This window comes from Bacteroides sp. L008 (assembly GCF_040812255.1).
Classification (GTDB): Bacteria; Bacteroidota; Bacteroidia; order Bacteroidales; family Bacteroidaceae; genus Bacteroides; species Bacteroides vicugnae.
In genome coordinates this window covers 3745687-4668432 of sequence record NZ_JBFNXO010000001.1, presented here as the reverse complement: position 1 = coordinate 4668432, position 922746 = coordinate 3745687, and the positions used below count along the sequence as shown (strand labels likewise).

The 922746-nt window shown below is 43.7% G+C and carries 622 protein-coding genes, 3 tRNA genes and 6 pseudogenes (2 of these 631 cut by a window edge); 294 read left to right on the top strand and 337 right to left on the bottom strand.

Going from position 1 to position 922746, the window contains the following annotated elements; translation table 11 throughout:
• The 15 genes from AB3G73_RS18150 to AB3G73_RS18080 all read right to left on the bottom strand — a co-directional run.
• On the bottom strand, positions 1-927 hold the 5' end (the start) of the coding sequence (locus AB3G73_RS18150; protein WP_367745309.1) for a glycoside hydrolase family 3 C-terminal domain-containing protein. It extends 1326 nt beyond the left edge of the window; the window shows 927 of its 2253 coding nt (coding positions 1-927); its start codon is at positions 925-927; its stop codon lies beyond the left edge, outside the window.
• A 185-nt stretch (positions 928-1112) separates the two neighbouring features.
• Positions 1113-3110: a DUF5125 domain-containing protein gene (locus tag AB3G73_RS18145; protein ID WP_367745308.1), complete on the bottom strand. Its 1998-nt coding sequence runs from the start codon at positions 3108-3110 to the stop codon at positions 1113-1115.
• A 22-nt stretch (positions 3111-3132) separates the two neighbouring features.
• Entirely contained in the window at positions 3133-4623 is a 1491-nt protein-coding gene (locus AB3G73_RS18140) for a glycoside hydrolase family 30 beta sandwich domain-containing protein (RefSeq protein WP_342989170.1), read from the bottom strand.
• Between the two features lie 30 nt (positions 4624-4653).
• Positions 4654-6189 (bottom strand): RagB/SusD family nutrient uptake outer membrane protein, encoded by a 1536-nt coding sequence (locus AB3G73_RS18135; RefSeq protein ID WP_195649814.1) that lies wholly within the window; start codon positions 6187-6189, stop codon positions 4654-4656.
• Positions 6189-9194: a SusC/RagA family TonB-linked outer membrane protein gene (locus AB3G73_RS18130; protein ID WP_367745307.1), complete on the bottom strand. Its 3006-nt coding sequence runs from the start codon at positions 9192-9194 to the stop codon at positions 6189-6191. The genes AB3G73_RS18135 and AB3G73_RS18130 overlap by 1 nt, the downstream gene beginning before the upstream one ends.
• A gap of 210 nt (positions 9195-9404) precedes the next feature.
• Positions 9405-11048 (bottom strand): DUF6377 domain-containing protein, encoded by a 1644-nt coding sequence (locus AB3G73_RS18125; protein WP_195649816.1) that lies wholly within the window; start codon positions 11046-11048, stop codon positions 9405-9407.
• Between the two features lie 123 nt (positions 11049-11171).
• Complete coding sequence (locus tag AB3G73_RS18120) at positions 11172-13679, bottom strand: family 20 glycosylhydrolase (protein ID WP_367745306.1); 2508 nt, start codon at positions 13677-13679, stop codon at positions 11172-11174.
• A 17-nt stretch (positions 13680-13696) separates the two neighbouring features.
• A complete protein-coding gene (locus AB3G73_RS18115; protein WP_167511791.1) occupies positions 13697-14599 on the bottom strand; it encodes a glycerophosphodiester phosphodiesterase family protein in 903 nt (300 codons plus the stop codon).
• A gap of 61 nt (positions 14600-14660) precedes the next feature.
• The gene (locus AB3G73_RS18110) at positions 14661-16811 is read right to left on the bottom strand and encodes a fimbrillin family protein (RefSeq protein WP_367745305.1); all 2151 of its coding nucleotides are present in this window, start codon (positions 16809-16811) and stop codon (positions 14661-14663) included.
• An 18-nt stretch (positions 16812-16829) separates the two neighbouring features.
• Positions 16830-17723, bottom strand: coding sequence for a fimbrillin family protein (locus AB3G73_RS18105; protein ID WP_367745304.1), 894 nt, complete (start codon positions 17721-17723; stop codon positions 16830-16832).
• 19 nt (positions 17724-17742) lie between these two features.
• Entirely contained in the window at positions 17743-19194 is a 1452-nt protein-coding gene (locus AB3G73_RS18100) for a right-handed parallel beta-helix repeat-containing protein (RefSeq protein WP_367745303.1), read from the bottom strand.
• A 54-nt stretch (positions 19195-19248) separates the two neighbouring features.
• Entirely contained in the window at positions 19249-21024 is a 1776-nt protein-coding gene (locus AB3G73_RS18095) for a RagB/SusD family nutrient uptake outer membrane protein (protein WP_367745302.1), read from the bottom strand.
• A gap of 13 nt (positions 21025-21037) precedes the next feature.
• Entirely contained in the window at positions 21038-24034 is a 2997-nt protein-coding gene (locus AB3G73_RS18090) for a SusC/RagA family TonB-linked outer membrane protein (protein WP_367745301.1), read from the bottom strand.
• Between the two features lie 31 nt (positions 24035-24065).
• Entirely contained in the window at positions 24066-25235 is a 1170-nt protein-coding gene (locus tag AB3G73_RS18085; RefSeq protein WP_195649823.1) for a glycerophosphodiester phosphodiesterase family protein, read from the bottom strand.
• Between the two features lie 218 nt (positions 25236-25453).
• The gene (locus tag AB3G73_RS18080; RefSeq protein WP_367745300.1) at positions 25454-27103 is read right to left on the bottom strand and encodes a DUF6377 domain-containing protein; all 1650 of its coding nucleotides are present in this window, start codon (positions 27101-27103) and stop codon (positions 25454-25456) included.
• Between the two features lie 255 nt (positions 27104-27358).
• Here AB3G73_RS18080 and AB3G73_RS18075 point away from each other — a divergent pair, with 255 nt between their 5' ends.
• The 6 genes from AB3G73_RS18075 to AB3G73_RS18050 all read left to right on the top strand — a co-directional run bounded on the left by AB3G73_RS18075 (position 27359) and on the right by AB3G73_RS18050 (position 31366).
• Positions 27359-27973, top strand: coding sequence for a TetR/AcrR family transcriptional regulator (locus tag AB3G73_RS18075; RefSeq protein ID WP_217721734.1), 615 nt, complete (start codon positions 27359-27361; stop codon positions 27971-27973).
• A 158-nt stretch (positions 27974-28131) separates the two neighbouring features.
• The gene (locus AB3G73_RS18070) at positions 28132-28623 is read left to right on the top strand and encodes a hypothetical protein (RefSeq protein ID WP_148365434.1); all 492 of its coding nucleotides are present in this window, start codon (positions 28132-28134) and stop codon (positions 28621-28623) included.
• A gap of 88 nt (positions 28624-28711) precedes the next feature.
• A complete protein-coding gene (locus AB3G73_RS18065; RefSeq protein WP_217721735.1) occupies positions 28712-29182 on the top strand; it encodes a hypothetical protein in 471 nt (156 codons plus the stop codon).
• Positions 29183-29206: 24 nt separating this feature from the next.
• Positions 29207-29911, top strand: coding sequence for a hypothetical protein (locus AB3G73_RS18060; RefSeq protein ID WP_148365433.1), 705 nt, complete (start codon positions 29207-29209; stop codon positions 29909-29911).
• 66 nt (positions 29912-29977) lie between these two features.
• Positions 29978-30544, top strand: a complete 567-nt coding sequence (locus tag AB3G73_RS18055) for a hypothetical protein (RefSeq protein WP_217721736.1) — start codon at positions 29978-29980, stop codon at positions 30542-30544.
• A gap of 33 nt (positions 30545-30577) precedes the next feature.
• Complete coding sequence (locus AB3G73_RS18050) at positions 30578-31366, top strand: aspartate dehydrogenase domain-containing protein (protein WP_367745299.1); 789 nt, start codon at positions 30578-30580, stop codon at positions 31364-31366.
• On the opposite strand, the gene AB3G73_RS18045 is transcribed toward AB3G73_RS18050, so the two are convergent.
• Together AB3G73_RS18045 and AB3G73_RS18040 are read right to left on the bottom strand one after the other, a co-directional pair.
• The gene (locus tag AB3G73_RS18045) at positions 31349-32233 is read right to left on the bottom strand and encodes a D-isomer specific 2-hydroxyacid dehydrogenase family protein (protein WP_320978108.1); all 885 of its coding nucleotides are present in this window, start codon (positions 32231-32233) and stop codon (positions 31349-31351) included. The genes AB3G73_RS18050 and AB3G73_RS18045 overlap by 18 nt on opposite strands.
• A gap of 321 nt (positions 32234-32554) precedes the next feature.
• The gene (locus AB3G73_RS18040; protein WP_234131703.1) at positions 32555-36496 is read right to left on the bottom strand and encodes a hybrid sensor histidine kinase/response regulator transcription factor; all 3942 of its coding nucleotides are present in this window, start codon (positions 36494-36496) and stop codon (positions 32555-32557) included.
• 447 nt (positions 36497-36943) lie between these two features.
• Here AB3G73_RS18040 and AB3G73_RS18035 point away from each other — a divergent pair, with 447 nt between their 5' ends.
• The 9 genes from AB3G73_RS18035 to AB3G73_RS17995 all read left to right on the top strand — a co-directional run bounded on the left by AB3G73_RS18035 (position 36944) and on the right by AB3G73_RS17995 (position 53667).
• The gene (locus AB3G73_RS18035) at positions 36944-40135 is read left to right on the top strand and encodes a TonB-dependent receptor (RefSeq protein WP_148365423.1); all 3192 of its coding nucleotides are present in this window, start codon (positions 36944-36946) and stop codon (positions 40133-40135) included.
• 2 nt (positions 40136-40137) lie between these two features.
• Positions 40138-41925, top strand: a complete 1788-nt coding sequence (locus AB3G73_RS18030) for a RagB/SusD family nutrient uptake outer membrane protein (protein WP_367745298.1) — start codon at positions 40138-40140, stop codon at positions 41923-41925.
• A 26-nt stretch (positions 41926-41951) separates the two neighbouring features.
• On the top strand, positions 41952-44756 hold the full coding sequence (locus AB3G73_RS18025) for a SusC/RagA family TonB-linked outer membrane protein (RefSeq protein ID WP_297284860.1): 2805 nt from the start codon (positions 41952-41954) through the stop codon (positions 44754-44756).
• Between the two features lie 21 nt (positions 44757-44777).
• The gene (locus AB3G73_RS18020) at positions 44778-46460 is read left to right on the top strand and encodes a RagB/SusD family nutrient uptake outer membrane protein (RefSeq protein WP_148365418.1); all 1683 of its coding nucleotides are present in this window, start codon (positions 44778-44780) and stop codon (positions 46458-46460) included.
• A gap of 58 nt (positions 46461-46518) precedes the next feature.
• Positions 46519-48000, top strand: coding sequence for a BACON domain-containing protein (locus AB3G73_RS18015; RefSeq protein WP_320978116.1), 1482 nt, complete (start codon positions 46519-46521; stop codon positions 47998-48000).
• A gap of 41 nt (positions 48001-48041) precedes the next feature.
• Positions 48042-49505, top strand: a complete 1464-nt coding sequence (locus AB3G73_RS18010; protein ID WP_367745297.1) for a BACON domain-containing carbohydrate-binding protein — start codon at positions 48042-48044, stop codon at positions 49503-49505.
• Between the two features lie 35 nt (positions 49506-49540).
• Positions 49541-50893, top strand: coding sequence for a glycosyl hydrolase family 18 protein (locus tag AB3G73_RS18005; protein WP_167511789.1), 1353 nt, complete (start codon positions 49541-49543; stop codon positions 50891-50893).
• Positions 50894-50921: 28 nt separating this feature from the next.
• Positions 50922-52466 (top strand): arylsulfatase, encoded by a 1545-nt coding sequence (locus AB3G73_RS18000; protein WP_148365410.1) that lies wholly within the window; start codon positions 50922-50924, stop codon positions 52464-52466.
• A gap of 85 nt (positions 52467-52551) precedes the next feature.
• Positions 52552-53667, top strand: coding sequence for a glycoside hydrolase family 18 protein (locus AB3G73_RS17995; protein ID WP_148365408.1), 1116 nt, complete (start codon positions 52552-52554; stop codon positions 53665-53667).
• A 58-nt stretch (positions 53668-53725) separates the two neighbouring features.
• Here the strand turns inward: AB3G73_RS17995 and AB3G73_RS17990 are convergent, their stop codons facing one another.
• Positions 53726-54337: an HU family DNA-binding protein gene (locus AB3G73_RS17990; RefSeq protein WP_367745296.1), complete on the bottom strand. Its 612-nt coding sequence runs from the start codon at positions 54335-54337 to the stop codon at positions 53726-53728.
• 291 nt (positions 54338-54628) lie between these two features.
• Between AB3G73_RS17990 and AB3G73_RS17985 the strand changes: the two genes are divergently transcribed.
• A complete protein-coding gene (locus AB3G73_RS17985) occupies positions 54629-55780 on the top strand; it encodes an ISAs1 family transposase (RefSeq protein WP_367744371.1) in 1152 nt (383 codons plus the stop codon).
• A 145-nt stretch (positions 55781-55925) separates the two neighbouring features.
• Here the strand turns inward: AB3G73_RS17985 and AB3G73_RS17980 are convergent, their stop codons facing one another.
• Both AB3G73_RS17980 and AB3G73_RS17975 read right to left on the bottom strand, forming a co-directional pair.
• Positions 55926-57020, bottom strand: a complete 1095-nt coding sequence (locus tag AB3G73_RS17980; protein ID WP_367745295.1) for an SGNH/GDSL hydrolase family protein — start codon at positions 57018-57020, stop codon at positions 55926-55928.
• A 47-nt stretch (positions 57021-57067) separates the two neighbouring features.
• Positions 57068-58288, bottom strand: a complete 1221-nt coding sequence (locus AB3G73_RS17975) for a M16 family metallopeptidase (protein ID WP_367745294.1) — start codon at positions 58286-58288, stop codon at positions 57068-57070.
• A 105-nt stretch (positions 58289-58393) separates the two neighbouring features.
• On the opposite strand from AB3G73_RS17975, the gene AB3G73_RS17970 reads away from it, so the two are divergent.
• The 8 genes from AB3G73_RS17970 to AB3G73_RS17935 all read left to right on the top strand — a co-directional run bounded on the left by AB3G73_RS17970 (position 58394) and on the right by AB3G73_RS17935 (position 68377).
• Positions 58394-58927, top strand: coding sequence for a TIGR00730 family Rossman fold protein (locus tag AB3G73_RS17970; protein WP_148367866.1), 534 nt, complete (start codon positions 58394-58396; stop codon positions 58925-58927).
• A gap of 6 nt (positions 58928-58933) precedes the next feature.
• Complete coding sequence (locus tag AB3G73_RS17965) at positions 58934-59539, top strand: SIS domain-containing protein (RefSeq protein WP_117610937.1); 606 nt, start codon at positions 58934-58936, stop codon at positions 59537-59539.
• The gene (locus tag AB3G73_RS17960) at positions 59527-60447 is read left to right on the top strand and encodes a carbohydrate kinase (protein ID WP_148367865.1); all 921 of its coding nucleotides are present in this window, start codon (positions 59527-59529) and stop codon (positions 60445-60447) included. The genes AB3G73_RS17965 and AB3G73_RS17960 overlap by 13 nt, the downstream gene beginning before the upstream one ends.
• 152 nt (positions 60448-60599) lie before the next feature.
• Entirely contained in the window at positions 60600-62204 is a 1605-nt protein-coding gene (locus AB3G73_RS17955) for a DUF6377 domain-containing protein (RefSeq protein ID WP_195649693.1), read from the top strand.
• A gap of 268 nt (positions 62205-62472) precedes the next feature.
• Positions 62473-63636, top strand: a complete 1164-nt coding sequence (locus AB3G73_RS17950; RefSeq protein WP_148367863.1) for a glycoside hydrolase family 76 protein — start codon at positions 62473-62475, stop codon at positions 63634-63636.
• A 34-nt stretch (positions 63637-63670) separates the two neighbouring features.
• Complete coding sequence (locus AB3G73_RS17945) at positions 63671-65140, top strand: glycoside hydrolase family 125 protein (RefSeq protein ID WP_148367862.1); 1470 nt, start codon at positions 63671-63673, stop codon at positions 65138-65140.
• A 163-nt stretch (positions 65141-65303) separates the two neighbouring features.
• Positions 65304-66365 (top strand): tyrosine-protein phosphatase, encoded by a 1062-nt coding sequence (locus AB3G73_RS17940; protein ID WP_148367861.1) that lies wholly within the window; start codon positions 65304-65306, stop codon positions 66363-66365.
• A gap of 74 nt (positions 66366-66439) precedes the next feature.
• Complete coding sequence (locus AB3G73_RS17935) at positions 66440-68377, top strand: DEAD/DEAH box helicase (RefSeq protein ID WP_320975028.1); 1938 nt, start codon at positions 66440-66442, stop codon at positions 68375-68377.
• 162 nt (positions 68378-68539) lie between these two features.
• Here the strand turns inward: AB3G73_RS17935 and AB3G73_RS17930 are convergent, their stop codons facing one another.
• The 10 genes from AB3G73_RS17930 to AB3G73_RS17885 all read right to left on the bottom strand — a co-directional run bounded on the left by AB3G73_RS17930 (position 68540) and on the right by AB3G73_RS17885 (position 84715).
• Positions 68540-69532, bottom strand: coding sequence for a DUF4973 domain-containing protein (locus AB3G73_RS17930; RefSeq protein ID WP_234131722.1), 993 nt, complete (start codon positions 69530-69532; stop codon positions 68540-68542).
• A 14-nt stretch (positions 69533-69546) separates the two neighbouring features.
• Complete coding sequence (locus tag AB3G73_RS17925) at positions 69547-71616, bottom strand: RagB/SusD family nutrient uptake outer membrane protein (protein ID WP_195649691.1); 2070 nt, start codon at positions 71614-71616, stop codon at positions 69547-69549.
• A gap of 10 nt (positions 71617-71626) precedes the next feature.
• Complete coding sequence (locus AB3G73_RS17920) at positions 71627-74719, bottom strand: TonB-dependent receptor (protein WP_195649690.1); 3093 nt, start codon at positions 74717-74719, stop codon at positions 71627-71629.
• 24 nt (positions 74720-74743) lie between these two features.
• Entirely contained in the window at positions 74744-76084 is a 1341-nt protein-coding gene (locus AB3G73_RS17915; RefSeq protein WP_195649689.1) for an IPT/TIG domain-containing protein, read from the bottom strand.
• A gap of 298 nt (positions 76085-76382) precedes the next feature.
• Complete coding sequence (locus AB3G73_RS17910) at positions 76383-77177, bottom strand: glycoside hydrolase family 76 protein (protein WP_367745443.1); 795 nt, start codon at positions 77175-77177, stop codon at positions 76383-76385.
• 30 nt (positions 77178-77207) lie between these two features.
• Entirely contained in the window at positions 77208-77603 is a 396-nt protein-coding gene (locus AB3G73_RS17905) for a hypothetical protein (protein ID WP_367745293.1), read from the bottom strand.
• Between the two features lie 38 nt (positions 77604-77641).
• Positions 77642-79654 carry a glycoside hydrolase family 97 protein gene (locus AB3G73_RS17900; protein WP_234131726.1) on the bottom strand — a complete coding sequence of 671 codons (2013 nt, stop codon included), beginning with the start codon at positions 79652-79654 and terminating at the stop codon, positions 77642-77644.
• Between the two features lie 52 nt (positions 79655-79706).
• On the bottom strand, positions 79707-81248 hold the full coding sequence (locus tag AB3G73_RS17895) for a sulfatase (protein WP_367745442.1): 1542 nt from the start codon (positions 81246-81248) through the stop codon (positions 79707-79709).
• Between the two features lie 45 nt (positions 81249-81293).
• Positions 81294-83546 (bottom strand): hypothetical protein, encoded by a 2253-nt coding sequence (locus AB3G73_RS17890; protein ID WP_258978944.1) that lies wholly within the window; start codon positions 83544-83546, stop codon positions 81294-81296.
• 23 nt (positions 83547-83569) lie between these two features.
• The gene (locus AB3G73_RS17885) at positions 83570-84715 is read right to left on the bottom strand and encodes a glycoside hydrolase family 76 protein (RefSeq protein ID WP_229128636.1); all 1146 of its coding nucleotides are present in this window, start codon (positions 84713-84715) and stop codon (positions 83570-83572) included.
• Between the two features lie 331 nt (positions 84716-85046).
• Between AB3G73_RS17885 and AB3G73_RS17880 the strand changes: the two genes are divergently transcribed.
• Positions 85047-89105 carry a hybrid sensor histidine kinase/response regulator transcription factor gene (locus tag AB3G73_RS17880; protein WP_234131728.1) on the top strand — a complete coding sequence of 1353 codons (4059 nt, stop codon included), beginning with the start codon at positions 85047-85049 and terminating at the stop codon, positions 89103-89105.
• Positions 89106-89813: 708 nt separating this feature from the next.
• On the opposite strand, the gene AB3G73_RS17875 is transcribed toward AB3G73_RS17880, so the two are convergent.
• Positions 89814-92468 (bottom strand): glycoside hydrolase family 78 protein, encoded by a 2655-nt coding sequence (locus AB3G73_RS17875; protein ID WP_195649682.1) that lies wholly within the window; start codon positions 92466-92468, stop codon positions 89814-89816.
• A gap of 193 nt (positions 92469-92661) precedes the next feature.
• Between AB3G73_RS17875 and AB3G73_RS17870 the strand changes: the two genes are divergently transcribed.
• Positions 92662-93528, top strand: a complete 867-nt coding sequence (locus tag AB3G73_RS17870; RefSeq protein ID WP_367745292.1) for a DMT family transporter — start codon at positions 92662-92664, stop codon at positions 93526-93528.
• A gap of 38 nt (positions 93529-93566) precedes the next feature.
• Here AB3G73_RS17870 and AB3G73_RS17865 read toward each other — a convergent pair whose 3' ends face one another.
• Genes AB3G73_RS17865 through ruvB form a run of 5 tightly spaced genes read right to left on the bottom strand, consistent with a single transcriptional unit; the run spans position 93567 to position 100459 of the window.
• Complete coding sequence (locus AB3G73_RS17865; protein WP_367745291.1) at positions 93567-95708, bottom strand: S46 family peptidase; 2142 nt, start codon at positions 95706-95708, stop codon at positions 93567-93569.
• A 19-nt stretch (positions 95709-95727) separates the two neighbouring features.
• Positions 95728-97083: a TIGR00341 family protein gene (locus AB3G73_RS17860; protein ID WP_234131731.1), complete on the bottom strand. Its 1356-nt coding sequence runs from the start codon at positions 97081-97083 to the stop codon at positions 95728-95730.
• A gap of 2 nt (positions 97084-97085) precedes the next feature.
• A complete protein-coding gene (locus AB3G73_RS17855; protein WP_004298043.1) occupies positions 97086-98582 on the bottom strand; it encodes an oligosaccharide flippase family protein in 1497 nt (498 codons plus the stop codon).
• Positions 98583-98612: 30 nt separating this feature from the next.
• Positions 98613-99389 (bottom strand): dienelactone hydrolase family protein, encoded by a 777-nt coding sequence (locus AB3G73_RS17850; protein ID WP_195649677.1) that lies wholly within the window; start codon positions 99387-99389, stop codon positions 98613-98615.
• 38 nt (positions 99390-99427) lie between these two features.
• Positions 99428-100459, bottom strand: a complete 1032-nt coding sequence (gene ruvB, locus AB3G73_RS17845; protein ID WP_148367853.1) for a Holliday junction branch migration DNA helicase RuvB — start codon at positions 100457-100459, stop codon at positions 99428-99430.
• Positions 100460-100585: 126 nt separating this feature from the next.
• On the opposite strand from ruvB, the gene AB3G73_RS17840 reads away from it, so the two are divergent.
• Positions 100586-101818: a nucleoside recognition domain-containing protein gene (locus AB3G73_RS17840; RefSeq protein WP_217721762.1), complete on the top strand. Its 1233-nt coding sequence runs from the start codon at positions 100586-100588 to the stop codon at positions 101816-101818.
• A gap of 16 nt (positions 101819-101834) precedes the next feature.
• On the top strand, positions 101835-102254 hold the full coding sequence (ybeY, locus tag AB3G73_RS17835) for an rRNA maturation RNase YbeY (protein ID WP_007762844.1): 420 nt from the start codon (positions 101835-101837) through the stop codon (positions 102252-102254).
• A gap of 159 nt (positions 102255-102413) precedes the next feature.
• On the opposite strand, the gene AB3G73_RS17830 is transcribed toward ybeY, so the two are convergent.
• From AB3G73_RS17830 to AB3G73_RS17745, 18 genes are all read right to left on the bottom strand, one after another.
• Positions 102414-105020: a zinc-dependent metalloprotease gene (locus AB3G73_RS17830; RefSeq protein ID WP_367745290.1), complete on the bottom strand. Its 2607-nt coding sequence runs from the start codon at positions 105018-105020 to the stop codon at positions 102414-102416.
• Positions 105021-105028: 8 nt separating this feature from the next.
• Entirely contained in the window at positions 105029-107614 is a 2586-nt protein-coding gene (locus AB3G73_RS17825; protein ID WP_367745441.1) for a zinc-dependent metalloprotease, read from the bottom strand.
• Between the two features lie 95 nt (positions 107615-107709).
• On the bottom strand, positions 107710-109344 hold the full coding sequence (locus tag AB3G73_RS17820; RefSeq protein ID WP_234131734.1) for a PKD-like family lipoprotein: 1635 nt from the start codon (positions 109342-109344) through the stop codon (positions 107710-107712).
• Between the two features lie 21 nt (positions 109345-109365).
• Positions 109366-110055, bottom strand: coding sequence for a DUF4843 domain-containing protein (locus AB3G73_RS17815; RefSeq protein WP_195649674.1), 690 nt, complete (start codon positions 110053-110055; stop codon positions 109366-109368).
• A 26-nt stretch (positions 110056-110081) separates the two neighbouring features.
• Complete coding sequence (locus tag AB3G73_RS17810; RefSeq protein ID WP_195649673.1) at positions 110082-111503, bottom strand: RagB/SusD family nutrient uptake outer membrane protein; 1422 nt, start codon at positions 111501-111503, stop codon at positions 110082-110084.
• Between the two features lie 24 nt (positions 111504-111527).
• The gene (locus AB3G73_RS17805; protein WP_195649672.1) at positions 111528-114896 is read right to left on the bottom strand and encodes a SusC/RagA family TonB-linked outer membrane protein; all 3369 of its coding nucleotides are present in this window, start codon (positions 114894-114896) and stop codon (positions 111528-111530) included.
• A gap of 40 nt (positions 114897-114936) precedes the next feature.
• Positions 114937-116121 carry a FecR family protein gene (locus tag AB3G73_RS17800; RefSeq protein ID WP_229128633.1) on the bottom strand — a complete coding sequence of 395 codons (1185 nt, stop codon included), beginning with the start codon at positions 116119-116121 and terminating at the stop codon, positions 114937-114939.
• 90 nt (positions 116122-116211) lie between these two features.
• Positions 116212-116781 (bottom strand): RNA polymerase sigma-70 factor, encoded by a 570-nt coding sequence (locus tag AB3G73_RS17795; RefSeq protein WP_234131736.1) that lies wholly within the window; start codon positions 116779-116781, stop codon positions 116212-116214.
• 226 nt (positions 116782-117007) lie between these two features.
• A complete protein-coding gene (locus AB3G73_RS17790; protein WP_148367845.1) occupies positions 117008-117430 on the bottom strand; it encodes a lipocalin family protein in 423 nt (140 codons plus the stop codon).
• Positions 117431-117434: 4 nt separating this feature from the next.
• Positions 117435-120152 (bottom strand): prolyl oligopeptidase family serine peptidase, encoded by a 2718-nt coding sequence (locus AB3G73_RS17785; RefSeq protein ID WP_195649671.1) that lies wholly within the window; start codon positions 120150-120152, stop codon positions 117435-117437.
• Positions 120136-122493 (bottom strand): DPP IV N-terminal domain-containing protein, encoded by a 2358-nt coding sequence (locus AB3G73_RS17780; RefSeq protein WP_258978938.1) that lies wholly within the window; start codon positions 122491-122493, stop codon positions 120136-120138. Before AB3G73_RS17780 ends, AB3G73_RS17785 begins: the two co-directional genes overlap by 17 nt.
• An 18-nt stretch (positions 122494-122511) precedes the next feature.
• Positions 122512-124866: a DPP IV N-terminal domain-containing protein gene (locus tag AB3G73_RS17775; RefSeq protein ID WP_367745289.1), complete on the bottom strand. Its 2355-nt coding sequence runs from the start codon at positions 124864-124866 to the stop codon at positions 122512-122514.
• Between the two features lie 39 nt (positions 124867-124905).
• Entirely contained in the window at positions 124906-126612 is a 1707-nt protein-coding gene (locus AB3G73_RS17770) for a PKD-like family lipoprotein (protein WP_148367841.1), read from the bottom strand.
• A gap of 18 nt (positions 126613-126630) precedes the next feature.
• Entirely contained in the window at positions 126631-127389 is a 759-nt protein-coding gene (locus AB3G73_RS17765) for a DUF4843 domain-containing protein (RefSeq protein WP_148367840.1), read from the bottom strand.
• Positions 127390-127430: 41 nt separating this feature from the next.
• Positions 127431-128945, bottom strand: a complete 1515-nt coding sequence (locus tag AB3G73_RS17760) for a RagB/SusD family nutrient uptake outer membrane protein (RefSeq protein ID WP_195649667.1) — start codon at positions 128943-128945, stop codon at positions 127431-127433.
• A 10-nt stretch (positions 128946-128955) separates the two neighbouring features.
• Entirely contained in the window at positions 128956-132297 is a 3342-nt protein-coding gene (locus tag AB3G73_RS17755) for a SusC/RagA family TonB-linked outer membrane protein (RefSeq protein ID WP_367745288.1), read from the bottom strand.
• A 39-nt stretch (positions 132298-132336) separates the two neighbouring features.
• Positions 132337-133539, bottom strand: coding sequence for a FecR domain-containing protein (locus tag AB3G73_RS17750; protein ID WP_367745287.1), 1203 nt, complete (start codon positions 133537-133539; stop codon positions 132337-132339).
• A 246-nt stretch (positions 133540-133785) separates the two neighbouring features.
• A complete protein-coding gene (locus AB3G73_RS17745; protein ID WP_195649665.1) occupies positions 133786-134355 on the bottom strand; it encodes an RNA polymerase sigma-70 factor in 570 nt (189 codons plus the stop codon).
• Between the two features lie 1314 nt (positions 134356-135669).
• Between AB3G73_RS17745 and mnmG the strand changes: the two genes are divergently transcribed.
• The 7 genes from mnmG to AB3G73_RS17710 all read left to right on the top strand — a co-directional run bounded on the left by mnmG (position 135670) and on the right by AB3G73_RS17710 (position 143181).
• A complete protein-coding gene (gene mnmG, locus AB3G73_RS17740; protein ID WP_367745286.1) occupies positions 135670-137556 on the top strand; it encodes a tRNA uridine-5-carboxymethylaminomethyl(34) synthesis enzyme MnmG in 1887 nt (628 codons plus the stop codon).
• Between the two features lie 50 nt (positions 137557-137606).
• Positions 137607-138137, top strand: a complete 531-nt coding sequence (locus AB3G73_RS17735; protein ID WP_148367834.1) for an adenine phosphoribosyltransferase — start codon at positions 137607-137609, stop codon at positions 138135-138137.
• Positions 138138-138334: 197 nt separating this feature from the next.
• The gene (gene uvrC / locus AB3G73_RS17730) at positions 138335-140176 is read left to right on the top strand and encodes an excinuclease ABC subunit UvrC (RefSeq protein ID WP_148367833.1); all 1842 of its coding nucleotides are present in this window, start codon (positions 138335-138337) and stop codon (positions 140174-140176) included.
• A 229-nt stretch (positions 140177-140405) separates the two neighbouring features.
• Positions 140406-140858, top strand: coding sequence for a D-aminoacyl-tRNA deacylase (gene dtd / locus AB3G73_RS17725; RefSeq protein ID WP_148367832.1), 453 nt, complete (start codon positions 140406-140408; stop codon positions 140856-140858).
• A gap of 16 nt (positions 140859-140874) precedes the next feature.
• Positions 140875-141216 (top strand): nucleotide pyrophosphohydrolase, encoded by a 342-nt coding sequence (locus AB3G73_RS17720; RefSeq protein WP_333527229.1) that lies wholly within the window; start codon positions 140875-140877, stop codon positions 141214-141216.
• The gene (gene deoC / locus AB3G73_RS17715; RefSeq protein ID WP_004296713.1) at positions 141203-142105 is read left to right on the top strand and encodes a deoxyribose-phosphate aldolase; all 903 of its coding nucleotides are present in this window, start codon (positions 141203-141205) and stop codon (positions 142103-142105) included. The genes AB3G73_RS17720 and deoC overlap by 14 nt, the downstream gene beginning before the upstream one ends.
• A 395-nt stretch (positions 142106-142500) precedes the next feature.
• Entirely contained in the window at positions 142501-143181 is a 681-nt protein-coding gene (locus AB3G73_RS17710) for a DUF1266 domain-containing protein (RefSeq protein WP_148367831.1), read from the top strand.
• Here AB3G73_RS17710 and AB3G73_RS17705 read toward each other — a convergent pair whose 3' ends face one another.
• Complete coding sequence (locus AB3G73_RS17705) at positions 143182-144156, bottom strand: polyprenyl synthetase family protein (RefSeq protein WP_148367830.1); 975 nt, start codon at positions 144154-144156, stop codon at positions 143182-143184.
• 88 nt (positions 144157-144244) lie between these two features.
• Between AB3G73_RS17705 and polA the strand changes: the two genes are divergently transcribed.
• Together polA and AB3G73_RS17695 are read left to right on the top strand one after the other, a co-directional pair.
• Positions 144245-147094 carry a DNA polymerase I gene (gene polA / locus AB3G73_RS17700; protein WP_367745285.1) on the top strand — a complete coding sequence of 950 codons (2850 nt, stop codon included), beginning with the start codon at positions 144245-144247 and terminating at the stop codon, positions 147092-147094.
• Between the two features lie 390 nt (positions 147095-147484).
• Positions 147485-147880: a DUF3836 domain-containing protein gene (locus AB3G73_RS17695; protein WP_004296707.1), complete on the top strand. Its 396-nt coding sequence runs from the start codon at positions 147485-147487 to the stop codon at positions 147878-147880.
• A gap of 88 nt (positions 147881-147968) precedes the next feature.
• Here the strand turns inward: AB3G73_RS17695 and AB3G73_RS17690 are convergent, their stop codons facing one another.
• Positions 147969-148748 (bottom strand): LytTR family DNA-binding domain-containing protein, encoded by a 780-nt coding sequence (locus AB3G73_RS17690; protein ID WP_148367827.1) that lies wholly within the window; start codon positions 148746-148748, stop codon positions 147969-147971.
• Positions 148745-150796, bottom strand: a complete 2052-nt coding sequence (locus tag AB3G73_RS17685) for a histidine kinase (protein WP_148367826.1) — start codon at positions 150794-150796, stop codon at positions 148745-148747. The genes AB3G73_RS17690 and AB3G73_RS17685 overlap by 4 nt, the downstream gene beginning before the upstream one ends.
• A gap of 124 nt (positions 150797-150920) precedes the next feature.
• Between AB3G73_RS17685 and AB3G73_RS17680 the strand changes: the two genes are divergently transcribed.
• The 17 genes from AB3G73_RS17680 (at position 150921) to AB3G73_RS17600 (ending at position 169766) form a co-directional block, all read left to right on the top strand.
• Complete coding sequence (locus AB3G73_RS17680) at positions 150921-151826, top strand: serine O-acetyltransferase (RefSeq protein ID WP_004296704.1); 906 nt, start codon at positions 150921-150923, stop codon at positions 151824-151826.
• 16 nt (positions 151827-151842) lie between these two features.
• Positions 151843-153282, top strand: coding sequence for a class I SAM-dependent RNA methyltransferase (locus tag AB3G73_RS17675; protein WP_234131742.1), 1440 nt, complete (start codon positions 151843-151845; stop codon positions 153280-153282).
• Positions 153283-153431: 149 nt separating this feature from the next.
• Positions 153432-153995 carry an ORF6N domain-containing protein gene (locus AB3G73_RS17670; RefSeq protein WP_148367824.1) on the top strand — a complete coding sequence of 188 codons (564 nt, stop codon included), beginning with the start codon at positions 153432-153434 and terminating at the stop codon, positions 153993-153995.
• Positions 153996-154009: 14 nt separating this feature from the next.
• Complete coding sequence (locus AB3G73_RS17665; RefSeq protein ID WP_367745284.1) at positions 154010-156208, top strand: DPP IV N-terminal domain-containing protein; 2199 nt, start codon at positions 154010-154012, stop codon at positions 156206-156208.
• Positions 156209-156273: 65 nt separating this feature from the next.
• Positions 156274-157548 (top strand): phosphoribosylamine--glycine ligase, encoded by a 1275-nt coding sequence (gene purD, locus AB3G73_RS17660; protein WP_298047872.1) that lies wholly within the window; start codon positions 156274-156276, stop codon positions 157546-157548.
• A 236-nt stretch (positions 157549-157784) separates the two neighbouring features.
• Positions 157785-158795: a hypothetical protein gene (locus AB3G73_RS17655; protein ID WP_234131745.1), complete on the top strand. Its 1011-nt coding sequence runs from the start codon at positions 157785-157787 to the stop codon at positions 158793-158795.
• Positions 158780-159259, top strand: coding sequence for a YqaA family protein (locus AB3G73_RS17650; protein WP_004296698.1), 480 nt, complete (start codon positions 158780-158782; stop codon positions 159257-159259). Before AB3G73_RS17655 ends, AB3G73_RS17650 begins: the two co-directional genes overlap by 16 nt.
• Positions 159260-159325: 66 nt before the next feature.
• Positions 159326-160072, top strand: coding sequence for a tRNA (5-methylaminomethyl-2-thiouridine)(34)-methyltransferase MnmD (gene mnmD / locus AB3G73_RS17645; protein ID WP_367745440.1), 747 nt, complete (start codon positions 159326-159328; stop codon positions 160070-160072).
• A gap of 44 nt (positions 160073-160116) precedes the next feature.
• Positions 160117-161046, top strand: coding sequence for a metal ABC transporter solute-binding protein, Zn/Mn family (locus AB3G73_RS17640; RefSeq protein ID WP_074559799.1), 930 nt, complete (start codon positions 160117-160119; stop codon positions 161044-161046).
• 37 nt (positions 161047-161083) lie between these two features.
• The gene (locus tag AB3G73_RS17635) at positions 161084-161905 is read left to right on the top strand and encodes a metal ABC transporter ATP-binding protein (RefSeq protein ID WP_195649658.1); all 822 of its coding nucleotides are present in this window, start codon (positions 161084-161086) and stop codon (positions 161903-161905) included.
• A gap of 199 nt (positions 161906-162104) precedes the next feature.
• A complete protein-coding gene (locus tag AB3G73_RS17630; RefSeq protein ID WP_148367819.1) occupies positions 162105-165518 on the top strand; it encodes a DUF2723 domain-containing protein in 3414 nt (1137 codons plus the stop codon).
• A 126-nt stretch (positions 165519-165644) separates the two neighbouring features.
• Positions 165645-166259, top strand: a complete 615-nt coding sequence (locus AB3G73_RS17625) for a polysaccharide deacetylase family protein (protein ID WP_148367818.1) — start codon at positions 165645-165647, stop codon at positions 166257-166259.
• Positions 166260-166944: 685 nt separating this feature from the next.
• On the top strand, positions 166945-167175 hold the full coding sequence (locus AB3G73_RS17620; protein WP_148367870.1) for a hypothetical protein: 231 nt from the start codon (positions 166945-166947) through the stop codon (positions 167173-167175).
• Between the two features lie 99 nt (positions 167176-167274).
• Positions 167275-167766: a hypothetical protein gene (locus AB3G73_RS17615; protein ID WP_032842839.1), complete on the top strand. Its 492-nt coding sequence runs from the start codon at positions 167275-167277 to the stop codon at positions 167764-167766.
• A gap of 20 nt (positions 167767-167786) precedes the next feature.
• Complete coding sequence (locus AB3G73_RS17610; RefSeq protein WP_148367817.1) at positions 167787-168422, top strand: outer membrane beta-barrel protein; 636 nt, start codon at positions 167787-167789, stop codon at positions 168420-168422.
• A 102-nt stretch (positions 168423-168524) separates the two neighbouring features.
• Complete coding sequence (locus tag AB3G73_RS17605; protein WP_195649655.1) at positions 168525-169247, top strand: hypothetical protein; 723 nt, start codon at positions 168525-168527, stop codon at positions 169245-169247.
• A 48-nt stretch (positions 169248-169295) separates the two neighbouring features.
• Positions 169296-169766 carry a lipocalin family protein gene (locus tag AB3G73_RS17600; RefSeq protein ID WP_074559731.1) on the top strand — a complete coding sequence of 157 codons (471 nt, stop codon included), beginning with the start codon at positions 169296-169298 and terminating at the stop codon, positions 169764-169766.
• 218 nt (positions 169767-169984) lie between these two features.
• On the opposite strand, the gene AB3G73_RS17595 is transcribed toward AB3G73_RS17600, so the two are convergent.
• The 14 genes from AB3G73_RS17595 to metK form a co-directional block, all read right to left on the bottom strand.
• On the bottom strand, positions 169985-171226 hold the full coding sequence (locus AB3G73_RS17595; RefSeq protein WP_074559733.1) for a DUF4861 domain-containing protein: 1242 nt from the start codon (positions 171224-171226) through the stop codon (positions 169985-169987).
• A 148-nt stretch (positions 171227-171374) separates the two neighbouring features.
• Positions 171375-172178, bottom strand: a complete 804-nt coding sequence (locus AB3G73_RS17590; protein ID WP_195649652.1) for a gluconate 5-dehydrogenase — start codon at positions 172176-172178, stop codon at positions 171375-171377.
• A gap of 40 nt (positions 172179-172218) precedes the next feature.
• Entirely contained in the window at positions 172219-173061 is an 843-nt protein-coding gene (kduI, locus tag AB3G73_RS17585; protein ID WP_074559737.1) for a 5-dehydro-4-deoxy-D-glucuronate isomerase, read from the bottom strand.
• Between the two features lie 795 nt (positions 173062-173856).
• Positions 173857-173927 (bottom strand) — tRNA-Gln (locus tag AB3G73_RS17580).
• Positions 173928-174034: 107 nt separating this feature from the next.
• Positions 174035-175327 carry a tyrosine--tRNA ligase gene (tyrS, locus tag AB3G73_RS17575; RefSeq protein WP_148367813.1) on the bottom strand — a complete coding sequence of 431 codons (1293 nt, stop codon included), beginning with the start codon at positions 175325-175327 and terminating at the stop codon, positions 174035-174037.
• A gap of 86 nt (positions 175328-175413) precedes the next feature.
• Complete coding sequence (locus AB3G73_RS17570) at positions 175414-176106, bottom strand: TatD family hydrolase (RefSeq protein WP_367745283.1); 693 nt, start codon at positions 176104-176106, stop codon at positions 175414-175416.
• A gap of 24 nt (positions 176107-176130) precedes the next feature.
• A complete protein-coding gene (yidD, locus tag AB3G73_RS17565) occupies positions 176131-176352 on the bottom strand; it encodes a membrane protein insertion efficiency factor YidD (RefSeq protein ID WP_032846610.1) in 222 nt (73 codons plus the stop codon).
• A 50-nt stretch (positions 176353-176402) separates the two neighbouring features.
• The gene (gene rnpA / locus AB3G73_RS17560) at positions 176403-176792 is read right to left on the bottom strand and encodes a ribonuclease P protein component (RefSeq protein WP_081352769.1); all 390 of its coding nucleotides are present in this window, start codon (positions 176790-176792) and stop codon (positions 176403-176405) included.
• A 5-nt stretch (positions 176793-176797) separates the two neighbouring features.
• Entirely contained in the window at positions 176798-177544 is a 747-nt protein-coding gene (locus tag AB3G73_RS17555; protein WP_074559743.1) for a uroporphyrinogen-III synthase, read from the bottom strand.
• A 4-nt stretch (positions 177545-177548) separates the two neighbouring features.
• Entirely contained in the window at positions 177549-178382 is an 834-nt protein-coding gene (locus tag AB3G73_RS17550) for a DUF4271 domain-containing protein (protein WP_367745282.1), read from the bottom strand.
• Positions 178379-178966, bottom strand: a complete 588-nt coding sequence (locus AB3G73_RS17545) for a TIGR00730 family Rossman fold protein (RefSeq protein ID WP_074559771.1) — start codon at positions 178964-178966, stop codon at positions 178379-178381. Before AB3G73_RS17545 ends, AB3G73_RS17550 begins: the two co-directional genes overlap by 4 nt.
• A 499-nt stretch (positions 178967-179465) precedes the next feature.
• The gene (locus tag AB3G73_RS17540; protein ID WP_234131751.1) at positions 179466-179837 is read right to left on the bottom strand and encodes a DUF3244 domain-containing protein; all 372 of its coding nucleotides are present in this window, start codon (positions 179835-179837) and stop codon (positions 179466-179468) included.
• Positions 179838-179966: 129 nt separating this feature from the next.
• Positions 179967-181628 carry a lipopolysaccharide assembly protein LapB gene (locus AB3G73_RS17535; protein WP_234131752.1) on the bottom strand — a complete coding sequence of 554 codons (1662 nt, stop codon included), beginning with the start codon at positions 181626-181628 and terminating at the stop codon, positions 179967-179969.
• A gap of 180 nt (positions 181629-181808) precedes the next feature.
• A complete protein-coding gene (gene metK / locus AB3G73_RS17530) occupies positions 181809-183101 on the bottom strand; it encodes a methionine adenosyltransferase (protein WP_148367809.1) in 1293 nt (430 codons plus the stop codon).
• Positions 183102-183331: 230 nt separating this feature from the next.
• On the opposite strand from metK, the gene AB3G73_RS17525 reads away from it, so the two are divergent.
• Positions 183332-183520, top strand: a complete 189-nt coding sequence (locus AB3G73_RS17525) for a hypothetical protein (protein ID WP_009001370.1) — start codon at positions 183332-183334, stop codon at positions 183518-183520.
• Here the strand turns inward: AB3G73_RS17525 and folK are convergent.
• From folK to AB3G73_RS17420, 21 genes are all read right to left on the bottom strand, one after another.
• Positions 183495-183980 (bottom strand): 2-amino-4-hydroxy-6-hydroxymethyldihydropteridine diphosphokinase, encoded by a 486-nt coding sequence (gene folK, locus AB3G73_RS17520; protein WP_217723698.1) that lies wholly within the window; start codon positions 183978-183980, stop codon positions 183495-183497. The genes AB3G73_RS17525 and folK overlap by 26 nt on opposite strands.
• Positions 183980-185038, bottom strand: a complete 1059-nt coding sequence (gene queA / locus AB3G73_RS17515) for a tRNA preQ1(34) S-adenosylmethionine ribosyltransferase-isomerase QueA (protein WP_004298889.1) — start codon at positions 185036-185038, stop codon at positions 183980-183982. Before queA ends, folK begins: the two co-directional genes overlap by 1 nt.
• A 17-nt stretch (positions 185039-185055) precedes the next feature.
• Positions 185056-185778 (bottom strand): tRNA pseudouridine(55) synthase TruB, encoded by a 723-nt coding sequence (gene truB / locus AB3G73_RS17510; RefSeq protein WP_004298886.1) that lies wholly within the window; start codon positions 185776-185778, stop codon positions 185056-185058.
• Positions 185778-186632, bottom strand: a complete 855-nt coding sequence (locus AB3G73_RS17505; RefSeq protein WP_148367806.1) for an undecaprenyl-diphosphate phosphatase — start codon at positions 186630-186632, stop codon at positions 185778-185780. The genes truB and AB3G73_RS17505 overlap by 1 nt, the downstream gene beginning before the upstream one ends.
• Before the next feature lie 2 nt (positions 186633-186634).
• Positions 186635-186877, bottom strand: a complete 243-nt coding sequence (locus AB3G73_RS17500) for a DUF3098 domain-containing protein (RefSeq protein ID WP_009001366.1) — start codon at positions 186875-186877, stop codon at positions 186635-186637.
• Between the two features lie 12 nt (positions 186878-186889).
• Entirely contained in the window at positions 186890-187771 is an 882-nt protein-coding gene (locus tag AB3G73_RS17495) for an ABC transporter permease (protein WP_117513332.1), read from the bottom strand.
• Positions 187772-187774: 3 nt separating this feature from the next.
• Complete coding sequence (locus AB3G73_RS17490; protein ID WP_367745281.1) at positions 187775-188674, bottom strand: methyltransferase domain-containing protein; 900 nt, start codon at positions 188672-188674, stop codon at positions 187775-187777.
• 193 nt (positions 188675-188867) lie between these two features.
• Entirely contained in the window at positions 188868-191687 is a 2820-nt protein-coding gene (locus AB3G73_RS17485; RefSeq protein ID WP_367745280.1) for a TonB-dependent receptor plug domain-containing protein, read from the bottom strand.
• A 673-nt stretch (positions 191688-192360) separates the two neighbouring features.
• A complete protein-coding gene (locus tag AB3G73_RS17480; RefSeq protein WP_195650718.1) occupies positions 192361-193386 on the bottom strand; it encodes an Imm65 family immunity protein in 1026 nt (341 codons plus the stop codon).
• Positions 193387-193396: 10 nt separating this feature from the next.
• Positions 193397-194425: a JAB-like toxin 1 domain-containing protein gene (locus AB3G73_RS17475; protein ID WP_367745279.1), complete on the bottom strand. Its 1029-nt coding sequence runs from the start codon at positions 194423-194425 to the stop codon at positions 193397-193399.
• Between the two features lie 176 nt (positions 194426-194601).
• Positions 194602-195336, bottom strand: coding sequence for a hypothetical protein (locus AB3G73_RS17470; RefSeq protein WP_148367803.1), 735 nt, complete (start codon positions 195334-195336; stop codon positions 194602-194604).
• Between the two features lie 67 nt (positions 195337-195403).
• Positions 195404-196792 carry an RHS repeat domain-containing protein gene (locus AB3G73_RS17465; RefSeq protein ID WP_367745278.1) on the bottom strand — a complete coding sequence of 463 codons (1389 nt, stop codon included), beginning with the start codon at positions 196790-196792 and terminating at the stop codon, positions 195404-195406.
• Complete coding sequence (locus tag AB3G73_RS17460; protein WP_367745277.1) at positions 196681-197034, bottom strand: hypothetical protein; 354 nt, start codon at positions 197032-197034, stop codon at positions 196681-196683. Before AB3G73_RS17460 ends, AB3G73_RS17465 begins: the two co-directional genes overlap by 112 nt.
• Positions 197035-197358: 324 nt before the next feature.
• The gene (locus AB3G73_RS17455; RefSeq protein WP_320983226.1) at positions 197359-198045 is read right to left on the bottom strand and encodes a DUF1629 domain-containing protein; all 687 of its coding nucleotides are present in this window, start codon (positions 198043-198045) and stop codon (positions 197359-197361) included.
• A 17-nt stretch (positions 198046-198062) separates the two neighbouring features.
• Positions 198063-202904 carry an RHS repeat-associated core domain-containing protein gene (locus AB3G73_RS17450; RefSeq protein WP_367745276.1) on the bottom strand — a complete coding sequence of 1614 codons (4842 nt, stop codon included), beginning with the start codon at positions 202902-202904 and terminating at the stop codon, positions 198063-198065.
• A gap of 47 nt (positions 202905-202951) precedes the next feature.
• Positions 202952-206080, bottom strand: coding sequence for a hypothetical protein (locus AB3G73_RS17445; RefSeq protein WP_367745275.1), 3129 nt, complete (start codon positions 206078-206080; stop codon positions 202952-202954).
• A gap of 150 nt (positions 206081-206230) precedes the next feature.
• Positions 206231-206326 (bottom strand): smalltalk protein, encoded by a 96-nt coding sequence (locus AB3G73_RS17440; protein WP_005681936.1) that lies wholly within the window; start codon positions 206324-206326, stop codon positions 206231-206233.
• A 5-nt stretch (positions 206327-206331) separates the two neighbouring features.
• Positions 206332-206859: an N-acetylmuramoyl-L-alanine amidase gene (locus tag AB3G73_RS17435; RefSeq protein WP_367745274.1), complete on the bottom strand. Its 528-nt coding sequence runs from the start codon at positions 206857-206859 to the stop codon at positions 206332-206334.
• 101 nt (positions 206860-206960) lie between these two features.
• Positions 206961-207479, bottom strand: a complete 519-nt coding sequence (locus AB3G73_RS17430) for an HU family DNA-binding protein (RefSeq protein WP_120079432.1) — start codon at positions 207477-207479, stop codon at positions 206961-206963.
• A gap of 204 nt (positions 207480-207683) precedes the next feature.
• Positions 207684-208553 carry a DUF4373 domain-containing protein gene (locus AB3G73_RS17425; RefSeq protein ID WP_195650722.1) on the bottom strand — a complete coding sequence of 290 codons (870 nt, stop codon included), beginning with the start codon at positions 208551-208553 and terminating at the stop codon, positions 207684-207686.
• Between the two features lie 36 nt (positions 208554-208589).
• A complete protein-coding gene (locus AB3G73_RS17420) occupies positions 208590-208976 on the bottom strand; it encodes a hypothetical protein (protein WP_367745273.1) in 387 nt (128 codons plus the stop codon).
• A gap of 482 nt (positions 208977-209458) precedes the next feature.
• Between AB3G73_RS17420 and AB3G73_RS17415 the strand changes: the two genes are divergently transcribed.
• The gene (locus AB3G73_RS17415; protein ID WP_320978151.1) at positions 209459-210172 is read left to right on the top strand and encodes a S24 family peptidase; all 714 of its coding nucleotides are present in this window, start codon (positions 209459-209461) and stop codon (positions 210170-210172) included.
• 73 nt (positions 210173-210245) lie between these two features.
• Here the strand turns inward: AB3G73_RS17415 and miaB are convergent, their stop codons facing one another.
• The gene (gene miaB, locus AB3G73_RS17410) at positions 210246-211619 is read right to left on the bottom strand and encodes a tRNA (N6-isopentenyl adenosine(37)-C2)-methylthiotransferase MiaB (protein ID WP_148367735.1); all 1374 of its coding nucleotides are present in this window, start codon (positions 211617-211619) and stop codon (positions 210246-210248) included.
• Between the two features lie 336 nt (positions 211620-211955).
• On the opposite strand from miaB, the gene AB3G73_RS17405 reads away from it, so the two are divergent.
• The 3 genes from AB3G73_RS17405 (at position 211956) to AB3G73_RS17395 (ending at position 215437) form a co-directional block, all read left to right on the top strand.
• Entirely contained in the window at positions 211956-212429 is a 474-nt protein-coding gene (locus tag AB3G73_RS17405) for a ferrichrome ABC transporter substrate-binding protein (RefSeq protein ID WP_367745272.1), read from the top strand.
• Positions 212430-212609: 180 nt separating this feature from the next.
• Positions 212610-214109 carry an acetyl-CoA hydrolase/transferase family protein gene (locus AB3G73_RS17400; protein WP_148367733.1) on the top strand — a complete coding sequence of 500 codons (1500 nt, stop codon included), beginning with the start codon at positions 212610-212612 and terminating at the stop codon, positions 214107-214109.
• A 131-nt stretch (positions 214110-214240) separates the two neighbouring features.
• Complete coding sequence (locus tag AB3G73_RS17395) at positions 214241-215437, top strand: ATP-binding protein (protein ID WP_148367732.1); 1197 nt, start codon at positions 214241-214243, stop codon at positions 215435-215437.
• A 6-nt stretch (positions 215438-215443) separates the two neighbouring features.
• Here AB3G73_RS17395 and dacB read toward each other — a convergent pair whose 3' ends face one another.
• The 4 genes from dacB to AB3G73_RS17375 form a co-directional block, all read right to left on the bottom strand.
• Complete coding sequence (gene dacB, locus AB3G73_RS17390; protein WP_259021814.1) at positions 215444-216850, bottom strand: D-alanyl-D-alanine carboxypeptidase/D-alanyl-D-alanine-endopeptidase; 1407 nt, start codon at positions 216848-216850, stop codon at positions 215444-215446.
• A 46-nt stretch (positions 216851-216896) separates the two neighbouring features.
• Complete coding sequence (locus AB3G73_RS17385) at positions 216897-218099, bottom strand: TlpA disulfide reductase family protein (RefSeq protein ID WP_148367744.1); 1203 nt, start codon at positions 218097-218099, stop codon at positions 216897-216899.
• An 89-nt stretch (positions 218100-218188) separates the two neighbouring features.
• Positions 218189-219532: a dihydrolipoyl dehydrogenase gene (gene lpdA, locus AB3G73_RS17380; protein WP_195648672.1), complete on the bottom strand. Its 1344-nt coding sequence runs from the start codon at positions 219530-219532 to the stop codon at positions 218189-218191.
• Between the two features lie 41 nt (positions 219533-219573).
• Positions 219574-220026, bottom strand: a complete 453-nt coding sequence (locus AB3G73_RS17375) for a PH domain-containing protein (protein WP_148367729.1) — start codon at positions 220024-220026, stop codon at positions 219574-219576.
• Between the two features lie 106 nt (positions 220027-220132).
• On the opposite strand from AB3G73_RS17375, the gene nadB reads away from it, so the two are divergent.
• From nadB to AB3G73_RS17340, 7 genes are all read left to right on the top strand, one after another.
• Positions 220133-221704: an L-aspartate oxidase gene (nadB, locus tag AB3G73_RS17370; protein WP_148367728.1), complete on the top strand. Its 1572-nt coding sequence runs from the start codon at positions 220133-220135 to the stop codon at positions 221702-221704.
• A 365-nt stretch (positions 221705-222069) separates the two neighbouring features.
• A complete protein-coding gene (locus AB3G73_RS17365; RefSeq protein WP_148367727.1) occupies positions 222070-223128 on the top strand; it encodes a glycoside hydrolase family 130 protein in 1059 nt (352 codons plus the stop codon).
• Positions 223128-224390 (top strand): MFS transporter, encoded by a 1263-nt coding sequence (locus AB3G73_RS17360; RefSeq protein ID WP_367745271.1) that lies wholly within the window; start codon positions 223128-223130, stop codon positions 224388-224390. The genes AB3G73_RS17365 and AB3G73_RS17360 overlap by 1 nt, the downstream gene beginning before the upstream one ends.
• Complete coding sequence (locus AB3G73_RS17355; protein ID WP_258978905.1) at positions 224374-226107, top strand: hypothetical protein; 1734 nt, start codon at positions 224374-224376, stop codon at positions 226105-226107. The genes AB3G73_RS17360 and AB3G73_RS17355 overlap by 17 nt, the downstream gene beginning before the upstream one ends.
• Positions 226108-226124: 17 nt before the next feature.
• Positions 226125-229193 carry a TonB-dependent receptor gene (locus AB3G73_RS17350; RefSeq protein WP_148367724.1) on the top strand — a complete coding sequence of 1023 codons (3069 nt, stop codon included), beginning with the start codon at positions 226125-226127 and terminating at the stop codon, positions 229191-229193.
• Positions 229194-229217: 24 nt separating this feature from the next.
• On the top strand, positions 229218-230771 hold the full coding sequence (locus AB3G73_RS17345; RefSeq protein ID WP_298043993.1) for a RagB/SusD family nutrient uptake outer membrane protein: 1554 nt from the start codon (positions 229218-229220) through the stop codon (positions 230769-230771).
• 238 nt (positions 230772-231009) lie between these two features.
• A complete protein-coding gene (locus tag AB3G73_RS17340; protein ID WP_298043995.1) occupies positions 231010-234963 on the top strand; it encodes a hybrid sensor histidine kinase/response regulator transcription factor in 3954 nt (1317 codons plus the stop codon).
• A gap of 199 nt (positions 234964-235162) precedes the next feature.
• Here AB3G73_RS17340 and rbr read toward each other — a convergent pair whose 3' ends face one another.
• Positions 235163-235741, bottom strand: coding sequence for a rubrerythrin (gene rbr, locus AB3G73_RS17335; RefSeq protein WP_148367721.1), 579 nt, complete (start codon positions 235739-235741; stop codon positions 235163-235165).
• A 247-nt stretch (positions 235742-235988) separates the two neighbouring features.
• Between rbr and AB3G73_RS17330 the strand changes: the two genes are divergently transcribed.
• The gene (locus tag AB3G73_RS17330; RefSeq protein ID WP_148367720.1) at positions 235989-237668 is read left to right on the top strand and encodes a SulP family inorganic anion transporter; all 1680 of its coding nucleotides are present in this window, start codon (positions 235989-235991) and stop codon (positions 237666-237668) included.
• Between the two features lie 781 nt (positions 237669-238449).
• Here the strand turns inward: AB3G73_RS17330 and AB3G73_RS17325 are convergent.
• Genes AB3G73_RS17325 through AB3G73_RS17295 form a run of 7 tightly spaced genes read right to left on the bottom strand, consistent with a single transcriptional unit; the run spans position 238450 to position 251103 of the window.
• Positions 238450-240489, bottom strand: a complete 2040-nt coding sequence (locus AB3G73_RS17325) for a fimbrillin family protein (protein WP_367745270.1) — start codon at positions 240487-240489, stop codon at positions 238450-238452.
• A 30-nt stretch (positions 240490-240519) separates the two neighbouring features.
• Positions 240520-240993, bottom strand: a complete 474-nt coding sequence (locus AB3G73_RS17320) for a hypothetical protein (RefSeq protein ID WP_004324161.1) — start codon at positions 240991-240993, stop codon at positions 240520-240522.
• A gap of 12 nt (positions 240994-241005) precedes the next feature.
• Positions 241006-242187: a glycoside hydrolase family 88 protein gene (locus tag AB3G73_RS17315; RefSeq protein ID WP_148367718.1), complete on the bottom strand. Its 1182-nt coding sequence runs from the start codon at positions 242185-242187 to the stop codon at positions 241006-241008.
• 14 nt (positions 242188-242201) lie between these two features.
• Positions 242202-244133 carry a heparinase II/III family protein gene (locus tag AB3G73_RS17310; RefSeq protein WP_298043996.1) on the bottom strand — a complete coding sequence of 644 codons (1932 nt, stop codon included), beginning with the start codon at positions 244131-244133 and terminating at the stop codon, positions 242202-242204.
• Positions 244134-244154: 21 nt separating this feature from the next.
• Positions 244155-245969, bottom strand: coding sequence for a heparinase II/III family protein (locus AB3G73_RS17305; protein ID WP_148367716.1), 1815 nt, complete (start codon positions 245967-245969; stop codon positions 244155-244157).
• A 20-nt stretch (positions 245970-245989) separates the two neighbouring features.
• Positions 245990-247801 (bottom strand): RagB/SusD family nutrient uptake outer membrane protein, encoded by a 1812-nt coding sequence (locus tag AB3G73_RS17300; RefSeq protein WP_148367715.1) that lies wholly within the window; start codon positions 247799-247801, stop codon positions 245990-245992.
• 29 nt (positions 247802-247830) lie between these two features.
• The gene (locus AB3G73_RS17295; protein WP_148367714.1) at positions 247831-251103 is read right to left on the bottom strand and encodes a TonB-dependent receptor; all 3273 of its coding nucleotides are present in this window, start codon (positions 251101-251103) and stop codon (positions 247831-247833) included.
• Positions 251104-251370: 267 nt separating this feature from the next.
• Between AB3G73_RS17295 and AB3G73_RS17290 the strand changes: the two genes are divergently transcribed.
• On the top strand, positions 251371-252804 hold the full coding sequence (locus AB3G73_RS17290; protein ID WP_148367713.1) for a sialate O-acetylesterase: 1434 nt from the start codon (positions 251371-251373) through the stop codon (positions 252802-252804).
• A gap of 98 nt (positions 252805-252902) precedes the next feature.
• A complete protein-coding gene (locus AB3G73_RS17285; protein WP_322019369.1) occupies positions 252903-256874 on the top strand; it encodes a two-component regulator propeller domain-containing protein in 3972 nt (1323 codons plus the stop codon).
• Positions 256875-256946: 72 nt separating this feature from the next.
• On the opposite strand, the gene AB3G73_RS17280 is transcribed toward AB3G73_RS17285, so the two are convergent.
• From AB3G73_RS17280 to AB3G73_RS17235, 10 genes are all read right to left on the bottom strand, one after another.
• Positions 256947-257720, bottom strand: a complete 774-nt coding sequence (locus tag AB3G73_RS17280; RefSeq protein ID WP_148367711.1) for a radical SAM protein — start codon at positions 257718-257720, stop codon at positions 256947-256949.
• 117 nt (positions 257721-257837) lie between these two features.
• Entirely contained in the window at positions 257838-259952 is a 2115-nt protein-coding gene (locus AB3G73_RS17275; RefSeq protein WP_148367710.1) for a DUF5117 domain-containing protein, read from the bottom strand.
• 31 nt (positions 259953-259983) lie between these two features.
• Entirely contained in the window at positions 259984-262326 is a 2343-nt protein-coding gene (locus AB3G73_RS17270) for a zinc-dependent metalloprotease (protein ID WP_298043998.1), read from the bottom strand.
• Positions 262327-262341: 15 nt separating this feature from the next.
• Positions 262342-264009, bottom strand: a complete 1668-nt coding sequence (locus AB3G73_RS17265; RefSeq protein ID WP_298043999.1) for a PKD-like family lipoprotein — start codon at positions 264007-264009, stop codon at positions 262342-262344.
• Between the two features lie 16 nt (positions 264010-264025).
• The gene (locus tag AB3G73_RS17260) at positions 264026-264706 is read right to left on the bottom strand and encodes a DUF4843 domain-containing protein (RefSeq protein WP_148367707.1); all 681 of its coding nucleotides are present in this window, start codon (positions 264704-264706) and stop codon (positions 264026-264028) included.
• Positions 264707-264715: 9 nt separating this feature from the next.
• Complete coding sequence (locus AB3G73_RS17255) at positions 264716-266239, bottom strand: RagB/SusD family nutrient uptake outer membrane protein (RefSeq protein ID WP_217723018.1); 1524 nt, start codon at positions 266237-266239, stop codon at positions 264716-264718.
• 16 nt (positions 266240-266255) lie between these two features.
• Entirely contained in the window at positions 266256-269606 is a 3351-nt protein-coding gene (locus AB3G73_RS17250; protein WP_217723016.1) for a SusC/RagA family TonB-linked outer membrane protein, read from the bottom strand.
• Positions 269607-269738: 132 nt separating this feature from the next.
• A complete protein-coding gene (locus AB3G73_RS17245; protein WP_148367704.1) occupies positions 269739-270872 on the bottom strand; it encodes a FecR family protein in 1134 nt (377 codons plus the stop codon).
• Positions 270873-270904: 32 nt separating this feature from the next.
• Positions 270905-271414 (bottom strand): sigma-70 family RNA polymerase sigma factor, encoded by a 510-nt coding sequence (locus tag AB3G73_RS17240; RefSeq protein ID WP_148367703.1) that lies wholly within the window; start codon positions 271412-271414, stop codon positions 270905-270907.
• Between the two features lie 44 nt (positions 271415-271458).
• On the bottom strand, positions 271459-273507 hold the full coding sequence (locus AB3G73_RS17235) for a helix-hairpin-helix domain-containing protein (RefSeq protein ID WP_298044000.1): 2049 nt from the start codon (positions 273505-273507) through the stop codon (positions 271459-271461).
• Between the two features lie 145 nt (positions 273508-273652).
• On the opposite strand from AB3G73_RS17235, the gene AB3G73_RS17230 reads away from it, so the two are divergent.
• The gene (locus AB3G73_RS17230) at positions 273653-274231 is read left to right on the top strand and encodes a DUF4294 domain-containing protein (protein WP_148367701.1); all 579 of its coding nucleotides are present in this window, start codon (positions 273653-273655) and stop codon (positions 274229-274231) included.
• 33 nt (positions 274232-274264) lie between these two features.
• On the opposite strand, the gene AB3G73_RS17225 is transcribed toward AB3G73_RS17230, so the two are convergent.
• Together AB3G73_RS17225 and AB3G73_RS17220 are read right to left on the bottom strand one after the other, a co-directional pair.
• Positions 274265-275179: a DUF4380 domain-containing protein gene (locus tag AB3G73_RS17225; protein WP_298044001.1), complete on the bottom strand. Its 915-nt coding sequence runs from the start codon at positions 275177-275179 to the stop codon at positions 274265-274267.
• Positions 275179-277458: a GH92 family glycosyl hydrolase gene (locus AB3G73_RS17220; RefSeq protein WP_298044002.1), complete on the bottom strand. Its 2280-nt coding sequence runs from the start codon at positions 277456-277458 to the stop codon at positions 275179-275181. The genes AB3G73_RS17225 and AB3G73_RS17220 overlap by 1 nt, the downstream gene beginning before the upstream one ends.
• A 413-nt stretch (positions 277459-277871) precedes the next feature.
• Here AB3G73_RS17220 and AB3G73_RS17215 point away from each other — a divergent pair, with 413 nt between their 5' ends.
• Genes AB3G73_RS17215 through AB3G73_RS17200 form a run of 4 tightly spaced genes read left to right on the top strand, consistent with a single transcriptional unit; the run spans position 277872 to position 285974 of the window.
• Positions 277872-280934, top strand: a complete 3063-nt coding sequence (locus AB3G73_RS17215; protein WP_195648688.1) for a TonB-dependent receptor — start codon at positions 277872-277874, stop codon at positions 280932-280934.
• A gap of 18 nt (positions 280935-280952) precedes the next feature.
• On the top strand, positions 280953-282563 hold the full coding sequence (locus AB3G73_RS17210) for a RagB/SusD family nutrient uptake outer membrane protein (protein ID WP_148367697.1): 1611 nt from the start codon (positions 280953-280955) through the stop codon (positions 282561-282563).
• A 2-nt stretch (positions 282564-282565) separates the two neighbouring features.
• Positions 282566-284332, top strand: a complete 1767-nt coding sequence (locus AB3G73_RS17205; RefSeq protein ID WP_298044003.1) for a hypothetical protein — start codon at positions 282566-282568, stop codon at positions 284330-284332.
• Between the two features lie 4 nt (positions 284333-284336).
• Positions 284337-285974, top strand: a complete 1638-nt coding sequence (locus tag AB3G73_RS17200) for a glycoside hydrolase (RefSeq protein ID WP_259021798.1) — start codon at positions 284337-284339, stop codon at positions 285972-285974.
• Between the two features lie 669 nt (positions 285975-286643).
• Here the strand turns inward: AB3G73_RS17200 and AB3G73_RS17195 are convergent.
• From AB3G73_RS17195 to AB3G73_RS17180, 4 genes are all read right to left on the bottom strand, one after another.
• The gene (locus AB3G73_RS17195) at positions 286644-289886 is read right to left on the bottom strand and encodes a glycoside hydrolase family 2 TIM barrel-domain containing protein (protein WP_367745269.1); all 3243 of its coding nucleotides are present in this window, start codon (positions 289884-289886) and stop codon (positions 286644-286646) included.
• A gap of 41 nt (positions 289887-289927) precedes the next feature.
• Entirely contained in the window at positions 289928-293560 is a 3633-nt protein-coding gene (locus AB3G73_RS17190; RefSeq protein ID WP_259021796.1) for a hypothetical protein, read from the bottom strand.
• Between the two features lie 35 nt (positions 293561-293595).
• Entirely contained in the window at positions 293596-295407 is a 1812-nt protein-coding gene (locus tag AB3G73_RS17185) for a glycoside hydrolase family 105 protein (protein WP_367745268.1), read from the bottom strand.
• A gap of 200 nt (positions 295408-295607) precedes the next feature.
• Positions 295608-296888 carry a hypothetical protein gene (locus AB3G73_RS17180; protein ID WP_259021794.1) on the bottom strand — a complete coding sequence of 427 codons (1281 nt, stop codon included), beginning with the start codon at positions 296886-296888 and terminating at the stop codon, positions 295608-295610.
• A 333-nt stretch (positions 296889-297221) separates the two neighbouring features.
• Here AB3G73_RS17180 and AB3G73_RS17175 point away from each other — a divergent pair, with 333 nt between their 5' ends.
• Complete coding sequence (locus AB3G73_RS17175; RefSeq protein WP_298044009.1) at positions 297222-299174, top strand: NPCBM/NEW2 domain-containing protein; 1953 nt, start codon at positions 297222-297224, stop codon at positions 299172-299174.
• A gap of 404 nt (positions 299175-299578) precedes the next feature.
• On the opposite strand, the gene AB3G73_RS17170 is transcribed toward AB3G73_RS17175, so the two are convergent.
• Complete coding sequence (locus AB3G73_RS17170; RefSeq protein ID WP_148367689.1) at positions 299579-300106, bottom strand: RNA methyltransferase; 528 nt, start codon at positions 300104-300106, stop codon at positions 299579-299581.
• 490 nt (positions 300107-300596) lie between these two features.
• Here AB3G73_RS17170 and nadA point away from each other — a divergent pair, with 490 nt between their 5' ends.
• Both nadA and AB3G73_RS17160 read left to right on the top strand, forming a co-directional pair.
• Positions 300597-301535 (top strand): quinolinate synthase NadA, encoded by a 939-nt coding sequence (gene nadA, locus AB3G73_RS17165; protein ID WP_342990840.1) that lies wholly within the window; start codon positions 300597-300599, stop codon positions 301533-301535.
• 195 nt (positions 301536-301730) lie between these two features.
• On the top strand, positions 301731-304049 hold the full coding sequence (locus AB3G73_RS17160) for a GH92 family glycosyl hydrolase (protein WP_367745267.1): 2319 nt from the start codon (positions 301731-301733) through the stop codon (positions 304047-304049).
• A 175-nt stretch (positions 304050-304224) separates the two neighbouring features.
• On the opposite strand, the gene AB3G73_RS17155 is transcribed toward AB3G73_RS17160, so the two are convergent.
• On the bottom strand, positions 304225-305901 hold the full coding sequence (locus tag AB3G73_RS17155) for a right-handed parallel beta-helix repeat-containing protein (RefSeq protein WP_367745266.1): 1677 nt from the start codon (positions 305899-305901) through the stop codon (positions 304225-304227).
• Between the two features lie 8 nt (positions 305902-305909).
• Positions 305910-308312: a glycoside hydrolase N-terminal domain-containing protein gene (locus AB3G73_RS17150; RefSeq protein WP_367745265.1), complete on the bottom strand. Its 2403-nt coding sequence runs from the start codon at positions 308310-308312 to the stop codon at positions 305910-305912.
• A gap of 300 nt (positions 308313-308612) precedes the next feature.
• On the opposite strand from AB3G73_RS17150, the gene AB3G73_RS17145 reads away from it, so the two are divergent.
• From AB3G73_RS17145 to AB3G73_RS17115, 7 genes are all read left to right on the top strand, one after another.
• Positions 308613-311606: a TonB-dependent receptor gene (locus AB3G73_RS17145; protein WP_342990844.1), complete on the top strand. Its 2994-nt coding sequence runs from the start codon at positions 308613-308615 to the stop codon at positions 311604-311606.
• A gap of 19 nt (positions 311607-311625) precedes the next feature.
• Positions 311626-313293 carry a RagB/SusD family nutrient uptake outer membrane protein gene (locus tag AB3G73_RS17140; protein WP_342990845.1) on the top strand — a complete coding sequence of 556 codons (1668 nt, stop codon included), beginning with the start codon at positions 311626-311628 and terminating at the stop codon, positions 313291-313293.
• 133 nt (positions 313294-313426) lie between these two features.
• Complete coding sequence (locus AB3G73_RS17135; RefSeq protein WP_367745264.1) at positions 313427-317482, top strand: two-component regulator propeller domain-containing protein; 4056 nt, start codon at positions 313427-313429, stop codon at positions 317480-317482.
• A gap of 144 nt (positions 317483-317626) precedes the next feature.
• The gene (locus AB3G73_RS17130; protein WP_367745263.1) at positions 317627-319642 is read left to right on the top strand and encodes an alpha-galactosidase; all 2016 of its coding nucleotides are present in this window, start codon (positions 317627-317629) and stop codon (positions 319640-319642) included.
• 28 nt (positions 319643-319670) lie between these two features.
• Positions 319671-321605 carry a sialate O-acetylesterase gene (locus AB3G73_RS17125; RefSeq protein ID WP_367745262.1) on the top strand — a complete coding sequence of 645 codons (1935 nt, stop codon included), beginning with the start codon at positions 319671-319673 and terminating at the stop codon, positions 321603-321605.
• A 33-nt stretch (positions 321606-321638) separates the two neighbouring features.
• Positions 321639-323795 carry an alpha-galactosidase gene (locus AB3G73_RS17120; RefSeq protein WP_342990852.1) on the top strand — a complete coding sequence of 719 codons (2157 nt, stop codon included), beginning with the start codon at positions 321639-321641 and terminating at the stop codon, positions 323793-323795.
• Between the two features lie 10 nt (positions 323796-323805).
• Entirely contained in the window at positions 323806-326013 is a 2208-nt protein-coding gene (locus tag AB3G73_RS17115; protein WP_195648705.1) for a GH92 family glycosyl hydrolase, read from the top strand.
• A 68-nt stretch (positions 326014-326081) separates the two neighbouring features.
• Here AB3G73_RS17115 and AB3G73_RS17110 read toward each other — a convergent pair whose 3' ends face one another.
• The 4 genes from AB3G73_RS17110 to leuS all read right to left on the bottom strand — a co-directional run bounded on the left by AB3G73_RS17110 (position 326082) and on the right by leuS (position 331431).
• A complete protein-coding gene (locus AB3G73_RS17110; RefSeq protein WP_320980840.1) occupies positions 326082-326924 on the bottom strand; it encodes an OmpA family protein in 843 nt (280 codons plus the stop codon).
• Between the two features lie 31 nt (positions 326925-326955).
• Positions 326956-327537 (bottom strand): non-canonical purine NTP diphosphatase, encoded by a 582-nt coding sequence (locus tag AB3G73_RS17105; RefSeq protein ID WP_195648809.1) that lies wholly within the window; start codon positions 327535-327537, stop codon positions 326956-326958.
• 47 nt (positions 327538-327584) lie between these two features.
• Positions 327585-328502 carry a YitT family protein gene (locus tag AB3G73_RS17100; protein ID WP_148367686.1) on the bottom strand — a complete coding sequence of 306 codons (918 nt, stop codon included), beginning with the start codon at positions 328500-328502 and terminating at the stop codon, positions 327585-327587.
• Positions 328503-328596: 94 nt separating this feature from the next.
• Complete coding sequence (gene leuS, locus AB3G73_RS17095) at positions 328597-331431, bottom strand: leucine--tRNA ligase (protein WP_367745261.1); 2835 nt, start codon at positions 331429-331431, stop codon at positions 328597-328599.
• A 689-nt stretch (positions 331432-332120) separates the two neighbouring features.
• Between leuS and AB3G73_RS17090 the strand changes: the two genes are divergently transcribed.
• A complete protein-coding gene (locus AB3G73_RS17090) occupies positions 332121-334691 on the top strand; it encodes a family 78 glycoside hydrolase catalytic domain (protein WP_367745260.1) in 2571 nt (856 codons plus the stop codon).
• 334 nt (positions 334692-335025) lie between these two features.
• On the opposite strand, the gene AB3G73_RS17085 is transcribed toward AB3G73_RS17090, so the two are convergent.
• A complete protein-coding gene (locus tag AB3G73_RS17085; RefSeq protein ID WP_367745259.1) occupies positions 335026-335943 on the bottom strand; it encodes a HEPN domain-containing protein in 918 nt (305 codons plus the stop codon).
• Between the two features lie 58 nt (positions 335944-336001).
• Positions 336002-337753, bottom strand: a complete 1752-nt coding sequence (locus AB3G73_RS17080; RefSeq protein WP_320996140.1) for an AAA family ATPase — start codon at positions 337751-337753, stop codon at positions 336002-336004.
• A gap of 129 nt (positions 337754-337882) precedes the next feature.
• On the opposite strand from AB3G73_RS17080, the gene AB3G73_RS17075 reads away from it, so the two are divergent.
• Together AB3G73_RS17075 and mutS are read left to right on the top strand one after the other, a co-directional pair.
• Positions 337883-338764 carry a DMT family transporter gene (locus tag AB3G73_RS17075; protein ID WP_148367681.1) on the top strand — a complete coding sequence of 294 codons (882 nt, stop codon included), beginning with the start codon at positions 337883-337885 and terminating at the stop codon, positions 338762-338764.
• A 385-nt stretch (positions 338765-339149) separates the two neighbouring features.
• Complete coding sequence (gene mutS / locus AB3G73_RS17070; protein WP_195648810.1) at positions 339150-341738, top strand: DNA mismatch repair protein MutS; 2589 nt, start codon at positions 339150-339152, stop codon at positions 341736-341738.
• Between the two features lie 68 nt (positions 341739-341806).
• Here the strand turns inward: mutS and AB3G73_RS17065 are convergent.
• From AB3G73_RS17065 to AB3G73_RS17005, 13 genes and pseudogenes are all read right to left on the bottom strand, one after another.
• Positions 341807-341929: pseudogene (locus AB3G73_RS17065) on the bottom strand (CatA-like O-acetyltransferase); the annotation flags it as partial.
• Positions 341930-341965: 36 nt separating this feature from the next.
• Positions 341966-342799: a prolipoprotein diacylglyceryl transferase gene (gene lgt, locus AB3G73_RS17060; protein ID WP_148367680.1), complete on the bottom strand. Its 834-nt coding sequence runs from the start codon at positions 342797-342799 to the stop codon at positions 341966-341968.
• 49 nt (positions 342800-342848) lie between these two features.
• On the bottom strand, positions 342849-343757 hold the full coding sequence (locus AB3G73_RS17055; RefSeq protein WP_367745258.1) for a ketopantoate reductase family protein: 909 nt from the start codon (positions 343755-343757) through the stop codon (positions 342849-342851).
• Positions 343758-343804: 47 nt separating this feature from the next.
• Positions 343805-344908: a redox-regulated ATPase YchF gene (gene ychF / locus AB3G73_RS17050; RefSeq protein WP_195648712.1), complete on the bottom strand. Its 1104-nt coding sequence runs from the start codon at positions 344906-344908 to the stop codon at positions 343805-343807.
• Positions 344909-344973: 65 nt separating this feature from the next.
• Positions 344974-346116, bottom strand: a complete 1143-nt coding sequence (araJ, locus tag AB3G73_RS17045; RefSeq protein ID WP_148367677.1) for an MFS transporter AraJ — start codon at positions 346114-346116, stop codon at positions 344974-344976.
• 186 nt (positions 346117-346302) lie between these two features.
• A complete protein-coding gene (locus AB3G73_RS17040) occupies positions 346303-347718 on the bottom strand; it encodes an alpha/beta fold hydrolase (RefSeq protein ID WP_367745257.1) in 1416 nt (471 codons plus the stop codon).
• A 174-nt stretch (positions 347719-347892) separates the two neighbouring features.
• Positions 347893-349104 carry an alginate lyase family protein gene (locus AB3G73_RS17035; protein WP_148367675.1) on the bottom strand — a complete coding sequence of 404 codons (1212 nt, stop codon included), beginning with the start codon at positions 349102-349104 and terminating at the stop codon, positions 347893-347895.
• Positions 349105-349164: 60 nt separating this feature from the next.
• Positions 349165-350415, bottom strand: a complete 1251-nt coding sequence (locus AB3G73_RS17030) for a glycoside hydrolase family 88 protein (protein ID WP_367745256.1) — start codon at positions 350413-350415, stop codon at positions 349165-349167.
• 8 nt (positions 350416-350423) lie between these two features.
• Entirely contained in the window at positions 350424-352805 is a 2382-nt protein-coding gene (locus tag AB3G73_RS17025) for a glycoside hydrolase N-terminal domain-containing protein (RefSeq protein WP_195648715.1), read from the bottom strand.
• Positions 352806-352810: 5 nt separating this feature from the next.
• A complete protein-coding gene (locus tag AB3G73_RS17020; protein ID WP_367745255.1) occupies positions 352811-355651 on the bottom strand; it encodes a glycoside hydrolase family 3 N-terminal domain-containing protein in 2841 nt (946 codons plus the stop codon).
• A 47-nt stretch (positions 355652-355698) separates the two neighbouring features.
• Positions 355699-357309, bottom strand: a complete 1611-nt coding sequence (locus tag AB3G73_RS17015; protein WP_367745254.1) for a RagB/SusD family nutrient uptake outer membrane protein — start codon at positions 357307-357309, stop codon at positions 355699-355701.
• Positions 357310-357321: 12 nt separating this feature from the next.
• Entirely contained in the window at positions 357322-360471 is a 3150-nt protein-coding gene (locus tag AB3G73_RS17010; protein WP_367745253.1) for a SusC/RagA family TonB-linked outer membrane protein, read from the bottom strand.
• A gap of 565 nt (positions 360472-361036) precedes the next feature.
• Positions 361037-365113, bottom strand: a complete 4077-nt coding sequence (locus tag AB3G73_RS17005; RefSeq protein WP_367745252.1) for a two-component regulator propeller domain-containing protein — start codon at positions 365111-365113, stop codon at positions 361037-361039.
• Positions 365114-365543: 430 nt separating this feature from the next.
• Between AB3G73_RS17005 and AB3G73_RS17000 the strand changes: the two genes are divergently transcribed.
• Genes AB3G73_RS17000 through AB3G73_RS16990 form a run of 3 tightly spaced genes read left to right on the top strand, consistent with a single transcriptional unit; the run spans position 365544 to position 368481 of the window.
• Positions 365544-366767, top strand: coding sequence for a site-specific integrase (locus AB3G73_RS17000; RefSeq protein ID WP_007568640.1), 1224 nt, complete (start codon positions 365544-365546; stop codon positions 366765-366767).
• A gap of 31 nt (positions 366768-366798) precedes the next feature.
• Complete coding sequence (locus AB3G73_RS16995) at positions 366799-368088, top strand: site-specific integrase (RefSeq protein WP_118422411.1); 1290 nt, start codon at positions 366799-366801, stop codon at positions 368086-368088.
• A gap of 27 nt (positions 368089-368115) precedes the next feature.
• Positions 368116-368481, top strand: coding sequence for a hypothetical protein (locus tag AB3G73_RS16990; protein WP_009123631.1), 366 nt, complete (start codon positions 368116-368118; stop codon positions 368479-368481).
• Between the two features lie 36 nt (positions 368482-368517).
• Here AB3G73_RS16990 and AB3G73_RS16985 read toward each other — a convergent pair whose 3' ends face one another.
• On the bottom strand, positions 368518-368829 hold the full coding sequence (locus AB3G73_RS16985; protein ID WP_004295430.1) for a helix-turn-helix domain-containing protein: 312 nt from the start codon (positions 368827-368829) through the stop codon (positions 368518-368520).
• Positions 368826-369119 carry a helix-turn-helix domain-containing protein gene (locus tag AB3G73_RS16980; protein ID WP_004319131.1) on the bottom strand — a complete coding sequence of 98 codons (294 nt, stop codon included), beginning with the start codon at positions 369117-369119 and terminating at the stop codon, positions 368826-368828. Before AB3G73_RS16980 ends, AB3G73_RS16985 begins: the two co-directional genes overlap by 4 nt.
• A gap of 542 nt (positions 369120-369661) precedes the next feature.
• Here AB3G73_RS16980 and AB3G73_RS16975 point away from each other — a divergent pair.
• The 8 genes from AB3G73_RS16975 to AB3G73_RS16940 are packed head-to-tail and all read left to right on the top strand — an operon-like array spanning position 369662 to position 373704.
• Positions 369662-369913 (top strand): hypothetical protein, encoded by a 252-nt coding sequence (locus AB3G73_RS16975; RefSeq protein ID WP_004319132.1) that lies wholly within the window; start codon positions 369662-369664, stop codon positions 369911-369913.
• 12 nt (positions 369914-369925) lie between these two features.
• Entirely contained in the window at positions 369926-370918 is a 993-nt protein-coding gene (locus AB3G73_RS16970; protein ID WP_004295433.1) for a hypothetical protein, read from the top strand.
• 45 nt (positions 370919-370963) lie between these two features.
• Entirely contained in the window at positions 370964-371374 is a 411-nt protein-coding gene (locus AB3G73_RS16965) for a PcfK-like family protein (RefSeq protein WP_009132163.1), read from the top strand.
• Positions 371375-371376: 2 nt separating this feature from the next.
• Positions 371377-372660, top strand: a complete 1284-nt coding sequence (locus AB3G73_RS16960; RefSeq protein ID WP_227226058.1) for a PcfJ domain-containing protein — start codon at positions 371377-371379, stop codon at positions 372658-372660.
• 42 nt (positions 372661-372702) lie between these two features.
• A complete protein-coding gene (locus AB3G73_RS16955; protein ID WP_032597184.1) occupies positions 372703-373020 on the top strand; it encodes a hypothetical protein in 318 nt (105 codons plus the stop codon).
• Positions 373021-373066: 46 nt separating this feature from the next.
• On the top strand, positions 373067-373333 hold the full coding sequence (locus tag AB3G73_RS16950) for a hypothetical protein (RefSeq protein WP_004303780.1): 267 nt from the start codon (positions 373067-373069) through the stop codon (positions 373331-373333).
• Between the two features lie 4 nt (positions 373334-373337).
• Entirely contained in the window at positions 373338-373517 is a 180-nt protein-coding gene (locus AB3G73_RS16945; RefSeq protein ID WP_004295439.1) for a hypothetical protein, read from the top strand.
• A complete protein-coding gene (locus AB3G73_RS16940) occupies positions 373501-373704 on the top strand; it encodes a hypothetical protein (protein ID WP_032597185.1) in 204 nt (67 codons plus the stop codon). Before AB3G73_RS16945 ends, AB3G73_RS16940 begins: the two co-directional genes overlap by 17 nt.
• A gap of 56 nt (positions 373705-373760) precedes the next feature.
• Here AB3G73_RS16940 and AB3G73_RS16935 read toward each other — a convergent pair whose 3' ends face one another.
• Positions 373761-374147, bottom strand: coding sequence for a hypothetical protein (locus tag AB3G73_RS16935; protein WP_032597186.1), 387 nt, complete (start codon positions 374145-374147; stop codon positions 373761-373763).
• Positions 374148-374505: 358 nt separating this feature from the next.
• Here AB3G73_RS16935 and AB3G73_RS16930 point away from each other — a divergent pair, with 358 nt between their 5' ends.
• Both AB3G73_RS16930 and AB3G73_RS16925 read left to right on the top strand, forming a co-directional pair.
• The gene (locus tag AB3G73_RS16930) at positions 374506-375375 is read left to right on the top strand and encodes a hypothetical protein (protein WP_230590652.1); all 870 of its coding nucleotides are present in this window, start codon (positions 374506-374508) and stop codon (positions 375373-375375) included.
• 11 nt (positions 375376-375386) lie between these two features.
• Entirely contained in the window at positions 375387-376064 is a 678-nt protein-coding gene (locus tag AB3G73_RS16925) for a hypothetical protein (RefSeq protein WP_007851767.1), read from the top strand.
• A 33-nt stretch (positions 376065-376097) separates the two neighbouring features.
• On the opposite strand, the gene AB3G73_RS16920 is transcribed toward AB3G73_RS16925, so the two are convergent.
• The 19 genes and pseudogenes from AB3G73_RS16920 to AB3G73_RS16830 form a co-directional block, all read right to left on the bottom strand.
• On the bottom strand, positions 376098-378059 hold the full coding sequence (locus AB3G73_RS16920) for a DUF4116 domain-containing protein (protein WP_367745251.1): 1962 nt from the start codon (positions 378057-378059) through the stop codon (positions 376098-376100).
• A 63-nt stretch (positions 378060-378122) separates the two neighbouring features.
• A complete protein-coding gene (locus tag AB3G73_RS16915; RefSeq protein WP_004295445.1) occupies positions 378123-378566 on the bottom strand; it encodes a DUF3872 domain-containing protein in 444 nt (147 codons plus the stop codon).
• 13 nt (positions 378567-378579) lie between these two features.
• Positions 378580-379164, bottom strand: coding sequence for a conjugal transfer protein TraO (locus AB3G73_RS16910; RefSeq protein ID WP_367745250.1), 585 nt, complete (start codon positions 379162-379164; stop codon positions 378580-378582).
• 1 nt (position 379165) lies between these two features.
• Complete coding sequence (traN, locus tag AB3G73_RS16905; RefSeq protein ID WP_004303795.1) at positions 379166-380086, bottom strand: conjugative transposon protein TraN; 921 nt, start codon at positions 380084-380086, stop codon at positions 379166-379168.
• A 72-nt stretch (positions 380087-380158) separates the two neighbouring features.
• A complete protein-coding gene (gene traM / locus AB3G73_RS16900) occupies positions 380159-381439 on the bottom strand; it encodes a conjugative transposon protein TraM (protein ID WP_367745249.1) in 1281 nt (426 codons plus the stop codon).
• A complete protein-coding gene (locus AB3G73_RS16895; RefSeq protein ID WP_004319143.1) occupies positions 381414-381713 on the bottom strand; it encodes a TraL conjugative transposon family protein in 300 nt (99 codons plus the stop codon). The genes traM (AB3G73_RS16900) and AB3G73_RS16895 overlap by 26 nt, the downstream gene beginning before the upstream one ends.
• Positions 381714-381717: 4 nt before the next feature.
• Complete coding sequence (traK, locus tag AB3G73_RS16890; protein ID WP_004295450.1) at positions 381718-382341, bottom strand: conjugative transposon protein TraK; 624 nt, start codon at positions 382339-382341, stop codon at positions 381718-381720.
• An 11-nt stretch (positions 382342-382352) separates the two neighbouring features.
• A complete protein-coding gene (gene traJ, locus AB3G73_RS16885; protein WP_005681344.1) occupies positions 382353-383432 on the bottom strand; it encodes a conjugative transposon protein TraJ in 1080 nt (359 codons plus the stop codon).
• Between the two features lie 19 nt (positions 383433-383451).
• On the bottom strand, positions 383452-384072 hold the full coding sequence (locus tag AB3G73_RS16880; protein WP_196245474.1) for a DUF4141 domain-containing protein: 621 nt from the start codon (positions 384070-384072) through the stop codon (positions 383452-383454).
• A 35-nt stretch (positions 384073-384107) separates the two neighbouring features.
• Positions 384108-384422, bottom strand: a complete 315-nt coding sequence (locus AB3G73_RS16875) for a DUF3876 domain-containing protein (RefSeq protein ID WP_004303798.1) — start codon at positions 384420-384422, stop codon at positions 384108-384110.
• 14 nt (positions 384423-384436) lie between these two features.
• A pseudogene (locus AB3G73_RS16870) lies at positions 384437-386014 on the bottom strand (TraG family conjugative transposon ATPase); the annotation flags it as partial.
• Between the two features lie 113 nt (positions 386015-386127).
• Positions 386128-387789, bottom strand: a complete 1662-nt coding sequence (gene ltrA / locus AB3G73_RS16865; RefSeq protein ID WP_004319152.1) for a group II intron reverse transcriptase/maturase — start codon at positions 387787-387789, stop codon at positions 386128-386130.
• Between the two features lie 601 nt (positions 387790-388390).
• Positions 388391-389311, bottom strand: a pseudogene (locus tag AB3G73_RS16860) (TraG family conjugative transposon ATPase); the annotation flags it as partial.
• Positions 389308-389634 (bottom strand): DUF4133 domain-containing protein, encoded by a 327-nt coding sequence (locus AB3G73_RS16855; RefSeq protein WP_192920481.1) that lies wholly within the window; start codon positions 389632-389634, stop codon positions 389308-389310. The pseudogene AB3G73_RS16860 and the gene AB3G73_RS16855, both read right to left, overlap by 4 nt.
• A 20-nt stretch (positions 389635-389654) precedes the next feature.
• Positions 389655-389957, bottom strand: a complete 303-nt coding sequence (locus AB3G73_RS16850) for a DUF4134 domain-containing protein (protein ID WP_004319158.1) — start codon at positions 389955-389957, stop codon at positions 389655-389657.
• 145 nt (positions 389958-390102) lie between these two features.
• Entirely contained in the window at positions 390103-390843 is a 741-nt protein-coding gene (locus AB3G73_RS16845) for a hypothetical protein (protein ID WP_004303801.1), read from the bottom strand.
• Positions 390840-391259, bottom strand: a complete 420-nt coding sequence (locus AB3G73_RS16840) for a DUF3408 domain-containing protein (RefSeq protein WP_004303802.1) — start codon at positions 391257-391259, stop codon at positions 390840-390842. Before AB3G73_RS16840 ends, AB3G73_RS16845 begins: the two co-directional genes overlap by 4 nt.
• 43 nt (positions 391260-391302) lie before the next feature.
• Positions 391303-391725, bottom strand: coding sequence for a DUF3408 domain-containing protein (locus AB3G73_RS16835; protein WP_004319163.1), 423 nt, complete (start codon positions 391723-391725; stop codon positions 391303-391305).
• A 6-nt stretch (positions 391726-391731) separates the two neighbouring features.
• A complete protein-coding gene (locus AB3G73_RS16830; protein ID WP_015547221.1) occupies positions 391732-392484 on the bottom strand; it encodes a ParA family protein in 753 nt (250 codons plus the stop codon).
• A 70-nt stretch (positions 392485-392554) separates the two neighbouring features.
• On the opposite strand from AB3G73_RS16830, the gene AB3G73_RS16825 reads away from it, so the two are divergent.
• The 7 genes from AB3G73_RS16825 to AB3G73_RS16795 all read left to right on the top strand — a co-directional run bounded on the left by AB3G73_RS16825 (position 392555) and on the right by AB3G73_RS16795 (position 398015).
• Positions 392555-392797, top strand: coding sequence for a hypothetical protein (locus AB3G73_RS16825; RefSeq protein WP_004295461.1), 243 nt, complete (start codon positions 392555-392557; stop codon positions 392795-392797).
• Positions 392798-393187: 390 nt separating this feature from the next.
• Entirely contained in the window at positions 393188-393610 is a 423-nt protein-coding gene (gene mobA / locus AB3G73_RS16820) for a conjugal transfer protein MobA (protein WP_004295462.1), read from the top strand.
• Positions 393604-394749, top strand: a complete 1146-nt coding sequence (gene mobB / locus AB3G73_RS16815; RefSeq protein WP_151927789.1) for a conjugal transfer protein MobB — start codon at positions 393604-393606, stop codon at positions 394747-394749. The genes mobA (AB3G73_RS16820) and mobB (AB3G73_RS16815) overlap by 7 nt, the downstream gene beginning before the upstream one ends.
• A 37-nt stretch (positions 394750-394786) precedes the next feature.
• The gene (gene mobC / locus AB3G73_RS16810) at positions 394787-396796 is read left to right on the top strand and encodes a conjugal transfer protein MobC (protein WP_007662663.1); all 2010 of its coding nucleotides are present in this window, start codon (positions 394787-394789) and stop codon (positions 396794-396796) included.
• A gap of 154 nt (positions 396797-396950) precedes the next feature.
• Positions 396951-397232, top strand: a complete 282-nt coding sequence (locus tag AB3G73_RS16805) for an Imm17 family immunity protein (protein ID WP_004295465.1) — start codon at positions 396951-396953, stop codon at positions 397230-397232.
• Positions 397233-397236: 4 nt separating this feature from the next.
• On the top strand, positions 397237-397632 hold the full coding sequence (locus AB3G73_RS16800; RefSeq protein WP_004295466.1) for a hypothetical protein: 396 nt from the start codon (positions 397237-397239) through the stop codon (positions 397630-397632).
• A complete protein-coding gene (locus AB3G73_RS16795) occupies positions 397629-398015 on the top strand; it encodes a hypothetical protein (RefSeq protein ID WP_004295467.1) in 387 nt (128 codons plus the stop codon). The genes AB3G73_RS16800 and AB3G73_RS16795 overlap by 4 nt, the downstream gene beginning before the upstream one ends.
• A gap of 28 nt (positions 398016-398043) precedes the next feature.
• Here AB3G73_RS16795 and AB3G73_RS16790 read toward each other — a convergent pair whose 3' ends face one another.
• From AB3G73_RS16790 to AB3G73_RS16715, 16 genes are all read right to left on the bottom strand, one after another.
• Complete coding sequence (locus AB3G73_RS16790; protein WP_004319175.1) at positions 398044-398634, bottom strand: DUF4948 family protein; 591 nt, start codon at positions 398632-398634, stop codon at positions 398044-398046.
• 92 nt (positions 398635-398726) lie between these two features.
• Positions 398727-399272 (bottom strand): DUF1629 domain-containing protein, encoded by a 546-nt coding sequence (locus AB3G73_RS16785; protein WP_004295469.1) that lies wholly within the window; start codon positions 399270-399272, stop codon positions 398727-398729.
• 75 nt (positions 399273-399347) lie between these two features.
• Positions 399348-399953 carry a hypothetical protein gene (locus AB3G73_RS16780; RefSeq protein WP_004295470.1) on the bottom strand — a complete coding sequence of 202 codons (606 nt, stop codon included), beginning with the start codon at positions 399951-399953 and terminating at the stop codon, positions 399348-399350.
• Positions 399954-400018: 65 nt separating this feature from the next.
• On the bottom strand, positions 400019-400639 hold the full coding sequence (locus AB3G73_RS16775) for a hypothetical protein (RefSeq protein ID WP_004295471.1): 621 nt from the start codon (positions 400637-400639) through the stop codon (positions 400019-400021).
• Between the two features lie 58 nt (positions 400640-400697).
• A complete protein-coding gene (locus AB3G73_RS16770; protein WP_004295472.1) occupies positions 400698-401453 on the bottom strand; it encodes a hypothetical protein in 756 nt (251 codons plus the stop codon).
• 70 nt (positions 401454-401523) lie between these two features.
• Entirely contained in the window at positions 401524-401811 is a 288-nt protein-coding gene (locus tag AB3G73_RS16765; RefSeq protein ID WP_017141492.1) for a hypothetical protein, read from the bottom strand.
• Between the two features lie 64 nt (positions 401812-401875).
• On the bottom strand, positions 401876-402331 hold the full coding sequence (locus AB3G73_RS16760) for a macro domain-containing protein (protein WP_004319182.1): 456 nt from the start codon (positions 402329-402331) through the stop codon (positions 401876-401878).
• A gap of 414 nt (positions 402332-402745) precedes the next feature.
• Entirely contained in the window at positions 402746-403087 is a 342-nt protein-coding gene (locus AB3G73_RS16755) for a hypothetical protein (protein ID WP_004295473.1), read from the bottom strand.
• A 57-nt stretch (positions 403088-403144) separates the two neighbouring features.
• The gene (locus AB3G73_RS16750; protein WP_004319185.1) at positions 403145-403756 is read right to left on the bottom strand and encodes a hypothetical protein; all 612 of its coding nucleotides are present in this window, start codon (positions 403754-403756) and stop codon (positions 403145-403147) included.
• Positions 403757-403832: 76 nt separating this feature from the next.
• On the bottom strand, positions 403833-404528 hold the full coding sequence (locus AB3G73_RS16745) for an Imm19 family immunity protein (protein ID WP_007851804.1): 696 nt from the start codon (positions 404526-404528) through the stop codon (positions 403833-403835).
• A gap of 81 nt (positions 404529-404609) precedes the next feature.
• Complete coding sequence (locus AB3G73_RS16740) at positions 404610-405074, bottom strand: Imm21 family immunity protein (protein WP_009040062.1); 465 nt, start codon at positions 405072-405074, stop codon at positions 404610-404612.
• 62 nt (positions 405075-405136) lie between these two features.
• Positions 405137-405700: a hypothetical protein gene (locus tag AB3G73_RS16735; RefSeq protein WP_009017699.1), complete on the bottom strand. Its 564-nt coding sequence runs from the start codon at positions 405698-405700 to the stop codon at positions 405137-405139.
• A gap of 78 nt (positions 405701-405778) precedes the next feature.
• Positions 405779-406672 carry an immunity 22 family protein gene (locus AB3G73_RS16730; RefSeq protein ID WP_005647542.1) on the bottom strand — a complete coding sequence of 298 codons (894 nt, stop codon included), beginning with the start codon at positions 406670-406672 and terminating at the stop codon, positions 405779-405781.
• Positions 406673-406754: 82 nt separating this feature from the next.
• Positions 406755-407192, bottom strand: coding sequence for a hypothetical protein (locus AB3G73_RS16725; RefSeq protein WP_016212890.1), 438 nt, complete (start codon positions 407190-407192; stop codon positions 406755-406757).
• A 67-nt stretch (positions 407193-407259) separates the two neighbouring features.
• Positions 407260-408378, bottom strand: a complete 1119-nt coding sequence (locus AB3G73_RS16720; RefSeq protein WP_004319196.1) for a site-specific integrase — start codon at positions 408376-408378, stop codon at positions 407260-407262.
• 58 nt (positions 408379-408436) lie between these two features.
• A complete protein-coding gene (locus AB3G73_RS16715; RefSeq protein WP_004303813.1) occupies positions 408437-408604 on the bottom strand; it encodes a hypothetical protein in 168 nt (55 codons plus the stop codon).
• 87 nt (positions 408605-408691) lie between these two features.
• Here AB3G73_RS16715 and AB3G73_RS16710 point away from each other — a divergent pair, with 87 nt between their 5' ends.
• From AB3G73_RS16710 to AB3G73_RS16690, 5 genes are all read left to right on the top strand, one after another.
• A complete protein-coding gene (locus AB3G73_RS16710; protein ID WP_004303814.1) occupies positions 408692-410149 on the top strand; it encodes a DUF3945 domain-containing protein in 1458 nt (485 codons plus the stop codon).
• A gap of 3 nt (positions 410150-410152) precedes the next feature.
• A complete protein-coding gene (locus AB3G73_RS16705; protein ID WP_007486319.1) occupies positions 410153-410365 on the top strand; it encodes a hypothetical protein in 213 nt (70 codons plus the stop codon).
• Between the two features lie 15 nt (positions 410366-410380).
• Complete coding sequence (locus AB3G73_RS16700) at positions 410381-412480, top strand: type IA DNA topoisomerase (protein ID WP_007851815.1); 2100 nt, start codon at positions 410381-410383, stop codon at positions 412478-412480.
• Positions 412481-412623: 143 nt separating this feature from the next.
• Positions 412624-413073, top strand: coding sequence for a DUF1896 family protein (locus AB3G73_RS16695; protein ID WP_007486316.1), 450 nt, complete (start codon positions 412624-412626; stop codon positions 413071-413073).
• Positions 413060-419161: a helicase-related protein gene (locus AB3G73_RS16690; RefSeq protein ID WP_007486315.1), complete on the top strand. Its 6102-nt coding sequence runs from the start codon at positions 413060-413062 to the stop codon at positions 419159-419161. The genes AB3G73_RS16695 and AB3G73_RS16690 overlap by 14 nt, the downstream gene beginning before the upstream one ends.
• Positions 419162-419224: 63 nt before the next feature.
• On the opposite strand, the gene AB3G73_RS16685 is transcribed toward AB3G73_RS16690, so the two are convergent.
• The 5 genes from AB3G73_RS16685 to AB3G73_RS16665 form a co-directional block, all read right to left on the bottom strand.
• A complete protein-coding gene (locus AB3G73_RS16685) occupies positions 419225-420238 on the bottom strand; it encodes a YhcG family protein (protein ID WP_004295486.1) in 1014 nt (337 codons plus the stop codon).
• A gap of 136 nt (positions 420239-420374) precedes the next feature.
• Positions 420375-420701 carry a helix-turn-helix domain-containing protein gene (locus tag AB3G73_RS16680; RefSeq protein WP_004295487.1) on the bottom strand — a complete coding sequence of 109 codons (327 nt, stop codon included), beginning with the start codon at positions 420699-420701 and terminating at the stop codon, positions 420375-420377.
• Between the two features lie 3 nt (positions 420702-420704).
• Entirely contained in the window at positions 420705-421016 is a 312-nt protein-coding gene (locus AB3G73_RS16675; protein ID WP_004303820.1) for a helix-turn-helix domain-containing protein, read from the bottom strand.
• Positions 421017-421414: 398 nt separating this feature from the next.
• Positions 421415-422275: an RteC domain-containing protein gene (locus tag AB3G73_RS16670; RefSeq protein ID WP_004303821.1), complete on the bottom strand. Its 861-nt coding sequence runs from the start codon at positions 422273-422275 to the stop codon at positions 421415-421417.
• Between the two features lie 105 nt (positions 422276-422380).
• A complete protein-coding gene (locus AB3G73_RS16665; RefSeq protein WP_005681366.1) occupies positions 422381-423238 on the bottom strand; it encodes a helix-turn-helix transcriptional regulator in 858 nt (285 codons plus the stop codon).
• A 555-nt stretch (positions 423239-423793) separates the two neighbouring features.
• Between AB3G73_RS16665 and AB3G73_RS16660 the strand changes: the two genes are divergently transcribed.
• On the top strand, positions 423794-425242 hold the full coding sequence (locus AB3G73_RS16660; protein WP_367745248.1) for a hypothetical protein: 1449 nt from the start codon (positions 423794-423796) through the stop codon (positions 425240-425242).
• 30 nt (positions 425243-425272) lie between these two features.
• On the top strand, positions 425273-426043 hold the full coding sequence (locus AB3G73_RS16655; protein ID WP_320978185.1) for a hypothetical protein: 771 nt from the start codon (positions 425273-425275) through the stop codon (positions 426041-426043).
• Between the two features lie 134 nt (positions 426044-426177).
• On the opposite strand, the gene AB3G73_RS16650 is transcribed toward AB3G73_RS16655, so the two are convergent.
• Positions 426178-428037, bottom strand: coding sequence for a BACON domain-containing protein (locus tag AB3G73_RS16650; protein WP_367745247.1), 1860 nt, complete (start codon positions 428035-428037; stop codon positions 426178-426180).
• A 308-nt stretch (positions 428038-428345) separates the two neighbouring features.
• Here AB3G73_RS16650 and AB3G73_RS16645 point away from each other — a divergent pair, with 308 nt between their 5' ends.
• The 10 genes from AB3G73_RS16645 to AB3G73_RS16600 all read left to right on the top strand — a co-directional run bounded on the left by AB3G73_RS16645 (position 428346) and on the right by AB3G73_RS16600 (position 445839).
• On the top strand, positions 428346-429872 hold the full coding sequence (locus tag AB3G73_RS16645; RefSeq protein WP_367745439.1) for a sulfatase-like hydrolase/transferase: 1527 nt from the start codon (positions 428346-428348) through the stop codon (positions 429870-429872).
• A 113-nt stretch (positions 429873-429985) separates the two neighbouring features.
• Complete coding sequence (locus AB3G73_RS16640; RefSeq protein WP_148367794.1) at positions 429986-431644, top strand: hypothetical protein; 1659 nt, start codon at positions 429986-429988, stop codon at positions 431642-431644.
• Between the two features lie 21 nt (positions 431645-431665).
• A complete protein-coding gene (locus AB3G73_RS16635; protein WP_148367793.1) occupies positions 431666-432070 on the top strand; it encodes a hypothetical protein in 405 nt (134 codons plus the stop codon).
• A 21-nt stretch (positions 432071-432091) separates the two neighbouring features.
• The gene (locus AB3G73_RS16630; RefSeq protein WP_148367792.1) at positions 432092-433723 is read left to right on the top strand and encodes a DUF1735 domain-containing protein; all 1632 of its coding nucleotides are present in this window, start codon (positions 432092-432094) and stop codon (positions 433721-433723) included.
• 33 nt (positions 433724-433756) lie between these two features.
• A complete protein-coding gene (locus AB3G73_RS16625) occupies positions 433757-434743 on the top strand; it encodes a glycoside hydrolase family 43 protein (protein ID WP_195648723.1) in 987 nt (328 codons plus the stop codon).
• 140 nt (positions 434744-434883) lie between these two features.
• Entirely contained in the window at positions 434884-438069 is a 3186-nt protein-coding gene (locus AB3G73_RS16620; RefSeq protein WP_148367790.1) for a TonB-dependent receptor, read from the top strand.
• Between the two features lie 20 nt (positions 438070-438089).
• Positions 438090-439976 carry a RagB/SusD family nutrient uptake outer membrane protein gene (locus tag AB3G73_RS16615; RefSeq protein WP_148367789.1) on the top strand — a complete coding sequence of 629 codons (1887 nt, stop codon included), beginning with the start codon at positions 438090-438092 and terminating at the stop codon, positions 439974-439976.
• A gap of 22 nt (positions 439977-439998) precedes the next feature.
• Positions 439999-443085 (top strand): SusC/RagA family TonB-linked outer membrane protein, encoded by a 3087-nt coding sequence (locus AB3G73_RS16610; RefSeq protein ID WP_195648724.1) that lies wholly within the window; start codon positions 439999-440001, stop codon positions 443083-443085.
• Between the two features lie 25 nt (positions 443086-443110).
• Positions 443111-444907: a RagB/SusD family nutrient uptake outer membrane protein gene (locus AB3G73_RS16605; protein WP_148367787.1), complete on the top strand. Its 1797-nt coding sequence runs from the start codon at positions 443111-443113 to the stop codon at positions 444905-444907.
• A gap of 29 nt (positions 444908-444936) precedes the next feature.
• Positions 444937-445839 carry a DUF1735 domain-containing protein gene (locus AB3G73_RS16600; RefSeq protein WP_367745246.1) on the top strand — a complete coding sequence of 301 codons (903 nt, stop codon included), beginning with the start codon at positions 444937-444939 and terminating at the stop codon, positions 445837-445839.
• 132 nt (positions 445840-445971) lie between these two features.
• On the opposite strand, the gene AB3G73_RS16595 is transcribed toward AB3G73_RS16600, so the two are convergent.
• Both AB3G73_RS16595 and AB3G73_RS16590 read right to left on the bottom strand, forming a co-directional pair.
• Positions 445972-447348: an ATP-binding protein gene (locus tag AB3G73_RS16595; protein WP_195648727.1), complete on the bottom strand. Its 1377-nt coding sequence runs from the start codon at positions 447346-447348 to the stop codon at positions 445972-445974.
• Positions 447349-447424: 76 nt separating this feature from the next.
• Positions 447425-451435, bottom strand: a complete 4011-nt coding sequence (locus tag AB3G73_RS16590) for a hybrid sensor histidine kinase/response regulator transcription factor (RefSeq protein WP_217720800.1) — start codon at positions 451433-451435, stop codon at positions 447425-447427.
• A 358-nt stretch (positions 451436-451793) separates the two neighbouring features.
• On the opposite strand from AB3G73_RS16590, the gene AB3G73_RS16585 reads away from it, so the two are divergent.
• The 6 genes and pseudogenes from AB3G73_RS16585 to AB3G73_RS16560 all read left to right on the top strand — a co-directional run bounded on the left by AB3G73_RS16585 (position 451794) and on the right by AB3G73_RS16560 (position 459616).
• Positions 451794-453341, top strand: coding sequence for a sulfatase (locus tag AB3G73_RS16585; RefSeq protein ID WP_258978818.1), 1548 nt, complete (start codon positions 451794-451796; stop codon positions 453339-453341).
• Between the two features lie 30 nt (positions 453342-453371).
• Positions 453372-454502, top strand: coding sequence for a family 43 glycosylhydrolase (locus AB3G73_RS16580; protein WP_148367782.1), 1131 nt, complete (start codon positions 453372-453374; stop codon positions 454500-454502).
• Positions 454499-456166 (top strand): arylsulfatase, encoded by a 1668-nt coding sequence (locus AB3G73_RS16575; RefSeq protein ID WP_167511915.1) that lies wholly within the window; start codon positions 454499-454501, stop codon positions 456164-456166. Before AB3G73_RS16580 ends, AB3G73_RS16575 begins: the two co-directional genes overlap by 4 nt.
• Positions 456167-456171: 5 nt before the next feature.
• Positions 456172-458376, top strand: a complete 2205-nt coding sequence (locus AB3G73_RS16570; protein ID WP_234131804.1) for a glycoside hydrolase family 2 protein — start codon at positions 456172-456174, stop codon at positions 458374-458376.
• A gap of 63 nt (positions 458377-458439) precedes the next feature.
• A pseudogene (locus AB3G73_RS16565) lies at positions 458440-458631 on the top strand (KilA-N domain-containing protein); the annotation flags it as partial.
• 523 nt (positions 458632-459154) lie between these two features.
• A complete protein-coding gene (locus tag AB3G73_RS16560; RefSeq protein ID WP_148367780.1) occupies positions 459155-459616 on the top strand; it encodes a hypothetical protein in 462 nt (153 codons plus the stop codon).
• A gap of 772 nt (positions 459617-460388) precedes the next feature.
• Here AB3G73_RS16560 and AB3G73_RS16555 read toward each other — a convergent pair.
• The 10 genes from AB3G73_RS16555 to AB3G73_RS16510 all read right to left on the bottom strand — a co-directional run bounded on the left by AB3G73_RS16555 (position 460389) and on the right by AB3G73_RS16510 (position 481038).
• Positions 460389-462995 carry a DUF4962 domain-containing protein gene (locus tag AB3G73_RS16555; protein WP_195648731.1) on the bottom strand — a complete coding sequence of 869 codons (2607 nt, stop codon included), beginning with the start codon at positions 462993-462995 and terminating at the stop codon, positions 460389-460391.
• Positions 462996-463113: 118 nt separating this feature from the next.
• Complete coding sequence (locus AB3G73_RS16550) at positions 463114-464721, bottom strand: sulfatase (protein WP_148367777.1); 1608 nt, start codon at positions 464719-464721, stop codon at positions 463114-463116.
• Positions 464722-464733: 12 nt separating this feature from the next.
• The gene (hepC, locus tag AB3G73_RS16545; protein ID WP_148367776.1) at positions 464734-466731 is read right to left on the bottom strand and encodes a heparin-sulfate lyase HepC; all 1998 of its coding nucleotides are present in this window, start codon (positions 466729-466731) and stop codon (positions 464734-464736) included.
• A 20-nt stretch (positions 466732-466751) separates the two neighbouring features.
• Complete coding sequence (locus tag AB3G73_RS16540; protein ID WP_148367775.1) at positions 466752-468041, bottom strand: DUF4995 domain-containing protein; 1290 nt, start codon at positions 468039-468041, stop codon at positions 466752-466754.
• 172 nt (positions 468042-468213) lie between these two features.
• Entirely contained in the window at positions 468214-469980 is a 1767-nt protein-coding gene (locus tag AB3G73_RS16535) for a RagB/SusD family nutrient uptake outer membrane protein (RefSeq protein ID WP_367745245.1), read from the bottom strand.
• A gap of 23 nt (positions 469981-470003) precedes the next feature.
• Positions 470004-473210: a TonB-dependent receptor gene (locus AB3G73_RS16530; protein WP_148367773.1), complete on the bottom strand. Its 3207-nt coding sequence runs from the start codon at positions 473208-473210 to the stop codon at positions 470004-470006.
• Between the two features lie 247 nt (positions 473211-473457).
• Positions 473458-473901 (bottom strand): cupin domain-containing protein, encoded by a 444-nt coding sequence (locus AB3G73_RS16525; protein ID WP_234131805.1) that lies wholly within the window; start codon positions 473899-473901, stop codon positions 473458-473460.
• Positions 473902-473930: 29 nt separating this feature from the next.
• Positions 473931-475052, bottom strand: a complete 1122-nt coding sequence (locus tag AB3G73_RS16520) for an aldose epimerase family protein (RefSeq protein ID WP_148367771.1) — start codon at positions 475050-475052, stop codon at positions 473931-473933.
• Between the two features lie 12 nt (positions 475053-475064).
• Positions 475065-479102, bottom strand: coding sequence for a two-component regulator propeller domain-containing protein (locus AB3G73_RS16515; RefSeq protein ID WP_258978811.1), 4038 nt, complete (start codon positions 479100-479102; stop codon positions 475065-475067).
• Between the two features lie 37 nt (positions 479103-479139).
• A complete protein-coding gene (locus AB3G73_RS16510) occupies positions 479140-481038 on the bottom strand; it encodes a hypothetical protein (protein WP_367745244.1) in 1899 nt (632 codons plus the stop codon).
• 239 nt (positions 481039-481277) lie between these two features.
• Between AB3G73_RS16510 and AB3G73_RS16505 the strand changes: the two genes are divergently transcribed.
• From AB3G73_RS16505 to cysK, 15 genes and pseudogenes are all read left to right on the top strand, one after another.
• On the top strand, positions 481278-483239 hold the full coding sequence (locus tag AB3G73_RS16505) for a sulfatase (protein WP_195648735.1): 1962 nt from the start codon (positions 481278-481280) through the stop codon (positions 483237-483239).
• Positions 483240-483427: 188 nt separating this feature from the next.
• A pseudogene (locus tag AB3G73_RS16500) lies at positions 483428-483590 on the top strand (ISAs1 family transposase); the annotation flags it as partial.
• 194 nt (positions 483591-483784) lie between these two features.
• Positions 483785-485434, top strand: a complete 1650-nt coding sequence (locus tag AB3G73_RS16495) for a DUF6377 domain-containing protein (RefSeq protein WP_148367767.1) — start codon at positions 483785-483787, stop codon at positions 485432-485434.
• A 211-nt stretch (positions 485435-485645) separates the two neighbouring features.
• Positions 485646-488645: a SusC/RagA family TonB-linked outer membrane protein gene (locus tag AB3G73_RS16490; protein ID WP_367745243.1), complete on the top strand. Its 3000-nt coding sequence runs from the start codon at positions 485646-485648 to the stop codon at positions 488643-488645.
• 15 nt (positions 488646-488660) lie between these two features.
• A complete protein-coding gene (locus AB3G73_RS16485) occupies positions 488661-490151 on the top strand; it encodes a RagB/SusD family nutrient uptake outer membrane protein (RefSeq protein ID WP_367745242.1) in 1491 nt (496 codons plus the stop codon).
• Between the two features lie 36 nt (positions 490152-490187).
• Complete coding sequence (locus AB3G73_RS16480) at positions 490188-491702, top strand: SusF/SusE family outer membrane protein (protein ID WP_367745241.1); 1515 nt, start codon at positions 490188-490190, stop codon at positions 491700-491702.
• Positions 491703-491716: 14 nt separating this feature from the next.
• On the top strand, positions 491717-493495 hold the full coding sequence (locus AB3G73_RS16475) for a glycoside hydrolase family 66 protein (RefSeq protein ID WP_367745240.1): 1779 nt from the start codon (positions 491717-491719) through the stop codon (positions 493493-493495).
• Between the two features lie 177 nt (positions 493496-493672).
• On the top strand, positions 493673-496186 hold the full coding sequence (locus AB3G73_RS16470; RefSeq protein ID WP_367745239.1) for a glycoside hydrolase family 31 protein: 2514 nt from the start codon (positions 493673-493675) through the stop codon (positions 496184-496186).
• Between the two features lie 136 nt (positions 496187-496322).
• Positions 496323-497645, top strand: coding sequence for an ATP-binding protein (locus AB3G73_RS16465; protein ID WP_367745238.1), 1323 nt, complete (start codon positions 496323-496325; stop codon positions 497643-497645).
• 902 nt (positions 497646-498547) lie between these two features.
• A complete protein-coding gene (locus AB3G73_RS16460) occupies positions 498548-499123 on the top strand; it encodes a restriction endonuclease subunit S (protein WP_148367760.1) in 576 nt (191 codons plus the stop codon).
• An 8-nt stretch (positions 499124-499131) separates the two neighbouring features.
• Complete coding sequence (locus AB3G73_RS16455) at positions 499132-500604, top strand: N-6 DNA methylase (protein ID WP_320996155.1); 1473 nt, start codon at positions 499132-499134, stop codon at positions 500602-500604.
• 7 nt (positions 500605-500611) lie between these two features.
• Positions 500612-501121 (top strand): hypothetical protein, encoded by a 510-nt coding sequence (locus AB3G73_RS16450; RefSeq protein ID WP_234131814.1) that lies wholly within the window; start codon positions 500612-500614, stop codon positions 501119-501121.
• A 199-nt stretch (positions 501122-501320) separates the two neighbouring features.
• The gene (locus tag AB3G73_RS16445) at positions 501321-502121 is read left to right on the top strand and encodes an alpha/beta hydrolase (RefSeq protein ID WP_367745237.1); all 801 of its coding nucleotides are present in this window, start codon (positions 501321-501323) and stop codon (positions 502119-502121) included.
• Positions 502122-502150: 29 nt separating this feature from the next.
• Positions 502151-502492 (top strand): cupin domain-containing protein, encoded by a 342-nt coding sequence (locus tag AB3G73_RS16440; protein WP_195648748.1) that lies wholly within the window; start codon positions 502151-502153, stop codon positions 502490-502492.
• Between the two features lie 122 nt (positions 502493-502614).
• Complete coding sequence (cysK, locus tag AB3G73_RS16435) at positions 502615-503562, top strand: cysteine synthase A (RefSeq protein WP_148367756.1); 948 nt, start codon at positions 502615-502617, stop codon at positions 503560-503562.
• Positions 503563-503693: 131 nt separating this feature from the next.
• Here cysK and AB3G73_RS16430 read toward each other — a convergent pair whose 3' ends face one another.
• Genes AB3G73_RS16430 through AB3G73_RS16410 form a run of 5 tightly spaced genes read right to left on the bottom strand, consistent with a single transcriptional unit; the run spans position 503694 to position 513030 of the window.
• On the bottom strand, positions 503694-505988 hold the full coding sequence (locus AB3G73_RS16430; RefSeq protein WP_367745236.1) for a glycoside hydrolase family 3 N-terminal domain-containing protein: 2295 nt from the start codon (positions 505986-505988) through the stop codon (positions 503694-503696).
• A 46-nt stretch (positions 505989-506034) separates the two neighbouring features.
• On the bottom strand, positions 506035-507297 hold the full coding sequence (locus tag AB3G73_RS16425; RefSeq protein WP_367745235.1) for a hypothetical protein: 1263 nt from the start codon (positions 507295-507297) through the stop codon (positions 506035-506037).
• A gap of 20 nt (positions 507298-507317) precedes the next feature.
• The gene (locus AB3G73_RS16420) at positions 507318-508994 is read right to left on the bottom strand and encodes a SusD/RagB family nutrient-binding outer membrane lipoprotein (protein WP_148367753.1); all 1677 of its coding nucleotides are present in this window, start codon (positions 508992-508994) and stop codon (positions 507318-507320) included.
• An 11-nt stretch (positions 508995-509005) separates the two neighbouring features.
• Positions 509006-512194: a SusC/RagA family TonB-linked outer membrane protein gene (locus AB3G73_RS16415; protein WP_217720819.1), complete on the bottom strand. Its 3189-nt coding sequence runs from the start codon at positions 512192-512194 to the stop codon at positions 509006-509008.
• A 20-nt stretch (positions 512195-512214) separates the two neighbouring features.
• On the bottom strand, positions 512215-513030 hold the full coding sequence (locus AB3G73_RS16410) for a family 16 glycosylhydrolase (RefSeq protein WP_148367751.1): 816 nt from the start codon (positions 513028-513030) through the stop codon (positions 512215-512217).
• A gap of 514 nt (positions 513031-513544) precedes the next feature.
• On the opposite strand from AB3G73_RS16410, the gene AB3G73_RS16405 reads away from it, so the two are divergent.
• Positions 513545-514696 carry an ISAs1 family transposase gene (locus AB3G73_RS16405; protein ID WP_367744371.1) on the top strand — a complete coding sequence of 384 codons (1152 nt, stop codon included), beginning with the start codon at positions 513545-513547 and terminating at the stop codon, positions 514694-514696.
• Between the two features lie 231 nt (positions 514697-514927).
• Here AB3G73_RS16405 and AB3G73_RS16400 read toward each other — a convergent pair whose 3' ends face one another.
• Both AB3G73_RS16400 and AB3G73_RS16395 read right to left on the bottom strand, forming a co-directional pair.
• Entirely contained in the window at positions 514928-518890 is a 3963-nt protein-coding gene (locus AB3G73_RS16400; protein WP_367745234.1) for a two-component regulator propeller domain-containing protein, read from the bottom strand.
• 96 nt (positions 518891-518986) lie between these two features.
• Positions 518987-521758 carry a hypothetical protein gene (locus AB3G73_RS16395; protein WP_367745233.1) on the bottom strand — a complete coding sequence of 924 codons (2772 nt, stop codon included), beginning with the start codon at positions 521756-521758 and terminating at the stop codon, positions 518987-518989.
• A 333-nt stretch (positions 521759-522091) separates the two neighbouring features.
• Between AB3G73_RS16395 and AB3G73_RS16390 the strand changes: the two genes are divergently transcribed.
• From AB3G73_RS16390 to bglX, 5 genes are read left to right on the top strand one after another with little or no spacing between them, the layout of a single operon-like run.
• Complete coding sequence (locus tag AB3G73_RS16390) at positions 522092-525121, top strand: TonB-dependent receptor (RefSeq protein WP_320980855.1); 3030 nt, start codon at positions 522092-522094, stop codon at positions 525119-525121.
• Positions 525122-525173: 52 nt separating this feature from the next.
• Entirely contained in the window at positions 525174-526640 is a 1467-nt protein-coding gene (locus tag AB3G73_RS16385; protein WP_321019498.1) for a RagB/SusD family nutrient uptake outer membrane protein, read from the top strand.
• A gap of 23 nt (positions 526641-526663) precedes the next feature.
• On the top strand, positions 526664-528772 hold the full coding sequence (locus AB3G73_RS16380; protein ID WP_234133206.1) for a family 43 glycosylhydrolase: 2109 nt from the start codon (positions 526664-526666) through the stop codon (positions 528770-528772).
• A 28-nt stretch (positions 528773-528800) separates the two neighbouring features.
• Positions 528801-530165 carry a glucoamylase family protein gene (locus AB3G73_RS16375; protein ID WP_234133204.1) on the top strand — a complete coding sequence of 455 codons (1365 nt, stop codon included), beginning with the start codon at positions 528801-528803 and terminating at the stop codon, positions 530163-530165.
• A gap of 37 nt (positions 530166-530202) precedes the next feature.
• The gene (gene bglX, locus AB3G73_RS16370; RefSeq protein WP_367745232.1) at positions 530203-532488 is read left to right on the top strand and encodes a beta-glucosidase BglX; all 2286 of its coding nucleotides are present in this window, start codon (positions 530203-530205) and stop codon (positions 532486-532488) included.
• A 155-nt stretch (positions 532489-532643) separates the two neighbouring features.
• On the opposite strand, the pseudogene AB3G73_RS16365 reads toward bglX, so the two are convergent.
• From AB3G73_RS16365 to AB3G73_RS16285, 17 genes and pseudogenes are all read right to left on the bottom strand, one after another.
• A pseudogene (locus AB3G73_RS16365) lies at positions 532644-535047 on the bottom strand (glycoside hydrolase family 3 N-terminal domain-containing protein).
• A gap of 7 nt (positions 535048-535054) precedes the next feature.
• Complete coding sequence (locus AB3G73_RS16360; protein ID WP_367745231.1) at positions 535055-537367, bottom strand: glycoside hydrolase family 3 N-terminal domain-containing protein; 2313 nt, start codon at positions 537365-537367, stop codon at positions 535055-535057.
• A gap of 43 nt (positions 537368-537410) precedes the next feature.
• Entirely contained in the window at positions 537411-539045 is a 1635-nt protein-coding gene (locus AB3G73_RS16355) for a cellulase family glycosylhydrolase (protein WP_367745230.1), read from the bottom strand.
• 20 nt (positions 539046-539065) lie between these two features.
• Positions 539066-539446: a hypothetical protein gene (locus tag AB3G73_RS16350; protein WP_007757599.1), complete on the bottom strand. Its 381-nt coding sequence runs from the start codon at positions 539444-539446 to the stop codon at positions 539066-539068.
• Between the two features lie 35 nt (positions 539447-539481).
• Positions 539482-541104 (bottom strand): SusD/RagB family nutrient-binding outer membrane lipoprotein, encoded by a 1623-nt coding sequence (locus AB3G73_RS16345; RefSeq protein ID WP_367745229.1) that lies wholly within the window; start codon positions 541102-541104, stop codon positions 539482-539484.
• A gap of 12 nt (positions 541105-541116) precedes the next feature.
• On the bottom strand, positions 541117-544296 hold the full coding sequence (locus AB3G73_RS16340) for a SusC/RagA family TonB-linked outer membrane protein (protein WP_367745228.1): 3180 nt from the start codon (positions 544294-544296) through the stop codon (positions 541117-541119).
• Between the two features lie 519 nt (positions 544297-544815).
• Entirely contained in the window at positions 544816-548883 is a 4068-nt protein-coding gene (locus AB3G73_RS16335) for a two-component regulator propeller domain-containing protein (protein WP_367745227.1), read from the bottom strand.
• A complete protein-coding gene (locus tag AB3G73_RS16330) occupies positions 548880-549359 on the bottom strand; it encodes a pyridoxamine 5'-phosphate oxidase family protein (protein ID WP_009001221.1) in 480 nt (159 codons plus the stop codon). Before AB3G73_RS16330 ends, AB3G73_RS16335 begins: the two co-directional genes overlap by 4 nt.
• A gap of 258 nt (positions 549360-549617) precedes the next feature.
• Positions 549618-551774 (bottom strand): ribonuclease R, encoded by a 2157-nt coding sequence (gene rnr / locus AB3G73_RS16325; protein ID WP_234133200.1) that lies wholly within the window; start codon positions 551772-551774, stop codon positions 549618-549620.
• Between the two features lie 229 nt (positions 551775-552003).
• A complete protein-coding gene (locus tag AB3G73_RS16320; protein ID WP_342987982.1) occupies positions 552004-553953 on the bottom strand; it encodes a hypothetical protein in 1950 nt (649 codons plus the stop codon).
• A gap of 30 nt (positions 553954-553983) precedes the next feature.
• Positions 553984-555027, bottom strand: coding sequence for a BACON domain-containing protein (locus AB3G73_RS16315; protein ID WP_367745226.1), 1044 nt, complete (start codon positions 555025-555027; stop codon positions 553984-553986).
• Positions 555028-555040: 13 nt separating this feature from the next.
• Positions 555041-556378, bottom strand: a complete 1338-nt coding sequence (locus tag AB3G73_RS16310) for a DUF4302 domain-containing protein (RefSeq protein ID WP_217720830.1) — start codon at positions 556376-556378, stop codon at positions 555041-555043.
• A gap of 11 nt (positions 556379-556389) precedes the next feature.
• The gene (locus tag AB3G73_RS16305) at positions 556390-557286 is read right to left on the bottom strand and encodes a putative zinc-binding metallopeptidase (protein WP_217720831.1); all 897 of its coding nucleotides are present in this window, start codon (positions 557284-557286) and stop codon (positions 556390-556392) included.
• 20 nt (positions 557287-557306) lie between these two features.
• Positions 557307-558878 carry a RagB/SusD family nutrient uptake outer membrane protein gene (locus AB3G73_RS16300; protein ID WP_217720832.1) on the bottom strand — a complete coding sequence of 524 codons (1572 nt, stop codon included), beginning with the start codon at positions 558876-558878 and terminating at the stop codon, positions 557307-557309.
• A 22-nt stretch (positions 558879-558900) separates the two neighbouring features.
• Positions 558901-562491, bottom strand: a complete 3591-nt coding sequence (locus AB3G73_RS16295; protein WP_367745225.1) for a SusC/RagA family TonB-linked outer membrane protein — start codon at positions 562489-562491, stop codon at positions 558901-558903.
• 152 nt (positions 562492-562643) lie between these two features.
• On the bottom strand, positions 562644-563807 hold the full coding sequence (locus tag AB3G73_RS16290; RefSeq protein WP_148366881.1) for a FecR family protein: 1164 nt from the start codon (positions 563805-563807) through the stop codon (positions 562644-562646).
• A gap of 62 nt (positions 563808-563869) precedes the next feature.
• The gene (locus tag AB3G73_RS16285; protein WP_032845598.1) at positions 563870-564364 is read right to left on the bottom strand and encodes an RNA polymerase sigma-70 factor; all 495 of its coding nucleotides are present in this window, start codon (positions 564362-564364) and stop codon (positions 563870-563872) included.
• 153 nt (positions 564365-564517) lie between these two features.
• On the opposite strand from AB3G73_RS16285, the gene AB3G73_RS16280 reads away from it, so the two are divergent.
• Complete coding sequence (locus AB3G73_RS16280; protein ID WP_148366880.1) at positions 564518-565525, top strand: NAD(P)-dependent oxidoreductase; 1008 nt, start codon at positions 564518-564520, stop codon at positions 565523-565525.
• Positions 565516-566481, top strand: a complete 966-nt coding sequence (locus AB3G73_RS16275) for a phosphatase PAP2 family protein (RefSeq protein WP_148366879.1) — start codon at positions 565516-565518, stop codon at positions 566479-566481. The genes AB3G73_RS16280 and AB3G73_RS16275 overlap by 10 nt, the downstream gene beginning before the upstream one ends.
• A gap of 90 nt (positions 566482-566571) precedes the next feature.
• On the opposite strand, the gene dusB is transcribed toward AB3G73_RS16275, so the two are convergent.
• Positions 566572-567567: a tRNA dihydrouridine synthase DusB gene (dusB, locus tag AB3G73_RS16270; protein WP_367745224.1), complete on the bottom strand. Its 996-nt coding sequence runs from the start codon at positions 567565-567567 to the stop codon at positions 566572-566574.
• A 124-nt stretch (positions 567568-567691) separates the two neighbouring features.
• Here dusB and AB3G73_RS16265 point away from each other — a divergent pair, with 124 nt between their 5' ends.
• From AB3G73_RS16265 to AB3G73_RS16235, 7 genes are all read left to right on the top strand, one after another.
• A complete protein-coding gene (locus tag AB3G73_RS16265; RefSeq protein ID WP_004302691.1) occupies positions 567692-568981 on the top strand; it encodes a peptidase U32 family protein in 1290 nt (429 codons plus the stop codon).
• Between the two features lie 40 nt (positions 568982-569021).
• Positions 569022-569423: an acyl-CoA thioesterase gene (locus AB3G73_RS16260; RefSeq protein ID WP_321019495.1), complete on the top strand. Its 402-nt coding sequence runs from the start codon at positions 569022-569024 to the stop codon at positions 569421-569423.
• Positions 569420-570544: a DNA-processing protein DprA gene (gene dprA, locus AB3G73_RS16255; RefSeq protein ID WP_367745223.1), complete on the top strand. Its 1125-nt coding sequence runs from the start codon at positions 569420-569422 to the stop codon at positions 570542-570544. Before AB3G73_RS16260 ends, dprA begins: the two co-directional genes overlap by 4 nt.
• 619 nt (positions 570545-571163) lie before the next feature.
• The gene (locus AB3G73_RS16250) at positions 571164-571385 is read left to right on the top strand and encodes a DUF4248 domain-containing protein (RefSeq protein ID WP_195648770.1); all 222 of its coding nucleotides are present in this window, start codon (positions 571164-571166) and stop codon (positions 571383-571385) included.
• Positions 571386-571879: 494 nt separating this feature from the next.
• Complete coding sequence (locus AB3G73_RS16245) at positions 571880-572272, top strand: hypothetical protein (RefSeq protein ID WP_164727300.1); 393 nt, start codon at positions 571880-571882, stop codon at positions 572270-572272.
• 231 nt (positions 572273-572503) lie between these two features.
• A complete protein-coding gene (locus AB3G73_RS16240) occupies positions 572504-574282 on the top strand; it encodes an oxaloacetate decarboxylase (protein ID WP_308167040.1) in 1779 nt (592 codons plus the stop codon).
• Positions 574283-574738: 456 nt separating this feature from the next.
• Positions 574739-576034 carry a site-specific integrase gene (locus AB3G73_RS16235; RefSeq protein WP_014299601.1) on the top strand — a complete coding sequence of 432 codons (1296 nt, stop codon included), beginning with the start codon at positions 574739-574741 and terminating at the stop codon, positions 576032-576034.
• A gap of 91 nt (positions 576035-576125) precedes the next feature.
• Here the strand turns inward: AB3G73_RS16235 and AB3G73_RS16230 are convergent, their stop codons facing one another.
• The 5 genes from AB3G73_RS16230 to AB3G73_RS16210 all read right to left on the bottom strand — a co-directional run bounded on the left by AB3G73_RS16230 (position 576126) and on the right by AB3G73_RS16210 (position 579570).
• On the bottom strand, positions 576126-576443 hold the full coding sequence (locus AB3G73_RS16230) for a helix-turn-helix domain-containing protein (protein WP_008640967.1): 318 nt from the start codon (positions 576441-576443) through the stop codon (positions 576126-576128).
• Between the two features lies 1 nt (position 576444).
• Positions 576445-576738: a helix-turn-helix domain-containing protein gene (locus AB3G73_RS16225; RefSeq protein ID WP_008640965.1), complete on the bottom strand. Its 294-nt coding sequence runs from the start codon at positions 576736-576738 to the stop codon at positions 576445-576447.
• 80 nt (positions 576739-576818) lie between these two features.
• Positions 576819-577058 carry a hypothetical protein gene (locus AB3G73_RS16220; protein ID WP_025813736.1) on the bottom strand — a complete coding sequence of 80 codons (240 nt, stop codon included), beginning with the start codon at positions 577056-577058 and terminating at the stop codon, positions 576819-576821.
• Between the two features lie 25 nt (positions 577059-577083).
• Entirely contained in the window at positions 577084-578964 is a 1881-nt protein-coding gene (locus AB3G73_RS16215) for a P-loop NTPase fold protein (RefSeq protein WP_009291489.1), read from the bottom strand.
• Between the two features lie 210 nt (positions 578965-579174).
• Positions 579175-579570: a hypothetical protein gene (locus tag AB3G73_RS16210; protein WP_153257578.1), complete on the bottom strand. Its 396-nt coding sequence runs from the start codon at positions 579568-579570 to the stop codon at positions 579175-579177.
• Between the two features lie 163 nt (positions 579571-579733).
• Here AB3G73_RS16210 and AB3G73_RS16205 point away from each other — a divergent pair, with 163 nt between their 5' ends.
• From AB3G73_RS16205 to AB3G73_RS16170, 8 genes are all read left to right on the top strand, one after another.
• Positions 579734-580708 (top strand): ArdC family protein, encoded by a 975-nt coding sequence (locus tag AB3G73_RS16205; protein ID WP_009041247.1) that lies wholly within the window; start codon positions 579734-579736, stop codon positions 580706-580708.
• A 71-nt stretch (positions 580709-580779) separates the two neighbouring features.
• Positions 580780-581430, top strand: a complete 651-nt coding sequence (locus tag AB3G73_RS16200) for a hypothetical protein (RefSeq protein WP_014299605.1) — start codon at positions 580780-580782, stop codon at positions 581428-581430.
• Positions 581431-581685: 255 nt separating this feature from the next.
• Complete coding sequence (locus AB3G73_RS16195; RefSeq protein WP_008640960.1) at positions 581686-581880, top strand: hypothetical protein; 195 nt, start codon at positions 581686-581688, stop codon at positions 581878-581880.
• A gap of 22 nt (positions 581881-581902) precedes the next feature.
• A complete protein-coding gene (locus AB3G73_RS16190; protein WP_009041244.1) occupies positions 581903-582451 on the top strand; it encodes an SLOG family protein in 549 nt (182 codons plus the stop codon).
• A gap of 143 nt (positions 582452-582594) precedes the next feature.
• The gene (locus tag AB3G73_RS16185) at positions 582595-584307 is read left to right on the top strand and encodes a ParB/RepB/Spo0J family partition protein (protein WP_014299606.1); all 1713 of its coding nucleotides are present in this window, start codon (positions 582595-582597) and stop codon (positions 584305-584307) included.
• Positions 584308-584416: 109 nt separating this feature from the next.
• Positions 584417-585019: a hypothetical protein gene (locus AB3G73_RS16180; protein ID WP_009041241.1), complete on the top strand. Its 603-nt coding sequence runs from the start codon at positions 584417-584419 to the stop codon at positions 585017-585019.
• Positions 585016-585237 (top strand): hypothetical protein, encoded by a 222-nt coding sequence (locus AB3G73_RS16175; protein WP_009041240.1) that lies wholly within the window; start codon positions 585016-585018, stop codon positions 585235-585237. Before AB3G73_RS16180 ends, AB3G73_RS16175 begins: the two co-directional genes overlap by 4 nt.
• Positions 585238-585614: 377 nt before the next feature.
• Positions 585615-586058: a JAB domain-containing protein gene (locus tag AB3G73_RS16170; protein ID WP_009041239.1), complete on the top strand. Its 444-nt coding sequence runs from the start codon at positions 585615-585617 to the stop codon at positions 586056-586058.
• A gap of 149 nt (positions 586059-586207) precedes the next feature.
• On the opposite strand, the gene AB3G73_RS16165 is transcribed toward AB3G73_RS16170, so the two are convergent.
• From AB3G73_RS16165 to AB3G73_RS16080, 18 genes are all read right to left on the bottom strand, one after another.
• Positions 586208-587056, bottom strand: a complete 849-nt coding sequence (locus AB3G73_RS16165) for a hypothetical protein (protein ID WP_009041238.1) — start codon at positions 587054-587056, stop codon at positions 586208-586210.
• Positions 587057-587090: 34 nt separating this feature from the next.
• Entirely contained in the window at positions 587091-587912 is an 822-nt protein-coding gene (locus tag AB3G73_RS16160; protein ID WP_025813744.1) for a hypothetical protein, read from the bottom strand.
• Positions 587887-588348 carry a DUF3872 domain-containing protein gene (locus AB3G73_RS16155; RefSeq protein WP_009291495.1) on the bottom strand — a complete coding sequence of 154 codons (462 nt, stop codon included), beginning with the start codon at positions 588346-588348 and terminating at the stop codon, positions 587887-587889. The genes AB3G73_RS16160 and AB3G73_RS16155 overlap by 26 nt, the downstream gene beginning before the upstream one ends.
• Positions 588349-588370: 22 nt before the next feature.
• A complete protein-coding gene (locus AB3G73_RS16150; RefSeq protein ID WP_009041276.1) occupies positions 588371-588952 on the bottom strand; it encodes a conjugal transfer protein TraO in 582 nt (193 codons plus the stop codon).
• 3 nt (positions 588953-588955) lie between these two features.
• On the bottom strand, positions 588956-589894 hold the full coding sequence (gene traN / locus AB3G73_RS16145; protein ID WP_009041277.1) for a conjugative transposon protein TraN: 939 nt from the start codon (positions 589892-589894) through the stop codon (positions 588956-588958).
• A 37-nt stretch (positions 589895-589931) separates the two neighbouring features.
• Positions 589932-591308, bottom strand: coding sequence for a conjugative transposon protein TraM (traM, locus tag AB3G73_RS16140; protein ID WP_009041278.1), 1377 nt, complete (start codon positions 591306-591308; stop codon positions 589932-589934).
• 9 nt (positions 591309-591317) lie between these two features.
• Positions 591318-591488, bottom strand: a complete 171-nt coding sequence (locus tag AB3G73_RS16135) for a hypothetical protein (protein ID WP_162470352.1) — start codon at positions 591486-591488, stop codon at positions 591318-591320.
• Complete coding sequence (locus AB3G73_RS16130; RefSeq protein WP_009041279.1) at positions 591489-591773, bottom strand: TraL conjugative transposon family protein; 285 nt, start codon at positions 591771-591773, stop codon at positions 591489-591491.
• A 5-nt stretch (positions 591774-591778) separates the two neighbouring features.
• Complete coding sequence (traK, locus tag AB3G73_RS16125) at positions 591779-592402, bottom strand: conjugative transposon protein TraK (protein WP_005647497.1); 624 nt, start codon at positions 592400-592402, stop codon at positions 591779-591781.
• Positions 592403-592451: 49 nt separating this feature from the next.
• Positions 592452-593456 (bottom strand): conjugative transposon protein TraJ, encoded by a 1005-nt coding sequence (gene traJ, locus AB3G73_RS16120; protein ID WP_009041280.1) that lies wholly within the window; start codon positions 593454-593456, stop codon positions 592452-592454.
• A gap of 49 nt (positions 593457-593505) precedes the next feature.
• On the bottom strand, positions 593506-594135 hold the full coding sequence (locus AB3G73_RS16115; RefSeq protein ID WP_009291497.1) for a DUF4141 domain-containing protein: 630 nt from the start codon (positions 594133-594135) through the stop codon (positions 593506-593508).
• Positions 594136-594139: 4 nt separating this feature from the next.
• A complete protein-coding gene (locus AB3G73_RS16110) occupies positions 594140-594502 on the bottom strand; it encodes a DUF3876 domain-containing protein (RefSeq protein ID WP_009291498.1) in 363 nt (120 codons plus the stop codon).
• Between the two features lie 216 nt (positions 594503-594718).
• Positions 594719-597220, bottom strand: coding sequence for a TraG family conjugative transposon ATPase (locus AB3G73_RS16105; RefSeq protein ID WP_014299613.1), 2502 nt, complete (start codon positions 597218-597220; stop codon positions 594719-594721).
• Positions 597217-597540, bottom strand: coding sequence for a DUF4133 domain-containing protein (locus AB3G73_RS16100; RefSeq protein WP_005647508.1), 324 nt, complete (start codon positions 597538-597540; stop codon positions 597217-597219). Before AB3G73_RS16100 ends, AB3G73_RS16105 begins: the two co-directional genes overlap by 4 nt.
• A gap of 10 nt (positions 597541-597550) precedes the next feature.
• The gene (locus AB3G73_RS16095; RefSeq protein ID WP_005647510.1) at positions 597551-597850 is read right to left on the bottom strand and encodes a DUF4134 domain-containing protein; all 300 of its coding nucleotides are present in this window, start codon (positions 597848-597850) and stop codon (positions 597551-597553) included.
• 18 nt (positions 597851-597868) lie between these two features.
• Entirely contained in the window at positions 597869-598456 is a 588-nt protein-coding gene (locus tag AB3G73_RS16090) for a DUF4122 family protein (protein WP_009291501.1), read from the bottom strand.
• A gap of 19 nt (positions 598457-598475) precedes the next feature.
• Positions 598476-598880 carry a DUF3408 domain-containing protein gene (locus tag AB3G73_RS16085; RefSeq protein WP_009291502.1) on the bottom strand — a complete coding sequence of 135 codons (405 nt, stop codon included), beginning with the start codon at positions 598878-598880 and terminating at the stop codon, positions 598476-598478.
• Positions 598861-599640: a ParA family protein gene (locus AB3G73_RS16080; protein WP_014299615.1), complete on the bottom strand. Its 780-nt coding sequence runs from the start codon at positions 599638-599640 to the stop codon at positions 598861-598863. The genes AB3G73_RS16085 and AB3G73_RS16080 overlap by 20 nt, the downstream gene beginning before the upstream one ends.
• On the opposite strand from AB3G73_RS16080, the gene AB3G73_RS16075 reads away from it, so the two are divergent.
• Entirely contained in the window at positions 599625-599840 is a 216-nt protein-coding gene (locus AB3G73_RS16075; protein ID WP_100721088.1) for a hypothetical protein, read from the top strand. The genes AB3G73_RS16080 and AB3G73_RS16075 overlap by 16 nt on opposite strands.
• A 104-nt stretch (positions 599841-599944) precedes the next feature.
• On the opposite strand, the gene AB3G73_RS16070 is transcribed toward AB3G73_RS16075, so the two are convergent.
• Positions 599945-600091: a hypothetical protein gene (locus AB3G73_RS16070; RefSeq protein WP_155144538.1), complete on the bottom strand. Its 147-nt coding sequence runs from the start codon at positions 600089-600091 to the stop codon at positions 599945-599947.
• A gap of 324 nt (positions 600092-600415) precedes the next feature.
• On the opposite strand from AB3G73_RS16070, the gene mobA (AB3G73_RS16065) reads away from it, so the two are divergent.
• The 17 genes from mobA (AB3G73_RS16065) (at position 600416) to AB3G73_RS15985 (ending at position 620441) form a co-directional block, all read left to right on the top strand.
• A complete protein-coding gene (mobA, locus tag AB3G73_RS16065) occupies positions 600416-600844 on the top strand; it encodes a conjugal transfer protein MobA (protein ID WP_009291504.1) in 429 nt (142 codons plus the stop codon).
• Positions 600841-602136, top strand: a complete 1296-nt coding sequence (gene mobB, locus AB3G73_RS16060; protein ID WP_009291505.1) for a conjugal transfer protein MobB — start codon at positions 600841-600843, stop codon at positions 602134-602136. Before mobA (AB3G73_RS16065) ends, mobB (AB3G73_RS16060) begins: the two co-directional genes overlap by 4 nt.
• 22 nt (positions 602137-602158) lie before the next feature.
• The gene (mobC, locus tag AB3G73_RS16055; protein WP_009040563.1) at positions 602159-604165 is read left to right on the top strand and encodes a conjugal transfer protein MobC; all 2007 of its coding nucleotides are present in this window, start codon (positions 602159-602161) and stop codon (positions 604163-604165) included.
• A gap of 340 nt (positions 604166-604505) precedes the next feature.
• A complete protein-coding gene (locus AB3G73_RS16050) occupies positions 604506-604865 on the top strand; it encodes a hypothetical protein (protein ID WP_014299618.1) in 360 nt (119 codons plus the stop codon).
• A 459-nt stretch (positions 604866-605324) separates the two neighbouring features.
• A complete protein-coding gene (locus AB3G73_RS16045) occupies positions 605325-607616 on the top strand; it encodes a collagen-like protein (RefSeq protein WP_367745222.1) in 2292 nt (763 codons plus the stop codon).
• 22 nt (positions 607617-607638) lie between these two features.
• Positions 607639-608877 (top strand): OmpA family protein, encoded by a 1239-nt coding sequence (locus AB3G73_RS16040; protein WP_025813753.1) that lies wholly within the window; start codon positions 607639-607641, stop codon positions 608875-608877.
• A gap of 564 nt (positions 608878-609441) precedes the next feature.
• Positions 609442-610602, top strand: a complete 1161-nt coding sequence (locus AB3G73_RS16035) for an OmpA family protein (RefSeq protein ID WP_009291508.1) — start codon at positions 609442-609444, stop codon at positions 610600-610602.
• A gap of 85 nt (positions 610603-610687) precedes the next feature.
• A complete protein-coding gene (locus AB3G73_RS16030; RefSeq protein ID WP_008766545.1) occupies positions 610688-611380 on the top strand; it encodes an MIP family channel protein in 693 nt (230 codons plus the stop codon).
• 82 nt (positions 611381-611462) lie between these two features.
• Positions 611463-611885: a large-conductance mechanosensitive channel protein MscL gene (mscL, locus tag AB3G73_RS16025; RefSeq protein ID WP_008760197.1), complete on the top strand. Its 423-nt coding sequence runs from the start codon at positions 611463-611465 to the stop codon at positions 611883-611885.
• 125 nt (positions 611886-612010) lie between these two features.
• Positions 612011-612298, top strand: a complete 288-nt coding sequence (locus AB3G73_RS16020; RefSeq protein ID WP_008760198.1) for an HU family DNA-binding protein — start codon at positions 612011-612013, stop codon at positions 612296-612298.
• A gap of 176 nt (positions 612299-612474) precedes the next feature.
• Positions 612475-613167 carry an SIMPL domain-containing protein gene (locus AB3G73_RS16015; RefSeq protein ID WP_008640895.1) on the top strand — a complete coding sequence of 231 codons (693 nt, stop codon included), beginning with the start codon at positions 612475-612477 and terminating at the stop codon, positions 613165-613167.
• A 125-nt stretch (positions 613168-613292) separates the two neighbouring features.
• Entirely contained in the window at positions 613293-613520 is a 228-nt protein-coding gene (locus AB3G73_RS16010) for a hypothetical protein (protein ID WP_008766541.1), read from the top strand.
• Positions 613517-613708 carry a hypothetical protein gene (locus AB3G73_RS16005; protein ID WP_008760199.1) on the top strand — a complete coding sequence of 64 codons (192 nt, stop codon included), beginning with the start codon at positions 613517-613519 and terminating at the stop codon, positions 613706-613708. Before AB3G73_RS16010 ends, AB3G73_RS16005 begins: the two co-directional genes overlap by 4 nt.
• 117 nt (positions 613709-613825) lie before the next feature.
• The gene (locus AB3G73_RS16000; protein ID WP_009291509.1) at positions 613826-615013 is read left to right on the top strand and encodes a clostripain-related cysteine peptidase; all 1188 of its coding nucleotides are present in this window, start codon (positions 613826-613828) and stop codon (positions 615011-615013) included.
• 345 nt (positions 615014-615358) lie between these two features.
• A complete protein-coding gene (locus tag AB3G73_RS15995) occupies positions 615359-616879 on the top strand; it encodes a DUF4099 domain-containing protein (protein WP_009040569.1) in 1521 nt (506 codons plus the stop codon).
• 89 nt (positions 616880-616968) lie between these two features.
• A complete protein-coding gene (topB, locus tag AB3G73_RS15990; protein ID WP_009040570.1) occupies positions 616969-619071 on the top strand; it encodes a type IA DNA topoisomerase in 2103 nt (700 codons plus the stop codon).
• Positions 619072-619310: 239 nt separating this feature from the next.
• A complete protein-coding gene (locus AB3G73_RS15985; protein WP_009040571.1) occupies positions 619311-620441 on the top strand; it encodes a YhcG family protein in 1131 nt (376 codons plus the stop codon).
• Positions 620442-620577: 136 nt separating this feature from the next.
• Here the strand turns inward: AB3G73_RS15985 and AB3G73_RS15980 are convergent, their stop codons facing one another.
• The 11 genes from AB3G73_RS15980 to AB3G73_RS15930 form a co-directional block, all read right to left on the bottom strand.
• A complete protein-coding gene (locus tag AB3G73_RS15980; RefSeq protein WP_009291511.1) occupies positions 620578-621063 on the bottom strand; it encodes a dihydrofolate reductase family protein in 486 nt (161 codons plus the stop codon).
• Between the two features lie 414 nt (positions 621064-621477).
• A complete protein-coding gene (locus AB3G73_RS15975; RefSeq protein WP_008640871.1) occupies positions 621478-621837 on the bottom strand; it encodes a helix-turn-helix domain-containing protein in 360 nt (119 codons plus the stop codon).
• Entirely contained in the window at positions 621812-623938 is a 2127-nt protein-coding gene (locus AB3G73_RS15970; protein WP_009291512.1) for a bifunctional DNA primase/helicase, read from the bottom strand. The genes AB3G73_RS15975 and AB3G73_RS15970 overlap by 26 nt, the downstream gene beginning before the upstream one ends.
• On the bottom strand, positions 623901-624311 hold the full coding sequence (locus AB3G73_RS15965; RefSeq protein ID WP_008640869.1) for a helix-turn-helix domain-containing protein: 411 nt from the start codon (positions 624309-624311) through the stop codon (positions 623901-623903). The genes AB3G73_RS15970 and AB3G73_RS15965 overlap by 38 nt, the downstream gene beginning before the upstream one ends.
• 234 nt (positions 624312-624545) lie before the next feature.
• Positions 624546-625379 carry an RteC domain-containing protein gene (locus tag AB3G73_RS15960; protein ID WP_008640868.1) on the bottom strand — a complete coding sequence of 278 codons (834 nt, stop codon included), beginning with the start codon at positions 625377-625379 and terminating at the stop codon, positions 624546-624548.
• A 211-nt stretch (positions 625380-625590) separates the two neighbouring features.
• Positions 625591-628842, bottom strand: coding sequence for a fimbrial protein (locus tag AB3G73_RS15955; RefSeq protein ID WP_049100617.1), 3252 nt, complete (start codon positions 628840-628842; stop codon positions 625591-625593).
• Positions 628843-628878: 36 nt separating this feature from the next.
• Positions 628879-630291: a DUF5042 domain-containing protein gene (locus AB3G73_RS15950; RefSeq protein WP_009291514.1), complete on the bottom strand. Its 1413-nt coding sequence runs from the start codon at positions 630289-630291 to the stop codon at positions 628879-628881.
• Positions 630291-631205 (bottom strand): FimB/Mfa2 family fimbrial subunit, encoded by a 915-nt coding sequence (locus AB3G73_RS15945; protein WP_008760204.1) that lies wholly within the window; start codon positions 631203-631205, stop codon positions 630291-630293. Before AB3G73_RS15945 ends, AB3G73_RS15950 begins: the two co-directional genes overlap by 1 nt.
• A 194-nt stretch (positions 631206-631399) precedes the next feature.
• Positions 631400-632833, bottom strand: coding sequence for a hypothetical protein (locus AB3G73_RS15940; protein ID WP_009291515.1), 1434 nt, complete (start codon positions 632831-632833; stop codon positions 631400-631402).
• 55 nt (positions 632834-632888) lie between these two features.
• Positions 632889-634391, bottom strand: a complete 1503-nt coding sequence (locus AB3G73_RS15935; protein WP_009040577.1) for a hypothetical protein — start codon at positions 634389-634391, stop codon at positions 632889-632891.
• Positions 634392-634446: 55 nt separating this feature from the next.
• Complete coding sequence (locus AB3G73_RS15930) at positions 634447-635058, bottom strand: DUF3575 domain-containing protein (protein WP_005823195.1); 612 nt, start codon at positions 635056-635058, stop codon at positions 634447-634449.
• A 493-nt stretch (positions 635059-635551) separates the two neighbouring features.
• On the opposite strand from AB3G73_RS15930, the gene AB3G73_RS15925 reads away from it, so the two are divergent.
• Entirely contained in the window at positions 635552-636397 is an 846-nt protein-coding gene (locus AB3G73_RS15925) for an AraC family transcriptional regulator (protein ID WP_005805222.1), read from the top strand.
• Positions 636398-636977: 580 nt separating this feature from the next.
• Here the strand turns inward: AB3G73_RS15925 and AB3G73_RS15920 are convergent.
• From AB3G73_RS15920 to AB3G73_RS15875, 10 genes are all read right to left on the bottom strand, one after another.
• The gene (locus AB3G73_RS15920; protein ID WP_014299629.1) at positions 636978-638192 is read right to left on the bottom strand and encodes a site-specific integrase; all 1215 of its coding nucleotides are present in this window, start codon (positions 638190-638192) and stop codon (positions 636978-636980) included.
• A 373-nt stretch (positions 638193-638565) separates the two neighbouring features.
• Positions 638566-639582, bottom strand: a complete 1017-nt coding sequence (locus tag AB3G73_RS15915; RefSeq protein ID WP_009291521.1) for a hypothetical protein — start codon at positions 639580-639582, stop codon at positions 638566-638568.
• A 41-nt stretch (positions 639583-639623) separates the two neighbouring features.
• Positions 639624-641960, bottom strand: a complete 2337-nt coding sequence (locus tag AB3G73_RS15910; RefSeq protein WP_009291522.1) for a TonB-dependent receptor — start codon at positions 641958-641960, stop codon at positions 639624-639626.
• Positions 641961-642057: 97 nt separating this feature from the next.
• Positions 642058-642390: a hypothetical protein gene (locus tag AB3G73_RS15905; RefSeq protein WP_008640858.1), complete on the bottom strand. Its 333-nt coding sequence runs from the start codon at positions 642388-642390 to the stop codon at positions 642058-642060.
• A 106-nt stretch (positions 642391-642496) separates the two neighbouring features.
• Complete coding sequence (locus AB3G73_RS15900; RefSeq protein WP_005798034.1) at positions 642497-643018, bottom strand: ParB/RepB/Spo0J family partition protein; 522 nt, start codon at positions 643016-643018, stop codon at positions 642497-642499.
• 5 nt (positions 643019-643023) lie between these two features.
• The gene (locus AB3G73_RS15895) at positions 643024-644304 is read right to left on the bottom strand and encodes a DUF3440 domain-containing protein (protein WP_009291523.1); all 1281 of its coding nucleotides are present in this window, start codon (positions 644302-644304) and stop codon (positions 643024-643026) included.
• Entirely contained in the window at positions 644301-644705 is a 405-nt protein-coding gene (locus AB3G73_RS15890) for a hypothetical protein (RefSeq protein ID WP_005798039.1), read from the bottom strand. The genes AB3G73_RS15895 and AB3G73_RS15890 overlap by 4 nt, the downstream gene beginning before the upstream one ends.
• A 412-nt stretch (positions 644706-645117) precedes the next feature.
• A complete protein-coding gene (locus AB3G73_RS15885; protein WP_009291524.1) occupies positions 645118-646722 on the bottom strand; it encodes a RagB/SusD family nutrient uptake outer membrane protein in 1605 nt (534 codons plus the stop codon).
• A gap of 19 nt (positions 646723-646741) precedes the next feature.
• Positions 646742-649738, bottom strand: a complete 2997-nt coding sequence (locus AB3G73_RS15880) for a SusC/RagA family TonB-linked outer membrane protein (protein WP_367745221.1) — start codon at positions 649736-649738, stop codon at positions 646742-646744.
• Between the two features lie 87 nt (positions 649739-649825).
• The gene (locus AB3G73_RS15875; RefSeq protein ID WP_012055839.1) at positions 649826-650290 is read right to left on the bottom strand and encodes a beta-barrel fold lipoprotein; all 465 of its coding nucleotides are present in this window, start codon (positions 650288-650290) and stop codon (positions 649826-649828) included.
• A gap of 941 nt (positions 650291-651231) precedes the next feature.
• Here AB3G73_RS15875 and AB3G73_RS15870 point away from each other — a divergent pair.
• The 5 genes from AB3G73_RS15870 (at position 651232) to AB3G73_RS15850 (ending at position 656322) form a co-directional block, all read left to right on the top strand.
• Positions 651232-651720 (top strand): HU family DNA-binding protein, encoded by a 489-nt coding sequence (locus tag AB3G73_RS15870; RefSeq protein ID WP_148366861.1) that lies wholly within the window; start codon positions 651232-651234, stop codon positions 651718-651720.
• A 230-nt stretch (positions 651721-651950) separates the two neighbouring features.
• On the top strand, positions 651951-653228 hold the full coding sequence (locus tag AB3G73_RS15865; RefSeq protein WP_259021744.1) for a DUF3575 domain-containing protein: 1278 nt from the start codon (positions 651951-651953) through the stop codon (positions 653226-653228).
• Positions 653229-653237: 9 nt separating this feature from the next.
• The gene (locus AB3G73_RS15860; RefSeq protein ID WP_367745220.1) at positions 653238-654236 is read left to right on the top strand and encodes a DUF5119 domain-containing protein; all 999 of its coding nucleotides are present in this window, start codon (positions 653238-653240) and stop codon (positions 654234-654236) included.
• 52 nt (positions 654237-654288) lie between these two features.
• Positions 654289-655260 (top strand): fimbrillin family protein, encoded by a 972-nt coding sequence (locus tag AB3G73_RS15855; protein ID WP_320979285.1) that lies wholly within the window; start codon positions 654289-654291, stop codon positions 655258-655260.
• 222 nt (positions 655261-655482) lie between these two features.
• Positions 655483-656322, top strand: coding sequence for a helix-turn-helix domain-containing protein (locus AB3G73_RS15850; protein ID WP_148366857.1), 840 nt, complete (start codon positions 655483-655485; stop codon positions 656320-656322).
• A 123-nt stretch (positions 656323-656445) separates the two neighbouring features.
• Here AB3G73_RS15850 and AB3G73_RS15845 read toward each other — a convergent pair whose 3' ends face one another.
• The 4 genes from AB3G73_RS15845 to AB3G73_RS15830 all read right to left on the bottom strand — a co-directional run bounded on the left by AB3G73_RS15845 (position 656446) and on the right by AB3G73_RS15830 (position 661040).
• Complete coding sequence (locus AB3G73_RS15845; protein ID WP_004324019.1) at positions 656446-657201, bottom strand: succinate dehydrogenase/fumarate reductase iron-sulfur subunit; 756 nt, start codon at positions 657199-657201, stop codon at positions 656446-656448.
• Positions 657202-657237: 36 nt separating this feature from the next.
• Positions 657238-659217 (bottom strand): fumarate reductase/succinate dehydrogenase flavoprotein subunit, encoded by a 1980-nt coding sequence (locus AB3G73_RS15840; RefSeq protein WP_004324018.1) that lies wholly within the window; start codon positions 659215-659217, stop codon positions 657238-657240.
• A 37-nt stretch (positions 659218-659254) separates the two neighbouring features.
• On the bottom strand, positions 659255-659959 hold the full coding sequence (locus AB3G73_RS15835) for a succinate dehydrogenase/fumarate reductase cytochrome b subunit (RefSeq protein WP_148366856.1): 705 nt from the start codon (positions 659957-659959) through the stop codon (positions 659255-659257).
• Between the two features lie 211 nt (positions 659960-660170).
• On the bottom strand, positions 660171-661040 hold the full coding sequence (locus AB3G73_RS15830; protein ID WP_195648774.1) for an AraC family transcriptional regulator: 870 nt from the start codon (positions 661038-661040) through the stop codon (positions 660171-660173).
• A 155-nt stretch (positions 661041-661195) separates the two neighbouring features.
• On the opposite strand from AB3G73_RS15830, the gene AB3G73_RS15825 reads away from it, so the two are divergent.
• Both AB3G73_RS15825 and AB3G73_RS15820 read left to right on the top strand, forming a co-directional pair.
• On the top strand, positions 661196-662614 hold the full coding sequence (locus AB3G73_RS15825) for a sulfatase (RefSeq protein WP_148366854.1): 1419 nt from the start codon (positions 661196-661198) through the stop codon (positions 662612-662614).
• A 30-nt stretch (positions 662615-662644) separates the two neighbouring features.
• The gene (locus tag AB3G73_RS15820) at positions 662645-665026 is read left to right on the top strand and encodes a glycoside hydrolase family 20 protein (protein WP_259021740.1); all 2382 of its coding nucleotides are present in this window, start codon (positions 662645-662647) and stop codon (positions 665024-665026) included.
• Here AB3G73_RS15820 and AB3G73_RS15815 read toward each other — a convergent pair.
• The 8 genes from AB3G73_RS15815 to AB3G73_RS15780 form a co-directional block, all read right to left on the bottom strand.
• On the bottom strand, positions 665001-665150 hold the full coding sequence (locus tag AB3G73_RS15815) for a hypothetical protein (protein ID WP_167511870.1): 150 nt from the start codon (positions 665148-665150) through the stop codon (positions 665001-665003). The genes AB3G73_RS15820 and AB3G73_RS15815 overlap by 26 nt on opposite strands.
• A complete protein-coding gene (locus tag AB3G73_RS15810) occupies positions 665143-666636 on the bottom strand; it encodes a sulfatase-like hydrolase/transferase (protein WP_148366852.1) in 1494 nt (497 codons plus the stop codon). Before AB3G73_RS15810 ends, AB3G73_RS15815 begins: the two co-directional genes overlap by 8 nt.
• Positions 666637-666794: 158 nt before the next feature.
• Positions 666795-667940 (bottom strand): DUF1735 and LamG domain-containing protein, encoded by a 1146-nt coding sequence (locus tag AB3G73_RS15805; RefSeq protein ID WP_148366851.1) that lies wholly within the window; start codon positions 667938-667940, stop codon positions 666795-666797.
• 6 nt (positions 667941-667946) lie between these two features.
• On the bottom strand, positions 667947-668879 hold the full coding sequence (locus tag AB3G73_RS15800) for a glycoside hydrolase family 18 (RefSeq protein ID WP_148366850.1): 933 nt from the start codon (positions 668877-668879) through the stop codon (positions 667947-667949).
• A 28-nt stretch (positions 668880-668907) separates the two neighbouring features.
• Positions 668908-670461 (bottom strand): SusD/RagB family nutrient-binding outer membrane lipoprotein, encoded by a 1554-nt coding sequence (locus AB3G73_RS15795; protein WP_148366849.1) that lies wholly within the window; start codon positions 670459-670461, stop codon positions 668908-668910.
• A gap of 12 nt (positions 670462-670473) precedes the next feature.
• The gene (locus AB3G73_RS15790; RefSeq protein WP_148366848.1) at positions 670474-673806 is read right to left on the bottom strand and encodes a SusC/RagA family TonB-linked outer membrane protein; all 3333 of its coding nucleotides are present in this window, start codon (positions 673804-673806) and stop codon (positions 670474-670476) included.
• 161 nt (positions 673807-673967) lie between these two features.
• Positions 673968-674864, bottom strand: a complete 897-nt coding sequence (locus AB3G73_RS15785; protein WP_148366847.1) for a FecR family protein — start codon at positions 674862-674864, stop codon at positions 673968-673970.
• Between the two features lie 79 nt (positions 674865-674943).
• The gene (locus tag AB3G73_RS15780) at positions 674944-675513 is read right to left on the bottom strand and encodes an RNA polymerase sigma-70 factor (protein WP_148366846.1); all 570 of its coding nucleotides are present in this window, start codon (positions 675511-675513) and stop codon (positions 674944-674946) included.
• Positions 675514-675728: 215 nt separating this feature from the next.
• On the opposite strand from AB3G73_RS15780, the gene AB3G73_RS15775 reads away from it, so the two are divergent.
• Positions 675729-676691, top strand: coding sequence for a glycoside hydrolase family 18 protein (locus AB3G73_RS15775; protein ID WP_367745219.1), 963 nt, complete (start codon positions 675729-675731; stop codon positions 676689-676691).
• Positions 676692-676808: 117 nt separating this feature from the next.
• Here the strand turns inward: AB3G73_RS15775 and AB3G73_RS15770 are convergent, their stop codons facing one another.
• Positions 676809-680927 carry a two-component regulator propeller domain-containing protein gene (locus tag AB3G73_RS15770; RefSeq protein WP_320974754.1) on the bottom strand — a complete coding sequence of 1373 codons (4119 nt, stop codon included), beginning with the start codon at positions 680925-680927 and terminating at the stop codon, positions 676809-676811.
• 190 nt (positions 680928-681117) lie between these two features.
• Between AB3G73_RS15770 and AB3G73_RS15765 the strand changes: the two genes are divergently transcribed.
• The 6 genes from AB3G73_RS15765 to rhuM all read left to right on the top strand — a co-directional run bounded on the left by AB3G73_RS15765 (position 681118) and on the right by rhuM (position 690651).
• Positions 681118-684249: a TonB-dependent receptor gene (locus AB3G73_RS15765; RefSeq protein ID WP_342988008.1), complete on the top strand. Its 3132-nt coding sequence runs from the start codon at positions 681118-681120 to the stop codon at positions 684247-684249.
• 15 nt (positions 684250-684264) lie between these two features.
• Positions 684265-686115, top strand: a complete 1851-nt coding sequence (locus AB3G73_RS15760; protein ID WP_074637502.1) for a RagB/SusD family nutrient uptake outer membrane protein — start codon at positions 684265-684267, stop codon at positions 686113-686115.
• A 12-nt stretch (positions 686116-686127) separates the two neighbouring features.
• A complete protein-coding gene (locus AB3G73_RS15755; RefSeq protein ID WP_074556561.1) occupies positions 686128-686802 on the top strand; it encodes a DUF3823 domain-containing protein in 675 nt (224 codons plus the stop codon).
• A gap of 77 nt (positions 686803-686879) precedes the next feature.
• Entirely contained in the window at positions 686880-687878 is a 999-nt protein-coding gene (locus tag AB3G73_RS15750) for a family 43 glycosylhydrolase (protein ID WP_148366841.1), read from the top strand.
• A gap of 84 nt (positions 687879-687962) precedes the next feature.
• Positions 687963-689555, top strand: a complete 1593-nt coding sequence (locus AB3G73_RS15745) for a glycoside hydrolase family 30 protein (RefSeq protein WP_367745218.1) — start codon at positions 687963-687965, stop codon at positions 689553-689555.
• Between the two features lie 109 nt (positions 689556-689664).
• Complete coding sequence (gene rhuM / locus AB3G73_RS15740) at positions 689665-690651, top strand: RhuM family protein (RefSeq protein ID WP_074556558.1); 987 nt, start codon at positions 689665-689667, stop codon at positions 690649-690651.
• A 181-nt stretch (positions 690652-690832) separates the two neighbouring features.
• Here the strand turns inward: rhuM and AB3G73_RS15735 are convergent, their stop codons facing one another.
• Entirely contained in the window at positions 690833-691489 is a 657-nt protein-coding gene (locus tag AB3G73_RS15735; RefSeq protein WP_367745217.1) for an HU family DNA-binding protein, read from the bottom strand.
• A 765-nt stretch (positions 691490-692254) separates the two neighbouring features.
• On the opposite strand from AB3G73_RS15735, the gene AB3G73_RS15730 reads away from it, so the two are divergent.
• On the top strand, positions 692255-692599 hold the full coding sequence (locus AB3G73_RS15730; protein ID WP_074556556.1) for a hypothetical protein: 345 nt from the start codon (positions 692255-692257) through the stop codon (positions 692597-692599).
• A gap of 184 nt (positions 692600-692783) precedes the next feature.
• Here AB3G73_RS15730 and AB3G73_RS15725 read toward each other — a convergent pair whose 3' ends face one another.
• Positions 692784-695141 (bottom strand): beta-glucosidase, encoded by a 2358-nt coding sequence (locus AB3G73_RS15725; RefSeq protein WP_367745216.1) that lies wholly within the window; start codon positions 695139-695141, stop codon positions 692784-692786.
• Between the two features lie 238 nt (positions 695142-695379).
• On the opposite strand from AB3G73_RS15725, the gene AB3G73_RS15720 reads away from it, so the two are divergent.
• The 9 genes from AB3G73_RS15720 (at position 695380) to AB3G73_RS15680 (ending at position 717596) form a co-directional block, all read left to right on the top strand.
• Entirely contained in the window at positions 695380-696945 is a 1566-nt protein-coding gene (locus AB3G73_RS15720) for a glycoside hydrolase family 43 protein (protein WP_367745215.1), read from the top strand.
• A gap of 160 nt (positions 696946-697105) precedes the next feature.
• Positions 697106-700279: a TonB-dependent receptor gene (locus AB3G73_RS15715; protein WP_195648787.1), complete on the top strand. Its 3174-nt coding sequence runs from the start codon at positions 697106-697108 to the stop codon at positions 700277-700279.
• Positions 700280-700306: 27 nt separating this feature from the next.
• Entirely contained in the window at positions 700307-702040 is a 1734-nt protein-coding gene (locus AB3G73_RS15710; RefSeq protein ID WP_367745214.1) for a RagB/SusD family nutrient uptake outer membrane protein, read from the top strand.
• A 12-nt stretch (positions 702041-702052) separates the two neighbouring features.
• Entirely contained in the window at positions 702053-703852 is a 1800-nt protein-coding gene (locus AB3G73_RS15705) for a hypothetical protein (protein ID WP_367745213.1), read from the top strand.
• Positions 703853-703862: 10 nt separating this feature from the next.
• On the top strand, positions 703863-705572 hold the full coding sequence (locus AB3G73_RS15700) for a cellulase family glycosylhydrolase (RefSeq protein ID WP_367745212.1): 1710 nt from the start codon (positions 703863-703865) through the stop codon (positions 705570-705572).
• A 184-nt stretch (positions 705573-705756) separates the two neighbouring features.
• Positions 705757-709797 carry a two-component regulator propeller domain-containing protein gene (locus AB3G73_RS15695; RefSeq protein ID WP_367745211.1) on the top strand — a complete coding sequence of 1347 codons (4041 nt, stop codon included), beginning with the start codon at positions 705757-705759 and terminating at the stop codon, positions 709795-709797.
• 143 nt (positions 709798-709940) lie between these two features.
• Positions 709941-712805, top strand: a complete 2865-nt coding sequence (locus tag AB3G73_RS15690) for an alpha-xylosidase BoGH31A (protein WP_367745210.1) — start codon at positions 709941-709943, stop codon at positions 712803-712805.
• Positions 712806-712826: 21 nt separating this feature from the next.
• Positions 712827-715352 (top strand): glycoside hydrolase family 2 TIM barrel-domain containing protein, encoded by a 2526-nt coding sequence (locus tag AB3G73_RS15685; protein WP_367745438.1) that lies wholly within the window; start codon positions 712827-712829, stop codon positions 715350-715352.
• Positions 715353-715367: 15 nt separating this feature from the next.
• Positions 715368-717596, top strand: a complete 2229-nt coding sequence (locus AB3G73_RS15680) for a glycoside hydrolase family 3 C-terminal domain-containing protein (RefSeq protein ID WP_367745209.1) — start codon at positions 715368-715370, stop codon at positions 717594-717596.
• Between the two features lie 299 nt (positions 717597-717895).
• On the opposite strand, the gene AB3G73_RS15675 is transcribed toward AB3G73_RS15680, so the two are convergent.
• The 7 genes from AB3G73_RS15675 to AB3G73_RS15645 form a co-directional block, all read right to left on the bottom strand.
• A complete protein-coding gene (locus AB3G73_RS15675; RefSeq protein ID WP_367745208.1) occupies positions 717896-718900 on the bottom strand; it encodes a FecR family protein in 1005 nt (334 codons plus the stop codon).
• Complete coding sequence (locus AB3G73_RS15670; protein ID WP_195648794.1) at positions 718900-719442, bottom strand: RNA polymerase sigma-70 factor; 543 nt, start codon at positions 719440-719442, stop codon at positions 718900-718902. The genes AB3G73_RS15675 and AB3G73_RS15670 overlap by 1 nt, the downstream gene beginning before the upstream one ends.
• A gap of 55 nt (positions 719443-719497) precedes the next feature.
• Positions 719498-722077: an outer membrane beta-barrel family protein gene (locus tag AB3G73_RS15665; protein ID WP_148366828.1), complete on the bottom strand. Its 2580-nt coding sequence runs from the start codon at positions 722075-722077 to the stop codon at positions 719498-719500.
• A gap of 82 nt (positions 722078-722159) precedes the next feature.
• Positions 722160-723737, bottom strand: coding sequence for a S41 family peptidase (locus AB3G73_RS15660; protein WP_148366897.1), 1578 nt, complete (start codon positions 723735-723737; stop codon positions 722160-722162).
• A 37-nt stretch (positions 723738-723774) separates the two neighbouring features.
• Positions 723775-724233 carry a pantetheine-phosphate adenylyltransferase gene (coaD, locus tag AB3G73_RS15655; RefSeq protein ID WP_320974769.1) on the bottom strand — a complete coding sequence of 153 codons (459 nt, stop codon included), beginning with the start codon at positions 724231-724233 and terminating at the stop codon, positions 723775-723777.
• Positions 724230-726107, bottom strand: a complete 1878-nt coding sequence (locus AB3G73_RS15650; protein WP_148366826.1) for a DNA topoisomerase IV subunit B — start codon at positions 726105-726107, stop codon at positions 724230-724232. The genes coaD and AB3G73_RS15650 overlap by 4 nt, the downstream gene beginning before the upstream one ends.
• Before the next feature lie 8 nt (positions 726108-726115).
• Entirely contained in the window at positions 726116-727252 is a 1137-nt protein-coding gene (locus tag AB3G73_RS15645) for a GNAT family N-acetyltransferase (protein WP_148366825.1), read from the bottom strand.
• Positions 727253-727944: 692 nt separating this feature from the next.
• Here AB3G73_RS15645 and AB3G73_RS15640 point away from each other — a divergent pair.
• From AB3G73_RS15640 to AB3G73_RS15580, 13 genes are all read left to right on the top strand, one after another.
• Positions 727945-731196: a TonB-dependent receptor gene (locus tag AB3G73_RS15640; protein ID WP_320978215.1), complete on the top strand. Its 3252-nt coding sequence runs from the start codon at positions 727945-727947 to the stop codon at positions 731194-731196.
• Between the two features lie 9 nt (positions 731197-731205).
• Positions 731206-732975 (top strand): RagB/SusD family nutrient uptake outer membrane protein, encoded by a 1770-nt coding sequence (locus AB3G73_RS15635; RefSeq protein WP_254883712.1) that lies wholly within the window; start codon positions 731206-731208, stop codon positions 732973-732975.
• A gap of 32 nt (positions 732976-733007) precedes the next feature.
• Positions 733008-734207: a glycan-binding surface protein gene (locus tag AB3G73_RS15630; RefSeq protein WP_320978218.1), complete on the top strand. Its 1200-nt coding sequence runs from the start codon at positions 733008-733010 to the stop codon at positions 734205-734207.
• Positions 734208-734220: 13 nt separating this feature from the next.
• Positions 734221-735300: a glycoside hydrolase family 5 protein gene (locus AB3G73_RS15625; RefSeq protein WP_217720877.1), complete on the top strand. Its 1080-nt coding sequence runs from the start codon at positions 734221-734223 to the stop codon at positions 735298-735300.
• A gap of 77 nt (positions 735301-735377) precedes the next feature.
• Complete coding sequence (locus AB3G73_RS15620) at positions 735378-736385, top strand: glycoside hydrolase family 5 protein (protein ID WP_320978221.1); 1008 nt, start codon at positions 735378-735380, stop codon at positions 736383-736385.
• A 67-nt stretch (positions 736386-736452) separates the two neighbouring features.
• The gene (locus tag AB3G73_RS15615) at positions 736453-738591 is read left to right on the top strand and encodes a right-handed parallel beta-helix repeat-containing protein (protein ID WP_217720879.1); all 2139 of its coding nucleotides are present in this window, start codon (positions 736453-736455) and stop codon (positions 738589-738591) included.
• A gap of 14 nt (positions 738592-738605) precedes the next feature.
• Positions 738606-740876, top strand: a complete 2271-nt coding sequence (locus tag AB3G73_RS15610) for a GH92 family glycosyl hydrolase (RefSeq protein ID WP_367745207.1) — start codon at positions 738606-738608, stop codon at positions 740874-740876.
• 30 nt (positions 740877-740906) lie between these two features.
• On the top strand, positions 740907-741947 hold the full coding sequence (locus tag AB3G73_RS15605; RefSeq protein WP_217720881.1) for a glycoside hydrolase family 5 protein: 1041 nt from the start codon (positions 740907-740909) through the stop codon (positions 741945-741947).
• Entirely contained in the window at positions 741944-743296 is a 1353-nt protein-coding gene (locus AB3G73_RS15600) for a DUF4038 domain-containing protein (RefSeq protein ID WP_320978226.1), read from the top strand. Before AB3G73_RS15605 ends, AB3G73_RS15600 begins: the two co-directional genes overlap by 4 nt.
• A 13-nt stretch (positions 743297-743309) precedes the next feature.
• Positions 743310-744482, top strand: coding sequence for a glycosidase (locus AB3G73_RS15595; RefSeq protein ID WP_217720883.1), 1173 nt, complete (start codon positions 743310-743312; stop codon positions 744480-744482).
• Between the two features lie 6 nt (positions 744483-744488).
• Positions 744489-745892 carry an MFS transporter gene (locus AB3G73_RS15590; RefSeq protein ID WP_367745206.1) on the top strand — a complete coding sequence of 468 codons (1404 nt, stop codon included), beginning with the start codon at positions 744489-744491 and terminating at the stop codon, positions 745890-745892.
• Between the two features lie 119 nt (positions 745893-746011).
• Positions 746012-747304, top strand: coding sequence for an acetylxylan esterase (locus AB3G73_RS15585; RefSeq protein ID WP_217720885.1), 1293 nt, complete (start codon positions 746012-746014; stop codon positions 747302-747304).
• Between the two features lie 12 nt (positions 747305-747316).
• Positions 747317-748099: a DUF5040 domain-containing protein gene (locus AB3G73_RS15580; protein ID WP_217720886.1), complete on the top strand. Its 783-nt coding sequence runs from the start codon at positions 747317-747319 to the stop codon at positions 748097-748099.
• A 1082-nt stretch (positions 748100-749181) separates the two neighbouring features.
• On the opposite strand, the gene AB3G73_RS15575 is transcribed toward AB3G73_RS15580, so the two are convergent.
• Positions 749182-750162 (bottom strand): calcium/sodium antiporter, encoded by a 981-nt coding sequence (locus AB3G73_RS15575; protein WP_195648803.1) that lies wholly within the window; start codon positions 750160-750162, stop codon positions 749182-749184.
• Between the two features lie 126 nt (positions 750163-750288).
• Between AB3G73_RS15575 and AB3G73_RS15570 the strand changes: the two genes are divergently transcribed.
• Positions 750289-752139, top strand: coding sequence for a mechanosensitive ion channel family protein (locus AB3G73_RS15570; protein ID WP_195648804.1), 1851 nt, complete (start codon positions 750289-750291; stop codon positions 752137-752139).
• Between the two features lie 18 nt (positions 752140-752157).
• Here the strand turns inward: AB3G73_RS15570 and AB3G73_RS15565 are convergent, their stop codons facing one another.
• The 8 genes from AB3G73_RS15565 to AB3G73_RS15530 form a co-directional block, all read right to left on the bottom strand.
• Positions 752158-752622 carry a hypothetical protein gene (locus AB3G73_RS15565; RefSeq protein ID WP_367745205.1) on the bottom strand — a complete coding sequence of 155 codons (465 nt, stop codon included), beginning with the start codon at positions 752620-752622 and terminating at the stop codon, positions 752158-752160.
• A gap of 20 nt (positions 752623-752642) precedes the next feature.
• Positions 752643-753296 carry a hypothetical protein gene (locus AB3G73_RS15560; RefSeq protein ID WP_195648806.1) on the bottom strand — a complete coding sequence of 218 codons (654 nt, stop codon included), beginning with the start codon at positions 753294-753296 and terminating at the stop codon, positions 752643-752645.
• Between the two features lie 179 nt (positions 753297-753475).
• On the bottom strand, positions 753476-754966 hold the full coding sequence (gene ltrA, locus AB3G73_RS15555; protein WP_367745096.1) for a group II intron reverse transcriptase/maturase: 1491 nt from the start codon (positions 754964-754966) through the stop codon (positions 753476-753478).
• Positions 754967-755198: 232 nt separating this feature from the next.
• Positions 755199-755351 carry a hypothetical protein gene (locus AB3G73_RS15550; RefSeq protein WP_167511788.1) on the bottom strand — a complete coding sequence of 51 codons (153 nt, stop codon included), beginning with the start codon at positions 755349-755351 and terminating at the stop codon, positions 755199-755201.
• Positions 755352-755547: 196 nt separating this feature from the next.
• Positions 755548-756738 (bottom strand): SAM-dependent methyltransferase, encoded by a 1191-nt coding sequence (locus AB3G73_RS15545; protein WP_167511804.1) that lies wholly within the window; start codon positions 756736-756738, stop codon positions 755548-755550.
• Positions 756739-756806: 68 nt separating this feature from the next.
• Positions 756807-757583 (bottom strand): M15 family metallopeptidase, encoded by a 777-nt coding sequence (locus AB3G73_RS15540; protein ID WP_322019574.1) that lies wholly within the window; start codon positions 757581-757583, stop codon positions 756807-756809.
• Positions 757584-757746: 163 nt separating this feature from the next.
• A complete protein-coding gene (locus tag AB3G73_RS15535; protein ID WP_367745204.1) occupies positions 757747-760674 on the bottom strand; it encodes a DUF6493 family protein in 2928 nt (975 codons plus the stop codon).
• On the bottom strand, positions 760662-762017 hold the full coding sequence (locus AB3G73_RS15530) for an SWIM zinc finger family protein (protein ID WP_367745203.1): 1356 nt from the start codon (positions 762015-762017) through the stop codon (positions 760662-760664). Before AB3G73_RS15530 ends, AB3G73_RS15535 begins: the two co-directional genes overlap by 13 nt.
• 595 nt (positions 762018-762612) lie before the next feature.
• On the opposite strand from AB3G73_RS15530, the gene AB3G73_RS15525 reads away from it, so the two are divergent.
• From AB3G73_RS15525 to AB3G73_RS15480, 10 genes are all read left to right on the top strand, one after another.
• Entirely contained in the window at positions 762613-763116 is a 504-nt protein-coding gene (locus tag AB3G73_RS15525) for an RNA polymerase sigma factor (protein ID WP_148365742.1), read from the top strand.
• Positions 763117-763332: 216 nt separating this feature from the next.
• Positions 763333-764109, top strand: a complete 777-nt coding sequence (locus tag AB3G73_RS15520) for a Cof-type HAD-IIB family hydrolase (protein ID WP_234133115.1) — start codon at positions 763333-763335, stop codon at positions 764107-764109.
• Between the two features lie 551 nt (positions 764110-764660).
• Positions 764661-765266 (top strand): DUF6088 family protein, encoded by a 606-nt coding sequence (locus AB3G73_RS15515; protein ID WP_118437067.1) that lies wholly within the window; start codon positions 764661-764663, stop codon positions 765264-765266.
• Positions 765259-766260, top strand: a complete 1002-nt coding sequence (locus AB3G73_RS15510) for a nucleotidyl transferase AbiEii/AbiGii toxin family protein (RefSeq protein WP_118437069.1) — start codon at positions 765259-765261, stop codon at positions 766258-766260. Before AB3G73_RS15515 ends, AB3G73_RS15510 begins: the two co-directional genes overlap by 8 nt.
• Positions 766261-766358: 98 nt before the next feature.
• The gene (locus AB3G73_RS15505) at positions 766359-770855 is read left to right on the top strand and encodes an AAA domain-containing protein (RefSeq protein WP_118437071.1); all 4497 of its coding nucleotides are present in this window, start codon (positions 766359-766361) and stop codon (positions 770853-770855) included.
• Positions 770845-776235 (top strand): DarT ssDNA thymidine ADP-ribosyltransferase family protein, encoded by a 5391-nt coding sequence (locus tag AB3G73_RS15500; protein ID WP_367745202.1) that lies wholly within the window; start codon positions 770845-770847, stop codon positions 776233-776235. Before AB3G73_RS15505 ends, AB3G73_RS15500 begins: the two co-directional genes overlap by 11 nt.
• Complete coding sequence (locus AB3G73_RS15495; RefSeq protein ID WP_118437073.1) at positions 776228-776929, top strand: macro domain-containing protein; 702 nt, start codon at positions 776228-776230, stop codon at positions 776927-776929. The genes AB3G73_RS15500 and AB3G73_RS15495 overlap by 8 nt, the downstream gene beginning before the upstream one ends.
• Positions 776930-777570: 641 nt before the next feature.
• On the top strand, positions 777571-778401 hold the full coding sequence (locus AB3G73_RS15490; protein WP_220400003.1) for a hypothetical protein: 831 nt from the start codon (positions 777571-777573) through the stop codon (positions 778399-778401).
• Positions 778387-778485, top strand: a tRNA-OTHER gene (locus AB3G73_RS15485). The genes AB3G73_RS15490 and AB3G73_RS15485 overlap by 15 nt, the downstream gene beginning before the upstream one ends.
• A 15-nt stretch (positions 778486-778500) precedes the next feature.
• Positions 778501-781728 carry a hypothetical protein gene (locus AB3G73_RS15480; protein WP_367745200.1) on the top strand — a complete coding sequence of 1076 codons (3228 nt, stop codon included), beginning with the start codon at positions 778501-778503 and terminating at the stop codon, positions 781726-781728.
• Between the two features lie 103 nt (positions 781729-781831).
• On the opposite strand, the gene AB3G73_RS15475 is transcribed toward AB3G73_RS15480, so the two are convergent.
• The 14 genes from AB3G73_RS15475 to AB3G73_RS15410 all read right to left on the bottom strand — a co-directional run bounded on the left by AB3G73_RS15475 (position 781832) and on the right by AB3G73_RS15410 (position 793226).
• Positions 781832-782374: a hypothetical protein gene (locus AB3G73_RS15475; RefSeq protein ID WP_287681043.1), complete on the bottom strand. Its 543-nt coding sequence runs from the start codon at positions 782372-782374 to the stop codon at positions 781832-781834.
• Between the two features lie 20 nt (positions 782375-782394).
• The gene (locus tag AB3G73_RS15470; RefSeq protein WP_287681041.1) at positions 782395-783588 is read right to left on the bottom strand and encodes a relaxase/mobilization nuclease domain-containing protein; all 1194 of its coding nucleotides are present in this window, start codon (positions 783586-783588) and stop codon (positions 782395-782397) included.
• Between the two features lie 15 nt (positions 783589-783603).
• Complete coding sequence (locus tag AB3G73_RS15465) at positions 783604-784002, bottom strand: hypothetical protein (protein WP_118437085.1); 399 nt, start codon at positions 784000-784002, stop codon at positions 783604-783606.
• A gap of 176 nt (positions 784003-784178) precedes the next feature.
• Positions 784179-784874, bottom strand: a complete 696-nt coding sequence (locus AB3G73_RS15460; RefSeq protein WP_270590434.1) for a hypothetical protein — start codon at positions 784872-784874, stop codon at positions 784179-784181.
• Between the two features lie 50 nt (positions 784875-784924).
• Positions 784925-785272: a hypothetical protein gene (locus AB3G73_RS15455; protein ID WP_118437215.1), complete on the bottom strand. Its 348-nt coding sequence runs from the start codon at positions 785270-785272 to the stop codon at positions 784925-784927.
• 134 nt (positions 785273-785406) lie between these two features.
• Positions 785407-786792: a virulence-associated E family protein gene (locus AB3G73_RS15450; RefSeq protein WP_181990807.1), complete on the bottom strand. Its 1386-nt coding sequence runs from the start codon at positions 786790-786792 to the stop codon at positions 785407-785409.
• Between the two features lie 4 nt (positions 786793-786796).
• Positions 786797-787114 carry a DUF3853 family protein gene (locus tag AB3G73_RS15445; protein ID WP_118437217.1) on the bottom strand — a complete coding sequence of 106 codons (318 nt, stop codon included), beginning with the start codon at positions 787112-787114 and terminating at the stop codon, positions 786797-786799.
• 180 nt (positions 787115-787294) lie between these two features.
• The gene (locus AB3G73_RS15440) at positions 787295-788539 is read right to left on the bottom strand and encodes a DUF6043 family protein (RefSeq protein ID WP_118437091.1); all 1245 of its coding nucleotides are present in this window, start codon (positions 788537-788539) and stop codon (positions 787295-787297) included.
• Between the two features lie 13 nt (positions 788540-788552).
• Complete coding sequence (locus tag AB3G73_RS15435) at positions 788553-790046, bottom strand: tyrosine-type recombinase/integrase (RefSeq protein ID WP_367745198.1); 1494 nt, start codon at positions 790044-790046, stop codon at positions 788553-788555.
• Between the two features lie 601 nt (positions 790047-790647).
• A tRNA-Ile gene (locus tag AB3G73_RS15430) sits at positions 790648-790721 on the bottom strand.
• Between the two features lie 90 nt (positions 790722-790811).
• A complete protein-coding gene (locus tag AB3G73_RS15425; protein WP_148365852.1) occupies positions 790812-791123 on the bottom strand; it encodes a DUF4491 family protein in 312 nt (103 codons plus the stop codon).
• Between the two features lie 5 nt (positions 791124-791128).
• Positions 791129-791593: an Lrp/AsnC family transcriptional regulator gene (locus tag AB3G73_RS15420; protein WP_004302580.1), complete on the bottom strand. Its 465-nt coding sequence runs from the start codon at positions 791591-791593 to the stop codon at positions 791129-791131.
• Between the two features lie 158 nt (positions 791594-791751).
• Positions 791752-792621 (bottom strand): FKBP-type peptidyl-prolyl cis-trans isomerase, encoded by an 870-nt coding sequence (locus AB3G73_RS15415; RefSeq protein WP_009001118.1) that lies wholly within the window; start codon positions 792619-792621, stop codon positions 791752-791754.
• Positions 792622-792641: 20 nt separating this feature from the next.
• Entirely contained in the window at positions 792642-793226 is a 585-nt protein-coding gene (locus tag AB3G73_RS15410) for an FKBP-type peptidyl-prolyl cis-trans isomerase (protein ID WP_008775241.1), read from the bottom strand.
• 474 nt (positions 793227-793700) lie between these two features.
• Here AB3G73_RS15410 and AB3G73_RS15405 point away from each other — a divergent pair, with 474 nt between their 5' ends.
• A complete protein-coding gene (locus AB3G73_RS15405; RefSeq protein ID WP_148365696.1) occupies positions 793701-794399 on the top strand; it encodes an NAD-dependent deacylase in 699 nt (232 codons plus the stop codon).
• Positions 794400-794419: 20 nt separating this feature from the next.
• On the opposite strand, the gene AB3G73_RS15400 is transcribed toward AB3G73_RS15405, so the two are convergent.
• The 3 genes from AB3G73_RS15400 to AB3G73_RS15390 form a co-directional block, all read right to left on the bottom strand.
• Positions 794420-794644, bottom strand: a complete 225-nt coding sequence (locus tag AB3G73_RS15400; RefSeq protein WP_004311131.1) for a hypothetical protein — start codon at positions 794642-794644, stop codon at positions 794420-794422.
• Between the two features lie 13 nt (positions 794645-794657).
• Positions 794658-795008: a helix-turn-helix domain-containing protein gene (locus AB3G73_RS15395; RefSeq protein ID WP_004302575.1), complete on the bottom strand. Its 351-nt coding sequence runs from the start codon at positions 795006-795008 to the stop codon at positions 794658-794660.
• Positions 795009-795078: 70 nt separating this feature from the next.
• On the bottom strand, positions 795079-795855 hold the full coding sequence (locus AB3G73_RS15390; RefSeq protein ID WP_367745197.1) for a class I SAM-dependent methyltransferase: 777 nt from the start codon (positions 795853-795855) through the stop codon (positions 795079-795081).
• 440 nt (positions 795856-796295) lie between these two features.
• Between AB3G73_RS15390 and AB3G73_RS15385 the strand changes: the two genes are divergently transcribed.
• Positions 796296-797153: an SGNH/GDSL hydrolase family protein gene (locus AB3G73_RS15385; RefSeq protein ID WP_074638582.1), complete on the top strand. Its 858-nt coding sequence runs from the start codon at positions 796296-796298 to the stop codon at positions 797151-797153.
• Between the two features lie 92 nt (positions 797154-797245).
• Positions 797246-799633 carry a glycosyl hydrolase 115 family protein gene (locus tag AB3G73_RS15380; RefSeq protein ID WP_367745196.1) on the top strand — a complete coding sequence of 796 codons (2388 nt, stop codon included), beginning with the start codon at positions 797246-797248 and terminating at the stop codon, positions 799631-799633.
• 159 nt (positions 799634-799792) lie between these two features.
• Here AB3G73_RS15380 and AB3G73_RS15375 read toward each other — a convergent pair whose 3' ends face one another.
• The 15 genes from AB3G73_RS15375 to metG all read right to left on the bottom strand — a co-directional run bounded on the left by AB3G73_RS15375 (position 799793) and on the right by metG (position 820080).
• Positions 799793-800944, bottom strand: a complete 1152-nt coding sequence (locus tag AB3G73_RS15375) for a TlpA disulfide reductase family protein (RefSeq protein ID WP_259021707.1) — start codon at positions 800942-800944, stop codon at positions 799793-799795.
• A gap of 18 nt (positions 800945-800962) precedes the next feature.
• A complete protein-coding gene (locus AB3G73_RS15370; RefSeq protein WP_367745195.1) occupies positions 800963-801916 on the bottom strand; it encodes a hypothetical protein in 954 nt (317 codons plus the stop codon).
• Positions 801917-801940: 24 nt separating this feature from the next.
• The gene (locus AB3G73_RS15365; protein ID WP_258978695.1) at positions 801941-803563 is read right to left on the bottom strand and encodes a RagB/SusD family nutrient uptake outer membrane protein; all 1623 of its coding nucleotides are present in this window, start codon (positions 803561-803563) and stop codon (positions 801941-801943) included.
• A gap of 18 nt (positions 803564-803581) precedes the next feature.
• Positions 803582-807130 (bottom strand): SusC/RagA family TonB-linked outer membrane protein, encoded by a 3549-nt coding sequence (locus tag AB3G73_RS15360; RefSeq protein WP_367745194.1) that lies wholly within the window; start codon positions 807128-807130, stop codon positions 803582-803584.
• Between the two features lie 360 nt (positions 807131-807490).
• On the bottom strand, positions 807491-808621 hold the full coding sequence (locus tag AB3G73_RS15355) for a TlpA disulfide reductase family protein (RefSeq protein WP_234133725.1): 1131 nt from the start codon (positions 808619-808621) through the stop codon (positions 807491-807493).
• A 17-nt stretch (positions 808622-808638) separates the two neighbouring features.
• A complete protein-coding gene (locus AB3G73_RS15350; RefSeq protein WP_234133726.1) occupies positions 808639-809805 on the bottom strand; it encodes a FecR family protein in 1167 nt (388 codons plus the stop codon).
• 75 nt (positions 809806-809880) lie between these two features.
• On the bottom strand, positions 809881-810390 hold the full coding sequence (locus AB3G73_RS15345; protein ID WP_234133727.1) for an RNA polymerase sigma-70 factor: 510 nt from the start codon (positions 810388-810390) through the stop codon (positions 809881-809883).
• Between the two features lies 1 nt (position 810391).
• A complete protein-coding gene (locus AB3G73_RS15340; protein ID WP_367745193.1) occupies positions 810392-811141 on the bottom strand; it encodes a glycosyltransferase family 2 protein in 750 nt (249 codons plus the stop codon).
• Positions 811134-812399: a glycosyltransferase family 4 protein gene (locus tag AB3G73_RS15335; protein ID WP_367745192.1), complete on the bottom strand. Its 1266-nt coding sequence runs from the start codon at positions 812397-812399 to the stop codon at positions 811134-811136. The genes AB3G73_RS15340 and AB3G73_RS15335 overlap by 8 nt, the downstream gene beginning before the upstream one ends.
• Positions 812400-812409: 10 nt before the next feature.
• Entirely contained in the window at positions 812410-813528 is a 1119-nt protein-coding gene (locus AB3G73_RS15330) for a glycosyltransferase family 4 protein (RefSeq protein ID WP_258978691.1), read from the bottom strand.
• A complete protein-coding gene (locus AB3G73_RS15325; RefSeq protein ID WP_367745191.1) occupies positions 813501-814523 on the bottom strand; it encodes a hemolysin activation protein in 1023 nt (340 codons plus the stop codon). Before AB3G73_RS15325 ends, AB3G73_RS15330 begins: the two co-directional genes overlap by 28 nt.
• The gene (locus AB3G73_RS15320; RefSeq protein WP_148365682.1) at positions 814520-815383 is read right to left on the bottom strand and encodes a phosphorylcholine transferase LicD; all 864 of its coding nucleotides are present in this window, start codon (positions 815381-815383) and stop codon (positions 814520-814522) included. Before AB3G73_RS15320 ends, AB3G73_RS15325 begins: the two co-directional genes overlap by 4 nt.
• A gap of 79 nt (positions 815384-815462) precedes the next feature.
• On the bottom strand, positions 815463-816524 hold the full coding sequence (locus AB3G73_RS15315) for a hypothetical protein (protein ID WP_367745190.1): 1062 nt from the start codon (positions 816522-816524) through the stop codon (positions 815463-815465).
• The gene (locus tag AB3G73_RS15310; protein ID WP_367745437.1) at positions 816511-817968 is read right to left on the bottom strand and encodes a lipopolysaccharide biosynthesis protein; all 1458 of its coding nucleotides are present in this window, start codon (positions 817966-817968) and stop codon (positions 816511-816513) included. Before AB3G73_RS15310 ends, AB3G73_RS15315 begins: the two co-directional genes overlap by 14 nt.
• A gap of 72 nt (positions 817969-818040) precedes the next feature.
• The gene (metG, locus tag AB3G73_RS15305) at positions 818041-820080 is read right to left on the bottom strand and encodes a methionine--tRNA ligase (protein WP_298044455.1); all 2040 of its coding nucleotides are present in this window, start codon (positions 820078-820080) and stop codon (positions 818041-818043) included.
• A gap of 897 nt (positions 820081-820977) precedes the next feature.
• On the opposite strand from metG, the gene AB3G73_RS15300 reads away from it, so the two are divergent.
• The 25 genes from AB3G73_RS15300 (at position 820978) to AB3G73_RS15180 (ending at position 866630) form a co-directional block, all read left to right on the top strand.
• Entirely contained in the window at positions 820978-823038 is a 2061-nt protein-coding gene (locus tag AB3G73_RS15300) for an acetate--CoA ligase family protein (protein WP_367745189.1), read from the top strand.
• 99 nt (positions 823039-823137) lie between these two features.
• The gene (locus AB3G73_RS15295) at positions 823138-827154 is read left to right on the top strand and encodes a two-component regulator propeller domain-containing protein (protein WP_367745188.1); all 4017 of its coding nucleotides are present in this window, start codon (positions 823138-823140) and stop codon (positions 827152-827154) included.
• A 56-nt stretch (positions 827155-827210) separates the two neighbouring features.
• Positions 827211-828218, top strand: coding sequence for a family 43 glycosylhydrolase (locus AB3G73_RS15290; RefSeq protein WP_367745187.1), 1008 nt, complete (start codon positions 827211-827213; stop codon positions 828216-828218).
• 39 nt (positions 828219-828257) lie between these two features.
• Positions 828258-829553, top strand: coding sequence for a Gfo/Idh/MocA family oxidoreductase (locus AB3G73_RS15285; RefSeq protein ID WP_234133745.1), 1296 nt, complete (start codon positions 828258-828260; stop codon positions 829551-829553).
• Entirely contained in the window at positions 829550-829792 is a 243-nt protein-coding gene (locus tag AB3G73_RS15280; protein ID WP_117932775.1) for a hypothetical protein, read from the top strand. The genes AB3G73_RS15285 and AB3G73_RS15280 overlap by 4 nt, the downstream gene beginning before the upstream one ends.
• 26 nt (positions 829793-829818) lie before the next feature.
• Positions 829819-831237, top strand: coding sequence for a Gfo/Idh/MocA family oxidoreductase (locus tag AB3G73_RS15275; protein WP_367745186.1), 1419 nt, complete (start codon positions 829819-829821; stop codon positions 831235-831237).
• 62 nt (positions 831238-831299) lie between these two features.
• Complete coding sequence (locus AB3G73_RS15270; RefSeq protein WP_148365664.1) at positions 831300-832649, top strand: DUF1080 domain-containing protein; 1350 nt, start codon at positions 831300-831302, stop codon at positions 832647-832649.
• Between the two features lie 140 nt (positions 832650-832789).
• Positions 832790-833608, top strand: coding sequence for an FAD:protein FMN transferase (locus tag AB3G73_RS15265; protein ID WP_367745185.1), 819 nt, complete (start codon positions 832790-832792; stop codon positions 833606-833608).
• Positions 833609-833756: 148 nt separating this feature from the next.
• Positions 833757-836711, top strand: a complete 2955-nt coding sequence (locus tag AB3G73_RS15260; RefSeq protein ID WP_367745184.1) for a glycosyl hydrolase 115 family protein — start codon at positions 833757-833759, stop codon at positions 836709-836711.
• Between the two features lie 26 nt (positions 836712-836737).
• Positions 836738-838534, top strand: a complete 1797-nt coding sequence (locus AB3G73_RS15255) for a hypothetical protein (protein ID WP_217720913.1) — start codon at positions 836738-836740, stop codon at positions 838532-838534.
• Positions 838535-838582: 48 nt separating this feature from the next.
• Entirely contained in the window at positions 838583-839695 is a 1113-nt protein-coding gene (locus AB3G73_RS15250) for a glycoside hydrolase family 105 protein (protein ID WP_217720914.1), read from the top strand.
• Positions 839696-839806: 111 nt separating this feature from the next.
• Positions 839807-840877 (top strand): SGNH/GDSL hydrolase family protein, encoded by a 1071-nt coding sequence (locus AB3G73_RS15245; protein ID WP_217720915.1) that lies wholly within the window; start codon positions 839807-839809, stop codon positions 840875-840877.
• 388 nt (positions 840878-841265) lie between these two features.
• Entirely contained in the window at positions 841266-843167 is a 1902-nt protein-coding gene (locus tag AB3G73_RS15240) for a family 43 glycosylhydrolase (protein WP_217720916.1), read from the top strand.
• A 55-nt stretch (positions 843168-843222) separates the two neighbouring features.
• Positions 843223-844656: an IPT/TIG domain-containing protein gene (locus AB3G73_RS15235; RefSeq protein ID WP_217720917.1), complete on the top strand. Its 1434-nt coding sequence runs from the start codon at positions 843223-843225 to the stop codon at positions 844654-844656.
• Positions 844657-844679: 23 nt separating this feature from the next.
• Positions 844680-847760 carry a TonB-dependent receptor gene (locus AB3G73_RS15230; protein WP_258978675.1) on the top strand — a complete coding sequence of 1027 codons (3081 nt, stop codon included), beginning with the start codon at positions 844680-844682 and terminating at the stop codon, positions 847758-847760.
• 13 nt (positions 847761-847773) lie between these two features.
• Complete coding sequence (locus tag AB3G73_RS15225) at positions 847774-849852, top strand: RagB/SusD family nutrient uptake outer membrane protein (protein ID WP_217720919.1); 2079 nt, start codon at positions 847774-847776, stop codon at positions 849850-849852.
• A 24-nt stretch (positions 849853-849876) separates the two neighbouring features.
• Complete coding sequence (locus AB3G73_RS15220; protein WP_217720920.1) at positions 849877-850944, top strand: DUF4973 domain-containing protein; 1068 nt, start codon at positions 849877-849879, stop codon at positions 850942-850944.
• A gap of 149 nt (positions 850945-851093) precedes the next feature.
• Positions 851094-852968 (top strand): hypothetical protein, encoded by a 1875-nt coding sequence (locus tag AB3G73_RS15215; protein WP_217720921.1) that lies wholly within the window; start codon positions 851094-851096, stop codon positions 852966-852968.
• A gap of 50 nt (positions 852969-853018) precedes the next feature.
• Positions 853019-854746 carry an endonuclease/exonuclease/phosphatase family protein gene (locus tag AB3G73_RS15210; RefSeq protein ID WP_217720922.1) on the top strand — a complete coding sequence of 576 codons (1728 nt, stop codon included), beginning with the start codon at positions 853019-853021 and terminating at the stop codon, positions 854744-854746.
• 331 nt (positions 854747-855077) lie between these two features.
• On the top strand, positions 855078-857789 hold the full coding sequence (locus tag AB3G73_RS15205) for a sugar-binding domain-containing protein (protein ID WP_367745183.1): 2712 nt from the start codon (positions 855078-855080) through the stop codon (positions 857787-857789).
• 13 nt (positions 857790-857802) lie between these two features.
• The gene (locus AB3G73_RS15200; protein WP_342988508.1) at positions 857803-858954 is read left to right on the top strand and encodes a glycoside hydrolase family 130 protein; all 1152 of its coding nucleotides are present in this window, start codon (positions 857803-857805) and stop codon (positions 858952-858954) included.
• A 14-nt stretch (positions 858955-858968) separates the two neighbouring features.
• A complete protein-coding gene (locus tag AB3G73_RS15195) occupies positions 858969-861896 on the top strand; it encodes a glycoside hydrolase family 2 TIM barrel-domain containing protein (protein ID WP_217721028.1) in 2928 nt (975 codons plus the stop codon).
• Positions 861897-861908: 12 nt separating this feature from the next.
• A complete protein-coding gene (locus AB3G73_RS15190) occupies positions 861909-863012 on the top strand; it encodes a glycoside hydrolase family 105 protein (RefSeq protein WP_148365636.1) in 1104 nt (367 codons plus the stop codon).
• 172 nt (positions 863013-863184) lie between these two features.
• Entirely contained in the window at positions 863185-865218 is a 2034-nt protein-coding gene (locus AB3G73_RS15185; protein ID WP_217720925.1) for a hypothetical protein, read from the top strand.
• Between the two features lie 20 nt (positions 865219-865238).
• Entirely contained in the window at positions 865239-866630 is a 1392-nt protein-coding gene (locus tag AB3G73_RS15180) for an FAD-dependent oxidoreductase (RefSeq protein ID WP_074558052.1), read from the top strand.
• 480 nt (positions 866631-867110) lie between these two features.
• Here the strand turns inward: AB3G73_RS15180 and AB3G73_RS15175 are convergent, their stop codons facing one another.
• From AB3G73_RS15175 to xerD, 5 genes are all read right to left on the bottom strand, one after another.
• Positions 867111-868664: a sensor histidine kinase gene (locus tag AB3G73_RS15175; protein WP_367745182.1), complete on the bottom strand. Its 1554-nt coding sequence runs from the start codon at positions 868662-868664 to the stop codon at positions 867111-867113.
• Positions 868665-868761: 97 nt separating this feature from the next.
• Positions 868762-870300 (bottom strand): YifB family Mg chelatase-like AAA ATPase, encoded by a 1539-nt coding sequence (locus tag AB3G73_RS15170; protein ID WP_074558049.1) that lies wholly within the window; start codon positions 870298-870300, stop codon positions 868762-868764.
• A gap of 13 nt (positions 870301-870313) precedes the next feature.
• Positions 870314-871384 carry a TlpA disulfide reductase family protein gene (locus tag AB3G73_RS15165; RefSeq protein ID WP_320978914.1) on the bottom strand — a complete coding sequence of 357 codons (1071 nt, stop codon included), beginning with the start codon at positions 871382-871384 and terminating at the stop codon, positions 870314-870316.
• A 112-nt stretch (positions 871385-871496) separates the two neighbouring features.
• Positions 871497-873191, bottom strand: coding sequence for a tetratricopeptide repeat protein (locus AB3G73_RS15160; protein WP_074558046.1), 1695 nt, complete (start codon positions 873189-873191; stop codon positions 871497-871499).
• 135 nt (positions 873192-873326) lie between these two features.
• Positions 873327-874286 (bottom strand): site-specific tyrosine recombinase XerD, encoded by a 960-nt coding sequence (gene xerD / locus AB3G73_RS15155; RefSeq protein WP_148365626.1) that lies wholly within the window; start codon positions 874284-874286, stop codon positions 873327-873329.
• A 73-nt stretch (positions 874287-874359) separates the two neighbouring features.
• Here xerD and aroQ point away from each other — a divergent pair, with 73 nt between their 5' ends.
• The 31 genes from aroQ to AB3G73_RS15000 all read left to right on the top strand — a co-directional run.
• Positions 874360-874779: a type II 3-dehydroquinate dehydratase gene (aroQ, locus tag AB3G73_RS15150; RefSeq protein WP_004311171.1), complete on the top strand. Its 420-nt coding sequence runs from the start codon at positions 874360-874362 to the stop codon at positions 874777-874779.
• A 38-nt stretch (positions 874780-874817) separates the two neighbouring features.
• A complete protein-coding gene (gene pyk / locus AB3G73_RS15145) occupies positions 874818-876275 on the top strand; it encodes a pyruvate kinase (protein ID WP_074558043.1) in 1458 nt (485 codons plus the stop codon).
• A gap of 20 nt (positions 876276-876295) precedes the next feature.
• Complete coding sequence (locus AB3G73_RS15140; protein WP_074558041.1) at positions 876296-876952, top strand: O-methyltransferase; 657 nt, start codon at positions 876296-876298, stop codon at positions 876950-876952.
• Positions 876953-876968: 16 nt separating this feature from the next.
• The gene (gene rbfA / locus AB3G73_RS15135; protein WP_004296522.1) at positions 876969-877301 is read left to right on the top strand and encodes a 30S ribosome-binding factor RbfA; all 333 of its coding nucleotides are present in this window, start codon (positions 876969-876971) and stop codon (positions 877299-877301) included.
• A gap of 17 nt (positions 877302-877318) precedes the next feature.
• A complete protein-coding gene (locus tag AB3G73_RS15130) occupies positions 877319-878545 on the top strand; it encodes an FtsX-like permease family protein (protein WP_195649360.1) in 1227 nt (408 codons plus the stop codon).
• Between the two features lie 124 nt (positions 878546-878669).
• Positions 878670-879218 (top strand): RNA polymerase sigma factor, encoded by a 549-nt coding sequence (locus tag AB3G73_RS15125; protein WP_195649359.1) that lies wholly within the window; start codon positions 878670-878672, stop codon positions 879216-879218.
• 160 nt (positions 879219-879378) lie between these two features.
• Positions 879379-880494 (top strand): FecR family protein, encoded by a 1116-nt coding sequence (locus tag AB3G73_RS15120; RefSeq protein ID WP_195649358.1) that lies wholly within the window; start codon positions 879379-879381, stop codon positions 880492-880494.
• Between the two features lie 158 nt (positions 880495-880652).
• Positions 880653-884045: a TonB-dependent receptor gene (locus AB3G73_RS15115; RefSeq protein ID WP_259021684.1), complete on the top strand. Its 3393-nt coding sequence runs from the start codon at positions 880653-880655 to the stop codon at positions 884043-884045.
• A 12-nt stretch (positions 884046-884057) separates the two neighbouring features.
• Positions 884058-885986 (top strand): RagB/SusD family nutrient uptake outer membrane protein, encoded by a 1929-nt coding sequence (locus tag AB3G73_RS15110; protein ID WP_367745181.1) that lies wholly within the window; start codon positions 884058-884060, stop codon positions 885984-885986.
• A gap of 26 nt (positions 885987-886012) precedes the next feature.
• Entirely contained in the window at positions 886013-887314 is a 1302-nt protein-coding gene (locus AB3G73_RS15105; RefSeq protein ID WP_229128607.1) for a SusE domain-containing protein, read from the top strand.
• 72 nt (positions 887315-887386) lie between these two features.
• Positions 887387-888958 (top strand): DUF4832 domain-containing protein, encoded by a 1572-nt coding sequence (locus AB3G73_RS15100; protein ID WP_367745180.1) that lies wholly within the window; start codon positions 887387-887389, stop codon positions 888956-888958.
• Positions 888959-888980: 22 nt separating this feature from the next.
• Complete coding sequence (locus AB3G73_RS15095; protein ID WP_229128606.1) at positions 888981-890534, top strand: DUF4832 domain-containing protein; 1554 nt, start codon at positions 888981-888983, stop codon at positions 890532-890534.
• A 254-nt stretch (positions 890535-890788) separates the two neighbouring features.
• A complete protein-coding gene (locus tag AB3G73_RS15090) occupies positions 890789-892846 on the top strand; it encodes an alpha-galactosidase (RefSeq protein ID WP_195649354.1) in 2058 nt (685 codons plus the stop codon).
• 160 nt (positions 892847-893006) lie between these two features.
• A complete protein-coding gene (locus AB3G73_RS15085) occupies positions 893007-894800 on the top strand; it encodes a glycoside hydrolase family 2 protein (protein ID WP_195649353.1) in 1794 nt (597 codons plus the stop codon).
• A 101-nt stretch (positions 894801-894901) separates the two neighbouring features.
• Positions 894902-897631: a sugar-binding domain-containing protein gene (locus tag AB3G73_RS15080; RefSeq protein ID WP_195649352.1), complete on the top strand. Its 2730-nt coding sequence runs from the start codon at positions 894902-894904 to the stop codon at positions 897629-897631.
• Between the two features lie 7 nt (positions 897632-897638).
• Positions 897639-898403: a hypothetical protein gene (locus AB3G73_RS15075; protein WP_229128605.1), complete on the top strand. Its 765-nt coding sequence runs from the start codon at positions 897639-897641 to the stop codon at positions 898401-898403.
• Between the two features lie 15 nt (positions 898404-898418).
• Positions 898419-900629, top strand: a complete 2211-nt coding sequence (locus AB3G73_RS15070) for a glycoside hydrolase family 3 N-terminal domain-containing protein (RefSeq protein WP_195649404.1) — start codon at positions 898419-898421, stop codon at positions 900627-900629.
• Positions 900630-900644: 15 nt separating this feature from the next.
• Entirely contained in the window at positions 900645-901757 is a 1113-nt protein-coding gene (locus AB3G73_RS15065) for a glycoside hydrolase family 88 protein (protein ID WP_320980223.1), read from the top strand.
• A 498-nt stretch (positions 901758-902255) separates the two neighbouring features.
• Entirely contained in the window at positions 902256-902798 is a 543-nt protein-coding gene (locus AB3G73_RS15060; RefSeq protein WP_195649350.1) for an RNA polymerase sigma factor, read from the top strand.
• Positions 902799-902943: 145 nt separating this feature from the next.
• Complete coding sequence (locus AB3G73_RS15055; protein WP_195649349.1) at positions 902944-903870, top strand: FecR family protein; 927 nt, start codon at positions 902944-902946, stop codon at positions 903868-903870.
• Between the two features lie 148 nt (positions 903871-904018).
• Entirely contained in the window at positions 904019-905575 is a 1557-nt protein-coding gene (locus tag AB3G73_RS15050) for a DUF4832 domain-containing protein (RefSeq protein ID WP_320980221.1), read from the top strand.
• A gap of 56 nt (positions 905576-905631) precedes the next feature.
• Positions 905632-909021: a SusC/RagA family TonB-linked outer membrane protein gene (locus AB3G73_RS15045; protein ID WP_367745179.1), complete on the top strand. Its 3390-nt coding sequence runs from the start codon at positions 905632-905634 to the stop codon at positions 909019-909021.
• A 17-nt stretch (positions 909022-909038) separates the two neighbouring features.
• Positions 909039-910760: a RagB/SusD family nutrient uptake outer membrane protein gene (locus tag AB3G73_RS15040; protein ID WP_195649346.1), complete on the top strand. Its 1722-nt coding sequence runs from the start codon at positions 909039-909041 to the stop codon at positions 910758-910760.
• A 20-nt stretch (positions 910761-910780) separates the two neighbouring features.
• Positions 910781-912424 (top strand): SusE domain-containing protein, encoded by a 1644-nt coding sequence (locus tag AB3G73_RS15035; RefSeq protein WP_259021680.1) that lies wholly within the window; start codon positions 910781-910783, stop codon positions 912422-912424.
• An 88-nt stretch (positions 912425-912512) separates the two neighbouring features.
• Positions 912513-914114: a DUF4832 domain-containing protein gene (locus AB3G73_RS15030; RefSeq protein ID WP_217720938.1), complete on the top strand. Its 1602-nt coding sequence runs from the start codon at positions 912513-912515 to the stop codon at positions 914112-914114.
• Between the two features lie 20 nt (positions 914115-914134).
• The gene (locus AB3G73_RS15025) at positions 914135-916015 is read left to right on the top strand and encodes an FAD-dependent oxidoreductase (RefSeq protein ID WP_217721030.1); all 1881 of its coding nucleotides are present in this window, start codon (positions 914135-914137) and stop codon (positions 916013-916015) included.
• Complete coding sequence (locus tag AB3G73_RS15020) at positions 916008-918074, top strand: alpha-galactosidase (RefSeq protein ID WP_217720939.1); 2067 nt, start codon at positions 916008-916010, stop codon at positions 918072-918074. Before AB3G73_RS15025 ends, AB3G73_RS15020 begins: the two co-directional genes overlap by 8 nt.
• Positions 918075-918099: 25 nt before the next feature.
• Entirely contained in the window at positions 918100-919401 is a 1302-nt protein-coding gene (locus AB3G73_RS15015) for an acetylxylan esterase (RefSeq protein ID WP_217720940.1), read from the top strand.
• A gap of 28 nt (positions 919402-919429) precedes the next feature.
• The gene (locus tag AB3G73_RS15010) at positions 919430-921223 is read left to right on the top strand and encodes a glycoside hydrolase family 2 protein (protein WP_217720941.1); all 1794 of its coding nucleotides are present in this window, start codon (positions 919430-919432) and stop codon (positions 921221-921223) included.
• 24 nt (positions 921224-921247) lie between these two features.
• Entirely contained in the window at positions 921248-922102 is an 855-nt protein-coding gene (locus AB3G73_RS15005) for a DUF4886 domain-containing protein (protein ID WP_259021677.1), read from the top strand.
• Between the two features lie 67 nt (positions 922103-922169).
• On the top strand, positions 922170-922746 hold the 5' end (the start) of the coding sequence (locus AB3G73_RS15000; RefSeq protein ID WP_322019546.1) for a glycoside hydrolase family 3 N-terminal domain-containing protein. The gene runs 1631 nt beyond the window's last position; 577 of the gene's 2208 nt are visible here — the first part of the coding sequence; the start codon lies at positions 922170-922172; the stop codon falls past the right edge of the window.

Below are 922746 nucleotides of genomic sequence, written 5' to 3'. Positions count from 1 at the left end.
CAGGTAAGGGAAAGCAAGGAAATAATTATCATAGGCATTTCTCGTTCCGGCAGACAGTCCGTTCGTCCATGAACCAAACTCGAGGTCCATACCATTGTGAATCGCCTGCTCGGTATTGTGCACACCTCCCCAGTCGGACACTACGACGCCGTCAAAGCCCCATTCATCGCGAAGAATATCTTTAAGCAGGCGCTTGTTGTGACAGGCGTGCTCTCCCTGATAGAGATTATAGGAACCCATAATCGACCATGTGCCACCTTCCTGAACAGCTGCTTTAAAAGCAGGCAGGTATATCTCATAAAGGGCACGATCACTTAATTGTACATTGGTGGTATGACGGTTGAATTCCTGATTGTTCAATGCATAATGCTTCACGCAAGCAGCCACTCCATTCTCTTGCACACCTTTGATGTAAGGAACCACCATTGTGGCAGAGAGGTATGGATCTTCTCCCATATATTCGAAGTTACGTCCGTTCAAGGGTGTACGGTAGATATTCACACCAGGGCCCAACAGAATGTCTTTTTTGCGATAACGCGCCTCTTCACCGATACTTTTCCCGTAAAGATGAGACATTTCGGGATTCCATGTAGCAGCAAGGCACGTCAGTGCCGGATAAGCAATACAGGAATCGTTTGTCCATCCTGCCTGATCCCATTCATCCCATAAGACTTCTGGACGGATACCGTGAGGACCATCAGTAGCCCATACTTCCGGGATGCCAAGACGGGGAACGCCTGCCGAACTAAATTTAGACTGTGCATGAATCATCTTCACCTTTTCTTCAAGGGTCATCCGGTTCAATGCATCTTTCACTCGCTCTTCGATAGGCTTACCTGTATCCAGATACACGGGCTTCTGCGCAAAAGCAGACAGTGCAGTCATCACAGACAGGCCAAGTAACATTGCTTTGAATTTCATGTTCATTTATGATATAAGAAATAAGTTAATACTTTATTTATATAGACTCCCAAACAGGGGATATTTCCTAGTTGCGGACGGGTTTATTAATGTTTTTTACATTATTCCGACCAAAGATGAATCCTGAAAGGATACAAATCATTATACCCTTTCAGGAGAGTTTCAATAAAAATCCGGCATCAATCTTCAGATCAATTTATTTTCTCAACCTTCAGATCAGCATTTGCATTACCATTCGTTACATCAATGGTAAACCGATAGACACCTCCTTCTTCAAATGCTTTATTATCCTGCATTTCCAAATTTCCAGAATCTGCAAGTTTAAGCTGTTCCACTAAAGAATTGCTTGCATAATTTTTGAATTCATCTCCCCAATCATTCTGATAGAAGAACTTAAAACTAATCACTTCCCAGTCACCACTAGTTTTCAGTGTTTCCCCGGCTTTCAAGGTTAACTGATACTTTTTAGGAGCAACTTGTGCCAGACAGATCGCTTTACCTGGCTCCCAACCTACTTCGGAAGACGCAACAGAAGGCTTACCGATTCCTTTCCCGATAGCCCAGATTGCACCTGTTCCGTCATCTTGCAATTTGGCCGGTTTACCATCTTTCAAAGCCATTACAGAAAAATACTTCAAAACAGCATTAGCTGTCACCCGATAATCTCCGTTAATCGGCAGGAATTTCAATGCACCATCACTTTGTTTCTCAAAGAAGTCAGGATCAATCCACCATTCATTCAAATTATCAATACCTGTGACAGTTATCATTTGTCCTTGTGTAAACGCCTGATCCGACTTATATATATCAGTATCTGTCACCTCCATCTTATCATTACCAAAGAAAATATCCGGTGCAGGTAAATCTACCTTCCCTACTTTCTCCACTGTCAACACAGCCTTGGTATTGCCTTTCGTCACATCAACTGTAAACCTGTAAATGCCTCCTCTTTCGAACTTCTGACCTTCTTCCAGTCCCAGATTACCGTCCGATGAGATTTTAACCAGTTCACTCGTTGTAGAAATAGCATCCCCTTTAAACTCACCATTGTCCCATTTATTGATATGGAAGAATTTAAAGTTTATATCATCCACTTTGATGGTAACTCCAGCTATAAATGTCAGTTGATACTTCTTCGCAGTAAGCTGTGGCATACACAAACCGTTTTCCGGCGTCCACCCTACTTCAGAAAGTGCCACCGACGGTTTACCGATTCCTGTTCCAATAGCCCAGATAGCCCCTGTTCCGTCATCTTGCAACTTAGCAGCCTCACCATTCTTTAAAGCAATGACAGAAAAATACTTCAGTTTACCATTAGCTGTTATCTTGTAACTTCCGTCAATCGGAAGGAATTTCAATGTTCCATCTTCCTGTTTCTCAAAATAATCCTGGTCTATCCACCAATTATCATAATCAGGTACCCCTTCAAACACTAGAATGTCATTCTTCTTCAAAGTCAGCTTGATTGCATAGATATCATTCTCTACCAACTCCATATCTTCACCGTTCACCTTTAACTTGGCAAATGGTTCTGCCTCGTAAGTCAACGTATTAAACTTGATAGCATAATTTCCCGGTTCCGTATTAGAAAATGAAATAGAATTAGTAGAACCTGCTTCAATCGTTCCATTCTCCCAACCAAAGGTCAATTCGTTACCATTCTCTCCCACTTTCGGAGTCTTGATATACGCCTTCATTTTTTGTGAGAAGTCTCCTGTCACACTATACTCATACATGGATTGACGGTCCATTCGGTACTCTTTTCCCTCCTCATCCACTAATGTCAGATAGGGGAAATCCGGTCGTGCCAGAGCGAGTTCTTTCGTCATTTCCGTAGTAGTAAAATGAATGTTCTGAAGAATATATCTCAAAGTTGCCTTTCCATTAGGAATATTAGCATAATAAGGAACAAAGATTTTACCAGTATAGTCATTTCCGCTTGTCTTTGTACGGATGACTGTTTCGGACACTTGCTCTTCTCCATAAAAAAGCTGTGCTTTCAACGTAGAAAGAGGCACATCCACATCCGAGGCTTTAATCGTAAACGGAAGACTGTCACCAAAAAGAGCATCTGCATTCTCTGCTTTGATTTCCATACTCGGATTACCGGGCAAGAATTCGTCATCATTACAGGAATTCATGGATAACATTCCTGCTAGAGCCAATATAATATAACTGTTTTTTTTCATTGTCTTGATCATTTTAAGGTTCTTATTCCGACTTTGCCCAACGATAGGAAGTTACAGATTTGCCCGGAACATCATAAGCAAAATGACGCTTACCATCACTTAAGGTTATCTTTTTAGTTTTTTCATTATTATTCATCAGAACAAAAGCATAAGTTCCATCCGGATTCTCGAAAGCAGAATACATAATATTGCTATCAGCATAGCCGGATGCACCGATACGTACCGCTCCCGGTTTCACTACACTTGAAAGATGAGCGATGATATAATAATGTGAGTTGCGGATAATTGTCTTATAGTCACTATTACTAATATCCACCGCTCCGTAGCAGGTCTGGCAACCGCCTTCACGGTTAGGAGCACGGTCATTATCAAGCATCAGGTTCCACACTATCACTCCCCTACACCAGTTGTTGATCGTACCCAATGCGACTTCTTTCATATCTTCCAGCAATCGTTTCGACAAATCACGTCCGCTATTCCATGTTCCGATAGAAGTCTCCGTGAAAAGAAGCTCCTTTTCAGGATAAGCTTTATGTATATTTAAAAGCTCTTCACGGTTCCCGCCATAGTTATGATAAGCAGCTCCGGCCAGATATTGGGAAGCACTTGCATCTTCATACATCTTACCGGGGTAATTCTTTTCTGTTTCAATATCACTATAATCATAGTTATGATCGTATGCATAAATCTTCGTAACCAGTCCAGCTGTTTTGAATTTAGGTCCGAGTGCTGTTTTCACGAAGTCTCTCTGTTCTTCCCAACTCATATAAAGTGAAGCAGAATTACCACGGTTCAACGGTTCGTTCTGGGGAGTCACAGCATAAATATTAATACCTTCAGCCTTAAATGCTTGTACCCATTTCACAAAATAAGTAGCATAATCCTGATAATAGACCGGATTCAGCTGACCGTTTGTCCATGAATCTAGCGGAGTAAGGTCTGTGAGACTCTTTACTTTCATCCATTTTGGACAAGTCCAAGGAGCGGCAATAACTTTAATAGAAGGATTAATGTTCAGAATCTCTTTCAGAATCGGAAGAATATAGTCTTTCTCTTCACTCTGCAAAGCAAAATGTTCAATACCTTTTGTATCGCAACAGGTATATTCGCTCAATGAAAAATCCGAGCAGCCGATGGAAATACGGATATAGCTAAATCCGAATCCTTTGTCATCAGAGAACGTTTCCGAAAGGAAAGCATGACGGTCTTCCGGTTTCATTTGCAGAAGATTAAAACAAGTAGCACCAGTGATAGCTACTCCGAAGCCATCCATTGTCTGATATTGTTCAGTCGGGTCCAACGTAATTGAAGTAGGTGCCAAATTATCTTTCGAGCTGAAATTCACAGCATCACGAGTCAAATCGCGAGTCAGACTGCTAGTGGTCGCATAAATGGTCACATCTCCGGTTGGAACAGGTGCAACCGGTTTTTCCGCATCGTCACTGTTGCTGCATGCAGCTAATATGGTGAAGCATCCAAGAAAGGTTAATGCTATATTTCTCATGTCTATCATAATCTTAAGTTTTCTATGTTTTTAGTTGAATTAATAACCCGGATTTTGGTGAATCTTATCATTCGCGTCAATTACCGACTGCGGAATTGGCAAACGATAAGAGTTCCTATCAAAAGTGTAAATCTGCGCTTTGCGCCCCGAATCCTTAGAATACACAGCATTCATCACCTCTTCTACCTTGTCCAGACGGACCAAATCAAACCATCGTTGCCCCTCAAAAGCCAGTTCTAACCGGCGTTCCTTAAGCAAGGCATTCAACAGGACGTTCTTATTTGAACGGACAGAGGCGGGAAGTGCTCCCAATTTGGCACGTTCGCGAACTTCATCTATTATACGGGCTGCTCCTTCCAAATCCGGGGTATCCTGCATAATCAACGCTTCTGCTTTCAGCAACAGAACATCGGCATAACGGTACTTGATGATACTGCTGTTGGCAGAGCGGCATTTATACATGAACGGATAATTATCAGACGGATAATAGTTGCTCCAATTACAATCATAGTATACTACCGATTCTTTGAAACGGACTTCATCCCCTTCCTGTTTGAAAGCACTAATCAGGTCACGTGACGGAGTCACCCATTTCGCCCACGTGAAATTGTTATTCCAGTTCACGAGATCACGCCCAAACATCCATGTACACCAGTTACCTGCTCCGGAAGTAAATTGTGCCTCAAGAATCGACTCTTTCGTATTGCGCATCTTCGCATCTGTTCCCGCAGCATTCATTCCAAACAAATCACTGAAATCATCCACCAGATCAAAACCGTCAGCTTTCACCTCATCACAATATTGGATAACTTTGGTATAATCACGCAAAGGTTTCTCGGCATAAATTTTAGCCAATAAGGTACGAGCTACAGACTTGGTAAACAACGTCTTATTCCCCGGAGTATTATCCGGAGCATACAGCACTGCATCCAACAAATCTCTTTCAATCTGTTGATAAGCTTCAAGTTCCGTATTTTGTTTGGGGAAATATTGCGGATATACCTCATCAATGTTTTCAGAAGTAATATCATCAGCTACCGTTGTAATCACCGGAAAATCTCCCCACAGACGTACCATGTCAAACATTACCATGGCACGGAATATCTTCGCTTCTGCTTTGTATTGCGCCCGTTCGGCAGTAGTCAACGAATTATCTGTCACCAGGTCAATGTTACAAATGAGTTTATTAGCACGGGCCACATCTTCCAGATAACGGTTCCAGTCACGTTCCAACACTGAATTGGAACCTTCAATCGAATTATTCTCAAACGGAACAACTTCCGCCCCGGTAGTACCGGCATAAGCATTATCCGAATGGGAGTCTGAAATCAAAAGTAAATCCACATACCAATGTTCCTGACGATCACGCATCTGATTATAAAGCGTTGTCAGATGACTTTCGACTGCAGCTTTATCCTTGAATACGATTTTTGTACCATCACTTGTCACTCCTTCCGTCACATCCGAATAGGTGTCTAATGGCTCATAATTCAGCGAGCAGGAAGAAAGTCCCAATAGCAAACCGGAGGTTAATCCGTAAAATATAGTTCTTAGTTTCATAATCTTTCCTTTCATTAGAATTCAACATTAATACCAAACACGTATGATCTGCAATGCGGATAAGTACCCCAATCGATACCTTGTACCGTACCACTGTTACCCCATTGGTTTACTTCCGGATCCATTCCCGAATAGCTGGTCCATGTCAGCAGGTTAGTAGCCGTGAAGTAAGGTTGCAAACGGGTGATTCCCCATTTCTTCAATAGTTTACCTTTAAAGTTGTAGGACAAGGAAACATCTTTCAATCTTAGATAACTGCCATCTTCTACAAAATAGGTAGAATTAAGCAATTTGAAATTGGCCTTAGGCACATCTGTTATCTGTCCGGGGATTTTCCAACGGTTCAATACACGATCCGATTGATTCTTACCATCATACATCCCTTCCGTTTCGATACGTGAAGCGTTATAAATATCATTTCCATAAGAGCCTTGGATAAAGATGCTCAAATTAAAGCCTTTCCAAGAGAATGTATTGGTCATACCATAAATGAAGTCCGGATTCGGATCGCCGATATAGGTACGGTCGGAAGATGAAATCTTACCGTCATTATTCAAATCACGATACATCAATTCACCGGTTTCAGGGTCTACCCCATCACTTATGTAGCCGTAGAAACCTCCCAAAGCACGTCCCGGTTCATTACGCACCACATAGTCATTCACTACATCCGCTGTTTTAGCATCGTAATAAACTTTCTGTAATTCCAGTTTTGTCAATTTATTCCGGTTAAAAGAAATATTGAAATCTGTATCCCATGTAAATGCTCCTCCACGGAGATTTTTCGAACTAATAGAAAGCTCAAAACCCTTATTTACCATTTCACCCTCGTTACGGGCAATAGACGTAGCTGCTGCGGCACCGGCTGGTAATGACACATTCATCAACATGTTTTTGGTCTTCTTATAATAATAGTCGGCATTAAACGTCAACCGTCCATTCAATATGGTCAGATCCAGACCTATATTGGTCTGTGTCGTGGTTTCCCATGTTAAATCAGATGTACGTAAGTTTGCCTGGCTAATGGTAGGAACAGCATTTGCGTAATCAGTCGAATCACCTTCGCCACCTTTCTTAAACCATTCAATACGACCGATATTGTAACGCTGCAAATATGCATAGTCACCAATACCCGACTGGTTACCGGTCTGTCCCCAGCCACCGCGCAATTTTAAATCGTCAATCCATGTCAGGTTCTCCATGAACTTCTCCGAAGAAATACGCCAGGCAGCAGAGAATGAGGGAAATACGCCCCAACGATGATCAGGATGTAATTTAGAAGAGCCATCGGCACGAAGATTAGCTGTTACCAGGTATTTACTGTCGAAGTTATAAGCTACACGTCCGAAAAATGACATAATTCCCCATTGGGACGCACCTGTACCTGTATTATCCCAAGATATTTTATTGGCAGCATTCAGTGTTTGAATCAGATCGCTACGATAGTGAGAGCCGTTGATCCAGCTATTGGAATAGTCTGAATCCGTCCATGACGAACCGGCCATTACTTCCAAGCCATGTTTCTTGAAGTTTTTATTATAAGTCAGCACATTATCAAATGTCAGAACCGTGTTCATATTTCGATTGTCCGAAGCCTCACCGTACTGATTGCGTCCCCAAGCAGTAGAAATCGGATCAAGAAAAGTAGTATTAACGGCATTACGACGGTCAAGAGTAAGAGTAGACTTGAACTTCAGTTCCGGGAATGGAGTCAGCAATATATTACCCGATGCCAACAAGCGGTTTTCTTTGTCTTTATTATTTTTTGCGCGGGCCATATTTTCTAATGGATTTGTGATATTACCCACTCCATAGAAGTTATTATAATACTGATTAGGGTTCAAAGCATCCCACACCGGCGCATAGGTCGGTGTATTGATAACAGCCAGAATAACACCACCACGATTCGAACCTGTTCCCATTGCCCCACCTCCATTGCTTGTATAGTCTGAATATGAGATATTAGCACTTACTGTCAGCCATTTACGAACCTGGTTTTCCAGATTTACCCGGAAATTGTAACGCTTGTAATAAGAGATGTCCAACACTCCCTGTTCTTTGAGGTAACCCGCAGAGAGATAATATTTCATCTTCTCATTACCATTGGATACAGCTACCTGATAATTTTGAGTCTTTCCTGTTGTATACGTTTCATCAAACCAGTCAGTACGATCGGGTAATCCGTCCGGTAAAGACACTAGCCCGATTTCATCCTGCAACTCTTTATATTGTGCTGCATTCAAGGATTCTACTTTATCGGCTACTTTGTTCAGACCGAATTGGGCTGTCAAAGATACTTTGGCATTACCGGCTGCACCAGCCTTCGTAGTAATCAGAATGACTCCGTTAGCGGCACGTGAACCGTAGATAGATGCCGATGAAGCGTCTTTCAATATCTGCATACTCTCAATATCATTCGGAGAAAGGAACTTGATATTGTCTACAGGTACTCCGTCCACTACATACAACGGATCATTACTACCATTCATTGAAGTAGTACCACGTACACGAATAGACATCTCACCGCCCGGCGTACCATTAGGCTGAATCACCGAGACACCGGCCGCTTTACCTTGAATGGCCTGTCCTGCCGAAACGATAGGCCGCATATCCAAATCCTTGGTAGATACGGAGGAGATAGCGGTAGTCACATCTTTCCGTTTCACCGAACCATAACCGATGACCACCACTTCATCAAGTACTTCATTATCTTCCTGAAGTGTGATCTTCATCTGGTGGGCTGCCTTTACCTCCTGCGACTTATAACCCACATAAGAGAATATCAAAATGGCGTTTTGTTTAACGTTTAATGTGAAGTTGCCATCCAAATCGGTAATTGCTCCATTAGACATACCTTTCTCTTGTACACTAACACCGATTAGCGGTTCTTTTTGAGCATCCAGGACCTGACCGGATGCAGTAATTTGCTGTGCGGATGCACTCAAAGATAAAAACATTGCCAAGATAGCAAAGAAAATCTTGCGACTCCCCGAAAGGATTTTTCGCCTGTTTTTTTTCATGCGTACTAAGTTTTAAAGTTAATAATAAGACGCTCGTCAGCAATGAGCTACTCTCATTACTTTCGAAGCACAGGTCAAAAGTATAAAGAAATTAAAGTGAGCTAACAAGGAGGGGACAATAAGTGGATTACACAAAACAACAATCCACTTATTATCACCTATTTACGCTCGTTACACATATCTAAAAAAGTGGTTAGTTTACAGTCTGAATTAGCGAATTTTTCGTACTAAATCTTCAAAATCTTCTCTCGAACCACGGGCTTTATTTCTTACTTTCGCCCGATAATTATAAATTGTATTCACCGAATAACGAAGAAACTCTGCAATTTGTGAACTGTCTTCAATACCCAGACGTATCAAAGCAAAGATTCGCAGTTCAGTATTCAATAACTCGCCTTTCTTCGGCAAAATCTGTTCATTCTCCTGTAATAAGTCATTGAATTTCCCCACAAAGTTAGGGAAGAGATGCAAGAAGGCTGTATCAAAGTTTGCATATAATTCTTCCAGTTCTTCGTCAAGAGCATCCTGCGAACGCGTTATCTTTAATAATTCTGCAATCTGTCCGGCAGATACTTTCTTATTCACCATACGCCGGTAAGCATCCAGCCGATTGATATAGGTAGAACATAACTTTATAAAACGGGCAATATATTCTTCTTTAATCTGATTAGACTCCGAAAGTTCTATATTGGTAGAAGACAGGCAACTATTCATTTGCCTCAATTCTTCATTCAATCCGTTTAGCTGCTTGTTAGCTACCTGAAGATGATTTCTTGCATCTGCCAGTTTTTTCATCTGACGGTAGATATAACCTAAAGCTACGATCAATAGCACCAATAATGCGGTGATAAGCAGCAGATTCTGTTGCAAACGGTCATTCTGCTTTTCAATCATAGCCTGATAGGTCTTATCAATCAATGAAAGTACATTGGCACTCTGCCAGCTACGCAAGCGGGCATTGTAGAATTTCGTCGCATTCCAGGAAAAGCGCATATATTGGTACGCACGTTCCATATCACCATCTTCGTAAAGTAGCTGGGCAAGCATCCACAACGAGGCATGGTCTTTAATGGCAGAACGGATATCCGATATAGCAGAAAGGCAAAGATTCCGTTTCTCTCCCAAGCTATCATTACTATACTTGTAAATCAAAGAACGATGGTAAGTGACCAATGCATACTGTGGAGTGTTCGCTTCTATTTCTGCCAGCCGAAGGTCATTCACTTTCAGGGCTTCCTCATATTGGCGTTGATCGCGAAGTGATGCTTCATGCATCAGTAGGTATTCTTCCGATTCTGGAGGCAATATGGCATATAAAGAATCTCTATATGCCTGCGAGATACTCCAGTAATGTCCTGAAAGAGTTTTATCCTGGGTATAAACGCTCAATTCGCCATACACATGGTCAAAGCAAGTGTAATAATCAGCTATTAAACGGGATACGACTTTCTGCCGGTCTACCGATTCTAAAACATCAATAGATTCCGTGTACATTCCCGTTGAAGATAATAATAATGAAAGCTGCAACTGACTTTCTATCTTCCGGTCTATATCATGCAAGCGCTCCGCAATCCGTATATTTTCATTCAAATAATGGATTGCAGAGTCGCAAATAAAGGCTTTATATTCTTTGTATATCTGACTGTTCAGGTTATAATGTTCCACAGAATTAACTTCTATTCCGTGTGTCAGTTCTTTAAGATGTCTGATACGCGATTCACGTTGAACCACATAAGTCTCATGCTCCCGAATCGTCAAATCAAGCACATTCAACAGCGAGTCCAGGGTTTTATCGGCCCAGGTATATAGTGGAAAAGAGAGAAGCAAAAGAAACAACAGGTACTTTTTTTTCATCGGAGTATTAAACTTTAATAGAAGATTACAAGACTAATAAAGACAAATGTAGAGAAAATCTTCGTATTTTAAAGAATAAAACAGATAGAAATTAAAAGTACATCTATTATACTATTCCACTAATTACTGTAAATAACAGCTGGTTACACTTTGCTTGTCCCTATAAAAAAGTTTTGCTTTTACAACAGCAGACTGACAGGTTACAGGGGCCTCCCATAGCATCGAATCAATCGTCGGTTCAGTTCCATCCGTCGTATAACATATCTGTGCTCCTTCGATAGGAGTATTCGCATACAGAAGTCCATCTCTCACGAAGAGTCCGGGATGCGGTAAACGGAAGTTTACCCCCATCCGGCTCCAATAAGGCATTTCCTTTACACTGATTTTCTCATAAAATAGTGCCAGATCCCGGTCAAAAGCCTGTTGCTCTGCTGCTCCGGAAAGAGTTTCCCAGTCCGGATGTGCATTCCAACCACGCTCTACCAGTCCCATCACTTTAGGGAACATATAATATTCTACCCATTGAAATCCTCGAATTGTTTCGGCAAACAGTTGGGCTTGTACGCCTTTTATCTGTTTCCTGCCGGATGCGGTCAAAGCCGTTTTTCCTTTTCCTGCGGAACTGATCTCAACCGGATTTCCCGCCATATCCGTACGGGAAGAACGATAGACATCGAATGGAAGCATGGAAAAGGCTTTGGATTCATCCACATATCCACCCCAGAAATGTCCCGGTTCATCGGGATGAGCATCATAAGCCAAATCCAGATAGAAATTATTCACATTGCAGAGAATAACCGGATAACCGTTGTTGGCTATCTGATAAGGAATTTCATCCTCTTTCCATTCGGGAACAGTCTTCCATGAATTGATACCGGATGCGTGTTGAGCCAAATAAGTATGAGTATCTTTCTTATGCCCTAAAGCTACCTCTTGCCAGCCATTAAAAGATAAATTATGCTGTTGCAAACAATCAACCACCCGGGTAATGAAATATTCGGCCAAATCATGTGCCTTTTCCATTCCCTGTTCTTCCATGAACGTTCTGCATAAGGGTGATCCCATCCATGCCCCTTTAGCCACCTCATCACCGCCTAAATGAATGGTAGTCAGTGGCGCATCCGCTTCCTTATACATGCTCACAATTTCCTGAATCACCTTCTCCATAAAACGGAAAGTGGAAGGTAAGGCTACATTCATAACATTATCCGTATAGGCCTGTGCGGAAACATATCGGGAAGTATCCTGCAAGTCACTCAAAAGATATTCCTTCGCTTTCTCCGGGTCTGTATCGATGTATTTCCGATAACGCGCATTCATTGCTACAATTGCCGCACGCGCATGGCCGGGAGATTCTATTTCCGGAATGACCTGCACATGTCTTTCGGTTGCATATCGCAATAAATCAATGAATTCCTCCCGGGTATAATAACCATTTCCCGATGTAGCGGCACACGGATCATATCCACCATCATAAGCCGGATACAACCAATCTTTTTCATCGGTAGTATGTCCCCGTCGTGATCCGATGGCAGTCAGTTCTTCCAACCCCGGAATTTCCAGCCGCCAACCTTCATCATCCGAGAAATGGAACTGAAGCACATTCAGTTTGTAAGAAGATAGAATATCAATCAGTTTCTTCAAGTGATCCACCGTTGTATAATTCCGGGCAATATCCAACATCTGTCCCCGATATAATAAATCCGGATAATCCTTTATAGACATTGCTTCCAACCGAAACGGACTCTCCTGTCCTTTCAGCAACCCCAACAGGGTCTGCGTTCCGTTAAAAATACCATGCGGAGTAGTAGCGCTAATCCTGATCTGCTGACCGTCGATACTCAATTCATAATATTCCTCATTAACTGCTTTCTTCTTGTCAGAAAGGTAATCCAGAGTAATGGTTACCGGAGCTTCCGGCACTACTTCCAAACCATACCATCCGGAAAGTTTCTCTTTTAGCAGTTTTCCCTCATTGGCAAAATCCTCATGGAAAGTCAAAGCTAGTTGTTTTTCTAACAAGATATTACCTCCGGTAGTAATCACCTTTTTTATGGAAGGTATTATATCCGTCAAGCGAAACTCCGGAGTAATAGCATTGTTCAAACGAAGGTTTGTTTCGTACGTTTTCCGGGCAATCGTTCTTTGCCATTCCGTCATAGGTAATGGTATGTTATTCAATGTTACAGGAAGTGGCTTACCTTTCGATGCTCCCGACTGGCTCACCCAGTAGCTTCCTTCGGGCGCATGCGAATTCTTTGGCACTTCCCCATCACACTGGAAAATCACTTTCAATGAATCTCCCGGAGCTAATGAGATAAAGCCCTCTCCCGGATACATTTTAAAAAGGGTTGCATTCACCTGCTCCACTCTAACCGGTGACGAAGCATCTTGGCGGATAGTACGGGGAAACTGCGAATAATAAATCTCCCATTCTTTTCCTACAGGAGTATCTGATATATTCTTCAGCAGAAATGAATTTTCATAATATTTACCCTTTTCATCGTAGTTTCCCATTTCCCAAGTTAAAGAAACCGGAGCTCCCGAATCATTCGTCGATTTACAACCGCCTGCAAAGAATAGGATGTACAGCCACCCTACTGTCCATAAAGAAAATTTTATATCATTCATAAATGTAGTCTTAGTGATTAGTCATGCCACCCTTTACTTCTCAAATAATTGAGCATAAAAGCCGGACTGTCTGTTTGAAGGATTCGTGCTCCCAACTTGTTTATCAGATACCCATAACTAGCATCCGGGTCTTTCTTTGCAGCCTCATCATCATGCCCGCCTGCCAGAGAAGCCCACAAAGTATTATACCAGATCAGACTTTTCCCTGCCAGCCTGCGCTCCATTTTGGCAGGTACCGGACTAGAAGCATTTCTGTAACAAAGCTCAAACGCAACCGGATGCAACTGTTCCATATAATCTTCAACAACCTTCATTGATTTTTCCTCATCAATCGTTACGACAGGCATATAAATCACCTTATCCAGATAAGAACCGAACTCCCGCTTCACCGTCTCCACCGGTTGAGCACCTTTCATTATAACTAAATCAGCAGTATCGGTTTTCTTCAATATAATATATACATCATCAAAAATGCTGTAGGCCTTATCCAGATTAACCATAATCTTACCTTTGGCTGCCAACAATGCTTCTTCCAAAGTAGGAACAGTATGTTCCGTCAACTGGCCATCCTTATCCTTCAATCGGAGTTGCTTTATTTCAGCCAACGTTTTATCTTTTACTTTTCCTGTACCATTGGTAGTGCGATCTACCGTATCGTCATGCATGAGAACCAGCTCACCGTCTTTCGTCTTACGGATATCTATCTCTACAATATCCACCTTCATCTGAATAGCACTATCGATAGCCGCCAAAGAGTTTTCGGGAGCAATACTCCAATTTCCGCGATGCGCCACCACTAAAACCTTATCCAAGTGCGGATTCAATACATCTTTGCGAATGAGCTCCGCCCGTTGTGCAGCCAGGAAACCTGACTGCAAACAGAACAGCAACAAAAGCACTATAAACTTGCTTTTCTTCATATCTTTCATTTGTTATTTAATCTTCTTACTTAATTCAATATCTACTATATTTTGGTCACAGTTACAATCCTGCATCATAAGCACCAGCCTGCATCTTGTTGACATTACGGGTTGCTCCACGCTGGTCCACTCCAAAGCCGGCTTCACCAACCCAGTCTACAAATTGCTGCCCCACAGTTGCATCAAAGGATTTCACTGCATTTATCACAGCCTGCCTGGTTGCAAATTCATCAATAACACTGGTCACAGTCCATTGATAAACGCCATCCGTTAAAGTAGCAATAGGAAGAGTTTGAGATGAATAATCCGTATCCGTAGCAACTGCTCCCCAACCGGCATCTGCCGCCTGATATACATTGTATCCACCGGAAGTGATATTACCTACATAAATAGTTCTATTTCCAGCTCCTTTGGCAAATAAAGAGTTAACCACAAGAGAAGCATTCTTCCCTGCACGGAAGACACCATTCGGATTACCTGAATTGCCGACAATCGTAGTATTGGCAAGCATAAAGTAAGCATCTCCGTTGACAGTGATACTATTTCCTCCTGTAGCTGCCGTGCCAAGTACGGTTACATTATTCATGCAGACATATCCATTTCCGGCATGAATACTAGTTCCCCAAGCGGTTGGTGCATAATTCTCATGCAACAAGCAATTATTCATAAACAGGAAGCTGTTTGCTGCGGTAGTAGTGATGGCTCCTCCACGCCCTGTCGCTTTATTGCTAACCATCTCCACCCGATTTAACAAAACTCTTCCTTTTGATACTTTAACGGCTGCTCCACCATCCGTTCCACCATCGCTTCCACGATTGAAATTCTTTATGACACAATTATTCAGTTGCAGAGTTGCATCACCTCCACCTGCCGCAACAAACACGGCACGAACACTTCCTGCATCACTCAATCCATATTGTCCATTGAAAGTACAGCCATCGAAAATAATATTTGTCTGATTACCCAATACTAATAAAGAGTTGGACGTCGCAGATGCATTACTACCCGTATTTCTGACGAAAGCAGTCGTGTATTTAGCAACGTCACGTTTCGTTAAATCCGTTCCCGTGCTTAAAGGATTATATCCGCCTTCAATCGTTATTTCCACTTGCTTACTATAACCGCTATATTCTATCTTCACTCCGGAGTTTTCTTTCGCAATCTCATAAGAGCCCGCAGCTACATAAATCTTTTTACCATCTAGTTTGGCTGCATTAGCATTGGAAATTTCACTGTTACTATTCGTTTGCAATAAGTTGCGTAACGCATCTACTCCCATTGCATTATCCCAATCCATACCGGTTGCATTTCCGACAGGTTGCTCTTTCACATAGTAAGCGGCCAGTTGCAGTTCTTCCGCATCTCCGCCCGGCAAAGTACCGCTATCCCACGGAGAAACAATCGGTTCACTGATAGTTATGATCGAGCCTTCCACTTTTAATGTGAATTCATAACACTTTCCAGATTTCAGTTCCGGTATACCGGGCAGCACCAGATCTTCGCCCAAATAGTTTAAGGAAACAAAGGTAGCAGTTGTCCCGGCTTTTCCGGGAGCCACAATGGCAGTATACGTACAACCATCCTGTCCTGCCTTACCACCTTCGGGAACTGTAATGAAAGGGGATATTAAAGAAGTACCCGATACCACTTCCCCGTTTGTATATCCCTGATAGGAACCAATCTTTACTCCCTGAACCTTAGCTTGTCCGCCTACATCTGCAAGCGTCATAATCACTTTTGCCATTTTCCGGTTCATACCCAGACGAAGAATACGGGATCCGTCGTCCGTTGCATTCTCTACGGTACACGTCATATAATCGGCCTTAGCTAGATTTTCCAAACGTTGCTGGTTTGTGGGAAGCGTAAAATTAGCCGTACTGGCTCCGCTCACTACTGGATAAAAAGCCGAATAAGTTATCGGTTCCGCACCCCATCTTAAATAATAATGATCGGTCGGTACCCATTTTCCTTCCGAAAGTACATAATTCAGATATCCATCCTCACAACTTAACTGAATTTCATCACCCTCATTAAATTGTTTCTGCAGATCTCCCGTTGCACCGGGATTACTACGTGTAAAGACGGTATTAATAGCAGCTTCAATCTGAATAGCACCGGAATCTTCACTGTACACAGCTATATCCTTATCTGTATCACAAGCCACCATACCCATCAACAAATAGGCAGCCAATATCAGTTTTGTAATCTTCATAGTTTATCTCCTCCTTCTTTAGTTCCGGTCGATAAGTTGTCCGGTTGCCCAATTTCTGGCCATCTTAGCAGCCAATCGGACAGTTGTGTTTACATTGAGAGTCAAGGTATGTTCCACTCCTTTTTCCAATTCAATGGCTTCCTTTGCAGTCCAGATATACAGTTTTCCGTCATAGCTGAAGTTCACAGAGAAGCCCTCTGCTATTTTTTGCGGAGGCAGAATACATTCGCAAGATTCCGCCCCTTTATAGGGAGCCACAGTGGCCACTACCGCATCTGGCGCAGGAACAACCATCGGAACCGTTGCCGACAAATCACAAATGCCATTAACAACAGCCCCATTGATAGACATATCCCCTAACTTATTCATCGCTGCATCTGTCGTTCCATTGATTGTGATTTTTATAATCAGCTTGCTCATGGCATGACTCAAAGAGATTTTCAGCTTTCCATCCGCAGTTAAATCCTGCTCCGGATCGACTGTTGCTTTCATCAACAAAAAATCGGAGGACTTCACATTCTCCTCAGTAGCCTGATTGGTAAGAGCATTGACTGCCAAAGAGGCATCCGGAGCGGCTTCACTCATATAAGGCGCATACGCTATCATCGTCACCGGCGTTCTTTCCGCATCCCAAAGCATCTGCTGACCGTCGGACGTACTCCAGGCACTTCCGGAACCAACCATTTGCTTATGATAGTTATAAGCAGCATTCTCGCTGTTCCGGATCATCAATCCGAAACGTTCCAAATTAGTCGCATCGTACCCTGCACGCGACAAGGGTTCATTTACTTCTGTAATGATACGGATTACATGGTCTTCGGGGAAACTACCCGTTGACAGTAATTCATCCTCATTATTTGAGCATCCGGCTAGTCCGACGCCCAAGGCTATTATATAAAATATCTTCTTCATGTTACAGTCGTTTTAGGGTTTAATTGGCCAGAACAGCATCATAAGCACCGGCCTGCATCTTATTGGCATTACGAGTCACTCCCCGCTGGTCTATTCCGAAAGCATCTTCACCGATCCATTCCACAAACACTTCTCCCAAATTAGTAATAGGCGAAGCCACCGGGTTAAAGCTTTTCGCAACTTCTATCACCGCCTGCCTGGTAGCATATCCTTTTACCGAACCAATCTGATTAAAATCCCACACATACACTCCCTCCTCATTCAGCGCACCGTTCACCTGATTAGGATAAGCCGTATCGGACGCACTCATCGTTATCCCCGTCACACGCTGATACACATTATATCCCTTCGAGAAAGCCTCAAAGTTACTACCATTCAGATTAAAACTCGGAGCCGAAGGATTTTCAGAAATCAACAGATTATTAATAAACTTCGTATCACCGCCAACTCCCGTCTCACAGCGTACAGCCCCATGACTATCATTCGCATTTCCAATGATTGTGTTATTAGTCAGCAGTATACTACCTCCTCCGTTCAAAGCGGCACCCGTCCCCATATTCTCTATCAGCGTGGTATTGTTTATACAAATATGTCCTTCCGACATCTGAATACCATTTCCCCACGAACCGTTATGAGAATTACCTTTCAGCAGACAGCCATTCATAAATACCACTGCCGTCTTGCTACTACAACGAACAGCTCCTCCACGACCTGCAGCCGTATTGTCCAACAAGCTTACCTTATTCAATCGTACCTGTCCCGACAAGACAAAAACAGCCGGACCACCCTGCTTGGCAGAAGTCGTTACTCCCGACACACAATCTCTAATCACGCAATCGGTCAACTCAATAGAAGTATCACCGGCACCGCCGCTCACGTAAATGCCACTACCACATTCGGTAGTACTCGCATCCGCTTCAGACACATACCCATATTGGAAAGTAACCCCTTCAATAGCTATATGCCCTTTCTTGACAAGCAACAAACCACAATCACCGGCATCCGCCTGCTTATTTCCGTTCACATCACCACTGATGACTGTCACATACGCATCTATATCACGTGCCGAAACATCCGTTCCTTCACTAAACTGGCTATATCCGCCCTTAATCGCTTTGACATCCTTGCGGACGATTACACCAAGCCCACTCTCTTCGGACATTATATATTTCCCCTGACTCATATAAATCGTACTCTTGGAGAGATCGATTGAACCGCTCAACAACTTACGGAAGCCAGCCGCATCCAGCGCCTGTTCCCAAGAACTGCCATCCATCTCACCTTCACCGAATTGAGTCACAAAGTAACTCTCCAATCCTTTCTGCATAATCACTTCTTCGTCCAGATCGTCATCGTAATCCGTCATCATAGGCGGGTCTATCATCTCATAATCTTCCTGGCATCCCTGTGCCAACAGAATCATGAAAGCCAGCATACATAGCTTCGATATTATGAATAATCTATTTTTCATTTTCTTTTTTTTTAACTTGTACATTAGATAAGAATAATCGCAAATTCACCGATTTCACCGGGAAATATCCGGATAACCGGGATTCTGTTTCAGATATTCATTCTGTTCCAGTTGCGTCTGCGACAAGGGGAACAATTCATAATGATCGTCTGCATCCCGTGGTTTATCCCACCATGCTTCCTGATACCTGTCAAAGCGGATCAGATCTGTACGCCGACGACTTTCCGCCAGAAATTCCCGTCCCCACTCATCCAACATTTCTTTCAGATCGAGCACAACGTTACCTTCCGGCTGATAAGCGATATTCGCTGTAAAGTTTTCATAGTTGCGTTTACGTACGCTGTTCAGCAACTTGCCAGCCTCACCCGCCTGTCCGAGACGGAGAAGACATTCAGCCTGCGAATAAATAATCTCGGCCAAACGAATCTCCGTGTAGTCAGACTCGATATAATAACCTCCGGTAAATGGATAGAAAGGATACTTCACACAGTAAAGCCCGGAGTTGAAGTCACCATTGCCCAACTTGGATTCCTTATAAGCCGGATTGGAGATATAGCCTGATTCTGCATTTCCCTCAAATCGTCCGACCTGGTCACGCAAATAAATCACATACTGATTATCCGGGTTCTTGGCATATCCTCCACTGACAGCGGAGTTGGCAATCTTACCTTCAAGAAAGAACATACCTTCACGTGTGTTATTACCCGTGTTCACATATTGCTTATATCGTATATCTCCCTGATATTTAGCAAACTTCCGCGTAACCATTCCCAAACCATAGTCAAACAGTTCGCGTGGTTGCTGGTTGTCATAGCTCGGTGAAAGTGCATATTTCGGATTCCGTTCGCCATTTCCTTCTATCTTCAGGTAATACGCACTGCCATAAGGCAAACCACGGCCGTAAACCGTTCTTCTGTCATTTTGCAGATGCCAGCTGGTCAGTCCATAAGAACCGGGGAAACCAAAGATTACCTCATTGCACATTTCATTATTCCAGTCGAAAGGTGCATACCAATTATCAGCAATCGCATAATATCCGAACTCTCCCCCAGTGATACGTTTACACATATCGATACATTCCTGCCATTTAGCCTGGCCGATCCATACTTCTGCATTCAGATAGAGACGTACCAATAAAGATGCCGCAGCAGCTTTGGTAAACTGTCCCTGCTGGCTGCCATTGCCGGATTGTCCACTCTTGGAGGGTAAAGCTGTCAGACAGTAGTCTTTCAATTCACTCTCGATGAAATCGAACATCACCTGCGGAGAAACTTGTTTCCGGTTTTCCGGCAGTTCGTTCACTGCCTGATCCGATGTGGTCGTTAGAATGCAGTTGCGATGTGTATTCAACAGACGGAGATAACCCCAGGCACGCATACAACGCAGCTGTGCTTTAAAACTTTCAAATTCACTGTCGCTTAAACCAAAATTAGACGGGTTCAACTGTGCCAAGTCATCCAATACCATATTGCATTGACCAATGCCTACATAAAAGTTGTCCCATTCACTCAACCAGTCCCCCTGATTGATATCATCATATTGATGACGATGATACATTTCCCACAGTCCTCCATCGTACCACCAAGTACCACGAGTAGGAGTAATCAGTTGGTCTGCCGGTAGTTCTTCATTCTCATGACGTATCCAGATGCAGCAGTACATGTGTTCAAAAGGACGGAAGACAGCGTTGATAACATCCTGTTTCGTGTTATAATAGTTCTTGGACATCACCTGGTCATACACCGTTTCCGACAGATCAGTACAAGACGATAGGCCTAACACTGTACCTGCCATCATACTCAATCCTATAATATATTTCATTATTCTCATAATTGTTTTTCTTTTAAAAACTTACTTGTAAACCTAAAATAAACTGGAAAGCAGATGGATAATAGTTGTATCCTCCTCCGAAAGTACCCGGTGTCAGTCCATTCACTTCGTATGTAGAAGGATCTACACCCGTAAATTTCGTAAACGTATAAAGATTGTTAGCTGTACCGAACAGGCGTATCTTTTCGATGTACTTCTTATTCAGGTTCATCGTATATCCTAAAGTAATGTTGTCTATCTTCAGGTAATCACCCGGTTCGATGAAATAGTCGGTAATCACATTCTTACCTGTTGTGATATGGGCATTCTTCGAATAAGCGGTGGTCAACTGATTGGTACTCATACTCTGTAATCCGAAATAGAAATCGTGCACGTTAAAGATGTCAAATCCGGCAGCACCACGGAGAGCAACAGTCAAATCAAAGTTCTTGTAAGTGAAGTTGTGCGTCATAGAACCGGTGAATTTCGGCAAACCGTTTCCGGTTACTGCTTTGTCTTCTTCCGTACCTTGGGATACAGGGATTACATTTCCCTTCTTGTCATAAATCAACCAGTCACCCTTTTTATCCACTCCCGCATAACGGTATGTGAAGTAGTTACCGATACGCTCTCCCTCTTCAATCCGCTGCAAATATCCCGGATTATTGGGGTTTGCCATGCTACAGGTGGAGTAATATTTCTGTCCCTTGTACACATCATTGGAGAAGCTGACAAACTTGTTATTATTAGTAGCGCCCACTAATGTGAAACTATAAGTGAAGTCTTTTGTCCGGACAGCATTGACTGTTATATCAAGCTCGAAACCGGTATTGCGCAATGTACCTACATTGGCATAGATTGTAGAGAACAAATTAGGTGGAACCGATACGGAATAGCTACCGAGTAAGTCGCTTTGCTTACGGTGAAAATAGTTAAATGAACCGGTCACCTTGTGTTTGAGGAGCGAGAAGTCCAAACCGATGTTCTGGTTGTGTCCCTTCTCCCAACGAAGTTCCGAATTAACATTCTTGCTCGGTCCCCATACATGGAAGTTATTGCCGCCATACTGATACCAGCCATAAGCCTTATAAGTAGCCAAAGACTGGTAGTTACCTATTTCCTGATTACCGGTTACACCATAGTCATAACGCACTTTCAAGTCATCAATCCATGAAAGTCCTTTCATAAATTTTTCATCCGAAATACGCCAACCGACAGATACAGCCGGGAAATTACCCCATTTATGATTCTCACCGAAGCGGGAAGAGCCCTCGTGACGTAAAGAGAAAGTAAACAGATAGCGCTCTTTCCAGTCATAATTAACACGTCCGAAGAAACTGATTAGTTTATGGTCATTCTTATAAGAACTCATCATGGTCTTTCCCTCTTTGGCTGCTTCCAGACCGGAGCCCAGATTATTATACGTCAAGCCGTCGGAAGAGAAATCCCAGTTTTCGGCTCCCATACCCGAACTTACACCGTAATTATAACTATAACCCACCATTGCACGGATTTGGTGATCCTTCATACGTGTAGAGAAGTTGGTCACCCATTCCAGATTGTTATTGGTGTTTTTATCAAAGTCTCGGCTCGCTTTTCCGGCAACGCCCGAATTCACATTAGGACCGTAAGTAGATGGTATGAACCATCCGTTGAACTTATCCACCTGATACTGTGAAACAGTAACCTGCGATTTCAAGACCATATTCGGATTTGCAGGATTAAACAACGGCAGCAAATTAACGGCAGCAGTAGCATTCCATTCCAGCAATTTAATCTCCGTACCATTTTCTTCCTCATTCAATTGCTCAACAATATTTGAGCTATCTCCTCCGGACGGAAAACGATAGTACCCATTAGCTGATTCGGGATCATAAACCGGCATCGTCGGATTATTCTTAATAACGCTGCCATACACACTGGCTGACTTGTTCCGGTCGATGACACGGGGAGTCATATTGGCTGCAAACGTAAACAGGCCATCTTTCGTTGTGTGGCTGATGGTGGCACGTGCACCATATTCCCGACGGTCGGAACGCAAGTCGATTCCCTGCGCTTTACGATAATCGGCTGTTACGCGATAATTGGTCCTCGCATTACCTCCGGAGAAGGTTAACGTGTGCATATGTGTCACTCCCAAACGGGTAACGGCATCAAACCAGTCTGTACTGGCTCCCATATCAGAAAGTGGATTAGACACCGTACGATAAGCACGATATTCCTCCGCATTCATAATGTCCAGCTCTTTCTTTGCTTTATTGAAAGTGACGGCAGCACTGTAAGTAGTATGCACTTCCCCGTCACGGGTTCCCTTTTTCAGATTAACAAGAATAACACCGTTGCTACCCCGTGTACCATAAATAGCAGAAGCGGCACCATCTTTCAATACATCGATAGATTCAATATCCGCAGGATTAATATTCGTCATATCACCTCCCGGCACTCCATCTACAACAATCAACGGACCCAGCCCGGCATTACGTGATGATATACCACGAATCTGAATACTTCCCGTACTATTCGGATCGGCCAAAGCCGTATTGGAAACAGAGACACTGGATACCTTTCCCTGCAACAACATGGAAGCATCGAGACTGGATATTTGATTCAGGTCTTTCGCACCGACATGCGAAATAGCCGAAGTCATTTCTTTCCGTTTCATCGTACCATAACCCACCACTACCACTTCATTCAAAGCAGTGGATTCTTCTTTCAACACAATTTTTAGTAATTGCCGGTCCTTGATAGCCACTTCTTGTGTTTCATAACCGATATAAGAGATTTTTAAATGTCCGTTCTGCGGAGCACTCACCTGGAATTTACCGTCCATATTGGTGATGCTACCTTGCTTTGTCTCTACAACCACCACCGAAGCTCCGATGACAGGTTCCCCCTTTTCATCGATCACCGTACCGGATATTTTACGTTCCTGCTGCACTTCCCAAGAAGCTCCTCTTGCCTGGATGCCGGAAAACAGCATCAGCACTATACCTAACAGACAGGTACACGTTCTACAATAAATATTTCTCATAAATAGATGATTTTTATATTAGATGATAAAGTTAACGAAGCCCTCTTGCCTGTAATGCCGGAATCAACAAGTCCGGTAAATCCGTCTGTATCATACATACCATCGGATAGATTTGCAAGAGTTCATCCAGATAAGTCTCGTTCAACGTCCATTCGGACACACTACTGCCACTGGCAGGAAGCATATTCACCGTAGCAAGCATTCCATCATTGATTGAACTTCCCAAAGGAGTGCTTTTCCCATTCGTCAGGTAGCTGTATTGCACGAAGTAATTACCCGGTAGTCCTATCATCGGTTTATGACTTCCTGTCCATGTATACACATGTGCCTTGGAAGTAATGCCCAATACTTCTTCCGCCTTCTGCGCACTGTTACAATAGAAAAATACAGATTCCATCATATCCAGTTTCATCACGATATCCACCACTTGTTGCGAAGTTGCTGTACGCGGAGAGTAGTCGAGATTGTAATAGATTCTACCGCGTCCTGCTTTCAGAAACTCTTCCAGAGTAGGCATCTTTTCATCAGTCACCCGACCGTTCCGGTCTTTCAAGTTGTACTTCTGTATTTCCGCATAGGTCATTTTCGTGATGTCCCCCGTGCCATTCGTTGTAGCATTGATCGTCTGGTCATGGCAAACCACTACTACTCCGTCACTTGTCACATGAGTATCACACTCGATCACTTCAGCTCCAGAATCAATGGCATCCTCTACGGAAGAGACTGAATTTTCGGGAACTGTCCTGTCGGACGTATGTGCCCGGTGTGTCATGACCCATACTTTTTTGTTATCCGGCTCTCTGAATTGCTTCATCGCCTCCGTCAACGCCAATAGATTATAGATGCGGATTCTCTTCTGCACCTCATACTGACCTGCCGTAACGTGTAGCGTGTAGTCACCACTCTGAGTATAGGCATAAGTGATAGGGGTGGCAGCTTTCCCCTCCTTGACCGTCCCGTCACCAAAATCGACAGTAATATCGGTATTTCCATCAATGTTGTTGAATTTGACCTCTACCACCTCTTTCAGCATGGCACGAGTACTTACTTGCAGGTAAGGATTCTTTTTCACAGGATCATCGTCAGAGCAAGCGTTGCAAACTATCCCCAATAGAATAGCCCAACAGCAGATCCAGCTTATAGGCCGGCGTTTTGTTCTTCCTTTTTCCGGAACAAAAAAATGCAGTAATTCATTTTTCATTTGTATTTCTATAAAGGTTAATAAAAAAAGAACTCCCGAAAGCGGAATCAGTTCGTTCCGTTCGGTTATGACAAAAATAGAGGGAAATGCCCCGATAAAAAATAGCAAAGGGAATATAAGTGGAAATGCATAATCCACTCAAAGAAATAACTATCTGATAATAAACATATTAATACTTAACAAGCTCACATTAAAAGGTAGATTCGGCACAGATTTTATTAACGAATTTTTGCCACCAAATCTTCAAAATCATCTCGTGAAACACGTGCTTTGGTCTTCACTCTTGAACGATAATTATAGATCGTATTTACCGAGTAATGCAGAAGCTCTGCAATCTGCGAACTGTCTTTTATTCCCAAACGTATCAAAGCAAAAATACGCAATTCGGTATTCAGTAATTCATCCGGTTTCAAAACAATCTGTTCTTCGGGCAACAATAATTCATTAAGCGATTCCACAAAGTTAGGGAAGAGATGCAAGAAAGCGGAATCAAAGTTCGCATACAATTCTTGCACTTCAACGGTTACAATATCATTGCTAAGGTGTGTCATTTTCAACAATTCTGCCACTTGCCCACGTTGCAGTTTCTTGTTTACCAACTTTCTGTATGCTTGCAAACGGTCTACATATACAGAACACAATTTAAAGAAACGGGCGATATAGGCTTCTTTAATGAGATTGGACTCTGAAAGTTCCAGATTGGTGGAACGAAGATGGCGGTTCACTTCTTCGAGTTCTTCATTCAAAGAGAACAGCCGTTCGTTTACTTCCTGTAATCCTTTCTTAGCGATGGAAAGGGCTTTCATCTGTCGGTAAATATAGATTAACGCTACCACCAACAGTAAGGCCAGCAAGGCTACGCACGTAATATAAATCAGCAGTTCCCGATTTTGTTGCTTGATAATATCCTGATAATTCCCATTAATCATGGAAAGCGGGGTGATGTTCATCCAACTCCGCAACCTCGTTTTATAAAATTGTGATATCTCCCATGAGAAATTGATATAGTCATAGGCACGTTTCAAATCTCCTTTGCCATGCAGTTCTTGTGCCAGTACCATCAAAGAAGATTGTTCTTTAATAGCGGAACGTACATCTGATATAGCTGAAAGTACTAAATAATATAAGTGTTCGTCTTTCTTGCCCATGCTCTCAAAAAGACGGAAACGCTGATAAGCCACCAATGCATATTGGGGAGTGCCGAAAGAAGCTTCTGCGAGTCGGCGGTCACTGAATTCCATAGCCTCATCATATTTCCCGGCCTCTCTTAGCTGTGTCTCACGCAACCACAGGTAAGTAGCCGAAGACGAATCTAATGTAACCTCCATAGAATCCCGATATACATGACTCAACTTTACATAGCGGGAAGCAAACATTTTATATCGTGGTTGTGCGGCTCCCGCTTCAGAATATACATGTTCATAACATGTATAATAATGGCCCAAAAGAGATGTTGGAAGGGTCTGGCGATCGATGGAATTTAATATGTCCGCCGCTTCCATATACATCCCGATAGAAGATAACAAATAAGATAACTCCAATTGAATTTTAAGTTCTCTCTCTTTATCATTCAACTGTCTTGCCAGCAACAAGTTTTCATTCAGATAATGGAGTGCGGAATCAGAACTGTATGCTTTATATTCAAGATAGATATCATTATTTAAATGATAGCGTTCAATAGAAAAAGGAGCCGCCTTTCGGGCTTCTTTTTTCAACTCATGGAGTTTGTTTTCTTTAATCTGCACATAAGTATCGGCTTCCTTAATCGTTTTATCAAGTACGTTTAACAGTGAGTCCAAGCGTTCATCAGCAAAAGCTGAATGACAAGAAAAGAAGAGCAAAAGGCAAAATAGACAGTTCTTTTTCATGGGGCGGATAGACTTTAATGAGTATGAGATAACAGAGATTAACCAGACAAATGTAGAGAAATTCTTCGTATTTCAGCTATAAACAGCACATAAATTAGGAAAAGGAATGAAAGGTGATTTACTAAAAAATAACTTTTCGCTCATTCATTAACGGCATTTCCTGATTTATTTTTGTTAATCTATTGCCCGCTTTTATGCAAGCTATCCGATAAAATAGTATTTTCGGGGGTAAAAAATATAAAAGACTGCCGTGATATGAAAATTACCCGCGATGATTTATTGACAGCTGCGTTCAAACTGTTTATGTCCGTGAACTATGAAAAAGCTAGTTTTGCGGAACTTGGAAAGATGCTCGGAATGTCGAAAGCCGGCATATTCAAATACTACAAGAACAAACAGGAACTATTCATTGCCGTAGTGGACAGGTTTTGGTTCAGCACGCAAAATCCACGAAACAAATTCACCGAAACAAACGGTACGTTTGCCGAATTTATAGACGAATACGTGAAAGGTGTACAACGGACGATGGATATGCTGGGCAAGCTGATAGGTGCAGATAAGGTGGCACCAGAAAAGTTTTCATATCACGCCCAATATTTTCATTTTCTGTTTCAAGTAATCCAATATGATCCTGACGCCAAAGAAAAGCTCCATAATCTCGTAGCCAGCGATTATGCTTACTGGCGTGCCGCCATCCAAAGCGCCGTACAAACAGGAGAACTGAAAAAAGATGTAGACGTTGAAGAAGCGGTAGTCATGTTCCGGCAGGTTTACATGGGACTGTCCTTTGAGATGGCATTCCTGGGCGGATTGGATACCCAGCTACTCTCCAAACATTTACATGCTATTTACTCCTTATTAAAAAGCTAGACTGTATTATTCAATACATACCATATCCCTTCCACGTAGACTATCTATGCAAAAAAAAGATAAAAAAGAAACGACCGTTTACTTTTTCGGAATTGTTTTATAACTTTGGCACTATCATTCAAAGAATGGTAGTTATAATGTAATAAAACAAGCACTATATGGAAGTAGACAAACTGCGGAAAAGAAAGGGATTTTTCAAAACACTGGTAACGATTTTACTGGGAACGAGAAAAGAATACAAGGTGGAAGATTTAGGCATCTTTTCCGGCAAAGTTTGTGATTGGTGGCAGAATGACCATTACAACTGGTTTACCACCCTTCAACTGCCATCTTATTCAGCGGAAACGGTCATTGCAATGGCTGGCAATGCTTCAGCGCCGTCACCACAACAATTATTAGAATTACGGGCATTACTGAAAAATTGGGCATCCATAACTGCCCGATTAGACAGTATATTGCCTAATGAAAGCCGCCTGGTACATAAAGAAGAAATATATGCTTCCTGGCAAGATCATTTTTATCCGGAAGCGATAAATCCATCCGACAAGGACAATGAAGGTTGGGAAATTACATTCGTCAGAGAAGATATGGATGATTGTTTCAGCTTTATCTGGAAAAATAACACCGTGCGGAATCTAACTTTCAATTAAATCAAAAAAGCATATAAAGTAAATTATTACAAACAAAGAAAACAGTCAAACGCTGTTCCTCTATCAGTTATTAACACGTTAAATTACAATGATTATGAAAAAGATTTTATTTATTCTGACCGTCATAGCCGGTCTTTTGATGAGCAGTAATGCCGAAGCACGCAGAATCAGGATTCCTGTAAGTAACGACATCCCGAAAGTAGCTACCCTCCCCGACAGTTCTTATTATAAGACGGATGAAGGCACTCATCTGGATTTAGGATATATCGAGAAAGACGGCAAACGTACGCTCGTACTCTTTTCCGAATCAAAACCCGATACGTACTATGACATCTCCGACGAATATGCCGAAGCAATCCGGCAGGACCTGAATGTAAAGGAACTTAGCAGCCTCATCCCCGAACCTACATTCTGGGACAAATGGGGTGGCAGCCTTCTTTTCTACGGTTTTGCTGCATTGATAGTCATAGGCCTGCTATCCTACCTGAAAGACTTTATCCTGGGACTTCTGGGCATAGTGAAAAAAGAGAAGGATAACAACGAGGAAGAAGAAAAATAGTACGGACACCTAAAAATAAAACTCATGAACATTTATTCGCTTATTCCGATTGTCTGCATTATCCTGTCTTTGGGATATTGGTTTTATACAAAAAGCAAAATCTCCCAGCAGGTTCAGACAGTAGACAGCACCGATTTCAAAGCAGAATTTGCAAATGCGACACTATACAAGAACCAATTTCTGACATCCGAACTCCCCTTTTTGAAAAAAGCGATGGAGCAAAACCCTATCGACGCTTTCAACTATGCCAACACCGAGCACAATATGGTAGATGCCCTCAAAGACGGGGTGAAAGATAAACTGAAAGGAATGGCCACTTTGGGAACCGTACGTTTCACCACCGTGGCAACTCCCAAATATCTGGTATTAAGCGGTGATAAGCTGCACCTGTTCGACACGGACACCGATGGTGAAATAGACAAGCATCTGATATTCGAACCCACGCAACTCAAAAACTCAAGACTCGCCGTATATCCTTTGGAGGGACAGATAAAAGCACAAGCCCAGGCACGCGGCAAAAATGTAAAAGCCTATAAGCTCTCTTTGCAGACAGACGGAAAAGCGATTGAACTCATCCTTTATTCCTGCCTGATTTTCACAGACATTCCCGAAACTCCGGTAGACGCGAAAGAAACGGTAAAGGCCATTGTCATTGCCAATGATTTTCTAAAACGCTTGGGCGACTGTTATCCGAATCTGAAAGTGGCATTACCCATCGAAGAGTCCTGATGTAAAGAGCCTTGATATAAATATAAAGCAGCACTTATACATGAATCATCCTGTTCCGGAATAACGATGAAAGCAAAATTAAAATACCCGATATTTTGGTCCAGTCCGAACGACAACAGGGTCTATGTCTTTTGGAAAGAGAAAGAGAACAAGACAACGAAACTCGATATGCTAAAAGAAGCCAACGGGTGGAAAGGTGATATGATTATTGATGCCACCGGAACAAAATACATCGTCAAATGCTCCTACATGACCAAATGGAAAGGTATACATGGATTCACAGGCGGATTCACAGGCATGATATACTACGAACAGGAATACGAAGACAATCCCGAATCTCTCTCCTTGCAGCAGCTGCAAGACCGGATAGCGGAAAGATACCCCAAAACCCGATGGTTCAGAGAGGAAGGTTGGGGCAGCAGAGATGATTTCAGGCGGACAGTCTACGCCTGCAAGACCTTTGAGGAACTTGCAGGATTATTCAGACATCCGCCCGAAACCCTGCGCACACGGATTATAAAATGGTTGCATCCTACCCGGAAAGAGCTGAAAATGAGAATCGGAACTGTTTTGTTCCTTATCCTGTACCTGCTAGTATGTTATCTGATATTCGAATACAATATTAGCAACTAAAGCTCTTACCAATAAAAGTATTATCTTTGTTGCATGAAAAGATTAGTCATTGTAGGATGTGGACGACTTGCAGAAATCGTTGCGGATGCAGTTGTCAAAGGTTTATTACCAGATTATTATCTGGTAGGTGTCTATTCGCGTACGGCATCAAAAGCAGCGCACATCGCAAATAAAATGCAGCAACATGGCAAGCCTTGCATTGCTTGCGCCACATTGGAAGAGTTATTGGCTTTAAAGCCTGATTATCTGGTAGAATCAGCCTCTCCTGCCGCTATGCGGGAATTGGCTTTGCCGGCATTGAGAAACGGAACGTCTGTCGTTACTTTGTCTATCGGTGCTTTGGCAGATGAAGCATTCTATCGGGAAGTGACAGAAACCGCCAAGGCAAATGGCACACGGGTCTATATCGCATCCGGAGCTACCGGTGGATTCGATGTTTTAAGAACCGCCTCACTGATGGGAAATACAACGGCTCGCTTCTTCAATGAAAAAGGTCCTAATGCACTCAAAGGGACACCCGTTTATGATGATTCTTTGCAAACGGAGCAGCGTACCGTTTTCTCCGGTAGTGCTGCGGAAGCTATTCACCTCTTTCCAACGAAAGTGAATGTTACAGTTGCCGCCTCACGGGCTTCTGTCGGTCCGGAGAACATGCAGGTATCCATACAGTCTACTCCCGGATTTGTAGGAGATACGCAAAGAGTAGAAATCAAAAATGACCAGGTGCATGCCGTGGTAGACATTTATAGTGCTACATCGGATATTGCAGGGTGGTCAGTAGTGAGCACCCTGATTAATATCGCTTCACCCATTGTATTCTGACAGATTGGCCAGTACTTTTGCGCTCAGGCGGTCAAATGCCTGACGCGTGCGGCCAGTAGACACCTGCATACAACGTACATGCGGATGATTGAGAAGTTGCTCATCCCCCAATGCGCCTATCGTGTCACAAAAGCAAAGGTTGTCACCTTCCAGCCATTCAGTAAAAGCAGTCTCATCCCATGCCGGTGATAAACCGGTATTGAATAAAATCTTCCGGTTACCCATCTGCTTAAATTCCTCTTCATGCAGTAAAACCGTATTTTTATTAAGACAGCAGCAAATGACTTCACTCTCTGAAAGGAGTTCCCTCAATGGCAGAAAACGATATCCTTTGGCAGTAGCCGCTTCTTTCTCACTGCGGGCATAATATGAAATATCAGCACCAAAAAACTTCAAGGCGTCCGCTATCATGCCGCCAGACTTACCCAATCCGATTATTCCGACTTTCAATCCGGTGATCTCACGAGGCAATTCTTCCCACGGTTCCTGTCCAAAGCCGTGCAAACAGCGCACCAATTCACTGACTACATATTCCACCACTCCCTCGTCACCATAATCCCGGATACCTGTTACCGTGATACCTCGTTCATTGGCATAACGAATATCGACATTGGCACTTTCGGGAGAATAGAGTGAACAACACATTCCAATGTATTTCACATTCGGACAACATTCGAGTACATACCGGTTGATACGGGAGGTATAACTCAAAAGCACCGCATCAGCACCTCCGATACGGGCAATTATTTCATCATCATTCGCAGGTATATCAGGATACATCACCACCTGACCTGCAAATGAATACAACGCTTTTTCGGCCGCCGGAACCAAGCTGACCGGTTCTATAGCTACAAGTTTCTGAAACATCATTTTTTATTTTAGAAGTATTATACAAACATATATGGTTCGGATTAGCAACCCAACATGGCGCTAAGATACAAATTTCCGGTCATAATATCATTTAAAGATGAATGATTACAGTGCGTTTTAGACACGCGAGCGCAAGTTAAACAGATCCATTCATAAACTGTTCACCGTCTGACTCCTTTGAGGCGTCACAATGATGCCATTAACGATATAATCCTTTTTTACTTTTCAAACACAAAGAAAAAAATTATATTTGCTGAGATTTAAAACAAAATAGAAACCAGACAGAGTTTGAATTACACTTCCACTGAGGCAAACGAACTACTGTCCCTTTCTTTCCCGGATAATCTTTTGCTTATATTCTGTTGGAGTTTCTTGGGTATATTGTTTAAACACAGTACTAAAATAACGTGAGTTACTAAATCCCACCTTCTCCGCAACTTCTGTGATACTCATATCATTGTTAATAAGGAACGATATCGCTTTTTCCATTCGGAGCTTATTGATATAATCATTACTTCCCATACCGGTAAGAGTCTTCAATTTATTATAAAGTGAGGTTCTTCCCATACCGATTGTCTGGCACAAGAATGGAGTATTCAAGTCCGGATTATCCAGATTCTCCATAACAATCTTGTTCAGCCGGAGTAAGAAAGTTTCGTCAGCCTGGCTGAAAGTCGTCTCTTCCGGTGTCGGGACAGACCCCAGACTCATATATTTTTTCTTGGAATACTCCCTGCTTTTCAATCTGTTACGGACAAGTGCCATAAGCATATCTATCTCAAAAGGTTTCGTTATATAGCCATCCGCCCCATTCTTATAACCGTTCAGCAAACTTTGTTTGTCATCTCTCGCAGTAAGTAAAATAATCGCAATATGGCTCACCGTTATATCCTCTTTAATGGATTTACATAATTCATAACCATTCATACGAGGCATCATTACGTCACTGATAATAATATCCGGATTATGATTCCCGGCCAGTTGAAGAGCCTCTTTACCATCCGAAGCAACGTAAATATGTTTAAAATAGCTCTTCAATGATTTAGCCAGGAAATGAACCATATCCTGATTATCATCTACCACCAGTGCAACATAGGGCGTAGTATCAAAGTTCTCAGCATCAGAAGAAATAAAGCTGCTATCATTAAGCATCAATTCATTCAGATAATTCTGAGGCAGACGGACTATTTCTTTCTCATTCTGCTTCAAAGGCAGTTCGAAGAAGAAGGTAGCTCCGTGTTCGAGGTTATTTCGTGCACCAATTGAGCCCCCATGCAGTTCTACCAGGATTTTGGAATAAGAAAGCCCGATACCGGTTCCGGTTTGTTCCCCCGTCCCTTGGTAGAAGCGGGTAAAGAGCTTGCCCATATCTACATTCTGCAATCCGCAACCTTGATCAACTATCGAGATTCGCACTCTTTCAGTATCCGGAAGCAACTCTGTGACAATCGTAACCTTACTATCCGACGGACTATGCTTCAATGCATTAATCATCAGATTATTGAAAACAATCTCACACTTACTTTTATCATAATATACCTTTTCAATACGGGCATCTAACTCATAACAGATAGATACGCCCTTCCCGTTTGCCTCACTGTCGAAATCTTGCGAAATATCTTTTATCCACTCGTTAAGGAGATAAGGCTGTATCTGCAATTTGCTTTCACTGACCTCCATCTTACGTACTTCAAGTACCATATTGATAAGGTCTTTCATACGCTGCGACTGACGATAGATTGCCTTTAAAGGCAGATAATAAGTATTTGAAGACGAAAGCGATTTCAATATCTGGTTTAGCGGAGCATGAATCAGCGTCAGCGGTGTACGCAGCTCATGACTAATATTAATCAGGAAATGCACTTTCTCTTCATACATCTGTTTTTCATGTTCCTTCATTGCCCATTTCAGCTTTTCCTTCTTCCGTTTTAATATGATCCAGAATACCATGAAGGTTCCTCCTAGCACAAGAAGTATACAGCACCAGATGAACCACCACGTCCGATACCACGGCGACAGGACAGTTAATGCCAACACCTGATAGCCAGAAGTCCAGCTACCGTCTTTGTTTGTGCACGATGCAAGAATATCATAATTCCCCGAAGGAAGCGAATGCAATGTCAGTTCAGGATTATATGATTCGATATACTCCTCCTTCAGTCCCAGTATCTGGTAACGATAGAGCTTTTTCCGGAAAATATCTTTCTCCCTCGACATTATACCGATTTTTATATTGCTATTCCAAGGCACGGAAATACCTGCCGGATTACCGCTTAACTTATCATTAGCGGATTCTCCATTCACAGCAATATCAGATAATTGCAGTTGGGGCAGTTCGGATGTAGTAAAAGGCAATTCGCAGTTGATACGCAACAATCCTTTTACCCCTCCCATATAGATGTCCCCTTGTTCACTGGACAAACGGGAAGTAGAAAGATACTCGTTAGACAACGCTCCATCCGATTCTCCCCAAAGAATGAACTTCTTTTCTTTTGTAAGCCAGACAAAAAGCATATTATTAGCTCCTATCCACAATCTGCCCTGACTATCATAAGCTAACAGGGAAACAGTTGTAAACAAGACGGTAGAGATGCGTTTCTGTGTCTTGGAAACAACATCATAATAGCTTAGTCCATAGTTATTCCCTATCCAGAAATTGCCATGTTCATCTTGAGCGACAGAATGAATAACGGTATCTCCCCTGCTTTTAAACAGTTTACTCAACTTATTGGTTGAATGATCCAATTCATAAATATACCTGAGATCATTCAGATAAGTCTTATCGCTCTTTTGGGCTACCGGTACCATAGCACCGATAGAGCCATCCTCTCTTTCCCTATCGATGATATCAAACCGCTTTTCCTTCAGATGATATTGATAAATCTGGTCTCTGAGCAGCAACACTGTGTTAGGAGAATTCTGGTAGAGATTGATTATCTTCGCCCGGTTGTTAAGCCTCTCTGTCGTTTCTCTGTCAACAATCGTAAAAGGGCTTTTCTCGCCGGTTTCCGGATCAAAGACAAACACTCCCTGAGCCCACACAGATATTAATAGTTTTCCCGAAGAAAAGCCGCAAATGGAAGTTATTTTGTTCTTCCATGTAGAAGAGTAATAAGTGAATTTCTCCGTATAAGGATTGAAAGAGTTGATACCTCCGCCATCTGTCCCAATCCATATCCGGTCGGGATTCTGCTGATAAAGAGAAAGTATTGACTTATTGCTCAATCCATTAGCATTGCCGGGAATCACATTGGTATATGTTTTCATATATACTTCCCGGATACTAATCAGACCATTCCGGACACTGCCGGCCCAGATATTATTATCTTTATCCTTATAAAGGCTAAGGATAGAGTTGGCAGGAAGTGAATAGTTTTCTTCGCCCGGAATATACTCCAATATTGTAAATTCACCGGTTTCCAAATCCAGCACATTAATACCACCGCCATCTGTTCCAATCCACAGTTTCCCTTCCCGTTCAACCATGCTTAAAATAATATCATTGTTTAATGAAGAATTACGGGTGGTGTAAGAAGCCAGTAATTCACCACTATGGCTGAAGCAATTCAAGCCTTTATTAAACGAAGCGACCCATAGCCGGTTCCGTGAATCGATAATCATACTGACAATTTCGGATTCGCTCTTAAACGGAGCACGTTTACATTCTCCCGTGGTTAAGTCCAACAGGCGTAAGCCCTGCCAACGGTTACAGCAAAGCAAAGTGTGCGAATCCCAAAATTCCAGCCCCATAATACTGTAACTGGGGGTTGTGCTGAATTGCTGTACCAATCGGAGTGAAGAGTCTTTATAATTATAATGATACACCTTATTATAAGAACCAAAAAACATACCTTCAGCGGAACGGCAGAAAGAAAAAGCAATGATCCTTTTCCCTTTTTCGTCTGTGGGGACTATAAAATTATCACTTTGACGTTGATAACAGGCAATCCCCCTTTCTGTCAACACCCAGATATTATGCTGTTTATCTTCTACAATATTATAAATCAGGTTATCAGGGAGAGAATAAGGATTGTCAGGATCGTGCACATAACTTTTCAACTCATATCCGTCAAACCTTCCTAAACCCGCCTGTGTTCCTATCCAAACGAAACCTTGCTTATCTACCAATGTACAATAAACCGTAGAAGATAAGCCGTCTCCCAAAGCTATTTGCTTATAATAATAATGCACCGCGTGAACAGGAAGTATAAAACCGCTTATGATATAAATGAATAGCAAAGTTAGAAGGATCTTTTTCATAAGTAGGACTTATTACGGTTTGAATTGAAATGCTTTCAGCAACAAAAGTAACATTTTTATATATATCTTGTATGTAAATAGTTCAAAAATCAGTTCAGAGCCAGCAAACCGACCTGCCACTCAAATATTTATACATCAGTAAAAGTCTGCATGGAGCTTACCCTGGCAATATTCAGAAAATAACCTATACTGCCATTCTTTCCGGCAGAAAGAATATTGTTTTAACCAACATACATTTTAAGACTGTAATAATCCTGGTTACAGTCCCCGGAAGTAGTGATAAAATCGCTTTTTGAACAAAACAAGATATAATACGATGATTTTGAAACATCCCGCAATCATCAGAGTGATACATTTGCAGAGAAGTTTCTTTGAAAAGTTTCTCAACCCGGTCGAGGATCGAGTTTTTCAAAGATCATCGTTGTTAATCTAATTAAATTTTATTACATGAAAAGAAAATGTAGAAAACAATGGCGGAGATGGATTCGTCTCTTTATTCTTCCTTTACTCTTCTTTGTCGGTGGCATCACCAACACTTTCGCGCAAAGCGGGATTAAAATAACCGGTAAAGTTATTGATGCGAGTAAAATGGAAGTGATCGGTGCAAACGTTATGGTGAAAGGCACCTCGGTTGGCGTCATTACGGATTTAAATGGTGAATATACCATTACTGTCCCGGATGAAAAATCGGTATTAGTCTTTTCGTTTGTCGGTTATCGTTCACAGGAACAGATAGTAGGGAAAAAAAGAAAGATTGATATCCTGCTTGAAGATGACTCGAAAGCATTGGATGAAGTGGTGGTCATCGCATACGGAACACAATCCAAAGCAACGTTGACCGGTGCCCTGTCTTCGATTGACTCCAAAGAACTGATAAAATCTCCTGTTGCCAGCATTACCAATGTACTGGCAGGTTCACTGCCGGGAGTTTCTACCGTGCAGACTTCCGGGCAACCGGGTAGTGACGCCGCTTCCATATATGTACGCGGTGTCGGTTCTTTATCTAGCGCATCCTCTTCCCCATTGATATTAGTAGATGGCGTGGAACGGGATTTCTCACAAATCGACCCGAATGAAATCGAGAATCTTTCTATCTTGAAAGATGCATCTTCTACGGCTGTATTTGGAGTACGCGGTGCGAACGGGGTAGTATTGGTAACTACCAAACGTGGAAAGAACGGGAAACCGACGATTAATGTCAGCTCCCTCACGGGTGTGCAGCAACCGCTATCCTTTGTCAAGCAGACAGGCAGTTATGAATTTGCCCGTTTCTGGAATATGAAACAGCAGAATGACGGTGCTGCCAAGTCTACGTTCTTCACCCGTGAAGCTATCGAAGCCTATCGTACAGGCGGAGACCCGCTGCATCCCAGTATAGACTGGTCTGATTACCTATACAACGATTTCTTCCTGCAAACCAAAAACAATATCAATATTTCAGGCGGAACGGATGCGGTGAAGTACTTTGTATCTATCGGTTATCTTTATCAGAACGGTATCCTCAAACAGTTCAACGAACTCCCTTACAATAACAACTATAAGTACAACCGGTATAATTATCGCGCCAATCTGGACTTCCAGCTAACCCGTACTACTACCATGAAATTAAATATCGGTGGCAATGTCGGTCAGCAACAGGAGCCTAACACAACGGAAGATATACAGAACCCGTTTGTTTATACCCAAATCTGGGCACTTCCTTTTTCCGGACTTGGCATTGTAAACGGAACACGCACGATTGTACCTGTCAGCTATACGCCGGTGGGGGGCGCAAATGTAGACGGTCTGCGTACTTACTGGGGAACCGGTTACAAGCAGAAGTATGTGACGACCTTAAATATGGATGTGGATATTACCCAAAAGCTCGATATGCTTACCAAAGGGCTGTCCGTTTCAATCAAAGGTTCCTATGACAATCAGTTCCAACTGAACAAGAATCGCACAGGGGGGAATGTCGAATCACAATTCATCTATTACAAATCGACCCTGGAAAACAGCAACCTGTCCCAGACTGACCCGGACTTTGATAAAACCATTGTTTATGTAGGTCGTGGCGACGGTGATGCTTCCACCCCATTGTCGTATGCTGAATCATATAAACGCGACCGCAACTGGTATATTGAAGGACGCCTCAACTACGACCGCACATTCGGAGATCATAAAGTGAGCGCTCTATTCCTGTACAACCAGTCCCGCAACTATTATCCATTATATGCAGACGGCACGGTAGCCAGTTTCCAGTATCTGCCCCGTGGCTATGTAGGTTTCGTAGGACGCGCTACATACGGTTACAAATCCCGCTACCTGGCAGATGTGAATATGGGATATAACGGTTCAGAGAACTTTGCTCCCGGAAAAACCCGCTACGGACTTTTCCCCGCCGCCTCCATAGGTTGGGTGCTGTCGGAAGAGCCTTTCATGAAGAGCTTGCGATGGCTTGATTATTTTAAACTGCGGGCATCGTATGGCCGGGTAGGTAGTGACACCGGAACAAATACCCGCTTCATGTATATGCCCAGCACATGGACACAAAGCGGAGAATACAGTTTCGGCGTATCCAATCCTGTAAGTGCTCCGGGATATGCAATGGGAGTGCCGGGAAACTCGGAAGTCTCTTGGGAAACAGCCGACAAGCAGAATTACGGGCTTGAGCTGAAAATGTTGAGAAACCGCCTGTCATTAACCGCAGACCTGTTCTACGAGAAACGTACTGGTATTCTGATATCTCCTAAATCGACTCCAAGCATTATAGCAACCGGACTACCCAACCTGAATCTGGGTAAAGTGGACAATCATGGTTATGAGCTGTCATTGGGATGGGACGAGACTCTTAAAAACAATTTCCGTTATTATATCAACGCAAATATGTCATTTGCCCGTAACAAGATTCTCTACATGGATGAAGTCCCCAACGAATTTGATTACATGAATCAAACCGGCGGTTCGGTAGGACGTTCCACCAACGTTTACAAGTATATCCGTCTTTATCAGTATAGTGACTTCACGCAGGACGAGAATGGCAATCTGAAACTGAATCCGGCGTTGCCGCAACCTGCTGTCAGTGTCGCTCCCGGTGACTGTATGTACGCCGACCTGAATGGTGACAAGGTGGTGGATGGCAATGACAGAATGACCACAGGTTACGCCGAACGTCCCGAATATGTATTCGGATTAAATGCCGGTTTCAACTACAAAGGTTTCAATTTCTCCATGCAATGGTCCGGAGCCACGAATGTGAACAAGATGCTTCAGATAGAATACCGTATTCCATTCACCAATACAGGCAAACGCGGTTTATTGGAGTACTTCTATAAGGATTGCTGGACTCCCGAAAATCAGTTGGGCGCCAAATATCCGCGTGCCGCAGAAACTTCCGAGACATGGAATTCCGAGAACTCGACTCTCTGGCTGCGCGATGCCTCTTATATCCGCCTGAAAACAATCTCCATAGGATATACCTTCTCCAAGAAACGTTTCCTGAAAGCCATTGGTGCCAATACGCTCGGTTTGTCTATAAGCGGATATAATTTATTGACTTTCTCCCCACTGGATATCATGGATCCAGAAAGTTTAGGTAACAATAACGGTTCTTACCCGCTAGTGAAGATTTATAGTTTAGGGATTAACATAAACTTCTAATAATGAACAAGATGAAAAATATGATTAAAATACTATCCGTCTGGTCAATCGGAGTAAACCTGTTTGCCTGTTCGGACCTTACTTTCGGCGATAAGTTTTTAGGAGATCAACCGGAAAGTTCCGGTGCTACGCTTGACTCTATGTTCAACTCCAAAGCCAATGCGGACAAAGTGCTCACACAAGCCTATTGCTATTTGCCTTACGGACTTCCAACCAAGTCCGGAGCCGGATACAACAAACTGGGAGTAAACATTCTTGAAGCACTGACAGATTTGTATAGCAGCTATCGGAATATGAGTAGTGACGGGCCTGTCAATCTATATTATAATGGTATGCTAAGTCCCAATATCGCCTCAAATTTACAGGGATGTGAAGCCTACCGTTTCGGTTCCCAATTGGAATACCATGCCATCCGTTATGCATACCTCTATATCGAAAATCTGCCCAAAGTCCCCAACATGACCGAAGCGGAACGGAATGAACGGATTGCCGAAGCAAAGACGCTGATAGCCTTAAGCTATGCCGAGATGTTACGTTATGTAGGCGGAGTGCCCATTCTGACAACATATGTCGACCCCAACGATGATATGAATTTTCCCCGTGCCACATTTGACGCCACTGTCAAACATATCATCGGGCTTTTGGACGAAGCGATTCCTTACCTGAACTGGAAACAAAAGGATATAGACGACGGACGCATGACGAAAGCCGGCGCGATGGGTTTGAAAATCCGTGTCCTGCTTTTTGCCGCCAGTCCCACCTTCAACGGTCCGAAGTGGAGGGAAGATGCCAATGAATACACGTGCTACGGCAATTATGATTTACAGCGTTGGAAAGATGTCGTGACGGCCTGCGATGATTTTATGAAAGCACTAGACCTGAATGGCGAATACGGGTTGACTATGCCGACGGAAGCTACTCCCGAAGCGCGCCGTCTCGCCTACCGTTCGGGATATTATGACAGAGGCGGCACTGAAGTCCTGATTTCCGTCCGACGCGGATATGCCCCTTCTATCCACCAGAATATTTATGACCAACGTTATTATTCGGGGCCCACATTGAACTACGTGAATATGTTCCCCTGGGCGGATGGCAAGGATTTTGATGAAAACTTCAACTGGAGTAACCCGTCCAAACAACCGTTCTTCGATGCTGACGGAACACCTCTTCGCGACCCCCGACTTTATGAGACGGTAGCCGTTCCCGGAGATAAATATTTCAACGGAACTCCCCCGCCGATATATACCAATCATCCCAATTACAGAAATGACGGTACAGGATTCCTTATGATGAAGTTTATTTTGACGGACAAAGGAGTACGCGACAATCGTCCGGTACAATGGCCTTATCTGCGCCTCCCCGAAGTATTGCTAAGTTATGCAGAAGCTCTGAATGAAGTGAACAACGGTCCTACGGCAACAGCCTATAGCTGCATTAACCAAGTCCGCGCCCGGGTAGGATTATCAGCCATCCCCACTTCCGGCATGGACAAGAAAAAGTTCCTGACTGCTATCCTGAAAGAACGTGCATTGGAGTTTGGCTTCGAGGAAGTCCGCTGGTTCGACATGGTACGCCGCGGGATGGCAGAGGACTTCAAAAAGACACTCTACGGACTTGTTACCACAGGAAACGATGCCAATAATCCGACTGCATTTACTTTCAAAGAGGTATTCAAGTTGCCGACAACCAGATACTGGTCTTCCAACTGGGACACGAAGTGGTATTTGCAACCCATACCACAAAACGAGATTAATAAAGCCTACGGTATGACACAAAACCCCGGCTGGTAAACACGCATAATCTTAAATACATGAAAATGAAAAAATATATATTGACAGTATTATTCGGAGGAGCTTTGATGACGGTGTCTGCACAGGATATGAATGAAGACCACTCCGCTCTTCCGGCTGACAGCATACATCTGGGATATCAGATAATGCTCCCGAAAGCTGTAAGCCCCTATTCAGTAATAGGCTTGGGCGCTGATGTGTTCCTGAAGTCGCCCGAGATAGATGTGTCGAAAGCCCTCTACGGACACATCGCCGGACTCAATGTCTACCAGGGAACAGGCTCCAGCGCAACCAACGTCTCTTCATTAAGCATCCACGGACATAATCCATTGGTGCTGGTAGACGGATTCCCGCGAAACATAGAAGACATCACGGCAGCCGAAATAGAATCGTGCGAAGTGCTGAAAGACGCAGCGGCCTCTGCGCTCTACGGTGTACGTGGAGCCAACGGCGTAATTCTTATAACAACCAAACGGGGTTCGGAAGGGAAACTGACCGTAGGAGCAAGCTACCAGTTCGGAATCAACACACAGTTCCGCTCGCCCGAGTTCGCCGATTCACACACCTATGCCACGGCCATGAATACCGCCTTGCGTTTGGACGGACTGAATGAGAAATATAACAACTGGGAACTTGCCGCTTTTCGCGATGGAACTTACCCTGAAGAATATCCGAATGTAGACTGGTGGAAGGAAAGCATGAACAATACCGCGTTGAATCATCGTCTTACACTGACTTTCAACGGCGGCAGCAACCGTTTCCGCTATTATTCGGTGGTAGATTATATGCATGACACTTCCTTCCTGAAATCTGACGGAAGTGACAAACGCTTCAACGCATCCCCCACAGATGTACGCCTGAATTTACGTGCCAATGTGGATGTAGACATTACCTCTACTACTCTTTTCAGATTAGGTATCGCAGGCAAGCTTATGGAGACGAACGGTTCGTATGCCGTAGAAAACAATCAGGAATCCGGCAATCCGATGAATATCTATAATGTATTGTACCAGCTCCCTTCCGCAGTTTTCCCGATCCGCTATTCGGACGGCATTTATGGCGGCAACGCCATTTATACCACCGGCAATCCGGTGGCTATGCTGACCGATACTGGCAATATGCGGACTACATACGGCAAGTTGCTGGCTGATATGTCATTGAAACAGAATCTCGACATAGTGTTGAAAGGCCTTTCAGCCGAGGTGTCGCTCGCATTCGACAATATAGGATCTATGTTCGACGCTTCCAGCAAGGAATATCGTTACAAAGACCTGCAACCTGCCATTGCCGGTGACGGAACATTGAAAACAACCCCGCTCATCTCCGGAAAAGACAGCGAGACACTGGGACACGGGCAAGATTTCAAGTCGTTGTTTATGCGTTCCACTCTTCAGGGAAAAATAAGCTATGTACATCATCAAGGAGTACACTCCCTGAACAGTGCGTTAATCTACGACCAGCAATCATACACCAGCAGTGGACGCAACAAGAGCAGCAAACGCCAGTCGGCACTTGTGACAGCTACATATACATACGACAACCGCTATACGTTGAGCGGCGTGATGAACTATTCCGGCACAGCTTATCTGCCCAAGGGAGAACGTTTTCAACTTTACCCCGCCGTATCGGGAGCGTGGATTGTCTCCAATGAAAAGTTTTTCGGGAAAGTCAGAAGTTACGTTGACCATCTGAAACTGTTCGGTTCATTCGGAATCTCCGGGAATGACGGCAATATGTCCCATGAGTTGTACCTGCAATCTTTCAGCAACGCGAATGCCGGAAACTATTATTTCACGAACAATGCCAGCATTTACTACGGCCTTGCCGAAGGTGACCTGCCTGTCATCGGCTTGACCATTGAGAAATCGAAGAAAGCGACTTACGGTTTTGAGCTAAATGCTCTCCGGAACCGCCTGTCACTCTACTGTGAAGGATTCTTTGAACGCAGAAGCAACATTCTCGTATCCGGTTCCAATACAGTTTCAGGAATTATCGGTATCAATGTAGCCCAAGTGAATGAAGGGATACAAGAATACCACGGATTCGACGCTTCGTTGACGTGGAAAGATAAAATAAGGGATTTCAGCTACTCCATAGGTGCCAATGTTTCTTATGTCGACAGCAAAATCATTAACGATAACCAAGCTTTTCAACAGTATGACTATCTCTATACGAAAGGAAACCGTGTAGGCCAGAAATACGGACTGGAAGTAACCGGCATTTTCCAGAATCAGATGGAAATCAACAACAGTCCGGTTCAGACATTCTCCACCTGCCGTCCGGGGGATCTTAAATATAAAGACCAGAACGGCGATAACCAAATTGACGAACAGGATGTAGTGAAAATGTACGGAACCAATATACCGCGTTTCTACTTCGGCTTCAACCTGAACGCGGCTTACAAAGGATTTGAGCTTTCCGCCGATTTCCAGGGGCTCACCGGATATACAGTCAACTTACTCGACTCGCCGCTTTACAAGCCTTTGGTGAATAATGGGAATATCTCCAAAACATTCCTTGACAACGAAACTCCCTGGACGCCCGAAAATGCAGCACAGGCCACAATGCCCCGTCTGACTACGCAGTCGAACGCCAATAACTACCGTGCCAACTCAATGTGGTTCAAGGACGGCTCGTTCATCAAATTGAGGAACTTGCAGATAGCATACAACATCCCCAAGCGGTTTACCCATTTTGCCGATATAAAAGTGTATTTGCAAGGAACGAACTTATTCTCACTGGACAACATCGGATTTGCCGACCCGGAGCAGTTAAGTGCAGCCTACCCATCCACCCGCTCATATTGGGCCGGACTTAAATTTAATTTCTAATCTGTGTAATACGATAAGAATATGAAACTAAAACATACCCTTCTTTCATTAGTTGTGACACTGGTTTGCTCGTCTTGCAATTACCTAGAGTTCGACGAGACGAACGGATTGAATACGAAAGAGTATATCTACAACTATTTCAATAAAACCAAGCAGATGCTGACGAACGTATATTCGTATATGCCGCAGGATTTCGGCGCCATCAGCGGTGCGATGCGCGACTGTGGTTCGGATGATGCCGAATATGCAGCTACGGGTGCCTCCATACAATATTTCAATGACGGCAACTGGTCTCAACTGAAAACAGTTGATGCCTGCTGGTCTTTGTACAATGGCATACGGGCTGCCAACGAGTTTATTGTTTCCGTTGCCGAACTGGACTTATCCCGCTATCAGTATGATACAAGCTTCCAGAATAACAGCAAGCAGTTAAAACTGTTTCCTTATGAAGCACGTGTATTAAGAGCCTTCTACTTTTTTGAACTGGCACGCCGCTATGGTGACATTGCCATGCCCCAAAGTGTATTGACTCCGGAAGAGGCCAACGCTATGGGCAAGACCCCGTTTGACGAAGTGATTGACTTTATTGTGTCGGAATGTAACGACGCGGCTGCCAATCTTCCCGATACCTACGTAGGGCAGCCTAATAATGAAACGGGACGCATCACAAAAGGATTTGCCATGGCACTCAAATCAAAGGCCCTGCTTTATAAAGCAAGTCTGTTGCACAATCCCTCTATGGACCCGGAAAGATGGAAGGCTTCCGCCAAAGCAGCTCTGGACATCATTGATTTGAACTTATACGAGTTGGACCCTGCAGAAAAAGCGAATAACCTGAATTCTAAAGAAGTGGTGCTCTTCCACATGAACGACGCCAATTACAACTTTGAATTAAACAACTTCCCCATCCGTTTTGTCGAAGGAAAACGCAGCACACCCGCGCTAGGAGTCTTCCCTTCACAAAATCTGGTAGATGCTTTTGAAACGGTGAAAGGATATAAAGTGACACTCACCGAAAACGGATGGATATGTGACGACCCGGAGTTTGACCCGCAAAAGCCATACGAAAGACGCGACCCCCGTTTCTATTGGACTGTGTTAGCCAACGGAATGAGCTTCAAGGGAGACAAGATTGAAACATTCGTAGGCGGTAAGGATGATGCGCCGGTCAATGCAGGTGGTTCGGCCACCGGCTATTTCCTGCGCAAATATATTCAGGAAACAACCAGCTTTGTTCCCGACCAGGAAGTAAAGAACAAGCATCATTGGTGTATCTACCGCTATGCAGAAACATTGCTGACGTATGCAGAGTCGATGGTAGAAGCATTCAACTCTGTTACTTACAAGGATGCCACCTATCATACAACGGCCTTGGAAGCCTTGAATGAAGTGCGTATCAACGCTGGAATGCCCGTTATCACAACCACCGACAAGGATGAGTTCATCCGGGCACTCCGCAATGAATGGCGTGTAGAGTTCGCCTTCGAAGACCACCGCTTCTGGGACGTCCGCCGTTGGAAAATAGGAGATTCCACCCAAAAAGAGTTGAACGGAGTAACCATTACAAAAACGGCAAACACCTTGTCCTTCCAGAAAATGCTCTATGAGAACCGTACGTGGACAGACCGGATGTATTTGTATCCGATACCACAGGAAGAACTTTTCAAGAATGAACACCTGTATCCGCAAAACAACGGCTGGTAATGAAAGAAAGACCTTATTATTATAAACTATTACAATGAATAATTTAATACGATTCCATATGAAAAGAATTTTGACAGGTAGCATCCTACAACTGATATTTGTTGTGTGTGCATTAAACTTGAACTCATGTCAGGAAATGAATATTGACTCCCAGGCTGAATTTCCCGTAAAACTGGAAACAGACGCCCAACCACAGTATAGTGTATTAGCTACATCTCCGCGTACAATTATCTTCAACATCAGTTCCAACACCCCGTGGAAGATAACAAGCAGCGAAGAATGGTGTACTCCCACCCCCGCCATGAGTTCTGCCAGTTCACTGGTTGCCGAGGTGTCGCTGAACATCCTTGACAACCCGGAAGAAAAGCCACGCACGGCCACGCTGACCATTGCAGGCGAGAATTATGAACCGGAAACTGTGATAACCGTTACCCAGGATGCAAAAAGCAAACTGGTGGTGCAATGGATTGACGACAAAATGGGTTCGGAAACAAGCACTGCCGAATTCAAGATTATATCCAACAAGGCATGGACCGCAACGTCTTCCAGCATGTGGTTAACTCTCGACAAGGAAGCCGGCACAGGCTCCGCAGAACCGGTGACCATCACAGCTACAGCTGCCGCCAACGCCGGAAAAGAGCGTACTGCTACCGTAACCATATCCAACGGATTGGAAGAGCAGACTTATGAAGTGATACAGAAAGGCTTTATCCTCGAATTTGCAGGTCTTGACGAAATGGAAAACCCATACGAGTTTACCGGTAACGGCACTGGTACTACAACGGCAGAACAAAACACAAAAACATATAGTGTAAATGCAAATATCGACTGGAAGGTTTCCACAGAAGCTTCCTGGATTGAATTAGAAAAAGCTGAAGATAATAAGACATTCACTGCTACGGTGAAGAATGAATACTATTTCGACACACGCACGGCAACTATTGCATTGGAAGCTGCAGATAAGACACTAGGACTTGAACCTGTGGAGATTACCGTCAGCCAGATGGGAGGAGATGTCGTGTATGACGGAAAGGACCATACAGTCGATACAGACGGACATCTGACTTTAACTACAACAGCAAGAGTAACATCCCGCTTCAACCTGAAAGGAAACAAACGAAAGTTCGCTATCTACGAATGGAAATTCTCCGATACAGATTTTACGGATGACCATGCGATTGACCTGAACCTAGACGGCAAACCCGCAGCCCATATGTGGATGGGCCCCAATGTAAACTTCACCACTAACTCTTACAAATTCCAAATAGCGGGTAGCCTCTATTCTCTGATAGAAAACAAAGTGAATAAGGATAGCAGGAATAAAATGCATACATTAAGAGTAGAAATCAAGCCTCTGGAGAATAATGCGAACAAAGCGTCCTATGATGTATTCCTGAATGATGAAAAAGTGATGGACACAGTTGAAATAGACATCTCTGCTATAGAAGTCGGCTACACACTCTATTTCGGCTTCCATGCAAGCTCTACGGGTACAGCTTCGATGACTATCAGTTCTTTTGAAGTCATTCCGGTTGAATAAGTTTGTTTACCCATCTTTGATAACATAAAAAGAGAAGAACCATGAAAGATATCTTGAATAAATATAAAACCGGTTGGTATGCCGTTTGGTGCATACTGGCTATTGGAACTTCATTGCTGATGCATTCGTGCACGGATGACGAAGCAACGAAAATCGTAGATTTGCGGTATCGGGCCAAAGATACCTATAATCTGCCTGCTTCTAATCCGCAAGCGATTAAGATTCAGGTCAAGTCTTCGGAACAGTGGATGGTATACAGTGACCATCCCGACTGGTGTTCCATATCTCCCGAACAAGGAGAAGCCGGCGAAACGTTCGACGTCAGCATCCAATATAAAGCAAACACGGAGCTGGACGACCGTACAGACACCATTACCGTCAAAAGTGACTATTGGGTGGGCAAATGGATTACTGTCATCCAGAAAGGTATTGCCTATCTGAATACGGAAAATGCAGATGATATATTATTGAGTAAAGAAGAAGCCGATGCAGAAGCCACATTCAAGGTACTTGCCAATCAGAACTGGACAGCCAAAGTGACCGAAGGAGAAGCCTGGCTCTCCATTAAAAGTACGGCAAGCGGTACGAACGATGGTACTTTAACGGTAACCGCCATATCAAATCCAAGTGAGAAACGTTATGGAACGGTGACATTATATGACCGTCATAACGTGGCACAGCAGACCGTCAAGATAACTCAGGACGGCATTCAGATTGACCCGGATAAGACGTCATTCCGTGAAAGTTATGAAGCTCATAGCATTGAAATCCAAGTGATTTCCAACGGAACATGGACAGTCGCCAAAGAGGATGCCCTGCAAGACTGGTATTCATTCTCTTCCACGTCATTCAACGGTGACGGAACATTAACGGTTACATTGAATGAAAACACAGGAACAGCCATTCGCAAAGCTACCTTCACTCTTTCCAGCGAAGCAATTCCAGGCGTCGAACCTGTTGTACGGACAATAACGATTCAACAAGCATACAACGGAACCGAACGTCACATCTTTGATGCCGCCGAAGGCAAGAACTGGAATGTGAACAATGGAACATGTTCCTTCTCGGATGCAGGATTTTACAGTAAGGTGGGACGCGTCACCCAAGCGGGTATGCAACCGGGCTACTACTCATTCCACATCAAAGAAATGGCGGCTGACGCACAAGCGGTAATTTTCTTCACTTATAGCGGTGGAAGTGAGATACGCTGGCACTTGAACATGGCTACCGGAAAGACAAATTACAGCACCTTGCCTTATTCGGAACTGGCTCAGAAATCCTTTGATAAATCGAAAGGTTCCTATACCCTCGGCTTGTCACTGACGAAGGCCGAAGATGGCAATATGAACGTTGCCTGGTATCTGGACGGTGAACTTTGCACGACTTATCGGGGTACGTTCGGAGTTGAATATGGCACCACTTCACTGGTATATATAGGAACCAACATTTCGGAAGCTACTTATGACTGGTGGGAATATACTCCGAACTATGAATGGGGAGATTAAGAATAGGTCAGTTTAGTAACAATAGAAGAAACAATATGAAAAAAAGTATATATCAAATGATGGGGATGGTGATAGGGATTATACTAATCGCCACCTCGTGTAGCAGTTCGTCATCGGAGGAAACTCCGGTGACAAATGCAGGACCTCTGCAAAGCTTTATCATCCAATGCGGAGGGTCTTACTACCGACGCACCATTGACCAAAGCAGCCGTGTCATCAGCCTGAGCGGTATCCATTTCTCAGCAGATATTACAGGGGTAAGCTACCAATTGGCAGAAGGGGCTACCATTGCCCCCGACCCCCAAAGCATCGCTTTGTGGAATAATACCCAAGAGTTTACAGTGACCACCGCCGACGGAAGCCAAGTGGTGTACACAGTCAACCTTCCGGACTTGCAGGAGCCCGAACCGGAACTGTACAAACCGGTAGTATTGGGGTATTTGCCACTTAATGACTTCCAGTATGACACTCAGCTCTCCCATATTCATTGGGAATACCTGACTCATGTAGCCATTTGCTTTCTCAAAGTGAAGAGCGACGGAACGCTCAATCCGGAACAGGTGGCCGGCCATATCGTAGAAGCAAGGAATACGGCAAGGAAGAACGGCGTGAAAGTGCTGATTTCTCTCTGCAAGAACACTCCCAAAGAATTTACCAATGCCATCAAAGAACCTTCCACACGCACTAAATTAGTCGAAGGTATTATCAACTTCGTGGAGCAATATGAATTGGACGGATTTGACATTGACTATGAAGAATACTCGGGCGACCAGGGAGCTCCGTGGTGGAACCAGTACAGACCGGTGTTGATGGAATTCTTTAAAGAATTATATGAAGCCAAAGAAGCGGCTCACCCGGAATGGCTCATGACATCGGCAACAGCCGACCCTACATGGCTGAATTATGGAGTGGACTGGCAACAGTATTTTGACTTCCTCAATCTGATGTCCTACGACCGTTATGTGCCTAAAGGCGGCTCGAAAGGCAGTTTCACAAACGCCCCCGGACCGGATGCCACTATGGCTAACTTCACCGGTGACCTGACGTATTGGAATACTACCCTCAAGACCCCCAAAGAGAAGTTATTGGGTGGACTTCCTTTCTATGGGTTCACGTGGGAAAATCTGGCTACCGCCGATGATACAGGCGCCATCCGTTACTTTAATATTCTCTCGGAATATAGTACAGTATCCGGCATCGAATCAATGAACCATTACGGGAAAACTTATTGGAACGGCCCGGAGATGATTCGCGAGAAATGCCAATATGTGAAAGATAACCAGTTTGGCGGCGTCATTATCTGGCAGCTTTTCATGGATGCCAAAGACGACAGTCCGCACAAATTGCTGGATGTTATAGGAAAGACCTTCCAAATGGACAAGAATTAACCGCATACTCACTTAAATAAAAAGAATCATGAAAAAAGAACTCTATATGCTGCCGTTAGCACTGACCTCCTGCTTTGCAACCAAAGTCTGTGCACAAGCCAAACTCCCCGGTACGCCTAACGTCGTCTTCATCTATGCGGATGATATAGGCTACGGTGACTTGAGTTGCAACGGAGCCAAAACCATCCATACTCCCAACGTAGAACGCCTGGCAAAAATGGGTGTGCGTTTCACCAATGCACATAGCGCGGCTGCCACCAGCACGCCCGCCCGTTATGCCATGCTGACAGGAGAATATGCCTGGCGCAAAGCCGGAACAGGAATAGCCGACGGAGATGCCGCTTCTATCATCCGCCCGGAACGCTACACGATGGCGGATATGTTTAAAGAAGCCGGATACAGTACCGGAGTGGTAGGCAAATGGCATCTCGGACTGGGCGACAAGAACGGGCAACAGGACTGGAACCAACCGTTGAAACCGGGAACCGGTGATATCGGCTTTGATTATTCGTTTATCATGGCAGCCACAGGCGACCGTGTGCCTTGCGTTTTTGTAGAAAATGACCGGGTAGTCAATCTCGACCCTAACGACCCGGTTCAGGTCTCTTATCAGAAGAACTTCCCCGGTGAGCCTACCGGGAAAGATAATCCTGAACTGCTCAAAATGCACCCTTCCCACGGACACAACCAGAGTATCATAAATGGTATCTCGCGTATCGGATATATGAAAGGCGGAAAATCGGCTCTCTGGAAGGATGAAGAAATAGCCGGAACATTGACAGGCAAAGCCGTTTCCTACATCGAGAACCATAAAGATGTACCTTTCTTCCTGTATTTTGCCACACAAGATGCGCATGTTCCCCGCGTACCGGCTCCCCAGTTTGTAGGAAAAAGCGGAATGGGGCCTCGCGGCGATTGCCTGCTGCAATTCGACTGGTCAGTAGGAGAAATATTGAACACACTGGAGCGCTTGGGACTGGACAAGAATACATTAATCATCCTCTCCAGCGACAATGGCCCGGTAGTAGATGACGGTTATAAAGACCAAGCCGTCGAATTGCTGGGTAACCACAAGCCCGGCGGCATTTACCGTGGCGGAAAGTACAGCGCTTACGAAGCAGGCACACGCGTGCCCTGCATCTGGAGCTGGAAAGGCGTCATCCGTCCGGGAACCGTTTCGGACGCGTTGGTTTGCCAGATAGACTGGTTTGCCACCTTTGCCGAAATGATGAACTTCCGTCTGCCCGAAGGAGCTGCACCGGACAGTCAGCCGATGCTGAAAGCCTGGACAGGCAAGGAGAAGAAAGGGCGCGAATGGCTGGTACTGCAAAATGCCCACAATAATCTGTCGATTACCGACGGGCAATGGAAATATATTCGTCCCGGAAAAGGCCCCGCTGTCAATAAGTTTGTAAACATTGAACTGGGAAACAGCATGGAACCGCAGCTTTACAATATCACCAAGGACCCTTCGGAAAAAAATAACGTGGCAGATAAAAACCCGGATTTAGTAAAAAAGATGGCCGCGAAACTGGAATATCTCGTAGACAACCGCTACGGGCAACCTTTATAACCTCTAACACACTCAACACGGCTTTCTTCCCCCCTACAAAAGGAAAGCCGTGTTCTTTTACAATTATAAACAGAAAAACAAGACGATGAAAAAAGTATTATTCTTCGCATTACTATCACTCGTGTGTTGCCAATCGTATGCACAAGATTTTACTCACTCAACCTACTTGACCGGACGTTCGTTAAAAAGCGCTGAAAAGGTAAAGCAGATTGATTACCGCCAGTTCCAGTATATTTACCTGATGGCAGCCCCTCAATGGAATCAGGAGGATTTCACCTGCCCGCAAGAAGAAATTACAAGGAAACTGGTAACAGAACATCAATATATAAAAGACAGGAATGTCGAAATAATACCTCTGCTAATACAACAGGCTCATGAGAACGGAACCAAGGTTCTGCTATCATTTGCCGGAGAGGGATTCAATGAAAAGGTATCTTCCATTGACCGGCAAAACAAGTTTATCCATATGATGATGCAGTTTATTGACAAGTACAACTATGACGGAATTGAGATAGACTGGGAGAAGCAGCTCCAGCTTCCTCTGCACGCCGATTTCCTGTCCAATATAAGACTCAAGCTGGACAGCCTGGAGAAGAAACGCAATGACGACAGGCATCTATACCTCACAACGGCTCTTCATTCCTGGCAAATCTATGACAAAGAACTAGCCGATAAACTGGTCGCAAACGTAGACTGGATCAATATCATGACTTATGACATGGGAGGTGGCATTTGGGGAAATATACCGAAACATAACACGCCTCTCGACAAGATAAAGAAAGAACTGGCGCATTGGGAAGTATTCGACCGCGATAAACTTTGCATCGGTCTGGCCAATTACGGATTTATCTATAAAAATTTAACACCGGACACAAAGATAGAAGGCAAATTGAATGAATATGGGGAGTACTTCAGCTATAACGATATGCTCCCTCTCTTGCAGGAAGGGTGGACGGAAGAATATGATAACAAGGCTAACGTATCCTATTACTTTTCTCCTGACAAATCAGCATTTGTCACCATGGAGAACCCTGCAACTATCCTGACCAAAATACAATGGATAATGGAAGAGAAATACAAAGGAGTTTTCTGGTGGGAGTTTAACTACGACGCCATCCAGCCCGCATCCCAAACAGGTAAGATAAGACATCATCTGATCGATGTTGTCAGCCACTATTTGGATGGGATGACAGAGAAATAAAAATCACCGGGAAAGCTGCGCGACGGATTCTTTCCCGGTATCACCACCTTGTCCGTTTCTACTCCTCTTTCGGCAGTGCAACGAAATGCATCTGGTTTCCATGTCCTATCCGCTTGATAATTCCTTCGGATGCAAAAGATTTGAGGTCGGTAAGTGCGGTATTCTTCAACCGTCCTGTCAGTTCCGTATAGGTAGTTCTTGTGATGAAACCATGTTGCCGGATATATTGCAGGACAAGTCTCTTCAGGGCTTCCCTGTCCCATTTCCGCGAGGTGTTGAAGTCCACACACTTCTTACGTTCCAGATCTCCCCGAATCCCCTGCCGGAAACTCTTGGAAGCACGGAAGTTCACTCCATCAAAAGCAACAGATTCGGAACGGAGGTCATTTTTGTTTGCCACCAAACGGGAGGCTTTCACTTTGGCCGAGAAGAAACCGAATTCTCCCAGTTCGACATGGTATCCTTCGCCCAGATACTCCAACACATCGTCTTTCAATTCCGTAAGGATACCGTCTATCACGCCTTCCTTGAATCCTGTTCTCTCGGCAACTGTACGAATCAGCCGTTCTGCCGGAATCGTTCCGCTATAAACAATGTCGGCATACATCGTTTCAGTCTCGCCCTCTTTCGTGGTGAGGGACGGTTTCTTCTTTAAATTGTAATAAGCCATCTTTCTTTTCTAACTATGATTAAGAACTTTCAGTGCAGAGATTAAGGATTTTCAGTGCAGAGATTAATGTATTTTTGTGCAGTCGGGAAGTCGTCACCTTGCAAGGTGACGATTGTCACTTTATAAAAGGATAAATGGCATCTTATAAAGTGACAGGGCAGACGCATTATATTTTTTACTATCCCACTCCTGTTTTCATTCTATTTATATAATTGATTATTAACTTATTAATTCTTTCTTATTTCGACTATTTTCCTTATCTTTATAAGATATTATAAAACATAAACTAACATGAAAATAGGGATAATTGACCTTTGTAAACAAATAGAAGATCCTAGAATGAACCGTAAAAAAGTCCATAAAATGGAAACCATCGTCTATATATCCATTGCTGCTGTAATTTGTGGTGCCCAATCCTGGAATGAGATTGAGGAATTTGGCAATGCCAAAATTGCTTTTTTCAAAAGTCGCATACCTAATCTGGAGTTCATACCCAGCCATGATACTTTTAATAGATTCTTTAGCATCATAAAGCCCGAATATTTTGAGTTGATCTTCCGTAATTGGGTCAAACAAGTCTGTCAGGAGGTGAAAGGGGTTATAGCTATAGATGGCAAACTTATGCGTGGTCCAAGTAAATGTGACGGAGAACATACGACGGGAAAGGAAGGATTCAAATTATGGATGGTTTCCGCATGGTCCGCTGCCAATGGAATTTCTTTAGGACAAGTGAAGGTGGATGATAAAAGTAATGAAATTACCGCTATTCCATTGTTACTAAACTCTTTGGATCTCAATGATTGCATTGTCACAATTGACGCGATGGGCTGCCAGACAGATATAACACGGACCATCATTGAGCGTGACGCAAATTATATTATAGCTATAAAGGATAACAAGAAGAAAAACTATCAACTGACCAAACAGATCATTGAAGATTATCAGGATAAAGACGAAATAATCAATAGAGTCACCAGGCATGTGTCTCAAAATACCGGACATGGAAGGATAGAGACAAGAACTTGTACTGTAGTTAGTTATGGACCTATAATGGAAAAAATGTTTAAAAAGAAACTTGTGGGACTGAAGTCTGTTGTTGGGATAAAATCGGAAAGAACAATAGTGGCAACAGGAGAATATACACAAGAGGTAAGATACTATGTAACTTCAATGGATAATACCAAACCGGACGAAATTTCCTCTGCCATCAGACAGCATTGGTCTATTGAAAATAATCTGCATTGGCAACTGGATGTTACCTTTCGAGAAGACTATAGTAAAAAGGTCAAAAATGCAGCCAGAAACTTTTCCGCAGCAACAAAAATGGCACTTACTATCCTGAAGAAGGATAAAACAACTAAAGGAAGTATGAATCTAAAAAGGCTAAAAGCTGGGTGGGATGAAAAATATTTATCAAAACTTTTACAGGATAATGATTTTTAATGCGTCTGCCCTGTATAAAGTGATAAATGTCACCCTATAACGTGACATCCCCTTAGTGAAAGGAAGAAAATCTGTAAAGGTACAAAATTAAGAGGCGAAAAGCAAGAGGGAGAACCTTATTTCTATTATGATACGGTTCTTGCTATTAGTCCTGAAACTTAATCTTCAGTATCTTACTGATAGCGGGTTTATACTTCTTCAACATTCGGTCGAATCCCAAGTCGTTCGGATGGGTCCCATCTACAGTTCCCTCATGGTCTGTTCCCAAGAATTGATCTTCTTTTATGAAATACAGGTTCTTGACATTCTTCTTTCGCAATACTTCTACCTGTTCAGCGATGGCTTCATTCTGCCGCTTCACATTCTCGCGAGCTTTCTGGTTGAAATTACCCGTTTCACGTATCAATGTCTGTATCACAATAATAGGCGTATCCGGATGCTTCCGCCGTAACGTCATTACAAAATCAACAGTTCGGTCGGTGATCTCTTTGGGAGAAGGATTAGGAATACAATCGAGAATGAAAGCATCTGCATCAATATCCGCCAACATCTCGGCAACTTCTTTCTCCATCTTGCCGTTTCCGCTCAATCCTAAATTGATGAAATTATACCCGCTGCTACGGGATAAACGAGCCGGATAAGCCATACCGGGACGACTGGCAGATGCTCCCTGCAAAATACTGGACCCGTATACCACTATCTTTTCTTTGAACGGATTTTCTCCTTTACGTATGTGTGCATCAGAAGAAACGCCTATTTCCAGACTTTTCAGTTCATCATATAAAGGCAGATACAGCAAGCATTCTTTCTCTTCCGTACCCATATTATCAACAAGCACTTTTTCCGTAGTCACACCACCCGGTATTCCTACCCCGGCAAATTGCCATTTTCCATCCCGTTTGATATATAAATCCAAACCTTTCTGTGCAACTCTGGTCAGATTGGGTAACTGGTAATTATCAGGAACCGTCCATTTGGCTTTTATAACAGGGCTATTCGTTGTAAAAGAGATAGCCAGACCGGCAGAATTTGTGAACAGTTTCTTCACAGTGGCAGGCATTGTACGATACTTGGCTGTATCTACCCGATGGAAATATTCGCCTTCGGTAGTTGCTTTGCCTACCAGTAAAAGCTCTTGAGCCGGCACATAGGTAAAATTGTTCTTTTGTTGTCCGAATGTTGTAAGGGGAAACATCATCAGACCCAAACAAATACAGACATTACGTGTTAAGTTCTTCATGGTCAATTTAATATTAACAGTTTATTAATCGTCAGTATACTATAAGACTATTTATAAATCAATGTGGATAAATACTCCTCTGCAAACATCTCATTGGCAACTTCCAACAACATCTCTGCTGTTAGCTCTTCTATACGCTTAAAAACAAGCTCGGATGATTCATACTTATGATAATGCAGGAATGTTTTCGCCATCCCTAACGCATTATTCTCAAAGTTATCAGACGCTACTCCGATTTGTCCGATCAACTGCTTCTTCGCTGCCGCCAACTGGGAGGAAGTCATCTTTATATCGCGCATCCGCTTCAGTTCCTTATAAGTCAATTTCAGGCAAGTATCCATGTCATCCACATCCGTCCCGAAATAAATACAGAAAGCTCCCGTATCCGTATAGGAAGTCAGATTGGATTCGACATTATAGACTAGTCCTCTGCGTTCGCGAAGGGACACATTCAGTTTACTATTCATTCCGGGACCTCCAAGGACATTATTCAGCAGATAGAGTGCAGTACGCTTGTCATCATACGCATTATAGCCACGGCTACCGATCATGACATGTGCTTGGTGCGTATCTCTGGCCACCGTCAAATGTTCCGGCACATACAGAGGCGGAGGTGTACGGAGATTCTCTACCTTCACATCAGGAATATCCGACAGGTATTTTTCTACCAGACGGATGATTCTCTTGAACTCGTATTGCCCCTGAACAAAAAACACCATATTTCCCGGTTGGTAAAAACGGCGGGTAAACGATAGGACATCTTCCGTGCGGAAACTCCGCAGAAGTTCCGGTTTACCAAGAATGTTTCTTCCCAATGGATGATTGCGGAAGATCATGTCTTCAAAATCGTCAAAGATCAGTTCCGACGGAGTATCTTCATACGACTGGATTTCATCGATAATGACCTCCGTTTCTTTTTCTATCTCATGCTGCGGAAAAGTGGAATGAAATACAATATCCCCCAACAACTCAAGCGCACGTTCCAGATGTTCTTTCAGGAAAGCGGCATAGACGACAGTTTCTTCCTTATTTGTGTATGCATTCAGGTCACCACCTACATTCTCCATCCGGTTGAGAATATGCCAGGCTTTCCGCTTCTCCGTTCCCTTAAAAATCAGATGTTCTACAAAATGGGCCATTCCTTGCTCATTCTCCGCCTCATCACGGGTTCCGGCATCAATCGCAAAACCACAATAAGCTACTTTTGAGAGGGTTGGTTCATGGATAATACGCAGGCCATTTGGCAATGTATATTCGTTACCTTGCATCGTTTTATACTTCCTTATTGAATTAATGCCACAAAAATACAATAAAACTTATTGCTGTTTATAGAAAATTGCAGATATTTGTGGACTATAACAGCAACAACGTATATGGAAAAGATAGGAATATTCTGTTCCGCCTCCGATAACATTGACAAAATGTACTTCGAAAGCGCCGGCCAAATAGGCAAATGGATGGGGCAGACAGGCAAAACCTTGATATATGGAGGAGCCAGCCTCGGATTAATGGAATGCATAGCCCGTGCCGTGAAAGAAAATGGCGGTAAGGTCATTGGAGTAGTTCCTGCCAAACTGGAAGAGAACGGCAAGGTAAGCACTCTGTTAGATGAAGAAATTCATACCCGTAACTTGAGTGACCGCAAAGATATCATAACGGAGAAGTCGGAAGTATTGGTTGCTCTTCCCGGAGGTGTCGGTACACTTGATGAGATTTTCCACGTAATAGCCGCTGCCTCCATCGGATATCACCGGAAGAAGGTCATTTTCTACAATGAATATGGTTTTTACGATGAGCTATTAAAAGCACTCCACACCCTGGAGGACAAAGGTTTTGCACGACAGCCTTTCTCAACCTATTACGAAGTAGCAAACACATTAAATGAATTAAAAGAAAAAATAAACTGATCCTATATGATAGACTCCATCAAACAACTTTTGCAACAGGAAGCACAAGCTGTGCTCAACATCCCTGTAACAGATGCTTATGAAAAAGCGGTGAAACTGATTGTAGAACAAATACATCAGAAGAAGGGAAAACTGGTAACTTCCGGTATGGGAAAAGCCGGACAGATTGCTATGAACATTGCTACGACTTTCTGTTCCACCGGTATTCCATCCGTCTTTCTGCATCCCAGCGAGGCGCAACACGGGGATTTGGGTATCTTACAAGAAAACGATCTGCTCCTGCTGATCTCTAACTCTGGCAAGACACGTGAGATTGTGGAATTAACCCGTTTGGCTCATAATCTGGACCCGGATCTGAAGTTTATCGTTATCACCGGAAATCCAGATAGTCCGCTGGCAAAAGAATCGGATGTCTGCCTAAGTACCGGCAAGCCTGCAGAAGTCTGTGTGTTAGGGATGACTCCTACTACATCTACTACTGCCATGACAGTGATCGGAGATATATTGGTAGTACAAACCATGAAGGAAACAGGATTTACTATCGCTGAATATTCAAAACGTCACCACGGCGGTTATCTGGGAGAAAAATCAAGATCACTATGCGAAAAGTAATCGGTATCGGAGAGACCATCCTCGATATCATCTTTCGAGGTGACCAGCCTTCTGCCGCCGTACCGGGAGGTTCTGTATTCAACGGTATTGTCTCATTGGGACGAATGGGAATAAACGTCGGCTTCATCAGTGAAACCGGGAATGACCGTGTAGGCAATATTATCCTGCAGTTCATGCGTGAGAATCATATCCCGACCGATCATGTGAATGTATTCCCGGATGGAAAATCACCCGTATCTTTAGCTTTCCTGAACGAGCAGAGTGATGCCGAATATATCTTCTACAAAGACTACCCGAAGCAACGTCTGGATGTTCTGTTTCCGAAACTGGAGGAAGACGACATTGTCATGGTGGGTTCTTATTATGCACTGAATCCGGTTCTAAGGGAGAAGATTCTTGAACTACTAGATCAGGCACGTGAAAAGAAAGCCATTATCTATTATGACCCGAATTTCCGTTCTTCACACAAGAATGAAGCCATGAAGCTGGCTCCGACCATTATTGAGAATCTGGAATATGCGGATATCGTACGTGGTTCTTTAGAAGATTTTCTATATATGTATGGTATGCAGGATATAGACAAGATTTACAAAGATAAAATCAAATTCTACTGTCCCCGGTTCATCTGTACTGCAGGTGCGGAAAAGGTAGCGTTACGCACTAATCTGGTCAATAAAGATTATCCGATAGAGCCATTACAGGCAGTCAGCACCATCGGAGCCGGTGATAACTTCAATGCAGGGCTGATCTACGGATTAATTAAATACGATGTCCGATACCGCGATCTAAATAACTTGAATGAAGAGATCTGGGATAAAATAATCCAATGCGGAAAAGACTTTGCAGCTGAAGTTTGCCGAAGTTTCAGCAATTCGGTTTCGGTGGAGTTTGCACAAAAATACAAGTGATATTACAAATAAGGATTTGGATACAAGACGTTCATCCAGCGAAATCCCTATTTCCATAAAATCCATATTAAGTTAATCTGTCAACCTTAACTTAATATGGATTTCCTTATCTTTGCAAACAACCATGTTCAATAAGCAATCTTACTTAATATATGAAAAGATTTATTTTACCTCTATTGATAGTCCTAATCTTCATCAGTTTGCCCGTAAAAGCGAATGATGAAGTGAAAACATTATTAAAAGTATTAGATAAATCTCTACAAAATAAAGCTAGCTATACCAAACAGAAGCAAAGACAAATAGACAGCCTGAAAATAGTATTAAGGCAATCCGGAAACATCCGGAAAAAAGTCGGGATAGCGCAATCCCTTTGTTTTGAGTATTCATCTTTCCAAAAAGATTCCGCTTTAGCCTATGCCATCCATATGAACAGGTTTGCTCAAGAAAGTAATGACAAAGAACTTTTAATTGAAGCAAAACTGGATTATTCAAGAATATTATCTTCGATGGGCTTTTTCAAAGAAGCTCTGGCGATTACCAATTTGATGCAACAAGAGCAGCTATCCCCTAGACTCAAAGCCGAATTCTTTCTCGGACAAGTCACAATCTACAATCACCAGAAAGCTTTTGCCTCCAACGAGCACGATTCACAAGAAAATGATCTGATAGCACAAATTTATCGCGATTCACTGCTTCAATGTAAAGAAGTACCATCGAACGTACGAGCTTTTATAGCCGCACCGACTCTTCTTTTCCATAAAAAGTATGATGACGCTATTCACATACTGGACAGTGTTTACGAGAGTTATGCACCATATTCACGAAATGCCGGAATAATAGCATATTCTCTGGCATCTGCCTATCAAGGTAAAAATGACCGTGAAAATGCGATTAAATATTTCGCAATATCAGCCATCTCCGATGTATTAAATGGAGCCAGAGAAAATCTTTCCTTAAAAATATTAGCCAAGCTGATTTTTGAAAGTGGAGATATAGACCGGGCATATAAATACATGAAAAATGCAATGGAGGATGCTATCCTATGCAATGCGAGAATTAACACAATCGAAGCCTCCGACATGTATCTTTTCATAGATAAGGCATTTCAAGAGAAGGAAAAACATAAATTTATCATCATAACAATATTGCTTACGGCATTGTGCCTGGTTTGTATTCTGCTATTTATTTTGTTCATACAATTAAAAAAGCAAAAAGGAAAAGTAGAGCAAACTAATGAGAGTTTGTCGCACCATCTTTACGAAATACAACAAATGAACTCAATATTGGCAGATAACAATAAAATCAAAGAAGAATATGTAGGGTTGTATATGGAACAATATACCAGTTATATCACTAAAATAGCCAATTTTAAGAAAAGAGCACTCAAAATAGCCAAAAGTGAAGATATAAATAAAGTAACCTCTTTCCTCCACTCTTCACTCAATACAGAAGAAGATCTGGTAGAGTTTTACAATAATTTCGACAAAGCAATCTTGAATCTCTTCCCTAATTTCGTTGAAGATTTTAACGCATTGCTCTTACCGGAAAATGCAATTATTCCGGGACCCGGCAAACTCTTAACACCTGAATTGCGAATCTTCGCACTTATCCGGCTCGGAATTACAGACAGCGTGAAAATTGCGCATTTCCTACAATACTCCTTATCTACCATCTATAATTATCGCTCAAAAATGCGGATCAAAGCAAATGGAGACCGGAATGAATTTGAAGAAAAAGTAGCTCGAATCGGACAATAAATCCGGGAATAATAGTGTATTAATCATACAGCATCGTTTACATTTATTGGATGTAGTTCAATCGTCATACGACTAATTATCAATAACATAACACTAACAGCTATTTACAATCTACTTACTTCCCATTTAAAAAGTTGCAGGAAAAAGGTATTTTTGTAGAGTCGCAGTGCTACATTTGGAAATTTAATCTCCAATGGCTACTGCCACAATAAAACCTGCGGATTAATTCAAACTACTATTTATATAAACACTACTTAAAGAAAAAATTATGAATAGCCTATTACTTAATGTTATTTGCGCTTTCACCATTGCAAATGCAAATCCCAACACAGAAAAAGCACAGCAAACTTTGGATGCCCTGTACCAAAACTATGCAGCACCCAACACTTGCCTTTTACGTGAAAATTATCCTTTTGACCAAAATAATGAAGCAACTTATCTGGCATCACAAGAGCAAGCAAAAAGACGAAACGAATACTCTTACCTCTGGCCATATTCAGGTACATTCTCTGCCGTGAACGCATTACTGGAAACAACTGAAAATAAGAAGTACAAAAAACTTCTGGAAAAAAGAGTACTGCCCGGACTGGAAGAATATTTCGACAAAAAAAGAGAGCCATTCGCCTACTCTTCTTATATAAGCAACCAACCAGTTTCCGACCGTTTCTATGATGATAACGTCTGGTTGGGCATCGATTTTACCGATTCTTATCGCATGACAAAGAAACAAGCATATCTGGAAAAAGCCAAACTCATATGGGAGTTCATCCTTAGTGGAAAAGACGATGTACTTGGCGGAGGAATCTACTGGTGTGAACAAAAGAAAGAATCCAAAAATACCTGTTCCAATGCACCGGGAGCTGTATTTGCTCTCAAGCTATTTCAGGCAACTCAAGACAATACCTATTTAAAGCAAGGGAAAGAATTATATGAATGGACTAAAAAGAACTTAGAAGATCCAGAAGATCATCTATATTTCGACAACATCGCACTCAATAAGAAAATCGGCCGTGCCAAATTTGCCTATAACAGTGGACAAATGATGCAGGCAGCCGCCCTGCTCTACCAAATTACCAAACAGAAAAATTATCTGGAAGATGCTCAAAACATAGCAGAAGCGTGTCATAGATACTTTTTCACTCATTTTACCTCTCCGGATGGACAAACATTTCAATTACTGAAAAAAGGGAATATTTGGTTCACGGCAGTTATGCTTAGAGGTTTCATTGAACTTTATCAGATAGACCATAACAAGACTTATCTAACCGATTTCCAAAAAAGCCTCGACTATGCATGGGATCATGCCAGGGATGAACGGGGACTATTTCAGACAGACTGGAGCGGAACAGATAAAAGCGAAAAGAAATGGCTTCTTACACAAGCTGCTTTCGTAGAAATGTATGGAAGACTAGGCGGAATCGATTTACAATAACCAATTTTAATAATCCTCTTAAAAACATGGAGATATGAAGAAAAAGAATATCGGAATATGTATTATTACAACCACCCTGTTAATGGGAAGTCATGCCAAAGCTACAGAACTCGTTTTAGCTAAAGATCATACAAATGTAGTGAATCAGGCAGCTGAAATTGCCGCTTATAAAAGCAACCGTCCACCTGTAAATAAGCGTCTTTTTACATCAAAGGCTGTGGAAGCAGAAATCATCCGAGTGAAAAAGCTGCTTACGAATCAAAAACTGGCATGGATGTTCGAGAATTGTTTTCCCAATACCCTCGAAACAACTGTCCACTACCGTACAACAGACGGTAAGCCAGATACTTTCGTTTACACAGGTGACATTCATGCCATGTGGCTACGGGATTCCGGAGCACAGGTCTGGCCTTATATACAACTGGCCGATAAAGATCCGGAATTGAAGAAAATGCTTGAAGGAGTGATCCGGAGACAATTCAAATGTATCAATATTGATCCGTATGCCAATGCTTTCAATGATGGTGCTGTCGGAGGAGAATGGATGTCTGACCTGACCGACATGAAACCGGAACTGCACGAACGTAAATGGGAAATAGATTCCCTATGTTATCCGCTGCGTCTGGCCTATCAATATTGGAAAGAAACTGGTGATGCCAGTATTTTTGATAATGAATGGATACAAGCTATAACCAACATACTGACAACTTTCAAGGAACAACAGCGCAAAGAGGGAGTAGGTCCTTATAAATTCCAGCGTAAAACAGAACGTGCACTCGACACATTAAACAACGATGGATTAGGTGCTCCCGTGAATCCTGTCGGACTCATTGTTTCAGCTTTCCGTCCGTCTGACGATGCTACAACTTTACAGTTCCTCGTACCGTCTAATTTCTTCGCAGTTTCTTCCCTGAAGAAGGCCGCGGAAATTTTGAATACCGTAAACAAGAATAGTGATTTGGCAAAGCAATGTACAGATCTGGCACAGGAAGTAGAAACTGCACTAAAAAAATATGCAACTTACAATCATCCTAAGTACGGCACTATCTATGCTTTTGAAGTAGACGGATTCGGAAATCATTTCCTAATGGATGACGCCAATGTTCCGAGTTTGCTGGCAATGCCCTATCTGGGCGATGTAGACATTAATGATCCTATTTATCAAAACACACGCCGTTTCGTATGGAGCAAGGACAACCCCTATTTCTTCAAGGGAAAGGCAGGAGAAGGTATCGGAGGGCCCCACATCGGCTATGACATGATATGGCCCATGAGTATCATGATGAAAGCATTTACCAGTCAGGATGACCAGGAAATCAAGGCTTGTATAAAAATGCTGATGGACACAGATGCAGGAACAGGATTCATGCACGAGTCTTTTCACAAGGATGATCCTAAAAACTTCACACGTGCCTGGTTCGCTTGGCAAAACACCTTATTCGGTGAGCTCATATTAAAGTTAGTCAATGAAGGAAAAATAGACTTATTGAACAATATTCAATAAAGCAGACTTGGGTTATTTCCCCATTCAGGGCGCTCTTCTACAAGAAGTAGCGCCCTTTCTTAACACGTAAATTACTATTAACTTTGGCTAATTATCGCAAAGGAATTATCAGTTCTTGGGGTAATTCTTATCTTTGCAGTATACGATTCAAGACAAAGAAACTATGTACAAAAACCTGTTAAGCTGGCTTACTGTTTTATTAGTGCTCCCATCATGTTCCGGCACATCACCTGCCATATCCGTGGTATGTGAAGAAAATAATATAGGCAACTGCATCATCAAATGGGAGACAGCACCGGTATTGAAAGGACAGGTAAAAGTATACACCTCCACTTCTCCCGGACTTATTCCGGAAGATTCACCCATCGCGATGGCTAACATTTCGAGCGGAAAAATGACAATCGTAACCAACGATCCGTCGCAACGTTATTACTACCTGATGGTATTTAATAATAAATACCGGATTAAGGTGGCCACCCGCAACATTAATATCCCCGGCATACAGAATTTCCGTGATTTAGGGGGATATGAATCTTATGATACAGGAAAATCACTTCGCTGGGGAATGATATACCGTTCTGCACAGATAGACAGTATTCCTCCCTGCTCCCGCAGGGAACTTAAAAACATGGGAATACGAACGATCATAGATTTACGCTCTGAAAATGAACGTCACAATTACCCGCAACTGCATGATGATGAATTTAACATCATACATATCCCTATCCTCACAGGAAATATGGAAGAAATTCTGCAAGGAATTCAAGAAGAGAAGATAAAGAGTGACACTATTTACCGTCTGGTCGAACAAATGAATCGGGAATTAGTTCTAAACTACCGAAAGGAATTCAAAGAACTGTTCACCGTCCTTCTCGACCGTACTCATTATCCGGTTGTAATTCATTGCACATCCGGGAAAGGGCGTACAGGAGTCGTTTCCGCTTTATTGCTTGCCGCTCTTGGTGTCAACGAGGACGTTATTATGGAAGACTATCGTTTGAGTAATGACTATTTTAATATTCCAAAAGCTTCTAAATATGCATATAAGCTGTCGATCAATTCGCAAGAAGCCATTACAACCATCTACTCTGCAAAAGAAGATTTCCTGAACGCTGCTAAAGAACAGATTGAGGCAGAATATGGAAGCGTACAAGCCTATCTGAAAAAGGGAATCGGACTTTCTGCAGAAGAAATTGAACAGTTACGCAGTATCCTGCTGGAATAAATCGCAAATCGTAATTCGTAATTCGTAATTATTCTCTATCTTTGCAGCCGAAATAAAAGATATACAGAGATTTAATGAAGACATTTGAAGAGCTTGGCGTTTCTCCGGAGATACGTAGAGCAATTGAAGAAATGGGATACGAGAATCCCATGCCGGTACAAGAAGAAGTGATTCCGTACCTTTTAGGAGAAAATAATGATGTAGTAGCTCTTGCACAGACAGGAACAGGTAAAACAGCCGCATTTGGTCTGCCCCTGATCCAACAGATTGACGTAAAGAACCGAATCCCCCAATCACTTATCCTCTGCCCCACCCGCGAGCTTTGCCTCCAGATAGCAGGAGATTTGAACGACTATTCCAAGTATGTTGACGGATTGAAAGTACTGCCTGTTTACGGCGGTTCTTCCATTGACAGCCAGATACGCAGCCTGAAACGCGGTGTACATATCATTGTGGCTACTCCCGGACGTTTACTGGACTTGATGGAACGGAAAACCGTATCCCTGTCTACTATCCGCAACGTAGTGATGGACGAAGCGGACGAAATGCTGAACATGGGATTTACAGATAGCATCAATGCCATTTTAGCGGATGTTCCGCAAGAACGCAACACCTTGCTGTTCTCGGCAACCATGAGTCCGGAAATTACACGCATTTCTAAAAAATACCTGCGTGATGCGAAGGAAATTACGATCGGTCGCAAGAACGAAAGTACCAGCAATGTGAAGCACGTCGCTTACACTGTACAAGCCAAAGATAAATTCGAAGCACTGAAACGCATCGTCGACTATTATCCGCAAATTTATGGTATCATCTTCTGCCGCACCCGTAAAGAGACACAGGAAATTGCAGATAAGCTGATGCAGGAAGGCTACAATGCCGATTCCCTGCATGGAGAACTTTCACAAGCACAGCGAGACGCAGTTATGCAAAAGTTCCGCATCCGTAACCTACAACTTCTCGTTGCCACTGACGTAGCTGCCCGCGGACTGGACGTAGATGATCTTACCCACGTTATCAACTACGGACTGCCGGACGATACGGAAAGTTATACGCACCGTAGCGGACGTACAGGACGTGCCGGAAAAACAGGAACCTCTATCGCTATCATCAATCTTCGTGAAAAAGGAAAGCTCCGCGAAATAGAGCGTATCATCGGCAAGAAATTCATTCCCGGAGAGATGCCGACAGCAGCAGGCATCTGCCAGAAACAGCTGATCAAAGTGATTGATGACCTCGAGAAGGTAAAAGTAAACGAAGAAGAAATCTCCGAGTTTATGCCGGAAATCTATCGCAAGCTGGAATGGTTAAGCAAAGAGGATTTGATTAAGCGCATGGTTTCACACGAATTCAACCGCTTTGCCGAATATTATCGTAACCGTGCAGAAATAGAAGTGCCGACTGACATTCGCGGAGAACGTGGTGCAAGAGGTGACCGCAAAGAGGGTGGCTTTGAAAAGAGAAGCCGGAAGGCTGCTCCGGGCTTTACCCGTCTGTTTATCAATATGGGTAAAACGGACAACTTCTTCCCCAGCGACCTTATTGGTCTGCTGAACAGCAACACACGAGGGCGCATAGAACTAGGACGCATCGACCTGATGCAAAACTTCTCTTTCTTCGAAGTCGTTGAAAAAGAAGCGCAGAATGTAGTGAAAGCATTGAACCGCGCCAACTGGAACGGGCGTAAAGTCTCTGTTGAAGTGGCCGGCGAAGAAAGCGGAGAAGGCCGTAAAACAGGTGGTTTTGCAGATCGTAAAGGCGGAAAAAGGTTCGGAGGTAAAAACGACGAACGTACACCACGCTACGAGAACAAAGACAGAAAGGATAGAAAATCAGAAACTTCGACAAGAGGAGGTGCTAAATCTGCAAAGAAAGAAAAGCCAAGCCGTGCCGAACGAGGATATGCCGACGCCCGTGGCCCGAAAAAGAAAGAAGACTGGCAGCAGCTCTTCAAAGATAAAGAGCCTGATTTCAGCGAAGAGGGATGGGCACGCAGGAAGCCGAAAAAATAAGTATCTTTTCCCCCAGAATATGACTTAATACAAATTTCACGTTTGAAATCTATCTTATATAAATTCCCCTTATTTTACTTTTCTCTTAAAAGAGAATAGAGTAAAATAAGGGGAACTCTTATATTCTTTCCTGCCTAATGAAAACCGAAGAAGAGAGATAATTTACCAAATATAAGACTGATCTTCATCTGGTATATTGATATTACGTTTACGTTCCATAATCATAGAACCTGTTACCTTATAATTCATCGGATATGCCTCGTTTGCAACGTCACTATAATGATATTCAACATACAAGGTCACATATTTATGTTCCAAATAAGGAAGCTTGGTATCCATATTAGTTTCAATTTTATAACTTCCCGAAATCGGTACAAACTTCATGCGATTATCAGGATCCGGATTAGTTAATATCAACGGTCCCGTATGCGTCACTTCATCAAATTCTCCGAATGTAGCTACCACCTTATATATCTCGCGCTCTTTTAGCTCTTCATCAATGGCCCCGGCATAAAAGAATACCGAATTCTCATCCTCTACCCATGTATTACGAGTAGAAACAGAAAAAGCTGTTTGTTTGTCATCAGCCACATCTCGATTATAGATCATAGCAGTAGTTGATGAATAAGAACCTGAATAGTCATTGAAAGGAATCACATTCAATAACGCTTTCCGGTAATGCTTCCGATAGTTAGGAACATATCCATCTCCTTCAAGAATCGTTAATGGTAAAATATGTTCCCGCGAGAGATTGATACCATGCAGAGAAAAATCTATATTCAGCAACGCAGTATTAGCACCTGCCGGAATATTGACTGCCATTTCCGGAATCGTATAATATTCTTCGGCCAACTGCAAATAATATAAATCATCGCGGAATCTAAAACGTTCAAAATTAAGAGTTTCCAGAGTATCAGGATCTAGTCCTATACGGACATGCAGATTTCTATCATTGTTGGTAGAGCCGCTAATAATAACCGGCAACTGATAACTTACATTTCCATCCGATTTGTACTTCACATAAGTCGAATAAACACCGTTTTTGGCAAAAGAAACTGACTGTTCAAACAACTCATCTTCCCATTCTTTGTTACAAGCAGTAAAAGCCAGGACGGTCGCCAGTAACATTATATAATACACATATATCTTCTTCATAGCTTTATCTTTTATTAGTCAAAATAAGTCCAACCCGGATTTTGAGTCAGCTTTCTATTCTTACGCAATTCATCATGTGAGATAGGCCAAAAATACATCTTCTTCACAAACACTGAAGGAAGGGAAGAGATAACTACCGGAGAATGGAAGGCTTCTCTTTGAGCAGATTCCAAATTCATATTACAACCATACACCTGAACTACTTCCTCTTTTGAAGCATCTTTCCAACGCCGTAAGTCATAATAACGATGTCCTTCAGCAAACAGTTCAATCTGACGTTCACGTTTCAAACACTTACGGAATTCATCCGGATCGTCATAAATTGTTTGATCAAAATCCGGCAATCCGGCACGAATACGTATCTGCGACATTGCTTTCTGCATTTCTCTTGTATTACGACCAACAGACATCGTTTTACTTCCATCCCATGAAGCTATTTCGTAAGGTCCATTTTCCAACTCATTCAAAGCCTCAGCATAAATCAGCAAGATTTCAGCATAACGAATAGCCGGTTCTATCTTATTGGAATGCGTACTTTCTGCATCTTTAATATAAGAATCCTGTGGATTATAGTACTTTTTAATACCAATACCTGTGCGCATATTGTGAGAATCAGAAGCAGAAACTTGCTGCCCGTTAGGATAATCACGATAATACCATATTTTCTGATAACGCTGTGATTGATCTTGCGCACTGGTCATCTCCCAAACACTCCCATTATAAGCCACCGAGGCATAGAAACGTGGTTCGCGATGAGCATATTGCTTACTAATACCTTCTCCTTGTGGTCCTAGCTCCGGATAGGTACCTGCATTTATTTCCGCCTGTGTTACAAAATCCTTATCACGCGGATTTAAATCAACCCGTCCTTCGTATCCTGCTTCACCGGCATATTCCGAATTCATTCCCTGACAATTTTTACCATCATTCATATAATAAGCATCACACTGCTTTTGAGTCATACCATGGCAGTTCCATCCTCCGACAGACGAAGGCATCTGATGTTGCCCCATTGCTACAATATCCTCATTAGCATTCTGATTTTGCCCGCGTGTAAAAATCAATTCCGGATTATCAGAAGCTGCTACATCCCCATTAAACAAGGATCGATAAGATTCAAACGGATCAATATCTCTCCATCCGTCAGGAAAATCCCTGTTAGAATAGATTTCATGATAAGGAGGACGTACTGTTGCCGGATATGCTTGATTAATAGCCTGTTCTCTGAAAGCAGCAGTATATAACTCATAAAAATTCAAATCCATTACATCTTTAGCAGCTGCAGCAGCTCTGGCCCACTTTGATTCATCATACGTCTGTGAAATCAGACAATTACCCTGATCATCAGTCAAATCCACCATTTCTGTATTTCCATTAGCCAAAGGACTTGCAGCATATAACAAAACTTTCGCACGTGCCGCAAGAGCAGCTCCCCGGGTTGGTCGGGCAATATTCCGATTGTCACGTAACATCGGTAAATCATAAGCAGCTAATACCATCTCATTAGCAATGAAATTTGCGCATTCATCATAAGTGTTACGGGAACAGGCAAGAGCATCATAATCTTGCATATAGTCCAAACCTTCATCCGGAAGAATAGGGACCGGACCATATTTACGAAGTAGTATCCAGTAAAAATAGGCCCTTAAAAAACGTGCTTGTGCCTTATAATCAGCAACATCCTCATGAGACATTTCCTGATTAATATCTATGTTATGAATCATTGTAGAAGCATCACGGATACCGATATAAGCATTTGTCCATGTATCCTGCCGAGTCCCTTCATTATAAAACCCGTTTCGGAATGTTGCATAATTCAAATCTCTGCTATCTCCAAAAAACATATCATCAGCAAAATTATGTAAAGCAGCACCTTTACTGCCTACATCCATCATATTATTTTTCGACAAATAAGCATATACTCCTGCCAACCAGTTATCACAATAGTCTTTGCTGGCAAAGACTTTCTCTTCCGTCATGCGATCTTTGAAATACTTGTCTACATTCAGATAATCGGAGCAGGAACTCAGGAGAAAGATCCCCAAACTCAAAGCACTCCATAAAATAATATTTCTTTTTTTCATGTCTTTAATATTAGAAGTTAACAGTCAATCCTAATGAGTAAGTACATGCAATTGGATATTTCATTCCATTACCACTTGCAAGTTCCGGGTCCCACAACTTAAGACTATCCCATACAAACAGGTTATTGCCCAGAAAGAAAATACGTGCATTATCCATACGCAGTTTATTAACCCATGTTTTTGGTATAGAATAACCTATTTCCAGTGTTTTAAAGCGTAAATATGCTCCATTACGAAGCCAAAAAGTAGACTCACGATAATTATTGGCATTCCCCCCATAACTTAGACGAGGATATTTAGCATTTGGATTCTCTGTTGCCGGATCACCCGATATTTCTGCTGCAATCCAACGATTTCCCGGTTCTGCCATATCAGTCAGAATATTTCCCCACTCGCCTTTGTTAAAGGCAAAAACCGTAGGTCCATTGATGAAATAAGAAGATTTACCTGCTCCCTGAAAATGAACATTAATATCAAATCCACGCCACTGCAAAGAAATACCCATACCATATATTAAGTTAGGAATACGAGTAGCTCCGATAGGTACTTTATCCAAATCAGATATCACACCATCACCATTCACATCTTTATATTTGATATCACCCGGAGCATAATCTCCGAATTCTTGCTTCGGACTATTACGAATGTCATCCCAATCTTTAAATAATCCCAAAGCAATCAAACCGCGCGCCTGATTATATCGGAACCCTTCAGTTTTTCTATAAGAATATTCTTGTGCTTCTTCGTCATAAGCCTTCATCTCGTTTTTGGTCAGAGTCATGTTGCCTCTTACCGTTAACTGTACTTTCCCTATCTTCTGTCGGTAAGAAAAATTCCCGTCTATACCTATAGACTCCATTTTACCGACATTTGCATACGGTTGACTAGTTACACCTACTATATTGGCAAGATGTTTGCGCTGCATATAAATATCTTCACGAGTATCTTTATATAAATCAATCGTTGCCGTGAGGCGATTATTTAAGAAAGCCATATCAAAACCCAAGTCATGCTTTTTAGCAACTTCCCATGTTAAGTTATTAGAAGCAATTTGATCATAATGCAATCCATTATAACTATTACCACTTCCATAATCACCAAAATTAAAACCATTACTATCACCGAAAGAACTCAAATAAGGGAAACGGGTACCTACACGGTCATTACCAACCACACCATATGAATAGCGAATCTTAAACATATCTACCCATTTCAGATTGTCTTTTATAAAACTCTCTTCCGCAATATTCCATCCACCGGAGATAGCCGGGAAAAATCCAAACTGATTTCCGGTCGCAAAATTCTCACTACCTGTGTAACCAAAATTCGCTTCTATGAAATAACGATATTTATAAGAATAGGTAAAACGCCCGGCTAATCCTTGATTGCGTTTAGATATACCTTTCATTATATCACTGTCAGTACCGACTGTTTGTATTTCTTCTCGCTGCGTATATTTCAGCATGGCGCCTACATCATGGTATTTAGCAAAAGAACGATTATAATGCAATTCTGCCTCAAAATTCTGCAAGCGTATTCCTTCTGCATTAGATGATTGCGTCATTACCTGTTCTTTCACAATACGATTCATTATCAAACCACCATTTGCATCCCGATGACGCTCCGCACGATACTGCTCCGGCTTACGAATACGATTGATAGAATTTTTGTTTTCAGTATCGAATCCAAAACGACCAATAAATTTCATCCCTTTGGTAATGAATTTCAGGTCCTGCTCCAATGTTACATTTGTCTGAATTGTATTTTCCCACTTTTCCCTGTATCCAGTCTGGGTGGCCAGTACCCAAGGATTCATACGGTCTCCTTCTACAGAGTCGAAAGCTGAATAAACAGGTACTGATCCATCCGAATACATCACCGGAATACTAACAGGATTTTGTCCCACCAATGAGCTCCATATATTATCTGCCAATCCTGGAGTATTGTACTTTTTCAATGAACCAGACAATCCTACTTTCAACAAAGTTAATTTGGTTAAATTAATGTCCACATTCATACGGTATGTCCAACGTTTAGCATCTGCATTTGTATTATATTCTTTACTAAATGCTTTATCTGTCTTATACATACCTTGCTCATCCGCATAACTGGCAGAAACAAAGTAGCGGGCCGAAGTACTACCACCACTCAAGTTTAAAGAAGCCTTATATGTCATAGCACCATCCTTCAATAAAACATCCTGCCAATCCACATTCGGGTACAAATCCGGATCTACCTTTTGGTTGATTATTTCCAGTTCATTAAGAGTATAAGCAGGCTCAAGATTCCGGGTAGTACGAGCCTCATTCAACATTTGAGCATAAGTATATCCGTCAACAAACTCCGGAGTGCGGGTGCGTGTGTTATAGGTACTCTGCAACTTCACATTAACATTGACTTTACCAAGATTTCCGCGTTTTGTTGTAATCAGCACTACCCCATTAGCACCCTTTGAACCATAGATAGCAGTAGCAGACGCATCTTTTAATACAGAGAATGATTGAATGTCTTCTACACTAATTTCATTCAGGTCACGTTCAAATCCATCAACTAGCACCAACGCACCAGAATTAGCACCGAAAGTAGAAATACCACGAATCCAAAACTCTGAAGTAGCCCCTGGTTCACCGGAAGATTGCATGGCAATAACTCCAGCTACGTTACCCGCTAATGCATTGGTAATGCTAGTAGTCGAATTAGAACTCAAATCTGCGACATCCACCGAAGTGACAGCACCTGTCAGTGTTGCTTTCTTCTGAATACCGGTACCAGTAATGACAACCTCATCCAATGCAGTATTCGAAGTTTCTTTCATTGTCACATTAATCTCCGTCTTTGTTTTTACGCCGACCTCCACCTTATCATAACCAATGTAAGTAAACAATAGAGTTGAATAAGGACTGACCTTTATTCTATATTTACCGTTTATATCTGTCACTGTTCCAAAACCAGGGCGATCTTTTACAACAATATTAACTCCCACAAGGAGTTCTCCCTGACTATCCCTTACAATACCTGTCACATTTATTGTCTCCTCCTGAGCTATAATATCCAGCGGAAAAGTCAGAATTAAAGTTACCAGAATTAATAAATATTTTTTCATTTCCTATAATGTTTTTCATGAGTATTATTCTGCAGTTATCGTGCGGATTCGATAGTTGTTCTCATCTGCAATATAAAATGTCTTGGTCTCTTTGACATACACAATTCCACTCGGTTGATTAAATTGAGCTTTTGTTAATTCGCCATCTGCATACCCTTTTTCATTCGGTCTCCCTGCAAAAGTCTCAACCTTACCTTCCGGAGATATTTTTCGGATACAATGATTGTATCTGTCACATACATAGAAATTACCTTCTTCATCAAAAGTTCCCTGACGGGGTTGTGAAAATTTTGCTGCTTCTCCTACCCCATCGCTCCACTGTACATTATATTCATCATTACGTCTTGCACCGCAAAGTAGAAGAGGCTTACTTAGCGAACGAGTTTCACGATTGTAAGTTGATTTAAACACAACATGCTTATTTTCAGCTGTAAGATAAACAAAGTCTCCACTTGGATGAAATTGCATCGCATAATACATATCTGAATTACCATCAGTCACATGCTGGGATTTTTTTCCTGTTACGGGATCGTCCAACTTATAAACATAACCGTCAGCGCGTTGAGTAAAGAAACAAGTTCCATCCTGCGGATGCATAGCAACAGCATCGCATCCTTTTCCTTTGGCTAATACTCCATAGCTCCCCACTGCACCACTGTATCCCTTATCCTTAAACAGCATGACAACGGCTTTTCCATTGTCATCTCCTTGCACCTGATTAGCCACTAATAACGTATCTTTTGTTGGAGAAAAGCACATGGAATGCATACTACTAATTCCTTGTCCCTGCCCTCCTACAAGCAAGGTAGAAACCTTATCTCCATCAATTGAGATTCTACGTACAGACCGATTATTTTCAAGTAGAAACAGATCACCATTATCGTCTATTTCCAACCAATAAGGAGCCTCAAACTGTGCCTCTTTAAGAGTTCCGTCCACACGCGCAGTTTTACCATCTTTATCTGTAAAGCCGCATAAAGTCCCCACGCGTAGTTGATATTCATATTTGAATTCCTTATCGAAAACATGTTCTTCAGTATTACCTATTCGTACACTAACCTTACCGTCACCGGCACGAATCGGCACTACACAATAGATACAATGTCCGTTAGATCCAATTACAATAGCTTTTTTCCCAGACACTGTTACATTGATCTTCGAAATATCGGTTCCGAAATTCTCACCATAAATAAATAGTTCACCCTGACCTTTGCTAGATTCAGGATAAAAACGGTCAATCACAACCGGCTTAGAAGGATCAAATTCTTCACCTTTAGCGTCATCTTTGCAACCATAGATACAAAGAAGACAACCTAAAAATAGAAAACTGAAACTCTTAAGTTTTTCCATGATTTTGTTTCCCATAATTTTAAAAGATATAATTGATTAACTTTATCGTCAAACACTATGTCCGCCATATTTAACGGCACAAATATAAATAGAAGGATTAGGGATGCTTTTATAAAAGCATGACAGAAATTTCCACGTCTAACAGAAAAACAGAAAACAACACAAAAAAGACAGAAAAGCAGACTTTAATCGAAATGTATAAACTAAACAGCAACATTCATTGACATATCATTACCATAATATATGCCTCCATGACACTATCCAAGTTTCTTTCACTGCCTGATTAAATTAATGATATTTCCTTTTTCAGTCTTTAGCGGGTACTCAACATACGGGTCACATTCTCAAGCAAAGAAGCTCCGCTTGCATGAGCACACATATAAGCAGTTCCATTCTTTTCATCACTTTTCACCGAATAGGTATTTCCCCAATAAGGACCGCAATACATCTCGGGCCACAAGTCACGATTCATGTGTTCGAACCATAGAGTTTTAGCATTATGAAGCAAGAAATTTCTCACTTCCTCACGAGTCCTGTAAGAAGTCGATTCATCCAACACTAAATTAACTGCATAAGGAATGAATACCGCTTTAAAGATTAATCCGTCATCTGCATCAAGACTCCCTTCATTTCTCAATAACCCTTTGTCAACGCAACGACTACTGGAAATGGTATATACTACTGCCGTCTCCGCTTTCTTCAAATAACTACGTTGTTCAGTAATATGATAAAGTAAACGGGCAGCTTCAGCAAATGTACCTTGAGTATACGTCAATGGAGGTTCCTCCACTCTACCATCCGGGAGCATCAGGTTTGCAGTGATAAAGTCATATAGCTTCTGGGCATCTTCAAGATACTTAGGTTCTTTTGTTTTCATATAGAGCTTGCAGGCTACAACACAAGCCGGAGCATTCGTACAAATATAACGAGTATCCTTATCAGCGGGACTAGTCGTTTTCCATGGCAACGCCCAACCTTTCTCATCTTCCTTGCCCTGGGTGACCATATGTGTATCATAAATCTTCTTGGCCATATTGAAATAGGTATCATCGCCCGTTGCCTCCGTCATATGCAACATTGTCGACGAAATCCAAGCCATATCATCTATAAACTCATTCAGGAAGCCCGTCTCATCTCCCTACCCCCTCCAATCATACCAATTATTGGCATGGTTCTCAAACCATAACTTGAAGTAATTCTCATAAGTTGCAGCCCGTTCAGGGTCTTTATCCTTAATACGTTCGTAAGCATATACCAACACATCCATGGCGTGCGCCTGTTGCCAATAAAGATATTGCGTCCTGCCTGGAAGTTTATTCTGAACAGCAGCCCAGAATGTTCCTTTCTCTTTATCCATAAATTGATCTATCAAGACTGAAATACAGCTATCGGAAGCCGCAGCCCATATCTCTTCAGGAGTCTTTGTTTCAGCGTTATTTTCATTTTCATCAGGAAAGGATGCTCCCTCATTTTCGTTACTACATGCTATTAACGAAAAAGTAATTACAGCAAATGCCCAAAATAATCTCTTCATGTTTTTCAATTTAAATATGTTTTTATCAGTAGATTCTCTTATTTCATTTTAAGGAAAGTTATTGCTTGCCCTCCACCTTTTGCCATTACTATATCCAATTCGTCCTCGGAAGTAACCGCCTTTTCGTAAATTCTATATTCTGTCGGGTTGGTCTTCCAGTCGGTTTTCTCCGTATCTGCATAAATAATAGCTTTATAAGACCGATAAGGTTCCAGAAAATCCAGCTTAATATGAACTGTTCTCGCCTCCTCATTGGTAGCTGCGCCCAAAAAGTACTTGTCATCAGCCTTCCGCACAATAACAACAAACTTCCCCGGTTCCCCATCCAAAGCTTTCGACCAATCACAATCGGCATCAAAATCACGAAAGAATTGAAACGCCGGATGCCCGTCGTAGTTATCAATGAGGTCAGATGCCATCTGTACCGGTGAATATAAAATAACCCAGTTTGCCAATTGTTTGGCTAATGTAGTATTTACGCGGCTATTCCCTTTATCAAGTCCATGCCATTTTTTATGTTTGGGTGAACTTTTACTTTTCTCCAACAATATATCAAAAGTTCCCGGAGTATAGTCCATCGGCCCTCCCAATAAACGCGTAAAGGGTAATATCACGTGATGAGAAGGCGGATTACCTTCACTCCAGCCGTTCCACTCCATCCCACGGGCTCCTTCTCTTGACATCATGTTTGGCCATGTTCTGCGAATACCAGTGTCTTTGATCGGTTCGTGCGCATTAATAGTCATGTGATGGGCAGCCGCCAGTTCTACTACTTTCTGATAATGATTCACGCCATATTGTCCGTGATGACTGAGATGATTGGGGAAACCACCCGCATATCCGGTCTTCACATTGATAATCCCCAAGTCTTTATACCACTTATAAGCTTTCTCCATTTGAGCTTCATAATAAGGGATGTTCCCTCCTGTCTCATGATGACCGATAACAGTCACTCCACGTTCTTTTGCATAACGAGTGATTTCTTCTATATCGAAATCTGCAAAAGGTTTCGTATATTCAAAACGTTGATTACCGCCCCAATTCTGCCAACCATCATTCCAACCTTCAAACAAAACACCCCGGATGCCATTTTTAGATGCAAAGTCAATATATTTTTTGGCATTCTCTGTAGTAGCTCCATGTCGGTCGCCCATCGTCCAAGTTTCTACACCAACATGCATTCCCCACCATACACCTACGTATTTCATCGGTTCAATCCAGTCGGTGGTTTCCAACTGACAGGGAGGATTCAGGTTCAGAATCAGTCCCGAATTAATTAAGTCCACAGCTTTATCGCCAATCTGCAATGTTCTCCATGCAGTAGTAAAATGATTCGGTTTCTTCACTTTCACTCCATCGGGCCAAGGAGCCAGATTAGACTTGAAACTCGTACCTTCTCTACGTTGCAGTGTCATTTCGGGAAAGTCGTATAATGCCGCTTCATGAATACTGCCATATACACCGCTATTTGTCTTGAAAGTCATTGGTGTGTTGGCATCTTTAATGGCACTGACCGGTTTTTCCGAATACAATATTTCATAAGTATCAAAGTTAGCCGGAATAGACCACGAAACACCATCTTCAGCAATATTGAATGTAGTCAGTTCATCCATTACAAAAAGAGAATCGACACTTGGGACATCATATTCATAACGGAAACCAACTCCGTCATTAAAAGCACGAAAACGAATTGTCAGGTTTACTTTGCTATTCTTCAAGTGAACGGCCAACTCATTATAATGCTCACGCATGGATTTATTTTCTCCCCATGGCTGAGTCCAATGCTCGTCTTTTGTATGAAAGCTTGTCTTTCTGAGTTTGAACTCATTCGCCAGATTTATATTATTCTTCTCTATAAATCCCAAAACAGAGGGTGAAATCAACATTTTACCATCGCGAAGGAGTTGATAAGTCGGGGTTCCGCCAGCATCCAAAGAGAATACGATTGTATTTCTACCATCAGGTGACGACACCTTCTTATCATTAGCCGCCTGCAGACAATTTACATAAAAAAATGCCAATAACAATAAGCTTAATACTTTTACTTTCATCTTCTTTCTTATTAATTATTTTATTATCGTATTGTAAGAGCGCACGGTTAACTCAAAATTCATCGACTTTCTGTTCGGTCCGGATTTTATCCAATTCCTTTTGTAAGCGTGCCGCCACCTTATCATATTTCGGATTACCATACAAATTGTGTAATTCATTCGAATCTTCCTTTAAGTCATACAATTCATTGTAGTTAATCCCATTCCCGTAGAAATGGATTAATTTATAACGACTGTCACGTATCCCATCGTGACGGCGCACATTATGCACTGCCGGATAATCATAATAATGATAATACAAATATTTACGCCAGCCAGAAGGAGCCTTTCCCTTATTCTTGAAAAGAGGAGCCAATGACGTTCCTACCATAAAATCCGGTTTATCAATACCTGCCATATCCAGAAAAGTAGGAGCATAATCAATGTTCTGAACCAGTGCATCAGATACCGTGCCAGCCTTAATCCTTGTCGGATAGCGGATGATCAACGGAGTACGGAAAGATTCTTCATACATGAAACGCTTGTCAAACCAGCCATGCTCACCCATATAGAATCCCTGATCGGAAGTATAAACAATAATGGTATTATCCATCAATCCCTCTTTCTCCAGATAAGCCAACAATCGTCCGACTTCTTCATCAACAGATTTGATACAACGCATATAATCTCTGATATAACGCTGATATTTCCACTTCAGCAATTCGTCTCCCTGCAGGTTTTGCTCGATAAACTTCCGGTTACGGGGTTCATAAGCTTCAAGCCACTTCTTACGGTCTGCCGAATCCATGCGGTTCAATGATCCCTCCATGCTCCGGATACTCCAGTCATCCTTCAATCCCGGTCGGTCGCCCAGCTCCCGCACCTTCAGGTCATATGCCAATGAAAGGTCTTTGGATATGCTCATCTGTTGCTTACGCGCAGCCTCACCACGGGTAGCATAATCATCTTTGAATGTTGCCGGATAGGGAAACTCTACCTCTTCATATAAATCCACATATTTCGTATCAGGCATCCAGTTCCGATGCGGAGCCTTGTGGTGTACAAACAGGCAGAATGGTTTATTCCTGTCTCTTTCTTCCAGAAATTCAATGGCATGGTCGGTGATCAGGTTGGTTACATAGCCTTTCTCTTTCACATATTTTCCATTCGTTTTTTTACTCCTGAAACCCGGATTATAGTATTCACCCTGATCCCACAGGATATGATAGTAATCAAAGCCCTTCGGTTCACAACGCATGTGCCACTTACCAACTACTCCGGTTTCATAACCATTCTCCTTAAGTATCTCCGATACAAATACATGCGCAGTGTCAATGCCCGCATCCAGACGACGTTGCCCGCTTTGATGGCTATACAGCCCCGTCATCAGGCAAGCACGACTGGGAGTAGACAAAGAGTTCTCAACAAACGCTTGCCGGAACAGCATACCTTCAGAGGCCAAGCGATCCAGATTGGGAGTCGGAGCCTGCACGGAAAGCGGATGTCCGTAAGCACTAATGGCTTGATAAGAATGATCATCCGTCATAATGTGGATGATATTAGGACGTTGCTGCACTTCTTTCTGTGCAGAGGCATCAGACAGCACAAAAAACATCGGCACAGATGCACAAATAAGGTTCATTTTGTTATTCATGTTCTTCTATTTTTTCAATCTCGTCAAACGCAACTGATCTATCAGTGCCTGATTGACATTAATATTCATATTTTCATTATGAGGTTCAAATGAAAGTGAAATGGTGTGTTCACCAGGTGTCAGATGAACCTGATGGCTATTGCTCCATCCCCAATTCTCCCACGCATTCATCCCACGCTGTGGGAATATCGAAACTCCCGACAAGTGATTATCTACATACAAGGAACGAATAGCACAACGGTTATCATCAGCAATGGTATTATTGCCGTTTGCGTATCTCCAGTCAATCGCATAAAGGCCTTCATCTTTAATTGATACCGGAATTTCAATCATAGTATTCTCTTTCTTGTCAATGTTGACAAAGCCTGTCCCCATGAATCCTTTGTGTTTCCTTTCTGACTTTGGTGCATAATCTTCTACTTCGTATGTGCTATGCTCTTCAATTACTATCGGTTCACTCGCAAATGAAGCCGTATATTTATCTGCGGCAACAGCGATTACCTGATATTCACCATACGCATCCTCCGGCAAACGATAATGAGTTGTCTCAACAAGCTGACATATCTTACCATTTCTCAAAATCCGGTAAGCAACGGCACTTTCTATTTTATTCCAAACTATCTTATTCGAGTCTTCCAGTTTAATAACCGGAGTCTCGATAGAAGCAATAGCTGGTTGCAAATTAACACCTTGCTTTTTGAGTTCATTGTTGGCCATGACAATCTTCACGTCATGATGTCCTGTCAATGTGCCGGCTACTATCGGATTCTGCTTCTTTCCATCCAGATAAAAGGCTTTAATCTTATTTCCATGACCCTCTACCTCAATATCGAGTGTAGAACTACGGTATGGAAAATTCTTTAGTATACGCCTGCCAGTCAACGCCTTCGGAACGAAAGGCTTAAACAACAATTGTTCGTCATCAAAATGGATGCCCATCAACAACTTGTACACAATGCTTAAGTTTCCTGACAAGCTCCATAGCATATTACTTGAATTAATTTGCGTACCTCGATAGTTACCTGTACTTAGCACAAAGTTTTCCTTATTGGTAACAAATAAGGCAGCTGCACGATAAATACTTCCAACCGCGTGAAGAACAGCCTCTTCATTCCCCGCCATAGCTGCAGCATGCATCCAATAAGAAGATACAAAAGGCCAAACGGCATTATTATGGTAAGGAGGTATATTGGGAATTTCCGGATAGAAAATCGGTGTTCCGAACTCGCAGACCGGAGCATTGCGGATAATTTCCGCACGTTTCCCGGCTGGCGCAATTCCCCACAGTATTGCTAAAGACTCGCCTAATGATTCACTTCTGGAAGAAAGTATATTATAATTGCGTCCGTACAAAAACTGGGCATAATAACCTTTCTCCGGCATCCACAAATAACGATTAACCGCATCGGCAACCTGCTTCGATCTCGTGGCATATTTCTTTTCAGCCACCGTATCACCCATCCTACCTGCCATACAACTCAAAACACGGAGGGCTTCCACATGCACCGCATTAGTTCCCAAACACTTCGATTGGAATATATCTACAGGTTGCATCCAACGGGGATAACTCTGATTTCTCCAATCAATAAATGAAGATTCGCCCATCACCAGCCCTGTCTTTTCATCATAGACAGTGAGATAATCATCTTCCACTGATTTACGGATAATCGGATAGACTTTCTCCAACCACTCACGGCTTCCCGTCACCTTATAGATCTCCCAAGCGGCAACAGCCCAAATCATACGGTCGGTACTGCAGGGCCAACTTCCTCCAGTACCCGTATCCTGAATGATACGTCCGAAACGGTCTACTTTCCGGAGCAAACAGTTCATCGAGACTTTAGGTTGCATATAAGCCATGCTCAAAATAATACTATAGCTTACATCACGTGTCCAAACTCCCGGAAAGCCGGAGCCCGTGCGCAATGTACTATCCGGTTCGATAGCATTGACCATTTCATCCAAAGACATATTATACAATGTATGCTCAAGTAAAAAAGGAGTTTGAAGTTGGGGATAAAAAGCCAAGTCATACTTAGGTTTCCATTCTCCTTTAAAATCCCTAGTACGTTCCTCCTCAAAATTAGAAGATAGATGGACAGGAGACAGTGCTTTACCTGTAAACTCCCCCTGTTCAATACGATCTGTATACCAGGCATACTTGTCATTCTTAAAAATAAGTCCATCAGACTGTGCATAAGAATGTCCTACAGAACAAACTGTAGCAATCGACGCGATAAAAAAAGTAGTGTATCTCATAATTTTCATTCTATAATCAAATCTCATTTTATTGCAGCTAAGCGGGCGTACATCTCCACAATGGCAGCTTGTGTCAATAACCATTTGCGATTCTCCTTTTCTTTGCCACTAAAGTCGACATTAAACAAGCCATTCTCTTCACGGGCATATTTCCAAGCACAATCCAAACTTTTCTTAAAAGTGTCCAGATATGTCTTGTTTTTATCTTGCTTATACAACTCAATATAGCCTCTAAGCATTATAGCAGTGAACCATATATCTCCCTTTCTGATTAGCTTAACAGATGATTCATCAGGAGTTGTAACATAATTAAAAAAGTAGCAATAAGCCTCTTTCGCAATATTCCGGGCATCCGTAAGATAAGCAGAATCGCCTGTCAGCTCAAACAATAATGCCGCAGCTTGCATCATTTGCCCGCTATTATATGCAAATTTCGCCTTTCCTATTTTTCCATCCAACTCTATGTGGTCAAAATAGAGATAATCCGTTGTATCTTGTAGTTTTTCTTTTGTCCATTCATATTGTCTTTCGGCTTCTTTAAGGTATATGCTTTCATGAGTTTCCTGATATATTTTCAATGCTAATACCGCAGCGGGAGCATTAGAGCAAGTATTTTTAGTATCTTTTCTCTGTTCACACCAATAAATACCACCACCTAATTTATCATCTGTCCCACTTTTTACAAACCTCCATATCGCCTTTGCTTTCTCCAAATATTGTTGTTCACAAGTCAGCCGATAGAGATCTATAAAATCAATACCCAACCAAAGGTTATCATCATAAAAGCGGTCGGAAACCGGAGCTGTTGAGATATAAGAAGAGTAAGCATGAGGTTCCCTTTTCCGGTCGTAATATGCTTCCAAGCCGGGTAATATGCTGTTTTCCAGAAGTTCCTTATAGATTTTATCACCTGTCGCCTCCAATAGAGCAACTCCCGCAGAGAATACGCCTGAATAAGGCCACAAATAAGCGTATTGATTGAAGCCTCTCTGGCTGCCGGACGCCAGACTGGGTATAGAATAATATGTATCAGAAGGATAATTCTCGTGAAGCAGACAAGTGGTATCTATGGCATAATTGGTATAAAGGGAGGTAAAAGTCTTCTCAGCCCTCTCTAACCAAATGTTCCGCTCAATAGGATGAGAAGAACAGGCAAGCAATAGAAACATGGACAACAACGTGCCCCAAACAGGAATCAATTTCATAGTCATTAGTATTCTGTAGATGTTCTGATGCGGCAAATATAGGAAGAAGCAGAAGTGGGGTTTATACAAATGCATGACAGAAAATTCCATAATTAGCAGAATAACAGAAAATAATACAAAAATGACAGAAAAGCATACTAATATCTTTTATGTGCCTAACCAGCATCAACACTCCATCCCGAAAAAAGTCATTTTTCTCATGTTTTTTATCTTTAAAAAAAGGTCTCATCCAACAAAATTAGTACATTTGTCACAATCAATCCTATGCTAAATATACTCCAATACTATAAGTACAATGAAATGTAAAAAAGGTTTATTCAAACTACTTCTAGCATTTTCGATGCTTCTTCATGTCCAAGTTTCCTCTGCCTATAATTTACACCAATACTCCAATAAAAACGGATTATCCAATAGTGCAGTTTTGTCCATTTGTCAGGAACAGAATGGAATGATATGGATAGGGACTTGTGAAGGACTGAATATTTTCGATGGTACCTCTATTCATGAATATACTCCAATCAATAGAAACCAGACCCTGTCGGGCAACCTGATAAATAAAATCATCGAAACCGAGAAAGGAGTCATATGGGTAGAGACACCTTATGGGCTAGACCGGCTGAACACTCAAGAACAAACGATCCAAAGCTTCAGGGAATTTAAGGATGTTCGTTTGGCCGCAAGCCAGACAAATGATGTTTTCATATTGAAAGAGAACGGAAGTATTTATTATTATCAGAAAAAAGAAAAACAAGTGAAGCCACTGATAATTCAGGCACTTAATCCAAATCATATCTTAGGAATGACTATAGATAACAATAACAGGTTATGGTTATTTGCTTCTAACGGTAATACGCAAAGTTATCAAATAGAAAGAAGCGGTGATGAAATCAAGTTAATTCCACATACGATTTTCAAGAATAATATCGAACTACGATGGGCCTTTTCTGATAAAGACCAGGCTTTTTTTATTGACGATTCCCTCTCTCTTTATGAATACAACTTCCAAAACCAAAGATTATATTATGTCTTTGATTTAGCGGACGAAATAACAAAACGCGGAGATATCTCCTCTATTGTCAAGTCACAGAATGATTTCTATATCGGATTCAAAAGCAGCGGTTTAGTAAAACTTACCTACCTGCCTGACCAGAAAAATAAATACCAACTGGAAAACATTGCCATCCAATCCGGTATTTTCTGCCTGGTAAAAGATAAATATCAAGATATTATCTGGATTGGAACAGATGGACAAGGACTGTATATGTACTTTAATGACACATTTACAATCACTAACACAGCATTGGACACTCCGACTTATCAAGTAAACCATCCTGTACGGGCACTATTCTACGACGAAGAATCGACTTTATGGGTGGGAACAAAAGGAGGAGGTATTCTACGCTTCCCCAACTATATCCCCCACACACAACACTCGTCTCCTTTTGAGCGATTATTTGCCGGCAATACTCTATTGGGAAATAACTCTGTATATTGCTTTGCTCCCAGCCGATGGAAAAGAATATGGATTGGCACGGAAAATGGTATAGACTACTATTCTTACAAAGAAAAGAAGATTCGTAATTTTCCGGTCACTGCCAGCGGAAAACCTGTGAGATATATACATTCTATCAATGAAATAAACGACAGTACATTGTGGATTGCCACAGTGGGAGAAGGCATTATAAAGGTATCTTTTTCGACAGACGGAACAAATCCGGTCGTAAAGGAAGCCAAACGGATAGTAATGAACGAAGGACGGGCAAACTCCAACTATTTCTTTACCTCTTATCAGGAAAACGATTCGACAATCTGGTTTGGTAATCGCGGATATGGAGCCTACCGACTTAATACCCTGACTGAAGAGATCACGCCATACTACATGGAGAATGCCCCAAGTCAAACCATTAATGATATTTTTGCCATTCATAAAAACTCCCAAGGATACTGGTTAGGCACTAGTGCAGGACTACTGCATTATCAATCCGGCAAGTATCAGCTTTATAATGATACAGATATTTTCCCCAGTAAAACAATCCACGGGATTCTGGAAGATCAACAAATGAACCTTTGGCTTAGTACAAACCAGGGATTAGTTCGTTTTGACCCGACAAAGAAGAACTTTCAGATATATCAGCAACAGGGAATGCTTGCTGTCAGAGAATTCAGTGATGGTGCTTTCTTTAAAGACCCATGTACCGGCACACTCTTTTTTGGGGGAACGAACGGGTTTGTTACAATCAGTATCAATCAATACCAACCCAAACTTCACTCTCCCGCTATTCAGTTTACCGATTTGTCCATATTCGGAACTGAATACAATATTCACAATTTCATGGACACACATAGCCAGCCGGAAGCTCTTACCTTAAATTATAATCAGAATTTCTTCTGTATTTCTTTCAATGCGATTGATTTTATCCATGGCAACAATTATACATATTCCTATAAAATAGAAGAACTAAGTAATCATTGGATAAAAAACGGTAAATCCAATCAAGCCATCTTCTCCAATTTAGCTCCGGGGAAATATACCTTGCTCGTAAAATACAAAAACAATATTACAGGCCAAGAAAGTGATATTCAATCACTCATCATACACATCACTCCCCCGTGGTATATGACAGGATGGGCATATACGGGATACATTCTCTTAATCATTAACATAGCTATATGGCTGATTTTCCTGGGTATTAAACGATACCGGAAGAAACAGAATGCAATACTGGAGCGTTTAACTCTTCAGAAGAAAGAAGAAATCTACGAGTCCAAACTTCGTTTCTTCACCAATATCACTCATGAGTTTTGCACCCCGCTCACATTGATTTATGGTCCTTGCGAGAAAATTCTATCTCATGCCAATACCGACCCATATATTCAGAAATACGGGCAAATCATTCTACAGAATGCAAAGAAGCTCAATGAATTAATCCTTGAGCTGATTGAATTCAGACGACTTGAAACCGGTCACAAGCAACTTAGCATCATCCGTTTATCTGCGTCTGAAAATATACAGAACATGGCTGCCTCATTTAATGAACTGGCAGAAAGTAGAAATATAAACTACCAGTTAAAAATAACGCAAAATATCGACTGGAATAGTGATTTAAGCTGCTTGAACAAGATTGTAAACAATTTGCTCTCAAATGCATTTAAATATACACCGGATAATGGCTCCATTGTTATAGAACTTAAGGTAGAACAGGAACAGCTCTATATTTCGGTTTCTAATTCCGGAAAAGGAATTGCCAAAGAAAATCTGGATAAGATATTCGACCGATATAAGATTCTGGATAACTTTGAAACTTCCAGTATCTACTCACGAAGCGGATTGGGACTGGCCATATGCCATAGTATGACAAAGCTCCTTTCCGGCAATATCGAAGTGACAAGCATTCCGAACGAAATCACGACTTTCACAGTCACTCTGCCCAATCTCCCACTGTCTGAAGAACATGTGGAATACCAGCCCAATGATCTGACACAAAATCCGGCATTTGAATCCCTGTCTGTACCCGGACAGGCATCTTTACCATTCGATGCCAATAAACAAACGGTCATGATTATTGATGATGACACTTCAATGTTGTGGTTTATATCCGAACTTTTTGCAGATACGTATAATGTACTTTCTTTCAACAATGCCGAAGATGCTTTGAAACAACTAGAGATAAAGCAACCTGATTTGATTATATCCGACGTAATGATGCCGGATATAGACGGTATTCTATTTACTCAAAAAGTGAAAGAAAACAAAGTATGGTGTCATATACCTCTCATCCTGCTATCTGCCCGCCATCAGTCTGAAGAGCAAATTAAAGGAATAGAGGCGGGAGCTGAAGCCTACATAACGAAACCTTTTAATAGTAACTATCTCAAAAAGATTGTCCAAAGACTAATACAGAGGGAAGAAGACTTAAAGAACTATTATAGTTCTATTGCCAGTTCTTTCCAGCTGGATGATGGCCGCTTCCTGCATAAAGAAGACAAACAGTTCTTTGACAACATGATGGAGATTATCAACAGCAATATCGCCAATCCCAATCTGTCAGTAGAAACACTTAGTAGCGAACTTAAATGTGGTGTCCGACAGTTCTATCGCAAACTGAAACAGATTACGGACAAAACGCCGGCAGATATTATTCGGGAATACCGACTGGAGACTGCCAAGCAATTGCTCTTCTCTTCAAATTTCTCTATTGATGAAATTATGGATAAAACGGGATTCAATAATCGAAGTACCTTCTACAAACTATTCTCACAGAAATTCGGATTACCACCCCGGCAATATAGAGAAGAAAATAAGAACCAATTCAAAGAAAAGATTCAAGATAAAAATAAAAGTCAGGGAGAGTAATTAAAAAATATGTTGGACATGAAATCTTTGACGACTATTATTATCATTGTAATTTATAGTCTGGATTTATGAATTTAAGGCTGCTATATTCAGAACATAGATATACAAGGATGTTATTTTATGGATGTAATATTACAATACTTATTATTTACTTTGTATTTCCACTTTTCACTTTCTTCACGGAAAGATAAGTTTCTATCCGATAGCCATTTCCTGTGAATCAAAACCGGAGAGTACTAGTTTCACAGTTCTTCACAGCCTTCACTGTGAAATAAAACGATAGTCATGTATATGGATGACTATAGTCAGCTATTCAGCCGACTACAGTTGTCTTACAGGTCAATTGCAGTCGGCTTATAAGACAACTATAGTCGACTATCTATTGATAAACGCTAAACAAATGAGAAAGAGACGACTTATCTGCATTAAGAAAGGACATTTTTATCGAAGAAGCATGACGTCAATGATATCGCTTGACAACATACAATATCGGGAAATTTGTATCCGGTGAAGAGTGTGAAGGGCTGTGAAAAAGCAAGCAGTGCTGTTCATTCACAGGAGATATCTGAAAATAAACGGTTTAGCATGATGTGAAAAAGGTGAATAGAAGAATAAGACTGAACATTGTACTTATCCGCATAATCTACATTACAGAAGATAAATCCCGGACCGATGTAAAGACATCGGTCCGGGATTTACTGTTTTCCATTAACGTTTTAGTTTCAATTCCAGTACATGTTCTCCCGCTTCTAGTTTTACTACACGTTCTCCCTCCACATTGTCGGGTGCATAAAAGGTAGCAGTGCTATTTGCAGGGACAGTTACCTGATAGACAATACGGTTCTTTTTGCGTTCCCATTTTGAACAGATTTCACCATAAGGCGATTGATGTCTGGCTTCGAACTGATTTAGTCCACTGGGGAAATTAGGGCGAAGGAGGATATGTTTGAATCCGGGATTTTCGGGGTCAGGGAAGATTCCGCCCAATCCTTTATAAAACCACCCGCCAATTTCACCAAACATCATATGATTGTCTGAAATGTCGCGCGTTGCATTCAAATCCCAGTTCTCCAGCAAGGTGGTAGCACCATTGGCAATCCAACAGCCCCATGATGGATAAGTATCTTGTACGGCTAATTTATAAGCCGTTTCGGCTTCACCGTTCTCACTCAACGCATTCAATATAGCTTTTGCTCCCAACACACCTACATCCAAATGAAAACCGGCTGCCTCTACCTGTTTTGCAAGATTCCTGGCCACTTTCCTCTTCAGTTCTTCGGGAACAATCCCCCATTGCAAGGGAACGCTCTGTTCTGTCTGGACTCCGCTACCATAAATACCCGTTTCTCTATTCAAGAATTTATCATTAATCGCATTCTTTATCTTGTCGGCAAGGGCAGAATAATACTCGTAATCTTCCGTTTTATTAAACATCTTTGCGGCATTGGCAAGTATCTTGGTATCCACGTAGAAATAGACAGAAGAAGTCAGTTCCTTGGAAGAATGGGATTTAACAGGCACCCAGTCTCCTCTTCCCCACGAGGTTAATCCGGTTGGACTAGTACGATCCACATAGTCTACATACCGTTTGATGTTCTCATAACAGTCCGCCAATAGTTTACTATCACCGTAAAACATATAAATATTCCATGGAATGATGGCGATGGTACTCGTCCAGTCCAGCCCATTATCCGTGCCATATCCCCAGCCTCCTGTAGGGATAATGTCAGGTAATACGCCATTGGGCTGTTGCTCGTCTCTGTGGTCGGCAAGCCATTTCTCGTAGACAGTGATACCGTCATAATTGTACAATGCCGTTTCAATAGCAAAGTGACCGTCGCCCGTCCATCCGTTTTTCTCACGCTGGGGACAGTCGGTAGGATAACCCATTAAGTTGGATAAATAAGCATTATTCGTAGCCCACCAAAGACGGTTGATAAGTGCATTCGAAGTATGAATCGTCCCTTTCTGCGGAACATCACTATGCACAAAGTAGGCAGTCAGACTATTTTCATTCAGTACAATGGGGTTATTGCTTGTTACTTCCACGTATCTGAAACCTTTATAATTGAATCGTGCCATAAACTCATCCTCTCCTTTCCCGCTCAAAACCAGCATATCCGTTTGGAAAGGATCGGAGTTGTCTACCGGGCGGTGATACACATCAATATTTGACGTATTCACTCGTCCGTTGTCATACAACCGCTCGCCATGTTTCAACCTCACGACAGTTCCTTCTTCTCCGGATACTTTGATGCGGGTGACACCTGCCATATTACGGGCAAAATCAAATACATACGTTGTGTCATTGAGCTTTTTCCATGTCTTTACAGGAATTGTTTCTACCGCACGGATCGGCTGCACTTGTTGAGACACTACATTTAGTGAAGGAACAGCCCTATATCCTACCCCACTCCATTGGGAATCATCAAAGTCCGCTGTGTTCCAACCTTTTTGCTCCAGGCGGGCGTCGTAATGTTCGGCTGTATAAATACTATTGAAGACTAATGCCCCCGATGAAGTTTTCCAGTCGCGCTCTGTAGAAACCACTTCAACGGAACCGTCTTCATACGTAATCCGCACATCCATACAGAAAGCAGGGCGGTTGCGCCACGGTGCACGGTGGAAATCCCACACAGCCATCGACTGATGATTATACCATCCATTACCCAGCAATACACCAATCGCATTCCGTCCCTTCTGTATTTGAGGGGTAACGTCATAAGTTACGTAGAAATTACGTCTGTCGAACCGGGTATATAGCGGGTCCAGTCTATGATTTCCTATTTTCTCGCCATTGATGTACAGTTCATACAAACCTGCCACGGCAATGTATGCCCTTGCTGACCGGACACTCTTCTTTGCATCAAACACTTTCCGGAAATAAGGTGCAGGTTGATAATTAATATCCCTGTTATCCCCAATCCAGGCGCCCTGCCAGTTCTCCATCCCCATCATTCCGGTTTCAAAACAATTGATATCCGAAGAAGATTGGATTCCATCCTGATCCCATACATTCACTTTCCAATAATACTTGGTGAATGGGGTGAGGCCCTCGCCCGAATAAGTAATTAGAATCTCTTCAGTATTCTTTTTGCCTGAATCCCAAGTATCTCCTTTTCCGGCAACAAGTTGAAGAGAGTCTTTACCCACCATGACTTGATAAGCTGTTTGTCGTGCCCCTCTCCGGGTATCATTCAACATCCATGATAACCGGGGAGCAGGATTATCCACTCCCAGAGGATTCACTAAATAATCGCAAGCCAAATTCACGGGTTTGCAATTGCCCGGTACCTGCACCTGCGAAAATGTTGTTTGCAACATTAAAAAGAGTAGCCCCGATACTAATGTCAATCGTTTCATTTTATTCAAAAATTAGTCTGTATTTTCTTTCCGTCTCATAAAGAGCATATTGCGCGCTAATTTACGAAAAATATCGCATAGGGAAGTTATTTTGCTGCAATACTCTTACTTTATCAGTTTATAGGAAATGAATCGGAACGGTACACTTACCTCAAAAAAAGCTATATCTTTGCGACCCGAAATATACTTGACTATGAATAAAGTGAATGGTTTGCTATATGGGCTGCTTTCATCGGCCTCTTTTGGACTTATCCCTCTATTTACCATTCCTGCCATGCAAGCGGGAATGCAATTTGAATCGATACTTTTCTATCGGTTCCTGTTTGCCTGTCTGGCAATGGGAGGGATTTTATTGATGAACGGACAGTCATTTCGTATCAAACGACAGGACATTCCTTCGCTGTTTTTTCTTTCACTTCTTTATTTAATGTCCGCAGTATTCTTATTTTGGGGATATAAATTTATGGCCAGCGGAGTTGCCACCACTATTCATTTCATGTATCCGGTGCTTACCACGCTAATCATGATGCTCTTTTTTAAAGAAAAGAAGTCCGGCTGGCGGATCGCTGCCATTGCGTCCGCAATAGCAGGAGTCTATTTCTTATCCGGCGGAAACACAGAAACGGGGGGCTTTTCTTTCATGGGTCTTTTCATTGTCCTTCTGTCGGCACTCGGATATGCGCTTTATCTCGTTACAATGAGCCAACTAAAGATCGGACAGATGAAAGGCTTACTGCTTACTTTCTACGTATTCCTTTTCGGGAGTATTCTTCTTTTTATCGGAACGGAATCTATCAGCCAACTTCAACCTATCAGCGAATGGCATACTGCCGGCAACTTGATCCTACTGGCCTTAATCCCCACCGTAGTTTCTAACCTCGCTTTAGTAAGAGCCGTAAAAAGCATCGGCTCCACACTCACTTCCGTATTGGGAGCCATGGAGCCGGTAACTGCTGTATGCGTTGGAATCTTTCTTTTCGGAGAAGCCTTCACCACAAGCATCGGTGTAGGCATTGCACTGATTATTGCCGCCGTGATCGTTATTATATTAAAACGATAAAAGAGAGGGGGAAAAATGCACTGCCCCCATTACTTGATTTACCGGGCAATGTTCAACTCCTGAACAAGATTCCCCGCCTTACCGTATTTCTCCATAATAAAAAGCATATACCGCACGTCCACTCCGATACACCGCTGCAAATCAGGCTCGAATACGATATCGCTACTCATTGCTTCCCAGTTGCCATCGAAAGCCAACCCCAGCAATTCTCCTTTAGCATTGAACATGGCACTGCCGGAATTACCTCCTGTTATATCATTGTTGGAGATAAAGCAAACATTCATATCCCCCTGTTCATTGGCATATCTTCCGAAATCACCGGAGGAAAGCAGATTTAACAACTCCGGCTGGACAGCAAAGTCAATATCACCGGCATGTTCCTTCACTTTCTCAAAGATGCCTTTCACGGTTGTATAATAATCATAAGTAGCTCCATCAAAGGGAGTATATCCTCCAACCGTTCCGAAACTAAGTCGCATGGTGGAATTGGCATCCGGATAGAAATTACGTTCGGCATACATACGGCGCATGGCAGCATTGAATAAACGCTCCCCCTGCTCTATCTGCTCGGAAGCCTCGGAAATGCTCTGATTCATCTCATAATACTTCACGATCAGATCCAGACTCAAGGAAACAGCAGGATCCTCTATGAGATTGTACGTAGTATCTCGCTCCAGAAAGCGTTTCAAGCCCTTAGGAGACGTTATATTGGAAGTCGCATACAAAGAATCTACATAGGTCTGAATATTCCCGTTGTAGAACGTATCTATCTTCTCATACATAGCAGGCAGAAACTTTTTATCCACTTTCGACTGATACTCTTTAAGCATGGCAGCAAAAACCTCCTTATCAATGGAAAGATCGAGATTATCATATTTCTCCAGTAACTTTTTCATGCGAGTTATCACTAGCTTCTCTTCCGCCTCAAAGTCGAAATTGAGAATTTCAAGAGCAAGCTGCACCAACTCGGGACCATTGATAAACGATTCACCGAAATAAGCTAACGCACGATTGGTTTCCCGACGATTGCTATAACTCAATTCTAAAGAGGAGAATAAACGAATCAGTTTCTCTCTCTCTTCCGGACGAGACTGAATCCAGTCACGAAGCGCTGCTTCCGCCGCCCGTTTCTTTTCCAGCACTTTCAGATGCCTAATGGCTTTGTTCGTTCCGATGCTATTTTTCCAATAATTGGAGCTTTCATCGTATTTTGAAGCATACTTAATGCGGATATCCGGACGACGATCCATCTCCCGTTTCCAGATGGTTTGTTTCGCTCCCCGTACATCAATCATTGCCTGATTGATTCCATTCATCATCTCTTCGATACCATACGAGGAAAGGTAACGTTCCGTACTGCCCGGATAGCCAAGCGTCATGCAGAAAGAACCTTCTTTGTATCCATCCAAAGAAATAGGTGCTACATATTCGGGATGATAGGGGACGTTTTCAGGAGAATAATCCGCCGGACCATTCTTGGCATTAGCATAGATACGAAATACGCTGAAATCGCCCGTGTGCCGAGGCCACATCCAATTATCCGTATCCCATCCGAACTTCCCGACAGAAGAAGGAGGGGCAAAAACCAGACGGACATCGTTATAATCACGATAAACAGAAAGCCAGAATTCATTCCCTGCATAATAAGCATCTACAATACCAGTCAATGTAGAATCCTTTTCGGAGACTTCCATACTGATTACATTCATAATCGAATCAACAGCCACACGGCGCTCTGTTTCCGTTTTAGCATGCCGGGCGGCAGACAATACCCGTTTGGTAACGTCTTCCGTACGAAGCAGGAAACGAACATACAATTCCGGATTCGGCAATTCTTCCTCAAGACTACGTGCAAAGAATCCATCTTTCAGATAATCATGTTCCACTGAAGAATGTTGCTGAATACTGCTGAAACCACAATGATGATTGGTAAACACCAGACCGTCTTCGGAAACTACCACTCCCGAACAGAAACCTCCGAAGCTGACAACAGCATCTGCCAGACATGGCTTCTTCGGATTATATATTTTATTTACAGGCATCTGCAAACCAAGTTCTTTCATTACCCGGTCAGTCTGTTTATTCTTTCGGAGATTTCCCAACAGCCACATTCCCTCATCGGCAAACACATTCGACAGACAGAGAGAAAAGACTATCAAGACGGTTAGTCTGAACTTCATATTATTATTTTTAGATTCATTATTCTGTAATCAGCCTCAACTTCTTCGTTCCTACGCGGGCTTTCAGCCATTCGCTGATTTTCTCTTTTTCGGCAACAGACGGATGTCTGGCGAATTTAAGGACAGCCAATGTTACCGTATCCGTCTTCATCGAATCGACCCGTACTTCGAGCGAGTGAGCGATGGAGAGTGTAGTGATGGAAGGATAAAGCACCTTCAGTTCGGGCACTAATGTACGACTCATAGCATCGTACGTTCTGTATTGCTCCAGCGTTGTCTCCAGTTGGGAAATTTTCACCGCCTGTTGTTGAAGCCGTTGCTCACTGTTTTTATAGAAGTCTTCCATGACCATGGCACGGATAGAAGATACATCTACCGCCTCATTGTTCATTCCCTGTAATACAATCAGTTTCGTATCTTCCAGCTTATACTCTTTCAACTTGCTACGGGCAATAGATATCGAAGCGTCAGGCACTTCAGGACCAATCAAAACAACCCGTACTTCTTTATGTTCATAGCTGATTTTCTTATCAAGTACCTGCGTATTCTCAAAGCTCAACTGATCGTTTATAAAACGATTGGCTGCTGCTTCATAGAAAGTGCTCTTTATAATTCCAAATGTCAGATAAACTGCAGGGCACATGGTAAGCACCACAATCAGAACGATGTATTTACGTACGGTCTTCTCACGGGTTTTATCCACAAATTCCTTTCGTTGGAAATGCATCACACGAACCCCGAGGAAAGTAGCCAGACTGATAAAAACAGAGTTGATGAAATAAAGATAAAAAGCTCCCAGGAAATAAATAAGATTGCCGGAAGCCAGTCCGTAACCTGCCGTACAAAGTGGTGGCATCAATGCGGTAGCAATGGCAACGCCCGGAATCACATTTCCTTTTTCCTTGGTAGAGAGAGCTACGACACCTGCCAATCCACCAAAAAGTGCGATGAATACATCATAAATAGTGGGCGATGTGCGTGCCAGCAACTCTGACTGTGAACCGGCAATAGGAGCAAGAAGGAAAAAGATGGTTGCCGTAGTCACACTGAAAGCGGTCGTTATGAGAAAGCTCTTCAAAGAGCGTTTCATTAATTCAAAATCATTTAGTCCGACAGACAATCCTACTCCCATAATAGGTCCCATCAATGGAGAAATCAACATGGCACCGATAATAACGGCAGTGGAGTTCACATTCAATCCGAGTGATGCCATGAATATGGCAAAGATCAGAATCCATAAATTGGCACCTTTGAACTCTACCCCCTTACGGATAGAATCCACTGTAGCCAGTTCGTTATCCTTATCTTTCCTCAAGTCCAGATATTCTCCCAGAAAGGACTTGATAGCAAACTTATTACGTTCATCTGTCTTCATAGTTATTTCTTCTTTATAAATCGATTAATAACAGGAATCTGACTCAATGGTAAATCCTTTTTAATAATATAGGCTATAAATAGCAATAAGAGTACGGTACGGAAAGCGAGACGGAGCACTATATTAGGGATAGGAACCTGCTCTCCAATAACGTAAAGTACCGCTGCCAGCAGAACATAAAGTCCGAGGCTCTTCAAATCATAATGAATCGGGTATTCTTTCTGTCCTATCCAATAGGATAGCAACAAGATGACTGCATAGCCTGCAACAGAAGCCCATGCCGAAGCAAGATAACCGTAAACCGGCACAAACAGAATGTTCAATACGACAATAATAACACAACCGATCACCGAGAAGTAGGCTCCCCAATAGGTCTTATCCGTCAGTTTATACCAAAAGGAAAGGTTGAAATAGATCCCTTTACAGATCTCTGCAAGCATTACAATGGCTACTACCCCCAGGCCTTCCCAGTAACCTCTTGCCACCAGATAACGCAATAAGTCGAGATAAAACATGACAGCAAGGAAAGCCAGCAAGGAAAATATAAGAAAATACTTCATCGCAGCGGCATACATCTTCCGGTTGTCTCCTTCGCGGTCTTTGCCAAAGACAAACGGTTCGTAAGCATAACGGAAAGCTTGCGTAAACATTGCCATTACCATCGCAATCTTACTGGTTGCCGCATAGATACCCAATTGTACCAACCCCTCCTGCCGGTCTTCAAAAAGAAACGGATATATCATCTTATCCACAGTCTGGTTTAGAATACCTACCAAGCCTAAGATTAATACCGGGAAAGAATATACGACCATTCGTTTCAACAATACCCGGTCTAATTTATAAGCAAAACCTGTCAGTTCCGGGATGAAGAAGAACATCTGAACAACTGAGATAATCAGGTTGCTAATAAAGATATATCCCACTAAATAATCCGGATCATAAAACCAGGAGATAGTTGACGGACAATGTACATTCAGCCACGGGCACACCAGTAGGAAAAATAAATTCAAACCGATGCCACCAACGATAGAGAGCAGTTTGATAGCAGCAAACTTGATGGGCCGTTTTTTATACCTTAAATAAGCAAAAGGGATGCATTGGAAAGAGTCTAAAGCTACCACAACAGCCATCATCGCTATGAACTCCGGATGATCGCCATAATCCAGTAAATTGGAAATAGGTTGCAGGAATAACAGGCAAAGGAAAACAAAAATCAAAGATACCCCTCCTACCGATAACAAGGAGTTGGCATATACTTTCATCGGGTCTTCTCCCGATTTATTGGCAAAACGGAAGAATCCCGTTTCCATACCAAACGTAAGCAATACAAGCATCAGGGCTGTAAACGCATATACGTTTGATACCACTCCATAACCTCCGGTGGAAGCCGGCAATACCGCTGTGTACAAAGGCACCAGCATGTAGTTAAGGAACCGTCCGACAATACTACTCAACCCATAAATTGCAGTATCTTTAGCTAATGATTTTAGTCCAGCCATGTTTTATTAGTGATTATCATTCAGATTGGCTTAACGTTGCCTCTTTTGTTTGAACAACCAATCCATAAATCCGGGATAATTGAAAGCCGGATTCCAGCTTCCATGATTACAACCGGGAAATTCAATATATTCCACATCTGCACCGGCAGCTTTCAGTGCTTTATACGCTTCACGAGAACCTTTCACCGGAACTACATCATCCGCATCTCCATGGAAGATACGAAACTTCACATCCTTGGCAACTGACAGCCGGCTCGGATTGACTGTACCGCAAATAGGAACTGCAGCTGCAAAAATCTCCGGATAACGCACTACTAAATCATACGTTCCCATCGCTCCCATTGAAAGACCGATAATATAAACCCGCTGTGTATCCACTTCGGGCATTACCAGATAAGAATCGAGCAACTGTTTAAGCGTTTGCAATATAGGACTGATCTCCTGTCCCACTGGCATTTCTGTAGGGATAAGCGACTTCGGACGTCCTGTATAAGCCCAGTAACCGTCTGTCGGACACTGTGGAATTAGAACGAAAGCGGGATACTTCTCTTGATTGACCGGATTAAGAAACATCTGTCCACCATGAGTCAACTGTTTCTCATTATCATTTCCCCGTTCGCCGGCTCCATGCAGAAACAGTACGAGCGGATACTTTTCACCGGGCTTCACCGATTCGGGATGAATCATCCGATAAGGTAAAGAGTCTCCTTCAGAAGAGACAAAAATATCCCTCCCATATTCCTGTTGAGCCGATAAAGAGAGGCTCAAAAAGAGAAAAACAAGTAAAGTAGTCCATTGCTTCATCATCCAACTACGCTTTATAAAGTTCTTTTATTCCGTTTTTATCAGTCATTAAACAGCGTTTTCTGGCTGTTATAAAGACTCCTTCCCAAATGTTTATAGGCAAGTTCAGTCACTTCACGTCCACGGGGAGTACGCTTCATGAATCCTTCTTTTATCAGGAAAGGTTCGTAAACTTCCTCAATGGTTCCCGCATCTTCTCCCAAAGCCGTAGCAATGGTAGTGATACCTACCGGGCCACCTTTAAACTTGTCTATAATAGTGCAAAGTATCTTGTTGTCTATCTCATCCAGACCGTATTTATCGATATTCAGTGCTTCCAATGCAAACTGGGCAATCTCCGTATCGATAGAGCCGGAGCCTTTCACCTGCGCAAAGTCACGTACCCGACGGAGCAAGGCATTGGCAATACGAGGCGTTCCGCGGCTACGGGAAGCAATCTCCGATGCCGCGCGTACCGAACAAGGCACATCCAGTATGGATGCAGAACGACGGATGATATTGCTCAAAACGTCGTCATCATAGTACTCCAAATGAAGATTAATGCCAAAACGTGCACGAAGCGGAGCTGTCAGCAAACCGCTACGGGTAGTTGCGCCAACCAGCGTGAAAGGATTTAAATCTATCTGGATACTGCGGGCCGAAGGTCCCTTATCAATCATAATATCGATGCGGTAATCTTCCATGGCCGAATAAAGATATTCCTCCACTACAGGCGACAACCGATGAATTTCATCGATAAAAAGTACATCATTCGGTTCGAGACTGGTTAACACTCCTGCCAGATCACCCGGTTTATCGAGTACCGGACCGGAAGTCACTTTAAAGCCAACTCCCAATTCGTTGGCGATAATATTCGAAAGAGTTGTTTTTCCTAATCCGGGAGGGCCGTGCAACAGCACATGGTCGAGTGCTTCGCCACGCAGACGTGCCGCCTTCACAAAAATGCGAAGGTTTTCCACCACCTTGTCCTGCCCGCTAAAGTCTTCAAAGCTTAACGGACGGAGTGCATTCTCGAAATCCCGTTCTTTTGAAGTAAGCTGATGTTCGCGTATGTTAAAATCTTCCTGTTCCATTTATTTCTTGAAAGTAGGAGACAAAGATAGAGATTTACATTCATTTTCAGTATAAGAAAGACGAAGATTTAGTTTATTTGAAACGTAATAACTACTTTTGCACTATCTATATACACGTTATCAACTATGGTTCTAAATTACATTTGGATAGGATTCTTCGTCATTGCCTTTATCATCGCTCTTATAAAAGTGATTTTTCTGGGAGATACGGAGATATTTACGGCTATCATGAACTCTACATTCGACTCCTCCAAAACGGCATTCGAGATATCACTGGGACTTACGGGTGTACTGGCTCTTTGGTTGGGTATCATGAAGATCGGAGAGAACAGTGGATTGATTAATACACTGGCACGCTTTCTAAGTCCGGTGCTATGCCGTTTGTTTCCGGACATTCCTAAAGGACATCCGGTGTTGGGTTCCATCTTTATGAATATGTCCGCCAATATGCTCGGTTTGGACAATGCCGCCACTCCGCTGGGACTGAAAGCAATGAAAGAGCTGCAGGAACTAAATCCGAAAAAAGACACGGCTTCCAACCCGATGATTATGTTTTTGGTGATTAATACCTCCGGCCTCATCATTATTCCGATAAGTATCATGGTGTATCGTGCGCAAATGGGGGCTGCACAGCCTACGGATGTATTCATTCCTATTCTGATAAGTACTTTCATTTCAACTTTAGTCGGAGTTATAGCAGTCAGCATCACTCAAAAGATAAACTTAATCAATAAGCCTATTCTCATTTTAATGGGCATTATCTGTCTTTTCTTTTCGGGATTGATTTATCTGTTTCTAAGTGTATCGCGGGAGGATATGGGTACTTATTCTACACTGATAGCGAATATTCTGCTGTTCAGTGTCATCATCCTGTTTATTTTAACGGGAGTCAGAAAGAAAATCAATGTATACGATTCTTTTGTGGAAGGAGCCAAAGAAGGATTTACGACGGCTGTACGCATCATTCCTTATCTGGTTGCTTTCTTGGTAGGAATTGCAGTGTTCCGCACTTCGGGAGCAATGGATTTTCTGGTGGGAGGTATCGGCTATATAGTAGGCCTATGTGGGGTTGACACGAGCTTTGTCGGGGCTTTACCTACTGCACTGATGAAATCACTTAGTGGCAGCGGCGCAAACGGCCTGATGATCGATACGATGAAAGAATTAGGACCGGATTCTTTTGTTGGGCGTATGAGCTGTGTTGTACGCGGAGCTTCAGATACTACATTCTACATTCTGGCCGTTTATTTCGGCAGTGTGGGAATCACCAAAACTCGTAATGCGGTAACCTGCGGCCTGATTGCAGACTTTTCGGGTATCATAGCCGCTATCTTAATCAGTTATTTATTTTTCTTTTAAATCATAACATTCAATTATGGCTGTAACTTATCAAACAGAAGGCGTAAAAATGCCTGATATCAAGAAACGTGAGACTACGGAATGGATAAAAGCCGTAGCAGCTTCTTACGGAAAAAGACTCGGTGAAATCGCTTATATCTTCTGCTCGGACGAAAAGATTCTGGAGGTAAACCGTCAATATCTGCAACATGACTACTACACGGATATCATTACTTTCGATTATTGTGAAGGCGATCGTTTATCAGGAGACTTATTCATTAGCCTGGACACAATACGCACTAATGCGGAGCAATTTGGCGCTTCTTATGACGACGAACTGCACCGTGTCATTATCCACGGGATTCTTCATCTCTGCGGTATTAACGATAAAGGACCCGGAGAACGGGAAATTATGGAAGCTGCGGAAAACAAAGCATTAGCTATGCGACAAGTGTAAGCAAGCCTCGATAGCAAACGATTTCAAAAAGTTTTCGATTTATTAAAACATACACTGTAACGTACACTATAACAAAGACGCCCCATCGTAATCACTACGGTGGGGCGCTTCATTAGCAATACGATGCTAACATTAAATTATTTAAGAGAGAGAAATTTATTATTTTATCTCTACCGCTTTGTTTATGCGATAGATTAAAAGATCATAATGTGAACGATCAGCCTCAGGCATAGTCGAAATACTCTTTTCCAACATCTCTTTCGTACGCATCAACAGATCAAAATAATATGCAGCAACTTTCGTCTGATTCGTATAAATAGGCGGAACAGATGAAAAACCACTTATTTCTTCAGGAGCCTGCAAAGAGCACAAATGATGCTCTACATTCTCTCCTTCACGTAAAGCCGTCAGATTAATTTCCGATTTCCGTGTATCTGCAAATGACGCCTTTGAAGCCTTAAAGCTACCAATAGGTGCAGTTACCGTAGAGGTGGCAATAATACTTTCCAGAAAAGCTGTCTGCAAAGCTTTCTCAACATTCTCCAACGGACGGCGTTTCAGAGTTCCTTCCCATACTACATTATAAATGTCATCCAAATATTCGGAAGCCGTATAAGCTGTTTCCGGGAAACGTTCCGTACACACTTCGATATAAGGCAAACGATTAAAGATATTCTTGAAAATATTCAAACGCATCATATCGGCCTTTTTATCAGCAATTGTAAAATCTGTAGCACGAGCCGTACTCTCTATCCAGTCCAGTTCTTTTGCCAGGCGCAGAACCCTATTCAATGCTGCCTTTTGCTTCTCGCGGTCTACCATCGAGTAACTCGGAATCACATCTTTTTCACGAATATCGTTAAGATAAATACCACCGACATACGAAAGAACCGCATATACACGACTGTTCAATCGATCACAAAGTGCTGAATATACCCGCTTCCGCATTGTCATATCCCTGTCTCCTTCTGAGAACCAAGTATAATAATTCTCACAACCGGTACGGATATTGGAAAGCATATAATCAAATGACTTCAAATGATCGTCTCCCAAACCGCCACGACTATTACGCGGATCCGAATCGAAACGGGGCTGACTACGTATATAAGCATAATGAGGATCTCCTGTGCGTTGACGAATCCAGCTATCCAACGTCACTTTCTCTTCTTGTAATGAAGAAGCATAAATAGGTTGGTACAGATATTTAATAACCAACTCATCATACGGTCCAGGGTTCGTATTAACTAAGCGTACTCCCTTCCGGACATCATCTGCCGTAGCTACATCATTAATCACTACCCCACCCATAACAGAAGAAGCCAAACCATACTTTTGTGTAAAGCTAGCAGAACGCAAAGAGTCTACCGGATAAGCAACAGAAGCTCCCCAGTTCGCAGAAAGTCCCAGCCCTGTTCCTACCGCCTGGGCAATAGCAGCCTGAATCAGCTCACCTTGTACCTCTTGTGGGAAAATGACAGTACGGACACGAGGATCGGTTGCTACAGTTGCCGCAATACGGTCTATATACTGTACACTGATCAGGTTTGCATTAATCAAAATAGAAGCATTCAAGATCTCACCGGTACGAGCATCAGAGTGAAGAGTTGTTTGTGCAGTATTCATCCATGAAGCAGAATAACGGATGGTCATGCAGTCCAAACTGTGTGCATTAAACAAAGTGTCATTTTCAGGAAACTCCTTCACACAAATCACATTCTTAAAACCAATCTTTTCAAAAGCTTTATTCCAAGATTCCGCTCCAGCTTTAACATAAGGATGCCATTTGACGGGTAGTAAGCTATCAATATAGAATACTAATTGTTTCTTCGGTTCCACCAGTTCACCCCGACGATAAGCAGCAGAATCCGAAGGCTCAATCCGCCAACGTTTTGCATAGCGTATATTCTTCACCTCTTGTCCAGCTCCGACAAAATCACTTTTCAACTGTGTGGTCAATCCAAGACGTGAATCAGCCAGGCGAGGAGTCATCGGCTCTTCCGGCAAAACGCATAACATTTTATTTACTACAGCCGTCAACGGAACATTCTCATACATGCTATAAGCTCCCATCAAGGTATGATTCACCTTATATGCCAATTCCTCACGAACGGTAATATTATCTCCGGAAGCAGAAACGCCTAAAATAGACGATTTATCAGATTCTAATGAGTGGTCGCGAGACACAAAACCATAATAGCCGTTAGCAGAAGTCGACGGAAAAGGTTTGGTAAAAGCCGAACCTTCCAAGAATAAGCTTTTCATATTCACCACAAGAGCCGAACTATCCGGCGTACACGCCAACACTTTAAAGCTCTTGAAGATGCCCGGATTATGTGAATTATTCAGCGCACGGGCGATATCAGAATCACCACTCGTATTGACAGGTTTGCTCAACAAAGGCATACGTGCCACGACTGTAGAATCGATCATCTCAAAACGCAGACGTACATCTGTTCCTCCCAACTGTCCCGGTGCACCTTCTCCCCCATCACTTGTATTCTCAATGGAAGATGTGAACAACAGCTCACGACCCAACATCGCAACCGGAAACTCCACATATATCTTGTCTTCCACCTTATGAATAGTCATCAACCCATGAGCTGTCTGTACTTTCTTATTCTTAAAAAGCTTCTGATAAGGTGTCAGTACTTCTTTCTTTTCCTCTTTTTTCTTCTTTTTAAAAGGCCATATCGCATTTCCGTCTTGTGGCAGGCAACACATAAAAAGAAGCAATAAACAAAGTATCTTACTATATCTATTTCTCATACTTCCTATCATTTTAATGCCTGGTCAATTTTGTACAACAATAAGCGATAATGGCGTTGCGTATCAGCAGAGCCGGTAGAAGCACTTGCCGCAAGCAAACTACGGATTTTCTTCAGTTCACCGAAATAAACATGTTCCATCGGCTCCAACGGAGCCTTTAAATCAACATCATCCTCAAAACCGCTAATTTCTTCCAGACGAGCTGCCTGCATCTCAGCATGCTTATTATTAAAACATCCCATAAACTCTTCCGAGATAATGCCGAAACGCTCACGCGAAGCAGCCTTCAACCATTCAGGAATTTCAATAATACCATACATATCTGTAATGCCTTTACGAGTCGCATTTTTAGCAACTCCAGTTACAGATCCTTCTATCAATTTTGTCAAATAATTCATCTGCAAACGCATCTCCGTATCTGTCAAAGTTTTACCAGCACGTGTTGGTGCCCATACAAAACGTTCGATATCTGCCAGATATTCTTTTTGAGTATAAGGAGCGGATGTTGCCTTGTTCGAGCAGATAGAAACAGCACCACAACGGGATAAAATACCATCAATAATCGCATTCTCCATTTGCATAGCTACAGAAGTACGAATAGGGAACTCTTTCAAGGTCTCATCCGCCTCCAACCAAGAAAGATCCTTCAACTCATTCAGCAAAAAATTCAATGCTTTTCTCTGTTGTTCTTTCGACACAGTCTGATAACTCGGACGTTGATCGCCATCATAACGCTCATTCAGGTAAATACCTCCGATATCTGCTAACACGAAGCTTAAATAGCGTACATATCCGTAGACAATCTCATCATATAAAGCAGTACGGAACTCAAAATCCTTATCTTTGTCTGCTACCCATTCATTAATATGTTTCAGGATATATTGCAGATTACGACGTCCATACTCTGAAGCTTTCACAGGATCATCCCCTAAATCTTCTTCTACGGAACTCGGGTCAAAGCGACGTTTAAACTGCTGCTTACCATAACGATACTTAGGATCACCCGATTTCTCACTGATCCATTTGTCCAGTATAGGAATTTCTTCTTCAGATGTTTTCGCTTCAAATATCGGTTTATACAACCAAGAGATCGCATAATAATCATAAGCACCAAGTTCAGGAGGTGTCATACGTACTCCTTTCTCCTTATCACCCGGCTGTGCTATATAGTTGTTACGTGCATAATCCATGATAGAATAGGTTGTTCCATATTCCTGAGTAAACTTCGGATCACGCAACGACTCTACAGGAATGGAAGAAGAACCCGCCATATTGTGCATCAGGGACAAAGTATGCCCTACTTCATGAGAAAGTACGTAAGCGATACAGTCTCCCAATAAATCTTCACGCAACACTACATCACGAACATCCTTATCTGCCGGTGCAGTTTGCAAGAAACGCCAGTATTGAACCAACTGCACAATATTATGATATACCGTTACTGATGCGTTTATAATCTCTCCCGAGCGAGGGTCAATCCAAGAAGGTCCCATTGCGTTAGCTACTGTAGAAGGGGCATAACGGATACAAGAATATTTGATGTTTTCCGGATCAAAGTTAGGATCGTCTTTAGGAAAATCCTTTGCTATAATCGCATTCTTAAAGCCAATCTTCTCAAATGCTTTCTGCCATACCTCAACTCCTTTATGAATGTATTTATTCCAACTCAACGGAAATGCATCATCAATATAGAAAATAATAGGTTTTTTAGGCTCTACCAACTCTCCACGCAGATATGCGGCAGAATCCGATGGTTCCAGATTCCAACGATGAGCAATATGGCGAGTACGCAATCCGCGTCCTTCGGAAGCAAACTCAACAATAGAGTGTTCGAAAATACCAATACGCGGATCGGCATAACGATGACGCATCGGCTTTTCCGGCAACAAGATAAAGCTACGGTTCATCACAGCCGAGAAAGGCATGTTTTTTACTGCATAACTTCCTTTAGCTCCTACACTTACTTTATAAGTCAGCAAGGAACGAACACTGATATTGTCTTCGAAGCCTTTGATGCCTTGTATAAAAGAACTTTCCTTTTCAAAATTCTTATCAACGCTCCCTCCCATCATTTCTATCAATGAATAAGGAGAGAAAGGAGAAAGCATTTTCTTATCACTCAACAGATAGCTGGTCATATCAAATACAACCGCGGTACTGTCATTATTGTAAGCCTTTATCTCAAAAGTTTCGGCGATAGCCGGCATTGTACTACTCTGCAAACGTTTTTTAATCTCACGATCGTCCGAGCATTGTCCTGCCTGCACACGACGCAATGTAATCGTTGAATCACGCTGCACGAAACGAATCAAGAAAGGATCACCAGACTTCTCTCCTACACATCCAAACTGATTGTCCGTTGTTTCTGCAATTGTAGATCCCAACAGAATATCACGATTGAGCACTTTGAGCGGCAACTCAAAATAAACTTTGTTATCAAACTGATGAAGAGTGATGAAACCTTTTGCCGTCGTGACTTTCTTACCCTTAAACAGCTTATCATACTTGGTTTCTTTTTTCTCTTTCTTTTTTGTCATAGCTTCTGTTGAAGCTTTTTTCTTGCTTTTCTTCTTGGCCACAGCGGGAGTAATCATAGCCCCGCATAATGCAACCAAAAGAAGTAAATAGATTTTTTTGTACATTACTATATATTTCCTTTAAGTGTTTTCCTTTTTCATATTTGACAATTTTACCAGGAATCACGAGTTGCCTTCCGTTTGAAAAGCACTTGCACAATTTTGCCTAAACTTTCTTGTTTAAACAACACTTTTTTATCACTATCCCCATTTTTAATCACCTCTTCTAATACCGACTTACTTAAATCCAGCACATAAAAGTCTCCATTTTCCAATCCTACTCCAGCGTGTCCTTCGTATGCACCACCTCCGGTGTCAATTCCTGTTATCGGTGCGTTAAATGTAGCAAACTTTACCAATTTTTTACCTGCATCGCCTTCAAAATAGTATAAATAAAGGATATTATCGCTACTAAATAACAAGTATGGACGATCTGTTTGTTGATAATAGCAAAGTGAATACACGTTTTTCTTACCTGCACCTATCAATCCGTCAAAAGGGACTTCATCTTGACTATTAAAATAAGCACCTGGAGGATAAGAACCACCTGTATAATCATCCACCTCAAAATCTTGAATATAGTATTTTCCTCCTTTCTCTATAACAGATTTATAACTTAAAGAACCACCCCAATCATAAGGAGATTCTGCAACGCCAATATAATGTACTACACACCCCTCCATATTGTCAAAACGTTCATCCCAAGCTTCTAAAGCAAGTACATTACCTGAATAATTCTTTTCTGTCATGCCACCTCCAATTACAAAAACTTCAGTTTTCAGGTCAGCTATATGTAAATAACGATTAGAATTCTTATCAAATAACAAAGTTCCTCCATGCGTATAAAACTCAGGCGTCTTGGCTATCATAGTTCCATCTACAGGATTGCCTTCATAAAGTAAAGGTCTGTCATCCAAAAAATAATTAGTATTAAATAACTCGTACACATCCTTTACGCGAGTATAAATTTTACCATCCTTCCCTATAGCCATTGAAAGATAGATCATATCATATACACTTTGCGGTTCAAATCCTTGCGGATAACTGGCATTAATGAACATGGCCGGCAATGTTCCTTCTATTTGGTATGAGCTACCGGATACATCCACACAGCCTTGACCTCCTTGTTGAGTAATCCACAACCAGCTTGTATTATCTTCCCCTTCCCATTGAGTAACAAAATGTTGCTCCATAGATAGCGGTTTTCCACCCAACGATGCCCCTTCATTAGAAAGACCAAATACATCTTTAGTAACATCCAATGTGTATTTCCGATCTTCCTCATTTTCTGCTTCCGTACGAGTGGGACGCATATAAGTCAACATCGTTGTCCCATCTTCTTTGGCCGACAAAACCACCCAAGCACTCGAAGCATATGGAGAAATAACCGATATCAATGCTGTACCGAAATAAGTCACACCAGTAATTTCATCCTTTACAGCCAAACGCAAATCCTTATATTGTCCCGGATCGTCCACAATCCAATTCAAATTTCGTTCTGTAGATATCTCCTTCCCACCGAAAGTCCACGAGTAGGTTAATTCATTCGATTCCTTTCCAACTGCGAACTCCAAGTTGGGAGTTATTTCCAATTTATCTCCCATCACGTATTCATTGTTTTCCAATGGGATGTGTATCGTGATATCATTCATCTGCCGATAATCATAGTTTCCCTTATCCTCATAACAAGCCGAGAATAGGCAACATGATAAAATCACCGCTACAAACATTAATTTTATCTTAATCATTTTCGTCTTCATTCTATAAAATTAGTAAATAGGTACGGTCATAGCCTTTCCATCGTCCTCTTTTAAACCATATAGTGCAATGGCATCCTTCAAGCGTAAGGCACATTGGCGTTTTTGCGAAGCATTCATACTACCAAAATCAGCAGCTCCTTCACCACCATATTGTACCAAAGCTCTGTACTTGGCACGTGAATAAGTGCCCAAATAAACGTTCTTCACATCCTTATCCCACCATAATGGCTGACTTTCCACAGCATTGAACACCACTCGAATAGTATCAAAGTTCTGAACACTCCCCGCGAAATAATCGTTTGCCTCAATCTTCAATAGAAGCGAAACATCTTCAGTCAAGTTTTCTGTCTTAATAAGTTTCAACTCCAAATTATCCGTAGCAGAATTTGCTTTAAACACAGGATTCTGAGGGATACTATAATTTTCAGGCAAAGCTGTGGTTTTTTCTTTCACAACACCTATCTTGTAAGGAGCATCCTTCGTAAACGGATCACCTACTAATCCCAAACTAATTTTTACAGTCAATTCATTATCTAACGGATAGTTATTGAAAGAAACCCGAATTGCATTTTCATCTTCTTCAGCATCTTTCAATTGACTAAAATATAAGTATTGCCCACCATAATATGATTCTATCTCATCTTCCGAACAGGAAAACAAACAGCAAGCAAAAAGTAACAACAATATATATGGTTTCATAAATATGTACATAATCATTTTATTCATTAAATATCTTCATTCTCTGGAAGGTCGAATACAAATTTCACATTATCGGACAATGATTTATCATTGAAACGCTTGTATTGAAAATAAAGCTGTCCCTCACCCACAAATTCTTTACGCATCTCTTTCAGTAATTTTCTCCTAAAGTCCTCCATTGAAGAGAAATTAGAAGAACTAGAAATCAGTCCTCTTGCCGAACGAACCTTGTCAACCATCTTCCCCGCCTCTGTGAAATTCCCATTTTGGGCATAATACTCTGCCATAATGTAGTACATTTCACTCAAACGAAGTACCGGAATAACATCATATCCCGTTTCTGATTCCTCTAATAAGTATTTCTTAGAATATTGTAAGCTTCCCAAATTGCTGACCCATACCTTTCCCCGCTGATCCTCACTTGAACCTTCATAAATATCTTCTACATTGAACAAGAATAAGTTATCATTACCACTTGTTACAAAAGGCTTGTAATCATCAAGCAACGTTTCACTATTCACAGAAAAAATCAAATTCGTACAATCCTTCATATCACCACTCAACGTTTCTGTAAATCCAAATAACGTTTTTTTGTTATTAGAAGCTTTTGTTACCTCATCTGCACAATCAAACGCTTTCTTATATTCCTTTTCCCACATATATACTCTTGCCAATAAAGCAGTAACAGCATAATAATTCATACGGAATCCACGAAAAGCAAAGAAAACCTCTTCAGGAAGCTCACCAGCAAGTCCCTTTCCAAACATACGGTATTCTGTCTCCATCCACACCGGATGTTTCTCCACATCACACTTTGCTACCAACTTCTGTGCTTTCAACAAGTCAGCTTCTATTTTTTTCAAAATATCAGCATTAGAATAATATGCAGTACTTATCACCGGATAAGAATCTACGTAAGGAATATAGCTTTTCCCATCATTTACCTCCATAGAAGGAGCAAACATACGAAGAATATCGAAATGAAACAATGCCCGTAGTGCCAACGCTTCTCCCCAAACCAAGTCCCTTTCCATCTCATTCTCAACAAAAAGAGCAGGATCAGCTTCACTCACCATACTAATAAGTTTATTACATCCGGCGATGGCATTATAGCTTTCGGTCCATAATCCTGAAATGATCGACTTTACATCGGTATCATCATATTTATATGAAGCTGCTTTAGCATAAACCTCCGTAGCTTTCATCTTCTCTGTCAGATACTGCTGTCCTAATACTTCTATAAAGCCCCAACTCATATTTTTGCCGTAAAGAGTACTTCCCGACAATTGCAAATAAAGCCCATTCAATGCATTGCGGTAACCATCTCCATTGCTATACATATCGTCAGCGTTCACCTCGTTGCTCGGTGATACTTCCAACCAATTACAGCTACTCATCAAAAGCAGAGTAAGCAACGAACATAATATGTTTTTTTTCTTATTTATCATTATTCTAACTTTAACAGTTTCAAATTATAAACTCATTTTAAGTGATATAGCAAAAGAACGAGAATACGGATAATCCAATCCACGTTCAGCACGTACTGTAGACACATGGAAAAGATCGTTACCAGAAAGTTCTAATCGCAACATGCCTAAATGATACTTCTTCAACCAAGAAGAATCAAAATCGTAACCCAATGTAAGTGAATTAAACGTCAGCATATTATAATCCTGTATAAAACGACTAGTAGGACGAGTGGTAGCAACCAATTGAGTCTGCAATGCAGCATACGGTGTACGATCCCCTACATTTTGCCAACGTCCAGTCAGGACCCGACGGTCTACGTTCTGTGATGAAATACGGGCATTCTCAACCTTATCTATCAAAGTACGATTGTAACGCTGTCCACCAAATTCATACAAGAAAGAAGAAAATAAAGTAAAATTCTTCCAACGCAAATTCAACCCAAAAGAACCTTGGGCCTTCGGCTCTTCATTACCTACCACCACTTGATCGGCAGCATGCCAATCGTAAGTGATAGTTCCATCACGTTTCACAAATATCTCCTTGCCATCAGACGGATTAATCCCCAATGAACGTACAGCAAAGATAGAGGTCAGTGAACCACCTTCCACATATTGCAGATGAGTATCCGCATACTCTTGTTTGGTGCGTTCATATGCTTTGTCATAATCTTCGTATTTAGCCAAAACCTTGTTATTGTAATCTTTCAGACTATCTGAGATTTTTAAAATTTCATTTTTATTGTGTCCTAAGTTAGCATACAAAGCCACCATCCAGTCCTTGGTATTAAGTAACGTACTTCTAATTTGAACCTCTATCCCCTTATTCATCACCTCTCCGATATTATCCTTATAAGAAGTAAATCCTGTAGAACTAGGTAGTGTAATATTAGTCACCAAGTCTTTTGTCTTTTTACGGTAATAAGAGAAATCCATTTGAAACAGTCCATCAAACATATTCAAATCAACACCAAAGTCCCAGTTTCCTGTCTTTTCCCAACCTAGATTAGAATTCCCCAAAGCAATAAGCGAAGCTCCAAGCCCGGTTTTATACCATCTATCTGTAGTAATACGATACATAGTTTGTGCATCGTAGGGAGAAAAGTTTACCTTACCTGTCACGCCGTAAGTTGTACGAATTTTCAAGCGATCAAGCCATTCCCAATCTTTCAACCTTTTATAGTTATGAATATTCAACCCTACCCCTCCTGAGAAGAAAGGAGCAAAACGATTATCAGATCCAAACTCTGAGTTTCCATCAAAACGGGTAGACACATCAGCAAGATAAATATTATCATACGAATAGTTGAAGGTAGCCAAAGCACCCAACAAGCGGCTCTTCATATCAGACGCAGAGGGATTACCATAAATAGAGTGCGCATATCCCGGCGCAGAGAGTGTTCCTGAAGGGAATCCCCGATAGGATATAGCCAATCCATTACCTGCGCTGGACCTAGCATTCACACCTGCCAGAAAATTAAGATTATTCTTCTTTATACTATGATTATAAGAAATAGTCAAATTTGCATCCCAGCTCAAGCTATTACTAGTTACTACGTCCAATTGTCCGGAAACAACATTGTTAAATGCAAGTTTTTCTTCATTTTTTTGCGAACGGGGATCTAAAAAATCATTTGCTTCCGAATTTGACTTCGTAATACTAAACTGCCCCTTCAATAACCAGTGGGGAGTGATATTCCAAAGTAACTCGATATTGTCAATTAACTCCCATGATTTATCATGACTATAACTACCCAAAGTAGCTTCATATAAAGGATTTTCACTCCCGTTTGTGGCATTCCACCCATAAGTCGTTTTCAAATAATTCCCATATTCATCCAAATACTCATCATACGGCAACTTAGAAGTATAATCAGAGAAACTTCCATAAGGAGAGTCTGACGATTTAGTATATGTATAAGATAGATAATTACGCAATTGGAATGCCCCCAATCTATAAGACAACGAAAGCCCGGCTGACATACGATCACGAAAAGATTCCTTCATCACACCTGCATCTTTGTGATAAGAGAGATCAACTCCCCAACGCAGGTCTTCCGTACCACCATCTAAATAGAGACTATGTTTATGATTAAAAACAGTACGTAATGGTTTTGATAACCAATATGTATTCACTCCACGAACTACATTATTCAACTTTTTATTATAAATCTCATCCAATTTATTTTGTTCAGTAATATAATTCTCACTTTTCGGATCAGCCTTAAATAGCTTTGCAGCTACTTCTGTTTCCAACTTTTCGCGTGCATCCATAAGGTTATAATCCGTCAAATCCGGATATTCCAATGTTCCTGTAAAATTATAGTTCACATTAATCTTACCCGGTTTAGGAGTTACAGTGGTAATAATAACCACACCATTCGCAGCACGTGAACCATACATTGCCGTAGCAGCAGCATCTTTCAAGATAGTAATACTCTCAATACGACTCGGATCCATATCGTACAACTTTTGCACAGAGATCTCAAATCCATCCATAATGAAGGTAGGAAGATTCGGATTATTTTCCAAAGATGACTTAGAAAGACTTTCCGCATCCAGCTCGGTTGTTCCAATACCGGAACGGCCACGAATATACAATTCTGGCACTTTATTCGGATCTGAACCGGCCAGATTATTTTCTGCAATACGAAAAGAAGGATCAAATACCTGCAGAGCCCCCAATACATTGGTTTTTGACACTGACATTAATTGATCTGCAGAAACAGTCACCGAAGTTCCTGTAAAACTATTCTTACTAATTTTCACATAACCGGTCACCACGACTTCATCCAGCTGCTTTTCGTCCGGCTTCATCACTATTCGCAAAGGTTTATCATTGACAACTTTTATTTCCTGTGCACTCATACCTAAATAAGAGATTGACAATACAGGATTGTACTGATTCGATAAATTAATAGAAAATTTGCCCTGACTGTCTGTTACCGCTGAAGTATTTGTTTTTAGTAACTTGATATGAGCTCCCGGCAAGGGTCCTCCTTCTTCATCTACTACAACTCCGGTTACAGTTTTTTTCTTTTCTTTTGGCTGTTGATATACAATAGTCACAATATTGCCTTCAATCTCGTAAGTATAGCCTGTATTAGCCAATACTTTATCCAAAACTTCAGTAATAGGTTGCCCCTTACTTTGGATCGTGATACGAGACATACTCTTTACTTGCTCAGTGTTATAAATAAAATTTAAACCAGTCTGAGCCTTCACTGCATCAAAAAACTCTTTAACTGATGCAGACTTTAAATTAAGGGATACTTTCATTGAATTAGACTGCGCTGTTGCCGATATCGGTGCGAACAACAGAAAAATAATACAGAGAGACATCACAATACGCTCTCTGGCCCTTTTTATTTGCATGGACTCCTCCTTTTTTAGTAAATGTGGTTAATAATTGTTTTTATTCTCTTCTAATAATAATAGCTTCGCCTTCAACATCCATTTTCAGATGAGTAACTCTTTGAATTGCTTTTAATATAGGAATTATGGAACCGTAACGATCAAGGTCGCCGGTAAAACGTATCGTCTTTATATCTTCATCTTCAAACATTATTTCCTTATCATACCAACGGGATATCACCTCCATAAGAGTTTCCAAAGAACAATTGTCAAATACAAAACGCCCACTATTCCAAGCTATATAAGGTGATATGTCTACCTTGCTGATTTGAACATCTTGTGTTGCTCCATTTAGTACAGCCAGTTCTCCAGGATGTATCTTATGCTCATCTCCCTGATTAGGAAGGACACTGATAGCCCCTTCCACCAGTACCACTTTCGTGACTCCGGCTACATATGTATTAACATTAAAAGAGGTACCATATTGCTTGACAATCCCATTTGCTGTTATAACCCGAAACGGTCGTTTGTCATCCTTAGCTATTTGAAAATAAGCCTCTCCATCCAAATAAACAGTACGGCTAACAGTGCTAAAATGCGACGGATACTTTAAAGTTGTGTTATAATTCAAATGAACTTTTGTTCCATCCTCAAAGGTGAGCCAAAATTCACTATCATCATAAGTGACTAATTTATTATTGTCAGTAGCAGCAACTTCTTCATTTTCTGTTTGTGTTTCTTTCACAACCTTGGGGGATAACACCGGCAAGATAGTCGAATCCTGCAATGATTGATTAGTAACCGATTTCAATTCAATTTCTTGCCCACCGGCCAATACAAGGATAGCTTTCTGCTTTCCCATCTTTTCCGACCGTAACATTGCTAATTGATCGTCCTGTACTCTTACAGGTCCGGTATCGGCATTTCGCCACATTCCAACCCAAATGGCTGCACCAATAATCACGGGTATCATAAGGATAGCAGCATATTTCCAAAGCATTCTGCGATGGATTCCACGAACTTGAAAATGTTTTTTCTGAAATTTTTTCCATGCCTGTTCTTCGTCTACCGTTGCAGACAGACGATATCTTTCAGCCAAATCAGTACCATGCATTAAACATTCATAGTTCTTTTTATTTTCCAAAGAACTTTCAATCCAAACCTGCAATCGCTTCCTTTCTTCTTCTGAAAGCCGTCCTAGTAACTGATCATGAATTACAGAATTTATGTTTCTTTTACGTTCCATTATATGTTTTTGCATCATTTATATAAAAGACGACTAAACAGATAAAATGAGGGACAAGTTAAAGCAACTTTTTTTTAAGAAACATCTTTTCTATGGAAGAATAGACAAGAGCAACGCAAAATGATGTGGACCTAATTTTTTCCTAAGAAAAGACATTGCCCGTTTCTTTTGTGTCTTAACGGTCTCAAGAGAAACACAAAGCACGGCTGCTATTTCCTCGTTTTTCTTACCTTCCATATACAACAAAAAAACTTGTCTGCAACGTTCTGGCAAAGAGTCAATAGTCATAAACAGTTGGCGAAAAATCTCCTCAGTGAAGAAACCATCCTCCTCCTCATCTCCTATACTGTATGCCTGATGTGATTCTATTATCTTTTGCAAATAATCAAATTCAACATCCTTATGCTTGAGATAATCAATTGAAGCATTCCGAACGGAATTATATAAATAAGCCTTAAATGACACCAATGACTTAAATGACATTTGCTTTTCCCAAATGGTAGAGAACAGCTCCTGTACAATATCTTCTGCAGCTCCAGATTCCCCTGTTATCTGTATTGCATAGCAAACCAATGCCTTATAATAAGTTTTATAAAGCATACGAAAAGCTGTAGCATCCAGTTTATTTATCTGCTCTATGGAAATCTCTTTGCTATCCATTTTGGGTATTTTGTGCCAAAAATACAATTAAATAGCGATATTCCATACTAAATATAATATTAAATTACTCAGAGCATACCTCATGAAATTAATATTTTTTTACACAGAAAGATACAATTCAGATACTAAAATAACAAAAAACGCCCCATCATAATCACTACGACAGGGCGTTTTCATTAGCAACACGATGCTAATATTAACACTAAATTATTAAGAGAGAGATTTATTACTTCTTGTCAGGAGCTACTTCAGGAGTAACCAATTTCTTGATTGATTTCATATTCAGATATAGAAAAGCCAATCGCGGAGGTCCATCCTGAGCTACCAATTCCAAAGAATCAGTTGTCAACTTTCCAATGCGTTCACGTGTTTTATACACTTCTACCTTTCCATCGTCTTCCTTGCTGAAACCTTCGATAATCAAATAACCGTCCTTATCAATCTTCCAAGTCTTTAAATCCAAAGAAGGAATATTAACAGCAGAACATTTCCCGCCTTTTTTAAACTCAAATCCTTTGAGTTCACCAGTAGATTCATAGGTATAAGGATTACACCATTTACCAATAATTTGTTTTTCCACCTTGTCTTGTCCGTAGCTGCTGAATGCAAAGCAAGACAGAGCTATTACTGTAATTAATAGTTTCTTCATTTTTTTATTTTTCTAATAAGTCATATTTTTGATCAATTCCGCGTTCTCTTAGATGAATACCCTCTTTCATCCAACGCGGCTCTTTTGTTCCTTTCAGGTAATAGTCAAAGAACTGCATCATCCGAATGGTCCAATCTTTCTGAGCGGCCTGACTACTAAGGAAATGTCCCTCGCCCTTGTAGTTAAGATGCCATGCCGGACGCTGTAAACGACGCATAGCCAGATAAAGTGCACGACCTTGTTCGTAAGCAACGGCTTCATCCTTATCATTATGCCAAATTAGCAATGGTGTATGTATCTTATCTGCCTCTATGAGAGCCGAACTTGCCAAATACTTATCCTTGGCTTCCCACAATGTCTTTCCCATACGACTTTGCCATTCTTCGTACATGAAATAACGCGGCAAGCCGCTACCATTACGGATTCCCAGATAACCAGTCACCATATCAGTAATAGGAGCTCCGATATTAGCACAAGCGAATATATCTGTCTTTGTCACCAGATAACTGGTTTGAAATCCTGACCAGCTATGCCCTTGCAAACCTATCTTCCCCGGATGTGCTATCCCCTGTTCTATCAAATATTTTGTTCCACTTACCACGGCATCGTAACAACTCTGCCCAGGTGTTCCTATGGTGAAGTGTACATCCGGCATAAATACAACATATCCATTGCTGACAAAATACATCACATCCGCCATTGCACTGCTCAACATAGGAGCATGATAAGTATTCAATCCTCCGGAATGTGTCTCGTAAAACTGCACCAGTACGGGATATTCTTTTTTTGCATCATAATCTTCCGGCAGATAAAGTATTCCCTTATTAGGTTTATTCTCATAATTGGTCCATTCCACTAACTTTGCAGTACCCCATTTGTATTCACTTTGTTGAGGATTAGCATTCGTTATACGAATTGGATCAGAGAAATCAGATTTACTCCACCACAGATCACGAAATTCTGATATATTCTGACGATTCCAGATACAAAACTTCTGATTGTCAGAGAAACGATGAATTGCATAGATATAAGGACCTTCTGCGAGCTTCTTCAAGCGACCTTTCATGTCAAGTAAATAAACACCTTCATCCATTGTGTTTTCATCCCATACGCTGACCATGACCGTCTCGTTCGGTTCGAATACTTCCTTATCAATATTGCTGGTCATTTTACGGATAGATTTCTGATTTTTACGACCATATCCTTTGGTTAAACATTCTGGTTGACTTTCTCCGGTCAAATCTATTTTCCACCAGTCATAAGCGTCATAAATCAGCACATGATTACCATCGGCAGTCCAGCCTGCAATACCATAAGCAGGTGCAGGATTCGGTTTGTCATAAGTCTCCTCGAATACAGGATATCCAATAGCCGTTGAAACATCAGTAACCTCACCCGTTGTTCCGTCAAACTTATTCCACACTTGTGCAACAGGATCATACATTACAGCCCATTTGCCGTTCATCGACCACTTCGGTCTTGTCCGATAACTACGTCCTACTAACCGCTTTTCCCCCGTATGTACATTCACAGAATAGACATCAAATGGTATATCATGATGCCATTCCTTCTGCATATGGTAAGGGGTTTCGTCTGTATAAAGTACATGATGAATCTCTTCCGCACGGTCCGGCACCAACAAATCAGCATAATCCGGAGCTACTTCCGTCACTTTTTTGGAAGCAATATCATAAATATATTTCGAATATTGAGGACGGAAATAACGGCTGCGAGTCTGCAAAGGAGGAACTTCGCATTCATTCCAAGTCCACAATTCCAGTTCGAAACTCTTATCCGGCTTTGCCTCTTCTTTATTTTGCTCCACTTTTTCCTGACAAGGCCGGAGTTCCATCGTCAGAAACGCCTGACTATGCGACAGACTAGCGCGAACAAGCTCCATCCCAGTAGGAAGAACAATGTTTTTACGATCGAATACCAAATCACAGGTATTCTTCTTCAAAGAAAAATTGTACCATAATGAATCTTTCACACAAAACTCTCCTGTCATCCGCTTTGTATTCAAACTGAAAGAAGCCGGTTCTTTCTTTACAGGACTCTGATAAATAGTCTGATAAGGTCCGGCCAGTGGTCCATAACACAAAGCATTACCCTTCGCTTGTCTGTGTACAAAGACAATAGACCGTCCCTCATTGTACAAAGTATAATAGCCAATACTGTCAATCTGGAAAGCAGTGCCGGTTTTGATATTACGAACCACTAAACGATCAAAAGAAGGAACATGATTGATTGTATCTTTCGGAACGTTTGTTACTGAAACCGAATAAGGAGTCCCATTTACCGGTCGAAAAATTTCTTTATACGCCCATTCGGTCTTTACACCTGAAGGCAACTCCATCAAAATTGTTTTCATATTTCCCACAGAGTCCGCCTTCTGATAAGAAAGAGCCTGATCCGAATTATAAAAATCTATGTTTTCCACATCATCCAACAAAATCTCCTTACGGGTACGTGTATCAAACAAATGCAAAGTGTTTGCCTCTTTGTTTTCAGGATTATATTCCATAGGAGAAATCCGATAGGTTACCCATCGTCCTGTCGGAGAAATATCAGGTGATTCGACACGTTTCCACGACATACAGGCTTCAATATCTAGCGGTTTCTTCTGTGCATGAGCATCGACATTCGGAACAAAACCGATTAACAACCCTACCATTAATCCGATTCCCATTTTTGTCCGCTTCATTTTATCTTCTCCTTTCATCTTTTATCATATCTTTATTCAAATCAACATCACAATCCGCCGAATTGTCGTACAACAACAAACGTGCAAAATGACGCCACATTTTATGCTCAAAAAAGCTCTCGGACTCACCGAAGAATCCATGAGTACATTTCGGCAGCACAAACATATCAAAGTCCTTGTCCGCTTTAATCAATGCATCTACCAGACGTAAAGTATTGGCCGGATTCACAGTCTGGTCTATGGCACCGGTAAACAACAGCAATCCATGCTTGTAATTCTTCGCCAGTTCCTGATTCGGACGCACACGTACACTATAATCATACGTTTTGCTTTCTACTCCCAAACTGTCTTTAGTCGTTGTCACCTTCTCATCTACACCATAATGAATCTCCACGAAACCTTTATTATAAATACGATTGTCATGGTTACCAGCCGATGAGACAGCAGCCGAATAAAAGTCCGGATAAGTGCAAATAGCAGCAGCCGACATAAATCCGCCGCCTGAGTGACCGTAAATACCTACCTTGGTAGCATCTATAAACGGATAGCGGGCAGCCAGTTGCTCAATAGCATATTTATCATCCGCCAGCGGATAATCACGCATATTGTTATATCCGTAGGTGTGATAAGCCTTTCCACGCATCGGAGTACCGCCTCTGTGCCCTACGGTAATTACAATAAATCCCAATTGAGCCAAACGGGTATTATAAACATCATTTATTGTAAAACGAGTCGGCACATACTCGAAGAACGGCCCCGGATAAACATTCGAAATGATAGGGTAAACTTTCGTCGAATCAAAATCGGCGGGCTTCCACATCACACCATAAAGGTCGGTTACTCCGTCGGCTGCTTTTACTTTAAAACGTTCCGGAGCTTTCCAGCCCATTTCATAGACAGGTTGCAAGTCTGGTTTCTCCAATGTCATGATTACCTTCCCATTCCGGTTACGAACCACATTTACCGGCTCCTGCGACACGGTAGAATATGAATCTACCAAATAGCGGCAGGACGGAGAGATACTGGCTTCGTGTGACGCATTCTCCGGCGTCAACAGACGGAGTGCATTCGGACGATCCAAATGAGCTTCATAAAGAATATAGTAATAAGGGTCAATTCCTTTCTCCCGTCCGTAACCATAGAAATACATCTTGCGTCCGATAGTATCAATCTGCGCAACCGGACCGGCTACCCAAGTGCCGTCTGTCAGTTGATTTTTCAGGTTTCCTGTTGCTGTATCATACAGATAATAATGCCCCCAACCGTTACGTTCGGAACGGAACAGGATTTCTTTTCCGTCATTCAGGAAAGAAACATTACGCATCTGATAATCGAGATACGGCTTATTTTCTTCATGAATCACCACACGCACTTTTCCGGTCTCTACATCCACTTCGCAAATATCCGACTGGTTCCATGTACGGTTATAACGTTGGAAGTACAAGCGTTTTCCGTCTTTTGACGCATACAATACATCAATATACTGATCCGGCCAACGATTGATATCCACCTTCTTAACTTCCCGCTTGTCTATATCTCCCAACAGTAATTCATATTGAGTCACGTTTTTATCGCCGGCCAATTCGGCTTTATAAGGAATCAATTCAGGAGAAGGCTTGGATAAAGAATTAATAACCCACAAGTCACGAACCTTTCGGTTGTCTTCACGGACAGCATAGAAACGGTGGCTTCCCGGAATCCAGTGAGCTGATTCGGCTCCGAAACGACCTTCCATCTTACCTTCGTCTTCACGATTGAATGTATAATCCGGCATACCGTCCGTCGTCAATTGAACCGGGATTGTATCCTGTCCCTTTTTCGGGTTTCCAACGAAATACAAATTATCCTTGCTGGCGTAAAGAAAATACAAGCTATCTGGAGAATATTTCATCCAATACGGGTCGCCAGTCTTATAAGTCGGCTTCTCATCAAGTTGCTTCAATTCTTTCGTATGGATATTGTATGTATAAAGTCCACTGTCAAAATCAATACGAATAGTTTCGTTGTCTTCCATAAATGTGAAAGACAAATGCGGATCTGCTGAAGAATAGGCTTTCTTAGTATATACTGCAATTTTGCTCAATAACTCATCCGTATCAAACAACAAGCATTTCTTCTTTTTCTTCGGATTAACATAATAGTATTTCTTCCCTTCACGTGTTGTAAAGGAGTAATAAAAACAATCCGTATCGTTGATAAACCTCGGCCTGACTTCTGTAGAATACTTAGCTATAGGGTTCTGCTCCAACAAACGGAACTTTTCCGCTAACTGATAATTCGCTTTTTGTTGTGCACCAGCAAGGTTGCATGATACTAAAGCAACTGCCAAGCACAAACATCTAAAGAGATGGTTTTTCATAAAATCTTATCTATTGTCTTATTTACTACGGTTAATATCTCCCCAATAGTCTGCACGGGCATCACCTAGCAAATGTTTGGCAAAGAAACGGTACATTTTCTTCTCAAAATACTTATCGGCAGAACCGTACCCATGACCGGCTCCGGGAATGACAAGCATATCAAAATCCTTACCGGCCTCAATCAAAGCCTGCGCCATACGGTATGTATGTGCAGGATTCACGTTCTTATCCATATCTCCAGTGACAAGCATCAAGTGTCCTTTCAAATTTTTGGCAATCTCAGCATTCGACTTTACGCTAAACTTGTATTCATAATCTTTAGTCTCATTGCCCAAACTGTCTTTCACCACTTTCTCTACTTCTCTTACACCGTTGTAACATTCTCCCCAACCACGATTATAGATACTGTTATCATGGTTCCCAGAGCAAGAGACAGCTGCCGTATAAAAATCAGGATAAGTACAGATAGCAGCTGCAGCCATAAATCCGCCACCGGAATGTCCGTAGATACCAACTTTCTGACCGTCAATAAACGAGTGACGTTGAGCCAACTGCTCAATAGCATATTTGTCATCTGCCAACGGATAATCACGCATATTGCCGTAACCATAACGGTGATATGCCTTTCCACGCATCGGAGTATCTCCCCTATGCCCTACAGTAATTACAATAAAGCCAAGCTGCGCCATACGGGTACAATAGCTATCATCCAACGTAAAGTTAGTAGGTACAAACCCAAAGTATGGCCCCGGATAAACAACCGAGATAATCGGATATTTCTTTTCCGGATCAAAGTTAGACGGCTTCCACATCACTCCATACAAATCTGTAACATTATCGGCAGCTTTCACCACAAAATTTTCCGGTTTCTTCCAGCCAGCAGCATATACTTGACTTAAATCAGGTTTTGCCAGCTCCATAATCACCTTGCCGGTATTATCCTTCAATAATATCTTCGGCTCCATATCGACTCTTGAGAATGTATCAATAAAGTAGCGCTTAGACTTCAAAAAGATTACCCGATGCTGCCCGTCTTCTTTAGTGAGTAGAGTTGCTCCCTCGCGATCCATATTGGACTTATACAAACGATAGTAAAACGGATTGATCTTCGGGTCATCTCCATATCCATAAAAATAAACCGTACGTTGCAGCGTATCAATAGCGGCAATATGTCCGCTTACCCACGGTCCTGAAGATATCGCATTTTTCAGGTTCCCTTGACCGTCGTAATGATAATAGTGTCCCCATCCAGTACGTTCGGAACGAAATAGAATATCTTTTCCATCATTCAGCACTTCCACACTACGTGCATGCGGATCACGATAAGGCTTATCCACCTCATGAATCAGTTCTTTGACTTCCAAGGTAGAGGTATTGACCGAACACACATCAACCTCATCCCATGTACGTTTGGTACGTTCAAAAAAAACATACTTGCTATCCGACGTTACATTAAAAGGCATCACATACTGGTCATTCCACTTCTGTATCTTCGCTTTTCTCGCAGTCCGTTCTACAATATCAATGATTACAAGTTCATTCTGGGTTACATATTTATCTCCCGGAAATTCATACTTATATTTCTTCAACTCCGGCTTGTCCGAAATCGAGTTAATCACCCAAAAGTCACGCAATTTCCGATTATCATCAAGCACAATATATGCATGCCGGCTATCAGGACACCAACGAGCATTAGAAGGAACTTCACCATTCTCCCCCGCATCATCCTCACGAGCATACGAAAAATCAGGGACTCCGTCCGTCGTCAATTGCACTTCCGTAGTATCTACTCCCAATGCCTTGTTGCCCTTCACATACAAGTTATGGTCTTTCGCATACAGTATGTACTTCTTATCCGGAGAAAAATTCATCCATGAATATATCGGCTCGGCATCTCTGTCATCTGCCTTTTTCTCCTGCACCTCTTTCAATTTGCGGGTAATTCGATTGTAATCATACTTTTTCGACCTGTAACTGAATACAAATGACTTTTGATCTTTTGCAAACTTTAATTCTGACAGATCCAATCTTACCGAATTCACAACCTCATGAGTTAAGCCGGAAAGCAACATAGCCATTTCTTCGTTATCGAAAAGTAACTCCTTCTTTCCCTCCTTGGGGTTGACATAATAGTAGTGTTTACCTGCCGAAGTCGTAAAATCAAACCAGAAATTATCCGTATCATTGATTTCATGCGGATAAAGGGACATACTATTATTAGACAGTTTTCCCCCTAATGTAAATTCATGAAACTTCTCCGCCAATTCATAATTAGCTTGTACTGTATCATGCCCAGTAGAAGCCTGTCCCCATCCTTGCAATGCAAGAGTAAAAGACAAGCTGCCGACAATAAAAAGTTGTTTTAATACCATAATGGTTATTTATTATCAAAAAATGCTTTTAAAGTTCTTCTAGAACGCAAATGACATATAATCCATACCGCGTCCCAGTTTATAAAGAACATCTACTATTTTACCAAACTTCTTGTTTTCTTCCGAAGTGGTTTCATTCGGGAATTGTTGTTTAAGAGAAACCGCCGTACACGTCCCATCTTCCAATCTTGTTTCTACAACACTGTATATATAGAAACTTCCGTCTTCCAAAGCAACTCCTAATTGCCCGGCATAAGGATACTTCTGTTTATATAAGTTAGTGGTTACATCCATACCCGACAACGTCTTAACAGCCGCAGGTAACGGTTCCCCCAATGGCATCAATTCACCTCTATATTCCACATCTCCATAAGCATCCCAACCATATTGATAATAATAAAGTTGGTTTCCGCTGGCAATGACCGCATAACGCTTGTTTCCAAAATTAGCCATACCACGATAATCATTGATAAGGCCCAAAGAAGCCTCGTAATACCAACCTTCCAAGCAACCAACATACCTTCTTTCAGCCTCCAGTCCGAAATAACGTAATTCATACACCGATGTTGCTTCATCTTTCAGCAGAACTGTCCAATATGGTTCAGCTGATGTTATATCATTCCCAGAGTTGTATGGAGCGGGTAATGCATCCACCACAGTCTTCTCTATATTCGAGAAATGATCTTCTCCACTCGGATCAGTGATATTATACATATTTCCACTTGTATAGCTGGAATTTTCAGTAATCACTGTACCATTAGTAGCATATCCCATATCCAAGATTCCCACCAATGAATTATCTTCTTCCGTCAATGCAAGCATCACATCTGTAATATTGTTATTAAACTTGTAGGCTTGGAATAAACGACTGAACCGAGTATTATTATTCAATCCTATGGGCATATAAGTACCCGCATGAAAATCCGTTATATCCGCCTTTTTTTCCCAATAAATCAATCCATTCTCGTCCAGTAGTGCTTTGGATGAAAAAGTCATAGCAGCTTCTACCGGAGAAAAATCAGCTGGGATATCTCCGTGAAATTCTTCATCCGTATATACCTCGCGTTCCAACGTATTGCCATTAAGTTCGACCCATCGATCTTGCTTCACCACCAACTCATCATACACGCCAATCCCATACTCGCTATTATAATCCATTTCACCAATATTGTTCATTAACCCTTTCGGATTTGAACCAAGATTGGAGACAATATCACGTTTTACTATATGATAAACCAACGAATCGCGAGTAAACGTCTCTCCACCATACGTTACCTGATAACGTTGTGTTGTAGGCACAATGAAATGGAGCACAGATCTCCCACCATCATTCGACAAAATCACCCAGCCACGCTGATAGATAGATCTCACATTAATGGTTGTGGATTTCCCGAACTGAACTCCCGTCTTATTATCTGTTACCGCAAATGTCACTTGATATGTGCCACTCTTTTCGGCTTTAAATGTATAAGTGGGACCTGTTTCGCCTGTCTGCAACTTCTTATCTACATACCATTCATAGCTGACATCCGGTGTAATACTATCTATTGTAAACTTAAAAGTAGGTGCCAATACCAATTCTTCTCCTTCTATCACACTATAATCCAAATTAAAGTTCTCAAAATTGAGTGCACCACCTTGCATTTCATTTATCAGCTTGTAGTTATAGTTGTTATCATCATCCAAGCAACTGGAAACAACTCCGACTAAAACTACTATCACTGCATATATTCCTAATTTTTTCATACTTTGCAATTTTATAATTTACCCTGCCACTTCTACAGTAATCACATTATTATTCTCATCTTTCACCCAATCTTTCATATCCTTTCCTGCGTTCATCTGCTTCAAGGTATTCTTCAATCTCAATGAATATTTACGCAACACCTGCTTGTTCTTTCCATCAAATACCATATCATCCTTTTTCAACTCGTCCAAAAACATCTGATACTTTTTTTCTGAGTACTCACCTAAATAATACCAATCAACCGAATTTCCTGGATTTTCCTCCGTCCCAGCATCGTTCACCGACCACCAGTCGGGCTTAAACAAACGATCGGTAACAGAAATGAGAGCACGCGAATACAAATAATCACCTTGTTTCACTGTATTTGCTTCTACAACCTGCAACGCTAATATCTTCGTTTCTGTCCTCAATATCGGATCATTCTTCAATGTTACATAAATAGTATCCGTAAGCAATCCTTTTCTAATCTTACAATCTGCAGGCAATACATACAAATTAGCCGGCAAAGTAGTACGTTCGACATCTGCAATTATATTGAAATGTAAATCTTCATCCTGCATCTGCCCATAAACAGAAACTTCTATCGGTATCTCAGCATCCTCACCTTCATTATACATTTTAAAAGATACTGTAGTAGTATCCTTAGTCATATCGTTAACGAATTTCAAATAGGCTGTGTCGTTGCTGCTGACCAACAATCCCTTCTCTTCACATGAAGCGAGCATCAGACATACGCTGTAAAACAACACTCCCCATATAGCATATCTTTTCTTCATTTTCGTTTCTTTTAAGTAGTTATTCTAAAATAGTATCACACTTAAATGTTTGATTCCGAATCGGGCTTGGGTAATATCATATTTTCGTCAGTTGGTAACACGGGATTACTATAATAAGAACTGGCAGGCATCGTCCTATTCAACCGTTTATACATATAGAAAATCTGTCCTTCACCTAAGAACTCACGACGGGCATCATTTACCAGCAAGTTTATAAACTCTGACTTATTTGTGACATTATCAAATTTCTTTGATACTCCTCTTCCTTTCTTTACCAATTCCAAATACCCCTGCGCTTCTTGGGGATTAGTATCAAAAATTGCTTCAGCGGCAATGTAATACACTTCAGACATACGTATCATAGGAATTGTCTGATTATTTGTTATTCCGACAGTAGTACTCTCCGTCTGTTTGTAATATTTCAAGGTACGATAATAAAATCCATAATACTTTTCTTCCAGTTGATACTTAAACCGCCAGTCACTGTCTTTTTCATCTCCATACAATTCTTTTGCCACCTCACTATCAAGACACAGATAATGTTCCTCACTAGAGCCATCGGAACCATGATTTATTTCCAGATCCCATTCCACCAATTCCTTGGGGGAATAAAGCCCAAAAATAATATCATTATACATCTTCATATTTCCATTCCTGAAACCGGATGAACTGGTTGATGCTTTAAAATAACCTGTTTCACTTTCCTCATCAATGATTTTTTTGGCTTCTGCATAAGCTTCCGCATTCTTTCCTGCATACAAATAAACACGAGCTAGTTCTGCTGTTACCGCATAATAATTCAAACGATATCCCCTAGATCCAGCAAACAGGCTTTGTGAAAGCTCATTGATGTCAAATCTAGAGTCTGTGCCCATTTTGGATTCTTTATCGACTTCCCCCAATATACGCTGTGCTTCCTTCAGATCAGCAATAATCTGTTCCAAACAATAACTAACCGTCTGATGATCGTTAACATAACTAGGATAAACATTGACATAAGGAATAAAAGTACGGTTATCTTCTCTGAAACCAACAGATGAAGGAGACGGAGCATAAATACGAAGCAAATCAAATTGTACAAATGCACGCAATCCAATAGCTTCTCCCAAAATCATCTGACGTTCACCGTCAAGCCCGTAAAAAAGACTAGGGTCAGCTTGAGCAGCTTGCTGAGCCAATTCATTACAATTGGCAACCACATTCCAAGCAGCATTCCACATTGCATCAGTAACAGGAACCAATTCGGTATTTTTAAAAGCAAGATTTGCAATCTTTCTCATGGGGGTACCACCAGCTATACTTGGAGCTTGTTCTATGTAATAAGCCTGTGCCCAGGCATCCAGAATCCCCCAAGTAAGGTTACTTCCATACAAATCGAAAGTAGCCATTTTCCGGTAAATACCATTCGTCGCTGTACGAAAACCATCACCGGAAGAGAACAAATATTCCTCCTTTATCTCGTCGGAAGGATAAAGGTCCAGCCAATCTGAACACGAAGAAAGAGTCAAGGCTACAAACGCAAAAGAAATAAACGTAGTATATATTTTTTGTATCATAATGGTATACTTAGAATTGTGCTTTAATAGAGAAATCGACCGTCCATGACTTCGGATAGCTTAAGCCTCGCTCCTGACGGATAGAATTCCAGTTAATAAAATCGCGTGTACTTGCTTCCAATCGGAGCATATTCATCCCCAAATGTTTCTTTATCCACTCCCGATTAAAATCATAGCTCAAAGTCAATGCACTCAAGCGCAGATAAGCCTTGTCCTGAACGAAGCGTGAAGTCGGCATAGTAACATTATCAGCATTTTTAATATCTTTAAACTGAGCAATATCTCCCGGTTGTTTCCATCTGTCGGTCAACACACGCAAGTCTACATTTTGATATTGTATTCTAGCGTTTTCCACCCGATCCACCAAGGTCTGGTTATACTCCTGTCCGCCCCATTCGTATTGGAAAGCCGCAAACAAGCTCCATGCTTTATAGGCAAGATTAAACCCAACAGAACCGTTGAATTTAGGTTCAGTATTACCAACAACCACTTCCTGAGTGGCATTCCAAGTATCAGACACACTACCATCACGATTCAAGAATATTTCCTTACCTGTAGTGGGATCAATACCCAAAGACTTCACAGCCCAGATAGAAGTAAGTGACTGTCCTTCCTCATATTGAGAAATAGGTACTCCATATTTAGAATTATATTTACCATACTCTTCATTCACTATATTCTGATAAAACTCTTTTACTCGCTGATTGTAGGCACGTTGTGAATCTGATATTTTCACAATCTTATTCTTGTTGTGTGCCATATTTCCCCACAGAGCCACCAACCAGTCACGATTACGGAATACTTCACCACGTACTTGCAACTCGAATCCCTGATTCAATACTTCACCCATATTGTCTTTATAACTAGAGAAACCTGAAGTTTGAGACAAACTGACGTCGTTCACTAAATCGATGGTTTTATCATGATAATAATCCACATCCACTGTCAAGCGCTGATTCAAAAACTGCATTTCAATACCTACATTAAATTTATCAGTCTTTTCCCAAGTCAAGTCATTATTTCCTAAAGCTTTCAGCACTGCTCCAAAACCAGTTGCATACCATTCATCGAAAAGTGCTTCATACATGGTTGTTGCGGCGTAAGATGGGAAACTAGCCTTACCTGTCCGACCATACGATGCACGTACCTTCAATTTATTGACTATCTCGTTTCCTTTTAAGAACTCATAATTATGAATGTTCACTCCCAAACCTCCGGAGAAGAACGGTGCCCAACGTTGATTGGACCCAAAATCAGACGACCCATCAAAACGTACTGAGAAATCAGCCAGATAAATATCATTCCATGTATAGTTTCCGGTAGCCCACGTACTGACCATACGTGAAGTATTTTCGGTACGCGACGGTTTTTCATATATCTCGGCCGCATAATTCGGTGAATGGAATTGTCCGCTCGGAAATCCGCGATAATGAGCATTTGTCGCATCTGATGAGCCGGAAGATGCCTCCCACGCCACAGACAGATTCAAATTATGTTTATTGAAAGAACGTGTATAATACAAGGCTGCATTCGCATTCCAACTCAAATTATTCCCATTATCTACATAAAGGTCACCCAAATTATGCCCACCGTCACGAGGGGAAGCGGTTGTTTTTGAAGATAACGGATCGATGAACCGTTCTCCGCTAGAATACTTGCGGTTCACACTGAATTGCCCCCTGACGGTCCAATAATCAGTTAAATACCAATTCAAGCTCAAATTATTAGATACTTCATCATAAGCACTCCAAGTATAATTGCCAAGAGTCGCTTCATATAATGGGTTTTTAGCCGTGCGCCCACCACTAACTTGCGAAAATTTTAAATATTCTTTCAATGTACCGTTATCATTATAAGGTGTATCATACGGCTGTAGAATAGTATAATCACTAAAAGAACCATAAGGCGACTCTTTAGATTTGGAATGAGTAAACGATACCGTGTTTTTCACTTGTAAAGACTTCATTCGATAATCCAAGGAGAAACCAACACTGTAACGATCACGACCGGAACCTTTCATCACACCGTTCGCTCCATTATAAGATGCATCTACACCCCAACGCAAATTCTGCGTACCTCCTTCTATAAAGAGACTGTGTTTATGATCGAATGCATTTCGCAGAGGCAATACCATCCAGTCAGTATCCACACCACGTTGAATCTCAGCAAACTTCCGGTTGTAATCATAGATCTCAGTACCAAAATCATTATTATCGAAAAGTCCGGCAAGACGTTCCATTTCCAGTTTCTCCGAAGCGTTCGCCAAACTATAGTCGCGCAAATCGGGCATTTCCAATGTACCGGTGAAATTGTAAGAAACACGAACTTCGCCCGGTTTCGGAACAACCGTAGTGATTACCACCACGCCATTAGCAGCACGCGAACCGTAAATAGCCGTAGCAGCAGCGTCTTTCAATATAGTCATACTTTCTATGCGGCTAGGATCCAAGTCATATACCTTTTCGATGCTAACCTCAAATCCATCCATAATAAATGTAGGAAGATTCGGATTATTTTCCAGATTCGATTTGGTCAATTGATTCTTATCCAAATCTCTGACACCTACTCCTGAACGTCCACGAATATACATTTCAGGTAATGCGTTAGGATCGGAACCAAATTGCGTATTAGTCATCAAGCGGAAAGAAGGATCAAACGACTGCATGGCATCAAGCACATTTGTCTGTGACACCTTACGCAATTCATCACCTGTTATTTGCGTAGAACTACCCGTAAAACTGGATTTACGGATATTACTATATCCTGTAACGACTACATCCTCCAATGTTTTCACATCGTCCACCATAGTAATCTCAATCATCTTCTTGCGTGTAGCATCTACCTGAAGAATCTGCTTTTTCATACCGATAAAAGAGACTTCCAAAGTCACTTTGTCACTTTTCACATCCAGCGTAAACTCACCTTCAATATTAGTAGAAGTACCCGTACGAGTACCTTTCACAATAATGCTGGCTCCTGGTATCGGTTCCTTATTCGAATCAATAACCGTACCATGGATGCGGTTGTCACGCTTCTCGGTCTGCAATTTACGGACAACAACAATACCGTCTTTCACCACATAATCAAATCCTTGAGGATTTAAAATTAACTTCAGAGCGACTTCCCATTTCTCATTTTTTGCATTAATTGATACCGGAGGAACACCTTTAAACATTTGTGAATTATACAACATATTCACTCCTGTTTGTTTCTTCACTGCATCCAAAACTGTCTCGATAGAGACATTATGCAGATTCAAAGTTACCGTCTTATCCTGTGACGGTAGAGCCCATGTGCTAAATGTGCAACACACTGCCACTAAAAAACATAGCAGCCATCGTTTTTCTCTCATAAATTAATGATTAAACTTTACCTAATATTCTATTTACTCTTAATCTTTCATTCTATCGTATATCAATACTTTCCGACCACTGATTTTATAGGTCAAATCACCTGTCAGTTCTAATGCATCCAGGAATGAATTGATCGCTCCGTTACGCTTCAAACTGCCACTGTAAGTTATATCCCGCAAATCCGGTGTTTCATAATAAACTTGTATATCATACCAGCGTTCGAACGTCTCCATAATCTCCCCTAAAGAACGATTTTTAAAGTTGTACACACCGTTTACCCACCCGATATATTCATCCAAGTCGACGGTACGTTTTTCTGTACCATTGGCAGAGACTGCCGCTTGTTCACCCGGCTGAAGAGTTACCGTTCCTACATTCGGTGCAGAGAATTGTACTTTTCCATGTACCAATGTAGTGTAACAAACAGAAGCATCGGTATAAGCATTCACATTAAATGCCGTGCCAAGCACCATCACTTCTCCTAGATGAGTTTGTACCACAAACGGATGGGATTCATCCTGTACAACCTCAAAATAAGCCTCACCCTCCAGAACTACAGTCCTGCGTTTACCCGCAAAGCGTACCGGATAAGTCAGCTTGGAACCAGCATTCAAATAAACTGTCGTTCCATCGGCGAGGATTACAGTATTTTCCCCTCCACGTGGTATGACAAGTTCATTTGACTTGACTGGCTTCTCTTCGACGTTTTTCTCTTCGTGTTGTGTTGTGACGGTTGGCTCATATGACAGCACTCCTTCCTTATATTTTACCTGGACGCCATCTACTATTACGTCAAATTCTTCCTTACGCACATCAATAATGCTGCCATCGGGTAAAGTCAATTGTGCCTGTTGAACTCCCGGCTGAATCAATGGTCTGCTTTCCTCTTCAATCGAACCATAATTCGACATATAGAAAGATAAACCGATTACTAAAAAAACAACAGCTGCTGCAACAGACCACCAAATCCGGAAAACACGAGGCTTCTTTATTATCGCCGGTTCCGTTTGTCCGATTTTCTGAAGGAAAGATTCATAGGCTTTCTTTGATGAATAATTTTTATATTCTTCAAATGCAACTCTTAATGTCTCGCCATTCTGCAACTGTTCAAACACTTTTTGTAAGTCCGGGCATTCCGCCAATCGCTTTTCAAGCTCTTGCTGTTCCGATTCGTTAGCTTCTCCTAAAAGAGCTTTTTTCATTAAAGCGGCATCTTGATATACATTTTCGAACTTCTTCATCTTATTTCTCCTTTTTAAATTAAACATTGTTTAATTTGCTTTATTATAGATATACATAACTCATAGAAAGGGGTGACAAAAAGATGATATTTTTTTGAGATAAGAGCGTAAAGAAGAGGATTTTAGGGACAAAAATATAACATTATGTCACAATTTGAAAGAAATCTATTCGCTTTTAACAAAGAAAATAAATCTTAAGCAATCAATAAAAAGATAAAGAAGTATCAATTTGACTTTTTTATCTTTTTAGAGAAATAAACAAAGAATTATAGAATGTACAGAGTCGCCCAGTCTCTCACGAAGGAATTTATAGCTACGTGTCTTTTGAGTTTTAACAGTATTGATACTTATTTCCAAACGTTCGGCTATCTCTTCCCATGTATATCCTTCGATTCTCATTAAAATGATCCGGCGTTGTTCGGCCGGAAGTTCTTCGATATGGCAATAGAGCTGCCGGATAATTTCTTCTTTTACCGTTAACGCATAGATTACGTCTTCATCCTCCACGTCTTCTTCCTCGGCGAGAGAACTTAAAATAGTATCATGAATCTGATTATTGCGTATATATAATAAAGTATTATTATAGCAGGCGCGATAGAGATAATTTGTGAGCTCTTTGATATCGGAAAAGGTACGTTTACCTTCCCAAACAGAAATGAAAACTTCCTGAACCAGATCTTCCACTGCATCCGGAACGGGCAATATTTTGGCGACATAAGCGCATAGAGCAGCATAAAAACGATCGTAGAAATCGCCCCATATCTTTTCATCCTTCCGGTTGACTCCTGCTACTATGATGTCAATCTTATCGTCCATACTGTCACTCTACCTATCAAAAAACGAAACAGATTTCCCTGAAATCGCTATAAACACTTACTATAGCGGCATTTATAAATGCAAATATATTGTTTTTTTTCAGAAACGCAGGCCCAACTAACCTACAAAATAGAAAATAAAAGGCTTCTCTCTTCCAATCAAAAAACACAAAGTCCTCTATCACCTATCACCGCACCTCTCCAATCGGCTTATTCATCGTACATTGAAGCATGGTGATAGGTTGAAAATAATCTTTCACCTAACCTATCACCTATCACCACCTATTTCGGTCAATATAAGACGCAGAATACGGCAGTGATCTACTAAAGGAAACGGTAAAAGAAAGCTTTTTAGTCAGTTCAAACGGCCTAAACTTTAGTCTTCTGCCTTCAAACAAGTTGTTCCCCAACCTAAAACTATTTATTTCAAGGCTTGAAACCATAGTTTCCATGCCGTTGGAACTATGGTTTCTCGGTGTTGAAACTACAGTTTCCCAATGCCGAAACTTTAGTTTCACGATACGAAACCTTTGGTTTCAAACCATGAAACACTTTTTTTAAAGGCATGAAATCAAACTTTCCCAACATGATTGAGAGTAAAGTGCTTACGAGATATATTTAAAAGAGGCATAAAAAAAGAGCGAATCATTCCGCTCCACCTTTAAAGAATCCCCATAAATGGGATTCTTCTTTTTTCTTCATTTTCATTTACTCGTTACCTAAAAACGTCTTTTTCCTAATACCTAATCAAAACAATCCTTTTCCTAAAAACTAATCTTAAAATCTAATACCTTAATTTTATAAACTAATACCTTTTAATTATAACCTTTTTTCTAATACCTAAAATATAAGTAGTTTCACAACTACACTGCAAAGGTATAGCTGTTTGCGAAAACAACAAAGTCCATGATACTAAAAAATACATTTGGGCTTGTTTTTTTGACTTATGTCAAGACATGAAGCAAATTTTGAGTGTAAACCTCACATTTATCTGACGATAGCCTCTATTTTGAACAAATTCTCCATTTTGCCTTCTAGTTTCATCCATTATTGAGCAAACAAGCAACTAATAAAAAGACAGCAAAACAAGGCATAAAAAAGCATAATATCACTATTTTTCACAAAAACGCACGATTACAAAACTCGAAGAATACTCAAATCTCGAACAATCTGCATATTTCTAATCCAAAATTACGGCGTTTTTTTCAGTTAAGCCGGATTCCTCCCCGGATTTTCAGAAGCAAAAACAGCTTGAAGATACAAGTCTCACAACTTTTCTGTAACTTTGCAGCGTTTGATAATAAATAAGATAGGAATGGATTTTAAGTACGACGTAATTGTAATTGGTGCCGGACATGCTGGTTGTGAAGCAGCGGCAGCCGCTGCTAATTTAGGTTCCAAAACTTGTCTCATCACTATGGACATGAACAAGATTGGACAGATGAGTTGCAATCCGGCTGTAGGAGGAATCGCCAAAGGACAAATTGTACGTGAAATAGATGCACTGGGTGGACAGATGGGATTAGTGACAGATGAGACTGCCATTCAATTCCGAATTCTAAATCGCTCGAAAGGTCCAGCCATGTGGAGCCCCCGCGCCCAATGCGACCGGGCTAAGTTCATTTGGTCCTGGCGGGAGAAACTGGAAAATACACCCAACCTTCATATCTGGCAAGATACCGTATGTGAACTGCTTGTTGAAAACGGTGAGGTCACCGGATTAGTCACCGCATGGGGCGTCACCTTCAAAGCGAAATGCATTGTGCTCACCGCAGGAACTTTCCTCAACGGACTGATGCATGTAGGACGTCATAAATTGCCTGGAGGAAGAATGGCCGAGCCGGCTTCTTATCAGCTGACCGAATCCATCGCCCGTCACGGAATCTCTTACGGAAGAATGAAAACCGGTACTCCGGTACGAATCGACGCGCGTAGTGTTCATTTTGACCAGATGGAAACACAAGACGGCGAATCAGACTTCCACAAGTTCTCATTCATGAATACTAGCACGCACCACTTAAAGCAACTTCAATGCTGGACATGCTACACCAATGAAGAAGTACACCGGATTCTGCGCGAAGGTCTGCCGGATTCTCCCCTATTCAACGGACAGATTCAAAGTATCGGACCACGCTATTGTCCAAGCATCGAAACCAAAATTGTCACTTTCCCGGATAAAGATCAGCACCAGTTATTCCTCGAACCGGAAGGAGAAACAACACAAGAGTTATATCTTAACGGATTCTCTTCTTCGCTTCCGATGGAAATACAAATTGCAGCATTAAAACAAATCCCGGCTTTCAAAGATCTGGTTATCTACCGTCCGGGATACGCTATCGAATATGACTATTTCGATCCGACCCAATTAAAACATACGTTGGAATCGAAGATTATCAAAAACTTGTTCTTTGCCGGACAAGTAAACGGAACCACCGGATACGAGGAAGCAGGAGGACAAGGATTGATAGCCGGTATCAATGCACACATCAACTGCCACGGCGGAGAAGCATTTACTTTGGCTCGAGATGAAGCATATATTGGCGTATTAATCGACGATTTGGTTACCAAAGGTGTGGATGAACCTTACCGTATGTTTACCTCGCGTGCGGAATACCGTATTCTGCTTCGTATGGATGATGCCGATATGCGCTTAACAGAAAAAGCATTTAAGCTTGGTTTGGCAAAAGAAGACCGGTATCAGTTAGTAAGAAGCAAAAAAGAAGCCGTGGAACAAATCATTTCTTTCGCATGCAACTATTCGATGAAACCGGCACTAATCAACGATGCTCTCGAAAAGATAGGGACAACTCCCCTACGTCAAGGATGTAAGTTGATAGAGATTCTGAATCGCCCGCAAGTGACAATAGGAAATATAGCAGAATATGTTCCGGCGTTTCAACGGGAGCTGGAAAAAGCAACGGGTTCGGACCAAGACCGGAAAGAAGAAATTCTCGAAGCTGCCGAAATCTTAATCAAGTATCAAGGATACATTGACAGAGAAAGAATGATAGCAGAAAAACTAGCACGATTGGAAAGTATAAAGATTAAAGGAAAATTTGACTATTCTACTATTCAGTCTCTTTCCACCGAGGCCCGACAAAAGCTGGCAAAGATAGATCCGGAAACAATAGCACAAGCGAGCAGAATTCCGGGAGTCTCTCCAAGCGATATCAACGTGTTGCTGGTACTTTCCGGACGATAAGCGACAACGTTTCACGTGAAACAAAACATTTAAAGAAATGATATAATTCAATGATTATGAGCAAAGAAACGCTAATCAAAAGCATTCGGGAAATACCCGATTTTCCGATTCCCGGAATCCTGTTCTACGATGTCACCACTCTATTCAAGGACCCTTGGTGCTTGCAGGAATTATCAAACATTATGTTTGATATGTATAAGGATAAAGGGATTACTAAAGTAGTAGGTATAGAATCAAGAGGATTCATCATGGGACCTATTCTGGCAACCCGCCTGAACGCAGGTTTTATTCCAATTCGCAAGCCGGGCAAACTCCCTGCAGAAACGATTGAAGAAAGCTATGACAAGGAGTACGGCAAAGACACGGTGCAAATCCACAAAGATGCACTGGACGAGAATGACGTAGTTCTATTACATGATGATTTACTGGCAACAGGAGGCACCATGAAAGCAGCTTGTGAACTGGTGAAAAGACTAAAACCTAAAAAGGTATATGTAAACTTCATCATCGAATTGAAAGACCTGAATGGAAAATCATTGTTCGGAGATGACGTAGAAGTAGAGTCGGTATTGAGTTTATAAAGAATTTGGTTCTATTTGCAGAAAATATGTCAAAAGTAAGCAACTAACCTTTTGAGACGCGAATGACGTGGATGACACGGACCATAAGAATAGGAATCCATATTATCCGCGTCATTCGTATTTAAATAGCCACCGACTGCGGGTATGCTTCATGTCAGGCACATACTTTTCACCTATTAGCCATCCTAAAAACAATTATGAATACAGAACCAGAAAGCAGAGCCAATGAATATTTGAAAGGGATCGTAGCCAACCTTCCCGAGAAACCGGGTATTTACCAATACCTGAACACGGAGGGTACAATTATATACGTTGGAAAGGCCAAAAATCTAAAGAAAAGAGTCTACTCTTACTTCAGCAAAGAACATGAACCGGGAAAGACACGAGTACTGGTCAGCAAAATCGCCGATATTCGTTATATTGTAGTCAACACGGAAGAAGACGCGTTATTGCTGGAGAATAATCTGATAAAGAAATACAAGCCGCGCTACAACGTTCTATTAAAGGATGACAAGACCTACCCTTCTATTTGCGTACAAAACGAGTATTTTCCCAGAGTTTTCAGAACAAGGAAAATTATCAGGAACGGTTCATCTTATTATGGACCGTATAGTCACATACCATCCATGTATGCGGTACTGGATCTGATAAAGCATTTATATCCTTTGCGAACTTGCAGTTTAAACCTAACTCCGGAGAATATACGGGCAGGAAAGTTCAACGTATGCCTGGAATATCATATAAAGAACTGCGCAGGACCATGCATCGGACTGCAATCACAGGAGGATTATCTCAAAAATATCGATGAAATCAAAGAAATCCTGAAAGGAAATACGCAAGAAATCAGCCGTATGCTACTGGAAAAGATGCAGACATTAGCCGGCGAGATGAAGTTTGAAGAAGCACAGAAGGTGAAAGAAAAATTTCTTCTGATAGAAAACTACCGCTCCAAATCGGAGGTAGTAAGCGCTGTATTGCACAACATAGATGTATTTTCTATTGAAGAGGACGAGTCCAATTCCGCTTTCATCAACTATCTGCATATTACAAACGGTGCCATCAACCAGGCGTTTACATTCGAATATAAAAAGAAGTTGAATGAATCAAAAGAGGAACTTTTGACACTGGGTATTATCGAAATGCGAGAACGCTATAAGAGCCAATCCAGAGAGATTATAGTGCCTTTTGAGCTTGATTTGGAGCTAAACAACATCGTATTTACCGTTCCACAGCGGGGAGACAAGAAGAAATTGCTGGATCTTTCGATTCTAAACGTAAAGCAATACAAGGCCGACCGACTAAAACAGGCGGAAAAGCTGAATCCGGAGCAAAGAAGTATGCGATTAATGAAAGAGATACAGCAAGAGTTGCATCTGGACAGACCGCCTTTGCAAATTGAATGCTTTGACAACTCAAACATACAGGGTTCTGATGCTGTGGCAGCTTGCGTTGTCTTTAAAAAGGCTAAACCATCAAAGAAAGATTATCGAAAATACAATATAAAGACTGTTGTAGGACCTGACGATTATGCATCCATGAAAGAGGTCGTCAGAAGACGTTATCAGCGCGCTATTGAAGAAAACACCCCTCTACCCGACCTGATTATCACCGACGGCGGAAAAGGCCAAATGGAGGTCGTTAGAGAGGTGATTGAAGATGAGTTGAACCTAGCGATCCCTATCGCCGGACTGGCAAAGGACAATCGCCATCGCACATCGGAACTGCTTTTTGGATTTCCTCCGCAGACTATCGGTATCAAACAGCAAAGCCCGTTATTCCGTTTGCTGACCCAGATTCAGGATGAGGTGCACCGTTTTGCCATCAGTTTCCATCGTGATAAACGCAGCAAACGACAGGTAGCATCGGCATTAGACAATATCAAAGGGATTGGAGAAAAGACAAAAACAGCGCTTCTGAAAGAATTTAAAAGCGTAAAGCGGATAAAAGAAGCCTCTTTTGAGGAGATTTCCGCTGTGATTGGAGAAGCAAAAGCCAAGACTGTAAAAGCGGGATTGAGCGATGAATCATCAGAAAATTAATAAGAAGTTGGGGAGTAGGCCTGTTATCTTTCTATCACTTTTAGGCACGGATTACACGGATTTCACGGTTGAATTACTAAAAAACCGTGTTATCCGCGTAATCCGTGCCCCAATAATAAATCATTAACGCTTTCGGCAAAGCCTTATAATATTTTCCCACCAACACACCGTTTTCTCTTCTGAATTTTGTAAATTTGCCTTTCCTAATCATGAAATAGAATAAATAACAATGAGAATAGTCATACAACGGGTAAGCCATGCGTCAGTAACCATTGAAGGATACTGTAAGTCGTCCATTGGGAAAGGAATGCTGATATTAGTCGGCATTGAAGAAGCGGATGGACAGGAAGACATCGACTGGCTTTGCAAGAAGATTGTAAATCTACGTATCTTCGATGATGAGAATGGTGTAATGAACAAATCTATTTTAGAAGATGGAGGCGAGATTCTGGTTATCAGCCAGTTCACGTTACACGCTTCTACCAAGAAGGGAAATCGCCCCTCCTATATCAAAGCCGCCAAACCGGATGTCTCTATCCCACTCTACGAACAATTCTGCAAAGATTTAAGCGGCGCATTGGGAAAAGAAATAGGCACAGGCACCTTTGGGGCAGACATGAAAGTTGAACTTTTAAACGACGGCCCCGTTACTATATGCATGGATACAAAAAACAAAGAATAATAACCAACCATCAACAATTATGACTCTGGAAGAAGCACAGAAACAAGTGGACCAATGGGTGAAAACATACGGTGTCCGCTACTTCAGCGAGTTGACCAATATGGCAGTTCTGACGGAAGAAGTAGGAGAACTGGCGCGTGTCATGGCCCGCAAATATGGAGATCAGTCCTTTAAAGAGGGAGAGAAAGACAATATAGATGAAGAAATAGCAGACGTTTTATGGGTTCTTCTCTGCATTGCCAACCAGACAGGTGTAGACATAACCACTGCTTTCCGGAAAAGCATGGAAAAGAAAACGAAACGAGATAATAAAAGACATATCAACAACCCAAAACTGAAAGATCATGGAAGAGAATAACTCACAGCCCAACAAGTACAATGCCGCATTGGCAAAGTATAATACCAATCTGAGCGATGCAGATATTCAAGCTCGCGTAGCTGAATTGATTGAGAAAAAAGTGCCGGAAAACAACACGGAAGACGTTAAGAAGTTCCTGTTCAACTGTATTGACCTGACTACTTTGAATAGCACAGACAGTGACAAAAGTGTGATGCACTTTACCGAAAAAGTCAATCAGTTTGACGACGAATATCCTGATCTGAAAAATGTTGCAGCAATCTGTGTATACCCCAATTTCGCAGCCATCGTTAAGAATACGCTGGAGGTAGACGGAGTCAATATAGCCTGCGTATCAGGAGGTTTCCCCTCTTCACAGACATTCATTGAAGTAAAAGTGGCAGAAACAGCATTAGCAATCGCAGAAGGTGCAGATGAAATAGACATTGTCATTTCCATCGGCAAATTCCTAAGCGGAGACTACGAAGGAATGTGTGAAGAAATACAGGAATTAAAGGAAGTTTGCAAGGAACGTCATCTCAAAGTGATCCTTGAAACAGGTGCACTAAAGAGCGCTTCCAACATCAAGAAAGCTTCTATCCTATCCATGTATTCGGGCGCAGATTTCATCAAGACTTCCACCGGTAAGCAACAGCCTGCCGCTACTCCGGAAGCCGCTTACGTGATGTGTGAAGCCATCAAAGAATACCACCAGAAAACCGGAATCAAGATTGGATTCAAACCGGCAGGTGGCATCAATACCGTTAATGATGCGATTATTTACTACACAATCGTAAAAGAACTATTGGGTGAAGAATGGCTGGATAATCAACTGTTCCGTTTGGGAACCAGCCGTTTAGCCAACCTCCTTCTTTCTGACATCAAAGGAGAAGAAATCAAGTTCTTCTAAGTTAAAGGCTACATTAGCAATCAAATACGCCTTACCGCGCTGTTCCCGTACTCCGGGAACCGACGCGGTATTTTTTATTTAAGAAAATCTAAAGATAGTTACAGGAAAATTCAGAAAAATACTTATCTTTGTAAAAGGTTTAGCGATGAAAATATAGCTAATTAGTTATATTAGAGAACGTTTCATTTATTACCAATTCCTGGAATTCGGCAAAATTCAAAGTTATGAATGGTAATAAGCAAACGGGTCTCACGCACCTTCATGTATATACTTTTGTTATATATCGAATGGAGCGTGGGACTGTTGCTTGTATATTCATAACGGCTTGCCGAAGCCTCAGGAAAATACATGGCAACAGTTCTCACGCTTTTCATGAACCTTATGAAGGTATTAGGATGGACGCATATACGAAAACCTTAAGATTCAATCACAACCCTCTGAACCTCATCCTCGGAACAGAGAAAAAGAAGGGGTTACGCATCGGTTATATGGAAGCCGGACTGCAAGGCTTCTATCTCAACTCTATGGAGACCGGAATCCATCCGCTAAAGCTATCCAAACTGCTGGCAGAAGAGTTTCACTGCACCGACAATGAGTCCGTCACCGGACTATTCCAATTCCTTATCAACGAAGGCGACAGAGTCTCCTACCAGATTATGCTCCCCTATTTACTCTCTACAGAGAACATCAACGAGTTCGAAAACATCATTCAAAAGCGTTTTTTCGGGGTGGAACGTTTCATCCGTCAAGGAAAGAATCTATACAAATTCGTGAAATATACAGAGGAAAGAAGGGACCCGATTATATGGATAAATGACTTGGAAAAAGGCATTATCGGATGGGATATGGGACTGCTTGTGAACTTGGCACGCGCCTCCCAAGCATGTGGTCACATCACCAAAGAGAAAGCCTGGGACTACATAGAACAAGCCGACAAATTATGTTCTTTAGATCTTCATACAGCGGAAGAAATAGACAAGAGTTTCCTTTTAGGAAAAGCGATGAAATCGGAAAAGATAGAAGATTGGGACCGGTTGTTATTATGCTATTCACTCCTGGGAAAGTACAGGAAGTAATCATTTTTCGCGGTCTACCACGTAATCCAGATAAGACCGGAGAGCTGCACAGACATCGGAATCCGGCAAAGAAGCCAATAGATTGAAAGCTTTTTGTTTATAGCCATTCATAGTCTGGACCGCATATTCAATTCCTCCGTTTTCTTTAATAAACGAAATCAAATAAGCTATTTCATCGAGAGTAGCCGTCCCCTCCTTTACTTTGATTGCAATTTCTTGCGCTTCCTCGTTTTTCGTCGTATTCAGTACATACAAAGCGGGCAATGTCAGTTTACCTTCAAGCATATCATTACCCGTAGGTTTACCAATTTCCCTATTATCAAAGTAATCGAAAATATCATCCTTTATCTGGAAACAGATACCAATATATTCGCCCAGCAAACGGGCAAGTTCAGCTTCCCCCTCACCCACACCCACCGAGAAAGCGGCAGCCTTTGTGCAGGCAGCAAAAAGAGCAGCAGTTTTCTTGCGGATTACATCAAAATAGACTTCCTCGGAGAAACTGTGATTACTTACATTTGAAAGCTGAAGCAACTCACCGTCAGCAAGATCCTGTCCAAGAGTGGACACCAGCTGAATAATACGATGGCTGTTTGTCAATTCAGCATGTACGAGGCTGGTTGCCAATAAATAGTCACCCGTCAACACGGCCACTTTATTATTAAAGATTGCATTTACCGAGAGCTGTCCACGGCGTTCGGTGCTTTCATCCACTACGTCATCATGTACCAGGCTGGCCGTATGAAGGAGTTCCAGCGAAACAGCCGCGTGAAGAGTGGAAGGACATATAGCGCCATAAAGGCGTGCCACGAGCAAAACAAGAATAGGCCGCATCATCTTACCATTCCTCTGCCGTATGTGAGATACGACGCTATCGAGCAATGCATTTGAACTGGAGAGAGAACTATCAAAAAGTTCTTTGAAGTCGCCCAGTTCCGCTTCAATCGGAGTTCTGATAAGTGAGATGCTGTCCATTTATTACACAATTTGAGCACAAAAGTAATAATAAAACGCTTAATACCGTATTTTTTTGTACTTTTACCATGAAAAATTAATTAAATCTATGGATTCAGGTAATAAATTATTTCTTTTAGACGCTTATGCATTAATATATCGGGCGTATTACGCCTTTATTAAAAACCCAAGAATCAATTCCAAAGGATTCAACACTTCAGCCATACTGGGTTTTGTGAACACCCTCGAAGAAGTGCTGAAAAAAGAGAATCCCACTCATATAGGAGTAGCCTTCGACCCCGCAGGTCCCACCTTCCGCCACGAAGCTTTTGAACAATATAAAGCACAACGCGAAGAAACTCCGGAGGCAATCCGTCTTTCCGTACCTATTATAAAGGATATTATACGTGCCTACCGCATCCCTATTCTGGAAGTGGCAGGCTACGAAGCCGATGATGTGATAGGTACGCTCGCTACCGAAGCCGGTCGTCAGGGTATCACTACCTATATGATGACTCCCGACAAAGATTACGGGCAGCTGGTAAGTGACAAAGTATTTATGTATCGCCCCAAACACACAGGAGGTTTCGAAGTGATGGGCGTTGAGGAAGTGAAAGCCAAGTTTGACATTCAGTCTCCGGCACAGGTGATCGATATGCTCGGACTAATGGGCGACTCTTCGGATAACATCCCCGGATGTCCCGGAGTAGGAGAAAAGACTGCTCAAAAACTGATCTCCGAATTCGGAAGTATCGAGAATCTATTGGAACATACCGACCAACTGAAAGGAGCATTGAAAACAAAAGTGGAAACTAACCGGGAAATGATTACGTTCTCGAAATTTCTCGCCACCATTAAAATCGATGTCCCCATCCAACTTGAGATGGATTCTCTTGTCCGTGAAGAGGCAGACGAAAATTCACTCCGTAGCATTTTCGAGGAATTAGAATTTAGAACGCTCATTGACCGGGTACTCAAAAAAGATATTTCCGGAAACGGAATAACCTCCGCCACCGCAAGCAAAGTTACCACTGGAAAAAGCGCCCCCTCTCCTCTTCCACTTTTTCCCGAAGAAGGAGGCGGAATGCAAGGCGATTTATTTGCGAATTTCACGCCCGATGAACCGGGTGAAGCAAAAAAATCGAACCTAGAGACGTTAGAATCGCTCACTTACAACTACCAACTCATTGATACAGAGGAGAAAAGACAGGAAATTATTCAAAAGTTACTTACATCAAAAATTCTCTCGTTAGATACGGAAACCACCGGAACCGAACCAATGGATGCCGAATTAGTCGGAATGAGCTTTTCGATTGCAGAAAACGAAGCTTTTTATGTTCCCGTACCATCGGATCAAGACGAAGCGTTAAAAATCGTAAATGAATTCCGTCCGGTCTTCGAAAATGAGAATTCGTTGAAAGTCGGACAAAATATCAAGTACGACATGATTGTTCTTCAAAATTATGGCGCAACAGTAAAAGGTCCGCTTTTCGATACGATGATCGCTCATTATGTTCTTCAACCGGAACTTCGTCACGGCATGGATTATCTTGCGGAAATTTACCTGCACTATCAGACTATCCACATTGACGAACTGATAGGTCCCAAAGGAAAGAATCAGAAAAACATGCGCGATCTCGATCCGAAAGATGTATATCTGTATGCCTGCGAAGATGCAGACGTAACTCTGAAACTGAAAAACGTATTGGAGAAAGAGCTGAAAGAGAATGACGCAGAGCGTTTGTTCTATGATATAGAAATGCCGCTAGTTCCCGTATTGGTTCATATAGAACGGAACGGGGTATTGCTGGATACGGAGGCCCTGAAACAGTCCTCCGCCCATTTCACCGCCCAGATGGAGCAAATCGAAAAAGAGATTTACGAATTGGCCGGTGAGACTTTCAACATCGCTTCGCCCAAGCAAGTCGGTGAGGTACTGTTTGACAAACTGAAGATCATAGAGAAAGCAAAAAAGACTAAGACCGGCCAGTACGTCACCTCGGAAGAAGTACTCGAAAGCCTCCGGCACAAACATCCGGTAGTAGAAAAGATTCTGGAACATCGCGGACTGAAAAAGCTATTGGGCACGTATATCGACGCACTCCCCCAGCTTATCAATCCACGCACAGGAAGGGTGCACACCTCTTTCAACCAGACTGTAACCGCTACGGGACGTCTTAGTTCAAGCAATCCGAACCTGCAAAATATTCCTATCCGAGACGAGAATGGAAAAGAAATCCGCAAGGCTTTCATCCCCGATGAAGGCTGCCTCTTCTTCTCTGCCGACTATTCGCAAATCGAATTGCGCATCATGGCACACCTTAGCGAGGATAAGAATATGATTGATGCTTTCCTTAGCAATCACGATATTCATGCGGCCACTGCTGCCAAAATTTATAAGATCGACCTGAAAGACGTAGGCTCCGATATGCGGCGTAAAGCCAAGACTGCCAATTTCGGTATCATCTATGGCATATCCGTATTCGGTCTTGCCGAACGAATGAATGTAGACCGCAAAGAAGCCAAAGAGTTAATCGACGGTTATTTTGAAACTTATCCGGGAGTGAAAGCATATATGGATAAAAGTATTCAGGTGGCCCAGGAAAAAGGCTATGTGGAAACGATCTTCCATCGGAAGCGCTTCTTGCCGGACATTAACTCCCGGAATGCCGTTGTACGCGGATATGCGGAACGAAATGCCATCAACGCCCCTATTCAGGGAAGTGCGGCAGATATTATAAAAGTAGCAATGGCACGTATCTATCAACGGTTCCAGGCCGAAGGAATACAAGCCAAAATGATCCTGCAAGTGCATGACGAATTAAATTTCAGCGTTCCTGTCAATGAAAAAGAGCGTGTAGAAGAAATCGTCATCGAAGAAATGGAGAAAGCATACCGCATGCACGTCCCCTTGAAAGCAGATTGCGGATGGGGCAAAAATTGGCTTGAGGCACACTAAACCATCAAGTGAATAAAGGCCACCTCAATCAGGAATTGCTATCTTTTAGACATTAATTACATAGGGAGACTCCATCTTATCCAAAGCCTTCCCTTACAAAATAGAAGCAAGTATGGGTAATAACATTATTTAACTCCATATCCAGAAAGCTAGAAAAAAGATTCCTTTTTCGACGAAGTGATTCATTCTATATCCGGCAAATTGACTGCCGGATATTTTTTTGTCACCAATATTGGCAAAAAGCTAGTTATCACCCACCTCCACTCTTGACATTTTGACAATCTTTTATCTTCAAAAATGCATAAATACCAAATTAATATGTAGATTTGCAGCGTAAAACCAATGCATTTAGTAGACAAATGAAAGTATAACCCAAAAACTTAAATAGCCATGAAAGCAAAAGTATCTTTAAAAATGTTCGTTTTATCTGCAGCTCTTCTTGTTGTATCGCTTGCTACTTCTGCACGTAGCTACGATAATCAATTGATTTATAATCCAATCGAAGAGAATGGTATGACAGTGGGACAAACCGTTTACAAAATGGATGGAAATACACTTGCCAACTACATGAAGTACAACTACAAGTACGATGACAACAAACGTATGATTGAAAGCGAAGCCTTGAAATGGAACAATAGCAAGGACGCATGGGAAAAAGACCTACGCATCAATTATACTTATGAAGGCAAGACCGTTACTACGAATTATTATAAATGGAACGCTAAAAAACAAGCCTACGTACTGGTACCCGAAATGACCGTTACGATGGATAATACAAATATGTAACATAAACTCTCTCTCATTCTAATATTCTAACAAAAAGATACGCCGCTTCTGCTGAAGAAGTGGCGTATTTCATAATATGAGGTCTACATTACAAAACGAAGAAACGCTCTTGCAGTTCTTTTAGATAACTTCGGGAAATAATCAGATCATTCTTATCGTGAAAAGGCGGATAGAGTTGACAGCATTTACCATCAATCATTGCCAGATAATTAACATTTACAATAGCAGATTGGCTAATCTGTACGAAAGCTTGTGAATAACTGATAATGTCTTCTGCTTTTGTATTCCGCTTCAAGTTCAGACAAGTTTGATTAAACAAGACCACCTGCCATTGACGTTTGTCTTTCAGATATTCAAAAAAGCCGATTTCCTCCAGTCGCAAAAGCTTGAAACCTGTCACTGTGCTAATCATAAACATGCCTTGCTGGGGCATCAATGCACTAATAGAAGAAGCAAAAGAAGGCAAAAGAGGAAGCGAAGTAGAGGTCATAGCCTTCCGGTAACGGTCTATAATTACTTTCAGGTCTTCCGCTTCAAAAGGCTTCAGCAGGAAGTCGAAAGCCGACTCACGCAACGCCTGAAGCAAGTATTTGTCATAAGAGGTGTAAAATACGACCTTCATATCCCACAAAATATCTTCCCTTATTTCACTTAATAGATTGAGTCCCAACGTATCCGGAAGTTCCACATCAAGAAACAATAAGTCCGGATGCAACTCCATAATCATCTTTTTACCCTTTGCACCATTCCCTGCGATTCCTTTTACTTCAAATTCACGATAGGGCTCCAATTCCCGGCGCAAAGCATCAATCGCTGTACGTTCATCGTCAACGATAACTACCTTATACTTATCTTCTGTATCCATCATAAATCATAAGAAAAATGAAACGGGATATATACCGACACTTCCGTACCGGTTTGTCCATCGCTTCTGTTGGTTATATCAAAACGTATTTTATCACTCTTATTCTTTGTATTCAATAATTGAACGGTCTGATACAACACTTTCAATCCTGTACCAGTACCCCGTGTGGCGGAAACCACCTGCGGGAGATACCCTCGTCCGTTGTCGGTAACCGTTATGCGAATCCCATTTGTTTCACGGGAAACATATACCATTAGCTCCTTTTTTCCGTCCTTTCCCGCCAGCCCATGTTTAATTGCATTCTCCACCGGAATTTGCACAATCATAGATGGAATCATGATGCGGGCTGCCTCTAATTCGTCCTCCACCGTAATTGTTGCGACAAAATCTTCTCCAACACGCCCACGTTCCAGTTCGATATATGTACGCACGAAATCCAGTTCGTCTTGCAAAGACACGCTCAATTTCTCGGTAAGTTCGAGGCTACGACGGAGATATTTCACCAGTTCCATCAGATTATGTTTCACCTCTTCCGAGCCGTTAAACTGGTTGATTTCACGTCCCAGTACATTAAAAGTAAAATGAGGAGAAATCCGGCTTCTCAAATTCTCCATGCGGACACGGTTGATTTGCTGGAAGAAACGCTGGCGAAGAAACTCCCTTTTTTTACGCATATACCAGACAACTACCACTACCCCTGCCACAAGCAACACGCAGACAAGTACCCAGATAGATACGCTCAATTTGAGCACTCTCATCTCTGCCGCCTGCCGCTGAATCTTCATTTCCTTACGAAGCACTATCGTATCCTGCCGGTAACGCATATCCAATTCGGCAACACGCATCTGTATCCGTTCGCTCCGAATGGAATCGTCCAGATGGCGATCGCGTTTCAGGTATTCATAGGCACGACGGTAATCACCGGTATGCTCAAAATAATGTTGCAGATACTGATTGCGTATAGTCAGCATATTGGCGTCAAGATGCCCCACAGGAGCAGTCCGGGCAATCATAGTCTTCGCTTGGGCTATATTTCCTTTCTTTAATGCCAGTTCAATCATCTGGGTTTCAATGTAATGAACGGCCGAATTATGCTGTATATCGGAGAAAAAACGATAACTTTCGTCCAGACAGATCTGTGCGGAGTCCAGTTTGTCAGTCAACAAATACAATTCTCCCAGGTTTACTTTGATAAAATTCTGTTCAAATACCATCTGCGGATAAGAAGATACGAGTGCATTGGCCTTGCGCATATATTTCAAAGCCTCCTGATAGTCTTTCCGGTAATAATAATGGTTGCCGCGATTGTTGAGATAAGTCCATTGCTCGCTCACATTCATTTCATTGAAAAACTGTCCGGCCAATTCATAGTAATGATTGGATAAATCGAAATCACGCAGTTCCATGTAAGTCTGCCCCAATCCGTAGTAAACAGGAAATTTCGTGTGCTCGGACAAGTTCAAAGAATCGCAGAGAAAGAGGGCGCGCCGGTAATACGAAGCAGTGTGCGCCAAGTCACTGCGATGCAGATAGGCATCAGCGATATTGATACAAATATCCGGAAGCAGATGCAGTTTTTTTCCTTTCAGGCGATATCCGTAGGCTTTCTTATAGTCGATAATTGCAGAATCGGGACGGTTCAGCTGCATCCACACATTGCCTTCGATATTATAGACATCGGACAATACATCATTCCATCGTGGAGATTGGAGAGATTCAGAAGATTGGGAAGCATTGCGGGAAAATTCTTTTACCCGGCGGTTGTAATAGAGTATAGAATCAAAATCGGAAGAGACAAAAAATGTTTTCCCGTAAAGGGCGAGCAGACGATAATAAACCAGGGAATCTTGCGTCTGCGTCAGTGCCTCAAGCAGTTGTGAGCGGGAATAATGCACATTGGAAAACAACGAATCCTGCACACGAACTTCCAAAGAATCAACCAAAACCTGTTCGCACGAAGAGCTATTGTGATGTCTATCAGCGTATCCGCAACTTAACAACACCAACAGTCCCAACAGCGCAAATAGTCTCATAGCAGTCCTCTGATTCATCAGTCCCCTTTATATATGTCATGTTTTGAATGTGACAAAAATACATTATTTATCCTGAATCCCAGCGAATTTTATTATTTTTTTTAATACCTTTGTCCCCATATAAATATGAGCAACTGACCTAATGAGTCCACTGAACTTCACCCACATTTTGACACAGGCAGTCGATGAGCTATCGGAAAGCGAATCTTATAAAGGACTGTTTCATCAGCACAAAGATGGCGAACCACTGCCCTCTGCAAAAGTCTTGTATGAAATTATTGAGCTTTCACGCTCCATTCTTTTCCCCGGATATTACGGAAATTCTACGATTAACAGCCGGACTATCAATTATCACATCGGTGTAAACATTGAAAAATTGTTTGATTTACTTTGTGAGCAAATCCTGGCCGGATTATGTTTTAGTACTTCCATAGAGGGGAAATGTAACGTCTGCTCCGACTCGAAACGGGAAGAAGCTGCGCGTCTTGCCGCTAAATTCATCAGTAAGTTACCTGCCATGAGAAGGATACTGGCAACAGATGTGGAAGCCGCCTACAACGGTGACCCGGCTGCCGAAAGCTACGGAGAGGTCATATTCTGTTATCCGGCCATTAAAGCGATCAGCAATTACCGTATCGCGCATGAATTGCTGGAACTGGGTGTTCCTCTGATTCCCCGTATCATCACGGAGATGGCGCATAGCGAAACGGGAATCGATATCCACCCGGCCGCCAAGATTGGCACTCACTTCACCATCGACCATGGAACGGGTGTCGTAATCGGTGCCACGAGTATCATCGGAAACAACGTCAAACTATATCAGGGTGTCACACTGGGAGCCAAGAGTTTCCCGCTGGATGCCGACGGAAAACCAATCAAGGGAATCCCCCGCCATCCGATCTTGGAAGACAATGTGATTGTTTATTCCAATGCCACTATCCTGGGAAGAATCACCATCGGGCGTGATGCAACCGTAGGCGGTAATATCTGGGTAACGGAAAACGTGCCCGCAGGAGCAAGAATCGTACAAACTAAAGCAAAAAAATAAAATCAAAAAAATCTATATGAGCGAACAATTCGAGATGATAGCCAAGACTTTCCAAGGACTGGAAGAGATACTTGCAGAAGAACTGACAGCATTAGGAGCCAACGACATTCAAATAGGACGTCGTATGGTTTCATTTACAGGAGATAAACGTATGATGTACAAGGCAAATTTCTGCCTACGCACCGCCATCCGTATCCTGAAACCCATCAAGAACTTTACGGCCAAAGATGCTGACGAGGTTTACAATCAAATACAGGCTATTCCATGGGAAGAATATCTCGATGTGAACAAGACATTTGCTATCGACGCAGTAGTATTCAGTGAGGAGTTCCGCCATTCGAAATTCGTTTCGTACAAGGTGAAAGATGCGATTGTGGACTACTTCCGCGAGAAAACGGGTAAACGTCCGTCGGTACGCATCAACAATCCGGATGTACTTCTGAACATTCATATTGCACAGACTACCTGTACTTTGTCTTTGGACTCGTCCGGAGAATCACTTCACCGCCGCGGTTATCGCCAGGAAGCGGTAGAAGCTCCGTTGAATGAGGTATTGGCTGCCGGCATGATTTTAATGACCGGATGGCGTGGAGAATGTGATCTGATCGATCCGATGTGTGGTTCGGGCACGATCCCTATAGAAGCCGCACTGATCGCTAAGAATATCGCTCCGGGAGTATTCCGCAAAGGATTTGCTTTCGAAAAATGGGTGGATTTCGATGCGGATATGTTCGATGAGATTTACAATGACGACAGTCAGGAGCGTGAATTTACTCATAAGATTTATGGGTATGACAACAATCCGAAAGCGAATGAAATTGCTACTCACAATATAAAAGCTGCCGGTGTATCGAAAGATATCGTGCTGAAACTGCAACCGTTCCAGCAGTTCGAACAGCCGCAGGAGAAGTCGATTATCATCACCAATCCTCCTTATGGGGAACGTATCTCTACGAATGATTTGCTCGGTCTTTACCAGATGATCGGCGAACGCCTGAAACACGCATTTGTAGGAAACGAAGCATGGGTGCTTTCTTATCGGGAAGAGTGTTTCGACCAGATTGGCTTGAAGGCAAGCCAGAAGGTTCCTTTGTTCAATGGACCGTTAGAGTGTGAATTCCGCAAATATGAGATTTTTGACGGAAAATATAAAGAGTTCAAGAGCCAGGAAGAGGGCGAAGAGAAGAAAGAGGGTGAAGGTGAACAGGCTCCAAGATTCAGAGAAAAAAAAGAGTTTAAGCCACGTCGCGAAGGTGAATTCAAACCACGCCGGGATGGTGAGTCCAGACCTCGCAGAGAGGGAGAATACAAGCCACGCAGAGAAGGTAGCGACTTCAAAGGCGGCGACAGAGATAGAAAGCCACGGGGAGAATTCCGCGGAGGAAGAGATTCGAGAGGGCCAAGAGAATTTAGGGGGAACCGGGAGCCGAGGATTCCGAAGAAGGAAGAGGAATAATTGATTCATAATTAAGAACAATCCACAACACCATATATCTACTAACGCACTGATACTCAATATGATATCGCAATTTGCGACCTCAAGTTTGAACAACAATAATGTTAAGTAATAGGCGTAGATAGTAAACCAAAAAGTTAGACTAGAAAATGAATGAATTAGTCATTATAGAAAATAAGATATATGAAATCAGGGGACAAAAGGTTATGCTTGACTTTGATTTGGCAGAAATGTATGAGATTGAAACAAAGAACCTGAAACGAACAGTAAAAAGGAATATAAATCGTTTTCCTGCGGATTTTATGTTTCAGCTTACAAAATCAGAAGCTAACTTACTGATAAACAATATAAGGTGCCAAAATGGCACCTTAGAAATAAACTGGTTTAGATATCAGCCCTATGCCTTTACCGAACAAGGAGTCGCAATGCTATCAGGTCTTTTAAATAGTGAAAAAGCCATCGAAGTCAACATCAACATCATGCGAGCCTTCGTCCACATGCGCCAATACCTGCTCTCCCATGCACCCAAACAGGAATTGGAAGAATTGAGGAAAAGGATTGAATACTTGGAAGAGGACATATCCTCCGACAGAGAAAGCTACGAGAAGCAATTTGACGACCTATTCACCGCTTTTGCCAAATTGAGTGCTGCCATTCAAATAAAGCAGACTCCTTTGGACAGAGTAAAAATAGAAGGATTTAAAAACAAATAATAAAGAAAAGAGCAATGAGTAAAATTGGAAAAAGAGCCATTCTGTTATTATTGGCACTACCAATCGGATTCAATGTTATGGCACAAGAAACCAAAAAACCGACGCTGGAAGAACTGATTCCGGGCGGCGAGAGTTACCGCTATGCAGAAAACCTGTACGGGTTGCAATGGTGGGGCGACGAATGTATCAAGCCAGGAGTAGATACCCTTTATTCAATTCAACCCAAAACCGGGAAAGAAACAATGGTTATCACTCGCGAGCAAATCAACAAAGTGCTTGAAGAAAACAAGGCAGGGAAGTTATCGCATCTGTATTCCGTCCGTTTCCCATGGGCAGACAAGCCACAAATGCTATTCACGATAGCAGGAAAGTTCATTGTATATGATTTCAAGAGCAATCAGGTTGTCAGCACTTTCAAACCAAAGGACGGGGCGAATAATGAGGACTATTGCGCAGCCAGTGGAAATGTGGCTTACACGATAGATAATAATCTATATGTGAATGAGAAAGCAGTAACCAATGAACCCGAAGGCATCGTTTGTGGACAAACAGTGCATCGCAATGAATTCGGTATCAACAAAGGAACTTTCTGGAGTCCGAAAGGTAACCTGCTCGCTTTCTACCGTATGGATGAAAGCATGGTGACACAATACCCGCTTGTAGACATCACTGCGCGCGTAGGCGAAGTGAACAATGTACGCTATCCGATGGCAGGAATGACGAGCCATCAGGTAAAAGTAGGGATTTACAACCCCGCTACCGGCAAAAGCATTTATCTGAATGCAGGCGATCCGACAGACCGTTATTTCACCAATATCAGCTGGGCACCGGATGAAAAGAGCCTCTACCTGATCGAAGTAAACCGCGATCAGAATCATGCCAAACTCTGCCAGTACAATGCAGAAACAGGAGAACCCATGGGAGTTCTCTATGAAGAAATGCACCCTAAATACGTTGAGCCGCAAAACCCCATCGTATTTCTGCCGTGGGACCCTACCAAGTTCATCTATCAAAGTCAGCGTGACGGCTACAATCATCTTTATCTCTTTGAGGCAGATGCAGCAAACAAGAAAGGTGAAACCTATAATAGCGCCAACGGTGGCAGTTATTTCCAAGCCGGTAAAGTGAAACAGTTGACCAAAGGTAACTGGCTGGTCAGCGAAATTCTGGGATTCAACACAAAGCGTAAAGAGATCATCTTCACTGCCGTAGAAGGTTTGAGAAGTGGACATTTTGCAGTAAACGTAAGCAATGGCAAAATAAGCCAGCCGTTCGAAAATTGCAAGGAGAGCGAACATAGCGGAGCACTTAGTGCTTCCGGTACATACCTTATCGACCGTTATTCCACCAAAGACCAACCCCGCGTCATCAACCTGGTAGACACCAAAAACTTCAAAGAAACAGTCAACCTGCTGACAGCTGAAAATCCTTACGACGGATACCAGATGCCAAGCATCGAAACCGGAACAATCAAAGCGGCAGACGGCACTACCGACCTGCATTACCGCCTGATGAAGCCGGCAAACTTCGATCCGGCTAAGAAATATCCCGTCATCGTATACGTCTACGGAGGTCCTCACGCGCAATGCGTCACCGGAGGATGGCAGAACGGCGCACGCGGATGGGACACCTACATGGCAGGCAAAGGCTATATCATGTTCACCATCGACAATCGCGGTAGCAGCAACCGCGGACTAACATTTGAAAATGCCACCTTCCGCCGTCTCGGTATCGAAGAAGGCAAAGACCAGGTGAAAGGTGTTGAATTCCTGAAATCCCTCCCCTACATAGACAGCGAACGCATCGGCGTACACGGATGGAGTTTCGGAGGCCACATGACTACCGCCCTGATGCTCCGTTACCCGGAGATATTCAAAGTAGGCGTTGCCGGAGGTCCGGTAATCGACTGGGGTTACTATGAAATAATGTACGGCGAACGCTATATGGACACACCGGAAAGCAATCCGGAAGGCTACAAAGAATGTAACCTGAAGAATCTTGCCGGCCAACTGAAAGGTCACCTGCTGATTATTCACGACGATCATGACGATACCTGCGTGCCACAGCACACCCTGTCGTTTATGAAAGCCTGTGTAGATGCCCGCACTTATCCCGACCTGTTTATCTACCCGTGCCACAAGCACAACGTAGCAGGCCGTGACCGTGTACATCTGCACGAGAAAATCACCCGGTACTTTGAGCAGAATTTATAAAACCTGCAAAGTCCACCGCATCCATACGAATCATATATAACAGTATAACTTATAATAGCACAAAGATGAAGATATTATTACTAGGCTCGGGCGGCCGCGAACATGCACTGGCATGGAAAATTGCCCAAAGTCCGAAAGTTGAAAAACTGTACATTGCTCCGGGAAATGCCGGAACAACTGCCGTAGGCGAGAATGTCAACATCAAAGCAACTGATTTTGAAGCCATCAGCGCTTTCGCTCTGAAAGAGAACATTCAAATGGTAGTAGTAGGCCCCGAAGATCCGTTGGTAAAAGGAATCTACGACTACTTCCAGAACCGTCCGGAGCTAAAGCATATCGCCGTTATCGGCCCTTCGGCTCAAGGAGCAGAACTGGAAGGAAGCAAGGAGTTTGCCAAAGGCTTCATGATGCGCCACAACATCCCGACAGCCCGCTACAAAAGCATCACTTCCGCAAACCTCGAAGAAGGTCTTGCTTTCCTCGAAACGCTGGAAGCTCCCTATGTATTGAAGGCTGATGGTCTTTGTGCCGGAAAAGGAGTTCTCATCCTCCCTACGCTAGACGAAGCGAAGAAGGAATTGAAAGAAATGCTGGGTGGCATGTTCGGCTCTGCATCGGCAACTGTTGTAATCGAAGAGTTCCTAAGCGGTATCGAATGTTCTGTATTCGTACTGACAGACGGAGAACACTATAAAGTCCTCCCCGTAGCCAAAGATTACAAACGCATCGGTGAAGGCGATAAAGGACTGAATACAGGCGGTATGGGTAGCGTAACCCCCGTCCCGTTTGCCGATGAAGTGTATATGGAGAAAGTTCGCACCCGCATCATTGAGCCGACCATCAACGGCCTGAAAGAAGAAAATATCACCTACAAAGGCTTCATCTTCCTCGGTCTCATCAAGGTGAAAGGTGAACCGATGGTGATCGAATACAACGTCCGCATGGGCGACCCGGAAACAGAAAGCGTGATGCTTCGCATTCAAAGCGACTTCGTAGAACTGCTTGAAGGCACTGCCGCAGGCAACCTGAACGAAAAAACACTGGTGATGGACCCGCGTTCGGCAGGCTGTGTCATCCTTGTCAGCGGAGGTTATCCCGAAGCCTACGAAAAAGGATTCCCTATCAGCGGACTGGAACAGGCTGCCGCTACCGACAGCATCATTTTCCATGCCGGAACAGCAATGAAAGACGGACAAGTAGTGACGAACGGAGGACGTGTGATTGCCGTTTGCTCTTACGGTGCAACGAAAGAAGAGGCACTGGCACAGAGCTACAAAGTGGCAGACATGATCGACTTCGACAAGAAGTATTTCCGCCGCGATATCGGATTCGATTTGTAATTCAAGTTTCGCACGCAAGTAGCCCTATTCCGCATAGCGTTGAACATCATTGACTTGTCAAGCATTAATAGCTGAGTTATCAAGTATTAATAGTTTAGACGACAATTGTTAATACTTGAGGAATCAAGTATTAACAGCTGACAGGATGGTTGTCAACATCGAGCATGCAGGATATTAATATCCAGAATATCAACCGAATGTACCTATAGTATCAAGAGATAACAAGTAATAAACTCATGAGAAATAAAAGACTACAAAGTCAAGTGACGGCAGGACGGTGGACCCTGCCTGCCGTTATCTTTATCTGCGCCCTGTGCTGGGTGTTGACTTACTTTTTATTTCCCAATTCCATAGCCTCAACCGTACTCGAAGGCAGCCCTTCTGCCTGGCAACCCACCCGTGATTTTCTGCTTCCGGGATGGGCAGACCGGATTGTCAGCTTCCTGATTTATGCAACCATCGGCTACTTTCTGATAGAGTTGAACAATCAGTTCAGCATTATCCGTATGAGGGCATCCATGCAGACGGCTATCTATTTCCTGCTGGTCACCGTCTGCCCGAAAATGCATTTCCTATATACAGGAGATATTGTTGCCCTAGGCTTTCTCATTTCCATTTATTTTCTGTTTAAAAGCTACCAGCAAACTCAAGCTGCGGGTTATTTATTCTATTCCTTCTTCTTTATCGGAGCAGGAAGTATTCTGTTCCCACAGTTCACCATCCTCTCGGTGCTTTGGTTGCTCGAAGCCTACCGTTTCCAGTCGCTCACTCCGCGTAGTTTCTGCGGTGCGCTGCTCGGATGGATGCTGCCATACTGGATGTTGTTCGGACACGCCTTCTTCTACAACGAGATGGAGTTGTTCTACCGCCCTTTCAATCAGCTACTAACTTTCGGGGAATTCTTCAACCTGCAAATCCTCCAGCCTTGGGAACTGGCAATACTCGGCTATCTGTTGGTGATGTTCATCGTCAGTGCCGTCCATTGCATCGCCGCCGGATTTGAGGATAAGATACGCACACGCGCCTATCTCCAATTCTTGATAGACCTGACGATTTTCCTGTTCCTGCTGATTGCCCTGCAACCGATATATTGCAGTGCCCTATTGCCTTTGCTTATCATAAGCAACAGCATCCTGATCGGACATTTCTTTGTACTGACCAATAGTAAAAGTTCGAATGTGTTTTTCATCCTTTCATTGGTCGGTCTCATCCTCTTATTCGCTTTTAATATATGGACGCTTTTATAGATTCAACGATACAACTCCTCATAGAATGGGGACTCCCGGGATTATTCATCTCGGCTTTACTGGCTGGGAGCATCGTGCCTTTCAGTTCCGAACTGGTACTGGTGGCACTGGTGAAACTCGGCCTGCCCCCGATAGCCTGTCTGATCTCCGCCACTTTGGGCAACACAGTAGGCGGAATGACCTGCTACTACATGGGGCGTCTGGGCAAAATCAGCTGGATTGAGAAATATTTCAAGGTAAAGAAAGAGAAAGTAGACAAAATGGTGAAATTCCTGCAAGGAAAAGGAGCATTGATGGCCTTCTTCACCTTTCTTCCCGCCATTGGGGAAGTGATAGCCATTGCACTGGGATTTATGCGAAGCAACACATGGCTCACCATCGTTTCCATGTTTGTCGGCAAACTGATACGCTATATCCTCCTCCTGTATGCACTCGAAAGTGCCTGGGATGCTATAGCAGGATAGGAAATAAGTATTAGGTATTAAGTATAAAGTATTAGACGTTAGACAGTAAGTATTAGAGATTGTATGATGAAAAGGATTATTGAGAAAACCGACGACGGGAGCGCTACCCTGTTTGTTCCGGAATTGAATGAACATTATCATTCAACGAAAGGGGCACGCACGGAGTCTCAACATATTTTCATCGATATGGGACTTAAAGCCTCTTCCGCTACTACTCCGCGTATTCTTGAAATCGGCTTCGGGACAGGGCTAAACGCCTGGCTCACCCTGGAAGAAGCAGAAAGAAGCGGACGAAATATACACTATACAGGATTGGAACTCTATCCGCTGGAATGGCAGACGATAGAGCAACTAGGATATATCTCCAATGATGAACAATTAACAACGACCGACCGGCAACAACCGGCCATCGAATTGTTTAAGCAACTTCATACATCACCTTGGGAGAAAGACGTGCAACTCACTCCACACTTCACCCTACAGAAAGTAGAGACAGACGTTAATAAATGGGTTGAAAACAGAGAACAGACAATAAGCAATGTCAATGATAGCGTAACCAACGCTGAATCACCTGCCCTGAATCCTTCATTTAACCTCATTTACTTCGATGCCTTTGCACCGGAAAAGCAGCCGGAAATGTGGTCGCAAGAACTATTCAACCGCCTCTACGTTTTATTAGATAGAGACGGCATCCTGACCACTTACTGCGCCAAAGGTGTCGTCCGCCGGATGTTACAGACAGCCGGATTCACAGTAGAACGCCTGCCCGGACCTCCGGGTGGTAAACGGGAAATATTACGGGCCCGGAAATAAGAATAGGAACAAGATAAGAAAGAAACCCCGAAATAGAAGAAGTCATGAAAAAACAACTAAAAGATATGAGAACCCTTTTCCTCCTTAGTGCCTGCCTCCTAATGGCAGCCTGCACAGGACGCTCTTCCCAAGCAGGCAACGATGACGAAGCAAAACCGGTGATTACCGTCACCCTGGAACCGCAACGTTATTTCACGGAAGCTATTGCCGGAGATAAATTTAAAGTAGTCAGCATGGTCCCCAAAGGTTCCAGCCCGGAAACTTATGATCCTGTCCCCCAACAACTTGTTTCTCTGGGAGACAGCAAAGCTTATTTCCGCATCGGATACATCGGCTTCGAACAGACCTGGATGGATCGTTTAATGAACAATACCCCCCATATCCAAGTGTTCGACACCTCCAAAGGGATAGACCTCATACTCAACAATGATGACCACGACCACACCCACGGACATAACAGCCACGACGGACATATCCACGCCGTAGAGCCGCACGTATGGAATTCCACCGGTAATGCTTTAATCATTGCAGGAAACACCTACAAAGCCCTTAGCCAACTGGATAAGGCAAATGAAGTATACTACAGAAACCGTTACGATTCGCTCTGCCAGCGCATCCAGCACACCGACAGCCTGATTCGCCGTCAACTCTCCGTTCCCGAAGCAGCCAAAGCCTTCATGATTTATCATCCGGCCCTCTCCTACTTCGCCCGCGACTACGGATTGCATCAGATTTCCATCGAAGAAGGAGGCAAAGAGCCTTCCCCCGCCCATCTGAAAGCCTTGATAGACCTGTGTCAGGCAGAAGATGTACGCGTTATCTTTGTGCAACCGGAATTTGACAAACGCAATGCGGAAACCATCGCGCAGCAAACCGGAACGAAAGTGATCCCTATCAATCCGCTAAGTTACGACTGGGAAGAAGAAATGCTGAATGTAGCCAAAGCCCTTGCGCCACAGGCTGCAACAAAATAAACGTATAAAGAAAGAACCCATCAAGCCATTTCCAACGATGAAACCAATAATCGAAATAAAGAATCTTTCTGCCGGATATGACGGCCGCACTGTTCTTCACGATGTTAATCTAAGCATCTACGAACGGGATTTTCTAGGTATTATAGGTCCGAACGGAGGCGGCAAAACGACGCTTATAAAGTGCATCCTCGGTCTGTTGAAGCCAACGGGAGGGGAAATTATATTCCATACACCTGAAGAGACCCCTGAAGAGACTTCTGCAAAACCATCTGCCAAAAGTTCCCGGCAAAGTTCTTCCGCAAAATCCTCTCCCCTCCTCGGTTATCTGCCTCAATACAGCACCATAGACCGGAAGTTTCCTATTTCCGTGGAAGAAGTGATTCTATCCGGATTGAGCATACAAAAGTCACTCACTTCCCGATTCACTCCCGAACAGAAGGAGAAAGGCAGACAGATTATTTCCCGCATGGGGCTCGAAGGCCTCGAACACCGTTCTATCGGACAATTAAGCGGCGGACAACTGCAACGTGCCCTGTTGGGACGCGCCATCATCTCCGACCCTGCGGTATTGATTCTCGATGAGCCCAGCACGTATATCGACAAGCGTTTCGAAGCGCGTCTTTATGAGTTATTGGCTGAGATCAATAAAGAGTGTGCCATCATCCTTGTCAGCCATGATATCGGCACTGTGTTGCAGCAGGTGAAATCCATCGCTTGTGTCAACGAAACGCTGGATTACCATCCGGATACAGGCGTCACTACCGAATGGCTGGAAAGGAACTTCAACTGCCCTATCGAGCTATTGGGACACGGTACATTGCCTCACCGGGTTTTAGGAGAGCATCATCACCATCATTAAACATAGACTTTATATAGATATCCGGCTATCTTGTTTTAAAATGTATCTTCCCTCTCTGCTGCCTCCCGGAAGAGTGAAAGAGATAGTAAATCACCCCTTTGTTACTTAATATTTCTTACTTTCTTCCTCATTATCCTTACAAATCACTATCTTTGCGACCTCATAATTTGTTTTTAACGAATAAACTACGATAGTGCTAATGAAACAGTACAGAACCGTAAACAACCTTATGGGTTGGCTTACATTCATCATTGCGGCAACCGTCTACTGCCTGACAATAGAACCAACCGCAAGTTTCTGGGATTGCCCGGAGTTCATAACCACCGGCTATAAACTGGAAGTCGGACACCCGCCCGGCGCACCTTTCTTCATGCTGATGGCGAACCTGTTTACCCAATTTGCTTCCGACGTGACTACCGTTGCTAAAATGGTGAACTACATGAGCGCCCTGATGAGCGGTGCCTGTATCTTGTTCCTTTTCTGGAGCATCACCCATCTGGTACGCAAATTGATTATCACTGACGAAAACAATATCACCAAAGGACAGCTTATCACGATTATGGGTAGCGGACTGGTGGGTGCACTGGTCTATACGTTCAGTGACACATTCTGGTTCTCCGCTGTAGAAGGTGAAGTATATGCCTTCTCCTCCCTGTTTACCGCTGTCGTTTTCTGGTTGATTCTGAAATGGGAAGACGTGGCCGACCAGCCTCATAGCGACCGCTGGATTATCCTCATCGCCTATCTGACGGGATTAAGTATCGGTGTCCACCTGCTGAACCTGCTTTGTCTGCCCGCCATCGTATTGGTATACTACTACAAGAAAACTCCAAACGCTACTGCCAAAGGTTCGTTAATCGCTCTCTGCGGTTCAATGGTGCTCGTTGCTGCTGTGCTATACGGCATCGTACCGGGTATTGTGAAAGTAGGCGGCTGGTTTGAGCTGTTGTTTGTCAACGGACTCGGAATGTCGTTCAATTCAGGTGTAGTGGTTTACATCATCCTGCTTGCAGCCGCTCTAATCTGGGGCGTATACGAAAGCTATACCGAAAAGAGCAAAACACGCATGGCTATCTCCTTTATCCTGACGATTGCTCTACTGGGTATCCCGTTCTACGGACACGGAGCCAGCAGTATCATCATCGGTATTTTGGTGATCGCCGCACTGGGACTTTACCTCGCTCCGAGTGTACAGGCCAAGATCAAAGAGAGATGGCGTATCACCGCCCGCACCATGAACACGGCTTTGCTGTGCACCATGATGATCGTAATCGGATATTCTTCTTATGCACTGATCGTTATCCGTTCTACTGCCAACACTCCGATGGACCAGAACTCACCGGAAGATATATTCACACTGGGCGAATACCTCGGTCGTGAACAATACGGAACCCGCCCGCTTTTCTACGGTCCTGCCTTCTCTTCGAAAGTGGCACTCGATGTAAAAGACGGATATTGCATCCCGCGCCAGTCGGAAGCAGGAAGCAAGTTTGTCCGCAAGGAAAAGACTTCGCCCGACGAAAAAGACTCTTATATCGAACTTCCCGGACGTGTGGAATACGAATATGCACAGAATATGCTTTTCCCGCGTATGTACAGTTCGTCACACGCACCGCTCTACAAACAATGGGTGGACATCAAGGGATATGACGTTCCTTATGACCAGTGTGGAGAAATGGTGATGGTAAACATGCCTACCCAATGGGAAAATATCAAATTCTTCTTCTCCTACCAGTTGAACTTCATGTACTGGCGTTACTTCATGTGGAACTTTGCCGGACGGCAGAATGACATACAGGGTAGCGGAGAAATCGAGCACGGCAATTGGATCACCGGTATTCCGTTTATCGACAACCTGCTGGTAGGTAACCAGGAATTGCTTCCGCAAGATCTCAAAAACAATAAAGGTCATAATGTATTCTACTGTCTGCCGCTGATTCTCGGTTTGATCGGACTCTTCTGGCAGGCTTACCATAGCCAGCGAGGCATCCAGCAATTCTGGGTGGTATTCTTCCTGTTCTTTATGACAGGTATCGCTATCGTACTCTACCTCAACCAAACTCCTGCGCAACCCCGTGAACGAGACTATGCGTATGCCGGTTCGTTCTACGCCTTTGCTATCTGGGTAGGTATGGGAGTGGCAGGCATCATCCGTATGTTGCGGGATTATGCCAAGATGCAGGAACTTCCGGCAGCCGTTCTGGCTTCTGTTCTCTGTTTGTTCGTCCCCATCCAGATGGCGGGACAGACATGGGATGACCACGACCGCAGCGGACGCTTCGTTGCCCGCGACTTCGGACAGAACTACCTGATGACTTTGCAGGAAGAAGGCAACCCGATTATCTACACCAATGGTGATAACGACACCTTCCCATTGTGGTACAATCAGGAAACGGAAGGTTTCCGCACGGATGCCCGTACCTGTAACTTAAGTTACCTGCAAACCGACTGGTATATCGACCAGATGAAACGTCCGGCCTACGATTCTCCGTCACTCCCTATCACTTGGGACCGTGTGGAATACGTGGAAGGACAAAACGAATATATCTCTATCCGTCCGGAAATGAAGGCTCTCATCGACAGCTATTTCAAACAGGCAAACGAACTGGCTGCACAGGGAGACACTACCATATTGTCACTCGTTCACTCCATCTTCGGTGAGAATCCTTATGAACTGAAGGAAATCATCAACCGCTGGATGCTTGGCAAGAACGACCAATTGAAAGAACTTCTCAAAAAGACAGGAAAAGAAATACAGCTCCCGCTCATCCCTACGGACAGCATCGTCATGAAGATAGATAAGGAAGCCGTACGCCGCTCCGGCATGAAGATTCCGGAAGCTCTGGGCGACTCTATCCCCGAATACATGACAATCACCCTTAGAGACGCCAACGGCAACCCGAAACGCGCCCTCTACAAGAGTGAACTGATGATGCTCGAGATGCTTGCCAATGCTAACTGGGAACGACCTATCTATATGGCAATCACCGTAGGAAGCGAAAACCATCTGGGCATGGGCAACCACTTCACACAGGAGGGTCTCGCCTACCGCTTCACTCCGTTCGATACGGACAAGCTGGACAGCAAGATCGACAGTGAAAAGATGTACGACAACCTGATGAACAAGTTCAAGTTCGGCGGTATCGACAAACCGGGTATCTACATTGACGAGAACGTGATGCGCATGTGCTACACGCACCGCCGTATCTTCACGCAACTTGTAGGTCAGCTCATCAAAGAAGGCAAAAAGGACAAAGCACTCGCCGCGCTCGATTACGCTGAAAAGATGATTCCGGCATACAACGTACCGTATGACTGGGCAAACGGCGCCTTCCAAATGGCAGAGTCTTATTATCAACTGGGACAGAACGAGAAAGCCAACAAGATCATCGACGAACTTGCCAACAAGTCGCTCGAATACATGATCTGGTATCTTAGCCTGAACGATAACCAGCTTGCCATCGCCAGCGAAAACTTCGTGTACAACGCCAGCTTGCTTGACGCCGAAGTCCGCTTAATGGAAAAATACAAATCAGAAGAACTCGCAAAACATTACTCAACGCAACTCGATCAACTATACAACGAATACGTAACGAGAATGAAAGGGAAATAAATATCAAGTATTAAGTAATAAGTATTAAGTATTATTCGCAGCTTCCGACATATCTTCCGCACGATATAATACCTAATACTTATTACTTAATACTTATTACTTAATACTTGTTTAACGCAGATTTTCATGTTTATAGAACAACCACCTTGGCTTTTCCGGGCGTTGTATCCACAGGCTATCTTCCGGATGGACCCGAATGAACGGGCAGTCTATCTGACTTTCGATGACGGCCCCATCCCCGAAGTGACTCCCTGGGTACTGGAAATACTGGAAAAGCATCATATTAAAGCTACCTTTTTCATGGTAGGCGACAATATACGCAAACACCCGGATGAATACCGGATGGTGGTAGAGCACGGACACCGCATCGGCAACCATACTTTCAACCACATCCGTGGATTTGAATATTCCAATCCGGATTACCTGGCAAATGCCAGAAAGGTAGATGATATGATTCATTCCGATCTCTTCCGTCCGCCACACGGACATATGGGATTCAGGCAGTATTATACGTTGCGCTATCATTACCGCATTATTATGTGGGATCTCGTGACCCGTGATTACAGTAAACGGATGAGTCCGGAACAAGTGCTGAACAACGTGAAACGCTATGCGCGAAACGGTTCCATCATCACTTTCCACGATTCGCTGAAGTCATGGAACAACGGCAACCTGCAATACGCACTTCCACGCGCTATCGAATTCCTGAAAGAGGAAGGCTATGAATTCAAGGTGTTATAATCTTTGAGAAAACAGAAACTTCGAAAAGAACAGAGCTTCCTGATAAGAAAGGAAGGTTTCTGATGAATAAAAAAAGCTCCCTGACAAGAAGAAAAAATATAAGCCGAGGTATTATACCCCGGCTTTTGTAGTTTAAAGCCCGTTTCGTGCCCAAAATTGAAAGATTCCTCCTCTTTCTTATAAGATGTCAGCGCAACCGCATTTCGCCCGGTAAAGGGCAAAAAGAGGGCAAAACAACCTGCATTCAAAAAGTTTCTGATTCACATTACCCTTTCCAACCGTATTTTTTTATACATTTGCAACGTTCTCTTCCGCAGAAAGCCTTCGGGTGACGGGAGAGAGATGTTTATATTGAGAAGACGTTTACAAGCGTTTGTCATTTGTGTTCAAAACTTCGCAAACTTTGACCTATCGGAATGACGGACAGCAACTAAGACGTCCTCCTGATGTGTATTTATATACATCCGTGCCTCACTTTGACAAACAAAGGGAGGTTACGGGTGTTGTACATATCGGCGTGGGCTTTCTACGTTGTTCGTTCCCGGTAGTTGGCATTGCGAAGGCCTTGAACACGGAACGGACGAAGATGAGATTCCCACGCCTTTTCTATATATTCCTGTCAACATTAGATGAATTTGTCCGCCCAACGGGAGTCTGGGGGGACACACATAAGCAGAATAGGCACATGATTCATGCGGGACAACTTATTGAACGCACGCTTCACGAACAGGGACGCACCGTCACCTGGTTCGCTACCCAACTATGCTGCACACGCCCCAATGTTTACAAGATATTCCGGAAAGAGAATATCGACATCCACCTGCTCTGGCGCATCTCCTGCATCCTCGGACACGATTTCTTCCGCGATTTTTCCGACAGCATCAACACCGGAAACTTCCCGAGTGTATCCAAATAGGATACAATTCCGTTTCTTTCTTGGAACTATGCTTTCTCCCAGTGGTATACTCCTTTCGCATACCTTTGCAGACATATTAACATCTAATCACAAAAGGACATGAAAACGAAAAAACTATTTCTGATTATTGCTCTGGTTGTCGGTTGTGCCGTCGGAGCCCATGCGCAAAAGACGGTCTTCAAGTTTCGTGATGCACAGGCACGTGCAGGCGATGCAGTTACTGAAGTTTGTGTCAAACCCACAGTTGTCGAGGTGAAAATACTGGAAGATAAGGGACGGATCAAGGATGAATGGACACTAAGCAAAGAGGAAGTGGAGATCGCCATGAAAGGAGAACTTGACAACATCCGTGCATGGGGGACGTATCTGTCCACCATCAAATACAACTGCGATGTCATCATGGGAGCCACTTTCAAAGTGGAAGATAATGAAAAAACAGGGGGATACACGGTTACAGTAGTAGGTTATCCCGGCATCTTCGTCAACTGGCATCCTGCCACCCAGGACGATTATGAATGGATACGTCTGCAGAAGCTATCCCCCACGGATGGAAGAAGCCAGATAGCACCTGTCGTTAAGAATAAGAATTAATCACTAAAACATAAATAACAATGAAAAAAGTACTATCAATGGTTGCCGCACTCTTATTGTGCGTAGGAACTCAAGCGCAAATCGTATCATCCAGAAGCGCAATCGTCAAAACAGAGAAGCAAGCCAGCAGCACACAATGGTTCTTGCGTGCAGGTTTGAATATCATGAACTTCTCCGGTGACGGAGCCGAAGGAGCTGACTCAAACATCGGATATAACGCAACATTTGGCTACCAGAAGCCTTTAGGCAGCACAGGAGGATACTGGGGAATGGAATTTGGACTCGGCTCCCGTGGTTTCAAAGTGGAAGACACGAAGTGCATAGCTCATAATATACAATACTCTCCGTTCACATTCGGATGGAAATTTGCAGTGGCGGACAATGTTCATATCGACCCACATGTAGGAGTCTTTGCCAGCTACGATTACACAAGTAAAATGAAAACAGACGGGGAGAGCATCAGTTGGGGAGATTACGCAGATTACATGGAAGTTGACTACAATCATTTCGATGCCGGTATGAATATCGGTGTAGGAGTCTGGTACAACCGTTTCAACCTGGATCTCACCTATCAACGCGGATTCATAGATACATTCAGCGATGCCGACGGATTCAAGACCAGTAACTTTATGATTCGTCTGGGTATTGCCTTCTAAGGACAACCAAACCTCAATAAACCATATTATTTATTCAGCGTCCACGATCTTTTCTCTTCGCAAAAAGGGCCGTGGATGCTGTTTTCTTAAAAATAACGGAATATGATGACCAAACGACAATTTCTGGCAATCATGTATCTGCTGACGGGAGTTATCCCGCTGATAGCACAGACTTTCACCGAACAGAAAAAGAGCTATCCCATCAGTGCAGACGGCAATAAATATGTGGTCAGCGGATTTACCCCTTTCAGCAGCATGCAAGACGAGAACATCTACGCTAATGCACTGTTATGGACCGTCAAAAATGTCTGTCCGCAGCTACGGGAAGGGATCACAGAGGTAAACGTACCGGCTAAAAACTTCAGTTGCGATCTGATACTTGCCTCGCAAGCAGATTCAAATCAGAAGAATACTTACTATTGCAAAGCCCTGTTTCAAGTAAAAGACGGCAAGTTGGTCTACTATCTTTCCAATATACGGATAGAATCATCAGCAGTGATAATGAAGAAAATCACTCCCATGGAGAAGTTGCAACCGGACAAGAAAGCATCTCACAAAGAAATCATGGATGACTTCGTACAGATGGAATCGCAAATATTGAATAAAATGTTCGACTTCATCGTAACGAACCAACTTTCACCAATCACTCACTGGAATGAAATCAGCATCAACAAGCCGGTGAAAGGCATGACAGAAGATGAATGTCTGCTGGCTTTCGGCAAACCGCAGACTATTCAAGAATCAAATGGAGAAGTGCAATGGATGTATTCCAGCTCGTTCTACCTGTTCTTCAAGAATGGACATGTGGAAACGATTATCAAATAAACCCATAAAACAAATCATCTCAAAATCAAACAATTAAAACAATTTATTATGAAAACAATCTGGAAAGCAACTGTTTGCATAGTTGCAGTATTACTGTCATTCAGCATTTATTCCTGTGGCGATGACGACGATGACACTGTCGGTTCACGCGATTTACTGTTAGGAACATGGAATGGAGTGTACTATCTTTCACAAGAATGGGAAGATGGTGAAAAAGTAAGTGACTCTAAAGAAGATTTTGTAAATGGAACCAATCGTTACTCCATAGAGTTCAAGGAAGATGGTACTTATGTCGAGAAAGACGTTTATAACTCTTCCGGAAGTACTAATTATTATCATGGTACATGGAGTTACTCCGGCAATAAGCTGACTCTCATCGACACTGAAGAAGATAATTACACAGAAGTGTGGACAGTGACCACAATGACTGATAATGAATTAATCTATGAACTTCGTGAAAAAGAGAAAGAAGACGGAACGACATACGAATATTACGAACAACACGCTTTTAAGAGATAGCTCAAAAACATTGTAACACAAAAATTTCTTTCTTCTTTAGAAAGACAAGATTAGGCAAAAGTTTCTTTTTATCAAAGAAACTTTTGCCTAATCTATTGAAAAAGACGCATGATATTCAATAACAAATCACTCACTCCGTGACTAAAAAGAAATTAAAGAAGGTATTTCGACATACCCCGACAATCCTCTTTTTGTGATCGTATAAGCAATTTAGCGCATTAATATGCCACCGCCAGCGGAGTACGCAATTTCTGCGCATATTCAGCCATGTATTTATTCCAGGCATCCGGAGTCTTGATAGCCGCCTTATCCCAGGCAGATCCCCAGTAATAAGTATATTCAGCACCCGGCTCATATTCGCTGATAGCCAGCACATGACCGTCGGCTCCGCCACGATCTTTCTTTTCCTTTTCGGAAAGAAGAACCACTTTCGCCTCTTTTACCTGTGCAGGGAACGCAGCACCGACAAATATCTTACCGTTTGCACCGCTACGGTCAGTTGTAGGATCTACGTAAGTGATATAGCCATTTGCAGCATCTGCCACCACCGCACCGTCCGGTTCACGCAACACAAGTCCCGTAGTTACCGGCATTGCTTCTTTCAAATTGGTATATGAAACAACTGTTTTATTGAGATAAGAACCTGCATCCAAGGAGATGACGCGTGTTTCCACCACGTTAGAATCTCCACGGACCACCAGCGGATTAAACTCCAGCTTCACCGTGAAACGCAGCGGACCATTATCAAGGATTTCCTGTGTGCGATAGCAGTAAGGATAGATAATAGTGTCACCTGCCATCAAAGCGGCAACGCCGGCACCCAATGTGGGTCCTACGGCATAGCAATCCATACCGTATCCATGGTCGATATGGTAAGAGATGGCATTCTGCAATTCGGAAGCGGCTTTCGGGTCTGTCTTTTTCAGTTCGGCTATCTTGGCACGCTTTTCAGGATTGAGCTCTTCAGCATACAGAGATTCCAAAATCGGCTCCGTAGTGTTATACTTCGTAAAAAGATCGTAGCCGAAACCACGTTCTCCACGAGCCTGCAAAGCAGGACCATAAGCACGGAATCCGCCAAGATCATTCTCCCAGGCAACGTCGTCCAGACGTTCGGGGTAGTATTTACCGCAAGCAATGACATCAAAAGGTGCAGGTGTGCCCGGTTGAATGGTATAAGTAACCGCACTGTTTGCCCCTACCGTAACGGGGAAGACCACCTTCTCATCATACGTCACCTGATAAGGCACTTGCTGACCGTCGACGTCAAGCACCACAATTTGTGCCGTATCCGCCAGTTTCAATTTAGCGACCACATCGCTCATCGGCACTTCAACCATCTCCCCTGCCCGTTCAAGAGCCAAAGGATTGGTCACTGTGACTGTCATTGACTGCTTGCTGTCGGCACAGGAAGCAAAACCGATCAAGGCTACAGCAAACAGAATTAATATCTTTCTCATAATTAGTCTACATTGAATAAATAACATATACTTTGTAAATTAGAGGCTATTATATCCTGCAAAGGGAATAATAAAAAATAAGGTGACAGATGAAAAGAGGATGCTCTTTGCCATTCTATCACCTTACCGGAATCTCTTCTATCTTATATTATTTCGGTTGTTTTCCGATATAAGCAAGAATACCACCATCTACGTAGAGAATGTGACCGTTAACAGCGTTAGAAGCTTCAGAAGCAAGGAACACGGCAGGACCTGTCAGTTCTTCCGCTTCCAACCAACGACCGGCAGGAGTCTTAGCGCAGATGAATGAATCGAATGGGTGACGGCTTCCGTCTGCCTGCGGCTCACGAAGAGGAGCAGTTTGCGGAGTAGCGATGTAACCCGGGCCGATACCATTACACTGGATGTTGTATTCACCATATTCAGAACAGATATTGCGAGTCAGCATCTTCAAACCACCTTTAGCAGCAGCGTAAGCAGATACAGTTTCACGACCCAGTTCGGACATCATAGAACAGATGTTGATGATCTTACCTGCACGTTTTTCCATCATAGCCGGCAAAACAGCCTTAGCAACGATGAACGGAGCATTCAAGTCGATGTCGATTACACGACGGAAATCAGCAGCATCCATCTCGTGCATAGGAACACGACGGATAATACCTGCGTTATTTACAAGGATATCAATTGTACCTACTTCTTTCGCAATCGTAGCAACCATCGCCTGAACAGCCGGTTCGTCTGTCACGTCGCATACGTAACCGTGAGCTTTGATACCTTTTTCAGCATAAGCAGCCATACCTTTGTCTACCAACTCTTGATTGATGTCGTTAAAACAAATTTTAGCGCCTTGTTCTGCAAATGCAGAAGCAATAGCAAATCCGATACCATAAGAAGCACCTGTAACGAGAGCTACTTTACCTTCCAAAGAAAAATTCAAAAACTGATTCATAATTCTTTTTGTTATTAAATTAGGAAAATTATTGTAGTTGTTATTTCAAATCCGTAATCAACGAGAAGTCCTGATCGCCGTAGTCGAGGTTCTCGCCACCCATTCCCCAGATAAAGGTATAGTTGTGGGTAGCAGCAGCCGAGTGGATTGACCATTCGGGCGAAAGAACGGCCTGATCGCCTTTCATCCATACGTGACGCGTCTCGCCTACCTCACCCATGAAGTGGCAGATAGCATGATCTTCGGGGATCTCGAAATAGAAGTAGGCTTCCATACGACGGCTGTGTACGTGTGCCGGCATTGTGTTCCACACACTTCCCGGAGCGAGTTCCGTCATACCCATCTGCAACTGGCAGGTAGGCAACACCTGATTCACCAACATCTTATTGATGTTGCGGTGATTGGAACCTTCCAAAGAGCCCATTTCAGCTACCACGGCATCGGCTTTCGTCACCTTACGGTCGGGATAGTTGCGGTGTGCAGTCAGTGAGTTGAAGTAGAATTTAGCAGGATGGGCAGCGTCTTTGCTTTCGAAAGTCACTTCGCGATCGCCCGAACCCAGATAAAGAGCTTCTTTATAGTCCAGTTCGAACTCTGCGTCACCAGCTTTCACAATACCGGGACCGCCGACATTGTAGATACCCATTTCGCGACGGGTGAGGAAGAACGGAGCTTTCAGCGGATCAATCGCTTCGAGCGTCAGCACCTCTCCTACCGGAAGCGCACCACCTACCACCATACGGTCGTACATGGAATATACCATATTTACTTCATTGGGGACAAATATGTTTTCGATTAAGAAATCTCTGCGGATTCTTGTTGTATCATAACTTTTTGCATCTTCCGGATGCGCAGCATAGCGAATTTCATAGTTCGTTTTCATACCTTATTTATTTATAGTTATTGAATAAGTCCTCTTTCTACGTGCACTTCGTTTACGTACACGATGCAAAAATAGCAAAAGAAAACGGGTTTACCTTGCAATTTTGTTCCAATTATCCACCAAAAATGTCCAGAATCTGTGCAATGTACACTTTTTTAACGAACTATAATACGTTTTGGGAGAGATTTCTACTTAATGCAGCCAAAAGCTTCCATTAAAATAAGATCAGCTATTGACTTTCCTCTTTTTATTTTGTATCTTTGAGGAACAGAAAAAGAAAAAGCAATATGAGTTATATAAAAATCAAGACATAATAACACATTATCAAAACATATATTTCCATATATGGAAGAACCGAATGGGAGAAAATCAGCACTGATCTTCTCCCATTTTGTATATATAAATCCCAAACATTCCAATAATTTCCTGAAAATAGTTTTTAATAAACCCAGATACCGTTCTTAATAAACTCCCCCACTATTTATTAAAAACGATATTCGGATTTATTATAGAACTGTAAATATATTATCGCTAACAATATAGAAGTCTATTCAAATATGAGTAAGGCAAACATCGAAACAGTCAATATTACGTACAAATAAGCTATAATAAATTTCTTACATCCTAATAAAGAGATACTTCTTCAAGGCATTTTTCTCGACTTCGGCAACCAAAATATAGAAATCATCGTGTTGTTGTTCCGTATGTGAACGTTCTAATGACTCAAGAAGTGACTTTGCATCCACAAAAAAAGAAAAAGCCCCGAAAGATATTCTCTTTCAGGGCTTTTCTTCGTTGGACTACCAAGATTCGAACTTGGACAAACAGAACCAAAACCTGTTGTGCTACCATTACACCATAGTCCAAACTTATGTGCTTTCTGTTAAAAAGCGGTGCAAAGATAGAGGTTTGCAAGCAAACCTCCAAATATTTCGTTCACTTTTTTATATTCTATCGAGTGAATCGTGCATTATTACTTTGCAATCAGCAGATAATAGTTCTTTTTACCGCGCTGAACAAGCAGATATTTCTCATCGAGCAGGTCAGCAGTCGTAATTACCTGATCAAAGGTCGCCAGCTTCTCCTTATTCAACGAAACGCCACCGCCCTGAACCAACTTACGCATTTCACCTTTCGACGCAAATACGGCCGCATTATCAACGAATAGATCAACAGCCTTTACTCCTTCTGCCAATGCATCACGGGAAATCTCAAATTGAGGCACTCCTTCGAATACAGCAAGCAACGTATCTTCATCCAGTTTGCGCAAAGCTTCCGAAGTCGCATTACCGAACAAAATGTTCGATGCGTCTACTGCTGCGTTATAGTCATCTTCAGAATGAACCATCACAGTCACTTCCTTAGCCAGACGTTTCTGGAGGAGACGCAAATGCGGAGCTTCCTGATGTTCGGCAATCAATGCTTCAATTTCTTCTTTCTCGATAGAAGTGAAGATTTTAATATAACGTTCGGCATCGGAGTCGCTTACATTCAACCAGAACTGATAGAACTTGTAAGGTGAAGTATAGCGAGGGTCCAGCCAGATATTTCCGGATTCTGTTTTACCAAACTTACCACCATCAGCCTTTGTAATCAGCGGGCAAGTCAACGCGAATACCTCTCCCCCATTGGTACGGCGGATCAATTCGGCACCGGTAGTAATGTTTCCCCACTGGTCGGAACCACCCATCTGGAGCTTACAGCCTTTCGTTTCATACAAATGAAGAAAGTCATATCCTTGAAGCAACTGATAAGTGAACTCGGTAAATGACAATCCATCACGCGCTTCACCATTCAGACGACGTTTCACAGAGTCTTTCGCCATCATATAGTTTACAGTGATGTGCTTTCCTACTTCGCGAACAAAATCAAGGAAAGTGAAGTCTTTCATCCAGTCGTAATTGTTCACCAGCTCGGCACGGTTAGGTACATCCGACTCGAAGTCGAGGAATTTGGCAAGTTGATTCTTGATACACGCCTGATTGTGACGCAATGTCTCTTCGTCCAGCAGGTTACGTTCTGCCGATTTACCGGAAGGGTCACCAATCATACCTGTAGCGCCGCCGATCAGTGCCAACGGCTTATGACCGCAGCGTTGGAAATGACGAAGGATCATCACTCCACAAAGGTGACCAATGTGTAGCGAATCGGCAGTCGGGTCGATACCCAAGTAGGCAGTCACCTGCTCTTTGCTTAACAACTCTTCTGTTCCCGGCATGATGTCCTGCAACATGCCACGCCATCTCAATTCTTCTACAAAATTCATCGTATTACTCTTTAATTATTTGGTTTTTATTGTATTTCAATTCCATGTGCGACAAAAGTACGACTCTTTCTCGGAAGATACAACTCTTACGCCTTAAAAAAGACATTTTGGATATTCCGGCGAATCACCTCACGCAACGCTTCCACTTCTACCCCACGCACCCTGGCTGCCTGACACAGGATATCTTCAATATCAAGCAAACTGTCATCCGTTTCCAAAAACAGGCGTTCATCGGGGACTATCTGCATCGTTTCATCGGGATAATATTCTCCAAAAGAAAGATAAAACCCTTTCTTCAACAACTGTACTGCCTGCTCCGGTTTTCCACGAAAGCCATGCCATATCCAAGGTTGTTGGGGACGAGATTCTTTTTTCACGGCCAGCAGTTCTTCCATTGCTTTCACGCAGTGGATAATCAACGGCATGCCGAGCTTTTCCGACAATTTTACCTGTTCCTTAAACACCGCTAACTGAAGCTCCATCGAAGCTTCCGCCAATTTATCCAGCCCCGCCTCTCCTACAGCTACAAACTGTTTTCCCTGCAACTGCTGTTGAAGAAAGCTCAATTGCTGACTGACATTACTCTCTCTCACCTCCCAAGGATGAATACCGACAGAATAATAAGATCCTCTACCCACAGCCACTTCCACATTCTCTGCCAGAGGCATATACGATGGAGAGTCCGCCAATAACGGATAATTGATGATAGATTTCCCTAGAGAATCAACTTCCTGTTTATGAGTATGGATATCTAAAATATCAGTCACATTCTTTTTCATTTCCTATTTCTCATTTCAGTTGTTTCAAGGCACGGGATCATAACCGGAACCACCCCAGGGATGGCATCGCAGAATACGCCGCACAGCAAGATAAAGCCCCTTTATAGGACCGTGTTTCTTAATTGCTTCGAGCGCATACGCTGAGCAAGTAGGCGTGAACCGACAAGAGGGAGGAGTAAGGGGTGAAATACAAATCCGGTAAAAATAGATGGGAACAAGCAGGAAGAAGGAAAATACCTTTCTCAAAATTCCCGTAACGAATACCCATGCGGTAGATATCCGGGAGTTATGAGGTTTCATGAGAATAGTTTTTCAGAGATGCGCGCAAGCGCTATTTTCATTTTCTCTTCCAGCTCGGCAGTAGCAACAAGCTCGTCCGACAGATAGATAAAGGCAACGGCTAACCGTTGCTCCCGGCGTTGCAGTTCGTCCACCAGAAGAGACTTGTTCTTCCGGTAGGCTTCACGTATCTGGCGTTTCACCCGGTTACGTTTCACCGCCCGTTTAAAACGGCGTTTCGATACACTGATTAATATAGAAGCAGGAGCCTCTCCCTGCTCGACAGGCATATATACAACGCGTATCGGAAAGATGGAAAACGATTTAGAAGCACCGCCTTCAAACATCTTTCCGATCAAAATTTTACTATTCAGCCTTTCGGCTTTACACAAAGTATATATACCCACTCTGTTTATTTATTGTTTTCCTTGATAAACATGTCAAGTGCGGCAGTCATTGACGGAGCCTGCACCGTAGGAGCCTCAAGATCCAGACGGAGACCTGCGTCACGTACAGCCTGTGCGGTAGTAGATCCAAACGTTCCGATCTTAATCTCTTTCTGATTAAAATCCGGGAAGTTTTTCTTCAAAGAAGTCACTCCGGCAGGGCTGAAGAACACTAACATATCGTAATCAAACTCCTCGTCCGGTGTAAAGTCGTTGCTCACCGTGCGATACATCACAGCTTCCGTATGCTGAATGCCGTTCTTGTCGAGCAGGTTTTTCACATCGTCATTATGTACGTCTGACATCGGAACGAGATACTTCTCCGTTTTATGCTTCACGATGGAAGGAATCAGGTCTTCAATCTTTCCGGTAGCCCCAAAGAAGATCTTACGCTTACGATATTGCACATATTTCTGAATATACAATGCAACAGCTTCCGTCACACAGAAATACTTCATTGTCTCGGGAATTGTCACACGCAACTCTGTACACAAAGTGAAAAAATGGTCAATAGCATGGCGCGAAGTGAATATTACGGCAGTGTGGTCGAGAATCGAAATTTTCTGTTGCCGAAATTCTTTCGCCGAAAGACTTTCAACCTTAATGAAGGGTCGGAAATCTATTTTAACGCCATACTTCTCAGCTATGTCGTAATAGGGAGATTTCTCTGACGCAGGCTTAGGCTGCGACACTAGTACTTTTTTAATTTTCAACGTCCTAAAATTTTATTAGCAAAATATTGTTCATTTGAATCATACCCTGATACAGTAAAAGACAAGGTACTATTTCAAGAGCGCAAAAGTACAAAATTAATAGGAAAAGCCCGCTAAATTGATGAAAAAAAAGCTTTATCCACTTATAAAACATCAATATTTTAGTGAAAATTAAAATAATAGACCCGATTATAACCAAATTCGTTAGACTCAAATCAAAATAAACCAGGAAAAGGACGAACGGAAAAAGGGCAAATCCGACATAATATATGAGCGCAGAATACGATTCCAGCCATATATTTGTCTTATTTTTATCAAAAAAAGTCCACCCCAGAAACATATAAAGCAACCATTTCAGTAAGAAATAAGCGAGGCAAAAACCAACGTAAATACCCAGCAAAAGGAGGGAGGATACATGATCCATCAGAGCGGGAGATGTATCATGAAAATAATTAAAAAATGTGATGCCCGACAAGACACAGGTCTGCAATACAAGCACAAGGAGATAACGCACATCGGCCGCCGTAGAGCTATCAAAAATGCTCGTCCGTTCGCGATGCAACACAAAGTCTTTCACCTGTTGGGAGAGAAATTTCTTTCCGCGTGCCAAGGCAATGGAGGAAAGAAAGAAGCAAGCCAGTAATGTCAGTGCAATAGCATCGTCCGTACGGGGAGAGTAGGAGATAGGGGTTCCTTCAAAGCCGGAATCAACCTCTTGTACAGCATGAAGATCGACCAACTGCAGGCTATCACTGTCTGCCTTTGCCGGACTAATCTGTTTCTGCTGGAGAAGAGACAAGGTATCCGCGTTCTGGGAACTTAGTGTGTCGCCTATCATATCGCTGCAAATTTACGAATGGAAATATCCCATACAGGAGTCTCATAAAGGAGCTGAACCGCTTCTTCCGGCGTCTGTGCCACTTTCCATATATCACCGTGTTGGCGTCGCATAAAGTTCTCATCGATTGCCTTTTCAAGCATTTCGAGCAATGGATCGAAAAATCCGTTTGTATTGAGGATTATAATCGGATTGAGATACAACCCCAACTGTTTCCAAGTGATAATTTCCAGCAATTCTTCAAGGGTACCGCATCCACCCGGCAAAGCGATGATACCATCACTCAAATTGGCCATCTTCTGTTTGCGTTCGTGCATGGATTCTACCTCGATCAGCTCTGTCAGTCCAGTATGATGCCAGTTTTGTTCCACCATGAAGCGGGGAATCACTCCGGTCACTTCACCGCCATTTTTCAACACAGCATCTGCCACAGAACACATCAGACCAATACTCCCGGCTCCGTTTATCAAACGGATACGGTGTTCGGCAAGCAGACGACCGAGAGTCTCGGCTGCTTGAAAGTAAACAGCATCTATCTTGGTACTGGAAGCGCTATATACGCATACGGAATTTATCTGATTCATCTTCATCACTATCCTTTATTATATCAAGGAGGCAAAATTACGAAAAAATTCCGTTATTCATATTCAACTTAATCAGAGATCATTGTTATCTCCACATTTATATCTTCATAAAAAAATCTTGGACTTCTTATTTATAGAAGTCCAAGAGCTTTTCTCACAGAGAATACATCTATCACAGATTTCTCATCTACTAACAGGTGTATCACATTGTTGCTGAATAAACTTTATTATCTGAACTATAAAATCGTTCAAATACCCTACCAGTAGTAATCCAGCACACAATTAAAAAGTGATTTTAATTTTACGTTTCAATATACCTTTATGGGCCTTTCACAAGGCTTATTAAGCCCACGAATAAAAGTGAACCGATTCTTTCCCCTTTCGGTCATCTAAATCGTCATTTCAGCAATGCGCCATATATTTCAACAGCGGGGCTTCAACAGTTAATGATTTAGGTATATCATCTTATGTTAGTTGCAAATAATATATATCCAAAGATTTAATCTAATTCAAAATCTCCGATAAAGGCTTCCTTCGGAAGTTGTATCTCCAAAGTATATTTACCTTTTTCCTCACCTGCAAGATCAATATAAACCTTATCTACATTTATATCAGTAGATGTATAAACTACTTCTCCTGTTTCTGCATCTTTGATGGTAACGGTTACAGTAGGAACAGTAGAAAGAAGGTCAATAGACAACAATGAGTTTTCAATACAAGCAGCAGGAATAACAGGAATAGACCGATGTTGTACCTCAGTTTTATTCTTTAATCTGATTATACGTGCAGTTGTCATTTCATTAGCAAAAGAAAACATACTTACTTGGAGTAAGACAGTCAATAGCAAAAGAGGTAAAAATTTAGTCTTCATAATAAATGGGTTTAAAATTTCGCCTCAAAAATACACAGATGAAGCAAAAGAAACGATTTTTATGCGGTAACAATGGTAACAGCCTTTTATTTAGAAGCAAAATTAACCTAAGAAGATCGACATATTTCATTAAATATCAATGCCAAATACACGATCAAAAATTTGAGCATCTATTTTGTTCTTTATACGATTTTTGCGTGTTTTAAGAGCATCTGATGTAGCATCCATCAACTCCATTATGACAGTTTTTGAACAACAAAGCAATGAAAGAACACAATAAAATATATCATCACCAGTTAAAGCCGGATAACGTTCCTTCAAATTCATCATCACATCAACAAACGCACTGGAAATTTCAGAACGTATTTCTTTCCTCAAACTACGCATCACCAATAGTTGTTTATGAGTTGCCCTCTCCAATGCTTCCAATTGGTCGTAGCAATCAGTAGTTTTAAGAACAGATATACATAATTGAATCTGCCGTTCTGTCAACTCCGATCTCTTCTTATTCAAATCTTCTTTATTAGATTCAGAAACCTCTTCTTCTTTTAGCAACATAGTATCTACTCGCTTTTGAGTCAACTCGTGTTGCAAAGCAATATAATGATTCTTTCTCTTTCTGTCATTCCACATAAAATAGAAAACACATACAACCATCAATAAGAAGAATGCAGTAACCAAGCTAAAAATTAATGTTTTAGTATGTTCTGATAATAATCTCTTATGTTCCTCCAGTTGGTGCTTATCCATAAGTCTATTAAGCTCCTCATTATCAGTCATAAATTGAATAGAATCATAAAGAACGTTATATGCATCTATATTCTCTGTTGCGGTTTTCCATTCACCCCTTTTCTTTGCTATTTGATACATTCCATCATAGCAAACAGCCCTTCCATAAATATCAAGTTGATCTATATTCTTCTTAAAAAAATAACTGGCAGAATCAAGCTTATTCAAATTCAACATAATTTGAGCTTTTGATAAACAGACATTAACAGCATCTTGCCCTTGTACCATAATTGCCTTTGACACATATTTATCTGCTTGCATATAATCCTTCTTTTCATTATAAGCCATAGCAAGATCATGATAAAGAGCCCCTATCAAACTAGAGTCTTGCTCTGCCAATGCACAATCAAGAGCTTGATGATAATAAAGCAATGCACTATCCTTCTTGTTTTGCAATAAACACATACGTGCAATACCTCTCAATGGATATGTCTGTTGGCTTCCTCCTTTCAATATCTGATAAGCCTCACGATAGGCGTCAATTGCTATATCAAACAATTCATCTTTTTCATAACATTCTGCAAGATTATCATAAATCATTGCCAAGAATTCATCCCTAACAGGCATCAGTCGAATTGCCGTTAAATACTCGTCTACAGCAAAAGAAGTATATCCTTTCTCTCGATAGGTAGCTCCCCAATAATAATGAGCTTTTGCAGCACGTACACTTTTCTTCTTATCACCATAGTATTCAACAGCTGTTTTTATCAGCGAATCATCCTCTAAAGCAATATAATTTTTATGCCTTGCTTGCGTAAGCAATAACGCATAAAGTGCTCTGTCGGCACGTGGCAATTTCTGTGGGGAGGAAATTGATTCCAAAATAGATAATGCACTATCAGGATATATTTCCATCAATGAGTCAGCAGATAGTAGCAATGGACTCTTCACCGAAGAAGAGCAGGAAGATAGAAAGACAGACATCAGAATGCTACCTACGCTGACAAGTAAACTAAAAAACACCAATAAATAGCGTTTAGAACAACAACATCTTGTTTTCATTAGGCAGTCGTTTATTTATGGGCCAAAAGTAACAAATTCCGGCAAAAGAAGATTAATATCCAAAAGACATTTATTTAAATATAACTTATTTAAAATCAAGAGCCACAACCTCTATTTCCTACCAAAAGGAGTTGAGGTTGTGGCTCTTACTGAACGAGCTAAGCTCGCTTTCAGACTATTTTACAGACCAAAAGCAGCTTTAATTTTATCTACGTAGTCAAGTTTCTCCCATGTAAAGAGTTCTACTTCCACAGTTTTGTCCCCTTCGTAGCGAGAGAAGAATTTCTTCGTTACCACTTGCGGTTCACGTCCCATATGGCCGTAAGCGGCTGTTTCCTGATAAATAGGATTACGAAGTTTCAGACGTTCTTCGATTGCTTTCGGGCGAAGATCGAACAACTGGTCGATAACGCGGGCAATCTCACCATCCGTCATATTGACGTGGGAACGACCATAAGTATCTACAAAGATATTGATCGGACGAGCCACACCGATAGCATAGCTCACCTGTACAAGCATTTCATCTGCTACGCCTGCCGCTACCATATTCTTAGCGATATGGCGTGCTGCATAAGCTGCGCTACGGTCTACCTTGCTAGGATCTTTTCCGGAGAAAGCACCACCACCGTGAGCACCTTTGCCACCATAAGTATCAACGATAATCTTACGACCTGTCAAACCGGTATCTCCGTGAGGACCACCAATTACGAACTTGCCCGTAGGATTCACATGATAAATGATTTTATCATTAAACAGCGCCAACACTTTATCGTGATGGATAGAAGCAATGACACGAGGCATCAGAATCTCGATCACATCACGACGGATGATAGACAGCATTTCCTCGTCAGCTTTCAGCTGGGCAGCTTGAGAATCATCTTCCGGTTGGATAAAGTCATCATGTTGAGTAGAAACAACGATTGTATCAATGCGAACAGGAGTTCCGTTGTCATCATATTCAATAGTAACCTGGCTTTTGGCATCGGGGCGGAGGTAAGTCATCACCTTTCCTTCACGACGAATGTCGGCCAGCACTTGCAGAATGCGGTGTGCCAGATCAAGAGAAAGCGGCATGTAGTTTTCCGTTTCATTGGTAGCGTAACCAAACATCATACCCTGGTCGCCTGCACCCTGTTCCATCGGGTCCTGACGCTCTACACCACGGTTGATATCGGGGCTTTGCTCATGAATAGCGGAAAGTACGCCACAAGAGTTACTTTCGAACATGTACTCTCCTTTGGTATAACCGATTTTCTTAATCACTTCGCGTGCGATGAGCTGGAGGTCAACGTACGCTTTAGTTTTCACTTCACCCGCTAGTACCACTTGTCCGGTAGTCACTAGTGTTTCGCAAGCTACTTTCGAACTGGGGTCGTAAGCCAACAGTTTGTCAAGCACGGCATCCGATATTTGATCGGCTACCTTGTCGGGGTGTCCTTCTGACACCGATTCGGATGTAAATAAGTATCCCATCTTTTTAAATTAAGAATTAAAAATTGAAAATTAAAAAATGAGAGAGAGTAGGAGAGGCGAGTGCTGCAAAGGATAAGCCGAAAGGCGTCAATCAGACGTGTTTTAGCATTTTTTTCCGTGGTTGCAAGCTACTCAAATCTGTCCACACTTTCATTTCGGGTACAAAGATAAAGAGATTTCGGAGATTATGAGTATCTTTGCCCTGTATTTAACACATAAATAGATTTATAATGATTCTAAATAAGAAATTTAAAACGCTTTTGGTGTTGGCACTTTATATAGGCTTCACGATTGCTATCTATGCCATTGTCTGCCATTTCATCGACAAGCCGTTTCAGGAGATTCATTTGCTGTATGCAGTATTGATAGGATGCATTGCCTATTTGCCGGTGTTTATTGCGGAGAAAAAGAAGAAATAAGTTCCTTCATCGTTTTTCCAAGTACCGGATGCACTAATCCGGGAGCAATTTCTGCCAGCGGCTTCATAACGAAGTCACGTTCTGCCATCAACGGATGGGGGAGGATCAACTTCGCTCCGGAGGGAGAAGTGGTGGAAAGTATCAAATCATCATAAAGCAACAGGTCAATATCAATCAGGCGGTCGCTATATATACCGTTGACGGATTTCTTCGTACGTCCCAATTCCTGTTCAATTGCCTGCGTTCTCTGTAAAACGTCTATGGGAGTCAATCCGGTATCTACACAAACTGCTGCATTCAGGAAACTGTTATCTGAAGAAAATCCCCAAGGGGCAGTTATGTAAAAAGCAGACAGGGAAACTATTTTCCCCACCTGCTCTTCTATTTTTTGCACGGCATCCCGAAGATTTTGTTCTTTATCTCCGAGGTTAGTGCCGAGTCCCAGATAAACTTTTGCCATTATTTGTCCAAAATCAGCATTGCATCTCCATACGTGCCGAAACGGTAACCTTCTTTCAATGCTACATGATAAGCATCCATCACTTGATCATAACCACCGAAAGCAGCTACAATCATCAGTAAGGTAGAAAGCGGCATGTGGAAATTGGAAATCATTGAATTGGCTACGGTAAATTCATATGGAGGGAAGATAAACTTGTTAGTCCATCCTTCAAATTCCTTGAGATGCCCGTCGGTGCTGACTGCGCTTTCAATAGCACGCATCACTGTCGTACCTACCGCACATACATTTCTACCGTTATCTTTGGCACGATTCACAGTTTTCACCGCCATTTCGTTTACAAACATTTGTTCTGAATCCATCTTATGCTTAGTCAAGTCCTCTACGTCGATGTCGCGGAAGTTACCCAGACCGGCGTGCAGAGTGATATATGCAAAGTCCACACCTTTGATTTCCAGACGTTTCATCAACTCACGGCTGAAGTGCAAACTAGCAGTCGGGGCAGTCACCGCACCTTCGTTCTTTGCGAAAATTGACTGGAAGCGTTCAGCATCTTCCGGTTCTACAGGACGGTTGATAATAGAGTGGGGGAGTGGAGTTTCACCCAAAGAATACAGTGCCTTTTTGAACTCGTCATGAGGTCCGTCGTAAAGGAAACGGAGCGTACGCCCGCGAGAAGTGGTGTTATCAATCACTTCAGCCACCATTGAATCGTCCGGACCGAAATACAGCTTGTTACCGATACGTATCTTACGTGCCGGATCAACCAATACGTCCCATAAACGAAGTTCTTCATTCAACTCACGCAACAAGAATACCTCGATACGAGCACCTGTCTTCTCCTTGTTACCATACAAGCGGGCAGGAAACACCTTCGTATCATTGAATATAAACACATCTTTATCATCAAAGTAGTCCAATACATCTTTGAACATCTTGTGCTCAATCTTACCTGTATTACGATGCAATACCATCAAACGCGACTCATCCCTATATTTCATAGGATGTAGAGCGATCTTATCCTCGGGTAACTTAAATTTGAATTGTGATAATTTCATATCTATTCCTTATTACGTTAATTATTTTCTTCCTCATTTTCTATCTCCTGTCCGTCGATCCACTCTTTAAAGTGTTCGGGGTTCAGGCAGTCTTCCAACCGGACATCACCTACGCGGGTGCGGATCAACCCTGTCAGGTGAGCTCCGCTATGGAGTGCTTCACCGATGTCGCGGGCCAGGGCACGGATATAAGTCCCTTTGCTGCATACGACACGGATTTGAATCATCGGTTCCGGATCATCCAGACGACATTCCAGCAATTCAATCTCGTCGATAACAAGCTGTTTTGCTTTTAGTTCGACTTCTTCTCCTTTCCGGGCCAGTTCGTAAGCACGCTTACCGTCTACCATACAGGCAGAGAAAGCAGGAGGTACCTGATCGATGGCACCGATAAAATGCGTCAGCACTTCTTCCACCAGTTCCCTCGTGATATGTTCGGTAGGGTAGGTGGCATCTATTTCATGTTCCAAATCGTATGACGGAGTAGTGGCACCCAAACGCAACGTTGCAACATACTCCTTCGTATGATATTGAAACTCTTCTATTCGTTTGGTTGCCTTGCCTGTACATACAATCATCACCCCTGTTGCAAGCGGGTCCAGTGTTCCGGCATGGCCGACTTTTAGTTTTTTCACTCCTATCCGGCGGCAAATATGATAGCGGGCATGCCCTACTACTTTAAATGAAGTCCATCCGAAAGGTTTATTGAAAAACAGTACTTCTCCTTTTTTAAAATTCATCAGCCAATTTCTAAGTTATATCCAAGCAACAGCATTACCAGAATGATTCCGCCAACTATAATTCTGTACCAGCCAAATGCTTTAAAGCCATATTTCGTAACAAAGCTAATAAAGAACTTGATAGCCAGCAAAGCAACGACAAAAGCCACCACATTACCGATAATAAGTGCCGGCATGTTGTTGACAAGAATCTCGGTTCCACCATCCAGGAAGAGTTTCAAGACCTTGTAGCCAGTTGCCGCAAACATAGTTGGCACGGCAAGAAAGAATGAAAACTCAGCAGCATCCTTACGAGTCAGTTTCTGGGCCATACCTCCGACGATGGTAGCCATCGAACGGGATACACCCGGTATCATTGCAATACATTGAAACAAACCGATATTGAATGCCTTTTTTTCTGTCAGCACGGTATCTTTACTTCCCTTCGAAAAAATCTTATCGCAGAACAGCATGAATATACCACCGATTACCAGCATCACTGCTACTATCGCTACACTTTCGAGCATCTCGTCTATCTTATCGCTAAACAGGAAACCCAAAATTGCTGCAGGAATAAAAGCCACCAGCAGCTTCCAGTAAAAATCGAATTTATGCAGAAAACACTTCAAAGCGGAAGCGCCTGCAGGAGCCGGTGTATGGTTCAACCGGAAAAAACGTTTCCAGTAAAGGCAGACTACTGAAAGAATTGCGCCAAACTGAATAATTACAGTAAACGCTTTTACAAATTCCGTACTTTCTACCCCTAGTATGTTTTGTGTAATAATCATGTGTCCTGTAGAAGAAACCGGTAAAAACTCGGTCAGCCCTTCTACAATAGCAATAATAATCGTCTCAAATGTTGTTAAATCACCCATTTTTATTCTTCTGTTTTTTGTGTTTTAGGTTTGCGCAATACTGCATAAATCATAGATATAAAGCCAAACAGGCAAACGACCGGCGCTACCTTGATTCTGCGTACACTGAAAATATCGGGTTCAAAAAGCGTTTCGGACGATGTAGGTCCCGTCATCAATAGAAAGCCGATAATAACAATCGCCATCCCTATTGCGAGCAAGATAAAGTTCACTTTATCAAAGGCAAATTTCTGCTTGTCAGACATAGTTTATTTTTTTTAAATATAGTACAGGCTGTTCGCTTTCATTCTCAAGTATTTATTCATGGAGAAATAGGCGCATAGCCACGTTATTACAATTCCAAACGCCAATACGCTTGCACAGACTATCAACATGACTTCAGGCGTGATGACCTGAAGCAATTCCTGTTCGTATGTCACAGCCCAATAGGCGGTTCCCATCAATATGGAATCGGCAACGATGGCTGCCAATATCCCGCTCCATACATTCTTTCGAAGGAATGGCCCCCGGATAAATCCCCAACTCGCCCCTACCAGTTTCATGGTGTGAATAAGGAAGCGTTTGGAGTAAATAGCCAGTCTTATGGTATTGTTTATCAGGGCAAAAGAAATAAAAGTAAGCACGACCGCCAAGGCAAGCAGTACCAGACTGATATTTCGTATGTTATCATTCACGGCGTCAATCAACTCCTTTCGATAGAGCACATCTTGTATGTTGGTATTCTTTTTAATCATTTTCTCTATCTTCGCAATGCTGTCCGAGTTGGCATAGTCAGAATGGAGTTTGATTTCGATGGAAGCGGTAAAAGGGTTATAGCCCAGAAATTCTTCCGGATCGGTTCCCATTGCTTCCGTCTGTTCTTTCAGTGCTTGTTTTTTAGAGATATATTCGGATTGTTTCACGAAAGGTTCCTGATTCAGCTTCTTCTGAAGTTTCAGTATATCCGCTTCCTTCATGTCGTCGCTGATAAGAACGGAGAAACTGATATTCTCGCGGACATATACGGAAAGATTGTGCGCTGTCAATACAAAAAAGACAACCAGTCCGAGCAACAGCAATACCAGTGTCGTACTGATACTCGACGTGATGAACTGCATGTCGAAAATCGAACCTGACTTATATTTGTTTTGATTTCCCATGCGTTATCTCTTTTTTCGGAATACATAAATCATTGAACTGCTGCGTTCTTTCCTTCCCAAAGCATTGAACCAGGCCAACGTCCCGGCAAACATCCCTTTCAGGAAACTGCATGAACTGCCACGATGTTTCTCGCTCAACATAGATACGTAAAACGCATCGAACGGCATCGGATGACGTGCCGCCATAATAAAACCATGGCGGGAAGCCAACTGTTGTATAGTGCCCGGAGTGAAATGCCAAAGATGGCGGGGAACGTCATAAGCCGCCCAATACTCACCGTAGCGCTTGGCATCATAAGAAGAGCAGTTGGGTACTGCCACAATCAATACTCCTTTTTCTGTCAGCAGTTCGCGAAGCGTCTCCCAAGTCTCATTCAAAGATTCGAGATGCTCCATCACATGCCAGAGAGTGATGACATCAAAACTAGCAGGAGCAAACTCTTTCAGAGCCGATTCGGGCTTTACATCCAGTTCGAAATGTGTTTTTGCAAACTCACGTGCCTGCGGACTTTTCTCCACTGCCTCTACCTTCCATCCCCGACGAACCATTATATCGGAAAAATAACCGGTTCCCGTACCTATATCGAGCAAACGCCCCGTCTTGCGATGCGCTTCCTTGGCTACCAGACGCGCTTTGCGACCCAGCATATAAGAACGTACGTAATGGTAGATATTATTCATCGCTCCCTTGCGCGTATCAGTGTGGGAGATGTAGTCGGGAGTCTCATAATACTTGCCTATCTCTGCTTCCACGGGAACTCCTTGTGTGAATGTAAATCCACAGTCCTCACACGAATACAGTTCAAACTGTTCGCCCGAAGCATAAAAATCCGTACAAGTCATGACGCGTTTCAAGTGCGTACCGCCACACACCGGACAAGCATTTATACTGAGTTTCTCCATTAATTTCTAAGCAAAATTAAGAGCCGCCTCGAATGACAAGACAACACTATACCCGAATTTGGTGCAAAGAAACAAATAAAAAGTGATGGATTGGGCTTTCGTTAAGGACTTTTAATAGAAGAGTTGCTCCCGATACAAGATGAGAGTAGTTTTGACAGCTCATATCGGGACAAGATATCTTTTTGAAGAAAGATTAAAAAGTCAGATTAACGGAAAAGCCCATGTTTCTGTAGCTGGGTTGACGGAAGTTGTCTATGCCCTGCCCCCAGGTTCCGGTGCTTGCCGTAGATTCCGGATCAAACGGAGCTTTATTATACAACATAAGCAAGTTACGTCCCACTAATGCCACCCGTACATCCTGTATCCACTTCACCCATCGGTTGACGGGAATATGATAAGCAATCGACATTTCTGCAAGACGAATATTAGTGGCATCGTATGTATACACCGTTCCTGTACGTGCCCAGCCTACCAGCCTATAGTAGTTCTCTGCCGGAATCTTTTCACCACTCACCCAAACACCACCATTGTCACGGGCTATGGCTGTGGCCTGTGATACACCAAATTGATCCATAACTGCTTGAGTCATTGATAGGCCTACGCCGCCGAAGCGGGCGTGAATCACAAAATCAAGTTCAAAACCTTTCCAGGAAAAGCTATTTGCCAGCCCCATCGTATATTTAGGGTCAGCATTACCCGCATATATATATTCGTTTACAGGAACGACATTTTGTGAAGTTTTATCAATAACAACATTTCCCTGCTCATCCCTCTGCAAATCTGTAACATATATATCACCTATCGAGCCACCTTTCTTCAATGGAGTATACCAACCGCTACCTTTGGCCATCTGAATTTCTTCTAAATTAAAATCGGTATCTGTTATAGGATTTTTCTGTGGTTCTAAAAGCTGCTTTACTTCATTCTTATTGATAGAATAAGTGAAACGTCCATCCCACTTAACCTGCCCGATATTCACATTTGCACTCAAGGTTAGCTCGAAACCTTTATTATCAATCCTACACCCATTATACATGAAATAAATATCCCCCTGAGAAGGAATAGGAAGATATCCTCCAAACGGTAAATCGGAAGTAGATGTCTTATACATCGTAAACGCCAAATTGATTTTATCATTAAGAAAACCTGCATTGAGCCCTATTTCGTGAGACTTGGTATGCTCGGGATCCAACATATTATCCTCCAATCTAGGTTTCAAACCTACCCTTTTTTTATTCAAAAAGATATAATCGGTAAAACTATTGCCGGTTTCACTGTAGGTATAATTGAGTCTTAGAAACGAAAGGAATCGGTTGGGATTATCAGGCAACCATCCGGTTGGTACTACAGATGCTCCTATCGAAGGATAGATAACGTCTGTTGAATAACTTGAATTATCATCCCAAAATTTAAGCCATTCCATTCGTCCGCCCAAATCGAGATACAACCGGTTCTTATATCCCAATTGCGCAAGCATAAACAATGATGTAGCTCGGTCATGATAATTGAAGTCTTGATTTATATAGTGATAGTCCCCATGTTTATCCAGTCCTGATAAATTAAACTGGTTCAGTGTTCCCAGCATACCATCAGCGCAAGAGCTATCAAACTTCGTATCACAAATAGAAGAACCCAAAGTGGCATCAATTGAAAAATCCCCTAGCCTTTTATTGACATTGAACAGGAGATCGGAATAAACCTGCGTATTCTTATCTTCAGACTCATAATACGAGCCCAAAGGACCGGCTTGAAGAGAAGACGCATAAAGTTTTTTGGTTGCGGTTTCTTTATCACGATCGTAATGAATACGCCCTGACACATTAAGCCAGGAGGTCAAGTCGAATTTCGCTCCTATCCCGCCTAGTAAACGTTTCTTTTTCTGATTGTACAAATTCCGGTTGATTATCCAATAAGGATTTTGCATACCCATCCCCATATCTCCTAAAGGCCAATATTGCGCATTAGCTCCAAGCCTCGGATCGTAAACTTCAAAATGATTCTTGTAGTTATAATCGGGATTGACATTAATACGTTCTTGCAATACATCAGGTACCAAATAGACAGGAACCAGCGGATTACCATACATACCTTGCGATAACATATTCTGCTCTGCGGTATGAATATATCTCAAAGTGAAGTCAAGCTTTAGTCTATGATGTAATAAAGAAGATGTATTCCGGAAAGAAAAATTGTAACGGTCCACATTGTTTTTGGGAATGATGCCGGTGCCATTCATCGTTACAGCCGAAACCCGCGTCTGATTATACTCATTTCCCATAGAAAGGCTAAGGGAGTTATTGATAGTATGTCCGGTACGGAAAAAATCCGTCGGGTCCCACGACTGGGGATGGCTTATCTTGTCTCCCCATTGCGCCCCGTAAGTCTGTTGGAATTCAGGCATAACAAGTGGCGAACTGAAAGTAGTACTATTCCCCAACTCTACTCTTAGTTTTCCGGAATTTGCTTTCTTAGTATTAATCATCACCACACCGCTAGCGGAACGACTACCATACAAAGTAGAAGCTGCTGCGGTACTCAAAACAGAAATACTCTCTATATCGTCAGGAGAGAAAGCTGCTATACCGTCACCAGTCTGCCAGTTAGAGGTGTATGAATTAGAAGGTTGCTCTGACTCCAGTCGTGGCAAAGGTACACCGTCCAAAGTAAAAAGCACATTGTTGGATTTTAATATGGAACGGTAACCACGTAGCACCATCCTTACTGAACCACCCACACCGGAAGCACTGGGATTAATAGTAGCGCCCGCCACTCTTCCTATCAGGGAGTTTACGAAATTGGCGTCTTTCACCTTCATCAGATCGGCCCCATCAATCTGTTGTGAACTGTATGGCAATTTCATCGTATCCTTTAAAACAGTTCCATTATCCGCATAAGTCACAGAAATGGGTAATAAGGCCAAAAAGAAAGCGGTACCACTTTTTTTCATCAAAGAAATACAGAAAGATTGTGAGAAACCACAATTAAGCAATGTTTTGAGAGTAAATGCTTTCATAGGCATGAAATATTTAGATTTTGGTTATTACAAACTATTTGTATATCAAAGTATATAGGAAAACTATATATAATATAAATACAACCATAAGAGGCTTTCTACTAAAAGAGAAATGAAACTTTTTAAGAAAAATCTTAGCTTACATTTTAGATAGTTGTTATTTTCTTTACTAACAAACTTCAAATTACATGTCCTCGCACATTACCACCCAACAATATTATGTAACCCTAAAAGTATTCAATTTAGAGAATACCAAATACCCTGATACAAAAACGCAAACATATTTCAGTTCTTTATTTAGGAGCTTCGCCATAACAATTATTCCCTTTATCTCCTTTAGCGAACAACATCCACAATTCATAAAATGGAATTATTTGATACCAACCTGTGTGTACCTCTATCATGGCACCGCTTTGCTCCTTGTGCCAACATAAACCAAACCGCAGGCAAACCATAACAATAAAAAAAGTGATGTGACTAGGCAAATTTAAGATATTATATTGAGAAAACAACTTTTCATTTCCGCATTTATGTAAAAAATACCCTGACACAGAATAATTTCTAATTCCATATCAGGGTAGCAACCAAATGAGATTACAAAATAGTCAACCTATATCAGGGTAATACAATTTAAAATGTTCGATATTTAACTATCAATCTATTTCTCTACAAATTACCACTTAAAAAATCTACGTATTCTTTCTTCTTTATCATCAACGCCTTCATTATAAATATATCTATTTCTTAATGACAATGAATCCCTTAAATAACTAAAATAATTTCCACCATGAATTATTCTAAAACTTTGTGGTGCTCCATTGATATTTAAGAAACAAAAAGTTGAATCACTGAACAGCTTATACATCGACATCCAAACATTTCGATCAGGCAACTTTCCAAGAAATGAATAAGGTATCTCACTATCATACCGTAAAGAACGATAGCCATGAGGTCCAATCATAACAGGCAATGAATCCCTTAATATTAATTTTAATGTATCCTCTCCATTTACTACTGCATAACACATATTCCTCGTTGGATTATTCATTAATAATATAGAATCTGTTAAATTTCTCACACTAATCTTCCCACTAAATCTTCTTATATAGTATCTCATACTATCCAGTTCTAAATCAAAAAGAGTAGAAATACACGAATCCGGAACAATAATATCATGTGTAAACAAAGCCATTAATGCAGGTTTTCCTTGAGGTGTTTCTCCCGAAAAATAGGACCAAAGTTGCGGATATTCAAAAAGAAAAGCCGATGATAATACCTTTTTTACCAAAGTTGACCCATTTTCATATTTCCGAAGAGCCAATACCCACCCATCGTCCAAATGGAGATTCTCATGAAAATTAGAATCCGCCACAATTCCTTTTTCAAACAATTCAGTTCGCGACATTTCCTGCTCATCTAATTCTATAAAACAAAGATATTTCCCTTTATAGGTCATCACTTTAGAAGGTAACTCTGCACCATCCGAACCTGGAGAATCCGACCCTTTAATACTATAAATAATGCTGGAATCATTTGATAATACTTCATTTATTTCAATATATGGCGTTTGTAGATATCCACTATCTATCAATACTTTAACTTGTTCTGCCACTCGTTGATGTATCTCCACTGGCGAAAAAGAGGGGGAAACACATCCTCCCAATAAAATAAATAAGATAACATAAACCAAGTTCTTCATAAGTATATTGTTAATATTTTACATATCGTACTAAATCTGTATTACCCAATATTCGAATAGATTTTACCCGACTTTGATTTTTAGTATATTCGTACAACATTCCTTTTCTATCTTTCTTTAGTCCATTATCTTTTAGATAAACTGCATTTCTGCGCTGGGATTTAGCCAAATTAAAATCATTACCAGCTCCTCCCTTAGTTCCTCCAATCAAATGAGAATGAATATCTATAATTTTATCTCCTTGTACAGAGAGTTCATTTTTAGCGTTCTCGCCATTAACTCCATATGAATTTCGATCTGTCGTGACAACCGCAGTTCTCGTACCATCATCGTCATACACATCCAATTTCCATTCCACAGATGTATAATCTGCCCCAAATTTAAAAACAGCTACAGCCGTCTCCAAGTCTTGTGTACTTCCATAATAAGAAAACGAATTATTATTTTCTCCTTGCACCTTATACATTTCGCCAAGCAATCCACTGTTAACTGTTACCATTATCGAACGATCTGTAGAAAGAAATAAATTATCTGTTGGGCTTTTACCTCTCATCTTCACAGGAGTAGCATTAAATAATTTTCCCGATTCGTTTATAACATAATCATCCTTTCCATCAACATCAACTCTCAATATTGGACTACTTTTACAAAATGTATATGAGTTCCAGTTATAATACTTCTCGCTTGATATATCAGGTACATGCCATCTTCCTATCATCGCATCATAATACCTCGCCCCATAATCATACCAATCCAATCCACCTTTCCGATCCAACTCTTTGCCATTATACTTATATGGCTGAACGTTATTACATCCATTAGACATTAAACCACCAAAAGGATAATAATCATTCACTTCATCAACATTACCTGCCTCGTCAGTAACAACCCTTACATTACCCTGATGATCTTTCAGATAGAAATGAAACTTATTATCTTGGAAACTATAATATCCCGCCTCATTCAAGAGCATCTTCAACTTCCCGTTCTCATAGATCACATTGCCACAATAAACAGTTATTGTTGTATCATTATTCATAATATGCGTGGTACGGACTTTCCTACCGTCTGCAGCATATTCATATACAATATTTGATTCTCCTGTTTTTCAAAATATCTACCTGTAGAATCAAAGGACTCCGTTAAAAACTACCTGCTTAATAAACAGTAAAGTCTATCAATCAGGTAGTTTTATCTTATTCTAAGAAATTTAGTCTAGTTCTCTTTAAAATAAGACTGCGGAAAAACGGTTGCAATTTGAATCGTTTGAGCATTTCTTTTTAGTAAGAATGTATCCAAGAAACAACCTAATTCACTCATATGATCATTCTGTTCTATTTTATAATTTAGTGGACAATACACCTGATATCTAACATTTCTTTCATATCTTAAAAGACATAATTGAGCATCATCATCCACCAACATAGAATCAGGTAAGTGTTTTTGACATATAGCCTTCATTCCAGAATAAAGGCTATCCACAAAAACGTCATCTATTGGTATTTCATGTCCCACAGAATCATATATATACGTTAAGTAACGTCCATTTTTTAGCATCTCGCACACATCCAGTTCTATTTTTATCCATTTCTTACCACCTAAAAGTACATACAATCCATTTGTCGCCCGCTTAAATGAAATATAATCAGTATTAGATAACAAACACCGCAACAAATCATCATGTCCTGCCGCTATTGCCGTCAAAGAACTCTCATATTCATCAAACGAAGTAAAAGCATTATCATTGATTTCGTTGATCATTTCCCAACAAAAATGCTGTAATTCAACAACAGTAGGATATCGCAAATAAACACGATAAAACAATTTAATGTGATGATATAAATCATACTTAAAATTGTAATCAGATGACACATTGTTCAATTTAACACTCCTACAACTACATAAGACAAACATAAAGCCACACAATATGTATAATATTATCTTTCTCATAACTATTTATTATAAAATAATCGTCTATGTTTATTTATCAACGAACCTGCGCCCATCGCTGAATATTTCAAGCTAACAACATCATGTCCTTTTTATTTACAAACCTTATTAAATAAGCCTTTTCTCCAGATTGCCATCCTCCAAAATCTTTAGGCATATCCCTATTTCCAACCCAATCCTCTAGTTGTGCCTTCATATCTCCACCTAAGACATAATAGATACCACTATCACTTCCTTCATATTCTATACTATATTCATTTCTATGGGTATCTATACCAACAAAACGAGATGATTTAAAATTCATGCCCTCAATAGAGAAATCAGTCATGGGACTTCCTATAGACTCTGTGTCATATTTGCTGCTTCTAGTATTTCTGGGAATAGTTTCAGAAATTATTGCTTCATCTATTTTTTTATATATGATACCAGCCAAAGTTTTTGCATCTTTTTTACTACCAAATAAAGAATAATAAATATTATCTTTTTGATAAGTTTTTCCCAAATATCTTGCTCCTCTGATCGCTTTATCCAATTGTTCTTGAGAATGTATATCCTCATTATAGTAATATTCCCATTCATCATCTTCTTCATCTGTCCCATTATTTTCTCTTTTCCTCTTATACCAGTCCATCCCATCAGGATCTATATATCTTATAGAATTATTACCACAATAATTGTAGGGAGTTAATCCATAATATTTCTCCGCCATCGGATCCACCACGTGCCATCTACCTATTGCCGCATCATAATGTCTAGCTCCATAATCATACCAATCCAATCCGCCTTTCCGATCCAACTCTTTACCATTATACTTATAAGACTGAACGTTATTGCCTGCATTAGACATCAAACCACCAAAAGGATAATAATCATTCACTTCATCGACTTTACCGGCTTCATCAGCAACTACACGGATATTTCCCTGATGATCTTTAATGTAGAAATGGAATTTATTATCTTGGAAACTATAGTAACCAGACTCATTCAGCAGCATCTTCAAAGTACCGTTCTCATAGATCGCATTGCCACAATAAACAGTGGACGTAACGTTATTGTTTATTGTATGCGTGGTACGGACTTTCCTACCGTCTGCAGCATATTCATACTCAATACTACTTCCGTCAGCAAAGCTAATGTGACTAGGCAAATTTAAGATATTATATTGAATTCCAGTTATATTTTTGTTTAAATCTTTAGTCAGGTTACCATTCTTGTCATAGGTGTATTCATTGTCCTGCTTCACGGTATCCTTGAATTCGAACCCGTTGTTGTAAGCCGACGCTGTGGCGGCATCATCCACACGTGTCAGCCAGTTGCCATCCAGTGTGAGCGTCAGGTCGTCAATCAGGCCGTAGGAGGAAGCACCTGTGCGTCCGTTACGACGGAGTGAAGTGAGGTTACTCTGCCTGTTATACGTGTAGGAGGTGCTATAGTTGGACGGGGAGTTCCGTTCCACAAGTAACTGGCAGCGGTCAACCGTGACATTCCGCCGTAGCTGAAGCGATATCCATGCATTCCTGTGTCGCCTGCGGCTTTCCAACTCATGGCAGATACGTTTCCTGTACTTCCGCCGTATGAGTCGTTGTAATACAGTTTTTGGTTGAAAAAAGAACCATCAACAGCCGTCAGTTGAGAACGGGCATTATAATCGTACCACGATTCAAGGTTACCGCTTTTCCTGCAAAGGCGACTGTTCAAACACCCCAATCCATCGTATACACCATCTCGTACCTTCCATTCAAGCTATGCTTCGTATGGATTGACCTGCCTGTATGGCCATACCTATAGCTGTACTCTTCTGTACAAGGAGATTGTCAGGGAAAAGCATGAAGACATGCTGCGTTTCAAAGAATGGTCAATGGAATCATAAGTAACAATCCTTTTTCATATCAAGAAAGACTAATGGATGTGTAATAAAAAAAGATAAAACTGCCCTGATATAGAAAAATACATTCATGTCAGAGCAGTTGTTAAATATTGGTTACTCTTAACCTACAGATATTGGATTTATATCAGAGGATATCAATCTTCAACTATCAAGTTAGTTGCTGGTGTAAATTCCCATCCGGTTAAACCTGCTGTTTCGATTGCGTTTTTCAATCGTTCACTTACATAAGTGTTGGCGTCAAGTATACTAATGACAAAGAAATCCAGTTCATGATCAAAATCTTTGTTCATAACAATTCTATCGCCCCATATACCCCAAGAAATACCTTTTTCAGTCTCTATCTTTTCTCTTTTCTCCCAAAATTCTGTTTTTGAGTGAATAAAAAAAGAATCAGACTTATATCCGCTAGTTATGTCATATTCCTGAAACGAAGTTCTTTCATAATTGACAAAATCGGAATAATCAGAAACAATATGGAAAAGAAAATAATCTTGTTTAATCTTCCTTTTATATAATCCAAGTGGGTAGAACCGATGAGAACATAAATTATACTGCCCAAGAATTGCTTTGGCTCTAGGACTCATAATACGCAAGCGATTACTAAATCCATTGCTGATGAAATCTGTTAGTTTAGCATAGCCAGCCAACATTACTCCGTCAAGATTAGGAATATAATCGGGAAAAGTAGCTTTGTATTTGTATAAGCTGAATAAAGCATCTGGCGCATCTTCGTCATATCCTTTAATAAATTTATATACTTGCGGAAAATCATTACCTATAATCTTTTCATTTAAAGATTCGTCCATTATAAAATATTTCATAACACTATAAATTAAAATTAAGCATCCCAAGGGTTGATTGCTTTAACTGGTCTTATTAGTTCCACTGGTTTAATGACTTTTATTCCATCCGTTGGCAAAGTTAAACTTTTTAATTCCAAATCATTTACTTTTGTATTAGGATTGTTCTCTATTGCATTTTTTGCATTAGAAACTTGTCCTCTCACAAAATTAGCACTTTGTTCAGGTGAGGCGTTTGGATTCTTTTCTGCAAATTTTTCAAACTCTTTACGTAACTGTTCCGTATATTTAGGATGTTTTCCATGCTGTCCTTCTCCAGTAGCTTTACTGAATTTATCTACAGTCATTTTATTCTCTTTCCCTTCAAGTTTAAACCCGCCTTCTCTTGCAGCTTTTACAACATCATGTTTACCTAGCGATCTTGGAATAATATGGTGTTCCTCTTTAGGCAATGCTTTAACAACCTTATCCGCTGTACCTAACATTGTCATACGGCTACCCGTTGTTACCAAAGGATTAGCAGTCCCTAAAAAGAAAGGAGGGATTTGAACAGCTTTTCCATCCGGATCAATCAGACTTATCGGATTATTCACACAATACGCATATGGACTAATACCATAATACTTCTCCGCCAGCGGATCCACTGCATGCCAACGCCCAATCGCCGCATCATAATACCTTGCCCCATAATCATACCAATCTAATCCGCCTTTCCGATCCAACTCTTTGCCATTGTACTTATAAGACTGCACGTTATTACATACATTAGACATCAAACCACCAAAAGGATAATAATCATTCACTTCATCGACTTTACCGGCTTCATCAGCAACTACACGGATATTTCCCTGATGATCTTTAATGTAGAAATGGAATTTATTATCTTGGAAACTATAGTAACCAGACTCATTCAGCAACATCTTCAAAATCCCGTTCTCATAGATCGCATTGCCACAATAAACGGTGGACGTAACGTTATTGTTTATTGTATGCGTGGTACGGACTTTCCTACCGTCTGCAGCATATTCATATACAATATGACTTCCGTCAGCAAAGCTAATGTGACTAGGCAAATTTAAGATATTATATTGAATTCCAGTTATATTTTTGTTTAAATCTTTAGTCAGATTACCGTTTTTATCATATTCATATTCAACTGATTCATTGGCATTATCCTTAAACTCCATACCGTTACCAAATACAGAGTTGGTGGCATTGTCATAAACGGACTGCAATTGGTTTCCATTGTAAGTCAGATTCAGGTTGTCAATCAGACCGTAAGAATCCACATCGGTTTGACCGTATCTAAGCAGACCCAAGATATTACCCATTTTATCATAGCCGGTTATTTGCTCATTGAAGCGGTTACGGTTTTGTTTTAAGTTAGTACCTTCTCCATAAATAGCATCTTTCAAGCGGGAGAGACCGTCATAAGTGAAACTGTAACCCTTACCTTGCGAATCAGTAACTATGCTATCCTCGCCACTCCGCCAACACATGCGGCTGATATTACCATTATAACAGGGAGTAGTTCCCTCTAGTGTTTCCTGGTAGTTAAGCGTCTGGTTAAACAATGGACCATTAATGCCTTTTAGCCATGAACGAAGATTATATGTATAGTCAGTTCGTAACTCATATACACCATTACGTTTATCAGTTTTCAAACGACCTATCTCATCATACACATTGTCTACTAAAACAATCGGAGTATTATCATTCAGCTGATAGCTGGTCTTCAATAGACGGTTGGCATGGTCATACGTATATCGGTGCAATTCTACGATTGGTTCAGTGCCCGGAACTGTATGTATACGTTTTTCTTCCAAGGGATTTCCCGAGAAATTATAAGCCGTATGGACAATCTCCGTACCGCCCAGCTCATTATTACCTCTTTGCTGGATTATCCGGTAACGGTCGTCATAATACATCACTGAATACGTAAAAGTACCCGGGCGGGAAGAGAGGAGGGATGTACAAATTCCTGTCAGCTGTCCCTTACAGCCACCTGCATTACGCTTGCCATAGCCTGTTTCCTCAACGTAAACAGTGGCCATGTCATTGGGGATGCCGTTCTTACCCAAAAACTCATAGTCGTCGTAATAGCTGGCAGACTGGATGATCGGAGAATTTAAGGTTACACCTTCCAATTGGTAGCCTTTCAACTCATTCTCCGCATTTGCCCAATCGGCATACACGACGATAGTATCCAAAGGATTGGAAGCATAATCCAACACATTCGTACAAACTCCGGTCAATACCGCCCGGCCGAAAGCATCGGGAATACTGAAACTCCATTCGTTCCGCTCACGCTGTTCCCCGTCTTGAGTAAAGACAGGATGATCGGCAGCGTCATAAACGGTATAAGCAGGATCGCATCCCGGAAGTTTCTTGTAGATACAGCGACCAACAGCATCATAATGATAGATATAGGCATATTGCTGAAGAACGGGAGCCGTTTCAGACCATTCTCCTTCATCGAAAAAACAATCGGCTGCCATCGGAGGCAACACCATGCGCAGGTTGCCATAGTTATCATAAACATGGTACGTATCATAAGATAGTTGATTATCATCAGACTGACGAACGAGAACTATGCGACCGGCCTTGTCTTTAAATTCATAACTCACATGATTGTCTTCATCTATCGTGCGAACCACTTCCAATGCGCCGACATCATACTTACCGGCACAAACCAAACTGTCATTCTTTATGCTATAGCGACACACGATAAAGCAGCTGTCGACCCGATCAACAGCATCTTTACTTCCGATGTTGGTCAACACGTCTGTTTTGACCGGATGGTTTTTCCAGGCGGATCCGGGACTATACTTCTTGACAATCCGGTTCAACGAAGAGCTGTCGTATTCAGGATAGCTGAAGGGAGAGCTGTCTGCCTCATAATAACTTGCCTTGCAAACGGCCTCGCTGACTTCCGCAGATGGAAGAAAGGCGCCGCCGGCAGTCGATTCTGCTACCGGAAGCCAAAGTTTGGACTCGCGGTTGATCCCGTCATACTCCTGCAATGTGAGCAGGTCGGTCCTATAAGGAGTGGCACCGTGAGAAATATGCAGGGAAGGATTGCCGAAATGGTCAAAATATTGTATCTCGCGAAGATAATCACGGGTCTGCAGTCGGGAGAGATCATCTGTGGCGACAGTGGGAGTCAGGGTAATCACACAGTGCTGGCCCTCGGTCGTACACAATGCGTCACTAAAGTTCGGCGCCTCTATTGTCGTAGTGATCCGTCCATTACCGACACTGCCTTCCGAAACAACATAATAGGTGCCTGAAGGAAGTTTCCTGACCTCGATGTAGGCATGTTTCTCATTCTCACACTGCCCTTCTCCCGCATAATTGTCATTGCTATAAAGGAGCTCACCGGATTCATTCAAGATGCTCATATAGGTATCTTCCAGTTCCGAACCGCAATGACTGAACACCACATCCATCTCCTTTTGCAATACCAACTTATAAAATACGTCATTCGTAGGTCTTGCCGGATAAGCATCCGTATAGTCTATAGAGGTATCTCGGGTATCGGAAAAGAAGAGCCCTGCCTTATATGTTCCGGCATTGATGGGAAGCGCTTTTGTGTCTCCCGTTTGTGCAAGAAGCCGCCCGTTCACGGACAGGGAAATGTTCCCATTCTCTTCCGCGTCGGTCACAATATAGTAGACGCCGGGAAGCAACACGGGTATATGGATGCGGGCACTTCTTGTATCCGCACATCCACTGTCACCATCCGAATCGTCATTGGAATATAATAACTTCTGCGTTTGAGAAAACACCTGCAAATAGGTGTCTGCAACTTCCGAACCGCAATTGTCTATTTGAAGTTCCATCGGATTTTCAAGCTCCAACCGATAGAAAACTTCATTGCCGGCTTTCTCCGGAAAGTTGCCGGACATGAGTTCCGAGTTCTGAACATCTGTATATTGAAAGCTGTCCGCCCGGCTGCCTATATCAACAGGACGGGAGAAACTAATACCGGGAGCGTATGTCCGTCCGCTCAAGTTCATCTTATAATTCACTCCCCAAATAGGTGCATCAACATAAATATAAATATAATAGGTGCCCGCGCCCAAGTCATACACATTCAGCTCGTAGTCTGTACCAAGCTTTTGCGTGCGGATGGGAACAACAGGATCATGCAAAGCGGAAAGAAGGTGAACACTGTAAGAATCCCCTTCCCTAGGACATTCAGTTCCATTATCATCCAGACAAACTTCCATCGGTTCTGTCAGAGTGAAGCGATAAATTAAATCATGCCGAAAATAATTGTCCCAATAGTTGTCACTGGCATTATAATCACATTGATACGGATCCGTATCTATAAATTCGGTCAACGCGAAATTCTCACCAAATGTCCCCAACTCAAACGGATTGTAAAAATCCTCGCCTGTCTCACGAGGCGTTGTCTTTACATAAATAGTAACATCTTCCGCATCCACCGGTTTATGACCTTCATAGATGTTAGGTTTAGCAACCAGATAGTACACGCCAGGCAGCAAACCATATCCATAATCTCCCCATGCTTCTTCTACATAAATCGCACGACTTAGAAGAATACCCGAAGAATTGAGCAGGAAAACAGTACCATCATAAGTGATACTGGGTTTTGCACTGGCTCTAATCTTCATAGGTTGCGTCACAGTCAATTTGTAAAAAATATCCTTGGATATTAACACTCCCGTATAATCCATATCGGTCGGAGGTATGAATCCACAGTTAAAATGGGCTGTATTTTGGGTATCTTCATAAGTAAACGGTTGCGAGTATGTACCCATATCGATGGCCGTTGCCATTCGTTCTTCCAAAGACTGCCCCCACGAACCGACAGAGCAGAACAACAAGAAAAATAAACAGATATAAGTTTTCATAAAAAATCAAATTCATTATCAAATTAAACCATTCATTGAATTACTGGTCATTTACCAAAATGATAAATATACTGTTGAAGCATTACCTTACGGGTGTCCGCATCCAGATAATAACGATCTGTCAGCCGGCTATAATTATCATATTCAAATTTCGTTATGACATTATTGGGATCGGTAATGGAAACAACTCCTTGCAAAGGGGCATATTCATAGGTGGTAACCCGCGTATTACCGGGAAGTCTCTCACGAAGAGAGTTTATCTTATCCCATATCTCTTCAGTAGGTACGGCAAGTGAAGCCCAATCACCGAAAACGTCTTCGATGTTTCCATCATAACCAAGCGCCACAGCCACTTGTTGCCGGGTGGCATTTTCGATCTTGGCTATGGGATAGCGGTTGCGATACCCCCAAATAAAGAGAACAGGCGTCCCGTCCTTTGCTGCAATTTCGCACACATTGCTATTACTGTCATACGATTTGTATACGACCTCGTCACGAAAGTCCGCCATTCGGTCGGTTTTAAACTGTACCCTCTCCGGAAGGCATGTACCGGACTTGAACAAGGCTCTCTTTTCCGTGCTTTGCTCGTCTTCGACGTGTTTGTGCAAAGAAAGTATGGCAGGATAACCATCCAGATAGGTATAGTGATCCGAAAACTGTATACCGTCACTGTTTGTAAAATCCACCCTACATGGCTTAAGCGAGGAGCCGGGTTTGTAAAGATGCCCGTCGTCATACGTATATTGCTTTTCTGTCGACATCATCTGTCGTCTCCCATTCACCTTGCAGTAGTATTGTGTCGTTTCTTTATCGAGGGCCCAATACGTTTCACAATCCAAATAATAAGTGGTCCTCATATTCGTAGCGGAATGGGTATTGTCATTGTCAACCACAAATACCGGCTTGTCAAGCAGTCCATTCGGTTTTTTCATGTACAAATCAACATCCACCATCAGCTTCCGGACAGGAAGATCCACAGGAATGTTATACGGACCAGCAATTACTTTCTTATATTTGTATCGGACAGATGACACCAGCTCTTGCCCGTCGAAACGGTCTATGCGCATAAGTGCCCCATTTCTCTGGTTGGTCGCAGAATAGCTTGTAACAAAATCATCAGAAGGTTCATAAGGATGTCCGGGAAGCATCCGTCCAAGTCGATTCAAAACGTTTTCCGGTTGATTCAACATAAACTTCCGGACAGAAGCGGATGTATTCTCTCCATCTTCCCAATGCAGAACGTCCTCAAAAGCATGCGCATCCACATGATAGTAATAGACGGTCTTTTGTGAAATGCCTCCTCCCAATATCTCTTCACTGACAACATTGTACATCACCGGACTTCCATTACGAAATGTGATATTAGATACGGGCATTGAATGATAGACAGTCAAGTATTCGTTCCATAAAAATTGTCCGTTGTCCAATACTTGTGTCACTGTGGAGCAATAATCGCGCTCTGTAACTATGTGCTTGACAGCCCCGCCACCCCAAATGGGTTCATACTTTTCATCATTGACAACCGTCAGACCATATCTATAATTCTTACAGATTCTTTTCCTTGTTTTCGGATCGTAGGTTTCTATGCTCTTCACCCGCAAGCCGCCAACCGGATAGAGATAGTCTCTATACTCCGCCCGTTGGTTATTGTCACGAAATGCGCCGTAATTGCCTTCGTAAGAGAAAGAGGTTTCAACACCTTGCGGATCTGTTATCCGGTCAAGAATACCCACAATGTTGCCAGACGCTTCACGGTCTATCCCGACTGTATTCTCAAATAATACAGTGTCTTTTCTTCCCGTGTTATTGGTATCCGGTAAAGGTATTCTTTTTGAAAAGTTCGGCACTGTCAACTTACTACCATTAGCACTCGCTTCCGAACCGTTCATAAACCCCCAATGGTCTACAGCCTTCGTATAGATGGAAGGAACGCTGTTTACACCCACATACCTGAATGAATAAGTTTGCGATTCTGCACCGGGAGCGGAGATACGCACAGAATCAAGTTTGGTCAAAGAGGTTTTTCCATTATAGGGAGTTACATAAAAGGTAATGGTACGCACCACTTCTCCATTCTCATCCGTCACTTGCATTTTATCTAGCACACTTGTATTGTTAGGCACTTCACCTACTGCTTTATAACTGACAGACAACCTGTTTCCCATAAAATTCACCTGTGCCAATCGGGTAGTACTCATTCTACCCTCCGCACAGTAACTACCTGATGGGTAACTCATATTCGCTACATAGCTCGAAACGCTCTCTTTATTGGCATTGGGTAAGGAGGAGGAGGAACCTGACGATCTGCCTGCAGTGATTTGATAATAGTTATTGCCACCGCTTTTTTGTTCCATCAGATACAATTTGGGACTCCCGTCTTTATCCCTTTCATCAAAGACCAGCCTGTCATTCAAATTATAATATGAACCAGGGTCCAATTGATTCTGAAGCGTTTGATACTGAAAACTAACCAATGTAGGGTGCGGATAACGGGCTGAACAAATAGAGGTACACATCCAGCGGGTAATAATATCATTCATCTTCTCGTGTACACCGTTGAACAAATATTTGACGCCATTTCCATCTGTTATATTCATATCACTTTCAGCATACCTTACAACATCGCTGTTATGAGGCACAGTAATAAGGGGGGAAGACCTGTCTGAAAAATATCCGCTTCCACCACCGACCGGCAATCTATAAGTGAATTTATCAGGACGTGTATCCCGTTTATTATCTACCATCTCCCCATAATAAATCAATCTGTCTCTCTCATCACCGGGGACTGTATTTTGAGAGAAATATCGATCAAACCACCCATAATAGTCATTGTCCGCCACCCCAACCACCTGCCGGGCTATAGACGGTTCGAGATTCAATGTCCAGCCTGTTCCCGCATATCCGCTCCCTTCTTTGGGTTTAAGCCCCGAAGCATGATAGGACAAAGTAACAGGTATGGTAACCTCTCCTGCCACAATATCATACAAGGGAATCGTTATGTCAGGTACTCCCGTACAATGATCTACAGGATAAGACTGGTATTTCACCATAGCCGTAGCCGATGGAGAAAGTGGAACAAATCTTGGAACATCCAGATTAATTCCATCTTCACTCTGCCCATTGGCAGACAAAGCCGCAAAAAAGGCTGACAATATAAGGAATAGCCTCTTTAGCATTATTTTTTTATTCGTATATAGATAATTCATAACTCGTTTTTTCAATTATTCATCAATAAAATAGTTCAGTCAATACAAAGTGAATTAGCAGAGTCCTTCCATTTCACAAGATCATGATTCATGGAAGAACTACTACTTAACTCTATGCTTTTACAGATTCATCGCATTAGCGCCCAAAACGCCGGCCAAAGCCGAAGCCACTGCGATAACCACCTTCAGGATCATGTCCCAAACTGATTTCTTCATTGCCATCATTTACCTCCTTTCTGTTCTTTAATGTGTTGTGTTACTCTGCGTTCTTCCGTTTTTTCTGTTTTGATAGCAAACTCCTCAAGTTCCTTGAATTCCTTTGCCACCTCAAAACACGGACACGATTTAATCCACTCTTCCGGTTCTATCTCACCATTCCCATTGAGATCGGGCGAAAGATCCCGGTGTCCGCATACCCGGCAGCCGGGGAATTTCCTTTGCAACTGCTCAACAAGTTGCCGGAGAGTAGCCCGTTGTGCCGGAGTCCGGGTATCTGCCGGGCGTCCCCGGCAGTCCAGACCACCTTCATAGCAGATACCTATTGAATGAGTATTGAAACCTTTTGCGTGTGCTCCGACACGTTCGATTGCTCGGGTGAGATGCGCTGTTCCATCCTTGCGGATATAATAGTGATAGCCTGTTCCGTTGAATCCGCGACGTCGGTGCAACCGGTCCAAATCTTCCGGAGAAAGTGTACAATCCTCCCTCGTGGCGCTGCAATGCACCACAATCAAGTTGATAATCCTCATGTTAGTGGATGATTTCTAGTTTAGTTAAAAGTCAAATGTTTAGTTAAGCCTACGAAGTTTGTCGTTTACATTTTGTGTACTATTCACTGCTGTGACACCATTTATGCAGCCGGATCGGGTGCTTCTCCACCTCCTTCATTACCGCCTCCACCGGGCTTGTCGCTTCCACCGGAGTTACCGCCTTCCGCACTACCCGCATCGGAAACAAGTTTATCATAACGAGCACACTTCGCACCGGTCACCATCGAACGGGTAGCGGTAGTGCGGTCAAGGTTCCTAGTAGTCGCCGGTTGGAATCGGACGGTAAGCGTAGCCTGTGCAGCCGACACTTCGTCAGAGGTTTCCACACCTTTGCCGCGAGCCACCATCACCATACGGAAGGTACCAAGACCGTCCACGCTTACGCTTTCCGAAGATTGTAAGTGTTGCCCCATCACCGTCACAAGGTTGTCGAGTGTGTTTTTTACGTCACCCGGAGAGAGGGAAGAGTAGGCTGCTATTTCTTTCGAAAGTTGTGCGGAATCTACGTTTCCCGAACGTACAACTCGGGGATAGAAGAGTTTTTTACCGCTTTTTTTGTCTTCCAGAGTTGACTGGAAGGGTTTGTACAATACTGGCATAATTGTAATAGTTTTTAGTCGTTAATAATTCTAGTTAGTCTGTGTCTTTAAGCTTATCGACAATGCAAATATAAGACCTTATTTCTGTCTTTGCAAGAGATTTTAAAAGTGTGCGTTAATAAATTCGTTAATATAGAAATCTGTTATTATATTACTAATTTACAACATATTATATAACAAAACAGCATCACAACCCTTATTAATTCAGTTATTCAGGACACTCAACAAATAATGACCGGGCAGTTTGATCTTTCCGGCACTTGCCCGAATGACACCAAAACCCTTCCAAACCTTACCACCGATTTCTCCGTAATTACTTTTCAGCACGATTGCATACTGTTCGGAGGGAGGAATATGATAAAGACGAAGGTTATCCAACAGTCCGGAAAGGTTGCGCGGGTGTCCGTCAGCAGGAGCTTGCATCCGGTCAATATCCGACTGTGTCAGTTCGTGTTTCTTCTTCGTCGGTTTTCTGTTTGAAAAATCTCCTCCTTCTTCTTCCTCATCCCCTCCTTTGGGCAAAGGAGGGTTAGGGAGGATGTTTTCTTTCCTTTCTTTTTCTTTTCTTTTTATGAGGGTGCTTTTTGTTGCAGTACCCGGGGATTCTGTTACAGTATCGAGGGTTTGCGTTACAATATCCGGGGTTTCTGCAACAGCATCCGGAAGGGTGGAGTGTACGGTTTCCTCATCCGGCAGCAGACAATAGTCCGGAGAAATATGACGGCGGCTGCGACGTTTAGTGATAAAAAGGAACTGCCGCTGAATGTCGGCGGAAGTCAGGATGCCGTAACGTTCGTAGAGAGAGGAATCGAAGAAACCGTACTCCACAAACAGATGAAGCACCCGCCGGACACTATCGTTATCCGTGCTGAAGAGCTGGTCGGAGAGTTCATCATAGAAGTCATCGTCGACATGAATATAATAACCCTCGCCCGAATATAGATAAGACAGGGTATAGAGCAGGATTGTGAAGGCGGAATCGCCTTCACGCTTCATCACACGGCGTACGACACGGTCGTGCATAAAATCGGTATTCAAAGGGAAATAGTCAAGCCCTTGTTTTATTCGTCCCATGATATAAATTGTTTTTATAAATCAGTCTGCCAATTCTTATTTTAATCCTGATTTTGATTCTAATTCCAATTCAAAGACTGATCCGGATTGGGATTCAGAACCTGATTCGGGTTCAAACTCCGATTCACGGACTTTCCGCCTTTTCCGTTCAATGCTGGCAGCTACGGTTTCAAGGGCATGCAGAATAAGTTTCCGTCGCAACGCGGGATCTTCCGTAGAGGTAATTACCGGATAACTGTTTTCCCTGTCGCATACCAGGGAGCATTTCTCGTTCTTCCGGTGATTCCGACTGACAGTTTTACGACATTCTTTACAGTAGTTGCCGGGAAGACCGGTTTTCTTATTGATATAAAAGGCACTTGCCGGAAGAGAGCGTTTGCAACATCCGCAAACGCACAGTGTTTGTACTTTTGAGCTTTTCATTTTGTTATCCAATTATAAATTATAAATACTAGTTTCTATCAGTCAGGTCTGTAATCATTCAAATACGAAGTATTCGTATACAATATGTTATCCTTTTGTTATCCTATTGCCAGGTATTAACATCTGGCGTCTCAGATATTAATGGTTAGAGAAATAGCTATTAACACTTGAGGAAATAGCTGTTAACAGGTATCAGCAAGCTTTCCGCAGGCGGCGGATGAGAAATTTTCAAGGTTTCGGTGTTTTTCTTGAAGTTTTGCATGGCATATCCGTTTTTAATTTATATTTTTGAAACGTTTTCTATTAATCAATGGGACAAAGATAGAATATTTTTTCATAAATAAAACAGCGATTTTCATTTTTAATCTTAACTATTTTACAAGTCATTGATTATAAACATATAGTAAACACATTTTTTTAGTCAGCCATTTTATAGCTGCCATTTATAAATCCGGGATTAGTCTTTTAAATAAAAAAACAGAATGGATACAAATTTGGATGTATTAGGTATCATCAAGCGTGCCAAACAGGCATTGAACTTAAAGAGAGACAGTGAACTAGCTGAATATCTGGAAGTTTCGAGAGCAACAGTAACCAATTGGGGAGCACGAAACAGTATTGATTTTCGTCTGCTGCTTGACAAATTCGGGGACAAAGTGGACTACAATTGGTTATTATTGGGAAAAGGGAATCCGAAACACCAGTCAAGATATTGCGAAAGCGAACTGGTGCAGGGAGAAGTCGAGATTATACACAATCCGAAAACACCCGAACCAATAGACGACCGTAGCGTGACATTATACGACATTACGGCAGCTGCGAACCTGAAAACATTGTTCACCAACAAAAAGCAGTATGCACTGGGAAAGATATTGATTCCGAATATTTCCGTCTGCGACGGGGCAGTCTACGTCAACGGAGACAGCATGTATCCTATATTGAAATCGGGAGATATTATCGGATACAAGGAAATTAGCAGTTTCGACAACGTGATTTACGGGGAAATATACCTGGTGTCGTTTATGATTGACGGAGACGAGTATCTGGCGGTGAAGTACGTGAATCGTTCGGAAAAAGAAGGGTATTTAAAGCTCGTGAGCTATAATACTCATCATGAGCCGATGGATATTCCATTCGCGTCCATCAATGCAATGGCAATTGTGAAGTTCTCCATCAGGAGACACATGATGATGTAAGGTCCACCACAGAGGACACAGAGGTCTTTTTCTTCCTTGAAACTCTATGTCCTCCGTGTCCTCTGTGGTAAAATCAGATTTCTTCCCCCTTCAGCGTAGCCGAACTGGCTTCCGTGACACGCACATTGACGAAATCACCGACACGGTGCGTACCTCTGTCGAACACCACCACACGGTTCTGCTCCGTACGGCCGAACAGCTGGTCGCGCGAACGCTTGGAAACTCCTTCTACAAGCACTTCATACGTTTTACCGATGCAACGCTGGTTGGATTCGGCAGACAGACGGTTCTGCAAAGCGATAATTTCGTTCAGGCGGCGCACTTTCACCTCTTCGGACACATTATCTTCGAGATGCTTCGATGCATACGTTCCCGGACGTTCGGAGTATTTAAACATGAAAGCAGCATCGTATCCACATTCTTCCATCAGCGAAAGTGACAAGGCATGATCCTCTTCCGTTTCAGAATGAAAACCGGAGAAAATATCGGTAGTCAATCCGCAATCGGGAATGATACGTTTGATAGCTGCCACCCGGTCCAGATACCACTCACGGGTATATTTACGGTTCATCAGTTTCAGAATACGCGAACTGCCGCTCTGCACAGGCAAATGGATGTGTTTACACACATTGGGGACTTGCGCAATTACTTCCAACGTCTCATCGCTCATGTCTTTCGGATGGGAAGTTGTGAAACGAATGCGCACTCCCGGAGCAGCTTCAGCCACCGTTCGGAGCAACATCGGGAAAGTAACCACTTCGCCTGTCGGTCTTTCAAAACGGTAAGAGTTGACGTTCTGCCCCAACAGGGTGACTTCCTTATAGCCTTTCGCCACGAGGTCTGCCACTTCATTCAGGATGCTTTCTACGTCACGGCTACGCTCGCGTCCACGAGTATAGGGCACGATGCAATAGGTGCAGAAGTTATTGCAGCCACGCATGATGGATACAAAACCCGAAATATGATTGCCGCAGATACGCGACGGAATCACATCCCGATAAGTTTCGGTAGTAGAAAGCTCCACATTGATTGCTTTTTCACCAGTTTCTACGGCAGCAATCAGGTCGGGCAACGTCAGGTAAGCATCCGGCCCCACAACGAGGTCGACATGATGATTCGTTATCAGATCATCCTTTACCCGTTCGGCCATACAACCCAATACACCTACAATCAGGTGCTTTTTCTTTTTCTTCAGCGAATGGAAAAACTCCAGGCGATTCAGAATCTTCTGCTCCGCATTGTCGCGGATGGAACAGGTATTCATAAACACGGCATCGGCTTCCTCCAGCGTTTCGGCTACGGAATAACCCGCCATTTGCATCACCGAGGCAATCACCTCACTGTCGGCTACGTTCATCTGGCAGCCATAGGTTTCGATAAACAACTTTTTGTTGTCATCATTCATTTCAGTTGCGGATTTAAAGTCCGCTCCCGTTAATTCATTCATACTCAAATCTTAGTTTAAAAATTCGGATGCAAAGATACGGCTTCGCTTTCAATAAGTAGTGAATTGATATCAAAATAACGCAAAAACTTATGATTTGGCAAGCAAATTTGTAATTAATGTTAAGGGAATAAACATTTTTAGGCGATATGCTTGGCAAATTTAAATTTATTTTTCACATTTGTGCAATGAAAGAAACATTAGATTTTTTCATAGTTAAGGTTTAGGTTAAAAAAATTAAGGGGAGCTGTGAAGCTGCCCTTTTTTCATACTAAAAAGTTAGCCTGAACCAGATAAAATACGTAACTTTGGCAGATAACTAATTAGCAGTGAAACACAATGGAAGATTTTTTGAAATTTCTCTTGATAGCAGGTGTCATTCTTGTGGGAATATTCAAAGAGGTGAATAAGAATAGTAAATCGAAAAAAGCTAAGAATAAACGCCCCGTTTCCCCGATGCCACCCCCCGTTGAAGTAGCTCCGGATGCAGTTCCTATGCCCGAGGCATGGGGCGGCCCCAAGTCGCTGGAAGAATTGTTCCAGCCTAAACCTATCGAACCGCCAACCCGGAAAAAGCATTCACAACAGACGCCACCCGGAAAAGTTCCGAAGCAGAAAAAGAAAAGAGAAGAAGTTTCCGTTGCCGCATCCCTGGCAAACAGTGCCGCGCAAGATCAATTGAACAACAGGCAAGGTTCTCATTACGACGCTCTCAACAAATCATCCGATAACAACGAAGACTTCACAATTCATTCGGCAGAAGAAGCCCGCCGAGCCATTATCTGGGGGGAGATACTTCAACGGAAATACTGACGGAAATTATAAAGACATATATTTCAGGCACGGATTACACGGATTACGCTATTGCTTTATGCAATCCCTAACTTTCCGAAAACCGTGAAATCCGTGTAATCCGTGCCTGAAATTTTAATAAGATATCGAATTATTAACCGATAAAATATCAACTGTATTTTAACACGAAATTTACTATTTATGTCATTCAATCGTATTTCGGCAGCGGAAGCTGCAAGCCTGATCAAACATGGCTACAACATCGGCCTAAGCGGATTTACTCCCGCCGGAACGGCCAAGGCTGTAACAGCCGAACTCGCAAAAATTGCTGAAGCAGAACATGCGAAAGGAAACCCGTTTCAAGTAGGAATTTTCACAGGCGCATCAACAGGGGAATCCTGTGACGGTGTACTGTCACGCGCCAAAGCCATCCGCTACCGCGCTCCTTATACTACCAACGCCGACTTCCGCAAAGCTGTGAACAACGGAGAGATTGCCTACAACGACATACATCTCTCACAAATGGCACAGGAAGTGCGCTACGGGTTCATGGGTAAAGTGAACGTAGCCATTATCGAAGCCTGCGAAGTGACTCCCGACGGAAAGATTTATCTGACTGCCGCCGGTGGTATTTCGCCGACTATCTGCCGTCTTGCCGACCAGATTATCGTGGAGTTGAACAGCGCACACAGCAAATCCGGTATGGGTATGCATGACGTATACGAACCGCTCGACCCGCCTTACCGCCGCGAAATACCGATCTACAAACCGAGTGACCGTATCGGACTGCCTTACGTTCAGGTAGACCCGAAAAAGATTATAGGCGTAGTGGAAACCAACTGGCCGGATGAAGCGCGTTCTTTCGCTGCTGCTGATCCGTTGACCGACAAAATCGGGCAGAATGTTGCCGACTTCCTTGCTGCCGACATGAAACGCGGTATTATCCCGCCTAGTTTCTTGCCTTTGCAATCGGGTGTAGGAAACATCGCCAACGCCGTACTCGGTGCATTGGGACGTGACAAAACGATTCCTGCATTTGAGATGTACACAGAGGTAATCCAGAATTCCGTGATCGGATTGATTCGCGAAGGACGTATCAAATTCGGTAGTGCCTGCTCACTGACTGTTACAAACGACTGTCTGGAAGGTATTTACAACGATATGGATTTCTTCCGCGATAAACTGGTTCTCCGTCCGTCGGAAATCTCAAACAGCCCGGAAATAGTACGCCGTCTCGGTGTCATTTCCATCAATACAGCCATCGAAGTTGACCTGTACGGCAATGTAAACTCTACCCATATCGGCGGAACAAAAATGATGAACGGCATCGGTGGTTCGGGAGACTTTACCCGCAACGCTTACATTTCTATCTTCACTTGTCCGTCTGTGGCCAAAGAAGGTAAAATCAGTGCGATCGTACCGATGGTATCCCACCACGACCACACAGAGCACGATGTCAACATCGTTATCACCGAGCAAGGTGTTGCCGATCTTCGTGGCAAGAGCCCGAAAGAACGCGCACAAGCCATCATCGAAAACTGTGCACATCCTGACTACAAAGAGCTTCTTTGGGATTACCTCAAGCTGGCCGGTAACAGAGCACAGACTCCGCACGCTATTCAGGCTGCACTGGGTATGCACGCAGAGTTGGCTAAAAGTGGCGATATGAAGAATACCAATTGGACTGAATACGCAAAGTAAATAGAATATAGAATTTACAGTATTCGATTCAAAACAAGTATAATTGTATTCTCTGGTAAACAAAATCCAACTATTTTTGTTTATTAGAGAATACAATTATATCTTTGTAGAAGAATCAATAAGTTACTCCTATGAAACAGTTATTCACCACATTCTATCAACTTAAAGAACGGGTCTCTCTGGATTTCATCAGATACCTGTATCATGAAATTCGTTGGAACAATCGACTGATAGCTATAACAGGTGCACGCGGAACAGGAAAAACTACCCTGATGCTTCAATACATAAAAGAGCATTACCCCGGCTATGGCAATGAAGCACTCTACGTTTCATTAGACAATATATGGTTCACCACTCATTCATTATTTGAACTGGCTGACGAGTTTCAGAAAATGGGAGGAAAAGCTTTGTTTTTGGACGAAGTACACAAATACCCCACCTGGTCAAGAGAAATAAAAAACATCTATGACAGTTATCCGGACATAAAAATAGTATTCACAGGATCTTCTTTATTGGAAATACACAAAGGCGAAGCAGACCTCTCAAGAAGGGCTGTTACCTATCATCTTCATGGCCTTTCTTTCCGTGAATTCTTACTATTCGAATATGGATATAAAATGGAAGCACTTACACTTTCTGATATTCTGAACCGACATATCGAAATGGCCATGAACGTAAACAAACAGTTGAAGCCGCTTGTAGCGTTCAACGAATACTTAGCTTACGGCTATTTCCCTTTTTATAAAGAAGATAAAATATTGTATCATGAGAAACTATTAGCCACCCTGAATACAATTCTGGATGTAGATCTACCTTCTACTGAAAAAATAGATTATTACTCCATTGGTAAAATAAAAAAACTATTTGCCATACTCGCCGGACTTGTACCCTATATTCCCAATATATCAATGCTTAGTAAGGAGATAGAAGTCAGTCGTATCAGTCTGTTGAATTATCTATCCTATCTCCAAAAAGCCCAAGCCATCCTACTACTTGACAAAGAAGCTTCCGGCATCAAACAACTGGCAAAACCGGAAAAAATTTATTTAGGTAATACAAATTATGCATACGCATTGGGAGGAGAAAAAACAGATATAGGAAATGTCCGGGAAACATTCTTCTTTAATCAAACAGTCGTAAAACATAAGGTTACCTATTCCTCCCAAATAGATTTCACATTGAATGAAACATATAATTTCGAAATAGGTGGTAAAAACAAAACTCAAAAACAATTAGCGGGAGTGGAGAATGGATACCTAGCCCTTGATAACATAGAAATCGGATTCAACAACGAGATTCCACTTTGGTTGTTCGGGCTAATGTATTAACATAGCCTATTTCCCGATAATCACCTCACACACCTTATCCTGAAACGCTCTCGCTTTAGCAGCCGAAAGCACATTCTGATTCATAATGGCAAATGCCACTTCATGCCCGTTCTTCATCTTCAGATAGCCTGCAAGCGCATTTATTGCCGTAAACGAGCCTGTTTTGGCATGAACATTCCGGAAAGCAGGAGTACCTTTCATCCGGAATTTTAAAGTTCCGTCCACCCCGCCAACGGGAAGTGATTTATACAACATCTGAAACACTTCTGTTTGCGAGTACGCATATTTTAGAAAGTCGACCAGCAGAGCAGGGGAGAGGTAATTATAATTAGACAATCCGCAACCGTCGGCAATCTTATAGTCTTTCGGATCATGCCCCAGGCAGCGGATCAGCTTCATTATTTCGACAATGCCATCTTCGGCAGCTACTTGCTTCTTTCCCGTAGCCTGCGCTCCCAGGCGACAGAGAAATGCTTCCGCATTGAGGTTATCACTCTCTTTCATCAACTGGTTCAGCACTTTCTGCACGGAAGTGTTCCAGCAAGCCATACGCTCTACTCTCACACTGTCGCGAGGCAATTCGGCAAAGCCATACGACTGGGGAGTGGTGATTCCTTTCCCACGAAGGCGTTCCAGGAAAGTATGCATAAAGAAACGGGGAGAATCGTAGATGTTGACATCATCTTTCCGGATCGAAGTGACATTGCCCGAAACAAGGAGATTGTTTCCATTCGTCAGCCAATCTCTCGTGAAAGAGAATTTCCCGGCAGAAGAAGTGCGTGTCTTTGTCTGATTCGTTACTGTATAATAAGAAGATACAGGTTGGCAGGAAACACTTGCCGCATCGCCCTGCACCGTGGAGGGAACTACGGAGACCTGTACAGTCCCTTTGCAGAACATCAATGGAGAGAGATAAGGCTGATAACCCGCAGGCGTATCGTCCCAGGCCCATCCGCTGCCCCAATAAAGGGAGTCTTTCATTGAGACGTCACCATATACCTGACCGTTAATGACCGAAAAAGGAAAAGTGATTACCTCTTCTATCAATGAATCCATCGACTGGCTGTCAAATTCCGGATCAAATCCGCCTACCACATACAGGTTGCCTTGCAAGGTGTCATGTTCTATCACGCCATCATGCCATACTTCCGTGCGGAAAGGCTCGTTGGCTTCGGGGCGGGAGAGTGCGGTAATGGCCGTCAGCAGCTTCATGGTAGAGGCAGGACGGGAAAGTTTCTCCGCACGATAGTTATAAAGCGATTTCTTAGCCGTCAGGTCGTAGACGGATATGCCGACTTCGGATGCTTCGGGGAGCATCTTCTTGATAAGCGAATCTATCCGGGAGAAGTTCTGTTGCCCCCAAAGTGGCAACAAACAAACAGAAAGGGCGACTAACAAAAAACTTTTTTTCATACAACACTGTTTATGACATCAACAAATGATAGTATCTTACATCTATCTATTTCAAGTTTTTCTCTACCTGTCCAAGAAGCGAACCGGAGCCATAGCCGGACCATACATCCTGGATTTTTCCATCAGGGGCAATCAATACATAATGAGGGATTCCCCGTACCTGATAGTTCAGGGCAAGACCGGTACGTCCTTTACGAAGTTCGTTCCACTGGTTACCGCCCATTCCTTTCGTCTTGATATACTCTTTCCAACGTGCTTTCGGGTCCTCACTAATACTAATCACAGTCATTTTATCCTTATACAGATCCATCACCTTCTCCATTTCGGGTATCGACTCCACACAAGGACTACACCCGCTACTCCAGAAGTCGAGCAAGATGAACTTCCCCTTGAACTCTGAAATATGACGGAGAGAACCATTCACATCATACAAGTCCCCATCCACCATCATATCTCCAATTCCCACCGTAGAGGGAGGAAAAACATAGGCTGTAATCTCCTGTCCGTCATCCGTTTGCTTATCGGCTTCCGACATCCGGGCATAGAGTTTTTTCACCTCTTCTTTATAAGGCATGATGGTTTCATATTTCATCATGGAAGCAAATAGCAATAACCTGTCCATCCATACCGGGGAGACGGGCGCTTCTTCCATGTATTCCATTTCCTTTTTCCAGATTTCCTGCTGCAACGGCATTGACAGTTTCCGGATAGAATCTATCTTGGCCCAGGCCTGACTTTCAAACTCCCGGTCGCCCGGATGATCTATGAACATCATCCGTTGCCAGTCATATTCTGCCGCCATGTGCTGCATCAGTTCTTTCTGTTGGGCCATCGCGCAAGCCGTAAAGCGGTTTTCTTCCTGCTGTTCCGGCACATCGCTTACTACTTCCCATGTTTTCACTAGTTTGTCCTGCCCTTTGATTTCGATGTATTCTCCCGGTGCGATCCACACTTCCAGCCATGTACCCGGGAAGCCCCGGTTATCAGACATAATCAGCATTTTCCGCGTGGTAGAAACCGTGTCGCGGAAAGAGAACTGCCCATTCATAAGCGTATCTCTCCATACACAGTTGAGAATACTTCCGTCTTCCTCATACAGACCAATCACAATGCTGTCGGGAAGATTAGCCAGTTCGCCCTGAATCAAATATTCATTTGCAGCAACTGACGCTTTACGGTTGAATGTACAATGACACATCACCATACAAGCTATTGTCAATAAGACCGGAGTGATTATATATTTTTTCATCATCTATTCGATTTTATAAGTGAGATATCCTAGTCCATGAATCAGATAAGTATCTTAATCAATGCACAATGTCAGATATCAGAATCCGTTTATAAAGCCTCGCGGAAGATTTCTCCTACCGTGGGATGCGGGAAAACAATCTTTTTCCATTGCGCTGCTGTCAGTCCGAGTTCAATGGCAGTCCCCGCAAGAGTGATAATCTCCGAAGCGGGATTTCCCAATACATGAGCGCCAATCACCCGTTGCTGTTCATCCAGCAGTACTTTGCAAACTCCGTTCACACCTTCATTCTCCGCCACAAAACGGCCGGAGTAAGCCATCGGAAGTTTGATAACCTGATAATTGATTCCTTTCGTTGAGGCCGATTCCTCCGTTTCACCCACTCCGGCAATCTCCGGATTGGTATAGACTACGCCCGGAATAGCCCGGTAGCTCATGGTGTCTTCTTTCCCCAAAATGGAATGTACGGCAACTTCTGCCTCACGAACGGCCGTATGGGCGAGCAAAGAGAATCCCGTCAGGTCACCACACACATACACACCCGATACAGAAGTCTGCATCTTTTCATTGACTCTGATAGTGCCACGCTCTGTTTTCTCCAGATTCAGGTTTTCGAGTCCGAAACCTTTCGTCACAGGACGGCGACCGACGCTCATCAACAGCTTTTCTGCAACGACACTACCGTTTCCCTCTGCATTTTCATAAGAGACAACAGCTCCTTCTTCCGTTTGCGACAAGCCGACAACTTTCGTACCAAGCAGGAATTTAATACCTCGTTTGGCATATTCCGCACGGAGCAAGGCGGAAAGCTCTTTATCCATTCCACCCAGAATTTCGTCCATCATCTCAACCACCGTCACCTGTACTCCCAAACTGTTGAAGAACGATGCAAACTCCATCCCGATCACTCCGCCACCGACAATGGCGAGAGAAGCCGGCAATTCCTTACTATCCAAAGCATCCCTGTGCGTCCAGTAGTTCACTGCATCCACTCCGGGAATAGGGGGAATAAAGGTTTCCGAGCCTGTACAAAGTATCAGGTTCTCCCCTTCGTAAGTCTCTTCTCCGCAACGAACTGTATTTTTATCAATGATCTGTGCTTCTCCCGATACGATCGTCACATTGTTGGCAGTCAGCTTTGCTTTCACTCCCAGCACCAGTTTACGCACTACCTTACTTTTACGTGCTATAATCTTAGGCAAATCGAAAGAGACTTCCGGAATATTGACTGCATACTTTGACGCATGTTTTGCACTGTCATAAGTCTTTGCCGAATACAGCAACGTTTTCGTAGGAATACAGCCTTCATTCAGACAGACACCTCCCAGACTATTCTTTTCGATAAGCAATACGCTCAAACCGCCTTTACCGGCAGCTTCGGCAGCCGTATATCCCGCAGGACCGCCACCGATGATAATTACTTGATATTTCATAGTATATAATCAGTTAATCTTTTCATTATTATCAAAACACGCTATGGTTCATCCTCTTGAGAATCTACAGAGTCTATTGTCTCCAGCCCTTTTATCTTCTTTGCGAACATTCTCTTTTCGAGCAGTTCCGCAAATTCCCGTTCCTTGACAGGCATCACCGAAACAAACTTCCCTTTTCCATATTCTATCAAGATATAATCCGTCACCGAAAAACTACCGAACTTCATGGAATGGTATTTCCTTACTGTGGTGATTTCGGAAAGCGGAATTACCTTCTTACGAATAAAACGGCCGCGTGAAACCTCCAGATTACCGTCTGTAGTCAATGTATAAGCAGTGTGTATAATCTGCTCGATTACTACAATCAGCATAAGCATGAACAGTACGGCTACCAAGATATATTTACACCACAATGCGCCGACGGCATTCACAGTAAGCACTACCAACAGGAAATATTGGTACCAGGCGATGCGGGCATGGAAAATTCGATTCATTTTGTCAGATTTTTGCCTGCAAGGTAGCAATTTTATGAATTAGTGACAACGAAAAGTACAACGAAGTAACTTATTTTGTAGCTTTGCGGTGAGAAATAACAAGATTATGGTAAGAAAATTCGATTTCCTCGTTATCGGTTCCGGAATTGCCGGTATGAGTTTTGCGCTGAAAGTGGCGCACAAAGGTAAAGTTGCTCTTATCTGTAAAAGCGGGCTGGAGGAGGCCAACACGTACTTCGCCCAAGGAGGGGTAGCCTCCGTCACCAACCTTCTGGTGGATAATTTCGACAAGCACATCGAAGATACGATGATTGCAGGCGACTGGATCAGCAACCGTGCCGCAGTAGAAAAGGTAGTGCGCGAAGCTCCCGCACAAATTGAAGAACTGATTAAATGGGGAGTGGACTTTGACAAAAACGAGAAAGGCGAATTTGACTTGCACCGCGAAGGAGGACACTCGGAGTTCCGTATTCTTCACCATAAAGACAATACAGGAGCAGAGATTCAGGACAGTCTGATTAAAGCCGTGCAACGGCATCCGAATATCACGGTCATCGAAAACCAGTTTGCCATTGAAATCCTGACACAGCATCATCTGGGGGTTACCGTAACCCGTCAGACACCGGATATTAAATGCTACGGCGCTTATATCCTCGATCCGAAAACGGGAAAAGTAGATACGTATCTTGCGAAAGTGACATTGATGGCTACCGGTGGAGTAGGAGCCGTTTATAAAACGACCACTAACCCGCTAGTCGCTACCGGAGACGGTATCGCTATGGTGTATCGTGCCAAAGGTACGGTGAAGGATATGGAGTTTGTACAGTTCCATCCTACCGCCCTGTATCACCCGGGAGATCGCCCTTCTTTCCTGATAACGGAAGCGATGCGCGGCTACGGAGGCGTACTGCGCACCATGGATGGCAAAGAGTTCATGCAGAAATACGACCCCCGTCTTTCCCTGGCTCCCCGTGACATCGTGGCACGTGCCATCGACAACGAGATGAAGAATCGTGGAGACGACCATGTATATCTGGATGTTACCCACAAAGATCCCGAAGAAACAAAGAAACATTTCCCTAATATTTACGAGAAATGTCTTAGCCTGGGCATCGACATCACTAAAGATTATATTCCGGTAGCCCCGGCCGCCCACTATCTCTGCGGAGGTATCCTTGTCGACCTGGACGGACAATCTTCCATCGAACGTCTTTATGCCGTGGGAGAATGTTCCTGCACCGGATTGCATGGCGGTAACCGCCTGGCTTCAAACTCATTGATTGAAGCAGTGGTATATGCCGACGCTGCTGCCAAACACAGTCTGCAAGCGGTCGATCAATATTCTTATAATGAAGATATTCCCGAATGGAATGATGAGGGAACCCGCTCACCGGAAGAAATGGTGCTCATTACGCAGAGCATGAAGGAAGTGAACCAGATTATGAGTACTTATGTAGGTATTGTCCGCAGCGACCTCCGTCTGAAACGGGCGTGGGACAGACTGGATATTATCTACGAGGAAACTGAAAGCTTGTTCAAGCGCAGCGTAGCGTCCAGAGAAATCTGCGAATTGCGTAATATGGTGAACGTGGGTTATCTGATTATGCGTCAGGCAATGGAGCGTAAGGAGAGTCGCGGATTGCATTATACGATTGATTATCCGCATGCAAAGAAATAGAATTTACAGTATTATTCTTATTAAAAATAAAGAAACAAGAGGCTTTCTCAAATTATATTTTTGAGTTTAGCCTCTTGTCTTTTTATCTTGATACGTTTCTTTTCACTCCTCAAAGAAACTATACTATACATTTATGAGAATATAATACACTTCAGAATACCACTTATTAAACTGTAAAACAAGCATTTACGCAACAATAGCATGTAAGTACGAATATCTCTGTCTATTCTAAAATTGTCCCTGAATATCACTCTCTTAAAAACATGTTCTTGAGCATGTGTACACTTCTTTGAGAATATAGTAAACGCTTTCCTGTCTCTCATCCCATACTTTTGCTCACAGAAATAATCACTAATCGAAATATTATGGATATAGCTAAAAGATGTGAGCAGAACCCCCTACTGGCTCCAAAAGATTTAAAAGCGGGAATCAACGGAATGGAAATTACATGTTTGTTAAATCCCGGAGTTTTCAAATATCAAGGCAAAATTTGGTTACTTTTACGCGTCGCAGAAAGACCTATACAGAAAGAAGGAATTATCAGTTTTCCTATATATAATGAAAAAGGAAAAATAGAAGTGGTTTCGTTTTTAAAGAATGATCCCGATTTGGATGCTTCAGACCCACGCGTTATCGGTTACAAAGGAAAGAATTACCTGACCACGATGTCTTACTTACGTCTGGTTTCAAGTACCGACGGTATTCACTTCAAAGATGAACCGGAATTTCCACCTATTTTCGGAAAAGGAGAGCTGGAAGCATTCGGCATTGAGGATTGTCGTGTTGCAACAACCGAAGATGGCTTTTACCTTACTTTCACAGAAGTATCATCGGTAGCTGTAGGGGTTGGACTGATTCACACCAATGATTGGAAAAACTATACACGGCATGGGATGATATTCCCACCGCATAATAAAGATTGTGCATTGTTTGAACAGAAGATAGGTGACAAGTATTTTGCTCTTCATCGCCCCAGTAGTCCTGAACTTGGTGGCAATTACATATGGTTGGCAGAATCGCCCGACCGCTTGCACTGGGGAAACCACAAATGTGTAGCAACCACTCGTGACGGAATGTGGGATTGTGCACGTATAGGGGCAGGAGCTGCTCCAATAAAGACAGAAGAAGGCTGGCTGGAGATTTATCATGGAGCCGATTTTAATCACCGTTATTGCTTGGGAGCTTTATTACTCGATTTAAATGATCCGTCGCAAGTGATTGCAAGAAGTGAAGAACCTATCATGGAACCTATCGCAGCTTATGAGCAAACAGGTTTCTTCGGAAATGTTGTTTTCACTAATGGTCATTTCGTGGACGGCGATACGATAACCATGTATTATGGAGCAAGCGATGAAGTGATTTGCAAAGCAGAGCTTTCTATTTCAGAGATATTAAATGTATTAAAACAGACACAAGAGAAGTAATGAATAAACTGAAAAAAGAATATCTGTTCTTTAAGCAACAGGAACCTAACATGAGAACACTGTTGGTTACCAATATGCTTTATGCATTGGTACTACCGATAGTAGAAATCTTTGTGGGAGCCTATATCATGAGGAACACGAACGATCCGGTAATGGTTGCTTTTTATCAGCTGGCAATGTATATAGGTATCATTACGACCTCTTTTGTTAACGGTTATCTACTAAAAAAATACAGTGTGAAGACGCTTTATTCTGTAGGAATCTTAGTAAGTGGCATTTCCATGTTTGGTATGATGGCTATTAATTCACTTGGTTTCATAGAACTTGGTCTGGCCGGTTTTTTAATGGGAGCAGCTTCAGGTTTCTTCTGGACCAACCGATACTTACTGGCTCTCTATAATACCAACGATAATAGCCGTAACTATTTCTTCGGACTAGAGTCTTTCTTCTTTTCTATTAGCTCCATCGGTGTTCCTTTAATTATTGGTGCATTTATCAGCCAGATAGATGGAAAAGAAGTTTTTGGATTCCTCTTCAACATCAATACTTCTTACTGTGTGGTTACTATGGCAGCAGTAGTTGTTACTGTTATCGCCTGTATGACACTGTGGAAAGGTAAATTTGAGAACCCCAAAGAAACGAACTTCCTCTATTTCCGCTTCAACATTCTTTGGAAAAAGATGCTTTGGCTAGCCGCATTGAAAGGAATGGTACAAGGTTTTTTAGTAACGGCCCCAGCTATATTAGTGTTGAAGCTGGTAGGAAATGAAGGAGCTTTGGGATTGATACAGGGAGTTAGCGGAGCATTGACTGCTGTCTTGGTGTATGTATTAGGACGTATGGCCCGCCCGGAAGACCGTTTGAAAATTTTTGTAGGAGGATTAATCATATTCTTTGTCGGTACACTATTTAACGGCGTTCTCTTCTCTGCTACAGGAGTGATCCTTTTTGTGCTTTGCAAAGTGATATTCCAACCTTTGTTCGACTTGGCTTATTTTCCCATTATGATGAGAACAATTGATGCAGTTGCAAAGATTGAGAATAGAAACGAGTATGCATATATCCTGAGTCACGAGTTCGGTCTTTTCCTTGGAAGAGCTTTCGGCTTACTACTGTTTATCTTCCTTGCTTATTGTGTATCGCAAGATTTTGCATTAAAATATGCGCTGGTGATTGTTGCCGGATTACAATTAGCGGCATATCCTTTAGCTAAGAATATTACTAATCAAACAGATATTATTGAACATGAGAATGAGAAGTAAAGGTCTTTTTTTACTTATCGCCGTTTGTTTTCTGGCATCTTGCTCAAGCAACGGAAATAACTTTGGAGAAAAGGTAGAACAGGTTTCCATCCATAGGGTAGACTCTATGCCTGATATGCCTGAAACTTATAAAATGCTGGACTGGAAGCAAAAAGCAAAAATGTATGACCAGTTTATTTTTGACTGGAATAATAAAAGCGAAGTCGGACCATTAATTTGGTTAGATGATGCCCGCAGAAATATTGACCAAACTACATTTGGTTTATATACCGCCATTAAAGATATTCGTCAGGGAAAGGATGTCAATAACGGAGAGTTCCATGAAAGTCTGAATTCATTGGCGGCTATTCTTGGTGCTGGTCTTGTAGGGATTGATAAGACTAATCAAGACGGATATAACTACGTAAAAATGGTGCAGAATTATTTCAATTCTGATAACGGATGGAATATAGTAATGAACAATACGACTCCGTCAGTAGCCCTTTTAGGAGGAGGCTATGGCCGTGACTGGTGGTATGATGTATTACCCAATGCTTTATATTATGCTATATGTGATGTTTTCCCCGATGTAGACGGGGCAGAGAAGATACAAAAAAGCATTGCGGAACAATTTGTTAAAGCAGATTCGGTATTGAATGGAAATTACGATTACTCTTATTTTGATTATGCACAAATGAAGGGAATGGTCAATAATATTCCATTGCAACAAGACGCCGCCGGTGGTCATGCTTATGTATTGTTATGCGCTTATCATAAGTTTGGTGACCCACGTTATCTACAACATAGTAAGAGTGCCATCGAAGCCCTCCTTGCCCAAAAAGAAAGTCGTTTTTACGAGGCTCTTTTACCACTTGGAGTTTATACGGCAGCCTATTTGAATGCGGTAGAGGGAGCCAACTATGATGTATCCAAACTTCTTGATTGGGTATTTGACGGATGTAAAAGCCCTGCGGGAAGAACCGGTTGGGGAATTATTGTAGGAAAATGGGGTGAATATGATGTAAGTGGTCTGCAAGGAAGCATCACAGACAGCGGAGGATATGCATTCCTCATGAACAGTATCAAACCCGCCTGGCCTTTCATTCCGATGGTGAAATATCAACCTCAATATGCAAAGGCTATCGGCAAGTGGATGCTGAACAATGCAAGTGCGTGTCGTTTATTCTATCCGGGGGAAATAGATGAAAAACATCAATGGGCTCCAGAATTGAAGGACATTACGTATGACAATGTTTCTTATGAAGGTTTACGAAAGACGGATGACTATGGGAAAGAGTCATTAAAAGGGGTTAGCCCGGTTGCAATTGGCGATGGTCCCAAATGGATAAAAGGTAATCCGACGGAAAGTATGTTTAGCGTTTATAGCTCTTCTCCTGTCGGCATTTTGGGCGCAATTGTTTATCAAACAAATGTGGAAGGTATTCTCCAGCTGGATTGCAATGTCACAGACTTCTATGTAGAGAAACCTTATCCGGTCTATCTCTATTATAATCCTCATAAAGAGGCCAAAACCATTACTTATCAGGCTACCCAGCCATGTGACTTGTTTGATATTGTTGCCAAAGAATATATAGCAAAAAATATAAAGGCAAATGGTTCTGTTGAGATTCCGGCCAATGACGCAAGAGTTATTGTGGAACTTCCCGCCGGAACAGAATTAGAACTGAAAGATGGTAAGATTATTGCGAATAAACAAAATATCATTTCATATAATTAAATCTAAGTGTATAAACTATGAGTAAGCATTTATTATTACTAATTCTTATTCTTGCTGTTTGCACAAATGTCTTTGCACAGCAAACCAAGAGTATTTCAGGTGTGGTATACGACAGTAATACCGGAGAGGCTTTAATTGGAGTTTCTGTTCTTGAAGTGGGAACGACCAATGGTACTATCACAGATTTTGACGGCAGATATACATTGAAAGTATCGTCAAATAAGGTTTCATTCTCATACGTAGGTTTTAAAACTGAAATTGTAAATGTAACAAATAGCGGAACGTACAATGTAAATCTATTGTCCGATAATAAATTGGATGAGGTTGTAGTTATTGGTTACGGTACTCAAAGAAAGAGTGACCTTACCGGTGCCTTGGCTTCTATAAGTAGTAAGGATATTAAGAACTATGCAGTATCTAATGCCTCTGAACTACTTACAGGTAAGGCAGCCGGAGTATTTGTTGCCGCCAGTTCCGGCCAACCGGGATCGGATGCAGTTATTCGCGTGAGAGGTTTAGGTACTGTAAATGATAACAATCCATTGTACGTAGTTGATGGTCAGTTCATGGATAACATTAGCAGTTTGAATCCCTCTGATATTGAACGTATGGAAGTATTAAAAGATGCTTCAGCTTGCGCTATTTACGGTTCAAGAGGCTCCAATGGGGTTATTCTCATTACTACGAAGGGAGGGGTGAAAGGTGAAACAACTGTAACATTGGATGCTTATGTAGGTGTGAAAAACAGTTATAAAGCATTGAACATGATGAACAGCGACCAATATTATAACTTCATAATGAAAGCATATGAAAAAGATGAAAGCTTTCAAAATTCAATGAAGGATAAGTTTACCAATCAGTATCAGAAGGGTTATAATACCAACTGGTGGAATGAAGTAACTCGTACAGCTTTTAACCAGAACTATAATCTGAGTATTCGTAAAGGAACAGATAATTCAAGATCTTCTTTTAGTTTAGGATATGTAGATGATCAAGGTGCGATCATTACTACTGAATTCAAGAGACTTTCACTTAAGGCGAATCTTGAATATGATATCAACAAATTTATCACGGTTGGCACCAATGTCAATCTAGCAAAGATAAGAAAGCGTGATGCAGGAGCAATTCCTTCATTCGATTTCATTCAAAAAGCTGATCCTTTTACCCCTGTTATCAGCCCGTTGGTAGATCCGTCTTCTGAAAATTACGAATATAACAAATATGCTCCTACCGAGTGGTCTTATGACCCTAATCCGGTAGCCATGCTCGAACTTCCTAACAGATACAATGACATATTCAATGTATTTGGTAATGTGTTTGCCCAAATCAAATTGTATAAAGGATTGAGCTATCGGGTACAGTATAGCTTCGAAAGATACCATGATACTTTCAAAGACTTCCGTCCTGTCTATTCATCTACTTTTTCGGAGGACAATTTAGCGAATCAGGAAAGTAAATATAATACAGAAACTCAATTGAATAATAATAGCGCTGTAACTTCTAATTATCTGGTGGAACAACGCCTTAACTACAACACTACAATAGGCAGACATAAACTGGATGCAATGGTTGCCATGACCTATGAGAAGAACAGCAGCGAAGGTATTAATGCATTTAAGAGAAAGGCTTTAGGTAACGATGAAATCTATCAGATACTTGATGCACAAACTGCTGGAGATAACACCTCGGGAGGTAAAGAAACATCTTCTATGCTATCGTACTTAGGACGTATTAATTATGTATATGATGATAGATATCTTGCTACAGTCAATTTTCGTGCCGACGGTTCTTCAAGATTCGCCAAACGTAACCGTTGGGGCTATTTCCCATCTGTTTCATTAGGTTGGAGAGTGAGCAATGAAGAATTCTTTAAGAACCTGAACATTGAAAATACAATTTCCAATTTAAAACTGCGTGTAGGTTGGGGACAAAATGGTAATCAACGAATTGACAGAGACGCACCTCTTACGTTGATTGGCACCAATAATGAAAATCAGTGGTACTTTGGAAACGGATACTCACAAGGTTACGTTCCAACCTATGTAGGAAATGCAGATATAAAATGGGAAACCAGTCAGCAAACCAATGTTGGTTTAGATATGTCCTTCTTTAGAAACAGTCTTGATGTAAGCATGGACTTTTATGTAAAGAAGACAAGTGACATGTTGCTGAATATGCCTATTCCTTCTTTTGGTGCCTTCCCTAACAGCCCCTTCTTTAATGCGGGAGACTTGAAGAATACCGGTTTTGAAATAGTAGTCAACTACCGTAACCAGATAGGAAAAGACTTTAATTACAACGTAGGACTGAACATGTCTACTTATAAAACAGAGGTAACCAGACTTACATCGGAATATTTGAGTGGGAATACTAGCCGTACTTATGTAGGAGGTCCTATCGGACGTTTCTGGGGGTACAAGCAAATAGGAATATTCCAGAATCAGGAAGAAATAGACAATTATGTGGATAAGAACGGTACCAAGATTCAACCTAATGCACAACCGGGTGATTTTAAATTTGCCAAATTAGGAGAATCAGGCGAATTGAATGATGATGATGACCGTACTTTTATCGGTGATCCTAATCCGGACCTCATTTATGGTTTCAACTTAGGATTTAGTTATAAGAACTTTGATGTAAGTATGGCATTCCAGGGAACTATTGGGAATGACATCTGGAATGTTGCTAAAGGAAGCCTTGCTTCAGCAGGACGTCAGAACGCTTTGGCTGATGCTTACACAAAAGCATGGACAAAAGACGGAGATTTGGATGCTGTATATCCACGCATAACCAACTCTGATTCTAACAATAATATGAGAGGTTCTTCTTTCTATGTGGAAAATGGTTCTTACCTACGTTTGCAAAATCTGCAAATAGGTTATACACTGCCGAGTCACATTTGCCAGAAGAGTAAACTGTTTTCAAGTTGTAGATTCTATGTGAGCGGTCAGAATATATTTACTTTAACCGGTTATTCCGGGCTTGATCCGGAACTGGGTATCAATAACCCATTGGATATGGGAGTGGATACTACACGTTATCCGTCTTCACGTACATTCACTTTTGGAGTTAATTTGCAATTTTAAATCTAGCTAAAAAGACATTACATTATGAGAAAAATATTATATATAATATGCTGGGCTCTTGCCGGAGTGGGGTTGTATAGCTGCTCTCTCGACGAACCAAGTTATGGTAAAACCACAAGCGATAATTATTATCAGAAGGAAAGCGATATTGAACAAGCCTTGACAGGAGCTTATCTTCAATTACGTACAACTTGGAATGAATATGCATTAAATCATTATTTTGTAGGTGATTGTAGCACTGATGATGCCCTAAAAGGAGGAGGTAATGACGGTGACCGTGCCGAAGTACGCGACTTATCCGACTTTACTGTCTACACAACTAATGGCGAAGTAGGCCGTCGTTGGGAGATACTGTACAGATTGATTAATCGCTGTAACGATGTGATTTATTATGCCCCTAATGCAATAGGAAATGAAGAACTATTGACGCGTTATGCAAACGAGGCAAAAGCATTGAGAGCATTCGGTTATTATTGCCTGGTCAGTACATTCGGAGAAGTTCCTTTAATCACTACGCCAATGCAACCCGCTGAAATACTGCAAATACCCCGTTCCCCATTGGAGAAGGTATATGAATGTATTGTGAGTGATTTAACCGATGCCTCCGCACTTCCCGCAAAAGGAGATTACTCTGATGATGATGCTTATCGTGTAACACGTGGCTTTGCAAAAACAATGCTTGCTAAAACATATATGTTCAAAGGTGATTTTGCCTCTGCCGAAACTGTACTTCATGATATTATTGAAGTAGACAAAGACTATACATTATTGAGCGATTATGGCATGAACTGGCGTACTGAATATGAAAACAGCTCGGAATCTGTATTTGAGATTGCCAACAAAGTATATGATAAAAACATTGCCACAGGTACCAATGTTCCCCACTTCTTTACAAGCAGACGCATCTCCGGTTATCAGGGATATGGATTTCACGTACCGACTCAAGATCTCTATAATGCCTTTGACGCAGATGACCCACGTATTACCTACGTATTCACACAAACTGGTGACAGATATAAAGGTGATACTGAAGCGCAAGACAACGCTGAATCTCCAAGCGGTTATCATGATTACAAAATGACTGTACCAGCAATAGAAAAAACAGGTTTCGACGTCTGGATGATTAGTTACAACATTCGTTTGATCCGTTACTCCGATGTCCTCTTAATGTATGCCGAAGTATTAAACGAAAATGGAAAACCAGGGCTTGCACTTCCTTACCTAAATGATGTAAGAGAAAGAGCCCGCAAAACTAATCCGATAGATCCGAGAAGAGATCAACAGACGTATGTTCCTGCTACAACAGCTAATACCCTGCCCGACATAACAGAAACGAACCCAGAACGTCTAAAAGAAATCATTTGGAAGGAGCGTCGCTGCGAATTGGCTATGGAAGGCTGGAGACGGGATGACCTAATGAGGCAAAAACGTTTCGGAACCGTGCTGCGTGCTTATGCAACAAAATATAATACATCGAAAGGTGCCAATTTTAGGGACGACAGAGATTATCTGTTTCCTATACCACAAGGTGAAAGGGATAAGAGTAACAATATTCTTTCCCAAAATCCGGGTTATTAATATGAATAAAATGAGGGGGCGGGTTATAAAATCCGCCCTCTTTTAACAACCAACTGACCATGAAAAAGACATTATTATTTCTCGTGAATGAATGCTGAACCTAGCAAACGCCTATTGATTATTGATTGGTTGTTGACGATGAAATCATAGACTATCGTTACCGATAAAAATATGCGTGGAATAAAATAAATTCCTTATATTTGCTATCATCCTAACCGTATAAATAACATTCATTTACATGAGAAACATCTTATACGTACAAATAATTTTCATTCTGATTATTGCATTTGTTACTCCCATAAAGTCTTATGCATTTAATGTAGCAAAACACATATCAAATGTTAACGGACTGACAAATAACTCGGTAAACTGTATTTTGGAAGATGAGGAACACACGATCTGGATTGGGACATGGGATGGACTAAATGCGTATAATGGAAGAGAAATTACAACATTCAGATATAGCAAAAACAATCCGAATTCTATAAGTAATAACGTTATCCGACAGATTATTGAATGTAAGGGTAGTTTATGGATAGCAACAGATAATGGAGTTAATCGGTTAGATAAACGAACTCGTCAGATAACAAGGTATTATTTGAGAACAGACAATAAAGTACCTAATCAGGAAAAGTCTTTTATTTTAGGAAAGAGTGCGGCAGGAGATATCATCTGTCTTATAAAAGGGCTTGGTTTCTTTGTTTATAATGATTCTGAAGATGAGTTTAATCCGATTAACACAGACTTTGCAAGTCATGTAAAGGATTATTCTGTGAGTGATTCTGATCATGTGCTTTTTCTTTTAAATAATGGAAGCTCTGTATATTTGAGTTATAATCTACTTGTGAACGGAGGAAAGCAGGATGATTTACGCACAGTCGGCATACATACTCCTGTGGATAAAATATTTCTGTCGAAAGGCAGATTTATCTTGAATAAAGACAACAGGATTTTCCTTTTGAATCCCGACTTTACAGTTTCCCAAGACATTGAACTGGATAATAACAAACCTGTATCGCAAGCTATTTTAGCAGAGGATAATATGTTCGTCAGCTTTATAGAAGGTGGCTGTATTAATTATGATTTAAGAAAGAATACTTTTACCTATCTGAACGAACTTTCCAACCAGTTGTCAGTTTTCACTCTTTATTCCGGCAGCCAGAATATATTGTGGATAGGTACGGACGGACAAGGACTAATTCAGCTTTATCATTATGATTCTTTGTTTGAAACCATTCACACTAGCCACCCTGTGAGATGTTTTTGTGAGGATGAAGATGGTAATATTCTGATAGGCACAAAAGGAAGCGGAATAAAGCTGTTGAATCCTGAAACTAAAGAGTTGGCAGATTATCTGAATGAGAGTAAAGGATTGATATCCAATTCCGTCTATGCATTGAAAAGAAATAAAGCCAATGATATTTTTATCGGAACGGAAGGAACCGGAATTAATATATTGAATGCCGCTACAGGACGATTGGAAAAACTAGAGATACCTGATAAATACCCGCCCTTCAAGGCTGTATACAACATTTATTTTACGAATAATGATTCTCTTTTATGGATCGGTACATCAGGGTATGGCTTAATCAAAATAAATATTTCCAGAGAACAAGGTCGCTACCACGTTAAAGGATTCCGGCAATATAACTCGTCAGATAAGAATATCTCATTGAATAACGATGTTGTTTATGCCATTACATCCGACCCGAAAGACAATATGTTATGGTTTGGCACACGTGGCGGAGGCTTAAACTGTATTAATATCAAAAATAACGGCATAAAATCATTGGAGGATATAGACAGTCGGATTTTACTCACCAATAATGATGTATTGTGTTTACTGCGCGATGATACCGGTATATGGATAGGGACAAGTTATGGACTGAACGAATTGAAAAAGGAGGAGAATGATTTTCATCTGATACAATATGCCGACGAGAAATTGAATAATAAAACGATTCACGGAATATTAAAAGATCATGAAGGAAATATATGGATCAGTACCAACCAGGGGTTGTCCAGCTTGAATATAAGAAGCAATAAAATAGATAATTATACTTTGAATGATGGATTGCAGAATGATGAATTCTCTGATGGAGCTTTCTTCAAGGATAAACGTAATTTCTTATATTTTGGAGGAGTAAGCGGGTTTAGTTATTTCAATCCTCAAAATATACATTTGCGCAAGTTTAATCCTCCACTTATATTAAGTAGTTTGAAGATATATAATACGGTGCAGGATATTAATGAACGAATCAAAAAAGGAGTGTTGAAACTTAGCTACGAAGAAAGATTCATGACTTTCAATTTCATAGCCAAAGACTTTATTAACAATGAAAACTGTGAATATGCTTACCGCTTGAAGAACCATTCGGTTGATTGGGTGGAAATGGGTAATAATCCGAATATTATTTTTACCCAACTTCCTCCGGGTGAATATCAATTTGAAGTGAAGAGCACGAATGGAGACAAAGTATGGGGAGATAACATTTATCACTTAACCATAAAAGTAGGTTATCCGTGGTGGCTTAGTGTCCCGGCATTGATTATTTATACCATATTATGCGTTATTATCTTCTATATTACAAAGTCTGTTATCAAAAACCGTATACGGTTAAGCCGTCAGATTCTTATAGCCCAGATAGAGAAACGGCATGAACAGAAGATATATGAATCCCGGCTAAACTTTTTCACTAATGTGGCACATGAGTTCTTTACTCCACTGACTTTGATTTATACACCTGCACAACACTTATTGGAACAGAATGGGCTAGATAATAACACAAAGAAGTATCTTCAAATAATAAAGAATAATGCCGAAAGGATGCAGAAGCTGATTAGTGAGTTAATGGAGTTCCGTAAAACTAAATCGGGCAATATGAATTTGCATCCTGAAAGTGTGAACGTGAAAACATTAATGGAATATGCTTCCAATAATTATGTGGATATACTAAAAGAGAATAAAATAGACTTCAAGGTAGAGACGCATGATACGTCAGAGATATATTCCGACCGCAATGCTTTGGAGAAAATTATATTCAATCTGCTATCGAATGCTTTCAAATATACTCCTCGTTATGGATATATTCACGTTGAAATATCACAGAATGAACCTGATAAAACCTTATATCTGATTGTAAGAAATTCAGGTAAGGGGTTAACAGAGCAACAGATGGCAGAGATATTTGATAAGTATAAGATATTTGATACTCCTAAATTGGGTAACTCTGTAAGTAATGGCATAGGTTTAAATCTAACAAAGAGCCTGGTTGAATTATTAGGTGGGCAGATAAGCGTAAACAGTGAGCTAGGAAAAAATGTAGAATTTTCAGTTGTAATTCCTCCTTTACCATCCGATCATTCACTTGTTGTAACAGATGAAAAGGATTCGTTGCAGAAAGAAAAAAACGAGCAGGACGACTTATCTCCTCGCAAAGACACTGTCATACTGATAGTGGAAGATGAAAAGAACATCAGGGACCTACTGAAAGATGTCCTCTCCAATTATGTGATACATGAAGCAAAAGACGGGATGGAGGCTTTGAAAGAGATAGAACACAATCATCCTGATATTATTATAAGTGATATTGTCATGCCCAATATGGACGGTTTAAGTCTAATTCATAAGTTGAAATCCGATTTGAAAACAAGCTATATTCCAATTATAGGAATATCGGCAAAAGCTTCCGTAGAAGACCAAATTAATGCCTTTAATCATGGTGCAGATGCTTATATCGTCAAACCATTTCACCCAAGGCAGGTTATATCCGCAATAGAGAATTTGCTGTCGAGGCAGATGCTTTTAAAGGACTACTTCAATTCCAGCATGTCTTCTGTGAAAGTAAAAGACGGGATTGTGCTTCATCCAGAAGACGAAGAGTTAATACAGAATGTAACAGATTTCATAAAAAAGAATATAGATGATGAGTTATTAAGCCCTTCTTCTATTGCCGAGTTCGTAGGAGTGAGTAAAGCTACTTTATATCGGAAGTTCAAAGAAATAATAGATAAAACTCCGAGTGAGTTTGTACGAGGCATCAGACTGGAATATGCAGCCAAACTACTAAGGACAACTAAATTGACTGTATCCGAGATTATGTTCAGATGTGGATTCTCTAATAAATCTTATTTCTATCGAGAATTTTTAAAGCAATACGGTGTATCTCCAAAGGATTACCGGAATCAATAGATAATATAAAAAAGGCTATCCGAAAAATAAATAAATCCTATCAATCTGTCATTAACTTTGTTCAAAGCATGGTCAAAATATTGTGAAGCATCTCTTCTTTAATATAAAGCGCGAATTCTTCCACAAACAGGATGACAGAGCAAAATGATAGCAAATAGTACTTTTTTCGGAAAGCCTTTTTATTTAATCAATCCGCAGATTAATAGTTTTCCTTCTTCACCTCGAAATAAGCCTGCGGATGCAGACATGCCGGGCAAACTTCAGGAGCTTCCTTACCTACAGTAATATAACCGCAGTTACGGCATTGCCATACCACTTCGCCTTCTTTAGCGAATACAGTCATATTTTCGATGTTGTTCACGAAAGCAAGGTATCTTTCTTCGTGACCTTTTTCAGCGATGGAGATATTGCGGTACATAGCAGCAATCATCGGGAAACCTTCCTGTTCTGCCACATCAGCAAAGTGAGGATAATCCAGTGACCATTCTTCATGTTCACCCGCTGCTGCAGCGCGAAGATTCTCAAGCGTATTACCGATTACACCAGCCGGATAGCTGGCAGTGATTTCTACCATACCGCCTTCGAGGAACTTGAACATACGTTTTGCATGCTCTTTTTCCTGATCAGCTGTTTCTGTGAAAATGGCAGCGATTTGTTCGTAACCTTCTTTCTTTGCCACACTTGCAAAATAAGTGTAACGCATTCTTGCCTGTGATTCTCCAGCGAATGAAGTCAACAGATTCTTCTCTGTTTGAGTTCCTTTAATACTCTTAGCCATAATTCTAATCTATTTTAAATTGGTTGATTACCATACGTAACTTGTCGTACCATTTATAACACAAATATACGCGATTTGTTCATAACAAACCACCTTTTCTTCAATTAATAATAACTATCAGCTCATCGATAAAACCTATCAACAAATAAATAGTATGTTGAAAAACACACTTCTTTCGATTATTTTATATAATTTTGCAACCTCTACTTTACAAAAGGGCTGAATATATACATAACAACTAATAATAATGAAGCTATTTGAATTTAAACCCAAACTGGTTTCTTGTTTAAAGAATTACTCAAAAGAAACGTTCATGGCCGACTTGATGGCAGGTATCATCGTAGGGATCGTTGCGTTGCCATTAGCCATTGCCTTCGGTATTGCTTCGGGGGTATCGCCCGAAAAAGGTATTATTACCGCTATCATTGCCGGATTTATCATTTCCCTGTTGGGAGGAAGCAAAGTCCAGATCGGTGGCCCGACAGGAGCATTTATCGTCATTATCTACGGCATCATCCAGCAATACGGCGAAGCCGGACTGATTGTAGCCACACTCATGGCAGGTGTACTCCTTATTTTATTAGGAGTGTTCAAGCTCGGAGCGGTTATCAAGTTCATCCCTTATCCTATCATCGTCGGTTTTACCAGCGGTATTGCTGTCACTATTTTCACGACCCAGATCGCCGATATTTTCGGTCTGTCTTTCGGAGACGAGAAAGTACCGGGGGACTTCGTCGGGAAGTGGATGATCTATTTCCGTCATTTCGATACTATCAACTGGTGGAATACCATCGTAAGTTTTGCCAGCATTATCATCATCGCCATCACTCCGAAATTCTCAAAGAAAATTCCCGGCTCACTGATTGCCATCATCGTTGTCACAGTAGCCGTTTATCTGATGAAAACTTTCGGTGGAATCGACTGCATCCAGACCATCGGCGACCGTTTCACCATCAAATCGGAATTGCCTGATGCCACTGTGCCTGCACTGAATTGGGAAGCTATCAGAGAATTGTTTCCGGTAGCCATCACCATCGCCGTACTGGGAGCCATCGAATCCCTGCTGTCCGCCACTGTAGCCGACGGTGTGATAGGCGACCGCCACGATTCCAATACAGAACTGATCGCCCAGGGAGCAGCCAATATCATAGCCCCCCTGTTCGGAGGTATTCCCGCTACCGGAGCCATTGCCCGTACCATGACGAATATCAACAACGGAGGTAAAACACCGATAGCCGGAATTATCCATGCAGTGATACTGCTTCTGATTCTGCTCTTCCTGATGCCCCTCGCACAATATATCCCGATGGCGTGCCTTGCCGGGGTACTGGTCATCGTATCTTATAACATGAGCGGATGGCGTGTGTTCAGAGCTTTATTGAAGAACCCGAAATCAGATGTCACCGTATTGCTGATTACTTTCTTCCTGACCGTAATCTTCGACTTGACTGTCGCTATCGAGGTAGGATTGGTGATTGCCTGCGTCCTCTTCATGAAGCGTGTCATGGAGACTACCGAAATCTCGGTGATTACCGACGAGATTGACCCTAATAAAGAATCGGATATTACCGTACACGAAGAAAACCTGATGATTCCCAAAGGCATAGAGGTATACGAAATCAATGGTCCTTACTTCTTCGGTATCGCTACCAAATTTGAAGAAACCATGGCTCAACTGGGAGACCGTCCGAAAGTACGTATTATCCGTATGCGTAAGGTTCCGTTCATCGACTCCACAGGTATTCATAATCTGACCACCCTCTGCGAGATGTCACAGAAGGAAAAAACCACCGTTATCCTTTCCGGAGTAAACGAGAACGTGCATAACGTACTGGAAAAAGCCGGATTCTACGAACTGCTTGGAAAAGAGAATATCTGTCCGAATATCAATGTAGCGTTGGAGAGGGCGAAGAGCCTTGTAAAATAAATGAGCTACTGAAAGCGTAAAAGACGTATTACACAAAAACAATTTACAACAAAACGGGCTGCTATAGAATCACTTCTCCGGCAGCCCTTCTTTCTTTAAATTAAAAACAGAAAGAGTATGATGTCATTTATTTAAGTTTCACAAGTAGTAAACAAACCTTTGCTCATGGCAAAGATACCATCGTTTATATGAAGATGAGCATTCAATAAATCGTATGCAGGAGACAGACGGAATCAATATGAAGAAACGCATATTTTATCTATTCTGTGCCTCATAATTCGAGCTCCTCTCTTCTGAATCAGAAAAAACGCCTGCAATTTAAAACAGCACAATTCGCAAGCGGCACCAAACACCTATTATTGCTAGACAAATTGCAGTAAAGCAGACCTTTTAAAAGTATAAAAAGTCACTATATCGTCAGACACATATCAGATTGCTATTTACAAACCAACAGAAAAGAAAGACCAACCAGCTCTAATTCTGCTCTCCCAAAACCCAGTTTCGCTTCCTTTAAAAGGAACCGACGGTTTGTTTATACCAAAGAGAGCGTTTGTTTTAAACAAACCGAAGCTTTGATTACACCAAACCGATGGTTTAGTGACACCATATATTGCATATTTCAAGGAAATAAATGCAATATAAAAAGAAAAAGCGCATATTCTTGCAACTGAATATGCACTTTTTCTTCTATTAGGTCCTTTTATCTTATTCCGGTTTTCTTCTGAATCTTAAAAATGGAACAGAGATGGAAAACTCTATTTCCTCATACAGACCCATAAGCCTAACGATTCTCGGTATCTTTCATACACCGTACAGAGAATGCATGAGAACGACCGGATGAGTGAGTCCACGTCTTATCGGAAACTTTATAATACAAGGAAGTAGCTCCCTGATCCTTATCATTTCCATAACTACTTGCCGATGAGTTGGACCAATAGCAAGCAGCACCCTTGCTAGCATCCAGCCCTGTATTATTACCATTATTTCCACCATTAGATCCCCACTTACAACCTGCTAACGGCCAATAAGCATAGTTTGTACCATCATAGCAATATTTAAATACCGCAGTTGCGCTCTGTTTCACAAATTCACCTTTCTGCTCTATCTCATCCAATACGCGGGGAGACACTACCCGATACCCTTTCGGACAAGGATCATAAATAGATTTATGACCGTCAGAAGGATTGAGATAAGTGCTCGATTCGTTCGGATTACCCCAGAAGTCATCTTTACGGTCGGTACGTGCACCGGTCCATGCACCCAGATACCAGTCGGATTTTGTATTCTCCACTTCATTGGTATAAAGCAATGCACGAGGATTTTCGATAGAGAAGCGGACATTGGTGGCTTGAGTAGGTATGTTAGTACCCACGGTTCCCGACCAGCCCACCGGCGTAGGACGTCCCCACTGGAAGTAAACACCGTTTTGCTTCCAGTTGTCTCCTTCGCATGTCATGTAAGTACCCAAATTACGATCCAACACTACATATCCCGTATTACCATAAGGGTGTTCTGCCGGAGTAGGGGTCATCCAGATAATAAAACTCCAGATAACAGTAGTCTGATCCTCTCCATAGATAGCCACCTGACCGCAACCGCCGTCATAACCTCCACTTACCTTATAGGTATTGATCGTAATATTGTAATCACCGCCAACGGGAGTGATGTCCGTAGTAGAACCATTCACAGCAATCATCTTATGATTAACATTCAAATCGCACCCGAGAATAGTCTTTGCATACTTAGGTTCTTCCACTTCCATGAAGTTACCACGTGCCTTCACACTAATCGTATTGCTCACACCACTGGCCGAAATATTCGTCATCAGACAGTTGGATTCGCCATAAGCCCATCCGCCTGCCAGCAGACGTGTCTCTACAGGCTCGTACCATTCACAGGAATTATCCGAAAGTTTCAAGTTATTAATAGCAATCGTATTGACTGCATTGGCTTTCAACTGCTTTCCTTCCTTTAGAATAGGAATCGTAACCGTCTGCCGGTCATTCTCCAGAGTGACCACAATATACACCTCTTTGCCGCTTAAATCAGCAGGATACGTAGTCAGATATAGATCCTGTGCGGAAGCCAGCAACTCGGGAGTAGCCAGTGAAACAGTGGCATACGGCTTGACATCCGTGCCGTATGTCAACTCGTCCGTATCCAGATTCGCGGTAAACGTACCGGAAAGAGGCGTTTTCGTCTCCTTGTCGTACAGGGAAACACTCTTTAGCCTGTACGTAGAAAGTTCCTGCGACAAGATGCTGAACTTCACATAAGCCATCGCATGACTCAACGTAAATTTGGCAAGCATGTCCGGACCGCTGACTGTTGCCTTGGCAAATGCAAACCCATACTTCCCAATATGATGACTATCACCCGGACGACTTTGCTCCTGCTCTACAGACAAGGAAGAAGTAATCTTGTTCCCGTCTTCGGCCAGTTCCGTACTTGCCCGGTACGGGTAATAGATAAGAAGTTCCGTAGCTCCTGCTTCCGCCATCTTCACATCGTCTGAAGTAAAGACACCAGAATTCTGCCCAATCGATTCATCACTTAACAAAGACTGCACATTGTGAATATCAGTCCCTGCCGTACGGGAGAAAACTCCCAAGGCATCCCCCTCACTCCAAAGCACCGGATAAACATCACCTGTTTTATCACCGATAGAAACACGCGTCTGCGGAGACGAGAGTCCGACCAGCGTCAGACATGAACCTTCCGTTACCGGTTCCCGGCCGTTATCGGACGAAATAAGCTCGTCCTGTGTGCAACTTGTCATCATCAGAATCGTTACACCTATTGCATATAATTTATTTTTCATACCATTCATTCTTTTAGGTTACATCCTCGTTTACCATTCATTCTCTTCCAGATCACCGGCAGAACCGCCATCACTCCATGCGCCTTCTGTTCCTGCCGCTTTCCAAGTCTGAAAAGCGGAACACACAGCACGCCCCTCGGCATTATAGGCAATGATAGCACTAATGTAATTCACTCCCGGACGCAATCCTTCGGTGACTTTACGGGTATAGGGCAGAGATACCGGTTCTCCGTTTTCTTCTACGAATTTCACCAGCTTCACTTCAATGTTATAGTCAAAGCCGATGTCGGCCACCGGATAGAAATCAATGACTTTCGCTCCGAATGTAGTACCTGTTTGCTGTTCGGAAGTAATCAGAGCCGTATTGTCTGCAATCTCCGAAACTGTCAGGTTCATGGTAGGGATGACACGTGGAGCCGAATCATCCTTGTCCGAACAGGAGGCAGTTATCAGCAGTAATACGAAGATAAATGCCATGCTTATATGTAAGTTCTTCATAATCATATTGTATTAGTTTTATTTTTGTAGATTCTTATACCGTAGCAATGCTTCTAAAAAGTAATAATCGGCATACGTCAGGGGGACATCTACTTCGCTTTTATCTGGAAGTGCGCCCACGCTATGCTTCAGGAGGAAGTTCCCGTTCGTATCCGGTTCGGCCAGATACTCTTTCGAGGCAAGCGTGCGGAGTTGCTTTTCCGCCATGGCAAGATAAGATTCCTTGGCTTCCGTTCCGGGGATATAGCGGCTTAGCTCGATAAAAGCAGAGGCCATGATAGCGGCAGCAGAAGCATCCCGATAGGAGTGTTCTTCCACCGGAGCGTCAAAGTCCCAGTAAGGAATACCGTCGGCAGGTAGACGGCGGAGCAGCATATCGGCAATATGTCCGGCTTGCAACAGATAATTCTGATAACCCGTCAGGCGGAACATCATCGTATAGCTATACAAGGCCCATGCCTGTCCGCGACTCCAAGAAGAATTGTCCGAGAAACCCTGCACAGTCTGCTTGCCGCGCACTTCTCCGGTTTCAGGATCGTAGTCCACCAGATGATACGTAGAGTAATCATCGCGGAAATGATTCAGGATAGTGGTGTTGGCATGTGTGCAGGCTATGTTCTGCAAAGAATCATCGGCATAGGCTTTCGACATGGATAACAGCAATTCAAGATTCATCATATTGTCAATAATCACCGGAAACTTCCAGTCACAACCTTTGCGCACAAAGTCCCAGCTACGGATTACACCGGCAGTAGGTTGGAAGCGGGTTGACAGGGATTTGGCTCCCTGATAGAGCACCTGTTTATAAGCCTCATTGCCCGTCAGCCGGAAAGCATTCCCATAACTGCAGTTCAACTGGAAACCTACATCGTGATCTCTGGTCACGTACTGTATAGAGTCGAGTTTCAGCGTATTCTTCTCGGCCAGCGCCTTCACGGCATCGTTCCGGGTATATTCATAGATATACCAGAGGGAGCCGGGATAGAACCCGCTGCACCACCAATAGATATTCGAAGGGACAAACTCACCCTCGGCAGAGAGCGTGCGGGGAAGTGTCTTTTCCGTCAGGCGGGTATCCATATTCGTGTATTGTTGCTCTGCAACGGTAAACACACGGTCAATCAGCACCTCCATCGGCTCCTGCCTGGAGCAGGATGCCAATGTTAGAAGCCCTAGTATAGATAATAATAAGATTCTCATACGTTCAATTCATTTTATTTGGGGGACAGGGTTGTAATAAATGTGGCAGTCTGGTTGGCTGTGACTGTTGCTTCAAAGCCGACCATATAAGTGCCCGGATTAGCCTGGTCATAAGAGTTTTCACTGGTAGTACTCCATGTTTTGTAGGTAGGCTTCACGGTTCCGCTGGCTGTGAGATACATCACTTTGCTTCCGTTAGTTAGTACGATGCGGTTACTTTCCACCGTCGGGACGGCAGGCGTCACCATGCACCAGCGCACTTTGGCGGATTTATCCGTTCTTGCCCTTATCTCATCCATGACCACTAAATCTTTATCGTTCACGATTTTCACGGTACGGGTAGCGGATGCAGCCTGATCGGACACTACTTCTGTCAGATCGAAAGTGGCTCCCAATTCCGTAGCAGTGTTGATGGTAGTGGTCAGGGTAGCCGCACCGTCCACCCGGTGACGGGCATCATTGATTGAGATCGTGCTATGATTGAGATTATTCAGGCGGAATACATCCCAACGCATCGAATTCTGTCCCATATCCCAAAGATTACCACCCAAACCGGCCAGTACCGACTCAAGAGTTGTATAACTTTGCAGACCGAAATCCATCGACCAACGCACTCCATACGCATCGTATACAAATGAACCGGCATCCATGTGTCCATGACTAGAACCGGCCTTGCCGCCTTTGATACCGAGGTATTTATCCGTATCCGTGTATGTCCAGTCGGTATGCACCATCACGACGGGCGTTTCCCCTTTTCCACTCCATAGCTTATTGGAAGGGGCGGAGATCGCATCCAGATTCAGATTATTGGCGAAAGCCATAATCATTGGCAATAGGCGGTTTTCGGCACAGGAAGCGTATTCACCGTTCTTCAGCATTTTCAGTTCATTATAGAGCAATGACGGGTTACTGTATTTATCGGCAAACCACCACGAAGCAAGTGCTGCGGTAGAAGAGGGAGCACAGTCCGAATAATTAAAGAACTTGCTGTTCAGCCCTGTCATATACAACATATATTCTGCCGTTTTGGAGAATCCCGGTGTATCGGAAAGTCCGTTATCCGTGCCAAGCGTACTGTTGAGGGCGGCAAGCATCAACACCTGATAAAGTGTGCCATAACACCAGTAACCGCTGCCCTCCGGATAGTTGCCGTCGGGAGAGTACATCACTTCCAATGCAGGTTTATTGGATGCTAAAGCCTTTTCAATCATGTCCTTTGCTTCGGAAGGATTGTTTTCATAAGAAGCCAGTGCCGCACAGACCAGTCCGCCATTACAAACCTGGTTCCAGTTGTTGGTAGCTTCATAGAAGTTCAGGTTCCAGTTCTTGTTCTGTGCCTGTTGGAAAGCAAACTTCAGCAATGCGTTGGCTGCTTTCGTACGGGTGGAGGCGCTTAGTTCGTTATAGAGCCAGTCGTAGCCGAAAGCAACGGCCGTAGCCATTTCGCCCACATCGAGAAAATGACGTTTCGAGTTCCAGTCGGGAAAGTTGCATACGGCATTGATATCGGTTTCCGCTTTAGTCAGGTATTTGGCATCGCCAGTCATCCGGTAGGCATAAGCACAGGTGAAAATACGCAATAAAGCATCACGGGAAACGTCGAGAATACGTTTGTTGCTAGCATCCAGTTTATAAGTCAGTGCCGTTGCATTCATCCCTTTGCTGTTGCACACTCCCATAATGGTGTTATGCAGCAAGGTCAGATTGGCACTCGTATTTGCATCCACTTTGGCTTTCAATGCAGTGAAAGCCTCGGTGTTCATCAACAGACGGGGATGGTTATCCGCAGTCAGTCTGGAATAATCCAGTCCACCCTCCGGTTCCGTAGGATTCGGTTTCTCATGGGTAGATCCCGGACGGAATCTGTTCTCATCCTCATCGGAACAACTTACGGCTGTTCCTACGAAGAAAGCTATGATGATTGTTTTAAAAAGAATCGTTTTCATGGTTCAATGAATTTATTTGTATTACTTCAAAGGAATAAGTCGTACTTTCAGTTGCGAGGCACGATTGGCAGGAATCACCGTTTCAAAGCCAACGCGGATGGTTCCCGGATTGCGGAAATCATATTCATGCGGGGGCACGTTGGACCAGATTTTCATTTCTACTTCCGTACCGGTATCTGCTGTCAGGAGCATCCGTTGTCCGTCTTTAGTCAATTCTATGCGGTTCTTGCCCGTAATCTTGGCTTCTGCCGGGGTGACCATCATCCAGGATACGGTAGCTTCCTTATCGCCCGTCTCCAACCGGTCTATTACCTCCAAATGGTCTTTCCTGTCCAATATCACGGTGCGGACAGCTTTCTTCACACTGTTGGCAAACACACTCGACAGGTCTACTTCCGCCCCTTTCTGTTTCTTCGACTCGAAAGTACGGGTAATCGGGGCATTGCTTTCTACCAAATGGCGTTCTCCGTTAATCGTCAACGTATTGTGAGCGATATTGCTTAACCGGAATACTTCCCAGCGTTGTCCGTTCTGCGACATATTCCACAGGTCCACTCCCTTACTTTCGAGTGTGATATAACTCTGCATCCCCAAGTCCATCGCCCAACGCACTCCGTCTCTCTCGAAGATAAACGACCCGGCATCCATGTGTGCATGAGAGGTAGAGGGCGAACCTCCTTTCACTCCCAGATAGGTGTCTTTCTTACTGTCCCATCCGCCACGGTAGATAAACACAGGCGTATCTCCGCGGTTAAACCAGAAGTTTTTCTTCGGCTTTCCGATCCGGTTCAGGTCGAGCTGTGAACAGAACACCATCAGGCTGGGTAGTAAACGGTCTTCGGCAAACTGCATATCCGGGCGGTCGAGATACTGACGTTCAATCCACAACAGGGAAAGGTCTTTCTCCTTGCCTGCAAACCAGAACATCATCATGTTACATTCCGCCTCTACCGGAGAATCCGAGAAACAGAAGCAGTCTCCACTCGGAGCCGTCATATACTGCATGAAACGGGCAGACTCCTTAAATCCGGGGGCTTGGGAGAGCCCATTGTCTGTGCCGAAAGCACTTTCGAGCGCAGCAATGAGCATTACCTGAAAACTCGTCCCGTACCCCCAATATCCGAATCCTTCGGGATAACCTCCATCAGGACCATAGCCTACCATCGCTTTCGGATTTGTCTCCATGCATTTCTCGATAATACCTTTCGAGATCTCCGGAATCTCTTCGAAAAGAGCCAGCGCACCATACGCCAATCCACTATTACATACGGAATTCCAGTTATTCTTGGCAGTGTAGAACCAGGCATGACGGGTATTCTTTGCCGCATCAAATCCTTTTTCGATGATTGCTTCACGCACCACCCGGCGGGTGTCGGGCTGCAAAGAATCATAGAGCCAGTCGTAACCGATAGCCAATGCCATTACCATCTCGCCTACATCCAGGAAATGAGTAGGGTTCCAGTCCGTGAAACGGCTGACAGCGAGCATCTCCTGTTCCGCACGGTGAGCGTATTTCTTATCTCCCGTCATACGGTAAGCGTATGAGAGGTAATAGATACGCTTCAATGCGATGCGCGAAATCGCCAACAGGCGTTTGCCCTCCTTGATACGTTCCACAGGTGGTTCCGTAAGTGTCCGGTCGCAAAGTTCCATAATCCGTTGGTGAACTGCTGCCAACGGGGGATACTCCGCAATAGCTTTCTTAATAGCTTCTTCTCCGCCCTCCGGCAATAACAGACGGGGATGAGGCGCTATCTTGCCATAATCAAACTGTTGTGCAAACGCACCTGTGCAACCGAATACAAAAATGAGTAATAGTAAAAGTATTTTCTTCATCCTTATTCAAATCTTTATGATTAATACGCCCAACCGCTTCGTTTAGTCAGGTTCGGGTTCTTCTGCGTTTCAGAGATAGGAGCAGTCCACGGCCACATAGATTCGGTGTAATACCAGTTATACTCTACCATATCGCCCCACCAGGACTTGCCGCCATTCACGTCTTTCCCCTGGAATTTGGTTTCTTTATAGGTTCCCCAACGTACTTCGTCGAAGAAGTTGATTCCTTCCAGACAGAATTCCACGCGACGTTCATAGCGCACTCTTTCGAGCATGTCTTCTTTTCCGTTCACTGCGCACGGACCGCTTCCGCCCTCTGTCAACACAGGCATATGGGCGCGGGTACGTACTTTATTCACCAAGCGGATGGCTTCTCCTATCTGGTCGGTCTGTGCCAATGCTTCCGCATACTGTAACAATACATCGGTATAGCGAATCAACGGCCAGTCGGTATGACAACGGCTCCGGCTAATCAAGCGGCCTTTCTCAAACTCATTGTATTTACGATAGCAGTAGAAAGCGGAAGTACGTTTATCCAGCCAGAAGTCTCCGCCATTCGTGCCTTGTTCCTTCAACGGCCAGCGGAGTTGTTTACCGATTTGGTTGGCATCTCCGGCATAGTTAGGCTTGTAGCAATCTACCGGGATATAAGGGGTAACGACTGTCTGTTGCAAACGTGGATCGCGGTTGTCATACGCCTTTTTAATGCGGGCTTCGTTACCGCTGTTCAGGTAATATTTCTGATAAATATCTTCGCCTACACGTTTGATAAGGGCGTTCTTTTGTGAGGACATGGATTCCAACCCGTCACGGCAGAAGAAGATTTCACGTTGTTGCGGAGTCAATAAGTCCCAATCTTCCAAACCGTCTACTTCCGACCATTTGAAGTCCGATCCGTCGGCATTCTTATAATAGTCTACAAAGTCTGCGGAAGGTTTTATTTCCGTCCATCCGTCATACGTATCACGCGCACCGGTCATTTGCTGAATGTTGTCACAGTAACCGGTTTCTTCGCTAAACTGGAGCGAGAAAATCATTTCTTTGTCTTTCTCGTTTTCATATTTGAAGAAGTCGGCATATTCGCCTGTCCACAAGCCGTAGCCGCAGGTTTCCACTTCTTTGAAATCGTTGCCTGCTTCCTTGTATTGCTTCTTCCACATATACACCATGCCACGAAGCGCATAAGCAGCTCCCTTGGAGGGGCGTCCGTAGTTTTCGTTCAGCGTGTTATGGGGGAAATCGGGATTATTGATACAATACGTCAAATCGTCCAGAATCACTTGCCAGACTTCATCTACCGAAGATTGACCACGCGTACAGTCTTCATTATTGATGGGTTCCAGATAAACGGGAACACCCTGATAAAGCATATTCAGCCGATTGTAAGCCCACGCACGGAGGAAACGGGCTTCGCATTGATAACGCGCCAGTTTGCCGGCAGCCATATCCGCTTTATGCAGATTGGCAATCGCATCGTTACACGCATGGATGATGGTGTAACAGAACTTCCATTCATACCACACCTGAAAGTCATTGGCAGGTTTGGTAGCCAGCGAAAGCAGTTCCACCGGATAGTTGTTGGAATAATAATCGGTTGCGAAGCTCATGGCTTCGATTCCCTGGCGGTTCAAACCGTCGGCACGCCGGAGCTGGGTAGACGAGAGTTGGGTGGCATAGAACGGATAGTAGAGTCCTGCCATTCCCTTGTCGGCAAGCTCTTCCGTAGTCCACATGTTTTCACTTGCGATCTGGTCTTCCGGGGCTACATCGAGAATATCCATGCAGGAGGTAGCAGCCAGAGCCATCGTTAAAATCATTAATATCTTTTTCATATCAGATTCTGTTTTTTAGTTCTACATCATTAAAAGGTAATCTGTCCGCCAAAAGAGATCTGACGCATCAATGGGTAGCCGATTTCAGTTCCTATTTCCGGATCAAGTCCCGGGTAACTGGTAATCGTCAGGATGTTATCCATCGACACGAAAGCACGGAGCTTGCTTACAAAGAACTTACTGGAAATCCTCTGCGGCAATGTATAGCCTATCTGGATATTCTTCAACTTGAAATAGTCGGCCTTATATTCGTTCCAATCACTCTGGATTCTGTTATTATACGTAGTTCCATACGTCAGACGGGGGTATTTGCCCGACTGGTTGGTGCGCGAATCGTCCGGATTGGAAGGATCGAAGAAGTAATGATTGTCGGCAATATGTTCGATAATGCCATATCCGTGACTCACGAGCGTGGAGTTGTAGTAATCCGTATTCCAGTTGAGGTAATGTCCGAAAGCTCCCGACCACAACATGGAGAAATCAATATTCTTGTAAGAGAAAGCACAGTTGAAGCCCAGGTTGAATTTCGGCACACTGGTATGACCGGAGAAATCCCTGTCGTTCGTATCACCGTAGTTCATATCCCCATTGCTGTCGGCATAGAGAATGTCACCATACCAAAGCTGGTCTTTGGCAATCGTCTTCATTCCTCCGAATGAATAACCGGAGTCAATCATGGCCTGTACCCATACCATGTCTTCCTTTGTACGTATCATTCCGTCCTTCGGTCCCGCATGGACGTCCACCGCACCTCCGGTATAGCCTTCGCCGGAACCTCTGTACACCTTATACATATAGGTTTCACCCAGTTGGCGACCTTCGCAGATGTATCCTCCGAATCCGGATTCGGACACATCACTGAAGTTGTTGACATAGCTGACTTTGTTTCCCTGTGCATCATACGTCCAGTATTTCTGGAGATCGCCCTTGAATTTCATTACCTTATTGGCATTGAAAGAGAAGTTCATGCCTACCCGGTATTCAAAGTCTTTTCCGATACGGTCGTTCCAGTTCAGGGTAAATTCTACACCGCGGTTGCGCACTTCACCCAGATTTTCGGGAGCAGAGCCGACAACACCCATCGAGAGATAGAGTTCGGGATGGTAGAGAATGTCTGAAGTATATTTATTATAGTAGTCTATTTCACCCGTCAGGCGGTTGTTGAAGAAACCGAAATCAAGTCCGATGTCGGTTGTTGCGGTACTTTCCCAATGCAGTTTGTCGTTGCTTAGTTTTTTACGTACCAGTCCTTTGGTTCCTTCACCATCGATTACAACATTGCCTGTGGCATAATTTGCCTGCCAGTCGTAGTTGCCCGTAGAGTTGTTACCTGTCTTTCCCCACGAAACACGCAGTTTCAGGTTGGAGAGATAGTCGGATGCTCCCTGCATGAACGATTCTTCCGAGATACGCCATCCACCGGAGAACGAGGGGAAATATCCCCAACGCTGGTTCACACCGAAACGGGAAGAGGCATCGGCACGGAGGTTGGCTTCGAAGAGGTAGCGTCCTTTATATCCATAGTTGACACGGCCGAAATAGGAGAGCAGTCCCCATTTGGCAGGTGCCGAGCTGGAAGAGCTGACGAGCGTTTCATAGGTGCTCAATTCGTTCAGTGTCCAGTCAGTAGCTCCTTTACGGGAAACGGCAAAGCTCTTGCTGTAATATTCCTGTGCGGAATATCCGAGTAATGCACCCAGATCGTGGTCTTTCTTGATGGTGGTATGATAGCGTACCAGTATTTCGGCACTCTGACGCCAGGTGCGCGCGCTTGTATTGGTAATGGAAGCGTTCTCCAGTGCGCTTTCGCTGACACGTTGGTCGGTCACGTAGTCCCAATAACCATTCTGGCGGCTATAGGAAGACTTGTCGGTAAAGGTCGGCGAATAGTTGAATGTACCTTCGATGTTGAGACCTTTATAAGGAGTGATAATTCCGTAGACTGAAGCGTTGAGACGCCATACGGTATTGAAACCGGTAGCTCCCGCCATCTGCCCGAAGATATTATTGGCATTGGAAGATTCTTCACTTGCCAGTGCGGGACGTCCCCAGTAGTTCGGTTCGCCCGGATATACACCCGGAGTAGTCTGGTAGAGATACTTGAATCCATTGCTGATGTTTGCCATCCCGTAATCCTGCTTTTGTCCGTAAAGGCGGGTACCGACGGTCATCCATTTCACAATCTTAGCTTCCAGATTGGTACGGAAATTGATTTTCTGCGTACTTGAATCGAGGTTCCAGCGGTTCATGACTCCCTGATTGTCGAGATAGCCCAAGGAGAGCATATACTTCACTTTCTCCGAGCTGCCGGAGACAGAGAGGTTGTGTTCCTGCGAATATCCGGTGTCGAATACTTCGTCGAACCAGTTCGTGTTCGGATAGGCCACGTAATTGGGCACTCCGTATTCGTTCAGTCCGTTCGGATCGGCAGAAGCAGCCCTCCAGCGATCAATGCTTTCCTGCGAGAAAATGCCTTTGGTATTCACATTTTCGCAAGCCTCGTTGACCAGTCCCATATAGCGGGCGTAGTCGCTTACGAAAGAGAGGTTGTTGTAAGGCATCTGCACGACTCCCGAATAAGAATAGGAGATTTGCGGTTTGCCTTTTCCGCTTTTGGTGGTGATGAGGATCACTCCGTTAGCGGCACGCGTACCATAAATAGCTGTTGAGGCAGCGTCTTTCAGTACGGAGATACTTTCAATGTCGTTGGGGTTCACGTTGTCCATGCTCCATTCAATACCGTCTACCAGTACCAATGGGGAGTTGGTATTAAACGTACCGTTACCACGCACGCGGATGGTGGCGCCGTCCGATCCGGGTTGTCCCGAAGCCTGCGTCACGTTCATACCGGCAGCGAGTCCCGAAAGAGCGGAAGAAACACTCATGATGGGACGTCCCTCCGTCTGGTCGGCAAAGTTGATGGAAGTCACGGAGCCGGTCAGGTTCACTTTCTTCTGCACACCGTAACCCACTACCACTACTTCATCCAGTACTTTCGTTTCCACCTTCATCCGGACGTCGAGTTTCGTGCGTCCGTTCAGGGGAAGCGTGGTGGTTTGATAACCAATGTAACTGAAAGAAACAGAAGGTTTGGCAGAAGTTGTTTTTAAGGTGTAGTGCCCGTTCAAATCTGTCAAGACACCGTTCGTTGTACCTACTTCGACGACGGAAACACCCGGCAGGGTTTCTCCATTCTCATCGATCACTACTCCACTTACTGTAGCAGATGTCTGTGCCCACACCACATCTGTCAGTAAAAAGAGCGAAGCCAATAAAAATAATAGATAATGCTTCTTTTCCATTTGATTAGATTTAATGAAACAATTAGGTTGTTAAATACTCACAGTGCAAAGAAATGGGATATTTAACCAACCTAATAATACTGTTTAGGCGATTGATGCCACTAATTAAGAAAATTCGGCCGAGAATGAAAAGGAAAAACCAGCTTTTAAGATTTCGACTAGCTTTTATCAGAAAATGACCAGCTATTCTTATTCCATATTTAAAAATAGATTGTATTTTTGCCCGATACCTAATAACTATTCGTCGAATATCTAATAAAAAACAGTATGAAAAAACAATTTCTACTTCTGATTTTATCACTTTTATTCCTACCGCTTGCACAAGGCAAAGTAAAACTTCCCGCAATGATGGGAGATCACATGGTACTTCAACAGAACAGCTCCGTTAAATTATGGGGTTGGGCAGACGGCAAAAAAGTAACCGTCACTACTTCATGGAACAACCGGACTTATCAGGCATCTACCGACAAAGACGGGGCATGGCTGGTGAAAGTAGATACTCCCAAAGGAGGATATACACCTTATTCTATTACAATCAGCGACGGAACTCCGGTCACTCTCTCGGATATACTGATAGGGGAGGTGTGGATCTGCTCCGGACAGTCGAACATGGAAATGCGCATGATGGGAAATGCCGCACAGCCCATTGACAACTCGCTTGAAACGCTTCTGAACACAAGCAATTACCGCGACAGAATCCGTTTTATCACTGTCCCGAGAACAAAAGACGAGAAACAGCGGGCAGACTTCGAAGACAGGAAATGGGAAGTTCCCGCTCCTGAAACAACCATTGATTGCAGTGCCGCAGGTTATTTCTTCGCCCGCCAACTGACTGAAAGCCTTCATATCCCCGTAGGACTGGTTATCAACAGTTGGGGCGGTTCACGAATCGAAGCATGGATGGACGAGAAAACATTGGCTTCCGTTGAAGGTATGAACGTGAAAGCAGCCGGCAATCCTAAATTAAGTATGTCACAGCGGTTATCGGGACTGTACGACACCATGCTATGGCCTGTAAAGAACTTCACGGCACGCGGCTTCCTCTGGTATCAGGGAGAATCGAATATATCCAACTACCAGTTCTATGCCCCGATGATGACTGCTATGGTGCAGCTATGGAGAAATGTATGGGAAGCTCCTGATATGCCTTTCTATTACGTACAGATTGCCCCTCACCAATATAAAGACAGCCGTGACACAGGTGCCGCCTTATTGCGTGAGGCACAAATGGAAGCCTTGAAAACAATTCCTAACTCCGGTATCATACCGACCACCGATATCGGTGACGAATTCTGCATCCACCCATCCCAGAAAGAAGTAGTGGGCCTCCGCCTGGCTACACTTGCACTGACCAAAACTTACGGTGTGCGCAGGCTGCCATCTACCGGTCCGGTGATGACCAAAGTAGACTATTCCGGCAACAAGGCCATAGTGACATTCAATAACGCTCCTGCCGGACTGTTCCCCACTTTCTCTGAACTGGAGGGATTCGAGATAGCGGGAGCCGACAAGAAGTTCTATCCGGCAAAGGCAAAGATTATAGGACGCACCAACACGGTAGAAGTGTGGAGTGAAGAAGTTGCCCAACCGGTTGCCGTTCGCTATGCCTTCCGTAATTATGTAGGAAACATCACCCTGCGTAATACTTTCGGATTGAGTGCTTTCCCGTTCCGCACAGATACGTGGGACGACGTGAAGTAGAGACCTCTACAGAGGGGATAGTTACCCGGTTTACAGGATCTATATCTCCTATAAACAGCATATAAATGAACCGAACCTGATAACAAAGAAAGGAAATTATGAAACGGTCCGTCTTATCCATATGCATACTGCTGGCATCGGTCTCTCTGGTCTTCGCCAATATCTACAAGAAATATGACGTTAGATCGGGGCTATCGGGCAATTGTGTCCGGAGCATCCTTCAGGATAGCATCGGATATATGTGGTTTGCCACACAGGACGGACTGAATCGTTTCAACGGCATCGAGTTTACCAACTACGGACATTCGTCAGAAAACGGCGGAAACAGTTATATGAATATAGTAACCATCTGCCGACATCCGGATAACAATCTGATTTGGGTGGCAAGCACGGAAAAACTGTATTTATTCGACTCGCGGGAAGAGAAATTTTCCGTATTCGACCGCCGGACAGAAGATGGAGTGACAGTCAACAGTGTCTTCGGGATGGCTTATGACAACTCCGGACAGCTATGGATCGGAACAGCCAGCGGATTGTTTGTCTACAACGAGAAAAGGGGAACATTGAAGCAGTATCTACATTCTCTCTCCGACCCTCACTCATTGCCGGACAACCATGTGTGGGTGGTCTGCAATGATTCGTTCGGGACAATCTGGATAGGCACGCGGAATGGCCTTGCGAAATACAACCAGCGCACGGACAACTTCACAGGATATATATCCGAAGAGACTTCTTTCGGACGTCCTGCCTGCAACGAAATTATTTCTTTGATGGAAAGTTCGCAGGGAGTGCTATGGGCGGGTACATGGTACGGAGGACTGGCACGTTTCAATAAGGAGACAGGGCAATTCCGCTATTACTTCGGAGAAGGGGACACACTCACCATCCCACGCATCCGCACCCTGTTTCAACGGACAGCCAACTCTTTCTATCTCGGCTCCGATGACGGACTTTACACATTCAACACCACCACAGGAGAGTGTCTGCCGACCGACGATGAACAAAGCAAAGAAAGTATCTATGCCTGTTATCAGGACAGGGAAGGGGGAATCTGGATCGGGACGTATTTCAGTGGAGTGAGTTACCTGTCTCCCAAGCATAAGGATATCGAGTGGTATTATCCCAATGGTACGGAGAATTCTCTTTCGGGAAATGTTATCAGCCAATTTTGCGAAGATCCCGACGGCAACATCTGGATTGCTACCGAAGACGGCGGATTGAATCTCTTTGATCCCCGCACGAAGAAGTTTAAGAATCATCTATTGAGAAGCAATAATCCCAATATCGGTTATCACAATATCCATGCGCTGCTCTACAACGAAGGAAAGCTGTGGATCGGCAGTTTCTCACGGGGGTTATATATCCTGGATATCCAAACGGGAAAAACAAAGAACTATCGCCACAACCGTACTAACCCGCATTCCATTCCTAACGATCATATCTATTCCATTTATCAAACGAAAGATGGCAGTATTTATTTGGGCACTCTGTCCGGGTTCTGCCAGTATGATCCGAACAGTGATTCGTTCCGGACACTGGAACCTTTAAGTCATATCTTTATCTACGATATGGTGGAAGACCAGTATGGGGACTTATGGCTGGCAAGTAAAAGGGACGGCATCTGGCGTTATAATCGCCAGACCGGTAAGCTGCACAACTACCGTAACGATCCGGCTGACCCTGCTTCTCCCTGTAGCAACTGGGTTATCCGTGTGTATATCGACCATAAACAGAATCTATGGTTTTGTACCGAGGGAGGCGGTATCTGCCGTTATCACTATCAGGAGGACCATTTTGAAAATTTCTCTACCAAAGAGAATCTGCCGAACAATATCATTTACGGCATACTGGACGATCAATCGGGTAACTATTGGCTTTCTTCCAACAGGGGACTGATCCGTTATGAGCCGCAAAACAAGCGGGCACAACTTTATACCATTGAGGACGGATTGCAAAGCAACCAGTTCAACTTCCGTTCTTCCATGCAAGCCCGTGACGGGAAATTTTATTTCGGTGGGGTGAACGGATTCAACAGTTTCTATCCGTTCAAATTATCGATCAATAAGGTAAAGCCCACGGCATCTATTTCGGCAGTGTATATGCACAGTCCCGATGATAAGGTGAGCCTTAGCAAACGCATTCCTGCCCTTAGCGGACAGGTTACCATTCCTTATCAGGTAGTTTCGTTCGACATCACATTTGAAAGTCTAAGTTATGTGGCTCCCAGCAAGAATTTATATGCCTACAAACTGGACGGCATCCACAAGGAATGGATATACACGGACAAACATAACGTATCCTTTCTCAACCTGCCTCCGGGTGAATATACGTTCCGTGTGAAATCCAGCAACAACGATGAATATTGGAGCAATGACGACTGCTGTCTGCATATTGAAGTTCTTCCTCCACCCTGGAAGACGATCTACGCCAAGATTTTCTATTTACTAATTGCATGTGGATTCACTTATTTTCTGGTAAGGCTTTATCTGCGTAAGCAACAGGCCGTGAAATTAAGGAAGATGAAAGAGATGGAACAAATCAAGAATCAGGAATTGTTCCAGTCAAAGATAACGTTCTTTACACAGGTTGCGCATGAAATCAAGACTCCGGTAAGCCTTATCAAAGCTCCGCTGGAAGCTATTTTGGAAACACATGAATGGAACAGTGAAGTAGAAAGTAACCTGTCGGTGATACGGAAAAACACCAACCGCCTGATGGAACTTATCAAGCAATTGCTCGACTTCCGCAAAGTGGATAAGGAAGGATATGCGCTTTCATTCAATGAGGTAAATATCAACCGGATGACCGAGGAAATCATCGACCGCTTCCGGGCCATCTCGCTGACCGGAATATCCTTCAGTGTCTCTCTTCCGAAAGAACATCTGCAATATAATGTAGATCAGGAAGCACTGACGAAAGTCGTCAGTAACCTGTTGACGAATGCCATGAAATATGCCCGCAGCCGTATTATGGTGATTCTGGACGAGCATTTGTCCGCCGAAGGACGTACTCTTTCCATCTGTGTACGCGATGACGGGCCGGGAATTCCGCAAGATGAATGCAGCAAGGTGTTCGAACCCTTTTATCAGGTGGGAAATGCCGGCAATAACGGATCGGGAGTAGGTATCGGGCTAAGCCTTGTCAAACTATTAGTCGAAAAACATAACGGGAAAGTTTTTATTAACCCTAATTATGCCGAAGGTTGCGAAGTGTGTGTGGAAATCCCTTATTTAGAGAAAAGTATTCCGGCAACCCACGCCGTCACTTCTATGCCCGATGAAGGTCCCGCTCCGGAAGAAGAAGCCGAATCCGGCAGTTACTCTCTGCTCGTTGTGGAAGATACGACGGATATGCTGGAATTTCTGGCTAAGAATCTGGGAAATGCCTATACCATCCACACAGCGACCAATGGCAAGGAAGCATTGGAATGTCTGGAAACAACGACAGTAGACCTTATTATCAGTGATATCGTCATGCCGCATATGGACGGATTCGAATTATTAAAAGCCATCCGTTCCGACAATATGCTTTGCCATATCCCGTTTATCTTGCTTTCGGCACTCGACAGCATCGATTCGAAAATTGCAGGTCTCGACTATGGAGCAGATGCTTACATAGAAAAACCTTTCTCCCTAAGTCATATGAAAGCCACTATCAATAATCTGCTGGAAAACAGGCGTATGCTGTTCAATCACTTCACAACCGTGCCGAATATGTCATACGACCAGACATTAATGAATAAAACGGATGTGAAATGGCTTACCACGATTAATGAAATTATTACCCGGAATTTCACCAATGAAGAATTTACCATCGACAAGATGGCGGAAGAAATGGCAATCAGCCGTTCTAATCTGCAACGCAAGTTGAAAGGATTGACCGGAATGCCACCTAATGATTATATCCGGTTGATACGGCTCAAAACGGCCGGAGAACTTCTGCGTGAAGGAGAATACCGGATTAATGAGGTTTGTTTCATTGTCGGATTCAATAATCCTTCGTATTTTGCCCGTTGCTTCCAAAAGCAATTCGGGATATTGCCGAAAGATTATGTGAAGAAAGGAGGATAAGATTCTTCTATTATACTTATATTTATGTATTTGTGCCGCCTCAACAAAAAGAGGCGGCATTTTATGAAAAAACTAATAAGAAGCTGTTGCCGAAATCCCTTCTTTCTCCAGTAAAGCTACAATACGGTCTAATTCTTCATGCGTAGCTTTCTGTAAGTCATGGTCGGGTGTTTCCCGGTCAATCGTATAAATCATCACTTGACGGGGAGCGATTTCCTTCACTGCTTCTATCCAGGGAAGCACATATTTATCAGATGTATTATCCATGTCCTTTCCCTGATAACCTCCTTTCAGAAACATCGTTTGCACAATGCAGTTTCCTTTGAACTCTTTCATCTTTCCGATGATCTTCTTAACGGAATATTTTCCATTAGGACGATCTAATAAATGAATATATTCTTCATCCACTGTATCCAGTTTCAATATATTATTATCTATCTTGTTCAGTGCTTCGAATACAGCAGGACGGTCTATAAATGTAGAGTTACTCAATACACTTACTTTCGCTTTCGGGAAATACTGATCGCGAAGCGCAAGCGTATCTTCTATAATTTCCGGGAAATGGGGATGAGCAGTCGGTTCACCGTTTCCGGCAAACGTCAGCACATCAGGGGCAGGACCGTTCGCCTGCATATCTTTCAGTTTTTCTTCAAGAGCCGCACGGACTTCTTCACGGGTTGGGAGAGGCTTCTTTGCACGATGATCGGCATTGAAACCACATTCACAGTAGATGCAGTCGAATGAACAGACCTTACCGTCACCCGGTAATAAGTTAATTCCCAAAGAAACACCCAGACGGCGGGAATGTATAGGACCGAAGATGGGTGAAGGAAAAATAATAGTCATCTTTTTTTATCATTTACTTCATAAATCTTTGCAAAGATAACCCAAAACTTACAGGTTATCCTACCTGTACCACCATTTTTTCATCATCCCCAATAAATCATCATTATTCAATGATACTCAAGAAACCACATGGAAATATTGGCTCATTCTTTCCACAAGCAAAATATACATATCACGCACTTCCACCTGGGGATGTGTTGTACTAAGCTTCTCCAACCTACCACACAGATGATACAATTCATCCTTTAAACGTTTCGCCATACCATTATGTTTAGCGTCTTCCTGTATCATATCCAGCCATGTTTCCAGACATATCAGCTGCATATCCATCTGTTCATAAGTAACGGCAGACGACGGATCAAAACCATTGAACAACCCTTCATAAAGATCCTGGAAAAAATCAATATCATCATAGGCTTTCCTGTCACTTCGCAATGCCTGCAATCGAAGAGCCGAAATTGTCTTAACACTCAACAATTGCTTAAACAATTTCACCAATTCCGGATATAGGATATGGTTCCTCACTTCCAACAAATTCTCTTTTACATAAGCACATTCCATCTTTTTAGCAGGATGAAATAAATATGTATCCAGATCAAGCATTGCCTGATGCTGTATCTCCGCCGGCTGAGAGCTGCCTACCGCTTTCGCTATTTCCACCAGATAACTTCCATACAAACGAATAGCCTTTCTATATATATCATTGAGTGAACTTCCCCTATCTCCTTTTTTTCCTTTATATACAATCTTATCCAACCGGCTTACTACGGTCTGCAAATCCGATATTCTTATTGCATAATCCTTTGAAAACCCAGTATCAAGCTTCTCTTCTTCTGATGATCGGAACAAACGAATACGATCCGGCAAATGATGATCTATCCATTGGCGAAGCTGCTCTCGTTCATCATAGCAGTTCTCACATCCTTTGAAAGGATGATAACCAAAGTAAACGGCCAGACAATCATCATCCCCAACTTTTAAAGTCGTCCCACATGAACTTTCCGACAAACTTCCGCGCAAACCCAAAAGATGCCCGATCTCTTCCGTTATTTCATTTTGCAGTAACTCTTTTTCCACTTCTTTAGAATAACGGTCAGCCAGAATACGCGGATCCGAGGCACCGCAACTTAGCAGATAATCATCTAATCGCCCTTTCAGAAATCCATGTCCGATATTCAGACGACATGAAAGTATCTCTCCCGTACGAGGATGATGTGTAAGGTCACTTTTTATCCCCGGCATTTTCAAGTCATAAGATATAAAAGCACGTTGTTCCGCCGGAATGATCTTCTTGTTTGCATACTTCACTTGCAAGGCATCATGGATGCCTGCCTTGCGGAATGCGGTATTCCATGCCGACACCCCTTCTTTCACCGCCTGAAAATATTCCTTCGGAAAAAGAGTATCTACATAGAAAGTGAGTGTCTTTGACATATCCCAACGAAGAATCAACGAATCTTCTGCCATACAGTAAGGATCTTGGGAATAATCTTTAAAACGTAATGTTTGATAAGGTATCCTGTAATCTGCCAGACGAATTCGATCCCTTTTCCGGGGAAGTAAGCGTATTACACAGGTAACCTCCAAAGGCATACTGCCGTCAGGCAATATGACAGTAGAACTGGAAAACATATATCTTTCCGATTCAGCTCCGTGGTAGCGCCTGATTGTCAACGATACGCCTTCTTCGAAGGGATGTATTTTCGTTACTTCCGACAATTCCGGAACCAGAGAACGGATAAAACCATAATTATTATAACTGAACCAATCATCACCATCCATCAGGTGCTCTGTTATCCGGATAACAGCTCCCCGCTCTTTTGAATAGGTTACCACCGGATAACTTTTACCGGCAGGTTGCACGTTTGACAAAGAGAAAGATGACTGATATGCGCTCGTTTCATCCAGAATACGTTCTGCATAAAAAGGTTTCTGAAAACAGATTGTAGCCTTATCAGGGGATACAATACGCACTACTCCCAGTCCGTCGACCGGACGATTCAGTAAATCAAACCCTCTATCTATCTGACCATTCACTTCGATTTCCCGACCGATATATTTTTCCGGTATTTCCAGATAGACTTCTTTCTCCGCCACATATACCGGAAATACACCGTCAAACTTATTCATCCCGGTAACCCAAAACTCATCGAATGGCTTGACGGAATTCTGCGCCTGAAGCAAAGCTGCAACACACAACAATATAAAAATTACATATTTTCTCTCCTTCATGAGTTTCTTTATTTGCTTTTCATCATTAAAATTAAATACTATCTACGAGAAACATTGCCCGTTTTTTAGCAACCGGATCCGTAATTCTATGACTATAATCAAGACCTTCTTCCTTCATTCTATTCAAAGTCTGCATAATGGAAACCAATAACCTCGACGAAGTTACCTTTTCTGATCTATCCAATAATTTAGAAAGTTTATTCACATAAAGTAACTGCACTTTATATCGGGCATCACTTACAAAAACGTTATCATCCCATTCGGTAAATAATCCGTTATGTATGCTTTCCAGAAAATCATCTACAGACAACATATCCTCGCAGGCATTCTCCGTCTCCCCTACTTTCTGAAGAGAGCGGATTATTTCTGACATAAGCTCTTCATAAAAGCGGTCGAACTCACGACTACCATCTATTTCCAGATTGGTGGTCAATGTTTTATCAAACATCCACACAGGAGGCTGTAATATATAAGTCTGTATAAAGTTCATAACCTTTTGATTGTAAGCGGCTTTTTCTGGTATATAAATATTCTCATCCTCCGTTTCAGCAAGACGTTTCCCACCCAAATGAGACAAAACATGCCGCACCCACTGTTTATAATGATTTAATACCGCTTCATAACGTCCCTGCAATACGCGCAAAGACGTTTTATCCGTCACCTTCCAGGCATCAGGATGTTCACACAAATATTTCAGATTCTCTATCCCCTGTGCATTAACCACAACATGGTCATTACCTAAATCTTCCGCCTGCGCCCGTACATCCACTCCACCCGAGAAATGTAATGAAGAATCTTTCTGCTTTTCTTGATTCCACGAATCCCTGTTCTTCTCTCTTTCGGCAACATTCTTACCCGGGAATATGCGGTATCCCCATTCAATGGCCCATTTGTCATATTCACCGACACGTACCCACCTGTTTGTCAAATCAACCTTATCTTGAGGACGCAAAGCGTAATTACACCGCACATAGTCCATAATGGAACTTCCTATGCTATACCGGCTCAAAAAATCATTATCACGTAACTGGTCTATGGAATAATGGGAACTACCCAGAAAATTATGTTTCAACCCCAATGTGTGGCCGACTTCATGCGTCAGCACTTTTTTTATCTGTTCGTATTGCAAAGAGTCCGGCAACTCTATATTCCATGCCTGCGGATCATTCGCTCCACATTGAGCAAAATACCATTTCTGCTCCAGATTCAAGACACTGCTGAAAATTCCGATATGACACGCAATAATTTCACCGGACCGAGGTTCGCAAGGCGTTGGCCCATAGGCGTTATTTTGCCCTGATATTTTCCATGAAATAAACGGATAACTGCTATCATAAATACTAAAATCAGAATCTTCTTCAACGGTAGGAACCAGTCGCGCATCAATGGCGTTCTTAAAACCGGCTTTCTCAAAGGCCGGACGCCAGTCGCGCACTGCTTCAATGATACAGCCGATGTACTTTTCCGGTGTATTACGATCTATATAAAAGATAATAGGTTGTATGGGTTCCACCAATTCTCCCTTCATGTATTTTTCTTCATCTTCCGGCCTTATCTCCAGCCTCCATCGTTTGATAACAGCCTTCCGGTCGACAGGCTGATCGCCCTGAAAGTAATTTTTGTCGATTACAAAATACGCTTCGGTATTAGCAAAAACGGGATCCAGCGGTTCTTTTGATAATAATTTTATGCAGATACCTGTATCCCAGTCTCCTATATAAGGAGGGGCAACAGGCTTACCGCGCATTCCCATTGATGAACTTTGATAAGTTCGTGTCGCATGTATCAACAGACGGTTATCAAATCCTTTGATTTCCTTGATACAGTCTTTTTCCCTTAAACGTGTACCTATCAACAAATCAAAAGACACAATATCAAGAGTAAACAAAGGAAAATCTTTTAATACTTCACCAATCTCTACCAGGTTACTTTCCGGATTCTTTGCTTTGACCGGCAATATTTTATAAAGTCTTTCATTTCCACGTCGGGCGGCGATCTTTGCATACACTCCTTCGGGATCTTCTATCACCCTTTCATGTTGTGGATCCAGCATCCACAATTCGTTCCCGTGTTTCCGGAAACTGAAGAATACCGGACCGATCATATCACCCGAATATCCGAATTTCTTTTCCATATCCCGATCCGGACGGGCAGGAGCAGCCAGAATAGTAGTCGTAACGACAAACTCGCGTCCAATCAATGAATCCGGAACTTCCCAATAGATACGACCGTTACTGCGATAAGTGGTAAACATACCGGGAATCACTTCTACAGATGCCTCTTCTTTAAAAAAAGCAGCAATGTCCGGCTGCTGACCGTACAGACAAGTACAGACAACAGCCAGAAATATTGCACCGATAATTCCTTTCAACATAAAAAACGATTTATACTATTCATAATTATAGGAAATATCTACAATCTTGCCAATGGGATGATCGGTGTCTTCGTACATACAAATACTATTTTCTTCACGCGAAACATCACCCGCCACCGTCAGTTGCAACTCTACAACTACACCTTTACCAGCAGTATTAATACCTAGTCCGAGAGACATACCTATTTTCTCCTTATATTTGCCTGTCTCCTCATCATCATCTTCCGCTCTCACACTTTCAGGATCCTTAAATTTCAAACTGGCTATCTGTGCTGACGGATCTGCCCCGTAAGCATAAAGTTCAACCACCCTTCCACGATCAAGGTCAATGCGGTACAATCTATTACCTGACGTCATAAATATAAGATTTGCCGTATAAGCATAAGAAGCGGCGAATTTTGCTGTTTCTACATCCACTTCAGACGGCAGAGAAATTATATATCGGGCAGCACAAACAGGATCTTCATCCTGCGCACTGAATTTAAATACAGTCAATTCTTTCCCGTTTCGTGGAGCGGCAACTGCATAAGCGAAATTTCCCCAGTTTCCCCCTGTAACAATATCACGTACTTCTAAAGACGGATCAATCACATCCGGATCAAACACATTAGCTTCATCTGACATTGAATATGTGGAGACAGGTTTCTGGTCACTCCATTTAGTTCCATAATTACGTATATTTTGAGTGGCTGAATTCATCATATAATCACTGACACCTGGAATAAATGATCTAAGAAAGCAATGATTTTCAGGATCAAAAAATAGCATACCACCACTATACGAACCATAAGCGGAAATAGCAGGAAAGTCGCTCCCCTTTTTCACAGAGAATGGTACGCAAAATCCATCCATAGGAGCACAATATGCCCTTTCGCTATTTACAAACAACTCACCATAAGCAGTCATCTTATAATATTCGATATTCAACGGTTCACCTTTTTCCACCGGTTCAAAAAGTATTTTATTTGAAGGATATTTCGTCATTAGTGTACTTGGAGTCAACAATGCCAAATCCTGATCCGTCACTAACATTAACGCCGGACTTACTTTAAAACCCATAAAAGACAGCATACCACTTAAAAGCGAATTCCCATACTCTTTTCTTGCACTTACCGCCAAAGGTTTCCCATCTAACGGAAAAGATTGATTCGATTCTGACTTAAATACATCCGGATAAACATAATATCCTTCCGGAGTACCTTCTATTGCTCCTAATACACCTTTTCCTTCTTTTTCCTGCAATACAAACCAGCAAGGATTCAAAGGACGGATAATTACAACCTCACCTGTCTGATACCAAGTTGTTCCGTTTATTTTATCCGTAATGACCAACATCAAACCTATATTTTCCGACTCATAAGCCTCGATTGTTACTTTACACTCTTTACCTATGGAATAATCTTTATAATCACTAAGTCTGTCCGAACCTGCTTTCTTCCCTTTTATCGTTTTCTTCCATTGAAACACTAAATTCTCCTCATTTTGCTCCAAAGTTTGAGAAATCTCGGGTATAATTGAAATTTCCACCGCTTCCTCCTTTGGCATACGCACTTTTGTTTCAGGTATTACGATGTCCATTGTATTCACATCATGATAATCGTAATCTCCCTTATCATCATAACAGCTTGTCTGTAACAAAGCTGCTCCAATAAAACTTACTATACAGATGATATATTTTCTCATAACGTTTCCTTTAATCTTATTCATATTCAATTTCATCACCATCGTCACCCAAAATGGGAGGATTTCCAGCCTCTATATACTCTTTATAAGCCTGCTGGATTTTTACCACGTCATCATCTTCCAAATCATCCCACACACGCTGGCACACATCCATAATAAACATATATTTATTATCACTATAACTGCCGAATCCTACATAATCACTCCATTCGGCCGGTTTAAGTTCCCATCTGACATTCAGCACCACCTGATTCTTCTCCACCAGTCCTTTATCAAACTGATGAAGAGGATTATCCAGATCAAATTCCAGATAACAACCATATACGTTTCTACCTGACTCTACTTTCGGACGATTGATCTTATAATAAAATACCTGATAAACAGTGTCCAGTTTGGTGTATGTATACTTATCTTCCAATATTACATCCACCGGATTTCGATAATCACTATTTGGAGTTACTTTCACACAGAAATCGCGATTTTCTTTTAAAAGGTCTCCTTGTATACTTACCGTAAAACTATCTATAGCATAAGGTTCTGTCTTCACATAATCTGTATCAACCAAAGTACGAATATATGTACTTCCATAAAAATTAATACGGGATGTCTGGCTATATAAGTCTATCTCACTCTCACTGCATCCTGCATAGATGCCGCAAACAAGAATAGCTAAAACAAAGTATATAATACGTTTCATAAGACTTCATCATTTAGAGTTGTTACCAAAAATATACTCATCATCCGGTAATGTCATCTGATAATGAGCTTCAGTCATTGCTTCCAGCCCACAACCATAATAAGTGCTATAATTATGTGCTTTCAAAAAATAAAAAAGCTGGCCTTCCGCAAAATATTCTTTTCTATATTCTTTCATGATTTCATTGATACGCTTAGTCTGGTCTTTATTTTCTTCCGAAATAATATCAAGATCATCATATCCGGTAGTCAGAATCTCATCACTGTAAGAGATACCACGTGCAAAACGCACAGTATTTAATGCGTCGGCACTTTCCGATGCAGAAGATGCACATTCTGCTACAATGTAATACATTTCGGGCAAACGGATCAAAGGAACAGCATCAGCACCGGAATAGGTATATCCGGCATTGAGGGGTTTTTGATTATATTTTCTGCAGAAAACGTTTGTGCTGCTTGCCCCATTAATAACCTGAAACATTTCCGTATTTTTTCTCCAGTCAGTATTCCCTACATCAGCTGTTTCATAGAAGAGACTGAATTTATCTCCATCCAGATAAAAATGTTGCTGAGTATTCGTATTTTCCATATCCATATAGTTTTCAATAAGCAGATTAGAAAATTCATTTACAGTGATTCCGAATATCTGCTCTGCGTAACGTATGGAATTATAATTAGAAGCAGTTTGTGATTTGTACAACGTAAAATACTTAGAAGCAGCAATCACTTGTTTTGCATATTCTGTAGCCAATCCACGGCTTTCAACATCACCTTTGTAACAATATACACGAGCTAGCATCGCTTTTACTGCATACAGATTCATACGAAACTCACGATTAACAAGGAAATGGTTTTTCTCTCCATATTCCTCATCCGTTTGGTTTGTGAAGAAATCAAGCGGATCACTTTCCTTCAGCAATTCTTCAGCCTCATTCAAATCTTTAAGAATAGCGATAACCACTTCGCCGGCTGATAAAACAGGGGTGGCATCTTTATTAAAAGCAGTTCGATAGGGGATAGCCTTTGATGCAGGGTGTTCCTTATAAACAGGACCGAACATGCGCAACAAATCAAAATGAAGAAAAGCACGAAGCCCCAGTGCTTCTCCTTTCATTGTTCCGTAATACCGTTCGGTAACTAGAACATCTTTATTCCTGTCTACGTACTCCAGAAAATTATTAATGTTAGCAATGATATTATACATAGTCGAGTAAATTGCATTTTTCTTACTCAAGAACATATTTTCATAATCGAATACGATACTCTGTTCAAAAACAGCATTGGTATTATATCCGGGATAATCGGAGTATAATCCGGCCAATTCATCCAAGTAAGCATAAGTCAAATCTCCGGCGTATAAGGTAGTAGTTCCCAGCTTCAAATAAATACCTGTAAGAGCATCCTTGAATCCTGATTCCGATTCAAATTGTTTCTCGGTAGGGATAGAAGTCTTCGGAGATACATCCAACCAGTCGCTGCAAGACGTAAGCCCCAGCATTGTTGTTGTCAATAGTATATATATTATCTGTTTCATACAAATATGTTTTTAATTAGAAAGCAACATTCAAAGCAAATGTAAACTGACGGGAATACGGATAGTATAAACCTCTTTCGCGTTTCACTGTAGACCAATAGAAAAAGTCCTCCATATTAAACGTTACCTTAGCAGAACTCAATCCCCAATGAGTGATAAACTTCGTATTAGTACGGTCCATACGATAATAAACAGACAATGAACTTCCCTGAAATATATTTTCATCCATAATGAACCGTGAAGTAGCTTTCGTCTCCCATCCGCCAGGGTTAAGCCCACGGAATTGTGCCTTGTCACCCGGCTTCATCCAACGCAGTTGGGTCACCCGCCGGTCTACATTGTATTTCAAATTGGCATTTTCCACTTTGTCAAGCAGTGTCTGATTGTATACCTGACCGCCAAATTGATACCTGAAACTGACATCTGCTCCCCATCCTCTGTACGTAAAAGAAGAATTAATATATCCCTGCCATTTAGGTTCTGTATTTCCAACAGGTACTACATCATTGGCATTCCAGTTAGTGGCATTTGTCATTTCTCCATTACTTTTCAGTAATATTTCATCTCCTGAAGCCGGGTCAATACCCAATGAACGCACTACCCAAATGCGAGAAAGAGATTCACCTTCTTCGTAGCGTGGCAGTGGTGTATCCTTTAGTTTTAATGCATTCTGATCGTTCACATATTTCATCGCTTCCGATATTTTGAGTAATTTGTCTGTATTATGAGAACCGTTTACCATAATTGTCCAATAAGCCTGTTTAGCAACGTTCTTATAAGGAATAGCAGAAAAAGAAAGTTCCCAACCCTTATTTTCAATCTTTCCCAGATTTTCCGGATAACTGCTAAAACCAAGAGAAGGAGCAAGACTTATATCTGTAATCATATTGTCTGTCACTTTCCGGTAGTATTCCACACGTGCGGTAAAACGCTGATCAAAAAGTCCTAATTCCAATGCAAGATTCGTGCTTTTTGTAGTCTGCCACTTTAAGCCTTCATTGTGCATGGCCAAAATTTCCGATCCTGTCGCATCGGATGAATAATAAGGAAGCAATAAATTGGAATAGGTGTAATAGCCATGTGCCTGATAAGGGTTGAAACCTTGTGAACCGGTCGTACCATACGTGCCTCTTAAAATCAAGTCAGAGATGAAAGAAACATCTTTCAGGAAATTCTCTTTTTTCAAATCCCAACGTAATCCCGTCGACCAGAAAGGTGCCCACCGATTGTCTTTTCCAAACTGGGAGGAACCGTCCAGACGCACATTAAAATCAAATGAATACTTATATTTATAAGAATAACCTCCGGCAACAACCCAACCAATGGAACGTGTTGTACTTTCCAACCCATCTACTTTCTCATTATACTTCTTACCAAATAACAAGTTGTCCATATTATCATTCGGAAAACCCGTCACATAGTTTCCATACGTCTCCGAATTATTTTCCAATACACTCATACGGGCATTAGCGGTCAGATAATGATCTTTCAACTGTTTGTTCCAGCTTCCTGTCAAATCTATTCCCCACTTGACAGATTCACTCTGGCTTTTGCGATAATCACCTCTTAACGTAGGATCAGTCACATTATCAAAAAAAGTATGTTGTGCAGGACGGAACATATCGCGATGTCCCACACTTTTGGACAAAGAGAATGCACCTTCAAACCGCAATTCTTCAGTAGGATTATATTCTAACTTGAAAAGTTCGCGCACTGTAAAATTCTTACTCTGGTCTTTACTGTTGAACGTTGTATTATACATGGGGTTCAAATAACTCGATTCACCACCTAGTCCTTCAAAATTATCAAGACGTTTCTGTATCTCTCCATTTTCTCCATAAGGACGCAAATAAGGATTCAAGCGGGTGTATTCGCTAAAACTTCCCCATGGAGATTCATCAGCCACTGAATTATCCAATGTAATGCTATTCTTTAACAATACTTTTTTCAGACGATACTGAAAATCAAGCGAACCAGTCAATACATCACGATTACTGCCCTTCATCACACCCGGAGAACTGTTATATCCGACATACATACGATAACGCAAAGCTTCGTCACCTCCTTCCAGTGTAACTGTATGACGTTGTTGAAAAGAAGTCTGCAAAGGTTTATCCAACCAGTAGGTATTTACTCCCGCCAAAACTTCACGCAACTTTGATTGATAAAGTCTCCATTTTTCAACTGTTTCACCACCGTATGTATAAAGCCCGCTCTGTAATTCCGCATCTATCTTTTCTCTTGAATTCATCAGGTTATATCCAGTCATATCCGGAGCTTCAATACGAAGTTCACCGCCATAAGTTACCCAGATACGCCCCGGTTTAGGCGTCTTACTTTCGATGACAATTACCCCATTTGCCGCACGCGATCCATAAATAGCTGTAGCCGCCGCATCTTTTAGCAAAACGATGGAAGAAACCCGGTCGGGGTCCATATCGGCAAGCGCCTGTATACTGATTTCAAATCCGTCCATGATAAGCAATGGTTGATTGGCATAAGTCTCATATTCCCCTTGGACCGCCAATACGTCATTACTGGCTGAATTAAAGTCTACCGTAGCTTGTGCATTCAAATCCATATTTGCACTACCACGCATACGCATATCAGGTAGATTATTCGGATTTGACCCCATATTAATATTATCTACGATACGAAGCCCGGGAGCAACAGCCGCAATTGCTTTAGCTACATTATTCGTACTATATTTTTTCAGATCTTCGCCCTTTATAGTAACAGCAGAGCCGGTAAATCCTTCTTTTTTCCTATTAAACATACCTGTTACCACCACTTCATCCAGTGCTTTTGTATCAGACTTCATCACTACTGACATAAATGTTGAAGGATTCAACAACTGAGTTTCCAAACCTACATAAGAAATCCTCACCTGACTATCTTCCGGAACATCAGAAAGCTGGAAATTACCATTATTATCTGTGATGGTACGGATATTGGCATCTTCCACTATAATAGTGGCACCGATAACCGGAAACCCGTCTTCTTCGGAAAGCACTTTTCCTTTTACTTGTGAAATATTCTTTTTAGGATTCTTTTTAGTGATATTGATAAATTGTCCGTCAATGTGATATTTCAATGGATTTTTCCCGATAATCACCTTTAAAGCTTCACCAATAGTAGCTTTCTCAACTTTCCCGGTAGAAGTATAAGAACTAATCTCATCGTAGATAAAAAGAACTTTATATCCCGATACTTTCTCCAAATGTTTAAAAATAGAAGGTAATCCTTCATTTTTAAACTCCATCGTTATTTGCTTTTCTTTACCTGTTTGTGCTTCAATGCGCCACGAATACGCAAAAAGGAAAAGCAAGAACAAAACAATGAACTTTTGTGCCTGATTTTTTTTCATAAGCCTGAATAGTTAAATAGTATTTCATTCTTTTAATTGTATACGAAGTTTAAAAAAGAATGGTTACCCTTAAAAGAATTTATTTTCAGAAATATGTATTCCTATTCAGATTTATGACGTTTTGCTCGTTTTTTATTCAATAATAAGTTTTCCTGTTTCAAAATAGGCATGAACTCTCTCCATTCGATTCAATAATTCAATCAAATTAAAAATGTCTTGATGACGATTTGCAAAGAAATGCATACGGAGATCCATAATTTTACTGTTGCGGAATTCTATATCTATATTGTACCAACGCCCTATCTCTTTCATCATGTCAGCCAGAGGGATATCATCAAAATAGAAAAATCCTTCCTTCCAATACAAAAATGATTCTATATTAACTTCACTCAAAGCAAATGTTCCGTCAGTAGAAAGTTGTGCACTTTGTCCCGGCTCCATTTCAACGTTATGAGTTCCGCAGGTATCGCTGACAGCTACTTTTCCTGTAATTAATGTGATACGGACATCGGCAGGAGAGTATCCACGTACATTAAACTCTGTTCCTAAGACACGAACCTGCACATTTCCGGTTTTTACAATAAAAGGATGTTCGACATCTTTACTTACTTTAAAATAAGCTTCCCCTTCCAACGAAACGATCCTCTCTTTTCCCTTAAAAACGGTAGGATAAACCAACCGGCTGTCCGAATTCAAAAAGACTTCAGTTCCTTCGGATAAAACAACTTTGAATGTTTCTCCCCTGGGAATACTTAATCTATGTATTTGTACTTTCTGTTTTCCGACCTCTTTATTTTCTGTCTGAATAGTACGATGATAGTCAATTTTTTGATCTTTCAAAGGTCTTATTTCCTTTTCGTCATCAATTTGCAAAGTAGCTTGTGCGATGGCATGGTTTGCTTCAAAAATTTTAATACTTTCCAGTTTTGGTTCCGGTGAAATCATCATTGTACGTAAAATCAGGATTACAATGACAGTTGCCGCTACTCCTGCAATAGCAGTCCACAGAATACGCGTATTCTTCTTTTTGTTATTATTCAAACGTTTATTATGAAAGTCTACCAATTCTTTCTGAACATTAATTGCCAGTGTATTTTGCTTTTGCCGCATCTCCATCACAACCTCTGCAATATCAACACATGCCTGGAAACATTCTTCATCTTTCTCCAAGCCATGTAATTGGTCAGAAGTTATATGGGAAACATTCTCCATAATTTTCAAAGCTTCTTCTTCCGACTTATTTATATTTATATTCTTCTCATCCATAAATAATTCATTCAATATATAATATTTACGTTTTAAAGTCCATCCCGGTTACCTTTCCGGCCTAATTCTTCACGAAGAATACGCAAAGCCTTCACTATATTCTTATGGATAGCCGCAACACTCACATTTAATTCTTCAGCTACCTCCTTGTACTTTTTATTATGAATATAACAAGCTTCCAGAATATGGCAGTTGTAAGGAGTCAACTTTTCCATCGCCTTGCGTATCTGAGAAATACGTGTATCTGTCTGCTGCGAACCAGACTCTATGATTTTATTGGTTAATCGTGAAGCAAATTCCACATATTCTTCATGAATATTTTGTTTACGGAGATAGTCGATACAACGCGTGCGGATAATTGTATAAAGATAAGTTTTTGCCGTAGCTTCTTCTATTTTATCATAATTACGCCACAAATATTCAAAAGCATCACTTACAATATCTTTGCATACTTCAACATCGCTTATAAAATAGTATGCAAAATACACGAATTGTGCATACCATTCATTAAACATTCTGTCAAAAGTAGTCCGGTCTTTCATTCAATATCGTATTCTTCTGTTATTTTTTGGCAGACAAATATACATTAAAACTTGATACGCAGTTGCATTTGTACATCTGCTTTTTTATTTCCACAGATCAAATCATTGCCGGAACCGATTTCGTTACGGTCGAAATAGACAGTTTCACCGAACTTGGTTATCAACAGGAAATGTTTGTTCAGTTCATATCTTAAACGAACGGCACATCGGAAGCCACGCCCTTGAAATGACGGAGTGTAAAACGTATAAAGCAGTCCGCTTTCCGAAACATATACACGCGAATCATAATCATCTGTAAAAAAATAACTGCCTTGAACGTCAGCAAACAGCCTGGCCCAAGGCAGTTGGGAGGATATCATTTGTGTAACCTGATATCCTTTATTAGCAGCTCTGTCCTGAGAATGAAAATGATTATAATCTAAAGTTGTACGACTGCTTAACACATCTCCCAAAGAATAGTTCAAACGATAGCGAAGCTGATGATGAAAAATAGGAAGCGTTAGCGTTCCTTTACTACCTGTCCAATCACGTTCTTTTTGTTTATAGCGATACTTTAGATACATGGATAGATTACTAAGTGGAGTGAAAGTAGCTTGAACCAGACCATCTGTTCCACGGGAGGGTTTATTTATTCTGTATTTTTTCCATGGGAAGGAAAACAAATCGAATGATGCAAAGAACTTCCAATAGGCAAAAGGAGAAGTCTCCAATCCGATATAATATCCCTGTTCGTTTTGAGTCGTACTTCCCTCACCGAATGAATGGGTGAACATAGCCCAATAATTATAGGAATAGAACCGATGTATCAACATGATTTGGGTGTTTTGAACCGGTGAATACTGCAAACGGTTCAAAGAGGCCCAACCTTGTTTTCCTATCGCTGTCTCTCCCTGAAAAGAGAAACGATGCCAACGATAAGCATACTCTATTCCTAAATTGTAGAAGTTATTGCCGTGGAGATTGTATTTGGAATAGCCTGTTAATTCCGGTTCATAAGATCGGTTGAAAAGGTAGTAAATAGCGGTGATACCCAGTCTGATACGGTTGTGTTGATAACTCACATTTCCACCTGTTAATTGCATAGTGAACAGATGCTTTTTATCTGCTTCTTTCCGGCTCCGGTGTAATCCGGTTTTATAGATAGAGGTAATTTCTCCATCTGTTATCACGCCATCCAATGAACGATGCGAATAAAAACCGGAAATGTCCCAATCCTTAGATAAAGCAACTGTGGCAGCCACTCCTCTGAAATAATTGTATTCATCACTGGAAGAGTGTTTCTTTATCCTGCTGCTACGATTGTTGAAAGAAGAGGCATAGACTGTTTTTCCCATCAGATAATCAGTGCTAATCACCAATCCTTGTCCAAAACTAAGCCGATAGTTACCAACAGCTAATGCTTTTAATCGCCCACAATCTTTTAATAACAGATAAAAGGAATAATAATCGTAGCCATAGCGATTGTGTAAAGCTCCCAAAGGTTCTCCGGCATCTTTTTCTACAACGACTCCTGCATAGAGTCGGTCACTATATCGAAAACTGTATTTCACAGAGTTATAAACAGAAGGTCCTAAATAAGTATGTTCATAACCTTTTCGTTTATAAAGTGGTATATCAAAGCGAGTTAACAGTTCATTTTTTCCATACTTCGCTGCGCTTTTCAACATAGTTTTCCACCGAAAAGAAGATTCATTGTTAATAGCTTTTATACAGACGAATGGTAGTAAATACTGAATTGTCTGCTTATCCATATCTTCCACTAGTTGAAGTTCATAGATAGTTTTCATCTGTCCGTGTATATAGATGTAAGCCAGCAGATGTTCAATCTGAATATCACTAAGGAAAGGAAACTGTTCGAGTTGTTCACGGGTAGCAACATTCAAATTAATAGGTTCTTGCAGACGATTGGAAAGTTCTTCCAATTCATTCTCCCAATTCAAGGTATTAACAGAGTTATTAATATCGTTATTAACAGATAAATCTTCAAGAACATCCTCTAAAAGACTTTCAGAAGGGTTTTGAGCACTACAAGCAGGAATTATGAACAGGCTGTTTATAATACTTATCAACCGGATTAGTTGAGTAGTTTTCATCAATAAAATGTGTATTATCTTCTCGCTTTTTTACATACAAGGGGGCAAAGATACTTTAAATAGGTTAACGTCTGAAAGATATGTCTGAATAATAAAATTTTAATTCTATTTTTGTATCGTGAAAAGAAGGCTTAACATAGTAGTAATGACACTGTTTGCCACTGTTTGCTGCTCACTACATTTGCAGGCACAGGAAAAACAAAGCATCAATGGATATTTGGTTCCGATGTGTATCTACAATGGAGATACAATCCCAAGTATCCAGCTACCGACTGTGTATATCTTCAAACCACTTAAGTTCAAAAATGAAAAGGAACGTCAGGAGTACTATCGATTGATTCGGAACGTGAAAAAGGTATATCCTATTTCCAAAGAAATTAATCAGGCTATCATCGAAACTTATGAATATCTTCAGACTCTACCCAATGAGAAAGCCCGCCAAAAACATATCAAACGGGTTGAAAAAGGATTGAAAGATCAATATACTGCCCGAATGAAGAAACTCTCTTTTGCACAGGGAAAATTGTTGATAAAGCTTGTGGACCGTCAAAGTAATCAGACTAGTTATGAACTGGTAAAAGCGTTTATGGGACCTTTCAAGGCAGGGTTCTATCAAGCATTTGCCGCACTATTCGGGGCCAGTTTAAAGAAAGAATATGATCCGCAAGGTGAGGACAAACTAACGGAACGCGTGGTATTGATGGTGGAGAACGGACAAATCTGATACCACAAGTCTTTACCGGTGCAAAAGCAAGCTTTATCTACGTTTTTTTTGTTTATCTATATATCTTTTCAATTTGCTGGTCCAATCAGATACTCTCCCGTCGGACACATCTTTCAAAAACCATTTTTGTTGATATACCAAAGACTCTCCGGGTGACAGTTCTGTATATCTTCCGTGATTTTCAAGTTCCAGATACCGCCCCTTCTGTGCTACGAAAATCTCTGCTTCACCTTGTCCGGGAGGAACTTCACCGGGTCCAATGTCCGGGAAACATTTTATAAACAGAAGCTCCTTATAATAATGAGCGATCCAACCTTCATAAGCAGTCGAGTATAATTTCTGACCTCTCTCATTGGTACCATCCGGACATGGAACCCACATTATACCCTTATCCTCATATGCTCCCGTGACATCAGACTTATTCATCTGATCTGCCTCTCCTACAGGGAAAAAGCTCAAACCTCCATGCACTCTCACCACATCCCAGGGGGCAAATCTCTTTAGCTGGCAAGATACATTCCGAACAGAATAATTAATCAATATAGATGAATCTCTTTCTGATACAGAAAACTCCTTAATGATAGAGATACCGCTTAAAGAATCCGGCGAACTCACCAGTCGAAGAATTTGTCCGTCTATCTCTGCCTTATAAGGAAGCTCATCGACACACCGATATTGTGGCCAATAGTTTGACTGTGGAGATAACCAGAACGTTGCTCCGTAATACTTACTATGTACCAAATCAGAAGTCAGCAGTTCCTTATCTCTGCATTTAAAAGAAATAATCCGTCCCCCCTTTTTTGCCGATACGCTGAAAGAGAGGTCAGCAAAAGACAAAACATACACATCATTTTGCTTATTTATCCGGCTTTTTTGGGGCAAAGAAGACTTGCAACCAAAACACAAGCAAGATATAAACAGATATAACAGGAGCTTCAGACTTCTCATTATTCACTTAGAATTTCGGATAAAGACGGAGGTAAAACCGAATCCCCAAAGTTACCCGGAACCGAACCCATCGTAAATTCCAAGATTCCTCCATCCACTATATCGGTATGTGTAATAAAAAGCTTATTATAAACCTCACCATTAAGTTTCACCGATTGCACATATATGTTCTCATCATTCCACCCTGCTGTTTTCACTTTAAAGAGCTTGTTTCCAATGGTAATTTCAACATTTTCTACCATCGGTTTACCCAGAATATATATTCCTTCCGCGGGATTCACAGGATAGAATCCCATCGCGCTGAAGACATACCAAGCCGACATTTGCCCGCAATCCTCATTACCACATAATCCGTCCGGCCGATCAGTATACAAAGTAGACATGATTTCATGCAACCGTTGTTGAGCTTTATGAGGCTGGCCCGCATAATTATAAAGATAAGCTACATGATGGCTAGGCTCATTGCCATGTGCATACTGGCCGATAAGTCCGGTTATATCTATCGGCACATCATGGCCTGACATACCCATAGGCATGGAAAATAAGGTATCGAGAGCATTGACAAATTCCTCACTGCCCCCATATAGATTTATCAACCCTTGCACATCGTGAGGAACAAAGAAAGAGTATTGCCATGAATTTCCTTCCACCCAATCACATTCCCCATAAGATGAAAAGAAAGGATCAAACGGACGGCGGAAACTGCCTTTGCTCGAAAAACCGTTCATTAGTTTATATTCTTTGTCAAAATATGTTTTATAACCGGAAGACCGGCTTATAAAATAGTTATAATCATCCATCTTACCCAAGTCCTTGGCCATTTGAGCTATACACCAATCGTCATAGCAATATTCCAAAGCCGCAGAAACCGATTTATTGTAAATGTCATAAGGAATATAACCGTATTGTTTCAGCTCTTTCACACCAAAGTTATCCTGCATAGCCGATGTCCTCATGGCTTGATACGCCTTTTCCACATCATAATTTCTTATACCTTTGAAGTATGCGTCTACAATAACCGGAATGGCATGATAGCCAATCATACAATTTGTTTCACTCGACCATAATGGCCACACCGGCAGTAATCCATACTGATCATACTGCGCAAGCATAGATTGTACCAGATCGTTCGTTTTATCTGGAGCAATCAACGTTAATAACGGATTCTCAGCACGAAAAGTATCCCACAGCGACAACACTGTATAGTTATTGAACCCTTCGGCTGTATGTATCTGTTTATCAAGGCCCAAGTACTCTTTATTCACATCATTATACAAATAAGGGGCCAATAAAGAATGGTACAGCGCTGTGTAAAAAATTATTTTATTCTTATCAGAAGCTTCTACCTTAATCTTTGATAATTCTTTTTCCCATATCGACTGTGTCTCGCTAAGCGTTTTGTTAAAATCCCAATGCGGTATCTCTTCCGAAAGATTTTGAAGTGCATTTTCTGCACTTATAGCAGATATTCCCACTTTTACTAACACCATCTCATTAGAGGAAGTTTCAAAATTAAGAATAGCTTTTATATTTTTGCCGGAAGCTTGTTTTTCCTGAATAAACAGATCATCCACAGCAACAGACAAGTCAAATGCCTTAGATACTTTCAAAGCAAAAAACAATTGTTGTTCACTCCAGTATTTTTCTCCGGGCTCACCCCAGCCTTTTGTCCTCCTTTCACCTATTATTGTACAACTGTCTATCCTATTCATGGAAGTAAAAAGAACAGAATCAGTTGCGAAATGATGAGATAAATCCAATATAATATAAGAAGATTTACTTTCAGGAAAGGTATAACGATGAAAACCGCATCGAGGAGATACGGTCAATTCAGCCATAATATCATAATCTTTCAACCTTACTTTATAATATCCCGGAGATGCAGACTCCTCATCATGTGAAAAACGGGAGCGATATCCTTCATCCGGTTTATCTTTCGATCCCGGATTCAATTTCAAATTTCCCGTCGCAGGCATCAACATCACATCCATCAGATCGGAACGTCCTGTACCCGAAAGATGCGTATGAGAAAAACCAATGATGGAACTATCGGAATAATGATAGCCGGAACACCAATCCCATCCTTCAAGTCCTGTGTCAGGACTTAATTGTACCATTCCGAAAGGGTATGCTGCCCCCGGAAACGTATGTCCATGTCCACCTGTACCTATTAATGGGTCGACAAAGTCCAACAAACTATCTGCACTGATAGTACTATTTTCGTATCTGCACCCGGACAGGGCACATAACGCCATGATGGTCCATATTATTTTTCTCATCTTTTTCTTTAGATTTTTATGAAGCAAATTTATCCCAAAATCTCCATATATATGTCTACAAAAAGCTAAGAAAGAAGAGAAAAAGGAAAAACAAAACGCGAACAAAACATAAACAAAGTACGATAATGACCACGCACATAAGCGATTGCTCCCAACCTTACCTCTATTTGATTTATAGCATCCCCAAAAAGAAACAAATTTCCGGTACAGTCATCCAATAATAGAATATATTTGTCTTGAACAAAGACGAGAGAAACCCTCTATTATCCGCCAAACCCTTGGCCAAAGCACTTTTGTTTGTATTTTGTTCATGTTTTGTTTTTACTTTATTGCTTTTTTCATTCGGTCACATTGATCTAAATGCAATACTTTTACAGCAAAATTCGTTTTGTATAACTTTAAAATTTAAAACAATGAAAAAGTACTTAAAAATTAAGCTTCTGATATTGATATTCCTGACGGGAATACAATATACGAACGCACAGGGTACAGCAGTCGTCAATGGAGCTGTTATTTCCGATCAGAATGATCCTCTGATAGGTGTTACAGTGACCGAGACGGGAACTACAAACGGGGTAATAACCGATATAGATGGTAAATTCTCGATTAAGCTGAAAAATGCTACCGGGAAACTGACTTTCAGCTATGTAGGATACATTACACAAACAATCGCTGTAAACAACCAAAGTAAAAATCTGAAAGTTGTATTAACAGAAGACTCTAAGCAGCTGGAAGAAGTCATCGTCGTAGGTTATGGTGTACAAAAGAAAGCGAATGTATCCGGATCTATTACATCTTTGGGCACACGAGACCTACATACGATGGCCACCAATGATGCCTCTCAAGCCCTACAAGGAAAAGCACCCGTCTATGTATCAAGGAAAAGCGGATTACCCGGTGAGGGTTCCTCTGTATATATGCGCGGTGTAGGAACACTAAATAATGCCGCTCCACTCTGGATTATCGATGGAGTGCCTGGAATGCCACTGGATAATTTTAATGAAGTGGAGTCTATCCAATTATTAAAAGATGCCGCATCCGCCGCCATCTATGGAATTGAAGCAGCCAATGGAGTCGTATTGGTGACAACCAAGAAAGGTGCTAAAGGAAGAATAGCCGTGAACTACAACGGATACGTAAAGATAAACCATGCCCTCGGACTTCCTGAAATGCTGGGAACCCAAGGTTACATTGATATGTACAAGGCCAGATGGATGTCCAACAATCCGGATAAGGGCGAACCTACAACTAATGATATTAAATCGTTCTATTTCCTGACTCCAAATGAAGTATCGCAATTACCTAATACTGATTGGGTAGACGTTATGTTTGGCACCGGAATAGAACATTCTCATAGCATTGACATCTCCGGAGCTTCCGATAGATCATCTTATTTCCTTTCTGCCATGTACGAGAATGACGAGGGTACCTATGTGAATACAAACTACGAGAAATGGGCCATTAAAACCCGATTCGAACAAACTCCATTGAAATGGCTAAAATTCAGTCAGACAGTAAATTTCAGTCACTCAAAAAGAAAACATAATGCATTGAACTGGCAACACGTCCTTCGCGCTAATCCAGCCATGAATGTATACGATGACACCAACCCGATGGGTACAGGATATGGATACTTCACTGATGAATTTGCAGGAACAATCGACTGGCAGGGAGGAAACCCATTGGAAAGCGCTGACTTGAAAGATCATTGGGAGAAATGGAACGTTGCATGGGGAAATTTGCAAGTAATCATCACCCCGATAAAAGGACTGGTATGGACTACCAACCTGACAGGAACTCTTAGCAATCATGCGACTTCAAGCTTCTTATATAATACATTTGGAGGCATATCAACCAACTCTATCGACTTTGTGGAAGGAAAAAACATCCAAGGACACCAATTGGATTATTCTCACAATCAAAGTACTTCCTACTTGTTGAATACATACGTAAACTATAATAAATTGATTGGTAAACACGATCTTGGAGCAATGGTCGGTTTCGAAGTAAGAGAATCACGTAATGATGACGCATCAGGATATGCTGAATGGGGTATACCGGCTCAAGACTTAAGAAGTACTGCTCTTACCGATCACAGAGACGGTACCAACTCTTGGGCTACAGGAAGTAGCTACTCCATATTCGGACGTGTTACCTATGCTTATGACAACCGCTATCTGCTAACAGCGAACTTTAGAAATGATGCCACTGATATATTTGCTCCGGGCAAAAGAAGCGCTTTCTTCCCATCTGTGTCTGTTGGTTGGAACATAGCCAATGAGAAGTTCTTTAAAGTAGAAAAGATTAATGACTTGAAACTAAGGTTTGGTATCGGAGAAATTGGCAACAACAGTATAGACAAAAACTGGTGGAGACAAGAATATAAATTACAAACGAATGGTACTTGGTTGGCCCAGAAAACTCCGAATAAAGACGTAACATGGGAAAAAACAAGAATAACTAACATCGGAATAGATCTTGGAGCATGGAATAATGCTTTTACAGCCACTATCGACCTATACAACAAGAAAACACGCGATGCATTGATTGAACAAAAAATGCCTTCACATATCGGTGTTGGTAGTAGTACTTATAAGTTGAACAAAGGAGAAATCAGCAACAAAGGTATTGAAGTGGCTTTGTCATACAGAGGATCAATCAATCATTTCAACTACCTCGTAAGTGGAAATATCTCGTACAACAAAAATAAAGTACTAAACATCGGTAATGCCAGCTATTTGTCCGGAGGAAGCTTCAATCGCACACTCGTAGACGGACCGGTAGCAGCATTTTGGGGATACGTAGCAGACGGATTGTATCAAACACAGGCAGAAATAGATGCCTTGAATGCGATATCAATGGAAAAATGGGGCGTAGCATACGATGCAGGAAATATAGGCCCGGGAGATATTAAATTTAAAGACCTGAATGGAGACGGACGTATCAATGATGAAGACATGACTTCAATAGGTAACCCTTGGCCAACATATGTATATGGATTCAATGTGAACTTGGAATACAAAGGTTTTGAGTTCAACATGAACTGGCAGGGGGTAGCTGACAGAGATATATACAACAATACCAAACAATGTCTTGAAAATATGAATGCTGACTGGAACTCAACTCCGGATGTGTGGAATGCATGGACACCCAACAATACCCAAACCAGCCAACCTCGTCTGGGTAATGCTACCCACAACTATCAATTGCCTAACTCATATATGGTTGAGGATGGTTCATACTTGAGATTAAAAAACATTCAGCTAGGATATAACTTTAAGAAATCGGTAGTATCTAAAATGAAATTATCAAAACTGAAAATTTATGTAGGAGTAGAAAATGCACTGACATTCACTAAATTCAAAGGATTTGATCCTGAATTTATAGGTAATAACAATGCCGAACAGGGAGTATATAGCTTAACTCAATATCCTCAGTCCCGTTCTATTTCATTTGGTCTTAATGTTGGTTTTTAATCAGATAAAAATATAAATATGAAAATTAAATATATGTTCATAGCAGGATGTCTGCTTCTGACATCAGCATGCAGTGATTTTCTGGATCATCCTCTAACAACGTCTGTATCAGACGATAATATTGGAGAAATCATACAAAAAAACCCCGCAAAGTTAGGCGAATTTTTGGGAAGCGCTTACAGGTCTCTAGGTTCTATCATGCTTTATGGAAGACAGACGGAATATATGTCAACCATGTCGCACGAAATGGATATTGATTGGCTGGGCGAAGAACAACGTAATCAATGGGCCATCAATGGGCTCACTTCCAGCAACAAGAATGTAGAAGAGGCCTACATAAAATACTATAAAGCCTTGGCTTCTGCCAATCTCATGCTAGACTTGATCGACCATGTAGACTTGGAAGCGCTGGATGAAGAGAAAAAAACAATGGTAATGAACTTCCAGGGTGAAAGTTTATTTTTAAGAGCATTCATACATTTCGATCTATTACGCCTGTTCGGAGAACAAGGACCTTCTTTCGGGGGAATGTATCCAAACAACAAGGATGCGAAAGGAATCATTCTGATGGAAGGTATTGCAGACGCTAGTAATGCAATTACAGCCAGATCAACTATTGAAGAATGTTATCAATTGATAATCAAGGATCTGAAAAAAGCCGAAACCTGCATTGGAGACAACCAGATCCCGGTCAATACTGCAGTACCCGGTCCCGGCTATACAGACACTGATTATACAAAAGACCAGGGATGGGCCCAAAAACCGGCTGTACATGCATTACTCGGAAAAGTGTATCTGTATATGAGCGACTATGCCAATGCCAAGACAGAATTTGAGAAAGTGATAGGCGACAGCCGCTTCAAATTGGACAAACCGGTCAACTTTACAGATTACATTCAGCATACGGACAACAATCCCGAATGTATCTTCTCCCTGCAATATTACCTCTCGTCAGGAAGTGCCTATGATGATGCCCCCCAACATCACCTGGTTCGTATCTTCGGAGGAGCTCCGGGTGCCTGGAACAACTTTTTCGTCGATCAACGTACTGCTGCACGATTCGGAGACGATCCACGTCTGTATGAAGCTACATTATACGATTATACATGGCAAGCTTGGAGTACAGCCACTACCGGCATTACATTTATAAAGGCGGATACGGATGTGCCCGATTACAGATATTACGCACGTAAGTATACCGACTTCTATAACGTGTCTTCACCTGTATTCTCAACCAAGAATGTAGATATCATCCGCTTGGCGGATATTTATCTGATGTATGCCGAAGTAATGCTCAAACTGAACTCTGTAGATGTGGCCACCGAATATGTGAACAAAGTCCGTCGCCGGGCATGGGGAGAAAGTAACTACGACGTACCCGGTACAAAAGGAGAAGATTTTTCGACTGTCACCATGGAAATCCTTCAGGAAGAACGTTACAAAGAGCTATTCTTTGAAAATATCCGTTGGTATGATATTTGCCGTTGGGGAATATTGGAACAGGAATTGGCCAAATATCCTTCAACAAAGGCAGGAACTGTACATTACGATCCACAAGACTATTATCTTCCGATACCTGAAAGTGAATTGAGAACGAATCCATTAATGAAACAAAGTAAAGGATATTAAGTATGAAAAAGCTGTTGATTTTACTGGCATTTGCTTTTCTGTTTCTCTCTCTCACCTCTGCGTCTTCTTTTGACGAGCGGAAAAAATATCTCCTTGATTATTACTCCAAAGCCCGTCCAAACGACCAATATTGGGGAGATAACGACATCAAGACAGCAATGGGATTTGTTTTAGCTCGCCTGGAAACAAAGAAAGATGTCAAGTATGCTCTGGATATGCTGAACCGGATGCAGGAAGATGCACCCTTCGACATGTTCGATTGTCATCAGAATATCGACGCGTATCTACGCTTTCAGTCTGTATACCCGAAAGAGCTGAAAGAGAAGGTACGGAAACGTATGACAAGCGAGGATTATTTGGCAGATGGAAGTACCGAAAATCATAGACTGATGTTTAAAACAGCTGGATATCTTACCGCACTGGCTTTCCCCGACTGGGGGAAAGCCGACACGGTAATGGCACATTGCCGTTCAGTACTTATGGATGTAATGGATAAGACGGTACGTTATGGTATCAAAGAGTTTGATTCTCCTACGTACGGCACATTCTATATCACTTGCCTTCTTTCTTTGTATGACCACAGCAAGGATGCTGAATTTAAGAAACAGGTACAAATGACTCTTGAATGGCATTTACTCAACATGGCACCCGAATGGTTGAATGGTTATTTCATATCTTCCTCTCTACGGGAATATTATTTTGCTTGTTCTCCTCATATGATGAGTCCTTATCCACTTTTAGGCTGGTTGTTTTTTGGTGGCGGTCCCAATCCGGTATTAGAGCAAAAGTATGAAAACGGAGAGTTGATTGTGAACAATGAAGGCTTTTACTCTGTACTGGCGGCCGTTTCTTCCTATCGTGTACCAGAGATTATACAGCATATAGCATCGGATAGAAAAAATGCATACGTACATAAAGAATCGCATGATATGACTCCATTTGCACAACTCAACTATCCATGGGGATTCAAGAAATATACATATATCAACAAAACGTATGGATTAGCCAGTCAATGGGATGGAATCAGTCTGGGATGGAGCGCGCAGATGCGCCGGTGGAAACTGGTATGGGAATCGGATGCACCCGCAAGTACTTTCTTCCTGACTCATATCAGTCATTATGGTAGATCAGCCGAAAGCCTTTTCGGAGCTACTTGTCGCGAACAAGTATTACAACATAACGGCACGTTGCTGGCCATGTATAAAATAGAATCGGAAGAACCCCATCCGTATGTGACAGGAGTAGTGCCTATTGATGCAATAAAACAAATGAAAGAGGACAAATCCGGCTGGATATTCTTTGACGGAGGAAGTGTTCTGTTTGCCGTAAAATTCTGTCATCCATACACATGGGACGAAGACCGGATGTTCCGCGGGGTAAAACATAAGATGTTACGCTGTGACCAACGTGGCACTGCCGCAGTCATAGAAACCTGTTTGCCGGATAAATATCAGCCTACAGGAACGCAAACAGCTTTGGACCTGTTTGCAGAAGATATACTGAAAACAACGAAACTGGAATACATCGTTACCAATCCGGAATACCGACAGACCATTTATCACTCACTTAGCGGTGATACACTAAAAATTATCTACAACTACGGACGTTTCGTCAACGGAGAAAAGGTGGATTATGAAAATTGGCCTTTGTATTCAAACCCATGGATGGAACAAGCGGTGAACGGACGTTTCCTGAATATTTCGCATGGAAAAGAATCACGCGTGTATGACTTCAGAAATTGGAACGTGACAGATAGTAAAGAGGATTAATAATATGACGAAATCTATCTTATTCAGCTTGACACTGGTATTCATCACAATCGCTTGTTTTGCACAAGACTATTATGGGAACAACCGTAAGCAGTGGCTACAAAAAGCAGAGCAATATAAACCGAAACTTATAATCACAGAGAAAAAGCCACTGAAAGTAGTAGATATTGTACCTGACGCACAATCGTTTCAGAAATACAAAGCAGTAGATGTCAGTCCTATCGACTCCTTGTACTCTATGCCTTTCAGACTGAAAAAAGAAATTACGATTGACTTCGGAGAGCATCTGACCGGATATTTCAGTTTCTCTGTAAGGAGTACCGGGCTTGCAGCCGACGGTCCGTTAAGGTTGAAATTGACCTTCGGGGAAGTTCCTTCGGAAGTGGCTGTCCCTTTTGATTCTTATAAAGAAGGCTTAAGCAGGGCATGGCTGCAGGACGAAGTTGTTTCTGTAATGTATGTGCCGCAAACAGTCAATCTTTCACGCAGGCTGGCTTTCCGCTATGTGAAAATAGAGTTGCTGGGCAGTTCCCCTTATTATGATTTCAACATACATGATATAAAATGTATGGCTCAAACTTCTGCCAGAAACATACCTGAAGAGCTTCCGCAGACAGTTGATCCCATGATAAGGAAAATAGATCGTGTCGGACTCAATACACTGAAAGAATGTATGCAAACCGTTTACGAGGATGGTCCGAAGAGAGATCAGCGTCTTTGGATCGGGGATTTATATCTGGAAGCTCTTGGCAACAATTATTCTTACAAGCAGCACGACCTTACAAAACGGTGTTTGTATTTATTGGCCGGATTGAGCGATCTGAACGGATATCTGTTGGCTACTGTAATTGAAAATCCTGTGCCAAGAGCCCAGGACAAACAGTTTCTTTATGAATATGCGCTATTATATAATGTAACATTGAAAGACTACCTGGAAGCAACAGGCGATATGGAAACTGTCAAAGACTTGTGGCCTGTGGCTAAAAAGCAGCTGGATATTGTCCGTACCAATGTCAAGACGGACGGATTGATGGATTTTGAGAAAGTAAAGAAAGACTGGTGGGTATTTTTCGATTGGAAAGAGGATTTGTATAAAGAGGTTCCCTTACAAGGAGTATCCATATTCGCACTAAAGGAATCCTACAAGCTGGCTCAACTGCTCGGAAAAGAAAAAGAAGTTGCCGACTTGCCTCAATTAACTGATAAAATGATAAAGGCTGCCCGCAAAAACTTATACAACCGGAAAACCGGCTTTTTCGTCGGAACAGGCGACAAGCAGATTTCCTATGCTTCACAAATATGGATGATCTTAAGCGGAGTTGCCAGTAAAGCTGAAGGCAAAAAAGCTTTATCAGCATTGACTACAACACAGGATGTTTGTTATCCCGGCACTCCTTATATGTATCATTATTATATTCAGTCGCTGATAGATTGTGGAATGAACCTCGAAGCAAAAGAGGCTTTAGTCAATTACTGGGGAGGAATGATTGCCAAAGGAGCCGATACATTTTGGGAAGCATACGATCCTACAAACGACTTTATTTCTCCATACGATTTTTATCCTATCAACAGCTATTGCCACGCTTGGAGCTGTACGCCTGTTTATTTTATCAGGAAATACCCTGAAATATTTCAGAAGTAAGGTGTTCAATACAAACGACTAAGAATACTTTTAATTCTGTATATCGCAAAAATTTGGAAACGCTCTTTTTATGTTGTATATTTGTAGAACAAGAATATAGATCATCAATCAAAAAAGGCGAATAAAGAATGGATTTAAAAACAAATAAATTGAAACAAATAAACTAAGTAATTATATAAAAATACAGTGGACAGAAATCCTGTCAATAGCTAAGGCTGCGAAATTCTATGAATTCCGCAGCCTTTTTTGTTACATAAATTCAATATAAATGCCGATAAAATCCTCCATATAGTTTTTAATAAACTCAAACAACGTTTCTAATAAACTCTTCAAAAATCTATTAGAAACGATAAAGCTGTTTATGCATAAACAATAAAGATATTTCAATAAAATAAATATCGTAAGAAACAAACAACCGTGTACTATATATATAAACGATAAATTTATGATACATACACACTATTCCATTTATTATACAAATACACTTTCAGGACCGTGTACAGTTGGCCATTTTCATCACTGAATTCTAAATGACCAATGCTACACCTTATTCTGACGAGCGGATTGAAAGTTCCTGAAAAAAGAAATCACCTTTGCTACGATATGCTGTAGCAAAGGTGATTCATTAGATCAAGACTTTTCGGACGACCCTTTTATAAATTTAAAAGCTTACTGGACAGCCTTTTGATTAAGAACCGGATAAATACAAAAGCTAAAAGACACAGGTTCTGCAAAAAGTACATATTGTTCGAGTGGGGGAGGTCCGCAACTCCTATTACCAATCGGATATGTTTTATAATCGATATTCCACGTGACGTTGTCAGTACGCTTTAATTGGCCCTCATCTATAGCTTCAGACAGGTTTTCAAGGGAGTAATGCATTACGCTGGATTCAATAAATGGCATACCTTCAACAATAAGTCCAATCCCCTCATTGTCGGTCAATGAAACCCATGAACAATGATATTTGTTTCCATTCTCTTGAGGATACGCATGATGCGTAAACTGTTCATCTACAGTTCCGGAGAATTTACCCAAACGAGCTCCCGAATGTCTGTCGTTATATGTGTCATACGGTCCGTAGCCATACCATGAAAAAGTATCATTGCCAGACTTTACAGTCATAGTATAGCCTATACGGGGGAAGCTGATTATATTGCCAAATGGCTTCAGATCAGTATCTATCTGTACTTTTCCGGAAGAATCAACAATATATTTAGTGATATATTCCACATACGACTTATTTCCCGTTTTTTGTGCAATAAATGTTGTTGCCACACTGACTGTACCATTCTTTTCTTCAGTCAGCTTAAACGATTTCAATTTATGTTGCAAACTATCCAGTCCGGCTTCTACCCATTGACGAGAAATTTCATTCTCTGTTTTAGGACGGTAACCGCCATCATTATGGGTCGGAGCCCGCCACAGATTGATTCGAGGACCTCTCTCCAAAAATTCCTTACTACCTACGATCCAACTTTGAATGAGCCCCGTTTTCTTGTTGAACACAATATTTATACGATCATTATAAATACCTATTTCATTCGCTTTCTTCTGTACAGTCAGCTTTCCGCCATTTCCTGTGTTTCCTTCCACCGTAGGATTTACCTTTCCTTCTTGCAAGGTGAATTGCTCCCATGCGATTTCAAATCCCTTAGGTGCCCAAATAGTACCCTTCTTTAAATAAGCACTGATTTCGAGTATGACTTCCCCTTTCTGTCCGGAATCAGGATATCCGGTATCTATTTTCACTCTGGCAGAAGTGCCCGGAAAAGCCTCAATATCGGTCAATTCGCCATTTTTTATCAATTCACCGTTTAGCATTAATTTCCATGAAAAATTAAATGCGGAAAGCGGCAGATAATTATATTCATTTTTGATAGTCAGTTCTCCGTTAGTATAATCAAAACGAATATGCTGATAGATCTTCTTACATTCATTAATAGCCGGCTTTATTTTCCGGTCTGCAAAAACAAGCCCATTAGTGCCGTTGAGGGAAGAGAAATATTCTTTGCCTGTTACATCGTCTTTTCTAATTACACTTTGATCCACCCAATCCCAGATATAGCCACCTATCAGGCGTGGATATTTTTTCACTGCATTCCAATATTCCTGATGATTACCCAATGCATTACCCTTAGCGTGAGCATATTCGCACATCAATACCGGACGTGTTTCACCTTCTTGAGTAGCAAGCTTTATAATCCCTTCTACAGACGGATACATGGTACTGACAACATCTACAGCCGGAGGTTCCGGAGGATTCACCGCCGGACGGTTGGTCTTCATAAAATCGATGCCATAACCATATTGCCTTGAACCTCCATTATGCATATAGGCCTCGAAATGTACAAGGCGGGTAGGATCGTAATCTTTGACCCACGAGGCTCGTGCGGCATTGTTTGCTCCAACACCCGATTCGTTCCCCAACGACCAGAAAATAATAGACGGATGGTTCTTATCTCTTTTTACCATTCCGGCAACACGTTCCATTTGAGCAAAAAGCCATAACTCATTATTTGAAAGTTCAGCATCTGCGCCACACGTTTCCACATTAGCTTCATCCATCACATAAATGCCATATTCATCGCATAAATCATAGAATGCCGGATCTGCAGGATAGTGGGAAGTTCTTACAGAGTTAAAACCGAACTGTTTCATTAAAGTCACATCCTGTACCATTCTTTCATAAGGAACGGTTTTTCCTTCCCAAGCGTCATGATCGTGCCTGTTTACTCCATAGATGTATTCACGTTTTCCATTCACGCACAGTTCATGGTTGTTCTTGAATTCAACTTTGCGAAAACCGATACGGGAACTTCTTGATTCTACTACGTTGCCTTTATTATCCTTTAATGTCAGGACTATGATATATAAGTTAGGCGTTTCGGATGACCATAATAAAGGAGCCTTTACATTTGTTTCCAGATATTTTGCCAATGAAAAATTCTGTTGATACTTTTCGGTCGTAATCGTCTTGACCGGCATTGACATATCTACTCCGAGAGCAGGATTACCTTCTTTAGTATATAATCTGGCTTCAAGCACCCAGTCCGAAACATCTACTGTTTTCTTGCTGGATATGACAGGGCGTATACGCAGTTTTGCGTCTTTATAATCCTTGTCCAAGTCTGTAATTACAGCAAAATCCTGTATAAAAACATCAGGGCGTGATTCAATATAAACATCCCGGGTGATGCCGTGGAAGCGCCAATGGTCCTGATCTTCAAGATAGGAACCATCACTCCATCTCAACACCTGAACTGCCAATTGATTCTTTCCTCTTTTCAGAAAAGGAGTCATGTCGAATACTGCAGGCAGAGTGCCGCCATCTTCATTATAACCGACTTTTTTCCCATTGACATATAAATAGAAAGCCCCTCTGACTCCGGCAAAATGAATCAATACATTCTGTCCCTCCCATGATGCAGGTACTTCAAACGTCTTCCGGTACAATGCTATATGATTATCTTTACGTGGTACAAACGGAGGATTGACAGGACGAAATTCATAGCCTTGTCCACAATAAACCTGATCACCATATCCTTTCATTTCCCAGGTAGACGGAACAGGTATATTGTCCCAGGAATCATCATTTGCCTCTACTTTCATAAAATCAGACGGAAGATTGTCCCAATCTGTAATAAACTTGAATTTCCATGTTCCATTCAATGACTGATACCGGGAGGACGAAGAGCGTTTTACTTGCAACGCTTCTGTTTCAGTAGGAAATGAAATAGATGTTGCACCATATGGTTCCCTGTTAATACTGTTGATTAAAGGGTTTTCAAATTCACTTTGCCCGAATCCTATGGGTGGCGTAGCATAGCTATCACTGCCATCAAAAGGTATTTGTGAAATCCCTTTAGCAGCCAGACATAATAGAAATATGATTATTAGTTGTTTTTTCATTTTCATTCTATCACTTTCAATAATTATCATTCCGATAGCCTTTATTTCTCTACTCCAAACTCAACCTCGTTTGCCCAATGCTCTTTCCAGTCCGGATGGAATGCTCTGGAGTTTTTCTTCGAAACACTTCGTCCGCGTGCTATTTCCATACAAGCAGCCCCGGCGCCATCATCATTGATTCGGGCAGAGAATTTAATTTTATCGCCTTTATCAATGGCTTTTTTCACATCGGGTATTTCGGACCATGGAATGGCACATTCATAATACAATGTATTACCTTCACGTGTGGTAATCAATTTTCCATCTTTTACAGCCCCGTCAAATGGAGATTTGGGTTGGCGAGGATAGAAGTGTTTTCGCGGCATGCCCGGAACAAGCATTCTCCATATTTCAAAACCACCGCCATATTCGGGAGCAACAGTATTCAAGGCGTATTCATAATCTGTGCATTTATAACCGATGTAACGCGGCATGGTGCCTTTCGTTTCAGCTTCCATACCATCTTCGCCGATTGGAATTACATTAAAAGCAATAAGTATATTATCCGTTGCTATCCCATTGGTGCCATCCGGTAATGTCGGGCGTTTACGGTAAGTGAAACGACGTACCTGTTCCGGCCATACCAAAGGAACCAAATCATCTTGAGAAACAACATTGCAAGTAACATCTTGAGGCAAAGAAGAATCTGCACCAATCAGATAATATCCTAATTGCCCGTATTTACCAATCCAGTTTCCGACAGTATCAAAATCACGGTTTACAAGTTTTGCTGAAGCACCGGTATTACCCGAGTTAACAACATTGTCTGATGAATCAAAAAAGATACCTGATAATTTCGTTGTGTACCACCAACCATAAGATGAACAACGTATGCGCACATTACCACATAAATCCAATGTCAGATAAGTACCATTCCATAGCTTGTCTATCTTGGTAGAAAGTAATTCTTTGCCACTTTCTTTGTCATAAACAGTAACAGATAGCCCATTCTGATTTATACTTGGGAAATAAAGAGAAGTGCGGACATATTTATCTTTTGGCAAATGAATATCCATACCCATCGACAGAGTAGTAGATGTATTTTCCATATAATTCATCATGCGCCCTTTTGCCGAAGGCAATTGCAATGCTTTTGGATCGGATTCTGCCGCAGGCTGTGTCACTATGGTAGAATGCATGGCATATATGGTCTGCATATAAGCTGTGTCAGGATAGAAATAATCATCATCATTGCGAGTCTCAAATCTCAATGTTCCCTTATTGGGAGTTTTGTCCGCAACTTTTGCTGCAAAATAAAAATAGTCATCATCGTAAGCCAGGTAGGTATGTGCCAATCCTTCCGCATTACTATCAAACTTTTGATATGGATACCATGCAGCTTCCGTCAAAGAAATGCTGGCCTTGGAAGAACCTTCTATCGTTTGTGAGATCATATTTTGCCAGTCATTCAGATTACCATCTATCTTCATTGTTTTTTTTGCAATGTAATTGACATGCATATTTTCCCAATGTACGGCGAATCCATCTTTTCCGGCATCGAAATGAACTTCAAGCGGATAGTTATTGTCTACACTGGCAGTCCCATTTGCCACTTTCACTCTGATTATTTTTGTCTCATTAGGCTTAAACGATACATTCTGCGGATAAGATATATCCAGATTACCAATAGAAACAGACAATACACCTTTCACCGGACGATTGAGGATATTGGTCAGTTGAAGTTCCATTTCCGGTTTGCTGGCAATGGGAGCTGTAAAGTCTTTCGCAATTATTTCTACAGGTTCATACCCCACGATGTCTGCCTTACTAATGGCAGAAACAAGTTTGTCAAAAGCTCCCTTCTCACCATTTACACGCATATAATATCCCTGATAATTAAGAGGGATTTCGTAGATTCCATTTTTAGGAGCAATGACATTTCCATAGAAATCATAAAGCAGGAAGGAGGGATTGGCTTTCAATATCATTTTCCCGTCAGTGATGGGATAGTAGGTATTCAGTTCATTTTCTATCTTTTTACGTTCAGCACTATTTGCAGGTAATGTTTTCAATTTATGATGCAAGTCGATTTTTTTTCTCGCTTCGCTTAGGCTACGCACATTTCTGAAAAGGATATTCTCTGCACCGAATGCTTCACCCAAATCTCCGGTAATCACAATTGTTCCGTCGTCTTTCTTATTTTCATACCCATCAAAGATCATTACCCAAGGCAACCCATTTTTAAAAAGAAGCCTGTCAAACTCTCTTTCTCCGATCATACTTTGTGCTGCTCCCACAGCAGCTGCCGCAGACCATGTATTGTGGAGTTTAGGCATTGTCTCCTTTCCTTTTTCGGTACGAACCTCCATACTACGCACTGACCGGTTCGGATCCCCGGAATACATATAACCTCCAAATATGCCCATCGATCTGTCATATCCGGCGGAACGGTTGGCTGCAATAACAAGTCCCACACGGTCGTCGGTATTTCCTACCCAACTTTCGGTATCCCATATTTTCACACGCCCCTTGTTATCCTTACGCTTATTCCACTCGGGATATAATACCGGTGCCTCCATACCTTGATAGTGAATGGAGAGAAAATCAAAGATTGGCAACATATCCATTGTTCCATCAGCAAAAAACTTATCCAACGCATTCGAATTAGAGTCGCCTCCTCCCACAAGAACATCTATGTTTTTCTTCCGGGCTTCAAGCACCGCTTCAGCCATTTTCGTATATATCTCTTTATATCTTATCATATCAGCCTGCCAACCGGATATGGAAGTTCCTTCCCACGGTTCGTTCCACAAACAGACAGCCGTTACCGGTCCTTTGGGCCAGCCAAAATCAAGACATAATTCTTTTACGAATTTCTTAAAGTCTTCATCCAATTCGGGAAGCCATACCAAATCCTGCTTCGTATGAAGAAATTTTCCATTCTCATCCAAATGCGGCCTGGTAGTACCCAAAGGCATGGACTGTGCCATACGTCCCTCACCAAACATCAGCATAACAGTGATATTGTTATCCATGAAATCTTTCATCAATCTCTTCAACTCTTGTCGGAATCCTTGATAATCCGAACTATTAGTCGATACGAAAGGAATACCGTAGCGAATGGACTGAACACCTACTCTATTCAAAAAATCTACTCCCAAATAATCCAAAGATTGTTTGGGATATTGCATTTTCACTAATGACGGCTTCATGCTATAGACAAAACTTGTACCCAATCGACGCCCGTACTTTCCAAGATCAAACACAACGGCATATCCTCCAAAATCCTTAATATCGTCTACCGATACAGACGTATTGACATAGCCATTCGGCGAGATTGATAGGTGAACAGGAATCACTTTCTCATAATCAAGCTTAATCATCTGGGGCAACCAAATATCATTAGGGATTCCTTTCGTTCCATAGCGAAAGATATGTACTTTCGCATCTATATCTATTGATTGTGATGTGTTATTAATCAACTGAAACTTGAGCCGGATATCATCCTCCGGCCAAAAAACATTAGCAGGAGCAGACGATTCTATCAGATTTACATCGAAATCATAAAATCTTAGTCCATTTTTTACACCCATTATTTCTTCGTAGCCTACCCAGTCTTGGGGGTCTTTCATCTGTGCTGCCAATGTCGAGACAAGCATGAAAGACAAAGCCATTAGTACAAGTATCTTTTTCATAATATTATATTTGGATATCTATTTTTTTACATCAGTTATTTGGCGTATTCATCCATCATTCGCTGGACTTCTATACCTGCAAATATGACGGCAAACGATCCATGTGTATCATCATCGAAAAATGGACGGTTCATATAATAGTTTACATCTTCAGTACACATGGTTCCTATACAGATTTTATGTACCGTTCCATCGTCTTCGATCTCGGATGCCACTGCATCCCATCCTTTCAATGCAATTGGTATGAATTTTTTCTTATCCAGCCAGCCATACCTGATACCGCGTGCTATACCCATTGTAAATATGGCCGTACCCGAAACTTCCTTGGGAGAATCGCTACGATCGATTACATTATGCCAGAATCCGTCAGGACTCTGATATTTTATCAGAGAATAGACAAAAGTCTGATATTGCTTGAGTATTGCTTTGTATTTGGGATGACTCTTAGGCAATGCCATCAATACGTCAGACATAGCCCAAATAGCCCATCCATTGGCACGTGACCAATGAGGTAGTTTAATGCCGGGGCGTGATGTATAATTAGCATGCATATAAAGACGAGTGTCTTTGTTCCATACATGTTTCGTAAAATCTATAATCTGATTGGCTGCATCATCGAAAAATATCTTTCGCAACTCCGGTAAATTGCTATACAATCCAGCTTGTATCAAGAAAGGAATACCCATAAACATATCATCTACCCACACTGTATATTTTTCCGGAGTATCACGGGTATAATTGGTCATTCCTTCACTTCTGATTTGCCCGAAACGTGCATAGTTTGTCATTTTATCAATGTATGCCTGATAAATGTTTCTATTCTTAAAATCCTTATCTGTACGTAAACGGTATAGAATGGGAAGTGAGGGAGCTAATGTAAAATCAAGTAATGTGGAATTAATTACCATCGCATTGGCTGAATTATATGCCCGCAAATTGTTGACTTGATAGTCAACAAATGGCATGCCTTCCATTTGATAGTCGCAGAAGTCAGTTGCCCATTTGGTATATTTATCTGCTCCGGTCAGTTCACCAAGTTGCTGCATGGCCCAGGCAACACCTCCATTATGGTAATTCCATTGGTAAGTAGTTCCCCAAACTTCGGGATCTATCATCTCTCCGAGTACCTCTATTTTAGGAATTGTCCAAGTCACCGGACAATGAAGTCCTTTATACATATATCCAAACTTGAATTCCTGTTCCGGTTCATGCACTACGTCAATGCCACCCCGAAAAGGTCCGATAATGAGCCAGTTGGTAAGGTTGGATACTTGTTTATCAACATTATTCAAATTGGTTAAACCTATTTGAGGATAACTCCGGACAATGGATAAAACGGCATCATTATCACTTGGTGGTTGTAAGAACACACACCATTCTTTGCCGAAAGTGGCCGACTTTATCAACACATTGTTATTACCACTTTTCAACGGAAGTAAGAATGAAGAAGTCATCTGCATACTTCGTTCTCCGCGGTTTATCTTAATATCCCGCTTCCCTTTATTTTCATAAACCAGTTGTCCGTTACACCAGATTTTACAGGCATCGTTATGCTCTGTTTCTACACGTATGGTGGTATCTCGGGGAAACGATAGCTGTGTATAGGCATAGGCCACAGCTTCTTGTCCCAAACCGAAGGTACGCCCGAAATCCACAAAGTTTAACGTGTTGAAAGAAGTACTACGAGAAGCAAGTCCCAGCTTGTAAGCAAAGGGAGTTTCTCTAATCAATTTATCACCAATCTTCTTTACTTTTTCTACAGGTGATTCTTTGCTCTGTTGAGGAAAAGCAGTGCCTACCCCCAACAATGCAGATAACAACAAGCATATCCATTTCTTCTTTTTCATCGGATCATTTCAGATTATATAGATTTAGTTAACGCGCCCAACAGGACAATGATAACAATTGCAAATCTATCCCAAATCATCCGCAACCATGCAAACAAAAGGCTAAGAAAAGAGAGAAAAAGGTAAAACAAAACAGGAACAAAATATGAACAAAACAAGACAACCATCTATGTATAAGATGGTTGTAAGAAAAGAGAGTATTATTTTCTTTTATCTGAATCGAAGTTTTCTTCATATACAACCTTACCATCAAGATTGTAGACTTTCACATAATCTACAGCTCCGCATCCCTTAAATCTCAACGTAAGTTCATTGGCATATCCCAAAGGTTCATTATAATCCATACCTAACACTTCTTCTCCATCTACGTAGAAGGTAGTTTTCTTATTCACTACTTTAATAGTCATGACATGCCATTCGGAAGAGTTAAAATTAAACCGGCTTAAGTTGTACTCATCTCCCTTAATTGTATTTTCTCCACTGATGAATTTTATATAAGCATATCCGTTTTCATTCATAGCAAAGCCATGCATAGCTGTATCCGAATGTATATACATGATAATATCCGAGCAAGGAACAGCATTCTCCTGTTTTGAATTGCGAACGCGTGCCTCGTATATGAAATTATCTCCGTCTATCAACTTTTCTTTATAAAACACATAACTGACAAACATGTGGTTAGTATGCGCTTCTTGTGGGACATTTTCTATTGGTAAACTTACATATCCCGAATCATTGTAAGCCTGCTCCATCGGAAAAACTCGAAATATTTTCTTTCTTTCCTCACGGACGAAAACCGACCACCCCGTCTTGCGGCACTCCACCGGAATGGTCTTTATAATTCTATCTTTATACTTCAGATGACAGAATGCTTCACCTTCATATATATAGGTGGCATTTATCTTATCTATATTTTCATTTAGTTTTCTTTCGGATACATCCCCATTAGCTTCTTCATATACAACAGTGATATCTTCAAATAATGAAGCTGGTATATGATAGGAGAATGTGACTGTAAGCGGGCATATTCCTTTTACTTGTGAAGTGGTAAATTCTATTTTTGAAATCAGATATTCCACATACATATCCTTCAATTTATATGTATACAACATATATCCGACTATTGCCAATAATAGTATAGCAGTAAAATTTACATACCATTTATTTTTCTTATAGATACGATTCGATACCTCTTCCGGATCTTTTGTCACTTTATTCGACGCGTTATCTAGCTGGGAACTATTTACATTTTTTTCTGTGTCATCTGTATGCTCCTTTGTTTCTTCAACAACGTCTTCCGTCTGGATACTGATAGCCTCTTCTTTTTTCGTTTTCTTCATTACAAAGTCGGTATACCCCGAATAACCTAAGAAACGACATAAAGCATCTTTTGTCGCCAACTGTGGATTGCCTGTCTTCTGCTGAAAAAATCGTTTAAGTGTATTAGCATTTACATCGATCTTCGTTGTTTCGAAGATCATATTTTCCAGTGTTTTAAATTGATTTAAGTCCCAGGACTCCGAAGAACCCCACGACTCTAATAAAATATTATATTCTTTTATTATTTCCTTTATGTACCTTTTATCCTTATATTCGTCCATCATTTATATTAAAATTAAACACGAACTAATTATTTAGAAATAAAAATCCGCTGTGAAAATACAAATAAAATCTAGTAATTGTCAAGCATAAAGTGGTTTATTTGCGTTTTGTCTGGATTTTGTTCTCATTTTATTCTCTTTTTTATTTAACTTCACCAAGCATATCCAATACTTTTGCAGGAAAGAATTTATTTTGTACTAATTTCAAATACAATGAAAAAATACTTCTCTACATTATTAATCATACTACTTTCGAGCTTTACAACTGCTCCCCGTATAGTATGGTTAGATGAATTAGATCTCTCTAACGTCGATCAATCTGCAGGTAAAGCAATAGCCAATCAATCAATGTGGAAAACACCACTTTCTATTGCCGGAGAAAAATTTGACCGGGGTGTAGGTACACATGCCGCAAGCGTATTCCGCATAAAACTTGACGGCAAAACAATCTCCTTCAAGGCATCTGCAGGAATAGATGATTCGGCACCCGAACACGAATTAAAACAAGCCAGTGCTGAATTTATAATTTTAGGAGATGGTAAAATCATCTGGCGAAGTGGAATCATGCATGCAGGAGAAAAAGCAAAACAAATAGATATTTCTACTAAGGGTATAAAATCTCTAATCCTACGTGTCAATCATGCAGGAGATGGAATAGCCGGAGATCGTACCAACTGGGTAAATGCCAGATTTGAAGTTAAAGGTGTCGATCCTGTTTCGGTAAAAAAAGAACGTGAACAGGAATACATCCTCACCCCTGCTGTTGCAAAACAACCTATGATTAATGCTCCTTATATATATGGTGCCCGCCCGGGAAATCCATTTCTGTTTACAGTACCTATTTCAGGAGAAAGGCCACTGAAAATAACTGCAACCAATTTACCCGAAGGATTATCCATCGACAGCAATACTGGCATTATTACAGGAAAAGCAATAAATCCGGGAACCTATACTATTCATATCTCCGCTAAAAATCAATATGGAGAAACTAGTAAAGACTTGACTCTTGAAATTGGTGAAAAGATAAGTCTGACTCCTCCTATGGGCTGGAATAGCTGGAATGTTTTCGGAGCAGACATTGATGACAAGAAAATAAGAAGAATGGCCGACCGGATGGTAGAATTAGGACTCGTCAATTATGGATATGCTTATATAAATATTGATGATGGATGGCAAGGTGCACGTGGAGGAAAATACAATGCAATAATGCCGAACGATAAATTTCCTGATATGAAAGGCCTTGTTGATTATGTGCATAGTAAAGGACTCAAAATAGGAATATATTCTTCTCCGTGGGTACAAACTTTTGCAGGGTACATTGGCAGCAGTGCTGATACACGTGATGGTAAAGTTATCAATTCAAGCCGCAGATATGGAGAATTTTCATTTGCCAAACAAGATGTAAAGCAGTGGGCAGAATGGGGATTCGATTATATTAAGTATGATTGGGTAACTAATGATATAGCCCATACAGCAGAACTATCATATCTTTTACATCAATCGGGAAGAGATATTCTGTATAGTATCTCCAATGCTGCCCCATTTGAACTGGCAGAAGACTGGAGCAATCTAACAAATGCCTGGCGGACAACAGGAGATATTTATGATTCCTGGTGTAGTATGACTACCATAGGTTTCCTTCAGGATAAGTGGCAACCATTTGCTAAACCAGGCAGTTGGAATGACCCGGATATGCTCATTGTAGGAAAGGTTGGCTGGGGAAAAAATATACATCCTACACATTTATCTCCTGATGAACAATATACGCATATCACTTTATGGAGTATTCTGGCAGCGCCTTTACTGATAGGATGCGATCTGGAACAGATGGATGATTTTACAATGAATCTATTAAGTAACAGAGAAGCAATAGCCATCAACCAGGATATTGCCGGTATACAAGGTAGCAGAGTATATGCTGATAATAATAAAGAAATTGAAATATGGAGTAAACCGCTAAAAGATGGTTCCATAGCAGTCGGATTATTCAATCTATCCGATAATAAACAGAACATATCTATTTCCTGGGATCAACTGAATATTCAAGGTAAACAGAAAATACGTAATCTTTGGGAACAAAAAGACAAAGGCATTTACATCAATAAATATCAATCTGATGTACCTTCACACGGAGTACTTTTTATAAAAATAGCACCTGTAAAATGAAACGACTTGATATAATTTGCAGGTAAAGACAAACTAACAGATCTGAATTACACATTCGATACTTATTAACCGACTCTATTAACTCTGGTTAATAGAGTCTGGTTATAACCTTTCTTATTCTGGATTTACCAATATTTATCTTGCTTTTACAAAACGTATATAAGCAATATGCAAGAGCTATAGATGCTACTTGCAGGAACTATATGTCCAACGTGCAGCGCATATATGTCCAATACACAGGATATATATCCCCTGTAAACAGCATCTATATATCCTGCAAAGAGTATAATCACATCACTTGGATTCTATACTTATGAACAATCAAAGACCTATTGATTATTAGTATATTAACTATGATATAAACCAGTTATAAACTATTTATTAACCAATGAAGTTTTAAGCCATTAACGTAGCTTTTTGAACAAATCCCAAATTACAATACCGGTAGTTACAGAAACATTCAACGAGTGCTTCGTACCATATTGAGGAATCTCTATACAGCCATCTGAATGGTTAATAACCTCCTGCTGCACTCCCTTAACCTCATTTCCCATCACGATAGCATACTTCTTGGTTTTATCCAACTGAAGTTCATCCAACATGATACTTCCTTCTGCCTGCTCTACGGAATAAACGATATATCCCTCTTTTCGGAGATTATCAACAGCTTCAACAGCGTTATTAACATACTTCCAGTCAACAGTGAACTCTGCTCCTAAAGCTGTCTTATGCATTTCAGGATGTGGAGGAGTGGCTGTTATACCACAGAGATAGATGCACTCAATGCGGAAAGCATCCGAAGTTCGGAACACAGAACCTATATTGTGCAAACTACGAATATCGTCCAGCACTACTACCAGAGGCAGTTTTTCAACCTGTTTGAACTCTTCGGCACTAATACGGTTCAGCTCTGTTATTTTCAGTTTACGCATACGTCTTTTCTTTTATTACGTTCTTGCTACAAAGGTAATTCTTTTCTGTTAACAGAGGTGTTGATAACGGTTTAAAACCTGTCAAAACTATCGGCAAAGATTTTGAAAAATAATTCTTGCATTATTCAAAAGAAGATATATGAGGTACTCGTTATGAACATTCCAAAAAATAAAATCAAAACTTTCCATGCAGACATAAACATATTTTTCAGCACTTATCTATCTGTTTATATCCATAAAGTTTTTAACTTTGCACTTTATCAACAGGGAGTTAATAGCAAACTGTCTATTGCCGGTACTCTCATTGATAATGAAGTGAATAGATAGGATATCTTCTTCTTTTTCCCCGTTCATAACGGACTCATAAAGCAGAAGCATGGACTAATAACTTATCCGGCAAGAAAAAACGGATTTATTTGCTAACACTATTAACAGGCTATCATTACTAACAAAGGATTTTTTTTAAAAGGAAAGAAATAAGAATATTATTATGAATGAACTCATAAAGACTATTAACGAGCTGAAGAAAGAAAAGAATGCAATCATTCTGGGGCATTACTACCAGAAGGGTGAGATACAGGACATCGCTGATTACGTCGGCGACAGTTTGGCATTGGCTCAATGGGCGGCCAAGACGGAAGCGGACATTATTGTGATGTGCGGTGTTCACTTTATGGGTGAAACGGCGAAAGTGCTTTGTCCGAACAAGAAAGTGCTGGTGCCTGACATGAATGCAGGTTGTTCGTTGGCGGACAGTTGTCCGGCAGATAAATTTGCGCAGTTTGTCAAAGAGCACCCCGGATACACGGTTATTTCGTACGTCAATACGACGGCTGCCGTGAAAGCGGTAACAGATGTAGTAGTGACTTCCACTAATGCAAAGCAGATTGTGGAAAGCTTCCCCAAAGATGAGAAAATAATCTTTGGCCCGGATCGGAATCTAGGGAATTATATTAACTCGGTTACGAACCGGAATATGTTGCTTTGGGACGGAGCCTGTCATGTGCACGAACAGTTCTCGGTTGAAAAGATTGTGGAACTGAAAGCACAGCATCCCGAAGCATTGGTGTTGGCACATCCCGAATGTAAGAGTACGGTCTTGAAACTGGCTGATGTAGTAGGTTCTACGGCCGCTTTATTGAAGTACGCCGTGAATCATCCTGAAAATACATATATTGTGGCTACCGAATCGGGTATCTTGCATGAGATGCAGAAGAAGTGTCCGCAGACTACGTTTATTCCTGCTCCGCCGAACGATAGTACGTGTGGATGTAACGAGTGTAGCTTCATGCGATTGAATACGCTGGAGAAGCTGTATGAGTGTCTGAAGAATGAGTCACCCGAAATCATAGTAGATCCGGAAGTGGCGAAGAAGGCTGTGAAGCCGATTCAACGGATGCTGGAGATTTCGGCGGAGTTGGGCTTATAAGATTCGGAGAATATACAATGAGCAAGGCTGTTTCAAGATGTTGGAACAGCCTTGTTTTTTTGCTTCACTCTGATAGTCACCCTGTCGAAAAGGACAAGGATGACGCATTTGTATCAGTAATAGGCGTATTTGTGTTTTAGCACACACCGTTTCTCTTCTATCTTTGTGTCGTTATTTATACTTATAATTGTAAACATGGAAAACATAAGCAGATTACTTTCTTTACTGACCGGAGGATTCTTTCTACTGGCAGGTTGCTTACCGCTAAAGACAAATGCTCAAGAATTTGTTGATTATGTAAATCCGATGGTCGGAGCCACTACACTGGATAATATAGGTAATACAGATCTGGGGTTAGGTAAAACGTTTCCGGGGGTATGTACTCCTTTCGGTCTGGTACAGCTAAGTCCGGATACGAAAACGGGAGGAGACAACGGTTCGGGATATTCTTATCATCATTCCACTATCGAGGGATTTAGCTTTACTCACATGAGTGGCATTGGTTGGTATGGCGATTTGGGTAATTTTCTGGTTATGCCCACTACAGGCAAACTTCATGCTTTCAAAGGAACGGAAGAAAATCCGGAGGAAGGTTATCGTTCCAGATTTTCTCATGAAACAGAGTCGGCCCATGTTGATAAATATGAGGTGAAACTTGATGACTATGATATCAAGGTGGAATTAGCTGCCGCACCGCGTTCGGGGATGATACGCTTTACGTATCCCGAACATGAAGAATCGCGTATACAGATTGATTTGGCACGCCGTATAGGAGGAACTTCCAGCGAACAATTCGTGGAGATTGTTGACGATCATATTATTCGGGGATGGATGAGATGCACGCCCGAAAACGGAGGCTGGGGAAATGGTGAAGGTCAGGGAAATTATACCGTTTATTTCTATTGTTTATTTAGTCGTCCTTTAGAAGATTTTGGCGTGTGGAGTGCGGACATTCCTGAAGGCACTGCCCGTAAGAATGAATCGAATGATGATGAAAATTATTACCGGTATATCAGGAAGGCTGTTATCCATCCACACGCAAAAGTGATGAAAGGTAAACATCTGGGATTTTATACTCAATTTCCAACTCGGAAAGACGAACAGGTTTTGATGAAATGCGGTATATCTTTTGTCAGTTTGGAAGGAGCACAAAAGAATCTGGAACATGACATACCGGATTGGGATTTCAACAGAGTTTCCGTTTGTGCACGGGAAATGTGGAACCAGGCATTGTCGAAGATAAAGATAGAGGGAAACGAAGCGGATAAAACCACTTTTTATACAGCGTTATATCACACGATGATTGACCCGCGCTGCTTTTCGGATATAGACGGTAGATACGTAGGCGCCGACAATAAAATCCATCAGACTTCTACATTTACATACCGGACTATTTTTAGTGGTTGGGATGTATTCCGCAGTCAGTTTCCTTTGCAGACAATTATTCATCCTGATCTGGTGAACGATGAAATTAATTCGTTGATACAGATAGCCGAGCGGAGCGGGAAGGAATATTATCCCCGGTGGGAGTTTCTGAATGCCTACTCCGGATGCATGGTCGGCAATCCGGCTGTATCTGTTTTGGCTGATGCTTATCAGAAAGGCATACGAAATTATCCGGTAGATAAATCTGTTCAGTATGCTATCAATACTGTGCGGACATTTGGTAATAATGAAGACGGATATGTCCCCGGTGATTTATCTAAAACATTAGAGTATGCTTATTCCGACTGGTGTGTCAGTACTTTGCTTCGTTCTCAAAACCGTTTTCAGGAAGCAGATCTTTATCTGTCGAAATCGAAGGCTTATCGCAATGTCTGGTGTGACAGTGTGAAATGGTTCAGAGCACGTTTGTCGGAAGAAGAATGGTTACCCTGGAAAGGAAAAAAAGTACATTGGCAGGGGTGTATAGAAAGTAATAATTATCAGCAGGGCTGGTTTGTTCCGCAGGATATTAAAGGTATGATACAGTTGATAGGAAAGCAATATTTTGAAGAGGAATTAATTGCGTTTTTTGATGGAGCGGACGATGATTTTAAATGGGGGGATTATTACAATCACCCTAATGAACCTAACCATCACGTACCTTTCCTGTTAAACTATACTTCACAACCTTGGCTTACTCAATATTGGACGCGCAAGATATGCCGCAATGCTTACAATAATACAGTCAACGGACTTTGCGGAAACGAGGATGTTGGACAAATGTCTGCCTGGTATATATTGGCGGCAATCGGTATGCATCCTGTTTGTCCCGGAAATAATAAATATGAGCTGACGTCACCACTTGTCAGCAAAGCTACCATTGAATTGGACAGTCGCTACTATAAAGGAAAGAGTTTCACTGTCATAGCCCGGAATAATTCGGAAGAAAATGTGTATATACAGTCTGTAACGCTGAATGGCAAGAAAATAAATCGTTTATGGATTACCCATCAGGAAATAACTCAAGGGGGAGTATTGGAATTTGTGATGGGAAAATATCCAAATAAACAATTGAAAGGAAATCTATAATTCAAATAAATCTAATTAATAAAATGATGAAACATAAAATTATCTCACAGTTCGGAATCTTATGGATACTGGCTTTTCCGGTATTTGCTTTTGATTTGCAAGAGCAAGCTTCGAAACATACTATTATAATTAACAAATCGACCTTTCTGTATGAATAGTGTATATCCCGGCAACTTTAGTCATTCTCTACATTTGTACAATGTTCTAATAAAACAGACTCTTTTGTGGAAATAGGGGAAACTCCCTCGAAATAATTCCCTGAAATTCGTATATTATCTGTCCAACGGGCATAGATAGCTAGTTTATCTTTCAGTGTGAAACGATTTTTTTCGATGCGGATTCCTTTATGAACAGTCCCGTTTGGGTAGTCATTTTCGGGAGCAATACTGATAACCGGACTTCCACATTCTATGAAATGATTGTTTCGGATGGTTAGATCGTGCACGGGACCTGATTCATACCAGCTGCGGGCATCATCCGAAACGGCAATAGCACTCATCGGAGTTCGATAAAACACATTATTTTCAATTACGACTTTCCGGCGAGTTGTAACGAGTATTCCTCTTGTTGGTGTCCGGGCAAAATAATTATGGCGGATTTCTACTTCCGGTGTCCAAGTGATATTCTCCACTACTACTTCCTGTTGTTGTAGGGCAGAAGGAATGGAGCTATCCAGCGTAAGTTTACAATCATAGTCATTTATTCTCTCTACTTTTCGTATGGATGCTTTATGCAGACATTGCAATGAATGTGCGTCTGTAAATTCTATTTCATCTCCGGGAAAGAAAGCCTTGAATCCGTAAGACTGCGGGTGCATGAAACGAACTGATATTTTATTTCCCGGTTCGTAGGCGATAACTTTTAGATGAGTGCCGTGTATATTGACCGGATCATCTTGTGCTCCTTCAAAGCGGGAATGGATGATACGAATCTTTCCTTTGCATCCGGACATTTGCACAAAATCGGCGAAGCCGGCACAAGTGCGGTTACTGCCATACTCCGGTTCAAAGTTTAAATATTTATAAGTCAGATTCTCTGAATATTGGCCTACGATTCCGAAATTTCCCAGAAAATGCAAGTTCAGATGTTCAAGTGCAATGTTTTTGCTCAAATGAATAAATCCACAGGCTTCGTCCCGGATGGCATCCCGCATCTGGAATATTTCTCCCGGATATAACGTTTTTTCTCGGTCGTATATTACGTGTATTTGATGATTCCCGATATCGGTAAGGGAAATGGCATGATCGGTAGGCAGGTTACAACGATTTGTTATATTAGTATACAAATCAAATGTTTGGGCGATTCCTCCGGTAAAACTCCATTCTGTTCCTAACCATTTGATTTGTTTGTCCACAATTTCATATCGGTCATTGGGATGAATTTTAAAAGTAGCTGTGCAGGTCATTGTATCGATAACTTCCATCTCCGTAACCGAAGGATCAGCCGCTTTCAGGGTAAAGTTGCGAAGTGTTATATTTTCACTCTGGTCTATGACGAAAGAAGTCATTTCTCCATGTGTTATCAGATGTGCGCCGCCGCCATCAATGACGAGGTTTTTCATATCTTTTATCCAAAAGCCGATATGTTTGGTAGGGTCCGGATTCTCTTCTTTGGAGGCAGTATTGGAAATAAAGTAAACTTGTTTGGAACTACTTTTACGATACAAATGATAGTCTCCTTGTTCCAGTTGAATCACCACTTTCTTCCCTTTCAAGCGACGTGCTTGTTCTATGGCAGTTTGCAGACGCGGAGTCGCGTCGCCGGATTGTGCTTTCACATAAATCGTTTCCTGTGCTGATAATGCAGACAAGACACATAGCTGGAAAAGGAAGGAAGTGATGATTTTATACATAAACTTGCTTATTTGAATTTTAATATATCCTTAGCTTTCATGGAAACGGTAATCAATCCATTATTAATTGCCGGGTCAATCCGTTTGTTGTTCAGCGTAATCGTGTAATTCTTTCCTTGCGGAACTTTTACGGTGAATGTATTGTCAGCAGTAGCTTTCAGAGTTGCTTCATTAATTAAAGACTGGTTCCAGTCGGCAGAAACTTCTCCTCCTCCCTTGACACACAAACCTTTGTAATTTCCCACACTCCATTGTTCCGGCAGACAAGGCAGGAACTCAATATATCCTTCGTGGCCTTGTACCAGCATTTCTGCTATTCCGGCTGCTCCGGCTGCATTTCCGTCAAGAATGAAAATATCATAAGGTGCTCCGGCAATACCGGCAGGAGAGATACTCAATAAATTTTCTCGTGTAAATATACTCTCGAGAGTAAGTACACTCTGATAGGCTTCTTTAGCATCTTTCAACCGGGCATAAAAACAGATCATATTGGCACGGCTCCATTCCGTGTCTTCCCAACCTTCTGCAGCCAGACGGTCTTCGATGGTTTTGCGTGCACCTGCTGCGAGTTCCGGTGTTTTATCCAATGAAATCTGTTCGTAAGGATAAAGGGCCAGTAAGTGTGAAGTATGGCGGTGATTAGGGCTTGCTTCATCGTAATCTTCCAACCATTCCCGTATGCCACCGTTGGCGCGCAGACGGATAGGCGGAAACTTTTTGAGGGCCTGTTGCAAGCTATCACTAAATGCCTGGTCGATACCTAAAATTTGAGCCGACTGAATGCAGGCATTGAATATTTCATAAGCCAATACACGGTCACAGGTGGGCATCATTGAGGCACATAAATTGTTACCTTCGTAAAGAAAAGAATTTTCCGGTGAAATACTGGGTCCTGTTACCATATAACCTGTATTGGGATCTTCGACCATATAGTCGAGAAGGAATTCCGCATTTCCTTTTAACAGAGGATAAGCGGTTTTCGCCAGATAATCTTTGTCGTGCGTATATTCGTATTGAGTCCAGAGATGCGAGGCAATCCAACTGCTTGCTGTGGGAAATAACCCCCAGAGGATGCTTCCCGAAGGAGCTGTGTATCCCCATATATTAGCTGTGGTGTGAGCTGTCCATCCTTTACACCCATATATCTTTTGAGCGGTTTTCGCGCCATGGATAGATAAGTCTTCGATATAGTTGAAAAGAGGAAGATGACACTCTGCCAGATTACCTACATTTGCAATCCAGTAGTTCTGTTGTGTATTGATGTCCAGGTGATAATCATTTGTCCATCCCATATTACAAGCCAGGTTATCATTGAAGAAACCCTGCAGGGCAGCCGGAAGCGGTGAATTCTCCCGTGAAGAAGCTAGTAATAAATAGCGTCCGTATTGGAAGAGTAATACATCAAGACCGGGATCATATCCACCTTTTTTCACCTGTTCCCATCTTTTGTCAGTTGGCAGATTATTGTATTCTCCTGTCCCCAACTTCAGGGAAACACGGTCAAAAAGAGAAGAATAATCATTGATATGGGTTTTCTTAAGTTTTTCATATGTTTTTTTTTCGGCCTTAGCTACAGTTTCTTTGCAAAGAGATTGATAAGTGTCATTCTTGTAATTTGTGCGTACATCTATTACGATAGTCAGCATATCGGCATTGTTTACAGATATAATAGAATCTTCTGCCTGTAATGTTCCGTTAGATGCAGATACTGCGATGCGTCCCTGAAAACTCACACCACCGGGACCTTGCTTGGGGAAATTAACCGTTCCATCAAAAATCAGTTGATTGCCATCAGTTGATAGTTTGGATTCCCGCAACATATTTAATGACAGTTTTGCATGAATGGCTTTCTTTTTATTGGCGGACATCCGCAATATAAGTACGTCGTCCGGATTGGTGGCAAAGCATTCGCGCACATAATTAATGTCGCCTATTGTATAACTGGTTGTACTGACGGCTGTAGTCAGGTCGAGCGAACGTCGGTAATTGCTGACCGTACCTTCCGGATAGCTGAAAGTAAGTTTCAAGTCGCCGATAGGAAGATGTGTGCCGAAAGAATGCCCGTTGCCATGCAGAAACTCTCCTGCAATTTGATTTCCTTCCTGTATTTTTCCTTCGAAAAATAGTTTTCTTAATTCATTCATACTTTCTTTTCCGAAAGGAATTTCCTGATTTTCGTCATATTGTCCTGACCACATGCTCGATTCATTCAATGCGATGGTTTCTTCTTCGATGCCGCCGAATACCATTGCCCCAAGACGACCGTTGCCTACCGGTACAGAACTCATCCATTCTTTGGCAGGCTGTTCATACCATAGTTCGACTTTGTCTTTTGCCTCCATTGTATCTGTACATCCCGAAAGAGATGCCATCATGATGGCTAGAGAAAAACTGATAGTTTTAATTTTCATGGTTCAAATATATAATTAAGTGATTAATATAAGAATAGGTAGTTGTTTTTATTATAGGACAAAATTAGTCTATCGTGATTTTTTTGCTCTATACAAATGATTCATAAAATGACAAGAATGCACCCTACAGTAGTTCTCGACGGTGTTTGAAGCAAATATTCTATTTTTTGCAGCGTTTATAACTTAATAACTCATTATATATCGGGTATATTTGCATTGCATTTAAAGATAAATATTAGATCTAATAAAAAATATGAGATTCATTAAATACAATTTTGTTTTACCTATAAATTCAAACTTATGAAAAGAAGCTCGACGGCAGTAATTTCTTTATTATTTGCCTGTTTATTGTTGGGAACTCCAACAAAGTCTTTAGCTTTGGAACCAACACCTGCTGTTGCGAATGACACGAAGGAGCGAAACTGGACTATCCAGGGGCAAATACTTGAAAACACGGTACAACCGCTTCCTATTGCCGGTGTTAATGTTCTTATTAAAGGTACTACGATTGGTACCATAAGCGATACAAACGGATACTTCTCTATTAAAGCCCAAAAAGGAGATGTGATCGTATTTACTTATCTTGGATTCCGACCTTATGAATATGTTGTGTCCCGTGCTATCAGTAATTTGAGTGTCTCTTTGTCCGAAGATTCCGAAGCATTGGATGAAGTGGTAATTACTGGTTTTTCGGAAGAAAAGAAATTAAATTCAATTTCTTCTGTATCAACATTGGATATTGCAAAGAATTTGAATTCCAAGCCTATCACTTCTATTTCGCAATCTTTGCAAGGAGGGGTCACGGGGTTAACTGTTACTCAAAGTTCTGGTATGCCGGGTGGTGACGGAGCTTCCATTAAGATTCGTGGTATATCTTCGTTGCATTCAGGTAATGATCCGTTGGTGCTGGTTGATGGTATCCCAATGGATATGAATCAGCTTGATCCTGCTACTATCGAAAGTGTTACTATTTTGAAAGATGCTGCTGCCGCTGCTATTTATGGTGCACGTGCTGCTAATGGCGTTATTGTTGTGAAGACCAAACGGGGTGTTGTAGGGAAAATCAATGTTTCTTATGATGGTTACTTTGGTATTCAAAAAGCTACTTATATGCCTGATTTTGTCAATGCCGCTGAATATATGACGATGGTCAATGTGGCACAAACAAATATAGGTGGTGATCCGGTTTATGATGTAGATGTTATCAAACAGACACAGGCAGGTACAGACCCTTACAAATATCCTGATACGAATTGGGCGGATTTCTTGTTTGGAACAGGAAATATCCAGAATCATTCCGTATCTATATCAGGAGGTAGTAGTTTGGCCCGTTTTTCTTTAAATGTAAACTATCTGAAGAATGAAGGTTTGACTGCTCATACAAATTCTGACCGTTTGAATATTCGGGCTAATACAACAGTCAGTTTATTAGATAATTTGTCTGTTAATATGGATTTTAATGCTTACCGTACTAACAGAAAACAACCAAAAACCGACGAAGCAGATGTTTCATTGTTTACCCATATGTATCAGACTCCACCTAATATAGTGGCCCGCTATCCGGAAAAAGATGGAATTGTATCTTATGGTAAAAGAACTAATATGTCTAATCCTGCTGCATTTGTAGATCATGGGGGCATACGTTCTGACTATGAAGATAATATTAGTGTGAATATATCTCCTCGGTGGGTAATTATTCCTAATTTGGTTGCAAAAGGACAATATTCTTATCGAATCAGTAGCCGTGGTGGAAAAACAAAACGGGATGTTTTCAATTTCTTTGATTATGATACAGGTGTACTATTGGCAACATGGGGGTCCAACTATAGTGATTATAGAGACCATGATACCTATTATTATTTAGGTGGAACGCTTGAATATACTTATGACAAGAATGCTCACCGTCTATTTGTAATTGGAGGATATAATCAGGAATTGACTAAAAATAATAGTTGGGATAGCTGGGCAATGATTTCCATGTTTGCAAAAGCCAATTATACTTATGATCGTCGTTACCTTCTTGAAGGAACCATACGTAGAGACGGCTCTTCACGTTTTGGAGACGGACATAAGTTTGGTACTTTCCCTTCTGTGGCTGTTGGCTGGAATATTCATGAAGAGTCATTTATGAAATCATTAAAGGATAAAATGAATGAATTTAAGTTGAGAGCTTCTTATGGTCTGCTTGGAAATGAGAATATCGGTTTATATAAGTATCAGACTTTAATCAATTCGGGCAATGGTGAAGAAACATCTTTTGGTAATCCCAATATTACTTGGGAGACTGTGAAGATGTTTAATATTGGTGCGGATCTCCGTTTGTTCAAAAATTTAAGTTTGACCTTTGATTGGTACAACAAGGTTACTTCCGATATGATTATTACTCCTCCTATTCCGGCTGTTGGTGGTATCTATTCGTCCGAGATAAATTCGGGAGAAGTACAGAATAGAGGTTGGGAATTTAGTGCAATTTATGATAAACAATTCAAAGACTTTGGATTTAACATTCATGTAGGTTTGTCGCAGAATAAAAATAAAATATTGAAATTGTTCGGAGCGCCTTATGATAACGGTACAACGATCAATCAAGTAGGTTATGCGTTGAACAGTCATTATGTATATCCAACAGATGGTTTGTTGCAGGAAAGTGATTTCACCAAAGATGCGGATGGTAAATGGAAACCCAAAGAAGGAGTTGTGATATATGACGGACAACAACCGGGAGATATTAAATATTTGGATGTATCTGGAGAGAATGGAGTACCTGACGGAAAGATTACTACAGAAGATCGTGTGATCCGTGGTAATGATCAGCCTGATTTGAATTATTTTGCAAATCTTTCTTTTGACTATAAGAAATGGAGCTTTGAAATATTGTTTCAAGGTGTGACAGGTGTGGATGCTTATTATAGTGGACCTTATGCTTACGGCTTAAACGTATCCGGTGACGGGTCGACTCCGATGAAGGCTCATTTGGATTACTGGACACCAGAAAATACTAATGCAAAATATCCGCGGCTAGCTCCCAGTTCAAGTTACGGTCATAATGATCCTGCTTCGGATTTCTGGCATTTTGACGCAAGCTACTGTCGTGTGAAATATATTCAGATAGGTTATACTTTCGACCAGATGTCATTGAAGAAAATTGGTATATCAAGTATTCGTGTATATCTGAATGCCCAGAATCCGTTTACTTTTGCTAAACAAGATTTAGTTGACCCGGAAGGTCGTGGTCAGAAAGGATCTTATCCATTGGTAAAAACTTACTCGGCAGGTCTTAGTCTGAATTTCTAACTATTTAATATTGAAATATATGAAACTATATAATAATTTTAGCTTTAGGGGATTGTTCTTAGCAGGGCTGCTTTGTTTATCTGGGAGTTGCACTGATTTCCTGACCAGAGATAGTGAGACAGCAACAACTGATGATAATTTTTGGCATACCCAGCAAGAATGTGAAAATGCTTTAGGATCTTGTAAATTATGGGTCAAGGGAGCTTGGGGCGGTGATGAAATAGGCATGGTTTTTCAAGATGGAGCTACAGATAATGCTTATTTCTCTGGAAATTTTGATGTACGTATTCAACAATTGGGAAATGGTTCATTGCTTCCCCCGGCAGATGGTAATGCACCTGGAAGTTGGGAATATCAATTCAATACATGGAATCATTGTTATATAAGAATCCGTCGTTGTAACAGATTCTTAGAGAATGTGGATAAGGCATTCTTTACTGTGGAGGAAGAGCGTGCACGCATGAAAGCTGAAGCTAGAATATGGAGAGCTTGGTATCACATCCGTTTGTTGAAGTGGTACGGGCGGAATGATGGTATTCCTTATCTTGAAAAATCTTTGTCACCCACAGAAATCTATATGTCACGTACTCCTGTAGATGAATGTTTGAAAAACATCAACAGAGAGTTGGATGAAGTAATTGAATCGAAAGCGTTGCCTTTCGTATGGGATGACGAGAATATGCGTGCTAATCGTATGTCATTAGCTACGGCTTATACATTGAAAATGGATATAAATTTTCAGTTTAAACAATATGAAGAAGCTAAAAAAGCTGCGAAAGCATTGATTGACAGTGAAAAATTTGAATTGTATAAGAGTACATCAGAGGATAATGAACCGGGCAAAAATTACCGTGACTTGTTCAACTATACAGGAAAGCAAAATAAGGAACGTATTTTATGGAAAAGCGATGGTTCTGACAATTTGTTTTTCCGTTGTATGTCCAGTCAATTTAGTGGACAAGGTGTAATGAGTATTTTGAAATCATTGGTTGATACTTATGAATTGGCAGATGGACGTACGTTGGCTGATTTGCCGGCTGACGAAAGAGAGCGCTTGGAAAAGAATCCGATAGCTGAGCCGCGGGATCCCCGTTTCCATATGAGTATTTTCACGCCAGGAGAAAACACGGGATTTGCTAATCGGATATTTGATCCGTTTAATCCGGATGATGGAAGTTATTTTGGAAAAATAGAAGGAATCCAGAGTGGCTATATGATGAAGAAATTCATGACTTCGAATGATTTTGGTAATAATGGTAATGGTAATCTTGACTTTGTGATCTATCGCTATGCGGAAGTATTGCTTGATTATGTGGAATGTTTGGTTGAGACAGGTAAATGGGATGATCCGGATGTGGAGAAATACATAAACATGATTCGTAATCGTGCAGGAATGAAGAATATGGATAAGTCGGTTTATAATAACGAAGAGAAAGTTCGTGAATTATATCGTCGTGAACGTCGTGTGGAGTTTGCGTTTGAAAATAAGAGATATGATGATATTCGTCGTTGGGGAATTGGAAATCAGGTAATGCAGGGTGCTATTTATGGTGCATGGAATCCGGATACACAATCGTATATTAAAATAGAAGAGCGTCGTTGTGTATTCCCAAAGTTTGATTCATGGCCTTTGTCGCAAAATGAGGTAACTTCTAATCCTAATATAAGTCAGCCCACAGGCTGGTAACTTTAGTTTCACACCGAGCAACAAATTTCCGCCAGGCATATCAAAGTGCTTGGCGGTTCTTTTTATAATAGGATGGTAAGCAGGATAAAAAAAACTTTTATCTTTGTACCATAACGAATAATATATCCATGCTATGAAAAGATACATCCTCATATTATCGGTATTGTGCAGTCTGTTATTTTCTGCGCTATCTGTCAAGGCACAAGCGTATTCCAAATTTTATTTTACCCATATCAATGGAGAGAACGGATTGTCGGCAAGTAATGTGAAGACAATTTTGCAGGATAGCTATGGATTTATGTGGTTTGGTACGAAGAACGGTTTGAACCGCTATGACGGTACGTCGGTCCTTCAACTTAATTGTGATGATCAAGTAGCCGGAACAGGCAATCATAATATCAGTGCTCTTTATGAAGATAAAGACCGTAAGCTTTGGGTGGGAACCGATCGGGGAATCTATTTATACGATCCGGCTATGGATATTTTCACGCACCTGAAACCTGAATCATCAGATAAAATCACTCCTGACAATTGGGTAGCGGAAATACTCGCTGATTCCACTGGTAATGTATGGGCACTTATTCCCGATCAGGGATTGTTTCGGTTTAGCGGCACAGATCAGGTGAGACATTATCCAATTACAGATAAAAGTAATTTTAAAAATGAAAGTCCCGAATGTATTGCTGTCAACAAAGAAGGAGAAGTCTGGGTAGGTACTTCCGGAGTAGGATTATATAAATACAACCCGGATAAAGATTCTTTTGAACAGTATCTTGCAGACCGTAACGGGCAATCATTGGCAAATAAAAACATTATGAGTATATGTTTTCAAGGCGATGCCATCATACTCGCTATCCATGAAGGAGAATTGTTTAAATATGATACGCGTACCAATATACTCGCTACTATTCCTTTTCCCGGTGAGAGAAAAACATTCTTGCGTGATGTAGTCTGTTTCGGAGATGAGCTTTGGGTTGGTTCTCACCATGGATTATTCATCATTAATGAGAAAAAAAACAGTATGCTACATCTCAAAGAAGACCTGATGCGCTCGTTCAGTTTGTCGGATAATATCATTTATTCAATTTATAAGGATATTCAAGGAGGCATTTGGATCGGAACAATGTTTGGTGGAGTCAATTATTTGCCGAATCATCGTCTTTCGTTTGATAAATACGTCCCCGGAAGTGACGGATATTCCTTGAATACCAAGCGTATCCGCGGATTGGCGGAAGATGATAACGGCTGTATTTGGATTGGCACAGAGGATAATGGAATCAATGTGCTGAATCCCCACTCCGGCAAAGTGCACCAAGTATATGATAATGTACCGGGTCATCTTATAACCTTGTGTGTCAGACATTATAACAATCGTATTTATAGTGGATTATTCAAGCAGGGAATGAATGAAACTAGTTTGCCTGATGAACGAATCCGGTGCTTGTCTGAGGAGGAGCTGGGTATTGATGAGGGTAGTGTATATGATTTCATGGTAGATAGTAAAGGACGCAAATGGATAGGAACCGGATGGGGACTTTATATGGCAGAACCGAATGAAAAAGAATATCATAGGGTGGATGCTATTGGTTATAATTGGGCTTTTTGTATCATGGAAGCAAAGGATGGTACCATTTGGGTGGCATCTATGGGGAATGGTGTGTGGAGATGTAAACCCGAGTCGGGAACTTTTCAGAATTATGTATATGAAGCAGGAAAAAAAAATACACTAAGTTCCAATTCCGTTAGTTCCATTATGCAAGACAGTAAAGGCAATATATGGCTCTCCACTGATCGTGGCGGTATCTGTCGTTACAATGAGGCACAGGATGACTTTACATCTTTCGGTATCAATGAGGGATTACCGGACGATGTCTGTTATGATATTTTAGAGGATGAACATTCTAATTTATGGTTTGGAACTAATAAAGGATTGGTACGGTTCAATCCGGAAAGCGGAGATGTGAGTGTATTTACGAATAAAGACGGACTGCTGGGTAATCAGTTCAATTACCGTTCGGCACTGAAAGCGAGTGATGGCAAATTCTATTTTGGAGGAGTGGACGGGCTGATTGCTTTCGACCCTGACACTTCAGACGAGGATGGAGCCTTACCACCGGTTTATATATCCAAATTCAGCATTTATAATAAGGAGATTACTGTACATAGTCCGAACTCACCTTTGAAACAGTGTATTGTGCATACCAATGAAATAGAACTTCCTTATGACCAGTCGAATATCAGTTTTGATATTGCTATGTTAAGTTATTCTACAGTGGAAACCAATCAATACTATTATCGGATGTTTCCGCTCGATAAAGAATGGATTCGTGCAGCTAGCAACAAGAATATATCATATGCCAAACTCCCGCCGGGAAAGTACACTTTTCAGGTAAAGGCAACCCATCATGCCAGTAAGTCCGACCCTTCTACCCGCTCGCTGACTATTATCATCCTGCCTCCTTGGTGGCTGTCTGTATGGGCTTATATGGTTTATGCACTGGCTGTTATTCTAGTTGTATTCTGTTGGTTTTTATGGTACAAGCGGCGTAAGGAGCGTCAGATGGAAGAACGTCAGAAACTCTTTGAGATAGAAAAAGAGAAAGAATTATATGAATCGAAAGTAGATTTTTTCACAGAGATAGCGCATGAAGTTCGTACTCCCCTGACACTGATTAATGGTCCGCTTGAGGCTATTCAGGAAGAGGACATTCCCGAAGCTAAGAAGAAGAAATATATCAGTGTCATTGTAGAGAACACGAAGCGGTTGCTCGAACTCACCGGACAACTTCTCGACTTCCAGAAGATAGGTGCCAATAAACTTTCCATGAAATTTGAGAGTGTGGATATAACAGCTCTTCTGAAAGGAATCGTGGCCCGCTTTGAAGTAACTTTCAATCTGAACAACAAAGAATTGATATTAATACTGTTGGAAGAAGAGGTATGGGCAGCCGTAGATAAAGAAGCGATTACTAAGATTGTGAGTAATCTGCTCAACAATGCTTTGAAGTATGCCACAAAACATATACAGGTGGAACTGGAAAAGGATGAATTTTATTTTACCATCCGGGTAATCAGTGACGGAAACAAGATTCCGGAGGAAGTGAGTCAATATATTTTTGAACCTTTCTATCAGATGGAAAAAGGAGAAATGCCTAAAAATGGAGTGGGTATCGGGTTGTCACTGGCGCGTTCGTTGGCTTCCTTGCATAAAGGGACACTTTCTCTTGACACTACCTATGAAAAGGAAAATGTTTTTGTGCTGACCGTTCCTTTGAACAAAGGAGGCATTAGCCTGCAGAACAGTAAAGTCGTACAGAAAGATATCGTGGAGCTGGACGAAGCGACTTCCGTTGAAACAGATATGCATGGATACACGCTGTTGTTGGTAGAAGATAATGAAAGTATGTTGACATTCATTTCAGAAAGACTGCGTGAAAGTTTTACGGTAGAAACGGCGAAGAATGGGGCGGAAGCGATTGAGGTATTGAAAAGCAGCCACGTCGATTTGATCATCAGTGATATTATGATGCCGGTGATGAATGGATATCAGTTGTGTAAGGAAGTCAAGTCAGATCTTGAGCTTTCTCATATTCCTGTTATCTTCCTGACTGCCAAGAATGATATTGACAGTAAAATCAATGGATTGAAGTATGGGGCGGAAGCCTATGTGGAGAAGCCTTTCTCGTTCGGTTATCTCAAAGAACAGGTGTTGTCATTGCTCAATAACCGCCGCCGGGAGAGGGAGGCATTCTCGAAACGTCCGTTCTTCTCGGTGGATAATATGCAGATGAACAAAGCGGATGAGGAATTTATGAATAAGGTGATCCGGATTATTGAGGACAATCTGACCGATGATAATTTCGGAGTGGAGAAAATGGCGGATATTCTCTGTATGAGTCGTTCTAGTTTGTTGAGAAAAATCAAAACGATATTTAATCTGTCCCCCCTTGACTTTATCCGCCTGATCCGGCTCAAGAAAGCAGCGGAATATATTCAGGAAGGCAAATATAGGATTGGGGATATCTGTTATATGGTGGGCATTAATTCTCCGTCTTATTTCAGCAAACTGTTCTTGAAGCAATTCGGCATGACTCCGAAAGATTTCGAGAAACAGTATCAGAGTGGAAGACAAGCCGTCGTTCCGCAGGATATAAGGAATACGGATGTTATAAATGATGCGGATAAATAGAATATTTGCGGATTCAGCGAGTTTGAGTGGCATATTGCCGTAAATCTTTCATTTTTTGACTTGTTTACGCCAAGTAATACTTCCGGCAATGCCTACCTTTGGGGAACACTTTTATTCTATTTAAAACCATATTTATTGTACCATATGAAAAACAAATTTCGACAGTTGAAAACCATTCTCGGAACTTTGTTCCTGTTCCTCACTTTTTCCGGGTGCATTGCCGGAAATAAAAGCCTGACGACGGGCGGTTGGCAAATCCGCTTCGATGATCAGAAAGGAGGCATAACGCTTTCTCAAAAGTCAAAAATTATTAGTGATGGACTGTATGCTTCTTATTTATGGGAAGGGCGGACGGTTACTACACGGGACTATGCCCGCCACAAGGTAAGCAAACATAAAATTTCAGATGCTTTTGGAAAAGGAACCTTGTATAAGGTTGAATATACAGATAAATCTCTTCCCAAGCTGACACAATATTTTTATCTTTATCCGGATAAGGAATATGTATTGACGGAGTTTACCTTGGAAGGAAACGATAAGATTGCTTCCAACCGGATGGCACCTGTCAATGTAGACCGTATGTCCGAGGAGTTGCTCCCGGCTGGTGATAACCGTGCCTTGTTCATACCGTTTGACAATGATAAATGGATTAGATATCAGTCTCATGCGCTCGATTTTGATACACTGACCAGCTATGAAGTGACTGCGGTCTTTAATAATGAAGGGCGTAGCGGGCTTGTAGTGGGTTCGGTGGAACATGATCATTGGAAAACTGCCATCACTCTCGGCAAAGGAGATAGCCGGAATATCGGTTCTCTGATCTGCTATGGCGGAGTAGCTGATGAACTGACGCGGGATGTGAAACCTCACGGAGCATTGACAGGCAAGAAGATCAAGTCTCCCAAAATATTACTGGGATTCTTTGAAAACTGGTGCGACGGACTGGAAACTTATGCAAAGGTGAATGCAATCATAGCACCTCCGAAGGAGTGGGGAAAAGCAGTTCCGTTCGGTTGGAACAGTTGGGGGGCTTTGCAATTCAACCTGACTTATGATAAAGCGATGGAGGTTTCGGACTTTATCAAACAAAACCTTCAAAATCGTCATTTTGTCAATCCGGATCATACGGTTTATGTCGGATTGGATTCCGGTTGGGACTGTATGAATGAAGAACAATTGAAGTCATTCATTGCAAAATGTAAATCAAATGGTCAGATTGGAGGTATCTACTGGACTCCGTTTACCGACTGGGCGCGTGATCCCGAACGGACGGTGGATGCCGCTCCTGAATATAAATACAAGGATATCTACCTTTATGCTAACGGAAAGCCACAGGAATTGGACGGTGCTTATGCTATCGACCCTACTCATCCCGCTGTAGAGGCAATGATGAAAAAGACGTCCGGTTTGTTTCATCGGACAGGATTCGAGTATGTGAAAATGGATTTCATGACCCATGGAGCGATGGAGGCTGATAAATGGTATCTTCCTGAAGTGACGACAGGTATTCAGGGATATAATTATGGGATGCAGTTGCTGGATAAATATTTTGGGGATATGTATATCAATCTTTCTATTTCTCCTGTTTTTCCGGCACAATATGCCCAGTCGCGTAGAATTGCCTGCGATGCATGGAATAAAATCAAGGATACCGAGTACACGCTGAATGCATTGTCTTATGGATGGTGGCAGAAGTACATCTATCAATTCAATGATGCAGACCATATTGTGTTGAGAGATGCTACAGACGGTGAAAATCGGGCGCGTATCACTTCCGGCGTTATTACAGGTATCTACATTGGCGGAGATGATTTTAGTGCCGCCGGAGGAAAAGACGGGAAAGACAAAGCGTTGAAATATCTGACGAATCCTGATATCAATGCTCTTGCTACGGGTGAAGTGTTCCGTCCGGTAGAGGGAAATGGAGCTCAATCGGAACAAATCTTTGTAAGAAAGGAGAAAGATGGAACATTCCATTGCGCACTTTTCAACTATTCGGAACAGGAGCAGACGGTGACACTTTCGTTGGATAGAATAGGGCTGGAGCAAGCAAGCAGTTATCAGGTGAAAGAATTATGGAGTGGCAACCGGACTACTGCCGGAAATCAGATAGAGATTACCATACCTGCCAAGGATGTGAAAGTACTGGAATTTAATTAATAGCCCGGAATCAATTAACTAACCGAAAATGAATAAATATAGAATGACTCTTGTGGCTCTGTGCATAGTTGTTTGTACACAGGCTAAAGTCACTTTACCATCGTTTTTCACCGATCATATGGTGATACAGCAAAAGAGTACCTTGACATTGCCCGGCAAGGCAAAATCCGGCAAGCAAGTGACCGTAAAAACGAGTTGGGATAACCGGAAATATACAGTCAAAGCGGGAGTGGATGGAAGTTTTACTTTACAGTTACCTACTCCTGCCGCCGGAGGTCCTTACCAGATAACCCTTTCAGACGGCGAAATGCTGACTTTGCGAAACATAATGGTGGGAGAAGTCTGGTTTTGTTCCGGACAATCCAATATGGAAATGCCGGTTGCCGGATGGGGCAAGGTTATGAATTATGAACAGGAGGTGGCGGAAGCCAATTATCCGTTTATTCGTCTGTTACAGGTAAAAAAGACTGTATCTTTAACTCCGCAGGATAACGTAGAAATAAATGGAGGAGGTTGGCAGGAATGTAGCCCCTCCTCTGTTCCGGAGTTTTCATCTGTCGCTTATTTTTATGCCCGTCAATTGTGGAAAGAACTGAATGTACCTGTTGGTGTGATAGATTGTACTTGGGGCGGCACTCCGGCCGAAGCGTGGACAAGCTTCGGCACCTTGCAACAGGTGATGGGTTTTCAGGGAGAAACAGCTAAAATGAGGAGACTGAATTTTAATAAAGAAGCTCTTTCTGCTGTTTATCAACAAGAAATGAAGGACTGGCGTGAACAGTTTATGATCCGGGATGCCGGTTTTGCTCAAGGGACTCCGCAATGGATTTCGGCTTTACAGACTGGGAAAGAATGGAAGTCTATGGAGTTACCCGGTTATTGGGAGGAAAAAGGACTGGATGGGCTGGACGGTATCGTCTGGTTTCAAAAGGAGATAGATATTCCTGCCGAATGGGCAGGAAAGGAGGTCACTCTTAGTCTGGGAATGATAGATGATGAGGATATTACTTACTACAATGGTAAGGAAATAGCTAGGGGATCGGGGTTTGCCACCCTCCGGAAGTATATGATTCCGGCTGCGGAAGTGAAAGCCGGCAAAGGTATTATTACGGTTCGTGTATCTGATTTTGGGGGAGAAGGCGGTATTCATGGAAAACCGGAAACTTTGTATGCGGAAATGGGTGGACAGAAAATATCATTGGCCGGAAGCTGGAACTGTCGCATCGGATTAACTTTGGATGAAATGCCATCTGCGCCCATGTCACCGGAGGGCTCCAGCTACCTGTCTGTATTGTATAACGGGATGGTACATCCTTTCACGATTTTTCCGGTTAAGGGGGTTATATGGTATCAGGGTGAAGCGAACGTAGGTCGTGACCGGCAGTATTCTCCTCTTTTTCAGTCGCTGATAGCTGACTGGCGGAAACAATGGAAACAGGAGTTGCCTTTCTACTTCGTGCAGTTGGCAAATTACTTGCGTAGCCAGGAGGTGCAACCCGATTCGAAATGGGCTGCATTGCGTGAAGCGCAGTCTGATGCACTTTCTATGGAAGGCACGGGGATGGTACCGGCTATTGACCTTGGTGTAGCGCACGATATTCATCCTAAAAACAAACAGGAAGTGGGAAGACGCCTGGCCCTCTTGTCATTGGCAAATACTTATCAGAAGGGTACGTTTGATGTACCGACTTTTCAGGGCTACCGTATTTCGGGAAATAAACTGATACTTAGCTTCGATTGTGAAGTGAAGGCCGCAACAGGCGAACCCAAAGGATTCATTATGGCCGGACCGGATCAAGTTTTTCATCAGGCAACTGCCACTATCCGGGGAAAAGAGGTGATCCTTGAATCGCCGGAAGTGGAAATACCCATTGCGGCACGTTACGGATGGGCGGATAATCCGGAGTGTAATCTTTATGGAACTGCCGGACTTCCGGTTGCTCCGTTCCGTACTGATAAATAAAAAATGATTGTAATCACATTAAATAAATATACCGTGAAAGTAAAAGCTATTCTCTTATGCTGTCTTTTGAGCATCTCCTGTATGTTGAAGGCAACTGACAAACCTATTATCAAGATTGAAACAGATGGCACAAGCCTGATCTTCCAAGTGGGAGACAATGGTCGTCTATACCAGCGTTATCTGGGGAAAAAACTGAATCATGAATCGGACTTTGCCTACTTGCCGCAGGGAACCGAGGTTTATATCACACATGGGGCGGAGGATTATTTCGAGCCGGCCATTCAAGTGCTTCACAATGATGGAAACCCGTCTTTATTGTTGAAATATGTAGAACATAGTAGTAGCCGGCAGAATGACGGAAGTGTAGAAACAGTGATTACTCTAAAGGATGACAAATATCCTGTGACTGTGAAATTGCACTATATAACGTATGCTGCGGAAAATATCATCAAGACATTCACTGAAATCAGTCATCAGGAGAAGAAGCCTGTTGTATTGAGCAAATATGCTTCTTCTATGCTTCACTTTAACCGTGATAAGTATTTTCTCACGGAGTTTTCCGGTGACTGGGCACATGAGGTCAACATAGCCGAGCGTGAACTGGCATTTGGTAAAAAAACGATTGATACCAAGTTGGGTGCGCGTGCCAATATGTTTGTTTCTCCGTTTTTCCAGTTGTCTCTGGGTGCTCCGTCGAAGGAAAATTCAGGAGAGGTATTAGTCGGTACTTTGGGGTGGACTGGTAACTTCCGTTTTACTTTTGAAGTGGATAACAAGAATGAACTTCGTGTCATTTCAGGTATTAATCCATACGCTTCGGAATACAACCTTCCTGCCAAAGAAACTTTTCGCACACCGGATTTTTATTTCACCTATAGCCTGAACGGTAAGGGAGAGGCCAGCCGCAACTTTCATGACTGGGCACGCAAGTATCAGGTTAAGAAGGGTGACCAGACCCGTATGACACTGCTCAATAACTGGGAAGCTACTTATTTTGATTTTGATGAGAATAAGTTGATTGGATTGATGGATGAGGCTGTCAAGCTGGGAGTGGATATGTTTCTGCTTGATGATGGATGGTTTGGTAATAAATATCCGCGTAGCAGCGATCATCAAGGACTGGGTGACTGGAAAGAAACGGCGGATAAACTGCCGAATGGTGTAGGACGTTTGGTAGAAGAGGCACAAAAGAAAGGTATCAAATTCGGAATATGGATAGAGCCTGAAATGGTGAATCCGCAAAGTGAATTGTATGAAAAGCATAAAGATTGGGTGATTCATCTGCCTAACCGGGATGAATATTATTTCAGGAATCAGTTGGTGCTCGACTTGAGTAACCCGGCAGTGCAGGATCATGTATTCGGTGTGGTAGACAAATTGATGACAAACTATCCGGGAATCGCTTTCTTTAAGTGGGATTGTAACAGTCCCATCACCAATATCTATTCTTCCTATCTGAAGGATAAACAGTCGCATCTGTATATCGAATATGTGCGCGGACTGTATAAAGTGTTGGAGCGTGTGAAAAATAAATATCCGGATTTACCGATGATGCTTTGTGCCGGTGGTGGCGGACGTTCTGACTTCGAAGCATTGAAATATTTTACGGAATTCTGGCCTAGTGACAATACAGACCCTATCGAACGTCTGTTTATTCAATGGGGATTCTCACAAATATTTCCTAGTAAGACGATGTGTGCACATGTTACGACCTGGAACCGGGGAACCAGCATCAAGTTCCGTACGGATGTGGCTATGATGTGTAAACTGGGTTTTGATATCAAGCTGGATGATATGAACGAGAATGACCATATCTATTGCAATCAGGCTGTGGAAAATTATAATCGTTTGAAACCTGTAATTCTTGATGGAGATCTGTATCGTTTAGTTTCTCCTTATGGCAGTAACCATACCTCTTCTATGTATGTAAATAAAGAGAAGAATAAAGCTGTATTGTATGCATTTGATATTCATCCGCGTTATGCAGAAAAGGTATTACCGGTGCGTTTGCAGGGATTGGATGCTGATAGAATGTATCGTGTGAAGGAAATCAATCTGATGCCGGGTAGCAATTCTTCGCTTCAAGGTAACGGTCAGCTGTATTCAGGAGAGTATCTGATGAATGTGGGACTGGAAGTGTTTACTACCCAACAACTGAACAGCCGGGTGGTAGAAATCATTGCTGAATAAATCAATTGCTATGAATAAATTTATAACAGGAATCTGTGCATTTTCGTTGGTTTTTGCCACTTTGCAAGCCGGTGAGACTACTAAATATGTGAATCCTTTCATTGGTACAGGAGCCATTAACGGAGGGCTTTCCGGAAATAATTATCCGGGTGCTACTTCGCCGTTCGGCATGGTACAGCTTTCACCCGATACCAATGAAGCTCCTGACTGGGGAGATGCTTCGGGCTACGATTATAATAAACGTACCATTTATGGCTTCAGTCATACCCGCCTGAGTGGTACGGGAGCTTCCGATCTGATTGATATTCTTATCATGCCGACGAGTAGCGGACGCACTTCTTCCGCGTTCTCTCATGAAGAAGAAAAAGCCAGTCCCGGTTACTATCAGGTAATGTTGAAAGATGAAAATATCAATGCCGAACTCACAACGACTCCGAGAACCGGTATTCATCGTTATCAATATCCGACAGACAAGGATGCGGAGATACTACTGGATTTAGACCATTCGGCCAATAAAGGCAGTTGGGGGCGTCGCATCATCAACTCTCAAATCCGTATTCTGAACAATCATGCTGTAGAGGGGTATCGCATTATTACAGGATGGGCCAAATTGCGTAAGATTTATTTCTATATGGAATTTTCGAGTCCGATTCTTTCCTCTACATTAAGGGACGGCGGGCGTACATACGATAACACAGCGGTGATTAATGGAACCGATCTCCACGGCTGTTTCCGCTTTGGCAAACTGGATGGTAAACCGCTTAATTGCAAAGTAGCCCTTTCGTCTGTCTCTATGGGAAACGCCCGTCAGAACATGGAACAGGAAGCGCCCCATTGGGATTTCGACCGGTATGTGGCAGCAGCAGATGCCGACTGGGAGCAGGAACTGGGAAAGATTGACGTGAAAGGAACCGATCTGCAAAAGGAGATATTCTATACCGCCCTTTACCATACAATGATTCAGCCTAATACCATGTCTGACGTGAATGGTGAATACATGGCTGCGGACTATACAACCCGTAAAGTAGGCAGTAACGAGACGCATTATACTACATTCTCGCTTTGGGATACTTTTCGTGGAGCGCATCCTCTTTACACTTTGTTGGAGCCTGAACGGGTGACTGATTTTGTGAAGAGTATGATTCGTCAATATGAATATTACGGTTATCTGCCGATCTGGCAATTGTGGGGACAAGACAATTATTGCATGATTGGTAACCATTCGATTCCTGTGATTGTAGATGCCATCTTGAAAGGGATTCCGGGAATTGATGTAGAAAAAGCTTATGAAGCGGTGTATAACAGTTCGGTCACTTCGCATCCTAACTCTCCTTTTGAAGTATGGGAAAAGTATGGCTACATGCCGGAGAATATTCAGACTCAATCGGTTTCCATCACGCTGGAGCAGGCTTTTGATGACTGGTGTGTGGCCCAACTGGCAGCAAAGCTGAAAAAAGAGGCTGATTATCAACGTTTCTATCATCGTTCTGAATTCTACCGGAACCTTTTTAATCCGGCAACTCGTTTCTTCCAGTCGAAGAATGATAAGGGAGAATGGATGGAACCTTTCGATCCTTATAAATACGGTGCAAACGGAGGTTATCCGTTTACGGAAGGAAATGCATGGCAGTATTTCTGGTATGTGCCGCACAATGTCGAAGGATTGATTGGACTGACAGGTGGAACTAAAGCTTTTGAGCAAAAGTTAGATACGTTTTTCACCATTCATCATCAGAGTGGCGAATTGAATGACAATGCTTCCGGGTTTGTAGGCCAGTATGCGCATGGTAACGAGCCTAGTCATCACGTTGCTTATCTCTATAATTATGCAGGACAACCGTGGAAGACCCAGAAATATGTCAGTCATATCATGAATAATCTATATAACAACACTTCCTCCGGATATGCGGGAAATGATGATTGCGGAGAGATGTCTGCATGGTATGTGTTCAGTGCGATGGGTTTCTATCCCGTGAATCCTGCTGACGGCCGATATATTATCGGTACTCCCGTTTTTGATGAATGTACGCTGAAACTTTCCGGTAATAAGGGATTCCGTATTCAGACGATACGTAAATCACCTGAAGATATTTATATTCAGTCGGTGACCTTGAACGGGAAGAAATACAAGGATTTTTTCATTACTCATCAGGATATAACGAATGGCGGGACAATGATATTTAAAATGGGTAAGAAACCGTCTAATTGGGGTAGATGAATTAATTTTTGTTTGAATAAAATAAAAGGCTGCTTCTGAGCAGCCTTTTATCATATTATAGATGTTTTTTACTTGGATTCTTCCGAACTTTGCAACATCTGGAACAACTTATCCAGTTTCGGAGCCATGATAATCTCCGTACGGCGGTTTTTGCTTCTGCCTTCTGCTGTTTCATTATCGGCAACAGGCATATATTCACCACGGCCGCTCGGCTGAATCTGCAGAGGATTCACATTGTAATTCTTGATCAGGATACGGACTACGGAGGTGGCACGGATCACACTTAAATCCCAGTTATCTTTGAATTGTACGGTGTTGATAGGCTTATTATCCGTATGTCCCTCGATAAATACATCGATGTCCGTCTGCTTGTTCAACACTTCGGCCAGTTTACCGAGAGCTTCCTCTCCACGTTTGTCCAGGCGGGCACTTCCTGATTGGAATAGTAGTTTGTCAGACATGGCTACATATACTTTTCCGTCTTTCTCACGAACGGTCAGCTCGTCAGTACTGAAGCCAAGTAATGCATCTTTTACATTACTCAAAAGGTTTTGTACCTTATCGTTCTGCGCTTTAATCATGTCCTGCAATTCATTGATGGTGCGTTCTCTTTCGTTAAGCTCGTTTTTTTTCTGGTTCAACAGTGCATTCAGCTTTTCCTGTTCGGTCATGTTGACATTCAACATACTTTGATATTGGCGGATACTATTTCCCATTTTCGTAGTATCACGCAGGAGGTTTTTGATTTGTGCTGACATTTGGTCACCTGTGTCACGGCAGTCAGTCAACAGTCTTTGTAAACTATCTTTGCTTGTGGTGGCTGCCATCTCTGCGAGCATAAACTTCTTTTTCGTTACACACGAAGTACATAATAGTAACGTCAGTAGAGTAAATAATGTAATTTTCTTCATTGTGTTTTATATTTTAAGTGAGTATGCGTAATCAGCGTTGCAGAAACTCACAAAGTTTCTGTACAGCCAGTGCGCGATGGCTGATTTTGTTCTTTATATCATTTCCCAATTCGGCAAAAGTATGGTCGTAACCTTCAGGCTTGAATATAGGGTCGTAGCCAAAACCGGAATCACCACGTTTTTCTTTGATTATTTCGCCTTTTATCACTCCTTCAAAAAGATATTCTTTTCCATCTAAGATGAGTGAAATAGCAGTGCGGAATTGCGCTTTACGGTTTTCCTTTCCTTCCAGTTCATGAAGAAGTTTAAGCATATTGGCTTGAGCGTCATGTCCTTCACCTCCTGCATAACGGGCGGAATAGACTCCCGGAGCTCCGTTCAAGGCTTCTACTTCCAGTCCCGTATCATCGGCAAAGCAATCCAAGCCGTAATTCTTATAAATAAAGGAGGATTTTAATAGCGCATTTCCTTCCAGTGTTTCAGCTGTTTCGGGAATGTCGGTCTGGCAACCGATATCATTGAGACTTAGCAATTCTACTTTGTCTCCCAGTATAGCAGCAACTTCTTCCAGTTTATGAGCATTATTGGTAGCAAATACAAGTTTGCGTTTCATCATTTTATTTTTTGTTTTAACAGAGTTGTTCAATACTTATCAACCGGTTATTTTACTTTGAGTTTATCAAATCCTTCACCATACACACCGATTACGGAGCTTTGCGAAATGAATGCGTTCGGATCAATACGTTTTACCAAACGGAAGATTTCGAGTGACTGACGCTTTTTGGCAAGCACTACCAGCACCTTCACGTTGTTTTTACTGTACCATCCCGTACCGTCGAGTATGGTTACTCCGCGGTTGGTATCTCTAATAATATGGTCGGCTATTTCGTCATATTTCTTGGAGAAGATGAAAAATTGAACCGATTGACGGGCACTGTTGATAATCCAGTCGAGTACGACACCGATAATGAACAGGGTGACGAAGCCGAAGATAACCCGGCGCCAATCATGGAATATAAAATAACAGGAACCGATAATGAATACATCACAGATCATAATCATTCGTCCGAGTGATACATCTCTGTATTTATTAACAACAGCAGCGATAATATCTGTTCCACCCGTACTTCCGTTGTAGTTGAAAGTGATGCCCAAACCTACACCACACATGGCCGCACCGATAATACAAGCCATGAAGTCTTGTCCTGCACCGAGCAGCAACGGTTTGCCGTCAGGCGTCATATCCGGAGCTACAACGTAGTTATTTACTATTAACTGAAAAAGCCAAAGCAAAAAGGTCAACACAAAAATAGCATAGGTAGTCTTTATGCTGAATCGCGGGCCCAATATCCGGATGGCAAATGTCATCAGCACTGCATTTATGATGAAGTATGACCATTGGATTGGAAATCCTGTTGCATAATATATAATAGCCCCGATACCGGTAGTTCCTCCGGTAGTTATCTGATAAGGTAACAGGAATGCAGCCCATCCCAAAGAATAGCTTATCAATCCGAGAGTGATGTAGATATAATCTTTCACTTCTCTCATTACTTCCGCTTTTGTTAGTTTATGCATAGGATTTATAATTATGTTAGGCACGGATTACGCGGATAACACGGTTTAGAATTTAGAGTCAATCAGAACCGTGTAATCCGTGCCTAATTTGTTTTTAAACAACAACGTTTACAATCTTTTTCGGAACGACAATGACTTTCTTCGGAGTCTTGCCATCAATCCACTTCTGTGAACGTTCGTCGGCTAATACTGCCGCCTGGATAGCGTCCGAAGTTTCATCTGCTGCAAATTCCATATTGAAACGTGCCTTTCCGTTGAAAGAGATGGTATAGTTGATGGTATCTTCTTTCAGATATTCTTCGTTGTATGCAGGCCATTGGGCGTCACATACGGAAGTTTCGTGTCCCAGTACATCCCACAGCTCTTCGCTAACATGCGGAGCGAAAGGTGCAAGAGTGATAATGAGCTGTTCCAGAATCTCTTTCTTGCTGCATTTCAGGTTGAAGAGTTCGTTTACACAAATCATGAATGCGCTGATAGATGTATTGTAAGAGAACTGTTCAATATCACCTGTCACCTTCTTAATCAATTTATGAAGGCTCTTCAATTCTTCTTTTGTTGCAGGTTCGTCCGTTACCAGATATTCGTCTGTACGGCTGTAGAACAGCGACCAGAATTTGCGGATAAAACGGTGTACACCGTCAATTCCGTTGGTATCCCACGGTTTGGATTGTTCTACCGGTCCAAGGAACATTTCGTACATACGAAGTGTATCTGCACCGTATTTTTCAACAATCATATCCGGATTGACTACGTTGAACATGGATTTACTCATCTTTTCAACTGCCCATCCGCAAACGTATTTTCCGTCTTCGAGGATAAACTCGGCCGTTTTATATTCAGGACGCCATGCCTTGAATGCTTCCAAATCCAAAATATCATTAGATACGATATTTACGTCTACGTGAATAGGAGTAACTTCGTACTGATCTTTCAGGTTCAGCGAAACGAAAGTATTGGTGTCTTTGATACGATATACAAAGTTACTGCGACCTTGAATCATTCCCTGGTTTACTAACTTCTGGAATGGTTCTTCCATGATAGATACACCTACATCGTGCAGGAATTTATTCCAGAAACGAGAGTAGATCAAGTGTCCGGTAGCATGTTCGGTACCACCTACATAAAGGTCTACATTCTTCCAGTACTGATCGATTTTCGGATCAACCAATGCTTTATGATTACGTGGGTCCATGTAACGGAGATAATATGCCGAAGAACCGGCGAATCCCGGCATGGTGTTCAGTTCCAGCGGGAAGACGGTTACATTGTCAATCTTCTCATTTTCTACTACACATTTGTTTACTGTGTCCCAAGCCCATTTGGTAGCGTGTCCCAATGGAGGTTCACCTGTTTCGGTAGGCAGGAATTTAGCTACTTCCGGAAGTTCCAGTGGCAGACAGCTTTCGTCGATCATGTAAGGCATTCCGTCTTTGTAGTAAACAGGGAACGGTTCGCCCCAGTAACGCTGGCGGGAGAAGATAGCGTCGCGCAGACGGTAGTTCACTTTCACACGGCCCAGATTATGTTCTTTTACATATTTCTTGGTTGTTTCTATTGCTTCTTTGATCGTCAGTCCGTTCAGCGAAAGATCGCAATAAGGAGTGACATCAGGACGCGGAGAGTTGCAAACGATCCCTTCTTTGGCATCGAAACTTTCTTCGCTTACATCACAACCTTCTACCAACGGACGGATTTCCAGCCCGAAATGTTTGGCGAATGCATAGTCGCGGCTATCATGAGCAGGTACAGCCATAATAGCACCTGTTCCGTATCCGGCCAATACGTAATCGCTGATCCAGACGGGCACTGCTTCACCTGTGAACGGGTTGATGGCATATGAGCCGCTGAATACACCGGTAACACTGCGGTCGGCGATACGTTCGCGTTCCGTACGTTTTTTGGTACGGTCGAGGTAAGCATCTACTTCTGCTTTTTGTTCAGGAGTCGTTAATTGTGCTACCAGTTCGCTTTCCGGAGCCAATACCATGAAGGTGACACCGAACATGGTATCTGCGCGAGTGGTGAAAATGGTGAATTCGAGATCACTGTCTTTTACTTTGAATTGCACTTCAGCACCTTCCGAGCGTCCAATCCAGTTTCTTTGAGTTTCTTTCAGAGAATCTGTCCAGTCGATTGTATCTAATCCGTCGAGCAGGCGTTGTGCGTAAGCAGATACACGCAGACACCATTGACGCATTTTCTTTTGTATAACGGGGTAACCACCACGTTCGCTCACTCCGTCCACTACTTCGTCGTTCGCCAATACAGTTCCTAATTCAGCACACCAGTTTACCATGGTTTCACCCAGATAAGCGATACGATAGTTCATCAGGATTTCCTGCTGTTCTTTTTCACTTTTGGCATTCCATTCTTCGGCAGTAAAGCTGATTTCTTCACTGCAAGCGGCGTTTAATCCTTCGTTTCCGTAGATTGCAAAAGCTTTTTCCAATTCTTCGATAGGACGGGCTTCCTGTTCATCGTTGCAATAGTAGCTATTGAACATTTTTTGGAAGGCCCATTGTGTCCAGTGATAATATTCCGGGTCGCAAGTACGGATTTCACGGTTCCAGTCGAAAGAGAACCCTATCTTATCCAACTGCTCGCGGTAACGGTCGATATTTTTGACGGTAGTGATTGCAGGATGCTGTCCGGTTTGGATGGCATACTGTTCTGCAGGCAGACCGTATGCGTCATATCCCATCGGATTGAGTACATTGAAGCCTTGCAGTCGTTTGTAACGGGCATAAATATCGGAAGCAATATATCCCAGCGGGTGTCCTACGTGTAGGCCGGCTCCTGATGGATAAGGGAACATGTTTAGTACATAAAATTTTTGCTTCGAATCATCTTCCGTAACTTGGTAGGTTTTCTCTTCCACCCACCTTTTCTGCCACTTCTTTTCAATTTCTCTGAAATTGTACTCCATAGTGATAAAGTTTTTATTTATAGTGATTTATACTGTTATTTCTAATTCGAGGCACAAATTTACGTGTTTATTTTCAGATAACCACGCTTTCCCTATTGACTTTCTTGTTTTTATTTCGTATATTTGGGGAAATTAAAAATAGAAAACGAATGATGAAAGATATAAATATTGTGACATAAGTTCAATAGGTGGATGTGCGAAATGCATAACATAGGATAACGAATGGGCAAGAAACTGTGAAGGTTCTTGCCCATTTTTGTTGCAATAATTCTATTTCAGGTATTAAAAGCGTCAAAAAAGAGTTTATAATAAACTTGGATACCGTTTATAATAAACCCCTTCGTTATTTATTAAAAACTTGAATAGAGTTTATTCGATTTCGAGGTTTTCGTGTAAAGAAGAAAGAATGACTGCAATGAATAACCGTCATCTTCTTTTCTTATTTGATAAATAATTGATACAATAGAACTAGTGAATGCGTTGATTATATTATTTTACAATATGTCGTTGTTTTGCCTGATAATCGATTCTCCAACGTAAAAAGCTTCAGATTGAACAGAAACCATTGTTGAGTCAAAAAAAATGTAGAAATCGTCTGTCATATCATATAATTCTGTAATTTTGTTGTGCAAGTCCCATAAAACAGCACTTCTAAGTTAATCTTTTAATACTAAAAAATACATATAAGTATGAAAATGAATTTCCATTGTTTTGCGAATCTTGTTCCGGTAATGATTTTCGCGCTTTTCTCGAATAGCGGACTGATAAACGCAACTGAAGTCGGAAAACGTACTCACGCATTGGAAGCGTCGGCCTGGAACGAATCCAAATGGATTTCAGCAGTAGACGCTCCTGTAGTGAAAGGACATAACAACGGTCGCGCAGCCGATGGTGCCAGTTGGTTCGTGTCCACCGTGAAAAATGAACAGAAAGTCATCTCTGCCAAGTGGATGACCGCCGGACTGGGAGTTTACGAGTTGTATGTGAATGGGAAACCCGTAGGCGGAGAATTCCTGAAACCGGGCTTCACACACTATGCCAAGACCAAACGTTCTTTCACCTATGATATCACAGACGTCATCCGTACCAAGCCAAACGCCGACAACATGCTCTCCGTACAGGTGACACCGGGATGGTGGGCTGACAAAATCATAACCCCCGGAGGATATGACGGCATGATAGGCAAAAAGTGTGCCTTCCGCGGTGTATTGGAACTGACTTTTTCTGACGGAACTAAGAAGTGCTACGGTACCGACCTCGAAAACTGGAAAGCCGGAATTGCCGGTCCGGTGAAACATGCCGGCATCTTTGACGGAGAAGAGTATGATGCACGCGAACCGATGGGCTACGAATGTGTGGACAAACTCTCCACACCCGAAGAGAATACCGAATTTTCTGGTGACATTCTGCCTTCGGACGGAGCGGAGGTCTATCTGCGCACCGATCTCGCCCTCGCTCCTGTCAGAGCATACATTTGGAAGAAGATAGAAAGAGCGAAAGAAAACGAGTTCGGTAAAGTGATTATCGCCCGTGAGTTCGCATCGGGCACGGAGATGACCATAAGTCCGGGAGAGACATTAGTGGTGGATTTCGGGCAAAACTGTGCCGGCATACCCTCTTTCGTATTCAAAGCCGCCGAGGGAACAGTGCTGACTTGCTTTCCCGCAGAGTTGCTCAATGACGGCAACGGTGCCAGGATTCGTGGCATGGACGGTCCGGAAGGAAGCTGCCACCGCGAAAACCTGCGTATTCCCCACACCGGCATCCGCCTGAACTACACCTTTGCTGCCGGAGATAATTATGTGGCCTACTATCCTCACTGCACCTTCTTCGGCTATCGCTACGTTTCCATAACTGCCACCGGGAATGTAGCCATCAAGTCGTTGAAATCCATTCCCGTCACTTCCATCACAAAGGAACTGGAAACCGGCACTATCAACACAGGCAACGACCTTGTGAACAAGCTCATCTCCAACACTTATTGGGGACAGCTATCCAACTACCTGTCCATACCCACCGACTGTCCGCAGCGCGACGAGCGTCTGGGCTGGACAGCAGATACACAAGTGTTTGCGGAAACCGGTACGTTCTTTGCTAACACCATGAAGTTCTTTCACAAGTGGATGCGTGACATGCGCGACACCCAGAACAGTTTGGGCGGATTCCCCGGAGTGGCTCCCTTGGCACAATATGGTGATGAGAAAATGCGTTTGGGATGGGCTGATGCCGGAATCATTGTGCCTTGGACGGTGTGGAAACAATTCGGAGATACGCAAATCATTGAGGAGAACTGGAATGCCATGGACCTGTTTATGAACCACATCAACGACACCAAGTATAACCACGAGACGCTCTGCAGCGAGAATGGCAACTACCAATGGGCTGACTGGTTGAGCTACGAACCGCTGGAAAGCTGTAGCGGACTGGCTTTCTCTCCCCAAGGTCCGCTTCCTGATGCCATTAGCTACTGGAACTATCTAAGCGCTTCCTATTGGGTGATAGATGCTTTCATGATGCGCGACATGGCTACCGCTACCGGTCGCAATTCCACCAAATACCAGCAAATGGGCGACTTGGCAAAAGCATACATCAAAGAGAACTTCCTCAACGAAGACGGCACTTTCAAAACCGCCATCCTCAACACCATGCAAACTCCTGCTTTGTTCGCCCTGAAAAACCAGCTTGTGGAAGGCGAAGCCAAAGCGAAGATGATAGACCGCCTGCGCGAAAACTTCGCACAACACGACCTTTGCTTGCAGACCGGATTCCTGGGCACATCCATCCTCATGGCTACCCTCACGGAGAATGGCATGGAAGATATTGCCTATGAACTACTCTTCCAACGTAAGAACCCAAGCTGGCTGTATTCTGTGGACAATGGAGCTACCACCATTTGGGAAAGGTGGAACAGCTATATGATAGATAAGGGAATGGGACCACGAGGTATGAACAGCTTCAATCATTATGCCTATGGATGCGTATGTGAATGGATTTGGGAAACTGTTGCCGGCATCGCAGCCGATCCCGCCACCCCCGGCTTCAAGCATATCATTATGAAACCCATTCCAGACAAGCGATTGGGACACGTGACTGCCGAATACCGTTCCGCCGCCGGACTCATTAAGAGCGCATGGAAATACGAGGGTGACACTTGGATTTGGGAATTCACCATTCCTAAGGGTGTTACCGCTACCGTAACCCTTCCCGGAGAGATGAAATCAAAGGACTATGGAAGTGGAACTTACAAGGTAACCAAATAAAGTATATAGTTGCGATAGTTTTTCATGTAGGAATTTGATAGTAAGGAGATGTGTCGAAACTCTCTTTTAACGTGATTGGGAATGTGTAAAAACTCCCCTTTTATCGAAATCACCCTCGCTACAACTGTCTGTGGCGAGGGTGATTTTAAGTTTATGAGAGTTTCGACACACCCTCAATTCTTCATTTATAAAGGTTTTGACATACATTTTTTTCTCTTGTTTTGGCAAAATGTATGTCATGTATTTACTATTTAAAAAGGGAGATATCTGGAAAACAAATTGTACAAGAATGGGGAACTGTAAAGGTTATCGTACTATATTTACGATATACGGTTTATATCTTTTCTTTCTCTTCTTTTTCTATCATCTCATCGTAATATGCTATGCGTGCGGCACATTCCCGAATAGTCACTTCGCGCAGCACCTCTGTTCGTGCCAGCATATACTCGTATTGCTCTTTGCTAACGGTGAATAGCCGGTTGTATCGCGCTTCGATATATGCCCTGCATAATTTATCAAACGCTTTATTTTCTTCGGGAGTATTGGTAGGGAACACATTTGCGAATTCTCGTGAACAGCTTCTGGCCATTGCTCCCAGCACTTTCAATTCATGAGATTTAGGGCGAATGCCGCCATATACAAGCGTAAATGTTTTGTAGAAGCGTTCGCAGGCTTGATGTAATTCAAATGAACCGTATTTAAAATTACCATTTTTGTAAGCAGTGTGTCCCGAATCCAAGAAACATTCTCCCATGTCGAAACATTCTTCATATTCTTCCTCTGCATATTTCTTAATCTCCCGATACGGCAACTTCTCCGGTTTACCAATCTGAAACATGCCATCGTCATACAACAGAATGCCGTCTTTTATAATCTCATAGAAGAAATAATGCTTCCTTCTTATAGCTCGATTAATGGTCGTCGGGGTTTCTACAATAATACTAGGAGGTGCCGGATGCCGTTTCCCTTCCATTCGTGTATCATATTTGGGGACGATAACCTCGCGCGCATGTCTTTCTGCTTTAGTAGCATCTCCCGTATCACATATCACCAGAATATCCAAATCACTTTGGTAGTAAGTACCTCCTCCGCACCCGTCGTATGTTACATCCCAGATGACATATTTTCCCCGCGCATAACTTCCATACAGGATAATCATACGCACGTTCGAAAGATTCGACAATATCAGTTCTTGCAGCACCGCCAACTCTTCTTGCGTGCGTTTGGGCAAACGTTTTATTGATTTTTTCATATTGTTAGCCTATCTGTTTTTTGCATGATGCGCTTGTAATGCGAGTTCCTTTTTTGTATTAAACCTCTTCGCATATCGGCATATCCATTCCTTTGTATACAACTACGATTTTATGAAGCTGTGTTGTGCCGACTGCTCTCTTCACCGTATCGGTGTCAGCATAGCGATTGGCTTGAGCAATAGCTTCCAGTCGCAGTTCTTCTATGCGGCTTTCGGGGTCTTTATACTTGGCATATTTCAGTTCCACAATGTAACTGTGCTTCATGTCGGAATAGATATCCAGTAGCGGACAAAGGAAAATATCGACATAACCTGCCTGTGTGTCCTGTTCAGAGATGGGGCGGTAGAAACGGTTTTGTGCTGTCATGGCAAGTGTGAAGCCATGGACAAAAAATTCGCCTTTCTGCTTGTCGCGCTGGGAAGTGTAGCGTTTCAGACAGTCGGCAATATAGCCGAAGTAAGCTTTCCAAGAACCATCGTAGGCAAGGGCACTGGCAAGTTCGTTTTTCTCGTAACTGCTGAAATTAAGTTCGGCTTCGTTGTAGGTACTTAGCAGATAGGTGTAGATTTGTTCGCGGACTACCTGATTGGGGATGGTGAGTTTGGTTCTTCCTTCATACGTGCCGCTAATGGTGAGCATACCGAAATAGTAAAGCAGGCTCACAAAGTTGTCAGGATTGGTAATATTGATGGCAGGAAAACCTTTTTTCAGTTCTCCGGTGACGTAGCCTTCGCTCACCAATGTTTGTATGATGGAGGCATCGTGTGCAAACTCTTTGTCCTTCCGGATGAGCATACGTAATTTTTCGTAGTCGATACGGATATTGTCTTCTACCATATCCCGGGGGGCTTTGCCTCGTTGAATATAATTCTTGACGAAGTAGAGTACCATGTTGGAGTTGTACATAGTGGTTTCACCGTAACATTCTTCTGCAAAGCAGTAGTTGTCATACCAGGGTTTCATTATTTCTATCAGTTCGTCTACACTGTGATTGAATGGACTGGTGGTGGAATAATAGGTAAGCATTTGGCGGACTTCTTCTTCCGTGAAACCTATCATCTCGTTAAATTCCGGTGTGAGCGAGTAGTTGGTTCCGATGTTGAAACCGCTTGTGAGGTCGTCCATTGTCACGGGACTTACGCCGGTAATGAAACAGCGTTCAATGCTGGAATAGGTTCCGGCTTTAATTTTATTGAAGAAGGCACGCAGATAATCTTCGCCATGCGTTTCGTCCGTATAACGGTGCAGGCTTTCTATATCAGAGAGAATGGCGTTGGTGAAATGATCGTATTCGTCAATAAAGAGGTAAATACGTTGGTTGGTCTTATTACATTCTGTGAACAGGTATTCAAATTGTTCGACAGCTCCTTCTTTTTTGTCGAGTTCTTCCTTGATGCCTTTGGGGAGATAGTCGGCATAAATATCGCAGAAGTAGTCGAACATTGTTTGGCAATGCGCGTCCAGTCCCTTGCGATAGTTGTGCAGTTCGCCTACTATTCCGGAGAAGTTGAGGTATAGTACCAGATAGCTGTTCCGGTCGCGCGTAGGATGCTTTCCGATGTAAAGGTCGCCAAACAGCGCTTCGAATTTATCCTTGGCAAGTATATCATAATAGTGCTGCAACATACTTACTGTGAGACTTTTGCCGAAACGGCGCGGGCGAATAAAGAAGAAAAACTTGTCCGCCTCTTCTATCATGGGTATAAACCGGGTTTTGTCTACATAATAACAGTCATCGCGGCGGATTACTGCAAAGTTCATCATGCCATAGGGGATACGTTTCCTGTCCGGTGCTGTATATTTTTCCATAACTTATTCCTTATTTTAGGAGCTTTCTTTGAACATAAACAAAGGTACGGGCTTTTTGTTACTTCTCCAAACAAACATTCCATAACTTCTCGCTATCTTTGCACTCTATTAAAAAACATCACCATCACTATGGAATTAAAGCATGGATATTACCATCTGATTGCGATACTTGTAGTTGCTATCTGGGGACTGACCTTTATATCAACCAAAGTACTGATTAATCACGGACTGACCCCTCAAGAGATATTCTTTTATCGTTTTCTCATTGCTTATTTGGGCATTTGGGTGATTTCTCCCAAACGTCTGTTTGCGGGTAATTGGAAAGACGAACTTTGGTTGATGGCAGGAGGTCTTTTCGGTGGCTCACTCTATTTCTTTACCGAGAATACAGCTTTGGGAATCACGCAAGCATCTAATGTCGCTTTCATCATTTGCACAGCTCCTTTGCTTACCACCATTCTTTCCCTTCTCTTTTATAAGAGTGAAAAAGCCACCAAAGGTTTGGTTTATGGTTCCATATTAGCTTTAATCGGAGTGGGACTGGTGGTCTTCAACGGTAGTTTTGTACTTAAATTATCTCCGGTAGGGGATTTGCTTACTTTACTTGCCGCCCTGTCGTGGGCATTTTATAGTTTGGTGATAAAGAAAATGACGGGGCGTTACCCCACTGTATTTATCACTCGCAAGATATTCTTTTATGGAGTATTGACCATACTTCCCGCCTTTCTTCTTCATCCGTTGCAACCGGATCTTGACATACTTTTAAAACCGATTGTATTATCCAATCTTTTGTTTCTGGCTGTTCTGGCTTCCTTGATATGTTATGTCCTCTGGAATGTGGTCTTAAAACAGTTGGGAACTGTTAGAGCTTCCAATTATATCTATCTCAATCCGTTGGTGACAATGGTGGCATCCGTAATCATTCTTCACGAACAAATCACGTGGATTACATTATTGGGAGCAGGTTGCATTATATTTGGAGTCTATCAGGCAGAAAGAAAGGCTCGGTAAAATAAAGAGGATTTGACTGCAATTTATGGGGAAGTGAAACGTACGGACATAAAAAAAGGAGCAACGCCTTGCTCCAACCTTTGTTAACCTTAAATCTAATACTATGAAAAACACATTGCAAAGATACGGACTATTGGGAAATTAGCAAATTATCCAAGAAAAATAGTATGTTTTATAACACGTTTTAATATTTTTCTCCTACTTGTTAAGAAATAAACCCTCTTTTTTTGATGGTATGCAACACTAATTGTGAAAATTGAATTGGAGAATGCCATTGATTCTCTGCCGAAAAACCGTTATCTTTGCAAAGATATTGCAATTGTTTACCCTAAATAAAAAAGAAAAGGAGAGAACCGTGAACGAAGAAGAAATCGTCCTCACCCCGATGATGAAACAGTTTCTGGATTTGAAGGCAAAACATCCGGATGCAGTGATGCTGTTTCGTTGCGGTGACTTTTATGAAACATATTCTACGGATGCCATCGTTGCATCGGAAATATTAGGAATCACATTGACGAAACGTGCTAACGGAAAAGGAAAGACTGTTGAGATGGCGGGATTCCCACATCACGCTCTCGACACTTATCTTCCGAAATTGGTTCGCGCCGGAAAGCGTGTCGCTATCTGTGACCAGTTGGAAGATCCGAAAATGACGAAAAAATTGGTGAAACGTGGCATTACCGAACTGGTGACTCCCGGTGTTTCTATCAATGATAATGTCTTGAATTATAAAGAAAATAACTTCCTGGCTGCCGTTCATTTCGGTAAAGCTTCCTGTGGGGTTGCCTTTCTTGATATTTCTACCGGTGAATTTCTAACTGCAGAAGGACCTTTTGATTATATTGATAAACTGTTGAACAACTTCGCCCCGAAGGAAATTCTTTTTGAACGTGGCAAACGTTTGATGTTTGAGGGGAATTTCGGCAGCAAGTTCTTTACCTTCGAGCTTGATGACTGGGTATTTACGGAGACTACTGCCCGTGAGAAGTTGCTGAAGCATTTTGAGACGAAGAACCTGAAAGGTTTCGGCGTGGAACACTTGAAGAATGGTATCATTGCTTCCGGCGCTATCCTGCAATACCTCACGATGACGCAGCATACACAGATTGGACATATCACTTCTTTGGCCCGTATTGAGGAAGACAAATACGTTCGTCTGGATAAGTTTACGGTGCGCAGCCTTGAGTTGATTGGCAATATGAATGATGGCGGAAGCAGTTTGCTGAATGTCATCGACCGGACAATCAGCCCGATGGGAGCACGTTTGCTGAAGCGCTGGATGGTCTTTCCTTTGAAGGATAAGAAGCCGATTGACGAACGGTTGAATGTGGTAGAGTATTTCTTCCGTCAACCGGACTTTAAGGAACTGATTGAAGAGCAGCTGCATCTGATAGGCGATTTGGAGCGTATCATTTCCAAAGTTGCTGTAGGGCGTGTATCACCTCGTGAGGTGGTTCAGTTGAAGGTGGCTTTGCAGGCTATCGAGCCGATAAAGTTGGCATGTATCCAGGCCGATAACGCAAGTCTGAACTGGATAGGGGAGCAGTTGAACCTTTGTGTCACTATTCGCGACCGGATTGCCAAAGAGATTAAGAATGACCCGCCGTTGGCTGTTAATAAGGGGGGAGTGATTCAAGACGGGGTGAATGCGGATTTGGACGAACTACGCCGGATTTCGTATTCGGGAAAGGATTATCTGCTTCAGATACAGCAGCGCGAAAGCGAACGGACGGGTATTCCGAGTTTGAAAGTGGCTTACAATAATGTGTTCGGTTATTATATTGAAGTCCGTAATGTACATAAGGATAAAGTTCCGCCCGAATGGATTCGTAAACAGACGTTGGTCAACGCAGAGCGTTATATCACGCAGGAATTGAAAGAATATGAAGAGAAGATTTTAGGGGCGGAAGATAAGATTCTGGTGCTGGAAACGCAGCTATATACGGATTTGGTACAGGCATTGACGGAGTTTATTCCCCAGATACAGATTAATGCGAATCAGATTGCCCGCCTGGATTGTCTGTTGTCATTCGCCAATGTGGCTCGTGAGAATCGTTATATCCGTCCGATTATTGAAGATAATGATGTATTGGATATCCGCCAGGGACGTCACCCGGTGATTGAGAAACAGCTTCCTATCGGTGAGAAGTATATTGCCAATGATGTGATGCTGGACAATACTACGCAGCAGATTATTATTATTACAGGTCCGAACATGGCTGGTAAGTCTGCGCTTTTACGTCAGACGGCATTAATTACGCTATTGGCTCAAATCGGTTCCTTTGTTCCTGCGGAGAGTGCGCACATCGGTTTGGTAGACAAGATATTCACTCGTGTAGGAGCGAGTGATAATATATCGGTCGGAGAATCAACATTCATGGTAGAGATGAATGAAGCGGCAGATATTCTAAACAATGTTTCTTCCCGAAGTCTGGTGTTGTTTGATGAGTTGGGTCGTGGTACGTCTACTTATGACGGTATTTCCATTGCTTGGGCAATCGTAGAGCATATCCATGAGCATCCGAAAGCTAAAGCACGTACCTTATTTGCTACGCATTATCATGAGTTGAATGAGATGGAGAAATCCTTCAAACGTATCAAGAATTATAATGTATCGGTGAAAGAAGTTGATAATAAGGTAATCTTCCTTCGTAAGCTGGAGCGGGGTGGTAGTGAGCACTCTTTCGGTATTCACGTGGCAAAGATGGCCGGTATGCCGAAAAGTATTGTGAAACGTGCCAATGAGATACTGAAGCAGCTCGAATCTGACAATCGCCAACAAGGAATTTCCGGTAAACCGTTGACGGAAGTGAGCGAGAACCGTGGAGGGATGCAGTTAAGTTTCTTCCAACTGGATGATCCGATTCTCTGCCAGATTCGTGATGAGATTCTGAATTTGGATGTGAATAATCTCACTCCGATTGAAGCATTGAATAAGCTGAATGATATCAAGAAGATAGTCAGGGGGAAATAATTATTTCCCCTTAATTTAAAATCTGTAATATGAAGCAATGGGGGAGAATGCTAATCCTTGTTTGTGCTTTATTTTAGTAACTCTTCTACTTTCCTGTAAAACAATGAAAGATGGTGCCCGTCTATAAATCCATGATGAATGGTCATAGCGATAGGCATTACTAATTTGCCTTCTTTGGTGATTGCTTTTCCTGTCCGCTCCCCAAGTTTCTATATCTATGATATGTTTCATTTCTTTTCTACTTTCTTCCGATCATAGAAGAACATGAAATAAACGCCTATGATGATAAATGGAACGCTTAACCATTGGCCCATATTGAACATCATGTGGTCTTCAAATGCTTCTTGGTTCTCTTTCAGGAACTCGATGAAGAAGCGGAAGACAAAGATGTAAGTCAAACAAAGTCCGAAGAAGAAGCCGCGGTGCAGTTTCTTACTGTAATTCTTGTACAGATAAATCATGATGAAGAATAGGATAAGATAGGCGATAGCCTCGTAAAGTTGTCCCGGATGACGGGGCTGCATATCTACACGCTCGAATATAAACGCCCAGGGTACATCAGTCGGCTTGCCGATGATTTCGGAGTTCATCAGGTTGGCAAGGCGGATGAAACAGGCTGTGATTGGAGTGGCTACGGCAATCATATCCAATACATCCATATAATGGAGCTTTGTCTTGCGGCAATACAGCCAAAGTGCGACTATCAATCCTAGTGTGCCACCATGGCTGGCCAATCCCTCGTATCCGGTAAACTTCCAGTTTCCATCCGGCATAAACTTGATGGGAAGAATCATTTCCCAGAAATGTGACAGATAGTATCCCGGATCATAGAATAAACAGTGTCCCAGACGGGCGCCGATCAGAATACCAAAGAAACAGTAAAAGAAAAGCGGATCAAACTTCTTTTCTTCTATCTTTTTATCCCGGAACTGGTAGTGAACAATAACATAAGCAAAGAATATTCCTACTGCCCACAATAATCCGTAATAACGGATAGAAATACCGAACAGGTTGAATAGTTCGGGATTCGGGTTCCAGTTGATGTTGAGAAGTGAATACATAGGCTTGGTAGTATTATTTATTTAATAGGTTTCATTCTTTCTCTAGTGGCTATTCTTTGAATTTTTCTGCAACCATCCGGTAGGTCGGTATGTCAATCCCTTGTTCTTCGGCTGCTGCAATCATATCGAAAAGCAGTCCCTGTATCTCGGATTCGTGTCCGCGTGCCAGATCTTTCTGCATGGAAGCAGTGCTTTCGGGATCCAGTTTATCGATGACTTTCAGATTGTAAGTGACAGGGTCTTCCGGAAATTCCACACCTAGCTTCTTTCCTAAAGCAGCGCTCTCTGTAGTGAGTCCGATGAATGTATTCCGTATCTTTCCCGGTTTTTGAACTTCACCCATCGGAACATCGTAGTATGCCCCTGTTAAAGCCATTGCAGAAATAAACGACCATTTGATAAATGTATCCCGGTTGATATCCGGTGAAAGGTCTACTTTGATACCTGCTTCCTGCAAATCCTGTTGGATGGCTTCCAGTAATCTGGGTTTAACGATAGTGCCGCGATGAGCGCCATACACTAACCGGAATATTTTCCCCATCTGGGTGATTTCTCCTGTGCCGGATACAAACCCCACAATATAGATGCAACCATCCAGAACGGTAACTCCCGGAACAAGTTTCTGTATCCGCGGTCCTGTTCCATACACATTCAGTATGGGGATGACAACCGTGTCTTTGTGAGCGGCTCTTTGAATGAGTTCTACAATAGAATCGACCGAGTAACCTTTTACGCATACAAATATCACATCCGCTTTTCCATTGAATTCTTCAGCGGTAGTTGCCGGAATCCGGAGCGTATGTTCGCCTTTTAAATCCGACTTCAGTTTTAAACCATCCGTTTGTATTGCTTGCAAATGAGCACCACGGGCAATACAGGTTACATCTTTGCCTGCCAGCGACAAAAATCCTGCGATACTGCCGCCTACACCTCCAGTTCCTGCGATGAGATACTTCATGTTATTAGCGAATTAATAATTAATGAGTCGTTGGTGATGACTGATAATCACACATTGAAACGGAAATGCATGATGTCTCCGTCCTGCACTATATATTCTTTTCCTTCCACACCCAGCTTTCCGGCTTCTTTCACAGCTGCTTCCGATCCGTATTGAATATAGTCCTCGTATTTGATAACTTCGGCACGGATAAAACCTTTTTCAAAGTCAGTATGGATAACACCAGCACATTGAGGAGCTTTCCATCCCTTTTCGTAAGTCCAGGCGCGTACTTCCTGCACGCCGGCTGTGAAATAGGTTTCAAGATTCAATAGTTTATAAGCTGATTTGATAAGGCGTGCTACACCTGATTCTTCCAAGCCTACTTCGGCAAGGAACATCTGGCGGTCTTCGTACGTTTCCAGTTCGGCAATGTCCGCTTCTGTCTTGGCTGCAACAATCAGGATTTGAGCATCCTCGTCTTTTACAGCTTCACGCACCATATCTACGTATTTGTTGCCACCCACTGCGCTTGCTTCATCAACGTTGCAAACGTACATCACCGGTTTGCTGGTCAATAAGAACAGTTCGTGAGCAATCTTTTGTTCGTCTTTCGTTTCGAAAGTCACTGTACGTGCAGATTTACCCTGTTCCAGAGCATTTTTGTATTGGACAAGTACATCATAAGCTAACTTTGCAGCTTTGTCTCCACCCGTCTGCGCCTGTTTCTGTACTTTCTGGATACGGCTTTCAATCGTTTCCAAGTCCTTCAATTGAAGTTCGTAGTCGATGATTTCTTTGTCACGGACGGGGTTTACGCTACCGTCTACATGTGTCACGTTGTCGTCATCGAAACAACGGAGCACGTGGATGATTGCATCTGTTTCACGGATATTGGCTAGGAACTTGTTTCCCAGTCCTTCACCTTTGCTTGCGCCTTTCACCAGTCCGGCGATATCTACGATTTCTACAGTTGTAGGAACAATTCGTTGGGGATGTACCAATTCAGCCAGTGCGTTCAGACGTTCGTCAGGAACGGTAATTACACCTACATTCGGTTCAATTGTACAGAAAGGGAAGTTTGCCGCTTGTGCCTTTGCGTTCGACAAACAGTTGAAAAGAGTCGACTTACCCACGTTCGGTAGTCCGACAATACCACATTGCAATGCCATTTATCTATTTCGTTTTATTTAGTTATCGATAATCTGACTGCAAAGATAGGTATTTTGATAGAGTTTTAGTATTTTGCCTGGTATTTCTTATAAAAAATCAAGAACAAAGTGAATCCGATCAAGGCAAACGGTACACCTGTCAGGGCAGGATAACGGTATCCGCCACTAACAGCTAGTCCGCCTACATAGGCACCGATGGCGTTTCCGAGATTGAACGCAACCTGTACGCAGGCTGCTCCCAACATTTCTCCTCCTTTTGCTACACGGATAATCAATATCTGTTCCGGACTGGATACAGCAAACAGTCCAGCCGTACAAAGGCACATTAACAGGGCGGCTGCCCATTTGTATGGAGAAAGGAAGAAAATAAGCAATAACATCATGCAGATGAGTGCTTGTGCGGCAGTTCCCACCTTTCCGGGAGTGTAACGGTCGGAGAGACGGCCACTAATCAGGTTTCCCATCACCATACCGAAACCGGCAAGGATCATTAAAGGCGTAATGCTTTCTGTGGAGAAGCCGGACACATGGGTAAGCAGCGGATTGATGTAGCTATACCAACAGAATACACCGCCGTTTCCTAAGGCTGTAGCACCGAGAATCAACCACGGAGCCGGAGTTTTAAGAAAACGGAACTGCCCTTTAAAGCCGGTGTCCTGCAAACCTTCTACATGGGGAACCCATCGCCAGATATAGTACATGATAACAATTCCCCAAATGCCGACTAAGAGGAAGGTGGCACGCCAGGAAAGCATGGTACTTAAAGAAGTTCCCAGAGGTACACCGAATAGGTTGGCAATGGTCATTCCCGCAATCATGATGGAGACGGCTTCCGAGCCTTTACCTTTATCGGCCAGTTTCTCGGCAACAATAGAGCCTACTCCGAAGTATGCGCCATGAGGTAAGCCGGAGATGAAACGGGCAACGAGTAGCACCCAGTAATTGGGAGCCATAGCCGCACAGATGTTACCTATCATAATCAAGGTAACTAATACCAACAGAATATGTTTTAATGGATATTTGCGGGCCAATGTCAGTACAGGGGCACCGACACAGACTCCTAATGCATAAGCAGATATGAAATGCCCTGCGGTAGGAATACTAATACCTAAATCTTTTGCCACATCGGGCAAAATTCCCATCATCACAAATTCGGCAATACCCAATCCCAGTGTACCGAACGCCAATGCAATAAGACTCTTCTTCATACCAAACTTTACCTAATACCTGTTGCTTTTTACCTTTTTACCTGCCGCTTTTTTTATTTCGGCTGCAAAGGTAAAACAAAATCTTTCAAGGTGAGTTCAGACCGGACGATTTTGATTTAAATCAATTTATACAATGCTAGTGTGTAGCAAGATGATTGCCGGGAGGTTGGAAGATGGATAAAGCGACTATTTCGTTTGCTTTAGAATCCATTCCGCGATATCTTTTAAAACTTCCGGGCTGATGGTTTCCTCCAGTTGCCCGTATTCTGCCAGTGTTCCTTTTTCGCAAGTCTGGAACAGATGGTTTAAGTTGGGATAGGCTTTGATAGTTACATTTTTATTTCCATTTCCAGTGATTCTTTCTTGGATGGCGGTCAGGTTCATGGCGGCATCCATTTGAATGTCTTTTTCTCCGTTTAGTGCCAGAACCGGACATTTTAGTTCCTTCAAGTCTTCGGCCGGATCATATCGCATAAAATGCAGATACCACGGAGAAGTCATCGAACTGATTTGTGCAGATATCTGCTGGATGGTATTTAAATCTTTCAGCTGTTCGGGAGACATTGTTTGGGTAATGTCTGCATATAATTCTTTCTGTAACTCTTCGGGAGTCTTATCCGTTTGTTGCAGTATGGCGTACCTGTTTCGTATAGACGGTTTCATCCCTTGCCAGACTGCATCCGGCATTCCCTGGGACTTAGATATTAACTCTACCTGCTTCAACATCAGACTGTCACCTTTCACACCGGCCCCTGCCAATGAAACGACAAATGCGATCGACGGATCTTTTTTTGCAACGATGAATGCAATGATTCCGCCCGCACTATGTCCGATGATACCGATTTTCTTCGCATTAATTTCTTTTCTGCTGCGCAGATAATTGATAGCAGCCTCCGTATCTCTGGCAAAATCCTCATTGGTAGCTGTTGCGTGATTACCTTGTGAAGCGGCAGTTCCCCTATCATCACACCTAAGTACGGCAATTCCGTTCCGGGTCAGATAATCGGCGATGACGAGGAAAGGTTTGTGTCCCATGATTTCTTCATCCCGGTTCTGTGCACCGCTCCCTGTCACCATAACCACTGCCGGAAACTTAGTTCCCTTTTGGGGAAGAGTCAATGTTCCGGCAAGATTGATGTCATCCTGCTCATTCTTCACAATGACCTCTTCGCTTTTGTAAGGGAAAGGCGGTTGAGGCTCCTGCGGGCGCTTGGGGCGACCGGCTTCTCCCTTTTCCAAATTCAATGGAATAGGCATTCCCTGTGTAAACGTCCCACTGATTGTTTGATTACTATCCAATTTTCCTTTGTAAGAGGCATGGATAATGGGTATCTGGATCGTCAATATAGAATCATTGAAAGAAGTAGTCTGCGTCTTTATGCCGTTAGCTCCCTGGTCGGGGCTGTCCAATGTCGTCACATAAGTTCCCTGTTCTGTTTGACTGATATGGAATACAATAGTCAATGAACCGGTGGGAATGGAAAGTTTTCCATGCCAGGTTCCCGAAATATCCTGGGCAGAAACAGGGGATGAAAAGAACACTCCGGCTACTACTAGTCCGGTAATGAGGATAACGATGCGGGCGGCTTTAATTATTTTCATAAGAGGAAAAATTAGATTTGATCTTATTGCAAATATAAGATATAACAAAGGTAACAATTTTCCTCATTATAAAAATAAGACATTACCCAATCTTGTCAGAATCTGGTAATATCTTATTCAGAAACATCTTAATCTATTCCGATGTCGTGTAATATTTATAATATACCTATTGAATTATTCTAAACTATATAACAATCGCCTTCTGTCCGTGCTGGATGGCTTCAGATATTTTTGGCAGATCTCCTCCCAACCCGATTTATTGTCATAGAAAGAAGCACGGTGCAATATCCAACAACTTGTTTGCAACTCTTTTTCCCAATCCCTGCTTTGCTGGTATGGAAACTCACTTTGTGGCTTGCCGATAAAAGAAGCCATATACTTCAATGCTTTCGCGATGCAACGCCCGTCTTTGGAAGTGCTGTTGTAGACATCTATACCTAATGTATGGCCGATTGCACACATATCCATTATAAGAGCCAGATTGTAGTTTGTGTAACTAAGTCCGTTGGTGCGCTCCAGTTCTCTAAGTTGCCTGCCGTCGGGTTCGATTTGTGGGAACAATCGTAACTTTGCAAACTCACTGATTGTCTTCCGTGCCAGGACAGAATCTCCGGTGAAGAGCGCATATACCGTTTGTTGCACGTCGAAAGATACCCCATGATTATTTTCAGATGTCCGTGCCTCGTCGGCTACAGGACTGGTGCGAATCCATTCCAGATAATCGGTAAACCAATCTTTCAGACCGGAACGGTCTGCTGTTGTAAAGGCGGTGGAAGTATTCATCATCTCTACTGCATCCAGTAAATTGATAAACGAATAAACATCAATCATGCCGAACCCTCTGCCCTTGTTTCCATTATGACCCGGAATCATTTGTGCATAATTCATGTTGGGATTCATGCGAGTTTCAGGGTTCAGAAACCAGATGCGGGTGAGTTCAGCAGCTTTGGCTGCATATTTCTCATTGCCGGAGAAATAGTAGGCGATTCCTAAAGTCGATATATCATTAATTGTCTTTCCGATGTTCGTACAGTCACTCGTTGCATTAGGGTTGCGTACTCCGTCTTTGCGGATATAAGGCAGACCGTCGGGTTTCGTCGGATCGGGCCACCAGTAAGGTCCCATACTAATGTAGTCGTGTTTGTCCCCGCTACCCGCAACCATCGTTTTATCCATCACGGAGACAGGTTTACTTTTCAGGGCTTTGTCCGCCTCATTCATCAATTTAGTGATGGCAGATGCATATTCTTTTGACTCCATACGGGCTTTTACCTTAGCCAGTTTCTCTCCGTCGTATATTCTGGTAGATGGAATTTGAGCAGTTACCCTTCCTGCTCCGGTGAATAGGAAGAGAATGACCATCCATAATTTAGTAGATTTCTTCATGGTTTTATCCGTTAGTTTAAACAATTAAATATTCCGTTTTCTTACCGACATGATTTAATATTAAAACAGTTTACCCGTTTTTTCTAATTTGTTTTTACGCATCAACGCTTCTATGAAATAATAGTCGGCATAGACAATAGGTACGTCCACTTCCGTATTAGTCGGTTTGGTACCCGTGCTGTGCAATAACAGGAAACCGTTGTCTTTCTTTAGCGTAGCGCGATAATGCTTCGTCAGGTTCTCTATGATCTTATCTGCATTGCTCCTGTAGCGTTCCCCCTTTTCAGGATCATACAGGCTAAGTTCATAAAGTGCCGAAGCGATGACCGTAGCCGCTGAAACATCACGCGGCTCGTCGGGTATACCGGGCGCATCGAAATCCCAGTAAGGAATAAGATCCTCCGGCATATTGGGATGAGTAAAGAGGTACTTCTCTATGTTTTGTGCCTGCTCCAAAAACTCCGGTAACTGGGTTTCGCGATAACACATCGTATATCCGTAGAGCGCCCATGCCTGTCCGCGTGACCAGGCAGATTCATCGGCAAAGCCCTGATGAGTATTCTTTTTTAATACCTGCCCTGTAATTGTATCATAATCTATCACATGATAACTGCTGAAATCAGGCCGGAAATGATGCTTCATCGTAGTTCTTGCATGATCGACCGCTATCCGGTAAAACGTAGAGTCTTTGCTCTCCTTAGTAGCCCAGAACAGCAGTTCAAGGTTCATCATATTATCAATAATCACCGGACATACCCATTTGGCTGTACTATGATCCCACGACCGGATAATCCCTGCCGCCGGTTTGAAGCGCGTAGCGAGCGTGTGTGCTGATTGCAGCAATACCTCTTTATAGTGTTCATCTTGCGTCAGACGGTATCCGTTGCCAAAGCTGCAATAGACTTTAAAACCCATGTCGTGAGTACTTCCGTTCATCTTTTCTTTTTCTAATATATCAGTATGTTGCTGGGCTTTCTTTTTCCAGAAATTGTTTTGGGTATATTCGTAAAGGAACCAAAGTTCTCCCGGAAAGAATCCGCTTGTCCAGTCTTTGGACGGCACCAAGTTCAGTGTCCCGTCCGGTTCCGAATTGCGGGGGTTGGTCAATTCTCCCCAACCGTTCTTTTCCCGTTTTGCGCGGCTTTCGGGTGACTCATTGACGATGGCATAATCTATCTCATCAAAAGCAAACCGGAGTTGTTGCTGTGCAAACTCCATGTTATCTTCAATGAGGTTGGTTGCCGGTTGGGGAGTGCAGCCGACGAAACCTGCTCCCAGTGCCAGAATCGCTATTTGTTTTTTCAGTCTCATATCTTTTATTAATGGTTTAAGTAATAGGTATTTCCTTTTTGGGTGGCAAATCTGATGCGGTTCTTACTTTCCCGGATAGTTTTCACTTTCTTTCCTTTGGCGTCTTTGATTGTAAAATTGGCAATATCCTTGTATTGAATGACGCATTCGCCACCCGCTCTGGATAAGACATCCATTTGAGTCATGAGTCCCTGTTTCCAGAAAACGGAAACTACAAAGTTTCCCCGGGCTACCAAACCTTCATAACTTCCGTCTCTCCATGCAGCCGGCAGGGCGGGGAGAGGGTTGATATACCCTTCATGACTTTGAATCAACATTTCTGCTACTCCGGCAGTCCCTCCCAGGTTTCCGTCAATCTGGAAAGGCGGGTGCATATTCCACAGGTTTTCGAGGATGTATTTCTTCAATAACAGCTGGTATCGTTGGTACGCCATATCCCCGTCTTTTACCCGTGCCCATAAGTTTAAACGATGGGCGACACCCCATCCTGTCGATTTATCTCCCCGGTTGTTTAAAGTTACGGTAGCCGCTTTCAACCATTCGGGAGTCTCCGCATTAATCAGCGTACCCGGATAGAGTGCGCATAAATGTGAAATATGGCGATGGCGCGGATCTCCGATGTCACTATACTTTTTTTCTTCACGATATTCCTTTATCTGCCCCGATTCTCCAATTTGAATGGCATCCAGTTTGCCAATCTGCTCTTTTATTGTCCGGAGGAAAGGCGACTCCTCTTTCAGGATATCCGCTGCTTTCAATACATCATGAAAACTCTCCCAAATCATTCCCTGATCGAATGCACAACCTTTCGTCTGGTAAGTCGTACCGTTATGATATTGTTCAGGCGAAGAAGACGGATCAGCCAGCAAATATCCTTCCTCTGTCGGTTTCAGAGTTTTCGAAAGAAATTTGGCCATACCCAGCATGGCGGGATAAGAGTGTTTCTTCAGTATATCTTCATCCCTGGTGAAATCATAATAATCCCAGAATAATTTGGTGGTGAATCCTCCCGTTCCAGGTCCCGAATGTCCGCCGGGGCTATCTATTGAGAAAGCGTTTGCCCCCGTTCCGATGGTCCATCCGTTTTCTTCGGGGATGGCCGATAAGGCGTCAGGGTTATTCTTTTTGATATAACTTGTCGCTTTCTCGTTGGCCGATTGACGGAAAGCTTCATTGTATTCCACATAAGGAATAAATACTTCCGCCAGATTCGTGTTAAAGGCAGCCCAGTAATTCATTTGTATATTGATGTTATGCCAGTAGCCTCCGGACCAGGGCGCATATTCATACTGGCTCCATGCTCCCTGAAGGTGGGGTGGTAACGAACCCTTTCTCGACGAAGCGATTAATAAATAACGTCCGTACTGGAACAATAATTCATCCATATATAAACTTTCTTTTCCTCTCTGATAGTCGTGCAACAGGCTGTCAGTCGGTATACCGGGAGTCTCATCACAAAGACGCAAGTCCACCCGGCTGAAGAGAGACTGATAATCGGCTATATGCTCTTTGCACAATGCCTCATATCCTTTGTCGGCCGCTTTCTGTATGCATTGGCTGACAGCACGGTGCGGATGCTCGTTTCCGGTAAACTTGTTTTCCGGAGATGCCGTGAATACCGAACTTTTCAGTTGATAAGCAGTTTGTGCATTAATCAGTAACACTACGCTGTCAGCCTGTTGTATGCGGATGGTTCCGTTGTTTCCCGATTCGTCGTTCATCGCTTTTAGCTGTCCCCCACTGGGAATTACTTTAATCTGCGCTTCATACGGCAGCCGGAAAAACTGTATATCTCCGGTCAGGGTAATCAAGTCATTCTGTGCTGATACCTTGCCTGTACGTCCGGTTCCTTCGTCGTTATATTCGTGCAGGTAAGGAAGCACGGGACGAAGAGTGAACGAAATCTTTCCGGGTTGGTCCGCTTTGAGCTTTACGACGATTACATTGCTTGGGTAGTTGGCGAAATATTCCCTTGTATAGTTCACACCCTCGTATTGGTAGTTTACCGTAGAGATGGCATCGTTGAGGCGCAGTGAACGTTTGTAGTTCAATGGCTGGTCATGGTGAATACCCTCTATATATATTTCCGCAAAGTTGCCGATGCCCCCTTTCTTGTACGGTCCTTTGACGCCGAATGTTTTTTCTGTCAACTGAATACGCTCCGTATCCGTGCGTCCGAATATGCAAGCCCCCATATATCCGTTCCCTATGGGTAAAGACCATCTCTCCCAATATTTGTCATAAGGGAATCCGCGACTCTTTACAATGTTTTCAGCTCCTTCATTAGGTGCAGGCTGACTGTACCACAACGAATATTCTTTCTGTTGTGCTGATGCCGACGGCAGAATAAACAGACACATAATAAGTAAGAGGAATAGTCTGGTTTTCATATATCTTATTTTTTAATTTGAGGTAATTTGATTTCTGTAATGCCCACTCTGTCACTGCCTAACACGATACGCAGGTCGCTGGCAGTAGTTCCTTTAAAAGGAAAGTTCAACAGCTTATGATACTCTTTCACTGTGCCGGAGTACACCGTCAGGAACTGTCCGCCACCACTGGAAAGCTGTATTTCAAAATCGGTTTCCAGTCCGTTGTCCCGATGAAAGGCAATGGAAATGCCATCCACTTTCGCTTCGTTCTGTAAGGCAAAGGTGATGTAATCCCCTTTGTTTCCCTCCCAGAAAGTGGTAGGGTTGTTATCCACCACGTTATTCACCATTTCCTGATTCGTACTTGCACTTATCGGAGCTTCGTTTTCCTTGTTTTGCGGAGTAGAGTCGTTTATGCAGTCAACCACCGTTAACGTGCCGTTCAGACGAATATCCGTAGAAGAAGCCCCTACCATCAGTGTGAAATCACCGGGCTCTACTACCCAATGCATATCCGCGTTCAGCAATTCCAATGCCTTCCGGTCAATGGGAAAAGAAACTTCCTTTGTTTCGCCCGGCTTCAGATGGATTCGTTCAAATCCGGCCAGGTTCTTCTCGTACGTAGTGACGCTGCTCAACACATCGCGCACATAGAGCTGTACTACTTCATCTCCTGCCCGTTTGCCTGTATTCGTCACTTTGCAGGTGACATACGTCTTTTGATTAGGAGTGATAACTGCCGGAGTTATTTTCAGATCGGAATATTCGAAAGAGGTATAACTCAAGCCATATCCGAAAGCATACAATGCACCGTTGGCACGTGACATATTGCCATCCATTCCCGGATTCTTCCCCCCATCAATTTGAGAAGACGGTTTGCACGGGAAATTGAAAGGAATTTGTCCCACTGTTTTCGGGAAAGTGACAGTTAGTTTACCGCCCGGATTATAATCTCCGAAAAGCACGTCGGCTACCGCTTTTCCACCTTTCGCTCCCGGATACCACGCTTCGAGAATGGCGGGAACAAACTTGTCAGCCCAGTTTATGGACAAAGGTCTTCCGTTGATAAGCACCAGTACGACAGGTTTGCCCGTAGCCACTACTGCTTTCAACAGGTCAAGTTGCCTCCCCGGCAGATCGAGACTACTGCGGGATTTGTTCTCTCCGCACGTACGCTGTCCGCCTCCCAATACAACTACCGCTACATCCGCCTCTTTTGCCTGACTGACAGCTTTGTCTATTTCCTTTTGCTCTTCTTCCGTCAGCGGAAAATCAATCAATTCCGATTCCGGCCAGTTCGCATCTACCAGTTCGCATCCTTTGCTATAAAGCACTTCCGCTTTCCCGTCCGTCTTCTCTTGAATACCTTTCAGTACGGAAGTCACCTCTACCGCCAACGGCCCATAATGTCCCAATGCATAAGAACATTCATCCGCATTCGGTCCGCAAACCGCTATCTTCTTGATACCTGAAATATCCAGCGGTAACACGTCTTGATCGTTTTTCAGCAGTACGATCGATTCCCGGGAAGCCTGCAGGGCGACTTCCTCGTTTTCTGCTTTCTCCACTTCTTCATCCGCCCCTTTCAAATCTGTCTGATACGGATGATCGAACAGTCCGACTAAAAACTTGACACGCAGAATATCCCGTACCCGGTCATTGATGACCTCCTCACTCAATCCTCCCTCTTTCACTAATTCCCTCAACGGCAATACATAAGAATCGGGAGAGCGGAACGTGCAACGGACATTTAATCCGGCTTCTACGCTTTGCCTTACCGCCTCTTTCATATCCTTGGCAGTATTATGTTTGGTATAAAGATACTCCACAGCATCACTGTCGGAAACAACATACCCACGAAATCCCATCTCTCCGCGCAGGCGGGTAGTCAGCCAGTAATAGCTGCTTTGGATAGGAAACCCGTCATAATCATTGTAAGAACTCATCACTCCCAGCAATCCCGCTTCACGGATCACCCGCTTGAAAGGATAAACATGAACCATCTCAACCTCGCGCGGAGACATCTGCGGATCGACGCGGGACATGCCTTCACGCCCGCCTTTGTTGTTACTGTAAGCGATGAAATGCTTTCCCGTGGCAGCCACCTGATAATCCTGCTGCATCCCCCGCACCATTTCAATGCCCAGTTCAGCTACCAGATAAGGAGACTCCCCGTACACTTCTTCATAACGTCCCCACCGCTGGTCGCGCCCTACATCGAGTATGGGCGCGTAAACATTGGTATACCCCAGCATACGGGCTTCCCGTCCGGTGATGACACCGACCTGGCGGATGAGTTCCCGATTCCAGGTATGTCCTAATCCGAGTTGAGTAGGAAAGTTCGTTGCTTTGTAACTTTCTACCCCACGAATCCCTTCGTTGGTGAAATCGGTAGGAATACCCAACCGGGTTTCTTCTATAAAGAACCGCTGCACCTCATTCAACGCCCACGCATGACGGGAAGCAGGCCAGACATATTCATTGTCCGATGGAGGAAGTCCCCATTGTTGAAATCCGTTCAGGTGCTCGTCAATGGCTCCGATACCATCTTTCCACAACTGGTTCTTCCATTCGGGAGTGGGCAGATCATCCTTTAATACCCTCTTATATCCATACAGAGTGACCATCTGACAGGTCTTTTCTTCCAGCATCATCTGCTTGAGCAAATCCTCGATGCGTGCATCGACAGGTGCTGAAGGATCTTCATAGATGTCCTTCACCCCGTTCTTGTTAAAGTCTATCCATCCCTTTTTATACATCTCGGTACGGACAGGTTTATATATGGCAGGTGTTTTAACTGTTTTCTGTGCAGCAAGAAATCCGCAACTTCCTGACAAAAGGACTGTAATTAATAGCTGTTTCATGGTTTTTCTGTTGGGGGTATAATGTTTCTCAAAACGGGGAGATAAGACTATTCTGCTGCGTTACTCCAATAAGAGTTTTGTTTCAGAAGTAAGTTCACTCCCAATTCTTTCATCGGAATAGGCAGGAACTGATGCCTTTCTTCCGTATTGGCTGCATATTCTTTAGCTGCTTTATAATACCCGCTGGTAGTCCACCGTTTGTCGTTCGTGGCTTCAGTTAGTTTGTTATGAGCGGCATCATAATAGATTCCCCAGCGGATAAGGTCGTACTTGCGCAGACTCTCGAAACAGAGTTCGCGGGCTCTTTCATCGCGCACTTCCTGTTGGAATTCCGCGTATGACAGGTTCTCCACTTTATCGATTCCGGCACGTTCGCGTACCTCATTGATTGCATCGTAGGCCAGGTCAGTAGGAGCTTTACCGGCTTCGTTCTCGGCTTCGGCCAGCATGAGCAGCACATCGGCATAACGCAGCACCGGATAGTTGATCTGGTCGTTGTTCTTCTCTTTAGGGGAAGTAGTGGTCCATTCCCTGCGGTATTTGCCGCAACGGCGTGTCACGATTTCCGTATCTTTCCAGTATACCGCGGCATCGCTGGCGTCGAGCTTGTAAGTAGCCATTGATAAGTCGCGACGTAAGTCACCGGGGTTTTTCTCGAACAAATCCCATAAGATCAGTGAACCGCAATAGAACCCGTAGGCATATCCCTTACCGGTGGAAGAGGTGTTTTCCTGCCAGTTTCCGATAGTGTTTCCTATGCGTGAGTAGGTAAACTTGCCGTCTACGCGGGTACCGATGAATTCCACTTCCCACATACTTTCATTGTATTCCGTATCATACTTGTCGGAAGCGATGTTTTTCCAGATCGCATAGATGTCTCCCTGATACAGTTTGTGCTTATGCGAGTCATACACAGCCTTGGCATACTTGGCCGCTTTTTCATAAAACTCCTTGCCGCCATTGGAGGGCGATCCGGCACGCCATAAGCAGACGCGTGCCAATATGCCTTGAACAGTCGTCTTTTTGACGTGTGATGGAGACAGGTCGTATTTGGAGTCATCCACCAGGTCGATGCAGTCTTCCATTTCCTTGATAATCCAGTCAATGGCTTCTGCATGCGGAGTTGCCGCAAGGGAGCTGTTATTGATGTCGGTCACGGTTTCCGTGCGGATGGGTACTTCATACCAGCCCTGTACAAGCAGAAAGTGGTAGTAGGCACGCAGGAATTTGGCTTCTCCCTTAATGCGGTTCTTCACGGCTGCATCCGGAATGTTGGCTGCATCGATATTGTCCAATAATACGTTGGCGTTGTTGATACCGGAATAGAGCTGCGTCCACGTCTGGTAAATATCATTATTACTTGAATTGTGTGAGTTGGTATAAACCTGACCGCTTTGGTTCAGGCGGGCATAGTAACTCAAGTCGTCGGTATTGGATAGGATATTCGAGTACCTCTCACCGTATACATGGTCGGTAGCCAGTGTCCAATAAACTCCGGCCAGTGCCATCATACAGTCACTTTCATTTTTGTAGAAGATTTCGGGAGAGACGAAATCATGCGGGTTTTTATCCAGGAAGTCTGAACAGGATGACAGTAATAAGGACATACATCCTAATGCCAGTACAGCGGTCTTTAAATTGCGATATATCTTTTTCATGTTGAATACTCTTTAAAATGTTATGTTTACGCCAAATGATGCATTGAATGAACGCGGGCAGGAAGACCAGTCGAATCCGGGAGTCAATACGCTGTTGCGGACGGAAACTTCCGGGTCTGAACCGGAATATCCCGAGAGGGTGGCTATATTTTCAGCGGAGAAGTACACTCTGGCTGCCTGAATACCCAGTTTGTAGAGTGCTTTTCTTCCTAAGTTGTATCCTAAAGAGATGGTCTTTAACTTTAGGAAAGAGCCGTCTTCCACGTACAGAGAACTGTAATGTTTGGCGTCCAGAGCTTGCGCTCTCGGCATGTCACTGGTAGGATTGGCTGCGCTCCAGCGGTTGTTGTAAGAGGCGAACATATTCGTATTGGTCCGGTTGCTCGGATTTTCGAAAACCATTCTGTTTGCATTCAGAATATCGTTTCCATAGCTCCATTGCAGGAAGATATTCAAGTCCCAGTTCTTATAGACAAAGTTGTTGGTGAATCCTCCCGTGTGTTTCGGTTGTCCGTTGCCGATAATGGTACGGTCGTCGTCGGTGATTTTGTTGGTTCCGTCGTTGGACAGTTTTTTGTATCTGGGGTCACCCGGTTGCACACTGTCGGAGATTCTGGGGATTCCGTCTTTCAGTTTGTATGATATGGAGCCGTCCGAATTAGTGGTCTGGTTAAAATCGTCGTACTTGTAAGTACCCTCGTAAATGTAACCATACAGTTTTCCGGCAGATTCACCTACGCGGCTGATATAAGCAGGCATATTGTTGTAGGCATTATCCCATCTGACGTAGCTAAGCATTTCTTTCTGTCCGGAGTTGAGGGCGATAATTTCATTATTGTTGAATGCAATGTTGAAGTTAGAGCTCCATGTGAAGTCTTTCGTTGTGATATTGGTACTTTCCAGGGTGATTTCAAAACCTTTGTTACGCAGCTTACCGATATTCAGTGTTGCTGTGGCATAACCCGAACTTGCCGGAACTTCCGCGTTCAATAACAGGTCTTTGGTCGTTTTGATATAGTAGTCCAGTGTCAGGTTGATGCGGCCTTTGAGGAAGCCCAGATCGATACCGAGGTCGAACTGTTCGGTCGTCTCCCATTTCAGGCTGGGGTTGGCCATGGAACTCAGTACATAACCGGTAGTGAAAGAGCTGTCCCACGGATATTTATAGTAGTCGCTGTGTGTAATCAGCTGCGCCATGTAATCATAATTTCCGATGCGATTGTTACCCGTCAGACCCCAGCTTGCGCGTAATTTACCGTTTGATAGCCAGGGAAGATTCCCGCTTACAAAACTCTCACGTGAAAAAGTCCATGCCAGCGAACCGGATGGGAAGTATCCCCAGCGATTGTCCTTGGCAAACTTGGAAGAGCCGTCGGCACGTATGGTAAAGTTTGCGTAATATTTTGATTTATAATTGTAATTGAAACGGGTAAAGTAAGACATCATAGCGTTGTCGCCCAGCGATGCAGTGGTCGTCGGAGTAGCTTCACTCTTACCGATACCTGCCATGCCGAAAGATTCGTTCGTGATGTAATCCTGCGTGATACTGGTCGTATAATCGGAGTATTTCTGGAAAGTCAGACCGGCCAGTGCGTTGAAACTGTGTTTGTTCTTGTTGAACTGATAAGTCAACGTATTCTCATTCAGGTAATTTCTGGTTTCCTGTTGAGTCAGCTTGGCATTGATACCCTTGCTTTGTGTATTCTTAGGATGCGAGTTACCTGTACGGGTCTGACTGCCGTTGAACTCTTCTCTTTTGATGTCCCGTCCCGTATATCCGGCGGTAGTTTTGAATTTCAGGTTCTTGATAATTTCCCATTCCACTCCTAAGTTGGCTTGCAGGTGATTAGTCGTGTTGCGACGGTATTCATTCCGTGCGGAAAGTACCGGATTGAAACGATAGTCATCGCTCATCGACACATCTTCATCATACATGGCCGCCAACAGGTCGGAACCCGACGGAGAAACCGGACGGTATCCCCAAACACTGTATAATAAGGAATGAGACATCGACGAAGCCTGTGCCGACGGACTGACTCCGTTCTGCACGTTACTGGCGAAATTCGCATTCGCATTTACCTTTATCTTCTTATTGATTTGCTGGCTGAAATTGAAACGTCCCTGATAACGGCTCAAATCCGTATTGATAACAATACCCTGCTGGTTGCTGTAAGAGAGCGAAGCCGAATATTTCATTTTGTCGCTACCGCCGTTCAATCCCACATAGTGATTGTGGCTGACGGCTGTACGGTAGATTTCATCCTGCCAGTCATAATCTCTAAAAGTTTTGTAATCTTCCAGAGTGACGCCATTCTTCAGATAATAATTGGAGAAGTCGTCTGCCGACATGATTTCCTGTTGTAACAAAGCGAAATCATAACCGCTCATCATATCCATCGTTTTGTTGACTTTGCTTATGCTGACGCTCCCGTTATAAGTCACTTTCGCCTTGCTGGCCTGTCCCTGTTTGGTGGTGATGATGACGACACCATTGGCACCGCGCGAACCGTAAATAGCTGTGGCGGACGCATCTTTCAAGATGTCGATAGATGCGATGTCATTCGGATTGAGGGCGCTCATGCTGGAACTTTCCTGCGGGAATCCATCTATTACATAGAGAGGAGCCGTGCTTTGCGTCAGCGAACCCGCTCCGCGGATGACGATATTGAAGTTATCCCCCAAAGCTCCGTCGGTAGAAGTCACCTGTACACCGGCAATACGGCCACCCAGACTCTCCGCGATATTGTTTACCGGGGTTTTCGTCATATCACTTATATTGGCCTTGCCGATAGAACCGGTCAGGTCCCGTCTTCTGACGTCACCGTAACCCACAGCCACTACAGTTACCTCTTCCAATGTCTGGGCATCTTCTTCCATTACAATATCGAATCTTTTCTTATTGCCCACTTTCACTTCCTGGGCTTTATAACCTACAAAAGAGAATTTCAGAACGTCGCCGGATTTTACATTTCCTAATTTAAATTCGCCGTCCATGTTTGTAGTCACTCCATTTGTTGTTCCTTTTACCACCACACTGACTCCTGCGAGTTCTCCGGAGGCATCGACAACTTTACCTGTAATTTGGCTTCCCGTCTGTGCTTGAATAGCAGATGTACACCAGAACGAAATAACCAATAGCATGAAAGCTACTTTCTGTTTCATAAATATTAGTTTAATAAATTGTTAAATAAAAGATTTCTGTTCTATTTCTGATAACTACTTCGATCGCAGAGACAAAACTCCGACGATGTTTTTCTGACTCAAAAATAGGACGTTCCGACGAGAGTCGATTACACAGGCTATTCTAATGCTTGTAAAAACGGACACTCCCTGAAAAATACGTCATTTTACAAACGTATGGTGGAATATTACAAACTAACGTGCGGAAATGCAATCCATCCGTTCCGCCGATGAGGCAATATTTCCAGTCTCCCTCTTGCTTTTTACTGTTTAATTTTGTATCTTTAGAGTTTCTCATCCTTCTAAAGACAGGTAGTCATATTATAAAGTGACTAATGTCATCTTATAAGGTGATATTTATCATTCTATAAGGTGACTATTGTCACCTTACAACGGGACGACTACCCGACTGCATAAAAGTTCACTAATTCCTGCACTGAAAATCCTTAATCTCTGCACTGAAAAACCTTAGATACAACGATGAAATAATAATCTGTTACGGTGCAACAATCAAACATTTAATTGTATTGAAGGATAACAGTAGGTGTTATTTCCCCTCCGCTTTGTTCTTGAACTCGGTTGGTGAAACGCCGTACAATGCCTTGAAGCAATTGGAGAAATAGGCCAGACTGTTATAACCCACCGCACAATATACTTCTGTAATTGTCATATCTGTCTCTTTCAGCATCTTGGCAGCAGTTTCCAACCGGAAGTTACGGATAAACTCATTCGGCGAATATCCGGTGATCTGTTTTATTTTCCGGTAGAGGTTCGATTTACTTAAACCGAGTTCTCTGCAGAAAGCATCCAGGTTCAGATCGGAATTGGCAATGTTCTGCTGCAAAGTGGCATATAGATTCTGCATAAATTTCTCGTCCACAGATGTCATATCCACTCCCAGGGATTCGAGAGAGAAGTTTTTGCTGTACAGGTCTTTCAGCCTTTCCCGGCTTTGAATGATGTTGTCCACTCTGACTTTCAATATCGAAGCGTCGAAAGGTTTGGTGATGTACTCGTCCGCTCCGGCGGCGTATCCCTCCTTAATATCGTTCGTACCCGTCTTGGCAGTGACCATGATGATAGGGATATGGCTGGTATTCATGTCTTTCTTCAGTTGCCGGATCAGTTCGATACCGTTCATTTTGGGCATCATCAGGTCGGTGATAATCAGGTTTGGCAACAGGTTGATGGCCTTGGCGAGCGCTTCTTCACCATTGGTCACTCCTATTACGTTGTATTTATCCGCCAGACAGGAACAGATATAGTTGTTCAGGTCGCGATTGTCTTCTACTATCAGAATCGTGGCCTGCTTCTTGCCCGAATGCTCGGCTTCGAAAGCAGTGTCCGGAAGTTCCACATTAAATAATACGGTTTCATTGGCGGATGATTCTACCATCGTTTCCGGGTCGAAACCGTTTTTGTCGATAGGCAGGACAAATTGGAAGACTGCGCCGGAGTCGGGAGCGTTGTCTGCCCATATCACTCCGTGGTGCATTTCTATAATGGCTTTGCTTAGGCTTAGTCCGATGCCCGTTCCCGATTTGGAATGTTCGTTTTGTGCTACCTGATAGAAAGGACGGAAGATTTTCTCCAGTTCGTCGGGATCAATGCCGACACCGTTGTCCTGAATGGATACGGTGAGGTATTTTATTTCCGGGTCCTTATACTTGTTCAGTCTGGCAGGCACGAAGATAGCAAGTTCGGAGAGTGATTTCACATTCAGTTCCACTCGTATGGAACCTCCGTCCGGTACGTTCTTGAAAGCATTGGAGAGAAAGTTGAAATAAACTTTTTCCAGCAGGTTCCAGTCGAACCACACCGGTTGCTCGTCTACGGCATGTTTGAACCTTAAATGGATGTTCCGGTACAGTGCCAGATCCTGAAAAGAGCTTACCGCTTCGTGTGTGAACTTGACGATGTCATGTTCGGAAACTTGTAGTTTCATGGTTCCGCTTTCATTCTTTTGCAGATCCATCAGGTTGTTGACGATACGGAGCAGGCGCTGCGCGTTGCGCAGCATTAGCTGGGATTTGTAGTGGACATCATCCACCAGATCCGTTCGCTTTACGAATTCCTCCAATGGAGCCATGATTAAGGTCAACGGCGTACGCAGTTCGTGTGAGAAGTTGGTGAAGAGGCGGTTTCGTTCCTGATAAAACTCTTCGTGCACTTCCGCTTCCATTTGTTTGAGCCTGATGTTGTTTTGCAGGCGTTTCTTCTCCGTAAAATAGCGGATAATGAAAGCGATCAGGGCAATGGCGACGACACTGTATATCAAGTAAGCCCACCAGGTCTTCCACAGGGGAGGCAAGACAACGATTTCCAGTGTGGCTCCCTGTTCATTCCAGATTCCGTCGTTGTTGGAGCCTTTCACGATGAAGTGGTAAGTTCCGGCCGGAATATTGGTGTAGTAGGCAGTACGTCGGTTGCCGACCTTGTTCCAGTCAGAGTCGAATCCCTCCAGTTTGTAGGAATATTCGTTCTTGCTGTTGAAGATATAGTTCAGCGCACAGTATTCAATGGTTATATTGGTCTGATTATGATTGAGTACGATCTTCTTTTGGGTGGAGATGTTCTCCTGCAGTACATTCTCTTCGTCGTTGGGGCATACCAGTTTGTTGTTGATATATAGTTTGTCCAATATAATGGGAGGGACGTTGGGGTTGGTGACGATATCATTGGGGTTGAACAGGGTAAAACCGTTGTTGCCGGCAAAGAAAATCCGGTTGTCGGACAGGCGGAATCCTGCACAGGGAGAAAACTCCTGTATCTGTATTCCGCTTTCTTTGTTGTAATTGGTGATGCTCCGGGTACGGAGGTCCAATCTCGAAATGCCGTTTAGCGTGCTGATCCATAAACTGTTGTCGGCTCCCTCCACCACTTTGCAAACCTGATTGCTTTGCAAGCCGCTTTTCTCATTGTAGGTGATGAATTGCTCGGTCGTGATGTTGAATTCACTTAGTCCGCCATCCATACTGCTGATCCATATCCTGCCGGAACGGTCCTTTAGAATACTGCTGATATGTTTGGCGGTTAGTCCGTTGGTGTGGTTGTAGGAAAGCAGGGAGTGATTGATCTTGTCATAAAAGAATAAACCTTTCTCTTTGGTGCCGATTAGAAACACATCGTTACTGATTTCGCATACACAGATGACACTGGCAAAACGGAAAGTGCCCTCGCCTTTTACGGCAAATTCGGTCTGCACATGGAGCGATGGGGTATCTGAAATAAACATCAGTCCCTCTTTCGGACTTGTAGAACCTACAACCAGTTCTCCGGAAATGCTTTTACTGATGTGGTAAATCGGATTCCGGTCATTATTCTGAAAGATCAGTGAGAAATGGTGATTGTGCAGGTTGAATTCATAGATTTCCCCGATGCTCGTTCCGCATAAAATCCGGTTCTTGTCGTAATAGACGGTTTTAATGACGCTTTGCATCGACTCACCGGGATTGTGCGGGAGTATGTATTGCTGGAAAGTCTGCTGTTCGAGGTCGAAAGTAATCAATCCTCCTCCTTCGGCTCCGATGTATAAAGTCCCTTCGTGTTCGATGGCAGGACCTAAGATACCCAGAGTTTTGTTTAGGGACGAGCTGGGACTGTAAAAGTCGAAGAGATGTCCGTAAGGGTTATAGTAGCTGATACCTCCTGCATACGTTCCGATCCAGATGGTTTGCATCCGGTCGAACAGAATGCTGTAGATGGAATGATGACTCAATGTGCCCTGTGTGCCGTAGCGATAGGTTTGTATCCGGTTGGTCACCGGATTGAGGATGTTCAGACCGTCGAAAGTGCCTATCCATATTTCACCCGAGGGAGACTCGTTGATGCAACGGACGTTATTGTTGGATAGTCCGTTCCGGGTATTGTAACACACCACTTCCGCCGGATCGTGTTTGATGACATAGACGCCGTGTGTGTCGTTTCCCAGCCATATATTTCCTTTTCTGTCGATGTGCACTTTTCTGATCCGGTTTGACGGGATAGGCAGTGATTCGGAATTCTGTTGAAAGGAACGGACTACTGCCTGCTGCTGTAAATCGTAGATAAGCAGCCCTCTGTTGTAGGAGGCGATGTAGAGTTTGTGGTCTCTTTCAATAATGTCATTTACCCAGTTCCCTTTCAGCTCTTTGGTGGAGATGTTTTTCAGGGAATCTCCCTGGGGAGTGTAGGCAAACAGTCCTTCAGAGGCGGCTCCTACCCATAAGGTACCCTGCTGGTCAAGACAAAGTGAGGTAATCTTGTTCTTGTCCTTGTTTTCCTGCTGGTTGATATGATACCGTTTAAACTCGTTCTTGTTCTTGTCGAGCCTGTTCAGACCGTTTTCTGTGCCTATCCACAGGTTGCCTTCTGCATCTTCCGCCATGCAATTAATGATATTGCTACTGATACTGTGCGGATCGTCGGCATGGTTCCAGTAAACCTCGAAGGAATTTCCGTTGAATTTATTGAGCCCGTTGCGTGTACCAAACCATATATATCCTAATTTGTCCTGATAGATACAGGTGACGTTCAGTTGGGATAATCCATCTTTGACAGACAAATGAGAGAAATGATAAGGCTGATTGGCAAAAAGAAACTGTACGGAAATAGCAAACAGCAATGTACAAAAAAGTCTTTTCATAAGTGGATGATTTTAAGGAAAGAGTGTTTTTACTTGCAACAAAAATAGCAAGAACTCGCAAAAAAACGGCAAAATTTGGATAAATAAAGTAAGTGTTTGGTATTGAGGAGAGTTAAGCCAAATTCTTCTATACCTTTCCAAATCGCTAAAATGCAGGATAATGAAAGGTTAAGAGAAAGATTTGCTACTTATCCGTTGCCTTTTTTAGCCCCGGATAATCCGGCAAAATAACGCTTAACCACCTGCGGTTTTACCGTTCACCATGCAAAGAACCCTATATTTTGCCCGTAAAGATAACCGTTTTTTCCGTTTTTCATGGAAATACAGGTTATGTTACCGGCATCCGGGGTTTTATTCTTTGTTCCGCTATAATTTTCATAACTGTAAATAACTCTATATCAAGTAATTTTGCAACATAAAAAATAGAGTTATGAAACAGACGGATGTAACGGTTACGTTCTACCTCAAAAAGAGCGAAATGAATGACGAGGGACATTGCCCGGTCATGGCGAAACTTGTTGTCGGCAAATTTTCAGAAGCGGCTTTTAGCGCGAAAATGTCCGTACCCGCTGCACTGTGGGCATCCGGACGTGCCACGGGTAAAAGTAACGCCGCGCGGGAAATCAACCGGCAACTGGACGATTTGCGAGCTTCAGCCATTTCCATTTATGCCGAACTGTCAGCCACCCGTGAGAATGTAACGGCTGAAGAAATAAGGAATCTGTTGTTGGGGACAGCTTTCGGGCAGGAAACCCTGTTGGGTTATTTCCGGACGTTCATCGAACATTTCGAAAAACGTGTCGGCGTGAACCGGGAAAAGGGAACAGCGCAATCTTACCGCTATGCTTGTAACTGTGTGGCCGCTTTCATCCAGGAGAAATACAAGTTGTCGGATGTTCCTTTCACGGCCCTGAACCGTTCATTCATCGACAACTATGACCTCTACCTACGCACGGAGCGCCGCTTTGCCCTGGGAACTATCGTGTTGCTTGTCACACGGTTGAACACGATTGTCGGGGAAGCCATCGCGGAAGGGATTATCACTGCCGACCCGTTCGCGGGTTATGAAGCCGAACATCCCGAGCGGGAACAGAAATACCTTACCGCCGTGGAGTTACAACGGCTGATGACCACACCCCTGCACGACCCGAAACTCTACCATATCCGCGACCTGTTCCTCTTCTCCTGCTACACGGGTATCCCTTACGGGGACATGTGCCGCCTGACGACGGAGGATCTGGAAGTGGCCGAGGACGGTGAGGTATGGATCAAGACCGCCCGCAAGAAGACGAAAATCGACTATGAAGTGCCGTTGCTCGACATACCGTTGCTCATCCTCGACAAGTACCGGGATATGGCCCCGGAAGGAAAACTGCTGCCGATGTACAGCAACAACGAACTCAACCGGACGCTGAAACGTATTGCCGCCATTTGCGGAATTGAACGGAAGCTCGTCTTTCACTGCGGACGCCATACCTACGCCACCGAGATCACGCTTTCGCATGGTGTCCCGCTTGAAACCGTCAGTAAAATGCTGGGGCATAGCCGCATTTCCACGACGCAGATTTACGCCAAAGTGACCGATGACAAGATCGACATGGATACCCGGTCTTTAGAGGAAAAGATTGCCGGTCGCTTCTCCGTAGCTATTTAATCTATCATTGACAATCAAATTCACAACGATTATGGAACCGAATAATAAAGAGATAAAACGTCGCAGCACGTTCTCCCTGCTGTTCTACATCAACCGCACGAAAGTCCGCAAGGACGGAACATGTAAATTGTTATGCAAGGTAAGCATCGACGCCAAGTCGGCCCCGATCAATATCAACGCGTTTGTCGATCCATCGCTCTGGAATCCGGAAACCAAAAGGGCGAACGGACGAAGCGAGAACGCCCGAACGGTAAACCTGGCAATAGAGAAACTGACCGAAAAAATCACCGGACATTACCGTCATATTCGTAAAAGCCTCGGTTTCGTGACGGCCGAGCTGGTCAAAAACGCCGTGGAAGGAATCGGGCAGAAACCGTTCACCCTCCTTGCCTTGTTCCGCGAGCATAACGAGGAGTTCCGCAAGCGTGTCGGCGTGGATCGCAAGGAAGAAACCTATGAAAGTTACGAGAACTCCTATAATATTTTAGCCTCCTTCGTGAAAAAAAGGAAGGAAAAGGAGGATGTAGCGTTGCGGAGCCTTGACCGGGAGTTCTACGATGATTTTGAAATATTCCTGCGTACAGATCGTGAAATGAAACCCAAGACAGTACACGAGCATCTTTACCGGTTGAAGAAAATGACCAAGCGGGCTGTCAGTCAGGGTACACTCCGGCGCGACCCTTACGGGAAGCTGCACCCGGAACTGCCCCGGCGCAAGAGCCGCCATTTGAAACTCGAAGACCTCAAAAAGCTGATGGAAACTCCCGTCGATAAACCCAACCTCCAGCGGGTGCGGGACTGGTTTCTCTTCGCTACCTTCACGGGGTTGTCCTACGCCGACCTGAAACGCTTGTCCGAAAAAGACATCACGCAGTCGGACGACGGAACGTACTGGATACACATCCGGCGCCAGAAGACCGAAACGCCCTCGGCCATCCGCCTGCTGAACGTGCCGTTGCAGATCATCGAGAAATACCGCCACGAGCGTAAAAGCGACAGGATTTTCAATCTCTATTGCCGGGGGTATCTCATCAAGCTCACCAGAGAACTGGGACGGACATACGGCTTCGACATGACCTTTCACAAGGCGAGGCACAATTTCGGGACACATATCACGCTCTCGTTGGGTGTGCCTATCGAAACTGTCAGCCGCATGATGGGACACAAGAGCATTTCCACCACGCAGATTTACGCCAAAGTGACCGACCGCAAGGTGGACGAGGACATGAAACGGCTGAAAGAACAGACCAAAGGCCGGAAAATAAATCTCTACGAGGAGGACGAACCGGAAACGGCAGATATTATAACGGTAAACGGTTGAACAGTATAACAAAATTGATAAATTTGTATGACTATGACGACAAGAGAACCTATCAGCATTGAAAACGGGCGGGTGGAAATCCACACGCCGGAGAACCGTGTATGGCTCACGCGCCACCAGATTGCCGACCTGTTCGGAGTCTTCGTTCCTGCCGTGGGGAGCAACATCCGCTCCATACTCAAAAGCGGCATACTCTGTGAGGAGAGGGTTTACCGCCGGGAGCGCAACCGTGACGGCGGTATTGTCGAGCTGTATTCGCTCGAAATGATCGCCGCGCTGGCTTTCCGCTTAAAATCCGGGAATGCCGAAGCCTTCCGACGGTGGCTTGTCCGAAGGGCCACGACGACTGCTGTCGTCTGGCAGCTCCCCGGTATGAACACGATATTGAACTGAAAAAGAAGAACAGCCAAAACGTTGGCCGTTCTTCTTTTATACCCATTCCTGTCCCCCGATACATTTCTTCCGGGAATCTTCCAGGAATTTCTGTATCTCGGATTCCATGTATAGTACCTTGCCCTGAATCAAATAATAGGGAATGATCCGCGCCGTACGGTATTCCTGCAATGTACGCCTGCTGATTTTCAGCAGCCGGGACAATTCCTCGTCGGTGACGAACCGCTCTCCCTTGAGTGTCCGGCCTCCGGAGGATTCCAGTTTATCCAGTGCCTTGCCGGCCTTTTCCAAACGCCGGAAGAGATCCGCCACACGCGGATCGTGCTTGTCGATGAAATAATGGCTCATAACGCGGCGGTATTAGGATAGTGCGACGATTGCAGCAGTTTCCCGACATCTTCCGGTTTGTAGAAGATTTTGTGACGGATGCGGCTGAAAGGCAGCAACCCTTTCTCCCGGTAGGTTTGCAGGGTACGTTTCGATATACCCAGCACGTCACAGACATCCTGGTTGTCCAGCCATTTTTTCAAACTCACGTCCTCCTGCCTGCGGCATAACGCCTCGGCTTTTCTTTCAATGGCTTCCACGTGCCCTGCCAGCGCGTCGAAAGCCTTCACGTCCATACTTATTATTTCCATGTTCTGTTTCATTTTTTGTTTCCCGGATGCCCAAAAGTACACAAATGGACAGTATCTTGTTATCAGCCAGTGGCATATGGACGTATCCGTCTTCAAAGTGGCAGCGAGTGGCGCCACGTCCGGCGGAAACGATCCTCCGCCGATACGGGATCGGCACGCTCCGATACGCCAATCGCCCGTGAAAGGAAATGTTCGCGGGCGATTTATCATTCCATGCAGGGTGAGCCGTGAACCGACTTTCTCGAGCGTTCACGGCATATCGTTTTCTCCCCGTTTCTCTCCCATAACCTTTTCCTCTCTTTTTTTCATGCCGCGGAGCGCGGTATGGAAATCTGTTGTCAGTAGCAAAGGTAGTTACGGGGCTCACGCTGCTGCAAGATCGGGCCGCGGGGCGGTTTGCCGCAAAATCTTCCTCTTTCCCTGCGGGCGAGCGTATTTTCCGACAAAATCTTGCAGCAGCTATCCCCGACACCTTTTGATGCTACCGAAACAGATTCCATCCATACCGGCTCCGCTACGGCATAAAAAAAAAGTCAAAGGTTATGAGAAACGAAGAGAAAAATAAATGGAAACAGAAATCCTCCAACCTTCCACTTGGCATAAAGGCAAAGGTCGGGTTGGCGGTAAAGGTCGGGGCGGTGGCTTTGGGCTTCCACGTGTGGGGTATCGACTTTATTTGGGTCGTTTTGGGCTTCACGTTCTGTTATGACATCCTGCGGGGCATTTTCTCCTGCCTTGTTTCTCTCGTGGCTCTAATCGGCTTTTTCTATTTCCTATTCACTCACATCTTCTAAATTTTTACAGGTATGACAAAGTACATTTCATTATTCGGAGCGACTACCACGGACACGCAGGTGCAGGTAGTCAAGGAAAACCAGGTTATCATCGGTATCGGTGCGGGTGCGAGCAGAAAGCGTTACGTCGTTTACAAGGTGGAACACACCGCCCGTGGCTACGTGTACCACATGGTCGATACCGAAACAAAGGAAATCAGCCAAACGGACATTCTGCGACCCCTCTCGCAAACATTCGGTATCGGCAGGTACTACGACGACGTGAACCCCGAGTTCATGGACGCTTTCGAGGTGGCTTTGCTCGTGAGGCAGGCGGAAGAGCAAGCCACGGCGCAGGCCATCGCCGCCGCCAAAGAGAAAGCCGAGCATGACCGCATAGCGGAAATAGGGGCGCAGAGGTTACGCCGCATCATGCCCGAAGGGGTGCAGGGCGTAATCATCGCCGAACTCAACGAAACGGAATACACTGACCCCTCTTACGAGTGTTCGACCACCCGAAGCGTGCGTACCGTCATTCTCGGCTTTTCGGCCACCTCCCGCAACGGCTTCGGGGAGTTGAGAAAGGCGGCGGCCAATTTCCCGCAAACGGCGCACCTCTCCGAATACGACCCCAAGAACGAACACCGCTATCCCGTTTTCACGCTCGGCAAAAGTCCGAAATACGGGTGGAGTGTCTGCAAACTGACCCACTACACCCGTGAAGGGTACATCGACAGGCTGGCATATATCGCAGGAAACGAGGAGAATATATGTCTGCCCGAGCCGAAAGACGAAAAACGGGCGGAACGCACTGAAACGAGCGTGCAAGGCGGGTTTATCATCGTGGACTATTCCGAGAAGGCGATAGCCGTATTCGGGGACACCAAGCCCGTCAAGGACGCCCTTCACGCACTCGGGGGACGCTTCAACGCACGGCTGACGCATGACGGGCAGAAGAAAGCGGGATGGATTTTCCAAAAGACCAAAGAGGACGAGGTGCGACGGCTTCTCGGAAAGGACGAATAAATGTTGAACACGGGGCGGCTCGCCGCCCCACAATACCAAAAAATCATGGCACAAGGAACAGATTATTTCAAACTGACGATACAGAACTATCTCGACGCACGAGCACGGGAGGACGAACTTTTCGCACCCCGATACGCCAACCCGAAAAAGAACATTGACGATTGCTGCACTTTCATCATCAACCAAGTACGGCAGAGCGGTTGCAACGGGTTTGCCGACGAGGAAATATACTCTATGGCACTCCACTATTACGACGAGGAGGACATCGACATCGGCAAACCCGTCAGTTGCAAGGTAGTGGTCAATCACACCGTTGAACTGACCGAGGAGGAAAAAGCCGAGGCACGGCGGAACGCCATACGGAAGGCCGAGAGCGAAGCCTACGCCAAGTTGGCGAAAGCCAAGTCCAAACCCAAGAAAATCGAAGATAACAAACTAATGCCCAGTCTATTTTAGTTATGAAACCGAGAACAAAATTCCAACAGAACGTCGTGGCGGCAAGCAAACACCTGCCGCCGCTCACCCCCGCACAAATCGAATGGGGGTACAAGAACTGCATCGAGCATATCGGACGCCGCACGCCGAAAGGACTTATCACCTGCACCGAGTGCGGCCACACGTGGCAGAGCGAAAACGGAGAACTCACGGACAATCTGTTAGGGTGCGAGTGTCCGCATTGCCACACCACGCTGAAAGTGGAAACCACCCTGCGCCGCAAGTTCAACGATTACGAGTATTTGTGCATCGTAACCCGCTGCAAGGGTTTTCAAGTCCTGCGCTTCGTCTATATCGAGTGTTGGGCGAAAGTGGGACAGACGCCCGTTTACACCCATATCGAAGCCGTACAGCGGTGGATTGCCCCCGACGGACGCTCCGCAACCTTCGCACGGCTGCGCCCGATGGGCTTCTTCGTTCACGGGTGGAGTTGGTCGAGCGCATTGGAACTGCGGGCGGAGAACGACGGGAAATACAACATCACGCCCACACGCATCTATCCCCGGCAACGGCTTATCCCCGAACTGCGCCGAAGCGGTTACGGCAAACAACTCCCCGATGTAACCCCTTTCGACCTTATCCACCTGCTGCTCTCGGAGAACAAGGCCGAAACGCTGCTTAAAGCGGGACAAACGGCACTCGTGCGATTTTTCGCCCGTACCTCCCGCAATATCGCCGACTATTGGCCGGCCATCCGTATCGCCATCCGTAACGGGTACGCTATCGGGAAACCGACGGAATGGTGCGACTACATCGACCTGCTGCGATTTTTCGGGAAAGACCTGCATAACGCCCATTTCGTGTGTCCCGCAGACCTGCCCGCAGCGCATGACCTCTACATGGCAAAAAAACGGCGGCACATGCAAATGGAACGGCGGCAGGAGGAACGGCGCAAGGCGTTGGAACAGGAAGCCTCGTTTGTCGAAGCCAAAGGGCGGTTTTTCGGAGTGGAGTTTTCCGACGGGGAAATCTGCATCAAGGTATTGGACAGCGTTGAAGCCATACGGCAGGAGGGCGAGGCCATGCACCATTGCGTGTTTACCAACGAATACTATCTGAAAGCCGACTCGCTCATACTCTCGGCCACAATCGACGGCAAACGTATCGAAACGATAGAGGTGTCCCTAAAACGCATGGAGGTCGTGCAGAGCCGTGGCGTGTGTAACAAGAATACCCCATACCACGGGCAAATACTGAAACTGATGAAGGGGAACATGTCCCTTATACGGAAACGAATGACAGCATAAAAATCGGGGCGGCGAAAGCCGCCCTACAAAAAAAATATAACAATGAAAATCATCTATAAAAGCTACATGGCACGCCCGCTCAAACCCTTCGGGGAGTGGGATTGGGAAGTTCGGGAAGCAGTCAAGACGGCCCTTGCGCTCGTCGAGGGGAAAAACGGGTTCAGAACCCATTCCGAGATATGGCGAAGGTGCAACCTCGTCATTACCGTGGGACACAACATCTACACCACGAGTATCGAGATACGACCACCCGAGCAGGACGTGATACGCCGCAGGAGCAACTGGCATAACGGCTACGCCTACTACTGCAACGGGGTGTTCTGGGCGAACATGAGCAGGGTTAGAGTGGAACTTGTCTGATTAAAAAATTTCGGGGCGGCAAAAGCCGCCCGTAAAAAGCGAGAATATGAAAACGAATGAAGTAAACAAGGAAATCTCCTATGAAACGCTGCTCGTAACCTTCGGCGAGGGTATCGGGCGGCTCGACACCATGTTTGACGACCCGCAGGTGTGGGGCGTTGCCACGCTGAAGCAGTGGATCGACGGGTATGAAACTACGCGCTTCACCGAAATCGACGACCGAACGGCGGTTATCACATCCGAATACAACATGGACAGCGTGAAAGAATGGCTGCAAAAGAACACACCGATTATCAACCTGGAAAAACGATAAAATCATGCGCAAGTACAAATTATTCATCGGCTACCGGCTGCTGGGAGAGTTTTCCGGTATATGGGAAGCCAAAAATTTCGCCGCTGAAAGCGGCATGAGCGGAATTTTCTCGCTCGTGGGAGAAAATTACCGGGACAGTTGGTACGAACCAAAAAAACAGGACAAGAATGGAAACAAAGATTAAAGACATCACGGGAGCGGAAATAACCGTTACCGACTTAAAAGAGGCGGTACGCCAATGCCGGGAGTGCCTCGCAAGTCCCTACCTGATGCCCTCGGGGCATACCGTGGGGGAAAACCATGCCTACATGTTGCGGCAACTGCTCGCCCTGCAAAGGCGGAAACGGGAACAAGGCGGGCAACGACCGTGAAAATACGACGCGAAAAAAATCGGACGATAACAACCGTCCGATTTTTTTGTTTCCCGTCAATCGACCGCCGTATGGTCGCCCAACTTCCCGTGCAGTTCACGCCCGATATGTCCGGCAATGCCACGGGGAGAAATTTCAGAGATTGAACCCCACCCGCCATGCGTGTATATGCACGTCTTGAGCGGTTCGGTACGGGAAAGGTAGAACAGATAGCCGTTGCGGAGCAGGATGCCCACGAACACCGAGCCGACCTCGATGTCGGCGATCTCGTCAAAACGTATCTTCCCGTCATTGTATAATACTGCCATACCATCCGCATCGGGAATGACGAACAGATCGTCTTCCATGACAATCCCGTGCAACTCGATTAGCGACCCCAGGCATTCACTCGCCGATACCCGGTCGTAATCACCCTTTACCTCATTTGTCGATTTCGTTTCCATATCGCTTTTCTTTAGGTTCAGACAAATACCATACGAAAAAGGCGTGAGAATACGTTAAATACCGGCATTGAGGTACAGCCAAGCACCCATCCACTCGATAGATAATTTCTCCCCACGCCGCTTATCGCATACGCTTGACGCATATAGACACGACGATGAAGAAGAGAACTACCCATTATTTTGCGAGCGGATTAAAATTTGGCTGTTTTCAATGCCCCACCATAATGTGTTCCTTCCGTATGTAAATCGCCCGGCGGCACGCCGCCGGAGGATTCGATTGCAAATATAACGATTCTGATTCAAAAAAGTGATATATAAATAGGCTTTTCAAAGGGTATGAGTTATATTTGCATAAACAATGAATCAAATAATAATGGAAGACGATACTTTATCCTTAAAAGAGTTATTATCAATAGATTTAACAAAGGTGCCAGAGCAAGAATCTCTGCAAATTTTGGATAATAATTTTCCTTGTTGTTATATAATAAGAATTGGGGATAGCTTGGAAATAACGCTTGAAGAACATATTTATACTAAATACTGGTTTCACAAATATCATGCTTCTGTATTTGCAGAAGCAATGATAAAAGCAGTTAAACGATTAGCAACAGAGGGGTTTCCCTATTTCAGCGAAGAGTTAGATAATGATGATGATGTACATTTATTTGTAAGATGGGCATTAGCAGAATCTATTCATATACCTAATCAAACACTCATAGATAATATTGAATTGTCATTTAATAAAGTGTACGAAAGGGCTAATAATATGCTGGAAAACTCCGATAGTATTCTCATTTTGGGCAAAGATACAGGAGAAAGTATGGAGCTATTAAAGAGGATACAGACGTATTTAGATAATAAAGGTTTTTATACTTATATTATTAAAGAACAACCAGATCTTTTAGGAGAGAGTGTAATGCAAAAAGTTTTGCGATATGCCCTTTCTTCAAGATTGGTAATAATTGAGAATACAGAACCGAGTGGGCATTTATACGAATTTCCACATATTGTCAAGATGGCAGAAATGCCTACTGTCGTATTACAGCAAAAAGATAAAGGAGCAACGTGGATGTTTGAAGATTTATATCAAAGAATGACTAATATAAAAAAGATAGAATATACAAATGATAATATGGAGGAACAAGTAGATGCCGGAATAAAATGGGCGTTTGACTATTTAACACAATTTGGTATTTATCAAAAAAACACTATTCCCTGGTTGAAATAAATATAAAGAATATGAGTGAGGAACGAAATTCAAACGATGTAGAGGATAAAATCTCTATTAAAGAAATACATGAAACTTTTTGGCGTTGTAGAGATTTTGAATTATCCCATTTATGGCAAAGATCAATATTTCTTTCAGCTTTCTTGATCTTATGTTTTACGGGATATGGTAGTTTGCTAATAACTATGCTTGAAAAGGCGTCGTTATTTGCATATGCAAATTTGTTAGCATTTTCAATAGGAGTTATAGGAATTATTTTTTCATGTTTATGGATAATGATGGGAAAAGGTTCTAAAGCGTGGTATGAAAGATATGAGAATGCTATTTGTGCTTTTGAGAGAAAATCCCAGTATATGACACCTAAAGCTTCTCATATAGGAGGGTTTCATTACCAAAACATACAAGGATATGAACTTCCTCAAATTCAAAAATCCTTTTTCAAGGGAAATGGAGGCGCCTATTCTCCTTCTAAAATAAACATTGCCATTGGGCAAATCACTTTGTGTTTATGGAGTATTATTGTATTATTTCACGGGGCAGTGGCTATTTGGGGGAAGGATATTATTTCATTAAAGGCATTTACTTATATAATCTTGATAGGAGGAAGTATTGTTATTTTATTATTCTTTTGTGCTGTTTTTTATCGGAAAATATATTGGCTACATAGTAAAACCTTAAATAACGAATAAGCGATAGAAAAATCTATCGCTTATTCATTTTATTTAGGAGATTTTTCTTTTCCCTTTTTTCGCTGATTTAGGAGAAATACGTGTAGACATGATATTTTTCTTCCGCTGCGGCTCTACGATCCGCAGTTTGAGTTTCTCCGCCTTGCGGTCGTAACGCACCTCGCAGCAGTCGATCTCACCCACAACCGACGTCCACACGTTGTTCACACGCACCGCGCCGCCCGAGTAGAGGGTCTTGTATTGTTCGTATTCGAGCGGCTGCCGCAATTTCGCGTCCACCTGACGGTGGAACGAATAGATATTACGTCCCTTCGCTATCTCGTCGGGAACGTAAACCCGCAACTCGGGATGGGCGGCCTCGGCATAGAGGCACAGATCCGACGTGCGAAGCTCCCTCGGAACCCACTGGATCATCCTCGGGTCGCCCCGCACGGCCGTATCGGCCACGAGCGGCGTGATGGCCGTGCGGGGAATGTCGTACAGCACCCCCGCATCCTTGCGAACGGCCTCCAACGCCACCTCCTCCGTTACAAGCCGGCGGTTCAGGTGCAGGATACTCATCAACCGGTGTATCTTCTGCGGGTCGTCCTGCTCGCGGAAAACCTGCAAGACCAGGGCGGGGTCGCTCAACGCGCTGATAACCGAGAAATCGGTTTTGTCCTTCCCGTAGGTACGCTCGAAAGCCTCCCGGCTCATTTCCGGCGTCCGGGCTTCGCGGGGGACGCCTTTCAGGTTTTGCGGGTTCTCCCGCACCAGGCTCATGTATAGATCCGGGCTTTTCATGCTCTCGGGCAGGTGGGCGATGGCATAGGGACTGCGCCGTATGGCCTCCATGCACAACTCCGGCGTTTTCCACTTCTCGGGGACATATTGCAGGTAGCTCCCGTCGTGCCCGACGGCCCGGCGGCACATCTCCTCGTTCTTGGCGTGATCGGGAAGGTTGTAGAACAGCTCCGGCTCCAGGGCGAAAATTTCCCGGGCCACCCTCGGCGTGAGGAACCAGGGGTTCATGTTCTCCAAAAAATCGAAGGTCTTATCGTAATTCGTGCAATAGAACCCCAACACTTTCAGGTGTATCTCCTCGAAGGGGATATAGCGGAGGACACGCAGGTCGTCGGTACGGGCCAACGCCCGGTTGCAGACCTCCGGCGTGAGCTGTTCGGGGTTGAAAAAGCGGATGGCCAGGGGATCGCGCTCCAGCGCCATCCCGCACAGACGGTCGGTTTTCAGATGTTTCGGAACGTACTCCAGTGCCAGGTAGTTCGAGGACACGGCGGCCTCGCAGACCCGTTCCGTGCGTAATTCCTCCGGCACTTCATGGAGCAGGATGCCGTCCCCGCTGACGGCACGCAGGCAGACTGCCTCCGTGCGCAGTTCCACCGGCACGAGCGAAAGGCAGGACGCGTCCATCCCCACGCCGTGAAGAGCCAGCTCCCCGGTCATGACCTCCGGGGCAATGGAGGCGAAAATCTCGAACTTGTCCACGAACGACATCCCGAATTTTTTCAGCCCTTCCAGGCATATATCGGGATACGGAATGTAAGGGAGTATCTTGTAATCGGCACTGTCCACCGCTTTCAACGCCGCACGGCATATTTGCGGCGTCCTCAATTCCCCGGGAACGGCCTCCAGCACCAGGCCGTTGCGCTTCACGGCCGCCATGCACAGTTCGGGGGTCTTCAACCCCTCCGGAACGTAATACAGCGCGTAGCTGTTGCTATCGACGGCGGCACGGCACATTTTCGGTGTCTTCAGACGGTCAGGGACGAATTTCAGTGTTTCGCCCCGGTGGCCGGCCGCGGCAAGACAAAGTTCCGGCGTTTTCATCGCTTCGGGAACGAACTCGATGTTGAAAGCCGATTTCTTGATGGCGAAACGGCAGACCTCCGCCGTTTTCCGATCCTCGGGCAGCGTCTCGAAAAGGTTCTCGCGCCACGGGTTCTCGTACACCCCCGTATCGAGATAGGCTATATCTATTCTCTCTTGCTCTGTCATGGTTTTCAGTATTTATGGAAAGCGCCCGGGTGACGGGCGCTTCTCTTGGTTAGACATATTCCGTTATCGTTCCGTTTCCTCCGTCCCGTTCTCGCTCTGGAACGTGAAGGAGGTCTTCACGACCTGACCCGTGTTGTCCTCGACATAGACGTCGATGGTCTGCTGGTCATCGCTGCGCGATGTGTAATAGAGGCGGAACACCTCACGGTCGAGCGGATAGCGGTCGTTGGGCAGGAACACCGTACCGTCGTCCATCCTCAACTCACCGCGCCCGTCGGGCTGGAAATAGCGGATCGTGTAACGCGCGCCGTCATATCTCCCCTCCCGCACGAGCGTGCAGCGGATTTCAGCGGTTTCACCAACGGAGATTCGCTTCTGAACGGGCATCGTTTCCAGAGAGAACGTGTACGCCTGCTGTATATCCAGCCCGTTGTCGCAGGATGCGCATAAAAGACCCAGGGCGGCGATCCAGACCGCCAGGGCCAATATCTTTTTCATCTTTTTCATGTCGCTTGCAAGTTTAATGGATTATGAATTTCACGCCCAGGCCGAACTGCGCGTGGAAATGTCCCGTTGTAGTGCCCCATAGGATACGCTCACGCCCCGTCAGCGAGAGGATAATCCTGTCGGTCAGGTACGCATCGACCTCCAGCGTGACGGCCCCGCCATAGAGGAAACGGTCGCGGTGGCGGAGCGTAGAGCCGTCATAGAGCCGCCTCTCGCCCCGGTTCACGCTCTCGTAACCGGCCAGCGCCGAGCCGCCGAGGTAGAAGAAAAAAGTCCTGGACGGGTCGGCGAGGAACTTGTAATAGTAATCGCCCTCGGCCGTGAACTGCGCCACAGGGATACGTTCCGACTTGTAGGGGTAATAACGGTTCAGGAACTCCGCGCCGAACACCCACTTGTCGGCATTCTTCGCGTAGCGGCTCATGGCCAGCCCGAACCAGTAGCCCGTTTCGCTGCGGCTGTCCCGGGTATAGAAGCCGTCGGCCATGCCTCCCCGTATTTCCAGCCCGCGCATGGCGGGCAGGGCACGCTGGGCGTGCGCCCCGTCCGAAAGGAGGAGGCATAACCCCAGCGTGAGAATGAATATCGCCCGTTTCATATCACTTTACCTTTAACTCGTTGATAACACGTGCGCGCACCAGGTCGGCATTCTCCACCGTGAAAGTCTGGTGTCGCCCGCCCTGCTGCTCGTGCAGTTCCACGACCAGCTGCTTGTCGTCGGCCAGCGTGAACTTCGGGAGCGTGAAGACCATGCGCTCGGTACGCTTGCCGCCGATGACCTGCACGTTGTTGTACGCACGCACGGGCCATACGACCTGCTCCTGGATGGCCGTGCGTTTGGCCACCTTCTTGTCCGTAATCTTGAACGTCAGGTAGTCCACGTTGAAAGGCACGTTGGAGGAGTTTTTCAGTTGGAGGTGGAAATAAAGCAGGTCGTTATGCACGTAGATACCTTTGAGGAGGTATTGTACCCCGAAACGCTTGCAACCGATATGCTTGATCTCGCGGCGGTCATTCTTGTAAATGGACTGCATGATCAGTTTGACCAGCAGCGGAGATTCGCATCCCAACTCCTGCAAATAGATGTCCAGCGCGTTATTGGGGCGGTTTACCGCCTCCCCGTCATGCAGGAAGTCCGCCATCTCGACCGACAGTTTCACCGGCTCGTCGGCATACTTGACATTGAAGCTGTAATAGGCCCCGTCCTCGGTAATGACCGAAAGGTTGCTCTCGCGCGAGAAATCACGCAGGGCCGCCTTTACACGCAGCACGTTTTCCGTGCCGTCGGCTTTCGCCGCCAGAAGATCCGAAGACCCCAGATCGACGTAACGGATGGCCGAGGGGAAAATCACATGCACGGTCTTGCTGAACGTCACCTCCAGCGCGTAGGGCGGGATAACCCGGTTGAAAGTCAGCGGACGGGTAAGACCGTCGTACAAATCGCCCGTGGAGGGCTTTTCCTGCGCGTGGGCAGCGAACATGCACCCGATAAAAGCGAGTGCCAGAAGAATCTTTTTCATACTCGATAAATTTTTGATTGTTGATAAAAATGGATTTTTTCAGTGGTGTACGGAAGTACGTCGTTTGTACCCTTATTGAAGGGGCGGGAGCAGCAGGACGCTGTAACCGGCCTTGAGCGTGACCTTGACCGAGCGCATCTTCTTGCTCACGTATTGCGATACGCCCTGGATGGCGCTGCGCCCCAGGTCGGAGAGCAGTTGCGAACCGGCATCGTCCGTGATCGTGATACTGCTGCCCATGCCCGCGCCCATATTGGCGGCGATCTCCTTCACGGCATTGAGTTCTTCCGACCCCGGCACGGGAATACCCTCGTTGCCGTTCGTGTCATAGACCGACAGATCGACCGGAACGACCGCCCCGCCGTGCTGGACAGCGCTGACCTTGACCGTCAGCCGTTCGCCGTTGATCCTCGCCGCCCCCGTTACGGGCGTACCCGAGGGGATGAGCAGATCTCCCGCCACCATCGGTTCCAGCAGCCGGAAAGTAACCTCCCCGCCATCGGTGAGCGTCACGGTTTGCTGCACGGCGGCACGGATACTGTTGCGCTCGGGCTCGCGAAGGTCGCTCCCCACCGTGTTGAAACCCCAGTTCCGGGGCTTGACGAACTCACGGGCGAAGACCGAATCGGGCAGCGGGGCGGCGAGCAGCGACACGATGTTACGGCGCACCTGGCGCACGGGCTGCACGGAAGCCTTGCCGGAAACGGAGGTTTTCTGACGCGGGGCTTCAGGGGCCTGACCGCCGTTCATGTAGCGGGCGGCGATCTCGTAGGACTTCTCCAGCAGCGCCACCTGCTCCTCCTGGGCCGTTTTCTGCGCCTGCTGTTCTTCCAGGCGGCGTTCCAGTTCCTCGATGCGGGCCTGCATCTCGCGCTCTTCCCCCGTTTCACCGGCGGTGTCCTCGTAGAAACTGCCTAACTGGCGGTTGATGTCGGCATAGGCGGCACGGGAAGTCCGGAAAGCTCCCGACGAACCGCCGGCAGGGCCGGAAGACTTATCCGGCACGGCAGCGGGCATGACGGGCTCTTCCTCCTCGTCCTCCATCCCGAACGCGAAATCCTGCAAGGAGCGCATCTTTTCCCGCTCCCTGCGCCGCATCTCCTCCTGCACGTAGGCATCACGCTTGTCCGAGAGGATACCCTCCGATTCCGGGGTCGGCAGCTCCGTGTTGAAACCCGCCGAAGGCTCCTCCCGTTCTTTTTCGCCGGGGGAGAAGATCAGCCACATGCACCCGGCAAAGGCCAGGAAAAAGAGCGGGAAGACCACCATCTTCTTCCGCATCTGTATCTGCCGGGGCGTGAGTTCCTTTTTCCCCGCCTCCGGCCGTTTATTCTGTTTTTCGTTCGTCGTCATAATTGAAATCTTTTAGATGTTTTACACTGTCGGCCTCCTGCCGTTGTCTTAATTCCAGCTCCAGCCGCTCGATATGCCGTATCTGCATCCGTTCCCCGGCTCCCTTGCCGAAGCGGTAGATGGAAGACACGGTAAAGTAGAGCGACAAGACGGAAAAGAACAAGAGCAGCGTGAGGATCACGATAATCCGCTTATCGGGCGAGAGCGCCCCGCAAGCGCGGCGCAGGAGGTCTTCGACCCACTCCCCGAAAGCCTTTATTCTCTTCTTTGCCATAGCCTTATCTTTTTAATGTACGTAAATCGCGGTTCTCCAGAATCTCGAATTTCTCCATGATGAAACCCTGCGGGTTATTGTCCGAACGCCCCGAGTTGATCAGCTCGCAGCGCGTGACCAGCGAACGCTCGGTGATGTTGCTCTCGCGGACAATCATTTGCCGGGCATAGGTCATGGCCCGGTAGGGATAGGCGTTGAAGTCGCACACCACGGAGTCCACCTCGATACGCTGGCTGATGTTCCCCGACACCACACGGTTGTAGTAACCTTTCTCCTGCATGTCCTGGTAATAGGCGAAGGCACTCTTATCGACCAGGAACAGCGCGCGGTTGATGTTGCTTTCGATGGCCGCACGGTCGGGCGAGAGGGTAAAGAACAACTCGTGAAAACGCCGGATATGTTCGCGCGCCTCCACGGGGCGGTTCTGGCTCAAATCCTGCGAGAGCGCCAGCATCAGCGACTTGCCCCCGTCCAGGACGTAGATCTTCTCGCGCTGCTTTTCGGCGAAACGGAAGCTCGCGACCACGCTGAACACGGATACCAGCGCGCACAGGCAGAGGAACACGATACCGAAAAGCCGAATCTGCCTGAAACTTGTTTCGATGTTTTTTAATGACTTGAATTCCATTGTCCAAATTGTTATGAATGATTACTGTTACCTTGTGTTGCCAGGTTGCGCCCGTTGGGGGCACTGCCCGAAGCCGGGCCACCGCCGCCGTTACCGGAGGAGGAACCGCCACCGCCGCGACGCCCGAACGTGCGGCCGATCATGTTGCCGGCGATACCGCCCGCGACACCCGTGGCGAATGCCCCGGCCTTGTTGATACCGCCCATAGCCCCACCGGCTCCGCCCGACTGGATCACCCACTCGGCAACGGTGGGGATCGTGAAATAGCCTATGATACCTATAATCAAAAAGATAATATAGACACCGCTGCCGCTGTCGGGAATGTAGTTGGGGTCTTGCAGGGCCAGGACGTCCGCCTGGAGCATCAACGTCTGGATCTTGGCCAGCACCGCGGAGAACAGGTCGGCGATGGGAAGCCAAAGGTACACGCTGATATAGCGGGAAATCCAGCTCGCGAGCGTCGAGTGGAAGCCGTCGTAAATGGAGAGGGCGAACGACAAGGGCCCCAGAATCGACAGCACGACTAAAAAGAATGTCCGCAGCGTGTCGATGGTAAGCCCCGCGGCGTTGAACAACAACTCGAAGAAGTCCCGGACAAGCTGCCGGAAACCGGCCTTGATGTCGTACCACGTGCGTTCGGCCCACATGCTGATAATCTCGCCCAAGTCCGTGATACCCATATCCGCAAGCCGTTGTTCATACACCTCGTCGTCCACTAACCAAGCCTTGCCCTCGCGCCTGCGGGCCTCGGCTTCCAAATCGTCCTTCTGTTGCTGGTATGCCTGCAAATCCAACGTCTGCCCCTCCAGTATGGCGTGCGTGCCCTGCACCACGGGCGACATCACGGCGTTGATCGTCCCCAGAACCACGGTGGGAAAGAACATCACGCACAAGCCGATGGCGAAAGGCCGCAGGAGCGGGAACACGTCGATAGGCTCCGCGCTGGCCAGTGCCTTCCATACCCGGTAAGCCACGTAAAAGAGCGCACCCAGGCCGGCGATACCTTTCGCCACCCCGATCATGTCGCCGCATAGCGGCATCATCTCCTGGTACAGGTTCCGGAGAACCTGGTGTAAATTGTCGAAATCCATGACTGCCTCCGTTTTCAGGTTACCAATATCTGTCGTTCGGGTTCCCGTAAAGTGCCAGCACCCGGTGCGCGTCGCCCTTTTCGCGGCTGCGGATGAAGGACACGGAGATGGTCTTGCGCGTGTAATAGCGCGTGAGGTTGCGGTACTCCAGCATCTTCGTGTAAACCTGATCCACCACGTCCATCCGCTCCTTGTCCGAGAGCGAGAGGCCGTTGCCGCCGGTTATGACCGTCTTGAGTTCCGCCACCAGCGCACCGCCCTCCTCCAGCAACCGGGCGTAACCCGCCGAGATCGCCGCCAGCTCGTCCACCGTGAAGTTCGAGTCTGAAACCATACGGTTGAATCCCGAGGTGTAGATTTCCGTGATCTCGCTGACCATTTCGAGCGTCAGCTTCACCTTCCGGGCATCCTTGATGATGTTATGCACCGATTTGAGGGCGTCGTAGTAAGCCTTGCTCTGGTTATAAATCTTGATACTCTCTTGCAGCGACTTGACCATGTTGGTCGCCGTGGTCGAGCTTTGAACCGCGCTCTTGATGTTCTGAACGAGGTTCGACGGGTCGATGACCGTCCACTGCGCTTTTGCCTGGTACGTGAAGCAAAGAAGCCCCACGAACAGCGTTAAAATCAATCGTTTCATCCTTTTCATTATTTAATTCGTGAATACTTGGGCGGTCATTCCGACGCCCGGTAATAATCCCCGTAGGCGGAGAGCTGGAGCACCTCGCGCCCCGCATCGTAGGCCAGGGCGACATACCCGTAGAGGTCGAAGTAACGGATACCTCCCCAATACTTCCTCACGGGACGGGAGAAGCGTGTCCCGTCCTTGTAGGACACCTCCACGTAAAAACCGCCGCCCCGGCGTCCCGGGTTGCGGTAGATGCGAACCCGGGGAGAACCCGAGCGGCTTTCCCACTCGCCCGCCACCTCGTACAGCGCGAAGTCCAAACGCGCCGCCGTGGGGTCTGATCCGATACACTTGCGATACATGGCCTGCCCTCCCTTTAACGTTTGCCCTCGGCGAGCTGCCTGATCGCCAGTTCCATATCACCGCCCAGCTCGCCGGCAAGCCGCTGTACCTCCACTTTCTCCGTTTCCTCGGTCGTGTAGGCCAGGTACTCCGGGACGCTGACCTCCGTGGCATAGACCGCCGACTGAACGCCGCCCAGACCGATCCAGACCTCCTTGTATTTACGGGAAGGGTCGTTGGACTGGTTGATCGAGAGAATCTGCGCCTTCTCCTTGTCGGTCAGCCCCAACAAGGACTGAATCGCGTCGAAACGGTTCATGAACTTGCGCTGGTCGAGCAGGATCTTGCAGTCCGAGTTGTTGATGATCGCCTCCTTGACCACCGGGCTGGAAATGATGTCCTCGACCTCCTGCGTCACAACGATGGCCTCACCGTAGTATTTGCGGACGGTTTTATACATATAACGCAGATATTCAGCCATATTAGCCGTAGATAGCGCCTTCCAGGCCTCCTCGACGATGAGCTGTTTGCGTACCCCCTTGAGCCGTCTCATCTTGTTTATGAAAGCCTCCATGATGATGATGGTGACCACGGGAAAAAGCTCCTTGTTTTCCTTGATGGAATCCACCTCGAAGACCACGAAGCGCTTCGAGAGCAGGTCGATGTTGGCCCGGGAGTTCAGAAGGAAGTCGTAGCGTCCGCCCTTATAATACTGCCGCAGGGTGATGAGCATGTTGTCGATGTTGAAATCCTCGCGGCTGACCCGGATCTCCCGCTCCTCCAGCTCGCGGCGGTAGTCGTCCCGCAGGTACTCGTAGAAACTGTCGAAACACGGCACGATATTCCGGTCGGCGCGGATACGCTCGATATAGGCGTTCACGGCACTGCCCAGCTCGCCGCTCTCGGTCTTCGTGATCTTGTCGTCCTCGGTTTTCCAGAGTGTCAGCAGCAGCGTCTTGATGCTGTCCTTCTTCTCCACGTCGAAATAGTAGTCGTCGGTGTAGAACGGGTTGAAACTGATGGGATGTTCCTCGGTATAGGTAAAATACACGCCGTCCTCACCTTTGGTCTTACGCCGGATCAGCTCGCAAAGGCCCTGGTAGCTGTTACCGGTATCCACCAGCACGACATGCGTGCCCTGCTCCCAGTATTGGCGGACTAAATGATTCATAAAGAATGACTTGCCTGACCCCGAGCCGCCTAACACGAATTTATTCCTATTCGTAATGATCCCTTTTTTCATCGGTTCGTCCGAGATGTCCAGGTGCAGGGGCCTGCCGCTTACGCGGTCGCACAGCTTGATGCCGAAAGGGCTGGACGAGGATTTATAGTTGGTTTCCTCCGTGAAGAAACAGACCGCGGGCTCGATGAACGTGTAGAACGATTCCTCGGCGGGGAAATCCCCCGCGTTGCCCGGCATACCCGCCCAGTAGAGCGTGGCGGCGTCCACGGTGTTGTGGCGCGGGCGGCACTCCATCAGAGCGAGCTGGCTGCCCACATCATTGCGGATATGCCGGAGCTCCTGCACGTCGTCCGACCAAGCCAGCACGTTGAAATGGGCCCGGACGGATTGAAGACCGAACGAGTGCGCCTCGTTGAGATACTGGTCGATGTCGAGTAGGTCAGCCCCCTTACGGGAGCTTTCCCCTCTAAGAACCGTACGTGAGAGTTTCCCCTCATACGGCTCAAGCAATTCAAAACTTTTATTTGTAACTAAAAGCCGGCTCATAGTAACTTCCATTTATTTCTGTTAGTAATTCGGCTGCAATGGTCATGTATTAGGACTTTCGCCTTTCTACTGCTCCCTGTCATTTCAGTAATTTTCCAGGGAGTTTCCCGTGTGATGTGCTTGCCACACACAGGGCAACATTGCATTTGCTGATTCCACAGGCGATAGATATATTGCTTGCCGTCTAAGTGTGCAAGCATTCTTCGGGTCTTGTATTGATCGAAGAAATCTTTCCAATCGGCATCATATGGGTTGGCCTCACTGCGGATTTTGATATGTCGCTTTATTTTCGTATCCGACAATCTCACAAGAGTGTGGTATTTATCCACTTTCCTGTTTTCAAGCGGTACGGCAAAAGTCCAGCTTCTACCTCTTACAGTGTGATAATACTTGTTGGCAATCCATCGTTTACCTTTTTTGGGATGTCTTCTGCGAGACCATCGCCATAGTTTGTTGAAAATTTGTGCATCTGTTTTACGGAAAGTTTCCGATGCAGAACACCCCTTGTAGTAGTTCGCCCATCCTCTAATGACTGGGTTTAGCAATCGTATCAAAGATTGTTGCTTAGAAGACTTGTTCTTGTCCACTATTTCACGAACCTTATCTAAAAATCTCTTTCGACTCTTCTTGGATGGTTTTGTGATAAACTTGCCTTTATATTTTCTGATATTGAACCCAAGAAAATCAAACCCTTCTTCTATATGAGTTATCTTAGTCTTTTCTTCTGATAAGGTAAGCCCTCTTGCTTGAAGAAACTCAATGACTAATGGTTTAACATGGTTCTCCAACAACTCCTTACTCTCTCCTGTGATAATAAAATCATCCGCGTAGCGAACAAGATTTATCATAGGAGTATAGTAATTTTTCTTCGAGCGGTTTATCGGAAAGCTATCGGCAAGCAGTTTTTCCAGTCCGTCCAAAGTCATATTTGCAAGAGTTGGGGAGATGATGCCGCCTTGAGGAGTTCCCTCCTCTGTCGGAAAAAGTTGCTTGTTGAAAATAAATCCACTTTTCAACCATTTACGGAGCAAAACTTTATCCATAGGGATATTGTCAAGCAACCATTCATGACTGATATGGTCGAAACAACCTTTGATATCACCTTCTAAGATCCATTGTGGGGATGTCGTCCTTGCCAGGTCATTGAAGCATTGTTGAACGGCATCTGCCGTGCTCCTTTCTTTTCTGAAACCATAAGAATTGGCATCAGCCGTTGTTTCAGCTACGGGAGCCAGTGCCATCAGATACAATGCCTGCATAGCCCGGTCTTTCATAGTTGGTATACCCAATGGTCTTAATTTCCCGTTACTCTTTCTGATATGTACTCGTCTCAGAGGTTGGGGTGTATAACCTCTCCTTTTCAGTTCGGTTATTGCACACACTTTAGCATCTGGCGTTTTCCATGTTACCATATCGACGCCAGCCGTTTTACTCCCATTATTGGAAGTTACACGTCTTACCGCTAATGCTTTAGCGTAAAACGAGTGGGTCAGTGTCCACTGCAAGGCTTTGACCTTGTTGTGGCGACCCTCTTTTTGAGCCTTTACAATACGCGCTTGTAGCTTTTGAACCGCAGCTTCGCATTTGAGCCAATTTATACTGTCCCATTTGCTCTGCGTTTGGTCAGTCGATGCACACGATTTTTTAATTTCGTTCATTTGCTTTTCTCCTTTTAAAAGTTCTAAAAGTTTCTTGTAAAGAATCACCTACCGCAGAAGTCAGCCTGCTTTCGCAGCGGGATGATGTTTCAATCCCTATTCACCCCATTACAGGGTGGCATTCGCTTTTTCTGCAATCCTATACCCGCACTCCATTCGGCATTCCTTACGGTCTGCTTACCTGTCATTGGCAGGAGAAATACGGGCTTACTACGTTCCGTGCAAGTAACTTATAAGTGGGTTAGGTTCTGTCTATTACACCGGCAGTACTCTGTTCGTGTATTCCCAGAATGGAGAGGAATAACCGACTGCTTCCCTTTTGGGCTGAAGCCTATCAGTATCTTTGGCTTCTTCAACCTTACGACGTTTAGACGACAGTTCGCTTACGCTAACCATACCACCCAAGCCAAGCTCCCTGACTGTATGATACTAACAGCCATTGTCTTTCCCTCACGGTTCTGACTGCTCCTTTCGGAAGGGCTACCTTGTCTGGACAGCTTTGATACAGTATATTACTATTGGTGCATCTGTCCATAGGCTACCGTTGACGAAACAACGGGTTAAATCTAAGTTTAACAATTACTTACACAGCGACGTATCGCACCCACTCCTTGTTTATCTGGTTCCCGCGGGAGTAGCGGGAAAGGGACTGCATGTTACGCGCACGTTTCTCGAACATACGCAGGTTTTCGTCGCTGTCTTCCAGGAACACGTACTGGTTGTAAAGGTGGTCGCAGGAAAGCAGAAGCCCCACGGGGGCCGCGAACGAGAGCAGGCAGTCCGAACGGTCGGTGGAAAGACGCTCGTAACGGGTGTCCGTACCCACGCGCCCCGGCAGGTCTTCCGTGTCCGAGAGCGTGTGCAGGCACACCCGTTTGTTGCCCACGCGCAGAACCTCGGCCCCCAGCTCGATGTCCTGAAGAGAAGTCGTCTCCGAGAGCGAGAGGGAAAAGTACCGTTCCAGCAGGCCCGGACAATCCGCCGTACCCGTGATCTCGTCCCCCGTGAGGCGGACAAGGGTCAGGAAACCCGAATCGTTCAGAATACGCTCGAACTGTTCCGCCGCCTCCAGGAATTTTGTCGCCGATTCCCGGTTTACCTCTTTGGGAATGATGTTGCCCCGGCAGAGGGTCGAGAAGTCTGAACGCATGTGCATACGCTCCCTCGTCGTTTTCGTCAGGTAGAGGAAGCAGGCGTGGGTCAGGAACGGACGCTCGTTGAAATGCCGCTCGTAACTGCGGGAGAGGAAACTCATGTCCCCCTCGCCCGTGGCCGGGCGGTAACGCTCGCGGATGAACCAGTCCTGCTTGTGTACCACGCTGTATTCGGGCAAGACCTTCAGGGCCTTGCACCAGGCGGCGTGGATCGCCTCGTACTCGGCGGACGTGACGGTGAACAGCTCCGGGAGTTCGACCCGATAGACGACCGTTATGTCCGCGTCCTTGCTGATGATACAACCGCCTTCCACGGCCAGGAGCGGGAACTTGCTTTCCAGCGTGGTGGCTTTCAAGATGTTTCTCATACGCGGCCCCCCTTTCTTTTCAGCAACCGGCGCAGGAACTTGCGGTTGAGCAGGTAGCGGGGATGCCGGCGCGCGGCGAGCAGCTTCATCAGCCCGTGTTCCCCGTAACGGGCGTTCAGGCGGAAGGTAAGCCAGACCAGCACCGAAGCCGCCGCAACGCCGAAAGCGATACATACCCACTGATCGACCCCTGCCATGTAGAGGATGACGAACACCACGAAGACGGCCAGCAGGCCGCCCGCGAAGATAAAGAGGTACTGCGCCTTCAGGCCCCGGAACTCCACGCTCTTGCCGATTCCCTTGTTGATTCCATATTCCATAATTATTTGCATGACAGGTTGGACTACAAGAAGAAAGAGCGTAGGATCGTCGCGGCGACAATCAGGAAAATACACGCGCCGAACCAGCTCGCGGCGGTCTTCGACGTGTCGGGGTCGCCGCTCGAAAACTTGTTATAGACCTTGATGCCCCCGATAAGGCCGACCACAGCCCCCACAGCGTACACGAGTTTCGTGCCGGGGTCGAAGTAACTGGTTACCATGTTGGTAGCCTCCGTAATGCCGGCGATGCCGTTGCCCTGCGCGAAAGCGGAGGAGATGGCGGCAAAGAGAAATGCCGCCGGAAGAAGAATCTTGTTCTTTCTCATAACTCGATAATGTTTGAATTGTGGCGCGGGGATGGATAGGCCCCGCACCGGGTTAAACTTCTTGATTCGGATTTTTTCAGTGGTTCGAGGATAGCCTCACGCGCTACCCGTAGTCTTTTTCTTTCATCGTGATGTCATTATGGGGTTAAACAAACTCACGGACGTCGAAACCCGTGGGAACCGAACCCTGCGGAGATGGGCTTTCCGCAGACCTCTCGGACATACGCCGGTGAAAGGCCGAGAGGTAGGTGTCGATCAGGGATTTTACCCTGTCGTTCCCGTCGGGGCGGCCCGAAACGATGACCTCGAACATGTCGGTCTGTTTCAGGCCCAGGAGGACACGTCCCGTTTCCTCCCTTTGCTCGTCTGTTGAAGGTGGATCGTGTACCACGTGGCGGTAGGCTTCGCCCATCTGTTCAAAACTAACCCCCTGGGCAAGCGAGCGGCCCAAAAGGGGCAGCTCTTCGGTGTCGTCTTCATCCTCGTCATAATCCGGCTCCTCCGCGTCCGCATCCGGGAAAGATTCATCGTACAGCGGAAAGTCGATTTCCAGAGGTTCGTTAGGCTCCCCCTCGGGAGCGACACCGAACACTTCATCCAGGTCTTCCGGCGGAATCTGCCGGGGGTGTTCGGGTACATTCGTGGGCACAAATATATCGGCTTTTTCCGTAACTTTTTCAGTTTCAGATTCTACGGCAGCTTGTGGCCGGGAGTGGCGCGGGTCGAGGACAAAGCGGCTCCTGCCGATGATCTCCTGCCGGCAGGGCGTGTCTTCGGCAACGATCCCGTCTGCCGGTTCGTTACGTTCCATCCGCCGCAGGCGGAAAAACGCCCACAAGGCATACCCCACGGCAAAGAGGGGCAGCAGCCACAACGCCCCGTTCATCGCTCCTCCGCTTTGGGTTGCAGGGAGGCCACGGCCTCACGCTCCTCGAAAAGCCGCTCGATGGTTTCCCGGTTATCGTCCAGGTGCGCCTTGAGAACCTTGTCCACGTAGGCCGTGATCGTCACGTCGCCACGACCGATGACACGGGTGATCTCGCGGATACGCTCGTGATACGACGGACGTATCTTCACGTGCTTGTTACCGGCGAAAGGCAGCCGCAGCAGGCAGATGTAACGGGCCAGGTACTCGGCCTCGGGGGTGGGGACAGTCCCCACGGCGACCTCCCCCGAAGGGCCGTCGGGGACGATAAGGGTTTTCATCCTGCGCCGGTAGCGGCACACGCGGAAGATGAAGGGCACGGCGACGCAAAGGACGGCCGCCAGGATAACAGATAAAATAATTGCTTTGTCTGACATGATGGATTGTTTTTAATGGATTGTAAAAATATTGGGTTCATAACTAAAAAATATCGGAGTTCCGTTTCTTGTAGAGTTCCGAAATTTCCTCCTGATAGGTCGCGAAATGCTGCTCCAGCACATTGTCCAGGTAGCTATACAGCGAGAGTTCGTTCTTACCGATAACCTGCACTATCCGGGTTATACGCTCGTGAAACTCCTTGCGGATATACACCGTTTTGCCGCTTCGGGTATTGGAGGGGGCGTTCCGGATAAAAAGACGCTCGTAATCCTGGCCTTTCCCTCTTCGGCGGCGTCCCTCCTCTTTCGTAGCCGGCGAGGCGGCGGCCTCGCCGGACGGTTCCGATAGAGCCGATGCCTCCTCCTCTTTTTCCGGCGTGTAAGGATGTAATGGCCGGTTTCGGCTTTTGGCCTGGCTGATGATGAAGGAAGCGTCCAAACCGTCGTCATGTTCTTTTCCGCTCATAAGATTCTACTTTAACAGTTCGATCAATTCATCCACGAGTTTATCCAGGTTGCTGCCCCGGATCAAAGAACGGTCTGCCGGGAAGAGCGTGGAGCGGAAGACAGAGCGACGGCTGGCGTTCTGCTCACGACGAAAACGCTTGGTGTCAGGCAGGAAGGTCTTCAGGACAGGAAGCTCCAACTCTTTCATTACCGCCTCGTAAACCTGATATAACTCTGTCTTTTCACGTCCGTCCACCATGTTCCATAGCATATACAGCCCTTTCATCCGGGACTTCTCGCGGCCCATGATATGCTCCTTTACCACAACCGCGTAATTCAGGGTGCTTTCCATGACAACCCGGTCGGCACTGATCGGGGCGACGAGATAATCCATTCCGGCCAGGGAATGAATCAGATCCTCGTTATTGATCGTACCGGGAAGGTCGAAGAACACATAATCGAAATCACCTTGCGGCAGGAGGTAGTCGGCATCGGCCAACGCCTCTTTCGTGTTGCTTTCCACGACAGGATAGGCTTTCTTTTGAAGCCGGGTGAATTGTTCGTAAGCTAACCTCTTGTAATGTTCGTCTTCGAGGGCAAGCTTCAGGTCACGTTCCCGCATCTCCACGATGGAGTGTTGGGGATAATCGCAGTCGATGACCGCGACATTGAAACCCTTTACATAGTGCAGGTAAGAGGCTGCCAGCACCGTGAGGGTGGTTTTGCCCGCTCCGCCTTTCTGGGTGGAGAAGGCCACGAATTTCGTTTTCTCTTTCATTGTTCCATGCGTTTTTAGTTATACAATCGGGTAATCGTTCATCTCTTCACGTATCCGGGCAAGTGACGGCATGAGATTTTATGCAGGTATGCCGGCACGCATATATGCTGGTGCGCTGGCAGGCTGTTACGCCGGTATGCCGGTGCATGGGCGCGTGTCCGATTTTATACTCATGCGCAACCGCATTTGCTTATCCGGACAAAGACCCGCTTTTTCCTCTGCACACGATGTTTTCTGCATCCGTCCGCACGTGTGCGGACAGGGGGATGTGTCATTGCCCGTATCCGTTCTCACGTGCAAAGTAAACCCTTAAAAACACGGGTTGTATGCTCTTTTTCCGCTATGGCCGCGTGTGGCGTTAAAGTGGACGCAAGTGGCGTAATCGCTTATGGCACAAGTGATTGAATAGGTCGGTATCTTTGCCTCGTGAACGATCCCGACGCTAATGAAGCCGTCCTTGCCCCGTTTTACGGCGGCTCTTTCAATGTTCTGTCCGCGAGCGGGCAGAAAGTATTTGCAAAGGGCAAATAGCAAGCTGTGTTTTCTGCTGCACGATTCTCGTTTTGCAGCAGAAAACAGCTTGCCCGCAAGGGGGAGAAAGCACCTCCGGAGTCGGTGCTTTTCAGAAGGGCGGCAAACCGCGAAGGGATCGGAATTTTCAGGAACCGGTGGGGCCCTGGCCTCTCCTTAAAATTTCGATGCGATGGAAAAGAACAGAAAGCCCCGAGGGGGCAAAGGGGGACGACCCGCGAAAAACGACCCGGCCGTTTACCGCTTTTCGGTAAACTTTTCAGCCGTGGAACATGCCCGTTTCCTCGACCTTTACGAGCAGTCCGGGCTATTGTCCAAAGCCGCTTTTATCAAAGCGAGAGTGTTCAACGAGGCGTTCCGGGTGGTAAAGACCGACCGGGGAACGCTCGAATACGTGGCGAAGCTGACCGCTTTCCACGCCCAATTCCGTGCCGTGGGAACGAATTACAACCAGGTGGTGAAGGAGCTGCACGCGCATTTTTCCGAGAAGAAAACACTCGCGCTGCTCTATAAACTGGAGAGAGCGACACGTGAACTGGCGGCCGTCGGGCAGCAGGTCGTGTCGCTCTCCGAAGAGTTCAAACAGCGATGGTAGCCAATATCACCACCGGGAAAGACGTGTACGGCGCGCTGGCGTACAACCAGGAGAAAGTCGATCGGGGCGACGGGAAGGTACTGCTGACCCACATCGTGAGGGAGCCGGCGGATGGGCGCTTCAACGTGGCCGCGACGGCAGAAGACCTCCTGCGCTGGATGCCCTCGCACTACCGGACGGAAAAACCCGTCGTGCACGTATCGCTCAACCCGGCTCCCGAAGACCGCCTCGACGACGGGCAACTCGCGGAGATAGCCGGGGCCTACATGGAGCGCATGGGCTGGGGAGGACAACCTTATATCGTATTCAAGCATACCGACATCGGACGGGAGCATATCCATATCGTGTCGGTGCAGGTGGCCCAGGACGGGCGCAAGATAAACGACAGCAGGCGCAACGAACGCAGCGTGGCCGTTACCGAGGAACTGGAACGGGAGTACGGACTGCATCCCGCCAAAGGGAGAAGGCGGGAGAAAGGGCAAGGGATCGTCCCCGCCGATTACACGCGGGGCGACCTGAAACGCCAGGTGGCAGCGGTAATAAAACCGGCCGTGGCGACATACCGCTTCCAGACCCTCGGCGAGTTCCGGGCATTGCTGTCCTTATATAATATAGGTATAGAGGAAGTCCGGGGAGAGCGGAACGGAACCCCCTACCGGGGATTGCTCTACACGCTGCTGGACGAGAACGGGGACAAGGCAGTGGCCGCGCCGCTCAAATCCTCACTGTTCGGTAAAGAGGTCGGGTATGACGGGCTGGAACGGCACATGGAGCGCAGCGCCGAACGGTTCGGGAAGGACGACACGAGGAGGCAAATCCGTGGCCGGGTCGATAAAGCGCTTCGGGGAGAACCCTCGGAGGAAGAACTGCGCGAACGCCTGCGGGGAGCCCGGGTGGATCTCTACATACGACGCAACGAAAACGGCCGCATCGTGGGTGTGACGTTCATTGACCACGAAACACGGACGGTCGTGAACGGATCACGGCTGGGAAAGGCATACTCGGCCAACGCCTTCGAGCTGCGCTTCGGCGGGAAACGGAATCCCGGGGAAAACACGAGGGACTTGTCCCCGAAACAAGCGCCTGCCGGACGGGATGGGCAACGGAAGCGGAATACCTCACGACGGAGGAAAGTATAACATCTCAATTATCATTCATTTATTAAATCTTACGGTTATGCAACAGGAAGACGACCTTCGGGGTCTTGCAAAAACAATGGATTTCATGCGGGCATTGAGTATCTTGTTCGTGGTTATCAACATCTACTGGTTCTGCTACGGGCAGATACGGGAATGGGGAATCAATATCGGCGTGGTCGATAGGATTCTGCTGAACTTCGACCGCACCGCGGGGCTGTTCCGGAATATACTATGGACGAAACTTTTCGCCGTCGTGTTCCTCGCCCTTTCATGCCTCGGGACAAAAGGAGTAAAAGAGGAGAAAATTACCTGGCGGAAAATCACGGCATCGCTGGCCACGGGAGGCGTGCTGTTCTTCTTCAACTGGTGGCTGCTGGACTTGCCGCTGACGGCAACGGCGAACGCGGCTTTCTACATACTGACCCTATCGGCCGGGTATATCTGCCTCTTGATGGGCGGCGTGTGGATGTCCCGCCTGCTGAAGAACAATCTCATGGATGACCCTTTCAACAACGAGAACGAATCATTCCAGCAGGAAACACGCCTGATCGAGAACGAGTACTCCATAAATCTGCCGACGAAATTTTACTATAACAAACAGTGGAACAACGGGTTCGCCAATGTCGTAAACCCGCAAAGGGCTTGCATCTGCATGGGAAGCCCGGGCAGCGGGAAGAGTTATTGTGTTGTAAACCAGTTTATTAAACAGCAAATCGAAAAGGGCTATACCCAATACATCTATGACTACAAGTTTCCCGATCTTTCGGAAATCGCCTACAACCACCTGCTGAATCACCAGAAAGGTTACAAGAAAATCCCGACTTTCTACGTCATAAATTTCGACGACCCGCGCCGCTCGCACCGCTGTAACCCCATTCACCCGGACTTCATGACCGATATTTCGGACGCCTACGAGAGCGCCTATACCATCATGCTCAACCTGAACCGAAGCTGGGTGCAGAAGCAGGGCGATTTTTTTGTGGAAAGCCCCATTATCCTTTTCGCGGCCGTGATCTGGTTCCTGCGCATCTACGACAACGGGCGGTATTGTACCTTCCCGCACGCCATCGAGTTCCTGAACAAGCGGTACGAGGATATTTTCCCGATTCTGACATCCTACCCGGAACTCGAAAACTACCTCAGCCCCTTTATGGATGCCTGGCTCGGAGGCGCTCAAGACCAGCTCCAGGGCCAGATAGCATCGGCCAAAATTCCGCTTTCCCGCATGATTTCGCCCCAGCTATATTGGGTCATGTCGGGCGATGACTTCACGCTCGACATCAATAACCCGGACGATCCCAAGATACTCTGCGTGGGGAACAATCCCGACAGGCAAAACATTTACGGAGCGGCTTTGGGATTGTATAATTCCCGGATTGTCAAGCTCATAAATAAGAAAGGCCAGCTCAAATCGGGCATCATCATTGACGAGTTGCCGACAATCTACTTCAAGGGACTCGACAACCTGATCGCCACGGCCAGAAGCAACAAGGTCGCCGTGCTGCTGTGCTTCCAGGATTTTTCACAGTTGAAGAGGGACTACGGGGACAAGGAGGCCGCCGTCGTGATGAACACGGTGGGCAACATCTTCTCCGGGCAGGTCGTAGGTGAAACGGCCAAGACACTCTCGGAGCGGTTCGGTAAGGTATTGCAGAAGCGGCAGAGCATGACGTTGAGCCGCAGCGACAAATCGACATCCATATCCACGCAGCTGGACAGCCTGATCCCGGCCTCGAAGATCTCGACGCTCACGCAGGGAATGTTCGTCGGGGCCGTGGCGGACAATTTCGACGAACGTATCGAGCAGAAGATTTTCCACTGCGAGATTGTCGTGGACAACGAAAAAGTGAAAGCGGAAACGGCCCGGTACAAGAAGATACCACAAATTACCGACTTCACGGACGAGAACGGGACGGATCACATGAAACAGGTCGTGCAGGAAAACTACGAACGTATCAAGGCAGAGGCCGGCCGCATCGTCGCCGAGGAACTGGAACGTATCAAGAACGACCCGGTGCTTTGCAAGCTCCTGCCGGAACAGAACTAAATGAACACAAACACCCCCGCAAACAACCTCCGTGACCTTAACGGGGGCCGTTTCCTGGTTTTATAACCGTACAGCCGGTGTTTTGGAGCATAAAGTAGTGATTATGTGAACGGAAAACATTATTTTTGTGTTCGGAATCCTTTTAATTATAAGTATGACAGTTACCGATATATACGAAGCAATGAACAGCAAGGCGGAAGCGTTTTTCGAGTGGTTGCAGGCTCACCCGAAATACGGGTTGCTGTTTGGGGTCGGGTTGCTTGCCCTATGGCTTGCAGGGTTGCTGTTCCGTTGGAAATGGGCGTGTCATTGGCAGTTTAACAGCAAACTGTGGTTATTTGACGATTGCAAGCCTGAAACACGCCGCAGGGTTCAGATTGTGTTGGTCAGCGTTCTGATTATACTTATATTGGTTGGTTTCTTTGTATGGAGATAACGGTATGGAAAAGGACAATCGCAAATACCGGATCTGCTTCATCGACTATATGTGGTATGTAGCCGAGATATGGCACGAAAGGGAGCGTACCAATCTCAACGGACGTATGCTACTGTTTTGGTGCTGGCTCTTCGTCCTACTCATACCGCTTGGGGTTCCGCCGATATTGCGCCTTTTCGGCTGGATGATTGGTTTGGCCATAGTGATTCCTCTCTGCTTTCTTCCCGATTTATTCTGCAAGCTACGCTATACAGCCGGACGGCGTGAAGCGCTCCGTGAACATTACGGGAAGATGAAACATCCCGGCAGGAAGCTCGCCAAAATAGTTCTTATCGCTATCGCCCTGATCGTGGCAAATGTAGCGCTGATGTTCCACCTCGGATTTATACATTGGGCATGATGAAACGGCAGGAGAATAAGCAACGGTTCTATCTCTGGGACTACCTCTGGTGGATGGGGGAGAAATTGGAACAAGCAAGACGAACAGGCAGGGTCGATGGCGAAATGATGCTCTCGATTTATATCTTCGCTCTTTTGATATTCCCTATGATGACTGTTACTATCCGGCTTTTTCCAGGTGTGTCGGCATTGTTGCCATGTGTCGTTTTTAGCATTGTCACATTTGCCGTTATGTCGCTCGTCAGCAGGATTTACAAATGGCGAGGCAAAGCAGTGATGTCTCACTATGCCAAGTGCAGGTTTAACGAACTCCTTGCGGTTCTGTTATTTTTCCTTGCGATAGCCATTATCTGCTTTATGATGTATCTTCTTGACAAAAAGTGAAACAAGCTTTGATACGAACTCCGGGCCGTTATATCGAATGGTCTAACTCGATGTACCAGTTTCCCTTGATGGGTTTGTAAAGCGTGGTGTCGTTGTACGTCCTGCGGTAGATCTCGTTCAGGTCGCCATATTCGGTGATACGGATATTCCGACGGCTTCTCAATCCGGGATCGTAAACGAAACTCTTGGACGTTCCCGCATCCACGATGCCGTGGGAGTAGTACGGCATAACAAGGCTCACATATACCGAATCTGCCGTTCCCCATTCCCTGCGATCAACAAGGATAAAACCGCATCCAATCTCTGATAACAAGGAGTCGAGTAGGATTCGCTCCGGCTTCAACAGTCCATATACCGGAATGTCTTGTTCGTCATTCGTTTCATGGAATGTATCGCTTTGTTCTGTTGAATCAAGTATAATGACCTCTTCCGGAGAAAGCGGCGGGTAGTGAAAACTACCTTCTGAACTCTCTGCCATGATTTCGTACACCTTACGGAACGCCACCTCGTGCGTGGTGAAATGGCGTATCATTTCCTCGTCCGACGGCGGCATGGGAGGCTCTCCGCAGCTTGCGGCAAGCAGGATTACAAATAACAGGATTATGATTGGTGTTCTCATTTTCTAATGTTTAATAGGATGCAGATAATCACTGTTTAAGTGATTGATGTGCGTGTTATCAATACTTTAACTACAAACTTTAAAACAATCATTCATTTTATAATAATAGTTTCGTATCTATCAAAATGTATTCCTTGAAGATGATGTTTCAATACAAGGTTCTTAAATTCCTCCCCATAAAAAGTATAGCGACAATTTACATTCGGAAGTCTGAAAATAGTTTGCTCTTGGATTTTATTTTTATCCAACACAAATTTATTTATACAACTCACCCATCCTCTTTCTTTATCTAACCACACTATATCTGATTCTTTTTCAATCAAAGCATCTATTATATTGGTACAATGAAAAAAATAAAAACCTTTTGGCGACTTTATATCAAGAATTTCTCCATTTTTGATAAGAATATTTTCTAAAATACTTAATGCTTTGTCGCTAATAGTTAATAGAGGATTACAAAATTGTGATAAATCAAAATGTTTATGTCTATTACTTTTTTTCCATATATATTCCATCTCAGGAGGATTCCACTGCTTTAGTAAACCTTCAGCATGTCCCATACAATTTTGCCAATCTTCCACATTTGGAAAACGTAAATCGTTAAATCCTTCTAAACTACCTATTAAGTAAAAGTTCATATTGTCGTACTGTAATTGATAATGGTTTGACGGGGAACGGCGTTAGTCCGTTATCCCGGCTTGTTAATATTAAATTTATGTTTCCTGATAGATTGTTTCAGAATATAATTCTGTCGAAAGAATAATAGATTTTAATTCTCCATTAGACTTATAATCAAATGAATGTTGTAACGTATCCTGTTCAATATCATTTCTATCAAATTGTCTTATAACTATTTTTTGTAGGCGGTCATTTTCATAAAAATATGTTTCTTCTCTACTTCCACGAGAACCCTTTGAATACATTTTCTCTATTTTACCATTACTTCCATATAGATAATATCGGACATTCACAATACGTTTGCTATTATCATATGCAATAGTTTTCATGAGTTCCTTTTCATAAATGAAAAAGGTGTAATAGAATTGATTTTTAAGTTCCAAGCCCTCTCGGATTTCTATAATTTGATTTTTTACATCGAAATAATAAGTAAATAGGTTATTAGTTGTTTTGAGAGAAGTTACATTTCCAACTATTTTCCCTTGCTTAAACCTGTTTCTTTGATAAGAATAAGGGGATATTTCGTAGAACTCACCTTTGTAATTCTCTTCCCTTACAACATTCTTATCAATTTCTCTTTTCAATTCATCAAACATATTTCTCAATGAATTAAAATCATCTTTCAATTTATCAGGTATCATAGTGTTTCCTTTTAATATTAATGTTTGGTGGCTAACCGACCTTTCAGGGGTAGTTAAGCCGCTTGTTAGCAACCTCTTTTCGTTTTATAGATTATTTCAGAATATCCATTTGGAAATGATTTGGTAATACTTTCTAAAGCCCCATCGTCTTGATATTGGAATATATGAATTAAATCATTACCACTATTACCCTCAATATCATATTGTTTGACTTCAATATGTGTCAAAGCATTTTCTTTATAGATATAATTCTCTTCACGGCAACCATACCTACCACATAACTGTGACCGTTTCAGCTTTCCGCCCTCAAAAAAGTAATGGCATACATTCATCAAATGTTTTCCATTATCGTATAGAATACTTTTCACAAGATTGTCTGTATAATACAGGAAAGTGTGATAAAACTGATTTTCAATAGAACAACCAACCTTAACTTCTACGATTTGATTTTGGTTATTAAATCCGTAGATACAAAGATTTTTGGTGCTTTTTATTGTATCAGGACGCTTTACAGGTTTTCCTTGTTTGCAACCATTACGCTGATAGGAATATGGAGTAAGTTCATAAAACTCGCCCTTATACAACTCAGTCCTGACAACATCGTCTTCTATTTGTTGCCTTATGGTTTCAAAGTCATTTTTCAATGCTTCAAATTCAGTTCTTATAGTTTCTCCAATCATTTTCATCTTTTTGGGGTTGCTAATGTTCGGCAGCGTTCCGCTTATTCAATCGGTTTGCTGTTTGTTATCGGTCTATTTCTTCTGTTTCAATCTTGCCTCCAAGTTGTTCAATTTCTTTTCGATATTCATCCACAATTATAGAGTTCCCTATTCCAAGTAAAATTTTATCTCTTGAACAAAATTCCTTGATTTCACTTAGTGGAACAGAAAATTTCTTTTTTAAGTACAGCATAATTTTAGGCAATTCATTTCCCTTGTCTGCAAGATATATATTGTAAATCTTAGGACTAATGATTGTCAGATAATCATCTAATTCCGTATTCTCAAATTGCACAAACTCGGCAGTTGGTAATATTGCATAACGAAAACAATCCGATTTTGTATCACAAAACACAATGGAATAACCGCCTCTGTTAAGTTGCTTGTTCATAGCTTGGAACAACAAAGGCAAATAGTCACCTCGGCGAATTTTGTCCCAATCCAAAGAATCCTCAAACTTTTTAGTGTTCCATAAGAAACGTTCTATCCCATAATTCTTTAACATCATCGTAATGGAACGCTTAACCTGCCCTGAATATTCTTCACCACTCCAATCAATAACTGCCATTCTGTGAGAAACTATAGCAAAACAAAGCATAATATCTACTTCACTAAATTCATTGTCTTCAGAGCTTGTATCGTACCATCCCTTTTCAAACATTTTCCTATGTTGAAGGACAAAGGTTCTCTTATCTATATTGAACAACTGAATCATTTCTAAAAATTCATCATAGTGTTCTTTTAATAACACTTTAGCGAATAATTGAAGTTTACTATCCATATTTTAATTTTTAGACCGATAATGTTTGTTGGATAATCGACCTTTGGAAGATTAATCCGTATGCTATCGTTTATTTCAACTTAATTAGTTTTTCATATTGACAAGAAACATCAAGAAGTTTATCTACTAATTCATCTCCAAGCCAACAATCTATTAGATATTTGCCATAACTTGGTGTAAACGAGTAAATATCTTTATCAATCGCATTAATCATATTTTCCAATTCTTTTTGTACATTATGTAATGCACCATCAGGAAGAGAAGTCTTCCTACATTCAAAAGGTTGCGCTAATATTCTTTTTACATCATCAAGTATATTCACACAACAACTTTTTACTGTTTCTTTTCTACTTACCATATTAAACGATAATGTTCGGCGAATAATCGTCCTTTAGGGAGATTGATACGCTTGTTATCTGCCTTTATTCGCTTTGATAAGTTTCAACTACATACAAATCAACATTAGGATAATCATTTGAAACTGTCTCTATAATTGCTTTTACATCATCCCATTTTAATCCTCCTAATCCAGCACCGATTGCAGGTAAGGCTATTGCCGTTACATTATCACCACTGGCTAACTCAAGCATCTGTATCAGTGCCTTTTCGATATACTCTATTTTAGCTCGTGTTCGCCACGTTGCTTGAGTACCAAGGTTATATATATGTCCATTGCCATAATCATAATCAAAAACATCACCGGGGCAAAACTTATTTTCTTTGCACAACTGCTTATATTCAAGATACATATCTGGATATTTGCTTTTGAACTGTACGGCAATGCCTTTACCCATTGCACCGGCACAATTACAACCATGCGCATAACTGCTCACTCCATCAATACGGAATATGTCGCCTTTTTCAATATACCTAATCATTGTTTTTTTCTTTTTTATTGTTAATTATTCTGGGCAGATAATGTTTGGTGGCTAACCGACCTTTCAGGGGAGGTTAAGCCGCTTGTTACTAACATTTTATTGTGTCAATTCATTATTAGTTTTACAACAGACCAATGACATTTGCAACAATATATATTGTCGCTATGTTGTTCTATACCTTCTATATCTATCATTGGAAGTTGTAATTTCTTTCCTTTCATCACAATCTCAAACTCATTGAAATGCCAATCTTTAAGTTCTTGTTTTTCTATTGTGAAGCCACAACTCTGTAAAAGTGTTGTAAGCTCTATTATAGGATTGCATATTGATTTGTATTGACACATATTATTTTTTCCTTGTTAGTAATGTCCGGCAGATAAACCGCCTTCAATGTTTCATCTGTTTGTTAGCAACCTATTTTCTATCAATCTTTTGTAAAAGTTGATTGTAATACTTCTCTAACATTTTGATGTTATTTTTTCTGTCAATTTTTCCACTTTCATTATCTGTGTATGCAAACCACTTAAATAGCAATTCAACAAAAATATGTTTACCAATTTCTGTTAAAGAACTTTCCTTAATAATTGAAGGCATGATTAGGTTTCCTTCATTATCACATGGATTATCACACAAAAGCCCCTTTCCGTATGCGTAGTTTAATAAGTTCTGACAACAGACTTTTGCGTAGTCTTTATCTCTCTGACGGATTTGAGCTTCTATAAGTCCGTCAACATCAAAAATTATTTGGTCACTCATATTCTTTTTAGTTTGTAAAGTTGCTAATGTTCGGCGGATAATCTCTCTTACGGAGATTTATCCATTTGTTACCGATGTGCCATTTATTTCTATTTCTTTAAATTTTAAAAACTCATTTGCCTTATACAAATGAAGTAATTGCATTTTCATATTTTCATTGACAATGTTTTTATAAAAACCGTATTTATTCCACCCTTTTAAAAAGAACCCATCTACAGATGAAGGTATTTTAGACATATCTAACACAAGTGTACTCATGCATTCAAATTCTTCTCGTTTGGAATGAATATTGTCAACACAATCAATTACTTCATTAAAAATAATTGCCATATAATCAAGTGGGAAATCTCCATATACTGAAACCCTTTTTAAAGAAATTCCTTTTATGGAGGACAATTCGTTTATATTCAATATATCTTCTCTGACAAGAAACAAATGGCTGACTTCAGCAAATTCTGGCATTCTTATTTGCCCAAATCCAGATATACTTTTAGCGATTAGCCCCTTACCTTTGATAAGAGCTTTTATCTGATACCTTTCCGATGAAGATGAATCTATAATTCTTTGAAAATTAATTTCTTTATCTTCATATATAAACTCCCACGAATATGTAATACATTTCTTCCATATTCGATTTTCTCCATTCAAGTATATTTTATACCATTTCATATTGTCATTGTTAATCGGTAATGTTCTGTGGATAATCGACCTTTATAGGAGATTAATCCGCTTGTTAGTTGCATATTTATAATCTCGATAAAAGGATATTTAGCTCCTTTATTTCCTGCCTTTCATCATCATATACCAAAGCATTTCTATATGAATGATTGCTTGTACATATCGTTCCTATCTTGGGAATTTCTTGTATGTCAGAGTTGGATATTAATAATCCATTCAAGATACATTTACCTATATATGCGGAATGTTCCTTGAATAAGGGAATTTGTTGCAATCGTTGGATTATTGCATTAAGTGCTATGCCTTTTTCTTGTTCCCTGATTGCAGACAAAGGTAAGAGTAAATGGAACAGTACATCTCCATATTTCTCTTTTGTAATCCTCATTAATTCCGAATATGTGAGATACTTCAAGTGAAAGTTGCCACTAACTTCCCCGATTAAAGTGTCATTCAAAAAATAATATGTACAGCAAGGATGAAATTCTATTGTCAATACAATATCGCTGCCGATAGGAAGTGTTAGAGTTCTTGGGTTTTCTATTTCACCTTGATTTTCGGATGTTTTCAAATCAATTTGAGATAGCCAACACCAATATTTCTTGTACTTCTTTTTATCCAACAATGTTAGTACAAGTTCTTCATCCCATACTTCATCAAAATTCACATCCCTTTCTTCATCAAAGGCTTGAATATGATGATGCAACATTACGTTCCAAAAAAGTGCATTTGAGAACGAATATTCTTTTTCCGATATTACATTCATTTTTATTTCATTTTGGGCTGCAACTAATGTTCGGTGGCTAACCGACCTTTAAGGGGAGGTTGAGCCGCTTGTTAATCGTCTTTATTGGATTGAATGTATTATTAAAGATACTTCGTCTTTTTGATAAAGATAAGTTTTTATTATACAAGATGTTTTTTGTAATGATAAAAAAACTTTAACCGACGCTTCACAATAGGGAGACAAAGAATCAAATAGGACTAATTCAGTAGAATCCCATTTTACTTCAACTTCTTCTATTGGTTCAATCCCGTTTACGATATCATTCTCCAGAAGTTTTTCCACCGTTAAATAATCGGGAGCATACTTCCAGCGGATTATTAAGATTGCTCCATCTTTATTTACTATGCGTGTAGCCATCGGTTCATCTCCCATTACCAATAAGACATGATTGTCTATATAGATTTTCCCCAAGTAATCTGTTACGCTACATATAGCATTGTAGTTTTCTTGACCCTTCCATTGATGGGCATATTGTTGCTCAACAATGACAAATGGGCTTCCTGATGTTTCAATCCAATTATTCATATTTTTCTCAGCGATTAATGTTTGGTGGCTAACTAACCTTTATAGGAATGTTCAGCCGCTTGTTATAATAAGTTTCCAATATCAAAGCCTAATTCTTTTAATACATTTGTTTGTTCTTTTTGGTATTCTAAAGTTCCACTATGGATAAAATCTTTATTTACAATATAGCTATTGGGGAAATCCTTGTAATACCTCATTAGAAAGTCTGGTATAATTTCATAAGTATTAAAACAAAATAAAATCTTACCAGATTTTACTAATCTAATAAACTCCTCTTTACTTTCACATTGATAAAGGTTCCCATCTTCATGAAAAACTCTGCATTGATCAAGAAATAATTTCATGTTGAAATTAGCAAAATTAGCTAAATATTGAGGGCGTTGCCACCGTGCAATATCTGTACTGTCTGGAGATGATACGACTTTTCCCCATATACCTCGTTTTATAGGAAAAGAGTTACAGCTAAAATAGAGACGATAATGGGTTTGAGCAAATGTCTCTTCATTCAGTTCGCCTTCTAATGATGAAAAAACGCCATAACATTCGTTTGTCAAAAGTCTTACATAATATAATTCACCATTTCGACCATTAATTTTATAAATTGCCCCCAACTCATATTTTGCCATAATGCTTTGATTTTTATTTATTATAATGTCCAGTGGATAATCGACCTTTAAGGGAAATTTATCCGTTTGTTAGTCGCTTTATTCTGCAATATAAGTTTCCAAATATTGAATACCGTTGTAACTGTCTAATTCATTCACAAATTTTTCAGGTGTTTCATATGAATCATAATTTTTCTTCTTAATAAAGATTTTTTGATTCCTTTTGTTGTCCTTGAAACCATTGGGTATATAGCACACAATACAATTTGATGGCTTTATGTGGTATTCATCAATATCGGACTCAATATACCAGTCAAGGACAAGTTTGTTATCAATCATCATTCTAACAAGATTAAAAGGATTTTCGGGTTCATCCTTAATTTCCACAGTTAGAAATTCTGGATAGTAATACTTTATATTAACGTCTTTACAGAACTGACAGCGATGTTCCGGATTGGGACGTTTCTTTGTACGACCTTCTTCGTAATCTCGTATTTCTTTCATGTACTCATCTTGATTGAAATACTCCATAAATTCTTCCCGACTTTTAGCGGTTGTGCCAATCCAAATCATATATTCTAATCCAGCATTAGACCCTTGCATTCCTTCAGGCGACAGTTCAAACTCAAACGTACCAAGATAAGTCATGGTTGTGGTATTCTCTGCCTTCTTAGGAGATATACCCTCACGACAATTATAGCAGATAACAGCATTTGCCATTGTAATATTTTTATCAGCCATCGACAGACTTATCTTTTGGGTATCAGCAGGAATAAGGTTAAGTAATCCTGCCAAGCCGTCAGATGTGAATTTCATAATAAGAAAATCCTCATCATAGCTCATTACACCAAGCTCCTTACAGAACTGGCAACGAAGTTCCTTATTGTCTTCATCGTAATCTTTCCACCATTGACGGAAAGCCGATTGATCCATATATTTCTCAAAGTCAGCTTCGGAATCGAATTGACCGACCCATATCATTATCTTACTCATTTTCTTTTTTTATTTTTCAAGCGACTAATGTCCGGTGGCTAACCGACCATTAAGGGAGGTTTAGCCGATTGTTATCGTTCTGTTATCTTGTTTCTATTAATTGCCCTATTTCTCCTGTTTTTACATTAATTGAAAAGCGAAAATCGCAATTTGATATATTGATGAAAAAGTATAAAATTCCATTTTCAACTCTCACATCAACGAAATGTAGTGCTCTACCATAATATAGATTCCCGTAAGTAGCAATAAACAAATCAGACACATTCCAAACTACCTGATTTGCTCCGTTCAATACATAAGCTAAATTGAATCCACCTGTATATGGATTCTCAACAACACCGACTACATTATCATGTTCTAATAAAATAGCGCACAAACCACCTTTTTCTTGTTTCCGATTATACACCTTTCCATTACATTCCCATAAAATTTCAATAGGAAGAATATCTCCAACAGAGTAACATGATGTTGTACCCGGAGAAATTGGGCGAATATATTTAAATGACTCTATTTTATTCATTCCATTTATTTTTTATGAACGGTAATGTTATACTATCAGCCGATTTGGCTGTTATTTTCTTTAAGTATCAGACCTCGTCTTCCTCCATCAACAGATCGTCCAACGGGCTTTTGATATTGCTTTTGAAAGTGTCGGCTATGTGGACATACCTTTCTGTCGTCTTGATATTGTTATGTCCCATAAGCTCTTTCACTATCTTGATGTCGGTTCCCTGCTCCAGCAGGTGAGTGGCGAACGAATGGCGCAGCAGGTGCGGATAAATCCGTTTCGTGATTCCCGCTTCCCGGGCCGCTGCCTTCAGCCGTTTCGACACGATACTCTCGGTGAAAGGTTCTCCCGGTCTGTGTTCAAAAAGCCACACTTTCGGTTTGTATAGTCTGTTATATTCCGTCAGCTTTTTCATCAACGGTCTTGACAGCAGGGTGTAGCGGTCTTTTTTCCCTTTACCCTGCCGCACCCGTATCAGGGAGCGGGATTCGTTGATGTCGCCGGGTTTCAGTTCCAGCAGTTCGCTGATGCGCAACCCTGCGGAATAGAGTATGGAGAACATACAGAAGAAACGCAGGTCTGTCACCGTCACGTCGAGTATTTTCTTTATTTCCTCCTTGCTCAACACGTCGGGCAGCGTCTTCTCCCGTTTGGCACGGTTCACCTTGTAACACCGCCGTTCCTGACCGAGAACTTTCTCGTAATAGAACTTGATGGCGTTGATACGCTGGTTTTGCTGGCAGGAGGATATGTTTTTCTCGTGGATGAGATACAGCAGGTAGTCGTTTATCTCGCCGGGAGTAACCGTTTCAATCTTACGCCCCTCGAAATGCTGTTGGAAATCGCGGAAATAGGAGGTATATACCCTTACGGTATGGTCACTGTAACGCACTTGCTGAAGTTTTTCCAGATAGCCTTCCGGCAGTGGCGGCCGTTTGTCTTCCTCTTTACGGGGTGCGGTTTCCTTGATGGCAGAATAGTCTATAAACGCCATTTTTACATAGCGGTCGAAGAACTCGGCAAGCACGAAATCTTCTGCCGGCAGATAAGCCCTGCCGCCGACAAGCAGTACGTTTTCTTCCTTCGACAGCGACAAGCGGATGTCATTGTCATTACCGAAAGTCACTTCGACAAATTCTCTCCCGTTTCTTATCACCGGAGAAAGTTTGATCTTGGTTTTTGGGGTATATATTTCCATGCCTCACGTTTTGTCGGATATTGAAACCCGTTTTCGCAAATTTATAAAAAAACACGGGTTATCCATGCGCTTTATTGACATTTAACAATAGATCCCGACTACCTGACAAATAAGGTGAGGAGCCACGAAAATACCCTCTGCCAAATCCGTCCTTCCCGGCACTCCGTTTCTCCGATTTCCTCTGCCCTGCGCCACAAGCGGCCACTTCTGTGCCCGATGCTTCCATAGCCTTTCCAACTCTTTTACGTTCAGCCGGTTCCCCTTACTTTCGTTCCCGCATCGCTATTGGTGCTAACTAAAAACACTCGTAATTATGGACGAAAACGTAAAGAACGACGCTAAACAAGTCATGCTCGTTCAGAATGCCGACGACGGACGACTACAAGCCGTTACCGGCGTGGATCAGGACGGCAATATCCAGACCGCCGACCCCACGGATCAGAACGTGGCGAGCCTGCTGAACGTGAACACGCAGGATTCAGCCCTCGAAGCCTTCTTCAAAAAGTTCATGGAACAGGCCCAGAACCCCGTCCACACGGGTATCTTCGTCATGACGGAGAATGCCCTGAACAAACTTATCCGCATCGACTTCGACCCGGAGATTCTGGAAAATTACCGTATCGACCCCTCCGAACGGCTTCAGACGCAGGAGCAGCGGCAGTTCGAGCCGCTGGACGTCACGAAGATAGACCTGGCGGATATGGAGAAGAAAGGTATCCGCATGGAGGACATCGAGCCACACCTGAAAGCCATGTCTTACGGACATAAATCCAACGGGCTGGTGGAGATGAACCCCGAACTGGAGAACGGGATGCGTGTTTCCACCAAAGGGCGCGTGTCGCTCGAAGAGCAGGCGGACGGCTCGCTGCGCGTCGTGCCGCATTACTGGCAGGAACGGCCCGACCTCGACGCCCCCTTCCACGGGGTGCTGCTCGATGAGGAGGCGAAAACGAACCTGATGAACACCCGTCATGCCGGGAAAGTGATCGACCTGGAGCTGGAGCCGGGCAAGCTCACGCCCTGCTACGTGTCGATAGACAAATGGACGAACACTCTGGAACCCATGCCCGTTTCGCTACTCGAAAAACGTGCCCGTATCAAGGAGGCCGACCTCTCGGAAGGCAAGCAGATGGATTTCTACGGCGGCGGCAAGGTGTTGCTCGAAGGATATACCACCCGCGCGGGTTATAAGCGGGATGCCTATATCCAAATCGACGCGGCCGAACGTAACTATTCCTTTACCTACGACGGTTTGGATCGCAACCGCTACGCCCAGGAGAACAAGGAGATTTACCGCCAGAAGGCCGCCGAGAAAAACGGACGGCAGGAAACTACGGCCTCCGAACGACAGCCCACGCTCACGATTCACCGGACAATCCTCAAAGCCTCCGTGCCCAAAGAGGCTTATGACCAGTGGACGGAAGCGGTGAACGACCCCTCCAAGCGGGCGGATGTCAAGGCTTTCTACATCAAGGGCATGGTCAAGGACGGGCAGGGTGAGCCGTTCAACGCCTGGGTCAAGCCCAACTTCGAGCGTAACAAGATGGACTTCTTCCGCTGGAATCCCGACCGTGCGAAACGGCAGGGAGCGGAGGTCAAACCCGCCGTTGAAAGCCGTACCCAGGTCGCCGTCAATTCCGAGGGCAAGACCGTCGAAGCGGTCAAAGGTGTGAAAGAGCCGCTCAAGCAGGGACAGCAGGAGGCCACTCCGGCGCAAAGGAGAAATTACCGCAGCTGCAAAAAGAGCAACTCCAAAGGTGTCAAGGTATAACGTATGAAATGGTTCTACATGCAGACCGGAGCCATGCCGCTCCTGATCGCAGCGCTGGCCGCCTTATACCTCCGGCCGGGTAAACGCAGCCCCCCGGAGGAGGCAGACGACGGACGGCAGTATTACGACGGGAACAGCAACCATGTCTATTACGACCGCCGGCTGATCGCCCGTCCGGAAAAAGAGAAAGAAGAACTACAAGAAAACAACCACTGAAAAATCCGAATCATCATGCAAGTTATTATCGCAGAAAAGCCCTCGGTGGCGCGTGAGATCGCCGCCATCGTGGGAGCCACGAACCGTAAAGACGGTTTTATAGAGGGAAACGGCTATGCCGTAACCTGGGCCTTCGGCCACCTGGTCGGGCTGGCAATGCCCCAACAGTATGGCATCGCGGGTTTCCGCCGGGAAAACCTGCCTATCCTGCCATCATCGTTCATCCTCCTGCCCCGGCAGGTTCGGGAGGGTAAAGAGTATAAGGCCGACCCGGGTGTCGTGAAGCAGCTCGGTATTCTCCGGGAATTGTTCGGCATGGCCGAGCGCATCATCGTCGCGACCGACGCGGGGCGTGAAGGGGAGCTGATCTTCCGCTACATCTACTCTTACCTGGAATGCCGTACCCCTTTCGTGCGGTTATGGATCAGCAGCCTGACCGACCGGGCCATCCGCGAGGGGTTACAACACCTTCGCCCCGGCAACGAATACGACAACCTTTACCTCTCGGCCAAAGCCCGCAGCGAAGCCGACTGGATCGTCGGTATCAACGCCTCGCAAGCGCTTGCTGTGGCTGCCGGGCGGGGTGTCTGGTCGCTCGGACGGGTGCAGACCCCCACGCTGGCGATCATCTGCTCCCGTTACCTGGAGAACAAGGCGTTCAAGCCCGCCACCTATTTCCGGCTGAAGCTTTCCACGGCAAAGGAGGGCACGGAGTTCACCGTCCTCTCCACGGAGAAATTCGACGGCAGGGAGAAGGCGGAAGCAGCCCGCGCCGAGGTTATCGGCGCCCGAACGGTACGCGTCGTGAACGTGGAGCGCAAGGAGACCAGGGAACAGCCGCCTCTCTTGTACGACCTGACGACACTCCAGAAAGAGGCCAACAGCCGGTATGGTTTTTCGGCAGAAAAAACGCTCGACATCGCCCAGTCGCTTTACGAGAAGAAGTTCATCACTTATCCCCGTACCGGCTCACGCTATATATCGGAAGATGTGGCCGAGGAGATTCCGGCACTCATCGGGAACATGACACGCTATCCCCGTTTCGCGGAATACGCGAGCAGGATGGATACCGCATCTCTCTCCCGCCGAAGCGTGGACAACGAAAAGATCGCCGACCACCACGCGCTGCTTCCCACCGAGAACCTCCCTTCCGAACTGGATGCCGACCACCGCATCGTCTATGAGATGGTCGCGGGGCGGATGCTCGAAACCTTTTCCGGGGCCTGCGTGAAAGAAAACACTTCCCTTACCCTGCAAAGCGCGGGGCATGATTTCACGGCCCGCGGCAGTATCATGGTCGAGACGGGCTGGCGGGCCGTCCTGAATGAACCTGTCGAGGAGAAAGAGGAGGACATGACCCTCCTTCCCGACATCGTACAAGGCGACGAGCTGCCCGTCAAAGGATGCGGCACGGAACAGAAACAGACCCGGCCGCGCCCCCTTCACACGGAATCGAGCCTGCTGGCGGCGATGGAAACCGCCGGACGCGAACTGTCCGACGAGGCCGAACGCGAGGCGATGAAGGATGCCGGCATCGGCACGCCCGCCACCCGTGCCGCCATCATCGAAACGCTCTTTGCCCGCGAGTATGTCAGGCGAGAGAAAAAGTCGCTTGTACCCACGGACAAGGGACTGGCCGTGTATGCCGTGGTCAGGGACAAGAAGATCGCCGATGTCGCCATGACGGGCGGCTGGGAACTGGCCCTCTCGAAGATCGCTACCGGGGAGATGGACGCCCCGACGTTCCATCGCGGTATCGAAGTCTTCGCCTCGCAAATCGCCAAAGAACTGCTGGAAGCAAGAATCGACGGCGCGGAGAGTGACACAGCCTGCCCGCGTTGCGGCAGGCCCGTGGTGTTCTATCCCAAACTCGCCAAGTGTCAGAATCCCGATTGCGGCCTGACCGTATGGAGAACCGTGGCCCGCAAGGAGCTGACCGACAAGCAGCTCGCGGAACTGCTGACCAAAGGCAAAACCGGCACGATCCGAGGATTCGTCAAAAACGGCGGCGGGACGTTCGACGCGGCCCTCACGCTCGATGACCAGTTCAAGACCTCGTTCGTTTTCGAGCCACGCGATACTCCCAGGCAGGGAAAGAGGAACAAACGGAAATAATCGTTACCTTTGCCACTGGAAAAGACCTGTCATAACGAGATACGCTTGTTTGATAAGGATTTTTTCAGTGGTCGGCGCTTCGGGTGGGAACCCGGGGCGCCTTTCTCTTCCCCGATTATCAACGACCACTAAAAATTCTTATCATGCCAGACAAGCAACACCATACCCCCACGGGGGAATTGTCCTATTACGGACTTTCGTTACTATCCTACCTCAAGGACAGCCACCCGGAACTCATCGCCGAAGGTGAATTCATCGCCGAGCGGGCCGACAGCGCCGCCCAAGCGTACAGCGAGGCGATCCGTTCGGGCTGCAACCACATCGAGGCCGAAGAAATTGCCCGCGAGGAACTCTACCGCGGACTGCACTTTTCACCCTACAACACGCTGGTAAACATCCTCTGGAGGGAATTCGAGGCGGAGATTCCCGAGGATACCGCCCGGCAGGCGGCTCTACGCCTGCTGCCCCTCTGCCGCGGAGTGCTGGAGAAGTACGACCTCACGGACGACTTCGCCGACACGCCCGACTACGAACTGTTCTATACCGAACTGACGGGAACCGTCCAAATACTTCTCGAAGATGGCATTCAATAAGAAAACCCACCTCCGCCAGAATATCGACGCGCTGAAGACGGCCTTCACGCTCGACAGGGAACGGCGGGCGCCGACTCCCGAAGAAGAAAGGACACTCGGCGCATACAGCGGCTTCGGCGCCATCAAGGAAGTGCTGGAAAACCCCACCGGGAAACCGGACAAGGACGGCATGGCAACGCTCGTGGCCGAGTTGCACGAGGTCATCAGGGCGAATACTCCCGACGAACGGGAATACAAGCGCTACATGGACGGGATCAAGAACTCCGTCCTGACGGCTTTTTACACGCCCCCGAAAGTGGCAGACGCCATCGTGGAGGCGATATGGGACACGCGGATCGTCCCAAAACGTATTCTTGACCCCAGCGCGGGAACGGGGGTTTTCGTCAATGCCGTGGATTTCCACGACCCCTACGCGGAGATCACCTGCTTCGAGAAAGACCCCGCCACGGGGTTGATCCTGAAGCACCTGCATCCCGAAAAACGGGTGCGGGTACAGGGATTCGAACGTATCGAACCCAAATACGCCGGTTACTACGACGTGGCCGTGAGCAACATCCCTTTCGGGGACGTGGCGCTCTTCGACCCGTTCTTCTCCACCCATACCGACCCCGTGCGGCGGCAAGGCACACGGGCGCTGCACAACTATTTTTTCATGAAGTCCGTCGATATGGTACGCGAGGGCGGCCTGGTGGCATTCATCACCTCGCAGGGAGTATTGAACGCCGAGCAGGGACGCCCCGTGCGCGAGTGGCTGATGAACCGCTGCGAGCCCGTATCGGCCATCCGGCTGCCGAACAACCTCTTTACAGAACACGCAGGGACGGAGGTCGGCAGCGACCTGGTTATCCTGCAAAAGAAAGCCGCCACGGGGGAACTGTCCGAACGGCAGCGGGATTTCATCGAATCCCGCAAGCTGTCGAACGGCATCCGGATAAACAACCTTTTCCAGTCGTTCGACAGAGTGATCCATACCGAGGCCAAAGTAGGCAAAGACCCCTACGGCAAACCGGCGATGGAGTTCACCCACGCGGAGGGCGTGGACGGCATCGACCGGGAGATGCGGCGTATGCTCTCGGAGGATTTCAACCGGCATTTCAACGAGAGTTATTGCCTGGAACATGCTCCGGAACAGACACCCGGTACACCGGAGCGGGAATTGTCCCGTTCCCGTCAGGCGGAACGCCAGCGTGCCGAAAGATACGAGCCCCGCCTTGCCGGAGAAATCGTCAAGGAGATTATCGCCGACGCCCGTAACCTTCAGCAGCAGCGGGAAGAGGAGGAAAAACGCCGCGTCGTCGCAGAAATGGCGGCGCAGGGCTACCATGTCGATACCGAAACCGGGGAGATTACCCGAATCGAAAACAAACCCGGACAAGTGTTACCGGATTCTGCCGCCACACCCGCCGGAGAACCGACCGGAGAGGATCTGGCCGACTTCGGGGCCTGGTCGAAGGAGCGGGAGAATCGCTTGTGGGAGCAGCACCCGCCGAAACCCGAAGATTTCGGCATGGCGGATACTCCCGTGCAGCACGTGGGCGGAACAACGGAACCGAAACCGCGGGAGGGCTTCGCCGGGTCGCTTTTCGACACGGTGGAAACGGCGGCTGCCGAACCGGTAAACGTGCAGCAGGAACCGTTGCTGACGCTCTACGACCTGTTCGGCTTCAGCGCCGAGGAGCGGCGGCAGGCAGAACTCGGTATATCCAAGAAAAGGAACAGCCGCCGGGGAGCAAAGCGGAAGACGCCCCGGCAACCCTCGTTATTCGCCCCGGCCTCCTCTCCGGAGGAACAGAAGAGCGAAATGCCGAAAACGACGCCACCGGAGCGTGATCCCGAAGACTTGTATGCCTCCCTGAACTGGGAGGACAACCCGCCGATCAACGGCTTTTACGAGATGATGATGTCGCTTACCCCGGAACGGAGGGCGGAACTGCGCCGACAAAGCGCCCGGCAGCAGGAAACTCCGGAACAGCGGGAACGGCAGGCGGTACGCCCCCCGACGGAAGCCCCGAAAGACAGACGGAAACAAGCCGCCGGTACGCCGAGAACGGGCAGCTTGTTCGACACGTCGGAAAATCCGGAGGAGGAAGAACCCGGTAAAGAAACGCCACAGATACGGGAGGTGGATATGAAACCCCGCCCGTTCGAGGGGGAGGTCGCCCCCTATTTCCGCGAAGGGACACTCGTCACGGACGGACAAAACCGGGTCGGCTACCTGCGGGGGATTGAATCCCTGCAACCCATGTTCCACCCGCTGGAACTCACGCCTGCACAACGGACGAAAGCCTCCATGTATATCGAGATACGCGATGCCTATTACCACCTTTATAACAACGAGGCGGAAACGCTGACGGCGAACCCCGCCCTGCGGGAGATGCTCAACCGGCTTTACGACAATTTCACCGAACGCTTCGGACGGCTCAATGACAAACGCAACCTCGACCTGATCAAGATGGACGCGCGGGGGACGGAGATTCTATCGCTGGAGCGTTACATCGACGGCAAGGCACGCAAAGCCGACATCTTCGAGCGTCCCGTGGCCTTCAATCCCGATGAGATCACGCACGCCGACGATGCTTCGGAGGCCCTTGTGGCCAGCCTGAACAAGTACGGCCGGGTGGAACCTCGCTACATGGCATCGCTCACGGGAACTACCGTGGAGGGAATACTCGGGGAACTGAAAGGACGTATCTATTACAACCCGGAAACGGACGGCTACGAGGTTGCCGACAAGTTCATCGCCGGCAATGTCATCGGGAAAGCCGAACGGATCGAGGCGTTCCTGCGGGAGAATCCCGACCACGCCCCGGCCCGGGAATCGCTGGAGGCTCTGCGCGAGGCGACACCCAAACCCATCGCTTTCGACGACCTGGACTTCAACCTGGGCGAACGGTGGATTCCAAAAGGTATTTACGAGCGTTTCGCCTCCTCGCTCTTCGATACGGAGGTGAAGATCACCTTCGCCTCCAACCTGGACGAGTACGGCGTGAAGGCGGAAGCGACGAACGTGAAGATCACGGAGCAGTATGCCGTCAGCGCGCAGACCCGTAAGTACAACGGCCTGCACCTTTTGAAACACGCCCTGCAAAACACTTCGCCCGACATCACCAAGACCGTCCTCAAATGGGTGGACGGCGAACGGCGGGAGGTCAAAGTGCGTGACGGGGAGGCCATACAGCTCGCCAACAGCAAGATAGACGAGATCCGGGGTGCTTTCCCCGAATGGCTGCGCGAGCAGTCGTCCGACTTCAAAGACCGCCTGACAGACCTCTATAACCGTACTTTCAACTGTTACGTGCGCCCGAAGTACGACGGGACGCACCAGGAATTCCCCGACCTCGACCTCAAGGGGCTGGGAATAGACAATCTGTATGACAGCCAGAAGGACGCGATATGGATGGACAAACTGCTCGGCGGCGGGATAATCGACCACGAGGTGGGCGGCGGAAAGACCCTCATCATGTGCTGCGGGGCCTACGAGAAGAAACGCCTCGGACTGGCCAACAAACCCATGATTATCGGGCTGAAAGCCAACATCCATGAAATAGCCCGGACGTTCTGCACCGCTTACCCGATGGCCAAAGTCCTCTACCCGGGCAAGGAGGATTTCACGCCCCGGAAGCGTGAGCGCATCTTCCGGGAGATACGCAACAACGACTGGGACGCCGTGATCCTCTCGCACGAACAGTTCGGCATGATACCCCAGTCTCCGGAGATACAGCAGGAGATATTGCAGGCCGAGCTGGACTGTGTGGAGGAGAACCTCGAAGTGCTCAAAGCACAAGGCAGGGACGTTTCCCGCGCCATGATGAAAGGGTGTCAGAAACGCAAGGCCAACCTGGAAGCCAAGTTGCAGAAGGTGGCGCACGCGCTGGAAACACGCAAGGACGACGCCGTGGACTTCCGCCTCATGGGTATCGACCACCTCTACGTGGACGAGAGCCACAAATTCAAGAACCTGACTTTCACGACCCGGCATGACCGGGTGGCGGGCCTCGGAAATCCCGAGGGGTCGCAGCGGGCGCTCAACATGCTTTTCGCGCTGCGTACCATACAGCAGCGCACGGGCCGCGACCTGGGGGCGACGTTCCTCTCGGGAACGACCATCTCCAACTCGCTCACGGAACTGTACCTGCTTTTCAAGTACCTGCGCCCGAAGGAACTGGAGCGTCAGAATATCCGCACCTTCGATGCCTGGGCGGCCATTTTTGCCAAGAAAACCATCGACTACGAGTTTTCCGTGACCAACGAGGTCGTGCAGAAAGAACGGTTCCGATATTTCATCAAGGTTCCCGAACTGGCCATGTTCTACTCCGAGATTACAGATTACCGCTCGGCGGAGGATATAGGGATCGACCGACCGCAAAAGAACGAGATATTGCACAATATCCCGCCGACACCCCAGCAGACGGAGTTCATAGAACGGCTGGTGCAGTTCGCCAAATCGGGCGATGCCACGCTCCTGGGCCGCCTGCCGCTCTCGGAGCGGGAGGAAAAGGCGAAAATGCTCATTGCCACAGACTACGCCCGCAAGATGTCGCTCGATATGCGTATGATAGACCCCGAACTATACAGCGACCACGTGGACAACAAGGCGAGCCACTGCGCCCGTATGATTGCCGGTTACTACCGCCGTTTCGAGGCGTACAAAGGTACGCAGTTCGTATTCTCCGACCTGGGAACCTACAAACCCGGAGCGGGGTGGAACGTCTATTCCGAGATACGGCGTAAACTCGCGGAGGATTACGGCATACCCCAAAGCGAGGTGCGGTTCATCCAGGAGGCGACCTCGGAAAAAGCGCGCAAGGAGATGATCGCCGGTATGAACACCGGAAAAATCCGCGTACTCTTCGGATCGACCGAGATGCTCGGGACGGGAGTGAACGCGCAGAAACGCTGCGTGGCGATACACCACCTGGACTGCCCCTGGCGTCCCAGCGACCTGGAGCAGCGCGACGGGCGGGGAATACGCACCGGGAACGAGATCGCCAAACTCCATGCCGACAACAAGGTGGACGTGATATTATACGCCGTCGAGAAGTCGCTCGACGCCTACAAGTTCGGGCTGTTGCACAACAAGCAACTGTTCATCCGCCAGCTCAAGACCAACAACATGGGAAGCCGTACCATCGACGAGGGGGCCATCGACGAAAAGAGCGGCATGAATTTTTCCGAGTATGTCGCCGTCCTCTCGGGAAATACAGACCTGCTGGACAAAGCCCGCCTGGAGAAGAAGATTGCCACGCTCGAAAGCGAACGCCAGGCATTCGTGCGCGGCAAATCATCGAGCCGCTACAAGCTGGAGCAGATCACGGAGAAGATAGAGAAGAACAACGACCTGATACGGCGTATCGGCAAGGATCTGGAACACTTCAAGGCCCGCGTCGAGTTCAACGAGGACGGCTCGTACCGCAATCCCGTGAAACTGAACGGGCTGGAAACCTCCGACCCCAAGCTCATCGGGAAACAGCTCAACCATATCGCCGAAACGGCACGCACGCTCGACAGGCTCGAACCCATCGGGAGCCTCTACGGGTTCGAGCTGCTCGTCCAGAGCGAAACGACCGGGAAAGACGGGCTCGACCTGGTGCAGAACCGTTTTTATGTCCGGGGTGAAGGGGATTATCTATACCAGTATAACTACGGGAATATCGCCTCCGACCCGCGACTGGCGGCGATGAACTTCATCCACGCGCTCGCGACCATCGAGCCGACACTGGAGAAATTCCGGAAAAAGAATGAGGAACTGGAGAAAGATATTCCCGTCCTGCGGGAAGTGGTGGAAAGTTCCTGGCGCAAGGAGCCCGAACTGACGGCCCTAAAAGCTGACCTGACGGAAATAGACCGCAGGATACAGCAAAGCCTCAAACCGATAGAAGAGAGCGAGGGAAAGGAGGCGGAGGAGGATAACGACGTGTGCCGGGAACGGCATGACACGGCGGAAGAGCTCCCGAAGGAAGACAACACGGCGGCCCGTATTCCTTCCCGGCTGCGGCAGATTGCCGACGCCTCCGGGGGGCGCATCGTGATCGCGGGCGTGGGCAGCCCGCCGGAGAACGGCCCTGCGAAGAAAGGGATCAAGATGTAAACGAAAAGCCGACGGAAGTACAGATTTCCATCGGCTTTTTTCATATGTCCGTGAGCGTTGTCGTCACACTTCCTGCAAGAGTGTTTGCAGCTCCTCCTGCGTGGGAAGATAGGTCATGTACTGGGCGGCGAAGACCTGCTTTTCATCTTCGGGCAGCGTATAACGGACGACCGCGTCGTTTTTCTCCGCGCAGAGGACGATACCCACCGGAGGGTTATCCCCGGGATTCATCAACTCACGGGTGTAGTAATTGACATACATCTGCATCTGCCCCAAATCCTGATGGGTCAGCTCCCCGGATTTAAGGTCTATTAAAACGAAACAACGGGCCAGGTAATTGTAAAAGACCAGGTCGATGTAGAAATGCTTGTCATCGAAGGAGATACGCTTCTGTCGCGCGACGAAGGCGAAGCCTTTCCCGAGTTCGAGCATCAAGCGCTGCAAGCGGCTGATGAGCAGTTGCTCCAGATCGGTTTCCAGAAAATGCTCTCCCTGCGGGATACCGAGAAACTCCAGGATATACGGGTCGCGGATGATCTCTTTGGGTTCGACACGTCCGGGTTCGGTACGGGAAATCTCCTCTTTCACAGCTTTCTTGTCTCGGCTGGCCAGCAGGCGGTCATAGAAAAGCGTGTTGATTTGGCGGTCGAGCTGCCGGACACTCCAGTTTTCCTTGACGCACTCGTGCAGGTAAAAATCACGGGCGGCATCGCCCGACACCTTGAGAAGCGTGCGGCAATGCGACCAGCTCAATTTATCACACAGCGTGTGATATTTCGGGTAGCACTGGTAAAACTGCCTCATGTACCGCAGGTTGGTGGCCGTGAACCCGTTTCCGAACTCCGCCACGAGCCGCCTGGAAAGGGTGTTGATGACAGCCTTGCCATATCCGGCACGGTCGGTTCCCTGCTGCTCGTACTCCACTATGTATTTCCCTACCTGCCAGTAAGCCCTCACGAGGGTCGAATTGACATGATGTATCACCTTCGCGCGCGCTTCCTGCAAGATATGGCGCACATTATGCAGCAGCTCTTCCTCCCCTTTGTCGGCAGGATATATTTTATCAGTTTCTTTCATTGCTTCATTATTATATAGGCTTCATTCAGCAAACATACTGATTTTACGGCAAATATCGAGCGGTTGTACCGCCTTGTCGTGCCTTATTCCATGTATCTCCGCGTTTTTCCATGACGCCGGACTCTCGGGACAGGGCCTAACCGGAACCGGCAGGACGATCCTTTTTCAGCTTGCGGAAATTACTGAAGTTACGCTCGATGAACCGCAGGACGTCCGATTCCCGGTAGAAGGTCTTGTGATAGATCATCTCGTAAGGCAGCTCTCCCGAGGTGCGGTAACGCTGGAGTGTGCGCTTGCTGATATTGAGCATACGGCACAGGTCGTAATTGTCCAGAAGACGCTCCCCGTCAGGCAGGATGGAAAGCGGTTGCTCCACGTCCCCCGCGCACAGCTTCTCGATACGTTCCAGCCGTTCCGAGAGCCGCTGCATCCATCCGTCGAAATATTCCTTGTCCAGAAACATGGCCTACTCCTTTGGTCGGTTTTTGCGCCGCACGGAACGCTCCTTCAGCACACGGCGGATTTCCGTGAGGGAATAATACAGCTTCCGGTTGATGGCCGAATAGGTGATCACGTGATCCGAGCGGAGGCGTTGAAGGGTACGCCCGCTGATACCCAGGTAACGGCAGACCTGCTCGCCGTCCATCCATTCGTCGTTTATATACTCCTTATTCCATGCACGCCCCTTTTCAGGGAGAGAGGCGATTGCAGCCTCTATTTTCTCTATACGCCCGACAAGCTCGTTATAGGCTCGCGAACCGATCACTATGATTTTCATACTCCTTTGTTTTTTAGTCTGTTACAAAGGTCGGGCTTATATGGACAGCTTAAAACGAGGTCGGTACGACTTTTTTTTGATAATTTGCAGTGAACTGATTCTCAACGGTTCATGCGGTGAAGAAGGCAGTGTTTTTTACCGAAATCCGCGGCCCGTACTCGGTATTTTTATGGGCAGAAATGCGATAGAATACTGTGATTCAACGCTTAACGGTGTTCTAATCCGGACGGGGCTACAACGGAACACCCGTATCGGCTCCTTATACGGGTGCAAATACGGGCGTTCGGGAAAGTTCCTTTCGAGAGTTACGGGGGAAAACCGACCTCGGTTCTTTTGTTATATACAACGCTGATTATCAGTGTTTCTATAAGGAATAGAGTGCTTTACCGGTTCATATTCTACTCGGAATTGCCGTTTTTCTTGTTTCGCTTCCACGTCTGCATACGTTTAAGCAGGGCCTCTTTCGCCTTGTCAAGCCACGGTGTCGGGTTGTTTCGGATTTTCATATCGCAGAATGTCCTCGAAAGGTTCATGTCGAGGTGTACGTTGAAAGCGTTGGAAATGTAGCTGGCAAGTTGCGTGAGTGGCACATTGCCGAAACAGCCTTTACTGTCGAGCAGGTAAATAAGTTCCGTCAGATCCGTCTTCGAGTCCTGCCATGTCGGACGCACGTCAGACAATGGCAGAACCATGTTCCGGAGGTTCGTGCTCTCCAGTGATTCCAATTCGCCCATAAGATAAACCGACAACATATCGTTGGCCAGGATTTTCGCCACCTTGAAATCCGCGTTTGTCGAAAACTGCGGGTCGAGTTCATAGTAGAAGGTTTCCAGGTATTGCTCCGTGTCGGTCTGCCCGCGCAGGAAATAGAGGCTGTCCAGGTGTGTAGCGCCGCTGCGGAAATAGCGGATAAAGTCAAGGCGTTTCTGCGTGTACGCGTTGATGGCCCGAACATGGGCGTCCAGGTACTCCCGTTGTGCCTCGATACTTCCTACCGGACGGTTCATCTCGATATTGTAGAGCTTGCGGTAATAGATCAGACGGCAAAAAAGACGGGGTTTGATTTCTTTGAAGAACTTTATTTCCTCGTCATCGTTTTGAAAACGGTAGCCGATGATATATTGTTTCAAACGGTCGAACGCTTCTCCCAGGACACGTGACGCTTCAAGCGACTTTTTCAACACGTCGGTATCCCGCGATTCGATACGTTCGATACTCCGCAGGACTTCGCTGTTTAATTTTTCTATAAATGCAATCATAATCCGTCTTGTTACTTTCGCGTATAAAGTTAGCGAATCGAAAAACCGGCGGATTACGATTTTTATCTTTCTCTTCGTTTTTTTATCACGAGGCCGATTTTAATGTCAGATCCGGCCTTCCTGGCGGATGGAAGTGGGATTGCTCCCCATATTCCGCTTGCAAAAGTCCGTAAAGTGGGATTGGGCGGAGAAACCGCACATGTAGGCTATTTCCTGCAACGTGTAGTGTGTCGTCCGCAGCAACTCCCCGATACGTTCGATACGGCGCTGACGTAACCACGAGGAGGCCGAGCAGCCGAAAACCCGCTGGAAACGCCGGCGGAAGGTAATCGTGCTGGAATACCCGCAAACCCCGGCGAGTTCCGTGACGTTATCCGAGGCAAGATAATTCGATTTGACACGGGAGATGAACTCGTAATCGTCCCCCAGGTGCAACAGCTCCTCGAACTCCCCGACATCGGCGGGAGTGAGATGTTCATAAGAGGCGTCGAGCATTTTCAGCATGACAGCAGCGTTACATTCAACGGGCATACCCAATGTCTTACGGGCTTCACGCAGGTAATTCTTAAACCGCAGCCGCAGCGTGTCGTGATGCGGGTAGGAACACTGGAACAGAATGGTGCAGACCGTCCGCAGTTCATCGACACAACAGTAGCCGAAATACCACGTTACAAGACGCTCGACGTAATGGACGGCATGAAACTCCTCCGAAAGCATCAGAAGAAGCAGGAACGGGGTGAAATCCTGGTATTCCCCCGTTATGGGACGGGGTGCTTCGTCAAGCAAGGAGGCAATGTCCCGCATCAGAAGAGAATCTCCCGAGTACGCTTTTATTTGTTCGGAACTGCGGGCATAATCCCGGTAACGCGATATGACCGCCGACAAAGCATTGAACTTCACGGCGTGAACGCCTTCTATAAAGGAAGGGCGAAGACTGTTGTAAATGGATAAGTCGGTTTGCATAAGTCATTTCTATAAAACGGAGCCGCATCCCCTTGTTGCCAAAGCTCCGCAAGTCGTTACTTATGAACCGCTTGGAACACGGTACGAATCCTAATTACAAATATATCGCATCCGACAATCCGGAACAAATATCAGCAGGCAAAAATGAAAATAAACCTCGTTATTTTTGATTTTTACCTGCAATAATATTATATTTGCAAACAAATAAGAGTTGTTTGACAGCATGAGAAATATAGTGTATCAAAGCACTTTACCAATTTCTTATCCGTTGCCTATTCTCATGCGAGTTTCTTTTAATCTATTTGTAGTCAATTAAATACCTTCAGACTACATCAAATATAGCAAAAAACAGTAAAATACCTCCCAAAGATTCCCATTATTTTGTACCCTTTTCCCCATCAAATAGATAGTTGAACGATTCTTATAAGGTTTCGACGGAAAATTATAAGTGCGAAAAGGAATCTGCAATTCTTTGGTGCATATTAGAAAATAGATTGGAAAGGAAGTGTCTATTTTTACCATCGTAGAATTTGTTGAATTGAAAAACATATTATTATGAAAAAAAGCATTCTTTTTAATCGGACACTGCATCTGGTGTCTTATGTATTACTGTCTCTTACGTCCTGCCTGTTTGTATCCTGCGACAAGGACGATGACTGGGATAAGAACTTGGGAAATAACCTGCTGGAGGGAATTTGGACACGCGAAAGCACATCACAGAAGTTTGTAGCGACCTTCAATGCCGATCACACTTCGTACATCTGTACCTATAATATAGAGACGGAGGCACTCGAACATGTGGATTTGCAGGGCAAATATCGTGTGGTGGATAAATCGGTATTGATTTATCAGAGCGGAGACAAGCACCGGTTCAAACTAAGTGAGGACGGCAATACGGTAGAGATTACTTACGGATATGATACGGGCAGTCCGGAAACGGAGAAAACATATACCTATCAGCGGTTTGTTGAAGTGCAGGAACCGGAGCCGGAACCCGAAGAAAAGGAACTTGAGCTTGCAGACGTGAATGCTGCAAAAGCCGCTCTGGGTAGTTTGAAAGCCGGTGCTTCGGTAACGGTGGGAATGAGTAACTGGGAAGAGGTGGTGGTAACGAAAGTCAGCCTGCGTAAGCAGCTTACTATCGAAGATACTCCGATGACCAACAGTAGTCTGGCAAGTGGAAATCTGACTTTCACCGTTCCGGAGAATATGCCGGTAGGCTCTTATTCTTTGATAGTGGCTTACACGATGAATGGCAAAGCGAAAGAGGTGATGTTTGATGCGGTGACTTGCACGGTGAAAGAAGAAGTGACGCCTCCCGAACCCGGAGCCAAAGTGCTGGTGTTCAAAAATCAAATGATGGGAAGTGCACAGAATCGTGATTTCGGCTGTCTGTTGACAGTGACCGATGCCGGCCAGTTGGATATACAGACTGCCTGCTACATGAACGACGATCCTACATTAAATGCCGACGAGAACAAGAAACGCCGTTCGGAAATAGATTTGATTGCAAACACTTATTCCGGTCCTGCTTTTGCTTTGGGTAATTTCGATAAGATTGCTCATAATCTTAGGAACTTCAGATGTAACGGGACGAATCTTTTCACAACGTCCAAAGATGATGCCAAGGATAAAGAGACTGCTGTCACGATGTTCCCGGGATATGCCGATATTCAGACTAAATTCCTCGTGCTTCAGGAAAGTATCGAAAAGGAGAAGAACATTATAGATTTAGTCAGAAACGATCAGTTGGCGGAAATTTCGGAAACGGCGACTCCGGCTTTGTTCGATGGAACTTCGAAGATAGACCGTATCACTGTGCAGAGCATCAAGCCTGGTGAGTCTGTGGGAAGAGACCGGTTCGATCTGAATGGCGTAGTTGTTTTCAAGAGTTCGAAGAACGGTAAGATCGGTATTATGCTGATTCGTCAGATCAATGAACTGGATGGCTCCAATGATGCTGCTGATGCTACCATTGTTTTCGACCTTTATTATCAGAAATAAGTGTTTTATCCAAATTAAATAAAATATCGAATGATGAAGAAAGTATGTTTATTGGTAATCATGGTTGCTGTTGCTCTGATGGGGCATGCACAATCCTTGAGGAATAATTTGTTGAAAGGGTATAAACCCGGGGATCAGTTGGAAAAGGGAGTTTATACGAGCGATCAGGATACACCGCGTTTCAATGCCTGGTATGGTGCGTTCAATGCGAAAGCGGTGGAAGTGGAAGAGGGACCTGTTATCGGTGAGCCGCTTTCTTATAAAGGTTACAATGAGGGCGGACCGTCGATTAATCTGGCGGGCGAAGGGCAGTTGAACCGGGTGAGTGTTTATCCGTTGACGAAGAGCAATAAGGAGTATGCCCGTGGTGCGTATTATCTGGCTTTTCTGGTCAATTTCGAGAAACTGGGTTCCACTAAGTTTTATGATTTTGCAGGCTTGGATATTAATCCGCTTAGCAGGGCCGTGCGCGGCAAAGTGTTTGTGGCCGGTGAAGGGAAAGACAAGATTAAATTCGGTGTGGCGGTACGTACGGATTGTACCGAGGGTACTGAAACTTACGATTATAATCAGACGCATTTATTGGTACTGAAAGTGGATTATGACAAGAAGCAGGCTGTTTTGTATGTCAATCCGGATTTGAGTCAGGGCGAACCGGCAAATGGGCTGGTTGCAAATGCCGAAGGAGATGAACTGAAAAACGGGCTGAAGTCAATCTATTACAGGTATCGCAAGAACTATAAAGGAAACATCGGTAACTTCCGTTTTGCAACGACTTGGGATGCGGTAATCGGTAAATAGACATCTCACAGGTTGAAACTCCTCTAAAGAAAATCCCCTTATTTCTCCCTTTTAATTGATAAGACAGGGTTGAAATAAGGGGATTGTTGTATGTAATTGACAGATAATGCGTCAACTTCTTTTGTGCAACTTCTTTAATGATAAAGTCTTCCCGTCCGCTTGCGTAATTCCAGTTGTGCTTCGAAAAGAGAGGCAGGTGATACGGTGGCATTGGCCCTTACCCACACACCGTCCGGACGAACCGGATTCTTAAAGTCTCCTGCATGTTTGGTTCCTTTAGTTCCTATACTATAATTCTTCGCCGATACCCAGGGATTCTGAACACATACTTCTTTGGCGGTGCAGTTCCAGAGTACCTGATTGGCTCCGGCCCAGCCGTGTCCTGTTCCCCAGTTACTGCGATCCTGTATATTGATCGGACCGTCGCTGTTGATGTTGTCATAGAGCGTGCCTACATTCCAACGCTGGTGAGGGCCTGTGTCCCCATGTGCATTCCGTATATTGACCCTGACAAATGCGTTAGGACCGACTCCCTTGCTGCCCGTAACACAGTCATGGCGTCCCTCGGTGGCTTCACAGTCTATCACTAAGCACTGCTGTGCCTGATTCATATTGTAAGAATAGCGTCTTCCACCGGTAATGATGGATTTTGCATCCAGGCATTTGCAGTCTTTCACTGTTACATACCGGGTTCCGGAGTTCAAACTAACCAGTCCGTTGCCGAAATACCTGGAAGTGATATTACGCACCCAGCTCTGCTCCATCTTATTGAATTCTATGGCAACCCATCCGTGGTCTTCATCGGTATCAGACGTATATTCGCTTTCTATCAGCATATTCTCAACTCCGCACCGGTTGATTCTTCCTTTGAAGCTCGATTTGAATACGGCACCTTTATTATATGGGGTTTCCATAGCCATCATGATGGGATTGTCGAAGTGCAGCGCATCGTCTATAATATGAGTGATGGTGCGTTCGTAACTTAGGTTGTAGCTTTCGGGAGTCCATTGCACAATAGGGTCTCCGGTGGTTCTTTCCGGAATCTGGTTCATTTTCAGATCACTGATCCACTGGGCGGTTCCGGGACGATAGATGGTCACTTCATCTCCTACCTGAAAAGAGGACGGATTTAACACCCTCACCCAGAACTGTCCTACCGGAACGTAATCATCCTTTATATTGAATAGAGAAGGACTACTGGGAGAAGAAGAACCCGTACCCTCGAATTTAATGAGAGTTCTTTGTCCTTTTCCTGCGGCAATCAATACGGTTCCCGTTTTAGAATCTTCTCCTTCACCACGAAGTACGATTCCCGATGATTGGATGTTCAACGTTCCTGAAATGCTGTAACGTCCTTTTTTCAGAAGGATGGCTCCTTTGAAACCATTGGTTGCAGAAGTGATTTGAGCTACCTTGTCGATCGCATTCTGGATTAACCGGGTGGCATCTGCCCCGTTTGCGGGCGCTTCGATGGTTTCTACCACTTTTACATCGGGAATCTCCTGCTCGCTACCCATATAGCCGATATTACTGAAATCAGGCAGAATATTCCCCTGTTCATCGGTTAATGAAGAAAGAGGCAGATCTGAATCCACTTGCGGATAAGTGGGGGTGGTGGAGGATGAGGCTGCCCTTTGATAGATTTCCACTCTTTTTTCTGTGGAGCCGGAAGAGATGATTAACCGGGTCAGGCGTTCTTTCCCGGTTTGATTGGCGTCTGTGGATACGGACAGGACAGAGGGTGCATTTTCTTTCATCTTGTAATGACACCATTCTCCCCCTTTGGCCACTGTGACGGTCCATTCCCCTGAAGATTCTATCTGCAGTTCCTGCGTCTCTCCCGTACCGTTAAAGTAGAGCACATCCGCATTGACTTGAATGGATGCGGTTCCTTCATCGGAACAGGCCTGTAAGTTTCCCGCTAAAAAGAGTAATAGCCCCAAGAGTTTTACTTTTATACTTTGTAGTGGCAAAGTATGAATGAGTTTTTTCATGATAGTGTGTTTTTTGAGTAAATAGTATGATGATAATTCTTCTTTTCCGGACGGTGATTCGTAGGAGTTTTTGATAGAAACAAAGGTAGATAATCTTATAGAGACTGTTTTTTGATATTGAACCAAATAGTTGCAATAATATCCCAAAGAAGAACTGACACCCTCTTTTGGGTATTTTCATGAGGTAAAAGATGTATTTTTCGGGGGAATAAGTATAGGATGGACATGACTCCCCATTATTAAACATTTGTTCTATATAAATAGATAAGCGGTGGCTAAATTTGCATCGTTATTAACTGCATAATATGATGAAAAAATTAATCTATCTTGTTCCTACATTGTCTTTGGTAGGTTGTACCTCGCAGCAAGTAGAAGAGAAACCGAATGTGATTGTGATTCTTGCTGATGATCTGGGATTTGGCGATGTCAGCGCTTATGGATCGACTACCATTCATACCCCGAATATCGACAGTCTGGCTCATGGAGGAGTCTGCTTCACGAATGGATATGCCACTTCGGCGACCTCCACTCCCAGTCGTTATGCCTTGATGACCGGAATGTATCCGTGGAAAAATAAGGATGCAAAAATCCTGCCCGGCGATGCTCCTCTTATCATCAATGAGCATCAGTTCACTCTGCCGAAGATGATGCAGCAATGTGGTTATGTGACCGGAGCTATCGGAAAATGGCATTTGGGTATGGGCGACGGGAATGTCAACTGGAATGAAACCGTCAAACCGGGTGCCAGGGAAATCGGTTTCGATTACTCTTGCCTGATTGCGGCAACCAATGACCGTGTGCCGACCGTTTACGTGGAAAACGGCGATGTCGTGGGACTCGATCCGGCTGATCCCATCGAAGTGAGTTACGAGAAGAATTTTGAAGGAGAACCGACTGCCATCTCTCACCCGGAGATGTTGAAGATGCAGTGGGCACACGGACACAATAACTCCATAGTAAACGGAATACCCCGTATCGGTTATATGAAAGGCGGCCAGAAAGCCCGTTGGAAAGACGAGGACATGGCCGACTATTTTGTAGATAAGGTGAAGAATTTTGTAACCGAACACAAGGATGCTCCCTTCTTCTTGTACTACGGCTTGCACGAACCTCATGTACCCCGCGCTCCTCACCAGCGTTTTGTGGGCAAAACAACCATGGGGCCTCGTGGTGACGCTATCGTTGAGGCGGACTGGTGTGTCGGTGAATTGCTTGCTCACCTGGAGAAAGAAGGATTGTTGGAAAACACACTGATTATCTTCTCCAGCGATAACGGTCCTGTGTTGAATGACGGCTACAAAGACGGTGCTCCGGAGTTGGCAGGCAATCATCTTCCTGCAGGAGGACTTCGCGGAGGCAAGTACAGTCTGTTTGATGGCGGTACGCATATCCCTTTGTTTGTTTATTGGAAAGGAAAGATTCAGCCGGTTGTATCCGATGCGCTGGTTTGCCAGGTGGATATCCTTGCTTCTTTGGGTTCAATGGTACATGCCGATTTGCCGGAAGGGCTGGATAGCCGGAATTACCTCGATGCTTTCTTCGGAAAAGCTTCAACTGCCCGCAAAGATGTAGTATTGGAAGCGCAGGGACGTATGGCTTACCGTTCGGGCGACTGGATCATGATGCCTCCTTATAAAGGTTCCGAACGCAACCTGACCGGAAATGAATTAGGCAACCTGGGCGAATACGGATTGTTCAATGTAAAAGCCGACCGGACTCAACATCAGAACGAGGTGGCCCAACACCCCGAACTTCTGGATTCTCTGAAACAAAATTTCTTTGCCGAAGTGGATGGTTATTATCGCAGTGAAGTAGAAGAAGAACCATTAAAATAAGGTCAAATGTTTATTCTGAACATAAATCCCGTTGATAAAACAATCGTTCTATTCTACCGGGATTTATTTCTCTACCTTTGTTCTGTTCGATGTCGGACAATTAACCTTGAAGTATGTATATGAAAATGAAAGCTTTTTTAATGTTTGTATTGCTGTTCTTATGTTCAATGGGAACAAAGGCGCAGGATTTGGGGGCGAACTATAATGAAAATATAGACTACCCGATTACGGAAATAGAGATGCTGAAGCAGTCGAAAGTGAATTGGGTGAGAGGGTTTGTCAATGTCCCCGCTCTGTTTCTTCAAAATGAAAACGGGAAAATTGTAGGCGTGAAAGAAGAAGCCATTAAGACACATATTCCCACACTGAAATTTATCCAGGCCAAGAAAGCGTTGGGCGACCGCGTGAAGTTCATATTAAGCCTGAAAATACCTTTTGAATTATATACCGATACGGTTCCCAAAGTAGGGACGAAGGAGATGGAGTACATATTCCGGGCAACGGAAGTGTTATTGCAAACTTATCAGATGGCGCAGAACATTGACATTTTGGTTATGGGTAACGAACCGGAGTGGGAAAATGCATTGGATACCGATCTTTGTCATGCCGACGGTGATGATTACCGGGCATTCCTGAATGAGTTTGCCAATCGGCTGACTACTTGGAAGCAGGCGAATGGCTGGACATTTGACATTTATGCAGGGGCATTGAACCGTGTGTCCGAGTTGCCGAAGAGCGAAACGGTTCCTGCGGTAGTCTCTGTGGTTAATAATAATCCTAATGTGGTGGGACTCGACCTGCATGTTCACGCATTGAATATCAATCAGGCGGAAGATGATTTCCGGATCATCCGCAATAAGTACGGTGTAACCAAAAAACTGATTTGCACGGAATTCTCTATGGTGCGTGCTTTGAATCCTCATGTGGCCGATGCGTTGGGAGAATGGGGAACCAAGAATGGTTATACAGCCGGAATGAAAATCTACGAATATCTTAATCTGATAGCTGAAAAGGCGAATGCCGGTACACCGGTTAGTGCTGCCGAGTTCAAGAGTCTTTTTGAGAGTTACTCCTGGTATCCGAAGAATTGGTATAAGACTTTTTATGAGGTATTCAAGAAATATGATACGTATGCCATTACCGGGCGTTTTAGCGTTGTTCCCGGTGGGGCGAGAGCTGTTTACGATGCGAATACTGAAATGTGGGAGCTTGGAGGAATTTATTTTTCCCGTTATTTAGGACTGGATGCAAACGGGTTCTACAATCCCAATCCATTATTATATCCTGATTTCATCGCTGCTCAAAATGGGCTGGCAATTTCCAGTCTTGTCGAAGGACAACAGGAGTTATTTATTAGTTGGGGTAACGGAGCTGATAAGACGGGAGTGTTGTCGGTGACAGACAAGGACGGGACCGAGGTAGTGCGTCAGCCGCTTGATTCGGAAAGCGATTATACGCTGGTTAAAAATCTTGTTCCCGGCACAACATACCATGTAGCGTTGCTGAAGTCGGATGACAGTGTGTTGTGGGAAGATGATGTCAAAACTAAGCTTGTGACGGGAGAGTTCCCTCTGTTGAAATATCAGCAAGTGGATGGATATGCGTTGGTGCAACTGTTGAATTTGCCGGCTGATGTCGCTTCTTACAAGCTAAAGGTGGATGGACAGGAAATCGATATAGTGAATAAGAACCTGAACGGGCAAGTGCTTACGGCCGAAGTGACTTATAAGGATGGATCGGTAGAAACATTGTCGGCAACTATTAGAAAGTAATGATCTTAAATTTATTCGCTTATGAAAGTAATATATGTATTATTGGCATACCTGTTGGTTTTCGCCTCTTGCGCAAAAACGGATTATGCTGAAAACGGCGTTGATAGAAAGGATATAACGGGATATACCGAAATAGGATTTTATAGTTTGGATGGAGTTTGTATTTTTGCAGAGCAGGAACAAGTTCAGACTGCAATCAATTCCAAGCGCCTGACCTATCGTTTACAGAATTCGGATCAAAGCCAATACATTCATGTGAAGTTTACCGGGAAACCTGCAACTATCGGTCAGAAAATAAAGGCAGCGTTCTCATTCCGGGGAGTTTCTTTCCTCAAAGAAGAGATGGAGATGGAGGTCGTTCGGATAGATGGTGGAAAAGTGTGGTTGTCAGGTGACAATGTTGGTATGGTAATCCCTGTTTTTTAATCATTAAAAAAGAATTGAATTATGAAAAGATATATTCCTATTGTAGCGTCGCTGATGGCGTTTTCATTGGTTTCCTGTGGTGAAGTCATGGATTTGACGCAGCCGGAAAAGGCGGAAGTTACTTATTCCGGTATCACTTTGTCACTTAATCAGACTGGCAAGTATGACCTATATCTGGATGAACCTGAATATGAATATACCATTATGGTAGAGAAGAGCCATTGCGAAAAGGAAGCGAGAGCGGAATTTGCAGTAGTCGATGCTCATTCGTTTGGCGAGGAATACACGCTATTGCCTGCGGCTAACTATGACCTGGATGCCAACAGTCTCGACTTTAAAGGTGACGATGTGTTGCATACTGTCGGTCTGCGTTTCCACGATCTTACTACACTGGACAACACCAAAAAATACGTGCTTGGTCTGAAACTGAAGTCTGACGATCTTGCCGTCAACGAAGAAAAGAGTACCATGACTTTCTATCTGCAACAAAAACAAGGTGGTATCGGTAATCCGTACATCATCACTGCGGCCAAAGACTTGGCCAAGCTTGGTGAATATCTCAAAGACGGACAGACTACTTACGTACGTCTGGGTGCGGACATCGACCTGCAAGGAACGGACTGGACTCCGGTGGAAGCCACTGCTGTCAGACCTGTGGATTTCGACGGCTGCGGACACGTTATCAATAATCTGAAAATTACATCTTCTTCATCCGGTTATCAAGGCTTCTTCGGTATGTTGACAGGACGGTGTGCCAATGTGACCTTTACGAACGCGCAAGTTACCGCTGATAAGAAACTTGCGGGTATTGTTGCTGGTCAGGCGGGTAATGTTTCCGGTGCGGGTATAGTAGAGAATGTTCGGGTGTCAGGTACTATCAGTCTGACTTCGGGTAATGCCGCATGGGACGACGGTCAGGCGGGTGGTATTTGCGGACGACTTCATGGAGCAGACAGTAAGATTTATCAATGTGGTTCGGAAACGAAGATTACTGCTTTGTGGTCGGCAGGTGGTATCTGCGGTGAAGTGCGTGAGGGAGCTGCTATAGAACAGTGCTATCATATAGGTGATATCACTACCCAGTCATGCGTCGGTGGTATTGCCAGCCGGTTGCTTGGAAGCAAAATTTCCCACTGCTATTCACACGGAGTGATGAAAGCGGTTCCCATGGTGGTGGCCAATCCGGGTGGTGGTATAGCAGGATGGGTGCAACCTATGTCCGGTGCTTCTACAACCTCTACCATATCCTACTGCTGGAGCGACTGCGATGTATCTGCACAAAACCAGGTGGGAGGTATTATGGGTAATGCCAACAATACTACCGGGAGCGGTATTACTGTTCATCACTGCGTGGCATGGAATACGTATTTATTCTCTCAAGCTGCGCCCAAATCGGGTAAGGTATGCGGACGGTACAGCGAGAACGTCGCTTATTCCTGTTACGCTAATCCTGCTATGGAATGTGTGTTCCCCAATAATCCCATGTTGCCTGACCAAGCCAGCGTAAACGTGGACGCTGTCATTACGGTAGACCGTTACAATGGTCTGACTACCATCAATAACTTGATGGAAGCTGTCCGTACTCTTGACTGGGATAACTCTATATGGAACCTTGACGGTGAACAACCCCGTTTGGCATGGGAACTGGATTAATAAGAAGTGATATAATAATTAAGATATAAACTGATGAATACATTCAATAAAATCCTCTTACGAATGACACTTGCTTTGGGAGCGACATTCATATCTGTCTCCCAACTGCAGGCTGATGATTGGAAAGAAATATCTTTTGCCGACCCCACTATCTTTGTGGAAAATGGAAAGTACTACCTCACCGGTACGCGCAACCAGGAACCGTTGGGCTTTTCCATCCTCGAATCGACCGATTTGGAGCATTGGACGGTTCCCGACGGCAGTTCCCAGCAACTGATTCTTCGGAAAGGTGACCGTACGTACGGTGAAAAAGGCTTCTGGGCACCTCAATATTTTAAGGAGAAAGGAACCTATTATTTCACTTATACCGCCAATGAGCAAACGGTGATTGCTTCTTCAAAATCGGTATTCGGTCCTTTCCGTCAGAAAGAAGTCAGACCGATAGACGCTTCCGCCAAAAATATCGACTCATTCCTGTTTAAGGATGATGATGGGAAATACTACCTGTATCATGTTCGTTTTAATAAAGGAAATTACCTTTGGGTAGCCGAGTTTGACATGAAGAAGGGAGGCATCAAACCGGAAACGTTGAAACAATGTATGGACTGCACGGAGCCTTGGGAAAAGACTCCGAATTACAAGTCCGCACCAGTAATGGAAGGACCGACGGTTATGAAATGGGACGGAGTGTATTACCTGTTCTATTCTGCTAATCATTTTATGAATATTGACTACTCGGTGGGCTATGCTACTGCTTCTTCCCCTTTTGGTCCGTGGAAGAAACATCCGAACAGTCCGATCATACATCGTAGTCTCGTAGGAGAAAACGGATCGGGACATGGAGATGTGTTTAAGGGGTTGGATGGAAAATACTATTATGTCTATCATGTCCATCGTTCGGACTCCACGGTGCAACCTCGTAAAACGCGTATTGTTCCGCTTATGCTGGAGAAAGGAAATGACGGCGTATATAGCATCACCGTAGACAAAGATCACGTCATAAAGCCAATGTGGAAATGATTTGTTCAGAAATGTAGTAGAGAAATCTATTTTGCACATTTGTACGGGTTTTAAGGAGATTCTTCCCTTTCATTTGAAGATTTTCCCGCTTAATTTGTGCTATGAGATAAAGAATTTGTTAACAGTTAAAAATAATGTTTATGAAAAGGAACAGACTTTATTTTTCTTTCTTCTGTCTTTGTTGCTTTTTGCTTTGTACATTGAGCGTACATGCACAACAAATCTATTGGAAGGGACAAGTGAAGGATGCAGTATCCGGTGAGCCGATGATAGGTGTCAGCGTTCGCGTGAAAGGTACAGGCAGCGGTACGATTACTGATTTTGACGGTAATTTTTCCGTGAAAGCATCGAAAGGAGACATACTTGTCATTTCTTATGTGGGCTATAAAACTCTGGAACTGGATTTAAAGAATAAGACGACGCTGGGAGTCATTTCTTTGGGAGAAGATGCGGAAACGTTGGAGGAAGTGGTAGTGGTAGGATATGGTGTTCAGAAAAAGGTATCTAGCGTTGGTTCCATTGCTACGGCAAAGGGAGACGACTTGTTAAAGGTAGGTAGCGTGAACTCTGTGTCCGAAGCCTTGCAAGGTCAGATGCCCGGTGTGGTTGCCATCAACTCCACTTCGAAGCCGGGAGCCGATCAGGCCTCTTTGTTGATTCGCGGTAAGTCCACTTGGGGAGAAGCTGCGCCGCTTGTACTGGTGGACGGCATCGAGCGTGATTTCAACGATGTCGATGTGAATGAAATAGAATCCATCTCTGTATTGAAAGATGCTTCGGCCACTGCGGTTTACGGTGTGAAAGGTGCAAACGGCGTTATCCTGCTTACCACCAAGCGGGGACTGGAACAGAAACCGGAGATTTCGTTCACTGCCAACTTTGGCTTCAAGCAACCGTCTGCCGCTCCCGAATGGGCGGATTATGTGACTTCCATGAAACAGTATAACAGAGCCCAGGCGAATGATGCCAACTGGGGGGCACTGGTTCCCGAATCTACCATTGCTGCATGGGAAAATGCGTATGCTACCGGAAATTATGGCCCTTACAATGATGCTTTCCCGCAAGTGGACTGGTGGAAAGAAATGGTAAAGAATGTAGGTTACGAGCAGAACTACAACCTGAATGTACGAGGTGGTACAAAGAAAATGAGTTATTTCGTTTCTTTGGGTTATTTGCATGACGGTGATATCTTTAATACGACCAAACAGGAGGAATTTGATCCTTCCTTCTCCTATCGCCGCTATAACTGGCGTAGTAATTTCGACTTCAATATAACGAATACTACCAAACTGTCATTTAATGTAGCCGGTAAGATGGGATATCAGAATCAACCTTCTTATTATGAGAATGTCGATTCTCCGGATGAACGCTTTTTCGGAACGTTCTTCACGGCTCCGAGTAATGAGTTTCCGATTAAATACAGCAATGGAATATGGGGAGACGGGTTAAGTTCCGATCAGAACATTGTCTGTCTGATGACAGAAGGGGGGAGTCGTAACATTAAGCAACATCAAGGTTTCTATGATGTGATCCTGAATCAGAAACTGGACTTTGTCACTAAAGGATTATCATTGAAAGCATCCTTGTCTTATACCACTTCTTCATCATGGAGTACCCAGATTATGCCGGGTAAGATTCTGGGTAAAGATGATTTGGTTGCTCAACGTACGCATATTCGTATCAATCGTGTGTATGATTATGCCAATCCTATTTACAATCCCGATGGAACCATTACTTATAATTATACGGAGAAACGCTATCCGGATGAAAACGCCCCTGGAGATTTACCTGTCGGCGGTGCTTATGACGGATTCAAGGCTTACGGACGTAAGTTGTATTATGAAGTGGCATTGAATTACAACCGTCAGTTTGGCGACCATGATGTAAGTGCCTTGTTTGTGTTCAACCGTAAGATGAACGAGTCGACTAGTGATAATGTGGCCGTCATGAACTTCCCGGCTTACGAAGAAGATTGGGTGGGTCGTGTGACTTACAACTTCAAAGAACGTTACCTGGCCGAGTTTAACGGTGCTTATACCGGCTCGGAAAAATTTGCTCCGGGACATCGCTTCGGTTTCTTCCCGTCCGCTTCTATCGGTTGGCGTATCAGTGAAGAGCCTTGGGTGAAGAAATGGACCAAAGGAATACTGACCAACCTGAAAGTGCGTTATTCGTATGGTGTGGTGGGTAATGATAAAGGGGCTACCCGTTTCAACTATATTCAGAAATTCGAGCAACTCTCCGATAACGCACAGTTCGGTAAATACCAGACCAGTAATTGGGGACCTTTATATAAAGAAGGCAAACTGGCCGATCCGGATGCCACCTGGGAAGAATCCGTTAAACAGAATATCGGTATTGAGATAGGTTTGTGGGGCAAATTGAACTTTACGTTGGACTTGTTCGATGAAAAGCGAAATAATATTCTGATGACTCGTAATACAATTCCGTCTTGGGCGGACAGTGGTATTGCTTTCCCGCAGGTGAATCTGGGTAAAACTAAAAATCATGGTTTCGAACTAGATGTTACTTGGAACGATCGTATCGGAAAGTTTAATTATTATGCAAAGTTTAATTTTGCAACTAGCGAGAACCGTGTCGTCTTTATTGACGACCCGAAGAATCAGAGTGAATATCTGAAGAAAGCCGGGAAATCAATCGGATACGTCAACAAGTACCTGGCAACAGGTAACTTCCAGTCGTTGGATGACATTTATAACTCGGCGCAGTCTACCATTGCCAACGGTGCACACAACACACTGATTCCCGGTGACTTGTATTACATTGATTACAACGGAGACGGTATGATCGATGCTAAAGATATGGTTCCGATGAAAGACCTGAACTATCCGGTAACTACCCTCGGATTTACGCTGGGAGGTTCTTACAAAGGATTTGGATTCAATATGTTGTGGTACAGTGCCATGGATGTTTATAAGGAAGCGATACCGTCTTACTTGTGGGATTTCCCTGCAGGTAACATCAAAGCTCAACCCAATACATTGAACACATGGACAGCCGATGCCCCGATTCAGAGCGGAGCCGTCCGCCCTAGTATTCATGTACAGAGAAATTACAACTCGGTGGGCAGTACTTATACGTATACCAACCATGCTTATCTTCGTCTGAAGAATCTGGAAGTGAATTATGAGATTCCGAAACGCTGGTTACAACCTGTGCATCTGACAAAGCTGCAGATATATATCAACGGTACCAATCTGCTGACATTCTCGAAAGGCGATTCACGTCGTGACCCGGAGCATTCGGGACAGAATGTGTATCCGATGGTGAGACGTTATAATATTGGTTTTAGATTAGGATTATGAGACACTTTAAATTTACTGATATGAGAAGACATAAGTTGAATTGGATATGGATCATTATGCTGGGGTTGTTTTTCGGAAGTTGTGAGGACTACCTGGACCGTTCCCCTGATGACGGACTTTCCGAAGATGATGTTTATAAAGACTATAACAGCTTGTTAGGGTTCATGGACCGCATTTTTCTGAATGGTGATATATTGATCTTCACACATGGCATCAACTCCTATTCAAATACGTATGTAACGGTAGGTAATTTGTCCGATGAATATGCATCTGTCCGTGATGATGACCCGTCGAAGTTTGTCAATGCAGGCAACTGGCTGGAGAATGCGAGTACACGTTTCGAAATAGGAAGTAAAAGTGATGGAGCGAATTTCAAAAGTGCTATTTCGCGTGCCTATACCGGACTTCGTATCGTGAACCGTGTGATTAACGGAGTCGACCAGGTGAAATCGATTACCGAAGACCAGAAAAGAAAATTGCTGGGACAGGCTCACTTCCTGCGTGCTTACTTCTATTTTGAAATCATCAAACGATATGGCGGAATGCCTATCTTTGACCAGCTTTGGGGAGCATCAGACAACTTCGATCTTCCCCGTAAAACTTATCAGGAATCCAATGCATGGATGCAGACTGATCTGGATAAAGCCATTGAATATTTGCCATTAAGTTGGTCGGATGTAGAGCACGGTCGGCCTGACAGAGTAGGTGCTATGGCATTAAAAGCAATGACGCAGCTTTATGCGGCCAGTCCTTTGATGCAGAACGACCTGAATACCATTGAAAACAAAGGATATGGAAAAGAAATGGCTGCCGAGGCTGCCCGCAGTGCGCAGAAGGCTATCAACGCTATCGAAAGCCACGAATATTATCGCCTGATGAATCATGACGAATACCGCAGTATTCAGTTAATGCCTAATTCCAACCAATTCGCACAACCGGAATACTTATGGTTTCTGCGCTGGCATCACGGTAACTGGTCGGCTTTTGTCAGAGCGCAGTGGTTGACACAACCTTATGATAACAAGACCGGTGCCGAAGGTACTCCTTATAATGCTCCGACACAAAATGCGGTAGATATGTACGAACGCATGGGAACTGATGGTAAGTACTATCCGATCACTGATCCGCGTTCCGGTTATGATGCGGTGAAGACTACCGATCCATACTCGGATAGAGATCCTCGTTTCACTAACAATATCCTTGTCCCCGGTGAACAGTGGGGAAAGAACTTGCAGGGTGTTCCTTATTATGTAACCACTTATTCGGGCGGTTATTCCGAGAACTTCATTTCTACCAACCAGTTTACGAGAGGTTCCCAGCAGACCGGATATATGTGTAAGAAGTTTATCTGGCCGGAAGCAAGTGTGCCTTTGTTTGGCGAAGCAGGTTTCCAATTATATCGTCTGGTGGCTGTATACATTCGTGTTTCACAGGTTTACCTCGATATGGCAGAGGCTTCATACGAAGCAACAGGTGATCCGGATGCAATAGTGACAGGTTGTACGATGTCGGCCCGTCAGGCATTGAATAAAATCCGTGTAAGAGCCGGAATCGGTGAACTGCCGGATGGAGTGGACTTTAGAGAAGCTTATCGTCGGGAGCGCGGTGTGGAATTGATGTTCGAAGGACACCGCTGGTACGATATCCGCCGTTGGATGATTGCTGAAGACTTGTTTAAGGGTGAATATCCGATTATGGGCGTTAAAGCTACCCCGATCAACCATTCTTATACCGCCGACCAGTTGAAAGTGGAAAAAGCCTGCACTTATAAGTTGACCGACTTCACCTATGAGTATGTTCCGGTAAAGACAGCCGTGCGGACGTTTAACAAGCGTAATTATTGGTATCCGTTGCCGATGGATGAAGTGGCGGCTTTGGATAATCTTCAACAGAACCCCGGATGGTGATACCTAAAATAAAGAAAAGTATATGAGAAACAAGATTAGATATATAAGACTGATAGGGCTCATATTTGTCCTTATCGTTGGCTCTAGCCTGACTTTCGCACAAAATAAATCAAAGAGAAAGTCGGCGAAGAAGCCTTTGGTGGAAATAGTTTCTATTGTTACCGACGAGAAAGGTAGTCCGCTGAAGAATGTTTCTATCATTTGTGGAGAAGGTGCAGTCGTTCTATATACAGATGAAAAGGGACGTTTTCAGACGAAAGTGGAGAATGACGCAACCGTTATGATCGAAGCTTTGGGATACGAGGATAAAGTGTATAAACTGACAGGTAGCAATATCGTTCCTGAAAAGATTGTCCTGAAGAAAGAGCCTCTGTTCCTGACCGGAGAATCCTTGGTGAACAGAGCCGATGGCGGAAAGACATATAAAGGGAATGAAGTAGGTGCAACGAGTGTACTGGAGAACGGGCAGTTCGGAACGTTTCCGGATTTGACTTTGACGAATATGCTGCAAGGTAAAATGTTAGGTTTGCAGGTCCGCTCTACGGTCAGCGGATTGGGAAATAATACGCCTGATTTATATATCCGTGGCCAGCACGGTATGTCGGAAAATACGGCTATTGTTATTATCGACGGTGTGGAACGTCCGGTTGCGGATTTGATTCCTGAAGAAATTGAACGTATCGAGTTGCTGAAAGATGCCACTGCTAAGATTCTTTACGGAGCACGTGCAGCGAATGGAGTACTTTGGGTAACTACCCGCAGAGGAAAGGCCAACCGCCGTATTTATAATGCCACTGCCGAGGTGGGAGTGGTGCAGATGACACGCACACCGGATTTCCTGAATTCCTATCAGTATGCTAATCTGTATAATGAAGCGCGTGCCAATGACGGGATGACTCCTTACTATAACCAAAAGCAACTGGAAGGATATAAAAACTCCAAAGGAGCCAATGACCTGTTATACCCGAACGTTGATTTATATGATCAGTTGTTGAATAAGAATGCCAATTACCGGAAAGTATCATTCGATATGACGGGAGGTACCGACAGAGTGCGTTACGCACTGATTGCCGGATATGTAGGAGGTAGCGGATTTGAAGACGTTGCCTATACTCCACAACTGAACCGCTTGACGCTTCGCGGAAACCTCGACTTTAACGTAACGGATTTCCTGACTATATCCGCAGACGTTGCCGGACGTATGGAAATGCGCAAATGGGGACAACTGGACTGTGGACAGGTATTTACGGCCTTGTCTACTCACCGCCCGAATGAATACCCTCTGACAATGTCAACGGAAGAAACCGGACTGGCAGGCGGTTCGGACGGGATTCCTTTGTTCGGTGCAAGCCTCCGGCAGCCGATGAATGCTTATGCGGAAACCATGTACGGAGGATATACAGACGAACGCTATACGCGTAGCCAGACCAATATCGGTTTGAAATTTGATCTTGATATGCTGACGAAAGGATTGAAAGCCGGAGCTTTCCTCTCTTTCGACAACTATGATTACCTGCAACTTTCCTTGAGCAAAGTCTATCCGACGTATGCCATCAAGACATACCGTGACTTTGCCGGTGAGGAAAAAATCATGTACACCCAGATGAAGAAAACAGATGTAGCCACTTCACAAAGCCGGAAGTCGACTACCCTGCAACAGACATTGGGATGGAATGCTTTTGCCGGTTATGAGAATACATTCAATCAAAAACACGATGTATCGGCACGCCTGACTTATATGTACTCGAAAACAACCAATCAGGGAGTAACCCAAGACATCATCAATGCCAACTACGCATTGCGCCTGAACTATATGTACGACCACCGTTATGCTGTGGAAGCCGACATGGCATTGATGGGAAGCAACCGTTTCAAACCGGGAAACAAATATTTCTTCTCGGCTGCGGGGGGGCTTGCCTGGATTCTAAGCAATGAAGATTTTCTGAAAGACAATGAATACGTGAACTTCCTGAAACTGAAAACCAGTGCCGGTATTCTGGGATATGACAGAAGCACGGAACATTTATTGTATGAACGTGCTTGGGCACAAGACGGCAGTTTCCGGTTCGGAACAACGAACAACGGTGCTACGGCTTACTATTCTACTTTTGTCCGTGCAGGCAATCCGAACCTGAAATGGGAAAAGGCGGCAGAATGGAACATCGGTGTGGAAGGTCTGTTCCTGAACAACCGCTTATATACCGAAATAAACTATTTCCGTGAAAAACATACAGACATCATCGGTTCTGTCGATGCATCTTACGGGGATTATACAGGCAACTTTACTTACCAGGATAACATGGGTTCTGTCTTGAATCACGGTATAGAAGGAATGTTCACCTGGAGCGACCGCGTCAACGACTGGTCTTATTCGGTAGGAGCCAATTTCGTATGGTCAAAGAACAAAGTATTGAAATGGAATCAGGTGAAACATGGTGAAGAATACCGCTACACCGTAGGACGCTCTACCGATGCTATGATGGGATTGGTTGCCGAAGGATTATTTGGTAAGGACGTAGCTATCAACGGACATGCAACCCAGACATTTGCCGATTATCAGGAGGGCGACATTGCCTACCGGGATCTGAACGGTGATAAGGTTATCGATGGTCGTGATGTGAAAGAACTTGGAAACTCATTCCCGCGTACTACACTGGGTATCGACTTCAGCGTAAGCTACAAAGGTTGGGGGCTGTATCTTCAGGGATACTCCGAACTGGGTGTTCACACTTGGGCAACGAATGCCTATTATTGGAACAATGGAGAAAGTAAATACTCCAAACTGGCATTAGACCGTTACCATCCGGTAAACAACCCGACCGGAAGCTATCCTCGTCTGACAACAACTGCCGGTGAGAACAACTTCCGTAATTCTTCCTTTTGGCTGGAGAATACAAGTTTCTTCCGTATGAAGAATGTCGAGTTGAGCTATACGTTCAATCAGTTCTCTCCGAGTTCGGTGGTGAAAAAGATCAAGGTTTTTGCCCGTGGTGCCAACTTGTTCGTGCTTTCTTCCGTGAAGGATCTGGATCCTGAACTGCTGAATGCCGGTGTGACCAACTATCCGGTGACACGTAGCTTTACAGGTGGAGTCTCTTTTGTATTTTAATTTTGAACAATTAATAGATGGCAATATGAAACATATATTAGGAAGTTGCGTTTTAGCAGGTCTGTTTCTCTTTTGTGCTTGTGACGACACATTGGATACCAAGGTGACGTGGCAGATCGGAGACTCCGATACATGGAGAGTTCCGGAGCTTGCTCAAGGCGTACTATATAAAGCTTATAATGGCATAGCCAACCGTCCGGATTGCTTCGAAGATAACTTTCTGGATTGTGCTACTGATAATGCAATGACCAATTTGCGTAGCTCTTCTGTCTATAAATTAAGCATGGGCGGTATGACAGCGTTTAACAATCCGATTGGAAACTGGAGCAATGCATACAACATGCTGAATTATGTAAACTCTTTCCTCGAAAACGGCTTGACCGACCAGGTGCAGTACAACCGTACCGATCCGGAAGTGGACAAGCAAATCAAGTTACGTCTGAAAGGTGAATCGTATTTCCTGCGTGCATGGTGGCATTTCGAACTATTGAAGATGTACGGTGGAAAGGGTAAGAACGGAAAAGCATTGGGTATTCCGTTGGCAGATCATTTTATCTCGCAGGAAGAAGCTGCGCAGAATGGTGAGTTCCTCCGTCCTACATATCAGGCAACAGTCAATTTTATTGTAAACGATTTGAATAATGCCATCGAACTGTTGCCGAACGCATATCAGGGAGATGACCTGGAGTTTGGTAATACACAAATCGGGCGTGCCACGAAAGCTGCTGCGGCTGTTCTGAAAAGCCGTGCGCTTTTATATAGCGCCAGCCCAGCCATGCAGGATGATGACGTGACGAAGATTACCGGTATGGGACAATTCGAAATACTGAACCCTACAGTTTATCAGGCAAGATGGGAAGCGGTAGCTAAAGAGATTAATAAGATTCTGGGTATGGAAGGTTTCGGTACTTTTGTTCCTGTCACGGCTTCTTCCATAGCCGATGTCCAGACGGAAAGTTCCGATTATGCTTTCCGCAGGTATTTTAATAATAACCTGCTGGAAGGTTTTCATTTCCCGCCGTTCTATTATGGAAGTGCCCGTGCCACTCCTTCTCATAATCTGGTAAAGGCTTTTTATACGAAGAACGGTTATCCGGCAACTGACGTCCGTTCGGGTATCGACTTGTCTGATCCAGACTTTGATATGATGCAGCTTTATGCCATACTGGATAATCGTTTTGCATTGAATGTTTATTACCACAGTGCTACATTTGGTGATTCCGGTCAGTCACTGGATATGTCCGAGGGTGGAAAAGATTCTCCGTCGTTTAGTGAGAATGCTACACGTTCCGGTTATTACCTGGCTAAATTCGTATCCAAGAAATCGGCTATGCTGAATCCGATCCAGACGTTAAGTTCGGTTCATTACAATCCTTTATTACGGAAATCGGAAGTTCTTCTTAACTTTGCCGAAGCTGCCAATGAGGCATGGGGCAACCCGACGGTGAAAGGGGAGGGATGTCTGTATTCTGCTTATGAAATAATGAAAACGATCCGTTTGCAGGCAGGAGGCATTAACTTTGATCTTTATCTGGATGAAGTAGCTCAAAGTAAGGATTCGTTCAGAAAGCTGATTCAGAATGAACGCCGCTTGGAGTTTGCTTTCGAGAATCATCGCTATTTTGATATGCGGCGCTGGGTATTGCCGTTGAACGAAGAGGTGGAAGGAGTTGCCGTCACCCGCAATGAAGACGGTACATTCAGCTTCAAAGTACAGAAGGTGGAGCAACGGAAATATGAAGTGAAAAACTATTTCACTCCACTGCCATATTCAGAGCTGGAAAAGAATAAGAATCTAATTAATAATCAGGGTTGGGAATAACATGTGGTTGATATAAATACTTATTTACAATGAAGAAACTAAATATATTATGGATAGGGCTGATAAGCGTTCTGATGACTGCTTGTTACGATGATTATGAAAAGGACTACGATAAGAGTACGGTGTACTTTGCTTCGCAGAAACCTTTGCGGACACTGGTAGCCGACACAGATATGTCGATAAAGGTAGGAGTGGCCATTGGCGGCAAAAGAGAAGTGCATACCGATGATTGGGCTACGTTCGAGATCGATCCGTCTTTATTGGATGGTACGGGCTTGACACTAATGCCGGAAAACTATTATCAGTTGGCTGAGCCGAACAAGATGACGATCAGCAACCCGAACCTGGCAATCGCAGATGTGAAAGTGACTTTCTCCGATGCTTTTTATAACGATGATGCCGCTTTGGATAAACACTATGCCATCCCTTTCCGGTTGGTCGATCACAATCAGGATGAAGTAAGTACCGACGTGAATGGCAATTTGAAGGATTACAGTATTGTAGTTGTCAAGTTCGTCAGCCAGTATCACGGCACCTACTTTGTAAAAGGGAAAGTTACCAACTTATCCACCCAGCAGGTGACTGAATACAATAACAAGGATTTGAGTCAGAATATGACCCGCGACTTTGTTTCATTAGGCAGGAACAAGGTACGCAGACCGGGCTTCGGACAAACGTTGGAAAACAATGAATCGGTGAATCTGACAGTCAATTCAGATGGAAGTGTGACTATCGAGGCCGGGGGAAGTGTCGCTATCGCAGATGCATCCGCCACATTAGATCCTGCAGCCGAATCACTGGAATTTGTAGGGAAACAACCTAAGTTTACGCTTTCTTATAAATACACGAAAGGCGGCGTTACTTATCAAGTCAATGAAGAATTGATTCGTCGTCAGAATCCGGAAGCCGATTTACGCTTCCAGGAATGGTAGAATAGGTATTAGTCGATTATAGGTGTCTATCTGTCACCGGTAATTAGCTGAATCAACGATGTTGCAGGCTGATTACCGGTGATATTTTTAGACATTCTGTTAAATTTATATCGCTTAAATTAGCTTACGACTCTACTTTAGAATAGATTTTCCTTTTTCTGTTATCATCCAATAACCTATCTTTTTCGAGCCTTTTCGAATAATGCAGCCATTCACTTTTAAGTTGCGGAATGCTCTCTTGATCGTAGCACTGGAAACAGATAAAGATATGGCTAAATTATCATATGTTGACTGATTATCTTTTACTATCAATTTTAATATATCTTTCTCTAATGATGATAGTTTTAAAGGGTCATTTAAAGGGTCATTTAAAGGATCATTTAAAGGGTCATCGTTCTTAATTCTGTTAGGTCTATATATGATAAGTGTAACGCCACCGGCTTCATTTATAAACTCCGGTTTGCGGAGCCCTGCTTTCGTCATACCCTCATAAATTTTATGAATACCTCGTCCCCATGATTCAATAAATCCAGCACGGTAAAAAGTTTCGGCGATAAGGCGATTCCGGGGTTGTGAAGCGTGGTCACCTAATAATTGTTCGATAGTCATACCTTCGGGAAGTGTCCCCGGATTCCAAAGGCGGATGCGGTCATTATACACTTTCATTTGTATATGTACTCCCGTGTACAACTTATGCACAATACTATTGAATAAACTCTCCCGCAATGCATCTTCTGGAATTTCTAAAGGTTCAATGCGCTGCAATCCTTCATAATGGACAGGTGAAATGAGATACTTGGATTTCAATACTTCTATCACGCGATCGGTCATCTGAATGATATTTCCATCCACTACATCTTGAAACATCAGGTCGGCTTCATCACGACCAAACCTCCCAATACGAAATTGTACACTGGTGAAAAACTTTGCAGGATTTTTGCCGAATAGAAGTAAAGCAGCATTGCGCAACTTACCTTCCCCACCGATAAGATTCAGATTAGAGAGTACTTTTTCCGTAGTTTCATTCAATGAATCTACTGGCATACGTCCGGCATCGACGGCTTTACGCAAAAAGAAATCAATAGCTTGGCGGTCGATGTCATCCAATGTAGCTCTTTCGTTTTCAATATCATCCCACGAATGCCCCATTTTGCGAAGCAAAAACTGTTGCAAGGCTGCACCTTTCAACTCCTGTTTGGTAGAACCGCTGCGATAATGATATATACCGTGATAAGCGATAGGCAAATTACACGGTTGCACGGCAATCTCGATGTAGTCTTTACCCTCTTTATGCAAAAGATTTACATCAGCTACAATGCCCAGGTAGTTAACAATCTTATTAGGAATGTCTTCCATTAGTCGTTTGGTGTCTGCTACACCAACCACTTGTTGGTTATCGTCTATACCGATATAGATACGCCCACCTTGTGCATTTGCAAAACCACAAATCCACTTTAGATATTCGTCTCTCCACGATTCCTTATATTCAATATTCTGACTTTCACTCATAATTACTACAAAGTTACATATTCTTTTTCAAACTTTGTAGAGTATAAGGAGATTTACAAGTGCCAGTTCCAGCGAATTACTTCAATTGCTTGAGAAACTCTGTCGGAGTGATATTAAATTCCTTTTTGAAACATTTTGTAAAGTAGTTCGGGTCTGATATACCGACAGCGAATGAAGCTTCGGAAACATTCATGCCGTTCAGTAAATGGGTTTTGGCTTCCTTCATCTTGATGGTACGTATAAACTGTGTGATGGAGCATCCCGTGAGTGATTTCAGTTTCATGTGCAGCAGACTACGGCTGATGCGGAGATGGGCTGTGATTTCAGTTACTCCAAAATCTTCCTTGGTGAGGTTCGCCATAATCAGTTCTACCAGTTCTTTCATAAACACCTCATCCCGTGGATTATTGGTGATTTGCTTGATGTTCAGTTCCTCCGCCTGTTTAAAGTGCTCGATATTCTGCTTCCGGCTCTTCTGGATATTCTGTACCAGCAACTCCAGGTTCTTGGCGTTGAAAGGTTTGGTGATATAGGCGTCCGCTCCCCGCAGATAGCCTTCTGTATGGTCGTTTTCATCCGTCTTGGCAGTCAGGAGGATGACGGGGATATGACTGGTCGTTACATCTTGCTTGACGCGTTCCGTGAATTCCAGTCCGTCCATCACCGGCATCATTAAGTCCGATATAATCAGATTCGGCAGTTGTCTGGCTATCTTCTTGCAGGCTTCCGCTCCGTTGTAGGCACGTATGATGTCGTATTTCTCGCCGAATATACTGGCGAGGTAATCATTCATTTCTTTATTATCCTCCACAATCATGATAGATTCTCTGCTGGAGTCTTTCTCTTTGTTGGTCAGCTTTTCGGGGATGAGTTCGATTGTTTCCTTGATTCGCTGGTTGTATTTTTGTATTTCTTCGGTCGTGATGTTTTCGGAAGAGCGTTCGTCGGGTGCGTAGGCATCCTCCGATACGTTCAGGGTGACGATAAAGTCCGAACCTTTGTTGACTTCGCTCTCTACCCGTATTTCCCCTTTGTGCATGTGGATGAGCGAACGGGTGAGCGACAGTCCTAGTCCGAATCCCTCGCGGTGGTCACGCTTCTCTACCTGGTAGTAGCTTTCGAATATTTGTTCTTGGGCTTCCTTAGGGATGCCTCTACCACTGTCTTTCACGGAGATTTGCACAAATGTCTCTTTTTCTTCTTTTATCAGTTTGGCGCTCAACTTGACATATCCTCCCGGTTGTGTGTATTTAAATGCGTTCGAGAGCAAGTTATAAAGAATCCGTTCCAGTTTGGAAGGCGAGAACCATACTTCCTCTTCGGTGTCTTCCAGATTGACAATAAAGTCTATTTCCCGTTCTCCGGCTACGATGTCGAAGATGTGAGACAACTCTTCCAGAAAATGCATGATGTCTCCTTTGCGGACGCTGATATGCATCTGCTTCATTTCGATTTTACTGAACGTCAGTAATTCGTTAATCAGATAATTCATCCGGTTGGCATTGCGGTAGATGACTTCCAGCTTCTCTTTGTCGTTGTTGTTGATCTGTGGCTGCTGGATCAACCGTTGAAGAGGTGACAGAATCAGGGTTAGCGGTGTTTTCAGGTCATGGGAGATGTATGTGAAGAAATTGATCTTTTGTTGGTTCATGTTTTCTATGTTGACACGCTGTTCATGCTCTGTTTTCAGTCGCATGAGCAGGATGATACGTGTTTTGGTATATCTGTATGCGGCGTAAATGATTAACAGGGAGAGTAGCGCATAGGCAAGGTATGCTCCCGATGAGAGCCACCAGGGAGGAAGGATTCTGATGGCAAGGTCTTTTTGTCCCGTTTCATCCCAGTGGATGCCGTCTTTGCTGGCTTTGATCTTTAAGATATACCTTCCTGAAGGCAGGTTTGAGAAACGTACCTGATGCTGGTTGCCTACAAACTGCCAGTCTTTGTCGATACCTTCCATTTTCATGGCATATTGGGTGTTGTAGGTGTATTGATAATTCAGTCCGGAATATTCGAGACGCAGGGATTGGGCCTGGTCGTGTGTCAGGGTAATCTCTGTCAGCTCGGAGATGGAGGAAGGGATGGACGCCTTTTCATTATTGGGTGACATATATTCGCTGTTGCTCCATATAGCAGTCAGGGCAATGTTGAAATGGGGATTGACGGAGCGTACCTGTTCCGGATAAAAAGAAATCATGCCGTTGATGGTTCCGAAATACAGTTCTCCGTCAGGTTTCTTGCAGGCGGAGGAGTAGTTGAACTGGTTGATGGGCAATCCGTCGGCAGTGGTATACCGGTCTATATTTTTTGTTTGGGGATTGATACAGCAGAGTCCGTTTCCGGTTCCTACCCAGATATTACTCATTTCATCCTCAATGATACCTTTAATGGCGTTGGAACCCAACTGTTCTTTGCTGTAAAAAGCGATGATGCTGCCGTTGCGGTCTGATACATAAAGCCCGTTGTTGTCTGTCCCTATCCATATCCGTTGGTGCGAATCGGGGTAGATATAGGTTACATAGAGATCGGTGTGTGGTAAGATAGGGAGCGAGGTAACTTTCAGTGTACGGGTGTTTATCTGGAACATACTGCCTTTTCGGGTTCCTGCCCAAAGTATGCTGTCATTGAATTGTACCAGATTGAAGACGCGCAGCGGTGAGACCTTTTCCGGACGGGCATTGATTTTTTTCTTGTCGATCAGGAACAAGCCTGAAGGACCTCCGTACCAAACGTGGTCGTTTTTGTCTTCGATGATGCAGAAGCCGGACGAGACCTCTTCCGACAATAGATTATAGTTCACCGTACGGTTCAGATGCGGTATATAGTGAAGAGCTCCTTTCAGGAACAGTCCGAGCCATAGGCTGTTATCTTTGTCGAGCCATAGAGAGTGTATGTTCTTGGCGTAGATTTGCATCTGTTTGTGAAGCCGTTCGGCGCGGGTAATCTCTTTTTTACTGTTCAGGTAATTCAATCCGCCATCCTCCGTAGCGATGTACAGGCCGTTGTCCGGAGCATTGATAATCTGGCGGACAGCTTTTCCGCTCAAATGGTTGAAACTGCTTCCGTAAGGATATATCTGGAATTGGTCGGAGCCGAATATATAATAGTTGACTCCTCCGAAATAGGTTCCCACCCACATATTATGTGCCTTGTCCTGATAAAGACTGTAAATGGGCGAATCGTTCAGGGCACTTAAATCCCGTTCGGATTGTTCGTAGTGCGCAATCAGTTGGTAGAGTTTGTTGAACACGAAGATGCCGTACTCCGTTCCTACCCATATATTTCCGGTATAGTCGGTTGACGCACACCGGAAATCTTTCACTTCGAGGTCTTTCGAGAGGTTACATAGGGTGTTGCTTTGTATGTGGTAGACGAAGAAATCACTATTAGTATTCAACAAAAGCTGGTTGGACGAGATCAGGACAGCATTGTTACATTGTTGTGCAAAAGGCTGGATGAGAGTAGGGAGGGAAACGAATTGTTTCTTTTCCAGACTGTATCGCATCAGTCCTTTGTTGGTATCTATCCACAGGGTTTTGTCTCCGTCCTCTGCGAGGTATCTCACATGGGGCTTCTCTTCATTGAGCAGGAAAGGGACGAACAGGCTGTCCTGTTCATTGTAACGGTAGAGTCCGTTGCTGCAGGCCGCCAGGAGCATACCGTCGCTGGTGTTCAGGAAACAAACATCATCTTTGGTGTTCCCTTTGATCCGGTAACGGGTAAAATCTTCCGTCCGGTAGTCATAGCTGCAGATGCCCTGATCGGTAGAGATCCATAGAACGTTGCGGAGTGAGTCATTGTACAGACGGGTGATGAAGTCATGGCAGAGTGAGGTACTGTCGGCTTCATTGTGTGCGAACAGGTTGATATTATAACCGTCAAACCGGCACAAGCCGTTGCGTGTACCAAACCAGATGAATCCGTGATTGTCCTGTGTGATTGCATTAATGGTGTTATGCGGAAGTCCTTCGGTTATACTTAACTGTTTGAAACGTATGTTGGTATATTGTATCTGTCCCGTAGACAGGTTTATGTTTAAGAGCACGAGACTAAATAAGAGGATGATTTTAAGTGATGTGGTTCTCATGGCTTTTCTGATTAATTTTCACGACCAAAGATACGTCTTTTTTTGTTTTGGACGGTCGTAGGATTGTTCAAACGGACAGTACTAATGTTCAGTTTGTTGCCCGACAACTGATTTTTATACATGATTGCAGGTATTAAATACTATTTTTCTGTTTTTCTTGGGTAGAAAAGACCACATTTGCAAGGTGAAACTCTAAAAGTCAGAAAAAGGATCACACGTTTGATGTGTGTCCGGATGCGGCGATTAAGGATATGGAAGGTATGCAGAAAATTTTTGTGACGATGGGACATGATATGAAGTCGGTTCCATGATTGTACACCGTTTTGAATAAAAGACTATAAGATTAAAATAAGCAAATATGAAAAATACACTCTTTTGTATCACAGGACTAGCTATACAGGGATTGCCTCTGTCGGTCACAGCGCAGAACGGTAAACCGAATATTGTGGTTATCATGACCGACCAGCAGCGTGCCGATCTCTGCGGCAGAGAGGGGTTCCCTCTTGACGTGACTCCTTATGTAGACCAACTAGCACAGGAGAATGTATGGTTCAACAAGGCATATACCGTGATGCCTGCCAGTTCCCCCGCCCGTTGCTCCATGTTCACCGGACGTTTCCCTTCTGCCACTCACGTACGTACGAACCACAATATCCCCGACATCTTCTATCAACAGGATTTGGTAGGAGTATTGAAAGAAAACGGATATCAGACAGCATTGGTCGGCAAGAATCATGCTTACCTGAAACCTGCCGACCTGGACTTCTGGTCTGAATACGGACACTGGGGAAAGAACAAAAAGGCGACTCCCGCCGAGAAAGAAACTGCCCGTTTCCTGAATCAGCAAGCCAGAGGGCAATGGCTCGAACCCTCTCCAATCTCCCTGGAAGAGCAGCATCCCACCAAAATCGTGAACGAAGCACTGGCATGGATTGAGAAGCAGAAAGAAAATCCTTTCTTCGTATGGGTATCTTTCCCGGAACCCCACAACCCTTATCAGGTATGCGAACCCTATTACTCCATGTTCTCACCAGACAAACTTCCCGTATTGAAGACATCGCGCAAGGATTTGGCAAAGAAAGGAGAGAAATACCGTATTCTGGCAGAACTGGAAGATGCATCCTGCCTCAATCTGGAACAGGACCTGCCCCGAATCCGTGCCAACTATATCGGAATGATCCGGTTGATAGACGATCAGATCAAAAGATTGATCGAATCATTGAAAGCCGGCGGACAATATGAAAATACCATCTTTGTTGTACTCTCCGACCACGGTGATTATTGGGGAGAATACGGATTAATCCGTAAAGGAGCCGGACTTTCCGAGAGCCTGGCACGTATTCCGATGGTATGGGCGGGCTATCAGATCAAGAATCAGCCTGCACCTATGGATAGCCACGTGTCGATAGCCGACCTTTTCCCCACCTTCTGCTCTGCCATCGGTGCCGAAATACCGGCAGGCGTTCAGGGACGTAGCTTGTGGCCGATGTTGACCGGGAAGGCTTATCCCCAAGAAGAATTCTCCAGTATAGTGGTTCAACAAGGCTTCGGCGGGGCTGACGTCGGACTGGACGCTTCCCTGACTTTCGAACAGGAAGGCGCATTGACTCCCGGCAAGATAGCCCACTTTGACGAACTGAACACCTGGACGCAAAGCGGCACTTCACGCATGATAAGAAAGGATGACTGGAAACTGGTGATGAATCATTATGGAAACGGTGAACTTTACAACTTGAAGAAAGACCCTTCGGAAGTTCATAATCTGTTTGGTGAGAAGAAATATAGCGAAATTCAAACGGAACTTCTGACCCGGTTGCTGGCATGGGAATTACGTTTGCAGGACCCACTACCTCTTCCGCAAAGACGCTATCATTTTAAACAGAACCCATTTAACTATCTTAAATAGGAAGAATACGTAAACATAAAACAGGAATATATGAAATTGATTGGACGATTAGGATTGATCTTGCTTACAGGATTTATTTCCATCTGTACAGCATCAGCGCAGTTATATGGAACGGCAAATACAAACGCTCCGGAACTACGTGTTCCGAAATCTGTAAAGCCGGCATTTGATTATTGGATGAGGGACACTTGGGCTACGCTGGGACCTGACGGTTATTATTATATCACAGGAACTACCTCTACCCCCGATCGTCATTTTCCGGGACAGAAACATTGCTGGGACTGGAATGACGGTTTGTACCTGTGGCGTTCCAAAGATATGAAGTCGTGGGAAGCTATGGGACAAATTTGGTCGATGGAAAAAGACGGCACCTGGCAAAAGAAGCCGAAAGTATATAAAGCAGGAGAGAAATATCAGAAAAAATCCATCAACGGTGATCCGATGGACAACCGCTTTCATGCAGTGTGGGCTCCGGAAATGCATTATATCAAAAGCGCGAAGAACTGGTTTATCGTTGCCTGCATGAATGAGTCGGCAGGCGGGAGAGGTTCTTTTATTTTGCGCAGTAAGACCGGAAAACCGGAAGGACCGTACGAGAATATCGAAGGCAACAAAGAGAAAGCCATCTTCCCGAACATCGACGGAAGTTTGTTTGAAGATACGGACGGCACAGTTTATTTTGTCGGGCACAACCATTATATCGCCCGTATGAAACCGGATATGAGCGGATTGGCCGAGGAACTGAAAACGTTGAAAGAGAAGAAATACGATCCGGAACCGTATATTGAGGGAGCATTTATTTTCAAATACGATAACAAGTATCATCTGGTACAAGCAATATGGTCGCACCGTACGGCAGAGGGAGATACCTATATCGAAAAGAAGGGAGTGACTTCGCCGAAAACACGTTATAGTTATGACTGTATCATATCGACAGCCGATAATGTGTATGGGCCGTATAGTGAGCGCTACAATGCCATCACGGGAGGAGGACACAACAATCTTTTTCAGGATAAGGCTGGAAACTGGTGGGCTACCATGTTCTTCAATCCACGCGGGGCACAGGCGGCAGAGTATAAAGTGACGTGCCGTCCCGGATTGATTCCGATGATCTATGAGAATGGTAAATTCAAACCCAACTTTAATTATAAAACCAAATGAAAACTTCTTTATTGATAGCAGGCAGTCTGGCTCTGGTTCCGATGGCTTATGCGCAGGACAAGCCGAATATTATAATTATACTGGCTGATGACTTGGGATTTTCTGATCTCGGTTGCTTCGGTGGTGAGATTCATACACCGGTATTGGATAAACTGGCGGAGAATGGCGTCCGTATGACACAAATGTACAATAGTGCACGCAGTTGCCCGTCCCGTGCCAACCTGTTGACGGGACTTTATCCCCATCAAACAGGACTGGGACACATGGACGGCAGTCACCCTGCATGGCCGAAGGGATATTCGGGATTCCGTTCCAATTCGGATAATGTCACGATTGCGGAAGTCTTGAAAGATGCCGGATATTTTACGGCTATGTCGGGAAAGTGGCATTTGGGGAACAAGTCGAATCCTGTTCTTCGTGGTTTTCAAGAGTATTACGGGTTGCTGGGCGGATTCAATTCTTTCTGGAATCCGGCGGTATATACCCGTTTGCCGAAAGACCGTACCCCCAGACACTATGAAGAAGGGGCTTTCTATGCAACGAATGTGATAACGGATTATGCGATTGACTTCATCGACCAGGCACATCAGGAAAAGAAACCGCTGTTCCTGTATCTGGCTTATAATGCTCCCCATTTTCCTTTGCACGCACCGAAAGAAGTGACTGATAAATATATGTCTCTCTATATGCAGGGATGGGACAAGATTCGTGACGCACGTTGGAAACGGATTGTTGACCTGAAACTGATGCAAGGCAAACCGGAACTTAGTCCGCGCGGCGTGGTTCCCGAAAGTCTGTTTGAAGATGAAACGCATCCGTTGCCGGCATGGGACTCATTGACGAAAGATCAGCAGACCGACTTGGCACGCCGTATGTCTATCTTTGCAGCGATGGTGGATGTCATGGACGCGAATATCGGACGGGTAGTGGATGAGTTGAAAAAGAACGGTGAGCTGGACAATACATTTATCATGTTTATGTCTGATAACGGAGCTTGTGCCGAATGGCATGAATTTGGTTTCGACAAACAGACCGGAGTCGAATATCATACGCATACGGGAGCCGAACTCGACCAGATGGGCTTGCCCGGAACTTATCATCATTACGGCACAGGCTGGGCGAATGTTTGTTGCACGCCGTTCACGCTGTATAAACATTATGCTCACGAAGGAGGTATCTCAACCCCATGTATCATTTCCTGGGGCAATCATGTGAAGAATAAAGGCGGACTGGATCATCAGCCTGCACAATTCTCCGATATCATGTCTACTTGTGTGGAACTGGCAGGAGCCACTTATCCGAAAGAATATCAGGGAAGAGCGATTCTGCCCACGGCAGGTAAATCCATCCTCCCGATTGTGAAAGGAAAGAAGATGCCCGAAAGGTATATCTATGCGGAACATGAAGGCAACCGCATGGTGCGTAAAGGTGACTGGAAGCTGGTTTCGGCCAATTTTAAGGGAGATGAATGGGAATTGTACAATATCAAGGAAGACCGTACCGAGCAGCACAACCTGATCGGCAAATATCCTGAAATGGCAAAAGAACTGGAAACGGCCTATTTCGAATGGGCAGACAAGAGCGATGTCCTGTATTTCCAGAAAATGTGGAATACCTACAATAAGAATCGACGGAAAGATTTTAAAGAATATAAAACCCGCTAACGCTTATGGATAAGAGAATCTTGTTTACTCTGGCTTTAGGAGCCATGTCGCAGGTGTTTGCCCATGCATGGGAGCCTAAAGGAGACAAAATCAAAACAGTATGGGCTGAACAGGTGACGCCGGAAAATGTGTGGCAAAGTTATCCCAGACCGCAATTGCAACGGGCAGAATGGATCAATCTGAACGGATTGTGGAAATATGCCGTAACGGATCAGAACACGCCCCGGAAGGATGTTTCCTTTGAGGGGGAAATCCTTGTTCCGTTTGCGATTGAATCGTCACTGTCCGGAGTGCAGAAAACATTTCTTCCTACGGATAAACTATGGTATCAACGTGAGTTCACACTAAATCCTTCCTGGAAGAATAAATCTACTATCCTGCATTTCGGAGCAGTGGATTATGAATGTCAGGTGTGGGTGAATAACCGGTTGGCCGGCACGCATAAAGGAGGGAATAATCCGTTCTCGTTTGATATTACTAGGTTTTTGAAGAAAAGCGGGCCTCAAAGCATTGAGGTAGCTGTAACCGATCCGACAGATACGGAATCTATTTCCCGTGGCAAACAGCAACTCAATCAGGAAGGGATTTGGTATACTCCCGTATCGGGTATTTGGCAGACAGTCTGGCTGGAAGCGGTAGATAAAACTTATATCCGTCAGGTGCTTCCTTCCACTGATATTGAGAAGAAGTCTGTAAAACTGAATTTCGACATAGCCGGAGCTAAAGGCAATGAAGAGGTAAAAATAGAAGTATTGGATGATGGTAAAGTAATCAGGACGGTGGAACAGAAGTTGCGTGATGCGATTGAGATAGATGTTCCGGATGCTGCTTTATGGTCTCCCGAATCTCCGAAACTGTATCATCTGAATATTTCCTTATCCAATGGAGGGCGTGTTTTAGATCAGGTAAAGAGTTACTTTGCTTTGAGAAAGGTAGATGTACGGAAGGATGAGTGCGGATATAACCGCATTTGCCTGAATAATCAACCCATCTTCCAATACGGTCCGCTCGATCAAGGCTGGTGGCCCGACGGATTGCTGACTCCTCCTTCCGAGGAAGCGATGCTGTGGGACATGGTGCAGTTGAAGAAGATGGGATTTAATATGATCCGTAAACACATCAAGGTAGAACCGGAACAATATTATTATTACGCCGATTCTCTCGGTCTGATGATGTGGCAGGATATGGTATCCGGTTTTGCTACATCAAGGAAGAAAGAGGAACACGTTAATCCGTCGGCTACTGCCGATTGGAATGCTCCCGAAGAACATACCCGCCAATGGCAAAAAGAAATGTTCGAGATGATTGACCGTCTCCGTTTTTATCCTTGTATCACTACCTGGGTTGTATTCAATGAAGGATGGGGACAGCACAATACGGTGGAAATCGTGAATAAAGTGATTAAGTACGACGATACACGTCTGATAAACGGGGTGACCGGGTGGACGGATAGAGGCGTAGGTGATATGTACGACGTACATAATTATCCTGTCACTTCCATGATTCTGCCGGAGAATAACGGTAACCGTATTTCCGTATTGGGAGAGTTCGGCGGTTATGGCTGGGCGATCAAGGAGCATATCTGGAATCCGAATATGAGAAACTGGGGGTATAAGAATATCGACGGGGCAATGGCATTGATTGATAGCTACGGTCGCCTGTTATATGATTTGGAAACGCTGATTGCCCAGGGATTGAGTGCGGCAGTCTATACACAAACCACCGATGTGGAAGGGGAAGTGAACGGCTTGATTACTTATGACCGGAAAGTGACTAAAATACCGGAAGGCTTATTGCACCTGATGCACAACCGTTTGTATGAAATCACCCCCGTGAATGCGGTTACTTTGATTGCGGACAGTCAGAATGGAAGCAAGAATACCCGCCTTGTCGGTGTGAACGGTCAGGAACTGAAAATGACTTCTTTGCCTTTCGAATGTTCCCCTCGTTCCACAATAGTATCTGAAGCAACTTTTAATGTAGATAAGGGCTTCAATCACCTGTCTTTGTGGCTCAATGTTGCCGGAGAAGCAAAAGTGTGGTTGAATGGAGTGGAAGTCTTTGCGCAGGAAGCAAAGCAGACCAGGCAATATAATCAATACAATATCAGTGACTACAGCCGTTACTTGCGGAAAGGGAGCAATCTGTTGAAAATCGAAGTGAAAGATAGCAAGAAGATGAGATTCGATTATGGGTTGAGAGCTTATTAACGGAATTGTTTTTCTTTTGTCTGTTTCTATTATAAGGTACTTACCTTTGTATTCTTCTTCCCGAATTGGCTTAGGAATCGAAACACTGTAGAATTTCTTGGTATCTGGGAGAAGCTGAACAATCCCACTTTTAATTGTGTAGAATCCGACATAATTAAAAGTGGGATTGAACAGTTATTGCCTTAGCGCAAAAGAATGGATACAAAATACAAATGCCATTGGTATCATATCAAAACTGCTAGATATGGTGGAACATGCCCACAAAGGCATTGATTTTATAAACATTCAGTGCAAAACTTCTTGTATTTATTGCCTTATTTCCAATATATTCCAAATAAATCATTTATCTTTGTCACACGCTTTCCGCCCATCAGCGTGATGGAACTGGTGGAAAGTGGTTTTATTTCTTATTGGAGTAAAAGCGTATTATCTCTCGTCTATGAAAATTAGCAGTTTTAAAGGAGAGAGGTGATTCAGCAGATACTCCACGCGAACGGTGTATATCAACATATCCGTCAGAGATGTGTTATATATAAACGATTGGCGTGGGTGTCTGTTGTTATCATTATCTTCCGAAGGGTATTGCTAAGCCTCATAGACGGATAATGGTGCAACAGCATCTGCGCCTTTCTTGTATCCGGTCGGTTTATTCATAATACCCCAATATAACCTGACCAATCCCCGCCACCGGACTGCAGGAAGCGTAGATGCCCGTTGTGCTAATATAATAAAAAGAGTATCCCTCTTTCATTGTATCACACATAAAAAAACGAACACTATGTCAGAATGGATTAGCATAGAAGAAGCGGCCAAGAAATACGGTATCGAAAAAGAGTATATCCAACTTTGGGTGGATATGCAGGTAATCATGTCATATTTCAAGGATTACAGAACCGTCGTAAACGATCAGAGTCTCCGTGGATTCCTAAAGATTAGGGAGAAAGGAATTAGCCCGGAATACGTGAAAGTCTTGGAGCAGCTTTGCATCAGTAAATCTGAAGTGTGTTCGGCATATGCTTTTCTCTTAGGGGCACGCGACAAGGAACTCGAAATGTACAGGGAAGCCAAATCACAGCGGGATGCATTACGGGGCATGTGGATAGAGCTAAACGAACGGACACGGGATTTAGAAATAGAACTTGAATTAGGACGGGGTAGTTGTTATAAATGCCCGTTAAAAAAGCTGTGTATAAGAATCAAAAGAATAAAACAGAATTGGTCCACAAAGATGCAGAAATGAGCAATCATCTTATTTTGTTTAGGCTAATACTTAGCGATTTGTACTCTTTTTATTGTCAATCTGTCAGGATGACATTCAAGTGCTTGAATATCAATTTTATACTGCCTGACAATAGGTGCTGATAATAGGCTGACAGTAAAACATCTGCACTTTTATTGTCAGCCTTGATTTCTTGTCAAGTGCCTTGTTTTAAGATTAATCAAGTGGGACTTTATAGGAAGAGTAGCCGGTATAGTTATGTTGGGATACCGGTATAGTTACATTAAAGTATCGGTATCTTTAATTCGTCACGGTCGTGACGAGATCTTCCCACGGCTGTGGTAGGATCTCGTCATGGCTGTGGGAAGAAGCTACCACGGCCGTGGGAAGTTAGTGATATCGGCACGTTAATGGACAAATGGTTATGGGATAATGGAAGTATAACAGCTGTATAACGTTTGTTTAATGGGGACTTGTCACAAAAGGTAAGTAGGCTGGATGGATTGAGGATAATACGGGAGGACAAATCATTAAATAATAGACTGGCAATAGGAACTGCTAAATTTATATATGTGAATACAATCGGAAATACTGCTTATCTTCAACCAAGAAAAGGGAAGAGAGGGTAGGCTGACTATGAGAAATACCCTGAAATGTTATGAGAATAAGCTGAAATTTAAGCTAAAATAGAGAATATCTTATGAGAAATACCGTATTGAAAAGTATTTCTCATAAGATATTTGTTTGATTATCTGATGTTTATGTGAATTAATGAGAATATGAGAAATGCTTTCTATATCTCTAAATCCGGTAAGGTATCAACTAGTTTCTTTTCCACACGCTTACCACCGACTTGATCTACAATAGTCGTAGCACCATTATTCAAATCATAATCAAAGTTCAGTGAAACACCTTTCTTTTTATTTTCTATACGGAGAAATGCTTTCTCTCCACCATCTAAATTACATTCAATAACCCATTCTTTTACAGTTATGCGATTTCCTTCACGATCCACCACAGCATCAGCACGGTTATTCCCATGTACATCAATCACATTCAAAAAACAGACCTGATTGCTGGGAGACGTGGTTGCTGTGAAATGGTAATGATTAGGGAGTGTCTTGCCAAGTCGTTTTTTCCAATCAACAGCAGCCACAAAGAAGGTATCTGTCTGTGCGTAAGTCATCTTTTGTGAAGAAAACAAATGGGCTACAGATACTCCGTCTACCTTATTCTTTCCCAAAATACGCAGTCCACCCCCTTCTTCAACCACTTCCATCGGAAGTTCTACCGTATGCAGTAAATAATTCCACTTTACAGGTTCCTTACCTGTCAGTTCATCATAAATGACAAATAGTCCCGAACGTCCTAATTGGACAATGTGCCTGCGGAAGAAATCCAGTTTATTCTCATCCCAACCCATTTCTGGAGTAAAACGAGTGCCGGACAAACGTCCGCGTTCCAGCCATAACGGAGAAATGACTTTGCCATAGGCATTGGAAGCATCACCTACAACGTAAGAGATTTCTTCACCTTCGTAATAGCGGGGAATCCAACCATAACCTTCTGTTCCTATCTTTTGTCCCATACCGTTTACCAATATGGAATTATGGGCACGAGTGTTCCGATAGGCATACATGCAGTGGTCATCTGTAAACCCGGTACGATGTCCGCTGCTATAGAAGATGGCTTTACCGCCAAAGAAGGTGTTGAAAGCATTCTGATTCGCTAAGGCATGAGAAGTAGAACCGTAAGGACTGCTTCGGAAAGAAAGCATCGCATTGTTAGTATGGTGTCCGATGTCGGTATGCATCAAAGCAGTACCCGTTTGACTGAAGATTTTGCATGCCGGTAAATCCGACAAGCGCATGCTATAAGCAGGTCTTTCCTTTTTAGTAATACAACGATACCACGTCAGGTCCGCCGGTTTGGTTTCGAAAGCTTTCGAGAAGATATCGGGGTCTTCTTGCATGATTTCGTGTACATAGGCTGCCGCCCACGGGTTGTTACATTCACGCGCTATGGCATCAGCATATCCTACGCGGCCTCCGTTCGGAGTATGCTGTCCCTCATGCGAATTGCCATGACCTCCGGATTTGGAGAAAGGAGGTTGCTGGTAGATGACATATAATGCATTATTGTTATACCACGGATCAGCAAAGAAATTGAAGCCTGAAATACGTGAGAAGAAGGCCGGAATTTCTATTAAGGTGCGTATATTTACATGGAAATAAGCGTCTCCGTTATGCCAGGCACCATCTTTGTTCAGACCGGGAAGGCGGGAAATCCATTCATTATAGCAATAATCTGTCCACACTGATGCTTCCGGTATCTCACCAACCGTAGCGAATGCCGCCATCGTCAGAATACGGAAAGTCATCTGCCATACATGGTTGTCGGCGATACGGTTCTCCAGATGATTGACATATTCATTATAGAACTTATCGCCAATATTGCGAATGTTGTCCAATAGCAGTTGTTTCTCTTCAGGAGACAGCAAGCCATAGAATCCATCATATGTAGATGTACTCATAGATAATAAAGTGGATAGATTAAAGTCGCCTGCAAAGTATTTGCTTTCTTGCCAGGAAAGAATTTCGCTCAATCGGTCGATACCTTCCCGATAATATTTTTTATCTTTCGTCAATAGGTAGGCACGTACCAATGCTTCTACGTTAGCTTCTTCCCTATCCACAATCTTACGGCTTTCCCGTATAAGGGCAGACTTACGCTGTACAAGGTTGGTCAATGTAACCACATTCGTTGTATCTATCTCCTCCCAAAGATGTTTCAACGGATGCGAGATGCATCGGACAGCCTTGTCTATATATGCCCGAGCTTCCGGATTATTTTTATTTTTTGCTATGATCTCCTCCCAATCATCGGCATCTAACAATACACGGGGATGATGGGAAGGGTAACCCGCCAATACTTTCTCTAAAGCAGGTGGATTAAACTCCGGTGTATCTTTATTTATATAGAACTGATAAACCGGCGACCACTCTTCATTACCTTCGGGAGTAACATAAGCATGTTGCCAATACCATTTTCCCGGAGCCAGACACTGGAAAGGATTGAAGAAAGCCCAGGCACGTTCTCCCGTCAGAACATCCTTTTGGAAATTTTTGTCTTGGGAAATACGAATCCGGTAAAGTACTTTCGGCTTTTCGTCCACTTGCCCCGGTACACCATCTAAAACGGAACCTAAATGCGGAAATTTGTCCGGCCACATAAAACGCGGCGGATTCACCGCAACATGTGCGTCATTCAACGGTGAAGGAGTTGCACGGACTTCGTGCATCATCGTTTTTTCAGCGACTTTTATAACGGCTGTTTGTCCGGAACTGTTACATGACATCAACAGACAAAAGGCAGGTAAACCTAATAATATCTTTTTCATTTTTGAATCTTATTTTTATTTGTTGAAAGTAACCAACTCTTTCAAACTGACTGTCTTATTATTGATTAAAAGGGGCTCAAAACCCTATAAATGTACTATATTTCATGCTTGCAAGGCATCAGTTCTTTATGAACCGTCTGTCACCTTTGAACAGTTCATTCTCTTTTTCGTCAGGATCTTCATCCTTATATTGTTTTTGAACCTCTTTCAGTAACGACATTAGTTCTGTTTGCTTATCAGCATACTCTAATTTGCCGAATATATTATTTAATTCATTCGGGTCGTTCTTCAAATCATACATTTCCCACTCATCCACATCATTGTAGAAGTGAATCAGCTTAAAATCAGCCGTGCGAATACCGTAATGCCGCTTTACCGAGTGTTCTGCCGGATATTCGTAATAATGGTAATAAGCCGCCTTTCTCCAATCGGCAGGAGTCTTGCTTCCATTGGTCAGAATAGGTTTCAATGATTTACCTTGAATATCATCTGGTATATCCACTCCCGCAAAGTCCAGCAAGGTAGGAGCAAAATCCACATTCATTGCAATTGCATCCGAAATACTACCCGCTTTTATTGCTTTCGGATATCGGATTATCAACGGCATGCGTTGACATTCTTCATACATAAAGCGTTTATCAAACCATCCATGCTCACCCAGGAAAAAACCTTGGTCTGAAGTGTAGATAATGATTGTATTATCCAATTCGCCCTTTTTTTCCAGATAGCTGAGTATGCGTCCGATGTTTTCATCCACAGCCACTACCGTTGCTAGATAATCGCGCATATATTGTTGGTATTTCCAACTTATAAGTTCCTTGCCCTGCAGTTTGCCGCTGCGATATTCGGAAATGCGTTGTGCATAGACGGAATCCCACTTGTCTTGTACATCGGCAGGCATACGTTTATAAACCTGATACAAACGGTTGGTCGTATCTCTCAGCATTTCTTCGCGAGTCAGCAATTTCAAGTCCCAATCGTTCGTAAGTGTATGCTCAATCGACATATCCTGTTCTTTGGCTGCAGAACCTCTGCCTTCATAGGTATCAAAGAATGTGGCCGGTTGGGGAAAAGTCGTATTGTTGAACATACCCAAATGACGGGGAGCAGGCATCCAGTTGCGGTGTGGCGCTTTCTGATGATACATCATACAAAAAGGCTTGCTCTTATCTCTATTCTCCAGATACTCGATAGCTTTGTCTGTTATAATATCAGTAGTGTATCCTTGTTCTACAATCTGCTTTCCATTCTCGTTGAAAGCAGGATTATAATAATCCCCTTGTTCATGCTGTCCTGTCAGGATACACCAATAATCAAATCCCTGAGGCTCTGTAATCAAATGCCACTTACCAACGATTGAAGTCTGATAGCCTGCTGACTGCAATAATTTAGGGAAAGTCTGCTGACTGCCGTCAAAAGTGCTGGCATTGTCCGTGAATCCGTTGACATGACTGAATTTGCCCGTTAAGATACAAGCCCTTGACGGACCGGACAGGGCATTGACCGCATAACAATTGTCCATGCGGATACCTTCGTTGGCAATTCTATCCATGTTGGGAGTCTGGAGAAGACGCCCTCCGTAGCACGACATAGCTTGTGTAGTATGGTCGTCCGTCATCATAAAAATGATATTGGGCCGTTTCACCTCTTCCTTGAGTTTACCTGAACTACAAGCAGATACTCCAATAGCTGTGAGGGGCAAAAATAAAAATGATAGTCGATTCATAACCACTGCCGCTTATAAATGATACTCTAATTGGCGTTTCTTACCATTGACAGATACTTCTATCTTCACACCGTTTTCATCGAATTCTTTATTCAGGTATTTCGCCTTGATATAGGGGAAAGAAGCTGTATCCTTCACCGGATAAATAACTGTGATGTAACGTACCGGGGCCGGACTTTCCTTGACTATATCGAATGATACGGAAGTGCGGGCTACGCGTTGACGATAAGCAATCGAACTCCAGCCTTCCTTTTCTCTGGTAGAGATTTTTTTCTCGGCAAAGCATTGCAGCTTCACATTGTTCGGTCCGTCAAAAGCGGTGGTCAGTATATTATTCTTTTCATCCACATTGACATTTCCTTCGCAGAAATGATAGTTCAGGTTCACTGTTCCTTTGGCATCTCCAACTGCCTCATCAACAATGACAAAATACGTCTGGTCAACAAAAAATACGGAACGCCTGTGTTTCAGCCCGTCATAATGCGGATTTTCCGTTACCAGGATCTGTTCATTACCTTCTGGTTTCCAAAGTTTAGTGACAGACTGCGTGGTTTGTAGATTCTTTTCATCCAATGTCAGTGTATTATGAACGCAAGTCTGGCGGAACCAGTTGCGAAGCTTCATCACTTCATCATCTCCGGCATACACATACGAGCCGCTGTCGGGAAACAGATTCTTGCCATTAAACCAAAGTTCAAAAGTTCCGTTATCGGGCTGACAGTGCCATTCGCCCTTCGGACCTGCTTTCACCACCATTACTGTAGCATCTTGTTTCCACCCGTTTCTGAAAGTGAAAAAGCCAGAAGTCAAAGCGCCATGAGACAGATTAGGCAACGGAGTGCCTTCACGTCCTTCGGTTGCATAATAGCGTATCCATTCACAATCCGGGAAAATATTGAGCCACTCCTTATAATTTTTAATTTCTGCCGGACGATTACCCAGTTTGGCATCGCTGAAACAAGGATTGCTATAATCAGGGAAGCAAATATTTGAGTAGAATTCGATCATGCTCTTTACCGTATTCACATATTCAGCAGGAAATTCCTGACGGAAACCGTTAACATCCGCCATGCGCAAAGCTTTACAAAAGATATTGATTGCTGCCAAATGATAATGAGGGTCCAACTCGTACTGACCTCCATCCGGATAAACTTGCTTTTTGATTTCACGGTTCAGAATGCTGATGCCACTTTCCCTCCAAGAGGCAGCCTCTTTAAACTCTGGAAAGAAGGCTCCTGCATACACCATGCGCTGAGCTTCAAAAAGCAAGTGATTACCCTGAGCGGAATAATTATTCAGAATGTGCAGTGCATGGCGATGATAATTCACTAGAAATTCAGTCAAAAATTCTGGAGTGAACGACGGTGAATCGACAAACAACAAGAACTGCAAGGTCTGGTCTTGCAAACGGTTGCTGACTTCCAATGGACGCCAGGCAAAACGTACATTCTCCGCATTGTCTTTTACTTCACCGGCACTGACCAGTTCATATTCTTCCGGTTCCACCTGTGTCAAAGGATTCTTCTTAATCCAATCCATATACTGGTATGCCCATTCTTTGGCATATTTCTCATCACCTGAAAGGCGATAGGCTTTTCCCATAGGAGTAAACCATTTATGGCGATGCAGTTGCCAACGTAGTTCATTGTCTTGCACCGGCCAATATTGCCAGTTGATGTCTTTGCCATAATTATAAGAAGGTTGATATCCTTTATGTACAAAGAATGTATGTTCCAAAGCGTCATCCGCCCACTTTTGCTCTTCTTTTGAAATTTGAATGTTCTTCAAATCAATATCAGGATGGAAGATTCCCGTGCGATGCCGGTAATAATTCAACAGTGCTTTGGCAGCTTCGTCATAATTTTGTGCAGCATAGGCGGCTTTAACCTCCTGCATACCCTGATAGTCCAGATTTAAGAGGCTGAAAGCTTCTTCTTTGAGTTGCTGCGCTTGAATGTAAAAGGACACTGTTAATAAAACAATGCTCAAAATGTATTTCAAATTTTTCATAAAAGTAATATTCTATTCAATTAAAGCGATTCGTAGTCTAATCTTTTTACCTGCATGTATCGCAGCAATGCTTCCAGATAGTAGTAGTCGGCATAATTCAGTGGGGTGTCGATCTCCGAACCATTAGGTAGTGAGCCTACTGAATGCATCAGCAGGAATCCTTGGTTGGTACCGGCTTTTGCCAAATACGCATCTGAAGAAAGTGAATGAAGTAATTTTTCAGCATAATTCAGATATATTTGTCCATTTTCCGTCAAGGTACTAAGTTCTATTAGTGCCGAGGCTGTAATAGAAGCTGCTGATACATCACGGGGTGTTTCAGGAGTATCGGGGGCATCGTAATCCCATAAAGGAATGAGGTCTTCAGTCTTCACACGGTCCATTATCATTGCTGCAATGTTTTTAGCTTGTTGCAGGAAGAGCGTATTTTTCGATTCGCGATAGCAGGATGTGTATCCATATACACCCCAAGCTTGTCCGCGTGCCCAAGCTGAATCGTCATTCTTTCCTTGGTGAGTACATTTCTCTTCTACACTCCGATCGTCATTATAGCTCACCACATGATAAGAGGAATAGTCTTCCCGAAACTGATGTTGTTGTGTTACGCGAGCATGTTGTAGAGCAATCTCTTTGTATTGCGGATTACCAGTAAGTCGATATACATAAAACAAAAGGTCCAAATTCATCATGTTGTCTATGATAACGGGGAAATTCCACCGTCCGAAGTCCCACGAACGAATACATCCTATCTTGGAATCAAAACGTCCGCACAGATTATCAGCGGTTTGTATCAATGCCTGACGTACACTGTCTGCAGGAGCCAAACGATAGGCATTGCCGTAGCTGCAATTCATCATGAATCCGATATCATGCGTACCTTTATATTTCCTTACTGGATAGAGAAAATTTGTAAAATGTATGGCAGCGTCCTTCAGATTTTCTTTGCCTGTTATTTGGTAGATTAGCCACAGGTTGCCAGGAAAGAATCCGCTTGTCCAGTCATAGATAGAAGTGCAATAACGACGAGTACCCAATACTTCTGTCACGGGTTTTACCCGTAAGGAGTCCTTAAAGGTCATAGGATTCTGTTGCAGTTGGCTGCATAGGAAATCTATATCATAACCAGTCCAGATGGAACGAGGCAATAAAACAGAATCACCTATATCAGCTACAGTTTCTTCCAATTGCCTGACAGATGTATCTATTGCACTCTTTAGCCAACCATAGTCTTCTTCGGGCTGAGGAGACGCACAACTAGAACATTCCAATAACGTAACAACTACATATCCCAACAATAAAATATTCTTCATAAAAATATGTCTTATAAATAACTGTTTCTATATGCAAAATTGCCTACAAATCAAAAACTCATTACACGATTCTATGGAAAGAAGTTTCACAGGTAATAAAAAGATTATTACGTCTGTTTTATGACAGAATAATATTCTTTTTATTACCTGTGAAATACTCTACGGAGGGTTTTTATTCAAATCCCGGATTGTTCTGTCCATTCAAAGCTGCATTCGACTGTATCTCAGCTAACGGAATGGGATACAATTCATGTTTGCCATCCACAAAGTTATGTCCTGCCACATAATTGCTTGATGCCCATGAAACAGGATCCCAACTTTGTAGTGTACTTGCATTAATGTATTCATTAGCATCTGGATACCAGGATTCTATGTAAGCTTGTGCAGCTCTCAAAGCATCACCCAGACATCCCCACCGAAGAAAGTCATACTTGCGTTGTCCCTCGTAACAAAGTTCAAAACCACGTTCCCAATACAAAGCTGTACGAAATTTCCCAGCATCGTCACTATCATCAATAAAATCCAAATTATACACCTTAGGAGCTTTCATCAGACTTGCATAGTTGGCACTCGTAATAGGAGTAGCCTCTGCACGCTGGCGTACATCGTTCAGTAGCTTCCAGGCTTCTGTTGTATTGTTAGTCTCATTATAAGCCTCTGCAGCCATTAATACAACATCTGCATAACGCAAAGGACAATAGTTCACACCAGTATGGTTGGGATCCACAAAACCCAAAGCCATCCATTCTCTGCGCCATTTACCCGGATAACGATATAAACTCTTGGCTATAGAACTGGCCGTATATGACTTATCCTGAGTTTCGGTAGTAGCATTCCATACATACGCATAATCCACGAAATTTACATCCCGACGTACATCCTTTTGACTACCATCCGCATTCGATTCATAGAATGATTTCCAGTAGGGTAATACCGTAAAGAAAGCATTGGCGCGTCCCATGTATGAACTCGTGCCAGAATAACTACCCGGAGCATCTACTATCGGGCCATTGTAAGTAGCCCACATTCCAGAATTGTCTGTTTGTCCTTGATTGGGTTCAAAAGCAATCTCCCACAAACTTTCCTGATTATTCAGAATCAATTGAGAATAGTTTTTGAAGAGTTGCTCGTAACCGCCACCATAGAAATTATGATAACCTTCTACCTTGAATGTCTCCCATTCCCTAATCACAGCTTCAAAATAGCTCTTGCGGGTAGTATCATCCGGACGGGTCAACTTTCCGGTAGTGTTGCTTAGGCTATAGCCGGCCCGTTGCAAATACACCCTCATCAATAATGCACGAGCCGCCCCCTTACATGGAATTTCAGAAGAAGCAACTGCACTTCCTACATACAAATGTTCCTTTGCAAAGTTTAAATCGTCAATTATCTGATCGTATATCAATTCACGATCCATGCGAGGTTTGGAAGTCTGTTCATAGCCGCTTGTATAATCTACGCTAAATGGCACATCCCCAAAGAATCTTACCAAATCGAAGGCCAAGAATGCCCGAAGAAATTTGGCCTGTCCAACTAATTCCTGTAAAGCTGTATTCCCTTCATATCCTTCCATCTGCTCAATACTAGCAATTGCTAGATTGGCACGGTCAAGACCTTGATAGGCAAACTCCCAAACGGAAGCAATCCATGTATTCGAAGAAGTATACATATAGTGAGACAAATCACGGCGAGTTCCATCTCCACCAACCCCTCTTACCATAAACATATCATCCGAACCGAAGAAAGGCATAATGTATTGGCCGTAATATTCACCGGTCTCCAAACAGTCATAGATTCCTACAACTGCCATTCGGGCCTTGTCTTCTGTCACGAAATAAGTATCTTTCTCATAATATGAAGTAGGCTTTTCCGTTAAATCACAGGAACCAAATCCTATCACCATCAGTGCGCCAAGCGCATATATCATTTTATTTTTCATTGTATTCCCTTTTTTTATCCTAATTAAAATGCTACATTAACACCAAATACGAAAGACCGACTTCTGGGATAAGCACCGAAATCAACGCCCGGAGTCAGAGCATCGCTCATTGTAGAAACCTCTGGATCAAAACCTGTATAAGGTGTCCATGTCAGCAAGTTGTTTCCAGTGGCGTATATACGTAATTTGCTTAAACCAAGCTTATTAATCATTCTTTTAGGGAATGAATATCCGATGGTTATATTACTAAGTTTCAGATAGGAAGCATCTTCCACAGCCCACGAATGAATGTATGTATTGTTCGAACCGTTGTCACCAAATACAGCAACGCTTTTTCCCCTATTTACAGCCGCCAGTTCTTCCGGATTCTTAATCAATTCTCCATTGCTGTTTACGGTTACCCAACGGTTAGCTTCATTGGCTATTGCCAACACGTTCTTATTGGTCAAAGCTGTTTTTGTATTAGTCAGTTTCGTGGCATTAAGTACTTCTGCTCCGTAGCTATAGGTCAAAAAAATGCTCAAATCAAAATCTTTCCAAGTAAAGGTATTGTTAATACCACCATAGAAATCAGGAAATGCATTACCGATAACAGTCTTGTCATTTTCCGTAATCAAATTATCCTCACTACCATCCACATTCTTAAATTTCCAATAACCCGGTTGAATTTGTTTTTTGTCTCCATGATAAGGAACCCCATCCTTCAAGGTATAAGTATTAGTCGTTGCATCATAATCGAAATCGCTTACCTGATACAGACCATCTGTAACATAGCCATAGAACTGTCCTAAGGGTTGTCCAACTGCAATTTGATGGGACGCACCGGCACCAGAATAACCAAAGCTTGCCAAATACAACTGTACGTCTTCACCTGTCAGCTTGTTGACTTTGTTCTTATTATGAGATAATGTAACAGTCGTATTCCATGAGAAATTCTTGTTGGTGAAGTTCACTGTATTAATAGTCAAGTCGATACCGATATTTTGAGTTTCGCCTGCATTAATAATCATATTCTGATAACCAGATGAGTAAGGCAATTTGGCCGCCAACAACAAATTACTACTTCGGTTGATGTAGAATTCCGGAGAGAAAGTGACACGTTGATTCAAGAAACCAAAATCCATACCTAAATTGAACGTCTTGTTAGCCTCCCATTTCAAATCGGGGTTAGGAACTTGATTGGAAGCATAACCAGCCTGTGCGCCGTTGCCATTAGCAGCTGTAACAGAACTCATGATTGCCAGACTCTGATAACTGTCGATTCGGTTATTACCTGCCAAGCCATAACCGACACGGAGTTTCAAATCAGAGAAGACATTCAAATTCTTGATGAATTTTTCTTCACTCAAACGCCATGCAGCAGAAAATGCCGGGAAATATCCCCATTTATTGTTCTTTCCGAATTTTGAAGAACCATCGGCACGTACTGAAGCTGTAAACAGGTACTTGTCCAACAAGCTGTAGTTTACGCGAGCAAAGAAAGAAAGCAGCTTATCATCATAATTCTCAGAAGAAGTAGGAGTACTTGGTGTTCCTAATGAAAGGTCGCCCAGTCCGATTTCGTCATTCGGAAATTGAGTAGCACCTGCTGAGAACGAACGTGCCCATTTGCTTATAAACTCGTGGCCAACCATTGCAGTGATATCATGTATCTTGTTATTCCAAGCATAAGTCAAAACATTGGAAGTCTGAAAACTATTATTTTCGAGATTCGTAATAGTACCTTTGATACTGGAACGCTTAGCTGTTTGCGATTCTGCACCATAGAACACATCATTACGACGAGTTTGATAGAGCATACCTACTGTACTGCGAAACGACAATCCTTTTAGCAATTTAATCGTAGCACCTCCATTGGCTTGGAAAGTACGCCACTCTCTATCATTAATTTCTTCGGCAGCAGAAATTAGAGGATTCTGCATTACATTACCACTGTCATCAGCTAAAATGGGGTCTTCACCTGCCAGAAGTTCTGCATCAGTTCCTTGAATACCGATTGTGGGGCGGTATTGTAGGATATGTTGCATCTTATTGAAACGGTCGCTATCTCCTGAAGTTCCCATGCCTTCTACACGTCTCTGGTCATAACTGATGCGAGAATTTACCGTGAGCCATTTGTTAACTTCATGATTCATGTTAAAAGAGATATTGTGTTTCTTAGTACCACTATACACCATAGCTCCTTCTTCATTATAGAACGAATAAGCCAAACTATAATTCATCTTTTCAGTCTTTCCGGAGACTGCAACACGATAGTTCTGTGTTAAAGCTGTACGTCCCAGTGCTTCATCTTGCCAGTTAATTCCGGGACGATTGGCATAGTTGGCTTCGATATCACTATATTTACCATATCTTTTCTCCCATGATGTCATACCGTCAGCACCAGCATCACCTGTACTCATTCTCCACAAGGTGCGTTCGTAATCCAGTCGTACAAACTCGTAAGGAGAAAGTACATCGAGCTTTTTGGCCAAAGTCTTGAAGCCTACATAACTATCAAAAGTGACTGTTGCTTTGCCGTGGGATTTACTACCATTCTTGGTGGAAATCACTACAACACCATTGGCACCACGTGCACCGTAAATAGCTGTGGCGGAAGCATCCTTCAGTACGTCAATCGTTTCTATTTCAGCAGGATCTAGGCTAGCCATACCATCTTCGCTGGGAAATCCATCGATAACATAAAGTGGTTCATTACTCTGGGTAATTGAAATTCCTCCACGTACGCGTATGGAAACAGTAGAACCTGGAGCCCCCTCACTTTGTTGTACCATCACACCAGCCATACGTCCGCTCAAAGCTTGTGTTACATCACTAACTGGAATTTTAGAAAGTTCTTGTCCGCCTACTGAAGCTACCGAACCGGTTAAATCCTTACGTTTTACAGTAGCATAACCAATAGCAACAACTTCGTCCAGCATCACAGCATCAGCCTTTAAAGTTACGTTAATTACACTTTGATTATTGACCTTCACTTCCTGTGAAGTCATCCCCACATAAGAAAAAATCAGCACATCTTTAGATGCATCTTTTACTTTTAAAGTATAGTTACCATTTATATCGGTAACTGTTCCAACCCCGACAGCACCTTTAATAGTAACACTACTTCCAATCAGTTCATATCCTTCGCTATCAACCACCTTACCGGTTATTGTCAGACTTTGTGCGTATGCAGCCATACTAACAAAAGCGAGGACAAACATTAAAAATAATTCTTTTAATTTGTACATACATAAATAAATCTAAGGTTTAACTTTAGAATTTTTCGATAACAAACATACGACAAGTGCTAAAAAAAGGGTAAAAGTATTGTTTTTAATCTCCCCATTTTTCCACTTTTTTCATATCAATATTGTTCACCATGTAATAGTTTTGTGCAAAAACAGCCTTATAGATACCTAAAACACAGGGTGTTGTTTTAATCAAATAGTAAATTTATGTATCTGATTACACGCCCTTTAGGTTGTTTTTTAGTACTTATTTCAGAAAATCCGCCCGCATCGGAGCAAAACAATCAATCAAAACTCCAGGTTCCAGACAAATGCAGCCATGTAAGATGTCTGGTTCAATATAAATACCGTCTCCTGCTTCCACAATTTTCTTTTCATCACCTACCGTAAATTCGAATTTACCAGTTGCTACATAAGTCGTTTGCGTGTGATAGTGGGTATGGGGAGTTCCTATGGCCCCTTTCTCAAACTTAACTTTAACCAGCATCAGTTGCCCGTCGTAACCCATGATTTGCCTGGTCACGCCTTCACCAGCGGGTTCCCATGCTTTGTCCTTTTCATAAATAAAAGTGCCGCTTCTTGTTTTCTTTACAGAATTGTCGGGAATTTCGTTATTGGCACATAAACTCGTTATCACCAAAAGAGGCACTCCAATTATAAACATGCATTTCTTCCATACTTTCATTTTCATAATTAATAAGTTTTAGTTGATTAAATATATTATTCTGATATAGTTTCAAATTTATAAATAGTCATTTGGCGGTATATTTCTCCCGGAAACAAGCTTGTAGTTGGAAATTGAGGATTGTTAGGAGCATCTGGAAAATGCTGCATCTCAAGGCAAAAGCCATAATACCGGCCATACTTCTTGTCGTCATGTCCGGCAAGATAATCCATGTTCGAATTCGGAATATAAAACTGCATACCTGGTTCAGTGGTGTATGCTTTCAGAACTCTGCCGGATATGGGTTCTACCACAATAGCCGCCAATTCCAAAGAATCTGAATACCTATTCAGTTTATAGTTGACATCATATCCTTTCCCCATTTTCCGTATTCGTTTTTCTGCCCGTTGTGGAGTAGTGTAATCATATACAGTTCCTGCTACGGCTAGTATCTCTCCGGTAGGAATGCCTGTAGAATCGACCGGAGTTATGGAATCTGCATTAATCCTATAAATATGGTCCAACACCGGTTCTTTACAGCCTGTCAGGTTGAAATAGCTATGGTTCGTAAGATTGATTACCGTAGGCTGATCTGTAGTAGCTGTATATTCCAAGATAATCTCATTCTGATTAGTAAGTTTATAAGCTACTGAAAGATTCAGATTTCCGGGAAATCCCCCTTCCAGGTGCGCACTTCTATATTTAAAAATTACGATGGCCGTATCTTTTACTGTATAGAATGTGTCCGTTTCAAAAATCCGGTTATTGAATCCTTTTGCCCCTCCATGGATGGAATGGCCTTTATTGTTTTTTTCCAGATGATATGTCTGCCCGTTCAATTTGAATTCGGCATTTTTGATTCTGTTGGCAAACCTTCCCACCGTAGCACCTAATTTAGGATGTTTTCCTAAATAATATTTCAAACTATCAAACCCCAGAACTACATGTTCAAAGTTTCCTTGCCTGTCGGGAACGGAAATATCAGTCAGAGAAGCGGCGTAATTCGTCACCTTAACAGACATTCCGTTTCCATTTACCAAGGTGAAAAGCTCTATAAGTTTGTCTCCACTCCGAATACTATCACTCTTAGATACTGACAACTGATATGAAGCCGATTGACTGCACGAAACCGATAGAACTAAAACTGCTGTCAAAACTAAAATAAGGTGTACTTTCATAAGTAATAAATATCATTTCTTTACATACTCTGTCGGCAAGCATCCGATATATTTTTTGAAGCGTGCTGCAAAATAAGAAGGTGTATTATACCCTACCATAAAGCTGATTTCGGAAACAGTATATTTTCCTTCTTTCAATAATTGGCATGCATGGTTGAACCGTATCTTGTGAATAAAATCAATGGCAGATTTTCCTGTTATCGCTTTTAATTTGAGATGAAGATTTGAACGGCTCATATTCATTTCACGTGCAAACTGTTCCGTAGAGAATTCTACATTATCCATGTTCTTCTCAATGACAGCAATGGCCTTTCGCAACAGTTCCTCGTCCATTGTATTATTCGCAAGTTTTTCCGGTTCAATTTCCATCATCTTGGAATACCGCTCGAAAATGCGGTAACGTGTGCGTAGCATATTCAGTATCTTAACCTTCAACACTTCCATAGAGAATGGTTTGGCGATATAATCGTCAGCTCCTACCTGCAAGCCTTCCAACTGGTACTTGACATCCACTTTGGCTGATAACATATAAACCGGAATATGGCAGGTACGTAAATTCTGTTTCACTAACTTGCATAATTTCACACCGTCCATTACAGGCATCATGACATCTGTAATAATCAAATCGACTTCCTGGTCTTTCAATATATACAATGCCTTTTGTCCGTTCTCCGCTTCCAAGAGATTGAAGAAAGCAGACAGACTGTTTACTATGTATTGTCTCAGCTCCCTATTATCTTCTACCACTAGGATGGTGCCGCGTTTACCGCCTTCATCATCTGTATTTTCTTCCTTTTCCAACTTCTCATCATCACTAATATAGATGTCATTTGCATTGGTGGAATATACACGTTGATCTCCTGCGTCCCCACTTCTGCCAGACAGTTCCTCTCGGGTATATACAGATTTATCCTGCGGCAGATAAATTGTAAAAATGGACCCTTTGCCTACTTCACTCTGAAGAACAATCCGCCCATGATGCAGTTCAACTAAGCGCTGAATTAAAGAAAGTCCGATACCGCTTCCTTCACAACCATTCTCCACCTGATAGAAACGTTCAAAAATCTTCTCCTGTTTCTCGAGCGGAATGCCAATACCAGTATCGGCTACTTGTAATACAAGGTTGTTATCTTCCTTATAGAGTTTCACGGTTATGCTTCCGCCGACTTTGGTGTATTTAAAGGCATTCGAAAGCAAGTTATTTGCAATCAGATCCAAATAGTTTTCGTCGAAAAGCACATTTTCAACTTGTAGTTCTGTATAGAAATTATAGTCTATATCTTTTCTTTTAGACAGACTTTCATAATTCATAAAGCAGTTTAGTACCCGCTTAGAAGCATTGGAATACACAGCTCTGAGTTCAAAGATTCCTAATTCTGCACGTCTGAAATCCATCAATTGATTGACCAAGTGCAGTAGACGGTTGGCGTTCCGCTGGACATAGGACAATAGCTCATGTTCCCAATGCCCGCTGATATGGTTGAGTAATTCCTGTAATGGCGCAACAATCAAGGTCAACGGGGTTCGTAATTCATGTGAGATATTTACATAAAAACGGATTTTCATTTGGTTGATTTCTTCCCGTTTTTCCTTATCGAGTCTTTCCATGCGTATTTCAGCTTGCATATTTTTGCGCAGCCAAAAGAACCGTACACTACCGAATACCAGCAAGGCAAACGACAGAATAAATAAAGTAAGTGCCCACCAAGTACAATACCAAACCGGCAGTATGCGGATGTGAAGCATAGTGGGATCCTCATTCCATTTTCCATCATTGTTCGCCGCTTTTATGCAGAAAGTATAGTCTCCTGCCGGTAAATTGGAGTAAGAAACGAGACTGATATCATTTTGCTTATACCATACATCATTATACCCTTCTAATTTATAAGCAAAAGTATTATGCTTACCTGCTATATAATTGGAGACGACAAACGAAATGGAAAATGAATTCTGGGATGACGACAAAGTTATATGGTCAACGTACGCAATGTTCTTTTTCAAAATACCGGTTTCATCATCCGGCAGTACCTCCTTATTATAGACAAATAATTTATTGATTACGGGTTTAGGGGTATAAGGATTATCGATCAATGTTTCAGGACGGAATAAAGTAATGCCGTTGACTCCTCCAAACAGCATATAACCATCGTCTTTTCTGCAGTAAGCTCCTGCATTAAACTGATTACCTTGTAATCCGTCCATAATCGTAAAATTACGGAATTTTCCACTTTCCAGATTCAAGCAACTCAATCCCTGATTCGTACTTATCCATAAACGACCGTAGGCATCTTCCAGGATACCGTAAATAACATTGCTCGGCAAACCGTTTGCTGTTGTATATTGCAAAAATTGCTTGTCACCCTCTTTCAAAGCAAATAAACCGTTGCGGGTTCCAATCCATATATATTGGGAAGAAGATTCGTAGAAACAATTCACAAATGCCTGCTTCAGTATAGAAACTATTTGAAAATCTGTATTAATGAGTAAGGAGGTACCTATCTGATTAAAAACCGAGACTCCCATTTTTCCTCCGGCCCATATACGTTTCTTGGAATCCCGAAACAACAAACGGTTATCTTGCTGCAATTTATGCCCGTTCCTATCTTTATCAACAATCGTGAAGCTGTGTTTAACCATATCAAAGTGGAATAAACACTCCAATGATGCCACCCAAAGTCCCTCGTGCCCATCAGAGATTATAGAATAAATATTATTACTCGGCAAATTGCTGTTCTGGCTATTATAATATTCCACATGACCGGATTTCCGGTGCAAGGCCATCATTCCTCCGGCATGTGCTCCTACATAGACCTTATCTTGCGCCTCATCCACATATACTGTTTTAATATCTTTAAAAGGTGCACTCACATTACCCAAATTAAATAAATAATTCTTATATTGTTGCGAAATATTATCATAGAAATTCAACCCGCCATTACTCGTACCGATCCACAAGTTATGCATATTATCCTCAACAATACAACTGACTACATTATCACTAAGTGAATTTAAGAACGGAACATGCTTGATACGCTGAAAGCGGTTACACAAAGGATGATAGTAATTCAATCCTCCCCAGTATGTACCCAACCACATACCGCCTTGCGAATCTCTGAAAATGCTTCGGACTGAATTCTGTGACAAACTTCCTTCCTGAATCTCCGAACTTTTTATAGACGAAAAGTTATCTGTACCTTCCTTGTAGATATTCAATCCTCCATAAGTTCCCACCCATAAACGATTCTCCGTGTCCAATGCCAAAGAACGCACATAGTTTGAGTTTAATCCGGATTTACCATCTGCATGACGGTAATTTTTCCATTCTTTTGATTTCACGTCATATAAATAAAGCCCATCTCCCTCTGTTGCCAACCATATTTTATTAAACATCTGGCACAATATAGCATGTATTTTCACACCGGCAGGTATATTCACCAGCTTCTCCAGAACACCGCTTGATAGAGTATAAATATACGCGCCATCTTCGGCACCTATATAAATGCAATCGTCCTGGCGTACCAAGGCAGTAGGTTGCAATCTATGCAAGGAAGAAGACAATGTATCATTCAGGAAACATTCCTTCTTTACATCAAAAAGCAAGATACCTTCGGCAGTTCCCAATATCAACCAGTCTTTTTTAATTGATACAATATTGGTTACAGCTACATTCAAGCCATTCTTTTTATAATAATAATTGGAGAAAGCATTCTTTTGATGGTTGTAGAGAGATAATCCCTCACGAGTACCAACCCATATCCGGTCTGAATCATCTACTGCAATGCAGTGGGAGATGTCACTGGCAATGCTACTGGAATTTGTATATTGATGACGATATACAGTAAAATTATAACCATCATATTTATTTACACCATCATACGTAGCAAACCATAAATTTCCTTCTTTATCCTGATTAATAGCAAAAACTGTACTGTGTGACAAGCCCTCTTTCAGACCAATATGGGAGAAATAAATATCTTCGGTTACACCGGCATTCAGCACACAGGGAAACAATCCTCCTAAAAGTACTAACAAAAATTGCAGTGTTTTCATAGTTCTAATCCATTATGAAGCAAATAGATGAAATATATTAGCAAAAATAGATATTTATCTGTATTTTCTTATCAGTGCCTTTCGGTATTATTTGCAAAGGTATAAAAGAAAATCCGGGAACCGGATTGAAGATTCGTCCATCTCCATCGGTCGGTGCCACTTGTATATTTCCAGATTCGCAGGTGATATGCAATACACCTTTGTTCTTCTTTATACAAACTTCACGGGCAGTTATTTCCACCTTTTCTTCAGGCGATGCGATAACCGGCAGCATAAGATAAGCCGATTCATTGCAATGCTCCACACTTATGCTGACTCCTTGTTCCGAGAACGCATAACCCATCACTACAGATACTGCTCCTTGTTTTGGAGACTGTTGATTAATATCAACCAAATGAGTCTGTACATCAAACCGGCAGATTTTGTTTCCGGTAAAACAAGTGATGTCCGTGGTCAAATCATCCAGATTACTATATGCAACCCCATCTTGAATTAATTCAACTCGGGGAGTACCTCCCATCAGATATTTACGGGTATTGCTCTGCATATTAGGAGCTTCAATCAGTTTATATTGATTCATAGTTGCAGCAAAAACAGGCCCTGCTTGCGCATGCCACAGCAAAGAGAGGGCACCTCCCATAGGATGAGTCCCTTTTACCTTATATTCAGCATCATATCCGGTAAACGTGGCACGCCAAGCTCCTTGGGACAGAAGCCAAGTACGAATATCTTTAAAATACTTCATGCCATAAACAGCATCCCGGGGAAGGCTACCCGAGGAATTTATCTTCACAGGAGGCAGTTCCAAGAAAGATGCTAATGCTTTGGCGTGTCCAAATGTATGATGAATACAGGGAGGAATACCGGATGCGAGATAATGCATTCCTCCATAAAGAAGACCGCCATGAGTCGCCTCATCCAGCAAACGGATATTGCGGTGAATGGCCTCCAAATATTCCGGATGACGGGCAGCCATCAGATAATAGCCTCCCATAAATCCGTCACTGGTACGTCCACCCCAGTATGTCCACTTAAAACTGCGTGTGCCCCAACTGTTATCCCAAGCACCGTCGGGCAACATAAATTCCAGATGGGTATTCATGGAACGTTCTACGAGTGACAATAATTCCGTATCATTCGCCATCACTGCATAATATGCCATATTGGGCAGGGATTCTTCTATATTATAAAGTAAATCGACCGGACGACAGCCGTTGCTAGTTTCAGAACTGATATTCGGTCCTTCACCATATAGGAAGCAATTATTCCCCGTGAAATAGCTTTTCAGTCCGGCAGCTATCTCTCGGGCTTCCATCTTGAAATCAGGGCGGTTACACAGTTCACCGATAGCGTACAAGGCATAGGTTGCAGAAGCTGAATAATTGACGTTCATATTCCGCATACCTTTCCGCTTGCGGCTATAAATAAAAGGATTGTCCATTATAAACTCACCGGCATTCAATAATTGTTGCTTCCAATGGTTACGGGTCGAGTCATCCAGTAAGTGCCCATGATAATGTAAGGCCTCGTAGAGGGCAATAGACGCAAATACCGTAGTACCGTTCCAGTCCGAAATATGTACATCATTCATCCATGAACCATCTGGACGGTGCACATTCTCCATCCACGCCATTAGGCGCTTGGCTCCGAGCAGATATTTGTGGTTGCCAGTCTTTTCCGCCAGATACATTAAAGGAAGTACGGCATCTCCTATTCGCCCGTGCATGCGGGCACATGCAGGGCACAGGACGCCTCCGTCAAGTGCGGAATCAGGGTGGATGCACTGATAGGTCAAAAAGGTGTCCATCCATTTCGTCAACAGCTTATCTGCTTCACAGCGTAGTGAATTATCAAAAGAATTTCCATTCACATTTCGTGCTTGTCCTGACAAAAATGATACATAAAATAGTATCATTATAAAAAACATGTTTCTCATATCTTTTGCGTTAGATTTCAATATTTAAAATTAAAATTTTATCCTCGGTCTCTTATCTTTTTTTATCCAATATCATATGAATAGATGTTTAAGCGTCTTGCAATATTGTTGAATCGATATTAATTTTGTTGAAAAATTATTTGCCGAGACAATATTAACACACTTTTGAACATAAGAAAATCTCCGTTAGACACAAACGGGCTATTTTAGCAGAAAGAAACAAATATACTTAACATTTTATGAGACACTTACCTTTATTAATGTGTACCGCCTTCTACGGATTGTATTCCGCACCTACAGAGGCAGCAGACAAAAAAAACGAGAGGCCAAATATTCTTTGGCTCACCTTTGAAGATACCAGTGCATACGAATTCGGTTGCTATGGCAACAAAGGGGTACATACCCCCAATGCGGATAGTCTTGCTTCCCGCGGCATACAGTTCATGAACGCATGGTCTGTAGCTCCCCAAAGTTCGGCGGCCCGTTCTTCACTTATCACCGGATGCTACTCGAGTACCTACGGAATGGATATCCATCCCGTACCCTATGATACACCCGCCGACATCTTCTTTCCCCAGAAATTGCGTGAAGCCGGATATTATTGTACGAACAACAGCAAGACACATTATAATTCCACCACCGACAATAAAATATGTTGGGACGAGTGCAACAACAAGGCTTCCTACAACAGTTCAAAACGGGGAAAAGATCAACCTTTCTTCGCCGTGTTCAATACGGTAACTTCACATATGGGACGCATTCGTACTTTCCACACCGACGGACGAAGAGACTACACGCAGGAAGGTATCTACCCGACATTACTTTCATTGCCCTCCTATGTTCCCGATTTGCCGGAAGTACGTTCCGATTATGCCGGTCATCTGGAAGCAGTACAAGACGTAGATATTTGGCTGGGCCTCTTCCTGAAAGATTTGAAAGAAAGAGGATTGGATGAAAATACGATTATCTTCTTCTTCAGTGATCATGGCGGTTGCGTACCCCGTGGTAAAGGATATTTGTACGAAAGCGGTCTAAGAGTACCTTTGATAGCCTACTTTCCACCCAAATGGCAACATCTGGCGAATCAGGCTCCAGGCAAAGAGTACAGTTTGGTCAACTTCACGGATTTGGGACCTACTGTACTTAGTCTTGCAGGGATAAAACCACCCAAACAGATGCAGGGCAAAGCACTTTACGGCAAGTTTGCAAATAAAGAAAAACGTGAAATGCAATTTGCATTGGCAGCCAACCAGCTACATCATTTCATGCCGGTACGTGCCGTTACTGACGGACGATTCAAGTACATCCGCAGCTATATCCCCTACCGCCAGTTTGCCTTACGCAATTATTACCAATGGGGGATGCCATCCAATAAAGCCTGGGACAAGCTGGTGTTGGGAGGACACAATACCAACCCCGATTGGGGGCAGGCTTTTGAAGCCCATCCGGCAGAAATGTTGTTTGATCTTGAAAAAGACGCGGGTGAATTACATGATTTGTCCGATGTGCCCGAATATGCAGCAATTCTCACTAAAATGCGCCAAGCACTGTCTGACCATATCCGCACTACCTGTGACTTGGGATTTTTCCTTCCTACCTCACGTATCGGACATATACTTTATGATAAAGTACGGAAAGAGAAATATCCGTTGGATGACTTGTATGTCCTTGTCGAGACAGCTGGAACGGCAACTACCGCTTCCCTTCCTTTATTGGAGAAAGCAATAGCAAGCTCTCTGCCGGAAATGCGGTTCTGGGGAGTAGTGGGATATGCCAAACTTGCTAGAGAAAAACAAATTGGGACTTGTCCGGAAACCTTATTGGCGCTCCTCCAAGATGACAATCCTTACATCGCTTCTGAAGCTGCCTATGCCGTTGCCTATCTGGGCAAAGCCGAAGAAGGTGTTTCACGCCTGATTACTCCCGTTTTGGAAAAAGACAGAAAAATAGCTTATTCATCACTGGAATGCCTGTCATTAGATCCTAACATGCGCGATTGTATCCGTCCTTTCCTGCCGGATCTAAAAGAAGCTGCGGAAACCTTGCCACGCCTTGAAAACGAAGATGCCGGTCTCATGGCACGGGGGATCCTCGTAAACTTGGGTGAAATGGATATCAACAACCTTCATGGTCCCGAAGCTTATCAAAGAGGTCTGAAGTTAAATTACGGTCGCAGACCAATAGTGCCGCTACCTAACTAAAAGAATAAATTTATATGTAATGTAATCGAGATAGTAATTTTATTGATTTTCGTATGTACTTTGCCATGTCTGAAGTTACATCTTCGGACATGGCAAAGTACATATGCCACACGCATTGATATGGGAATGGCTACCCTTACAATGGAATGCAGGTATTTTTTTAGGCAATGAATAGAGGATAAGACTGCCTATATGCCTAAGATAATTGCGAAGCACTCCAGGATATAATAGAGTTTAATCTTAGTGAGGATACGAGATGCTATTTATATCACACAAAAAGATACTTTGGGGAAAACAAGGGCATGGAAGAAGTGAATAATAGAGAATAAAAATTTTCAATACTTTCTCCAGTAAGGAGTGACCGGAATAAAAGAATTAACAATGACTGCATATTGATTATTATAAATACAATTATTGTGTTTATAATAAATCAGTTTTGCTCTCTCTTTAAAAAAGATTGTTTTTTCTACCTGCAATAATCTTCTCCTGAAAGCCGGAAGTTTCTGAAAGACTTTTATCTTTGCAGATATAATACATACGGCACTATGAAAAAAGTTATTCTGATTTTTGTGACAATCGTCCTTTCTGGTCTGCTTTATGCAAAAGATAATAAGAGTACCGATGCGTTGCTTCGTGAGATTGATGGTATCATTAAAAACCGCCAGACTTATGGAGCGGAAAAGGAGGCACGAATTGCTGACTTGAAGAAATTGTTGGTTGAGGCTGCTTCCGATGAGCAGCGATATGGTTTTTGCGGACGTCTTTTCGATGAATACCGGGCTTATAATCTGGATTCGTCTTTTGTCTATGCCCAACGGAAAGAGGAACTGGCACATCGTTTAAATAAACTGGACTACTTGGATGATTCTGCCATGAATATGGCGGAAGTGATGGGAACTACCGGAATGTATAAAGAAGCCCTTGAGTTATTGGGGAAAATTGATAAGAAAACACTGCCCGACTATCTATATGGCTATTATTATCATCTGTACCGCACTATTTATGGATTGATGGGTGATTATGCCGTTACGGAGAAAGCCAAGAAAGAATATTACCGGATGACGGATTTATACCGGGATTCTCTGTTACAGATCAATGCTTCCGACTCTCTGGGGCACGCATTGGTGATGGCAGATAAGTGCATCGTTCATGCCCGATACGATGAAGCGATTGATATGCTGATGGAATATTACAGTAAACCGTCTTTAGATGATCATGCACAGGCAATGATTACTTATACCATTTCCGAAGGCTATCGGTTGAAAGGAGATAAGCAGGGGCAAAAACATTACCTGGCTCTTTCGGCCATTGCCGATTTGAAATCAGCGGTAAAAGAATATGTGTCTTTGCGCAAACTCGCTTCTCTTGTTTATGAAGAAGGAGACATCGACCGTGCCTACAACTATCTGAAATGTTCCCTGGAGGATGCCACCCTTTGCAATGCCCGTCTTCGTACCCTGGAAATCTCACAGGTCTTTCCTATCATCGACCAGGCCTATCAATTAAAAACCAAACGTCAGCAGCAGGAGATGAAAGTCTCATTGATTTGTATCAGTTTGCTTTCCGTATTTTTGTTAGTCGCCATTTTCTTCGTTTACAAGCAGATGAAAAAGGTTGCTGCCGCACGTCGCGAAGTGATCGACACTAATACGCTCCTGCAAGAACTGAACGAAGAACTTCACGATTCCAATTCGCAACTGAAAGAAATGAATCATACGCTTTCGGAAGCCAACTATATCAAGGAGGAATATATCGGGAGATATATGGACCAATGCTCCACTTATCTCGACAAGATGGATTTATACCGCCGTTCCCTGAATAAGATTGCTGCTGCCGGAAGGGTGGAAGAACTATATAAGGCTATTAAATCTTCGCAATTTCTTGATGAAGAACTGAAAGAGTTTTATGCGAACTTCGATGTGACTTTCCTGCAACTCTTCCCCAGTTTTGTGGAAGATTTTAATGCCCTGCTTACTGAACCGATGCAACCCAAACCGGGAGAACTGCTGAATACCGAACTTCGTATCTTCGCTCTCATCCGCCTTGGAATTACGGACAGTACTAAGATAGCGCAATTCCTTCGTTACTCCGTCACTACCATTTATAATTACCGGACTCGTGTCCGTAACAAGGCTGTGGGAGAAAGAGATGAATTTGAGGCTAAAGTAATGCAAATAGGGAAGGTGGAAGAATAAGAAAACCACTACTTTTTTAGTCCGACTTCTATTTTTTAACGTTCTTATATTTAGTGGTTTATACTGTGGGATACTGTATAAATCACTATATTTTTGCTATCTGCTTTAAGAAGCAGTATGAAATGTGGATACTTTTGTTTCACGGTCATTTCAGCAATGACACAGAGAGTAAAACAAAAGTAACCCTAATATTAACTTTAAATTAATGTACATGAAACAGAGTATGAAGTCGAAAGGCTTTGAACGCCGCCTCTTACTAATAATGTGGGGCTTGTTCCTATCTCTTAGTGCATTCGCACAACAGATTTCAATAAAAGGACATGTCGTAGATGCCACGGGTGAACCGGTGATCGGTGCCAGTGTGGTAGAAAAAGGTACAACGAACGGTACAATTACCGATGTAGACGGTAATTTCTCATTAAGCGTTCCGACTAACAGCACGCTGACTATCTCTTTTGTCGGCTATAAAATGCAGACAGTCCCGGTGAACGGGAAAAACGCTTTGAAAGTAACCTTGCAGGAAGATACGGAAGTATTGGACGAAGTTGTAGTAGTGGGTTACGGAACGATGAAAAAGAGCGATCTGACCGGAGCGGTATCTTCTGTCGGAGTGAAGGACATTAAAGACTCTCCGGTGGCCAATATCGGTCAGGCAATGCAGGGAAAGGTGTCCGGTGTGCAGATTATCGATGCCGGTAAGCCGGGTGATAATGTCACCATTAAAATCCGTGGCTTGGGAACAATCAACAATAGTAACCCGCTGATTGTCATTGACGGAATACCTACCGACTTGGGATTGTCTTCCTTGAATATGGCCGATGTAGAGCGGGTGGACGTATTGAAAGATGCTTCGGCAACAGCTATTTATGGTTCGCGTGGTGCGAACGGTGTGGTGATGATTACCAGCAAACGGGGTGCCGAGGGTGCCGGAAAGGTGACGGTAAACGCTAATTGGGCGATTCAGAATGCCACTAAAGTGCCCGATATGCTGAATGCTGCGCAATATGCCGCTTTGAGCAATGATATGCTGTCTAATAATGATGATAATACAAACCCTTATTGGGCAGACCCTTCTTTATTGGGAACAGGAACGAACTGGCTGGATGAAATGCTGCGCACGGGAGTGAAGCAAAGCTATTCGGTTAGCTATTCCGGTGGTACGGAAAAAGCACATTACTATGTGTCCGGTGGTTTCCTTGACCAGTCCGGTATTGTGGAAAGCGTTAATTACCGTCGTTTCAACTTTCAGGCAAATAGCGATGCCCAAGTTAATAAATGGCTGAAATTCACTACCAACCTGACATTCAGTACGGACGTGAAAGAAGGAGGAACTTATAGCATCGGTGATGCAATGAAAGCACTCCCCACCCAACCGGTGAAGAATGAGGACGGCAGTTGGAGCGGTCCCGGACAGGAGGCGCAATGGTACGGAAGCATCCGTAACCCGATCGGTACACTGCACATGATGACCAATGAAACAAAAGGATATAACTTCCTGGCAAATATCACCGGAGAGATCACCTTTACCAAATGGCTGAAGTTGAAAAGTACATTCGGTTATGACGCCAAATTCTGGTTTGTCGACAACTTTACTCCGGCTTACAACTGGAAACCGAATCCGGTAGAAGAATCTTCCCGCTATAAGAGCGATAACAAAGCATTTACCTATTTGTGGGATAATTATTTTGTATTCGACCACACTTTTGCGCAGAAACACCGGGTAGGGGTGATGGCAGGTTCTTCCGCCCAGTGGAATAACTACGATTACCTGAATGCTCAAAAGAATATCTTCATGTTTGATAATATCCACGAAATGGACAACGGCGAGAAGATGTACAGTCTTGGCGGTAGCCAGAGTGACTGGGCACTGCTCTCTTTGATGGCACGTCTCAACTATTCTTACGAAGATAAATACCTGCTTACAGCTACTGTGCGTCGTGACGGTTCTTCCCGTTTCGGTAAGAACAACCGTTGGGGAACATTCCCTTCCGTTTCGCTGGCATGGCGTATCTCCCAGGAGAACTGGTTTCCGAAAGACAACTTCCCGGTGAATGACCTCAAACTGCGTATCGGATACGGTGTGACTGGTAATCAGGAAATCGGTAACTACGGCTTTGTTGCTTCCTATAACACAGGAGTCTATCCTTTCGGCAACAACAACTCCACCGCTCTGGTATCTACTACTCTCTCCAATCCGAATATTCATTGGGAAGAAGTGCGCCAGACCAACTTTGGTGTAGACATGAGCCTGTTCAATTCACGTGTCAACCTTTCGCTGGACGCTTATATCAAGAAGACAGCAGATATGTTGGTGAAGGCTTCCATTCCTATCACTTCCGGTTTTGAAGATACTACCGAAACTTTCACCAATGCCGGCAAGATGCGCAATAAAGGAGTGGAAATGACCTTGCGTACTATCAACCTGAAAGGGCTTTTCTCTTGGGAGTCTGCCTTAACAGCCACTTATAACAAGAACGAAATTCAGGACTTGAACAGCGAAACTCCGATGTTCATCAACCAGATGGGGAATTCATACGTGACTATGCTTAGAGCCGGTTATCCGATTAATGTATTCTACGGATACGTAACCGACGGACTTTTCCAGAACTGGGATGAAGTAAACCGCCATGCTACCCAACCGGGCGCTGCTCCGGGTGATATCCGTTTCCGGGACTTGAATAACGATGGAGTTATCAACGATGAAGACCGTACCGTTATCGGCAACCCGAACCCGAACTGGTTCTTCTCTCTAAGCAATAATTTCTCTTATAAGGGATGGGAACTTTCCGTGTTCCTGCAAGGCGTATCGGGAAACAAGATTTATAATGCCAACAATGTAGACAACGAAGGAATGGCAGCCGCTTACAACCAGACCACAGCCGTACTGAACCGCTGGACGGGAGAAGGAACAAGCAACTCCATGCCGCGTGCTATCTGGGGAGACCCGAATCAGAACTGCCGTGTATCCGACCGATTTGTGGAAAACGGTTCCTACCTCCGTCTGAAAAACATTACGCTTTCGTATACACTGCCTAAAAAGTGGATGCAAAAGGTTCAACTGGAAAATGCCCGCATCTCTTTCTCTTGCGAGAATGTGGCGACTATCACCGGATATTCCGGCTTTGACCCGGAGGTTGACGTTAATGGTATCGACAGCAGCCGTTACCCTATCTCACGTACGTTCAGCATGGGTTTGAACTTTAACTTTTAAATCAGGAGGAAGAATATGAAAAAGATAACAACTTTGATGATGATGTTTGCCATATTGGCATTGACCTCATGCAACGATTTCTTAGATAAATATCCTAAATATGGCGTCGATCCCGAATCGGAAGTAACGAACGAGATTGCCGTGGCACTGACTACTGCCTGCTACAAGACTCTTCAGTCATCCAATATGTATAATCAGCGTATCTGGAGCCTCGATATTATCGCAGGTAACAGTGAAGTAGGCGCCGGAGGGGGAACCGACGGACTGGAAACTGTGCAGGCTTCCAATTTCATAGCCCAGAGTGATAATGGCTTTGCTTTGTACGTATGGCGTTCTCCGTGGGTAGGTATCGGACGTTGTAACATTGTGCTTTCCAATCTGTCTTCGGCAGCTATCTCCGATGAGGTAAAGACTCGTTGCATGGGTGAGGCTTATTTCCTGCGTGCACATTACTACTATATTCTGGTTCGTCTGTATGGAGGTGTGCCTTTGCGCTTAACGCCGTTTGAACCGGGAGAATCTACGGATATTGCCCGTAATACGGTAGATGAGGTATATGCCCGGATTCTTTCTGACTGCAAAAATGCGGTAAACATGCTTCCTCCGAAAAGCAGTTATGGAGACAGCGATAGAGGACGTGCCTGCAAAGAAGCCGCAATGGCTATGCTGGCGGATATTTATCTGACACTGGCGCCCAATCATCGCGAATACTATAATGAAGTAGTAACTCTGTGTGACAACATTGCTGCGATGGGATACGATTTGACCCAATACAATTATGCCGATAATTTCAATGCCACTATCAATAATGGTCCGGAATCCCTTTTCGAAGTACAATATTCCGGTAGTACGGAATATGATTTCTGGGGCGGTGATAACCAATCATCCTGGCTGTCGACTTTCATGGGACCTCGTAACTCAAGTCTGGTGGCCGGTGCTTATGGATGGAACCTGCCTACGGAAGAATTTTTCAAGCAATATGAGGACGGTGATTTGCGGAAAGACGTAACTGTCTTGTATCAAGGTTGTCCTGCTTTTGACGGTATGGAATACAGACGTTCCTGGTCGAATACGGGTTATAATGTGCGCAAGTTCCTTGTGTCGAAGACTGTTTCTCCGGAGTATAATACCAATCCCAACAACTTCGTAGTATATCGCTATGCAGATGTTCTATTGAAGAAAGCGGAAGCATTGAACGAGCAGGGACATCCCGACCAGGCTGCTGCTCCGTTGAATATCGTCCGCAAACGTGCCGGACTGGCAGATGTGCCGACTACTCTGACGCAGACTGAAATGAGAGAGAAGATTATTCACGAGCGCCGGATGGAACTTGCCTTTGAAGGACACCGCTGGTTTGATATGATCCGTGTGGATAATGGAAATTATGCATTGACATTCCTGAAATCCATCGGCAAGAATAATGTGACCAAGGAACGTCTCCTGTTGCCTATTCCGCAGACAGAGATGGACTCCAATCATCTGATGACTCAAAATCCCGGTTATTAATCTGTTTTATAATCATTCATTTAGATAAATAATATCATGAAGAAATATATATATCAGTTGTTATGCTCTCTTTTCATCGGCGGAACGATGGTTGCCTGTGCCGAAGATTATATGGAGACAAATAAAGGACATGATACCCTCACTCTTTCGGTGAATCAGCAGGACTTGGTGTTGAACGAAAAGAACCATAGTCAGGAAGCACTCGCTCTCTCATGGACTACCGGAACGAATTATGGAAGTGGTAACCGTATCTCTTATACGCTGGAGCTGGCAAAAGCCGGAACGGACTTTGCAAATGCTTATTCGGTGGATTTAGGTACGGGAACGTATCAATGGACTAAGAAAGTGGAAGAACTCAACCAATTCCTGAATACACAGTTCGGTATCGGTTATGCTGTGAAAGCGGAGTTGGAGGCACGTATCACAGCGGTTGTTGCCGGAATGGAAGAGCAGAAACAAAGTGCGACGACTGCTTTTACAGTGACTACATACCAGCCGGTTACTACTACGCTTTATCTGATTGGTGATGCTGCTCCGAATGGATGGGCTGCCGACAATGCGACAGCGATGGAGCGTACGGATAACGGACAGTTTACATGGACAGGAAAACTGAACGCCGGATCATTGAAATTTATAACGACATTGGGACAATTCTTGCCGTCATACAACCGTGACGCCACTGCCGGGGAAGCATTCCAGCTGACTTACCGTACATCGGGTGACCAGCCGGATGAGCCGTTTGTAATCGATGAAGGGGCAACCTATATTGTAAAAGTAGATCTGCTCAATCTGACGTTGACACTGACTGAAACGGAAGATATCGGTTGGAGATTTGACGAGTTCTTCATTGTCGGTTCGTTCACCGGAAATGGTGGCTGGGGATTTGAGGCACTGTCTAAAGATGCTGTTCAGATGGATTTGTTCCATTATGGAGCTGTGATTCCTTGGGAAGCAGACGGAGAATTTAAGTTTAGCTCTGTGGCGGACTTCGGCCAGTCGGATGCTTTCTTCCATCCTGCCGTAGCAAATGCTCCGTACACTTCGACGTCAGTAGTGCTTGGAGGCGACGATAATAAATGGCAAATGAAAGAGGCTGAATGTGGCAAACCTTATAAAGTATGCTTCTATACAGGCAAAGGAAAAGAAAAGATGCTGATGCGTCCGTTCACTCCTTACGCAGGATTGTATCTGGTGGGTGAGGCGACTCCGAACGGATGGAGTTTGGACAATGCTACGCCGATGACTAAGAGTGTCGACAGTCCTTATATCTTCACATGGAGCGGTACACTGAAAGCCGGTGAGATGAAGATTTCCTGCGATAAGCAGTCGGACTGGAACGGAGACTGGTTTATGGCGGATAAGAACGGTAAAACTCCGACGGGTGAAGTGGAAACAGCTTTGTTTGTCACTAAATCGGATGCAGAGTTGAGCAGTATGTATCCGGATGCAGATTTGGGTGGTCTGGACTATAAGTGGAATATTCAGGAGGCCGGTTCTTATCAGATTACGATTGACCAGTTGAAAGAGACGATCTCGATTGTGAAACAATAAAACAAGAATTCAAGATGAAAAAAATAATATATCTGGTAGCTGCTTTCCTGTGTATGGCTTGCAGTGATGATAATGAGTCGAACCAACAGAATGGAGGAGCTTCGGGCGGTGTTACCGAAGTGACTCCGGTAACATCGGATTTGAGTGTAGACCTGTCGACAGACAAGGCTTTCTACAAACCGGGAGAGAAAGTGGTGTTTACAGCGGATGACGCTCTGCCTGCCGGAACTAAAGTACGTTATCGTCTTTCGGGTGAAACGGTGGGAGAAGAATCGGTAAATGGTACGAGCTGGACATGGCAGCCGCCTACCACTGATTTTAAAGGGTACATGGCAGAGCTTTATCGTCAGGAGAACGGAACGGATGTAATAGTCGGTACGATTGCGGTAGATGTATCCAGTGATCCGGCACGTTTCCCGCGTTATGGTTTTGTCGCTGATTTCAGTCAGGAGAAGACAGCCGAAAAGACACAGGAAGAGATGGAGTATCTGAACCGTCATCATATCAACTGGGTGCAGTTTCAGGATTGGCATAATAAACATCACTGGCCGTTGGGCGGTACACGTGTACAGTTGGATGAGGTATATATGGATATCGCTAACCGGGAGGTTTATACAAGTTCGGTGAGGAATTACATTGAAGCGCAGCATCGTTTCGGTATGAAGTCTATGTTTTATAATCTTTGTTTCGGAGCGTTGAAGGATGCTGCTGCGGATGGAGTGAAGGAGGAATGGTATCTGTTTAAGGATGCTTCTCACACTACTAAAGACAGTCACGATCTGCCGGGCGGATGGAAAAGTAATATTTATCTGGTAGACCCTTCTAACAAGGAATGGCAGAAATATCTGGGCGAAAGGAATGACGATGTATATGCAAATTTTGCTTTCGACGGTTATCAGATAGACCAGTTGGGACGACGTAGCACGCTTTATAATTATAGTGGTATTCCTGTTAACTTGCGTGAGGGATATGCCTCTTTTATAGATGCAATGAAGCAGGTGCATCCGGACAAGAGTTTGGTGATGAATGCGGTGAGCCGTTACGGTGCCCGTCAGATAGGGGAGACGGATAAAGTGGATTTCTTCTATAATGAAGTATGGGCGGATGAGGCTGATTTTACCGATCTGAAAGCTATTCTTTATGAAAATGGAGTATATGGCGATTATCAGTTGAATACGGTTTTTGCAGCTTATATGAATTATAACAAGGCGGATAACCGGGGGGAATTTAATACGCCGGGTATTCTGCTGACGGATGCTGTTATGTTTGCTTTGGGCGGTTCGCATCTGGAATTGGGAGGCGATTACATGTTGTGCAAAGAGTACTTCCCGAATGAGAATCTGACAATGAGCGAAGAGCTGAAAACAGCGATGGTTCATTATTATGACTTCCTGACTTCTTATCAGAATCTGCTTCGTGACGGAGGTACGGAGAATAGTATCACCATGAATTGTACCAACGGGGAAATGAGTCTGAATGTATGGCCTCCCCAACAAGGTTCGGTCACTACTTATGCTAAGCAGGTAGGCAACAAGCAGGTGATACATCTTCTTAACTTCTCGCAGGCAAACAGCCTTAGCTGGAGAGATGTGGACGGCACGATGCCGGAACCGACCTTGATTACGAAAGCTGCTTTACAAATGAATCTGCCGGCCAAAGTGAACAAGTTATGGGTAGCCTCTCCTGATGTACATGGAGGCGCTTTGCAGGAACTGGCTTTTACGCAGGAGAACGGAGTTGTTTCTTTCACATTGCCGTCTCTGAAATACTGGACAATGGTTGTGGCTGAATAAAAATGATTGTAAGTCTTCTAGCAAACTAATCTTATATTATTAGGCACGGATTACACGGATTTCACGGTTTTTAGAATGATGGAGTATGTAAAACAACAGCGTTAATCCGTGTAATCCGTGCCTTAATTTACTATATGAGCAATAATGCATGAAGCGGCTGTAGATAGAATAACTAAAATGATAAGTATGAAGATGAGATATAAATTCTGGGTATGGGCGTTGTGTTTGGTATTCCCGACATTGGTGTGGGCGGAAAGTGCAGCGCGCACATGCACTTCTTTTACACAACAAGGCCGTCAGGTGACTTTTCACCTGACGGACAGTGCTGCGTTGCAGTTACAGCTTTGTAGTCCTTCGGTAGTCAAAGTTTGGTTTTCGCCCGATGGACAACTGCAACGAAAGAATGCTTCTTTCGCAGTGATTAATGAAGAGTTGGAAGATGTAGGAACCGTCCATGTAGACGAACAGGCAGCCTGTTATGAGATCTTTACTCCGAAATTGCGTATTCGGGTAAATAAATCTCCGTTGAGTCTTCAGATATTTGATAAGTATCAGAAACTCCTGTTTAGTGATTATGCCGACAAGGGGCATGTGAGTGAAGGAACAAAGAAGACGGAATATAAAGTGCTCCGTCGTGACGAGCATTTCTTCGGACTGGGAGAAAAGACAGGAAAAATGGACCGTCGTGGCGAATCTTATAAGATGTGGAATAGTGACAAGCCCTGTTACAGTATAGTGGAAGATCCGCTCTACAAGAGTATTCCTTTCTTTATGAGCAGCTATCGGTATGGTATTTTTCTTGATAATACGTACAAAACGGAATTTAAGTTCGGTACGGAAAGTCGTGACTATTACAGCTTTGAAGCTCCGAACGGTGAAATGATCTACTATTTTATCTTCGGCAAGGACTATAAGGAGATTATCAGCCAATACGTCGGGCTGACGGGCAAACCTATCATGCCGCCGAAATGGGCGCTGGGTTTTGCTCAATGCCGTGGTCTGCTGACAAGCGAAAAACTAAGCCGCGAAATAGCCGAGGGTTACCGGAAACGTGGAATCCCTTGTGATATTATCTATCAGGACATCGGCTGGACGGAATACTTGCAGGATTTCGAGTGGCGCAAGGGAAACTATGAGAACCCGAAGAAGATGCTTTCGGATTTGAAAGGGATGGGTTTTAAGGTAGTTGTATCTCAAGATCCGGTAATTGCACAAGCCAACAAAAAGCAATGGGAAGAAGCAGATCGTTTGGGTTATTTTGTAAAGGACAGTACGAACGGCAAAAGCTACGATATGCCCTGGCCTTGGGGTGGCAACTGTGGAGTAGTGGATTTTACCCTGCCTGCCGTAGCCGACTGGTGGGGAACCTATCAGCAGAAACCGATTGACGATGGTATCTCCGGCTTCTGGACGGACATGGGCGAACCTGCCTGGAGTAACGAAGAGCAGACGGAACGTCTCGTCATGAAACACCATCTGGGTATGCACGATGAAATCCATAATGTCTATGGATTGACTTGGGATAAAGTGGTGAAAGAACAATTTGAAAAGAGGAATCCGGACCGTCGTGTGTTCCAAATGACTCGTGCTGCTTATGCAGGGCTGCAACGTTATACGTTCGGCTGGACGGGTGATAGCGGAAACGGAGACGATGTACTGCAAGGTTGGGGACAGTTAGCCAATCAGATTCCTGTAATGCTTTCCGCCGGATTAGGATTGATACCGTTTTCTTCCTGTGATATTACCGGTTACTGTGGAGATATTGAGGATTATCCGGCTATGGCGGAACTCTATACCCGTTGGATACAGTTCGGAGCATTCAATCCTTTGAGCCGTATTCACCATGAGGGAGATAATCCGGTGGAACCGTGGCTTTTCGGTCCCGAAGCAGAAAAGAACGCAAAGGCAGCTATCGAGTTGAAATATCGTTTATTGCCCTATATCTATACTTATGCCCGTGAGGCTTATGATACAGGATTGCCTATCATGCGCCCTCTGTTTCTCGAATATCCAATGGATATGGAAACTTTTTCTACGGATGCTCAATTTATGTTCGGTCGTGAATTACTGGTAGCCCCTGTGGTGAAGAAAGGTGCCCGCACAAAGAACGTGTATCTTCCCGAAGGTACATGGATAGACTACAACAACAAGCAGACAGTCTACACCGGAGAGCAGTGGACTACGGTTGATGCTCCCTTGTCTTCTGTTCCTATGTTTGTGAAGCAAGGTTCTATCATCCCCACCATGCCGGTGATGAACTACACTTATGAGAAACCGGTATATCCACTTACTTTTGAAGTCTTTCCCGCACAGGAAGGTGCACAGGCTATTTTTACTCTCTACGAGGATGAAGGGGAAGACTTAGGATATCAGCGTGATGAATTTGTCAAAACGCCGATTGTTTGTAATACTTTGGCGAATGGATATGAATTGACTGTCTCTGCCCGTGAAGGAAAAGGCTACACTGTCCTTGGTCCGAGAAATCTATTATTCCGTATTTATTCTGCGAAAGCTCCGAAAGAGGTAACTGTTAAAGGAAAGAAGATAAAAAAGGTAAAACCGGAACGCTTGGAAGAAAATTTGGAGAATGATACGGAATCTGTATTATGGAGTTGGGATAAAGAAACCGGTGTATGTAGTGTGCGAATACCTGATAAGGGGGGTGATGAACAGATTATGATTGCTTTTTAACTAAGCAGTGAGCTGTTGGTAAGCTAATATTCAGAACTTTTCTTTCGTTTTATGTGGATAATGTGTATATTCGCACGAAACTCATATCAGAAATGTGTAAATTATCACATTTCTGATATCAAAAATGTGATTCATTATGTTCGAAAGAGATATTCTCAGGCAATTGGCAGCATGGAAAATGGACGTGAACAGGAAACCGCTCGTTATTCACGGGGCTCGTCAAGTAGGAAAGACATGGGCTTTGAAATATTTCGGGAAGGAATATTTCGAGGATGTCGCCTATTTTAGTTTGGATAAGGATGAAAGCGGGCTTTGCGATATCTTTAAAACGACCAAAGACCCTAGGCGGATTATTCAGCAATTGTCTTTCTTGCATGGAAAGAAAATCAATCCTCAAACGACTTTACTCATATTGGATGAGATTCAGGAATGTAATGAAGCACTGAACGCACTGAAATATTTTTGTGAGGAAGCTCCCGAATATGCGGTAGCTTGTGCAGGTTCTTTATTAGGTATTTATTTGAATCATATTGGCAATTCCTTTCCGGTGGGAAAGGTGAATCATCTGTCCATGTATCCGCTTACTTTTACGGAATTTCTGAAGACAAAAGATTTGAATATGTATGAGTATATGCGTTCTATTAAGGAAATAGTTCCTCTTCCTCAAATATTTTTCGATAAGTTGCGTGAATCATTTGTTGCCTATTCCATTTGTGGTGGTATGCCCGAACCTGCTACTCTGATGATTGACTTCAATGATATGGAAAAGGTGGATTCGGCACTTCGGGATATCTTGAATGACTATGCACTGGATTTTGTAAAACATACTACATCGGCATTGGCTCCCCGCATTAATTATGTATGGAATTCCCTGCCTTCACAATTGGCGAAGGAGAGCCGTAAGTTTGTTTATCAGTTGGTACGTCCCGGCGCCCGTGCTCGTGAGTATGAAGATGCTATTTTGTGGTTGGAGCAGGCGGGACTTATCAACAAAGTTGTATTGAGCAAATCACCCAAATTACCATTGAAAGCATATGATGATTTGAGTACATTTAAACTTTACGCATTAGATGTAGGACTGTTAAGGCAGTTGTCGGAGCTGGATGCAAGTGTTTTGCTTCTGTCTACTCCCGGGTATATGGAATATAAGGGAGCTTTGGCAGAGAATTATGTGTTGCAGAGTCTTACAGCGCAGTTCCAGGCATCTTTTCGGTATTGGACTTCCGGCAATAAGGCTGAAGTGGATTTTCTGCTTCAATACGATAATCATATTTATCCGATAGAAGTGAAAGCTGACCAGAGTATAACAGGTAAAAGTCTGGTTCAGTATGAGAAGCTTTTCCAGCCTGCTTGCCGGATCCGGTATTCAATGCTAAATTTGAAACAAGATGGTAATTTGATTAATATCCCTCTGTTTTTGGCGGATAAGACAAAAGAACTATTGAAGGATAAAAGTTGAATGAGCCTTCTGAAGAAATCAGTAGCCTTCTTAAAAAATGATGATTCTTAAAAAAGGAATATTTAATCATTGGAGAAGTACGTGAATTGCAGTTTGGTAAAGAAAAGCCGGAAAATGTCCAGCATTTGTAATTACACGATTTTTTATTTCTGCTGTTTCGAAAATATACCAATCGAGCTGCGGTAGATTTTTGATTATTTTTGTTATTTGGCGAGTAGATGCCCGAATAACTAATCATTTTATTGTTTTTTCCTTTCCGATATATTATGTTAAACTAGAGAAAAAATGCTTCTTAATAGTCCATTTTTATCTTCTTCACCGAGGAGCGATAGCTTCCTCGGTGAAGAACAAGTCGATGCACACCGAGGAACACTTCATTGGTTTTAAAGCAATGAACGGTTTCTGGATAGAGAAAGATGCATATTCTGTTTGCTTTTATGCAATATTAGGCATCTTTCTGTATGCTCATGCATTTATTTATGCAGTTTATTTTCTGGTTCATTATTTTCTAATTAGCTATTTCCCTACAGAATATTAAAAATAGAACATTGAAAGTATATATTATCAAGTGTATAATTATTTAAAAGACACTTATTGATGGAGGGGCGTTCGGTACTGAATGTTCGGCTATAGACAGCGGGTGCTTATATGTGAGTATGGATGAGATGCAACTATATCTTTCCGGTTAATATTTACTTATTCTTATTTAGTAGGGTCCCTACTTTATTTTGTTTTTAATTAGAAGAAGTTATAAAAGTAATTTTCATTTTTTGTGTTTTTATTTTCCTCATATTGCATTGATATATCAAAAAGAGTGATATATTTGCAGTGTAATTGAATTGATAACTGAAATTTATTCTTTAACTTTTTAGAATAGTGTGTTTAAGTAGGGACTGTATTGTATGGATAGAAAATCAAAGGATATAAAGAGAATAAGTGATATTGCCATTATGCAATCTGGCATATATATGAAAAGTGATCCGGCAGGTAATATAAAGTATTTGCAGGTTAAGGATATTAATCCGGGGAGTAAACCTGATTACAGTCGGATCACTACAGTGGAGGATAGAGGGATTGGTGATCAATACTGGTTACGGAAAAATGATTTATTATTTGCGGCTAAAGGAGCCTCTAATTATTGTTTTTTGTATGATGGGTTAGTGGAAAAGATGGTAGCTTCTTCGTCATTCATTATTATACGTATTATATCAAAAGATATACTACCAGAATTTCTTTGCTGTTTTCTCAATACCCCATCTGTTCTTAATAAATTGAAAAACTCATCGGTAGGTACAGGAATTCAGGTAATTCCCCAATCGGTACTAAGTGATCTTCAGATCGGCATACCTTCTATGCAGACACAACAGCTTATTGTACAGATGGATCAATTGAGAAGAGAGGGGGAAAGTATTTACAGTGAAATCAATGAACTAAAACGGAGTTTGCAGGAACAGTTGTTGATGGATTCTTTAAAATGAAACATGTTATGATAGAAATTGCATATTATATAGCGAGTAAGGCGAAACAAATTTTAGGTGGAACGCTTTCTGTCAATCAGTATAAGGATTATGTACTGGCTCTGCTATTTCTGAAATCTGCAAATGAGTACTACAAATCAAACGATTCTTTTCAATCGGATGAGAATAAACCTCTCCTCCGGTTGTTGGTGTCTGAACGTAGTTCTTTTGACTATCTTTACAAACAACTTGGCTCGGCGGAGCTTGGTAAGTTGATCAATGTTGCTCTTTATGAATTAGAGCAAGCAAACAGCCGTGTAATTGAAGGTTATGAAATTAATAGAGCCATCAACTTCGAAAGTAATATATTGGGAGATACGAATGAGAGATTGGGTAAATTGCATGAACTTCTTCGTCTGTTTCAGAAACTGACATTAACAGATGATGCCGGTAAGTTAATGGATATCGGTGCTTTATATAATCAGTTATTGTACATTTTTGCCGAAGAGGCGGGTAAGAAGATAAGTAATGTCCTTACTCCTAAAGAGGTTATTGGTTTGGTGGCGGAATTGATAGGTAATAATAAAGATAATAATAGTTTGTGTGATCCGGTATCCGGCAGTGGTACTCTACTAGTTGAAGTTGGTAAAAGGGTTGGAATCAGAGGAGTTGGTATTTTCGGGCAAGAGGCAAACTGGAATCAATATGCATTGACAAAAATGAATCTGATGTTGAATGGATTCAAAGATTCCACTTTTTTTTGGGGAGATAGCCTTAGTAATCCTAAACTGACGGATGGCGACCGGTTAAAGCAGTTTGATATTGTTGTTTCTATACCACCATTTGCAGATAAATGGGCAATAGAGGAAGCTGAGTTTGATCGTTATGAACGCTTTCAATATGGTATTCCTCCTAGAAGTCAGGCTACATGGGCATATATTAGTCATATTCTGGCAAGTTTGAAACCTAATGGGCGGGCTGTTGTCGTGGTTCCGGCGGGGGTTTTGTTTCGTACCAGTGAAAGTAAGATACGGCATCAGATTATTGAGCATAATTTGCTTGAAACGGTTATTGAGTTACCGCAAAATCTGTTTTACGGTACGGCTATTTCTACGGCTATTCTTGTTTTCAGAAAAAACAGGGAGACGACGCAGACTTTGTTTATGGATGCGCGTAAAGGATATATTTCGAATAAAGGTATTTATAAACTTTCGGATGCAATGGTCGAACAGCTTTTAAACACTTACAAGGGTTTTCTTAGTGGTGAACAGGTTTGGCAGGAAAATAGTTGCCCGGCTTATATTGCTACGCAGGAGGAGGTTCGAAACAATAAGTATGATTGGCAGACTGTCAAATATGTGGAGGAGAAGATTGAAAGAGTGGAAGTTGATGTAGAAGCAACTCTGCAAAGAATTGAAAAATTAGAGAAGAGACTGGAGTTTGTCAATGAACAGTTAGAGTATTGTACACAGCAATTAATCAGGCTAACAAATAGAAAATAGATATACCATGGGAACTATAAATTCTATAATATGTGCTATTATCAGTGCACTATTTACAGTCTTTTTGGCACACATGTCAAGAAGAAAAACCAGAGTGACGATTTACTGTATGGAAAATACGTTATTGACACAAAGACCGAATGTTCCGGGCCTTGCAGTTTTTGTGAAGTATGAAGATACGACGCCCATTGAAAATCTTTGGAGAATATGTTATATGCTAAAAAATACAGGAAATCAGAATATTGTAGGTGAGGGAGCCCAGTCATCTTTGGTGACTAAAGGGCATGGACTTCCTTTGTATACGAGAAATATAAAACAGATTATTCAAATATCCGCAACAGATAATAGTATAGCCGAGTTGAAAGATAACGCCCTATATTTTAAACAATGGTTGCCGGATGAATATATCACTATTGAAGCTTTGGTGGAAAGCGCAGGTGAGAAGCCTGAATTGTACATTGATAAGCGTGATATTATTAATGCTAAAGTTATTGTTAAAAACAATATCAATAAGTGATTTTTCATTTCGAAGTGGTAAATTGAATAGCGTTTGTCCAAGTTGGAACTTTACCCAATCAATAGTATGAGCTCTTTTTTTAGTCTTTTTTACTTATGTTCTTGGAATAAGGTCTTATCTTTGTTCCTGTCTGAAAAAAGAATGAACTGTTTAGGTTGATAGTTAATGTAATACTGAATCATTGAAAATAAATAAAGTCATGAAAAAGATTTGCCTTCTTCTCTTTTTGCTTTGTACTTGCATTGCTCAAGCACAAACTGTTTATCGCACCGACAAGGATATATCTTATGTTTCTGGTTCCGAAATGGATGCCTATCGACTGGAACGTTGCAAACTGGATATTTATTATCCCGAAAATAAGAAGGGTTTTTCAACTATCATCTGGTTTCACGGCGGTGGTATGGAAGGTGGAAATAAATTTATCCCCAAAGAACTGACAGAACAAGGGTTTGCAGTAGTGGCGGTAAATTATCGTTTGAGTCCGAAAGCGAAAAATCCGGCTTATATTGAGGATGCGGCTGAAGCTGTGGCATGGGTTTTCAAGAACATCGAGAAGTATGGTGGCCGTAAGGGCCGAATTTTTGTTTCCGGTCATTCTGCGGGAGGTTATCTTTCGTTGATTCTGGCAATGGATAAAAAGTATATGGCAGCATACGGAGCAGATGCTGATAGCGTAGCTGCTTATCTTCCGGTCAGTGGCCAGACGGTGACACATTTCACTATTCGCAAGGAGCGTGGTTTGCCCAACGGTATTCCGGTGGTTGATGAATATGCTCCGGTAAATAAGGCCCGCAAGGAAACAGCCCCTCTTGTACTGATAACGGGTGACAAGCATCTGGAGATGGCGGCAAGATATGAAGAAAATGCACTGTTGGAAGCTGTCCTGAAAAGTATAGGTAATAAAAAAGTGACGTTGTATGAAATGCAGGGATTCGATCATGGTCAGGTGCTCGGTCCGGCTTGCTATCTGATTGTAGATTATGTGAAGAGGTTTAAATAATATAGTTATAAATAATAATAGATTGGAAGATGAAAACACGTAGTGATGCTTTTCAGTTTGAGAAAGAATTGGATTGGGATAAACCGGCTCCGGGAATCCGCCGCCAGATAATGGGGTATGACGGGCAACTGATGATGGTGAAAGTGGAATTTGAGAAAGGTGCCGTCGGTTCTGTGCATCAACATTATCATAGCCAGGCTACTTATGTCGCAAGCGGCAAGTTTGAATTGAGCATTGGCGACCGGAAAGAAATTCTCTCTACGGGCGACGGTTATTATGTAGAACCTGATCAGCCTCATGGATGCGTTTGTCTGGAAGCAGGTGTATTGATTGATACATTTAGTCCTATGAGGGCTGACTTTCTATTGTAGTATCTGGTAGAAAGTCAGATATGTATGGTATGAATTTACCATATATGTGGTATTTACCTTGAACAGAATCTCCACTATCTTTGTACTATATTAAAAACAAAAGAAATTAAAAACAGATATATATGGAAAAGATAGCAAGAAAATTGACGGATTTGGTAGGTAATACTCCGTTGTTGGAACTTAGCAATTATAACAGGAGTAATGATTTGAAAGCTCGTCTGATTGTAAAGATTGAATCTTTTAATCCTGCGGGAAGTGTTAAGGACCGTATCGCATTGGCTATGATTGAGGATGCTGAAACGAAAGGTGTCTTACAACCCGGAGCAACGATCATTGAACCGACCAGCGGAAATACTGGTGTAGGATTGGCTTTTGTTTCAGCAGCGAAAGGCTATAAACTGATTCTGACGATGCCTGATACAATGAGTATTGAGCGACGTAATCTTTTGAAAGCCTTGGGAGCGGAATTAGTGCTGACTCCTGGTGCGGATGGCATGAAAGGGGCAATTGCCAAAGCGGAAGAATTAAAAGCTGTAACTCCGGGAGCTGTCATCCTACAACAGTTCGAGAATCCTGCTAACCCTGCTATGCATTTACGAACTACCGGTTTGGAAATATGGAGAGATACCGAGGGGAAAGTCGATATCTTTGTAGCAGGTGTAGGTACTGGCGGGACAGTTAGCGGTGTAGGTGAAGCGTTGAAGATGCGTGATCCGAGTATAAAGATAGTGGCAGTGGAACCATCTGATTCTCCGGTACTGTCGGGAGGAAAACCTGGTCCTCATAAGATTCAGGGGATCGGTGCAGGATTTATTCCTAAAACGTACAAAGCCTCTGTCGTAGATGAAATTATTCAGGTGCAGAATGACGATGCTATTCGTACGAGTCGTGAACTGGCCAAGCAAGAAGGGTTGTTGGTCGGCATATCTTCGGGGGCAGCTGTATATGCTGCTACGGAACTGGCGAAGCGACCGGAAAATGCGGGAAAGATGATCGTTGCGTTATTGCCTGATACAGGTGAACGTTATCTGTCTACCATTTTGTATGCTTTTGAGGAATATCCTTTGTGATAATACTGCTTTCTTTCAGATAAAAATAACTGCTCTTTTTGATTCAAACGATTGTCTTTTGTTGTAGACATACAATCATTTGAATCAAAAGGAGCAGTTTGCACTAATAATGTACACTTACTTATAAATGCTTATTTATAAGTAATCGTCAATACTTGATTTCCGCATTGCATACGAAAATCCCCCTGTTCCAGCACCCATTGTCCATCAGCATTGACAAAAGCTAGGTCGCTGTCTTTGATGGATAGAGTGACGGTTTGAGTTTCGCCCGGTTGCAGTTCTACCTTTTTGAAGGCTCGTAACCTGCGGTTTTCAGGAGTAAGCGAGGCCACAAGATCACTGCTGAACAGCATGACGACTTCTTTTCCGGCATATTTACCGGTATTGGTTACGTCTATGGAAAAGTGCAATTTATCTCCTGTGCTAAACGAGGACTTGTCCGTTTGGAAGTTGCTGTATTCAAAGGTAGTGTAGCTCAATCCATATCCGAAAGGCCATTGAACGGAGACTACCGCATTGTAGTCGTAAGCTCCTTCCATCTTGTCCATTTCCTCGCTCACCCGATAATCGTAGGTGGTCAGTGCTGCTTCGTGTCGCGGATATGTGTAAGGCATCTTGGCACTGGGGTTCACGTCTCCTGCCAGAATGTTTGCCAATGCGTCGCCACCGTAGTTTCCGGGTAATAGAACGTTAATAACAGCATCAACCAATGGTTCCAAGTCGTTGATAATACGGGGACGGCCTTCGTTGAGTATCAGGATAATCGGTTTTTCCGTAACGGCAAGTGCCTTTACCAATTTGCTTTGGTTGGCAGAGATAGCAAGTTCGGAAAGGTTACCGGGTGTTTCGCAATACGAATTTTCGCCGATACAGGCGATAATAATATCCACATTGCGGGCTGCTGCGACAGCTTTCTCGATTTCCGGTTCATTTTCTTCCATGTAAGCACCTTCGGGTTTGTAGGTTACTCCCTGTTCCAGACGGACATGATCGGTTCCGAATTTGTTGCAGATTGCTTCATAAATGGTGTTATACTTGTCGGCAAATCTGTCGGTCAGATGTCCTTGCCATGAATAGCTCCAACCGCCGTTCAAGCAACGCATGGAGTTAGCGTTCGGACCGGTTACCAGTATCTTTTTTCCTTGAGGAAGCGGAAGGATGTTATCCTTATTCTTTAGCAATACTTCCGATTCTTCGGCTGCATGAAGTGCGATAAGTGCATGCTCCTTGCTACCGAAGAGAGGATAGTCTTTCAGCAAAGTATTCGGATGGTCGAACAGACCCAGGCGGAACTTTAATCTAAGTACGCGGCGGACGGCATCGTCAATGCGGCTCATGGGTACTTTCTTTTCTTGCACCAACTCTTTTAGTAATGTACAATAATTGAGATCATACGGTTCCATAGCCATGTCTATGCCTGCATTAATTGCCATTTCGATGGCTTCTTTCTTATCCGCTGCCACATGTTCGCGGGTATAAAGATTGTTGATGTCCGCCCAGTCGGTGATCAACATTCCGTCCCATCCCAAGTCCTCTTTCAGCCATTTTGTAAGGAGTTCGTGGTCGGCATGCACAGGCTTCCCGTTGATGGAACCGCTGTTGACCATTATAGTCAGTGCGCCTGCTTCTACACAGGCCTTGAACGGAGCAAAGCATTTCTCACGCAGTTCGGAAACGGATATATAAGCCGGTGTGCGGTCTTTGCCGGTACGTGGTATGCTGTATCCCATGTAATGTTTTACGGATGTAGCAATCCGATCAGCGGGAATATGGTTAGGATCGTCTCCCTGAAAGCCTCGAACAGCATTACTGCCCATAATGGCATTGACTAAACAGTCTTCTCCATAGTTTTCCCACACACGTGGCCAACGGGGATCGCGCGCCATATCGACAGTGGGGGAGTATGTCCAGGGACAATTGCTTGCTCTTGTCTCATAAGCCGTTACACGTGCCGCTTCGTAGGCCAATTCTGGATTGAACGCAGCACCCATATTGATGTTCTGGGGAAAGAGGGTGCCTCCTAATGTATAGGTAGTACCATGATTTTGATCCAATCCGTAGATGCATGGAATGCCAATCTCTTTCATCGACAGTTCTTGTATCCGACTGATAATTTCGTTCCATTTTTCCGGGCTTTGTGCCACAGGGCCGGGAGCGTTAAGAAACGAACCTACCTTATATTCGGCAATCGCTTTGTGGAGTTTTGCCTCGTCCAGTTGGAATTCTCCATTCACCATATCTCCCAATACATCAATGGCAAGCTCGGTCATTTGCCCTATCTTGGCGTCAAGGTCCATCTTTGATAGAAGCTCTTCCACTTGTTGCTCTATTTTTGCGTCTTCAGGAATGGCAGTGGGGACTGCCTGTTTGGAACAGGCAGTCATTGCAATGGATGCGGACATTAAGATAATATTTCTTAGTTTCATTATGATTTATTTTTTAAGTAGCATAGTTTATCCAATCTGTCATTCATTATTTCACGGTTATTAAATCTACATAATAGCCATGTCCCGTACATAAGAATCCGTCTTCAGTTTGAATCTTATTCAGCATGTCTTGTGTCAGTACCAGTATGTATTCACCGTTTTCCGTAAATTCTATCTTATCTGCCAGACCAGCCCACCAACCTGTGGCAAGTTGCATCTGATGATATTCGGCAGTAGGCTCTATGGAGTAGACTACTTTCAGTGTTGATCCGGCTGTGATACCGGCAAACACATCCTTCGGAATCAGACCGAAACTCTTGTTGGGATCACCGTCCGGCTTATCCCACGAAACGTAATGATGTCCCGACCAAAGCGTTATTTCGGTAGATACGGTAACAGTCTGCTCGGTAGTCGTAGTATTATCGTTCAAGAACTGTACAGCCTCTCCGCTACGGGTCTTGCCTGTCATCGTATAGCTTCCATCAGACAAATCCGGACAAGTCAGTGTAATCTCCGTAGAAGATTGGTTGTTGAATTGAGACACTGTCTGCCCGCCGATGGTTAGAGAAGCGATGTTGTCGAGATTGATGCCGGAAATGGTCCAGTCCGTGTTGGCAGTAGCCCGGTTGGCTCCCGAAATGATTAAGGAAGACTTAGTCACTTTTACCATGTCGGCTCCATATTCATTGCCTTCGGAATCTTGCAGAACGATGCGGTAATCGCCTTCGTTTACGTCTGTCGGAACAGTGTATTCCAGATAGTCCCCATCTTCCGATTCAACATAAGTGGGATCGGTGACCGTGCTTCCTCCCAAGAGGATGGCTGTTACATTCTGTAGATTATTGCCATATAGACGGGCAGTCTTACCGGGAGATACAATCCGTTCAAAGGCTACTTCCTTGGATTGGGGGTCATCTGCCAATGGGTTGACCAATACCAATCCTTCACGGGAAGTCTTTTTCCCTTTCACGGTTTCTACTTCTATCTTCAAATTATATGTACCGGCTTTCAGACTGCGGTTCATTTCCTTGTCGGAGCCGGTACCCGATTCTACTTCCTGCCCGTCAATAAACCACGTGACTGTGGTGTAATCTTTCGGAGTCACGGTCAGCGAGATGGATAGATTTGCATCCCGGCTGATGTTGGCGAATGTAGCCAATTGACCATTTGTTCTGTCAGGGAACACCGGATCAAGGATATGCGGATCATCATTCTCTGTTACCGTAGCGAACGGTTCTTCGTCGGTGCATGCAGTAAATGTGGAGCCTACAGCGAGTAGGGCAAATAGTGCAATATATATCTTTTTCATAATGGATGATTATTTAATAGTTAGTTTTCAGTATCCCACCACAGAAGGATATGCCAATTATCTGTTCCTCCCATACGTTCAATGGCTTCGTTATAGTTATTCTTATTGTATGAAGATTCCAATACAGGATAGCAGAGGCGAACCGGAATGTCCGTGCCACCGGTGAGATATTGTCCGAAACCATATTCTGCCGGTGATTTCAATTTCGGATAACCGGAACGACGCACATTTGCCCAACATTCGGCAGGGTTGGTGAAGTGAAGAATCCATGCCTGTGTGTTGATGGCTTCGAGTTTCTGATTGTCCGTGTGCCCGAAAGCCCCTTTGTTTTGAATGAATGCATCAAACTCTTCATCGGTGATAGCCGTGCAATCGTAGTTGTCTGTCAGGAAATCCATAGCCGCACGCACTCCTTGCTTGTACAGATTTTCTGCCGAAACACTGCCGACGTTCCATTTTTTTACGGTAGCTTCCGCCATCAGCAACTTCACTTCTGCAGAGGTCATCACTACACCCGGATTGTCGCTTTTAAGGAAATTATTGGCAAGTTTGGGTTCCACTTCACGGGCCATAGTCGCCGTGACGGCAGGATTGTTGACGGCTAATGCCGCACAAATATCGCTGTCGTAACCCGTAGGCCACGGTTCCCACGAATAAGCACCCGGGTCGCGCGGACTGAAAGCAATTCCTTTGTCAATCATCTCTTGAGTGATGTCGACACGATTGTCGGTACTGGTGGCACTCATCAGTCCGTCGTAATAGCAACGGGAAATTCTGAATGTACGGGGATCGCCGGAGTTGTATAGCTGATTAAAGAAGGTAGAGCAGAGATAACTTGGATTGTTGGCGGGGTCGTTGCCGAACAACAGTTGCGGCAATGAATTTCCGCGGTAGTCAGAGTAAGCTTCTTGTCCGAAACTAAATGCTATTGTCATGTATTTGATGAGAGCGTCGCCGGAAGCGTCCGTTATCACACCGCCGTTGGCAGTTAAAGCGTTTTCAAATTCCGTTTGTGCCTTTGTCGGGTTGACATTGGAGATTCGCATGGCAAAACGAAGGCGAAGTGAGTTTGCCAATTGTTGCCATTTAACCACATCACCGGCATAGATGAGGTCGCCTGTCACTTTATCTTTGGACGGATCGATTTTATTGACGGCATCTTCCAGTTCCAGAAAGAAAGCGTTGTAAATATCTTCCTGTTTATCATACTTCGGATTGAACTTCCCTTCGAGGAATCCCAGTCCGGCTTCACTGAAAGGAGCGTCTCCGTAAGTGTCGGTGATGATAGACATCAGGTAAACCCGATAGATGCGGAGCACAGAGTTGATATTCACTTTCTCTGCATCTTCGGCTGTACGATATTCAGCGTCGGTAATGTTCTTCAGAGATTGGGTGTAGAAAGATGTCCAGATACGGCTCATTTCATTATTGTCCACTGTGTGGCGGCCACCATAGTTAGTGGTGTTCCAGCATCCCATCAGTTGTTGGGTGAACGCATAATGGTAGTTACGGTAGATCTCTATCATGCCCAAGTCTCCGTATGTTTGCAGTTGGGCAGTGGTGAGCTGTGCATTCGGGTCGATGGTAGCAGCCTTGGAAGGGTCGGTGTTCATGTTTTCCATGTATTCATCGCTACAAGAAGCGAAAAACAGGGTGCATGCCATCATGATGATTGTGATGTATTTAGATTGTCTCATGATATATCTTTTTAGAATTTCACATTTACATTAAAACCATAGCTTCTGCGTGAAGGCAACGAACCGTATTCAAGTCCCATACCGGTGGTATTGTTGTAGTTGGAATCCGGGTCGATATTTGGAATATTCTTCCATACGATGAATGGATTGCGGGCAACGAACGAAACGGTCAGTCCGCTTATTACATTCTTTAGCCAGGATTTGGGTACATTATAACTCAATGTCAGTTCACGGCATTTCACGTATGAGTTGTCGTAAATAAACATAGAGGGTGCATTACGGCAAACGCTCATCCAGTAGTCTTCCGGATTGATGTAGATGTCGTTGGGACGATAAGTTCCATCACCGTTGTCAATGACACCCGGAGCAACGAATCCACCTGTCGGCTTCCAGTTATCGGCTCCTTTCGCAATGCCGGCTGCTAATCTTTCTTCTTCCGAGCGATACCAAGCATCGCGTCCAGCCAATGTCTCGGGACTTTTACCCGATTCGTGGGCGGCGCGGGCAGACATGGAATAGAGGTCGGCGCCTACTTTCACATCGAATACTGCTACCAACGAAATATTCTTGTAGGTAAAGTTGGTGAGCAATCCACCTGTCCAATCCCAAGAGGCATTACCCAATACGTGGTTGCTCTTGTCATATTGCGGCAGACCGGTTTGCGGGTCAATCAGAATATCTCCCTTTTCGTTCCGTTGGAAGTCCGGACCTACGATAGAACCAAAGTTTTCGCCTACCTTAGCGGCTACCTGAACGTCGAGCCAAGTCGCCTTTTCCAGTTCAAACATATCCGATTCGCCATCCAGCTCTTTTACCTTGTTGCTGTTTTTGGAGAAGTTCAGATTAATATCCCAGGAGAAATCACGTGTTTGAATCGGTCGTGTGCTAAGGGCAATCTCGATACCTTTGTTTTCTATTTTGCCGGCATTGATTAAGCGATAGTTATAACCGGTTGTCCAGGAACTTGCCATTCCCATAATCTGGTTTTTACTGATTTGAGAATAGTAGGTGAAATCCAACCCGATACGGTTCTTCAGGAATTTCAATTCCAATCCCATTTCCACAGAATTTGTTTTGGTTGGTTTCAAGTCTTTGTTGGGGATGGTTCCGTTATCGATATATCCGATGGTATATCCGGGATAAGCATATTTGGATTTCGTATAGACAAGTCCCAATTGATAAGGATCGGTATCGCTACCCACTTGCGCCCATGACATACGTAACTTTCCGTAAGGTAGGAGGTCACCCAGTTGTGTCAGCTCGGAGAACACAAAGCTACCGGAAAAAGAAGGGTACATATACATATTGTTACTGATAGGAAGGGTAGACGATTGGTCGCCACGCAACGTGGCATCCAGGTAAAGCATGTGTTTCCATCCCACGTTCACTGCTCCGTAAACCGAATTAATCTGCTTGCGGTAACTGCCGGGCACTACACTGATCTCGTTGAAGCTCGTCAATGAAGGGACATCGCGTATCTTCATGTCTTGAGCGGTGGTAACAGTGGTCTGGTTGTTCACCTTATATACATTGCCGCCCAACGTAGCGTTGAAATCGAAATCACCCCAATGGTTGTTATAGAGAGCCAACACTTCAAAATTGTACATGCGGTTGCGGAAAGCGCTGTTTTGAAGTCTTCCGGCTTCGAATCCGGGAGTGGTAGGCGCTTTGTAATCATCGAACGTGAACCAGTTGAGTTCGGCGCCCAGCGTTGCCTGAAGTTTCAGATGCTGGTCAATGTTCCATACAGCTTTGCCATTCATGCGGAACAAGTCCTTCTTGGATTTATTGAAGTTCTTATAGATATCCCAGTACGGATTCACGTTGTAGGGGTCCATACCGTTCCAGTTGGAATATTCGCCGTCGGCAGTCTGATAGGTTCGTAGCCATTCCTGGTCGTAGGTGGTGGCGAGGGTCATCAGGTTTTTACCGATATTGGACTTGCTGTCGCCTAATGCCGGACGGTTCTTCACGTCTTCCCGGGTATAGTTGACGCTGAAATCCAAGTCTACCTTTCCTGTAGACGTATTGGCACGCAGGTTGAAAATATCACGACTCATGTGCGTTTGGGGAACGATGTCTTTATTGCGCATGTCCGTATAGGTGAAGCGAATGCCGGTTTTTCCGCTGTTCACACCTATGATGGCCGAGTTGGTGGCGGTGATACCCGTGCGGAAGAAGCTGGATGTATTGTCGGGGACAATCAGGAAAGGACGTTCCACGCCGTCGAAATACTTCAGCATGTTTGAACCGTCCGCTTTGGGGCCCCAACTCTTGTTCGTGTTGGATATGGCATCATAGCTGTAAGTACCGTTGCTTCCCATACCATATATCTGTTGCACTTCGTCCCATTTGGCGAGTTGGGTGTCAAAAGTCAGTGTTCCGTTATATTCCACGCTGACTTTGTCCTTGTTGGCGCGCTTGGTTGTAATCAAGATGACACCGTGGCTGGCACGGCTACCATAAAGTGCGGATGCTGCAGGACCTTTCAATACCGACATGTTTTCCACGTCATCGGCATTGATACTTGAAATGCCGTCGCCTAAGTCGAAGCCGCCGTTTGTACCGGCACTACCGAAATTGGTATTATCCAGAGGTACACCGTCCACTACATAAAGAGGCTGGTTGTTTCCGGTCATTTCGGTACTGCCTCGCAGAATGACACGTGTAGAACCGGAAGGACCGCCGGCAGTCTGGCTGACTACCAAACCCGGCACACGTCCTGCCATGGAGTTGATGAGATTCGTTTCTTTGGCTTTGGTCAAAGCTTCACCTTTCACCTCATCAATGCCGTAGCCCAATGCTTTGCGCTCTCTCTTGATACCGAGGGCGGTGACCACTACTTCATCCAATGCTTTGGCATCTTCTTTCAAAGTGATATTCAAAGGACCTTTTCCCACTTTCACCTCTTCGGATTTATAGCCTACGTAACTGACAACGAGCGTAGCTCCTGCTTTTACGTTCAAACTGAAATTTCCATCCAAATCGGTAATGGTTCCGTTGGCAGTTCCTTTTTCCACTACAGAAGCCCCGATAATGGGACCTGTGGCATCGCTTACTTTTCCGGTTACCTTGTTGCTTTGTTGTTGAACAGCTTGTGAACTTGGTTCTGTTGCTGCATACACTTGTTGGAAACTTCCCGCCATCCCAAGGGCGAGCGTTCCGCAAAATAATAGATACTTACATTTCTTCATATTCATAGCATGTATATTTAAGATTCTTATAATATTCTCACCCAGTCGATGTACATATTTACTTTCTGACCGTCTTTCAGGCCTGTCAGTTTATTGATGTCGGTAATTCCTGTAAACGCACCTCCCACGGCGAGGTTGAACAGGACGTAGAAGTTGTCGTGAAAGTAAGGGTTCGAGCTAATGTCGAACGTATGGAACTTGACGTTGTCGACGGATATGGTCAGGCTGTTTTCATCCCAATCCAGAGAGTAGGTGTGATAATTGCCGTCTTGCAGACTGTTGGCAACATTGGCTTTGTAGTATTGCTGTTCGTGAGCCGCTATGCTGGGACCATAGTGAATGGCGGTGTTCACTTGTTTTTCTGAAATGCCCGCAGCCATTCCGCTCTGTTCTCCCATTTCCATAATATCAATCTCTCCGCATTGCGGCCATTCTTTGTCGTTATCTCCCATTATCCAGAACGCAGGCCATAGTCCGCCGTTGGTTTTGGGAAGCTTGATGCTCGCTTCTATCTTGCGATACTTGAAGCTCTTTTTTCCTTTAGAATTGACCCTGCCGGAATAGATTTTATTTCCTTTGCGTTCGGCAGTAAGAATCAGAACCGATTTGTCCCCGTCCTTTCCTACTGATACATGAGCGGCATCGTATGCTTGCAGCTCTTGATTGGTCCAACCGGGTTCATGAGTTTCTTTCGTCCATACTTTTTCGTCGAAAAAGTTGAAATCGTCTTTAAAAAGAATGTCTTGTGGATTCTCTTCCGGTTCCGTTCCAACAGAATCAGACGAGCAGGATTGTTGCGCGAAGCAAACGGATAAAAATAGAAATAGTGCTACTTTTTTCATCGTTTTAGCATTTTAAAAGGTTGAACGTAATATGTGCTTTATACTTGTAAAGTCTGGTGCAAAGATGCTAATATCAGGCTAAAACGATGGTCAGATTGCTGACATATAAGGTTTGATTGCTGACAAATCTGCTGATTTTTATCGAACTGACGTTATCCTACCCATCCTTTTTCAAAGATTGCTTCGGTGCGGAAATGAACTAATCTTAGTTTTTCTAAAACCTAATTGGTAGTATGCAATGATTTAATACTCGTTATGCATAACTTTATTCGTCTGACAGTTGTTTCTTTTTCGTCTGACAACTGTTATTCTTTCGTCTAACAACTGTCAGACGAAAAAGAAACAGTTGTCAGACGAATAAAATCATGCATCATTACAGGGCAGACGCATTATATTTTTTACTATCCCACTCCTGTTTTCATTCTATTTATATAATTGATTATTAACTTATTAATTCTTTCTTATTTCGACTATTTTCCTTATCTTTATAAGATATTATAAAACATAAACTAACATGAAAATAGGGATAATTGACCTTTGTAAACAAATAGAAGATCCTAGAATGAACCGTAAAAAAGTCCATAAAATGGAAACCATCGTCTATATATCCATTGCTGCTGTAATTTGTGGTGCCCAATCCTGGAATGAGATTGAGGAATTTGGCAATGCCAAAATTGCTTTTTTCAAAAGTCGCATACCTAATCTGGAGTTCATACCCAGCCATGATACTTTTAATAGATTCTTTAGCATCATAAAGCCCGAATATTTTGAGTTGATCTTCCGTAATTGGGTCAAACAAGTCTGTCAGGAGGTGAAAGGGGTTATAGCTATAGATGGCAAACTTATGCGTGGTCCAAGTAAATGTGACGGAGAACATACGACGGGAAAGGAAGGATTCAAATTATGGATGGTTTCCGCATGGTCCGCTGCCAATGGAATTTCTTTAGGACAAGTGAAGGTGGATGATAAAAGTAATGAAATTACCGCTATTCCATTGTTACTAAACTCTTTGGATCTCAATGATTGCATTGTCACAATTGACGCGATGGGCTGCCAGACAGATATAACACGGACCATCATTGAGCGTGACGCAAATTATATTATAGCTATAAAGGATAACAAGAAGAAAAACTATCAACTGACCAAACAGATCATTGAAGATTATCAGGATAAAGACGAAATAATCAATAGAGTCACCAGGCATGTGTCTCAAAATACCGGACATGGAAGGATAGAGACAAGAACTTGTACTGTAGTTAGTTATGGACCTATAATGGAAAAAATGTTTAAAAAGAAACTTGTGGGACTGAAGTCTGTTGTTGGGATAAAATCGGAAAGAACAATAGTGGCAACAGGAGAATATACACAAGAGGTAAGATACTATGTAACTTCAATGGATAATACCAAACCGGACGAAATTTCCTCTGCCATCAGACAGCATTGGTCTATTGAAAATAATCTGCATTGGCAACTGGATGTTACCTTTCGAGAAGACTATAGTAAAAAGGTCAAAAATGCAGCCAGAAACTTTTCCGCAGCAACAAAAATGGCACTTACTATCCTGAAGAAGGATAAAACAACTAAAGGAAGTATGAATCTAAAAAGGCTAAAAGCTGGGTGGGATGAAAAATATTTATCAAAACTTTTACAGGATAATGATTTTTAATGTGTCTGCCCTGTGCATCATTAGCCATAAATCCATTAAGCATTAAAAATAAAATTTCACAAGTTCAAAATTAGTTCATAACCAGTACGGTTATGAACTAGATCGTAAATTGAGGATTAGGCACGGATTACACGGATTTCACGGTTTTAATGCAATGATTACGCAAAGCAACTGTTTTTATCCGTGTAATCCGTGCCTAAATATATTCCTTTCTTATCTTTTAAAGGTTGTTTATTTCCCACTATATTTACTCGGCTGCATCCCGAATTGTTTCTTGAATAATGAACTGAAATATTTCGTGTTGACGAATCCGGTTTCGGTGGCGACGTCGGTTACACTTTTACCTTCCTTCAGCAGTTCGGCAGCCTTCTGAAGTCGGATGATACGGATAAACTCCTGTGGTCCTTTTCCCGTCAGTGATTTAAGACGACTGTAGAACAGTGTCCGGCTCATTGCCATTTCATGACATAAGAGGTTGATGTTGAAATCGGGTTCATCTAAATGATCAAGAACAAACTGTGTAGCTTGCATGATGAACCGGTGGTCGCCCTCGGCCATTGTTTCGTTTGCTGTCGTAACGCTTTTGTTGTCGATGCTTTCGTGGCTTTCGTTGTCGTCCCGTTTGCTACCCGCCTCTACTTGAGCGATGGCCTGTCGCATGAAGAACTGCCGTTGTCTGTTTCGATTGTCAATCAGTCCTTGCACTTTTAGTTTCAGTATTTCGGTACTGAATGGCTTGGGGATGTAATCATCCGCGCCTTTCTTCAATCCTTCCACTATTGCTTCATGGTTAGCCTTTGCTGTCAGCAGAACGACGGGAATACCCGATGTGTCGGGATTCTCTTTGACCAGTTTGCAAAGTTCGTCCCCCCGTATGCCGGGCATCATGACGTCCGAGAGGATGATATCCGGATATTCATTGGCGAGGCAGGCGATAGCTTCGTCTCCGTTGGCGACATCAATCACCCGATAGAGGTGTTCAAAGGTCTGGCGGAGATAGTGACGGAGAGTCTCGTGGTCTTCTACAATGAGCAATGTATTCCGGTCGTCCGGATCTTTCATCTTGTCCGTTTCGTGGCTGTTTTTATCCGATGTGTCGGTAAAGTGTTCGAGGGATGATTCGTGTGATACGGATTCGGCTACGGTGGTAGTTCGCGGCAATGTTACGGTGAAAGTAGTTCCCTTGCCCTCCTCGGAACAGAAAGTGATTTTGCCATGTAGCATCTTTACAATGCGCTGCACCTGCAACAGTCCGAATCCGGTTCCTTCTTCCTGTGACTGCCGGGCATTTTCGGCTCTGTAAATATCGGAAAAGATATGCTTTTTCGCTTTCTTGGGTATACCTATTCCGTTATCTTTCAACGAAAGGATGGCTTTGCGTTTCGTTGCTTTCAGATCCAGGCTGATTGCTCCTTGGGGCATTGTGTATTTGCAAGCATTAGACAGAAGATTGTCGAGTAACATCTCTATCAGATGTTTATCTGCCGAAATGAAAATGGATTCGTCGGGTTGGGTCAGATTCAGTGTCAACTGCTTCTTCTCGCAAAAAGACCGGAAGACGGAGACTTCTTTCAGCAAAACTTCATTCAGACAAAGCGGAGTTGATAAAAAGGATTGCTTGTGGGCGTCTACCTTTTCAAATTCGAGCAACTGTGTGATGAGTGAATGGAGCTTGCGGGTACTTTCATGGGCCAGATTCAGGTAATAACGGGCTTTGTCCGAAAGATCTTGTTCCCGGTTCAAATCCTCCAGCGGTGCCATGATAAGCGTCACCGGCGTGCGAATGTCGTGCGCTGTGTCGATGAAGAAACGTATTTTGTCTTCGTCGTATTTCTTCTGGAGTTGGTTGCTCTTATACCGCAGAATGAAATAGAAAACGAAGCCTATTATAAATAGGTAAATAGTCCAAGCCCACCACGAGTTCCACCATGGCTGACTCACGTGTACTTCTAAGGTGTTTTCGGAGATAGTCTTTCCGTCGCTGCGCCGCAGACTGCGCACCTTAAAAAGATAAGTGCCCGGCGATACTTTGGTGTAAGATGCTTTCCCCTCGGCAGACGGTTTGCTCCAATCATTGTCATACCCCTCTAAAATATGCTGATAGACAATATCGCGCTGGAAACGATAGTTGATAGATTCAAAAGAAATAGTAAACGAGTTGTATTTATAACCGAGCTGTACGGCATGGTCGGCAAGCATATCATGAATGGCGGGTTTCAACGATTCTTCTTCCTTGGCGTTTTGATAATCCACTGTCAGTCCCGTGAAACGCAGGAGCGTCCAGTAGTCAACGGTTGAAATGTCGAGTGGCATGATAAAGACAGCACCGTCCGTGCTACCATACACAAACTCACCATTCATTAACCGGGCAAACGAAGACTTGTTATATTCCTTGTCTATATTGCCCGCATAGTTGAGGTTCGACACGCGCAGGCTGTCTATCAAGGCAATTCCTTTTCCGGTGCTGACCCACAAGCGTTTCTTGTCGTCTCGCTGCAAACTATATATATCGTTGGACGGCAATCCTTCTTGAACAGTGAAAGTTTTTACCGTTCGGTTTTTCATGTCATACAGATTCAGTCCTCCCCCTTCGGTTCCCAACCACACTGTTCCGTCGTCATTGAATAGCATAGAGATGATATAAGCACTGACATTCTGATTGTGAAATTCTTGGGAATTGGCATAGTGCTGTATATTTCCTGTGTGCTTGTTCACTAGGAAGAAACCGTTGACGGTAGCCACCGCTACCTGGTTTCGGTCGATAGGTTCAATGGACTGTACCCAATTCACGTCGAAGGAACGTCTGTTGCCTTTTTCTTTTTCAAACATGATCAGGCATCCGTCCAGACCTCCTATCCATAAGTCCCCCTCCATGTCTTGTTTGACGGAAAAAATATAATTGGTAGTCAATTGCCCTTGTTGTTTGGTGAGATGACGTAGCACGCGTCCGTTGTTATCCAATAGATATACCCCGTCTCCGTATGTTCCTACCCATACGTTTCCATTTCCGGATGTGCAAAGAGAAATGGTTACAATTTCTTTCAGCACGTGTTTCCAGGTACCTGACAGGGTGTTTCGGATGCTGATTCCATTATCGGTAGCGAACCATTGGTTGCCATCCGGGTTTTCTTCGATATCATTCACGTTATTGCTGATGAGGGAATGGGGATTTCCTTTTTCGTGCGCTAATATCGAAATGGGATGTTTCAGCAGGATAGCTACAGATACGCCTCCCGTATAACTACCTATCCAGATGTTGCCCTGATCGTCTCTGGTTACGGCATATATGCCGTTTCCCCGCAGGTAAGTATCTGTGTCATCTTTGGTATTCATCAGTAAACGGGCTTTCTTGGTGGCTTTATCTATCGCATACACACCGCCACCATCCACGCCTATGAGTATGGTATGCTCATCGTAGTCTGTAATTGCCCGTATCGGATGAAGGAATGTACTCCCTTGTCCCTCCAGTGCAAGCACTTTGGAAGTGTTGAGGTTCATCACAGACAAACCGCTGCCAAATGTGCCTATCCAGAGTTCTTTTTTCGGTTTGTCGCAGAACAATGTCTGTACATTCCATCCTTCCAGCAGTTGGCGTTTTTTATCCGGCAGGGCGTGTGAAAGTTGCCAGACTCCGTTAGAAGTACCCACATAGAGCGATTCGTCGGCAAATGCGATGTCGTTGACATATTGTCCTTTGAGCACGGCAACTATACGGTTGTCCGCTTCCTGCTTGTATAGTCCTTTATCCGATCCCATCCACCAGGTTCCGTCATCATCCAAACAAAGTTTGTTCAAGATGACTTCTTCCTGAATCAATAGCCCCAGATGTAGGACTTGCTCAAAATGATCGTGAATGGTGGAGTATCGGTAGATTCGTCCGGTGTGGTCGTAGGCAAACAGTCCTTGTCGTGCGTCGTACAATAAGTAAAGCCTGCGTCCGGCAAGATCGCCATAATAGAAATTTCCCGGTAGATCATAGTTCTTTACTGCATGACCGTTGTATCTGTCTATTCCGGTTTTTGTAGCAATCCATATGGCACCGTCTCCATCCTCGACAATCGAAAAAACACGTTGACTACTAAGACCTTCCGCATAGCCTACATGCCTGACATCGAACATCCGGCTGGTCAGTTCGGCTTTGACAGCCATACTTATCATTAGTAGTATGGTGATAACAAGATTAAAACGAACCATATTCTTTTAATTGTTGATATCACAAAGATAAAGTTTCTTTAGAAAATCCCAACAAAATAGGGACGTGAAATTAAAAGGAATATTCAGTAAATATTCCTATGTAAAGTCAATCAGAAAATCGACGAGATTAATATTCCCGGGAATGGCAAGCTTCTTTCTTATTCGATAACGTGCTGTTTCTACCCCACGAATAGTAAGGTTGGTGAACTGGGCAATATCTTTAGTCGATAGATTTAACCGTAGTAGTGCACAAAATCTCAAATCACTGGCAGTAAGGCTGGGGTACTGTTTGCGTAGATTACGGAAGAAGTTCTTATGGATCATATCGAAATTCTTGTGGTAAATATCCCAGAATTCCTCTTCATTCAGGTTTCCATTAATCTGCTTCAATATAGTGTCTATATCATGCTGATTGATAATTCCCTTATGTTCTTGCTCTGACATAACTTCTTTCAGACTTTCAACCGCTTTGCGTTGAACTACGGCATCGAGAGCCAGACTAGCTAATTCTTTGCTTTTAACCTGCAATTCAGCTTCAAGTAATTGTTCGCGTTGTTGCGCAATGATATGTTCCTGTTCCAACATCTTGATGTCCTGTTTCATTTTTTCTTTCTCAAACTCCCTATTACGTTTTCTTAGCATTTTGGCGGCATGCCAGCGAGAGTAGAAGTATACTATTACACTTGCGAGAAGCACATATATTATCCAAGCATATATGGACAGATAAAATGGGCGTGGTTTATTGAAATAATATTCTACGGAACTAAGTACTTTGCCATCGACATTTTTTACTGAAGCCGTAAAATGATAATCTCCATACCCTAAGCTACCAAATGTGACCACCGGATCGGCTGATTCTGACATCAGATCTAAGCTACTTCCCGTGAGATGATAACAAAAACGGAACGGTTCGCAATTGAAATTAGGATAAGACAAATGGAAAGTTATATCACCCCATATTTTTTCGTTGTCCTTCTTTTGGGCAGATACAGGCATTAAATGCAATTGATAATTCTGCGACAAGGAAGTCACTTCTCTAATGAGTAAAGAATGCTTTTGTAATAAAGTATCTTTTTTCAGATTCATATCCAAACGCCCTATACCATTGTTGAGGCAGAAATAAGTAATGTTGTTGTTTACATATACATTATTATTGTTTTCATTGCATTCAAGTCCGAAAAAAGAGGAAGGTATGAAGCGTTCCATCCTGAAGTTGTCATTATCATATCTTATCAGGGTGTATCCGCGATAGTCGGTGAGCCAATAGAGGTTATCATCTACCGGTATAGCCATATTAATCCCGTTTTTGAGAATAGAGTTAAGTTGTACGAAAGGTATGATACGCTGGTTAATATCATCATAAGTATACGTTCTTTTGCTGTCCGACAATACCACTCTTCCACGTATCTTCATAACATGCATCAGGCTTGCATTATTTTCTTCGTCTGACAATGATTTGATATAAGTATACTTCTCCACCTTTTTTAAATCCCTTGAAAGCTCTATCTTGTAGATACCGAGGCTCATATGTGCCGCCCAGATATTACCGCTATAATCCACTTCGAACTGACGTACCGGATTCCAGAAACCGTCAATCGAATTAGAGAAACTCCATTTGCCATTATGCTTGCGATAGACTCGGAGGTTATAATAGGAAGATTCAAGGAGCACTTCTTGTCCGTTAATGATGCATTTACGCAGGCACGTGCTACTGGTTTCTGTTTCCGGAATGTTACTCGCTGCAGTTCCTGTTATGATTTTAGTACCGAAGTTGTTTCCCAACAAGATTTGTGAATCAAATGTGCTGATATGCCAGTTTTGTCCTTCTGTGCCTTGAATAGGAACAACAGTTTTGTTTATGAAAGAATATAACCAGGCAGACTGGTTAGTAGCAATATATAAGTTATTGTTAAAGACATTGACTCCGTATACCATTCCGAATGACTGTGAGTCGCGGTCGGGTATTAAAATGGAATAAGGCGAGCCGGTATGAATTAATGCTACACCAATATCAAGTGCAGCCCATACATTATTATCCCGATCGCAGAAAAGTCGTAATACGGAATTGTTATATAAACGATTTTCCATATCATAATGCCACTTCTCTTTACCTTCTTTATCAATGGCATAGATACCGTTACGGATTGTTCCAAGTACAATTGTCGAATCTGACGGGATCATTGTGGCACGATTCATCTGCTGGCTTTTTAATTCTTGGTCGATGGCTGTAGGACGGGGGGAGAGGGTTGTTCCGTCGTAGTCGAAGAGCCCGTTCCACTCGGTGCATAGAATCATTTTGCCTCCTGACGTAGGAATGAGTGCAACTACGGAATCATCTTTCAATGCTTTACGTTCAATCAGTAGTTTATATTCATCATTTTCAAGGAGATAAAAATTACCGTTAACCATCTGTACGTAAATTCGTTCATGTGCTTTGTGAAAATACAGTGGCAGGTGTTTGGAATCATAGTGTGCAGTAACTTTATTGCCGTCATATTTAAACCATGAACTGAATGATTGGAAATAAATACATTCCCCTATTTTGAGTATATTCCATATTTCATCGTTGTGTGTCTTGATATTTTCGAGCTGGTTCCATAAGGAAGTGTATTCAAGTATACCAAGGGAGTTGCGGCTGAAATAACCGAAGTCTTCGTATGTTCCCACATAAATACGGTCGCCATCAATGAGTATAGATCTAACAAGTTGATTACCGGGCATCTGATATTTACTCCATGTATAACCGTCAAAACATAACAATCCAGTGTTATTTCCAATATACATCTCTCCATTTTTTCCTTGAGCTAAAGCCCAATTCTGTAATCCCGCTTGGTAATCTTTGGCAGTATAGTTGGTAACAATAGGCATGAATGTAGATGCGTGACTTATTGCCGGGAATAAACATCCTTCTGTGAGAATTATAAATAGATATATGAAACCGGTGTACTTCATTGGATTGTTTCTCTCTGTGTTTATAATAAAAATATTTTCAAATATAATACCAAATTATTAATAAATCCCAATTCAGCGAAAAAACATGCTGAAATAAGTGTCTGGAAGCGATAAACGTACTAAAAACGTAGTGTTATACAGCATAAAAGTAGTAGCGTAGTATGTGTTATTTTGCAAGAATTTTAAAAAGTCCATTTCTTTGTCGCATCGATTTTTTAGTAACCTTATTATCAATTAATACGTAAAAAAATGAAGAGAAAGATTACTTTTCTTGTAGTTGTAGTGTTGTGTTTACAGACACTATTTGCTCAAAACAAAACAATCAGAGGTACTATTGTTGATTCCTTTAGTGAACCGATCATTGGTGCGTCTGCTCATGTCAAAGGTACCTATATCGGTACGATTTCGGATCTTAATGGTAACTATACTTTGGAAAACATTCCCGAAGATGCTATTATTACCTTCTCTTATATAGGAATGATACCTCAAGAAATTGCTGTAAAAGGGAAGAATGTAATCAATGTTCAATTAAAAGATGATGTTCAGAAGCTGGAAGAAGTGGTCGTGATCGGTTACGGTTCAGCCAAAGCTAAGGACTTAACTTCTCCCATTACGGTAGTTAAGGGAGAAGCGTTACTTTCTACTCCTGCCTCTTCACCTATGGCTGCCATGCAAGGGAAAGTGGCCGGAGTAAACGTAACCAATAGCGGTACTCCGGGAGAAGGGCCGAAGGTAGCTATTCGTGGTAAAGGGTCATTTTCCAACAGTTCGCCTCTTTATGTAGTGGATGGTATGTTCTATGATGATATCAATTTCCTCAATAGTAATGACATTCAAGATATGTCTGTGTTGAAGGATGCTTCGGCAGCTGCCATTTATGGTGTGCGTGCTGCTAATGGTGTTGTTATTATCACTACCAAAAAAGGCCAACGTAATCAGAAAGCTAAAATTACCTATAACGGATATATAGGTGTACAGAAAGCTACAAACGTTTTAGAAATGGCTAACTCTCAAGAGTATTCTACTATGCTGCTCGAAGCTAATTATGATGCATATGTATCTACCATGAAGGCTTCTATTGATAAGTTCGGCGGTGACTATTCCGATCCGGATTTTCATAACTGGAAATTCGACTCAGATACAGACTGGTATAAGGAGTTGCTACGGAGTGCGCTTATCACTAACCACAGTTTGGGAATTAGTGGTGGAACAGAGAAAAGCACTTATTCCGTGGGTATGAGCTATTTATATCAAGATGGTGTAATGGATGTAGAGAATAACTATAAACGTCTCAATTTCCGTGCAGCACTCGATTATGAAGCAACCAACTGGCTGAAAGTAGGTTTTAATGGTGTATTTAGTAACTCTACCCAGGTCTTGCCGCAAAATAAAGCTTGGCAGCAGGCGTTTAATGCTCCGGGCATTTATCCGGTTTATGATTCGGCAAATGACAATACTTTCCCCGACAAGTATGCATCACCTGATGCAGTTGGTTTCACTGCTAACTTCTACAATCCTGTGGCAACAGCCAACTATTATGACTCACAAAATGAGAACTATCAGGTATTGACTAACTTCTATGCACAGTTCCAACTCTTGCCGGAGAAGTTAAATTTCAGAACAAGTTATAGTTATGATTATTCAGCCATTCGTGGTCGTGAATATATAGCTCCCTACTATGTAAGTAGCTGGCAGCAACAGGCCGTTTCAGAATTGACAAAGAAAGATACGAACTATTACAATTATATTTGGGATAATATATTGACTTATAATAATCAGTGGGGAAAACATAACTTTGGAGCCATGCTGGGTTACTCTATGCGACAACAACAGTATAGATATATGTGGGGAAAAGCTAATAATGTACCGGAAGGAAAAGACGAATGGCTTTATTTGAGTCAGGGAAATGCTGAAGGTGTAACTCTTGGAGATGATGGTTACTGCTATCGCGGTCAGTCTTATTTCACCCGTTTAAGTTATGACTATGCAGGGAAATATCTGTTGACATTCACTATGCGTGCGGATGGTTCTTCCAAATATCAGGAACATTGGGGATATTTCCCATCCGTTGGTGCTGCATGGGTTATCAGTGAAGAAGATTTCATGAAAGATCAAAAGTTCTTCGATTACCTGAAACTGCGTGCCAGCTGGGGACGTTTGGGTAATGACCACGTAGCTGCAAGTGACGGTTTTGCTTCAATTACCACAGGTAATTCTGCATCCGGTGTATTTGGAAACTCTACTTTCCCAGGCTATCAAAATACAACTTATTTCAGTTATTTGAAGTGGGAGCTGGTAGATGAAACAAACGTCGGTTTGAACTTCTCTACTTTTAAAAATCGTTTGAATGTAGATTTGGACTATTTTTATCGCTTGACAAAAAGAGCTGTTATATCTCCGCGTTTACCGTTCAGCAATGACGTACTTGCCGGAAACTATGGTAAGATTCTGAATTCGGGTTTTGATTTATCACTTAACTGGAATGATAATATCGGAAGAGACTTCAAATATAATTTGGGAGTGAACCTTTCATATTTGAAGAATAAGGTAAAAGACCTTGGAGGATTGAACTCTATCAAGGGAGGAAAGACCATTAATATGGTAGGCAAAGAAATGAATTCATACTATGGATATAAGGTCGTAGGAATTTATCAGACTCCGGAAGAATGTGCGGAAGATCCGATTGCTGTAGCCAACAATCTTGTACCAGGTGACTTCAAGTATGAAGATGTAAACGGTGATAACGTGATTGATGGTGATGACCGCCAAGTGCTTGGCTCTTACATACCTAATTTTACATACGGCATTAATCTTGGTTTGAACTGGAAGAATCTGGATTTTGAATTAACTACGTATGGTCAAACAGGCGGACAGATATACAACCGTAAACGTGCTTTGCGTTATGCACAGTCTAATTATAACTTTGATAAAGCACAGTATGAGAATCGTTGGACCGGACCGGGTTCTACTAACTCGCATCCGTCTGCAGCAGCATTGGTAAAAGGCTGGAATGTATCTGACCAAAGAGTGAACTCTTATTTTGTAGAAAGTGCGGATTTCTTCCGTATTCAGAACATAACTCTCGGTTATAGTTTGCGTAATATCAAGATGGGAAATTATACATTGCCGGGTATCCGTTTCTCACTGACGGCAGATCGTCCATTCACGACATTTAAGGCGAATTCATTCACTCCGGAGTTGAGCGATGCTGAAGGATGGGACACAGAAGTTTATCCTTTGACATCTACTTATAGCTTTGGAATCCAGATTGATTTCTAAGCCGGAATGGAAAAATTAATTATTAATTTTAATCTAACAAAAGAACAAGAAAATGAGAATACTAAAGAATATCTTAATATATGCGTTGCCAGCATTAATGTTATGCAATACATCATGTGATTATCTTGATAAAGAGCCCGAAAATAAGGTTCCGGAAGAGAATGTAGACTTTACTCAGATAGAGAATATGTATCAAGCGGTTTCCGGAGTATATGCAAAAGTTAGAACAGGCGGTATGCACTGGGTGATATGGCCATTGTCTGTAGTACGTGATGATGATGTTTGGTCCGGGCGTATAGACGACCAGGCAACCCTTGTTGATATGGGTAACTACAACTATGATAGTTCTTTCTGGGGACTCAACGAGATGTGGAATCAGTACTATGGTATCATAAAAGTGGCCAATGCTGCTCTTGAATCGCTGGATTCCTATGCCGAAAATATCACGTCGGACGATGATATGACCAATTACCGCTCTTATTGTGGTGAGGTGAAGTTCCTTCGTGCTTATGCTTATTACCGGCTTGTACAGGCTTTTGGGCCAGTGACTATTTTACGTAGTAATACTCAAACCGATATGACCCGTTCAACGATCAATGCTGTCTATAAATATGCTCTTGAAGATTTACAATATACGATGGACCATACTCCGAGATTACGTCCGAACGAAATGGCTCATTATGGTGCTGTCACTGCTTTCTCGGCAGAAATGCTTGCAGCAAAGATGCATCTGAATATGGGAAATTATGGGGAAGTTGAGACACTGACAGATGATATTATCGGTAGTAAGAAATTTAAGCTTTATGATGATTACTATAATTTATTCAAGATTCCGGGTAAGGTTTGTGATGAATCGTTATTCGAATGTCAGTGTACTGACTTTGGTCTTGGTTCAGGTGATATGGTAGATGCTGATAACTGGTTTGTATTCCAGGGACCGGCGAACGACGGAAATATTTCAGGCTGGGGATTTATCGGTATATATAAAGATCTCCGTGATTGGGCAGCGGCTCGTGGTGAGACTATCCGTGCTACGACTTCGTTCCTGTTGGCTGGTACAACTACTCCAAGCGGTGACGTGATTCGTGAATTGCAGAACTCTACTCAAACAGATTGCTGGAATGGAAAAGCTTATACTCCGACAGATCAGCTGACACCTGGCCGTACCAAATATGGTTCAAATAATAATGTCCGCATATTCCGTTATGCAGAGGTGTTGTTGATGAATGCAGAGGCCAAAGTACGTTTAGGCAAAGATGGAGATGTACCGTTGAATCTTGTGCGTGACCGTGCCAATATGTCCGCGATTAATGATGCGACAGTAGATCAAATCCTTGATGAACGCCGTATGGAACTTGTTTGTGAGTGGGGAGAACGTTACAATGACTTGATTCGTACAGGTAAGGCTGCTTCTGTACTTGGTTCCAAAGGATGGAGTGCTGATAAAACCTATTATCCGCTTCCTTTCGATCAGGTATCCAATATCCCAAGTCTGACTAATGAACCGATTGACGAGTAATCATGTCTAAATAAAATCTATAAATGACAGGAATAGTAAAAAAGATATTACTAAGTTCTGGGATCGCGTTCTCTGCTTTGGCAGGGAACGCTCTACCGCCGGATGATTCTATAAAAGTAGTCAAAGGACAGGTAAGCGATTATTATATCCCGGTAGTAAATCAATATGAAATAACCGGAACGGTTGTAGATGAACAGGGTAATCCGCTTGAAGGGGCTACCGTTATGTTTTTCTCGAGTCCGGTTCATTGTAACACAGACGTGGAAGGCCGTTATACGTTGAAGGCTACTGATAACGATGTACATCTTTATGTTTATTATCCGGGAAAATCTTTTGCTGATGTAAAACGTGCTGTTGCCGATCGGCAAGTGAAAATCGTTATGCGACCGGAGAAACATAAATCAGTGCAGCGCCAGCCTGCTCAAGCTACAAGGTGGTATGACCCTGTGCATCCTGTCACTCGTACCTATTGCAATCCTATGAATATTAGTTATAACTATGAACCTTATAACAACAATGTTCAGTTTGGCGGATCATTCAGATCTTCTGCCGATCCGATGGGGTTAACTTATAAAGATGAGTATTTCCTGTTTTCAACGAACCAGGGAGGTTTCCATTATTCGAAAAATCTAAGCGACTGGGAATTTGCTCCGGCTTCTTTCCAACGTCGTCCTACAGATGACGATATGTGTGCTCCGGCAGCGTTTGTAAGCGGAGATACACTGTTCTATACCGGTTCTACTTATGAGGGATTGCCTGTGTGGTATAGCACGTCTCCCAAATCCGGGCGTTTCAAGCGTGCTATCGAACGTAATACGTTACCTTCATGGGACCCTTGCCTGTTTTTGGATGATGACGGTAAACTTTATCTTTATTACGGTTCCAGTAATGAATATCCTCTTAAAGGTGTAGAGATCAGTCGTGATGATTTCCGTCCGGTTAGTAAGATCTACGATATCATGATGCTTCGTCCGGAAGAGCATGGCTGGGAGCGATTTGGCATGAATAATGATGACGAAGTGACGTTACGTCCGTTTACCGAAGGGGCTTATATGACGAAGCATGATGGAAAATATTATTTCCAGTACGGTGCTCCGGGTACGGAATTCAAAGTGTATGCTGACGGGGTATATGTCAGTGATTCGCCATTGGGGCCGTTCACTTACCAGCAGCATAATCCGATGAGTTATAAACCCGGTGGATTTGTGCAGGGAGTAGGACACAGTGGTACTTTTCAGGACCTGAAGGGAAATTACTGGCATGTAGGTACTTGTATGTTGTCTCTCAAATATAAGTTTGAAAGGCGTATCGGATTATATCCTACGGCATTCGATCCGGATGGAGTAATGTATTCTACCACAGCATTCGGCGACTACCCATACTGGAATGCTGACTACGATATTAAAAATCCGTCTGACCGGTTCACCGGCTGGATGCTTCTTTCCTATGAGAAACCGGTAAAAGTATCCAGTACCGACAGTATCTACTCCGCTTCCAATCTTACCGATGAAAATATGCGTACGTATTGGGCTGCTAAAACCGGAGAACCGGGTGAGTGGGTAGAAATTGACCTTGGTGGTATGAAACATATAAAGGCAATTCAACTCAATTATTATGACCATAAAAGTGTGCAGCATAATCGTGCAAACGATTTGTATTATCAATATCGTATTTACTCCAGTGATAACGGAACAGACTGGACACTGGTGGTAGATAAAAGCGATAATGATAAAGATGTACCTCATGACTACATCGAATTGAGCGAGACTTTGGATGCCCGTTATCTGAAACTGGAAAACATTCATGTCCCATCAGGCAATTTCTGTCTCTCGGAATTTCGGATATTTGGTTTTGCTGATGGGGAGAAACCGCTTCCGGTACGAAATTTCAAAGTAGTACGTGACAAACAGGATAAGCGCAATGCGATGATTTCATGGAGTCCTTCATCCGGTGCCTACGGTTATAATATCTACTATGGCATTGCTCCTGAAAAGTTATACAACTGTATAACCGTGAACGGTGCGGATCATTATGACTTCCGGGGACTGGACCTTGGTACGACTTATTACTTTGCCATTGAAGCTTTGAATGAATCGGGACGGTCGGCGTTGTCGAAAGTCGTGAAACAATAATTATTAATCAGAAGAAATACTTTATAAGATGATGGAATGGACAAGAACCGGCATATTTATTACCCTACTCGTAGTGATATGCGCATGTACACAAAAGAACAAGACAGTGATTGATGCGGAGCCTGATCGCCCCGTGGCATTTGCGAACGACAACGAACTGCTCGACTATATTCAAAAAACACACTTCAACTATATGTGGGAAGGTGCGGAAAAGACTTCCGGACTGGCCTGTGAACGCATACACCTTGATAATATCTATCCGCAGCAAGATCAGGATGTGATTACAATCGGAGGTAGTGGATTTGGAGTTGCCGGCTTGTTAGTAGCTATCGAACGGAACTTTATCGACCGGGAAGAAGGTATAGCTCGTTTGACGAAGATTGTAGACTATCTGGCAAAAGCCGACCGATTTCATGGAGTATGGCCGCACTGGCTGAATGGTCCTACGGGCAAAGTGAAACCATTCGGAACAAAAGATGACGGTGGCGACCTGGTGGAAAGTAGTTTCCTTATGCAAAGCCTGTTGTGTGTGCGACAATACGTGAAAGACGGCAACGAAAAAGAAAAAGCATTGGCCTCTAAAATAGATGAACTATGGCACGGAATGGAATTCGACTGGTACCGGAACGGCGGACAAAATGTATTATATTGGCATTGGTCTCCTAACTATGGCTGGGAAATGAACTTCCCGCTTGAAGGTTATAATGAATGTCTGATTACCTATATCCTTGCCGCCTCATCTCCTACACATTCTGTTCCGGCAGAATGTTATCATGAAGGATGGGCGCGTAGCGGTGGCATCAAAAGTGCCTCTAAACCTTACGGTTACCCGCTCGAACTGAAACATAATGGAGCAGAAGAAAAAGGTGGTCCTTTATTCTGGGCACACTACTCTTACATCGGTCTTGACCCGCGTAATTTGACCGATCAATATGCCAACTACTGGAACGTGGTACGCAATCATGCGATGAGTGATTATCAATATTGTGTCACTAATCCGAAGGGATACAAAGGATACGGGCCTGATTGTTGGGGACTTACAGCGAGTTATTCAATAAATGGTTATTCAGCACACATGCCGGACAATGATCTTGGTGTGATTACTCCTACTGCCGCTTTATCCTCTTTCCCCTACACACCGGAGGAATCGATGGCTGCCTTGAAAGGTTTCTATAAACAAGGATCGTGGATCTGGGGTAAATATGGATTTTACGATGCATTCTCACCGAACGAGAAGTGGACTGTTCCGCATTATCTTGCCATCGATCAGTGTACGATTGCGCCAATGATAGAGAACTACCGTACAGGATTGCTTTGGCGGTTATTCATGAGTTGTCCGGAAATCCAGCAAGGACTGAAGAAGCTGGGCTTCACTTCTACAGCAACCGACTAAAAACAGAAGAAAGAATAATATAAATACAAAACAGAATATGAGAATAGGTAGATTTTTGATAGCTGCAGTGATTTCGGCATCTGCTGCCACTGCCATGGCTACACCACAAGCCGATAAAGGTAAAATGGATCAGTTTATTGACAACCTGATGGGGAAGATGACTTTACAGGAGAAGATCGGTCAGCTCAACCTTCCTGTGTCGGGTGAAATTGTTACCGGACAAGCTAAGAGTAGTGATGTAGCCGGAAAGATAAGAAAAGGCCAGGTCGGCGGCCTTTTCAATGTGAAAGGAGTGGATAATATTCGTGAAGTACAAAAGATTGCCGTAGAACAGAGTCGTCTGAAAATTCCTTTGTTGTTTGGTATGGATGTCATTCACGGATATGAGACTGTTTTCCCTATTCCTTTGGCACTCTCTTGTAGCTGGGATATGGAGGCTATCAAAGAATCCGCCCGTATAGCAGCCAAAGAATCCAGTGCCGATGGTATTTGCTGGACTTTCAGTCCTATGGTTGATATCTGTCGCGATCCTCGTTGGGGCCGTATGTCTGAAGGTGGAGGTGAAGACCCTTATTTAGGTTCGGAGATATCGGTTGCTATGGTAAAAGGTTATCAGGGTGACGATCTGACGGATAAGAACACCATCATGGCTTGCGTGAAACACTTTGCCCTGTATGGTGCACCCGAAGCAGGTCGTGACTATAACACAGTGGACATGAGTCACCTAAGTATGTTCAATAATTATTTTCCTCCTTACAAAGCAGCTATTGATGCAGGTGTGGGTAGTGTGATGACTTCTTTCAACGTGGTCGATGGCATTCCTGCTACCGGTAATAAATGGTTGATGACCGATGTACTGCGTGACCGCTGGGGATTTGATGGTTTTGTGGTAACAGACTATACAGCTATTTCCGAAATGATTGCTCACGGGATGGGAGATTTGCAACAAGTATCTGCCATGTCGCTTAGTGCCGGAACCGATATGGATATGGTGGCAGACGGGTTCCTCACTACTCTGGAGAAGTCTCTGAAAGAAGGAAAAGTAACAATGGCTGAAATAGATAAAGCCTGCCGTCGTATTCTCGAAGCGAAATACAAGCTCGGATTGTTTGATGATCCTTATAAATATTGTGATGCAAGCCGGGTAAAGAGAGATATCTTCACTGCGGAGAATCGTGCTGTAGCCCGTAAAATAGCTACTGAAACATTTGTGCTTCTGAAGAATGAAAACAACCTGCTCCCATTGCAGCGTAAAGGTAAAATAGCTCTGGTTGGTCCGTTAGCTAATACAAAGGCCAATATGCCGGGTACATGGAGTGTGGCGGCTGCTTTTGATAAATACAATTCCTTGTATGATAGCATGAAGCAATCATTGGCAGGCAAAGCGGAAGTACTTTATGCAAAAGGATCGAATCTGATGTATGACGCCCAAAGAGAGGCAGAAGCTACCATGTTCGGTCGTGAGATGCGTGATCCGCGTAGCGCACAGGAATTGTTGGATGAGGCTCTGAATATAGCTTCGCAGGCTGATGTAATTGTAGCAGCTGTCGGTGAATCGTCTGAAATGAGCGGTGAATCCTGTAGTCGTACTAATCTTGAAATGCCGGATGCCCAGCGCGATCTTCTGATAGCATTGAAAAAGACAGGCAAACCGATTGTTTTGGTCTATTTTGCAGGTCGCAGCACTGTGATGACTTGGGAGCAGGAAAACTTCCCAGCTATATTGAATGTATGGTTCGGAGGCAGTGAAGCAGCTGATGCGATATGTGATGTTGTATTCGGAGATGTTTCCCCGAGTGGAAAACTAACTACGACTTTCCCGAAGAATGTAGGACAAATTCCTTTGTATTACAATCATCTGAATACAGGTCGTCCTTTGGAGGCAGGAAAGTGGTTCAGCAAATTCCGTAGTAACTACCTTGATATAGACAATGAACCTCTTTATCCATTTGGATATGGTCTGTCATACACCACATTCCGGTATGGTGACCTCCAACTTAGTAATAACTCTATGAATGAAAATGGTAAGATAACGGCTTCTGTCACTGTAACCAATACGGGCAACTATGATGCTGATGAAGTTGTACAAATGTATATCCGTGATATGGTAGGAAGTGTAGCGCGTCCGGTAAAAGAGTTGAAAGGCTTCGAACGTATTCATTTGAAGAAAGGAGAAAGCCGTACTGTTTCTTTCGATATCACTGCAGAACAACTGAAATTCTATAATAGTGCGTTGAATTGGGTATGTGAACCGGGTGAATTTGAAGTGATGGTTGGTGGAAATAGCCGCGATGTACAAACAAAGAAATTCAGTTTGCAATAACATAGCTAAAGCGACGTTTTCAATAAGGTTAGTTTAGGTATATTCATCAAATATGGTCAAACGATAGAAAGAGAATGGAGTCTCAATTTATTGTTTGACCATATTTTAATAAGTATTTTGAATGTAGGTAACCTTTGTCTGCTTACATTTTTAGTTTATTGAACCTCGAAACTTCCCTTCAACCGAATATCCTCCGAAGAAGCCCCCACCATCACCGAGAAACTTCCCGGCTCTACTGTAAACTGATTATTCTTATCCCATAACCCTAAGTCTTGAGGAGTAAGGGTAAAGTTAACCGTTTGTTCTTCTCTCGGTTGCAAATGAATACGTTCGAAACCACGTAATACTTTATCGTAGGTTGTTACGCTACTAAAATCATCACGGATATAAAGCTGGACTACTTCATCCCCTGCTTTCTTTCCTGTATTCTTTACAGTGCATGAAAGAGTGATATTCTCTTGTGCCCCGATAACCGGTTTAGAGATTTTCAAGTCTGAATATCCGAAAGTCGTATAGCTTAAACCATATCCGAAAGGATAAAGCACACCGGCAACACGGACTTTTCCTTTTGAATCCGAACCCGGCTTGAATGGGAATGCAAAAGGAATCTGTCCCACTGATTTCGGGAAAGTAACTGCCAGACGTCCGCCCGGGTTATAGTCTCCGAAAAGAACTTTGGCGATGGCATCTCCCATGAATTCGCCGGGGAACCAAGCATGAATGATGGCAGGGACATATTTGTTTGCCCAGTTGATAGTAGCTGCTCTTCCGTCTACCATTACCAGAACGACTGGTTTTCCTGTGGCATAAACAGCTTCCAATAATTGCTGTTGGCGTCCGCAGAGATCGAGATTGGTACGTGAGAATTCTTCCCGAACCGTCTTCTCATTTCCACCTAATACAAGGATAGCGACATCCGAAGCCTTTGCTAATTCTACGGCTTCATTAATCATCGCTTGCTCTTGTGTATCTAATGGAACATTGTACAGTTCACTTTCCGGGAAATACTTATCAATAATATCACAGCCTTTTGCATAGCGAACTTCTGCATTGGGCAGATATTCTTTGATTCCCTGATAGACAGTCTTTATAGATGCATTGGCGGGACCGTATCTGCAAGTCAGTTCTTTCACTTCTTCCGCATTCGGGCCAATCACAGCTATTTTGCTGAAGTTCTTGGATAACGGAAGCATTTGATTCTCATTCTTCAAAAGTACGATAGATTCTAAAGCTGCTCTCATAGATACATCCTGATGGGTGGCATTATGCACTACCACTTCCGGGCGACGGTCATCACCGGGATATGGATTATCAAAAAGACCCATCATAAACTTGACACGGAGAATCTCACCAACACGTTGATCGAGCGTATGCAGAGAGACTTTGCCCTCACTAATAGCACGGCGTAATGGAAGAATAAAGTCCTGTGGCGGAGTGAAGTTCGTGCGGATATTCAATCCGGCATTTACCACTTGTGCCGCCATTTCTTCTTCTGTGGGAGTGATACGATGTTTAGTATGTAGAAATTCCACCGCTTCACTATCCGAAACTACATATCCTTTAAATCCCCACTGCTGACGCAGAATTTCCGTGAGGAAATGATAACTTCCGGAAACAGGCTCCCCGTCATAGTCGTTGTAAGAACTCATGACGCCCAGTGCACCCGCTTCCTGAATACCTTTACGGAATGGTTCCAGATACAGAGTCTTCATCTCACGCGGAGCCACGTGCGGATCGGTACGTGTACCTCCGTCGCGTCCACCGACCGGAATACTATAAACGGCGAAGTGCTTCGGAGTGGCAACGATTCCTTCACTTTGTAGACCAAGAATCATTTGCTTACCCAATTCGCCTACCAGATAAGGATCTTCTCCGTAACTTTCAACTACACGTCCCCAGCGAGGATCTTGTGCGATGTCCAGAATCGGAGCATAAATATTGGTATATCCGAGTGCTTTCGCCTCATCAGCAGTGACTTTCGCAATTTCCCGGATCAGTTATTTTGTTCCACGTGGCACCTTGCCCGCATTGAGCGGGAAACATGGTAGCCCGGTCGTGACATAATCCGCGTATTCCCTCGTTGGTAAAATCGACCGGAATACCCAGTCGTGTCTGTTCCACAAACCAGCGCTGAACGGTGTGGCGATTCTTCACACTGTTGGCATACGGATAGGAGATTTCAGAACCGAACTTACCCAGTCCGTTGGCCTGTTCGTCGATATTCCCGATACCGTCTTTCCAGATTTCTGTCGACCATCCGTCGGTAGGCCATGCATCTTTCAGTACCCGTCCCGAACCGTAAAGAGTAGCCATCTGACAGGTCTTCTCTTCCAGTGTCATTTGCGAAAGCAAATCCGCAATACGGGCTTCGATAGGAGCGGAGGGATCTTCGTATACGTCCTTTACACCGTTCTTGTTGAAGTCAATCCAGGTCTTTTTGTATATATCCTTTGAGTTGTTTCCGGATTTCTTACCGGCAGGTTGGTTGGTTGCCGAAACGCTGCCGGTATAAACACTTCCGGCAGACAATAACAGGGCGAGACATAGTAATTTCTTCATATTTATTTTATTTCACTGTAAGTATAATGCTTTGCAGATCGGTATCTCTTGAAGAAGCTCCCACCATAATCTTGAAAGTTCCTTTTTCTACTCCATAGTGCATATTAGCGTCATAGTAGGACAGCATTTCGGGAGTGAGAGTAAATGAAACCTCTTTCGTTTCTCCTGCTTTCAAAGGTATGCGGGCAAAGTCCTTCAACTCCTTTACAGGGCGAGTAGCAGAACTGTATTCGTCGCGGATATAGAGCTGGACCGTTTCTTCACCATCCATTTTTCCGGTATTCGTGACATCTACAGTTACTTTCACGCTTTTGTCAGGAGTGGTCGTTGCTTCAGACAGTTTGAGGTTCTCATATTTATACGTCGTATAACTCAAACCGTAACCGAACTCGTACAAAGGTAATGAATTTCCTGTTGCATACGGAAACCAATGGTTGGTAAATTTATGATTGTACATACATTGAATCTGTCCGGTGCTTCTTGGAATCGTAATCGGCAGTTTACCGCTTGGGTTCACTTTTCCGTAAAGAATTTCCGCCAAAGCCTGACCCCCGGCTACTCCCGGCTCCCATGCTTCGATGATACACGGCATATTTTCATCTATCCATTCGGTAGTCAGCGGACGGCCGTTGACAAGGATAACGACTGTCGGAACCCCCGTAGCAGCTACAGCTTCTACCAGTTCCTGTTGACGTCCCGGCAAAGAAAGCTCGTAACGGTCACTGTTCTCTCCACACGTCTTCTCGTTCCAATGATAACGCATTGAGTTTTCTCCTACCACCAGAATCGCCAGATCGGAGCTGCGTGCCTGTTGCACTGCTTCCTTTATTTGATTGTCCGATAGCAAACGTACATTCCAGCCGAGATCAAGGAAATTATAATTCGTTTCGGGGCTGATAGCTTTCAGACCTTTCAATACGGTAGTGACATGTTCTTCCGGCTGTTCCATTGCCCAGTCACCTAAGATAGACTGATTGTTGGCATTATGTCCGGTAACAAACACTCTCTTATATTTCGAAGCATCCAATGGCAGCATATTACCTTCATTTTTCAACAGGACGATAGACTTCCGCGCTCCTTCCAGTGCCGTTTGCTGATGTTTCTCATTAAAGACAATTTCATCTTTCTTTTTCAGGTCGATAAACGGATTCTCGAACAATCCTAACCTGAATTTAACTTCCAGAATCTTAGAAACGGCAGCATCTATCTGCTTTTCAGGAATACTCCCTTCTTTCACACATTCAATGATAGCTTCGTAGAATTCCGGTCCATGCATGTGCATTCCCATTCCGGCATCTACACTGATCCGGTAAGCGTCTTTCAGCGTTTCGGCTACGTTGTGATAGTCGTGCATGCGCTCAATATCCATCCAGTCGCTGACAACAAAACCGTCAAACTTCCACTGATTGCGTAATACTTCCGTCATCAGATACTTATTTCCGTGACAAGGAATCCCGCTCAACTCATTATGAGCCGTCATCACTGTAAATACCCCCGCTTCCAGACAATCTTTGAAAGGCGGGAAAAATACCTCCTGCAACGTTCTTTCCGATAACTCGGCAGGAGCACCGTTGATTCCGTTGGCTGGCTGACTGCCACCTACAAGATGCTTTGCACACGCAATCACTTTATCGTTTCCCGTGAAATCCTTTGTCTGGAATCCGCGTACGGTAGCCGCCCCCATCTGTCCTACCAGATAGGGATCTTCGCCGAATGTTTCGCCCACACGTCCCCAGCGAGCGTCACGTGCCACTTCCACGTTCGGAGTGAACGTCCAGTGCATACCGCTGGCACGCATTTCAATAGCAGTCTCCCGTGACATCCGTTCTACCAGTGCAGGGTCAAAAGTAGCTGCCTGTCCGATAGGAGTGGGGTAAATGGTCGAACCACGATACAAACCGTTTCCATGAATGGCGTCAATGCCAATCAGGAGTGGAATCTTCAGGCGGCTTTGCTGTGCCAGCGATTGCAGATAATTGGCTTCTTCGGCCTTTACCACGTGCAGGAACGAGCTAATCAGTCCTTTTTTCGTCATCTCTTCCACATCGGAAGAATGTAGATTGGGATAGAAACCCTGCGAATGACTGTGTTTCAAGTCTTCGGCAGACATATCCTTTTCTGCTTTCTTCATGTGTTCCAATCCCACGTATTGGCACATTTGGGCAACTTTTTCCTCCAATGTCATTTGAGACATCAGGCTGGAGACACGTTCGGACACAGGCAGCGTAGGATCGGTGTAATCTTTGCTTTTATCCTGACAAGCTAATGTGGAAATGCCGATAGCACAACAAATTCCCATAGCGATGAATGTTTGTCGCATATTTCTTTCTTAATTTGAATGATTATTGTTATCTGAATGACTATTATTTAGTTAACAAATCGAGTACCTCCTGTTCAATCACGTTTCCTTGTGAATCGCAGAAACCGAATCCTGCTTTATATTCCCAATAAGAGTAGGAGATGTGACGATCCTTCAAGATAGATACTACGTCCCGTATCCATTCCATTCTGTCGGCAGCCGGAGTCTTTTTGTAGCAACCGAATTCACCGCAGTAGAGTTGTACGCCGAGACTGGTAGCTTTCATCTCCGCTTTCAATACGAGTGACTCAAGCGTGGTTTTATCATACGTTCCCATATAAGGAGTCACCAGTTTTTGCATTGCTTCGGATAGTTGGTTGAAGTCCGCCTCTTCTATCAGTTCGCCCGGATAGTGAATGGGTACATTCAGGTCTTTTTCTTCCGTCCACTCGGCTTGGTAGTGCGTGAGGGGATGCGGGTTGTAGAAGTGGAAACTCAAGATGATATTCGGGTCACCGCCGGGAATAGTCAGTTCGTTGAAAGTGTTGACACTCTGCCAGCGGTTAGAGCCGATGATGAGTTTACGTTCGGGTTCCGTTTGCCGGAGTTCACGAATCAGTTGGGCGGAAAGAGAGTTCCATTGTGAGGCGTAAGGGGCTACCGGTTCATTCAATAACTCGTAGGCAACGAGATCGTTGGGATACTGGTTCAGTTCTTTCGCCAGCGTTTTCCATAAGTCGAGATATTTGTACTGGGCGTCTTTGTCTGTCCAGAGTTTGGGGACAACGGTGGTAGTTCCACTTTCAGGGTAGATCTTGTTGTCACCAGTTTTACTGTCGGAGAAGAATACATCGTCGAAATACATTGTTTCTCCTTCTTCCGGACGGAGAGCCACGCGACCGCAGTTTTTGTTATAGTTGGATACATCTACGGCGATTTCTTCCCATTCATTTGCCGTAGTATTGGTATATCCGTAGTAACCGTCGTTCGTATTGTTCTCGTCACTCAATACAACGGTAATAGTGCTTTTGGTGCTTTTGTATATTTTGGCGCGCAGGTACTTGAACTGCATTTTGCCTGACCCGACAGGAATAATGGAAAAATCCTTTTTCTTGGCGTTCGACCAAGTGTCCACTCCTGATTTTCGTACCACAGAGAACACCCTGTTGCTGGTGTTTATACCGCTTTTGCTGGGATTATCTACATTGTTCACCGTCACGCCGGAGCCATTGGCAAACCATCCCGCCCATTTCATATCTTCAAATGTGTCGTAGAAACTCTCAATCGGGTCGCCCGATGTAGTGACCGTTGTATTGAAGTTGTGATCGCGCAATACGTGCAGGTCTACAATCACTTTCATTCCGGCATCCCGACACCATCCTATGGCATTGTGCAACAGTGTGAATGCTTCCGGTATCTTCTGACCGTCTTCCGTGAAGAACAGTTTTTCGTCTATCGGCAGACGGATGTGGTCGAAACCGTATCCTGCCAGCTTTTGTGCTTCGGCTTGTGAGAAGCCGTTGGCGGGGATGGCGTCTACCTGCGACAGCCAGTTACTGATATTCACCCCTTTGTTGATGGCAAAAGGAACATAGTTTTGCGGTTCTCCTCCGTTGCTGATTACTTCATCTTTTTCGGAACAGGAGGCTATCAGGCATGCAAACAGACAGGCCAGATAGATTATAAGTCTTTTTTTCATACAATTCTTGTTTTAATGGTTTACTCTGTTGCTTCGGTTACTTGGATAATAGCTTCACGGGTGGTTTCCTTAGTCGGCGTCTTTACAATCAGTTCGAGGTGGAAAGTGCCGATAGTCGAAGGAATGTACGTCAATCCTACTCCCTTATGAATTTCCCTTCCATCCAGATACCATGTCCCCTCGCATAGTTCGGCAGGAGTGTATTGTACATTGATGGAAAGCACCTGATTCAATGGAATACTGAATTTACCCAACGTGCCATCCTCCTGCTTGTCCGGCCACCGGCCTAGTATGCGCGGATATTCGTCAGTAGTCAGTACCGGAGTGTCTATATCGTCGCTGCAACCACTCATGGCAAACAGAGATACCAGCAACGTGCATATAAATATTATTTTCTTCATAATCGTTTTTTCTTTTAGTGTTGATGATCTTAGGTTTATTTGTCCCACCATACCGGTGAATTCCAGTCGTCTTTGCCTCCCATAGCCTGGATGGCAGATTGATAACCCTCCGGATTGTACGAACTTTCAAAGAGCGGGTAGCAGAGACGCAGCGGTGTAGTCTGCGAATCAATCGTCACTGCCCCGTAATGGGGAGAAGGAAGCAACACCGGAATGTCTGTTCTTCTCCAGTTGGCATATCCTTCGGGGATATTGTTGAAGTGCAGAATCCATAATTGGGTGTTGATAGCAGTAAGCTGTGCATCCAATCCGCTGGCAGGTAGTGAATTAGCCTGCAGATAGGTATCGATGACCTGATCGTCAAAAGTCTTGGCACCGAATTTCTCCAGGAAATGGATGGCTGCGCGTACTCCGTTTTTATAATGGGTGGAAGCGTCGGCACCTGTTGTGATGTCTCCTGCCCAGCGGGCTTTGGCTTCCGCCAGTAATAATTCCGCTTCCGCGTATGTCATAACCACTCCGGGCATATCGCCTTTCAGGAAAATGTTGTTGAGCTGCGGACGGGTAGCTTTGTCCTGCCATTTATTAGTCAGCTTGCTCCAATAACCCTCCGGCCATGTCCCGTTGCTGTACCAGAAATAACCCGGGTTGCAAGGCTGAAACTTGGCTGCTTCCGTATTCTGCATTTCCTCCGTCAGATCCACACGTCCGAATGGGTTGTTTGCCGAACTTTCGTCATAACAACGTCCGAATACAAACTGCCGCGGGTCGGAAGTAGCGTCCAGCTGTTTCCAGAATGTGCTGCAGAGATAAGCCGTAGGATATGCTTCGCGACCTCTCCATAGTTGGGCGAGCCCGTTTCTGCGGAATTCGTTGGATGCCCAGTCCTGAATATCGGTGTAAGCAATCAGGGCATCGTCAGCGGCCGATTGCATCAGACCGGCTTCCTGACCGACAGCTTTGATGGCTTCTGCTTTTGCCAGTTCCGGGTCTGCGTTTACGATGCGCATTGCATAGCGCAGGTGCAGGGAGTTGGCAAAACGTTTCCATTTGTCGATATTCCCTTGAAAGATAATATCTCCCGTGACCTTGTCACCACTGGCGGTCAGAGCATCTGCCGCTTCGCCGAGTTCTTTCAGGAAATCCTTGTATATCAGTTCCTGTTTGTCGTAGGCAGGTTTTACGTTACCGGTGATAAAGCCTTTACCCGCTTCGAAGTAAGGGCAGTCGCCGTACATATCCGTCAGTATGGAGAAAAGATATACTTTATAAATACGGGCAACGGAGTGGATGTTCACTTCCCGTTCGTTATCCTTGGTCTTGTCCAGAATGTCGACAATGTTCTTGATGAGTGCCGGGTACATCAGGTTCCATGTGTTTCCCATTTCCGCATCATTTTTGCGATACTGTCCGCCATAGTTGGTGGTGTTCCAGTCGCCCTGCATATATTGTGCGAAAGCAGCCAGATAGAATGGATAGGGCTGGCACATTTGCCAATGTCCCCATGTTTGCAACTGAATCATAGACAGTTGCTGGTTCGGGTCGGTAGAGGACGACTTGGAAGGGTCTGTATTCAGTTCCTCAAAGTCGGTGCAGGCTCCCAGCAACAGACCGCATATACATAATATACCGAAGGCGATTTTATAGATTGTTTTCATGATTGCTTACTATTAGAATTTTACGTTAACATTGAAACCATAGCTTCTTCTGGATGGCAGCGAGCCGTATTCCAGTCCCATACCCGAGCCGTTGTTGTAGTTGGAGTCCGGGTCGATGTTCGGTACGTTCTTGTAGATGATGAACGGGTTACGTGCCACGAACGATACGGATACGGCATCAAACACCTTGCTGATCCATCTTTTGGGCAGACGGTAAGCCAACGTAATTTCGCGCACCTTTACGTAAGAGTTGTCGTAGATAAACGGAACCGGAGTCTGATCGGCTATATGTTTCCAATATACTTCGGGGTCGACAAACTTCTTGTTTTCCGCGAAACTTCCGTCCGGCATTTCTACCACGCCCTCTACTACATAACCGCCTGTCGCTTCCCAATTACTTTCTTTCACTCCGGCTTGCAGTCGTTGCTCTTCCGATTCATACCAGCCGTCGCGTCCTGCAAGAGTGGCTTTGTCTTTTCCGGTCATGTAAGAAGAGCGGGCGGACATGGAATAGACATCGGCGCCTACCTTAATATCGAAGATGGCAGACAGGGAGATGTCGCGGTAAGTCAGGTTGGTGGTGATACCTCCTGTCCATTTCCAGGTGGCGTTGCCCAGCACTCGTAAGTCTTCCGTCACTTTCGGAAGTCCCGTAGAAGCATCTACGATAATCTGTCCGGCATCATTTCTAAGGAAGTCTTTACCGAGGATGGAACCATAGTTCTCCCCTTCTACGGCAGCTACCTTTACATTAATCCAACGTGCCGATTCCAATTCAAATTCTTTAATACCTGAAGCTAATCTTTTTACCTTATTACTATTCTTTGAGAAGTTGATATTCAAGTCCCATGAGAAATCTTTCGTCTGTATGGGGCGTGTGTTCAGTGCGATTTCCACTCCTTTGTTCTCTATTTCTCCTGCATTAATCAGCATGGAGTTGTAGCCGGAAGTTCCTGTGGTGTTGAGGCGCATAATCTGGTTACTACTTTTTTGGGTGTAGTAAGTGAAATCCAGTCCGATGCGGTTTTTCAGGAATTTCAGTTCCAGTCCCACTTCGGCAGAGTTGGTCTTGGTCGGTTTCAGGTCTTTGTTCGGAATCGTCGTATTGGCGATTTGAGACAGTGCGTACCCTGAATAGTTTTTGGGAGACAGTTCGTAGGACAGTCCCAATTGGTAAGGATCTGTGTCGCTACCTACCTGTGCCCATGAAACTCTCACTTTACCGTAAGGCAATAGCGTCGGATTGATCTTGAAGAATTCCGAGAACAGGAAACTTCCTGATACCGATGGGTATAAATAAGTATTGTTTCCCGATGGCAGAGTGGAAGAGTGGTCACCGCGTAGCGTGGCGTCGAGGTAGACGAAGTTGCCGTAAGCAAGGTTGATAGAACCATAGAGAGAGTTAATCTGTTTGCGGTAGGTTCCTTCGGTAATCTCTTTGCTTGTGAAGCTTTGCAGGGCAATGACGTCACGCATCACCATCTCTTTGGCAGTTACAATCTGTGTTTTGTTGTCCACTTTATAGAGGTTGCCGCCGATGGTTACTCCATAGTCGAATTTCTTATAACTGTTGTTGTAAATAGCCAATGCTTCTATGTTATACATTCTGTTTTTGAAATCGCTGATTTGCAACTGTCCCTGTTCAAATCCCGGTGAGGTGGGGGCTGCATAGTCTTGGAAGTTCATGAAGTTGATGTCCGCACCACCGGTCACTTGAATCTTGAAGTGTTCGTTGACGTTGTAACGTACCAATGCCGAACCCATGAACTTGTCTTTTCCCGATTCATTGGTCATTTCGTTGAGCACCCAGTAAGGGTTGAGGTTCCATACGTCGCGTCCGTTCCAGTCGTAGTAGTTGCCGTCGGCATCTTTGTAGTTGTCGCGCAGCCATTTCTGGTCGTAGGTGGTTGCCAGAGACATCAGGTTCTTGGCAGGGTTGGCACGGTGGTCAGACAGTGCGGGACGGTTCTTTACGTCTTCACGCGTGTAAGTCACCTTGAAGTCGAGGTCTACTTTCTTGTTGATCGTAGTGTTGGCACGCAGATTCAGCGTGTTACGGCTCATCTTCGTGTTTGGAAGAATGTCTTTGTTGCGCATATCCGTATAAGTGGCGCGGATACCCGTGTCATCTTTCACGGTGCTGACAACGATTGTGTTGGTAGTGGTCATACCGGTTCTGAAGAAACCGTCGATATTGTTGGGAATGACAACATACGGGCGGGTCACTCCGTCGAAATACGTCAGATTCAGTCCCGGATCAATCTTCGGTCCCCAGTTCTTGTTCGAAGAATATTGGTCGTCCGTACCGTTGATGCGTCCGCCGGTTCCCTGACCGTAGACGTACTGTATATCGTCCCACTTCGTTAATTGTTTCTCGAAAGTAGTGGTACTGTTCAGTTCCACTGCAAATTTCTTTTTGGTACTTGCTTTCTTGGTAGTGATAAGGATCACACCGTGAGAAGCGCGGCTACCGTACAAGGCAGATGCCGCCGGACCTTTCAATACGGACATACTTTCAATATCGTCCGGGTTGATACTGGAGATACCGTCGCCGAGGTCATAACCTCCGTATTGTCCGGCACTGCCATAGTTGCTGTTGTCCAAAGGCACTCCGTCCACCACATAAAGCGGTTGATTGTTTCCCGTCATTTCCGTGCTACCGCGAACGATGACGCGAGATGAACCGGAGGGGCCTCCGGCAGTCTGACTGATAACCAGTCCCGGAATCTTTCCTGCCAGCGAGTTGATGACATTGGTTTCCTTTGCTTTTTCAAGTTCTTCACCTTTCACTTCACCGATGGAATAGCCGAGTGCTTTCCGTTCACGCTTGATGCCCAGTGCGGTAACAACCACTTCGTCGATGATTTTGCTGTCTTCTTTCAAGACGATTTTAAGATTGGATTGTCCTTTCACCTGTACTTCTTCCGAACGATAACCTACATAACTGACTATTAATGTAGCGTTTTTGGAAGCGTCGATGCTGAATTGACCATTGAAGTCGGTAATCACTCCCTGCGAAGTACCTTTAACGGCGATGCTGGCTCCGATTAACGGTTCGCCTTGTTCATCCGTAACAGTACCTTTTACTTTGGTAGTTTGCTGTACAACTTGATGAGTTACTTCGTCTTCCGCATATCCATATATGGGTATGAATAGCAACAGACAGAGAAATAGGGTTAACTGCTTTTTCATCTTAATAGATTATTAGATTGTTGATTTACGTCGCAAATATAGGGCGTAACACTGTCTAGCTGGGTTTGAAAGCTATCGGAATAGGTTGAAAAACTATCGGATTTGCATCTTTTCGTCTTTTTATGCTGCAAGTATACAAAAAGAATTCGGTATTGTTCCATCAAGTTACCGGTATCCTTCCATTAGAGTACTGATATCATTAATCTTCCACGGCCGTGGTAGGATCTTCCCACGGTCGTGAAAAGAAGCTACCACGGCTGTGGAAAGAAGTTGTCACGGCCGTGGGAGACTAACAATATTGGTAGCTTAACAGATGTATAACGGGGAGATAACAAATGTATATCGGTTGAATATCCTATGTATTGCAGGGGATCAGGCTGACATTCAGGACGAGACAGGGTGAGGGTAACTGCTTACCCTCACCCTGCTACCACAGTTACCCTCACCCCTGTAACGCCTATGAATAAGGAAATGTAGGTTGATGGTGATGGTGTGAGGGTAAATATCGAAAATCTTTTTTTAAAGAAACTTGCTTGGAGACACTCCGTAATGTTTCTTGAATGCTGTACTAAAGTACTTGGAATCTGTGAAACCAACCAAAAGAGCGACTTCCTGCACCGGAATCTGCTGTTTTAATAGATTGGTCGCTTCTGTCATGCGCATGAGTTTGATAAATTCGTTAGGCGCCTGCCCTGTCAGGGCTTTCAGTTTTTCGTAGAATATAGTACGGCTTAATGCCAGCTCACGGGAGAGCTGGTTGATGGTGAAATCCGGGTTGGCCAGATTTTCTGTAACGAGCTTTGTGCAACGTTCCAAAAACTCTTTGTCCATGGGAGATAGGAGGTTGGCACATTCGGTGTCCTCTTTCTTTTCGCTTTGCCCCGTAGCAGGAATGGAATTGAGCGAATGAGAAAGGAAATACTGCCGCATAATCTTGCGGTTCTGTAATACTCCTTTTATTTTAGTCTTCAGGATCTCCGTATCGAAAGGCTTGGTGAGATAATCGTCCGCTCCGCTTTCCAATCCTTCGAGGATGGCGTCTTTCTCCGTTTTGGCTGTCAATAGGATGACGGGGATATGCGAGGTGGTAAAGTCCGACTTGAGCTGGCGACACAATTCGTCCCCCTGAATGCCCGGCATCATGACGTCGGAGATAATCAAGTCTACTGATGCCCCTTGCAGATATTCCAGTGCCGATTCTCCGTCGGGTTTGTCGATGACGGTGTAGATGGAAGAAAATGTCTTTTTCAGGTAGAAACGCAGATCGTCGTTGTCCTCTACAATCAAAATTCGTTCTTTGGCAGTATGGGCTGTCTGGTTCGGCTCGTTTTCATCGTATCGGTCTGTATGCTGAACGGTTCCTGTTTCCCGGTCTGTATTTACCTCCGGTGATAGTTCGCTGCTATTGTCTTCTGTGGATATATCCGATAGGAAGGTAGATAGAGGAGAGGGTTTCCCCGACAGGATGTAGCGTGCCAGATGGCGGTTCCCTTTTCGGAAAGTGAGCAGGAAGGTGGAACCTTCGCCTTCGTTGCTGGTAAAGGAGATGTTTCCTTTATGTAGTTTCATCAGGCGACGGGTCAGCAGTAATCCGATGCCGCTTCCGGTTTCTTTGGAGTTGACGGCATTTTCGGCACGGTAGAAATTGGAGAAGATATACCGTTGTGCTTTACGCGGAATACCGATACCGCTGTCTTTGACTTCTACGGTTATCTTTTTATCATTCTGCTCTATTGTGATTGAAATAGTTCCGCCGGCAGGGGTGTATTTCACTGCATTCGATAACAGGTTATCGAATATTTTGTCTGCTTTGTCTTTATCCATCCAAAGTGAGACGGGGGCTTCGGGCACTGATAATTCCATCCGGATTTGTTTGCTTTCGCAAAGGGACTGGAAGTTAAGCACTTTTTCCTGCAAGTATGATTTCAAATCGTACTCTGCAACCTGAAGTGTGAGATGTGTTGTGTCTATCTTCTGGAAGTCGAGTAGTTGCGTGATTAAGTTGTATAGCTTTTCTGTGTTTTTCCGGGCTATCTGGAGGTATCGTTTCCCTTCTCCGGACAGTCCGTCCTCTTTGCTTAGGTCGCTAAGCGGAGCCATGATAAGCGTCACCGGAGTGCGGATGTCATGGGCGGTGTTGATAAAGAACTGTATCTTTTCGGAGAAGTGCTTCTTCTCCATCTTGTTGGCAAAGAAACGCCAGATGAAATAGGTGATACCTGCCAGTAGGATGATGTATATCAGCCAGGCGATTGCTGTGTTCCAGTAAGGCTGCGCAATGTGTATGCGGATGGTTTGCTCGTCTAGTTGTTGTCCGCCGTTTTTGCTCATGCTTTTTACGCGGAACGTATAATTGCCCGGAGGAATATTGGTATAACGGATGCTTAATTCGTTGGTAGGAGCACTCCAGTTTTGTTCGAAACCCTCCAGTTGGTAGCTGTAGTGGATGTCTTGTTGATACTGGTAAGAGACGGAGATAAATGAAATGAGAAAAGAATTCTCGTTGTATTTCAACTCGATCGTTTTTCCTTCGTTCAGCATCCGGTTGAATTGAATCTTTTTCTCTTCGGTCTTTTCACGTGACTTTTGCGGGACTTCGAAGGAAGTGAACAACAAGGGGGCTTCGTAAAGATGACGGGTAAAGTTTTCCGGGTTGAAGCACACTGCGCCGTTGGTACTTCCATAGATGAAGTCCCCATTTTTTAGGCGGGTGTAGGACATGAAGTTAAATTCATTTGCCAGTCCGTCAAGGAAGCCAATGTTGGTTATTGTGGGAGAGGGGGAGGTGGTGATGTAAGCCACTCCTTTGTCTGTGCTAAGCCATAGGTGGCCTTCGTTGTCGGGAAGGATGCTGTATATATAGTTGGAAGGAAGGCCGTCTGCTGTGGAATAGGTGACGGCTTTGCCTGTTTTCAGGTCTAATAAGTTGATGCCGCCTCCGTCTGTACCGAACCACACTTTGTCGGGAGTGGGGAAGTACATGGAGTAGATGAAGCTGTTGCTCCGGGTGTCGGCATTGGAGGGGGAGGTGAAGTATTGCTTGAAATTTCCGGTTTGTTTGTTCAATAGGTAGAATCCGTTGGCCGTGGCAAGGGCTATTGTGTCTTTGCCGACTGTGGTTATCGAATTGATGAGCGTAATGCTGTATGGGGTGAACTTTTCCGCTTTCCCTGCTTGAGGCGGGGTATATCGGATGAGGTTGCCATACATGCCACCAAACCATAAGTTCTTGTTGTTGTCCTCTACGATTGAGTAAATGTAGTTTGTTGTCAATGTGCCGGGACGTTCGGTGGTGAGATGCTGGCGGATGCCTGTATGTTTGTTGAGGCAGTAGACGCCTGTGCCGTAACCTCCGGTCCATACATTCCCGTTTTTATCATTACAGAGAGTCAGGAATACGTTTTCTTTCAGGAAGTGTTTCCAGGTACCGGACTTTAGCAGGTGTACACTGATTCCCTGGTTGGTGGCATACCATAAGTCGCCTTCATGATCTTCGAGGATAGCGTTGACGTGGTTGTTTATCAGTGATTGCGGGTTTTTGTATTCATGTTGGGTAAGTTCGAAGAGATATTTCTTCGGATTGGCATAGGCTACACCTCCTGTATAACTGCCGATCCATAGATTGGAAGAACTGTCTTTGCAGAGGGCATAAATGCCGTTTCCTTTCAGTTCTCCTTCTTCTTCCAGGTTCGCATTGAGGAAAGACCAGGAGTGTCCGGCATCACGGGTGGCTGCATAGACACCTGCTCCGTCTACTCCCAGCAATAATGTTTGTGGGTCGTAGGGGATGATGGAACGGTAGGGGAGGTGTGGCAGCTGGTTCAGTGATTCGTTCGACAGGAAATCTCCGGTACGGGTATCCTGCACTTTTACTCCGGAGTTGAAAGTTCCTATCCAGAGCAAGTGGGTTGCGGGATCGTAGAAAACGGACTGGATGTAACACTCGGGTAATAGGGTGGTAATTGTTCCATTTTGCTGGTTGCGTTTATACAATCCTTCGGTAGTGGCGATATATAGGGTTTCGTCGGATGGCGAGAAATGGATGGTGTTGATGCATTTCTTTTTTAGTATATTCTCCATGTGCCGGTTGGTGCTGTCGTAGCAGAACAAACCATTTTTCAGTCCGAACCAGAAGCGGTTGGATGAGTCGATGAAGAGATTGTTGAGGAGTATTCCGCTTTCCGTTAGTTCCGCTACGTCAATTTCGAGGGTGAAAGCGTCGGAGATGGGATCGTATTTGAATACTTTACCGGCACTTGTATATGCCCGGAGTGTTTCGTGTGAGTCTTTCGTGAGGTAGATCATACGTCCGGCTCCGTCAACGATGATGTCTTCGCCGAAAAGGCTGTAGTTTTTTACGGTTCTTCCGTTGAAGCAGTCCACCCCTGAACGTGTTGAAATCCAGATGAAGCCTTTCTTGTCTTCGAGGATGGAGAATACGCGCTGGTTGCTTAATCCTTCCTTGGTGGTGAGGTATTGATAGGTAAAAGAGTGGCTGTTTACCTGCTTTTCTGATTGTGCGAAAATGGAAAGGGCAGGTAACAGAAGGAAGATGGTCAACAGGCAGAGAGCCGGAAAACGTTTCATGGCTTCTCGTTGGCTCGCAAACCGAAGACTTTTCCCGTCATCTGCTCGATGGGCACTTGCCATACTTTGACATTGCGCACGGCAGGTTCGGAATAGTTGAACTCACTATCCGTGTAATGACGCATGATAATATCCAATACCCGGCGTTTTTCATCCATATCTTCTATGAATGTCACTTTTCCACGGCACATGGCGCTTTCGGAACGCATACTGTAACTGCACGCTACTTTCTCGTGCTGATATACGAGTTTATGACCGACGCTGAAAGTGATGCAGACATTATTATTATGTTCCAACATCTCCAACTTGCTGCCTTCGGGACCCGAATGAAGGTATAGGATGCCATTCTCATAACCGAAGTTCATCGGAACTACGTAGGGATTACCTTCTAAATCTGTGATACCTACAAAGCAGGCATCGCAATGGAGGATAATGGACTCGATTCGTTGTTTGTCTTCGATAATGACAGTTTTCATAGATTATAATAGTAAGAATAATTAAAATGAGATGCTAAAGTACAGACTTACGATTGATTACACAAATCTATGCAGACTTTTTTCTCGTTGTCTTTGTTGGTTTGTGTAGTTGGTAACGGAGTCTGTTGGTATGTTATGGGAAGTTGGCTCGCTTTGTGTTTTGAATAAAGGGTGTATCTAATGACAGAATTATGGTTCTTTCTGACATTGGATACACCCTTCAAATCTTTTCAGCTTTACTTCTTTATAGGGTCAAACTTATTTTTCGATTAGTTCAAAGTCCAGCTGTTTCTTTTCCAGATTAGCGCGGGCTACACGAACGGTGATGGCATCTCCCAAACTATAGATCTTGTTTTTGCGACGTCCGCGAAGACAATAATTCTTTTCATCGAACTCATAATAATCGTCATCCAGATCGCGGACAGGAACCAGACCTTCGCATTTGTTCTCGTTCAGTTCTACGTAGAGTCCCCATTCGGTGACACCGGAGATAACGCCGTCATAAATCTGTCCCAGACGTTCGCTCATGAATTCCACTTGTTTGTATTTGATGGAAGCGCGTTCAGCGTTGGCTGCAATTTGTTCCATGTTCGAACTGTGGTCGCAGAGGTCTTCGTATTTCGCTTCGGACACGCTGCGTCCTCCGTCCATATACTTCGTTACCAGACGGTGTACCATCATGTCCGGGAAACGGCGGATGGGTGAAGTAAAGTGGGTGTAATATTCGAATGCCAGTCCGTAGTGACCGATGTTGTGAGTCGAATAACGGGCTTTTTGCATGGCACGGATAGATACGGTTTCAATCAGGTTTTCTTCTTTCTTTCCGTGTATGTCGTCTAGCAGGTGGTTGATGGATTTTGAAATATCCGTCTTCGTTCCGCTTGTACGTACTTTGTAGCCGAAGCGGGCGATGAATTGTGACAGATTCTCCAGTTTCTCCGGATCGGGAAGGTCGTGGATACGGTAAGGAAGCACTTTAGGCTTTTTATTTTTAGGAACTCTACCGACGAACTCAGCCACTGTTCTGTTGGCAAGCAACATGAATTCTTCCACCAGTTTGTTGGCGTCTTTCGATTCTTTGAAATAAACGCTGATCGGTTTTCCTTTCTCGTCAATTTCAAACTTCACCTCGTAGCGGTCGAAGTTGATGGCTCCTGCTGCGAAACGTTTCTCACGAAGTGCTTTGGCAATGGTATCCAGTGTGAGTACTTCTTCTTTGTAGTCTCCTTCTTTGGTTTCAATAATCTGCTGTGCCTCTTCGTAAGTGAAACGGCGGTCGGAATTGATGACTGTATGTACGATGCGTGAATTTCTGACTTCTCCCTTTTCAGTAATATCAAAGATGACGGAGAAAGCAAGTTTTTCTTCATTCGGACGGAGTGAACAGATGAAGTTACACAACCGTTCGGGAAGCATCGGGATGGTACGGTCTACCAGATAAACGGAGGTTGCCCGCTTCTCTGCTTCTTTGTCGATGATTCCTCCTTCTTTCACGTAATGTGTCACGTCGGCGATGTGCACACCTACTTCCCATAATCCGTCTTTCAGCTTACGGATAGAAAGCGCATCGTCAAAGTCCTTGGCATCTTTCGGGTCGATGGTGAAAGTGGTGGTCTTGCGGAAATCTTCGCGTTTGGCTATTTCTTCTGCTGAAATCTCGGCAGGAATCTTGTCTGCGGCTGTTTCCACAGCTTTCGGATATACGTACGGCAAGCCGAATTCTGCAAGAATAGCGTGCATTTCCGTAGTGTTATCACCGGCTTGGCCTAATATATCTATCACTTGTCCGATAGGATTCTTTGCTTTGTCCGGCCATTCGGTTACTTTCACGATGGCTTTATCGCCGGTCTTTCCACCTTTCAGTTTGTCTTTCGGGATAAAGATGTCATTGGCAAGTGTACGGTTTTCCGTCACTAGGAATGCATAGGATTTAGCTACTTCCAGTGTGCCGACGAAAGTGTCGTTAGCACGTTCCAGTATTTCTATTACTTCGCCCTCGGCATCTTTGTTCTTGCGTTTGGCATAGAAGGTGATCCTTACTTTGTCATTGTTCATGGCATGTGCCGAGTTACGTTCGGCCACAAATATTGGTTCACCTCCTCCTTCGGGGATAAATGAGTTTTTGCCATTGCTTTTCCGTTGGAAAGTCCCTACCATCTCCGTTCCATGATTGGTGAGGCGGAATTTTCCTTTTTCTATTTCGGAAATATAATCGTCAGCTAAAAGGTCATGTAGTATATCGACGCATAGCATTTTCTGCGGATGGGTGGTGAGACGCAATTCCGAGAAAATATATTTCATACTCAAGGTCTCGTTCGGTTTGGCATGGAAAAAGTCTATCAATAATGCTGCCAGCTCTTTCTTACTCATTCTTTTGCCGGCCTTTTTCTCTTTCTTTTCTTTCTTTTTTGCCATAATGTTGTCTTTTAAAAATATGTAGTTACAAAGATATAGGATTATTTTCCTTATGGAAACTTTGAGGAAAGAAAAATAGTGGTGCTGTTTTGTATTTCATGTTTTATGATAGGGTGTTTGCTGTGTACTATATTACAGATTGAGCCAATTAGCAGGTGATTGGCAGATATAAAAAAGAGCCGTTTCTTTGCAGAAACAGCCCTTCTACTCATTAATGTTTAAGAGAGATTTATTCACGGATGCAACGAACAATACTACCTTGTGCTCGTTGTGCTCCTTGTTTGTTACTGAAATATGCACTAGGACTTGATACTGGTGGATCATATCTCATAGATATAGCATTTATATCATTTGTATTAGTTGTCCAGTATGTTAATGAATATTTGTTACCGTAACCTTTTCCTCCAATGATACCACTACTATAGGTTAAGTATCCAGCTCCTATAAAGAACAGATCTTCTGCACCTTTGAATGTACAGCCGAAATCCTTATAATTGGGACCTGAGAAATTATTATATGCAGCTTGTGGGGGTACACGATAACCTACTGGGCATGGGTCATAAATAGATTTATTTCCTAATTCATTTTCAGGATTCCCCCATAAATTGTTATTTCTGTTTTCTATACCTGTACCTGTTCCGTACCAATCGTTATCTGTCCCATAACCACCTTTGAAGAATGCTGTTGGGAAGACACCTGAATAATACAGTGACAAATCTTCCCCCCCTGTTTCTGGAGAATATGTATCAGATTGCCATCCGTACATCGTGTCGGATACTACGCCTGTTACCACTCCGCCGGAGGGTATTCCATCATAGAAAAATGGATCTTTGCGTCCCCATTGATATTTTAATCCATATCCATTTTCGTCTGGAGCAACGCTTAATGCACCTAAGTTAATTTTCATAAAGTGGAATTTAACTCCATCAGCATTAGTAATAGCCACGTCTTGCGAGATATCATAATCGGTACTCCAGATATGCCAACTCCACAAAATGGTTCCTTTAGGGAACTCGTCAGTAGGTATGCCGTCGGTAACAGCAATCAGGGCATTTCCACCGATATTACCGGAGGTGGTGAAAGTTACAAATCCATCTGCTGATAATTTTACGTTTTTGATGACCCCATTCTGTGCTGAAGTGGATTCCCACACAATAAAGGCATCTTTCGGATCAATGGATTGTGGGGTTATACCTGTGGTTACTTTCCCATTTCCCTGTACTTTTGCATCGAATTTGTATGTTGTATTGGGTTGGTTTACCATATAACTGTTTGAATATCCTTTTTCATTCAGATTTAATGGAGGATCTGTCAGGTTTAAATCAACAGAGTATACTTTGTTTGCGAGATAGTTACGTCCGTCTTCTGTGAATTCCCATGAATCATTTCCTAGCTTAACTTTTATTTTTAATTGTTTACCTTCCAGTTGTGCCGGATTCATTGTAATACGTGTTTTTATAGGGGTTGTAGCTAGTGTTCCTGCTATTCCTTCCATTTGTAAAGTGATAGAGTTGGCAGAAATATAAGAGGCATCGGCTGTACCGTCTGCGACTACTTTATCTGCTGTCAGATTCACTCCAAAGTCACCGGCTAATTTAGCATTCTCGGCTGATACCGTGATTTCGGATATTTGTTTACCTATTCCGAATGCAGTTGTGCCTATATTGAACTCTAAAACACAGAATAGATTTTTCATTGCAATATTTGCAGTCATCGGACTGGCGTCAACCGGAGTTGCTGTTTGTGTTCCGTAAAAGAACGAATATTCATTTGTGCTTTGAACAGGATCGGGCATATTCTGCTTTTGAAGTGAAGGGATACTAACCTTTACTTTTGCCGGATTTTCCCCCAAGGCTTCATTGTAAGGATAATATGTATAAAGTTTGTTTGCTCCTTCACCCGGTTTTATGGCATTAGCCAGCCCGGCGTTGCTTGTACCGGCTCCGCTTGTAATAGCTATAGCTTTGTTGATAACTCCAACTGTACCATTGTCATAAGCTTGTGCACAGTAAAGTCCTATCTTCGAGTCATTATTCCATGCAAAGTCCGAAGGTAAAGATACCGTAAGTGCGGCATCAGGTGCGGAAACACCCCACGTTGTGTTCTCATCGTCGCTGCTACAACCTGATAATCCGATCAGAGAAGTGACAGCAATTCCTAATAATAAGTCTTTTCTCATAAATGCGTTTTAATTAAAGGGTTTCTAGTTCTATTTGTATAGTAAACAGTTTGCGAATATATATGCTGCTCCATAAGCTTCGTCAAGGAACTCATCAATATATGCAATGAAATAAAAAGCGATTGATGGATATTCTCCTATTGTATCGTCAAACATTAAGCCAATTGTTCCGTCTGCTAATATAACGGGACCAAGTCCTAATTTGTAGTCGAATTCGTGCATTTCTCCCCAAGTATCTTGTATGGCCAGACCTAAGTAAAACATATCATACATTTTTCCGAGATACTGGCCGGCTTCAAAGATTAATGCGTTGTTTTCGGCTTCTCCTCTTAGTATATAGGGTTGGTTGTTGACTAGATTTGCTACAGAGTAAGTTCCGTTTTCTTCTTTGGTAATTGTTACATTCTTCAAACTGTAGTAAGTTTGAAAATCCTCTGTATATTGTCCATTCCATGTTCCTAACATATCGTCTACTTCATATTGAAGTATTTGATATTCAAAGTTCCGATTACCATTGGTTACTGTGACTTTGGCGGCACGAATGCTGTTAGATGTGTTTGGGGTTATTGTAAATGTTCCCCCTTTACCATTGTCATCCTCTTTATATGATAACCAGTTGCGAGCTTCTTCTGGAATGTTTACGATACAAGGGAAAGAACCGTACTGTTTGACGTGTAAGGTGGTTGCGTCATTTGTTACGCGTTGTATCCATTTATTGTCCTCAAAAACAAAAACCGCCCCGGATTGCATCACGGTAAGTTTTTCTTCTTTGATTCCATCAGTAATAATCAGTTGGCTTGAGCGGCCGGAATAACCATAGTTAGGCTGGGTGTTGAGAGTGATTTTGTTGTCTGTTATATCTTCGATGCTACACCAATCTGTATCTGTCAGTCGGGCACTGATCGTTTTTGATGAACTGATTTCTACATACCCTTTTCCACCTGTGGCATCCATATTTATTTCGGACGCCAGAATTTGCAAGTCAGATGTCGGAATATTCTCTTCGTTGTCACATCCTGTTATCATTGTCATGCAAAGGACAATGGATACTATGTTTAAATATATCTTTTTCATACTTTATATAAATCTATTGTTCTTCCTCTGTTTTCTTTTTCATCATGAGATACCTGAAGTATTCAATGTAACCGGCCATTGTGCTTTCTGAATATTTGTCGGATGAATAAGCCCAAACCATAAGGGCGGAGTTGGTCTGAGTAATCTTGTCTACGAGATAGAAACCAAATGGCTCTGTACTTTCGACCTTGCTGATTAGTCCATTACGTAATTGGGAAATTATACTTATCTCCGGATGTGCATATCCTTCTGTTCCTGCGGCAATAGCGAAGTAATATTGAAACAAGGGATTTAATCCGAGATCTTGTGAGTCGAGTATTATTTGCCCACTTCCTTTGTCGTATTTCAGAATTACTTCAATGTTTATTTGAAAATAAGTCAGTGGTAACGAAAGCTTGTAAGTTTCTCCTTCTACTAAAGGGGTGATCGCTGCTTCTGCATATCCGCTTCCCGTCATGTAACTGTTGAACCCTAAGATATAGTCTCCAATAAAATCTTTATATTGGAAATATCCTTCCGGATAGAACTCATTGAGGGTTACATCAGTGGCTCCTTCGTCCGTACAAGTGAATTTCCGGGTTAGTGTATTCCATGTAAAGTGCTGTATGGATATATTGTTGATTATGTAAGGAGTTCGTAATTTGAATCCTTTATCTGTATAGATATAAGCTAATGACTCGCTTGCTTCTCCAGCATCGGGATTATATACATCGAAGATACTTAATGTACCGGGAGCTCTTTTGAATACTTTTAGTGTTTCTCCACCTTTTTGCAGATTATAAGTATTTAAGAATGCGTCTTTTTCAACCTGTATTACATTCTTAAGATAAGTAGACCACGGTTCGTCTTCGGGCATCGGAGTCATTTCCATTATGTTCTTGTACTTCTTGCCTTGTAGAATTATTTTCTCCCGAGAAGCTTCCAATATAATGAATTCATAATCACCTTCCAGATTCATGTTGAATCCTAATGGTGCAGAAAATGAATGGAGCAACGGGTTGTATGTATCGAAAGTAAGCATTGTACTTTGTTCTGTTTTTACTTGATAGAGCGAAGTACTTTTTTCACCGGGCACATAATCGTCTGTACCCCCTTCACAAGCAATTTGCACTTGCGTACCATCGAATTTCATAAGAAAAGTTATTGCTCCGGAAGAGTAATCGCTGCCTACATAGTATTCAAGTTTCCAACCATTGGAAGCTTCTTTCAGGATTTCTTGGCATTTAGCGACATCAGCTGTAGCTCTATTGGCAGATGATTCATCAAATACATCCTCTTCGGAAAAAAGACAGGACTGTAATCCGATACTTGTTAATGTCAATAGTATGCATATTGATAGGTATTTCTTCATAATTCTAGTTTTTATTCAATGACACTTAAATCAATTTTGCCTTCTGCTATTTCATTCTGGCGACGTAGGACAATTTCACGTAAGTCATCCAGATTAATTCCCCATGTTTGCTCCATGTAATTATATACTATGTCGAACTTCTGTTGGATAAGTGTTCGTCCTTGTTCTCCTGCATTGGCAAGCATATTGTCCCAGTAAGAGGCTGTATTGGTTACATATATCGCAATGTTTTCTACAAAATCCTCACGTGACTCACTCATGGCGTAAGGTGTGACAAAACCTTGTTTCCATGCTTCTTCGGTTCTGGTCATATACCAGTCGCTTCCGATATAAGCATTTTCTGTTATACGGTCGAATGAAGGATCATAGTTTTTGGTCTGGTGCAGGATATGTGCGAATTCATGATGCATGGTTCCAAAATAATACTCGTTCAATACATTCATATCAATGTATTCCGGATTAATGTCATTTACATTATAGAGAGTGATTTTCATACCTCCTTCTGCGGTTCCCAATACCATTGTTCCGTTATCCTCATAGGCAGGTGAACCAATAAAGTGAATTGTTCGGGGAACATATTGGCATAGGAATTTAGGAGTACCTGTGACTTCGTCATAGGCTTCCAACCATACATGTTTGACAATTTTGGCTAAAACAACAGATTTTGTATACTCTGCCGGTATCAGTACATGGCTCATATCGCTTTCATTGTCTTCCATGCGATATTTTAATTCTATATTATAAGTATTAGTATAGTTGTCCAATATCCATTTATCAAACATGGCACGCTCTACTTCTTCTGTTGAAAATATGCTGTGCGCTTTGTCCACATCTTCATCATTGTTACAACTTCCCAATACACAGGTCAGAATGATTATTAAACTATATATATGGTAATGTCTTTTCATATTTCTTTCCTCCTGGTGAATTAGTTATTTCTAGGATTTGGTTCCATACCCGCTGTGATAACGCTGGTAGGCAGTTGAATTGCACGTCTCGGGTCATCAACTTCCATTTTGTCTGTAATTCTCACTAATGTATAACCTTCAAAGTAACGGCGGTAAACAACAATGCCATAACGTTTTACATCTTGCCACCGGAGTCCTTCTTCCAATGTCAGGAGACGCCTTGCATGTAAGATGCAATGAATGAGATTCTCCTGCACACCATTTTCAACCCTAAAATCGGGATGCAATTGTTTTTTCACAGTTGGACTTTCCGGTTGATAGTAAGATAATTTAGTATAGAAATCATTGATTGACTCTTTGGTTAAGGTTTCTGTATTTGTGGTGAAAGCTTTTTGCCAGGCATCAATATCTGCTGCCGCTTCATCGTAACGTTTCAAAAGTGTATATGCTTCTGCACGGCAAAGCAATGTTTCATCGGTTGTGAAAGGTGGATACATCATATATCCGGCCCAGCTATCACCTGACGGGGAAAATTGTCTGTATATAGCTAAGCGACGGAATCCATTTTTTATAGAACCACCGGGCGCAAATGGGGTCTGGTGGTAACAGGTTTGATTTCCCCACGGACCTTCTGATTTACAATTTTCAGACGCTGTAATCTCATTGTTGCAATACGCTTCACAAGCACCATAGCCGGGATCTGCAACCATAGGCCAGTAAGATGCGGCCGTTATAACCAGTAAGTTGGCTTGATTATCCGAATTTACATAGGCATTTGGCTGTATGGAGCCGTTGGGGGACAAAGAGCCTAATGCTGCCCAGTCTCTCAAGTGGTGAGAAGCGTTATTACCCAATATGGCATTGGTATATTCGATTACTTTCTGACAATTGGAATAATCCTGTTGCATATAGTAAAGGTAGAAACGTGCTGCAAATGCATAAGCTGCTTTTTTATTGAAATGATATTTAGGTCTGATGTAAATGTTGTCATCAATCAGGGGCAGACCTTCTTGTAGGTCATTGGCTATTTTCTCGTAAACTTCGGCTACGTTTCCACGTGAATATTGAGGATTGACTGTCGTTTCGGGCTTTGTTATATAGGGTATTCCCAAGTCTTCGCCGGAAGTAGTGCCGTATGCTTTGCAAAATGTAGTGACTAGTAAAAAGTGGCTATATGCGCGGCATACTAATGCTTCTCCTTTTTGTGCAGATAGTGAAGCGGGATTTCCCATTTGTTCAATTGCTTGTAAAGCCTGATTGGCAGACGCGATGGCATTGTAGCAGTCGGTCCACAACGCGTGGGGAGAATCTTGATCCTCTTCAGTTGTTTGTTGCCAGCGATAAAGATGTTCATTCAGTCGAAAAAGATAACTGTATGCTTTGCTATTTTCATCTATGTTGTCACTATAAAATTCCCCGATGTGGCAGTTTGTTGTTTCGGGATAAGCTGATACTAGTATTTTAGTGATACTTTCTTCTGTTGTTAGTTCAGTCCGGTTGTCCGGCATCTCATCCAAGAAATTACTACAAGAGGATATTGCCAGACAGGCAGTTGTTATGGCTCCTATATGTAAAAGTGTTGTATATCTCATTATTTTCATATTTTTCTGATTGTTAAAGACCTAATCTGATTGTTAACGTAAATTGGCGAGGTACCGGAGAAGCTACGCCACCCGTATTGAAGAACTCTGGATCTTGTCCGTTCAGCTTTTTATCCGCATAAATCAGAAACAGGTTGGTTGCTTGCAGTTTCAGAGACAAATTAGAAATCTTTGTCGGAGCGATCCAGGCTTTGGGGAAATCGTAAGAAAGAGAGATTTCTTTCATACGGATGAAGTCTCCTTTGGCGATTCTTTCCGTTGAGTAGTTATAGGCGTTGTATGCATAAATTAAGTCTCTGTTATCCTCAAGCTGGCGCTTGGATAGTATTGCGGGAATGTTGGTACGTTTCTCTTCATTTCCTATGGTCCATCGGTTTTTAAATTCGCGTGGCATGGAAGACAGGTCGCTATATTGATATTTGAAACATGGATTCAAGCGTACTACGTTTCCAAAGGAGTATGTGACAAATACATTAAGTTTAAATCCTTTATAAGTAAATATGTTTCCCATACTACCAGTTATGGTTGGGTCAGTCGGGCCTTCATATTTTAAATAATCAATATTGTCGCGTGTCTGGAAGTCAATATTGGTACTGGTTATCTCTCCGTTGATATAATATTGTGGAATACCATTGATGTCCAGTCCGGCAAATGGGATTGAGAATAAACCACGCACCGGATAATTTTGCCGGGCAAAGCCATATCCTGAAACTAAGTCCATGACACTGGAACGAGCATTGAGTTCTGTAATTTCATTTTTAGCTTTAGAGAATATGAAATCTGTATTCCATGTGAATTTTTTAGTTTGAATGTTTTTGGTTGAAAGAGTAAACTCGATACCATGTGATTTCATAGAAGCGATGTTTGCATATTTATAGATTGCACCACCTACTCCTTGTGTTGGAGTTATACCAATCAAGTCGTAATTATTACGTTTGTACCAATCAATTGCAAAATTGATGCGGTTGTCCAAAAATCCCATGTCTGCACCGATATTCAGCTCATGCTTTTTTTCATAAGTCAATTCACTGTTTTCAGGATCGGATACGTAGAGACCTGTTTCTTGTCCGCTTGTGAACGGGCGGTAGGGTGAATAACTGGTGATAATGGCATGTGAATTTGTTACGTAATCCGGTCCTCTGTCTGCTGTCAGAGAATAAGATGCTTTAAGAGTAAAATGGGTGAGAGTCGGATTCAAAGCTTTGAAGAAATCTTCTTCGTGCATATTCCATGCACCGGATACGTTCCATGTTGGTAACCAGCGGGCAGACCGGCTTTTACCCATGCGGTTGGTACCCTCATAACGGAAGGTCCCATTTATAGTATAACGACCGTCATAAGAATAGGTGGCATTAGCGAATGCTGCAACGCTTCGGGTAGTAGAGTGGTTTAGTCCATAATATCTACTCCCTCCTTCAATTCCTTTTTTAAAATATTCGTATACATAAGAAGGTGTTTCTCCCATTGTATATTGCATACCCCATCCCTGAAAATAGTCTTGCATACGTTTTAAGTCATTTACTTCCATACCTGCAAACAAGTTGGTTATATGTTTCTCTGCAAATAGATGATTCCAAGATGCTGTAGCACGGAAATCGACTCCTAACATTCGATAATTTTTGCGTTGATATATACCTCCTTCCGGCAGTACACTGATAGGTAGTGCATAGGGATTATCCGGGTCAGTGTAGAGCAGGTCGTTTTTATCACGAATGGTGGCATCATCCATACCAGTACGATATGCTGTTGCTTGATTTGAATTATCTTTAATATGATGTTCTTGTGAAGATGATTGGTATCTGATAGCTCCTAATGCACTCAGTTCCAACTCCGGGAGTACTTTCCATTTTAATTCTCCCTGAAACTTTACGTCAGCTACATTCAAGTCCATGTAGTTATTATCCAATTCATGGAGAATATTAAATGGGGCGTAATTGGCTATGTAGTTCACCGTAGGATCCAAAGCGCGGGATGTATTCAAGGCATATGAATAAGGATTGATGTCGAACTGGCGTGTTACTTCTCCACTTGCTGCATTTACTTCCGAATTTAATGTCCCGGGAGCTTTTTGCTTGCGGTATGATGCATTCGATATTAGGTTGATTGACAGATTTTTGTAGATATTGTAACTTGTGTTCAGATTAGCAGTATATCGCTTAACTTCACTTTGTTTATACCATCCGGGGTCTGACATGGCACTTAAAGATGCATAAAATGAAGATTTCTCACTTCCGGATGTGATACTGACAGAGTGATTTTGTGTGACGTTGTTGGAAAATAGAACATCAAACCAATCTGTGTTTCTCATTTCTGCTTCACGCAGGTAGGAGTTACGTGCTTCTGGCGTGTTAGCAAGTCCGAATTGTCCGGTTGTTGGGTTGTATTGGTTGATGAGACGATACATACGTCCATAAACACCGCTATCTTTTGCCCGATATGTATCACTATTGTTCAGCCAGCCTTTCTGCTCCATTTCTTTATAGATACCCATTTGTTCTTGTGAATTCATGATATTGAATTCTTTATAACTAGGTACCATTCTCATTGTGAATTCACCGGTATAACTAATCTTGCTAACTCCAGCTTTTCCTTTTTTGGTAGTCACTACAATAACTCCTGCCATGGCACGTGCCCCATAAATAGAAGTTGCTGATCCGTCTTTCAATATTTGAAAGCTTTCTATATCATCTGAATTTAATCCGGCAATAGCTGAACTAATTAAAGTCTCTGCATCTCCTGAAGATAAGTCATCCGGACCAACGTCAATAGCATCTTCCATAATGACGCCATCTACTACCCATAACGGTTTGGAGCTGCCATAAATAGAGGTGGCTCCACGTACGCGGATTTTTGGAGCGGTACCGAAAGTCCCTGATACATTTTGTACGGATACACCTGCCGCACGTCCCTCAAGTCCCCGGCTAATGTCGGGCAGACCGTCGAGCTTTACGTTGTCTGCCGTTAATTGGTTGGTTGCTCCCGTAAACAGACGTTTGTCCATTTTCTGCATACCTGTTACTACAACTTCTGAGAGTGTTTGTACATCGGGCATCAATGTAACATTCATTGTAGGGGTAGGAGAAAGGTCTTGCGGCTTCATTCCTATATAGGAAAATTGTAGTACGGCTTTATTTGATACATTTTCTATCGAGAATTTTCCGTCTATATCTGTCAATACACCAGATTTGCTTCCTTTGACGAGGATGGTTGCACCGATAAGAGGTTGATTGTCATCACCAGAAATAACAACTCCTTTTACGTTGAATACTTTGGCTTGTTTGGAAGGACCTTTAGGGGTGATAGTGATAAATTGGTCCTCAATATGATATTCTAACGGCTTGTTTGCTAAGATAATATCAAGAGTCTGCTCGATGTTTTTATCCTTGGCAGATCCGGAAACCGTATACTTTTTAACGTCGTCGTACGTAAAAAGGATTTTGTATCCTGATATCTTTTCCAAGCGTTTTAGTACGGACGGTAACCGTTCGTTACTAAACTCAATCGTGATTTTCTTTTGTGATTTTGCTTGAGCGTTTACGTGATAAGGTAAAAAGCATAATACGCATAGAAAACACACAATAAATAGGTTCCAATTTTTTCTCATACGTTTCATTCTAATAACACTAATTTGAATATGTTTATAATACTAGTGCGTATGAGTTCAAAAAATAGATACCCCTTTTGCGAATTATTTTTTAAGAAAAGTGATATTTTGCTGTTTCTTGCATAGATTTGTTATACTTATGCAATAAAAAACTAGTCTACGGTGAGCGTATTGCCTTGCAAGGTGACTGTTACTTTTTTCATTCTGTTAAGTAATGAAATAGTGTGCTCTAAATCTTTGGTACGATCGGATATAAAGTGCATTTTATACTCCATTGCTTCTTTGTTTCTGAATTCTATGTTTACATTGTACCAACGTCCCAGATTTTGCATAATATCTTTCAATGTGACATCATCAAAATAGAAATAGCCATCTTTCCAATAGACGTATGAGTCTAGGTCTACTTCCGCTAGAATAAAGTTACCATCAGATTGCAGGTGTGCATCTTCTCCCGGATATAGTCTGGTATATGATCCTCCTTTAGTGTTGCTGATTTCTACTTTTCCATTGATAAGTACTACATGGGTATCTTCGGGCGTATAACTACGTATATTGAATTCAGTACCGAGAACACGTGTCTGCACTGTTTTGGTTTTTACGATGAAAGGCCGCTTCGGATCTTTGGTCACTTTAAAATAAGCCTCGCCTTCTAAAGTGACAATACGTTCGTCGCCAATAAAGGCCGTAGGGTAGACAAAGTTGCTATTGGCATTGAGCCAGACTTCCGTCCCGTCACATAATACTACTTTGAAGCTTTCGCCACGTGGTACGGTGAGTACATGTGTTTGTGTGGTCGTTGAAATCACTTGTCTGTAATCCAGTTCTTTTTCCTCCGGTTTTGAGATCACTTTCTGCGGTAAGGTTTGATTGGTTGATTGCGGTTCGTCTAATACAATCTTTTCTCCGTTATCTTTTTGCAGGGTGATGTGTTGGGGAGTAGTATCAGCAGTGAATACAGTGATTGGTTCAAGGGCAGGAGTTGTCAGGCTGTTGATTAGATAGTAAGTTCCAAATAGAACGGTAACCATAGCGGCTATTCCAATACTTGTTTTCCAGAGGTTGGAGCGCATTCTTGCTGCGTATTGTTTTTTCTTGAATCGTTCTAACTCCATCTCTATATTGGGTAGTTCTATTTCACTTTTTTGTTGCAGGAAAAGACTACTATCCATGATGTCACGACAAGCTTGCAGGGCTTCCTCATCTTTAAGCATTTCCTGCAGTTGTTCGACGTTTATTTCTGAAGAACTCTCCATAATGTCGAGTGCCTTCTCTACAGATTTATCTGTATTATCTATATTGTCAATATCTTTATTCATCACTGTTCGACTGTATCATACTTATTTATATTACGTTTAATCATAAAATAAAGACACCTGATTTATGATTTTTTTGCACATTCTTCACGTATCACCTGCAATGCTTTCACAATATGCTTCCTGACTGCACTGACACTGATATTCAGTTCCTCCGCTACTTCCTGATATTTCTTACGTTGAATATAGCATTCTTCTAAAATGTGTCTGGTATGTGGAGTCAGCTTTTCCATAGCTTTGCTGATATGCATCATTCTTTCATCCTGCTCCTGATACTCCGTTTCAACATAACTTTTGGTCAGTTCAGAATAGATTTGTACATACTGTTCATGTGTATTCTGGTGTCGTAAAAAGTCAATGCTTTTGTTGCGGACATAAACATATAGATAAGATTTAGCAGTGGCTTTGTCTATTTTAGCATAATTGGCCCAAATAAATTCGAAGGCGTCGCTCACGATATCCTTACTAGCCTCCATATTATTAATCAGGTGAAATGCGTAATAATAAAGTTGAGGATAGTACTCTTTAAAAAGAAAATCAAAATCGGCCTTATCTTCCACGTGCTTTTAAAAGTGTTGAATAGTAAATAAATCGCGTTGCAAATAAACAAATAATAATTGAGAAAAGCAAAATGGCTTTTATTTTATATTTATCGTATCTTTGCGGCATCATATTTTTTGAATCAATATTCATGTAGAACCTGGGAAGTAATAATGGAGAGTGTTTTAATTACAGGCGCAAGTGGTTTTATAGGGAGTTTCATCGTGGAGGAAGCGTTGAAACGAAAGTTTGGTGTGTGGGCCGGAATTCGTCCTACGAGTAGCAAGCAGTATTTGAAGAACCGGAAAATTCACTTTCTGGAACTGGACTTTGCGCATCCTAATGAGCTTCGTGCCCAACTCTCCGGGCATAAAGGTACTTACAGTAAGTTTGATTACATCATCCATTGCGCTGGTGTGACAAAGTGTTCTGATAAAAAGACCTTTGATTATGTGAATTATCTTCAGACCAAATATTTTATAGATACACTGAAGGAACTGAATATGGTTCCGAAGCAGTTTATATATATTAGTACGTTGAGTGTATTCGGACCTGTACGCGAGAAGGATTACACTCCGATAAGCGGAGAAGACACTCCGATGCCTAATACGGCTTATGGATTAAGTAAATTGAAAGCGGAATTATATATTCAGAGTATTCCCGGTTTTCCTTATGTCATTTATCGTCCTACGGGAGTCTATGGTCCCCGTGAGTCAGACTATTTCCTGATGGCAAAGTCCATTCAGAAGCATGTTGATTTCTCGGTAGGTTTCCGTCGTCAGGATCTGACTTTTGTTTATGTGAAAGACATTGTGCAAGCGATATTTCTGGGAATGGAGAAAAAAGTAGTCCAGAAAGCGTATTTCCTGACAGATGGGAGAATCTATAAAAGCCGTGCATTTTCGGACCTGATACAAAAAGAATTGGGTAATCCGTTTGTTCTTCACTTGAAATGTCCGTTAATTGTGCTAAAAGTTATATCTTTGTTCGCTGAATTCATTGCTACACGTTCCGGGAGGAGCAGTACTCTGAATTCGGATAAATATAAGATAATGAAACAACGCAACTGGCAATGTGACATATCCCCGGCGATGAAAGAACTTGGGTATGTGCCCGAATATGATTTGGAAAAGGGAGTGCGTGAAACCATTGCCTGGTATAAAAATGAAGGATGGCTTTAGACTTATTTAAGCGCATAGAAACCCGGAAAGGGTTGTTTGCTGTGGAAAAGATTACACTGATTTATAATCTGTTGACTTCCATACTGATTCTGTTCCTGTTTCAGCGGATGGATCATCCATGGCATATGTTGCTGGATAGGGCTATGATTGCAGCAATGACTTTTTTACTGATGTATCTTTATCGTCTTGCCCCCTGTAAATTTTCAGCATTTGTGCGTATTGTCATTCAGATGAGTTTATTGTCTTACTGGTATCCGGATACTTTCGAGTTCAATCGTTTCTTTCCGAATCTGGACCATGTGTTTGCAACTGCCGAACAGTTTATTTTCAATGGACAGCCTGCTATCTGGTTTTGTCATACATTTCCGCATCTTATAGTTAGCGAAGCATTCAATATGGGATATTTCTTTTATTATCCGATGATGCTGATTGTGGCTCTGTTTTATTTCATTTATAAGTTTGAGTGGTTCGAAAAAATGTCTTTTGTTCTTGTCACTTCTTTCTTTATCTATTATCTGATTTATATATTCGTTCCTGTTGCAGGACCTCAATTCTATTTCCCTGCTATCGGAATTGATAATGTATCTAAAGGTATTTTTCCGGCTATCGGTGACTATTTCAATCATAATCAGGAGTTACTTCCCGGACCGGGGTATCAGCATGGATTCTTTTATAATTTAGTGGAAGGTTCGCAGCAAGTAGGCGAACGTCCTACGGCGGCATTCCCCAGTTCGCACGTCGGTATTTCTACTATTTTGATGATTATGGCATGGCGTGGCAGTAAGAAATTGTTTGCTTGTCTTATACCTTTCTATATGTTGCTTTGCGGGGCAACCGTATATATTCAGGCACATTATGTGATTGACGCCATTGTGGGATTTTTCTCTGCATTCCTATTGTATGTAGTTGCGACCTGGATGTTTAAGAAGTGGTTTGCACAGCCGATGTTCAAGTAGAAAATAGGAATATACTTCTGTCTTTTGAAACAGGTAATCTCCATCCGCAGGAGTCAGAGTTTGCGGATGAAGATGATGGTTTATAATGGATTAAAATTCCGAATTCTCTTTACGCTGGGAAGTGATTTCTTCAAATATGCGGAAAAGTTCTTCCTTTGTTTCTGTCCGTAGCATGGCGATGCGTGTGTTACGGAAATTAGGTATTCCTTTGAATAGTGGGCTGGCGGCCAAATGACGGCGTACGTGGAGAATACCTCTGCGTTCATCGAGCAAATCCACACTGTCGATCACTTCCTGACGAAGCACTTCCATGCACCATTCGAAACTTAGCGGTGGTAATTCCTCACCTGTCTTCAGATAGTGTTTTATTTCCTTGAATATCCATGGTCGCCCGAAGCTGGCACGACCAATCATGACAGCATCTACTCCATAACGGTCAAAACACTCTTTGCAGCGTTGAGGCGTCGTCACGTCACCATTACCGATAATAGGAATATGCATCCGTGGATTATTCTTCACTTCGCCTATCAGCGTCCAGTCGGCTTCTCCGGTGTACATTTGTGCACGGGTGCGGCCATGTATAGTCAGTGCAGCGATGCCACAATCCTGTAGCTGTTCTGCTAGCTCTACAATTACTTTGTTGTTAGCATCCCATCCCAGACGGGTCTTGACCGTTACGGGGATTTTCACCGCATCTACTACCGCACGGGTGATCTCCAGCATCTTAGGGATATTCTGTAACATACCTGCTCCTGCTCCTTTTCCGGCTACTCTTTTTACCGGGCATCCGAAATTGATATCCAGAATATCAGGTTGTGCCTGTTCCACAATCTTGGCAGCTTCTACCATCGTTTCCGTATCTTTCCCGTATATCTGGATGGCAACCGGACGTTCGGCATCACTGATACTTAGTTTCTGCGCAGTCTTGCTGACAGCACGAATCAGTGCATCGCTCGACACAAATTCGGTGTATACCATATCTGCTCCGAACCTCTTGCACATCAGGCGGAAAGCCGGATCAGTGACATCCTCCATGGGAGCAAGTAAGATGGGATATTTACCCAGATCTATTTGGCCTATCTTCATATATGAATCTGATATTTACTATTTATGATTGAAGTAACTTCTTGTTTTCGCTGCAAAAATACGGAAAAAAGCCTACCTTTGTACGCATTCATTTGCTTAACTGATACAAATAAGTATATATTCTATGAGTCTTAGTTTGAAAGATTTTGAAATAATGGCTCCTGTCGGTTCGCGCGAATCTCTTGCTGCGGCTATTCAGGCAGGTGCCGATTCTATCTATTTCGGTATAGAAAACCTGAACATGCGTGCCCGTTCGGCCAATACGTTTACGATTGATGATTTGCGGGAGATCGCCCGTACGTGTGATGAACACGGGATGAAAAGTTATCTGACGGTCAACACGATTATCTATGATAAAGATATTCCATTGATGCATACCATTGTTGATGCAGCCAAGGAAGCCGGAATCTCTGCTGTGATTGCAGCCGATGTGGCGGTGATGAATTATGCCCGTCAGATAGGGCAGGAGGTACACCTTTCCACTCAACTGAACATCTCCAATGCAGAGGCTTTAAAATTCTACGCACAATTTGCAGATGTGGTAGTATTGGCCCGTGAGTTGAATCTGGAGCAGGTAGCCGAAATCTATCGCCAGATTCAGGAAGAACATATTTGTGGTCCGAGCGGTGAACAGATTCGCATTGAAATGTTCTGTCACGGTGCGCTTTGTATGGCTGTATCGGGTAAATGTTACCTCTCTTTACATGAGATGAACCATTCTGCCAACCGTGGTGCTTGTATGCAGGTATGCCGCCGTTCCTATACTGTCCGTGACAAAGAGACGGATGTGGAACTGGATATTGATAACGAATATATCATGTCACCGAAAGATTTGAAGACCATCCACTTTATGAATAAGATGTTGGATGCCGGTGTGCGTGTATTCAAAATTGAAGGCCGTGCCCGTGGACCTGAATATGTACGGACAGTGGTAGAATGTTACAAAGAGGCGATCAAGGCTTATCTGGAAGGGACATTTACCGATGAAAAGATTGCAGCTTGGGACGAACGTCTGAAAACTGTATTCAACCGCGGCTTTTGGGATGGTTATTACTTGGGACAACGTTTAGGTGAATGGACCAGAAACTATGGTTCGGCAGCTACGGAACGTAAGATATATGTAGGTAAAGGTATCAAATACTTCTCTAATATCGGAGTTTCCGAATTTCTGGTAGAGGCTGCGGAAGTCAGCGTAGGCGATAAACTTCTCATTACCGGACCGACTACGGGTGCTCTATTCATGACTTTGGAAGAGGCACGTGTTGACTTGGAATCCGTGCAGACTGTGAAGAAAGGCCAGCACTTCTCGATGAAATCGGATAAGATACGCCCCAGTGACAAACTGTATAAACTGGTATCAACCGAAGAACTGAAGAAGTTCAAAGGACTCGATATTGAGCAAAAAAGAGGCTAACCATTATTTCTCAACTTTTAATTCTCAATTCTCAATTTAAATGAACTATATCTATGAATTGGAAATGAAGGTGCGTGATTACGAGTGCGACCTTCAAGGAATTGTTAATAATGCGAACTATCAGCATTATCTGGAACATACCCGCCATGAGTTTCTGACGTCGGTAGGCATCAGTTTTGCTGCACTCCACGAACAGGGGGTCGATCCGGTAGTGGCACGCATTAATATGGCATTCAAAACGCCGTTGAAAAGCGGAGATGAGTTTGTCTCTAAACTCTATATGAAGAAGGAAGGTATCAAATATGTGTTCTATCAGGATATTTTCCGTAAGAGTGATCATAAAGTAGTAGTGAAATCCACTGTTGAAACGGTATGTGTGGTAAACGGACGTTTGAGTGACAGCGAATTATTCGATAGCGTCTTTGCCCCTTACCTGAAATGAGCAGTTCCGAGGAAGAACAGATTTATAGTATCGCCCTGACAATGGTGCCCGGTATCGGGCACATAGGGGCGAAACATTTGATAGACGGAATGAACAATGCTGTTGATGTCTTCCGTCTGCGTAAAGAAATACCGGAACGTATTCCTGAAGTGAGTCAACGGGTGATAGAGGCGTTGGATTGTCCGCAAGCTGTGATCCGCGCCGAACAGGAATATGAATTTATCCGGAAGAACCGGATCTCCTGCCTGACTTTCCATGATGAGGCTTACCCTTCCCGTTTGCGGGAATGTGAAGATGCTCCTATCGTCCTTTTCTTTAAAGGAAATACCGATTTGAATTCCCTGCATATCATAAATATGGTAGGCACCCGTAATGCCACTGATTATGGTACCCGTATTTGCGCCTCTTTCTTACGCGATCTGAAAACACTTTGTCCTGATGTGTTGGTAGTCAGCGGGCTTGCTTATGGGATCGATATCCATGCACATCGTGAAGCACTGGTCAATGACCTGCCTACGGTAGGTGTTCTTGCCCATGGTCTGGATCGCATTTATCCTTATGTCCATCGAAAAACGGCCATTGATATGCTCGAAAAAGGAGGACTGTTGACCGAATTTCTGTCCGGCACGAATCCCGACAAACATAATTTTGTCAGCCGTAACCGTATTGTCGCAGGTATGTGTGATGCTACGGTTGTCATTGAATCGGCAGAAAAAGGAGGCTCATTAATCACTGCTGAACTTGCTGAAAGCTATCACCGCGATTGTTTTGCTTTTCCCGGGCGGATAAATGATGAATATTCAAAGGGGTGTAATCGGTTGATTAGAGATAATAAGGCTTCCTTACTATTATCGGCTGAAGATCTTGTACAGGCAATGGGATGGAATATACCGATTACTTCTTCCGAAAAAGTAAATGTGCAACGTAGTCTTTTTCCCGACTTGTCCGAAGAAGAACAAAAGATTGTCTCTATCCTGGAGAAACAGGGGGATTTACAGATTAATTCTCTGGTGGTAGAAGCAGATATTCCCGTACATCAGATAAATGCTATTCTTTTTGAATTGGAAATGAAAGGAGTAGTTCGTGTATTAGCAGGAGGAATGTATCAGTTATTGAATTAACTCGTATAGACTAACCTCATATATGGATATAAAAAAAGGAGCAACGCCTTGCTCCAACCTTTGTTAACCTTAAATCTAATACTATGAAAAAAATCACATGACAAATGTATGTCTTTGCAAACTAACCTCCAAATAATTCTGTCGTATTTGTTTCTCTTTTAATTTCTTTCACTGATTTTCACTGTTATCGTACACGGTGCGCTTTTGATGGCTAAAGTAGGATGCTTTTGAGATAAGTAATGGGGAGGAAAGTAAGTCTTCCTGAATACTATTACAGCTTCTGGGAAAATTAGAAAATAAGGTCTGAATATAAGTGTTTTCTTGGTTTAAAAGGAACACCCCGTTGGTTTTAAAGGAACGATGCTTTGGTTTTAAACCAACAGGGCGTTCCTTTTAAAGGAAAGATTTTGCTATATTATAAGTGCTGTGCAATAATTGCAATGTCAAATATTGGAAAAATAAAATGATGGTTTAATTGGTTGATAATTAACTTTGTATGGATAAATAGTTCTTTATATTAACGGCAAAATCCCAAATGACTTGACAAACGCTTTTTGATGTTGTATATTTGTAGTACGAAAGAAACAATGAAACGACAAATTAAAACTTTAAAAACGAAATGAGACGAATCTTATCTTTTGCTGTATTAGCTGCATTGTACTTCCCCAGATGTACGACCAGTAAAAATGCAGTGCGTTGTCTGAGCCGATGGATTAAAGACTGTAACCCGTTGACCAAAGAGCTTGTACCGACCGGTTATATGCCGTATAATCATCGTTATCTGACGATGAAACAGTATAAGATTATAACAAAACATCTAGGAGATCCTTATGAGGATTAGGGTATAGACGACCCGATGAAAAGCTTGAGGCTGCAACCTTTTATAGGGTTTGCAGCCTTTTTTGTTGCATAAATTCAATGTAAATCCTTCTGAAAGCTACATTCGGGTTTTTAATAAACTTGGATACCGTTTTTAATAAACTCCTTAAGAATTTATTAGAAACTCAAAAGTTGTTTATGCAGAAAAGATAAACTTTTTTCGGTGTGTTGAAATGAGAGATATACGAAATCTTTGTGTGTTTGGTTAATAATCACTACATTATTAAAGACAGTCTCATTTCATCTTTATTTGTGTAACTTTGAATGGGTAGATGTTTCTTCTTGTAATTCTTTATTTTAATTGAAACTTATCATACAATCATATATGATTGTGAGTATATGAATGTGAATATGTTACTTTGGAGAATAAATTATGTCTGGCAAATCAAGAATCTTAAATGAGAGAGATCAGTCATAAAATATTTAGCAGAGTAATAACAATAAAAAAATGATGAAATGGATACTCTTAAATTGCATTCACACTTTGAAAATTTACTGTATGTGGGAAGAAGCGTGCTCACTAATACAAGTAGCCGCATTCAAAGATTATTTTTTAAAAAAGAGATGTGTATATATGAATACTTGTTTAAGGAGGAAGCGAGTAAAGGCATTGAGATTGTAGTGGACAATGCTGTCTTAGTTTGTGTTTTGGAAAATGATATCTGTAATAAATCTATTCTTTATCTTAATGACTCCACTAATATAACATCTTATATTAATTATTGCAATAGTAATTTTGAATATGATAAACTCCGTGATAGATGGATTATGCCTGATGGTTATCTTACCCTTTTTATACCGAATGATGACTTTGAAAAGCGATTTGCATTCGTGCAAACTTTAGTATGAATGAACTTTGTGAAGTCTTTGGATTCTTAAGGGGATATATCTTTGAACATTAGACAATTTGATTTGTTATTTATACTGTTAAGATGTGTGTAGTAGTGTTTTGCTTTCATTATGATGTAAAACATCTATTTTTACCCGTTTTTTAAAGCCTGTTTTTGACTATATGTCAAAACAAACCTTTATATTTGTATATGTGAAGTTAACCAAAGAAAAAATCACTTATTATTGGCTATGATGAAAAAGGAAATCAAATTCAGTCTTGTTTATCGGGATATGTGGCAATCTTCCGGTAAGTATCAGCCTCGGGTTGACCAGCTTGTACGTATAGCTCCATTGATTGTTGAAATGGGCTGTTTTACAAGAGTTGAAACGAATGGAGGTGCTTTTGAGCAAGTGAATCTATTGTACGGTGAAAATCCTAATAAAGCCGTCCGTGCTTTTACCGCACCTTTTAGAGAAGCGGGCATTCAAACGCATATGCTCGATCGTGGCTTGAATGCATTGCGTATGTATCCCGTTCCGGCAGATGTGCGTAAGTTGATGTATAAAGTCAAGCATGCACAAGGGGTGGATATCACCCGTATCTTCTGTGGACTGAATGAGACGAGAAACATAATTCCCTCCATTAAATATGCTTTGGAAGCAGGCATGATTCCGCAGGCAACTCTTTGCATCACATATTCTCCGGTACATACCGTTGAGTATTATGCCCGGATTGCCGATCAGCTGATTGAGGCCGGTGCACCTGAAATATGTTTGAAAGACATGGCAGGTATCGGTCGCCCCGGTATGTTGGGGCAACTGGTCAGGACTATCAAGGAAAAACATCCGGATGTATTGATACAATATCATGGTCATAGCGGACCGGGATTGTCTATGGCATCTATCCTCGAGGTTTGCGAAAATGGTGCGGATATCATAGATGTGGCTATGGAGCCCATGTCTTGGGGCAAAGTGCATCCGGACGTGATCTCGGTACAGGCAATGTTGAAAGATTTAGGATTCCAGGTTCCCGATATCAATATGAAAGCATATATGAAAGCCCGCGCGATGACGCAGGAATTCATAGACGATTTTCTGGGTTACTTCATGGATCCTACCAATAAATATATGTCTTCACTTTTGTTGAAATGTGGTTTGCCGGGTGGCATGATGGGGTCTATGATGGCAGATTTGAAAGGGGTACATTCCGGTATCAATATGATATTGCGGAGTAAGAACGAACCTGAACTTAGTCTTGACGATCTGCTGGTAATGCTTTTCGACGAAGTGGAATATGTATGGCCTAAGTTGGGTTATCCTCCTTTGGTGACTCCTTTCAGCCAGTATGTGAAGAATGTTGCATTGATGAATCTTATGCAGTTGGTAAAAGGAGAAGAGCGCTGGACAATGATAGACAACCATACCTGGGATATGATTCTGGGTAAGAGTGGACGTCTGCCGGGTACGCTTGCTCCGGAGATTATAGAATTGGCGAAGTCTAAAGGATATGAGTTTGTCGATACTGATCCGCAGTTGAATTATCCGGATGCTCTGGATGATTATCGCAAGGAAATGGATGAGAATGGCTGGGAGTATGGAGAGGATGACGAAGAACTTTTTGAACTAGCTATGCACGATCGTCAGTATCGCGATTATAAGTCGGGTGTTGCCAAGAAACGTTTTGAGGATGAATTACAACATGCTAAGGATGCATCCATGGCAAAGAGTGGTTATTCCGAGGAAGATATCAAGAAGTTGAAACGTGCCAAGGCAGATCCGGTTATTGCTCCCGACAACGGGCAGGTGCTTTGGGAAGTTTCCGTGGAAGGACCGTCCATTGCGCCATTCATCGGACGTAAATATCAGCATGACGAAGTCTTTTGTTACCTTTCTACTCCATGGGGAGAATATGAAAAGATTCTGACCGGATTCACCGGACGGGTGGTGGAAATATGTGCACAGCAAGGTGCTACCGTACGTAAGGGAGATGTTATCGGTTATATTCTGCGGAGCGATATCTTTGCGTAAGATTTTCATGTGAGTTAGACTATAGGTCACTTTATAAATAAGTCAGGCTGCAATCTGTGATGAGGTTGCAGCCTGACTTGTTTGTAGGCATTCAGTGTAAAAGTTATAGGAGGATTTTTATCTGTTAGAATTTCGATGGCTATCCATTGGTAAATTCGAGTGTTGAATATGGAAAATACGCATTTTATCCAAAAAATCGGCATAAGACGCAAAGAAAAGCAAAGTTCTACTTGAATAATTGGAGGTCAGTATTTTATATGCAGGGCGGATTGAAACAAACTTTGGCATAAAACGCTTGAAAATACCCCTTTCGGACAAAGTTCGGCTACTAAGCAGCTACCAGTCCTAAAGAGGATATATGGGATATAACAAGTTCTGTTTCATAACTATGCGTTGTTTTGCATAACTCTTGGTAACAAATAATTAACTACCTTTAGAAACGAAAATTTTAGAGTTATGAAAACAAAGAGAAGTACGTTTGCAACCTCGTTCTACATCAAGAGATCGGCAGTGAGAAACCGGGACGGAAAAGCCCCCATCATGGTGAAGATCTCCATTGATGGGGATGACAAAGTATTGGGAACCAAACTATTCGTTACGCCGGATTTATGGGAGAATGGTAAGGCAAAAGGCAAGTCTGCCGAGGCGACAGAGATAAACGGGCAGCTCAAAGAAGTCAGTGCCCGGCTTACCAACCACTATCACCGCATCCTCCGGGAAGAGGATTTTGTCACCGCCGAAAAGCTGCGTAACGCCTTTCTGGGTATCGGTGTGATGGAAAACTGTATCCTGAAAGATTTCGAGAACATGAACCGGGAATTTGAGGCGATGGTGGAGAAAGGACAGCGTGCCAAATCCACTTACAACAAGTACTTGGCCGTGTACAACCATTTTGCCACCTTCCTTTGGGAGAAGAAGAAACGAACCGATATGGCTTACAAGGAACTGACAAAGGAGATTATCACCGATTTCGACAAGTACCTGCGCGTGGAAAAGGGATTGAGTGACAACACTCTTTGGATATACACCATGCCACTGCTCAGCCTGACAGACAAGGCATGGCGGCGTGGTATCGTCCGTTCCGACCCTTTCGGCGAGTACAGCCTTGAAATGCAGGAGACAGACCGGGGCTACCTCACGGAAGAGGAACTGCGCACCCTGGCTAACGCCGTGTTCGTGAAAAAACAGACCAACCTCGTACGTGACATGTTCCTCTTCGGGTGCTTCACCGGACTTAGCTACATTGATATAAAGACACTCACCCATGACAAGATCCAGCGCATGGACTTCGACGGCGAGGATTGGATCATAACCCGACGCACCAAGACCCGTGTGTCGAGCAACGTTCCCCTTATGGAAATAGCCAAGGAACTGATAGAAAGGTACAAGGGACTTGCCGGAGGCGATTTCGTATTTCCCATGCCCTCTAACGGTACATGCAACAAGCACCTCAAACAGATTGCCAAAGCCTGCGGCATCAGCAAGGAGATCGGATTCCACCTGAGCAGGCACACCTTCGCCACGACCGTCTATCTCTGCAACGGCGGCACGATAGAGGCGCTCTCCAAGATACTCGGTCACAAGCACATCAGCACCACGCAGATCTACGCTGAAGTAACCAACAAGATGGTAAGTTCAGATTTCCGTGCAATCTCCGGCAACCTCGCCGCCATGCAGCGGAGCGTACTGGAGAAAAGGGACAGGAAGCAAGGTAGGAAAAAGGTGCACCGGTCCCTCCGGGAAACGGCTTGACACCTTTCTCCATGCGAAACACGGCAAAGGCAGGAACCCCGATACAGTGCTCCTGCCTTTGCTGCATTTTCCGATGTATATCCCCGTGCGTTTATGTTGGACTTTTCCCCCGTTTGCGCTTTTGTCTCATGTCCACGTAATTTTCTTCCAGCATACGCAGCAGATCCGACTGGCGGTAAAGCGTCTTGCCTGGCAGCGATATGTACGGGATCAACCGTTGTGTGCGGTAGCCCTGCAACGTCCTTGACGTGATATGTAACATTCTGCACACATCCTCACCCGTGAAATAGACCTCGCCGTTCATCGCCGGACGGAAATGCGCCGTCACCGTATCAATATACCTCATGCCCTCTTCCAGAGCCTCGAAGTACGCACGTACCTCTTCCGTGTCTTTTGTTATCACTTCCATGTCACTCGTCCTCCATTATTTCCCGGCTCATGGATTCCACGAATACCTCCACGTCCTCCGTCCGGTAGTAAATCTTATGGTTGATCTGGCTGTACGGCAGCAGTCCCCGGTCACGGTAGGTCTGCAACGTCCGTTTACTGATCCCCAGTTTCTCGCACACGTCCGCCCCGTCCATCCAGTTCATCTTCCCGGGCGGGCGGTAACGGGCGCAAAGTTCCTTCACGTGCCGTGAGAAGCAGCCGAACCGCTCCTTCATCTCCTCAAAGGTCTTCTTTTCAATACTTACTATTTCCATCGTTCTGATACATTTTTCATTATACTTCCCTGCAAATATATGGATTCATATAAAACTATGTATCAAAACCGTATAGCTTGTCAGCGTTTTGCTTCACGTTCGTAGCCTTGTCGTACCCCAAACGATGAAAGGCGGGGAAAAGTCCTACATAAACGTACCCAGTTCAAGGGTACGCACGAGAACGGAATCCATAGCACCAATTCCGGATGGTTCAAAGGAAAATGTGTACTACGCACCGACTTCACCCTCATCCAGCCACGATGCAAGTTGATGGGGCACGGGGCAAATTTCGTCACCGGCTTGCCCCTTGTCAAAGCCATCTCTTTCGAAAACGGACTGGAATAGTTATTTTACTTTTGCGGTAATTTCATCTATCAGGTTCGTGATCTTCTCAATGGAATACTTTTCTATCAATCTCCTGTTTGCCGCTTCTGCCTTTAGTCTTTCATTGATTAATTTTAGTTGTGGCAAATCTGATTGACAATATTTGCTCAAGTGTTCTATTTCACTGCCCCAAGAGGTATATTTATAACGGAACTGTAAAAAATGCAGAAAGGTGTTACGTGATTCGTTGGACAATCCCAAAATACTTTTTGAAACCTTATCCGCATCAGCCTCTTGGAATATTGAAGTATCCCTATAAAGACGCTGTTTGACCGGGACTACATCATTCAATGCCGGATTCAGGCGTTCGCAAGTTTCATCCGTCAGATTTTCCAGCATGACAGACACTTTATTAGGGCATTTCTTCAATCTTTGCCCGAATAGTTTTTGAAAATACGCAACCAGTCCATTCAAAATTCGATCTGAACCAATATTAGAATGATTCCTTCTTGTACCCGCATGTACCTTTGAGTTACAATTCAACAAACCCTCCATGTCGCTGATACCTTCCATCAGCCTGTCTATGGAGTGCTTGCCTTGGGCTATGATGTCTTCCTCGGATACGTGAACAAGGTTGTCGCTATATAAAACCGATAGTACAGATATAATGACAAACAATTCTTTTAGATCAACGCTTTCATCCGCAAAGTAATATCGTACCGTTTCCCCGTAGTGTTTCTCGTATTCCCCGTTATCCAGTCTCCAATAGTCGTACAGGTAATCCCAACTGTTCAAACTTGCGTCTTCGGCTGCAAAATATTGTTGCAGGTAGGTCGTGTCAAAATACCCGCTTTCCAGATAGCAGACAATTTCATTAACGATGAATCTATCAAAAATATCCAACTGTTTACCTATCTCTATAAAACGGTATTTGGAGAGGATTTTTTCACGCTCCTCATCTTTCTCTTTATCCGGGAACATGTCATACAGGCTGTTGAATAGGCTTCCGATCCGAGTATTCCCACCCTTATACTCGCAGTAAACGGCGACAAAATTTGCCAACAACGATGTTATGACAAGTTTGTACTTGGGAGATTTATGATAATGCTCCGGCAAAGCCATGGCTATCCTGTGATAATCGTTTAGACATTGCCGCAGGACTCTTAAATTATCGAATTTAGAGGCATGGAATATCTTGATGATAAGCTCTTTGTTCTCAGACAAGAGGTTCCTGTTGTTGGTGGATATCTCGCCAATGAAGAAATCGAGTGTCTCCCCTATATTTAATTTGATCTCAAAAGTGCGCCCGATAGTCTTTTCCTTGAAATCCTTGAATTTCAACTTGCACTTATCGTCCTCTTTTTCGGAAATCTTGTTCTCATCGCCAATGATGATGACCTTGCATTTACAATGTTCCGAAAAGTAATTGATGTATCCCAACAAGGTTTCCAGTTTTACATCACATCTTTCAAGGTCGTCAAAAATCAGAATCTTGTTTCCTTTTATTTCGGAATTTTCTTCTTTCAACAACAAAATGGAGTCCAAGTCACAGGTTACACTCCCTTCATCCTTTCCGTCACCGTCGATGTCATATTTCAAAGCGATTTTCGAGGCGGCTTTTAATATATTCTTGGCAAGTTTCATTCCCTTGCTGTACAGCCACGGGGATATTTCCTTGTTGACTTGTTCTGTGATTTGCTGGGTAGTGGTCAAACCATATAAAGACACATATATGGGCCGCCATTTTAACTTGTCCGCATCTTTATCGTTTTTCAGTTGCTTTATCCATTGGCGGATAAAAAACGTTTTGCCGCATCCCCAGGCACCTCGCAGCATGATGGCATATTGCGGATCGGATATTTCCGCATATTCATTTAAAAAGGTGAGTATGTTTCTATTCATAGCCATGTTCATTAGAGGTTTCAAAATTACGGAAAAGAGGCATAATTCTGATAACTTTTAAGAAATAAGTTATTACGGTCAATTCGTGTTTCCAGATGATTGTCGGAGCGTTCCCCTTCGGGTCGGGCTTTCCGCTGCAAGTCCTCGCTATGCTGTGGGCTTTCCCCTGCAATCCCTAACGTGGGTGAAAGGGTTTTCACTGTCTTGCGCTTACACCTTGGCGCACGGGCTGTCCCGTCCCGGCGTCCGCTGCCGACCACTCAGTGAGGCTGCATGGCCGAAACCGGACATCGGGGCGGAAGGACAAACGGAACACGGGGCTTCGGCTATCGCCGAAACTTCCTGTGCCCCGTCCCGCCCAAAAGAGTTCCCCGGTGTTTGTCCGGCAGCCGGAAGCTGACCGTCTTCCCATATACTTCTCCCGCACGTATGTCCTTGCCTCGGGAAACGGGCGTTCCCGGCTCTCCGGAAGGCTTCTTTTTCCCGCACCCGGCAAGTAACTGACCATTGACTGGAATGACTGACAGGGCATTTTTTCCCTAAGCTGATTGGGAAAACATTGACGAAGGTAGGCGGAGGTGAAAGCAAATCCGCAAAAAATGCCAAATCTCCACCCTGCGGGTAGTATTTACCATTTTTTCAGATGATTGCAATTCACCTTTTCCGCTATCAATGATTGTCAATGTTCTTCCCAATCAGCCAAGGGAAAAAAATTGGTTGGGGCGACAAGCGATGAAAACAGAGTAATAACGATTAAAATTTGTGAGTTATGGCAACAACGAACAGCACCATCGAAAAAATTGCACCGATGTTCACCGAGTTGTTGATAAAGAAAATCGAGTGCCTGAAAACGGATTGGCAAAAACCGTGGATAACGAGCCTTGAACAAGGTTTGCCCCGCAACATCAGAGGGACGCTCTATAATGGCGGCAATGTCTTGATGTTATTGTTCTACACCGAGTTCATGAAATTCACTTTGCCCGTGTTCCTCACGTTCAACCAAGCGAAGGAAGAGGACTTGAGCGTCAGCAAGGGCGCACGATCGTTTCCCGTCTATTATTGGTTCAAGTTCGTGGTACACAAGGAGACGAAAAAGACAATCAAGTACGAGGAATACCGCAAGCTGCCCGCAACCGAGCAGGAAAATTACAAGGTCATCCCGCAGATGAAGTATTACAACGTCTTCAACATCGACCAGACCGATTTTGCAGGGAAATACCCCGAACGCTACGAGCGCATGAAAAAGGGAGAGCAGCCCGAAGACTATTCGGACAGAATGATTTACGAGGCGTTGGACGAGCTTGTCTATCTGCAAAATTGGTATTGCCCTATCAAGGTGCAGTATTCGGACAGTGCCTACTATTCGCCCTCTTCCGACCATATCGTTTGCCCGCAGCGTGAGCAGTTCCCGCAGGGAGCGGAGTTTTACGGCACGCTCCTGCACGAGATGGCGCACAGCACGGGAAGCCCCCAGCGACTGAACCGCACGTTCGGCTGCTTCTTCGGGGATGCGCTCTATGCCCGTGAGGAACTTGTCGCCGAACTTACCGCAGCCCTTTGCGGTGCGTTCTTCGGCTACGCAACCGCACCGCAGGAGAACAACGCCGCCTATCTGAAACACTGGCTCACCAAGCTAAGGGAGGAACCCGCCTTTTTGGTGGAGATATTGGGGGACGTGAACAAGGCGGCGAAGATGATTGCCGACAAGGTAACCGAACCGGTAAACGAACCCGCAGCAGCCTAAGCGGGACAACAAAGGAACAAGAGTATAAACCAACGGGCGGAGCAATCCGCCCCACTTAAAGACATAAGACGATGAAAACATTATCAGAAAAGGAATTTAACGGCTTTAACGTTAATGCGATGTTTACCGAAAGAGCGGAACGGGCGAAAAAAGAGCTGTCTCCACTCATGCAGGAGATAAGGAAGTACATACCCCAAGCGGAATACGGCTACCACGTGGAGAGCGGTGAATATCCCGCATTTTACGGCGTGCGCATAGAGTTCACGTATAACGGCATCCGTTTCCATGTGTGCAAGATATACAAAGAGAACAAATACAGGATAGCCGCCGACATGGAGCATTTTGAATATGTCAACCGCTACGACATCGAAAGGGCGGGCAACCAATACGAAAAGCCGTGCAATATCGGCGTGTTCACCGCCAAGAAAATAAACGATTGGATAAACTACTACACGCAGATATACAGGCAGGTGGAGCAAGAAAATGTGGAGAACTCGAAAAAGGTCGCCGATTTCTTGAAAAGTATCGAGAATGAACCCGTAAGATGGGAAGGGAACAACCATTCAAAAGGGACGATAATCCGCAACGGCTTGCGCTTCACTTTCTACATAGAGGAAGGACACCTCTATTTTGAACTGTCCCTAAGTTATCGGGGAACGGCTGATTACGACACGTTCCGGCTGATAGCCGATAACCGCTATATCCCGAAAGGAAACTATTAAACAACCACGGGCGGATTCCTCCGCCCGACAATACCCGAGAACATGAAAACGACATTCATTTACAGACTGGTTTACCGCCTAATCCTTTGGGCTTCGGCGGTGTACTTCCTCACCACCACCGCAGGGCAGTTTTTTGCCCTATCCGCTACTTTGCTTCTGTTAGGCTTCGTGGCACGGCTTGTTTTCGCCCTTGCGTGGCGGTTGTTTGTCGGCTTCATGTTCATCTTGATAATCATTCTTTTAATCATCTGAATCATGGAAGGAAAGAAGTTTAAACACAAGTATCTGCCGTACCTCACTTGCGTGGTCGTGGCAGCCACCCGAAAAGGGTACAAGGTTTTGGAAACCCAAGTTTTGGGCGGGCGCAGGAAGCCCAAAACAAAGACAGCCTACTACTACGACATTGATTTTGATAAAGAGCGTGGTTTGTGGCAGGAAGAAGGCAAGTAATAACCGATAAAAAAATATCAATATGGAAACAAGGACATTGGCAGAAAACGGAACACCCGTTACGAAAGAAAAGACGGTAGCCTTTTCGGGACACCGCACCAACCGTATAGCCAAGTTCACGGCAGACCGTGAGAAACTCTTTAGAGAGGTGGCGTTCGATACATTTGTAGCCATCGAGAGTTATTGTATCAAAAAAGGCTACCATACCTTTTTGTCGGGAATGTGCGAGGGCTTCGACCTTATCGCAGCAGAGGAAGTCTTGAACCTCAAAAAGGAATACCCGCATATCCATTTGAAATGCGTTCTCCCCTTCAAGGGACAAGCCGAGCGGTACACCCAGGCCGACAAGCGGCGTTATGACACCATTTTGGCGCAAGCCGATGAAGTGGTAACCTTGCAGGACGGATATACCGAGGGCTGTTTCCTACGCCGTAACGACTACCTTTTGGAAAACTCCGCTTTTCTGATGGTCTATTACGATTCGGTAGCCGTGGGCGGCACGTTCTACATCCTCAAACGGGCGGTAGAGCAGAAAAAGAAGTTCGCGAACGTGTGCTATAACCGCAGGTAAGCCGCAAGGGCGGACTTTCCGCCCGCTACTTTCTTTCGTGAGCCGGAGCGGGGAAAGAAAGATAGCAAAGAAACCGATTTCCCGACCGGAAGAAATTATCAAAAAGAACAAGAATAAACAATCAACTTAAAAACAAACGGATTATGAAGACAAAAGCAAATCAATCAGCAGCAGAGAGAAACATCACGATGGTAGCATTGGCAAACATTCAGCCGAGCGGTTTCAACCCACGCAAGCGTTTCGATGAAACGAGCCTTTACGAGCTTGCCGAGAGCATCAAGCGGCAGGGTGTGTTGCAGCCCATCACCGTGCGCCCCGTTGACGGGACAGACCGTTACGGGATTGTTTTCGGGGAACGCCGTTACCGTGCGTCCGTCATTGCGGGCAGGGACGAAATTCCCGCAATCGTTTCCGAGTTGTCGGACGAGGAAGCCGAGGAAATGGCGATTACTGAGAACTTGCAGCGCAAGGACGTGACACCCGTGGAGGAAGCCGCAGCCTATCAGCGGCTTATCGAGAGCGGACGCCACACCGTGCAGACCTTGGCGGTACTCTTCGGAAAGAACGAGAACTACATCCGCACACGGCTGAAATTCACCGCCCTTATCCCCGAAATCGCCGCCCTCTTGGATGCGGATGAAATCACCATCAGCGTGGCGGCTGAAATCTGCCGATACGGGGAGGACATTCAGCGTGAGGTGTACGAGAAACATTTGCAGGACGAGGGAACGTATAACAGTTGGCGGGGACTGAAAGCCGCCGATGTTGCAAGGCGCATTGAACAGAACTTCACCACCGACCTGCAATACTACCACTTCGACAAGGCCGAGTGCGCCACGTGCGCACACAACACCAATAACTTGCTGTTGTTCCATGACGGCGGGTGCGGGCATTGCGCCAACCGCACGTGTCTTGCCGAGATGAACGCCTCTTTCCTTATGGAGCGAGCTGTGCAAATCATGCGGAACCAGCCGGAGGTGTCGCTCTGCCGTGACTGCTACACCGCCAACGAGACGGTAGTAGAACGGCTAACCGCTTCGGGCTACGAGGTGGAGACCCTTGACAGGTACACCGCCTTTCCAAGCTGCCCCAAAGAACCCAAAGCCGAAAATTTCAACGACCCCGAACGCTACGGGGAAGCCCGCACCCGCTACGAGCAGCAATGGGCGGACTACATGGAGCAGGAGGAGGAAATCACCCGCAGGAGCGGAGCGGGGGAAATCACCGTCTATGCCAAAATCGGGCAGAAGGAGATTACATTCTGTTACGTGGAGAACGTGACAGAGACCGAGACAGCGGACGGAACGCCCGCACCCGCACCGCTCTCTCCCGTGGAGAAATTGGAGAAGCAGGACAAGCGCAATAAGGAAATCGCACTCGAACGCACGGTGGAGGACACCAAGAAACAGATTCTCGAAGCCGACATCACGGGCGGCAAGTTCAGTGCCGATGAAGACACGATGCTGTACTTCTTCCTTCTGTCCTCGCTCCGGAAGGAACACTTCGCAGCCGTGGGGATTGCGGAAGACAAGCCGTATATCACGGACGAGGACAAGATGGGGATTATCGGAAACCTCACGGTAAAGATGAAGACCATCATCCGCAGGGACTTCCTTGTAGCCAACTTCAAGGGAGCGTACGGGAACAACACCGTGGCGACCCTCTTGCTTGACTTCGCACGCAGGCACATGCCGGAGGAACTCGCCAACATCGAAAGGGAGTACAACGGGGTGTACGAGAAACGTCACCAGCGCATCGAGGAAAAGAAAGCCGTCCTATTAGTGCAGGAACGGGCAAGGGAGCGCAAGGTAACGCAACCCGAGGAACAACCGCAACCCGAAGAGATTGCAGCCTAAAGACAAAGGGCAGGGCGGAGAAATCCGCCCGCTACTTTCTTTCGTGAGCCGTAGCGGAAAAGAAAGATCGCAAAGAAACCGATTTTTAAACTTTCAAATTTTCAAACTTATGCGAACCGTACAGAGAACCTATACACTATTCGGCATTGCGGAACTGGAGGACGAAGCCCGTCAAAAAGCCTATACCGACTGGCTTGCCAAGGGAAACGATTACCCGTATGCTTCCGAGAACTGCGACACGCTCGAAGCCTTCTGCAACCTTTTCCGCATTGCCTGCACCAACTACTGTTACGACAGTTGCACATACGCTTACCGTTTCCATACCGGACACGAGGAGGAGACCGAAAGGCTTTCGAGCGTCCGCTTGCTGGCTTACCTCTATAACAACTTCCATGCGGAGCTGTACAAGCCCAAGGTCTATTGGACGAAAGACCGCAAGAAAAGACGCAGGAGCCGTATCTCCGTCACTTGCGAATGCCCCTTCACGGGGGTTGTGTCGGACGAAATCATCTTGCAGCCCCTCATGGACTTCATGCGCTCGCCCGACACACGGAATTTCAAGGAACTCATGCGTGACTGTCTGGAAAACTTCTTCCGCTCGTGCCGTGACGATTGCGAGTATTGCGAGAGCGAGGAATATTTCACGGACGAGAGCCACAAGAATAATTGGGAGTACCTTATCGACGGGACACTTTTCATAGAAACGGCATGAAGCAGGAAATCAGACAGAACGGGAAAACCGTCCTTTACAGCGAGGACGGTTGCAGCATCCCCATGATATTCAACAACCTTGTCGGGAAGAACCTCAAAGGCAGGGAGTATTCGGACTATATCGCTTTCGTAGCCATTCCCGACATGGGATTTACCTACGGGAAGATAGCGTATTATTCGGACGGGAATTTAATCGCAACGGGGGAAATCAAGCCATAACATTCCCCCTCTATGTTTCATCGCCGGAAGTCCGGGACGGGTAGCGATCCGCCCGGACTTCTTTTTTTACCCGCCCGTGGGAAAGGATTGACCCATTTTCGGACGCACTTCTTTTTCTTTCGGTGAGCCGTGGGCGGGAAAAGACAAAGAAGCAAAAAGAACCCCCTCGACTCACCGGATTTTTTAGCCAAGCTCCACACTCATTTTTTAGCAAACCTACAGGGAAAAACGGACAAGTAGCAAGGCTGAACCTGCTGGTTTTGCGCACAATCTCCACACCTTCGGGTCGTATTCCACGCAAAAGCCTTGCATGAAGTCCGTTCTTTCCCCGTGCCCCAAAGCAAAAAATAAATGTTTCACTTTTAATTTTTTGCATTATGAATACACTGTCTTTCCCTCAAATCACCGTAAGTTACAAGGACGCTGACGCATCCAAGAGAGTTAGAATCCACTCTTCCAAGGAGTCTTACGACATCCTCAAGACTTTCTACGAGGACTGTATGCAGCACCACGAGGAGTGCTGGGCGATGTACCTGAACGGCGCAGGCAGACTGCTGGGCGTTTCGTGCGTCTCACGCAGCGGCATGAACAGTACGGTGGTGGACATACGCATCGTCCTCCAGACGGCTCTCGTCTCTCATGCCTCGGGAATCATCCTCTCGCACAACCACCCTTCCGGCTCGACCGTGGCGAGCACGCCGGACAACAACCTGACCAGCCAGTTGAAGAAAGGCTGCGAGGCAATCGGCATACAGCTTTTAGACCACATCATACTGACCGAGGACGCCTACCTTAGCTACATGGACGAGGGGATGCTTTAAGCGTCCCTTTTTTTGTTCGCTATCCGTTTCGCACTTCTTTTCTTTCGTGAGCGGGGCGGGAAAAGAACAAGAAGCAAAAGAAACCGGAAGGCGGCAGGGCGGATATGGAAAGCATCCTGAATGATGCTTTCCATTTCGTCCGGCTCACGCTACATCTTCAATCCCCGTTTTCGCTCCTGCCGGATGTCGGAGAAGGAGAAGCCTCCCGTCTCCTTGTCGAACTTCACCGACTTGTCCTTCTGCACGCCGCCCGGCGTTTCCATCCGTTTCACATTCAGCGGCTTCCCGTTGTAGAAGTCCGTCATTTGCCGGTAGCTGAACTTTTCCCCCGTCAGGCTTTCCATCAGGCTGTTCAGCGTGTAGATGCTGTCTTGGTTATGCACGCTCTCCGGCACGAACTCCGGGTGATTCTTCACTATGTCCGGGTACAGCGTCTTCGCCATTAGGCAGACCTCCGGCGAGCGTTCCGCCCACGGGATCATCATCAGCGACTCCCGACTGTGGGCGGCGCACCTGACATACACATCGGGCGTGAGCAGGCTTTTCGGCACTCCGCCACGCCCGACGGCGGACATCCCCGACGTTTCCACCGCCACCCGCACCCGCTCCGGTGTTTGCAGGTGCACGGGCAGGATGCTGATACACCTGCCGTCCAGCGGCAGCAGGAAGTCCGCCATTTCGCCATTCATCACCTCCGGGCGGATAGCCACCGCCACCCCGTAGAGTTCTTCCGGGTTATTCTCCCGGCACTCCTTCAGCACCTCCATGCACACCTCCGCAAAAGGGATATGCTGAACCAGCCCCCGGTGGAAGTCGTTCCCGAATCCCGCTTCCGTTTCCAGCGCCTTCCGGCACAGTTCCGGTGTCTTCATCTCTTCGGGCACGTTCTCCAGCTGCCAGCCGTCCTCTTCAACGGCGGCACGGCACACCTCCGCCGTGCGGTCGTGCCTGCATATCATCTCCAGAGGTACCTGATACATTCTTTCTTCTTGTTCCATGTTTCTGTTTTTTTAGATAGGTTGTCTCATATTTTCATTCCGTTGCGCCTCTTGGGTGCGTCGTTCCGTTCCGGCTCTTGCTGTTCCTGCTGCCTCTGCTCCTGCCGCTGGCTGAGAGGGGCGATGCGGAACGTCTCTTTCTGCCGGTCGAAAGTACCTCACGGTCTTTCAGGAAACCATCGGGCACCTCGATGCACTTGACCGCCATCCGCTTTCCCCCGTAGAAGTCCGCCATCTGCCCGCAGGTGAATTTCTCGCCCGTCATCTGCTCCATCAGGCGGCACAGCGAGTACACGTTGTAATAGCTGTCCACCGGTTGCGGCACGACATGGGGATGGGCATGGATCATCCCGGGATAGTTCAGGTACGCCGTCAGGCACGCTTCCAGCGACCGTTCCCTCCACGGAATCATCACGAATGACATCCAGTTATGTTCGGCGCATTTCCGCCACAGCTCCGGCGTTTGCAGGTGGACGAGCAGCAGGGACAGGCACCTGCCGTCCTCCGCCACCAGAAAATCCGCCATCTTCCCGTCGAACACCTCCGGTCGGATTGCCGAAGCCACCTCGTAAAGATCGGCTCTGCCCTCGCCGTACCAGTCCCGTATGGCTTCCATGCAGACCTCTGCGAACGGGATATGGTGCAGCAATGCCAGATGCCCGTAACCGAGTTCCGCACTCGCTTCCAGCGCACGGCGGCACATCTCCGGGGTTTTCATGTCCTCCAGCACATGTTCCAGCGACCATCCGAACTCCCTGACGGTATCGGCGTACCGCTCTGCGGTGCACTCGTGCCGGCACAGGTCTTTCAATTCCGCCAAAGCCGGCACCTCACTCTTTCCCAGTTCCACTTCCATCCCCGTCCTCCTTGTCGTTGTCCGCATTGAAGTCGTATTCCAGCTCGACCGCCTGACCGTCCGAGTCCTCCACCCAGACGGTGAAGCTGCTCTGCTCGTCCGACAGCCGGGTGTAATAGAGCCGGAACGTCTCTTTCTCCAGCGGGTAGCGGTCATTGGGCAGCAGCACCGTGCCGTCATCCAGTTTGAGCGTGCCTTCCCCGTCGAAGAGGAACCAGCGGATCGTGTACCGGGCGTCCTCCCAGCGTCCTTCCCGTTTCAGCTCGCACCGTATCTCCGCCGTCTCGTTCACTTTCAGCTCCTTCGGGACGGGCATCGTCTCCACCGTGAACAGGTATTTCGTCTGAATATCCAGCCCGTCATTACAGGCTGCGACCAGCACGAGGGCGGCCACGATGTAGCAGCCCGTGAATATTCTATAAATCATTGTCCTCATATACAATTATATTATATAGCAGTTATCGAATCATGAAGCGGATTCCCACGCCGACCTGCGTGTGGAATTTCCCGCAGTCGCCGCCGAACAGCACCCGTTGGCGACCGTTTACCAGCAAGACAATCTTGTCCGTCACGTAGGCGGACAGCTCCAGCGTGAGCGCACCCCCGTAGATGAAATTGTCCTCATCCGTGAGCCGGGAGCCGTCCGGCAGCAGGCTCTCGCCCCAGTTCACCGTCTCGTACCCGGCAAGGGCGGACAGTCCCAGTGCGGCGAAGAACGTCTTCTTCCGGTCGGAAAGGAAGTTCAGGTAATAGCCGCCCTCGCCCGTGAACTGGCTCGCCGGATAGAGGCAGTCCCGGTAGCCGTACCGCTTCTCCAAGTATTCCACACCGACCACCCAATGGTGGGCGTTCTTCGTGTAGGTGCTCACCGCTATCCCGGCGTGGTAGCCGAAGCCGTCGCCGTTTTTCCAGCGCATGTTGTCCGACAGCCCGCCCGTGAGCTGTATGCCCCTCATTCCGGGCAGGCACCGTTGGGCGTGTGCCCGGTTCACATGCAGGCACACCCCGAAAAGCAGGATAATGAACAGTAACCTTTTCATCGCTTACTTGATTTTCAGTTCGTTAATCTGTTTTGCCGCCACGAGGTCGGCGTTCTCCACCCGGATGGTCTGGTGCCTACCGCCGTCCTTCTCGAACAGTTCGATGACCAGCAGCTTGTCGTCCGGTATGGTGAACTGCGGGACGGCATACACCGTGCGCACGTCGCTTTTCCCCTCCGTCACCAGCACCTCGTTGTAGCTGCGCACCGGGTCGATCACCCGTTCCTGAATGGCGGTGCGCTTCGGCACTTTCTTGTCCACGACCTTGAACCGGATAAAGTCCGTCCGGAAAGCCACGTTCGACCTGTTCCTCGTTTCCGTGTGGAAATAGAACAGCCCGTTGTGCGAGTGGACGGATTTCAGGAGGAACTGCACCCCGAAGCGTTTGCAGCCCAAGTGCCGGATCTCCCGCCTGTCCTCCTTGTAGATGCTCTGCATGATCAGCTTCACCAAGAGCGGGCTTTCGCCTGCCAGTTCCCGGAAATGGAGGTTCATGCGGGTATGCGAAAAGTCCGTCGTGTTCCCGTTCTCCAAAAAATCCTTCATCTCGATGTTCAGCATCTCCGGCTCATGCGCATACCGGGCATTGAACGAATAGAAACTTCCGTCCTCGCAGATAACGGAAAAGTTCGTTTCCCCCGGAAACCCCTCGGTGGTCGCCTTCACCCGGATCACGTTCTCCGCACCGTCCGCTTTCCCGGCGATAATCCAATTGCTTCCCAAGTCCACGTACCGCACCGCCGAGGGGAAGATGATATGCACCGTCTTGGCGAACGTCACCTGCACCCCGTGGGGCGTAACCATCTGCCGGTAGGGTAGCTTCCGTGTAATCCCCTGATACAGGTCGTTGCCCGTAACCCGCTGTATCGTATCATTCACTTGTGCGTTCGCACCCGTCACCATGCCCATAAGCAGGGCGACCCATCCAAAAATCTTTTTCATTTGTCCTTTCTTTTTAATGGTTTTATAATCTGTCGATCTATTGTTGTTTGGCGTAAAGCATCAGCTCATACCCCGCTTTCAGGTGCACCTTTACCGTGCGGAACTTCTTGGCAAGGTACTGGCTGCCGCCCTGCATCAGCCCACGGGTGATGTCCATCGCCACCTGCTGTCCGGCGCTCCGTGCGAACGAGATGCTCGTTCCCAACCCGCCGCCGATGTTCGCCATCGCCTCCTTTGCCGCTTCCTGTTCCAGTGATGAAGGGACAGACAAGCCTTTCTGCCCGTCACTGTCATACACCGCCAGCTCCACGGGCAGCAAGTTCCCCCGGTATTCGATGGACGACACCACAATATCCAGCCGTTCTCCCTGTACCTTTCCCGTACCCGCAACGAGCGTGTTCTGCGGAATCACAAGGTTTCCCGCTTGCAGCGGTTCGAGCAGCCTGAGCTTCACCGTCTGTCCGTCCATAATCGTCTGATCTCCGTGGATGCACGCCCGTATCGTGTTCTTCCCCATAGTGTACCCGCTGCCTACCGCCGTGTTGAAGCCGTAGTTCCTCGGCTGGCTGTACCGCCGCATGAACTCCGCATCGCTCAGGGGCTGTTGCAGCCCCGATACCGTCCGCTCCCGTGCCACCTGCACCGCCACGGCGGGCTGTCTTGGACTGTTGTCGTTCTGCACGGCTGCGCCGTCCTTCCCGTTCTGTCCCATGTACTTGGCGGCAAGCTCGTAGCTCTTCTCCATCAGCGCCACCTGATCATCGATTCCGCCCGCCTGCCGTTCCCTTTCTTCCAGCTTGGCGGTCAACTCCTCCACCTGCCTTTTCAGCTCCTCCTTTTCCCCGTCCACCTTCGGTTCCTCGTAGAACGAGCCGAGCTGACGGTTGATGTCCCGGTAGGCGGTAACGGAAGAACGGCTGCCGCCGCCATTGTCCGAATAGTCCCTGAACGGTTCCCGTTCCGGCTCGCTGTCCGGCAGTTCCATTTCCACCCCGTCCATATCGCTCTCTTCGGAGAAGGCGAAGTCCTCCAGCGAGCGCACCTTCTCCGCCTGCTGTTTCTCCGCCTGCGCCTGCTCGTAGGCTTTCCGCTTGTCGCCGATGATCCCGTCATTCTCCGGCAGGGGGATGTCGGCGTTGAACGCCCCCACGGTGTCCCGGTTCACGTCCCGCTCCTCCGAAGGTGCGAATATCAGCCACATCGAGCCGAGGAACAGCAAGCCCATCAGCGGATATACCATCAGCTTCTTCCGTTGCTGCAACTGTTTCGGCGTGAGCGGCTTGGCTGTCTTCTTCTCCTTTTTCCCGCCGCCCTTGTCCTCCTTCTTTCCGTTCCCCGTCTCCGGGGCTGCGGCATCCGCCACCGTCACGTGCTGCGTTGCCGTTGCTTTTTCTTGGTTCTGTTCTTCCATCATGTCAAAAATTTATGGTTGTCCTACATTCTGATTCTCCTCCCCGGAGGCTTCCTTCTGCCTGTCTCCCCGGTTTGCCGCTTGCCAGGCGGTTCCTTCCGTTCCCGTTTGAGCGATGCCGTGGGACTTGCCCGGTTGTCCGCCCGCAGGTGCGCAGCCTTCCGTTCCCGGCGGAGCAGCCACTCACTCAACTTCTCCACCAGTCCCATACCGTCCGCTTTCAAAAGGGTTGATAATACTGTCATTGGGTAATTGCAGGCGCCTAATATGCTCTATCCCCAGTTCCTTCCCGTCGTTCCTGCCGATGCGGTAGATGGAGGAGACGGTCATATAGACCGACAGTGAGCCGAACGCCACCAGCGTCACGAGGATGATTGCCACACGCATGTCGGGCGAGATACGCCCGGCGAGGCGGCGGAGCTTCCCGTCCGCCCAATCCTGCGCCTTTGTGATGAATTTCCTTATCATAGCCGTCAGCGTTTGAGGGTCTGCAAATCCTTGTTCTCCGTGATCTCGAACCCCTCGATGATGAAGCCCTGCGGGTTGTTGTCGCTCCTGACCGCATCCAGCAGGCGGCAGCGGGTCACAAGGCTGCGCTCCGTAACAGAGCTTTCCCGCAGGATGATCTGCCGGGCGAACGTCCGCACGCTGTACGGGTACTTGTCGAAGTCGCACCGCAGGCTGTCTATCTCTATCATCTGGTTGATGTTCCCCGAGATTATCCGGTTGTAATACCCCTTTTCCGAGAGGTCCTTGTAGTAGTTGAAGGCGCTCTTGTCCGCCAGCAGCAGCGAGCGTTTGATATTGCCCTCGATAGCCGACTTGTCGGGCGAGAGCGTGAAGAACAGCTCGTGGAAGCGGCGCACGTGCTCCCGTGCCTCCACCGGGCGGTTCTGCCGCACGTCCTGCGAGAGCGCCAGCATCAGGCTCTTGCCGTTGTCCAGCACGTAGATCTTCTGCCGCTGCGCCTCGGCGAAGCTGTACGACTTCCACAGGGCGAAGCCCGTCACCACGGCGCACAGGCAGGCGAATACCAGCGTGAAGAGCCGTATCTGCCTGAAGCTCGTTTCGATATTTTTCAAACTCTTAAATTCCATGTTTCCGGTTTTTTATTCGTTATGACTCATTTTCTTGGGGCATCCGCCGCTACTTGATGATTTTTCCGGCGATGTTCCCCACGGCGGCACCCGCACCCGCTGCGGCGACGTTGCCGACCTTGTTTGCGGTTTGGTTCATCGCACGGTTGGCTTGGCTCACCCCGCCCGCCATGATGATCCAGTTGGCGACCGTCGGGATGGTGAAGTACCCGAATATCCCGATGATTAAAAAGATGATGTACACCGTGTTCGAGCTGTCCGGGATGAAGGTCGGGTCGCTCATCGCCTCGATGTCACGGGTGAGCATCAGCACTTGGATGCGTGCCAGCACCGAGCTGAACAGGTCGCTCACGGGCAGCCACATGTAGATGGAGATGTACCTCGTTATCCACTGCGTGAGCGTGCTCTGGAACCCGTCATAGACCGAGAGGGCGAACGCTATCGGACCAAGGATGGAAAGGGCGATCAGGAAGAACGTCCGTATCGTGTCGATCACCAGCGCAGCCGACTGGAACAGCAGTTCGAGCAGTTCTTGGAACCACAGCCGGATGTTCCGCTTCATGTTGTATTCCGTCCGGTCGATGTACATCACCGCCATCGTCTTCAAGTCCTTGGGCGACCAGCCCAGCTCGTCGAGCTTCTTGTCGAAGTCCTCCTTGCTCGCCAGATATGCCTTCTCCGGGTCACGGCGGAACGCCTCCCTCTCCAGCGTCTCCTTCTGCTCCCGGTATCGGTTCATGTCGAAGGTCTGTGATTCGAGCATCCCGTGGCAGCCCTTCACCACGGGCGAGAGCACCGTGTTGATCGTGCCGATGACGAAGGTGGGGAAGAAGAGGATGCACAGCCCGATGGCGAACGGGCGGAGCAGCGGGTACACGTCGATGGGTTCGGCACGGGCGAGCGCCTGCCACACCTTGGCGGCTACGTAGAACAGCGCACCCAGCCCGGCAATTCCCTTGGCTACCCCCGTCAGCTTCTCGCAGAGCGGCATCATGTCCTGATACAATACCTGCAATATCTCATGCAGGTTCGTGAAGTCTATCGCTAACAACATAGTCCTATATTATATTTATGTACGTGAACATTATTATATATTGCCACTCTCACCAGTAACGGTCTTCCGCATCCCCGTAGAGAGCCACCACCCGGTCGGCGTCCTTTTTCTTCTTCGCCCGCAGGTAGCTCACCGAGATGTTCTTGTCCGTATAATACTGCACGAGGTTGCGGTACTCCAGCAGCCGCTTGTAGCTCTGGTCGATGATAGCCAGCCGTTCGGCATCCGAGAGCGACATCCCCGTCACGTTCACCACGTTCTTCAGATCTTGCAGGATGTCCGCACTCTCGCTCAACAGCTTGGCGTACCCGAACGAGATGGTTTCCAGCTCGTCCGGCGTGTAGTTCGGGTCGCCCAGCATCTTCTGGTAGTTGCGCACGTAGATTTCCGAGATGTCCGCCACCAGCCCGATGGACTTCTTCACCTTCACTCCGCCTTTCACCACGTCATGCACCGCCTTTAGCGCATTGTAATACTTCCGCCCCTGCTCGAATATCTTCGCCGTTTCCCTGAAGCCGTCCAGCGTGTGCTGTGCGGTGGCGGAGGTCTCCACGATCTCCTTAGCTGTGTTGATGATGCCCTGCGCCAGATTGCCGGGGTCGTGTACGACCCATTGGGCGTTGGCCGCACCTGCCGTCAGGCACGCCACGCCCAGAATGATTGCCTTTATTGTTCTCATGTCCTTACTGTTTTAGGGTTCCGTCACTCTTTCTCCTGTACTCTCCGCCCGGCGACAGCCGGATGTGGTCTTTCTCCCGGTCATAGTCCATCATCACGGCGAAGCCCGTCTCGATGAACAGCACCCCTTCCGTTTCCCGGACGAGGTAGGTCTCCGCTTCACTGTCGCCCTTGTGGTTTCTGTGCATGACCGTTACACGGTACTTGCCGTCCTCTTCCCAGAGGGTGAAGGGCGGCTTGCCGCCCGTGCTGACCCACTCGCCGCACATCTTTTCCAACCGTTCCGCATTTGTCTCCTTGCAGGAAATGACAAACGCCAGCGCCACCGTCACCGCCGACAGCAGCAGGATTAAATTCAATCGTCTCATCTTGATTCCGTTTTTTTTAAGTTTTACAAAATTTTATTCTCTCCATTCCGTTTAGCCGTTTGTACATCCAGCCGTTCAGCCAGCCAGCCGTTTAACTGTTTAACCGTTTGACCGTTTAGCCGTTTGGTTAATCGTCCGACCCTTTAGCCGTTCGTCCGGTCAATCAACCACCCGTCCGGCAGCCTGTCCGCCGCTCCCAGTTAGCACATCGGTACATTATTTATACTTCGTCTCCGCCAGTCGCTTGATGGCAAGCTCCAAATCCCCGCCCAGCTCTTCCGCCAGTGCGAACACCTCCGTCTTCTCGCTCTCTTCGGTGGTATAGGTCAAGTACTCGGCAGCCGATACCTCCGTGGCATACACCGCCGACTGCACCCCGTTCAGACCGATCCACACCTCCTTGTACTTCCGTCCGGGATGGTTGGCGAGGTTGATGGAGAGTATCTGCGACTTCTCCTTGTCCGTCAGACCGAGCATCGACTGGATGCCGTCGAACTTGTTCATGTACTTCTTCTGGTCGAGCAGGATTTTGCAGTCCGAGTTGGTGATGATAGCCTCCTTCACGATGGGGGACGAGATGATGTCGTCCACCTCCTGCGTGACGACAATCGCCTCGCCGAAATATTTCCTGACGGTCTTGTACATGTATTTCAAATACTCACTCATACTCGGCGAGGAAAGGGCTTTCCAAGCCTCCTCGCAGATCAGCATCTTCCGCACCCCTTTCAGGCGGCGCAGCTTGTTGATGAAGGCTTCCATGATGATGATCGTAACCACGGGGAACAGCTCGGCATTATCTTTTATACTGTCAATTTCAAATACGATAAACCGCTTGTGCAGCAGGTCGATGTTCTCGTTCGAGTTCAGCAGGAAGTCATAGCGTCCGCCCTTGTAATACTGCCTGAGTGTGGTCAGGAAGTTGTCGATGTTGAAGTCCTTCCGGCTCACCTTGATGTCCCTTGCAGCCAGCTCCTTCCGGTAATCGTTCAGCATGTACTCGTAGAAGGTGTCGAACGAGGGGACGATGTCCCGGTTCTGCTGTATCCGGCGGATGTACGCCGACACCGCACTGCCCAGCTCGCCGCTCTCCGTCTTCGTGATTTTCTCGTCCTCGCCCTTCCACAGCGCCAGCAGCAACGTCTTGATGCTGTCCTTCTTCTCCACGCTGAACTTGTAGTCGTCCGTGAAGAAGGGGTTGAAGCTGATGGGCTTCTCCTCCGTGTACGTGTAGTAAATCCCGTCCTCGCCCTTGGTCTTGCGGTGTATCAGCTCGCACAGCCCTTGGTACGAGTTGCCCGTGTCGATCAGCACGATGTGGCTGTTCTGCTCGTAATACTGGCGCACGAGGTGGTTCATGAAGAACGACTTGCCGCTTCCGCTCGGACCGAGGACAAACTTGTTGCGGTTCGAGATCACCCCTTTCTTCATCGGCAGGTCGCTGATGTCCAGATGCAGCGGTCTGCCCGTCATCCTGTCCGCCATCTTGATGCCGAAGGGTGAGAGCGAGTCCTTGTAGTTCGTCTCTTCGGTGAAGAAGCACAGGGCTTGCGGGATGAACGTGTAGAAGCTCTCCTCGAAGGGGAAGTCCCCCTCGTTGCCCGGTATCGCCGCCCAAAAGAGCGTGGGCACGTCCACCGTGTTGTGCCTCGGCTTGCACTCCATCAGGGCGAGCTGGCTGCCCACCTCGTTCTTGATGCGCCTGAGTTCCTCCCTGTCGTCGCTCCATGCCATCACGTTGCAGTGGCAGCGCACCGAGGTCAGCCCTTTCGAGTGCGCCTCGTTCAGGTATTCCTCGATCCAAGCCTTGTTGATCTGGTTGGAGCGGGAGTAGCGGGAGAGCGAGTGCATGTTCCGGGCGGTCTGCTCGAAGCGTTTCAGGTTCTCCCCGTGGTCGTCGATGAAGATGTACTGGTTGTAGCAGTGGTTGCAGTCCAGCAGCAAGCCCACCGGGGCGGCGAACGACAGCCGGCAGTCCGAGCGGTCGGTCGAGAGCCGCTCGTAACGGCTGTCCGTCGCCACCTTGCCCGGCAGGTCTTCCGTGTCCGAGAGGGTGTGCAGGCAGAGGATGTCGTCGCCGATGCGCATCTCCTCCGGGTTCAACTGGATGTCCTTCAGCACCGTCGTGTCGTGCTGCGAGAGCGAGAGGTACTTCTCCACGATGCCCGCCGCCGCTTCCGTCCCAGTGATCTCGTCCGTCGTGAGGCGGCGCAGCGTAACAAAACCGCTGTCGTTCATGATCTTCTCGAACTGCCCGACGGCTTCGAGGAACCTCGTAACCGTCTCCCGGTCCTCTATCTCCTTGGGGACAAGCCTGCCCTTGCAGAGGGTGGAGAACGTGCTTTCCTGACGGCTCCGCACCTTCGTGGTCTTTGTCAGGAACAGGTAGCAGGTGTGCGAGAGGAACGGGCGTTCGTTGAAGTGCCTCTCAAAGCTCCGGCTCAGGAAGCTCAGGTCGTCCCTGTCCGTTTCCGGCCGGTACTTCTCCTCGATGAAGAAGTCCTGCTTGTGTACGATGGAATACTCCGGCAGCACCTTCACCGCCTTGTGCCAAGCCGAGTGGATCGCCTCGTACTCGCTCCCTGTAACGGAGAACAGTTCCGGAAGTTCCACCCTGAAGGCGACCGTCACGTCCGCCTCCTTGCTCACGACGCAGCCGTTCTCCACCGCCAGCAGCGGGAACTTGCTTTCGAGCGTCGCCGCTTTCATTACGTTTTTCATTCTTGCCAGTGTTTAAAAATAAATAATCGGGGGATTTTCAGCCGGTTCACCACGTATCTCGGATGCCTCCTGCGGGCGGCTGCCTTCATCAGCCCGTGCGTGCCGTACCGGGCGTTCAGCCGGAAGGTCAGCCATACCAGCAGCGTAGCCGCAGCCACGCCGAAGCCGATGCATACCCACTGGTTCACGCCCGCCATGTACAGGATGACGAACACCACGAAAACGGCGAGCAGACCGCCGCAGAAGATGAAGAGGTACTGGCTTTCCAGCCCCTTGAACTCCACGTTCCTGCCGATCCCCTTGTTGATTTCCATGTCCATAGTCGCTGTTTTACAGGAAGAACGAACGCAGGATAGTGGCAGCTACTATCAAGAAGATGCAGGCTCCGAACCAGCTCGCCGCCGTCTTCGACGTGTCGGGGTCGCCGGAGCTGAACTTCCCATATACTTTCACCCCTCCGATCAAGCCGACCACCGCACCGATGGCGTAAATCAGTTTCGTCCCCGGTTCAAAATACGAGGTGACCATCTGCGTGGCTTCGGTGATACCCGCCTGCCCGTTTCCCTGCGCCATTGCGCCCACGGCAGCGAGTATGCAGGCCGCCGTGAATAAGATTCTCTTTTGTCTCATTTGTCTTTAAAATTTTAATTAAACATTATGGTTGTCCATCAGCCGGGCGACACGCTTACGTGCGCCCTCGAACTCGTCCAGCATCGCCTCCCAGATGTCCGATCCCATCACGGACGGCAGCACCTCACGGGCTTCCCGCTCCGCCTTTTCGTCCGCATTGTCCGACACCAGTACCCGGCGCACCTTTTTCAGGTCATCGAAGGAGTACCCCGTGGCGAAGTCAGGGTTGCCGTCCGGGTAATAAGCCCCTAATTCCTCTTCCTCCTCCAGTTCCCGGATCTCCTCCGGCGTGGGTTCATAGTCCGTTTCCTCCTCGTCCTCCTCCGGCTCGATGTCGGAGTAGTCCGCCCCGTCGTCCTCCGCTGCGAGTTCGTCCACGGCTCCGGCTACCGCTTCCTCCCCGTCCTCCGCTCCGAAGGGCAGGTAGGTGCTTTCTCCCATGACCGTGTACGGCTCACCCGGTTGCCCCGGTTCCTTTCCCGTTCCGTCCGTGTCTTCGTCCGTCTCCGCTGTCCCGAATATCCCGGCGATGTCCTGCCGGTAGTATTTCCACAGCACGGCGAGGTAATAGAGCAGCAGGACGGTGAGCGATAATTTCAGTATCATGCCGTTTCCTCCTTCCTTTTTAAAAGAGGTTCTCCAGTTTCCCGGCGTATGCCGCCTCGATCTCCTCCCGGTATTGCTCGAAGTGCTGTGCCAGCACGTTGTCGATGTATGCCGAGAGCGACACCTTGCCGCCCGTCAGCATCACCGAAATTTTGGCGATGCGCTCGTGGTACTCACGGCGCACATAGACCGGCTTGCCGTAACGGGCGGGGATGTCCATGCCTTTAAAGAAGGTCGTCTCGTAGTCCGCCTGCCTTCCCTTGCGCCGTCTTGTGTCCGCCGCCTTCCCTTCCTGCGCCTTTTCCACCGGCACGGCAGTTTCCCCCTTTCCGGTTCCCGGTTCTCCCGTTCCCGCCGCCTCGCCCGCCATCATCCGCATCAGCAGCTCCTCGTCGATGGGCTTCTCATTCCGCTGCTTCTTCATAGCCTTCCAGTTTGAGGATGGTTGCTATCTCACGGGTCAGTTCGGGGATGCCGCTGCCTGCCAGCATCCGCCTGTCGGGAGCCAGCAGCGTGGAGCGGAACACCGTCCGTCCCGTACTGTCCGCCTCCTTGCGGAAGCGTTTCGTGTCGGGGATGCGGGTTTGCAGCATCGGCAGCCTCATGTCGGCGACTACCTGCCCGTACTTCTCGTACAGCCCGCTCGTTTCCCGCTTATCGACTTGGTTCCAGAAAAGGTAAAGCCCCTTCAGGCGGCTCGTCTCTTTGCCCAGCATCATCCGTTGCAGCACGTCGAGGAAGGAGAGCGTGCTCTCCAATACCGCCTTGTCCGCACTCACCGGGGCGAAGATGTAGTCCATCTGTGCGATCGTGCGCAGGATGCCCGCCGAGTTCACCGTGCCCGGCAGGTCGAAGAAGAGCAGGTCGTAGCAGCCTTCCGCCGCCAGCTCCCTTGCCGTGTCGGGGGCTTGCTCCACCCGGCACTTGCGCACCGGATAGGCGGCACGCCCCGGCTGCCGCATCTGTTCGTAAGCCGCCCGTTTCAGGTATTCGTTCTCCAGTACCGCCCGGCTGTCCCGTTCCCGCATCTCGTACAGGCTGTACTGCGGGAAGTCGCAGTCGATCACCGCCAGCGGACACCCCAAGCGGTAGTGCAGGTAGCCCGCCACCAACACCGTGATAGCCGTCTTGCCGCTGCCGCCTTTCTGTGTGGCGAAAGCCACGTTCAATGTCTGTCTGTCCATATCGTCATTCTGTTGGTTATTCATCCGGCCGCCCGTGCAGCCGCTTCTCTGTTCACTCAATCAGTCAGCTTTTCAGCCACTCTGCCGTTCATTCATTCGTCCGTTCATTCGTTCAGGCATCCGGTCATACATTCAGCCCGGCATCCGGCTGTCCATTCAATCATCCGGCTGTCCAACCGTTTGACCGTTTAGCCGTTTAGTTATTTAGCCGTTTGGTTGTTTAGCCAATCGTCCGGCTGGTTATCCGGTTGTCCGTCCTTTTGTCCAGCAAGACCGTCAGCCGTTCGGCTGTCCGTCCGGTCGGCTATCCGGTTGTTTCCTTGTCTATCCGGACAGTCGTTTCACCGCTTCCACGGCGCAAAGGAATATCAAAATACCGGTAGTTTATCCGTTTGATTATCAGTGTGTCGTGCATTGTCTTTCCACCCGTAGGTTTGTCGCATCCGGGCATGGTGTCCGGACGGGAAAAGGGCTGTTACTTTGCAGGCGGAAACCAAAATAGAGTAAGAATGAAAAAGAGCGGCAACCGCCCGAGGGAGTGCCCCGGCACTCCGCAGCAGGCAAGGGCATCCTCAATCTGTCCGGCAGGACGGATTTTATTTTCAAACGAAAATGGCAAGTTGTGTGCTGCGGCACTCGAAATGAATTTCGTGCCTCACCACCACCTTGCCCCCTCGATGTGGCATTCCCCTCCGGAGTCGGGGGATGCTCACGGGGGAGAGCCGTAGGCATACGGCGTTTTCAGACCATGTTTCACTTAAAATTTTACAGGATGATGGACAATCAGAAGAAGTATGCGGGCAACCACGGGCGAAAACCCAAGCCCGACAAGATGCGCCACCGCTACGTATTCCGTCTGGATGACGGGGACAACGCCCGTTTCCTCGCGCTTTTCGACGAGTCGGGCAAGGCGACCAAGGCGGAGTTTATCGTTTCCGCACTTTTCGGCAAGGAGATTAAGGTTATTAAACTGGATAAGGGGACGCAGGATTTCTACATGCGCCTGACCACTTTCCACTCGCAGTTCCGTGCCATAGGCACGAACTACAACCAATGCGTGCGTGCGCTCAAATCCAATTTCTCGGAGAAGAAAGCCCTCGCTTTCCTCTACAAGCTGGAGCGGCACACCCTCGAACTGGTCGAGTTAAGCAAGCGGATTTCCGCACTGGTGGAGGAGTTCCAGAGCAAATACCCCGTCCGATGATAGCCAAGATCTCGCACGGCAGCAGCCTGTACGGGGTGCTTGCCTACAACCAGTTGAAGGTGGACGAACGGCACGCCGACGTGCTTTTCACCAGCCGGATTATCGAGCCGCAGGGCGATAACCCCTACACGATAGGGCATCTTTCCCGCTCGTTCGGTGACTACCTCACAGCCAACCGCAAGACCGAGAAGCCCGTCCTGCACATCTCCCTCAATCCCGACCCGAAGGATTGCTTGAGTGAAGAGCGGTTTGTCAGCTTGGCGGAGGAGTATATGCGGCGCATGGGCTTCGGCGACCAGCCCTATATCGTCTATCGCCACAACGACATCGGGCGGGAGCACCTGCACATCGTTTCCGTCCGGGTGGACGAAACCGGGCGGGCGATTTCCGACAGCTACGAACACGGGAGTTCGATGAAGGTCTGCCGGGAGCTGGAACGGCAGTTCGGTCTTGTCCCGGCTACGCCCAAGCAGTGGAAGGAGGGACTACCCTTGTCGCCCGTCGGTTACGGGGACGGCAATCTCAAGGGACAGTTGGCAGGAGTCATCCGCCCGCTCGCCCGGGAGTGGCGTTTCCGTACATTGGGCGAATACCGTGCCGTGCTTTCCCTTTACGGCATCACGGTGGACGAGGTAAAGGGGGAATACGGCGGGCGGGAGTATCACGGCTTGACCTATTCGGCAACTGACAGGGAGGGCAACAAGGTCGGCAAGCCCTTCAAGTCCTCCGTGTTCGGCAAGGAGGCGGGCATCGCTGCCCTCGAAAGGCGGATGCACAACGCTGCCGCATGGGAAAAGACCCACAAGGAGGTCGCCGCCGCCACCGCCGGAAAGGTTGCAGCCGCCATGCAGACCGCAGGGCATGACCGGGCGCAGTTCGAGCGGGAACTCATGCGGCAGGGAATCGGCGTGGTATTCCGTCAGAATGAAGCCGGGCGCATCTATGGGGCGACCTTCATCGACCATGCCGCCAAAGCCGTCTTCAACGGCTCCCGTCTGGGCAAGGAGTTTTCCGCAGGCGTGTTCAACGACCTTTTCGCCGGGCAGGAAGGCATTCACCTGCCGCAACCCTCCGCCGGAGTGGAACATCCCACCCGGCAGCAGGAGCATACGGGCGCATCCCAATGGGACGGACATACCGGCTATCGTCCTGACCACAAGGACGGCACTACCCAAAACGTGGCGGCCTCCTTCAACCTCTTTGCCCTCGTACCCGGCGGAGCGTCCGGTGACCAGCCCGTACCGCCGCAGCGCAAAAAGAAAAAGAGGCGCAAGTACGGCAGGCAACAATAATCAACTTAAAATTCAACGAATTATGCAAAACGAAGACGATTTGCGTGGACTCGCCAAAGTCATGGAGTTCATGCGTGCGATAAGCATTTTATTTGTAGTCATCAATATTTATTGGTTCTGTTACCAGTCCGTCCGGGAATGGGGCATCGACATCGGCGTGGTCGATAGGATATTGCTCGGCTTCCAGCGTACCGCCGGGCTGTTCTCCAATATCCTCTGGACGAAGCTCTTCGCCGTGCTGTTCCTCGCCCTTAGCTGCCTCGGCACAAAGGGCGTGAAGGAGCAGAAAATCACGTGGCGCAGGATCATCCTTTGCGGCGTGTCCGGCTTGCTGCTCTTTTTCGGCAACTGGTGGCTGCTCGCCCTTCCTCTGTCGCTTCCGGCAGACACCGTGCTGTATATCGCCACCCTTACCGTCGGGTATATCTGCCTGCTCATGGCAGGGCTGTGGATGTCACGCCTGCTGAAGACCGACCTGCTCGAAGACGTGTTCAACGTCGAGAACGAATCCTTCATGCAGGAAACCAAACTGAAGGAGAACGAGTATTCTGTCAATCTCCGCACCCGCTTCCGGTTCAGGGGAAGGGCGTATGACGGATGGATTAACCTTGTCAATCCCTTCCGTGCGACGATGGTCTTGGGTACGCCCGGTTCGGGCAAGTCCTATGCGATAATCAACCAGTACATCAAACAGATCATCGAGAAGGGCTATTCGCTCTTCCTGTATGATTTCAAGTACCCCGACCTCGCCGAGATAGCCTACAACCACCTACTCGCCCACTTGGACGGCTACAAGGTCAAGCCCAAGTTCTACGTGATAAACTTCGACAATCCGAGGGAAAGCCACCGCTGCAACCCCATCCATCCCGACTTCATGACCGACATCAGCGATGCCTACGAGAGTGCCTACACGATAATGTTAAATTTGAACCGCACATGGATTTCCAAGCAGGGCGATTTCTTCGTGGAATCGCCTATCATTCTGTTAGCCAGTATTATATGGTATCTCAAAATCTACAAGAACGGCAAGTATTGCACCTTCCCCCATGCCATCGAGTTCCTGAACCGCAAGTATGCCGACATTTTCCCCATCCTGACCTCGTACCCGGAGCTTGAGAACTACCTTTCTCCCTTCATGGACGCATGGGAAAGCTCGGCGGTGGAGCAGTTGCAGGGGCAGATTGCCAGTGCCAAGATACCGCTTTCCCGCATGATCTCCCCGGCTCTCTACTGGGTGATGACGGCGGACGATTTCACCCTCGACATCAACAATCCCGAAGAGCCGAAAGTGCTGGTAGTCGGCAACAATCCCGACCGTCAGGGCATCTACGGGGCGGCTTTGGGATTGTACAACTCCCGCATTGTCAAGCTCATCAATAAGAAGAAACGTCTCAAATCCTCCGTGATTATCGACGAGCTGCCCACCATTTACATACGTGGGCTGGATAACCTCATTGCCACCGCTCGAAGCAACAAGGTAGCCGTCATGCTCGGCTTTCAGGATTTCTCTCAGTTGAAGCGTGACTACGGTGACAAGGAAAGCGCCGTAATCTGTAACACGGTCGGCAATGTATTTGCAGGTCAGGTAGTTGCGGAAACCGCCAAGACGCTCTCCGAACGCTTCGGAAAGGTCCTGCAGAAACGGCAGAACATGACCATCAACCGGAACGAGACTTCCGTCTCCATCAACACCCAGATGGACAGCCTTATTCCGGCAAGCAAGATTTCCAACCTCACGCAGGGCATGTTCGTGGGGGCGGTAGCCGACAACTTCGACGAGCGCATCGAGCAGAAGATTTTCCATGCCGAGATTGTAGTGGATAACGAGAAGGTCAGGCGGGAGACCGCCCGCTACGTGAAGATACCGCAGATCATCGACTTCACCGACAAGGATGGCAACGACACCATGCAGCAGCAGATTGATGCCAACTACTACCGCATCAAGAGCGAGGTTAAGCAGATTGTCGCTGACGAGATCGAGCGCATCAAGGCGGATCCGAAACTCTCACACCTGATCAAAAACGGATAATAAGCGTAAATTTCTACCTTAGTAGTAAAACAGTTGTTTTTATATAGTTTTACCAAGTTGGTTGAACAGCGCAAATTGTTGAATAATAGCGAATTTAAGCAATTTTTCGCCAAGAGCGCAAACCGAAAATTACGCAGCCATGGAAAATAGCAGGGAAAAGGATAACTGACCAAGGAGCAACTTGATATAATGTGGCAGGCTGTCTGCATCTGTCTAGGAAAGACACCGCAGGCGGTCAGGACGTGCTGGAAATGCATAAAACACTCCAGGCGAACAAAGTCCTGTTCAGGATGACGGATGAAAGAACAAGGGTGCAGCAACGGACGAGTACCTGCAACAGTTGAGCCGACAGATAGACCGGTTGGAAGGGTTGAAAGTAAACCACAGCCATAGTTTCAACGTGACATATTCCAGGTCGTATCTTGTTCAAGTCACCATCGTGGAATTGTTTCTTTTTTCGCTGGTGCATAACGCATGGCAGCTTAAAAGGGGCTGGCGGCTCAAATACCGCTACGTTCTGATGTCGGGAAATGCGGACGCCAAGACACTTGACAGGCTGGAGAACTGCTTCGAGTGGAACAGGGACAGGAAGCTAATATGGAAGATCAGGAAAGAGGTGGAGGACTTCGAGCGTTGGACGGAAAAGAAAGTGGCAGAAATGCTGCGTGCTAAAAGACAACAGCCGGGAGTGGGGAAATAACATACAAGAAAGAAAAAGGTCCAAAATATACCGTACTTCCTGATTTTTAAACGCTTCAAGTTATTGATTACAAGAACGGATTGTCTGAAGACGAAATTGTTAGATGATCAAAGTGACCATAACAACCGTATGGTATTTCTTGTTATAGTCGGTTGCATCTGATTATGCAGGAATTTTAATGTACATATTCAAATATAAATATTGATATAGGCCAAAAATACGGTTTATTTATTAATAAAATCATGATTACTGAACAAATTGTTAAAAAATAGAGCTAAATTGATAAGTTAAAAATCAAAACATTCATCTTATTTTGCAAAAAATATATTATTAATATTAATAACTATAACAAGTATGGTTAATTTTTACTGCTCGTTTTTCCGTAAATCAAGGAATTATTTTAGGTATTGATTATATTGATTTATTCCTCATTTTATATATTTAAAATTAAACAATTACATGAATTTATTCAAATCATCAGTTCTGTGCGGCATGGTCATAGTGTCATTCATGACATCCTGTACAGACGTGGATATCACCATGCCCAAGGGGCCCAAAGGTGATACGGGGCTTTCAGCCTACGAGTTTTGGAAGGAAAAAGTTGCGGATGGAACCGTCAACTGGCCGAAGGATCAGACAGAAGTCGCTGACTTCTTCAAGTTTCTCAAGGGAAAAGATGGCAAAGACGGGAAGGATGGTCAGAGTGCTTTCGAGCAGTGGAAAGACATGATTGCCAGCGGTAGCGTGGACGACCCGCATAATCCCGGCGAGAAATGGCCCTCCGAAAACAACACGGTACAGGATTTCTGGCGTTTCCTGACCGGAGCCAGCGGAGAGGACGGACAGACACCGCATATAGGTGATAACGGCAACTGGTTCATTGGGAAAGAGGATACCGGTATCGGCGCACGTGGGCGTGACGGTCAGGATGGTAAAGACGGTAAAGACGGAACGAATGGTCGTGATGCTATACCGCCGACAGTCACCATTGGCGATAACGGCAACTGGTATATTAACGGAACGGATACAGGCAAGCCTGCTTTCGGTAAGGATGGCAAAGATGGAAAGGACGGAAAGGATGCCGTGCCTCCTACGGTCACCATCGGCGATAACGGCAACTGGTTTGTGGACGGAACGGATACCGGGAAAAAGGCCGTTGGGCAGGACGGGAAATCTCCCGAGGTTGCCATTGGCGATAACGGCAACTGGTATATAAATGGAACGGATACAGGCAAGCCCGCTTTCGGTAAGGATGGCAAAGATGGAAAGGACGGAAAGGATGGAGCTAACGGAGCCAACGGTAAAAGTGCCTACGAGCTTTGGAAAGAGTATATCTCGTCCGGTGATGTGGACAACCCGCATAATCCTGACCAAAAATGGCCGGCGGACCGGAACAAGCAGACTGATTTCTGGGATTTCCTGACCGGAAAATCCTCTGTTATCGAGATAGAAGTTGGAAAATACAATGTTATTCCTGAATACTGGAACTCTTCCCTGAAAGAGTATGTTGTACCTTCGGACGGTTCGGTTCTATTTACCGTGTATGACAAGACCGGCAAAAAGGTCACAGCCGGAGTAAAGGTGAGCGACTTACCCGGTGTATCTTCTACGGATGCATTTATCACAAACGAGGAAGGGCAGTTCAAGGTCACATGGGATAAATTGCCAGACAATAAGGGTTTATCAGAAAGGAAAGGAAGTGTGACTGTAACGGTTGATGGAACGCAGGAAACGAGTGCGGGCAACACGTTGGTGCCGAATAGGATCAATGTTAGAGCTATCATTACAAGCGCATATCTGTCTAATTATTCTAATACGTCGATAGATATTTATAGGACACTAAATGTATATTACAGCTTCGAGCGTCAAGTGGATGGAGAATGGGATAAGTATCCGACGTCCATTACTACTCCTTATAATAGTATGAAATCGGCCAGGGTTAAAGATATAAACCGGCCTGTCAACGAAGGAAATGTGGACAAAGATCAGTTAGTCCGCTATAGCAATGGAAACTCATATCTCTACATCATTCGTCCGTTGGTTTTGACAGAGACGGAGAAGGCAAATGTGGCGAAGAATGATACTGTCGGCAAGTTGGCGAAATATGAATGGGACCAAACAGACAATTATGCGGCACTGTATTTTGGTGATGGTACGGGAAGTTATAATGACTATGGACAGACTGTATATTTGCAGGACAAGATACATGTCCCGGAAGTGTATCCGGCCCCATCTTTTAAAGAAAACAGTGTGTTTATTGAAATCAAGCAGGGTATTACCACCATGTGGGGAGAGATTGACACGGATAATTTACAGGATTTTTATAAAACATACGCTTACCCGACAGGGCAATATAAATTTACAAAAGAGGAAGGAACCAATGTTTGGAAACATCCGGAAGGCAAGTTGCCGGCATCAGAGCTGGAAGAAAATCGGGCTGTATTTATAGAAATGCGTACTTTCATCAATGGAACGGGAGGAACTGTACATACCGGATCCAAGCCGTTGTCAACGGGAGGCAAGCGCTTTAAACTGACAAGCACTTATCCCAATAACTGGATTGGTCTGGATATCAGACGACGGACAGAAAGCACTGATAAAATAACATATAATATATCTAACGAGTACCGTGGGCGTTACGCTTACTATCTGTTAAAAGAGGAAGATAAGTACTATTTAGTTGATTTTGCGGACTGGTCCAAGCGGATGCCCTTGCCAATCAAGGATTGTCCTGTCGACTGGATGAATTGATTTATTTATTGGATAATTGAATATGAAGAAAAAAATAACGATATGCTTTGTGTGTCTCTCCTTGCTGTTGGTCTCTCTGGCGGTGAGAGGACAGGACACGAAAACGACCCGTCGTGTGCCTCTCCAGGCAGAGGTGACGCATGACGGACTGTCAGAAAAGGAATCAAAAGCCTGGGAGATCGGTCTCGGCGGTTCGCTGATAAACTGGAGTCGGGTGTCAGTCACTGGTTTCCGGAGTACGCCGGACAACTACTTTTATAACCTGAAAGCGAATCATCTGATGGGAGGGGCAAACTTGTACATCGCACGGGAATTGAACCGGTGGTTTTACCTGGATTTGCAGGGAAGCGTCGGTTTGACGAAAAACAACAACCGTACCGCAGGTGATGACAGGAAACGTGATTTACTGTACATGGGGGGACTGGGGCTACAATTCCGCTTTACTCCCCTGCTCAGATCCCAATGGGTTGAACCTTATCTCAGGGTAGGTGTGAACTATCTGCATAAAGACTTTGCTTCCGTATATGGCGGCAACTTTGAGGATGATCCAACCGGACAGGCATATTGGGAGTCTTCCGACATCTGGAATCCTGACGGGCGTTCATCCGACAAAAACTCGTTTGTTCCCCTGTCTTTCGGGGCGGGTGTGAAAGCCTGGTTAAGCAACTCGTTCGGGCTGGGGTTACAAGGTGAATACCTTCTGCCCGTGCAGAAGGGGCTTCCCCACTTCGTTCAGGTTTCTGCCAGTGTCATCTGGCGTATTGGCGGAAAGAGCAAACATGCGGCTCCGGTGGTACGATATGTGGAGATAGAGAAACCCGTGGAAAGAATCGTCGAGCGGGTGGTTGAGAAAAAGGTGGAGGTTCCGGCCATTATTGACACTATGGCGTGTGATCTCTTGGAGAATATCCATTTTGAATTTGACAGGGATGTCATAACAGCCACTTCGGAAAGAACGCTTGACAGGCTGGCAGAGCTACTGAAAAGCTATCCGGACAGCCGTTTCCTTATCACGGGCTACACGGACGCCAAAGGAAGCGACTCCTATAACTTGACCCTTTCCGCACGGCGTGCTGAAAAGGTGCATGCCGCCCTGATCGGGCGTGGAGTTCCCGCCCGGATGATTAAATGGCGTGGCGTGGGTAAGCGTGCGGCCATTATCTCCGCCACTGCTGCGGACAATATCCGTGAAGGGGACAGAAAAGTCCTGCTGGAACGGGTTACCAACATGGATTATTGGAATGCCCTGGATAGCAAATAACCCGAATGTTCAGATAGTGATGAAAATGGATTGAAACAGTGCGGGAATCTCATCCGCATCATTCTATTCCCAGGTCAGGAGGAGTAATACGGGGCATTTCTCCGCCAGGCCTGGGAATTTTACTTTACATGACTGGATGGACGTGCAACAGGTTTAGATGATTATCGAGAATGATTAATAAGCATAAAACCGCTTATGCTATGATTGTATTGCTGCAAAATTATAAATATAATTGTCCATGTTTTTGCATTGCTAATAAACAGATCGACACTGTTTTTCATGGGGAAGCAGGCAGAATGATCGCTCATGATAATACTTGTGATTCACATGAATGGAAAAAACTTGTGTCTTTGTAGTTTAACAATCAAAATATTAAAACTTATGAATACTCTTCTTTTGAATGCCACTTCTTCCAAAAGAAAAAGAATCACTTCTGAAGGTCATCCATACAGCCAGTTTCTTTGCATTAAAGAGCTAAAATGACAAAAAAAAGAGCTGGAATGAAAACATGTGTTTTTGAATAAATTTCGATTTTTGCAAAATAATTAAAAATTAAACCTTATGATGAAGAAAATTTTTATCAGTTTGTTTTTGTCTGGTGTTTTTATGTATCACACAAATGCCCAGACTGCAGTAGAGGGTAACAAGTTTCTGGACAACTGGTCCATCGGGATCAGTGCGGGAGGAACAACCCCGTTAACACATCATTCTTTCTTTGGAAACATGCGCCCGATCACGGGGATAGAACTGAATAAACAATTGACACCGGTTTTCGGTTTCGGTCTGGAGGCGGTCGGAAGCTTTAACACCTCACAAAGCAGGACCATTTTCGACCGCTCCAATGTCAGTCTGTTGGGGTTGGTGAACCTGAACAATCTCCTTGGGACCTATACCGGGGTTCCCAGACCTTTTGAAATCGAAGCGGTGGCCGGAATCGGGTGGTTGCATTATTATATGAACCGGGAAACGGGTTCCGATCAGAACAGCATGTCAACAAAACTGGGCCTGAACTTTAATTTCAACCTGGGAGAGAGCAAGGCATGGACATTGGCACTGAAACCTGCCCTGGTCTATGACATGAATGCTATGGGTTCCGAAGCCGTACGTTTCCATTCCGGACGGGCCGTATGGGAAATATCCGTTGGTCTGAAGTATCATTTCGGATGCAGTAACGGGAAACACCACTTTACAAAAGTGAGAGCTTACGACCAGCAGGAGGTGGATGTCTTGAACGCAAAAATTAATGAACTTCATACACAGGCCGGTAAAGATGCCAAGGCATTGCAGGAGGCAGTGCGAAAGGTAACGGAACTGGAGGCCGCACTGGACAAATGCCGCAACCAGGAACCAAAAATTGTGAAAGACACCATTGACAACACTAAAAAGACGCTGGAATCCGTCATAACTTTCCGCCAGGGCAGGACGACAGTTGACAACTCCCAACTCCCGAATGTCGAACGTATCGCTACTTATTTAAAGAACCATAAGGGAGCAAGTGTACTCATCAAGGGTTATGCCTCTCCTGAGGGAAGCGTGGAAGTTAACGAGCGGATCGCCCGACAAAGAGCGGAGGCCGTGAAAAAAATGCTGGTGGGCAAGTATGGAATTGCAGAAGAACGGATTGTAGCCGAGGGCCAGGGAGTAGGGAACATGTTCGAGGAGCCCGACTGGAACCGGGTAAGCATCTGTACGATCAACGCGGGAACGGAATCCAGTAGCCGTTAAATGCGATCCGGAAAATACCGGAAAGATGCATTCACTTGAACAGAATGTATTAACTATATTTATTCTACACGTAATTTGAAATGCTATGAACAGGTATGTATCTGAAATGATCGGGACAATGGTCCTTGTTTTGATGGGATGCGGAAGTGCTGTTTTTGCCGGGGATATGCCCGGTGCGGTCACCACCGGGGTGGGTACCCTGGGAGTTGCCATAGCCTTCGGGCTGTCGGTGGTCGCCATGGCATACGCTATTGGCGGAATATCCGGATGCCATATAAATCCGGCGATCACACTGGGCATGTACTGCTCGGGAGGAATGGGGGGCAAGGATGCCCTGTTATACATTATTTTCCAGATAATCGGGGGGATTCTCGGATCAGCCGTACTTTTCATACTGGTATCTACGGGGCCACATGCCGGCCCTACCATGACAGGGAGCAACGGCTTTGTTGAGGGGGAAATGTTGCAGGCCTTTATCGCTGAGGCCGTCTTTACGTTTATTTTCGTTCTTGTGGCGCTGGGAGCCACGGATAAAAAGAAAGGGGCCGGTAAACTGGCGGGCCTGGTCATCGGGCTGACGCTTGTCCTGGTGCATATCGTATGTATTCCCATCACCGGAACATCAGTAAATCCCGCGCGCAGCATAGGACCCGCACTTTTCGAGGGAGGAGGCGCGATCTCACAGCTTTGGCTATTTATCGTCGCTCCACTGACAGGAGGTCTGGCCAGTGCCATAGTGTGGAAAGCCATTTCTCAGCATAGCGACAGACAACGATGAAGGGAAGGTGGATGACCCCGAGACACGTTTCTCTGTTATCCACCTTTGTTTGATACATTATTATCAACTAAAATAAAAAAAGATGTCAAAAAGTAGTTTTTTACTGGATTTTAAGGCGTTTGTCATGCGTGGAAACGTAGTAGACATGGCCGTGGGTGTGATTATTGGCGGTGCCTTCGGGAAAATAATATCTTCAGTGGTGGCAGACATCATCATGCCACCGATAGGGTTGCTGGTAGGCGGAACCAACTTCTCGGAACTGAGATGGGAATTGGAACCCGCCAGGGTAGTTGATGGAGTCGAACAGGCGGCCGTCACGATAAACTATGGAAACTTCATACAGACCATGCTGGATTTTGTGATCATCGCTTTTGCCATTTTCTTGTTCATCCGCCTGCTCTCCAATCTCAGGCGCAAAAAAGAAGAGACACCCTTGCCCCCACCTGTCCCGAGCAACGAGGAAAAGTTACTTTCAGAAATACGTGACTTGCTGAAGAAACAATGACGTTTATTCAAACGGTATGGACGGTATCGGGCAGGAACATATCTGAGGAACAGGCTACTCCTTGGCGGTGGAAATTTTCCTTTGTCCCTGAATGATAAAAATAGTGTGAACATTAAAATTCAGATATGACTAAAGCAGATATTATAAACCGGGTCTCTGAGGAGCTTGGAATCGATCGCAGGACCGTTGGCCTGGTAATCGAGAGTTTCATGAAATGCGTGAAGGATGCACTCGGCAGAGAGAGAATTGTATTCCTGCGCGGATTCGGGACCTTTTCTTTGAAGAAAAGGGCGGCAAAGAAGGCACAGAATATCCAACAGCACACAACCATATGCATCCCGGCTCGCAAGGTCCCTCATTTTAAACCCTCGGAGTCTTTCTTGGTTCTCCGGAAAGAAGATAATCGAAAATAGACCGGGAGTGAATCTACCCCTTCCATTGTCAGGGAGGGGTGTATTTTAATGTGTTTTATGGAAATTTATCAATCATGTTTTACTCCTGTTTTCCAGCCCCGTTCAGATATGGACTACAGGATCATAGATGACCGGACGATCATGTAGATTCCCGGTAAACCTGTAAATAGACTGTTATGCGTGTTTTCAATCTTTTATTGTTGATCTCCATGTTCATTCCCTTTCCGCTGCCCGCTCAGGTGGGCGAACGTTATATAGAGGTAACCGGTACTTCCGAGATAGAGGTAGTTCCTGACAGGATTCATTACGTTATCGAAATAAGGGAGTACTTCGAAGAAGAGTTTGATGGCGTATCCAAACCGGAAGAATATCGGACGAAGGTTCCTCTTACCAGGATAGAGGAGGAATTGAAGCAGGTTTTGAAAATAGTCGGAGTGCCACGGGAGGCAATCCGCACAAAGGATGTGGGCGATAATTGGCGTAAGCCGGGACAGGATTTTCTGGTTTCCAAATCATTTGATGTCACGTTACGTGACTTCACACTGATTGATGAAATTTTAAAACGGGTGGACACAAAAGGAATTCATACGATGTATATAGATAAACTGGAACATAGGGATATCCTGTCCTATCACAGGAAGGGCAAGATAGAAGCACTGAAAGCGGCACGGGAAAAGGCGGTTTACCTGCTGGAGGCAATAGGTAAGAGGCCGGGTGAGATCATCCGCATCGTGGAAGGAGGGGATGCTGGAAAAGAGATGTTTGCACAAGGTCATATCTTATCGGTTGCCCCGCCCCCATTTGAGAGAAGCCGCACGATAAAAAAGAGATATTCGATGCTGGTCCGGTTCGGGATCGTGGATCGATGAACCGTTATTATAACAAATCCCGGAATGGACTTGCAAGAGAAGATAACGGGCATTCGGGTTTGCGGTGAAATATCCGGCCTTTTCTCTGACCGGTAAATAGATTAATAGATTCAACTCACGATAAGATGAAAGATTATTACTTTATTATGAATGCCGGGGTAAAAGCCGGAGGGGAGATCACCCATGCGGTATTAGAAGGGAAAATTGTATCCGCACCGAAAGGATACGATGCCTTCACGGGGATTGAAGCGGCCAGGGAGAAACTGGCTTGCGGGAATATCCGTCAGCAGATGGAAGAATTCGGTATCGAACTTGAGATCGTGCCGGTAAATACTGATTTTTTACTACGATGAAGGAATATTGCGTTTATTGGTTTGAAAACGGAGAACCGAGGCACGAGGTATTTTCCTGTCTGGACGGGGCGGAGATGTTTTCCTGCATGATAAGAGGACAGGACGGCGTGGAACACGTGGAAATATCCGAGGAAGATATTTCCGCTCCGGAGGAATTCCGGGAAATATGCCCCGGAGATTTCTCTTGAACATATGACATGGATCCGGGGTCCTTTTTTGCCGTAGCCTGGCGGTAAAGGGACCTTATCTGGTTGTAAAATCGGGCAGTGTCAACCATTTTTTCACCGATTAATCGCATACGCAAGATGAAAGCTCCACGGAAAATTTATACATGGACCAGTATCCTGCTTTTCGTGTGCTGTTCCCTTATTTTTCTTTCATGTGAAAAGGAAGAGCTCGGGGAAGCCATGGAAAATCGGAAAACGTTATTCATGTTTCTGCCGTGGTCCACTGACCTGACAGGCTATTTTTACACCAATATCGCGGATATGGAGGCGTGTGTAAGCAGAAGGGGGCTGGAGCATGAAAGAATTCTCGTGTTTATGTCCACGAGCTCTACGGAAGCCACGATGTTTGAGATCATACATTCCAAAGGAAAGTGCGATCGTAAAACGCTGAAAAGGTATGGCACTTCGGGGTTTACTACGGTGGAGGGCATAACGGGGATATTGAACGACGTGCAGGAATTTGCTCCTGCTCCGGTTTACGCTATGATCATAGGTTCCCATGGCATGGGATGGCTTCCCGTGGACGGTACACAGGCGGATTCCCTTTTCCGGATGAAAAAGCATTGGGAGTATCAGGAGCAGCCGCTGACACGCTATTTCGGGGGACTGACCCGGGAGTTCCAAACGGACGTGGGTACCCTGGCCCGGGGGATTGTAGGCGCGGGCGTCAAAATGGAGTATATCCTGTTTGACGATTGCTATATGTCATCCGTAGAGGTTGCCTATGAACTGAAAGAAGCCACAAGATTTCTTATAGCCTCTACCAGTGAAATGATGGCATACGGAATGCCTTACGCCACTGTGGGGGAGTTCCTGCTGGGAAATCCTGATTACGGATCCCTTTGCGAAGGATTCCACGACTTTTATTCAACCTATGAAATGATGCCCTGCGGGACACTGGCTGTGACAGATTGCTCTGAATTAGATAATATGGCTGCTATCATGAAAAGTATCAATGACAGGTATGTTTTCGATGATTCCCTACAAGGAGAACTCCAGGGACTGGACGGATACACCCCCGTCATCTTTTATGACTTTGCCGATTATGTCCTCACCCTCTGCTCTGACCCTGTCCTGACAGCCCGCTTCAGGGAACAGCTGGAGCGGCTTGTTCCCTATAAAACCCATACGGGTAAATTTTATTCCAGGACCAAAGGGCCCCTTCCCATACATACTTTCTCGGGTATAACGATCTCGGACCCGAGCACCAATCCCATGGCCTTACTGAAAGGTACGACCTCTTGGTACAAGGCCACACACGAATAACCCCGTGGAAAACGGACAGATGAAAATACCCGCATATGACGCAAATATTCCCCTTTCTTCATAAAATTTCCGATAAGTTCGGACAGCATCGAAAATAATTCTACACGTATGTACCATATATAATTTTGCAGTGATATTTTTATTTACAGTTTATTCGGGGTAAAAAGGTCACGAGAAAATCAAAACTTCAATTACTCTCGAACCGGAATGTGACAAATCTACGAACAGGAGGACAAACGAGGATACCTAAGCCGTAAATTGCACGTTTCCAGCATTCATCCCATATCTTTACGTCCGGTTTCAATCGGAACCTTAAAAATATTCACCATTTAATTTTTTCAGATTATGGACGAACAACCGGACAGCAGCCAGCAGTTAATGGACATCCTGCTCGTCATGGACGAGAAAGGCACGCTTCAAGCCGTCAGCGGAGTAAAGGACGGCGAGTTACAGACCAAGAACCCACTGGAGGACAACAACGACCTCCTGCGGGTGGATCGCCACGGCGATATGTTTTCAAATTTCTTTTCCAACCTCTGGAGCCAGTTGAAAGATCCGACCCGCTTCCATTTCTTCCGTGTGCCGGAAGAGGAGGTGCAGCGGGTAGCCGCCGATTTCCGGCAGCGGGAGAGCCGGTCGGTCAAGACAGGTGAGCCGCTCCTCGCACAGTACGAGGTGCAGCCGCCCGTGCAGGCACAGCAGCAGACCCAAGCCGGGCAGCAGCAACAGCCGGAGGATGCGCCGCAGCAGTCCGCCGGGCAGACCGAACAGAACCCGCAGTACAAGTACCGCCCGGAGGACATCGACTGGAACAGCCTCGCTGCCCTCGGCGTGCAGCGGGAACAGATTGAGGGCAACGGGATGCTCGACCAGATGCTCCGGGGCTTCCAGACCGACAAGACCGTCCGGGTGCATTTCCACTTCGAGGGCATCTCGCACAGCAACGATAGCCAGCTCTCGCTCAAACCCGGCACGGACGGCAGGCTGACCGTTTGCAGCCACGGCATCCTCGACCCGGAGAAGATGCAGAAGCAGTTCTTCGGTTACGACATCACCGACTCCGACAAGCAGGTGCTCCGGCAGACGGGCAACATGGGGCACCCGGCGACCGTCACCAACCGGGCGGGCGAGCAGGTCGAAGCCCTTGTCAGCCGCAACCTCAAGACCAACGAGCTGGTCGCTTTCCCGCTCTCCAAGGTCAATATCCCGGCGGAGAAGAACGGGCATACCTTCACCCCGGACGAAATAGCCCGGCTCAAACAGGGCGAGGCGGTGGTCTGCCAGTTCCTTTCCAGAGCCAAGGAGGGGGAGCAACCCAAGATCTACCCGGCTCCCGTACAGTTCAGCGCAGCCAAGATGCAGCTCGAATTTCTCTTCGGCGACCGGGGCAAGCTGGCGATGGATGCGTACAAGACGAACCTGAAACAGACCGCCAATCAGGAGGTGCCGAAGACTTTCCGCAAGCAGGAGCTTACCGAGAAGTCTCGCCTCGAACTCGAAGCCGGGGGAACGGTCAAGGTCTCCGGTCTGGTGGACAAGAAAGGAAAAGCCTACCAAGGCTACATCACATGGAAGCCCGGCGAGAAGCCCGCCTTCATGTTTCCCAAGGACTACAAGGCGGCACTCGAAGAGGGGCGTGTCAAGCCCGCCGTGGAGAACGAGGTGCAGGTGGCGGTCAATTCCGAGGGCAAGACCGTAGAGGCGACCCGCAACCTGAAAGAAGCCCTGCAATCCGCACAGCAGCGCCCCACCGGGGAGCAGAAACAGCAGCAGGAGCGCAAGCAGGAGCAGAAAGAGGAACGGAAACAGTCACAGAAGCAGGAACAGCCCGACAAGCCCAAGCGCAGCCGGGGTGTCCGCCGCTGATTTCCCCCGCCACTCTGTAAATGAATTACACGGTTATCCCGTCCGGACGACGGGATAACTTTTGTCAAACCGTTAAATTTTAAAGAAATATGATTACAGCAGTTATCGCTGAAAAGCCTTCCGTAGCGAAGGATATAGCAAACGTGTTGAATGTCCGAGAGCGGCACGATGGCTACCTCTCAGGTAACGGCTACCTCGTTACCTGGGCGTTCGGCCATCTCGTCCAGCTTGCCATGCCCGAAGCATACGGCTATGCGGGCTTCCGGCGTGAGAACCTGCCCATTCTGCCGCAGGAGTTCAAGTACATCCCCCGCCAGATACGGGAGGGCAAGGAGTACAAGCCCGACCCCGGCGTACTCAAACAGTTGAAGGTCATCAGGGAGGTTTTCGACCGTTCCGATCGTATCGTCGTGGCGACCGATGCCGGGCGTGAGGGTGAAGCCATTCATCGGTACATCTACAATTACCTTGGCTGCCGCAAACCCTGCCTGCGCCTCTGGATCTCCTCGCTGACCGACCGTGCCATCCGGGAAGGGCTGGACAACCTCAAAATCGGAAGCGACTACGACAACCTCTACCGTGCCGCCGAAGCCCGTGCTATCGCCGACTGGGAGATTGGATTAAACGCCACCCAAGCTCTCAGTATCGCCGCCGGGCAGGGCATCTACTCCCTCGGACGGGTACAGACACCCACCTTGATGATGATCTGCTCCCGTTATCTGGAGAACAGGGATTTCACCCCGCAGACCTATTACCGGCTGAAGGTCACGGCTGAAAAGGACGGCACGCCCTTCGCCGCCATCTCTGAATTGCGTTACGAAACCCTTCCGGCGGCAAATGCCGCTCTCGGCGCTGTAACCGCAACGGGGACGGTGGAGGTTGCCGACTTGCAGCGCAGGGAGGTGAGCCAAGAACCTCCCTTGCTCTATGACCTGACCGCCTTGCAGAAAGAGGCGAACGGCAGGTACGGCTTCTCGGCAGACAAGACCCTCTCCATCGCCCAGTCGCTTTACGAGAAGAAGGTGTTGAGCTACCCCCGTACCGGCTCCCGCTACCTATCGGACGATGTGTTCGACGAGATACCCGATCGTATCGCCCTGCTGGAGCGGTACCCGGCTTTCGCCGCCCATGCCGCCGCCCTGAAAGGAGCTTCGCTCAACCGCCGCAGCGTGGACGCAGGGAAAGTCACCGACCACCATGCGCTCATCATCACCGAGTGTCTGCCCGGCGAGCTGTCCGCCGACGAACGCACGGTATATGACATGGTAGCCGCCCGCCTGCTCGAAGCCTTCTCCGCCCGTTGCCTCAAGGACGCTACCACCGTCTCTTTCACGGCAGGGAACAGCGTGTTCACCGCCAAGGGGACGGTCGTCAGATCCGCCGGATGGCGTGCCGTGCGGAACGAGCGGGAGGAGGACGACGAGGGAACAGCCGCTTTGCCGACTTTGCAGACCGACGAGGCTTTCCCCCTGCAATCGGCGGAGTGTGTGGAGAAACAGACCAAGCCCCGTCCCCTGCACACCGAGAGCAGCCTCCTTTCGGCGATGGAGCATTGCGGCAGGGAGTTGCAGGACGACGAGCTTCGAGACAGTTTGAAAGGGAACGGTATCGGCACGCCCGCCACCCGTGCCTCCATCATCGAGACCCTCTTTGCCCGTGACTACGTGCGCCGGGAGAAGAAGAGCCTCGTGCCGACGGACAAGGGGCTTGCCGTGTATCAGATAGTGAAGGACAAGCGCATCGCCGATGTCGAGATGACCGGGCAGTGGGAGACCGCCCTCGCCAAGATCGAGAGCGGGGAGATGAATCCCGACAGCTTCCGCAAGGCCATCGAGGTCTATGCCGCCCAGATTACCGAAGAACTCCTGCAAGTGCAGGTATCGGTGGCGGACGGCGGACATATCCCGTGCCCCAAGTGCCGTTCCGGTCGCATCCTCCTTTACCCGAAGGTCGCCAAGTGCAGCAACGTCGATTGTTCCCTTACCGTCTTCCGCAACAAGGGGGAGAAGCAGCTCACCGACAGCCAGATTACCGACCTCGTGACCAAAGGCAGGACTGCCCTGATCAAAGGATTCAGGAGTAGGGAGGATAAGCCCTTCGATGCATACCTCACTTTCGACAAGGACTTCCGCATCGTATACGGGTTCCCGCCTCACACGGACAAGTCCAAAGGAAAGGAGCACAGGCGATGAACGGCATCGGTTGGATCTCCGTAGCGGAAGCCGCCCGGCTCTGCAGCACGAACGGCTCTTGATAGACAATGGTAGCCCACAGGAATTCAAGTTTTTATATCCGTAATCCCGGCAATAATCCCTATATTTGCCAATCGGTCACATAGAAAAGGCGGGATTGCTCTTTTCTGTGGCCGGATGGCAACCGTTCCGGGCACAATACCCGAACGGCTTTAATCAACATTCAACAATAGCATAACATGAATTTTGAACAATTAGCAACCATCATAGCCGACACGCACCAACGATTACAACAGAGTGCGGTCAAAGCCGTAAACCAGTGCCAGACCATGCGTAACTGGCTTATCGGTTTTTATATCGTGGAGTTCGAGCAGAACGGAGAAGACCGTGCCAAATATGGGGAATTCTTATTGAAAAACTTGGAACAAAAAGTTAATTTAAAAGGATTGAATATTACATTATTCAAGCGTTCACGAGTCTTCTATATGGTATATCCCCAGTTGGCAACTGTAATAAAAACGATATTGCCTCCAACAGGTGCATCAACGATGCACTTATTGGAAATGCAGGGTCTTGGAAAAAGTGCATCACTGATGCACTTATTACAAAATGCTGAAAACAAACAAGATATAGTTAATACGATAGAGCCTCAGAAACTACTCAGCTCTATTTCTTTTACCCACTTTATCGAACTGGTAAAAATCGACAATCCTATCAAGCGGATGTATTACGAAATGCTCACCATCCAAACCGGGCTTTCTGTCCGTGAACTCAAACGGCAGATAGGAGCGTTGAGTTATGAACGTGTCGGCTTATCCGGCAACATGGAAAATGCACTTGCTGCCATTCAGCAGAAGATTCACCCACAAACTGTAACCGATGCCGTCAAGGATGACTATTTCTTCGAGTTCCTGAACATTCCGCAGCAACGGGCTTCTTTGCTAAAGGAGAAGGAACTCGAAACACTTCTGCTCGACCATTTGCGAGACTTCATTATCGAACTCGGAAACGGCTTCTGTTTCGAAGCCAGACAAAAAAGAATCCTTATCGGTGACGAATTTTATTTCATTGATATGGTCTTCTACCACCGGATTTTGAAATGTCATATTTTGTGCGAATTGAAAGTTGATACTTTCAACCACGCTCATGTGTCACAACTTTATTCATACCTGAATTATTATAAAGCCGAAGTGATGGAGCCGGGCGATAACCCGCCTATCGGCATTTTGCTGGTAACGGACAAGAACGATGCGTTGGTGCGGTACACCACAACCGGATTGGATGAACAGATATTCGTTTCCAAATACCAGTTGCAACTTCCGACTGAACAACAATTAAAAGAGTTGATTTTAAAGACAATCCGGCAATAATAACAAATGCGCAACACATAGTTGCGCATTTGTAGTATTCTAATATTTGTCGTTCCAACTATTTCCGTTATCTTTGCAATCAATAGAACCTGCCAAGCCTCTTTAATAATGCCCAAATCGGCGGGTTGCTTTTTTATTACATCCTCCCGTACACCGTTCGGATTTTCCCGTCCTCCAGCACTTCGCTCGACCGTACAGCCCATATCCTGCCGTCGTTCGGTCCGCACTCCAGCCCCTTCTCACTGTTACCGACCAGCACCGGCACGGTTGTCATCACGATTTCATCTGCCAGCCCGTTGTCCAAGAGTAAAACTCCGGTTTCTCCTCCGTAAGCCACCACCATACCGTCGCCATTCTCCTTTATCCGTTGCAGTTCCGTTACCACATTCCCCCTGACAAAACGTACCCGTTCTGTCTCTGTCAAGTCTATACAGCCGTTCGTCACGACCAAGGTCTCCTTTGCCTCAAGCGGCCAGTCAAGATCATTCAGGTAAATACGCAGGTAAGTTTCCTCGTCAATCAGCACGTAGGCACAGGCGTCCACTACCGCATTGAAACACTTGTCCGCTATGACCGGACAGCCGTCGATGGATTGGTACACGTGCAAGGTAATCTGTTTCATAACAATGTGTTTTTAAGGATTATGCCCGCCTCGCACCAAAAAGAACAGCGTGAACTCACACTATTCCGGAATAGAGGTACTGGCATACCTAAAAGACAGAATAGGCAAACTCACGCCGTATAAGCATACAGCATGAACATTGCGCTATACATCTTGTCTTTTTTGAAAAGTGCCAGTTTTCTATTCCAAGACGTTCAGCGAACGTACAATATGTATATCAATCCCTGCTTGCTTCCAAGCCGGGTATGAATCTTTCATGTCATGACAGCAACCGTACCCCGGTAGAGTACCACCTGCCGTACTTTGTCACAAAGGTACGGGAAACTTCCCGAATAACAAAACAATAGCCCTGCCTAATCTCACGATCCGGCAAGTCCCCGTCCACTAACAGAAATCATAAAGGAAATATCACTTTTACGGAAACAAGCCTTTTTTCCTGCGCCTTTCCTCTTTCCGGACTTCCTTCTCCTTCCGTTTTGCAGCCCGTTCCTCCACAGCGGCAAACTGGTTGCGGAGGAACTCGTGCACATCTTTCACCCGATAGAAGACCTTGCCACTGATAGTGAAATACGGCAGTATCCCAATGGCACGGTAACGTTGCAATGTGCGAATACCGACCTTCAGCAGCAGGCACAGGTCCTGGTTATCCAGTACCTCCTCTCCATCCAGCGCGTTGCTCTTCTTCAGTACTCTTTCCAACAACTTCTCCGTCCGGTCGAAACGTTCCATGATACGCTCCATCCAATTCTCAAATTTTTCGCTGTCCATATACATAGCAGTCGCCCTCCTTTTCAATAATTTCCTTTTCCCGCATGTAACGGATGTACCCCTTCGCCGTCCGTTCCTTCACGTCCAGGGTTTCCTGTATCAGTTCGCATAGCTCGATATAGCCATACTTTTTTTGCGTGACGAACGCTGCCCGTGCCATTTCAGACAGTTCCTTCTCCTTGCGCCTTTCTTTCTCCACCCTCGGTTTCTCTCCCATATAGACAGGCATCCCGGCCTGTTTGTCCCAGCGGAACTGCATCAGCGGGATATCCAGCGGGCTTCCATCCCTGACCTTCAATGCCTTCACCACCGACACCTCCGGGTTCTCGTCCTTCTCGATGGAGAGGATAGCCGCCGACTTCCGCTGCAACTCGCTGCCCAAGTGTCCCCGCAACTTCAACCCGTTCGGCACGAAATGTACCACGGCGGTGATGCACGTGCGGTAAATTCCCGCTAGGCGGTAAATTTCGTCAACCAGCGCCACGCTCTCCGCCTCGTCGTTGGAGCAACGGATCAGGTCGGCAACTCCGTCGATGACGACCAGATGGATGCCCCCGTGCAGGTAGTGGTACTTGTCCATGCTTTGGATGATGGCGGTCAGCCGCTCGTTCCTCGACATCCCCGTCAGGCAGTACACGTGCAGGTAAGGCGGCATTTTCTCCCGACCGGCACGCCGCAGCAGCCGCCCCGTGTTCTTGTAGAGCTGTTGCTCGCTCTGTTCCGTGTCGTACAGCAGCACCGCACGCCCCTTTCGGTTCGGTTCCACCTTCACCCCAAGAAGGTCCGCGTCCTCCTCCCGTTCCATAATTGCCCCGGCGACCAACGCGGCGGTATAGTTACTCTTGCCCGTCCCTTCTCCGCCCGTGATGCAGAGTATGTTCTCTTCCGAGCCTAACGGCACGTCCCCGGCGGTCACGATAGCGACTGCCTGCTCCGGCGGGCAGTCGTAATCGATCTCACACGATTTCAGTACCGCCATCGTGTCCCCGTACAGCGTGTCGAGCAGTTTCAGGAACAGCCCCATCAAATCCTCCCGTGTGTGTCCGGCTTTAAAATAGTCCGTCACGTCTTTCTCTGATTTCGTCCCCGGCAGCGGTAGTACCAGCCGTTTAACACCGTACTCCGACAGTTGTACCCGGTGCTTCTCCGAGCATTCCAGCCCCGTCTTGTCCGTGTCGTACAGCAGTACGATGTGCTTGAAGCGATAGACGAGCTTCCGGACGGTCTTCGCCGGGATTACCGAGGTTTCCGAGTTGAAGCAGATGGCTTGGAAACCGTGAGCCGCAAGCGTCATCACGTCCTTCTCGCCACCCGTGAGGAAGAGCAGGTCGCCCTTCGAGGGCAGTTGTTCCAGACCGAAACAGTAGTTGTCGCCCGTATGACCGCCATAGACGAAACGCACTTCCGATAACGGGCGGTACACCTTCACGCCCCATTTCCCCCTGTAGCCGAACATCGGTTCCGCCGGGGTTGAAGTAAAGCCGAACGTCTTGCCTTCCCTTGTCTCGCTCCGGTACTCGGCGAGCGACACCACCCCGTAACGGTGCAGCACCTCTACCGTGATGCCCGATATGCCCCAGTAGGCGAGCTCTCTCTCTGTGAAAGACTTTTCAGCTACTTGGTAGGGGCTTGGTCCAGGACGCTCGCGGGATAAATCTTTCCCTTCCGTGCCCGTGACAGTATCCCCGGGAATGCTCTCCCCGGTATTTTCCCCCTCACTTTTCTCTCGTGCACCCGTTACGGGCCGTGTCGTCCGGCAGCTTCCCTCCCGATTGTTGGTACCGGAAGGGATGGCCCCATCCAACCCCAGGCACAACTCCCGGTCAATGGTGTGCAGCACTTCCACGAAATCAGCGGCACTCCGGCAGTCCAGTCCTTTCAGTTTCGCCACAAGGAAGAAACAGTCTCCCGAATACTCACCGTTACCAAAGTCCTTCATCCTGTACATCCCGCTGTGGCGATCATAATAAACGTTACACGAGGCCCTGCCATCAGCGTACAGCGGATTCAGGAAATTTCGACCCACCCGCCATTTTACGGGCAGATAATGACGGAACACCTCCAGCCCGTTACCTGTTTTTGCCAGTATTTCCTCTTTTCTTACCATATGATCTGCTTTTGCATTGGTGTAAAGGGTACGCTTCAATCATTCGGTCCACCAGCTTGTCAGGCGTTTCCCGTATCCAACGCTCATGGAACTGTTCCACGTCCGTACGGCGGTAACGTATCTTCCTCCCGCAGATAGAGTAAGCGATGATACGGTTCGTGCGGTAACGCTGCAAAGTACGGGGACTGATTTCAAGTTGTTCACACACTTCCTTTCCCGTCATCCATAGCCCTGCCTTCCTCGTACCCTTCTTATCCGCTACCGGCCATTGCTCCCGCTCCTTTGTTCCGGACGCCTCCACGTATGCCGCTATCCCCTCTATCTTCTCCACGAGGGTAGCAAACGCTTTGCTTTCGATTGCTATTATTTCCATAATCTTTTAATAATTTGGTTTCCGGTTACAAAGGTCAGTCTGTTCGACCGTTTTTCTTTTCACGTTCGTAGCAAGCTGCCAAAGTTTTTTTTCTGGTACAAAAAAACCGCCGCGGAGCCTTATTCGGGCTCTCTACGGTGGCTATATACTGTATTTTCACCAAATGGCGTATCGGGAAAGGTGATTTGGCAACTTGCTATGAACCTGCCAGTCTCTTCCTTGTTTTACAAAAGGTTATCCGTCCGTTTCGTCCATTCGTTTCAACAAACGTTCCTTCATTTGATCAAGGTAAGCTGTCCGGCTGTTCTTCCGGTTACGCATGGAGATAAACGTGTGGTACACGTCTCCCAGGTCAATATGGAACATTTGTTCGAACAGCATCACGAGCTCGACAATGCTCACCCTCCCGTTATCCACGCTACCCATCGCCCAAATGCCATATATCAGTTCCACGGCAGCCGCCTTCCGGTCCGTCCAATGGTGCTCCTTTTCCTGCACGGCATACGCCCCCTCCATTGCCAGCAGCACTTTCCGGTTCAGATAACCAAGTAACATTTCCGCCGCTATCAGTCTTGCGGCCAACAAGTCATAACCGGTTGACATCACCGAATCCTCCTCCAGCATAAAACTTCCGCTTTCCGGGCTCAGCTCCTTTTTGGCACGGCGGAAATAGTAATGGTCCCGGTAAGTCGCCCCGCTCCGGTAATACTGGTAAAAGGGAAGGTATCGTTCCAGTTTCCGCTGGTATTCTTTCATAGCCTTGCGGTAATGCATCCGGGCAATCTCCGGGCAACATGAACAACCGCTCTCGATCTGGTATACCCGGTAATAATACAGCAGGCGTCCCGTCAGGGCAGGCTTGTAATACTTGAAAAAGCAGATTTCCTCTTCCACGTTGGAGAATGGGTGGTTTAGGACATAGTCCTTCAACTCACGGGATCGCTCCCTCAAAAAAGAAACCATCTCCTGACAAGTCCGTATCACTTGCTCTCCCTCCATACGGGAAGATTCAATGCCCATCTTACGTTCGACCTCCTGCATCAAGTTGTTAAAGTACGTTTCTATCATGTTATTCCTTAATTATGGGGCACGTGAGTACCTTCACGCTACCCGATTTATTTTTATGCCTCGCTTGATTCGATCGCAGGTTTTCCTTTCGGCCCTTTACGATGAAAAAACTTTTCCTCATATCGAAAAGACCGGAGAAAAGCCATGATACGGCTTCCTCCGGTCACACCTGCAAAACTGGGAAATTCCTTCCCCAATCCCCGGGACCAGACTATTCAAGGTCCCTCACGCAACGCACGTATCCCTTCCTGTTATTCACAAGCCTGTCATTGTCACCCGCCCACTGGGTATCCACGGTCGTGACCCATCGGAGATAACCATGGAGATACATCTGGTAGCCGGCACTGAACGATCTTGCCCCGTTCATGCTACGCTTGGAAAATCCCGTCCGAGAATGGAGAACTTCAGATTCTACTACTCCCAGAGAAGGAAGGTCATTACCGAATTCGTAAACCTCCTTTTTCTCAGGGTTATGCCAGTCGAACAGGCTCCCGCACATGATGATCAATTCCACCTCGTTGGGCACCCGCCAGGTTCCCAGGTCGCTCTTGTCCGCCTCCTGGTAATAATAGGCGCACGGGCTGTTTCCCTGTTCGATGTCCGCCATCAGCGTGCTCCAATCCTGTAAGTAATACTCGCTCTTCCTGTCAGGATTATTCAAATCCTTGGGCTTATCTATCTTATTGGCGATATACTTGGCCACCTCAAACCCGTTCTTGTAAATGGTGTTGCTCTGGGAGTCCTCATCATGCGCGGGCAACTCGTAAATGGCTCTTACTCCACGCGTCATGCTGTATGGCAGGTTATCTGCCCTAAAGACCAGATATTCCTCTTTCGTCCTGTTATTGACAAGAGACTTGTTCAGTTCCTTGCCCAACTCCTCGATGTGATAGCTTTCTTCCCCAGACTCCAGCATCCCCAGATCCCTGATCAACCTCACTTCCGAGTAGGGGGTGCGGTCCCCGGGTGAGTTCCCTCCCTTGTAATAATCAAAGTTTGCGATGGGAGTCACGCTGCGGGACTCCAAGATACAAATATAGGGGTTGGAAGAGTATAAAGAAAGGTTTGTACTTGCCATAAAGGCTCTTGACATATAAAATGCTGTGGCGTTGTCCGAGGGGGCGTGCCCGTGCAGCCTGGAATGTAACGGCAACGCCCGTTCCCCCACGAGAAGCATACCGCTCTCGCTCACCGAAGGAATATACCACTTCATCTCGGCGGCCTGCATCCGGCCATCACGGTTATCATCCCGGTTCCGTAAAAACGGGGTGAAACAGGCATATTCGGCGTGGTAATTCTTGGCTGCCAAATTATAATGGTCTCTGCTGAGAGTCAGCTTCGCGTTGTCCACCTTCGTCATGACCTGCCATAACTGGTCTTGTTTACTTCTTCTCATCGGGTCAATCATGACCTCTTGACTGAAGTCGCCCGACCTTGCCATCACCTTCCAGGTATTCGACCAGCCGTTGGATGTATATTTATTATAAAAAGCATCCGGTTCTCCCGGAGCCTTCACCATAAAGTCCAGGTCCGGTGTCTCGTTCACGTTTTCCACCCCCCAGACACGCATGCCTTCGGGTCCCTCCGTAAACACCGTCTTGATGGACATCTGACGGATGGAAACGACAGCCTGGTGATAACGTGACTGCCCGTCGGGGGAGATTTCATGCGACGTGTTCACCAGCAGGTCGAAAGTCCGATCCGGGGCGTTGGCAAAGGTTTTCCACAAGTTCTTGTCCTCGGGGGCGCCATCCCGCATGGGGTTCCGCTCGTAGAAATACTCGTTGGCGTAAACCGTCACCTTGCAAAGCCCCGTGGAGGCATTAAATACATAATCGGGCTCTTTGACAAGTCGGTAAAGAAACTGTTCCAGCGAAAGCAGATGCGCCCCCGTGTTGGAGTAATATTCCATGGTTTCGTTTCCATTGTCAGACAGGGTGCTCGGGTGGATGAAGAACGCGAGCCAACCAGTGTCTGCCTTCTTCTCCCCTGAAGGAACGTATCCGTTATCCTCCAGCTGTTCCAGCTCCGCCCTCGTGTAAGAGACTATCTTGTCACAGAACGGGGTGCGTATGGCAAAGGAGATCATCGCGTCGTCCTTCAAACTGCCATCCGGATTGAAGATGGCAAGCTCGTCCTTGTTGAAACGCATCAGGCCCTGTTCATAATGGCAGTCAAAACTGAAGGAGCGGTGAGCGTCATATACAAGGCCTTCCACCCCGGGAGCGGGCTCCTCTTCCCGGTCCTTGTCGGACATCGCCTCCACTACCAGGTCGTTCATCCCCTTGATCGTCACGTTATAGGTATAGTGCACGTTACGTTCTATATCATAATCGTTGACCGGATCATTCTCCGCCGTGTATCCCAGATAAACGCGGTAGGTCACCCTCCCGAAACGCTCCGTTGAGACTTCACCGGTTGTCATATCCTGGCGTAACTCACCCGTGAACTCGATGTAGGGAGCCAGATCCGGAGCGTATTCTGTAGCTCCGTTCTGCACGTTCGGCTTCTCCGTAGCATCGGGAACGGGAGACTTCACTTGTTTCTGCCGCAGGTCATACCCCTTCCTCTCCGCATTGTAACCGGGAGAGGCGGGAGTTATCATTTTTTTTGCCAATTTCCGGTTCTCCGGAAGGTAAAACGTAGTAGTAGTAGTAGTAGCGTCGCCCTCGAACTGGAATAATTCGGACAACCAGTACGAATCCATCTCCATCCCGCCGGCATCCCAGGGAGCCCCGGCGTCACTGCCCTTGACATGCTCGGTGACAAAGGTCGAAGCCGGCACGTTACCGACTCTCCATGTCCCGGGCACGAACGTGAGCCCCTCTCCGGTTTTCAGGTTGATCGTGATTTTCGCCTCCGCACGTTTCAGGGAGACCTCGAGGCGCCTGGTGTCGGGACTGATCTCCTCCGTCTTGGTAACTGACATCAGCAGGTTCCCGTTCGGTCGGAACAGGGTACGGGCGGTCATCTCCGCCTTGACCCTCTGAATGTCCGAAAGGGACGACACGCCAGCCAGGATCCCGGGCTCTACCTGAAACAGCCCGTCACCATCCGATTTATAGTTCGCCAGCAGGACCAGCGTCTTCTCTCCCGAGGTAATGGGGATGTTTTTCAGCAATCCCATGCTCGTGGGTGCATCCGTGTCCTTCTCGCCGGTTGCCGTTTCCAAGGCAGCAGCGGCCTGATAAAGCTCCGCACGGGGATACTCCCGGGAGAACTCCACGCCGCCGCGGGAATCGAAAACCCACAGGTAAAGGTCGTATATCTTTCTCTCCTCGCCTTCCGGCAGGCCCGAACGTGTCTTGGCCCTGTTGGCTGCCGTACCCACGCTGATATCTACCGTCGTGGGCACGCCTTCCGGGACACCGCTGCCCCGAAGCAGCTCCTCGTCCGTACAGCAGGTAAGAACGGGCAGTAACAAAAGAATGAAACAAGTTATTTTCAGCCTATATGCTTTCATATATAATAAAAATTTATAATGACAAAATCGTGAACATCACTGAAAAGGAGGGAACTCCACATCCTTCCGCTCCCAGGATTCGACCCGGTAGATAATCTCTCTGTCCGCGGCTTCCGGCAAGACCATGAATACCTTATAATCCCGGTTCGGGTAAATGGGGCCGGAATACACCCCGGGAGAACTTTCCTCGCCAATGTCAAGCAAAAAGGTCCTTGTCCTGGTCTGTGAGATGTTTCCTCCTGTATAATACTCCACTGTCAGCTGTATCTTCGGGTGAGGGTGTCCTTCCTGCCAGGAATTGGCTTCCGGAATATACGGGGCCAGGTACTGGGGAAGGAAGAACTGCTCGTATTTTTGGGCGTCCATTTCCGTATAGTCAATCCCTCCGCCGGCATTGAGGGGGGCCTCGTAGATGGTCAGTTGCGCTTCATTTTTTATTCCATAGGAATACGTGCCCGTATGCTCCGTGTTCTTTCCCGTTCCCGGGGTGGATCCTGCAAGCTGGCCGCCGTCCGAGTCATTCTCCCTGAAAGAAGGAGACATCAGTACCGGAAAGTTCAAAAAGGCAATCCTTTTATAATTATAAATGATCTGCTCAAAGGGGGCAATGCTTGCGATGTATATTCTGACACGGGAGAAATCACGGAACAGCGGGATTGTGATATCCTGCACCTGCTCCCCGGAAGCGGGCTGGACGGCCGTGGACAGCTTTCCCGAAAGCATGCCCATATGCAACCTGTTGGATATTCCGGGAGCGTCATCCCAAGAGATATTGGAAGTTGTTGTCCAATCTATAATCTTCTCATCCGACGGGGAAGGAGTCACACCATCGTACGGGTTGTCCACCGGAATGCCGAGACTGCCGTCATCCTGCTCCCTGATGATGGCAGGGAATGCGGCTTCGACAATATCCTCCCTGTCCACCTCCTCCATGCCTTCCCCGAGGAAGTCCCATGGAACTGCGTTCTGCAGGATTCCTCCGGGCGTATAATAGGGCAGGTCCTTTCCTGTCTGGTTGGGGGCATAGAAAGCATAGAATTCACTCTCGCCTTTGGGGATGCGTATCTTGGTTTGATATTCCCCCTCCGCGTTGCCCGAACTGAAAGGAAGCAGGCGACTGTACACATACCGGTTCTGCTCCTTGTTGAAAACCATAAGTGCTATTCTGGGCTGTGCGGGGGCTTGGGGAAACAGTGTGCCGGTTTTATACCAGTTGGCCGGATCGGAGGAATAAAGGTCCAGCATCTCACTTCCCCCGGCTGTTACGCCACGGGTTGACAGGTTCAGCCTGACGGTCACGTCATCCTCTCCGGAAAGCCGTTCCGGGATATCTTCTTCGTTCCGGCATCCTGTCAGGGCAAGGAAAAAGAGCGGCAACACCGTCATCACAAAGTTCCTCAAGGCCCTTACCGTGCGAGTATATTTAGTATCTTTCAGCATAATATTCATCAATCGGTTATGGGAACCACGTCAACGGCTTCCCAGGGTTTTACACTTACTGTCAGAGAACGGGGATTCTGGCGGAAGAACAGTGGAAGCACCGCTTCCTGCCGCCCCGTTATCCGTATCTGGTCGGGATACAGAGCGATATATTCCGCGACATCTACCGTGCAGAGAACCTTATCTCCCTGCATAAGACGGATCGTCAGCGGGTCCCCGTCCTTGAAGCGCAGGGTATTGAAATCAAGCACGAAACGGTCGTTTTTTCCTCCCGTGTAAAACGGAAGGTCGAAGGATGTTTCTCCGGAACGCTGCCCGGAAAAGGAGAAACGGGCTGAGAGCGTTTCCATCGTCAGGCGGAAGCCCGTCCCCTTGTTCTGTTCGTACCAGGTCCCGGCGTTCTCATCGTCGTCGGGAAGGACTACCGCATGGATTTTCACGTGCTGGGAATAAAGTCTTACCACGTCACGGGAGTCGTTCATGACCTTCGACGTGATGGTGGTTTCCCCAAGGTATAGCCTGTCAAACGTGCCGGCCGCCGGTCCGTCCTTTTCCGCCAGTTCGGGCCGGGAAACCGACGCTTCACCGTAAGCACCATCCCCGATAACCGTCTCGTTCAACGCGTTGCCCACGGCCACTACTTTATAATCACCTTCCGGGAGCCTGACCTCCAGCGGTGAAAGCAGCTGTTCTCCCTCCAGGTGGTGTTTCTCCACCAAGGCCCCGTTCCCGACGTCAAAGATGAAGACGTCAATGTCATCCACGTATTCCTGCAGATGTTCCCGGTTGTCATCGGCCAGGTAGGAGAAGACGATCGTGTTGCCAAGGCAGCCGCTCAGGTCGTCATACACCCGGTCACATGCGGTCACGAGGTATAAAGCGGCCAACAGGCCCAGCCAGGTCGGTATGTTTCTTATGTTCATACTTTACACTAATTATTATAAATCAATACTGTAATTTTCCCGAAAGAGAGGACACGTTTCCCTCCCGCGGGTAATAAAAAAGGGAGGGGACAAACTTTCCCCTCCCCGAGAGTGCGGGGCGGATTCCGGTACCGGCCTGTCAGGGCCGATACGGGAAAAGCGCTCCGGCAAGCGGCTATTACTCTCTATCTGTATCAGTCAAGGATGGGGAATACGTTCACAGCGGTCCAAGGCTGCACCTCGACACGGACGATGACGTTCACGTTCTCGTCCTCCAAATCCCCCTGTCCGCCCGGTTCGGGAGTCACACCTTCAGGAATGCTCGGGTCAACATCCACGAGGATACCCTGGCCCCCGTTCAGCGCAGCGAGATCCAGATTGATCAGGTAACCGCCCTTGCCGGCTTCCAGATCCGTCGTGCCTGCAGTTTCACCTTCTGCCTTCGCGTAACCGGATATAACGACAAAACGTCTGTCGGCGGATACGCCGTCGTCACCTGTCTTGAAAACGAAAGCAAGTTTTGGAGCGTTGTTTTCCTTACCGTAACCCGTAATGCCGTTCACGAAGAAGTTAAACGCTGCGGCCTTTGCCCCCTGTGCGAAATCGAAACCCGCTGCATTGAAATAGGAGGCCACTTCCGACAAGTCCGTGTTACCGTCGGGTTTGAACGTGCCGTCTTCGAATTTATAGCGGTCTCCGGCGTAGGTCTTGGCCCAGAACCAGTTTGCCTCTTCTTCCACTGTAAGTTGAGGAACAGAGAGCGTTCTGCTGAAACGGTTCATCAGGATACCTTGGTTTGCAGTGGTCACTTCGACAACCTGCAGCCATTGACTCAGGCTGGTCTGTTGGGCAATGTCAGACTTGCCGTCCCATGTCTGGCCGTTGAAGCCTGCGGCATCAGCCTTGAAAGCGGCCCACGCTTCGGCACTGCTCTTTCCCTTATTTTCATCCTTGGCCAGCCAAGTCGTGCACCATTGTTCAGCCTCGGTCTTTTTCCCGTCTTTCCAGATAACCTTGACAAACTTGGTACCGGTCACCTGGAAGCGGTTCATGCTGGCGGTCAAGGTGAGCTCGGCCTTCTTCACGGTACGTTTGTCTTCCTGAGGATTGACGCCATAAGGCTCGGCGCCAACAGTGGTAAGTGTTTCAGAACCGGCATAAATCACTTCATTAATTTGGGCTTTCAGCTGTTGTTTGCTGATTTCAGCAACAGTCTTTCCCTCACCGTCAACCAACGCTCCCTGAGGGTTAGCGATAACAAGTGCCTTTGTCACGCCATTGTCCACGTCAAGGAATTTATAACCTCCCGTCGTTGCCTCTGCACCCACGGCAGTAGCCGAAGTCAGCTTGGTAAAATCATCAGTATCTTTTGTAAATTCCTTCGACAGGACAATGTCTTCCCCAGCCACCAAGTACACATGCAGTTTTTCAACCGATGCCGCATCCTGGTCGTTGGCGGTGTTCTGCAATTCGCCCATGGCGGCACGTGTGCCCGGACCGGGTAATGCCACTGACATCACCACATCAACCGGTTGGTTGCCACTCTCCGGCGCTACCGGATTCTCTTCGTTGTTACATGCAGCGAACAACGCCAACGAGGCCACTGCAAAATACTTCATTACTTTCATAATTCGAATTGTTTTTAAATTAAGATTACTAATACTATATATAACTATGTCTGAGTTACATCTCTATCTGCTGATTGTTTCCACCGTCCCCGGGCTCCCCTGAGAGTTTTTGTTTGCCCTGGGCCATACCGGCTTTCTTGATCAATTCTTCCGCCTTCCTCCAGTCACCTTTCATGTTATAGGCAACGGCCATGGGAAAGAAAGCACGGCTGTCATTCGTTACCGGTTCCAACACCCGCAACGCGCCGTCCGCATCCTGCCCGTATTTCAACAGGGCGTTGGCGTAATTCAGGATTGCCACGGCGTCATCCGGGAACTGCCCGTAGGCCCTCTCGTACACCGGAAGGGGAGACATCCCCCGGGAAGCGTACAGTCCGGCCAGCTGGTACATCTCGTGCTGACTGAGACACTCGGGTTTCGTTTCAAAAATTTCGGGAAGTTCCTCCACCGTGTAAGGTCTCACGTCAAAACTGAGACCGAAAGTCGTGCGCCGCAGTCCCGGGTAGAACTCTTCGAGGAGGAGGCGATAGCTCCTGCCGTCATCCAAGGCACGGATGGCCTCCTCGCGTTCCGTGTCACGCTCGTTATGTCCGATGATAAAAAGAATTTCGTCCCTGTTGACGAGGGTGGAGCCGCTGACCATCGATTTAAGACCCTCCCAGTCCTCCCCGATACCCTCGGTACGATAAACCGGTGCATTTTTCAAGGCGGGGTATTGACGCGAAATATAATCTGAAAGGGTTTGGGTGCGTCGTTGCGCGAGGGACCTGTTGTAATCGAAGCTCCCCTCGGGAGAGGCATAGCCTTTTATATGTACCTCCTTGAGTGACGTTCCTTGAATATTCAGGTTCTCCGAGAGAAACTTCTTCAGCCTGTCAAGCTCCTGAGCATTGCCTGCAAAATCTTCCTGCAGGTCGTGGCGTGCAACAGGAAAGACCACCTTACAGTCGAAGGAATCCTTGTAGCATTTGATCATGACCTTTTCCGGTTCGATGAAACTGTAAGCATAATCCTTTTCCCCGAAGAGGGGGATACCGGCCTGAAAGGCAATATCCTCGCTCTCGTTCGTGCCGCACTCGGCACAGCCGTACGACACCTCCCTGACAACGAGACGCCCGTCAGCCATCCACCGTTCAAAAGGGACGCTCCTTTTCACAGTCAGGCCCGAACTTTCCAGCACCTTGGCGGAACGGACCTCGCCGGATCCGGGGTTACCGGGTTTCAGGTTGCCCAACGCCTTTCGACGCTTGATCACCTTATATCTTCTCTTGCCGGCCACGCAGACCGGTTCGAGGCGGACGCTGTCACGCCCGTCAGCCGAGACATAGACGGGGAACAGGTAAGCGACTTCCTGGCTTCCAAGCCCTGCCAGAGGGAAGACACTGAAAGTAATATCCAACGCATCTCTACCCGGTTCACGCTCCACACGGCTGTTTGAATAATCCCAACGCGAGGTACCTGACGTTGATAAAATGTCCTGGGCGGAAGAAAACAAGGGAAACATTCCCAGGCAGCCCATGATAAGGATTTGCTTCTTGTTAATATGGTAAGGTTTCATTGATATACATTTTTAGCATGATAGAATAAAAAATTGTGTCCCCGGATTCAGGGAGTTATTTCAACATGTAAATAATTGAAATGGCGGCCCTGGTGGGACCTATGTAGTCCGCATCCCCCTTGCCCAGCTTCTGCCCGCAGGTGGTACACTTGTACTTGTCATAACGGGCGTGCACGTAACCGATACCCAAGGAGGCCTCGATATTGAAACGGTTGGAAAGCACCCACTGGTAACCGGCGCTCAACCCGCCTCCCCAGAAATAACCCTCGTAACGGTGGTCCTTCATGTTTCCGTCCCCTTTCTGAAGCACGAAGGGGACATCGACACCTCCGATATTCATCTGGCCGCCATGGGCATGCAACCCGAAGAACCAGCCGTTGAAAACGTCACAGGTCCAATAACGGAGCTCCGGCTGGACAAGCCAGTGACTGAACTTCTTTGCCTTGTACCGGGAAGACGTGGCGTCCCGCGTGTAGAAAAAGAAATTCATACCCACCTGTGTGTCAAGGGTCCATTTACGCCCCATGGAGAACTCCAAGGAGAGGTTGGGAGTTTTCAAGGCATCGTAGGCCAGATTGTTCTTCAAGGCAACCTTTTGAGAGAAGGCACCAGCCGAACAAAGCAAAAACACCAGAAGAAAAAACGGTTTCATCATACTGTTATTCATTGTTTCGTTACTTTATTTTATAAGAGGACAAGCCAAAGTTATCCTTATGTAATAATCATTAATAAAAATGCAGCTTCCCGGAAAAAACTCCAGAATCTTTCTTGCACGTATAGAGTGGACGGCCGGAAACTCCTGCCCGCACCAGAAGGACCTGCAGGGACGCAACCCGCCCACGAGACTTAAAAGTCTTTCAGCCGATCCGGCGAAAGCCGAATAGAGGACACCGTCCCGAGTATGCAGGTAAATCGAATCCCTGTTGGACCATTCCATGTTGAATATCTCATGACTCATTCGCATAATGTAAACCTTTATTCGATGACTTTCTTATTTTCCACTCTCTCCCGTAGAGAGTGGAAAATTTTTCAAAATCCGCTCTGGAAAGCGGTTATAGATGCCAAAAAGAAATAAAAGATGAAACATGGACAGATTTTATCATATAACTAACTGAAAATAAGATTACTAATATTTTCATTAGGCAACAAAAACAGAAACAATGGAACTTTTTTATTTGAACGAGCACACGTCTTGTTATAATTACTCAAAATCTATGCAGGAGGGATTCCGGTATTATAAATTTGACGAAGGATTGAACCACGAGGAGGAATTGGTAAAAGATTGTATCCTGTTCGTACTCAAGGGGAGTCTGCAATTCTCCTGCAACGGTTTTCAGTTCACTGTTTCATCAGGAGAGATGGTCTTTTTTTGCCGTGACAGCCTGTTTAACACCCAATCACTGGAAAAATGTGAAGTCGTGGCTGCCCTGTTCGAGGGGGGAGTATGGCCCTGTCAAAGGGCCTCCTTTTCAGAGTTATACCACCTGAGGGAAATTGTCGAATATCGTATGGAACCTCTTGAAATCAGGGATCGGTTATGCAAATTTCTTGAACTACTGGTGTGTTATCTGGAAGATGGAGCGAACTGTATCCATTTTCACGAAATAAAACTCAAGGAACTTTTCTGGAACATTCGCTTTTACTATTCCAGACAGGAACTTGCGAATTTTTTCTATATGATTATAGGCCGTTCGCAAGACTTCAAAAATAAGGTCTTGAACAATTACAAAAGTTGCAGGACCGTAAAAGAACTCGCATCGGCCTGTGATATCTCCCTTTCCGCCTTCAAAAGACAGTTTTCCGCGGAGTTTGGAGAGGCTCCAGCCGAATGGATGCAGAAACAGTTGTTGGGAGAAATCAAATACAAACTTTCAGTTACAGACCTGCCGTTGGGAACCATTGCCAATGAACTGGAGTTTTCCTCTCTTGCACACTTCTCCAGATTTTGCAAAAGATGTCTGGGATGTTCTCCCAGAGAGTTAAGACAGCAGATAAAAGGCGGTTAAACAATCTCTGAATGGGGGAGATAAGAAATTGATAAATAATAGAGCCAAAACGGAAACAGCCAACAAAATTATTGTCTTTAAATTTGCGGCGTAATCCAAATAAAAAAAGGATTACGCTATTTTTTAACACATACTGTAAGTTTTTTTTTGATTTTCCACTCTCTACGGGAGAGAGTGAAGAAACAGGAACAAATATACGTATATTATGATAATATACTATAATTAAAGTGAAAAAAATATCTTATATAATAGAATTTAACTAATGTAGAAAAATATTATTATTCCATTAAATCATCTGTTTACCCAACAGATGCCGGTCCAAAACGTAGATACCATAACATGTAAATCCCTCTCGTAGCCATCTTTCAATTGAAGACGGTATAAGATAAATTAGCTAAATAAGGTGTTCCTTTTTTTTCCTGTATAATCCCGCCACGTGCACCAAGGCGGGATTTACAGAAACATCCGGGAATGGTAAAATTATCGGTGGTAAAAGCCTCTTTGGGAGTGCTTAACCGCCGTCCATCGTCCAGACGGGAACTGAAGAATTTGAGCTGATATCTTTCGCGGTCGGGCCCGGTCAATCATCCACCGCTAAAATGAAGTCAGCCACTTGATTATTAACCGCATCCAGTGCGGAATGATCCAGTTCTTTCAGATAGATTCGGGTCGTTTTTTCCGACGTATGCCCCAGACACTCACCAATAACATGAACCGAGGCACCGTTCACCTTGGCTATCGTGGCCCATGAATGGCGGGCCGCGTGAAGTCTCAGCGGGAATTCCAAACCAATGACCCGGGAAATCTTTCCCAGGGAGTAACGAATCCTATGGTAGGCACTTCTATAACCAGCGTACGGATCCCGTTCTGCCGGAAACAACGGGAAGATGTATTCTCCCGGTACATTCTTGTATCTTTCCAGGATACGACTGATCTCCTTGTTTATACCTACCCGCATCAATTGATCGGTCTTGTGACGCCTGTAACAGATTTCACCCGGGAAAACATGCCTCTTTTTTAGCAATGCAATATCGACGAATGACATTCCACGCGTGTAAAAGCTGAACATGAAAATGTCCCGGGCAAGAGATAACGGGCTGTCCTTTTCCAGTTCAATTGCGGATAGTGTTTTAATCACAACCGGATCAAGGGAGCGTTTGAGAGTTTTTTCCGTTTTAATGCTTATATCGCGAAATGGGCAAGGAAGTTCCAGGCCCATCTCCCGACATCCCTTCCTGAAAAGAGCCTTGATATTATGCAGATAAAAACCAATGGTGTTATCGCATATACCCGAAGCGAGTAGTTTCCCCTGGTAGTCGGAAATGATCCGGGAAGAGAGTTTTATGAAAGGAAAATCCTTTTTTCCCAGGTACCTCTGCATGGAACGCAGGCTGGAGGCGTATGCCCGGGCTGTTCCCTCATGACCGCTTTCACGAAGCTCTCGGATTTTCCGTGAAAAATAGAAATAAAAACCGGCTTCGCGGGTTAACACGCCGTAAGTCCTGAATACGTCCTCTATTTCGTATTCCCGGGATTTCTTCTCTATCATTGAAATACACTTTAACAGTACCCTTGAGATACTTTCGCACCTGTTGTTGATCCTCCGAATCGACTCCGGGGTGTTTTCCCCGCCGTCGATAACCCTCCCTTTTACGGGATCAAACAGGGTATCCGGGATACTGAATCCTGTATAAACAACCTTTTTCCTTCGCTTGTGAAGAACCTGCACGACTAACGGGAATTTGCCGGACCGGTTGCTCCTTCCTTTTACCAATACTGTTTTAACTGTTGCCATAAGTTTTTTATTAGTTAGACATTTGACGCTTCCTTGTTTCCTGGAAAGGAAGCATAAACTTATATGCATCAAATCGGAAAAAGACCAAAAAAGTTCAGTAACCAAGCGGGAAAATTGCACGAAAGACGGGAAGTCGGTTCCAGACCCGTCGGTAAGGGAACGGTACGTCTTGTATGTATAGGATTTTTTTCAACTTGCCAAACATGAAAAATGGAACAGGGTGAGATGGTAAAGCATGTCCCAATACATCCCCAAGTAAACCACGGGGATTAAGCATGGCAGATGGGATTTTTTCGTTGCACAAGACAAAAAAGGCGGCCCCACCTGCCGCCTGTAGATTGATAAAGAGAGAATTCCATCCTACGCAAGATGATCAAAGCCATATGGATCCAGCTTCCACATCCCCCGCCTGGTAGGTATAGGAAATGAACTCCTCAAGCGCCTCCTTCCATGTAAGACTGAAGGTTTTCATGATGGAGTGTAGCGTGCGGTTGCTGTCTTCATCCAGGCTATCCTCCCCGATCAGGTTCACATCTGCCTCCGGGTCCACATCAACAAACTCCTCGCGGCTCCAAAACACCACTACCGGGATGCTCAGGTTAATATCCCATGTTCCACGCTGGATCAATACCCCGGAGGGCTTGTAGAACGGGTCAAAGCCGTTTGTCTGCGGGTTCTTTTTAGAATTGTAGCCGTGATACAGGCGGAGTTTCAGGTCAAACTCCTTGCGGTCCTTCAGGAACCGGATAACTCCTTTTAATCCTACCGGGTTAGTGCTTCCCGTAATTTCCGCCTCGTTGTCATGTTTGGTCTTGTCCCAGGGCGTGGTATCCACATAGAGATAATCCACCAGTGCCTCCGGATCATTGTCGTCAGCTTCCGGTTTCCCGTCAAAGGTAGGTCTCACGTTCTCCGGGGTGAAGAAATGCTGGTGGATATTCTCCTGCCCGTTCTCCACGAACTGGCCGTTCATCAACTCTCCTTTGGAATTGTAGTAATAGATAAACATCAGGTAAACCGGGGCCGGGGTAAAGTTGTTTCCATTTTTATATTCGCCGTTTTTCTGAACGTAAAACTTGCCCTGGCTTCCTTCAGCAAGGGTCCATCCACTGCCGGTCTTCAGTTCATAAGTGATCTCCTGGACACGTTTCATATACCTGGCCGGGGATTCCGGATTTTGGTGGGGACCTCCGGCCTTCTGTATCTCGTTCCAGTCAGCGTGCAGGTGGCATTCAACGAGGCGGACGGTCATTTTTGCCGGGTCCTCATGCAGTTTGTTCTTCGTCTCGTCTTCTGGTATTACAGGATCCTTGCTGCAAGAGTTCAGCGACAGGACAAGGGACACTCCTATCAGAAGTGCCCACACGGTTTTACATGCAATTGTTCTCATTTTTCTTTTTATTTATTAGTGTTGATTATAGTTGTTATAAATTAAAAAATCCAGTTTACACCGCAACGCACATCACGTCCCATATCATGCGCATAGTAACGCGAGCGGTTGGTGTATTCCTTGTACTCACGATTCAGGAGGTTGTCTGCCGACAGCATGAACCGGACCTGGTGTCCCCGTTTCACGGGAAGTTCAAGAGCAGCGTCGAACCCGAGGAGATGGTACGCCGGGGGAGTATACGGGATAAGATCCGTGTCCGGATCAAACCGCCTCTGTTTTGCGGTGAAACGGTGCCTGATGTTCAGACGCAGCCTGAGATGCGATTTCGTCTCGTGTATCCACGCAAGTTCATGGCTGAAACGGAAGGAGGGAATATAAGGAAGATAATTACCCTTTGTCCGTTCGTTTGCCCGTATAAAGGAGACGACGGCATGGTAGTCCCATGAACCGCCCGGAGTGAAACGCAGGTCAAAGTCCATACCGCGGAAGAAAGCCGGGGTCTGCCTGTACTGGAAGACCGGGTATGCTCCCGAAATCACGGTGACTGTCTCTTTCTCCGGCCCGTCATAGATATAGCCGTCCACCCATTGCAGGTAACCGTCCAGACAGACGCTGAACATCCCGTCGCCGTAACGGAGGGAAGATATCCATTTGTAGCTTCTTTCCGAGTGCATCGCAGAGTCTCCCCTGACAAACATCCCAGACCCGAGCTCGTTCCCGTTGCTGTACAGTTCATACACGTGAGGGGCACGCCAAGCCAGACCGAAGTTGGAGGTGAGCCTCCAGCGTCTGGAAAGTTGATAGTGTCCTCCCAGGCTGTAGGACACGTTGTTAAACTTTCTTGTCCCGCCATAGGGGCTTCCCGTCCAGTCATAACCACTGGCACGGGTTTCCTGCATATCCAGGCGGAGGCCTGCTTCAACGCCTCCCCTGGCCAGGTGATATTTCCCGATTCCGTATATCCCTGCCTGTGTCTCCGTGTAGTTCGGGATAACGGGCACGAATCCGGTACCCGCGCGGCTGTGGTTCTCGATGAACATGACCTGACCTCCCGCCTCGACTTGCCAGGAGCGGTAATCCCGCTTCCAACGCAGAAGATGCTGGAATGAATTCAGGTGCAGGGAAACCGCCGGAATGTTAGAATCCAGCCGCCGGACACGGTTTTCCTGCCTATCGTCCTTCTGCCAGGTACTTTGCCAGTGAATACTTCCCCCCTTCTTCATGCCGAGCCGCATCCTGCCGAATGTGATCTGATGGGTGACCTCCTGGCAGGGAGCCCTGATACCACGGGAGAAGGGATCCGTGTGCAGGGGGCGACCAAGCCGGATACGTTCCGCCAGCAGGTCCTCGCTCCCCATCTGGGCGCTGAGCATCACCCCTGTCCGGCTGTAGAAGCGGCTGTAGAAACCTTCCACTCTCAGACGTCCGCGGTCATAGCCCAGAGAGGCGGAAGCGTGATACTCTCTGGTTCCCGTGTTGTTCAGAAGATAGTGCGCAGTGGAACGGTCCCCGGAATTTGACCAGGTTCCCTGCAGACGCCAGGCGAAATCACCGGGAAAAGCACCTTCGAGCTGTCCGGTAGCCACGTAGCGACGCCCGTTACTTCCGTAAAGTGCGGAGATTCCCCCTTGAAGGGAGCGTTTTCTGAAAGGAAGCGGAGACTGCTCCATGACGATAATCCCTCCAAGGGCATCCGAACCGTATCTTACCGCATCGGAGCCCTTGATTACCGAAACAGAGGAGCTGCCGTTCATGTCCACTTCGGGAGCGTGGTCGGCCCCCCATTGCTGCCCGGTCTGGCGGGCACCGTTATGGATGATCAGTATCCGGTTCCCGTACATTCCTTGGATAACGGGTTTGGATACAGTGGTTCCCGTGCTGATGGAACTTACCCCGCTGACACGTTCGAGCAGGGTGGCAAGCGAGGTTCCCAGCGCGTTCCTGATCTCGGGAGATGAAAGGCGCCGGCTCACCACGTTGGGTGACGCCCCGGCACGTTCACCGGTCACGACCACTTCCCCGAGTTTTTGTATGTCCGGGGAGAGACATACGGTATGTATGCTGCTTTCTTTGAATACCTCGTTCAAAGGCACACGCCGGGAACCGTAACCCAGGCACTGCACGAGGACCGTATCCATGAAACACGTTCCATGACCGAAAACAATCATTCCACGGGGGGAGCTGACAAGTAACCGTTCCCTGGTCAGGATATAGGCCCCTTCAATGGGAAGCCCGCTTTCCTGGTCAATGACCAGCAGAGTATCGCGTGTACCCGTCGATTGCCGGTCAGCCTGTACCCGTGCTTCCATGGGAGAAGGGAGGGTACATAGGCAGACAACAAGCAGGCACACATACTGGAGATATGCATGAAATGTCATACTTGAAAAAATATAAACGGGTTATAATCTGTTAAGACAGGACATGAAAAGCCCCTGCACGCAATCACAGTGATGGCATGCGAATCCCTCAAGGGAGTTATGACAAACACACAGGGGGTGCACGGAGGAAATGCGGGAAAAGAATGACGATGACATCTGTTTCCCCGGAGATAAGATACCTTACAGGCCTGCCAGTCGGAATATAATCGTATATAAAAATCCCTGCCTCGACAAACGGGGAGAGCGTAAAGAGACAGATGGTACAATTTTCAGGAGAATCGTGACGGGAGTGTCCCTGTTCGTTATGGGATACGCACGAATGTTCCCCGTGAACATGAAAAGCTTTCACGAGGAAAAAGGGCATCAATGTCAGCAACAACATACATGCTATGACAGCCCGCTGTCTCTGTCTTTTTTTCGTACGATCCATTAGTTTGCAAAATTAACGGTTTTAATCATCACTCGCAATACCTACAAATAATGATTTGCAAGCATAAACACCATGTATATTTGTTACGGATACCAGACAGACCGTTTTATTCCTCCAACCAGTCGTCCGAGAGCCCGAAACTCCTGTCACGAAACAATTCAGCCAGACCTGAGATTTGTTTGAAACGGAGTAACTCGTTCTTGTCCATGCCTATGTTGCGCATGATCCAGCTGTCGGACATACCCGATTTTGACAGTTCCGCCACAATACCTGTCATAAGTTCCAGCGAGTGCATTCCCCTGGCCCTGTTATGACGGATAGTCGAGGCCATCCTGTTCGAGATGTCTTTGTTTATGACCGTTACAGGCAGCAATCCGTTCTCGCGCTTGTAAATCCTGACGGATGTTTTCATAACCAGATAGCGGTGGTAACCGTCAACCAGCTCGTAGATATCCTCTTCTTCCCGGTAATAACACACGAGGGGCATCGTGTAACCGTCTTCCCAGATGGACAGTTCCAACAGCTTCATCTCCGGGGGAGCAACGACATTCGGGTTATAGCTGTTGGCCACGATTTTCTCGACTGGCACGGCCTTGACGTTATACGCCGGACTTTTAAAACTTGACATGACAATCACAATTTATATCTTTTCAAAACTCTCTCTTTCATCTCCCTCTCCCGTTTGGTCTGCGTGAAACCCATATACTTGCAGGTATGATCGTTTTTCAGGATGCAGACGCACATTCGTTTGTAAGTGGGTATTTCACGAAATTCAGGGATATCTATCTCGTCTATATACTCCATGCGGACGGGCCTCTTGTCAGTCCGGTATGTCGTGCATTCTTCCACCGTGAACGGTACACCGGCCGCACGCAGCTTCCCGATCGTTTCCTCTCCCAGGCAGCCTCCTTTTTCTCTCCAGAATTTCTGGCTCACCCTCAGTTTCTCCAGGTAGTTCTCCCTTGTCGCCCGGGGAAGCGTGTCAAGGAGGAAGTACATGTACTCTTTCCACGTGAACCCGTCCGGACAACTGATGGAGCGCCAGCCCATCGCAACCGTGTTCCCGTACATTCCGGCGAAACTGACGCCGTTGACCCGGCTGACCATGCGTCCCCAGGTATCCGGATCAATAACTTTATAAAGATGTAGGGTCGAAACGGCCTGTGAGATAAACGGGCTGGCCACCCTCTGGCGGGACAAGGGAATCCCGGCCTGGTAATACAAGTCATACAAACGGTTATAATCCCAACCATACCGGGCATACCCCGTCCACACGTCCGTTGTCTTCCAGTCGTACATCGGGTAGGCGTTATAAGTGTAATATCCTACACGGTGAGTCCACTTGTAGTTGGCCAGCTTACGGTAATTCTTGTCGGAATGAATCGCCCGCCACCGGTTGAAGCTCTCCTGCGTGCGGATCCCCACGAGGCAGCAAACACGCTTGCATCCCTTCTTACGACGTATCCAGGAAGGGAAAAGAGACTGGAAGTCGTAATCCCACAGGCTGTCGTTCCAGAAATCAAAATCTTTCACGGTAAGAGCGGTGCCCGGCATCTGGCGAACCCAGATATTCTGGTACCCCTCTTGCCAGGGACGCCAGTACTGCTGGTACATGGAAGTACATGTGGGTACCTTGAAGGGGACACAACAGTGGAACACTTCAAGGATATCCCGGTTGTTGGAAAACATCCTTTCCACGTACTCCGTGCTCTGGCGGTACTGCACCTCGTAATCCATGTGGAACACACCCAGTTTTCTACCGGGTGCATGCATGCGGATATAATCCATGCACAAATGGAGAAGGATACCGCTATCCTTGCCACCGGAAAAAGAGACATACACGTAATCAAAATAGTCAAAGATGATCTTCAATCTCCGGTTGGCGGCCTCGTGGACATCCATCCGGCGCATCATGCCCCACCTCCTTCATGATAACGCATCTTGACATACTTCTTCCACTCGACACAGGGGATAAAATTCTTCATTGAAAAGTCTTCCACGTGGCGTTCGTGTACAACGGCCACAAGGGAACCATCAGAAGAAAAATCATGGATAATACGGTCCAATAACACCTCTATTACAGAGGAGTTATCCCCGCTAATATAGTAGTTATCTATGCAATTGTTTGTCAAGGTCATTTTCACGGGCATGAATCCCAACACCCTTTGCTCATCCATGGCAATGTACCAGACATGGTTACGCGTCGTTTTGAAAGGGTAATTATTATTTTGCCGCAATACGGCCGGGTTCATTACCAAAGGCGCGACAAGGTCAAAAAGCCGACCGTCCAATCCTTGTAACTTCAGAATGTTCATGATTCCAATCCGTTATTACTAAAAATCGAATGTGTACCTATTATGCGTTTGTCCATGATTTCCGGCATTATCATGCCGCAAGCACGTTACAAATGACTATCCGCAAACATGGATATCAATGGGGACGGGAATGATACCTCCTGAGTTTCCAAAAGGGAGAAAAACATAAGAATGAACAATAATGCCACGGGAACGATCTCCACACCCCATTCCCCTATCAGCTCAAAAGTCACGTGCAGGTCACATACCCTTCTTTCCGAAAACATATGACCGGAAAGGCAGGAGCAGAGAACACGGAAAAAACAATTCAAAATTTAGTACATGATATTAAAAAATTATACATTGAAAATCAGAGGAGCGACCCGCCAATCAACTGGTGATTGGCGGGTGCCCTCTGGCTTAAAATAAAAAATCACCTTACCAGATTCGGGTTTTTCTGGGAATCCATATCAGGATATGGAAGATACATCAGATTGTCACTCCATGTCCTGTTCGTATATTCTACAGACTCCTTTACCAGGATCCCGTCGGCGACTTCAACAGCCGTGTTCTCCGCTCTTTCCTTAAAGGTGTCTTTCAGTCTGTTCATACGGAACTGGTCCGCACGGCGTGTGACAAGGGCCACCCAGTAGCCTGCCACCTCCCAACCATGCTCCTTATAAGCCGCTTCGGCAAGGTCATCTGCAGAAAGTCCGGTGAGCGGTTCCAGTCCGGCACGCTCGCGGACATCATTCAGACACTTGAATGCCAACTCGTCCGTCTGCCCCGTCCTGGCCTTGGCTTCCGCATACCACAACAAAACCTCCGAATAACGAATGATTCTATGCCGATGGTCATTACACATGTTCTGACTGGCCGGTTTTGTATAATCATACGGGGCACTGGTATTCACTTTTGACGCAGGATCCCAGTTGACGGAGAATATACTGAACATGGGGTGATGTTCCGGAACGACAGGGGTACCGTCCTCCTTCAACTCCCACCAGTCAACCAACGTTCCGTCTTTCAGACGAATCTTGGGATCATAAGTCGCATCTTTTCTCGGACCGTCAGGAAACTCCTTCCAGAAACGAATTTCACCCCAGGCGTCTCCCCAGCCGCCCAGCGATTCAAACTGGTTACATGAAGTAAGCTCCGAATCCTGTGCCCAATCCACGAACGGTGAATAATTTATGCCGAGCACCGTCTCATTATTATAGTTATTGCTCATAGCATACACATCTTTGTAATCCTTATCGAGCTTATACTCGTATTCACCTCTGTTCACACCCTCAATGACCTCCTTCGCCTTTTCAGCAGCCTTTGCGTAATATTCCGTTTTGTTCATCGGCCAGCCGGCCATAGCCATATACACTGCTGCCAAAGTAGATTTGGCTGCCTGCCGGGTTACATACACATTCACTCCGTTCAGAAAGCGGGGGCTGCCACTGTAACCCGTAGGCAATACGGCCTCAGCTTCGGTCAGGTCCTGCACAATATGACCATACACTTCTTCCACGGGGGATAGAGGTTTGGTATAATCATCGTTGACATTGTCCAGATTCATCGGCAGCGGTCCCCAAAGTCGCACCAGGGTAAAATAAGCGTATGCCCTCCAGAATTTAGCCTGCCCGAGGGCGATATTTATCTCATCTTGAGTGGTAGGTGTTTTAGAAGCCCCCTGTATGATCAAATTGGCAGCCTTTACAATGGCATAATGCATGTTCCACGCATCTTTGACACCCTTGTTGTTGTTTGCTGCGGCAAACTTGTCCATTTCTGCGGCAGGCTGTTTGTTGCTCCCCGGATTGGTCGTTATATCATCCCCCTGCCACTGGGGCAGCTGCATGTTCGTATATACCTGTGAAAGATTGACTTTCTGGTAAAGGGCATATATGCTCATGTTCAATTCATCCTGGGTAGAGAAGAAGTTTTCCGGAGTGAGTTTTCCCCTGGGATCTTCCGTTAAGAAATCACTGCACGACATCAGTGAAAATGACAGGGCAACCATAGTGCCTGCTATTATTTTTATTTTCATAAGTTCTTCTATTTTAGATTTAAAAATTCATCCGGAGACCGAATGTGAATGTTCTTGGGGAAGGATAGGCTCCCATGTCAATACCCGCGTCAACGTCAACGCTGCTGTTCGAGAAGGTAGTACCGGCCGGATCCATCCCCTTGTACCCGGTTATTGTAAAAAGGTTCTGACAGCTGAAAGTAAGCCGCAAATCAGCGAATCCCGTTGTCTTTTTGGGGAAAGTGTATGAAAGACTGATATTCTCCAGACGAAGGAAGTCCGCGTTCTCCAGCCATTTGGTTGAAACCGGCTGCAGATTATTTCCACCTTCGGTCAGGCTCGGGTATGTTGCCGAAGAGCCAATCTTGTCGAATCCCTTCAGATAGGCGTCTGCCAGAGTTACAAAGCGGGAATTCCCTTCGGCCGAAGCCATCGTATATCTTACAAGATTCAAACGTTTGGCTCCGAAAGATCCGTTGAAGAACAGGTTCAGATCCCAGTTTTTATAAGACAGGGAGTTATTCCATCCCAGGGTGAAATCGGGATTGGCCTTGCCGATGACCTTGCGGTCGCCACCGTCTATTATCTGATTTCCATCTACATCCGTGTAAGTGTCATGTCCGTTTTCATCCAAGCCGGTCCATTCATATCCCCAAAAAGTACCGATGGCCTCACCCGGCTTGATAATGGTGGCATAATCAACCATACCGGCAGCCGGACTGGAGCCGTTGATGAAATCATTCTCACCACCGGAAAGGCGTTCCACGCGGTTCTTCAAATAAGTACCGTTCAAGGTGGAGGTCCATTGGAACCGGTCATTCTGCATAATCCGGGCGGTCACGCTCAAATCAATACCACGATTACTGATTTCGCCGTCATTCACCCAAAAAGAGTTACCGCCGACATATCCGGGGATACTTCTTTTAAGCAACGCATCTGTAGTACGCTTATAGAAATAGTCCACACTGAAATTCAGCCGCCTGTCGAACAGGGAGAACTCCAGACCCAGGTCGAACTGCTTGGTCTTCTCCCACGTAAGCTCGGGAGTCGCTATGTCATTTGCCCAATAACCGGTAAAATTACTGTTGGTTCCAAAATTGTATGCAGTAGCACTCATAAGGCCCATGGTCGCGTAAGGACTGATGGCCTGGCTACCCACAATACCATAACTGGCGCGAAGTTTAATGTCCTGAACCGAGGAAACATCCTTCATGAAATCCTCATTGCTCAACGTCCAAGCTGCGGCAATAGAAGGAAAGTACCCCCATTTCTTTTTGGCAAAGCGAGAAGAACCGTCGGCACGAAATGTTCCGGTAAGCATATAACGATCCTTAAAATTGTACATGACACGGGCCACTCCCGACATCAGCGCCCATTGCTCGTAACCATTGTTTGCATCACGAGAGGAAGCCATACCCACATTCCACCAGCCCACACCCTCGGTCAGCAGGTTGTTACCGGTTATACCCATTGTCCTGGTTTCGGAGGAGGTCACCTCATATACAGCCGTGGCTGTCAGATGATGGTCATTCCAGGAACCTGTATATGTCAGATTGTTGGAGCTTTGCAGCATCAGACGATAAGTATCGTTATTGCCCATACCACTCTTGGTCCCCACTCGTTTGGAGCTGAAACTATAACTTTTCCCGTCATAATAGTCCACGCCATTGGTTGTGGTGAATGTCAGCCCCTTCATTATATCAAGGCGCAAATCAACACGTCCGTTGAAAACATTGGTCATTGTCTCTCCCGACTGCAACTTTAGGATACCGACCGGGTTGGAAGCTATGGAATTATAAGTATCGGTGTTATAGTTCCCGTTTTCGGCCATCATCGTCATGGTAGGCGAATAGTTCAAAGCAATCCAGATCGGATTATCCTTACCGGAGGCAAAAGATCCCCCGCGACGCACACCGTGGGAAGCATTGATGTCAGCCGTGATATGCAGCCAGTCGGTAAGCTGTGAGGAAAGATTCGCCTTCGCCTGATAACGCTCGTTCTTCGATTCAATGACCACACCTTCCTGGCTCATGTAGTTGGCGGAAATGTAATATTGGGTCTTCTCGCTACCATTGGAAAGAGCCAACTTGTAATTCTGGGTGATCCCCGTACGGAAAATCTCATCCTGCCAGTCGATGCCCCCCGTTCCGTTCTGATAGGATTGCATCTCTTCGTTTGAGAAATCAATACCTTTGACCTCCTTGAGCGCCAGAGCGTAATCGTATGCTCCAAGGATATCGTATCTCTTATATACATTGGAAACTCCCACTGATGCGTCGAACATAATTTCACGCACACCGGCCTTACCAATCTTGGTAGTGATCAGAACGACCCCGTTCGAACCCCTGGAACCGTATATGGCAGTGGACGATGCATCTTTGAGAACCTGCATCGAACGGATGTCCTCGGGATTGATACCGTCCAAACCGCTTTCGCGGACGATTCCGTCAACCACATACAAAGGGTCGTTGCTTTTGCTGATGGAGTTAGCACCGCGGATGCGGATTTTCACGCTTCCCCCGGGGACGCCGCTGTTCTCAACATGAACGCCACTGACACGCCCCTGAAGAGCGTCTGCAACCTGGGTTATAGGCTGGTCCTTGAAATTTTTGTTGTCCAGCACGGCTACGGAACCGGCCATATCCGCTTTTCTTACAGCACCATAGCCAATAACAACCACCTCGTCAAGGACTTCGGCATCTTCCTTCAAAACGATGTTTAACGGTTCACCTGTCCAGGCTATTTCCTGGCTCTGATAGCCGACATAAGAAACAACAATTATATCCCCTTTTTTTACGTTCCTAAGGGAAAAATCACCGTCAAGTCCCGTAATGCTGCCGTTTGTCGTCCCTTTGACAAGTACGGATGCGCCGATAATGCTTTCGCCATTGGCATCTTTGACAACTCCTTGACAGATATCACTCTGTTCGATAATTTGTCCCCTCAGGGAAGGGTAGTCAGGGAACGCATAAACCTGCATCCCACACAATAGCGAGAGCGACAGAATTGCTCCCGCTGTTTTTTGAAGTGTATTCATAAATTATTTAGTTAGGAAAAAAAGTTCGATAAGAAACATGTTCAGGCGTTATGCTCTTTTCAATACAAGTTCTGTATTCTACCCGGATCATATCTCCTTGGTTGAAACGCTGAAAGTTTCAATAAGGGTATTACCATCTGTTATATATTCTTTTTCCAAACGGTTAACCTCCTTGTCGTCAATGTAGCCTATTACTGTTATATGAAGCCGTTTACCCGCCTCCGAGATACTGGAAACCGAACCGGCACAGGTCATGAAAAACGCATTCCCATTTGTACAACAGGACATAGTTGCCGTCCTTATTTGGGCAGAATAGGAATCACCAATGTATTCTCCCTTGTCATTGTACAACTTGGCGGGACCACCCTTGTCAGCACCACCGATACTTACACTCACTTCAAATGAATCTGTGTCACCGGACTGTTGGATTACAATTTTATGAATTCCTGTCTGAAAATCAGATGCGTTTTCCGTTCGTTCATTGTCACATCCTACAAATATAAATCCGGCCAAGAGCAATACAACACTCCATAATGTGAATTTACTTTTCATATTTATATTTACAACAATAATTGATAAAAATAATATATCTATAAATCTTGCCAAGAAGAATATTAATCATCTAAGGCAAACAAATTATCTAATTAACAACAATATATTTATTGAATATAATACGCAGCCCATTATTTATTGTGCAAAGAAAAAACAAGATAAAATATTATTGATTATCATTTTAGCCCTATAATTTATCAATATGGCCTAATAGTTTGGAATATATAAACAAAATATTATACAATAAGATAAATACATCAAATAAAAATACCTTAGATTTATATTACAAAGGAGATGATTATGGCAAATTTCTATGTTTCATGTAATGTGTCAAAGTATAATAAGAGAAATAGAGAGGAGCTGTAAGGTTATTTTAGGACAAGTCAATTCATTGGTGCAAGGTGCAGCTATATCTGTATATAGCTGCACCTTGCACCAATGAATTACATCCTAAAAATCAATGATTTACATTTTTAGTAACAAGAATAGGTGCAAATCCTTTTTTGCACTTATTCTGTTACTTACACTTTTCTTGTTTTTCCGTTTACACAGAAAACTAAAAATCTCCTGTTTTTTTCTTTTTCGGTCAAAATTAGTATATTTGTATCAGTTCTAAAAGTGAAGCAAAGCAATGCACTGAAATTAGCACCGCTACCAAATCGCTACCAATTACCAGGCTTATCGCTCTTTACGCTTTATCAATCAGCCGATTAAAAGAAAATCTTAGTTTTTATGAAAAAAATAATTCTTTGATATATCCTATTGATAACTAACAATATTCTCTTCCGATAATAATTGATTCCAAACGATGAAAGGAGACATAAAGGAGACAAAAGGGGACTGGACATTTCACGGTTGATATACCTTTGCAGAGTCATTCAAACAAAGAGAATGGCAAACAGATAACCTTTATTTTTTTAACCAATTAAACTTTAACAATTATGGGTTTAGAGTACGTAGTAACAAAAAGAGTGTTCGGTTTTGACAAGGACAAAAACGAAAAGTATGTGGCAAAATCGGTTCGTTCCGGTAAGGTGAATTTTGCAAAGATGTGTCGGAAAGTGAGTGAGCTTTGTGGTGTCCATCGTAAGGTGGTAGATTTGGTTGTCAGTGGTCTGGTGGATAAGATGGCGGAGGATATTGATGATGGAAAGAGCGTGCAGATGGGTGAGTTTGGCATCTTCACTCCTACTATCCGTGCTAAGAGTACGGATGACGAAAAGGAGGTCTCATCCAAGTCGATCGTTCAGAGAAAAATCTTATTCTATCCGGGGAAAATCTTCAAAAATATGCTGGAGGATATGAGTATTACCCGCCGTGCGGAAATTGAAACGGATTATACGGACGGAAGTAGTAATGGGGGGAATAATGGGGGTAACCCTGATTCGGGCGATGATGGCAAAGGGGAAGCACCGGACCCGGCTGCATAATTGGATTGGGCTTTGTATGAAAGCAAGTTTTTAATTAGTGAATGCACAGAGAATCGATTCTTAATCGGTAATCTGTGCATTTTTTTATATAATTTTCTGCTTTTATACTTCTCAAACTTGCAAAATCGTTTCAATCGTTTCACAGAACCTTTCAGAGCTTGTCTTTTCTCCTGAAAGTATGGTTTGATTTGTTTTCTAACTTCTATATTTGTCAACAGAAACGAACGACAATGAAACATGGTATCTATATATTGGCTATTCTTATGGTTTTATTAAGCCTTTCAGAAAGTGGGTATGCTGCGGTACCATTTTTTACTGTTGTAAATGATACAATCCGCCGGGTGGTGATATATTTCGATGCGAATAAGACGAATGTGGATCCTTGTTATAAGGGTAATAATCAGGCAATTATTGCATTGGATTCCTTGTTGTCCGGAAACTCGGATACGAAAAATATAACATCGTTAAATGTAGTGAGTTTTGTTTCTCCTGATGGTGACGAGTTTTATAATAAAAGTTTGGTTACTAAGAGAAATGACTCGATAAAGGAATTCCTGCGGCGATATGAATTAGTTAATAATGTTGATAAGATTCATTTTTGTTCAAAGGGAGAGGATTGGTTGGAGTTTCGTAAGTTGGTGGCATCTGACACCAACTTACCCGACCGGGAAGAAGTGCTGATGTTGATCGACTATCATAAGGATGATATCACCAAAAGAAAGCAACTGTTGCGAAAGCTAAATCGGGGAGCCGCCTACCGATATATGGTTCGCAATATATTTCCGGAATTGAGGCGGTCTGTTATAATGATTGTCGGGGAAACCACGATAATAGATAGAGAGGCTTTTGAACCGGTATCTTCTGTCTCCGGGTTGTTTGTTTCGAATCAGGAAGAGGCGCTTCCGAAGAATCAACCTGATAAGCCTGTGGGAGAAAGTGAAGAAAAACAGACCTGTGAGGTCGATGTGTCGGAGGCAGAAGAGCCGGTGAAAAGCAAAACAGTGCTTGCGGTAAAGAACAATCTATTATATGATTTGGCATTGGCGCCGAATATAGAAGTAGAAATTCCGATAGGTAAGAGGTGGTCTTTGAATACTGAATATAAATGTCCGTGGTGGCTGAATAGTAAACACGATTTCTGTTATCAGCTCCTTTCTGGAGGGATGGAAGGACGTTGTTGGCTGGGAAACCGGCAGAAACGCAACCGATTGACCGGACATTTTATTGGACTTTATGCTGAAGGTGGAATATACGATTTCCAGTTACGTGGAGATGGATATCAGGGTAAGTATTATGGAGCTGCTGGAGTGACTTATGGATATGCAAAGCAATTAGCACAGCACTTTTCCCTTGAATTCAGTCTTGGCATAGGATATTTGACAACAGAATATAAGAAATATACTCCTTATGAGGGGGATATTATATGGACAAATAGTGGGCGTTATAACTTTATTGGTCCTACCAAAGCAAAAGTTTCTTTGGTGTGGTTGATAACAACAAAGAGATAGGAGGGCGTTATGCGAAATGCAAGATTCATGCTTCTTGTGCTTCTGTCCTCGCTGCTGGTGCTAAACGGGTGTAGCCGTCGCGATATATTGGATGATTATCCTGTAAGTGGGGTAGAAATATCATTAAACTGGGATGGAGTAACAGATAAATTTCCAGAAGGAGTTCGAGCGATTTTTTATCCGAAGAACGGAGATGGTAGGAAAGTGGACAAGTACCTTTCGGTACGAGGCGGAGAAATGAAAGTTCCTCCAGGGCGATATTCGGTAGTAGTCTACAACTATAATGCGGAATATATACGAATTAGGAGCGAAGAGTCCTATGAAACGATAGAAGCTTATACTGTAAACTACAGTGGTATAGGGATTACAGGAATGGAAAAGATGGTTATGTCACCGGATTCATTGTATGTGCTGAATATCGATGAACTAAAAATAGATAAGAGTGAAGAGGCGCTTTCTTTGGATTGGAAATTGGAGTCAGTAGTGAAGAAGTATTCTTTTGCGATAGAGATAAAAGGTTTGGAGTATGTAACAACAGTCATGGGCAGCATTAATGGGTTATCCGATTGTTATCGTATAGGCAAAGGTTATGGAGCATCTTCCTCACAACCTATTTATTTTGAAGCAAAGAAGGAGGGGGATAAGGTAATAGCATATTTCACTGCTTTTAAACAGGCAAAGGAGGTGTTAATACCACCACGGATGTTAATGTCAAGAGGTATGGCTTCCCTCGGAAAAGGTGACGTAACGCTAGTTCTACGATTTATTAAAACAGACAATACAGTACAAGAAGCGGTGATTGATGTTACTGAAATAATAGATCTGCTGGAAGATATTGGGATGAATGATGAAAAGCCGACTCTGCCACCAGAGATTGAGTTGCCATCTGATAATAAAATAGAGGTAGAGAAACCGGAAACACCGCCAAATCCAGGGGGAGGTGGAGGAATGGGCGGCAACGTTGATGGTTGGGGACCGGAAGATAATGTGGAATTACCTGTGAATTGAATGGATATTATAAACAAAATATAACAATATTATAAACTTAAAAAATACAGTTATGAAGAAAATTTTATTGGCAGTGACAGCTGCTTTGGCAATTACGAGTTGCTCACAAAATGAAGAGTTTGAAGCCCCTTCACAAAAGGCAGAAATTAATTTTAATACAGCGGCTGTAACGAGGGCAACTGCTATGATTACTGATGATTTCGCAGAGTTTAAAGCATATGGGTATGCACATACTGATGCATTTACTGGTGAAACTCAAAGTAAAGCTCTTGTTGAGGGGCTTTTTAAAAAGAATTCTGAAAAAAAATGGATAGAAGACGGTGGAAAGAAGTTTTATTGGCCATCTGAAGGTAATGTTACTTTCTTTGCATATAGTCCTGTGGCAGAAACTGGGACTACTTACACTGCTCCGGCAAGCTCTAAAGGATATCCTACGATAACTTATACGGTAAATGATGATATTGCCAACCAATCAGATTTCTTGATTGCTCAAGAAACTGGTGATGGAACGACTAATAAAGATGGCATTTCTTTGGGATTTAAACATGCTTTGACACAAATTGCGTTTAAATTGAAAGGTAGTGATTCAAATGTGAATTATTCCGTTACAAAATTAGTCTTGACAGGAATTAAGAATGTTGGAACATATAAATGGGGAACAAAGGAATGGGAGCCTGCAACTGGAACGAAGGATTATACGATTGATATGTCAAGTTCTGCTGTAACATTTGCTGGTGATGAGTCAGATGCTAAAGAATTGATAGGTAATGATAAAGTGCTGATGTTAATTCCTCAAGCTCCAAGTAGTGCGAAAATAGAGGTTACATATACTGCTACTGATAAAACAACCAATATTGTGTATAATAATACTCCTAAAGAAGTAAGTGTACCGGCTGATCAGTGGGTGGTGAGTCAAAGGATTGTTTTCACTATTGCTTTAACTCCTGGTAAGATAATGGATATTTCAGGTGAGGTTACAAATGGTTGGGCTGATAAAAATCCTCAACCGGATGATCTTGAATAAGTGTAAAGAGTATGCTATATAGAGTTAAACAATTATTTTAGTAAAAAGCGGCATAGAGTATTATACTTTGTGCTGCTTTTGTCTATAAATATAAATTGTCTCATAACTGATTTATAATAGTAGAAAGTTTATTTTTCACTTTTCTTCCCATTTTTTATGGCAATATGAAATCTTTCATCTATTTTTGCTGGCAGCATGAACAAAAACAAACACAGCCAGCTTATGCCATCTATTTGTCAAGGAACTTGGGATTGTCAGATATGTCCGAAAGCAGTGAGCAATGCTATTACTCATGTGATTTATCAGCGTGGTTTTCATAAACCAGCTCAAAGGTGTGAGGAAAATTTTATCCTTTTTCTGATGAAGGGAGAAATGCTGATTAATAGTAAGGAATATGCAGGTACCATGCTCAAAGAAGGTGAATTTATACTTCAAGCTATTGATTCTACATTTGAGATGCTTGCCATGCTTGAATGTGAGTGCATTTATTATCGTTTTATTCAACCGGAATTATTTTGTGATTCTCGTTTCAATCATATAATGAAAGATGTATCACCTCCACTTATCTATTCCCCAATAAAGATAGTTCCTGAACTACAATATTTTTTGAAAGGTTCCATCACTTATTTAAAAGGAAATAAAGTCTGCCGGGATTTGTTGTCTCTCAAGCGGAAAGAACTGGCATTTGTGTTGGGGTATTATTATTCTGATTATGACCTCTCGAGTCTGGTGCATCCGCTCTCTAAGTACATAAACAGTTTCCACTACTTTGTTATTAAAAATTATAAGAAAGTAAAGACAGTAGAAGAGCTGGCTCAATTAGGTGGATATACCCTTAGCACATTTCGTCGTATTTTCAACAATGTCTTTCATGAACCAGTTTATGAATGGATGCTGGCACGCCGTAAAGAGGGCATTCTCGATGATTTGAGTAATTCTGCTTATAGTATTTCCGAGATATGCTATAAATATGGTTTTGAGTCCTTGCCGCATTTTTCTAATTTCTGTAAGAAATCTTTCGGTGCTTCTCCACGTAATTTGCGTGGACAAAACCGTTCATGATGATTGATTATTAATAATAATCGTGATCTATTCATACATAAAGAAATCCCCTGTCGGACTAGCCGGCAGGGGATTCTGTCATTAATCAAATTAAGCTCTCGCTATCTTGAAATCTAGCAATTTCTAGTCTTTTAATTTTGCGATGATGAAGTCACGGTTCAAGCGGGCGATGTTGCTGATAGAGATGTTCTTCGGACATTCAGCCTCACAAGCACGAGTGTTTGTACAGTTACCGAATCCCAGTTCGTCCATCTTTGACAACATAGCTTTTGCACGACGCAAAGCTTCCGGTTTACCTTGCGGCAGCAAGTTCAACTGGCTAACTTTTGCAGAAACGAATAACATAGCAGAACCATTCTTACATGCAGCTACACAAGCACCACAACCGATACAAGAAGCAGCATCCATAGCTTCGTCAGCGATAGGCTTCGGAATCAGGATAGCGTTAGCATCCTGCGGAGCACCTGTACGTACGCTCACGTAACCACCAGCCTGCATAATCTTGTCATAAGCAGTACGGTCTACCATCAAGTCCTTGATTACAGGGAAACCGGCCGAACGCCAAGGTTCAACAGTAATCGTATCACCATCCTGGAAACGACGCATATAGATCTGACAAGTAGTAGCACCTGTTGCAGGACCGTGCGGGTGTCCGTTGATGTAAAGAGAACACATACCGCAGATACCTTCGCGGCAGTCGTGGTCGAATACTACCGGTTCTTTTCTTTCGCTGATGAGCTGTTCGTTCAGAATATCCAGCATTTCGAGGAAGGAAGTATCGCCGGGGATATCTTTCATTTGGTAGGTTTCAAAAGCACCTTTAGCTTTCGGACCAGCTTGGCGCCATACCTTCAGTGTAAATGATATATTTTTATCCATTTTCTTCTAATTCTTTTAAATGTTTAACTTCACCGATTAGCTCTTGTAGTTACGGGTTTGAACCTTGATAGCTTCGTATACCAGCGGTTCTTTGTACAACACCGGAGCTTTTTCATCGTCACCTTGATATTCCCAGCATGCTACATAGAAGAAGTTTTCGTCATCACGTTTAGCTTCTCCTTCTTCAGTCTGGTATTCTTCACGGAAGTGACCACCACAACTTTCGTTACGGTTCAATGCATCGTAAGCAACAAGCTCACCCATTGTGATGAAGTCGTACAGACGGATTGCTTTGTCAAGCTCTACGTTCATACCTTCTTTAGAACCGGGGATAAACAGATTCGTTTCGAATTCCTTGCGGATTTCTTTCAGTTCGGCAATACCTTTCTTCAAGCCTTCTGCCGTACGTCCCATACCTACATATTCCCACATAACATGACCCAGTTTCTTGTGGATAGAATCAACGGATTCTTTACCCTGGATGCTCATGAACTTGTCGATCTTAGCTTGAACTGCCTTTTCTGCTTCAGCAAATTCAGGAAGATCAGTAGAGAAACGAGGAACAGTGATTTGATCTGCCAGATAATTCTGGATTGTATAAGGCAATACGAAGTAACCGTCAGCCAAACCTTGCATCAATGCAGAAGCACCGAGGCGGTTTGCACCGTGGTCGGAGAAGTTACATTCACCGATAGCGAACAGACCCTTGATAGTGGTTTGCAGTTCGTAGTCTACCCAGATACCACCCATTGTATAGTGGATAGCCGGATAAATCATCATCGGATTATAATATTTTACGCCATTAATTTCTTTTGCCAGTTCTCCCGGATTAACGTCAGTGATTTCTTCATACATATCGAAGAGGTTACCATAACGTTGGAGAACGATGTCGATACCCAAACGGTTGATAGCTTCAGAGAAATCAAGGAATACGGCTAAACCAGTGTTGTTTACACCGAAACCTGCGTCGCAACGTTCTTTAGCAGCACGGCTGGCAACGTCACGCGGAACCAGATTACCGAATGCCGGATAGCGGCGTTCCAAGTAATAGTCGCGGTCTTCTTCAGGAATATCACTTCCTTTGATTTCGCCTTTCTGAAGTTTCACAGCATCTTCTTTTTTCTTCGGAACCCAGATACGACCGTCGTTACGGAGAGATTCAGACATCAAAGTCAGTTTAGACTGCTTGTCACCGTGTACCGGGATACAAGTCGGGTGAATCTGAACGTAAGCAGGGTTAGCGAATACAGCACCCTTGCGGTAGCAAGAGATAGCAGCTGTACAGTTACATCCCATAGCGTTGGTAGACAGGAAGTAAGCATTACCATAACCACCGGTAGCGATAACTACAGCGTGAGCGGCAAAGCGTTCCAGTTCACCTGTTACAAGATTTTTAGCGATGATACCGCGAGCACGTCCGTCAACGATTACCACGTCTTGCATTTCATAACGAGTGTACAGTTTTACAGTACCTACGTTTACCTGACGGCTCAATGCAGAGTAAGCACCCAGCAACAACTGCTGACCGGTCTGGCCTTTAGCGTAGAAAGTACGGGATACCTGTGCACCACCGAAAGAGCGGTTGTCCAGTGTGCCACCATATTCGCGAGCGAAAGGAACACCTTGTGCCACACATTGGTCGATGATAGCGTTAGATACTTCAGCCAGACGATATACGTTAGCTTCACGGGCACGATAGTCACCACCTTTTACAGTATCGTAGAACAAACGGTAAACGGAGTCACCGTCATTTTGATAATTCTTTGCAGCATTGATACCACCCTGTGCAGCGATAGAGTGCGCACGACGGGGAGAATCCTGAATACAGAAATTGAATACTCTGAAACCCATTTCACCGAGTGAAGCAGCGGCAGAAGCACCTGCCAGACCCGTACCCACAACGATGATGTCCAAACGGCGTTTATTAGCGGGGTTCACCAATTTCTGGTGAGCTTTATAGTTGGTCCATTTCTCAGCCACCGGGCCTTCTGGAATTTTTGAATCTATCTTGATCATAATATTATTTACAATTTAATCATTTACAATTTACTATTTAGCAAGCACCGCCACAAATCAGTGTTTTCACAAAGAATACCACTACTACCAGTGCGAAACCGAGTACAACAATCGTAGAATAGATGTTAGAAATACATTTCCAACGATTGATCCATACTTTGTTGTTCCATCCCAGTGATTGCATTGAACTCCAGAAACCGTGAGTCAGGTGGAACCACAAAGCAAACAGCCAAACGAGGTAAAGAACTACGTAAACCGGGCAAGAGAAAGTCTGCTGGATGTGATAAGCACCGTTAGCAGCATAAGCCAGTGTCAGTGTGTCAGCATGCATGCCCATGTTGTGCATCAGTTCCGGCAACTGCATTTTTGCCCAGAAGTTGAAGAGGTGCAAACCAAGACCTACGATAACGATAAGACCCAGCACCAACATGTTTTGAGATGCCCATTCTACAGTTTTCGGTTTGTCTGTCACTGCATAGCGTTCGCTACCACGCGCTTTGCGATTCTGCATTGTCAGCCAGAATGCGTAGATAATGTGAATTACGAAAAGAGCAGCCAGTCCTGCGGTAGCCACTAATGCATACCAGTTTGCTCCCAGGAACTCACAAATCATGTTGTAACCATCAGCCGAGATGATCGCAACCAAGTTCATCGCCATGTGAAATGTTAGAAACAGGACAAGGGCGATACCGGTAACGCTCATCACCACTTTCCTTCCTACAGATGAATTACTTAACCACATAAATGATTGAATTTAAATTATTTAATTGTTAGAACTAAAATTTCGACGTTTTACACCTCTTACGGACTGCAAAAATAGGGGAAATAGATTGATTGAGCAAGGAATTAAAGAAATAATTCTTTAATAATGAATCAATGTGCTAATGTGTCCATATGCCAGCCAGTATGCACGCATGGCGCAACTGATTGGCATATTAGTATTATGGGACTATTTATTGTATCTTTCCGATTTTCTCACCACTGGCTGCTTTCTTGCGTAAAGCGCGTGGGGTATCGCCGAAAGAGTCTTTGCAGAAGTGGGCGAAGTGAGACAGGGAGTCGAATCCGTATTTGTTGCAGATTTCAGTGATTCGCATTTTGGTGTGTTGCAGGTCTTCCAGTATTCCTTCCCGTTTCTTTTCCAGTATCCATTCATATACGGGCATGCCATACAAGTTTTTGAAAAGGCGGCGGAAGGTAGTGGTCGTGTATCCTCCCAGATGCGCAAATTCTTCCACATTCTTTACATTACTGTAATTCTGCATGACGAAATAGTGGAAACTTTCCGTATAAGTGCTGATGGGATAGAAGAATGAACTTAGCTGGGGCAGAGGATAGAAATTGGTGATCAAGAAAACAAGTTCCTTACATTTTAAGTCGATATACTTGCCGCAAGGAGTTTCTTCGTTGAGGAATTCGGGCATGCTGGTGACAAGGTGGTATAACCTTTCACTCATAATCAGTGGGGTGTAGGTCACCGGGACCTCTGTGTGTTCCATCATTTCCTTGTACCGGTCTTCGCAGAGCAGAGGCAGCTCGTTGAACCAGTAGACAACGTATTCAACATCTGTCAATGCTAGTATTTCGACCTTGGAACCAATAGCTTGCAGGATAAACTGTCTTTCACGCAGTGTATTTCCGGGATACTCCTCACTATTGATAAGTAACTCACCCTTTATCATGAAAAGCATACAATTCTGCGTACACTTATCCTTGGGGATATGTTCCCCTTTGGGTAAGTTTCTGTATATAAGGATATTCTCAACAGCTTTGGGACATCCTGTACAGTTGGTATATTGTATGCAAAATGAATCTCCTGGCATGAAGTTATTCGTGAATTGTTATTTACGGGGAACAAAGATATAATTTTTTTGCGGAAAATGACATTCTTTCTTTCATTTATGTTTTAGTAGAAAGCTTTGTACGATTGTCTTTATTATAGTGGAATGAATTTATAACTAAAATTATGAACTATATTATGAAGAACAAAAAGGTATTAATAGGAATGGCGGGCATGGCTGTTTTGTCTGCCGAAGCTATCGCACAGAAACCGGCCAATATCATACTTATCAACCTGGACGATGCCGGAAACGGAGATTTCTCTTGTCGTGGAGCAGTTGGTTATCAGACTCCACATATTGACTGGATGGCTGCCAATGGGATGGCAATGAACAATTTTTATGCGGTTCAGCCTATTAGTGGTGCTTCGAGGGCGGGGTTAATGACAGGATGCTATCCGAATCGTATCGGATTTGCTTACGCTCTGAATCCCGGTTCTCCTTATGGGATCAGTGCGGAGGAAGAAACGGTTGCGGAATTATTGCGCGACAAAGGATATGCAACGGCTATTTTCGGGAAGTGGCATCTGGGAGATGAGAAAAAGTTTCTTCCGCTTCAGCATGGTTTCGATGAATATTATGGGCTGCCTTATTCGAATGATATGTGGCCTCATCATCCCCAGTACAAGTTCCCGGATCTGCCTTTAATTAAGGGGAATGATATTATCGGTTATAATACGGATCAAACAAGGCTGACTACCGACTATACCAATTATGCAGTCGACTTTATTCATCGCAATGCAAGGAGTAAGCCGTTCTTTTTGTATCTGGCCCATTCGATGCCTCATGTACCTTTGGCTGTATCTGATAAGTTTAAAGGAAAAAGCAAGCAGGGGTTGTATGGTGATGTGATGATGGAGATAGATTGGAGTGTGGGGGAGATTCTCCGAACCATTCGTGAGGAGGGGATAGAGGACAATACGATAGTGATTCTCACTTCGGATAATGGGCCGTGGGCGAATTATGGCAATCATGCAGGGTCGTCCGGCGGACTTCGGGAAGCAAAGGCGAATACATTTAATGGAGGTACCCGTGTTCCTTGTTTCTTCTATTGGAAAGGGAAGATTCAACCGGCTACAGTGTGCAACAGTTTATATTCCAATATCGATATTCTGCCTACTTTGGTTGAGATAGCGGGAGCTGAAAAACCGAAACAAAAAATAGATGGAATTAGTATGTTGCCAGCATTGACGGTTGATCCTACGATTGCTGCCCGCAAATATCTTTGTTTTTATTATCATAAGAATTCGCTGGAGGCTATTACTGATGGAAGTTATAAGCTGGTTTTTCCTCACAAATATGTGTCTTATGACAGCCAGGTGCCTGGTAATGACGGACTTCCCGGAGCGTTGGGAAAGGGTGAAGTGAAGGAGTGCGAACTTTATGATTTGAGACGGGATATGGGTGAACGTGTGAATGTGATTACGCAGTACCCGGAAATTGTGAAAGATTTGATGAGAGAGGCCGATGTGTGGCGTGATGAACTGGGAGATGATCTGACCGGGCGTCAGGGAAAAGCACGAAGGGAAGCCGGTAAGTCGGATAAGGCTGCCAAGTAGATAAGATAACCTAATAGATTCAGAATATATATGGTTAAAGTCAATATCTGCCGGAGTGCATTATTTCCACCTATATCATTATTTCTATTCATTTTTGTAGGCTTCTCTTTGTTTACGGTGGATTCTGTGGCATCGGTTTCTTATCGGAACTTGATTCCCGAACCAGTGTCGATAGTAGAAAAAGATGGGAGACCATTCGTCGTGAATGAGCAGACGAAGGTGATTTATTCGGGGAACTATCCTGAATGGAAATCTGTTGCGGATTTACTGGCTGCTTATCTCTCGGAAAGTACCGGATATCCGTTGACTATTGGAAAGTTCTCAAAGCTGCAGCGTAGTAATGAAATTATTTTTGAAAGGAATTTCCAACTGCCGAAAGAAGGGTTTAAGTTAGAAGTTACGGAAGATTATATGATTATCGAGGCGGCAGACTTGGCGGGAGCGTTTTATGCTGTTCAGATGTTGCGGCAGTTATTACTTCTTGGGTGGGAAAGACCGGCGGAACAGGAAAAAAGAATAGGAGAAGTAATCGTATCGGGGAAGGAGTTAAGTTTTCCTCCTGTGGCGTTGGAAGATTATCCTTCCATGTCATATAGAGGGGCCATGCTTGATGTGAGCCGTCATTTCTTTTCCGTTGCGCAGGTGAAACGTTATATCGACTTATTGGCTTTTCATCGTTTGAATCATTTTCACTGGCATCTGACGGACGACCAGGGATGGAGGATAGAAATAGAAAAATACCCGAATCTGACTAAAGTCGGTGCATGGAGAGGAGCGGACAAATATGGTGGTTATTATACCCATGAAGATATAAAAGAAGTAGTGGCTTATGCAGCCGAAAGATTTATAACGATTATTCCGGAAATAGATATGCCCGGTCATACACAGGCTGCTTTGGCGGCATATCCGGAATTAGGTTGTATGGAGAAGAATTATGAAGTGGCTACGGAAGTTGGTGGAGTTCATAAAGATGTGATGTGCCTGGGAAATGATTTTACCCTGCCTTTTGTAAAGGACGTTTTGAAAGAAGTTGCCGGGTTATTTCCGGGGGTGTTTATTCATATCGGAGGGGACGAAGTGCCTAAAGACCGTTGGCAGCAATGTGACGCTTGCCAGAAGGCAATCACGAAACATGGTTTGAAAGATGCTGGTCGGCATACGGCAGAGGAGTTTTTGCAAAGTGCTTTTAATGAAGAAATAGCTGGTTATCTGCATGGATTGGGAAAGCGGATGATTGGCTGGGATGAAGTGCTTTCCGATAGTTTGAGCAGGGAGGTTACTATTATGTCCTGGCGTGGGCTAGGACGTGCCACGGCTGCGCTCCGCAAAGGTCACTCTGTGATTGTATCTGCGGATTCTCATTTGTATTTGAATCATTATCAGACAATAAACTCGGAACAGGAACCTCGTGCAACCGGCGGACTGGTGGAGATGAAGAAAGTATTTGAGACTCCTTTTTTCTCCCTGCAACTTTCAACGACCGAAAAGGAAAGAGTGCTAGGGGCGGAAGCATGTTTGTGGACTTCATTTATCGACAATGACTCATTATTGGATTATATGCTCCTTCCGCGTCTGGCTGCTTTTGCAGAAGCTGCATGGTGTGAAGGGAGGCGTGGCACTTACGATCATTTCTTGCACCGTTTGCCCGGTCTTCTGAATTGTTATAACCGGTTGGGATATGGACATGCGAATCACTTCTTTACTATTTCCGCAGCCTATCAGTCCGTTCCTGAAGAAAGGAACTTGCAGATTTCGTTGGAAAGTTTGCCCAATACGGAAATTTACTACACGTTGGATGGCAGTCAACCAATTAAATCTACTTCTTCCTTATATAAATCTGCCTTCCGGATAGATAAGAGTTGTGTCTTGAGGGCTGTTTCCTATTTATCTGACGGACTTTCCAGTGATGAATTGCGTCAGGAAATCTTTGTGAATAAAGCCACATTCAGACCTGTCCGGTTATTAAATGCCCCTTCCGAACGTTATCAGGGGGAAAATGGGAGAGTACTGGTAGATGGAATCCGAAGCATAAACTTTCATAATACAGGTTTGTGGGTAGGGAACCACTCTTCTGATCTGAGCGTAGTGATAGATTTGGAGTCTTTGCAATCTATTTCTTCGGTGGAAGTCTCTGCCTTGACTGATTTAAGTGCCTGGATTATGGGGCCACAGTCTATTTCCGTATTCGTATCTACGGATGGAGAGAAGTATGCTGCAGTATCCCGCCAAATATACGATGCGCCGACAGACGCTATGGGAGAAAAACAGAGTGATCTGAACCGGCTTTCTTTTGATGCAACGTCTGCGCGTTATGTAAAGATTGTGGCGGAGCCTTTTAAAAGCTTGCCTAAAGGACATTCCGGTGAAAACGAACCCCCTTTTCTATTTATTGATGAAATAAGAATCTATTAGTACTACTACTTCTTCCGGCAAGTCCCGTACTGTAGCCATTGGCTTGCAGAGTAGTTGTCAGTCGGCGGATGTTGCTATTACAGGCATAGTCTGCCGACAGACCGGTAAGTATCGTTTTATTCATAGATATATAAGTGTTGCATTTCCTCAAATGTCAGTTTGTGCCCGTCTTGCCACCAGTGGGAGTCGGATAAGTTGCAGAAATCTTTTTCTTCTTCCATACGGAAGGCTAATTGTTCTTTCAGGTCGTGCGCTGTTTTTTCCTGTCCGGGTAATAGATTATGTTGTTCCGATGGATCTTTCTGCAGGTCGAATAATTGTTCGGTAATTGTTCCGCCTACATTGTAAATAAGGTATTTGTATTTTCCGCTGACGAATCCCCGTTGCAGGTTGGAGTAGGCGAGAAATAAATCGCTGCGGTGTGTGGCGGTAGAGTCTTCCAACACATGACAGAGAGATTGTGCCGTCATACTTTCCGGTAAGGCAATGTTTGCCAGTTCACAAAGTGTCGGGGCAATGTCGTGCAGATAGCACAGGGCGTTACTCTTTCTCCCTTTCTGTACTTTGTAGGCGGGAGCGATAAGGGTGAGCGGTACTTTCACGCTGTGGTCGTAAAGGTTCTGCTTTCCCAGTAATCCGTGACGTCCCATTGCCAGACCGTTGTCGGAGGCAAAGACGACAATCGTGTTGTCCGCCTGTCCCGTTTCTTGCAATGCCTGCATAATACGTCCTATCTGTACATCCACTTCGCTAATCATCCCGTAATAATCGGAGAGTTCTTTTTGTATCTGCCCGCCTGTCCGTGGGACAGGTACCAGTAATTCGTCACGCACGTTCATCTCTCCATTATCAAATGGGTGGCGGGGGAGAAAATTGGCCGGCAGGTTAAGAGTGTCCGGAGCGTATTTCTGACCGTAAGCAGGGAGTTGGTTGCGCGGGTCGTGAGGTGAAGTAAATGCGACATAAGCAAGGAAAGGCTGCTTTTCATCTTTACGCCTTTGCAAAAAACGGATAGCTGCGTCGGCATACATTTTTGATGAGAATTCTTTTCCTGTAAATTCAGTCTCTTTTCCATATACACCTGTCGAGTCGTAATGGTTCAGATGAGGTGAACAATGCCCGTTCAGTTCATACGGATGCATACCACCGAAATAGATGTTGTCTCCTTCCTGAAATGAGCGGTTGAAGGAGGCCTTGTCCGAATGCCATTTTCCTGTGGCAAAGGTGCGGTAACCATTCCGTTTGAATTGTTGCGGGAAAGTGGTGTGTGTTTCGGGAATTTTCATCCCGTCCGCCTGAATATCATAGATTCCGCGTCCGGTCATCAACATGGCGCGGCTTGGCATGGATAATGCTCCACACAACGCACCATTCGTATAAGTATTTGTAAAGGTGATACCTGCGGCGATGAGGCTGTCGATTGCAGGAGTGCACACGTCATTATTACCTAGAGCATGAATAGAAGAAGCTTGTAAATCATCTGTTAAAATGAATAAGAGGTTGGGATGCTTCGGAGTATTTTCTGTGTTCGGCTGACATCCGGTGACTAATGGCGTAAAAATGAATGGGAGATAGCAGATATTTAATGAATGTTGGATGATTTGTTTCATGTTGACAATGGCTGTATTTAAAGTTACCTTTAAAAGGTTTATTATGTTTTAGACGTGAATTAAGTTTGTAGAACGAACCGGGAAGAAATTCGTAAGGTCACTTAATTCACGTCTAAAGATAATGAATGTAATTTGCGCTATTTATTTTTCAACAAAAGTTAGTTTGTCTTTGTAAAGCATTGGTCGGCTTTCCATTCCTTGACACTTCCGGATACTAACGTTGCATGGTTATTGTTTCCTGAACTGTCATACAGAATTTCGTCTTTACCTTCCTCGACCGGACCTTCATCCATTTTCCAGTAACCGACAAGATTGGAGTTTACAGTGACTGGACCTGCCATGTTGTTTTGGATTTCAGACTGCGTGAGAGCTTTGTTCCAGAGTCGTGCCTGTCCCATCATGTGCTCATTTATCGTATTGGTGTTGAAGAATGCAATGGATGTGATAGGAACAGGTATGCCGCTTGCTTCAACGTCTTGTACTTTTTCTCCGTTGGCATAGAAATAACATTTCACTTGGTCGTAGACAAGAGCGACATGTGTCCAGGTCCGTTTCTGGAAGGAGAACTTGTTGAAGAACCCTTTGTTATTTTCGGCTTGCGTTCCGAAGATATTAATCTGCATCTGGTCTTTGGTAATCTGGTTGTTGGCATTACCCAAACGAATGTAGAAGGCAGAACAGTCGATAACACACTGGTTGTTGTAATTGAAGCCGTCCATCCACAGCCAGAATTCGATTGTGAAGTTTTCTACCGAAATAGTGTTTACATTTTCCGACTTGAAGCCACCTAGAGTACTCATATAAGGTGTATACTGAGTCCACGGCTTGTCGAGTAACAAAAGATATTTGGAACCCAGTTTTTCTTCGGGGACACTGCCGTCGCCTATCACTCTGATGGGCAATGCATATTTTACGCCTTCTGCCGCGTCATAAGGGCTAATGGTCACAACAGTCGGTTGAGCCATTGTCTTGCCGCTTGCGATGGTCACTTCTTTGTTGAATGAATGTTTGTCCGCCGGCAATAATGAATAGTTGGCCAGCGTCTTTTCATTGTACTCGTTCAGTATGGTTTCATCCACCACCAATGTGGCGTTGACGTCTTTAGACATGATGTCGGCGATGCGGACCGTAAAATCTGTTACTGTCTTTTCACCTACATTGACAGGCACGCTCTTTACATTCTTGAAAGCAGCTTCATTGATGTAAATGCGGTTTCCTATCGGGTCATATTCTTCCTTACAACCGGTTAAGGCTAACAAAGTCAATAATCCGGCAAATAATGTATATGCTTTATTCTTTCTCATAATATATTATTTTTTAGCTGGGTTCATTATTTGGATAGCTTGGCGCAAGTATTTGTAATTGTTGGAGAATTCGTATTCCATGTGGAATGTACCCAGTCCCCCTTTGCGTCCTTCAACAGGGTTCCAGTAAGCCATTCCGAGCAAGGAAGGCATTTCTCCTCGTTCCGGGTCACGGAAAGTAACTCCACCGGTTGCGGCCCAACTTTCAAAGTTTTCCGTTACGATGTAACGTTCGGGACCTATATATTCTTTTATCCAGTCGAACCGTTGTTTTAATCTTGTGGCGGAAGTTGCTCCGTATGCTTGCGATACTGCATAATTGGCATATTTCCAACCCTCTTCCGAGATGAGATCTACAAAGCCGTCTACAATAATCAACTTGTCCGGACCTAATCTTTGACGCATTTCCCTTAACAGGGTAGTCATGTTTTCTTCTTTGTACAGCAAGTCTTTGCTGGTACATTCGTGGTCGAAATCAATTCCGTCATAGCCGTATTTGTGTATACTGTCGGCTATCGCTTGTGCAGCTTTCGGAATATTTTCCGCTACGTTCTCGAAGTTACCGGGAAGATTGGCCATGTTGTGTGAGAATAGGGTGAATGTAACACGTGTTCCCAACACTTCCTGAACATATTTCAGGTCGTCTTTCTGGAATTGCGTCAGACTGCCGTATGATCCCCAGATAGAAACGATATCTACACTGTCCGGAATACTTTTCAGACTGTAGTATAACGAGGCTGCCCCTTGCGGTGACCAGCTTCCGAACCATCCGAATGTGAGGGGGTGATCACTTTTTTTATATTCCCTGAGTGCTGCATAATATTCTTCAGACAGCGGTTCAGGTTCGAAATTCTTGGTTTCCATTTCAGTCCAGTCATCGCAGCTATGGAAATTCATAGCTATGAGCATCACAAATAATAGGTTGAATATATTTTTCATATTGTTTATTCTTTGGTAATTTATCCGGTTAATCCTTCTTTGCCCACCATAAATCAGTAGCATCCGTATCCTGTCCGTTCGACAAGAAAGTACAAGCCTCTGTAACGTTGGCTCCATTACTGTTGTATTCATCTTCCGAGAAACGCAGACGGCGTTGCTGGCGTTCTTTAGTGACACCTTGTGTGGAAAGGTTGTCATGTGCGGGGAATACAGCCGGATATCCGGTGCGACGGAAGTCAGCCCAAGTTTCGTTTCCAATCGGGAAGTTGGCAATCATCTTTTGTGTCAGGATGCGTTGCAGGTTATCTTCGTCTGCATTAGCACCTGTCTTATCCCAAGCTACCGTTAATTTGCATGGGTTTGTGTAGTTGTAGGCAGCGTTCAACGGACATATGTAATCAGCCGGTACGTTCGTATTGTTGGCAATGTATGCATCGGCACCTGATATTCCGTGCTCGTTGAATGACAGGCGGATACCTTCTTTGTAGAATTCTTCTGCCGTTCCGCCCATGTTCCACTTTTTCAGTGCGCCTTCAGCCCGTAGGAAAGCTACTTCTGCTGCGTTGAATATCAACATGGGAGTTTTCGTTTCTACTTTGACGGTAGAATAGGTTGAGAACATACTGGTGGTAATACCTTGTATGCCGGAGCGCACGCCGATATAATCATAATCTCCGGATGCGGATGATTTAGTAAAGTAGGCTTCGCAACGAGGATCCTGATATCCGTTCATAAAGGAGACGATGCAGGCATTGGCACGAACCTCCCCCCAAGAGTTCACACTGGCAAGACCATTCTTATAGTTCGTTGCAGTGATGTTGTCGTAGGCGTCGCAGTCGTTACTGTCCATCACTCCGTATGGATGCGATACGGCTTCTTCTGCTTTTTCCTGTGCATATTCGGGTACTGCATTACTGATGCGGATAGCGATACGTAGTTTCAGGGAATTGGCGAATTTAATCCATTTCTTATAATCTCCCTGATAGATACGGTCTTCTGTGGTCAACTCGTTAAAGGACGGGTCGGTATTCATCAATGCGGTGAGTACGCCGATGCTGTAATCCAAATCGTCCATCATTGCTTTCCATGCAGTCTCTTCATTATCGTATCCTACGGAGTATTGTCCGCTTTCAACTTTTGTGTAAGGAAGCGGACCTTGCATGGTAGCTATAATCTGCATGATATATACCCGCATGATTTTAGCTAATGCATAATAGTGTCCCGAGGCTTCGCTGAAACGCTCGATGGAGAAATAGTTGGGGTAGAAATTTTTGAAATACCAGTCAACCGACCATTTATTCCAGTTGTCGTCTACATTATAAGTATAGAAATGTTGCGACCGGCTCCAACTGCTGGAAGGAGTCAGCATGCCACCGAACGGACCTGCCCAGAAAGTGATGTTACGTTGGGCGGGGTTCTCTTCGGTAGAAGACATACACGTGATAAGTTGTGCAAACAGCAGACGGGAGTTCAATGTAGGTGGCTGATACTGATTGGTGTTGAATTCCTCAAATTTTCCCGTACAATTACACATGAGTACTGTCAATAGTACCGAACATATTATTTGGGTTACTTTTTTCATAATTCTTTTTGTTTAGAAATTGAGTTTTACGCTAAATCCGAGATTACGTGTAGTGGGCTGCATAAAGTAGTCATAACTTTGATAGTAGTTCGACTGTGTTGATGCGGTTGCTTCTGGGTCGAAAGGTGCCTTGCAATAAATCATCCAGAGATTCTTACCTACTAATCCGACGGTCATTCTTAGTTTGTCACGGAACCATTCTTTAGGCAAAGTGTAGCTCAGGCTCAATTCCGCCAGACGCACATTGGTGGCGCTGTATGTATAATATGCAGCGTATCCTTTCACAGTGTCAAAGTATTTTTCCGTATCTACATATCCATGATTGATAGGCACGCCACCAGTATCACGGTAGTTGGCAGTTACTTGTGAAACTCCGTACTGGTCAAGCACACTTTGTGTACCGGACAAGGCAATACCACCGAAACGAGCAGTAAGCGTCATACCCAGATTGACACCTTTGTAAGAGAAGTTGTTGCTCCATCCCATGTTTGTCTTCGGCAGGATCGAACCTAGTTTGAATTCGTCTACCGATTCGATTTCAATCTTTCCTTCCTGTGAAACAAAGACGTTACCATTACCGTCTCTCTTGATACGGTGAGTAGCATATACGTCACCGATAGAACCGCCTTTGTATAATTTTACACGTGCATCGAGATTGCCTAATTGTCCCATATCGTAATTATCTTTGGTAATTGGCTCTCCGGTCATCGGGTTAATGGAACCTTCGGTCAGCTTGATAATTTTATTCTTGTTCCAAGAGAGAGTCAGGTGGCTGTCCCATGCAAAACCGTTCCACTTGTCGCTATATCCTAATGCCATTTCTATACCTTCATTGCGGACATTACCACTTTGGATATACGCTTTGGAGTATCCGGACGAGATAGATAGGTCGGCGGTGAAAGTCTGGTTGATCGTGTTCGACTTATAATAAGTCAAATCGAAAGAAAGACGGTTGTCCAACCATTTTGAGTTCAGACCGAATTCCCATGAACGGGTCTTTTCCGGTTTCAGGTTACGCATCGGGTAAATGGATGTGGAAGACCATTTACCGGAAGCTATATTGAATTCGTATGTCGGACGTGTGATGAAACGCTCGAAAGAAGTACCTACTTCTGTATATGAACCGCGCACTTTCAGGAATGAAATCCATTCGGGTAGTCTGGCCATGCTGGAAATGACACCGGACAAACCTACGGATGGATAGAAGAAAGAAGATGCTTCGGAAAAGGCAAGTTGTGATTCCCAGTCGTTACGTCCGGTAGCGGTTAAGTAAAACATACTCTTGTAGCCGACTTCCGCATTGATGAAAACACCTTGCGACTGCTGGATATATCCCGATTGGATTCTTCTGTATTTGGCAGATGTGTCAATGTTGTGTACGGCAAAGAAGTTATAAATACCTTCCAGGTTACCGCCATGACCTATCTGCTCTTCTCTTTGGTCGTTGATAGAAGCTCCGATATTGGCATTTACGGACCACATGTTTTCGTTGAATGATTTGGCAATGTTCAGCATGATGTCACCGTAGAAACTGCTGTACTCTTTGCGGTTGTCATAGTAACCACCATAATCGCTGGCAAACTGCTCGATAGTAGAAGCGTAGCGCTTATCGGTGGAACGCATATCTGTTTTGTCATATTTCAGACGACCGGTAATGTCAATTCCGTCGATGATGTTCCATTTCAACGATGCATTGGTCATGAAACGTTTCTTTTTATTCTCACGGACAATGCGGTTCATGGTCCAGTAAGGATTTTGCAGTTCCATACTTTGAGTTTCGTACGGCCAGTATTGTTCATAAATGCCCAAACCTTCGTTGTAGCGTTCGTACATACGGATTGCATCGAAGTTTTCTCCGCGTGGGAACAGGTATAAAGCGGTAAGCGGGTTGAAATAACGTCCCTGTGCGGTCATATTTCTGTCATTCTGGAAAATCAGGTTGGCACCGAAGTCCAGAACCAGTTTGTCGTTCAGGAAACTAGCGGTATTGCGTCCTGATACATTATAACGTTCGTATTTGTTGTTGGGCAGAATACCGTTTGAGTTAGTTGCCGAGACGGAAACATACGTCTGGTTTTTTGACGTACCAGTAGAGAGCGATACCGAATTAATGGTATTTACACCTGTGCGGAAAAACTTTTCAGGGTCATAGTTGCTGTTCACAAGGTCACCCCAGCTGGCGAATACTCCATCTTTATTTCCATATTTACTTTGCATTTTGGGTAACATGGTGGGAGTAGAGAAAGTAGTACTGCTCGATACACTGATATTCGTTTTATCTTTTGTTCCTTTCTTGGTGTTGATAAGTACTACACCGGAAGCAGCAGCATTACCATAAAGTGCCGCTGCAGCGGGACCTGTCAGCATGTTGATGGACTCAATATCTTCCGGGTTGATATCCGCAACGGCGTCACTACCAGGCTGGTCGGCTGTGATACCCGTATCGGTCCCTTCGTTCACAACGTTGAACATCGGAATACCGTCGATAACGTAAAGGGCATTATTAGATTTGGTAATTGACTTCACGCCACGCATTACCACACGCGCTGCAGAACCCGCACCGGATGCCGAAGAATTGATTGTCACACCTGCAACCTTACCATTCAGCGAGTTCATAAAATTCGCATCCTTTACAGTAGTGATATCGTCAGAGCTTAACTGTTGCACATTGTAGCTCAACGCTTTCTCCGAACGTTTGATACCCAAAGCGGTTACAACCACCTGCTCCAGTTCAGTTGCTTCTTCCGACAGGACGATGTTCAGTCTCGTCTGACCGTTGAAAACAATGTTCTGTGTCTGATAACCGATATAAGAAACAGTCAGCACATCACCGACGTGTATATTTTCCAAACGGAAATCACCGTCAATAGAAGTAATGGTTCCCTGTCCGTTTTTAGTGGAGATGGAAGCTCCGATAACAGGACCGGAGGAATCATTTATTACACCCGAAACGGCATAGGATTTCTGTTGTTCCGTTCCTGATTTTTTGATAAACAAAACAATCCGTTTGTCTGTAATCCGATAATCTATGGAAGTGTTTTTCAGTAAAGAGGTTACGATTTGATTAATATCATTCGATGTCATCTTTATTGACGTCTTCTGATTAGTGTTGATGTCACTGTTGTAAAAGAAAGAATATCCACTTTGTTTCTCAATACTTTCGATTACTTTGGCAATGGAGGTATTCGTAAAGTCTAGCTTGACATCCCGTTTCACGGTCTGTGCGAGAGCAAAATAGGGAATCATTAAAAGTAATATTGCCAAAAAGAGGTCTTTTTTGAGCTCTTGTGTGGAAGTGTGGCAATATTTTTGATAAGAAATTTGGTACTTTCTTAAGTTTGTCATACTTTTATAAATTAGAAATTAAGGATTGTGACGATGGGCATCGTCATGATTTTTGCAAAGTCTCAGAAGCGGGAAAATATTGGTACTATTTTCTCGCTTTTTCTGTGTTTTTTACAGTACTATGTCATAGGCTATTCGTTTTTTAAGTTTTACAATATGGGCTATTTTAGTATTATATTTTTTCCTTTTCGTTCATACTTGAACGGGGTGCTTATCTGCATTATTTTTAAAATAGACTCAAGCGGCTCATTGGTATAAAACTCTCCAGTAAAGGATTTTCCTATCAGCTCATCATTCATGATGATAAATTTCACATTAAACAGTTGTTCCAGGCGTTGGCAGATGTCGAGCAAAGGAGTATCTGACAATACCCATACATTCTGGGTCCAACGTATCTCACGGATGGCATTGTTTAATTCTGTGAGCAGCATATTTCCGCTGTTAACATCGTACTTCAGTTGCTGACTGGGTTTCATTAACATCTGTTTCTTTTCATTGCTTACTTCAATAGAGCCTTCCAGTAAGGTCGCTGTAATCTGCGGAGACTGCGAACTGGCATTTACAGTGAACTTTGTTCCCAACACTCTGATCTTTAATTCACCGGCACGTACAATGAATGGATGTTTCTTATCATGCTTTACATCAAAGTAGGCTTCCCCTTCCAGAAAGATTTCTCTTGAATCGCCCGAAAAATGCTCCGGATAAATCAGCTTGGAATGATTGTTCAACTGAATCATGGTTCCATCGGGCAATGGCACTTTCTGTACGATCCCACTGTTGTTGGTCTTTATGATGAACGAAGGATCTGTATCCAACATCATGTACAACCACCCGCTCATTGCAATTAACAAAGCCACCGTAGCTGCTGCGAGCCATATTCGGTACTGCTTGTTACGGCGGCGGAAAATGTCAATAGAGTTGCTGTCAGTTTGGATTCGTGTCATCAGCCGGGAGAAAGACTTTTCTGCTGAGTGTTCTTTACTTGGTCCCGGAGATCGCAGTTTGATACCGGCAATCAACTCATCCATTTCATTTGTTTTTTCTTTTTCAATGCGCATTTTTTTCTTGTTTTCTAAAGCTTTATACTATATAGAAAACTCAAGTGGTAAAACTACTAAAAGGAAAAAGAACTTTTTTTTAAAATTTTTCTAGAAACGGTTTTATTGATTCCTTTATTTTAGCTTTGGCGAGTAAAAGCTGGCGTTCTACGGTACAAAGTTTCACGTTTAAAGCCTCTGCTATTTCGCGATGATTCATTTCATCTTCTTTCGCCATTTGAAAGATGACACGGCAACGTTCGGGCAATGAGGAGATTGCCTGTTTTACTGCTTGATGCAATTCTTTGTAGGATAATTCGTCCAGAGGATTCTGGGTAGTGATGTTTATTTGCAGTTCGGTCTCAGGGAGATCATCCCTTTTGGAGATATATCCACTTTTCAGTACATTGAGGCATCCGTTGCGTACTGCTTGATAAATGTAAGGGTGAAAATTAGGGATAGCCGTAAGCATGCTTCTGTCTTTCCACAAAACAAAAAATACGTCTCCTATAACGTCCTCGCACGCAGCTTCCGAATGAAGAAACAGCATCGCGAAATTGAAAAGGCGGTCGTAATAATGCATATATAACGTACGAAAAGCTTTCGAATCCCCTTCAGATACTAATTTCAGTATCTCTTGTTCATTGCTTATACGTTGTTTATTACTCATAGATTTTTCTCTTCTGGTAAAAGATTGTGGTTTGGCGTACAAAGAAACAGACTTTATTTTGTTTTTCCTAACGTTTTTATGAGTGGTGTTTGTTTTTTCTCTGTTATTGAGAAAACTTTATGTTGATTTTTGGAAGTATTATAGTAATTATTGAACATCTATTTCTATTTGTCATGCGTATTTTTGTGATCTAAATTCATTAATTATCAATCATTATGCTAATGCTAAGAAAAATTGTATTCTTCTTTTTTTTGTTTGTAGGGTTATCGTTATTTGCACAACAAAACTATATGGTGAGTTCTTATGTGCGGGGTAATTTCTACAATCGCGGACGTATTTCTACTGAAAGTCTGCGGGCGAGTGACGACCTTATTTTCTTGAATGTTCATCCTGATAAAGATGGATCGCTTTCATTCGAGAACCCACGTGCATTTCAGGGAAAGGGGGTGACAACTTGGGAAGGATTGATTAAATCGGTTCGTGCAAAAGTAAAAGGAACAAAAGCGAAAATACGTTTAGGAGCTTCCAGTGGTGAATGGAAGGCAATGGTGGCTGATGAGACTGCTCGTACGGCATTTGCAAGAAACATAAAGAAAGTGCTGGAAAAGAATAAATTGGATGGCATTGACCTTGACTTTGAATGGGCGGAGAATGAGAAAGAGTATGAAGATTATAGTCTGGCTATCGTGAAGATGAGGGAGGTGTTGGGCGATAAGTATATTTTCAGTGTTTCTCTGCATCCTGTTTGCTATAAAATTAGCAGGAAAGCTATTGATACAGTTGATTTTATTTCACTTCAATGCTACGGTCCTTCGCCGGTTCGTTTTCCGGTAGAGAAATATGATTCGGATATTCAGATGGTATTGAAGTATGGTATTCCCAAAGAGAAACTGGTAGCGGGAGTTCCTTTCTATGGTGTGACAAAGGATAATTCAAAGAAGACAGAGGCTTATTTCAGTTTTGTACAAGAGGGATTGATTACTGAGCCTGCACAAAATGAAGTAATATATAAGGGAGAGAAATATGTGTTTGACGGACAGGACAATATCCGTACTAAGACCCGTTATGCGATGGAGCAAGGACTAAAAGGCATGATGAGTTGGGATTTGGCCACGGATTTGCCGCTGGATGATTCTAAATCATTGCTCAAAGTGATGGTTGAAGAATTAAGGAAATGACCTCCCCTACAGGTCGCTGAATTTCCTATTGGGAGGTATCAGAAGAGATTCTTCATTATCGTTCTGAATAATAGAACAACATGAAGGTAGATTCTACTTCTGATACATCTCCCTTTCTCAAGATTGTTTAATTTGCTTCAGGTAATCTGAAGGAGAGAGCCCAAATTCTTCCTTAAAGCATTGACGGAAATATCCCGTACTGTTCATTCCTACTTTATAGGCTATTTCAGAGATATTGAACTTCCCTTCAAGCAGCAAACGTTCTGCATTCTCCATTTTCACTTTTCGGATATATTCGTTGGTCGAGAGTCCCGTAAGTGCTTTCATTTTTCGGTAAAGAGTGGAACCGCTCATGCACATTTTATCAGATAGATAGTTAATATCAATCTTCTCTGAAGAAAGGTTTTCTTCGATTAACAGGGTAATTTTTTCAATAAACTCATTATCTAATTTGCTCAAAGCTTCGGCAATTACTATACGCTTTTCACTTAAATCTATTTGACTCCCCGGAGTAGATTGCGCCTGGAATTGGGCTACTAACTTTTTCCTTGAATCGAGCAGATTATTGATTCGGCTACGTAGCAGAGAAGCACTGAAAGGTTTCGTCAGGTAAGAATCGGCTCCTACTTCATATCCTTCTTCTTTATCTTGCAGAGAATCTTTGGCTGTCAGCAGGATAATAGGAATATGACTGGTGCGCACATCATCTTTTAATTGCTTACATAAAGTGATGCCGTCCATCACAGGCATCATAATGTCGCTGACTACAATATCGGGGATACGGCTAAGAGCTTGTTGCTTACCTTCTTCTCCGTTGTTGGCCGTGATTACCTCAAACGAGTCGGTGAAGGATTCAACTATATATTTCTGTATTTCTTCATTGTCTTCTACAATCAATAGGATTGGTTTACTGGTATCTAATGTCGCTTCTTGTGAATATTCCAGTTCCGTATTCTGGTTCATCTCTTCTTGAACCGGTTCCGTTGAGTCTGCGTGTAAGGCATTGGGGTAGATATTATCCGTCAGTAAACTGATATAGAACGTACTTCCTTCATTTTGGATGCTTTCTGCACGAATTTCCCCTTCATGTAAGGTGACGAGATTCTTCACCAAGGCCAGTCCGATACCTGTACCGGATGCCTGATGCTTGCCGCTTTCCTGATAATAGCGGTCGAAAATATGTGGCAGGGCCTCGGCGGAAATTCCGTACCCTGTATCACTGACTTTTATTTCCGTATAAGCTACCTCATTACGCATGGTCTGATGCAAACTTAGCGTTACGCACCCTTGTTCTGTATATTTGATAGCGTTGGAAATCAGATTGTCCAAAACAATCGTGATGATTTCTTTATCGAAGAAAAGAAACATTTCTTCTTTTTCTATCTGAATCCGGAAATCTATTTTGGTATTTTGATTTAATTCTTTGTATTTAAGCCCTATTTCATAAATCAGAGGGGCAATGTTTCCTTTGCTGACACACAATTTCTTGTTTTGTGTCTCCGTCTTTCGGAATTCCAGTATCTGATTGATCAGATTGAGCAAACGTAGTGCGCTCTGATGGATAACTGATAGTTTCTGGGCTTGTTTTGCAGGAAGTGATGCCTCTTTCTGCATATCTTCGAGAGGACCGAGGATTAAGGTCAACGGTGTACGCAGCTCATGCGTGATATTGGTATAGAAACGTAAGCGTTCCTGATTTAACTCCTGTTCCTGCTCATGGTTTTTCTTTTCCAACGTATAGAGACTCTCCAGATCTAACTTCTTTTTGTAAGCATGTAAGATAAGATAAGTGATGCTGATAGATACCAAGATGTAGATAAGTTTTGCCCACCACGTCAACCAGAGAGGAGGATTGATGCGGATGGTCAGGGAAGTGGCTTCTTCCGGCCATTTTTGATTATGAATTCGTGCTTTGATAAGGAACTCATATTTTCCCGGAGGAATGTTTCGGAAAGTGACACTATTATTTTCGTTGACGGTATACCAGGAATTTTCGAGTCCTTTCAGCATATACACATATTCTACCTGATTGACAAGTGAGTAGTTTTGTACATTGAATGTCAATCCGAAGCTATTTTGTGCATGACTCAACTCAACGTTTTGTCCTTTGGAGAGATTGATAATCATGTCATTGTTTTCCAGATTACTCAACCGTCCCAGTATTTTCATCTCTGTGACAACTGCTGCCGGGGCCGGTTGTTCATTCATAGTAATGTCTGGATTGAAACAACATACTCCATTGATAGAACCGAAATAAATCTGTCCATTCTTGCTTTGTGTGACACAACTGCTTGAAAAACTTCCTGCCGGAACATCGTCAGAGTGGTCATAGTTATAAAAACAGCCTTTATTCGTGACATAACAACTGATACCTTTATTATTGCTAAACCAGATATTCCCTTTTTTATCTTCTGTTATGGCACAAATATTCGTATTGATCAGCCCGTCTTTCCGTTGGTAAGTTTTGTAATTCAGCTCATCAGTCGATAGGAAACAAACTAATCCTTCCCCCGTTCCTATCCACATTCTTTTTTGTTTATCCTGTATGATCTGATTGATGGTGTTAGAACAAAAGCCATCTCTTTGAGTGAACGTCTTGATTTTCTGTAAGTTCGGGGTGTATATACCAAGTCCGTCTCCGAAAGTTCCAATCCAAAAACGTCCTTTCTCATCTTGAGCTATAGAACGTATAAAATCACTGTGCAGTTCGCTATTATCTGTATTGTAATGTTGGATAATTTTCATGGTGAGAGGATTTAATACAACAATTCCTCCACTATATCCAACCCAAATGTTATGTTGGGCATCTTCATAGATCGTACGGACGTCTAGATTAGATTGTCCCATGAGGGAGATGGAACGGAATCTTTTATTCCGGCTATCATAATAGCTGATTCCTCCTTGGTAGGAACCGAACCATAAATTCCCTTTTGAATCCTGTAAAGAAGCTAATATAAAATTTGAAGGAATATCTCCACTCTCTTTCTTATAAATGGCAATCCGTTTCTCTCCTTCAAATACATTAATACCTCCTCCGTCTGTTCCGATCCAAATCCGTCCTTGTCTGTCCATACAAAGACTGCTGGCTACTTTGTTGTTCAGGCTGTTTTCATTGTTTGGAATCGGGGAATAGCTTAATGTGGTGAACAAAGGAGGTTTGCTACTAATAAAGTTGATGCCTCCTCCCCATGTTCCTATCCAGATATTGTCGAAAGAATCCTGAAATATACATCGAGCGCTTGCATTAGAGAGGCTTCGACTATCATCACCCTCCTGTATGTATTCAATAGAAAGCTCCTCTGGTGAGAGAAACATACCTTGCTTCAGGTTTAATATGGCAATGCCATTGAGCTCTGAAGCAATCCAAAGTCTATTATCTTTTAATTGCCGGATGGATAATATGCGACTGCATAAAGTAGCATACTTGTCATTCTTGTTATTTCTGAATGTGATAAAGTTATCATTGGCAGCATTATATAGAGCCAGTCCATTATTCGTTCCTAACCAGATGTTGCCGTTTGCATCTTTTATGATACAAAACACATCATTACCGGGCAAGCTTGTCGGATTTCCCGTTTCATTCTGGAAATTCTTTACACTTTTGTCTTTGAGAGAAAAAATACTGAATCCGCTTCCGACATGGCCGATATACAAATTGTTGTCTCCTCCGTCCAATACTGTCCATGTCTGATTGGAGGGCAGACTAGGCACCGTACTCCTATTATAATGTGTGAATTGCCCGTTATTAATATTTAGATATTCTATACCTCTATAATAGGTGCTGACCCATAAACCATCGTCGTTTTGGGTGGAAGGAGAGATGTCCGTTACGTCATTTGTAATCAGGCTGTGTGGATTTTCCGGGTTATGTTGGTAGGCAGTAAATGTTTGTTCGTCATAATTGTATGCATTTAGTCCGTCTCGCTGAGTGGCTATCCAAATGATGGGACGTTTGGAATCAGCATACACCCGGTTGAGTTCGTTGCCGGTGATTCCCTGATTGTTATGTGGCAAATCATTTTTATAATAAGTAATGAAGCGGGTACCGTCAAACTTATTAAGTCCTTCTTCTGTAGCAAACCATAAAAAGCCTTGTTTATCCTGTGTAATACTGACTACATAATTGTTGGATAATCCTTGTTCTATCCCCAGTTTTTTTACAGAATGAGACTGGGCTGTCAATTGAAGAATAGACAACAAGGATAAAAATAAAGTAGAAGCAATGTGTTTTTTCATAACTCGTGCTTATTTGTTTCAATTACCAGTTCAAAAATAAGAATAAATATTTTATTTAGAGTGTGTAAATCGTGCAATGAATGATTTGCATAGCTCTTCTGCATGATTTTTGCTTAATTGATTTATATCAATACTCTATATTTGCATCGGAAAAAACAACAAAAAATGTTTAATCTTTAAATTCTAATTTATGAGGTATGTAAGAATCTTATGCATGTGTGTCATACAGTTGCTTCTGTCAGCTGCAGCATTTGCACAAACACAAGTTACAGGACATGTGGCCGATGTGAGAGGAGATGATATCATTGGTGCCAATGTTACTGTCAAAGGAACTTCTAATGGAACCATTACGGATATCGATGGTAATTTCACAATTAATGTAGATAGTAAAAATGCCGCGTTGGCAATTTCGTTCATCGGTTATAAGACTAAAGAGGTGAAGGTGGATGGAAAGACACATCTTCAAATCGTTCTTGAAGAAGATACGGAAACCTTGGATGAAGTTGTGGTGGTGGGTTATGGTACACAAACCAAGAAAAGTCTGACCGGAGCCATCAGTGATGTTAAGTCTGATGCGTTGACGCGTTCTGTTTCTACGACTACTGCGGGAGCTTTATCCGGTAAGATAGCAGGTGTGTCTACGCGTGCTGTGGATGCCCGTCCGGGTAGAGGCATTAATCTTGAAATTCGTAATATGGGTAGCCCCCTGTTTGTAATCGACGGCATTCCTTACGGAGGAATGAACAGCCGCGACTGGTTGCAGGCATCGGATGTTTCCGGTAGCGATGTGTTTAATGCTCTGAATATCGAGGATATCGAGAGTATCACTGTCTTGAAGGATGCTTCTGCTGCTATTTACGGTCTGCGTGCATCAAATGGTGTAGTTCTGGTAACTACCAAGAAAGGTAAAAAGAATGATAAAGTAAGCATCAATGTCAATGGATACTATGGTTGGCAGAATCTGACCCGTTTCCCCGAATTGGCAAATGCAGGACAATATGTAAGAGGTTTGGCCGAAGCAGCACAGAATAGAGGTGAAGATCCAAGCAAATTATATAGTCCCGAAGAACTTGCTAAATGGGAAGCTGGTACCGAACCGGGATATAAGAGCTATGACTATTATGATATGGTAATGAGAAAAAATGTGCCTCAATACCACATCAATGCGAATGTGACAGGTGGCTCTGAAAAGACCAACTATTATCTTTCTGTAGCTCATACCGGACAAGATGCGATGATGCCTGACTTTAAATATGAGCGTACCAATCTTCAGTTGAATATTGATACTAAGATAACAGACCGTTTTACAATAGGTGCACAGATTAGCGGTAAGTATGAAAAGAGTGAAGACGTAGGTTTGCCGGGTGGTGACGGTTATTATTCGGCTATATTGGCTATGTTCAAAATGCAGCCTATCGAAAGCCCTTATGCCAATGATAATCCGGAATATATCAATAATGTACATGAGAATGGTTACAATCCGGCTGCATTCAGTCGTGACATTGCCGGTTACAAAGATAATTTGACTCGTAATGCAAATATCAATGCTTATGCGCAGTATGATTTCTCTTTCGGTTTGACTGCAAAAGCTACGTTCTCGTACAATTACACCAATAGCCGTTTTGACGGTTATCAATATGCTTATCAAATTTATACATACGATAAGGAGAAAGATGCTTATAACGGGACACCTGCTACAGGACGTTGGAGAAATCAAATAGATCGTAGTGTGCCTGCGCGTTATATGCAATTGCAATTGAATTATGCAAAACAGATTAAAAACCATAATATTTCGGCGGTTTTGGGTTATGAAGCCTCCGATTATGATTGGACTAAGAAAACTTATGGTACAGAACCTTCTACTGACTATCTGCCGTTATTGCAGTTTGATGAGCTCAACAGTTTCGCTGATGAATGGAGTTACGAAGCGCGTGCCGGATGGATTGGGCGTATCAATTACGACTTTGCCCACAAATATCTGATTGAATTATTGGCTCGCTATGACGGTTCTTATCTCTATGCAGCAAATAATCGTTGGGGATTCTTCCCGGGTGTATCTATAGGTTGGAGAATCTCGGAAGAGAAATTCTTTGAAAAGTTGAGACCTGTTGTAGATGATTTGAAGATTCGTGCTTCTATTGGTCAGACAGGTACAGAAAAGGATGTAAAACTGTTTGATTACTTGAGTGGTTATACGTGGAATAATGGTAATGCTGTATTGGATGGTGAACTGGTGACCGGATTGAACCAGAGAGGATTACCTATTACCAACTTATCCTGGACGAAGAATACAACATCGAATATCGGTTTTGACCTGACTATGTTCAATAATCGTTTGAAGGTAACCGCCGATGCTTTCCGCAAGGATATTACCGGTGTACCGGCTGCCCGTTATGATGTATTGCTTCCGAGTGAAGTGGGATATACATTGCCTAATGAGAACTTGAACAAACAAGCATATATCGGTGCGGAAGGTATGGTTACATGGACCGACCATATCGGTGATTTGAACTATACCGTAAGCGGTAACTTTACTTTCTCACGTTACAAGAGCATTGAGACTTATAAACCGCGTTTTAATAACTCTTGGGATGAATACCGCAATTCTGCGGAAGGTCGTTGGGGAGGTATCTATTGGGGATATCAGGTAATTGGCCAGTTCCAGTCGGAAGAAGAAATTCGTAATTATCCGGTAAATTTGGATGGCAATAATAACCGGACACTGCTCCCCGGTGACTTTATCTATAAAGATGTGAATGGTGATGGTATTATCAACAGTATGGATGAGCGTCCTATCGGTTATCCGGAAGGTTGGGCACCTATTATGTCGTTTGGTGGTAATATCGGTTTGGCATGGAAGGGGATTGACTTGAATATCGACCTTTCCGGTGGGGCTATGCAAGGATGGAGACAAAACTATGAATTGGCTAATGCATATCATGGAAATGGAAACTCACCGGTTTATTTATTGGAAGACCGTTGGCATCGTGCCGACTTGTACGATCCGGAAAGTGAATGGATACCGGGACGTTATCCGGCCATCCGTAAAGGTGAATTCAGCTATAACAATAAGAATAGTGACTTCTGGTTGCACAATGTGCGTTATCTCCGTATCAAGAATCTGGAAGTGGGTTATAGCCTGCCGGTACAACTGTTGAGACCGATTCGTGCACAGAAAGTACGTATTTATGCTAATGTTTCTAACTTGTGTTCGTTTGACAATGTGGGTAAGTTTGGAGTCGATCCTGAAATCACTGCCGCAGCTGCAGTGGTATACCCGCAACAACGTACATTCCTTCTTGGATTTAATATTACATACTAAAAAATGAACGCTATCATGAAAAGCAAATCTATAAAAATAGTTCTGTTGGGAGCCGTCCTTACTTCCATGTTATCGGGTTGTGGCGACAGCTGGTTCGAAAGAGATCCCAAAAATATTCTTACCAATGAGTTGGTATGGAACGATCCGAACATGATTAAATCACAGCTAGCCAATTTATATAATCGTATTCCACAGTTGCACGGTGACTTCAATACCGGTGGTATGTGCGAAACGGATGATGCTATGTACTGTGGCACGCTGGATCAGAATTATCGTAATGAATTACGTTATGGCAACGACTACGGACGTTGGTGGGATTATGGATTGATACGTGACATCAATATGTCTATTGAGAATATCGACAAATATGGAACAGATATTTCAGCAGATGCCAAGCTACAGTTCAAAGCTGAATTTCGCTTTATCCGCGCTTACGTTTATTTTGAGCTTGTAAGACGTATGGGTGGTGTACCATTGATTACAACTACTTTGGAGTATGATTTCAGCGGAGATCCTTCTTACTTACGTAATCCGCGTGCCAAGGAGCACGAAATATATGACTTTGTATACAGTGAATGTGAAGCAATCAAGTCACAATTGGGCAATAAAGGCAGTCAAAGTCGTGCCAACTATTACACTGCATTGGCATTGGAAAGCCGTGCTATGCTGTATGCCGGTTCTATTGCCAAATATAATGCGCTGAAGACTCCTAATATTGTAACGTCTGGCGGAGAAGTAGGTATTCCGGCTGATATGGCAGACGATTATTATCGTAAATCGTTGACAGCTTCGCAGGAAATCATTAAAAACGGTGGATATGAACTTTATGAGAAGGAGTCAGATAAAGGAGTGAACTTCTATAAGATGTTTGTGGACAAGACGCTGAATAAGGAGGCTATTTGGGTGAAAGACTATAAGAATCCTTTGAAAGTGCATAGCTTCGGTTATGATAATGTAGTTCATCATTTGAGAGAAGATAACGATAATTCTTCTTGCATCGGTCCGTCTTTAGGATTGGTAGAAGCATTTGATTATTTGGATGGAACTTCGGGGACCTTACATTATAAGAATGGTAATGACTATGTAGTATATGATACTCCGAGCGATATCTTTGCCAATAAAGATGCACGTTTGTATGGTACGATCGTCTATCCGGGCTCAAAGTTCAGAAATCAGGATGTGGATATTCAGGCAGGAGTAGCAGTATGGAATGATAAGACCGGTTCCTACGACTTACTGACAGACTCGAAATTAGGAAGTGCTTATGACGATGATAAAACTTTTGTCGGCCAGGACGGTCCTCAGACTAATAGTCCTAACGTGAGCAATACCGGATTTTATATCCGTAAGTTTATCAGTGAGGCATCCGGTTACACTCTCCGTAACTACGCTGAAAACTGGTGGCCTTGGTTTCGTCTGGGTGAAATCTATTTGAATGCTGCCGAAGCTGCTTTTGAATTGAATGACGAGCCGACAGCTTTACCCTACATCAACCGCTTGCGTCAACGTGCCGGTTTCCCGGCCAACAGTCTGACAAGCCTGACAATAGAAAAGATTCAGAACGAACGTCGTGTGGAACTAGCTTTCGAAGATCACCGTTATTTTGATATGAAACGATGGAGAATAGCTGATATCACCTGGAATGGAAATACAGATAACGATAAAGCGATCGTTTACGGTTTATATCCTTATCGTATTGCTAAACCAAAACCGGGAACATCAGATCAGGACAAGTACATTTTTGTAAAGACAAAATCCGAACGTTTCAAGGTGGCAAGAACCTTCCAGCAGTCTAACTATTATTCATTCATTGCTGATGATGTAATTAATAACAATCCGACGATTGTGAAGAATCCATTCCAATAAAAATAAGAGATTATGAAAAAGATTATACCTTTCTTTATTATGATATGTTGTTTGTTGGCAGTAAGCAGTTGCAGCTACGACAACTTTGAGGAACCTAAGGCTACATTGACCGGAAGAGCAATTTATGACGGTGAAGCAGTAGGAGTTAGAAGCGGAAGTTCAGAGTTTGCTTTATTCCAGGACGGTTATGCTTTGCATGGCTCTATTCCGGTGTATGTTGCGCAGGACGGAAGCTATTCCGTGTCCCTTTTCAATGGTGATTATAAATTGGTGCGTATGGGTAATGCTCCTTGGGAAAGACCTTCTAATGACACAATTTATATTACAGTGAAAGGAAACACTGTGCAGGATATTCCTGTGACACCGTATTTCTCTGTTAGAAACGTATCTTTTGCCAGAAACGGCAACAAGGTTACCGCACGGTTTACTATTAATAAAGTGGTTGCTGATGCCAATATGGAGAATGTAGGTATCTATCTGGGTACAGGTGTTTTGACGGATGAGAAACAGAAAGAAGCAGAGTTGAAGTTGGGTAATACAGTCTCACTCGGTCAGGAAAACACTGCTGAAATTGAGATCCCGAATGGTTTGATAAACGAATCCTATCTTTATGCCCGTGTAGGAGTCAAATCAGACAAATCATCGGAATATTGTTACAGTCAATCTATTAAAGTAGCATTGAAATAAATAGTATCAAGAGTGTAAATATCGGAGGGGGAGTATCACAACCTGATATTTCCCCTTTTTATCCAACTAATGAAAATATGATAGTACCTATTAAACGAACTTTGATTACAATCGGCTTGATGTTGGCAGTGACGCTGCCCGCTTTCTCGTTGTCTGGTAATCCTGTGTTGCCAGGTTTCCATGCTGATCCTGAAATTTTATATTCCAACAGGACTAAGAAATACTATATCTATTCTACCACAGACGGACAGCCCGGATGGGGTGGTTGGTATTTTACCGTTTTTTCGTCTGTTGACTTAAAGGATTGGAGGGATGAAGGGATAATGCTGGATCTGAAATCAGACCAAGTACCTTGGGCGGATGGTAATGCGTGGGCGCCTTGTATTGAGGAGAAGTTGATAGGAGGAGAATATAAATACTTCTTTTACTACAGCGGTCATCCGAAAGCAGGAGGAGGAAAACAGATCGGAGTAGCTACGAGCGATTCTCCCACCGGGCCGTTTGTTGATTTGGGACGTCCCATCGTAACGGATTCACCCACCGGGAACGGTCAGCAAATAGATGTGGATGTGTTTACCGATCCGGTTTCCGGGAAGTCTTATTTGTATTGGGGAAATGGTTATATGGCAGGTGCGGAGCTGAATGAGGATATGGTTTCCATAAAGAAGGAAACAGTCACAGTGATGACTCCCGTAGGAGGAACTTTGCAGGATTATGCTTATCGTGAAGCGGCTTATGTGTTCTATCGTAACGGGCTTTATTATTTTATGTGGTCGGTAGATGATACTGGCTCTCCCAATTATCATGTAGCTTATGGCACTTCAACATCACCTTTGGGACCGATTAAAGTGGCTGATAATCCTGTTGTGCTGATTCAAAACCCGGAAAAGGAAATATATGGTCCTGCTCATAATGCTGTTTTGCAAATTCCCGGCACTGATAAGTGGTATATTGTTTATCATCGCATCAATAAGAATTATCTGAAAAGTGATCCCGGTGTTCATCGTGAAGTATGTATAGATCGTATGGAATTTAATGAAGATGGGAGCATTAAGCAAGTAATACCTACTCCTTGATAATATCTTTCTTGATTTTGGTAGATGGTCAGGTTGTTTCAGGACGGAATTATATTGTATGATTTGAATAATGGAAGATTATAGATGAATAGGATTATAGGTAAAAAGAGAGTAGCGATTTTAGGTTTTCTGTTTGTATGTGTGGCGGGTGGATGTTCTCAATCTGTACCTGATGTAAGTTATCAGATAGAAACGGATAAGCCCTGTCAAACGATGGCATATTTCAGTGCTTCAGACGCTTGGAGTATGCAGTTTATCGGACTTTGGCCGGAGGAAAAACGCAACCAGGTAGCCGATTGGCTGTTCAGTACGGAGAATGATGCGAACGGACAGCCGAAAGGCATCGGCCTGTCCCTCTGGCGTTTCAATGTCGGAGCAGGTAGTGCGGAACAAGGGGAGGCTAGTCAGATCGCTTCTCCCTGGATGCGAGCCGAGTGTTTTCTGAATGCAGATGGAACGTACGACTGGAACAAGCAACAAGGACAACGCAACTTCCTAAAACTGGCAAAGGAACGGGGAGTCAATAAGTTCCTGGCTTTCCTGAACTCGCCTCCCGTACATTATACACAGAACGGATTGGCAACCAATACCGGTCGTGGAGGTACGGCAAATCTGAAGCCGGATTGTTATGAAAAGTACGTCCGTTTTCTGGCAGATGTAATACAGGGAGTGGAAGAACATGATGGCATCAAGTTCAACTACATCTGTCCTTTCAACGAACCGGACGGACACTGGAATTGGGTAGGACCGAAACAGGAAGGTTGTCCGGCAACCAACAAAGAAGTAGCTCATACTGTCCGTTTGTTAAGCAAAGAATTTGTAAGCCGGAATATGGATACGCAGATTTTGGTGAATGAATCTTCCGATTATCGCTGTATGTTCCGCACTCACGAAACAGATTGGCAACGGGGTTATCAGATTCAAGCCTTTTTCTGTCCGGATAGTGTAGATACCTATTTAGGAGATACTCCGAATGTTCCCCGCCTGATGCTTGGACATAGCTATTGGACAACGACTCCGTTAAGTGAATTACGTAATATCCGCTGCCAGTTGCGGGATACCTTAGATAAACATCAAGTGGGCTTCTGGCAAACGGAGACTTGCATCATGGGTAATGATGAAGAAATTGGTGGTGGAAATGGTTTCGACCGTACAATGAAGACAGCGCTCTATGTGGCACGTATCATTCATCATGATATTGTGTATGCCAGAGCTGAAAGCTGGCAATGGTGGCGTGCCATTGGCGGTGATTACAAAGACGGACTGATTCGCGAGTACACTACTGACGATAACTTCTTGGATGGTAGAGTAGAAGATTCTAAATTGATGTGGGCTTTAGGAAATTATAGCCGTTTTATCCGTCCGGGAGCAGTCCGGCTATCCGTTTCGGCTTTCGATCAAACAAACGCTTTCATCCCTGATGGCGATACCGATCAGCAAGGATTGATGTGTTCTGCTTACAAAAACGTAGATGGAACGTATGTGATAGTCGTTATAAACTATGCCAATGAGGAAAAAGAGTTTTCTATTCATAAAGAAAAAGTAGGAAATACGCAATGGCAGATTTATCGTACTTCGGATAAAGAAGGGGAAAATTTGCTTCCGGTGAAGACAGTGAAAAGTGGAAAAACAGTTCAGATTCCGGCGCGTTCTATTGTAACGCTTCAGAGCAAATAATTAAAAACGGCTTTATATTTTTATTTCTTTTGAAAGTTGTACATTTGTGTGTCCGTCCATTGCTACGAAGGTAATGGACGGACACAATGCATAAATAAGGAGGCATTTTATGGACAATAGAGGAGAAATTGTCATTTATCAGACGAAGGATGGGAAAACTTCCATTGATGTAAAGTTGGAGAATGAGACGGTGTGGCTCAATCAAGCTCAAATGGCGGAATTGTTTCAAACGGATAGAACTTCCATAGTGAAGCATGTTAATAACATCTATAAGTCGGAAGAGTTGGAGAAAGACTCAACTTGTGCAAAAATTGCACAAGTTCAGATGGAAGGGAATCGGACTATCAAGCGTCACATTATTTATTATAATCTTGATATGATTATTTCTGTCGGTTATAGGGTCAATTCCATGCGTGGCACCCAATTCCGTATCTGGGCGAACAAAATCCTGAAAGACTACCTGATTAAGGGTTACGCCATTAATCAGCAGGTCAAAGCTGCTCAACTGGAAGACCTGAAGAGCACCGTACGCCTTCTTTCTAACGTCATCGAACACAAACAATTGACGCTGGATGAGGCCAATGGACTCTTGCGTGTGATTACCGATTACACTTACGGTCTGGATACACTGGATAAATACGATTACCAGCAATTGGAAGTAGACTCCACGACTCCTACTGAAGAATTTCGTGCCACCTATGAAGAAGCAATGGAAGCCATTCACCTTTTGCAGGAAAAGTTCGGAAGCAGTGATTTGTTTGGAAATGAAAAGGATCAGTCGTTCAAAAGCTCTATCAACACCATTTATCAGACATTCGGTGGAGAGGAACTTTATCCAAGCATTGAAGAAAAAGCCGCAATGCTTTTCTACCTTGTCGTAAAGAATCACTCGTTTAGTGACGGTAACAAGCGTATTGCCGCTTTCTTGTTTCTTTGGTTTCTGGAGAAGAACGGTATATTATATAAATCCGATGGTTCGAAGTTGATTGGAAACAATACGCTTGTGGCACTTACGTTGATGATTGCCGAAAGCCGGACGGAAGAAAAGGACGTGATGGTGAAGGTAGTAATCAATTTGATTAATAAGAATAATTGAATTTAGGTCTTATTAATGAGTGATATAGATAATGAGAGATACCTCGCTTCAAGGTGTCTCTCATTCTACCATAAAATAGGTTATTTTTTGGGGGGAAATTTATTATCAGGAATACCATTTTGCTGACGTCAGCAAAATGATCGGCAGTGTCTTCTTGGGCACTTTTTTCATACTCTTTACTTTATTGCTGTATAGTATTTGCTTCATCCTCTTTTATCTCCGCCTTGCCATAATATCCCGGCATCGGCATGTAAATCGGATTATAATAAGTATTGATATTCTTCAACTTCTTCTCCTCCTCTTTCAGCCGTTTGATTTGCCGTGCGGCAGTGGTAGGGGTAAAGCCGCACAATCTTTGAAAGTCGCGACGGGTTAATACAGGGTTGCTCTTGAAGTAGTTTGTCAGCAATTTGTCTATCTCGTCATTTGAAAGGACAGCCGAATGGGGTTTCAGTTTACTTCGCTCCACATGAACAACACTGACTGACCTTTTCAGTTTGGCATCCGCTTTAAAGCTGATGTTGGCTTTGAGTTTTATCTGATTCGCTTTTAGTTTGGGCGAAGTGATAGGTTCTTGACTATTCAGCTTTATCTGGAAATAACCGATGCCATCCAGATGGACGCTTTGTCCTTCCCGAAGACGATCCCCCATAAAATGACTTAGGGATTCGAGAACTGACTTTACATCCCCTTCAGTTAGAGAAGTTGCTATCTGGATTTCTTTTGCCAGATAGTCTGTGTCAATGTGTTGGAAGTTGACTACACGTGCGTGATACACTTCCTTACCTTCCTCATCCTTGGGACGGGGAGTCTTGTACAATTCAAATTGTATTGCCATTATTTACTTGTTTTTGCCTTATACATTACTACGTATTTTAAATTTATCGTTGTAAGCCTATAAGGACATTGTTTTTTTTGTTGTTGCGAAGCTAATCGATCATCTTCGGACTTAGAGGGAGGGTGTTATATAGCTGTTGTTTGTTTGCTATCAAGCGGCTTTTATAAGTTATCCTGCCTTTATTCTTGGACTAAGGCATAGGGATAGCTATCTTCCGGTGCCTTTATCATTAGTTTCCCACGGCCGTGGAGAGATCTCGTCATGGCTGTGGTAGTATCTTTCCACAGCCGTGGTAGGAATTCGCCACGGCCATGAAGAATGAACTATATCGGTAGCAAAGATAAACTATATCAGGGAGAAAAGCAAAGTATTCCTACTTGTTGTAGGTATTTATATGCCTTGTTCTATTTGATAGATATAGGGCAAGGGAGAATTAAACTATTTTACTGTGATAACAGTGGCATTGTCTGAAAAATATAGTTATATTTGTAGCGTGTCTTCGGGAGAGGATACGCTTGTTTTGTATTGGAGATAGTGTTTTTATTATCTATTGTGAGAAATCTGGTAAATTTAGCACCCGTAGATAATAAGTGACCGGTCTCCACGTCCATGTTGTATATATATTTGTTATATACCTCAACGGGCGTGGAGCTATTGCTTATTATTCGGGTACGGCCCACCAGAGCCTCTCACAGGATAGTACAGTAATAGTTTCCGCGCCTTTTTTATTGGCAAACGGGAACACATAATTAAAAAATGATAGTTATGAGTGACCTTACTTGTTCCTGTTCCTGCCTGATGAAGCACGATTTAGAACGCTCCGTCGACAAGCTTAGTTTTATGAAAGAAAACTGGCCTAGCTTTGCAAACATTGAAAGCGTAGACCAATTGTCAAAAGCTGAATTGCAGTGTTCTCTCTGTTTATTGAATATAGTGATAGACGGGCTGTCAAAAGATGAATTCTCATGTCCGAATAAAGAACTTATCCATTTGGTCATCATGTATGTGTATATACAGGAAAGGTTCGATTTATGTGAAATCAAAGAACTGCATACTAAATTGGTGATGGCTCCTGTGAAGAAAAGAAAGAAATGGCTCTCTAAGTCATAGCTATTCAGGTTGTCTTTGCAAAAATGTGATGAAAGTAGTGCTTTTTGCGGTGATAGGTGACAGATGTGGTGATAGGTTGAAAAACAACCTATCACCGCCGGGAACCTCGATGAATAAGGTATTTGATTGCCGTCGGTGATAGGTGATAGAGAAAAGTGATTTTTTATATATGAGAAGAAGCTTATTAATGAAGAGTATTTTTATTCGGAGTATTCCATACTTTCGTCTGATCGCATACAATATCAATCCATTGGTCACCGCATTTGATTTTGAAATCTCCTTTTTCCAGTCTCCACTTACCGTCATACCCGACAAATGCCAAATCGCTTCCTTTTAGTTTCAACGTAACAGTCTTTGTTTCTCCCGGTTTCAAAGAGATCTTTTCAAAGTTCCGCAGGCGGATATTGTCCGGTGTACTGCTTGCCACCAGGTCTTTAGAGAATAACAACACACTTTCTTTTCCGGCAACTTTGCCCGTATTGGTTACATCAATCGTGAATATCAGTTCATCATCGGCATTGAAAGTCGGTTTGTTTACTTTTAGGTTATTATATTTATAATTGGTATAGCTTAATCCGAAGCCGAACGGCCATTGAATATCCATCACCGAATCATAATTGTAGTTACCTCCCATTTGCCCCATATTTTCACAAGGCTTGTAGTCATAAGTCGCCAAAGCGTTGATTAGGCGGGGATAAGTAAACGGCATTTTTCCACTGAAGTTGGCATCACCGGCCAATAAGTTAGCAAGTGCATCGCCACCGTAATTGCTTGGCAGCATGATGTTGACGACAGCTTTTGCCAAAGGCTCTATGTCATTGATAATACGCGGACGTCCCTGGTTCAGAACCAAAACGATAGGTTTACCCGTAGCGGCCAGAGCCTTTACCAGATTGCGCTGATTTTCCGATAAGGTAAGATCCGTCAGGTTGCCGGGAGTTTCGCAATAAGAGTTTTCGCCAATGCAGGCGATGATAATATCTGCCTGTGCTGCCGCTGCTACCGATTTTTCAATTTCCGGTTTGTTTTCTTCCCACCAGTTATCGTTTTTGTAAGGAGCATAGGTGACTCCCGGTTCGTAGATAATATTCTCTTTTCCGTATTTCTCACACAAAGCCTCGTAGATTGTATGATATGCCTGCGTGTAATCATCGGCAACGTGTCCCTGCCAGCTATACGACCATCCGCCATTCAGGCAACGCATGGAGTTTGCGTTCGGCCCCGTCAGCAGAATCTTTTTGCCTTTCGCTATCGGCAGGGTATGTGCGTCATTCTTCAATAACACTTCCGATTCTTCGGCAGCCTGGAGGGCAACGGCCGCAAATTCCTTAGAACCGAACTTGTCATACTTCTTAATGTCCCAATACGGATTGTCGAATAATCCCAGACGATATTTCAAACGCAACACACGGGCTACTGCATCGTCGATGCGTTCCATAGATACCTCTCCTTCTTCAACCAACTCTTTCAGATAATCGCAGAAACTCACTTCATAAGGAACCATTGACATGTCGATTCCGGCATTGATGGCAATCTTGATAGCTTCTTTCTTGGTGGCAGCAATATGATCCCGTGTGCAGAGATTGTTTATGTCCGCCCAGTCTGTTACAATCAGACCGTCCCAGTTCAAGTCTTCTTTCAGCCATTCGGTCAGTAATTCACGGTTGGCATGAAAAGGCAGGCCGTTGTCAACGCCAGAATTCACCATCACGCTCAATGCACCATGACGCACGGCCGCCAGGAAAGGAGCGAAGTGTTTTTCACGCATATCGCTGCGTGAGATGGAAGAAGGAGTACGGTCTTTCCCGGAAACGGGTACACCGTAACCCATATAGTGCTTCATACAGGCAGCTACATGGTATGCTCCGATGCGGTTCGGATCTTCTCCCTGAAATCCCTTTACGGCCGACACGCCCATTTCTGCATTTACATAACAATCTTCTCCATAGTTTTCCCACATACGTGCCCAGCGCGGGTCGCGACCTAAATCGACAACCGGGGCAAACGTCCAGGGGATGCATCCTGCTTTGGTTTCATAGGCAGATATTTCGGCACTTTTCCTTGTCAGTTCCCGGTTGAAAGTGGCTCCCATGTTGATGCCTTGCGGAAACATCGTTCCGTCCAGCGTGTAGGTCGTTCCATGAATCTGGTCTACTCCATAGATGCACGGGATACCGATTTCTTTCATTGATTTCTCCTGTATCTGCTTGATGGCTTCCGCCCACTTCTCCTTCTTCTGTGCTACTCCCAGAGGGACATTCAGTAGTGAGCCTACCTTATATTTACCGATAACCGTGTCGAGCATCGTCTCGCTTAGACAGAATCCTTTCTCACGGCTGGTTTCAAGGTCAGACACCACATCAATGGTGATTTCACACATCTGACCGATCTTCTGTTCGAGAGTCATTTTTTGAAGCCATTTCCGGATGTTAGCTTCAATAGCCGGATCGGCTGGGATGGCGGGAGGGGTAGCCTGCGCGTGAGTTGTAAGGCAGGTACCGGCAAAGGCTGATACTAATACCATTTTCTTAATGCTTTTCATGAGTTGATATTTTTAGAGTGAGACTTAAAATCTACCACAAATGTAGAAAGATTTGCAGTCACTCGAAAGGGCGAAATGCAATTGAATACATATGATGCCCCAATAAGATACATTCTGTGCGTATGGGGAAAACATTTGGCAGACCGGGTGTAAACGAAATACCATGTCTCCTTGAGGGAAAACATCTACTTTTGTATCGTCGGCCGGCAAAAGATGTTTAACTCTTAAATTATATGATATGCGAAACGCTTTATTCCTTATTTTCATCTCGCTTTGTTCTGTATGCAAATCATCGGCTCAAGGTTACAGTAATCCTGTAATTCCCGGTTTCCATCCCGATCCGAGTGTTTGCAAGGCAGGGGATGATTATTATTTAGTCAACAGCAGCTTTCAATATTTCCCCGGAGTGCCTTTGTTTCATAGCAAAGACCTTGTGCATTGGGAGCAGATAGGAAACTGTCTGACTCGTCCGTCCCAGCTTGATCTGACTAATGCCAATTCGGGAAGCGGTATTTTTGCTCCTACCATTCGTTACAATGATGGAGTGTTTTACATGATTACGACTAATGTTTCCGGTAAAGGGAATTTCCTGGTGCATACTACTGATCCCCGTAGTGAATGGTCGGAACCTGTCTGGCTCGAACAAGGAGGCATTGATCCTTCGCTTTATTTTGAAGATGGCAAATGTTTTATGGTCAGTAATCCGGATGGATACATCAACCTGTGTGAGATTGACCCCCTGACAGGCAAACAGCTTTCTTCTTCCAAACGAATATGGAACGGTACCGGGGGCAGATATGCCGAAGGTCCGCACATTTATAAGAAAGACGGCTGGTACTATCTGCTGATTTCAGAGGGCGGTACGGAATTGGGACATAAAGTAACGATTGCCCGCAGTCGTTACATAGACGGTCCTTATCAGGGAAATCCGGCAAATCCTATTCTGACCCATGCCAATGAGTCGGGACAATCCAGTCCGATTCAGGGAACAGGGCATGCTGATCTGGTGGAAGGCACTGATGGTGCTTGGTGGATGGTTTGCCTGGCATACAGAATTATGCCGGGAACTCATCATACATTGGGACGTGAAACGTATCTGGCTCCGGTGCGTTGGGATAAGAATGCCTGGCCTGTGGTCAATGCTAACGGAACTATTTCTTTGGAGATGGATGTAACCACTCTGCCTCAACAGGAAATGAAAGGCAGACCGGAACGGATAGGCTTTAAAGAAGGAAAACTTTCTCCCGAATGGATTCATTTGCAAAATCCGGAAGCGAAGAATTATATTTTTACCAAAGATGGCAAACTTCGTTTGATAGCGACTCCTGTTACGCTAAGTGACTGGAAAAGTCCTACCTTTGCCGCCTTGCGACAGGAACACTTTGATATGGAAGCATCCGTTCCGGTAGTCTTGCATAAAGCGGAAGCAAATGATGAAGCGGGACTTTCCGTTTTTATGGAGTTTCATTCTCACTATGATTTATTTGTCCGTCAGGATAAGGATCAGAAACGTTCTGTTGGTTTGCGGTATAAACTGGGAGAGATTACTCATTATGCCAAAGAGGTTTCCTTGCCAACCAGTGGTGAAGTGGAACTGGTGGTGAAGTCGGATATCAATTACTATTATTTCGGTTATAAAGTGAATGGAATATATCATGATTTGGGTAAGATGAATACTCGTTATCTAAGCACTGAAACAGCAGGTGGATTTACCGGAGTTGTCTTGGGACTTTATGCTGTATCAGCCTCTAAAGAATCAGAGATGTGCGCTGATTTTGGGTGCTTTAAGTATAAAGGAAAATAGGAAGAAAACAAATGAATCCCCTTTATAAAACAAATTCACCCCATCGTTTCCAAAACGCTCCCTATATGAATAACATTACAGAAGTGAAGTTACATACCGAATATATAATTTTGCAGTGTAGAAAACAATATGTTTTAAATTAACTATTAAACAATATACCATGAGTAAACACTTTTTTAGAAAATGCACATTTGTGCATCTCTTTAGCTTTTCGGTAATCATTCTATTATGTTTGCCGATAATGGCTGTGAAGGCTGCTCCTTCACAAACTTCAACTGTCAGTGGTGTAGTTATCTCGGCTACTGATGAGTTGCCTCTGGTGGGGGTCAGTGTCTTGGTGAAGGAGACAGCCAATGGAACGATAACCGATATGGACGGAAATTTCAAGCTGAATGTGGTATCCGGCCAGACTTTAGTCTTCTCTTATATAGGATACGTTACGCAGGAAATCGTTGTGACGGGTCAGAAATCGCTCAATGTAATATTAAAGGAAGACACCGAAATCCTTGATGAAGTAGTGGTGGTGGGTTATGGTGTGCAGAAAAAGAAACTGGTGACCGGTGCAACGGTGCAGGTGAAGGGTGAGAGTCTTGCCAAGATGAACACCAATAGCCCTTTGCAAGGTATGCAAGGACAGACACCTGGGGTGAACATTTCTTCCACTTCCGGTCAGCCGGGCTCGGATATGAAAGTCAGTATTCGTGGTCTGGGTACTGTCGGAAATTCCAGTCCGCTGTATCTTATTGATGGTGTGGGCGGCGATATTTCCACTTTGAATCCTGCTGATATAGAAAGTATCGATATATTAAAGGATGCAGCTTCGGCAGCTATTTATGGTGCACAGGCTGCCAATGGTGTAGTGTTGATTACCACAAAATCGGGCAAGGAAGGAAAGGCGCAAATTTCTTTTGATGCCTATTATGGTGTGCAGACTGTGGCACGTAAGATAAATATGCTGAATGCGAAGGAATACATGACCATTATGGACGAGCAGGCTGTTAATTCCGGAAATGCGCCTTACAACTGGAGTTCGTTCCGGAGTATTTATGATGCCAATGGAAATGTACACGACACTGATTGGGTAGACTCGATGTTTAAAGACAATACCAGGACGCAGAGTTATACATTGGGTATCACCGGAGGTTCGAAGACTTCCACTTATGCCTTATCGTTGGGATATATGAGTCAGGAAGGAGTAGTGGGCGGTAAGGACGTTTCGAACTATGAACGTTACAATTTCCGCGTCAATTCCGAGCATAAGATATTCAAGGATTCGGATTTGCTGAAAGTGGGCGAGCAGGTCAGCTTCGTCTACAAAATGAACAATGGTATTTCAGTATCCGACCAATATAACAATACTTTGCGCGGCGCATTTGCCACTTCGCCGCTTGCTCCAATCTATAGCGATAACAATGTTTATGATTCTTCTTATAACGATACATCGAACTCCGATTGGTATAACGGTGACGGCAATCCTTACGGCTTGATGATGACCAACAGCAACAACAAGAACAAGACGGCAACATTCTCCGGCAATGTATATGCCGAACTGCAACCGGTCAGGAACTTGAAGTTGAGAAGCGTATTCGGGGCGGTGTACGGTTCTTCGGAATATCGTAGTTTCAATCCGCTTTATCAATTTTCAATTTATACTTATAATACGACTCGTACATCAGCCACCCAAAATATGAATCATTCTTTAGGAATGACTTGGACCAATACGGCTGCTTATGACTGGACATGCGGCAAACATGCATTCAATGCTTTAGTCGGAATGGAAGTATATCGCTATTCCGGTACTTACCTGCAGGCCAAAACCGGTGCATTGAGAGAAGGCTTTGACGACTGGGATCATGCCTATGTAGGTAATGGTACAGCTTCGAGCGCCGACGACGGAATGTCTGTCGATGGATATCCGCATGATGAAAGTCGCTCCGTTTCTTATTTTGGACGTTTCGGATGGAACTGGAAAGAAACTTATATGCTGAATGCCACCTTGCGTGCTGATGGCTCATCGAAGTTTGCACGTGGCAACCGTTACGGTGTATTTCCATCTATATCTGCAGGATGGACTCTCTCAAATGAAAAGTTCATGGAGAATACTCAGAATTGGCTTGATTATCTGAAGTTGCGTGCAAGTTGGGGGCAGGTCGGCAATCAGAACATCGATAATTACCAGTATACGGCTCCTATCACCTCTTCCAATACCCATTACATCTTCGGAACAACCGATGGTGCTCCGGCACAGTCCGGTTACTGGGGGGCGTATCCTAGCCGTCTGGCCAATGAGAACGTAACTTGGGAAACCTCGGAACAGACCAATATAGGTATTGATGCACGTTTCTTAAAAAGCCGTTTGAGTTTGACCGCCGATTTCTATATCAAGACAACTAAAGATTGGCTGGTGGAAGCTCCTATTCTGGCTACGGCAGGAACGGGTGCACCTTTTATCAACGGCGGCGATGTGAAGAATACAGGTTTTGAACTGGCTTTAACCTGGAATGACCAAGCAGGTAAAGATTTCAATTATAATATTGGTGTGAACGGTGCATATAACAAGAATAAGGTAGGGAATATTCCTACTGAAGATGGTATCATTCACGGCAAAATCAATATGTTGTATGATAATACACCGGAGTTCTACCGTGCACAGAATGGTCATGCTATCGGTTACTTCTGGGGATACGAAACTGCCGGTATCTTTCAGAACAAAGAACAGATTGCCAACTGGAATGCCGACGGAAAGCATGGCATCCTGCAGGCCGACGCACAAGCGGGTGACGTTATCTACGTAGACCAGAATCAGGATGGAATTATCGACGATAACGATAAGGTGGATTTGGGCAATGGCACTCCCGATTTTACCTACGGATTCAATGTCGGATTTAACTACAAGAATTTTGATTTCTCATTGGTAGCCTATGGAGCCGCTGGCAATCAGATTGTGCAATCGTACCGTAATCATGCCAATAGCAAGGCTAACTATACGACTGCCATCCTGAACCGCTGGACCGGAGAAGGAACCTCCAACCGGATGCCTCGTGTGACGGATACTAATATCAACTGGCAGTTCTCTGATCTTTATCTGCAAGATGGTGATTACCTGCGTATTAGTAACATCACCTTGGGCTACGACTTTGCCAAGCTGATTAAACTCAAAGCTATCAGTCAGGCCCGTTTGTATATTCAGGTACAGAATGCGTTTACTTTCACCAAATATGATGGCATGGATCCCGAAATTGGTTACGGAACCTCCGACTGGGTATCGGGTATCGACTTGGGGTATTATCCTCGTCCGCGTACATTCCTCGTTGGTGTCAATCTGAAGTTCTAATTTATAACCTTAAAAAAATCAGAGAATATGAATAATATGAAATTATATATAGTGGGAATGGGACTAGCCGTGATGTCACTTACGGGATGTACGGCAGGCTTTCTGGATGTGGAATCGAAGAAAGAATCTACTACCGGTAACTTCTACCGGACTGAGAGTGATGCGTGGCGGGCATTGATAGGGTGTTATGATGGCTGGCAGTGTACTACGTCCAGTCAGGCATGTGCTTTTTATTTTGCTTCGCAAATCATGGCGGACGAGTGCTTTGCCGGTATGGGAAATACTGACGCCCGCAACTATCAGGTGATAGATCGCTTCGATGCTACGCAATCTCCTTCCGATATGAACTTGCTGGAAACGGAATGGACCAACTATTATGCAGCAGTGTATCGATGTAATGAACTTCTGGCTCATGAAGGTCAGATATCCTGGACAAGTGACCAGACGAGAAATACTTATATGGGTGAATGTCGTGCCTTACGCGCCTTGTGTTATTTCGATATGGTCCGCCTTTGGGAAAATATTCCCTTATTCACTGAACCTGTGAATGAGAACCGTGCACAGGCCAACCCGGAAGAGGTGTACAATCTTATCTTTAGCGATCTTAAGTTTGCTGCGGATAATATTCCGGCAGGTGCATACCCTAAAAGTGCAGCTGCTTCGAATGACGGTCATATAACCAAGTTTGCTGCTGAAGCGCTGTTAGCTCGCGTTTACTTGTTTTATACAGGTTATTACGGTAAAGAACCTCAGGTAGAAGGTGTCACCAAAGCTTCGGTATTGCAGGGATTGGAAGATTTTATCTCTGTTGCGGAGACCGAAGGCTACGGGCTGGTTGAAGAATTCAAAAACTTGTGGCCGGCTGCTTCCACTTCATGGAGCCGAAATGCGGCGACAGGTGATTATACACAGACTACAACCTATGCTGGAAAAGGTAATAAGGAGGTGGTATTGGCACAGAAATTTAATTATACGCAAGACTATGACGGAAATAATGATGGAAACCGCTGGCTGGTTTATATGGGAATACGTAGTTATTTGAATCATGCACCTTACGGAAAAGGATGGGGAGGATGTACGGTCAATCCCAAAATGTGGACTGTCTATGGTGCAGGTGATGCACGTCGTGAAGCTTCTATCATCAATCTGGATAGTGAAGGTATCGCCGATGATTCGGAATATGCAAAATCATATGCCGACCAACGTGAATATACCGGATATGCGGTAAAGAAATATACTCCGATGTCGAAATGGGTCAAAGATGAAAAGTCCGGTGCATGGTCGCTTGTTGATGAAGTTTCCGGTTTAGGCAAAGGCGATTTCCAGATTTCACAATATCAGGATTTCATTGTGATGCGCTATGCTGATGTGTTGTTGATGGCTGCTGAATTAGGAAGTCCGAGCGCACAGGCATATCTCAATCAAGTACGTCAGCGTGCTTATACGGTGAATGATGGTAAGGGAAACTTGTCGGTTTCAGGTGATTATCGGGAAGTTGCGGTCACAAAAGAAAATATAATAAAGGAGCGTATGCTGGAGTTTGCTTTTGAAGGACAGCGTTACTGGGACCTGCTGCGTCAGGGTGTGGATTATGCCGCTTCGCAGATTGCAGGCACTACGTCGGTTGTCAGCGGGGGAAATCCCGAGGATGTAAGCATTACAGTTTCGAATATTATCGGCAAGCGAGGTTTTTCTCAGATTCCGAATAATCAGATTACACTTTCGAATGGCGTTTTGAAACAGAATGTAGGTTGGTATTAAAAAATGGAAGTTATGAATAAGATTGTATCAAAGTTATATATAGCATTGCTGGCAACGCTCGTCACATTGTTGTCGGCATGTACTCCCGAAACTTATGAATTGGGAAGTCAGGATATCGTTTCGGATGATCTGGCTGAAGGAATTGCTTTTTCGATCACGCATGATGCGGTGAATCCGAATATTGTTTATCTGAAAAGTCTGATGCCTTCAAGTTATCAGGTATGTTGGGAACATCCGCAAGGGCGGAGTCAGAGTGCGGAAGTTAAGTTGCAGATGCCGTTTGAGGGGGAGTATAGCGTGAAGTTCGGTGTACAGACACGAGCCGGAATAGTGTATGGTCCCGCTGCAAAGTTTTCCATCGACAGTTTCTGTGCCGAATTTGTGAATGATGCTTTATGGACTTATTTGTCGGGAGGGGTCAACAATGAGAAGGTTTGGATTTTCGATAACGGCTCGTATGGCTTTGCTGCGGGTGAAGTGACTTATGCTGATCCGAGCACGACCGTAGAGTGGAACAACTGGAGTGCCAATTGGGATCCGGGCGTCGGTCATTCGGGAGATGATGCCATTTGGGAGAGTACGATGACTTTCGGTCTGACTGGCGGAGCGAACGTGACAGTTTATAATTCTTCTTCACAGAGCACAACCGTAGGTACATTTATGCTCAATGTGGACGATCATACCATCACGTTTACTGACTGTGAACTGTTGCACACGCCTTCATGGTCGGACAGAAGTACGAACTGGAACCGGAATCTGAAGTTGCTCGAACTGGATGAAAATCATCTGCGAATCGGGGTGATGCGTGACAATAGTGAAGGACCCTGGTGGTTGATATGGAACTTTGTTTCAAAAGAATATGCCGACAATTATGTGCCTGAAGATAAACCCGATCCGGAACCGGTATTGCCTGACGGATGGGAAGACATGGTATCAGAAGTCGTGACCACAGAAATCAAATGGACGATGTCGCCTGATGTTCCGTTCGACTGGGCAAATCTGGATGGTAGCCTGATGAATAACTTTACGGCCGGTAACTATCCTGATTGGGCAGCTCCGGTCAGCGGATTGGAGAAACTTGCTTTGACTTTGAATTCAAGTACGATGACATATTCCCTTATTTTGCCCGATGGTACTTCTTCGGATGGAACCTATAGTTTGGATAAAAAAGGTGTTTATACCTTCAGCTTGCCTTTGCCTGCCTATCACATCGGAGGTGGTGATATTATGTTTGGAGCAGATGCTAACAACCAACTCCGTATCTTAAGTATTGAGAGTGTAGGAGGATCGGTGATGGGTATGTGGCTTGGTGCACGCAGCTCTGAAAAGGATGAATACCAGGCTTATCATTTTGTGCCCAATGCCGGGGGAAGCACAGAACCGGAGGCAACCACTATTACTGTTGACAACAATAAATTGGTGTGGGGACATCTGGAGAACGATAAGAATAATTTCCGTATCGAACTGTACAATCAATATGGTCAGACAGCGTCTGCATCTCCGGTTGATCCGGCAAGCATTGTGTTCGACTATTCAATGGAACTGACTTTCACTATTAGCGGACTGAGTGGCGATGCGGCCACCAAGGAATATAATGCAGGTCTGATGTGTACGGCAAGTGGTTGGTGGCCTAGTTATTCGGGTACGAGTGATGTAAAAGTGAAAGGCAACGGTACTTATACTATCAACATTAAACCAGAAGCGGCATATAACGGTGTAATCGTATTTGTGGTTGATATCATTGATATGTTCAGTGACATTGCAGAACCGGATAAAGTGAACGTTACTATAGATACTTTAAGAATCTTGTAATTGAATGAGTATGAATAAGATTTGTAGCCTTTGGACTTATTATATTTTCTGTTTGGCAGGTGTTTTGCTTATTTCCTGTACGGAAGATGAAGTAGCGGAAACTCCTTTCATCACAGTCTCAAAGCAAGAACTGACTTTCGGTAAGAATGGAAGCGAGACTTTACTCTATATACAATCAAATGTGTCTTATGAAGTAGTGTCGGATTCGCCGGAGTGGTGCAGCATCACCCGGCAGGAATCGGACTCAAAAAAGACTGGCAAGTATTTGGTTAGTGTAACTGCTAATCCTGATACAGAATCCCGTTCGACTACGATTAAGGTGACAGGAAGTGAAATAAATGAGGTGGTACAGGTGAGTCAGCTTGCCAGTGATCTTTTAGTGGGGGAAACACACGAAGTGACAGTTGCCGGTGAAGGAGAAAACTTTTCTATTAAGATGCAGGCATCCGGAGATTATGAGATAACGATCGATGCCGGATGGCTTCATCATAACTCCTCACGTGCTCTGACTGAAAAGGTGGAGACATTTACCGCCGATCCCAACGTTGGTAATGAAGTTCGTACAGCCGTCATCACATTCATGCTGAATGACCTTATAGAATCGGTTACCGTGATTCAACAGGTTTCTTCGATACCGGAAGCAGATATGACAGGCATGGAGAAGAATGCGATGGAATTGATGAAGGAAATCGCGATTGGATGGAATCTGGGTAATTCGCTGGAAGCTACCGGTGGAGAAACTGCTTGGGGAAATCCGGCTACTACCAAAACCATGATTACCAAAATAAAGGAACTTGGATTTAGTGCGGTACGCATTCCTTGTGCTTGGAATGATTATCTGGCAAGTGATGGAAGCTATGAGATACAGGCGTCGTGGCTCAACCGTGTGAAAGAAGTAGTAGACTATTGTGTGGATAACGAACTGTATGTTATTCTTAATATCCATTGGGATGGTGGGTGGTTGGAGAATGATATACCAAACGGCTATAATAAAGCTGTAGACCAAAAGCAACGGGCTTTGTGGCATCAGATTGCTACTTTCTTTAGAAATTATGACGAGCATCTGATTTTTGCTGGCTGCAACGAACCGAATGTTGAGGATGCCGATGATATGGCAGTACTGCTACAGTATGAACAGACATTTGTAGATGCCGTTCGCGCTACGGGAGGGAAAAATGTGTATCGTAATCTCATAGTACAGGGACCTGCTACGGATATTGACAAAACTATCCAATGGATGGGGCAGTTACCCGAAGACCCGACGGACGGGCGTATGATTGTTGAAGTGCATTATTACAGTTCGTGGCAATTCTGCGGAATGGAGAAAGACGAGAGTTGGGGAAAGGCTTTCTATTTCTGGGGAGAAGAGAATCGCGGGTATGCTGTTGGCAATTACGAAGGTCGTTGGGACAATATTGGCGGAGAGGAATACATGAAAGCTCAATTTCAGAAGCTGAAGACCCGGTTTGTAGAACAGAATATTCCGGTACTCATCGGTGAGTTTGCGGCTATCCGTCGTCAATTGCAGGATGAAGAAGCCCAAAGAGGACATGACCTGTCGCGTGCGGCGTTCGACAGATGTGTAGTGCGCCAGGCGCGTGCTCATGGACTGGTTCCATTTTATTGGGATCGTGGGGACGGTGTTTTGAATCGCAATACGTTGGACATTTATGACAAATTGGAGTATAACGCTCTGATAGAGGGACTCGCGACAGAATAGTCCGGATAAGAGTTGTTCTGTTGTTTCTATTGAGTATCAATAAACCATAAAGACGGTCTGTACGGGAATCTCCGTTCAGACTGTCTTTTTCTTGGCGGGTTGGTTGATTTCGCCAAATAATCCGCAGACTCTTTTTCTTGGCTGTTTGATAATATTTTATTTCCTTTGTACAAATCTGAAAAACATGATAAGAAAGAGCCTTTTATTGTTAGCTTTACTTTTCACTTCATGGATTGTGTCTGCACAATCCTATCTGTTCAAGCATCTGGAAGTATCGGACGGATTGTCTAATAATTCTGTAAATACTATTTATAAGGATCGTGACGGGTTCATGTGGTTTGGCACGACTGCCGGATTGAACCGCTATGATGGATATACTTTTAAGGTTTACCAGCATGCCGAGGACGAGCCGGGATCTTTGCCGGATAATTATATCACTGATATTGTAGAAATGCCTGATGGACGGTTTTGGATAAATACTGCCCGGGGATATGTATTGTTTGACAAGGAACGGGATTGCTTTATCACAGATGTTACCGGATTTATGAAGAATCTCGAGTCATGGGGAGTTCCGGAACAGGTTTTTGTAGACCGGGAAGGGAATACCTGGCTTAGTGTGGCAGGTGAGGGATGTTACTGTTACAAGGAAGGCGGAAAAAGACTTTTCTTCTCGTACATGGAACATTCGTTACCGGAATATGGAGTAACACAAATGGCAGAATGTAGTGACGGGATCTTGTTGATTTATAATACAGGACTACTTGTTTGCCTGGATCGTTCCACATTAGCAGTAAAATGGCAGTCTGATGAAATCAAAAAATATATTCCGGAAGGGAAGAAGATAGAGCTTTCGCTCTTTGTAGACAGAGACAATTGTATCTGGGCATATAGTCTTATGGGAATCTGGGTGTATGACTGCGGAACAAAAAGTTGGCGGACAGACTTGACTGGTATTTGGTCGTCACGTCCGGACGTAATCATTCATACGGTGGCACAGGATATAGAAGGCAGAATCTGGGTTGGAAAGGATTATGACGGTATAGATGTGCTTGAGAAAGAAACTGGAAAAGTGACTTCTCTTGTTGCCCATGATGACAATGGACGGAGTTTGCCTCATAATACAATTTATGACTTATATGCTGATAGAGATGGTATCATGTGGGTGGGAACTTATAAGAAAGGAGTATCTTATTATAGTGAAAGTATCTTTAAGTTCAATATGTATGAATGGGGAGATATTACCTGCATAGAGCAGGCAGATGAAAATAAATTGTGGCTGGGAACGAATGACCATGGGATTCTTTTGTGGAACCGTTCAACAGGAAAGGCGGAACCTTTCTGGAGAGATGCCGAAGGACAGTTGCCGAATCCGGTCGTGTCTATGCTAAAGTCAAAAGACGGCAAACTATGGGTCGGAACATTTAATGGAGGGCTGTATTGTATGGATGGTTCCCAGGTACGTTCTTATAAGGAGGGTGCCGGGAATGCTCTGGCAAGTAATAATGTCTGGGCATTGGTGGAAGATGATAAGGGGAGGATCTGGATTGCTTCCTTAGGAGGTGGTTTACAATGTTTGGAACCGTTGTCCGGTACTTTTGAGACTTATACGAGTAATAACTCGGCTCTGCTGGAAAATAATGTTACCTCTTTGTGTTGGGGAGATGATAATACATTATTTTTCGGAACTGCTAATCAGGGAGTAGGTATGATGGATATGCGTACTCGTGAAATAAAAAAAGTTCAAGGTCAGAGCGGTAGCATGAAAATGTCGAACGATGCGGTTAATCATGTGTACAAGGATAGCCGGGGACTGATATGGATTGCTACACGTGAGGGATTGAATGTATATGATATAAGACGCCATCTGTTTCTTGATTTATCTCCTGTTGCAGAGGCCAAAGGAAGCTTTATTGCTGCGATTACGGAAGATCAGGAGCGTAATATGTGGGTCTCGACCAGTAGGAAGGTAATCCGGGTGACAGTAGCTTCGGACGGAAAAGGGAGTTACCTTTTTGATTCCAGGGCTTATAATAGTGAGGACGGATTGCAGAATTGTGATTTTAACCAGCGTTCTATCAAAACCTTGCACAATGGAATCATTGCCATTGGAGGTTTATATGGGGTAAATGTTTTTGCTCCGGATCATATACGCTATAATAAAATGCTGCCTACTGTGATGTTTACAGGTCTTTCGCTGTTTGATGAGCCGATAAAGGTGGGACAGTCGTATGGTGGAAGAGTGTTGATAGAAAAGGAATTGAACGATGTAGAAAATGTCGAGTTTGATTATAAGCAGAACATTTTCAGTGTATCTTTTGCTTCGGATAACTATAATCTGCCGGAGAAAACTCAATACATGTATAAGTTGGAGGGGTTTAATAATGACTGGCTAACCTTACCGTTAGGAGTACACAATGTGACTTTTACAAATCTTGCACCGGGAAAGTATGTTTTGAGAGTGAAAGCGGTAAATAGTGACGGTTATGTCGGCGTGAAGGAAGCGACGCTGGGTATTGTAGTCAATCCTCCTTTCTGGATGTCATGGTGGGCCTATTTGTTGTATGCCATCGGTTTGGTGGTCGTGCTTTTTCTGGCACGCTACCGGATGCTGAAACGTGAACGTGAGAAGTTTCATCTTCAGCAGATAGAAAGCGAGGTGGCGAAGAACGAAGAAATCAATAATATGAAATTCCGTTTCTTCACGAACGTCAGCCATGAATTGCGTACACCGCTTACATTGATTATTTCTCCTTTGGAGGGTATGCTGAAAGAAACAACCGATGAATTGCAAAGTACACGTTTGCAGTTGATGCATCGCAATGCGCAGCGGTTGTTGCACTTGGTCAATCAACTGCTCGATTTCCGTAAAGGGGAGATGAGCACTCATCAGTTGTCTTTGTCGGAAGGAGATATCATTTCGTATGTGCATAGTGTTTGCAACTCTTTCCTGTTGATGGCGGATAAGAAACATATTCAGTTCTCTTTCTTCTCGGGGATAGATACATTCTCGATGGCTTTTGATGCTGACAAGGTGGGAAAGATTGTCATGAATCTGCTTTCCAATGCCTTTAAGTTTACTCCCGAAGGAGGACGGGTGACGGTGATGATAGAGCATGTGGCAGGAACTCCTGATATGCTGGAGATCAAGATTGCTGATACTGGAATAGGAATTAGTGAGGTGGATAAGGAACATATCTTCGAACGTTTCTATCAGGCGGGTCATAAAGGGGTAGAGGAAACTACCGGAAATGGTATCGGCTTGAGTTTGGTACGTGACTTTGTAACTCTGCATGAAGGAGAAGTGAAGGTCTTTGATAATATAGGAACAGGCTCCGTTTTCGTTATTCAGTTTCCGGTAAAGCATGTGGAGACACAGGTGCAATTGCCGCCAGAGACAGGTATACCGGCCGGGGAGGAAGAAGATAAGGAGATAAAAGAGGAAACCAGAGAGGAAACGGAACGTAAGGATTTCCCATTGTTGCTGATAGTAGATGATAATGAAGACTTCCGTATCTTTATGCGTTATAGTCTGGAATTGCAGTATCGTGTCAAACTGGCTGTGAGTGGTAAGGAAGCATGGGAGATGATGCAGGAAGAATTGCCCGATCTGGTTATCAGTGATGTGATGATGCCTCAAATGGATGGTAATGAGTTGTGCCGTCTGATAAAGCAGGATAAGCGCACAGCGCATATCCCTGTGATTTTGCTGACAGCACGGCAGAATACCGAAGCGAAGCTGGAAGGATTGCAGACAGGAGCGGACGATTATGTAACGAAGCCGTTCAATATGACTATTCTTGTGTTGCGTATCCGTAAACTGATAGAATTAAGCCGCTATCATCGTGTCACCCAGGGAATGATTGACCCTGCCCCCAGTGAGATTGTGATTACTTCATTGGATGAGAAATTGATAGAGAAAGCAATCAAGTATGTGGAAGATAATATGTCGCGTACCGAACTCTCGGTAGAGGAGCTTAGCCGGGAACTGGGTATGAGCCGTGTGCATCTGTATAAGAAATTACTCCAGATCACAGGAAAGACACCGATTGAGTTTATCCGCGTGATCCGCTTGAAACGGGCAGCGCAATTATTGCGTGAAAGCCAGCTTCATGTATCTGAGGTAGCCTTCGAAGTAGGCTTTAATAACCCTAAATATTTCAGTCGTTATTTCAAGGATGAATTTGGTGTTTTGCCCTCTGTTTACCAGGAAAAAGAAGGGAAATAACAAATGATACCTCTGAAAAAAACATATCGTCCGGTCACTGTTTAAAAGTTCCCCTTCTATAAAACATTAGAAGGGGAGCTTTTCATTTATAGTACTTACTTTTGCGATATGAGAAAATATATTGTTGAACCCTAAAGGTAGGTATGATTATGAATATGAAAAACATTTTCTGTTGCCTGTTGCCGGGACTTCTTTTCGGAGCATGTGCCAATAAGGTCTATGAGGAGACAGGCGATAGCGTGATAGTTAAAGTACAACAGGAAGTAACAGGAGGTCCCCGACTGGTTCGTCTGCAAGTGATGGGAGATAAGTTAATCCGTGTTTCTGTTACTGCCGACAGCAAGTTTGCCGATCCGCAAAGTTTGATTGTTGTTCCGCAGGAGAAACAAATCCCATTTGCCGTCATGCAGAATGGCGATACGATTACAGTGTCTACAAAAGAAGTGAAAGCGTCCGTATTGGCCAGTACCGGAGAGGTGTGGTTTGCGGATAAAGACGGAAAGTTAATCCTGCAGGAAAACAAGGGAGGAGGAAAGAAGTTTACTCCAATCGAAGTAGAAGGAACAAAGGGATATACGATCTGCCAGGTTTTTGAATCTCCTGAAGATGAAGCGTTCTACGGATTGGGGCAGCATCAGGCGGATGAATTTAATTATAAGGGTAAGAACGAAGAACTGTTCCAATACAATACGAAAGTCTCTGTTCCATTCGTTGTTTCAAATAAGAATTATGGTGTACTGCTGGATAGCTATTCATTGTGTCGTTTCGGTAATCCGAATGACTACTCCCAATTGAACCGGGTCTTTAAGCTTTATGATAAGACAGGTCGGGAAGGTGCGCTTACCGGTACTTATGTGCCGAAAAAAGGAGAGACGTTGGTTCGTCGGGAAGACTCTATTTATTTTGAGAATCTGAAAACGATTCAGAATCTTCCGGAGAAATTGCCGTTGATGGGGGCTAAGGTCACTTATGAAGGTGAAATAGAACCTGCTCAAACAGGAGAATTTAAGTTTATTCTTTATTACGCCGGATATGTCAAGGTCTATTTGAATAATGAACCGGTGGTGCCGGAACGTTGGCGGACTGCATGGAATCCTAATAGCTATAAGTTTGCTGTTCATCTGGAAGCAGGGAAGCGTGTGCCGTTGAAAATTGAATGGCAGCCTGATGGCGGGCAGTCTTATTGCGGGCTGCGGGCATTGACTCCTGTAGATCCGGCAGAACAGGGGAAACAGTCATGGTGGAGCGAGATGGCAAAGCAGCTTGATTATTATTTTATGGTTGGTGAGGATATGGATGAAGTAATCAGTGGCTATCGGACTCTGACCGGAAAGTCGCCTGTTATGCCGAAATGGGCAATGGGTTTCTGGCAAAGCCGGGAGAAGTATAATACACAAGATGAAATGTTAGGCGCACTGAAAGGTTTCCGTGATCGTAAAATCCCGGTGGATAATATCGTACTGGATTGGAATCACTGGCCGGAAAATGCCTGGGGAAGTCATGAGTTTGATAAGGCGCGCTTTCCGGATCCCAAAGCAATGGTCGATTCCATTCATGCTATGCATGGGCGTATGATGATTTCGGTATGGCCTAAGTTCTATGTTACTACCGAACATTTCAAGGAGTTCGACAAGAATGGGTGGATGTATCAGCAATCTGTCAGGGATAGTTTGAAAGATTGGGTAGGCCCCGGTTACCATTATGGTTTTTATGACGCTTATGATCCGGATGCACGTAAACTGTTTTGGAAGCAGATGTATGAGCACTATTATCCGTTGGGTATCGATGCCTGGTGGATGGATGCCAGCGAACCGAATGTACGTGACTGTACCGACTTGGAATATCGGAAGGCTTTGTGCGGACCTACGGCATTGGGCTCCTCTACGGAATTTTTCAATGCTTATGCACTGATGAATGCAGAAGCCATTTATGACGGTCAGCGCGGAGTGGATAATAATAAACGTGTGTTCTTATTGACCCGTTCGGGATTTGCCGGGTTACAGCGTTATTCTACAGCTACATGGAGTGGAGATATCGGTACACGTTGGGAGGATATGAAGGCACAGATTTCTGCCGGACTTAATTTCGCCATGAGTGGAATACCTTACTGGACAATGGATATTGGCGGCTTTTGTGTAGAGAACCGTTATGTGGCGGGACAGAAACAATGGAATGCGACAAAGACGGAAAATGCCGATTATAAAGAATGGCGTGAATTAAATGCCCGTTGGTATCAATTCGGTGCATTCGTTCCTCTGTATCGTGCACATGGACAATACCCGTTCCGTGAAATATGGGAGATTGCACCGGAAGGACATCCGGCCTACCAATCGGTTGTTTATTATACCAAACTGCGCTACAATATGATGCCGTATATTTATTCGTTGGCAGGCATGACCTGGTTTAATGATTATACAATCATGCGTCCATTAGTCATGGATTTTACAGCGGATACCCAAGTGAATAATATTGGTGACCAGTATATGTTCGGTCCTTCATTTATGGTATCTCCGGTTTATCGATATGGTGACCGTAGTCGTGAGATTTATTTCCCCCAGGCAGAAGGCTGGTATGATTTTTATTCCGGCAAGTTTCAGTCCGGTGGAGAAAAGAAAATGATAGATGCGCCTTATGAACGGATTCCGTTGTATGTGCGTGCGGGAGCTATCGTACCGTTAGGTGATGATATTCAGTATACGGATGAAAGACCGGCGGATCATATTCGTTTGTATATTTATCAGGGGGCTGATGGAGAGTTTACGCTATACGAAGATGAGGGGGGGAATTATAACTATGAACAGGGTATGTACACCATGATACCGATGAAGTATGATGAGACTACTAAGACTTTAGTGATCGGTGAACGCCAGGGAGAATTTCCGGGTATGCTGAAGGAACGCACCTTCACTGTGGTTACGGTCAATAAGGAGAAAGCCCAACCGTTTGATTTGAATGCGAAAGGGGTGACTGTGAAATATAATGGCAGCAAGCAGACATTGAAACTGTAGGCTGGATGATATAATCCGATGATGATGATTGGTAAATTGAAATATTTGATATTGGGGAGCTGTCTGATGCTGTTGGGAGCATGTAACAGTTCTTCCCCCATTTCTCCACGCGAGCGGTCTGACTTTAATGCGGATTGGCGTTTCCACTTGGGAGACGGATTACAAGCTGCACAACCCGGTTTTGCCGACAATGACTGGCGGGTATTGAATCTGCCTCATGATTGGGCGATTGAGGGAGACTTTAGCTGTGAAAATCCTTCCGGCACAGGGGGAGGGGCGCTTCCGGGTGGAGTTGGATGGTATCGCAAAACTTTTAGTGTAGACAAAGCAGATATAGGAAAGATCTTCCGCATTGAGTTTGACGGAATATATATGAATTCGGAAGTATTCATTAACGGTGTTTCGTTAGGAGTACGTCCTTATGGATATATCAGTTTCAGTTATGATCTGACCCCTTATCTGAAATGGGATGAACCCAATGTGCTGGCTGTTCGGGTGGACAATGCGGAGCAACCTAATTCACGCTGGTATTCAGGTTGTGGCATTTACCGGAATGTATGGTTAAGCAAGACTGGTCCGATACACGTAGCCGATTGGGGAACGTATGTCACGACATCATCGGTTGACAAGGGAGAGGCTGTACTGAATCTTGTTACTACTATTGTGAATGAAAGTGATACAAATGAAAATATCACGGTCTGCTCATCCTTGCAGGATGCTGAAGGCAGAGAAGTTGCTGGAACGCGGTCGGCCGGAAAAACGGAAACTGGCAGAGAAACTGTTTTCGTCCAGCAATTGACTGTAAAACAACCGGAGTTGTGGGATATTGATACTCCTTATTTGTATACATTGGTTACTAAAGTGATGCGAAACGAGGAATGTATGGATAGGTATACGACTCCTGTCGGTATCCGTACATTTAGTTTTGATGCCCGGAAAGGATTTACATTGAACGGTAGGCAAACCAAGATTAACGGGGTATGTATGCACCATGATCTGGGCTGTCTGGGGGCAGCTGTCAACACACGTGCCATTGAACGGCAATTGCAGATTCTGAAAGAAATGGGATGCAATGGCATACGTTGTTCCCATAATCCTCCCGCACCCGAACTGCTTGATCTTTGTGATCGTATGGGATTTATCGTGATGGATGAGGCTTTTGATATGTGGCGGAAGAAAAAAACAGCACATGATTATGCCCGTTACTTCAATGAATGGCACGAGCGCGATTTGAATGACTTTATTTTGCGTGACCGCAATCACCCTTCTGTCTTTATGTGGAGTATCGGTAATGAAGTCCTCGAACAATGGAGTGATGCTAAAGCGGATACATTGAGTCTGGAAGAGGCCAATTTGATCCTGAATTTCGGGCATTCTTCTGAAATGCTGGCAAAAGAAGGAGAGGAGAGTGTCAACTCTTTGCTGACGAAGAAGTTGGTAAGCTTTGTGAAAGGGCTTGATTCTACCCGTCCTGTCACTGCAGGATGCAATGAACCGAATTCCGGCAATCATTTATTCCGTTCCGGTGCACTGGATGTGATTGGCTATAATTATCATAATAAAGATATTCCTCATGTTCCGGCTAATTTTCCGGACAAGCCCTTTATCATTACTGAAAGTAATTCGGCATTGATGACACGTGGATACTACCGTATGCCCAGTGACCGGATGTTTATCTGGCCTGAGCGTTGGGATAAACCCTTTGCTGATTCTACTTTTGCCTGTTCATCTTATGAGAACTGTCATGTGCCTTGGGGAAACACTCATGAAGAAAGTCTGAAGTTAGTCAGAGACAACGACTTTATCAGTGGGCAATATGTATGGACAGGATTCGATTACATCGGAGAACCGACTCCTTACGGATGGCCTGCACGTAGTTCATTCTTTGGTATTGTCGATCTGGCAGGTTTCCCAAAAGATGTCTACTATCTATATCAGTCGGAATGGACAGATAAGCAAGTGTTGCATCTTTTCCCGCATTGGAACTGGACTCCGGGGCAGGAGATCGATATGTGGTGTTATTATAATCAGGCTGATGAAGTGGAATTGTTTGTGAATGGAAAGTCGCAGGGAGTGAAATGTAAAGATGCTGATAACCTGCATGTTGTTTGGCGTGTAAAGTTTGAACCGGGAACGGTGAAGGTTATTGCACGCAGAAAGGATGAAGTGGTAGCGGAAAAGGAAATTCATACTGCCGGAAAGCCTGCAGAAATTCGCCTGACTCCTGATCGTTCTGTTCTGGCTGCTGATGGAAAAGATTTGTGTTTCGTCACTGTAGAGGTGCTGGATGAAGAAGGGAATCTTTGTCCGAATGCAGATAATTTGGTGAATTTCACTGTGAAAGGTAATGGTTTCATCGCAGGAGTGGATAATGGAAACCCGGTATCGTTGGAACGCTTTAAGGATAAAAAGAGGAAAGCATTTTATGGAAAATGCCTTGTTGTCATTCAGAATGACGGGAAACCGGGAAAAACGGAGCTGACAGCTACTTCGGAAGGGCTTCGGCAAGCCGTGGTGAAGATCTCGGCAAAAGATTGTAAACTGTAAATGATTATGGGAATAATGAAGATATTTTTATTGACTATATGTTTCCTGTCTGTTCAGACAGGTATGGTGGTGATTGCTCAAGACAAGAAACAAAAACCGGTGTATCTGGATGATACACAACCGATAGAGGTCAGGGTACAGGATGCGCTGAACCGTATGACTGTGGAGGAGAAAACTCGTCTTAGTTATGCACAAGGGAAGTTTAGCTCCCCTGGTTGTCCCCGTTTGGGTATTCCTGAACTCTGGATGAGTGACGGTCCTCATGGCGTGCGTGCCGAAATTAACTGGAATGATTGGGGATATGCCGGATGGACGAACGATAGTTGCACTGCTTTTCCTGCACTGACCTGTCTGGCAGCTAGCTGGAATCCGCTATTGGCAGAGAAATATGGACAGGCCATCGGTGAAGAAGCCCGTTATCGTGAAAAGGATGTTTTGTTGGGACCGGGGGTGAATATCTATCGTACCCCGCTCAACGGGCGTAACTTTGAATATATGGGGGAAGACCCTTATTTAGCCTCGGAGCTTTGCGTGCCTTATATTCAGGGAGTGCAGAAGAATGGAGTAGCCGCCTGCGTAAAACATTACGCACTGAACAATCAGGAATTATGGCGGGGACATATCGATGTGCAACTAAGCGACCGTGCATTGTATGAAATATATCTGCCTGCTTTCAAGGCTGCTGTAGAAAGAGGTAAAACGTGGTCAGTTATGGGAGCTTATAATAAAGTGCGTGGAACTCATGCTACCCATCACAAATTGCTGAATAATGATATATTGAAAGGGGAATGGAATTTCGACGGATGCGTTATCACGGACTGGGGAGCTGCACATGATACTTATGAAGCTGCCATGTACGGATTGGACATTGAAATGGGATCTTATACCAATGGTTTGACTTCGGAATCGGAATTCGGTTTTGATGATTATTATTTGGGTAAGTCTTATCTGAAAATGGTTCGCGAAGGTAAGATTTCGATGGAGGTAGTGAACGATAAGGCCGCACGTGTGTTACGTCTGATTTTCCGTACAGCGATGAATCGTCGGAAACCGTTCGGTGCACTGACCAGCGAAGAGCACTATCGTACAGCTTATGAGGTTGCAACAGAGGGCATTGTCTTGTTGAAAAATGGGACAGGTAAGAAACAGCCTGCATTATTACCTATTCCCCAGGGAAAATATAGACGTATTTTGGTTGTGGGAGATAATGCTACCCGTAATTTGATGTTAGGCGGCGGCTCTTCGGAGTTGAAAGTTCAGAGGGTGGTTTCACCATTAGATGGTATAAAAGCGAAGTTTGGTGAGGATGTGGTTTATGCACAAGGCTATACAAGCGGTCGCCCGATGTATGGCCGGGCAGATGTTATTCCACAGACAACAGTAGATTCTTTACGTAATGACGCGGTAGAAAAAGCGATGAATGCGGACTTGGTGATCTTTGTCGGAGGACTGAATAAGAATCATTTTCAGGATTGTGAGGGGGGTGACCGTTTGTCGTATGGACTTCCTTTTGGACAGAATGATTTGATAGAAGCTCTGTTGAAAGTAAATAAGAATCTGGTAGCAGTAATTATTAGTGGAAATGCGGTGGAAATGCCTTGGGTGAGGGAGGTACCCTCTATTATTCAGTCGTGGTATTTAGGCTCTGTCGGCGGAGAGGCACTGGCTGATGTGTTGAGCGGAGATGTGAATCCCAGCGGTAAGTTACCTTTTTCTTATCCGGTGAAACTGGAAGATTGTCCGGCACACTTCTTTGGTGAGATTAGTTACCCGGGTGATAGTATCCGTCAGGAATATAAAGAAGATATTTTGGTTGGTTATCGTTGGTATGATACGAAGAAGATCCGGCCGCTCTTTCCTTTTGGCTATGGCATGAGTTATACCACTTTCGAATATAGTAAGCCTGTGGTATCGGCTAAAACAATGAATGCTGATGGCAGTATTGATCTTACTGTAAGAATTAGGAATACAGGGAAAATAGCAGGGAAAGAGATCGTTCAGTTATATGTTGGCGACGAAGAGTGTAGTGTTCTTCGCCCGGTGAAGGAGTTGAAAAACTTCCGGAAAGTACGGCTTATTCCGAATGAAGAAAAAGAAGTGAAGTTTACGATCAAACCGGAAGCATTGCAATTCTTTGATGATAAACAGCATACTTGGGTGGCAGAACCTGGTAAGTTTAAGGCATACATTGCCGCCTCTTCTTCTGATATTCGCGGTACGGTGACATTCGAGTATACCCAATGATAAAGTTTACAGGTTAATACACAGTGTTCAGTGGACATATAGATACAGCGTGGTGGATATATATACTCACCATCGTGTATCTATATGTCCACTACGATAAGTATATATGTCCACCAATTTGAAAGATGATGTCTTGGTAAACTATAAAAGGTAGAAAGCAAAGTATTACTACTAGTTTAAATTGTTCGTGTGGTTTGTTCACATTGATATGTCGTACTACTTTTACTCCTTAGTAAAAGTGAGTGTACGTTTATAATGCTTTAAAGGCGTATTGCTTTTAAGGGAATTAAGTTAGGGTTTTAATAGACCATTATCTGCCCATTCTTGTACTGAAAATGTGCAATTCCTAAATCGTTCAGTGCGTCCAACAGACTTTCTACCGAAACATTCCGGCTAAAACGAAAATGAATCCGTTTCTGTAAGAGGTTGGGTGAGTGGCAGATGACGCTGATATTATACCAAGTCCCTAAACTCTGTAATACTTGCATCATCTTCGTGTTGTCGAAATAAAACTCATTATCCGTCCATCCTTCTTTTTCGGTCTGCGTAGCCTTTGATACAACGATATCACCATTTGTTTCTAATGTGGCGGATTGACCGGGTGATATTTCCTTCCGGTGCGAAGAGGCGGTTTTTGCTACTTGCACCCGTCCTCTATATAATGTGACAGTGGGCGTATTACAAGGATAGGCATTTACATCAAATACTGTCCCCAATACCTGTGTCTGTATATCTCCGGTGGAAACAATGAAAGGACGAAGACTGTCTTTTGCCACTTCAAAGCGTGCTTCTCCGGTGAGGTTTACTATCCGCTTGTTTTGCGGAGTAAACTCTTTGGGGTATTCCAAACGACTGTTTGCACTTAACAGCACGTGGGTTCCGTCTTCTAATGTCAGATTAATGATAGTCGTTGGCGGGGTGGAAACGATTATTCTGCCGTTTTTTTCTTGTGTTGTGACCTGCTCGGGAACATTGAGGGCGGCAAATATTTTGATATCCGATGCTGTACTGTCTGATTTATTCCAGGGTGACCACAATATTAAGAGCAGGGCAATAGCTGCTGCCATGCCACCGGAAAGCCATATGCGGCGATATGCTTGTCGTTTCTTCTGCTCCTGTCGTTGCGAGAAAGCTGTCCATGCTTCCCGTGTCTCTTCCGGTAGGGGCAAATCGCCTAACGCTTCGCCAAAGGCATTTTGCAAACGACGTATCCCGGCATCCTCTGAAAAAGGGCGGCAGTCATCTCCCGTTAGTCCGTAATCGGGGGATTCCTCTTTGGGAGTATACTTTTTCTTTTCTTCCATTATCTGTTCTCCTTCCTTGATCGTTCATGATTTTCATCGTTCATGACTTCGCGTAATGTACGCAGTGCTTTGGATATATGCTTTTTCACTGTATCGGGACTGATGCCAAGTTGTTCGGCAACTTCCCGATAGGTGAGATGCTCGTAGTAACACAGCCGTAAGATAGTGCAGGTAGGATCAGGCAAACTTCGGGCTATCACTTCCGCCTTTTGCAATAACGCTTCGTGCTCCTGATAGTTGCTCTCCACATCAGCTAGTGTCGCTTCGTAGATCGCTCTCGCATTATCATGCTCCACTTGAAGGTGTTTCAGGCGGTTGAGGCAGGCGTTGCGGACTGCGGTATAAATCCATCCGCCCCGGTCGTTCTTATCCAACTGCTCAAAATGTGTCCAGGCCTGTTCCATCACTTCGCTCACTATATCCCGTGCTTCTTCTTTATCTCCCGTCAATTGTGAGGCATAACGTACCATTCGCGGATACATTTCCACAAACATCTGCTCGAAAACTTCTTTCTTTGTATGGTCTTTATGAAACAGGAACATGCTCTTTTAGGGGGTTGATACTGCAAAAGTACACACTTCTCTTTAAAAAGAGAGTCTACAGACGTGATTTTTCACTCTCTCCGGCTCCGGTTCCTTTATATTTGCTTTTCGCCGCGTTGAACTGATAACTCAGCCGGATGCCGAAACGCTGCTGGTCTGAATAATCGCGGTTGGAGCTGAATGTCCGGTCGCCATAGATGGTGAAGTATCTGTAGCCGGTGTGAAAGATGTCTTTGGCGGTTACCGATACTTTTAGCGACTGGTCTTTCAGGAACGATTTGGTCAGTTGGGCATCTACTCTTCCTTCGGTTTTCCAAATGGCGTAACTTTGTTTGGCTCCGGGCGACAGTACTCCTTTGATATTGAAGAACCAGCCTTTAGGGAAGTTGAAACTGTTGTCGAGACTGAAATAGAACCGTGGCTCATTCCAGTGCTGGGTGATGCCTATGGAAGTACCGTGGGAGTCAAACCAATTGATGCCGGTGGTCAGTTGAGGTTGCCAGATGCCGAATTTTGGTGAAAGGACGATGCTGCTTCCATAGCGGTTGGAATGCGGAATGCTTGCCATGCCGAACAGCAATACACCGGGATGATTGATGTCGTCATACGGGCGGGTGTAGCTGGTGTACATATTCCAGGAATGGTCGTAGTAAATACTGAAATTAATCCATTTCCATCCGGCGTCGAAGAAAGTTGCACGATGTATCTGGGGGACGAGAAACGGGTCTCCGCTCCGGTAAGAGTACTTGTTTTGATACGTGACGGCACTGGTGAGCATATCATAGCTGGGACTGTATTTCAGAGTGCGGTGGGAAAGGGCGAAAAACCAGTTGCCGGAAGTGTATCTGATGCTGACTACCGGTATCCAGTCGCGATAGGTGGGGCTTTGGCCGTCCTGGTGAATCCCTTTCTCGTAGTAATCTGTTTGTTGAAATTCATAGCGTAGTCCGGCTAAGATATTGAACTTCCCCAATGGCAGGTTGTAGTCGATGAAGCCGGAAAACATAGTTTGTTTGATGCGGTCGTCGGCATCGGCGGAGAAGCCGCTTTGGAGAAATATGTCGTGGCGGTTGGTGAATGTCTCTTCTGTTCCGAAACTGAGTTTGCCTTTCCGGAGTGGGGTGGTGATCAGGAGTTTGGCGGCATAGAGGTGGTTGCGTACGCGGTTGCTCGAAGTGGCGTCTTCGGTTCCGTTGTTCTCGGCGTATTGACGGATGCGGTCCCGGCCATACAGATAGTCGGCGTTGAAGTCGATGTTGCATTTGCCGAACGTGGCGTTGTAGTATCCGTTGGCTGCCTGCCACCAGCCGGTATGCGCATCTGTCTGCTGGCGAGCATACAGGTGGTCTACTTCTTTGCCGTCTTGCAGGATGAGGGTTGTCCCTTCATTGGTAGTATGCGCATTACCTATGTTCGTACCGGGCATATAGCGCATACCGAATGACTGATCCTCGTCGATTTCGTAGTTGAATCCCAGTTCGCCGTTGAAGGTGCGATAGGTTTGTTTGCTTTTGTTCTCCGTTGATTGGTTCCAGTCGGACGAAGCGTAAATGTCCTGACTGTGGATGCTTGTTAGGTGATTGTTGATTTCGGCAAAGTCCCCTTTTACGAAAATATCCAGTCCGCCGGTACGGTAGTTCAAGGATATGCCTTCGTTGCCGATCGGTACATGTCCTTGCGAGTAATCGGTATAGAAACTGCCGCTCATGCCTTGTCCCCGTTTGCGAATGGTGTGGAGACGGATAACGGCACCTACGGAAGAGCCATATTGCACCCCCGGAGTGGTGATGATTTCTGCAGAAAGTATTTCGTTGGCTTGCAGGCGGTTCAGTTCTGTGTTATCCCTGACTTTGCGTCCGTTGATATAGATTTCGGGAGTGCCCCTACCCAATACGGTGTATTCTCCGTCCGTACCTGTGACAAAAGGGAGATGTGAAATCATTTCGCTTGCCGATCCCATGAGTGAAAGGGGAGTTCCGGCTATATTGGCGGTTAATGTTCCGTCTTTCCTTTCTATCAATGGGCGTCCGGCGGTTACCACTATCTCTTTCAGCAGTTTCGTATCGGGTTGTAACCGGAGGATGTTTTGTTGCCGGCAGGGAATAATTTGCGGACAGTAACCTATATAGGTTGCTTTCAACAGGCAATCTTCCCCGGCTATGGCAGGCAGACGGAAAGAACCGTCCTCTTCTGTCACGCTCCCGGCCAGGAAACTGGAATCGGCAGCAAGCGCAAGTATATTGACGAATGCTAGGGGAGTTCCTTTCTCGTCATAGACTTTGCCTTGTACGGTTATAGCTTTGTTTGATTTCTTTCGTTGTACGACGAAATACTCTTCCCGTTCGACGGAAACGAAAGGTTTGCCTTTCAACACGATGTCTATGGCTTCGCATTCTGTCTTTTCGTGAATACTGGCTGTCACGCGATAACTTTCGGTGCCGTTGTAAGTAAAGAGAATACTTTTTCCCCCTTTCTTTTCTATCTGTTTCAGTGCTTCGGGCAAGCTTTCATTCTTCAGTTCCAATGAGAACTTCTTGATGACTGCCTGTGCTTGTGCGTGGGAGGGAATAAAAGATAAACCGTATCCAATCAGTAACCAGCCGATTGTTGTCCAAGTAAAATTAAACTGTCGCATACTACTTCTGTTTTTGTAATTTTACTTATACTACAACAAAGGGGAGTGATCAGGTACGGTTTATCCGAATTATTTTTGCAGTTTATTTCAGTTTCTTCTGATACTCGTCCGAATTCAGTATTTCCAAAGCCTTTTGTATACTTTCATTCGTTGTATTCATTACCCGGAAATATTCGTTCATATCCCAAAGGTCGCGGGCGATCAGTGCTTTGAGTTGCGTTTTGATAAGTGGGAGCGATTTCTGATATTGTTCTTCATTGAACTTCACACCCTCTTTCTCACCCATTTCCCGTAAAGTAGCCAGCATATCGTCATCAATGACAAACTTCTCGTTGAATGATTCGAACTTCTTATACTTGTTAGCTAATTCTTTCCGGTGTCCCTCGATAAATTTCATGGTAAATTTGATAACCACTCCTTTAGCTACCAGGTTCCGGTGATAATCCGTATACAATGTAGTGTCGATGGGCACGAAATAATCAGGCATAATGCCACCTCCGCCATACACAGTACGTCCTAGTTTCTTTGTCTGCGCTTTCAATGAATCTGGGAAATGGATGCTGTCGGCATTCATAAGCTCACCGTGGTTGAAGCGCTCTATCAGGTCTTTATTGTAATCGACAGTGCTGTCGTATGGTTTTTGGATCGAGCGTCCCGATGGAGTATAGTAACGGGCGATGGTTAAACGAATCATGGAACCGTCCGGTAAGTCGATAGGACGTTGCACCAAGCCTTTACCGAAAGAACGGCGGCCTACAATAATTCCTCTGTCCCAATCCTGTACCGCACCGCTGACAATTTCGCTGGCGGAAGCTGTATACTCGTCTACCAATATGATGAGACGACCATTACGGAAGTCCCCGTTACCTTTTGCATAGAAATCACTACGCTTGGCAGTCCGGCCTTCGGTATATACAATCAGTTCCTTTTGTCCCAGGAATTCGTTAGCAAGGTCAATGGCTGCATTGAGATAACCGCCTCCGTTTCCTTGCAGGTCAAGAATCATATCCTTCATACCTTGCTTCTGGAGGTCCTTCATTGCTTTCTTGAACTCTTCAGCAGTTGTCGCTCCGAAGCGGTTGATGCGGATATAACCCGTTTTAGGTTGAATCATATAAGAGGCGTCGAGGCTAAGGATAGGTATCTTATCTCTTTTCACTGTAAACAATAAAGGGTCTTGCACGCCACGACGAACGATTGTCAGATTGACTTTCGAACCTTTCGGGCCACGAAGACGCTTCATAATATCTTCCGTACTCATTTTCACTCCGGCAATAGCGCTGTCATTCACGGCAATGATACGGTCACCGGCAAGGATACCGACTTTCTCGGAAGGGCCGTTGCTGACAGGCTGCACCACCAACAGGGTGTCTTCTATCATCTGGAATTGCACTCCGATACCCTCGAAGTTACCTTGAAGTGGTTCGTTCATCTTCTTCACTTCCTCTGCATCCGAATAAGTAGAGTGCGGATCAAGTTGTGCCAGCATCTTGATGATGGCTTCTTCTACCAACTTGTCTTCATCTACTTTGTCCACATAGAAATTGGAGATTGCAAACTCTGCCATTTGTAGCTTTCGCATGGCTTCGGAACCGAAGTTCTGGGCTTGTGCGGCAACTGCCCACAAGCAAACGGATAGTATAATCGTTAGTTTCTTCATCATCTTTTCTGACTCACCTCCTATTCCCTAACGAGTGTCATTCACTCATTTTCATTCCTTTGGGAATAAACTGGCTGATATCTTTATTATAGGTTAATAACTCGCGTACAATCGTAGAGCTGACGCAAGTCAGTTCCGGTTCTGTGAAGAGCAGGATGGTTTCAATCCCCGCCAGTTTACGGTTAATGTCCGCAATGGTCTCTTCATATTCGAAATCTTTCACCGTACGGATACCGCGAACAATGAACCTGGCCCCTACTTCCTGCGCAAAATCAATTGTCAGACAGTCGTAGGACATCACTGTGATGCGAGATTCGTCTTTATAAAGTTCCCGAATCATTTCCTCCCTTTTCTCAATGGGGAAGTAGGTATTCTTGTTCTCATTGATACCGATTCCTATCACGATTTCGTCCATAAAGGTAAGTGCACGCTCCACTACCGAATAATGTCCGATGGTGAAAGGGTCGAAAGTACCCGGGAATATTGCTTTTCTCATGATGCCAAGTCTTCTTCTATAACCAGATTATCTATAATAAAGTTCTGCCGTTCCATAGTATTTTTACCCATGTAGAATTCGAGTAGTTCTTTTACTGCATCCGTTTTGCGCAGTGTCACCTGCTCCAGACGCATATCCTTGCCGATGAAATGTTTGAACTCGTCCGGTGAGATTTCTCCCAAACCTTTAAATCGGGTGATCTCCGGATTCGGTCCTAATTCGTTGATGGCATTGATACGTTCTTCTTCGCTATAGCAGTAACTTGTCTTTTTCTTGTTACGTACACGGAATAAAGGGGTTTGCAGGATATATACATGTCCTTTCTTGATGAGGTCGGGGAAGAATTGCAGGAAGAACGTAATCAGCAGCAAGCGGATGTGCATACCGTCCACATCGGCATCGGTTGCTACGATCACTTTGTTGTAGCGTAGTCCTTCAATACCATCTTCTATATTCAGGGCTGCTTGAAGCAGGTTGAATTCCTCGTTCTCGTAAACCACCTTTTTCGTCAGTCCGAAAGAATTCAACGGTTTACCACGCAGGCTGAATACTGCTTGAGTATTTACGTCACGACTCTTGGTGATGGAACCGCTTGCAGAGTCTCCCTCGGTGATAAAGATGCAGGAGTCTTCTTCCAGTCCTTTTCCTTTCGGGTCGTTGAGGTGGATGCGGCAGTCGCGTAATTTACGGTTATGCAGGTTCGCCTTCTTTGCGCGCTCACGAGCAAGTTTCGTTACACCTGCAATGGCTTTACGTTCTTTTTCGGATTCCTGTATCTTCTGTTGGATGGCTTCCGCTATATCCGCATTCTTGTGCAGGAAATTATCTACTTCAAGTTTGATAAAGTCGCCTACATATTTGTTGACCGTCACGCCACCGGGAACCATATTGGTAGACCCTAGTTTAGTCTTGGTCTGGCTTTCAAAAATCGGTTCTTCCACATTGACGGCAATGGCGGCAACCAGTCCGTTACGGATATCGGTATAATCCATGTTCTTGTTAAAGAACTCTTTGATGGTGCGGGCAATGTGTTCTTTGAAGGCACTTTGATGCGTACCACCCTGGGTAGTATGCTGACCGTTGACAAAAGAATAATATTCTTCTCCGTACTGCCCTGTATGTGTGAAAGCGATTTCGATGTCTTCCCCTTTCAGATGGATGATCGGGTAAAGTCCGGTTGCCGTCATGTTGTCGTTCAAAAGGTCTACCAGACCATTGCGTGACAAGATGCGGTGTCCGTTATAAATAATGGCAAGCCCTGTATTAAGGTACGTGTAATTACGTAGCATTGTTTCAATAAATTCGGGCTTGAAGCTGTAATTCAGGAATAGTGTATTATCCGGTTCGAAGAAGATATAAGTTCCGTTTTCTTCTTCGGTGTTCTGCGTCTCATCGGTCAGCAGGTTACCTTTTGAGAAAGTGGCGATACGTACTTTGCCATCGCGGTAACTGCGTACCTCGAAATGGGAGCTTAGAGCATTGACGGCTTTCACACCGACACCATTCAGTCCGACACTTTTCTTAAATGCTTTACTGTCGTATTTACCACCGGTATTCAGCATGCTGACTGCTTCGATGAGTTTTCCTTGCGGGATGCCCCGTCCGTAGTCGCGTACGCTGACACGAAGGTTTTCTTCAACGGTAATCTCGATTTTCTTACCGGCTTGCATTTTGAACTCGTCAATACTGTTGTCAATTACTTCTTTCAGGAGGACATAGATTCCGTCTTCGGCATGTGCACCGTCGCCCAGCCTTCCGATATACATACCGGGGCGTGTGCGCACATGTTCCATGTCGCTCAGGTGGCGGATGTTGTCGTCAGTGTACTCTACTGCATTGTTGTTGTCTACAGGTATCAATTCGTTCTCTTCCATAGCTGTTTTTATTTTATCTCTTTGATGAACGCACGGCGGCGCTTATGTTGTTGAGTCTCAAAGTAATCCCATTGTGCCTGAACTTTTCCGTTCAGCTCCAGTTCGGGGTTGCTTTCCGCAAAGATAAAACCTAATTTTTGATAAACTGGAATTAAATCGGAAAATAACAAAGCATTAACACCTTTATTTTGGTATTCCGGTTTCACTGCAACAAGTAGCAGATCAAGCATTTTGGCACGGCGTTTCATGAATAGTGCTTTTAGCAGATAGAACCATCCGAGCGGTAACAGGCGTCCGTGTGATTTTTGTAGTGCCTCGGCAAGGGATGGCATGGAGATACCTACACAAACCAGCTCGTCATTGGCATCGGTGATCAGGGTAACCATCCGTAAATCAAGGATTGGGAGGTACATTTTTACGTACTGGTCGATTTGTCGCTGTGTCAATGGAGAATAGCCGTAAAGTGGGCTGTATGCTTCGTTCATCAGTTCGAAAATCTTCTGTCCGTAGTCTTTGGCTATTTTTCTTCCGGAGGTGTATTTCTTTATTTTGAGGTTGTATTTTCGTTGGATCAGTTCGGAGATACGTTTGTGCTTGTCGGGAATGGCGTCTGGTATGTAGATTTTGTATTCCACCCAGTCGGCGTCTTTCTCGAAACCTAGCTTTTCCATGTGTACAGGATAGTAGGGGTAGTTGTAGATAGTGGCCATGGTGCTAAGCTGGTCGAATCCTTCAATCAGCATTCCTTCAGCATCGAAATCGGTAAATCCGAGAGGACCGGCAATGTGAGTCATGCCTCGTTCTTTTCCCCAGTCTTCTACTGCTTTGATAAGTGCGGATGACACTTCGGGGTCGTCGATAAAGTCTATCCATCCGAAACGAACGTTCTTACATTCCCACTTTGCGTTCGCCTGATTGTTGATGATTGCAGCTACACGTCCTACTATTTTATCGTCCCGATATGCGAGGAAATAATCTGCTTCACAGAATTCGAATGCTGCGTTCTTCTTCTTGTTGAAGGTGTTGAGCATATCGTCATAAAGATCAGGCACAGAGTAAGGATTATCCTTGTACATTCTGTAATTGAAACGGATAAATTTCTTAAGCTCTCTCTTTGTGGAGACTTTCTTGATTGTAATAGCCATATCTCGTATTTATGATTTGAGGAGGCAAAGATACGTGATAATCTTTAAATTACAACGCGTAGGGTGGCAAAAACTGATTGATATCCGATGTCTTCAATAGGCTATTAATTAAATTATTGGCGATTTTTTTGTAGATTTCCGGCGATTTTGCGAATATTGTGCACTGGTTGTGTATGTTCCTTGAATCTTACTTTGAAAGCTGGTTTTACACTTTAAAACATTTTATGTCTTGTTGCTGATGAAAGGCATGGCTATAAAAGTATAAATCTAGTATTAGTTATTGATATTACTTGAAGCATTTTCTCGGGAAGCTTGTTGTGTCATTATAGGTCAAATAATGATTTTATGCATTGATAATCTCCTTTATACCTTACTAATATCGGTCATTTATGCAAATGATAAGATAGTATCATGATATGATAATAAAGTACTTTTTATAATGTAGTGATGCGACTACTTTTGCATCAGTAATTTAATGTAAATCTAATGCGATTGAAAAATGGAAGTACAACCTTTTAGTTTGTCTGAAGAAAAAGTGAACGAATCTTTCTGCAATATTAGGGTAAATGGAAGATGTTCACTTATGTTTGTGAAATCGTTGTGGGCTTTTAAACTCTATAAGGAAAGTAAGGCGGTGTATTATACTGATATAGATAAGAATAATTTTTTATAGTAAAACTTTAAATTAATAAATGATGAAAAATCTCTTTTTTTATCCTCGTTCAAAAATGAGGGACTCAAGGGCATTTAAGGTAGTGTGGATAATGCTGGCTGTGTTCTTGTTTGTAAGTACAAATGTTTTAGCTGATGGTATTAAAGTAACCGGTGTGGTGAAAGATGCCAATGGGGAGGGACTTCCGGGAGTCAATGTTGTGGAAGAAGGTGCGAAAGGTGGAAACGGGACTATTACCGATATGAATGGTGGATTTACACTCTCTGTAAACAACAGCCGTTCTCAACTTCGTTTTTCTTTTATAGGTTATGAGACACAGGTTGTAACTGTTGGAAAAAGAACAATAATCAATGTTGAGTTGAAAGAGCAAACCACTCTTATGGATGAAGTGGTAGTGGTGGGTTATGGCGCAATGCGGCGTAAAGACTTGTCTGGTGCTATTTCTTCCGTGCGTAGTAGTGATTTGATGCAAGGTGCGCCCACTAGTTTGACGCAAGGTTTGCAGGGACGTCTGGCGGGTGTACTTGTTAATCAAAGTGATGGTGCTCCGGGTTCCGGTGTCAGTATTACCGTGCGTGGTACCAATTCTTTTTCAACTAATTCCCAACCTTTATATATTGTAGACGGTATTCCTTTTGAAACAGGAAGTACACCTACCAGTGGAGCGAATGAGGGAAATAATACGACCGCTAATCCGTTGTCATTGATTAATCCGAATGACATTGAATCTATTGATGTTCTGAAAGATGCTTCGGCTACAGCTATTTATGGTTCTCGTGGGGCAAACGGTGTGATTATTATAACGACCAAGCGTGGTAAAGCAGGTAAGGCAAGAATCGAATTTTCGGCAAACTTCGGAATCTCCAAGATTTCCAAAATGGTGGAAATGTTGGATGCTTACACTTATGCTAATTTTATGAATGAAGGCACAATAAATGGTGGTTTGTATGATAATCTGCTTTATACGGAGTTGCCTTATGATGGTTCGTGGAAATATAAAAGAGATGGCAACGGGAATGTAATTCGTGAATCTGGTAGTTACAATCCTATTCCTGAAGATTTCTTGCACCCGGGATGGAGAACTGATGAGTATGGAAACCGCAAATGGGTGGAAGGTACCGACTGGATGGATGAAATTCTCCAGACAGGTTTAACGCAAGAATATAACGTCAGTGTTTCAGGTGGAAATGAAAGGAGTAATTATGCTATTTCCGGCAATTATACTACACAAGATGGTATTATTAAAAATTCCGGGTACGAGCGTTTCACGTTCCGTTCAAATGTAAATAGTGAAATTACCTCATGGCTGAATGCGGGGCTGAATATTAATTTTACAAAATCAACTACAAATTTTGCTAAAGCGAACTCTTATGATGCAAGTATTATCCGGTCGGCATTGATTTATATTCCGACAGTTTATGCTGGTGATAAGAGTGAAGATGATGAGTATTCATGGTTGTCGGCTAACCCGCGGACTTATGTGAATACTGCGAAGGATGAATTAAGTTCGATCAATGTGTTTACTTCAGCTTATGCCGAACTGAAAATTGCCGACTGGTTGAAATTCCGGCAGAATTTGGGCATCAGTTATACTTCAAATGACCGTAGTTCTTATTACAGCCGTGAGACTGGTGAGGGCAAGGTAGCAAACGGACGTGCTGGTCGAAGTGATAATTTTTGGCAGAATGTGACGGCTGAATCGGTGCTGACATTTGATAAAACTTTCAATAAGATACATCGCTTGAATGCTGTGGCCGGTTTTACTTATGAGAAATCACATTGGGGAGGGAAAGCTATTACTGCACAGAATTTTCCAACTGACTTAACTAAAGATTACGATATGAGCCAGGCATTGGTTGTTGATCGTCCTTCTAGTAGTCGCGGAGAATCTGTATTGGTATCATTGTTGGGACGTGCCAATTACACATTATTGGATAGATATATTTTTACGGTTTCATTTCGTCGTGACGGATCCAGCCGTTTTGCACCGGGTAATAAATTTGCAAATTTCGCATCAGGTGCAATAGCATGGTCTCTTTCGGAAGAAGAATTTATCAAGCGGCTGGATTTATTTAGTAATCTGAAACTTCGCTTTAGTTATGGACAGACTGGTAATCAGGCTATCAGCAGTTATCAGACAATGGAGTCATTAGGTACTGCCAATTATCCATTGAATGGTACATTAACCAGCGGTTTTAGCGGACAAACTTATAAAGGCCCTTTAAACACTTCACTCAGATGGGAAACTACTGACCAGTTCAATGTAGGTCTTGATTTTGGATTCTGGAAGAATCGTCTGAATTTTTCAGCAAACTATTATTATAAGAAGACAAAAGATTTGTTACAGAATGTCTCAATACCATTAAGTACTGGTTATAGTACAATGTGGACTAACTTTGGACATGTCACTAACAAAGGTTTTGAGTTTACAGCCAATGTGGTAGCTATTGACAATAAAGACTGGGGACTAAATTTCGACGGAAACATTTCGTTTAATCAAAATCGGATAGGTGGATTGAATGCCGATCAATATGCAACACAGTTGTGGTATGGAGCTAATGAAGTATTCCTGCAAAGAAACGGTTTGCCGATAGGAACAATCTACGGATATGTAGAAGATGGGTTCTACGATAACATAGCAGAAGTAAGAGCAGATCCTATTTATTCTAAAGTTTCGAAGGAAGAAGCACAGCGGATGATTGGGGAGATAAAGTATGTTGATCGTAACGGTGATAATCAGATAACTACTGAAGACCGCGCTGTCATTGGTGATACGAATCCAGATTTTATATATGGTTTGAATGCAAATTTCCGCTGGAAGAAGCTTTCGTTGGGATTATTCTTCCAAGGAAGTCAGGGCAATGATATATTTAATGGTAACTTGACTATGATTGGTATGAACAGTATTGGTAATGTGACCCGTGAAGCGTATGAAAACCGTTGGACACCGGAGAATGCGGCAAATGCGAAGTGGCCGCGAATAACAACGGCTATGACGCGTGATATGAAGTTGTCCGACCGTTATGTAGAAGATGGTTCCTATTTCCGCCTGAAAACAATTAATTTGAGTTACAATTTCGGATCAGTCTGCAAAGGTATTACTGACTTGTCAGTGTTCGGAACAATAACTAATGTATTTACGCTTACCAATTACAGTTGGTTTGATCCGGATGTAAATGCTTTCGGATCAGACGCTTCTCGTCGTGGTGTGGATATATTCTCTTATCCAAATAGCCGTACTTATACGATTGGTTTTAAATTAACATTATAAAAAGAAGTAATGATGAAAAAATATAAATTAATATCTGCAGTGTTGGCGTTAGGTCTGTGTATGCCTTTTGGACTTTTGACAACTTCTTGTGAAGACATGCTGGAAGAGAAACCTTATGACTTTATCTCTCCGGGAGAGATTGAAAATTCTGACGGGGGAGCAGATATGTGGGTGATAGGGGTTTATAATGTATTGCATACTGGAATGTTTATATATGGTTCTTTTCCACGTCCGCTGGATTACGATTGTGACTATATATCTGGAGCAGTCTGGCAGTTCTCCGAGTTTGGTAGTGGTAATTTTCAGGGCGGTAGTGCGCAATGCAATGCATTGTGGACAGGAATGTATTCTTTGATAAACAAAGCTAATCAGGCAATTGCACAAATAGAGGGCATGAGCGGTCCGACAGAAGCTCATAAAAAGAATTGCTTGGGTGAGTGCTATTTCTTGAAAGCGTGGGCCTATTTCTATTTGGCCCGTGCCTATGGCGATATTCCGGTATATTCCGTAAGTGTAAATGAATCTGGTTCATATACGGACAATCCGAGAATTCCGGTTCAACAGGTTTATGAAGAACAAATCATTCCATTGCTTGACAAAGCGAAAGATATGATTTATAAAAATACGGATGGAGCTTATGTACCCGGTCGAGTAAGTGCCGCTTCAGCTGCCGGACTTTTGGCTAAAGTATATGCTACGATGGGGGCTGCTTCTACTCCAGCCAGTGAGCAAGTCATAGTAAAGACAGGAGTCCCCTATGTGATTCAGAATATTAACGGCGTGGACACTAAGATTTATACAGACCCCGTTGCAACCACTTTCTCAAAGAATGTAGTAGCAGGTTATGAAAGCTTTGATCCTAGGGCATGTTATGAAAATGCCTATCAATTGGCATCCGATGTAATAGAGGGTGTATACGGAAATCATGAACTGGTGGCTTATGATAATTTATGGACGGCTACCGGAAAAACAAGCAGTGAGTTCTTGTTTAGTCTGCAGTCTTTGTCGGGTGACTCCTCATTTGGTACTTTGTTTGGTTTGCATTACTGCGGCAGACTGAATAATAAAGGTCATGTTGATAATAGTTTGACGGTGGGTATGCGTAAACATTGGTATTTGTTGTTTGAGGAGAAAGATTATCGTGTAGACAAAGGTGTTTTACATTGTTGGATACGCGAAGGTTCCGATTCCAGTTGGGGTGGTGGTTCTTATTATCCAAACTTTGGGAAATGGAAAAGCATGGTCGATGCTAAAGAACCGCCATTTGATAATCCGGAAGTGACTGCAGGATGGCGTTCTGACGAAGGTGGCTCTGAACAGTTTTTTGCTTATACTACCAAATATTCTCAACAGATATCTGACCAGACTTTGGAACGTATGGATGCTAACTATCCGTTTTTGCGTTATGCGGATGTAGTGCTTATTAAAGCCGAAGCTGCAAATGAACTGAACGGACCGACACAAGAAGCTGTGGATGCTTTGAATGATGTGCGCAGTCGTAGTAATGCCACATTGAAAGAGTTGGACGCATTTGCCAATAAAGCATCTTTGCGTTCGGCTATTCTGGAAGAACGGGCGATGGAGTTCGCACTCGAAGGTGACCGTCGTTGGGATTTGATTCGTTGGGGTATTTATCTGCAAGCCATGAATGCATTGGGCGGGATGGATGAAGCAAATAACGTAAAAGCCCGTCAGGAGAAACATTTGCTTTTCCCGATTCCGACTATGGAGATGCTGACGAATCAGGCGATAACATCCAACAACCCGGGTTGGAATTAATATAGATAATCAATTAAACAAGTGAAAATAAGATGAAAACATTTGGATATATTTATGCATCTATTGCTACTGTCTTACTATTGGTATCGTCGTGTACGGATATAGTGGAGGTGGATAAAGTGTTGGCTAAAGAAAATATACCTTCTACTGGTGCGCCGGTTGTCGAACGTATCGTTTTAGCTACAGAGGGTGAGATGCCTATTACAACGGCGGCATTTGAACAAGTAGTACGTATCGAGGGTTCTAATCTGGGTGATTTGAAATCGTTGAAATTCAATGATATAGAGGTTGATCCGAAAGAAACTTATTCCTCATATGAAGCTATTCTTGCACCTATCCCTCGTAAATTACCTTCCGAAGTGACAAATATGGTATATATAACAACTGCAAATGGTTCGACGAGTACTTCTTTGACTGTTACTGTTCCTGAACTAACAATTGGAGGTTTGTATAATGAGTTTGCGCAACCGGGTGATACAACGATTATTTCAGGTGATAACTTCGATCTTTACGGAATCACTGCGGAAGCAGCCAATATTCGTTTGGGTGATACTCCGATAAATATTCTAGCGGCCTCCCGTACGGATATTACATTACAGATTCCTGCAAATGCCCGTCCGGGTACCCGTTTGTCTATTCAGGGTAGTGAAATGAAGGAACCGGTTTATCTGACTTATGCAGATGAAGGTGCTTCCCAATTATTTGATTTTAATAATTGGCCGGGTCCCGATGCATATACACATTCGAACAAATATCCGGATTCTCCTAAAGACTTTTTGTACACTGCTTCAAATATTGTAGAGGGAGAGGACCCGGCACCACTTGCGGAGGGTATGAACTATGTTCGTTTTGAAGGAACTGTTGGAGCGTGGGGTTGGATGGTGTTACGGGACGGTCGCATTAGTGTTCCTCAAGAAGTAGTTTCTGATTTGACCTCGTATGATCTTAGATTTGAAATGAATACATCATCTGCTTATCCGATCTCCTCTGCTGCCCGTTTCGTATTGGGTGATTATGTTTGGGAACCAGCTGCTAACGGCGTGCCTATTAATACGTATGGTAAATGGATGACCGCACGTATTCCGGTTACCTCCACTGATGGTGACGGACATCAGCTGATCCCTGATGGAACTAGTTCGGAAAGCCAATTGCCTTTTAAAATTATATTCTCTCCTTCATCTGAACAAGTGTTTGATGTAAGTTTCTGTAATTTCAGATTTGTGAAACGTTAAAAATAGAATTATTATGATACGATTGAAAATTATATTGGGGGCCATTGTCATGTTCTTGTCACTAAATTCCTGTTCTTCGGATGACGAAAGAGATGAGGACAATCAGTTACGGTCTGATTTATATTTTGGTGTTAATATGTCAGGAGTTGAGTTTGCGGCAGTTTATCCGGGGATTGACGGTACTCATTATGGATATCCATCGCGTGATGATTTGGCATATGTAAAAAAGAAAGGATTCGGATTGATTCGGTTTCCATTCCGTTGGGAACGTATTCAACCGGAACTGGGAAAAGAACTGAATTCGGTAGAATTGGACAAGATGAAGAGTTTCGTGGGTCTTGCAGAAAGTATGGGTATACAGGTTTTGTTGGATATGCACAATTTTGGTCGCTATTGTATTTATTCAAACGGTCAAAACTCAAATGACAATCAATATGCCATTATTGGTTCGGTGAATTGTACGGTCAATCATTTTTGTGATGTGTGGAAGAGACTGGCAGTAGAATTTAAGGGCTATACAAATATTTGGGGATATGATATCATGAATGAACCCTATAGTATGTTGTCTACTACTCCTTGGTTTAATATAGCACAGGCTTGCATAACGGCTATACGTGAGATTGATACGCAAACACCGATTGTTGTTTGTGGGGATGAGTATGCTTCCGCAAGCAGATGGGTGAGATATAGTGATAATTTGAAGAATCTGGTTGACCCATATAATAATCTGATATATCAGGCCCATACTTATTTTGATGCTGATGCTTCAGGTAATTACAACTTGAGTTATGCAGAAGACGGTGCGACTCTGGATATTGGCATTACCCGTTTGACTCCTTTTGTAGACTGGATAAAACAAAATGGGAAAAGAGGTTTTGTCGGAGAATACGGGGTGCCTGATAATGACGGTCGTTGGCTTGATGTACTTGACAGGGCCTTGAAGTTCTTATCGGATAATGGTATTAATGGTACGTATTGGTCGGCAGGTCCCCGTTGGGGCGATTATCCATTGTCTGTGCAGCCAACCAATAATTATACTGTTGACAGACCTCAAATGAAAATTCTGGAGAAATATTTGAAGACCAGTAATTAAATTTTTATCAATAAAAGCTGTTTCAGGAGAATCAGTTGGAACAGCTTTTATTTTAAACTTTCAAATCAATCAAAAATATGAAGTATCTGACATTTGTAATTGTTGCTTTGTTTTTCTTTTGTTCAGTACATGGAAGTGCCAGAAATAATAATTGGGAACCGGTAAAGATACATGGACAACTTCAAGTAAAAGGGCGCTTTTTATGTAATGGGCAAGGAGACACAATCTCTCTGCGTGGGGTAAGCTTGGGCTGGCATAATTTGTGGCCCCGTTTTTATAATAAGAAGGCTGTAAAATGGCTTAAAGACGATTGGAAATGTTCTGTAATTCGTGCTGCTATGGGTGCTTATGAGGGAGTGGAAGACGGATATTTGGTGAACCCGGAGTTTGCATTGAACTGTGTGGAGACTGTTGTCAGAGCTTCTATAAAAGAAAATGTTTATGTTATCATTGATTGGCATGCGCATGATTTTTATCCGGAACTGGCCAAACAATTTTTTGCATCTATGGCTCGTAAGTACGGGAAGAATCCACATATAATATATGAAATATTTAATGAACCGACTCACGAACATTCATGGGAGCGAATTAAAAAATATGCGGAAGAGGTTATTGCCGAAATCCGGAAATATGATCCGGATAACTTGATTATTGTGGGTACTCCTTCTTGGGACCAGCATGTGGATATAGTGGCCAATAATCCGATTGTAGGGTATGAGAATATTATGTATTCCCTGCATTTTTATGCGGCCAGCCATAAAGAGGAGCTTCGGAATCGTGTTGCCAAGGCTCTAGAAAAGGATCTTCCTCTTTTCGTTACTGAATGTGCGGGAATGGAACATACGGGAGATGGTTTTCTGGATATTCCGGAATGGGAAAAATGGACAGATTTCTTAGAAAAGAACCGGATAAGCTGGGTCAACTGGTCTATTTCTAATAAAAATGAAACTTGTTCCATGATACTTCCCCGCGGAAGCTATGAAGGTGGATGGGATACTGAAGTAATAAAGCCGGCGGGACAAAAGTCGCGTGAATTGATAAGATTTTATAATACGGTGGATAAAGTGTATGAGAATTTGAGATAGAAATCAATAAATAGGGTATTAGACAAATGATATACTGTCGGGATTGCCGGCTGATAAATAAATGGTTATGAAAATTCTTATATTTTTAGCAAGTCTGTTATTGGGTTCGTTGTGCCAGATATATGGTCAGCAAATGATTTATGTGTCTCCAACGGGAAATGATAACAATGATGGTTCAAAAGAGAGGCCACTCTTTTCATTAAACTGTGCATTGGAAAAAGGATGTGCGGATATGAGTCGTACGGATACATTATCTATTCTCATACAAAGTGGTGATTATTATCTGGACCGTCCGGTTCAGATTAAAACAAGTTTAAAAAGACCTGTCGTTTTTCGTGGAATTGGAGAACAGAAATCTTGTTTGTTGGGAGGTATATGCATCAATGGTTGGGAGCCGTTTGGAGACAAGCTTTATCGTGCTTACGTACCAGAAGTTGTAAGATATGGATTTACTTTTGAACAGCTCTATATAAACGGTCGGCGGGCTACTCTTGCGCGTACGCCGAATGAAGACTGGTATACGGTAAAAGATGCTTCCGAAACTTCGTTTGTGAATGGAGTTCGTGCAGCGGACTATGCAGTTCAGCGCGTGGTATTAAATACACAAGATATTTCTTCATTGAAGGGATTGACTGCAGATGAGGCTTCAAGAGTGAAGTTTCGTTTTTATCATAAATGGGATATTACACAGAAACATATTGAATATGCAGATGCTGATTCCGGATTTGTTTATTTGGCTGGGAAAGGAATGCAGGATTGGAATCCCATTACTGCAGGTTCCCGATATGTTATGTTTAATTACATGAAGGCTCTGGATGAACCGGGAGAGTGGTATCTGGACCATCAGACAGGTTATATTTATTATATGCCGTTGGCAAATGAAGATATGGCTACGGTTTTTTGTGTGGCACCGGCTTTGCAGCATCTGTTGGTTGTGGAAGGGACTGAAGATGCGCCTGTCCGTGATTTGCATTTTGAGAATATTTCATTTCAGTATTCATCTTATTTATTACCGGATAATGGAGAGGATGCAGTTCAGGCTGCCGCTTTTACTGATGCGGCTTTATTATTAAATTATGCAGAGGGAATCTCTTTTGTGAATTGTGAATTGATGCATCTGGGGAGTTATGGGATATGGTTGAAGCGTGGATGTCATCGGAATAAAATTGAGCATTGTTATTTAGCAGATTTTGGTGCAGGAGGAATAAAAATCGGGGAACCATTTTTCCGACCAGACGGGCAATCGGTAACTAGTGGAAATATCGTCGATAATTGTATTTTGCAACATATGGGGAGTGAACTTCCTTGCGGGGTAGGAATTGCTCTTTTCCATGCTAGCGACAATCGGATAACACACAATGATATTGCCGATCTGCGTTATTCGGGAATATCTTCAGGCTGGTTCTGGGGATATAATCAAACTTCCGATTCATGGACCTCTGTTCTAAATAAACGGGGTGAAGGACAATATTATCAGGCTCCGCTAACAAGCCCTTCCGTTCGTAATATCATAGAATATAATCATGTACATCATATAGGCTGGGGTGAATTATCGGATATGGGGGCCATTTATACGTTGGGAGAGTCACCGGGTACTAGTGTTTCCAATAATGTGATCCATGATATCCTTTCTTATGACTATGGTGGCTGGGGATTGTATACGGATGAGGGATCAAGAGGAATCACCATGCGTAATAATCTGGTTTATCGTTGTAAAAGCGGCGGATTCCATCAACATTATGGGCGGGATAATAAAATTGAAAACAATATTTTTGCTTTTGGTTTTTATTATCAGGCACAATTTACCCGTGTGGAAAAGCATTTATCTTTTTCGTTCCGGCATAATATTATATTGCAAAAGCAAGGAGAAACATTGTCAGGTCCTTGGAAAGAAGGAAATATTGATATGGGTTCCAACTTATACTGGAGCGTGGATGGAACACTTAGTTTTGACGGACTTCCATGGGAACAATGGAAAAAAGAAAAAGAGAATGATTCGATGGTAGCTTCTCCTTTATTTATAGATGCAGAGAATGATGATTTTAGATTTAAAACATTAAAGAATGTCAGGAAAATAGGTTTTATACCATTTGATTATTCACAGGCAGGCGTTTATGGTTCTAAAGAATGGAAAGAAAAGGCACAATTGTCTTCTGACATCTTGCGTGAGTTTAAATATAAGGCTTCGATTCGATTAAACAAATAAAATAATCAGTGAAAATGAGAATGTTAAATAGGATATATTGTTGTGTAGGATTTGCATTTCTGATAGTATTATCTGCTATCGCAAAAGAAAAAAGTTATGTTGATTATGTAGATCCTTTTATTGGTACTGGCGGTCACGGACATACATTTCCGGGAGCGGTAGTTCCTTTCGGAATGATCCAGCCCAGTCCGGATACGCGTATAGATGGTTGGGATGCTTGTTCCGGATATTACTATGAAGATTCTATCATTAATGGTTTTTCCCATACCCATTTGAGCGGAACAGGCTGTGCGGACTATGGGGATATTTTATTGATGCCGACTGTGGGTAGACAAGAATATAATCCACAGGATAATAAGAGTCAGACACTTCCTTATGCCTCGGGGTTCTCGCATGATAATGAGATAGCCAGACCGGGATATTATTCTGTATTTCTGGATCGTTATAACGTGAGAACAGAACTTACCGCAACGAAACGTGCAGCATTGCATCGTTATACTTTCCCTAAGAGTGATGAAGCCGGTTTTATTCTGGATTTGGATTATTCCATTCAATATCAGACTAACTCGGATATGCAGATAGAAGTAGTCAGTGCAACGGAAATCAGGGGACATAAATTGACCTCATATTGGGCGGCAGAGCAATCTATTAATTTCTATATGAAATTCTCGAAGCCATTTGAATATAGTATAATAGAAGATACCATTATTGATCATGACGGGAGACGACAACCACGTTGTAAGGCATTGCTGAAGTTCAAAACTCAACTGGATGAGCAAGTGATGGTGAAAATTGGTATTTCGGCTGTAGATATGAATGGCGCCCGTCAGAATCTGGAAAAAGAAATTCCAGAATGGGATTTTGAGGGTGTCCGTCAGGAAGCATCTCAGGAGTGGGATAAATATTTGTCTAAAATAGATATAGCCACAAAGGATGATACTCACCGAAGAATCTTCTACACAGCTATGTATCATACAGCGATATGCCCGAATCTATTTACGGATGTGGATGGACGTTATCGGGGAATGGATCTGGAAATCCATCAAGGGGATGTACAGAAACCTATTTACACCATTTTCTCTTTGTGGGATACGTTTCGCGCTCTTCATCCCCTTTTCTCTATTATTGATCCGCAATTGAATAATGATTTTATATACTCGTTGCTTCAAAAGCATAAAGAAGGGGGAATATTTCCGATGTGGGATTTGGCTTCAAACTATACGGGGATAATGATCGGATATCATGCAGCTTCGTTAATAGCTGACGCTTATACGAAGGGATATTCGGATTTTGACTTACATGAGGCATATAGTGCATGTCTACGGGCGGCGGAGTTCGATATGTCAGGAATTAAATGTCCTCCGTTGATTATGCACCATTTGATGCCGATGGCCAAATATTATAAGAATACCGTAGGCTATATACCTTGTGATCTTGAGAATGAATCGGTTGCAAAAGCGTTGGAATATGCTTATGATGATTATTGCATTTCTATTCTGGCGGAGGCGGTCAATGACGGGAAGAACCATGAGAAATACAGTCGTATGTCAAAAGCCTATAAATTGTATTTTGATCCTTCAGTCCGGTTTATGAGGGGAGTGGATTCTAAGGGGAAATGGGATGTCCCTTTTAATCCGAAAGCTTCCTCACACCGCAGTGATAATTACTGTGAGGGTAATGCATGGCAATGGACATGGTTCGTCCCCCACGATATTAATGGCTTGGCGCAGTTAATGGGAGGAAAAGAAGCATTTATTGAGAAACTGGATTCTTTATTTACGATTGATTTCAGACTGGAAGGTAGTAGTGCTTCTGCTGATATAAGTGGCTTTATAGGACAATATGCACATGGAAACGAACCGAGTCATCATATTATCCATATGTATAATTATGTGAATAGACCATGGAGGACTCAGGAATTGGTGGATCAGGTTTTTAAAGAATTATATCAAGATGCACCGGATGGATTGTCCGGTAATGAAGATTGTGGACAGATGTCGGCATGGTATATATTAAATGCAATGGGATTTTATCAAGTTTGTCCGGGTAAGCCTGTGTATTCCATAGGAAGGCCGTTATTTGACCGTGTAGTGATTAATCTGGCGGATAATAAATCGTTCACTATAATTTCTAAGAATAATTCAGCGGATAATAAATATATCCAGTCGGTTACATTAAACGGGAAATTATTGGACAGACCTTTTTTCAGTCATCAGGATATTGTATCTGGAGGCCGGCTTGAGATAGTAATGACTGACAAACCGGCAAAATGGGGGATGAGATAAATGTATTTTATAATAATAAAATGATTAAATATGAAGGCTAAAATTATATTGATTGGTTTAGGTTTGTTGGGACTGGTATCTTGTGGGGTTAAGACTCCTTCGGAGCAGAAAGGTGAACCTTTCGGAATCAATATTGCTTGTGCGGAGTTTGGTAATAATTTTCCCGGTGAGTGTGGTAAGGATTATGGTTATCCTACTATGGAGGATTTGAAATATTGGCAGGAAAAAGGATTGAATCTGATCCGAATGCCTTTTAAATGGGAGCGTTTGCAGCATGAACCGGGAGGTGAACTCCACTCACCGGATCTACAGGCTGTCAAGGACTTTGTTACGGCTGCTGAACAATTGGATATGAAGGTCATATTGGATATGCATAATTATTGCCGCAGATATCATAATGGTAAAGTACAGATAATAGGGCAAGATGATATTACTAATGAACATTATGCTGAATTTTGGAAAAAAATGGCAGATGAGTTTAAAAACTATACGAATATTTATGGTTATGGGTTAATGAACGAACCTTATGATTTGGGTGAAGATATTTTTTGGATCAGTATGGCGCAGTCAGCCATTGATTCTATCCGTGTGTCAGATCCCAATACAACCATAATAGTTGGTGGTAATCATTGGAGTTCTGCTTCTAAATGGAAGCATGTAAGTGATACACTCAAGTATTTGAAAGATCCATCAGATAAATTGCTGTATGAGGCTCATTGCTATTTTGATAAAGATAATTCGGGGACATATAAGTATAGTTACGAAGAAGAAGAGGGTACCCCTGATAAAGGGGTGGAATTAGTCACTCCTTTTGTCGAGTGGTTAAAGGAGAATGGTTTGAAAGGATTTATAGGTGAATATGGTATTCCGGTGAATGATCCGGATTGGGAAATTACTTTGGATAATTTTCTGTCCTATTTGTCTACAAACGGTATCAATGGGACATACTGGGCTTCCGGCTCTTGGTGGCCGGATGATGCAGTTATGGTGATCCCAACCTATAAAGGAGGGGCAGAGCGTTCTCAAGTAAAGATTCTGGAAAAGTATAAAGAAGCGAATATTATAAGATGAAGCGGTTACTTCTGACATATTTATTGCTGACTTCATTTACAATTATGACATTTCCTGCTGTGTCTGACTGGGTAAATATGATTCCGTTTAGTCATGGAGACCTTGAGGTGGATTGTAGTAAACGGTATTTGCAACATGAAGATGGGACTCCGTTCTTATATTTAGGAGACACGGCATGGGAGATGTTTGCCCGTTTGAGTAGAGAGGAAGCAGAACGTTATCTGGAAAATCGCCGGTTAAAAGGTTTCACTGTAATCCAATCTGTTATTCTGACGGAGCTGGATGATTTCTCAACCATATCGGGAACACCCCAATTGACGGATGAGACTGACATTACATTGAGTGCTGATTATTTGAATCATGTTGATCATATTCTCCAAATGGCGGCATCAAAAGGATTGTATGTGGCTTTGTTACCAACATGGGGAGATAAAGTCGACAAACAGTGGGGAAGAGGTCCGGAACTGTTTAATGTAAAAAACGCCCGTGAATACGGTCGCTTTCTAGGAGCTCGTTATGTTTCTTATCCGAATATAATTTGGGTAATAGGAGGTGATAGAAGCGGTGGCGAGAAGAATAGAGATATTTGGAAAGCAATGGCTGAAGGTATCAGGGAAAAGGACTCCCGGCATTTAATGACTTATCATCCGCATGGAGAACATTCTTCATCCATATGGTTTCATGATGAAACATGGTTGGATTTTAATATGTTTCAAAGCGGGCATTGCCAGGAGTCTTATGAAATTTATCGCCGGTTACTATTTCCGGATCTGTCCCGGGAGCCGAGGAAACCTGTGATGGATGGTGAACCCCGTTATGAAGACATACCCCGTAATTTCAGACTGGAGGACGGACGTTTTACGGCATATGATGTCCGGAAGTCTTTGTATCAGAGTATGTTGTCTGGAGCATGTGGTTATACTTATGGTTGTAATAATGTTTGGCAAATGTATACTGCTAAGCATATTCCGATGTGCGAAGCACGTATTCCTTGGTATGATTCTCTTGATTTGGAAGGTGCAGGACAATTGATTTACTTTCGTCGTTTGTGGAATATGTTTTCTTTTAAGAATGGGAAAACATTCTTCGGGATGATAAGTACTGTAAAAGATGGAGCTGATGAGGCTGTGGCTTTTGGTGGAAATGACTATTTAGTGTGTTATTTTCCGGAAAACGGGCGATGGAAACTGAACTTGAAGGATTGGGGAGCAGATTGCTATTCTTTACGGTGGATGAACCCGCGTAACGGCTTAATGTTTGAGGGAGGAATTGATTCAAGAGTAAATCTGGAAATCAATACGCCGGATAATGGTGAAAAAGAAGATTGGGTATTAATATTAGAAAAATGATAAGGATAGTATTATGAGAAATTGTGTATTAGATGACTTGAAAGTTAAGCATGAAGCATTGCTTACTCGTAAGAATATACAGATGGAGACGACAAACGGTATTTATTGTCGTTATAAATATCCTGTATTGACAGCTGACCATGCGCCATTGATCTGGCGTTATGATTTTAATCCGGTAACTAATCGCTTTATGGAGGAACGTATCGGAGTTAATGCAGTGATGAATTCTGGCGCCATTAAGCTGGATGGGAAATATTATTTAATGGTTCGTGTGGAAGGCATGGATCGTAAGTCCTTTTTTGCTATAGCTGAAAGTGATAGTCCGGTAGACCGTTTCAGGTTTTGGGAGCTTCCAGTACTGATGCCGGAAACGGAGGTTCCTGATACAAATATGTATGATGCCCGGCTCACTGCTCATGAAGACGGCTGGATTTATGCAATTTTCTGTGCGGAACGCAAGGATCCGGCTGCCCGTCCGGGAGATTTGTCTTCGGCGGTGGCATTTGCTGCAATTGCCCGGACAAAAGATCTGAAGAACTGGGAACGTTTACCGGACTTGGTGACGAAGAGCCAACAACGTAACGTAGTGCTGCATCCGGAGTTTGTGGATGGTAAATATGCGTTGTATACCCGTCCGCAGGATGGATTTATTGATGCGGGAAATGGCGGTGGTATAGGATGGGCGCTCGTTGATGATATTACCCATGCCGAAGTCAAAGAGGAAAAGATTATTAATTCCCGCTTTTATCATACTATCAAGGAACAGAAAAATGGAGAAGGTCCGCATCCTATCAAAACCTCGAAAGGTTGGCTGCATCTGGCTCATGGTGTGCGTGGATGTGCTGCAGGTTTGAGATATGTTTTATATTTGTATGTTACTTCGTTGGAAGATCCGACGGAGGTAATAGCCGAACCAGCCGGTTATTTTATGGCTCCGGTCGGCGAAGAAAGAGTAGGAGATGTTTCTAATGTGTTGTTTGCGAATGGCTGGATAAGAGACGAGGATAAGGTGTATATTTATTATGCTTCATGTGATACCCGTATGCATGTGGCGGAAACTGATATTGAGCATTTGTTGGATTATTGTTTCAACACACCGGCAGATGATTTCCGTTCAATAAAATCAGTCCAGAATATATATAAGTTAGTGAATAAGAATAAGGCATATTTAGCTTCTTTAAAGTAGGTTGTTATGGAAAATGAACATATTAAACTGAAGGAGAAAATTGGATATGGATTAGGAGACGCGGCTTCTTCTATGTTTTGGAAGTTGTTTACCATGTATCTGTTGTTCTTTTATACGGATGTGATAGGACTTTCGGCTGCAGTGGTGGGTACTATGTTTTTGGTTACTCGTATTTGGGATACATTTTTGGATCCTTTTATAGGTATTTTGGGAGATCGTACAGAAAGCCGTTGGGGAAAATTCCGACCTTATCTGTTGTGGGTGGCTGTTCCGTTTGGAATTTGTGGAATCCTAACTTTCTCTTCATGGGGGGAGAGTGAAACTGCCAAGATTGTTTATGCTTATGTTACCTATACGTTGATGATGATGATTTATTCCTTGATTAACGTACCATATGCATCCTTATTGGGAGTTATGTCAGTCAATCCGCAGACCCGTACGGAGTTTTCTTCTTATCGTATGACTTTTGCTTTTGGGGGCAGTATACTTGTTCTGGCATTAGTTGAGCCATTGACTGATTTCTTTAGTAGGATGAAGTTGGTTGATGGTTTACCTTCAATGGCTTTTGGTTGGCAGATGGCTGCCGTTGTTTTTGCTGTTATGGCCACTTGTATGTTCTTGTTGACTTTCCTGTGGACAAAGGAGCGGATTCGTCCGATTCTTGAGAAGAAAAGTTCTCTGAAAAATGATTTGAAGGATTTGGGAGTGAATAAACCTTGGTGGATTCTTTTGGGAGCCAGTGTGATGGTGCTTGTATTCAACTCTTTGCGTGATGGTGCAGCTGTGTTTTATTTCAAATATTATGTGACAGGGTCAGATTTATGGTCGTTTTCCATCATGGATGCGCCATTGACTTTGATTACTATTTATTTGGTGTTGGGGCAGGCTTTTAATATTGTCGGCATTCTATGTGTACCGGCTCTGACGCGTGCGATAGGTAAAAAACTAACATTTCTTTCTGCTATGGCGGTTGCAACGGTATTGAGTATTATTTTTTATTTCTTACCCAAAGATATGGTTGTTGCTATCCTGTCGATGCAGATTCTGATTAGTTTCTGTGCAGGTATCGTTTCGCCGCTGATGTGGTCCATGTATGCAGATATAGCCGATTATTCGGAATGGAAAACGGGACGTCGGGCGACGGGGTTAATCTTTTCATCTTCATCTATGTCTCAAAAGCTTGGTTGGACAATAGGAGGCTCTTTGAGTGGCTGGCTATTATTCTATTTCGGTTTTGAGGCAAATGTGGTTCAGACGGAAACAGCATTGACTGGTATTTGCTTGATGATGAGTGTTCTGCCTGCCTGCGCTACATTAATATCCGTTTTATTCATTTCGAGATATCCGTTAAGTGAAAAGAAAATATCGGAGATTACGAAAGAGTTGGAAGCTCGCAGAAAAGAAGTTTGAGAGAAGATATAAAAGGTACTATATGTTGTACGACTGGTGACTTTGTGGCGTATAGAAACCGGAAAGGTGGAAGTGATCGGTGCGTGAAGATTGTCAAATGAGTTGGAAAGGATAAAGTTATGTTATTGAGAATATATTTATCATATTTGTGTTTCTTTTTAGTAATGTATTCACCTGCTCTGCAGGCACAGCCGTCCAGACAAATGGTGGAAGTAGAGGTTTCACCTCAACAGAAGAAATTTGATTATTCTCTGGGTGAACAAGTTGATTTTAATGTTACCGTCAAGGTGTCGGGTATTCCGGTTAGGAGCGTGGTCACTTATTCGATAGAAGAGGATATGATGGAGCCTTTGAAACAAGATTCGTTGATGTTGCCGGACGGAACCGGACGTATTAAGGGCGGGACGATGAAAAAAAGTGGATTTTTGCGTTGTAAGGTTGGGGCTGTTTATGACCATTGCCGTTATGAAGGCCTGTGTACGGTAGGTTTTGAGCCGGAAAAGTTGGTGCCGACAGTTATAATGCCGACAGATTTTAATGCTTTTTGGGATAGGCAGTTGGCAGAGACAGCTTGTGTACCTATGAATGTCCGGTTACAATTAATTCCGGCTTCTTGTACGGAGAACGTCAATGTCTACCATCTTGGTTTGGGGGCATTTGCCTCGAATACCAGAGTATATGGCATCCTTTGTGTACCGAAGAAAGAGGGGAAGTACCCGGCTATTTTGAAAGTACCCGGGGCGGGTGTACGTTCATATACAGGTGATGTGGCTACGGCTGAAAATGGTTTTATAACTTTGGAACTAGGTATTCATGGTATTCCGGTGAACTTGCCGCAAACTGTGTATGATGCCTTAGCCAATGGTGCACTAAATGGTTATCCTACGATGAATATGGATTCTCGTTCTGATTTTTATTATCGGCGGGTTTATTTGAGTTGTGTGAGGGCAGTTGATTATTTAGCTACGTTACCACAGTATGACGGTACCAATCTGTTTGTGGCTGGAGGAAGTCAAGGAGGGGCACTGTCTATTGTAACGGCGGCGTTGAATCCGAAAGTAAAGGCAATTATGACTTTTTATCCTGCACTTTGTGACCTGACTGGTTATCTTTGTGGCCGTGCAGGCGGGTGGCCGCATTATTTCCGTAATTGTGAGGAAAATCCGGCATTGAAACCCAAAGTGGCAACTGCTGCTTATTATGATGTTGCCAATTTTGCAAGGAGACTTGATGTGCCTTGTTATATGTCGTTTGGGTATAACGATATGGTTTGTCCGCCTACAACAACCTATAGTACCTATAATATGATTCAGTCAGAGAAGAAACTATTTGTGATAGAGGAGACAGGACATTATAATTATCCGGAACAATGGAATAAAGGTTGGGATTGGATGATGAAGTTCAAAAAATAAAAATAGTTTGAAATGAAAAAAATAAGTACTTTACTTTTGTTGCTTGTGCTCGTTTGTTTTTATGGAAATGCACAGAATGAAGATCGATATACGATATTATTGTCGGGGGCATCCTTTGCCGAACCCAATAATAAATGGTTTGAGATGGGATGCCGGGCACTGGAAGCTGTACCTGTTAACCGTGCAGTATCCAGCGAGTCGATTGCAAATACGGCTAACCGAATGGTTGAAGGAACACTCTATTCTTCTGAAGAATTGGATGAGATTGATGTGTTTGTCATCATGCAGGTACATGATAAAGATGTATTCCATTCAGATCATCTGAAAGAAAATTATAAAGATTATGCCCTTCCTTTTGATGCTTCCGATTATGCTGCGTGTTATGATTATGTTATTAAGCGGTATATATCCGAATGTTACAATCTGAAGTTTAATCCGATGTCAAAGTACTATAACTCACCATATGGAAAACCGGCGTCGATTGTATTGTGTACTCATTGGAACGATAGTCGTCCGATGTTCAACAGTACTATACGCATGCTTGCGGAGAAATGGGGGCTTCCAGTTGTTGAGTTTGACAAATACATTGGTTTTTCGAAGAGGCAGAAACATCCTGTGACAGGTGAACAGTTTAGCCGTATTTTTACAAGCGGTGATACGCAGGTTGCTTATGGTGAAGTTTATGGGTGGCATCCGTTACATGGCGAGAAATCTTATATACAGCAACGTATGGCTGCTATCTTTGCGGATACGATGCGTCGGATTTTATTGCCAAAGGAGTTTATCAGTGAATGAAATTTTGTGAGATGGCTGTGGCAAAAATTGTATTATAGTTTCAGTTGTGTAAATATACTAGTGGCTGTTAAAGTGATTTTTTAACATTAGGCATATTCACTTTGGGGAGATTGCATGTACCTCATCCGTCTAAACCGATGAAGGCAATGTGCTTGGCTTTGTTTTTTCCTTTGGCATTACATGATTTGTTTTTTGATTTTCTTATTTGGTAGTTGATTTTCTGGATAAAAAGGATATGCTATTAATATATGTAAGGAAAATGTCATGAGGTGCTTGTTCGTAATTTTGACTGTATAGTGCCACTTCTTATTTAGATTATGAATAAGCCTGTTATTTTATAGAGATAATATATTTACAGTTCTATAATAAATCAGAGTATCGTTTTTAATAAATAGTTGAAGAGTTTATTAAGAACGGTATTCGAGTTTATTAGAAACTATTTTTGATGAATATCAGAAATAGTTGTGAATTATATAAACAGAATGGGAGAAAATCAGTGCTGATCTTCTCCCATTCCTATTCTTGTATATATGGAAATATATGCTTGATAATATGTTGCTATGTCTTGATATTTGTATATTTCATCTTGCTTTTCTTCTTTTTGTTTTCTCAAAGATACGAAATAAAACAGGGAAAGTCAAGAGTTTGGCTGCTATTAAACGAGATTCTCTCCTTTACTTGTTTCATCCACGAAACAAAAAAGAGATATTTATTGATTTTCTTACTTATAAGAGATAAAACAAGGAGCTGTGTTACGTAAAGAAGAACTGATACGATAGGTGTCGCTGGGTGCATCTGCTTTTCGGAGAAACGATTCGATAGTTGCGCTGAACAGTAACCAGTTGCTGTCTAAAGGCATCCATAATGCATCGTATCCTCTTAAAAAACTCTCTGCGATATACGCTACATCAACTAAAGTCTGTCCCGTTGTGCAAATGGGAATACTACTTGGTGGACATCTGCCGATGGAAAATATGGTGTAAATATACTGACGACTGTCGAGGTGAAATAAATATCAGAGTTTAATTGGCTAGTGGGAATAAAAGGCTTCCGGTGTTTCTGCCGGGAGCCTTTTATTATTTTCAGGTATTATAAATCAATACCACCGTATATGCCACATAACAAAGTATCATAATTCCTCCTTCAATTCTTGTAATGGTCCTTTTTGCAAAGAACAGCCCGAATAACCAAAGCAGAATACCGGAACCTACTAACGTAAACAGGTCGAAATTGGTGATTCCGCTAAGACGGAGAGGCGTGATGCTCGCGCTACACCCTAGTACAAAGAAAATATTGAAGAGGTTACTACCGATCACATTTCCGATGGCAATCTCCGGATTTTTCTTTAATGCGGCAACGATAGACGTAGCCAGTTCCGGAAGAGAAGTACCTCCCGCCACCAAAGTCAGTCCGATAATCGATTCGCTGACACCCAGGTTGCGGGCGATGCCCGTGGCACCGTCGACAAACAACTGACCTCCAAAAATAAGTGCAGCCAGACCTCCGATGATATAAAGAATGGATTTCCACCAAGGGAGTGATTTGATTTCTGTCTCCTCTTCTATGGCCGGATGTCCGGCATCTCCCGTTGTGGCAGGCTTGGAAGCGATGGCAAAGGTGTAGCCCATGAAAATGATAAAGAAGCAAAGCAACAGCAAACCGTCTACCCTGTTCAGGATATTTTCTGAGGCTTTATCCAGAAAGACGTCATTGGCACAGATCAGCAGGACAATAGAAGAAAGTACGCAGAGTGGTATCTCTTTTCTAAGTGTATTGCGGGTGATGACAATCGGGGCAAATAATGCCGTGCAGCCCACAATCATCAATGTATTGAAAATGTTGCTTCCCACTACGTTGCCTATGGCAATATCCGCACTGCCTTTGAGAGCAGAAGATACACTGACCGTCAGTTCAGGGGCGGAAGTGCCGAATGCGACAATGGTAAGACCGATCACGATGGGAGGAATGCGGAAACGTTTGGCTACCGAGGCGGCACCGTCTGTTAATCCGTTAGCTCCTAGAAGAATGAGGATTAATCCCCCGATGAGTAGCAATATATTCATGGTTTTTCTCTTTTAGTGGCAAAGATAATCAATTTGGAAATGGTAATGTCAAAAACAATCCGTATGTTTGCTCTGTTTTTAATGAAAAGTTTGATTAACCTTAATTATAATCAAGGAATATAAGGTATGGAAAAAAATAAAATAAAGCGGTCGTTACTGGTGTTGTTCCTTTCTTTCCTGGCAATCGGGGCGCAAGCACAGCTGGAACAGGCTGTCAAGAAGATATTTGCCGGAGATACAATAACGAACGGACATGTTCCTTTGAGACGGGATTCGGATTCTATCCATCTGGCGAATATGCGGAAATCATTGGAAGAAGCCCGGCTCAACGAGGCGAATATGCGGATGGAAATGGAACAGATGAAGCTACAGATGGCTTCCGCCGACTCCGTAAAATATGCCCAGCAGAGACAGCGTATCGACTCTTTACGCCAGTTCACTAAAGGAGTGCCGGTAGTGGCGGACGGCGATACCTTATTTTACCTTTTTACCAAACGTGGAGGATATACTCCCCAACAACGTGCTCAAATGACCGGTGCGGCGATTGAAGAAATAGGAAGACGCTTTAATCTACGCCCCGATTCTGTTTCTATCGATCATTCGGACATTGTTTCCGATTTGATGTACGGCAGCAAAGTGCTGCTTTCTCTTACCGATCAGGATGCTTTGTGGGAAGGCATCTCACGTGATTCGCTGGCTAAAGAAAGACAGCAGAATGTCATTACCAAACTGCATGAGATGAAAGCGGAGCACGGACTTTGGCGAATGGCAAAGCGTGTGCTCTATTTTGTGTTGGTGATTGTGGGACAGTATTTCCTGTTCCGCCTGACCAACTGGTTATTCCGTAAACTGAAAGCGCGTATCCTACGTCTGAAAGATACGAAGATAAAACCGGTATCTATTCAGGGATATGAATTGCTGGATGCGCAGAAACAGGCGAATCTGTTAGTATTCCTGTCCAGTATCGGGCGGTATATACTGATGGGATTGCAGCTACTGTTTAGCGTACCGTTAATTTTCATCATCTTCCCGCAGACAGAAGGACTGGCATATCAACTGTTAGGGTATATATGGAATCCGATTCGCGGTATTTTTGTGGGGATTATCGACTATGTTCCCAAGTTGTTCACCATTATCGTTATCTGGTATGCCGTGAAGTATCTGGTGCGTCTCGTTCTGTATCTGGCGCGTGAAGTGGAAGCAGGACGGCTCAAAATCAACGGATTCTACCCGGACTGGGCGATGCCGACTTTCCATATCGCCCGTTTCCTGCTCTATGCATTTATGATTGCGATGATTTATCCTTATCTGCCGGGCTCCGATTCCGGTGTGTTCCAAGGCATTTCGGTATTCGTCGGATTGATCGTTTCATTGGGATCAAGTACGGTGATCGGTAATATTATAGCCGGACTGGTGATTACTTATATGCGTCCGTTCAAGATGGGCGACCGGATCAAGTTGAATGATACCACGGGAGATATTATCGAAAAGACTCCTCTTGTTACCCGTATCCGGACACCCAAGAATGAGGTGGTGACCGTACCTAACTCATTTATCATGTCGTCTCATACGGTAAATTATAGTACTTCGGCACGTGAATATGGACTGATTATTCACTCGGAAGTATCTATCGGTTATGATATTCCTTGGCGACAGGTTAATCAGATTCTGATTGATGCTGCATTGAACACTCCCGGAGTGGTAGATGATCCGCGTCCGTTTGTGTTGGAAACCTCTTTAAGCGACTGGTATCCGGTCTATCAGATCAATGCATATATCAGGGAGGCAGATAAAATGGCACAGATTTATTCGGATTTGCATCAGAATATTCAGGATAAATTTAATGAAGCCGGCATTGAAATTATGTCGCCGCACTATATGGCTGTACGGGATGGAAATGAAACAACCACTCCCAAAGAGTATCAGAAAAGTAACAATCCTTCCAATAAAGCGGGGGAAGAAAATAAACCTGAATAGTTATTACTGTCGCCGCCGTTATTGCTGTTGTGTTGTATAATGAATATCAAAACGTCCGTTAGTCAGACGTTTGCTGTTGCCGAAGGTTGCACTGATAATATTCAATTCTGTGTCGAAATGGCTTATAAAAGCTGTTCCGTCTTCCAGTTCTTCTCCTCTGAACCGTATATCGGTGAGAGTTGCTTCTTTGCCTTCCTGAGGAGATAAAATGGTGAAGTGTATGTTGATGTCAGGCTTGACGGAAACATTGACGGATAGTTTGTCCTCCTCTGGATAGTAGTGGAATGAATCATACGTCCATACATACGAGTGTCCCCAATTCAGGTATCGTCCTCCCACATAAATCCATCCGTCCATCAGACAGCCAAAGGTGTTGGCACCTGTAGTGGTGGCAGGAGGTAAAACTGTGATGTCGATCGATTCGTCTTCCGTACAGCTCCAAAAGCTGATGATGGAGAAAAGAATAAGTATATATTTCTTCATAGTGCTTTTTTTAGTGAATGTTAGAAATAATAGGATAATCCCGAAGTGATATTTATTCGTGTGAGGTTAGCATCAGCATTGCCATCGAGTTTTACAATGACCTTTTCTCCATGATAGTGGGTTCTCATTCTGAGTAGTTCGCTATACATATATTGTACTCCTAAACTGACTCCCAGATTGGGATTCAGCTTATAGGTAAGATTGGCATTGGTCAGGAGACCAATAGTAAAGGCTCTCACTTTTCGTGCTTTGCCGAATACCTCACTGTTGTTTCGTAGAATGACTCCACCGGGACCGGTTGTTACCCGGATTTGCCAATGCTTGGTGTTGGCATTACACATTCCGATTTGAGTGCCGATGAAATGAACCCATAAATGATCCTTCCCTTCCGGATGACTTCCTTTGGAAGAAAATCCGGAGTAGATTCCTCCAAAGACAAAACGTTTGAGAGGGCGGAAATTATATTGTCCATCCCAGCTTACGCCTTGTGCGAGTGTACGTTGGTAACTGTGGGTACTCAACGTGAGTGTGGGAGGGTGATGGAACATAACGCCATAGCCCGCGTGAAAAGAGAACTCGTGTCGCTCAAAATCTCTCTGTGAGAAAAGTGGAGTGTGGCAGGACAGGGTGAGTGCGATTAGTAATAGAATCGCTTTTACGGGTGTTTGATTCATCTGGATTAGTTTAGATTGTGTTTGTTATGTAGGTCGGCGGCATTGCTGCCGCTTTCCCCATTAAGAACTGTACGTGCGACTTTCACCGCATACAGCTCCGATAATTCTAAATTTAATTCTCATAAAATTAAATCGGCTCATAATCATCTTGCGATGACTTGTTTCCGATAAAGTTTTCTTCACGCACGTTGACGGGCACTTTTGAGTTTCCGCCTTTCGAAGTATTCGTCCCATGATGGGTCGAACGGATTGGCCTCGCATCTTATCTTTGTGTGTCGCTTGATTGGAATTTCTGTCAGTTGCTGTAATGTGAACTTATCCTTTATTTCTCCACATACATATTCAAAACCGAAAATCCAATTTCTGCCACCTTTTCGGATAAAATACTTCTTCCTTATCCATTTCCTTGACTTGTCGGTATGTCTGCGATATGACCATCTTTTAAGTTGATTTATTAAGATATGGTCACATCGGCAGAACACCTCCTTTGATACCACATGGCTGTAGTAGTTACCCCATCCCTTTATTATAGGATTGAGTTTCTCTATCAGCTCCTGCTGGGATGATGCCTTACCTTTGGTCAGCACAACCTCATGCAGCTTGTCAGTGAAACGTTTCTGACTTTTCTTTGACGGCTTTATTAACAATGTGCCGTTGTACTTCCGGACATTGAAACCTAAAAAGTCAAATCCGTCACTGATATGTGTTATCAGTGTCTTCTCATCGGATAGGGTAAGTCCTCTTTCCTTTAGAAAAACTGTCAACATTTCCTTTATTTCAAGTAACGTTTTCCTTTTGTCAGCAGTGACAATGAAGTCATCCGCATATCTTACGAGATTGACTTTGGGGCAGTAAAGTTTTCCATTGACATAACTTGCCTTGTACTTCTCTTTGAGCATCCTTTCCATGCCGTCAAGAGTTGCATTTGCAAGTGTCGGTGAAATAATGTCGCCCTGTGGTGTCCCTTCAATAGTCGGTTGAAGCAGTCTGTTGAATACAACTCCACTTTTCAGCCATTTTCTTAATATCTGCCTGTCGATTCGTACGTTATCGAGAAGCCATTCATGGCTGATATGGTCGAAGCAGCCTTTTATGTCTCCCTCCAATATCCATTCGGGAGAGCAATCCCTGCTTAGCCATCTGTGAAGCGCATCTATCGCATCTGCCGTACTTCTGAACTTTCTGAATCCGTAAGAGTTTGCATCCGCTTCACTTTCCGTTATGGGTTCCAATGCCATAAGATACAGTGCCTGCATGGCTCTGTCTTTCATGGTCGGTATTCCCAACGGTCTTGTCTTGCCGTTTGCCTTAGGTATGTTAACTCTTTTCAATGGGAGGGCTTTATATCCTCTCCGTGTCAAAGAACGTATAGCTTCTATTTTATTGGCATCGGTATCCCACTTTATGTGGTCAACCCCTGCCGTGCGTTTACCTTTATTGGAGGTCACTTTCCTTACTGCCAATGCCTTGGCTTCGAACGAAGTGACAAGCAGGTGCTGCAAGGCTTTAACCTTGTTGTACCTCTTTTCTTTATGAGCCTTTGCTATTCGGACTTGCAGCTTTCTGACCTTTCGTTCACATTTGGAGAAGTCAATGCTTTTCCATGTTGTGTTACGCTCGGCTGAAGATGCACACTCGGCTTTCGCCTTGCTCCTTTGCTGTTTCTTCATTTCGTTAAAGTTCTACAATCATTTCACAAAGAATTACCCTGCGGAAGTCTGCCTGCTTTCGCATGAGGTGACGTTTAAACCTCTATCTTCCGCATTACACGGAAGCGTTCGCTTTCTCCGCAATCCTTTACCCGCACATCATTCGGCTTCTCTTGCGATTGGCTTACCTGCCCGATAAAGGACAGGAGAGATACGGGCTTACCAAGTTCCGTACAAGTAACTTACGACCGACTTAAAGTCCGCCCATCCACCGGCAGTGCTGCATCCGTGTAGTCCTGAAAAAGAGAGAACTATCCTGACTGCCCGCCATTTTGGCTATAGCTTGTAAATATCCGTAAGCTATTCTTTTGTTACGATGGTGCAGCGGTTCACATACGTTACTCATATCGGTCAGCCTAACAGCCTATACATTGGATATTTCTGCATAGAACCATATTGTCAAGAGGGCTTCGCACCAAACAATTACTCGTAAAGCACGCCTCTTTAGGCTACTGTTGACGGAACAACAGGTTCAGACATTATGCTGAACAATTACTTGTACGACTTCTTGTCGCACCTTTTTTGCAAAAATAGAAAATAGTTCAGACTTTCTCACAGCGAATCAGAACTTTTTGCCCATTGTTTAATGTACTGGCAAATAAGTAGGTATCTCCTCCTTCAGCCAAATGGATTCGTTTGCGGAGTTCGGCTACTGTGGCGGGGAAGTTACGGACAGTCACATTTGCTTTTTTCAGGTCTGCCAGATTCTCCTTTACTTCTTTTTTATTGAAACTGCACTGGTTGACAATACGGAATATTCTTCCGGGGAAGTTTTCAATGAAAGCGTCGGAAGTATAAAGATGGCTGTTGGGATGCAGTTTGCGGACGGGGTAGGCTGCGGCAATGCTGCGGAAAGCACCGGCTTTCAGAAGGGAGGTGTTCGGTTCGTAAAGATAGGTTCCTAAAGAATCCGTATACGTACACTCGCTGCATTGCTCCTGTTCGCGGGTGAATACAAAGTGTTGTTCTTCTTGAGCCCCTTTCGTGGAGAGGTTCACACAATGAATGGAGATTTCTGACGGTGATGTTTGTCCGAGTAAGATTAGTAATTCCTTACATTCGTTGTTGACGGACAGAATGTGAACTTCTTGTGTATGTTTCAGCTCTTTCAGTGCCAACGAAAGATCGAGCATGGGGGAAAGTTTGATCATTACCCGGTTGGCTTTATGAAGTAAAAGCTCTTCAAGTTCGGCTACATTCGGTTCGCAGTCGGAGATGGCAACCGTTTTTCCGCCGTGCTCATTGCGGCGCGCGGGGTCGAGGAAGAGGCAGTCTACGGGGGACATTGCTTGCAGGTAGGCTACTCCGTCTTCGTTTCTTATGTTGATATGGTTTAGATTCAGTACGGGAAAGTTATGTGCCGCTATTTCGCAGAGCTCCTCCTGACGTTCTACGTAAGTGGCGGACTTGAATCCGGTGGCAAGAAAAGAACAGTCAATGCCGAATCCGCCGGTGAGGTCGGTCAGAGAATCTCCCTGCAAAAGACGTGCTTTGTAGCGGGCGGTGATTTCTGAAGAGCATTGCTCCAGCGACAGATGTTTCGGATACCATATCTTTTCCATCTCCCACCATGAGGGAATCTTTTCAGCCGCTACCTTCCTTCCTGCAATTTGGGTGATGGCAGTCGGCATATCTATATCCGGGTACTTTTTAGCTTGTAAAGCCAGTGCACGTACATCGTCCGATGAATGTTCTCGAATAAAAAGTTGGGTTTCAGGGGAGATTTGCATCATGGTGTTATTGTGTTATAGGATATTACAATGAATCGTCGAGCTCTGATTATGGGGTTGTTGAATGTCGGTTATGGTATTAACTTATACTTCTGTTTGGCTACGTCCCGGCTGCAAAAATTGAAATGCCACCATTCGCTGGGTAATGCACGGAATCCGGCCTCTTTCATCACCTTTCGTAGCAGTAACCGGTTCTGACGCTCCGTTTCACTTATTTTTCCATTATGTACCAATCCGATCTCGTCTGTGATGTGTGCTTCCACGCCTAAATGGTCTACTTTGGTTCCCATAGGCAGGGGCTGTCCCAGAGAGTCTTGGATACTGATGTCTACTGCCAGTCCGTAGTTGTGTAATCCGCCTCCACGGTTGGGGTTGGAGACATATTTATATTTGGACGTTCCTTTCACTACGTTCCACATCTTTTTCTGTACTGACATTGGACGTGCCGCATCGTAAATGATAAGACTGTAAGACGGGTGTAGTCTCTTCAATACTTTTTGTGCTTCTATCAGAGCGTATGCCGCATCCGGATGCAGGTAGGCTTCCGTTAAGTTGTCGTAAAGCACTTCACCCGTGAAATTATCAGCCTGTGTATACATTAGTTTTACGACGAGGCTGCTGTCCAGATCAGCTATATTGATGAGTCCTAATGAGTCCATGTAGAGAGCCATTTCGCTTCGCTCCGGTGGCGAGACGGTGGAACATTCTTCGCACGGTTGTATATTCTCCGGCGTATGTTCGTATTCTACGAGGGGGATGCTTTCCTTTTCTTCTTTATGACTCGAAAGGAAAGAGCATCCTGTCAGTAGCAGACAGAGGATGGGTAAACTATACTTCAGAATGATCATTCAGCCTTTTGTATTTAGTGTGCCAAAGATACTTCTTTTAGGCTTTAGCTCCAATAAGCTGCCTTTAAATTCTGGTTGTTTAAGTGATCGGGTAGTACCATCTTACTGTCACAATTGTACTAATACTGTGGCATAAAGTAAGGGATTAAGTCTTTTCAATCCATTATAGATTGCTGAGTGAAGTTGCCACCTTCTTCAGGTTGCTGTTCGTTGCCCATTCTTGCAGATGTTGTAAGAGTTGTTCGTCTGTAACTTTGCTATGGTTGATAGTCAGTAGTTCCAGATAGAGTTCGAGCAGCTGTTTGAGTCCGGTGACGGGTTTGTCAGGCAATCCGCTGATAAAGACTGTGAGTAGCTCTTCCAATTGACGGTTGTGGAAAGTACTTCGTTTGTACATGCTTTCGTATACCTGGGTGGTGAAGCGCTTTAGCGGAGCAAGCTCCATCGTGATGAGGCGAGCCAGGATTTCTCCTACCTGGCGGTTGTTTATTCTTCTTGCGGCAAGTCCCTCTACCCATAATTCCGCTGCATAGGAACGGACTGTCTTGTCTACGAAAAGTAGTGAACCGCCTAATAAGAGCAGGCTCATCTCCCGAAGCGGGCAGTGGAAAGAAAGGAGCATCCGCAAAGCACAGGTGAGGGTGCGTTTGCTGTCTTCCTGCGGAGTGCCGAAAGCCATGTAGCAGGTGATGATCTGGGCTATCAACGGTTCCGGCCGGTTAGGGAAGTAACATAGCAGAGGTTCCATGTAGCGGGAGTCGTCTATATTATATTTACTGTTGATAATCAGATGTTCCTGCCATAGCTGATGGCTGTTGAATTCGACGTATTTGTGCCATTTGTAGGAATCGAGTTCAAGCAGACGCCTGTCCGTTTCGTATGATTTCTCTTTTGGTTTCAATTTGTTCCACCCATAGTCTCCTGCCAGATAGTTGTGTGGCAACGTGCAGCAGGCGAAGGACTTGAATACTTCGAATTCAGTTTCCGGTGCTTTTACCAGTCCGGCAGCTACCCAGCCGGTCGGATGGTTGTAGGGCGGTTCGGGTTGTGTGTTCTCATCCAACAAGAACAGGCAGAGATGGAGGTATTCATCTTGCAATAGTTGCCGGGCGGTGGTGACGGCTTCTTCTTTGCCTTCCATGGCACAGCGGGCAATCGCTAGTTGGAAATCCCATGGACAGGGCTTTGTGCCTGCTTCCTGATATGCGGCGAGGCGGCGTATCAGTTCGGTGGCCTGTATGTATGCCGGAGTATGGGTAGGAGTGGAAAGTAAGGGCAATGTATTATTCTCCTTTAGTTGACGGATTACATTCAGCCATAACTGTTGGACGGGTGTGAAACAGGTTGCGTCGCTGTAGCCGGGTTTCCAGTCGGCAAGTCGTTTGAAAGAACGCTCGTCATAAGCTCCCCTGTTTTGATCTCTTCCTTTCAGTCTTTCTTCCAGTCGGGTGAACATATTTCTCAAGAATCCTGTGCGGGAGGTGTCTGTCGTCTGTGTCCATAGACGTTGATATTCCAACAGGAAGGTAGCCAGAAGCTCCTCGTATGGTTCCCAACTGTTGGCTACGATATTGGTTGCCCGTTGGAAAACAGGTCCCATCCGGTCGAAATCTTCTTTGTTCAGTTGAGGATGGAAGGCGATAATAGCGGCAACTGTTGTTTCTATCTCCCAGCTTTCCTCCATATCGAACAGGCGGCTAAGTTGGAACAGAAAATCTTCTTTGCTGGCAGGAAAGGGAATATGGTTGTCTTCCCTGCAAATGCGGACGGTTGCCGAAGACGGCTCCTCGTTAAAGGAGGTTTCGTCTGTAATATTTCCTCCGGTATGAATGATTTCTTCAAGATTCATGTCTGTCGCATTTGATACTCCGGCAGACTGTACTCTGAAAGATATGAGTATTGCTTGTACGCTTTGAAACATCTCCGGCTGATAGGATTGTAATGTCTCTTGGAGACTGGACGAAGAAGCGTCTCCATATTTTATGATGAAGTCGGCGGCTTTCTTTTGTAGGTTCTCGTCCTTCTTCAGGAACAGTTGGCAGAGAGTGATGCAGCAGACTTCTCTCATTTCGGGATGCCGTGCAACGATCTTCTCAAAGATAGTATGGATGGTAAGTAGCGAGTTTTTGGGGCTGGAGAAGAAAAGGGGAGCTGCACGTTCGATGAATTCCTGATAACGGAATCCTTCTTCGGATGCGATACTTTTCAGTTGTTGCAACATCACATTCACCGGTTTTGTATAAGAAGAGGTGAATATTTGCATCATCTCTTCTTGCAAGGATAACAGTTCTCCGGTAGTTGGTTGTAGAGTTTCAAAGAATCCGGCAAACCATCCTGCCATGTCTTTTTTGAAGCTCCGGTGAAAAGTGGCGAGTGTGGCTTTTAATAGTCGTTCTCTATCCAGATGGCCATCCAAAGAGAAGCGGTAAAGAGCGGCACTGATACTTTCATCCCGTGCGGTAACTCCTTTTTTATAAGCCTCTTTGGCACAATCATCCTGATAGCTGATGCTCGATTCGTACTCGAAAATCGTCCAGATGTGCTCTTTCAGGGTGATATCCCGCTTGAGTAATAACTCACTGTTGAAAGTATCGTTTCCTTTGGGCTCTTTATTTCTGATACGGGTAATCCAGGGGAATACATGTGCAATGCGGCTTGGAGCAATATCTTTGAGGTATCCCATATCCATGAGCTGCGTCAGCTGTTCGTAATTGAGATCGAAATTAAACCAAGTTTTGTCATCGTTGATGAAATCTGTCAGCCAGGTGGGGTAGTAAAGCGGGAGCAGTTTGCAAAGCGTATCAAACTTCATATGATAGGCCATATCCATTTCCCGTTTGTTGGCGCAGACAAACTGGACAGCGGATAGAAAATGTGCCCGTGCCGCACTGCAGGTTGTCTCACTGCTGAAACCTGCAAACTTGCTTTTTATCCATTGTAAATCCCGGATAACCGGCAGCAGTTTCCGCCTTTCTTTCATTGGTAACTCCAGTAATCTCTTGACAAAAGGGATTAATATCTTCTCTTCGTTCTCCGGAGTATCCACATAAGCTTTGGATAATTTCTCCAGTTCTTTTTTTAATTCTTCCATTGTACTAGTTTCTTTACTGCCAGAATATGTTTGCAAGCTCCCCGTTCTCCCTGATTGCTACTGAACCAGGTGCAAGTGCAACGCTCTTTCTCACTTTCTCTGTCGAGAATGACCGTATGCCTGACACCTCCGCTTCCTGCCACGCGTGCTTCTGTCCGTTTCTCGTCATTCGATATGATTTCTACTTTCTCTTCTTCCAGTAGCTTTTCTGCTGCTATCATTCGAGGATTGAGACTTAAAATACGTTCGGTTTTGAAAGGCAGGCGGCGGTAGAAGAAGCTGTTTTCATCCAAATCGAATCCCAATAATCCCATTGCTGCCAATCGTGCCGAGAGAGAATCCACCTTATCCAGGTCAATATGTTCTTCTATGGCAAAAAGAGTGGGGTTGAACTGTTGGTTGGCATAACTGTATTTGTCCATTGCCTCTATCCATCTTTCGGGGACGTCTTCGAGCAGGGATTCCAGTGCGGTGCCTTCTCCGGAAAATCCTCTCCAACATTCGCGGGAAAGAGAAAGGCTGAAGCGTACCGGACCGAAATAAAGTTGCCAAATGGTAGATTGCATGGTGGGATGCGCAAAGACTTTCAGCTCATCGGCAAACGGAAGCAAGGGCTCGAGCAGACGTAAGCGATGAAGTCCTCCAATGCAGACGGCATTCATGCTTTTCACCGGTGAAAAGGCGGTTTTTTGACCGCGCATCACTAAATAATAGTCGCATTTCACGCTACTTTTCGGAAGAGTCTGGAAGAGTTGCAAGGTTTGTATGCGATTGAAGGAGTAGAGCTGTTCCGCAGCGGATTGATAAATCTGTACCGTAGTCAGTCCTTTTATCCATTTCACGGGAAGAGGTACTTTCCGTTCTATCACTTTCTCCCCTTTATGATAAAGCCCCACCTCTTTGGGACCGACTGACATTACCACCTTCTCCTGTCTGCCTATTCCTCCTAAAGCGGAAATCATTCCGGGATTAAAATCTACGTTTGTTGTCCCGTTTTCCGGAAATTCTCCGTCGTGTCCGTCAGGAAGTACGTCGACCCTGGCATATACACCTGCACAATTAGAAAATCCTTCAAAGCGCAGGCGGTCATTTCCTGCGGTTACAATCGGATCTTTCAGCATGGCAAGCTGTGCCGGTGTCAGATTGAAACTGGATTGCACAACGTTGGATAATGCGATGAGGCAGCGTGCTGTCATGTAGGGTTGTGTCAACTTTCCCCAAAAGAAACAAGGTGCTTCTTTCTTTTCTATTTCGCTGTATTTGGCAAGAAACAGTTCGTCCTGATTGGCCGACCGTTGCAGGGCGGAAGGAGCTGCATATTGGTAAGAGATGGTATCAGTCATAGATAATAAATCGGAATTTGGTTGTATATTCTCCAAATATAGAAATTAATTCTTAGTGAAAAAAAGAAGTAGGAGAATTTACATCGCTTTGGAATTCTGATATTATAAAATATCATCAAATGAAGCATTTATGTCTCTTTTGATGGCAAATATCAAATACAATTCTTAATAGTCAGACACAATTTTTTATACATAAAACAATTATTCTTTATAACTATTCTTAAATCCTACGTTTCTTTTTGCCAGAAAATAATATTTTTGTGCCCACAATTAGAATGTTCTAGCAACAGATTCTAAATTAAGTCTTATGAATTTTTAAAGATGAAAAAGACAGCTGTTTGTGAAAATCGCTAATATTGTTTGTTTTGTTTGTGTTATCCCATTTTGAGTCAGGTGTGGCTTCAAAATGGGATTTTCGCTATAAAGACAGTCTCAAAACCACCTGAATACTATCAGAAATGACCTAAATTCTATCAGCCGATAGATTTTCCCCTAAACAATGTCTGTTCTTCACCTGTCACATTTGTTGAAAACCCGTAAACTTGCAGCATCAAAATAATGATAACGAATACTCACAATTAAAAAAATAACGTATATGAAAAGTTTAAGCTTCAAGAAAGATCTGATAGGAGTACAGGATGAATTACTCCGTTTTGCATATAAACTGACGACCGATCGTGAAGAAGCAAACGATTTGTTGCAGGAAACCTCATTAAAAGCATTGGATAACGAAGATAAATATACTCCCGACACAAATTTCAAAGGATGGATGTATACGATAATGCGGAACATCTTTATTAATAATTACCGCAAAGTAGTGCGCGACCAGACATTTGTCGATCAGACTGAGAACCTTTATCACCTAAACCTGCCGCAGGATTCAGGTTTTGAAAGTACGGAAAGAGCTTACGATTTAAAGGAAATGCGCCGTGTAGTCAATGCTCTGCCGAAAGAATACAGAGTTCCGTTTGCTATGCACGTTTCAGGATTCAAGTACCGTGAGATTGCAGAAAAGTTGAATCTTCCGTTAGGTACTGTAAAGAGCCGCATATTCTTTACCCGTCAGAAATTGCAGGAAGAGTTGAAGGACTTCCGCTAACGTTTACTATCAATTTTCAGTTGGTATCAATAGGTATAGGGCAAAAGGAAACGAGATCCTTTTGCCTTTTTTATTTTATGTGTTGGAGGTCTGTATTTGTTATGGGAATTTTTTCAGTAACTTTGTCACTGGTTAATTGACTGCTCTGATTATCTGTCGAGGATAGTCGATTTGCTTCCCTTGATTTGTCGAAGAATGAATAAAGATATAAATGTTATGATAAAAGCGATCATGCTCGATGTGGATGGAACATTGGTAAGTTTTGAAACTCATAAAGTGTTGCCATCCTCTGTTGATGCTCTTAGGAAGATTCATGACGGTGGAATTCGAATAACCATTGCTACCGGTAGAGCGGCGGGCGACCTTCATGAAATAGCTGATGTTCCGTATGACGGAATTATCGCGTTGAATGGAGCCGACTGTGTTTTGCGGGATGGCACTGTGATAAGAAAGCACCTTATTCCGAAAGATGATTTTAAGAAGGCCATGGAAATAGCAAAGGCCTTTGATTTTGCAGTCGCTATTGAATTGGATGAAGGTGTGTTTGTCAATCGTCTGACTCCGACTGTCGAACAGATTGCTAAAATCGTGGAACACCCTATCCCGGCCGTTGTAGACATTGAAGATCTGTTTGAAAAGAAAGAGTGCTGTCAGCTTTGTTTTTATATCGATGATGAGATGGAACAAAAAGTGATGCCGTTTCTGCCTAATCTTTCCTTGTCACGCTGGCATCCTTTATTTGCTGACGTGAATGTGGCAGGAATAAGTAAGGCAACCGGGCTTTCGGTATTTGCTGATTATTATGGGATCGGAATGACGGAAATAATGGCTTGCGGTGATGGTGGTAATGATATTCCTATGTTGAAAGCTGCCGGAATCGGAGTGGCGATGGGAAATGCATCGGAGATAGTCAAGGCTTCAGCCAATTTTGTTACTGATACGGTGGAGAATGACGGGCTTTGTAAGGCGCTGAAACACTTTGGAATTATTTAATATTGGGTACTCTAAAGCTTAATATTATAGGCGTTATTCCCCTATTGTTTATTCTTCTGTATTTCTGCCTCTGTTGTTTTTACCTGTTTAGGAACAATTAAAGAACAACAATGCAGCAATATCGGGTAGATATTGTATGATTTCAGTTATCTTTCCTCTAGTTGGAGGATAGCTATAAAAGGAAAAATTCCTGCAAGTGTTTCACTTACAGGAATTTTTCAGTGGACCAGCCTGGGCTTGAACCAGGGACCTCCAGATTATGAGAACGATAAAGTGATATTCTGCGATAGTTCATTGGGGTAATTTTAACTGTATATCAGTTGGTTGTGGATTTTACTATCCCTTATGAAACTCATTAAATCCCCCTAACTGAAACCGTTTGTTTACGCATTGTTTACGCAGAATTTGGGAGACTACATATTACCGTTAAACTCATTAGGCTTACGGTACTATCACTTTTATTAGTAATCAATGTTAAATATCGCCTCATATTCTATGCAATCTTCGAATTTGTCGCAAATAATTTGTAATTTTGCGACAAACCTAATACAATGGCAAGTATAGAAGACAGCATTTTGACAGCGATTAAAGCCAAAGGAAGAGGAAGCATCTTCTTTCCGTCCGATTTTACGTCATACGGAGAAGTCAAGGCGGTTGGAAAAAGTCTTGAACGGCTGACCGCAAAAGGTGACATCATCCGTTTGGCAAGAGGCATATACTCATATCCTGAGATTGATACAGTCTTAGGACTTGGCATATTGATGCCATCTATAGAACAGATTGCTGAAACCATAGCCCGTAGGGACAAGGCTCGTATCGTACCAACGGGCATTTATGCTATGAACAAATTGGGTATATCTACCCAAGTGCCTATGAATGTGGTTTATCTGACAGACGGTGCACCCCGTAAGGTAAGCCTAGGGAGTGGTCGCTCAATACAGTTTAAATACACAACTCCCAAAAATCTCTCATTCACAAATCCACTTGCAATGCTAGTTACGTTTGCCCTGAAAGAAGTAGGGAAAGATAATGTAACGGACGATATTGCTAAGCAAATTAAGAACGTGCTTCAGAAAGAACAAAAGGAAAATGTACTGGCAGATGAAGCACTTATGCCAGCATGGATAAGAACCTTCACAAGACAAGCGTATGAATAATTACTTTCAATTATCCAAGGAACAACAGCAAATGGTGCTTACCCAAGCTGCCAGCAAGACTGGTTTGCCAGTACAAGCTGTCGAGAAAGACTTATGGGTAACTGTGGCTCTACAAATGGTGTTCACATTGCCTGTAGCTAACCATCTTGTGTTCAAGGGTGGCACATCCCTTAGTAAGGTATGGAAAGTGATACATCGCTTTTCTGAAGACATAGACTTGGCTATAGACCCTTCCATTTGGGGATTTGAGGGAGACTTGACAAAGAAACAAATCAAACGGCTTCGTAAGGCTTCATCCCTCTTTGTGCGTGACGAACTTTGTCAGTCACTAAAAGAGGCTGTTACTGAAGCAGGCATGGAGAAATGGCTTCAAGTGGAAGCCGATCCTGACGGTGAGGATGATGAAACATACCCAGAGCCAAGAGTGATACACATTCGTTACAAATCCCTTTTCGATGAAGACTTACCTTATTTGCATTCAGAGGTAAAACTAGAGGTTGGTGCTCGCTCATTACTCGAACCCACAGCAGATGCTGCGGTAACAAGCGTTTTAGAAGATGCGTTACCTATTAGCACAACAGTTAGGCAAGTTATGATACCTACAGCTTTAGCAGAGAAGACATTTCTTGAAAAGGCATTCTTATTACATGAGCTGTTTTCATCTCAAACATCAAGAGAAGCCAATCGCAAATCCCGCCATCTATATGACTTGGCACAAATGATGAGTACCGACATTGCGGCACGGGCGATTGCCAATGATGAACTCTGGAATACAATACACCATCATCGTGAATTATTCACAAGCATGAGTGGGGTAGATTATACTCCCGACATTCGCAAACAGATAAGGTTACTACCTCCCGATGATGTCATTGACGATTGGCGCAATGATTACAAGGATATGCAGTCATCTATGATATATGGAGAAAAGCCTATATTCGAAGAATTGATGAGAAAGATGGAGGAACTTGAAAACAGATTTCATAAGCAATAGTCAGAATAAAAATTTTGTAAATTATAAGTATCAAAAAAACATCAATGTAGGATATAAAGTTGTTTCACCTGAAGGATTATTCTTTAAACTAAAGAATTATGGCAATACGATTAAATAAGGCTTCAAGAGAACTAAATATAGGTATTAGCATAGCTGCCGAATTCCTATCGAAGAAAGGACAACCCTTGCAAGATGTCAGTCCTATAACAAAGATTACTGACGAACAATATCTATTATTGCAGGAAGAATTTAGCCATCCTCAAATACAACATTCTTTTATGAGTAATAATGAAATCAAAAAAGTTGTTCCATTAGAAGATTTTGATTGGAAAGAATTTGAAAGTTCACTTAAAGAATCGGCTGAAGAGGATGAAACCTCAGAGAGGCCGAATCTTCTAGATAATTCTATAGTTTCTGGTACCGTTATTGCCATGAACAAGCGAGAGGTTGTCGTAAATATTGGGTACAAAACTGACGGTGTAATTCCAGCAAGCGAATTTAGATACAATCCAGATCTCAAAGTTGGGGATGATGTCGATGTCTATATTGTGAGCCAAGAAAATAGATCTGGTCAACTTGTGTTGTCTCATAGAAAGGCACGTGTGTCAAAGTCATGGGAAGCAGTGAATAAATCTCTTGAATCAGGTGAAGTAGTACAAGCCTTTGTCAAATGCCTGACAAAGGGCGGCATGATTGTAGACGTATTTGGCATTGAGGCATTCCTTCCTGCTTCTCAGATGGATATTGTTAGGGTACAGAACCTTGATAGTTTTGTAGGCAAAACTATTGATGTTAAAATAGCTAAAATCAACGAAGAATACAAAAGTGTTGTTGTCAGTAGAAGGGCTGTAGTAGAAGAAAATTTACAGAAAAAAGCTGCAGACAAGAGCCTATTAAAAGACATATGGAAAAAACATACAGAAGTCCAAGAGCAAATACTTCGTCAGCGTACTGCGCCCATAGCGATAATGCCGGAAGCGACATCAATTATTAACGAAAAGCTTCACGTCAGAATCGACACATCAGATAATACAGAGTCCTTAAAAGAGAGAATTGTTGGGAGCCTTAATTTGGATGATAATGATTGTCACTTTGAAGAAGGCTATGTGTTTGCTCCTATATCAACATGGCAGAAACTTGACGAAAGAGAAAAGTCAAAAATCAGTTCAATGGCAAATAGGGAGTATGTTACATTCTCATATTACCCCGTTGTCGACGGTATGATTGTTGATAGAAGGGCTCAATTTACAGGTGTAAAGCAACTCCTTGACAAACTCGAAGTAGAATATGATTTTGACAAGAAGAACAGACTGCAGATCGCTGTAGAAGAACTGAATAAACTGAAAGACAATGAAGAATTTAATAATCTTCAAGTTGCTATGCCAGACATGGCATCGGCTATTGTGCCAACTTACCCCAGCATACTTCTGTTTTTAGACAAACTATGTCCAAACCATAAGTTTGAAAACATTGAAACTTTCAAAGACATAAAGCGTGCATCATCTGGAATCGCAATTGATAAACGCATTTCAGTAGAAGGTGGATATTTTAAGGACGAAATACTTAAGCAACTCAATAAATTGTTTGATTTGAGAATGTGTAGGGTCGAATTTACTTTTATCATCAATGATGATGCAATAAGCAAATATGACTGGAAGGCCAACAGACTGGGTTTTCCTAAGTTAGTTGATAATACTATTACATTCATCAAGAACATAAAAGAAAAAAAAGTTGATGTAGAGATTGAAGAAGTTGAAGATGAAGTAATCGATGACTCAGTAAAAGGAACTGTAGAATTCTCTTACATGAATGACTCTGGGTTCTTCAATTCAAAGAATACTTCAGATTTCAGCTTTGAGTTTTTTCTTTGGAATCGTTCTATAAAGAAATTATTCGGAGAAGGTAATTATAGATACACAGAGAAGTATTTCTATAAGTATCACGAAAATAAAGCATGGGCAAGTGCTGAAGAATTGGACAAATTTAATGATATGCTTCATGCCCAAATAAAAACGATGCAAGGTTTTTCTATTGCCAGCAATGGTTCTTCCATTGGAATAGATTTTAATTGGAAGAAAGAAAGTCTTGCTGACATTCTGAACAGATTGAATAGAGAGTATCCTTTTATAGACTTCGGACTTTACAAGAAAGGTCATAAGTGCAACTTCGATGTTCAATATAAGAAATCAGATATGACAGAGGTCATGAATCAACTTCATGACTTCTCAGACGAATTACAAATAGAACTCCGCAAAAAAGGTGCTGAGTTATATTTCTCACGTGAGTTTGAAAACATAGATGATTACCTTTCATTCAAGTCACAGCTAACATTTAAATTACAATCGTTTGATCAATCAAGATATTTGTGCTCTATATTCGATGTTCCGTCTGATAAAGTCAAACTTATATACTATAATGACATAGAAAGCAGGAATGAAGACAGGCTTGAAGCGGTTCGCGAGTTAAAAGGTGCGGACTTCACCATCGGGGAATTGCAGATGGGCAAGTTAATCCAAACTTCAGGTTATCCAGAACTGATATTTGACATTTCAGGGGATAATTATGAGATAACAAAAAAACTCTTCGAGGAAACAGATGTAACAAATGTTGTTCCTGACTTATCTGGTGATTTGGAGAAAATGGTTAGATTGAAGGAGTCGTTAACCCGAATTGTCGAAGGACGTGATGTGGAAAATCCTTCTTTGGGAACCTTCATATTTGATGCATCAAAAGCAGCAGGTATTAAAGACTATGATGAGAATATCAAGTTGGAGATTCAAGAAGTCGGGAAACATTTGCTCAATAAGAAAATTGACTCAAATCATCCGCAGAAAGAAGCCATAGCGAAAGCAATCTTGGCTCCTGACCTTGCGCTCATTCAAGGTCCTCCTGGCACTGGTAAGTCCACTGCAATTGCAGAACTTATTTGGCAGCACGTTAGAGAGAATCCTGAAACACGCATCCTTCTCACATCAGAAACTAATCTTGCAGTAGATAACGCTATTGACAGGATTGTTAATCCGTGTCATAATCTTGTCAAACCTATACGAATTGGAGATGAATCTCGTCTTGAAACAGAGGGACTCCAATTCTCTTATTCTGCTATGTATCGCTGGGCTAAGGGCGAAGATATTTCTGTTAAGAAGAAATCGTATGACGAAGAAGATGATGATGAAGAAGACAATGTAACCGTTGGCGAAGATAACGTATATGAATCTCCAGAAAAACTGATTCTTTTGAATTGGATGGAAAATATTGGCCGGCGCTTAGATGAAGATAAAATGCCAGAGGAGGCACAAAGTCTATGGAGAGGTTTGTTGACAGATCCTTCTAACAATTTAAAAGTGCTCTTCTTTGACAACTATATTGCAAACTGCAATGTTATAGGTGCGACCTGTAGTTCAATCGGTCAGAAAAATATTATATTCACAGAATCAATAGAAAACGCAAAAAAGCGTAACAAGTTTGTTCCTACAGCGTTTTATAAAACTTACAGAAGCATTTTCTCTGAAAGGGAGAAAGAATATAATCCTAAAATAAAATTTGATGTAGTTATACAAGATGAGTCTAGTAAAGCAACTCCTGCCGAGCTGTCATTGCCTCTTATATACGGCAAAAAGAATATTATAATAGGCGACCATCGTCAGCTTCCGCCAATGCTATCCCGCGAATCATTCACAAATTCCTTCGATTATCTTATTAAGAGGGAGAAGAACAATGAGGAACTTCAGCGTATAAAGGAATTGAAAAGCTTTGTCATTAAGAATTTCAATGTGCTCGAAGTGTCTCATTTTGAGCGCCTGTATAATCAAATTGACAAAAAGCTGAAAGGAGTATTTAATTATCAATTTAGAATGCATCCCGCTATAAACGAGGTCATAAAACAGTTCTACAAAGATGAAGGTGGACTTGAATGCGCTCTTGTTAAACCAATTGATTTGGGAATTGATGACCCAGACTTCATTCATAATGGAGCTTCAAGATATCATGGCATTATAGCTGGACCTATAACTCCAGATAAACACGTTATTTGGATTGACACATCAACGCCTGAAATGCTTGATGGTACATCGCGAGTGAACTATGGAGAAGTTCAAGTTATAAAACAACTGCTGACAGACATTAACAACTCAGAATCATTCCATGATTATAACAACAAATGGCCAAATAACGAAGATAAACAGATTGGCTTGATTTCTTTCTACGGAAAGCAATTGCGTCTATTGCGTGATATGGCTAGAGAATTTAATCGAGAGGAATTACCTATCCGAATCAGTACAGTTGATAGATTCCAAGGAATGGAAAGAAACATTATCATTGTCTCTATGGTTCGAAGTCATTGCATCCAAACAGAACGCAACCAGAAACCAAACTATGACAAGTATGGTACAGATGGTTATCCTGAACAAAAAGATTTGGGATTTGCACAGTCTCCGAATCGACTAAACGTCGCACTTTCGCGTGCAAAACGATTGCTGATTATTGTTGGGGATAGCAAATTGTTCAGAACAAAAGAGATATACGATAATGTATATAACACAGTGCTTAATCACAAGAATGGTAAAATCATAGATGCTAACGAATATGGATTATAAGAATATAACTGAAAGAGGAAATCTTATCTATGCTTCATGTTCGCAAGATCAGGAGTTCAGATGCTGGAAACTAAACAAGTCTGCTTGCTATATAGTATATTATCAAACTTTGGAATTGACGAAGCTTGATAAGGTTATTTTGTTGACTCTGGATTTCAATGGGAAAAAACTATATAGTAATCAGTTAGCAAAAATTCTTGGATTCAATATTCAGGATGACTTTGATTCTGTCCCCAAAAGATATAAGGATAATGGTGAAGAATCCATCTTTAATGGCATACTGAAAGAACTTCAGGACTATGGTTTAATTCAAAATATAGAGAATCAAATATCCATTACTCACTTAGGAGCATTAGCACTTAGGAAGGATGTAAAGTATGAATTTTATTCAGCAGCACTTCCCTTGAATGAGAGTTTTTATATTGCTCAAAAAACAGCGCGCGAATATCTATTTTTCCCTTTCAGGGACGCCTTAGGCATTATTTCTAAAGTCCAAGGAGATAAGAAATTACCATATGATAAATTTAACGTAAGTGACATAGAGAACAAACTCTATGGAGCTCCAGACGAACTCGTAGCTAGATTGCTTTTACAAGTTGATGCTGACATCAATATATTTAATGCGACCCAATTTAATGATGCCAGAATGGGAGAAGCGTATGTTGATTTTCGTTTATATGAATATAACGACAATAAGTATCCGCTTGTTTTTTATAACGAGGAAGTCTCCCAAGTTACGAATGACCTCCTATTCCAGCAATGTAACTCTGATTACGTTGCTCACAAAATCCATATTGGCGAATACTTGTACCTCGTGAGAAAGAGTGGAAAAGAATTAACTTATTCTACTCTCTCTCCGTATATGGATATATGGAATCTAAATGATTTCTTAGATAGTAAATATTTACAATGGAATGATTCTCTTTTGTTTGATTATATAGCAAAAGATGCAAACGGTTCACAATGGTCGCGGATTTCTGAGATTTGTCCTCTGGAATCATTAAAGCCACAATTAAAAAGGTACGAAACATCTCTTGACTGGATTGTTTTGTCGGATAGATATGACGATGATTTCATTATAGAAACCGCGCTTTTGCATCCATGGGATTTTGAGTCGTTGTCTGCAAACAGGAGTTTGGAATTTGTCAAGCGTCTGATTGTAATACCAGAGCTACATCAAGATTCCATTGATTGGGATTGGGAAGTTATTATGCCTCAATTAGATAACAAATTCGTTTTAGAGCATATTGGCGACATTCCTTTTGTGATGTTTTCCGTTACGGATAGATTCTTGTCGGAATGCCCTGAGATTATATATAAATTTACTGATAGAAAGTGGGATTGGAAATTAATATCTAATCAAGCCGAATTAGGCTACATTCTAGAGAATATATCAGCTCTTGGAAATTATATCTATTTAGATGATGTGATGCCGCGTGCTTTTTCTGATGACGCATGGCAGAATCCATATTGCGAATCAAGTGCGTTTGCATTTGCTGTCATTGAAAATAAAGACCGCCTAACCTCCAATTATAATGCTAATTCTGCTAACTACAGGTGGACGATTTCTTTGGTTGACTGGCACAAGAAAATGGGATTCGTTACATGGAAATCGCCTGTATATGTAGGCGGCCTAGAATGTAACAAAAATATAATTTGGACATACGAATTCTTTGACTACTTCAAATCTGAAGAATTCAGTGTAAAAGGATTAAATCACATTTCTGAAAGTATTGTAGATAATAGGTCAATTGTAGAAAATAATGACTTCAAATGGTCATGGCCGATATTATCAAGCAGAGACATTGTTATTCAAGATTTTGAATTCATTAAAACTCATTTATATCAGCTTTCTTTAGAAATCTTACTACCTCTTGTCTCTCAAGATATCGTCGATAGATTATATCAAGAGAAGACATTCAAGGAGTTCGTCTCTGCTAAGAATTTGTGGGCAATAGTTACTGAGACTGTTTCTGAAAATGCTATTAGAAGGAATTTTGGTAACTCTAACTGGGACTGGAAAGTTCTTAGTAAACGCTTCTGTTCAACTATGAACATCACTCAACTTGGTGATGCATGTTGGGTAGATAAGTTGGATTGGGATTATCTTTCTGAGAATCTTGATATAACTAAAATTCAAGAGAATATCGATTTATACTTAGACAGATGGAATTGGGACAGCTTAACACGCAGAGTAGACCACGAATTCCTCTTATCTAATCTTCCTGAATATTACAACAATTGGAATTGGTGCGAATTGCTGGAATCCATCTTGACAGATGAAGATTTGGCAGAAGAATCTATATGCATTCAAGTTGCTATAATTCTATCACAATTAGACGACGATATAACAGAATCTCTTTGGGCTATATTCACAACAAGATATAGTACTGAGGATATCCTCTCCATTCAAAATAATGCCACCTTGAATGCTGTAGGATTCAAATGGAATTTTAAAGATTTATACAATCGTACAGATTTTGACATACAGCCTTATCTTGAATCATATACTTCTTCGGGCATAGACGTTGATTGGGACGCTCTTTCGTCCTCAAAGGCATTGGATAGAATTCTGCGTTGGGACAAGAAAATCGCCAAGGATTTCAAGAATTGGGAAGATCTTGTTCTCTCAATTCTTGAAAATGAAGAATTTGAATGGAACTTTGCTTATCTTTCAACGTTGACATCAATTAATTGGTGTGACAATATCCTGAAAGTTAGAAGTGACGAATGGGACTGGGATTATTTGTCAGAACATAGTTCTTGCTTTAGTTATAATCCAAAGAAACCGAAAGAACTTATAAAGCATATTGAAAAGTTCTCGGATTTCTTGAATTTCAAAATTTTATCAGGACGGAAGGATGCCAAGTTAGATATAGAAGCAATTAGCAGTCATATCAATTATGATTGGGATTGGATGGCTATCTCTGCCAATAAATCAATAGAACTTTCTACTGATTTAGTCCAGAGCCACATGTCATTCCCATGGGATTGGCAAGCTCTATCAGCACGTTGTGACTGCGCCTTTACGCTGGACTTTATTAAAGAGAACAAGAATCTCAACTGGGATTGGAGTACATTATCAAAAAGAAAGGATATCAACTTCAATTCTGAATTTCTTATCACACTGTCAGATAAAGATTGGAATTGGTCTGAGTTGCTGCATCGCAAAGACATTGAATTTTCAGCGGAACTTCTGCGTTTAATTGTGGGGAAGGATCTTAAATGGTTTTCTTTCTCGCAACGTAACGATTTCTATCCATCGATGGAAATACTCGGCATTCTTAAGGATAAGGACTTAGACTGGAAAGGAATTTCACGAAGGGAAGAACTTGCTTATAATGTTATTCTTGTGTACAAGGATAAACTTGACTGGAAAATATTATCACATAATTCTCATATAGATGTTTCCAGCTCAAAGGTACTTGATACATTCAAAGATTATCTTGATTGGAATTTTGTGTCTAACAATCCAAGTTTTTCTTTGAAAAAAGAATCATTGTGTAAGTTTAAAGATTATGTAAATTGGACCGTAATATGCAGACGACAAGACTTTAAACTTGATGAGGACATTCTGGAAGAGTTTGAATCATATATAGACTGGTCTATAATTTCACGAAGTGGTGTAATCGCGTTTACTCAGGAAATAGTTGATAAATATAAGGACAGATGGGATTGGGTGGCTTTGTCAGAGAATCCATCCTTTAGAGCTTTAGGAATAGAAAGTTCATTTAAGAAAGAGCTCAATCTAATGGAATTCTATAATGAGCTTAATAGTTGCAGAAGATGTCCATACATTTATCATTTTACGCACTTTTTTAATGCGATAGAAATAATTAAGACAAGAAAGATCTTAAGTAGAAATAAGGCTATAGAATTAGGACTTTTGAAATATGATGCTGCTGGTTCTGTTGTAAATAGGTCGGCAAAAGCCCACCCATTCGCACGTTTTTATTATAGAACAGGTACCCAGACACAATTCTATAATGAATGTTTGGGAAAAGACAGAACTATGAAATATTATAACCGTGCGATAAACAACGGATTACCAATGTGTCCTATGCCAGTATTCTTTAAATTTGATTTACAAGAAGTATTGGCGAAAAAATCATCATCATGTTATTATAGCACAGGAAATATGCAAACTGGTTGGGCTCGAGTTTATCAAGTTATAGATGATCCTTCTAATATTGATGCTCAGAACCTTTATAGTTCTGGGAATTCTAAGACTGTACAAGAAAAGAAGCAGCAAGAGTTTCTTGTTAAAAACGAATTCGATTTCACTGATTTATCAAAATATCAAATTATCTGCTATGATAGAGAACAGGCAGATATGTTTATGACTTTATTCAAAGGTAATCCAATCTGCGAGCATATATATGCTGTTTATGATGCTGATGAAGATGTCTTTGATGGAAAGAACCCACCACTGAGATTTGAGAAGAATTCAAATTCTCTGAGTATCACAACAAGATATAATGGTGAGTATATTTTCCAAATTGAGAGTAACAATGTGACTAAGGTTAATGTTCTCAATTTTAAAGATATTAAGGCAGGAAAGAAGAACATTATACAGTTATATAGCTCTGTTTCTGTTGAACTTGGAGATACACCATTTGATATCTTTTATGTCAACATGAGTCCTGTCGCAAGGTCACCAAGATGGCTTATTTATCAGCATACTCCAGAAAAGCGAGAAGTTCGTTATACTAAAACTGATGATATTGAGAAGTTTTTAGGTATCAGTTTTGATGATGAGGAATTCTCTCCAGAAGAACTCATAACATCTATTGAAATAGCTATGCCTAAATTAGAAAAGCTCTATAATAAGCGTGTAAGACATTACGTCGTTAAGCAACACACACTTCTTGTATGCGAACAATTTGAAAAGTATGCATTTGACTTTAACCAAAAGGTGATGAATCTTGATTTGATGCGATTGATACTGGCAATGCATGACGTAGGCAAAGCTATAGACAGGGCCACTCAACATGAACATACTCTATCTTTAGTTCGAGAATTTTGGCTGGAGTCTCCTTTCACAGAGTATGAATTACAGATGACTGAAATTCTATTAAAGAACGACAACCTTGGTAATTATTTCCAGCGAAAGTTTGACCTTTTAACTCTTAAAGATGAAATTCTTGCTGACGCGGATATGCTCCAAATAGATGCCTCGTCTCTGCTCCAGTTAAAGATGATACTTTATCAGTGTGACATTGCATCCTACACAAAGGATGCAGGCGGTCTAAAATATTTAGAGCTAATGTTCGTGTATGTCAATGGTGAAAAATCATTTAATGAGGAAGAGGGCTTACTTAATATGTCCTCTAATTATTGGAATCTCTATTTACAATTAAAAGCTGCAATATATGAGTAATATAACGTTTAAAAAAGGCAATATTTTTCAATCAGACAAGCAAACTATTGTAAACACGATAAATTGTGTCGGCGTGATGGGGAAAGGTATTGCCTTGGGATTCAGATTACGTTATCCCGAGATGTATGAGAAATACAAAGAATTTTGTTCAAATAAGCAAATTGCGATAGGAAAGTTGTGGCTTTATAAGCCTGACAATTCAGGCCAATGGATTCTCAATTTCCCCACTAAAATTCATTGGAAGTACCCAAGTAAGATTGAATACATTGAAGCAGGACTTCAAAAATTTGTTGACAGCTATGATGAAAAGGGCATAGCATCAATAGCATTCCCTCTTCTCGGAACATATAATGGTGGACTAGATAAAATAGAAGTGCTTAATCTCATGCATTCATATTTAGAAAAGTGTAATATTCCTATAGATATATATGAATATGCCCCCGATGCACCTGATGAATTATTCGAAACCTTTAAAAACAAATGGAATCTTATTTCATCATCAGAAAAGAAGCAAATGGGTATTCGAGCTAATCAAATAGAAGTATTAGACAAAGCAATAAACGAAACTTCAATTTGTTCGATGAATTCACTGTCAGAGTATAACGGCATCGGCCTCTTGACGTTACGGAAATGTTTTGACATAGTACTTGATTATAAGCAACAGTCTACACTTAATCTGAAAGGAACTAAATAGAAAGTTTGCTGTGCATATTTTAATTATCTTGTCCTACTAAGATGCTGCACATTCTATTGCTTCTATAGCAAATAATACAGATGGAACCATGCTCCTTTGATATTTGATTTAGAATCGAAAAATGCAATGCCATCCCAACGCCATGTCTATTTCTTAATTAATGAATAGTGTTGTAGCATTGTCGTTCGTACAAGTATTTCTATGTGCTTTAAATTCAGCTATCATTATGCACGAAGGCATACTCTGAAATAATGTTCAGAAGGTTTGCCTTCGGAGGACATTACTCCCATGAACGTAGTGGAAATGGAGGATTAGGCATAGAACAAACTATAACGGTTAAATAATTGATAGAGGGCGGACGAAAAGTTTCATCCCTTTTCTGTTGCAATGTATTATTCAATGCCTATGACAATTTATATAGGCGTATGTATTTTTCAACCATTGCATCATAAAACTTGCAGAAATCATCTGCCATACAAAAAAAAATTGTAACTTTGCTCTCGGTGATTATAGCGATTTTTGTTTGTAATTCTTTGTGTTTTGACACTATGAAGTTATAATAGAGCTTTCTAATTGCCAAATTTACAGATAATTACAATCCATTAAACTCACGTTAAGTTAGGAGAATTTCCTAGTAACATATGGATAGGAACCGTTTAACATATAGGAAGACAACGTTTGACATACCATCAAACCGTAATCTCTGGCTGACATTGGGTCAGTATGATGCACTGGTCGAGTACCAAGAGGTGGCCAGTAGATATTATCTTGGTACTTTCGATGCCAAGAAAGAGTCTTTCGATGCCTTTCTTAGCCGCACTTCTACTGCTACTAGGGTGAGGTTAAATAGCATAAGTCTTGCGAACTTCAGGAAGAAACAATATCAGGGTTATCTTGTGTTCCCGAATGCGAGTTTCGATGATTTCATTACAGATTTCGTTGATGATGTGAGGTTCTTAATAGACCCTACTTTTGCATTAAGCAAAATAGATGGTTCAAAGTTTGATAAGCTTTTGGACGCACTTTTGCAAAATGGGATTATCCTTTCGATTGAGAAGTTTAAGAAAGACCTGTATGACTATTACAGGTTGTTGCGTAATGATGTGGCTCATTGCTTGAATCAAGACTACAAGAAAGAATACAAAGCTCTAGATAAGAAAGCCATTGCTGCTTTTTACACGACTCTCAACGAACCAAAGGAAAAATCACAGTTGTCGTTTGACGACTTTATTCTATGCACAGCAAATATTAAAAATATTGCAGACCTTTTGACTGTTAGCCTATTGCCTCACATTGATTGGGAGCAGTTAGTGCTTAGTAACAAGGATAAACTGATTCCACGATATGTAAGGTTCCTTCGCGAAGGTAGGACAAAAAGACTTTATACCTATGTGTTAAACTGTGTGAGGATTCTTTATGGATATACTCTTGATGAATTGACGATAAACAATATAATTGACTCATTAGAATAGTGGTAGTTCATCCCCCTTCAGGATAGGCACAGGATCGTGGCTATGCTGAAGGGGAAGGCAGAAGTTCGAATCTTCTATGAGTCACTTACAGCTCGATTAATGGAAGAACCTATAGTTAACAATACATTGGATCTTGAAGATAATCTGGTAACGGCGCAGCAGGATATTTTCTCATATTATCGGCGTCTGAGAAGTAATCTTTTCTCAGACACGGAGGTCGTGTACGAGACTAAGCTCACTCCTGAACTTTTTGACCTGAAATTGCAACAGCTCTCGCAGGATAAGAAACAGTCGGAGTTTGAGAACTTTGTTTTAGTGCTGGCAGCACGACTAGTGACACCCAACATAAAACCGCAGGCCGGTCCCGATGGTGGAGGCGATGGTAAGGTGGATGGTGAGACATATCCTGTCGACAAGGCAATATCTGACAGATGGTGGGTGTCTGAAGGCAGTACTGGCGACCATAAATGGGCGATAGCCATCAGTGTACAGAAGAGCTGGAAGAGTAAGATAGAGGGTGATGTCAAGAAAGCTGTAGAGACAGGTCGTGGCTATACGAAGGTGATATTCTTCTCTAATCAGAAAATCAAGTCAAGTAAACGTCAAGAGGTCGAGGATGAACTATCGAAACAATACGGTGTGACCGTGAGTATCTTCGATGGTAAGTGGTGTTCGTTTGCTGTGTTTGAACAAGGCTGTTATGATGTTGCCACTGAGAAACTGAACTTTTCTGAAGAATATAGGAGAAAGATTGTCAAAGAAGGATCCAACGATAAGCGCAGGAAAGAAGAACTGGAGAAGTTAGAGAATGACTTGCTGTCACGGCAAGTGGAAAGCCTCGATACAGACTATGTTGATGACTTGCTCCAGTCCTGTCTACTAAGTAGAGGACTGGAACGCCCTCGGATGGAGACGGAAGGTCGCTTCAACCGTGCGCTGCGAGAAGCAGAAGCACACGGTTCTTCCGTGCAACGATTCAATATAACGTATAATCATGCTTGGACATCGTTTTTCTGGTTTCACGATGTGAATGCAATGTATGCAGATTATCTGAAGCTAAAGGAGTATGCTAATATGCATACAACTGTGCATACGATAGAGCTGATGACCAATATCCTCACCAATTTGGAAAATGCGGCAAGAGTAGGTTTGTTTGATTCCGAAAGGTTCAGGAAGGAAGTACAAGATCTAAAGACAATAAAGGAGCGCAAAGATTTGTCGCGGGCGAGCCGTCTGTTCCTCGAACTCTTCTTTTCAGAGCATCGGTTGCTCCAAATGGTACACTGTGCACAAGACCCGACGCCAGAGTTAAAGAAACTGGCAGAACTAATAGAGACAAGTGCCAACTATCCAGACATCAGTTTTGATGCTCAGACAACCATCGTTGAGATGATTGGACGCGTGATAGATGACAACGAGGACTATGAGAAACTTATTGATAAAATTTCGAGAATTTCGTCTCTGCGTAAGTCTGAGGTTGAGGGTGCCATAATACATTTCAATCGTGCACAGACCTTGATAGACAAGCAGCAATACAAGCCTGTGGTGAAGCATTTGGGGCACTGCGTACAGGCATTCCTGAAAGAAGGCTATGAGACCGAACTGGTGAAAACATACGGCTATATGGGCATAGCTTTTTATAATCTTGAACTGCCTTACAGTGCAAAGGCATATTTGGTAAAGGCTGCGTCGATACTTGTCAAGGAGTTCTTCACGAAGGGGACTATCAGCCATCTGTTGATTACCGTGCTATGGAAATTGTGCGAAATAGAGCTGATGACAGGCCGACTTGTGATGTATCTCAACTGGCGAGAGCTGTTGTTTGTCATTGCCCATAATGGTCAAGAAATAGAGAGTAAAGAATTTGTTGAAAAAGATGTATTGTTCGATGGAGGCTGGGCTTGCCATTTTGCAACAGTAGATCTCACGAGAGAAACTATTTCCATTTTGCCAGACATTTTTGCACGTTGTGACATGCCCATTTCAGAAAACTATCTAAAATATGCATTAGGATACCAAGAGTCTGTAGATGAGAAGTTCGTAAATCTTTTCACTGATGATTGGGGCAAATTGTTCAGACAGCAACCTATACACAAGCAGTTCCTTAACCCTCTGAATATAGCAGAAGAAGGTCAGACCACTATCAGTACACTGGCAAAGGGTTGTCGATTCACTGTCAGGTATGAGAACTCAGTCAGAAGTCAACTGGTGGCAGAGACATTTTTGGCAACTGTTGAAACACTGCTTGCCACTTTTGACACGCTGGAACTTGTGGTGATGAGTCCGGAAATTCAAGTGGAAATTGTCCCAACTGATGAACAATCAGAACTGGAAAGAGGAGAAAACGGAACCCAATATGTATTTAAAGTGAACTACGACACTCTTGATGGAGAAACGTATTGGCACTGTTTTGCTTTCTTTATGGCATATTTTATGTCGCTTAACACAGTATCGAGCGAAGATGTAAAAGATTTGGTAGCCCAGCGACACGAGAAAGAAAAAATCATGGACAGAATTATTGCCTTGCTAGAGTTGAACAACGCGGTTTATAATGTACTTGGCGATAAGTTCAAGTATTCAATCCGTCAATGGGAAAACGCAAATGACAAGACCTATGTATGTAAGGCAGATACAAAGGGAGAAACGTTGGCAGATCAGAACCTACATACAGATCAGCGGAGCGTACAAACATTCAGTATCTCCAGCACTATGGAATGGTGGGAAAAGGCTGGATGGACGGGGGTGTGCTTCATGTACGACCGATGGTTCGCGACACCACCTATAGTAGGCCTGACTTTCAAGAACTTGGAGGCAGGCAAAAGAATCATCCATGAATGGAAAGAAAAAATAGCAAAAGGCGAATCAAGTGTAGAACTGCATCTGATAAGAGGCATTGACAAGCAGCATCCCTCATGGTATAGAGCATGTGTGGCACCAGAGATACCCTTGAACCATATCACGGAGGGGCAATATATAGTTGTAATGTGCCGGAAGCACACAATGACTCCAAACGATACGTCGAATCTTGATAACTTTGAACGGGTATATTCTCGGTTTGGCAATTGCCAGCTTGTGGCAGTAGCAATTGACGACCAGATGCATGTAAATATGAACATCGATTTTAGCGAGGCCATCGAACTTAAAAAGGTTATCATTACCGATGCATGGAAAGTTTCTGCTCATGAACCAACGAGAAATGCATTGGAGTGGGACGATGACCCTATCATTCCTGAGTCAGAGAGCACCACTGCCCCCGTCATTGAATTAATTAAGAACTTGCGTGAAGTTCATGATAAGATGGAGAAAAGAAATTTAAAAACCGTTTAAGAATTAATTCTCTGAAAATAGACAAACATGTAACTATTCTCTAAGTAATGCGTGACACAGTTCATTTTACACTACCACAGTCTGCTACATCGCACTTGATGCTTCATGTGACACAATACGCAACCAGCCCCAATACCACTGTATAAACGAACAAAAATATCACCAAAACTTTCATCCAAAAGTCAGAGAACCAAATGCCTTTATTCCGTCTGAGGATTTTGCGCATATTGGACTCATGTTCCGTTAGCATCCTCATCTGTTCGGAACGGTGATTCTCCAACACGACCTTCCATGTCTCGATAGCTTTGTCTATGAGTTGTTGAAGCTGGGCAAGGCATTCGGATTCTATCGTTGCCTTGAACTGTGTGTTTCGTTCTGTTTTTACAATCGCATTGCAAATGCCGTTGATGATATTGTCGGAACTACCAATAGCAGCCTTTAATACGACCGCAGCATCATTCTCTGTTTTGATAGCCTCCTGAAGTTCCTGATGGATTTTCAGTAATACCTCTTTTGCTTCGCGAACTTTTGCAAGTTGCTTGTCGACATCCTGCTTCTCTGCTTCTATTTCTTGGCTGATTTCAGCCATCTTAAACATATCATCAAAGTTTATTGATGAAGTGATTTTTGATTTTCCTATACCCATATTTTAAGATAAAAGGTGAATTATCTATGAAGTCCTTTCCTGCGCTTGCACATACTATTTGCCATTCTCGCACATCGGCGTGCCCATTTAAGGTCATCCTCGTCCTTGTCTCTTCCCCAACTACCTGTATCAGAACCGCCTCCTCCGCTTGAAACCGCCATGCTTGTGGCTGCATCCAAATATCCTGCAAAGAGTAATAGAGCTGTGTGTTGTATCTCCTCAATCTTTGCTAACGGATGGGCTTCCTCCAAAGAACAATCTTGCCGGATGATATCCTCCGAAGCTTTAGGTATATCCACACGGTAACAGTGATATTCGTCTGTCGCTATATTGTAATGCCTCATGACAGGCTGCGATACAGGAATAGTGTCTGTTGCCTGTGTTTGTCGGGAAACAAGTTTAATCGACTCGGATTTTCCTTCTTGCGGATGCAGTTTTGCCCAAGTAGTTTCTATCCTTGATGGAGTAAGATTTCGCCTGATACCCAATACGGATGATTTATAAGTGGAGTTGCCCCGCTTGATGGAATATCCGTAAACACCGCCACCGTCTTTTTCTTGTAGGTGTACTTTGTAGCCTCGCTTCACCAGTTCCGTTTTATACTGTTTCCAACTGAATTTACCCATTGTGCGAAGTGTCTTCATGCAACAGTCAGAGATTTCCTGTTTGTGGCGTATGCTGATTTCTTCTGACTGTACCCAGCCCCGTCTTTGGTTGATGATATTCGCAGCCATGACTGCCCTCTCACCAATCTTATGGCTATCGTTGATTTTGCCGTCCATGTCCACACGATTGGCATCAATGTGCAGATGAAGAATGCCGCTTTTGGAATCACGATGTAGGGCAGCTATGTATTGCGAACCTTTGAGATTGGTCTGCTTTGAGGAAGCCCGTTTGGTCTTTTGGGAAAGGTCTATGGAATCGAATACCCGGATGAACTCTTCTGCCAAATGCACCCAGTCGTTCATCGTCCAGTTCTGGCTCTCTTCTTCGGATGGGGAAATTTCAATTCTTATCACATTTCTGCCAAGAGGTCTTCCCTTGTTGATTTTCTCGGCAAACATCTTCTGTACGAGCATCATTCGCCCATACATTGCTTCCGGTGAAATATCATCGGGCAAAAGGTTGGCTTTGACAATATCCGCCTTGTCCTTATTGACAGAGTATCGTATGGCATTTGCGCCATGTGATATGGTACTGGCTTTTGCTATCATAACAGGTAAGGAAATTTATTCGGTAAGATAATTCTCTATCTGGTTCCAACGGTTGATAAGTTGTGTGGCCGCTATCATCCATTGTTCCACAAACCGGGTATCGCTGAAATACATTGCCCGTCTATCCGCTTGAATGGATTTCACGGCTGCTGCAACACGAATAAGGTCACCCCTTGCATCCGTCAGACTGCACAAGGCTTCCACCTCACGCTCAGACAGCCGTTGCCGTGGGTGCTGTCCCAAAGCGGTACGCCGCACGTAGTCGCTCATAGACAAACCGCAGGTCTTGGCAAGTTCTTTCGCTTGGGCATATTCCTGTTTTGTCACCCTAGCTTCAAGCCGCAGGGTACGCTTTGTAACTTTTTTGCCGTTTTCTTCATCTACTTCTTTATTGGTATTCTTTTTCCTCTTCATACTCTATTATGCTATGGGTGAAACATCAATCTAAAAAAAAGGACAGCACGGTGGGAGCTTGCGACTGCCGGAATACGCCTATGTGGTACGAATAAGCAAAGCGAATTTGTGCGACATAGGAACTTCTTGCAATACTACATACAACTGTTTCGGGTACACTGTCTCTCTGCTAGTGGTTATGTCGGACTATTCTCTGAAATATCCTTGTCGGATTCTTCCTCTGCCACAAGCTGTGGAGAAACCGAAACAAGAGGGAAAGAGGAAGAGGGTGAAAGCAATTCTCCATCGTCTGATATAACAGGCGATTTGCCTACGAAGGACAAATCTGTATCAGAAACGCAGACCTTCTCCATCGTGTTCGTTTGCCGACCATCTTTTGAGTTGAGGAAGTTTTCCTCCATACAACTATCCGAATCCTTCTGTGGAGTCATTGGCAAAACGGGTACGGTATCATCGGACATTGCGTAAGCATTCTTTCCTTTTTCCTGTCGGCCTTTCAGCCGGACATAAAAAGGGTTGTCTATTCGATTACCATCCAGCATCCAGGCCGATATACATTTCAGCGTGTGAACGCTCGTTCGGTTGCTTTGTGTGGATGCGACAATTCCCAACCGGTTCATCTTGTCAAGCACACGGGATATGGTTTTCTTGTCATAGCCCAGTTTGCTGGACAAATTCACTTCCGAAAGGATGGCTTGCCCCACTTGCAGGGTTGTGGAGAACCCCTTTATGGCATATTCGGTTTTTTCCAGCACTGCCGCTTCAACGAGCCGGTGCAGAATCTTCATACGGTCAATGCCGTACTTGCTTCCTGCCAGATATGCAAGTTGCTCTGACGAAAGCACTATACAATAATTCAAGTTTGTTTTCATCGTCTGTAAAATTTGAGATGGATTATAATTGGTGCAGCCAAAAGAAAAAGTCAGCGGTGCATGCCGCATCCTCTCTCCGGCAAATAATACTCCTTGTCGTATGCAATACGGTCAAGTACGGCTTGCAGTCTGTTCAACTGCTGGCTGTCAAGCACACGAATGGCAGCAATGGTGATCTTCTGTGAAGCGATACGGCGGTGTTCACAGTTTCTTTCCGATATACTGCCGTCCCCATCAGCATGAACGCTCCGCAAGTAGTCGTTCACGGCTTCGGTCTGTTCTTTGCTCGGATATGCGGCAGAGCAAAGGTCTTGAATATACTCTACCATGTGGCTAACCGCATTTGCCAGCAGTGACTCACGTTCTTGTAGTTGTTTGATAAGTTCTTCCTTTTTCATGTTTTCAATTATTTTGTCCCATGTCCCAAGCATATTCTGTAACTTTCTCTTTTCTCTGCTTTTTGTTTTTATTCTTTTTTCAAGGGAAATAGGGACAAAGGGACAGAAGTTTTTTCTTTTCCTTTATTTTAAAATTAGAATGGCAAATCCGGTTCACTGGGCAATGCCGTGGTGAAACTTTCGCTTGGCGTACCTACCCTCACCCACGGATGCTTCGCCCGCCCTGTCTTGTCACAATAGGCAGGATGCAGCCCCTTGACCTTCTCTTGTTCACTCCGTTTCCAATTAGGAATCATGGACATCAGACGGTTGATGTATTGCGAAGTGTATTTGGACGGATTTCGCCTGACCAAGTCATTGGGCAGTTCCTCTATAATTTGCCGGGCACAAACCATGTTGAGTGAGTTCATTGTGGAATTTGGCTCTGAGTATGCTCCTTTCTGATAAGCCAGTCGTGTCGGAATCATCCAGCTTGCATACTGCATGGGAACTTCACGCTCCAGATACATTTCGATATCTTCCATAATGGGGTCAACGAGGATGTTGGAATGTTGCATTTGTATTTCATTGGCCTCGGTTTCCATGTCCGGTGACAAGTAGAGCTTCATTCCTTGCCGATAATATGAGTATGCTTCCGCCCAGAGTTGAGGAACGGAATGTCGCAAACAATCTAACCAATCCGATACATGTCCATTACCTTTGACCGGGATTATCCACCAACGGCGGTTTCCGTTGTCTCCTTGCAGGAAGTTTGTCTCATTAGTCGTAGCCGCAAAAACATTGTGCCGCATAAATTCCACCACTTTATGCCCGTATGCAGGACGCATATAGTCACTGCAACGGCTCAGAAATGCCTTGGCTGCCTCTGCGTCATTCGCACGTTTCAAACCGTTCAACTCACTGATTTCAATAATCCAGCCATTGGTTATGGTTTCTACTTTCTCCTTATCGCCACTGGCGAAAGAGAACGAATCATTGAACCATTTTCCGCCGATGGTCTTGAAAAAAGTACTTTTCCCGATACCCTGCGGACCAGGTAAAGTCAGTACGTTATCAAACTTACAACCGGGACAGAACACTCTGGCTACAGCCGCTACGAACCATAGTTTTGTCTGTTCCTTGACAAGTGGCGTGTCTTCCGCTCCCAAATAATCAATGATGGTTGTGGCTATACGAGGCCGTCCGTCCCATGTTTCTTGCGTGATGAATTCCTGCACAGGATTGAAACTTCGTTCGGAAGAAGTGGTTTTCAGTATCTCAAAAACCTTATTCTGTGTCAGGCGCAATCTATATATCCTTTCCAGATAGTCTTGTATCTTTCCTGCTGATTCTTCATCAATTTTGTTGCCATTAACATTACGAAACAAAGGGCAAAAGCATACGTCATCTTGACAGAATGTATCGTACCTTATCTGACTGAGATTCTCATCCAATGTGAAAATAAGTCGGAGGTTTGCGATAGAACGAACAGGATTCCCGTAGCTATCTGTTGCCAAGTCTTTTTTCCAGTTATCATCCATACCATCATTCTTTAATGTGGATCCCACCTGATTCCTTTGCCAAAGACAGCGCAAGGTCTGCGTCCACCACAATCTTTCGCCCTATTTGTGTGATAGCCTTGTCTATGATGCCGCTCTTCTTAATACGGTTGGCCGTAGGTACACTGCACCCGAACACGCGGGCGATACCCTCTATACCATAGTAATTACCTTTGGGTGCCACTTGGGGAGTGACCACTCCTGTATTCTCCACACTCTTGGTGATGAGAAAACAAAGCTCCTCGCCAGTCATCATGGCGATGGGCTTTTGAAGTAGTTGAGTAAAATTGTGTTTTTCTTCCATGCCTTTACTTGTTTGATTGTTAAATACTTTAAGCCTCGGTTCAACTCTGTGAAACTGATTTCGCAAGCAAAGGTATTGTATGAAACTCAACATATCGGTCGGTTTATTTACACTTTAATTTTACCAACCGTTTTTCAACAGGTGTTTGCAGAAAAAAACACGGATAGCTGGATTTCCCAACTACCCGTTCTTGAGAAAATAGTCCGTCCATCGGTCTATTATTCGTTTAGCTTTGGTATAACTGTTTCCCCTCTGAGGCGAGTTCAATGACATATCCTTGATTTCACCATACCGTTTCTGTGGTATGTCGTGTCCGTAATGTCGTTGAGAGAATTGTTCAATGGCACGGTGGAACGTCATGTATCTTGTAGATGCTTTTATTCTGCCTACCTTTACCAATGCTTTCAACAGGTAGGCAAGGCTTATGTCTTCTGTGTTTTCTTCAAGGAACAAGCGGATGCCTTGCTTGGTGTGTTCCTTATCCCCCATAAGGACATCATCCAATGATTGTGTAACCTTTCTATTCCCCCGTTTGCCTTTTACTTTCCGCAAGGCAAACATCACTTCTTTCCAGATTTCTGAATTACAGGCTTCTGCCGTATCTTCCCACCCGGCTTTGTTTTCAGTCCCTATTTCGATGCTTTGAGTTACAAGAGTAGCAACACATGATTTTATTAGAACCATGTCGCCATGATCAACTTCTTCGCTGTTTAATAGACGGTCAAGTAATTTGGCCATACGTGAAAGGCCGTGGTCAAATATCACGAAATAGTACATGCAATAAGCCAATGTCTCCCTTTTCTCTATCACATAATCATACAAGTTAGCCATAAACTCACCAACAAACACGGCATGGGACAGGAAAATGATTTGGGAGATGTACGTCAGGAACTGGTACATCATCTTTCTTTCCAGCTTGCTCAATAGATAACATCCTTTGCTGTTTTTCATAAGTGCATCCAACTGTCCAGTCAAATAGACTCTTATTTCCTGTGGCAGATGATTCCAAATTTCAATCGGTGTTTCGGAACGAACCATCAGTAATTCCGATTTTGGGGATGTGAGTAGCTCTACCGTACCTGTTTTTACATTGATACCCATCCACAGCCGTTTGTTGGTGATACATTGTGCTATAATGTCTGTGTATTTGCCAGCCCATTGTTGATTGGTCATATTCTGTACATCTTGACCATTCATGAAATCAGAGAGCCAGTTATACAGCATTAGTGCTTCTGGTGGAGTGCAATTCCGCATCATCTGGTACATATCCATCAAAACGGATAATTTACCTTTGCCTACATCATCTATGCGTTTACAGAAATTGGCATACAACTCTTCATTGGCTGATTTCCAAGTACGAATAGCCATATCAGTGCAATCCTTTCTTTGCAAATAGTCTTTTATTTTCTCTATGAAATTTATCATCCTCAAAGTCGTATTATGTTCGTGTAAACAACTTGGTTAATTCTTCAGTGGACATACTCGCCAGTTTCTCCAATAACAAATCTCTTTCTGAGGTCTTTGCCAAATTCAACAGTTTCGAGTTGTTCTTCATCTGAATCTCAAGAGGGTAATGCTCAATGTAGATTTGTGTGATGGCATGGTCAGAAGACGAATGCCCCATGCTTTCAGAGATATAATCCATATCTACTCCGGCATTATGCAGATTAGTAGCAAACGAGTGTCGGCACCATGTGCCAGACGGACAGATGGACTTGTCCCATTGCAGAGCTTCATGGCATATTCTGATGATACGGTCTTTTACATTTGAGTTTTCCTGCATGGTGTATTTGCGGCGTAGCTCTTCTGTTTCCGCACCTTTTAATATATTGGGGAATACCACACCGCCACGAGTCGGAGGTGCTGCTACTTCATCTAAAACATATTGTAAAGGAGGGATAATGGGAACTATTACCTCAGAACCGTCAGCACTTCTTCGGGAAGTTTTCTTTCGGTTGAAGCGGAAAGCCTTGCCATCTGTCTGATAATAATAGTTGTCGTAAGTCAATCGACCTGCATCAGCCATGTTGAAGCCATTGCACAGGTATTGGGCAAGAAACAATCCCAATGAGTAGTGGGCACGTTGAGTATATTCTTCCGACCAATGTTCAGGATATTTCTTTGAGACAAAAAGATTATAGAGTTCCGTCATCTGACTGACATTCAAGAAACTTTGTTTGCGCTTCGCACTCTTGGGAATACTCACAAGCCCTTTCTCTTTCTTGTTAGAGAAAGGATAAGGAACATCTTTAAGGAAGCCTTCGTGTACGCACCGATTCCATACAGCACGGCAACAACGTAGATAGATTCCTGCTGTAGTATCGCTGATTTTACCTACAATTGCGCCATTCTCATCTTTTACTCCATTGTGCATCCCCTCTTTCCATTTCTGAATTTCTGCGGCACTGATACAAAATCCTTTGATTGTATTTGTCCCAAGTATCTTCTTGAATGATTTGAGCGCACACTCGTAGCTTTCAGCTGTAGTAAAACGTGCTCCGCCATCATCAGTTTTGAAACCTTTGATGACTTGCTCCCATATACTGATAAACGATTGTGACATGGTTATTTCCTTTTCTGATAGTGCCACATCCTCACCCATAATACGTTGGCGCACCATCTCAAATGTTAGGATACCTCCTTTGTTCAGGTTACTCAAAACTTCTTTGTATTTGGGAACAAAGGTGTCTTTCCATTCTTTTTGAAGTTTGTAGTTCTCACTCTTGTATTTAGTCGCATTGCAGATGTCTGAGAACTTTTTCTCAGTATAAGAGCTTCCTACCGTAAAATAAAAGAATTTGCGGTCTATCGTGAAGCGAAGAGATAGTGGAAACTCATACGCATTTTTTCTGCGAGTACGTGAATCCAACACGATAGAAACAGAGCAATTCCGCTCTTTGAAAAGAGGCAGGGACTTTGTCAATTTTTCCATTGCATTCATTGTTTATGTTTAACATAACCTCTGAATACAGCCGCTTTGCAATGTGAGGCGTACATATACAAAACGCTGCATATAACTACTGAGTCCCTATCCTTTGACGGATAAAAACATTGTCGTTATATGCAGCGGTGCAATCTCGTTGTTTTCTGTCGCTGACTGGTAACCGGGCTTATGCTAATCGGTCTCAACCCCTGAAGCAACTCTCGCGTATTGTTTGAAATAGAGTATTCTCCGACTAATACTCCCTCTACGCTTCGATTCATCGGAATGGGATTACCCTCTCACGATAGTTAGGCAAACTCACTTTTCTTTATCAAGAAAGAGCACCATAATGGTCATGGCTTGCCACAAATGCATTACGCAATACAAAATTACAATATTATTTCATAAGTAAGGAGGCGAATGGAATGTATTTGAGTTTATTTAACCGTCAAGTATAGTCAATTTAGCAACACATCTTAATGAGTATGTTATAGAATAGTATGGAGTTTCACAGAAGCCCTATGTATAAACACTACCAACTCAAACAGTTTGTTTACGCAAAGGCATTAAAAAAGGAGCTGCGAAATTCGTAACTCCTTGATTATTAATGTGGACCAGCCTGGGCTTGAACCAGGGACCTCCAGATTATGAGTCTGTTGCTCTAACCAACTGAGCTACAAGTCCAGTGTATCCTTTGTTGGATGCGGTGACAAAAGTAGTATTTTCCCTCGAATTATGCAAATCCTTTTGATAAAAAACTACGATACTTTATTTTTAGAACTTATATTTGCGCTTCGGGTTCTTGGGGAACCATCCTTTTTGTACCCGTTCTTCCTGTTCGAAAACCTCTTTAATCGTCCAGAAGGAAGAAAACGCAAACACGCCAAGCAAAGAAGATAAAATCACATTATCGATGCTTAATGAGGCGACCACACCGGCTATGCCGAGTATCAGGAATATCCACCAGCATTTTGTACCCCAATAGTATTCGGCCTTTACCACGACGGGGTGAAAAAGGCCGATAATCAAAAAGGTACATATTCCGATGAATAACCCTGCGAGGTGATATTCATTTAGAAACTCCATCACAATTATTTTTCAACGCGGATGGGGATTTCTTTCTTGATACTCTGTTCCAGAGAAATCAATGTCTCGGTAGCTACCACACCCGGTATTTCTTGCATTTTGTTATTCAGCAAATCCATCAGATGTTCGTTGTCGCATGCATAAAGCTTTGTCAGCATTGTGTACGGGCCTGTAGTGAAATGGCATTCCACAATTTCGGGAATCTTTTGTAGTTCCGCTACGACAGATTTGTACATGGAGCCTTTTTCCAGTTTGATACCCACGTAGGTACAAGTTCTGTATCCCAGCGATTTCGGGTTAACATGGTAACCAGAGCCTACAATGACACCTAGGTCAATCAGTCTTTGCACACGCTGATGAATAGCTGCGCGTGACACTCCACATTCGGCTGCTACGTCTTTAAAAGGGATGCGGGCATTCTGGGAGATAATCTCTAAGATCTGCCTGTCGAGGTTGTCTATTCTTTCCATAATAATAAATTGTAATTTCCTGTTGTTATCAAATAGTAAGCAAATATAGAGATTTATTTTAATTATTCTTCTTTTCCGAGAAAAAAAATAGGAAAAAGCAAAAAAAGAGGCGCAAATGTTTTGCGCCTTTTTCCTTTTTCTATTTAGAAAGAACTTCCTTATTTTTCGATGCTTACCAGTTCAACTTCGAAAATCAAAGTAGAGAACGGTTTAATCTGGTTGCCGGATTCTCTTGCACCGTAAGCAAGGTCTTGAGGGATGTAAAGTTCCCATTTAGAACCTACAGGCATCATAGTCAATGCTTCTGTCCAACCTTTGATTACTTGGTTAGCACGGAAAGTAGCCGGTTCGTTACGTTTGTAAGAGCTGTCGAATTCTGTTCCGTCGATCAAAGTACCTTTGTAGTTTACTTTCACTTTGCAAGTGTCAGCAGGAATTTCACCCTTACCTTCAGTGATTACTTTGTATTGCAGACCGCTCGGAGTTGTTTTTACACCATCTTTAGTCTTGTTCTCAGCAAGGAATTTTTCGTTTTCAGCTTTGTAGTCAGCATATTTTTCTGCCAAAGCTTTTGCTTTGATAGTTTCCATAGCTGTACGAGTGTATTCTTGAGCTGCTTCCATGGTCATTACGCCGCCTTTTTCCAAAGTACCTGCGATGAAACCTGCCAGGAAGTTTTCTTTGCTGATAGTTTTAGTAGAGTCAGTGCCAAATAATTCCTGGTTGATACCTTTCATCATCTGGTTGCTGATTTGCTGACCGATTTGCAGACCTGCCATGTAAGCGATGTCTTTTTTGCTAGTCTTGTTTGCGCCTTCGTTCAAACCTTTGATGAAATCTGCCATGTAGGTAGTATCAACGTCCAGACGACCTGTCAGATAGCCTTTCAGACCTTGAGTCTGAGCCATACCGATAGAATAAGACAGTGAGTCGATGTCTGATTTCAGATTTGCTTTAGGAGCTTGAGCTGTACAAGAAGCAAGGCTTGCAGCAGCGGCGATTGCCATAAAAATACTAACTTTTTTCATTTTGCTTTGAAATTTTTTATTTATAATACTTCGAGTAATTCTACTTCAAAAATGAGTGTGCTATGAGGAGGGATCATTTCCCCGGCACCTCTTGCGCCATAGCCGAGTTCTGACGGAATATACAGTTTCCATTTAGAACCTTCCGGCATCAGCTGCAACGCTTCCACCCATCCCGGGATTACTTGGTTGACACCGAATACAGCCGGTTCTCCGCGTTGGATAGAACTGTCGAACAGCGTACCGTCGATCAATGTTCCTTCATAGTGGCATCTTACCTGGTCGGTAGCTTTCGGCTTTTTGCCTGTACCTTCTTTGATAATTTCATATTGTAGTCCGCTGGGAAGAACAACTACCCCCGGTCCTTTTTTGTTTTCTTCGAGGAAAGCCTGTCCTTGCTCGATAGCAACGGCACCCATTTTAGCTTCCAGTTCTTCGAAATACTTGTTTACTATTTCGCGGGCTTCATTGTGGCTGATAGCCGTCTGATTGCCTTCCAATACGTCTTTGATTGCTTGTGCGAAATCATCTACCGCAAGGTTTCCGATTCCCATACTTGATAAGTTTTGACCAATTCCGAGGCCAATAGCGTAACTGAATTTATCCATATAATGTTTTTTGTTGGCGATTGAAATGCATCACCATCATGGTTTTAGCTTTCAATCAATTGCAAATTTATGAATCGCAAAAGTACGTGTTTTATTTGAATGATTTAGCATTTGCTATTTAAAAATTCTTATATCTGTGAAAGTTAATTGCTTTTCTTTTAAGAATTAGTCCTTTTATTCGTAGGATTTAATCGGCTTATTCTTATTATTTAGGTTGGTTTATGTAGATAATTAATCGTCTGACAACTGTTGAACTTGCGTCTGACAATTGTTGTTTTTTCGTCTGACAACTGTCAGACGAAAGAATAACAGTAGTCAGACGAATAGTTGTTGCCATAAATAATGCTAACTATCTGTATCTTTCATCTTAAAGTTCTGCATAAACCGGATTATATTAAGCGTAAGAAAGTGTTCTTTTATTCGATGATTCTGATTACATTTGTGTGGCTATTAAAAAAAGAAGGAGGAATAGTAATGAAGAATCTGGTAGTTTTGACGGGTGCGGGTATGAGTGCCGAGAGTGGGATTAGTACATTTCGCGATGCAGGCGGTTTGTGGGATAAATATCCTGTAGAGCAGGTGGCTACTCCTGAAGGTTATCAGCGTGACCCGGCTTTGGTGATTAATTTCTATAATGAACGTCGGAAACAGTTGTTGGAAGTAAAGCCGAACCGTGGACATGAATTGTTGGCAGAACTGGAGAAAAACTTCCATGTAACGGTGGTGACACAGAATATCGATAACTTGCACGAACGTGCCGGGAGCAGCCACATCATTCATCTGCATGGCGAACTGACGAAGGTGTGTTCCAGTAGAGATCCTCATAATCCCCATTACATAAAAGAACTGAAACCGGAAGAATATGAAGTGAAGATGGGAGACAAGGCCGGCGACGGCACTCAATTGCGACCTTTTATCGTATGGTTTGGAGAAGCTGTGCCGGAAATTGAAACAGCCATCCAATATGTGGAGAAAGCGGATATTTTCGTTATTATCGGTACGTCGCTTAATGTATATCCTGCAGCGGGGTTGCTTCATTATGTACCGAGAGGAGCAGAGGTGTATCTGATTGATCCGAAACCGGTAGATACGCATACTTCCCGTTCGATACATGTAATTCAGAAGGGAGCTTCTGAAGGAGTGGCTGAATTGAAACAATTGTTGGGAGTTTGAGAGGTTTTCTCTTCCCGGTTTTATTCCAGTTCGGTGGCAAAAATATGATTGTTCCGGAGTACTTCCGATATTTCGAGTGCAGAGATATCCCTGCACTCGATTCTTAATATTTTCTCCCAGTCCTCAAAGTCCACATTCCATTTGTCTATTTGGGGGAACTCTGCCAAAAGCTCTCCTATGCGCTTGATGTCACGCCTTTGGGTGATAGAAGTTCGAAAAATCAGAATCTTATTTTCTTTTTCCATATTCTTTAGAGTTTTATTTTAATGAACGGAACTCCCGGATCGTCATACTGAAATGTAACCTGAAATTGCGACTTAAAAGTGAAAGGCTGCTAAAGCCGCAAAGGCGGGCGATTTCGGTGGCGGAAAGTTCCTTGTTTCGTTTTAATAATAGGGCTGCTTTTTCAATCCGGGTGCGTTTGATATAATCCGTAGGCGTTTCGCCCGTCAGGATTGTAAATACGCGATGGAAGTGGAAAGGAGAAAAGCAGGCGATACCTGCCATTTTCTGTAATGATAACGGCTGGTCTATGTGATTGTGAATATAGTCGGTCACTTTATTGATCCGTAACTGATATTCCTGTTTATTGATATCTTTCGTCTCCATGTTTTCTGCAAAGTAAAGGATAATAAATGCCGGAGAGTTGTCCTATCTTGCTAACTTCTCCGGCAGATAATCAATCTCTTTTTTGTCCTATATAGAATACGTAGCCGTAGTATTCTTTATACTTATTATATAGGCTCTCTTCATACCGTTGCCCGGTGATGAGGTCTGCGGCTGCGTCATTTCCTGCATATTCCTTTAAGAAAGCTTCCTGAACCGGGAATTGGGGAGCATAGAAATGCTCGGTCCAGCAATTTTCCGGTAAAATGAAATGGGCTGTCGGGATATATCCTGCTTTTTCCATTTGCATTATCTTTCTTGGGATCGTATCGATTTCCGGGTAATTGGCCATCCAGAAGTCTTCTATTTCGGAGGGACGTTCCGGGGTGAACCACGAGGCTTCCGTTACAGCGATAAATCCGTTCTTTTTCAGGAATTTGTTCCATTCGTTTATGCCGCGTTCGAATCCTATATTATAGATAGCGCCTTCGGACCAGATCAGATCGAGCTCTTCCTCTTGAAACGGCAGAGCGTCCATGGAGCCGACGATACCCTTTACTCTGTCTTCACAATGGGCTTCTATTGCATTTTTGTTGAATAGCTCGATAAAGTCGGGGAAAAGGTCGATACCTGTAATTTGTCCTTTCGTATAGTTGGCTAATGCCATTGTCTGACCGCCCGTGCCACAGCCAATGTCGGCTATTCGTGCCTTGTCGGACAGTTCGTTGATGAAGCTTACGGCTTTTTGTGTGACTTCAGGACTTCCGGGACCTTGACGTTTTAATGCCTTGAAGTAATTACATATCAGTGTAAAATCGAATTCGTGGATTGATTTAAAATCGTTACTCATTGTTTTAATGTTTTAGTTGTATGGCGAATGGAGGCATATGATGATGCTTGCAACCATTTGACCATACAAATAGTTTGAAAATTTAGATATAGAAAATAACTCTGACAAGAGTATGTCAGAAAACATAAGGGATAATCTGTAATGAGAGGAGGTTTACAGATTATTTACAGAACGGAATCCTTATGGAATGAAAATGAGTTAAACATCCAATTTTTCTTTTAGTTTGTGGCAAAGATAGGGTTTTAGCTGTAAAACTCAATGATAACTTGATTGAAAAAAGACTGTATACCTGCATTTTAGCAAGAATAGTCAAATAGGAATATGTTTATATATCCGGTTGTATGGATGAGATTGATCGCCCAAATTGATTGAAACTACATTTTTTTGAGTTATTTTTGTCGAATATTGAATACAAATCTCTCATTTAATGTATGATACCGATGAAAAGCAAATTATTACTCACATGTACCATCCTGTTTTTCTGTTCCTCTTTTCTGTGCGGACAGAATCAATCTTCTAAAGTGGCAAACTCTGTTGAAACGAATAATGGATGCATCCGGCACCCGTGGCAAGGAAAAAGAGTGGGATATTTGGGAGACTCTATTACAGATCCCAACTGTTATGGCGACAAGATAAAGAAATACTGGGATTTTCTGCAGGAATGGCTGGGAATTACTCCTTATGTATATGGTATCAGTGGCAGGCAATGGAATGATGTGCCCCGGCAAGCCGAGCTGTTGAAGAAAGAACACGGTGGAGAAGTAGATGCTATCGTGATTTTGATGGGTACGAATGATTTTAATGACGGTGTACCTATTGGAGAATGGTTTACGGAAACAGAAGAACAAGTGATGGCAGCCCGTGGACAAACCCAAAAGCTGGAAACCCGTAAGAAACGCACTCCTATAATGGATGGAAGCACGTATAAGGGACGTATCAACATAGGAATCAATAGACTGAAACAACTCTTCCCGGACAAGCAGATTGTGTTGCTGACCCCGTTGCACCGCTCATTGGCCAATTTTGGAGAAACGAACGTGCAACCGGATGAAAACTACCAGAACAGTTGTGGCGAATATGTGGATGCCTACGTGCAGGCTGTTAAAGAAGCCGGCAATGTGTGGGGAGTCCCCGTGATTGATTTTAATGCGGTAACCGGATTGAATCCGATGGTGGAAGAACAACTGATTTATTTCTACGATGCGGGATATGACCGTTTGCATCCCAGCACGAAAGGACAGATACGCATGGCACGAACGCTGATGTATCAGTTGCTTGCGTTGCCTGCTACATTTTAAATAGGCCGGACAGAATTCTATGAAATTGTACGCTATTCTATAGTACATTTTCTGCAAACCTGTAATTTTGTCTTCTATAAATAATAGAACCTATGAGACATAAACTTCTGTTTTCTTTTTTCATCTTTTTGATCGTTGCTTTACCGATTCGTAGTAAGGATTTTGTTTTGACTTCCGGTCAAACAGTTGTCATCGCTTGCAGCCCTTCTGAAGAACTGGTTGTACGAACTGCATTGGAAATGCTGGGGCGTGATATTCAGACAGTATTGTCGTCGACTACCCAAACGAATGAGAAAACAGGTGAAATTGTGATAGGAACGGTGGGACAGAGTGAGCTTATCAGCCGGACCGGTGTAGATGTTTCTGCGTTAAAAGGCAAGAAGCAGGCTTTTCTATTATCTGTTTCTCCGGAGAGTAAATTGGTAGTAGCCGGCAGTGACAAACATGGAACGGCTTATGGAATACTCGAAATATCCCGCTTGCTGGGTGTCTCTCCCTGGGAATGGTGGGCGGACGTGACTCCGGAAAAGAAGAAACTTTTTAAATTACCTTCCAAATTCCAAAGCCTTCAGGCTCCTTCAGTGGAATATCGTGGTATCTTTATTAATGATGAAGATTGGGGCTTGATGCCGTGGAGTAACCGGACTTATGAACCTTCAAAAGTGAAAGGGGAAATCGGTCCGCGTACCAATGAGCGTATCTTCGAACTGCTGCTTCGTCTGCGTGCCAATACCTATTGGCCTGCAATGCACGAATGTACACTTCCTTTCTTCCTGACCGAAGGCAACCGGGAAGCTGCCAAGAAATATGGAATCTTTATCGGTGCTTCCCACTGCGAACCGATGGCTTGCAATGCTGCCGGTGAGTGGAAACGAAGAGGGGAAGGGGCTTATGATTATGTGAATAATGCTCCGGCTGTTTATAAATTCTGGGAAAACCGTGTAAAAGAAGTGGCAGATCAGGAAATACTCTATACGCTGGGAATGCGTGGCGTACATGATGGCAAGATGCAAGGAGCGAAGACGGTGGAAGAACAGAAGGCGGTAATAGACCGTGTGTTTGCAGATCAACGCGGGTTGATTGAAAAATACGTAGATAAAGATGTAACTAAAGTACCGCAGGTTTTTATCCCTTATAAAGAAGTACTCGACATTTATCATGCCGGATTACAGGTGCCTGATGATGTAACATTGATGTGGTGTGACGATAACTATGGCTATATCCGCCATTTTCCTACGGCCGAAGAATGTGCACGTAAAGGAGGGAATGGAGTCTATTATCATGTTTCTTATTGGGGACGTCCGCACGACCATCTCTGGTTGGGTACGATGAGCCCGTATCTAGTTTTTCAGCAAATGAAACTGGCTTACGATCAAGGCATACAGAAGATGTGGATACTGAACGTCGGAGATATCAAGCCTGCCGAGTATCAGATAGAGTTGTTTATGGATATGGCCTGGAATATAGGAGCTGTGGCCTCGGAAGGAGTGACCTCTCATCTGAAACACTGGCTGGAGCGGGAATTGGGAGTTTCGTGCGCAAAGGCGGTATTGCCTGTGATGCAGGAACACTATCGTCTGGCCCATATTCGTAAACCTGAATTTATGGGAAATACGAGGGAAGAGGAGAAAGATCCTGTTTATCGTGTTGTCAAAGATCTCCCATGGAGTGAAAAAGAAATCAACGGACGTTTGCAGGCTTATGATAAATTGTCGGAGGCAGTGGAACGGGTAGCTTCGAAAATCCCATCCGGCAGACAAAGTGCTTATTTTGAATTGGTGAAATACCCGGTGCAAGCTGCTACACAGATGAACCGGAAATTGCTATATGCCCAATTAGCCCGCCACGGAAAAGCGGATTGGGAGAAAAGTGATCTTGCCTATGACAGCATTGTGGTATTGACAAAACAGTATAACTCACTGGAAGATGGAAAGTGGAATCGCATGATGGATTTCCAACCCCGAAAACTTCCTGTATTCAATCGCGTGGAAAGAAAAACGGCTACTTCTCCGATGATGAAAGAGCGTGTAGCCATCTATAAATGGAACGGCTTGGATGGGAAGAATATCTCGAATGGAAGGAATACCTTGAATGCGCGGAAAGGAACTTCTGCTATTTGTGAGGGTCTGGGATATGAAAGCAAAGCGACAGGCATTGACAAGGGAGATGCACTGATGTTCTTTTTTGACAACTGGAAAACAGACTCGGTAGAGGTTGACATCCGCTTATTGCCTAATCATCCAGTGAGGGGAGATCAACTACGTTTTTCAATATCGTTGGACGATGCAGCGCCTGAAGTGATCTCTTATGAAACGAAAGGACGGAGTGAAGAATGGAAAGAGAACGTGCTGCGCAATCAAGCTATCCGAACGGTTCGACTCCCGATATCCGGAAAGAAGTCCCACAAATTGGTAATCAAGGCATTGGACGAAGGGGTGATATTAGACCAGGTGATGCTTTATATGCCGGATAAACCCTAATCAGTTTGTATGATAGATTAGAAGATGAATGCTGTAAAAGAGAATATACGATGGTATTCATGATAAAAAAACAGCCCTGCTGCCAGTTAAAGGTAACAGGGCTTTCTCAATCATGCAATTATTTGTAGGGTATTGGGGATTGTGTCATGATTGAGTACCTTATGAATGTGCGAAAAGTTCGTCTATCTTTTTCTTGAGTTCTTCTCCGCGTAAATCTTTTGCTATAATTTTTCCCTCCTGGTCTATGATATATAATTTAGGGATGGCATATACCTGATAAAGTTGTGCAATCGGGCACTTTTTCATGCCCTTGAGGGATGATACATGAGCCCATGGAATCTGTACTTTATCAATGGATTTTATCCATGCTGTTTTTGAATTATCCATGGAGATACCCACTACCTTTAGTCCTTTATCCTTGTATTTTGCATAGATTTCTTTTACAGTAGGCATTTCTGCTATACAAGGAGCGCACCAGGAAGCCCAGAAATCGAGAATAACAATGTGCCCCTGCAAGCTTTTGAGCGAAAGTTCTTCTCCGCTGACAGTCGGTAATGTGAATTCGGGCGCTTTTGTTCCCGGAGCTAAAGCTTTCATCTTGGCGATACTTTCTTTTAGTTCGATTCCTTTCGGAGAGTTTCTGGCCTTTTCTCCCATACGGTTGTAGAATGCCTCCGTCTCTTCTATAGGAATACCTTTCAGTAGATTCATGGTAATGAAGTAGGGGGCAGCGAGGCAGTTTCCGTATTGGTTTAGAAAATCATTCTTCTCTTTATCACGTGTGTCAATACATTCCTGCAGTTTTATTCTTTGGGCTTGTTCATTCTCGGAGTCACCGTTTGCTTTCGCACGTTCGGCCTCTCCCTCCAGACCGCCCATCGATATCTTTCGGATAAAGTCATTCCCCCAAAAAGATAGAATATTAGCGACAGCAGCATGCTCTATAGTGTCACCTACTATTGTGAAAGCTGCATCGGGATGTTTGTAGTAATATTTAATGTCCTTGATATTGACCGTTGCCGGGCGACCGTCTCCCATGAGAGTACGGAATCCTTTATCTCCTTCAATGGTAATCGAGAGAGGTTGCATTTCATTTAGATTTCCCGCTAGCCGATATGTTCCGTTCGAAGCTACAATGGCGGAATCGATACAGGTGCTTTCCGGTGTTCCGGATGGAAAAGCATTCAAGTATACCTTTTTGCCTTCAGCTCCTGTCCATGTTCCGGAGATTTGGTAGGGAACCTGTGCAAATATGGTGCTTATCCCCGATATATAGAGGAAGAAAGCTGTTATTAATGAAGATTTTATCATATAGTCTTATTGGATTATTTAGTCGTTAAAGTAATCTGACGGATACGGGTCGTCCGGACACGCTTCATTCTGCATTGCTATGGGGTCCATCATAAGTCCGTTTTTGATGAAATTCGCCACGAGTAAAGCACGCTGCTTGAGGATTTCAAAATCTGCTCTCGCAAATATTTTATCCATTTTTGATTTGGGAGTGGTAAGGATGAACGAAATATATTGTCCCAGATCGTTGGCTATGTTGTTATAAGGGGGAATAATCAGATCATTGTCCAGGTATATTTCTCCATCTACATAGGTATTTGCATATAAAGAATATTCTATGTTCGAGAATTCTCCTTGCGGGTCATCTTCTATATCCAGCATATAAGACCATGGTTGCTGTAAACTTCCGAATTGCTTGATGGTATAATTCTCCTTAAATGGTTGGTATATGGAGTTCAGGACAAATCCAAGCACATTGGTTTGTAATGTATTCCAATCTCCCTCTGTCCATGTATCCATTTCTTTTCCCAAATGGGCTATGGCAACTCCATGAGTCTCTACCTGCATTACATCTTGCAACCGGCTTTTATCATAAGTCACCGTGTTGCAGATAGAGTCAACGAAGAATATGCGGAAAGGCAGATATTTCTCAATGAATGTATCCGGATATTTTTGAAATGCCTTATCTTTCAGGAAAAGGGTAACGTCACTAATATAGTGCTTGTATTCTGCTTTTACGGGAGCATACCAGTAATTTCTTGAACTCGACCATCCGAAAGCCAGATCCGATCTGTTAAAATCATATAATATTCTACTCCCATATTTTTCATAGAAAGCATTGATATTCGCATCTTCCGGTGCATCAGACGGATCATAAATTGTTTTTCCCAATTCATCTATGGGCGATAAAGAGTCTTCGGAACAAGCAAATAGCGTCATTAGTGAGATGACGGTGCTGCAAAGTAAGGTGTTGTATATGAATCTCCTAATCATAATCCTTATTTATTTTAGTCGTTATTATTCAAGGCTTCCAGATGAAGAAGCTCCAATGGTTTCGCGGAAATTATTAATAATAGCTGTATTATACGAGGTCTCATCTTTCGGAATTGACAATACATAGTTCGGGCTATTATTCTTTAGTTTGTATACTTCATAATTCTTCTTGGTACTGAAAAGCCAATGTTCCTGTGCCGGCATTCCTTGACGGCGCATATCCCAGAAACGCATAATCTCTTCAAAGCATAGTTCTCTTCGGCGTTCCTGCCAGATGAACTTAATCAGATCTTCTTTGCCGGAAAAATCGGCTGCAGTTTTCTCTGCATTCGGGCTGCCGGACTTATATTTCTTTACCCGCAGTTGGTTCAGAATCCTGATAGCATCTTCACTGACTCCGTTTGCTTTCTGTGCATAGGCTTCTGCCAGATTCAGATACAGTTCGGGAGTTCTCCATGCCTGGCTGGTATAGTTATTACCCGAACGGGCATCGTATTTCAGAGTGAAATATTGACCAACGTAATATGACGGTTTTTTGGCCGTACCATATTTGTAGTATCTTCTTATGAAGTATGCCAACTTACGCAAGTCATCTTCATCATACAGGTTTATTAGTGCATTGTCTCCTGTCCATGATGTATGGAACCCGAATTCATAGTACCTTAGATTAGTGTCAGTGGAAGATAGATAATCCAGTATCTTATTATCATTCCGACCGAAAGCGAATATGACTTCATTCAGGTTGGTATTATTGGCACAATAAGAAGGACCTTCGAGTCCAATATCCTTAACTCCTGTACTATTAAATCCAAGGAGTGCCTCTTTTTCGTCATTAAGATTGTAAATCGACTCATTCAGATTCAGGAACTTTTGGGCAGCCTTGATAACTCCATCCCAATCATTCTGAAACAATGCAATGCGTGCTGCCAGGAAATAGACAGCTTCGGGAGTGATCTCCATTTTGGAAGCTTGGGTATCGGCACCTTCCAGATGTTCCTGCGCTTTCTTGATGTCATCGTTGATTAGAGCATATACCTGCCCTATGGTAGCGCGTTCATGAGAAGTCACTTCGATTTCTGAAGATGTCTTGAGCACTACACCCGGTTGATTCAGGTTCTCCGTAGCATAAGGTAAAGCGTAAGTGTTGACTAGACAGAAATAATGGTAGGCTCTAAGAGTATATGCTTGAACGGCAAGTTTGTGATAGAGTCCCGTTTGCGTTTTTTCAGCATAAGTCATAGTAGGCAGGGCTTCTATGATAGTATTACATGCCAGGATATTGCTGTATCTTCCGCTCCAGAATAAGTCGGAAAGATTCTCCTGATAATCCTTTTGCCAAATGAATGCATTCTGACCATAGCCGGCTTTGGGGTCGATGCCCTCTTCCCAGTTGGTCACTTTGCTGTCTCCTACCATTTCCGTATCATAATCCAAAGGCCCCATTTCCACATCATCCGTCATTAGGTTGACGAAGGAGATTTGGGAATTGAATTTATCGGGATAACCCTCTCCAAGCAGGATGGGAGCATAATCGTCTACTGATTTAGGGATCAACAGGTCCGAGGAGTCCTCTTTCAACAGATTATCACAGGAGAAAAAAGATATTGCGATAATGCATGGTAAAGTGTATTTCGATATTTTAAGCATTGTTCTTTGTTTTAGTAGTTAGAATGAGATATTTACTCCTAAGCTGTAAGTGGGAAGCTGGGGAATTCCGGTTCCATTAGTTTCCGGGTCCAGACCATTCCACTTCTTATCTGCAATGGTAAAGAGATTGGTTACCTGCATTCTCAACATCAGGCTGCTGATATTAAGATGGCTGATAAGATGCTTTGGAAAAGTATAGCTTAAAGCAACCATTTTAAGTTTCAGGAAGTCGGCTTTAGCCACACGGATATCACTGTAATTATACATTTGATAGGCCGGGATAGCTACCCCTTTTGTCGAGTCGAATGTATCGTATACCTTACCTTGTTCGGTGGAAAAATAATTATCCTGGGCATTACTGTTGAATGCAGTCGGAAAGACGGTCTGGTCGCCCGCCTGTTTCCATGATGCCAGCCAGTCGGTGCTTAGGTTGGATAGCGGATCAATATAATAATTATTTCCGGTGAAATAATCAGGAATACGTGCCACACTTCCTATACTATAAGTAAAATTCATCGAAAGCGAGAAGTTCTTATAGTTGACTTGTGTATCAAATCCTCCTGTTAATTTAGGGAAGATAGAGCCGCAACGCACTAATGACATATCACTCTTATTCCCTTTGATGGAAACTTTTCCATCCTTGGTATAGAACATCGGATAACCGATATCTTGATTCAAACCTGCAAATTCGTAGGCATATAGTGAGCCGATAGGTGCTCCCTCGACTGCTAACGTACCTGCCAGCATCTTATTCACTACTTCTACGTCGCTCATATTTTCGGGATTGGCGTAGGTGATCTCATTGACATTGCGACTGAAGTTGACTCCCAACCGCCATTCCCAATCTTTGGTTTTCAGCAGTCCGGCATTGATAAAGCCCTCGAAACCTTTGTTGGTCATTTTACCCGCATTGTAATATAAGAGACTTCTTCCGTTGGAAGAGGCAACAGCTTTGCTCATGATAAGGTCGGATGTCTTTTTGCCGTATATATCGAGCCCTCCGCGGATTCGTCCCTTGAGGAGAGCGAAGTCGACAGCGACGTTCCATGAGTGTGTTTTCTCCCACCGCAAATCAGGGTTGGGCAATTTACTGATTTTGGATATGGGAAGTCCCAGGATATTATCTCTGTCACCTGTGGTTACAATCAGATAGGGAGTAGAGTCTTCATGGATATTTCCCTGAATACCGTATGAGGCTCGTAAAGACAACACGTTCAATAATGAGATATCTTCCATGAAAGCTTCGTTCATCAGGTTCCATTTTACGGCGAACGAGTAGGTAGGCAACCAGCGGTATTTCGGGTTACTTCCGAATTTATTGGAGCCATCCGAGCGGAAATTGGCGTTCAAGATATAACGTTCATCGTAAGAATAGGAGCCCACCCCATAAAAAGAGGCCACCTGTGTAAAAGAGTTTGTGTTGGACGGATCAGTTGCGTTCTTTTCGGCATAATCTGCAATGTATTTGTCTGTCATTACCGGGTTGAACTGCTCCCCGAAGTCCGGAATCCATCCATATCCTGTGGAAGAGAATCCTTTATAAGCAACTCTTCGTGTCTCGATACCTCCCATCAGAGTCACGTGATGAGCATTTTGGAGAAGTTGGTTATAGGTAATCTGGTTTCGGATGGTATAACCTGTCTTCCGGATATTGCTTTGTGCCAGCCTGCCACCGTAGGGGAGTGCGGAGGTCCAATAAGCGTCATCGTATGCAGTATACCTGCCATAGTCATATTCCCTGATTTTTCCTATTTCGTAAGATTCTGCGGTAGCCCAGTCCCGGGTATACGTATTTCCATTCTGCCAGGAGAAAGTACCCTCATAGGTCAGCCCGCGGATCAGTTTGACATTCAACTGTAACAGAGCGTTGAAGTCATCCATCTTGGATGATTTACCGGTGTTTTCCAACTCTTTGAGTATGTTGTAACCCACAGATTCCGTTCCAAGTGCTCCCGATTTCTCATAAGTCATGTAATAAGAATCATCTGTATTGTAGGCAGGGATGGTACGTGATTTGGTATAAGCGTAATCGAACGGATTCACTCCTGTGGCATAACCGCTGTTGGAAGTCGTGGTGAAATCAATTTTAGTCATAAAACTGATATGTTTGTTGATTTCTGCCGAGAACTTAGCCAATGTCGTGAATTTCCGCGAGTCGGACTGCTTGGATGAACCCTGAATGTCCTGATAGCTTGCGGACACATAATAAGTGACTTGATCTGTTCCGCCCGATACATTGACATTATGAGTTTGGGTAATACTGTTGCGGAACAGATGGTCGAACCAATCGGTATTCCTTACCTGCATGTCGGATACTTGCGTTTTGAATTCATCCAATGTGATATCTTTATTCATAAGTGCTTCATAAGAAGCCTCATACGTAGGGCCATAAGGCACGCGGCCGAAAGTATAGCCCGCATCTACCAGTTGTTTGGAGAATGCTACACGCTCTTGTGAATTCATCAGATGGTAGTTGGAGTAGGACGGGCGGGTGTTGACCGTCATATTGCCGTTGTAGGTAATGATTGGTCTGCCTGCTTTTCCTTTTTTGGTCGTAACTACGATTACTCCATTGGCTGCTTTCACACCATAGATTGCGGTTGCGGATGCATCTTTCAATACAGTAATGCTTTCAATATCCTGTGGGTTTACTCCGGAGATGGCGTTACCGATTAGATACTCTGCATCCTCACTGTTGATGTCGGAAGCAGTGAAAGGAACATCCTGCTCCAGAATCACTCCATCCACTACCCATACCGGTGATTTATTACCATTGATTGTTGCATTACCACGAATACGAATCCTGGGTGTGGCGCTCGGCTCCCCCGAAGTATTCATCACTGCCATGCCCGGTATGGTTCCCTGAAGCATCTGGTCGATTGAACCGACTCCCTGTACCATGATGTCTGCCGCTTTTATCGATGAAACAGCACTTGCAGACTCCCGGCGATTCATCACCTGATATCCTGTAATGACCACCTCATTCAAGGTGGCATCACTTTCTTTCAGCATGATGGGAGATACTTTCTTGTTAGCAATTCCTTTTTCAACGGTAACTTTCACTTGCTTCATTTCCATTCCCAGATAAGAAATCCGGATGGTGTAGCTTGCATCATTTTCTATTAAAAAGCTATATGCCCCGTTTATGTCGGTAGTTGTCACCCACTTTGTTCCCTCAATGATGACGTGTGCTCCGGGAAGCGGCTGCTTGTTTTCGTCAATAACAACACCGTCCAATTGGCACAATCTGGCTTTTGCCGCGGCTTCCGGACTTCCGGGTTTTAAGGCAATCGTGATAAATTTGCCGTTTATCTTATACACCAGAGGTTTCTTACCGATCACTTCGTCCAGCGTTTCCGTAACCGTTTTATTCTTGATAATCCCTGTGACACCATAAACAAAAATGTCTTCATAGTTAAAGATAAACTTGTATCCACTTGCTGCTTCAATTTTTTTGAAAGCATCGGCCAGCCGTTCATTCTTGAACTCAAGTGAGATTCTCTTTTCACTTTGTTGCCCCTGCATAGTGGCGCTGAATGTTATTAAGGTTATAAATAACCATAACATTTTCGCCGCAAAGTGATTCCTTTTGTTCCTTTTGAAAGAATTAGTCCAAATTTTCACCATGATTGTGCGTTTAGTGTTTGATAAACTTTGTTCTTTTATTCCGATAAAACTCTCTCGAAAGCTTTTTTAAGGCTTCTATGTTTTTATTACGTTTCAAGAATCGGAATGGGTGACAGAAAAGATACTTTTTTTGAGAAAATATGTGCAATAGGTTTTAATATCTCTTTTTTGAATGGTTTTGTTGTGCCTGAAAGAATCACTATTCTAACAAAATGTAAAGTGTTAATGGATAAAAAACTGCCATATGACTCCGTTGATGGTAGCTATATGGCAGTTTTTTAGTGCGGGATAATTGAAAAATTATTTTGTGAAAAGTTCGTCCATTTTTTCAGCAAGTTTTTCTCCGCGCAAGTCTTGTGCTATGATTTTTCCTTGTGCGTCAATGATGTACATACGCGGAATTCCTGTCACCTTGAACCGTTGTGCTACGGGACATTTCCATCCTTTTAGCGAAGAGACATGTTGCCAGGTCAGCCCTTTTCTTTCGATGGCACCTTTCCAGGCCGCTTCTTTCTCGTCCAGTGATACGCCGAGTATTTCCAGACCTTTGCCGTGATATTTCTCGTAGATTGCTTTCAGATTGGGCACTTCTGCCAGGCAGGGGCCACACCAGGAAGCCCAAAAGTCGAGCAACACAATATGTCCGCGGAGATCGTACAAGGAAAGCTTTTTTCCGTCGGGGGTAGTCAATTCAAAGTTGGGGGCCATACCGCCTATATTCACCTGTTGCATATCTTCCATTTTCTGCTTTAGGGCTACTCCGGGAGCTGATTTCTTTACCCGGTCTGTTAGGTTATCATAGAAAGCCTGTACCTCATCCAGCGTCTGGTTAGTCATCAGATAACGCTCAAAGAAATAGGTTGAGGTGATATCATTGCGTGTTGAGTCCATATAGTTTTGCACTGATCTTGTAATCAGGCTGTCTATCATGGCTACTTTGTATTTGGCAGAGTCGATAGCGGTAGTGTCTTTCGAGTCCAACGCCCGCGACAGGGTTATCATTTTTCCCAGCTGGAAGAAAGAAGCGGTGGTAGAAAGAGTTTCACCCGATTTCAGAACTTCCTGTTCGCGATCCCCTTTGACTGCTATCTGACAGGTATTTCGTGTTCTTCCTTTCTTATCGGTGACTGTTTTTTCTTGGATGGTGACTTGAAGCGGGGTGGTGTTGACAAAGATTTCGGCTTTGTTTCTGGGACTGCAACTGATGGCCATACGTTGTTCTTCTTTTACCTGTCCTTTCAGTGAAAAAGAGAAATCTTGGGCAACCTTTACCGAATCAACGGTTTGCAGGCTGTCGGCTGTAATATATTTCTGTAGATAAACCGTTTTTCCAGCTCCGTTGTTCCAGGTTCCTTTGATCTGATAGGGCACTTGTGCCACAGTCATTGAAACGGCTGGCAGGAGAATACAAAGTCCATAAAATCTTTTCATTTTCATCATTCTCGTTTTTATAGTTTACTTATGGTAATCCGGCTACCCTCGAGAGTAGCCTTTACTTTTCCTACCTGATTGAGAAGTTGAAGAACCTGTTCCGGTTGGTTGGTGCGTTCCGCCCAGAAGTTGAAATGATAGCGCATGGAAGCTTCGTCCGTGAAAACAATAGTTAGGTTGTACCACCGTCCGATAGCTTTCATTATTTCTGCCAGTTCTGCTTCCCTGAAACAGAATAAATCATCTTTCCAGACTACGTATTCATTGATGTCCACTTTGCGCGGGATTAGCAACAAATCGTTTTCATCCAGAGGTACATCTTCGCCGGGAGTGAGCTGTAACTCATTTTCTTTCTGGGTGTCGGATACGATGACACTGCCTGATACGAGTGTCACGTGCCGGTTTTCATGCGGATAGGCCCGGAAGTTGAATTCCGTTCCCAATACCCGAGTTTCCGCAGTTCCGCTTTTCACAATGAAAGGGCGGCTGGCATCTTTGGCTACATGGAAAAAGGCTTCACCCTCCAGTGTCACTTTTCGTTCCTTACCGGTGAAACGGTTCGGGTAGTGGAGCTTACTTTCCGCATTCAGCCAGACTTCGGTTCCGTCTTCCAGTACGAGTTTGAAATTCTTTCCCCGTGGCGTGCTTAATGTATGCGTAACCACTTCTTCCTGCACTTCTGTGTCGTTCTGGTAAATAAGGGACTCGGCTTCCAGCAGAGCCCCTGTCTCTGCTAATAATTGTTTGTTTGCCCGATCGGTTATCGATACAATATGTCCGTCACCGGTCTGTAGTTCTATATCTTGTACTCCATCAGAAGCAGGAAAAACAATGGCTGTTTCTGCATACGGATTTTCTTCTTCTGTAGTGGAAAAGATGGAATAACCTATTACAAGCAAGGCGATGGCTGCCGCACTTGCCACCCATACATAATATTTCCGGATGGATGAGACTTTGGGATGCGGGTCTATCCGTTTCCAGGCTTTCTCTATGTCCGGTGCCATTTGCGGGTTCAGGTTCATCAAGGCTTCCCGGTTATCCATCATTTCCTGGAACAGGGCGTGATGGGCTTCCTCTTCGAGCCAAGCAATGAATTCTACCGACTGGCGGAATTTCCAATCGTCCAATGCCCGTAAGGCATATTCATAATCTTGCTCCAGTATGGGTTGCTCTTCAGTTTTCATATTCTATATATTATTACGTTATACCATCAGAAAAGGGTGACAAGAGAAACTTTTTTTTGTTCCTCCATGCTGTTTTTATTCCCCAGTCTTACTCCTGATAAAGGATAAAGCTCTGGATATGTGCGTTTTTACGGTGTTGATCGTAATATCCATTTCTTCTGCTACTTCTTTATATTTTTTTCCGTGGAGAAAACAGGCTTCGAAAACTTTACGGGTTTGCGGGGGAAGCTGGTTGATGGCGGACATCACCCTGGAGATGCGCTCCTGATGATCTTCGTCATCATTGTTTTCTTCCCAATGCTCGGCAGTTTGAGAAATATTAGATGCGTATCTGCTTTTTACATCACAGTGGCGCAGATAGTCGATACAGCTGTTGCGGACGAGTGAATATAATAAAGGTAGTGGTGAAACATCTCCCACTACCGTGTCGTAGTTTTCCCATAAATAACTGAAAGTGTCTTCAACGATATCGTCGGCACATTCCTGATCGTTGACGAGATTAAGGGCGTAGAAATATAACCGTGAATAGTTTGCCCGGAACAAAGCTTCAAAGTCTTTATACTTCTTCTCTTTTGAATAAGTCATATCAGTGTCGGGTTGCTAACCGCAGAACGAACCATGCATGATGCGCCACGGTTCCAATCAGCCCGTAGTGCTTTGCCATGATCCTAAATCTTTCTTTGAGGGATGCTTTCTGATTCCGGGTAGTCATTCCCTCCTCCAGATAGTCGATGATTGTCAGGTGAGTATTGTGCAAAATACGTGCTTTCTTCATGATGCGGATGCACCAGTCGAAATCTGCAGAAAAGCGATATTGCAGATTGTATGGCTCTACGAGCGTGTGGCGGGGGAAGAATGCCTGATGGCAGACTAACATTCCCTGTTTGAAACTTTTCCAGGTGAGCGTTTCAGGGGCGGACAATCTGCGCATCCGCAGGAAATGCCTGTCCTTGTCTACGATAGCGGTTTCCCCGTAAAGTATATCAGGTAGTTCGTTGCCGTTAATGGTGTGCACCATTTGTTGCAGAGTGTCGTCTTCATGAAAACAGTCGCCTGCATTCAGGAAACAGAGATAATCACCGCTGGCAAGGGCGATTCCTTTGTTCATGGCGTCATACAGTCCTTTGTCGGGTTCACTGACGACGGTGTGTATGTGTGAGCGGTACCGGTTGATAATAGAGAGGGTTCCATCCTTGGAAGCTCCATCCACGATAATATATTCTATATGATGATAGGTTTGTGCGATAACACTTTGAATTGTGTCTTCCAATACCTTTTCAGCATTGTACGTTACCGTAATGATAGAGAACTTAGGAGTAGGATGGACACTATGCATATTTCCCCGTTATTTTATTGTAGACATCTGTGTATTTTTTGGCAACGATGCTCTCCGAATAATTACCCAGCACCTTGCGCCAGGCCTGTGCGGAGAGTTCGTTATATCCCGGTTCCGTCAATATCCAATGTATGCCGTTGGCAAAATCTTCCGAAGATTTGTATTGTGCCACATAGCCGTTGTGCAGATGATCGATCATTTCGGGGATACCTCCCACATTAAAACCGACACAGGGAACTCCGCAGGCCATTGCTTCCATAATCATATTGGGAAGATTCTCTTCCAAAGACGGGATGGCGAAAAGGTCTACGGCATTGTAGATATTCACCACTTCATGCTCATTCTTGATATAAGGGAGCGGGTATACATGGAAAGGAAGTTGTTCTTGTAACTGCTGCGATTGGTTGCCGAATACGACTACACCCAATGAGTCTTTCCATTCCGGATGTTTTTCTGCCAACAGTTTGCAGGCTTCGATTAAATAGTCGACTCCTTTGCGTTTGTCGGTGATCTTTAGCGAACCAAATAGAACCAGTTTCTTACCTTCCGGCAGCATGAACTTGGCACGCGCTTCCTTCTTGTTCATAGGTTTAAACAGGTTGGTGTTGATGGCGTTCGGTATATTGGTGACGCTTTTTCCTTCGAACAATGCACTGGTCTGTGCTTGTTCCTTCAGCCAATGGCTGCACGTGACGAAATGAATGGGAGCGTAGCTGTATAACTTCTGTTTTTTGTGGAACGTGCGATAGGATAAATCTTTTCGTCCCCCGCCTTTGTAGATGTACGGACAGTCATGACATTCCTGCTGATAGTTGTTGCACTCCCGCGCGTAATGGCAGATGCCGGTGCATGGCCACATATCATGCATGGTCCAGACTACGGGTTTGCCGGAGGTCAGTATCTTTTGTATATCGTTCAGTGAGAGCATTCCCTGGTTGATCCAATGCAGATGGATCACGTCGGCCTGGCGGAATTCCGGGAGTGAGGTGATGTCTGTACCTGTGTTGGCGATGTCTACGTCGAACAAATGGTAGCGCCGGAAACGGTTGGCGCTCCAGATCACGATACGTTCCCACATGAACTTCCACACTTGCAGCCAGTTGCTTTTCAAACGGACGACGCTGATCTGGTCGGTCTGCTTGTCGCGCACCAGCATTTTGGCTTTGATACCGTTGTTTTTCAGTGATTCCAACAATCGGCTTGCTGCGATGGCTGCTCCTCCTATTCGTTCAGATGTATTTATAATCAGGACTCTCATGGGCAAAAGTTTATGCAAATGTACGGTTTTTAGAGGAAATGTTTGATATTTCCAGCAAGCTTTCTGCTATTTCGCGTGAAAAGATTTCGAGGTTGAAACGTTCTTCCGCCAGTTTGCGGGCATTCTCTCCCATGCGCCGTGCCTCTTCGGGGTGGTCGGCGATGTAGCGGATAGCGTCTATCCAGCCTTGTACGTCGTTATATTCTACGGTGATGCCTATTCCTTCCTTGTCGATGTCTATTTCGAAGTTGGGGTTGCGCGAACAGATGACGGGGATGCCGAGGGCGAATGCTTCCACGAGCGTGGTCAGTCCTACGGTATAGGGGAAGTCCAGACAGCAGATTACGATGCAACTTTTGCGTGCCACCAGTTTCCCCAGTTCATAGGGAATCACTCCGTCGGTATAATGGATGTGAATGGAGTCGGGCAATGCATACGGGTCGATGATCTTTTTATAGTTGATGTTACCGCATGAGACGGCAATGTACAAATCCAGTTTCTCGTTCGTTGCGGCAAATGCTTGGAGCAAGGTATCTACGTCCCGGTTTTCTTTGCCGGTGGAGATAAATCCTTCGGGCTTCCGGTCGGGCATTTCTGCAAGCAGGTGGTCGTAGAAAGGAAGATCCGGTCCCCAATGGATGAGTTTCAGTTTGTGGGACGGTGCTTTCCGGGTTTTCTGCGAGTCCTGAATCAGTTTCCGGCTGAATAGGAACATTTGGTCTATGCCTTTGTAGAAAAGGCGGGAGATTTGTTCGCGCCACGGTTTGGGATTGGTCACGACTGCCGTATGATGCCAGATCACGATAGGTTTGCGATACAGTCCCAGGGCACGGAGGAAGATGACGGGTTCTATGCCCCGGAAAGAGGTGGCGTAGAGGACGTCGTATTTCTCCGTGCAGAAGAGAATTTCTTTGGTGGCGTAAAGCATGAGTTTCAGACGACCGGAGAAATATTTGCATTTGTGCATCACGGAGTGTATTCCGTAATTCTCCAGTAAAGGAAGTCCGTATAGGATATGTCCGGGGAATTTATATTCTTTCCATTCCTCGTAGCTTTCCCGCGTGAGGCGGGTATGGTAAAAATAAATAGTAAGCAACTTATTTAGTGGTGCTTGTTTCTTTTCAGCCATTTGTTGATTCGGTTTTTGACAGCTTTCGTAATGAGGGAGAAATTACCGTATTTCAGGTTGAGGAACAGTTCTTCGAACGAACGTCCGATCTTGATCCACGGATGATCCCAGCCCATGATGCGGTAAACGCTCTCTTTGTAGGCAACGTTTTCGATGACGTAGCGGGGATGTTTCAGTGGAAAGTCCATCTCATAGCGCTTCATCGTGAAGATGCGGCGGTAACCTTTGGGCAGGGTATGAATCGAGCCGGCGAAGTGGGTGGAATCTGCCGTTGCTCCGAGGTTGTTGATCATGTTGCGGGTAGGCACGATGCTTAGTCCGGAGTTGAACAGTATGGAGGCGTGGAAGATTGTTTCATAAAAGGCTTTCTGCTGTTCCCGGTGACGCTGGCACATGTAGATAAAGTCGCTCCGGAATTTGCGTTCCTTGATAAGCTGTTCCAGTTGTTGCATGTTGAAGGAATCGTCCAGGAAGCTGTAGAACTCATCCCATTGGTCGACTACCCGTTTCCAGCTTGCCCATCCCCAGATAGAGAAGGTGGTGGTAAAGAAATAGTCGTAGGGCATGTCTTGGGTGATTTCTTCGGGGTTAAATCCGGCAATCATGCTGATGCGGGTGTCATGTTCGTATTTATCCAGCATCTCCTTGCAGAATTGGAAAAAGGAGACGGCGGGCACATCGTCGTCTTCCAATACGATGCACTTGTCGACTTTCGAAAAGGCCCATTTCTGCGAAATGTATTCCGAAGGGTCGCAGCCGAAATTCTTTTCCTGATAAAGCCGTTCTACTTCACATTCCCAGTCTATCTGTGATACGATTTCACGGCAGGCTTCTATTCCGGGCAGGTCACGTTCGTTTCGTGCTCCGTCCTGATAGAGGAAGAGTCGGGACGGACGCGCTTTCTTCACTTGCTCGAACACTTGCGATAGTTGTTGCGGGCGGTTGAAGAACAGGATAAGTACCGGGACGTCTACTAAAGCGGATTTCATATTCATAGTTCTTGTTTTGAGGTTGTACTGAACGACAGGGCGGCAGGATAGTGGTTGTTCACTTTTTCCTGCTCTTCTTCTGTAAATCGATGCAGGGTTGGATAGTTGTAACGCAAAAATCCTTCCAGGTCGTCGGGGGCGGTCACTGTGAGAGGGCCGAATTTCACCGGTTGCAGGTGGCGGATGCTTTCTACGGTTACGTGGTCGGCAGTGGCCATTACGTTGTTGTAGTAACGGGTGTTTCGTGAGTTGAAACAGCTTTGAACTGACACCAGCATGCGGTAGATTGCTTTTTTAGAGAAAAGCAGGTCGACTACCCTGTTCAGGAAACAGGAGAAGGCTCCCCGGTTCGTGGGGTTCTCTATTTCACATGTACCGAAGTGTTTCCACATCCATATCTCTTTTCCCATCAGGCAGCATTTGAGGAAGCCGAGTGCTTCGGATTGTATTCTTCGCAGCAGCTTGTTGTCGGGAATTTTGTCGAATGGGAATATATCGACAAAAATACCCGGATGCATCGGGACATTCTTGAACATTTCTTCTACAAAAAGGGTGTCGTTTTTCTTGACTTTGGCAAAATAATACGGGGTATGAGGGTCTGTTTCTATCCATGAAAGGAAGTAGGAAGGACCTAGTTCTCCGGGAGCCACTTTCAGAAATTTGTTGTAGTTCTCCCGCGTCATGCCTATGTCAATATCATCATCCCAGGGGAGGATCGCCTGGTCGTAGAGTGCACCGATGGCCGTGCCGCCAATCACAAAATAGGGAATGTTGTGTTTCTGACACACCCGGATGGTTTCTCCCAATATGTCGTAGAGTTCGGCATGTAATAAATCAAGCTCTTCGGCTGTATATTTCTTGTTCATCGGAAATGGTTAATGCACGTTGTGCTACAAAAGTAGTAATTATATTGCTAAGTTACTATAACTTTGAGTTACTATCATTTTAAGTTTCCTTGCATGTTGGGTTTCCTTGTATAAATTCGGTGGCCACTTGTCCGCGTCCCGGGATGGGGAGGACGGATGCTTGTGGGAAATCTTTGAGCAGACAGTCTGCCGGATGGATGTCCGGATAGAATTTCTTCAATAGGAACAGGCTGGGACCGGTGGTGATGCTTCCTATAAAGACGGAGGCGTCCATCAATATCTGTATTGAGGAAAGGAAACGTGTCATTTGTTTCTGTTTCAGCTCTTTGGTGGTTTGTGTGAAGGTGCTGTTGACATAGCCTTTTTCGTCGGGGCTGCAAAGGGTGTACCAGTGTATGTCCGGGGCAAGGGTTTTCACTTGTTCGAAAAGGCGGTAATCGTCCGTTAATACAAAGACGTCGCGTATGGCGGTCTTTTCTTTAATAAGCCGTATGTAGTGTTCCGGTGGAAGCAGGTTGGTTTCGGTGATCTTGTCTCCTCCCCGTATCTGGCATCCTGCGTATTGGGGCGGAAGTTGCAGGTCGGCGGCACATTGGCAACATTCCTGTGCGGTGGTGTCGTTGAGTTTCCAGGTGATTTCTGTCAGTTTTTGGAAGGTGTGGAGATAGTCACCGTCTATTCCCAGTTCGGGAATATGGAAGTGCTGATTGGGGTTGAATGTCAGTTGAAAGTTGAGCAAGACCGGTTTGCCGTATGTGAAAAAGGCAATCGTTTTTCCGATGATGTTCTTACAGGTTACTTTCAGTTTCCATTTCAGTAACTTCGTCTTAGGCAGCTTTTTGTCTTTCATCAATGCCTGCCAGGAGGGGAGGCGATGGGTGTTATAGGTGTGATGAAACGGTTCGTGCACTTGCTCGCAGAAGGGGGCGAAACAATCTTCCCAACCTTTTTCCCATCCGAAGTTGGCGTCGTCGGAGTAGAGCTTGAACTGTATTTTGTGTTGCAGGCAATAAAGCATTGCGTGAAGCATATAGGTATATTCGGTGAAGAAACCGGCATCTATGCCTATGTGATAAATCATCGTCTTTTTGAAAGAACTATTCAGAAGGAGGTATCGGGTGGCAAGGTCATTTGGGTTCATGTGTCTTCTTTTTGATGAAATATTGGATGCTTTCTTTAAAAGTAACCGATCGGCTGCCCCACATGGCTGCTATGTAGAGTGCTGCAGCAAGCACTATCTTGCTTGCCAGGCGGAGATAAATATTCTCGATGGAGCGGGTGGTGTAATAGGTGATTACCATAACCGTAGCCGCAATGGCAGCATAAGGAAGTATGTCCATCAGGGCATGGCGAAGCTTTAATCCTATTTCCAAGTGTACGAAGTAGTGCCATGTCAGTAGCCACAATATATTGATGGATACATAGACGGTGAGCATGGTAAAGATCCCATAAGAGTGGGCTAATAGAACGCTTGACAGTAAGATGATGCCGAGCGCTATGGTGTTCCACATATAGATGCGGGATTTTCCTTTACTGATAATCAGCTGCTGATAGAGGTATGCGATGGGAGCAAAGGCTCCGCTGATACACAGTATCTGCATGATTAATATGCTGGAATACCACTTGTCGGTGATGGTGATGATAATCAGCTCTTCCGATACGATTCCCAATCCCAACATGGCGGGAAACGAGACAAAAGCGGTGAAACGCAGCATTTTGCGGAATACCCGTTTTTGCCGTTCAAGGTCGTCGGACACTTTGGTGAGTACCGGTTGCGCCACTCCGTTTATCATGCCGGAGATGAAGAGTTGTCCCATGCCGCACCATTTATTGGCTTGGTTGTAATATCCTACTTCTTTTTCGCTGTAGAATTTACCCAGTATCACGGAAAACAGATTGTTGTTGATGTGATTGAATACATTGGTAACCAGTAGTTTCCCACTGAATCCGAACATTTCCTTAATCGGGGTGAAGTTGAATTGCAAGCTCGGTCGCCAACGGGTGAAATGCCAGTAACAGGCTGTGTTGATGGTTACGTAAACGATGCTTTGCGTAGCAATACCCCAATAAGAGAAACCAAAGTAGGCGAGAGTGACTCCGGTGATTCCGGACACGGTGAGTCCGATAACCGAAGATAATGCCCGCTGTTTGACCATCAGGTTACGCAGGAGATAGGCGCTGTGGGATATTCCCAGACTGGCAATGAAGAAGCCGATAAAAGAATAACGTGCCAATGGTGTCAGTTCGGGAGTATCGTAAAAGTCAGCGATAAGCGGTGCACAGAGGAATAACAGCAGGTACAGCGACAGACTGATGGCCGCGTTGAACCAGAATACGGCATTGTAATCATTGTGCGTCACTTCTTTCTTATTAACAAGGGCAGCTGTGAAACCACTTTCCTGTATCGAACTGGCAATGAGGGAGAAGATGGCCAACATTCCCACCATTCCATAATCTGACGGAGTGAGCAATCGCGCGAGGAATATTCCGAAAAGCAGATTTAGCAATTGCTGTATGCCGTTGCTGAATCCTCCCCAAAATAGTCCTTTGGCTGTCTTTTCTTTTAGTGACTGATTCTCGCTCATATTATTTGCAAAGAATACATGAAAAGCTATCATCACGCATAGCCTTTTCATGTATTCCCTATTCTAATTTTATTATTTTACTTCGCTACCCGGCTTCACTTCACGTCCCGGCATGATAACTGCCAGACTGCCGTCGTTGTTTTCGGCACTAAGAATCATGCCTTCGCTGACGATACCTTTCAGTTTGCGCGGAGCAAGGTTGGCGATGAAGCAAACCTGTTTGCCTACCAGTTCTTCCGGTTGATAATGCTTGGCAATACCTGATACGATGGTACGTGTTTCCAGTCCGTCGTCGATTTTGAATTGCAGCAATTTATCCGCTTTCGGCACTTTCTGACATTCAAGAATGGTACCTACGCGGATATCCAGTTTCTCAAAATCCTCGAAGGCAACGTTTGCCCGGATAGGATTGGCTTTGTAGTTGGCTTCCTCGTTTGCTTTCTTTGTATCGAGCAATTTTTGTACCTGTGCTTCGATAGTAGCGTCTTCAATCTTCTCGAACAATAATTCCGGTTTGTTCAACTGGTGGCCTACGGGAAGAAGGTCGTCACGTCCAAGTTCAGACCATTCGAAAGTATCCATGTTCAGCATTTTGCGGAGTTTTTCCGAGCTGAACGGCAGGAACGGGTCGAAGGCGATGGCAAGGTTGGCAACCAGTTGCAGGGAAATGTTGAGGATGGTTCCTACACGTTCCATATCTGTCTTAGCCAGTTTCCACGGTTCGGTGTCGGCCAGGTATTTGTTTCCGATACGTGCCAGATTCATGGCCTCTTTCTGTGCATCGCGGAATTTGAATACGTCGAGCAGTTTTTCTACTTCTGCTTTCACGTCTGCGAATTCTTTCAGCGTTTCCTTGTCGTAGTCGGTTAAGCTGCCCTGTGCGGGTACGCGACCGTCGAAGTATTTTTGAGTCAGCACCATTGCACGGTTTACGAAGTTGCCGTATACGGCTACCAGTTCATTGTTATTGCGTGCTTGGAAGTCTTTCCAAGTGAAGTCGTTGTCTTTCGTTTCCGGTGCGTTGGCGGTCAGTACGTAGCGGAGTACGTCTTGCTTTCCGGGGAAATCAGCCAGATATTCGTGCAACCATACGGCCCAGTTGCGGGAAGTAGAGATCTTATCTCCTTCGAGGTTGAGGAATTCGTTGCTCGGCACGTTGTCCGGCAGGATATAGCTGCCTTCTGCTTTCAGCATGGCAGGGAATACGATGCAATGGAATACGATATTATCTTTTCCGATGAAGTGAATCAGACGTGTTTCAGGGTCTTTCCACCATGTTTCCCAGCTGTCGGGAAGAAGTTCTTTGGTGTTGGAGATGTATCCGATCGGAGCGTCAAACCATACATAGAGCACTTTTCCTTCTGCTCCTTCTACGGGAACAGGGATACCCCAATCAAGGTCACGGCTCACGGCACGTGGTTGCAGACCCATGTCGAGCCAGCTTTTGCATTGACCGTATACGTTCGGACGCCATTCTTTGTGATCTTCCAGAATCCATTTGCGCAGCCATGCTTCATGCTTGTCGAGAGGAAGATACCAGTGTTTGGTTTCTTTCATCACCGGCTTGCTACCGCTGATAGCACTTTTCGGGTTGATAAGATCTGTAGGAGAAAGCGAGGTTCCGCACTTTTCGCATTGGTCGCCGTAAGCGCCTTCCGAATGGCAGTGAGGACATTCTCCGGTGATATAACGGTCGGCAAGGAATGTTTTTGCTTCCTCGTCGTAATATTGTTCGGACGTTTTTTCGATAAATTCGCCTTTGTTGTATAATGTTTTGAAGAAATCCGAAGCCAGTTGGTGATGCGTCGGTGAAGTGGTGCGGCTATACACGTCGAATGAGATACCGAATTCTTCGAATGATTTTTTAATCAGCGAATGGTAGCGGTCTACTACATCCTGTGGAGTAATTCCTTCTTTCTTGGCACGGATGGTGATAGGCACTCCGTGTTCGTCCGAACCTCCGATGAATAATACATCTTCTTTTTTCAGACGCAGATAGCGCACATAGATATCTGCCGGCACGTATACACCCGCTAGGTGACCGATATGGACAGGACCGTTCGCATACGGCAGTGCCGATGTGACGGTGGTTCTTTTGAATTTCTTTTCCATTATATAGTGTGATTTTTGTTGTTTTCAGCTTTGCAATGTGCAAAGATAGTGACTTTTCACCACAGATTACACGGATTAACACAGATTTTTCATTCTCATAGCCGTGGTTGTCTCATAAGAATGATGTAAACTTGATAGCTATTCTAACATAAAGCTATTTGCTGATATGTTGGATTTATTTTCGCATGTTCTGTTTTTAAGATTGAAACAATATATGAGGATCTAAACTTCGTCCTAATAAAATAAATGATGTATAAGATATTGTAAGAATATGCAGAGATAATTATGTGGATTTGAATATAAATAAGCAAATATGTATAATTATTGGCAGAATTGAACACTGTTTCTTTTAAAGGAAGCTTCTGTTGCTTTTAAAGGAACGATTCATTGGTTAGAAAGAAACATGTCTTTGCTTTTAAACAAAGAGGTAAAAGAGTCTTTTAGGCACAAATTTTCTTCTGGTTGTTCCTGAAATAGTGAGATGCTAATGGTGTTAATTTGAAATGTAAAATTGAGATAATTGATTCTTTTTTATATATAATCTCTTTGAACTATTAATATAATTTGTTTTAATCCCTATTTCGTGTGAATTTGAAATTTGCAAATGGTCTCTCTTTCCCTTTTTTGATACATATTGATCTTTGTAGCGTATATTCCAGATTCTCCATCAGTTTTATATCCGTTTTTTCTGCATAAAAATAATTTCATCTCTGATGATCAGAATTTCATGAAGAGATGACGGCTTCATTTTTCAAAAAGTTAGTATAATCTATTTGTAATCTTAATCTTTTTCTTTTTTACAGTCTGTTTTTATATACAATTCTTCCCTTTTTCTTTCTTTTTTCTCATAAGAAAGAATATATTTGTATTTAAGTTAAACGAAAACCAAAGCATGATATGATAACAACCCAGTTGCTTCGTCCTGAAAGCATTGTTGTAGTAGGGGCATCGAATAATGTACATAAGCCGGGTGGCGCAATATTAAAGAATTTGATAAACGGAGGTTATCAGGGAGAACTTCGGGCGGTGAATCCGAAGGAGAAGGAGGTGCAGGGAGTTCCCGCTTTTGCGGATGTGAATGATCTGCCGGATACAGATCTAGCGGTGTTGGCTGTGCCTGCCTCGATGTGTCCTGATATAGTAGAAACATTGGCTAGTAAGAAACAGACCAGAGCATTTATCATACTTTCGGCAGGTTTTGGTGAAGAGACTCACGAAGGGGCATTGTTGGAAGAACGCATTCTGGAAACAGTCAATAAATACGGGGCCTCATTGATTGGACCTAATTGTATCGGATTGATGAATACATGGCATCATAGTGTGTTCAGCCAGCCAATTCCTAATTTGAATCCGAAAGGGGTGGATTTGATTTCCAGTTCCGGTGCTACGGCGGTATTTATTCTGGAAAGTGCTGTGACAAAAGGTTTGCAATTTAATTCTGTCTGGTCGGTGGGAAATGCCAAGCAGATCGGGGTAGAAGATGTATTGCAATTTATGGATGAAAACTTTGATCCTGAAAAAGATTCCCGTCTGAAACTACTTTATATTGAAAGTATTCAGAATCCGGACCGGTTGTTATTTCATGCCTCCTCTTTGATTCGAAAAGGATGCAAGATTGCAGCAATCAAAGCTGGCAGTTCGGAGAGCGGAAGCCGGGCGGCATCTTCTCATACAGGCGCAATTGCCAGTTCCGATTCGGCAGTGGAGGCTTTGTTCCGTAAAGCGGGGATTGTGCGGTGCTTCTCTCGTGAGGAATTGACTACCGTAGGTTGCGTGTTTACTTTGCCCGAATTGAAAGGAAAGAATTTTGCCATTATCACCCATGCCGGAGGGCCGGGAGTGATGCTGACAGATGCGTTGAGTAAAGGCGGGCTGAATGTTCCTAAACTGGAAGGAGAAATAGCCGAAGAACTAAAAGCTCAACTGTTCCCCGGTGCTGCCGTCGGGAATCCTATTGATATTCTGGCTACCGGAACACCGGAGCATCTGCGTCTTTGCATTGACTACTGCGAGGAGAAACTCGACAATATAGACGCCATGATGGCCATCTTCGGAACTCCGGGACTGGTTACCATGTTTGAAATGTATGATGTGCTTCATGAGAAGATGCAGACTTGCAAGAAACCAATTTTTCCCATCCTTCCTTCTATTAATACAGCCGGGGCAGAGGTTGCCGCCTTCCTGGCAAAAGGACACGTGAATTTTGCAGATGAGGTGACCTTGGGCACTGCTCTTTCCCGTATTGTCAATGTTCCTAAACCGGCAGTTCCTGAAATTGAACTGTTCGGAGTAGATGTACCGAGGATTCGTCGCATTATCGATTCTATTCCGGAGAATGGCTATATTGCTCCCAATTACGTACAAGCATTACTGCATGCTGCCGGTATTCCGCTGGTAGATGAGTTTGTTTCCGATAATAAAGAGGAGATAGTAGCCTTTGCCCGTCGGTGCGGATTCCCGGTAGTTGCCAAAGTCGTTGGTCCTGTGCATAAATCGGATGTCGGTGGTGTAGTTCTGAACATCAAAAGCGAGCAACATTTGGCACTGGAATTCGACCGTATGATGCAGATTCCTGATGCAAAGGCGATTATGGTACAGCCGATGCTGAAAGGTACGGAACTGTTTATCGGTGCAAAGTATGAAGAGAAGTTCGGTCATGTGGTACTTTGCGGTTTGGGAGGTATTTTTGTGGAGGTGCTGAAGGATGTGTCTTCCGGTCTGGCTCCGCTTTCCTACGAAGAAGCCTACTCAATGATTCATTCGCTGCGTGCCTATAAAATCATTCAGGGAACACGGGGACAAAAAGGAGTCAACGAAGATAAGTTTGCTGAAATTATTGTTCGTTTGTCCACTTTGTTACGCTTCGCTACAGAAATCAAAGAAATGGATATAAATCCGCTTTTAGCTACGCAAAAGGCAGTTATAGCAGTTGACGCGCGTATCAGGATAGAAAAATAGGACTATTCTTTCATTCATTGAGACATATTTACTATCTTTCCGCTGTGATTTTGCCTACATTTGGTAACTCAAACGGAAAGATAGAAAACACGTATGTTTATGAAGAAAGTTCTAATACTTTTGATCTGTTTAATAGGCTATCAGATAGGCTGCCATGCACAAATGGCGGACGAACATTACTATTTTAAAAATCTTAGTGTACAAAACGGATTATCCCAGAATACGGTCAATGCAATTTTGCAGGACAGACAAGGTTTTATGTGGTTCGGTACAAAAGATGGCTTGAATAGATATGACGGTTTGTCATTCCGTAGATTCAAACATGATGACCGTACGCGGCGGAGCATCGGTAATAATTTTATCACAGCACTTTATGAAGATGCGAAAGGAGATATCTGGGTAGGTACCGATGTAGGACTTTATATCTATCATCCTGAAAAAGATTCTTTCCGGCACTTTGCCGAATTGAGTGAGGAAAACACTAAAATAGAACATACTGTAACTGCAATTTCCGGAGACAACAAAGGATGTGTCTGGGTGGCGGTAGAATCACAGGGGTTATTTTGTTATGACCTGGAGGAAGGAAAACTCCGGAACTATACATTAAAGAATTTTTCTTTTCTTACCACCAATATCCAGTCTTTTGTCTTCGATAATAGCGGAACTCTCTGGATCGGTTGCTATGGTGACGGGCTTTTTTATTCGAAAGACCGTTTAAAAACTCTTCAGCCTTATGTTTCGCCCGTAGATAATCGGGAAATCTATGCCAATGATGTCGTGACATCTCTGGTGAGAGGAGCATATAATTGTCTATATGTAGGTTCTTTAAAAGGAGGAGTGAAAGAGTTGAACCTGACTTCCAACAAACTGCATGACTTGCTTTCGGAGGATGAAAGTGGAGAGTCTGTTTTTTGTCGTGAACTGCTGGTTGCTTCTGACAATGAATTGTGGATTGGTGCAGAATCGGGACTTTATATTTATAATCTCCGGACGGCCAAATATGTTCATTTGCGCAGCTCGATTAACGATCCTTATTCTTTGTCCGATAATGCTATCTATTCATTGTGCAAGGATCGTGAGGGCGGCATTTGGATCGGTTCTTATTTTGGCGGTGTGAACTACTATCCGCGTTTTTATACGTATTTCGAAAAATATTATCCGAAAGGAACAGATAATGGTTTGCATGGAAAACGGGTACGTGAGTTCTGCCTGGATAATCAGGGTATTCTGTGGATTGGTACGGAAGACGGTGGTTTGAACCGTTTCAATCCGAGGACCAAGACTTTCTCCTTTTTTACACCTAGCAGTGCTTTTACAAATGTGCATGGGTTGTGTTTGATTGATAATTATCTTTGGGTAGGAACCTTCTCAAAAGGAGTGAAAGTGGTGGATACGCATACAGGGGCTATTGTGAAAACCTATCAGAAAACAGATTCTCCCCGTTCATTGATAGACAATAGTGTGTTCTCTATTTGCCGTACAACGACAGGTGATATTTATCTGGGAACTTTATTCGGCTTGCTCCGATATAATAAACAGTCTGATGATTTCGACCGGATACCGGAACTGAACGGCAGGTTTGTATATGATATAAAGGAAGATTCCGGCGGTAATCTATGGCTGGCAACTTATGCAAATGGAGCTTATTGCTACAATGTGAGCGAAAAGAAATGGAAGAACTATTTGCACGATGAAAATAATCCGAAGAGCCTTCCGTATGACAAAGTATTGAGCATCTTTGAAGACTCTCACCGGCAAATCTGGCTGACTACCCAAGGAGGAGGGTTCTGTCGTTTTCAGCCGGAAACAGAAACATTCGTCAATTATAATTTGTCTGCCGGATTGCCGAACGATGTTGTATACCAGATTGTGGAGGACAAAGATGGATTTTTGTGGTTGACAACTAACAACGGTCTGGTTTGCTTCCGACCTACCACTGGAGTGATGAAAGTATATACCACCTCCAATGGTTTGTTGGGCGATCAGTTTAATTATCGTTCAAGCTTTGAGACCGAGGATGGTACGATCTATTTGGGTAGCATTGATGGTTTTATCGCTTTTAATCCTAAGAATTTCTCGGAGAATAAGTTCATTCCGTCTGTTGCCATTACTGATTTCTTCCTGTTTGGTAAGGAGGTATATGCCGGCGAACCGGGATCTCCGTTGGAGCAGAGTATAACTTTCTCCGACCAGCTTGTGCTTCAATCCAATCAGAACTCTTTTTCTTTCCGTGTAGCAGCATTGGATTTCCAGGCTCCGAAAACGAGCCGGATTATGTATAAACTGGAGGGCTTTGATACGGATTGGCTGACGGTTGGCGAAAGCCCTATCGTTACTTATTCCAATCTTCGTTATGGTGATTATACTTTCCGGGTGAAGATTGCTAACAGTGATGGTATATGGAGTGACAACGAAGTGTCATTAGGGGTACATATTCTTCCTCCTTTCTATCTCTCTATATGGGCGTATTGTGTGTATGCTTTGCTGATTATCGGCTGTTCCCTGTATACGGTTATGTACTTCAAGAGACGTAGTAACAGCAAGCACCGCAGGCAGATGGAGAAATTCGAGCAGGAGAAAGAGCGTGAAGTCTACCATGCAAAGATTGATTTCTTTACGAATGTGGCCCATGAGATACGTACACCGTTGACGCTGATTAAAGGTCCATTGGAAAACATTATATTGAAGAAACAGGTCGATGCGGAAACGCGGGAAGACTTGAATGTAATGAAGCAGAATACGGAACGGCTGTTGAACTTGACTAATCAGTTGCTTGACTTCCGTAAAACGGAAAGTCAGGGATTCCGTTTGAATTTTGCGAAATGCAATGTAACGGAGGTATTGAAAGAGACTCATGTGCGTTTTACTTCTCTTGCCAAACAGAAAGGCCTGGAGTTCACCTTGCAAGTGCCTGAAAAGGACTTCTATGCACATGTGAACCGGGAAGCGTTTACGAAGATTATCAGTAATCTGTTGAATAATGGGGTGAAGTATGCTGAAAGCTATGTACACATATCTTTGGAAGTGCCGGAAACGGATGATAACAATTCATTCTGTATTCGTACGGAAAATGATGGAGTGATTATTCCCAATGAGATGAAGGAGGAAATATTCAAGCCTTTCGTTCGTTTCAATGAAAAAGAAGACGGAAAGGTGACTACCGGAACTGGAATCGGCCTGGCTCTTTCCCGTTCATTGGCCGAGTTGCATCAAGGGACACTGGCTATGGGAGAAGGAGAGAAAAACAATACTTTCTGTCTGACCTTACCGATTGTTCAGGATATGACAATTACCTTGACTCCGGAACCGGAAGGTGAAGTAGACAAGATGAGTGAGATTCCTGCCGGGGAGCCGGAAAAGAAAGATAACCGACCTACAGTGCTGGTTGTGGAAGACAATCCGGATATGCTTGCCTTTGTAGTGCGCCAGCTGTCGAAAGAATATACAGTATTGACTGCTACCAATGGTGCGGAAGCGTTGCAAGTGTTGGACGGCAATTATGTGAACTTGGTGGTTAGTGATGTTGTGATGCCTGTGATGGATGGTTTTGAATTGTGTAAGACGATTAAGTCGGATTTGAATTATAGCCATATCCCCGTCATCCTGTTGACTGCGAAGACAAATATCCAGTCTAAGATAGAAGGAATGGAGTTGGGGGCCGATGCTTATCTGGAGAAGCCTTTCTCTGTGGAATACTTGCAGGCTTGTGCTTCCAGCCTTATCCAGAACAGGGAGAAATTGCGTAAGGCTTTTGCACAGTCTCCTTTTGTGGCAGCCAATACGATGGCGTTGACGAAGGCCGATGAAGATTTTATAAAGAAGCTGAACGAGGTGATTCAAATGAATTATAGTAATCCGGAATTTAGTATGGATGATATGGCGGATAGCTTGAATATGAGCCGTTCCAATTTCTATCGGAAGATAAAAGGAGTGCTGGATTTGAGCCCGAATGAATATCTTCGTCTGGAACGTCTGAAAAGAGCTGCCCAATTATTGAAAGAGGGAAAAAACCGGGTGAATGAGATTTGCTACATGGTAGGATTCAATTCTCCGTCTTATTTTGCCAAGTGTTTCCAAAAACAATTTGGAGTGCTACCAAAAGATTTTGTAAGTTAATATTGATTTAGAGCTATAAAGATAAGGTAAAAAGGAACTTTTAAAAGAATGATTTGATGAAAAAGTATGTAAATTTGTTCGTTTTCGTTTTCATGGTGGGTACTTGTTTTTCGCAGAGCAAAGCACAGACGAAATCTGCAGTGAGCTATAAGAATCCGGTTGTAGATATTGCTATGCCTGATCCTACAGTGATTAAGGCTGCGGATGGTTATTTTTATGTGTATGCTACCGAGTCTACCAGAAACGTTCCGATCATGAAGTCGAAAGACTTGGTGCAATGGACTTTTTGTAACACGGCATTCACAAATAAAACTCGTCCCAGATTTGAACCTAAAGCTGGGATTTGGGCACCGGACATCAATTATATCAACAATAAATATGTACTTTATTATGCGATGTCGGTGTGGGGAGGAGAACAGACGTGTGGAATTGGAGTAGCTACGGCCGACTCTCCACAGGGACCTTTTACGGATCATGGTAAGATGTTCCGTAGTAATGAGATCGGTGTACAGAACTCGATTGATCCCAGCTTCCTGCAATATGAAGGGAGAAACTATCTGGTATGGGGAAGCTTCCGGGGAATATATGTTATTGAGCTGACTGAAGATGGTCTGTCATTGAAGCCGGGAGCGGAAAAAAAGAGAATAGCAGGAACTGCTTTTGAAGCTGCCTATATTCATAAGCACGGCGATTATTATTATATGTTTGCCTCTATCGGAAGTTGTTGCGAGGGGATTAGGAGTACTTATAAAGTTATAGTGGGCCGCTCTAAAAAAGTCTGGGGACCATATAAAGATAAGTCGGGCAAACCGATGTTGAAGAATGGTTATTCTTTGGTGATAGGTGCGAATGACCATTTTGTAGGCAATGGACATGGCTCACAGATTATCCGGGATGATGCGGGGCAAGACTGGCTTTTGTATCATGGCTTTTCAAGATCGGCTCCGGAGAATGGACGTATCCTGTTGCTGGACCAGATCAAGTGGGATAAAGAAGGATGGCCTTATGTGGAAGGTGAAGCTCCTTCTTACGAAACACAAAAAGCACCTGTATTTAATAACTGATTTTCAGATAAACTAATTATAATCTTAAATACCACAAGCATGAAACATACCCCTATTAGCAGGCGGGATTTTCTAAAGAATTTAGGCATGGCCGGGGCTGGCACTCTTCTTGCAGCGAGCCCTTGGCTTTCTGCTTTTTCGGAGGTGACGAACACCTCAAACGAAAAGTGTCGTCTGGCAATTATCGGTCCTGGTTCCCGAGGACGTTTTTTAATGGGATTTTTGGCTAAGAATCCCAAAGTCGAGATCGTAGCATTGTGTGACATTTATAAACCATCTATCGAAAAAGCGTTGGAGCTTGTCCCTAATGCCAAAGTATATGGTGACTACCGGGAAGTGCTGGAAGATAAGTCGATAGATGCCATACTCGTAGCTACTCCTCTTAGCTCGCATTGTAAAATCGTATTGGATGCTTTCGACGCAGGAAAGCATGTGTTCTGTGAGAAGTCGATAGGCTTTACGATGGAAGAGTGTTACCGTATGTATCAGAAGCACCGTAGCACAGGGAAGATTTTCTTCACAGGGCAACAACGTTTGTTCGATCCTCGTTACATCAAAGCGATGGAGATGATTCATGCGGGTACCTTTGGTGAAATAAATGCAATCCGTACTTTCTGGAACCGGAATGGCGATTGGAGACGCTCGGTGCCTTCACCTAATCTGGAACGTCTGATAAACTGGCGTCTTTATAAGGAATTTTCGAAAGGACTGATGACGGAACTTGCTTGCCACCAGCTTCAGATTGGAAGTTGGGCTTTGCGTAAGATTCCCGAGAAGGTAATGGGGCATGGTGCCATTACTTATTGGAAGGATGGTAGAGATGTGTATGACAATGTGAGTTGTATATATGTCTTTGATGATGGGGTGAAGATGACATTTGACTCCGTTATTTCCAATAAGTTCTATGGACTGGAAGAACAGATCATGGGTAACCTCGGCACGGTAGAACCGGAAAAAGGAAAATATTATTTTGAGAATGTGGCTCCTGCACCGGCTTTCTTGCAGATGGTGAATGATTGGGAAAACAAAGTTTTCGATTCTCTTCCTTTTGCAGGAACGAGCTGGGCTCCGGAAACAGCAAACGAGAATAAAGGAGAATTTATTATTGGAGAACGTCCCAAGAGTGACGGTACATCCTTATTGCTGGAAGCGTTCGTTGAAGCCGTCATAACACAGAAACAACCGGAAAAAATAGCGGAAGAAGGATACTATGCAAGTATGCTTTGTTTGCTGGGACATCAGGCATTGGAGGAAGAGCGGACGCTCTATTTCCCCGATGAATATAAAATAGATTATCTGAACCATCAATCTGTAAAAACACCCGAAGCAGTATGAAAGACACGATTGTAACCGCACGACGAAAGAAAATAGAGTTAATCACTTTACTTATTTGTTTCGTAGTATCCAATTTGATACACCTCTATGCAATTATTGCTTATCATGCGCCATTTACGGAGATGATAACCTCTATTTTCTATATCATCATATTTGCTTTTGTGCTTTATGCTTTTTGGGGGATTTTGCGTCTCTTGTTTTATGGGCTACGGGCATTGTTTACTCGTTCACGAACTTAATCAATATCAATGAAAATAAATAACTTATGGTAACACGAAGAGATTTTCTGAAAACGATGTCAATGGCTTCTGCCGGATTGGCGTTGGGAGCAGGTGACTTGCTGCATGCTCAAACGATTTCACCCAAGAAAGGAAGGGGTGACAAGGTAAAGATAGCTTATATCGGTATTGGTAACCGCGGGGAGCAGATTATTGAAGATTTTGCGCGGACAGGTATGGTAGAAGTGGTAGCGTTATGTGATGTGGACATGGGTGCCAAACATACGCAAAAGATAATGGCTAAATATCCGAAAGCAAAACAGTTCAGGGATTTCCGCCAGATGTTTGATAAAGCAGGTAATGAGTTTGATGCTGTAGCGATTGCTACTCCCGACCATTCACATTTCCCGATCAGCATGCTGGCATTGGCATCCGGAAAACACGTATATGTAGAAAAACCACTGGCGCGTACTTTCTACGAAGCCGAGTTGTTGATGCAGGCTGCGCTTAAACGTCCTAACTTAGTTACCCAGGTCGGAAATCAGGGACATTCTGAAGCAAACTATTTCCAGTTTAAAGCTTGGATGGATGCGGGAATTATCAAAGATGTTACCGCTATCACTGCCCATATGAATAACCCGCGGCGTTGGCATAAATGGGATACTAATATCTATAAACTTCCTTCGGGACAGCAACTGCCGAAAGATATGGACTGGGACACCTGGCTTGGAGTTACCCCTTATCACGAGTACAATAAAGACTATCATTTAGGACAATGGCGTTGCTGGTATGATTTTGGTATGGGTGCATTGGGCGACTGGGGGGCACATATCCTCGATACGGCTCACGAATTCCTGGAACTGGGATTGCCTTATGAAGTCACCATGCAATACGCAAATGGTCATAATGATTATTTCTTCCCTTATTCTTCCACGATTCTCTTCCGTTTCCCGCAACGTAAAGGAATGCCACCGGTAGACATTACCTGGTATGACGGTCTGGATAATCTTCCTCCTATTCCTGCCGGTTATGGAGTTTCGGGATTGGATCCGAACATTCCTGTGACGAATCAGGGAGATACTCCTGCGGCTAAATTGAATCCGGGAAAGATTATTTATACGAAAGATTTAATTTTCAAAGGGGGTACTCATGGAAGTACTTTGTCTATTATTCCGGAAGAGAAAGCGAAAGAGATGGCTGGCAAATTACCGGAGGTTCCTAAAAGTCCTTCCAATCACTTCGAGAACTTCTTATTGGCATGTAATGGCATTGAAAAGACGCGCTCACCGTTCGAAATCAACGGTGTTTTGAGTCAGGTGTTCTCACTGGGTGTAATGGCTCAACGTCTTAATACACAGCTGTTCTTTGATAGCCGCACGAAGCAGATTACAAATAATGAATTTGCTAATGCCATGTTGGCGGGACTTCCGCCGCGTAAGGGTTGGGATGAATTTTATAAATTATAAATAAAAACAGCTTTTTCCATTCCTTTCTCCAGGAGAAGGGGATGGAGAAGGACCAATAAATAATCATGAAAAATATTGTATTAACTTTACTTTTATTTTGTGCCGCTTCGTTGGGTGCACAAAACTGGGAACCTCTTTTCAACGGGAAAAACCTGAAAGGATGGAAGAAATTGAATGGCAAAGCCGAGTATAAAATTGTAGATGATGCCATTGTCGGTGTATCTAAGATGGGAACTCCCAACACTTTCTTGGCAACTACAAAGAATTATGGTGACTTTATTCTTGAATTTGACTTCAAGATAGATGATGGTTTAAATTCCGGTGTACAGCTTCGCAGTGAAAGTAAGAAAGACTATAAGAAAGGTCGCGTACACGGTTATCAGTTTGAGATTGATCCTTCTAAGCGTGCTTGGTCGGGTGGCATTTATGATGAGGCACGTAGAAACTGGCTTTATCCTTTGACGCTGAATCCGTCGGCAAAAACTGCTTTTAAGAATAACGCATGGAATAAAGCCCGTATTGAAGCTGTTGGTAATTCGATCCGTACCTGGATAAACGGAGTACCTTGTGCTAATATCTGGGATGACATGACTCCTGTAGGTTTCATCGCTTTGCAAGTACATGCTATTGGAAATGCAGCAGATGAAGGAAAAACAGTTAGCTGGAAGAATATCCGCATTTGTACGACGGACGTAGAGCGCTATCAGACATCGGAAGCGCAAGCTGCACCGGAAGTGAATCTGATTGCCAACACGATTTCTCCTAGCGAAGCAAAAGAAGGCTGGGCTCTATTATGGGATGGCAAGACTACTGACGGATGGAGAGGTGCTAAACTTTCTACTTTCCCTGCAAAAGGCTGGAAGATAGAAAATGGTATTCTGAAAGTAATGAAGAGTGGTGGAGCTGAATCTGCTAATGGTGGTGATATTGTGACTACCCGTAAATACAAGAATTTTATTCTGAAAGTAGATTTCAAGATTACTGAAGGTGCAAATAGCGGAGTTAAATATTTCGTAAATCCGGGGCTGAATAAGGGTGAAGGTTCTGCTATCGGCTGCGAATTCCAGATTCTTGATGATGACAAGCATCCTGATGCAAAACTGGGTGTGAAAGGCAACAGAAAGTTGGGGTCTTTGTATGACTTGATTCCGGCTCCAAAAGATAAACCTTTCAATAAGAAAGAATTCAATACTGCTACTATCATTGTAAAAGGTAATCATGTAGAACATTGGTTGAACGGAGTTAAGCTGATTGAATATGATCGTAACAATGATATGTGGAATGCATTGGTAGCATACAGTAAATATAAAAACTGGCCTAATTTCGGAAATTCGGAGGAGGGTAATATACTTCTTCAAGACCATGGAGATGAAGTATGGTTTAAGAATGTAAAGATTAAAGAACTGAAATAGTTCCGTTTTCTAGTTATTAGGAGATACGTTAAAACTCTTTTATGATTTTTCAGGCACGGATTACACGGGTTTCACGGTTACGCTAATGAAATAAAAAACGTGTAATCTGTGTAATCCGTGCCTAATTTGTATTTTATACGATGCAGACCACTATTCAACATCTATACAAACCGTCAAATGATGATAATTCCTTGTTTTATGCCTGGTTTCTTGCCATGCATACGCGGGTGGATATTATCCTATGCAGCCGGAAGTCGGAAGGAGAATTACTGCTTGTGGTCAATCGTATTTATGATGCATTGTGCCGGTTGGAAAAGATGGCAAACTTTTATAATCCGGCCAGTGAATTGTCTGTTGTTAACCGGACAGCCTTTGTCTCTCCGGTCGTTCTTAGCGAAGAACTTTATTCAATGATCGATTTATGTTTGGAATATAACAGCAAGACTTTGGGATGCTTTGATGTCACAGTTCATTCGGAAAATTATAACCAGAACACAATACATTCAGTACATTTATCAGCCGGAGATCATAGTATCTGTTTTTCACAGCCGGGAGTAACTATCAATTTGTCCGGCTTTCTCAAGGGATATGCTTTGGAAACAATCAGAGGTATATTGAATGAGGCTCTGATAGAGAATGCATTGATAAATATGGGAAACAGTTCCATTCTTGCTTTGGGTAATCATCCGGTAGGTTCGGGATGGAAAATTAATGATATACTTCTTCACAACGAATGCCTTACAACCTCCGGCAATGACTCTCCCAATCGTCGGCACATCGTTTCTCCCCGAAATGGGAAATTGGTGGAAGGCGTTAAACAAATTGCTGTAGTAACGACTGACGGATCAATAGGGGAAATCTTGTCTACCGGCTTATTTGCCGCTGATAGCGAACAGCGTAAGGTTTTGCTGGCTGAATTCTCTTCTGTATTAAGTCAGTTTTTCTTGATTGGTTGTTAAGTGTTAGGTATTCAATAGTTGAGATGGTCACTATTAATATCTGACAGGGCTTTTTGGGTATATTCTTTCATTTATAGGTCGGTTTCTTTTATCCGTTTTGCTGCTTTTTGCCTTATTTTGCGATATTAATTGTCAATCTAACGTTTATATGAAAAATAAGATTTTATTGTTGGGCTTATTTTGTTGTAGCCTGATTTCGGCAGAAGCACAAGTTTTACTCGACAAAGGAACCGGAAAGAATAGTTTTCCTATTGTTTCTTCATCAACGAATGCAGTTGTTTGTTTTGATGGAAAAGATGCGACTGTAGTACGTAAGAGTGCATCTCTTTTGGTAGATGATGTTTGCCGTGTGACGGGGCAAGAGTTGAAGATGGATGAAAGTAAGCCCGGGAAAGTATCAGCGCGTTATGCGATTATCGCTGGGACTATAGGAGAAAGCGGATGGATTGACGCTTTGGCATCCGGAAACAAAATAGATACGACGGCTATTGCCGGAGGTTGGGAACGCTATATGATAGAGTTAGTCAACAATCCTGTTCCGGGTATAAAGAAGGCAATTGTCGTTGCTGGAAGCGACAGGCGCGGTACTGCCTACGGACTTCTCTCTATTTCAAAAGCAATCGGAGTATCTCCCTGGTATTGGTGGGCAGATGCTCCAATCAAGCAGCAGAAACAAGTAAGTGTGAAAGTCGATAAGTATATCTCCAAAACACCATCAGTCAAGTTCAGAGGTGTCTTTATCAATGATGAAGACTGGGGACTTTATCGTTGGTCCAAACGTAATTTTGAAAAGGAACGTGGAAACTTCGGGCCGAGAACGTATGCAAAAGTATGCGAATTATTGCTTCGTCTTCAGGCCAATTATCTTTGTCCGGCTATGCATGATGCATCTATGGCTTTCCACCGTATTCCAGAAAATCGTTTGGTAGCGGATAGTTTTGCTATCGTCATGGGTTCCTCTCATTGCGAACCATTATTGTTTAATACAGCAAGCGAATGGAAACGTGATAAAATGGGCGAATGGGATTATATCAATAATAAGGATGGTGTCGACAAAGTCTTGAAATCGCGCGTAGAAGAATGTGCTCCGTTTGAAAATGTATATACTCTGGCTTTGCGTGGATTGCACGATCGGGCAATGAATGCAAGCAATAATATGTCCGATAGAAAAGATATGCTTCAGGAAGCGTTGATGGCACAAAGGCAAATGCTGGTAGATGCCATCGGTAAGCGTGCGGAAGACATTCCTCAAGCCTTTACTCCATATAAAGAAGTGCTCGATGTATACGATCAGGGGTTGGAACTTCCGGATGATGTGACCATTATCTGGCCGGATGATAATTATGGATATATGAAACGCTTGAGTAGTCCGAAAGAGCAGAAACGTTCCGGACGTTCGGGAGTATATTATCATTCATCTTATCTGGGTAAACCTCACGATCATCTTTGGATGAACACAACTTCCCCTACATTGATGTATGAAGAACTCCGTAAGGCATACGACATGACGGCCGATCGCATTTGGCTACTCAACGCCGGAGATATCAAGTCCTGTGAATTTGCTGTAGATTATTTTCTGACAATGGCTTTCGATATTGACTCGTTCAATTTTGAAAGAGCGGCAAACTATCGTACCGAATGGTTGTGTGGTATGTTGGGCGATGACTACCGAGTTGAATATCAGGATGTGATAGATTCTTTCTATAAATTGGCTTTCGCCCGTAAACCTGAATTTATGGGATGGGGTTATCAGTGGGCTACCGATAAACACGGAAGAGAGCGAAATACGGATACTGATTTTTCGCTTGCCAATTATCGTGAAGTGGATACTCGTCTGGCTGAATATCAACGGATAGGAAATATGGCAGAGAAGATTCTGAAAGCTTTGCCTGAAGACAAGAAAGCATGTTATTATCAATCATTGTATTATCCGGTCAAAGGATGTGAACTGTTGAACCGTATGATTCTTAACGGGCAGAGAAATCGTTGGTATTCTATTCAACAGAGGGCGACTACTGCAGAACTGGAGAAAATGACCAAAGCTTGTTATGACAGTCTGGAAGTAATAACAAAAGGATATAACTTATTACTTGGAGGTAAATGGGATCACGTAATGACCATGAAACAAGGATTTGCCGCAGCCTATTTTGAACTCCCGGCTCTGCGGAAGGTCAATCTGGCACCTACAGCCTCTTTGGGCATATTAGCAGAAGGAGAAGATGTTTTGAAAGGACAGAAGAGTTTCCATTCACTGCCATCTTTCAACACATACTTCCGTCAATCCTATTACGTAGACGTTTTCAATAAAGGAGCGACTCCTCTGAAATGGAAAGCATCGGTTTCAGATAGTTGGATTCTGTTAAGTCAGAAAGCCGGAGAAACTGCTACGGAAAATCGTATAGAAGTCTCAATCGACTGGGCTAAGGTCCCGACTGGTGAGAAAGTATTCGGAATATTGGAAATCGCATCTGATCGTGGTGAGAAGGAGAATGTCTATATTTCAGTCTTCAACCCTTCTTCTCCGTCATTAGCCGAAATGGACACTTTATTTGTAGAGCACAATGGATATGTTTCTATGGATGCTGCCGGTTTCCACCGGAAGGTAGAGAACAAAGCAATTCAAATGAGAACGATTCCTAACTTGGGAATAGAAAATACAGCTATTCAACTAGGTGATCCGACAGCCGCTCCACAGCGGACTGCAGGTCGCAGTGCCCCTCGTCTGGAATATGATTTCTATACATTCGAACAAGGTTCGGTTGATGTTTACACATACGTATTGCCTACATTTACCTTAAGTAAGGACCGTGGGTACGCCGGACATGAAGCAACGAATGTGGAAACGAAATATGGAGTATGTATTGACGAAGGTCCTGTGATGAATCCTTCCACTTCTTCTTTTGAGTATGCACAAATCTGGTACGAAAGTGTGTTGAAGAACTGTAGAATAAACAAAACCACTTTGCATATCGACAAACCGGGTAAACACACTGTGAAAATTATATGTGGCGATGCCGGAACTGTTCTGCAAAAGATTGTTTTGGATTTTGGAGGAATGAAGCGTTCTTATTTAGGTCCGCAACCGACGAGACAAGGAAAATAGTAAGCTGAATAAAATATAGTAGAGCTATGAAAAACACTTTCTTTATGTTATTTTTCTCCATAGCTATTTCATTTATAGCGTGTGGGGGCAGTGAGGAAAATGATGAGAATCTATCTGCTGGTGACGGGAATACAGAGAAACCAAAGGATGACGAACCTCAAGATCCTGTGGTCTGTAGCATCACACCTATTGGGGAGTTAAATCAGGGGGCCTCAATTATAAATTCTCATGCAGATGTTACGAAACGTTCTTCATTGATGATGAATTATCGGATGTTTGTGACTACGGAATCTTCTTATCCCCGCTATCCTCGTATAAAAAAGATGAAGAATGGCGACTATATTTTGTTCTATCACAATGGTAGTGCTAATAATAATATTGGTCGGCGTTGTGTTTATGCACTTAGTAAGGATATGAAAACGTGGATCAATAAAGGAGAGATATTTAACAGTTATGACATTATCGATAGCAAAGGCAATAAGAATATACATTGCTATGCTAATTGCGATGGACTGGTGCTTTCTAATGGAGATATATTGGCTGTTGCATCTTGCAGGGCTAATTCCGGCTATCGCGATTTACCGGAAGATGCAGGAATTGAATTAAGGCGCAGTACGGATAATGGTGTCACCTGGAGTGAACCTGTCAAGATATATCAGGGAGTTAATTGGGAACCTTTCTTGTTGGAGTTGCCTACAGGCGAATTACACTGCTACTTTACAGATAGCAGTCGTACTGGTTTGGAAGGACATGGCACAGATACAGGTACAGCAATGGTTGTTTCTACTGACGGCGGAAAGACATGGAGACCGGACTTTAGCTCTTTTCCTTATTATGTATTGCGAATGAGATGGGAGAAAAATGGAATTGTCGGCTATAATCATCAGATGCCTTCTGTTGTGAAACTCAATGATAATAAAGGATTAGCTGCAGCTGTGGAAACCAATAATTCAGGATATCATATTTCGCTTTGTTATTCAGATAAAAACGAATGGGAATACTTGGCTGCCGACCAGGAAGGACCTGCCGATAGTAATAATTGTGTTTTCTCTGGTATGGGACCATATTTGGGACAGTTTCCTTCGGGAGAAACCGTCCTTTCGTATGAATCGTCAAGTAAATATACTCTTAAAATAGGAGATGCCACTGCTCGTAATTTCGGTAGCGCTTATCAACCTTTTTCTGGTGGTTATTGGGGATCATTCTGTATAATTGATTCACATACTCTGGTTGGAACTAATGTTAAAGCGAAAGAAGGACCGGTTCAGATGGCACAGTTTGTACTTAATCATCGTATTGATGCCGTGAAAAGAAAGGTAACGGTAGATGGTAACAATAAAGAGTGGGCAAATACAGATCATGCACTCTTTGTGGGCAGTCAGTCACAAGCGCAAGGGACATTACGCTGTTCGCATGATGATGATAATATTTATTTTCTGTTAGAAGTACTTGATCGAAACTTGCTAGCTTCTGATTACGCTTCCTTATACATATCTCCTGTGGGTAATAATAAACTGTCAAAAGGGGCTTGTTGCATACAAGTAACAATGAATGGACTGAAAAATTGTGAAATATATGATGCATCATGGAAAGAAGCGCAATTGGATACCCAGGTCAAAACTTATGTCTGCGATGAAACAAACGAGAGGCGTATTGATAATTATGGATATATTGCTGAAGTTGCTATTCCACGTTCTAAATTAACTATAACTTCCGGGCAAATACTTGTCAATTTTTCTGTTACAAAGCGCAATTCGGTAGATGCTATTTGTGATGTTGCATCTACAAGTACGGCCCGTTGGATACCGGTGGCTGGGTTATGATTTGGAGAATTTAATATTGAATAATTAATTATATAGAACACTACGATTATGAAAAGAAATTATTTGATTTATGCTTTATTGATGGTTGTTTTTTTGAGCTCAGATGTGATTTCTGCTCAAAATTATTTTGGAAATTTTCCTGTGAAGGCAGATCCAAAGATGGTTGGAAATAGATTGAGCAGACGTTTGATGGAAACTAAACACCAACTGTATTTTGATAGAGGAATACATTATGCAGAGGTGTGTACATGGTACGGAGCTCTTCGTTTTGCAGAATTGACAAATAATAAAGATCTGATAAAGTTGTTGAGAAATCGTTTCGAATTATTGTTTCATCTGGAAAAAGAACTTCTACCTCCGCCGATTCACGTAGACCAAAATATGTTTGGTTGCTTACCTCTGAGGTTTTATAATATAACGAAAGATAAACGTTATTTGGATCTAGGACTGCCCTATGCTGACACTCAATGGCAACTTCCTGCCAATGCAAACGAAGAGGAGCGTAAATGGGATAAAAAGGGATACTCATGGCAAACTCGTCTTTGGATTGATGATATGTATATGATTACTATTGTGCAATCTGAGGCTTATAAAGCTACAGGTGATCCTAAGTACATCAATAGGGCTGCCAAAGAAATGGTTCTGTATTTGGACGAATTGCAACATCCTAACGGTCTTTTCTATCATGCACCGGATGTACCTTATTATTGGGGACGTGGTGATGGTTGGATGGCTGTCGGTATGACGGAGTTACTTTATAACTTACCGGAAAAGGATCCTAATCGTGCACGTATCATGAAAGGTTACTTGTTGATGATGGATAACTTGAAGAAATACGTGAACAAGGATGGTCTTTGGAATCAGCTGATTACCGAACCTGACTTTTGGACAGAGACATCTGGTTCGGCAATGTTTGCTTATGCCATGATTGTGGGGGTCAATAACGGCTGGTTGAATAAAGAGGAATATGCTCCAGTGGCACGCCGTGCATGGCTTGGCTTATGTAATTATATTAATGACAAGAATGATCTTACTGAGGTTTGTGTTGGAACCGGAAAGAAAAACAGTAAACAATATTATATGGATCGTCCCCGCATCGTTGGTGATTATCATGGACAGGCACCGATAATATGGTGTGCTTATGCATTATTGAATAAATAAAACAATAAAAGACCGGATACAGATCTAGGAGTTTTTTTATTCATAGTGTATTGTTGCTTTTAACATAACATATATTTATTTTTGAAGGGTCTGAAATTATAATGCTTGAATATGAAAAGAGAATTTTGTATTTTTATTGTACTTTTTTTAGTGTTTCATATACATGCTCAATTAGTATACCACGATGCATCGAATTTTCCACTATTAGGAAGGGCGACAGAGAGTGCTGGGGCACGATATGGAAGGTTCCCGGATTCGTTAAAGAATATTTCTCGTGCTCCATTATGGAATTTAAGCCGTAACTCTGCGGGAATGGCAATACGTTTCCGTAGTAATTCCACTACGATAGCAGCTAAATGGGTGGCTCTTTTTAATACCCACATGAATCATATGACTGATACTGGTGCAAAAGGTTTAGATCTTTACTGTCTTCAGAAGAATGGTGACTGGCGTTTTGTCAATAGTGCCCGTCCGAAAGGAAAAACAAATCAGGCCACCATTATAAAAAATATGCATCCTGAAGAAAGAGAATACATGCTTTATTTGCCATTGTATGATGGTCTTGTTTCTCTGTCTATAGGAGTTGATTCTCTGGCTACTATCAGTCAGCCGTTAATGGATTATCCAATCCGTAAGAATCCTGTTATTTTTTATGGAACCAGCATTCTTCAAGGAGGTTGTGCTTCACGTCCAGGAATGGCACATACCAATATTATATCGAGGAGATTGAACCGTGAATGTATCAATTTAGGATTCAGTGGAAATGCATTTCTAGATTTGGAAGTAGCTAAAGTAATAGCTGAAGTAGAAGCTAGTGTTTTCGTTTTGGACTTTGTGCCTAATGCTTCTGTTGCAAAGATGAAAGAACGGATGGAAACATTCTATCGTATCATTCGTGGTAAACATCCGGATACACCAATTATTTTTATAGAGGATCCTATTTTCCCTCATACATTTTATGATGAAAAGGTTGCTAAAGAAGTACGACGAAAGAATGATACGTTGAAAGAGATATTCAATCATTTAAAGAAAAGAAATGAGAAAAATATCATTCTTATTTCATCAAAGAATATGCTGGGAGAGGATGGAGAAGCTACTGTAGATGGTATCCATTTTACAGACTTAGGTATGATGAGATATGCTGATTTAGTTTGTCCGGTTATAAAGAAAGCAATTAGATGAAATGGTGTTGCTATTAGTTTTAAGTATAGCAACTATAAAATATTCTAGTTCTCAAATAATGTTTGAGTAGTAGTGGATTGTTGAAGAAGAAATTATCCAATAAAAGAAAGATATTGTTCAGATGGGTGCTAATAAAAACTCCTCTGTATAATCTTTGAATACTTTAGATTAGTTTGGGACTAATTTTTCATTTATTGACCTATATTTAATATCTTAAATAATCCCGATTCTCTACTTTTGTATCAGATGATAGGGGCGCTAGTACCTTTATAGAGAGATAATGATCATTATTATATAATACGGAATTTAGTTTTTAGATGTAGTTAAAAAGATAGTTCAAGGGATAACGTTTTGATAAAACACAGGGTATTACTTAAATCTATATGTAATGAATTACAAATCAATTAAAAAAAATATTCGAGAAATTGGGTTAATGTTTCTTAGCGCGGGACTTTTGCTTTTTTTGTCATGTGGTTCTGATGATACTAAGGATGTTTCAGGTGAAGATGGAGATATAAATTCAAACCAATATTTACAAGTACAGCCTAATGGATTAAATGTAATTAAAGTTTCCAGTAGTGATGTGACACAAGTTGTGTACCCTTTCTCTGTAGAATTGAAGGGGGGCAGTGCGAGTGTTGCTCTTACTGCACAGTTGGAAGCATGGAATGAAAAAGATCTGGAGGCATATAATAAAGAGGAAGAAACGGCTTATAAATTGTTGCCCTCTTCGTTATATTCGATAAGTGCGCCACAGATTACTCTCGAACAGGGTGTTACTTCAAAGAAAGTAGAGGTGAAATTTGCTCCGGATAAAGTGTTCACTGAATTCAAAAAAAATGGAACAGAATATGTCATTGCATTGAGACTTACTTCATCTGTTGCCAAGGTTCGTAAAAGTCAAAGCGATTTTCTTTTGCATATATCGTTTGATTATCCAACGGTTAGTTTGGTTATGCCATCACAGGAAATTAGTGTTAGTAAAATGTCAATGCCAGTTTCGGTTGATGCTACTTTTAATTGTAAGACAGACGGAGAAATAAAGACTAATCCTTGGAACTTTACATGCACATTAGCAGTGCCTTCTAATGCGGAGGAACTGGTTACTAAGTATAATGAGGACTATAAGACTTCTTATCGTCTTCTTCCTTCGGCTAACTATGATTTAGAAGAAGGGATATCTTTTAAAGCTGGAGAGAATGAAGCTACTGGAGGAATTACAGTGAAGCGTGAAGGAATGGAAGCTGTAAAATATCTGTTGCCTGTACAGTTGGGGGGATGTTCTCATGAAAGCGTGGCTCTTCATAATGAAATCTGTTATTTCAAAATAGGTATGACTTATACAAATCCGATAATTACTTTTTCTAGCGCAGCCGATCCTACGGTTATTCGTACTGAAGAGGGTTTTTACTTGTATGCTACTCAAACTAATGCCTATTGGATTCCTATTTATTTTTCTAAGGACTTGGTTAATTGGGAGTTTAAAAGAAGTGCTTTCAGAAATGCAACCAAACCTAAACCAGATGTACTTCCTGGTGGAGGTGCATTTTGGGCACCGGAAATTCGCTACATCAATGGAAAGTATGTGCTTTATTTTTCATGGGCAAAATGGGGGGATGGAAGTATCAGCTATACGGCGGTTGCTACCTCAGATAGTCCGGTAGGTGATTTCTTAAATGCTAAACCTTTGCTGATAACAGATGATTTTGGTTCCAATTGTATCGACCAGTTCTATTATGAAGAAGATAAAAAGAAATATATGTTTGTCGGAAGTTTCAATGGTATTTATGTGACGGAACTTACGGATGATGGTCTTTCTGTGAAACGGGGGGGAGATGGTAAGCCTGTGCTGAAGAAACAGGTTTGCGGCAGGGCATTTGAAGGCACCAATATTTATAAGAAAGGTAAGTACTACTATTTGTTTGCATCTATAAATAATTGCTGTCCGAATAATGGAATGGATAGTAAGTATAAAGTCGTGGTAGGCCGTTCGGAAAATCTCCTTGGTCCGTATGTCGATAGAAAAGGAAAAGATATGCTGGACAACTCTTGGGAGTTAGTGTTGGAAGGTGACGGTGAAACATTCTTTGGTCCTGGTCATAATTCCATAATAATTCCAGATGATGCAGGTACAGATTGGATGATATATCATAGTTATGTAAAAGAGAATGGTGCGGTTGGAGGACGTCTGGGTATGCTCGACCGTATTGTGTGGTCGGCAGACGGCTGGCCGACCATTAAAAAATGTGTGCCTTCAAAGGGAGATTTACTGCCAGTATTTAATAACTGATATGTTGAAAATATTGTAAATATATAGACTTCTAAGTAAAACTAAAATTTAATGTATGAAAAAGAAAAGTGATTGGAGAACTCGGTTTATCCGATTATGCGCAGTGGTATTGCCATTGATAGTGCTTTGCTTTACAGCTTGTAAGGATGAAGACAAAGAAGAGAATCTTCCTTTCGATCCTACTAAGCCAGTGGTAATTACAGATTTTGCCCCAAAATCGGGTGGTATTGGTAACAATATTATATTGTATGGAGAAAACTTTGGGAACGACCCCAAAAAATTGAAAGTGATAGTTGGTGGTAAAGAGGCTAATATCATTTCTGTTAAGAACAATATGTTGTATTGTGTAGTACCACGTATGGCTACTGAAGGTGATGTGGAAATTAGTGTGTATGATGACAATGGTGAAGAAGTAGCTTTTGCTGAAGCGGAAGAAAAGTTTGCTTATGTAAAGCAGTGGTTAGTTTCTACATTAGCCGGTCAACGCTTTGAGAATGAGAAAGATGCCTTCCAGGGTGAAGGAGCGTTTGATGCATGTGGATGTATAAAAGGAGCTACTTGGTTTTCGTTTGACCCGAAATCCAATTTTGATCATTTGTATTTGACTTGCTATGGAGCAGGTGCTATCCGTTTGATTGATTTGGAAGAGAAAACGGTGACTATGGTTCCTTTTTTAGCGAATACAGCGGACAGACCTGCTATTATTAATTGGACTGCAGATGAAAATCGAGATATGATTATTTCTCGCGATTTGAATAAGGACGGAAATGTAAATGTGTTGAAAACTCGTATATCAGAGTTTAAAGCGGAAGTAAAGTTAGGTGAATCAAAGCAAAAAGGGGTTACTGGTGCATTTGTTCATCCTAAGACTGGCAAACTTTATTATACAGTTTATCCAGATCAAGAGATTTATGAATATAATTTTGAAAATAAGACAACAACGAAAATAGCTAGACATCCGCGTGTAAAGGAAACATTGCGTTCGGTAGTTCATCCAACAGGAAAATATGCGTATCTGCTTCGCCAATATAATGAAAGGGGAAATGGGTATATCTCTCGTATGGACTATAATTCAACTACTGATCAGTTTTCGACACCTTATATCGTGGCGGGAAGTGCGAGTGGCAGTGGTTATCGTGACGGAGTAGGTAGTAAGGTGCAAATGAACGGTCCGACTCAGGGAGTATTTGTTAAGAACCCAGAATATGCAGGTGAGGAAGATGAGTATGATTTTTATTTCTGTGATGAGTATAATCATTGTATTCGTATCCTGACTCCGACAGGTAGGGTGGTTACATTTGCTGGACGTGGAAATGATTCAAGTGATCCTGGCTTTGCAAACGGTTCCCTGCGTTCTGAAGCTCGGTTTGCTCATCCGTGGGCACTTGCATACGATGAAAAGAGAAAATGCTTTTATGTAGGTGAAAGAGGTATGAAACATAACGGGGATGAGCAAGCGGTGATACGTAAAATTGCTATGGAAGAATAATAAATGATAAACACGTATATTTTATGAGGAGTAAAAAATTAATTGCATGTATGTTATTGCTGCTCTTTTCCATAACCGTATGGGCGCAGGAAAGTGCAATGATAACTGGAGTGGTGACCGATGAGAATAAGGAACCTTTGATTGGTGTGAATATTGCAATACAGAATATGCCTGGATTGGGTGTCATCACTGATATAAATGGTCGATACAAAATAAAAGCATCTGCTTATGACAGACTTGTATTCTCATATATAGGATATGAAACTGTGGTGGTACTGGTAAAAGAACAGAAAACCATCAACGTAAAAATGAAAGAAGCAGCTAGTACAATTATTGATGAAGTCGTAATTACAGGTACGGGAGCACAAAAGAAAATAGCAGTGACTGGTGCCATTACTAATGTGGATGTAGATGCGTTGAAATCGGTTCCTTCCACTTCTGTGGTGGATGGATTGGCAGGTGTTGTTCCGGGTGTAATGGCTATGCAAACTTCTGGACGACCGGGTAGTGTATCTGAGTTCTGGATTCGTAGTATATCTACTTTTGGTGCTAATACGGCTGCACTGGTACTTGTTGATGGATTTGAACGTGATATTGATGAAGTGAGCGTGGAAGATATTGAATCATTTACAGTATTGAAAGATGCTTCCGCAACGGCTATTTATGGTAGTAAGGGAGCCAATGGTGTAGTCTTGATTAATACAAAACGTGGTAAGGAAGGTAAAATCAATATTGATGCAAAGGTTGAGGGGTTCTATAGCACTTTTACAAAGGCACCGGAATTTGTAGACGGTTATACATATGCTTCTATGGCTAATGAAGCTCGTTTGACAAGAAATCAAGAGGCTTTATATTCGCCATCAGAATTGGAACTGTTTCGTACGCAACTTGATCCAGACCGTTTTCCGGATGTAGATTGGATGGATATGGTATTGCGTGACGGTGCTTGGAGTTCACGTGCAACGTTGAATATGCGTGGTGGTGGTAAAACTGCACGTTACTTTGTTTCCGGAAGTTATCAGGACCAACAAGGTATGTATAAGACTGACAAAAGTCTTAAGGATTATAATACAAACGCACATTTCAGAAAATGGACATACCGTATGAATGTGGATATTGATATTACGAAAACTACTTTGCTTAAAGTCGGTGTGTCCGGTTCTTTGCGTAAACAGAATGATACGGGTAGTGGTACAGATAATTTGTGGACTGTATTGATGGGATATAATTCTATCATGATGCCAGCAGAATATTCAGATGGAAAAATCCCGGGATGGGCAGATAAGGATGATAATATGAATCCTTGGGTAATGACTACACAATCCGGATATAATGAAAGTTGGAAGAATAATATTCAAACCAGTCTTACACTGGAACAGAAACTGGATTTTGTAACCAAGGGATTGCGTTTTGTAGGTAGATTCGGATATGATACGTATAACTCCAATTGGATTAAACGTTATAAATCTCCGGCTGCTTACAAGGCCGACCGCTATCGTCAGCCGGATGGAACATTGAATTTCACGAAAATCAGAGACGAGAAAGTGATGTCGCAGTCTTCCAATTCGGAAGGAGAAAAGAGAGAGTTCTTTGAATGGGAACTGCACTATAGTCGTGCTTTCAAAACTCATCACGTCGGAGGTGTCCTGAAGTATACACAGGCTTCTAAGATTTTTACTCAAAATATAGGTACAGACTTGAAGAATGGTATTCCTTATCGTAATCAGGGAATAGCCGGACGTTTCAACTATAACTGGAATTATCGTTATTTTATTGATTTCAATTTTGGATACAACGGTTCGGAGAACTTTCACAAAGACCATCGTTTCGGATTCTTCCCGGCTATCTCCGGTGCATGGAACTTGGCTGAGGAACCATTCATGAAAAAGATTGCTGGAAAGTGGCTGAATATGTTGAAAATCCGTTATTCTTATGGAAAGACTGGAAATGATGCTTTGTACGAAGGCAATAAAAGGGTACGTTTCCCCTATTTGTATTCGATAGCAACCGATAATAATGTTTATCATTTTGAAGATATTGGAACTGGAGAGAAATTGTGGAATGGAAAATATTACTCAACAGTGGCTTCTCCTGCTATTTCGTGGGAAGTTGCTACTAAACAAGATTTGGGTATTGACTTTTCTTTCTTTAATGACAAACTGACTGGAGAGATTGACTACTTTAAAGAACGTCGCGATGGTATCTATATGACTCGTTCTTATATTCCTTACGAGGTGGGAATTGACAATGCTTCAAAAGCAAATGTTGGTATTGTAGAAGCCAAAGGATTTGATGGTCATTTTGCATTCAAACAAAAACTCGGTAAGGTGAATTTTACATTACGCGGTAATATTACTTTCAGTAAGAACGAAGTGATAGAAAAAGATGAAGAGAATACCATTTACGAATATAAATTGGCGCAAGGACATCGTGTTAATCAGGCAAGAGGGCTTATTGCTTTAGGGTTGTTCAAAGATTATGAAGAAATCAGAAATAGTCCGAAGCAAACCTTTGGTGAGGTGATGCCCGGTGATATTAAATATAAAGATGTTAATGGTGATGGTATAATTGACTCGAATGACCGGGTAGCTATTGGTGCTACTACTCGTCCTAACTTGGTGTATGGCTTTGGTTTTTCGGCCAAATGGAAAGGATTGGATTTCAATGCTCATTTCCAAGGAGCTGGTAAGTCGTCTTTCTTTGTCAAAGGTACAACTATCTTTATGTTCCAAGGTGGTGATGGCTGGGGAAATGTTTTGAAGGAAATGGCAGAAAGCAACCGTTGGATTTTGGGTGAAAATGAAGACCCAAATGCGGAATTCCCCCGTCTGACTTATGGTGATAATAAAAATAACTATCAAGAATCTAATTATTGGTTGAGAGATGGTTCTTATCTTCGTCTAAAGACTTTGGATATCGGTTATACCTTTCCGAAAGCTTGGGTTAATAAGATTCATTTGAATCAAGTACGTGTTTTCTTTATCGGAACCAATTTGTTGACATTCTCTCCGTTTAAATATTGGGATCCGGAATTGGGAAGTTCGGACGGAAAGAAATACCCGTTGAGCAAGACGCTTTCGTTAGGCGTATCAGTTAATCTATAAACAAGAACAGAATATGAAGAAACTTATAATAAATTTAGGTTTTATATTAGGAGTGAGTACCATGGTTGTCGGATGCACCGATTATTTGGACTCAGACTACCTTTTTGAGGAACGTGTTAACATTGAGAATGTGTTTCAAAGTAAGGACTATACCAATGAATGGTTGGCAAAAGGATACGCTTATATGAAGCACGATTATCTGCAACAAGTGAACAGTAAAAAGAACACTAGTTTCAACTTTGCAGATGATATGTACTACATAGATTTGAATTATGTAGACTGGAAAGGTGGGAACTATACGGAAAAAGGATTAGGTAGTGGAAACAGTTTGTATATATGGCAGGCTGCCTATCAAGCGATTCGTCACGTCTCCATTTTCATTCATAACGTGGATGGTAATAAAGAGCTTACTGAAGCTGAGATTACAGATATGAAAGGGCAAGCTCATTTTTTGCGTGCATATTTCTACTGGATGCTGATTCGTTCGTTTGGTCCGGTGCCCATTGTACCGGATGAAGGTGTCGATTATACGAAAGAGTATGATGATATCGCTTATCCTCGAAATACATATGATGAGTGTGCGGATTACATTGCTGAGGAATTGGTGAAGGCGGCTACAATGTTGGACGATACACGCGATGTACAAAATATTGTTCGTCCTACACGTGGTGCGGCATTGGCACTTCGTTCACGTGTGCTTTTATATGCGGCAAGTCCTTTATATAACGGACAAGCACCGTCAGAGGTGATCGATGCATTGGTTGATAAGAGCGGTCGCAAGTTGCTGTCTGATACATACGACAACCGGAAGTGGGCAAGAGCTGCTGCAGCAGCTAAAGATGTAATGGACTTGAAACGGTATCAGTTGTATGTAGCTTATAAAAGAGAAAGTGATGATATGGCTTACCCGACAACTATTACTCCGCCAGACGATAATGGAACTTTCCATTCGCAGGATTGGCCCTACGGTTGGAAGAATATTGATCCGTTCGAATCATACCGTTCTTTGTTTGATGGAGAAGTGGGGGCATACAATAATGAAGAAATTATATTTACCAGAGGTGTCAATCAGGGTGCTGAGAATATCAGAGTAATGGTTATCCATCAGTTACCTCGTTCACAAGGTGGTGGGTATAACTGCCATGGTATGACGCAGAAGCAATGTGATGCTTATTATATGAAAGATGGTAGAGATTGTCCGGGTATGAATTCTATGTATAAGGGTATGGACGGATATACCGATCCGAGCCGTTACAATGAACAACCGCGTGTTTCAGGCGTGGTTGAAACGTCCGAATTGTCTAAACATCCTGAATTAGGTCCAAAGGGAACTGGCGTTTCCAAGCAGTATGCGGATCGTGAACCTCGTTTCTATGCATCAGTAGCCTACAATGGTAGTGTATGGCATATGTTGAATGCAAGTGCAGAGGATAAAGAGGAAACGAATGTTCCCATTTTCTACTACAGAGATGCTCAAGATGGTTACAAAGCAGGTACTAACTATTTGAGTACTGGCATCGGTATTAAGAAGTTTGTACATCCGAAGGATTTAGCTGATTCTGAAAAATCGTATGATGTGAGTCGTGTAGTGCAAAAATATGCTCCGGACATTCGATATGCGGAAATCCTGTTGAATTATGCGGAAGCATTGAACGAAGTCGAAGGCTCTTATGAAATACCTTCTTGGAATGGTGAGACTATGTATACAATCACACGTTCGGCAACAGCTTTGAAGGAAGGTATTCAGCCTATTCGCATTCGTGCCGGCTTGCCAGACTATGAGGTGTACGATGATGTAAAGAAGTTCCGTATTAAAGTAAAACGTGAACGTCAGATTGAGCTGTTTGCGGAGGGGCATCGTTTCTTTGATATTCGTCGTTGGTGTGATGCTCCCATTGAAGAGGCTCTTCCCATTTACGGTTGTAATATCTATTTAACTTCGGAAAATCCGGATGGTTTTCATACACCGATAGAGGTCACTTCGTTGCCTACTATGTTTACTACGAAGATGTGGTTTTGGCCGATCCATCACAATATAATGAAACGAAATATGTGGATGATTCAGAATCCGGGCTGGAAAGATCCGGAATAAACCTACTAAATTTGGATAGAAAAGATGAATAATATATATAAATTATTGATTGGCATGATGGCGGCAGTATGTTGCACTTCATGTAACAATGAGTGGGAAGATGAACAATTCAAACAGTTGGCATCTTTCAAGGCGGAGATTAATAATGAAGGAGTAACTTCTACTTATGTACGCTACAAACCAGGAGGGGTGGTGACTTATCAGCTTCCGGTTTTGTTGAGTGGTTCTACAATGAACACACAGGCAAGAACTATCCATGTAGCACTCGACAAAGATACATTGGATGTGTTGAATCATGAACGTTTCGGTGAACGTCGTCAGGAACTTTTTTACCATTTGTTGGATCAACAGTATTATTCCATACCGGAAACAGTAGAAATGCCTGCGGGTGAATCTGAAGCACTGTTACCTATTGATTTCACACTAGGAGGGCAGAACAATGCTAAACCGTTGGATATGTCGGATAAATATATTCTACCATTGACAATTCAGGATGATCCGTCTTATAACTATCAGGTGAATAACCGTCTGCACTATCGGAAAGCATTGTTGAATATTATTCCGTTCAATGATTATTCAGGCTCATATGATGGCAGCTTGTTGAAGATATTCTTGGAGAATCAGAAGGATAACTTCATGTTAGCTACTCATAAAGCTTATGTGTATGACGAAAAGACCATTATGCTTTACATGGGGGTTCGTGATGTGAATTACTTAGATCGTAAAAAGTATAAGCTGTATGTGGAGTTTACGGATGAACCGCTTAATGAAGGAAGTGAGTTGAAGAAGAAACTAAGGTTGTGGACCGATAACGGGGGTGAGGATGGTAATAACTTTAAAGTTGTGTTACTGGGCGAAGGAGATGATGACAAATTTAAGGAAGCTCCTTATTATACGATTGTCGAAGAGAACGATCCTGTGAAGCCTTACTTGAAGCATATCTATATCACTTTGTCTATGGGATACTCATTTGAGGACTATACGCTTAGTCCGGGCAACCGTATGAAATATAGAGTAGAAGGTACATTAAGTATGCAACGTGACTTGAATACATTGATTCCGGACGAAGACCAACAAATCGAATGGAATTGATGGGGTGTTGATTGATGAATATAATATTGAGAGGCAGTGCTAAAGTTGGGATTGGGCACAGCCTCTCAAGTTTTTTAGAACTATAAAACAATTTATTAATGGTTTAAACAGCTCTTTTGGGATAAGGAGCGTAATTAATTTGTTTACATATGAAAAACTACAAGATTCTAAAGAATATTTATATATGTCTAGCTTTATTCTTAACTGTTTTATTAGTTGGTTGTTCGAAAAGTGATGAAACCCCAACTCCCGATGAACAGCCTTCTGGCAAAAGTAAAATAACATTTAACTTGCATACTCCGGGGGCATTCCTTACAAGGGCAGTAGGTGTAGGTGACGAAAATGGAGGCACTAATGACAAAATAGCCTTTTATCAATTTAGCAAAGAAGGTAAGTATGAACAAAGATATGTCTTAAATTATGCGGCTGCTTCCGTGGGTACAAACGGTGATACAAGGTCATATACTGTTGAATTAACTTCTTCGACTGGAGGAGAAAAGAGATTCATCATTGTGGAGAGTGAGGATGAGAACAACTTCCCTAATATGAGTGGAGCAAATACAGTCGATGAATTACTAAATAGTAAAACTGTTGCGGAGAGTGGTAAGTTGAATCCTCCATTTGTTATGTCTAATGTTAAAACAGATGGTAAGGAGTATGTAACAGTTGCCGATGTAGAATCTTCCAATAATCAGGTTGATGTAAAACTTAAAAGACGTGTAGCTAGATTTGATTTGTTGAATGATCCAACAGAATCGGGATTAGTGATCGATAAGGTATATATTAAGAATAGATACACTCAAGGATTCATAGGTGATGTAAGTGGTAATGCAGGCAATATATCTGCTGATGTTCTGGAAATACCAGCAACTGATTTAGCTAATGATGGGAAAAGTTTCTATCTTTATCCGACTCGGTTGACTTCAACTCTTGAGCAAAATGAAAAAACAGTAGTATGGGCTACCACTAAACTTGCCAATACCAATACAGAAGGTCCGACTCTTTATCTGAATCTTACTGCTGATATTAATGTGGAGGCCAACTATCTCTATCAGCTTAATACGAAAAAGATAGCCGGTTCTACAGGCTTTGATATTTCAGTAGAAGAATGGAAAGACGGAACTTCAATTGATTGGGTAACGATTGAAGACGGAATCTCCGTAATGGATAATAAAGCTACTATCATTGCTGGTACAGATATTAAAGGGACTTATGTAAAAATTGCAGCTGATGCTGCAATGCCATATACTATAAAACGTGTTGTTACAGATTATAGCTCAGCAGCATTGGACGCTGCGTATGACGGAAGTTTGCCTGCATGGCTTACTATTTCTTCATCTACTAAAGATGCAGGTAGTGGTCTTTATCGTCATGAGATTGTTTATACGGTGACTGCACATCCTGCGAAGACAAGCCAGTTTGCTATCACACATCTTAGTGGGGCTGTTACAGACGAAAATCTGCTGGCCATCGGGTTTGTCGATCCGTATCCGGGCACTCCGCTGCCTTGTTTGTCAAAAGGGGAGAAACTTTATTCGCCAGTACATTGTCGTCAGTCTACGTATCTTGTGCATAACACTGTGGATAAGGCGTATTTCTGTGGAACTGAGGGATTTACGTTTGATACTCCTATGAAAGGTAAGACGGGTAATGAAGGGGCGAAGAATCTTTGTCCCGAGGGCTGGACAGCATTGAACAATGTAGAGGCCAAAGAGTATATTTTGTGGGTAGGAGAGCATCTCAAGTCACAAGTAATGGAGTCTGTATATACTTACTGTTGGTCCGAGGCAGACGGTGAGGCTACCGATTTGCGTATATTGGCGGGATACCCATACAATAAAGCTACTCCCAATGTGAAAGATTTAGCTTGTTATGGCACTTGGCCAAGCGTGGCTTGGTTGAATATCAATGAGAAAGATCTCTCTATAAAAGACAAGACATTCTATGATTATAATAATTGGGATGTGAAGAAGGATTACGGAATCCCTTATAGGTGTATACGTGATAAAGCCGGTTGGGAATAATTATATGGATTCTCGAAAGGATATATATTCAATGATTAAATTGTAAGATAATGCTAAAGAATACTTTATTTGTGATTCTTCTAATGATTTCTAGCTTATTCACGGCTTGTGCTGAAGGATATGTAAGTGATGTACAAAAGGAGGATGACACAAAAGAAATACGTTTCAGTCTGAACATGGAGGGAGGGTTAACGATGTCCCCCACTAGGTCTTCTGTGTCTTTGGACGGAATGAAATGGAAGATATTCTGTTTTGACGATCAATATAACTATCTGTTTGACAAAACAGGAAGTATAGGGGATGCAGTAAATGAAATAAAGGTTTCTGTAACTAAAGGAATCGTTTATCGATTCTTGTTTTTGTGTACCACAGCCGATAAATTTCCAGAATTGACTTCTGGTAAAACTTATTGGGATTTAGAAGCGTATGCTCCTCAATTGCCGTTAGCTGATCCGATGGCGATGCTTGTCAGTAGAGGTAATGAAAAAGATGGTACACTTCGTGTAGCAGCTGCGTCTGCATCGGTGCAGGTTACTCTTGCTCCGCGTGCATCTAAGATCGTTTTGCAAAAGGATCTGGATACTGCTTCGGATATTACAGTGAATTCCGTGACTTTTGCGGATGCCGCCTCTTCTGTTCCTTATGCTCATATCGAACCTCAACATTACAGTGAATATGAGAATCTTCCGGTAGCAACCCGAAAGACCTATCAGTATGTGCCCCAAGAGGATGTATGTTATATGCTTCCAGATATGTGTGCCGGAACCTTTGGAGTGAATGCTACACTGCATATCACTCATCCGATTTCTGGAGAACAGGACGTACGGGTAACGGTACCGGTGGGGCTTGCGCTGAATGTAGGCAGTGGAAAGGCTTACTATATTGAAATGTCTGCTGATGCAAATGGAAAAGTTGCTGCTACTTGGACAACACGTGTAGCACCCAAAACGCTGAAACTTGCTACGCAAAATTTATGGGGTAAATCGACTTCCGTTGTGTTGGATTACTTCAATAGAATTGATGTGGATGTGCTTTGTGCGCAGGAATGCAGTGGGCTCTCTGAATCTGATATACAAGCACAGGGGCTTTACGTGCATACTCACTCCAACAATGGACAGGGGAAATGCAGTATTATATCGCGCTATCCTTTCTCAGGGATTACACCGAACAAATATGGTGTCTATATCAACTTAGGCGAAGGTGTTGTCGTATTGGTGATGAACTGTCATGGCGCTTACTTCCCTTACGGTCCTTATCAGTTGAATGGTATCGAATATAAAGGATATGAGGGTACGGACGATGTCGACTATGTAGTGAAAGTCAATAAAGAAGCCCGTCAAGGCATGGTGGACAAACTGCTGGAGGACTTTAATTCGTCTACCACTCCTTTTGTTTGTCTCTCGGGTGATTTCAATGAACCGTCATGGCTTGACTGGACGGAAGGTGCCTTGTCAGCAGGCCTTGTTTCTTACGTTGTTCAGTGGCCTACCACCCATTCTTTGTGGGAAGGCGGTATAAAAGGTGATGCTTACCGAACGATACATCCGGATCCTGTGACGCATCCGGGATTCACGTGGACACCGCGTCCGAGCGAGAAGGACACTAAAGACCGATTAGATCTCACTCTTTATACCTTGTCTCCCAACACGGAAGTAAAAAGTTCTCAGGTAATAGGCGAGAACACAGAAACATCGGATATTGTTCTTCCTAATTGGGGGCCTTTCGAAGAAGTGTTCGATCACCGGGGATTACGGACAGAATTTGTCTTTACTAAATGACGGAACGGTGTAACGGAATTAGAGAGTCGCCAGGCTGTTAATTATTGAGGTCTCGGATATTAATACCTGTCGTGTAAGGTATTAATATCCGAGAATTCAGCTATTAATAGCTAATATGCTAACTATTTGTAATGGATAAACCAATGATTAACTAATGTCTTTTTGTCTGTTGCTAGATAACCTTCAAATAGGCAATATATGGCAGTTTGGGACTCAAATTTCATTTATTGACTTGTTTTTAGCATGCCGGACAGGTAGAAAACACTATTTTTGTCCTCATCCGTTTTAGACTTTTAAGATTATATAAACCAATAAATTGTAACGTACGAATATGCACAACATTGCTAAAACCTTTTTCCCGATTTTATTATTACTTTTTGCTGCAGTAGTGACAGCACAGAATGGGAAGAACAATGTCGGAAATGCGCAACGCATCTGGCTTGATTCTGAAATTGGTCATCAGGGCGACTACCAGTGGAAAATGATAAAAGCTGGAGATGCAACAGATCCCGGAGAAAAGATTTCTTTATCCAATTATGCAACTGCAAATTGGATGCCGGCCATCGTTCCCGGAACAGTTTTGAATTCTTTGGTGTATAACCAAAAATACCCGGAGCCTTACTATGGAATCAATAATAAGATTGAATCTAAATTGATACCGGATATTTCTGAAACCGGACGTGACTTTTACACATACTGGTTTCGTACAGATTTTACTGTTCCTCAATCATTCAAGGGAAAGACTGTCTGGTTACAGTTGGATGGTATCAACTACCGGGCAGAAGTATGGGTGAATGGCAACCTGTTGAGCACAATGAACGGTATGTTTATTCAGGATTACATTGATGTTACGGATTTTGTGAAAGTCGGGGAAAAGAACGGACTGGCTATAAAGGTCTATCCGGTAGATGTTCCCGGAAGTGCGAAGCCGAAATCCTGGGGAGCAGCCGGTGAATTCCATAACGGTGGAAACGGAAACATTGGTTTAAATACTACCATGTTGATGACGGTAGGTTGGGACTTTACCTTTATGGACGGTATCCGTGACCGTAACACAGGTATATGGAAAAATATTTCTCTCTATGCTACAGGCAGAGTAGCATTGCGCCATCCTTTTGTTAAGTCTGAATTAAGAAAGCCCGGTTATGATCAGGCTTGTGAGACTGTATCAGTTGAAATTATCAATCCATCAACCAATAATCGGGTAATCAGTTGCAAGGTAAAGGGTGAAATTGTGGGCGAGAATATCACTTTCGAAAAGACTTTCCGGCTGATACGCGGAGAAGAAAAAATAGCTACCTTCACTCCTGAAGAGTTTCCGCAACTTATCATCAACTCGCCAAAACTTTGGTGGCCTGTCAATAAAGGACCACAAAACTTATATGACCTGAAGCTGACAGTGTCAGTTGATGGTAAAGAATGTGATTCAGTGAAAACAAGATTTGGTATTCGAGAAATTGTTTCGGATAGAAAGACTCCGGACAAATCACGTGTCTTTTATGTGAATGGTAAACGATTGTTTATCCGTGGCACTAACTGGATACCGGAAGCCATGTTGAGAACTTCGGATGAGCGTACTTATGCTGAATTACGTTATTCTCGTCAGTCGGGCGTCAACCTTTTGAGAATGTGGGGAGGTGGTATCGCAGAATCCGATTACTTCTTCCAGTTATGTGATGAACTGGGACTGTTGGTATGGCAAGAATTCTGGATGACCGGTGACACTCGTCATCCACATGATAAGGCTCTCTATATGAGTAATGTGGAATCTACCGTAAAACGTATTCGTAATCATCCATCTTTGGCTTATTATGTTGCTTCTAATGAGAGTACAGAAGTTACCGGTACTCCTGAATTACTGAATAAACTGGATGGTACACGTGGATTCCAGATGCAGTCCGAATGTGAAGGGGTGCATGATGGCAGTCCTTACAAACAGGTAAATCCGATGCAGCATTATGAAAATACGGCCTCTCCCAGAGGAAGCCGTGTAGACGGATTTAATCCGGAATACGGTGCACCTACTCTTCCGACTGTGGAAATCCTCCGGGAAATGATGGATGAAAAAGACCTTTGGCCTATCAATAAGGAAGTATGGGATTATCTGGATGGAAATGGTTTCCATCTGATGAGTACTATGTATACAGACTTGGTGAATAACTACGGAAAATCATCATCCATCGATGAGTTTGCACAGAAAGGGCAATTGTTGGGAGCTATTAATTCGAAGAGTATCTGGGAAGTATGGAACTACAATAAACTGGATTATGGTGATCGTTTCTGTTCCGGACTTTTGTTTTGGTATCATAACTGCTCTATGCCTCAAGTGGCTTCCCGTATGTGGGACTGGTCTCTGGAACCGACAGCATCGCTTTATCACACAGCTAACTCACTGGAACCACTGCATGCGCAGTTTGACTATCTTAAAAATACAGTGTCTGTAGTGAATGACTATTATCGTGAATTTAAGAATTACAAAGTAATAGCACAGGTGTATGATATTGACAGTAAGAAAGTTTTTGAAGAATCAGCAACAATTAATTTGCCTTCGGACGGAGTGGTTAACGATGCATTGACTATTCGTTTCCCGGAAAATATATCTCAAGTTCATTTTATCAAGCTGATTTTGAAAGATGAAAAAGGAAAAGATGTTTCTTCTAACTTCTATTGGCGTTCTAATGATAAATATGAAGGTAGTAAGACTTTGACCGGTCCAGCTGCTTCGGGTTTCGAAGACTTGAGCAAGTTGAAGCAGGCAAAGGTGAAACTGACCTATAAAATGAGAGAAGATAATAATAACTATTTTGTAGATATTACTTTGAGAAATACATCCAGTCAGATTGCTTTCTTTAATCAGTTGCAATTCTTGAATTCAATGATGAGTCCGATACGTCCGTCGTTTTATACAGACAATTTTTTCTCCCTGATGCCGGGTGAAAAGAAAACAGTAACCATTGAAACTGCAAAAGGAAAGTTGAAAAACGGAGCTGTATTGGTACTGAAGGGTTGGAATATAAAAAGACAAGAGTATAAATTGAAGTAATAAAAGAACTAAGATGAAACTAGAACTGAAATTTATCATTGGTGTGGTTGGTATATTGACCGCATGCGGATTTACTGATGCGCCATCTTTAGATACTCCTCCAGAAGAACAAGATAATAATTGGATGCTGGGTCCATTTCTGCGTCCTGAAGGAGTCAATCCTGTCATATCACCGTTGCCTACAGAGTTTTACTGCCCGATGCGGAGAGAGCAAGTGAAATGGGAGGAAAGTGATACTTTTAACCCGGCAGCCACTGTAAAAGACGGAAAAATTGTGGTGCTTTATCGTGCGGAAGACAACTCTGCTCAAGGTATAGGCAAAAGAACTTCACGTATTGGTTATGCCGAAAGCAAAGATGGCATTGAAATGAAGAGGTTGGGCAATCCAGTGCTTTTCCCTGCTGAGGATAACTTTAAAGACTTAGATTGGTCGGGTGGTTGTGAGGACCCTCGTGTGACAATGACCGAAGACGGATTGTATGTGATGTTATATACGGCATGGAACCGGAAAAAAGCGCGCCTTTCCGTGGCAACTTCGCGAGATTTGAAAAACTGGACCAAACATGGGCTTGCTTTCGGGAAAGCATACAACGGTCGCTTTAATAACCTATTTTGTAAATCGGCTTCTATTGTGACTAGGTTGAAAGGCAGTCAACTTGTAATTGATAAAGTCAATGGTAAATATTTTATGTATTGGGGAGAGTATGCGGTATATGCCGCTACTTCCGATAATTTGATTGATTGGTATCCGGTTCTGGACGAAAAAGGAGAATTGAAGAAATTGGCGCAGCCGCGTAAAGGGCACTTTGATTGTCAAATGACGGAGTGTGGACCACCGGCTATTCGTACCAAACATGGCATTGTGCTCTTGTATAATGGAAAAAATGCAGGAAAAGACAGGGATATGGACTATCCGTCGGGAGCTTATTGCGCGGGACAGATGCTGTTTGACAATAATGATCCTTATAAAGTTTTAGATCGTCTTGATAAGCCTTTCTTTGCTCCTGAAGCTCCTTTTGAGAAGAGCGGGCAATATAAGGATGGGACAGTCTTTATAGAAGGGCTTGTCTATCACAAAAAGAAACTGTACCTTTATTATGGTTGTGCAGATTCACGTGTAGCGGTAGCTGTATGTGATGATGTGAAGAAACTGCGAATTAAATAATCGATGATAAGATGATGAGAATTAAACTGAATATATACATTATTTGCATTATTGTTTTTCTATTTTCTTCAGCAGAATGTATTTATTCACAGAAACTAAAATGGAATTTCGGTTTACCTCAGGAGCAAAGTTCCGAAGTGATACCTCATTCAAAACATTCATTTCAGACAGCTAAGCCTAAAAAGAAGGTGGTAGAACCCGGAGAATTGAGTCCGCTTTCTGATTGGGAATATCAACTTTCCAAAGGTTGGGAGATGATAGAAGGATATAAAGCTCGGGCAGCTGAAAAATCGGTATTTGCACAAGATTTAGATACAAGCGAATGGTATTCGGCAACAGTTCCCGGTACGGTATTAACTACATTGGTGGATCAGGGAGTATACCCTGATCCCTATTGGGGGCTTAATAATCTGTTGATTCCCGATACACTTTGCCGGATGGATTGGTGGTATCGAAATTCATTTAATATTCCCCGTAATAGCAAGGGAGAAAAAGTAAAATTGATTCTGAATGGAATTAATTATAAAGCGGAGGTATGGTTTAATCATCAGTTATTAGGGACCATGACGGGTGCTTTTGAAAGAGGAATCTTTGATATAACTCGTTGGGTAGATTATGACAAAAAGAATCTGTTAGCCATCCGTATTCTTCCGCCTAATAATCCCGGCATTCCTCATGAGGCAAATAAGAAAGAAGGAATTGGTCCCAATGGTGGGGCATTATGTTTAGACGGTCCTACTTTTATCTCTTCGGAGGGGTGGGATTGGATTCCTGGTATACGCGACCGAAATATGGGGATTTGGCAGGATGTCAGAATAAAATTTGGCAATGAACTCGAAATTGTTGATACGCACGTGATTACGGATCTGCCTTTGCCTGACACTACTTCTGTTAATTTTATTGTTAATACGGAGATTTATAATTCTTCTAAAACTGCGTGTACTGCTGATTTGCATTTTAATATTGGAGGAGTATCTGCTATTTATCCGGTTTCTTTGAATGCTAATGAAAAGAGGATGATTAAACTGACTCCTCGTGAGTGTAAGGAATTGCAAATGAAGAATCCACGTCTTTGGTGGCCCAATGGATATGGAGAACAGTATTTATATGATGCATCTTTAAGTCTGGTCTCGTCAGGTAAGGACACACTTGATGTTAAGAAGATGCGCATCGGTATCCGTGAGCTGGAGTATGAATTGTCTGCATATGAGGATAATTCTCCTGTAGTGCGGTTAAACTATAATCCGACTGCTGCTTTGCAGGATGGAAAACCAGTTTTTGATGCTGTGAAACGCAAAAGAACGGATAGTAAGGTTCGCTATACGAATTATGATGGAGAATTTGTACCGAACTTATTGAAACCGGTATCTTCACAGGGAATAGAGTTAATAAAGGATTCGCTGATGAAAGAATATATGGTGATAAAGGTGAACGGTCAACGAATCTATTGCAAAGGAGGTAACTGGGGTATGGATGACGGTATGAAGCGTGTTTCCCGGGAGCGATTGGAACCAGCTTTGAAGTTGCATAAGAATATGAATTACAATATGATTCGTAATTGGACGGGTGAGAGCACGGAAGAAGTGTTCTATGAACTTTGTGATGAATATGGCATGTTGGTGATGAATGACTTTTGGCTTTCAACAGACGGATTTAATCTTAATCCATTAGATTATCGTCTGTTCATAAGGAATGTGACAGAGACAGTACGTCGTTTCCGTAATCATCCTTCCATTGCTTTATGGTGTGCACGTAATGAGGGGTTTGCTCCGAATGAACTTGAATACATGTTGGCTGCTACTTTGGCTAAAGAAGACCGTAGCCGGCACTATACAGGAAATTCTCGTTCATTAAATAGTTCAGGAAGTGGGCCTTGGCGTTATCAATATGATGCCGGATGGTATTATCGTTCTTTGGCTGGTGGTTTCCGTTCAGAAGTGGGTACTCCTTCGTTACCAACGGCTGAAACCATTCGTGAATTTATGGCGGAAGAGGATACTTGGCCTATCAGTGATGTTTGGTATTACCATGACTGGCATAACCATAGATATGGTGACAAGACTTTTAGTGAACTTTATAAGGAAGGGATGGATCGTAAACTGGGACCTTCCGATAACTTGGATGATTTTTGCCGGAAAGCACAATTGATTAATTACGAAAGTCATCGGGCTATTTTTGAAGCATGGAATAGCAAGATGTGGAATGATGCTTCTGGAGTGCTACTTTGGATGAGTCATCCCGCATGGCCTAGTATGGTTTGGCAGAACTACAGTTCGAATGGGGAAACAGCCGGTGCTTATTATGGCACGCAAAAAGCGTGCCGTCCTCTTCATATTCAGATGAGTCTTAATCATCATAAAGTAGATATTATTAATACTACGCTGAAGGAATATCGGAATTTGAAAGTGGAAGTTGTGGTTTACGATAAAGTAGGAAAAAAGATACGCTCCTCACAACAGAAGGTAGCTCATGTGAAAGCTAATGTACTGACTCCTGTAATACAATTAGAGGATATAAAAGGACTTCCTGATTTCTGCTGGGTAAAGTTGGTGTTGACAACTAATAGCGGAAAGTTGCTTGATGATAATGTTTATTGGCTCAATCAGAAGGAATGGGACGGAAAAGTCTTGGCTAATTTGCCGGTTTCTTCGGTGAATGTTTCGGTGAAGAACTTCACGAAAAAGGCTAACCATTATGAGGGCAGGCTTATTGTGAAAAATCCGGGGCAATACTTGGCTGCTGCAATAGCATTGACATTAAGAGATGCGAAAACTGATGCGCCTATTCGTCCGGCTTATTTTGATGACGGATACTTTTATTTGATGCCTGGCGAATCTAAAGAGGTCCGTTTCCAAGTAGACTGTAAAGAAGGTATTGATAAGATGCTTTTACGGGTAGATGGATATAATGTTGAATTGAAAGATATATTGTTGAATAATTAAAGACTAGGTGTTATGTATAAGAAGGTATTAATATTATTGTTTTTTGTTCCTTTTCAGTTGTTGTTTGCTCAAACAAGTATGTTGAAGGACTTTCCGGAAGGTTCTACTCCGGAAGAAATTGGTAAACGATTGGCATATCGCTTTCTAACCGAGAAGCATGCACTCCATATTGGAAAATGGATTGGTTATCCGGAAACATTTTATTGGAACGGGGCTTTGCGATATGCTTATCTTGCAAAAGATAAGGAACTTCTCAATCGTTTGCAAGATAAGTTTGAGCCTTTATTTACTGAAGAGAAGGCGTTGCAACCTATTATGAATCACGTTGATGTAAATATGTTCGGTAGCTTACCTCTTGAGTTGTATCTTGTGACAAAAGATAAGAAATATTGGTATTTAGGGTTGCCTTATGCCGATTCTCAATGGAAAGTGCCAGCAAACGCAAAACCGGAGGAAAAAGAATGGGCTGAAAAAGGATATTCTTGGCAAACACGTTTATGGATTGATGATATGTATATGATTACCATTGTACAGACACGTGCTTATAAAGTGACGAAGGATAAGAAATATATCGATCGTGCAGCTAAAGAGATGGTGATGTATCTGGATGAACTACAACGTCCGAATGGCCTTTTCTATCATGCACCAGATGTTCCTTATTATTGGGGACGTGGAAATGGTTGGATGGCTGCAGGTATGACGGAGTTGCTTCAATGTTTGCCTAAGAATCATAAAGACCGTCCGCGTATTTTAGAAGGTTATCGGACAATGATGGAAAGTCTGAAGAAATATCAGAATCCGGAAGGTCTGTGGAATCAGTTGATCGACCAGTCTGATTGTTGGACTGAAACTTCAGGTTCGGCTATGTTTACTTTCGCATTTATCAAAGGGGTTAAGAATGGCTGGCTAGATGCAGAAGAATATGCTCCTGCGGCTCGTAAAGCATGGATGGCTTTAGTTTCATATCTTAATGATAAAAATCAGGTGAGAGAAATTTGTGTGGGAACGAATAAGAAGAACAGTAAACAGTACTATTATGATCGTCCGCGCCGTACGGGTGATTATCACGGACAGGGTCCTTATTTGTGGTGTGCTGCCGCTCTTATGGAAAAATAATCGTTTGGGTATGGGATCATAGTTGAGGCTTTGGAGAATTTCTGCCGATTTGGATAATTATTTCTATTTATAGCTCAATTTGTTTTATTCAATGTGGAGGATGTTCCCTAATTTTGCCTTAACAATTTAGTACAAATAGAATCAGGCAGGCTGATTCACATTAATATTTTATATGAGTCTGAAATATTTACTTTGTGGGATAGCTTTTGTAGCATGTGCTACTATTGCTAAAGCTTTTAATAATGTGCCGGAATCGATTTCGGCATCTATTTCCTTGAAAGTCCCGGGAAATAGCGCGAAATGTTATCCATTGACTTTTCAGAAGTCGCAGAATAATAACGGCACTTATTATTTGGAGAATTCGGAAAAAATACCGTTGACTGTGTCTCAAAACATAGTGGATGGTAACGATGGGATATGTATTAGTGTGTCTATCACTGCATTGGAAGATATTTACTTTAATTACAATCAGCAGGTGGCAACAGACTTCCGCCATAACGATTGCCTGTTCTATATGCCGGGATTCTGGTATCGGCGTAATCTGCGTTCGCCCAAAGAAGCCCCTTCATTCCATACTTCAGACAGTTGGATTGTAAGTGAGGACAGGTTAAGCGCACCTCTCACCGGGATTTTCTGTGAGAAGAAACAACGTTTTATGACTGTCAACAGATTGGATAAATTCGTAAATAACACGTTGGCTACTCATCGCGAAGGGGAGGTTATTCTTTCGGATAAGACTTCTTTGGGGTATACCGGATTTGAAAATAAGGATGGGGTTGCTACTCTTTCTTTCGGCTTTCCTTATCGGGAGGCCCCTAAAAGTTATATCCGTAAATTGACATTAGCTCCGGCTGTAACGGCTTATCAGCATCTTAGAAAAGGAGAGACGATTTTGTTGACTTGGCAAATTACTGAAGGTGAAGCAAAAGATTATTCTGATTTTGTGCGCCATACTTGGGAATATTGTTATGATACATATTTGCCCAAGCCTGTAGATGCTCCCTATTCAATTGAATATATGAAGCAGACTCTTAGCCAATTCTTTGTAAGTAGTTTTGTGGATAAATATCCGTTGGTATATAATTCGGGCATACATCTTAGAACAGATGCATGTACAAGTAATGGGCAGGCAGAAGTTGGTTTTATAGGACGTGTTCTTCTGAATGCATTCAATGCCTGGGAATATGGTTGGGAATGTAACCGGGAAGATTTGAAAGTTAACAGTACCAAAATATTCGATAGTTATTTGAAGAACGGCTTCACGGTAGCAGGCTTTTTTAAGGAATCGGTAAACTTTGATAAGAACTTTGAGGATCCTGTTCATAGTATCCGTCGTCAATCGGAAGGGCTTTATGCAATCTTCCATTTCCTGGCTTATGAAAAAGAAAAAGGGCGCAAGCATCCGGAATGGGAACAGCGATTGAAAAAAATGTTGGATATGTTTCTGCAATTGCAAAATGCTGATGGTAGTTTTCCACGAAAGTTCCGTGATGACTTTTCCGTTGTAGATAAAAGCGGGGGAAGTACTCCTTCGGCTACATTACCTTTAGTCATGGGATATAAATACTTTAAGGATAAACGTTACTTGGATAGTGCCAAGCGGACTGCGGGTTATCTGGAGAAAGAATTGATTTCTAAGGCAGATTATTTTTCATCTACCCTTGATGCAAATTGTGAGGATAAAGAAGCGTCACTTTATGCTGCAACTGCTACCTATTATCTTTCATTAGTTACTAAAGGGGAGGAACACAAGCATTATGCTGATCTGACGAAGCAAGCCGCTTATTTTGCATTATCGTGGTATTATTTGTGGGATGTTCCTTTTGCTCCCGGACAGATGCTGGGTGATATTGGTTTGAAAACACGTGGTTGGGGAAATGTTTCGGTAGAAAATAATCATATCGATGTGTTTGTATTTGAATTTGCCGATGTACTTCGTTGGTTATCGAACGAATATAAAGAATCCCGTTTCTCGGACTTCGCAGAAGTGATTTCAACCTCTATGCGGCAGTTATTGCCTTATGAAGGACACATGTGTGGCATTGCCAAAGTGGGTTACTATCCGGAAGTTGTCCAACACACCAGTTGGGATTACGGGAAGAATGGCAAAGGATATTATAATGACATTTTCGCACCCGGATGGACTGTTGCTTCTTTATGGGAACTGTTTACGCCAGGGCGTGCAGAGACTTTTATGGAAAAGTAATTATAATAAATTAATTTGTAATGACGTCTAGAAGAGATTTTCTTAAAAAAGCCGGGTTGATTACTGCTGCTTTTGCAGTTCCCGCTCTTAATGTGAATGGAAATACCACACAATCCAAAATGCGTCTGAAGAACACCAAGATTGCAGTGGACGATCAATGGGATGTTATTGTAATTGGTGGAGGACCTGCCGGGTGTACTGCTGCAATTTCTGCAGCCCGGGAGGGAGCTAAGACTTTGCTGATTGAGGCAATGGGACAACTTGGCGGTATGGGAACAGCAGGTATGGTTCCCGCATGGTGTCCATTCTCTGATGGTGAAAAGATTATTTATCGAGGCTTGGCTGAGAAGGTATTCGAAGCGTCAAGGAAAGGAGTGCCTCATGAGAGAAAGCAAAAACTGAATTGGGTGAACATAAATCCTGAATATTTGATGCTGGTTTATGACCGGATGGTAGCTGAATCGGGGGCAAAAGTCCTTTTCTTTTCGAGGGTTGCTGCTGTAGAGATGTCAGCTGATGATACGGTAGATGCTATCATTGTAGCAAATAAATCCGGGCTTGTTGCATTCAAAGCAAAAGTTTTTATTGATGCGACGGGAGATGGAGATGTAGCTACCTGGGCAGGTGCTTCATTTAAAAAGGGAGGTGAGGATGGTATACTGCAAAGTTCTACTTTGTGTTTCTCGTTTGCCAATGTTGATAGCTATAACTACAATCTCATAGGCCCTTCATTGCATACGAGTAACAAAAATAGCCCTATCTTTGACGCGATTAAGTCCGGGAAATATCCATTGATAGGCAGACATTTCAATAGTAATCTGATCGGTCCGGATGTGGTACAATTCAATGCAGGACACATTGATAATGTTGATTCGACCGACCCGTGGGCTACTACGCGGGCGATGGCTACCGGTAGGCAAATCGCTGAACAATACTTGGAGGCACTGAAAGAACTTCAGCCTAAAACTTTTGGTAGTGCTTTTGTCGTAAAGACTGCCTCTTTGTTGGGAGTTAGAGATAGTCGTCGGATTGAAGGGGATTATACGTTTACTTTCCAAGATTGGCTGGAACGTAAAACATTTGAGGATGAAATCGGACGTAATTGTTACTATATTGATGTTCATAAACCGGGACATAAAGAGACTCGTTACAAAAAAGGTGAATCTCATGGAATTCCTTATCGTTGCTTGACTCCTAAAGGTATGAAGAATCTATTGACCGCCGGACGCTGTATTTCTACTGATGAAGAAGCTTTTGGAAGCTTACGAGTGATGCCACCTTGTCTGGTGACTGGTGAAGCTGCCGGAATGGCGGCAGTACATGCTATTAAACAGACAAAGAATGATGTTCATAAGATTGATGTCGGTTTTCTACGCAAAAGATTAAAAGAAGAGGGACAATACTTTTTATAAATATGTTAAGGACAATTTTTATAGGATATTCGTCTTGACAAATGCTTTTTAATGTTGTATCTTTGTAGTACGAGCGTGAATATCCACTTTAATAAATAACAGATAAAAGAAGATGAAATTAATAACTTGAATGATATAATATTCTAACAAATTCGGACATGTTCCTTGATTAGTATCAGAAATGGTGTATCGGATATAGGCAAAAAGGCTGCAAATTTTATGAAATTTGCAGCCTTTTTGTTGTAAAAGATGGATTTGAAAACTCGGAAATCCGATCGTAGAGTTTCTAATAAACTCAGATACCGTTTTTAATAAACTACTCAAAAGTTTATTAAAAACGTGAGATCCGTTTATATAGAAAGTTGTTCATATTTTTATATATTCTCAAGTTTGCGTTTAGAACCTTCTTGGTCGAAGGTAACTATACTTAACAAGTCAGAAAGTAATCAAATGAGACAATAGCTTTCTTGTTGGCTAAATTTATACGTGAAGCTCCAGAACAAACCGCGCTCCTTTCGTGTAATTCGTATCCAGTGTCAGGCTTCCGTTCATCTTGGCAGCAATCAGTGAACAGATCGGTAATCCTAGTCCATCCCCTGTAGTCAGGTCTTTTACTTCTGTGAAAGGCTTAAAGAGATTTTCCTGTTGCTCTGCCGGAATTCCTGTCCCTGTATCCGTAACGATGAATTGGTGCGTGTGTGCTCCCCGTTTCTTGAATTCAAGACTGATACGACCCTGTTCGGTGTAGAAAGCGGCATTTTTCAGTAAATAGAGAAGAATGCGTTCCAACTGTTCCTTGTTTGTCTTTACCTGAAGTTTTGGTGCATTGACTGAAGATGTGACATCCGGTTTTATGTGTTCTTTGGCTCTATCCATCACATTTTCACAGAAAGTTCCCACATTGGTTTCACTTAGTTCATAGAACTCGGTTAGTGAGTTTTCCAAAGATGACAGTTCTTGAATATCATCACTGAATTTCTTCAAAGCTGCAACTTGTCCCTGCATTTGGGCAGCTTCTTGAGGAGCCCTCTGTGACAGTTCTTCGGCTGAAGTAGCCAGCGTATTCAGGGTAGGTTCCATTTGCGAAGATATATTCTGTATGAATTTGGTTTTTAGTTCATTGTGTTCATTGGCAATTTTCACGCTTTTCTTTAATTTACGATTGCCGGCGATGAATCGCAGCAATATCACAGCCAGTATTGCCAGGCCGGCTACCAATATAGCCACTAGCACACAGAGACTTATGATAATATACTGCTTGGCAGATAGTGAGTCGTCTTCCTCCTGTATGGTCAGTTGGCTTTCGTCATATTTTCTCTTCAGTACATTTAGCTCATCCTGTGCGGTTAACGTTTTTACAGAGTCTGTCCAGACAATGAAGCTTTCGTAAGTGCGTTCCATCAGTGGAGCATTGTTGCCTTTCCGTGCAATACTGATAAGGTTCTTGTAGCAATCGCTCACTTTGGCATAGGCTTTCTTTTCTTTATATTGGTTGATAAGTTTGCGGAAACAGGCATCGCCTTGTGTGTTCTGGTTGAAAGTATAATAATAGTTGGCTTTTGTATACAGCAGTGCCTCCGTTAGGGAGTCGTTCTTTGCAAGATTAGCTGTTTCTTCCAGTTTATCCAACTGTGTCTTTGCCTGTGCGGGGTTTTTCAGTGCGGTGTACATCTGCAATCGTTCCTTATTGATAAGGAAACGCAGGTCATAAAAGACTTTCTTTTTATTCTGTTCTCCGGTCCATAGAAGCTGCTCCATGTCACGGCAAAGCTCGAATCCTTCTTTATAGAAATTCTCTCTGACATATAAAGCATTGGCCTGAACACCACATTCTATTGCCTGTGGGTAGTTTTCGCGGGCGGCAAATGCTTCGTATGCTTTTTTGAATAAATAGCGCGCTTTGATATAATCTTTCTGTTTAAGGCTGCTCTGCGCTTGTTCCTTTAGCTCTGTAGCTCTGTCTTGGGGAGTTTGCGCAGAAGTCAGTATGGTGAAACAAAATATTATCAGGAGGCTTGTTATGGATGCTTTCATATTATTGCTTATTTGTTTGTCACAAATGTAAAACAAATATATGAAAAAAGGTAGCGTTCACGGTGAAATAATTTTTATCTGTTTATATTTACTGTGATTACCCTGCCCAGTTCTCTCTGTCGAGATTCCGATAACTGATGGCTTCTGCCAGGTGGCTGGGAAGTATTTGCTCTGTTTCTTCCAAATCGGCAATGGTGCGGGCTACTTTTAAAATCCGGTCATAGGCACGGGCGGATAAATTGAACCGTTCCATGGCGTTTTTTAATAACACAAGCCCTTTATCATCCGGTTGGGCATATGTTGCCAGCAATCTGCTGTTCATCTGTGCATTGCAATAAATACCCGTACATTCGGCATACCGTTTCTCCTGTATCTGACGCGCTTTTATTACTCGCTGCCGGATGATACTGCTCGACTCTCCCTGTCTTTGATCGGATATCTTGTCAAAGGGTACGGGAACTATCTCTATTTGAATGTCTATACGGTCTAATAACGGACCGGATATCTTATTCAGGTATTTTTGTACTTGTCCGGGACTGCATACGCATGCTTTTGTCGGATGATTGTAATATCCACATGGGCATGGGTTCATAGATGCGACAAGCATCAGGTTAGCCGGATAACTAATGGTGCTTTTGATACGGGAAATGGTGATGTGTCGATCTTCCAGCGGTTGGCGCAATACTTCCAACACGCCCCTGTTGAACTCTGGTAACTCGTCCAGAAATAAAACCCCATTATGTGCCAGACTGATTTCTCCCGGCTGCGGGAAACTTCCGCCACCAACCATTGCTACTTGCGAAATCGTATGGTGTGGATCGCGGAACGGGCGTTGGGTAATCAATGAGGACCCGCGTTGCAGTTTTCCGGCAACCGAGTGTATCTTGGTCGTTTCCAGACTTTCCCCTAATGAAAGAGGGGGAAGAATGGACGGGAGTCGTTTAGCCATCATTGATTTGCCACTGCCTGGAGCACCTATCATGATTAAATTGTGTCCTCCGGCTGCTGCAACTTCCAAGGCTCTTTTCACGTTCTCTTGTCCTTTTACATCTGCAAAATCCAGGTCACTATGATTCTGTTGTTGATAGAATTCTTCCCGGGTATTGACAATAGTTGGCTCCAGTTCGCGTTCGTTGTTGAAAAACTCGATGACTTCTTTGATATTACTGACTCCGTATACTTTTAACTGGTTGACAACGGCGGCTTCCCGTGCATTTTGTTGGGGAATGATAAGTCCCTCGAACCCGTCTTCGCGGGCTTTGATGGCGATAGGGAGTGCTCCCTTGATAGGCTGGATACTTCCGTCCAGACTTAGTTCGCCCATCAGTAAATAGCGGGAGAATTTCTCGGAAGAGATTGTTTCACTGGCACCCAGCAGTCCGATGGCAAGCGGTAAATCATAGGCTGAACCTTCTTTGCGGATGTCAGCCGGTGCCATATTGACTACTATATTGCTTGTGGGCATTTTATAGCCATTCACTTGCAATGCGGAGATAATGCGTTGATGGCTTTCTTTGACCGCAGAGTCCGGAAGGCCGACGAGATAAAACATACAGCCGCGCGAGCTGTTGACTTCGATTGTGATGAGTGTTGCATCAATCCCTTGAACAGCCGCTCCGAAAACTTTGATTAACACGTTTGCTTACAGGTTATTTTTTCTTTTTATTGTCTTGTTTTTCCTTTTCTTCAGCTGCTGTGACTACTTCTTCAATTTTCTTTTTCAGCTGCTCTCCTTTGAGGTTTTTTGCCAGAATCTTGCCGTCTGCTGCCAAAAGAATGTTGCTGGGAACTTGTTTGATAGCATATTGTTTGGCAACCTCGGAATTCAATCCACCAAAATCACAAACTTGTTCCCAATTTAGCGTATCGCGTTTAATAGCATCCTGCCATTCCTTCTTGTCCATATCAAAGGAGACTCCGAGCATAGCGATGTGTTTGTTCTTTTTGTACTTCTTATAAAGTTCTTTTAACTCGCTGTTGCTTTGATGATTGGAGATACTATCTGCCCATGAGGCCCAGAAGTTGATTAACAGATTCTTCTTTTTGAAATCTTCGGATGAACGGGTAATTTTCTCTCCTTTTATATTGGGCAGGCTGAAAAACGGAGCATATTTGCCTATCTCTGTTTTTTCGGACAAGGAGATAGCTTCGTTCAATTTCTCGATATATAGCTTGTCTTGCAGTATTCCTGTCATGACTTCAATTAATTTCTTTATCTTGTTGAAATCAGGAGAGTCTTTCTGCACAAAGTATTTATCCAACAGGTAAAGACTGACAAAAGAAGAATGATGTGTCCTGATGAATTCTTCCGCCTTTTGCTCTAAATCTTTTTCGGAAGGGTTGTTTAAACTACTCAGCTCTTTCTGAAAGGCTGTGAACTCTTCATTATATCTATTCCCGTTGATGTCCAGAAATTCGGGGTGGTCTATATTTCCTTTTATCTTGATTTGGTTTCCTTTATCGAGGAAGATCGGATATTCTATTTGGTTGTCAATCAGCAGATAGGCCGAAGTTATGGTATCTATGGAGGTGGTGTAAGAGAATTTGTCTCCTTTCGCGAAAATAGTATCTATCCGGTCAAAGGATTCGTCCATTCCGTACAAGTAGAGCGTATCTGTACCCAGTCCCTTGATTTCTCCGGTTATGCTTGTTTTCTTAGACGATTTGCCACAACCGCACAGACAGATGATTATGAGGATTAAAATGCTGCTCTTTTTCATTGCTTTGAATTCTTTTCTGCGAAAGTACGGTTTTTATGGATAAAAAAAAAGAATTGCCCGTCATTTATAATGACAGGCAATTCCTAATATTTAAAATAGAGTGGTAATTCTCTTATTTAATGATGCTCATGAAATCTGCATTTGTGAAGTATTTTGCAAATTCCAGGTCAGTAGCTGCTTTCTTAGCTAATGAAGAATCTTTAGCAACTGCGCTCTTCAAGCTGCTTGTTACCATAGAAGAATTGTTAGTTCTAGCACCTAAAACTGCCATCAGGTAGTCAGTGTAAGCATCCGGTCTTGTTACGTTAGCCAATGTATTTTTAGCTTTGTTGTAGTCCTTAGCAAGGATTTGAGCCAAAGCAGCACTGTTAGTCTTAGAGTCACCGAATGAGTTAACTGCTCTTTCATATTGACCTTGAGCGATGTACAGGTTACCCATAGATTCGCCAAGTTCTTTTGTTCCGGCAGCTTTACCGAAGTATGCTTCTGCAGCGGTTTTGTCACCCTTCATCAAAGAGATCAAACCTAAGTTCATGTTAACTTCAGGAGTAGCATTAACGCTGGCAGCTTTCTTGAAGTAAGATTCAGCTTTGTCAATGTTACCAGCTTGGTAAGCTAATTTACCCAAGTTGTTGTAACCACGGTAATCGTTCGGGAATTGTTTGGTAGCTTGAGTATAGATAGCTTCTTGTTTAGCAGGATCGCTAGTCAGTGTAGCAGCATACAGCAATTCTTCTACATTCAGTTCAGAAGGATTAGAAGAAGCCAGTTTAGTGATTTCTTCGTCAGACTTACCGATGATTTCATAGTTCAAAGTCAAACGAGAACGACGCAACTGAGGAAGAATAGTGTTAGCCAATTCTTTGTATACAGCAGAGATGTTTTTGATTTCGCTTTCTCTTTGAGCAGGATCTTGGTACATTGCAATAACGCGGAGGATCAACTCTTTGTCTTGGATGTTAGATTTAGAAACTAATTCTTGGAAACCTTCCCAGTCCTGTGCAGTATATTTAGCATCGATCGGAGCGTCGATTTTTGCTTTCTTCAGGTCTTTGCTCAACAGCTTAGTTGTGTTGTCTTCGCGGTTTTCAGCAAGAGTTGTATTCAAGCTTACACCACCATCAGGAGAAGCGTATGCAGAAACTTCGATGTTGCTGATCTTCTTGTTAGCAGCTTCGTTTACGTTAGCTACTTCTTTGTTGAATTCCTTAGCAGTCTTCAATTCGCTGGAACGAATGTTAGCCTGTTGGATCAAGAACATGATGTTAGCATCGTGTTTTTCTTTAATGATACGTTGGAAAGCGTCTTCGCCCAATGCAGGGTTAGCGTTACCTAATGTATTGTTTACTAATTCAGAAGTAGAAATTACACCATCAGCAATTTTCACAGCAGGAATAGTAACTACTTTCTTACCGATAGTAGCTTTGAATTCCAGGTACAATTCAGACTTAGCCATTTCCGGAACATAGTCGAAAGAAGTTTTCATAGTGTAGCTACCGCCCATCTTGTAAGAGATAGTCTGGTCGTTACCTTCCACTTTTTCACCTTGGAAAGTAGCTGGTTGGCCTTTAGCTTCGCCGCCATTCCATTTCAAAACCGGAGTAACTTCTACAACCGCTTTCTTGTTGAAATACTTTTCAGGAAATTTACCATTGATGGTCGCAGGAACTTTACCACCTACTGCCTCCAGCACTTGCGGAGTAACAGTGAAGTAATCAGCTGATAATTCACCCATTTTTTTGCTGCAAGAAGAGAATAATGCAACAACCATTGCCATGAGTAAAGGCAAGTACAACTTCTTAGTCATTTTAGGTATAAATTAAATGTTTGTAATTGAAATATCGTCTATTTGTCAACCTCCTTCTGCTCGCACAGAAAAAGTAACGCAAAGATATTAATTCTTAATATAAATATATAGATAAGGGGCTGATTTTATCATAATTTAATGAAATAACTCCTCTTTTTCTTTCCGGTACTTGATATTTCGCGGGTGATGCTCAATAATCTCACTACGAAGCATGTTGCGGTCGATATGTGTATAGATTTCCGTTGTCGCAATAGATTCATGTCCGAGCATGCATTGAATAGCTCGCAAATTGGCTCCACCTTCCAGTAAATGAGTGGCGAAGGAATGCCGGAAAGTGTGCGGACTGATGTTTTTGGTAATACCTGCTTTTTCCGCTAATTCTTTTATCATGTGAAAGATCATAATCCGGGAAAGTCCTTTGCCTCTCCGTTGGCTGACGAAAACGAAATCCTCATGCCCTTTTTTAACTTCAATTTGATTGCGGTCTGGTATGTAAAGTTTTATTTCATTAATGGCTCGCGGAGAGATGGGGACGAGGCGCTGTTTGCTTCCTTTTCCTTCTACTTTGATAAAACCTTCATCAAAATAAAGGTCGGACAGCTTGAGAGTGACAAGCTCCGATACGCGAAGTCCGCAACTGTATAATGTCTCTAAAATAGCTCTGTTTCGCTGTCCTTCGGTTTTGCTGCGGTCAACGGCAGAGATGATCCGGTCAATTTCCTCCACAGTCAGTACTTCAGGAAGTTTAAAGCCTATTTTAGGTCCTTCTAACAACTCACTGGGGTCTGCTTCCAAGTAGTCTTCAATGATGAGAAAACGGAAGAATGATTTGATTCCTGATAAGATGCGGGCCTGTGAACGAGGGTGAATGCCAATGTCGTGTAATCCGGCTGCAAAATGTTGAAGATCAGATAAACATACGTCTAATATATCTATCTTTTCCTGCTCTAAAAAGTTTATCAGTTTGTCCAAATCCGTAAGATAGGCATCCAGCGTATTAGGAGATAAAGACTTTTCCAGTTTGAGATACTGCTGATACTTCCTGATTATCACGTCTTGTTGTTCCTTCTTCCTCTTTTTTTCGTTGATTTCCATTTCTTTTTTCTACCTTTGCACCTTGAAATATTGTTCTTTGGATACAAAGGTATATAAAAAACAGGATTGCGCGATGAAGATACAAATTATTAATGGCCCGAATATTAATCTGTTGGGTAAGCGTGAACCTTCCATTTACGGAAGCGTTACATTTGAAGATTACTTGGCTGATCTTCGCAAAAGATACGTTGACGTGGAGATCGACTATTTTCAATCGAATATTGAGGGTGAAATGATAGACTGCATACAGCAGGTGGGATTTGATGTGGATGGCATTATTCTGAATGCAGGTGCGTATACACATACTTCCATAGCCTTGCAGGATGCTATTCGCTCTGTGACGTCTCCGGTGATTGAGGTACATATTTCCAATGTGCATAGTCGGGAGTCTTTCCGACACGTATCGATGATTGCTTGTGCCTGCAAGGGAGTGATTTGTGGCTTTGGGTTGAATTCGTACCGTTTGGCCTTGGAAGCTTTGTTAGATAGATAATAAATAAGGTAATATAATATATAATAGGTAGAAAGACTATGTTATTGAAACAGACTAAAATTGTGGCTTCCATCTCGGATAGACGTTGCGATGTGGATTTTATAAAACAGTTGTTTGAAGCTGGGATGAATGTGGTGCGTATGAATACAGCGCACGCTAGCCGTGAAGGTTTTGAAGCTTTGATTGCAAATGTACGTGCTGTGTCCAACCGTATTGCGATCTTGATGGATACAAAAGGTCCGGAAGTTCGTACGACGGCTAATGCAGAACCAATTCCATATAAGACAGGTGATAAAGTAAAGATTGTAGGTAATCCGGATTTGGAGACAACCCGTGAATGTATTGCTGTTTCATACCCGAACTTTGTGTCCGATCTGAATATCGGTGGTACGATCCTGATTGATGATGGTGATCTGGAACTGGAAGTTATTGATAAGACTAACGATTATTTGTTGTGTGAAGTCAAGAACGATGCTACTTTGGGAAGCCGTAAGAGCGTAAATGTTCCGGGTGTTCGCATTAATCTTCCTTCATTAACGGAAAAAGACCGTAACAATATCCTTTACGCTATTGAAAAGGATATTGATTTTATCGCTCATTCTTTTGTACGCAATCGTCAGGATGTGCTTGATATACGTGAAATTCTGGATGCTCATAATAGTGATATCAAGATTATTGCTAAGATTGAGAATCAGGAAGGAGTAGATAATATCGATGAAATTCTGGAAGTGGCAGATGGTGTAATGGTGGCCCGTGGTGACTTGGGTATCGAAGTGCCTCAGGAACGTATTCCGGGGATCCAGCGTGTACTGATTCGCAAATGTATTTTGGCAAAGAAGCCGGTAATCGTTGCTACTCAGATGCTCCATACGATGATAAATAACCCTCGTCCGACTCGTGCGGAAGTGACTGATATTGCTAATGCAATCTACTATCGTACAGATGCATTGATGTTGAGTGGGGAAACTGCTTATGGTAAGTATCCGGTAGAGGCTGTGAGAACAATGACTAAGATTGCTGCCCAGGCTGAAAAAGATAAATTGGAGGAAAATGATATCCGTATTCCATTGGATGAGAATAGTAATGATGTTACGGCATTCCTTGCTAAACAGGCAGTGAAAGCTACCTCTAAACTAAAAATACGTGCCATTATTACTGATAGCTATAGCGGACGCACTGCCCGTAACCTGGCAGCTTTCCGTGGAAAGTATCCGGTGTTGGCTATCTGTTATAAAGAAAAGACGATGCGTCATTTGGCTTTGTCTTATGGTGTGGAAGCTATCTATATGCCGGAATTGGCTAACGGACAGCAATATTACTTTGCGGCATTGCGCCGTCTGTTGAAAGAAGGCCGTTTGCAGCCTTCCGATATGGTAGGTTATTTAAGTAGTGGTAAGGCAGGAACAAAGACCTCATTCCTCGAAATCAATGTAGTGGAAGATGCTTTGAAGCATGCAGAGGAGACTGTATTACCTAACAACAACCGTTATCTTTAATTTTTAAAGAGGTAAGTTTTATGCAGGAAACCGAATCGATAGACGAATATATTTTGCAGCATATTGATCCCGAGAGCGATTACTTGAAATCGCTCTATCGGGATACGCATGTAAAGCTCCTTCGTCCTCGTATGGCTTCCGGGCATTTGCAGGGACGGATGCTGAAGATGTTTGTAGCAATGATTCAGCCTCGTCAGATATTGGAAATCGGAACGTATAGCGGCTACTCCGCCCTTTGTTTGGCGGAAGGTCTGCCGGAAGGTGGACTGTTGCATACGTTTGAGATCAATGATGAACAAGAGGACTTTACCCGTCCATGGTTGGAAAAATCACCATTTGCCGATAAAATTCGTTTTTATATCGGTGATGCTTTAGAACTTGTTCCGCGTTTAGGTGTTACCTTTGATATGGCTTTTATTGATGGTGATAAGCGTAAGTACATTGAATATTACGAGATGACGTTAGCGCATCTATCTGCAGGCGGATATATCATTGCTGATAATACTTTGTGGGACGGTCATGTTCTCGAACAGCCTCGCAACACGGATGCACAGACGATTGGTATTAAAGCCTTCAATGATTTGGTAGCGGAAGATGTGCGAGTGGAAAAAGTGATATTGCCTTTACGTGACGGATTAACGATCATAAGGAAGAAAATAGTAAGTAGTAAATCGTAAAATAGTAAATAACTTTATGGAAACAACCAGACAGAATAAGATATCTCGCCTATTGCAAAAAGAACTAAGTGAGATATTCCTGCTTCAAACAAAGTCCATGCCGGGTACACTGGTCTCTGTTAGCGCAGTTCGCATTAGTCCTGATATGAGTATTGCCCGTGTCTACCTCAGTGTTTTCCCTTCAGAGAAAGCAGAAGAGATGGTGAAGAATATCAATAACAATATGAAATCCATTCGTTATGAGCTTGGGACTCGTGTACGTCACCAGCTACGTATCATTCCTGAACTGAAATTCTTCGTGGATGATTCATTGGATTATATTGAGAAAATAGATTCATTGCTGAAGTGAAATAACTCATTGCAGAGGTGAACTTTCCTTTTTATATAGCCAGGCGTTATCTTTTTTCAAAGAAAAAGCATAATGCTATTAATATCATATCCGGCATTTCCGTATGTGGGGTGGCTCTTGCTACACTTGCTTTGGTTTGCACTCTTTCTGTTTTTAATGGTTTTCAGGATATGGTGGCCAGCTTTTTTACGGCTTTTGATCCGCAGTTGAAAATTACGGTCCGTGAAGGAAAGGTTTTTGATGCACAAGATGAACGGATTCGTGCCGTTTGTGCGCTTCCTGAAGTGGAGGTGTTTACAGAGACGCTCGAAGAGAATGCAATGGTGCAATACAAGGACCGTCAGGCTATGGTTGTACTAAAAGGGGTGGAGGATAATTTTGAAGAACTGACAGCCATAGACAGCATACTTTATGGCGCGGGAGAATTTGTTCTTCATGATTCGATCGTGAATTATGGCGTCATGGGAGTGGAATTGGTTGCGACCTTGGGAACTGGTTTGGAGTTTGTCGATCCTCTTCAGGTATATCTTCCCAAGCGAAATGCCAAAGTGAACATGGCAAATCCCGGCGCTTCTTTTAACCGTGATTATCTGTATTCTCCAGGTGTCGTATTTGTGGTGAATCAGCAAGAATATGATGGAAAATATATTCTGACTTCTCTTGATTTTCTTCGTCAGCTTCTGGATTATACAACAGAAGTCTCTGCGATGGAATTGAAATTGAAACCTAATGTAAATACTTCATCGGTACAATCTAAAATAGAAAACATACTAGGTGATGATTTTGTTGTTCAGAATCGTTATCAGCAACAGGCAGATGTTTTCCGTATTATGGAGATAGAGAAACTAATCTCTTATTTGTTCCTCACTTTTATTTTAATGATAGCCTGTTTCAATGTAATTGGTTCCCTTTCTATGCTAATTCTGGATAAGAAGGATGATGTGGTGACTTTGCGAAGTCTTGGAGCTAGCGATAAACTTATTTCCCGGATATTCCTTTTTGAAGGTCGTTTAATTTCTCTTTTCGGTGCTATTTCTGGTATTGTTTTAGGATTAATCCTATGTTTTATCCAACAGAAATTCGGCATAATTTCATTGGGAGGCGGTGGTGGTACTTTTGTTGTAGATGCTTATCCTGTCAGTGTTCATGTATGGGATGTAGTACTAATCTTTGTGACAGTCTTAGCTGTCGGTTTCCTTTCTGTATGGTATCCAGTGCGTTATTTAAGTAAAAGGCTTTTGTAGTATTTGTTGTATAAAATTTTCTATAATTGATAACTTTTAATTCGTCTTTTATTTTTATATTTCCTAATATACCATTATATTTGGCTCAATTTTGTTAATTAAGAATAATCTGTAAAACACTTCCGTGAAACCTGAAAGTAACGACATAGACAGAATAGTAAACGGTGATGAAACGGCTTTTTGCCGTTTTATGGAGCATTATTCTTCGCGTTTATATCATTATGTATATGCTTTGATTGGCCAAAAGGAACCAGCTGAAGAAATTGTGAGTGATGTTTTTTATGAAGTTTGGAAAAATAGAAAAACTTTGGCTGATATAGAAAATATGAATGCTTGGATACAGACTATAACTTATAGAAAAGCTATTTCTTATTTGAGGAAAGGAACGGCTAAAACAGATTTGTTGCTTGATGATATAGGGGATTTTATATTTGATCCAATTCAATCACCAGATGAGGAGATGATTAGTAAAGAGGAAATGGAGAAAATAAACGATGCTATTCAACAACTACCACCTAAATGTAAACATGTTTTTTTTCTGGCAAAAATAGAAGGCTTACCTTATAAAGATATTGCGGCGTTATTAGATATATCTGTGAAGACTATAAATAATCATATAGCTTTTGCATTGGAAGAAATTGCTAAAAAACTAAATATCCACTTTCGAAAATAATCTTTTTATTTCTTCTCTATTTCTCTGTATATCATTTGCTAATCCAAAAAAGACTTTGTTTTTAAGTGCTTTTTGGGGAGGACATGAAAAAAAGTTCATTTTAACTAGGAGATTCTTTTTTAAATTGCGTCTTTAATTATAGAACAACACTAAAAAGATTATGAACTTGAAAGAATACTTTCGCCTTGCAAATTTATTTGGTAAATTGAATTCTCAGGAGGAACTTGAGGATGATTTTACTACTATACCTGAAGGTGAGAAGTTGAGATTCTTTTGGGAAAGCTGCAAACAAGAGAAAATTGATGCTTCTTCCATAATAGAAAGAACGTGCATAAGAATGCGAAAAGACGCAATGAAGCGCAGACGGAACTATTTCTTGATAACTTCTGCTTCTATTGCTGCTTCAGTTTTGATTTGTATATCAACCATTTATTTTCTGAATCAAACAACAACTGCTGATGTTGATTTGCAGGCTATTGCAACAGAGATGGATAGTCAGACTGTTGATGAGGTAACTCTTATAACTGCTAAAGAACAATTAAATTTAGATGAAGATGCCTTTATCAAATATTCAAAAGAAGGGAAAGTTGCAGTCAATTCTCAAATTATCAAAGAGGAAGAGGAAAAAGTTAAGGATGAACAGGAATATAATCAATTGCTTGTTCCGCCGGGTAAGAGAGCACGAATCGAATTATCGGATGGTACCCACCTGATTGTAAATTCTCAATCAAAAGTAATTTATCCTCGTCGTTTCAAAGGTGATATTCGTAAAATATATGCTCAGGGAGAGGTGTTTTTAGAGGTTGCTCATGATAAAAAACATCCTTTTGTTGTTGAATCTGAAGACTTTAGCTTGCGAGTGTTAGGCACCAAATTTAATATTTCCAATTATAAAGGAGGAACAACTAATATCGTGCTAGTAGAAGGTGCTGTGGAAGTAACTGATAAAAATGAGAGAAAGGCACAGCTGACTCCTAATGACTTGTTGAATATAGCTAATGGTACAATAACTTCTCAAAAGAAAGTAGATGTAGCAGAATATATAAGTTGGGTAGATGGTATTATGCTATTGAATGGAAATGATTTGTCTCAAATTATTCAAAGATTGAGTATTTATTATGGTCTGTCTATTCAATGTGATCCTCTTGTTGGTAAAGAGAAGGTCTACGGAAAACTTGACTTGAAAGATGATATAGATGAAGTGATTGAATGTATTCAACAAACACTTCCATTTAAAGTAGAAAAGAGTAGTACTAGTATATACTTGAATAAATAATATTTTTTTAATTAATCTTTTAAATACGCTTGCCTATGAGAAACAAATGAATATTATGACGCACAAAAAAAATCGGATAAATATTGGCGTATTTACCCGATATTAATTCCTTAGTTAAATCAATAAATCCAAAATTGTTAACCTAAAAAGAAATTTTTATGGTAAAGAAAACTATTTTTTTACATCTAAAGAAAAGGCTTAAGCTTTTTTGCATAATAAATGTCTTTTTTATGATTCCAACATCTTCATTCGGAGTAAGCTTTATTAGTTGGAACTCTGAAGAAGATTTATTCTCAGTCCAATATGAGAATACTACAGTTAAAGAGATCTTAGATTATATCGAAAAACACAGTAAATATATTTTTATATATTCAGAAGTTGTTCAGAAGAATCTGAATAATAAAGTCTCCATTTCAGTTTCCAATAAGAAAATAGATGCTATACTCAATGAGTTGTTTTCAAAGACAGGACTAAATTATAAAATGTCGGGAAGACAGATTACAATTTCAGTGCCAGAACAAGCTCCTGCGATAAAGCAGGTTAAAGGTTTTAAGGTTGTAGGTAACGTTACTGATGAGAAGGGTGAACCCTTAATTGGTGTTTCAATTTTCATGAAAACAGATTCTACGGTAAATGCGATAACAGATATGAATGGTGCATATAGTATTGCTGTGCCGGATAAATATGCTGAACTTTCTTTCCGTTATATAGGCTTTGTGCCGAAGAACGAAAAGGTCGATAATCGTAGGGTGTTGAATGTAATAATGGTAGAAGATGTCGGTCAGTTGGACGAAGTTGTTGTTGTAGCTTACGGTGCGCAGAAGAAAGAATCTGTAGTCGGTTCTATTACGACTATTGAGCCTGCAAAGTTGAATGTTTCTACTTCACGATCATTGAGTAATAATTTGGCTGGTACAGTGACTGGTGTAATTGGTGTACAACGTTCTGGAGAACCGGGATACGATAACTCTTCATTCTGGATTCGTGGTATCAGTACCTTTCAGGATGTAGGTAAGGACCCGTTGGTGCTGGTAGATGGCATCGAACGTAGTTTGGATAACATTGACGTGGAAGAAATCGAATCTTTCTCCGTATTGAAAGATGCAGCTGCCAGCGCAGTGTACGGTGTACGTGGTGCCAATGGCGTAATTTTGATTAATACTAAGCGCGGACATGTAGGTAAACCTCGTGTGGTGGTGAAGTCGGAGTTTGCATTCACACAGCCGATAAAGCTACCTAATTATATTGGTGCTGCCGATTATATGCAGTTGCTGGATGATGTACTAGTGGATACCGGACAGTCTCCGATGTATGCCGATCGGATTGCCAAAACCCGTGCAGGATATGATCCTGACTTGTACCCGGACGTTAATTGGATTGACGCTATTTCTAGAGATCACGCTGCCAACCAGCGTGTTACAGTAGACGTATCCGGTGGTTCGGAGAATTTACGCTATTCGTTTGTGGCCGCAGTTTATAACGAACGTGGTATTCTGACACGTGACAAGAGTCTGGACTGGGACCCTACTATCAAGCTACAACGTTACAACGTACGTTCCAATGTAGATTTGAAACTTTCTCCCACTACTCAAGTTCGTTTTAACATCGGTGGTTATCTTCAGGACCGTAATTCCTCGCCTGAAAGTACAGATCAAATTTTCAGTCGGGCGTTCCGTTTTACTCCGTTTATGTTCCCCACTCGCTATTCATCTGGTGAAATTCCTGCATGGCAAGAAGAAGGTAATCCTTGGGCAATGGCTACTCAGAGAGGCTTCGCACGTTCTAGTGCTAGTAAAATTGAGACACTGTTTTCTTTAGAGCAGGATTTGAAGTTTTTAACTCCTGGCTTGAAACTGAGAGGAACATTCTCGTTCGATCGTTATTCTACAGGTAAAGTGACTCGCTCTAAAACTATAGAATATTGGAATGCCGCTAGCGGTAGAAATGAAGAGGGAGAATTGATTCTAGCCCTAAAACAACAAGGAAGTAACTTCTTGGGTACCTCTACATCGGCAGAGTATGGTAACAAGAGTATCTATATGGAAGCAAGCTTAAATTACGATCGTACATTTGTCAATAAGCATGCGGTTTCGGCTATGTTGTTGTTTAATCGCCGTCATTATGATGATGGGGCTGCATTGCCTTATCGCAATCAGGGGTTGGCAGGACGTACTTCCTATACGTATAATGGTAGGTATGTAGCCGAATTCAATTTTGGATATAACGGTACTGAAAATTTTGCCAAAGGAAAACGCTACGGATTCTTCCCCTCAGCTGCTGTTGGTTGGATTGTTTCAGAAGAATCATTTATGCAACCGCTTCGCAATACGATATCTAAATTGAAGTTACGTGCTTCTTACGGTCAGGTAGGTAACGCTAATCTGCAAGGGCGTCGTTTTGCTTACATTTCCACAATTCTTGATCAATGGGATGATGTTCCTTATTTGTACCGTTGGGGATTGGATGGGGATTACGGACGCAATGGTATGGTAGAAGGCGATTTCGGAATTCCTGATTTAACTTGGGAAATTGTGAACAAGGCTAACGTTGGTTTGGAATTGGGATTGTTTAATGGTATGGTAGATTTGCAGGTCGATTTGTTTGATGAGCGCCGTAATAACATTCTTGTAGAGTTGAATTCAATTCCTGCTACATCAGGTTTTTATAGAAAACCGTGGAGTAATCGTGGTAAGGTGAAAAATCAAGGAGCGGAAGTGACGCTGAACTTCAACAAGCAAATTGGCAAAGATTTCTTCCTCGGTTTGATGGGAAGTTTCACTTATGCTCACAATGAAATTATTGATAAAGACGAACCTTTGGGTACAATCGGAACGACACGTGCTGAAACTGGTCATCCGGTGGGACAGCTCTTTGGGTATGTACACGACCGTCTGTTTACGGAAGATGATTTTACTACCAATGCTGCGGGAGAACAGGTGCTAAAAGAGGGTATCCCTACACAGACCTTTACGGCAAAAGTCCGTCCGGGCGATATTAAGTATGTGGATTTGGATCAGAACGGAGTTATCGACACTTATGACCAAATGGCTATCGGAGGTACTGAAAATCCGGAAATTGTTTATGGATTCGGAGTGAATTTACGTTGGAAAGATCTTGATTTTGGAGCTATGTTTCAAGGTATCGGACGTACTTGGCGTATTCTTTCTTCGAATATTATGCCAGCATCCAATAAGGGATCTATGTATAATATCTTTGACAACTATCAGGATCGTTGGACAGTGGATAACCAAAGTCAGGATGTATTTTATCCGCGTGCCGATTACGGGCCGAATGCCAATAATAGTCAGAAATCTACCTGGTGGCTGCGTAATATGAGTTTCCTGCGCCTGAAAAATGTGGAATTGGGATATTCTTGTCCGAAGAAATGGTTACAGGGATTTGTGATTTCCAATGCTCGTGTTTTCGTGCGTGGAACGAATTTGCTGACTTTTTCCAAGTTTGATTTGTGGGATCCGGAGCTCGCAACCGGTGACGGTGCTAAATATCCAGCCATGAAATCTGTGTCGGTAGGTTTTGATATTACTTTCTAAAATTAATATGATATGAAAAATAGAATTATTGCATATATTTTATTGGGTGTTTTGGGGATATTACCTTTAGCGTCCTGTTCTGATTATTTGGATAAGCAACCGGACGATCAACTGACGTTGGAGAATGTATTTGCTAATAAAACTAATTTGGAACGTTGGTTATCCTATCTCTACGTTGTAATGCCTGAATTTTATATTTACGACGGACCGGATGCTATTGGTGATGAATTGGCTCCTTCTACAGGATGGGAATCACAGGGTTTTAAGGCAATTCAGTATCAGAATGGAAACTGGACACCTATTAATCCGGGTGTGGTGACTTATTGGTCAACGTACCCACAGGCTATTCGTCAGGCGTATACTCTCATTAAATATGCACATCCTTTGCCTGATGTATCTGAAAAGGAAATTAATTACATGAAGGCAGAGTGCCGTTTCTTTATCGCTTACTATCACGCTATGATGGCGATGACCTATGGTGGAGTGCCTATTATCCGTGAGGCAGCAGAAGAGATATCCGGTGAATCTTTGTTGTTGAAGCAAGAGCCTTTTTATGATGTGGTGGACTGGGCTGCCAATGAGTTATTGGAAGCTTCCCGCCAGTTGCCTGCTTCTTATGATGAAGCCAATAAATACGGTCGTATCACCTCGTTGATTTGCCTGGCTATTCGTGCCCGCCTGCTGACGTTTGCCGCCAGCGATTTGGTGAATGGTAATCCTGATCCGGAAATGCAAGCGATGACCAATGTGGATGGTGTGAAAATCTTTAGTGCAACTCCCGAATCGAATCATTGGAAAAGGGCGAAAGATGCTAATAAATTGCTGATAGAAGAGGCAGAGAAAGCAGGGCACACTCTATATAAAGAATATCTGTCTGATGGGGTCACCATAGATCCGTTTCTTTCGTATCAGAACATGATGATGAAAACTTACAAAGAAGGCAATACGGAAATTATCTTTCCGCGTACCAAAGATAACGCAGGTTGGTTTGATGATTGTGCTCTTCCTCGTGGTGCTGGTGGTTTAGGTTCGCTAGGTGTTACTCAGTTACTGGTGGATGACTTTTTTATGAAGGATGGTAAAATGCCTATTTTAGGATACAACAATAGTGGCAATACACAAACAGCTGTCATTAATGCAGAAACTGAATACAGTGAAACTGGTTACTCTACCGAAGATGATGTACGTGCCACCAACTGGCATTATGCTGTGGCAGGTGCCAGTGCTAGTGGTGATTCTCATGTGGTTGCCCCGAAGAATACATTTAATATGTACTGCAATCGTGAACCTCGTTTTTATATATCGGTAGTCTACAACGAACAATACCATTGGGGAAAAGGGAAAGCGACAAATTTTTTCTTTAATGGGGAAGACGGACAGCCGTCACATGATAATCCGTCGGCTGGTTATTTGATTCGTAAGCACGTGGACCCAACTTTTGTTCACTCAACAAATACGGGTACTTATAAGTCACGCCAGGGAATCCTTTACCGCCTCGCCGAGGCTTATTTGAGTTATGCGGAATCAGCACTCGAGTATAGTATTGCCAAAGGTACTTACAATTCGGAGAAAGAAGATATTGTAAAATACGTCAACAAGATTCGTGAAAGGGCCGGTATTCCTCAGTATGGGACATCTGGTCTTGGAATTCCTGCCGACGAGGAGGAGATGCGGAAACTGATTCGTCGCGAGAGAAGAGTTGAGATGAATTGTGAGGGAGGTTTGCGTTGGTTCGATTTACGTCGTTGGAAAGAGGCGGAGAATGTGCTGAATGGCAACTTCTATGGTATGAATATGTTGGCAGAAAAGGACAATAGAGATGACTTTTATAAACGGGTATCTTATCAGACTCGTAAGTTTATCAGCTATTGGTGGCCAATACCCCAAGATGAGATAGACAAGAATCCGAATCTAAAACAGATGCCGGGCTGGATGAATTGATTAACACTATAAAATCAATAAGAAATATGAGAAACAAATTATTTTATAAATATCTGTCATTGGTAGTACTGTTTATCCTTGGCGGATGTAAGGAGGAGAAGGAAGCAGACTTGACGTGGCTCATCAACCCTGGTGAGAAAATGGAACTGACTGTTTCGGCTACGGATATAGAACTGGACAGAGACAAGCCGAATAATGTGGCACTGAGTTTTGAGTGGACGCCTGCTCGTGAGATGCCCGAAGAATATGTTCTCTCTTATGTGACCAAGATAGATATCGAAGGACATGAGTTTGAGAGTTGTGTGCGTGTTGATGAGGACTATGGGGTGTTCAATAAGAGTTATACCACTGAAGAACTGCAAATGTTGCTGGTGGATAAGTGGGGGCAGAATTACTCCAAAGTAGTGCCTGTGCAGTTCCGTGTCATTGCAAAGTGGGAGGGTGGTCCTCGTTATGCAATGCCCGAAGTGCGTACTGTTACTGTAAATGTACGTCCTTATCGTCCGTTGGTGTGGGAAGCTGATCGTATTGTTCTCTCCGGTACTTCTACCGACAATGACAAGTTGGTAATGAGTAAGACAGTAGAGAATGAATTCCAGTATGCATTTGTACAAGATTTGGTACAAGGTGAGATAGGGATCACTTTAGAAACTGAGCAAGGTGATACTTATATTCAGTTGGCAGAAGGTGTTGATAATTGGGTAGACGGTGAAGAGGTAGATGTTGTATTGGGAGATGAGCCTGCGATGTTGAACTTGCCTAAGGATGGAGAATATCGTGTAATATTGAATACAGAAACCCGGAAACTGAAAATCTACTCACCGGATAAGAAGCTGGAACCATATAAGGCGCACTTTGTGGATAAACTGGATGGATGGCATGATGTGGAGGTTACTAATCTTTGGGCATATGGTGACATTACTATGTGGGGTAATGACCTAAAGGGCGGCGGCTTCAAACCGAGTTTGGCCGATCCGCAACTGCTTGTCGGCAAGATTTCATGGACTTCTGCCTGGGGAGGCGGTTCGGATAAAAAAGAAAACGGTAAGTTCGTTCTTGATGTCCCGCATTTCGAAGGCGGTTACCCCGGTGGTCCTCATTTCTCATGGTGTCTTGTTCCTGTAATTCCTGATGATATACTTGCATTGGATCAGAGTGATAGCCGATGGAAATACAAGCAAGAACTGAAGCTGAACACTTGGACACCTATCCATGCGGAAAGTGAGGCCCGTGAGCAGTATCGTGAGGCTATGTTCACATGGTATATGAGACCATTGCTGACTATCGTCGACTTAAGAAATATGCGAATATACATGAGCGAATATTAAAGTCATTTATTGAAGAGGGTGTGCTTGCCCTGTTTTTAGGGCGGCATATCCTCCTTTTTAAAGAATAACTATATGAGAATGAACTGTAAACGAATAATGATGCCTTTGGGCGTGTTGCTTTTCGGGGCTATGGTAGCAATTGCTTGCTCGAATAGCGAAAGTGAGACGGAAAATACTGGTGATGGAGATTTGCTTGCTGAGAATGTCACGGTGCGGATTAACCCTAATAAGACACGTGTTCTTCGGAATCCTTTGAATGGCTGGGTGCTGTATTTGGCTCGTGAGAAAAACGAGACATTTTGGGAAGAAAGAGGCTACGACCATATGTATGTGCCCGATTTGGCAAAATACGTGAAGGTCTCTGATTACGCCTCCTCCTGCTACTTGCGTACGAATTGGAAGACACTGGAACCCCAAAAGGGAAAATATGCCTGGGACGATCCTAACTCTGATATCTCACGCATCATTAAAAGTGTACATGATAGGGGGGTACGTATTGCTTTTCGTGTACTGGTAGATGGACGTGACCAGACGCAGAACACACCAGAATTTGTGTTCGACGATGGTTGCAAATGGTATAATAACGAAAATAATAAGTGTCCGTATCCTGATGATAAAGTATTTCAGAAACACTATGAAGATTTTGTCGAAGCTTTTGGACGCCAATATGATGACCCCGATAAGGTGGACTTTATTGATGGTTACGGATTGGGTAAATGGGGAGAGTCGCATGCTATGGTTTATGCCAACAATGAGAACAAGTTTCCGGTAATGGAATGGATTACTGCATTGTATGCACGTTGTTTCACGAAAGTGCCCTTGGTGATTAACTATCATCGTATGCTGGGGGATACCTACCAGGATTCATGGCAAGAGACAGTGCCGCCTGATGCAGAACCGTTACTGAATATAGCCATCAATAACGGATACATCCTGCGTCACGACGCTTTTGGAATGAGCGGTTATTACAAGGATTGGGAGAAAAGCATTGCTCGAAAATGGAGATATAAGCTTCCTATCATTATGGAAGGTGGATGGGTTACCGACACGCATCGTTATTGGTATTTTGATGATGCCTATCGTTATCGGGAAGGTCATCCTGAAGATGTCCGCAAAGGAGAGTTTGAAGATTCCATGCTGGAATGTGTCAATACGATGGACTTCCGTTTGGGAGAAACAGAATCATGGTTTGAAAAAGCTTTCTCTTATGTGCAGCGCTTTATAGCGGAAGGGGGATATCGCCTCTATCCGGATATGGTTTCTTTGCCTGTCTCGGTAAATGGTGGTCAGGATGTCACTATTGTTCATCGCTGGCGCAACATGGGCTGGGGATATTGTCCTACTAATATCAAGGCTTGGAATCAGAAGTATAAAGTGGCTTTTGCATTGCTGAATGATAATAATGAAGTGAAAAAGATATTTGTGGACGAGCAAAGCGACTTGTCTACTTGGCTGAAGGAAGCTCCGACCACCTATACTACCAAATTGAGTATGAAAGGCGTTTCCGTAGGTGCTTATTCATGGGCTGTAGGTCTGGTAGACGTAACCAAGGACAATGAGATCGGACTTGAAATGGCAGTGAATCAGGATGATAATCTGTTGAATTCCGGCTGGTTGAAGTTGAAGACCATTACGGTGAATTAAGTAAAACATGTAGAAGAAAAGTATGATGAAAGGTAAAATGAAAGTTGGATTTCTTGTATCTATATTTCTTGGCTCGATGGCGCTTCAAGCCGCCAATTTGGGTGATGGGAAGCCTGCCAGTGCTTTGAAAGAAAACTTAGCGAGGGATAACAAGATCATAAGAATAGAACCTGATAGGCAACGCCTGTTGCGCAATCCGCAGACCGGATGGGTGCTCTATGCTACCCCCGGTGTGAAAGAAGACTTCTGGGAGAAGTGCGACCATATGCAGGTGCCCGGTGTGGGAACGGTAAAGGTGTCCGATTATGCCCATACCCTTTATATCCGTACCAGTTGGAAGAAATTGAATCCTAAAGAGAATGTTTACGGATGGAATACGGATCCCATGTTGAAAATGTTGATTGAGGGAGCACGTGCAAGAAATATGCGTCTTGCTTTCCGGGTAGTTGTAGACAGTCGTGACAAAGGTTACGATTTTACTCCCGATTTCGTACGGAAAGCCGGTACAAAGGGTTTTGTGTGGAGAGGAAGATGGTCACCTTATCCCGATGATCCTATCTTCCAGAAATATTATGAAAAGTTTGTCTGGGCACTGGCTAAAGATTTCGGCAATCCGGAGGAAGTAGACTTCATTGATGGAACGGGTTTAGGTAAATGGGGCGAATATCACACTACACTTTATTCTACGGGAGATGAAATGCCCCGGAAACCTGTACTCGACTGGTTGTCGGATCTGTATCTGAAAGCATTCAAGAATGTTCCGGTTGTCATCAATTACCACCGCTTTGTAGGTGCCGGTAAGGACTGGGATGATAACAAGTATGACCTTGACAGTGAGTTTCTGCTTGATGATGTAGTTGAAAAAGGATATTCTTTGCGTCATGACGCTTTCGGTATGGGGTTGTATTATGGTGAATGGGAACGTGACTTTGCCAAGAAATATTTTGGTGTTCGCCCCATACTAATGGAAGGCGGATGGATTACAGGCAAAATCCACAGTTTTTGGGTTGACCCCCGCAATTATCGGAAAGGACACCCTGAAGATGTGCGTCAGGGAGAATTTGATGATAGTAAAGAGGCGCGTGTCAATATGATGGACTTCCGTGTAGGTGAAACGGAATCATGGTTTCACAATACATTCCCGCTTGTGCAGCAGTTTATTTCGGAAGGTGGTTATCGCCTCTATCCGGATATGATTTCCGTACCTACAGATGTAGTGAAGAATCAGAAACTTCGGATTATACATCGCTGGAACAACCTTGGCTGGGGATATTGCCCTACCAATATCCCGCAGTGGAACCAGAAATATAAAGTGGCTTTTGCACTGATGGACAGTCAAAACAGAGTGCAGAAAGTGTTTGTTGACAAACAGACAGACCTGTCTAAATGGATGCAGGGCATTCCTGCGGTATACACTTTTGACTTGTGTCTCAAGGGGGTAGTCCCAGGAAACTATTATTGGGCAGTGGGACTTGTCGATACGACCAAGGATAATACGATTGGCTTGGAAATGGCTGTGCCGGAAAACTTATTAAGTGCCGGGTGGGCTAAGTTGCAAGAAGTTACCGTGAGGTAATTCATCCGTATAGTCAATCTTACATCTTTAATTTTTAAGAAGTCAATGGAAGAAAGTTACACTTTCTATAAGTGTATCTTTTCTTCGGCTTCTTCAGTTCAAACACAATAACAACGAATGATATCATGAAGAAACTAATGACTATTCTGTTATTGGTTATACCTCACTATATATGTTACTGATCTATTTAATGAGGCACATGAGCACTTGTCCGTCCCGCGTGCCTTAAAGAAATACTAATAACTTAATGAACCATGAAAAGACTATTTGCAACTTTGGTTGTTGCCTCTACTATATATTCGCTCTACGCACGGGAGACTTGTTATAGCGAGTTGAAGGGAGATACATTAGCGATTGGAAATGAGTGTATCGAACGAAAATTTATTTGGAATGACGGTAATCTTATCACCTATAGTTTGAGCGATAAGGTAAACCGGAAAACAACTTTTACAGTAAAGCAAGCACCGGACTTTTTTATTTCCAGGGATATCCGGAAAGTTTCCAACGGGGCTTATTGTGTAGAAAAGGTTGCTGCGACCGATATTCATCCGGCTTACTTGAAGACGACAGTAACATTTTCTTTGGGAGGATTGGATATACAAAGGATTTATCGCATATATGACGGTTGTCCGGCTATAGCATGCGACACTTATCTGCGAGGGACTGTTAACAGTCTTTTGGGCGGACGGGAAGAAAATGCGGCTGACCGGAAAAACATTGAGTTCGTTGAAGACATGAAATCCAAATCCGTTACGGCTATTCTCGACCAATTGTATCTCAAAGGACAGCACTGGCATGCTAAAGCTGTTGAGTTTTGGGATGTGACGGACTGGAATAATAATCTGTTGGCTGAAAGAGATATTATTGCTTATCGTAAGAATAATTACCGTGGAAATTTGCTTTTTGTGCGAAACGGAGAAGACGGTAACGGCTTTTTCTTTCTGAAGGAATCTCCTTGTTCGAGTGTTCAGTTGGCCTATAAAAACGTTGATTTTATAGCAGAATTTGGAAAGTTCATGGTTACAGGACTAGGAATTACCGAAAAGGATATTCAGAAAGAGGAATGGACAAAAACATACAGTTGTGTTACAGGGGTATATGGTGAAGGTGAATTGCAGGCACTGACAGCTCTTCGCAATTATCAGAAGAATATTCGCCGTCACTTTCGGGATCGTGATGAAATGATTATGATGAATACTTGGGGAGACCGTAGTCAGGATACTAAAGTCAATGAGGCGTTTTGTCTGCAAGAGTTAGAGCGTGCAGCTAAATTGGGAATCACTCATTTTCAGATAGATGATGGATGGCAGGTGGGCAAAAGTCCGAACTCTGCGGTGGCCAAAGGTTCCTTTAATAATATTTGGGATAACAAGGACTATTGGAAACCAGACCCTGTGAAGTATCCTCACGGGCTGGTTCCTATCGTAAAGAAAGGAAAAAAACTAGGTATTGAGATTGGCTTGTGGTTTAACCCAAGTGTGCAGAATGACTTTGCTGATTGGGAGAAAGATGCTGAAACATTGATAGGTTTGTATCATGAATATGGTATTCGTATTTTTAAGATTGACGGATTGACTATTCCTACCAAAAAGGCAGAGATTAATCTCCGCAACCTGTTCGATAAAGTCTTGGCACAAACCGATAATAAAGTCATGTTCAATCTGGATGTAACGGCCAGTCGGCGGGGAGGTTATCATATGTTCAATGAATATGGAAATATCTTTTTGGAGAACCGTTATACGGATTGGCAGAATTACTATCCTTACTGGACGCTTCGTAATCTGTGGATGCTGTCTAAATATGTTCCGGCAGAGAAACTTCAAATTGAGTTTTTGAACAACTGGAGAAATATCAAAAAATACGGAGATGATCCATTTGCTCCTGGTCGATATTCTTTCGAATATTTGTTTGCAACCACTATGGCAGGGCAACCATTGGCTTGGTTTGAGGCTTCAAACTTGCCGGAAGAAGCATTGGGCATTAAAGATTTAATCGAGAAGTACAAAACTGTGCAATATGATTTCCATCAAGGAACCATTTTGCCAATTGGCGATGAACCTTCAGGTCGATCTTGGACTGGATTTCAATCTATTTGTCAGCCAAAGAATGGTTATCTTCTTATTTACAGGGAAAATAATGACCGGGAGGAGACATGGATAGAAACCTGGTTGCCTGAAGGTGCTGAAGTGGTATGCACTCCGGTGTTGGGGAATGGGAAGAGGATAGCAACTACTGTGGATAGGAAAGGAGCCATCAAAGTCTCTCTACCAGAGAGTAATGACTTTATGATGTATCGGTATGAGATAAGATAGTTATCCTGTTCGCTGTATCTATAGATCTAGCGTATTGGGCATATATATTCAACACGTTGGATCTATATATCCAACACGCTGGGCATATAGATCCAATAAGTCGGGTACAAATAGCTAATAGCTACGAAAATAAATGTTAACTTCATAAACAGATAAATTAATGCAAATCAGTAAAAAGACAATCGTATGTATGTTGCTATTTATTCTTTTTGCAGGGAATATGGTAGCTCAAAATTTGATGACTAATGTATATGGCCGGGATATTCGTTCCTTAAATGGTAAATGGAATGCCATCATTGATTTATATGACCAGGGGCGGGGAATGAAGGTATATAGGAATCAAAGGCCTAAGGGTGCCACTGATTTCTATGAATATTCTTTTAAAGGAGGATTGCGGTTGAATGTTCCCGGAGATTGGAATTCACAAATGCCGGAACTTAAATACTACGAAGGAACCGTGTGGTATGCACGCCATTTTGATGCTAAACGGTTGGTGGATAAGCGTCAGTTCCTTTATTTTGGAGCTGTCAGCTATCGTTGCCGCGTTTATCTGAATGGAACGGAAATCGGTAGTCATGAAGGGGGATTTACACCTTTTCAGATAGAAGTGACAGACCTGCTGAATGAAGGCGATAATTTCATTGTGGTTGAGGTGAATAATCGTCGTACAAAAGATGCCATTCCCGCCATGTCATTTGACTGGTGGAACTATGGTGGTGTCACACGTGATGTATTATTGGTTACTACTCCACAAACATATCTGGAAGATTATTTCATCCAATTGGATAAGGAATCTCCCAATCAGATTATTGCTAAAGTACATCTTTCAGATAAGAAGCCGGGTGAGAAGATTACCATTGCTATTCCAGAACTGAAAACAAGCATTGATATGCAGACTGATGCAGAAGGAAAGGCAGAAGGAAAGTTCAACGTGAAGAAGTTACAACGTTGGTCACCGGAGAATCCCAAACTCTATGAAGTAATAATTTCCTCTGCTGGTGATTGTGTAAAAGAGCAGATCGGTTTTCGCAATATCACGGTGAAAGGAACAGATATTTATTTGAATGGTAAGCCGGCATTCATGTGCAGCATTTCTTTTCATGAAGAAATCCCCCAACGTATGGGACGTGCATTTTCCGAAGCTGATGCAGCTATGCTGCTTGATGAGGCGAAAGCACTTGGTGTGAATATGATCCGTCTTGCACACTACCCGCAGAATGAATACACGGTTCGGTTGGCCGAAAAAATGGGTTTTATCCTCTGGCAAGAAATACCTATTTGGCAAGGAATTGATTTTATTGATAATAATACTCGCAAGAAAGCTCAAAGGATGCTGACGGAAATGATTAAACGCGATCAGAACAGGTGTGCTGTCGGATATTGGGGGATTGCAAATGAGACACAGCCATCTAAAGAAAGGAATGAATTCCTTACCTCACTTTTGGAGACAGGTAAGAAATTGGATACAACCCGTTTGTATGTAGCAGCTTTCGACTTGGTGCGCTTTAACCGTGAAAAAAAATGTTTCGTGATGGAAGATTCATTTACTTCACAGTTGGATGTTGTGGCAGTCAATAAATATATGGGTTGGTATCATCCTTGGCCAATTGAGCCGGAAAATGCTGCCTGGAAAGTGATACCGGACAAACCGCTGATTATATCCGAATTTGGTGGCGAAGCATTATACGGGCAGTCGGGAGATGAGAATGTGGCAAGTTCATGGAGTGAAGAATATCAGGCCCGGCTTTATAGAGACAACATCCGTATGTTTGATAATATACCAAATCTTCGAGGCGTATCACCCTGGATTTTATTTGATTTCCGCTCTCCGTTCCGTTTCCATCCGACCAATCAGGATGGTTGGAATCGGAAAGGCTTAATCTCGGATCAGGGGATGCGCAAGAAAGCGTGGTACTTGATGAAGGATTATTATAAAACAAAAGCTGGTGAGTAGAAAACTAGTTATGATGTCGGCTGGTAACTAGTCGTGTTATCAGGTACTGGCTATCATATTGCTCACCAACATTTGGAAAAAGACCATTAATAGATATTTATATGAGAAACAAGTTGATAGAATTAGCTTTTATTGCATTTGCGATGGTAGTTCAATTATTACCGATGAAGGCGCAGACGCAAGAGATAGACTTATCCGGTAAGTGGGGATTTCAGACAGATGTGATGGATTTCCGGCGTGGCTCGCTGGATGTTCGTTATATGCATCGTTTGCAAGAATCAATTGTATTGCCGGGGATCACGGATGATTATAAGATAGGTTACAAATCTCCTTATCGCCATATCGATCGTTTGACACGTGTGTATGAGTATATGGGGCCGGCTTGGTATCAACGTGAAATCATTATTCCGGAAGAATGGAAAGGGAAACGTATTTTCATGTACTTTGAACGGACACATTGGTTAAGTTCCATTTATGTAGACACGAAGGAAGTTAGTAAGATTGATTATGTCAGTGTACCTCACAATCATGAATTGACGGATTTTGTGAAACCGGGTAAGGCGCACCTTTTTACAGTATGTATTGATAATCGTTATCAGTACGATACGCACAAATGGGATCATGCCCATTCCGAATTTACGCAAATTAACTGGAATGGCATACTGGGTGAAATGAAGTTGATGGCTATAGACCCTGTATATATTGAAGATATGCAGTTATATCCGAATGTAGCAGACTGTTCGGTGAAAGTAAAAATGAAGATATTGAATCATACTCATAAACCGGTTACCGGGAAAGCTACTTTTACAATCTCCGGCAATCAGTATGATTTGAATAAAGAGATGGCAGTCAGTGGTAATGATTCTGTTTTTTATGTGGAAGATGTGATTGCATTAGGGAAAAATATTCAGTTGTGGGATGAATTTACCCCCAATCTTTATACCTTGCAGTGCAAGTTGGCTACGACTGCCGATAATGAAAACTATCAGCATTGTAAATCCACCATTTTTGGTATGCGTGAGATAGCGGTGGATAAAGATAAAATTTATCTCAACGGTCACCGGATACATTTACGCGGTACGGTAGAGAACGCTGTATTTCCTAAAACTGGGTATGCCCCGGTAGATGATGCTTCCTGGGAACGTGTATTGACTATTTTGAAGGACTATGGAATGAACCACATGCGTTTTCATTCCTGGTGTCCGCCTGCGGCTGCCTTCAGGGTAGCTGATAAATTGGGAGTTTACCTGGAAGTAGAAATGCCGATGTGGGGAAAAGATGCTGAACCGGATGAGGCCCGTTACAATTTCTTTCGTCGTGAGCAGAAAGCCATACTGAAGGAGTATGGCAATCACCCTTCTTTTGTACTTTATTGTAATGGTAATGAGATTACCGGAAACTTTGACTTTATTGAGGAACTTACTCATTATGGACGGACAAATGACAGCCGCAGATTATACAGCGGTTCGACAGCCCGTACCCGCGTCAAGTCCGACCAATTCTATATTACTCATCAGACAACTAAAGGGCATATGGCTATTTATGAAGGAAGACCATATACTGATTGGGACAAAAATAAAGAATTAGGTATTGATGTACCTGTGATTTCCCATGAGTCGGGACAACGTTGCATCTATCCTAATTTTAAAGAAATACCTAATTTTACAGGTCCTGTGCAGGCGCGTAATTTTGAAGTGTATCGTGACTCGTTGGAGGCACATGGGATGCTGGATCAGGCTGATGATTTCTATCAGGTTTCCGGTGCGCAAACCGTACTTGAATATAAAGATGTGATTGAAGCCCAGCTACGTACCTGGTTGAAGTCAGGTTTCCAACTTTTGTCAATTAATGATTTTACAGGGCAGGGGTATGCTCCTGTTGGTATTCTCGATCCTTTCTGGAATTCCAAAGGATTAATTACGCCAGAGAAATTCAGGGAATTCTGTGCGCCGACTGTTGCTTTGCTACGTTTTCCGCAACGTTCGTATTACAATGACGAAGTGTTCACGGGAAAAGCGGAAATCTATAATTATAGCCTTTCTACTCTAAAAAATGCCAAGTTTAAATGGTGGGTGACAGATAAAGATGGAAAAGTATTGAAAAGCGGAAAACTAAAGACACAGAATATCGGTAATAATGGTGTTTTTCCTGCAGGAGAATTTCGTTATGCACTAAATGGCATCGCTGCTCCTCAAAAGTTGACTGTCCATTTGTCAGTTAATCATACAATAAATAATAGCTGGGACATTTGGGTATATCCTCGCCGGGACCTGAAAGAATTGATGCAATCTACAGCAGATGTTCTCTATACAACGGTTTTTGATGCCAAGGCTAAACGGTTCCTTGAAGAAGGGAAGAAAGTTGTTTTATGTCCGATGCCGGCCAAAGTGAAAGGGCGTAGTTCTAATTTTCATAATCATTTCTGGAATCCTATCATGTTCAAGTGGAAACCGATGACATTGGGTTGTCTGATTCATACAGACAAGGGCATGTTTGATGATTTCGTCACGGAAAAACATCTCGATTGGCAGTGGTGGGATATCCTGGCACATGCTAAAGTAATTGAGATGGACGAGGCACCACGCCAGTTACGTCCGTTTATTCAAGTGATAGATAGTTATGAGACCAACCACAAATTGGGAATTGGTTTTGAGGCTAAAGTAGGAAACGGAAAGCTAGTGGTATTGGCGTTAGATACGAAGAAAGAAATGGAGAAACGTCCCGCTACTCAACAGCTGTTGGTTAGTATCGATCGTTATGTAAAGAGTGATCGCTTCAGCCCGCAGGTGAAGGTAGAGGAATCATTTATAGAATCATTCTTAAGAAAATAGAGAAAGGATGAAAAGTTTTAGTTTAATTCTAGGTCTGTTATTTATGACATCTGTATCAGCACAGGAAATACAGATGTCGGAGACGGCTTCTTTGGAACAAATTTACGGAGAAGTGCAGGAAGCACAGGAATTGTTGCCAATGAATGAATTGGGGATAGAGTTTGGATACGCTCTTTATGAAACAACGGTCACGGCAGGAGAGAAGAATCCCGTGTTAGCATTGGAAAATGTAAGGGACTATGCTTCTGTGTATGTAGACGGAAGGTTGCAGGGATGGATAACCGAAGAGAAAAAAACAATCGCCCTACAAATGTCTGCAGGTGAACACACCTTGCAGTTGTATGCGGAAAATATCGGTCGTATTACCTATGGACCGGAGATACTGGATAACTCCAAAGGGCTTTTTGGCAGCATAACTTTGTCAGGCACGGAAATCGAGAATTGGAAAATGATTCCTTTGGCGGTACGTGAATGTTCGGTCGGTGAACTGACTTTCACTCCACAGGCGAACGGTGGTATCCCTTGTTTCTATAAAGGATTATTTACGGTAGAGACGCCTGCAGAAACATATTTGGATGTTTCTGGCTGGGGAATGGGGGAAGTATGGGTGAATGGGCATTATGCGGGTTCTTACTGGGAACAGAATGCGCAGCAATCCATACAACTACCGGCAGATATATTGCAAAAGGGAACAAACTCTTTGATCGTTTTTGAACTGAAAAGTAACGGCAAACGCATTATGCGCTTGTCTGATAAAGCCATATTTAATTAAATGAAAGAAGTAATGATGACAAAAAGGTTTGTAGTGTGCGGGTTGTGCCTTTGTATAATGCTTTGTACACTTGAAGCAAAGAAAGAAAAGTCTCCTGTATATAAGAATGCAAATGCTCCGACAGAGAAGCGTGTGGAGGATTTACTCTTGCGCATGACAATGGAGGAGAAGGTACTTCAACTAAGTCAGTACGTTGCGGGACGGAATACGAATGCGAACAACATTGGTGAAGAAGTGAAGAATATTCCGGCGGAAATCGGTGCACTTCTTTATTATAGTACCAGCCCCCGTCTGCGTAACGATATACAGAAAAAGGCGATGGAAGAATCTCGATTAGGTATACCTGTCCTGTTTGGGCATGATGTGATTCATGGATTCCGTACGGTTTATCCGATTTCCATTGCACAGGCTTGTTCGTGGAATCCGGCTTTGGTGGAGAAGGCTTGTGCTATGGCTGCCAAAGAAGCACGCCTGGCTGGATTGGATTGGACGTTTTCACCGATGATTGATGTGGCACGTGATCCTCGTTGGGGACGTGTTTCCGAGGGATATGGGGAAGATCCGTATACGAACGGGGTCTTTGCTGTAGCTTCCGTGAAAGGGTATCAGGGCGATGACTTGGCAGATGGAGAGCATATTGCTGCTTGCCTGAAGCACTATATCGGTTATGGAGCTTCGGAGGCGGGGCGTGACTATGTGTACACGGAAATCTCTTCGCAGACTCTTTGGGATACCTACATGCTTCCCTATGAAATGGGAGTAAAGGCGGGGGCTGCTACCCTGATGAGTGGCTTCCACGATATCAGTGGTGTACCTGCCTCTGCCAATCATTATACGATGCGAGAGGTGTTGAAAGGTCGTTGGAATTATGACGGATTTGTAGTTTCAGACTGGGGATCCGTTGTTCAGCTGATTTCTCAAGGAGCTGCCGCTAATCTGAAAGAAGCTAGTGAAAAAGCAATAATGGCAGGTGTGGATATGGACATGATGTCTCGTGGATATGACAAATACCTGATTGAATTGGTGAAGGAAGGCAAGGTGCCGGTAGAGGTGGTGAATGATGCCGTTCGCCGTATACTCCGTCTGAAGTTCAGATTGGGTTTGTTTGAAAACCCTTATATCAGAGAGACTACAGAGAAAGAGCGCTTTTTACAGCCGGAAGACATAAGGTTGGCGGAGAAACTGGCAGAAGAGTCTTTTGTATTGCTCAAGAATAGGGAGAATCGGTTGCCATTGCCGGTGGATACGAGGGTTGCGGTGATTGGCCCCTTGGGTAAAAATCGCTGGAACTTATTGGGGTCTTGGACGGCTCACGGTAAAGATGGTGATGTGATAGGAATTTATGATGGACTAGAATTAGAATTAAAGGATAAATCGCAATTGCTGTATGCCAAAGGATGTGAATTTGAAGGCAATGATGAATCCGGCTTTGCCGAAGCTGTCGCTACGGCAAAGGAGGCGGATGTAATCCTGCTCTGTTTAGGTGAAAAGCGGAACTGGAGCGGAGAGAATGCTTCGCGTGCCTCTATTGCCTTGCCGAAAATACAGGAAAAGTTGGCCATGGAGTTGAAGAAGACAGGCAAACCGATTGTACTGCTTCTGTCGAGCGGACGTCCTTTGGAACTCTGCCGTCTGGATCCGGTTTGCGATGCTATTATCGAAATCTGGCAACCGGGCATTGCTGGCGGTAGACCGCTTGCGGGTATTCTTATGGGGAGAATCAATCCTTCCGGTAAGTTGCCTATTACTTTCCCTTATACTGCTGGGCAGATTCCTATTTATTATAATCGGCGTCAGAGTGCCCGTCCTCACCAAGGCAAATATCAGGATGTTACAATTGAACCGCTTTATGAGTTTGGGCATGGATTGAGTTACACTACCTTTGAGTATGGTGATCTCAAAGCCTCTGCTACTCAACTATGTCCGGGAGATAAGCTAACTGTAGAAGTACTAGTGACCAATACTGGTGATAGAGACGGTATGGAGACTGTTCATTGGTTCATTACGGATCCTTATTCTACAATTACTCGTCCGGTGAAAGAATTGAAATACTTTGAGAAGCGAATGCTGAAGGCAGGTGAGACTGGAATATTCAAGTTCGAAGTGGATTTGTTGCACGATCTGGGTTTTGTGGATGGAGATGGCAGACGTTTTTTTGAATCGGGTACATATTACATACAAGTGAAGGATAAGAAAGTAAAGGTAGAAGTAGCTACTGAATCATAAACTAATGAATATATAATGAAGAAATTTTTTTTATTGGGAACTTCTCTGATATGTGTTGCTTTGATAATGGCAGCAGAAGTTCCTTTTCAAAAAGCAGAGATCAAATCTATCATGCGAAAGGTTGCAGATTGGCAGATTGCCAATCCACATCCTGCCCCTGAGCATGAAGACCTGAACTGGCCGCAAGGTGCTCTTTATGTCGGCATGATCGATTGGGCTGAATTGGCCGAAAAAGAAGACAATGATGACAGTTATTATAAATGGCTGACTCATATTGGCCGCCGGAATTGCTGGCAGCCGGATAAACGGTTTTATCATGCTGATGACGTTGCTGTATCACAGTCTTTTTTGGATCTATATCGCAAATACAAAAATGAATCAATGATTATCCCTACGCTGGCTCGCACGGAATGGATTATTGATCATCCATCTAATGGTAGTTTCAAATTGGTGGATGGCGACTTGAAGACTTTGGAACGCTGGACTTGGTGCGATGCCCTCTTTATGGCTCCTCCTGTATATGCCAAGCTGTATATGTTGACTGGTGATAAGAAGTATATCAAGTTTATGAATCGCGAGTATAAAGCGACTTATGATTATCTGTTCGACAAAGAGGAAAAACTGTTTTATCGTGACTGGCGGTATTTTGAGAAACGCGAGGCCAATGGGAAGAAAGTCTTTTGGGGGCGTGGTAACGGCTGGGTACTTGGTGGTTTAGTTGAAATACTGAAAGAGCTTCCTAAGAAGGATAAGAACCGTAAATTTTATGAGGAATTGTTTGTGAAACTGGCTACACGAGTTGGGGGGCTGCAACATCCTGATGGCTTTTGGCATGCAAGTTTGTTAGATCCTGCTTCTTATCCTTCACCGGAGACAAGTTGTACAACATTTATAGTTTATGCTATTGCTTATGGTATTAATGAAGGGCTATTGGATAGAGAAACTTATCTTCCAGTGATGATAAAAGGATGGAAAGCTCTTATTTCAGCAGTGGAACCCAATGGAAAGTTAGGTTATGTGCAGCAAATTGGTGCTGATCCAAAGAAAGTAACCCGTGACATGACGGAGGTTTATGGAGTAGGTGCTTTCTTGATGGCAGGTAATGAAATTTACAAGATGGCGAAATGATTTATTTCTATATAAAAAGGAAATTGTATCAAAACTGAAAATACCCACTCTATAAAGTTCAGATTGTAATTATTGAGTATAGAAGAACCATATCAAACCCTGTTTTTGAGTGTTGATATGGTTCTTCTTATTGTTGGAAAAGAATAATCTCATAGAAAACATACTAAAATTAGAAATAATCAGTAAAACGAATATTTTCGTGGCATAAATATTTCTGTGTTTCCTTATTTTCAATACATTTGCGGCATGCATGAATTTGTTTCATCATACCTGTGTAATTGAAAAAATATCGCGATAGCTTAATGGATAGAATCTTGATGAAATAAGCTTTTTAGGGAATGGTCAGGTAACTCCACATTAATTTTAATATTTGTTGAAAGATAAGTCGTTTTAAAATGTGCATTAATCGATTGAAAATGTTAATTTAGTATAACGATACCTATATAATACATGAAGTTTAGGTGTCAATATATAAAGTAGTAATCTAATATATCTTAAATGGAAGACCTGGAAAGAGAACTTTTGTTGATATCGAAAGGGGATGAACTGGCCTTTAATAGTTTCATGAATCGATACTCGAGAAGACTATACTATCATGCCTTTGGTATTCTTAGTAAGAAAGAAATGGCTGAAGAGGTGGTGAGTGATGTCTTCCTTGAAGTGTGGAGACTACGTAGGACACTTTTGGAAATTGTTAGCATGTCGAGCTGGTTGAATACGATTGTTTATCGAAAATCAATTTCTTATTTACGGAAAGAGATCAAAAGTAATCAAGAAATATCTTTTGAGGAACTCCAAGATTTCTCTTTTCCTGATATGCAGAGTCCAATGGACGACATGCTTTCACGTGAAGAAATGCAATGTTTGAATGAAGCGATTAAAAGTTTACCGCCTAAATGTAAGCACGTATTCTTTTTGGCAAAACTAGAACAAATACCTTATGCAGAGATTGCGCATATGTTGCAAATTTCGCTTCCTACTGTGAATTATCATATAGGATATGCTATGAATGCTTTGAAAAAGAAACTTGTGAATGGGTGATTTGAAAAAAAAGAGCCCTGAAAGAAAAAAGTTGAATTTAAACCTATAGATAAATCTAACCTCTGCGTCTTTATAAGTAGAAAGGAACTTCTAAGGTAAAGATTGTAAAAGGGAAAAGATTTTGAAAGGATAAAAAGAATTGAAAATGGATAAAGATATTAATGATTATACATATGGGGATTTGCCGGGTGACCTCAAGTTGAAGTCGTTTATGGAGCATAGTACTCCGGTAGAGATAGATATTTCTGCTATTAAGAAAAAGGCTTTCCTGAAAATACATCAACAAGAACGTAAACGCAAACGGCGACGCATTTTGATGTATGTTGCCTCGACGGCTGCTATGTTGCTTCTTTTAATAGGTGTTAGATATATAGTTGCAGAGGATGCAATGGACGGTTTACCCCGTGCGGAAGTTATGGAATTAATGGCTGATGTATACGATGAGGAGGTGGAAGTGCCTACTGGTGAAAAAATGACGTTGATGTTAGCTGACGGCACTAAGATTATAGCCAATTCCCGTACTATTGTTCGTTATCCCAAACGTTTTGAGGGCGATTGCCGTGAGATATACGTGAAGGGTGAAGCCTACTTTGATGTGGCACACGATGCAGAACATCCATTTTTGGTTTATTCGGATAATTTTAGGGTGAAGGTACTCGGAACAAAGTTTAATGTGAACAATTACGATGCTTCGGATTCGCAAGTGGTATTGGTTCAAGGATCGGTAGAATTGAAAACGGCAAACAATGATCGGGTTCGTATGAAACCAAATGAATTGGTGAATTTGCAAGAGGGGAGTTTCGCCGAAAAACGAACAGTGAATACTGATGAATACACTTGCTGGATGCAGGGTATGATTAACCTTGATGGTGAAAGTGTAGAGTCCGTGGCTCAACGACTCAGCCATTATTATGGGGTGACAATTATGTTTGACGACGGGATGTCGGCAGATAGATTTTACGGCAGGTTAGTGCTTAGTGATCATGTGAATGAAACCTTACATGCCATTGAAACCATGACCCAAACTCGTATGGAAATTCATGGTGATACGATCTACTTAGTGAAGGAATAACTGCTTTTTTTATCGGTTTTTCCCGGATTAAATAATTACATAGGAACTTATTATTAACCAATTTATAATGCCTTCATAGCAAGGCAGAGGAGATTTACACCCCTTTTTCGAAAGGAGATGTTGTACCTCATTAATACTATTGAGAAAGATGAGAAGATACACTTTGTTATGCACATTTATGCTTTTTATATCGGTTCCAGCACTCTGCAGATGGACTTCTGTACATACAAAATCAGCTATAACTAAAGGTGTGAAGATGCTTGATCAAACAGTCTGTTTCGAGCCTGATACTACTTCTGTACTCAAAAATCCCCTAACAGGTTGGGTGATGTATTTGGGACGTGCATGGGATGAAAACTTTTGGCAAACTCACCATTATGATGCTATGCCCGTAAATGGTGGGGATTCCACTGTTCGCGTGAGCGATTACGCCGGTACATGTTACATTCGCATCAATTGGAATATGCTTGAGAGTAAAGAGGGAGATTATGTATGGAACGATCCGGACTCACGTATCTATAAATTGCTTGCTTCGGTGCGTGAACGTGGTATGCGACTGGCTTTCCGTATCAATGTAGACAGCCGCGACCAAGGACAGAACACACCTCTTTATGTAAAGGAAGCCGGTGCGAAAGGTTTTCAAGCTCCTAATAATCCCCAAATATGGTCGCCTTATCCTGACGATGCTGTGTTTCAACAGAAATACGAAAAGTTCCTTCAAGCCTTTGCTGTTGCTTTTGACGATCCCGATAAAGTAGATTTTATTGATGCTTATGGGCTTGGTAAATGGGGAGAAGCACATGGCGTGAAGTATAATAACTACTCAAATAAAGTAGAAGTATTCGAGTGGATTACCGATACCTATGCAAAAGCTTTCAAACGTGTGCCATTGGTGATAAACTACCATCGTTTGGTGGGGGATACCATCAGCTGGGCAGAACCACACCCTGATAGTAAAAGATTGCTCGAAAGAGCCATTGCCAAAGGATACACCATTCGTCACGACGCTTTTGGCATGACTGGTTACTACGAACAGTGGGAAAAAGATTTTGCCCGTGCTTACCGCTTTCGCTTGCCCATCATTATGGAGGGAGGATGGATTACCGGAGCGCACCACCGTTACTGGATTGATCCTAGTGGCAAGTATCGCCAGGGGCATTCGGAAGATGTGCGCTGGGGCGAGTACGAAGAAAGCCGTAATGCCCATGTCAATATGATGGATCTTCGCATTGGTGATGAAGTAGCCTCGTGGTTTAATAGCTCTTTCGATTTGGTGAAGCGTTTCGAACGTGAGGGAGGATACCGGCTCTATCCCACTGAGGTAAGTTTTGTAAATAAAGCCCGTTCAGGCGAGCGTGTGAGCGTGCAACACAATTGGCGCAATCTAGGTTGGGGATACTGTCCTACCAATATTCCTCAATGGAAAGGAAAATATAAAGTCTGCATCGCTTTGATGGATGACAATCATAACATTGTGAAAAAACAGCTTGCAGATGAGGCTGATCTCTCAACTTGGGTACAAGGGCGTGATGGTCATTATACCACAACTGTCAATTTGGATGGACTTCAAAAGGGAAACTACACTTGGCTTATTGGTTTGGTTGATACAACCAAAGCATGCCAGCCGGGCTTGAAAATGGCGGTCGACAAGAATCTTCTATTTGAGGGATGGTGCAAAGTCGGTAAACTTAAAATCAACGACTAACTGGTAGATCACTCATAAATCGTTATGCAATAAATATTAATTATTAATCTTATATTATGAATCGAAAAACAATCACAACTACGGTGGTAAGCTTAGCAAAAGCTTTCTGTTTGGCTGGACTACTGTCTGTGCCCGCTTATTCTAGCGCGTCGACTGTTTCGTTCGAAAAGGTAAATGGGATGTATATCCTTAAAGCCGAAGATTCGACAGTGAAACAAGTGTTCGACTACATTGAAAAACATAGCCAATATGTTTTTGTCTATGATCAACCTGTAAAAGATCGTCTCAACAACAAAGTGAACATCGAGTTGAAAGGAAAGTCGATCGATGCTATTTTGACGGAAGTATGTCGGCTAGCCGATTTGAAATATACCATTCAGAACCGTCAAGTAACCATCACTGCTAATCCTTCTAAAAAGGCTACCACTCAAGTGAAAAAGGCGAAGCGCATCTCTGGTCAGGTAGTCGATGCAACTGATCTTCCGATGATTGGTGCTACGGTTCGTGTGAAAGGTAGTGATGCAGCTACTATCACCGACCTTGATGGTAAGTTTCAGATAGACGTTCCCGAGGGTAGCGAATTACTCATTAGCTATGTGGGCTTTGTGGACAAAATCGTGCGGATAGATAGCAAAAATATGTATGCCATAGTAATGGAAGAAGCTAGCAGAGCGCTCAACGAAGTGGTTGTTATCGGTTACGGTGTGGTAAAGAAGAAAGACCTTACTGGTGCGGTGGCAGCCGTGAAGGGAGAAGAGCTGGTAAACAAGCGTACAGCCATGCTTTCCAATGCATTGCAAGGTTCACTCTCGGGTGTGATGGTGACGCGTAATAGCTCTGCTCCCGGTGCAGGAGCCGCCTCTATTCGTGTGCGTGGTATTACCACTATGGGTGAATCGAGCCCGTTAGTGATTGTAGACGGTGTGCAGAGTTCGCTCGACTATGTGAATTCTAATGATGTAGAGAGCATATCAGTATTGAAAGATGCTGCGGCTGCCAGTATCTATGGCTCGAAAGCTGCTGCTGGTGTTATCTTAGTTACTACCAAGCGTGGTAACGATACCGGTAAAATCAATCTGAAATATAATGCTGAATTTGGTTGGGAAATTCCTACCAAACAACCTAGTATGGTGGGAGTCACTCGCTACTTGGAGATGAGCAACGAGTTGAAATACAACGATAACCCTACTGGTGGTTTTTTCCAAGAATATACGGCTGACAAAACCAAGAATTGGGTGAAGTATAATGCTACTGATCCGAACAACTACCCCATTACCGATTGGACTGATCTGATTTTGAAGTCAAGTGCTCCCCGTATGACTCATACTCTCTCTGTATCAGGCGGTAACAAAGCGGTAAAGTCGGTAGCTACCCTTTCGTATGACGAAGTAGACGGTCTTTATGACGGTCGTGGTTTCCAACGCTACATGTTCCGTTCGAACAACGACTTTAATATCAATGATAAACTTAGTGCTCAAATAGACGTAAATATCCGTCATGCTAAGAGTACTGCCACAAACTATGACCCTTTTGATACCATGCGTAAAATGCCCGCCATTTACCCCGCAACCTGGGATGATGGTCGTTTAGCTTCGGGTAAGAGTGGTGCAAATCCTTATGGATTGCTTGTAGCCGGTGGTAATTCGGTAGCTCACAGTACGCAGGTGGCAGGTAAAGGTTCGCTAACCTTCAAGCCTATCAAGGGACTAAGCATCTCGGGTATCGTATCTCCTTTTATCAACTATCAAAAGAAGAAAGCGTTTAAAAACTCATGTGGATACACCTTGCCCGATGATCCCGAAACCTTTGGTGGTTATTTCGACTCCGGGAGCACTTGGACTACCAATTCGCTCACAGAAACTCGTAACGATGATTATAATGTCACTAGCCAGGCAATTGCTAACTATATGGGAACCTTTGGCAGTCATAATCTCACAGTAATGGCCGGTTTCGAAAACTACTATATGAAGAGCGAAAGTCTCGGTGCTGCGCGCGATAAATATGAACTGACCGGTTATCCTTACCTCAATATCGGTTCGGAAGATTTCCAAACCAATAGCGGTACAGGTTCAGAGTATACTTCAAACTCTGTTTTTGGCCGTGTTATTTATTCGTATGCCGATCGTTACCTGTTCCAGGCTAACGTGCGTCACGATGGTAGTTCACGTTTTGCCAAAGGTTATCGTTGGGGGACTTTCCCCTCATTTTCAGCTGGTTGGGTAGCGAGTGAAGAGAAGTTCATGAAGAACCTCAAATGGGATTGGCTTTCATTCTTGAAGTTGCGTGGTTCATGGGGTATGTTAGGTAACGAACGTATCGGCAGCAACTACTTCCCTTACATTGCTTTGATGAGTTTTGGTAATTCACTTTTCTATATGGCTGATGGAAGTGTAGTTTCTGATAAAACTGCTCGTCCTGCTGTGTTGGCTGTAGAAGATATTACTTGGGAAACGACTACCAGTACTGACTTAGGTCTGGATGTCAATTTTTTGAACAACCGTCTGCAGTTTCATTTCGATTACTATTGGAAAGAGACCAAGGACATGTTGCTGAATATTGAAATCCCTTACTTCATGGGATATAACAACCCTAGTACGAATGCAGGTAAGATGTCTACTCATGGTTATGATATTGAAGTGGCATGGAACGATCAAATAGGAGATTTTAAGTATGGTATAAATGTGAATTTCTCCGACTTCCTTTCGAAGATTGATTATATGAATGATGGTGAGCAAATCAGCGGTGGTAAGATTAAACGTGCCGGCGTGCTCTTCAATGAATTCTATGGTTATGTGTGCGAGGGCATCTATCAAACTCAAGAAGAAGTGAACAACTCGGCTCGCACTAGTACTACCGTTACAGTAGGTGACTTGAAGTATCGCGACATCAGTGGTCCCGATGGTGTGCCCGATGGCGTAATCAGTCCCGAATACGACCGTGTACCTTTGGGTAACTCACTGCCTCGTTTCCAGTATGGTGGTAGCCTTAACGCTTCGTACAAAGGCATTGATTTCAGTCTTGCTTTTCAAGGCATCGGCAAGCAAAATTCTTACCTCTCTACTTCTATGGTGCAACCTTTGCGTGATAACTATGGTAACGTACCAGCCATTCTCGAGGGTAAATATTGGAGTCCTTTCAATACTACTGAAGAGAATTTAGCAGCCAAGTATCCCCGCCTTTCAAATGTGTCGAAGAGCAATAACTATGCTACCTCTAGCTTCTGGATGTTCAACGGTTCATACTTCCGTTTGAAGAATATCACATTAGGCTATACCCTGCCTAAGAGTTGGACACAAAAAGCCGGTATAAACCGTGCCCGCTTCTATGTGAGCGGTAGTGACCTTTTCTGTTTGAGCAATTTCCCTAGTGGTTGGGATCCTGAAATGGGTACATCGGATTATCCTATTACCACTTCTTTAGTAATGGGCATACAAGTTAACTTTTAAATAAATAGGAATAGAATATGAAAACAAAGATATTATTAGCCGGAATGTGCCTGAGTCTTGCTGCTTGCGAGAGCATGGACTTGGTACCCAAATCGCAAGGTAATACAGAATCTTGGTACACATCCGAAACAGAATTGCGTTTGGCTTCCAATGATTTCTACATTTTAGGTTATTGGCAAGAACCTCTTAGCTCATCCGAACAGTGGTCGGACAACACAACCTATCGTCAGACGAATCGTAACCCTGGAAGTGGTGGAACTGTGCTTGATGGAACCCTGAACGGCCAGCAGTATGAAGTATATGCTTTGTGGCAGCAATCATTCAAACTTATTGCCCGCACCAACACAATGCTCGAAAATATTCATAAGTCAAAGGGTGCTGTGACAGAGGAAGTTTACAATCGTTATGCCGGTGAGGCTTATTTCTGTCGTGCCTGTAAATATGCTGAACTGATCTTCTTTTATGGTGATGTGCCCTATCAGGAAGAGACTATAACCATTTCCGAAGCTTTGCAACGTGGTCGCAGACCTAAAGCGGAAGTGATTCCTTTGGTGTATGCTGATTTCGATAAAGCCATTGCCGGTTTGCCTGAAAGCTATGGAAAAGACGAAAATATCCATCCTACCAAAGGAGCAGCCCTGGCTATGAAAGCGCGTTTTGCCCTCTATATGGGTGATTATGAGATAGCTGCACAAGCCGCCAAAGCTTGTATGGATCTTAAACTCTATTCTTTGGAACCTGACTATGCTAAACTTTTCAAGCAGAGCACCAAACTAAACGACGAGAAAGTGTTCGTGATACCTCGCTCTATTGAAAACGAAGTGATGCTCGATTCCTGGATTGTGAAGAACGGCCTTCCCCGTAATGCCGGAGGATATGGCTCATACAATCCCTCATGGGACCTCTTGGCTTCATATCTCTGTACTGACGGGCTACCTATTGACGAATCACCGTTGTTTGATCCTCGCAAGCCTTTCAAGAACCGTGACCCGCGTTGTACAATGACCATCGTTGAATTCAATACCGAGCACTGTGGTTTCGAATACGACCCCAGTCCTGCAGCTAAAACTGTAATGAACTATACCACAGGTAAGACACAAAGCAACCAAGATACCCGTATCGTGAATCAATATAGTTCATATACAGGATTGTTGTGGAAGAAAGGTATTGATGCTACGTGGACAGTAGACCAAAAGGTAGAACAAGACTATATCATAATGCGCTATGCTGACGTACTGTTGATTTATGCTGAAGCCATGATAGAACAGAACCTGATTGACGACAGCGTGCTGAAAGCCATTAATATGGTACGTGCTCGTGCTTATGGTGTGAATGTAACAGCTACTGATAGTTATCCTGCCGTGACCACTACCAACCAAACCGAACTGCGACGTGCCCTGCGTATAGAGCGCCGCATGGAGTTTGCCATGGAGAACCAACGCCTGCAAGACTTGATGCGCTGGAAATTGGCAGGAAAAGCATTGAATGGTTACAATTACATCATGCTTATCGACCCCACAGAATTGCTGAACAATATCGTGAACAAGAACCTCTGGTTCTGGGGAATGACTCCGCAAATCGACGAAGATGGTTTAGCAGACTTTGCAGCTCTCTTTAATGCCGGTTATTGTTCGCAGGGTGCTAAACGCATCTTCCCCGAACGCGAATATTTGTGGCCGCTGCCTACACATGATGTGGAGTTGTGTCCCAACTTGTTACCCAACAATCCGGGTTATTAATCCTATAAACTATTACGAACATGAAAACAATGCATTTATATAGAAACCTTGGAATGGTGGCTGTGGGAATGATGAGCATGCTTGCCACCTCGTGCGAAGAGGAGATAGACAATACTGCCTCACGCAACCAGTCGGAGATTGAGTTGACTCCTTCGGGCGAATATATTAAGCTCGATGAAAGTAAACCCAACGAGACAGCTTTTACGCTGAAGTGGAGCACCGCTCACAATTTTGGTGAAGATTATATCACAACTTATAAATACGAGATGCAGCTTATCGGTAGCGATGTTGCAAATATCAAGGAATTTGATGATGATGGTGAATTTCTTCGCTCGTACACCAACAAAGAGATGCAAGATATATTGGTCGATTACTTCGGTCTAACCACCAGTACCATTGGCGAAGTCCTTTTTACTGTTACAGCCAACTTTGAAGGTCCCCGTCTTATGGTGCCCGATATTGCTACTGCAACGGTGAAGTTCAAAACTTATGGCCCCAAACAGTATAAAGCTGATAACCTTTATGTGGGAGGTACTGCCGTAGGCGATGATAATATTAAGATGACGCTGAAAGACGAGACAAACAGAATTTATAGTTACGAAGGAGCTTTGGTTACCGGTAAGATAAACTTTCCCGTTGACTATGCCGACGAATTGAATGCCATTGGCCCGGAAACCGCCGATGCCCCCATCACCACAGGTGAAATGGCAGGCGTCATATCCGATCGCGCTGAAGCCAATTCGTGGTTAATTCCATCTGCAGCTACCTATCGTATCACTGTGAATATGAGTAAACAGACGGTGAAGATAGTAGAAGCTGGTGCTGTAGTTGAAGCCGACCAGATATTCCTGGCTGGTAGTGCCGTAGGTGGGGAACAGATTGAGATGGCTCAAGCCCTCGAAAATGACCAGATTTATGCTTGGCGTGGTGCACTGAAAGCTGGTAACCTTTACATCCCGCTCACCTTCGAAGGTGAACAAGCGATGGCCATTGTACCGGAAATAGCTGATAGTCATGACATCGAAGATGGTCAATTGTCAACATTCGGACAAGTACTCATTAGCAAAGTGGATAAACAATATTGGACAATTCCGGCCGATGGAACTTACCGCATTGTATTGAATAAGGAGGAGAAATCTATTACCATCTATTCGACCGCTACCGATCTGAAACCACTCACCGTATCGTTCAACAATACCGAACTGGGGAAAAACCCATGGAGTCAGGAAGTCAATGTACTGCACATGTATGGTGGTTTCAATAGTTTTGCTTACGATTCGGGTATTGATGAAGAAACCGGAAAAAGCTTCAAGTACTGTCAAGTGAAGTATAACCTTATTCAGAGTGTTGCCAATCCGAAAGTATTCGTTTATAAAGGTGATGTATTGCCACGTAATGAATATAAGGATAATTATGGGAAGACAAATGCCGGTTGGGTGAACTTCAGCACGCTGCGATATGCTAATAACGGATGGTTCGTTGGTTCTACTGCTGATGCTGTTCGTAATAGCTACAATGGATACACTACAGTAACAGCAGGTAAGATAGAAGGAACCGTAACAGGTCAGGGCAATAACCGCTATGCTTATTTCCTCATCCCGGAGGGCTGTAACTATGTGGTAGTGGACCTAGAGAACAACACTGTACTCTTTGATATTAAATAAATCCAAAATGAAAGAATAAGAGGTGGAGCTTTTATCACTTCACTTCTTATTCTACCTTTAAATGATAACAATAAACGAGATATATTTTATGAACAAAATAATAAAAAACAGCATCAAGACCTTGTCGATGTGTCTGCTAGCTACTACGCCTTTCATTGGCACTGCTTGTTCAGACGATGATGCCCCTATAACCGATTATAATTGGAACATTGAAGGCAACACGACCGTCAATATCATGCCCGAACGCTACAAACTGCAGCGTAACCCTATGAGTGGATGGGTCATTTACTCGGGTATTGGAAGTGGTATGATGATGGATTTCTGGGATCTTTATGATAACTTCGAGTCGTCAGAAGGTACTGTGAAGGTATCTGACTATGGTAATACGCTCTACGTTCGTGGTCTTTGGAGCCATTTTAATCCTGAAAAAGGCAAATATGTATGGGATGAGAGTGTACAGACTGAACCTGCCAAGCGTTTTCGTATGCTGGTGGAAGGAGCTAAAGAACGAAACTTGAAGCTCGCCTTTACCTTTGTGTGTGATAGTCGTGACAAACATGAAGATGCCTGTCCCGATTATGTAAAAGATGCCGGTGCCGAAGGGTTTACCACTACTACCGGTAGTGTAAACGTATGGACACCTTATCCGGACGATCCCATTTTCCAGAGGGAGTATGAAGGGTTCCTTACTGCTTTTGCTGCCAAATACAATGATCCTGATGTCACTCAATTTGTGAGCGGTTTTGGATTAGGCAAATGGGGTGAGACTCACACCCTGAAATACTCTACAGGTGATGAAGCTCCTAGACAAGCAGTATTTGAATGGATTACGGATGTAATGTCACGCCTTTTCACTAAAGTGCCTATCATGATTAATTATCATCGCTGTTTGCTTAGTGGCAAAGAGTTTAGTGATACCGATACCGAGGTAGCTGCCGATATGGTGAAACGTGCCGTAGCCAAAGGCTTCTGTTTGCGTCACGATGCTTTCGGCATGAAGCAATATTATAAGGATTGGGAGCGTGGCATCAGTACTACCTATCATGGTATCGTACCTATCACTATGGAAGGTGGTTGGGTAGAATCATCACACGGTGGTTCTATTGCCGGCGATGGTTACAAGAATTTTGCCGAGGTGCGCCAGGGAGAATATGATGAAGCCAAGGGTGGTTATGTCAACATGATGGACCTCCGCTTTGATACCAACGTGAACAAAGGTGAAACTCATTCTTGGTTCAATACAGCTTTCCATTTGGTGAAGGAGTTTATTGCTGAAGGTGGTTACCGTCTCTATCCCGACCGTCTGTCTATTCCTACTATAGCCCGTAGTGGCAGTAGTGTATCGCTTACTCACCGCTGGTCGAACTTGGGTTGGGGTTACTGTCCTACCAATTTGCCGCAGTATGGTGACAAGTACAAACTAGCTATCGCTCTGCTCGATAAGAATACAGAGGATCCCGTCCGCATCTATATAGAAGACAAAGCAAATATTGCCACTTGGATGAAGGGAGCTCCCAAGACTTACACTACTAATATCAAACTCACTGATGTAGCCGCAGGGAATTACATTTGGGCAGTAGGATTGGTAGATACTACCAAAGAGAATGCCATTGGTATCTTAATTTCAGCCCGCGATGAGTATCAAACCTCCAAAGGTTGGGTGAAAGTGGGTGATATAACTATTCAATAATTAAAAAACGCTGTGCTATGATGAAAAAAATCTTACTGACATGCATAGCCGTAGCCTGTAGCCTTGTGGCTGTAGCCGGAGAACTGCTCATCGAAGCAGAAAGCTTCAGCCAGCGAGGCGGCTGGGTGCTCGACCAGCAGTTCATGGATCAAATGGGTTCACCCTATCTCATGGCACATGGCATGGGTATTCCTGTGGCCGATGCTACGGCAGAAATCAATATTCCCCAGGCGGGCACTTACTATGTATATGCCCGCACCTACAACTGGACTTCACCTTGGACCGATGCCGAAGGGCCCGGAAAGTTTCGTCTGGCTTTAGGTGGTAAGTTACTGAAAACTACATTGGGACACACTGGTAATTCCTGGCAATGGCAGTCCGCCGGCAAGGTCGTATTGAAAGCAGGTACTATCACCCTTGCTTTGAAAGACCTTACAGGTTTTAATGGTCGTTGTGATGCCATCTATCTCACGACTGATATGAATGTGCAACCCACTGCATGGGGCGAGGCAGAGACAGCTGCACTTCGTGCCCGCTTGCAACAACAACAAACGGTGCCCACCCATCAGTACGACTTTGTGGTAGTGGGAGGAGGCGTAGCCGGCATGTGTGCCGCTACGGCTGCTGCCCGGTTAGGTTGTAGGGTGGCATTAGTGAACGATCGTCCTGTACTGGGCGGTAATAACTCGTCGGAGATACGTGTACACCTGGGTGGTATCATCGAAAAGGGACCCAACGAGGGGTTAGGTCGTATGATACGCGAATTCGGTCATGAACGTTCCGGTAATGCCCAACCGGGTGACTATTATGAAGATCAGAAAAAGGAAGACTTTATAGCTGCCGAAAAGAATATCACCCTTTATGCTTCACAACGTGCTGTGGCTGTAAAGATGCAGGGTGATCGCATAGCATCAGTCACTATTCAACATATTGAGACGGGTGAACAAACCGAACTTACCGCTCTTCTCTTTAGTGACTGCACTGGCGATGCTACCATAGGCTACTTAGCCGGTGCCGATTGGACTATGGGACGTGAAGGCCGCGATGAATATGGCGAAAGTCTCGCTCCCGAGCAGCCCGACTCGCTAGTGATGGGCGCATCGGTACAATGGTATAGCAAGGACATGAAGAAGAAGACCTCTTTCCCCCGCTTCGAATATGGTATGCGCTTTGGCACTGATAATTGCGAGCCTGTAACTATGGGCGAATGGAAATGGGAAACAGGAATGAACCGTAATCAAATCACCGAGGCTGAACGCATACGCGACTATGGACTTTTGGTGGTATATTCCAATTGGAGCTATCTGAAGAATCACTATGCGGATCGTAAAAAGTATGCCAACCGTTCACTCGATTGGGTGGCGTATGTTTCCGGTAAACGTGAATCTCGCCGTCTTCTGGGCGACTATGTGTTAGCACAAGACGATATAGACAAAAATGTGGCACACGAGGATGCTTCGTTTACTACCACTTGGAGTATCGATCTCCACTTCCCTGATAGCGTGAACAGTGTGCGTTTTCCTGATAATGAATTCAAGTCGGCAACGGTGCATCGTTGGATTCATCCTTATGCTGTCCCTTATCGTTGTCTTTATTCGCGCAATGTGGATAACCTCTTTATGGCAGGTCGTAATATGAGCTGCACACACGTAGCCTTGGGTACGGTACGTGTGATGCGTACTACTGGTATGATGGGTGAAGTAGTAGGTATGGCAGCCGGACTCTGTCATAAGCATGGCGTAGAACCGCGTGATATCTATCATCATCATCTGCCCGAATTAAAGCAGCTTATGCAGGCAGGCTTGGGCAAACACAATGTACCCGATAACCAACGTTTCAACGAACCCAACAAGTTGTTGGAGGCTCCGGCTTACATCAAACCGCAGACAAACTATGAGTAAAAAAAGTATTATCACGATATTTCTCTCAACCATATTGGGATTGCCGCTTTGGGGAGGACAGCACTATTATGCTTTCCTGAAAGGTGATACACTACGTATGGGCAATAACTACATGGAGCGTACCATGCTGTGGAATAATGGTACACCTGTCACCATTAGCCTCACCGATAAGCTATGTGGAAAAGTAATCCCGGCTCAAGGCAAAGAGCCCGACTTCTCGATTGTGAAAGGCATCCCTACAGCTGCTACTTTCACTGTGAATGAGATTCTAACGAATGGTATACATGCCAGCTATCTGCAAGCCACTGTGGCTTGCACCATCGGTTCTCTAAGTATAGAACGTCGCTATCGCATTTATGCAGACTGTCCCGCCATTGCCTGCGATACCTATCTGAAAGGACAAGTAGAACTTTACCAGAATAAAGATGACAATCGTTCTAATGCTGATCGTAAAAATATAGAGCACACAGTCGATATGACTACGGGGGTGAAAACTCCGACGATCGACAGATTGCAACTCTCCGGTAATCATTGGCGTGCCCGTACGGTAGAGTTCTTCGACTATACTGATTGGAATGACAATCTGGTGACAGAACGTACCTGGCTTCCTTACCGTCGCAACACCTATCGTGGTAATCTGCTTTTTGCTCACGATGTGGCTACCCGGCAAGGTTTCTTTTTCTTGAAAGAGGCTCCTTGCAGCAGTACCCAATTACATTATAATGGTTCCGACTTCGTGGCCGACTTTAGCGATTTTATGGTAGTGGGTCTGGGCATTGCATCTGATGATGTGAAACCGGATAGCTGGACTCGTGTTTATGGATGCGTTACCGGTGTCTATACCGGAGATGAACAAGAAGCACTAACAGCATTGCGCCTTTATCAAAAACAACTGCGCCACCACACCGCCGCACAGGATGAGATGATTATGCTCAATACCTGGGGTGACCGTAGTCAGGATGCCAAAATAGATGAGGCTTTCTGTCTGGCCGAGCTGGACCGTGCCGCACGTCTGGGTGTCACCCTCTTTCAACTGGACGATGGTTGGCAGAGCGGAAAAAGCCCCAACTCAAAGACAGCCGGAGGCAGCTTTAAAGATATCTGGAAAAATGCCGATTACTGGACGCCCAACCCCACGAAATTCCCTCATGGACTGAAACGCATTGTAGAGAAAGGAAAGAAATTGGGTATTCGTATCGGATTATGGTTCAATCCTAGTATACAGAATGATTTTGCCGATTGGCAAAAAGACGCGCAAGTCATTATCGGGCTTTACAAGGAGTATGGTATCTGCTGTTTCAAGATAGATGGCTTACAAATACCTACTAAAACAGCCGAACAGAATTTACGCCGGTTGTTTGATACCGTGTTAGCACAAACCAACCATGAGGTGATTTTCAACCTCGATGCCACTGCCGGTCGTCGCGGTGGATATCATTATATGAATGAGTATGGCAATATCTTCCTGGAAAACCGTTATACCGATTGGGGCAACTATTATCCCTATCGCACCTTGCGTAATCTTTGGATGCTGTCTCGCTATGTACCAGCCGAGAAGATGCAGATAGAATTCCTGAATAAATGGCGTAATGCCGATAAGTATAGCACTACCGATCCATTTGCTCCCTCTCGTTATAGTTTCGACTACCTCTTCGCCATCACCCTGGCGGCACAGCCATTGGCTTGGATGGAGGCTTCGAACCTGCCCGAAGAGGCTTATGCTACGTCAACTCTGCTCAAGGAATATCAACCCTTGCAACTTCAATTTCATCAAGGCATCATATTGCCCATTGGTGAAGAACCTTCGGGACGCTCGTGGACAGGATTTCAATCAATAGTCTCTGACACGCAAGGTTATCTCATTATTTACCGCGAAGACAATGACATAGCCAAAAGAACCATTGATACTTGGCTTCCGGAGGGCAAGAAGGTAACTTTTACTCCTTTGATGGGAAATGGCAAAAAGTTTGTTGCTGAAGTTGGTGTACAGGGTAAAGTAAGTTTCGAGTTGAATGATAAGAATTCTTTCACTCTTTATCAATACCAGGTAAAACCATGAAAAGACTATAAACAATAATGGAATTATGATAAAAAGTTTGCGTTCTGTTTTTCTTGCTTTGTTTGTTGCCGTGCAATTCGTTGTGTACGGGCAACCGGCGGAAAGGCTGATTCAAGTGCTGGTCACTCCCGACCACACCAATTGGTTGTATCAACCGGGAGAAAAAGTGAAATTCAAAGTAGCTGTACTGAAATGCAATATTCCACAGGATCATCTGGAAGTGCGTTATGAGATTTCGGAAGATATGATGAAACCTCATCAGACAGGTAAACAACCTTTGAAGAATGAAAAGCTCGAAATTAATGCAGGTACAATGAAAAAAGAGGGTTTCCTGCGTTGCCGTGCTTTTGTCAGTTATCAAGGGCGTGAATATGAAGGTGTAGCTACCGTCGGCTTTGATCCGGAGAAGCTACAACCGACTACTCCGTTGCCTGCCGATTTTCTTGAATTCTGGAAGAGCACCAAAGAAGCCGCTGAAAAGTGGGCGCTGGAACCTATAATGACTTTATTGCCGGAAAAGTGTACGGACAAAGTGAATGTATATCATGTTTCTTTTGCGAATAATGACTATGCATCCCGTATGTATGGCATCCTTTGTGTGCCGAAAGCTCCCGGAAAATATCCGGCCATCTTGAAAGTGCCGGGTGCAGGTATCCGCGCATATAACGGGGAGTCCGAACGTGCCGGAAATGGTTTTATCATTTTGGAAATCGGCATTCACGGTATTCCGGTCAACCTGACGGGAGATGTATATCACCGACTTTATAACGGGGCCTTGAAGAATTACCATTCATTCAATACGGACGATCGGGATAAGTATTATTATAAACGGGTTTATACAGGCTGTGTAAGAGCCATTGATTTCATTTACACACTCCCCGAATTTAATGGTAATCTGGCAACTTTCGGTGGAAGCCAGGGCGGAGCACTTTCCATAGTGATTGCCGGACTGGATAACCGTGTCAAAGGATTAGTTTCTTTCTATCCGGCTTTGTGTGATATTGCAGGCTATGCTCATGGTCGCGCAGGAGGTTGGCCGCACATGTTTAAGGATGAAAGGAACCGGACACCGGAGAAGATTAAAACCATTCAGTATTTTGATGTAGTCAACTTTGCCCGGCAGGTTAAAGTGCCGGGATTTTATACTTTTGGTTATAATGATATGGTCTGTCCGCCTACCACCACTTATTCGGCTTACAACATGATTAATGCTCCGAAAGAGTTGTTTGTGGCCGAAACGACTGCCCATTATGCCTATGCAGAGCAGTGGAGTGCTGCCTGGAACTGGGTGATGAATTTCCTGAAGAATGAATCGAGAAACGAATAATGTATAAATACCACAAACTAATAGATAAATGAAAATAGGTAAGAAATTAAATCTATGTCTGTTGTTGCTGATCGCTTTTGCAGGAAGCGTTGCAGCACAAGAACTGATAACGAATGTCTACGGTCGTGACATTCATTCACTGAATGGTAAATGGAATGCCATTATTGACCTGTACGATCAGGGACAACGAATGAAAATCTATGAAAATCAGCAACCGAAAGGAAATACTGATTTCTACGAATATGCATTCGAAGGCGGCTTGCGTCTTAATGTCCCGGGAGACTGGAACTCGCAGTCGCCCGAACTGAAATATTATGAGGGTACTGTATGGTATGCGCGTCATTTTGATGCCAAACGTCTGGCAGACAAGCGTCAGTTTCTTTATTTTGGTGCTGTCAGCTATCGTTGCAAAGTCTACCTGAACGGAAAAGAAATAGCAGAACATGAAGGTGGGTTCACCCCTTTCCAAGTAGAAGTGACGGACCTGTTGAAAGACGGCGATAACTTCTTGGCAATAGAAGTGAACAATCGTCGTACCAAGGACGCCATTCCTGCTATGGCGTTCGATTGGTGGAATTATGGCGGCATCACAAGAGATGTGTTGCTGGTGAAAACTCCCCGCACATTTATAGAAGATTACTTCATCCAACTGGATAAAAACGCTCCCGACCGGATCATTGCCCGTGTACGTCTTTCTGATAAAAAGGCGGGTGAAAAGGTGACAGTCGCCATTCCCGAACTTAAAATCAATGCGGAACTTACTACTGATGCGGAAGGAAAAGCGGAAACCGTATTGAATGCAAAGAAACTGCAACGCTGGTCGCCCGAAGAACCGAAACTCTATGGCGTGGTCATTTCTTCAAGTACCGATCGCGTGGAGGAACAAATAGGCTTCCGTAACATCACAGTGAAAGGAACGGATATTTACCTGAACGGGAAACCGACATTTATGTGTTGCATCTCTTTCCATGAAGAGATTCCGCAGCGCATGGGACGTGCTTTCTCGGAAGCCGATGCATCCATGTTGCTGAATGAAGCTAAGGCGCTTGGTGTGAACATGATTCGTCTGGCACATTATCCGCAGAATGAATACACGGTACGCTTGGCAGAAAAGATGGGTTTCCTTCTCTGGCAGGAAATTCCTATTTGGCAAGGCATTGACTTTACAGACAAAGATACCCGTAAGAAAGCACAGAAGATGCTTTCTGAAATGATAAAGCGCGATCAGAATCGTTGTGCAGTAGGTTACTGGGGTGTTGCCAATGAAACACAGCCTTCCAAAGAACGGAATGATTTTTTGACTTCCCTGCTTGAAACAGGCAAACAGCTGGATACTACCCGTCTGTATGTCGCCGCTTTTGACCTTGTGCGCTTTAACAGTGAGAAACAGCGTTTTGTAATGGAAGATTCCTTTACTTCCCAATTAGATGTCGTAGCAATCAATAAATATATGGGCTGGTATCATCCATGGCCTGTTGAACCGAAAGATGCAATTTGGGAAGTAGTGACGCACAAACCGTTGATTATTTCTGAATTTGGTGGTGAAGCATTGTACGGTCAGTCTGGCGATGAGAATGTAGTCAGCTCCTGGAGTGAAGAGTATCAGGCACGTCTGTATAGAGACAATATTCGTATGTTCGACAATATCCCTAACCTGCGTGGAGTATCTCCCTGGATTCTGTTCGACTTCCGTTCTCCGTTCCGTTTCCACCCCACTAATCAGGATGGCTGGAACCGCAAAGGGTTAATATCCGATCAGGGAATGCGCAAGAAGGCATGGTATCTTATGAGAGATTATTACATGAAAAAAAGAAATAACTAATAGGTTTAGCTATATTTGATTGTGATGAAGAGATATAGAATTGTTGCGATTTGTATGTTCATATTGCTCCTTCTGACGGAGGGGGTATATGGACAACAAAAGGTAGTTAAGATATTGGCTATCGGCAATAGCTTTTCCCAAGATGCCGTGGAGCAATATCTGCATGAACTTGCGGAAGCCGAAGGTATTTCAACCATAATCGGCAATATGTTTATTGGTGGCTGTTCCTTAGAACGCCATGTGAAGAATGCCCGTGAAAATGCTCCTGCCTATGCCTACCGGAAAATCGGTACAGATGGAAAGAAACGGGAAAAAGGCAAGATGTCTTTGGAAATGGTACTGGCGGATGAAGACTGGGATTATGTCAGCCTGCAACAAGCAAGTACTTTTTCGGGAATGTATGAGACGTATGAAGCCTCTCTTCCCGAGCTCATAGAGTATGTAAAAGCACGTATTCCCAAGAAAACAAAGTTGATGCTGCACCAGACTTGGGCCTATGCATCCACTTCCAATCACGGTGGATTTAAAAACTACAACCGCGATCAGCTGACGATGTATCACGCAATTGTAGATGCAGTGAAAAAAGCAGGTAAGGCATATAAGATTAAGATGATTATCTCTACGGGCACTGCCATACAGAATGCCCGTACCTCTTTCATCGGCGATCATATGAACCGTGACGGATATCATCTGGATGTGAAAGTCGGACGTTATACTGCTGCCTGCACTTGGTTCGAACGTATCTTCAAACGCAATGTAATCGGAAATCCTTATGGCCCGGAGAGCCTGGATGAGGCTCGAAAAGCTGTTGCCCAGAAAGCTGCTCATGCAGCAGTGAAGCATCCGTATAGGGTGACTGATTTATCTGAAAGACAATAAAAAGAAGCCATGTTGTGGCTGTCTGATAAAGCTATATTTATATACTAATTAACCGACGAAAACATCGATGAGAAAGAAAGTATTGGTTTACGGATTATGTTTGCTAGGTTCTATATGCACCCTTTCGGCAAAAGATAAAAAAGATGTTGCACTATATAAAGACGCAAAGGCTCCGATTGAGAAACGCGTAGATGATCTCCTATCCCGCATGACTTTGGAAGAGAAAGTGATGCAGCTTAATCAATATACCCTGGGACGGAATAACAATGTGAATAATGTAGGTGAAGAAGTGAAGAAAGTGCCCGCAGAAATCGGTTCTCTGATTTACTTCGAAACAAATCCCGCACTGCGTAATAGTATGCAGAAAAAAGCAATGGAAGAGTCTCGTCTGGGTATTCCTATTATTTTCGGCTACGATGCAATTCATGGTTTCCGTACCGTGTATCCTATTTCGTTGGCACAGGCTTGTTCCTGGAATCCGGATTTGGTAGAGCAGGCGTGTGCTGTATCTGCACAGGAAGCGCGTATGTCGGGAGTGGACTGGACTTTCTCACCGATGATTGACGTGGCTCGTGATCCTCGCTGGGGACGTGTGGCAGAGGGTTATGGTGAAGATCCTTATACAAACGGGGTATTCGGTGCAG

Bases quoted from the DNA above. Each gene is read 5' to 3' on its own strand.
- AB3G73_RS18145 (WP_367745308.1), bottom strand. From the start codon at position 3,110: ATGAAAAAAAACAGTTATATTATATTGGCTCTAGCAGGAATGTTATCC.
- AB3G73_RS18140 (WP_342989170.1), bottom strand. From the start codon at position 4,623: ATGATAGACATGAGAAATATAGCATTAACCTTTCTTGGATGCTTCACC.
- AB3G73_RS18135 (WP_195649814.1), bottom strand. From the start codon at position 6,189: ATGAAAGGAAAGATTATGAAACTAAGAACTATATTTTACGGATTAACC.
- AB3G73_RS18130 (WP_367745307.1), bottom strand. From the start codon at position 9,194: ATGAAAAAAAACAGGCGAAAAATCCTTTCGGGGAGTCGCAAGATTTTC.
- AB3G73_RS18125 (WP_195649816.1), bottom strand. From the start codon at position 11,048: ATGAAAAAAAAGTACCTGTTGTTTCTTTTGCTTCTCTCTTTTCCACTA.
- AB3G73_RS18120 (WP_367745306.1), bottom strand. From the start codon at position 13,679: ATGAATGATATAAAATTTTCTTTATGGACAGTAGGGTGGCTGTACATC.
- AB3G73_RS18115 (WP_167511791.1), bottom strand. From the start codon at position 14,599: ATGAAGAAAAGCAAGTTTATAGTGCTTTTGTTGCTGTTCTGTTTGCAG.
- AB3G73_RS18110 (WP_367745305.1), bottom strand. From the start codon at position 16,811: ATGAAGATTACAAAACTGATATTGGCTGCCTATTTGTTGATGGGTATG.
- AB3G73_RS18105 (WP_367745304.1), bottom strand. From the start codon at position 17,723: ATGAAGAAGATATTTTATATAATAGCCTTGGGCGTCGGACTAGCCGGA.
- AB3G73_RS18100 (WP_367745303.1), bottom strand. From the start codon at position 19,194: ATGAAAAATAGATTATTCATAATATCGAAGCTATGTATGCTGGCTTTC.
- AB3G73_RS18095 (WP_367745302.1), bottom strand. From the start codon at position 21,024: ATGAGAATAATGAAATATATTATAGGATTGAGTATGATGGCAGGTACA.
- AB3G73_RS18090 (WP_367745301.1), bottom strand. From the start codon at position 24,034: ATGAGAAATATTTATTGTAGAACGTGTACCTGTCTGTTAGGTATAGTG.
- AB3G73_RS18085 (WP_195649823.1), bottom strand. From the start codon at position 25,235: ATGAAAAATGAATTACTGCATTTTTTTGTTCCGGAAAAAGGAAGAACA.
- AB3G73_RS18080 (WP_367745300.1), bottom strand. From the start codon at position 27,103: ATGAAAAAGAACTGTCTATTTTGCCTTTTGCTCTTCTTTTCTTGTCAT.
- AB3G73_RS18075 (WP_217721734.1), top strand. From the start codon at position 27,359: ATGAAAATTACCCGCGATGATTTATTGACAGCTGCGTTCAAACTGTTT.
- AB3G73_RS18070 (WP_148365434.1), top strand. From the start codon at position 28,132: ATGGAAGTAGACAAACTGCGGAAAAGAAAGGGATTTTTCAAAACACTG.
- AB3G73_RS18065 (WP_217721735.1), top strand. From the start codon at position 28,712: ATGATTATGAAAAAGATTTTATTTATTCTGACCGTCATAGCCGGTCTT.
- AB3G73_RS18060 (WP_148365433.1), top strand. From the start codon at position 29,207: ATGAACATTTATTCGCTTATTCCGATTGTCTGCATTATCCTGTCTTTG.
- AB3G73_RS18055 (WP_217721736.1), top strand. From the start codon at position 29,978: ATGAAAGCAAAATTAAAATACCCGATATTTTGGTCCAGTCCGAACGAC.
- AB3G73_RS18050 (WP_367745299.1), top strand. From the start codon at position 30,578: ATGAAAAGATTAGTCATTGTAGGATGTGGACGACTTGCAGAAATCGTT.
- AB3G73_RS18045 (WP_320978108.1), bottom strand. From the start codon at position 32,233: ATGTTTCAGAAACTTGTAGCTATAGAACCGGTCAGCTTGGTTCCGGCG.
- AB3G73_RS18040 (WP_234131703.1), bottom strand. From the start codon at position 36,496: ATGAAAAAGATCCTTCTAACTTTGCTATTCATTTATATCATAAGCGGT.
- AB3G73_RS18035 (WP_148365423.1), top strand. From the start codon at position 36,944: ATGAAAAGAAAATGTAGAAAACAATGGCGGAGATGGATTCGTCTCTTT.
- AB3G73_RS18030 (WP_367745298.1), top strand. From the start codon at position 40,138: ATGAACAAGATGAAAAATATGATTAAAATACTATCCGTCTGGTCAATC.
- AB3G73_RS18025 (WP_297284860.1), top strand. From the start codon at position 41,952: ATGAAAAAATATATATTGACAGTATTATTCGGAGGAGCTTTGATGACG.
- AB3G73_RS18020 (WP_148365418.1), top strand. From the start codon at position 44,778: ATGAAACTAAAACATACCCTTCTTTCATTAGTTGTGACACTGGTTTGC.
- AB3G73_RS18015 (WP_320978116.1), top strand. From the start codon at position 46,519: ATGAAAAGAATTTTGACAGGTAGCATCCTACAACTGATATTTGTTGTG.
- AB3G73_RS18010 (WP_367745297.1), top strand. From the start codon at position 48,042: ATGAAAGATATCTTGAATAAATATAAAACCGGTTGGTATGCCGTTTGG.
- AB3G73_RS18005 (WP_167511789.1), top strand. From the start codon at position 49,541: ATGAAAAAAAGTATATATCAAATGATGGGGATGGTGATAGGGATTATA.
- AB3G73_RS18000 (WP_148365410.1), top strand. From the start codon at position 50,922: ATGAAAAAAGAACTCTATATGCTGCCGTTAGCACTGACCTCCTGCTTT.
- AB3G73_RS17995 (WP_148365408.1), top strand. From the start codon at position 52,552: ATGAAAAAAGTATTATTCTTCGCATTACTATCACTCGTGTGTTGCCAA.
- AB3G73_RS17990 (WP_367745296.1), bottom strand. From the start codon at position 54,337: ATGGCTTATTACAATTTAAAGAAGAAACCGTCCCTCACCACGAAAGAG.
- AB3G73_RS17985 (WP_367744371.1), top strand. From the start codon at position 54,629: ATGAAAATAGGGATAATTGACCTTTGTAAACAAATAGAAGATCCTAGA.
- AB3G73_RS17980 (WP_367745295.1), bottom strand. From the start codon at position 57,020: ATGAAGAACTTAACACGTAATGTCTGTATTTGTTTGGGTCTGATGATG.
- AB3G73_RS17975 (WP_367745294.1), bottom strand. From the start codon at position 58,288: ATGCAAGGTAACGAATATACATTGCCAAATGGCCTGCGTATTATCCAT.
- AB3G73_RS17970 (WP_148367866.1), top strand. From the start codon at position 58,394: ATGGAAAAGATAGGAATATTCTGTTCCGCCTCCGATAACATTGACAAA.
- AB3G73_RS17965 (WP_117610937.1), top strand. From the start codon at position 58,934: ATGATAGACTCCATCAAACAACTTTTGCAACAGGAAGCACAAGCTGTG.
- AB3G73_RS17960 (WP_148367865.1), top strand. From the start codon at position 59,527: ATGCGAAAAGTAATCGGTATCGGAGAGACCATCCTCGATATCATCTTT.
- AB3G73_RS17955 (WP_195649693.1), top strand. From the start codon at position 60,600: ATGAAAAGATTTATTTTACCTCTATTGATAGTCCTAATCTTCATCAGT.
- AB3G73_RS17950 (WP_148367863.1), top strand. From the start codon at position 62,473: ATGAATAGCCTATTACTTAATGTTATTTGCGCTTTCACCATTGCAAAT.
- AB3G73_RS17945 (WP_148367862.1), top strand. From the start codon at position 63,671: ATGAAGAAAAAGAATATCGGAATATGTATTATTACAACCACCCTGTTA.
- AB3G73_RS17940 (WP_148367861.1), top strand. From the start codon at position 65,304: ATGTACAAAAACCTGTTAAGCTGGCTTACTGTTTTATTAGTGCTCCCA.
- AB3G73_RS17935 (WP_320975028.1), top strand. From the start codon at position 66,440: ATGAAGACATTTGAAGAGCTTGGCGTTTCTCCGGAGATACGTAGAGCA.
- AB3G73_RS17930 (WP_234131722.1), bottom strand. From the start codon at position 69,532: ATGAAGAAGATATATGTGTATTATATAATGTTACTGGCGACCGTCCTG.
- AB3G73_RS17925 (WP_195649691.1), bottom strand. From the start codon at position 71,616: ATGAAAAAAAGAAATATTATTTTATGGAGTGCTTTGAGTTTGGGGATC.
- AB3G73_RS17920 (WP_195649690.1), bottom strand. From the start codon at position 74,719: ATGAAAAAATATTTATTAATTCTGGTAACTTTAATTCTGACTTTTCCG.
- AB3G73_RS17915 (WP_195649689.1), bottom strand. From the start codon at position 76,084: ATGGGAAACAAAATCATGGAAAAACTTAAGAGTTTCAGTTTTCTATTT.
- AB3G73_RS17905 (WP_367745293.1), bottom strand. From the start codon at position 77,603: ATGAAGAGATTATTTTGGGCATTTGCTGTAATTACTTTTTCGTTAATA.
- AB3G73_RS17900 (WP_234131726.1), bottom strand. From the start codon at position 79,654: ATGAAAGTAAAAGTATTAAGCTTATTGTTATTGGCATTTTTTTATGTA.
- AB3G73_RS17895 (WP_367745442.1), bottom strand. From the start codon at position 81,248: ATGTTTTTTGTGCTGTCTGATGCCTCTGCACAGAAAGAAGTGCAGCAA.
- AB3G73_RS17890 (WP_258978944.1), bottom strand. From the start codon at position 83,546: ATGAGATACACTACTTTTTTTATCGCGTCGATTGCTACAGTTTGTTCT.
- AB3G73_RS17885 (WP_229128636.1), bottom strand. From the start codon at position 84,715: ATGTTTCTATTGCTTGCCTGTTCTTCTCATCCTATTGAGCGGAACATT.
- AB3G73_RS17880 (WP_234131728.1), top strand. From the start codon at position 85,047: ATGAAATGTAAAAAAGGTTTATTCAAACTACTTCTAGCATTTTCGATG.
- AB3G73_RS17875 (WP_195649682.1), bottom strand. From the start codon at position 92,468: ATGAAACGATTGACATTAGTATCGGGGCTACTCTTTTTAATGTTGCAA.
- AB3G73_RS17870 (WP_367745292.1), top strand. From the start codon at position 92,662: ATGAATAAAGTGAATGGTTTGCTATATGGGCTGCTTTCATCGGCCTCT.
- AB3G73_RS17865 (WP_367745291.1), bottom strand. From the start codon at position 95,708: ATGAAGTTCAGACTAACCGTCTTGATAGTCTTTTCTCTCTGTCTGTCG.
- AB3G73_RS17860 (WP_234131731.1), bottom strand. From the start codon at position 97,083: ATGAAGACAGATGAACGTAATAAGTTTGCTATCAAGTCCTTTCTGGGA.
- AB3G73_RS17855 (WP_004298043.1), bottom strand. From the start codon at position 98,582: ATGGCTGGACTAAAATCATTAGCTAAAGATACTGCAATTTATGGGTTG.
- AB3G73_RS17850 (WP_195649677.1), bottom strand. From the start codon at position 99,389: ATGATGAAGCAATGGACTACTTTACTTGTTTTTCTCTTTTTGAGCCTC.
- ruvB (WP_148367853.1), bottom strand. From the start codon at position 100,459: ATGGAACAGGAAGATTTTAACATACGCGAACATCAGCTTACTTCAAAA.
- AB3G73_RS17840 (WP_217721762.1), top strand. From the start codon at position 100,586: ATGGTTCTAAATTACATTTGGATAGGATTCTTCGTCATTGCCTTTATC.
- ybeY (WP_007762844.1), top strand. From the start codon at position 101,835: ATGGCTGTAACTTATCAAACAGAAGGCGTAAAAATGCCTGATATCAAG.
- AB3G73_RS17830 (WP_367745290.1), bottom strand. From the start codon at position 105,020: ATGAGAAATAGATATAGTAAGATACTTTGTTTATTGCTTCTTTTTATG.
- AB3G73_RS17825 (WP_367745441.1), bottom strand. From the start codon at position 107,614: ATGATTACTCCCGCTGTGGCCAAGAAGAAAAGCAAGAAAAAAGCTTCA.
- AB3G73_RS17820 (WP_234131734.1), bottom strand. From the start codon at position 109,344: ATGATTAAGATAAAATTAATGTTTGTAGCGGTGATTTTATCATGTTGC.
- AB3G73_RS17815 (WP_195649674.1), bottom strand. From the start codon at position 110,055: ATGAAACCATATATATTGTTGTTACTTTTTGCTTGCTGTTTGTTTTCC.
- AB3G73_RS17810 (WP_195649673.1), bottom strand. From the start codon at position 111,503: ATGATAAATAAGAAAAAAAACATATTATGTTCGTTGCTTACTCTGCTT.
- AB3G73_RS17805 (WP_195649672.1), bottom strand. From the start codon at position 114,896: ATGCAAATAAAAAGGGCCAGAGAGCGTATTGTGATGTCTCTCTGTATT.
- AB3G73_RS17800 (WP_229128633.1), bottom strand. From the start codon at position 116,121: ATGGAACGTAAAAGAAACATAAATTCTGTAATTCATGATCAGTTACTA.
- AB3G73_RS17795 (WP_234131736.1), bottom strand. From the start codon at position 116,781: ATGGATAGCAAAGAGATTTCCATAGAGCAGATAAATAAACTGGATGCT.
- AB3G73_RS17790 (WP_148367845.1), bottom strand. From the start codon at position 117,430: ATGAAGAAACTATTAATTACAGTAATAGCTCTGTCTTGCTTTGCATTC.
- AB3G73_RS17785 (WP_195649671.1), bottom strand. From the start codon at position 120,152: ATGAAAGGAGAAGATAAAATGAAGCGGACAAAAATGGGAATCGGATTA.
- AB3G73_RS17780 (WP_258978938.1), bottom strand. From the start codon at position 122,493: ATGAAAAACCATCTCTTTAGATGTTTGTGCTTGGCAGTTGCTTTAGTA.
- AB3G73_RS17775 (WP_367745289.1), bottom strand. From the start codon at position 124,866: ATGGTATTAAAACAACTTTTTATTGTCGGCAGCTTGTCTTTTACTCTT.
- AB3G73_RS17770 (WP_148367841.1), bottom strand. From the start codon at position 126,612: ATGAAAAAATTAGGAATATATGCAGTGATAGTAGTTTTAGTCGGAGTT.
- AB3G73_RS17765 (WP_148367840.1), bottom strand. From the start codon at position 127,389: ATGAAGAAAAGATATGCTATATGGGGAGTGTTGTTTTACAGCGTATGT.
- AB3G73_RS17760 (WP_195649667.1), bottom strand. From the start codon at position 128,945: ATGATACAAAAAATATATACTACGTTTATTTCTTTTGCGTTTGTAGCC.
- AB3G73_RS17755 (WP_367745288.1), bottom strand. From the start codon at position 132,297: ATGAGAGAAAAACGATGGCTGCTATGTTTTTTAGTGGCAGTGTGTTGC.
- AB3G73_RS17750 (WP_367745287.1), bottom strand. From the start codon at position 133,539: ATGAAGAAGTTCGAAAATGTATATCAAGATGCCGCTTTAATGAAAAAA.
- AB3G73_RS17745 (WP_195649665.1), bottom strand. From the start codon at position 134,355: ATGGACGATAAGATTGACATCATAGTAGCAGGAGTCAACCGGAAGGAT.
- mnmG (WP_367745286.1), top strand. From the start codon at position 135,670: ATGGATTTTAAGTACGACGTAATTGTAATTGGTGCCGGACATGCTGGT.
- AB3G73_RS17735 (WP_148367834.1), top strand. From the start codon at position 137,607: ATGATTATGAGCAAAGAAACGCTAATCAAAAGCATTCGGGAAATACCC.
- uvrC (WP_148367833.1), top strand. From the start codon at position 138,335: ATGAATACAGAACCAGAAAGCAGAGCCAATGAATATTTGAAAGGGATC.
- dtd (WP_148367832.1), top strand. From the start codon at position 140,406: ATGAGAATAGTCATACAACGGGTAAGCCATGCGTCAGTAACCATTGAA.
- deoC (WP_004296713.1), top strand. From the start codon at position 141,203: ATGGAAGAGAATAACTCACAGCCCAACAAGTACAATGCCGCATTGGCA.
- AB3G73_RS17710 (WP_148367831.1), top strand. From the start codon at position 142,501: ATGGACGCATATACGAAAACCTTAAGATTCAATCACAACCCTCTGAAC.
- AB3G73_RS17705 (WP_148367830.1), bottom strand. From the start codon at position 144,156: ATGGACAGCATCTCACTTATCAGAACTCCGATTGAAGCGGAACTGGGC.
- polA (WP_367745285.1), top strand. From the start codon at position 144,245: ATGGATTCAGGTAATAAATTATTTCTTTTAGACGCTTATGCATTAATA.
- AB3G73_RS17695 (WP_004296707.1), top strand. From the start codon at position 147,485: ATGAAAGCAAAAGTATCTTTAAAAATGTTCGTTTTATCTGCAGCTCTT.
- AB3G73_RS17690 (WP_148367827.1), bottom strand. From the start codon at position 148,748: ATGATGGATACAGAAGATAAGTATAAGGTAGTTATCGTTGACGATGAA.
- AB3G73_RS17685 (WP_148367826.1), bottom strand. From the start codon at position 150,796: ATGAATCAGAGGACTGCTATGAGACTATTTGCGCTGTTGGGACTGTTG.
- AB3G73_RS17680 (WP_004296704.1), top strand. From the start codon at position 150,921: ATGAGTCCACTGAACTTCACCCACATTTTGACACAGGCAGTCGATGAG.
- AB3G73_RS17675 (WP_234131742.1), top strand. From the start codon at position 151,843: ATGAGCGAACAATTCGAGATGATAGCCAAGACTTTCCAAGGACTGGAA.
- AB3G73_RS17670 (WP_148367824.1), top strand. From the start codon at position 153,432: ATGAATGAATTAGTCATTATAGAAAATAAGATATATGAAATCAGGGGA.
- AB3G73_RS17665 (WP_367745284.1), top strand. From the start codon at position 154,010: ATGAGTAAAATTGGAAAAAGAGCCATTCTGTTATTATTGGCACTACCA.
- purD (WP_298047872.1), top strand. From the start codon at position 156,274: ATGAAGATATTATTACTAGGCTCGGGCGGCCGCGAACATGCACTGGCA.
- AB3G73_RS17655 (WP_234131745.1), top strand. From the start codon at position 157,785: ATGAGAAATAAAAGACTACAAAGTCAAGTGACGGCAGGACGGTGGACC.
- AB3G73_RS17650 (WP_004296698.1), top strand. From the start codon at position 158,780: ATGGACGCTTTTATAGATTCAACGATACAACTCCTCATAGAATGGGGA.
- mnmD (WP_367745440.1), top strand. From the start codon at position 159,326: ATGAAAAGGATTATTGAGAAAACCGACGACGGGAGCGCTACCCTGTTT.
- AB3G73_RS17640 (WP_074559799.1), top strand. From the start codon at position 160,117: ATGAAAAAACAACTAAAAGATATGAGAACCCTTTTCCTCCTTAGTGCC.
- AB3G73_RS17635 (WP_195649658.1), top strand. From the start codon at position 161,084: ATGAAACCAATAATCGAAATAAAGAATCTTTCTGCCGGATATGACGGC.
- AB3G73_RS17630 (WP_148367819.1), top strand. From the start codon at position 162,105: ATGAAACAGTACAGAACCGTAAACAACCTTATGGGTTGGCTTACATTC.
- AB3G73_RS17625 (WP_148367818.1), top strand. From the start codon at position 165,645: ATGTTTATAGAACAACCACCTTGGCTTTTCCGGGCGTTGTATCCACAG.
- AB3G73_RS17620 (WP_148367870.1), top strand. From the start codon at position 166,945: ATGATTCATGCGGGACAACTTATTGAACGCACGCTTCACGAACAGGGA.
- AB3G73_RS17615 (WP_032842839.1), top strand. From the start codon at position 167,275: ATGAAAACGAAAAAACTATTTCTGATTATTGCTCTGGTTGTCGGTTGT.
- AB3G73_RS17610 (WP_148367817.1), top strand. From the start codon at position 167,787: ATGAAAAAAGTACTATCAATGGTTGCCGCACTCTTATTGTGCGTAGGA.
- AB3G73_RS17605 (WP_195649655.1), top strand. From the start codon at position 168,525: ATGATGACCAAACGACAATTTCTGGCAATCATGTATCTGCTGACGGGA.
- AB3G73_RS17600 (WP_074559731.1), top strand. From the start codon at position 169,296: ATGAAAACAATCTGGAAAGCAACTGTTTGCATAGTTGCAGTATTACTG.
- AB3G73_RS17595 (WP_074559733.1), bottom strand. From the start codon at position 171,226: ATGAGAAAGATATTAATTCTGTTTGCTGTAGCCTTGATCGGTTTTGCT.
- AB3G73_RS17590 (WP_195649652.1), bottom strand. From the start codon at position 172,178: ATGAATCAGTTTTTGAATTTTTCTTTGGAAGGTAAAGTAGCTCTCGTT.
- kduI (WP_074559737.1), bottom strand. From the start codon at position 173,061: ATGAAAACGAACTATGAAATTCGCTATGCTGCGCATCCGGAAGATGCA.
- tyrS (WP_148367813.1), bottom strand. From the start codon at position 175,327: ATGAATTTTGTAGAAGAATTGAGATGGCGTGGCATGTTGCAGGACATC.
- AB3G73_RS17570 (WP_367745283.1), bottom strand. From the start codon at position 176,106: ATGAAAAAGAATGTGACTGATATTTTAGATATCCATACTCATAAACAG.
- AB3G73_RS17550 (WP_367745282.1), bottom strand. From the start codon at position 178,382: ATGATAGGCGACACACTAAGTTCCCAGAACGCGGATACCTTGTCTCTT.
- AB3G73_RS17545 (WP_074559771.1), bottom strand. From the start codon at position 178,966: ATGAATCAGATAAATTCCGTATGCGTATATAGCGCTTCCAGTACCAAG.
- AB3G73_RS17540 (WP_234131751.1), bottom strand. From the start codon at position 179,837: ATGAAGACTAAATTTTTACCTCTTTTGCTATTGACTGTCTTACTCCAA.
- AB3G73_RS17535 (WP_234131752.1), bottom strand. From the start codon at position 181,628: ATGAAAACAAGATGTTGTTGTTCTAAACGCTATTTATTGGTGTTTTTT.
- metK (WP_148367809.1), bottom strand. From the start codon at position 183,101: ATGGGATACTTATTTACATCCGAATCGGTGTCAGAAGGACACCCCGAC.
- AB3G73_RS17525 (WP_009001370.1), top strand. From the start codon at position 183,332: ATGATTCTAAATAAGAAATTTAAAACGCTTTTGGTGTTGGCACTTTAT.
- folK (WP_217723698.1), bottom strand. From the start codon at position 183,980: ATGGCAAAAGTTTATCTGGGACTCGGCACTAACCTCGGAGATAAAGAA.
- queA (WP_004298889.1), bottom strand. From the start codon at position 185,038: ATGAAATTATCACAATTCAAATTTAAGTTACCCGAGGATAAGATCGCT.
- truB (WP_004298886.1), bottom strand. From the start codon at position 185,778: ATGAATTTTAAAAAAGGAGAAGTACTGTTTTTCAATAAACCTTTCGGA.
- AB3G73_RS17505 (WP_148367806.1), bottom strand. From the start codon at position 186,632: ATGGGTGATTTAACAACATTTGAGACGATTATTATTGCTATTGTAGAA.
- AB3G73_RS17500 (WP_009001366.1), bottom strand. From the start codon at position 186,877: ATGTCTGACAAGCAGAAATTTGCCTTTGATAAAGTGAACTTTATCTTG.
- AB3G73_RS17495 (WP_117513332.1), bottom strand. From the start codon at position 187,771: ATGGGAAATCAAAACAAATATAAGTCAGGTTCGATTTTCGACATGCAG.
- AB3G73_RS17490 (WP_367745281.1), bottom strand. From the start codon at position 188,674: ATGGAGAAACTCAGTATAAATGCTTGTCCGGTGTGTGGCGGTACGCAC.
- AB3G73_RS17485 (WP_367745280.1), bottom strand. From the start codon at position 191,687: ATGAAAGCATTTACTCTCAAAACATTGCTTAATTGTGGTTTCTCACAA.
- AB3G73_RS17480 (WP_195650718.1), bottom strand. From the start codon at position 193,386: ATGAAGAACTTGGTTTATGTTATCTTATTTATTTTATTGGGAGGATGT.
- AB3G73_RS17475 (WP_367745279.1), bottom strand. From the start codon at position 194,425: ATGAATAATGATACAACAATAACTGTTTATTGTGGCAATGTGATCTAT.
- AB3G73_RS17470 (WP_148367803.1), bottom strand. From the start codon at position 195,336: ATGAGAAAGATAATATTATACATATTGTGTGGCTTTATGTTTGTCTTA.
- AB3G73_RS17455 (WP_320983226.1), bottom strand. From the start codon at position 198,045: ATGAAATATTTTATAATGGACGAATCTTTAAATGAAAAGATTATAGGT.
- AB3G73_RS17450 (WP_367745276.1), bottom strand. From the start codon at position 202,904: ATGAAAACTTATATCTGTTTATTTTTCTTGTTGTTCTGCTCTGTCGGT.
- AB3G73_RS17445 (WP_367745275.1), bottom strand. From the start codon at position 206,080: ATGCTAAAGAGGCTATTCCTTATATTGTCAGCCTTTTTTGCGGCTTTG.
- AB3G73_RS17440 (WP_005681936.1), bottom strand. From the start codon at position 206,326: ATGAAGAAATCAGTTTGGGACATGATCCTGAAGGTGGTTATCGCAGTG.
- AB3G73_RS17435 (WP_367745274.1), bottom strand. From the start codon at position 206,859: ATGAGGATTATCAACTTGATTGTGGTGCATTGCAGCGCCACGAGGGAG.
- AB3G73_RS17430 (WP_120079432.1), bottom strand. From the start codon at position 207,479: ATGCCAGTATTGTACAAACCCTTCCAGTCAACTCTGGAAGACAAAAAA.
- AB3G73_RS17425 (WP_195650722.1), bottom strand. From the start codon at position 208,553: ATGGGACGAATAAAACAAGGGCTTGACTATTTCCCTTTGAATACCGAT.
- AB3G73_RS17420 (WP_367745273.1), bottom strand. From the start codon at position 208,976: ATGAAAAGCTCAAAAGTACAAACACTGTGCGTTTGCGGATGTTGCAAA.
- AB3G73_RS17415 (WP_320978151.1), top strand. From the start codon at position 209,459: ATGGATACAAATTTGGATGTATTAGGTATCATCAAGCGTGCCAAACAG.
- miaB (WP_148367735.1), bottom strand. From the start codon at position 211,619: ATGAATGAATTAACGGGAGCGGACTTTAAATCCGCAACTGAAATGAAT.
- AB3G73_RS17405 (WP_367745272.1), top strand. From the start codon at position 211,956: ATGGAAGATTTTTTGAAATTTCTCTTGATAGCAGGTGTCATTCTTGTG.
- AB3G73_RS17400 (WP_148367733.1), top strand. From the start codon at position 212,610: ATGTCATTCAATCGTATTTCGGCAGCGGAAGCTGCAAGCCTGATCAAA.
- AB3G73_RS17395 (WP_148367732.1), top strand. From the start codon at position 214,241: ATGAAACAGTTATTCACCACATTCTATCAACTTAAAGAACGGGTCTCT.
- dacB (WP_259021814.1), bottom strand. From the start codon at position 216,850: ATGAAAAAAAGTTTTTTGTTAGTCGCCCTTTCTGTTTGTTTGTTGCCA.
- AB3G73_RS17385 (WP_148367744.1), bottom strand. From the start codon at position 218,099: ATGAAAAAATATATAATCACTCCGGTCTTATTGACAATAGCTTGTATG.
- lpdA (WP_195648672.1), bottom strand. From the start codon at position 219,532: ATGAAATATCAAGTAATTATCATCGGTGGCGGTCCTGCGGGATATACG.
- AB3G73_RS17375 (WP_148367729.1), bottom strand. From the start codon at position 220,026: ATGAATCGAATTTTCCATGCCCGCATCGCCTGGTACCAATATTTCCTG.
- nadB (WP_148367728.1), top strand. From the start codon at position 220,133: ATGGTAAGAAAATTCGATTTCCTCGTTATCGGTTCCGGAATTGCCGGT.
- AB3G73_RS17365 (WP_148367727.1), top strand. From the start codon at position 222,070: ATGGATATAGCTAAAAGATGTGAGCAGAACCCCCTACTGGCTCCAAAA.
- AB3G73_RS17360 (WP_367745271.1), top strand. From the start codon at position 223,128: ATGAATAAACTGAAAAAAGAATATCTGTTCTTTAAGCAACAGGAACCT.
- AB3G73_RS17355 (WP_258978905.1), top strand. From the start codon at position 224,374: ATGAGAATGAGAAGTAAAGGTCTTTTTTTACTTATCGCCGTTTGTTTT.
- AB3G73_RS17350 (WP_148367724.1), top strand. From the start codon at position 226,125: ATGAGTAAGCATTTATTATTACTAATTCTTATTCTTGCTGTTTGCACA.
- AB3G73_RS17345 (WP_298043993.1), top strand. From the start codon at position 229,218: ATGAGAAAAATATTATATATAATATGCTGGGCTCTTGCCGGAGTGGGG.
- AB3G73_RS17340 (WP_298043995.1), top strand. From the start codon at position 231,010: ATGAGAAACATCTTATACGTACAAATAATTTTCATTCTGATTATTGCA.
- rbr (WP_148367721.1), bottom strand. From the start codon at position 235,741: ATGGCTAAGAGTATTAAAGGAACTCAAACAGAGAAGAATCTGTTGACT.
- AB3G73_RS17330 (WP_148367720.1), top strand. From the start codon at position 235,989: ATGAAGCTATTTGAATTTAAACCCAAACTGGTTTCTTGTTTAAAGAAT.
- AB3G73_RS17325 (WP_367745270.1), bottom strand. From the start codon at position 240,489: ATGAAAAATAAATTATATGCAATAGGTGTAACGATTCTGATGATGACA.
- AB3G73_RS17320 (WP_004324161.1), bottom strand. From the start codon at position 240,993: ATGATTATGAAGAACTTACATATAAGCATGGCATTTATCTTCGTATTA.
- AB3G73_RS17315 (WP_148367718.1), bottom strand. From the start codon at position 242,187: ATGAGAATCTTATTATTATCTATACTAGGGCTTCTAACATTGGCATCC.
- AB3G73_RS17310 (WP_298043996.1), bottom strand. From the start codon at position 244,133: ATGAAAACGATTCTTTTTAAAACAATCATCATAGCTTTCTTCGTAGGA.
- AB3G73_RS17305 (WP_148367716.1), bottom strand. From the start codon at position 245,969: ATGAAGAAAATACTTTTACTATTACTCATTTTTGTATTCGGTTGCACA.
- AB3G73_RS17300 (WP_148367715.1), bottom strand. From the start codon at position 247,801: ATGAAAAAGATATTAATGATTTTAACGATGGCTCTGGCTGCTACCTCC.
- AB3G73_RS17295 (WP_148367714.1), bottom strand. From the start codon at position 251,103: ATGGAAAAGAAGCATTATCTATTATTTTTATTGGCTTCGCTCTTTTTA.
- AB3G73_RS17290 (WP_148367713.1), top strand. From the start codon at position 251,371: ATGAAAAAACAATTTCTACTTCTGATTTTATCACTTTTATTCCTACCG.
- AB3G73_RS17285 (WP_322019369.1), top strand. From the start codon at position 252,903: ATGAAACGGTCCGTCTTATCCATATGCATACTGCTGGCATCGGTCTCT.
- AB3G73_RS17280 (WP_148367711.1), bottom strand. From the start codon at position 257,720: ATGACTATTATTTTTCCTTCACCCATCTTCGGTCCTATACATTCCCGC.
- AB3G73_RS17275 (WP_148367710.1), bottom strand. From the start codon at position 259,952: ATGAAGGAGAGAAAATATGTAATTTTTATATTGTTGTGTGTTGCAGCT.
- AB3G73_RS17270 (WP_298043998.1), bottom strand. From the start codon at position 262,326: ATGTTGAAAGGAATTATCGGTGCAATATTTCTGGCTGTTGTCTGTACT.
- AB3G73_RS17265 (WP_298043999.1), bottom strand. From the start codon at position 264,009: ATGAGAAAATATATCATCTGTATAGTAAGTTTTATTGGAGCAGCTTTG.
- AB3G73_RS17260 (WP_148367707.1), bottom strand. From the start codon at position 264,706: ATGAAACGTATTATATACTTTGTTTTAGCTATTCTTGTTTGCGGCATC.
- AB3G73_RS17255 (WP_217723018.1), bottom strand. From the start codon at position 266,239: ATGAAACAGATAATATATATACTATTGACAACAACAATGCTGGGGCTT.
- AB3G73_RS17250 (WP_217723016.1), bottom strand. From the start codon at position 269,606: ATGAAAAAAAATCAGGCACAAAAGTTCATTGTTTTGTTCTTGCTTTTC.
- AB3G73_RS17245 (WP_148367704.1), bottom strand. From the start codon at position 270,872: ATGGATGAGAAGAATATAAATATAAATAAGTCGGAAGAAGAAGCTTTG.
- AB3G73_RS17240 (WP_148367703.1), bottom strand. From the start codon at position 271,414: ATGAAAGACCGGACTACTTTTGACAGAATGTTTAATGAATGGTATGCA.
- AB3G73_RS17235 (WP_298044000.1), bottom strand. From the start codon at position 273,507: ATGAAAACTACTCAACTAATCCGGTTGATAAGTATTATAAACAGCCTG.
- AB3G73_RS17230 (WP_148367701.1), top strand. From the start codon at position 273,653: ATGACACTGTTTGCCACTGTTTGCTGCTCACTACATTTGCAGGCACAG.
- AB3G73_RS17225 (WP_298044001.1), bottom strand. From the start codon at position 275,179: ATGAGAAGTCTGAAGCTCCTGTTATATCTGTTTATATCTTGCTTGTGT.
- AB3G73_RS17220 (WP_298044002.1), bottom strand. From the start codon at position 277,458: ATGAGAAAAATAATATGGACCATCATGGCGTTATGTGCCCTGTCCGGG.
- AB3G73_RS17215 (WP_195648688.1), top strand. From the start codon at position 277,872: ATGAAAAAGTACTTAAAAATTAAGCTTCTGATATTGATATTCCTGACG.
- AB3G73_RS17210 (WP_148367697.1), top strand. From the start codon at position 280,953: ATGAAAATTAAATATATGTTCATAGCAGGATGTCTGCTTCTGACATCA.
- AB3G73_RS17205 (WP_298044003.1), top strand. From the start codon at position 282,566: ATGAAAAAGCTGTTGATTTTACTGGCATTTGCTTTTCTGTTTCTCTCT.
- AB3G73_RS17200 (WP_259021798.1), top strand. From the start codon at position 284,337: ATGACGAAATCTATCTTATTCAGCTTGACACTGGTATTCATCACAATC.
- AB3G73_RS17195 (WP_367745269.1), bottom strand. From the start codon at position 289,886: ATGAAAAAACAACTAATAATCATATTTCTATTATGTCTGGCTGCTAAA.
- AB3G73_RS17190 (WP_259021796.1), bottom strand. From the start codon at position 293,560: ATGAAAAAGATACTTGTACTAATGGCTTTGTCTTTCATGCTTGTCTCG.
- AB3G73_RS17185 (WP_367745268.1), bottom strand. From the start codon at position 295,407: ATGAAAAAGAAGAAATGGATATGCTTGTTGTTATCTGCATTGTTGGGG.
- AB3G73_RS17180 (WP_259021794.1), bottom strand. From the start codon at position 296,888: ATGATCTTCGAAACAACGAAGATCGATGTAAATGCTAATACACTTAAA.
- AB3G73_RS17175 (WP_298044009.1), top strand. From the start codon at position 297,222: ATGAAAAAATACTTCTCTACATTATTAATCATACTACTTTCGAGCTTT.
- AB3G73_RS17170 (WP_148367689.1), bottom strand. From the start codon at position 300,106: ATGCGTAAACTGAAAATAACAGAGCTGAACCGTATTAGTGCCGAAGAG.
- nadA (WP_342990840.1), top strand. From the start codon at position 300,597: ATGAATGAACTCATAAAGACTATTAACGAGCTGAAGAAAGAAAAGAAT.
- AB3G73_RS17160 (WP_367745267.1), top strand. From the start codon at position 301,731: ATGGAAAACATAAGCAGATTACTTTCTTTACTGACCGGAGGATTCTTT.
- AB3G73_RS17155 (WP_367745266.1), bottom strand. From the start codon at position 305,901: ATGTATAAAATCATCACTTCCTTCCTTTTCCAGCTATGTGTCTTGTCT.
- AB3G73_RS17150 (WP_367745265.1), bottom strand. From the start codon at position 308,312: ATGAAAATTAAAACTATCAGTTTTTCTCTAGCCATCATGATGGCATCT.
- AB3G73_RS17145 (WP_342990844.1), top strand. From the start codon at position 308,613: ATGAAAAGAAGCTCGACGGCAGTAATTTCTTTATTATTTGCCTGTTTA.
- AB3G73_RS17140 (WP_342990845.1), top strand. From the start codon at position 311,626: ATGAAACTATATAATAATTTTAGCTTTAGGGGATTGTTCTTAGCAGGG.
- AB3G73_RS17135 (WP_367745264.1), top strand. From the start codon at position 313,427: ATGAAAAGATACATCCTCATATTATCGGTATTGTGCAGTCTGTTATTT.
- AB3G73_RS17130 (WP_367745263.1), top strand. From the start codon at position 317,627: ATGAAAAACAAATTTCGACAGTTGAAAACCATTCTCGGAACTTTGTTC.
- AB3G73_RS17125 (WP_367745262.1), top strand. From the start codon at position 319,671: ATGAATAAATATAGAATGACTCTTGTGGCTCTGTGCATAGTTGTTTGT.
- AB3G73_RS17115 (WP_195648705.1), top strand. From the start codon at position 323,806: ATGAATAAATTTATAACAGGAATCTGTGCATTTTCGTTGGTTTTTGCC.
- AB3G73_RS17110 (WP_320980840.1), bottom strand. From the start codon at position 326,924: ATGAAGAAAATTACATTATTTACTCTACTGACGTTACTATTATGTACT.
- AB3G73_RS17105 (WP_195648809.1), bottom strand. From the start codon at position 327,537: ATGAAACGCAAACTTGTATTTGCTACCAATAATGCTCATAAACTGGAA.
- AB3G73_RS17100 (WP_148367686.1), bottom strand. From the start codon at position 328,502: ATGCATAAACTAACAAAAGCGGAAGTAATGAGAGAAGTGAAAGATTAT.
- leuS (WP_367745261.1), bottom strand. From the start codon at position 331,431: ATGGAGTACAATTTCAGAGAAATTGAAAAGAAGTGGCAGAAAAGGTGG.
- AB3G73_RS17090 (WP_367745260.1), top strand. From the start codon at position 332,121: ATGAAAATGAATTTCCATTGTTTTGCGAATCTTGTTCCGGTAATGATT.
- AB3G73_RS17085 (WP_367745259.1), bottom strand. From the start codon at position 335,943: ATGAAAAAATCAATAAAACGTTTGCCCAAACGCACGCAAGAAGAGTTG.
- AB3G73_RS17080 (WP_320996140.1), bottom strand. From the start codon at position 337,753: ATGGAAAAATATACAGCACCGGACAGGAAACGTATCCCCTATGGCATG.
- AB3G73_RS17075 (WP_148367681.1), top strand. From the start codon at position 337,883: ATGGAATTAAAGCATGGATATTACCATCTGATTGCGATACTTGTAGTT.
- mutS (WP_195648810.1), top strand. From the start codon at position 339,150: ATGATGAAACAGTTTCTGGATTTGAAGGCAAAACATCCGGATGCAGTG.
- lgt (WP_148367680.1), bottom strand. From the start codon at position 342,799: ATGTATTCACTTCTCAACATCAACTGGAACCCGAATCCCGAACTATTC.
- AB3G73_RS17055 (WP_367745258.1), bottom strand. From the start codon at position 343,757: ATGAAGTATCTCATCGCAGGAACTGGAGGTGTAGGCGGCAGTATCGCA.
- ychF (WP_195648712.1), bottom strand. From the start codon at position 344,908: ATGGCATTGCAATGTGGTATTGTCGGACTACCGAACGTGGGTAAGTCG.
- araJ (WP_148367677.1), bottom strand. From the start codon at position 346,116: ATGAAGAAGAGTCTTATTGCATTGGCGTTCGGTACACTGGGATTGGGT.
- AB3G73_RS17040 (WP_367745257.1), bottom strand. From the start codon at position 347,718: ATGAAAATAATTAAAGCCGCCCGCATCGTTATCCTCATTACCGGACTA.
- AB3G73_RS17035 (WP_148367675.1), bottom strand. From the start codon at position 349,104: ATGAAGAAATCTACTAAATTATGGATGGTCATTCTCTTCCTATTCACC.
- AB3G73_RS17030 (WP_367745256.1), bottom strand. From the start codon at position 350,415: ATGAGACTGAAAAAACAAATAGCGATTCTGGCACTGGGAGCAGGTTTC.
- AB3G73_RS17025 (WP_195648715.1), bottom strand. From the start codon at position 352,805: ATGAAAACCAGACTATTCCTCTTACTTATTATGTGTCTGTTTATTCTG.
- AB3G73_RS17020 (WP_367745255.1), bottom strand. From the start codon at position 355,651: ATGAAACAGCTATTAATTACAGTCCTTTTGTCAGGAAGTTGCGGATTT.
- AB3G73_RS17015 (WP_367745254.1), bottom strand. From the start codon at position 357,309: ATGAAAAAGATATATCGCAATTTAAAGACCGCTGTACTGGCATTAGGA.
- AB3G73_RS17010 (WP_367745253.1), bottom strand. From the start codon at position 360,471: ATGAAACAGAAAGTAGCTTTCATGCTATTGGTTATTTCGTTCTGGTGT.
- AB3G73_RS17005 (WP_367745252.1), bottom strand. From the start codon at position 365,113: ATGAAAAGACTTTTTTGTACATTGCTGTTTGCTATTTCCGTACAGTTT.
- AB3G73_RS17000 (WP_007568640.1), top strand. From the start codon at position 365,544: ATGAAACAGACGGATGTAACGGTTACGTTCTACCTCAAAAAGAGCGAA.
- AB3G73_RS16995 (WP_118422411.1), top strand. From the start codon at position 366,799: ATGGAACCGAATAATAAAGAGATAAAACGTCGCAGCACGTTCTCCCTG.
- AB3G73_RS16990 (WP_009123631.1), top strand. From the start codon at position 368,116: ATGACTATGACGACAAGAGAACCTATCAGCATTGAAAACGGGCGGGTG.
- AB3G73_RS16985 (WP_004295430.1), bottom strand. From the start codon at position 368,829: ATGAGCCATTATTTCATCGACAAGCACGATCCGCGTGTGGCGGATCTC.
- AB3G73_RS16980 (WP_004319131.1), bottom strand. From the start codon at position 369,119: ATGGAAATAATAAGTATGGACGTGAAGGCTTTCGACGCGCTGGCAGGG.
- AB3G73_RS16975 (WP_004319132.1), top strand. From the start codon at position 369,662: ATGAGAAACGAAGAGAAAAATAAATGGAAACAGAAATCCTCCAACCTT.
- AB3G73_RS16970 (WP_004295433.1), top strand. From the start codon at position 369,926: ATGACAAAGTACATTTCATTATTCGGAGCGACTACCACGGACACGCAG.
- AB3G73_RS16965 (WP_009132163.1), top strand. From the start codon at position 370,964: ATGGCACAAGGAACAGATTATTTCAAACTGACGATACAGAACTATCTC.
- AB3G73_RS16960 (WP_227226058.1), top strand. From the start codon at position 371,377: ATGAAACCGAGAACAAAATTCCAACAGAACGTCGTGGCGGCAAGCAAA.
- AB3G73_RS16955 (WP_032597184.1), top strand. From the start codon at position 372,703: ATGAAAATCATCTATAAAAGCTACATGGCACGCCCGCTCAAACCCTTC.
- AB3G73_RS16950 (WP_004303780.1), top strand. From the start codon at position 373,067: ATGAAAACGAATGAAGTAAACAAGGAAATCTCCTATGAAACGCTGCTC.
- AB3G73_RS16945 (WP_004295439.1), top strand. From the start codon at position 373,338: ATGCGCAAGTACAAATTATTCATCGGCTACCGGCTGCTGGGAGAGTTT.
- AB3G73_RS16940 (WP_032597185.1), top strand. From the start codon at position 373,501: ATGGAAACAAAGATTAAAGACATCACGGGAGCGGAAATAACCGTTACC.
- AB3G73_RS16935 (WP_032597186.1), bottom strand. From the start codon at position 374,147: ATGGAAACGAAATCGACAAATGAGGTAAAGGGTGATTACGACCGGGTA.
- AB3G73_RS16930 (WP_230590652.1), top strand. From the start codon at position 374,506: ATGAATCAAATAATAATGGAAGACGATACTTTATCCTTAAAAGAGTTA.
- AB3G73_RS16925 (WP_007851767.1), top strand. From the start codon at position 375,387: ATGAGTGAGGAACGAAATTCAAACGATGTAGAGGATAAAATCTCTATT.
- AB3G73_RS16920 (WP_367745251.1), bottom strand. From the start codon at position 378,059: ATGACAGAGCAAGAGAGAATAGATATAGCCTATCTCGATACGGGGGTG.
- AB3G73_RS16915 (WP_004295445.1), bottom strand. From the start codon at position 378,566: ATGAAAAAGATGAAAAAGATATTGGCCCTGGCGGTCTGGATCGCCGCC.
- AB3G73_RS16910 (WP_367745250.1), bottom strand. From the start codon at position 379,164: ATGAAACGGGCGATATTCATTCTCACGCTGGGGTTATGCCTCCTCCTT.
- traN (WP_004303795.1), bottom strand. From the start codon at position 380,086: ATGAAAAAGATTCTTCTGGCACTCGCTTTTATCGGGTGCATGTTCGCT.
- traM (WP_367745249.1), bottom strand. From the start codon at position 381,439: ATGACGACGAACGAAAAACAGAATAAACGGCCGGAGGCGGGGAAAAAG.
- AB3G73_RS16895 (WP_004319143.1), bottom strand. From the start codon at position 381,713: ATGGCAAAGAAGAGAATAAAGGCTTTCGGGGAGTGGGTCGAAGACCTC.
- traK (WP_004295450.1), bottom strand. From the start codon at position 382,341: ATGGAATTCAAGTCATTAAAAAACATCGAAACAAGTTTCAGGCAGATT.
- traJ (WP_005681344.1), bottom strand. From the start codon at position 383,432: ATGGATTTCGACAATTTACACCAGGTTCTCCGGAACCTGTACCAGGAG.
- AB3G73_RS16880 (WP_196245474.1), bottom strand. From the start codon at position 384,072: ATGAAACGATTGATTTTAACGCTGTTCGTGGGGCTTCTTTGCTTCACG.
- AB3G73_RS16875 (WP_004303798.1), bottom strand. From the start codon at position 384,422: ATGTATCGCAAGTGTATCGGATCAGACCCCACGGCGGCGCGTTTGGAC.
- ltrA (WP_004319152.1), bottom strand. From the start codon at position 387,789: ATGAACGAAATTAAAAAATCGTGTGCATCGACTGACCAAACGCAGAGC.
- AB3G73_RS16850 (WP_004319158.1), bottom strand. From the start codon at position 389,957: ATGAGAAAGAACAAGATTCTTCTTCCGGCGGCATTTCTCTTTGCCGCC.
- AB3G73_RS16845 (WP_004303801.1), bottom strand. From the start codon at position 390,843: ATGAACGGGGCGTTGTGGCTGCTGCCCCTCTTTGCCGTGGGGTATGCC.
- AB3G73_RS16840 (WP_004303802.1), bottom strand. From the start codon at position 391,259: ATGTCAGACAAAGCAATTATTTTATCTGTTATCCTGGCGGCCGTCCTT.
- AB3G73_RS16835 (WP_004319163.1), bottom strand. From the start codon at position 391,725: ATGAGCGGAAAAGAACATGACGACGGTTTGGACGCTTCCTTCATCATC.
- AB3G73_RS16830 (WP_015547221.1), bottom strand. From the start codon at position 392,484: ATGAAAGAGAAAACGAAATTCGTGGCCTTCTCCACCCAGAAAGGCGGA.
- AB3G73_RS16825 (WP_004295461.1), top strand. From the start codon at position 392,555: ATGAGATTTTATGCAGGTATGCCGGCACGCATATATGCTGGTGCGCTG.
- mobA (WP_004295462.1), top strand. From the start codon at position 393,188: ATGGAAAAGAACAGAAAGCCCCGAGGGGGCAAAGGGGGACGACCCGCG.
- mobB (WP_151927789.1), top strand. From the start codon at position 393,604: ATGGTAGCCAATATCACCACCGGGAAAGACGTGTACGGCGCGCTGGCG.
- mobC (WP_007662663.1), top strand. From the start codon at position 394,787: ATGCAACAGGAAGACGACCTTCGGGGTCTTGCAAAAACAATGGATTTC.
- AB3G73_RS16805 (WP_004295465.1), top strand. From the start codon at position 396,951: ATGACAGTTACCGATATATACGAAGCAATGAACAGCAAGGCGGAAGCG.
- AB3G73_RS16800 (WP_004295466.1), top strand. From the start codon at position 397,237: ATGGAAAAGGACAATCGCAAATACCGGATCTGCTTCATCGACTATATG.
- AB3G73_RS16795 (WP_004295467.1), top strand. From the start codon at position 397,629: ATGATGAAACGGCAGGAGAATAAGCAACGGTTCTATCTCTGGGACTAC.
- AB3G73_RS16790 (WP_004319175.1), bottom strand. From the start codon at position 398,634: ATGAGAACACCAATCATAATCCTGTTATTTGTAATCCTGCTTGCCGCA.
- AB3G73_RS16785 (WP_004295469.1), bottom strand. From the start codon at position 399,272: ATGAACTTTTACTTAATAGGTAGTTTAGAAGGATTTAACGATTTACGT.
- AB3G73_RS16780 (WP_004295470.1), bottom strand. From the start codon at position 399,953: ATGATACCTGATAAATTGAAAGATGATTTTAATTCATTGAGAAATATG.
- AB3G73_RS16775 (WP_004295471.1), bottom strand. From the start codon at position 400,639: ATGAAAATGATTGGAGAAACTATAAGAACTGAATTTGAAGCATTGAAA.
- AB3G73_RS16770 (WP_004295472.1), bottom strand. From the start codon at position 401,453: ATGGATAGTAAACTTCAATTATTCGCTAAAGTGTTATTAAAAGAACAC.
- AB3G73_RS16765 (WP_017141492.1), bottom strand. From the start codon at position 401,811: ATGGTAAGTAGAAAAGAAACAGTAAAAAGTTGTTGTGTGAATATACTT.
- AB3G73_RS16760 (WP_004319182.1), bottom strand. From the start codon at position 402,331: ATGATTAGGTATATTGAAAAAGGCGACATATTCCGTATTGATGGAGTG.
- AB3G73_RS16755 (WP_004295473.1), bottom strand. From the start codon at position 403,087: ATGAGTGACCAAATAATTTTTGATGTTGACGGACTTATAGAAGCTCAA.
- AB3G73_RS16750 (WP_004319185.1), bottom strand. From the start codon at position 403,756: ATGAAATGGTATAAAATATACTTGAATGGAGAAAATCGAATATGGAAG.
- AB3G73_RS16745 (WP_007851804.1), bottom strand. From the start codon at position 404,528: ATGAATGTAATATCGGAAAAAGAATATTCGTTCTCAAATGCACTTTTT.
- AB3G73_RS16740 (WP_009040062.1), bottom strand. From the start codon at position 405,074: ATGAATAATTGGATTGAAACATCAGGAAGCCCATTTGTCATTGTTGAG.
- AB3G73_RS16735 (WP_009017699.1), bottom strand. From the start codon at position 405,700: ATGGCAAAATATGAGTTGGGGGCAATTTATAAAATTAATGGTCGAAAT.
- AB3G73_RS16730 (WP_005647542.1), bottom strand. From the start codon at position 406,672: ATGAGTAAGATAATGATATGGGTCGGTCAATTCGATTCCGAAGCTGAC.
- AB3G73_RS16725 (WP_016212890.1), bottom strand. From the start codon at position 407,192: ATGAATAAAATAGAGTCATTTAAATATATTCGCCCAATTTCTCCGGGT.
- AB3G73_RS16720 (WP_004319196.1), bottom strand. From the start codon at position 408,378: ATGGAAATATATACCCCAAAAACCAAGATCAAACTTTCTCCGGTGATA.
- AB3G73_RS16715 (WP_004303813.1), bottom strand. From the start codon at position 408,604: ATGGAAGCATCGGGCACAGAAGTGGCCGCTTGTGGCGCAGGGCAGAGG.
- AB3G73_RS16710 (WP_004303814.1), top strand. From the start codon at position 408,692: ATGGACGAAAACGTAAAGAACGACGCTAAACAAGTCATGCTCGTTCAG.
- AB3G73_RS16705 (WP_007486319.1), top strand. From the start codon at position 410,153: ATGAAATGGTTCTACATGCAGACCGGAGCCATGCCGCTCCTGATCGCA.
- AB3G73_RS16700 (WP_007851815.1), top strand. From the start codon at position 410,381: ATGCAAGTTATTATCGCAGAAAAGCCCTCGGTGGCGCGTGAGATCGCC.
- AB3G73_RS16695 (WP_007486316.1), top strand. From the start codon at position 412,624: ATGCCAGACAAGCAACACCATACCCCCACGGGGGAATTGTCCTATTAC.
- AB3G73_RS16690 (WP_007486315.1), top strand. From the start codon at position 413,060: ATGGCATTCAATAAGAAAACCCACCTCCGCCAGAATATCGACGCGCTG.
- AB3G73_RS16685 (WP_004295486.1), bottom strand. From the start codon at position 420,238: ATGAAAGAAACTGATAAAATATATCCTGCCGACAAAGGGGAGGAAGAG.
- AB3G73_RS16680 (WP_004295487.1), bottom strand. From the start codon at position 420,701: ATGTTTCTGGACAAGGAATATTTCGACGGATGGATGCAGCGGCTCTCG.
- AB3G73_RS16675 (WP_004303820.1), bottom strand. From the start codon at position 421,016: ATGAAAATCATAGTGATCGGTTCGCGAGCCTATAACGAGCTTGTCGGG.
- AB3G73_RS16670 (WP_004303821.1), bottom strand. From the start codon at position 422,275: ATGATTGCATTTATAGAAAAATTAAACAGCGAAGTCCTGCGGAGTATC.
- AB3G73_RS16665 (WP_005681366.1), bottom strand. From the start codon at position 423,238: ATGCAAACCGACTTATCCATTTACAACAGTCTTCGCCCTTCCTTTATA.
- AB3G73_RS16660 (WP_367745248.1), top strand. From the start codon at position 423,794: ATGAAAAAAAGCATTCTTTTTAATCGGACACTGCATCTGGTGTCTTAT.
- AB3G73_RS16655 (WP_320978185.1), top strand. From the start codon at position 425,273: ATGATGAAGAAAGTATGTTTATTGGTAATCATGGTTGCTGTTGCTCTG.
- AB3G73_RS16650 (WP_367745247.1), bottom strand. From the start codon at position 428,037: ATGAAAAAACTCATTCATACTTTGCCACTACAAAGTATAAAAGTAAAA.
- AB3G73_RS16645 (WP_367745439.1), top strand. From the start codon at position 428,346: ATGAAAAAATTAATCTATCTTGTTCCTACATTGTCTTTGGTAGGTTGT.
- AB3G73_RS16640 (WP_148367794.1), top strand. From the start codon at position 429,986: ATGTATATGAAAATGAAAGCTTTTTTAATGTTTGTATTGCTGTTCTTA.
- AB3G73_RS16635 (WP_148367793.1), top strand. From the start codon at position 431,666: ATGAAAGTAATATATGTATTATTGGCATACCTGTTGGTTTTCGCCTCT.
- AB3G73_RS16630 (WP_148367792.1), top strand. From the start codon at position 432,092: ATGAAAAGATATATTCCTATTGTAGCGTCGCTGATGGCGTTTTCATTG.
- AB3G73_RS16625 (WP_195648723.1), top strand. From the start codon at position 433,757: ATGAATACATTCAATAAAATCCTCTTACGAATGACACTTGCTTTGGGA.
- AB3G73_RS16620 (WP_148367790.1), top strand. From the start codon at position 434,884: ATGAAAAGGAACAGACTTTATTTTTCTTTCTTCTGTCTTTGTTGCTTT.
- AB3G73_RS16615 (WP_148367789.1), top strand. From the start codon at position 438,090: ATGAGAAGACATAAGTTGAATTGGATATGGATCATTATGCTGGGGTTG.
- AB3G73_RS16610 (WP_195648724.1), top strand. From the start codon at position 439,999: ATGAGAAACAAGATTAGATATATAAGACTGATAGGGCTCATATTTGTC.
- AB3G73_RS16605 (WP_148367787.1), top strand. From the start codon at position 443,111: ATGAAACATATATTAGGAAGTTGCGTTTTAGCAGGTCTGTTTCTCTTT.
- AB3G73_RS16600 (WP_367745246.1), top strand. From the start codon at position 444,937: ATGAAGAAACTAAATATATTATGGATAGGGCTGATAAGCGTTCTGATG.
- AB3G73_RS16595 (WP_195648727.1), bottom strand. From the start codon at position 447,348: ATGAGTGAAAGTCAGAATATTGAATATAAGGAATCGTGGAGAGACGAA.
- AB3G73_RS16590 (WP_217720800.1), bottom strand. From the start codon at position 451,435: ATGAGAACCACATCACTTAAAATCATCCTCTTATTTAGTCTCGTGCTC.
- AB3G73_RS16585 (WP_258978818.1), top strand. From the start codon at position 451,794: ATGAAAAATACACTCTTTTGTATCACAGGACTAGCTATACAGGGATTG.
- AB3G73_RS16580 (WP_148367782.1), top strand. From the start codon at position 453,372: ATGAAATTGATTGGACGATTAGGATTGATCTTGCTTACAGGATTTATT.
- AB3G73_RS16575 (WP_167511915.1), top strand. From the start codon at position 454,499: ATGAAAACTTCTTTATTGATAGCAGGCAGTCTGGCTCTGGTTCCGATG.
- AB3G73_RS16570 (WP_234131804.1), top strand. From the start codon at position 456,172: ATGGATAAGAGAATCTTGTTTACTCTGGCTTTAGGAGCCATGTCGCAG.
- AB3G73_RS16560 (WP_148367780.1), top strand. From the start codon at position 459,155: ATGTCAGAATGGATTAGCATAGAAGAAGCGGCCAAGAAATACGGTATC.
- AB3G73_RS16555 (WP_195648731.1), bottom strand. From the start codon at position 462,995: ATGAAAAAGATATTATTAGGTTTACCTGCCTTTTGTCTGTTGATGTCA.
- AB3G73_RS16550 (WP_148367777.1), bottom strand. From the start codon at position 464,721: ATGAATCGACTATCATTTTTATTTTTGCCCCTCACAGCTATTGGAGTA.
- hepC (WP_148367776.1), bottom strand. From the start codon at position 466,731: ATGAAAAATTTGAAATACATTTTGAGCATTGTTTTATTAACAGTGTCC.
- AB3G73_RS16540 (WP_148367775.1), bottom strand. From the start codon at position 468,041: ATGAAGAATATTTTATTGTTGGGATATGTAGTTGTTACGTTATTGGAA.
- AB3G73_RS16535 (WP_367745245.1), bottom strand. From the start codon at position 469,980: ATGAAAAATAAAATGATATATGCGCTTGGCGCACTGATGGTGATAGGA.
- AB3G73_RS16530 (WP_148367773.1), bottom strand. From the start codon at position 473,210: ATGTACAAATTAAAAGAATTATTTTTAATGTTTGTCCTCGCTTTTGTT.
- AB3G73_RS16525 (WP_234131805.1), bottom strand. From the start codon at position 473,901: ATGAAAATGAAAGTATGGAAGAAATGCATGTTTATAATTGGAGTGCCT.
- AB3G73_RS16520 (WP_148367771.1), bottom strand. From the start codon at position 475,052: ATGAAAGTACACCTTATTTTAGTTTTGACAGCAGTTTTAGTTCTATCG.
- AB3G73_RS16515 (WP_258978811.1), bottom strand. From the start codon at position 479,102: ATGAAAACACTGCAATTTTTGTTAGTACTTTTAGGAGGATTGTTTCCC.
- AB3G73_RS16510 (WP_367745244.1), bottom strand. From the start codon at position 481,038: ATGAGAAACATGTTTTTTATAATGATACTATTTTATGTATCATTTTTG.
- AB3G73_RS16505 (WP_195648735.1), top strand. From the start codon at position 481,278: ATGAGACACTTACCTTTATTAATGTGTACCGCCTTCTACGGATTGTAT.
- AB3G73_RS16495 (WP_148367767.1), top strand. From the start codon at position 483,785: ATGAAAAAAGTTATTCTGATTTTTGTGACAATCGTCCTTTCTGGTCTG.
- AB3G73_RS16490 (WP_367745243.1), top strand. From the start codon at position 485,646: ATGAAACAGAGTATGAAGTCGAAAGGCTTTGAACGCCGCCTCTTACTA.
- AB3G73_RS16485 (WP_367745242.1), top strand. From the start codon at position 488,661: ATGAAAAAGATAACAACTTTGATGATGATGTTTGCCATATTGGCATTG.
- AB3G73_RS16480 (WP_367745241.1), top strand. From the start codon at position 490,188: ATGAAGAAATATATATATCAGTTGTTATGCTCTCTTTTCATCGGCGGA.
- AB3G73_RS16475 (WP_367745240.1), top strand. From the start codon at position 491,717: ATGAAAAAAATAATATATCTGGTAGCTGCTTTCCTGTGTATGGCTTGC.
- AB3G73_RS16470 (WP_367745239.1), top strand. From the start codon at position 493,673: ATGATAAGTATGAAGATGAGATATAAATTCTGGGTATGGGCGTTGTGT.
- AB3G73_RS16465 (WP_367745238.1), top strand. From the start codon at position 496,323: ATGTTCGAAAGAGATATTCTCAGGCAATTGGCAGCATGGAAAATGGAC.
- AB3G73_RS16460 (WP_148367760.1), top strand. From the start codon at position 498,548: ATGGATAGAAAATCAAAGGATATAAAGAGAATAAGTGATATTGCCATT.
- AB3G73_RS16455 (WP_320996155.1), top strand. From the start codon at position 499,132: ATGATAGAAATTGCATATTATATAGCGAGTAAGGCGAAACAAATTTTA.
- AB3G73_RS16450 (WP_234131814.1), top strand. From the start codon at position 500,612: ATGGGAACTATAAATTCTATAATATGTGCTATTATCAGTGCACTATTT.
- AB3G73_RS16445 (WP_367745237.1), top strand. From the start codon at position 501,321: ATGAAAAAGATTTGCCTTCTTCTCTTTTTGCTTTGTACTTGCATTGCT.
- AB3G73_RS16440 (WP_195648748.1), top strand. From the start codon at position 502,151: ATGAAAACACGTAGTGATGCTTTTCAGTTTGAGAAAGAATTGGATTGG.
- cysK (WP_148367756.1), top strand. From the start codon at position 502,615: ATGGAAAAGATAGCAAGAAAATTGACGGATTTGGTAGGTAATACTCCG.
- AB3G73_RS16430 (WP_367745236.1), bottom strand. From the start codon at position 505,988: ATGAAACTAAGAAATATTATCTTAATGTCCGCATCCATTGCAATGACT.
- AB3G73_RS16425 (WP_367745235.1), bottom strand. From the start codon at position 507,297: ATGAAAAAGATATATATTGCACTATTTGCCCTACTCGCTGTAGGCTCC.
- AB3G73_RS16420 (WP_148367753.1), bottom strand. From the start codon at position 508,994: ATGAGACAATCTAAATACATCACAATCATCATGATGGCATGCACCCTG.
- AB3G73_RS16415 (WP_217720819.1), bottom strand. From the start codon at position 512,194: ATGAATATGAAGAAATGTAAGTATCTATTATTTTGCGGAACGCTCGCC.
- AB3G73_RS16410 (WP_148367751.1), bottom strand. From the start codon at position 513,030: ATGAAAAAAGTAGCACTATTTCTATTTTTATCCGTTTGCTTCGCGCAA.
- AB3G73_RS16405 (WP_367744371.1), top strand. From the start codon at position 513,545: ATGAAAATAGGGATAATTGACCTTTGTAAACAAATAGAAGATCCTAGA.
- AB3G73_RS16400 (WP_367745234.1), bottom strand. From the start codon at position 518,890: ATGGTTCGTTTTAATCTTGTTATCACCATACTACTAATGATAAGTATG.
- AB3G73_RS16395 (WP_367745233.1), bottom strand. From the start codon at position 521,758: ATGCCTATTGTTACCAACTATACTGCCAAAGATTACCAAGCGGGATTA.
- AB3G73_RS16390 (WP_320980855.1), top strand. From the start codon at position 522,092: ATGAAGAGAAAGATTACTTTTCTTGTAGTTGTAGTGTTGTGTTTACAG.
- AB3G73_RS16385 (WP_321019498.1), top strand. From the start codon at position 525,174: ATGAGAATACTAAAGAATATCTTAATATATGCGTTGCCAGCATTAATG.
- AB3G73_RS16380 (WP_234133206.1), top strand. From the start codon at position 526,664: ATGACAGGAATAGTAAAAAAGATATTACTAAGTTCTGGGATCGCGTTC.
- AB3G73_RS16375 (WP_234133204.1), top strand. From the start codon at position 528,801: ATGATGGAATGGACAAGAACCGGCATATTTATTACCCTACTCGTAGTG.
- bglX (WP_367745232.1), top strand. From the start codon at position 530,203: ATGAGAATAGGTAGATTTTTGATAGCTGCAGTGATTTCGGCATCTGCT.
- AB3G73_RS16360 (WP_367745231.1), bottom strand. From the start codon at position 537,367: ATGCGACAAACATTCATCGCTATGGGAATTTGTTGTGCTATCGGCATT.
- AB3G73_RS16355 (WP_367745230.1), bottom strand. From the start codon at position 539,045: ATGAAAAAAAGACTTATAATCTATCTGGCCTGTCTGTTTGCATGCCTG.
- AB3G73_RS16350 (WP_007757599.1), bottom strand. From the start codon at position 539,446: ATGAAGAAAATAATATTTATATGCACGTTGCTGGTATCTCTGTTTGCC.
- AB3G73_RS16345 (WP_367745229.1), bottom strand. From the start codon at position 541,104: ATGAAAACAATCTATAAAATCGCCTTCGGTATATTATGTATATGCGGT.
- AB3G73_RS16340 (WP_367745228.1), bottom strand. From the start codon at position 544,296: ATGAAAAAGCAGTTAACCCTATTTCTCTGTCTGTTGCTATTCATACCC.
- AB3G73_RS16335 (WP_367745227.1), bottom strand. From the start codon at position 548,883: ATGAAACGTTTTCCGGCTCTCTGCCTGTTGACCATCTTCCTTCTGTTA.
- AB3G73_RS16330 (WP_009001221.1), bottom strand. From the start codon at position 549,359: ATGAAAACTGTCATTATCGAAGACAAACAACGAATCGAGTCCATTATC.
- rnr (WP_234133200.1), bottom strand. From the start codon at position 551,774: ATGGCAAAAAAGAAAGAAAAGAAAGAGAAAAAGGCCGGCAAAAGAATG.
- AB3G73_RS16320 (WP_342987982.1), bottom strand. From the start codon at position 553,953: ATGAGAAAAGACTTATTATTAGGAATTGCTGTCACTTCTCTGATCGGA.
- AB3G73_RS16315 (WP_367745226.1), bottom strand. From the start codon at position 555,027: ATGAAAAAGATATATTTAAACATAGTATCCATTGTCCTTTGCATGACA.
- AB3G73_RS16310 (WP_217720830.1), bottom strand. From the start codon at position 556,378: ATGAAGAAATACCTATCAATATGCATACTATTGACATTAACAAGTATC.
- AB3G73_RS16305 (WP_217720831.1), bottom strand. From the start codon at position 557,286: ATGAAAAGACATTACCATATATATAGTTTAATAATCATTCTGACCTGT.
- AB3G73_RS16300 (WP_217720832.1), bottom strand. From the start codon at position 558,878: ATGAGATATACAACACTTTTACATATAGGAGCCATAACAACTGCCTGT.
- AB3G73_RS16295 (WP_367745225.1), bottom strand. From the start codon at position 562,491: ATGAGAAAAAATTGGAACCTATTTATTGTGTGTTTTCTATGCGTATTA.
- AB3G73_RS16290 (WP_148366881.1), bottom strand. From the start codon at position 563,807: ATGAATAAAGATATTGACAATATAGATAATACAGATAAATCTGTAGAG.
- AB3G73_RS16280 (WP_148366880.1), top strand. From the start codon at position 564,518: ATGGAGAGTGTTTTAATTACAGGCGCAAGTGGTTTTATAGGGAGTTTC.
- AB3G73_RS16275 (WP_148366879.1), top strand. From the start codon at position 565,516: ATGGCTTTAGACTTATTTAAGCGCATAGAAACCCGGAAAGGGTTGTTT.
- dusB (WP_367745224.1), bottom strand. From the start codon at position 567,567: ATGAAGATAGGCCAAATAGATCTGGGTAAATATCCCATCTTACTTGCT.
- AB3G73_RS16265 (WP_004302691.1), top strand. From the start codon at position 567,692: ATGAGTCTTAGTTTGAAAGATTTTGAAATAATGGCTCCTGTCGGTTCG.
- AB3G73_RS16260 (WP_321019495.1), top strand. From the start codon at position 569,022: ATGAACTATATCTATGAATTGGAAATGAAGGTGCGTGATTACGAGTGC.
- dprA (WP_367745223.1), top strand. From the start codon at position 569,420: ATGAGCAGTTCCGAGGAAGAACAGATTTATAGTATCGCCCTGACAATG.
- AB3G73_RS16250 (WP_195648770.1), top strand. From the start codon at position 571,164: ATGAGACGAATCTTATCTTTTGCTGTATTAGCTGCATTGTACTTCCCC.
- AB3G73_RS16245 (WP_164727300.1), top strand. From the start codon at position 571,880: ATGGATACTCTTAAATTGCATTCACACTTTGAAAATTTACTGTATGTG.
- AB3G73_RS16240 (WP_308167040.1), top strand. From the start codon at position 572,504: ATGATGAAAAAGGAAATCAAATTCAGTCTTGTTTATCGGGATATGTGG.
- AB3G73_RS16235 (WP_014299601.1), top strand. From the start codon at position 574,739: ATGAAAACAAAGAGAAGTACGTTTGCAACCTCGTTCTACATCAAGAGA.
- AB3G73_RS16230 (WP_008640967.1), bottom strand. From the start codon at position 576,443: ATGGAAGTGATAACAAAAGACACGGAAGAGGTACGTGCGTACTTCGAG.
- AB3G73_RS16225 (WP_008640965.1), bottom strand. From the start codon at position 576,738: ATGGAAATAGTAAGTATTGAAAAGAAGACCTTTGAGGAGATGAAGGAG.
- AB3G73_RS16220 (WP_025813736.1), bottom strand. From the start codon at position 577,058: ATGGCTTTGACAAGGGGCAAGCCGGTGACGAAATTTGCCCCGTGCCCC.
- AB3G73_RS16215 (WP_009291489.1), bottom strand. From the start codon at position 578,964: ATGAATAGAAACATACTCACCTTTTTAAATGAATATGCGGAAATATCC.
- AB3G73_RS16205 (WP_009041247.1), top strand. From the start codon at position 579,734: ATGGCAACAACGAACAGCACCATCGAAAAAATTGCACCGATGTTCACC.
- AB3G73_RS16200 (WP_014299605.1), top strand. From the start codon at position 580,780: ATGAAAACATTATCAGAAAAGGAATTTAACGGCTTTAACGTTAATGCG.
- AB3G73_RS16195 (WP_008640960.1), top strand. From the start codon at position 581,686: ATGGAAGGAAAGAAGTTTAAACACAAGTATCTGCCGTACCTCACTTGC.
- AB3G73_RS16190 (WP_009041244.1), top strand. From the start codon at position 581,903: ATGGAAACAAGGACATTGGCAGAAAACGGAACACCCGTTACGAAAGAA.
- AB3G73_RS16185 (WP_014299606.1), top strand. From the start codon at position 582,595: ATGAAGACAAAAGCAAATCAATCAGCAGCAGAGAGAAACATCACGATG.
- AB3G73_RS16180 (WP_009041241.1), top strand. From the start codon at position 584,417: ATGCGAACCGTACAGAGAACCTATACACTATTCGGCATTGCGGAACTG.
- AB3G73_RS16175 (WP_009041240.1), top strand. From the start codon at position 585,016: ATGAAGCAGGAAATCAGACAGAACGGGAAAACCGTCCTTTACAGCGAG.
- AB3G73_RS16170 (WP_009041239.1), top strand. From the start codon at position 585,615: ATGAATACACTGTCTTTCCCTCAAATCACCGTAAGTTACAAGGACGCT.
- AB3G73_RS16165 (WP_009041238.1), bottom strand. From the start codon at position 587,056: ATGGAACAAGAAGAAAGAATGTATCAGGTACCTCTGGAGATGATATGC.
- AB3G73_RS16160 (WP_025813744.1), bottom strand. From the start codon at position 587,912: ATGGAAGTGGAACTGGGAAAGAGTGAGGTGCCGGCTTTGGCGGAATTG.
- AB3G73_RS16155 (WP_009291495.1), bottom strand. From the start codon at position 588,348: ATGAGGACAATGATTTATAGAATATTCACGGGCTGCTACATCGTGGCC.
- AB3G73_RS16150 (WP_009041276.1), bottom strand. From the start codon at position 588,952: ATGAAAAGGTTACTGTTCATTATCCTGCTTTTCGGGGTGTGCCTGCAT.
- traN (WP_009041277.1), bottom strand. From the start codon at position 589,894: ATGAAAAAGATTTTTGGATGGGTCGCCCTGCTTATGGGCATGGTGACG.
- traM (WP_009041278.1), bottom strand. From the start codon at position 591,308: ATGATGGAAGAACAGAACCAAGAAAAAGCAACGGCAACGCAGCACGTG.
- AB3G73_RS16130 (WP_009041279.1), bottom strand. From the start codon at position 591,773: ATGATAAGGAAATTCATCACAAAGGCGCAGGATTGGGCGGACGGGAAG.
- traK (WP_005647497.1), bottom strand. From the start codon at position 592,402: ATGGAATTTAAGAGTTTGAAAAATATCGAAACGAGCTTCAGGCAGATA.
- traJ (WP_009041280.1), bottom strand. From the start codon at position 593,456: ATGTTGTTAGCGATAGACTTCACGAACCTGCATGAGATATTGCAGGTA.
- AB3G73_RS16115 (WP_009291497.1), bottom strand. From the start codon at position 594,135: ATGAGAACAATAAAGGCAATCATTCTGGGCGTGGCGTGCCTGACGGCA.
- AB3G73_RS16110 (WP_009291498.1), bottom strand. From the start codon at position 594,502: ATGAGACGATTGAATTTAATCCTGCTGCTGTCGGCGGTGACGGTGGCG.
- AB3G73_RS16105 (WP_014299613.1), bottom strand. From the start codon at position 597,220: ATGAAAAACGTAATGAAAGCGGCGACGCTCGAAAGCAAGTTCCCGCTG.
- AB3G73_RS16100 (WP_005647508.1), bottom strand. From the start codon at position 597,540: ATGGACATGGAAATCAACAAGGGGATCGGCAGGAACGTGGAGTTCAAG.
- AB3G73_RS16095 (WP_005647510.1), bottom strand. From the start codon at position 597,850: ATGAGACAAAAGAGAATCTTATTCACGGCGGCCTGCATACTCGCTGCC.
- AB3G73_RS16090 (WP_009291501.1), bottom strand. From the start codon at position 598,456: ATGATACTGAAATTATCGCTCACCGTCCTGCTGCTCTATTACCTCGCC.
- AB3G73_RS16085 (WP_009291502.1), bottom strand. From the start codon at position 598,880: ATGAAGAAGCAGCGGAATGAGAAGCCCATCGACGAGGAGCTGCTGATG.
- AB3G73_RS16075 (WP_100721088.1), top strand. From the start codon at position 599,625: ATGTCTGTCTGTCCATATCGTCATTCTGTTGGTTATTCATCCGGCCGC.
- AB3G73_RS16080 (WP_014299615.1), bottom strand. From the start codon at position 599,640: ATGGACAGACAGACATTGAACGTGGCTTTCGCCACACAGAAAGGCGGC.
- AB3G73_RS16070 (WP_155144538.1), bottom strand. From the start codon at position 600,091: ATGCCCGGATGCGACAAACCTACGGGTGGAAAGACAATGCACGACACA.
- mobA (WP_009291504.1), top strand. From the start codon at position 600,416: ATGGACAATCAGAAGAAGTATGCGGGCAACCACGGGCGAAAACCCAAG.
- mobB (WP_009291505.1), top strand. From the start codon at position 600,841: ATGATAGCCAAGATCTCGCACGGCAGCAGCCTGTACGGGGTGCTTGCC.
- mobC (WP_009040563.1), top strand. From the start codon at position 602,159: ATGCAAAACGAAGACGATTTGCGTGGACTCGCCAAAGTCATGGAGTTC.
- AB3G73_RS16045 (WP_367745222.1), top strand. From the start codon at position 605,325: ATGAATTTATTCAAATCATCAGTTCTGTGCGGCATGGTCATAGTGTCA.
- AB3G73_RS16040 (WP_025813753.1), top strand. From the start codon at position 607,639: ATGAAGAAAAAAATAACGATATGCTTTGTGTGTCTCTCCTTGCTGTTG.
- AB3G73_RS16035 (WP_009291508.1), top strand. From the start codon at position 609,442: ATGAAGAAAATTTTTATCAGTTTGTTTTTGTCTGGTGTTTTTATGTAT.
- AB3G73_RS16030 (WP_008766545.1), top strand. From the start codon at position 610,688: ATGAACAGGTATGTATCTGAAATGATCGGGACAATGGTCCTTGTTTTG.
- mscL (WP_008760197.1), top strand. From the start codon at position 611,463: ATGTCAAAAAGTAGTTTTTTACTGGATTTTAAGGCGTTTGTCATGCGT.
- AB3G73_RS16020 (WP_008760198.1), top strand. From the start codon at position 612,011: ATGACTAAAGCAGATATTATAAACCGGGTCTCTGAGGAGCTTGGAATC.
- AB3G73_RS16015 (WP_008640895.1), top strand. From the start codon at position 612,475: ATGCGTGTTTTCAATCTTTTATTGTTGATCTCCATGTTCATTCCCTTT.
- AB3G73_RS16010 (WP_008766541.1), top strand. From the start codon at position 613,293: ATGAAAGATTATTACTTTATTATGAATGCCGGGGTAAAAGCCGGAGGG.
- AB3G73_RS16005 (WP_008760199.1), top strand. From the start codon at position 613,517: ATGAAGGAATATTGCGTTTATTGGTTTGAAAACGGAGAACCGAGGCAC.
- AB3G73_RS16000 (WP_009291509.1), top strand. From the start codon at position 613,826: ATGAAAGCTCCACGGAAAATTTATACATGGACCAGTATCCTGCTTTTC.
- AB3G73_RS15995 (WP_009040569.1), top strand. From the start codon at position 615,359: ATGGACGAACAACCGGACAGCAGCCAGCAGTTAATGGACATCCTGCTC.
- topB (WP_009040570.1), top strand. From the start codon at position 616,969: ATGATTACAGCAGTTATCGCTGAAAAGCCTTCCGTAGCGAAGGATATA.
- AB3G73_RS15985 (WP_009040571.1), top strand. From the start codon at position 619,311: ATGAATTTTGAACAATTAGCAACCATCATAGCCGACACGCACCAACGA.
- AB3G73_RS15980 (WP_009291511.1), bottom strand. From the start codon at position 621,063: ATGAAACAGATTACCTTGCACGTGTACCAATCCATCGACGGCTGTCCG.
- AB3G73_RS15975 (WP_008640871.1), bottom strand. From the start codon at position 621,837: ATGTATATGGACAGCGAAAAATTTGAGAATTGGATGGAGCGTATCATG.
- AB3G73_RS15970 (WP_009291512.1), bottom strand. From the start codon at position 623,938: ATGGTAAGAAAAGAGGAAATACTGGCAAAAACAGGTAACGGGCTGGAG.
- AB3G73_RS15965 (WP_008640869.1), bottom strand. From the start codon at position 624,311: ATGGAAATAATAGCAATCGAAAGCAAAGCGTTTGCTACCCTCGTGGAG.
- AB3G73_RS15960 (WP_008640868.1), bottom strand. From the start codon at position 625,379: ATGATAGAAACGTACTTTAACAACTTGATGCAGGAGGTCGAACGTAAG.
- AB3G73_RS15955 (WP_049100617.1), bottom strand. From the start codon at position 628,842: ATGAAAGCATATAGGCTGAAAATAACTTGTTTCATTCTTTTGTTACTG.
- AB3G73_RS15950 (WP_009291514.1), bottom strand. From the start codon at position 630,291: ATGAATATTATGCTGAAAGATACTAAATATACTCGCACGGTAAGGGCC.
- AB3G73_RS15945 (WP_008760204.1), bottom strand. From the start codon at position 631,205: ATGAACATAAGAAACATACCGACCTGGCTGGGCCTGTTGGCCGCTTTA.
- AB3G73_RS15940 (WP_009291515.1), bottom strand. From the start codon at position 632,833: ATGAAAGTAATGAAGTATTTTGCAGTGGCCTCGTTGGCGTTGTTCGCT.
- AB3G73_RS15935 (WP_009040577.1), bottom strand. From the start codon at position 634,391: ATGAAACCTTACCATATTAACAAGAAGCAAATCCTTATCATGGGCTGC.
- AB3G73_RS15930 (WP_005823195.1), bottom strand. From the start codon at position 635,058: ATGAATAACAGTATGATGAAACCGTTTTTTCTTCTGGTGTTTTTGCTT.
- AB3G73_RS15925 (WP_005805222.1), top strand. From the start codon at position 635,552: ATGGAACTTTTTTATTTGAACGAGCACACGTCTTGTTATAATTACTCA.
- AB3G73_RS15920 (WP_014299629.1), bottom strand. From the start codon at position 638,192: ATGGCAACAGTTAAAACAGTATTGGTAAAAGGAAGGAGCAACCGGTCC.
- AB3G73_RS15915 (WP_009291521.1), bottom strand. From the start codon at position 639,582: ATGAGAACAATTGCATGTAAAACCGTGTGGGCACTTCTGATAGGAGTG.
- AB3G73_RS15910 (WP_009291522.1), bottom strand. From the start codon at position 641,960: ATGACATTTCATGCATATCTCCAGTATGTGTGCCTGCTTGTTGTCTGC.
- AB3G73_RS15905 (WP_008640858.1), bottom strand. From the start codon at position 642,390: ATGGATCGTACGAAAAAAAGACAGAGACAGCGGGCTGTCATAGCATGT.
- AB3G73_RS15900 (WP_005798034.1), bottom strand. From the start codon at position 643,018: ATGTCAAGTTTTAAAAGTCCGGCGTATAACGTCAAGGCCGTGCCAGTC.
- AB3G73_RS15895 (WP_009291523.1), bottom strand. From the start codon at position 644,304: ATGATGCGCCGGATGGATGTCCACGAGGCCGCCAACCGGAGATTGAAG.
- AB3G73_RS15890 (WP_005798039.1), bottom strand. From the start codon at position 644,705: ATGAACATTCTGAAGTTACAAGGATTGGACGGTCGGCTTTTTGACCTT.
- AB3G73_RS15885 (WP_009291524.1), bottom strand. From the start codon at position 646,722: ATGAAAATAAAAATAATAGCAGGCACTATGGTTGCCCTGTCATTTTCA.
- AB3G73_RS15880 (WP_367745221.1), bottom strand. From the start codon at position 649,738: ATGAATACACTTCAAAAAACAGCGGGAGCAATTCTGTCGCTCTCGCTA.
- AB3G73_RS15875 (WP_012055839.1), bottom strand. From the start codon at position 650,290: ATGAAAAGTAAATTCACATTATGGAGTGTTGTATTGCTCTTGGCCGGA.
- AB3G73_RS15870 (WP_148366861.1), top strand. From the start codon at position 651,232: ATGGGTTTAGAGTACGTAGTAACAAAAAGAGTGTTCGGTTTTGACAAG.
- AB3G73_RS15865 (WP_259021744.1), top strand. From the start codon at position 651,951: ATGAAACATGGTATCTATATATTGGCTATTCTTATGGTTTTATTAAGC.
- AB3G73_RS15860 (WP_367745220.1), top strand. From the start codon at position 653,238: ATGCGAAATGCAAGATTCATGCTTCTTGTGCTTCTGTCCTCGCTGCTG.
- AB3G73_RS15855 (WP_320979285.1), top strand. From the start codon at position 654,289: ATGAAGAAAATTTTATTGGCAGTGACAGCTGCTTTGGCAATTACGAGT.
- AB3G73_RS15850 (WP_148366857.1), top strand. From the start codon at position 655,483: ATGCCATCTATTTGTCAAGGAACTTGGGATTGTCAGATATGTCCGAAA.
- AB3G73_RS15845 (WP_004324019.1), bottom strand. From the start codon at position 657,201: ATGGATAAAAATATATCATTTACACTGAAGGTATGGCGCCAAGCTGGT.
- AB3G73_RS15840 (WP_004324018.1), bottom strand. From the start codon at position 659,217: ATGATCAAGATAGATTCAAAAATTCCAGAAGGCCCGGTGGCTGAGAAA.
- AB3G73_RS15835 (WP_148366856.1), bottom strand. From the start codon at position 659,959: ATGTGGTTAAGTAATTCATCTGTAGGAAGGAAAGTGGTGATGAGCGTT.
- AB3G73_RS15830 (WP_195648774.1), bottom strand. From the start codon at position 661,040: ATGCCAGGAGATTCATTTTGCATACAATATACCAACTGTACAGGATGT.
- AB3G73_RS15825 (WP_148366854.1), top strand. From the start codon at position 661,196: ATGAAGAACAAAAAGGTATTAATAGGAATGGCGGGCATGGCTGTTTTG.
- AB3G73_RS15820 (WP_259021740.1), top strand. From the start codon at position 662,645: ATGGTTAAAGTCAATATCTGCCGGAGTGCATTATTTCCACCTATATCA.
- AB3G73_RS15815 (WP_167511870.1), bottom strand. From the start codon at position 665,150: ATGAATAAAACGATACTTACCGGTCTGTCGGCAGACTATGCCTGTAAT.
- AB3G73_RS15810 (WP_148366852.1), bottom strand. From the start codon at position 666,636: ATGAAACAAATCATCCAACATTCATTAAATATCTGCTATCTCCCATTC.
- AB3G73_RS15805 (WP_148366851.1), bottom strand. From the start codon at position 667,940: ATGAGAAAGAATAAAGCATATACATTATTTGCCGGATTATTGACTTTG.
- AB3G73_RS15800 (WP_148366850.1), bottom strand. From the start codon at position 668,879: ATGAAAAATATATTCAACCTATTATTTGTGATGCTCATAGCTATGAAT.
- AB3G73_RS15795 (WP_148366849.1), bottom strand. From the start codon at position 670,461: ATGAAAAAAGTAACCCAAATAATATGTTCGGTACTATTGACAGTACTC.
- AB3G73_RS15790 (WP_148366848.1), bottom strand. From the start codon at position 673,806: ATGACAAACTTAAGAAAGTACCAAATTTCTTATCAAAAATATTGCCAC.
- AB3G73_RS15785 (WP_148366847.1), bottom strand. From the start codon at position 674,864: ATGCGCATTGAAAAAGAAAAAACAAATGAAATGGATGAGTTGATTGCC.
- AB3G73_RS15780 (WP_148366846.1), bottom strand. From the start codon at position 675,513: ATGAGTAATAAACAACGTATAAGCAATGAACAAGAGATACTGAAATTA.
- AB3G73_RS15775 (WP_367745219.1), top strand. From the start codon at position 675,729: ATGCTAATGCTAAGAAAAATTGTATTCTTCTTTTTTTTGTTTGTAGGG.
- AB3G73_RS15770 (WP_320974754.1), bottom strand. From the start codon at position 680,927: ATGAAAAAACACATTGCTTCTACTTTATTTTTATCCTTGTTGTCTATT.
- AB3G73_RS15765 (WP_342988008.1), top strand. From the start codon at position 681,118: ATGAGGTATGTAAGAATCTTATGCATGTGTGTCATACAGTTGCTTCTG.
- AB3G73_RS15760 (WP_074637502.1), top strand. From the start codon at position 684,265: ATGAAAAGCAAATCTATAAAAATAGTTCTGTTGGGAGCCGTCCTTACT.
- AB3G73_RS15755 (WP_074556561.1), top strand. From the start codon at position 686,128: ATGAAAAAGATTATACCTTTCTTTATTATGATATGTTGTTTGTTGGCA.
- AB3G73_RS15750 (WP_148366841.1), top strand. From the start codon at position 686,880: ATGATAGTACCTATTAAACGAACTTTGATTACAATCGGCTTGATGTTG.
- AB3G73_RS15745 (WP_367745218.1), top strand. From the start codon at position 687,963: ATGAATAGGATTATAGGTAAAAAGAGAGTAGCGATTTTAGGTTTTCTG.
- rhuM (WP_074556558.1), top strand. From the start codon at position 689,665: ATGGACAATAGAGGAGAAATTGTCATTTATCAGACGAAGGATGGGAAA.
- AB3G73_RS15735 (WP_367745217.1), bottom strand. From the start codon at position 691,489: ATGGCAATACAATTTGAATTGTACAAGACTCCCCGTCCCAAGGATGAG.
- AB3G73_RS15730 (WP_074556556.1), top strand. From the start codon at position 692,255: ATGAGTGACCTTACTTGTTCCTGTTCCTGCCTGATGAAGCACGATTTA.
- AB3G73_RS15725 (WP_367745216.1), bottom strand. From the start codon at position 695,141: ATGAAAAGCATTAAGAAAATGGTATTAGTATCAGCCTTTGCCGGTACC.
- AB3G73_RS15720 (WP_367745215.1), top strand. From the start codon at position 695,380: ATGCGAAACGCTTTATTCCTTATTTTCATCTCGCTTTGTTCTGTATGC.
- AB3G73_RS15715 (WP_195648787.1), top strand. From the start codon at position 697,106: ATGAGTAAACACTTTTTTAGAAAATGCACATTTGTGCATCTCTTTAGC.
- AB3G73_RS15710 (WP_367745214.1), top strand. From the start codon at position 700,307: ATGAATAATATGAAATTATATATAGTGGGAATGGGACTAGCCGTGATG.
- AB3G73_RS15705 (WP_367745213.1), top strand. From the start codon at position 702,053: ATGAATAAGATTGTATCAAAGTTATATATAGCATTGCTGGCAACGCTC.
- AB3G73_RS15700 (WP_367745212.1), top strand. From the start codon at position 703,863: ATGAATAAGATTTGTAGCCTTTGGACTTATTATATTTTCTGTTTGGCA.
- AB3G73_RS15695 (WP_367745211.1), top strand. From the start codon at position 705,757: ATGATAAGAAAGAGCCTTTTATTGTTAGCTTTACTTTTCACTTCATGG.
- AB3G73_RS15690 (WP_367745210.1), top strand. From the start codon at position 709,941: ATGATTATGAATATGAAAAACATTTTCTGTTGCCTGTTGCCGGGACTT.
- AB3G73_RS15685 (WP_367745438.1), top strand. From the start codon at position 712,827: ATGATGATTGGTAAATTGAAATATTTGATATTGGGGAGCTGTCTGATG.
- AB3G73_RS15680 (WP_367745209.1), top strand. From the start codon at position 715,368: ATGAAGATATTTTTATTGACTATATGTTTCCTGTCTGTTCAGACAGGT.
- AB3G73_RS15675 (WP_367745208.1), bottom strand. From the start codon at position 718,900: ATGGAAGAAAAGAAAAAGTATACTCCCAAAGAGGAATCCCCCGATTAC.
- AB3G73_RS15670 (WP_195648794.1), bottom strand. From the start codon at position 719,442: ATGTTCCTGTTTCATAAAGACCATACAAAGAAAGAAGTTTTCGAGCAG.
- AB3G73_RS15665 (WP_148366828.1), bottom strand. From the start codon at position 722,077: ATGCGACAGTTTAATTTTACTTGGACAACAATCGGCTGGTTACTGATT.
- AB3G73_RS15660 (WP_148366897.1), bottom strand. From the start codon at position 723,737: ATGAAGAAACTAACGATTATACTATCCGTTTGCTTGTGGGCAGTTGCC.
- coaD (WP_320974769.1), bottom strand. From the start codon at position 724,233: ATGAGAAAAGCAATATTCCCGGGTACTTTCGACCCTTTCACCATCGGA.
- AB3G73_RS15650 (WP_148366826.1), bottom strand. From the start codon at position 726,107: ATGGAAGAGAACGAATTGATACCTGTAGACAACAACAATGCAGTAGAG.
- AB3G73_RS15645 (WP_148366825.1), bottom strand. From the start codon at position 727,252: ATGGCTATTACAATCAAGAAAGTCTCCACAAAGAGAGAGCTTAAGAAA.
- AB3G73_RS15640 (WP_320978215.1), top strand. From the start codon at position 727,945: ATGATGAAAAATCTCTTTTTTTATCCTCGTTCAAAAATGAGGGACTCA.
- AB3G73_RS15635 (WP_254883712.1), top strand. From the start codon at position 731,206: ATGATGAAAAAATATAAATTAATATCTGCAGTGTTGGCGTTAGGTCTG.
- AB3G73_RS15630 (WP_320978218.1), top strand. From the start codon at position 733,008: ATGAAAACATTTGGATATATTTATGCATCTATTGCTACTGTCTTACTA.
- AB3G73_RS15625 (WP_217720877.1), top strand. From the start codon at position 734,221: ATGATACGATTGAAAATTATATTGGGGGCCATTGTCATGTTCTTGTCA.
- AB3G73_RS15620 (WP_320978221.1), top strand. From the start codon at position 735,378: ATGAAGTATCTGACATTTGTAATTGTTGCTTTGTTTTTCTTTTGTTCA.
- AB3G73_RS15615 (WP_217720879.1), top strand. From the start codon at position 736,453: ATGAAAATTCTTATATTTTTAGCAAGTCTGTTATTGGGTTCGTTGTGC.
- AB3G73_RS15610 (WP_367745207.1), top strand. From the start codon at position 738,606: ATGAGAATGTTAAATAGGATATATTGTTGTGTAGGATTTGCATTTCTG.
- AB3G73_RS15605 (WP_217720881.1), top strand. From the start codon at position 740,907: ATGAAGGCTAAAATTATATTGATTGGTTTAGGTTTGTTGGGACTGGTA.
- AB3G73_RS15600 (WP_320978226.1), top strand. From the start codon at position 741,944: ATGAAGCGGTTACTTCTGACATATTTATTGCTGACTTCATTTACAATT.
- AB3G73_RS15595 (WP_217720883.1), top strand. From the start codon at position 743,310: ATGAGAAATTGTGTATTAGATGACTTGAAAGTTAAGCATGAAGCATTG.
- AB3G73_RS15590 (WP_367745206.1), top strand. From the start codon at position 744,489: ATGGAAAATGAACATATTAAACTGAAGGAGAAAATTGGATATGGATTA.
- AB3G73_RS15585 (WP_217720885.1), top strand. From the start codon at position 746,012: ATGTTATTGAGAATATATTTATCATATTTGTGTTTCTTTTTAGTAATG.
- AB3G73_RS15580 (WP_217720886.1), top strand. From the start codon at position 747,317: ATGAAAAAAATAAGTACTTTACTTTTGTTGCTTGTGCTCGTTTGTTTT.
- AB3G73_RS15575 (WP_195648803.1), bottom strand. From the start codon at position 750,162: ATGAATATATTGCTACTCATCGGGGGATTAATCCTCATTCTTCTAGGA.
- AB3G73_RS15570 (WP_195648804.1), top strand. From the start codon at position 750,289: ATGGAAAAAAATAAAATAAAGCGGTCGTTACTGGTGTTGTTCCTTTCT.
- AB3G73_RS15565 (WP_367745205.1), bottom strand. From the start codon at position 752,622: ATGAAGAAATATATACTTATTCTTTTCTCCATCATCAGCTTTTGGAGC.
- AB3G73_RS15560 (WP_195648806.1), bottom strand. From the start codon at position 753,296: ATGAATCAAACACCCGTAAAAGCGATTCTATTACTAATCGCACTCACC.
- ltrA (WP_367745096.1), bottom strand. From the start codon at position 754,966: ATGAAGAAACAGCAAAGGAGCAAGGCGAAAGCCGAGTGTGCATCTTCA.
- AB3G73_RS15550 (WP_167511788.1), bottom strand. From the start codon at position 755,351: ATGAGTAACGTATGTGAACCGCTGCACCATCGTAACAAAAGAATAGCT.
- AB3G73_RS15545 (WP_167511804.1), bottom strand. From the start codon at position 756,738: ATGATGCAAATCTCCCCTGAAACCCAACTTTTTATTCGAGAACATTCA.
- AB3G73_RS15540 (WP_322019574.1), bottom strand. From the start codon at position 757,583: ATGATCATTCTGAAGTATAGTTTACCCATCCTCTGTCTGCTACTGACA.
- AB3G73_RS15535 (WP_367745204.1), bottom strand. From the start codon at position 760,674: ATGGAAGAATTAAAAAAAGAACTGGAGAAATTATCCAAAGCTTATGTG.
- AB3G73_RS15530 (WP_367745203.1), bottom strand. From the start codon at position 762,017: ATGACTGATACCATCTCTTACCAATATGCAGCTCCTTCCGCCCTGCAA.
- AB3G73_RS15525 (WP_148365742.1), top strand. From the start codon at position 762,613: ATGAAAAGTTTAAGCTTCAAGAAAGATCTGATAGGAGTACAGGATGAA.
- AB3G73_RS15520 (WP_234133115.1), top strand. From the start codon at position 763,333: ATGATAAAAGCGATCATGCTCGATGTGGATGGAACATTGGTAAGTTTT.
- AB3G73_RS15515 (WP_118437067.1), top strand. From the start codon at position 764,661: ATGGCAAGTATAGAAGACAGCATTTTGACAGCGATTAAAGCCAAAGGA.
- AB3G73_RS15510 (WP_118437069.1), top strand. From the start codon at position 765,259: ATGAATAATTACTTTCAATTATCCAAGGAACAACAGCAAATGGTGCTT.
- AB3G73_RS15505 (WP_118437071.1), top strand. From the start codon at position 766,359: ATGGCAATACGATTAAATAAGGCTTCAAGAGAACTAAATATAGGTATT.
- AB3G73_RS15500 (WP_367745202.1), top strand. From the start codon at position 770,845: ATGGATTATAAGAATATAACTGAAAGAGGAAATCTTATCTATGCTTCA.
- AB3G73_RS15495 (WP_118437073.1), top strand. From the start codon at position 776,228: ATGAGTAATATAACGTTTAAAAAAGGCAATATTTTTCAATCAGACAAG.
- AB3G73_RS15490 (WP_220400003.1), top strand. From the start codon at position 777,571: ATGGATAGGAACCGTTTAACATATAGGAAGACAACGTTTGACATACCA.
- AB3G73_RS15480 (WP_367745200.1), top strand. From the start codon at position 778,501: ATGGAAGAACCTATAGTTAACAATACATTGGATCTTGAAGATAATCTG.
- AB3G73_RS15475 (WP_287681043.1), bottom strand. From the start codon at position 782,374: ATGGGTATAGGAAAATCAAAAATCACTTCATCAATAAACTTTGATGAT.
- AB3G73_RS15470 (WP_287681041.1), bottom strand. From the start codon at position 783,588: ATGATAGCAAAAGCCAGTACCATATCACATGGCGCAAATGCCATACGA.
- AB3G73_RS15465 (WP_118437085.1), bottom strand. From the start codon at position 784,002: ATGAAGAGGAAAAAGAATACCAATAAAGAAGTAGATGAAGAAAACGGC.
- AB3G73_RS15460 (WP_270590434.1), bottom strand. From the start codon at position 784,874: ATGAAAACAAACTTGAATTATTGTATAGTGCTTTCGTCAGAGCAACTT.
- AB3G73_RS15455 (WP_118437215.1), bottom strand. From the start codon at position 785,272: ATGAAAAAGGAAGAACTTATCAAACAACTACAAGAACGTGAGTCACTG.
- AB3G73_RS15450 (WP_181990807.1), bottom strand. From the start codon at position 786,792: ATGGATGATAACTGGAAAAAAGACTTGGCAACAGATAGCTACGGGAAT.
- AB3G73_RS15445 (WP_118437217.1), bottom strand. From the start codon at position 787,114: ATGGAAGAAAAACACAATTTTACTCAACTACTTCAAAAGCCCATCGCC.
- AB3G73_RS15440 (WP_118437091.1), bottom strand. From the start codon at position 788,539: ATGATAAATTTCATAGAGAAAATAAAAGACTATTTGCAAAGAAAGGAT.
- AB3G73_RS15435 (WP_367745198.1), bottom strand. From the start codon at position 790,046: ATGGAAAAATTGACAAAGTCCCTGCCTCTTTTCAAAGAGCGGAATTGC.
- AB3G73_RS15425 (WP_148365852.1), bottom strand. From the start codon at position 791,123: ATGGAGTTTCTAAATGAATATCACCTCGCAGGGTTATTCATCGGAATA.
- AB3G73_RS15420 (WP_004302580.1), bottom strand. From the start codon at position 791,593: ATGGAAAGAATAGACAACCTCGACAGGCAGATCTTAGAGATTATCTCC.
- AB3G73_RS15415 (WP_009001118.1), bottom strand. From the start codon at position 792,621: ATGAAAAAAGTTAGTATTTTTATGGCAATCGCCGCTGCTGCAAGCCTT.
- AB3G73_RS15410 (WP_008775241.1), bottom strand. From the start codon at position 793,226: ATGGATAAATTCAGTTACGCTATTGGCCTCGGAATTGGTCAAAACTTA.
- AB3G73_RS15405 (WP_148365696.1), top strand. From the start codon at position 793,701: ATGAAGAATCTGGTAGTTTTGACGGGTGCGGGTATGAGTGCCGAGAGT.
- AB3G73_RS15400 (WP_004311131.1), bottom strand. From the start codon at position 794,644: ATGGAAAAAGAAAATAAGATTCTGATTTTTCGAACTTCTATCACCCAA.
- AB3G73_RS15395 (WP_004302575.1), bottom strand. From the start codon at position 795,008: ATGGAGACGAAAGATATCAATAAACAGGAATATCAGTTACGGATCAAT.
- AB3G73_RS15390 (WP_367745197.1), bottom strand. From the start codon at position 795,855: ATGAGTAACGATTTTAAATCAATCCACGAATTCGATTTTACACTGATA.
- AB3G73_RS15385 (WP_074638582.1), top strand. From the start codon at position 796,296: ATGAAAAGCAAATTATTACTCACATGTACCATCCTGTTTTTCTGTTCC.
- AB3G73_RS15380 (WP_367745196.1), top strand. From the start codon at position 797,246: ATGAGACATAAACTTCTGTTTTCTTTTTTCATCTTTTTGATCGTTGCT.
- AB3G73_RS15375 (WP_259021707.1), bottom strand. From the start codon at position 800,944: ATGATAAAATCTTCATTAATAACAGCTTTCTTCCTCTATATATCGGGG.
- AB3G73_RS15370 (WP_367745195.1), bottom strand. From the start codon at position 801,916: ATGATTAGGAGATTCATATACAACACCTTACTTTGCAGCACCGTCATC.
- AB3G73_RS15365 (WP_258978695.1), bottom strand. From the start codon at position 803,563: ATGCTTAAAATATCGAAATACACTTTACCATGCATTATCGCAATATCT.
- AB3G73_RS15360 (WP_367745194.1), bottom strand. From the start codon at position 807,130: ATGTTATGGTTATTTATAACCTTAATAACATTCAGCGCCACTATGCAG.
- AB3G73_RS15355 (WP_234133725.1), bottom strand. From the start codon at position 808,621: ATGAAAAGATTTTATGGACTTTGTATTCTCCTGCCAGCCGTTTCAATG.
- AB3G73_RS15350 (WP_234133726.1), bottom strand. From the start codon at position 809,805: ATGAAAACTGAAGAGCAACCCATACTGGAGCAAGATTATGAATATGCC.
- AB3G73_RS15345 (WP_234133727.1), bottom strand. From the start codon at position 810,390: ATGACTTATTCAAAAGAGAAGAAGTATAAAGACTTTGAAGCTTTGTTC.
- AB3G73_RS15340 (WP_367745193.1), bottom strand. From the start codon at position 811,141: ATGCATAGTGTCCATCCTACTCCTAAGTTCTCTATCATTACGGTAACG.
- AB3G73_RS15335 (WP_367745192.1), bottom strand. From the start codon at position 812,399: ATGAGAGTCCTGATTATAAATACATCTGAACGAATAGGAGGAGCAGCC.
- AB3G73_RS15330 (WP_258978691.1), bottom strand. From the start codon at position 813,528: ATGGCTGAAAAGAAACAAGCACCACTAAATAAGTTGCTTACTATTTAT.
- AB3G73_RS15325 (WP_367745191.1), bottom strand. From the start codon at position 814,523: ATGAATATGAAATCCGCTTTAGTAGACGTCCCGGTACTTATCCTGTTC.
- AB3G73_RS15320 (WP_148365682.1), bottom strand. From the start codon at position 815,383: ATGAACAAGAAATATACAGCCGAAGAGCTTGATTTATTACATGCCGAA.
- AB3G73_RS15315 (WP_367745190.1), bottom strand. From the start codon at position 816,524: ATGAACCCAAATGACCTTGCCACCCGATACCTCCTTCTGAATAGTTCT.
- AB3G73_RS15310 (WP_367745437.1), bottom strand. From the start codon at position 817,968: ATGAGCGAGAATCAGTCACTAAAAGAAAAGACAGCCAAAGGACTATTT.
- metG (WP_298044455.1), bottom strand. From the start codon at position 820,080: ATGGAAAAGAAATTCAAAAGAACCACCGTCACATCGGCACTGCCGTAT.
- AB3G73_RS15300 (WP_367745189.1), top strand. From the start codon at position 820,978: ATGATAACAACCCAGTTGCTTCGTCCTGAAAGCATTGTTGTAGTAGGG.
- AB3G73_RS15295 (WP_367745188.1), top strand. From the start codon at position 823,138: ATGAAGAAAGTTCTAATACTTTTGATCTGTTTAATAGGCTATCAGATA.
- AB3G73_RS15290 (WP_367745187.1), top strand. From the start codon at position 827,211: ATGAAAAAGTATGTAAATTTGTTCGTTTTCGTTTTCATGGTGGGTACT.
- AB3G73_RS15285 (WP_234133745.1), top strand. From the start codon at position 828,258: ATGAAACATACCCCTATTAGCAGGCGGGATTTTCTAAAGAATTTAGGC.
- AB3G73_RS15280 (WP_117932775.1), top strand. From the start codon at position 829,550: ATGAAAGACACGATTGTAACCGCACGACGAAAGAAAATAGAGTTAATC.
- AB3G73_RS15275 (WP_367745186.1), top strand. From the start codon at position 829,819: ATGGTAACACGAAGAGATTTTCTGAAAACGATGTCAATGGCTTCTGCC.
- AB3G73_RS15265 (WP_367745185.1), top strand. From the start codon at position 832,790: ATGCAGACCACTATTCAACATCTATACAAACCGTCAAATGATGATAAT.
- AB3G73_RS15260 (WP_367745184.1), top strand. From the start codon at position 833,757: ATGAAAAATAAGATTTTATTGTTGGGCTTATTTTGTTGTAGCCTGATT.
- AB3G73_RS15255 (WP_217720913.1), top strand. From the start codon at position 836,738: ATGAAAAACACTTTCTTTATGTTATTTTTCTCCATAGCTATTTCATTT.
- AB3G73_RS15250 (WP_217720914.1), top strand. From the start codon at position 838,583: ATGAAAAGAAATTATTTGATTTATGCTTTATTGATGGTTGTTTTTTTG.
- AB3G73_RS15245 (WP_217720915.1), top strand. From the start codon at position 839,807: ATGAAAAGAGAATTTTGTATTTTTATTGTACTTTTTTTAGTGTTTCAT.
- AB3G73_RS15240 (WP_217720916.1), top strand. From the start codon at position 841,266: ATGAATTACAAATCAATTAAAAAAAATATTCGAGAAATTGGGTTAATG.
- AB3G73_RS15235 (WP_217720917.1), top strand. From the start codon at position 843,223: ATGAAAAAGAAAAGTGATTGGAGAACTCGGTTTATCCGATTATGCGCA.
- AB3G73_RS15230 (WP_258978675.1), top strand. From the start codon at position 844,680: ATGAGGAGTAAAAAATTAATTGCATGTATGTTATTGCTGCTCTTTTCC.
- AB3G73_RS15225 (WP_217720919.1), top strand. From the start codon at position 847,774: ATGAAGAAACTTATAATAAATTTAGGTTTTATATTAGGAGTGAGTACC.
- AB3G73_RS15220 (WP_217720920.1), top strand. From the start codon at position 849,877: ATGAATAATATATATAAATTATTGATTGGCATGATGGCGGCAGTATGT.
- AB3G73_RS15215 (WP_217720921.1), top strand. From the start codon at position 851,094: ATGAAAAACTACAAGATTCTAAAGAATATTTATATATGTCTAGCTTTA.
- AB3G73_RS15210 (WP_217720922.1), top strand. From the start codon at position 853,019: ATGCTAAAGAATACTTTATTTGTGATTCTTCTAATGATTTCTAGCTTA.
- AB3G73_RS15205 (WP_367745183.1), top strand. From the start codon at position 855,078: ATGCACAACATTGCTAAAACCTTTTTCCCGATTTTATTATTACTTTTT.
- AB3G73_RS15200 (WP_342988508.1), top strand. From the start codon at position 857,803: ATGAAACTAGAACTGAAATTTATCATTGGTGTGGTTGGTATATTGACC.
- AB3G73_RS15195 (WP_217721028.1), top strand. From the start codon at position 858,969: ATGAGAATTAAACTGAATATATACATTATTTGCATTATTGTTTTTCTA.
- AB3G73_RS15190 (WP_148365636.1), top strand. From the start codon at position 861,909: ATGTATAAGAAGGTATTAATATTATTGTTTTTTGTTCCTTTTCAGTTG.
- AB3G73_RS15185 (WP_217720925.1), top strand. From the start codon at position 863,185: ATGAGTCTGAAATATTTACTTTGTGGGATAGCTTTTGTAGCATGTGCT.
- AB3G73_RS15180 (WP_074558052.1), top strand. From the start codon at position 865,239: ATGACGTCTAGAAGAGATTTTCTTAAAAAAGCCGGGTTGATTACTGCT.
- AB3G73_RS15175 (WP_367745182.1), bottom strand. From the start codon at position 868,664: ATGAAAGCATCCATAACAAGCCTCCTGATAATATTTTGTTTCACCATA.
- AB3G73_RS15165 (WP_320978914.1), bottom strand. From the start codon at position 871,384: ATGAAAAAGAGCAGCATTTTAATCCTCATAATCATCTGTCTGTGCGGT.
- AB3G73_RS15160 (WP_074558046.1), bottom strand. From the start codon at position 873,191: ATGACTAAGAAGTTGTACTTGCCTTTACTCATGGCAATGGTTGTTGCA.
- xerD (WP_148365626.1), bottom strand. From the start codon at position 874,286: ATGGAAATCAACGAAAAAAAGAGGAAGAAGGAACAACAAGACGTGATA.
- aroQ (WP_004311171.1), top strand. From the start codon at position 874,360: ATGAAGATACAAATTATTAATGGCCCGAATATTAATCTGTTGGGTAAG.
- pyk (WP_074558043.1), top strand. From the start codon at position 874,818: ATGTTATTGAAACAGACTAAAATTGTGGCTTCCATCTCGGATAGACGT.
- AB3G73_RS15140 (WP_074558041.1), top strand. From the start codon at position 876,296: ATGCAGGAAACCGAATCGATAGACGAATATATTTTGCAGCATATTGAT.
- rbfA (WP_004296522.1), top strand. From the start codon at position 876,969: ATGGAAACAACCAGACAGAATAAGATATCTCGCCTATTGCAAAAAGAA.
- AB3G73_RS15120 (WP_195649358.1), top strand. From the start codon at position 879,379: ATGAACTTGAAAGAATACTTTCGCCTTGCAAATTTATTTGGTAAATTG.
- AB3G73_RS15115 (WP_259021684.1), top strand. From the start codon at position 880,653: ATGGTAAAGAAAACTATTTTTTTACATCTAAAGAAAAGGCTTAAGCTT.
- AB3G73_RS15110 (WP_367745181.1), top strand. From the start codon at position 884,058: ATGAAAAATAGAATTATTGCATATATTTTATTGGGTGTTTTGGGGATA.
- AB3G73_RS15105 (WP_229128607.1), top strand. From the start codon at position 886,013: ATGAGAAACAAATTATTTTATAAATATCTGTCATTGGTAGTACTGTTT.
- AB3G73_RS15100 (WP_367745180.1), top strand. From the start codon at position 887,387: ATGAGAATGAACTGTAAACGAATAATGATGCCTTTGGGCGTGTTGCTT.
- AB3G73_RS15095 (WP_229128606.1), top strand. From the start codon at position 888,981: ATGATGAAAGGTAAAATGAAAGTTGGATTTCTTGTATCTATATTTCTT.
- AB3G73_RS15090 (WP_195649354.1), top strand. From the start codon at position 890,789: ATGAAAAGACTATTTGCAACTTTGGTTGTTGCCTCTACTATATATTCG.
- AB3G73_RS15085 (WP_195649353.1), top strand. From the start codon at position 893,007: ATGCAAATCAGTAAAAAGACAATCGTATGTATGTTGCTATTTATTCTT.
- AB3G73_RS15080 (WP_195649352.1), top strand. From the start codon at position 894,902: ATGAGAAACAAGTTGATAGAATTAGCTTTTATTGCATTTGCGATGGTA.
- AB3G73_RS15075 (WP_229128605.1), top strand. From the start codon at position 897,639: ATGAAAAGTTTTAGTTTAATTCTAGGTCTGTTATTTATGACATCTGTA.
- AB3G73_RS15070 (WP_195649404.1), top strand. From the start codon at position 898,419: ATGACAAAAAGGTTTGTAGTGTGCGGGTTGTGCCTTTGTATAATGCTT.
- AB3G73_RS15065 (WP_320980223.1), top strand. From the start codon at position 900,645: ATGAAGAAATTTTTTTTATTGGGAACTTCTCTGATATGTGTTGCTTTG.
- AB3G73_RS15060 (WP_195649350.1), top strand. From the start codon at position 902,256: ATGGAAGACCTGGAAAGAGAACTTTTGTTGATATCGAAAGGGGATGAA.
- AB3G73_RS15055 (WP_195649349.1), top strand. From the start codon at position 902,944: ATGGATAAAGATATTAATGATTATACATATGGGGATTTGCCGGGTGAC.
- AB3G73_RS15050 (WP_320980221.1), top strand. From the start codon at position 904,019: ATGAGAAGATACACTTTGTTATGCACATTTATGCTTTTTATATCGGTT.
- AB3G73_RS15045 (WP_367745179.1), top strand. From the start codon at position 905,632: ATGAATCGAAAAACAATCACAACTACGGTGGTAAGCTTAGCAAAAGCT.
- AB3G73_RS15040 (WP_195649346.1), top strand. From the start codon at position 909,039: ATGAAAACAAAGATATTATTAGCCGGAATGTGCCTGAGTCTTGCTGCT.
- AB3G73_RS15035 (WP_259021680.1), top strand. From the start codon at position 910,781: ATGAAAACAATGCATTTATATAGAAACCTTGGAATGGTGGCTGTGGGA.
- AB3G73_RS15030 (WP_217720938.1), top strand. From the start codon at position 912,513: ATGAACAAAATAATAAAAAACAGCATCAAGACCTTGTCGATGTGTCTG.
- AB3G73_RS15025 (WP_217721030.1), top strand. From the start codon at position 914,135: ATGAAAAAAATCTTACTGACATGCATAGCCGTAGCCTGTAGCCTTGTG.
- AB3G73_RS15020 (WP_217720939.1), top strand. From the start codon at position 916,008: ATGAGTAAAAAAAGTATTATCACGATATTTCTCTCAACCATATTGGGA.
- AB3G73_RS15015 (WP_217720940.1), top strand. From the start codon at position 918,100: ATGATAAAAAGTTTGCGTTCTGTTTTTCTTGCTTTGTTTGTTGCCGTG.
- AB3G73_RS15010 (WP_217720941.1), top strand. From the start codon at position 919,430: ATGAAAATAGGTAAGAAATTAAATCTATGTCTGTTGTTGCTGATCGCT.
- AB3G73_RS15005 (WP_259021677.1), top strand. From the start codon at position 921,248: ATGAAGAGATATAGAATTGTTGCGATTTGTATGTTCATATTGCTCCTT.